Here is an 876774-nt window from a genome sequence, read left to right on the forward strand (position 1 = left end):
CGGGACAGCGGCTGAGGCTGGAAGGCTGCGCGAACTGACGGGGTCGGGCGGGCGCGGGTCTCAGCACTCCAAGGCAGAACCCTGATCCACGGGATGAGCCACTTCGACGGGGTCGCGGGCACGGAGGACGTCGTCTACGACCAGACGGGTTCGGAGAACCTGGCGATCAGCGACCCGGATGCGGCGATCCGCAACACCGACAGCCACGGATACTTCGCCGAGAACACGCCGTTCCAGAACTCACCGGGGGTGCAGTGAAACCAGGAGCCCCGGCAAGTGCCGGGGCTCTTTCTTTTCGGGCTATGCACATCGACGCCAGCGGTCGATGGGGCCGCCGCGCAAGGCTGTCTCCTCCACGGCGTGTCGCAAAGGTGGTCCGGGGCCGGCGGCCAACGTCCATTGGCCAACGGGCTATTTCAACCGTGCCAGCGCCTGGCCCAGTCGTACCGGCGTCTCCGCGCCAAGCCCGGCGACCAGCTCGGCCACGCCGGGAGGCAGCAACACGATCACGGTGGAACCGTAGTTGAACCTCGCCATCTCCTCGAACCGCGCCAGGCGAATGTCCTCGCCGCGGTAGTCCTTCGTCGTGATCACCTCGCCATAGGCGGGGATCTCCTCGCCGCTCCATACCGTTTCCACGCCGGAGACCAGCAGGGCGCCGACCATCACCACCGCCATCGGCCCGAAATCGGTGTCGAAATGGCAAGCCAGGCGTTCGTTTCGCGCGAACAGGCGCGGCACCCCGGCGACGGCATCGGGGCCAACGCTGAACAGGCGGCCGGGCACGTGCACGGTCTCGCGCAGCCGGCCGTTCCACGGCATGTGCACCCGGTGGTAGTCCTTCGGGGACAGGTACACCGTCGCGAACAGCCCGCCGTCGAAGGGGATCGCGGCCTCGGCGTCGCCCAACAGTTCTGCTGCGGTGAAAGACTGGCCCTTGGCCTGGAAGATGCGGCCTTGCTGGATTGGTCCGCACTGGCTGATGCGGCCGTCGGCGGGCATCAGCAGGGCGCGCGGATCGGGGTCCGGCGTGCGCACTCCGTCCCGGAGTGCCCGGGTGAAGAACGCGTTGAAGCTCGGGTACGCCGCCGGGTCGGGCTCCGCGGCCTCGGTGAGGTCCACGCCGAACTTGCGCACGACGGCATCGATCAGCCACTGCTTGGTTCCCCGGTGCCGGGAGTACGCCAGTTGCCGCGCCAGCGACGACAACAGGCGATGGGGCAGGACGTAGGTGAGTGCGGTCAGTGGGCTCATGCGGTTCCAGCGCGGGCGTGCTTCGGGGCGGGGGACGGCGGACAAACTGCGGGGCAGGGGTCGCGCAGGCGACTCCGGCGCCTATCGCGAGGGTGTCGCGGTCAACGCCGACAGGTCGGCCGCGATGGCCGCGGGGTCGAACGGGGGCTGGACGACGCCGGCCATCCTGCCCGCTGGGTCGAGCACGGCGATCGCCGAGGAATGATCGATGGTGTAACTGTCCGCGGGCGCATCCTCGTCGGCCGGCGCCTTCATGAACACCAGCGACAGCGAGCGCGTGAAAGCTTCCAGCGCCGGAACGTTGGCGGTGGCGGCGAGGGTATCGCGGTGGAAGGCGTGTGCGTACTCGCCGATGCGGTCGGGTGAGTCGCGTTCCGGATCGACGGACACGAACAACACCCGGGGGCGCACGCTTTCCGGCAGCGCGGTCCATTGCTTCTGCGCCTGCGCCAGTTGGGCCAGCGTGGTGGGGCAGACATCCGGGCAATAGGTGAAGCCCAGGAACACCAGGGTCCAATGCCCGTGCAGCTCGCCCGGCAACAGCCGCGTCCCGTCCGACTGCTGCAGCGAGAAGGCAGGCAGGGCGCGCGGTTGCGGGAACAGCTGCACGGCCTGCAGTTCCGGCCCTGCGGCCGGTGCCTGCTTGCCGAAGAAGTATTGCGAGGCGAGCAGGCCGAGCCCTCCGGCCAGCGCGACGACCAGGATGGCGAGCGTGGTGCGATTGAACATGCCACGAGTGTGACCGCGGCCAATTGCCGCCGCAAGCCGGGGGGGCGGGCCGACCTTTTGCCATCGGCCAATCGCCGGCCGCGGAAGTTCAATTGAGATGCCAGGGGGCGCGCCGTGGATGGAGGCACCTTGCGGGGGATCGGGGTTGGCCTTCGGTTCGTGGCGCGAGCCGTGGAGCCAGCGTGTGCCCACGCGCAAAGTCGGGAAATACATGGCGCGGTGGCGGGTTGGGCCTTGCCCGACAGGGCGACATGCCGGCCCGCGCACCATGGCAATGCTTTCGGGATGGCAGTCCAGCTGGCACGTTGCGGCCATGGGGGTGGCCTTGGCGCTTTGTTTTCGCAAGCCGTGGGGACGGCATCGGTTGCGGCGCGCCGGTAGGCTCTGTTCGGCCCGCTATAATCCGCTGCCGGGCGTCCGCCGCCGACTTTCGCCGTCACTGCGCGCCATGATCACCCACCAGCTCAAGACCATCGTCGACCTGATCCGCTACGGCGCGAGCCGCTTCAATGCGGCGGGGCTGACGTTTGGGCACAGCTACGACAACGCCATCGACGAGGCCACCCAGCTCACCCTCCATGCGTTGCACCTCCCCCACGACCTCAGTCCTGTCTACGCGCAGTCGCGGCTGACCGAATTCGAGAAGGAAGAGGTGCTGACGCTGTTCATCCGCCGCATCGAGGAGCGCGTGCCGGCCGCCTACCTGACGGGCGAGGCCTGGTTCGCCGGGTTGAGCTTCAAGAGCGATGCGCGTGCGCTGGTGCCGCGCTCGCCGATCGCCGAACTGATCGAAACGGGCTTCCAGCCCTGGCTTGGCGACCGCGACGTGCGGCGCGCGCTTGACCTTTGCACCGGTTCGGGCTGCATCGCCATTGCCATGGCCCATTACAACCCCGATTGGCACGTCGATGGAGCCGACCTGAGCGAGGAAGCGCTGACGCTGGCGAGGGAGAACGAGGAGCGGCTGCACGTCGACAACGTGCGCTTCGTGCGCTCGGACCTGTTCTCGGGGCTGCGGGGCGAGCATTACGACCTGATCGTGACCAATCCGCCCTACGTCACCGACGACGAGACCGACGCCTTGCCGCGCGAGTATTCCTACGAACCCGAACTGGGCCTGCGTGCCGGCGGCGACGGCCTGGACCTCGCGCTGCGCATCCTGCGCGACGCGCCCCTGCACCTCACCGACGACGGATTGCTGGTCTGCGAGGTCGGGGAGGCGGAGCGGGCACTGGTCGAGCTGTTGCCGGAGCTGCCGCTGGCCTGGGTCGAGTTCAAGGTGGGGCAGATGGGCGTGTTCGTGGCCGAACGCCACGACTTGGCCAAGCACCACGCCCGCATCCGTGAACTCGCCGATGCCCGGGACGTGGCCGACCTGCCGGAGCGCGAGGCCAGCGCCGGGCCGGACACCCTGTTTTGAGCAACAGCTTCGGCCGCCTGCTGCGCGTCACCACCTTCGGCGAATCCCACGGCCCGGCGATCGGTTGCGTCATCGACGGTTGCCCGCCGGGCATCGCGATCGCCCCGGAGGATTTCGAACGCGACCTCGGGCGCCGCGCGAGCGGTCGCACCCGGCACACCTCCCAGCGCCACGAGGACGACCGGGTCGAGATCCTCGGCGGCGTGTTCGAGGGACGCACCACCGGCACCCCGGTCGCGTTGCTGGTGCGCAATACCGATGCGCGCAGCAAGGACTACGCCCGGATCGCCGAGCAGTTCCGCCCGGGCCATGCCGACTACACCTACTGGCACAAGTACGGCCACCGCGACCCGCGCGGCGGCGGACGCTCGTCGGCGCGCGAGACCACCATGCGCGTGGCGGCGGCGGTGATCGCGCGCAAATGGCTGGCCGAGCACCACGGGGTCACGGTGCGCGGCCACCTGTCGCAGATCGGCGAGGTCGTGCCGGACGGACACGATTGGGACGCGGTGGAAGGCAATCCCTTCTTCTGGCCGCATGCCGCGCAGGTGCCGGCGCTGGAAAGCTACATGGACGCCCTGCGCAAGTCCGGCGACTCGGTTGGCGCCAGGGTCACCGTGGTCGCCGATGGCGTGCCGCCGGGCTGGGGCGAGCCGGTCTACGGCAAGCTCGATGCCGAGCTCGCGGCGGCCATGATGTCGATCAACGCGGTCAAGGGCGTGGAGATCGGCGCGGGCTTCGCGTCGGTCGCGCAGAAGGGCAGCGAACACCGGGATGCGATGTCCCGGCAGGGCTTCGCCTCCAACCACGCCGGCGGCATCCTCGGCGGCATCAGCAGCGGCCAGCAAGTCGTGGTCTCGGTGGCCTTCAAGCCCACGTCGAGCCTGCGCCTGCCGGTCATGGGCCTTGACGTCGATGGCAACGAAGTCGAGATCGTCACCACCGGCCGCCACGACCCATGCGTCGGCATCCGCGCGACGCCGATCTGCGAGGCGATGCTGGCGCTGGTGCTGATGGACCAGGCGCTGCGGCACCGCGCGCAATGCGGGGACGTTGGCGAGGTCTCGCCGCGGGTCCCCGGCGAATCGAAGCACTCCCCCTAGGTAACCCAGGAATCGGAAAACAGGCATGGGCAGGCAATTCAAGGTCGCCGTGGTCGGCGCCACGGGCGCGGTGGGCGCGGCGATGCTGGCGATCCTCGCGGAGCGCAAGTTCCCGATCGGGGAGCTCGTGGCGCTGGCGAGCGAGCGCTCGGTGGGCAACGAGGTCGAATGCGGCGCGCATTGCGTGGAGGTCCAGGACCTGGCGACCTTCGATCCGGCCGGGGTCGACATCGCGCTGTTTTCCGCGGGCGGCGACGTTTCACGCGCCCATGCCGCGCGTTTCGCCGCGGCCGGCGCGGTGGTCATCGACAATTCCTCGGCCTTCCGGATGGACGACGACGTGCCGCTGGTGGTCAGCGAGGTCAATCCGGAAGCGGCGAGGGCGCGCCCCAGGGGCATCATCGCCAACCCCAATTGCTCGACGATGCAGATGCTGGTCGCGCTGGCGCCGATCCACCGCAAGGCCGGGATCGAGCGGCTCAACGTCGCCACCTACCAGTCGGTGTCCGGCACCGGGCAGAAGGCGCTGGAGGAACTGGGCCGGCAGACCGCGCGGCTGCTCAATTTCCAGTCCGTCGAGCCGGAGGTCTATCCGGTGCAGATCGCCTTCAACGTGATCCCCCACGGCGGCGACTTCACCGACAACGGCTACACCACCGAGGAAATGAAGCTGGTTGACGAGACCCGGAAGATCCTTGGCGACCCCGCCATCCGGGTCAACGCCACCGTGGTCCGGGTGCCGGTGTTCTACGGCCATTCCGAGGCGGTGAACATCGAGACCCGCGACAAGCTGTCGGCGGCCGATGCCCGGGTGCTGCTCGAACAGGCCCCGGGCATCGAGGTCGTCGACGACCGCGCCGGCGGTGGCTACCCGACGCCGGTCACGCACGCGTCCGGCCGCGACCCTGTCTACGTCGGCCGCATCCGCGACGACATCTCGCATCCCAATGGACTCAACCTGTGGATCGTCGCGGACAACATCCGCAAGGGCGCGGCCCTCAATGCCGTCCAGATCGCCGAGCTCGTCGCAGCCGAAGATTGAGCGGTTCGGGTCCACGGGGCCGGAGCGCGCCGACGGGCATTGTGCTTGCCGGCGGCAGGGGTCCGTGCACGAAGCGTTGCAGACCACCGCCCATGGCGGCTAGAGTCGCGGGGTGGGATTGGGGGAGCTAGGGTGATCAACAAGTTACGCGCCATACTTGCCATCGGGCTGCTGCTCGCGCTGGGCGCACTGTCCGCGCCGGCCATGGCACTGGGCCTGGGCCAGATCAAGGTGCTGTCGCAGCCGGGCCAGCCCCTGCTGGCCGAGATTCCGGTCGTCACCAGCGATCCATCCGAACTCGACAACCTGCAGGCGCGCCTCGCGTCGCCGGACACCTTCCGCCGCATCGGCCTGCAGCCCCCACAGGGCATCGTCTCCAACCTGCAGTTCAGGCTCGCGCTCGATGCCCGCGGCAACCCGGTCATCCGGGTGACCAGCGATGCGCCGGTCCAGCAGCCGTTGCTGACGTTCCTGGTCGAGGTCGACTGGGGGCAGGGCAGGCTGGTCCGCGAGTACTCCGCCCTGCTCGACGCCCCGCGCACTGTCGCGGCGCCGGTGCAGGCGCCCATCCAGGCGCCGGTGGCGCCGCCTTCGAATGCCATCGTGCGGCCTCCCGCCCCACCGCCGGTCCCGGTCGCGTCGGAAGCCCCCGAAGCCGTCGCCGAGTCCGCGCCGGCCGATCCGACGCCCTCCACGCCCACCGCGCCGCCACCGGCGGCTGCGGCCCCTCCCAGCCAGAACGCCATCGCGGTGGCACCCCCGCCCGTGGCAGCGCCCCCCGCGTCGCCTCCGCCGGTTCCTGCGAGCCGGCCCGCGGAGTACGGACCGGTACGGGCGGGCGATACCCTGGGCGCGATCGCCGCGCGCCTGCGCCCGCCGGGCAGCACGCTGGACCAGGCGATGGTCGCGCTGTTGCGCGCGAATCCCGGCGCCTTCATCGACGACAACATCAACCTGGTCAGGCAGGGTGCGGTGTTGCGCATGCCGGACGGCGATGCGTTGGCGCGGACCAGCGCGGCCGAGGCCAGCGCGATCGTTCGCGAACAGGTGAGCCAGTGGCGCGACATGCGCCAACCCGCTGCGCCGCCGCCAACGGCCGCCGCGGCGCCGACGCAGTCGGCTGCCTCCAACACCCAGACCGGCACGACCGGCGCGCGTCGCGCCTCCGAGGCGAGGCTGGAGATCACCCCGCCGTCGGACGGCAGCGGCCAGAGCGCGGGAACCAGATCCGGCATTGCTGCCGGGGGCGAGGGCGACATGCTGCGACAGCAAATGCAACAAACCCAGGAAACCCTTGCGGCCAGGAACGCCGAGGTCGAGGAGCTCAAGGCGCGCGTCGCCGAACTGGAGCAGCTGCAGCAACAGCAACAGCAGCTCATCAGCCTCAAGGACAGCGAACTGGCCGCGGCGCAAGCGCGGCTCGCCGACAGCAATGCGGCGGCCGGTGCCGAAGCCACGGAAACCGCAGCGACCGTGCAGCCGGCACCGCCCCCCGCCGATCCAGGCGAGGGCGGAGGTTTTACGTGGCTCGCGCTGGGGCTGGCGCTGGTCCTGGCTGGCGTCGCGGCCTGGTGGCTGATGCGCAGGAAGCCTGCGCCCGGGCGTGGGCGCAGTTTCGACACGTCAGCCCTGGCCGCAGGCATGTCCCGGCCCGAGGCGCTGCCGGCGGAAGCAGTTGCCGACGATTTGTTGGACGACGCCGACGATGACAGGTCCGTGCCCGTCGCGGCCGCGGATCGAGGCCTGGCAACGCCGGACTTGGACGAGCCCGAGCCGCCCCCGTCCGCCTGGAATCCCCCGCCTCCCGGCTCGGTGGAAATGGCGGCACCGACCTGGCATTCGGGGACCCGTCCGGCGGACGTCGACGCGGCCGCGGGATCGCCGGTGCCGGAGCACGCGTCGGGCACCCCGGGGAGTGCTCCGGGTGGGCGCGAGCGGATCGAACTGGCCAGCGCCTACATCGATTTGGGCGACACCGAGACCGCACGCAGCCTGCTGCAGGAAGTCGTCGACGGCAGCGATCCGGACGCAAGCGAAGAGGCCCGCCGCCTGCTGCGCGGCATGGCCTGACGGCGCGGCGACAAGCCGGCCATGCGCTACGCCCTGGGCGTCGAGTACGACGGAGGCGGTTTCCTGGGCTGGCAGCGCCTCGCGCCCGACGATGCCGGCGACGATCCACGGTCCTGCACCGTGCAGGCAGTGCTGGAGCGAGCGCTGTCCAGGGTCGCCGACGGCCCGATCGAAACCGTCTGCGCGGGGCGTACCGATTCCGGGGTGCACGGCCTGTGCCAGGTCGTGCATTTCGATTCGGACGCGGTGCGCGCGCCGCGTGGCTGGATGTTGGGCGCGACGTCCTGCCTGCCCGAGGCGGTCTGCGTGCGCTGGTGCGCGCCCGTCGACGACGGGTTCCACGCCCGCTTCTCGGCCCGTGCCCGCCGCTACCGCTATCGCATCCTGAATCGGCCGGTGCGGCCTGCGCTCGGTCGCCAGTACCTGTCATGGTTCCGGCACGCGCTGGATGCCGATGCGATGCACCGCGCCGCCCAGGCGCTGGTCGGCGAGCACGACTTTTCCGCTTTCCGCACCGTGCACTGCCAGGCGCCGCATGCGCGCCGTGACCTGCAGCGCATCGAGGTCACGCGTGAAGGCGACGAAGTCGTCGTCGATGTACAGGCCAATGCCTTCCTGCACCACATGGTCCGCAACATCGTCGGTTCCCTGCTGGAGGTGGGCACGGGCGAACGGGGAGAGCACTGGGTCGGCGAAGTGCTGCGCGCACGTGACCGGACGTTGGCGGGAGTGACCGCGCCTGCCACCGGCCTGGTCTTCGTCGGGCCGCTGTATCCGGCCGAATGCGGACTTCCCGGGGAAGTCACCCTGCCGGACTGACGGCCACCGCCGGGTTTTCCGTGGTTGCGCAGACTGCGCCATCCCCGGCGAACCTGTAGTCTTTTCGCATTCCCTGAGCGTCCCTGTCTCCGAGACCATGAGTCGAACCCTTTTCCGGACCCGCATCAAGTTCTGCGGCATGACCCGCGCCGGCGACGTGCGCCTGGCCAGCGAGCTGGGCGCCGATGCGGTCGGCTTCGTCTTCGCCGAAGGCAGCCCACGCTACGTGCATCCGGAGGAGGCGCGCGCCATGCGGCAGGCGTTGGCGCCCCTGGTCGACTCCGTGGCCGTGTTCCGCGACAACCCCGCCGCGCAGGTGCGCGAGGTGGTGAAGCAGGTGCGCCCGAGCCTGCTGCAATTCCACGGTGACGAGGACGATGCCTTCTGCCGGGGATTCGGCGTGCCCTACCTGAAGGCGGTCCCGATGGGCGACACCGCCATCGACAACGCGATCGCGCTGCAGGTGCGCTATCCCGCCGCCGCGGCCTTCCTGTTCGACAGCCATGGCGGTGGCGCCGAAGGCGGCAGCGGCACGACCTTCGACTGGTCGAGGATCCCGGACGGCATGAACAAGCCGGTGATGGTCGCTGGGGGGCTGTCGCCGGAAAACGTCTTCGACGCGGTCGTCGCCACGCTGCCCTGGGGCGTGGACGTGGCGACCGGCGTCGAATCCGCGCCGGGAGTCAAGGATGGGGAGCGCATGCGGCGTTTCGTCGCCGAGGTGCGGCGCGCCGACTGCCACGTCGAACCCGACCTGGAAGCCGACCGGCAACCGGGCACCGGTGCGACCCGGCGGACGGACCACTCGCGATGACCGCTGCAGCCATGACGTCCGACGGGATCGATTTCCACGCCTGGCCCGATGCTCAGGGGCATTTCGGGCGGTACGGCGGCCGCTTCGTCGCCGAGACCCTCATCGGCCCGCTGGTCGAACTGGCCGACGCCTACGACGCCGCGCGCGTGGACCCCGCGTTCCTGGCCGCCTTCGACCAGGACCTGGCGCATTACGTCGGCCGGCCGAGTCCCGTCTACCACGCGCAACGCCTGAGCGATCACGTCGGCGGCGCGCGCATCCTGCTCAAGCGCGAGGACCTGAACCACACCGGCGCGCACAAGATCAACAACACCATCGGCCAGGCCCTGCTGGCCAGCCGGATGGGCAAGACCCGGATCATCGCCGAGACCGGCGCCGGCCAGCACGGCGTCGCCAGCGCGACGGTCGCCGCGCGACTGGGGCTGGAATGCGTGGTCTACATGGGCGCGACGGACATCGAGCGCCAGAAGATCAACGTCTACCGCATGCAGTTGCTGGGCGCGACCGTGGTGCCGGTGACCAGTGGTTCGGCGACGCTCAAGGACGCGCTCAACGAGGCGATGCGCGACTGGACCACGAACGTGGCCGATACGTTCTACATCATCGGTACCGTCGCCGGGCCGGACCCGTACCCGCGCATGGTTCGCGATTTCAACGCGGTCGTCGGGCGCGAGGCGAGGGCGCAGATGCTGGCCGAGTACGGCCGCCTGCCCGATGCCGTCACCGCCTGCGTCGGCGGCGGCAGCAATGCCATCGGCATCTTCCACGCCTTCCTCAACGATCGCGGCGTGCGCATCGTCGGTGCCGAGGCGGCGGGCGACGGCATCGCCACGGGCCGCCATGCGGCGTCATTGGCCGCCGGCCGCCCGGGCGTGCTGCACGGCAACCGGACCTACGTGATCTGCGACGACGACGGGCAGATCACCGAGACGCATTCGGTGTCGGCCGGCCTCGACTATCCGGGCGTCGGACCCGAGCACGCCTTCCTCAAGGATGCCGGGCGCGCCGATTACGTGGGCATCGACGACGAAGAAGCCCTGGCAGCATTCCGGCTGCTGGCCAGTACGGAAGGCATCCTCGCGGCGCTGGAATCCAGCCACGCCATCGCGCAGGCGATGAAGCTGGCGCGTGAATTGCCCAGGGACGGCATCGTCCTTTGCAACCTCTCCGGGCGCGGGGACAAGGACGTGCACACGATCGCGGTCCGGGACGGCCTCGACCTGTAGCGAACCGGGAACGCGGGCCTAGAGCCAGCCCCGGCGCCGGAACAGGGCCAGCAACCCGGCGACCATCACCGCCATGACGCCGAGCACGACGAAGTAACCCCATCGGTACTTCAGTTCCGGCATGTACTCGAAGTTCATGCCGTAGATGCCGGCGACGAAGGTCAGGGGCACGAACAGGACGGTGACCACGGTCAGCACGCGCATCACGTTGTTGAGGCGATGCGCGGAGACGGAGAGGTAGCCGTCCATCAGGTCGCTGGTGGTCTCGTACAACAGCGACGCCAGGCTGTGCAGTCGCTCGGCGTGCTCGAACAGGTCGGTGAGTTGCGCCGCCCCGGCACCACCGGGGGCGACCCGGTGCGTGCGCATGCTGTCCAGGCACTTCTCGTGGTATGCCCCGATCCGACGCAGGCGCTTGAGCTGGCTGCTGAACTCCATCAACTCGCCGAGCAGCCGGTCGCTGGGACGCTTGAGCAGCATCTCCTCGATTTCCTCCAGCCGTGCCTCGATCTTCAGGGTGATCGGCAGGTAGAGGTCGAGCAGCTTGCGCAACAAGGTGTAAAGCAGGGTCCAGGCCCGGTCCGCCTCGACGCTCCCGTCCTGGAGCGACTCGTTCAGGGCCACCACGCTGGCCGAAGGCTTCACGTGGCGCGTGACCAGCAGGTTGTCGCGCCAGAACACCGCCAGCTGGATGGTGCCGAACTTGATGCTTGCGCTGCCAACGTCGAACCCGCGCATCAGCAGCAGGTGCCAGCCATCGCCCAGGTCTTCGTACTTGGGCGGATGGCGGAGGCGCAGGGCGTCGTCGACGGCCAGGCGCGGCAGTCCGAGCCGTTCCTGCAGGAAGCCGCGGTGTTCGTCCGTATCGTCGCCGACCAGGTCGATCCAGACCACGCGTGCGTCGGCGGACGCACCCGGATCGAACGCCTCGACGGGGATCAGGTCCGCGGCGGTGCCGTCGCCGCGCCAGGCGTTGATCTGGATCATGTCGTCCTCGATGGATGTCCGGGTGGCCGAGGGGGGTGCGCGGCCCTATCCTGTTGCGCTCCCCAGCCGCCATGCCGCACGGGTGCGCCTTGAATCGTATCGAAAAGCGTTTCGCCGCGTTGCGCGAAGACGGCCGCACGGCATTGATCCCGTTCGTCACCGCCGGCGATCCGTCGCTGGAGGCCACGGTGCCGGTCCTGCATGCCCTGGTGGATGCCGGCGCAGACCTGCTGGAGGTCGGAGTGCCGTTCTCGGATCCGATGGCGGACGGCCCCACGATCCAGCGAAGCTCCGAGCGCGCGCTTGCGCGTGGCGCGGGCCTGGGCTTCGTGTTCGATTGCGTGCGCCGCTTCCGCGACGATGACGACCAGACGCCCGTGGTGCTCATGGGCTACCTGAACCCGGTGGAGATCCGTGGCGCCGACCGGTTCGCCGCGGAAGCGGCTTCCGCCGGCGTGGACGGCGTGCTGCTGGTCGACCTGCCGCCCGAGGAGGCCGCCGAGTTCCGGCCTGCCTTCGAGGCGCAGGGGCTGGCGCTGGTCCTGCTGGCATCGCCGACGACGACCGAGGCGCGCATGCGCCTGCTGTGCGCGGATGCCGCCGGCTACCTCTATTACGTCAGCTTCGCCGGTGTCACCGGGTCGTCGGAACGCCTGGACACCGCCGCCGCATCCGACCGCCTGCGCACGATCCGCGCGGCCAGCGGAGTGCCCGTGGTCGCCGGGTTCGGCATCAAGGACGCGGAGACTGCCCGGGCCATGGCGCGTGACGCCGACGGGGTCGTGGTGGGCAGCGCATTGGTGGCGGCGTTGTCGGAGGCCCGCGACCCGGAAGAGGCCTGCAAGCGCGCCAAGGCCTTCCTGGATCCGCTGCGAGCCGCCCTGGACGACGGGTCCTGAGGCGCCTGCGCTAAACTGCGCCGCCTGTCCCACCCGCCGCCCAAGGTCCGCATCGACGCATGTCCTGGCTGAAGAAATTGATGCCCGCCCGCATCCGTACCGAATCGGGCGTGGCGCGCAAGCGCAGCGTCCCCGAGGGCCTTTGGGAAAAGTGCGACCGCTGCGGCGCCGTCCTGTACCGGCCCGAGCTCGAGGAGAACCTGGAGGTCTGCCCGAAGTGCAGCTTCCACATGGCGATCCGCGGCCGCGCGCGGCTGGCCGCCTTCCTCGACCAGGACAGCGGGCGCGAAATCGGCGCCGGACTCGGTCCGACCGACGTGCTCAAGTTCAGGGACCAGAAGAAGTACGCGGACCGCATCAAGGCGGCGCAGAAGGCAACCGGCGAGCGCGATGCATTGATCGCGATGGAGGGCGCGCTGAAGCAGCGACCCATCGTCGCCTGCGCCTTCGACTTCGCGTTCATGGGCGGGTCGATGGGGTCGGTGGTCGGCGAAAGGTTCTCGCTGGGTGCCGAGCGCGCCCTGGAGATCGGTTCTCCCTTCGTGTGCTTCTCGGCCAGCGGCGGCGCGCGGATGCAGGAAAGCCTGTTCTCGTTGTTGCAGATGGCCAAGACGTCCGCGGCGCTCGCGCGGTTGCGGGCCGCGGGCCTGCCTTACGTGTCGGTGATGACGCACCCGACCACGGGCGGCGTGTCCGCGTCGTTCGCCATGCTGGGCGACATCAACATCGCCGAACCGGAGGCGCTGATCGGCTTCGCCGGGCCGCGGGTGATCGAACAGACCGTGCGCGAGACCCTTCCCGAGGGCTTCCAGCGCTCCGAGTTCCTGCTCGAGCACGGCGCCATCGACCAGATCTGCGATCGACGCGAGATGCGCGACCGCATCGCCCACCTGCTCGCACTGCTGATGCGGCAGCCGCAGCCGGACGACGAGCGGGAGGACGCGGCGTGAGGATCCACGGTCGCAGCCCCCGCCTCGGCGCGGACATCGCCTGATGGCGGCGCGCAAGTACTTCGGGACCGACGGCATCCGCGGCCGCGTCGGCGAGCCTCCGATCTCCGCGGACTTCCTGCTCCGGCTCGGCAATGCCTACGGGCACGCGTTGCGAGCTTCACCCCGGCACGCCGGCGGCGCGCGGCCGGGGGACGCTCCGGGCTGGAGCGAGCGCAAGCCCCAGGTGATCATCGGCAAGGACACCCGCATCTCCAACTACATGTTCGAGGCTGCGCTCGAGGCCGGCCTCGTGGCAGCCGGGGTGGACGTGCAGCTGATGGGCCCGATGCCGACGCCCGCCGTGGCCCACCTGACCCGCTCCCTGCGTGCCGATGGGGGGGTCGTGATCTCCGCCTCGCACAACCCGCACCACGACAACGGCATCAAGTTCTTCTCCGGTGCCGGCGAGAAGCTCGACGATGCGACGGAGCTGGCCATCGAAGCGGCGCTCGACAATCCCTTCAGCACCGTGCCATCCGAGCGGCTCGGCAAGGCGGTGCGTACCCGGGACGCGGTGGGACGCTACGTCGAGGCCTGCAAGAGTTCGGTGCCGCGCCGCTTCGACTTGGAGGGCATGCGCATCGTCGTGGACTGCGCGCATGGCGCGACCTACCAGATCGGGCCGCTGGTGCTGCGGGAGCTCGGCGCCAGGGTGGACGCGATCGGCGTCGAACCCGACGGCACCAACATCAACGACGGCGTGGGCTCGATGCATCCCGGGAAACTGGTGGACCGTGTCCGCGAGACCGGCGCCGAACTGGGAATCGCCTTCGATGGCGACGGGGACCGGTTGCTCTTCGTCGACGGCGAGGGCGAGGTGCACGACGGCGACGACCTGCTCTACGTGCTGGCCACCGACTGGCACGCGAGCGGGCGCCTGCGCGGGCCCGTGGTCGGTACGCTGATGACGAATTACGGCTTCGAGCGCGCGTTGGAGCGGGCAGGCATCGGTTTCCTCCGGGCCAAGGTCGGCGACCGCTACGTCCACCAGGCCTTGCTCGAGCATGGCGGCATTCTCGGTGGCGAAGCGTCGGGACACCTGCTGTGCCTGGATCGCGCCACCACCGGCGACGGCATCGTCAGCGCCCTGCAGGTGCTGGAGGTGCTGTCGCGGCGCGGCGTGTCCCTGCAGGAAGCCGTCCAGGGCCTGCACAAGGTGCCCCAGGAGACGGTCAACATCCGCTGCAACGCGGGCGCGGCACCGGTCGACCATCCCGGCGTGCAGGCCGCATTGCGCGATGCGCAGGCGGCGGTCGAGGGCAGGGGGCGGGCATTCCTGCGGCCGTCGGGCACCGAGCCGGTGGTTCGGGTGACGGTCGAGGCCGACGACGCGACGCTGGTGCAGTCCACGCTCGAGCAACTGGCCGGCGCGGTTCGCGCGGCAGCGGGATAACATAGGCCGCTTGCCGTCCGGTCAGGGGCGGCCGCACCCAGTCCCCTTCAGCTTGCTCCCATGACCGACGCCCGAATCCCCACCTTCGACATCCGCCGCTTCACCGATCCGGTCTCGGACGCGGACCGGCGGGCGTTCGTCGAGGAACTGGGGTCGGCATACGAGGAGTGGGGCTTCGCCGGGATCCGCCACCACGGCATCGCGCAATCGCTGATCGACGACAGCTACGAGGTGTTCAGGCGATTCTTCGCGTTGCCGGAGGCCACCAAGCGGCGCTACCACGTCGAAGGCAGCGGTGGCGCCCGCGGCTACACGCCGTTCGGGATCGAGACCGCCAAGGGCGCGCAACACTCCGACCTCAAGGAGTTCTGGCACATCGGCCGGGAAATCCCGGACGAATCGGCGCATCGCGACGTCATGCCGCCCAACCTGTGGCCGACGGAGGTCGACGGCTTCCGCGAGCACGGCTATGCGCTGTACGAGGCGCTGGACGCGCTGGGCTCCCGGGTGCTGTCCGCGCTGGCCCTGCGCCTCGGCCTGCCGGAGGGCTGGTTCGCCGACAAGACCGATTGCGGCAACTCGATCCTGCGGCCGATCCACTATCCGCCGATCACCACGGACGCCATCCCCAACGTACGCGCGGGGGCGCACGAAGACATCAACCTGATCACGCTGCTGGTCGGCGCCAGCGCGGCAGGGCTGGAGGTGCGCTCGCGCAAGGGCGAGTGGGTGCCGTTCACGGCCGACGCAGACACCATCGTGGTCAACATCGGCGACATGCTGCAGCGGCTCACCAACCACGCATTCCCCTCGACCACCCATCGCGTGGTCAATCCGCAGGGGGAAGCCGCCCGGCAGGCGCGTTACTCGACGCCGTTCTTCCTGCACCCCAACCCGGACTTCCTGATCGACGTGCTTCCCCAGACCGTCGGCGACGGCAATCCCAGTCGCTACCCGGAGCCCATCACCGCGCAGGCGTACCTCGAGGAGCGCCTGCGCGAGATCAAGCTCAAGTAACCCGCGCCGCGCGGGCTCGTCAGTCCACGGGCCTGAACTTGCGCGAATTGCGGGCCATGAGTGCAAGCCGGGTGCGCTCGGGAAGGTGGCGGGCCAGGGCATGCAGGAGCCGGTAGCGCCAGCCCGGCACCACGACCACGTCACCCCGCTCGTTGCCCTCGATCCCCGCGCGCGCCACGGCTTCGGCCTCCAGCCACATCCGTGCGGGGACCGTCATCTTGCCGCGCGTGCCGGTCACGTCGTGGAATTCCGAGAGCGTGAACCCCGGGCACAGGGCGGTGACGTGCACGCCACGATCTGCATTTTCCAGCGACAAGCCCTCGCTGAACTTCAGCATGAACGCCTTGGCCGGTGCGTACAGGGTCTGCCCGTCGGCGGCCGGCATCAGCGCGGCGAAGGACGCGACGTTGAGGATGCGACCGGCGTCGAACCGGCGGATCGAAGGCAGCAGGCGCCAGGTCAGTTCACAGACCGCGGTCACCATCACCTGCAGGAATGCGGCGTGGACCGTCCAGTCCCGGGTCCCGTAGCGCCCGGGCACGCCATAGCCTGCGTTGTTGACCAGGATCCTCACGCACAGGCCGCGCGCCTCGATTTCCGCGACTAGGGCCTGCGGTGCGCCGGGTTCGGCGAGGTCGGCGACGACCACCTCGACCGGCACCTGCGGGCGCAGCTCCTTTGCCAGCGATTCCAGGGCGGCCTGGCGGCGGGCCGTCAGGATCAACGGGACGCCGCGGCGGGCGTATTCGCGGGCGATTTCGGCACCGATGCCGCTCGAAGCACCGGTGACCAGGGCATGGCCTGTGGTCATGGTCATCAGCCGATTGTAGCGGCCGCATCCAGCGCATCGGCTATCCTGTCGCCCTTCACGAGGGAGGTGCCCGATGCGCCGGAAGATCGTCGCCGGAAACTGGAAGTTGCACGGAAACCGCGCCTTCGCCGCGGACCTGGTCGGCGCACTGGTGGCGGCGCCGGAGGTGGCGGGCGTCGAGTTGATCGTGTTGCCTCCGCTGCCGCTGCTGTTGCCGTTGGTCGAGGCATTCGGCGGCCGGTCTGTGGCCTTCGGCGCGCAGGACGTCAGTGCGCACGAGCAGGGCGCCTATACCGGCGAGGTGTCGGCGGCCATGCTGGTCGAAGCCGGTGCGCGTTACGTGCTTGCGGGGCACTCCGAGCGCCGCCAGTACCATGGCGAGGACGACTCGCTGGTGGCACGCAAGGTCGGGGCCGCGTCCCGCGGTGGGCTGACGCCGATCCTGTGCCTCGGCGAGACCCTGGAGGAACGTGAAGCCGGCGAGACCGAGGCGGTCATCGCCCGCCAGCTCGGCGCGGTGTTCAGCGAACTGGGCGAGCAGGCCCTGGAGGGCGTGGTCGTGGCCTATGAACCGGTCTGGGCGATCGGCACGGGCAGGACGGCCTCGGCGGAGCAGGCCCAGGCGGTCCACGCATTCATCCGTGGCGAGGCGGCTGCGCGCGATGCTAGAATCGCCGGCTCGCTGCCGATCCTGTACGGCGGCAGTTGCAAGCCCGGCAACGCCGGGGCGCTGTTCGCGCAGGCCGACGTGGATGGCGGGCTGATCGGCGGCGCGTCGCTGGTGGCAGCGGATTTCCTCGCCATCGCGGCCGCGGCTGCCCCCTGACCGGTCCGGCCCTGCTCCAGGCAAGCGTGCTTGCCGAACGATCTCCACCGACGGGTTTTCCCCATGCTGCTGCTCACCCTCAATGTCCTGTTCGTGCTCATCGCCGTGGCGATGATCGCGCTGATCCTGATGCAACGCGGCGCAGGCGCCGCGGCCGGCTCCGGCTTCGGGGGCGGCGCATCCGCGACCGTGTTCGGCGCGCGCGGCGCCTCCAACTTCCTCTCGAAATCGACCAAGTGGCTGGCCATCGCATTCTTCGCGATCACCCTGTTCATGGCCTGGCAGGCGACCAAGTCCGCGCAGCCGGTCGAGTCCGTGCAGGACCTGGGCGTGATGTCGCAAGTCCCGGTTGCGCCCCCCGCGCAGCAGACGACGGTGCCTGGCGTGCCCGACGCCATGTCGCCTGCCCCCGGGGCGGTCGTGCCGGCCCCCGCGTCGCAGCCCGCACCGGCGACGCCCGCCGAAGATGCGGCCGAAGCGCCCGCGCCGGCGTCGCCCACTCCGCAGGGCGGTTGATAGCGCTTACAATAATGCGGTGCCGGGACCACGAGTTCGCAAGCCCGTGGATCCGGCCAAACACATTGCCCAGGTGGCGGAACTGGTAGACGCACTACCTTGAGGTGGTAGCGGCCAATGGTCGTGGGGGTTCGAGTCCCCCCTTGGGCACCACACACCGGACGCACTTCCGTGCGCCGGGCCCGTCCCCCGGGTCCTTCGACGGAAGCGCGGGACATGGCCGCCTCGCCGGCCGGGATCGAGAGAACACGAGTGCTGGCCGAATACCTGCCGACCCTGCTGTTCCTGTTCGTTGCCACCGGCATCGGCATCGCGCTGCTGGTGATCGGCAACGTGATCGGGCCGAAGTACGCGACCGCCGAGAAACTCTCGCCCTACGAATGCGGATTCGCCGCGTTCGAGGACGCGCGCATGCAGTTCGACGTGCGCTATTACCTGATCGCCATCCAGTTCATCATCTTCGACCTGGAAATCATCTTCATCGTGCCCTGGGCGACTGTGTTCCGCGAGCTTGGCGTGCTCGGCCTGGTCGAGATGGGCATCTTCGCCGGCATGCTGCTGCTGGGCTTCATCTACGTCTGGAAGAAGGGTGCGCTGGAATGGGAATGAGCGCATGAGCCGGGACGGCATGACCACCCGCGACAGGATCGAGGCCAAGGTCGCCGGGTTGATGAACAACCCGCTGCCCGAGGGCCGCCTCGACGACATCCTGCGTCCCGGCGGGGAGAACCCGCTGGCCGAGCGTGGCTTCGTCACCACCAGCTCCGACGTGCTGCTCAACTGGGCGCGTACGGGTTCCATGTGGCCGATGACCTTCGGCCTGGCCTGCTGCGCGGTGGAGATGATGCACGCCGGCGCGGCAAGGCTGGACCTGGATCGCTACGGCGTGGTGTTCCGCCCGTCGCCGCGGCAGTCCGACGTGATGATCGTCGCCGGCACGCTGGTCAACAAGATGGCGCCGGCGCTGCGCAAGGTCTACGACCAGATGCCGGACCCGAAGTGGGTGATCTCGATGGGAAGCTGCGCCAACGGCGGCGGCTATTACCACTACTCGTATTCGGTGGTGCGGGGCTGCGACCGCATCGTGCCGGTGGACATCTACGTGCCCGGCTGCCCGCCGACCGCCGAGGCGCTGGTCTACGGCATCCTGCAGCTGCAGAAGAAGATCCGCCGCGCGACGAATTTCGGCGACGACAAGACGGGGTTGCGCCGCGATGCCTGAGTCGACGACAGCCTTCGCAGAGCGCCTGCGTGCGCGCTTCCCCGACGCCCAGGTCTCGGTGGCGACGCCGCGCGGCGAAGTCGGCGTCGTGTTCGCGCCGGAACGATGGCACGAGGGCTGCCTCGCGCTGCGCGACGAATTCGGGTTCGAAATGCTGGTCGACCTGTGCGGCGTGGACTACCTCGGCTATGGCAGCGACGAATGGGACACGGACGTGTCTTCCGACGGCTACAGCCGTGGCGTGGAAGGGCGCGGCCCGGGGCGGTTCAAGTTCGGCGAGACCACAACCCGCCAGGCGCCCGAGCCGCTGGGAGCGGTGATCGCGCCCGTGCCGCAACGCCGCTATGCCACGGTGGTCCAGCTGCTTTCGATCAGCGACAACCGGCGCGTGCGGGCGACGTGCTTCGCGGAGGACGACGACCTGCCCGTGGTCGCCTCGCTCACCGGCGTCTGGCCGGGCGTGAACTGGTTCGAGCGCGAGGCATTCGATCTGTTCGGGATCATCTTCCAGGGCCATCCCGACCTGCGCCGCATTCTGACCGACTACGGGTTCGTCGGCCATCCGTTCCGCAAGGACTTTCCGTTGATCGGCAACGTCGAGGTTCGCTACGACCCGGAGAGGAAGCGGGTGGTGTACGAGCCGGTGACCTCGGTGGAGCCCCGCGTGCTGGTGCCGCGCGTGGTGCGCGACGATGCCCGCTACGCCACGGCGCGCGGCGAAGATGGCGACCTGAAGGTCCGCAACAACGTGGGTCCGGCCGGTGAAGGCTTGCCCGGGAAAGCGCTGCCGGGGGTGACCCGATGAGCACGAAACCGGAGCCTGCCTCGACCCTGTTCGCGAGCGACCCGGCCGAGTCCCGGCAGGAGATCCGCAACTACACCTTGAACTTCGGGCCCCAGCACCCGGCCGCGCACGGCGTGTTGCGCCTGATCCTGGAAATGGACGGCGAAGTCGTGCAGCGCGCCGATCCGCACATCGGGCTGCTCCATCGCGGCACCGAGAAGCTGGCCGAGAGCAAGCCGTTCAACCAGTCGATCGGCTACATGGACCGCCTCGACTACGTGTCGATGATGTGCAACGAGCACGCCTACGTGCGCGCCATCGAGACCCTGATGGGCATCGAGGCGCCGGAACGCGCGCAATGGATCCGCACCCTGTTCGACGAGGTCACCCGCATCCTCAACCACCTCATGTGGGTGGGATCCAACGCGCTCGACCTCGGTGCGATGGCCGTGTTCCTGTACGCGTTCCGCGAGCGCGAGGAGCTGATGGACGTCTACGAGGCGGTCAGCGGCGCGCGCATGCACGCCACCTACTACCGGCCCGGCGGCGTCTACCGCGACCTGCCTGAGCGCATGCCCCAGTACCGCGAATCGCCATGGCGCAAGGGCGCCAAGCTCAAGCGATTCAACGCCTGGCGCGAAGGCTCGATGCTCGACTACCTGGAGGCCTTCGCCAAGGACTTCCCGGCGCGGATCGACGAGTACGAGACCCTGCTGACCGACAACCGCATCTGGAAGCAGCGCACCGTCGGCATCGGCGTGATCCCGCCCGAGCAGGCGCTCGCCTGGGGCATGACCGGGCCGATGCTGCGTGGCTCCGGCGTCGCGTGGGACCTGCGCAAGAAGCAGCCGTACGCGAAGTACGCCGAAGTCGACTTCGACATCCCGGTCGGCGTGAAGGGCGACTGCTATGACCGCTACCTGGTACGCATCGCCGAGATGCGGCAGTCGGTGCGGATCATCGAACAGTGCGTGGCCTGGCTGAAGGCCAACCCCGGGCCGGTGATGGTCGACAACTACAAGGTGTCGCCACCCTCCCGCGAGGAGATGAAGGACGACATGGAAGCCCTCATCCACCACTTCAAGCTGTTCACCGAGGGCTACTGCGTGCCGGTCGGCGAAACCTACGCCGCGGTCGAGGCGCCCAAGGGCGAGTTCGGCTGCTACCTGGTGTCCGACGGCGCCAACAAGCCGTTCCGTTGCCACCTGCGGGCCCCGGGGTTCGCCCACCTCTCGTCGATGGACGAAGTGGTCAGGGGCCACATGCTGGCCGACGTGGTCGCGATGATCGGCACCTACGACATCGTGTTCGGGGAGATCGATCGATGAGGGCGACCGGCAACTTCGAGGCCGCGCGCAACGTGGACCCGATGGTGGTGCTCAGCGACGCGACGCGCGCGCACATCGACCACTGGCTGTCCAAGTTCCCGCCGGACCGCAAGCGTTCGGCCGTGCTGCAGGGATTGCACGCCGCGCAGGAGCAGAACGGCGGCTGGCTGACCGACGAGCTGATCGCCGGGGTCGCCAGGTACCTCGACCTGCCGGCGGTGTGGGCGTACGAAGTGGCGACCTTCTACTCGATGTTCGAGACGAAGCAGGTCGGCCGCAACAACGTCGCCTTCTGCACCAACATCAGCTGCTGGCTCAACGGCGCCGAAGACCTGGTCGCGCACGCCGAAAAGAAGCTCGGCTGCAAGCTGGGCGAGTCCACCGCGGACGGGCGCGTCTACCTCAAGCGCGAGGAGGAATGCGTCGCCGCCTGCTGTGGCGCCCCGGTCGTCGTCATCAACGGCCACTACCACGAGAAGCTCGACGCGGCGAAGGTCGACGAGCTGCTGGACGGGCTCGAATGATGGGCGGCCATTCGCATTATTCCGAGGGCTACGGCCCCGTCGGCCCGGCGCCCCGTGAGCACCAGGCGGTCTACACCACGCTGCATTTCGACAAGCCGTGGTCGTACGAGAACTACCTGAAGACCGGCGGCTACAGCGCGCTGCGCAGGATCCTCGAGGAGAAGATCGCGCCCACCGACGTGATCGACATGGTCAAGCAGTCCGGCCTGCGCGGACGCGGTGGCGCGGGCTTCCCCACGGGCCTGAAGTGGAGCTTCATGCCGAAGGATTCCGGGATGCAGAAGTACATCCTGTGCAACTCCGACGAGTCCGAGCCCGGCACCGCCAAGGACCGCGACATCCTGCGCTACAACCCGCATGCGGTGATCGAGGGCATGGCCATCGCCTGCTACGCCACCGGCGCCACGGTCGGTTACAACTACCTGCGTGGCGAGTTCCACCACGAACCCTACGAGCACCTCGAGGAAGCGACCGCGGAGGCCTACAGGCATGGCTGGCTGGGGAAGGACATCCTCGGCAGCGGCATCGACATCGACCTGTACAACGCGCTCGGCGCCGGCGCCTACATCTGCGGCGAGGAAACCGCGCTGATGGAGTCGCTGGAGGGCAAGAAGGGCCAGCCGCGCTACAAGCCCCCGTTCCCGGCCAACTTCGGCCTCTACGGCAAGCCGACGACGATCAACAACACCGAGACCTTCGCCTCGGTGCCGGCGATCATCCGCAACGGCGCGGAGTGGTTCCTCAACCTAGGCAAGCCGAACAACGGCGGGCCGAAGATCTTCTCCGTGTCCGGGCACGTGGCGAAGCCGGGCAACTACGAGGTCCGCCTCGGTACCCCGTTCGCGGAACTGCTGGAGATGGCCGGCGGCATCCGTCCCGATCGCACCATCAAGGGCGTGATTCCCGGCGGTTCGTCGATGCCGGTGCTGCCCGGCGAGACGATGATGGGCCTGACCATGGACTACGACAGCCTGCAGAAGGCGGGGTCCGGCCTGGGTTCCGGCGCGGTGATCGTGATGGACGACACCACGTGCATGGTCCGTGCCTGCCAGCGCATCGCGCGCTTCTACTACGCCGAATCCTGCGGCCAGTGCACGCCCTGCCGCGAAGGCACCGGCTGGATGTACCGGATGGTCAGCCGCATCGTCGACGGCCAGGCCACCCTCGACGACCTGCAGATGCTCAAGGCCGCGGCCGGCCAGATCGAGGGACACACGATCTGCGCCTTCGGCGAAGCGGCGGCGTGGCCGGTGCAGGGCTTCCTGCGCCATTTCTGGGACGAGTTCGAATACTTCATCCGCAACGGCCATTCGGTGGTCGATGCGCAGCGGAAGGCGGCGGCATGAGCGCGCAACCGGTCAATCCGAACCTGCCCCCGGACCACGTGACCGTCTTCATCGACGGCGTGGAGCTCGCCGCGCCGAAGGGTTCGATGGTGATCCAGGCCGCGGACAAGGCCGGCATCCCGATCCCGAGGTTCTGCTACCACGACAAGCTCGAGGTCGCGGCGAACTGCCGCATGTGCCTGGTCGACGCCGAGATGGGCGGTCGCCCGTCGCCCAAGCCGCTGCCTGCGTGCGCGACCCCGGTGGCCGACGGCATGCAGGTGTTCACCCGCAACGACAAGGCGCTCAAGGCCCAGCGCAACGTGATGGAATTCCTGCTCATCAACCACCCGCTGGACTGCCCGATCTGCGACCAGGGCGGCGAATGCGAGTTGCAGGATCTTTCGATGGGCTACGGTCGCTCCGTGTCGCGCTTCGCCGAGCGCAAGCGCGTGGTCGCCGACGAGGACCTGGGTCCGCTGGTCAGCACCGAGATGACCCGCTGCATACAGTGCACCCGCTGCGTGCGCTTCACCGGCGAGATCGCGGGCACCTACGAGCTGGGCGGCATGCAGCGCGGCGAGAACCTGCAGATCGGCACCTACGACGGCAAGCCGCTGACGACCGAATTGTCGGGCAACGTCATCGACGTGTGCCCGGTGGGGGCGCTGACCAACAAGGTCTTCCGGTTCCGCGCGCGGCCCTGGGAGCTGATCGCAAAAGCGTCGCTGGGCTACCACGACGCGTTGGGCAGCAACCTGTTCCTGCACGCGCGCCGCGGCGACATCCTGCGCGCGGTTCCCCGCGACAACGAAGCGGTCAACGAGTGCTGGCTGTCCGACCGCGACCGGTATTCCAACCAGGGTCTGTTCGCCGAGGACCGCGCGACCGTTCCGCTGGTCCGGGACGGCGACGATTTCCGGGAGGCGTCCTGGGAGGAGGCCATCGGGTTGGCCGCCACCATCCTCCGCGACAACCCCGCTGACGACCTGGGCATCCTCGTCCATCCGGCGACCTCGAACGAAGAGGGGGCGTTGCTGGCGCGGCTGGCCGAAGGGCTCGGCACCGGCAACATCGACCACCGCATCGCGCAGCACGACTTCGGCGATGGCGCGTTCGCGGAAGCCTTCCCGGTGGCGATGGACGAGATCGACCATGCCGACGCCGTGGTGATCGTGGGTTCGCACCTCCGCCATGAGCTGCCGTTGCTGCACCATCGCGTGCGCCAGGCCTGGCGGCGCGGCGCGAAGGTCCATGTCGTCAACCCGGTCGACTTCGATGTCACCTTCGATGTCGCGACCAAGCGGATCGTGGCTCCGTCGAAGCTGGCGGAGGCGCTGGGCGATGCCGCGCTGCGTGACGCGCTTGGCGAGGCGAGCCGCGTCGTGGTCATCGTCGGTGCCGTGGCGGAGAACAGCGCGCATGCCTCCGCCATCCGCGCCGCGGCCAAGGACTTCGCCAAGGCCACCGGCGCGGCGCTGTGCCGCATCCCGCAGGGGGCCAATGCCGTGGGCCTCGCGCGCAATGGCGTATTGCCGGCCTCCCTCGATGCCGGTGCCATGATTGCCGAGCCCCGAGCCGGCTACGTGGTCTACGGCATCGAACCGGGCCTGGATTTCGCCGGCCAGTCCGTTGCCATGAAAGCCCTGGCGGGTGCGCAGGTGGTGGCATTCAGCCATTTCGCCTGTGCCTCGACCCGCAAGGTGGCCGACGTGATCCTGCCGATCGGCCTGCTGCCGGAGATCGACGCCACCCTGACCAACCTGGGGGGGCGCGACCAGGTCGCCGTGCCCGCAGGCAAGCTGCCGGGCGAGTCCCGTGCCGGCTGGCGCGTGTTGCGTGCGCTGGGCGGCGCGCTGGACTTGCCGGGATTCGATTTCACCGACCTGGCCGGCTTGCGTGCCTCGCTCGACGGGAGCGGGCGTACGCCGGACCCGCAACCGGGTCGCGCGACGCGGCAGGCGGATGATGGGGAGGCTTCCGGATTGGAGCTGGCCGTCTCCCCGGCCATCTATCGCGTCGACGGGGTGACCCGGCGTGCGACGGCATTGCAGGCGCATCCGCTCACGCTCGGCCCGCGCATCACCCTCCACCCCGACGATGCCGCGACGGCAGGTGTCGAGGACGGCGCGATGGCCAAGGTCGCCAATGGCGTCGGGACCGCGGCGCTGCCGGTCGCGACCAGCGATATCGTCGCCCGGGGCGTGGCCTGGATCGAAAGCGGCTATGGCGCGACGGCTGCATTGGGCACCGGGAAGGTGAAGGTGGTGGCCGCATGACCACCGCCGAACTGTTGTCGGATGTGTTCGGGCCGCTGCACGAGTGGCTGCTTTCGCTGGGCCCCCTGGGCGTGGTCGCGTGGATCGTGCTCAAGATCCTAGCCATCGCCGTGCCGGTGATCCTGACCGTGGCGTTCTACGTGGTCTGGGAGCGCAAGCTGATCGGCTGGATGCACGTGCGCCATGGACCGATGTACGTCGGCATGGGCATCTTCCAGGCCTTCGCCGACGTGTTCAAGTTGCTGTTCAAGGAAGTCATCCAGCCCACGAAGGCGCAGCGCGTCCTCTACGTCCTCGCCCCGCTGATCACGCTGGCGCCGGCGTTCGCGGCCTGGGCGGTGGTGCCTTTCGATGCGCAACTGGCCTTGTCGAACGCGAATGCGGGATTGCTCTACCTGCTGGCGATGACCTCGCTGGGCGTGTACGGGATCATCCTGGCGGGCTGGGCGTCCAACTCCAAGTACGCCTTCCTCGGTGCGATGCGTTCCGCCGCCCAGGTCGTCAGCTACGAGATCGCGATGGGTTTCGCGCTCGTCGGCGTCATGGTCGGCGCGGGCAGCCTCAACCTGAGCGAGATCGTCATGGCGCAGTCCGGGGACGCGGGGCTGCTGGAATGGTTCTGGCTGCCCATGCTGCCGTTGTTCGTGGTGTTCTTCGTGTCCGGCGTGGCCGAGACCAACCGCGCGCCGTTCGACGTGGTCGAGGGCGAGAGCGAGATCGTCGCCGGGCACATGGTCGAGTACTCGGGATCGGCGTTCGCGCTGTTCTTCCTGGCCGAATACGCCAACATGATCCTGGTGAGCTTCCTGACCGCGACCTTCTTCCTCGGTGGCTGGCTGAGCCCGTTCCAAGGCATGGGCATCCCGCTGTTGTCGGTCGATGGCTGGTGGTGGCTGTTCGCCAAGGTGTTCTTCTTCGCCAGCTGCTTCATCTGGTTCCGCGCGTCCTTCCCGCGCTACCGCTACGACCAGATCATGCGGCTGGGCTGGAAGGTCTTCATCCCGATCAGCATCGCCTGGATCGTGGTGACCGCGCTGCTGGCGTACCACGGCGTCTTCGAGGCGGGGCGATGATGGGCAAGGTGCTTTCCTACTTCCGGAGCCTGCTGCTGCTGGAGCTGCTCGGCGGCCTGTGGCTGACCTTGAAGTACCTCTTCCGTCCCAAGTACACGCTCATGTACCCGATGGAGAAGACCCCGCAGTCGCCGCGCTTCCGTGGGTTGCATGCGCTGCGTCGCTACCCCAATGGCGAGGAGCGCTGCATCGCCTGCAAGCTGTGCGAGGCGGTTTGCCCGGCGCTGGCGATCACCATCGATTCGGAGGAGCGTGCCGACGGCACCCGCCGGACGACGCGCTACGACATCGACCTGTTCAAGTGCATCTATTGCGGGTTCTGCGAGGAGTCCTGCCCGGTCGACTCGATCGTCGAAACGCACATCCACGAGTACCACTTCGAGCATCGCGGCGAGAACGTGGTCGACAAGCAACAGCTGCTGGCGATCGGGGACCGGCTCGAAGCCGAGATCGCCGAGCGCCGCGCCGCCGACGCCGCCTACAGGTAGCCCATGGACTTCACCCTGCTCGCATTCCTGGCCTTCGCCGTCGTGACCGTCGTCTCGGCGGGCGCGGTGATCACCGTGCGCAACCCGGTGCATGCCGCGCTGTTCCTGGTGCTGACGTTCTTCACGGTTGCCTGCACCTGGCTGATCGCGGGCGCCGAGTTCCTCGGCGTGGCGCTGATCCTGGTGTACGTCGGCGCGGTGATGGTGCTGTTCCTGTTCGTGGTGATGATGCTCGACGTCGACATCGCGCCGCTGCGCGAGGGCTACGTGCGCTACCTGCCTGTCGGCCTGGTGGTCGCGGTGGTGATGCTGCTCGAGGTGCTGGCGCTGATCGGGGTCAAGGCCCGGATGGCGACGCCGTTCGGCATCGACGCGGCCGAAGCGGAGGGCACGTCTAACACCGTCTGGCTGGCGCGACGCCTGTTCACCGACTTCCTGCTGCCGTTCGAGGTCGCGGCGCTGATCCTGACGGTGGCGGTCGTGGCCGCGGTGATGCTGACGCTGCGTCGCCGCGAAGGCACCAAGCACCAGAACCCGGGGGACCAGTCGCGGGTCCGGGCAGCCGACCGCTTCCGGATGGTGAAGATGGACGCCGTCAAACCCCCTGAAGCGCAAGACGACGGCGCGGGGGAGGTGAAGTGATGGACCTGCTCTCGCAAGGCCTCTCGCTGGGGCACTACCTCGCGCTCGGTGCCGCGCTGTTCTGCATCAGCGTGGCCGGCATCTTCCTCAACCGGAAGAACGTGATCATCCTGCTGATGTCGATCGAGCTGATGCTGCTCGCGGTCAACATCAACTTCGTCGCCTTCTCGCGTGAGTTCGGCGACGCCGCGGGGCAGATCTTCGTGTTCTTCATCCTCACCGTGGCCGCGGCAGAGGCCGCGATCGGCCTGGCCATCCTGGTCACCCTGTTCCGCAACCGGCGCACGATCAACGTCGCCGAGATCGACTCGCTCAAAGGCTGACCGATGCCCGGCATGGAATTCGCCATCTCCAAGTCCGTCCTGCTGGCCATCGTGCTGGCACCGCTGCTTGGCGCCGTGGTCGCGGGCCTGTTCGGCAGGAAAATCGGCCGCGTCGGCGCCCATTCGGTGACGATCCTCGGCGTGGCCGCCAGCTGCGCGTTGTCCTGCTACGTGTTGTGGCAGCTGGTGGGGCAGGGGGCGGCGCCGTTCAACGAGAACATCTACACGTTCTTCCAGGTCGGCGCCTACGACGCGCACGTCGGCTTCATGGTCGACAAGCTGACCGCGATGATGATGGTGGTGGTCACCTTCGTCTCGTTGCTGGTGCACGTCTACACCATCGGTTACATGGCCGACGACCCCGGTTACCAGCGGTTCTTCAGCTACATCAGCCTGTTCACGTTCTCGATGCTGATGCTGGTGATGAGCAACAACTTCCTGCAGCTGTTCTTCGGCTGGGAAGCGGTAGGCCTGGTGTCCTACCTGTTGATCGGCTTCTGGTTCAAGCGGCCGAGCGCCATCTTCGCCAACCTCAAGGCCTTCCTGGTCAACCGCGTCGGCGACTTCGGGTTCCTGCTGGGCATCGCCGGCGTGCTGTACTGGTTCGGGACCCTGGACTACGCCACCGTGTTCGCCAATGCCGGCGACAAGATCGGCGGCGGGCAGGTGGTGCAGATCCTGGCCGGCCAGGAATGGTCGGTGGCGACGCTGATCTGCATCTGCCTGTTCATCGGCGCGATGGGCAAGTCGGCCCAGGTTCCGCTGCACGTGTGGCTTCCCGACTCGATGGAAGGCCCAACGCCGATCTCGGCCTTGATCCACGCCGCGACCATGGTCACCGCCGGCATCTTCATGGTGGCGCGCATGTCGCCGCTGTTCGAGCTGTCGGAAACGGCGTTGCAGTTCGTGCTGTTCATCGGCGCCACCACGGCCTTCTTTACCGGCCTCATCGGCATCGTGCAGAACGACATCAAGCGCGTCGTGGCCTATTCAACGCTGTCCCAACTCGGCTACATGACCGTTGCGCTGGGCGTATCGGCCTACTCGGCGGCCGTCTTCCACCTGATGACGCATGCGTTCTTCAAGGCGCTGCTGTTCCTGGCGGCAGGGTCGGTGATCATCGGCATGCACCACGAGCAGGACATGCGCCGCATGGGCGGGCTGCGCAAGTACATGCCGATCACGTTCTGGACGTCGCTGGTCGGCACGCTGGCCCTGGTCGGGACGCCATTCTTCAGCGGCTTCTACTCCAAGGACACCATCATCGAGGCCGCGCACCATGCCGCCGAGGGTGGCGGGTGGGTGGGCCAGTACGGCTACTGGGCGGTGCTGCTGGGTGCGTTCGTCACCGCTTTCTACAGCTTCCGCCTGCTGTACATGACCTTCTTCGGCGAGGAGCGGTTCCGGGACACGCATGCCGGGCATGAGGACGTGCATGGCGCGCCGGCCGATGCCGTCGCCCAGGCGCACCACGTCGACGACCACGGCCACCACGGCCCTGTCGAGCCGCATGAGTCGCCCTGGGTCGTGACCTTGCCGTTGATCCTGCTCGCGATCCCGTCGATCGCCATCGGTTTCTTCACCGTCGGGCCGATGCTGTTCGCCACCGACTGGACCGGCCACCACGAACAGTTGCCGTTCTTCCTGGGCGCGATCGATGTCGCCGCCGCGCGCGACAGCGTGATGCAGGTCGGCGAGGCGGTCTGGCACGGTCCGGTGGCGTTCGCCCTGCACGGCTTCCAGGCGCCCGCCTTCTGGCTGGCCTTCGCCGGCTTTGCGTTGGCAACGGTCATGTATTGGTGGAAGCCCGGGTTGCCGGCGAAAGCCGCGCGCATCCTGGCGTTGCCGCGCAAGGTGCTGGAGAACAAGTACTGGGCCGACGACCTGTGGATCGGAGGCCTCGCCGGCGGCGGCATGCTGCTCGCCCGAGGGTCGCGGCAGGTCGACAGCCATTTGATCGACGGCGTCGCGGTCAACGGCAGTGCTCGCCTGGTCGAGCTGTTCTCCGGCGTGCTGCGGCGCCTGCAGACCGGCCACCTCTACCACTACGCCTTCGCCATGATCCTTGGCCTGATCGCGCTGCTAGCCGTCCTCATCCGCTACTGGACCTGACGTGTCGACATTGCCCCTCCTCAGTCTCCTGGTCTGGTTGCCGATCCTCGGCGGCGCCGCCGTGCTCGCGCTGGGCAACGGCCGGCCCGATGCCGCGCGTTGGCTGTCGCTGGCGGTCGGCCTGGCGACGCTGCTGCTCAGCCTCCTGCTGTTCACCGGATTCGACTATTCCAGCCCGGCGATGCAGTTCGTCGAGGCGCGCGAATGGATCCCTGCCTACGACATCCAGTACCACCTCGGCGCCGACGGCATCTCGGTCGCACTGATCGCGCTGACGACCTTGACCACGGTGCTCGTGCTGGTCGGTGCGTGGACGGCGATCGACAAGCGGGTCAGCCAGTACTACGCCGCGTTCCTCGTGCTCGAGGGCCTGATGATCGGCGTGTTCTCGGCCATCGATGCGTTGCTGTTCTACGTGTTCTTCGAAGGCATGCTGATCCCGATGTTCATCATCATCGGGGTCTGGGGCGGACCACGCCGGGTGTACGCATCGGTGAAGTTCTTCCTCTACACCTTCCTCGGTTCGGTGTTCATGCTGGTCGGGCTGGTCTACCTGTACCTGAAGTCGGGCAGCTGGCAGTTGCCGGACCTGTACGCACTGCCGTTGTCGGGCACCGAGCAGATGTGGCTGTTCTTCGCGTTCCTGATCGCGTTCGCGGTCAAGGTCCCGATGTTCCCGGTGCACACCTGGTTGCCCGATGCCCACGTCGAGGCGCCGACCGGCGGATCCGTGATCCTGGCGGCGATCATGCTGAAGATCGGCGGCTACGGCTTCCTGCGATTCTCGCTGCCTATCGTGCCCGACGCCGGCTATGAATGGGCCTGGCTGGTGATCGCGCTGTCGCTGATCGCCATCGTCTACGTCGGGCTCGTGGCGCTCGCACAGCAGGACATGAAGAAGCTGATCGCCTACTCCTCGGTCTCGCACATGGGCTTCGTGACCCTCGGCACGTTCATCGCTTTCGCCCTGGTGCGGGACATCGGTGCCACCGATGCCGCACGGCTCGGCCTGCAGGGCGCGATGGTCCAGATGGTGTCGCACGGGTTCATCTCAGGGGCGATGTTCTCCTGCGTCGGCGTGCTCTACGACCGCATGCACACGCGCCAGATCCGCGACTATGGCGGCGTGGCCAACGTGATGCCGTGGTTCGCATTCTTCATGGTGCTGTTCGCGATGGCCAATGCCGGACTGCCCGGCACCAGCGGCTTCGTCGGCGAGTTCATGGTGATCCTCGCGAGCTTCCAGAGCCATCCGCTGATCGCGTTCACCGCTGCCATCACCCTGGTCGTCGGCGCGGCGTACACGTTGTGGCTGGTCAGGCGGGTAATGTTCGGCGAGGTCGGCAATGCCCATGTCGCTGCGCTCGAGGACATCAATGCCCGCGAAGCGCTCGTGCTCGGGGTGTTCGCCGCCGGCGTGCTGCTGATCGGCGTCTGGCCGAAGCCGTTGACCGACCTGATGGAGCCCTCCATCGCGCAACTGGCGGGACAGCTCGCCAACAGCAAGCTGTGAGGCCATGCCGATGCAAGCGATGACAGACACGATCTCGGGCCCGATGGTCCCGCCCGTCCGCAGCCTGGCCGACATCGCGCCGCTTGCGCCGGAATTGCTGGTGATCGTCGGTGCGTTCGCGCTGCTGATGCTGGACCTGTTCCTCGACGACCGACGTCGCGTGGTGACCCACGCACTGGCCGTGGCGACGCTGGTCGGCGCCGCCTCGCTGGTCGGGTTCGGCGTCGGTGGCCATGGCATCGTGCTCGGCGACATGTTCGTGCGGGATACCACCGCCGACGTGCTCAAGCTGGCCTTGCTGGTCGTCAGCGCCCTGGCGCTGCTCTATGCCTGGCCGTTCCTGCGGGAGCGCGGCCTGTACAAGGGCGAGGTGCCGGTGCTGGTGCTGTTCGCCGTCACCGGCATGATGCTGCTGGTGTCGGCCGCCAACCTGGCGATGGTCTACGTCGGGCTGGAGTTGCTGGCGCTGTGCTCCTACGCCCTGGTCGCCATCGACCGGGACAGCCCGTTGGCATCGGAAGCGGCGATGAAGTACTTCGTCCTGGGGGCACTCGCCTCGGGCATGCTGCTGTACGGCATGTCGCTGGTCTATGGCGCCACCGGCAGCCTCGACCTGGCCACGATCGGCGGGTCCGCGGCGTCGGCCGGCGGCGACGACCGCACGCTGTTGTTGACCGGCGTCGTGTTCCTCGTGGTCGGCATCGCGTTCAAGTTCGGCGCCGCGCCGTTCCACATGTGGCTGCCGGACACATACCACGGCGCGCCGACCGCGATCACGTTGTTCATCGGCTCGGCGCCGAAGCTCGCCGCGTTCGGCATGGCCTACCGCCTGCTCGAATCCGGGGTGGGTCCGATGTTCGAGTATTGGCAGCTCCTGCTGGCGGCTCTGGCGGCGCTGTCGCTGGCGATCGGCAACCTGTTCGCCATCGCCCAGAGCAACCTGAAACGGATGCTGGCGTATTCCACGGTGTCCCATGTCGGCTTCCTCTTCCTGGGACTCGCCGGTGGGGGGCCGGAAGGCTATGCCGCGGCGATGTTCTACGCGGTCAGCTACGCGATCATGTCGGCCGCGGCGTTCGCGGCGATCGTGATGCTCGCCAACCGCGGCTTCGAGGCAGATCGCATCGACGACTACAAGGGCCTGAACGCACGCGACCCGTGGATGGCCGGACTGGTGCTGTGCATCATGGCCTCGCTGGCCGGCGTCCCCCCGTTCCTGGGCTTCTGGGCCAAGCTGGTCGTACTCCGTGCCGCGCTGCAGGGCGACCTGATGTGGCTGGCGATCGTCGGCATCGTCTTTGCGGTGGTCGGCGCGTTCTACTACCTGCGCGTGATCAAGGTGATGTATTTCGACGAACCGGTCGGCGATGCGCCCCAATCCCGCCGGAGCAGGCCGTTGCGCGTGGTGTTCGCCGTCAACGCGCTGGCCTTGCTAGCGCTCGGCCTGTCCTGGGACCCCTTGATGGCCTGGTGCCAGCACGCGTTCGCGGCCTGAACCCCCGCGCCAGGGTCGGGCTTGCAAAAAACGCCCAAGGTCACCATAATTCCGCGTCTGCTGCGGGGTGGAGCAGTCTGGCAGCTCGTCGGGCTCATAACCCGAAGGTCGCAGGTTCAAATCCTGCCCCCGCTACCAGCTTTTCGCGGTCGACGGAAAGCCTCCCAGGAGGCTTTTTTCGATTCCGGAAGCCGGGCTTTGTCGAAGCGTGCCAGCGCCTCGATACCGATCATCCAGCGAGACAGGCTGGAAATCAGGACAAGGGCCCCGGTGGGCCCTTTGTCGTTTCTGGCGATCGCGCTTGCGCGATCCCGGGCCAAGGGCGCAGACCCACGTTCCAAGGAGGCAAGGCACGCAGTGGCGGACAAGGCGACACAAATCAGCGCGTTGCTGGCACCGACGGTCGAATCGTTGGGGCTCGAATTGCTGGGCGCGGAGTACCTGCCCGCGCCGGGTGGCGCCGTGCTGCGCCTGTACATAGATCGTCCGGGCTCGGATGCCGCCAGCGAGGGGCAGGGCGTGGGCATCGAGGATTGCGAAGCCGTCAGCCGCGAGGTTTCCGCGCAGCTGGACGTCGAGGATCCGATCAGCGGCAACTACACGCTGGAAGTGTCGTCTCCGGGCGTGGACCGGCTGCTGTTCACGCCGGCGCAGTTCGCACGCTTCCTCGGCGAACGCGCCAAGGTCGGGCTCAAGTTGCCGCAGGACGGCCGGCGCAAGCTGCAGGGCCGGATCGACGCGGTCGACGGCCAGGACATCACCTTCGATGTCGACGGCACGCCATTCGTCGTCGCATTCGAGAACATCGACAAGGCGCGGCTGGTGCCGGACTGGGTGGCGCTGGGTCTGGCGCCGGCGAAGGACGGGTCGGGACGGGACGCGCGGCCGGGCAAGCGCTCGAGCAGGAAGTCCAGCGACAAGCCGGGCAAACAAACCAACAACCTGGCGGCCGACGAGCCGTCGAGTGCGGAGTAAGCAAGAGATGAGCAAGGAACTACTGCTGGTCGTGGACGCGGTCGCCAACGAGAAGGGCGTGCCCGAATCCGTGATCATGGAAGCGATCGAAGCGGCCCTGGCCACCGCGGCCAAGAAGCGCTACGGCGAACAGGACGTGCTGACCCGCGTGGCGATCGATGCCACCGATGGCAGCTACCAGACCTTCCGGCGCTGGGAAGTGGTCGCGGACGACGAGGTCATGGAGTCCCCGGACCGCCAGATCCGGCTGATGGACGCCGTGGACGAGGCCGACGGCGTCGAGGTGGGCGACTTCATCGAAGAGCAGATCGAAAACGTCGATTTCGGCCGCATCGCCGCCCAGGCCGCCAAGCAGGTCATCGTGCAGCGGGTGCGCGAGGCCGAGCGCGCGCAGGTGGTGGATGCCTGGAAGGACCGCGTCGGCGAGCTGGTCACCGGTGCGGTGAAGCGCGTCGAGCGGGGGAACGTCTACGTCGACCTGGGCGGCAATGCCGAGGCCTTCATCCCCAAGGACAAGGCGATCCCGCGCGACGTGGTCCGCGCAGGCGACCGCATCCGCGGCTACCTCTTCGACGTGCGCTCCGAGCCGCGTGGTCCGCAGCTGTTCATCAGCCGCGCCGCGCCCGAATTCATGATGGAGCTGTTCAAGCTCGAGGTGCCGGAAGTCGGCCAGGGCCTGGTCGAGATCAAGGCCTGCGCCCGCGATCCCGGCGACCGCGCCAAGATCGCGGTCGTCGCCTACGACAACCGCACCGATCCGATCGGCGCCTGCATCGGCATGCGCGGTTCGCGCGTGCAGGCGGTGAGCAACGAGCTCAACGGCGAGCGCGTCGACATCGTGCTGTGGTCGGACAACCCCGCGCAGTTCGTGATCAACGCGATGGCGCCGGCCGAGGTCCAGTCGATCATCGTCGACGAGGAGAAGCACTCCATGGACCTGGCGGTGGCCGAGGACAAGCTGGCCCAGGCGATCGGCCGCGGCGGCCAGAACGTGCGCCTGGCCAGCCGGCTGTCGGGCTGGCAGCTGAACGTGATGACGCAGGACCAGGTCGCGGAGAAGTCCGAGGCCGAGCAGGCCGCGGCACGCGAGCTGTTCGTGCAGAAGCTGGAAGTCGACGAGGAGATCGCCGGCATCCTGGTCTCCGAGGGCTTCAGCACCGTCGAGGAAATCGCCTACGTGCCGGTCGGCGAGCTGCTGGCCGTGGAGGGCTTCGACGAGGACATCGTCGAGGAGCTGCGCGCACGCGCGCGGGATGCGCTGCTCAACGACGCGCTCGCCGTCGAAGAGGAACTGGACGAGAACGCGCCGACCGACGACCTGCTGCAACTGCCGGGCATGGACGACGAGACCGCCTTCGCGCTCGCCTCCCATGGCGTGCGTACCAGCGAGGACCTGTCTGACCTCGGGGCCGATGAAGTGGCGGCGTTCGCGATCGAGGGACTGGACGAGGAGCGTGCCGCTGCGTTGATCCTGGCCGCGCGTGCCGAGGAGATCGCGCGCCTGGAGAGCGAGACCTGACCGGCGGGGCGCCGCGTGCGTGTCTCTCGCGGCGCCAGGAACGACCCGGCCACGGAAGCCGGGAGCGGGGCCGCCGGGCGGGAGCTCGCAGTCACTGACGAGGCGATTTCCGGACCTCGGGCCCCATCGCAGTAGAATCGATCCATCTGGCGCCGGCCCCGGCCTGCGCAAAAGGACAACGGAAACCGAATGTCGCAGCAAACCACCATCCGCAAGCTCGCCGCACTGGTCAACACGCCAGTCGAGAAACTGCTCGAACAGCTGGCCGAGGCCGGCATGGAGTTCAGTGATCCCGACCAGTCCGTGACCAGTACCGAGAAGGTCAAGCTGCTCGGCTTCCTGCGCCGTACCCACGGCAAGGGCGACAAGGCCGAGGACGCGGTGGCGCCGAAGAAGATCACGCTGAGCCGCAGCCGCAAGCAGGAACTCACCGTCGGGGGCGGCAGGAACCGCCAGACCGTCGACGTGGTGGTGCGCAAGAAGGTGACGCTGGTCAAGCCGGGCGCCAAGGGCGACGGCACGGAAAAGTCCGCGACCCCGGAGAACGACGAGCAGGCCGAGATCCTTCGCAAGCTCGAGGAATCACGCCAGCGCAATCTCTCGGAGCAGCAGCGGCTGGCCGAGGAGGACAAGCGCCGGGCGGAGGAAGCCGCGGCACGCAAGATCGCCGAGGACGAAGCCGAGCGCTTGCGCCTGGCAGCCGAACTGGCCGCCGCCGCGGCGCCGGAAGAGGACGCCGCAGGGCGGAAGGCCGCCGGGCACGGCCACGGGCATGGGCATCCGAAGCCGGCGCGTAGCGACGACCGCAGCGCACCCAAGCACAAGCATCGCGGTTCGCACGCGATGGTGGCGGGCGTCGAGGACGACGAGAACGCGGCGCGTTTCGCCGGCCAGCTGCACCTGAGCGCCTCCGAGCGTGCGCGCCGTTCCAGCGCCCGGCCCAAGTCCCGCAACCGCCGGCAGGTCGAGCAGGCCCGCAGCGGCAGCGGCGAGCACGGGTTCTCCAGGCCGACCGCGCCGATCGTGCGCGAGATCGCGATCGGCGAGGCGATCACCGTCGCGGACCTGGCGCAGAAGCTCGCGATGAAGGGCGGCGACGTGGTCAAGGCGCTCTTCAAGATGGGCGTCATGGCGACCATCACCCAGAGCGTCGACCACGACACCGCGGTGCTCGTCGTCGAGGAACTCGGCCACAAGGCGGTCCCCGCCGCTCCCGAGGATGCGGAAAGCGAACTCATCGCCCACGTCGGCGAGGCGCAGGGCGAGACCGCTCCCCGGCCGCCCGTCGTCACGATCATGGGCCACGTGGACCATGGCAAGACCTCGCTGCTCGATTACATCCGCAGCACCAAGGTGGCGACCGGCGAGGCTGGCGGCATCACCCAGCACATCGGCGCCTACCACGTCGAAACCGACAAGGGCACGATCAGCTTCCTCGACACCCCGGGCCACGCGGCGTTCACCTCGATGCGGGCCCGCGGCGCCAAGCTCACCGACATCGTGGTCCTGGTGGTGGCTGCCGACGACGGCGTGATGCCGCAGACGATGGAGGCGATCCAGCACGCGAGGGCGGCCAGCGTCCCGCTGATCATCGCCATCAACAAGATCGACAAGTCCGATGCCGACGCCAGTCGGATCAAGAACGAACTGCTCGCGCAGGAAGTCGTGGCCGAGGAGTTCGGCGGCGAGGTGCAGATGGTGGAGCTTTCCGCCAAGACCGGGCAGGGCGTCGACGCGCTGCTCGACGCGATCTCCCTGCAGGCCGAAGTGCTCGAACTGAAGGCGGTGCCCGATGGTCGCGCCAACGGCGTGGTCATCGAATCCTCGCTCGACAAGGGGCGCGGACCCGTGGCGACGGTGCTGGTGCAGCAGGGCCGGCTCGCCAAGGGCGATTTCCTGGTGTGCGGCGTGGAGTATGGCCGCGTGCGCGCGCTGTTCGACGAGAACGGCGGGCAGGTCAAGGACGCCGGGCCTTCGATTCCCGTGCAGCTCCTGGGTTTGTCCGGCGTGCCCGAGGCCGGGGACGACTTCGTGGTGGTCGCGGACGAGCGGCTGGCCAAGGAGGTCGCCTCCCAGCGCGAGCACAAGCGCCGCGAACTGCGGCTGGTGCAGGCGGCGGGCAACCGCATGGAAGACGTCATGGCCCAGATGGGCGAGGGCGAGGCGCAGCAGAGCATGCAGCTGGTGATCAAGGCCGACGTGCAGGGCTCCGTCGAAGCGCTCAAGCAGGCGTTGACCGCGCTGTCCAACGACCAGATCCGCATCAACGTGATCGTCTCCGGCGTCGGCGGCATCACCGAGTCCGACGCGAACTCCGCCGCGGCGTCCCGCGCCACCATCATCGGCTTCAATGTCCGCGCCGACGCGTCCGCGCGCAAGGTGATCGACACCAACCAGATCGACGTCCGCTACTTCTCGATCATCTACGACGTCATCGACCAGGTGAAGCAGATCGCCTCCGGCGTGCTGGGTACCGAGATCCGCGAGGACATCATCGGCACCGCCGAGGTCCGCGACGTGTTCCGCAGCTCCAAGTTCGGCGCGGTTGCCGGCTGCATGGTCACCGAGGGCGTGGTCAAGAAATCCAAGCCGATCCGCGTGCTGCGCGACAGCGTGGTCGTGTTCGAGGGCGAGCTGGAGTCGCTGCGCCGCTTCAAGGAGAACGTCGAGGAGGTCCGCGTCAACACCGAGTGCGGCATCGGCGTGAAGGCCTACAACGACGTCCAGCCTGGCGACCAGATCGAGTGCTTCGAGCGCGTCGAGGTCCAGCGCACCCTGTGATGGCACAGAAGTCCTTCCATCGCACCGACCGCGTCTCCGCGCAGCTGCGCCGGGAACTGGGCACCCTGGTGCGCGACGCCGTCGCCGAGCACGGCCTGCCGTCGGTCAGCGTTTCGGACGTGGAGGTGACCCGCGACATGGCGCACGCCAAGGTGTTCGTGACCGCGCTCCAGCCGGAGCGGGCTAAGGAAGCGATGAAGGGCCTGAAGGCCGCCGCGCCGGAAGTGCGGTTCCGTCTCGCGCGAGCGGTGAAGATGCGCCACGTGCCCGAGCTGCATTTCCATTACGACGATTCCGTCGATCGGGGGGAACGCATCGAAAACCTCCTGCGCGACCTGGCCGATGAAGACGGCGGGACGCGAGGGGCTTGCGAAGGCGACGATCCTCCCGATCGGTGAGGGAATCCGCAGCCACGGGCTGCGTCACGCGACGCCGATCTACCCGGCATCACCGCGCAGAATGACGTCGGTCCGGCATGCCACCGCTCCAATGCACGCGAGTACGGGGCGTTGCCGCCCGACGGTGCCGGCGCATGGCGCACGCGGCCCTTCTACAATGGACCCATGGGCAGGCAGCCGAGCATGCGCAACAAGACCCGGTTCCGCGAGCTCGACGGGATCCTGTTGCTGGACAAGCCGCAAGGCCTGAGTTCGAACCAGGCCCTGCAACGCGTGCGGCACCTGTTCGGCGCGCGCAAGGCCGGGCACACCGGCAGCCTCGACCCGCTGGCGACCGGGTTGCTGCCGATCTGCTTCGGCGAGGCGACGAAGATCGCCGGGGGCCTGCTCGGCGCACGCAAGGCCTACGACACCGTTGCCCGGCTCGGCGTGGTGACCGATACCGACGATGCGGAGGGGCAGGTGCTGCGCGAGCGCCCGGTGCCGCCACTGGACATCCCCACGCTCGACGCGGCCCTGTCCGCGCTGACCGGGCGCATCCTGCAACGCCCACCCATCTATTCGGCGCTGAAGCAGGGCGGCGAGCCGCTCTATGCGAAGGCGCGCCGCGGCGAGGCCGTCCACGTCGAGCCGCGCGAGGTCGACGTCCATGCCTTCGAGCTGCGCGCCACCGATGACCTGCTCGACCAGCTGCTCGGCAGCGAGAAGCCCCGCCTGCTGCGCCTGCACGTGGAGTGCGGGTCCGGCACCTACGTCCGCAGCCTGGTGCGCGACCTGGGCGAGTCCCTGGGTTGTGGCGCCCACGTGACGGTGTTGCGGCGGCTGTGGGTGGATCCGTTCAGGGATCCGAGGATGTGGACGCTGCAGGAGCTGGAGGCCTTGGCCGCCCGCGGCCGGCATAGCCTGGACGCCTGCCTGCTGCCGCTGGAGCAGGGGATGGTGGCATGGGCTGCGGTGGAGGTCAGCGACCCGCAGGCGCGACGGCTCGGCCACGGCCAGGACCTGACCGGGCCGTTCGAGCCCGAAGGGGAGGTCGCCATCCTCGACCGCAGCGGCCGGGCGCTGGGCCTGGGGCTTGTCGACGGACAGGGTCGGCTGCACCCGCGACGCCTGTTCTCATGGGCCTGCGCGCAGCCTGCGATGGCGCCTTCGCCGGGGTGACGCCTTGCCCGGGGTACCCCGCCGGGTTACAATTCCGCCGCTTATTCCAAGCGATTCGTACTTGCCAGCCCGGCCCGCAAGCGCCGGATCCAGCGGCAAGTCCCCAGCAAGCGGCGGACCATGCGGTGCCCGTGCCTGCCTTGGCAGCACGGTGTTCCTGCCGGTCGCGCATCACAAGAGGCAGTCCAGATGTCCATCGACACCAGCAAGGTCATTGAAGAGCACAAGCGCGGCGACAACGATACCGGTTCCCCCGAAGTCCAGGTGGCCCTCCTCACCGCCCGCATCAGCCACCTGACCGAGCACTTCAAGACCCACAAGAAGGACCACCACAGCCGGCGCGGCCTGCTGCAGATGGTCAACCAGCGCCGCAGCCTGCTCGACTACCTGCACCGCAAGGACGCCACGCGCTACAAGGCCCTGATCGAGAAGCTCGGCCTGCGTCGTTAAACAGATCCCGCCGCGGCGCAGTGATGCGCCGCGGTTCTTTTTTGGACGTCCACGAGGCGTCGCCCGGACGGGGCAGGGGTCCCGGCCGGTTCATCGCAAGAGTCATCCAAGGAATTCCAACGTGTCGAAAGTGAGCAAGAGTTTCCAGTACGGCAAGCACCAGGTCACCATCGAGACCGGCGAGATCGCACGCCAGGCAGGCGGCGCGGTCATGGTCTCGTGCGAAGGCACGGTGCTCCTGGTCACCGCGGTGGCCAACAAGACCGCGCGTGAAGGGCAGTCCTTCTTCCCCTTGACGGTGGACTACCAGGAGAAGTTCTACGCCGGTGGCCGCATCCCGGGCGGGTTCTTCAAGCGCGAAGGCCGCCAGACCGAAAAGGAAACCCTGATCTCGCGCCTGATCGACCGCCCGATCCGCCCGCTGTTCCCGGACGGCTTCCGCAACGAAGTGCAGATCATCGCCACCGTGATGTCGATGAACCCCGAGGTCGACGGCGACATCCTCGCCCTCGTCGGCGCCTCCGCGGCGCTGTCGCTGTCCGGCGCGCCGTTCAACGGCCCGATCGGCGCCGCCAAGGTCGGTTACAAGGATGGCCAGTACCTGCTCAACCCGGCCAGGTCCGAACTGGAGGACTCCCAGCTCGAGCTGGTCGTCGCCGGTACCGCCAATGCGGTGCTGATGGTCGAGTCCGAGGCGCAGGAGCTGTCCGAGGACGTGATGCTCGGCGCGGTGATGTTCGGCCACCAGCAGATGCAGGTCGCCATCGACGCCATCAACGCCCTGGTCGCCGAAGCCGGCAAGCCCAAGTGGACCTGGGAAGCCCCCGCGCCCGACGCCGGCATGGTCGACGCGCTCAAGGCCGCCATCGGCGACCGCCTGACCCAGGCCTTCTCCGTGCGCGACAAGCTCGAGCGCAAGGAGGCCATCTCGGCCGTCAAGAAGGACGTCATCGCGTCGCTGGAGGCCCAGTGCGAGGCCAATGGCTGGAGCACGGAAGAGTTGTCCGGCCAGTTCAGCGAGTTCGAGTACCAGACCCTGCGCAATTCGGTGCTGAACACCAAGACCCGCATCGATGGCCGCGCGCTCGACACCGTGCGCCCGATCGCGAGCAAGGTCGGCGTCCTGCCCCGCGTGCACGGCTCGTCGCTGTTCACCCGTGGCGAGACGCAGGCGATCGTCGCGGTCACCCTGGGCACCGCGCGCGACGGGCAGATCATCGATGCCGTGTCGGGCGAGTACAAGGACCACTTCCTGTTCCACTACAACTTCCCGCCCTACTCGGTCGGTGAAGCCGGCCGCATGATGGGCCCGAAGCGCCGCGAGATCGGCCATGGCCGCCTCGCCAAGCGCGGCGTGCTCGCCGTCATGCCGACGATGGAGGCCTTCCCGTACACCATCCGCGTGGTCTCGGAGATCACCGAGTCCAACGGCTCGTCCTCGATGGCTTCGGTCTGCGGCAGCTCGCTGGCGCTGATGGACGCCGGCGTGCCGATCAAGGCGCCGGTGGCGGGCATCGCCATGGGCCTGGTGAAGGAAGGCGACCAGTACGCCGTGCTGTCGGACATCCTCGGCGACGAGGACCACCTCGGCGACATGGACTTCAAGGTCGCCGGTACCGAGGGCGGCATCACCGCCCTGCAGATGGACATCAAGATCCAGGGCATCACCGAGGACATCATGAAGACCGCGCTCGCCCAGGCGAAGCAGGGCCGCCTGCACATCCTCGGCGAGATGGCCCACGCGCTGACCGCGCCCCGCGAGGAGCTCTCCGACTTCGCGCCGCGCCTGATCACCATCAAGATCCACCCCGACAAGATCCGCGAGGTCATCGGCAAGGGTGGCTCGGTGATCCAGGCGATCACCAAGGAAACCGGCACCCAGATCGACATCCAGGACGACGGCACCATCACCATCGCATCGGTGGACGCCGCCGCCGGCAAGGCCGCGAAGGACCGGATCGAGCAGATCACCTCCGACGTCGAGCCGGGCCGGATCTACGAGGGCAAGGTCGTCAAGCTGATGGACTTCGGCGCGTTCGTCACCATCTCCCCCGGCAAGGACGGCCTGGTGCACGTGTCGCAGATCTCCAACGAGCGCGTCGAGAAAGTCGGCGACGTGCTGAAGGAAGGCGACATGGTCAAGGTCAAGGTGCTCGAGGTCGACAAGCAGGGCCGCATCCGCCTGTCGATGAAGGCCGTCGAGGAAGGCGAGGGCGCGCCGGCGGCGTAACGCTGGCGTCCAGTCGCCGGACTTGTCCGGACCGCGAAAGGCCCGCAGCGATGCGGGCTTTTCGTTATGGGACGATCCGCCGGCGGCCTTGGGACCTCGAGGATCCCGAGCCTGGATTCCCTGGGCCACCGGATCGCCGTGCAGCGAGCCGCGATGCGGCTGGCGGTGCCTGACGGGTTGCGACGTCAAGGTGGCCGAGCCACGCATGTGAGAATGCACGCATGCGCCTCTTCGCTAGCCTGCTGATCGCATCCCTGCCGAGCCTGGCGCTCGCGCAGACGTCTCCGCAGGTCGAGTCGACTGTGGATGCGCGCACGCTGGACACGGTCGAGGTGGTGGGGATCCGGCGCCCGCTGTCGACGTTCCCCGGGGCGGTGACGGTGATCGACGGCGAGACACTGCGAGACGGCCAGCGGCAGGTCAACCTCTCCGAATCGCTGCAGCGGGTCCCCGGCGTCACGGTGCTGGACCGCGGCAACTACGCGCAGGACCTGCAGGTGCAGAGCCGCGGTTTCGGCGCGCGCTCCACGTTCGGAATTCGCGGGATCAAGCTGGTCGTCGACGGGATTCCCTCGTCGGCGGCGGACGGGCAAGGCCAGGCGGCGAACTTCCCGCTGGGTGCGCTCGACCGGATCGAGGTACTGCGGGGACCGTTGGCCTTGCAGTACGGGAATGCGGCGGGGGGTGCGATCGTCGCGCAGACCGAGCTCCAGACCCAGCGGGGTTGGCGCGTCGATGGCTGGGGCGGGGGCGACGACAGCTGGCGCGTGGGCACCACCATCGATGGCCTGAGTGCCGATGTCTCCCGGCGCTGGCGCCTGCACGGATCGCATTTCCGCACCGGCGGGCACCGTCCGCATGCCGCCGCGGAACGGTCGCAACTGCATTTCGTGGGCGAGTGGTCCCCCTACCGCGGCAACCGCCTGCGCTGGGTCGCGGGATCGGTGGTGCAGCCATGGACCGACGATCCGCTCGGCCTGACCCGGCCGCAGTGGGAAGCCGATCCGTACGGCACGGATCCCGTCGCCGAACGCTTCGATGCCCGCAAGCGCATCGGCAACCACCAGGCCGGCGTGCGCTGGGAGGTCGAGTACGCAGGCGACCGCGATCTCTGGATCGGTGGCCACGGCATCCGCCGCGACATCGTCCAGTTCCTGGCCATCCCCCCTGTCGCGCAGGCCGCGCCGACCAGCGCCGGCGGCGTGATCGACCTCGGCCGCCAATCATGGGGCGTGGACGCCGGGCATCGCTGGCGTTTCGCGCGTGGCGCCGTCGCCGTCGGTGTCGAGGCCGGCTGGCTCGACGAGGCCAGGCGCGGGTACGAGAACTTCGTTGGCGGACGGCTTGGCGTACGTGGCAGGCTGCGTCGCAACGAGGAGAACCGGGTGCGCAACCGGGATGCCTACGTTATTGGCGACTGGTGGCCCGCGAAGGGCTGGAACCTGCTCGGTGCCATCCGCCACTCACGGCTGTCGTTCGCCAGCGACGACCGCTTCATCGCCATCGGCAACGGCGACGACAGCGGGCGATTCGATTTCAGCGGAACGGCGGCGTCGCTCGGGATTGCCCGCGCCTTCACCTCCGGTGAGATCTTCGCGAGCGTCGGGCGTGGATTCGAGACGCCGACGGTGACCGAGCTGGCCTACCGTCCCGACGGCGCGGGCGGCTTCAACCAGGACCTGGGCGCCTCGCGGGCGCGGTCGGCGGAGATCGGTGCACGCTGGCGCTTGGGTACGGCCGAAGCCAGCGTCGCGGTGTACCGCATCGACGGCGAGGGTGAGATCGTGCCCGCCAGGAGCAGCGGCGGCCGCACCAGTTTCGCCAATGCCGGCGGGACCCGGCGCGAGGGCATCGAGGCCAGCCTGTCGGGCGAGCTCGGCGACCGTTGGTCGTACGCGTTGGCCGCCAACCTGATCCGGGCGCGGTTCGTCGACGATTACCGTTTCGATGCTGGTGCGCAGGGTGGCGAGCAGCTCATTGAAGCCGGCAAGCGCATCCCGGGCATCCCGCGCGCGGACGGTTTCGCCGAGCTGGCCTGGCGCGATGCCGGCGATCGCCTCCGGTTGGCCGTGGAATCGCGGCTGGTCGCGAGCATCGCGGTGGACGACCGCAATTCCGATGCCGCGCCAGGCCGCGCCATCGTCGCGCTGCGCGGGGAATGGCGGCCCCGGCAGGCGGAGGGCTGGAGCGCCTTCGCGCGCATCGACAACCTGTTCGACCGCGACTACGTCGGTTCTGTGATCGTCAACGATCGCAACGGCCGGCATTTCGAGCCGGGCGCGGGACGCACCTTCACCTTCGGCATCGGCTACCGCCGCTAGCGCGCGATCCGCGGGCTGGCCGGCGGGAAGGACGCTGCCGTTTCGCGCACGCCGACGACGCGCGCTCAGGTCGCCTGATCACGGGGCGTGGCCGCCCTCATGGGCGTCGACCGGCTGTTCGAAGGCGATCGCCAGCACGCAGGCGGCCTCCCCCACGCATTCCGCCGAATGCGGCAAGCGGGCCGGGCCGTAGGCGTAGGTGCCGGGGGTGAGCGTCGCGGTCGGGTGGCCGTCGTAGGTCACCGTCATCTCTCCGGCGACCAGGACCATGTGCTCGGCCGAGGTATGCCAGTGGCGCACGATGCGCGAACCGCCTGGTACCCGGAAGAAGACATCGGCGTTGGCGGCGGCCGGATCGCCCTGCAGGACCGAGATCTGGCAGCCCTCGACGAAGAACTCCGGGCAAGGGCCCCACGACAGGCGAGGGTCGTCGACACGCCATGCCAGCGGGGCGGCTCCTTCGGTCGGCGCTTCGGGCGTGGCGGCGAAGGCGCAGGCGCTGGCAAGGCCTGCGGCGAGGGAAGCGAAGTAACGGATTGGTTTCATGGCAGTTCTCCAGGGTGGCGGCACCCGCGAGGCCGGGACGGCAACGATCCGGGCGAGACGTGGCATGGACACGAACGCATCTCGCAGTGCCCACAGGCCATGTCCTCCCGGGGAAACCGCGTGGAAAGTCGCGGCTCGATTCGTCCGCCAGCATGCGGTACTCGCGTTGTCCAGCGATGGGCATGAGCCGATCAACGGCGACCAAGAACCGGGCCGGCCGCGCCGACCTGCCGCCCCAAGAGGCCAAGTGGGCCGCGCGACGTCTCGAGACCTGTTGGTCATGGCAAGGCCTGGGCGCCCGGGCCCGTCACATCCACCAAAGACGGGCGACCCGGCAAGCGGCCGGCACGCTTCCCGGGTATGCGTATACGATTCCTGTCGCGTGGCGCAGGTACGCGGGGTGGAGGATGGCACTGGTCGATCGTGACGTGCAGATCGAGGCGCTCATGCAGTGCTTGCAGGCCGCGGCAGCGGACAGCGGCATGACGGCCCTCGTCGAGGGTGAGGCCGGCGTGGGCAAGACGGCCCTGCTCAAGGCGATTGCTGCGAGGTGCGACCTCGAGCAGGTTTGGTGGGGTGCTTGCGACGCGCTGGAGACACCGCATCCCTTGGCCCCGCTCCATGACGTCGCCCGCTCAAGGGACGTGGCCTTCCGGGACCTGCTGGCCGCGGAAGGTCGGCGCGTGGAGTTGTTCGAGTCCGTGCTGCAGGATCTTGCGCGGCCGCGGCTGCCGGTGCTGTTCGTGATCGAGGATGCGCATTGGGCGGACGCGGCGACGCTGGACCTGCTGAAGTTCCTCGGACGCCGCATCGATCGCACGCGATGCGTGCTTGCAGTTTCCTTCCGGGACGATGAGGTCAACGCCGGGCATCCGCTGCGGCGAGTCCTGGGGGAACTGCCCGCCACGCTCGTGACGCGGGTCAAGGTGGATCCACTGTCGCCTGCTGCAGTGGCTATCCTCGCGCGCCGCGCCCTGCGCTCGCCGGCGGGAATCCACGAGATCACGCGTGGCAACGCCTTCTTCGTCACCGAGCTGCTGCGGCAGGGCGTGCACAGCGTGCCCCTCAGCGTGCAGGACCTGGTGCTCTCGCGCTTCGCCCGCCTGGAGGAGGGCGCGCAGCAGATCGTGCGCGTTGCCTCGACCGTGCCCACGCGGATCGAGCTCTGGCTGCTAGCCGCCGTCCTTGCCTGCGAGCCCAGGGATATCGAGGCGTGCCTGGACTCGGGCCTGCTGAAGGCACACGACGGTGCGCTGTCGTTCCGGCATGAGCTCGCCCGCGTGGCGGTGGAGGAGTCGCTCGCCGCGCCGGTGGCCCAGGGCTTGCACGCACGCGTGCTCGCGGCGCTTGAAGCCAGTGACGATCCGGCCGTCACCCATGCCCGCCTCGTGCATCACGCGAACCGCGCACGAGACAGCGCCGCGGTCAGGCGCCACGCCCCATTGGCGGCGGAGGATGCGACCAGGCGCGAGGCGCACAGGGAAGCCGCGGCGCATTACCGCAGCCTCCTGGACCATGCGCCAGATGCCCCACCGCGGCTCCGCGCTTCGTGGCTGGAGGCGTATGCGGGTGAGTGCCTGCCTACCTGCATGCTCGACGAGGCGATCAAGGCACGTTTGGCAGCCGGAGACCTCCACCGTGCGGCAGGGGACGTGCGCGCGGAGGCCTCGAACCTGAGCCAGCTGGCGTTGGCCTACGTGTTCGGGCTGCGCAATGCCGAAGCCGATGACGCGAGCCGGCGCGCAATCACGCTCGTGGAGTCGATCCCCCCCACGGTCGAGCGCGCCGCAGCCTATCGCGTCGAGGCCCAGTTGCGCATGCTCAACCGCGACCTGCGCGACGCGATCGACTGGGCGGGCAAGGCATACGACTTGGCACTCGCCATGGGCGATCGCGAAATCCAGGCGGCCGCCCTGAGTACGCGCGGAACCGCGACGATGTTCATCGACTACGCGGCGGGCTGCGCGCAGCTCCAGCAGGCCCTGGCACTGGCGTTGGCCGAAGGCTTGCACTTCATCGCCGCCAATACCTATAGCAACCTCGGCTCGGGATCCGGGGAGATCTACCGCCTTGCGGAGGCGCGCAGGCACTTGGGCGAATGCATCCGCTTCGCGCGCCAGCACCAGTTCGACGCCTACCACAACTACGCGACGGCCTGGCTCGCCTTGTGCAACCTCCATGCCGGGCAGTGGGACGAGGCCCAGGAGCTGGCGCTGGACGTCCTCGCCCTGGAACGGTCACCCTCCACGCCCCGGGTCATGGCACTGGTCGCGCTTGGCCGGGTGCAAGCCAGGCGGGGCGAGGCTAGCGCAGGCGACTGCCTGGATGAAGCACTGGAGCTCGCGCAGGCCGCAAACACATTGCAACGGTACGCGCCGGTGCGAGCCGCTCGTGCGGAAGCGGCATGGTTCCGCGACGATCTCGACGCCGTCGTCGCGGAAGCAAGCGCGGCGCTGCCGATGGCGACTGCGCATGCGCATCCCTGGTTCGTGGGCGAGCTCGCCAGCTGGATGCACGCGGCGGGCGCGCCCCCGGCGCTGCAGGAGCCATGTGCGGAGCCGTTTTCGCTCCAGCTTGCTGGTCGCTGGCGCGAAGCGGCGACGGCGTGGGCGCGGCTGGATTGTCCCTTCCAGCAGGCGCTCGCGCTCGAAGCTGGCGATGCGCAGGCACGCCTGGAGGCACTTGCCCTGCACGAGTCCATGGCCGCGGAGGCGGCGGCGGCGAGGCTGCGGCGGGCCATGAAGGCGCTCGGGCAGCGCGGGCTCCCGCGTGGCCAACGGGCGTCGACCCTTGCGAATGCCCACCAACTGACGACGCGCGAAGCGGAAGTGCTCGGGATGCTTTGCGAAGGCCTTAGGAACTCGGAGATTGCCGAACGCCTGCATCGTTCCGTCCGGACCGTGGACCACCACGTCGCCGCGGTGCTGGGCAAGCTCGGCGTCGGCACGCGCAGCGAGGCCGTCGCCGCTGCCGTGCAGGCCGGGATCGCCGGCAAGAATGGGCAAGCGGGCGTTCCAAACTAGGCAGTTCCACCGTAGGCGCCGTCGAATCGCATTCGTAGGCTTCGGTCCATCGGCTGCTCGCAGCCTTGGCCAACAGGAGCTACCAATGCCTCGTTACCTCGTCGAACGCACTTTCCCCGATGGCTTGCGCATCCCGGTGGACGGGGAGGGTGCGGCGGCCTGCAGTGGCGTCGTCGCCACCAATGCGCGCAATGGCGTCACCTGGGTCCATTCCTACGTCAGCGAGGACGCCCGTACGACCTACTGCATCTACGACGGGCCCGATGCCGAGGCGATCCGCGAGTCCGCCGCCAGCAACAACCTGCCGATCGACAGGATCACGCCGGTCCGCGTCCTGGATCCCTATTTCTACCACTGAATCCGCCGGGCCCAGCCGGCGGTTCGCGCCGTCGCTGGTGCCGGCCCCTGCGTGCGGTGGCGCGTCCGCTGCATGCCCCGACATCCCTGGAGGAACTTCCATGAAGACTCGCCTTTCCCCTGCAACCCTCTCCCTCTGCGTGGGCGTCGTGATCGCGACGGCCGGAACGGCGGCCGCGCAGGATGTCAACGCGGACCTGGCGGCACTTCGATCTGCCACCGCGTCCTACCATGCACTCGACTCCGCCATGGCCGCGGGGTGGGACGAAGACATTACCGGCTGCCTGTCTTCGGCGGAGGGCGGGATGGGATTCCATTACATGAACGCCGGGGAGTTGTTCGACGGAGGGCAGCTGGATCCGCTCCGGCCGGAAATCCTCGTATACGCACCGGATGCCACTGGCAAGAAGCGTCTCGTCGCGGTCGAATACCTCATCCTTGGCACGGACTTGCCGCCGACGGCCACCCCGCCGGAGATGTACGGCGAGCAGTTCCATTACAACGCGGGTTTCGGCGTGTGGGCCCTGCATGCCTGGGTGTGGAAACACAACCCGGAAGGGATCTTCGCGGACTGGAATCCGAAGGTCAGCTGCACGCCATGACGTCTATAGGCGCCCGGGGCCGCGCGCTCCGGGCCCCGTGATCTCGCTTCAGCCGCACGCATGTCCACGGTAAGAAGGAGGTGCCAGAGCACGGCCGCGGATGCTGGCATGCGTGGGGCGAGCGCCGCTAGCGGGCAGAGGCGTGCCTGCGATCAAACCCATCCGGTCGCGTAGAACACCCCGATCACCACGAACACGGCGACGGTCTTGACCACGGTGATCGCGAAGATGTCCTTGTAGGCCTGCCGGTGGGTCAGGCCCGTCACCGCGAGCAGGGTGATGACGGCGCCGTTGTGGGGCAGGGTGTCCATGCCGCCAGAGGCCATCGAGGCCACGCGGTGGAAGACGTCCAGCGGGATGCCGGCGGCATTGGCGTTGGCGATGAAGGTGTCGGCCATCGCCGCCAGGGCGATGCTCATGCCGCCCGAAGCCGATCCGGTGATGCCCGCGAGCGAGGTGACGGTGACGGCCTCGTTGACCAGCGGGTTCGGGATCGACCCCAGCGCATTGGCGACGACCAGGAAGCCAGGCAGGGCCGCGATCACCGCACCGAATCCGTATTCCGATGCGGTGTTCATCGAGGCCAGCAGCGCGCCGCCGATGGCGGATTTCGTCCCTTCCGCGAATCGCGCGAAGACAGTGCGCCAGGCGAAGGCCAGCACCGCGAGGATGCCGACCAGCAGGGCGCCCTCGACGGCCCAGATCGCCGCGACCTTGGAGACTTCCTGCACGACCGGCGCGGCATTGCCGACGACCGAGGGCGCGAAGTCGTGGCTGTCGCCGTACACGCGGGGGATCCAGTGGGTGAACCACTTGTTGCTCAAGCCCACCAGCACCAGCGGCAGGATCGCGACCAGCGGGTTGGCGAGCCGCCCGCCCTCGTACGCCACCGGTTCGTTGAGCAGCGTGGCCGGATCGCCATAGCCTTCGCCCGCCCGCAACGCAACGCGACGTCGCCATTCGAGGTAGGCCATGCCCACCGCGAGGATGAAGGCGCCACCGAGCGTGCCCAGGACCGGCGCGGCCCAGGCGTCCGTGCCGAAGAACGCCGTCGGGATGATGTTCTGGATCTGCGGCGTGCCCGGCAGGGCGTCCATGGTGAAGGTGAACGCACCCAGCGCGATGGTGCCGGGGATCAGGCGCTTGGGGATGTCGCTCTGCCGGAACAGCTCGGCGGCGAAGGGATAGACGGCGAACACCACGACGAACAGCGAAACGCCGCCGTAGGTGAGCAACGCGCAGACGAGCACGATCGAGAGCATCGCCCGCTGCGCGCCGACGATGCGGATCGTCGCGGCCACGATCGACTTGGAAAATCCGGACAATTCGATCAGCTTGCCGAACACGGCGCCCAGCAGGAACACCGGGAAATACAGCTTCAGGAAGCCGACCATCTTGTCCATGAACAGGCCGGTGAACATCGGCGCGACCAGGGTGGGATCGGTCAGCAACACGGCGCCCATCGCCGCGACCGGCGCGAACAGGATCACGCTGTAGCCGCGGTAGGCGACCAGCATGAGGAAGCACAGTGCGGCCAGCACGATCAGGAACGACATCGATCGGGTCCTTGCGTCGGGTCGCGCCCAGCGTCGTGCGGGGCGGAGCACCACGGGCGCCAGTGTCGGCAACCGCCCGCCGCGGGCCCATTGTCCGAAGGTACGATGCCGCCCCGGGCGGTGGCGGCCTACGCTTCCCTCGCGGCGACGTGCCGCCCGCCAGCCATGACCGCAAGGGGACCCCGATGAACCGCGTCCAGATCCGCCATACCTCGTTGAGTCTCGCCATCGCCCTCGGCCTGTCGGCTCCCGTGGCCTTCGCCCAGGATGCGGAGCGCGCCGAGGCAGGCCGCCAGGCGACCACGCTGGATGCGATCAAGGTCACCGCGCGCAAGCGCGAGGAAACGATCCAGGACGTGCCGGTGGCCGTCACCGCGTTCACGCCGGAGATGATCGACAAGCTCAACGTCGAGGACATCGGCGACCTCGACGCGCAGGTCCCCAATCTCACCATCTATGCCGCCCGCGGCTCGACCAGCACCGTGACCGCCTACATCCGCGGCGTCGGCCAGGCCGATCCGCTGTGGGGCGTCGACCCGGGCGTGGGCATCTACCTGGACGACGTCTACATCGCGCGCCCGCAAGGGGCGCTGCTGGATGTCTTCGACGTGGGCCGCATCGAGGTATTGCGCGGTCCGCAGGGCACCCTGTACGGCAAGAACACCATCGGCGGCGCGATCAAGTACATCTCGCGGGGCTTGCCCCGGGACTTCGAGGGCTTCGGCTCGGTCACGGTCGGCAACTACAACCGGCTGGACGCCAAGGCGGCGATCGGCGGACCGATCGGCGGCGAGGACAGCGGCCTGCGCGGCCGGATCGCGGTGGCCAGCCTCAATCGCGACGGCTACGGCGAAAACCTGTTCACCGACCAGCCCGTGAGCGACAAGGAGATCAACGCGCTGCGCCTGAACCTGGGCGCCTATGCCGGCGACGATTTCGACATCCAGTTCGCGCTGGACTGGATGGACGACCAGTCCGGCGTGCGCGGCGCCAAGATGCTGGCCCCGAACCGGTTCACGCCGACGTATCCGCCGCTGGACGACCGCTACGACGTGCGCAACGGCATGCCCAACGTCAACGACACCACCATGAAGGGCGGATCGGCGACGGTGAACTGGCGCCCGAACGAGGACTGGGCGCTGAAGTACGTGATCGCCAGGCGCGAATCGGACACCGAGACCAACATCGACTTCGACACCACGCCGGCCAAGATCGCCGACGTCAAGGCCTTCTACAGCGACAGCCAGGTCAGCAACGAGCTGCAGGCCAACTTCGACGGCGGCGGCCGCGCGCGCGGCGTGATGGGCCTCTACTACTTCAACGGCGATGCCGGCGGCCGGGTGCTGAACAACTTCTTCGGGCTGGTCTTCGGCGACACGCAGGGCGTGGTCAACACCAAGAGCTTCGCGGTGTACGCGGACTGGACCTTCGACCTGACCAGCCGGCTCAAGCTGGACGTCGGCGCGCGCTACACGGACGAGGAGAAGCACGCGGTCGCGTACAACATCGGCTACACGGATGCCACGTTCACCCGGCCCAACGGCGTGGTCGCGGCCAACTTCGACAAGACCGTCAGCTTCGAGAACGTCTCGCCCAAGGTCTCGCTGGACTACCAGGTCACGCCGGACATCATGGTCTACGCATCGGCGTCGCGCGGCTTCAAGTCGGGTGGCTACAACATCCGCGCCAACACGACGGCTGTGCCGCGCTCGGGCGAGCCCTTCGACGACGAGGTCGTGGACAGCTACGAGATCGGCAGCAAGATGGCCTTCCTCGACCAGACCCTGTTCCTGAACCTGGCCGCGTTCCACAACCAGTACAAGGACATCCAGCTGTCGGTGTTCACCCAGTACGTCGATGCCAACGGCAATCCGCAGTTCTTCGGCGACTTCACCAATGCCGGCAAGGGCACGGTCAACGGTCTGGAGGTCGAGTACCAGTGGCTGCCGACGGCGAACTGGCTGGTGAGCGGCAACCTGGCCTGGCTCGATGCCGAGTACGACGAGTTCCTGTCGCGCGGGGTCGACATCTCAGATTCCCAGCGCTTCACCAACGCCCCCGAGTTCTCCGGCGCGGTCAACGTGGAGTGGCGCACGGGGCTGTCCAACGGCGGCAATCTCTCGGCGCGGGTGGGTTACAGCTACCAGAGCGAAGTGTGGCCGACCACGGACCTGAGTCCGCTGATCCGGCAGGGCGCTTACGGGCTGCTCAATGCCGGCGTCATCTGGAAGGTCAACGACGCTTGGTCGCTGTCGCTGCAGGGCAGCAACCTGACGGACGAGGAGTACCGCACCACGGGCTACAACCTGCAGACGGCACTCGGGGTGCACACCGGTTTCTACGGTCCGCCGCGCGAGTATTCGTTGACGGCGCGCTACGACTTCTGACGGTCCGCCCCCGGCACGTCACGAGGGAACCGGCGGAGCAAGGCTCCGCCGGTTTTTTTGCATTCTGCGCCCGGTCGATTCGCGGGCCCGGTTCGCCTGGGGTGCGCTGCCCTGTGGGTCTGGACGAGAGTGCGTGACATCGCCCGTGCGCCCACGCCACGGGTATGCTGCGCGCTTGGCCGCCACCGGGATGCATCGGACGTGACCAGCCGATCCCAGCAAGCACGAGTGCGACGGCATGCCTGGAAGCCGGGATGCTGACCGAAGGCGTCGTCGTGGGCGCCGGGCTGTTGTGGCTGGGCGTCCTGTTCGCCATCGCCGTCTACGGCGAGCGCCGGCCGCGGGCCTTCGAAGGAAGCTGGCCGGCGATCTACGCGCTTTCGCTCGCCGTGTACTGCACGTCGTGGACCTTCTTCGGCACGGTCACGCAGGCGGCGCGCTACGACTGGGCGTTGCCGCCGACCTTCGTCGGCACCATCGCGTTGTACGTGCTCGGCGCAGGCGTGCTGGTGCGGCTCGTGCGCCAGGTGCGCGAGAGCAATGCCACGTCGCTGGCCGACTACATCGCCGCGCGCCTGGGCAAGGACGGCTGGTTGGCGGCCGTGGTCACCCTCGTGGCGCTGGTCGGCATCGTCCCCTACATCGCGCTGCAGCTGAAGGCGGTGGCGATGAGTTTCGCGATGCTGGTGCGCACCGACGCGCTCGGCGTCCCGGCGTGGCAGGACAGCGCGCTCTACGTCGCGCTGGCGATGGCCGCGTTCGCGATGTTGTTCGGCACCCGCAGCGCCAGTGCGGCCGAGCACAATCGCGGCTTGGTGCTGGCGATGGCGTTCGAGGCCCTGCTCAAGCTCGGCGCGATGCTGGCGCTGGGTTGGTTCGTGCTGCGGCTGCCCGATGCGCCATCCGCCGCCGTGCCACCGATGCCCGAAGCCGATGCCGCGACGGACTGGTCCGGGTTCGCCCCGCTCGTATTGCTCGGGGTGTTGGCGATGTTCACCCTGCCGCACCAGTTCCACGTCGGAGCGGTCGAATGCCGCGACGAGCGCCATGTCCTGCGCGCGCGCTGGCTGTTTCCGCTGTACCTGCTGCTGATCGCCTTGCCCGTGTTGCCGCTGGCGCGCGCCGGCGAAGCCTGGCTGGGCGCCGGGACCGTGCCTTCCGATCTCTACGTGCTGGCCCTGCCGTTGTCGCAGGGCCAGGACGGGCTGGCCCTGCTGGCCTTCCTCGGGGGACTCAGTGCGGGCACCGGCATGGTGATTGTCAGCACGCTGGCCCTGAGCCTGATGATCGGCAACCACCTGCTGGCACCCTTGCTGCTGCATGGCGCCTGGTCGTCGCGCGGACGCGACCTGCGCGGCGCGGTGCTGATGCAGCGGCGCCTGGGCATCCTCGCCATCGTCTTGTTGGCCTGGGGCTACAGCCGGTTGATCGCAGGCAACGACGCGCTGGCCGACGTCGGCGCGCTGTCGTTCTCCGCGCTGGCCACGCTTGCGCCGGCCATGGGGTTCGCCTTGTGGCGTCCGCAGACTTCGCCGCGGGCGGTGATCGCCGGCATCGCGGTGGCAGCGCTGGCCTGGTCCTGGCTGCTGCTGGTTCCGGTCCTGGTGGCTGCGCGCGAAGGCGACGCCGGCTGGCTGGTCGCCGGTCCGTGGGGGTGGCGTTGGCTGGCGCCGGATGCCTTCGTCGGCTTGACCGGATGGAGCCGGCTCGGACGGGCAGTGGGCGTGAGCCTGTTCGCCGGCGTCGTCACGACATGGCTGTGGGCCGCGTGGTCGCAGTCGTCGCCGCGTCGCTCGGGCCATCGCGGGCTGGATGCCGACACCTTGCGCGAAGCTGGGCTCCGCTTCCTGCCTCGCGAGACGGTTGAATCCGCGCTTGCCGACGCGCCCGCCGTCGGCGCGGTGTCGCCGCGCAGCGAAGCGACCCTGGAACAGGCCTTGGCCACGGTCCTGGGCTCGGCGTCCGCTCGGCTGCTGCTCGATGCCGCGCGCCGCGAGGCCGGCCGCGACTTCGACACCGTGGCCGCGATCGTCGGCGAGGCCTCGCAGGACCTGCGCTTCAACCAGCGCGTGCTCGAGGCCGCGCTGCAGAACATGAGCCAGGGCATCAGCGTGGTCGATCGCGACCTGCGGCTGGTGGCGTGGAACCGTCGCTACGCCGAGCTGTTCGGCTACCCCGAAGGCATGCTGGAGGTCGGGCGATCCGTGTCGGAACTGACCGCATGGGCACTGCAGCGGATGCCGCACGCCGGCACGCCCCAGGCGGCCCTTTCGCGCCGCCTGGGCTGGATGCGCGCCGGCACGCCCCACCTCACCGAGCGCGTGTTTCCCGATGGCAGCATCGTCGAGATCCGGGGCAACCCGATGCCCGGTGGCGGTTTCGTCGCGACCTTCACCGACGTCACCGCCTACCGGCGCACGGAGGCCGAGCTAGTCCGCAGCAACGAAACCCTGGAGCAGCGCGTCGGCGAGCGTACCGCCAGCCTCGATGCGGCACGGCGGGATGCCGAGACCGCCAACGACGCCAAGAGCCGCTTCCTTGCCGCCATCGGCCATGACCTGCTGCAGCCGTTGCACGCGGCCCATCTGTTCACCGACGCACTCGCGCAACAGGCGCTCGACCCGGGCCAGCGCGCGTCGGTGAACCAGATCCGGGGCGCGCTGGATTCCACGACGGACCTGCTCACCGGCCTGCTCGACATGTCGCGGCTGGAGGCGGGCGGCCTGGTCCCTGAATCGCGCGACTTCCCGCTGGCCGAGGTGCTCGACCCGCTGGCCTCGGAATTCGGCGCACTCGCCGCCGAACGCGGGCTGGCCCTGCGCTACCGGCCCACCACGGCGTGGGTGCGGACGGACCCGCAATTGCTGCGGCGCATCCTGCAGAACTTCCTGGCCAATGCGGTGCGCTACACGCCACGCGGGGGCATCCTGCTCGGCGTCCGCCGCAGCCGTGGCGACGTCCGGATCGAGGTGCACGACACCGGCGTCGGCATCGCCTCCGGGCAGCAGGCCTTGATCTTCGAGGAGTTCCGCCGCGGCGAAGACGCCAATGGCCAGGGGCTCGGGCTCGGGCTTGCCATCGCCGACCGGATCGCGCGACTGCTGGAGGCGCCGCTGTCGCTGCGGAGCCAGCCAGGGATCGGCACGGTGTTTGCCGTGCAGGTGGCGGGTGCCCGGCCGCCGGAGCACGTCCACGGCGGGGGCCACGCGCCTGTTCTGGCCGGCTTGCACGTGCTCGCCGTGGACAACGAATCTTCCGCCGTGGACGCCCTGGCGCAGGTGCTGCGTGGCTGGGGCTGCCAGGTCACCTGCGCGACCTCGTTCCAGGCGGCGAAGGCCGCGCTGGACCGCCAGCCCGCCGATTTGTGGGTCCTGGATTATCACCTCGACGCGGGCGATACCGGTGTGGACGTGCATCGTCGCCTTGCAACCCTCCACGGGGCCCGCCCGGCGCTTGTCCTGAGCGCGGACGGCGGGGAAACCGTGCGCCGCGCGGTGCACGAATCGGGGCTGCCGCTGTTGCTCAAGCCGGTCAAGCCGCTTGCGCTCAAGTCGGTGTTGGACCGGTTGCTGGCGGCTCGGACCTTGGCTTCCGAAGACCGCCCGGCCCGTTAAGCGGGAAAGACCGCTAGCCGGTCGGCGGCTCCGGCAGGCCGAACCCGAACGAGTCCATCGACAGGACGCGATCGGTCATCCCGCCCACCACGCGCGTCCGCGGATCCGTATCGCTGGCGGCACCTACGGCCACCAGCAGCGGCAGGTAGTGTTCCTCCGTGGGATGCGCCCGCCCGGCATGCGGGGCGCGCTGGCGATAGTCCAACAGCGCTTCCACGTCTCTTGCGAGGACCGCGTCGGCAACCCAGTCGGCGAACGCCTGGGCGTATTCGGGGTCGCGCACGTCGCGGCGGAACTCGTGCAGGTTGTGGGTCAGGCTGCCCGAACCGACCACCAGGACGCCGCGCTTGCGCAAGGGCGCAAGCGCCTCGCCCATGCGCAGGGCGCCGGCGGTCGTCGCGTCGTGCGGCAGTGACACCTGGAACACCGGGATGTCGGCATCCGGGGCGAGGTGGCGCAGGGGCACCCAGGCGCCGTGGTCCAGGCCTCGCGTGGCGTGCAAGGAAACTTGGAATCCCGCTGTACTGAGCAGGCTTGCCGCCTCCTGGCCCAGCCCGGGATGCCCCGGGGCCGGGTACTGGAGATCGAACAACGCAGCAGGGAAGCCGCCGAAATCGTGGAGCGTCGGCGGGGCGGGGTTCGTGCCCACCTCCACGCCACCCGTTTGCCAATGGGGGGACACGACCAGGATCGCGGAGAGTCCTGCCAGCGCCTGGCCGATTTTCGCCAGCTGGGGGCCAAGCAACCCGGGCTCCAGCGCGAACATGGGGGAACCATGCGACACGAACAGGGCGGGAGCCGGGTTGGAGGGGGTGTTCATCGCGGCTCCTCGCTTGCGGCTGGCAATGGATCGGATTGGTGGCGTGGACCGTGGCGGCAGCGTCGGGCAGTCAGTCCCAAGCCGGCTGCATATCCCGGCGAGCGGCCCTGAGATGGTCGAGGCTGTACATCCCGGCACCGTGGGCGGCGAGGGTCAGGAAGCCGCCGGCAAGGCCGAGGTTTTTCCAGAACTGGATCGCCTGCGCGCTGTCGCCCAGGTCGGCATGGAATAGCGCGGCGCTGGCGACGGAGAAAGTTGCCAGCGCCAGGGCGAACCAGCGGGTGCCCGCCCCGGCCAGGATCGCCAGGCCGCCGACGAGTTCCAGCACGATCACCAGGGGCAGCAGGGCGCCGGGCACGCCCATGGCCTCCATGTACTGCTGGGTCTCGGCGTATCCGCCGATCTTGCCCCAGCCGGAAATGATGAAGATCAGGGAAAGGCCGGCGCGGCCAAGCAGGGAAAGCGATGCGTTCATGACGGCTCCTCGTTGGGGAATGGCCGGCGGGGCTGGGCGAGGCGCCCATGCCGTCTCCGGACAGCCATCACTCTATTGGCGGCATTGGTGTTGATAAAGCAGGCAATAGACAACGAATCGTTCTGAAAATGTAAGCAGTTTGTCCGTGGATGCTCCAACCCACGTCGTGCGCGCGCTGGCTGTCCGAGACGGGCACTTGCGCCAAAGGCGTGCTGGTCCGCCGCTCCCCGGGCGCCCGTGTCAAAGCTGGCGGGAAGGGTCCGTCAGTTCCAGCTCGCGCAGGACGACCCCGGCCTGGGTCCGGTTCCGGACACCCAGGCGCTCGAAGATCGCGGTCAAGTGCGCTTTCACGGTGCGTTCCTGGATGTCGAGCCGGTCGGCGATCTGCTTGTTCAGCAGGCCCTCCGCGACCAGCACCAGCACGCGGAATTGTTGTGGCGACAGGCTGGCGAGGCGCGCCGCCAACCGGGTGTCGTCCGTGGAGGAGCGGGCGTTCGCAACGGCGCCCCGCAGCGGTGGCGGCAACCATTGCTCGCAAGCCAGCACGGTGCGGATGGCGTCGCGCAGTTCGTTCAGGCCGGTGCTCTTGGGCAGGTATCCCGCTGCGCCATGGTCCAGCGCGCGGCGGATGACGCGTGGGTCGTCATTGGCCGAAACGACGACGACCGCGACCCCGGGATGTTGTGCCCGGATCGCAGCCAGGCCGGCCAGCCCGTGGTTGCCGGGCATGTGCAGGTCGAGCAGGACCAGGTCGATGTCGGGATTGGACTCGAGCGCGGAGAGCACCCCGTCAAGCGATTCGGCCTCGCGCACCTCGAGTTCGGCGATCGCGTCGGCCGCGGCCCCGCGCAAGGCCGCGCGGAACAGCGGATGGTCATCGGCGATGAGCAGGCTGGGCATGGCGGGATTCGCGAAAGAGGAAGGTCCCTGGGTCCGTCCCGGTTGGTGGGCGACTGTCGCCGGGACGGAGTTCGGTGATCAGCCGGACGGATGCGGTTGCGGTTGCAGGGAGCTCAGCCCGGCCAGGTAGCGACCGCGCGAGCAGGCGCGGCGCGAAAGCGGAGCAGGAAGGGGAAAGCGCCGGCGGGAAGCGCAGCGCGCCGGCAGGACCCGGTGGCTGGCAAGGACGTCACTGCGCGGTCCAACCGCCATCGATCGGGAACGAAGCCCCGGTGATGTTGTGCGCTTCCCTGCGGCAGAGCCAGACCGCCATGGCGGCGATGTCCTCGGGCAGTGACATGCGCAGCGAGGGTTGTTTCTCGCCCAGCAGGCTGCGCACCCCGTCCTCCCGCGTGCCGCCATCCCGGCGCGCCTCGATCTGCGGTTCGATCAGCGGCGTTTCCACCCAGCCCGGGCAGATGCAGTTCACCGTCACGCCGCCGCTGTCGCGGCTGCCCGCGCTGGCGTACTCCAGTGCCGCGACCTTGCTCAGCCCGACGATGCCGAACTTGCTCGCGACGTAGGGTGCCTTGTTGGCGGACGCCACCAGTCCGTGCACGGAGGCGACGTTGACCACGCGTCCGTAGCCCTTGGCTGCCATTGCGGGCAGGGCAGCGCGCATGGTGTGGAAGGCGGCGCTGAGGTTGATGGCCAGGATGTCGTCCCACTTGCCCACCGGCATCTCGGCGATGGGAACGGCATGCTGGATGCCGGCGTTGTTGACGAGGATGTCGGGCGCGGACCAGTTCGCGACCTTGTCCATCATCGCGGCGATGGCGTCCGGGTCGCGAAGGTCGGCATCGAAATGACGGACGTCGCCGCCGCCTGCGTCGTGGACCTGCCGCCGGGCGGCATCGACCTGGGCTTCGTCGCCCAGGCCATTGATCGCGACCCGCGCGCCCGCGGCGGCCAGCGCGGTGGCGATGGCCAGGCCGATGCCCGAGGTGCTGCCGGTGACCAGCGCGGTGCGACCGGAGAGGAAGGTGTCTGGCATGATGTGGTCAAGTGGGGGGAACCGGTCCACGGTAGCAAACTCCGGCCCGCCTCCAGCCCGTACCAAAGTACGATGCGGCGGTGGCAGGCGATTGCTACGGTGGCGGCATGGAAAAATTGCCCGTGCTGCCGGTCGCGACCCTTGCCTTGACCTTGCTGTGCGCGGCCTGTGCCGCGCACGGCCCCGCGCGAGGCCCCGGCCGCGCCATGACGGAGTCGCCGATGGCGTTCGAATCCGTACGGGCCACGGTGCATCGTGGCGACGACGACCTGCTTACCGCCGGCCTAGGCCTCGACGGCCTGCGCGCGCCGACGCCGCCCGCCTTCGCGGACGAGACGAAGCCGACGCCCGCGGAGCTGCGCCGGCGCGCGATCTGGAGCAACTGGCGCGGTATCGCCGACCTGTCTCCGGGTGGAGGCTACGGCGACGTCTACGGCAGCGTGGCATCCGTGCCGGGCCGCGAGTTCGCGGCGTATGCCAGCGTGCCGGGCGCGACGCATCCGCACCGCGTGTTGTTGCAAGTGCCCGATGGGTTCGACGCGGGGAAGCGCTGCCTGGTGGTGGCGGCGTCCTCCGGATCGCGCGGGGTGTACGGCGCCATCGCGGTCGGCGGGGCGTGGGGCTTGCCGAAGGGTTGCGCCGTGGCCTACACCGACAAGGGCGCCGGCACCGATTACTTCGACCTCGATGCGGGGCTGGGCGTCGGTGTCGACGGTCGCGTGGGGCAGCTGGACGCGGGTGGGCTTGCGTTCGCGCCGGATCAGCCGGCAGGCGCTGGCGGCATCGCCGTCAAGCACGCGCATTCCAAGGACAATCCGGAGTCGGACTGGGGCCGGCACGTGCTCCAGGCCGCCGGCTTCGCGCTGGCGATGCTCGACGAGGCATTCCCGGAGGCGGCGCCCTTCACCTTCGAGAACACCCGCGTCATCGCCACGGGCATTTCCAATGGCGGCGGCGCGGTGCTGCGCGCGGCGGAAATCGACGATGGAAGGCTCGATGCCGTGGTCGCGGGCGAGCCGAATGTGCAGGTGGAGGGCTACGGAAGCCGCGCGCTCTACGACTACGCCACCGAGGCGGCGTTGTGGATGCCCTGCGCGCTGCTGCATCTCGAGGGATTGCCGCAACCGCCGCTCGCGGCGCAGGTGGCGCCCTCATGGTCGCAGCGATGCGCCGTGCTGGCAGGGTCCGGGGTCGTCGAAGGTGCCGATACCGCGGCACGGGCGAAGGCAGCGTACGACCACCTGCGTGCCCGCGGCTGGACGGACGAGGCGTTGCGCGCAGGCGTGCTGTCCGCTGGCTTCGATCTCTGGCGCGCCGTGGCGGTGACCTACGCCTCGGCCTACGGCCGCTACGGCGTCGGGCAGCATCCGTGTGGATATTCGTTCGCAGCGCAGGCGGCCGATGGATCGCCGCGGAAGGCGACCGACACCGAGCGAGCGGCCTGGTGGGCGGACGGCAGCGGCATTCCGCCCGGGGCGGGGATCGGCATCGTCGACGCGAAGCGTGCTGCGCCCGACCCCGACCTGCCCGGCCTGCAGTGCCTGCGCGCGCTGTGGGATGGCGGGTCTGCAGGCGCCGACCGCGTGCGCCGCGGCATCGCGGAAACCCGTGCCTCGGCGCCACGGGAAGGCTTGCCGGTAGTGGTGGTCCACGGTGCCGACGACGGCCTGCTGCCGATGGGCTTCACCAGCACGCCTTACGTGGCCATGGCCCGGGAGGCGGGCAGGGACGTGCGTTACTGGCAGGTGCGCCACGCGCAGCACTTCGATGCGTTCCTGGGCCTGCCCGACTACGCGTCGCGTTACGTGCCGCTGCTGCCCTACGTCTACGCGGCACTCGATCGCGTCAGCGCGCACCTCGAGGCAGGCGCTCCAATGCCCGCGGATGCCGTGGTCGCCGCCGTGCCGCGTGGCGCGGGCATGCCACTCCGGGCCGGGAGCTTGGCGATACCGCCTTGATTCGCAGCCGTCGTTGACGGCGAGACCCAGGGCCGATTTCCGGCGGCGGGACGGTGAAGCCGTGCGCTTTCACGCGGCATTTGGCACGCTGTCCGCCCGCCTTACCCGGATCCCGCCATGTCAGAGCCCAAGCCTCGCGGCCGCCATTTCTCGATGCTTCGCGAATTCCACCTCGCCGACTGGTTCACGCTGGCCAATGCCTTCTGCGGTACCGGCGCGGTGTTCGCGGCGATGCGCTTCCTCCAGGACGGCGTCGTTAGGGACCTGATGCTGGGCATGGCGCTGATCCCGCTGGCCTTCGTGTTCGACGCGCTTGACGGCCGCATCGCCCGCTGGCGCAAGGTCGCCTCCACCCTTGGCCGGGAACTCGATTCGCTCGCTGACGTGATTTCCTTCGGCGTCGCACCGGCGGCGCTCGCCTATGCCTGCGGCATGCAGGGTGGCTGGGACTGGGTCATCCTGAGTTACTTCGTGGGCTGCGGCGTCAGCCGGCTGGCGCGCTACAACGTCACTGCCGAAACGCTGGCCGAGGGCAGCGACAAGGTGAAGTACTTCGAGGGGACCCCGATCCCGACCAGCCTCGCGCTGGTGATCGCGCTCGCCGTGATGGCCTGGCAGGGCAGGCTGGGCGAAGCGATCTGGCTCGGCCAGTGGCAATTGGGCCCGTGGCAGTTGCATCCTCTGTCGCTGGCTTTCGCCCTGTCGGGATCATTGATGATCAGCAAGACGCTGCGAATCCCGAAACCCTAGCCCGGGCAGCCGCGCGAAGGCCATGCGTCGGTTAGACTTTCGGCATTCCTTGGGGGGGATGCGTGGTCAGCCGATTCTCTTTGCGTGCGTACCTGGCGCGGCGATCGATGGCGCACAAGGCGATGCCTTGGGTCGGCGCGCTCCTGTGCGTGTTCGTCCTGGCAGCGCGAGCGCAAGGCTTGCCGGCACTCGAGACCGCCATCTGGCCCGGTGACCGCGAGCCACCCACGCCCGCTGAACTGGCCTCGCGTGCCGCCGACCCGGGCTTCGTGGAGCAGGACGCGCCCGCGCGTTACCTTGGTCCGGATCGCCAGCGGATGCAGTGGTGGCGCGTGCGCATCGACCGGCCGTGGGACAACCCCTCGCACCCGATCCTCGCGCTGTACGCGCCGTACACCAATACGGTGCAGGTGCTGATGCCGCCCGATTACCGGTTGCGGCGCATGTCCCTGCGCTCCAGCGACTTCGACCGCACGCATTCGCGGCATGCCCTCGTGCTGGAGTTGCCGGATGCCTGGGAGCCTTCGCAGCCCGTCTACATCGGGGTCGAGCCAGGGCAGCGCCTGCCGATGCGCATGGAGCTGGTGACCAACGGGGAATTCGAAGCCGCGGACATCCGGCACCTGCAATGGGTGTGGAGCCTGTTCGCCGGGATCGCCATGGTGATGGTCGTCGTGGCGGTTTTCGGCGTGGTCATGCGCGCCCGCGAACTGCTCTACCTCGCGGCGTCGATCGCCGCCATGCTGTTGTTCCAGGGGCTCGTGCTCGGGGAGTTCTACAGTCTCCCGGTTGGCCAGTGGCTGGCGACCACGGACTACCGCATCATCTGGTTCGCACGCTCGCTGCAGGAGGCTTTCCTGCTGCTGTTCGCCGTCGAGTTCTTGGGGACTCGCCGGCACCTGCCGAACCTCGGCCGGGCGCTGCAGGTGATCGCGGCCTGCTTCCTCGTCCTGGCCGTGTTGGCGTGGGTCCCCTTGTCGCCGTTCGCGGGGAAGGCGTTGCCGGCGTTCGGGAGCGTCCTCCTGGCGCTGGGAACGCTGTTGCTCCTGGTGACGCTGGTCCTTCGCGTGCGCCAACGCAACCTCGAGGCATGGTTCTTCCTGGTCGCATGGTTGCCGCTGCTGGTGCTGGACGGGTTGCGCGAACTGGAGTTGCTGCGGCTGACCAGCCTTTACCCGGACAACGAGTACGTGCCGCTTTACGCCTCGGCCTGGGCTTCCCTGATGCTCGCCGTCGGCGTGGCCAAGCGCATGCATGCGGTGCTCGACGAACGGGACGTGGCCGTCGTGGCGGCGGAGCTCGATCCGCTGACGGGCGTCTTCAACCACCGGGCCATCCTGGAACGCTTGCAGCGCGCAGCGGCGGGCGCCGCGAACGGCGTGTCCGTCCTCTACCTGGACCTCGACCACTTCAAGCTGGTCAACGACCGGTTCGGCCATGCCGTCGGCGATGCCTGCCTGACGGTGGCGGTGGGAGTGATCCGAAGCGAGTTGCGCGCCGGCGACAGCCTGGGTCGGCTCGGCGGCGAGGAATTCCTCGCCGTGCTCCCGGGTGCCAACCAGGAGCAGGCGCTGCGCATCGGCGAGCGCATCCGGGCAGAGGTCGAGCGCGTCGGCGAGACGGTGGCCGACCACGATATCCGCCTGACCATCAGCATCGGGCTTGCGTCCGCCGAATCTGCCGCCGCATGCGGGGACCTCGTGGACCGCGCCGACCAGGCCATGTACCAGGCCAAGGGCGAGGGCCGGAACCGGGTGCGCGTGGCCACCGCCGGGACCTGACCGGCTGGGCGGCCACGCCTGTGGTGCTAACCTTCCCGCTTCGCTGGACGGGATGGAAACGTGGCCAAGCCTGAGCATCAAGAGAACGAATTCGAAACCCTGGCGCGCCAGTACTGGGGCGCCTGGGGCGACGCGATGCGGCAGGCATCGGCCCCGGCGACCCCGTCCCCCGGCATGGCGGGGGCCAAGGCCTGGCACGACGCCATGGACTGGTGGGCGCGAGCGGCACGCGGCGAGCAATCCCAGGCCAACGTGGCCCTGGATCAGTTCAATGCGCAGGCCAAGCTGTGGTACGGCCAGATGCAACAGGTCGCGGCGCAGTTCGCCGGACAGGATGCCGGCGCCGGCGAGATCACGCGTGCCTGGAAGGAGGCGCTGGGCGCCGCCGGCCACAATCCGTTCCCCGAAATGCTGCGGAGCATGCGCGGTCCGGGCCTGCAGGGCATGGACCAATGGATCGAGGACGCCTCCCCGTTCCTAAGCGCGTTCCGCGACGAAGGCGCGAGCTGGCTGCGTCTTCCGCAATTCGGTTTCGCCCGCGAGCACCAGGAGCGCGCGCAACGCCTGGCCGAAGCGCAGATGGAGGTCCAGCAGCAGGCAAGCGCGTACAACGCGCTGATGCTCAAGGCCTCGCAGTCGGCCTACGAGATCTTCGAATCCAAGCTGGCCGAACGCGAGGAGCCGGGGCGGCAGCTCGATTCGCCACGGGCCTTGTTCGACCTGTGGATCGACGCCGCGGAGGAAGCCTATGCGGAGATCGCGTTGTCGCCCGAGTTCCGTACGGCGTACGGCAACCTGGTGAATGCGCAGATGCGCCTGCGCGGCGCGGTGCAGCAGGAAGTCGAACAAGCCAGCGCGATGTTCGGCATGCCGACGCGCAGCGAGCTCGACGGCGCGCACCGCAAGATCGTCGAACTGGAGCGGGCGGTGCGCCGGATGCGGGACGCGATGCCGGCGACAACGGGCGGGGCCACGCAAGCCAAGACGAGGCCGACTGCGGGAGCGAATGCCGGAACCGAACCGAAGGCGCCGGCAAAGGCGAAAGCCAAGACGAGCGCCAAGGCAAAAGCGAAGCCAAAGTCACTTGGGGCCCGCGCACGCACCCGCGCCCCGGGCAAGGGTACGAACCCCCGGTCGGCGAGCAAGCCCAAGGCCGACAGCAAGAAGGCGACCGTGCGCAAGCCGGGCGCCGCCGGCAAGGGGAAGCGCTGACATGACCGGCCCCTTGAATTTCAGTCCGGCGAAGCTGGCCGAGGAGGCCGCGCGCTTCCAGCGCAAGCTGGGGGCCGGGCTGCAGACGCTGCGCGAAGTCGACGACGTGGACTACGGCGCGACGGACAAGCAGGAAGTCTGGCGCGACGGGAAAACCGTGCTCTACCGTTTCAAGGGCAACGCCGAGCCGACGGCGAAAGTCCCGCTATTGATCTGCTATGCGCTCGTGAACCGCCCGTACATGGTCGACCTGCAGGACGACAAGTCGATCGTGCGCAACCTGCTGGCGCGTGGCGAGGATGTCTACCTCATTGATTGGGGCTACCCGGACCGATCGGACCGGTTCCTCACGCTGGAGGACTACATCGAGCGCTTCCTCGGTGGGGCGGTCGACCACCTTCGCCAGGAACATGGCCTGGACGGGATCAACCTGCTCGGAATCTGCCAGGGTGGGGCGTTTTCGCTGTGCTACGCGTCGCTGCATCCGGACAAGATCAGGAACCTGGTCACCATGGTCACGCCGGTGGACTTCCACACCGACGACAACATGCTGTCGAACTGGACGCGCGGGATGGACGTCGACCTGTTCGTCGATACGCTGGGCAACGTGCCGGCGGACCTGATGAACCTGTGCTACCTGACGCTCAAACCCTGGCGGCTGTTCGTCCAGAAGTACGTAGGGCTCGTCGACATCCTCGACGACAAGGCGGCGATCGAGGATTTCCTGCGCATGGAGAAGTGGATCTTCGATTCTCCCGACCAGGCCGGCGAGGCGTTCCGCCAGTTCATCAAGCAGTTCTACCAGGGCAACGGCTTCGTCAACGGCGGCATCCGCATCGGCGAGCGTGAAGTGCACCTGGGGCTGGTGGAAATGCCGGTGCTGAACATCTTCGCCGAGCAGGACCACCTTGTTCCGCCGGCGGCATCGAAGGCGCTCAAGGCACTGGTGGGCACGCAGGACTATTCGGAGCTGTCGTTCCGTGGCGGCCATATCGGCATCTATGTCTCCGGCAGGGCACAGAAGGAAGTGCCTGGCGCCATCCACGATTGGCTGGCGGCGCGGGCGTGAGGCGCGAAGCGGGCTCGGCGCGCCGGTCGCCCAAGGCCGGTCCATCGGCGACGCGCTAGACTCCTGCCAAAGCCCGGAAGGCAGGCCGCCATGAACGAGAACAGACCCTTCACCCGCTCCGTCGATGACCGCGTGCTGGCCGGCGTCATGGGCGGGATCGCGCGGCGTTTCGGCTGGAGCTCAACGCTCTTGCGCGTCATCTACGTGATCGGCTCGATCGTGTCGGTAGCGTTCCCCGGCATCCTGGTCTACCTGGTCCTGTGGCTGGTCATGCCGGAAGGCGAGTGAGCGAAGGCGGGTTCCGGGGGGCGTCGGTTCACGGAGTCCTGCGCGCCCTGTGGCGCGTCCTCGGGATCCTCTGGACCTCGCCCAACACCATCATCGGATTGCTGCTGGGAGTCGCCGGGCTGCCCTTCGGCGCGCATGCGCACGTCCGGGCCAGGGAGCTGGCCGTGGTGTTCCACGAATGGCCGTGGGGGCCCGGCGGAGCGCTGACGCTGGGCAACGTCATCATCCACACCGGCGACAGCCTCGATGCCGAGTGCCTGACCTATGCGCACCGCGCCGGGCTCGTCGACGAGCCCGGGGTCATCCTCGCCGACCACGAGCGCGCGCACGTGCTGCAGTACATGGCGCTCGGCCCGCTGTTCCTGCCGCTGTACCTGCTCTGCGGCGGGATCAGCGTGCGCAACCGGTTCGAGCGCGCCGCCGACCGCTATGCACGGACCGGGGCCGGGTGGTGGCCCTGGTGAGCGCACCCGTCGCCGCACCAAGACGTGCCGACGAACGGTCGTGCCGTTTGACGATTACCTAACAAGGGGCGCGGTAATCTCACCACGTCGAAGAAAAAGCGGAAGGCGAAAGCCGGAAGCAATCGCTTCGACAAGGAAGGCTCAGCCGATCGGGGCAACCCGAAAGACTGGGCCTTCTGCTTGTCCGGGATTTGGATTGCTGTGCGCCGGGTCGCTGCTTCTAAGCCCCGTCGCGACCTGATTTCGCGTGTTTGCCTGACATTCCGAAGTCCCGGCATGCGGATGGTGCGGCAAGCAGTTGATTCGAACTTGCGCGCACTGCGCATCGCCAATGGCAAGGTTCGGGACCCGCCGCGCGGCGTCAGCGTCGGGCCATCGGGAAGTGGATCAACGATTCGTCCAGCAGCACGCCCGAAGGCGCGAAGCGGCGCTCGGCGAACAGCAGGGCGTCGCGTTCGACCAGCACAACGGTGCTGCAGCGCGTGCCATAGCGCTCGTCCAGGACGAACGCCGGCGAAAGCGCTCGCTCGAGGTCGAGCCCCACGCCGGTGTCGGGCAAGGTGGCGTCCGGCGCCGGAGTTGAATCGGCCAGCGCGTCGAACAGCGGCGAAATTTCAGGCATGCCGACCGCCGCAGCCTCGGCGGCCCGGGAGTGCAGCCAGGCATCGAGTGCACGCGTGGCGTGGGCGCTCTTGGGCCAGGGGGCGTCGAAGGCGCCATTGGACATCGCATGCATCCCCGGCTCGATTGCGGAATGCGCGGGGCCGGGGTAGTTGGTCGCGACCACCAGGCACTCGCCGTCATGCAACAGCAGGTTGAAGCGGCCGTACTCGGACGCGGACACCCCGAGCGCGGTCGCAGCAGCCAGCGCAGCGCTGCCGGAGCGGACGAAGTCCCGCACCAGCCAGCCACGCGAGCGGGGCGCCTGCCCGGGCGCCAGCCCCACGCGGACATTGGTCACGGCGGCCAGCCTGCCGCGCGTCGAGACCTGCAGCCAGCCGCCGCCCTGCACGAGGTCGCGGCCTCCATACACATCGGTTGCCTCCGGATCGAACGAGGCCGGGGCAGCGGGTCGCGCATGCAGTTCATCGCGATTGGCGACCAGCGCGAGCTGGTAGCGCGGATGCACGCGCCAGGCGAGGGCGATCAGGCACATGGCGAAAGCATAGCGGGCGCGTCGGTCGCGGGTCGTCCACGCGCGTTTAACGCGGATGGACAGGCGGCGCGCGATGATGCCGATCGCGGCTTGCCGCATCGCCGCGCGCCTGCCGGATCTTCCGTGTTGCGTGCCATGGGACTGCCGCCGGAGGCGTGCCGTTTCTAACAGACGAAGAGGAGAGCCCCATGAGTTATGTCGATGGCTTCGTAGTGCCGGTACCGAAAAAGAACATCGATGCGTATCGAAAGTTGGCGCGCCGTGCCGGGAAGGTGTGGAAGGAGCACGGTGCGCTGGCCTACGTCGAATGCATCGGTGACGACGTACCACCCGGCAAGGTCACGTCGTTCGACAAGAGCGTCCAGCTCAAGCGCGGCGAGGTGGTGGCGTTTTCATGGATCGTCTACAAGAGCCGGGCGCAGCGCGACCGCATCAACAAGAAGGTCATGGCCGACCCGCGCCTTGCCGACATGATGGATCCCGGCAACATGCCGTTCGACGGCAAGCGGATGTTCTGGGGCGGATTCAAGCCAATCGTCGAACTTTGACTGTGTGCGGGGGCCAGCGCGGCCCCGGTCCCGGGCGGATGTAATCCTTGTCATGTTTCCATGATTCTGGAATCATGGAAACATGAACCCCGATGCCACCGTTGCCGCCTTGCATGCGCTGGCGCACCAGCATCGCCTTGCGGCATTCCGGGCCTTGGTGCGGGCCGGCCCCGGCGGCTTGCCGGTAGGCCATTTGCGCAAGCGGCTCGAGATCCCGCCGGCCACGCTGTCGGCCCACCTCAATGTCCTGCGCGCGGCCGGGTTGGTCGGCGACGAGCGCGAAGGACGGGTGATCCGCGTGCGTGCCGACTTCGAACGGATGTACGCGCTGATCGAGTTCCTGACCGAGAACTGCTGCGAAGGTGCGTCATGCACCCCCGCCACCCCCGCTGCAGCGTCCGCAGGCAGACCCAGTCCATCCCGCCCTTCCCCGACCGGACCCGTCCCATGACCCAGCGCCGCCTCAACGTCCTGTTCCTTTGCACGGGGAATTCCGCGCGCAGCATCCTCGCCGAGGCCTTGTTGGGCAAGCTGGGTGAAGGACGATTCGAGGCCTACAGTGCCGGCAGCCAACCCAGTGGGCAGGTGCAGCCGATGGCCGCGGACCTGGCCAGGTCCCTGGGCTATCCGGTCGAGCGCCTGCGCAGCAAATCGTGGGACGAGTTCGCCGGGCCCGGCGCGCCGTCGATGGATATCGTCATCACTGTCTGCGACAACGCCGCCGGCGAGGCCTGCCCCGTCTGGCTCGGGCACCCGGCGACCGCCCACTGGGGTGTCCCGGACCCGGCGGCGGTGCAGGGCGACGAAGACACGCGTCGGCAGGCCTACTTGGCTGCGTTCGCCACACTGCGCAGACGGGTCGAGCTGCTGCTCGCCCTTCCGCTGGAGAAGCTGGACCGGCTCGCCATGCAGGCGAAGCTGGGCGAAATCGGGGAGGTCGTCGCCCGATGAGCGCGGATGCCCCCTCGTCGCCCCGTTTGTTGCTGGCGGAGTTCGTTGCCACTGCGGTGTTGCTGGTGGCGGTGGTCGGGTCGGGCATCATGGCAGAGCGGCTGGCGGGCGGGAACGTCGCGCTTGCGCTGCTCGCCAACGCATTGGCCACCGTAGGCGCGCTGTACGTCCTGATCGAGGTCTTCGGTCCGGTCAGCGGTGCGCACATGAACCCCGCCGTCAGCCTCGGCCTAGCGATGGAAGGCCGCATGCCGTGGCGCGCGGTGGCGCCGTACGCCTCCGTGCAATGCGCGGGGGCGATCATCGGCGTCTGGCTGGCGCATGCGATGTTCCAGTCGCCGATCCTGCAGCTGTCGTCCCAAGCGCGCATCGGGAGCGGCCAGGTGCTGGCGGAAGTCGTCGCCACGGCGGGCCTGCTGCTCGTGGTCCTGCGTGCGCCCCCGTACCGCGTGGCTCCGATGGTTGCCGCGTACATCGGCGCGGCGTACTGGTTTACAGCGTCGACGTCCTTCGCCAACCCGGCGGTCACGCTCGGACGGTTGTTCACCGACAGTTTCTCAGGGATCGCGCCCCCGAGCGCGCCAGGCTTCCTGATTGGGCAGGGACTGGGCGTGATGGCTGCCCTCCTGCTCCACCGCATCCTCGGACCTGCCCCGGCCGCGGAGCGGGCCGCGGCGCCCGCGATTGCCGACTCGCGCTGAGTCTAGACGTGCTCGGGGCCGGCGCCGCAGGCATTGCCTGTTCGCTTGGAGCGCAGGGGGCACCGATGCATGATGGGGCGATAATGCATGGATGTTACGGTTGGCAAGGACGTACGGGGGGAAGGAATGAACGCTTCGGCGAGTGACCGAATGGAAGTCGTGCCCGACGGCGAGAGCTTGGCCGGTGCGCTGCTGCGTGCCATCACGCCGGAAGAGGTGGCGCGCATCCTGCTGGAGGCCGGGGGAGCGGCTGCCGCCGGTGCCTCTGTGGCCTGGTCCGCGCACTGGCCATTCTCGATCGAAACGTTCCCGCCCGCGGTGCCTGGCGAAGTACTCCGGGAGCTTCGTGACGCTGTCGGCGACCGCCGGGCCGGTCTTGTGGCTTCGCCGAATGTCCACGTCATGCACGACGATGGCGATGCCCGCGTCGCGGCGGTGCATTGCCCGGCGGGCTGCCCCTCGCCCGGGCACGGTGTCCTGGCGTTGACCTCGCTTCGCATGGAGGAGGTCCTGTCGATCCAGCATCTGCAGGGCACCATCGAACAGCTCGAGCAGGCGGAGCTGCTGCAACGCTCGCTCTACGCCATCGCCGACATGGCCGGCTCCGACCATGAAATGCCGGAAATGCTGCGTGGGCTGCATCGCATCGTTTCGGAGCTGATGTACGCGGAGAATTTCTACATCGCGCTCTACGACAGCCAGCGCGACACGCTGAACTTCATCTACTTCGTTGACACGGTCGATACCGACGGCCCCCAGCCCGGGGAGGACGTGCCGCTGTCGGTGCTCGAGCGTGGCCTGACCTGGTACCTGATCCGGGAGGGCAAGCCCTTGATGGGAAACGACGACGAGCTGCGTGCCCAGGTGCCCGGGCCGGTCAACTGGCAAGGCGCCGACAGCAGCGACTGGCTCGGCGTCCCGATGTTGCGCGATGGCAAGGTGCGCGGCGCCCTGGTGGTGCAGAGTTACGTCGAGGGCACCCGTTACACGGTGGCCGAGATGAGCCTGCTGGCGTTCGTGGCGGAGCACATCCTCACCGCGCTGGAGCGAAAGCAGGGCCGCGACGAACTCGAGCGCCATGTCGCGGAACGAACCGCCCAACTGGCGGAGGCGAACCGGGAACTCCGCCACGAGGTCGCCGAGCGCAAGCGCGGCGAGCGGCTCCAGGCCACGCTCTACCGCATCGCGGCGCTTGCCGGACTGGACGAGTCGCGCGAGCACTTCTACCGCCACGTGCACGACAGCGTCGGTGAGCTGATCAATGCACGCAACTTCTTCATCGCGCTGCTCTCGGAAGACGGGGAAGAGGTCACCTTCCCTTACGTCCGGGACGAGTTCGAGCGCAATTGGGGGGCGCGGCGACGCGGCCGCGGCCTGACTGAATTCGTCCTCAGGACGGGCAAGGCGCAACTGGTCGACCTGGAGCGTTCGCGTGAACTTTTGCGCACCGGCGACATCGATTCGGCGATGGTCGGGACGCCAACGAAGGTGTGGCTTGGCGTGCCCCTGTTCGACAGCAACCGTGCGATCGGCGTCGTCGCCGTGCAGGACTACGAGAGCGACGAAGGTTACGACGACCGGGACGTCGAGCTGTTGACGTTCGCGTCCCACCAGATCTCGAGCAGCCTGCAGCGGCATCGCGCCGCCGAACAGCTGCGCCTGGCCAATGTCGAGCTCGAGCGGCGCGTCGAGGAGCGCACGGTGGAATTGCGGGCCGAGATCGCGGTGCGCGAGCAGGTCGAAGCCAAGCTCCAGCACCAGGTCATGCATGACGCACTCACGGGTCTCCCGAACCGCAGCTACCTCCGCGACCACCTGGACCGGGCCCTGTCCACGCTGGCACGGGATCCGCTCAAGGGATTCGCGCTGCTTTACGTCGATGTCGACCGGTTCAAGGTCATCAACGACAGCCTCGGCCACCTCGCCGGCGACGCGGTGCTGAAGCAAGTCGCGCTCCGCATGGGGCAGTGCGTCCGGGGGCCAGACATCGTTTCGCGGCTGGCGGGCGACGAATTCGCGATCCTGTTGCAGGGCGAGCCCATGCCCGAGATCGCGACGAAGGTGGCCCGTCGCGTGCTCGATGCCTTCGAGGCGCCGCTGGAAGTGAGCGGGCGGTCGCTGCAGGTCTCCACCAGCGTCGGCATCGCCGTCGTCGACGGCCATTACACCGCCGCCGACCAGATCCTGCACGACGCGGACATCGCCCTGTACCGCGCGAAGCAGGCCGGGCGCAGCCGGTTCGAGCTGTTCGACGAAGTCATGCAGCGCAACGCGATGGACGTGCTGGACCTGGAGCAGGGCTTGCGGGACGCGCTGGTCCGCGACGAGTTCGAGCCCTGTTTCCAGCCGCTGGTTCGCCTCGACGATGGCTCCACGTTGGGCTACGAAGCCTTGCTGCGCTGGCGGCATCCGCAGCGCGGCCTGCTTGCACCCGGCGACTTCCTCGACGTGGCCGAGGACAGCGGCCTGATCGAGGCCATCGATTGGCGCATGTTCCACCATGCGCTTGCCGCTAGCCGCGAGCTGGTCGGGACCGACCGCTACGTCACGCTCAACGTGTCGCCCCGCCTGTTCCAGCGCGAGGATTTCGACGTGCGCATGCTCGCGCTGACGTCGGAGCTGGATTTCGATCCCGCGCGCCTGAGGCTGGAAGTCACCGAAGGTACCTTGCTCAACGACCCCGAAGCGGTGGTCGCCGTGCTGCACCGCTTGCGCGAGGCCAACATCGAGGCGGCGCTGGACGACTTCGGCACCGGTTACTCGTCGCTGGGCCACGTCCACCGGTTCCCGCTGAAGATGATCAAGATCGATCGCAGCTTCGTCACCCCGTTCGCGGGCAGCCCCATCGAGATGCGCAGCAGCGCGGTGATCGAGGCGATCCTCGCCCTGGGCAAGGCCTTGGGCGTGGAAATCGTGGCCGAGGGCATCGAGACGGAGGCGCAGCGCACGACCCTGCTCGGCATGGGTTGCGAGTTGGGGCAGGGCTACCTGTTCGGCAGGCCTGCGCCGGCCAGCCACTGGCTGGCATCCCGCTAGGCGCCTGGTCGGCCAAGGGGAGGGGGAGGCGAACGGGGCGCCCGGCTCCTGTGTCGGGCGCCGGTGCGGCCTTGCCGGCTTCCCGCAGCGTGGGGGACGGCGGTGTCCGCCTGCGTGGCAGGTAGCGTGGGCAGGGCGTTGGCGCACGCGCGTTCGAGCCCCGCCCGCGCAGTGCCGTCGTACCAGCGCACGATCGGCGTGCCCGACGCACGGACGAGGTCGCGGACGGCGTCGTGCGCCGCGTTGCGGCTCTGGGCACTGACGAAGTACTCGTGCATGCCGGCGCGTTCGCGAGGCGTCAGCCGGAGGGTGTCGCCCGTGCGCATGGTGGAAACCAGGTAGCACGACTCCACCAGCGACGCCTGGTACTCGTCGTCCCGTCGGCTGGGTCGCCGCGCGCCGCCGCCGCGTGCCGAGAGCGCATGCCGCATTTCATGCAATGCCGTGGAGAGGGCCTTGCCGACGCCGACCGAGAGTGGCGTTGGCGCATCGGGGACGGCCACGAGCACGTCGACGATCGTCGCGCGGGCCACGGGGTGCGAACGCCGCCAGGTGGTGCGATGGCGGGTATCGACCAGGGTCAGGATGATCCTCGCGCGCGGCTGCCCGGGCGGACGCATGCGTTGCAGCCACTGCAGGGCCGTGTCGAGTTCCGGCGCGAAGTCGGGTGCCTGCGCGTCGAGCTTCGCCGCCGTCTCGAGGTCGGCGTGCAGTTCGATGGCGGCACCGGAAAGGCGGCGCGTGGTGACGTGGCGCGTGCGCAAAGAGCCATCCCGGGCGGGCATGCCCATGTTGACCTTGCTGAGCGTTTCCACCCGCGTCCCGAGCAGGCGGACGCCCCACGAATCTTCGGTGGTGCGTTCCGGACGCCGGGCGTCGGTGGGCGGGACGGAGCCCAGGGCCGCGAGCAGTACGATCGACCATGCGTGAAGGCGAATATGCAACTAGGGCGCGTCCCGGGGCGGGGCCGCCATCATTGCGCCTGCGTCCTAAAGCCAGCTTGAACGACCCTGCATTTCACGCTGCGTGGGCGCGATCCGATCGACACTGCGCACCTGGACGACTGGAAAACCGGAGCGAGCCATGGCGGTCTGTGACGTATGCGGCAACGACTACGACAAGGCGTTCACCGTGACGACCCCGGACAGGACGGGGACTTACGACTCATTCGAATGCGCCATCCATGCACTGGCGCCCCGCTGCACGCATTGCAAGTGCACGATCATCGGGCACGGCAGCGAGCACGACGGCATCTTCTACTGCTGCGCGCATTGCGCGAAGCAGGCCGGGGTGAGAGGACTCGACGACCGGGTGTAAACGCGTGAACGGGGGCGCTTGCCTCCCGCGATCCAAGCCTTAGCGCGTACCAGCGCTAGCTCCTGCATGCTCGCTGTCAACCATGGCGTTCGATGACCCTCCTGGTCTCCTCGAGATAGGCAGCGCCGAACAGGTTGAGGTGGTTGAGCAGGTGGTAGAGGTTGTAGATCGGAGCGCGCCGCCGCCAACCCGGGTCCAGGCGGGCCGCTTCGGCGTAGGCGGCGAAGAAGGCCTCCGGCGGTGTCCCGAACAAGTGCAACATCGCCAGTTCCGCCTCGGCCCATCCGTAATGGACGGCGCCCGCGTCGATCAGTGCCGGGTCGCCATCACTGCAGGCATGCAGGTTTCCCTGCCACAAGTCGCCGTGCAGCAACACCGGTGGTTGTGGCGGGATCAGTGCATCGAGACGCCGGCAGATCGAATCGACGCGCACCATGTCCCGGCCGCTCAACCGCCCGGCATCGAAGGCACGCTTGGCCTGCGGCAACAGCCGTCGCTGCGCGAAGAAACGGTGGCCATCCCTGTCGCGGGCGTTGTCCTGCGGCGAATCCCCACACCAGCCATCGGCTTCGAACCCGAACGCCTCGCCGAGGCAGGCGTGCTGCCTCGCCAGGCCGATTGCCGCATTGGCATGGAACGCCGATCCGGGCGTTCCCACGCCCAGGTCCTCCAACACGATATGGTCCACGCCGACCGAAAACACTTCCGGTACCCGGAGGCCTTTCGACCGACGCAGCGCGTCAAGGCCCAGTGCCTCCGCGGCGAAGAAAGCCGGCGGCATGTCGCGCCGGCGCTTGGCGATGGCGGCCCGACCCCCCGCCCACTCCAGTCGATGGAAGCCGTCGGCGTCCGGCATCGCGCGCGAGGAGGCCTCGGTCATTAGGGCAGCGCCGTCAGTCGATGGGGTCCACGAGCACGGTCTCCATCGGCCCGGTGCCGTGGAGATGCAGTTCCGTGGGCTCGTCGAACCACTCGTCATGCACCGTGCCGGCCGGAATGAAGATACCCGCCGGCATCGACGTCCCACGCCTGCGTGCGGTCCACCCGCTTGGAGAAGGCGATGTTCGAAACGCCGCGGATGACCACGGCATTGGGGTCCACGGAGTGGGTATGGGGCGGCGCGGAATATCCAGTCGGGAAGACGACGCGGCTCGATAACGGACGACATGCTTTCGCGCCTCCGTGCAGGGGCAGGCGCATCACGCCGCCAACGAAGTTCGCGCCGTCCCGGCCGAGCGCGCCTTGCGCCCCGGCGATGGCCGTGGGCTCGGATGCGATCCCGGGGCCTGCCACCGCGGCCAGGAGCAGGGCGAGGATCACGGGGATCGCATGCGCCATGGGTGCCTCCCGGCGGTGCAAAAGCACCGGGTGCCGCAGGAATGTTGGTGCCGAAGGTGGGACTCGAACCCACACGCTTTTAAGGGCGGCGGATTTTGAGTCCGCTGCGTCTACCGATTCCGCCACTTCGGCGCGGGCGGGGATTATAGCTTGCCGTCGGACCGCGGTGCTGCGCCGGGGACCGTGGCATGGCCCGGCGCGCACGCCTTGCCGGAGGCGCCCGCAGCACTAACGTCCGATGCGGTTCGACGTCGGCAATCGGGGCCCGGGCCGTGCGCGCGCTCCACTATCGGACTCGCTTGCAGGGTCGGGGTCAGGCGGCCTCGTCGGTAGGCAGCTGGCTGTCCTGGCGCACGTGCCACTCGCCGGACTGCGGCTGGAACTTGCTGCAGCAATCCATGGGCGCCTTGTAGATGTGAAGCGAGACGGCCACGGTGTCCGGGCTGGTATTGCGGATGGTGTGGTACTCGTGCGGCGGGATCAGGCTGCCGGCGCTGCCCGGGCCGGCATGGATGCCGCCGGCGGGGCGGAAGCGGAAACGTTCGCCATCCTGCTCGAGCAGTTCGTAATGCGTGATCTCGAGTTCGCCATCCCACACGCCTTCGACGCACCAGAGGCCGGAATGATCGTGGATCGGCGTGCCCTGGCCGGGACCCCAGGTCATGGCGACGACGCTGTAACCGTGGTCCGGGCTTCGGTACAGCTCGCGCCGCGCGTAGTGGTCGACGATGGGCTCGTGGACGCATTCGGGAAGTTCGACCTCGGGATCACGGATCATCGCGCACAGGCAGCTGCGCAACGCGCAGGTGACGGCCTGGTCGTCGCCCAGCGCCACCGCGGCATCGATGCCGGCGACGAACTTCTCGTGGCCGGGAAAGGCGACATTCGGAACGCAGGGGTCGAACTCGGGGCGCGGAGGACTCATGCGGGGCATTTTACGCCTTGCCGCCGGAGCTTGTTGGGGCCTGGCATGCCCCTGGGCGGACGCGTCGGCCAGCCCGGCTTGTGCGCAGGCAAGGCGGGCTGCACGCCAGCCGGAAACCTAGAGTGCGGACAGGAACCCGGCCACGGCGGGCCCGAAGCGGTCGATGTCCACCAGGAAGGCATCGTGGCCCTGTGGAGACTCCAGCGGCAGGAAGTGGGCTTCGGCGCCGCCGGCGCGCAAGCCGTCGGCGATCTGCCGTTGCTGCTGCAGCGGGAACAGTATGTCGGTGTGCACGCCGATGGCCAGCGCGCGTCCGACGCGGAGGTTCGCAAGCCCCTGGTCGGTGGTGCCATGGCAGGACTCGCCGAGGTCGTACCAGTCCATGGAGCGGCTCAGGTACAGGTAGCAATTGGGGTCGAAGTTGCGCACGAAGCGGCGGGCGTGGGCTTCCAGGTAGCTTTCGACCTCGAACTCCAGCCCGAAGGGGTCTTCGTCGTCACGCCGGTCCGAGTCCAGGCGGACCCGGCCGAAGCGGCCATCCCACTCCAGGGCCGACCGGTAGGTGATCACGCCCAGCTTGCGCGCCATGCGCATGCCGGACTCCGGGTAATGGTCGTCGTCGTAACAGCCGTCGTTCCATTGCGGGTCGAGGCGGATGGCCTCGCGCTGCAGCGAGCGGATGGCGATGGAGAACGGCAACGCACGCGCCGCGCCGGAGATGTTGACGTGGCTGGCGGCCAGGCCGGGATGGCGATCGAGGAAGGCGAGCGCGGCCATGCCACCCATGGAGTTGCCGACCAGGCAGGCGATGCGGTCGATCCCGAGCGACTGGACCACCGCGTGTGCGGCGTCGGCGACGTCTTCGATGGACAGCTCAGGAAACCCGAGGCGGTAGGGCTGGCCCGTGGCGGGATCGATCGATGCCGGGCCGGTCGAGCCCTTGCAGCTGCCCAGGGTGTTCACGCAGACCACGTACCAGCGATCGGTGTCGATTGGCTTGCCCGGTCCGAGCATGGCTTCCCACCAGCCCGGCTCCGGATTGGCTGCATTGGAGGCGGCATGCGCATCCGGCGACAGTCCCGTCAGGACGAGGATGGTGTTGTCTCGCGCCGCGTTGGGCGCGCCCCAGGTTTCGTAGGCGACCCGTGCGCCTTTCAACGCACCGCCGCGCTTCATCGGGAACGACGAGGGCAGGTCGACGAAGCGGGTGCCGGGCGGGATGAATTCGGTCATGTGCGGCAAGTCTAGCCCGTGGTGCAAGCCCGGTCGCGGCCCACTGCCTGCACGCTATTCGCCCAGGACGATGGACACCGGCTCGGCCACGGGCAGGGTGATCCGGATGGGGCTGGACTCCAGGTCTCCTTCGCCACGCGCGGCATCGCCGCTGAGGGACAGGCGTGCCACCAGCTCCACCGCGTCGAGGTCGGAAAGTTTCCGGGTCGGCATCGGGCTGTCGCCATCGTCGAGCGTGATGTCCAGCGGGAGGTCGCGCACGGCGTGGCGTTCGACGGCGACCGGCATCGGCGGGCCGCCGGGGATCCGTGCGATGACGAAGACGCTGGCGTTGCCATCGGGCCGGATCCGCGACGCGAGTCCGGGCTCCAGGGACACGCGTACGCGGACAGTGCCTTTCGACGTTTCCGGCGCGGTCGGCTCCTGCGAGGGCATCGGCGGCAACCCTGCGTCCTTGCGAGCGGCATCGATCTGCGTGCGCAAGCTGGCGGCGGTCTTCTCGTCCACCTGCGCCAGCAACGGCGTCCAGGTGTCGGCGGCGCCTGCACCGTCGCCGGCCTGTCGTTGCGCGATGCCGAGGAACCAGCGTGCGCGCTGGTGCGATGGCGTGCGCGCGAGCACCTCGCGCAGCAGGGCGATGGACTCGGCGTCGAAGCGACGCGCCGGATCGGCGAGCGCGCTGGCCTCGGCGAACTCCACCTGGATGTCGTCGTCGTCCGGTGCGAGGGCAGCCGCGCGCGCGAAGGCGTCGCGCGATTTCGCGGGCTGTTGCCGCTGGGCATAGGCGCGCCCGAGCAGGCGCCAGCCTTCGACCTGGCGGGGGTCGCGCTGCAATCCCGCCTCGAGATCGGCGAGGGCTTCGTCCAGCGTTTGCGGCGCGCTGCGCGGGGAAGGGACCAGGCTGGCGGGCGATCCGACCAGGGCATAGAGGCCGACCGCGAGCAAGGGGATCACCACCACGACACCCGCGAACTGCCGTGGCGACGACCTGCGCAAAGGCCACGCCAGCAGCACCGCCACCACGAGGCCGAGGGCGACGGCCAGTGCGCCGAATGCCACGGTCGGCGTCACGGGCTCACCATTCCTGCGAGTCGTCGCGTGGCACGGCCGGGCCGGCGGCGTGCCGGCGGACGATGGCGAAGATCACCCCCGCGCCCGCGAGCAGGAGCAGCAACGGTCCGAACCAGAGCGCCCAGGTCCGGGACTCGACCCGCGGGCGGTACAGCACGAAGTCGCCATAGCGCGCAACGAGGAACTGCTTCACCTCGCGGTCGTCCTTGCCCTGGCGCATCAGCGCCAACACTTCGCGACGCAGCTCGTGCGCGATCAGCGCGTCGGAGTCGGCGAGCGACTGGTTCTGGCACATCACGCAGCGCAACTCGGCGACCAGCGCCCGGAAGCGGGCCTCCTCGCCGGCATCGGCGAACTTCAATGGCGCCGCGTCCTGTCCGGCTTGCGCCAGCACCGTGGCCGGAAGCAGGGCGAGCAACACCGCCAGCAGAAAACGCTTCATCGGGGGCGCTCGAGGCTTTCGAGCGCGGGCAACAGTCCGCGCTCGATGTCATCGTCGTCCATCGGGCCGACGTGCTTCCAGCGCACGATGCCGTTGCCGTCGACGAGGAAGGTTTCCGGCGCGCCGTACACGCCCCAGTCGATGGCCGTGCGGCCTTCGATGTCCGCGACCACCGCCCAGTACGGGTTGCCGAACTGCTCGAGCCAGCGCAAGGCATCGGCGCGTTCGTCCTTCCAGTCGTAGCCGACGACCCGCACGCGCTTGGTCTCGGCGAAGCGCGTCAGGACCGGGTGTTCGGTCCTGCATTCGGGGCACCAGCTGCCCCAGACGTTCAGCACGTAGGGCGCGCCGCGCAGGTCTTCGGACGACAACCGCCGGTCGGGTTCGTGCAGCAGCGGCAGCGACCAGGCCGGTGCGGCCTTGCCGATCAGGGGCGAGGGCAGGGCGTCGCGATCGCCGCGTCCGCTCAGCCAGACGCCGGCGGACAGCAACGCGACCAGCGCGGCGAACGCGAGCAGGGGGAGCCAGCGACCCGGCCTCATGCGCCGACGCCTGCGGGTTCGGGTTCATCGCGGGTTACGGCCGCACGGCGGAACCGCCGGTCGGTCGCGGTCACGAACGCGCCCAGTGCCATCAGCAGCGCCCCCGCCCAGATCCAGCGCACGAACGGTTTCACGTGCACACGAACCGCCCACGCATCGTCGCCCAGCGATTCGCCGAGCGCGACGTACACGTCACGCAAGGCGCCCGGCTGGATCGCCGCCTCGGTCATGACCTGCCCACCGGCCGCGTAAGCGCGTTTCTCGGGATGCAATGCCACGGTGCTTCCGTCGTTGCCATGCAGCAACACGGTACCGCGATCGGCGAGATAGTTGGGACCCTGGACGCGTTCGACGCCCTCGAAGCTGAAGCGGTCGCGCCCCAGCTGCAGTGTCTCTCCCGGGCGCATCGCGATCTCCCGTTGCAGGCTGAGTCCTTCGACCATCAGCGCGCCGACCAGGAAGACCGCGATCCCGGCGTGCGCCAGCGTCATGCCGAGCATCTCAGCCGTGAAGCGACTGCTGCCGCGCAGGCGCGACCAGGCGAAGCGCGCGGTACCGGCCGCGACCCAGACCGCGCCCAGCACGGCGGCACCGACCTTCCAGGCGCCTTGCGGGGCCAGGAAGAACGCCGCCGCGCCCACGCCGATCGCCAGTCCCGCCCACGGCACCAGCAAGGCCATCGGTTTCGACGCGTCCTCCCGCTGCCAGCGCGTCAGGGGGCCGAACGGGAGCAGGAGCACGAGCGGTGCCATCAGCAGCATGAACAGCAGCGAGAAGTAGGGAGGCCCGACCGAGATCTTCCCGAGCGCCAGCGCATCGGCCAGCAGCGGGTACAGCGTGCCCAGCAGCACCATGGCGCAGGCGGCGACGAGCAGCAGGTTGTTGGCCAGCAGGAGGGTCTCGCGCGACGCGGGGGCGAACGGCTTTCCCTGGTCCGGCGAGGGGGTGCGGAGCGCGTAAAGGACCAGGGATCCGCCCACCACGAGCCCGAGGAAGACCAGGATGAACAAGCCGCGGGCCGGATCGGCGGCGAAGGCATGCACGCTCGTCAGTACCCCTGAGCGCACCAGGAAGGCGCCCAGCAGCGACAGCGAAAAGGTGGCGATCGCTAGCAGCAGCGTCCAGCCGCGGAAGCTGCCGCGTTTTTCCGTCACGGCCTGGGAATGCAGCAGCGCGGCACCGGCCAGCCACGGCATGAAGCTGGCGTTTTCCACCGGGTCCCAGAACCACCAACCGCCCCAGCCGAGCTCGTAGTACGCCCACCAGGACCCCAGCGCGATGCCAATGGTCAGGAAGCCCCAGGCGACATTGGTCCACGGCCGGGTCCAGCGCAACCAGCGTGCATCGACCCGGCCGTCGAGCAGGGCCGCGATGGCGAACGCGAACGGCACCACGAAGCCGACGTAGCCCATGTAAAGCATCGGCGGATGGATGATCAGTCCGGGGTCCTGCAGCAGGGGATTGAGGTCGCGGCCTTCGGCGACCGCCGGAATCAGCCGCGCGAAAGGGTTGCTGGTGAAGATCAGGAACGCGAGGAAGCCGACGGCCACCAGTCCGATGACGCCGAGCACGCGCGCCACCACCTGCTCCGGGAGCGACCGGGAGAACGATGCGACGGCGGCCCCCCAGCCGGCGACGATCAGCGCCCACAGGAGCAGGGAGCCCTCGTGCGCGCCCCAGACGGCCGAGAACCGGTACTGCAGCGGCAGCAGGGAGTTGGAATTCTCGGCGACGTACCGGACCGAGAAATCCTGGGTGACGAAGGCCGTGGTGAGCAGGGCGAACGCCACCGCGACCAGCAGCACCTGCAGGTAGGCAGCAGGGCGGGCGACCGACATCCACGCGGCATTGCGACCCACGCCCGGTGCCCCTCGTGCCGGGTGCGCGCCGAACAGCGGCAGCACGGCCTGCATCACCGCGGCAAGCAGCGCCAGGACGAGGCTGACTTGGCCAAGCTCAGGCAGCATCACGGCGCCCAACGCATGTGGTGCGTGGCAGGAAGGACGAGACGGGAGGCTGGAAGGAGCGGCGGCGGGGATCGACGGGTGCCGACGCGCCCGGAGCGCTGGCATTGGTGGCGATGCGCGCACGGCGTCGAACCACCACGGCGCGTCGCGTCGCCACCCGCTCCGTGGCCTTCCCGACCTGCCATTTCCCGGGCGGCGGAAGCGGGATTGCGTCGCGGGCGCTCAAGGCGTCGCCGACCCGTCATTTCCGACCCCGCCTTCTGTCGGCGTTTCGACCCCATGTTTCTGGTGCGCCAACCCCATCTTGTCGGCGACTTCCCTGGGCACGTAGGTTTCGTCGTGCTTGGCCAGCACCTGCTCGGCGACGAACACATCGCCCTGCATCCGCCCGGTCGCGACCACGGCCTGCTTCTCGCGGAACAGGTCGGGCAGGATGCCGGTGTAGACCACGGGCAGTTCGGCGTCGCCGTCGGTCACCCGGAAACCGGCCTGCATCGAGCCGGGTTGGCGCTGGAACGAACCGGCGGCCACCATGCCGCCCAGCCGGAAGCGTGCCTCGCCGCTGCGTACCCCCGCACCGGCCGTCCCGCGCAACACCTCGGCCGGCGTGTAGAGGTATTCGAAGTTCCGCTGCATGGCCAGGACCACCAGCGTCGCCGCCAGGACGGCCGCGACGAGCAGGGCCAGCACCAGCCAAAGGCGTCGGCGACGGGTCGGGTTCATCGCTGCAATCCTCCCGCCAACGGTTGTTTCGCCGTTGCACGGCGCGCCGCTTCGCGACGGGCTGCGCGGCGCAGCTGCGCCATGCGCAGGCGCGGCGCGACGTAGTCCCATGCCAGCACGGCCGCGAAGACCGCATAGGCGGCGAGCACGTATTCCCGGTAGGTCATCGCGTCGTCCCTGCCGGGCGCAAGACCCAGTCCTTGCCCGCTTCGCGCGCGAGGTTGTCGGCGCGGGCGCGCGCCAGCAGCGAGCCTACGAACCAGAGCTTGGTGCCCACCAGCATCCAGACCAGCGGCGGGACCATGCTGGCATCGATGCTCGATTCGCCCAGCAGGCGAATGGTCTGCCCCTGGTGCAGCGAGTTCCACCACACCACCGAGTAGCGGATCACGGGCAGCAACACAACGCCCACGATCGCCAGCAGGCTGGCGGCACGCGCGGCGGCGCGACGGTCGTCGATCGCGTGGTACAGGCCGATCACGCCGAGGTACAGGAACAGCAGGATCAGTTCGCTGGTCAACCGGGGATCCCAGTCCCACCAGGTGCCCCACATCGGCTTGCCCCAGATCGAGCCGGTGGCGAGGGTGATGAGGGTAAACGCCGCGCCGATGGGCGCGCACGCCATCGCCAGGATCTCGCAGAGCTTGATCCGCCAGACCAGTGCGATCGCGGCGTACAGGGCCATCAGCGCGAATACGAACAGGCTCATCCAGGCGCTGGGGACGTGGATGTAGAGGATGCGGAAGCTGTCGCCCTGCTGGTAGTCGGGCGGCACCACGAACAACGCGCCATACAGGCCCACGCCCATCGTCGCGATGGCGAGCACGAACGCCCACGGCGACCAGCGCGCCGCGAAGCGGTCGAAGGTGGGCGGCGAACCGAGTTGATGGAACCAGCGAAGGACAGGATTCATTTCTTCTTTCCCCTCTTCCGCAGGTGGAGAGGGCCGGGGAGGGTGGCGTGCCCGCGCGGGCGTCGCCGGGGTCAAGGCGTTGGCGCGCGATCCGTGGCGTTCAATCCAGCGCGATCCGGATCGCGGCGGCAGCGGCAAGCGGCGCCAGCACCACCGACAGCACCAGTCCGGCGGCGAGCATGAGCAGGCCGCCGACAGGATCCAGGCCTTGCGCGCTGGCGGCGACGCTCCCTGCGCCGAACACCAGCACCGGCACGTACAACGGCAGCGCCAGCAGGGCGACAAGGATACCGGAACGGCGCATCCCCACGGTCAGGGCGGCGACGACGGCACCCAGCAAGGACAGCAGCGGCGTGCCCAGCGCCAGCGAAGCCAGCAGCACGGGCCACTGGCCGCGCGGTACCTGCAGCAGCTCGGCGAGGACTGGCGTGGCCAGCAGCAGGGGCACGGCCGTGGTCGCCCAGTGGGTGAACACGCGGACGCCGACCAGCCAGGCCAGTGGCACCGGCGCCAGCAGCCATTGCTCGAGCGAGCCGTCCTCAGCGTCGCCCCGGAACAGGCTGTCGAGCGCGAGCAGGCCGGAGAGCAGCACCGCCACCCAGATGGCGCCGCCACCGACCCGCGCCAGCAGCTGCGCGTCGCTGCCCAGCGCCAGGGCGAACAGGACGAGTACCAGCAAGGCGAACAACGCCGGCTGCAACGCGTCGCCCCGGCGGCGCCAGAGCAGGCGAAGGTCGCGGGCGACGAGGGCGCGCGCGGCCCTTGGCAGGGACGCGTGCGTCATCGCGGGCTCTCCCGGAACGCCCGGGATCGCGGGCCCGATCCTGGCGGCCGGTCGCCGAAAAGGATGGCAAGGCGGCCCGTGGGTTCGAGGCCGCGCCTCCAACCCGTCATGCCGGCCGCTCCAGGGGCAGCAACCGCGTGCGCACCGGAGGAGCGGCATAGGCCCCATGGGTGGTGACCAGTGCCGCGCCTCCGTCGCGCAGGTGCGCCTGCACCATCCGGTTGACGAGTTCGATGCCTTCCAGGTCGAGGTTGGCGTAGGGCTCGTCGAGCAGCCAGAGCGGGGCCGGCGACAGCCAGAGCCGGGCGAGCGACAAACGCTTCTTCTGCCCGGCGGACAATTGGCGGGCCAGGGCGTCCTCGTAGCCGGCCATGCCGACGATGCCCAGGGCGCCTTCGGCCGATTGCGTCGGCCGCCGGCCATGGAGGCCACAGAGGAAGCGCAGGTTTTCCAGCGCGCTGAGGTCCGCCTTCAGCGCCGGGAGGTGGCCGAGGTAGGCCATGGCCTGGGCTCGCAGCGCGCGGCGCGCCAACTGACCGTCGATGGCGATCTCGCCGGCATCCGGGCGCAACAGGCCCGCCAAGGCCCGCAGCAGGGTGGTCTTGCCAGCGCCGTTGTCGCCCTGCACCAGCAGGGTTTCGCCGCGATCGACGGTGAAGTCCAGGGGGCCGAACACCGGCTCGTCGTTGCGCGTGAATCGCAGGCCGCGGGCGGCGAGCAGGGGCGGGTGCGTCGGGGTATCAGGCATCTGCGGACTTCGGTCGCGGTGGCGACCATCGGGCCGTCATTTTAGTGCCTGGGGCTCCGCGCCGTTCAGGCGCCGATCCAGTCCAGCCACGCAACGTTCGAGAACCCGGGCGGGCAACGCGCAGCCATGCGCAGGCGCACGGGTTCGCCCGTCCGCCACCAGAGCGAGCCCAGTTGCCCGAACTGTTGGACCAGCGCGTCGAACTCGGTCAGTTCCATGCCCGACACGAGCCAGCTGGGTTCCCGCCAGGTGCGATTGGGCGCCGACGCAAAGGCGGGGCGGAAGGGCTTGCCTGCCTCCAGCAAGCAGGCTTGCAGGGCCTCGTCGGCTTCGCGGTTCAGGGCCTCGGCTCGCGGGATGGACCATGGATCCCAGCCGGACAGGAACCCGTGGCAGCGCGCGCCAGGCTCCACGCGTTCCAGCTCCGGCGCGGGCTGGCCGATATGGAGGTGGTGCCAACGGCCGTCGCACTGCCAGCGGTAATCCGCGCTCAGGTAGGCCTTGGTCAACTCGGCGAGTCTGCCGTCGGGGAGTGCGCGGGCGGGCGTCAGCATGGCGCAAGGTGTAACCCATCCGCGATGGTCCGTAAACTGCATGGTTCAACTTTCGTGACGTCGCGGGGATTCCGATGCTGCAGACCAAGCTGCCCAAAGTCGGCACCACCATCTTCGCGGTGATGTCGCAGCTCGCCTCGGAACACGGCGCGGTCAACCTCGGCCAGGGTTTCCCCGACTTCGCGCCCCCGTCCCGCCTGCTCGATGCCGTGGAGCGGGCGCTGCGGTCCGGCCATAACCAGTACGCGCCGATGACCGGGATCCCGGCGCTGAGGCAGGCGATCGCCGCCAAGACCGAGCGGGTCTACGGCCATCGCCCGGATGCCGACGCCGAGATTACCGTCACCAGTGGCGCGACGGAGGCGATCTTCGACGCCGTGCACGCGGTGGTGCGCGCGGGCGACGAGGTCGTCGTGCTGGATCCTGCCTACGATTGCTACGACCCGGCGATCGAGCTGGCCGGCGGCCGTGCCGTCCACGTGCCGCTGGATCCACGGACCTTCGCGCCGGACTGGGAACGGGTGCGCCAGGCCATCGGCCCCAGGACCCGGATGCTGATGATCAACTCGCCGCACAATCCGTCCGGCGCGATGCTCACTGCCGCGGACATGGCCACCCTGGCCGCGCTGCTGCGGGACACGGACATCGTGCTGCTTTCCGACGAGGTCTACGAGCACATCGTGTTCGACGGCGCGCGGCACGAGTCGGTGCTGCGCTACCCGGAGCTGCGCGAGCGGGCGTACGTGGTCTCCAGCTTCGGCAAGACCTACCACTGCACCGGCTGGAAGATCGGCTACTGCGTGGCGCCACCCGCGCTGTCGGCCGAATTCCGCAAGGTCCACCAGTACAACGTCTTCTGCACCTTCAACCCGGCGCAGCATGCCTTCGCGGAAATGATCGAGGCCGAGCCGGAGCATTACGAACAGCTGGGCGCGTTCTACGAGGAAAAGCGCGACCGATTCCGGGAGCAATTGCTGCAGACCCGGCTGGAGCCGCTGCCGGTGCCGGGCGGCTACTTCCAGCTGGTCGACTATTCGGCGGTCAGCGACCTGGACGACAACGCGTTTTGCCGCTGGCTGACCATCGAACACGGCGTCTGCGCGATCCCGCTGTCGCCGTTCTACGACGCCCCGCCGCCCGGCCAGCGCCTGGCGAGACTGTGCTTCGCCAAGAACCCGGAAACGCTGGACGCCGCGATCTCACGGTTGCAGAAGCTCTAGGAGCCGCGCCGCCAATGCTCCTTCCCTCGCGAGCGCGGGAAGACCAGGGCAGGGTGCATGCGCGTCGATGGCCCGGACCCTGGTGCCGGGAGGAGCAGCCCTGCCTGGGTGGAGCGCGCGGAACGATCCCCGGGTATTGCAGCACCAGCGCCAATGCGACGGTCCGTCCCGCGGATCGCGGCGCGCCAGGCGGTCCGCCTGTCCTCGGGGCGAAGTCGCTGCGGACGCCGCATGCCCTGCGGCACAATGCCGGCATGGACGACCTCCGCATCTCACTGGTCCAGGGCGCCACGCGCTGGCACGACCCGGACGGCAATCGCGCCTATTACGGCGAGCTGGTGGCGCCGCTGCGTGGCACGACCGACCTGGTCCTGCTGCCCGAGACCTTCACCAGCGGTTTTTCCAACGACGCCATCGATCGCGCCGAGACCATGGACGGGCCGACGGTGGCGTGGATGCGCGAGCAGGCGCGGCAACTCGAGGCCGCGATCACCGGTAGCGTGCAGATTCGCGACGACCGGGCGAACAGGTCGGGGGTCTTCAACCGCATGCTCTGGGTGACGCCCGACGGTGCCGTCCGGCATTACGACAAGCGCCACCTGTTCCGCTATGCGCGCGAGCACGAACGTTATGCGCCGGGCCGCGAGCGATTGGTGGTCGAATGGAAAGGCTGGCGCATCAATCCGCTGGTCTGCTACGACCTGCGCTTCCCGGTGTTCGCGCGCAACCGTTATGACGTGGAGCGTCCGGGTGCGCTGGATTTCGATCTCCAGCTGTACGTCGCCAACTGGCCGGCGGCGCGTGCCTACGCCTGGAAAACCTTGCTGCGGGCGCGTGCGATCGAGAACCTGTGCTATGTCGCCGGGCTCAACCGCGTCGGCATCGATGGCAACGGGATCCACTATTCGGGCGACAGCGCCGTGATCGATTTCCTGGGTCAGGCCGTGAGCGAATGCACGGACGCGGAGGTGGTGGTCACGACGACGCTGCAGGCGGCGGAACTGGCTGCGCACCGGGAACGGTTCCCCGCGATGCTGGACGGAGACGCGTTCAGCATCGAGTGAGCATGGCGATCCAGGGCGCCCGCCCTTGCGGCACTCAGGGCAGGCTCGTCCGTCATGGAGTGGGCGTGCGACGCACCACCGCGTGGGCAGTGCCGGGGGTGTCGCCTGGCTGCAAGGTGGTGCAATGCGCGGCCACAAATCGCAGGACTGTTCGATCCGCGCGTGGACGAGCGTCCATCGCAGGGCAGCCTGCCGCGGCTTTCGGCGCGGCTTGCGCGCCACCTGTAAGGGGCGGGGCGCGCCTCACCGGTCGGATCCAAGCCGTCGACGACTGCGTCGTCCCGATGCCTAAGGGACGTCCCCGGCGACCGGTCGACGCCTGAACCTGCCTGCGCATGCTCGCGTGCCACCCATGCCTTGCGATGGGTGACGCGCTTCCAACGGCGCCGCGCGGAGGGACCTGCCCCGATTCGCCGGGCTAGCTGCGATCGCCGCCTTGTCGACCCCCACCCCGCGGCCCGCGATTCCCGCCTGGGCGCGGACCGCCTTTTCCGGCCGGGCGCGGGCCGCCCTTTCCGGCCGGGCGCTTGCCGGGAGGACGCGGTCCACGCGGCTTGTTGTAGGGACTGGTGGCACCCGGGGTGGCGTGGTCCGAGGGGAACACCGGAGCATTGCCCGGGTGACCGTAGGGCTTGGGCGTGCGCTGGCCCTGGCCGCCCGGGCCGGGCTTGCCTTGCGGGCGCGGGCCGGCCGGTCCGCCCCGGCCACCGGGGTGCTTCTTGCCGTAGGGTTTCTTCGGGCCGCGGCCGTCGGCGTTGCGATGCCCGCTCGGGCCGGTTTCGACGCCCTCGGGCACGTACCAGGTCCTGAACGCCGCAGGATTGCCCTCGGGCAACGCCCGCGAGTGCTTGTCCTTGCGCTGCTTGAACGGCTTCTGCGATTGCTTGGCCGCGGCTTCGCCGCTGACCGTCAAGCCCCCGTGGCCGCCGCGGCCGCCCTTGCCGTGGTGCCCGCGGCCACGATCTTCGCGGACGTGGTCGAAACGCCTCAGCTCCCGGCCCTCGTCGGCCGTACTGTGGCCGCCGACGTAGCCCGCGGTGCGATGGCCGCCCACGTGCACGGTCGACTTGGCCGCCTTGCGCTGGCCGATCACCGGTTGCAGGGTGAGCGCCGGCGGCGGCCCCTCCTCGAGGTTCAGTTCGCGGCGCAAGGCCTCGACCTTCTCGTCAGGGAGTTCCTGAGACTGGCCGCGCAACAGCGGCTGCGGCAATTCCACCGAGCCGTAGCGGATGCGCTTGAGCCGCGAGACCTGGCAGCCCTGCGATTCCCACAGGCGCCGCACCTCGCGGTTGCGGCCTTCCTTCAGCAGGACCTGGAACCATTCGTTGGAGTCGGTGCCGCCGATGCGCTTGATCTCCTCGAACTTCGCCGGGCCGTCGTCCAGGGCGATGCCGCGCCGCAGGCGGTCGACGATCTTCTCCGACACGGTCTCCTCGCCCTCGGGCGCGCGGACGCGGCACACGTACTCGCGCTCGACCTCGAACGACGGATGCATCATCGCGTTGGCCAGCTCGCCGTCGGTGGTCAGCAGCAGCAGGCCCGTGGTGTTGATGTCGAGCCGGCCGATGGCGATCCAGCGCGCGCCCTTCAATGCCGGCAGGGACTCGAAGATGGTGGGGCGACCCTCGGGGTCTTCCCGGGTGGTGACCTCGCCCTCGGGCTTGTTGTACATCAGCACCCGCGCCGGATCGGTCAGCGCGCTGGCGACGAAGACCTTGCCGTCCAGTTCGACGCGGTCGCCGCTGCCGATCGACATGCCGGTCTGCGCGACTTCGCCGTTGACGCGCACCATGCCCTCGGCGATGCGCTGCTCCAGCGCGCGGCGCGAGCCGAGGCCGGCCTGTGCCAGCACCTTGTGCAGGCGCTCCGTGAGGCGGGGGGCATCGTTGCCAGGGTTGTCGCGCTTGAGGGTCAGCTTGCGGCTGGGTGCATCACTCATGTCTTGCTCCGGGGCTGTCGCCGTCTTCGGCGAGGGCAGGTTCTTCGGTGGATGGGCGGGGGATGGATTGCAGGTCCGCTAGGTCGGACGGGGGTTCAGCCGGGGTTGGCTGCGACGCGCCATCGATTGCTTCATCGGCGTCGGCGCCAACGTCGAAACCGGAATCGGCGGCGGTAGCGCCGCCTGCATCCGCGTCGCCTTGCCGGTCGCCGATGCCGCCGGCCGGGATGGCCTCGCCGGGCGCGGCATCGAAGGCGAATTCGGGGTCCAGCGCGCCGAAATCCTTGAGCTCCGACAGCGGCGGCAACTCGTCGAGGCGCTTGAGGCCGAAGTAGTCGAGGAAGGCCTTGGTCGTGCCCAGCAGCTCGGGGCGGCCCGGGACGTCGCGGTGGCCGACCACCCGGATCCACTCGCGCTCCTCGAGCGCCTTGATGATGTTGCTGTTGACCGAGACCCCGCGGACCTGCTCGATCTCGCCACGCGTGATGGGCTGGCGATAGGCGATGAGCGCGAGGATCTCCAGCGTCGCGCGGGTGTACTTGGTCTGGCGCTCGGTCCACAACCGCGCCACCCACTCGTGCACGTCGGCCTTTACCTGGTAGCGCCAACCGGAGGCGACCTCGACCAGTTCGACGCCGCGCTGCGCGCAGTCGGCCTGCAACGTGGCCAGGGCCTCGCGCACGGCGCCCTCGGGGGCGGGCTGGTCCAGCGGGAACAGCCCGTGCAGCTGCACGAGGCTCAGCGGCTGGTTGGCCGCCAGCAGCGCGGCTTCGACGATGCGGTTGATGAGGTGTTGGTCCATTGGGGTCGTTCTGATGGGCGAAGGGCCGGGCCCTGCTACCGGAGGGGTGGGACGCTACGGTGCGTCGTCGTTGGCGACGTCGAGGTCTTCGTCGAATTCGCTGGTCAGTTCCAGCGCGGCGGTGGCGTCGCCGTCGCGCGTGGCCAGCGACTTGAGGTAGATCGGCCCCAGCGGCAGGCGGCCCCGGGTGCCATCGGCTTCGCCGCCCTGCGGCGCGGCTTCCTGCACCACCTCGAGCAATTGCTCCTTGGCCAGTTCGAGGATCGACAGGAAGGTCACGACCACGCCGAGCTTGCCCTCGCGCGGCTCGAACAGGCTCTCGAAGCGATGGAAGGCGCCATCGGACAGCCGCGACAGCAACTCGCCCATCCTCTGACGAACGCTGAGCGCGTCGCGCTTGATCGCGACCTGGGTGTAGAGCTCGGCGCGCTTGAGCACGTCGTGCAGGGCGAGCAGCATCTCGCGCAGGTCTACCTCGGGCGGCAGGCGCACCGCCGCGCGGTCGGGGACGAAGGCCTGCGCAGGCGTCGTGTCGCGATCCTGCCGGGGCAGGGCATCGATGTCCTCGGCGGCCTGCTTGAACCGCTCGTACTCCTGCAGGCGGCGCACCAGGTCGGCGCGCGGATCGTCCTCCAGGTCCTCCACGGGCGGCCGCGGCAGCAGCATCCGCGACTTGATCTCGGCAAGGATCGCGGCCATCACGAGGTATTCGGCGGCCAACTCGAAGCGCAGCTCCTGCATGACGTCGATGTAGGCGACGTACTGGCGCGTGATCTCGGCGACCGGGATGTCGAGGATGTCGAGGTTCTGCCGGCGGATGAGGTAGAGCAGCAGGTCGAGCGGACCTTCGAAGGCGTCGAGGATGATCTCGAGCGCGTCCGGCGGGATGTACAGGTCCTGCGGGATCTGCAGCACGGCCTGGCCATGCACCACGGCCAGCGGGATTTCCTGCTGGCGGGGAGGTTGCGATGGCGCGTGCGCGGCTGCCATGCCGGGCGCGTCGGGTATTCCGGGTTGACTCATTCCGGCGGCTTGCTCATGTGGGGCGACCCCCTCCGGGCCACGTTGCAGGTTTCGGTCGGTGCGGTTTCCAGCGGTTGCGGACTGCGGGCGGCGCGCGGTCCTGCTCCCGGTTGGCGCGCGGGGGACCGCAGGCCGGTGACGCGTCGGGCAATGCAATGGCCGGTTCGGGTCGGCCTGGCGGTGCGGGGTCGCCGGACGCCACATGCGCGACGGTCGCATCGAAGCCGATGCACCAGTGCGGCGAAAAGGTCGTCGGGCAGGCCGGGTGGGGGCAGCGAATCGAGCGTCCGGATCCTGCGGTGTCCGTGACGGGCCGCTGCGTTCCGGCCGCGAAACTGGAGTTTAGGGTACGGACTCGGGCGTGGCGTGTCCACTGGGGTGCTGGATGGACCAGGCGGCAAAGCGCGCGCCCCGCCTTCGACGAGGTCCGACCGCGCCCCGGGCTGGCTACAATCCGGCGTCACTCCAATTGCCGGGAAGCTCCCAACCATGTGGTACGTCATCGAGGGCTACGACGGTCCCGGCGCGCTTGCCAAGCGCGGGAAGGCACGCGTCGACCACCTGGAGCGACTGGCCACCTTGCGCGACCAGGGGCGACTGCTGCTGGCCGGCCCCTGTCCCGCCATCGATGCCGAGGACCCAGGCCCCGCGGGCTTCAGCGGGAGCCTGGTGGTCGCCGAGTTCGATTCATTGGCGGCGGCGCGGGCCTGGGCCGACGAGGATCCGTACGTCGCCGCCGGCGTGTATGCGCGCGTCGAAGTCCGTCCTTTCCGGCAGGTGCTGCCATGACCGCCGCCCGCGGACCGCTCCCGCGGGAACGCAGGGTCGAAGCGATCCGCGCTGCGCTGGAAACGGCGTTCCGTCCCGAGGCCCTGGAGATCCGCGACGACAGCCATCGACATGCCGGCCATGTCGGCGCGCAGGATGGTCGCGGCCACTTCCACGTCACGATCCGGAGCGCGTGCTTCGCGGGATTGGCGCCCTTGCAGCGGCATCGGGCCATCTATGGCGCCCTGGGGCCGCTGATGGACACCGACATCCATGCCTTGTCGATCCAGGCATCCGCACCCGAGGGCGCGGCCTGAGACCAGGGTGTCCCGCTTTCCGGGCCTCCGTCGCTGGCGCCTTCGCTTTGCCAGGCCAATTGCTTTCGCCCGTGTGGCTTGCGGCTGAACGCCCGCAGGTGATTCGCCGAGCTCCCCCAGGCGGCGACCCGCGGACTCGACCGCGACCGGGCCGGGCCGGGCAGGGTGCCATCAGTCATGGGACAAATATCTTGAAATGAGATTTTTGTCTCGTTACGATTCGACTCCACACTCCTGGCCCCTGGAGCCGCGCCATGCCGATGACCCGTGCCGAAATGGACGCAAAAATGGATGAACACTTCCGATTCGAAGCCAACGACGATGTCGAAGGCGTGCTGGGCACGCTCGCGGACGACGTCGAGCACGATGTCGTCGGCTCGCCCGCCGGTCCGACGCATGGCGCGGAGTCGGCGAGACCTTTTTACGAGGGACTGTTCCAGGACTTGGCCGACAGCCAGGTCACCTGCCTGAGGCGGCTCTACGGCCCCGATTTCCTGGTCGACGAGTCGCTCTGGCGCGGGACCGCGCCCGGCCGGCCCTTCGGCCTGCAAGGCCGGGGCCGCCCGCTCGAGTTCCGCCTCCTGCATGTCGTCGAGTTCAGCGGGACGGGCGCCATCCGTCGGGAAAACGTCTGGATCGACTACGCCGCCGTCCTCAAGCAGCTGCCGCAGGACTGAGATGTCCACCCGACCCACGGCAGGACGGACGAACCAGCGGCGCCGGACCCGGAAGGCCCTGCTGCAGGCGGCTTCGCGGCTGATGCAGCGACTCGACCATGCCCCGAGCCTGGAAGAGGTCGCCGAGGAAGCGCTGGTGTCCCGCGCCACCGCCTACCGCTACTTCCCGGGCGTGGAGGCCTTGCTGGCGGAGGCGGCGCTGGACATCGCGGTGCCGGAGGCGTCCGCGCTGTTCGGCGACGGGTGCGAGGAGCCGGTCGCCCGGCTGTTCCGGGTGGACGACGCGCTGCACGAGGTGCTGGCCAGGAACGAGGGCGCGATGCGGGTCATGCTGGCGCAGTCGCTGCAAGCCGACGCGCGGGGCGCCCGTGGGGAGGGGGTCCCCGCGCGGCAGAACCGCCGTAGCCCCCTGATCGAGGCCGCGCTGGCGCCGGCCAAGGCATCCTTCAACCCTCGCGACAGGCAAACCCTGGCGCATGCCCTGGCGCTCGTCGTCGGGACCGAGGCCATGCTGGTCTGCCGGGACGTCCTGCAGATCGACGACGCGCAAGCCAGGGAGCTCAAGCGCTGGATGATCCGGGCCCTGGTCGCGGCTGCCAGAAAACCCGGGCACGTCTCCTGAGGGCCGTTGCAACGCAGCCACCTCCCTCCACCATTCCCGCACTCCCTGGCCACGCTGGCCAGCTTCCAGGAAACGATGATGAAGAAAATTCTGCTTGTACTGCTGGTCTCCTTGACCGCGCTGGCGCAGGCAAGCGAGCCGGCCCAGGTCATGATCGTGGGCACTTACCATTTCTCGAACCCCGGCCAGGACATCCATAACGTCGAGGCAGCGGATGTTTCGACGCCGGCCCGCCAGGCCGAGATCGCCCGCGTGGTCTCCGCCCTGCAGGGCTTCGCGCCGACCCTGGTGGCCGTGGAATGGCCACGGCCACAGGCCGACGAACGGTATGCCCGGTACCTGGACGGCACGCTCCCTCCCTCGGACAACGAAGTCGTCCAGCTGGGATTCCGGCTGGCAAGCGCCGCCGGACTCGAGCGCGTGCACGGTATCGACGTGAAGGGGGCCTTTCCGTTCGGGCCGGTCCATGCCTGGGCCGAAGCGAACGGCCGCGGAGCGGAGCTGGCCGGACTGCAGGCGCGGGCGCAGGCGGAGATCGCACGATTCGCGGCCCTGCAGGCCGAGCATTCCATCGGCACGGTCCTGCATGCGATGAACCAGCCCGGGGCCATCTCCGAGTCGCACGCGCTCTACGCGGCGCTGCTGCGTTTCGGCGACGACGATGTGCAGCCGGGCGTCGAGCTCAACGCAGCCTGGGAGCAGCGCAACCTGGCGATTTGCGCGCGCCTGCTGCAGGCACTCCGGCCGGGCAGCCGGGCCGTCGCGTTTTTCGGGCATGGCCATGTCTACCTGCTGCGCCGGTGCGTCGTGGAGGCCCCCGGGGTCGAACTGGTCGAGGCGATCGATTACCTGCCGCGCGAATGACCTGATCCCTCCGGCCCATCACGGGCTGGATCGCCAGGGCGGACGTAGCCGGCAGCCAACCCCGGCGGCGGCCGTTATACTGCCTCGCAGCGAGGCTGCCACGGCACGTCGCCGCCAAGCGATTCAACGGGTTAGCGGTAGAACTGCAATCCGGAAGCTCCGAACGCGGGACTCGTCCCGCCCTTCCTTCCAAACGTGACGTCCGCCTGGTCCGGATGTCGCCGAGGCACACTACAGCCGCATGCGCCTGTCCACGATCAAGCTTTCGGGCTTCAAGTCCTTCGTCGATCCCACCACGCTCCACCTGCCGACCAACATGACCGGCGTGGTCGGTCCCAACGGCTGCGGCAAGTCGAACATCATCGACGCGGTGCGCTGGGTGATGGGAGAGAGCACCGCCAGCCGGTTGCGCGGCGATTCGCTGACCGACGTGATCTTCTCCGGCAGCTCGGCGCGCAAACCGGTGTCGCAGGCCACGGTCGAATTGCTGTTCGACAACAGCGACCACGCCATCACCGGCGAGTACGCGGCGTTCAACGAGATCTCGGTCAAGCGCACGGTCAGCCGCGACGGCACCAGCACCTATTACCTCAATGGCGCGCGCTGCCGGCGGCGCGACATCACCGACCTGTTCCTCGGCACCGGCCTGGGCCCGCGCAGCTACTCGATCATCGAGCAGGGCATGATCAGCCAGATCATCGATGCCCGCCCGGAGGACCTGCGCGTCTACCTGGAGGAGGCCGCCGGCATCTCCAAGTACAAGGAGCGCCGCAAGGAAACCGAGACCCGGATCCGCCATACCCGGGAAAACCTCGACCGCCTCAACGACCTGCGCGAGGAGGTCGGCAAGCAGCTGCAGCACCTCGCCCGGCAGGCGCGGCAGGCCGAGCAGTACACCGCGATCCAGGCCGAACGCAAGGTCCGCGACGCCGAGTGGAAGGCGCTGCAATACCGCGCGCTCGATGCGCAGCTGCAGCGGTTGCGCGAAGGCTTGTCGCAGGAAGAGACCCGGCTGCAGCAGCTGATCGCCGAACAGCGCGAGGCCGAACGCGAGATCGAGACCGGGCGCGTGCGCCGCGAAGAGGCGGTGGAGGCACTCAACAAGGCCCAGGCCGAAGGCTACGAAGTCGGCGGCCAGCTGGCGCGGATCGAGCAGCAGATCGCCCACCAGCGCGAGCTGGCCGAACGCCTGCAGCGCGCCCGCGACGAGACCCGCACCGCGCTCGCCGAGCTCGGCGAGCACATCAGCGGCGACCAGGCGCGCCTGCAGTCGCTGCAGGCGGCGATCGCCGAAGCGGAGCCGGAGCATGCACGGCTGCAGTCCACGGACGGCGGGCGGCAGCAGGCCTTGCGCGATGCCGAGGCGGCACTGGCCGATTGGCAGCAGCGCTGGGATGCGCACAGCGCGGAGCAGGCCGAGGCTTCACGTGCCGCGGAGGTCGAGCGCACCCGCGTCGACTACCTGGACCGCCAGGGACTGGAGGCGAAGCGCCGCCTCGACCAGCTCGAGGCCGAAGGTGCCACGCTGGACCTTGAGGCGCTGGCGCAGGCGTTTTCCGGGGTGGAATCGGAACACGGCACCCGCAAGGCGTCGTTGGACGCGTTGGCCGCCGATGTCGAGGCTCGCAAGCAGGCCGCACTCGAACTGCAGGACCAGCAGCGCGTCGCGCAGGGCGAGATGTCGGACGTCCGCAAGCAGGCACAGGAAGCGCGGGGTCGCCTGTCGTCGCTGGAGGCCTTGCAACACGCGGCGCTGGGGCAGGAGCAGGGCGCCGCCGTGGCGTGGCTCAAGCAGCAGGGGCTGGACGGCGCCGCCCGCGTCGGCGAACGGATTGGCGTTGATGCGGGGTGGGAAAACGCCGTCGAGGCGGCGCTCGGACAATTGATCGAAGGCGTGCTGGTCGAGGCGCCGGAAACGCTGGTGGATGCGCTTGCGGACCTGGGCGAAGGGCGACTGGCCCTGGTCGATTCAGCGGAACGCAGCGATGCCACCGAAGGCTTTGCCGGGACCTCGCTGGCCAACAAGGTGCGCGGTCCGGTGGCGATCCGCCGCCTCCTGGCACGGCTGCACGTCGCCGAGAGCCTCGACGAGGCGCGGGCGCTCCAGGCCAGGCTCGACCCATCGGAGTCGGTCATCACCCGAGCCGGTGAACGCCTGGGTGCGGGCTGGGTGCGCGTGTTGCGCTCCGGGGCCGCCAAGCAGGGCGCGCTGTTGCGCGAACGCGAGATCCAGTCGCTGCGGGCGCGGATCGATGAATTGCAGCAACGCGAACAGGAACTCGATCGCGGGTTGAGCGCCTGGCGCGACCGCCTGCTGGAAGCCGAGCAGCAGCGCGAGGAAGCGCAGCGCGCGCTGTACCACGCGCATCGCAACGTCTCGGAACTCGCTGGCCGGCTGCAGAGCCAGCAAGGCCGGCTGGATGCCGCGCGCAACCGGTTGCAGCAGATCGACGGCGAGCGGGCGGAACTGGCCAAGACCGTGGACGACAGCGGCCTGCAGGCGCGCGAGGCGCGGGCAAGGCTGGAGCAGGCCGTGCAGCGCATGGCCGAGCTGGAAACAGCGCGGCAGGCCCTAGACGACGATCGGCGCCGTCTCGCGGAGCAGCGCGACACGGCACGCGCCGCCGCGCGCGATTCGGCCGAGGCCGCCCACGCGCTGGCCTTGACGCTGGAATCGCAGCGCGCACAGGTCGTGGCGCTGGCCCAATCGCTGGACCGGATGGGCAGCCAGCGCGGGCAGCTCGACAACCGCCTGGGCGAATTGTCGAACCAGCTCGCCAGCGGCGGCAGTCCGGAGTCGGACCTGGAGCAGCAGCGCCAGGCCGCCCTGGAGGCGCGCGTTCGCAGCGAGAAATCCTTGGGCGAGGCACGGGCGGCGCTCGAGGCGATCGACGAGCAACTGCGTGGCTTCGAGCAGACGCGGCACGAACGCGACGAGCAGGCGCTCGCCCAGCGCGAGGCGATCAGCCAGCGCAAGCTGGACCAGCAGGCCCTGGCCATCCAGGCCGAGCAGCTGTCGAAGGCCGTCGTGGATGCCGGCTTCGTCCTCGACGAAGTGCTGTCTGGCCTGGAGAACGACGCCGAGCCGGGCGCGTGGGAAAAGGCGGTCACCGATTTCGACGCCAAGTTGCGGCGGCTCGAGCCGGTCAACCTGGCTGCCATCGCCGAGCACGCCGAGGCCTCGCAGCGCAAGGAATACCTGGACGCGCAGGACGCCGACCTCACCGCGGCGCTGGAATCGCTGGAAGGCGCGATCAAGAAGATAGACCGCGAGACCCGCGGCCGTTTCAAGGACACCTTCGACCGGGTGAACTCGGGCGTGCAGGAGCTGTACCCGCGCCTGTTCGGCGGCGGACATGCCTACCTCGAGCTCACCGGCGAGGACCTGCTGGACACCGGCGTGACGATCATGGCGAGGCCCCCGGGCAAGCGGGTCTCGAACATCACCTTGTTGTCGGGCGGCGAAAAGGCGATGACCGCGGTTGCGCTGGTGTTCGCGATCTTCCGCCTGAACCCGGCCCCGTTCTGCCTGCTCGACGAAGTCGACGCCCCGCTCGACGAAGCCAACGTCGGGCGCTTCACCAGCCTGGTCAACGAGATGAGCGAACAGGTGCAGTTCCTGTTCGTCACCCACAACAAGGCGACGATGGAAGCCGCCCAGCAGCTCAGTGGCGTTACCATGCGGGAGCCCGGGGTCAGCCGGCTGGTGTCGGTGGACCTGGCCGAGGCCGCGAGGCTGGCGGGGGCGGCGTGATTCAGGGCTGGGATTCGAGGAGCGCGCGATGAGTGATATCTGGCTATTGCGGATCGGCATCCTGGTGGCGGGCGTGGTCCTGTTCGCGGCCATCTGGTACTTCGGTACCCGGCCCCGTGGGGGGCAGGGTCGGCGCCTGCAGCAGGGGCCGCGCGAGGACAGGCTCGAGCCGACGCTGGGTTCGCAACTCGAGCAGGAGCTGGCCAGCGGTGGCGAGCCGGAACGCGACGAGGCGGTCCAGGCGGAAATCGAGTTGCTGGACCAGACCGTGGGCAGCAACGCCGGGGCCGCTGCCGGCGACCTCGGGCGCCGCGCGAGCGACGACTTCGACAAGATCGTGACCCTGTACATCGCTGCGCGTGCCGGACAGGTCCTGCGCGGCCCGGACATCGTGGTCGCGGCGGAAAAGGCCGGCCTGACGTACGGGCACATGAACGTGTTCCACCGCCTGGTCGAAGGACACCCGGAACGCGGCCCGATCTTCAGTGTCGCCAACATCAAGAAGCCGGGCAGTTTCGAAATGGCGGAGATCCAGTCGCTGGAAACGCCGGCGATCGCCTTCTTCCTGACCCTGCCCGCGCCCATCAGTGCGCTCGACGCCTGGGACGCGATGTTGCCCACCGCCCAGCGCATGACCGAGCTGCTCGACGGCGTGCTGCTCGACGACCAGCGCAGCGCCCTGGGGCGCCAGCGCATCGCGCACCTGCGCGACGAGATGCGCGCGTACGACCGGCAGCACGAAGCCCCGCCGATTACCCGTTCGCCGCGCTGGTGACCTAGGACCGATCCGACTGAAATCCGGGCGATGGCCAAATCTCCTGCCATCGGAACCGGGTCGATTCCCCTACGGTGCGGAGCAGGGTTGGCCTGCGTGCCGAAAGGCGAGATGACCCCTCGGACGGACTGCCTCGGAATCCTGCGCACATCGGGTCCCCGGCCATCCGCACAGGGACCAGGCAAGGCCTGCGGTCGAGCGTGGGAGGTGCGGTGCTCTGGCCTACGCGCTCACAAGTTCATCTGCCGCCGAGATGCCCGCCACCGTTGACCTATATGCCTCCAGGATTCGCTGTTCGATGTCTTGTGGCAATCCCTGCGAAGAGCGCCACGCTGGCTGATAATCGGGGGCGGTGCTCCTGAAGGTCTTGAGGAGATTCCTGACGGTTTCCTGCAACGGCACGACGCGCATCCCGGCTGCGAGTGCGGCGGAATGTTCGAACTGGTAGAAACCGGGTTCTGGATCATTGCCTGGAATCCACAGAGGCACCGTTTCGAAGGGTGTGCCGCCATTCGCTTCCATGATGTCCTGGGGAACCCAGACAAGGTTTGCGCCTGGATTGGCGATTGCCTGCACCTGTTTGAGGAATTCGTGAAAGGGCATCGGTTCATGCACGGCATTGAAAGTCCCGGGCAGGCGTTCGCTACCGACTTTGACGGCGAAATCCGCCAAGCTTGCAGCGTCGCTCCATTGCACCATGGCATCGCGATCGTCCGGAACGACGACATCGCCCCCGGCGCGCATCCTGAGCGGCCAATACGTGCTCTGGTTCGTCGGGAGCATGCTGTAGTCATAGCCCAAGATACTGCTTCCGCGAACGACGACGCCTGCCCCGTCGAAATTCTCCGAGACCGCCGCTTCACCCAGTCTTTTCGCCCAGGCGTATCCGATGTTCTCTTCGCTGAGATCCGGTGCCTTGTCTCGCGAAAGGATGCGGTCGTGTTCCGTCAGGCCGACCTTTCGGAAATCGCCATAGACAGCGATGGAAGAAACATAGACATAGCTGTCGGCTCGCCCGGAGAGGAGTTTCGTCGTATCGAAAACTGTCTTCGGATGTCCCGGCCAGGTATCGATGACGACATCCCACTTGCGACCGCCCTCCAGAGCACGCAAGCCGCCATTGCGCGTCCGATCCCCCCTGAGCTTCTCTACGCCCGGGAAAAGGTGGGCATTGGTAATTCCGCGATTGAAGAGCGTGACTTCGTGTCCCGCGATGTGCGAGCCATGGACCAGGTGGGGTCCGACGAAGTTCGTGCCGCCAAGAATCAGGATCTTCCTGGGCTTGCCGAATGCTCCCCAGACCGGCTGGAGCGGAATTGCCGCTAGAGCGGCCACTGCGGATTTCAGAACGGTTCTTCGGCTGCTCAACTTGGTTCACCCCGCACACATGGATAGGAGCCCGGCTGTTCGATCTGAAACATATCAGCAGGACGCAATCAGGACAAAACATCGGCGCGCGCCAGCAGGGCCTTCAGCTCACTCTGTGGAGTGCCCACCCGATAACCAGGCCATTCAAGGTTCAATTCGGTAGCGTGTGCCTACGACAACGCCAAACTCGGCAAACAACCGCCTGTCGCGCAGAAAGATCCCGTGCGCCGATGGGAATCAGGCATTCCCGGTGGGCCGGGCAAATGCAATCGTCATCTTGACGTTGGCATCCGATCGCGGCTTTCTGCCGCACCGGCGGCCTGGGTGACGATGAAGGGTTCCCTGCCGATCAGGTGCGTGTAAAGAGCACTACCGCAGGCGTATCGGCGCGACGAGGATGCATGCCGGTCGGTGTGACCGGTGGCAACGAGGCAAGACGTTCGCCGACCCCTCGTTGCTCTGCGCGCAATTCCCTCTGGATCGGCCCCGACTTGCAGGGTCAAGGGAACGGAGATGCCGCCCTTCAGAGGGTTGTCCGGACGCTGCGTCCGCCGCGCATGGTCCGTTACGGTAATGAAGCCGCAATTGCCCGGCACACCAGGCGTTTTCCGTGGCGACTCGGACACCCCAATCGACGGGTAGAATCGCGGCATGTCCAGATCGCCTGCGCCCGCCGACCGCGCCCGGGAGTTGCGTCGTCGCCTCGACGACGCCAACCATCGCTACCACGTGCTCGACGACCCGGACATCACCGATGCCGAGTACGACCGCCTGCTGCGCGAACTCGACGCCCTGGAGAGCGAGCATCCGGACCTGCGCGACCCCGGCTCGCCGACCACGCGGGTCGGGGGCGCGCCATCGGGCCGGTTCGCTCCCGTCGCGCACGCAGTGCCGATGCTGTCGCTGTCCAATGCCTTCGACGACGACGAGGTCCGGGATTTCGTCGCGCGGATCAGCAGGGAGACGGGCGACGAAACGCCGGTCTTCTCCGTCGAACCCAAGCTCGACGGCCTGGCGATCAGCCTGCGGTACGAGGAGGGCGTCTTCGTGCGCGGGGCGACCCGGGGTGACGGCAGTACCGGCGAGGACGTCACCGCCAACCTGCGCACGCTGCGCAGCATTCCCTTGGTGCTGCGTGGCGACGCCCCTTCGGTATTCGAGGTGAGGGGCGAGATCGTGATGCCGCGCGCGGCGTTCGAGGCCTTCAACGCCCGCGCCCGGGAAAGCGGCGAGAAGCCCTTGGCCAACCCGCGCAATGGCGCCGCAGGATCCCTGAGGCAACTCGATCCGCGCGTCACGGCGCAAAGGCCCCTGGCTTTCTTCGCCTACGCGCTGGGCGAGGTCGAGGCCGGTGGCGGGGACGGGGACGACCAGGCGATGCCGCCGACGCATTCGCGCACCCTGGCCTGGCTGCGCGAGCTCGGGTTTCCGGTCAGCCAGGAAGTCGGGACCGCCGAGGGCGTCGACGGCTTGCTGGCCTATTACGCCCGCATCGGCGAGCGGCGCGACGCCTTGCCCTACGACATCGACGGCGTCGTCTACAAGCTCGACCGCTACGACCAGCAGCGGGCGATGGGCTACGTGTCGCGCGCGCCGCGATGGGCGCTGGCCCACAAGTTCCCTGCGCAGGAGGAGGCCACCACCGTCGAGGCCATCGAGGTCAACGTCGGCCGCACCGGCGCGGTCACCCCCTGGGTACTGATGGCGCCGGTCCATGTCGGAGGCGTCACCGTCACCCGGGCGACGTTGCACAACGCCGACCAGGTCGCCCGCCTTGATGTCCGTGTCGGCGATACCGTGATCGTCCGCCGCGCCGGCGACGTGATCCCCGAAGTGGTGCGCGTGGTCGAGGACCAGCGGCCCCGCGATGCCAATGGTCGCGAGCTGCATCCACCTTACGTCTTGCCGGTGCGCTGCCCGGATTGCGGCTCGGCGATCGAGCGCGACGAGGGCGAGGTGGTCGCCCGTTGCACCGGCGGGCTGTTCTGTCCGGCCCAGAGGAAGCAGGCGCTGCTGCACTTCGCCTCGCGCCGGGCGATGGATATCGAAGGGCTGGGCGAACGCTTCACCGATGCGCTCGTGGAGCTGGGTTACGTCAGGACCGTGGCCGACCTGTACAGCCTGGTGGTCGACGACTTCGTCGAGATGAAGCGACGCGCGGATGAACTCGCCGATGCCGTGCCGGAGACGGTCAAGGCGGGCAAGGTCGCGACCCGGTGGGCGGAGAACCTGGTGGCAGCGATCGAGGCCAGCCGGGAAACCACGCTGGAACGGCTCCTGTTCGCGCTCGGCATCCGCGACGTGGGCGAAAGCACGGCGCGCACGCTGGCGCGCCACTTCGGCGCGCTCGATCCGCTGATGGCCGCCGACGAGGAGACCTTGCAACAGGTTCCCGACGTCGGCCCGGTGGTGGCCGCGCACATCGTCCACTTCTTCGCCGAGCCGCATAACCGCGACGTCATCGCGGCGTTGCGGGAACAGGGCGTGCATTGGCCGGAGGGCCCGCCCCGACGGGCGAACGAGGGACCGCTGGCCGGCAAGACGGTGGTGCTGACCGGTGGCCTGGGGACGATGGCGCGGGAGGCGGCTAGCGACCGCCTGCAGGCACTCGGCGCCAAGGTGTCCGGGAGCGTCTCGAAGAAGACGTCGATCGTGGTCGCGGGGGAGGCGGCCGGCAGCAAGCTCGCCAAGGCACGCGAACTCGGCGTGGAGGTCTGGGACGAAGACCGCCTGCTGGAGTTCCTGGGCCAGCACGAATGATCGTACCGGCTTCGACGACGGCGGCCACGGCGCATGGATGACTGGAAGCCCTCCGCGCATCCCGGGGTGCTGCGCCTGCGGGCGGACCTGTACGCCATGGTCCGCGCATTCTTCGCCGGGCGCGGCGTGCTGGAAGTCGAGACCCCGATCCTCTCGCGGGCGGGCAACACCGATCCCAACATCGCCTCGTTTTCGCTCGAGTTCTCGGGCCGCACGGACGGCGCGCCGCGCACCCGCTGGTTGCGCACCTCGCCCGAGTTCGCGATGAAGCGCCTGTTGAGCGCGGGCGTGGGCGATTGCTACGAGTTGGGCAAGGTGTTCCGCGACGGCGAGGCAGGGGCCCGCCACAACCCCGAGTTCAGCATGCTCGAGTGGTACCGGATCGGCTGGGACCATGTCCGCTTGATCGAGGAGGCCATCGCCCTGGTGCAGTCGGCGCTTGCGCTGGTCGGCAAGCAGGCCGTGCCTCGCCAGGTCACCTACCGCGAACTCTACCGGTCGGCGCTGGACATCGACCCGATGACCGCGTCGGTCGATGCATTGCGCCATGCGTTGGGGGAGATCGACATCGATCCCGAAGCGCTGGGCCGCGACGACTGGCTCGACTTGCTCATGACCCACCGCATCCAGCCCGGCTTTCCGCCGGGCCAGTTGCTCGCCGTGGTCGACTATCCGGCTTCCCAGTGCGCATTGGCGCGCCTGCGTGGCGGCGATCCCCCGGTCGCCGAGCGATTCGAGCTGTACCTGGGTCCGCTGGAGCTCGCCAATGGCTACCACGAGCTGGCCGATGCCGTCGAGCAGGGGCGTCGTTTCGAACGCGATGTCGATCTCCATCGTGCGCGCGGAACGGCGTGTCCCCCGGTCGACCGGAACCTGCTCGCGGCGCTTGGCCACGGATTGCCGAATTGCGCCGGCGTCGCGCTGGGCATTGACCGGCTGTTGATGGCCATGCTGGACGCCGACCGCGTCGCCGATGTGCTGGCGTTCGACTTCTCCCGCGCCTGAACCGGTCAGTTACAGGCGCGTGCATTCCCGAGTCTTTCACGTGGCGCGTGGCACGCTCGGACGAAAACGACCCTGGGAGGACCGCATGCACACCATCCTTCGTACCGGCCTACGGACCGGCTTGGCCGGCGCCATCATCGGGCTCGTCGGTTGCGGCACCTACGGTTATCCGGGTTATGGCTATCCCGCCGCGGGCAGCGGTTCGCCGTACGGATATGGCACGCCCTTGCCGACCTACGGCAACACGATTCGCTGCGAGTCCAACGACGGGCGTGCCCGCACTTGTCCAGTCGATACCCGCGGCGGTGTTCGCCTGACCCGGCGGCTCTCCGACTCTGCCTGCATCCAGGGACAGACATGGGGATACGACGCCCGGGGCATCTGGGTGACGCGCGGCTGCCGTGCCGAGTTCCAGGTCGGGCACGGCCAAGGCGGCGCCTATGGCGTCCTGGGTGGCGGCTATGGCGGTGCCGGCACCGTGCGGTGCGAATCCAACGACGGGCGGACCAGGACATGCCCGGTCGACACGCGCGGCGGTGTGCGCCTCGTCCGGCAGCTGTCGGATTCGCCGTGCATCCAGGGCCGCAGCTGGTCGTACGACGGGCGCGGGATCTGGGTCAGCCAAGGCTGTCGCGCGGATTTCGAGGTTGGCGCGGGCGGCGGATACGGCACGCCCAGCTACGGCGTCGGAGGTGAAGTGCGTTGCGAATCTGAAGACAACCGCCGACGCACCTGTCCGGTGCGCGTGCGGCGCAGCGTCACCCTGCAACGCCAGCTGTCCGACTCGCCGTGCATCCGCGGCCAGACCTGGGGTTGGGATCGAAGCGGCATCTGGGTGGACCGCGGCTGCAGGGCGGTTTTTTCCATCCGCTGAACACCGGCGACGAGCGTCCGGCGTGACGGGCGGCGCCCGCGTCGTGGTGCGCGTGATGAAGTCGGACATCTCGGACATCCTCTCGAACCGGTCTAGACTGGGCGGATGAGCAATCCGGCCATCGAAACCAACGAAAACACCCTCGACCGGTACGACCGCATCCGGCCGATCCGCTGGACGGGCGAAGCCCTGGAGTTGCTGGACCAGCGCCTGCTCCCCTTCACCGTGCAATACCTGTGCTGCGACGACAGCGACGCGGTCGCCGAAGCCATCCGCTCGCTCGCCGTGCGCGGTGCCCCCGCGATCGGCATCGCGGCGGCGTGGGGCACGGTGCTCGCCTCCAACGGGGTCGATGCCATCGACGGCCCTTCGGCCGCCGTCGCGTTGCAGCCGGCGATGCAGCGCCTGGACGAGGCGCGCCCGACCGCGGTGAACCTGCGCTGGGCGTTGAACCGGATGCGGCGCGTGCTCGAGGCCTCCGGAGCCGATTGGCGCGCGCGGCTTCTGGCCGAGGCCGCCGCGATCGCCAGCGAAGACCTCGCGGCCAACCGTCGCATGGGCGAGCTGGGCGCGCAGCTCATCGCGCCCGGGAGCGGGGTGCTCACACATTGCAATACCGGGTCGCTCGCGACCGCGGGCTACGGGACCGCGCTGGGCGTGATCCGCGCGGGTGTCGCGCTGCAACGCATCGACAAGGTGTTCGCGGGCGAGACCCGTCCGTGGATGCAGGGCTCGCGGCTGACCGTCTGGGAACTCCAGCAGGATGGCATCGACGCGACCTTGATCGCCGACGCCGCCGCCTCGCACCTGATGAAGCAGGGAGACGTCGACTGGGTGATCGTCGGTGCCGACCGCATCTGCGCCAACGGCGATGTCGCCAACAAGATCGGCACCTACCAGCTGGCGATCACCGCGCGCTTCCACGGCAAGCAGGTCATGGTCGTGGCCCCGTCGTCGACCGTCGACATGGACACGCCTTCGGGCGAGCGGATCGACATCGAGGAGCGCGATCCTGGCGAGCTGCTCGGCGTCTCCGGCAGCCGAACTGTCGCCGAAGGGGTCCAGGCCTGGAACCCGGTCTTCGACGTCACCCCTGCCGCGTTGATCGATGCGATCGTCACGGAGAAGGGCGTCGTCCTGCAGCCTGACGCCGCCAAGATGCGGGTGATGTTCGACGCGTAAGGTCGTGCCTCGTGTGCTGGAGGCTGGCCGCGCGCGGCGGCCGGCGACGGAAACTCAGGCCGATTCCGGGGTCCGGTTTGCGCCTGCTTCGCGCCGACGCGCGAAACCGGGGCCATTTCCGCTGTAAGTCCCTGTTTTCGCGTAGGAATTGGTGGGTCGATCGACCCCCATCCGTGGTATGATTCCGTGGTTCTGAATCCCGCCCGTCCACGCCCTTGCAGGCAGTCGCCTGCAGCCTCCGCTCGGACGCGGGCAACTCCCCTGCAACGGATCCCAGATGGCCGAACTCGCCAAGGAAATCATCCCCGTCAACCTCGAGGACGAGATGCGCCGCAGCTACCTCGATTACGCCATGAGCGTGATCGTGGGCCGCGCGCTCCCCGACGTCCGCGACGGCCTCAAGCCGGTGCACCGCCGGGTGCTGTTCGCCATGAACGAGCTCGGGGCGCACAGCAACAAGCCTTACTACAAGTCGGCGCGCATCGTCGGCGACGTGATCGGTAAATACCATCCGCATGGCGACCAGTCGGTGTACGACACGCTGGTGCGCATGGCGCAGCCGTTCTCGCTGCGCTACATGCTGGTGGACGGGCAGGGCAACTTCGGTTCGATCGATGGCGACAACGCCGCGGCCATGCGCTACACCGAGGCGCGGATGGCCCGGCTCACCCATGAGCTGATGGCCGACATCGACAAGGAGACCGTCGATTTCCAGCCCAACTACGACGAGAAGGAACAGGAACCCACGGTCATGCCGACCCGGTTCCCGAACCTGCTGGTCAACGGCTCGGCCGGCATCGCCGTCGGCATGGCGACCAACATCCCGCCGCACAACCTGTCCGAAGTCGTGGATGCGCTGGTCGCGCTGATCGACGACCCCGGGATCGACGTCGAGGGGTTGATGGAGCACATCCCGGGTCCGGATTTCCCGACCGCGGGCATCCTCAATGGCGTCGGCGGCATCCACCTGGCCTACCGCACCGGCCGCGGCCGCGTGCGCATGCGCGCGCGCGCCGAGATCGAGGTCGCCGACAACGGGCGCGAGGCCATCGCGGTCACCGAGATCCCGTACCAAGTCAACAAGGCGCGGCTGATCGAGAAGATCGCCGAGCTGGTCAAGGAGAAGAAGCTCGAGGGCATCAGCGAGCTGCGCGATGAGTCCGACAAGGACGGCATGCGCATCTACATCGAGGTCAAGCGCGGCGAGTCGGCCGAGGTCGTGCTGAACAACCTCTACCAGCAGACGCAGATGGAGTCGACCTTCGGCGTCAACATGGTCGCGCTGGTCGACGGCCGCCCGCAATTGCTCAACCTCAAGCAGATCCTCGAGGCCTTCGTGCGCCACCGTCGCGAGGTGGTCACGCGCAGGACGATCTTCGAACTGCGCAAGGCGCGGGCGAGGGCCCACGTGCTCGAGGGCCTGACCGTCGCGCTGGCCAACATCGACGAGATGATCGAGCTGATCAAGACCTCGGCCAACCCCAACGAGGCACGCGAGCGGATGCTCGCCAGGAAGTGGGAGCCGGGCCTGGTCGCCACCTTGCTGGCCTCGGCGGGCAGCGACGCCTCGCGGCCGGAGGACCTGCCCAAGGGCGTTGGCCTGGTCGACGGCGCGTACCAGCTGACCGAGGTCCAGGCGCAGCAGATCCTGGAGATGCGGCTCCATCGCCTGACCGGCCTGGAGCAGGAGAAGCTGACCGACGAGTATCGACAGCTGCTGGATACCATCCGCGGGCTGATCGAGATCCTCGAGGACCCGGCGGTGTTGCTCGACGTGATCCGCACCGAGCTGGCCAACGTCAAGGAAGAGTTCGGCGACGACCGCCGCAGCGAGATCCGTGCCAGCGAGGAAGACCTGGACATCCTCGACCTGATCGCGCCCGAGGACGTGGTGGTCACGCTGTCGCACGCCGGTTACGCCAAGCGCCAGCCGGTCAGCGACTATCGCGCGCAGCGTCGCGGCGGGCGCGGGCGCTCGGCGGCGGCCACGAAGGAAGAGGATTTCATCGACCAGCTGTGGCTGGTGAACACCCACGACACCTTGCTGACGTTCACCAGCGCCGGCCGGGTGTTCTGGCTGCCCGTGCACCAGCTGCCCGACGCTGGCCCGCACGCCCGCGGCCGGCCGATCGTCAACTGGATTCCGCTGGAGCAGGGCGAAAAGGTGCAGGCGGTGGTCCCGGTCCGCGAATACAGCGACGACCAGTTCGTCTTCTTCGCCACCCGCCACGGCACGGTCAAGAAGACGCCGCTGACCGAGTACGAATACCGCCTGCAACGCGGCAAGATCGCCATCAACCTGGCGGACGACGATTCCCTGGTTGGCGTGGCGCTGTCCGATGGCAACAGCGACATCATGCTGTTCGCCAGCAACGGCAAAGCGGTGCGATTCCCGGGGAGCGCGGTGCGGCCGATGGGGCGCACCGCCACCGGCGTGCGTGGCATGCGCCTGGCCAAGGGCGAGGAAGTGCGCAGTCTGATCGTGGTCGACGGCGACGGGGACATCCTCACCGCCAGCGAGCGAGGCTACGGCAAGCGCACGCCGGTCTCCGACTACCCGGTCAAGGGTCGCGGCATCCAGGGGGTCATCGCGCTGCAGACCAGCGAGCGGAATGGTCCGTTGGTCGGTGCGATCCAGCTTTCGGACCACCACGAGGTCCTGCTGATCTCCGACGGCGGCACCCTGGTGCGTACCCGTGCTTCGGAGATCGCCCAGGTGGGCCGCAATACCCAGGGCGTCACCCTGATCCGGTTGTCCAAGGGCGAAAGCCTGCAGGCCGTGGAGCGCGTGGATGCTTCGCTGGACGGAGACGAAGAGGTGGATGCGCGGCCGGCGGCGGCCGGCTTGGCCGGCGATTCGGGGGAAGTCCGTTCTTCCCAGTGACCGGACACACGAGGTCTTCCAGGGTCTCCATTGCACCGCCTTCGGGCGGTGCTTTTTCGTCTACCGGGAAACGGCCGGCAATGCCGGGAAGCCCCGGGACTGGGCGACGAGCGCGTCCAAGCTTCCCTCGGAATACCCGGACGACCCCGGCCAACTTCCCCGCATCGTCGAACCCTGACGCGATCCCGACGTGGCCCAGACGCCACGAAGCCCACGACGCCTGCGGTGCCCTCCCGGGATGATGCGTGCCGACGCGCTCAGGGGCCCTGGCCACGAGGTGGGCCCCTCCCGTGCCGGCAGACTCGAATTCCGGCAGATCTTCGGAAGGCGGGACCCGTGGATTCTCGCAGGCGCGTGGCCTCTCCTCCCGCGGAGATACGATTCTTGGGCGGGGCGAACGGCCTTCAGGCAAGCGCGGCCAGCACGTGCTCCGCGGAACTCACCCGGAACTCGCCGGGCGATTCGACATGCAGCTGCCTGACCACCCCATCCTCGGCATACAGCGCGAAGCGCTTGGACCGGGTGCCCATGCCGTACCCAGTCGCGTCCATCTCCAGGCCCAGGGCGCGGGCGAAGTCGCCGTTGCCGTCCGACAGCATCATCAGGCCGTCCGGGACGTGCTGGTCCTCGCCCCAGGCATGCATCACGAAGGGGTCGTTCACCGCCATGCAGGCGACCTCGATGCCACGCCCGCGGAAATCGTCGAAATGCTGCACGAAGCCCGGCAGGTGCTGCTCCGAGCAGGTCGGCGTGAAGGCTCCGGGGACCGCGAACAGGACGACTTTCTTGCCATCGAACAGGGTGCGGGTGTCGATCGTCTGGACCCCGTCGTCGATGTGCTTGAGGGTGACTTCGGGGATGCGGTCGCCGGGCTGGATGGTCATGCGGGTCTCCTTTGGATGAATGGAGTCTGGACGCCGGCGCGGTAACGCCGCGTCAAGGGCCCTTGAAACCGGCCGGCCCGATTCCTACGTGGGTAGGCATGGCGGCAGCGGGCCGTCGTTCCAGACTAGCAGGAGGCAATCATGCGCAATATCGTCCGTTACCAGCAGCAGTGGCCGGGCCAGTCGATGCTGCAGGATGAAATCAAGCAGGTCTTCGACCGCTTCTTCCAGGCCGGGGACGACCAGGACGAATCGTCCGTGGTCACCAGCCAGTGGGCGCCACTGGTCGACATCAAGGAAGAGGCCGAGCGGTTCGTGATCCACGCCGACTTGCCCGGCATCGATCCGTCCGACGTGGAAGTCTTGATGGACAAGGGCATCCTGACCATCAAGGGCGAGCGCCAGAGCGAAAGCAACGAGCAGACCAATCGCTACAGCCGCGTCGAGCGCCGGTACGGGAGCTTCCACCGCCGCTTCGCGTTGCCGGACAGCGCCGACCCCGATGGCATCGAGGCCAGCGGCAGCAATGGCGTGCTGACCATCACCATCCCCAAGCGTCCGGAGACCAAGCCGCGTCGCATCCAGGTGGGTGCGGCTGGCACGCGGCAGTAAGCGGCGTCACCCGGAGATGATTCCGGCGCGTTAACCTTGCACGGCCCGTGGAATCCACGGGCCGTGCGTTTTCCTGCCGCCGCCCGCGCATTGCGGGCCCGTTCCGGCGGCGGCGACCCAAGGGACCACCATGCAGTTCAAGGACTACTACGACACGCTGGGAGTCGAACCCAATGCTGGCGAGGCGGAGATCAAGTCCGCCTACCGCCGCCTGGCGCGCAAGTACCATCCCGACGTCAGCAAGGAACCGGGTGCCGAGGAGCAGTTCAAGGCCGTCAACGAAGCCTACGAGGCGCTGCGCGACCCGGAGAAGCGCAAGGCGTACGACCAGTTGCGCACGCGCGGTTATCGACCGGGCGACGAAGTGCAGCCGCCGGGGGGCTTCGGCGGGGGCTCGGGCGACTTCGATTTCGAGGAAGTCTTCGCCGGCGGCGGTGCCGGTGGCGGGTTCAGCGACTTCTTCGAGAGCCTGTTCCGCCGCGCGCACGAACAGCAGGGGGCACCGGGTGCCGGACCGCATGTGCGGCGCGCGGGGCAGGCGCCCAGGCGCGATACGCGGGCGAAGTTGGCGGTCTCGCTGGAGACCGTGTATCGCGGCGACAACGTGCGGGTCACGGTCAACAACCGCACGCTCGACATCCGCATCCCGCAAGGCGTGCGCCCGGGGCAGGTCATCCGCCTCTCCGGACAGGGGCACCAGGGGGGCAACCTGCTGCTCGAGATCGAATACGCCGCCCACCCCATGTTCGAGGTCGATGGCCGCAACATCATCCACACCTTGCCGGTCGCGCCGTGGGAAGCCGCCCTGGGCGCGAGCGTGAGCGTGCCGACGCTGGGCGGTACGGTCACCTTGAAGGTGCCGGCCGGTTCGGAAGCGGGTCGCAAGCTGCGGCTCAGGGGGCGTGGCCTGCCCGGTGGCGGGTCTGGGCCCGCGGGCGACCAGTTGGTGGAACTGGAAATCGAGGCGCCCGTGCCGCGCGACGAGGCGCAACGCAGTGCCTACGAAAAACTCCGGGACGAATTCGAGGGCGACTGGCGGCGAGGATGAATCCAGCCGGACCGCGAGGGGCTCAGGCCGCGGCCGGCTCGGGTGGCGGGTCGGCGTCGCCACCGGATGCCGGGATGGCGGCGATGATGGCTTCCGACAGTTCACTCTCGCTGAAGGGCTTCGTGAGGTAAGCTGTCGCACCCTGTCGCATGCCCCAGACTCGGTCGGTGTCGAGGTCCTTGGTCGTGACCAGGATCACCGGGATGTGCCTGGTGGCCGGGTCCCGCGTGATGGCGCGCGTCGCCTGGAACCCGTTCAAGTTCGGCATCACCACGTCCATCAGGATCAGGTCGGGCAGTTCGCATTTCGCCGACTCGACGCCTTGCGCACCGTCCTCGGCGGTGAGGGCCTCGTGGCCGAGCTTTTCGACGATGCGACGGATGCCCATCAGCTGCGACGGCGAATCGTCGACGATCAGGATGCGCGCCATGGAGTGTCCCCGGTGAATGCGCCCCGATTGTAGCCGCCATCGGGGCATCCGCAACCCGCCGACCGGGTCACAAGGCCACCAGCGTTCGGCCCAGCGAGCCCCCGCCCAGCATGCCTTCGAACACGTCTGGCAACTCGTCCAGCGAGACTTCCCGGGTGCAGATGCGTTCCAGGTGCCGAGGCTTCCAGTCATCGGCCAGGTGCGCCCAGACCTGCTCGCGGATATCGCGCGCGGTACCGGCCGAGGCGATGCCCAGCAGGGAGACGCCGCGGATGATCCCCGGCATCACCGTGGTTTCGAGCACATGCGTCGCGGCGAGCCCGGCGCTGGCGACGTTGCCGTAGGGCGCGGTCTGCGCGAGCAGGCTGGCGAGCATCGGCCCGCCGACGTTGTCCAGGCCGCCGCCGAAGCGCACCGACTCCATCGGGCGCGTGGTCGCCAGCGCGTCGCGGTCCAGCACCTCGCTGGCCCCGATGTCCCGCAGGTACCCGGCGTGTTCGGGTTTGCCGCTGACGGCATGCACTTCGAAGCCGGCGCGGCTGAAGATGTCGACCGCCAACGAGCCGACGCCGCCGGTGGCACCGGTCACGCACAATGGGCCCAGGTCCGGCGTCTGCCGGTTGTCCAGCAAGCGGTAGAGGGCCAGCGCCGCGGTGAAGCCGGCGGTGCCCAGGATCATGCTTTCGCGCAGGCCAAGCCCGTTCGGCAGCGGGATTGCCCAGCGCGACGGGATCCGCGCGTACTCGGCATAACCTCCGTCGCGCGTCTCGCTCAGGCCGCAGCCGGTGGCCAGGACCGCATCGCCCTCGCGGAACCCCGGATCGCTGGAAGCCACCACGTGTCCCGCCACGTCGATGCCGCCAACCAGCGGGAACGTGCGCAGGATCTTCCCTTCGCCGGTGCCCGCCAGGGCATCCTTGTAGTTGACCGAGGAGTAGGCGGTCCTGATGACGATTTCGCCGGCGGCAAGATCTTCGAGGCCCACCTGCTCGATGCCGCTGCGATAACCTGCCGCGTCGTGGTGGATTCGGAAGGCGGCGAAACGGTCTGGAATGGGCATGCGGATGTTCCCGGATCGGCAGGACGGCGGCGTGGAAGGTTAACGCAGGCCCTTTGGGAACCTGGCGGTGACCCCTGCCATGGGTCGCCCAGGGCGCCCGGTCGCAGCGTGCGTGGCCACGCAGCCCGGTGCCACCGCGATCCAGGCCCGGATCATCGCAATCCCCCGGAGCGTTGGGTGTCGAGCCACTTGCGCGCCTGCGCCGGGGTGTAGGTGCGCAGCCAGCCGAACAGCACGTCGAGGTCGTCGCCATGCCAGAGGTCCTCGCGCTGGTCGCGGTGCAGGAAGCCCTCGTCGACCATGCGATCGACCATCGCCATCAGCGGCGCGTAGAAGCCATTGACGTCGAGGAAGGCGCAGGGGCGTTCGCCGAGCCCGAGCTGGCGCCAGGTCAGCATCTCGAACATCTCGTCAAGCGTGCCGAAGCCGCCGGGAAGCGCGATGAATGCATCCGACAGGTGGAACATGCGCGCCTTCCGGGTGTGCATCGAGTCGACGATCTCCAGCCGCGTCACGTCGTGGTGCGCGACCTCGCGGTCGACCAGCTGCTGGGGGATTACGCCGATGACCTCGCCGCCGGCGTCCAGCGCCGCATCGGCGACGATCCCCATCAGCCCGACGTTGCCGCCGCCATAGACCAGGGCGAGTTTCTCGCGGGCCAGCCGCGAGCCCAGCTGCCGGGCGCGCTCGGCGTAGGCGGGCTTTCCGCCGGTGTGCGAGCCGCAGTAGACGCAGACCGCCTTCACGGCGCCGTCCTCGTCATCAGCCACTGCACCACGCTCACCCCAGCGAAGCCCGCCGCGCCCGCCATCGCGAACGCCACCCAGGCCTGGACTTCGTGCCGAAGCGCGAAGGCCAACACCAGGAAGAACGGCAGGCTGCCGAGCACGAACCAGAAGATCGCCATCGCGAGGTCGGCGACGGCGCGGGGTTCGCGGGTATCGAAGTACAGCCAACCCAGGACGAGCAGGGACGTCAAGGGCAGGGAGGCCACCAGTGCCCCCAGCCAACCCGTGCGCTTGGCCAGCAGGGACGCGACGACCACGAGGACTACCGTGACCAGCACCTTCAGCAGGAACTGTGGATTCATGGCGGTTCCTCCCGATGCTTGGCGTCGTGGGGATCGATGCGAGCAGCGCCGCCTGCGTCGAGGCAGGCGAGGCTCAGTTCGCCTTGTGGATGGCGCGCTTGTCGACCGCCATCGCGGCGTCGTGGATCGACTCGGACAGCGTCGGATGGGCGTGGCAGATGCGGGCCAGGTCGTCGGCGGAACCCTTGAACTCCATCGTCAGCACGCCTTCGTGCACCAGTTCGGACACGCCGACGCCGACCAGGTGCATGCCAAGCACGCGGTCGGTCTCCGCATGCGCGATGACCTTGACGAAGCCGGCGGTCTCGCCCATCGCGACCGCGCGGCCCAGCGCCGCGAACGGGAAGCTGCCGGTCTTGTACGGCGTGCCTTCGTCCTTCAGCTCGCGCTCGGTCTTGCCGACCCAGGCCAGCTCCGGTTCGGTGTAGATCACCCAGGGGATGGTGTCGTAGTTGACGTGGCCGGGCAGGCCGGCGATCAGCTCGGCGACCATGATCCCTTCCTCGAAGCCCTTGTGCGCCAGCATCGCGCCGCGCACGCAATCGCCGACCGCCCAGACGCCGTCGACGCCGGTGTGGCAGTGCTTGTCGACCTCGATCCGGCCGCGGTCGTCCAGTTTCACTTCGCAGTCCTCGGCCAGCAGGCCCTTGCTCGCCGCCTTGCGGCCGACCGCGACCAGCAGCTTGTCGAACACGATGGCCTGGTCGCCGTCCTTGTCGCTGTAGCTGACGTGGACTTCGGTGGCCTTGCCTTTCTTCTTCAGCTCGCACTTGCCGACCTTGGCGCCGAGCTTGATGTCCAGGCCCTGCTTCCTGAACTCCTTGAGCGCGACCTTCGCGGCTTCGCTGTCGGCCGCCGCCAGGAAGTCCGGGAGCGCCTCGAGCACGGTGACCTCGGCGCCGAGACGACGCCACACGCTGCCCAGTTCCAGCCCGATCACGCCGGCGCCGATCACGCCCAGGCGCTTGGGCACGCTGGTGAAGTCCAGCGCGCCGACGTTGTCGACGATGTGTTCTCCGTCGAACCTGGCGAACGGCAGCTCGATCGAATCGGAGCCTGCGGCCAGGACCACGTTGGTGCCCTTGAGCTCGACGACCTTGCCGTCGTGCCCCTCGACCTTGACCACGTTGCCCTTGTGCAGGGTGCCGAAGCCGTAAAAGGGCGTGACCTTGTTGGCCTTGAACAGCATCGCGATGCCGCCGGTGAACTGCTTCACGATCTTGTCCTTGCGGCCGACCATCGTGCCGACGTCCATCTTCGGATCCTTGGCGGTGATGCCGTGTTCGCCGAACAAGTGCTGCAGGTTCCAGAAATTGCGCGAGGAATCCAGCAGCGCCTTGGACGGGATGCAGCCAACCCGCAGGCAGGTCCCGCCCAGGGCAGGCTTGCCGTCCTTGCCCAGGCCGGCATCGATGCAGGCGGTCTTCATGCCCAGCTGCGCGGCGCGGATCGCGGCGTGGTAGCCGGCGGGGCCGGCACCGATGACGATGACGTCGAATTGCTGTTGCTCGCTCATTGCGGTTGTCCTTGCTTCAGCCCTTCTCCCGCATGCGGGAGAAGGTGGCGCGCAGCGCCGGATGAGGGTGTGTCAGGCGAGGACTGTCTCTTAGCGAAAAGCAGGGTCCTCACCCCAACCCCTCTCCCGCGGGCGGGAGAGGGGCTAAAGCATCACATTCCCAGCAGCATGCGGTGCGGATTCTCAAGCTGGTTCTTGATGTCGACCAGGAACAGCACCGCGTCCTTGCCGTCGATGATGCGGTGGTCGTAGGACAGTGCGATGTACATCATCGGCGCCGCGACGACCTGGCCGTTCTCGACGATGGCGCGCTCCTTGATGGCGTGCATGCCCAGGATGGCCGATTGCGGCGGATTGACGATCGGGGTGGACATCAGCGAGCCGAAGGTGCCGCCGTTGGTGATGGTGAACGTGCCGCCCTGCAGGTCCTCGAGCTTCAACCCGCCCTCGCGCGCGGCGGTGGCGTAGTCGGCGATGGCCTGCTCGACCTCGGCGAAACCCATCCGCTCGACGTTGCGCAGCACCGGCGTCACCAGGCCGCGATCGGTGGACACCGCGATCGAGATGTCGGCGTAACCGTGGTAGATGATGTCGTCGCCATCGACCGAGGCATTGACCGCAGGATGCCGCTGCAATGCGTTGGCGGCCGCCTTGGCAAAGAAGCTCATGAAACCGAGCTTGATGCCGTGTTCCTTCTGGAACTGTTCGCCGAGCGCCTTGCGCATGGCCATGACGTTGCCGAGGTTGACCTCGTTGAACGAGGTCAGCATGGCGATGGATTCCTTGGACTGCATCAGCCGTTCGGCGATGCGCTTGCGCATGCGCGTCATCGGCACGCGCTCCTCGGGGCGCGCGCCGCCCGAGACGCCACCGGTCCTGCCGCTGGCGTAATTCAACAGGTCTTCCTTGGTCACCGCGCCGCGTCGGCCGGTGCCCTGGACCTGCGAGGGATCGAGGCCTTCCTTCTCGGCGGTGAAGCGGGCGCCGGGCGGCAGGTCGCCCGTCTTGCTGCCTGCGGTTGCAGGGCTGGACGACTTGGCGGCTTTCGCCGGCGCCTCGCCCTCATCCTTCTGCTGCGTGGCCTTGTCGCCGGCCTCGTCCGCCTTGGCGGTCTTGTTCCCGGCCTTGTCGCCCGAGTCGCTGGCGACCGCGCCTTCCTCGATCACCGCGATCACCTGCTGGCTGGTGACGGTGTCGCCTTCGGCGAACCTGATTTCCTTGAGCACGCCGTCGACGGTCGACGGGACCTCGAGCACGACCTTGTCGGTTTCGAGGTCGACCAGGTTTTCGTCGCGCCTGACCGTGTCGCCGGCCTGCTTGTGCCAGGTGGCGATGGTGGCGTCGGAGACGGATTCCGGAAGGACCGGGACTTTGATTTCGGTGGCCATGGGTGGCGTCCTGGGAGAGTCGGTATGCAGGGATTATTCGGCGTGCGTCTTGCCGTCGAGGGGATTGACCAGGGCGTCGGCGATCAGCTGCTGCTGCTCGGCGAGATGGTCGTTGAAATGGCCGGCGGCGGGCGACGGCGAGCGCAGGCGGCCGGCGTAATGCAGCGCCTGCCCGGGTGCCAGGCAGTGGTCCAGGTGGTGCCGGATCTGGTACCACGCGCCCTGGTTCTGCGGTTCCTCCTGGCACCAGACCACGTCCGGCGCCTTGGCGTAGCGCTTGAGCTCGACCGCCAGCTGTTCGCGGGGAAAGGGGTAGAGCTGTTCCACGCGGATGATCGCGATGCCGTCCATCTCCTGGTCGTGGACCTGTTCCAGCAGGTCGTAATAGACCTTGCCCGAACACACGACGACGCGCTTGACCTTCTTCGGGTTGGCCTTGCCATCGGGGATCAGGTGCTGGAACCCGCCGGTGGCAAGCTCGTCCAGCGACGAAACCGCCAGCTTGTGGCGCAGCAGCGACTTGGGTGTCATCACCACCAGGGGCTTGCGCGTCTTCATGCGCATCTGCCGCCGGATCATGTGGAACGCCTGCGCCGGGGTGGTGGGCACGCAGACCAGCATGTTCTCCAGCGCGCACAGCTGCAGGAAGCGCTCCAGCCGTGCCGAACTGTGCTCGGGTCCCTGGCCCTCGTAGCCATGGGGCAGGAAGAGCGCGAGCCCGCACAGCCGCTGCCACTTGGCCTCGCCGGAGGACAGGAACTGGTCGATCACGACCTGCGCGCCGTTGGCGAAATCGCCGAACTGCGCTTCCCAGATGTCGAGGGTGCCCGGGTCGGCGGTGGAGTAGCCGTACTCGAACGCCATCACCGCCTCCTCGCTGAGCAGCGAGTCGATGATGGTCGCGTCCGCGGGGTCCTTGGCCAGGGCCTTCAGTGGCACGTACTCCTGCAGGGAGTCCTGGTCGTGCAGCACCGCGTGGCGATGGAAGAACGTGCCGCGCCCGCTGTCCTGACCGACCAGGCGCAAGCGGTCGCCCTCGTCGATGAGGGTGGCGTAGGCGAGGTTCTCTGCGAAGCCCCAGTCGGCCGGCGTCTCGCCCGCCGCCATCTTCAGCCGCTCGGCGTAGATCTTGGCCACGCGCGGATGCAGGCTGATCTCCTCCGGGACGGTGTTGATGGCTTTGGCCAGCCGGTCCAGCGTCTTGCGGGCGACGCTGGTGTCGACGTCGTCGCCGAGCTTGCCCGACAGGTAGGTCTGCCACTCGAGGTGGTGCGGGTCCGGTTCGACGTCCGCCAGCTCGGTGGTGACTTCGCCGGCGTCGAGCTTGTCGCGGTAGTCGTCGATCACCGCCTGCACGTCGTCGCGTTCGAGCACACCCTCGGCCACCAGGCGCTCGGCGTACAGGTCGCGGGTGGTCTTGTGCGCACGGATCGTCTGGTACATCTGCGGCTGCGTGGCGGCCGGCTCATCGGCCTCGTTGTGCCCGTGGCGGCGGTAGCAGACCAGGTCGATCACGACGTCCTTGCCGAATCGCTGGCGGAAATCGAAGGCCAGTTGCGCGCAGAACACGACGGCTTCCGGATCGTCTCCGTTCACGTGGAGGATCGGCGCGCCGATCATCTTGGCCACGTCCGTGCAGTAAAGCGTGGAGCGTGCGTCTTCCCGGGCGCTGGTGGTGAAACCGATCTGGTTGTTGATGACGATGTGCACCGTGCCGCCGACCGCGAACCCGGCCGCCTGCGACATCTGGAACAGCTCCATCACCACGCCCTGTCCCGCGAACGCGGCATCGCCGTGCAGCAGCACCGGCAGCACCTGCCTGCGTTCCTTGTCGCCGCGGCGCTGCTGGCGCGAACGCACGCTGCCGACCACCACCGGGCCGACGATCTCCAGGTGGGAAGGGTTGAACGCCAGCGCCAGGTGCACCGGACCGCCGGGCGTGGCCAGGTCGGCGGAGAACCCCATGTGGTACTTGACGTCGCCTGTGTGCGCGCGATCGTCGGTCTTGTGGTGCTCGAACTTGCCCTCGAACTCGTCGAACAGCCGACGCGGCGACTTGCCCAGGGTATTGATCAACACGTTCAACCGGCCGCGATGCGCCATGCCGACGACGATGTCCTTCATGCCGTCCGTTCCGGCGCGGCGGATGAGGTCGTCGAGCAGGGGAATCAGCGAGTCGCCGCCCTCCAGCGAGAATCGCTTCTGGCCCACGTACTTCGTGTGCAGGTAGCGCTCCAGGCCCTCGGCGGCGGTGAGGCGCTCCAGGATGCGACGCTTGTCGTCCTCGTCGTGCCTGTAATCGCCGGCGGCGGCTTCCATGCGGTCGTACATCCAGCGCCGCTGCTCGGCGTCGGTGATGTGCATGAACTCGGCGCCGATCGGCCCCGTGTACGTCGCCTTCAACAGCTTGAGCAACTCCCCCAGCGGCATCCGGTCACGGCCGGCGACGCCGCCGGTGCTGAACTCGGATTTCAGGTCCGACTCGGACAGGCCATGGAAGGCGAGGCCGAGGTCGGGGGCTTCGGGCTTCTCTACCAGGCCCAGGGGATCGAGCTCCGCGCCCAGGTGGCCGCGCGAGCGGTAGGCGGTGATCAGCTTGCCGACGGCGCGCTCGCGGGCGTCGCCGGTGGCGGCCGTGACCGCCTGCCCGCGGTTTGCGCGCCGGCCTGCCGCGGCGACCGCATCCATGATGGCGGAGTGCGGGACGTCACCGGCTGCTCGCCCGCCGAGCTCGTCGAACCACGCCTTCCACTTGCCGTCCACGCTGTCCGGATCGACGAGGTATCGCTCGTAGAGGTCCTCGATGAAGGCGGCATTGGCCCCGAGTTGGGAAGACTGCGCAAACTGCTTCAGAAGACTGTCCACGTCTGGCGTATGGGCTCGATGGAAGGGCGATGTGGGGACGCTGGGCGGCAGGTGCTTGCCGGGGATTCTGCGAAAGGCCGTGCAAGCGCCTGATCCGGCGAGGGTTTGGACCCGCCGGGACGTGTCGGCGCACAAGAGCGGGAATTATAGCCGTTGCGCTTGTGGCGGCGCATCATCCGCCCTTGATGCATGGACGACGGGCAGGGACGTCGACCCCGCCGACCCGCCCGCTCAAATCCCCAGCGCACGCAGTTCGGAGCACGGCCGTGAGCGTTCCCAGGCGGACTTGAAGCCGTCGGCCAGCTGGCGTGCCCTTCCGGGCGCGTGGCGCTCGGCCTCTCCCTCGAAACGATGGCCCAGCGCGCGGTAGTAGTAGCCACCCGCGTCGTTTGCCATGAAGGCGGCCGCCTGGGCGCGGTCGACGGGGTCGGAGACTTCGCGGAAGGCGAACACGCTGGGCAGGCGTTGCGCCAGACGGAGCAGGGGCGCGTGCGTCCGCGCCGGCACGCTTGCGTCGTGCAGCAGCACCTGCACTTCGAGCCCGGGCGTGCGGCGCGTGGCGAGTTCGCGGAACGCGTCGAGGAGCCTTCGGTCGTCGAACAGCCCGGGGTCCAGGGTGCGGCTGTGGACCCAGAGCCCGCGGCGTGCACCCGTGACCAGGTCGCTGGCCACGGCGATGGCGGCCGCCCGATCGATGACCGGCTGCGGCTGGTCGAGCGCAAGGCGCATCTCCTGGTGTTCGATGCCGGCCTCCATGAAGCGCTCGCCGTGGGCGACGAAGCCATGGCGCCGGTAGAAATCGACCGCACCGGCCTGGGCGTGCAGGAAGACCTGCGTCCAATCGTTTTCGCGCGCCCTGCGCAGCAGGGCCTGCAACAGCGCCGCGCCCACACCGGCGTTGCGCCAGTCCGACAGCACCGCCATGCGCCCGATCTTGCGTTCCGGGGTCATGCGTGCGGTCCCGATCGCGTGGCCGTCCGGGTCGAAGGCCAGGACATGGGTGCATTGGGGGTCGGCGGCGTCGAGCTCGATGTCCAGCGGTACGCCCTGTTCCCGGACGAAGACCGCCTCGCGCACGCTGCGCAGCAGGGGCAGGGCGGTGGCGTAGTCGTCGACCAGCGTGACGCGGAAGGGTCCGATCATGCCGTCATCGCTCGTCCGGCTCCGCGCTGGCGAGCAGGTAATGCCCCTGTTCCACCAATGCATAGACGCAGTCGCGTCCTGCCCCGGACAGGGCCGCGTAGCCGGCGCCGTCGATCGTCTGGGCGGCGGCAAGCCTGCGGGCGTCGCGGACGCCCATTCCATAGGCCTGGCCGGACACGTACAACCGCGCGGCGCGGGCGGACTTGCGCCACGCCACCCGTGCCCATGGGTGGCGGTGCAGGACATGCCCGTTCTGCAGCGCCCACTCCACCTCGATGCGGGGGGGCGGCTGTTCCGCCTGGGTCACCACGCCGGCGCTGCGATAACGGGTGATGAAACCCCCGAACCAGTCCCCGAGCGCCTGCGGATCGTTCATGCGCAGCTGGTTCAGCGCCTCGACCACCCGGCGCATCGCCTCGCCGTCGATTTCGTTGGGATCCGCCGGCGGCGCGAGGTCGCCATCGGCGTAACGCTGCGACTCATCGGCTTCGGCGGCCAGGGTGTCGATGTAATCGCCCATCAGTTCCGCGGCCGACGGTGCGCGCATGCCGATCGAGTACGTCAGGCAGGGATCGACGGCCACGCCGTGGTGGGGCACGCCGGGTGGCAGGTAGAGCATGTCGCCCGGGTCGAGCACCCAGTCGTGGGTGGGCGAGAATTCGCGCAGCAGCTTGAGCTCGACGTCGTCGCGGAAGTCCAGCGGCGGCGCGGCGGACGCGTCGATCTGCCATCGCCGCCGGCCCTGGGCCTGCAGCAGGAAAACGTCGTAGTGGTCGACGTGGGCCCCCACCGATCCGCCGGTGGCGGCGAAGCTGACCATGATGTCGTCGATGCGCCAGCGCGGGATGAACCCGAACGACGGCAGCAGGCCCGCGACGTCGGCGTCCCACTTCTCGACATCCTCCACCAGCAGGGTCCAGTCACGGTCGCCCAAGGTCGGGAACAGCGCTTCGTCGAAGGGGCCGTGGCGCACCATCCAGCGGTCCGCGTCGCGGTCATGCGCGACGATGCGCGACCGCGCGGCCGGTTCGCACGCCAGGCCGGCGAGGTCTTCCGGGGTGATCGGCGGAACCGCGCCGCTTGCGGCAAGTTCGGGGAAGGCGCCACGCACCAGCAGCGGTTGCTTCTGCCAGTAGTCGCGCAGGAAGTCCGCCGGAGGCATGCCGAGGGGCGCCAGCTGTCCGGCGTGGACCTCGAGCCCGTCCGGGGCATGGGTCGCGGTGGACCGTGGGACACGTGCAGGCTTCCGGCGCTGCTGACGCGTCTTTGACGGTGTCGCGGGGGGACGTTCCTGGCTCATCCTTGCAAGGGGGACGGCTCAGATGTCCCGGGCCAGCGTTTCGGCCAGGCCCGTGTAGGCGGCTGGCGTCAGCGCTAGCAGGCGTTGCCGGTCCGGCGCAGGCAGGTCCAGGCCGGCGATGAACTCGCGGAGCGACGTCTCGTCGATCCCTTGGCCGCGCGTCAGGGCCTTCAGCTGTTCATAGGGCTCCGGCAAGCCGTGCCGGCGCATGACCGTCTGCACCGCTTCGGCCAGCACTTCCCAGGCCCCGTCCAGGTCGGCGGCGAGTCGCTGCTCGTTGACCGACAGCTTGCCCAGGCCGCGCAGCAGCGACTCGTAGCCGACCAGCGCGTGCCCGAACGCGGTGCCCAACGCACGCAGCACCGTCGAGTCGGTCAGGTCGCGCTGCCAGCGGCTGACCGGCAGCTTCGCCGAGAAGTGCTCGCAAAGCGCGCTGGCGATGCCGAAGTTGCCCTCGGCGTTCTCGAAGTCGATCGGGTTGACCTTGTGCGGCATGGTCGAGCTGCCGACTTCGCCGGCCTTGACCGCCTGCCTGAAGTAACCGAGCGAGATGTAGCCCCAGATGTCGCGGCACAGGTCGATGCAGATGGTGTCGATCCGCCGCTGCGCGTCGCAGATCTCGGCGATGGCGTCGTGCGGTTCGATCTGGGTCGTGTAGGGATTGAAATCCAGGTCGAGCGATTGCACGAAGCGCTTCGCGAACCCGGGCCAGTCGACCTCGGGATAGGCGACGGCATGCGCGTTGTAGTTGCCGACCGCGCCATTGATCTTGCCGGTCAGCGAGATGCCGGCGAGCTGGTCGCCCTGGCGCCGAAGGCGGGCCACGACGTTCGCCAGTTCCTTGCCGACGGTCGTGGGCGATGCCGTCTGGCCGTGCGTGCGCGAGAGCATCGGCACCGCGGCGTGCTCCCGGGCCATGGCGCGCAAGGCCTGGATCACGGCGTCTAGCCGGGGCAGGAGCACCTCCTGGCGTGCCCGGTTGAGCATGAGCGCATACGCAAGGTTGTTGATGTCCTCGCTCGTGCAGGCGAAGTGCACGAACTCCAGTGCCGGGCCCAGCGCCGCATCGTCCTTCAGGCGTTCCTTCAGGAAATACTCGACGGCCTTGACGTCATGGTTGGTGGTCGCCTCGATCTGCTTCACGCGCGCGGAGTCGGCTGTGGAAAAACCGTCGGCCACCGCCCGCAGGCGGGCGATCGCCGCCTCATCGAAAGGAGGCAACTCTGCGATCCGCGCTTCGCCCGCCAGCGCGAGCAGCCATTCCACCTCGACCCGGACCCGTGCGTGGATCAGGCCGTGCTCGGAAAAGATCGGTCGCAGCGCATCGACCTTTGCGGCATACCGCCCGTCGAGCGGGGACAGGGCGAGCAGTTGGGTTTCGACGGCTTCGGGCATTTCCAGGCGTCATCCGGGGACAGGCGCTCATTCTACAGCGGGCAACCCATCCCACTGCTCGCCTCGGCGCCTCGTCGGCGACGCCGACGGGCGGCCTGCCATGGCACCCGCGGTGCGCAACGCCCTGGCCGCCGGCAGGCGTATGCTCGTGAGCAGGAGGGTTCCAGCATGGCGAAGAAGACATTCCGTCGCGTCCGCGACAGCATGGGCGAACTCGAAGTCCCCATCGATGCACTGTGGGGCGCGCAGACGCAGCGCGCGATCCAGAACTTCCCGATTTCCGGCCAACCGATGCCGCGCGGGTTCATCCGTGCGCTGGGGCTGGTCAAGGCCGCCGCGGCCGAGGTCAACGGCGCGTTCGGCTTGTTGCCCAAGTCGCGTGCGACGGCGATCCGTTCGGCGGCGATGGCGGTCGCCGAAGGTAAGCACGACGCTCAATTTCCCATCGATGTCTACCAGACCGGATCCGGGACATCGTCGAACATGAACGCCAACGAGGTCATCGCGACGCTCGCGTCGCGTGGCGGCGGCAAGCCCGTGCATCCGAACGACGACGTCAACCTCGGCCAGAGTTCCAACGACGTCGTGCCCACCGCGATCCGCGTCTCGGCGGTGCTTGCCGCCCATGAAGACCTGTTGCCTGCGGTCTCGCACCTGCGCTCGACCATCGACCGGCGCGCGAGGCGGCTTGGCAAGGTGGTCAAGACGGGCCGTACCCACCTGATGGACGCGATGCCGTTGACATTCGCGCAGGAACTGGGCGCCTGGTCGGCGCAATTGGCGTCTGCGCAGGCGCGGATCAAGGACAGCCTGGCGCGCCTGCGCCGTTTGCCCATCGGCGGCACCGCGATCGGTACCGGCATCAACGCCGATCCGCGGTTCGGCAAGGCCATGGCCAAGTCGTTATCGGGCCTGGCGGGCGTGGCGTTCGCGTCTGCGGAGAACAAGTTCGAGGGCATCGCCTCGCAGGACGACGCGGTCGAACTGTCCGGGCAGCTGAACGTACTCGCCGTGGCGCTGATGAAGATTGCCAACGACCTGCGCTGGATGAACTCGGGTCCGCTGGCGGGGCTGGGCGAGATCGAGTTGCCGGCGCTGCAGCCGGGCAGCTCGATCATGCCCGGCAAGGTCAATCCGGTGATCCCGGAGGCGACCTGCATGGTGTGTGCCCAGGTGATGGGCCACCATGCCGCGATCACCGTGGCCGGCCAGAGCGGCAACTTCCAGCTCAACGTGATGCTGCCGCTGGTCGCGGCCAACCTGCTGGACGGGATTGGCTTGCTTGCCAGCATCATGCGTTTGCTGGCCGACGAAACCATCGCCGGACTGGAGGTGCGCCGCGATCGGGTGAACGAGGCGCTGGCGCGCAACCCGATCCTCGTCACCGCGCTCAACCCGATCATCGGCTACGAAAAGGCCGCCGAGATCGCCAAGCAGGCCTACAAGCAGGGTCGGCCGGTGCTGGATGTCGCCGTCGAGGCGACGGGCATGGGCAAGGCGGAACTGCGCAAGCTGCTGGATCCCGCGAAGCTTGCGCGTGGGGGCGTGGGCTCAAGCGAGCGAGGCTGAGTCCCCGGCGCGCAGGGCAGCTACCGTCAGCGCGACGGCGCTGCCTCCTGGTCGGTCGTCGTGGTGGCCTTGCCGCCCGTCTGGTCGGCGGGCGAATCGTTGGTCGCCAGACGGCTGGATTGCGCAACGGCTCGGATCGAGTTGCGGACGCCGTCTCGGATGCCCGATCGGATTTCTTCACGCAACTCGGCGCGACCCACCTTCGTGGCGGCGCCATCCTGGCTGCCATTGCAATCGTCGATGTCGCCTTCGTCCATCGTCGCGTAGGGCGCGAACTCGGGCAGCGCCGCGGCGAGCTGCCGTTCGCTTGCGAGCAGGGCTGGCAACTTGTCGCATAGCTGCTGCGCGGCCGCCTCGATGGCTTCGCTTTCGGCAGCCATGCTCTGTTCGATTTCCTCCTCGGACATGCCTGAGAAGATACCCTTGACCGCATGGCCCATCGCCTTGCCGGCGATGTCCGCGCCCTGTGTGCCGATGTCCATGCCGCTTTCCGCGACCGCGATCAGGCTCTGCCGATAGTCCTTCAACAGCATTTTTTGCGCCGGGTTGGTCGCGACCGGGCGCCCATCGATCAGCAGTTCACCCTGTGGGGTGATTTCCGCCTTCGCCAGGCCCTCGGCACCCTTCGAAAGGGAGATGTTGCTGTTCCTCAGTTCATCGCGCGCCTTGTCCATGGCCTTGTCCACCACGCCGCCGAGCAGGGAGTCGCTTGCATTGTCGTTCCCTGTTCCAGACCGATCCGGAGACTGTCCGGGATTGCATCCCGCGAGCGCGATGGCGCAAGCGAGCAGGGCGGCACGGAGGGATCGGGAGGTCGACGTCATCATGGGCTACTGGCCTTCACTGGGTGGGGCGGGAGGGAGCATGGGCGCTGGCGGGATTCCCGGCAAGTTCGCGGCGCAGGACGATCCGCGCTGCCGCGGATCGTCCCCGGGGGTTCATTCCGCGAGTTCGCGATGCCGGCGCAGATGGATCGCGCCGAAGATCATCGCGGCGCCGGCAACCACGCCGGCCCACAACTGCGTGGTCAGCAGCGTGGAGTAGACGGAGCGAAGGTCGAACAGTGAACGGATCGCACCTGGCCCATCCATGTCCATGGCTTCGATGCGCGCGACGTCCAGCCAAGTCAGCGGTGCGACGCTGAACAGCATGCGGGCGACGACGTTCTTCCAGAACCAGGTGCTGCGCAGGTCGAACGCCTGCATCACGTCGAACCAGGTGATGAAGAGCCCGGCGAACAGCGGGATCATGATCGCCCAGAGGAAGGGCTTGCTGCGTGCCCAGGACGAGCACAGCAGGAGCCAGCCGACGGTAGGCAGCATCCAGAGCGCGTACACCGGGATCGCCGCGACCAGTTGCCCGACCAGAGTCAGCGGGCTCCCCGGACCCCAGACGAGCTGGACCGGATTGCCGCCATGCAGCAGCACGAAGGCGCTGATCAGGAGCAGGAAACCGAACATGGTCACGATGGCCGCGGCGGTGGCGAGGGCGGGCGCGACGAGGGTGGCGCTCACGACCTTCGACAGCACGGTCTCCCGGTCCGACAGCGGCAGCGACTTCCAGAACAGCACGCTGCGGTCCTTTCGTTCGTCGTACAGCGCGCCCAGGCAATAGAAGAACAGCACGAAGCCGAGCACGATGAACGGCCAGCTCGAGGCCATCAGCAGGCTCAGGTCGATGCCGTCGGCGAGGTGGCGCGCCTCTTCCGGTCCGATGTGCTGGGTCAGCTTGCCCAGGTCGAGGGCGTTGATCATGATCCGCTCGCCGTCGACGTTGATCGTCTGGGCACCTGCCCTGCGGCCCATGACCTCGGCGACGATCAGCGCCATCAGCGTCAGCAGCAACGAGATCCCGCCGGCGACCAGGGGCGCCCAGAGGAAGCCGCCCTTGTGCTCCCAGTACTCGCGCTTGAGCAGCAGGGCGAAACGATGCGTCTGGTGCGCCGGCGCCTTGCCGGCGGGCAGGGTGGAGGCTTGGGCGTTCATGCGTAGGTTCCTTTCATGGTGGCCACGAACAGGTCGGCCAGGCCGGGGATGCGGGTTTCGCCCAGCGGGGCAAGGGTGCTCCTGGGCACGCCATCGAACAGCATCACGGTCTTGCCGAATGCCATGGCGCGTTCGTCGACGGGCTGCAGGCCGCGGGCCTGTTCCGTGTGCTCCGGGTCCGCGAGCAGCTCGACGAAGCGTTCGCCGACCTCGTCCATGGACGCGTCCAGCACGACCTTGCCGTCGCGGATGAACATCACGTCGGTCAGGATGTTCTCGACTTCCTCGACCTGGTGGGTGGTGATCAGGATGGTCTTCTGCTCGTCGAAGTAGTCCTCCAGCAGCCGCTGGTAGAACTGCTTGCGATACAGGATGTCGAGGCCGAGGGTGGGTTCGTCGAGCACCAGGAAGCGCGCGTCGATCGCCATGACCAGCGCCAGGTGCAGCTGCACGATCATCCCCTTGGACATCTCGCGCACGCGCATGCCTGGCTTGAGTTGGGTGTTGGCCAGGAAGCGTTCGCAGCGGGCGCGGTCGAAGCGCGGGTGCACGCCGTCGACGAAGTCGATGGCTTCGCGTACCCGCATCCAGCGCGGCAACACGGCGACGTCGGCGATGAAGCAGACATCCTTCATCAGTTCGTCGCGCTCCGTCCGCGGGTCGCGGCCCAGGACCTTCAGGTCGCCCTCGAAGGGGATCAACCCGAGCATGGCCTTGAGCGCGGTGGTCTTGCCGGCGCCGTTCGGTCCGATCAGGCCGATGATCCGACCCGCCCCGATCTCGAACGACGTGCCGTCCAGGGCGACCTTGTTCTTGTAGGCCTTGCGCAGGTTCCTTGCGTTGACCACGGTGCCGCCGTCGACGGCAGCGCCCGGGACCGCGCCTTCATCCATCCGGAAATCGGTGTTCATGCCGTACCCCCGTTGCGTGCGATGGGATTGAGCAGGTCTTCCATGGACAGCCCCAGTCGCTGGATGCGTTCCAGCACCAAAGGCCACTCCTCGGTCAGGAAGCGCTCGCGCTCATTGCCGAGCAGTTTCTTCGACGCCTCTTCGGTGACGAACATGCCAAGTCCCCTGCGTTTTTCGACCAGCGCCTCGTCCGCCAGCTCCTGGTAGGCGCGCGAGACGGTGATCGGGTTGAGTTGGTATTCGGCGGCGACCTGCCTTACGGAGGGCAGGGCATCGCCGGGCTTGAGTTCTCCGTCGAGCATCATCGCGATCACGCGCTCCTTTAGCTGTCGGTAGATCGGAGCGCCGTCGCTCCACTGGATGGAAGTCATGACTCAGGCTCCGGTGCCATCGCGCAGGCCGTGCGCGAATGAGAAATAGGGGGTGGCGAACGCGCTGCGCGAGTTCCTGCGCGTGCGGTCCGGCTTGGGGTCGTCTTGCATGGCCGACGAACCCGCGCTAGCCGCCGATTCGATCTGCGCGATGGCCGCGGACAGCGCTGCGTCGGCGGCGACTTCGGTGACGAAGGAAGCCGTATGCGCGAGCAGTTCGCAGGTGTCGGTGGCCTGAAGCAAGTCCGATTCGAACCGCTGCGAGCGTGCCGCCAGCCTCGCCGAGCGTTCGGCCGGCGCGCCGGAGGCGCTCCCAGTCGGAGGCGCGGTCTCCACGCCGACGGCATGCCGCATGGCAGCGGCTTCGGTCGGGGCGGAGGTCAGCGGCGTGGCGACCAGGAGGCCTGCGACGAGGACCAAGCCGGTCGTGGAGAGCGCCAACAGCGTGTTGTGGAGCTTGCGGTTCATGGCAGGGGTCCTGCGTTGGGTCATCGGTGTTGTATGTAACTATAACACCAAAACAGAGTGCGTCAACCCCGAAGCGGCTTTTTTTTGACCCAACTAAAGTCATGGTCCATGACGCCTCGGCGGGGTGTTAAAACCTCCATGAAATTCAGTCACTTGTCCGTTCCAGCCAGGGCCGGATGCGGGCCTGTCTGCCGCTGCCACCGTTGGTAGGGTCTTGAGGCTCGCGGCGGCACCGAAGGCTTGCAGGGAATCGAAGTCCGGGCCACTGGAGTTCCGCTCCGGCCCAGCTCACCGACGCCGCCCCGCAGACCGACCACTGTGTAACCAGGCGGAGGGCGTGGGTGGTCTGGTTCGCCGGTCGCCAGGTGCGCGAATGCCGCGCGGCGACGCGCCGGGCCGGGGTCCTTCATGCGCGCACGCCTCGACGCGATTTCCGTAGACACTGAACGCGGGACTGCCCTGTGATTGCCGGCGCAGCGGCGGATCGCGACAATAGGGGGTTAGCGGACGCCGCTCACGGCTGCCGCCCCCCACGGATCTGGAGTCCACCTGGATGAAACCCTTGCTGCGCGCCCTCGTCGCGTTGTCGATGCTTGCGGCCATAGGCCCGGTCCCGTCGGCACTGGCCCAGGAGAACGGCGTGCTTACCACCGAGCGCGAGAAGATCGGCTACATGGTCGGCATGGACGTCGGCCGTTCCATCGCACCCGCCGCCCCCGACCTGGATCGGGCTGCCTTCGAACGCGCCGTGCGCAATGCGTTCTCCGGCGGACAGCCGCTGCTCACCGAGGAAGAAGCCAAGGCTGTCGCCCCGGCGCTCATGCAACGCATTGCGTTGCGCAACGGCCAGCCGGTTCCGGGGCTGGCCCCCGGTGTCGAGCCCCCGGCGGTGCCGAAGGACAAGGTCGGGTTCCTGGTGGGCGCAGACGCGGGCCGATCGCTTGCGCCCATCCGCGACGAGTTGGACGTCAGGGTATTCATGCAAGGCGTGGCCGATGTGCTGGATGGCCGCAAGCTGCAACTCACCGACCAGGAGGCCGATGCCCTGCGCCAGTCCTTCTCCGCGCGCGTCCGGACCAAGCTGCAGGCCGAGGCCGCCGCCGCGGGCCGGAAAAACGCGTCGGAAGGTGCGGCGTTCCTTGCCAGGAACAAGGCCACCAAGGGCGTGTTCACCACGCCGTCCGGGTTGCAGTACATGGTGCTCCGCCAGGGCGCCGGCCCACGGCCGCGTCCCGATGCCAACGTGCGCGTCCATTACCATGGCACCCTGTTGGACGGCACCGTGTTCGACAGTTCCTACGACCGCGGCCAACCCGCCGAATTCGGACTGGACAAGGTCATCGCCGGCTGGACCGAAGGACTGGGACTGATGCCGGTGGGTGCCAAGTACCGGTTCTGGGTCCCCAGCGAACTTGCCTACGGAGACCGTGCCGGAATGGGCCCGATCGGCCCGAACTCGACGCTGGTCTTCGATGTCGAACTGCTCCAGATCCTCTGAGCCGCCTTGCCATCTTGCGTGGCGCCGTTAGCCACGCAAGTCCCCCTTCTTCCAGGAGTACCCGCATGACCCTCTCCCCACGCGCCTTCACCGCCAGCCTGCTGAGCGTTTCGTTGGTGTTCGCCATCGCCGCCTGCAAGCCCGTCGACAGCGATGCCGAAGCCACTGCCGATGGCGATGCCGATGCGTCGCCTGCCGCCGAGGCGGCGATCCCCGGACTGAAGACCGACAAGCAGCAGGTCAGCTACATGATCGGCATGCAGATCGGTCAGTCGCTGCAGCCGGTCAAGGACGAAGTCGACTTCGACACCGTGATGCGCGCCGCGCGCACCTCCATGGAGGGCGGGAAGCTGTTGATGACCGAAGAGCAGGCGATGAAGGTCGCGCAGAGCTTCGGCGAGCGCATGCAGGCCAAGCAGAAGGCCGAAGCCGAGGCGCTCGGGAAGAAGAATCTCGAGGAAGGCGCCGCGTTCCTCGCCGGGAACGCAGGCAAGCCGGGCGTCCAGTCCACCGACTCTGGTTTGCAGTACCAGGTCCTGCGTGCGGGCGACGGTGCGAAGCCCACGGCCGAGCAGACGGTCAAGGTGCACTACAAGGGGCAGTTGCTCGACGGCACGACCTTCGACAGCTCCTATGAGCGCGACGAGCCGGCGGTGTTCGCGCTGAACCAGGTCGCGCCCGGATGGGCCGAGGGCGTGCAACTGATGCCTGTGGGCAGCAAGTACAAGCTTTGGATCCCGAGCAAGCTGGGGTATGGGGAGCAGGGCACTCCGGGTGGCCCGATTCCGCCCAACGCGACGCTGGTGTTCGAAATCGAACTGCTGGACATCGTCGACACCACCAAGTAAGCGCGGAGTTACCCAATGCGAGTTTCGATCTTCGGCACGGGCTATGTGGGCCTGGTGACGGGCACTTGTTTGGCCGAAGTCGGCCACGACGTGGTTTGCATCGACGTCGATCCGGAAAAGGTGGACGGCCTCAATCGGGGCGTGATGCCGATCTTCGAACCGGGCCTGGCGCCTCTGGTGGAAGCCAATCACGCGGCCGGCCGCCTGCGGTTCACGACGGATGCGGCGGAGGGCGTCGCCCACGGCGAGGTCGTGTTCATCGCGGTCGGCACCCCCTCCGACGAGGATGGCAGCGCCGACCTGCAGTACGTGCTTGCGGTCGCCAAGACCATCGGAACACACATGCACCGGCCCGTGCTGGTGGTCGACAAGTCGACGGTGCCGGTGGGCACGGCGGAGAAGGTTCGCGCGGCGATCGCCGAGACGCTCGCCGCTCGCGGCGTCGACGTCGGTTTCGAAGTCGTTTCCAACCCAGAATTCCTGAAGGAGGGTGCCGCGGTCGAGGACTGCATGCGGCCGGACAGGATCGTGATCGGCGCGGGCAGCGACGAAGCGGTGGAGACGATGCGGCGCCTGTACGCCCCGTTCAACCGGAACCATGACCGGATCGTCGCCATGGACGTGCGATCGGCGGAGTTGACGAAGTACGCCGCCAACGCGATGCTCGCGACCAAGATCAGCTTCATGAACGAAATCGCGAACATCGCAGAGAAGGTCGGCGCCGATGTCGAGATGGTTCGCCTGGGGATCGGGTCCGACCCGCGCATCGGTTGGCACTTCATCTATCCCGGTGCAGGTTACGGTGGGTCGTGCTTTCCGAAGGATGTCCAGGCGCTCTCGCGCACGGCCGGCCAGCATGCCTACGAGGCCGGCCTCCTGCATGCCGTGGAAGCCGTGAACGAACGCCAGAAATCGAAGTTGTTCGAACTGATGTCGCGTCATTACGGAGGCGCCGAACGCCTGGCCGGCAAGACAGTCGCGGTCTGGGGCCTCGCGTTCAAGCCGAACACCGACGACATGCGCGAAGCCTCCAGCCGTCGACTGTTGGGCCAGCTGTGGGATGCCGGGGCGAGTGTCCGGGCCTACGATCCGGAGGCTGGGGCGGAGGCCCGGCGGATCTTCGGCGAGCGGGAGGATTTCCTGCTCTGCTCCAGTTCGGACGAGGCTGTCGAAGGCGCGGATGCCCTCGTCGTCGTGACCGAATGGAAGCAGTTCCGCAGCCCTGATTTCGCCACGCTCGCCGCCAGGCTTGCGGACCGTGTCGTCTTCGACGGGCGCAACCTGTACGACCCCTCCCAGGTCGAAGACGCAGGGCTGGCCTATTACGGCATCGGGCGCGGCCGGTCCCTGCAGCAAGTCGCCCTCGATGGTCGATGAGCTGGAGCAGCGCGTGGTCGAGCTGGAGACCCGGCTCGCCTTCCAGGAGCAGGCGATCGCCGAGTTGAGCGATGCCCTGGCCCAGGCGCGGCTGGAGTCGGCGAATCACGCGCGGCGCATGCAAGAGGCTCTGGACGACCTCAAGCATTCGGGTGGCGATGACCTGGCCGATCCCGCCCAGGAACCGCCGCCTCCCCACTACTGAATCGGGAATCCACGCATCGGCATGAGCGACACGCTACGCAACCAGTTGCTGGGCCTGGGTTTCAAGGCCGCGCCCAAGGCGGAGAAGGACCGGTCACGCCCCAAGGCGCCGTACGCCGACCGCCGTCCGGGCAAACCCAAGGGTGCCGGCGCCCGTGCGGCTGGCGTGGGGGACAGGCGTTCCCGCGAAGACATCGACCTCGCCAAGGCCTATGCGATCCGTGCCCAGCGCGAGAAGCAGGAGCGGATCGAGGCGGAGCGCCAGAAGCAGGAAGAGGCGCGCAAACGCCGGGAAGCGCGGGAAGCTCTGGCGAAACTGCTCGAGGGCAAGGCACTCAATGCAGCCGATGCCGAGGTCGCCAGGCATTTCGAGTACGGCGGCAAGATCAAGCGCATCCATGTCACCGGGGACCAGCTCAGGGAACTCAACGCGGGCGAGCTTGGCGTCGTGCAGCTCAACGGGCGTTACCTGCTGGTCACGGCGGAGGTGCTGGCGCAGGCCGAGGCGATCTTCCCGCAGGCCGTGGCGCTGAAAGTGGAGCCCGGGGCACCGATCAGTGACGATCCGTACGCGGATCCGCAATACCAGGTCCCCGACGACCTGGTCTGGTGACGGGCACCGGCTTCGTCACGACGGAAGGCCGGAGCTGAAGTACGTAGTGACTCCGCGAGGGGTGCCTTGCCGGCCAGGGCCCGTTCCAGGAGGAACCAACCCCGGCGAGACAAGGCCCGAAAGGAGGAACGCGCGCCCCGCGCCGGCGCGGGGCGCTTGCAGGGGCGGATGCCCGGACGGGTGTCGTTGCCTGGCGCCGCACTGGAACGGGCAGCGTCCGGGAAGCGGCATGCCGCCAAGGGTCGGGGTTATTCCGGGTCGTAGTCCAGGTTCGACGCCAGCCAGCGTTCGGCCTGCGCCACCGACACGCCCTTGCGCCTGGCGTAGTCCGCGACCTGTTCCCTCCCGAGGCGTCCGACGACGAAGTACTGGCTGCCCGGATGGCTGAAGTAGTAGCCCGACACGGCGGCCGTCGGCAGCATCGCGAAGTTTTCGGTGAGGGTCATGCCGGCGTTGCCCGGCGCATCCAGCAAGGCAAACAGCGTCTGCTTCTCGCTGTGGTCGGGGCAGGCCGGATACCCGGGCGCTGGGCGGATCCCGCGATAGCCCTCGGCGATCAGCTGGCCGTTGTCCAGGCGTTCGCCGGGCGCATAGCCCCAGAACTCCGTGCGGACCCGTTGGTGCAGTCGTTCGGCCAGTGCCTCTGCCAGCCGGTCGGCCAGGGCCTTGAGCAGGATTGCGTTGTAGTCGTCGTGGTCGGCCTCGAAGCGCGCCACGTGCGGCTCGATCCCGATGCCCGCAGTGACCGCGAATGCCCCGATCCAGTCATGCCGGCCCGAGTCCACGGGGGCGACGAAATCGGCGAGGCAGAAGTCGGGCCGTTCCACGGGCTTGTCCACCTGCTGGCGCAGGAAATGCAAGGTGACGGGCCTGGCCTGTGCACTGGCACCCCCGTCGTGACTGGCCTCGACGATGACATCGTCGCCGACCGAATGCGCGGGCCACAGCCCGAACACGGCCTTTGCCGCCAGCCATTTCTCGTCGACGATGCGCGCGAGCATCGCTTGGGCGTCGGCGAACAAGGCACGGGCCTGGGTCCCGACCACGGCATCGTCCAGGATCGCGGGATACCGGCCCGCCAGCTCCCAGGCATTGAAGAACGGACCCCAGTCGATGAGTTCGACCAGGTCCGCGAGGGGGTAGTCGTCGAACACCGTCACGCCCGGCTTTGCAGGCGCGGGTGGCTCGTAGGCGTCCCAACCACCGTCGAATCGCTGCGCGCGCGCCTGCTCGAGGGATGCGAGTCGCCGTGCATCGCCGCGGTTGCGGTGGCGTTCGCGGATCTCGGCGTAATCGGCGTCGTTGGCGGCCACGAACCCGGCACGCATGTCGGCGCTGACCAGCGACTGCGCCACGCCGACCGCGCGCGACGCGTCCTTGACCCAGATGGTAGGCGACTTGTAGTGGGGGTCGATCTTCAGCGCCGTGTGCGCGCGGGAGGTCGTGGCGCCACCGATCAGCAACGGCGTCTCGAAGCCCTGGCGTTGCATCTCGCGGGCGACATGGCCCATCTCCTCCAGCGACGGCGTGATCAACCCGGACAGCCCGATGATGTCGGCGGACACTTCGCGCGCCTTGTCCAGGATGGTCTGCGTCGGCACCATCACCCCGAGGTCGAAGACCTCGAAGTTGTTGCAGGCCAGCACCACGCCGACGATGTTCTTGCCGATGTCGTGGACGTCGCCCTTCACCGTGGCCATCACGATGCGGCCGTTGGGCTTGCCGGCATCGCCCGTCCGGGCCTTCTCCGCCTCGATGTAGGGGAGGAGGTGGGCGACGGCCTTCTTCATCACCCGAGCCGACTTGACGACCTGCGGCAGGAACATCTTGCCGGAGCCGAAGAGGTCGCCGACCACGTTCATCCCGGCCATCAGCGGGCCTTCGATGACGTCCAGTGGCCGGGTCGCCGCGGCGCGCGCCTCCTCCGTGTCCTCGACGACGTACTTGTCGATGCCATGGACCAGGGCGTGGCTCAGCCGGGCGCCGACCTCCTTGTCGCGCCACGCCAGGTCCTCCACGCTCGCCGCGCCCTTGCCGCCGCGGTAGCGCTCGGCGATCTCCAGCAGGCGCTCGGTCCCGTCCTTGCGGCGATTGAGCACCACGTCCTCGACGCGCTCGCGCAGCTCCGGATCCAGGTCGTCGACGATCGGCAGCGCACCGGCATTGACGATGCCCATGTCCATGCCCGCCTCGATGGCGTGGTAGAGGAACACGGCGTGGATCGCCTGGCGCACGGTCTCGTTGCCCCGGAACGAGAAGGAAACGTTGGAGACGCCGCCGGACACGTGGCAGTGGGGCAGGGTGGCGCGGATGATGCGCGTGGCCTCGATGAAGTCGACGGCGTAGTTGTCGTGCTCCTCGATGCCGGTGGCGATGGCGAAGATGTTGGGGTCGAAGATGATGTCCTCGGGCGGGAAGCCCACGTCGTCGACCAGGATGCGGTAGGCGCGGCTGCAGATCTCGACCTTGCGGGCGCAGGTGTCGGCCTGGCCGGCTTCGTCGAACGCCATCACCACCGCCGCCGCGCCATAGCGCAGGACCTTGCGCGCCTGTTCGACGAACGCCTGCTCGCCCTCCTTGAGCGAGATCGAGTTGACCACGCTCTTGCCCTGCAGGCACTTCAGGCCGGCCTCGATCACGCTCCACTTCGAGGAATCCACCATCACCGGGATGCGGGCGATGTCGGGCTCGGACATGATCAGGTTCAGGAAACGGACCATCGCCGCCTCCGAATCGAGCATGCCCTCGTCCATGTTGACGTCCAGGATCTGGGCGCCGCTGAGCACCTGCTGCCGGGCGACCTCGACGGCCTCGTCGAAGCGATCCTCCTGGATGAGCTTGCGGAAGCGGGCGCTGCCGGTGACGTTGGTGCGCTCGCCGATGTTCACGAACAGCAGGTCCGGCGTGAGGACGAGCGGCTCCAGCCCGGACAACCGCGTATGGCGGGCGAGGGCGCTCATGCCGCGTTCGCCATCGGCATCACCCGTGGACGCCTGGGTTCGATCCCGCGCACGGCACCCGCGATCGCGGCGATGTGCGCTGGCGTCGTCCCGCAGCAGCCGCCGACGAGGTTCAGCAGGCCCGACTCGGCGAACTCGCGGAGCGTGGCCGCCATTTCCTCCGGTGTTTCGTCGTAGGCGCCGAAGGCGTTCGGGAGGCCCGCGTTGGGATGCGCGCTGACGAAGGCTTCGGCGACACCGGACAGGGCTTCGACGTGGGGCCGCAGGTCCTTCGCGCCCAGGGCGCAATTCAGGCCCACGGACAGCGGCTTCCCGTGTGCGACCGAGGCGTGGAATGCTTCCGCCGTCTGCCCCGACAGCGTGCGCCCGGACGCGTCGGTGATGGTGCCCGAGATCATCACCGGCAGCCGTGCACCCAGCGCGTCGAACGTCTCCTCGATGGCGTACAGGGCGGCCTTCGCGTTGAGCGTGTCGAAGATCGTCTCGACCATCAGCGTGTCGGCGCCGCCCTCGATCAGGCCCCGGGCGGCTTCCCGGTAGGTCTCGCGCAGCGCGTCGAAGCTGGTGTTGCGGAAGCCCGGGTCGTTGACGTCGGGGCTGATCGAAGCGGTGCGGCTGGTCGGCCCCAGCACGCCGATGACGAAGCGCGGCTGGCCCGGACTCCGGGCCTCGGCGGCATCGCACGCCTCGCGTGCGAGCCGTGCGCCTTCGCGATTGAGTTCCGCCACCAGGTGCTCGAGCCGGTAGTCGGCCTGGCTGATCGCGGTGGCGTTGAACGTATTGGTCTCGACCATGTCCGCGCCGGCGTCCAGGTATTCGGCATGGATGGAGCGGATCAGGTCGGGGCGGGTCAGGGTGAGCAGGTCGTTGTTTCCCCGCAGGTCCTGTGCCAGCGGAGGCGCAGCGTAACCGTGCCCGGCGTCGAATCCCTCCGCGAAACGAGCGCCACGGTAGTCGTCCTCGTCGAGTTCGGCCCGCTGGATCATCGTGCCCATCGCGCCGTCGATGACGAGGATGCGCTCGGCCAGTGCGCTTTCGAGCGCCGCCACGCGCAGGGGGTCGTGCCAGGGAAGGGTCTTCATGGTTTCCGTGCGATCAGGGAGATGACTTCGAAATGCGGGGGGCGTTTCTCGCGCGTCACGATTTCCGCGGTCTGCACGGCCAGGCCTGCCTTGTCCACGAACCGCCGCAAATCCCGGAGCCCGAAGCCGAGGTTGGCGTGCCCATAAGCCTCGACAGCAGTGCGGTGCTCGTGCCGCGCAAGGCTCGACAGCAGCAACCGGCCGCCCGGCCTGAGCACGCGCGCCGCCTCGGCCACGGCCTGGGCCGGCCTGGCGGCATAGGTCAAGGCGTGCATCAACACGACGAGGTCGAAGCTGCCAGCCTCGAAGGGGAGCGCGTGCATGTCTGCCTCGTGCACCTCCACGTTCGGATAGCGCCGGAGGCGTTCTGCCGCAGCCTCGACGACCCGGGCGCTGGCGTCGACGCAGGCGTAGCGTCGCGCATGCGGGGCGAGCAGCTCGGCAAGGACGCCGTCGCCGGATGCGACGTCCAGCACGTCCCCGGTCTCGAACAGGGGCAGCACCGAGCGCGCCAGGGCTTCCCAGGTGCGCCCCGGGGAATAATGGCGTTCCATGTCGCCGGCCACCGAGTCGGCCCAGTTCTGGTCCGCGGCGCGCATGGCCAGCACCCCGGCCACGCGTTCGGCATCCTGGCGCAGCAGCGGATCGTCGCTGCCGCTGCGCAATGCCTGCCAGAGTGCGCGCTGCGCGGCGTCCAGCGCGTCTTCCTCGAAGCGGTAGTACGCGGAGACGCCGGCGCGACGGTCGCGGACCAGCCCGGCGTCCTTGAGGCGGGACAGGTGGGTGGAGACGCGAGGCTGCGCCAAGCGGGTGATCGCCGACAGCTCCGCCACGGTGAGCTCCTCGCCCTCGAGAAGGGCAAGCAAGCGGACCCGGGTGGGATCGGCCAATACCTTGAGCCTGGCGGACCAGCCCTCGAGGTCCATTAATATCTTTCCATCGCGATTCAAGGATATGAGTGTCGCGTCCGCAGCCCGACCGGTCAAGCGGCGGGCGGCTGCGCGTCGGCCGGAGATGCGGACCGCGAGGCTCCGATCGTCGTGGCCCGGCGTCCCTGCGGGTGCCGCCGCTCGCCGTCGCGCGCGATCCCGGCTGACCGCTCACGGCGCCAAGGCTACAATTGCGCCTCTTGCCCGGCCGGAGTGGCGACGTGGATTTTGGTTTCACCGAAGAGCAGCTGATGATCCAGGACGTGGCGCGCCGCATCGCCCGGGAAAAAATCGCGCCGAGCGCCGAGGAATTCGACCGTAGCGGCGAGTTTCCCCTGGAAAACATCCGGCTGCTCGGCGAGAACGGGCTGATGGGAATCGAGGTGCCGGCCGAGTACGGCGGAGCGGGCATGGACCCGATCGCCTACGTGCTCGCGATGGTCGAGATCGCCGCGGCCGACGCCGCCCATTCGACGATCATGTCCGTCAACAACTCGTTGTTCTGCAACGGGATCCTCACCCACGGCACCGAGGCGCAGAAGCAGAAGTACGTCAAGGCGATCGCGGAGGGCAGGGAGATCGGCGCGTTCGCGTTGACCGAGCCGCAGTCCGGCTCCGATGCCACCGCGATGCGTTGCCGCGCCGTCAAGCAGGCGGACGGCAGCTTCAAGGTCACGGGGAAGAAGAGCTGGATCACCTCCGGGCCGGTAGCGAAGTACATCGTCCTGTTCGCGATGACCGATCCGGACAAGGCGGCACGCGGCATCACCGCCTTTCTCGTCGACACCACCCGCGAGGGCTTCCACCGCGGCAAGACCGAACCCAAGCTCGGCATCCGGGCCTCGGCGACGTGCGAGATCGAGTTCGAGGACTACGTGGTGCAACCCGATGAGGTGCTGGGCGAGGAGGGCCACGGCTTCAAGATCGCGATGGGCGTACTCGACGCCGGCCGCATCGGCATCGCCTCGCAGGCGGTCGGGATTGGCCGGGCTGCGTACGAGGCTTCGATCGAGTATTCGCGGGAGCGGCATGCGTTCGGCCAGCCGATCGGCAGTTTCCAGATGATCCAGTCCAAGCTCGCCGACATGAAATGCAAGCTGGACGCCTCCCTGTTGCTGACGCTGCGCGCGGCCTGGCTCAAGGGCCAGGGCAAGCGCTTCACCACCGAGGCGGCGGTCGCCAAGCTGACCGCGTCCGAGGCCGCGATGTGGATCGCGCACCAGGCGGTGCAGATCCATGCCGGCATGGGCTACTCCAAGGAAATGCCCATCGAACGCTACTTCCGCGACGCCAAGATCACCGAGATCTACGAGGGGACCAGTGAAATCCAGCGCCTGGTCATCGCCCGCCACGAGACCGGCCTGCGCTAGACGCACCGCCCCTCGCCCGACACCCGCGCATCCAGACGGAACCTGTTCTCCCATGAGCGCCAAGACCCCCGCCCGCCGCAAGGCGGCTGACCGCGCCTCCGATCGCCCCCGGAACGCGTTGCTCGACCCGATTTTCACCGCCATCCGCAAGATCGCCGGCAAGTCCCAGGGCGAGGATGCCTGCACCTTCGCCGCGAGCTTCTACCGGCGGCTGACGGAAGACGAGATGCCGCTGCACAGCGCCGAGGGATGGGCTGCCCTGGCGAACGACTTCCTCGACTTCGCGCGCAAGCGCAAGCGGGGGAAGGCGAACCTGCGCCTGTTCAACCCGGCGATGAAGGCCGACGGCTGGGAATCGCCGCACACGGTGCTGCAGATCGTCAACGACGACATGCCCTTCCTGGTCGATTCGGTGACCATGGCCCTGGCCGAAATGGGCATCGGTGTCCACGTGCTGGGCCATCCGGTCGTGCGCATGCGGCGCGACAAGGCCGGAAAGCTGCTGGCCGTAGGCGAGGGCGAGCCCGAATCGCTGATGCACCTGGAGATCGACCGGCAGTCCGCCGACGACACGACTGGAATCGAGACCCGGATCCAGGCGGTGCTCGACGACGTGCGCGCGATCGTCGCTGACTGGAAGCCGATGCGAGCCAAGATGCTCGAGGTCGCAGAGGACATCGCCACGCGGCAGATGCCGATCAGCGACGAGGAACGCCGCGAGGCGCACGATTTCCTGTCCTGGGCGGCGGACGACCACTTCACCTTCTTCGGCTACCGCGAATACCTGGTCAACCGCAACAAGGGCGAGGAAGTCCTGCGCGCGGTCGAGGGCAGCGGCCTGGGTTTGTTGCGCGGCGAGGACTACGGCAAGCCGCGCCCGCTCAAGTCGCTCGCCGCGCACTACATCGCGCGCTCGGGCTCGGTCGATGCGCTGATCCTGACCAAGACCAATTCCCGCTCCAGCGTCCACCGCCCGGGCTACATGGACTACATCGGCGTGCTGACCTTCGACAAGGCGGGCAAGCCGGTGGCCGAGCAGCGATTCCTCGGCCTGTACACCTCGAGCGCCTACAACCGCCGGCCCTGGGACATCCCGCTCGTGCGCAAGCGCTTCGACTACGTGATGCGGGAATCCGGCCTCGAGGCGACCGGCCACAGCGGCAAGGCGCTCAAGCACATCCTGGAGACACTTCCGCGCGACGAGCTTTTCCAGTCGACGGCCGAGGAGCTGTACCGGGTCGCCACCGGCATCCTCGGGCTGCAGGAGCGGGTGCGCAGCCAGCTGTTCCTGCGCCGTGACCGCTACGGCCGCTTCTATTCGGTGCTCGCCTACATCCCTCGCGAGCGGTTCAACACCGACGTGCGCCTGCGCATCGAGGACATGCTCAAGCGCGCGCTCAACGCCGACCAGGTCGACACGAATGTCTCCGTGGGCGAGTCGCCGCTGGCCCAGTTGCACCTGATCGTCCGCCCCAGGGCCGGCGAAAACGTCGATGTCGACCAGGGGCTGCTGGATTCGGAGCTCGCCGCGATCGTGCGCAACTGGAAGGACGACCTGCGCGACGTGCTCGTGTCGCGGCATGGCGAGGCCGAGGGCCTGGCGCTCTCCGACCGGTTCGCACGGGCGCTGACCGCCAATTACATCGAGCTGGCCACCCCGCAGGTCGCGGCCAACGACGTCGAGCAGCTCGCCGCGCTCGATGACTCGCACGACCTCAGGCTTAGCCTGTACATGGCACCGAGGCGCTTGCCCGGCCAGGGCGCGTTGCGCCTGAAGCTCTACCGCCTGCAGGAGGACATCCCGCTGTCGGACGTGCTGCCGATGATGGAGAACATGGGCCTGCGGGTCATCTCCGAGCATCCCCATCGGATCGAGTACGCGACCGGGGACGGCCTGCTGACGCCGGCCTATATCCAGGACTTCGAGGTCCAGTCGATCCGCGGCGAGATCGACGTGGAGCGGTACGGACCGCAGTTCGTCGAGGCATTCATCCAGCTGTGGCGTGGGCGGGCCGAGGACGACGGCTTCAACCGGCTGATCCTCGATGCCGGGCTGGCGTGGCGGCAGGTGGCCATGCTCCGCGGCTATTCGAAGTACCTGCAGCAAGCCGGGATCTCGTTCTCGCAGGCCTACATCGAGGAAACGCTGGGGCGTTATCCCTTGCTGTCGCGGCTGCTCGTTGAACTGTTCGAGGCGCGCTTCGACCCGGCGACGGGGCGGGAGTCGGAACAGGAAATCACCGACGGCGCCGACCGGCTCCGGGCGCAGCTGGAGAATCTCGCGAGGGGCGACTCCGCGGTCATGTCGGTGCTCGAACCCCTGGTCAAGGCGCGCAGCAGCGACAGGGTCGAGCAGTACGAAGCCACCAAGCGGGCGTTGCGCGTCCTGCTGGACCGGGTCGACAGCCTCGACCAGGACCGGATCCTGCGCAGCTTCGCCAGCGCCATCGACGCCACCCTGCGGACCGGTTACTACCAGCGGGGCAAGGACGGCGGGTTCAAGGATTACATCAGCTTCAAGTTCGACTCGTCCAAGGTCCCCGACCTCCCCAAGCCGCGGCCCTACCGCGAGATCTTCGTGTATTCCCCGCGGGTGGAGGGCGTGCACCTGAGGTTCGGGCCGGTGGCGCGCGGCGGCCTGCGCTGGTCGGACCGTCGCGAGGATTTCCGCACCGAGGTCCTGGGACTGGTCAAGGCGCAGATGGTCAAGAACACGGTCATCGTGCCGGTCGGGGCGAAGGGCGGATTCTTCGTCAAGAAGCCGCCGCTGGACGGGGATCGCGATGCCGTGCAGGCCGAAGGCATCGCCTGCTATTCGATGTTCATCAACGCCTTGCTGGACATCACCGACAACCTGGTCGACGGCAAGGTCGTGCCCCCGGAAAAGGTGGTCCGCCATGACGGTGACGACCCGTACCTGGTGGTCGCGGCCGACAAGGGCACCGCCACGTTCTCGGACATCGCCAACGGCATCGCGGCCGAACACGATTTCTGGATGGGCGACGCCTTCGCCTCCGGCGGATCGGTCGGATACGACCACAAGGCCATGGGCATCACCGCCAAGGGCGCGTGGGAGTCGGTCAAGCGCCATTTCCGTGCCATGGGTCGCAATTGCCAGCGCGAGGATTTCACCTGCGCGGGCATCGGCGACATGTCGGGCGACGTGTTCGGCAACGGCATGCTGTTGTCCAGGCACATCCGCCTGGTCGCGGCCTTCGACCACCGGCACATCTTCCTGGACCCCGATCCGGATGCGGCCCGGTCGTACAAGGAGCGTGCACGCATGTTCAAGCTGCCGCGCTCGAGTTGGGAGGACTACGACAAGAAGCTCATCTCGAAGGGCGGTGGGGTCCACGCGCGCACGCTGAAGTCGATCGATATCACCCCGCAGGTCCGCGCGGCGCTGGACCTGCCCGAGGGCACCGAGGCCATGTCGCCCAACGAGCTGCTCGCCGCCATCCTCAAGGCGCCGGTCGACCTGCTCTGGAACGGCGGCATCGGCACCTACGTCAAGGGCAGCAGCGAAAGCCATGCCGACGTCGGCGACCGTGCCAACAACGCCATCCGCGTCGACGGGCACCAGCTGCGCTGCAAGGTGGTGGGCGAGGGAGGCAACCTCGGCTTGACCCAGCTCGGCCGGATCGAGGCCGCCCAGGCCGGCGTGCTGCTCAACACCGACTTCATCGACAACTCCGCGGGCGTCGATACCTCCGACCACGAGGTCAACATCAAGATCCTGCTCAACGCGCAGGTCAAGGCGAAGAAGCTCACGCTCAAGGCGCGCAACCAGCTGCTCGTCGAGATGACCGACGAGGTCGAGGAGCTTGTGCTCTTCGACAACTACCGACAGAACCAGGCGATCAGCCTGATGGAGCGCATGTCGGTGCCGCGGCTGGGCTCCAAGCAGCATTTCATCCGCACGCTGGAATCCAGGGGCCTGCTGGACCGCCAGCTCGAGTACCTGCCGTCCGACGCCGAGTTGTCCGACCGCAAGGCCCGGGGATTGGGCATGACGCGCCCGGAACTGAGCGTGCTGCTGTCCTACGCCAAGCTGGTGACCTTCCAGGAGCTGGTGGACTCCGACGTGCCCGAGGACGCGTACCTGTGCAAGGAGCTGGAACGCTACTTCCCGGAGCCGCTGCAGAAGAAATACGCCAAGCAGATGCAGCAGCATCGGCTGAAGCGCGAGATCATCGCGACCGCGGTGACCAATTCGACCATCAACCGGATGGGCGCGACGTTCCTCATGCGCATGCGCGAGGACAGCGGGCGCACGACCGGCGAGGTCGCCAAGGCCTACACCATCACCCGAGAGACGCTCGACGCGCGTGAACTGTGGGCGCAGATCGACGCGCTCGACGGCAAGGTCGCCGAGTCGGTGCAGATCGACGCGCTGCAGGTCATCTGGTCGCTGCAACGCGGTTTCACGCGCTGGTTGCTGTCGAGGCCGGGCCACATCCCGGCGATCGCCGCCGCGGTGGACCGCTACCACGACGGATTCGTCGCCATCCGCGCGGGCGAGGGCATCCTGCCCGACTCGATGCGCCCGGCCTACGAGGCCGCGCAACGCGAGTGGAAGGCCAAGGGCATGCCGGCGCCCCTGGGCGGCCAGCTGGCGGCACTGCCGTACCTGAACGCGTGTCCGGACATCATCGACCTCGCGCGCCAGCGCAAGCGCGATCCGGTCGAAGTGGCCAAGGTCTACTTCCGGATCGACGAGGCGCTCAGGTTGCCCTGGTTGCTCGAGCAGATCGATGCGCTCCACGTGGAAGGCCGCTGGCACGCCATCGCACGCGGCGTGCTGCGCGACGAACTGGCCGTCCAGCACCGGGCGATCGTCGCCCAGGTCCTGTCCATGCCAGGGAGCGATGCCGCGACCAAGGTCCAGCAGTGGATGGAGCGTGACGACCCGACGCTGCGCTTCACCCTGGACATGCTCGAGGAACTGGCCAGCAAGAAGACACTGGATTACCCGATCGCTTCGGTCGCCGTGCGCCGGCTCGAGCAGCTGACGACGTCGCAGGACTGACGTCCAGGCCAGGGCACGGGCGGCGCGAGGGTGGCCGCCCGGCCCGGGGGCGCGGGCGCGGTCCCCGGGTTATCCTCCGGGCATGAGCAGCGAACGCCGCATCGCCTTCCTCGCCAGCCAGACCGACGACGCGCAGGCGGCCCTGTCCGCGATGGTCGATGCCTACGGCCAGCACCCGCCGGAGGCCGCCGACGTGCTCTGCGCGCTGGGCGGCGACGGCTTCATGCTGCAGACCCTGCATCGCCATGGCGCGCTGGGCAAGCCCGTCTACGGCATGAAGCATGGTGGCGTGGGTTTCCTCATGAACCAGCATCGCGAACCGGACCTGAACGCGCGACTGGACGCCGCCGAGCCGGCCGTCCTTCGACCCCTGGAAATGGTTGCGCTCTCCGAGTCGGGCACCAGCACCGGGTCGCTGGCCTACAACGAGGTGTCGTTGCTGCGGCAAACCCGGCAAGCCGCGCACCTTGCCATCGAGCTCAACGGCCAGACCCGGCTGGACGAGCTGGTGTGCGATGGCGTCATGCTCGCGACCCCGGCCGGCAGCACTGCCTACAATTATTCCGCGCATGGGCCGATCCTGCCGCTGGGTTCGAGCGTGGTCGCGCTGACGCCGATCGCGGCATTCCGTCCCAGGCGCTGGCGCGGCGCCCTGCTCAAGGCCGACACCGAGGTCCGGTTCCGCGTGCTGGACCCGTACAAGCGCCCGGTCAGCGCCACCGCCGACTCGCACGAGGTGCGCGACGTGGTCGAGGTCACCATCCGTGAGTCGCGCGACCGGACCGTGACCCTGCTGTTCGATCCCGAGCACAACCTCGAGGAACGGATCCTCAGCGAGCAGTTCGTGGTTTGACCCGGGCCGGGGGTGGCTGGCCTGGCGTCGCGTCGCACCCGGAGAGACGCTTGGGCGGTATCGTGGGCGCGTGGACACCCCCCTCCAGACCTCCGGCCCCCTGACCGTCGCGATTTCCTCCCGGGCGTTGTTCGACCTGGAGGACAGCCATCGCCTGTTCGAAGCAAGCGGGATCGAGGCGTACGCCGAGCACCAGCGCATGCACGAGGACGACATCCTCGACCCGGGGATCGCCTTTCCCCTGGTGCGCAAGCTGCTCGCGCTCAACGACGGCGCCGCGACCGACGCGCCCCGGGTGGAGGTGATCCTGCTGTCCCGGAACTCATCGGACACGGGTCTGCGCATCTTCAACTCCATCCAGCATCACGGACTGGCGATTTCCCGGGCCAGCTTCACCTCGGGCGCCGATACCTGGCCCTACATCAAGCCGTTTGGTGCGCAGCTGTTCCTGTCCGCCAACCCCGAGTCGGTCCGCCTGGCGCTGGAGAACGGGGTCGCGGCGGCCACCATCCTGCCTGCCAAGGCGCCGGCCCACCGCCATGACCAGTTGCGCATCGCTTTCGACGGCGATGCCGTGATCTTCGACGACGAGGGCGAGCGGGTATCCCGCGAGAGCGGGATCGAGGCCTTCCACCGGCACGAGACGGAGCGGGCCCGGCAGGCGCTTTCCGGCGGGCCGTTCCGGGGCTTCCTCGACGCATTGCACCGGCTGCAGGCGGCCTATCCGCCCGGCGATGCCTCGCCGATCCGGACGGCCCTGGTGACGGCGCGTTCCGCCCCGGCACACGAACGCGTGATCCGCACGCTGCGGGCCTGGGACGTCCGCCTGGACGAGGCACTGTTCCTCGGCGGCCGTTCCAAGGGACCGTTCCTGGATGCCTTCGGCGCGGACATCTTCTTCGACGACTCGCAGCACAACATCGATTCGGCGCGGCAACACGTGACCACCGGCCACGTGCCCCACGGTATCTCCAACCTGTAGCCGACCTGGGTGTTGCCGGTCCGGTGGCGTCGCGTCGCTACAGCGGCAGGCGGATGTCGGACAGCTTCCAGCGCAGGCCCTTGCGGGTCAGGACGAACACGATCGGCCGCCCGGAATCGTCCTGTACCGTGGCGGTGAAGCGCGATGGCGACTCGTAGCGTTGCACTGCGTCGCGAAGGGGCTCCGGCTGCGCCTCGGTATCATCCCGCGAGGGAGGCTTGATGCCGATGCCGCGGTTCCACACCTTCCGGCCTTCCATCAGGGCGCCCAGGCCGAGCGGCGTGACCATCGCATCGACCGCGCCTCCCACCAGTCCCGTGGCCATCCGCAGGCCGAACGCACCCAGCAGGCTGGATTGCACGCCCGGGCCGGCTTCGCGCACCACATGGTCGGTGAGCTGGGCCTTGAGGCTGGTGCGCAGCGCCGGGAAGTCGACCTGCGCGGCCAGCGCGCGGGTGTCTTCGGTCTTGATGGCGTCGCGGATGGCATTGATCGCCAGGTAGGGGCCAGCGGCGGCATACGCGAGCAGCATCGCGAGCACGGCAGCCGACAGCCAGATCATCTTCTTCAAAGGGACTCTCCCGGAAGCCATTGGCGCCATTGTAGAAGCCGCCGCGATCGCCAGGACGGCGCGGGCAGGCCCCGGAGGCCGGTCCTTCGCTGGTGCGTGTGTCGGGCCTCAGAATTCGAGGTCCAGTGCGGCGCACAGGTAGTCGACGAACGGCGCCAGCGATTGCAGGTCCTTCGCCAGCACCTGGCGCAGCCGTGGCCCCCCCATCACGCGATCCTCGATGTCGCGCGACGCCACGAAGTTCCGGTGCTTCAGGTCGTCGATGAACTCGAAGTCCGGCGGAAATCCGCGCGGCGGGCGCACCAGCATCTCGCTGTCTTCCAGCGTGTAACGCCGGCGGAAGCCGGGCGCATGCGCGGCGGCCTTCCAGCTGGCGGGATTGTCGACGATGAACTGCCGCACCCTGCGCTGCGTCTGGGTGTCGGGGTGCCACAGGCCGGCACCGACGAAGCATCGTCCCGGTTGCAGGTGGATGTAGAACGACGGTGCCGGCACCTGCTTGCGCCGCTCATGGAACAGTCGCGCGCCTTGCCAGGACTTGTAGGGGGACTTGTCGTTGGCGAATCGCGTGTCGCGATGGATGCGGAACAGCGAGCCGCCGACCGGCTTGGGCTCGGCCCGGTAATGCGGGCTGAGCGCGTGCAGTTCCGGTTGCAGGTCCACGAGCAGCCGCTGGAACGGCGCGCGGACGTGCGCTTCGTAGTCGTCCCTGTGGTCATGGAACCAGGCACGCTCGTTGTGCCGTGCCAGGTCTCGCAGGAACTTGAAGGACTTGTCGGTGAAGTAGGCGGCCATGGCATGTCCGGGGCGACGAGGAGATTGAGGGGGGCGTCAGGCGCGCGGCAGCCCGGCTTCCAGCTCGTCCGCCCAGGCCGCGAGTTCGTCAAGCAGGGTCGACCGGCTCGCGTCGCCGGACGGCGCGGCTTTCAGCCCGGCGACCTGCGCCCGGAACTGTCGCAAGTTCAATTCCGACAAGCCCGTTTCGCCACGCAGCCGGGTCTCGCGATACGCATCCCAGCGCACCCGTTCACCGGCGTCGAGGCTGTCGGGCCAGTTGCGCGCCCGGTACCTGAACAAAAGTTCGGGCAGGCGCGCATCCTGGAAACCGAAGTCGCGGGAGCCCAGGGACCGCGGCGGCGTTGCGCGGACGTCCGCGCATCGGCGCTTGTCGCCATCGCCGACGAAGCCGTCGTACAGGGCCGCGTCGGGATCGGCGGGTTCGCGCCGTGGGCCTTCGGCGAACACCTGCCGTACCTTCTCCGCCAGGCCAGGTCCGGCTGCACGCAGCGCGTCGGCACGCGACAAGGCCTGCCGGGGATCGATCTGGAGCCGCGCGAAATCGTCAGGACGCAGGTGGTCCCACTGGACCAGCGCCGGGCAACGGTTGAGATGGACTTCCTTCAGCGGGATGCGGGACTGGCCCTCGGGCAGGTCGGCGGCGCGGACGTAGAGCCTGTCCGCGATGGCCTGGGGTTCCAGGTCGAGCAGGGCCTGCGGGTCGCTGTCGAGGTCGAGGACGATGACACGGCTGTCGATCCGCGGATGCCGTGCCAATGGCAAGACGGCCGCGGCGCAGAGGCGCGACGCCGGATAGCGTTGCGAGACATGCAGCACGGGTGCCATCGCCATGGTGTCGAGCAGCGATCCGGCGAAGCGCTTGTCCCGCAGGCGCAGCGCGTATTCCCATAGCCTGGGTTGGGCCTGCCTGAGCTTGCGTGCCATGCCGATGAGGGCGCGCACGTCCGACAGCGCCTCGTGGGCCTCGCCGATGCGCACGTCGTTGGCGGTGGCCAGGTGCTCCAGCCTGAAGGACGTGGCGCCGTCCTCGCGACTGGGCCACTGGATGCCTTCCGGGCGCAACGCATGCGCCAGGCGCAGCACGTCGAGCAGGTCCCAGCGCGAGTTGCCGCCGCGCCACTCGCGCTCGTAGGGGTCGAAGAAGTTCCGGTAGAGCCCGTGGCGGATGAACTCGTCGTCGAAGCGCAGCGAGTTGTAGCCCACGCTGCAGGTGCCCGGCCGCGCCATTTCGTCGAAGATCCGGGCAAATGCCTCGGCTTCCGGCACGCCCCTGGCGCGCGCCGTCTGCGGGGAGATGCCGGTGACGAGCGTCGCCTCGGGGGAGGGCAGGAGGTCGTTCGCGGGCTGGACGAAGAACTCCACGGGCGCTTCGACCTCTTCGAGCGCCGGGTTGGTCCGGATCGCGGCGAACTGGGCGACTCGGCTGCGGCGCGGATCGGTGCCGAAGGTTTCGAGATCGTAAAAGAGGAAGCTGTCAGGCATCTGGTTGCGGGCTCGGCGATTCGTTGTCGTCAGCCGTTGCGACGGCATCGTTTGCGGCTGGCCGCCCGGTTCATGGAGGCGCGGCGTCCTGCAAGGGGGGCAGCGACTCCAGCACCGCGGCATCAGCTGCCGCGAGGTCCACCTCGGAGAGCGCCGCCACCCCTTCGGTCGCTTCCTCGAGGATCACCCGCTGGATCTCGCTGCGCGCCAGGGCGAGGGCGTAGGGGATGCGCATGAAGGTGACCATGGCGTAGTGCGGGATGAAGCGACCGGGGTGGCGCTCCTGCAGTACCTGCTCCAGGGCGCGTTGCAGCAGGAAGTCCGGGTCGTCGACGCGGTCGCGCATCTCCAGGTAGTTGTCCAGCGCCATGCGCTGGATCGCCGACGCATTGGGCTTGCGTGCGGACTCAAAGGCGGCGAAGGCGCTGCCCAGGTCGTCTTCTCCCTGCAGCCGGCGTGCAAGGTCGACGCAATCCTCGAACGCGCAGTTCATCCCCTGGCCATGGAACGGCACCATGGCATGGGCGGCGTCGCCGACCAGAACCGCCCGGCGGTCCAGGTGCCAGCGTTCCAGCGTGAGCGTGCCGAGCAATCCGGGCGGGTTGCGTGCCCAATCCTGCTCGAGCGCGGGGATCAAGGGCAGGGCATCGGGGAAGTCGCGCTCGAACAAGGCGCGTGCCTCCGCCGGACTGCGCACGTTTGCGAAGCTCGGGACGTCGTCACCAGGGCTTTCATTGGGCAGGAACAGCGTGACCGTGAACGTCTTCTCGTCGTTGGGAAGGGCGATGCACATGTAACGACCGCGGGGCCAGATGTGCAGGGCATTGGGTTCGATCCTGAATCCGCCGCCCGGCGCCGGGGGGATCTCCAGCTCCTTGTAGGAGTGGTCGAGGAATTCCGAACGTTCCCCCACGGGGCGATAGGCATCCATGGCGGCGCGCAGTTGCGATCCGGCGCCATCGGCACCCACCAGCGCGACGAAGGGCACGGCTTCGACATGTCCGTCGCGGCCGTCGCGATAGCGGGCCACGCATCCGTCGAAATCCGCATCGACGAAGCCACGGTGGAAGTGCAGCCTGGCCCCGGCGCGCTCGGCGATGTCCAGCAGGGTGATGTTGAGGTCGCCGCGGTGCACCGACCAGATCACCTCGGAGTCGTCGCGCCCGTAGCGCTGCAGTTCGACGCGTCCGTCGAGGAAATGCACCATGCGCCCTCGCATCATCACGGCCTGCGCCATGACCGGCCCATCGGCATCGGCCTGCTTCAGCGCATGCAAGCCGCGTTCGGCCAGCGCGAGGTTGATCGATCGTCCCCCCTCGTACCCCTTAACCCGCGGGTCCCCGCGCTTTTCGAAGACGTCCACCTGCCAGCCCTTGCGCGCAAGCAACGCGGCGAACAATGCGCCCGCGAGCCCGGCACCGACGATGGTGAGGCGGCGATCGGTCATGCGCCTGCCCCGCGCCAAGCCTCGACGGCACGCACGAAGCGCAGGATGTCGGCATGGGTGTTGTAGGAGGGCGCCGGCGAGATCCGGATGACGTCGGGTTCGCGCCAGTCGCCCAGGACGCCGTCCGCGGCAAGGTATTCGAACAACCCGCGCCCTCGCTCGCGACCGCCGGCCACTCGCAGGGACAGCTGCGCGCCTCGGCTGTCGGGATCGGCGGGGGTCACGATCGCGAGCACGTCGTCCAGCCGCTGGTGGATCAGGCGTTCGAGGTAGGCGGTCAGCCGTTTGGAGCGTTCCCGCAGCGCGTGCATGCCGGCGCGCTGGAACACTTCCAGTGATCCGCGCAAGGGGGCCAGGCCCAGGATGGGCGGATTGCTCAATTGCCAGCCGTCGGCACCCGGCGTCGGCACGAATTCCGGTCCCATCCGGAACCGGGTCTCTGCGACATGCCCCCACCAGCCTGCGAATCGCGGCCGGTCGGTGCGCGCATGCCGCGCATGCACGAAGCAGCCTGCGACGGCGCCCGGCCCGGAGTTCAGGTATTTGTAGTGGCACCACACCGCGAAGTCGGCGCCGCTGTCGTGCAGCGCCAAAGGCAGGTTGCCGGCGGCATGCGCGCAATCGAACCCGACGATCGCGCCTGCCGCATGCCCCAACCGGGTGAACTCCGCGAGGTCGAAGGCCTGTCCGGTGCGGTACTGCACGCCGGGCCAGCAGGCGAGGGCGATGCGGTGGCCGTGCTCGGCGAAGACGCGCTCGATCGCCGCCATCGAGATCGTGCCGTCGGCCGCGTCGGGCGCCAGTTCGATCAGGTCGGTGGCCGGATCGAAGCCATGGAAGCGCACCTGCGATTCAAGCGCGTACCGGTCCGAGGGGAATGCCCCGGCTTCCATCAGGATCGCGGGCCGCTCCCGGGTCGGACGGTAGAAGCTCACCAGCATGAGGTGGAGGTTGGCGGTGAGCGAGTTCATCGCCACCACTTCCGACGCCTCGGCGCCGACGACCTCGGCGAGCGGGGCGCGCACGAGGGCGTGGTAGTCCATCCATTGCGCACGGCCGGTGAAGTGGCCCTCGACCGCCTCGGTCGCCCATTTCTGCAGGACTTCCTCCACGTGCGAGCGTGCGGCCCTGGGCTGAAGGCCCAGCGAATTCCCGCAGAAATAGGCCATGTCGCGACCCTGGTGGCGCGGGACGAGGAACTCTTCGCGCAGCGCGGACAGGGGATCCGCGGCGTCCTGCGCCTGGGCGTATTCGTCGGAATGCCAATCGGTCATCGGGGTGGCCTGCCCTCGGTCGTGTTCGCACGATGGCAGGCGGCGGAGGATGGGGCGCACGCCGGACACCGGCACAACGCGCCCTGCCCGCCGGCCCCGAGGCGCCATCCGGCGTCAACGCCGCACGACGTCATTGGAACCTCGATTTCGGCAACCCCAGCCATTCCAGCGCGGTCCCGTGGTACAGGCGCGCCTGCCCGGGTTCGTCGAGGCCGAGTTCGGCGATGCCGGCACCGGGTTCCTGCTCGCCCAGCGGGAAGGGGTAGTCGGTGCCGAGCATCACCCGCTCGGTGCCGCAGGTGTCGATGAGGTATTGCAGCGCCCGCGGATCGGCGACCCAGGAATCGAAATACATGCGCTGCAGGTAATCCCGTGGATTATTCGGATTGTCGGTGGCCACCAGGTCCGGACGCATGTTGAAGCCATGCTCGATGCGGCCGATGGTGTAGGGGAAGGCGCCGCCACCGTGGGCCATGCAGACCTTCAGTTTCGGAAGGCGCTCTAGCACGCCGCCAAAGACCAGGCTGCATGCCGCGCGCGACTGCTCCGCCGGCATCCCGACCAGCCAGGGCAGCCAGTACTTCGGCATGGTGTCGGTGCCCATCATGTCCCAGGGGTGCACCAGGATCGCAGCGCCCAGGTCGGCGGCGGCCTCGAAGAACGGGAACAGCTCCGGCGCATCGAGGTTCCAATGCGCGCCTTCCGGGCCGTGGACGTGCGAGCCGATCTGCACTCCCTGCAGCCCCAGCTGGTCGACGCAGCGCTCCAGTTCCTGCACCGCCAACCTCGGCGACTGCAACGGCACGGTGCCGATGCCGGCGTAGTGGCGCGGATGCGCACGGCAGGTCTCGGCCATGTGGTCGTTGAGCGCCTGGTGCAGCTCGAGTGCGTGGTGCGGCTTGGCCCAGTAGCTGAACATCACAGGCACCGTGCTGATCACCTGCACCTGCACCCCGAAGCGCGAGTAGTCGTCGATCCGCTCCTGCGCGTCCCAGGTCTTGGACCAGATCTCCCGGAAGAAGCGCCCGTCCTTGTAGATGCGATGGCGGCCATCGTCGGTATGGTGGATCACCGGGAAGCGCTGCTCGCCGTACTTGCGCGCGAGGTCCGGCCAGTCGCGCGGCAGGTAGTGGGCGTGGATGTCGATCTTCAGCATGCGTCTTTGCCCGCCTCAGGTGTCCGGCATGGTGTACTTGGATGGCGCGGGATTGAGGTGCCCGCAGTTGTCGCAGGTGCGATGGGCTTGCGACGAGTAGAAACGGTCGAACAGCGGCGGGAAGTCCTGCTCGATGTCCTCGAGGAAGAAGAACTCCTCGTAGAGCTTGTGGTTGCAGCGCTCGCAGAACCACATCAGGCCGTCGTCCTCGTGCGGCAGGCGCTTGCGCTCGATCACCAGGCCGATCGAATCGGCGGCGCGTTGCGGGGAATGGGGCACGCGCGGGGGCAGCAGGAAGGTTTCGCCCGCCTTGATCGGGATGTCGCGGGGGCGGCCGTCTTCCTGGATGCGCAGGATCATCTCGCCCTCGAGCTGGTAGAACCACTCCGGACCCTCGTCCCAGTGGTAGTCGGTGCGCTGGTTGGGACCGCCGACGACCATGACGATGAAGTCGCCGTCGTAGACGCATTTGTTGCCTACCGGCGGCTTGAGCAGGTGCCGGTGTTCGTCGATCCAGGCCTCGAGGTTGAAGGGAGCTGGGAGCATGGCGGGACGCCTCCTGAAGCGGGTGTTGAACGGGCCCTGGGGCCTGGGCACGACTGCCCATCGTACGGGCGTCGGCGTCAGCGGGGAATCACGCCGCCAGCCAGGACGCGAATCCGGCGTACAACGGGATGCCGATCGCGAGGTTGAACGGGAACGTGATTCCTAGAGAGGCGGTGATGCAGCGCCCCACGTCAGCCTCGGGCAAGCCCGCGCGCACCGCCGCCGGCGCCGCGATGTAGGACGCGCTGGACAGCATCGTGCCGAACACGGCCGCGCCGCCCGGCGACAGGCCGCAGGCATGCCCGACCAGCACGCCGACGATGCCATGCGCCAGCGGCAGCAGCGTGGAGAAGAGCGCGAGTCGCCACCAGCCATGCCTCAACGCCGCGAGGCGGCCGGCCGCGGTCATGCCCATGTCGAGCATGAACAGCATCAGCACGCCCTGGAACAGCGCGAAGTACATGGCATCCACCGCCTTGATCCCGGCCGGCCCGGTGATCGCACCGATGGCCAGCCCGCCGAGCAACAGGATTGCGGTCTTGCCCGTGAATACCTCGCGCAGCGTGTGGTGGGACTCGGACTTCCCACCCTGGGCGCGGTGCCCCATCGCCAGGCCGATCAGCAGCGCGGGGACTTCGAGCACCACCAGCAAGGCGACCATCACCCCCTCGGCGGGCGCACCGCTGCGCTCCATGAACTGGTTGGCGGCGATGAAGGTCACCGCGGACACCGACCCGTAGTGGGCCGCCATGGCGGCCGCGTCCAGGCGGCTGTCGCGCAGGCTTGCGCGGGTGATCGCGTACGCACTGAACGTGGTGGCCGTGCCGGCGGCCAGGGTCACCAGGACCAGCAGCAACAGCACCCCGGGATCCTGCCCGCGCAAGGCCACGCCACCCTTCAGGCCGATGGCCAGCAGGAGGAAGATCGACAGGTAGACCTGGATCGCCGGCGGGATGGCGAGGTCGCTGCGGACGCCACGGGCGACCAGGCCCAGCGCGAACGCGAGCACGACCGGCGACGCGAGGTTGAGCAGGAGGAGCTCCACGGTCAGCGATTTCCCGCGCCGGGCGCGACGGCGACGCACTTGAGTTCGATGGCGATCGGGGTGGGCAATGCGGTGATGGCCAGCGTGGTGCGGCACGGCGCGGTCGCCGGATCGGGGAAATATTCCGCCCACACGCGGTTGTACTCGGCGAAATCGGCCATGTCGGTCAGGTATACGGTCACGTCCACGAGGTCTTCCCACCGCGCGCCGCTGGCTTCGAGGACGGCGCGGACGTTCGCGAACACGGAGCGCGTCTGGGCGGCGATGTCGTGGGCGACGACGCGGCCATCGGCGTCGAGGACGTTTCCGGGCACCGCGTCGCTGCGCGGATCGCGCGGCCCGATCCCCGAAAGAAGCAGCAGGTCGCCGACCCGCCGGGCGTGGGGGTAGGCCCCGACGGGCCGTGGTGCGCCGTCGGCACGGATCGAGTCGGTCATGCGTCGCCGCCCGCGCGAGCCGCCACGGCCGCGATCGCATCGTCATAGTCGGCCATCAGCCCATCCGGGCCATCGGCGCCGAAGCCCAATTCCTTGACCAGTCCATCGTCGAGCCCATAGATCCACGCGTGCACGGTCAGGGGCTGGCCCTTGGACCAGGCGTCGCGGACCGGCGTGGTGCGGCAGACATTCAACATCTGCTCGATCACGTTCAGTTCGCAGGCCGCGCGCAACCGGGCCTCTTCGTCCCCGATCGGCGCGAGGACGCCGTCGTGGCGCGCGATCACGTCGCCGATGTGGTTGATCCAGTTGTCGGCAAGCCCGATGCGGGCGCCGGTGAGCGCTGCCTTCACGCCGCCGCAACCGTAGTGTCCGCACACGATGATGTGCCTGACCTTCAGGACCTCGACCGAGAACTGGATGGTCGACAGGCAGTTGAGGTCGGAGTGGACGACGACGTTGGCGACGTTGCGGTGGACGAAGATTTCGCCCGGCGCCATGTCCACGACCTGGTTCGCCGGCACCCGGCTGTCGGCGCAGCCGATCCACAGGTATTGCGGCGTCTGCTGCCCTGAGAGCTGGGTGAAGAAATCCGGGTCGCGAGCAAGCGCCTGGGCTGCCCAGCGCTGGTTGCGTTGCAGGAGTTCCTCGAGCTTGGCCATGGGTATCGTTCTCGGTGCTGCGTGGAGTCAGAGGGCGATGCCGACGTTCCGGGGCTCGGTGAAGAAGCGCATGGCTTCCGCGCCCCCCTCCCTGCCGAGGCCCGACTGGCCGGTGCCGCCAAAGGGGGTGCGCAGGTCGCGCATCATCCAGGTGTTGATCCAGACGACGCCGGCACGGACGTCCCTGGCCAGCCGGTGGGCGCGCGACAGGTCACGGGTCCAGATGGATGCCGCGAGCCCGTAGTCGCCGGCATTGGCCATGTGCAGCGCGTCGGCGTCGGAATCGAAGGGCTGCAAGGTGGCGACCGGCCCGAAGATTTCCTCGGTGTTGGTCGCGCATGCTGCGTCGAGTCCGTCCACGACCGTCGGCGGGACGAACCAGCCGGGCCGCTCCAGCGGCGCGCCACCACACAGGATCCGGGCGCCCTCGGCGCGCGCGCGCGCGATCGCCGCGACGACCTTGTCGAAATGCGCCTGTGACACCAACGGGCCCAGCTGTGCGTCCGGATCCATCGGGTCGCCGACGCGCAGGGCCGCGGCACGCTCCACGAACGCGTCCCGGAAGCGCGCCCAGATCGTGCGCTCGACGAGGATGCGCGAGCCGCAGAGGCAGATCTGCCCGCTGTTCTGGAAAGCGGAGCGCACAAGGGTGTCCAGGTGCTCCTCCCAGTCGCTGTCGGCGAACACCAGGGTGGCGTTCTTGCCGCCAAGCTCCAGCGAGACCTTCTTCAGCAGTGGGCCGGCGACGCCTGCAATGCGTCGGCCCACGGCCGTGCTGCCTGTGAAGGAGATCGCCCGCACGGCAGGGTGGGTCACGAGGTGCTCGCCGACCACGGGGCCCTCGCCATGGACGATGTTGAGCACGCCGGGCGGCATGCCGACCCCGGCGGCCAGCTCGCCGAGCAGGGTGGCCGTGGCCGGCGTCACCTCCGATGGCTTCGCGACCACGGTATTTCCGGCCGCCAGTGCCGGGGCGACCTTCCAGGTCAGCAAGTACAGCGGCAGGTTCCAGGGCGAGATCGTGCCGACGACGCCGAGCGGCGGCCGCAGGGTGTAGTTGAGGCCGGCCTCGCCGTGGTGCGACTCGCTCGAAAACTGCGTGGCCGCATGGGCGAAAAAGCGCAGGTTGGAGACGGCGCGCGGGATCTCGACGTCGCGCGCAAGGCGGTAGGGCTTGCCCGCATCGCGGGATTCCGCGTGCGCGAAGTCGTCGGCCCGCGCCTCCAGCGCGGCCGCGAGCGTCTCCAGCCAGTGCGAGCGCGCGGAATTCGGCAGCGCGGACCAGCCCGGGAACGCCGCCGCCGCCGCGTCGACCGCCGCGGCCACGTCGCCAGCCGTGCCGGCAGCGACGCGGGCATAGATCGACCCGCTCGCGGGCTCGGACACGTCCAGCCAGGCACCGTCTCCGGGCGCGCAGGCCTTGCCGTCGATCCAGTGGGTGAACTGCCGCATCCGCCTAGCTTAGCGGCCGGGCCCGATGGCCGACACCCGGGGACGCCGCATGCGGCGGTCGAGGGGCGACGCGACGGCCCTGGTCGTGGCACGGGGCCGGCGCAATGCGCGCTCCCGCGCCATCGACGGAACGGACCCGCGTCGCGGATGTTTCAGCCACGAATCGCGCTGTAGAGCGTCAACATGCCGATGCCGGCCACCATCGCGAGCGCGAGCTGGCGGAACCGCTGTTGCGGCACATGGCGCAGCAGCCCGCGTCCGAGCCAGGTGCCGACCACGGCGACCATGACCAGGGCGGGGATCCACGCCAGCTCGAGTCCGCGCATGTAGCCGTTGCGGTAGTAGACGATGGATCGGGACAGGTCGATGCCGAGGTCGATCCCGGCCGAGGTCGCGACGAAGACCTCCTTCGGCAGCGCGAATGCCGCCAGCGTCAGCCCGCGAATGGCGCCGCCGGTGCCGACCAGGCCGGCCATGCCGCCGGATACGGCCCCGCCCAGCACCGCGTTGCTGGCGGTCGGGCGTGCCGACCATTCCGGGTGCATCAGCATCCAGCCGCTGAAACCGATCAGGAATACGGCCAGTGCGACCTCGAGGCCGCGGGTCGGCACGTGGGCGGTGGCGTAGGCACCGCCGACCGCGAACAGGATCGAGGGCACGCCGATCCGCAGCACCAGCCCCCGATCGATGCCGCCGCGGAACATGCCCAGCTTGCTCAGGTTGCTGGCGAGATGGAAAAGCGCGGTGATGCCGAGTACCGCCTCGAAGGCGAAGAACAGGTTGGCGATGGGCACGAAGAACACCGAGGAGCCGAAGCCGCCGACGGTCCCGGCGACCTCAGCGAGCAGCGCCAGGGCCAGGAAGACCAGGCTTCGCTCGAGTCCGGACACGGGGCCGTCAGACGTCCAGCACGTCGCCGGGCAGCGGCAGGCGAGCCGTCACGCCGAACCGCTCGTGGACCTCGCCCGCCAGTGCCTCGCGGGCGCGCTCCTCGCCGTGGACCAGCGCAAGCGGCGGCCTCGCCTTGAAATTGGCATACCAGGCGAGCAGGGCCTGCTGCCCGGCGTGCGCGGACAGCCCGCCGACGGTGTGCACCTGCGCATTGACGCGGATGTCGCTGCCGTGGATCCGCACCCAGCGTGCGCCATCCACGAGCCGCCTGCCGAGCGTGCCCTCGGCCTGGTAGCCGACGAAGATGACGTGGGTTTCCCGCCGGTCGAGCCGGTGGCGGAAGTGGTGCAGGATGCGGCCGCCGGTCGCCATGCCGGATCCCGCGACGATGATCGCGCCGCCGGCGAGGCGGTTGATGGCCATGGACTCCTCGGTAGTCCGGGTCATGCGCAGGTTGGGCATCTCGAACGGCGACGGGCGCTGGGACCAGACCGCCCTGGCTTCGGCGTCGAAGAGGTCCTGGTGGCGCGCGTACACATCCACCACCTTGGCTGCCATGGGGCTGTCGAGGAAGATCCGCCAGCGATCCATCTGCCAGGCGTCCGCCTGCGCGGCAAACCGGTACAGGAGCTCCTGCGAGCGCCCGACCGCGAATGCGGGGATCAGCACGACGCCGCCGCTCCGCCACGCCGTCTCGAGGATCTCGCCCAGCTCGCCGACCGTACGATCGCGGTCGCGATGCTCGCGATCGCCATAGGTGGACTCGAGCAGGACCAGGTCGGCATCGCCCACCGCGACCGGGTCGCGAAGGATCGGCGTGCCCGTCGGCCCGAGGTCGCCGGAAAACACCAGCTTGCGGCCGTCGGCCCAGACCTCGACGATCGCGGCCCCCAGGATGTGGCCGGCGTCGCGCAGGCGCACCGTCACCCCGGGCGCGACCTCGCGCCGCTCGTCGTAGGACAGAGGTCGCAGGCGAGACAGCACGGTGTCGACATCGGCATGGGTGAAAAGTGGAACCACGGCCTCCTCGCCCTTGCGCCGCCTGCGGTTGGCGCGTTCGGCGTCGGACTCGGCGATCCCGGCGGAGTCGTGGAGCATGATCGGCAGCAGCGAGGCCGTGGCCTCCTGGGCATGGATCAGGCCGGCATAGCCGGCGCGGCAAAGTACCGGGACGCGTCCGATGTGGTCGAGGTGGGCGTGGCTCAGGACGAGCGCCGAGAGTCCGGCCGCATCGAAGGGAAACGCGGCGGCATTGCGCGCCTGCGCGTCGCGGTGGCCCTGGAAAATGCCGCAGTCCAGCAGCACCCGGGAGCCGCCACCGCGGACCAGGTGCATCGAGCCGGTGACCCCGCCGGCCGCCCCGTGGATCTCGACCTGCATGGCCTTCCCGTCTGGAATGGGCCATCCGACCGTAACACGCGGTTGCCGGTACGCGGCGAGCGGGTCGCCGGGGCGCGCGCGTCCGCAGCATCGAGCCGGAGTCGGGCAGGCGCGGCGAACGGGCGGCAACCGCGCGCAGGCCACCCCGGTGGCAGGTGACGCGTCACGGCAGGACGCCGGGTTGCGGCGCTCAGATCGACTGCATGCGGCCGCCGTCCACCGCGAGGCTGACGCCGTTGACGTAGGCCGCCGCGGGTGAGCACAGGAAGGCGATCACGCCACCGGTTTCCTCGGGCCTGGCGAATCGCCCGGCGGGCACGGCGGCGCGCAGGCTCGCGGCCACTTCTTCCTCGCTCCGCCCTTCCTTGGCGGCGCGGTCGCGCAGGATCTGGTCGATGCGGCGGGTCTCGGTGAAGCCGGGCAGCACGTTGTTGACGGTGATGCCGTCGGCGGCGAGTTCACGCGAGAGCGTCTTGGCCCAGCTGGCGACCGCGCCGCGCACCGTGTTGGAGACGCCGAGGTTGGGGATGGGCTCGCGCACCGACGTCGAGATGACGTTGACGATGCGCCCCCAACGCGCGGCGCGCATGCCGGGCAGGACCGCCTGCACCAGCGCGTGGCCGGCGACGAGGTGCCGGTTGAAGGCGTCCAGGAAATCACCCGCCGCCGCCGCATGCGCGGGGCCGCCCGGGGGGCCACCGGTGTTGTTGATCAGGATGTGGACCGGGTCGCCGGCGGCCAGCCGATCGATCTTGTCCCGCAAATCCGCCAGGTCGCCCATGTCGGCCGCGATCGATCCGTGGCGTTGGCTTTCGGCGCGGGGCAGGGCAGCGGCGACCTCTTCCAGCACCTCGGCGCGCCGGGCGAGCACCGTGACACGGGCGCCCAGCAGGGCCAGCTCGTGCGCGGCGGCGCGACCGATCCCGTCGGATCCGCCGCAGACCAGGGCGTGCTTGCCGGTGAGATCCAGGTCCATCGCAATACTCCTCAGGGGGTGCGTGCACGCATCAAGGCCGCAACCGCGCGGGCATCGTCGCCTTCCTGCGCCTCCAGCGCAGCGACGACCGCGCGCCGGTTCGACTCGGGGTGGTTCTGGTTGAGCTTGGCCTTCAACTGGATGGTGGACGGGAAAAACCGGAAGCCGACGATACCGCGTAGCTGCCGGCGCTGGTCTTCCCGGTCGTGCTGGTACTTCCAGCCGCCACCGGCGGTGGTCTCGAAGCGCTGGCTCAGACGGGCCACCAGGTCACCCAGCGCATCCTCGTCGTCGAAACGCTCCAGGCGGCCGGTCAAGTGCGCTGCAGCGTAGTTCCAAGTCGGGACCCGCGCCTGCGCATCATGGTCCGGATACCAGCTCGGGGACACGTAGGCATGGGGACCATGCACGACCAGCAACGCTTCCTCGGGTCCGATGGCCTGCGGGTTCGGGCGAGCCCAGTGCCCCTCCATCAGGACATCGTCGCCATCCCGCCGGTACAGCACGGGCAGGTGGCTCACGAAGGGCTTTCGCTGCTCGTCGACCGTGGCCAGTGTCACGAACGGATCGGCCTCCAGGAGGCTGTCGAGAAGCCGGAGGTCGGTCTCCATGTAGGCACGGGGTGTGTACATGGCCGGCGTCTACGCACGAACGCCCAGCGACTGGAGCATGCGGGGGCGGAGCTTGGCGTCGTCGTCGGCTTGCGGTGGCTGCAACTCGTCCAGGGCGAACCCGCGCGCCAGGGCATCCTCGGCATCGAGGCCCTCGAAGGCCACGAACTCCGCGTCCATGAGCATCGCGCGGGCACTGTCCTCGCTGTCGTAGCCCAGGGTGTTGCCGTCGCTGTCGAAGACTTCGGCGGTGCCCCCGGGCCTGATCCGCAAGCGTGCCCACACGACGGTGCGCCCAAGGCTGGCCAGCCACCATTGCTCGTCGACGTAAGGGTGCGTAGCGTCGCTCATGCGGCGAGCGACCATAGCCACAGCAGGCCCGCGCCGATCAGGCCGAGCACGATGGTGGACAGCGAGAGCATCGCCGGTGTCGCGAGTCCGGTGAACTGCGGATCGGGCGTCTGCCGGTAGCGGCCGCTGAGCAGCCACCACAAGGCCGCTGGATGCAGGAACGCGCCAGGACCCAGCCGAGCACGGACGGCGGGGTGCCGGTCGCGCAGGTGCACCAGCGCCAGGGGCCAGAAGATGACGAAGGCGCAGGCGCCGGCGATCGCCATGGCGACGCAGAGCAGGGCGAGGAACAGGATCACGGGGGCTCAGTACTCCGCGTGGCCGGGCGCGCGCGGGTACGGGATCGCGTCGCGGATGTTGGACAGGCCGCAGACGTAGACCACCAGCCGCTCGAAACCGAGGCCGAACCCGGCGTGCGGCACGGTGCCATAGCGCCGGAAATCCCGGTACCAGCCGTAATGCTCGGCATCCAGGCCGAACTGCGCCATGCGCTGGTCGAGCACGTCCAGCCGCTCCTCCCGCTGCGAGCCGCCGATGATCTCGCCGATGCCCGGTGCCAGGACGTCCATCGCCGCGACCGTCCTGCCGTCGTCGTTCAGGCGCATGTAGAAGGCCTTGATGTGCTCTGGGTAGTCGGTGACCACCACCGGGCGGCCCACGTGCTGCTCGGTCAGCCAGCGCTCGTGCTCGGTCTGCAGGTCCAGGCCCCATTCCACCGGGAATTCGAACTTCTGCCCGGACTCCTGCAGCAGCTTGACTGCGTCGCCGTAATCGATGCGCTCGAACGGCGCGTTGACGAAGGCTTCCAGCCGGGCAACGGCATCCTTCTGCACGCGCTCGGCGATGAAGGCCATGTCGTCGGCTCGCTCGGCGAGCACTGCACGGAACAGGTACTTGAGGAAATCCTCGGCCAGGTCGGCGTTGTCGGCCAGGTCGGCGAACGCGATTTCCGGCTCGATCATCCAGAACTCGGCCAGGTGCCGTGTGGTGTTGCTGTTCTCGGCGCGGAAGGTCGGGCCGAAGGTGTAGACCTTCGACAAGGCCAGGCAGAACGCCTCGACGTTGAGCTGGCCGGAGACGGTGAGGAAGGTTTCCTTGCCGAAGAAGTCCCGCCCGAAATCGACCTCGCCATCCTTGCCGCGAGGCAGGTTGGCCAGGTCCAGCGTGGAGACCCGGAACATCTGGCCGGCGCCTTCGGCGTCGGATGTCGTGACGATCGGTGTGTTGACCCAGTAGAAGCCGCGCTCGTGGAAGAACCGGTGCACGGCCTGGGCCAGGCTGTGGCGGATGCGGGTGACGGCCCCGAACAGGTTGGTGCGAGGCCGCAGGTGCGCGACTTCGCGCAGGAACTCCAGCGAGTGGGCCTTGGGCTGGATGGGGTAGGTCTCCGGGTCTTCCACCCAGCCCACCACCTCGACGCCGTCGGCCTGGATCTCGAAGCCCTGGCCCTTGCCCTGCGATTCCACCAGCGTGCCGCTGGCCTTGATCGCGCACCCGGCGCTGAGGCGGCGCACTTCGGATTCGTAGTTGGGCAGGGTGTCGGGCGCCACCACCTGGATGGTGGCGAAGCAGGAGCCGTCGCTCACGTTGATGAAGCTCAGCCCCGCCTTGGAGTCGCGCCGGGTCCGGACCCAGCCGCGGACGGTGACCTCGCCCCCGACGGGCAGCCTGCCCGCGAGCGCATGTTCGACGCTGACCACCGTCATGCCTTGAATCCTTGCAGAGGGGAACCGAGATAGGGAGGGTCGTTCCGTGCAGTTTACCGAACCCCCGCACGCCACCGGGTAGAATTGTCCCATGCCGATCCGTCTTGCCCCCGCCGCGCTGAGCCGCGTCCAGAGCTATCTTGCCGAGTCCAGCGACGCGCTGGGCCTGCGTTTCGGCGTGCGCCGCACCGGATGTTCGGGCTGGAGCTACGTCGTCGACCTGGCGCGCGAGTCGCGCGAAGGGGACACCGTCTTCGAACAGGATGGCGTGCGCATCCACGTCGACTCGGAGAGCCTGGGTCTGGTCGATGGCACCGAGATCGACTTCCTCAAGCAGGGATTGAACGAGCAGTTCGTGTTCCGCAACCCGAATGTCTCGGCCGAGTGCGGGTGCGGCGAGAGCTTCACCACGGACGCCGACAAGGCTGCCTGAGGCTTTTCGTAGGGTGGCCACAGGGCCCCGGCGACCCCTCCCGGCCCGGCCGGGAGCGCTGGCCGCGATGCCGCTAGACTCCCGGAGACCGTCCCCGGGGAGCCCGCAATGATCCGAGTCCTGCTGTCCGTCGCCTTTTACTTGTTGCTCGCCGCCGGCCCGCTGCAGGCGCAGGACGCCGGCCAACCGCCACGCAATGCCCAGGCAATCGCGCTACACGCCCTGTTCGACGCCGAATGGGAGCGCGACATGCGCGAATCGCCGGAAACGGCAACCTACCGGGGCGACGACCGCTACAACGACCGCTGGACCGATATCAGCCTCGCTGCCATCGAGCGCCGCCAGGCCGAGGACCGGGCCGTCCTGGCGCGGCTGGAGGCCATAGACCGCTCGGCCCTCTCGGTCGAGGACCGGCTAAGCTACGACGTGTTCCTGTGGCAACAGCGCAAGGCGGTCGAGCGGCAGAAGTACAAGGAGTTCCAGCGCGCGGTCAGCCAGCGCGGCGGGATCCAGAACGCCGAGAACATCGCCGAGGTCCTCAGGTTCCGTTCGGCGAAGGACTACCGCGACTGGCTTGCGCGGATGCGGGCCATTCCACGGCAGGTCGCCGACACCACGGCATTGCTGCGGGAGGGGGCCGCCGCCGGGAACGTCCCGCCGCGCGTGCTGATGCAGCGCGTCCCGGACCAGGTGAACGCGCAGATCGTCGAAGATCCCGCCAGCAGCCCGTTCTACAAGGCCTTCGCCGACATGCCGGCGGACCTGCCCGCCGCCGAAAGGGCAGCTTTGCAGGCAGAGGCGCGCGAGGTGATCTCCGGCCAGATCATCCCCGCGTATCGCCGGTTCAAGGCGTTCTTCGTGGACGAATACCTGCCGGCGACCCGCGAGACCATCGCCGCGGCCGACCTTCCCGACGGGAAGGCCTACTACGACTTCCTCGCCGCGACATTCACCACCACGGACCTGACCGCCGACCGGATCCATGCCATCGGCCTGCAGGAGGTGGCACGCATCCGCGGCGAGATGGAGCAGGTCCGCCGCGAGGTCGGCTTCGAGGGCGGCTTGCCCGAATTCTTCGACCACTTGCGCACCGATCCCAGGTTCTTCCACGAGTCGCCCGAATCGCTCCTGGAGGCCTACCAGGCGATGTCGAAACGCATCGACCCGGAACTGGTGAAGGTCTTCCGGATCATCCCGCGCCTGCCGTACGGCGTCCGCCCGATCCCCGACAACATCGCGCCCGACACCACGACGGCCTATTACCAGCCGGGCGCCCTAGATGGCACCCGCCCGGGCTATTACTACGTCAACCTCTACCGGCCCGAAGTGCGCCCGAAGTGGGAAATGATGGCGCTTTCGCTGCACGAGGCAGTGCCGGGACACCACTTCCAATATGCGCGGAGCATGGAGCTGGCCGAAGTCCCGAAATTCCGGCGAGGGGGCGGCTTCACCGCCTTCGGAGAAGGCTGGGGCCTGTATGCGGAGCGCCTGGGTTACGACATGGGCCTCTACGACGACCCCTACGACCGCATGGGCCAACTGGCGTATGACATGTGGCGCGCCGTTCGCCTGGTGGTCGATACCGGCATGCACAGCAAGGGCTGGAGCCGTGACCGCGCCATCGCCTACTTCATGGACAACGCGCCCAAGACCGAGCAGGACATCGTCAACGAAATCGACCGCTACATCGGCTGGCCCGGGCAGGCCCTGGCCTACAAGATCGGCCAGCTGAAGATCTCCGAACTCCGGGAACGGGCCAGCAAGCGCCTGGGAGGGAAATTCGACCTGAGGGACTTCAACGACGCCGTGCTCGCGATCGGGTCCGTCCCGCTGGACGTCCTGGAGGCCCATATCGACGCCTGGGTGGACCAGCGCGCCCGCCAGCCCTAGGCGGAGGGACAGGGCAGGGGAGACAAGCCGCCGGACCTCCGGCGGTGTCGAAGGGTTGATGCCCCGTGCGGCGGCCCCCGTCCAGGTCGTCCCCGAAGGGTTACCCCGGACGGGCGATTTGCCTCCAAGCCATTGAACCTGCCATAATTTCCGGCTTCCTGCGGGTCCCTGGCCCGTGCGAAGCCCTTGCCCCACGGCATCCGTCCGGATTCGCCGGGGGCTATCCGGGCCCGCGGCGCCTGCGCCGCCGGCCGATATCCACAAGGAAACAACATGCGTCACTACGAAGTCGTGTTCCTGGTCCATCCGGACCAGAGCGAGCAGGTGCCGGCCATGATCGAGCGCTACAAGGGCTTGATCGAGGGCGGCAACGGCAAGATCCACCGGCTCGAGGACTGGGGCCGCCGGCAGCTGGCCTACCCGATCAACAACCTGGTGAAGGCCCATTACGTGCTCTTCAACATGGAAGCCGACCAGGCGGTTCTCGACGAGCTGGTCGAGACCTTCCGTTTCAACGACGCGATCCTGCGCCACCTGGTCATGCGCCGCGACGAGGCCGAGACGGAGCAGTCGCTGATCATGAAGAACAAGGACGACAAGGGCGACAAGCCCGAGCGCACCGAGCGCAAGCGCCGCGACAACGACGACGGCGCGAAGGCCGACGACAACGATTCCTCGGACGATGAGTCCGACGACAACGCCGAAGCCGCCTGAGGAGCCCAGACATGTCCAAATTCTTCCGCCGCCGCAAGTTCTGCAAGTTCACGGCCGAGGGCGTCAAGGAGATCGATTACAAGGATCTCAACACCCTGCGCCAGAACCTCACCGACAACGGCAAGATCGTGCCCAGCCGCATCACGGGCACCAAGTCGAAGTACCAGCGCCAGCTCGCCACTGCCGTCAAGCGTGCGCGTTTCCTGGCCCTGATCCCGTACACCGACAACCACAACGTCTGATGCACCTTGCTCCCTTCGCGCCAGCGGGGGAGCAAGGCCCAGGCCCCGTCCATTCGGACAGCCAAAGTTGCGGCATCTCCTGCCGCTAACGAATCATGCCCAACACGGGCACGGGAGCACACCATGGAACTGATCCTGCTGCAGAAAGTGAACAAGCTCGGAAACCTCGGCGACAAGGTCAAGGTCAAGCCGGGTTACGGCCGCAACTTCCTCGTCCCGCAGGGCAAGGCAGTGCCGGCGAGCGCGGAAAACATCGCCGAGTTCGAGGCCAAGCGCGCCGACTACGAAGCCAAGGCCAAGCAGGCCAGCGACGAGGCGCAGGTGCGCCTGGCCAAGCTCGAAGGCGCCAGCGTCACCATCTACGCCAACGCTTCCGCCGAAGGCAAGCTGTACGGCTCGGTCGGGCCGCGCGACATCGCGGAGGCGCTGACCAAGGCCGGTACCCCCGTGGAGAAGTCCGAGGTGGTGATGGGCGAGGGTGCGTTCCGTACCGTCGGGGAGTTCGAGGTCATCGTGCACCTGCACGCCGATGCCGAGACCCCGGTCAAGGTCATCGTGGCGCCCGAGGCTGCGTAAGCGCGCCTCGCAAGTGTCGATGGAACGGGCGCCGCGAGGCGCCCGTTCCGTTTGCGGGTTGCGATTCGAGGATTGGCGGGTAGACGCTGGCGCAGGGCGGTTTACCTGATCGAGATGCGTTTCTTCTTCGGCGAGTTCATTTCCCTGGTTGACGCGAAGAAATACCCGAGGGCGAACGTTCATCCCGAACCGGCAAACCCTGTGGCATCGATGCCGGGAGTCGTCGACAGGGCAGGAAGGGAGCAGGTGTCGTCATTGCTTCCAAGCGCATTGCGCCGCGGCTCGCTCGACAGCTGCTGGGCCTTGACGCCTGGCGTGTTTGGAGAACAGCGCGCAACCATGCGCGCCGCCGGGCCTGCGCATGTCGGCGATGCCTGCCTGCACCGGGGAAATGCACGCGAAGTTGCAGTGCGCTGTTGATGTTTCGGCACAGGCGCACCCGTTCGCATTGCGCAGTTCCGTTGGGCGGCGGGCATGAATGGCCGTTTTCCTGCCGGGCCAGGCGTGGTGAGTCGGAAAACCCCCGCGACAACTCCGTGGGCAGGGGTGCCTTCTCCAGGCAAGCGGTTTTTTCCTCGGTTCGTTCCTTCGTGGCGAACGAAAGAAATCAACTCCCGCGCTGGCGCGAAACGCTGCCTGCGTGTTCGCTCCAGGGTCCAGTAACCGGATCGTCGCCAGTCTCACCCCACGAGATCGGTCCGCGCTATCAAATAATCGATTTATCCACAGCTTGTTCCGTCGCGTGCCCACAGGCCGGGGGACTAGGATGACCGCTCGAGTACACGCACAGGGTCGCCAAGACGGCTCGATACATGCCGGCGACGGCAGGGGAATCACGCAGTTGATGAGCGCACGACCGGGCTTCCGGCAAGACGGCCCTACCCATTCCGCGCGCGGGGATGGGCGGATCGAGCAGTTGCGGGTGCCGCCTCAGTCGGTGGAGGCGGAACAGGCCGTCCTCGGCGGCCTGATGCTGGCCCCGGACGCCTACGACCGTATCGCTGACCAGCTGGTCGAGCTCGACTTCTACCGCCGCGACCACCAGTTGATCTACCGGGCAATCCGCGAGCTGGCCGAGAAAAGCCGACCCTACGACGCGGTGACGCTGGGCGAATGGTTCGAATCCCAGGGCTTGGCCGAGCAGGTCGCCGGAGGCGCCTACCTGGTCGAACTGGCCAGCACCACGCCATCGGCTGCAAACATCAAGGCCTACGCCGACATCGTTCGCGACAAGGCGGTATTGCGCCAGCTGATCGAGGTTGGTACCGGCATCGTCAACGACGGTTTCCAGCCGGATGGCCGGGACAGCGGGGAGATCCTGGCCCGCGCCGAGCAGGAAGTTTTCGCCATCGCGGAGGCCGGCGCGCGCGGACGCAGCGATTTCGTCGCGGTCAACACCGCGATGGCGGAGGCCTTCGATGTCCTGCAGACGCGCTACGCCAACGGCGGCGGGATCACGGGCCTGCCCACCGGTTATGCCGAGTTCGACGAGATGACCGCGGGCTTGCAGCCGACGGACCTGATCATCCTCGCGGCGCGTCCGGCGATGGGCAAGACCACGCTGGCGCTCAACATCGCCGAATATGCGGCGATCAAGACCAAGAAGGCGGTCGCCGTCTTCTCCATGGAAATGTCGGCCAGCCAGCTGGCGCTGCGCCTGATCTCGGCCAATGGCCGCGTCAACGCCACCCGCCTGCGCACGGGCCAACTGGAGGACGAGGACTGGAGCCGGGTGACCAGCGCGATCCGCATGCTCAAGGAATCGAAGATCTTCATCGACGACACGCCCGCGCTGTCGCCGGAGGTCCTGCGCGCCAAGGCCCGGCGGCTCAAGCGGGAGCATGACGTCGGCCTGATCGTCATCGACTACCTGCAGCTGATGGCGGTGCCGGGCAACAGCGAGAACCGGGCGACCGAGATCTCCGAGATCTCGCGCTCGCTCAAGGCCCTGGCCAAGGAACTGAACGTGCCGGTCATCGCGCTGTCACAGCTCAACCGTTCGCTGGAAACCCGCACGGACAAGCGGCCGGTGATGGCGGACCTGCGCGAGTCCGGCGCGATCGAGCAGGACGCCGACGTCATCGTCTTCATCTACCGCGACGAGTACTACAACAAGGAAAGCTCGCCCGACAAGGGTCTCGCGGAGATCATCATCGGCAAGCAGCGCAACGGCCCGACCGGTTCGATCAAGCTGAAGTTCTTCGGCGAGTACACGCGTTTCGACAACCTCGCGCACGATTCCGTGGGAAGCTTCGAATAGCCGGTCTGGCCGGCACCGGAACCGAGGGTCTCCAGCCCGTTGACGCCAGGCGCCGGAGGGGAGGTGCCGAACCGCTTCCGGACTGCACATTGCACGCGAGCGCCCGCTAGACTTCCGGCATGGCCCGACCCACTTTCGCCACGATCCATGCAGATGCACTGCGCCATAACCTGGCCGTGCTCCGCGCGGTGGCACCCGCCAGCCGGTTGATGGCCGTGGTGAAGGCCGATGGGTACGGCCATGGCCTGGAGCGGGTCGCCAGGTCGCTCTCGTCGGCCGATGCCTTCGGGGTTGCCTCGCTGTCCGATGCCGAGCGATTGCGGGCAGCGGGCCACGAGCATCCCATCGTGCTGCTGTCGGGGTTCGACGCCCCCGAGGACCTGCCGCGCATGTCCCAACTCTCGGTGCAGACCGTGGTCCATGACGCGAACCAGCTCGAGATGCTCGGGCAGGCCACGGCCCTCGCGGCGCCCATCCGGTGCTGGTTGAAGGTCGACACGGGCATGCATCGCCTCGGCTTCGCTCCGGAAGAAGTGCGGGAAGCGCATTCGCGCCTGGAGGCGATGCCCAGCGTGGATGCGGAGGTCGTGCTGATGACCCATTTCGCCAGTTCCGACGCGCTCCCGGCCTCCACCGCGGACGACGGACAGACACGGGCGCAACTCAATGCATTCGCGGCCAGCACGGAGGGCCTTGCCGGACCCCGTTCGCTCGCCAACTCGGCAGCCGTGCTGGGCTGGCCGCAGTCCCACGGCGACTGGATCCGGCCGGGTGGGGCGTTGTTCGGCATGTCCGTGGTGGCCGGCAGTCCCGGGGCTGCGTTCGGGCTGCGTCCGGCGATGACCCTGGGAACCCGCTTGCTTGCCGTGAAGCGAATCCGTCGCGGGGAGCGGGTCGGGTATGGGGGGGCCTGGACCTGTCCCGAAGACATGCCGATCGGTGTCGCCGCCATCGGTTATGGCGATGGCTACCCGCGACTCGCACCCGCCGGGACCCCGGCGCTGGTCGACGGCCGACCTGCACGCGTGATCGGGCGCGTCTCGATGGACCTGATGACGCTGGACCTTCGCGATTGTCCGGCGGCGGTGGCCGGGGCTCCGGTGACCCTTTGGGGAACCGGGCTGCCGATCGAGACCGTGGCCGAATCCGCTGGAACGATCGCGTACGAATTGTCGTGTTCGGTCACACGCCGGGTGCGTTTCATCGACGATTGACGGCGCGGAAAGGCGAAAAAGGGCGAAGATGGTGCATTGCAGCACGCATGCTAAGGTCGCTTTCGGCCGATTTTGTTGGCTGGGATTCACCTTTCTAAATCAGTGGGGGAGCAACACAAATGAAGCAGCACAAATTGACAGCGGCCCTGGTCCTGGGTCTGGCGACCTGCATCGCCGGATCGACCGGCATGGCCGCCGGCCCGAGCAGCGAACGGGTCATGGTGAAGTTCAAGCCGGGTGCCAAGGGACAGGCCCAGCAGGCGCTCCGGGGCGCAGGCGCCAAGTTCCATTACACCTTCGATAGCCTGAATACGTTCGCCGTGACCGTCCCGGCACAGGCGCTCTCGGGGCTTCGCAACAACCCGAACATCGAATTCATCGAAGCCGACGTCGTTCGCGCACCCCTCGGCCAGGTCCAGCCTTATGGCATCGGCATGGTCAAGGCGCCCCAGGTCTGGGCCACGGGCACCGACGGCTCCGGCATCAAGGTGTGCGTGATCGATTCCGGCATTGCGGCCAGCCATGAAGACCTGGCGGCGCTGAACCTGGGCGGCTACGCCAGCAACGGCCAGTCCTGGAACACCGACACCTGCGGCCACGGCTCGCACGTGGCCGGCACCATCGCCGCGCGCGACAATAATTCCGGCGTGATCGGCGTCAACAAGGGCAACATCTCCCTGCACATCGTCAAGGTCTTCGACGGCGCCAGCTGCGGCTGGAGCTATGCGTCGACCCTGATCGACGCGGCCCAGCGCTGCGCCAGTGCCGGCGCCAAGGTCATCAACATGAGCCTGGGCGGCTCGTTCTCCAGCAGCACCGAGGATGCCGGCTTCCAGCAGCTCTACGATGCGGGCGTCCTCAATATCGCGGCGGCCGGCAACGACGGCAACAACCGCCACAGCTATCCGGCGTCCTACGACAGCGTGATCTCGGTGGCCGCACTGGACAGCAACAAGGTGGTGGCTAGCTTCTCGCAGCAGACCAACCAGGTCGAGCTGGCGGCGCCCGGCGTGGGCGTGCTCAGCACGGTCCCCCAGGTGAGCGCCTCGACCACCGTCGGTGGCGACTCGTACATCGTGGCCGCACTCGAGGGCAGCCAGCAGCTGACCGCATCCGGTGCGTTGGTCAACGGTGGCCGTTGCACCAGCACCGGTAGCTGGGGTGGCAGGACCGTACTCTGCGAGCGCGGCGACATCAGCTTCGCCGACAAGGTCAACAACGCCGTCAACGGCGGCGCGGCCGCGGTGATCGTCTACAACAACGCCCCCGGCGGGTTCAGCGGGACCCTGGGCGCGACCGGTCCGGCAGCGCCTGCGGTGAGCATGTCGCAGGAAGACGGACAGTTCCTGGTCGCCAACCGCCTGGGCGTCAGTGCCACGGTCAGTACCATTCCCGGCACGGGCAGTGGATACGAGTATTACGACGGGACCTCGATGGCCACGCCGCATGTCGCTGGCGCGGCAGCGCTGGTGTGGAGCAAGAACCCCTCGTGGACCAACGCGCAGGTCCGCCAGGCGCTCGCCGTGACCGCGGAGGACTTGGGCGCGGCCGGAAGGGACAATGCCTACGGTTGGGGACTGATCAACGCCGAGGCCGCATTGACCGAGCTCGAAGGTGGCGCTCCGCCGCCGCCGCCGCCGGGCGACACCGCGCCAAGTGATCTGTCGGCCTCGGTCCAGAAAGGCAAGAACAAGCAGGTCAATCTGAGCTGGACCCCGGGTACCGCGGCCACGGTCGATGTGTATCGCGATGGCGGGGTAATTGCATCGGGCATCGCCAATGACGGCAGCCACAGCGACGGCTACATTGGACCCAAGCGCAGCACCTCGACCTACCAGGTCTGCGAAGCGGGCACCAGCAGCTGCAGCAACACGGCGAGCGTCCGCTTCTGACGCCTCGCTTCCGCAGGTTCAACTGCCAACAAGGCCCGGCAATCGCCGGGCCTTGTTCGTTTGGCGGCTACGGCGATTGCCACCGGCGGTGCATCGGGATTAGCGTGGGGCCATCGCAGCTGCGTCCACACCCATGCCCAACGCCATCGTCTGGTTCCGCAATGACCTTCGCCTCGATGACAACCCGGCGTTGCGCACGGCACTGGAAGAAGGGTTTGCGCCGCTTTGCGTGTACATTCACGCCCCGGACGAGGAGGGAGGCTGGGCACCGGGCGCAGCCTCCAATGCCTGGCGCCATCGGTCGCTCGCGGCGCTCGATGCCGACCTGCACGCTCGGGGCGCGCGGCTGCGGAGGTTCGTCGGCCCCAGCCTGCAGACGCTGACAACCCTGGCGGCCGCCAGTGATGCCGAGGCTGTGTTCTGGAACCGGCGCTACGAGCCGGCCGTCGAGAAGCGCGACACCCGTATCAAGGCCTCGCTGCGCGGGCAGGGGCTCAGGGCGGAAAGTTTCAACGGCGCATTGCTGTTCGAACCATGGGAGATCAAGACCAGGCAGGACGGCCCCTACAAGGTGTTCACGCCGTTCTGGCGCAATGCGCTGGCCAGCTGGCGGTCGCGCGCGCCATGGGATGCGCCGTCGGAAATCGCCGATGTCGCCGCGGGTCCGGCGGGCGTCGCGCTGGAAGCATTGAAGCTTGCGCCGGAACGGGACTGGGACGTTGGCTTCTGGGAACGCTGGACGCCGGGCGAAACCGGCGCACGCGAGGCGCTGGAAGTCTTCATCGACGGTGCCTTGCACGGCTATTGCGTCGATCGCGATCGTCCCGACCGGGTCGGCACGTCGCGCCTTTCGCCGCACCTCCATTTCGGCGAGATCTCGCCGTGGCGCGTCCTTGCCATGTTGGAGGCCGAACGCAAGGCATCGACGGCCGCCGACATCGATGCGTACATCCGCGAACTGGGCTGGCGCGAATTCGCCCACCACCTGTTGCATCATTTCCCGGACACGATCGACAGCAACCTCAACCCGCGCTTCGATCATTTCGACTGGGGGAAGCGCGATGCAAGGCAGCTGGGTGCATGGCAGCGAGGCTGCACCGGAGTGCCCATCGTGGATGCCGGAATGCGCGAATTGTGGCGCACCGGCTGGATGCACAATCGAGTGCGCATGATCGTCGCCAGCTACCTGACCAAGCACATGCGAATGCACTGGCGCGAGGGCGCGCGCTGGTTCTGGGACACGCTGGTGGACGCGGACCTGGCCAACAACACGCTGGGTTGGCAATGGGTGGCCGGGACCGGAGCCGACGCCTCGCCGTATTTCCGGATCTTCAATCCGGTGACCCAGGCGCGCAAGTTCGATCCCGCCGGCGAATACATCGCGAGATGGGTGCCTGAATTGGCAGGCATGCCGTTGCCACGCCGTTTTGCTCCCTGGACCGCGCCGAAGTCCGGGCCGCCCCCCGACGGGTACCCTGCCACGCCCCTGGTCGACCTGGCCGAAGGACGCGCGGCAGCGCTCCAGGCCTACTCCCAAACGCGGTAGCGCTTGCTGCCCGGGTCCGACGTGCGTTGACGCGTTTCCGCGATGCGTGATTCACTCGATGCGCATTCCGGAGAAGTCCATGCCCACCCATGACCGAAGCCGGCGGCGTCGCCGCGAATCGATGTCGCGCGTGGATACCGCCTGGCTGCGGATGGAGCGGCCGACGAATCCGATGATGATCACCGGCGTGCTCATGCTCGCGGAGCCCTTGTCGCTGCAGCGGCTCCGGCGCGTGGTCCGCGAACGCTTCCTTGCCTATTCCAGGTTCCTGCAGAGAGCGGTGGACACCGCGACCGGGGCTTCGTGGCTGGACGATGAGCGATTCGACCTGGACGCGCATGTCCTGCCGGCCGCGCTGCCCGGGCGTGTCCGCAGCGTCGCCTCGGAAAAGCGGGCGCTCGAGCGCTTGGTCAGCCGGCTGACATCCAGCCCGTTGGATCCGGCGCGCCCGCTTTGGCAATTCGATCTCGTGGAGCGCTACCAGGGCGGCTCGGCCCTCGTCGCCCGCATCCATCACAGCTACGCCGACGGCATCGCGCTGGTGCAGGTGCTGTTGTCCCTCACCGATACCCAACGCAACCCCGGCAAGGGCGCGGACCTTGCCAGGGCATGGTTGAAGGACGACGGCGCGAGCGTGGCGCGCCGCGTCGGTGCGGTCGAGCGCTATGCACGTCTGGGAAACCGGGTGATGGAAACAGGGCGTGACCTTCTCCGGGATCCCTCCCTGGCAGGCGTGCTTGCCAAGGAAGGCGGCGAGATCGCGCGCGAGCTGGTGACTGCACTCTCGTTGCCGGATGATCCGCCCAGTCTTCTGCGCGGTGAGCTCGGAAAGCGCAAGCGCGTCGCCTGGGCCGAACCGCTCGACCTCGACGACGTGAAGGCGGTCGGCCGTGCGTGCGACTGCACCGTCAACGATGTGCTGATGGCGACGGCCACCGGTGCGCTGCGGGGGTACATGATCGAACGGGGGGATGATCCGGATGGCCTGACGGTACGCGCCACCGTGCCGGTCAACCTCCGCCCCCTGGAGCACGCACGCAAGCTGGGCAACCATTTCGGGCTGGTATTCCTCGACTTGCCGGTGGGGGAGGAGAATCCGGTCGGCCGACTCGAGCGCGTCTCGGCATCCATGGATGGCCTGAAGGCCTCAAGGCAGGCGGTCGTGGCGTTTGGCCTGTTGGCAGCCCTGGGCATGGCGCCCGGGGCCGTGCAGGAAGTGGCTCTGGAGCTGTTCAGCCGGAAGGCCAGCGCGGTGGCGACCAACGTCCCGGGACCGCAACAGCCGTTGTACCTCGCCGGGTCCCTGGTGCGCGAATTGATGTTCTGGGTGCCGCAAACCGGTTCGATCGGAATCGGCGTGTCGATCATCAGCTACAACGGTCGCGTGCACTTCGGGCTGGTGGCCGATGCCGGGTTGATCCCCGATCCCGACGCGGTGGTCCGGCGCTTCGGGCCCGAATTCGACAAGCTGCTCTTTTTGGCCCTGATGGGCGATTGGGACCGGCCGCTGGACGCAAGCGTCGCCGAAGCGTTGCGGCCCGGAGACTGAACAGTTCCCGTCCGGCGCGGTCGAATCGAAGCTTTTTTCCGCCTCGTCACCCAACGCGGACGCGTGGATAGGTAGTTTGTCGCCACCCATTCAGATTCGGGCACAGCGTCCGGACAAACGAGGAGACCATAGATGCGTACATTCAAGACCGCAGGGATCGCAGCCGCCGTTGCAAGCGCCATGCTGCTCAGCAGCTGCGCCACCTACACCGGACAGACCACCGATCCAAATGATCCCAACCGCACGCGCACGGGTGCCCTGATTGGTGCCGGCATCGGCGCGGTCGCCGGTCTGCTCAGCGGCGACGACGCGACCGAACGCCGCCAGCGTGCCCTCGTCGGCGCAGGTGTGGGCGGCCTCGCCGGTGGCGCCATCGGTGCCTACCAGGATCGTCAGGAAGCGGCCTTGCGCCAGCAGACCGCCGGCACGGGCATCGAGGTGCAGCGCGATGGCGACGTCATCAAGCTCAACCTGCCGAACGGCGTGACCTTCGATTTCGGCAAGTCCGACCTCAAGCCGCAGTTCTTCCCGGCGCTCAACAACGTCGCGCAGACGCTGAAGGAATACGACCAGACCATCGTCGAGGTGACCGGCCACACCGACAGCGTCGGCAGTGACCAGGCCAACCAGGTGCTGTCCGAGCGCCGTGCGAATACCGTCGCCAACTACCTGATTGGCCAAGGTTTGTTGCGTCAGCGCTTCGAGATCGTCGGCATGGGCGAGCGGTATCCGATCGCCAGCAACGACACGGACTCGGGTCGTGCGCTCAACCGTCGCGTGGAGATCCGCATCGTGCCGCTGCGTGCCTGATCGCCAGGCCGGAGTGTCCGTTGTTGGTGGAACAAGGAGGCCGCGCCATGCGGCCTCCTTTTTTTGTGCCGTTTCCGCTCTTCGAGGTACGTCGGATCTGCGAACCCCGTCCGCGCCCTCTGCTTTTGGCTGGAGGGCGTCCACCGGGCAAGAAGGCAGGCCACTCCCGCCCGCGCGGCCTCATTCGCCGTGCGGATATCGAGCTGACCCTTCGGAGAGGGCCGACATGGGATCGGAGGGCCAGCCGCGCCGTAGTGGACTAGAGGGAGTTGTCTGTTCCAGAACGCCGGCCAAGGCGCGAGCGTTCAAGCCACCACAGCACCCCGCTGGCAGCCAGCCAGCCAAGCAACCACGGCCAGCGCGGCCCCGGGAGCAGCGTGGCCGGTAGCGCTTCCGGCACCGCACCGGAGGCGAGGCGTTCCGTGTCTTCGCGCATGGCCAGCGCGCGCACGCCGGGCAGCGTATTTCCGGGGCGGACGTGGAGACGCCACGGCTCACGGGCGGGCGCCTCGACTTGCAGGGTGTGCCAGCCCGGAGCTTCCGGCCAATAACCGGCGCAGCTTTCCTGGGCGACCCGGGGATCGGGAAGGAGGGGCGTTCGCGTTCCGGCGGGCGCGACCATGCGGGCGCCGGACGCGACACCGCAGAGCACGATCCGCTCGCCTTCCACCGCCTCCCCGACGATCCGAGGCGATGCGGCACGGCGGGGTCGCGCCAGGATCGAGAGGGCTTCGCTCCAAAGCCGCGCATGTTGGTCGTGATGACCGGTCAGCACGAGGCGGTAGCTGTCGGCCAGCGTCCACACCGCAATCCGGCCGCGACCTTCCGCGCGCCAAGTCGCCAGCGTCTCGCCCGAGGCATCGCGCAGTAGCGGAGCGCCATCGTAGGCGACGATCCGAACCGATTGGCGGGACAGCATGGGCATCGTGGAGGGGACACCATCCGCCGCGTCTGCATCGGGACTGGTGGCAGGATCAGCGGCCTCAGCGGGATGCGGGTTGGCGTCAATGCTGCTGGGGTCGGCGGGCAGGCGCACGGCGGTCGGGATGCGCGCGTTCCGCAGTTCGAACCCAAGCCCACGCAGGCGCGTGCGCGCGGCCCCGGACAGCGGTCCATCGATGCGCAATAGCACGCCCAGCCCGTCGCGCAGGGCGTCCCGGAGGGCGGCAACCCGGCTGGCGTCCAGCCCGGACCAGGCACGCTCGTCGAGCACGACGATATCGAAGCGTCCCAGGCCTTCCGCGTCGAATCGTACCGGCCCGTCGCCGATGTCCATGCCGCCGCCGACGCTGATGTTCACGTGCTGCGACAAGCCCGCATCGCTGGCCCAGCGCCGGAGGTACTTCAGCTCCGGACTGGGCCCGCCAGCCAGGAACAGGATCTCGTGCGCCTCGGCCGCGGTGATGTCCAGCGGCACGGCGGCGGTTTCGATCGGCGCGCCGTCGGCATCGAGGACGTGCAACTGGAACTGCGCCAGTCCCTCGCTCCGCGCGATGCCCCCGAGCGCGAACCGCCCTTGCGTATCGGCCTTTGCGCGGTCGATGCGTCGGTCCGCGGGATCGCGAAGCTCCACCCATGCGCCATCGACGGCATTGACGCGGCCTCGGACGGTGAATGCGGCGCCTGCCTGTAGCTGCCAAGGGGACCACACTTCCACCAGGCCGCGCGGCAAGGGCGCGGCGTCGAAGGCGAGCGCACGCCCGCCGACGGCCTCGCGATCGCGAGCCGTGAGGCCCGCACCCGCGATGCGCAACCGGCGCACGCCCGGGTGTTGCCGAAGGGCGGTGGCCAGGTCCGGCACGCGCGTCGCGCCGCGGGTCGGCCCGGCCTCGGGCAGGGCGACGACGAACTCCCCGCCAAGAGCGGTCGGCGATGCGTCGGCGCGCTCGGTCAGCACGACCATGGTGCCGGTCTTGATGGGCCGTGTCGGTGGCCAGAGCGTGAACCACAACAGCAACGCGCTCCCGGCCTGCAACCCGAGCAGGGCGGCGATTCGCCACGCGCGCGGCCGGACATCGGCGTTCCGCCAGGCGCCAAGGAGCAGCCGCAGGCTGGCCAGCCCCACCGCCATGACCAGCAGGATCGCCACGACCTCCTGGAGGGGGATCGCTTCGATCACGGCGCCACCGGCCGCTGCAAGGCGTCGAGGTAGGCCTGGCCGGTGCGATCCGCGCCCTGGCGTGGCTGCGGTGCAGCGGGCGGGGGTGAGAGCAAGGGCCAGAGCAGGCCGCGCAACGCGCTCCGGCATGCGTCGCAACCCGGGTCAAGGCGCACGCGCTCGGCGGCGGCGGCCAGGCGCAGGGAGTCCCCGCCGGCCCCCGGGTTGTCGCGCAACCAGCGCGCAAAGCTTTCGATCGCATCGTCCAGCCCGGAGGACTCCCCCGAAGCATCCTGCAAGGTTTTCCACAGCGTCGTCGGCGGGTCTTCGTCACGACCAGCCCGGGCGAGGGCGTCGCGGCGGTCGGAGATGCCATCGCGCTTGCCGGACAAGCGTCGCGAGAAATCCACCGGGGGGAGCTGGCTGCCGACGCGGCCCAGGTAGATGCGACTTGCCTGTTGCACCTGCTTGATCAATTCAAGCGCGCGATGCGCGTAGGGCAGGGCGGCGTCGGGTTTTCCGATGCGCAGGTTGAGCTCGGATTGCCACATTTCGTCCAGGGCCGCCCGCAGGGTCGTGCGTGTCTCGGGATCGAGCAAGGTCGCGGCTTCTTCGTGGTCGTGCGTGTGGCCGAATTCCTCCAGCAAGTTGCCTGCGCGGCCGAAACCCCGTTGGGGATCGGATCCGGGCGGTTGGCCGTCATCGTGGTCGTCGTGTGCGTCGGCCTCGACGCGTGCCTGGGCCTCGACTTCCCGCTCGGCCGCGATGTCCTGAGCGTCGTTGGTCGGCATCAGTGGGCGCCGGGGTGCGCCCTCGCTCTCCTCGCCGAGGAACTGTCCGTAGCGCAGTCGCAACAGGCGCTGGTCGACGCCGATGGCGTCGGAACGCGAAACGAACGTGTCGGCGGGGAGCTTCGGCTTCTGCTTCAGCAGCGCCTCGGCATCGATGATGATCTGCCGCTGGCTGCGGAAGTAGGCCGGCAGGGTGGTCTGGACCAGGCCCTCCAGGCCGGTGGCCATCGCGGGTGCCGGTGCCGGCCATCGCAGGATGTAACTGGCGCTTCGCACCTCCTGTGGTCCGTGCGCGCGGTTGTCGGTGACGCTGAACTGCACCACCAGGTCGTCGCCTTCGGACAGGCCCAGCGCTGCGAGGTCCAGGCGGGTGGCGTAGCGCTTGCGGGTGCGGTTGCCCGAGCCGCCCAGGGGGCGCGTCTCTTCCCGGAAGGTGATGTTCTCCCCGGTCCCTTGCGCAGCGGTGATGCGCAACCGCCCGGTTCCGGCGAGGCCATGGTCGTCGCTCGCCTCGAACTGCAACGCCCACTGGCGTTGCCCTGCTGCACGCAGCACGAGGTTGGCCCGCGGCGCAATGACGCGAATCCGCGGGGGCTGGTCGCGGACGACATCGAGGCGGTAGAGGCGCTCGGGCTGCAGCGGGCGGTCGTCGTCCGTGACGATCCGGTACAGCACGGCAGCATCGATCCGTGCATCGGCCGTCCAGGCATCACGCTCGCGCTCGAGGGCGACACGGCGGCCATCCAGGAAAACGAGCTCCGCCGCAGCGGGGGCCGGGTCGAAACGCAATGTCCAGTGCAGGCTGCTGCGCTCCGGGACCTTGGCGTCCAGCGCCTCGGTTGCACGCTCGGGGAGCGCGGTGTAAGCCGGCGGGCGCACGACGAGGCGCTGCGCGACCAGGCGGGGCGGCGACTCGGGCGAAGCGGGGACGGGCGGGGGCGCCATCAGGGACACGTCCGGCGTGCTTGTTCCCACGGGCCACGACAGGGCCACGGCGGCCATCGCCGACGCCAGCAGCAGGCTGCCCGCGATCATCCGCCACGGCCACGGCGCTCGCAGGTCGACGGGAGGCCTGGCCTCAAGCCGCCTCCCGAGACGCGCCAGTTGCAAGCGTTGCAGCGGTCCAAGGGTCGACACGTCCGCGAACAGCAGGTCAGCGCTATCTTCCAGGTCAGGCCGCTGGCCGTGGAGTACACGCACGAGCCAGCGCCGGTCGAGCAACGATCTCCACCGCCAGGCCGCCAACGCGAGGCATGCAAAGCCAACGAACAGGCAGATGCTGGCCAGGCTCGTGCCGCCCGCCCGCCCGGCCAGTGCCGACAGCGAGAGCACGATGGGCAAGCCAACCACGAGGGTGATGGCCAGCGCCCGCCGTCGCGCGTCCGCCTGCTGGGTCAACACCCGGTTGGCAGCGGCAGCATTCATCCCGCCGTCCTCCTGCGCGGGTTGGCTGCGACAAGGCGTTCCACCAGGAACAAGACCGCGACCAGCAGCACGAGCCAGTGCGACAGGGCTTTCGGCCGCTCCGGCCAGGCCGCCATGCCTGTGCGTGGCGAATAGGCCGAGGAGGAAACGCGGCCGGGCGCTTGCATGGCGGGCGCGAAAAGCGCGCGCAGTTGCGCCGGGAATCCGGCGTCCAGCAATGCCGGCATCGCCGCCGGCGCGAGCGGACGCGTCCATTGCAATACCCGTCCACGGCCCATGGGCATGCCACGCACCAGCACGGCGCCGTCCTGGTCGCGCCACTGCGCAATCGCCTTGGTTTCCATGCCGGCGACTTCCGTCTGCGAATCCAGCAGTGCTGTCCCCCCGCCCTCGATCCAGCCCAGGATCGACGCGGGTAACGGCCCGGGAACGAGCCAGGCCAGTGCCGTTGCGCCCGGTGGCAGGGGGTCGTCGGGATTGCCAACCACGAGGGCAGTTGGCGGCGTCCGTTCCCCGCTGCCAACTCCACTGTCGACGCTCGTCGCCGCCCAGGCCTCGGCAGCGGCACGCAGGTAGCGCACGCCGCCGGCGCGATCCGAGGCGTGGCGCACGTGCAGGGTCGGCATGCCGGGTGCGGGGACGGATGGCGGAACCGGGGCGACGAGATCGCCGGGCACGATGCGCCAGTGCACCGCGCGAGACATGACGGGTCGTTCGGCGTCGACCCCATCCAGGAATGGGGGCACGAGCACCGTCAAAGGCGCGCCCGAGGGCAGGGTGGCGTCGAGTTCGCGCAACAGGCTGGCGACCGACGTGGCCGGGAACGGCGGTGGCGGCGCGTCGGCTTCCGGGAATCCCGGCGCCAGCCAGCGGCGCTCGGCCCTCGCTCCGGACTCATCCGTGCCTGACCGCCTCAGCACCCCTGCATCCACCCCCGGCGCGGCGACGATCCAGGGCGTGGCATCCGAGGCACCGAACATGACGGGCCTGGCCAGCAGCAAGGCGAGCGCCGCCACCAGCAGCAGGCGCAGCGTCAGGAGCCACCACTCGTCGAGGCGCAGGTTGTGCCGTGGACGCACGCGCGCATGCAGCCAGCGCAGCGCCGCGAAGTCCGTGGGGCGGCGCTCGCTGCGCCGGGCGAGATGGATCGAGAGTGGCAGCAGCAGGGCCGCCAGCGCGGCCAGGCCTGCGGGGAGCAACAGCGCCAGGTTCATGCCGGCTCCGGATGCACTTGCGCAGCGCGGGGGTCGAAAAGGCGGCGCAATGGCAAGTCCAACGGCTCGTCGAGGACGTATTCGACCTGGCGGATGCCGCTCGCGGCCAGGCGCGAGAGCTGGGCGCGGCGTGCCGCGCCGAACCGCTCGAGGAAGCCATCCCGGATGGCATCCCCATCCCCGAGTACCTCGGTGCCGCCTTCGGGATCGCGGAAACGGTAGCCGCCACGGAAGGGGAAATCCCGTTCGCCGACGGTGAGGATCCGCAGCGCGGAGACTTCGCGTCGCGCGGCGGCCAGCCGTTCTGCCAGCGCCAGGCTGCGGTCGTCGAAGCCGTCGTGCAGCAAGAGCGCAAGGTGGCCGGGGCCAACGCGCTCCCAGAGCGGTTGGAGTTCGCCTGGGTCCGGCAACACGCCGCTGGCGGAGAGGGATTGCAATGCCAGCAGGCAGCGGTCGCGTTGCCGCGGTCCGGCCGCGGCTGCGTGCACGCGCAGACCTTGTGCCTGTGCTGCTCCGGAGCCGCCGCCGCCCAGGATGGCGAGACCGAACCGGTCGCCCTGTCTCACCGCCAGTTCGATGATGCAGGCACAGAGCGACTTGGCGGCATCGAGCCGCGTCCATCCAGGTCGCCTCTCGTCGGCCTGTGCCATCGAGGCGCTGGCATCGACCAGGATCCAGACCACGAGCGGACTGTCTCGTTCGGCCTCACGCACGAAGTAGCGGTCCGAGCGGGCGTAGAGCTTCCAGTCGACCTGGCGCAGTTCGTCCCCCGGTTCATAGGCCCGGTATTGCGCGAACTCCAGCCCCGAGCCCCGGCTGCGGCTGTGGTGCTGCCCGAAGCCATGGCTGCCGGTCGCGAATCGCGCGGTCAGCTGCAAGGTCTTGAGCCGGGCGCGGACCTCGGGCGGAATGAAGTCCGGATGGGTCATCGCCAGCGGATGCTCAACCGCCGGGATACGGAACGTCGCGCAGCAGTGCCGCGACCACGTCGTCGGCGCCCTTCTGCTCGGCCTCGGCGGCGAACGACAGCAGCAGCCGATGGCGCAGCACAGGCGCGACCAGCGCGGCCACGTCCTCGCGGGTCGCGGCGAACCTCCCGTGCAGGAGTGCCCGCGCCTTGGCCGACAGCACCAATGCCTGTCCCGCGCGCGGACCCGCGCCCCAGCGCACCCATTGCCGGATGTCCTGCGGCGCATCGCCGAGGGGCCGGCTGGCCCGGACCAGGCGCGTGATCCAGTCGAGCAGGTCCTCGCCCAGGTGCACTTCGCGCACCCTGGCCTGCAGGGCCAGGATCGAGGGACCGTCCATCACCTTGGGCACGCGCACCGTATGGCTGCCCGTGGTCTGGACAAGGATGCCGCGCTCCTCGGCCTCGCTGGGGTAGTCGACCCGGATGTGGAGCAGGAAACGGTCGAGTTGCGCTTCCGGCAGCGGATAGGTGCCGGCCTGCTCGAGTGGATTTTGCGTCGCCAGCACGAAGAACGGCTCGGGCAACACGTGGGTCACGCCCGCATAGCTGACGGTGTGTTCCTGCATCGCCTCCAGCAGGGCAGCCTGGGTCTTGGGCGGCGTGCGGTTGAGTTCGTCGGCCAGCAGCAGGTGGGTGAACACCGGTCCGGGCTGGAACTTGAAGTGGCGCTTGCCCGTGCCGTGGTCCTCCTCGAGGATCTCGGTGCCGAGGATGTCGCTGGGCATCAGGTCCGGGGTGAACTGGATGCGATGGAAGCCCAGGTCGAGCGCCTGGCCCAGGGAGCGGACCAGCAGGGTCTTGCCGAGGCCGGGCACGCCCTCGAGCAGGCAGTGCCCGCCGGCGACCAGGCCGATCAGCAACTGTTCGACGACTTCAGCCTGGCCGACGATGGCCTGGCCGATGGCATCGCGCAGTTCGCCCAGGCGCGCGACCTGGGCTTCGATCTCGGGTTCGGTGGTGGCGTCGCTCATCATGGGTCCAGGGTGGGCGGGGTGGGGTGGCTCAGGCGGTCAGTGCGTACATGACGATGTTGACCCCGAACCGGGTGTTGTCTTCTGCGAGGAAGCGCTTGTTGCGCCAGTCGTAATCCCATTCGCAGCCGTAGTCCTTGTTGCTGTAGAGCACGCCCAGGCGCCCGTCGATCTCGATGCCCTTGAGGTAGTCGTGGACCAGGTCGTCGCCCCAGCCGTTCAACTCGAAGCTGGTGGCCGGCGGCCCGTCCTCGAACTTGAAGAAGCTGCGGTAGATCGCATGGTCGTTGGGCAGCTTCTCCAGGGCCTTGGTGCCGAAGATCGACCCCATCTGCCGCTCGAAGGACTTGGCGAACAGGCCGTCGATGTCGTGGTTGCAGTCGTCGACGAAGACGAACCCGCCATTGCGTACGTACCGCTCGAAATTGCGGCGTTCCGCCGGGTTGAATTCCACGAGCTTGTGGCCCGCGAGGTAGCAGAAGGGCGCCAGCAGCATCTTCGGGTCGGAAAGCGCCACCACGCGCTCCTGGGGGTCGATGCGCAGGCTGGTGTAGTCGACCAGCGACGTCAGCAGGTTGGCCGGCATGCGCTCGTCGACGTCCCAGTCGCCGGAGTCGTAGCGCAATCGCGTGAACCAGAAGTCGTAACTGGCGGTTGCGGCGCCGACGCCCCGGGGGAAGGGCGTCAACGCCGCGCCGGCGAACCCGCCGGCAAGCAGGCGCAATGCCGCGCGGCGCTTCATGCGGGCGCGCGCGGCGACATCCTCAGACCGCGTCGGACAGCGAGGTGAAGGTGAAGTCCCGCAGGCGCATCGGCGGGATCATCATGGCGAACGGGGACTCGTCGCCACTGACCCTCACCGGCTTGCCCAGCTCGTCGATGTTGTTGAGCATGATCACCGGCGACTCGTTGAACCGGAAGTTCTTCAGCGGGTACTTGATCTGGCCGTTCTCGATGTAGAAGGTGCCGTCTCGCGTCAGCCCCGTGAGCAGCACGGTCTGCGGGTCGACCATGCGGATGTACCAAGTGCGCGTGACCAGGATGCCCTTTTCCGTGCCGCGCACCAGGTCCGCCGTAGACTTGTCGCCGCCGGACATGATCAGGTTGCCGGGCGTGGCATCGGCTTCCTTTCCTTTTTCCTTGGCCCAGTAGCGGGAGTAGCGCAGGGCGACGACCTTGCCCTTGTCGATGATCGGCATGCGCTTGCGCGGCAGGCCTTCGTCGTCCCAGGGGAGGACCGGGACGTCCGGGTCCGCGGGGTCGGCCCACAGGCTGACGCGCGGATCGTAGACCTGCTCGCCGAGCTTGTTGCCGCCGCCCTTCTTGGACAGGAAGCTGCGTCCCTCGTCGGCCTGGCGGGCATCGAAGAAGAACATCATGAAGGAGATCAGGCCGGCCGCCGCATGCGGCTCGAGGATGACGGTGTACTTGCCGGGCTCCAGCGCCTTGGCGTCCGATGAGTCCTTGGCCTTGCGGATCGCCGTGCGGATGTCTCGGCTGGCGTCGAACCTGGTCACGTCGGTCAGGTTGCGACCGACCCAGCCCGAGCCGCTGCCATCGGCCGTGCGCACCGTGCAGGTGTAATCCATGCCGGTGGACGTCTGGTAGCCGAAGTTGCCATTGCTGTTGGCGAAGGCCACGAAACTCTCGTTGTCCTCCAGGAATCCGGCGGCGACCAGGTTCTCGGCCTTGCACGGGCCGATCGAATCGGCGGCGACCTTGGCGCGGAACTCCGGCGTGATCGCGGCCGTGGCCGCATTGTGCGTGTTGGTCGGCTTGTACGCCTGCTTGCCGATGGCGGGCATGAACTCCGGGTTCTCGGGAGCCAACCTGGCAAGGTCCTCGGCGCGGCGGACCACGCGCTCCAGCGCGGCGTCGTCGAACTCGTTGATGGTGGCGGTGCCGACGCGCTTGCCGAAGGCCACCTGCACGCCGAGTTCGGTGTCGTCGACGATGCCGCTGGTGGAGACATTGTTGAGCGCGAAGCGGATGTTGCCGCGGGTCGAGCCCGTGAGTTGCGCGCTGCATTCGTCGGCCTTGCACAAGGCGATGACCTTGTCGAGGATGGCCTTGGCCTGCTGTTCGGTGAGGATGCTCATCGTCTGTTTCTCCTTGGGCGCTCAGCCGAGGTTGCGGGCGGTGTTGATGACGTTGACGCCGTCGAAGCGCGCCGTGCTTGAACCGTGCGAGACCGCCGACACCTGGCCGGGCTGGCCCTTGCCGTCGAAGAACGAACCGCCGAGGCGGTAGTCGCGCTCGTCGCAGATCGCACTGCAGGCGTTCCAGAACTCCGGGGTGCGCATCTGGTAGGCGACGTCCTCGACCATGCCGGTGATCCGGCCGTTCTTGATCTCGTAGAACAGCTGGCCGCCGAACTGCGCGTTGTAGCGCTGCTGGTCGATCGAGAACGAACCGTCGCCGATGATGTAGATGCCGTTCTCGACGTCCTTGATCATGTCGGCGACGCTGAGCCTGTCCTTGCCGGCGGCCAGCGAGACGTTGGGCATGCGCTGGAACTGCACGCTCGACCAGGAGTCGGCGTAGCAACAGCCGTCGGAGGCGTCCTGGCCGAGGATGTGGGCCTGGTCGCGGATCGCCTGGTAGTCGACCAGCACGCCATCCTTGACCAGGTCCCAGCGGCCGGTCTTCACGCCTTCGTCGTCGTAGCCGACGGCGCCCAGGCTGCCGGGCTGCACCTTGTCGGCGAACAACGTGACCCGGTTGCTGCCGTACTGGAACTTGTCCTTGAGCTTGTCGAGCGTCGCGAAGCTGGTGCCGGCGTAGTTGGCCTCGTAGCCGAGCACGCGGTCGAGCTCCAGGGGGTGGCCGACCGACTCGTGGATGGTCAGCCAGGTATGCGAGGGGTCGAGCACCAGGTCGTACTTGCCCGGCTTGACCGAGGGCGCCTTGAGCTTCTCCCGGGCCTGCCTGGCGGCGGCGATGGCGTCCTCGCGCATGTCGTAACTGTTGCGGTAGTTGACCACGCCATTGGGCGTGGTGATCTTCTCCGACGCGGCGCCATCCAGGTACTCGAAGCCCATGCCCATCGGCGCGGAAAGCCCTTCGCGGGTACGGAACTTGCCGCTGGCCTTGTCGATGGCGGTGACCGTCAGCGGCGCCCAGATGCGGTGCACGTCCTGGTCGATGTAGGAGCCGTCGGTGGAAGCGAAGTACTTCTGCTCGTTGACCAGGAACAGGGTGGAGTTGACGAAACTGGCGCCCGCCGCCATCGCCGCGGCATTGACGCCGAGCAGCAGGTCGACCTTGTCCTTGACCGGCACGGTCATGGAATTCTTGCGGATCGGCGTCTTCCACGACACCTCGCCGAACCCGGGGGCCTTCGCCAGACGAACCGGCTCGGTCTGCATGCCGGCATTGGCCTTGGCGATGCCGGTCGCGCGTCGCGCGGCCTCCGCGACGCCATCGGGGGTCAGCGTGTTGGTCGCGGCGAATCCCCAGGCGCCATTGGCGATCACGCGCACGCCGACGCCGGTGGATTCGGTGTTGACCACGTTCTGGACCTTGTCCTCGCGGGTGATCACGAACTGGCGCAGGTAGCGGCCGATGCGGACATCGGTATAGCTGGCACCGGCATCGCGCGCGGCGCCGAGCGCGGCATCGGCCAGCGACTTCTTCATCGCCACGTCGAGGGTGGATTGCAGCTCCTCGGCGGCGATGGCGCGGCCGAAGATCGATGGCAGCATCAGGCCACCGAGGCCCAGGCCGCCGATGGTCAGGAAATCACGTCTATCCACTGCACTTCTCCCCAGGTTGGATTCGCAACGCGGTCGATCGTGGTTGTTGCCGGATTGCGGCGATCGCGCCAACTCGTGCCACCGCATGGCCATGGCCGGGCAGGGCACGCGACGCTTCGATGGCCGTACGACGCAATTGCATGCAAGAACTTCCTGATTCTTGCCCCCTGCCGGAGGGGGGTCAACTGAACTGATGGCAGGGGGTTGCCGGGAGGTGCGATCCTCATCCCAGGTTGCGGGCGGTGTTGATGACGTTGACGCCGTCGAAGCGCGCCGTGCTTGAACCGTGCGAGACCGCCGACACCTGGCCGGGCTGGCCCTTGCCGTCGAAGAACGAACCGCCGAGGCGGTAGTCGCGCTCGTCGCAGATCGCACTGCAGGCGTTCCAGAACTCCGGGGTGCGCATCTGGTAGGCGACGTCCTCGACCATGCCGGTGATCCGGCCGTTCTTGATCTCGTAGAAAAGCTGCCCCCCGAACTGCGCGTTGTAACGCTGCTGGTCGATGGAATACGAGCCACGTCCGTGGATGTAGATGCCGTTCTCGACGTCCTTGACCATGTCGGCGACGCTGAGCCTGTCCTTGCCGGCGGCCAGCGAGACGTTGGGCATGCGCTGGAACTGCACGCTCGACCAGGAGTCGGCGTAGCAACAGCCGTCGGAGGCATCCTGGCCGAGGATATGCGCCTGGTCGCGGGTGGCCTGGTAGTCGACCAGCATGCCGTCCCTGACCAGGTCCCAGCGGCCGGTCTTGACGCCTTCGTCGTCGTAGCCGACGGCGCCCAGGCTGCCGGGCTGCACCTTGTCGGCGAAAAAGTTGACCCGCTGGCTGCCGTACTGCAAGCCTTCCTTCCACTTGTCGAGCGTCGCGAAGCTGGTGCCGGCGTAGTTGGCCTCGTAGCCGAGCACGCGGTCGAGCTCCAGGGGGTGGCCGACCGACTCGTGGATGGTCAGGAACAGGTGCGTCGGATCCAGCACCAGGTCGTACTTGCCGGGCTTGACCGAAGGTGCCTTGAGCTTCTCCCGGGCCTGCCTGGCGGCGGCGATGGCGTCCTCGCGCATGTCGTAGCTGTCGCGGTAGTTCACGACGCCGTTGGGCGCGACCACCCGCCCGGAGGGTTGCCCATCGAGATACTCGTATCCCATGCCCATCGGCGCGGAAAGCCCATCGCGCGTGCGGAACTTGCCGGAGGCCTTGTCGAGCGCGGTGACGGTGAAGGGCGCCCAGATACGGTGCACGTCCTGGTCGATGTAGGAGCCGTCGGTGGAGGCGAAGTACTTCTGTTCGTTGACCAGGAACATGCGCGAGGCCATGAAGCTGGCGCCTGCCTGCGCCGCGGCGGCGTTGGCATCGAGCAACAGCTCGACCTTGTCCCTGATCGGCACGGCCATCGCGTTCCTGCGGATCGAGGTGCGCCAGGACACCTCGCCGACTGCGGGCGCTGCGGCCAGCTGGACCGGCGACGCCTGCAACCGGGCGTTGGCCTTCGCGATCGCGGTGGCCTGGCGCGCGGCCCTGGCGATGCCGTCGCTGGTGAGGTCGTTCGTCGCGGCGAAGCCCCAGGCGCCGTTCGCTACCACGCGCACGCCGGCTCCCGTCGATTCCGTGCTGACGATGTTCTCGACCTTGTCTTCGCGCGTAATGATGGATTGCTGGAGGTAGCGACCGATCCGCACGTCGGTATAGCTGGCACCGGCATCGCGGGCCGCGCCGAGCGCGGCGTCGGCGAGCGACTTCTTGACCGCGACGTCCAGGGTGGAGTGGAGCGCTTCGGCCGCGATCACCCGGCTGCCATGGGGCAGGATCAGTCCGGCTGCACCGTAGCCGGCGAATGCGAGGAAATCGCGACGATCCATGGACGCCCCTGTGCGCGACGCACCCCGCAGGCAGGCCTGCGCGCGTCGCATTGATGATGAGGCAACGACTCTGCGCAGGGGGACAAGGGCCGTCAAGTGCTGGTCGACCTGGACTGGCGGGGCGGCCTTCGGGAGTCGGACACGAAAAAGCCACCCGGAGGTGGCCGTTTCGTTAGAGATGGTGGAGGTGGCGGGAATCGAACCCGCGTCCGAAGGTACTCCATCCCCGGATCTACATGCTTAGCTCACCGTTGGATCTCGTTCCGAAGCAGCACGATGTGCGAAGCGCACTTCGAAACCAGCCTGTTTTGGTTGAACCGCGGCTGACAGGCAGCCACCGCGGTCGGTTCCGTGATGATGACCCTACATCCACGAGCACGGACACAAGTGGGTTCGGGGCTTACGCCTTAAGCGGCGAGAGCGTAGTTGTCGTCGTTGGCAACTATGTGTTTGCCGCTGGATTTACGAGGAAAGCTGCCCCCTCGGCATGCACCAGGCGATTTCGCGACCCCCGTCGAAGCCAATGCACCCCCGGGAGCGTCGATCACGCTGACCCTCCGGAGTATAGGGGCCGGCCGTGCCGAGGCAAGGGGGTCAAGCTCCGCGGTACGCGCCGGTTCATCCCCTGGGGGTGCCTCCGACCGTTATATTTGCCCGCATGAACGACCCCCAGGCGCCCACGGAGCTCAACGCCGACGGCATCCCGGCCGGCGGCCGGCGAGCCTACTTCCTGGCCGTCCTGGTGCTGGTGGGTTCGCTGGCGATTGTGGCGCTCTATGCGCGGATCGCAGGCGAGCGCGAAGATGAACTCGCGCAGGCGCGCTTCGTCGTCGAGACCGGGAAGGTCGTCTCCCAGCTCCGCCAGAAACTGCTGGTCTATGAGCTGACCTCGCGCGGCGGCGTCTCGCTGTTCGCCACGGTCGACCGCCCGACGTCCAGGCAATGGCGGAACTACGTCGAGGTGCTCGACCTCCAGGATCGGTTCCCGGGAATGATGGGACTCGGCTACGCGCCGTACCTGACGCCGGGGGGGCTGGAGCGGCTGCAACTGGACATCCGCGATGCCGGCGGGGGGCTATACACCGTGCGGCCGCCGGGCGTTCGGAAGCACTACGGGCCAATCCTGTACCTCGAGCCCGCTACCCACGACAACCGTTCTGCCATCGGTTACGACATGTTCTCCGAATCCATCCGCGCCCACGCGATGGCTGCGGCGCGGGACACAGGCCGGCCCCGGATGACCGCGGGTGTGCACCTGGTGCAGGACGCCGACCGACCCAACGCGCTAGGGGTGCTGATCTATTCGCCGGTCTATCGCTCCGGCGCCAATCCCGCCGACATGAACAAGCGGCGCGAGGCTTTCGTCGGATGGGTCTACACCCTGTTCCGAATGCGCGTGTTCGTGGCGCGTGCGCTCGGCGAGTTGCCCGAGGACCTCGCATTGCGGATCGTCGACGTCACCGGGAGTACCGGACAACTGTTGTATCCGACGGCGGACGACGAAGCGGAGTTCGAACCAGGCCCCGACGCGCTGCGGCACAGCGTTACCGAGGAGTTCTACGGTCGCAAGTGGCGGGTCGATTTTGCTTCCGTGCCGGTTGCCCAGGGTCCAGGCTGGCGACTGGCAGGCCTGCAGGCGACGCTGGCCATCGGCTTGATCGCGTCGCTGCTGCTGTTCGGGATCGCGCTTTCGCTCGCGCGCACCCAATCCCGCGCGCAGCGCCTCGCGCTGCGCATGAGCGAATCGGTCCGCCGTGGGGAGGAGCGGTTCCGCAATGCACTCCTCTACTCGGCCATCGGACAGGCGCTACTGGATGGACAGGGCGTGATCCGGGATGCAAACCCGGCGTTGTCGGACATCCTGCGGCAGCCACCCGAGGATCTCGTCGGGACGGCGTTCGCCGGCTATTTCGTCGATGGCGAGGAAGGACTCGCGGACGAGCACGGCTTGCAGGTCGCCACCCCTGGGGTCTACCAGACGACCCGTCAGCTGTTGCGGTCGGACGGCGAGATGCGACTCGTCCGGATCACCTTCACGCCGGTGCCGGGGGAGACCGGCCGCGAGGTCGACGGATTGGTACAGGTCGAGGACGTGACCGAGCGTCTCCGGGCGGAGGCTCGGATCAAGGCCTTGAACCGCACGCTGGAGGCGCGCGTGGCCTTGCGGACCAGGGAGCTGAGCCAGGCCAACGACGAATTGCAGTCCTTCTCCTACAGCGTGTCGCACGATCTCAGCGCCCCCCTGCGCTCAATCGACGGATTCACCCGGTTGCTGAGCGAACGCTACGGCGGCCAGCTCGACGATGCGGGGCGGGACTACCTGAAGCGGGTGCGCCTGGCGACGACGCGGATGAGCGAACTGATCGAAGCGCTTCTGAAGATGGCGCGGCTCTCGCGCGGCGAGCTTGACAGGCAATCGCTGGACCTGAGCCAGATGGCGTCGGGCGTGATCGCCGAGCTGCGCGAGGAGAACCCCGAGCGGGACGTGGAGGTCGTGATCCAGCCGGGCCTGCGTGCGACCGGCGATGCGGAGCTGGTGCGCAACCTGTTGCGGAACCTGTTGGGCAACGCCTGGAAGTTCACCCGGCATACGCCAGGAGCGCGGGTCGAGTTCGCCGCGTCGGAGGGAGGGGCAGAGGATGGGATGCGGGGTTTCGTGATACTCGACAACGGTGCCGGCTTCGAATCCGAATACGCGGACAAGCTGTTCCGGCCTTTCCAGCGCCTGCACAACCAGTTGGATTTCGAGGGGCACGGCATCGGCTTGGCATCGGTGAAGCGCATCGTCGAACGCCACGGCGGCACGATCTCCGCGACAGGCGCACCCGGCGAGGGCGCCACTTTCCGCTTCAGCCTGCCTGCCTGAGGCATACCCTGCGAACGAGTGCAGCCCGGGCGTCGGGTCGCGGGGCCGCAACGCGGCTTGCTCCAGCGCCAGCCTGTCGGAAGCACGGCCGGACGCGATAACCGCGTGGAGGCGCGCTGGCCAAGGCTTCACTTCACATGGCGCTTGCCGCGGATCGGCGCCGCTGGCCGCAGTTCGACAAATGACCTGAAGAAGCCGCCGGAGCGTTCAAGTTCCACACTCGCGGTGCCGCATCGCGCAGAACGTTTCGCGGTACAGCGCGGCGGTGGCCATGACCTGCCCACGGACGACGACCGCGCCGCCGCGCGTTGCGAAAACGGGACGCCGAGCCGATAGGGAAATTTCGCCGTTCAAGCGTCCCGGTTGTGCCGCCGCATCACTCGCTGCTTGTCCCGGGCCCAGTCACGGTCTTTCGCCGCCTCCCGCTTGTCATGGCTCTGCTTGCCCTTGGCCAGCGCCAGCTCGATCTTGACCTTGTTGCCCTTCCAGTACAGCGCGGTGGGGACCAGCGTGTAGCCATCCCGCTGGATGCTGCCGAGCAGGCGATCGATTTCGCGCCGGTGCAGCAGCAGCTTGCGGGTTCGCCGGTCGTCCGCGACGACATGCGTGGACGCCGAGATCAAGGGCGTGATCTGCGCGCCGAACAGGAAGAGTTCGCCGTCGCGCACCACGGCGTAGCTCTCGCCGATCTGGGCGCGGCCGGCACGGATCGACTTGAGCTCCCAACCCTGCAGGGCGAGGCCGGCTTCGAACCGGTCTTCCAGGTGGTACTCGTGGCGCGCGCGCTTGTTGAGCGCGATGGTCTTGCCGACCGCACCCGGTTTGCCGGATGCACCGGGGCCCTTTGCCTTATTCTTTGCGCCTTGCTTGCTCATTGACCGCCATTGTCGCCGATGCAGCCCCCGAGCGGGCATGGCAAAGGATCCCGATGCCCACCATCCAACGCAGTGCCCTGGTCGAACACGCGGCGGCACGCATGTTCGCGCTGGTCAACGATGTCGCCGCGTACCCGGCGCGGTTCGACTGGTGCGCGGGCGCCGAGGTGATCGAGTCGGACGAACGGCACGTGCTGGCGCGGCTCGACCTGGGGATCGGTGGCATCCACACGTGGTTCACGACCTGCAACACCTTGCTCCCGCCCCGGCGCATCGACATGGTGTTGCGGGACGGCCCGTTTCGGCGGCTCGAAGGCCATTGGCAGTTCCATGCGCTGGATGAATCCGCCTGCAAGGTCACCTTGACGCTGGATTTCGAACCGCAAAGCCGCCTGCTGCTCCCGGCGTTGACGCTCGGGTTCCAGGGCCTGGCGGACCGGATGGTCGATGACTTCGTCCGGATCGCGGACGAGGGCGATGACTAGGCCCGGCGGCGGTCGGGAAGCTTCGGCCACGGTCGCCGTCGAAGTCGTGCGTGCCTGGCCGCGTGCCCATCAGGAAGCTCGCTTGCGGTTGCCGGCGGGTGCCACGGTCGCCGATGCGATCGCTGCGAGCGGCATCGACCTGGAGGGCGTCACCGGCTATGCGGTCTTCGGCGTGCGCGTGGCTGTCGAGACGCCACTGTGCGACGGCGACCGGCTGGAGCTGTTGCGGCCGCTCAGGATCGATCCGAAGGACGCCCGCCGCCGCAGGGCACGGGCAGGCTAGGGCTCCTGCAGCGCTTGGCGTCCGGACGCGGGGGGCTGTATGGGGGCGCGTGAGACGGTTGGCGACCGTTGCGGCGTTCGCCCGCGGTCAGCGCCGGCTGCCCTTCTTCTTGTCCTTCGGCAGGTTGCCGAACTTGCGCATCTTGTCGGCCAAGGCCTCGTCCTGCTCCGGGAAGTATTCGCCTTCCCAGCGCGCCAGCGCGTCGTTCTGGAAGAACAGGGTCAGCGTCTTGATCTCGGTGTGGTTGGTGCGGCCGGCACGCTGGCTGGCGGTGTAATCCCATCGCTGGTGGTGGAACGGATCCGCGATCGACGGCGTCCCCAGCAGCGCTTCCACCTGTTGCTTGCTCATGCCGACCTGCAGCTGTTCCACGGCCGACTTGTCGACCAGGTTGCCCTGGTAGATCGGCTGCTTGTAGAGGATCCCGCAACCCGCCGTGGCGAGCGCGAACAGGACAGTCAGGACGAGGCGGGCGATGCTTGGCTGGCGCATGGAAGTCCGGTCTTGGGGAAACGCGCCGATGATACACTCCGGGCGGTCGCGGCGGCTCGGGCCGCCGACGCTTCCGGGCCTCCGCCCGGCGACTGTTCAGGCACCTTGCATCGACGGGAGCGGGATGGAATCGCAGGATCTGCGCAAGGCCGGACTGAAGGTGACGCATCCCAGGATGCGGATCCTCGAGCTGCTGGAGAAGAAGACCCCGCAGCACCACATGTCCGCCGAGGATATCTATCGGCAACTGCTGGAAAGCGGGGACGAGATCGGCTTGGCGACGGTCTACCGGGTGCTGACCCAGTTCGAGGCGGCGGGGCTGGTGCTCAAGCACAACTTCGAGGGCGGCACTGCCGTCTACGAACTCGACCGGGGCGGCCACCACGACCACATGGTCGACATCGACACCGGCAAGATCATCGAGTTCGAAAGCGCCGAGATCGAGAAGCTCCAGCGCCAGATCGCCGAGCAGCACGGTTTCGTGCTCGAGGAACATTCGCTGGTCCTCTACGTGCGCAAGAAGCGCTGAGTCCCACGCGAACCCCGCTTGGCGGCCGGTTCAACCGGCGTTCTGCAACAGTCGCTGCGCCGCGGCGCGGGCCTCGTCGCTGACCTCCACGCCGCCCAGCATCCGCGCCAGTTCTTCCTTGCGCTGCGCGGGATCCAGCCGTTGCACGGCGCTCTGGGTGACCCCCGTGGTGGCGGCCTTGCTGACTCGGTAATGGGCGTGTCCCTGGGCCGAGACCTGGGGCAAGTGCGTGACGCAAAGGACCTGGCAACGCTCGCCCAGGGACCGCAACTTCTGGCCGACGATCTCGGCGACCGCGCCACCGATGCCGGAGTCGACCTCGTCGAACACCATCGTCGGCACGGGATCGTGTCCAAGCGCCGCGACCTCGATCGCCAGCGAGATACGGGACAGTTCGCCGCCCGAGGCGACCTTGCGCAGCGGGCGAGCGGGCTGCCCGGCGTTGGCGGACACCAGGAATTCGACCCGTTCGGCCCCCAGCGGGTCGGGGCGGTTGGCCGGGGTCGTTTCGAAGGCGATCTCGAAACTGCCCCCGCCCATCCCGAGCTCGGAGACCAAGTTGCTGGTCGCCTTGGCCAGCGCCTTTGCCGCCTTTTGCCGGGAGCGGGTCAATGCCGACGCGGCTTCGCGCCAGGCGTCCATGGCAGCCGCGATTTCCTGGTCCAGGACCCTCAGGCGGGTCCCGGCGGTGTGCAGGGTATCGCGCTCGGTGGCGAGGGCGTCGCGATGCTCCGCCAGCGATCCGGGCGGCACCCTGTGCTTGCGGGAAAGCTCGTGGAGGCGCGCGATGCGGCCTTCGAGGGCCTCGAACCGGGCCGGATCGACGTCCAGGTCGGCGCGGATGCGCTCCAGCAGGGCCGAGGCCTCGTCAAGCTGGATCGCGGCGGCATCGAGCATGTCATCGACTTCGCCCAGGCGCGGCTCGTGTTCCTGGAGGCGGTCGAGACCTGCGCGAAGCCGCTGCAGTTGCGCGGGCAAGGCGGGAGCGGCATCGCCACCGATGCAGGCCAGGGCATCGTCGCAACCCGAGATCAGGCTCGCCGCATGCGCCTGGCGGCGATGGTCGGCCTCCAGGTCGGCAAGGCTCTCGGCCGACAGGTTCTCACGGTCGAGCTCGGCCAGCTGGTGGTCGAGCCATTCGATCCGTTCCGAGACGTCGCCCCGCCTGGACAGTGCGTCGCGTTCCTCCAGCAGCGCGGTCCAGCGCCGGGCGGCATCACGGACCGCATCGAGCAAGGGGGTGTGGCCGCCATGGGCATCCAGCAGGGCCAGTTGGCTTTGCCGGGAAAGCAGGGCCTGGTGTTCATGCTGGCCATGGATCTCGACCAGCAGGCCCGCCAGCTCCGACAGCTGCGACAGCGTCGCCGGGCGGCCGTTGATCCAGGCCCGGGAGCCGCCATCGGCACGCAGCGTTCGGCGCAACACGCAGGCGTCGCCGTCGTCGAATTCCTGTTCGCGAAGCCACTGCACGGCAGGGGGCGACCCCGCCAGGGCGAATTCGGCATGCAGTTCGGCACGCTCGGCGCCGTGGCGGACCATCGCGCTGTCGGCGCGCATGCCCGACAGGAAGCCCAGCGCGTCGACCAGCAATGACTTGCCGGCGCCGGTTTCACCGGAAATCACCGTCATGCCGGGACCGAACTCCAGGTCGGTCCGAGAGACGACGGCGAAATCGCGGATGGACAGGCGCGTAAGCATGGCGCGATTGTGCCCGCTTGCCCGGCACGGTGACAGGGGCGCCGCCACGACGATCGCGCGGCGGGGCGCTTGCGCCCGGCACCCGGGGCGCCTATATGAAGGGCATGGTCAGCAACCGCTCCCCCGACGCCGCGCACGACCTCGACCCCCGCGCCCGCCAGCTGTTGCGCACCCTGATCGGCCGTCACATCCGCGACGGCGAGCCCGTTGGCTCGCAGACGCTGGCCAGGCACGCCGGCCTCGACGTCAGCCCAGCGACCATCCGCAACATCCTCGCCGACCTCGAGGAAGTCGGGCTGTTGTCGGCCCCGCATACGTCCTCCGGCCGCATTCCCACGGCGCAGGGGTACCGCGTCTTCGTGGATTCCCTGCTGCAGCTCAAGCCGTTGCCCGAGGCCGAAGTCGCCCGCCTGAGGCAGCAATTGCCAGCCGGTGGCGGCACGCAATCCTTGCTGGGCTCGGCATCGGAACTGGTGTCCGCGATGACGCACTTCGTCGGCGTGGTGAGCGTGCCCAAGCGGGAGCAGTTCGCCTTTCGCCACATCGATTTCGTCGCCCTGGACGGGCAGCGGGTGATGGCCATCGTGGTGTTCGCCGACAACGAAGTCCAGAACCGCATCGTCCAGGGCCGGCGCAATTACGAACCCGGCGAACTGGAACGGGTGGCGAACTACCTCAACCAGAATTTCGCCGGCCGCCCCCTGGCGGAGATCCGTGCCCGCCTGATCCACGACATGCGCGACGCGCGGAGCGAGATGGAGACCCTGCTGTCGCAATCGGTCGAGCTCGCCGAGCAGGCGCTGGCGCCCGATGGCGACGACATGCTGCTCGCGGGGCAGACCCGCTTGATCGGCGTCCAGGACCTGTCGGACCTGGATCGCCTGCGCGAGCTGTTCGAGGCCTTCGCACGCAAGCGGGAGATCCTGCAGCTGCTCGAGCGCACCGTGCAGGCCCCGGGGGTGCGGATCTTCATCGGCGAGGAGACCGGGCTGGCGCCGTTGGAGGGGGTTTCCCTGGTCACCGCTCCCTATTCCGCGGGCGGCCAGGTCCTGGGCGTGCTGGGCGTCATCGGGCCGACCCGGATGGCCTACGACCGGGTGATTCCGGTGGTGCAAGCCGCGGCCGACGTGCTGGGGGTCGCCTTGAATCCGGAGCGGACAACCCCATAGCTGTCCGGCCGGCGGCGTGACGCCCGCCAAGGAAAACCGGACCAAGATGAGCAACGAACCCCAGCAAGAGGCGGCCGAGGCGGCCGCGCAAGGCGATGACGCACCGGAAACGGCGGTGCAGGACGAGCTCGAAGCGCTCCGTGGCGAGGTCGAGCAGCTGCGGGCGCAGTCGCTCGTGGAACGCGCCGACCTGGAGAACCAGCGCAAGCGGCTGGAGCGCGAGGTCAGCAACGCCTGCCGCTTCGCGAACAAACAGCTGCTGAACGACCTCCTGCCGGTCCTGGACGGGATGGATGCCGCGCTTTCGACGGCAGACGCCGCCGACCCCCTGCGCGAGGGGGTTGAACTCACCCTCCGCGAGCTCAGCCGGATCTCCGCCAAGCATGGACTCGTCGCCGTCGCGCCGCGGCCGGGGGATGCCTTCGACCCGGAACACCACCAGGCGATGAGCGTGATCGAGGCCGAAGGCATCGCGCCGGGTGCGGTCGCGCAGACCTTCCAGAAGGGTTACCTGCTCAACGACCAGTTGTTGCGCCCGGCGATGGTGGCGGTGACGCCCCACGACTGAGCCGGAAGCGGCCCATGGCTTGAACCCTCCGGGCGCGCCCCCAGATAACCCCCATCGGCGGCGAGGCCGCCACGACAGACACGACAGACCAGAGAATTCGAGAGGGAATCCACTATGGCAAAGATCATCGGCATCGACCTGGGCACGACCAACTCGTGCGTGGCGATCATGGAAGGCGGCAAGGCCAAGGTCATCGAGAACAGCGAGGGCGACCGCACCACGCCGTCGATCGTGGCCTACACCAAGGACGGCGAGGTACTGGTCGGTGCGTCGGCCAAGCGCCAGGCGGTCACCAATCCAAAGAACACGTTCTACGCGGTCAAGCGCCTGATCGGCCGCAAGTTCGGCGACGCCGAGGTCAAGAAGGACCTCGACCTGGTGTCCTACGGGATCGTCGAGCACGACAACGGCGACGCCTGGGTGCAGACCAGCGACGGCAAGAAGCTCTCGGCGCAGGAAGTCTCCGCGCGGATCCTCGAGAAGATGAAGAAGACCGCCGAGGCCTACCTGGGCGAGACCGTGTCCGAGGCGGTGATCACCGTGCCGGCGTACTTCAACGACTCGCAGCGCCAGGCGACCAAGGACGCCGGCAAGATCGCCGGCCTGGACGTCAAGCGCATCATCAACGAGCCGACCGCCGCCGCGCTGGCCTACGGCCTGGACAAGAAGGGCGCCGACCGCAAGATCGCGGTCTACGACCTGGGCGGCGGCACCTTCGACGTCTCGATCATCGAGATCGCCGAGGTGGACGGCGAGAAGCAGTTCGAGGTGCTGGCCACCAACGGCGACACCTTCCTCGGTGGCGAGGACTTCGACAAGCGCGTGATCGACTACCTCGTCGAGGAATTCCAGAAGGACCAGGGCATCGACCTGCGCAAGGATCCGCTGGCGCTCCAGCGCCTGAAGGACGCGGCCGAGCGCGCCAAGATCGAGCTCTCCAGCGCCCAGCAGACGGAGGTCAACCTGCCCTACGTCACTGCCGACGCCTCCGGTCCCAAGCACCTCAACATCAAGCTGACCCGCGCCAAGCTGGAATCGCTGGTCGAGGACCTGGTCAAGAAGACCATCGAGCCGTGCAAGGTCGCGCTCAACGATGCCGGGCTGCGCGCCAGTGACATCAACGAGGTGATCCTGGTCGGCGGCCAGACCCGCATGCCCAAGGTGCAGCAGGCCGTGGCCGAGTTCTTCGGCAAGGAACCGCGCAAGGACATCAACCCGGACGAGGCCGTGGCCATCGGCGCCGCGATCCAGGGCGGCGTGCTCGCCGGCGACGTCAAGGACGTGCTGCTGCTCGACGTGACCCCGCTGAGCCTCGGCATCGAGACCCTGGGCGGCGTGTTCACCAAGATCATCGAGAAGAACACCACGGTGCCGACCAAGGCCTCGCAGACCTTCTCCACCGCCGAGGACAACCAGTCCGCCGTCACCGTGCACGTGCTGCAGGGCGAGCGCGAGCAGGCCCGCTACAACAAGTCGATGGCCAAGTTCGACCTGACCGGCATTGAGCCGGCGCCCCGCGGCATGCCGCAGGTCGAGGTGTCGTTCGACATCGACGCCAACGGCATCGTCCACGTGACCGCCAAGGACAAGAAGACCGGCAAGGAGCAGAAGGTCGAGATCAAGTCCGGCTCTGGCCTGTCCGAGGAGGAGATCCAGCGGATGGTGTCCGACGCCGAGGCGCATCGCGAAGAGGACAGGAAGTTCCAGGAGCTGGTCACGGCGCGCAACCAGGCCGACGCGCTGGTGCACAGCGCCCGGAGCGCCATCAAGGACAACGGCGACAAGGTCGGTGGCGAAGTGATCGGCCGCGTCGAGGGCGCGATCGCCGAGGTCGAGACGGCGATGAAGGGCGACGACAAGGCCCAGATCGAGGCCAAGACCACGACGCTGGAGGAAGCGGCGCAGGCCCTGTTCGCCGCGGCGGCCGCGCAGCAGGGGCCGGACGGCGAGGGCGGCGCGGGTCCCGAGGGCGGGGCGCCCTCCGGCGACGACGTGGTCGATGCCGAGTTCACCGAGGTCAAGGACGACGAACAGAAGCAGTAGGCCATGACGGCTGGATCGGCGATCGGAGGAGCGGGGCCTGGCCCGGCTCCTTCGGTCCGTCCGGCCGGCCGTTCCGGGATCCGCCGCCGGCCGCGCCGGTGCTGATCCGCAGCGACGCAACCTCCTCCCGGACCCCCAACTCCCGCCCATGAGCAAACGCGACTACTACGAAGTCCTGGGCGTCGCCCGGAACGCCAGCGAAGAGGAACTCAAGCGTGCCTATCGTCGCTGCGCGATGAAGCACCATCCGGACCGGAATCCGGGCGATGCCTCCGCGCTGGACAAGTTCAAGGAGTGCAAGGAGGCGTACGAAGTCCTCTCCGATGGCGGCAAGCGCCGCATCTACGACCAGCACGGACATGCCGCCTTCGAGCACGGCATGGGGGGCGGCAATGCCGGCCCGGGCTTCGGCGGGCCCGACATGGGCGACATCTTCGGAGACATCTTCGGGAACATCTTCGGCGGTGGCGCCGGCCGCGGCCCGCGCCGCGGCGCCGACGTGGGCTACGTGCTGGACCTGGACCTGGAAGAGGCGGTGGCGGGACTGGAAAAGCGCCTCGAGTTGCCGACCATGGCCGAGTGCGAGCCGTGCAACGGCACCGGCTCGGAGGACGGCAAGCTGGAAACCTGCGAGACCTGCCATGGGCGGGGCCAGGTGCGTTACCAGCGCGGGATCTTCTCCATGCAGCAGCCGTGCCCGCATTGCCATGGCCGCGGCCAGACTTTCCGCAATCCCTGCGCCGCCTGCCGCGGCAATGGCCGGGTCGAGGAAGAAAAGGTGTTGTCGGTCAAGATCCCGCCCGGAGTCGATACCGGTGACCGTATCCGCCTGGCGGGCGAGGGCGAGGCGGGACCGGCCGGGGCGCCTCCGGGCGACCTCTACGTTGAGGTCCGGGTCCGTCCGCACGGGATCTTCGTGCGCGACGGGGACGACCTGCACTGCGAGGTGCCGATCCGCATCACCCAGGCCGCCCTGGGCGACACCGTACGCGTCCCGACCCTGGGTGGCGATGCCGAGATCCGCATCCCCGCCGAGACCCAGACCGGGAAGGTCTTCCGCCTGCGCGGCAAGGGCGTGAAGTCGGTTCGCAGCCGCAGCGCCGGCGACCTGTACTGCAAGGCCGTGGTGGAGACGCCGATCAACCTGACCAACGAACAGCGCGAACTGCTCGATCGGTTCGAGAAGACCTTCACGGGCGAGAACGCCCGCCGCCACTCGCCGCGCTCGAGCACCTTCCTGGATGGAGTCAAAGGCTTCTGGGAGCGCATGGTGTCCTGACACCGCCTGCGCGGGTCTCGCGGGCAGCCCGGTGCAGGCGTGCCCTGCCTTGGTGATGGCTCCGCATCCGCGCTAGAGTGGCCTCGAGGGGGCCATGGTGATGCTTGTTCTGACGTACCGCCGCGAGGAATGCGAGGCCGATCGCGCCATCCGGGCGCGGCGCCCGCTCGAGGAGGGTCGTCTTGGCCGGTGAGCGACGGCTCCGGCTGGTCGCGCCGGGCTTCCGAAGCCTGCAGAAGCGGCTGGACTTCGAACGCAGCCTGACGGCCCTTTCGGCGGCGCTGATGCGCACCGAACCGGACGATCTCGACAGCGTGGTGGAGGACGCCCTCGCCACGGTCGGCACGTTCTTCCAGGTCGATCGCGCCTACCTGTTCGAGATCGACATGCAGGCCGGGCATGCCAGCAATACCCATGAATGGGTGGCCAACGGGATCAGCGCCGAGGCGCAGAACCTGCAAGAAGTGCCGGTCGATACGTACCCATGGCTGATGGCCGAACTGCGCGCGGACCGGGCGATGGTAATGAACGACATCGCCGACCTGCCAGAGGAGGCGGTCAACGAGCGCGAGGAATTCAGGCGGGAGGGAATCCGTTCGATCGCCGTGGTGCCGATCTGGCATGGCGTGGACCTTGCCGGCTTCGCCGGCTTCGACGCCGTCCGCAGGAAAGTCGTTTGGGAGGAGGACTACCTTCTCGGATTGCGACTGCTGGCCCAGGTGCTGGGCAGCGCGCTGCGGTCGCGGTCCCTGGCGCGGTGGCTCAGGCACATGGCCTTCCACGACGCCCTGACCGGGCTTCCCAACCGTGCGCTGCTGGAGGACCGGCTGCAGGCGGCGCTGCTGCGTGCCCGCCGGTACGACTCCGGCCTGTTGCTTGCCATGGTGGACCTCGATGACTTCAAGCTGGTCAACGACCGGCACGGCCATGCCATCGGCGATGCCGTCCTGTGCCAGGTAGCGCGCCGGCTGCAGCAGGCATTGCGCAGCACCGATACGGTGGCCCGGCTCGGGGGCGACGAATTCGTGCTGGTGGTCGAGGACGTGAGCGAGTCGATCCAGGTCGTCGCCGATCGCCTGCTGTCATCCTTCGATCCGGAGTTCGTGATCGAGGGCGTGCGACTTCGGGTCAGCCCCAGCATCGGCATCGTCCAGGTCCCGCCCGGCTTGTCGGATGCCGATGCCCTGATGCGGCATGCCGATGCCGCGATGTACCGGGCCAAGGCGGCCGGCAAGCACCGCTGGGTCTGCGAGCGGGCTTGAGGGCGAACCAGCCGTGCCCAGCCTTGCCGCAGGCGCGGCGCGCCGCTAGCCTGCGCCGATGAGCGATCCGTTGCCGATCCTGGTCCATGGCGCCTCCGGCCGCATGGGCCAGACCCTGCTGCGCCTGTGCGGCGAAGCGGACCCCCCGTGCCGGGCGGTCGCCGGTGTGAGGCGCGAGGTCCGGCAGCGCGTCGTCGGCGGCGTGCCGCAGTTCTCGTCCCGCGAATTGCAGGGGACGCCGGCATTCGACGTCGCGATCGACTTCAGCCTTCCCGTGGCCTTCGATGGCGTGCTGGCGCTTTGCCTGGAGCGGGGCGCCGCGCTGGTGTCGGGGACGACCGGCCTTTCCGACGAGCAGCGGCACGCCTTGGCGGCCGCCGCTCGGCGCATCCCGGTGCTGTGGGCCTCCAATTTCAGCCTCGGGGTAGCCGTCCTCGAGGAACTCGTCGAGCGCGCCGGCGCCGCGTTGCCCGGTTGGGACTGTGACATCGTGGAAATGCACCATTCCCGGAAAGTCGACGCGCCGTCCGGCACCGCACTTTCGCTGGGAGAGGCAGCGACGCGGGCGGGCGCGGAGCCCCGGTACGCCAGCCTGCGCGCCGGTGACATCGTCGGCGAGCATGCCGTCCAGTTCACCGGTGCCGGCGAGCGCGTCGAACTGGTGCATCGCGCCGGCAACCGCGACATCTTCGCCCGCGGCGCCCTGCACGCGGCCGCGCGCCTCGCCGGACGTGAACCGGGCCACTACCGGCTGCGGGACCTGCTGTGACGATGCCGCGATAGTTCTGGCATCGGTGCGCCGGCACCGGTATCATTCCCGCTCGCCTGATTCCTCCCGCCCCCGGACCGGTTACGACCGCTTCGGCGGCGTTCTGCAACCCGACGTAGGCGAATTCCCTTGAACGATCCCGCAATCCTCGTCCTCGAAGACGGCACCGTGTTCGAGGGAATTTCCGTGGGCGCCGCTGGCCTGTCTGTGGGCGAGGTGGTCTTCAACACCGCGATGACCGGATATCAGGAGATCCTCACCGATCCGTCCTACGCCCGGCAGATCGTGACGCTGACCTATCCCCATGTCGGCAACACTGGATGCAATTCCCAGGACGACGAGGCCGGCCAGAGCTGGGCGGCCGGCCTGGTGGTCCGCGACGTCCCGCGCCGCCCGAGCAGTTGGCGCAGCGAGGTGGCGTTGCCGCAGTGGTTGCGCGACCGCAACGTCATCGCGATCGCCGGCATCGACACCCGCAAGCTGACCCGCTTGCTCCGCGATCGCGGCGCCCAGAACGGGGCGCTGATGGCGGGCGACGTCGATGCCGACCGTGCGCTCGAGGCGGCGCGCAAGTTCGCCGGCCTCAAGGGCATGGACCTGGCCCGCGAGGTCAGCGCCCGCGAGCGCTACGAATGGCGCGAGGGACGGTGGGACCTGGATCGGGGTGAATTCACCCCCGGCGGCGGCCGGTTCAAGGTCGTGGCCTACGATTTCGGCGTGAAGCGCAATATCCTCCGCATGCTGGCCGAACGCGGTTGCGACGTCACCGTCGTCCCGGCACAGACGCCTTCGGCCGACGTGCTGGCGATGGATCCGGACGGCATCTTCCTGTCGAACGGACCGGGCGACCCGGAGCCTTGCGACTATGCGATCGATGCGATCCGCGGTTGCCTCGAGCGACGCATCCCCGTCTACGGCATCTGCCTGGGGCACCAGCTCCTGGGCCTGGCCGTCGGCGGAAAGACCGCGAAGATGAAGTTCGGACACCATGGGGCCAACCACCCGGTGATCGACCTGGACACCGGTCGCGTGGCGATCACCTCGCAGAACCATGGCTTCGCCGTCGACGAGTCGAGCTTGCCGGCCAACGTGCGCGTCACCCATCGCTCCTTGTTCGATGGCAGCAACCAGGGCATCGCCCTGACCGACGCCCCTGCCTTCAGCTTCCAGGGGCATCCTGAGGCCGCGCCCGGCCCGCACGACCTGGCACCGCTGTTCGACCGGTTCGTATCCATGATGGAGGCCCGCTGACATGCCCAGGCGCACCGACATCCAGACCGTCCTGATCATCGGTGCCGGCCCGATCGTGATCGGGCAGGCGTGCGAGTTCGATTACTCCGGGGCGCAGGCTTGCAAGGCGCTGCGGGAGGAGGGCTACCGGGTGGTGCTGGTGAACTCGAACCCGGCGACCATCATGACCGACCCGGGAATGGCCGACGCGGTATACATCGAGCCGATCCAGTGGCAGATGGTCGAGAAGATCATCGCCAAGGAACGGCCCGACGCGCTGTTGCCGACGATGGGCGGCCAGACGGCGCTCAACTGCGCGCTGGACCTGGCCGACAACGGCGTGCTGGAAAAGTACGGCGTCGAGCTGATCGGCGCCTCGCGCGATGCCATCCGCATGGCCGAGGATCGCGAGCTGTTCCGCGTCGCCATGGCCGAGATCGGCCTGGATTGCCCGCAGGCCGAGGTGGCGCGGAGCTTCGAGCAGGCGGTCGACATCCAGACCCGCGTCGGCTACCCGACCATCATCCGCCCCAGCTACACCCTCGGCGGCAGCGGCGGCGGCATCGCCTACAACCGCGAGGAATTCGAGGACATCGTCAAGCGCGGCCTCGAGCTCTCTCCGGTGCACGAGGTGCTGGTCGAGGAGTCGGTGCTGGGCTGGAAGGAGTTCGAGATGGAGGTCGTCCGCGACACCGCGGACAACTGCATCATCGTGTGCTCCATCGAGAACCTGGATCCGATGGGCGTGCACACGGGGGACTCCATCACGGTGGCGCCGGCGCAGACCCTGACCGACAAGGAGTACCAGCGCCTGCGCGACGCATCGATCGCCGTGCTGCGCAAGATCGGGGTCGACACCGGCGGCAGCAACGTGCAGTTCGGCATCAACGCCCAGACGGGGCGAGTGGTCGTCATCGAGATGAATCCGCGCGTATCGAGGTCCTCCGCGCTGGCATCGAAGGCGACCGGGTTCCCGATCGCCAAGGTGGCCGCCAAGCTGGCGGTGGGCTACACCCTGGACGAGCTGAAGAACGAGATCACGGGCGGCAAGACGCCCGCCTCGTTCGAGCCGGCGATCGACTACGTGGTCACCAAGATCCCGCGGTTCGCGTTCGAGAAGTTCCCGCAGGCCGACGCGCGGCTAACTACTCAGATGAAATCCGTCGGCGAGGTGATGGCGTTCGGGCGCACCTTCCAGGAATCGTTGCAGAAGGCGTTGCGCGGGCTCGAAACCGGCAAGGTCGGGCTGGACCCGACCGGCCTGGACCTGTCGAGCGAGCACGACCTCGCCACCCTGCGACGCGAAGTCAAGGAAGCCGGCTCGGAGCGATTGTTCTATGTCGCCGATGCGTTCCGTGCGGGCATGGACGTGGAGGAAGTGCACGCGCTGAGCTTCGTGGACCCCTGGTTCCTGGACCAGATCGAGGAACTCGTCGCCACCGAGCGCGATGTCGCCGAAGCGGGCATCGACGCGCTGGACGCCAAGCGCCTGCGCCACCTCAAGCGCATGGGCTTCGCCGACGCGCGGCTTGCCCAGCTGGTGGGCAGCGACGAGCAGGCGATCCGCGCGCTGCGCCGGGTGCATGGGGTCAGGCCCGTCTACAAGCGCGTGGACTCCTGCGCGGCTGAGTTCGCCACGACCACGGCCTACCTGTATTCCACGTACGAGGACGAATGCGAGGCCAGTCCCAGCGACCGCGAGAAGATCATGGTCCTGGGTGGCGGGCCGAACCGGATCGGACAGGGCATCGAGTTCGACTATTGCTGCGTCCACGCCGCGCTTGCGCTGCGCGAGGATGGCTACGAGACCATCATGGTCAATTGCAACCCGGAAACCGTGTCCACGGACTACGACACCTCCGACCGGCTCTACTTCGAATCGCTGACCCTCGAGGACGTGCTCGAAGTCGTCGAGCTGGAGAAGCCCCGTGGCGTGATCGTCCAGTACGGTGGACAGACGCCGCTCAAGCTGGCGCGCGCACTGGAAGCCAACGGCGTGCCGATCATCGGCACCTCGCCGGACTCCATCGACCTGGCCGAGGATCGCGAGCGCTTCCAGCAGCTGGTCGACCGGCTGGGCCTCAAGCAGCCCCCCAACCGCATCGCCCGGACCGCGGACGAGGCGCTTGCGCTCGCCAAGGAGGTCGGCTACCCGATGGTGGTCCGCCCGAGCTACGTGCTGGGCGGCCGGGCGATGGAAGTGGTGCACTCCGATGCCGACCTCGAGCGCTACATCCGCGATGCGGTCAAGGTCTCGGAGAAATCGCCGGTCCTGCTCGACCGCTTCCTCGACAACGCCGTGGAAGTCGACGTCGACGTCATCGCCGACAAGGACGGGCAGGTGCTGATCGGCGGCGTGATGGAACACATCGAGGAGGCCGGCGTGCACTCGGGTGATTCCTCGTGCTCGCTGCCGCCGTACTCGTTGACGCCTGCCGTGCAGAAGGAGCTGCGCAAGCAGGTCGTGGCTCTTGCGCGCGCGCTGAACGTGGTCGGGCTGATGAACACCCAGTTCGCGGTGCAGGTCGCCGACGACGGGGAAGCGACGATCTACCTGCTCGAGGTCAATCCCCGCGCGTCGCGCACGGTCCCGTTCGTCTCCAAGGCGACGGGCGTGCCACTAGCCAAGGTCGCCGCGCGCTGCATGGCCGGCAAGACGCTGGCCGAGCAGGGCGTCACCGAGGAAGTCGTCCCGGATTACTACTCGGTGAAGGAGGCGATCTTCCCGTTCGCCAAGTTCCAAGGGGTCGACCCCATCCTCGGGCCGGAGATGCGCTCCACCGGCGAGGTGATGGGCGTGGGCCGCAACTTCGGCGCGGCGTTCGCCCGAGCACAGGAAGCGGCCGGGATCCGGACGCCACCGATGGGCAAGGCCTTCGTGTCCGTCCGGGATCCGGACAAGGTGCGCGTGTTGCCTGTGGCCCGGGAGCTGGCCGAGCGGGGCTACGGCATCGTCGCCACCGGCGGCACGGCCGCATGGCTGCGCGAACACGGGGTGGATTGCGAGCACGTCAACAAGGTGATCGAGGGCCGGCCGCACGTGGTCGACCTGATCAAGAACGGCGAGATCGCGTACATCGTCAATACCACCGAGGGCCGGCAGGCGATCGCCGATTCGTTCTCCATCCGCCGCGAGGCGCTCCAGCACGGGGTCACCTATTCGACCACCATTGCCGGGGCGAAGGCGCTGCTGCACTCTCTGCAGTATCGAGGCACCGGACCGGTGCTGGCGCTGCAGGAACTGCACGAGGAGTTGGGCATGCAACGAGGAACACGCGAATGAGGGCGCCATTGACCTCGACCGGCGCGGCGCGGCTGCGCGCAGAGCTGGAAGAACTGAAGTCCGTGCAGAGGCCGGCCGTGATCCAGGCGATCGCCGAAGCGCGTGCCCACGGTGACCTCAAGGAAAACGCCGAATACCATGCCGCGCGCGAGCAGCAGGGCTTCATCGAGGGCCGGATCAAGACGCTGGAATCCGAGCTGTCCCACGCGCAGGTGATCGACGTCAGCACGCTCGATGCCGGCAGCCGGATCGTGTTCGGCGCGAGGGTGGTGCTTGCCGACGAGGATAGCGGCGAGGAGAAGCGCTACCAGATCGTCGGCGACCTCGAGGCGGACATCAAGCAGGGGCTGATCGCGATCTCCTCGCCGGTCGCGCGTGCGCTGATCGGCAAGCACGAAGGCGACATCGCCACCATCGATGCCCCCGGCGGCACCCGCGAGTACGAGATCGTCGAAGTCGGCTACGGCCGCTGAGGGGTGGTGCGGGCGACCTTCCTGCTGCCCGATGGCGCCAGCTACGGCGCGCAACGGTTGTCGCAGGCAACCGCCCGGACACTCGGCCGGGCGAACGGCCCGATCGCCACGACCCCGGGTCGACGTGCGCAGCTGCGCCGCCATTTCGCCCTGCCGCCGGGAGATTGGCCGCTTGCCGCGCTCTCCCGGCAGGGCGACGTCGGGGATGCCGCCGGCGCCGTCTGGTTGCGTGCCGACCCGGCCTTCCTGCGCCCCGACATCAATGGCGTGCGCCTTGTGGCGCACGGACCGGCGCTCGGGCTCGACGATGACGAGCGCCGTGTCCTGCTTTCCGTGCTCAAGCCGCTGTTCGACGAGGCCCGGATGGCACTGGATGCGCCCGACCCGCATCGCTGGTACCTGCGGCTTCCGCCGGACGCCACGCCGCCCGCGTTTTCAGACCCGGGGGAGGCCCTGGGCGAGGACTACCTCGACCACCTGGTCGAAGGCGGCGACGGACGGCAGTGGCGGGCCCTGCTCAACGAGGTGCAGGTGGCCTTGCACCACCACCCGTCCAACGCCATGCGCGTAGCCCGTGGGCAACCCCCGGTCAACGCTCTCTGGTTCTGGGGCGGTGGCAGTCTGCCGGAGGCGACGGCAACGCCGCTGCCGCAACACGCGGCGGTCCATGGCGACGACACCAGCCTGCGTGCGCTCGCCGCTCCGGGCCGGCTGCAGGCCCTGCCGGAACAGTACCCGCGGGAGGCAGGCGATGCCTTGTACGACCTCGCCTCCAGCCGGGACTTGGCCTGGTTGGACGCGAACTGGCTGCAGCCCGCGCTGGAAACGCTGGACTCGGGCGCGATCGAGGCGCTTGAACTGGACTTGCAAGATGGTCGGGCCTGGACGTTGCGGCGCAACGATCGCTGGCGGTTCTGGCGGCGCCCCTTGCCGCGGATGTCCGAATGAGTGCCTTGCCGGCACCGGGGCCAACGATCGTCCGTCGCCCGACGGCCGAAGGGGGTGGCGACTGGCCCCCCGGAATCCTCCCCGTGCTACGTCGGATCTACGCTTCGCGAGGTGTCCACGGGCTCGAGCAGGCACGCCCCCGCCTGGCGGGACTGCCTTCGCCGGACACTTTGGCCGGGATCCAACAAGCAACGGAGTTGCTGTCCGACGCCATCGCCACGGGTCGACCGATCCAGGTCGTCGGGGACTTCGACTGCGACGGCGCGACTGCATGCGCCGTCGCCATCCGCGGGCTGCGCATGCTGGGCGCAACGCACCTCTGGCACGCCGTGCCGAACCGCATCACGCACGGCTACGGCCTGTCACCGTCGCTCGTCGACACGCTCGCGCAAACCGGCTGCGCCACGCCGTCGGGCCTGGCCCGCTTGCTGGTGACCGTGGACCACGGCATCGCCTGCCACGCCGGGATCGCCGCGGCGAAGGCGCGCGGCTGGTCGGTCCTGGTCACCGACCATCACTTGCCCGGCAAGTCTCTGCCGCCGGCTGACGTCATCGTCAATCCGAACCAGCGCGACGACGCCTTCCCGGCCAAATCCCTGGCCGGTGTTGGCGTGATCTTCTATGTCCTGCTGGGGTTGCGTCGCCACCTGAGGGCGCTGGGCAGATTGCCCGATCCGGAACCCGACCTGGCCAGCCTGCTCGACCTGGTCGCGGTCGGCACGGTCGCCGATCTCGTGCCCCTCGATGGGCACAACCGCGCCCTCGTGTCCGCCGGCTTGCGGCGCCTGCGTGCCGGACACGGCGTGCCGGGGCTGCAGGCGCTCATCGACGTCGCGGGTCGGGATCGTTCGCGGCTGGGCGCCAGCGACATCGGCTTCGCCATCGCGCCGCGCATCAACGCCGCGGGCCGACTGGAGGACATGGCGCTGGGCATCGAGTGCCTGTTGTGCGACGAACCCGGCCGTGCGCGCGAGCTGGCCGCGGTCCTGGACGGCATCAATGCCGAGCGTCGCGGCGTCCAGCAGGGGATGGTCGAGGAGGCAGAAGCGCTGGCAGAGCGCTGCTCGCGCGGGCTGTCGGGATCGTTGCCTTCCGCGCTGTGCCTGTTCGACGCGGACTGGCATCCGGGCGTGGTCGGGCTGGTGGCCTCCCGGCTCAAGGAAGCGATGCACCGCCCGGTGGTGGCCTTCGCGCCGTCCGAACCGGGCAGCGACCAACTGCGCGGGTCCGCGCGCTCGATCCCCGGCTTCCACATCCGCGACGCCCTGGCTGCGGTGGACGCCGCCGAACCCGGGATGATCGGGAAATTCGGGGGGCACGCCATGGCGGCCGGCCTGTCGCTGCCGCGCGAAGCCCTTCCGGCATTCGAAGCGGCCCTCGTTGCCCATGCCGAATCCGTCATCGACCCCGGCTTGTTGCAGATGGAGCTGCTCAGCGACGGACCGCTGGAGGCGTGCGAGCTCGATCGCCGGCATGCGGAGGCCCTGCGCGACGGCGGTCCGTGGGGCCAGGGCTTCCCCGAGCCGCTGTTCGATGGTGTCTTCGAGGTACTGGCGTGGCGGCCCGTGGGCACCCGCCACCTGCGCCTCGACCTGGACAGCGGCGCCGGCCGCATCGCCGGCATCCATTTCGGTGGCTGGAACGGTACGCCGCCTGCACCGCGCATCCGCATCGCCTATCGCCTGCAGCCCGACGACTACCGTGGTGGCGATGCAGTGCAGCTGGTCGTCGTCCACCGCGAAGACGCTTTTTAGGCGGGGCTGAGCCCCTGCTGCCGGCTGCCTGCGCGCAGTTGGGAAGCGGCGGGCGCACGCCATGGCCGCTTGAATGGTTCCGGGCACCCGTTTCAACCCGCGAACGGGCGCATCCAGTGCACCCGTTTCGAGAGGCCGAAGCCTAGGAACCACAGGGTCAGCGTCGACAGGAGCGGCCAGGGTCCTTCCACTACCGGCAGCAACCCATGAGTCCGGGAGTTTTGCGTCATCTCCACGATTCTGGCCTGGTGAAGGCGGCCGACCGGAAACCCCGCTTCGGTCAGGTCACGGATGGCCGCCCACCAGCGCCGGGCGAATCCCAGGATCGCGACGACCGCGGCCCGATGGGTTCGGCTTCGTGGAATCCCCATCATCAACCTGGATAAGGTCCGCTCGATCGAACCGCTGGAGACCGACGATGCGCGGTTGCACATGCGCGAAGCCGCGGTGCTCCCGTGTTGCGGTCGCTCCCGCAAGCACCTGCGCGCCGGCGCGGCCGAGGCATGAAGGGGGAGAGCAGGGCGCCTGCAACTGGTAACATTCGCGGTCTTTCGCCACGGCCGCGCACGAGATGATCGAACTCAATCCCGTCCGCCAGCGCATCGCCGACCTGACCGGTCGGCTGGATGCGCTGAGGGGGTTTCTTTGACTACGACGCCAGGCGCGAACGGTTGGAGGAAGTCGAACGCGAGTTGGGCAACCCGGATGTCTGGAACGACCCGGAACGCGCCCAGGCCTTGGGGCGCGAGCGCTCGCTGCTCGACAAGACCGTCAACGGCATCCGCGACCTGACCGAAGGACTGGCCGGCGCGGCCGAGCTGCTGGACCTTGCCGAGGCCGAGGGCGACGAAGACACCGCCAATGCGGTGATCGACGATGTCGAAGCCCACGCTCGGCAGGTCGACAAGCTCGAGTTCCAGCGCATGTTCTCCGGCAAGATGGACAGCGCCAACGCCTTCGTCGACATCCAGGCCGGTGCCGGCGGTACCGAGGCGCAGGACTGGGCGGAGATGCTGCTGCGGATGTACCTGCGCTGGGCCGAGAGCCGGGGTTGGGAGACCGAGCTCATGGAGGTCAGCGGCGGCGACGTGGCGGGCATCAAGTCGGCGACCGTCCGCGTGCAGGGCGAGTACGCCTACGGCTGGCTCAAGACCGAGATCGGCGTGCATCGGCTGGTGCGCAAGTCCCCGTTCGATTCCGACAACCGGCGCCACACCAGCTTCACCTCGGTATTCGTTTCGCCGGAAGTCGACGACGACATCGACATCGAGATCAACCCGGCGGACCTGCGCACCGACGTCTACCGCTCTTCGGGTGCCGGCGGCCAGCACGTCAACAAGACCGAGTCGGCCGTGCGGATCACGCACATCCCGACCAACACCGTGGTCGCCTGCCAGACCGGGCGCAGCCAGCATGCCAACCGCGACACGGCGATGAAGATGCTGGCGGCCAAGCTCTACGAGCTGGAAGTCCAGAAGCGCAATGTGGAGAAGGATGCGCTGGAGGCGAGCAAGTCCGACATCGGCTGGGGCAGCCAGATCCGCAACTACGTGCTCGACCAGAGCCGGATCAAGGACCTCCGCACCGGCGTGGAGCGCACCGATACGCAAAAGGTGCTCGACGGCGACCTGGACGAGTTCATCGAGGCCAGCCTGAAATCCGGCCTCGAGGCCGGTTCCAAGCGCAGCGACGCGGTGTGACGCCACGGCGCCACGCCTACTATCCTTGGCGCGGCCGATGCCGCTCCTGCACCTCGCACCCGACGAACTCCCCATGACAGAACACGAGCCGCAAGCTGACGAGAACGCCCTGATCGCCGAGCGACGGGGCAAGCTGAAGTCGTTGCGCGGGCAGGGCGTGGCGTTCCCGAACGACTTCCGCCGGACGCACCATGCCGGCGAGCTCCAGGCGGAATACGCCGATGCCGAGCGCTGGACCGGCGAAGCGCTGGACGAGGCGGGCGTGCGCGTCGTCGTGGCGGGACGAATGATGGCCAAGCGATTGATGGGCAAGGCCGCGTTCGTGCAGATACAGGACGGTTCGGGGCGCATCCAGCTGTTCCTGCAGGCCGCGGCGCTGGGAGACGGGTACGACGCCTTCAAGGGATGGGATGTCGGCGACATCGTCGGCGCCGAGGGAAACCTGATGCGGACGCGTACCGGCGAGCTGTCGGTCAAGGTCGACACGCTCCGGTTGTTGACCAAGTCGTTGCGTCCGCTGCCGGACAAATGGCATGGGCTCGCGGACGTGGAACAGCGCTACCGGCAGCGCTACGTCGACCTGATCGTGACCGGCGAAGCGCGCGACGTGTTCCTGAAGCGCTCCAGGATCATCGGCGCGATGCGGCGCTGGCTGGACGAGCGTAGCTTCCTCGAAGTCGAGACGCCGATGATGCACTACCTCGTCGGCGGCGCCACGGCGAAGCCTTTCGCCACCCACCACAATGCGCTGGACCTCGACCTGTATCTCAGGGTGGCACCGGAGCTCTACCTCAAGCGGCTGGTGGTGGGCGGCTTCGAGCGCGTCTACGAGATCAACCGCAACTTCCGCAACGAGGGCGTCAGTACCCGCCACAACCCGGAGTTCACGATGCTCGAGCTGTACGAGGCCTACGCCACGTACGAAGACATCATGGACCTGACCGAATCGATGATCCGGGACGTCGCCCGGATGGCGCTGGGCGAGGTCCAGTTGCCCTGGGAAGGACGCGTCATCGACCTGACCCCGAGGTTCCGCCGCTGGAAGATGGCCGAGGCGGTTCAGGAGCGCAATCCGGGGATCTCCGAGGAGGACTGCCGCGACCGGGACGCCCTGTCGCGCCACTGCGCTGCGCTGGGCATTCCGGTCAAGCCGGGCTACGGATGGGGCAAGTTGCTTCTGGAGATCTTCGAGAAGACGGTCGAGGCCGACCTGGTCCAGCCGACCTTCATCACCCACTACCCGGTCGAGGTGTCGCCACTGGCGCGCGAATCGGACAGCGAACCCGGCATCACCGACCGCTTCGAGCTCTTCGCCGGGGGGAAGGAGCTGGCCAACGGGTTTTCCGAGCTCAACGACCCCGAGGACCAGGCCGCCCGATTCCGCGCCCAGGTCGAGGCGATGGACGGTGGCGACGACGAGGCCATGCACTACGACGCCGATTACATCCGCGCGCTGGAAGTGGGGATGCCGCCGACCGGTGGACTGGGCGTCGGGATCGATCGTTTGGTGATGATGTTCACGGATTCGGCATCGATCCGCGACGTGCTTCTGTTCCCCTACATGCGGCCCGAGGCGCATCTCTAGCCGCCCCGCGCTCCTGGATGACAGGCATGGTCAGGAAGTGACCGTCTGGCCCCATCATTCGCGTATTCAGGTAGATTAGGCGGCGATTCCCCCATTCAGGCGAAGGGCACGAGACTTGCTTGCCACCTGTTCACCCGGCGAGACTGTCCGGGCCCACCCCCGGGGGACGCTCTGAAGGAGCGACAGTCACGTGAACATCGTCATCGTCGACGACCAGACTTCGGCCCGCACCATGCTGCGGCACATCCTCGAGGACATCAGCCCCGAGCTCGACGTGCTCGACTTTGGTGATCCCCAGGACGCATTGCACTGGTGCGAGAACAACCGCCCCGACCTGCTCCTGCTGGATTACCGGATGCCGGTGATGGACGGGTTGGAGTTCGCCCGCCGGTTCCGGCGTCCCTTGCTGCACCGCGACGTGCCGATCGTGCTGGTGACCGTGGTGGGGGACGAGCCCGTCCGCCAGGCGGCCCTTGATGCCGGCGTGATCGACTTCCTGGTCAAGCCGGTTCGCCCCAGGGAGCTGCGGGCGCGCTGCCGCAACCTGCTGCAGTTGCGCCAGCAATCCGAGTCGGTGAAGCAGCGCGCACTGTCCCTGGAGCAGCGGCTGCTGGCGAGCATGCATGAGGTAGAGGAACGCGAGCGCGAGACGCTGTCGCGACTCGCCAGGGCCATCGCCTACCGCGATGCGGGCACCAGTGCCAACCTGGCGCGCGTCGCCGAGGTCGCGGGCCTGATCGCAGAAGAGCTGGGGATGTTCGAGGATGAAGTCCGGATGATCGAACTGGCCGCGCCGCTGCACGACATCGGCAAGATCGCCATCCCCGATGCCGTCCTGATGAAACCGGGCCCGCTGACTTCCGACGAGACCTCCATGATGCGTCGGCATCCCCAGATCGGTTTCGAGCTGCTGAACGACAGCGAGAACCGATTCATACAGATCGGCGCCACGATTGCGCTGCGCCACCAGGAGCGGTACGACGGCAGCGGTTACCCGGACGGCCTCGCGGGGGACCAGATCCCGATCGAGGCCCGGATCGTCGCGGTCGCCGATGTCTTCGACGCGTTGATCTCCAAGCGGCCCTACAAGCCCGCCTGGACGGTCGGCGATGCACTGGCCTACATCGCCAGCGAGCGCGGCAAGCAGTTCGATCCCCGCTGCGTCGATGCGTTGATGAAGAACCGCGACAAGGTGGACGCGATCTGCGAACGCACCATGCCGCGGCCGGCTCCGGGAACCGGAGGGGACTGAAGTGAATGCAGCCGTCCAATGGCTGAAGTCCAGGGTCTCGCAACGCCCGGACAGCGAGCATGGGCAGGCGCTCGTCCGGATCGCGGTGCTGCTCGTGGTCCTCGTGTACATGATCCTGCGGGAGCAATTCGGGATCGCGCCGGACGGCGCGACCAAGCTGGTCATGCTCATGGTGGTGACCGGCTTTTCGGTCGGTACGGCGCTTCTCGTCGCGATCCTGGTCGATCCGGGCGTATCGCACGCCCGGCGCGCCATCGGCATGGCTTCCGACTATGGCTTGATGGGCGCGGCCATGGTGGTCATGGGCGAGCCGCTGGCATGGGTCTACGTCATCCTCATGTGGGTGACGGTCGGCAACGGCTTGCGCTACGGCAATCGCTACCTGTTCTGCGCGGTCGCGATGGCCGTCGCCAGTTTCGGTGCCGTGATCACGCTCACACCGTATTGGTCCGACAACCGCACGCTGAGCATTGGGCTCCTGCTGGGACTGGCGGCGGTTCCCTTGTATCTATCCGGCTTGCTGCGGGCCTTGACGCAAGCGACCAACGAGGCCCGGCGCGCCAACGAGGCCAAGAGCCTGTTCCTGGCGAACATGAGCCATGAATTCCGTACCCCGCTCAACGGCTTGTCTGGCACTTCGGAGCTGCTCGGCACCACCCGCCTCGACGAAGAGCAGCGGGGATATGTCGACACCATCCAGGCGTCGACGAAGTCACTGCTCGCCCTGGTCGAGGACGTGCTGGACATCTCCGCCATCGAGGCGGGCAAGTTCAAGCTGAACACCGAGTCGTTCGCCATCCGCGACCTGGTGGCCAACATCGGGCTCATCCTCGCCCCCGCCGCCAAGGCGAAGGGGCTGGACTACAGCGTGGCGATCGCGGACGACGTGGCGCCCGAGGTGTTCGGTGACCCCGCGCACTTGCGCCAGGTGCTCATCAACCTTGTGAACAACGCGATCAAGTTCACCGACAGGGGCTTCGTGCGCCTCGAGGTAGCGTCCGCGGAGACGGAGGTCGCCAGCGGGACGCGCCTTCGTTTCACCGTGTCGGACTCGGGGATCGGCATCCCGGCATCGGCACGCGCCAAGTTGTTCGAGGCGTTTGAACAGGCAGACGCGAGCCTGTCCAGGCGCCACGGCGGCACTGGCCTGGGCACCACGATCGCCAAGGGTCTGACCGAGGCGATGGGCGGCCGCATCGGCTTCGAAAGCACGGAAGGAGAGGGCAGCCGTTTCTGGGTCGAGTTGCCGTTCCAGCTTCCGGTCGTGGAACCGCAGGTCGCCGGGGCAGCGGCCGAAGGGCGGGAAACGGTCGACGCCGCCGCCCAGGCGCGCACGGAAAACATCATTGCCTTCTCCGATCCGTTCCTGCGCCATCGTGCGCGCATCCGGTCGATGCAGGTCCTGATCGCAGACGATCATGCCGCCAACCGGATGGTGTTGCAGGGCCTGCTTCAGAAGGCGGGACACAAGGTCGTGGCGGTCAGCGACGGCGAGGCGGTCCTCGATGCCGTCGAGTTGAGCGACTACGACCTGGTGATCGTGGACCTGCACATGCCGGGCATCAGCGGATTGGAAATGCTCAGGCAGCTGCGGGTCATGGAGGCCGGAGGCCGCCGCAAGACGCCGGTGGTGATGTTCAGCGCGGACGTCACCCCCGACGCGATCCGCAAGTGCGAGGAGGCGGGGGCGCATTCCTTCATGCCCAAGCCGATCGTCGCCACGCGCCTGCTCGCCACGCTGGCGGAAATTGCGACCGGTAGCGCTGGAGCGCCCGACGAAGACAAGCCGGCATCCGCGCACAGCGCACTGTTGCGGGAGGATGGCACCCTTGATTCGAGCGTTCTCGACGAGCTTGGCGCATTGGCGATGGGCGAGGCGTTCGAGAAGGAATTCATCGAACAGTGCCTGTCGGACGCCCAGGGTTGCGTGGCTGCATTCGAGCAACAGGGCGCGGCGGAACGGTGGGACCAGATCCGGGAGCAGGCACATGCCCTGAAGGGCGTCGCCAGCAACCTCGGGCTACTGAAACTGGCCGCCGGGGCGGGGGAAGTGATGCACCTGCCCGACTGGCAGCTGTCGCGCGAATGGCGCCAGCGGCTGGTGGGATTGCGTGAAAAGCTGGCGCAGGGCAGGAGCGCCCTCGCGGCACGCGCGGACGCGCGTGCCCAGGACAACAGCGAACGCAAGGGCTAGCGGGCAGACCCTGCGATCCGGCTGCTAAGTCAGGCCGCGGCGCTCTTGCTGAGGCGTTCCTGGGCCTTGACGATGCGATCCATGGTGCGCAACGACTTCTCGCCAAGCGCCAGTGCCGTGTCGACCCAGACCTCGGTGATCCCCATCAGTTCGTTGTAGCCCACCGGCTGCGCGATCGACCTGGCCGCGTTCAGGGCGAGGTAGGCGTGCGGGGAACGCTGTTGCTTGCGAATGATTTCGTCGACCGCGGCCTCGCCCTCGCCCTTGGGGACCAGCACGTCGACCACGCCCATCTTGTGCATCTCTTCGCTGCTGTAGATGTTGCCGTCAAGGATGATCTTCTCGGCCAGCTGCGGCGAGACGCGCTTGCACAGGAAGGAGTAGGCGCCCATGCCCGGGAACAGGCCGAAGAGGACCTCGGGCAGGCCCATGCCGACGCCTTCCTCGGCAACGATGGTGTGGCAGGACAAGGCAAGCTCAAGGCCTCCGCCGAGGGCGTCGCCCTGGACCAGGGAGATGGTCCGGACATCGCCACCAAGGCCCGTGTGAAGGTGGTAGACGCCATCGATGCAGCGCCGCGCGTATTCCAGCAGCATTTGCCGGTTGTTGTTCCTGATCAGCGTGGAGAACAGCTCCAGGTCGCCGCCAAGGTTGAAGGCGGGGGCGTCGGAAGCGAGCACGACGTGCCGCAGCTGGCCGGGCTGGCGCTGGGCATCCCGGAGCGTGATCGTGGTCAGGAAGGCCCACATGTCCTCCATGAGTGCCGTGCGGAAGCAGGGGCGGACCCCGCGGCCGATGTCGGCGTGCATGTACATCCAGTGCGCGGCGCTATTGGGGGCGGACTCGACGCGAAGGGTGGGAAACGTGGATGTGCGCTGCAGTTTTTCGACGTTGTTCATGGAGGATCCCCCAATGCTGGCAGACGGCCGATCGGGCCCGGCCATGTGCCGTGAGAGGTCAGAGAGTGCCCGAGGCCTCCATGTATGCGCCTAAACCGTCAGTCCGGCAAGGGGTTACGCCCGCTTTCGACGCTTTGGGATGAATTTCACGCGATAACTGTGAACTGGTTCACGGTTTTGCCCGGCGGTGGGCCCAAGGGGCCAAATCCGTCAGTCGCGGAGCTCGCGGCGGAGTATCTTGCCCACATTCGTTTTGGGCAGCTCATCACGGAATTCGATGATCTTGGGCTGCTTGTATCCGGTCAGGTTCTCGCGCGCATGGGCCTTGACCATGTCCTCGGTCAGCCCGGGATCCTTCTTCACGATCACGACCTTGACCGCCTCGCCCGCTTTCTCGTCCGGCACCCCCACGGCGGCGACTTCGAGCACGCCGGGCATCATGGCGATCACGTCCTCGATCTCGTTCGGGTAGACGTTGAAACCCGACACCAGGATCATGTCCTTCTTACGATCGACGATGTAGAAGAAGCCTTGCTCGTCCATCCGCGCCATGTCGCCTGTATGCAGCCAGCCGTCGGCATCGATCGCCTTGGCCGTTTCCTCGGGGCGCTGCCAGTAGCCCTTCATGACCTGCGGTCCCTTGATGCACAGTTCGCCGACTTCGCCGGCCCCGACCATGCGGCCGGATTCGTCCTTGATGCAGGCATCGGTCGAGGGAATGGGCAGGCCGATGGCGCCGTTGTATTCGACCAGGTCCATCGGGTTGATGCATGCCGCCGGTGACGTCTCGGTCAGGCCGTAGGCTTCCACCAGGGTCACGCCGGTGACCTTCTGCCAGCGGTCGGCCACCGCGCGCTGCACGGCCATGCCTCCGCCTAGCGTCATCCTCAGCGGCGAGAAGTCGATCTCATCGAAACCGGGGGTGTTCAGGAGCCCGTTGAACAGGGTGTTGACCCCGGTGATCGCGGTGAACGGCTGGCGCTTGAGTTCCTTGACGAAGCCCGGCATGTCCCGTGGATTCGTGATCAATACGTTCTTGCCGCCGAACTTCATGAAGACGAGGTTGTTCGCAGTGAGTGCGAAGATGTGGTACAGCGGCAGCGCGGTGATGATGGTCTCTTCCCCGTAGCGGATCACCGTTCCGATCCAGGCGGCGGCCTGCTGCATGTTCGCGACGAGGTTGCGGTGGGTGAGCATCGCCCCCTTGGCCACGCCCGTCGTGCCGCCCGTGTACTGGAGGAAGGCGGTGTCCTCGGGATTGATGTTGACCGACGGCAACTTGTGCTTCGAGCCGGCCGAGAGGGCGTCCCGGAACCTGATCGCGCCGTCGATGTGGTACTCCGGCACCATCTTCTTCAGGTGCTTGAGGACGAAGTTGACGACGGGTCCCTTCGGGAAGCCGAGCATGTCGCCGAGTCCCGTGGTGATCACCTTCCTGACCTGCGTGTCGGCGAGCACCTTCTCGACGACGTCACCGAAGTTGTCGAGCACGAGCACGACGCTGGTCCCCGAGTCCACGAGCTGATGCTTGAGCTCGCGGGCGGTGTACATCGGGTTGGTGTTCACCACGGTCAACCCGGCGCGCAGGATCCCGAAGGTTGCGACGGGATGTTGCAGGCAATTGGGCAACATGATGGCGACGCGATCGCCCTTCTTCAGGCCCAACTCGCCAAGCAGGTAGGCCGCGAAATGGCTGCTCAGCGTGTCCAGCTCGCCATAGGTGATGGCCTTGCCCATGTTCGAGAAGGCTGGCCGGTCCCGGTAGGTGCGGATCGCGCTTTCAAGCACGGACGGGATGGACGGGAACTCATCGACGTCGATCTGCGCCGGCACGCCTTCGGGATAGTGGGCCAGCCATGGTCGCTCGATGGACATAAAGGTCTCCTGGACAGGCGTAACGCCGCCGAATGTGACGCCGTGCGCATACGTATGGATTGGAGCATAGGCTCCAAGGAGCCGCAAGGCGACGGGCCGTACCGCGTTTTACAGCCGCCGCACCGACGATTAGCCTGCTTCGAACGGAGGGAGAGCGCATGGACCGGACAAAGTCCTCGAGCACCAGGGCGCGTGGCGCCACCTGGAGTGGCGCGATGCTGCTGGCTGCGGTCTTGCTGCTGTCGGGTTGCACCCGCGGGCCGTCGGAGCAGGCGCTACGCCTCGCGCTGGACGGCTTGCAGGAGGCGGTCGAGGACCGGGATGCCGCGGGGATCGAGCGCTACCTCGCGGAGGATTTCATCGGCCCCGAGGGAATCGACCGCGCTGGCGCACGTCGGCTGGCCGCCGTGCACCTGATGCGCCATGGCGTGGTCGGCATGGACGTGGTGGGCCCGCTGGACCTGCGGATGGGTGACGGGCACGCCACGGTCCGCTTCACGGCCGCGATGACCGGCGGCCAAGGCGGGCTCCTGCCAGAATCGGGGCAGGTCTACGCCGTCCAAACGGGCTGGAAATTCCAGGGCGGCCAGTGGTTGCTGGCGAGCGCCGACTGGAAGCGCACACTCTAGGCCTGCGCTGGACCGCTGGTGCCCGCGGCGAGGCCGTGGGCCCGCGACTCAAAGTTCTTGCCTCAGGCCGCCTTCCTGGCCGCAAGCTGGCGAAGCACGTAGTGCAGGATGCCGCCGTTGCGGTAGTAGTCGGTTTCCTTGGGCGTCAGGAGCAACACGTCGACCTCGAACCGGGTCTCGCTGCCGTCGGCCTTGCGTGCCACGACCTGCGCGATCCTGGACGCGCCGTCGTCCAGGCCGGTGATGTCGAAGGACTCCGACCCATCCAGACCCAGCGTGCCGGCGTCCTGGCCATCCCTGAATCGCAAGGGCAGGACACCCATGCCCACGAGGTTGGACCGATGGATTCGCTCGAAGCTTTGCGCGATCACGGCCTTCACGCCGAGCAGGAGGGTGCCTTTGGCGGCCCAGTCGCGCGACGAGCCGGTGCCGTACTCCTTGCCGGCCAGCACCACCAGCGGCGTGCCGTCGGCCTTGTATCTCATCGCCGCGTCGTAGATCGGCATCTTCTCGCCGTCACCCTTGCCGGCGGCACCCTTGCGGAAGTACAGGGTGTTGCCGCCTTCCTCGCCATCGAAGAAGCGGTTCTTGATGCGGATGTTCGCGAACGTGCCGCGCACCATCACGTCGTCGTTGCCGCGTCGCGAGCCGTAGCTGTTGAAATCGGCTGGCTGCACCCCTCGCTGCTGCAGGAACGTCCCGGCGGGCGAATCCTTCTTGATGTTGCCGGCGGGCGAGATGTGGTCGGTGGTGATCGAGTCGCCGAACAGGCCGAGCACGCGCGCGCCATGGATGTCGTCGATGCTGCCGACGTCCATGGTCATGCCTTCGAAGTAGGGCGGACTCTTGATGTAGGTGGACGCCTCGTCCCACCGGTAGAGCTCGCCATCGGGGGACTCGATCGCGTTCCAGCGCGCGTCGCCCTCGAACACGTCGGCGTAGTTCTTCGAGAACATCTCCGGGCCGACGGTGCCGGCGACCAGGTCGGCCACTTCCTTCGTGGTTGGCCAGATGTCGCGCAGGTAGACGTCGTTGCCGTCGGCGTCGTGGCCGATCGGGTCATTGGTCAGGTCGATGTTGATGGTGCCCGCCAGGGCGTACGCCACCACGAGCGGCGGAGAAGCCAGGTAGTTCATCTTGACGTGGGCATGGATCCGGCCTTCGAAGTTCCGGTTGCCCGACAGCACCGCGGCGACCGCGAGGTCGTTCTGCACGATCGCCTCGGCCACCGGGTCCGGCAGCGGTCCCGAGTTTCCGATGCAGGTGGTGCAGCCATAGCCGACGAGGTAGAACCCGGCTTGCTCGAGGTCGTCCAGCAGGCCCGCTTTCTGGAGGTAGTCGGTGACCACCAGCGAGCCCGGCGCGAGCGAGGTCTTCACCCATGGCTTCGCCCTGAGGCCCTTGGCGAGCGCATTGCGCGCGACGAGCCCGGCTCCCAGCATGACTGCGGGGTTGGAGGTGTTGGTGCAGGACGTGATTGCGGCGATCACCACCGACCCGTCGGTCAGGTCGGCATCCTGGTCGTGGATTCGGATCCGCGCGACCGGCGCGGCCGCGAGATGTTCGGCCTGGTCCTGGTGCCCGCCCTCGGCATCCATCTCCCGCTTTTCCTCCTCCAGCTTCATGGTCCGCTGCGCGGTCATGCCGACGACGTGCTCGCGGAAGTTCTCCTGCATGTCGCTCAGCAGCACGCGATCCTGCGGACGCTTGGGCCCGGCCAGCGACGGCAGGACCCTGGCCATGTCGAGCTCCAGGATCGAGGAGTACTCCGCATCCGGCGTGCCGGGCGCGTGCCACAGTCCCTGGGCCTTGGCATAGGCCTCGACCAGTGCGATCCGGGCCGCGTCGCGTCCCGACAGTCGGAGATAGTTCAACGACTCCTCGTCGATCGGGAAGATGCCGCAGGTCGCGCCGTACTCGGGGGCCATGTTGGCGATCGTGGCCCGGTCGGCCAGCGGCAGGTGGGGCAGTCCTTCACCGAAGAATTCCACGAACTTTCCGACCACGCCGTGGGCGCGCAGCATCTGGGTCACGGTGAGCACCAGGTCGGTACCGGTCGCGCCCTCCGGGAGCCGGCCGGTGAGCTTGAAGCCGACGACCTGCGGGATCAGCATCGAGGAGGGTTGGCCCAGCATCGCGGCCTCGGCCTCGATCCCGCCCACGCCCCAGCCGAGCACCCCGAGGCCGTTGATCATCGTCGTGTGCGAGTCGGTGCCGAACACGGTGTCGGGGAATGCGAGCAGGGTCCCGTCGACTTCCCGCTCCATCACCACGCGTGCCAGGTGCTCAAGGTTCACCTGGTGGACGATGCCCGTGCTCGGTGGCACCACCTTGAAGTCCTGGAATGCCTTCTGGCCCCAGCGCAGGAACCCGTAGCGCTCCTTGTTGCGGTCGAACTCGATCTTCGCGTTGAGGTCCAGCGCCTCCGGGCGTCCGTAGGCGTCGACCTGCACCGAGTGGTCGATGACCAGCTCGGACGGGATCTGCGGATTGATCTGGCTCGCCGCTCCACCGAGCCTGGCCACCGCGTCGCGCATCGCGGCCAGGTCGACGACGCAAGGGACCCCGGTGAAGTCCTGCAGCAGCACGCGCGCCGGCATGAAAGCGATCTCGGTGTCGGGTTCGGCCTTCGGATCCCACTGCGCGACCGCCTCGATATGCGCCTTGCCGACGGTCATGCCGCCGTCTTCGTGCCGCAGCAGGTTCTCCAGCAGGATCTTCATCGAATAGGGCAGGCGGGCCAGGTCGAACCGCTCGCCGAGCTTGGGCAGGCTGAAATAGACGTAGGACTTGCCGTTGACGTCGAGTTGGGCGCGTGTGGCGAAGGAGTCGGCCATGCGTGGGCTCCGGAAAAGCGAATGGGGGAGGCGGCAGGAGTCGCCGCCTGAACCCGCCAATTATGCCGGAAGCGTCGCACAGGCGCAGGGCTTGGGCGCGGATGACCCCGTGGCGACGGCCCGTTCAGGGCCTTCCGAAGGCGCGGCGGCGCCCGGTCAGTCCCGGACGCTTTCGATGGCCTGCTGGAGTTGCCGGCGACGCAGGAGGAAGTCCCACATGCTCCCGCCCACCTGCCGCCATAGCACCGCGGATCGCAAGGCCGCCAACAGGATCGCGCGGATCTCGGCGACGATATCGGGCTGCCCCAGGTAATGCGGGTTGCCCTGCACCAAGATGCGCGGGCGCAAATGGCTGACGGTCTCGGCGTAGAGGTTGCCGAGCGTGGCGAGAACCTCGGGGTGGGCATGGCCCAGGCGATCGGCGGCGGGTTCGGCAGCGAGGATGCCGTCCCGGACCCGGGTGGCGATCTGCTCTTCGCGCACGAAGCGGCGCTCCAGCTGGGTGACCGACAGGGCGAGCCTGGGCAACAGCTGGTCCTCGCCGCGACTGCCCAGGTAGCGCTGCACCAGCCGCAAGCCGGGTGCCAAGGCGTCGACCGCGCCGTACACGTCCAACGGCGAATCCGCCTCGATCCGGAACACGCTGCGCATCGCGGTTTCGAGCACCGCGGCGTCGACCTGGCCGGTATCGGCGACCCGACGGACCTGGTGCAGCGCTTGGGCAAGGCCGGCAAGGGCAAGCGCTCGGTCGTGCATCATGCAGTGGTACTCCTGCGGGCTTCCCCGCGTTGTCGCGATTCCAGTGGCGCGTCGGTCGACGCGATCACCGCGCCGCCGAGGCAGGCCTGCTCATCGTAAAGCACCAGGGATTGCCCGGGGGTCACCGCCCGCTGGGGGCGATCGAACACCACCCGCAACGTTCCCGGATCTTCGACCGTCACCTCGCACGGCTCCTCGCGTTGCCGGTAGCGCACCTGTGCATGGCATGCGAAGCGCCTGCCTGGTGGGCTGCCGGAGATCCAGTGCGCTTCCTCGGTCCATGTCGTCGTCGAGAACAGGTAGGGGCTGTCGCTGCCCTGGTCGACGAACAGGATGTTGCGACCCACGTCCTTGCCGACGACGTACCAGGGAGCCGCAGCAAACCCGCGGATGCCGCCGATCTGCAGGCCTTCGCGCTGGCCCAGGGTGAAATAGAACACCCCCGTGTGCTGGCCCAGGCACCTGCCGTCGGGTGTCTGGATCTCGCCGGCGCGGGCCGGAAGGTATCGCGACAGGAAGCCGCGAAAATCGCGCTCCCCGATGAAACAGATGCCGGTGGAGTCCCGCTTGTCCGCCGTGGGCAAGCCGGCAGCCCGCGCCATGGCGCGTACGTCGGCCTTGACCAGTTCGCCGAGCGGGAACAGGGTCGCGGCCAGTTGCGACTGGCCGAGCTGGTGCAGGAAGTAGCTCTGGTCCTTCGCGCGATCCGCGGCACGCAACAGTTGCCAGCGACCCCCTTGCTTCCCGATGCGCGCGTAATGGCCGGTGGCGATGCGTGCTGCGCCAAGCCCTCGCGCGGCCTCTAGGAAGTGCTTGAACTTGATCTCCCGGTTGCAAAGCACGTCCGGGTTCGGTGTGCGACCGCGCGCGTACTCGGCCAGGAAATGCTCGAACACGCCTTGCCAGTACTCGCTGGAGAAATCCCGGAAATGGATGGGCAGGCCGAGCGTGCCGCAGACCGCGACCGCGTCGCGGCGGTCGTCCTCGGCGCGGCAGTCGCCACTGCCGTCGTCGGCCCAATTGTCCATGAACAAGCCGGCGATACGCGCGCCCCCGCTCGCCGCCTGGTCGCGGAGCAGCATCGCGGCGACCGAGGAATCGACACCGCCGGACACTCCGACGATCGTGTCGCACTCGCTCATGGAAGCTGCCGCAGCACCGACAGGTCGTGCCGATTGCCGCCGAGGTAATCGACGACCGCCCGCCATACCAAGGGACTGCGGTGCCGGTCCCGTGCCGCTTCCAGCTCTGCCGGGGTCCACCACATCGCGCGCACGATGCCTTCGTCCAGGCGCCGGGAGGGCTCGTGGCACAGCGGCTGCGCGGCGAAGGCGAACCTCAGGTAATGGCGACCGTCGCGTTCGCCAGACCGCGGCGGCGCCTTCCACTGGTAGGCGCCGATGAAGGCGGTCAGACGCGTCTGCCAACCGGTTTCCTCCAAGGTCTCGCGCAGCGCGGCGTCCGCCAGGCTTTCGTCGGGTTCGAGATGGCCGGCGGGCTGGTTGATGACCAGGTCGCCGTTGACGCGCTCCTCGACGCACAGCAGCCGTCCGTCCGAAACCACGACGGTGGCGACGGTCACGTCGGGTTGCCAGAATCGGCCCTCGCGGTAGGACATCAGAACGCGTCCTTGTCGCCTGTCAGTTCCAGTTCCTTTCCGTCGGCTGCCTCGGCGGCGACATTGATGGCCGTCTCGAGGCCTTGGGCGTCGATGTCGTCGGGTACGTTGATCACGTAGAGCAAATGGCTGTCATTGATCGCCCAATGACCGAGGGCGCGCCTGGCGTTGTCGCGAAGCAAGGCGCGGAGCGCCTCGGGCGAGAGGCCGGCACCTTCCAGGCTCGCCGCGGGGGCGAACACCTGCCGGATGGCAAGATCCCCCGCCTGGTCGGCCTTCCCGGCGACGTAGACCAGCTGCGACCGTGCTTCCTTCTGCCAGGACAGGACAATCTTGAAGTCGCCATCCTCGTCGACTTCGTAGCGGAAGTCGCGGGACTGGAGGCGCGCCTCCACGGAACCGGGCGGGGCGGCCGCAGCCGCGACCTGGGCCTTTGCAGGGCCGCCGACGGCTGACGCCAGGCAGGCTCCGAGGAGGAAACACTGGAACGTGGCGCGCATTTCGGGCTCCCGAGGTCGAAGGCGTCATTCTGTCCGCCGGGCCCGCCTGCGTCCACACGCGTGTCCTTCGTATAATCGGGCCATGTCGCCGAAGCCAGATCACGAACATGAGCGCGACCACGGCGTCGTGGTCGAACCCGACAAGCCCCAGGTCGCGCCGCCCCCGCTGTATTCCGTCCTGTTGCTGAACGACGACTACACGCCGATGGACTTCGTGGTGGACGTGCTGGTGCGCTTCTTCGGCATGGGCCTTGAGAAGGCCACCCAGGTGATGTTGCACGTCCACACCCGGGGGCGCGGGGTCTGCGGCGTCTACAGCCGCGAGGTGGCCGAGTCGAAGGTGGCGCAGGTCAACGAGTACTCGCGGGTCAACATGCACCCCTTGCTCTGCACCATGGAAAAGGCGTGACGGGGCGCACGGCCGCGGCCGCCGTGGGCGGGCCCGCGCCGGTCCCGGCGAAGGCGCTTGCCAAGGCGGGGATGAAGGGCATACAACGAACCCTGCAAGCCCATGGAAACGGCTGACGCCGGCCCCATCTAGCAGGTAACGGTTTCCCGGAGGCTAACGCCCCATGTTCAGTAAGGACCTCGAATACAGCATCGGCCAGTGCTACAAGCACGCGCGCGAAGCTCGAGACGAATACATGACGGTCGAGCACCTGTTGCTGGCCCTGCTCGACAACGCTTCGGCCGGCAGCGTGCTGAAGGCCAGCGGCGCCGATTTCGACCGGCTCCGCACCGACCTCGAGCAGGCCATCGCAAGCTCGGTGCTCAAGCTGGACGAGGACGATTCCCGCGACACGCAGCCGACGCTGGGCTTCCAGCGGGTGCTGCAGCGCGCCGTCTACCACGTCCAGTCCTCGGGCAAGAAGGAGGTCACCGGTGCGAACGTACTCGTGGCGATCTTCGGAGAAAAGGACTCGCATGCCGTCTACTTCCTGAACCAGCAGGACGTGACGCGGCTCGACCTGGTGAACTACCTGTCCCACGGCATCGCCAAGACCGGGGGAGAGGAGTCGACCGGCGAGGACGAGGGCGCCACGCGGACCGGCGACGCGGCCGAAGGCGAGGCAAAGGGCGACGCCCTGGCCGACTACGCCAGCGATCTCAATGCCTTGGCGCGCGACGGCAAGATCGATCCGCTGGTCGGACGCGGCGACGAGATCGAGCGCACCATCCAGGTCCTGTGCCGCCGGCGCAAGAACAACCCGCTCTATGTCGGCGAGGCCGGCGTCGGCAAGACCGCGATCGCCGAGGGCCTGGCACGGCGCATCGTCGAAGGCGACGTGCCGGACGTGCTGGCCGACGCGACCATCTACTCGCTCGACCTGGGCGCCCTGGTGGCCGGGACCAAGTACCGCGGCGACTTCGAGAAGCGGTTGAAGGCGGTGCTGGCGGCGATCCGGAAGCATGCCGGCGCGATCCTCTTCATCGACGAGATCCACACCATCATCGGCGCCGGGTCCGCCAGCGGCGGCACCATGGACGCATCGAACCTGATCAAGCCGGCACTGGCGTCCGGGGACCTGCGCTGCATCGGGTCCACGACCTTCCAGGAGTACCGCGGCATCTTCGAGAAGGACCGCGCGCTGGCGCGCCGTTTCCAGAAGATCGACATCGTGGAACCTACCGTGGGCGAGGCCTACGAGATCCTGCAGGGACTCAAGCCCCGCTACGAGGCCCACCATGAGGTGACCTACGCCGACGATGCGCTGCAGGCCGCGGTCGACCTGTCGGTCAAGCACATCGGCGACCGCCTGCTGCCGGACAAGGCCATCGACGTGATCGATGAAGCCGGCGCCCGGCAGCGGCTGCTGCCACAGGACCAGCGCAAGAGCCTGATCGACGTCGAGGAAGTCGAGACCATCGTGGCGAAGATGGCGCGGATCCCCGCGAAGCAGGTCAGCGCATCGGACAAGGACGTGCTCGAGCACCTCGAGCGCAACCTCAAGATGGTGATCTTCGGCCAGGACCCGGCGATCGAGACGCTGACCTCCGCGATCAAGCTGGCACGCTCTGGACTTGCCAATCCCGACAAGCCGATCGGCAATTTCCTGTTCGCCGGCCCCACCGGCGTGGGCAAGACCGAGGTGACCAAGCAACTGGCGCTGCAACTGGGCATCGAGCTGGTGCGCTTCGACATGTCCGAGTACATGGAGTCGCATTCGGTGTCGCGGCTGATCGGCGCGCCCCCGGGCTACGTGGGTTTCGACCAGGGCGGCCTGCTGACCGAGAAGATCGTGAAGACCCCGCACTGCGTCCTGCTGCTGGACGAAGTCGAGAAGGCCCACCCTGACATCTTCAACATCCTGTTGCAGGTCATGGACCGGGGCATCCTGACGGACACCAACGGGCGCGAAGCGAACTTCCGCAACGTCATCCTGGTGATGACCACCAACGCGGGCGCGGCGCAGGCGGCGCGGCGTTCCATCGGGTTCACCCACCAGGACCACAGTTCCGACGCCATGGAGGTCATCCGCAAGGGCTTCACGCCGGAGTTCCGCAACCGGCTCGATGCCGTCGTGCAATTCCAGGCCCTGGGCCTGGACCACATCCTGCGCGTCGTGGACAAGTTCCTGATCGAGCTGGAAACCCAGCTGCACGAGCAGGGCGTCAGCCTGACCGCGACCCCCGCCGCGCGGGAGTGGCTGGCGCAGCATGGGTTCGATCCCCTGATGGGTGCGCGGCCGATGGCCCGCGTCCTGCAGGACAAGATCAAGCGCCCGCTGGCCGATGAGCTGCTGTTCGGAAAGCTGGCCAAGGGCGGGCGGGTCACGGTCGACGTGGTCGACGGGCAAATCTCGCTTGACGTCCAGGAAGAACCCGAACGGCTGCTGCCGGTGACGGTGTAACTTGGCCAGGCAATCGAGCCGTGCGATACGAGATCGCCGGCCACGAAAAAGGCGGCTTGTAGCCGCCTTTTTCATTCAATGACTTACCGCAACTACTTCATGCGATAGGTAATCCGACCCTTGGTCAGGTCGTAAGGGGTCATTTCGACCTTTACCTTGTCGCCGGTCAGGATGCGGATGTAGTGCTTGCGCATGCGCCCGGAGATGTGGGCGATGATCTCGTGGCCGTTCTCGAGCTTCACCCGGAACATGGTGTTCGGGAGGGTCTCGGAGACCGTGCCTTCGAATTCGATGACGTCGTCTTTCGACATGTGTCCTTCTTGATGCTGCAGTGGTGCCGGCCGGAGGCCGGACAAGCGGCGCATTCTGACACTTCCCGGGGGTGGCTGCAAAACACGGGCAGCGGTCATTCATCTGGCCGGGGGCGGGCGCCGCTCGCGAGCTCGGATGCGGCGAGCGTGCCGAAGCGGGTCGTCCACGAGCCGGGTGGGGCCTGCGTCGAGCGGACCAGGTCGCGCAGGCGCCCGATGAATTGGTCGCGGCGGAGGCGCCGGGCCCCGAGGCGTTCGAGATGTTCGTTCTCGACCTGGGCGTCGATCAGCGGCCAGCCCCAGAGGTGCAGTGCGTGGGCGAGGGCAGCCAGAGCCACCTTGGATCCGCCGGATCGAGCGCTGAACATGCTCTCGCCGAAGAACATGCGACCCAGGGCGACGCCGTAGATGCCGCCTGCTAGGACATCGCCGTCGAAGACTTCGACGCTGTGGGCGTGCCCCATCCGATGCAATTCGCGGTAGGCGTCCTGCATCCCGGCAGTGATCCATGTCCCCTCCTGCCCGCGTCGCGGCACTGTGGCGCACGCCCGGACGACCGCGTCGAACGCGGTGTCGGCCCGCGCCACCCACGTGCAGTTCCGCAACCCCCGCTGGAAACGCGACGACAACTGGACGCCTTGGGTCTCGAACACCATCCGCGGGTCCGGCGACCACCACAGTATGGGCTGGCCGTCGGAGAACCAGGGGAAGATGCCGAGGGCGTAGGCGTTCAGAAGCCTTGCTGGCGTCAGGTCGCCGCCGAACGCGAGCAGGCCATTGGGGCGTTCCAGCGCCGAAGACGGCGGCGGGAAAGGCGACCCAGGGTCTTCCCCCAGCCTGGGCAGGTGCACGCTCAAGGCAAAGGCTCCGGCGGTGTCCGGAACGGCGTGCGCGCCGCCAGCGCCTGCGCATGGCGGCGGACCGACGCCGCCTCCTCCGTGCACCAGGCACCGATGGCCTGCCGGAACGCGGGGTCCGCGATCCAATGGTGGCTGTGGACGATGGACGGCAGGAATCCGCGGGCGATCTTGTGCTCGCCCTGGGCGCCGGGTTCGAATCGGCCAAGGCCTTCGCGGAGGCAATATTCGATCCCCTGGTAATAGCAGGCCTCGAAGTGCAATCCGGGAGGCGATGCCACCGCACCCCAGTAACGGCCATACAGCGTGTCCCGGCCCCGTAGGAACAAGGCGCCCGCGATCGTTGCGCCGGCCGCTTCGCAGAGCACGAGCACGAGGCTCCGAGGCATCTGCGTGGCGAGGTGGCGGAAGAAGTCGATCGTGAGCGCCGGCGAATTGCCGTACTCGGCGAAGGTCCTTAAGTAGAACGCATGCATCGCGGCCAGGTCGCGATCGCTGGCCTCGTCCCCGTGCACGGTGCGCAATTGCACTCCGAGCCGCGCGATCCGGGCCCGCTCCTGTCGGATGTTCTTCCGGTGCTTGTGGTCCATCGCCGCAAGGAAGTCGTCGAAATCCTTCCAGCCGTGGTCGTTGCCCCAGTGGTATTGCACGTCGATGCGTTCCAGCCAGCCGGGCGGGGCACCGGCCTGCGCAGGCAAGCGTGCGCCATCGCTGGCGGCTGCCGATTCAAACTCCCCGGATTCGGATGCGCGGTGGAAGTTCACGTGGGCGGAGGACAGGCCGTGGTCGTCGGTCAGCCCGGCGATCGCATCGACCAACGCGACCTTGTCCGACTCGCAAGCGGCGAGCAGGCGCGGCCCGGTGACAGGGGAGTAGGGCACCGCACAGAGCCACTTGGGGAAGTATTCACGCCCGTGGCGGGCATAGGCATGTGCCCAGGCATGGTCGAAGAAGAACTCCCCGTGCGAGTTGCTCTTGAGGTAGCCAGGGGCAGCCGCGACCAGGTTGCCATCGCGCCACAGGGTCAAATGCCGGGCTCGCCAGCCCCATTCGTCGCGCAGGCAACCGTGGCGCTCCAGCCCGGCCAGGAACGCATGATGGACGAAGGGGTTCCCGCCGTCGTGCAGGGCGTCCCAGCGGTCCGGGGGGATCTGTTCGATCGCATCGAACAGCCGCCGCTCAAGCGGTGCCATCGGCGGCCGGTCGCTCTTCCGGGACCTGCGTCGCCCACGCACCCTGGCTCGCCGTCCGCTGCAGATCCACGCGATCGGGCTCGAACGTCATCGTCGCCATGGCCCTCGCCAGCGTTTCCCTGGAATGCCGCGCCACGGGTTGGCGCATGGGGGCGTACTCAAGGCGCGAGAGCGCGATGAAGGCCTTCTGCAACTTGATGCCAATCTCGCGCATGTGCGCGCCCTCCCGCGCGATCGAAGGGAACACGTCGTCGTACATGTCGGCTTCCTCCAGTTCCGGCACGTGGACGTGCGGAAAGCGGACCTCCGCATGGCCGGCATGGCGGGCCCGCGCCTCCGACCACTCCACGAACAGGCGCACGATGGTGCTGATGACGTCGATGCAGGTGCCCGGGTCGTTGACCGCCGGCGAAAGCGCACGCACGGCAACCTCGTTGAGCACGACCAGGCCGTAGCGGGGGTCATGCTCGAACGTCCGCGAGTCGCCGATCGAGAACGCATCGCGCACGCCTTTCAAGCCGTCCTCGTCCAGTGCGGTCGTGACGATGGCGAGGGGCCGTCCGGGGACGGCCAACGTCCCCGGGAGCGCAAGCACGTGGAGATTGCAGCCGTGGGCGGCCGCGACCCGCTCCAGTTGTTCCATGTCCAGGTGCTCGACATAACCCACATCCGGGGCCTCGATCGGAACGCCGTCCGGCGGCGGGCCCTCGAATGGCACTCCGCCCATCCAGGGCGCCTTGGCACGCGTGTGCATCGCCCGGCGCGTGGCCGCCTCCACCAGGTTGATGGTCTCGCCGACCCGGCCGAAGCGGGAGAGTTGCTCGATCCACCTCAGGAGCGTCACCGTGATCACCACGATCACCAGCACCGAGGCGATGAACAGAACCATCCGCCCGCCATCGCCATAGATCCCGGTGCTCAGGGCGATCAGGCCCGCGATCGAGAAAAGAAACGCACCGATGAAGGTGGCCAGCGCGATCTGGGCGCCGTTGTCCTCGATCAGCAGGTTGGCCGCGCGCGGCGTGGCGGATTGCGAGGCTGTCCCGTAGGCCGAGACCATCGTCGCCAGAGAAAAGGTGGTGACCGCGAGCATCGAGGTCGCCAGGATTGACAGGATGTTCCCCACGGAATCCGCGCCGAAGCGTCCGGCGAGCCCGGGGGGCAGGACGGGCCTGACCACCACGCCGACGAGGGCCGTCAACACGGCCAACCCGCAATACAGGGAAGCGCGGAACCACATGCGCTTTGTGAGGCGCTGCAGGACGTAGAGCCATCTTCCGGTCAAGGCCACGACTACCACCCGGGTGAGCTGGGTCTACCAGTATCGCCCTTCGGCGCGCACGCGCCACGTAAACGCGGCGCCGCGCTACTTTTCCAGGAACTTCTCTGCATCCAGCGCCGCCATGCAGCCGAAGCCCGCCGAGGTCACCGCCTGCCGGTAGACCTGGTCGGCGACATCGCCGGCCGCGAACACCCCGGGCACGGAAGTCGCGGTGGCGTTGCCGCTGAGGCCGGAGCGGATCTCGATGTAGCCGTTGTTCATCGCCAGCTGGCCCTCGAACAGCGAGGTGTTGGGCGTGTGGCCGATCGCGACGAAGAAGCCATGCACGTCGATCTCGCGGGTGGAGTCGTCCTGCACCGACTTCAGGCGCATGCCGGTGACGCCTGCGTCGTTGCCAAGCACCTCCTCGACGACGTGGTGCCAGACCGGCTCGATGAGGCCTTCCTCGATCTTCGCGAACAGCTTGTCCTGCATGATCTTCTCGGCACGCAGGGTGTCGCGGCGATGCACCAGGTACACCTTGCGCGCGATGTTGGACAGGTACAGCGCCTCCTCCACCGCGGTGTTGCCGCCGCCGACCACGGCGACGTCCTGGCCCTTGTAGAAGAAGCCGTCGCAGGTCGCGCAGGCAGAGACACCCCGGCCCATGTACGCCTGCTCGGACGGCAGGCCCAGGTATTTCGCGGTGGCGCCGGTGGCGATCACCAGGGCGTCGGCCGTGTACTCGCCGTTGTCGCCCTTCAGCCGGAAGGGGCGTCGAGACAGGTCGGCGCTGTGGATATGGTCGAACACGGTCTCCGTGTCGAAGCGCTCGGCATGCGCTTGCATCCGCTCCATCAGCGCGGGTCCAAGCAGTCCATGGGCGTCGCCCGGCCAGTTGTCGACCTCGGTGGTGGTCATCAACTGCCCCCCCATCTGCAGGCCGGTGACGACCACGGGATCCAGGTTGGCGCGGGCGGCGTACACGGCTGCCGTCCAGCCTGCCGGACCGGAGCCGAGGATCAGCAGCCGGCAGTGTTTCGGGGCGGAGTTGGGGGAAGTGGTCATGTATACTCGCGTTCCATGAAATCGCTGCGTTTCGGACCCCATAGCTTGGCGGCACGGCAGCGGCAACACAAGGCGCCGATCGCGGGCTCGCTGTCCGCGGTCTGCATGACATGATTCCGTTTCGCGCCGCGCCAGCGGCGTTTTTTGTGCAGGAGCGAACCTGATGCGTATCGGTATCCCTTCGGAAACCAAAACCCTCGAAGGGCGGGTGGCCCTGGTGCCCGCCGCCGCCGGCGACCTGGTCAACCGTGGGCACGAGGTCTGGCTGCAACAAGGCGCCGGGCTCAAGTCCGGTTTCCGGGACGAGCAGTACGCCGCGCTCGGCGTGAACATCGCCCCGGACGCGGCCGCCCTGTACGAAAAGGGCGAGCTGATCGTCAAGGTCAAGGAACCGATCGAAGGGGACCTGGCGCTCCTGCGCAAGGACCACCTGCTGTTCTGCTACCTCCACCTGGCGGCGGAGCCGGCGCTGACCCGGCGCCTGCTCGACATCGGGTTGACCGGAATCGCCTTCGAGACCGTCGAGCTGGCCAACGGCGACCTGCCGTTGCTCGCGCCCATGTCGATCATCGCCGGCAAGATCGCCACCCAGGTCGGCACGACGCTGCTGCACCAGCCCAATGGCGGGAAGGGCAAGCTGCTCGGCGGACTGCCGTCGACCGAACGCGGAAAGGTCGTGGTCTTCGGGGCGGGCATGGCCGGGGGCGCGTCCGCCGCGCTCGCCGCGGCCGGCGGATCAAACGTGGTCGTGTTCGAGATGCGCACCGATCGCATGGACGAAATGATGCGGCTGGGCCACAACGTCACTGCGTTGTATCCCTACGATGACGTGGTCACGCGTGAAGTCGCTACCGCCGACCTCGTCATCGGCGCGGTGCTGGTGACCGGGGCGAGGGCCCCGAACGTGCTGACCCGGGACATGCTCAAGGGCATGGAGGACGGCAGCGTGGTGGTCGACATCTCGATCGACCAGGGCGGATGCTTCGAGACCTCCCGCCCCACGAACTGGAAGGATCCGACCTACGTGGAGGAGGGCGTGACGCACTTCTGCGTGACCAACATGCCCGGCGCGGTGCCGCAGACGTCGTCGCAGGCGATCTGCGCTGCAATCCTGCCCTGGGTCAACAGGCTCGCTTCCGGAAGTGCCTGGCGCGATAACGAGGCGCTGCAAAAGGGCATCAACGTGGAAGCCGGGAAATTGATTCATCCGGCGCTGCAGGGTATGAATGTTTGATGTAGCATCAGTCACTTAGGGAATTTTCTTAAGGCATCACTCACGGTGGCAATCGCACGCTCGGATCGCATCAACCGGCAGCGCGGCTCGAAGTCGGGCGCGAAGGCCGCGACACCGAACCCCCGCCGCCAACGGCTGATGCGGGACATCGCGCTGATCGCGATCGCCCCGCTGCTGCTCTACCTGCTGGTCTGCCTGGTCACGTTCTCCCCGGAGGATCCGGGCTGGTCGCACTCGGGGAGCGTCACTGCGCCGCTGAACAACGCCGGCGGCAGGGTAGGGGCCTGGACCGCGGACGTGCTGCTTTACCTGTTCGGCTACGTGGCCTACCTGCTGCCCGTCATGTTGGGCGTGGTGGCCTGGATCGCGCTATTCGGGATGGACAGCGACGGCGACGGGGACGCCGACCTGGGGCCGGCGTTGCGCCTGGTCGGCATCGTCGGCTTCCTGGTGGCCGCCACCGGGTTGCTGGCGCTCAGGATGCCCGGCGTCGCCGACCTGTCGGCGGGCGGAGGCGGCATCCTGGGGCGCCTGGTCGGCAATTCGCTCAATGCCGGGTTCGGCGCGGTCGGCGGCAACCTGTTCCTGCTCGCGCTGTTGCTGGTCGCGATCACCCTCGCCACCGGCTTGTCCTGGCTCGGGGTCATGGATGCACTGGGTCGCTGGACGCTGGCGCTTCCCGCGCTCATGCGCCGTCTGCTAGGCAAGGCCGCCGAAAAGCGCCAGGCGCACGCCTATCGCGAGGAACGCATCGAGAGCCGCAAGGTCGACACCGAACTGCGGGCCAAGCGCGCGCCGGTGAAGATCGAGCCGCCCGCGCCGGCGCAGGTCGAGAAGAGCGAGCGGGCCAAGCGCGAGCAGCAGATCCCGCTGTTCCATGTCGGGGACGGCACCGGCATCCCGCCCCTGGCCTTGCTGGACGACCCGAAGCCGCAACCCAAGGGTTACAGCCAGGAGACCTTGGAAACGCTGTCGCGGCAGATCGAGTTCAAGCTCAAGGACTTCCGCATCGACGCCGAAGTCGTGGGCGCCTACCCCGGCCCGGTCATCACGCGCTTCGAGCTCGAACCGGCGCCCGGCGTCAAGGTCAGCCAGATCAGTTCGCTGGACAAGGACATCGCACGCGGCCTTTCGGTGAAGTCGGTGCGCATCGTCGACGTGATCCCCGGGAAGTCGGTGGTGGGCCTGGAAACGCCCAACACCCACCGCGAAATGATCTACCTCAGCGAATTGCTGCGATCCAAGGAGTACGACAAGTCCGGCAGCCCGTTGACGCTGGCCTTGGGCAAGGACATCGCCGGCAGGCCCACCGTCGCCGACCTGCAGCGCATGCCGCACCTGCTGGTCGCCGGCACCACGGGCTCGGGCAAGTCGGTCGCGGTCAACGCCATGGTGCTCAGCCTGCTGTACAAGGCCTCGCCCAAGGACGTGCGCATGCTGATGATCGACCCGAAGATGCTGGAACTCAGCGTCTACCAGGGCATCCCGCACCTGCTCGCCCCGGTCGTGACCGACATGAAGGAGGCCGCCAACGGCCTGCGCTGGTGCGTGGCCGAAATGGAGCGCCGCTACAAGCTGATGTCCGCCGTCGGCGTGCGCAACCTGGCCGGCTTCAACAAGAAGGTCAAGGACGCCAAGGACGCGCGGCAGCCGCTGCTCGACCCCCTGTTCAAGCCGAACCCGGAGTCCAACGAAGTGGCGCAGCCACTCGAGACGCTTCCCCACATCGTCGTGATCATCGACGAATTCGCCGACATGATGATGATCGTCGGCAAGAAGGTCGAGGAGCTGATCGCGCGGCTGGCGCAGAAGGCCCGCGCTGCGGGCATCCACCTCATCCTCGCCACGCAGCGGCCGTCGGTCGACGTCATCACCGGCCTGATCAAGGCGAACATCCCGACCCGGATCGCCTTCCAGGTATCCAGCAAGATCGACTCACGGACCATCCTCGACCAGTCGGGGGCCGAGACGCTGCTGGGACATGGCGACATGCTCTACCTGCCGCCCGGAACCGCGCTGCCCGAGCGCGTCCATGGCGCCTTCGTGTCCGACGAGGAAGTGCATCGCGTCGCCGAGCACCTTAAGCAAAGCAGCCCTGGCAACGACTACATCGAAGGAGTCCTCGACGACGTCCAGTCGATGGGAGATGGCGTCGTCGTCGGCGCGACAGGATTGCCCGAAAGCGACGGGGCAGGGGACGAGGGAGATCCGCTCTACGACGACGCGGTGCGCGTGGTCACCGAAACCCGCAGGGCCTCGATCTCGGGCGTCCAGCGCCGGCTGAAGATCGGCTACAACCGCGCCGCGCGCCTGGTCGAGGCCATGGAGGCCGCGGGCGTGGTCTCGCCCCCGGAGCACAACGGCGATCGCACGGTGCTCGCGCCGCCGCCGCCCCCGAGATGACTGGCTGTCCGCCCTTCCGAAACTGAATCGCCAGCGGTGGCCGAGCGTTTGGCACGAAGCGCCGTGACCCCGCATTCAGCATCGACTTCCCAGACTCCCACCCATTCCCTGAAAGACTTAGGAGCCCAACGATGATCGCCTGGACCCGCTGGATCCTGATTTTCGCCACCTTGCTCGCCGGTACCGCGTTCGCCGGTGCCCGCGAGGACCTCGACGGCTTCACCAAGGGCCTGAAGGGCCTGGACGGGCGCTTCGTGCAGCAGGTGTTCGATGCCAATGGCAAGCTCAAGGAGACCTCGAGTGGCCGCGTCGCGCTGTCGGCTCCGCGCCTGTTCCGTTGGGAGTACGTCAAGCCGTACCCGCAGCTGATCGTCGCCGACGGCCGCAAGGTCTGGGTCTACGACCCCGACCTGCAGCAGGTCACCGTGCGCCCCCAGGGCGTGGAGGAGGAAAACAGCCCCTTGGCTGCCCTGATCGATCCCGCGCGCCTCGATCGCGACTTCAACGTCCGCGAATTGGCGAGCAAGGAGGCCGGCCTGGCCTGGTTGGAGCTGACCCCGAAGCAGCCGGCGGACGCCAGCTTCCAGAGCGCCAGGCTGGGATTCGACAAGGCGGGGCTGGCGCGCATGCAGGTCGTCGACGCCCTGGGCCAGCGCACCCAGATCAGCTTCAAGGGATGGAAGAAGAACCCGGGATTCGCGCGCAGCACGTTCAGGTACGCGCCGCCCAAGGGCGTCGACGTGGTCGGCGAGGGCTGAACAAGCGGCAGGGGAGGGCCCGCGCGGCACCCTGACCCGTTCTACACAGCCAACGCGTTCTGATGGACGAACGCCAAGGATGATCCCGCCATGCCGCGCACTCGTTCCCCCATCGCCAGTGTCCTGCTGATCGCCATCGTGACCTGCGCCATGGGCTCGGTGGCCGCTGTCCAGCAGCCCCGAGCCGAGGCCCCGAAGCATATCGAGGCCAAGCCCACGCGAGCGCTCGGGCAGCCCGAATCCCGCGCCGAAGGCGACGAAACGCTGCAGAACGCCGTCGCATCCGCCGTGGTCGGGGTCCTGACCGAGCAGTTCGGCGGGCGGCGAATCGCGGTGAAGCTCGATAGCACCGAGGCGGAGATCGCCAGCATCCGCGACCGCGTCGTCTCTGGCGAGGGCCGGGTGCAGATCGGTTCCGACCAAGAGTGGATCGGGTTTCGCTACCGCACCCTGTACGACACCCAGGAGGGCAGTGCAGGGTTCCCGCAAGTCACGCTCGGCGGCACCAGGGCGACGGCGGAACGGACCGTGCCCAACGATTCGGGCCTCGTCCGCGAGCTCGACCGCCAGGTCGCCGCGCAACTGGGACGGGAATTCGTCGGTCAATCCGTCGCCCTGAAGATCGATGAAGTCACCACCCACGAGACCGGCAAGCGTTACCTGCGGTTCGACGGCGCCGGCCTGGCCAATTTCGGCCGTGAAGGCAGCACGCCCGCCCGCATCGACGCCCTCTACGATCGTGCCGAGAAGGCATGGCTGCGTGTCAATTACGAACTGGGGCCTGCCGCCGTCCTGCAGGACGAGCACAGCATCGCCGGCAACTAGGCGCTTCCCTACACGTAGGCCTCCAGCGTCGGCAGGATGACTCGGTCTTGGTAGTGTGTGCGGACCCCAGGTTCGAGCTCTCGTGGCCAAACCAGATTTCCCATCTCCCGGCGAACCCGCACACGACCTCCTGAGCGTCGATCGCGAGGCCTTGCGCCCGTTGGCCGAGCGCATGCGTCCGCGGACGCTGGATGCAATGGTCGGCCAGCGGCGGCTCCTCGCCCCTGGATCTGCGTTGCGACAGTCCGTCGAAGCAGGGCAGGTGCATTCGATGGTGTTGTGGGGCCCGCCAGGTTGCGGAAAGACCACGCTGGCGCTGCTGCTCGCAAACTATGCCGACGCCTCGTTCCACGCGATCTCGGCCGTGCTCTCCGGATTGCCGGAAGTCCGCAAGGTACTCGCGGAGGCCGCGCAGCGATTTTCGCAGGGCCGGCGAACGGTGCTGTTCGTGGACGAGGTGCACCGCTTCAACAAGGCGCAACAGGATGCCTTCCTGCCGCACATCGAGCGCGGCAGCATCCTGTTCGTCGGCGCCACCACGGAAAACCCCTCGTTCGAACTGAATTCCGCGTTGCTCTCCCGGTGCCGCGTCCACGTGATGGAAGCGGTGTCGGTCGACGACATCGTCGTTGCCTTGCACCGGGCACTGGGGGATGCCGAGCACGGACTCGGTGGCCGGGGGCTTGAAGTCTCCGAGCCGCACCTGCGAATGATCGCGGAGGCAGCGGATGGCGACGTCCGGCGGGCCTTGACCTTGCTGGAGATCGCCTCCGAGATTGCGTCGGAACAGGACGGCAAGGGCCGCCGGCAAATCACCGAGGCCACGTTGCACCAGGTGCTTGCCGACCGCACGCGTCGGTTCGACAAGGGTGGCGACCAGTTCTACGACCAGATCTCGGCGCTGCACAAGTCGGTACGCGGCTCGAATCCCGACGCCGCGGTCTACTGGCTCGCGCGGATGCTCGATGGTGGTTGCGATCCGGGTTACCTGGCGCGCCGGCTGACGCGCATGGCGATCGAGGACGTCGGCCTGGCGGATCCGCGCGCCTTGGCCATGGCGATCGAATCGTGGGAAGCGTACGACCGGCTCGGCAGCCCCGAGGGCGACCTGGCGCTGGCGCAACTGGCGCTGTACCTGGCGAGCACGGCCAAGTCCAATGCCGCATACCGCGCCTTCGCCGCCGCACGCAGCGACGTCGAGGAGTACGGCACGCAGGATGTCCCGATGCACCTGCGCAATGCACCCACCAGGCTGATGAAGGACCTCGGCCATGGCAGGGGTTACCAGTACGACCACGATGCCGATGGCGGCGTCGCCCTGGACCAGGCGGGGTTCCCGGAGGCCATGGGCGAACGCATCTATTACGAGCCCGTCGAGCGGGGATTGGAAATCAGGCTGAAGCAGAAGCTCGACGAGCTGCGTCGCCAGCGCAAGCGTTCCCGGCAGGCGCCGCCGTAAGATGCGGGCCATGGCGCGTTACGCGAACGATCGAAGATGATCCCGGGACTGTGGTGGCAACAGTTGCTGCTGGTCATGGCGGGTGGCGCGCTGGGTGCCGGAGGACGGTTCTGGCTGAGTGGCTGGCTGCTTCGCCATGCCGGCGAGGGCTTCCCCTGGGGCACGCTGGCGGCCAACCTGGTCGGCTCCTTTGCTGTCGGTTATCTCGCCATCTGGCTCGAGGATCGCGGCCCGGCAGCGCTCTACTGGCGTGCCTTCCTGATCGTCGGGATCCTGGGCGCGCTCACGACCTACTCGGCACTGATGCTCGAGTGCCTGCTGCTGGCGCGGAGCCAGCGTAGCGGGGCGGTGGTGGCCTACCTGGGCGTGAGCCTTTTCGCAGGGTTGGCGCTGGTCTGGGTCGGCGCCCGCCTGGCGGGTGCCATGCGCCCGCCGTTCGGCTGACCCTTTGCGGCCAGCGTCCCCTTGGTCGCCAAGTCAGGGTCGCTGGCGGATCCAGCCGCGAATTGCGGCCATGGCGTGCCAGTCGTATCCTCGATGGCGCGGCGCGGGTCGCGCCAGGCGGGGGAGCAGGCGATGCGAGTTCTCGTAGCGGGATTGATCGGGGGCATCCTCGTTTTCGCCTGGGGTGCGCTGGCGCACATGCTGCTGCCGATTGGCGAAATGGGCTTCAGGACGGCCGTCGGGCAAGAGAGTGCCATTTCGGCGATCCAGGCCTCGGCAGAGCCTGGTGATGGCGTTTACATGCTCCCGGGCATGTCACCCGAGCAGTGGCAGGACGAAGGCCAGCGAGCCGCATTCATCCAGCGCTACGAGAGCAGCCCGTACGCCTTCGTGGTCTACCGCGCGGATGGCAATCCCGCGATGGCCAGCATGGGACCGAGTCTCGTGAAGCAGTTCCTGTCGGTGTTCGCAGGCGCCGTGCTGATGGCCTGGATCCTGTCCTCCATGGCCTCGGGATTCGGAAGGCGTGTCCTGGTCGCCGGGTGTCTTGGCCTGTTCGCCTGGTTGGCCGTCAGCGTCCCGTACTGGAACTGGTACCGATTCCCGACGGATTTCACCTTGGCCGCGCTGGTCGAACAGGTGGTTGGCTGGACGCTGGGCGGCGCCGGTGCCGCGTGGTGGCTTGGGCGCAGACGAAAGGGCTAACAAGCCTGCGTTTGGCGAGTGAAGGGAGCTCGGTGGTTTCCGAGGCCAACAGACTCAGATCATTTACTTCGCATAATGCATATTATGTAATTAATTAGCCCTGGAACCGGCGCGTCTTCCCTATATCCCTTCGCCGCAAGAATCGAAACACGGCCGGGATCACCAGCATAGATAGCAAGGGCGCGGTCAGCATGCCGCCGACCATCGGTGCGGCGATGCGCTGCATGACTTCGGAACCGGCGCCGGTTCCGATCATGATCGGCAACAGTCCGGCCAGGATCACGGCGACCGTCATCGCCTTCGGTCGCACGCGCAGCAGCGAACCTTCGTGGATGGCGGTGTCCAGCGCCTCCTCGTCGGCTTCCGGATCGAGTTCACGTTGCCGATCCCAGGCCTGCTGCAGGTACAGCATCATGATGATCCCGAACTCGGCGGCGACGCCGGCCAGGGCGATGAACCCGATCATGGTCGCGACCGAGATCGCGTGGCCAAGCAACCAGACCAGCCAGACCCCGCCGACCAGGGCCAGCGGCAGGCTGAGCATGATCGTGAGCGTGTCGTCGAGGCGGCGGAAGACCAGGTAGATCAGCAGGAAGACGATGCCGAGGGTCGCCGGCACCACCAGCTTAAGGCGTTCCACTGCCCGCTGCAGGTATTCGAACTGCCCCGACCAGTCGAGCGTGTAGCCCGGCGGCAGGTCGATCCGATCGTCGATGGCGTCCTGCAGCGCCACCACCTGTCCGCCGAGGTCGCTGCTGGCGGTATCGACATAGATGAAGGTCGCCAACTGGCCGTTCTCGCTCTTGAGCATCGGCGGCCCGCCGCTCAGCCCCACTTCGGCCACCTGCCCTAGCGTCAGCTGGCTGCCGTCGTCGGCGACGATGGGCAGCGCGCGCAAGGCCGCCAGCGAATCGCGCTGGGTGCGCGGATAGCGCAGCACGATCGGATAGCGTTCCAGCCCTTCGACGGTCTGGTCGATCGGCGCGCCGCCCACCACCATCGCGATCAGCGATTGCAGCCGGGCCTGGCTCAGTCCGTAACGCGCCGCCGCCTCGCGGCGGATGCGGATGTCGACGTAGCGCCCGCCTTCGGCGCGATCGGACACCACCGAAGTCACGCCGGGAACCTCCCTGGCCACGGTTTCGATCCGGGATGCCAGCCGCTCCAGTTCGGCCGTGTTCGGGCCGAGCACCTTGATCCCGATGGGACTCTTGATGCCCGTGGCCAGCATGTCGATGCGGTTGCGGATCGGGTACACGAACAGGTTGGTCAACCCCGGCACCTTGACCGCAGCGTCGAGTTCGGCCTTGAGTTTGTCGATGGTCATGCCGGGCCGCCACTGGTCCTTCGGCTTGAAGGTAACGGTGGTCTCGAACATCGTCAGCGGCGCCGGATCAGTCGCCGAATCGGCGCGTCCGGCCTTGCCAAACACGTGCTCGACCTCGGGCACGGTCTTGAGCATGCGGTCGGTCTGCTGCAGCAGTTGCGAGGCCTTGCCGGCGGACAGCCCGGGCAGCGCGGTGGGCATGTACAGCAAGGTGCCCTCGTTGAGCGGGGGCATGAACTCGCTGCCCAGCCGACTCCACGGCAGCAGCGCCGTCAACAACACCAGCCCCGCGACCAGCAGCACGGTCTTCGGCGCGCGCAACACCCAGGCCAGCAGCGGGCGGTAGGCCGCGGTCAATACGCGATTGACCGGGTTGGCGTGCTCGGGGCGGATGCGGCCGCGCACCAGGTAGCCCATCAGCACCGGGATCAGGGTGATCGACAGCCCGGCGGACGCGGCCATCGCATAGGTCTTGGTATAGGCCAGCGGCTTGAACAGGCGGCCCTCCTGGGCGCCCAGCGCGAACACCGGCAGGAACGACAGCGTGATCACCAGCAGGCTGACGAACAGCGCCGGGCCGACCTCGGCGACGGCGGTACCGACCAGGGCCCAGCGTTCGTTCGCGTCCGGTTCGTCGCGGTCCGGATGCGCGTGGTTCCAGGCTTCGATGTGCTTGTGGGTGTTCTCGATCATCACCACCGCTGCATCGACCATCGCGCCGATCGCGATCGCGATGCCACCCAGCGACATCAGGTTGGCGCTGACGCCCTGGAAGCGCATCACGATGAAAGCGACCAGCACGCCCAGCGGCAGGGTGATCACCGCCACCAGCGAGGAGCGCAGGTGCCACAGGAACAGGGCGCAGGCCAGCGCGACGACGATGAACTCCTCGATAAGTTTTTCCGAGAGGTTGTCGATCGCGGCGCGGATCAGCTCCGAACGGTCGTAGGTCGGCACGATCTCGACGCCTTCCGGCAGGCTTTGCTGCAGCTCCTGCAGCCGCGCCTTGACCGCGTCGATCGCGGCCAATGCGTTCTTCCCCGAGCGCAGCACGATCACGCCGCCGGCGACCTCCCCTTCCCCGTCGAGTTCGGCGATGCCGCGGCGCAAAGTCGGGCCGCGACGGATCTGCGCGACCTCGCCCAGCAGGACGGGCACGCCGCCGACACCCGTCATCACCGGAACGGTCTCGAAGTCCTCGCGCGAGGCAAGATAGCCTTCGCTGCGCACCATCAGCTCGGCCTCGCCCTGCTCGATCACCGAGCCGCCGCTGGCGCCGTTGGCGTCGCGGATCGCGCTGGCGACCTGTTGCACGGTCAGTCCGCGGGCGGCGAGTGCCTGCGGGTCGACCACGACCTGCCAGGCACGCACCATGCCGCCGATGCTGGCGACTTCGGCCACGTCGGGCACGGTCTTGAGGCGATAGCGCAGGAACCAGTCCTGCAGCGCACGCAGTTCGCCGAGGTCGTGCTTGCCGCTGCGGTCGACCAGGGCGTACTCGTAGATCCAGCCCACGCCCGTGGCGTCCGGCCCGAGCGCCGGGTTGACGCCCTCCGGAAGGCTGCCGCGCACCTGACTGAGGTACTCCAGCACCCGCGAACGCGCCCAGTAGGGATCTGTGCCGTCTTCGAACAACACGTACACGTACGAGTCGCCGAAGAACGAGAACGCGCGCACCGTGGTCGCCCCTGGCACCGACATCATCGTCGTCGCCAGCGGATAGGTGACCTGGTCCTCGACGATCTGCGGCGCCTGGCCCGGCCAGCTGGTGCGCAGGATGACTTGGGTATCGGACAGGTCGGGCAGCGCGTCGAGCGGGGTGCGCGCGACCGCGATGACGCCGGCGATGGCAAGCGCCGCGGCCGCGAGCAGCACCAGGAAGCGGTTGCCGATCGACCAGTGGATGATGCGCGCGATCATCGTGGACGTTCCCGCGGCTGCGGTTTTTCGGAACCATCGCCCTGCATCCCGGACATTGCACGCCAGTCATCCTGGCCGGCGGGCTTTGCTGCATCGGCGGCTGGCGGCTTGGAAGGCTGCAGCGCTGGCATCTCCATGCCGGCCATGTCTCCCCTGCCCTGCGTGGGGTCACTTGCAGGCTGCTCGGGACCGGTCAGGCGTTCCAGCGCACCCGACAGGCTGGCCTCCGAGTCGATCAGGAACTGGCCCGACACCACCACGCGTTCGCCCCCCTGAAGGCCGCGCAGGATTTCGGTCTTCCCGCCGGCTGAGCGGCCGGTGCTGACGCGCACCGGGCGGAACCGGCCCTCCCCTTCCGCCACGATCACCCGGGCTTCGCTGCCCGTTGCGATCAGGGCTTCATCCGGCACCAAGGGCCTCGCCTGGCCCCCAGTGCCTGCAAACTGCAGGTCGGCAAACATGCCCGGGGCGAGACGATGGTCGGGGTTGTCGAGCACGATCCGCGCAATCTGCGTGCGCGTGCCGGCTGCAACATTGGGCAGCAGGGATTCGACTGCCCCGTCGAACGTTTCCCCGGGGAACGCGCTGACGCTGGCTTGCACCTGCGTCCCCGGCAGGATGCCGGCCGCCTGCGCCTGCGGAATCGCCGCCTCGACCCAGACCGTGTCGAGCCCATTGACCGTCATCAACGGCATCCCGGCTTGCACCCGCTGTCCCTGGCGGACCTGCAGCAGGCTGACGATGCCGTCGGCCGGCGCGCGCAGCACCACGCGCGGATTGCCGCCGCGCAGGCTGCGGATCTGGGCGTCGTCCATGCCCAGCACGCGCAGGCGGTTGCGCGCAGCGCCCTGCAGGGCACGGGCATCGGCCGAGTCGGCGCGGCCCAGGGCCAGGAATTCCTGCGCGGCTGCGCTCCATTCCGGCGCCACCAGTTCGGCCAGCGCCTGGCCGGCACGGACGGACTCGTAAGGCGCGCGTACGTACAGCTTCTCGATCACGCCATCGGCGCGGGCGCTGATCTCGTAGGCCGAGCGCAGGTCCCAGGCGATGCTGCCCGGGACGCGCACGCCTGACGACAGCGTACCAATCTCGACTTTTGTGGTGCGCATGCCGAGGTTCTGCAGCGTTGCCGCCGCCACCTGCACCGTGCCCGCATCGTCGGCGCCTGCTTCGCCGTCGGGGTACTTCGGCACCAGCTGCATGTCCATGAACGGCGATTTGCCCGGCTTGTCGAACTGCTTGTCCGGATACATCGGGTCGTACCAGTACAAGGGCTCGCGTTCGGCAGTCGTTTCGGCTTCGGCATATTTCGGCACCAGCTCCAGGTCCATGAACGGCGACTTGCCGGGCTGGTCGAACTGCTTATCCGGATACATCGGGTCGTACCAGTACAACACCTCTTTTTCTGCGGAACCGGACGACATGGTCGAAACCGCATTGCGCTGGGTCCCCAGCCAGTAGGCCGTGCCGGCGACCGCGACCAGTGCGGTCAAGGCGCCCAGGGCGATCACGACGGTCTTCGATGGGCGGTTCATCGCACGGTCTCCGGAATGCGGGCATCGTTGGTGTCGGAGGCAGGCAGCAGATAGGCCAGGTCGGCCCAGGCCTGCCCCCATTCGGCGAGCACGTCGGCGTAGTCGATGCGCAGGTCGATCTCGTTGCGTCGGGCGTCCAGCCAGGCCTGCAGCGGTGCGCCGCCCGAGTACGCCGCCAGCGCCGTGCGCGTGCGGTCGTGGTTGAGTGGCAGCAACTCGTCGCGATAACGCCGGACCTGGCGCGTGAGACCCGCCCAGTCGGCATAGCGCTTGCGCACGTATTCCGCTTGGATGCGCCGGGCGTCGTCGCGGGTGGCACGGACGGCCTCGCGATCCGCTGCGCGGGCGCTGATCCCGCGGTCCTGGCGGTTGCGCGTGAACAACGGTAGTCCGACGCCGATCTCCAGCCAGACCACGTCCGACGCGCCGTCACCGCGTTGCGCGAACCCCGCACCGATGCTCCAGTCCGGGCGCGTTTCCGCCTGCGCCAGCACGACGGCCGCGTCGGCTGCCGCTTCGCGCGCGTCCCATGCGAGCAGCGCGCCGTGGCGATCCAAGCTGGCCAGCAGCCGCGCTTCGGATAAGGGCGGCTCCGAGAAATCCGGTGCCGCCGCCATAGACCGCGCGGGCATTTCGCCCAGCCAGCGCGCCAGCCCCGCGCGTGCCTGCTCGATGCGCGCTGCGGCGTCGTCGAGACGATTCTCCAGCTCGAGCTCAGTGCTGCGCGCGGCTAGCACGTCGCTGGCCGAGCCGCTATCGCCGGACAGCCGCGCCCGCGTTGCACGCACCGCGAGCCCGGCTTCGTCGCGCAGTTCCTGCAGCAAGGCATGCTCGCGCTCGGCGGCCCAAAGCGCCACCCAGGCCTTGGCGGCTGCGCGCTTCACCTCCAGCACGGTGGCGACTGATTCGGCATCGGCGCGGGCCAGCGCCGCCTCGGCCGATTGCCGTCGTGCCGTGCGCTTGGCCCGCGATGGCAGCGCCTGGGTCACGCCGATGCGGCGCATCGTCATCCGGTCTTCGCTGACGGTGAAGGCCTCGGGCCCGCCGATGGGGAAATTCTGCACGCCGAACACGAGCGAGGGATCGGGCAAGGCGTCGGCCCGGGCGAGTTCCTCGGCGGCCGCGACGCGGGACGCCTCGCGCGCAAGCACCAGGGGCGCGTGTTCTGCGGCCGCGCTTACGGCCTGGTCGAGTGACAGTTCCTGGCCGGCGGCGCGGGCCGGCAGCGTGGACAGCGACCCCAATGCGGCGATGATCAGGCTTGGAAACAGCGTAGCCAGGCGCGGGCGGCGTGAGCCGCTCACAGGCATGGGCATGGAATGGATGAACATGAAGGACTCCGGACACACGGACACGAATGCGACCGCCACTGCAGCGCAGGGCGGAGCGTCGGGGTGTGTGGGAGTCCTAGATCAGCAGGCTGCAGTAGCGCAATCGCGGCGGTGGGTCGGAGCGGTCGATGGCGACCCTCTGCGCGCAATCCGGGTGCGGATCAGCTTGCGCGGCAGGCCAAAGCAGCGCGACCGACGCCGGAAGGGCCAGCGGCGGCACCGAAGGCGCCGCATGGTCGAGCACGATCGCCTGGTCCGGCGCGCAATGCTTAGCGCAGAGCGCAGGCGATTCCATGGCCCGCTCCATGCCCATCGCACTGCAATCCTCGACCATCACCACCGGATCGGCCGGCATGGTGGGCAGGGCGCAGGCGTAGGCCGCCATCGCCACCTGCTGGAACAGCAGGCTGAGGACGATGGCGACCACGCGCAGGCGTCGGCGGGATTCTATGCGCACGACCCGATCCTAGCACCCGTGCTCATGGCGCGCTTCGGCTTACTCATCACGCCTGCCTTCCAGATCTTCGATCAGCACCTTCATTTCATCAATCTCCCTGCGTTGCGCCTCGATGATGCTGTCCGCCAGCTCACGCACGCGTGGGTCGGAGATGCGGGCGCGCTCGCTGGTCAGGATGGCGATCGAATGGTGCGGGATCATCGCCTTCATCCAGGACACGTCATCCACCGTCTGTTGGCTCCTCACCAGCCACAGCGCCACGGCGAAGGCGGCGACGCTGCCCAGCAGGATGAAGGCGTTCCGTTTCTTGTCCTCGTACATGCCCAGCATGAAGAGCAGCATCACCACCGCCATCGACGCGCCCATGACCACCGCCATCCAGGCGCGGGTCTGGCTGAAGAACAGGTGGTCCATCGCATAGGTGTTGAGGTACATCAGGCCGAACATCACCAATGTCGACGTGGCGATCATGGCGGCGAACTTGGCGTACTTGGACATCGGCTGGACTCCTTTGGACAATGGGGAATGCAAGATTCCTTGCTGGGGGCGGCGTGAGCCGCGAACACGGGCCGGCGCGCCTGCCCTACGGAGCCGGCGGGCCGTGTCGGGCATAGGCATGCGTGGTGCCATCCACCGACACGACCTCGACGGTGTAAGGCTGCACGGTGCCATCGGGCGATTCCATGCCCGGGGAACCGATCGGCATGCCGGGCAAGGTCAACCCACGCGCGTCGGGGCGTTCCGCAAGCAATCGTTTGATGTCCTCCGCCGGGACATGGCCTTCGACGAAATAGCCGTCGATTTCAGCGGTATGGCAGGAACCTTTGCCGAAAGGCACGCCGAGGCGGGACTTCACCGGCTCGAGGTCGTCTGACTCACGCACCTCCACATGGAAGCCGGCGTCGCGTATGTGCTCCACCCATGCGCCGCAGCAGCCGCAAGTCGGGCTCTTGTGCACCACGACGTGGGGCAACGCAGCATCGCGCGACGCCGGGATCAGCACGCCAGGCGGCGAGCGCATGGCGGTTTCACGGGCGTCCATGCGGGGTGCGGCCTCGGCTCCGGCGGCGGCAGCTACCGCTTCAGAGGACGATCTCGGGGGCTGAGAGCAGGCCGTCACCGCGAAGACCAAGGCGACCATGCCAGCAAACGGAATGGGGCGGGGAGTATTCATGCGTGACTCCTATTTCTTCGGTCGCGAGGACCAGTGGATGTGGACGATGCGCCAGTCGTCCCCGCTGCGCCGCAGCACCATGGTCTCGGTGCTGAGCAGGGTCAGCGCCTTGCCGTCCTTCGTCGCGTGCAGCTCGCTTTCGCTGCCGATCCAGACCGTGTCGCCGTCGCGGCGTGCGGTGCGGCGCAGCAGCTGGCTGTGGGCATTCTTTAGGAAGGCTGCGTCACTGATGGCGTGGTGCGAAAGGTATTCCTGCCGGCTGTGCTCGGCGCCGCCGGATTCCAGGATCAGCACGTCGCTTGCCAGCAGGGTTTCGACGCCCTTCATGTCCCCCGCCTTCAGCACTCGACTGAAGCGGTCGGAGATATCCACCGCATCCCTGGTGTTGGCGGGGACATCAATGACTGGCGCAGCTTGCACGGGTTTGGGCGCGTGGGAATGCGGCGTCGACTTCGATTGCGCCTGCACGGACGTGCTCAATACCAATGCGAGCGCGAAGGCGGGCAGGATTGGATTGAAGATCCTCATGGTCTTGACTCCTGGGTTCAATGCTGGTGGTCGTGGCCGTCGTTGGCTGGCGATGTCGGTTCGCTGGGGTGGCTTTCCACCGTGCCGTCCGCGTGGCGATGGGTGGTCATGCCGGCCTTGGCCGGTCGCGCCGGAGAGTCGTCGTGCGCGAGTGTGCCGGGTGGATGCGGGTGGTTGTCCGATGTGGATGCCGGCATGTCGCCGTGGTCCTTGCCCTGCCCCGCCGCGTGGTGGTCCTCGGCGACGCCCGGGCCGTGGGCATGCGGCTTGGTTTCTCCCCCGCCGTGTTCGTGGCCGCCGCTGCTTTCGACCAGCGCCTGGTATTGGGCGGGCGTCATACCGGGCAGCGCCTGCAGGAAGGCCGCCATGTTCCAGATGTAGACGTCATCCATGCTCCTGCCCCAGGCCGGCATGCCAGTCGCCTTGATGCCGTGCTTGATCACCCAGAAGGCTTCCGCGGCATCCACCCGCTCGCGTGTCAGGTTGGGCGGCGCCGGGTACAGGCCCTGGCTCAGTTCGGTATCGCCCATGCCCGGCGCGAGGTGGCAGCCCATGCACATGGCGTTGTAGTTGCCGGCCCCCTGGCGGATGCGCCCTTCGTCCTGCAGGTCGACGGGAACTTCCAGTTTGCCCGCACGCGCGGCGATCGAACGCTGGCGCATCTTCTCCATGACGGCATAGGTCGCCGGCAGGTGGGGATCGTCGGCGCCGACGTTGTACGCCCCCGACCAGACGAATCCGGCGACGGCCACCAGGCCCACTCCCAGCAAGAGCACGATGGCAAGCATCGTCGTCTTGATTGAGTCACGCATGTCGATCTCCCGTCAGAACCAGATCCGCAGGCCCGCCACGAAGCGGGTTTCGTCGATGTCTTCCCCGTCCAGTCGCCGGTAACGCGCGGTCTTGCCGAAAGCGCGCTCGCGGACGAGGCCGATGTAGGGGGCGAACTCACGGCGCAGGTGGTAGCGCAACCGCAGGCCCGCCTCGACCGTGCCCAGGCCCGAACCAATGCCGCGCGCCGGATCGTCCTTGCCGTGGAACTCCACTTCCACCAGCGGCTGCAGGATCAGTCGGTTGGTCAGCAACAGTTCGTACTCGACCTCGAACCTGGCCGCGGTCTGGCCGCGTTCGCCGACGTACGCAGTGGCCTCGACCTCGAATTTCTGCGGTGCCAGGCCCATCACGCCGATCGCCGCGTAACTCTGTGCGTCGGCCGGCCTGAAATCGTGGCGCCCGCCCGCGACCAGGTCCCACCAGCGCGAGATGCTGCGACCGTAGAGAACCTCCAGTTCGGCGGCTTCCGTATGCCCTCCCACGCGCTCGCCCTCGCTGCGCAGCCAGAGCCGGTTCAAGTCTGTGCCGATCCAGGCCTGGGCTTCCCAGGCCAGGCCGGTGCCCTCGTCCGCATCCCAGGCTTCGAGCCGGTCCAGCAGCCAGTAGGAATGCACGGCGGTGTCATGCACGGCGTGCCCGGCGACATCGGGGAAGGCCGCGCGGCGGTCGGCATCCGTGACGACCGGGATCGGCTCGCGTGGCGAGGCAAGCGCGCCGGCCATCCCACCGTGGTCCATGCCGGAATGATCCATGCCGGAGTGGCCCATCGCGGAATGGTCCAGGGGCACATGGTCCATTGCATCGTGGTCCACTGCGGATTCCTCCGGGGGGTCCTCTGCCATTTGCGCATGGTCCATGCCGGAATGATCCATGTGCGCCCCCTGCTCCCCGGGACCGTGTGCATCCACGACTGCCTGGGATGCGGATGGCTGCGGCGGGTTTGGCGCCTCGTGTCCCATCGCCGCGTGGTCGACCGCCTGCGCACCAGCCGTGGGAGGCGCCTTCGCGGGCGTCGCCGCCTTGGGCTTGGCTTTGGGCACTGGCGTTGTCTGGGCCGGCTTCGCTGGTTGGGTGGGCTTTACCGGCTTGGGCATGGCGTGCCCCGCGTGTTGTGCCGCGACCGGCGACGCCACGAGCGCCAGCGCGATCACGCTGGCCAGGGCCGCGGGATGCAGCTGGATCTTCCTGGCGTGGTTCATGCGCGTTCCTCCACGCGGACTTCCCGGAACATGCCGGCTTCCATGTGGTACAGCATGTGGCAGTGGTAGGCCCAGCGACCCAGCGCGTCGGCACGCACGCGGTAGCTGCGCTTGGTGCCCGGCGGCATGTCCACGGTGTGCTTGCGGACCATGAACGCGCCCTGCTCGTCCTCGAGGTCGCTCCACAGGCCGTGCAGGTGGATCGGATGCGACATCATCGTGTCGTTGACCAGGACGATGCGCAGTCGCTCGCCGTAGTTGAGGCGCAACGGCTCGGCGTCCGAGAACTTGATCCCGTCGAACGACCAGGCGAATTTTTCCATGTGTCCCGTCAGGTGCAGTTCGACGGTGCGCCCGGGCTCGCGGCCATCTGGATCGGCGAAGGTGCTCCTCAGGTCGGCGTAGGCCAGCACCTTGCGGCCGTTGCCGCGCAGGCCGATGCCGGGGTCGTCAAGCTTCGCCGTCGGCGACATGGTCTGCATGTCCACCAGTGGATTGCCGGCTTCGCTGGCCGGGTGCGACTGCATACCCCCGGCGCCGTGGTCCATGCCGGCCATCGATGCACCCGGCATCGCCGGCATGTCGTGGCCCGCGTGCGCCATGCCCGGCATGTCATGGCCCTCGTGGTTCGCACCGGGCTTCGCCTGCCCGCTGCCGTTGACCGACATCCCGCCCATGTCGTGGTCCATGCCGCCATGCCCCATGCCGCCGTGACCCATGTCTGCCATGGTCAGGATCGGGCGCGGGTCCAGGTCAGGCACCGGCGCGCGCAATCCCTCGCGCACCGCGAGCGTGCCGCTGACGTGGCCGGTGCGGCCCGTGTCCTGCGCGAAGATGGTGTAGGCGTCCTGGCCGCTGGGCTCGACGACGACGTCGTAGGTCTCGGCGACGCCGATGCGGAACTCGTCGATGCTGACCGGATGCACGTATTGCCCATCGGCCGCGACCACCGTCATCTTCAAACCGGGGATACGGACGTCGAAATAGGTCATCGCCGAGCCGTTGATGAAGCGCAGCCGGACCTTTTCGCCGCTGCGGAACAGCCCCGTCCAGTTGCCCAGTGCGGTCGTGCCGTTCATCAGGTAGGTGTAGGTATTGGCGTTGACGTCGGACAGGTCGGTCGGCGTCATCCGCATCTCGCCCCACATCAAACGGTCCTGAACGGTCTCGCGCAGGCCGTCGTCGCTCACATCGCGCAGGAAGTCCCCCACCGTCCGCTTGGCGTAATTGTCGTAATCCGACATCTTCTTCAGGCGCGCGAACAGGTCGGTCGGATCGAGGTCGGTCCAGTCGGTCAGCAACACGACGTAGTCGCGGTCGAAGGCGAAGGGTTCCGGTTCGATCGGATCGATCACCAGCGCGCCGTACAGGCCGGCCTGTTCCTGGAAAGCGGAATGGCTGTGGTACCAGTAGGTGCCGCCCTGCTTCACGTCGAAGCGGTACTGGTAGGCCTCCCCGCGGTGGATGCCGTCGAAGCTCAGGCCGGGCACCCCGTCCATGTCGGCCGGCAACAGGATGCCGTGCCAGTGGATCGACGTCTGGTGGCCATGAATGGAACCTGCGGGCAATGCATTGGACACGCGCAGGTTCACCGTCGTGCCCTCGCGCCAGCGCAGGATCGGCGCCGGGATCGTCCCGTTGACGGTGATGGCCGGCCGCGTACGGCCGGTGAAGTTGGCCGGGGTCTCGCCGATGACGAGGTCGAAGTCGGTACCCGACAGGACGTTGCCGTTGCCAAGCGATGGCTGGGGCTGCGCGAAGCCGCGCTGCGGCCAGAGGCCGAGGCCGGCGATCGCGCCGCCTGCGGCCAGGCCCTGGACGAAACGGCGCCGGGACGGTTGCAGCGGTGCGCCGGGCACACGGCCGAACGAATGGGATGACATGGGGAACTCCTGGATGGGATCAGCGTCGATTGCGCGTGCGCAGGAAGGCGCACGGTGCCTGGGCAGGCGTGGGCCGGAAGCCCTGCGCAGCGCAGGTCGAAGGGCGCCTGCAGGCGCCGGGGACGCTTAGCCGATGGGAGGTCGGATCAGGTGTGGCAGGACCGGTGCCGGGTGCGCGGAAACCAGTGGTCGTACGGCACTGCCAACGATCGCCGCGAACGGGGCGCGGGCCGGCATCTCCACGACGGCCACCGCACCGTGCACGCAGGCGCAGCGGCAGCTGCCCGCGTCGCAACAGTCCGAACCGGCGAGGTCGCGCGGATGCTCGCCGCCACGCGCCGAAAGGTCGTCGCCGCCGGCGAACATCGAATGATGGACAGCCGGCATCGACCGAACTGGCGCCTGGGCACTCCCCCCGTCGTGGCAGGCAGGCTGCGTCTCCAGTTGCGCGGAGTCACCGGCCGTGGCGCCCATTCCAGCGTGCACGAACGCGAACGCGTTGCCGGGCCCGTTCAGGACGAGGCCGACCAGGAGCAACAAATGCAGGAGGATTGCGGGAGGGCGCATGCCCCTGAAATGGTACATCAGGCCCGTTACCACATGGTCAATCCGGTGGACCCCGTCGATCGGGACGGATGCGGGAGCCAGCCGCCCCGCTCATCTGGGCGTGCCACGCTTGCAGGATGCGGGTTCGGTCGTTAGAATTTCGCGCTTTCCGGCCGTGGGGCCATAGCTCAGCTGGGAGAGCGCCTGCATGGCATGCAGGAGGTCGGCGGTTCGATCCCGCCTGGCTCCACCAGATTCCGGTCCTTGTTCGGGCGGGAATCGCAAGTTCGGCGTCACTTCATCACCTGTCCCCATCGTCTAGAGGCCTAGGACACTGCCCTTTCACGGCGGCAACAGGGGTTCGAATCCCCTTGGGGACGCCATGCACCATACGCCCGCGCAAGCGGGCGTTTTTCTTTCAGTCGATCGAAAACGCAAGCCGAGCGACACGGAGGCATGGAATGGAGGCAATAAAAAGCCCGCGCGCGGCGGGCTTTTCGATGAACGGTCCGGATTTCGCCTAGAAGCCCGTGGTGGGGGTCGGCGCGGCCAGGCTGGAGTCGCGATTGGCGATCTCGGTCCAGCTGACCTCGGTTCCCTTGCGATGGCCCTTTTCGACGAGCTTCAGGCCGTCGGGATCGATGGTCAGGGTGTAAGCCTTGTCGCCGATCTGGATTTCGCGCTTGAGTGCCTTGTCGAGCTTGGTGGTCATGGATTCACCTTTGTCTGCGGCTGGGATTTCCCCCCGATCCTAGCATTGGCGCGGCCTCCAGCCCACTAAGGGTCTTCTCCGAGCTGCCCTCCCCGGGACCTGCCGCTTCCGGCCAGGGAGGGCTCTCGGGAGCCGCGTCGATGGGCAGCAGAGTCGCCACGCCGTGCCCCCGTTCAGCCAGGAACTGGAGCCACTTGCCCAGGAACGTGTTCATCCGCATCCGATGGTCCAGCACCTCGGCCGGCGGTGGGTACATTCCGATGACGTCCTGCCAGCGCCTGCCCACGTAGCAGTGGGTGGCTTCCAACTGGCCGGCGTCGCGGTAGAGCCGCAGGAAGGCCGACGGATCCGGTTCCCCGGTCTGGGGATCGCGCACGTCGTACGTCAGCCGGATCTCGGCCGTGTAGGGGTGCTGCGCGAGCACCTGCAAGTGGACGTCGAGGTTGTCGCCGATGCTCGACACGTAAAGCCCCGGCTGCAATAGACCCGGCGCGAACAGGCGAGCCAGCCGCGCATGGTTCTCCGCGTACAACCCCATCAGCCAGCCGAAGCGGCTTAGCTTGGGGAGTCGTAACGCATTGCGTGCGGAGACCTTTTGCATGCGTTGATGCTACACGCTGCAAACCGGGTGCGGCAGCATTGACGGATCGCGGAATCGCGCCTAGATTGCAGGTTCCCCGTTCGCAACGGCACCGCCCCACGCCAGGTACCGGCAGGACTGCCAAGCCGCATGCGGCGCGGAACGGATATCCCGAAAGGCCCGCCGCAGGCGGGCCTTTCCGCATCAGAACATGTCGCGATGGATATCCAGGGTAGTCATCACCTTGCTGGCGATCTCCTCGATCGAGGTGTGCGTGGTACTCAGCACCGGGATGCGCTCGGCCCGGAACAGCGACTCCGCGGCCGCCACTTCGCGCTTGCAGGTCTCGAGCTTGGCGTAGCGCGAATCCGGGCGCCGCTCCTGGCGGATCTGGTGCAGTCGCACCGGGTCGATGGTCAGCGCGAACAGCTTGGCTCGGTGCGCCCGCAGCCGCTCGGGCAGGCGGTCGTGCTCCAGGTCCTCCTCGGTCAAGGGGTAGTTGGCGGCCCTGACCCCGTAGTGCAGCGCCAGGTAGACGCAGGTCGGAGTCTTGCCGGCACGCGAGACGGCGACCAGGATGACGTCGGCCTCGTCGTAATTGATCGAAATGCCGTCGTCGTGGGTCAGTGCGTAGTTCATGGCGTTGATCCGACGGTGGTAGGTGTCGAAATCTGCCATTCCGTGGGCTTGCCCGACGCGGGACTCGCGCTGCTGACCGAGCTCCGCCTCGAGCGGCGCGATGAAGGGTTCGAAGACGTCGAGGATCAGGGCACCGCTTTCCGCCAGCAGCCCCTTGAGCTCCGGGTCGACGCAGGTGTTGATGACGATCGGCCTCACGCCATGGGCGACGCCCGAGGCTCGGATCTCGGCGGCAGCCGCGCGCGCCCGGTCGGGCGAATCGACGAATGGCAGGCGATCGGTGGCGAAATCGGTCCCGGTAAACTGGGTCAGCAAGCTGTGGCCGATGGTTTCAGCGGTGATGCCGGTGCCGTCGGAAACATAGAAGATCGGCCGGGACTGGGCCATGGGGATCGGGTTCCATAGGAAGGGGGCAACGCGGCACGCGCCCGGGATTGCTAAAATAGCCAACTTCGGCCGGCGACGCCTGCCCTGCCCGGCCGACCACCCCCCGATTTCCTGCTTTCGTTCCCGGAGTGCCCGTCTTGAGCGCGAACATCCTGTGGCTGCACGACCTGCGTTTGGCCGACCTTGCCCAGGTCGGCGGCAAGAATTCCTCGCTGGGCGAGATGATCGGCAACCTCGCCAAGCTGGGGGTCTCGGTGCCCGGGGGGTTCGCGACCACCGCCGACGCCTTCAAGGCGTTCGTGGCGCACAACGATCTGGAACAGCGCATCTTCGATCGCCTTGCCGCGCTCGATGTCGAGGACGTCGCAGCCCTGACCGAGGCCGGCGCCGAGATCCGCGGCTGGGTCATCGATGCGCCGCTGCAGCCGGAGCTCGACGCCGACATCCGCACTGCCTACACCCGCCTCTGCGAGGAGAATGCAGGCGCAGGTAGCGGTGAGGTCGCGGTGGCCGTGCGTTCGTCGGCGACCGCGGAGGACCTGCCGGATGCGTCCTTCGCCGGCCAGCAGGAAACTTTCCTCAACGTCACCGGCGCCGACGACGTGGTGGTGAAGGTCAAGGAGGTCTTCGCCAGCCTCTACAACGACCGCGCCATCGCGTACCGCGTCCACCAGGGCTTCAAGCACGAGGACGTTTTCCTGTCCGCGGGCGTGCAGTTGATGGTGCGTTCGGATTGCGGCGCGTCCGGGGTGCTGTTTACCCTGGACACGGAATCCGGGTTCCGCGACGTGGTGTTCATCACCTCGAGCTTCGGCTTGGGCGAGAACGTGGTCCAGGGCGCCGTGAACCCGGACGAGTTCTACGTCTACAAGCCGACCCTGCTGCAGGGAAAGCCGGCGATCCTGCGCCGGTCGCTCGGCGCGAAGCAGATCCGGATGGTGTATTCCGACGTCCCCGGTGAGCGCGTGCGCAACGAGGACACGCCTGCCGATCTGTGCAGGACATTCTCCCTGTCCGACGACGACGTGCATGAACTGGCGCGCCAGGCTCTGGTCATCGAGCGCCATTACGACCGGCCGATGGACATCGAGTGGGCCAAGGACGGGGTCAGCGGCAAGCTGTTCATCGTGCAGGCGCGGCCGGAAACGGTGAAGTCGCGCACCAAGGCCACGCAGATCGAGCGTTTCCACCTGCAGCAGCGGGGCGAAGTCATCGCCGAAGGGCGTGCCATTGGCCAGAAGATCGGCAGCGGCGTGGCCCGGGTGGTGCGTTCCCTCGCCGACATGGCCAAGGTCGAAGCCGGCGACGTGCTGGTCGCCGACATGACCGACCCCGACTGGGAACCGGTGATGAAGCGTGCCGCGGCGATCGTGACCAATCGCGGTGGCCGCACGTGCCACGCGGCGATCATCGCCCGGGAACTGGGCGTGCCCGCGGTCGTCGGCACCGGTAACGCGCTCGACCTGATCGAAAACGGCAGTACGGTCACCGTCAGCTGCGCCGAGGGCGACACCGGTTTCATCTACGGCGGAGCCTTGCCCTTCGAGCGCATCGCCACGGACCTTGCGGCAATGCCGGAGGCGCCGCTGAAGATCATGATGAACGTCGCCAACCCGGAGCGCGCTTTCGATTTCGGCCAACTGCCCAACGCGGGCATCGGGCTCGCGCGCCTGGAAATGATCATCGCCGCGCACATCGGCGTGCATCCCAAGGCGTTGCTCGAGTACGAGCAGCAGGACGCGGACACGAAGCAGAGGATCGACGAGCGCATCGCCGGGTACTCCGATCCGGTCGGCTTCTACGTGGACCGGCTTGCCGAAGGCATCGCCACCCTGACCGCCTCGGTCGCGCCCAATCCCGTCATCGTCCGCCTTTCGGACTTCAAGTCGAACGAGTACGCGAACCTCATCGGGGGCAGCCGCTACGAGCCGCACGAGGAAAACCCGATGATCGGTTTCCGTGGCGCCAGCCGCTACGTCGATCCGTCGTTCGCCGATGCGTTCGCGCTGGAATGCCGCGCGGTGCGCAAGGTGCGCAACGAGATGGGGCTGGACAACCTGTGGGTGATGATCCCGTTCGTCCGCACCCTCGACGAGGGCCGGAAGGTGGTCGAGGTGCTGAAGGCCAATGGCCTGGAACAAGGCAAGGACGGCCTGAAGATCATCATGATGTGCGAGCTGCCGTCGAATGCCTTGCTCGCCGACGAGTTCCTGGACATCTTCGACGGTTTCTCGATCGGCTCCAACGACCTGACCCAGCTCACGTTGGGGCTCGACCGGGATTCCAGCATCGTCGCGCACCTCTTCGACGAGCGCGACCCGGCGGTGAAGAAGTTGCTGTCGATGGCGATCAAGGCAGCGCGGGCCAAGGGCAAGTACGTCGGCATCTGCGGGCAAGGCCCCAGCGACCATCCCGACCTCGCCGAATGGCTGATGCAGCAAGGCATCGAATCGGTGTCGCTCAACCCCGACACGGTGGTCGACACGTGGTTGAAGCTGGCGAAGTCGAAGGCGAAGTCGGACGGATGACGCTTCGCTAACGGAAACGTCGCTACGCTGGGCACCCTGCTTGACGCCCCGCGATGCGGGGCGTCGCACTTGCGGATGACGGGAGGGATGTTGATGGACTGGCTAGCGAACCTCGACGGCGAGTGGAAGGCGATCGCGGTTTCCTACGGCCTGAAATTCCTCGGCGGGTTGCTGATCTTCCTGATCGGCCTGCGGATCGCGAAATGGATCGCCGGGCTGGCGGAGAAGTCCCTGGCGCGTGCCGAAGTCGAGCCGACCGCCGTCATGTTCCTGCGCAAGGTCGCGTACGTCATCCTGCTGGTCGTCCTGGTGCTCGCCGTGCTCCAAGTCTTCGGCGTGCCGATGACGTCCATGATCGCGGTACTCGGGGCCGCGGGCCTGGCCATCGGCCTGGCTTTGAAGGATTCCCTGTCCAACATCGCTTCCGGCGTGATGCTCGTCAGCCTGAAGCCGTTCAAGGTCGGCGACGTCGTCAACATCGCCGGCGAGACCGGGAAGGTCGAGTCGGTGAGCATCTTCCAGACCAAGATCCGGCACCCCGACAACAAGCTGATCATCCTTCCCAACAGCCTGATCACGACCGATTCGATCATCAACCTCACCCCGGACACGATGCGCCGGATCGAGCTGGTGATCGGCATCGGCTACGAAGACGACATCGACCTGGCGCGAGAAACCCTGATGGAAGTCGTCTCCGCGGATCCGCGGGTGCTCGCCGACCCTCCCGCCGACGTGCTCGTGTACGCACTCGGGGACAGCAGCGTCAACCTGGGCCTGCGTTGCCACGTCGCGAATGCGGACTACTTCAATGCCAAGTGCGACCTGACCGAGAACAGCAAGAAGGCCCTGGACCGCAAGGGCGTCAGCATCCCCTACCCGCAGCGCGACGTGCACCTGCACCACCATGCCGCTGCCACGGACGCCGACCCGCCGGGTGCGGCTCGCAGCCTGCCGTCGCCTGAATCCTAGGCGGGGATACGCCTGTCCGCGCTGGCGTCAGCCAGCGTCCGGCTTGACGGCGAACATCCCCATGGCCTCGCGGTAGTGGCGCAATTCGTCGATCGAGTCGCGCACGTCGCTGAGCGCCGTGTGCGCCGATTCCTTGCAAACGCCGGCAAGCACCTCCGGTGCCCACCGCCGCGCCAACTCCTTGAGCGTGCTCACGTCGAGGTTCCGGTAGTGGAAGTACTGCTCCAGCGCCGGCATCCGGCGATGCAGGAACCGCCGGTCCTGGCAGATCGAATTGCCGCACATCGGCGACTGCTTCTCGCCGACCCATTCGCGCAGGAAGGCCAGCGTGCGCGCCTCGGCCTCCGCCATCGGCACGCCCTCCTCCAGCACCCGCCGCCACAGCCCGGAATTCCGGTGCTGGTTGCGGTTCCAGTCGTCCATGGCCTCGAGCACCGGGACCGGATGCGCGATCGCGAGCTCCGGACCCTCGGCGAGCACGTTCAACTCCGAATCGGTCACCACCGTGGCGATCTCAATGATGGAGTCCTGGTCGGTATCGAGCCCGGTCATCTCCAGGTCGATCCAGATCAGTCGTCCTGCCTCGTGCTCGGTTCGCCTGGCCATGCGCTCGCTGTCGTGTCGAAGACGGCGCATCATAGCGCAGCACCCGACACGAACCGCGGACGATCGCATGCCACTCAATGCCACCCTGAGCCATTACGCCATCCTGACCGCCATGCTGGCGCCGGCGTTCTTCCTGACCGCCACCGCTTCGCTGCTCATGTCGGCGAACTCGCGCCTGGCGCGCGTCATCGACCGGGCCCGCGTGTTGCTCAAGGCGCTCGCCGAGACCGAGGACCCCGGGGAAATCGCGCTGATCGAGGGGCGGGTCGCCCTGCAGCGCCGACGCAGCATGATCATCCTGCGCGGCGGGCAGCTGCTCTACGTGGCCATCAGTTTCTTCGTCGCCACCAGCCTCATGGTCGCTGCCGACGCCCTGCTCGGCTACCGGTTCGCCGGCCTGCCCATCGTGCTCGCGGTGCTGGGCGTGCTGGCGATGTTCGCCGCGAGCATCCTGCTGGCGCGTGAGTCCTCGCTGGCGGTGCGCGCGGTGAACGACGAGATGGACGAGGCCCACCGGCGCGCGAGGCACACGCCCGGGCGGACGTGAGCCAGTCGGCTAGGGTGCGGTCCTGCCGCGCTTGCGCCTGAAGTACTGCCGCAGACGGGTCCCTGCCTCCTCGGCCAGGACACCGGCAGCCACCTGGACACGATGGTTGTGGCGTGGATCGGCCAACAGGTCGAAGACGCTGCCGGCAGCCCCGGTCTTCGGATCGCTGGCTCCGTAGACCAAGCGCCCGATCCGGGCATGCACCATCGCCATGGCGCACATGGCGCAGGGCTCCAGCGTGACGTAAAGCGTGCAATCAAGGAGGCGATGGTTTCCCAACGCCCTGCCCGCCGCGCGCATCGCCACGATCTCGGCGTGCGCACTGGGGTCCCGCTCGGCGATGTTGCGGTTCCACCCTTCGCCGACGACCAACCCGGCCGCATCCACGACGACCGCCCCGACCGGCACCTCGTCGTCCTCCCGCTCGGCGCGTTCGGCCAAGGCCAGGGCGTGGCGCATCCAACGCAAATCCTCTGCGGTTCCAGTCGACTCGGGATAGTTCACTTCCATGGCCGTCGCGCGCCTGGCCCAGCCGGCATCGGTACCGGATCTGCGCGACCGGGCCGGGGAACCCTTGCCTCGATGCCCGTCATGCCGAGTCGCGTCCGCCACGAAAGGGGATCACGCGGGTCACTCCCACTCGATCGTCGCCGGCGGCTTGCCGCTGATGTCATACACGACACGAGAAATGCCTCGCAACTCATTGATTATTCGGTTGGAGACTCGTCCGAGGAAATCGTACGGCAGGTGTGCCCAGTGGGCCGTCATGAAGTCGATGGTTTCGACTGCACGCAGCGCGATCACCCATTCGTAGGCGCGGGCGTCGCCGACCACGCCCACGGACTTGACCGGCAGGAACACGGCGAAGGCCTGGCTGGTCTTTTCGTAGAGTCCGGCGCTGCGCAACTCCTCGATGAAGATCGCATCGGCCCGGGCAAGCAGCTCCGCGTACTCCGGCTTGACCTCACCCAGGATGCGCACGCCCAGTCCAGGGCCGGGGAACGGATGCCGGTAGACCATCTCGCGCGGCAGGCCCAGCTCCACGCCCAGGCGCCGCACCTCGTCCTTGAACAACTCGCGCAAGGGCTCGACCAGCCCAAGCTTCATCGTCTCCGGCAGCCCGCCGACGTTGTGGTGGCTCTTGATGACATGGGCCTTGCCGGTCTTGCTCCCGGCGGACTCGACCACGTCCGGGTAGATCGTGCCCTGCGCCAGCCACTTGGCGTTGGTCAACCGGCCGGATTCCTCGTCGAAGATCTCGATGAACAGGTTGCCGATGATCTTGCGCTTGGCCTCGGGGTCTCCGACGCCTTCGAGCGCCTTGAAGAAACGGTCGCGAGCGTCGACGCGAATGACCTTGATGCCCAGGCCATGCGAATCGGACGCGTCGGCGAAGGTCGCCATCACCTGGTCGCCCTCCTGCCAGCGCAGCAGTCCGGTGTCGACGAACACGCAGGTGAGCTGGTCGCCGATGGCCTTGTGCAGCAACGCGGCGACCACGGAGGAATCCACGCCGCCGGACAGCCCAAGCAGCACTTCATCGTCGCCGACCTGCTCGCGCACGCGCGCGACCTGGTCGTCGATGATGTTGGCGGCGGTCCACAGGGTTTCGCAGCCGCAGATGTCGACCACGAAGCGCTGCAGGATCGCCAGCCCCGACCTGGTGTGCGTGACCTCCGGGTGGAACTGCACGCCGTACCAGCGCTTGTCGTCGTTCGCAAAGGCTGCGACCGGCACGCGGGCGGTGGTGGCGGTGACGACGAAGTCCGTCGGCGCACGCGAGACGTGGTCGCCATGGCTCATCCAGACGTCGAGCCGGGGCGGGCCGTCGTCGTGGTCCGTCATGCCGTGCAGGAGGCTGTCCTCGGCGACCACGGCGACTTCGGCATGGCCGTACTCCCGCGCGTCGGCCGATTCCGTCTCCCCACCGAGCTGCTTGGCCATGGTCTGCATGCCGTAGCAGATCCCGAGGATCGGCAGGCCGCTGTCGAACGCCTCCTGCGGCGCGCTTGGCGCGCCATGCAGCGTGGTCGACTCAGGGCCGCCCGACAGGATGATGCCTTTCGCCCCGAACTTCACGATCTCGGCCGGATCGTGGTCCCAGGCCCAGATCTCGCAATAGACCCCGATCTCGCGGATGCGGCGAGCGATCAGCTGCGTGTACTGCGCGCCGAAGTCGAGGATCAGGATCTTGTCGCTATGGAGGTCCATGGAAGGCCGTTGTCGGTGAGGCGGAAATTGCTTTCTTGGAGGCCGAGGACGATGCCGTGCAGGGAACCCGTGGCTTCATGCGGATCGGCACCATCGGCAATCCCGGCCTCGGCGCGCGAGCTGCATCGAACCCCATTGCGCCAGCGTCAGCTGGCCCGGTAGTTGGGCGGCTCCTTGGTGATCTGCACGTCGTGCACGTGGCTCTCGTGCTGGCCGGCGCCGGTGATGCGGACGAAGGACGGCCGTTTGCGCATGTCCTCGACCGTCGCGCAGCCGACGTAACCCATGGTCGCGCGCAAGCCGCCGGCCAGCTGATGGACCACGCCGCTGAGCGGGCCACGGTACGGAACACGCCCTTCGATGCCTTCGGGCACCAGCTTGTCGGTCTCCGAGGCGTCCTGGAAATAACGGTCCTTGCTGCCCTTCTCCATCGCGCCCAGGCTGCCCATGCCGCGGTAGCTCTTGTAGCTGCGGCCCTGGAACAGTTCCGTCTCGCCCGGCGACTCCTCGGTGCCGGCGAACAAGCCGCCGATCATGACCGTCGAGGCTCCGGCCGCCAGCGCCTTGCCGATGTCGCCGGAATAGCGCACGCCACCATCGGCGATCAGCGGGATCCGGTCTTCCAATGCTTCCGCGACCATGTCGATCGCGGTGACCTGCGGCACGCCCACGCCGGCGACCACGCGCGTGGTGCAGATCGAACCCGGCCCGACGCCCACCTTGACCGCGTCCGCACCGGCGTCTTCCAGTGCCAGCGCGGCGTCACCGGTGACGATGTTGCCGCCGACCACCTGCAGTTCCGGGAACCGCTGCTTGGCCCAGCGCACGCGGTCGAGCACGCCCTGCGCGTGCCCGTGGGCGGTGTCGACGATGATCACGTCGACGCCGGCCTCGACCAGCGCCTCGATGCGCTGCTCGGTATCGCCACCCACGCCAACCGCCGCGCCGACCAGCAGGCGTTCGGCAGAGTCCTTGGCCGAGTTGGGGTTGTCGCTGGCCTTCTGGATGTCCTTGACCGTGATCAGGCCGCGCAACGCGAATTCGTCGTTGACCACCAGCACCTTCTCGATGCGGTGCTTGTGCAGCAGTTGCAGGACCTCGTCGTGCGAGGCGCCCTCGCGCACCGTCACCAGCCGGTCCTTCTTGGTCATGATGTGGCGGACCGGATCGTCGAGCTTCTTCTCGAAACGCATGTCACGGCCGGTGACGATGCCGACGAGCTGGCCGCCGTCGACGACGGGGACGCCGGAGATGTTGCGTGCGCGGGTCAGCTTGAGCACTTCGCCGATGGTCGTTTCCGGGCCCACGGTGAAGGGCGACTTGATCACGCCGGCCTCGAAGGTCTTGACCTTGGCGACCTCTTCGGCCTGGCGCTCGGGCGACAGGTTCTTGTGCAGGATGCCGATGCCGCCCAGCTGGGCCATGGCCACTGCCAGGCGGGCCTCGGTGACGGTATCCATGGCCGCGGACACGATCGGCAGGTTCAGGCGTAACCCACGGGTCAGCCGGGTGGCGAGCGAGACGTCCTTGGGCAGCACGCGCGAGTGCGCGGGGACGAGGGAAACATCGTCGTAGGTGAGCGCTTCAGCCTGGATGCGCAGCATGGGCGGGCCGGTTGGGATGAAGCGCGCCATTATACCGCCATGCCTTGCCCGGGCATGGCGGCCCCGGCTATCTCCGGACGTGCGAGTGGCTGCTGTGGCACCGGACCTGCCCGCGGGCCGGACGGGTCTGCCGGGTGCGATGCGTGAGGCCCGCAGGCTTCGGCTCCCCCGCCGCCCCGCAACTTCCTCAGCCGCGGCTCTCGGCGGCCTCGAAGGTGTTCTGCATCAGGGTTGCCACGGTCATCGGCCCCACGCCGCCCGGGACCGGCGTGATCCAGCTGGCGCGCCGCATTGCCGCCTCGAACCCGACGTCCCCGACCAGTCGCCCGTCATCCAGGCGATTGATACCCACGTCGATGACCACGGCGCCCGGCTTGACCCACTCGCCGGGTACGACGCCCGGACGTCCGACGGCCACCACGAGGATGTCCGCCTCCCCGACATGCCGTTTCAGTACCGCGGGTGGCGTGAACTTGTGGCAGCTGGTCACCGTGCACCCGGCAATGAGGAGCTCAAGCGCCATTGGCCGCCCGACATGGTTCGACACCCCGACGATCGTGGCGCTCTGCCCGCGCACCGGGCGATCCGTCCACGCCAGGAGGGTGGTGATGCCGCGCGGGGTGCAGGGGCGCAGTCCGAACTGCCTGAGCGCGAGATGGCCGACGTTCTCGGGGTGGAAGCCATCGACGTCCTTGTCCGGATCGATGCGATGGATCAGCCGGGTCGCATCGGGGATCCCCGGCAAGGGCAATTGCACCAGGATTCCGTGCACGGCGGGATCGGCGTTGAGCCTGTCGATCAGCGCCAGCAATTCGGTTTCTGTCGTGCCTTCGGGCAGGTCGAAGTCCAGGGCCCGTATGCCGACTTTCTCCGCCGCGCGGCGCTTGTTGCGCACGTAGGACTGCGACGCGGGGTCGCCGCCGACCAGCACCACCGCCAGCCCGGGTCGCGAGCCGCCCCCGGCGACCCGAGCATCGACGCGGGCTTTCAGCGTGTCGAGCAGGCTGTCGGCGATCCGGCGGCCGTCGAGGATGCGGGCCTGGTGGGGCGTTTCGGTCATGCGTGCTGGCGCTGCGTGCGGCGAGGGGGGCATTATCGCCCATCCCCGACAGCGACCTACGCCATGGATGCCCAGACCACCACCGAACTGGAGGCCGCGACCTTCCGTCGCCTGCGCGAACATCTGATGCAGGCACGCCCCGACGTGCAGAACATCGACCTGATGATCATCGCGGGCTTCTGCCGAAACTGCCTGGCGGACTGGTACCGCGAGGCTGCGGAATGCCGGGGAATCCGAATGGACAAGGACCAGGCCCGCGAAGCGGTCTACGGTGAACCGTTCGCGCAGTGGAAAGCGCGACACCAGGCGCCGGCCACGCCGGAACAGGTCGCGGCGTTCGAGGCGGCGCAGCATCGCCATCGACAGGATCGATGATGCCGAAACTGCTGTGGCTGCCGTTGGCGTTTCTGGTGGCCTATGCCGCGGTCTGCGCCCTGCTCTTCTTCCGACAGCAGCAACTCATCTATTTCCCGGCCTCGACCCGCGTCCCTCCCGGGCAGACCGACTTCGCCCTGCCCCGGGGCGACGTGGTGCTGCGCGGCTGGGTGGTGCGCCCGGGGCAAGCGCGGGCGATCGTCTATTTCGGCGGCAACGGCGAGAGCGTGCAGCACAACCGAGCGCTGTTCGAACGATGGCTACCGGGGCACACCGTGTACCTGGTCGCCTACCGTGGCTACGGCGCCAGCGACGGCATGCCCTCGCATCAGGCATTGCGAGGCGATGCGCTGCCGCTGTTCGACCACGTGCAAGCCAGGCATCAAAGACATCCTGTTTCATTGGTAGGCCGCAGCCTGGGCGGCGCTATCGCCAGCCACGTGGCCTCGCAACGGCGCATCGGAGGACTCGTGCTGGTGACGCCGTTCGACAGCCTGGCCGCGGTAGCCCAAAGCCACTACCCGTGGCTGCCGGTACGATGGTTGCTGCGCGAACGCCACGAGCCGATCCGCGACCTGGCCGTTTACCACGGTCCGCTTCTGATCGTGCGCGCCGGTAAAGACGAAATCGTCCCCCCCGCGCATACCGACCGGCTGATCGAGGCATTGCCGCAGCAGCCGCAGGTGATCGCCATACCGGAGGCCACCCACAATGCGCTGGACGAGGTCGCGTTTGGTGCCGCTCTCGCCGACTTCTTCACGAGCGGTGCCCAGCGAGCACCGTGAGTGCAGCGGCGGCTCCAAGCGCCCGATCCGTGACGCTCGCCAGGACGTCTCCCGGGTCAAGGGCCGCGCGGCGTTGACTGGAGCCGTGGCTAGGGCGACGACGGCGTGGTCCCGGGCGCAGGACACCTCGGCACTTCCGAACCCACGACGCAGTTCACGCAACACTGCGGCGGCGCCGCAGCGGGAGGTGCCTGCAACGGCAGTCGTTTGCCCGGATCCGGGCTGGACCGCGGCGGCACGGTGCCGGCGGGGCAGCGCGGAATGCCGGAGCCGACCACGCAGTTGACGCAGCATTGCGCCGGTGCCGGCGTGGGCGGCAACACCTGGCTCGCTGGCGGCACGTAGGGTTGCGGCAGCCGCGCGAGCTCCGCCTCCGGGCGCAGTTTCAGCAATGCCGACCAGTCCTGGCGGTTGCTGTTGCAACCCTCCGGGGAGTCCGGCGTGCAGGGTGCGTCGCTTGCCGAGCGCATCGGCAGGCTGGCGAAATAGCCGTTGGGTGCCAGCCGCAGCATGCGCAGGGTCACCGCCTGTGCAACGTTGCCGCCCACCAGGTAGGCGCGGTTGCCGGGGACGGTGCCGACCACGATGTCGCAGTGCATACCCAACCCTTCGCCATCGGGGGAACTGAGCAGTCCCGCGAGCGCGGCGTATCCGAAGATGCGGGACGGCACGCGCACGTAGCACAGCAGGTCGCCAGGCTCCGGGCGCGCAGCTTGCGGGTCATGGATGCGGTAGGCGCTGTCCGCCGGGGATCGGTAGGCATCGCGGACATAGTTGACGTGGCTGGACGACCCCTTGAAGCCGGGCACGCCGGCGCGCAGCATGACCCAGGACACGAAGGCGGCCGACCATGGCGTGTCGATGACGAACGCACGGCAACTCGCCGACGGCGTCCGCGAAGCATTGGCATAGGCGCAGGACGATGCTCCGGCACGCCCATAGGCGCTCGAGAGCAGGTTGCTGTCGTTCCAGTAGATCGCCACCTGTTGCCAGGCTTGGACGCTGTTGGCCAGCGGCGTGGCCTCGGCCTCGTAGGTCCGCACGCCGTTGACCTTGCCATCGAGGTCGATGAACGGCGCGTACCAGTTCTGGCTGGCTTCGCAGGCCCAGGCGGCGATCCGCGTCGCCACCTCGGGATCGCCCTTCTGGTGGCGCAGCCTTGGACAGGGGTCGGCGGCCTTGGCCGGCACGGCGGCCACCAGGCCGGACACGAGCAGAAGCAGGAGCGGCAGCAAGCGGGTCATCCACGATCCTTGTCGTCGCAGGTCGTCGCAAGGGTAAAGCATCGCCGAAGGCGGGCCGCGTGAGGAAGCACCCCGTGCAGCGGTCCCTCCCGGGTACGGACGCCGGCGTCGATCCCGCTGGTGCGCCTAACCGCGCCCGTTGCAGAATTCCTCGTAGTCGACGTAGCCGGGGAAATCCAAGCCCGGCGCGCACACGGTGCAGGCAGCGTCCGGCGGCAGCCGTGTCTCGCGGAATCGCATCGCCAGGGCATCGAACTGCAGCAATCGTCCGCGCAGCGGCTCGCCCAGCGAGAGGATCAGCTTGATCGCCTCGGTCGCCTGCAACAGCCCGATGACCCCGGGCAGGACACCGAGGACACCGGCCTCCGCACAGTTGGGCGCGGACTCGGGTGCCGGTGGTTGCGGGAACAGGCAGCGGTAGCAAGGCGATTCGCCGCGGTGGCGGCCGGCATCGAACACGCTCACCTGTCCCTCGAAACGATGCACCGCCCCATGGACCATCGGCACGCCGAGCTTCACGCAGGCATCGTTGAGCAGGTAACGGGTGGGGAAGTTGTCGGCGCCGTCGATGACCACGTCCACGCCCGCCAGCAGCTCCTCGACGTTACCGGAGTCGATGCGTGCCTCCACCGCCTCGATCGAGACCTCGGGATTGAGCGCGGCCAGGCGCGACCGGGCCGACGCCACCTTCGACCGGCCGACGTCTTCGTCGACATGCAGGATCTGGCGTTGCAGGTTGCTGCGGTCGACCTTGTCGTCGTCCACGATCCGCAACTGGCCCACGCCCGCGGCCGCGAGGTAGAACGCGGCTGGCGAACCCAGCCCGCCGGCGCCGACCACGAGCACCTGCGCGGCCTGCAGCCTCCTTTGTCCACGGCTGCCGATCTCGGGCAACAGGAGGTGGCGCGCATAGCGCTCGTGGAAATCCTGGTCGATTCCCGGCTCGGGGCGCCACATCGGCAATCCTTCGGCCGCCCAGAGCGCGGTCCCCCCCTGCACGCAAGCCACGCGCGCATAGCCCATGCGCGCGAGTGCTTCGGCCGCCAGCAACGACCGACGGCCACTCTGGCAGATCAGCAGCAGCTCGCCGTCGCGGTCGGCCAGGTGGCTGTCGGGGGATGCGGTGAGGTCCGCGTAGGCGATGCCGAGGGCCCCCTCGGCCATGCCCGCGGCCCTTTCGCCTTCCTCGCGCACGTCGACGAGGGTGGCGCCGAGCAGGCAGCGCCGCTGGGCTTCGCGCGGGTCGATCTCGGGAATCTGCATGCGGCCATTATCGCGCCGCGCGCCGAGACGTGCCGGAAGGCTCGATCCATGGCGGTTGCCGCGCCGGGATCGGTCAGTACGGCAACACGTCGACCAGGGCGCCGGTCGCGTAGTCGCGCGGCCCTTCGGCCAGCACGATCAGTGCGTCGGAGTCGGCCGCCGCACGCATCCTGTGGGAACCATGCGCCGGATTGGGGAGGGCCAGCAGGGAGCCGTCCTCACCCTGTTGCAACCTGCCCCGCAGGAACTCGCGCCGATGGTGGGTCTTCGACCAGCCACTGCCCAGCCGTGCCAGCCACCGCGGACGCGGCTCCGCACGGCCCTGCAATCCATCGACCAACCGGCGCCCGAGCGTCAACCAGGTTGCCAGGACCGAGACCGGGTTGCCCGGCAGGCAAAGGAACAAGGCACCGCCCAGCGCGCCGCCTTCCGCCAAGAGCACGGGCATGCCGGGTTTCATCATCACCCTCCAGAAACAGACCCTGCCCTGCGCTTCCAGCAATGCAGGCAGATGGTCCTTCTCCCCGGCCGATACCCCGCCGCAGGTGAGCACGACATCGAAGGCATGGCCTGCATGGCGCAGGGCGGATTCGACTTGCGCCGGGTCGTCCGGCAGGTTCGGCCAGGCCACCGGATCCAGTCCGTCGGCGCGCAGCAGGCCCATCAGCTGTTCCCGGTTCGAGTTGTAGACCTGGCCGCGGGACAGCGGCAGGCCGGGCTCGACCAGTTCGTCGCCAGTCGTGAAGACGGCCACGGTGGGACGTCGCACCACGTCCAGTTCCGGAACGCCCTGCGAGGCGGCCAGGGCGATGCGGGATGGCGTCAGCACCTGTCCCGCCTCGAGCAGCCGGTCTCCGGGTCGACACTCCTCGCCGAGCCGCCGGACGTGCTGGCCCGGCGAGGGTCGGCTCGCCAGGAAGACCAGATCTCCCTCCACCCGGCTCGATTCCTTGACGACGACGGTATCCGCGCCGTCGGGCAAGGCTGCACCGGTGGTGATCCGCATGCACTGCCCCGCTCCCAGGCGGGCGTCATTGGTGTCCCCGGCGTAGCGCTCCCCGACCAGCCGCAGCGCAGCCGCGGCCTCGCCCGCAGGCCCCAGGTCGGGATGATGCAATGCGAAGCCGTCCATCGCGGCATTGTCGAACGGGGGTTGTGGCAGCGTGGCCACGAGATCCTGTGCCAGGACCTGCCCCTGCACGCGTGACAGCGCACGCCGCTCGCCCGGCAGCCGGTGGTCCGCCGCGATCGAATCGACCACGGCGGTGGCCTCTTCGAACCTGATGCGTGTCGGGAATCCGGTCGCCATCAGCCCTCCACTCCCGCGGCGGCCAGGTCCTCCGGACTGTTGAGGTTGCCGAAACGCATCTGTTCGAAGCGGACCGGCGTCATGTCCAGGCGCGCCTGCAGCTGGTGCACGGCGTGGTCGCCCGACGCGATGGCCGCCGGCAACTCCCGTCGCAAGTCGACCACCCGCCACCGTGCGACCAAGGGCTGCGGACCGTCGTCATCCACGGCGTAGTTGCCCTGTTCGCCGGCTTGCAGCCGTTGGATCAGGTCGCCGGGCAGCGCGAGCACATCGACCGGCAGCGTCAACAGCCAGTCGGTCCGGCAGGCGATCGCCAAGGCGTGCAGGCCTCCCAACGGGCCGATCCCGTGGATCTCGTCATGGATGGCGCGCAGGCCGTGCGAAAGATAGTTCTCGGGGTTGCGGTTCGCGCTGACCAGCACCGCGTCCACGTGCGCTGCGAGGCCGTCCACGAGCGCCACGACCAAGGGCGTGCCCCCGCGCTCCAGCCAGGCCTTGTCGCGTCCGCCCAGCCGCGATCCCTCGCCGCCGGCAAGCACCCCCAACGTGACGGACGGATGGGTCGGCAACAGCCTCGCGGTCATTTGCGCCGCTTGACGTGCCGGATCAGGCGACGCTTCCTCGCCACCTGGCGTTCGGTCAGCACGTTCTTGCGGTCCTTGTACGGGTTCACGCTTTCCTTGAACACGAAGCGCACCGGCGTGCCGACCAGCTTGAACCGCTTGCGGAAGAAATTCTCCAGGTAGCGGCGGTAGCTTTCCGACAAGGTGCGCAGTCGCGTGCCATGGACGATGAACGTCGGCGGGTTGTCGCCGCCCGGATGGGCGAAGCGCAGCTTCGCGACGTGTCCACGCACCACCGGCGGGGGATTGGCTTCGTAGGCGATCTCTAGTGCCTTGGTCACTTCTGAGGTCCCGAATTCGCGCGTGGCGGACGCATGCGCCCGGTGGACGGCGCGGAACAGCTCCCGCAAGCCGGAACCATGCTTTGCGCTGATGCGCACCGCCTCGGCCCAGGGCACGAAGACCAGCTTGCGCGACAGCAGCGCCTCGACCTGCTCGCGCTGGTAGGTGTCCAGGCCGTCCCACTTGTTGACCGCGACGACCAGTGCACGGCCGGCGTCGAGCACGGCGCCCAGCACGCTGGCGTCCTGGTCGGTGACGCCTTCGCTGGCATCGAGCAGGATCACCGCGACCTGGCAATGCTCGATCGCCTGCAGGGTCTTGACGATCGAGAACTTCTCCACCGCCTCGTCGACCTTGCCCTTCCGGCGGATGCCGGCGGTATCGATCAAACGGTACTTGCGGCCATCCCGATCCAGGTCGACGGCGATCGAATCGCGCGTGGTACCGGGGACCTCCGACGCGATCATCCGCTCCTCGCCCAGGATGCGGTTGACCAGGGTCGACTTGCCGACGTTTGGCCTGCCGACGAAGGCCACCCGCATACGGTCGGGGTCGTCGTCCAGCAACGCGGCGTCGCCATCCTCGGGCAGGTTGCCCAGGATCCCCGCCAGCAGGTCGTCGATGCCGTGGCGGTGCGCCGAGGACACCGCGAACATCCGGTCGAAGCCATAGCGCGAGAACTCGGCCATGGCCGCGCGCGCATCGATACCGTCGGTCTTGTTGACGACCAGGAAGATCGGCCTCGAGGACTTGCGCAGCCAGCGCAGGATCTCGTCGTCCAGCGCCGACGCGCCTTCGCGGCCATCGACCACGAACAGGACCAGGTCCGCCTCCTCGGCCGCCGAGCGCGCTTGCCGCGCCGTGGGACCAGCGAGGCCTACGCTTTCCAGGTGCGTGTTTTCGCCCGCGATGCCGCCGGTATCGACCAGGACGAAGGGCCGCGACTCGTCGAGCCGGCATACGCCGTAGTTCCGGTCCCGCGTGACGCCCGGCTCGTCGTGCACCAGCGCGTCCCGCGTGCGCGTCAACGCATTGAAGAGCGTCGACTTGCCGACGTTCGGGCGACCAACAAGGGCAACGAGGGGAAGCATGCGGGAATTCGGTGGGAAGGGGCTTGCGCCTGAAATGCATGGCCCCGGATAGCCAGACTACCCGGGGCCGGTGCGCCGCGCCACGGCGCGCGCTACTCGGCGATGCGCCAGGCGCTCAGGTCGCCGTCGATGTTCTGCACCAGGGCGATCCCGCCAGAGACCACGGGTGCGGCGCGGACGGGCGAACGCCCGGCGCGCGCGCGGGCCGCGAACTCGCCATTGTCGAGGCGCAGCCAGTGCAGGTAGCCGTCGAAATCCGCGACCAGCGCGTAATCGCCATGGACGGCGGCAGCGCTCAGGTTGCGTCTCGCCAGCTTGTCCTGCTGCCAGAATGCGCTGCCGCTGGTCTTGTCCAGGGCCCAGACGACGCCCGCGGGATCGGACACCACTACCCGGTCGCTGGCGACGCCGACGCGTCCCGCGCCGCCATGGTCGCTGGCCCACATGGGGCGCCCGCTTGGCCCGTCGATGGCCATGGTGTGCTTCTTGTAGCTGCTTGCGTAGAGGGTCGTGCCATCGAGCGCCGGCGTGCCGTCGATATCGGCCATGCGGTCGAGCTCGGAGCGTCCCTCGGGGGGTGCCACGGGCAATTCCCAGAGCGGACGCCCGTCGCTGATCTGCAACGCCGACAGCGTCCCGTCGTCGTTGCCCACGAACACGAAACCGGGAGCGAGCAGCGGCGCGTCGTTGCCGCGTACGGTCAACGCCGGCAGGTCATGGTTCCAGAACCAGCGACGCTCGCCATTCTGGGCATCGAATGCACTCACGCGGCCATCGTTGGAGCGGACCAGCACCAGGCCCTGGCCGATCGCCGGCGCCGCGATGACTTCGTTGTTGACCTTGGCCGTCCACCGCAGCGCGCCGGAGGCGGCATCCAGTGCGACGACATCGCCTTCCAGGCTACCCGCGACGACCAGGCCATCGCCGACGCCGGGACCGCCGGTGAGCCTGAGGTCGGATTGATACTGCCAGAGCGTCGCCCCGGTCTGGAGGTCGAGGGCACGGACCACCCCGCCCGCCGCGGCCGCATAGACGCGGCCATCGGCGACGGCTGGACCTTGGCGGGCACCGACGCGTCCCTCGCCCTTGCCCAACTTGGCGCCCCAGATCTTCGCCGGAGTTGCGCTCGGCGCGAACTCGGTGAGCGCGGCCGGCTCGCTCGGCTTCTGCTTCGCGCCGCCGCCGAACCATCCGCGAACTGTCCCGCACCCGGCCAGGGATGCGCAGCAGAGCAGCACGATCGTCGCACGCCGCCAGGTGGGAGCCGCATGTGCGGCGGCAAGGTTCATCGTCGCGGGAGTCGTCATCAAGTCCTGGCCTCTGGCTTGGCGGGGTTGCCCCCGGCATTGGTGAGTTTGATTTCCAGCAGCCGGCGTTGCGGGGCGGCGACGTCGAGCCGGGTCAACGCATCCGCGTAGGCCTTGCGCGCCAGTTCGGTCTTGCCTAGGCCGGCCTGTGCATCGCCGCGGAGTTCCAGGGTGCCCGCGTCATCGCCGTCGGCCAGCAGCGCCAAGGCTTCTTCGTGCTTGCCAGCTTCGATCAGCAGCCGCGCCTTGCGCTGGGTGACCACGCCGGAGAGGGCCGGATCGGTACTGGAGATGCCGTTCAAGGTCGCAAGCGCTGCCTCGGGCTTGCCTGCTTCCACCTGTGCCTTGGCCAGGTCCAAGGCCGCGAGCGTGGCGTAGATGCCCTGCCCCAGCTTCGCCGCGTCCCGGGTCGCTTGCTCGAGATCGCCGCTGGCGATCTTCGCCTGCAGGGATTCGTAGGCTTCGCCTGCCTGGATGCGCTGCATCTGCTGTTGCGATTGCCACCACTTCCAGCCGCCGACGAGCGCCAATCCCAGTGCGATGCCGGCCACGATGCCGAGTCCGTTGCGGCGCAGCCAGTCCTGCACGCGCTCGCTTTGTTCGTGTTCGTCCAGCAGTTCGTCGATTGCCATGCGTGTCAGTGCCGTGTCGTTGCGCCAGGCGATGGCCCACCAGCGGCGGGACACCGACCAAGGATGTTGGGAAGCGACCCGCGTTGGGGGGCGGCGATTCCGGCCGGGCCCGCGGCCCGGGCCGACCGCTATTGCGTGGCCGCCTGCAGCGAGCCGTCAGAGGATACCGTAAAGCGCGCGACATTCGCCCGCTGGAACGAGGACAGGTCCTGAACGCGGCCCTGATGCCTGACCTCCGCCGCCCCGGCATTGCCGATCACGATGCCGCCGACCTCGCCACGTGCATATTGGCGGACATCATCGGCTTGCAGCACCGTTTCCTCCAGCACACGCCCGTCTGGCGCCGTCACCCGGATCCAGCTCTCACCGCTGAATCGGAGGACCATGCCATCGGCCTGTGCGCCGGCACGCGGCTTGACCGGGGCCATGGAGGCCGCCACGGGCGTCGGCCGCGACTCGATGCCAGGCAGCGTCGCCGCCATGTCGTCGGCCGGCGACTCCGGTGCCTCCAGGCCGCTGGACGAAGATTGCATGGGCAGCGCGAAGTGGGTCCGCATGGCCACCCAGACCGGAATGGCCAAGGCGGCCGTGATCACGATGTAGACCGCTCGCCGGGCGAACTGCTCTGCCATCCGTTGCATCGGCGGCGTGAAAGTCCTCGGCTCGAGCTTGGTCGGCTGGATCGGGGCCACCCCGGAGGCTGCGTGCACCGGGGCCGTTGCCAGGCCCAGCAGGCGCGCATAGCTGCGCAGCTGTCCGCGGACGAAGACCGGCGCCCCCAGGCGGCTCCAGTCTTCCGCCTCCAGCGACTGCACCACCCGCACCGGCATCTTCAGGCGCGCGGCCACATCGTGCACGCTGAGGTTGGCGGCCTCGCGCGCGCTGCGCAGACGCTGGCCACAGCCGGCTTCGGCGACGTGTGGATCAGGTGTGGTCATGGCGTGCTGGTTTCCCCGAACGGTAGCGTCCGCGCCTGTGGGAACTCCATTTCCAGGCGCTGAACATAGCGGGCGGCGGCGGCCTTGTCGCCCAATTTGTCTTCAATGCGTGACGCAAGTAGCAAGGATTCGGCGCTTGCAGGGGCTGCGGCCAGCCTGCGCTCGGAGAAAGCGCGCGCTTCCAGGTAGCGTCCGACCCGGAACTGCTGTTCCGCCATCGCCGCAAGCGCCACCAGGTTGCCCGGGTCCAGGGCCAAGGCGCCCCGGAGGTCGCGCTCGACCCGATCGAACTGCCCCGCCGTGGCGGCACAGGACCCCGCGTTGGCCATGGCCGAGGCGCGGGAACGATAGCGGGGATCGGCGAGTGCGCGGTCGAACCAGGCCAGGGACTCCGGCGCCCGTCCATTGGCGCACAGCCATGCACCGTAATTGTTGAGCATGGCGCCGGACTCCGGCGCGACTTCGGCGGCCTTGGCGTAGTGGCTGCCCGCCGCCTCGCTGCGGCCGCGCTGCTGGTGCACCAGTGCCAGCAGGGTGTGCCCTGCGGCGGAGCGCGGGTCCGCCTTCACCGCTGCCTTGGCTTCCTTCTCCGCGTCGTCGAGTTGGCCCGCCCGGAGCCGCTGTTCCGCGAGCGCCGCATGGCGACGCGCCACCGCCGCACCGATGTCGCGCGGTTCGTCGCGGAGGTTGTATTCGGGAGCGACGCGATCGGACGCGCCGCGGCTGGCATCGGCCTTGACGAACGTCAGCCGGGAGCATGCCGTCGCCACCAGGCAGGTGGCGACGACGCCCGCCAGGAGCAGTTGCCTAGACCGCAGCACGGTCGGCTCCATCGGCACTGGCTTGTGCATCAAGGCGCTTGCGGAATTCGGCCTGCCGGCGCGTCCGGTCCACGACCTGTCCCTTGAGTTGGCCGCAAGCCGCGTCGATGTCGTCGCCGCGGGTGCGGCGAACCATCGTCAGGACATGCGAGTCCAGCAAGGTCTTCTGGAAGGCGCGGATGTCGCCCTCGGGCGAGCGCTCGAAGCGGGTGCCGGGGAAGGGATTGAACGGGATCAGGTTGACCTTGGCCGCATCCTTCATCTGCATCGCGTTGTCGAAACCACGCATCAGCCTCGCCAGTTCACGCGCATGGGCGGGCTGGTCGTTCACACCCTTCATGAGCGTGTATTCGAAGGTGATCGACTCGCGCGGCTTGCGCCTGGCGTATCGCTGGCAGGCGGCCATCAGCTCGGCGATCGGATACTTCTTGTTGAGCGGCACCAGTTCGCTGCGCAGCTCGTCGTTGGCGGCATGCAGCGACACGGCCAGCGAGACGTCGCTTTCCTCGGCCAGCCGGTCGATCATCGGGACCATCCCGGCCGTGGACAAGGTCACCCGCTTGTTCGCCAGGCCGTATCCGAGGTCGTCGCGCATCACGCTCATCGCACGGACCACGTTGTCGAAGTTCATCAGGGGCTCGCCCATGCCCATCATCACCACGTTGGTGAGCTTGCGCTGGCGATGGGGGACGTTGCCCAGATGCTTCGCCGCGACCCAGACCTGGCCGATGATCTCGGCGGTGCTCAGGTTGCGGTTGAAGCCCTGGGTGGCGGTCGAGCAGAACTGGCAGTTAAGCGCGCATCCCACCTGCGAGGAGACGCAGAGCGTCCCCCTGCCCTTGTCCGGAATGAACACCGCTTCGATGGCGTTCTTGCCATCCATGCCCAGCAGCCACTTGTGGGTGCCGTCGGTCGAGGGCTTCTCGAACTGGACTTGGGGCACTCGCACCTCGGCGTGGGCCTGCAATTTGGCGCGCAAGACCTTGCCCAGGTCCGTCATCGCGTCGAAGTCGGTGACGTGGCGGTGGTGGACCCACTTCATCACCTGGTGCGCACGGAAGCGCTTCTCGCCGAGCGTGTCGGCGAAGAAATCTTCCAGACCCCGGCGGTCGAGGTCGAGCAGGTTCTGTTTGGCGGGTGCGTCGGTCACTGTCTCGGGATTCAAGGATGCCGCGCGGCACGATTGCACGAGACCGTGCCACGCGAATGGCCTGGTGTTCCGCTAGCGGTCGTGCAGGTCCGTGGCGGGAAAGAAATAGGCGATTTCCACCGCCGCCGTCTCGGGTGCATCGGAACCGTGCACGGCATTGGCGTCGATCGAATCGGCGAAGTCGGCGCGGATGGTGCCTGCGTCGGCTTCCTTGGGATTGGTCGCGCCCATCAGCTCGCGGTTCTTGGCGATGGCGTTCTCGCCTTCGAGCACCTGGATCATGACCGGCCCGCTGATCATGAAGTCCACGAGCGGCTTGAAGAACGGACGTTCGCGATGCACCGCGTAGAAACCCTCGGCTTCGGCACGCGACAGGTGCTTCATCCGCGCGGCGGCGATCTTCAGTCCAGCTTTCTCGAACCGCGAATAGATTTCGCCGATGACGTTCTTCGCGACGGCATCGGGCTTGATGATGGACAGGGTGCGCTGTAGCGCCATTGCAGGAATCTCCGGGCAGGCGGGCCAGCGGTAAGCAGGCCCTTACAGTAGCATGGACAAGGAAAAACCCACGCAGTGGCGCGGGTTTAGCCTCGATGGCTGCGGCGATTCTAACGATTGTTGACGCAACCTGCATACCCGGCCAGGGCGATTGACCTGCCTTCGGTTTGCCGCTAGATTCAATCAATCGTTTGATTCAGGGCACGATCATGGCAGGGACCCAGTTTTCGACCAAGGACCGCATCCTCGGGGCGGCCGAGGAGTTGTTCGCCCAGCACGGTTTCGGCGGCACCTCCCTGAGGCAGGTCACGAGCCGCGCCGACGTCAACATCGCGGCCGTCAACTACCATTTCGGCAGCAAGGAAAACCTCGTCAACGAGGTCTTCCGCAGGCGGATGGACAGCATGAGCGAGGTCCGCCTGACACGCCTGGCGGAGGCGCAGGCGGAGCATCCGGGGGAACTGGAACCCATCCTGGCCGCGTTCGTCGAGCCGGCACTGGCCATTGCGCAGGACCGCCATGGCGGCGGAGCGTTCATCCGGGTCATCGCCCGCGCCTACGCCGAGAAGAACGACAGCCTGCGGAAGTTCCTGTCGGAACAATATGGACATGTCCTGCGCGAGTTCGGCAAGGCGATCGCCTCCTGCCTGCCGCATTTGAGCAAGGAGGAGCTGTATTGGCGGCTCGACTTCCTCGCCGGCGCGCTGACGTATGCGATGGCGGATTTCGGCCTGATCAAGCGGCCGGCCGGCACCACCGAGGCCGTGCATCGCGAACGCGCGGCCCGCGCGCTCATCCGCTACGCCGCAGCCGGCTTCAAGGCCAGCCCCGGCGATGCGCCGGATTGAGCCTCTTTTTACTCATCTTTCAATGGATTACGCGACATGACTGAGAAACTACTTGTGCGGCGTGCCGCGGTCCTGGGTGCCGGCGTGATGGGCGCGCAAATCGCTGCGCACCTGGCCAACGCCGGTGTCGACACGATCCTCTACGACTTGCCCGCCAAGGAGGGCGACCCCGATGGCGTGGTGCTGAAGGCGATCGCCAATCTCGGCAAGCTCAAGCCGGCGCCCTTGGCGAGCAAGTCGCTGGCGGCCGCCATCGTCCCGGCCAACTACGACAGCGGCCTGGACCAGTTGCAGCAGTGCGACCTGATCATCGAAGCGATCGCCGAGCGGATGGACTGGAAGCAGGCGCTGTACGAAAGGATCGCTCCGCACGTGGCCCGGCACGCCGTCCTGGCCAGCAACACCTCGGGCCTGGGCATCAACAAACTGGCCGAGGCGCTCCCCGAGCAACTGCGCCCCCGCTTCTGCGGCGTGCACTTCTTCAATCCACCCCGCTACATGCACCTGGCCGAGCTGATTCCGGCCCGGGGCACCGACCAGGGCGTGCTCGAGGGACTGGAAGCCTTCCTGACCACGACGCTGGGCAAGGGCGTGGTCTACGCCCGGGACACCCCGAACTTCATCGGCAACCGCATCGGCGTGTTCTCCATCCTGGCGACGATCCACCACACCCAGGCGTTCGGCCTGGGTTTCGACACCGTGGATGCCCTGACAGGCCCCCTCCTCGGCCGCCCCAAGTCCGCGACCTACCGCACCTCGGACGTGGTCGGGCTCGACACGATGGCGCACGTCATCCAGACGATGGCCGACACCTTGCCCGACGACCCGTGGCATGCGCACTTCAAGTCGCCCAAGTGGCTGAAGGGGCTGGTCGACAGGGGCGCGCTGGGACAGAAGACCGGTGGCGGCATCTTCCGCAAGGCCGGCAAGGAGATCCAGGTCCTCGACCTTGGGCGGAAGGATTACCGCACGTCGGAAGCCGTCGTCGACCCGGACGTGCTGCAGATCCTGCAGCGGCGCGATCCGGTCGAGAAGTTCGCCGGGCTTCGCGAGAGCGAGCATCCGCAAGCGCGGTTCCTGTGGGCCATGTTCCGCGACCTGTTCCACTACAGCGCCTACCACCTGGCCGACACCGCGGAAACGGCGCGCGACGTCGACCTCGCCATCCGCTGGGGCTACGGCTGGAAGCTCGGTCCGTTCGAGACCTGGCAGGCCGCGGGCTGGAAGCAGGTCGCTCAGTGGATCGCCGAAGACATCGTCGCCGGCAAGGCGATGAGCGACGCGCCGCTACCGGACTGGGTCTTCGATGGCCGCGACGGCGTCCATGGCGCCGAGGGCAGCTACAGCCCGGCGAAGGACGCCAAGCTGCCGCGTTCCTCTTTGGCCGTCTACCGCCGCCAGCGATTCCCGGACCCGTTGCTGGGCGAGAGTTTCGCGCAGGGCGACACCGTGTTCGAGAACGACGGCCTGCGCCTATGGACCGACGGCGACGACGTGGCCGTGGCGTCGTTCAAGACCAAGATGCACACGGTCAACGACCAGGTCCTGGACGGAATGCAGGAGGCCATCGCACGCGCGGAACGCGACTTCAGGGCGTTGGTGATCTGGCAGCCGAAGGAACCGTTTTCCGCCGGGGCGGACCTGGCCGGTGCGATGGGCCTGCTGCAGGCCGGGAACGTCCAGGGCTTCGAGGCCATGGTCGAGAACTTCCAGGCGACCAGCCAACGGATCAAGTACGCCCTGGTGCCGGTGGTCTCCGCGGTGCGCGGTCTGGCCTTGGGGGGCGGATGCGAGTTCCAGATGCATGGGGCGCGCACCGTCGCGCACCTGGAGTCTTACGTTGGCCTGGTCGAGGCCGGCGTCGGCCTGATCCCGGCGGGCGGCGGCTTGAAGGAACTCGCGGTCCGCGCCTCCGAGTCCGCCGGACCCGGGGGCGACGTGTTCGCCGAACTCAAGCCGGTCTTCGAATCCGTGGCGATGGCCAAGGTCTCTTCGTCCGCGGTGGAAGCCCGGGAGTCGGGCCTGTTGCGCCCGGCCGACAGCGTCGTCTTCCATGCCCACGAACTGCTCCACGTTGCCCGGCAGCAGGCCCTGGCCCTTTCCGAATCGGGGTACCGCCCTCCGCTGCCGGCGCGCAGGATCGTCGTCGCCGGCGACGTCGGCATCGCGACGTTCCGGATGCTGCTGGTCAACATGGTCGAAGGGCGCTTCATCAGCGAATACGACGCGGAAATCGCCACCCGCATCGCCACCGTGCTCTGCGGCGGCGAGATCGACCGCGGATCCGTCGTCGACGAGGAGTGGTTGCTCAAGCTCGAACGCCAGCACTTCGTCGAATTGGCGCAACAGGACAAGACGCAGGCTCGGATCGCACACATGCTGAAGACCGGCAAGCCGCTCAGGAACTGACGCGGCGCCCGGTCCACCAAACACACCAGGGAAATTCGAATGAGCAGACAGATCCAGGATGCCTACATCGTCGCGGCGACGCGCACCCCCGTCGGGAAGGCGCCGAAGGGCGTGTTCCGGAACACGCGTCCCGACGAGATGCTCGCGCACGTGCTCAGGGCCGTGGTCGCGCAGGTACCCGGCGTCGACGTGGACCGGATCGATGACGCGATCATCGGTTGCGCCATGCCCGAAGGCGAGCAAGGCATGAACGTGGCGCGCATCGGCGTGCTGCTGGCCGGACTCCCGGACACGGTCGCCGCCCAGACCATCAACCGCTTCTGTTCGTCCGGACTGCAGGCCGTGGCATTGGCCGCCGACCAGATACGGCTGGGCAATGCCGACCTGGTACTCGCCGGCGGCACCGAATCGATGTCGATGGTGCCGATGATGGGCAACAAGGTCGCGATGTCGCCCTCCGTGTTCAAGGACGACAACGTCGCCATTGCCTACGGCATGGGGATCACGGCGGAAAAGGTGGCCGAGGAGTGGAACGTCTCCCGCGAGGACCAGGATGCCTTCGCCCTCGCCTCCCACCAGAAGGCCCTGGCGGCGATCGCCGCTGGCGAATTCGACGACGAGATCACGCCTCTGGAAGTCATCTCCCACCAGCCGGACCTGGCCGGGAACACCGTGCGCCTGGTGAAGCGGCTGGTGGCCAGGGACGAGGGCCCTCGTCCCGATACCTCGCTCGAAGGCCTCGCCGCCCTGCGTCCGGTCTTTCGCAACGGCCAGTTCGGCGGCACGGTGACCGCCGGCAACTCGTCGCAGATGAGCGACGGTGCCGCCGCAGTCCTGCTCGCATCGGAACAGGCGATCAAGGACCATGGCCTGACGCCGCTGGCCCGCTTCGTCTCGTTCTCGGTCGCCGGCGTGCGCCCGGAAGTCATGGGCATCGGTCCCATCGCGGCGATCCCGAAGGCCCTGAAGCAGGCGGGGCTGACGCAGGACCAACTCGACTGGATCGAGTTGAACGAGGCCTTCGCGGCGCAATCACTGGCAGTGATCCGCGACTGCGGGCTGGATATCGAGAAGGTCAACCCGCTGGGCGGTGCGATCGCGCTGGGGCACCCCCTGGGCGCCACCGGCGCGATTCGCACGGCGACCATCGTCCACGGGATGCGCAGGCACCAGCGCAAGTACGGCATGGTGACGATGTGCATCGGTACGGGGATGGGGGCTGCGGGGATTCTCGAAGCGCTCTAGGCGCGGGACGCTGCCTGAGGAGAGGCCACGGCTTTCGAAGCGTCCGGAGCGCACCCTACCGCATCGGGCCAGGCGGAAGTCCGCCTTGGCTCGATGCATCTGCCCTCGGCGGCTCGCTGGTTGGTGCACGGGCACGCCCTGATGAATCCGGCCAGCTGCAGTGAAGCGGTGCCGGCCGTGGGCTGACGGGCATCGGCGGGCACTCAGCGAAAGCCACCAGCGCGCGGTGGGATCGCTACGCAGCGTCCCCCGCCGCGACAACGAAGCCCGCGGCACACTCGATCAGGGCTGGTGGCTGGACGGCGACCTCGAAGCGTGGGCGCGCCCTGCCGACATCGGCGCGCTCGCAAGCGAGCGTGGACGTTTTTTCCATTGACGGCGGACATGGCTCATGGCCCTGAGGTGGCCGGCGCGGCGAGTCCGGCTGGTCGGCCTATCCGGGCGTTCAATCGAGCTCTACGACGCCCAGCTCCCCCAGCGCATCCTGCATGAACTCTCGCGCAGCGTCGCTCATCGTTTCATGGTCGAGAGCATAGCGAATGGTCGCCTCGATGAGACCCAGGTGGGTCCCGCAATCGAATCGCGTGCCCTGGAAACGGAATGCATCCACGGGTGATTCCGCCAATAGCGTCGCGATCGCATCTGTCAGCTGGATTTCACCCCCGGATCCGCGGCGGGTCCGTTCGAGGTGGTTGAAAATCGAGCCCGGCAAGATGTAGCGGCCCACGACGGCCAAGGTGCTGGGCGCGTCCTCCGGATCGGGCTTCTCCACGATCCCGGTGACTCGCGCGGCGCGCTCCACCGTCTCACCCGTGGCCACGATGCCATAGCTGGAAGTCTGCGCTCGCGGAACATTCTGGACCGCGATCGCCGCGGCGCCGGTCGCCTCTGCATGGCCGGCCATTTGGGCCAGGGCACCAGGACCAGCACTCCAGATCAGATCGTCCGGCAACAGGACCGCGAAGGGCTCGTCACCGACAATGGGCCTCGCGCAGAGGACGGCGTGACCAAGACCCAGGGCTTCCGGTTGCGTCACGAAGACGGCACGCACCCCCGCAGGCAACACGTCGCGGATGAGCGACAGCTGCTCGTGCTTCCCGGCACGCTCCAGCTTTTGCTCAAGTTCGTAGGCGGTATCGAAATAGTCCGCCACCGCATGCTTGTAACGGTTGGTGACGAACACCAGGGTGTCGCAACCGGCCTCGACCGCCTCATCCACCGCGTACTGGATCAAGGGCCGGTCTACGATCGGCAACATTTCCTTCGGAATCGTCTTCGTGACGGGGAGGAAGCGGGTCCCCAGCCCAGCGACCGGGAAGACCGCCTTTCTGATGCGTTGTGATTTCATTTATGCCGGATCGACCTGCTGGGGAATGCCACGACAGTCGCGGCCTGCGCCGCAACATTCTCCGAGTGCGGAGAAAACTCCGGCACCGACTCGCGAAGCAACGACCGCAACGCCTCCACGTCGTAGGCCGCCACCGCTTGCTGCATCCGAAGGCAAATGCCGCGGATCTGCTCGTCAACGACGTCCCGCGCTTCCGCTTGCAGGATCTTCGGATGCGCGGTGGGACGGTAGCGCTCATCGGCGTGGAACAGGGTCTCGTGCAGTTTCTCGCCGGGGCGCAGGCCCGTGTAGACGATCGATACATCCTTGCCCGGATGCTTGCCGGCAAGCCTGATCATCTGCTCGGCCAGCAGGCGGATGGACACCGGTTCGCCCATGTCCAGGGTGTAGATCGCCTGCATCGGCCCCATCGCCGCGGACTGCAGGATCAACTGGCAGGCCTCGGGGATTGTCATGAAGTAGCGGGTCACGTCCGGATCGGTCACCGTCACCGGGCCGCCGTTCCGGATCTGTTGGCGGAACAGGGGGACAACGCTGCCCGCGGAATCCAGTACGTTGCCGAATCGCACCGTCGTGAAATGCGTCCGGCCTTGGCGCGTCTTCGACTGGCACACCATTTCCGCGAGCCGCTTGGTCGCACCCAGGACGTTGACCGGATCCACGGCCTTGTCGGTCGAAATCAGCACGAACGTGCCGACGTTGGCCTTCAGCGACTCATCGGCGACGACCGCGGTGGCCAGGACGTTATTGCGGATGGCCTCGCGCATCTGGCCTTCCAGCACCGGGACCTGCTTGTAGGCCGCGGCATGGAAAACGGCTTCGGGCGCGGACAGGCCAAGCGCGTGGCGCATGACCGCCGGGTCGCCGCAGTCACCCAGCACGGGAATGCATTGGACGTGCGGGAAGTCGCGGCGGAATTCGGATTCCGTGGTGGCCAGTGCGAGCTCGTCGATTTCGATCAGCGTGATGGCGCGCGCCCCATGTCGCGCGCACTGCCTGCAAAGCTCCGCGCCGATGGAGCCGCCTGCACCCGTCACCAGGACGTTCCTGCCGCCGAGCCAGGCGCGGATCGCCTTCCAGTCCGGGGTCACCGGCTGGCGACCAAGCAGGTCCTCGATGGCGACTTCCTTCAACTCGCCGGGCAGGGAGCGGCCTTCGAGCAGGTCGTCCAGCCGGGGCACGGTCCGGAAGGGCAGGCCCGTCCGCTCACACGCCACCACGATTCGCTGCATCGCCGTGGCGTCCAGCGAGGGCATCGCGATCACCAGCAGGCGTGCCGCCGTTTCCGGTGCGATGCGCTCCAGTTCGTCGATCGTCCCCAGCACCGGGATGCCCTGGAGGTGGCTCCCACGCAATTGAACGGCATCATCGACGAAACCAACGGGCTGGTAGGCGCCAGCGCGGCGCAAGTCGCGAACCAGGGCTTCGCCGGCTCGCCCGGCACCAAGGATCAGCACGCGAAGCGCCGCCTTGTCGGTGCGCACCAATCCCTGGTCTTTCCAGGCCCGATACATCAGGCGCGGCATGCCGAGCAGCGCGGACAGCACGATTGGATATAGCAGCATCACCGTGCGCGGCACCTGGTCGGCCCGGTCGAAGACGAAGAACAGCATCGGCAGGATCGCGAGGAAGCCGAAGGAACTGGCTTTCACGATGTTGACCAGGTCCGGGATGCTCGCGAATCGCCAAACGCCGCGATAGAGGCCGACACGCCAGAAAATCACGCCCTGCACTACCAGGATCAACGCGATTTCGAGCGACCACACGGGTTGCGGCGCTACCTGGCCAGTCACCGAATAGCGGAACAGATGCAGGCCCATCCAGCACGCCCACACCATCGCCAGGTCATGCAGGATGATCGCGGTGCGCGGCAGCGCGGGCCTGACCCGGTCCTTCCATATATTCATGGGTGTCTTCCCTGCGTCGCTCTTCGTCGCAACCAAGCCTGCAAGCCTCCCCACGCCAGGATGCCGAGGGCAAACCATGCGGTGGCGGCCCATATGTTAATGGCAACTCCCCTATCGCGCCCGGCAAGAAGGACCAAGCTTCCACATGTCGACCAGACGGCATAGAGCATCGTCACCGGCCAATGGGCGCCCAGGCGGGCACTCAGCCGCTGGTATGCATGTTCGACATGCGCCGTCCACCAGCGCTCGCCCCGCACCATGCGCCCTGACAGCGTCAACGCCGCGTCAATGAGGAAGGCGGCCAAGGGCAATGAGAAGACGAGCCAGTGGACAGCCCCTGCAGGCGCGCTTGCGCAGCTCGAAACCAGCAGGACGGCCAACATGAACCCCAATGCCCCGCTCCCGACATCCCCCAGGAATATCCTCGCCCGCGGGAAATTGAACGGCAGGAAGCCGACGCACGCGGCGGAGAGTGCCCAGGCCAGGGCGCTGACCACAGGATCCTCGGTGTAGAGGGCATAGGCCACTGCCGCAATGGCCGCCTGGCTCGCCGCAAGGCCATCGATTCCGTCCATGAAGTTCCAGACGTTGACCAGCACCGGGACCGCGACCAGCGCGAGCAGGGCCAGCCCTGGATCGTCCGTTGTCGACCATGCCGCCGCTCCCAGCACGATGGCCGCGACGCAGTGACCCGCGAGCCTGAACCAGGCAGACCTGGACTTGTGGTCGTCGAGCCATCCCACCCCCGCAACCAGGGCCAGGCCGACGCCCGCGGCCACATGGAACGGGGACACACGGCCTCCGTCCCACGCCAGCCAGCCCAATGCCACCAGCGCGGAAGCGGCGATGGACACGCCGCCCCCGCGGGGGGTTGGAACGTCGTGGCTGCGTCGATCGCCGGGTCGGTCGATGAGTTCGCGTCCGAGCGCGTAGCGCCGCGCGAGCCACGTCCCGACGCCTCCGACCAGCGCATGGAGCATCCACCAACCGCCTAGACCCACCGCCACAGGCACGATCAGACCACGGCGTAGTTGAGCAGGGGCTTGATCGTCCCCCACTCCTTGCAGCTGGGGCACTGCCAGTGGTGGCTGCGCGCGCCGAATCCGCAACGCCCGCACCGGTAGCTCGGATTGCGCACCAACAGCTGGTCCGTGATGTGGCCGAGCTCGCGCAGTGTTTCCTCGTGGTGGCTGCCACCTGCCAGCGTCAGCTCGATCAGGGCGGCCTCGCCACGGACGGAAGGACGGTCCTTGAGCTGCTGGGCCAGGTACCCACGGGCGGCAGCCACGCCCTCGTCGGCCTCGACCAGTTTCGTCAAAGCCAGCACCGGGGCGACGCCGCGGTAGTCCTCGCTCATCTCGCTCAGGAAGGCACGCGCCCCCGGTACGTCGCCCACGCGTTCGTAGGCTGACAGCAAGGCCGGAAGCAACTCGGGCAGGTAGTCGGCGTCATGGCGTGCCGCCCGCTCCAGGGCGCGGATGGCGGCGACATCGTTGCCCGCCTCCAGCTCGACCCTCCCTTCGATCATGCCCGCGCGAACCGACTTTGAATCGGCGGCGTAGGCGCGCGCAACGGCGGCACGCGCGCCGTCCATGTCGCCGGCGACGCGCAGGCGCTCGGCCAGCTCGCACTCGTACTGGCCGATGAGCTTCCCCATCGGTTCGCCCGTCGCCGCCTCGAAGCGGGTGGCATTCTCGATCGCCTTGGGCCAGTCCCGTTCGGCTTCGTAGATCGCGATCAGGTGCTTGAGCGCCTGCGGTGCACGCTGGTCGATCTTGGCCAGGTCCGAGAACACGGTTTCGGCGCGGTCCAGCAGCCCGGAGCGCATGTAGTCCTCTCCCAACGCCAGCAGTGCCTGCACTTTCTGCCCATCGTCCAGGTCGGGGCGTTGCACCAGCCCCTGGTGCAGGCGGATGGCGCGATCCACCTCGCCGCGGCGCCGGAACAGGTGACCCAGGGCGACCTGAGTCTCGAAGGTTTCCTTGTCGAGTTCGGCGATGTGCAGGAACAATTCGATCGCCTTGTCCGGCTGCTCGTTGAGCAGGTAGTTCAATCCCCGGAAATAGGTGGTCGACAGGCGGCTGACCTGGGTATCGCTATGGCGTTCGCCACCCCGCCGTCCCACGACCCACCCACTCAGGGCCGCCACCGGCAGCAGCAGGAAGAACCAGAACCATTCGGTGACGAAGGCCACGCTTCAGTCCCGGTCCGACGCGCGACCGGCGCCCGTCCGGGCCTGGTGCAAACGCCTGCGCAACGGCAGCACGACGGATGCGACCAGCATGATGCCGCCTAGGATCGCACCCAGCAGCAGCGTCGACAGGACCAGTACGCCCAGCGTGGTGGGCACCAGCACGACACCCAGGTCTAGGGTGACGGCCTGAGGATTCAGGGCGCCGATGGCAACGCCCAATGCGATGCTTGCGAAAGCGAGAAGGAGTCGGAGCACGCGCATGCCGATAGCTTAGCGGAATGCAGCGTCCGCCTGCGGCCGGTCAGCCGTCCGACGGCAGGGGCAGGACGTCGCTGACGCGCTCGCGCAGTTCCTTGCCCGGCTTGAAGTGGGGGACGTGCTTGCCGGGCAAGGCCACGGCGTCGCCGGTCTTGGGATTGCGGCCCGTGCGCGGCGGCCGGTAATGCAGGGAGAAGCTGCCGAATCCGCGGATCTCGATGCGATCGCCATGGGCCAGCGAGCTGCCCATCATCTCCAGCAGCGACTTCACCGCAAGATCGACGTCGTCGGCCTTCAGGTGCGCCTGGCGCTGCGTGAGGATGTCGATCAGTTCGGATTTGGTCATGGGTCCCCTTGCCTGCCCTGACGGCGATCGACCCGGCCCCCGCCGGGTCGTCGCCCTGTGCATTCGCGAACTGTCCGCTTACTCGGACTTGCCGCCATCAAGCTGTTCGCGCAGCAGCGCGCCCAGCTTGGTGGTGCCGCTGGAGGCGTCGGCCGAGGTCTTGTTGTAGGCAGCCAGCGTCTCGGCCGTCTCGGCTTCGTCCTTGGCCTTGATCGAGAGCTGCAAAGAACGGCCCTTGCGATCCATGCCGGTGAACTTGGCTTCGATGGTGTCGCCCACCTTCAGGTGCTGGCTGGCGTCCTCGACGCGCTGGTCGGAGATGTCGCGCGCCGCGACGTAGCCTTCCACGCCGTCGGCCAATTCGATGGTCGCGCCCTTTGCGTCGACTTCCTTGACCGTGCCGGTGACCTTGGTGCCGCGCGGATTCGCGGCCATGAACTGGCCGAACGGATCCTGCTCCAGCTGCTTGACGCCCAGGCTGATGCGCTCGCGCTCCGGATCCACCGCCAGCACGACCGCCTCGAGCGTGTCGCCCTTGGTGAGTTCGCGCGCCTCTTCCTCGCCGGTGGAGTTCCAGCTCATGTCGGACAGGTGGATCAGGCCGTCGATGCCGCCGTCCAGGCCGATGAAGATGCCGAAGTCGGTGATCGACTTGATCTGGCCCTCGACCTTGTCGCCCTTCTTGTGGATGGCCGCGAAGGTCTCCCACGGGTTGGACGTGACCTGCTTGATGCCCAGCGAGATGCGGCGGCGCTCCTCGTCGACGTCCAGGACCATCACCTCGAGCTCGTCACCAACCTGCACGACCTTGGACGGGTTGACGTTCTTGTTGGTCCAGTCCATCTCGGACACGTGGACCAGGCCCTCGACGCCCGGCTCGATCTCGACGAACGCACCGTAGTCCGTGACGTTGGAGACCTTGCCGAACACGCGGGTGTTGGACGGGTAGCGGCGGGAAATGTTGTCCCACGGATCCTCGCCCAGCTGCTTGAGGCCGAGGCTGACGCGGTTGCGCTCGCGGTCGTACTTGAGGATGCGGACGTCCAGCTCCTGGCCGACTTCCACGACCTCCGACGGATGGCGCACGCGCTTCCAGGCCATGTCGGTGATGTGCAGCAGGCCGTCGATGCCGCCGAGGTCGACGAACGCGCCGTAGTCGGTGAGGTTCTTGACGACGCCCTTGAGCACCGCGCCCTCGACCAGCTTCTCCATCAGCGCCTCGCGCTCCTCGGAGTGCTCGCTCTCGACCACCGCACGGCGGGAGACGACGACGTTGTTGCGCTTGCGGTCGAGCTTGATGAGCTTGAACTCGAGTTCCTTGCCTTCCAGGTAGACCGGGTCGCGCACGGGGCGCACGTCGACCAGCGAGCCGGGCAGGAACGCACGGACGTCCTTGATGTCGACGGTGAAGCCGCCCTTGACCTTGCCGGAGATCTTGCCGGTGATGGTCTCGTTGTTCTCCAGCGCTTCCTCCAGCTCGTCCCACACCATGGCGCGCTTGGCCTTCTCGCGCGACAGCACGGTCTCGCCGAAGCCGTTCTCCAGGAATTCCAGCGCCACCTTGACGGTGTCGCCTTCGGCGATGTCGATCTCGCCGTCGTCGTTACGGAACTGCTCGATCGGCACGCTGCCTTCGGACTTGAGCCCGGCGTTGATGATGACGACGTCGCTGCGCACCTGGACCACGGTGCCGGTCACGATGGCGCCCGGCTTGAGCTTGGCGATGTCGGTCTGGCTGGCTTCGAACAGTTCTGCGAATGATTCGGTCATTGAAAGTTGTCTCGGTTGATGACACAGACCGGCGCGCGGGTTGCGCCCCGGTCCACCCGTGTTTGGCCTCTGCACGATGCGTCCGGCCGTGAGTGTTGTGATGGACGAATACCCCGGGCGGCGGCTGCCGGCCGGGAACCTTTCCGCCGCGCTCGAGTCAGACCCCGCGACCCGGCAACAGGGCCAGGACGCTGTCGACCACCTCGTCGATGCCAAGTCCGGTGGTGTCGATGCAGACGGCCTCGGGGGCCGGCCGCAACGGCGCCACCGCACGACTGGCGTCGCGGGCGTCGCGGGCGAGTATCTCGCGCAGCAGACCGGCCAATGTAACGGAAACCCCCTTGTTCTTCAACTGGTTATAGCGCCTTTCCGCGCGTTCCTCCGCGCTGGCCGTCAGGAAGACTTTCCAGGCGGCATCCGGGAAGATCACGGTCCCCATGTCCCGACCATCGGCAACCAGCCCCGGCAGGCGCCGGAAAGCCCGCTGGCGGTCCCGCAGCGCGGTGCGGACCGCGGGGATGGCGGCGATTGCCGAAGCGGCGGCCCCGGCCGTTTCGGTGCGCAGCTCGTCGGTGGCGTCGTGGCCGTTGACCAGGACCCGGAGGTCGCCATCGGGTGTTTCCCGGAAGTCGATCTCGGTATCGAAGGCGCAACGTACCAGGGCGCCTGGATCGTCCAGGTCCAGGTCGGCCCAGGCCGCCGCCACGCCGACGGCCCGGTACAGGGCGCCAGAATCCAGGTAATGCCAGCCCAGGCGGTGGGCGACGGCGCGGCTGATGGTCCCCTTTCCGGAGCCGGACGGGCCGTCGATGGTGAGAACTGGAACGTCATCAGTCATGTCGCGACTCCGGCGGCGGACCCCCATTCTAGCGACCAGGCTGGATCTTCAGGTGCAAGCGCTTGAACCTCCGGGGAAAACCCCGCTAGAATATGCGGCTGTCTCGCCCCATCCGCCCCAGAGGTTCGTCATGAAGGTCCTGTCCTCCCTGAAATCGGCGAAGTCCCGTCACCGCGACTGCAAGGTCGTCCGTCGCCGTGGCAAGGTCTTCGTGATCTGCAAGTCCAACCCGAGGTTCAAGGCGCGCCAGCGCTGAATCCGGGATCCGGACGAGGGCCGCAGCGATGCGGCCCTTTTCATATGCACGCCCTGATGCATGCTTCGGCCCTGGTCCAAGCGGGGTGATGGGCACCTCGGGATTGACCGGGGCCACGATGGGCGTTCACGGGACTCCGCCGCGTCCATCTGGTACAACGCGGTCTGACGTCCGCACGCCCTGGAGTCCGCCATGAAGCGCCCGCTGATCACACTTGCCCTCTCCGCACTCTTGATTGCCGGCACGGCGTCGGCCGAAGTCCTGCTCGTCGAGCGCGTCCAGATGGAGCCCCAGGCCGCGATGCCGGCCCGTGGAATGACCATGGCGCAGGTCGAGGCCCGTTTCGGCGCGCCGACCCATCGCCTTGACCCGCGTGGCGGCCAGAAGCGCCAATGGCCGACCATCCATCGCTGGCAGTACCCCGCGTTCACGGTGTATTTCGAGAAGAGCAAGGTCATCGACGCCGTCGCCAACCAGGCGGTCGCCGGCGAGATCGGTCCGAAACCCGCGATCCGCTGACCCATGCCAGACGCGTCCGCGCGGTTTCCCGCCGAGTGGGAGCCGCAGTCAGCGGTTCTGCTCGCCTGGCCGCATGCCGGCACCGACTGGGCCGAGCGGCTGGCAGAGGTCGAGGAGACCTACATCACGCTGGTCGCGGGCATCACCCGGTTCCAGGACGTCGTGGTCTGCGTCGCGGACGACGATGTGGAAGCGTACGCCCGCGCACGCCTGTCGTCGGCCCGCGTCCCCATGGCGCGCGTCCGGTTCGTTTCGATTCCGTACGACGACACCTGGCTGCGCGATTCCGGCCCGCTGACCCTGGTGTCCCGCGACGGGTTCCGGCTGCTGGATTTCCGGTTCACCGGTTGGGGCGGGAAGTTCGAGGCCAGCCGCGATGATGCCCTCGTGCAGGGGCTGGCCTCATCGGGAATCCTGGTCAAGAGTGACCTGCAACCCATTGATTTCGCGATGGAAGGCGGCGCCATTGATACCAATGGCAGCGGCACGCTGCTGACCACGTGGCGCTGCCTGCACGAACGTCATCCGGAACTCGAACGGGAGACCGTCTCGGGACGGTTGCGCCAATGGCTCGCGCAGGAGCGCGTGTTGTGGCTCGACCACGGTTACCTGGAAGGCGACGATACCGATGCCCACGTCGATACCCTCGCCCGGTTCGCCGCGGACGATGCGATCGTTTATCAGGCCTGCGACGATCCGGCGGATGCGCACTATGGCGAGTTGCAGGCCATGGCGGCCGAACTGGCTGCGTTTCGCACGCCCGATGGCGCGCCCTTTCGCCTGTTTCCGTTGCCTTGGGCGCCACCGATCATCGATCGGAATCGAAGGCTGGCAGCCAGTTACGCCAACTTCCTCATCATCAATCGAGCCGTGATGATGCCGGCCTACGGGGTGGATGAAGAGGGATGGCAGGTCGACGCCGCCGCCGCCGCCGTCCTGGCCGACGCGTTTCCCGGCCGTGAAATCGTCCAGGTGCCGTGCCGGCCGCTGATCTGGCAAAACGGCAGCCTGCATTGCATCACCATGCAGCTTCCCGCAGGCATCGTCGCGCCTGACTGACCCCGACAGCCGCCACGCCGGATCACTCCTCGATCCCCCCCGCTCCCCCCCTCCCACAACCGTTGCCAGCCGAGGCGCGAGCCCGCCCTACAATGTCTCGATGAGAACGCAAACGACCCTGCCCGTCGCCCTGGTCCAGGAAAAGAACCACGGCGACGCCGACGCCAACCTGGACGTGATCGAACAGCGGGTGGCCGAAGCCGCCCGGCAGGGCGCGAAGCTGGTGCTGCTGCAGGAACTGCACAACGGCGCCTACTTCTGCCAGCACGAGTCGGTGGAAGAGTTCGATCGCGCCGAACCCATCCCCGGTCCCAGCACCGCCCGCCTGTCCTCCGTGGCCGAACGGCACGGCGTGGTCCTGGTCGGCTCGCTGTTCGAACGGCGCGCCGCCGGCCTGTACCACAACACCGCCGTGGTGTTCGACGCCGACGGCCGCATGGCCGGCAAGTACCGCAAGATGCACATCCCCGACGACCCCGGGTTCCAGGAGAAGTTCTACTTCACCCCCGGCGACCTGGGCTTCGAGCCGATCGACACCTCCGTCGGCCGGTTGGGCGTGCTTGTGTGCTGGGACCAGTGGTATCCGGAGGCGGCGCGGCTGATGGCGTTGGCCGGCGCGGAAATCCTGCTTTACCCGACGGCCATCGGCTGGGACCCGGGTGATGCGCAGGACGAAAAGGTGCGCCAGCGCGATGCCTGGGTGGCCAGCCATCGCGGCCATGCCGTCGCCAATGGCGTCCCGGTGCTGTCCTGCAACCGTGTCGGCCACGAGCAGTCCCCGCTCGATGCCGCCGGCATCGATTTCTGGGGCAACAGCCACGTGCTGGGCCCGCAGGGCGAGTTCATCGCCGAGGCGGGCGGCGAACCGACGGTGCTGGTTTGCGACGTGGACCTCGGGCGCAGCGAGGACGTGCGCCGCATCTGGCCGTTCCTGCGGGACCGACGCATCGATGCCTATGGCGACCTGCTGAAGCGCTACCGTGACTGACGCGCTGGTGGTCGAGATCCCGCCAGCCGCGGTGCCGGGCTGGCGCGGGCAGCCGCACGCGATCGTGGAGCGCGGCGGCGTGCACTACACCTTGCTCGGGACCGCGCACGTCTCGCGCGAAAGCGTTGAGGCCGTGCGCGAGGCGATCTCCGAGGGCGGCTTCGACGCGGTGGCGGTCGAACTCGATGCCCAACGATTGCAGGCCTTGAGCGACCCCGACGCCCTGGCCAAGCTGGACCTCGTCAAGGTCATCCGCGAAGGCAAGGCGGCGCTGTTCGCCGCCAACCTGGGCCTGGCCGCGTACCAGCGCCGGCTCGCCGAGCAACTCGGGATCGAGCCGGGTGCTGAGCTCAAGGCCGCCGTGGACCAGGCCCGGGACCGCGACCTGCCGGTGCACCTTGTCGATCGAGACGTCGGCATCACCTTCAAGCGCATTTCGGCCAAGCTCGGGTTCTTCGGGCGCATCAAGCTGATGGGCGGCCTGCTGGCGGGCCTGCTGGTCGACGACGAGGTCGGTGCGGACGACATCGAGAAGCTCAAGCAGGGCGACATGCTCGAATCGAGCTTCGGCGAATTCGCCAAGGACAACCCGGCGCTCTACGACACCCTGATCGACGAACGCGATCGCTACATGGCCGCAAGGCTGCGCGAGGCGGGCGAAGACGCCCTGGTCGCAGTCGACCACCGGCCCGCCAGCGTGCTGGCGGTGGTGGGCGCAGGCCATCTGAAGGGCCTGGCCGCCTACCTGCGGGACGAGACACGGGACCCTGCGACGCTGCGGGCCGAACTCGACTACCTGGACTCGAAGCGGAAGGTCCCCTGGTTCACGCTGGCGATCACTGCCCTGGTCCTTGGTGGCATCGCCTGGGGGTACTGGCGCGGAGGCGCGGCGGTCGGCACCGACCTGCTCCTGCAATGGGTCCTGATCACGGCCGGGCTGGCTGCCGTCGGCTGCGCGGCGGCCGGCGGGCATCCACTGAGCATCCTCGCAGGCGCCATCGCAGCGCCCTTGAAGCCCTTCCGGCCGGGCCTGCCGTCGGGCATGTTCAGCGCCCTGGTGGAATTGCACCTGCGCAAGCCGGCCTACGGCGATTTCCTGTCGTTGCGCGACGACGCCCAGAGCCTGCGCGGCTGGTACCGCAACCGCGTGTCGCGGGTGGTGCTGAACTTCATCCTCACCAACCTGGGCACCGGCATCGGGGTCTGGCTTGCCGGCGCGCGGATCGTCGGGAAGCTGATCGCCTAGGCTGCCCGGAGCGGGTCAGTACGCGCCCGGGTTCCTGATGAACCGCCAGATGATCTTCGCCCCCACGGTCCAGCTGCGCGCGTTGCGCGCCACGTGGGAGTCGATTGCGCGCACCGCTACCTCGTCGTAGAGCGCGCCAGCGAACACGACCCCCCGGATCCGCCGGGTATTGCGGATATCGCGGAGCGGATCGGCGTCCAGCAAGACCAGGTCGGCGACCATGCCGCGCAGGACCTGGCCGCGCTCGCTTGCCTCCCCGGCGTACGCCGCGGGCGTCACGGTCGCTGCGCGCAACGCCTCGGCGGGCGTCAGCCCGGCATGCACCAGTTGTTCGAGCTCCCGATGCACGTCCACGCCCGCGGCGAGGTAGTCCGTCCCGACCATGATGCGGACGCCGGCGCGTTGCGCCTCCAGGGTCAGGTCGAGGCCCTTGCGGTAGAAATCGAGGTAACCGCGCCGCGCTGCGGGCCCCGGCGCCTCCGCCAGCAGCTCGTCGAGGTCCTCGCGCCATTGGCGTTGCAGCAGCGGATGCACATAGCGCAGCACGGGGTCCTCCCTCACGCGCGGGAGGTGGGCGAACGCATCCGACCAACGGGTGAGGTGGGTCGGGACGTAGAACGTGCCGGCCTCCCGCATCGCGGACAGGATCTCCCGCGCACGCGCTGGATCGTGCCGGTTGACCATCGCGCGCCTGTCCTCCCGCCACGACGGTGACCCGGCCCGCTCGCGCAGCGCCTGGGAGCCGTCGAAGGACTCGTGGAGCAGGAACCGGGCATGTTCCAGGCTGCGCTGGTGACGTGCCGCCTCGATGGCGTCGACGGCATGCGGGCGGTGGCCGACGACCGCCATCCCGCGCAGCCGGGCTTCGTCGGCCAAGGCCAGGTAGGCGTCCCGCGGGATGCGGTCGTAGACCTTGATCGTGTCCGCCCGGCCGACGAAGTGCCTGACGAAGGCCCGCGCCTGCGCGGGCGTCGCGGTGTCGAAATACGCCGGCACGTCGCCGAGCCGCGCCGCCATGCCCGGCCCGTTGGCCATGAAGCTGCTGGTTTCGACGATCCGCGGCCCGACCCGCTCGCCGGACACCGCCTCGCGGCTCCAGCGCCGTTTCTCGTCCCCGCATGCGATGAAGGGATCTCCTGGACTCGGGCATCCCTGCATGTCGCGCACGCTGGTGACGCCCGAGGCAACGTACAGGGGCATGTCCAGCAGGGGCGAAATCGCCAGGACATGCGTGTGCATGTCCCAGAGCGCGGGCATCACGAATCGGGCGCGCCCGTCCACCACCCGCAGTCCCGGCGGCACCGCGACGGTCTCCCGAGGCCCCACGGCGGCGATGCGCCCATCCGCCACGACCACCGTCTGCTCGGTTCGCACGACACCGGCTACGACATCGACCACGGCCACGCCGCGGATGGCGAACGACGCCGGGCGTGCCGGCTCCAGTCGGGGTTCGGGCCAGGCCACCGCCCCGGCGAACAGCCCGATCGCGGCCACTGCGCCGATTGCCGCGGCAGTCCCCAGCGGCGCGAGGACTCGCCGGCGACGCGCAGGGAGGCGAGCCTCCCTCGCCATGCCTATGGCGCCTTGATCGCTGCGACCCCTGCCGGCCGTGGCACTGCCTTCCCGCGCGCCCTCGCCAGCACCCGCGCGGTGCCATGGCGCATGTCGTCCAGGATCGCGTAGATGGTCGGCAGGAACAGCAGGCTGACGATGGTGGAGAACGCCAGCCCGCCGGCGATCGCACGGGCCATCGGGTAGTACGCCGGGCCGTCGCCGCCGATCTGGGTGTTGGTGAGCGAGATCGGCACCATCGCCAGGATGGCCGTGCCCATCGTCATCAGGATCGGCCGCAGCCGCTCGCGGCTGCCTTCGACCAGCGCATCGGTACGCGACATACCGCGTCGTCGCAGGTTGTTGATGTGCTCGACCATCACGATGCCGTTGTTCACCACCACGCCCATCAGCACCAGGATGCCGATGAAGGCCATGATGTTGAACTCGGTGCCGGTGAGCCAGAACAGCCAGAACACGCCGAACACCGAGAACAGCACGCCCGACATGATCGCCGCGGGGAACAGCAGCGATTCGAACACCGCCGCCATCACCACGTAGATCATGATCAGCGCGATCAGCAGGTTGAACATCATCTGCTGCATGGCTTCCTGGTCGTCCTGGAACCCGCTGCCGTCGAAGGTATAGCTGTAGCCGGCGGGCCATGCGATGTTCTTGAGCGTCTCCTCCATCGCCTCGCGCGCTTCCGGCATGGTGGTCTTGTCCGCGAGGTTGGCCTGGATCTTGAGCGTGGTCTGGCGGTTGGCGCGCGAGATCCGCGTGGCAGAGGGCTGCACGGAAACGTCGACCATCGCCAGCAGCGGCACGGTGCGGCCATCGGGCGCCCGCACCATGAACGACGCGATGTCCTCGGTGCCGTAATCCTCGGCCCCCTTGAAGCGCAGCCACACCGGGACCTCGGTGTCGCCTCGCCGGAACTCGCGCAAGGGCGCACCACGCAACGCCAGTCCCACGAAGCCCGCGACTTCCTGCGCGCTGAAGCCGAACGCCGCCGCGCGCTCGCGATCGACGCGGATCGACAGCTCGCTGGTCTGGTCGCCCGCATCCACGCGGACGTCGCGGAGCTCGGGCCGTTTGGAAAGGATCGGAACGACGTCCCTGGCCAGTTCCTCGAGGGTCTGCGTGGAGTCGCCCACGAGCTGGACCTGCACGTTCTGGCCCGGCCCCTGCCCGCCTCCGCCGCCGCCGTCCTGGTTGCCGACGCCGATGTTGGCGAGCGCCGACTTGGGCAAGGCTTCGCGGATCGCCTCGATGAGCGGCTTGGTCTCGCTGATCTTCTGGGTATCGAAGGTCAGCTTGGTCCCGCCCCAGCCCTGCTCGCTGTACCAGGAATAGATCTGGGTGACGTGGAAGCGCTCGCGATTGGCGTCGATGAAGTCCTCGATCCGGCGCACCTCGTCCGACATCTGCTGCTTGGTGTACGCCCCCTTCCACTGGTAATAGATGTCGACTTCACCCCCGCCGTCCCCGCCGAACATGTTCTTCTTCGTCAGGATCATGGGCGCGATGCTGATCGCCACGATCAGGGCGATGCCAAGGACGCTCCACCCGCGGTGCTCCAGCGTCCAGCGCAGCAGGCCCGCGTAGCGACGCTGCATGCGCGGGATCAAGCCATCGTGCCCGGCGACCGCGGGGGGCGTCTTCAGCCTCGCGGAAATCATCGGGATCAGGCTCACCGCCACCAGCCATGACGCCAGCAGGGACACCGAGATGGTGATCGCGATCTGCGCGAGGTAGATGCTTAGGAAGTTGCGCTCGCCGAACAGGTTGGGAAGGAACACGATGCAGTGGCACAACGTTCCGGCGGTCAGCGCGATGGCGACGTGCCGCGTCCCGACGATCGACGCCAGCCGCGGGTCCCCGGGGTTCTTCTCCCTCTCTTGGTAGATGCTTTCGACGACCACGACCGCGTTGTCGACCAGCATGCCCACGGCCAGCAGCAGGCCCATCATCGACAGGATGTTGAGGGTGACGCCCGCGAAGTACATGAAGCCCAGCGTCATCACGAAGCAGATCGGGATGGCCAGCGTCACCATGGAGACCGACGGCCAGTGTCGAAGGAAAAACCACAGCACGATCACCGACAGCATCAGGCCGATGCCGCCGGCCTCGGCGAGTTCGGCCAGCGACGAGGTGACGTTGTCGCCCTGGTTCTCGATGACGATGACCTGCACGTCGCTGAGTTCGGGCTGGGCGCGGATCTTCTCCACCTCTTCCAGCGCCAGCCGGGAGACCTCCACGAGGTTGGCGTTGCGCTCCTTGAAGATGTCCAGCCCCATCGCCGGACGGCCATCGAGCCGCCTGCCGTAGTCCAGGCGCGCCGGCTTCAGGCGCACGTCGGCGATGTCCGACAACCGCAGGCCGTCCTCTCCGATCGGCAGGTCGCGCAGTTGCTGCAGGTCGCTGATCTCGCCCACGGGCTGCACCCGCAACCGCTGCCCGCCGTCCTCGATCTGGCCGGCGGAAATCGAGAAGTTCACCGCCTGCAACCGGGTGTTCAATTCGTTCAGGCCCAGGTCGTGCGCGGTCAGGCGGTCCGGCTCGACCGCGATCTCGACTTCGTTGGGCGCCGCACCCGTGATCTCGACCCTGGCCACGCCGGGCAGTCGCTCGATCCGCCGCTTGAACTCGCGGTCGATCATGTCGTAGGAGCCGGTCAGGTCGCTCTGGCTGGCCAGCCGGACGCGCAACACGGGCTGGTCGGTGGTTGAGAACTTGAAGACGAAGTAGCGCTGCAGGTCGCTGGGCAACTCGTCGCGGATGGCGTCAATGCGCTCCCGGGCCTCCGACGCGGCGATGGCGACATCGCGATCCCAGTCGGAGAACTGGATGAACAGCTGCGCGCCGTCCGCCCGGGCGTTGGCCTCGATGCGCTTGATCCCCGACATGGTCGAGATCGCTTCCTCGACGGGGCGCAGGATCGTCCGCTCGACCTCCTCCGGTGTTGAGCTGGTGTACGGCAGCTGCACGAAGATGAAGGGTGGCGAGACCTCGGGGAACGCCTCCAACGGCAGCCGGATCGCCGCGATCGTGCCGATCACGAACAGCGACACGAAGAGCATGATCGCGCTGACCGGCCGCCTGAGGCTGAGTTCGGCGACGGTCATGCCCGTTCGGTCCCCGGGTCGTAGCTGCCCTTCTCCACGTCGCGGGCCGTCTCGGCGGTTTCCTCCTTACGCTTGCGACGCGCCACGTACCATGCGTCGGCACGGCGATCCAGCAGGTCGTAGACCACCGGGATCACCACCAGCGTCAGCAGGGTCGAGACCAGCAGGCCGCCGATCACCGTGATCGCCATCGGCGAGCGCACCTCGGCGCCTTCACCGAACGCCAGCGCCAGCGGCAGGAAGCCGAACAGCGTGCACATGGTGGTCATGATGATCGGCCGCAGGCGGGACCGCGCGCCCTCCACCAGCGCCTCGCGCTTGGCGACGCCGGCCTCGCGCAACTGGTTCACCTTGTCGATCAGGATGATCGCGTTCTTGGTCACCAGGCCCACCAGCAGGATCAGTCCGATGAACACCACCACCGAAACCGGCGAGAAGGTCAGCAGGAGCGCGAGTACCGCGCCGACCAGCGCCAGGGGGATGGTGAACAGGATGACGAAGGGATGCAGGAGCGACTCGAACTGCGAGGCCATCACCAGGTACACGAGGAAGATCGCCAGCCCGAATGCGAACAGCAGCGACTTGACCGATTGGGAAAGCTCCTCGCCCTGGCCGCCGATGTGCATCCCGACGCCGGCGCCCAGCGGGTTCTCCGCGACCATCTGCCGCACTTCCTCCACCGCGCTGCCAAGGTCGATGTCGCGCAGGTTGGCCGAGACGACGGCGACCCGCACCTGGTCGGAGCGGTGGATTTCGCTCGGGCCGGTGGTCGACACCACGTCCGCGACAGACTCCAGTCGCACCGCGCGCGCGCTTCCGGGGTTGACGATCAGCTGGCGGATGCCTTCGACCGAGTCGCGGTCGCTTTCGCGCGCACGGACCAGCACGTCGATCTTGCGGTCACGGAAGCTGTAGCGCGTGGCGACGTCGCCGCGGACCTTCTTCACGACCGCGTCGGCGATCTGCCGCGTGGTCAGGCCTAGCGCGGCGGCCCGGTCCTGGTCGAAGCGGATCTGGATCTCCGGGAACCCTTCCTCCACCGTCGACTTGACGTCGGCGTAATTCGGATTGGCGCGCAAGAGTGCCGCCATGCGCTGCCCGGCCTGCTCGATGCTCTCCATGTCCTGGCCGCGCAGTTCGATTTCCAGCGGAGTGGAAAAGCTGAAGAGCTCTGGGCGGCTGAAGTCCACCTGCGCCCGCGGGTGGTCCGTCATCGTGGCGCGGAGCCGTTCCGTCTGCTCGGCCTCGAACCGTTTGCTGCCCCCGTCCGCCATGACGATCGACAGCTTGCCGATGTTCTCGCCGCTCTCGGTCGGGTTCGCGTCCAGGCGCGTGCCGCTGCCGCTGACGCCGTACATCGCCTCGACGCCCTCGTCGTCCGCGTGCTCGCGCTGCAGCTCGCGCACCAGGCTGTCGGTCTCGGCCAGCGGCGTGCCGGGCGGCAGCTTGACCGTCATTTCGAAACGGTCCTGGGCCAATTGCGGGATCAGGTCGGTTCCCAGGAGCGGGATCGCGGCCAGGGTCGCCGCGAAAGCGGCGGCGGCGAGCCCGACGACCAGGCCCGGCCTGCGCAATGCGTTGGGCAGCAACCGCAGATAGCCGCGTTCGGCCCTGGAATATGGCGCCATGGCGAGGTCGCTGGCCTTGCGCATCACCGGACCGATGAGGGCGGACAACCCCCGCCACAGCCGCACGATCGCCCATGCGATACCGAAGAACAGCCCCCGGAGCACCGCGCCGAACCCGCGACCGGTCGCCGCGACGGGCTTCTGCCAACGCCGCTCCGGCTGCCAGCGCGGATGCGCGGGCTCTTCCGGGAACGCCATCGGCGGCCGCCCCTTGAGCGCACTGAGCATGGGGATGAGCGTCATCGAGACCGCCAGCGAGATCGCGATCGCAAGCGCCACGGTCAGGGCCTGGTCGCGGAACAGCTGCCCGGCGATGCCCTCGACGAACACCAGCGGCAGGAACACCGCGATGGTGGTCAAGGTCGAAGCGACGACCGCCATGCTGACTTCGCGCGTGCCGACGATGGCGGCCTGCAGGATCCCGAGGCCTCGCTCGCGCGCCTTGGCGATGCTCTCCAGCACGACGATCGAATCGTCCACCACCAGACCGGTCGCCAATGCCAGGCCGCCGAGCGACATCACGTTCAGGCTCAGGCCCATCTGGCCCATGAAGAAGAACGTGGTGATGATCGACACCGGCAGCGACAGGCTGATGACGAAGGTGCTCCAGCCATCGCGCAGGAACAGGAAGATCACCAGGATCGCCAGCATTCCGCCGATCACGGCATCGAATTTCACGTCGTTGATCGCCGCACGGATGAACTTCGACTGGTCGTCGATCACCGTGAGGGTGAAGTCGGGGGGCACCTGCGATTCGAGTTCCTTCAGCCGTGCGGCCACCGCATCTGCAGTCGACACGGTGTTCGCATCGCCTTCCTTGTAGATCGCGAGCTCGACGGCCTCCTGTCCGGCCAGGCGGATGATCGCCTCGCGCTCCTTGTATCCCTGGCGCACGTCGGCGATGTCGCGCAGGCGCACCGGCATGCCGCCGGCCACCTGGCTGCCACCCCCGGAGTTGCTTTGCACCGACGCCGCCGCGGCCATCGTGCTGGCGTCGCCGCTGGCGGCGGCGACGCGCGCCATCTGCTCGGCCGCGCTCTCCGCCGCGCCGCCGCCACCACTCTGGATGGTCACCAGCATGTCGCGCATCTCCTCGATGCTGGCGAACTGGTTGACCGTGCGCACCAGGTAGCGCTGGGATCCTTCCTCCAGCCGGCCACCGGAGACATTCACGTTCTCCTGCTGCAGGCGCTGGATCACGGTATCGATCGGCAGGTTGAGCTGGGCCAGCTTCTGCTGGTCGATCTCGACCTGCACCTCGTCTTCCAGGCCGCCGCCGACCTTGACCGCGGCCACGCCACCCACCGGTTCGAGCTTCTTCTTCAGGTCGTCGTCCGCGTAGCGGCGCAACGCGGTGAGCTGGCGCACGTCGGTCTCGCCATCGGCCGTGCCCTTCGCGGCCAGCGCGAGGCGCATGATCGGCTCGGTCGACGGATTGAAGCGCAGGATCACCGGCGCTTCCGCTTCGAGCGGCAGTTGCAGCACTTCCAGCTTGTCGCGGACCTCCAGGCTGGCCTGGTCCATGTCCGCGCCCCAGGCGAACTCGAGCACCACGTCGCTCTGCCCGGTACGCGAGACCGACTTGAGCTTGCGCAGGTTCTTCACCACGCCGACGGCTTCCTCCACCGGCTCGGAGATGAGGGTTTCGATTTCCGCCGGTGCGGCACCGGTGTATTCGGTCCGCACGGTCAGCGTCGGATAGCTCAGGTCGGGGAGCAGGTTGACCTTGAGGTCGCCCAGCGCGATGAACCCGAACAGCAGGAAGCTGATCGTGATCATGGCGATGGTCACGCGGCGGCGGGTCGAGAACTCCACCAGGTTGAACCCTCCCCCGGGCGACTGGTGCGGGTCGTGCCCGGAGGGTGGCGCGCCTTCTCCCGCGCTCTCGTGGCGCGAGGTGCTCACTGCTTGCCGGCCTTGTTATCGGCACGCGCGGTCTGGGTGGGCGCCTTGGCCTCGGGCTCGCCGAGCACCTGCACGGCACTGCCCTCCCGCAGCGCCACCTTGCCGGCGGTGACCACGGGTTCGCCGGGCTTGAGTCCCCGCACGACCTCGGCGTAGCCGCCATCGATGTAGCCCAGCGTGACGGGAACCCGTACCGCCTTGCCGTCCCGGACCGTGAATACCGCACTGTCCGTCTCGCCCTCCAGCAAGGCCGAGCGTGGAATGACCAAGGCGTTCGCGCGCTGGTCGTAATCGATGCGGATCCGCCCGAACATGCCCGGCTGCAGCTCACCGGCGCCTACGAACGCGGTGATGACGCGGAACGTGCCGCTCGCCGAATCGACCACCGGCGCGATCCGGTCGACACTTCCGGTGAACGTCTTGCCCGGCAACGCATCCACCTGCAATTTCACCGGCTGGCCGGCACGCAGCGTGGCCAGTTCCCGCTCGGGCACGTTGAGGGTGGCTTCCAGCCGCGAGTTGTCGACGATCCGGAAGATCGGCGTGTTGATTTGGACGAAGTTGCCCGGCTTGATCGAGCGCTGGGCGATGACGCCGGAGATCGGCGCCTTGACGCTGGCATAGGACAGTTCGAGGTTGGCAAGCCGGTTGGCGGCGCGGGCGTTCTCGAGGTCGTATCGCAGCTGGTCGTGGTCCGCAGCGCTGACGAGCTGTTGTTCCGCCAGTTGCTGCGACCGGCGGAAGTTCGCCTCGAGCTTGCGCAGCTGCGCGCTGCTTTGCGCCGCCTGCAGCGCCGCGCGGTCGGGATCCAGCCGTGCCAGCACCTGACCGGCCCGGACCTCCTGACCTTCCTCCACCAGCACGCTCAGGGCGACGCCCGAGGTCTTCGCCACGACCTGCGACTCCGCCCTGGGCTCCAGTGGCGCCGTCCCGGTATAGCTCGCGGCGATGGCGCGACGCGAGGCTTTCTCGACCTCCACCGGCACCGCTTCGGGCCCCTTGTCCTCGCCATCCGGCCCCTTGGCCTCCGCGTCGCCGTTGCCGCCCTTGCAAGCGGTGATCAAGATGGCCGAAGCCAGCAACAGGGCCGCGACGCGGGTGCCCCGGGGAAGTCGACGAACTCGGAAGAAGGACATGGTCGGGGCTAGCCAGAATGGTGTGGTAGCAAGGTATATCACCTGCCCCCGCCCAGCATGCCCCAGAGGTCATGGTGACTGCCGGCAACGGGCGGGCGGGTGCGGTTGGCGAGGAGTGACCCACCACTTCGCCACTTTCCAAAGAACCGACGAAAAGAATGCCGGTGGCTGGGCCGGGACGCGCGACACAGGCGTCGCCGATTCGGCCGTCGATTCGATCGGTTTCGTCCCGCGTTGGCGGCGGCAGTGCCGGACGGGATCGGCCCGCGCACCCCGACGTTAACAGGTCGCAAGACGCGGGCTATACTGTCCCGATTGCGCCCGGGCATTGCTGCGGGGCGCGTTCGATACTCTTCCAGCCCTCCAGGATTGCGGACCTTTCCATGACGCGACCGTTGCCGATCGCCGCCTGCCTGCTGACCCTCGCCTTGCTGCCCCTGGCGACCGACGCGCAACAGGCACCCAGCCCAGCAAGCGCCACGCAAGGCATGCAGCCTGCCGCCGGCAACGCCGATAACGGCCACATGCTGACGTACACCTGCCAGGGATGCCACGGCATCGCCGGGTACAAGAACGCCTACCCGAATTACCACGTGCCCAAGATCGGCGGCCAATCCACCGCCTACCTGGTCAACGCCCTGACCGAATATCGCGATGGCAACCGCAAGCATCCCACCATGCAGGCCCAGGCGCAGAGCTTTTCCGACCAGGACATCGCCGATATCGCCACCTTCCTCTCGGGGTTGAGTCAATGAGCCGGGCCATCCGCAGCAAGTCGACCGTGACGATCGTTTTTTCACTTGCCCTGGCATTGGCCGCGTGCGGCGCGGAGGACGCGGCACCGGACGCACATTCCGGCGCCGAGGGCGGCGCAGCCCGGGTTTCGTCGTCCGCCGGCTTGCCGGCGGGACGCATCACCGCCGGGGAGGAACTGGCAGCGTCCAAGGGCAAGGCGACCGGGCAGTCCTGCATCGATTGCCACGGAGCCGACGGCAATACCCCGCTGGATCCAACCTATCCAAAGCTGGGCGGCCAGTACGCCGACTACCTGGAGCACGCCTTGCAGGGCTATCGCGATGGCAAGCGCTCGCACGCCTTGATGTCCCAGCAGGCCAAGGACCTCGACGACCAGCAGATCGCCGACCTTGCGGCGTATTTCGCGTCACGGCCCAGCCAGCTGCGGGACCTAGAAGGGGTTCATTGAACCCTGGATGAGAAGGGTCTCCGGCCATCGGCGACCTTTCCCCGCCATGCCTGGTCCGGCGCGACTCTTGAAGGAGTCGCGCCCATGAATGGCGAGGCCATGTCCCCGTCACCTGCTCGACATGCGTGGATGCCCCCGGCCGGTTCGGCCGCTGGTCGAACTACGTGACCCGTCGAAACGGGTAGAGCCAGTTCGTAAGGAACCTGGCTCATCGGCCAGTCACCTCGTCGCGCGTTCCGATGCACCAGGACAGCACCGGGCTGGATGGGGTCCCGCTCAGGGTTGCGAACGCGGTTTTTCCAGGCTCTCCTGGTCTTCCTGCAACTCGGGCTTGAACGGGACATCCGGCGCCTTGCGCGCGGTTGCCTCGATATCCTTCATGTTGGGATCGCTGATCGCACAGGCACCGCCCAGCGCCAGCAAGGCCACCGCACACTTGATCGTCTTGCTGGTGCCGGGGATCGGGATGAGCACCTCCTTGATGCTCTGCCGCACCCACTTCTCGAGCAGGGTTTCGTGGGGCACCCAGAACCGGTCGAACGCGGTCGGCTCGAAGCCGATCGGCGGGCGCTTGAGCCACGTGCCCATGCGATCGATCTTCTCGTAGTCCTCCGTGATCGTGCCCGGCGGCAGGCCGCCGCCCACCTTGTTGTCGCGACCCGCGAGCCTCGGGCTACCGTCCGGATTGAAAAGGCCCGGCGTGTTGCTTCCGGCCGGCCCGCCGGGACGGTTCCGGGTCGAGTCGCCCCAATCGTCGGATCGGCGCGCCCCGGGCGGGGCCCCGGGATTCGGCGTCGACGCCAGCCCGGAACCTGCCGACGGGCCGTCCCGCCGGGTGCCCGTCGTCCCTTCCGGTTGCCCGCCCCCCCTCGAACCGGTTGACGCTTCGGCGTTGCCCGCCGTGCGGCTGGCCGCAGACCGGGGCGCGCCCTCGCTGCTCGCGGGCGACGGGATTTCCCGCAGGTTCGCTCGCGGCGCCTCTGCGGAAAGTTCGGGCGCCGCTAGACGGGGCTGGGGCCGGGGCTGGGTGGGGACCTGCGGCAAGGGTGCTGGGATCTCGCGTGCCACGACCTCGGTGGGTTGCTGCTGCAGGTCCGGAACAGCGATTTCCCGTTCTGGCAAGGGCCGTAGCCGCGGTGCCGCCGGCGCCTCGACGACCTGGATCTCGCGCCGGCGCGCGGTCAGTTCCGGGACTTCCACGGCCGGGGTCGCCACGTCGACCGGACGGGGCGGTGGCAGCACGAAACGGGTGTCGGGCGTGGGGGTTTCGGTGACCTGCAAGGGTTGCGCGGCGGGCGGCGCCGGCGGTTCCGGTTCCGGCTGCTCCTGCGCAGCCATCGCGGGCGGCGGCACTTCGGAGAGGGGCGGCATCGTCTCTGCGGCGGGACGTGGCGGGATGGGCTTGGCGCTGGCGGCCTCACGCGGTTCCTCCCCTTGCTGCACCCCGCCGCCTTCGTCCTCTGGCGCGCCCTCGCCGATGAACTCGACTTGCACGATGTCCTCGCCGACCGGCGCCTCCTCCCCCATGACAGACAGGAAGCGCATGTACATCAGCCAGGCGAGGATGGCCGTGAACAGGATGTGCAATAGCACGCTGGCGGACATCGCGAAGATCCGCAGGCCGCGCTGGTCCGGCGTCGCGGGTTGCCATTCCTGCCGCCAAAGGCTGGCGAACGCACGCCAACGCCCGAGTTCAGCCAGCGCCGCCGGCGGCAGCCTGGGTTCTCGCGCCAGGAAGATCGCGATGATGCTGGCGGCCGTCGCGCCCACGACGCGCCCCGGGCGCGCCCGCAGCGTCTCGAACCAGGCGCTCCAGCCCTCCGGAAACTCGCCAGCGGGCCGTTCCGGCCTCAGCGACCGCCGTCGCCGGCGTCGCAGCGCCTCGATCAGTTCCGACGAAGAGTACATGCGTGCCGGCAATTCCGTGCGACGGTGAACACGCTCGCGGGCTCAGGCGCCGCTCACGCCGCGTCGCGAGGCATGTAGGGCGCCTCGCCACTGTCGTGGTCGGTGGCATCGCGCACCGCAGTCACCCCCGGGACCTTCTCCAGCAGGGTCTTCTCGATGCCCTGCTTGAGGGTGACGTCCGCCATGCCGCACCCATGGCAGCCGCCCCCGAAGCGCAGGACCACGATCCCGTCCGAGGTCACCTCCTGCACGGAGACATGGCCGCGATGTTCGGCCAGCTGTGGATTGATCTCCTGGTCGACGACCCAGCGCACGCGTTCCACCAGGGAGGCGGACTCGGCCGGAGCCTCGCCCTTGATCTTCGGCGCACGGATCTGCAGCTGGCCGCCGGTGGAACGGGCGGCGTAATCGATCTCGGCCCCGTCCAGGAATGGCGCGCTGTCGGCATCGAGCCACAAGGTGAAACCTTCGCAATCGATCGCCCACTCGTCACCTTGCAGGTCCCGTGGCTCGGCGAACTCCAGGCGCACGTCGGCTTGCGGCGTGCCAGGCTTGGTCGCGGCCAGGCGCACGCCCATGCCAGGCAGGTCTTCGCGCTCGATCAGCTTCCGGAAGTGGGTCTGCGCGGATTCGGAGATCTGGATCATGGGCGTATTCTAGCGGTCCAGGCCGCGAAACCCCCTTCCGGAGCCGACTTTCGGCGGACACTGCCGTTTTCCCGATGGTTCGTGTTCATCCTGCGTCCCGCCCGCACCCACAGGAGTCCCCATGACCGACCTCACCCCGCTAGCCGAGGCGCATTGCATCCCGAGAAAGGGCGTCGACCACAAGCTCTCCGAGGCACGCATCCGCGAGCTACTGCCGCAAGTGCCGGCCTGGGAACTCGCCGAAGACGGCGAAGCCCTCTGTCGCACCTTCCGGTTCGACGACTATTACCGGACCATTTCCTTCGTCAACGCGCTGGCGCATGTCGCCAATCGCGAGGACCACCATCCCGACCTGGCCGTGCATTACGACCGGTGCGTCGTGACCTTCTCGACGCATGACGTCGGGGGACTCAGCGAGAACGACTTCATCTGTGCGGCGAAGGCCGACGCGCTGGCCGCTTGAGCGCGCAAGGCCGGCGCTTCAACCCAGGCGGTCAAGCACGGCGACCAGGTCCTGGTCCAGTGGCGCGTTGAGCACGTACGGCGAGCACCCTGCATCGAGCGCGAATTCAAGCGATGCCGCATGCAGGAACAGCCGCCGCAACCCGACCTGTTCACGCAATCGCCTGTTGGCTTCGGGGTCGCCGTACTTGTCGTCGCCTGCCACGGGATGGCCGATGTGGCGGGCATGGACGCGGATCTGGTGGGTCCGGCCGGTTTCGATCCGGACCTCGCAGTAGGACTGCCCGCCGCGACGTTCGAGCATCTTGAAGTGGCTCAGCGACGGCTTGCCAGAGGCTGCGTTGCCGCCGGTCATCGCCTGCACATGGCGCTCCCCGCCCTGGCGCAGCCCCACATGCAACGGCACGTCCACGCTCATCACCCCATCGGGCATGCGTCCGGCCAGCAGGGCCAGGTAACGCTTGCGCAGTCCGCCGCCACCGGGGCCGGCGCTGTCCTCGCGCATCAATGCCTGCAGCTCCACGAGGGCCGCCCGCTTCTTGGCGATGACCATCAACCCCGACGTGTCCCGGTCCAGCCGGTGCACCAGCTCCAGCGACTGTTGCGGGCGCAGGGCGCGCAAGGTTTCGATCACCCCGAACCCGATGCCGCTGCCGCCGTGGCTGGCGATGCCCGACGGCTTGCTGATTGCCAGCAGGCGGGCATCCTCGAACACGATGCTCGCCTCCAGTGCGTCCAGCAGGCCCCTGGCGGGAACGCCCTTGTCGCTGGAAGCAGTGAGACGGACCGGTGGGACGCGCACTTCGTCGTCCGCCTGCAAGCGGGTATCCGGCTTCGCGCGGCCGCCGTTGATCCGGACCTGCCCGCTACGGATGATCTTGTAGATCAATGACTTGGGCGCGCCCTTCAGCTGACCGAGCAGGAAATTGTCCAGGCGCTGCCCCGCCCTGTCGCCGGCGACGCGCACCATCCGGACACCGGGAGATGGGCTCGAAGGGGTTGTCTGGTCCGTCATGCCGGCCTTTTCTGTTACACTCGCTGCGCGAGATAAGGTGCTGATTTTGCAGGGAGTTCACCGGCCGAGAACCGGCCTTCCGCAAGGTCCGGCCAGAGCGCGACCACTGCCCGCGGGGCAGTTCAATGTTAGCGGCTGGACGGCAGCTCCGGGGATCGCCCTGCACTTCGGTGTCGGTGTATGAACATGTCCCGCGCGATGCAAGCGCCCTTGCCGGATGGTCTGCCTGAACAGCACGCCCCGGCAGCGGCCCGAAGCGGTCGCCGGCCCGCAACAAACACAATGCACAAGCGCTCCCGCGGACCGCCGTGGTGTCGTAGCGCTGGAAGAAACCACAGTCGCCGCTGCGCTTGCGCGGCAGGCGGCCGGCAACATCCAGGCGAAACGCCCCGGCGTTCCGCGTGCCTGCTCATGCGAGCGGAGCGCGCAAGGAACGACCACAATGAAACGCATGCTGATCAACGCCACGCAGGCCGAAGAACTGCGCGTGGCGACCGTCGACGGACAGACGCTCTACGACATCGACATCGAGCAACCGTCGCAGGAACAGAAGAAGTCGAACATCTACAAGGGACGCATCGTCCGCCTCGAGCCCTCGCTCGAAGCCGCCTTCGTCGAGTACGGCGGCGGCCGCCACGGCTTCCTGCCGCTGAAGGAAATCTCCCGCGACTACTACCAGTCCGGTGTCGACCACAACAAGGCCGGCATCAAGGAACTGCTGCGCGAGGGCCAGGAAGTGGTGGTCCAGGTCGACAAGGAGGAGCGCGGCAACAAGGGCGCCGCGCTGACGACCTTCATTTCGCTGGCGGGCCGCTACATGGTCCTGATGCCGAACTCCCCCACCGCCGGTGGCGTGTCGCGCCGCATCGAAGGCGACGACCGCGCCGAGCTGAAGAAGGCGATGGACTCCCTGTCGATCCCGGACGACATGGGCGTGATCATCCGCACCGCCGGCGTCGGCCGCGATGCCGAGGAACTGCAGTGGGACCTCGACTACCTGCTGAGCGTCTGGAAGGCCGTGTGCGAGGCCGCGCTGTCCAAGCCCGCGCCTTTCCTCATCTACCAGGAGTCGCGCCTGATCATCCGCGCGTTGCGCGACTACATGCGGCCTGACATCGGCGAGATCCTCGTCGACACGGAGGAAATGTACGCCGAGGCACGCGATTTCATCGAACAGGTGATGCCGCACAACCTTCGCAAGCTCAAGCACTACACCGACGACACGCCGTTGTTCAACCGTTTCCAGATCGAATCCCAGATCGAGAACGCCTACGAACGCACGGTTCGCCTGCCATCCGGCGGCGCGCTGGTGATCGACCAGACCGAGGCGCTGACGGCGATCGACGTCAACTCGGCTCGCGCGACCAAGGGCGGGGACATCGAGGAAACGGCTTTCAACACCAACCTGGAGGCCGCCGACGACATCGCGCGCCAGCTGCGCCTGCGCGACCTCGCCGGACTGGTGGTGATCGACTTCATCGACATGTCCTCCAACAAGCACCAGCGCGAAGTCGAGAACCGGCTGCAGCACGCGCTTCGCCACGACCGGGCGCGGGTCCAGATCGGCAAGATCTCGCGATTCGGCCTGCTCGAGATGTCACGCCAGCGCCTGCGCCCCTCGCTGGGCGAGTCGAGCCAGCAGGTCTGCCCGCGTTGCGACGGCCACGGCAGAATGCGCAGCGTCGAGTCGCTGTCGCTGTCGATCATCCGCATCGCGGAAGAGCATGCGATGAAGGACAACACGGGCCAGGTCCTGGTCCAGGCGCCGGTGGAGATCGCCAACTACCTGCTCAACGAGAAGCGGGGCGCGCTGCGCGAGATCGAGCAGCGCCACGACGCGCCAATCGTCATCGTCGCCGATGAGCAACTGCACACGCCGCATTACGAGGTCACCCGCCTGCGCGAGAACGAACTCGACGAAGAAGCCAGCAAGCCGAGCTATCGCCGTGGCACTCCGCGCAAGGTCGCGACGATCGCGCTGAGCAAGGCCAACCTCAATGTTCCGCCGGTCGCCGCCGTCACCAACGTCCGGCCCGCGCAACCGGCACCTGTCCGCGAGCCCAGGGAAGAAGTTTCCCCGGCGCCGGTCGCGGTTCCGCTTGCGCAGACGCCTGCCAGCAGCGGGTTCATCGGCTGGCTGAAGGGACTGTTCGCGGGCACCGACGGCGCGAGCGACGCCAACCGACCGCGACGCGCACCCGAACCGCAGGAACGGCCTGCCGCGCGCTCCAGGAACAACGACCGCGGGCAGTCGCGTCGCGGAGCCAAGGGCGACGGCGGCCGGGCCGGCGCACGTCGCGAGGCCCAGCCACGTACCGACGCGCAATCCGAATCGGCTCCGGCGAAGAAGAAGTCTGCCAGCGGCTCGAAGCAACGGACGCGTGGCGGACGTGGCAAGAAGTCGTCATCGAAGGTGGTTGCCGACGCCACGACCGAGGCCTCGTCGGCAGTCGCCGAGCCGCGCGCCGAATCCAGCCAGGTGCCACCCGAGGCCACGAGCTCCGCGGACCAGGTCGGGATCACGGGGGGCGTCGACGCGCCCCCACCTGGAGAGGCCAAGGAGCGCAAGGCGAAGTCCACGGCCGGCAGCACGGAAGGCGCGGACTCGGCGCCCTCCGGCCAGGGTGGCGACGCGACCGACAGCGGAACACCGAAACGGCGCCGCGGCCGTCGCGGTGGGCGGCGTCGGCGTCGGGGCGGGGAAGGCAGCAACAGCGATGCCGCAGCCCTCGACGACGCCAGCATGCACGAAGATGCGGCACCCGCCGATCGCACCCAGCCTGAATTCGACTTCGACGACAACACCGCTTCCCACCGTGCCCCGCGTCAGGCGCAGGGCGAAGCAGCTGGACCCGCTCCCCGCTCCGGCCACGCCGGTTCCTCGGCTGCGGAGGTTGCGCCCGAGGACACAGCGGAAGTCCGGCAAGCAACGGAGTCTGGCCACTCCACGGCTACGGCTTCCACGGACGCACGACCAGCAGCCACTGCAGTCCAGCCCGCGAACGAGACCGGGGGCGACGCAGTCGCGATTGGTACCAACCCGCCGGACACGGTCGCCGACGCGACGGAAGTGCCCGTCGGGGTTCCGGTGGATGGTAGCCAAGCGGGCTCGTCGTCCAGTGGAGCGGTAGACCGGTCCGACGCCGCAGCGAGCAGCATGACGCAGCGGTCCGTGGAACCGGATGATTCGTTCGTCGCCTCCCGGGCACCTCGGGGCCAGGCAACGGCCGAGGGCGACGCCTTGGTGGCGACCGGAACCGAGCCGCTGGAGGAAGATCCGGCTTCAGCGGCCGCAGTGGCGTCGGTACAGGGCGAGGATCATTCCCCGCGAAGCTTGTTCGATGACCATGAGACGGTGGTCGACCCGGACACCGCGTCACCGGCGGATGCGGCTGCGGTTGCGATTGCAGGAACCGGGGACGCGGTCGACGCCGAAAGCGGCAGCGAAGCGACACGCGACGCCTGATTCAGCTGATGCGCCACCCGGCACGGCCGGGTGGCGCCGTCACGGGATTCATCCCCTCCGACCCCTTTGGCTCGCCCAACCCCATCGCCCCGGCCGGCTTCAGAGCTCTTGCGCGGGGTCCGACAGTCCATAACGGCTCGCCAGGCGGGCCAAGGCGATGCTGTCCTGGATCTGCAGCTTCTCGAAGAGGCGGGACTTGTGGGTATTGACGGTCTTGGCACTGAGGCTGAGGCGTTTTGCGATGTCCTCCTGGCGAAGGCCCTGGATGAGCAGCATCGCTACCTCGATTTCCCGCGGCGACAGGCTGTCGAACGGAGATCGTTCCCCACCCAGTCCAGCCAGCGCGAGGTTTTGCGCCACGCCGCTGGCGAGGTAGCGCTTGCCCCGGGAGACGTCCCGGATGGCGCGCAACAGTTCGGACGCATCGCCCGCCTTGCCTACGTACCCGGAGGCGCCCGCGGCGATGAGCCGCTTCGGCATCGGCCCGTCTTCGAGCACCGACACCACGATGACCTTGCTTCCATATCCGCCCTTGACGATCCGCTCCGTCACCTCCAGCCCACTGACGCCGGGCAGGTGCAGGTCGCACAGGACGATGTCGGGCTTGAGGCTGCGGATTTGCGGCAGTGCGGCTTCCCCTGTCTCGGCCTCGCCCACCACCTCGATATCCACTTCGGATGACAGGATCATCCTCATGCCAGCCCTGACCAACGCATGGTCGTCGACCATGAAGACCCTGATCGTCATCCCTGAAGTCCCTTCTGGGCCAAAGGCGGCCAAGCGGCAGCCTAAGCGGCGGTTGGACGGGCGGCAAGCTCCTGAAAACCGTGGTGGCGTGTCAGGGTTTTCCGACGGATTGGCGGAGAGGGTGGGATTCGAACCCACGGTGGCATCGCTGCCACGCCGGTTTTCAAGACCGGTGCCTTAAACCGCTCGGCCACCTCTCCGATCCGCCGCGGATTGTCGCACGCGCACGCGCCCCAGGGCCCGCCACGGATCGCGCTAAGCACGGCCGCCTGGCCGTCCCATCGCGTCCACGCAATCGAGACGGGATCGCTCGATCAATGGCGGCAAGCGCTCGGCCAGGAAATCGATGAACACGCGCACCGCCGGCAACAGGCCGCGACGCGACGCGAACACCGCGTGCGCGATGCCTTGCGGCAGGCGCCATTGCGGCAGCACGACTTCCAGCTCGCCGTCGCGCACCGCCTGCGCGCACAAGGTCTCGGGCAGCATCGTCACGCCCAACCCATTCTTGGCCATCGCCATCAGCATGGGGAAGTCGAACCCGGATACCCGGGGCTTGATGTCGATGCGCCGCAACTCGCCTTCCGCGCCATGCAGTTCCCACCGTTGCCGCGCTTCGTCCTCTTCCGTCGTGAGCGTGACATGGTCGACCAACTGCTTCGGGTCGTCGGGGCGCCCTGCGCGATCCAGGTACCCGGGGCTCGCCACCAGCAGTTCCTCGATCTGCCCGAAGCTGCGCATGACCAGACTGCCGTCGTCGTCGAGCCGGGTGCGCACGCGGATCGCGACATCGAAGCCCTCGTTGATGAGGTCGACCCGCCGGTTGCTGACGTGCAGTTGCACTCGCACCTGCGGGTAGCGGGCAAGGAAGTCGGGCAGCAGGACGGGCATCTGCTGCTGCGCCAGGCTGACCGGGACACTGGCTCGTACTACGCCCCGTGGCTCCGCGCTCAGCCGATCGACGGCCTCTCGGGCGGCGGTGGCTTCCGCCAGCATCGACTGCACGTGGCGATTGACGCTCTGGCCGACATCGGTCACCGCGAAACGGCGTGTCGAACGCTGCAAGAGCCGCACGCCGAGATCGGCCTCCAGCTGGCTGATCCGTCGACTCAAGCGGGATTTCGGGATCCCGAGCGCGCGTTCCGCGGCCGCGAACCCGCCGTGCTCGACCACCATCGCGAAGTAATAGAGATCATTGAGGTCCTGCACGGCGATTTTTCCACGCATGGAACAAGGAGCGTCATTCCAGCACTTCCGTCCCAGCCACGCAACAAGCGACCCCGTGCGGCCCGCCCCTCAATCGATGCTCTGCACGCCACCCATCAAGGCCCGCAACGCCTCGGGAACTTCGATGCTGCCGTCGGCCTGCTGGTAGTTCTCCATCACGGCGATGAGGGCGCGACCGACGGCCACGCCGGAGCCATTGAGGGTATGCACCAGTTCCGGCTTGCCGGTCTCGGGGTTGCGCCAGCGCGCCTGCATCCGGCGGGCCTGGAAATCCCCGCAATTGGAGACGGACGAGATTTCACGGTAGCAATCCTGGGAGGGAAACCAGACTTCCAGGTCGAAGGTCTTGCGGGCCGCGAAACCCATGTCGCCCGAGCAGAGCAGCATGCGTCGGTAGGGCAGGCCCAGTTTCTCCAGCACCACCTCGGCGCACCGGACCATCCTTTCGTGTTCCGCCTCGCTTTCGCCAGGAACGGTCACCGCCACCAGTTCGACCTTCTCGAACTGGTGCTGGCGGATCATCCCGCGGGTGTCGCGGCCGTGGCTGCCTGCTTCGGCGCGGAAGCAAAGCGAATGGGCCGTCATGCGGATCGGCAGCCGCCCCGCATCGAGGATGTCGTCGCGCACCAGGTTGGTCAGCGGTACCTCGGCGGTTGGAATCAGGTACCGCCTGGTTTCACCGACGTCCAGGCCGAACAGGTCGTCCTCGAATTTCGGCAGCTGCCCCGTCCCCTGCATGCTCTCGGCATTGACGATAAGCGGGACATTGGTTTCCTCGTAACCATGTTCGGCGACATGCAGGTCGAGCATGAATTGCGCCAAGGCGCGATGCAGCCGCGCGAGCTGGCCGCGGAGCACGGTGAATCGCGCGCCGCTGAGCTTTGCGCCCGCGTCACCGTCCAGCCAGCCATGGCGGGCGCCCAGCTCGACATGGTCCTTGACCTGGAACCCGAAGCCGCGGGGCGTGCCATGGCGATGCTGCTCGACGTTTCCGCTTTCGTCACGGCCCAGGGGGACGGATTCGTCGGGAAGATTGGGCAACCCGAGTGCGATCGCCTCGAGCGCGTTGCGGACACGCTCCAGGCCGGCTTCGGAAGCCTTGAGCTCCTCGCCCAAGCCGGCCACCTCCGCCAGCAGGCCGCTGGCATCTTCACCCTTGGCCTTGGCCTGCCCAATCGCCTTGCTGCGGGCATTGCGCAGCTGCTGCAATTCCTGGGTTCGCACCTGGATGCGCTTCCGCTCGGCCTCGAGGCGCGTGATGGCGCCCGCGTCGAGGTCGAAGCCTCGGGTGGCGCGCAGGCGATCGGCGAGTTCGGCGGGAGTCTGGCGCAGCAGGTTGGGGTCGAGCATGGTTTCGGCGCGGGCATGAGGAACGGGGATTATCGCGTGTCGCACGAATGGCTGCCGAAGGCTGTGCCAGAATGCGATCCCTCCTCCAAGACCTCGGGTCCTCGCCCATTCCCCGAACGGTGCCCTCTTCCGCCTCCAGGCCCTGGTTCCGCCTTTCCGCGGGCGCCGCGTGGTCGATCCTCGCCGCCGCCGGACTCGGCCTGCTGCTGTTCCTGGCACTGTGGGTGGACCAGCGCAACGACCGTGATTTCTACCGGCAGGCCGAGGCGCCGCGACGCGCAGACGGGCAGGCCTTCGAGCCGCTGCCCGCGCCACCGGCGATCTCCGGGAGCATCGATACCCGCCTGCCCGATGCCGACCGGAATGCAGGAAGGGGCCAACCCCCGGACATCCTCCCCCCGCTGCCGCCGCCGGTCGCTCCACCTCCCGCCGAGCAACCGCCGCCGCTTCGCGCCGAGGCCACTGGCTTCACCAGCCCTCCCGTCCCGATCGACATGCCACCTCCGTCGTATCCGCCCGAAGCCATGCGGCGACGCGAGTCGGGAACCGTGCTGCTACGGATCGAAGTAGATGCCCAGGGCCGGCCGCATTCGATGGACATCGTCCGGGCCAGCGGCTCCCGGCACCTGGATCGCGCGGCGCTGGTGGCGGCCAGGTCCTGGCGATTCCGGCCCGCGATGCGGAACGGCGAACCCGTCTCCGGTACGGTCAACGTGCCGGTCAGCTTCGACGCCAGGCGCTGACCGGCGCGCAGGTTGCCTGCATGGTGTCCACCTGCTTTGAACAATCCGTGTGAAAGGCTTCGTCTCTTTCCCCCATCCTGCCCGGAGATCCACCATGACCGACCCGACCCATCGAGAGGACGCCCGAGGACACGGAAACGAACCGAAGCAAGGCTTCAATCCGCTCCTGTTGATCCTGGTGCTCATCGCGCTCCTTGCCTTCGGCTGGTACTGGTTCAACCAACGCGGCTCGGTGGAGCCGGCCAGTGCACCAGACGACATACCCGCGGTCGATATCGGTTCCGCCCGCGAGACAGCCGCCGAGACGGAGCGGGCCACGGCCAAGGCATCGCGTCCAGCCGTGCCGGCCGACCGGGACGCGTATGCCGTTGCGCGCCTGCAGCCGAGCTATCCGCCTACGGCCTTCCGCGCAGGAGAGGAAGGTACCGTCATCGTCCGGGTCGATGTCGATGCGCAGGGCAACGTCACCGCCGTCGATGTCGCAAGGCGCTCCGACTCGCGTGAGCTCGACCGCGAAGCGGTCAACGCGGTCAGGGAATGGACCTTCGAGCCCGCGATCCGGGGCGGCAAGCCGGTCGCATCGACCGTACAGGTGCCCATCGAGTTCAAGCTCGACGCGCAGTAGTCTCACCAGGCGAATCAGCGCGCATGCAGTCCGAATCCGGCCGTGCGCGCCAACATGTCGAAACCCGGGAAGGACGTCGCGACGTTGGCGACGTCCCGGACCACGATCCCGGATGCGGCCACCTGCCCGCCCACCGCGAACGCCATCGCCACGCGATGATCGCCCCGGCTGTCGACCCGTCCGCCCCGAAGCGTGCCCCCCTCGATGACGGCGCCGTCCAGGGTCTCCTGCACGGCGATGCCCAGGGAGCGGAGACCTTGCGCCATCGCCGAGATCCGGTCCGACTCCTTGACGCGAAGTTCGGCCGCGCCGCGGATCACCGTCGTGCCACGCGCACAGGCCGCCGCGATCGCCAGCACCGGGAATTCATCGATCATGTCGGCGACGAGGTCCTCCGGCACCGCGATCCCGGACAGCGGCGCATGGCGCACGCGCAGGTCGGCCACTGATTCACCGCCCTGCTCCCGCTCGTCGATCGCAGCCACGTCCGCACCCATCGCCCGGAGCACCGCCAGGAGCCCTGTCCGCCTGGGGTTGATGCCCACCGCCGGCAACAGCACCTCGGAACCCGGGACGAGCGTCGCCGCAACGACCAGGAATGCCGCCGAGGAAAAGTCGGCGGGCACCTGGACATGGATCGCACGCAGTCGATGTCCTCCGCGCAGCCGGGCCAGTCCGGGGGAATGCTCCACCGGCCAGCCGAACTGCCCCAGCATCCTCTCCGTGTAGTCCCGGGTCGGTCGCGGCTCGCGCACCACCGTTTCGCCGGCGCCGTAGAGCCCGGCGAGCAGGACCGCTGACTTCACTTGCGCGCTGGCGACCTCGGGCGTGAAATCGATCCCATGCAGGGCGGCGCCGCCACGAATGCGCAACGGCGGGCGCTGGCCATCATGCGATTCGACCCGGGCGCCCATCGCGCGAAGCGGCTCCATCACGCGCTGCATGGGCCGCGCCGACAGTGATCGATCGCCCACGAGCGCGCTGTCGAATGCCTGCCCGCACAGCAGGCCCGCGAGCAGGCGCATCGCGGTTCCCGCATTGCCGCAATCGAGGGGCCCTCGCGGTGCCTGCAACCCATCGATGCCGACGCCGTGAACCACCCGGCGAGAGGGCGCGGGTGCGTCGATCGCCACGCCCATCTGCCGGAAGATCTCCGCAGTGGCCCGCGTATCCTCTCCCTCAAGGAACCCATCGATCGTCGTGGTTCCGTCGGCGATCGATGCCAGCATGATGGCGCGATGCGAAACGGACTTGTCGCCGGGGACCCGGTGCGAACCCTGCAACGGTGTTCCCCGGGTGGCGAACCAGTCGACCGTTCCCCTGGGGGCCGTCACGAGTCGCTCCGGCGGGTCGCCAGCCTAACCATGGCGCCGGCCGAAGTCCTGCATGAAATCCGTCAGAGCGCGCACCCCTTCCAGCGGCAGTGCGTTGTACAGGGATGCCCGCATGCCGCCGAGGACGCGATGCCCCTTCAGGCCGATCAGGCCCCCCTCACGGGCTTCGGCCAGAAAGGCAGCGTCCAGGCCGGCATCGGCGAGGAAGAACGGTACGTTCATGCGCGAGCGCACCGCGGGGTCGACGTCGTTGCGGTAGAACCCGGCGGAACCGTCGATCGTCGAATACAGCAGCGCCGCCTTTTGCTCGCTGCGACGGGCGAACTCCCGCACGCCGCCCTCCTCGATCATCCACTTGAAGACCAGGCCCGCGAGGTACCAGTTCCACGTCGGGGGCGTGTTGAGCATGGAATCGCTCTTCAGGTGCGAGGCGTAACTGAAGATGTCGGCCCTGGGCTGGCCGGCGCGCTCCAGCAGGTCGCGGCGCACGATCACGATGCTGACGCCAACCGGCCCCAGGTTCTTCTGTGCACCACCGTAAACGAGGCCGTAGCGCGAAATGTCGAGCGGCTCCGATGCGATGCTGGAACTGAAGTCCGCGAACAGCGGCGCTTCGCCGACGTCCGGCGCCGGCTCCCCCCAGGCCGGCCTGAACTCGACCCCATGGATGGTTTCGTTGGCCGTGATGTGGACGTAGGCGGCGTCGCGCGACAGGCGCCAGCTCTCACGGGGGGGGATCGAACGGAAACCGTCGTCCTCTCCGCTGGCACTAATGTTGACACGGACGTAGGCGCCCGCTTGCCGGATGGCGGTCTTGCCCCAGTGGCCCGTGAGCACGTAATCGGCGCACTGCCCTGGGGCCGCGAAATTGAGTGCCATCAGGGCCTGGTGCGTGGTCGCACCCCCGGCCAGGAAGAGCACGCCATAGTCGTCCGGCACGGATAGCAGATTCCGCAGGTCCGATTCCGCCTCGGAGGCGACCTGCATGAACTCCGGGCCGCGATGGCTGAGCTCGACGATGGATGCCCGGGCGTCACCCCACTCCAGCAGTTCCTGCTGGGCACGGCGCAGCACTGGCTCGGGAAGCGCGGCGGGGCCGGCACTGAAATTATGGGCGCGGGACATCGGGGATCCTACGGAGATCGCGCCGGCCACCTACACGGGACGCGCGATGTTGGCGTCGATTATGCCGCATGCCGGGCCATCGCCTGCCCATACGAAGCGCGCTTCGGGCTTGCCAAAAGCGAGGCCGCCGCCAGCGCCTCCCATGGCAAGTGCATCTCACATCGCACGCGGCGTCGCTCTGTCCGGATGAGGAATGCTTCCTTACTTCTGCCTCTCCGTAACCACTTTTCGCACCGGCAGAGGAAGGTTCGCGGTGCCCGGTCCGCGGGATGCGGGCTGCTGCGCGTGGCAGGGCCGGCACAGTTAATTCTTGAACCGAGGGGCGAGCATGCGTCGCATCCCCCTTTGAACCGGTTCAGCAAGGCCCCCAAAATAATGACGCTCAGCGGCAACTTTTAACGGACTTTTAACATAAAGGTGGACTAGCTTCGCATTTCTGCCCCGCGACCGCGGCGCAGTTCACGAGAGGGGATTCTCAATGTCGATTCGATTCAGCGGCCTGAAGGCGGCTTTTGCCGTTGCCGCACTTACGGTCGTGGCGGGCGTGTCCGCGCAAAGCGGTCCCGCGAAACCCGCGACGAGCGCTGCCGAGCAAGCGCAGAAAATGCATATCGTCATGTTCCGCGAGGCGCCGCTTGCCACGTATGGCGGCGAGATCTCGGGACTGCCGGCCGCGCCCCGGTACAACAATGGCAAGCGAGCCGGAAGGATCGATGTCAAGTCCGCCGCGGCGGCAGCCTACGTCGGCAACCTGAAGAAGCGCCAGCAACAGCACGAGCGCGAGATCGCCAGCGACATCGGCCGCTCACTCAACATCCACTCCCGCATGCAGCATGCGGTGAACGCCATCGTCGTCGACCTGAGTCCGGTCGAGGCGGCGCAGTTGAAGCGCAGCACCGACATCATGCTCGTCGAGGCGTACCACGAGTACGTGCAGGACACCGATGCCGGCCCGGCCCTGATCGGGGCACCGGCGGTTTGGGCGAACGGCACCGGCCTGCCGCCCGGCCTGCGGACCGATGAGACCGGTCCCGCCCAGGGCGAAGGCATCGTGTTCGGCATCCTCGACTCGGGCATCAACTTCAACAGCCCATCGTTCGCCGCGATCGATGGCTACGGTTACCAGCACACCAACCCGCTGGGTGCCGGCACCTTTCTCGGCGCCTGCGCGCCGGGCGGCATCGACGATGGTGCCTGCAACGACAAGCTGATCGGCGGCTACGATTTCGTGTGCGGTGCGCCGGCCAATACCTGCAACTCCCCGGCCACCATCCTCGAAGAACCCAGTTTCGTCGACAACAACGGCCATGGCAGCCACACCGCTGGCACGGCCGCCGGCAACCAGCGCGATGCCACCTTCCGCGGTGCGCCCGTGCACATCTCCGGTGTCGCCCCTCGGGCCAACATCGTCGCGTACGACATCTGCTATACCCGCCGCTCCGACGGCAATGGCCTGTGCCCGAACGTTTCCGCCGTCGCGGCTGTCAACCAGTCGATCGCCGATGGCGTGGTCGACGTCATCAACTACTCGATCGGTGGCGGTGCATCGCCGTGGACCGAGTCCGTGTCCATCGCCTTCCTGAACGCGACCGACGCCGGCATCTACATCGCGGCTTCGGCCGGCAACTCCGGTCCGGGCGCATCGACCCTAGGCCATAACGAGCCATGGGTCGCCTCGACTGCCGCGGCCACGCACGACCGCCTCGGTTTCGACTTCCCCCTCAGCGTCACTGGGCCGGCACCGGTTCCGGCAGCCTTGGCGACCATCTACGCGACCCCGGGCGTCAGCAGCGTGCCCCATACCACCGCCATCCCCGGCACGACGCCGCTGGTGGTCAGCGCCGGCATCAACACTGCGAACGATGGCTGCAACGCGTTCGCCGCTGGCACCTTCCAGAGTGCGATCGCCGTGATCCGCCGCGGGTCCTGCGCGTTTTCGATCAAGACCAACAATGCAGCAGCCGCGGGCGCCATCGCCGTGGTCATTGCCAACAACGGCGCTGGCGGCCTCTCCCCGTCGGTACCGGGAACGACGATTCCGGCTTTCGGCATCACGCAGGTTGACGGCGATGCCCTTGCCAGTTTTGCCTCTGGCAAGACGGGTCTCACCGGCGGCATCGGCTATCCCGCCGTCCCGTCCCCCGGCGTCCCGGACGTCCTTGCGAGCTTCAGCTCGCGCGGACCGGCTGCATTCGACGTCCTCAAGCCGGACCTGACCGCACCGGGCGTGCAGATCCTGGCGGCCTATGCGGGTCCCCCGGATGCGCTTGCCATGATCAACGGGACGTCGATGTCCTCGCCGCACCAGGCCGGTGCCGCAGGCCTGCTGCGCCAGCTCCATCCGACCTGGAGCGTTCCCGAACTCAAGTCGGCGCTCGCGCTGACGGCCACGCAGGGCGTGCTGCTGGAAGACGGCGTGACGCCTGCCGGCCCGTTCGCACGCGGCAGCGGCCGGGTCCAGGTCGACGCGGCGGCGCGCGCTGGACTGGTCATGCATGAGACAGCGGACAACTACTACTTGGCCTACCCGGGCTTCGGTGGCGTACCCAGCTCGCTCAACCAGCCGTCCATGGCGAATGGCGAGTGCCGGGCCAGCTGTAGCTTCACCCGCGTGTTCCGCAGCACCCGCAAGAACTCTCAGTCGTTCCTGGTCAGCCTGGAAGGCCTGAACGGCAGCGTCTCGCTGGGCAAGTTCAACGTCAAGGCGTTCCGCACCCAGACCCTGCGGGTGACCATCGACAGCAGCCAGCTGCCGATCGGCGCGTGGAGCTTCGGCACCCTGGTGTTGACCCCGGAGGAACCGGGCAACAACAGCTCGCCGACGCTGCGGCTCCCGATCGCGGTCAAGGCCGCGAAGGTGGTGCTGCCGCTGCTGGAGGTGGGCAACCTGTCGCTGCAATCCGGCCAGTCGCAGTTCTTCCCGGTCAACGTGCCGGCAGGAGCATCCAGCCTGGTGGTGAAGACGGTCGGCCCCAACGGCGATGCCGACATCATTGTCCGAAATCCCAGTAGTGTGGTGGCATGCACCGGCTTCAGTGCCAGCAGCAACGAGGCCTGCACGATCGCCAATCCCGTCGCCGGCGCATGGAACGTCGAACTGGCCGCATTCGCCGCGTTCACAGGCGTTACCCTGACCGTGGGATATACCCAATAGCGATCTGCCGGCCGGTGCTCGCCAGCAGGTCCAACCTGCAGGCCAGTGCCAGCGACGGATACGGAAGGGCCCGGAGCAATCCGGGCCCTTTTTTCTGCTGGATCGGCCGGCATCCGCACTACCCGTGCGTGTCCCGATGCATCGGGGGGCGCGTGGCCGCCGACTGGTCCACCTTCAACCAAGCCAGGTGCGCCTGCGTGCCGTGGCGCCGGCAACGAGGCCCGCCCGCACTCGCCCCAATGGAAGTTTGCGACGATGAAAGTTTGCCGCGACGAAAATCCGGCTCAGCTTGCGCCAAACAACAGCAAGGCGCCCAGCGAGGCGGCCAGGAGAACCGCCGCCAGCAGCAGCCAGGGGAGCCGGTATGTCCCGCCCCGACTCTCTGCCGCAGGCATGGCTTCCGCGGTCTGATGCTCGCCATCATCCAGCAGGCCCCCGCGCGAATGGTGACTCGAAGTCCGCACAGGCGCCTCGACCACGAAACGGTGGTGTGCGTCGAACACGACCTGGTCGCCGGGCTTCAGGACCGCGTCCAGGACAGCCAAGCCATTGACCTCGCTACCGTCCGCCATGGAGAGGTCGCGGAGCACCACCTGGGTTCCCAGCAGTTCAAGCCGCGCGTGCCGCTCGGGGAACGCAGGATCATCGATGCGGATGTCGGCGTCGCGCGCGCTTCCAACCAGGCGAGGACGCTGTAGGGTGAAACTCCGGCCATGGTATTGGCCGCCTACGCCGCGAAGCACCACCCTGGGGTCATCCTCGTCCGTCTCTTCGAAGTCCTGCGCCATGGACGACAACGGCGCCGGTGCACGTACGGGTATCAGCCGCATCTCTTCGCCATCGACGTAGATCGCATCGCCGACCCTGAGCATGGCCATGCGGCGCACTTCCCGCCCGTTCACGTGGACGCCCTTGGTGCCCTCCGCCACGGTCAACCAGACACCGCGCCGGTCGACGCAGAAGCGCACGGCATGGTTGGCATCCGGCTCCAGCGGACCCAAGGTGCCCTTGTCGCTGCCATTGCGCCCGACGGCATTCACGCCGATCGCCAACGGCAATTCACGGTCCGTGTCGGCGAAACGCAATTTCAGGTCGTTCATGCGGACTGAATCTAGCATGCCGCCGGGCTTGGACGTGGGGCCGACACGCGCCAGAATGGTCGCCCCACCCCATGGTATGCGCGCATGGCCAGCATCGACATCTGCCACTCCCATGACCTCTCCCCGGCCAAGGCACGCAAGGCGGTCGAGCAGGCCGCGATCAAGCTCGGCGAGAAGTTCGGCCTTGACTACCGTTGGGAGGGCGACACGCTGCATTTCGCCCGCAGCGGCGTGGACGGACGCATCGCACTGGCGCCAAAACAGGTCCAGGTCACCGCGCAGCTCGGGTTCCTGCTGTCTGCGATGCAGGGTCCGATAGAAACCGAGATCAGGCGCGCGCTGAAGGAAAAACTCGCCTAGGGTGCCGCCGGGCGGCCTCAGGCAATCCCGGTGCCGAACGGGTCCGGTTCGCCGGAACGCAGACGCTCCGCCAGCGCGCGCTCGTCGTCGACGATTTCCCCGACGAACGCGGCCGCATCATCCAGAGACGCGAAGGCCGCATGGCCGCGCTCCAGGAACCCCTGCAGTTCCGTGAGGCCGGCAGCACGCGCCGGCCCCCGGGAAAACCCGAGCAATGCCCTCACTCCCGGAAGGTGCAGGGCGCGCGCGAACCCGCGGCCCACCTCCCCGATCAGGTCGATCTGCCGCCTGCGCAGGCGCGGCAAGCCCACATGGCGATACGCCTCAGCATACAACGAGGCATCGAGCCGCCGCCTGCGCGGCGCGCTGCGATGCAGGACCTCCGCCATCCGCAGGTCGAGCGCATGGGTGATCGACCCGAGTTCGATGGCATCGGCAACGGTGGAGAGCAGGGCCTTGGGCAGGAGGGCCTGCATCATCGGCAGCACGCGCGCGATATCGGCATCGCGGCGGCTGAAATCATGGTCGCCGTAGACATCCCGCAGGAAGAACATGGCCGCCGCGCGACGCCTGGGATCTTCCAGGAACCGCCGGAACGTGCACTCCAGGCGGGCCGCCTGCCAGCGTCGCAGCTCCGGCAACCAGCGCAGCGCATTGCGCGGCTCGCGAACCGGGTCATGCAGCGCCTGGTGGCAGGCCAGGCGGCGCTCGAGGCGGGTGAAGACGTCGGGCAAGCGCGGCATGGCTGTAGTCTGGTGGGCACGCGGGTGGGGCGGCAAGCCGGCCGACCTCCTCCGATACACTCCTGTCCCTTCCGGCTTGCATCGCCAATGCTTTCACTGCATTCCGCCCGGCCAACGCGCAGGCGCCCAGCGCGACGGACTCCCACGATCGGCCTGGCCGTCGCGGGCGGGGGTCCCATCGGCAGCATGTACGAGCTCGGCGCGCTGCGTGCCATCGACGAGGCGGTCGACGGCCTCGATCTGACCCGGCTCGACGGTTATGTGGGCGTGAGCAGCGGCGCCTTCCTGGCGGCCGGCCTGGCCAATGGCATCGGTACCGCGGAGATGTGCCGGATCTTCATCACCGGCGACAGCAGCGACATCCGCTTCCGCCCGGAAACCTTCATGCGACCGGCGTTGTTCGAGTACCTGCGGCGAGCGTCGCGACTTCCCGCGCTGGCCCTGGACTGGTGGCGCGGGTTCCTCCCCGGAACGGGCGAAAGCTACGCCTACGGCACCGGCTGGTCCGACCTGCTTGCGCGTTTCGGTGGCATGGTCCCGACCGGTCTGTTCGACAACGCCGAAGTCGAACGCTTCCTTCGGGATGCCTTCTCGCGCCGTGGCCGCAGCAACGATTTCCGCACCCTCGAGCGCCCGCTGTTCGTCGTCGCGGTCGATCTCGACAGTGGCGAAGCGGTCCGCTTCGGGGAAGCCGGATGGGACGACGTGCCGATCTCCCGCGCGATCCAGGCGAGCGCCGCCCTGCCGGGGCTGTATCCGCCGGTGGAGGTCCGTGGCCGGCATTTCGTCGACGGCGCCCTGCGCCGGACCATGCACGCCTCGGTGCTTCTGGAGCGCGACGTCGACCTGTTGATCGGCGTGAATCCCTTGGTGCCCTTCGATGCCTCGGCGGGGGATGCATCGGCCGGATCGGCGCAACCCCGCCGCCTGGCGGATGGCGGCCTTCCCGCAGTGCTGTCGCAGACATTCCGGACGTTGCTGCAATCCCGGATGCAGGTCGGCCTGGCCGGGTACGCACGGCAGTTCCCCCACATCGACCAGCTCGTGTTCGAGCCGAATGCGCGTGACGGGGAGCTGTTCTTCGCCAACGCCTTCAGCTTTTCGGCGCGGCGGCGCATCTGCGAACTGGCTTGGCGCAACACGATCGACGACCTCACCGCACGCCGGCAGCTGCTCGAACCGCTGCTGGTCCAGCATGGCTTGTCCCTGCGAGAGGCTGTGGTCGACGATCCCGGACGCAGCCTGATGAGTGGACTGGAGGACCCTCCACCCCGCGAAACCGACACCACGGCGCGCTTGCGCCGGGCCCTCGATGATGCCGATCGGATCGTGGGGGGAACAGGCGGGGGCTGAAACCATCACGCCCGCATGCACGCATTGGTTCCCGACATGGTGTGAATGCTCTAGACGGGCAGGCCAAGCTGGATGCACATCCGATTTCCAGCCGCCGGAGCTCACATGGCCAAGTTCAAGAAAAGCACGAGCAAGACGGGCAAGCGCGCCACGGGCAAGCCTGACGTGCAGGCACAGGCCGAACAATTGTCGAAGACACTCAGCGAGTCCGCCCAGCAGATCTGGCTCGCGGGCATCGGGGCTTTCGGCCGCGCGCAGGCCGAGGGCACCAAGCTGTTCGAAGGACTCGTCCGCGAAGGACTCAATCTCGAGAAGACGGCGCGTAGCTTCGCCGGCGGCCGTGCCGACGTGGTCCGCGATGCCGTCGAGGACAAGGTCGGCCAGGCGCGGGAACGGGCGACCGATACCTGGGACCGGCTCGAGAAAGTCTTCGAGGACCGGGTCCAGCGGGCCCTCGTGAAACTGGGCGTTCCCAGCCGTGGCGACCTCCGGGACTTGAGCAAGCGCGTGGATGAGTTGACCGGCGAACTCCGCCGGCAGCGCCAGCCTGCCGCGCGCAAGAAGACGACTCGCAAGGCCGCCGCGAAGACCACCAAGTCCACGGTGAAGAAGGCGGCGCGTAAAACGCCTGCCCGCAAGACCCCGACCCGAAAGACCAGTGGCAAGCGGAAGCCTTCCGCGGGTTGAAGTAACGCTCCAAGGGCGGCTCGCCAGCGTTTGCGCCCGTCGATCCAGATGAAGACCGAGAGGCTCCCCTCCCCTGCCGGCTTCGGATCGGCGGGCTCTTTTTCGTCCGGGCACCGCGCGTGGAGTGGCCTGCATCCACCCTCATAGCCGTTACGTACACGGAAGCGGCACGTCCCGCACGATATCGTCGCTGGACCGGCTTGGACCGGTTGCGGGTTTTACGATTATCCTGACGCCTCTTGGATGGAGTCCATCGAGTGAGTTCAGCCCTGCCCTGGATCGTCGCCCTGGTCATCACCGTCCTGATCGGAAGTGCCGCCACCTTCTACATCCGCACGATCATGCTGCGGAGGAACGAGGCCAAGGCGGGCATCACCGCCCTTTCGGCGATGTCGTGGCGCGAATTCATCCACCTGGTCCTCGAAGCCCTGCAACGCCGTGGTTACGAGACGATCGTCGACGAGGATGCCCCGTCGAGCAGCAGCGAGTACCTGTTGGCGAAGGACGGGCAACGCTGGCTGATGTCCTGCAAGCACGGCAGCGCCTTCGTGCTCGGGCCTGCGGCCGTCGGCGAGTTGGCGAAGGAGCTGAAGCTCAGCAGCGCCACCAACGGCATGATCGTGACCCAGGGCCGGGTGTCCGAGGACGCGCGTGGTCCCGCCAAGATGATGAAGATCGAGCTGCTCGACGGCCCGACGTTGTGGCCACAGATCCGAGAAGTCCTGCCGCGCGAGCAGATCGACCGCATCAGCGCCTCCGCCGGGAAGGACGTCCGCAAGCACGTGCTCCTGGCGTGGCTTGGGGCACTGGCGACAGGCGTACTGGCCCTGTTCCTGATGCCGGAACCCGTTTCCAGCCCGGGCACAGCCGGTCAGACGGTCGCCGCCACACCCGCGGCGGCCGAAGCGCATGCCACGCCAGTCGCAGGACCGACGCCGGGCGAAACCCCGGCCACGGTGCCCGCGGCGACCGACGAGGCAACGCTGGACAGGCAGCGAGAGGAAGTCGCCAAGGCGATCGGCACCTTGCCGATGGTGGACCGGGCGATCTGGCCCACCAAGTCCACGCTGGAAGTCCTGCTGACCGATACCAGCGTCGACGCCATCGCCGCCATTTGTCCCTTGATCGAACGCTACGAAGGCCTCGCCGCGTCTCGCATCCAGCTCACGCCTCCGCCTGGCAGCGAGGCGCCGGTGCGCTTCCGCCAGTGCCGGATGTTCTGATCAGGCGCTCTTGCTGCCAGCGGGACGCAGCCCCCGCCGGCGATGCATCCTGGGCGCCCCGGGGCGCCGGCGACCCGCGTGCCCTACCAGTGCACGCCGCGCATCATGGTGGCGAATGCAATCTGTTCGTTGCTCGGCTGCTGCTCGGCGACGCCGGCACCCTTGGGTGCCTTGGCTCCTCCCTTGGCCGCCGCCGAGTCCGGGAAGAGCTCGAAGGCGGTGTTCATGATGACCTCGTAGGCCTTCGGCGCCAATGCGTTGACCAGGGCCGAGAAGATCCCCAGGCGCGTCGCGATCCGGCTGGGCTTCTCGATGATCGCGCGGACCAGCAGGTCGGCGGCTTCCCCGGGCGTCAATGTCGGGACGCTGTCGTACATCTTGGTCGGGGCGATCATCGGCGTCTTCACCAGGGGCATGTTCACCGTCGTGAAGCTGATCCCCTTGCCCGACAGTTCGCCCTGCGCGCAGCGGCTGAACGCGTCGAGCGCGGCCTTCGAGGCGACGTAGGCTGAAAAGCGCGGTGAGTTGGCGAGCACCCCGATCGAGCTGACGTTGATGACGTGCCCCTTCCGCCGTTGCGTCATCGACGGCATGAAACCCATGATCAGGCGAAGGCTTCCGAAGTAATTGAGCTGCATGGTGCGCTCGAAGTCGTGGAAGCGGTCGTAGGACAGCTCGATCGAGCGCCGGATCGAGCGTCCTGCGTTGTTGATCAGGATATCGACGTGGCCATGCGCCTTGAGCACCTTGGCCACCAGGCGATCGCAATCGGCCATGTCGGCGAGGTCTGCGGTGTAGGCGAATACCTTGCCGCCGGCCGCCGCCATTTCGTCGCGCGCCTTGAACAGCTCGTCCTTGCCGCGCGCCACGATCACGGTCACGGCCCCCGCTTCGGCGACGCGCCTGGCGGTGGACAGCCCGATCCCCGAGGATCCGCCGGTGATTACCACGACCTTGTTCCGGACCTTGCCCTTCAGGGTGCGGTCGATGAACAGGTCGGGATCCAGGTGCCTCTCCCAGTAGTCCCACAGGCGCCAGGCATAGGTGTCCAGCGCGGGCACCGAGATGCCGCTGCCCTTCAGCGCCCGCTCGGTTTCGCGGCTGTCGAAGCGCGTGGGATAGGTGACGAACTTCAGCACGCTCCGCGGGATGCGGAAGTCCCGCAGCATCATGCCGATGAAACGTCGCACCGGCGGCAGGTTCCCCACCGCCATCCGGATGCTGCCCGGGACGAAGGCGAACATGCGCGCGTCGATGCGCATGGTCATCTCCGGCGCGTGCCCGGCGCGGGCGAAGGTGTTGAGAACTTCACCGACGCGCATGGGATCCGGGTCGGTCAGGTGGAAGGTGTGCCCATCGAGCCGCGGCTTGTGCGCGATGTGGTCCATCGCATCGGCGACGAAGTCAACGGGGACGATGTTGATCCGTCCGCCCTCGATGCCCAGCACCGGCATCCATGGCGGCAGCAGTTCGCGCAGCTTCTTGAGCAGGGTGAAGAAGTAATAAGGACCGTCGATCTTGTCCATCTCGCCGGTCTCCGAGTGGCCCACGACCATGCCCGGACGATAGACGCGCCACGGAATCCGGGATTCCTGCCGCACCAGCCCTTCCGATTCGTGCTTGGTTCGCAGGTAGGGGTCGTCCAAGCCCTCGGCTTCCTGGAACATGTCCTCGCGGAAGATGCCCGGATACAGGCCGGCCGCCGCAATCGAACTGGTGTGGTGGAAACACCCCGCCTGGATCGCCGCGGCGAGGTCGATCGCGTTGCGGGTGCCCTCGATGTTGGACACGCGTTGCGACTCGGCGCTGGCCTGCATGTCGTAGACGGCCGCCAAGTGGAAGAAGTGCTTGACCTTGCGCTTCAGTTCGCGCACCTGCGTGGCCGTGAGACCGCACCTTGGGGCGGTCATGTCGCCATGGAGCACGCGGATCCGCTTCCTGTCCCAACCCATCCTGCTTGCGATGGATTCCAGCTTCCTGGCGGACCCCTTGCGCACGAGGACGTGGATCGTGCCCTTGCGCCTGAGCAAACGCGCGACGAGGAAGCGGCCAATGAAGCCCGTGGCGCCGGTGACGAAATAGGACATGGCGGTTCCCACTCGGTGCGCCGCCGATCGCGGCCTCCCGGTACGGTGCCAGAGCATGGACGCGGCGACAATTCCCCGGCGTATTGACCCCCCTGTGCCGGCATGTTGTCATGCTGCGGTCGTCCCGAATCCCGGAGCCACCCCATGGCCGACCTGCAGCAACGCTTCGAGCAGGCGCAGAAGGACGTCCACGGACTGGACGCACGCCCGGACAACGACACCCTCCTTCGCCTGTACGCCCTCTACAAGCAAGGCAGCGAGGGCGACGTCAGGGGCGAGAAGCCCGGCTTCTTCGATTTCGTGGGAACCGCAAAGTACGAAGCCTGGGCCAGCCTGAAGGGTACGGACCCGGACGAGGCAAAGAAGAAGTACGTCGATCTCGTGAAGAAGCTGGCCGGCTGAGCCGGACCGCAACGACATGGCGCCACGCCAGACCCGCCAGCGCATCCTCGATGGCTCCCTCTCGTTGTTCAACACCCGCGGCGAGCCGAATGTCACGACCAACCACATCGCCGACGAACTGGAGATCAGCCCGGGGAACCTGTACTACCACTTCCGCAACAAGGACGACATCATCGAGCAGCTGTTCTCGCGCTACGAGGCGCGCATGGACGATGCGCTCGCCGCCCCGGACGGGCGCCTGCCGGGCCTGGAGGACATCTGGCTACAACTGCACCTGGTCTTCGAGTGCATCTGGGACCATCGGTTCCTGTACCGGGACCTGGTGGAGATCCTCAGCCGCAACCGCCGCTTGCGGATCCGGTTCGCGCGCATCCTCAAGCGCGCCGACGACCGCGCCCGGCTGGTGATCCGGGGAATGTCGCAGGCCGGCATCATCCGCGCGTCCGCGGCCGAGCTCGATTCCGCCGCGACCAACATCCTCGTACTGTCGACCTTCTGGCTCAATTACGCCGCGATTCGCGGCGACAAGGACGAGCACGCGGCCATCCGCGACGGGATCGTGCAGGTGATGATGCTGCTCGCCCCGTTCCTGCGCGATGCCGAACGCGTGCACCTGAACAACCTGACGCAGGCCTACCTGGACTAGGCGCGGCGCATGGCGCCTGCGGTCATGGGACTGTCGCGCGATGCACTTCGATTCGTCACGCGTGGAACATGCAATGACCCCGGGCGCGCGCCCGGCCCTCACTCAACCGGGGAATTCCATGCGCAACCGACGACCAGCCTTGCCGCCGTGGCGATCGCAGCGTCAGGCGCTCTCACTGCCGGTGCCGCCGACAGCGCAGACGCCTCGTTCGTCTTCCTGGCCGTGACCAGAGGGTCGAACGACTACCATGCGGCGACAGGCCACGAGGTCATCCACCCATCGATCGGATCAGGCGGCGGCATCGCGCAGATCAAGGCCGGCACCGTCGATTTCGGTTCCAGCGACAAGCCGCTGCCGCCCAAGGATCTGCTGGCTCGGGCCTGGTGCAGTTTTCCTCGGTGATCGGGGGCGCCGTTCCGGAATGGCGGTTCTCTCTCCCGATAATGCTACGGGCCCTTGGAGCCGCCTTTTCATTGTGCGAGGAACCGCGCGCCGGCACCAAGTCACACGGATGTAACAAAAACATCATTCCATAGGGCAGCGCGACACATACCCTGTGCCCGCGACCTCATTCGACTGGAGTCCCCATGTCCTCGTCCCTGGCCCGTCTCGCCGCATTGACCCTGTCCACCTTGCTCGTCGCCAGCGCCTGCAGCCCTGGCGGTGACTCGACGTCCGCCACGGCTGCCGGCAACGGCTCCGGCGGCGACGGCGGCTCGCAGATCTCCGGTGCGGGCGCGTCGTTCATCTTCCCCCTCGTGTCCAAGTGGTCCGCCGACTACAACGCGGCAACGGGCAACCAGGTCAACTACCAGTCCATCGGATCGGGCGGCGGCATCGCGCAGATCAAGGCCGGGACGGTCGATTTCGGTTCCAGCGACAAGCCCTTGTCGAGCGAGGAACTGGCCGAGGCCGGTCTCGGCCAGTTTCCTTCCGCGATCGGAGGCGTCGTACCCGTCGTCAACATCCAGGGCCTCAAGCCAGGCGAACTGAAGCTGACCGGCGCCGTGCTCGCGGACATCTTCCTCGGGAAGGTGGGTGCCTGGAACGCGCCGGCCATCGCCGCGCTGAACCCCGGCGTCGCACTGCCCGCCGAGAAGATCAGCATCATCCACCGCTCCGACGGCTCCGGCACCACCTTCAACTTCACCAACTACCTGTCCAAGGTCAGCCCCGAGTGGAAGGCCAAGGTCGGCGAAGGCACGTCGGTGCAATGGCCCGACGGCATTGGCGGCAAGGGCAACGAGGGCGTGGCGTCCTATGTCCAGCAGGTCAAGGGTGCCATCGGCTACGTCGAGCTGGCCTACGCGCTGCAGAACAACATGCCGTATGCCTCGCTCCAGAACGCGGCAGGGCAGTTCGTCCAGCCCAACGCCGACAGCTTCGCGGCCGCCGCCAGGACCGCGGACTGGGCCAGCGCGCAGGACTTCAACCTGGTGATCACCGATGCGCCAGGCGAAGGCGCATGGCCGATCACCGCCACCAACTTCATGCTGATGCACAAGCAGCCCAAGGATCCGCAGCGAAGCGCGGCCACCCTCGCCTTCTTCAAGTGGGCGCTCGAGAATGGCCAGGCGCAAGCCGCCGAACTGCACTACGTGCCGCTGCCTCCCGAACTGGTGGCGCAGATCCAGGCGTATTGGGCCTCGGAATTCAAGTGACGGGCGCGCGCGCTCGCCTGCCGGGCGGGCGCCTGCGCACCGGCGCCACTGCTGCGCAAACCTGGACGCAGCGCCCTGAGTCGGCCACGAATCCGAGGGTCCAGCCGCCGGAAGACCGATTCCGTCGTCGCGACCTGCCTGCCGTGTTCCGCGAGGTGACGTTCCAGAACGACCCAGCCACCGCACCAAGGCCAGACCAGCCCGCATGAACGCCAGTGCCCTTCCCGTCAACGTCGCACCACGGAGCCGCGACCTGCGTGACGCGCGCGCGGACCGCGTGTTCCGCTACGTCCTGCTGGCCACGGTCGTCTTCGTGCTGCTTGCGTTGGCCAGTGCGGCACTATCGATGCTGTGGGGCGGGCGCGAGGCGCTGCAGGCGCAGGGCTGGAGCTTCTTCTTCTCCGCCGAATGGAATCCGGTCGAGAACAGGTACGGTGCACTGGCACCGATCTACGGAACCATCGTCACCGCGATGATCGCGATGATCATCGCGGTGCCGATCAGCTTCGGCATCGCGTTGTTCCTCACCGAAGTGGCGCCCCGCTGGCTGCGCGGCCCGATCGGTACCGCCATCGAGCTGCTGGCCGCGATCCCGTCGATCATCTACGGCATGTGGGGGCTTTTCGTCCTCGTGCCGATGATGACCGAGTACGTCACGCCGTGGCTGAACGACCATGCCGGGGCGATTCCCTTCCTCGGCGTGTTGTTCCAGGGCCCGCCGCTGGGGATCGGCATCCTGACCGCGGGGTTCGTGCTCGCGATCATGGTCATCCCGTTCATCGCCTCGGTGATGCGCGAGGTGTTCCTGACTGTGCCCGCGCGCCTCAAGGAATCGGCCTACGCCCTGGGGTCGACGCGATGGGAAGTCAGCTGGGACATCGTCCTGCCGTACACGCGGTCCGCGGTCATCGGCGGCATTTTCCTGGGCCTCGGCCGCGCGCTGGGGGAAACGATGGCGGTGGCCTTCGTGGTCGGCAACAGCGTGCGCCTGTCGCCGTCGCTGCTTGAACCGGGCACCACCATCGCAGCGCTCATCGCCAACGACTTCGGCGAGGCCACGGACACGTATCGATCGGCCCTCCTGCTGCTCGGGTTCGTGCTGTTCATCGTCACCTTCGTCGTGCTGGCGATCGCCCGGCTGATGCTGATGCAACTGGCACGGAAGGAAGGCAGCTGATGGGCACGGCACGGGCGCTGGCCACGGCGGACCGCCTGCATCGGCGGCGCAAGCTGGTCAACGGATTCGCGCTCGCGATGTCCTGCGTCGCCGCCGTGTTCGGACTGGTCTTCCTCGCGTGGATCCTGTGGACGCTGGTCTCGAAGGGCATCGGCGGGATCGACTGGGCGCTCTTCACCCAGGACACCCCGCCGCCGATGCAGGTGGGCGGCCTGAGGAACGCCTTCTTCGGCTCCGCCGTCATGTGCGCGCTCGCCATCCTCATCGGCGCGCCGTTGGGAGTCGCTGCCGGCACCTGGCTGGCGGAGTACGGCGCCGCCCGCAAGACCGCGACCATCGTCCGCTTCGTCAACGACATCCTGCTGTCGGCACCGTCGATCGTGCTCGGCCTGTTCGTCTACACCTTGATCGTGATGCAGACCGGCGGGAACTTCTCCGCGCTGGCCGGCGCCATCTCCCTGGCGTTCATCGTGTTGCCGGTCGTCGTGCGCACCACCGACGAGATGCTGCGGCTGGTGCCGGCGCAGATGCGCGAGGCGGCGCTTTCGCTGGGCGTGCCGCACTGGAAGGTGATCATGCAGGTGCTGTATCGCAGCGCTTCGGCCGGCATCGTCACCGGCATCCTGCTCGCGCTGGCGAGGATCTCGGGGGAAACCGCTCCCCTGCTGTTCACCGCCTTCGGCAACCAGTACTGGAACAGCAACATCCTGCAGCCCATGGCGAGCGTCCCGGTGGTGATGTACCAGTACGCCGGCAGTCCCTACGAATCCTGGCAGACGCTGGCCTGGGCCGGTGCCCTGGTGCTCACCGTGTTCGTGCTGCTGGTCAGCCTTGGCGCGCGGGCGCTGCTGCTGCGCAAGCGCATCGCCAACGACTGACACGACACCCATTTCAAACGGAACATGTCGATGAACGAGATCCAAGGCACCCACACCACCGAAGCGGCCATGTCCGCCGCGCCTTCGCGCGCCGTTGCCGCGTCGGTGCCCATCAAGATCTCCGTTCGCGGGCTGGATTTCCACTACGACAAGTTCAAGGCGCTAAATGGCGTCAGCATGGACATCCCGGAGAAGCGCGTGACCGCGCTGATCGGTCCGTCGGGCTGCGGCAAGTCGACGCTCCTGCGCGTGTTCAACCGCATCTACGCGCTCTACCCGAAGATGGAGGCGAGCGGCGAGATCCTGCTCGACGGAGACAACATCCTGGGGCCGCGATACCCGATGAACCGGCTGCGCAGCAAGGTCGGCATGGTCTTCCAGAAGCCGGTGCCCTTCCCCATGACGATCTTCGAGAACGTCGCCTACGCCATCCGCCACCACGAAAAGCTGTCCAAGGCCGACATGGCCGAACGCGTCGAGCAGGCATTGCGCCAGGCGGCGATCTGGAACGAGGTCAAGGACAAGCTCGGCCAGAGCGCGCTCGGACTGTCCGGCGGGCAGCAGCAACGGCTGTGCATCGCCCGGGCCGTCGCGCTGAGGCCCGACGTGCTGCTGCTGGACGAACCGACATCTGCCCTCGATCCCATCTCCACGAGCCGCATCGAGCAGCTGGTCGAGGAACTGAAGCAGGACTACACGATCGTCATCGTGACCCACAACATGCAGCAGGCCGCCCGCGTCTCCGACTACACCGCCTTCATGTACCTGGGCGACCTGATCGAGCACGACACCACCGAAACCATCTTCTCCAACCCGCACAAGCAGCAGACCGAGGATTACATCACCGGCAGGTTCGGATGACCGGCCCCGCCTGACGAATGCGGCCACGCATCGACCCAGGCACGCCGGATTCACCGAAAGACCGCACACCCCGCAGTTTTCCCAGCCCTCTCCCGCCTTCTCCCGGGGTCGGCCGAACCAAGGATCCGCCCATGGCTACCCAACCGCACGACCACATCCTCAAGAGCTACGACGAAGAGCGCCAGCGCCTGGTCGGCGAGATCCTGCGCATGGGCGAGATGTCGATCGCGCAATTGAAGGCCGCGCTCGACGTCGTGGAACGCCGCGACGACAAGGCCGCGGAACGCATCATCGGAAACGACGAGGCGATCGACCTGCTCGAGCAGGAAGTCAGCCACGACGTGATGAAGCTCGCCCTGCGGGGCCCGATGGCGCGGGACCTCCGCGACATCCTCGCCGCCTTGCGGATCGCCTCCGACATCGAGCGCGTCGGCGATTACGGGGCCAACCTGGCCAAGCGTTCGATGGCGCTCAACCAGTCGCCGCCGCTCCCGCACACCCGGGGCCTCAACGCCCTGGGCGAGCTGGCGCTGCAGCAGATGACCGACGTGCTGGCGGCCTTCCGCGATGGCGACGCCGAGGCGGCCCAACGGGTACGCGAGCGCGATGCCGAGCTCGATGTCCTCTACACCGGCCTGTTCCGCGAGCTGCTGACCTACATGATGGAGGATGCGCAGAGCATCACTTCCTGCACCCACATGTTGTTCATGGCCAAGAACATCGAGCGCATCGGCGACCACGCGACCAACATCGCGGAGAACATCTGGTTCCAGGTCCACGGCGAGGACGAGCTCCCGCCGCGAACCAAGCGGGACGAGACAAACACAGCCGCCTGAACCGCCCGGGGCTTCGCTCGAGGGCCTCCCGATGCCGAGCGTGAACGAATCCTGAATAATTCCCGCCCGGCGCACGCCCGTGCATGCTCTTCGGCACTCTTCCTGTTGAACGCCGCCGGCTACCCTCGGAGGGCGACCTGGAGAGCCGGTGCAGATAGCCGCCTACGAGCACGAACTGCAAGCAGCCCACGCTGGCGACCCCACGGCCCTGGCGGACCTGCTGGCGCGGTCCCGGCAGGACATCCGCCGCTACGCCGAGTACCACTGCAGCGTCAACGACGTCGAGGATGCCGTGCAGGAGGCGTTGATCCTGGTATCGCGCAAGTTGTCCGACCTGCGTTCCCTGGAATGCTTCGCTTCGTGGGTATTCCGCATCGTCAAGCGCGAATGCAACCGGATGAAGCGCATCGGTCGCCGCCTGGCGGGCGAACCGATCACGGACGACATCCTGCCGGGCGCCACGCCTGACGCGGCGGAGTGGCGGCAGGACCTCGCATCCGCGCTGCAGTCACTGCCGTATCACTACCGGGAGATCGTGCTGCTCCGGGACCTGGAGGGCCTGAGCATCGCGGAACTCGGCAATCGCCTTGGCGTCACGACCATGGCCGTCAAGGCGCGGCTGCATCGTGCACGGGCGCTCGCCCGCGAGTACCTCCGCGCCTGAGGCACGGTTCACGGCACAATGGCATCCCCCAGCTTTGGTTCCAGCATCCCGCGGCATCGCCCGCACCCAACAGGAGTTACCACCATGGCAAGATCAAACATGAAACCCGTCGCCCTCGCCGTCTGCACCGCGATCGGCGGCATGGCGCTTTCGGCGTCCTCCTTCGCGTCCCACGAATTGTCCAGCGGTTACATGGCTTCGGCTTCGGCAGTGGCCGGTGGCCACAAGGGCGGCGAAGGCAAGTGCGGTGAAGGCAAGTGCGGCATGGACAAGGCCGACACCGACAAGGACGGCAAGATCTCCCGTGCGGAGTTCACCGCGGCACACCCTGACAAGTCGGACCACTTCGCCAAGATGGATGCCAACGGCGACGGGTTCATCGACGCGGCCGAGCACAAGGCGAAGCACTCGGAGGGCAAGTGCGGGGAAGGCAAGTGTGGCGAGGGCAAGTGCGGCGCCGACAAGAAGGCCGACCACGAAGCCAAGAAGGCCGCGGGTGAAGGCAAGTGCGGCGAAGGCAAGTGCGGCGGCAGCGCCTGAGCTGAACACCGCGCCGGTCGCACCGGAGCCATGAGCCCGGCAAGACAGCTCGCGCCCGATGCCGCGGGACTCGGCCTGCGGCGGTCCCTGTTGGGGCCGCTGCGGGCCGCCGATCCGGGGAGTTACGACTTCCTGGAAACGGCACCGGAAAACTGGATCGGGGTCGGCGGCGAACTTGGCGACCAGTTGCATGAACTCAGTGCGCGTTGCCCGCTGGTCTGCCATGGCCTCTCGCTCTCGGTCGGCGGTCCCGCACCGCTGGACGAGACGTTCCTGGCCAAGGTCAGGCGCTTCATGGACGACCATCGGGTCGCGATCTACTCCGAGCACCTGAGCGCCTGCGGCGACAGCCGCGGCCAGCTCTACGACCTGCTGCCGTTGCCGTTCACCGAGGAGGCCGTGCGCCACGTCTCGGCGCGCATCCGGCGCACGCAGGACCTGCTCGGCCAGCGCATCGCCGTGGAGAACATTTCCTACTACGCCGCGCCGTTCCAGGCGATGCCGGAGATCGACTTCATCAATGCCGTCCTGGACGAGTCCGGCTGCGACCTGCTGCTCGACGTCAACAACATCGTTGTCAACGCCACCAACCATGGCTACGACGCCTCCGGTTTCCTGCGTGCCCTGGCCGGCGAACGGATCGCCTACGTCCACGTCGCCGGCCATTACGACGAGGCCGAGGACCTGAAGGTCGACACCCACGGGGCCGCGGTCAGCGACCCGGTCTGGGACCTCCTGGCGGAGGCGTATCGCGTGCACGGTCCGAAGCCGACCCTGCTGGAGCGCGACTTCAATTTCCCGCCGTTCGTCGAGCTGCTCGACGAACTGGGGACCGTGCGCCGGCACCTTGGGGCCGCGCGCAGGGACGACCGCCGTGCCGCCTGACGCCACGCCGCCGCACTCCCCGGCCGAGGCGTTGCGCCAGCAGCAGGATGCCCTCGCCGCGTACATCCGCGACCCGACAGGCCATCCGCCACCTCCCGGGATCGAAGAGCGCCGCCTCAAGATCTATCGCGAACTGTTCTTCAACAATGTTTCCGGGATGCTCGCGGGAAACTTCCCGGTGGTTCGCAGGATCCTCGGCGACGATGCCTGGCAGGCACTGGTTCGCGGTTTCTTCCGCGACCACGACAGCCGCACGCCCCTGTTCACCGAGCTGGCTCGCGAGTTCCTCCGTTACCTGCAGGCGCCGGGGCTCGACGACGGGAAGCCCTGGCTGCGCGAGCTGGCCCACTACGAATGGATCGAACTCGCGTTGCAGATCAGCGAAGCCAGCGACGCGCAGCTCGCGCACGATGCCTTGCGCGACCCGGGATCGAACCCGGAGCTATCGTTGTTGTCGGAGCGACCGGCGCTGTCGCCGCTCGCATGGCCGCTGGCGTACGCGTGGCCGGTGCACATGCTCGGGCCCGGACACCTGCCCGAAGACGCTCCGACCGTCCCCACCTTCCTGCTGGTGCACCGCCAGGCCAGCGGCAAGGTTGCATTCCATGAGCTCAGCCCGCTGACGTTCCGCCTGCTGCAACGCCTGGACGAAGCGCCGGAACTGAGCGGGCGCGAACACCTCGTCGCATTGGCCGGGGAAGCCGGTCGCCCGGACGTGGACGCCTTCATCGCCGAAGGCGCGGCCATGCTCCTGCATTGGTGGGAGGCCGGCGTCGTGCTCGGCGTGCATCGCGACGGCGACGGCTGACGACGAAATCGCGATGTGTCATGCGGCCGCAACCAATGGCAGGCGGTCGATTCCTTGCTAGGCGAGCGCTCCTGCAGAACTCCCGGCACCGGCATGGGACATCGCGGCGGTCGTCGACCCGATGGCTCGGCTACACTGGCCCGATGAACGATGTCACCCAGGACTCCACCGCGACCCCCAGCCCGATGGCGACGCGATTCCGCGGTTACCTGCCGGTGGTCGTCGACGTCGAGACCGGGGGTTTCGACTGGAACACGCATGCATTGCTCGAGATCGCGGTGCTGCCCATCGACCTGGGTGACGATGGACGCTTCGTGCTCGGCGAGGGCGCGAGCGCCCATGTCGTTCCCGCCGAAGGCACGCGCATCGACCCGAAGTCCCTCGAAGTGACCGGCATCGACATCGACCACCCGTTCCGGCTGGCCAAACCAGAACGCGAGGCGCTGGACCATGTCTTCGCCGCGGTCCGCATCGCCGTGCGCAAGCACGGCTGCCAGCGGGCGATCCTGGTCGGGCACAACGCGCATTTCGACCTCAATTTCCTCAATGCCGCCATTGCCCGCACCGGCCACAAACGCAGCCCCTTCCACCCCTTCAGCGTGTTCGACACCGTGACCCTGGCGGGCGTGGCTTACGGCCAGACGGTGTTGGCGCGCGCGGTGCAGGCGGCCGGACTGGAGTGGAACAGCGACGAGGCGCATTCGGCCGTCTACGACACCGAGCGCACCGCGCAGCTGTTCTGCGCCATCGCAAACGCCTGGACGCAAGCCAGGACGGTATGATTCTCTGGTCCGGGGCGCCCCGGGCTCAGGTGTCCAAGCGCTGGCGCACGGCTTCGAACAGCACGATCCCGGCGGCCACCGAAACGTTGAGGCTCTCGACCCCTGGCGCGGACCCCTGGCCGGGCATCGGGATATGCACCAACTGGTCGCAGTGTTCGCGCGTCAACCGGCGCAGGCCATCGCCCTCGCCACCGAGCACGAGCGCGACGTTGCCTCGCAAGTCGAGCGCGTGGATCGACCCGTCGGACTCGCCGGCCAGGCCGTAGATCCACACCCCAAGCTGCTGCAGGTCGCGCAGGCAACGGGCCAGGTTGGTCACGCGGACCACCGGGATGGTGTCGGCGGCGCCCGCGGACGTCTTGCGCACGGTGGCATTGACCTGCACCGCCTTGTCCTTGGGGATCACCACAGCCGTTGCGCCCGCCGCGGCGGCGCTTCGCAGGCAGGCCCCCAGGTTGTGGGGATCCTGCACGCCGTCGAGCACCAGCACCAACGCCCGTCCCGACGCGGCGGAAACCAGTTCCTCCAGGTCGCCTTCGCCCCAGGTCCGCGCCGCGTCATAGCGGGCGACGACGCCCTGGTGGCGCAGGCCACCCGTGACGCCGTCGAGGGCCTTGGATGCGACGCGTCGCAGTTCGATGCCCTGCCGGCGGGCACCGTCCTCGATCTCGGTGATGCGCGGATTCCGGGCCCGGGCCTCGATCAGGACCTCGCGGACGTTGCCGGCATCGTGCTCGATGGCCGCGGCCACCGCGTTGATGCCGGCGATCCACTGGTTGTCGTCCCTGCCGCCGCGTTGCCTGCTCATGCGCGCATTTTGCCCGAGTCCCACGACCGGAGGGTGCGGGGCGCGGCGTTCGCCGGCCGGATCAATACTTCCGTTTCTGGCGCTTCGCGGGTTTGCCGCGCGGCGGCGGCGTGGGCGCGCCCTGTTGCCTGCCCCCTTCCTCGACCAGCCGGAAGTCGATCTTGCGCTCCTCCAGGCTGGCCTTGAGCACCACGATCCGCACGCGGTCGCCGAGCCGGAATTCCCGACCGTTGCGCTGGCCGGCCAGCGTCTTGCGGGTGGGGTCGAAATGGTAATAGTCGTTGGGCAACTGGGTGACGTGCACCAGGCCATTGACCTTGGAGTCGTCGAGCTCGACGAACAGCCCGAAGCTGGTCACGCCGCTGATCACGCCGTCGAACTCGCTGCCGACGTGCTGCTCCATCCACGCGGCGCGGTAACGGTCGTCGACCTCGCGCTGCGCCTCGTCCGCCCGCCGCGAGCGCTCGGAGCACTGTTGCGAGAGCACGGCCATGTCGTTGGCGCTGTAGCGGAAGTCCTCCTCGTCGCCACCGGCCAGCGCATGCTTGATGGCGCGATGCACCAGGAGGTCCGCGTAGCGGCGGATCGGCGAGGTGAAGTGTGCGTATGCCTCCAGCGCCAGTCCGAAGTGGCCGATGTTGTCCGGCGCGTACACCGCCAGGCTCTGGCTACGCAAGACCACCGATTCGAGCAGCGCGGCGTCGGGACGGTCGCGCACGGTTTCGAGCAGCTTGCGGAAATCGCGCGGCTTCACCTTGCTCCAGGGCGGCATGCGCAGGTTGAATTCCTTCAGGAACTCCAGCAGGTCCGCGTACTTGGTCTCCGGCGGCTTGTCGTGGTCGCGATACGGGGCCGGGACGCCCGCGCCCAACAGGAACTCCGCCGCCTGCACGTTGGCCGCGATCATGCACTCCTCGATCAGCTTGTGGGCGTCGTTGCGCTGGATCATCCCGGCCTGGGTCACCTCGCCCTGCGGGCCTAGCACGAACCGCACTTCGGACGTCTCGAACTCGATGGCACCTCGCTGCTGGCGCGCCTTGTCGAGGACCCGGTACAGCTGGTGCAGGTTCCGCACCTGTTCGAGCTGCTTGCCGATGAAGGCCTGCGCCTGCTCACGGTCCTCGTCGGGCACCGCGTCGCCGACGGCATTCCACACCTGGGTGTAGGTCAGCCGAGCGTGCGAATGCATGACGGCTTCGTAGAACTCCGCCCCGGTCACCTGCCCGGCGCGGTCGACCTGCATGTCGCAGACGAAGCACAACCGGTCGACCTTGGGCTTGAGCGAGCAGATCCCGTTGGACAGGGTTTCCGGCAGCATCGGCACGACGAAACCGGGGAAATAGACCGACGTCGCACGCAGCTGCGCCTCCGCATCCAGCGGGGTGCCCGGGCTCACGTAGTGCGAGACGTCCGCGATCGCGACGACCAGCCGGAAACCCTTGCGGTTGGGCTCGCAGTAGACCGCATCGTCGAAATCCTTGGCATCCTCGCCGTCGATCGTCACCAGCGGCAGCTGGCGCAGGTCGATCCGGGAAGACGCCTGTCGCGCGTCGACCTCCACCGGGACGGCGGCGGCCTCCGCCAGCGCCTCCGGCGGGAATTCGTGCGGGATCTCGTGTCCGTGGATGGCCGCTTCCACCGCCAGCGATGCGGTCAGGCGATCGCCCAGCACCGCCAGCACGCGACCGATCGGGGGACGGTGCGTGGTCGGCGGCTGGACGATCTCGCAGACCACGAGCTGGCCGTGGCGGGCATCGAGCCGCGCATCGGACGGAATCTGCACGTTGCGCTGGATGCGGGCATCGTCCGGCACCACGTAGCTGATGCCGGACTCGAGTTCGAAGCGACCGATCAGGCGGTTGAGCCGGCGCTCCAGCACCTCGACGATCGAGCCTTCGCGGCGTCCGCGGTGGTCGATGTTGGTGACGCTGCCCAGCACGTGGTCGCCGTGCATGACCTTGCGCATCTCGAACGGTGGCAGGAACAGGTCGTCGCCGGCGCCGGAATCGGGCCGGAGGAAGCCGAATCCGTCGGGGTTGGCGATCACCGTCCCAGGGATCAGGTCGGCGCGCTTGGCCGGCACGTAGCCGCCGCGCCGGTTCTGAAGCAACTGCCCGTCGCGCAGCATCGCGGAAAGCCGTTTGGCCAATGCCTCGGCCCGGTCTGGGGCCGTGAGTTCGAGGATTTCGGCGATCTTGTCGACCGTCTGCGGGCCATCGGCCGCGTCGAGCAGCTGGAGGATGGCCTCCCGGCTGGCAATGGGGTTCTCGTAGCGGCCGGCTTCGCGGGCGGCATGGGGGTCGGAGATGCCACCGGATCGCCCGGTGCCGCGATCACGGGTGCGAGCGGACGGCTTGGCCGGGGGCTTGCTGCGGCCGGCGGATTGCGCGCCACGGACGATCGACTCGGGCATCCAGCCCGGCAACCGGGCCGGCTCGCCTTTCGCGCCGGCCTTGCCGGCCGTGGACCTGGGACTGGAATCGCCGCGCTCGCCGCCCGCGGTGCCGCTGCGCTTCTTCGATGCCGGAGACGGCTTTCCGCCGCCTGGCTTGCCGCGGCCACCGCCGCGCTTGCTGGGAGTTTTTGCCATCCGCCCGATGTTACACGCCCCGTCCGCGACGACGCGTGCACGGAAGCGTTGACATCCCCCGTCCGGCCACGCACCATACGCGCCCTGCACCCGCCCGGGTGGCGGAATTGGTAGACGCACTAGCTTCAGGTGCTAGCGGGGGCAACTCCGTGGAGGTTCGAGTCCTCTCCCGGGCACCAACCCCAAGCGGAACTCGCTTGCCGCGACGACGAACGAGCGTTGGCGAGCCGCGGATACGAATCACCTGCTGTTTGAGGTGATCCAGAAAACCCCCGCCAGGCGCGGGGGTTTTCCATTTCTGGCCCTGGCAGGCGTCCCGTGCAGGCGCATCGATCGCGACCTCGCATGACCGATATGGACCACACCGATGTGGACCACCGACGCAGATGCCACTCCTGCTCGCCGTGATGGCCGATGAAGCCCCACGCGCCGGGGTTCCAGGTTCGCGGCCACGGTTAGAATCGCCGTGTTCCCCGCGAGCAATGCCAGCCGATGACCGACCCCGTCCGCCCCGCCTTCCACGGTTTCGAGCAGATTCCGCTCCGCGAGTACGCCGAGCGCGCCTACCTCGACTACTCGATGTACGTGGTGCTCGACCGAGCCCTGCCCTTCCTTGGCGACGGGCTCAAGCCGGTGCAGCGGCGGATCATCTACGCGATGAGCGAACTCGGGCTCAACGCCGGCGCCAAACCGAAGAAATCCGCGCGGACCATCGGTGACGTGATCGGCAAGTACCATCCGCACGGCGACAGCGCGTGCTACGAGGCGCTGGTGCTGATGGCACAGCCGTTTTCCTACCGCTATCCGTTGATCGAGGGCCAGGGCAATTTCGGCTCCAGCGACGACCCGAAGTCGTTCGCGGCGATGCGCTACACCGAATCCAGGCTCACGCCGATCGCGGAGGTCCTGCTCGGCGAGCTCGCCCAGGGCACGGTGGACTGGACCCCCAATTTCGACGGCACGCTGGAGGAACCCGGCTGGATGCCGGCGAGGCTGCCGCACCTGCTGCTCAATGGCACCACCGGCATCGCCGTCGGCATGGCGACGGACGTGCCGCCGCACAACCTCAACGAGGTGGTCAGCGCCTGCGTCCGGCTGCTCGATGCGCCCAAGTCCACGGTGCGCGATCTCTGCGAGCACATCCGTGGCCCTGACTACCCCACCGAGGCGGAGATCATCACCCCGGCCGATGACCTCCTGGCGATGTACGAAACCGGCCACGGCAGCGTGCGCGCACGCGCCACCTATCGGAAGGAGGGCACGAACATCGTGCTCACCGCACTGCCCTACCAGGTCAGCCCGGGCAAGGTCATCGAGCAGATCGCCGCGCAGATGCGGGCGAAGAAGCTGCCATGGCTGGAGGACATCCGCGACGAGTCCGACCACGCCAACCCGGTGCGGGTGGTGCTGATCCCGCGCAGCAACCGGGTCGACGTCGAGCAGCTGATGGGCCACCTGTTCGCCACCACGGACCTGGAGAAGAGCTACCGGGTCAACCTCAACATCATCGGCCTGGACGGCAGGCCGCAGGTCAAGGACCTCAGGTCGCTGCTGGCCGAGTGGCTGGAGTTCCGCACGGGCACGGTGACCCGCCGGCTCAACCACCGCCTGGACAAGGTGGAGAAACGGCTGCACCTGCTCGAGGGCCTCCTAGTCGCCTTCCTCAACATCGACGAGGTGATCCACATCATCCGTACCGAGGACGCGCCCAAACCGGCCCTGGTCGCGCGCTTCGAGCTGAGCGAGGCGCAGGCGGACTACATCCTCGATACCCGCCTGAGGCAGCTGGCGCGGCTCGAGGAAATGAAGATCCGGGGCGAGCAGGATGAACTCGACAGCGAGCGCGACCGCCTGATGGCCACGCTCGGCGACAACCGCAAGCTCAGGAAGCTGATCCGGGAGGAACTGCTCGCGGATGCCGAGAAGTTCGGCGATGCCCGCCGCTCCCCGCTGGTCGCGCGCGACGCGGCGCAAGCCTTGGCCGAGACCGACCTGGTTCCGAGCGAGCCGGTCACCATCGTGCTCAGCAGGAAGGGCTGGGTACGCGCCGCCAAGGGCCACGACATCGACGCCGCCGCCCTGTCCTACCGCGAGGGCGACGCATTGGAGGCCGCGGTCCATGGCCGGACGACGCAGCCGGTCGCCTTCATCGACAGCAAGGGCCGCAGCTACTCGACCCTCGCCCATTCGCTGCCGTCGGCGCGCGGCAACGGCGAGCCCCTGACCGGGCGTTTCGCGCCTGCCGCGGGTGCCGGCTTCGTGGCCCTGGCCAGCGGTGAGAACGACACCCGCCTGGTGTTGGCCTCCTCGCAGGGCTATGGCTTCGTCACCCGGTTCGAGAACCTGCTGGGTCGGCAGAAGGCCGGCAAGGCGATGCAAACGCTGACAGCTGGCGCGCATCCGCTGCAGCCGGCGGTGGTCGGCGACGTCGGGACGGATCGCATCGTCGTGGCGACCAGCGCCGGACACGTCCTGGCGTTCCCGGTCGCCGAGCTGCCCGAACTCGACAAAGGCAAGGGCAACAAGCTGATCGAGATCCCCAAGGCCAAGCGCGGTACGGAGCGCGTGGTCGCGGTGGCCGTCGTGCCCCCGGGCGGCACCCTGCAGGTGCATTCCGGCGCGCGGACCATGTCGCTGTCGTTCAAGGACCTGGACAATTACCTGGGCACGCGGGCGACACGGGGCGGCCTGCTGCCGCGGGGCTGGCAAAAGGTCGAACGGCTGTCGTCCGGGTAGCCCGCCACGCCCCACGCCAGTGCGCAATGCACCAGCACCACGACGTCGACTCCATGGGGAACCGCGACGCATGACCCGCTGGCTGAAACGCATTGCAATGCTGTTGCTGGCGATGGTCCTGCTGGGTTTGCTGGCGGCGTGGTGGCAGGTGCGTGCGAGCCTGCCGGTGCTCGATGGCGAGATCGCCCTGCCCGGCCTGTCCGCGCCGGTCTCGATCCAGCGCGATGCCCTGGGCACGGCCACCATCGAGGCGGGCAACGAAGCGGACGCCATGCGTGCGCTGGGCTACCTCCACGCCCAGGAACGCTACTTCGAAATGGACCTCTTGCGCCGCAGTGCGGCGGGAGAGCTGTCCGAACTGTTCGGATCGCGCGCCCTGGAGGCAGACAGGGCGATCCGCATACACCGGATGAGGGCTCGCGTCGAGCGCGAACTCGAAAACATCGCGGGGGGCGAACGCGCGGTGCTGCGGGCCTACGTCGACGGCGTCAACGCCGGGCTCGCGGGGCTGGACTCGCGGCCCTGGCCCTACCTCCTGCTCAGGCAGGCGCCGCGGAGCTGGGCCCTGGAGGACAGCCCGCTGGTGTCCCTTGCGATGTACTTCGACCTGCAGGACGAGCGCAACCGCCGCGAACTCGCGCTGTGGGAGATCGAGCCGCACCTGCCCGCCGAGTTGTTCCGCCTGCTGGCCCGCAACGGCAGCCCCTGGGATGCACCCCTCGCGGACCGTGCGCGGCCGGAGGCCGAGTTGCCCACGGCCGAACAGGTCGACCTGCGGCGCCTGCCTGCACCCGAGGCCACCGCTGCTCCCGGCCAGACCCGCCGGGCCATCCCGCCGGAAGTCGGCAGCAACAGCTTCGCTGTTTCCGGGGCACGCACTCGCGACGGCCGCGCCATCCTTGCCGACGACATGCACCTCGGCCTGCGCGCGCCCAACATCTGGTTCCGGGCGCGGCTGCGCTATCCGGATCCCGACAGTCCCGGCCAGCGCATCGACATTAACGGCTTCACGTTGCCCGGCGTCCCGGGCGTCGTGGTGGGCAGCAATGGCCACGTCGCCTGGGGATTCACCAACAGCTACATCGACACCGCGGACTGGGCGCTGGTGCGGCCCTGCGGCTCGCGTGCAACGGCAGCCGCCAGCGTCTGCACGCCCGTCCGGACGATGCGGGAAACGATCGCCGTGGCCGGGGCCCAATCCGTCTCGATCGACGTGGCGGAAACCGCATGGGGCCCCATCCTGCACCGGCGCCCCGACGGCAACGCGCTGGCGCTGCGCTGGGCCGCGCACCTGCCCGGTGCGATCAACTTCGGACTCATCGACTTCGGCAAGTCGACCGACATCAAGCAGGCCCTATCGCGTGCCGACCGGGCCGCGATCCCGACGCAGAACCTGCTGGTCGCCGACGCGTCCGGGCGGATCGCCTGGCGCTGGCTCGGCCCCATTCCGCAGCGCCGCGCCGGATGCCGGGCCGACCGGCCGCAGCCGGTCGCCGGGGACTGTCCACCTTGGCCGCTTGCCTCGGATCGGTCGCCGGCCATCTTGGAACCGGCTTCGGGCCGGCTCTGGACCGCCAACAACCGCATCGTCGACGGGCCGGCGCTGGTCGCCGCGGGCGACGGCGGTTACGCACTGGGCGCCCGCGCAAGGCAAATCCGCGACAGCCTGTTCCTGCGCGAGGAATTCTCCGAGGAAGACCTGCTGGCGATCCAGCTCGACGATCGCGCGGTGTTCCTCCGACGCTGGTGGGAGTTGATGCGCGAGCAGGCGGGGAACCACCCGACGCCGGCCTTGGGCGAGCTTTCAGGCGCATCGGCGACCTGGCAGGGACGCGCGAGCGAGGACTCGACCAGCTATCGCCTGGTCCGCGCATGGCGGCAGGCCGTCCTCGACCGGATTGCCAAGGGCCTCACCGCGCCGGCGCGGGTTGCACTGGGCGAGGACTTCGACATGCCCCGCCTGCCGCACCTGGAAGGCGTGGCGTGGCCGCTGGTGACCCAACGCCCCGCGCACCTGCTGCCACGTGCATTCGCCAGCTGGGATGCCCTGCTGGAAGACGCCGCGGCCGAAACGCTGGGGCATTTCCAGGGCCAGGGCCCGCTGGCGCAACGCACCTGGGGCGAGCGCAACACCGCCGCGATCTGCCATCCGCTTGCCGGCGCCATCCCGGTACTCGGCAAGCGGCTGCTGTGCATGCCTCCCGATGCGTTGTCGGGCGACCTCGACATGCCCAAGGTGGTCGGACCGGACATGGGCGCCAGCCAGCGCATGGTCGTGTCGCCCGGGCACGAGGCCGACGGCATCATCCACATGCCAGGAGGGCAAAGCGGCCACCCGATGTCGCCCTTCTGGGGCGCGGGTCACGACGACTGGGTGCAGGGGCGGCCGACGCCATTCCTGCCCGGCGAGGCACGGCACGCGCTGACGCTGACGCCGTAGGGTCGCCTTGGTCGCGGGCACGTCCCCGAAAGCGGGTTCGTAACGCCCAGCCTCTCCACCGGGTGCGTTCCCCTTCGCCCTGGCCGGCATCCCGGCACGGACCCGATCGACCCGCCGCAGCGTCCCGGCATGGGCCCCCACCGGGAGGGCCCGCTTCGCTCCCCCGATCGTGCCTAAGGCCGCGTCGCTCCGCTCGAAAGCAGGCGTTCGACCAGTCCGAGGTACAGGTCCGGCAATCGCTCCAGGTCGGACACCGCGACGTGTTCGTCGACCTTGTGGATGCTCGCATTGACCGGTCCGACCTCGATGCACTGCGCACCCAGCGGTGCGATGAAGCGGGCGTCGGAGGTGCCGCCACCGGTGCTTTCCTCGGGTGCCTGGCCGGCGAATTCGGCGAGCACGTGACGCGCGGTTTCGCGCAGCCTGCCTTCGGGCGTGTGGAACGGCTCGCCGCTGCGGTGCCAATGGATGGCGTAGTCGAGCCCGTGCGCCGATAGCAGGGACTCACACTCGGCTTCGAGCCGCGCCGCCTGCCAGTGCGGGTTGAAGCGCAGGTTGAACAAGACCTGCAGCTCGCCCGGGATGACGTTGTTGGCCCCATTGCCGGCATGGACGTCGGTCACCTGCAGGCTGGTCGGCGGAAAGCTGTCGTAACCCTCGTCCCAGCGCCGCGACGACAGCTCGGCCAGGGCCGGCAACGCCTGATGGACCGGATTGCGGGCCGATTCGGGATAGGCCACGTGGCCTTGCAAGCCGCGCACGGCGAGCCTGGCGGACAGGCTGCCCCGCCGACCGACGCGCAACAGGTCGCCCAGGGTTCGCTTCGACGAGGGCTCGCCGGTGATGCACCAGTCGATCCGCTGCCCGCGCTCCCGGAAAACCTCCGCGACCCGGCGAACGCCGTCGATCGCATCGCCCTCCTCGTCGGAGGTCAGCAACAACGCGACGGTGCCTTCGTGCCCCGGGTGCATGGCGACGAACCGCTCTAGGGCGACCACGAAGGCCGCGACGCTGCCCTTCATGTCGGCCGCCCCCCGCCCGTAAAGCACGCCGTCGCGGACCTCGGGTTCGAAGGGATCGCTGGCCCATGCATCCCGCGGTCCCGGCGGCACCACGTCCGTATGCCCGAGCAGCACCAGGACCGGACCGCCGCTGCCGTGGGTGGCCCAGAGGTTGTCGACATCCCCGTGGCGCATGTGCTCGCAGGTGAATCCCGCCCTTTGCAGGCGTTCGGCGATCAACGCCTGGCAACCGGCATCGTCGGGCGTGACCGACGGCCTGCCGATCAGTTCGATCGCCAGGTCGAGGACCTCGCTCACCCGACTACGCTCACTTGGCGATCCCGAAGCGCTGCTTGAAGCCGTTGTCGCTGAAGCCCTGGCTGACGACGCCATCGGCGGTCACGACGACCGGACGCCGGATCAATTGCGGATGCTCGCGCAGCAGCAGTTTCCACTCGGCCTCCGAGCCGGGCGCCTTGCGATGGGCCGGCAAGTTGCGCCAGGTGGTGGACGACTTGTTGACCATCGCGTCCCAGCCGCCCAGCGCATCGCGCCACGAGAGCAGCGTCCCGGCATCGAGCGGTTGCTCCCGGTAGTCCACGAAGGCGTGCGGGATGGCGAACCGGTCCAGCCACTTCCGGGCCTTCCGGCAGGTGTCGCAGTTCTTCAGGCCGTACACGGTGGCGGTCAAGAGGCATGCCCCCGCAGCAACTCGTTGACGCTGGTCTTGGCCCGCGTCCGCTCATCGACCTGCTTGACGATCACCGCGCAATACAGGGAGTGGGACCCGTCGCTGGCGGGCAGCTGCCCCGACACCACGACGCTGTACGGCGGTACCGACCCGTAGCTGACCTCGCCGGTGGCGCGGTTGTATACCCGCGTCGACTGGCCGAGGAACACGCCCATGCCGACCACGCTGTGGTGGCCGACGACGAATCCCTCCACCACCTCCGACCGGGCACCGATAAAGCAATGGTCCTCGATGATCGTCGGGGTCGCCTGCAATGGCTCCAGCACGCCGCCGATGCCGGCGCCGCCGGACAGGTGGCAATGCTCACCGACCTGGGCGCACGAGCCGACCGTCGCCCAGGTATCGACCATTGTGCCGCTGCCGATCCACGCGCCGATGTTGACGAAACTCGGCATTAGCACCACGTCACGCGCGATGTGCGACCCGCGCCGTGCGATGGCGCCGGGAACGACGCGCACGCCGAGCTTGCGGAACGCCGCTTCGTCATGACCGGCGAAGCGCGCCGGGATCTTGTCCCAGAACGGCGCCGGCGCTCCGTCGACGACCTGCATCTCCTGCGTGCGGAAGTACAGCAACACGGCTTTCTTCAGCCACTCGTTGACCTTCCATCCGCCGTTGCCGTCCGGTTCGGCCACGCGCAGGCGGCCCGACTCCAGCCCGTCGATCGCCTGCTCCACCAGGGCTGCGGTCGCACTGCTTGACCGATCGGCGCCGGGTTCCGGCCCCTGCTCCCATGCCGCTTCGATCGACCGTTTGAGGCCCTCGTCGTCGTTCGGGATCCAACCGTCGCCGGCGGTGTCATCAATCATGCGGTTGCTTCTCCATCGATCCTGGCGAGCAGCGCCTCGCGCAGTTGCTCCTGTCGGGCCTGGCCCAGCGCTTTTCCATCCACGTCGCCGACGCGAAACACGTCCTCGGCGCGCTCGCCGAAGGTGGCGATCCGGGCATCGTACACACGCAGGCCCTGCTGGCGCAGCGTATGCGCCACGTCGGCCAGCAAACCCGGCCGGTCGGTGCACACCAGGCTGACCACCGTCGCACGGCCATCGGGGCTGGCGCTGAAACCGATGTTCGGCGGGATCCGGAAGTGGCGCAGGTGGCTGGGCAAGGTCCGTCGCGCGGGACGGATGCCTTCCAGCGGACCGCCGAGCGCGGCGGCGAGGTCGCGGGCGATGGCGTCGGTATCGGGCGGATGCCGCATGTCCCCCGGGATCACCTGGAAGCTGTCGAAGATCGTGCCGTCGGGACCATCGAGGGCGCGCGCCTGCAGGATGGCCAGGCCCATGCGGTCGAGCGTGATCGCGATTGCCGCGAACAGCCCGCTGCGATCCGTCGAGTGCACGAACACTTCCATCGCCTGGCTGTCCTCGTCCAGGAAGCGCGCGCGGACCACCACGTCGCCGACCCGGGCGTCGCGCAACGCCGCCGCCTGCCAGGCGACCTGCTCCGGGTCCCCCCGCAGGAAGCTGTACTCGGGGAAGCGCGCGAGCAGGGCATCGGCCGCGCCACCGTCCATGCCTTGCGACGAGAGCCGTGCGAGCACGGCCGCGCGCGTCTCCTCGATACGCTCCCCCGCGGCCACCGGATGCTCCAGGCCCCGGCGCAGCGCGAGCCGGGTGGCGATCCGCAGGTCGGCCAGCAGGCGGTCCTTCCAGGCGTTCCACAGCTTGGGCGAGGTGCCGGCGATGTCGGCGCAGGTCAGCAGGTAGAGATAGTCCAGGCGCTCGCGGTCGGCGACCTCGCCGGCGAAGCGATGGATGACCGCTGGATCGGAGATGTCCTGCTTCTGCGCGGTGATCGACATCAGCAGGTGCCGGCGGACCAGCCATTCGACCAGTGCCGTGTCGGCTTCGCCCAGGCCGTGGGCCTGGCAGAAGGCGCGTGCATCATCGGCACCCAGCGCGGAGTGGTCCCCGCCCCGGCCCTTGGCGATGTCGTGGAACAGCCCTGCCAGCAGCAGCAGTTCCGGCTTGCGCACGGTCGGCCAGACCTCGTGGGCGACCGAGAATCGCGACTCGGATTCACCGGTGGAGAACGACGCCAGGTTCCGCAGCACCGCGAGCGTGTGCTGGTCGACGGTATAGACGTGGAACAGGTCGAACTGCATCCGCCCGGACACCTGGGCGAATTCCGGGAGCCAGCGTCCCAGCACGCCCAGCCGCGCCAGGCGCTCCAACGTCCGCACCGGCGTCGGTCCGCGCAACAGCGCCATGAAGGCCGACCGATCCTCGGCACGCGCCTCGGCATAGGCGGGCAAATCCGCCAGCGATTCGGCCAGCGCGCGGGCGGTGTGCGAGTGCAGGCCGCGCAATTCGCCATGGGATGCCCACACCGAGAACAGTGCGAAGACTTCGCCGACGTCGCCGTGCGGCCACTGCTTATCCCGGGCGGCCAGGTAGCCGCGCCGAAGCTCGAAACGTGCATCCAGCGGCTCCGGCGTCGCCGCGCCATCGAAATGCTCCTCGAAGCGCTGCAGCAGCCGGTCGCTGATCCGGCGCAGCAGCGCTGCACTGCGGTAGAAGCCCTGCATCATCTGTTCGACGCCGAGGTTGCGGTCGTCGTCGGCGTACCCGAGGCGGGTGGCCAGCGCCTTCTGGTGGTCGAATCGAAGCCGCTCCTCCGCCCGCCCGCACACCAGATGCAGTCCGTAGCGCAGCCGGGAGAGTTCGGCGCGCACGCGCTCCAGGGCCTCGGCCTCGTCGACGCCGACGTGGCCGAGCGCGACCAGGGCCTGGACCTCGCCGACGCCGAAGCTGCGCAACGCGATCCAGCCCAGGGTCTGCAGGTCGCGCAGGCCGCCCGGGCCTTCCTTGAGGTTGGGCTCCAGGTTGTCGGAGGTATCGCCGTATCGCGCGTGCCTGGCTTCCTGCTCGCCCACCTTGGCGAGGAAGTACTTGCGCGCCGGCCAGATCTTCGAAGGCGCGATGGCATCGGCCAATGCCGCGCGGTCGGCGACGTCGGCCACCAGTGGCCGGGATTCCATCAGTGCCGTCATCACCGTGGTGTCGGCGGCGGCTTCGGTGCATTGCGCCGCCGACCTGACCGCATGGCTGGCGGGCAGGCCGACGTCCCAGAGCAACGCGAAGAAAGCCGCCAGCGCGTCCCGCCACGACGCCTGCGCCGCAGGCTCCGCCAGCACCAGCAGGTCGATGTCCGAGTGCGGGTAGAGTTCGCCCCGGCCATAGCCTCCGACGGCGAACAGGGCCACGTCGCGGGTGTCCCCCACGCTGCGTTGCCACGCCTCACGGATCAGCGCGTCCGCGGCCCGGGCGCGCCTTGCGACCAGGCCCGCGACGTCACCACCTTCGGCGAACCGCCGCGCGAGCTCGGCATCCGCCTCGGCCAACCTGGCGCCGGCCGCCTGCGCCCATTGCGTATCGCCGGCCGTCCCGGAAGGTTCGGCTTGCCTGGCCGGCAGGTCGGTCACAGATCGTTGTCGTCGCCCGGCAGCCGCGTCAGGATCTCGACGCCGTCCTCGGTCACCGCCACCGTGTGCTCCCATTGCGCGGAGAGCTTGCGGTCCTTGGTGACCACGGTCCAGCCATCGGGCAGCAGCCGGGTATGCCGCTTGCCCTCGTTGATCATCGGCTCGATGGTGAAGGTCATTCCGGGCTTCAGCACCACGCCTTCGCCGGGCCGGCCGTAGTGCAGGACCTGCGGCTCGTCGTGGTAGACCTTGCCGATGCCGTGGCCGCAGTACTCGCGGACGACGGAAAAGCGCTCGCCCTCGGCGTACTGCTGGATCGCATGTCCGACGTCGCCCAGCGTCGCGCCGGGCCGGACGGCACGGATGCCGCGGAACATGGCTTCCCGGGTGACCTCGACCAGCCGTTTCGCCATCACCGACGGGGTTCCGACGTAGTACATCCGGCTGCTGTCGCCGTGCCAGCCGTCCTTGATGACGGTGACGTCGATATTGAGGATGTCGCCATCCTTGAGCACCTTGGCCTCGCTGGGGATGCCGTGGCAGATCACGTTGTTCACCGACGTGCAGATGGTCTTCGTGTACCCGCGGTAGCCGACGTTGGCCGGCGTGGCCTGCTGCACGTTCACGATGTGCTCGTGGCAGATGCGGTCCAGCTCCTCGGTGGTCACGCCGGGCTTCACGTGCGGAGCCACCACCTGAAGCACTTCCGCCGCCAGGCGGCCGGCCACGCGCATCTGCTCGATCTCGCCAGCGGTCTTGATGTGGATTGCCATCCGGGAATTATCCCCGATCCGGGGCCTCGGCAGGTCGCGTACCGGCCCGGCCTTGCCCCGGGACAGGGGTTCCCCTACAATTCCGCGGCTGACCGGGCGACTTGGCCAGCCGCCCATGCCGGGCGACACCGGCAAATACACACCTGCCGCCACCCACCGTGCCGGGGTGTCCCGGGGAAAGCGGACGAACGTCGAACAGACGCGCCGCCGACCCGGGATCTGTCACGGAAGCGCCAGGGAAGCCCAACCCCGGAGCCCATCGCCCTCGCCGGCGACCGCCATCCCACATGCCTTGGCGGCGGGTTCCCCTTCAGGAGCCACCTTCGATGCCCCAGATCACCATGCGCCAGATGCTGGAGGCCGGCGTTCACTTCGGCCACCAGACCCGCTACTGGAACCCCAAGATGGCGCCGTACATCTTCGGCGCCCGCGGCAAGATCCACATCATCAACCTCGAAAAGACCGTCCCGCTGTTCACGGACGCGATGAACTTCATTTCCGCGATCGCGCAGAAGCGCGGCTACGTGCTCTTCGTCGGCACCAAGCGCAGCGCCCGCGAGGCGGTGAAGGAGGAAGCCGAGCGCTGCGGCATGCCGTACATGACCCAGCGCTGGCTGGGCGGCACGCTGACCAACTTTGCCACGGTCAAGAAGTCCGTCGCCCGGCTCAAGACGCTTGAAGCCGCCGAAACCGATGGCACGTTCGAGAAGCTGGTCAAGCACGAAGTCCTGGGCCTGCGCCGCGAACGCGAGAAGCTGCTGGCCTCGCTGGGCGGGATCAAGGAAATGAACCGCCTGCCCGACGCCCTGTTCGTCATCGACATCGGCCACGAGGACATCGCGATCAAGGAAGCCAAGAAGCTCGGCATCCCGGTCATCGCCGTGGTCGACACCAACTACGACCCGGCACTGGTCGATTACGCCATCCCCGGCAACGACGACGCGATCCGTGCCGTGCAGCTGTACGCCCGTGCCGCCGCCGACGCGGTGCTCGAAGGCAAGGCCGCCGCGCCGAACGTGGCCACTGTCAGCGAGGAGGAGTTCTCCGGCAACGGTACCGAGGCCGCCACGCCTGCGCGCAAGGCGCCGGCGAAGAAGGCCCCGGCCAAGCGCGCCTCCGCCAAGGACGACGGCGTTGCACCGGCCAAGGCGGACGAGCCCGTGCTCGAAGCCAAGGCCGCGACCGAAGTGCCCGCGGCACAGGAAGCGGCTGCAGAAGCCCAGGCCGAAGGCGAGAACGCCGCCGACGCCGGCTGACGGTCCTGCCACCCGGTCGCGCCCCCTGGCGCGGCCGACCTCCCCTTGCAGGACCGGCTCAGGCCGCACGCGACCCCGGCGCCGGAATGGCGTGGGCATCCGCGGCCGTCGCATGGCCTGCAGATCCATACACGAATTCGAGGTTTACCCCATGGCTCAAATCACCGCATCCCTGGTCAAGGAACTGCGCGAACGCACCGGCGCCGGCATGATGGAATGCAAGAAGGCGCTTTCGGAAAGCAACGGCGACATCGACGCAGCCGCCGAGGCGCTGCGCAAGTCAGGGCTGGCCAAGGCCGACAAGAAAGCCGATCGCGTCGCCGCCGAAGGCCGCGTCGCCATGGCCCAGGATGGCGACAAGGCCGCCTTGGTCGAGGTCAATTCCGAAACCGACTTCGTGGCCAAGGACGACAACTTCGTCGGCTTCGCCAGCCATGTCGCCCGGGCCGCACTGGGGGTGGAGGACATCGAGTCCCTCAAGTCCGCCAGGATCGAGTCCGGCAAGACGGTCGAGGAGGCCCGCGCCGAACTGATCGCCAAGGTCGGCGAGAACGTCCAGGTCCGGCGCATGGTCCGGATCGCCAGCAACGACACCGTCGCCGCCTACGTGCATGGCGGCCGCATCGGTGTCCTGGTCGAGCTCAAGGGCGGCGACGCCGAGCTTGCGCGCAGCCTGGCGATGCACATCGCCGCAATGAATCCCCCGCACGTCAAGGCCGCGGACGTCCCGGCCGAGTTCGTCGCCAAGGAAAAGGAGATCGAGCTCGCCAAGATGTCGGACAAGGACCGCGCCAAGCCGCCGGAAATCCTCGAGAAGATCATCAGCGGCAAGATCGCCAAGATCGTGAACGAGGTCACCCTGTACGGCCAACCGTACGTGATGGACACGAACCAGAGCGTCGAGGCGGTCCTGAAGGCCGCGGGCGCGGACGTGGTCCGCTTCGAGCGCCTTGCCGTGGGCGAAGGCATCGAGAAGGTCGTGGAGGATTACGCCGCCGAAGTGATGAAGCAGGCCGGCCTGGCCTGATCCACGCCGACTGGTGGTGCAGGAAGCCGCGGAAAACCGCGGCTTCCTGCGTTTTACGGCCCCGCCACCTCGTGGCGATCCGTCGCGCGACCCGATGCGCCGGGGCGCATCCGCGCCGGTCGGCTATCCGCTAGACTTGTCGCGTTTGCCCGCCCGGAGCCCGCCATGTCGCCACCCCTCGCCTACCGCCGCGTCCTGTTGAAACTTTCCGGCGAGGCACTGATGGGAGACGAGGATTACGGCATCGACCCGAAGGTCATCGCCCGCATCGCCCGCGAGGTGATCGAGGCGCGCGACGCCGGGGCCGAGGTCGCGCTGGTGGTGGGGGGCGGCAACATCTTCCGTGGCGCCGGGCTCGCCGCGAGCGGCATGGACAGGGTCACCGGCGACCAGATGGGCATGCTGGCGACCGTGATCAATGCGCTGGCGATGCAGGACGCCCTGGAAAAGATCGGCGCCAAGGCGCGGGTGATGAGCGCGATCAAGATCAACGACGTCTGCGAGGACTACATCCGCCGCCGCGCGATCCGCCACCTCGAGAAAGGCCGTACCGTGGTGTTCGCCGCCGGTACGGGCAATCCCTTCTTCACCACGGATTCCGGCGCCGCGCTGCGGGCCATCGAGATCGGCGCCGACGTGCTGCTCAAGGCCACCAAGGTCGATGGCGTCTACGACCGGGATCCGAAGCACCACGCCGACGCGGTGCGCTTCGAACGTTTGAGCTACGACGACGTCATCAACCGCGACCTCAAGGTCATGGACACGGCCGCCTTCGCGCTGTGCCGGGACAGCGAACTTCCCCTTCGGATCTTCGACATGAGCCAGCCCGGGCAACTGCTGCGCATCCTGCAGGGCGAGAACATCGGCACCCTGGTCCAGGGGCGCAACTGAGTCCCGTCCCGCGCGGCTGAGCGAGCCTTGCACCGACTGAAATAGTGTCCGCCCTGTCGCGCTGGCACCATCGCCGCATGCACGCTCATCACCATGACCACGACGGCGGCCCGCCGAACGCGACCCGATCGTTCGCCGCGATCACCCTGATCAACCTCGCCTACACGATCCTCGAGGCCGGATACGGGTTCGCAACCAATTCGCTGGCGCTGCTGTCTGATGCCCTGCACAACCTCGGCGATGTCGCGGGCCTGGGGCTGGCCTGGGGCGCGGCGGTTATCGCGCAACGCGCGCCGACCGATCGCCACACCTATGGCTGGCGCCGCGCCACCCTGCTGTCGCCACTGGCCAATGCCCTGATGCTGGTCGGACTGTCCGGCGCGCTTGCCTGGGAAGCCGTGCGCCGCCTAGCGGCGCCGCCCGAGGTGCCGGGCCTGACGATCGTGGTGGTCGCGGCGATCGGCATCGCGGTGAATCTCGGCGCCGCCTGGCTGGTCCGGGATGGTCACAGCCACGACCTCAACCGCCGCGGCGCCTTCCTCCACCTCATGGCGGACGCGGCGGTGTCGTTCGCCACCGTCCTTGCGGGCGCCGGCATGCTCCTGCTTGGATGGCGCTGGCTCGATCCCGTCACGGCGTTGCTGGTCGGGGTCGTGGTCGCGGTGGGCGCGTTCGGCCTGCTGCGCGACGCCTTCAATGCCGCGATGGACGCCGTGCCGGCCGCGATCGACCAAGGCAAGGTACGGGCGTGGCTGGAGGCACAGCACGGGGTCGACGCCGTCCACCACCTGCACATTTGGTCCTTGGGGGCCGGCGAGATCGCGATGACCGCACACCTGGTGCGCCCGCCGGGCGACGACCACGACGCCTTCCTTGATCGCGTCGTGCACGAGCTGGACGAGCGCTTCGGGATCAATCATCCGACGCTGCAGGTCGAACATGGCCACGCCTGCCGGCACGATGAGCACGACCGTGCGCCGCACGGCAGGCCGGTCCCCTGAGGCAGGCCCGACGAATCCAGGGCGCGGCGCCGGGGAGCCCGGCTGGCGTTCCTCTATAATTCCGCCATCGCGAATCCGCAGCGGAGCCGGCCATGCTCGACGACATCAAGAAAGACGCCAAGACAAGGATGCACAAGAGCGTCGAGGCCCTGCGCCACGACCTGACCAAGGTCCGCACCGGGCGGGCCTCCACCGCACTGGTCGACCACCTGAAGGTCGATTACTACGGCTCCGAAATGCCCTTGTCCCAGGTGGCAACCATCGCGGTATCGGATGCCCGCAGCCTGACGATCACCCCTTGGGAGAAGCCCATGGTGGCCGCCGTGGAAAAGGCGATCATGGCGTCCGACCTCGGCCTGACCCCGAATACGGCAGGCACCGTCATCCGCATCAACCTTCCCGCGTTGACCGAGGAGCGCAGGCGCGAGCTGTCCAAGCACGTGCACGCCGAGGGCGAGAACGCCAAGGTGGCCATCCGCAACATCCGACGCGACGCGAACCAGTCGGTCAAGGACCTGCTGAAGGACAAGAAGATCACCGAGGACGAGGAGCGCCGCAGCGAGGACGACATCCAGAAGCTGACCGACAGCGCGATCAAGGACGTGGACGAGGTGGTCAAGGCCAAGGAACAGGAGCTGATGGCGGTCTGAGCCGAGACTCCGGCATGAGCGCAGCCCCACGGCCTGTCCCACGCCACATTGCCATCATCATGGATGGCAATGGGCGCTGGGCCGCACGCCGCAATCGGCCCCGCGCCATCGGCCATCGCGCCGGCGCGCGCGCTGTCAACCTCTGCATCGACTTCTGCCTGGAGCGCGGCATCTCCGCGCTGACGCTGTTCGCGTTTTCCAGCGAGAACTGGGGCCGGCCCGAGGAGGAGGTCGGCGCGTTGATGAAGCTTTTCATGGGTGCGCTGGAGCGCGAGGTCGACGAGCTGCACCGCCGCGGCGTGCAGGTACGCTTCATCGGCGAGCGCGCGCCTTTCGGCGAGGCGATCGCGAAGCGGATGCTCGCCGCCGAAGCCCTGACCTCCGGCAACACGCGCATGACCCTGAGCATCGCCGCCAGCTATGGCGGGCGGCAGGACATCGCGCAGGCCGCCCGTGCCCTGGCGCTTGAAGTGGCGGAAGGGCGCATGCGGCCCGAGGAAATCGACGAAGCGGCCGTCGGTGCCCGGGTCGCGCTGGCGGACCTGCCCCCGCCGGACCTGTTCATCCGCACCGGTGGCGACCTGCGCATCAGCAACTTCCTCCTCTGGCAACTGGCCTACACCGAACTCTGGTTCACCGACAGGCTTTGGCCGGAACTCGATGCCGACCTGCTGCAGCAGGCGATCGACGACTTCGCTTCCCGCGAGCGCCGGTTCGGCCTGACCAGCGCCCAACGGAGCGGCGAGGCGCCGGCCATCGTCGATAAGGCGCCCGGCCCGGATATCATGTCCGGATGACACGCATCCGAGTCTTCACCGCGCTGCTCATGGCACCGGTCGCGATCGCGGCCGTCCTGCTGCTCTCGACGCCGTGGATGGTCGCATTGGGGGCACTGCTGTTCCTGGCGGGGATGTGGGAGTGGTTCCACCTCGCCGAGGTGGAAGACACCCTTGCCCGGAGCGCCCTGCTGGTCGCGAACCTGCTGCTGATGGTGATGATCGTCTGGGCCTCCCCCACCGACGCGGGCGGATCGCTGGTGTTGTTCAAGCTCGCCGTCGTCGTCGGCGTGGTCTGGTGGTTGCTGGCGATGCTGTGGTTGATGAACTACGACTTCGCGTCCGACCACGACACCAATGCCCGCGTGTTCAAACTGGCCGCAGCCACCCTCAGCGTCGTTCCTGCCTGGTGCGCCTTGGCGTTGATCCACAGCGACGGCGCTGGCTGGCTGCTGCTCGCGCTGGCCATGATCTGGGCAGCCGATACCGGCGCCTACTTCGCGGGCCGCGCCTTCGGGAGGCACAAGCTGTCGCCCCGCATCAGCCCGAACAAGACCATCGAGGGCATGGCCGGCGGCGCCGTCGCCAGCATCGTTGTCGCGCTCGCAGGCGCCTACTTTCTGGGCACCGAGGCCACCATGCTGCCGTTGGTGGCCCTGGTCGCCCTGGTCACGGTGCTGTTCTCCGTGGTCGGCGATCTCTTCGAGAGCCTGCTCAAGCGCCATGTCGGCGCCAAGGATTCCGGCAACCTGCTGCCCGGGCACGGGGGGCTGCTGGACCGCCTCGACAGCGTGCTGGCCGCGTTGCCGGTGTTCGCGCTCGGCAAGATCTGGCTGGGATTCTGATGCGCCGCGTTGCCGTCCTGGGTGCGACCGGGTCGATCGGCGGGTCGGCACTGGATGTCATCGCGCGCCACCCCGCCGACCTCCGTGCCAGCGTCCTGTCCGCCGGCAGGCAGGTAGACGCGCTGGTCGAACTCTGCCGGCAGCACCGACCCGACCACGCAGTGATCGCGGCGGCGGAGGGGTATCGCGCATTGCGTGACGGGCTGCGCGGCGCTGGCCTGGACACCCAGGCCCACGCCGGGAGTGAAGCACTGGGCGCCTTGGCCGCCGGCGAAGCCTGCGACACCGTGGTCGCCGCCATCGTGGGCGCGGCGGGCCTGGATTCCACGCTCGCGGCCGCCCGCGCGGGCAAGCGCCTGCTGCTGGCAAACAAGGAATCGCTGGTCCTGGCCGGCGAGCTGATGACAGCCGCCGCACGCGATGGCGGCGCCGAAGTGGTCCCGATCGACAGCGAGCACAACGCGATCTTCCAGTGCGTGCCCACGGCGCAGGCGCGCGAGGGCCTGCGCCGGATCGTTCTCACGGCATCTGGCGGTCCCTTCCGCGGACGCAGCCGTGACACGCTCGCGGCGGCGACGCCGTCGGAGGCGGTCAGGCATCCGAAGTGGTCGATGGGCCCCAAGATCTCCGTCGATTCGGCGACCCTGATGAACAAGGGGCTCGAAGTGATCGAGGCCCACCACCTGTTCAACCTGCCCGGCGACCGCATCGACGTGCTGGTGCATCCGCAAAGCCTGGTGCATTCGCTCGTCGAGTTCGTGGACGGCTCCACCCTGGCCCAGCTCGGCCTGCCGGACATGCGCACGGCGTTGGCGGTCGGGTTCGGCTGGCCGCGCCGGATGTCGTCCGGCGTCGCCGGCCTGGACCTTCTGGCCCACGGCCGCCTCGACTTCGAGGCCCCGGATCTCGAGACCTTCCCCTGCCTGCGCCTGGCCTACGCGGCGCTCGCTGCCGGCGGGACCGCTCCGGCGACCCTCAACGCGGCCAACGAGATCGCGGTTGCGGCCTTCCTCGACGGGCGGATCGGCTTCCTGGCGATTCCCTCGCTCGTCGGCGACGCCCTGGCCGCGAACCCCGCGGGACCGGCGGATTCCCTGGACGCGCTGCGCGAAGCCGACCTCGCCGCGCGGCGCTGGACCGAGCACGCCCTGCCCCGGCACGCGGCATGAGCATGGGCGCGACGCGATGAGCGGTTTCCTGGGTTCGGTCTGGTGGATGATCGTCAGCCTCGGGCTGCTCGTGACTTTCCATGAGTACGGGCACTACTGGGTGGCCCGGCGCAGCGGCGTCAAGGTCTTGCGCTTCTCCGTCGGCTTCGGCAAGCCGCTGTGGTCGCGGCGCGGCCGCGACGGCACCGAATACGTGATCGCCGCCCTGCCCTTGGGCGGCTACGTGAAGATGCTCGACGAGCGGGAAGGCGAAGTCGCCCCGGGCGAGGCCGACCAGGCCTTCAACCGGCAGCCGGTGTGGCGCCGGATCGCCATCGTCGCCGCCGGGCCATTGGCCAACCTCCTGCTGTGCGTGGCCTTGTTATGGACGATGTTCGTGGTCGGCAGGCCGGACTTCGAACCCGTCGTCGGGCACGCCGAGGGGATCGCCGAAGCGTCCGGCCTGCAGCGCGGCGACACCGTGCTGGCCGTCGACGGCCGTCCCACGCCCACCTGGAGCGAGGCGGCGATGGCGCTGGCGACGACGGCCATCGACCGGCGCGACATCGACGTCCGCGTCCGCGACGCCAATGGCAACCAGGCCACCCGCCGCCTCGGTCTTTCCGGCCTCCCCGTCGACTACGACCAGCGGCGGGCGATCGCGCTGATGGGCCTGACGCCGCGGCACCACCTGCTTCCGCCGGTCGTTGGCGGCATCCAGTCGGGCTTGCCGGCCTGGGGCGTGCTGGCGGAGGGCGACCGCGTCACCGCCATCGATGGCACGCCGGTGCGTTCCTTCGATGAAATCGGCCCCCTGGTCCAGGCATTGGGCGACCGGGGCGACGCGGGGATGATCGAGGTCCAGCGCGACGGGGATCGGCTTGCGCTGGAGATCGCGCCGGTGCGCCACCAACCCGAGGCAGGCGGCGCGTACTGGGCGATCGGCATCTCGCCGGCCAGCGCGCAGATGCCGCCGTACGACGCCCTGCTGCGCCACGGACCCCTGCAGGCCGTGCCGGCCGCGGTGCGCGAAACCGGGCGACTGGCCAGCGATTCGTTCGCCATGATCGGCCGCATGTTCACCGGCCGCGCCTCGGTCGAGAACCTCTCCGGCCCGATCACCATCGCCCGCTACGCCAACGCCTCGGCGGGACTGGGGCTGGCGTGGTTCCTCAGCTTCCTGGCCCTGCTCTCGCTCAGCCTCGCCATCATCAACCTGTTGCCGATCCCGATCTTGGACGGCGGACACCTGTTGTATTACCTTATCGAGTTGGTCAAAGGCAGCCCGTTAAGCGAGCGTGCGATGGTCGCAGGGCAATATATCGGCCTCGCCATGCTCGCCGGCCTGATGGGCCTTGCGTTCTACAACGACATCCTCCTATTGCTGCGCTGATGCCTGCCGCAACCCGCCCGCCGCACGATCCCGCGGCAGACTGAACCCCGAACGGACGTATTCGATGACGCGACTCCCCACACGCCGCCTGCTCTGCCTCGCCCTCGCTACGGCCATCGCCGGCCCTGCATGGACCCAGGAGGCTCCGGGGACGGCGACCGCGGAGTCGCCGGCTGCGCAGCCCACGGCCGGATCGCCGGCTGACGCCAGCTTCACCGTCAGCGATATCCGGATCGACGGCCTGCAGCGCATCGGTGCCGGCACGGTCTTCACCTACCTGCCCATCGAGCGCGGCGACACCGTCGACCAGGCCCGGGTCGGCGAGGCCATCCGCGCGCTGTACCGGACTGGCTTCTTCGAGGACGTCCGGGTCGGCCGCCAGGGCACCATCCTCGTGGTGACCGTCACCGAGCGTCCCGCGATCAACAAGCTCACCCTGAGCGGCAACAAGGACATCAAGACCGAGGACCTGACGAAGGGACTGAACGACATCGGCCTGGCCGAAGGCGAGACGTTCGACCGGCTCGCGCTCGACCGGGTGACGCGCGAACTGACGCGGCAGTACAACAACCGGGGCAAGTACAACGTCGAGATCGACCCCACGCTGTCCCGGCTGGACCGTAACCGCGTCGACATCACGATCAACATCAACGAGGGCAAGGCCGCCAAGATCCGCCACATCAACCTGGTGGGGAACGAGGACTTCGAGCAGGACGAGCTGATCGACAGCTGGGAATCGGCGGAAACCAACTGGTTGAGCTGGTACCGGAGCGACGACCAGTATTCGCGGGAAAAGCTGGAAGGCGACCGCGAGAAGCTGCGCAACTTCTACCTGGACCGCGGCTACATCGACTTCAGCGAAGACAGCATGCAGGTCGCGATCAGCCCGGACAAGCGCGACATGTACATCACCGCCGGACTCACGGAAGGCGAAGTGTACGAGGTCTCCAGCGTCGAGCTGACCGGCGACACAGTCCTGCCGAAGGAGGAGCTCGAGAAGCGCGTCCTGCTGCAACCGGGGCAGACCTTCTCGCGCGCACTGCTGGAATTCTCGGCCGACTCGATCACCACGACCCTGGCCAACATCGGCTATGCGTTCGCACAGGTGAACACCATCCCCGAGGTCGACCGCGACAACCGCAAGGTCGCCATCACGCTCCAGGTGGTGCCCGGTCCCCGCGTCAACGTGCGCAGGATCGTGTTCAGGGGCAACACCCGCACGTCCGACGAAGTCATGCGCCGCGAGATGCGCCAGTTCGAGGGCGCTTGGTACTCGCAGGCGGCGATCGACCGGTCCAAGGTACGACTCCAGAGGCTGGGTTTCTTCGAAACGGGCAGCGTCAACGTGGAAACCACGCCGGTCGCGGGCACCACCGACCTGGTCGACGTCGTGTTCGACGTCAAGGAAACAACCTCGGGCAGCTTCGTGTTCGGCCTGGGCTATTCGCAGCTCAGCGGGTTGACCACCTCGATCCAGCTGTCGCAGAACAATTTCCTGGGCAGCGGCAACCGGATTTCCATCGAGGCCCAGCGCAACGTCTACCTGCAGAGGTACGCGTTCTCCTTCCTCAACCCGTACTTCACCGACAACGGCCTGTCGCTCGGCTACAACGTCTGGTGGCGCGAATTCGACAACTCGGAGTTCAACACCGCGCGGTACTCCACGACCAGCGCCGCGGCGCAGACGATCCTCGGCCTGCCGATCACGGAGAACGACACCGTGACCGCGGTGTTCGGCATCGACCGCAACCAGATCTTCGCCTTCGACGGCGTTTCGCCCCAGTCCATCGTCGATTACATCGACGCATTCGACACCCGCACCTTCCATGCCTGGCGGGGCGAGCTGGCGTGGGCACGCGACACCAGGAACGATTTCCTCCAGCCCACGCGCGGCACCCTGCAACGCGTGTCCGCCGAGGTCTCCCTGCCCGGCTCCACCGCCCAGTACTACAAGCTCAACTACGAGTTTTCCAAATACTGGCCGTTGTCTCGCAGGTTCGTCCTCAACACGCGCGCCGAGATCGGGTACGGCGACAGTTACGGCGACGACGTGGTCCGCGACGTGTGCTTCAGCAACCCCGTGCCGCTGGACCACGACAACGATCCGACCACGCCCGACATCCTGGTCCCGGGCCCGGCCCCGAGCGATCCTTGCGACACCACCTCGCCGGATTACATCAGGACCATCACCGCGACCGGCCTGCCGTTCTTCGAGAACTTCTACGCTGGCGGATCCCGTTCCGTCCGCGGCTTCCGGGACAACACCCTGGGTCCACGCGAGGCGGCTTCGAACAGCGCCTTCCTGCAGCCCATCGGCGGTGCGCTCAAGACGGTGGGGTCGGTGGAAATGTTCTTCCCGACGCTGCTCGATTCACCGGCCGCCCGTGTTTCCGCATTCGTCGATTTCGGAAACGTGTACCGCGACCTGGACAGCTTCGACGCCGGCGAGATGCGCGCGTCTGCTGGCGTGTCGTTGCTTTGGCGCGCCCCGGTCGGTCCGATCACGATCAGTTACGCGTTCCCGTTGCGCAAGGAAGACTCCGACGAGATCGAGCGCCTGCAGTTCAGTTTCGGCGGCGCATTCTAGCGCCGACTGCCGGCAGCCCTGTCGATGAGCGGAGCGGCCATCACCGCTGGGGAGTTGTCCGAACGCTTCGGACTCGCGCTTTCGGGCGACCCCGGAGCCGTGGTCAGCGGGGTCGGGACGCTCGCCGCTGCCGGCGAGGGCGACTTGAGCTTCCTCTCCAATCCCCGCTACCGCGACCAACTGCGCCGGACGGGCGCGGGCGTCGTGGTCATGCGCGAGGCGGACGCCGAGGGATTCGAAGGCACCGCGCTGGTCGCCGCCGATCCCTACGTGGCGTTCGCCCGGATCGCCGCGCTGTTCGATCCTCCCGCCGCGTTGCAGCCAGGCATCCATCGCAGCGCCGTGGTCGATCCGGGCGCCGTCGTGGATCCGCGCGCCGAGATCGGTCCGTTCGTCTCTGTCGGCGCGCGTACGCGCATCGAGGCCGGCGCGCGCCTGGGGCCGGGTTGCGTCATCGGCGAGGATTGCGTCGTTGGCGAGGGCTGCGAGCTGGTGGCACGCGTCACGCTGGTCAAGCGCGTCCGCCTCGGCAAGCGCGTGGTGGTCCATCCCGGGGCCGTGCTCGGCGCAGACGGTTTCGGCCTGGCGCTGGATCGCTCCGGGGATGGCGAACCCCACTGGATCAAGGTCCCGCAACGAGGCGGCGTGCTCATCGGCGATGACTGCGAGATCGGCGCCAACACCAGCATCGATCGCGGCGCCATCGAAGACACCATCCTCGAGCACGACGTCCGCCTGGACAACCAGATCCAGATCGGCCACAACGCGCGGATCGGCGCGCACACCGCGATGGCGGGGTGCGCAGCGGTCGCGGGTAGCGCCGAGATCGGTCGCTACTGCCTCGTCGGCGGCGGGGCGGGCGTGCTCGGGCACCTGCGCATCTGCGATCATGTCACCATCAACGCGATGGCCCTGGTCACCAGCTCGATCGACCAGCCCGGGGAGTACTCTTCCGGGACGCCACTGATGGAAACCCGTCGCTGGCGCAAGAGCGCCGCACGATTCAAGCAACTCGACTCGCTGGCGCGCAGGATCGCCGGCAGCCAGGAGGAATGATGCCCGACCCCGTGTCCCTGCCGATCGACGTCACCGAGATCCAGCGGCTGCTGCCGCACCGCTATCCGTTCCTGCTCATCGACCGGGTCACGGAATTCGAGGCGCACAAGCGCATCCTCGCGTACAAGAACGTGACCATCAACGAGGAGTTCTTCCAGGGCCATTTCCCGCGCCAACCAGTTATGCCCGGCGTGCTGGTGATCGAGGCGCTGGCGCAGGCAGGCGGCGTGCTGACGCAGCTTTCGCACGGCGGCCACGCCCATGCGGGCCTGTATTACCTGGTCAAGATCGACAATGCCAAGTTCTCGCGCATGGTCGTGCCCGGGGACCGGCTCGAGCTCGAGATCATCGTCAAGCGCGAGATCCGCAACATGACCCTCTACCTCGGCACAGCGCGCGTCGACGGCCAGCAGGTCGCCTGCGCCGAGATCCTGTGCGCGGAAGTCAAGGGCTGAACGCAGTGGAGGCGTCGATCCACGCCACCGCCGTGGTCGATCCTTCGGCGCGGATCGGCGATGGCGTGTCGATCGGTGCGTTCACGGTGGTGGGGCCAGAGGTCGAGGTCGGATCCGGCACCAGCATCGGTCCCCACTGCAGCCTCTCCGGGCCGATGCGCATCGGTACCGGCAACAGGATCGCGGGGCATGCGGCGATCGGCGGCGACCCGCAGGACAAGAAGTACGGCGGCGAGCGGGTCGAGCTGGAGATCGGCGACCGCAACAACATCCGAGAGTTCGTCACCATCAATCGCGGCACCGGCAGCGGCGGCGGCGTCACCCGCATCGGCAGCGACAACTGGTTGCTCGCCTACACGCACGTCGCCCACGACTGCCGCATCGGAGACCATTGCGTCTTCTCCAACAACGCGACCCTGGCCGGCCACGTCGAGGTCGGCGACCACGTCATCCTGAGCGGGTTCGTCGGCATCCACCAGTTCTGCCGCATCGGCGACCATGCGTTCATCGGCATGGGCGCCTTCGTCAACGGGGACGTGCCCCCCTTCGTCATGGTCGCGCAGGACGGGTACGGGCGGCCTCGCGGGATCAACAGCGAAGGCCTGAAGCGGCGGGGTTTCGACAAGGATCGCATCGCGGCGATCCGCCGCGCCTACCGCGCCCTCTACATGTCCGGCGCCAACCTGGACGAGGCCACACGGAAGCTTGCCGACCAGGCCGGTGACAGCGACGACGTGCGCCGCTTCCTGGAGTTCATCCAGGGCGGCGACCGTCCCTTGTTGCGATGAGCGGCGGACACGCGGATCCGGCCGGCACGCCTGTCCGGATCGCGTTATGCGCGGGAGAGGCCTCGGGCGACCAGCTTGGTGCAGGCCTGGTCGAGGCGCTGCGGCAGCGATTCCCAAGCGCCAGTTTCGCCGGCATCGGCGGGGACGCCATGCGAGCGGCAGGGATGCGGGCCTGGTTCGACGCTTCCGAACTGGCGGTGATGGGCCTGAGCGAGGTGCTGTCGCACCTGCCCCGGCTACTGCAGTTGCGCCGCGCGTTGCGCGACAGGTTGCTCGCCTGGCAACCCGACGTCTTCATCGGCATCGACGCGCCTGATTTCAACCTGGGACTGGAGCGGCAGCTGAAACGCCGCGGGATGCGAACCGTGCATTACGTCAGCCCGTCCATCTGGGCCTGGCGCCAGGGCCGTGCCGCGAGCATCGGGCGCGCCGCCGACCTCGTCCTCTGCCTCTTTCCCATGGAGCCGCCGATCTACGCCCGGCACGGCGTGGATGCACGGTTCGTGGGCCATCCCATGGCCGATGCGATGCCGCTTGAACCCGATCGCGCCGGCGCGCGCCGACGACTCGGCCTGGGCGAGAACGAGGCCGTCCTCGCCCTCCTGCCGGGATCGCGACTCGGGGAAATCGGGCGACTGGGCGAGCCTTTCCTGGATGCCGCGGCGCTCGTCGCGCGGGAGATCCCCGACCTGAAAATCCTCATCCCGGCCGCGAATGCGCCTTGCAGGCAGGCAATCGATGCCCTGCTAGCAACCAATTCCTGGCCGGTAGGTCGCGTGGAGGTTTTGGATGGGCAGTCGGCCACCGCGCTCGCCGCCGCCGACGTGGTCCTGCTGGCTTCCGGCACGGCCACCTTGGAAGCCATGCTGTCCAAGCGCCCGATGGTGGTTGGTTACCGGATCGCCGCCAGCACGCATGCCCTCGTCAAGGGCCTGGGCATGCTCAAGGTGGGGCAGTTCGCGCTGCCCAACGTCCTGGCCGGCGCGCCCCTGGTGCCGGAGCTGATGCAGGATGACTGCACGCCGCGACGGCTCGCCGATGCCGTGCTGGACTGGTTCCGGGCGCCGGGACGCGTCGCGGCCTTGCAGCCGGAGTTCCGGCGCATCCATCTGTCACTGCGACAGGATGCCTCCGCACGGGCCGCGGACGCCGTTGCCGGGCTCATCGCTAGGACACCATGAGTTGCCTGCCGGACCATGACCGCATCGCCGGCGTTGACGAAGCCGGCCGTGGCCCCCTGGCGGGACCCGTGGTGGTGGCCGCCGTGATCCTGCACCCAGGGCGGCCGGTTGAGGGGCTGGGCGACTCCAAGCGGCTTTCGCGAGCCAGGCGTGAAGCGCTGTACCCGCGCATCGTCGCCAGCGCGATCGCATGGCATGTCGAATTCGTCGAGGCGGACGAAATCGACGCCCTCAACATCCTCCAGGCGACCCTGATGGGCATGCGCCGGGCGCTGGATGCGCTGTCGCCCCGCGCGACCCACGCACGCATCGACGGCAACCGCCTCCCCGCCGAACTGCCCTGCCCGGCCACTGCCATGATCGGTGGCGATGGCCTCGACCAGGCCATCATGGCGGCATCCATCCTCGCCAAGGTGTCACGCGACCGCCACATGCTTGCCTTGCATGCCCTTTATCCCGGCTACGGATTCGACCGCCACAAGGGGTATCCCTGCGCTGCGCACCTCGCAGCGCTGTCCAGGCTTGGACCCTGCCCCCAACACAGGCGCAGCTTCGCCCCCGTGCGGCTTGCGTGCGAGGGTCGCCCCGCGGCCGTCGGCCGAGGGCAGGGCCCGTGACCGGTCAACGGGGATCGATGATGATCTCGGGGTCGAGCTCCTTGCCGTTGGCGAGGACCGAATAGGCGTAGCTGCCCCGGACGCCACCTGCCATGATCGCGGCCTTGCTCCTGTCCCGCTGGAACGAGGAAACGATCCTTCCCTGTCCGTTTTCCGCCGGGCTGGCCGCCTTGAAGGCGATTTCGAAGGGCGTCCGGCTACCGTCCGGCCCCCGCCACGTGATCCTGGCACCCGGGTGGACCCTGCATCGCGCGGGATCCACGACCGGCATGCCGGACCCGTCGTAGGCTACCTGGAGGTAGACCTCGCCGGCGCGTGGACGGGCCTCTCCACACAGCTGGCCGTCCTCGTTCGGCGCGGCGCTCGCATGGCCCGGAGGGACCGCGCCGACCGCCGCCGGCTTGACCGATTCCATCGCCGGGCAGCCTGCGAGTCCCAGCCCGATGGCGACTGCGGCCAGTGTACGAATGCATCTCCTCGCCTTCATGTTCCTTTCCTCCTGCCGCGCGCCTGGCGCGAAAGATCGACGCGCGCCTGGAGGCGCCGGCGTTGCGATGGACCCCCACCTCATTGCCCACGTGATCCGGTGCCGGCAACGGCCAGCCGTTGCAGGACCGGCTGGGCCCGGATCCTGTCCTCGTTGATTCCTTCGCGGCGCGCACGGGCCAGGCGCGCACTCGCGGCGGGCCAATCTTCGAGCCGTGCAAGCGCCTGCGCTGCCCAGAGCGACACCTCCCCGCGCTCCAGGTCCAGGGCCTCCGCACGGGCGATGTAGGCGCGGGCCTCGCCGGCTTCCCCCAGGTTCGCGTGGTACCACGCCAACTCGACCAGGGCGACCGCGGCGTCCGGCTTGACCTCGACGTAGGCTTCCATCTTTTCGATCGCCCGTTTGTAGGCAGCGGTGGCAGCCTCGGCATTCCCACCCTGCGCCGACAACGCATCGCCCAGGTTGCCCCAGATGACCGCGTTGTCCGGATCGAGCTTCGCGGCGCGCCGGTACAGGCCCGCGGCTTCGGCGTAGTCGCCGGCGTTGTACTGCAAGGTGCCGAGGTTGCTCAAGGCGCCCACGCTGGGGCTGATCTGGATCGACCGCTGGAAGGCGTCCGCCGCCTCGCGCTCCTGGCCATTGGCGAGCAGCGCGCCTCCCAGCGCGTTCCACGCGCGCGCATCCTGTGGACGCAGGGCCACCGCCTCACGGAACGCCGCGATGGCCTGCAGGTAACCCCCATTGAGGTAGTGCTGGTAGCCGATCGCGTAATGGATGTTGCCGTCGCGCGGCGTCAGCCGCCGTGCGCGTTCGAAGTAATCGAGCGCAAGCGCGTGGCGGCCGTTCGCGCCATGCGCCCTGGCGATGCCCATGTAGGCATCGACCGCCAACGACGGGTCGACAAGCGCCTTGCTGTACTGCTCGATGGCCTTCGCCGTCTCGCCGCGCATGCGCTGCAGGTCGCCGAGGGCGAGGCTCACCTCCAGCAGGTCCGGCGCCATCCCGAGCGCGCGATCGCAGGCGGTCTCCGCCCGCTCGAAGGCGCTTGCATCCCGGGCGGCGGCGAAGCGGTCGATTTCCGCGCGGCAAAGGCTGGCTTGCGCCCGCGCGAATTTCGGATCGGCCTCGAGCGCGGCATTGAAGAAGGACACCGCCCGCGAAAGATGATCGCTGCGGCCAGACTCCCACAGGCTGTCCAGGCCCTTGAGGTAGGACTCGTACGCGGCGATGTTGTCGGTGGGCGCCAGGCGCCTGGACAATGATTCAGGCCCGCCTGGCAGCACCCCGAGCAGTTCCTTCACCACGCGGCCGGCGATTTCTCCCTGCATGCTGAAGACGTCGGACATCTCGCGGTTGTAGCTCTCGGTCCACAGGACGAAACCGGTCCGGGTGTCGGACAGCTGGGCATTGATCCGGACCTTGTCGCCCTCGCGGCGGACGCTGGCGTCCAGAACGGTGGCCACGCCAAGCTGCTCGCCCAGTGACTTGACGTCCTGGTTGCGCACCTCGCCATCGGGCGGCAACTGCGCCGCGACGGTGAGCCCCGGCACGCCCGTCAAGGCGTCATGCATCTCCACCGCAAGGCCCTGCGCGAAATAGCGGTCCTGCGGATCGTCGCTCAGGCTGGTGAAGGGCAGGACGGCGATCGAAGCCTCTGGACGCGCGGCTCCGGCGGGCTCCCACCTTGAGGACAGCACCGCAGCCGCCAGCGCCGAAACCAGGAGCAGAAGCAGGACCAGTCCCTGCACGCGCCGTGCAGGCTTGCGCGATCCAGCATTCCCGGCGTCACCGGCCTTGGCGTCGCCTGCCCGCCGGCGGCGTTCCGGAGCGGGCGCGGGCGGCTGCACGGGTGCCGGCTGCGTTTCCTGCGGAGCGATCCGCTCGACGTCGCAGACGAATCGATATCCGAGACTGTGCAGCGTCTGGATGTAGCGAGGATGCTCGGCGTCGTCCCCCAGCACCTTGCGCAACTGCGCGATGACGCGATTCAGGACATTCGGCGTGACATGGCGATGGCCCCACACCCGGTCGAGGAGTTCGTCCCGCTCCAGCGCCACGCCAGCGTTCTCCAGCAGCACCGCGAGCACCGCGAACGCCTTCGGTTCCAGGTTCAGTTCCTCGCCGTCGCGCGTGACCTGGTGTGCGGCGAGATCGACCTGTACGTCATCGAAGCGATAGACCGTTGATTCCATCATCGCGGCACCGAGCGTGGGCCGGATTCATGGTACGCCCTGACCGCCTCTGTCGCGTATTCAGGTGGAAAATCACCAAAGACAGCAACTCATCATCACTTCATCACGCTTTCCACCCACGCGCATCAAGCCTTTCACGGCGGCCTGGGGGACGCTGGCAGTGCGCGGAATCGCCGCGCCCAACTTTCCCACCGGGAGTACGACATGAACGCCAACCTGAACATCGCCACCCAGCCGCTGCCCCTGCTTGCCTCCACACCGGGCATGCCCCATCGCCGCCACCGCGTGGCCGGCATCGAACTCGCCAACGGCTCCCTGCGTCGCTTCCGCGAGGTCGCGTCCTCGCTGCAAACGGACCAGTGCGCGCCGGACGTGGACGCGATCGCGTGCGCGGCCCGCAACCTGACCTGCCAGTTCAGCGGCATGCGCCGCGCCCCCGCCATCAGTGTCCGGATGCGGGCCTTGCGCGCCTTGCGCGCCATGGCTTCGGAACCCGCATGGGACATGGCCCCCGCCCAGCAGCGGCAGATCGCCCTGATCTCGGACTATGCCGCGAACGAAGACCGCCTCGTGCCGGACGCGACGCCGGTCATCGGGGGGCTCGACGAGGCCGTGCTGGTCGACCTGGCCTGGCCATCGGTCCGCTTCGAGCTCGACGACTACCTCGATTTCCGCCGCCTGCGGGCCGAGGAAGCCGCCATGCGCGGGCGGAACCCCCACGACATCCGCTTCGACCGGCAGGACTGGATTCAGGCCAAGGCCGCCGAACGCGCCTGGCGCGCGCATGTGTCCGGTCGGGGCTGTTCCAGTTACCTGGACCGCGCCGCGGCACCCGTGTTCCAGATCCATTGAGCGTGCGGGGACCCGGCCCGGGCTGCCGCCGGCGGCCCGGGCCGGCCGTTGCAGGCACACGCCGCGCCTGATTCTTCCAGCGCTTTCGCCTCCCCCCGGCACGCACCGGAAAGGCCTTCTTCCCGGACACGCCGAATCGGCCTGTCAAGCCTTGTCGGGCACTGGCCAGCGCCCTACTCTGGCCATTACCTCACACGAGCAGTTGCCGCAGCCATCCATGGCGCTTCGATGCCGCCGCCGACCGTCCAGGCCGTCCGCCGCCTGGCCGGTCCACGGGGGACGAAGCAGGTGCCGGGACGGGATCGGCCAGGCTGCGCATCCATGCCGACACGCTTCATCCACCTGAGCCTGCACAGCGAGTATTCGCTTGCCGACTCCACCATCCGGATCAAGGAACTCGTCGCGCGCAGCGAGGCGCATGGCCAGCCCGCGGTGGCGATCACCGACCGCAACAACCTGTTCGCCCTGGTCAAGTTCCACCGCGCCGCCGAGGCGGCCGGCATCAAGCCGATCACCGGTGCGGACATCTCGCTCGCCGAAGGGGACGAGCCGCCGACCCAGCTCACCCTGCTCTGCCGCGACCGCGACGGTTACCTGGCGCTCTCGCGGCTGCTGACCCGCGCGTGGATGGAGGGCCAGCGCCATGACGGCGTGGTCGTCCGGCCGCACTGGTTGCAGGAGGCGCACCAGGGCCTGTTCGCCATCGCCGGCCGCAACAGCCATGCCGGCCGGCTTGCGCACGACGGCCGCCACGACTTGGCCGAACAATGGCTGGCGGACTGGCAGGCGACCTTCGACGGGCGCTTGCACCTGCAGGTCACCCGTTGCGGCTTCGAGGACGAAGCCGCCTTCAACACGTTCGCCCTGCACGCCGCGTCCAGCCGCGGCATCCCCCTGGTCGCCGGCAACGAAGTGCGCTTCCTCGACGCCGATGGCTACGCCGCCCACGAGGCCAGGGCCTGCATCGCCTCGGGGCGCGTGCTGGACGACCCGCGCCGCCCGCGGCCCTACACCGACCAGCAATACCTCAAGTCCTCCGACGAGATGGAAGCGCTGTTCCCCGACCTGCCGGATGCGCTGGAGAACACCGTCGCGCTGGCGCGCTGTTGCAACTTCGAGCTGCGGTTGGGCAAGACCTACCTGCCCGCCTTCCCCGTGCCGGACGACCACACCCTGGAGAGCTGGATCCGCAAGGCTGCGCGCGACGGACTCGCGCAACGGCTGGCGCAGCACCCGCCACCGCCGGAACACGGCGTGTCGCCCTACGAGGCGCGCCTGGAAAGCGAGCTGGACGTCATCATCGCGATGGGGTTCCCGGGCTATTTCCTGATCGTGGCGGACTTCATCAACTGGGCGAAGGACCAGGGCATCCCCGTGGGTCCGGGTCGCGGGTCCGGTGCCGGCTCGCTGGTGGCTTGGGCCATGGGCATCACCGACCTCGACCCCCTGCCCTACGACCTGCTGTTCGAGCGCTTCCTCAATCCCGAGCGCGTCTCCCTGCCCGACTTCGACATCGACTTCTGCATGGATCGCCGCGACGAGGTGATCGACTACGTGGCCGGCAAGTACGGGCGCGACCGGGTCAGCCAGATCATCACCTACGGCACGATGGCCGCGAAGGCCGTGGTGCGCGACGCCGGGCGCGTGCTCGGTTATCCGTACGGTTTCGTCGACGGCATCGCGAAGCTGGTGCCGATGACCCTGGGGGTGAACCTCAGCGACGCCCTGGGGCGCAGCGAGCGATCGCAGGGCAACGACAACTGGCGCTCCGAGGAACTGGTCCAGCGCTATGCAAGCGAGGACGACGTCCGCGACCTCATCGACCTCGCCCTGCAACTGGAGAACCTGACCCGGAACGCGGGCAAGCACGCGGGCGGCGTGGTCATCGCGCCCTCGCCTCTGTCCGACTTCTGCCCGCTGTTCGCCGAACACGATGGACAGGGTGGTGGCCACCATCCGGTGACCCAGTTCGACAAGGACGACGTGGAAGCGGTCGGGCTGGTCAAGTTCGACTTCCTGGGCCTGCGCACGCTGACCATCATCGACTGGGCGGTGAAGGCCATCAATGCGCGGCGCGATTCGGCGGGCGAAACGCCCCTGGACATTTCCGCGCTGCCGCTCGACGACGCCGCCACCTACGAACTGTTCGCTCGGGGCGAAACCGTGGCCGTCTTCCAGTTCGAGTCGCGCGGCATGCGTGAGCTGCTCAAGCGCGCCAGGCCGGACCGGTTCGAGGACATCATCGCGCTGGCGGCGCTGTTCCGCCCCGGGCCATTGGGCTCGGGCATGGACCGGGAATGGGTGGACCGCAAGCACGGCCATACCGAGGTCAGCTATCCGCACCCTGCCCTGGCGCCGGTGCTTTCGCCCACCTACGGCGTCATCGTCTACCAGGAACAGGTGATGCAGATCGCCCAGGTCCTGGCCGGCTATTCGCTGGGGGGCGCCGACCTGTTGCGCCGCGCGATGGGCAAGAAGAAGGCCGAGGAAATGGCCAAGGAGCGCGCGAAGTTCGAGAAGGGCGCGTCCGCGCGCGGCGTCGACCCCAAGGTCGCCACGCAGATCTTCGACCTGATGGAGAAGTTCGCCGAGTACGGCTTCAACAAGTCGCATTCGGCGGCCTACGCCCTGGTGGCCTACCAGACGGCGTGGCTGAAGACGCACCACCCGGCCGAGTTCATGGCGGCGGTGCTGTCCTCGGACATGGACAACACCGACAAGGTCGTGATGTTCCTCGAGGAAGCCCGCGCGCTGGGGTTGACCGTGCTGCCGCCCGACGTCAACGCGTCGGCCTACATGTTCGAGGCCATCGACGGGCAGACCCTCCGCTATGGCCTGGGTGCGGTCAAGGGCGTCGGCCAGGGCGCCTGCGAGGCGATCGTGGGCAACCGCAAGGCCGAAGGCGGCTATGCCGACCTCCTGGATTTCTGCCGGCGCGTGGAATCCTCGAAGTTGAACCGGCGCTCGCTCGAGGCGCTGGTCAACTCCGGTGCGCTTGATGCACTCGGACGCAACCGCGCCTCGCTGATGCTGCAGCTGCCCGAAGTCCTCAAGGCGACCGAACAGCTGGCGCGCGAACGCGACGCCGGGCAGGTGTCGTTGTTCGGGGGCTTCGCCGAGCCCGAGGCCGAGGCCCGGATCGAGCTGCCGGAAGCCGAGGAGTGGCCGCTGGCGCAAAAGCTCGCCGGCGAGCGGGAGACGCTCGGCCATTACCTCAGCGGGCATCCGCTCGACCCGCACCGGGAGGAACTCACCGCGCTGGTCGGGCACGACCTCGGACAGCTCGATGCGCTCTGGGAGCGCGCCGCCACCGGCGGACGCCCGCAGGAGGGCCGCAGCTGGCGGGCGGAAACGACGGTCGTCGTCGCCGGCCAGGTGATGGGCGTGCGCAAGCGTGGCGACTCGCAGGCCTTCGTCCAGCTGGAGGACGGACGGGGCAGGCTCGAGTGCGCCTTCTTCGCGGAGGCCTGGTTCGAGCACGCCGCACTGCTCACGCGCGACCGCATCATCATCGTCGAGGGCGGGCTGCGCGAAGACGAGTTCACGGGCGGGTTCTCGCTGCGGGCCCGGCGCTGCTGGGACTTCCAGCAGGTCTGCCCGCAGAGTGCGCGGCAGCTGGCGCTGCGGCTGGACCTGGGCGTGGAGGACGTCCTGCCCCGGGTCGAGTCGCTGCTGGACCGGCATCGTCCCGGCAGCACGCCCTTGCGCTTCGACCTCCTGCTCCCCGATGGCGCGGCCGGCACGCTGGATCTCAACGGGTCCCGGTCCGTCCGCGTCGACGCCACGCTGGTCGACAGCCTGCGTGCGCAACCCGGCGTGCGGGCGGTCAAGGTCGCGATGGGGGACCGCCCCTGGGCGAACTAGGCACCCGGGGCCCGGGGCGCCCCCCGGGCCGGTTCCGCTAGACTGGCGGCTTTCCGTGGCCGAAGCCATCGATGAATCCGAACTACCTCGACTTCGAACAACCCATCGCCGACCTCGAGGCGAAGATCCAGGACCTGCGCCAGGCCAGCACCGGGCCGGCGGTCAACATCGACGCCGAAGTGCATGCGCTGCAGGACAAGCTCCGCCAGCGGACCGCTCACATCTTCCGCGACCTGTCCCCGTGGCAGGTGTCGCAGCTGGCGCGGCATCCGGCGCGCCCCTACACGAACGACTACATCCGGGTGATCTGCGACGAGTTCCAGGAACTCGCCGGCGACCGCGCCTACGCCGACGACGCCGCCATCGTCGGCGGGCTGGGTCGCATCGACGGCCGCAGCGTGATGATCATCGGCCACCAGAAGGGCCGGGACACCAAGGCCAAGGTCCGCCGCAACTTCGGCATGCCGCGTCCCGAGGGCTATCGCAAGGCGCTGCGCCTGATGAAGATGGCCGAGCGTTTCCGCCTGCCGTTGCTGACCTTCATCGACACGCCCGGCGCCTACCCCGGCATCGGCGCGGAGGAGCGCGGGCAATCGGAAGCCATCGCGCGCAACCTGCTGGAGATGGCGGAGCTGCGGACTCCCATAGTTTGCACGGTGATCGGCGAGGGCGGATCCGGCGGCGCGCTGGCGATCGGGGTTGGCGACCGGACACTGATGCTGGAATACAGCACCTACTCCGTCATTTCGCCCGAGGGCTGCGCCTCGATCCTGTGGAAGTCCGCCGACAAGGCCAAGGACGCGGCCGAACAACTCGGGCTGACGGCCCGGCGCCTGCGCGAACTCGGCCTGGTCGACAAGATGATCCGCGAACCGATCGGTGGCGCGCACCGCAACCCGCGCCAAACCGCCATCCGCCTCAAGGCGGTGCTGCTCAACGAACTCGATGCGCTGCAGACCTTGCCGCTGGATGACCTGCTGCAGAAACGCTACCAGCGCCTGCGCGGCTACGGGGCCTACGAGGCGGCGTGACCGCCGCCTGACCCAGGCATCTTCCCTCGCTTCGCCGCGACCCGGCGGAGTGCCACCCGGATCCGTCCGGCGCGTCGGCGTGGCAACATCGGCGCATGGCCGAGGAACCCGCGTCGATCCCCCTCCCCGCCCTGCCATGGGACCGTCGACCCGGCGCGCTGCACGTCGGCTACAGCGGCGGGCTGGATTCCACGGTCCTGTTGCACCTGCTGCATGCGCGGCAGGCCGAGCATGGGCTCGAAGTGCGGGCCATCCACGTCCACCATGGGTTGCACCCCGATGCGGATGCCTGGAGCGCGCACTGCCGCCAGCAGTGCGACGCGCTGGGCTTCGGCTTGCGCATCGTCCGGGTACACGTCGAGGAAGCTGGCGGAACCGGCCGCGAAGCGGCGGCGCGCGACGCCCGCATGGCGGCGTTCGCCGCCGGCATGCGCCAGGACGACGTGTTGGCGCTCGCCCACCATCGCGACGACCAGGCGGAAACCTTCCTGCTGCGCGCGTTGCGCGCCAGTGGCGTGGACGGCCTCGGCGCGATGAGGGCCTGGCGGCCGTTCGCCGACGGCTGGCTGTGGCGGCCCTTGCTGGATGTCCCGCGCGAGGACGTCCTCGCCTATGCGCGTACCCGGGACTTGGCCTGGATCGAGGACCCGAGCAACCTCGACGAGTCGCTGGACCGCAATTTCCTGCGCCATCGGGTCCTGCCCCTGCTCCGCCAGCGTTGGCCTCGCGCCGGACGTGCGCTCGCCGACAGCGCCGCACTCGCCGGCACGGCCGCTTCGCTGCTGTCGGGAGAGGACCACGCGGCGCTGGGGACCGTGGCAGGTGACGTGCCCGACGCCCTCTCGGTACCCGCGTTGGCGGCGCTCCCCGCCGCGCGCCGAGCGCGCGTGCTGCGCGCGTGGGTCGAGCGCCGCGGACTCCCCGCGCTCCCTGCCAACGGGGTGGCACGCATCGAGTCGGACCTGCTGGCAGCCGCGCCGGACGGCCAGGCCGAATTCCTCTGGCAAGGCGCCTTCATCCGGCATTGGCGCGGTCAGCTGCACGCAGGCCGCGTGCATCCGCCCCTGCCGCCCACCTGGCGCGTTCCTTGGGATGGCCGCACTCCCCTGCACTTGCCCGGCGGCGGCGCACTGCGCCTTGAGCCCACCGATGCCGGCGGATTCGACGAGCCGATCCAGGTCCACGCGCGGCAGGGTGGCGAGTCCATCCGGCTGCCGGGGCGCGCGCACCGGCATGCACTCAAGCAGGTGCTGCAGGACATGGACCTGCCGCCATGGCAGCGGAAGCAGATGCCGCTGGTCTCCGATGGCCAGGGCGTGCTGCTGGCGGCCGGGGACATTGCGCTCTCCGAAGACTTCGACCGCTGGCTGCAGGCCCGCGGCGCCAAGTTGCGCTGGGTGCGGGCCAGCTGACATCGACGATGGCTTAAACTCCACGCATGCCACGCAAAGCCGCCACCCCCAAGGATTCCTCGCCCGTCGCCGACTTCGAGGCCTCGCTGGATGCCCTCGAAACACTGGTGGAAAAGATGGAACACGGCGAGATGACCCTCGAGGAATCGCTGGCCGCCTACGAACGCGGCGTCGGCCTGTACCGCCGCTGCCAACAGGCGCTCGAACAGGCCGAACTCCGGGTCAAGCTGCTGACCGACCCGGATCGCCCTGACACCGCGCGGGACTTCCCGGACGTGCCGTCCGACGGCGATGCCTGATTCGCTCCGGCCGCGGGCCGCCGCCGCGGAGCGCATCGAAGCCTGGCGCGGACGCATCGACGGCGTGCTCGAGCGCGCATTGACACGCCAGCCAGCCGCCGAGTCGCGCCTGCAGCTCGCGATGCGGCACGCCGTCCTGCTCGGTGGCAAGCGCATGCGGCCGCTGCTGGTCTATGCGACGGGGACCGCCTTCGGTGCCCCGGCCTCGAGCCTCGACGCGCCGGCCGCTGCAGTCGAACTGGTGCACGCCTATTCGCTGGTCCACGATGACCTGCCCGCCATGGACGACGACGCGCTGCGTCGCGGAAAACCCACCGTGCACGTCGCGTTCGACGAGGCCACGGCGATCCTGGCCGGTGATGCGCTGCAGTCGCTTGCGTTCGCCGTGCTCGCCGACGCGGACGCCGACGCCACGGTCCGCGTCGACATGCTGCGCGAACTTGCCGATGCCGCGGGCGCGTGGGGCATGTGCGGCGGCCAGGCACTCGATCTCGCCGCGACCAGCGGAAGAGAAAGGGGTCAAGGGGAAACTTCACGTAAACGGTCTCGCGACCAGGACGGGCCATTGCGCGAAACCCCCGCCGATCCCGTTTCTTCCCCACCCGCGGAGTCCCCCGCGGAACCCCTTCCGTCCATCGGCTCGCTCGAGCAGCTGCACGCACTGAAGACCGGGGCCCTGCTGCGTGCCTCGGTCCGCCTGGGTGCGATCGCTGCCGGCGTTGAACCAGCCATGCGGGAGCGCCTGGATGCGTTCGCCGGCGCCCTCGGCCTCGCCTTCCAGATCCGCGACGACCTGCTCGATGTCGAGGGCAACGACACCAGCCTCGGCAAGACCGCGGGCAAGGACGCCGCGCAGGGCAAGGCGACGTTCGCCACCGTCATCGGTGCAGATGCTTCGCGGGAGCGGCTCGCGGCACTGGCCGCCGCCATGCGCAATGCGCTGGCGCCCCTGGGCGAACGCGGCGAGACGCTGGCCTTCCTGGGTGAACGCGCCATCGACCGCAGCCACTAGGGCGGCGGACCACGCTGGCGGCGGCGGCTAGCCGATCAGGCGCAGCGTCAGCGGATAGCGGTAATCCTCGCCATTCCAGGCCTTGACCATCGCGATGATGCTGCATACGAGCCAGAGCACGGCGATCGCCGCGATCGCGAGGACCAGGGCCAGCCCCGCCGGCAGGGTCACGATCAGGCCGATGCCCAGCGTGAGGATCGTGGCGCCGACCAGGGCGACGCCGGCCGCCACCGCGAGGCAGGCATAGATGAACATGCTGAGGTTGAAATTGAGCGCCTCGCTGGCGTGGCGGGCGACGAATGCCGAGTCGTCGCGCTTGAGCAGGTAGATCGCGCCGGCGCCGAGCACGCCTGCGAAACCGACCACCCAGCTGGTCAGCAGCGCCAGCACCAGCGCTGCGAGGTGCGCCAGCGCCGCCCACTGGCGTTCGCTGGCATTCGGGGACGTGACGCTGATCGGCGCCGTGCTGGTCTGTTCCATCGCAATGCTCCCGCCGGAACCCCTCCGGCCTGCCCTCGATATTGGGGCCGCGGCCGTCGACTGCAACCCAACCGATGGCCTACGGTCCGGGCGCTGGCCCCCGCCCGGGCGCGCCTCCGGGCAGCGCGCACGCGTGGCGCGATGCCCGGAGGCCTTCCGCTGCCGGGGTGTTACTTCACCAGGCGCAGCGTGAACGGATAACGGTAGGCGACGCCTTCGTTGGCCTTCATCGACGCAATGATCGTCAGCACGATCCAGGCCACGCCGATCACGATCCAGGCAGGGATCGCGATCACCATGCCGATCCCCAGGGTGAGGATGGACAGCAGCAGCAGCGCCAGGAAGGCGATCGCCACCGTGATGTTGAAGTTCAGCGCCTCCTTGCCCTGGTCGTCGACGAAAGGCATCTCGTCCTTCTTCAGCAGCCAGATCACCAGAGGGCCGACGAAGCAGCCGATGCTCCCGGCCCAGCCCGTGGTGATGATGCCGCCGATCAGGGCCGAGAGGTGGGCGAACATCGCCATCTGCCGCGCCTGCGCCGGGATACCGGCGGAAGCCGGACCATCCGCCAAAGGTGTCCCGGCCTCGTTGTCCCGCGTGTCGTCGCTCATGGTCATCTCCCCTTCCCGCTATCCAGTCGATGGTTCGGATCGCCCCCTGGCGCGACCAGCATAACGTGGCGCGCCAGGGACCGCGCCGCCGGCTGCCAGCCGCGGGCCGAGCTTGGCAGTGAGGCGGGGCGAGCTGCGTGGTCGCCTTCCAGCGGCGCTTGCGGTGCGGGAACGACGCAGGCCGGCTAGCCCGAAGCCACCGTCATCCGTCCAACGCGCATCGAGCCGCACAGGATGTGCGAGCGCGGGTCGACGTCGCTGCCCACCGCTTCGATCCCCTGGAACATCGCCCTCAGGTTCCCGGCGATGGTGATCCCGTCCACCGGGTGGGCGATGCGGCCGCCCTCGATCCAGAAGCCACTGGCGCCACGCGAATAATCGCCGGTGACCGTGTTCACCCCCTGCCCCATCAACTGCGTGACGAGCAGGCCGCGCTCCACGCCCGCGACCAGCGCAGGGAGGTCACCGGCGTTGGCTGCGACTTCCAGGTTGTGGACCCCGCCGGCATTGCCGGTGCTGTGGAGGCCGAGTTTCCGCGCCGAGTAACTGCCGAGCACGTAGCGCCGCAGCACGCCTCCGTCGACCAGGGCGGACTCGGTCGTCGCCACGCCCTCCGCGTCGAACGCCGCCGAGCGGAGGCCCCGCGGCAGGAACGGGCGCTCAATGATCGAGAACCACTCCGGGAACAGTTGGGTGCCGGCGGCGTCGAGCAGGAAACTGGCACGCCGGTAGAGGGCGCCGCCGGACACGGCGCCGAGCAGGTGCCCGACCAGGGTGCGTGCCATGTCGGGGGCGAAGACCACGGGATAGGTGCCGGTCGCCACCGGCCCGGGGTCCAGCCGCGCGGTCGCGCGCTGCGCCGCTTGCCGGCCGATCGCCGCGGGCGCCTCCATGTCGCCGGCGGCCACCACCAGGCTGTACCACCCGTCGCGCTGCATGCCTTCGCCCTTGCCCGCGATCAGCGCGCACCCCAGGCTGTGCCGCGTCCCGCGCTCGCCGCCGACGAAGCCGTGCGAGTTGGCGTACACCGACAGCGACTCGCTGTTGCCGACCGAGGCACCGTCGCTGTTGGTGATCCGTGCATCACTGTCTCGACCCGCCTGCTCGCAGGCCAGCGCCAGGTCGATCGCCTGCGCCGGGTCCAGCGGCCAGGGGTGCCAGCCGTCGAAATCCGGCCAGCGGCCATCGCCCGGGAGCCGCGCCATGCGATCAGCGTCGGCCAGGCCCGCGGCGGGGTCCTCTTCCGTGTAGCGCGCGATCGAACAGGCCTGCTCCACGGTGGCGTGCAGGCTGGACTCGCGCAGGTCGCCCGAACTCGCACTGCCCTTTTTTTGCCCGATGTAGACCGTGACCCCGATCCCGCGGTCCCGCGTCGACTCCACGGTTTCGACGCTGCCAAGGCGCACGCCGACGTTGAGCCCGCGGTCCTCGGAACACGATACCTCGGCCTGTGTGGCGCCCTGGGCGCGGCAGCGGTCCAGGAGCCTTTGCGCGATGCCGGCAAGTTGTTCGAGCCGCGCTTGCGAGTCGTCCGCGGCGGCAAGGCTGATTTCGTTCAATAGCTTATCCTGTGGGGGTTTCGCTCCCCCGCTTGCGGGGAGCATCGTGTTTCGGGAAGGGAACGGCATGCGCGGACGCGACGAAGACAGCGGCGAATTCCTCGGACCCAGCCGCAGCCAGCAACGGCGCGAAGCGCTCGACGTGCTGGCCCTGGCGCAACGCCTGGTCGCCCTCGATGCCGGCCGCCTGGCGAAGCTGCCGCTGCCCGACGCCCTGATGGCGCAGGTGCAGGAGACGCAACGGATCGGATCGCACATCGCGCGCAAGCGGCAGATGGCGTTCCTGGCCAAGCAAATGCGGCGGGAGGACGACGAGACCCTGGACCTGCTTCGCGACGCCCTCGATGCCGGTGGCGAGGCCGCGAGGCAGGAGACGGCCATGCTGCACCGCGTCGAGGCCTGGCGCGAGCGCTTGCTCGCCGATGGCGACCAGGCACTGGCGGAACTGCTCGACGCGTTCCCGCAGGCCGACCGCCAACGCATCCGGCAACTGGCGCGCCGCGCCGGCGAGGAGAGCGACAAGGGAAAACCGCCGCGCAGCTATCGCGAGCTGTACCGGGAGCTTCGCGGCCTGCTCGACACCGCCGACGACTGAAGGGACCCTCGCCAAGCCCAGGCAGCCGGCAGCACCGATACCGCGTGCGGCCGGCGTGGCGAAGGCGTCGGCAGCCACCGCCATCACGCGCGCGTACCGCCCACGGTGATGCCGTCGATGAGCAACGACGGCTGGCCGACGCCCACCGGCACGCTCTGCCCGTCCTTGCCGCAGATGCCGACGCCGTCGTCCAGCGCCATGTCGTTGCCGACCATCCGGACCTGCTGCATCGTTTCCGGACCACTGCCGATCAGCGTTGCGCCCTTGACCGGCGCGGTGACCTTGCCGTCCTCGATCAGGTAGGCCTCGGTGGCCGAGAAGACATACTTGCCGCTGGTGATGTCGACCTGCCCGCCGCCGAAGTTCACCGCGTACAGGCCCTTCTTGACCGAGCGGATCATCTCCTCGGGGTCGTGCGGCCCGGCGAGCATGTAGGTGTTGGTCATGCGCGGCATTACCAGGTGCGCATAGGACTCGCGGCGGCCGTTGCCGGTGGGCGCCACGCCCATCAGGCGTGCGTTGTGGGTGTCCTGCATGTAGCCGACCAGCACGCCGTCCTCGATCAGCGTGGTGCAGCGCGTGGGCGTGCCTTCGTCGTCGATGTTGAGCGAGCCGCGGCGTCCATCGAGCGTCCCGTCATCGACGATCGTGACCCCGGGCGACGCGACGCGCTGGCCCATGCGGCCGGCGTAGGTCGAGGTGCCCTTGCGGTTGAAGTCGCCTTCCAGGCCATGTCCCACCGCCTCGTGCAGCAGTACGCCCGGCCAACCGGCTCCCAGCACGACCGGCATCCGGCCGGCGGGGGCGTCGATGGCCTCCAGGTTGACCAGCGCCTGCCTGAGGGCTTCGCGCGCGAAGCGCTCGGGCTGGCCGTCGCCCAGCAGGGTCTCGTAGGCGTAACGCCCGCCGTACCCGGCATAACCGGTCTCGCGGCGGCCGCCCTGCTCCACGATCACCTGCACGTTCAGCCGCACCAGGGGCCGCACGTCGCCTGCCAGGACGCCGTCGCTGCGCGCGACCAGGATGGTGTCCACGCCGCCAGACAGGCTCACCATCACCTGCTGCACGCGGGGATCGGCCGCGCGCAGCATGGCGTCGATCCGCCGCAGGACGTCCACCTTCTCCGCGTTGCCCAGCGCGTCGATGGGATCGCTAGCCGGGTACAGCGAGCGCCCGCCACCGGCCACGAGTGCGCTGGGCACCTTGGCCTGCCCGTCGCGTGCGATCGCGCTGGCCGAACGCGAAGCGGCCAGCAAGGCTTCGTGGTCGATGTCGTCCGAGTACGCGAAGCCGGTCTTCTCGCCACTGATCGCGCGCACGCCGACGCCCTGCTCAATCGAATGCGATCCGTCCTTGACGATGCCGTCCTCCATCGACCAGCTTTCGCGGCGCGCGTGCTGGAAGTAGAGGTCGCCGAAGTCGATCCCGGGACCGAGCAGCGTACCGAAGGCGCGCTCCAGCCCGCGGCTGTCGAGCCCGGCAGGCAGCAACAGGCGCGACTGGGCGAGTTCTAGCGACTGGCTCATGCGGTTGGGTCCTCGTGATTCGATCCAGTGAGACAGGCCGACCATACCGGTCGCGCCTCCGTGTTCAACCCGGGGGTGTCGCAGCGCCCGCCGAGGCTTGCTTGCGCGGCTCCTGCGCCGCCTTCGCCGTGACCTCCACCTTCGGGTCCTTCCAGGGCCCGGTCACGCGGTAGGTCTTGGCGTTCATCTCGGACAACGGCTTGCGCAACACCGCGTTGGCGACCGCGCCCACGGCCGCGCCCACGGGACCGGCCGTGATCGCGCCGACCGCAGTGAGGAGGTTGCCGGCCTTGGGCAGGACCTCGATCGTCTGGTCGAAGGTCTGCGCGCGCAGGTCCGCCGCGCCACTGATGCGGATTTCCGCGGCCGGTCCGTCGATGACCAGGTCGTCGCTGCGTGCCTTGCCCGATCCGAAGCGCAGGTTGCCGTCGATGCGGTTGAAGCTGAATCCCTTGGAGAAGAAGTCGCGGAAGTCCAGCGTCAGCCGTCGCGGGAGCTCGGCGACGCTGAGCAGGCCGAGCACGCGTCCGGCACCGGGCTCGATCTCGACCAGCTGCCCATCCTTCACGGTCAGGGCCAGGTGGCCCTGCAGTGCGTCCAGCCGGAACTGCGCCGGACTGCCAAGCCACTGGACGTCGAACTCCGCCTGGCCGTGGCCCTCGTCGATGCGCCCCCCGAAACCGAAGCCGCCCAGCAGGGCCCCGAAGTCTTCGCTGGCGAGCAGTGCCTGCAACGATGTCCGGGCACTGGCACCGCGCCCCGTCCACTCGCCGCTCATGTCGATCCGCTGCTTCGGCGCACGCGTCTGCAGGCGCTCGATGCGCATGCCGGAGGCGATGGGGCGCGCCTGCAGGCTGGCGCTGCCGAGCCTGGCCTCGCCGACCCGCAGGTCGTCGACGAAGACGTTGAGCGGCGGAAGTCGTGCCGGATCGACGCCGTCGTCGGTCGGTGCATCGGCATCAACCTGGGCCGGGCCTTGCTGGCCCGGCCGCGCCTCGGTCGTCCCCGCCTTGGCATTGCGCCAATGCAGGCGTTGCAGGCGCCCCGCGAGCGCCGCGCCCTCGGCGTCGGGCAAGAGCAGTGCGCCGGCAAGCGCCGGGCCCTCGAACTGCACGCCGGTACCCGCCGCGGCAGGTCGCGCGCGCAGGCGCGTGTCCGGGAACGTCCCGCCCAGCAACTGCAGGCGGCGGCTGGTGATGTCGACCTCGCGCAGCGGCAGGCCCGGATCGCCCGACCGGGCTTGCGGACCCGACGCTCCCGCCGCGGGTCCGCCGGGTCTGTCGCCGCCAGTGGATGCGAGCGCTGCCCAACCGATGGCATCGAATTCGTCGGTGCTGCCCGTCGCCACCAGTCCATGGGCAGGGGGCGGCGACGCCACGCTCGCCCCGCCGAGCACGGCGCGAACCCCGGTCCTGCCATTGCGGGTGCCCGCACGCAGTGCCAGCCGCTGGCCCAGGGCCACGGTGATTTCCCCCTCACCCAGCGGCAGGCGCGTCTCCACCGTGACAGGCAGGGCGGTCGCAGCCGCCTTGGCCAACGGTGCGGGCAACTGCAGCTGGGTGCCCACGAGGTCCGAGCGCAACCGCAATTTCGCCGGAGGCGCACTGGCGGCGCGTTGCGCCGGGCGTCGCGTGGCCGGAACCTCCAGCCCCACGGTCCATGCCGAGCGGCCGGACAGGTAAGGCCGCAGCCAGGCCAGCTCGGGTGCGCGTTGCAGCAGTTCACCGGCACCCAGGGTGGTCTCGAGCTCGGCCTCGAACGCCTGCCGGGCGTCGCGCACGTGCGATGCCCCGGCACGCAGGCTGATCGCGCCCGGTTGCCCGTCGCGGCGGGCCTTCAGGTTCGTCGCCGTGAAGCCGTCGCGGTCGTAGCGGGCCTTGCCGCGCACCTCGGAAAACGCCAGGTCCCAGCGCGTGTCGGCCAACTTGACGCCCCGCAGCTCGACGTTCCCGGCGATCCGCGGCTTCGCTGCGTCGAGGTGCACCGGCAATTCCAGCGCGAAGGTCGCCGATGCCGCGCCGCTGGCCCGCAAGGCCTGCAAGGTTTCGCCATGCTCCACGCGAAACGGGCTCTGCCTGAGCATGTCGAGCATCGCCCCGGCGTCGTCGACGGCCTCCGCTTCAATTTGCAGGGGCGACTCGCCGAAACGCGCGATGCCCGCTTCGAAGCGCCGTACCTCCACGCCGGCGAGGGCGGCGCTCCCCGAGACGCTGAAGCCTTCCGCGTCGAACACCGCGTGTGCCTGCATGCGATCAGCCTCGGGCCAGTCCGGCAGGAACTTCACCACCGCATCCTCCAGGTCGGTGTCGGCGAGGAACAGCCCCGTGCCGCCGCGGAAGGGCCAATCGTCGAGGTCGCCGGACAGCACAGCCCTGCCGTTGCGTAGCTTTCCGCCCTGCACTGCGTCATCGAGCCACCGCACCGCGGGTCCCGGCATCTTGTGCCGGACCCAAAATCCCTTGGCGGCGACCATCTCCGAATCGTCGATGCGGGCGGCGATCGAAAGGATGGGAAGCGTGCCGTCGCCCTGCAGCGCCAGCCCGCCACGCAGGTCCACGCCATACCCGCGGCCGCGGACGCGCAGCGCCGGCGCGTGCACTTGCCATCCAGGTCCCGCACGCCAGCCCACGAGGCGTCCATCGACCCGCATGTCATGCGACACCGCGAATGCACGCGGCCAGTCCAAGCGCACCGGGCGCGTCGGATCCACATCGAACACCACGCCGGCGCCGTCGCCCCGCACGCGCCCGGCGAGTCCCGCGATCCCCGGCGCGTCGCCGACACTGGCGAAGGACAGCGCCTGGACGGTCGCCTCCACCCGCACGGGCCCGCGCGCGCTCCTGGCGGCGACCAGGTCCCGCAACGTCGCCCCCGGCCTGGCAGCCTGCAGCCATTGCCTCTGCGAGGCCGACAACCTCGGGCTGAGCGATGCGAGCGACAGCATCGGCGCGATGTCCAGGCGCTCGGCCAGCAGGGCTTGCCGGGTTCCGCCGGCCAGCACCATGCCCTCGATAACCTGTGGAGCGCCGGCGGTGGCTGCCTGCACGCTGGCCGAAGGCACGTCGACCCGCCAACCGCCATCGACGAGGTGCCAGCGGGCGCGCATGGTGAAGCGCTCGAAGCCTGCCGCCGGTCGCGACGCGCCTTGCCCCTCCCCGGCACCGACGAGATGCAACGCATGCAAGTCGGCGTCGACCGTGACCTGGGCCAGCTTGCTGTCGCGCAATTCCGCCCACAGCGCCGCATCGCCCTTGCCACGCTCGAGCCGGATGCCATCCAGGTGCAGCAACGGCGACCATTCCGAGAGATCGGCGTCGCGCGCGGAGACGTGGACGCGGCCATCGCCGCCATCCCGGTCGAAATCGAGCACGCCATCCAGCGGGACGCGACCTTCGTGCATCCAGGCGCGCACGGCCGCGCGCACGCGCGACCCCTGCACGCGCAGCCGCATGTCCACCCGGGGCAAGGTGGCCTGGATGCCCAGCGCGCGGGCGATCACCGTCAGTTGCCCGTCGATTACCTGCAGTTCGCCGAGCCGCCGCAGCGCGTCCAGCGGGTCTGCGCCGGCCACGGCCTGGCCAGGCAGGCCGTGCACGTGCCAGCGCCCGTCGTCGGCGCGCTCGAGCGTCAGCTCAAGGCCGCGCAGGCGCAGCTCGGTGAACGACCTGCCGGGTAGCAGGCCCGCGTATTGGGACACCAGGATCTCGGCTTCGCCGATCGGAACCGCATCGCGTCCCGAGCCGACCCGCAGGCCATCGACCCGCAGCAACGGACCGCGGCGGGTCCATTGCGTGGACACCTGGTCGAACTCCACGGGGCGCCCCGCGCGTACGCTCAGCCAGGCCTCGATCCGCTCCGGATGGCGCTCCAGCAGCGGCAACAGCGTGCTCGCCACGCCGGCCACCAGCGCCATCAGCACCAGCAGGCCCGCGACGGCGTACCAGGCGCCGCGGCGTGCCAAGCGCAGCCTGCGCCGGACCGGCGTGGGCATCAGCTCCGTCCCCGGGAAGCCGGCGCCCAATCTCCCGGCAACGATCGAGACTCGACGCCGCGGTTCACCGCATCGGTTCGGCGCTCAGAGCAACACGACATCGAACTGCTCCTGCATGTACTGCTCGTCGGCCTGGAAGCGGATCGACTTGCCGAGGAATTCCTCGAGCTCGGCCACCGCGGCCGACTCCTCGTCGGTGATCCGGGTGACGACCTTCGGCGAGGCGATCACCAGCAGCCGCGCCGATTCGAACTGGCGCACCGCACGCACGATCTCGCGGAAGATCTCGTAGGTGACCGTCTCGGCCGTCTTGAGCATCCCCCTGCCGCCACATTCGTGGCACCGCTCGCTGAGCTGGCGCTCCAGGCTTTCCACCGTGCGCTTGCGGGTCATCTCCACCAGCCCCAGCGGCGAGAAGTCGTACACGGTGGTCTTCGCGTGGTCCTTGAGCAGGGACTTCTCGAGCGTGCGCAGCACCTGGCGCCGATGCTCCGCGTCGTGCATGTCGATGAAGTCGATGATGATGATGCCGCCCAGGTTGCGCAGTCGAAGCTGCCGAGCGACCGCCTGCGCCGCCTCCAGGTTGGTCCGGTAGACGGTCTCCTCGAGGTTGCGCTGGCCGAGGAAGGAGCCGGTGTTGACGTCGACCGTCGTCATCGCCTCGGTCTGGTCGATCACCAGCGTGCCGCCCGACTTCAACGGCACCTCCTTCTCCAGCGCCCGCTGGATCTCGTCCTCGACGCCGTACAGGTCGAATACCGGGCGCTCGCCGGCGTAGTGCTCGATCTTCTCCGCCAGGCCGGGCATGTACTGCGCGGCGAACGTGCGCAGGCGCTCGCAGGTTTCCCGGGAGTCCACCTTGACCTTCTCCACGTCGCGTCGCATCAGGTCGCGGACGGCGCGCATCGGCAGGGTCAGGTCCTCGTACACCGCCGTGCCGACGCGGGCGTCGGCCACGGTCCGCTCCACCAGCGCCCAGGCCCGTCCGAGGTAGGCGATGTCCTCGGCGAGCGCTTCCGCGGGCTGGCCTTCGGCATTCGTCCTCACGATGTATCCCCGCGGGTCGCCGGGAGGCGACAGCTCGGCCACGAGCGACTTCAGGCGGGCGCGCTCGGCCTCGTCCTCGATCCGCGCCGAGACTCCGACCATGCGCGTCTGCGGCAGCAACACCAGGTAGCGCGACGGGATGCTGATCTGCGTCGTGAGGCGCGCGCCCTTAGTGCCGATGGGATCCTTGACCACCTGGACCACCACGTCCTGGCCGTCTCGCAGCAGGTCGGTGACCGGTGGCACCGGCGCCGGTTGCGAAGCTTCGGGATCGCCCGCCACTCCGTCACCGCCCGCCTCCACCGCCGGGGGCGGCCGCGCGATGTCGCTGGCATGCAGGAAGGCCGCGCGTTCGAGGCCGATGTCGACGAAGGCAGCCTGCATCCCCGGCATCACCCGCTGCACCTTGCCCTTGTAGATGTTGCCCACCACGCCGCGGCTCCAGCCGCGCTCGATGTGCAACTCCTGCAACATGCCGTTCTCCACCACGGCGACCCGTGTTTCGCGCGGGGTCACGTTGACCAGGATTTCCTCCGACATGCCCTAGCGCTCCATGGCCGGGCCGGGGGAACCCTTCATTGCTTCCGTCGATGCGCCCGTGCAGGTGTCGCGCCGGGAAGCAACGGCTGCCGGCGCAACCCGGGCGGTCGCGGCCATGCCCGGGATGCATCCCGACTCGCGCAGCAGCTTCGCGGTCTGATGCAGGGGCAAGCCCATCACCCCGGAGTGACTGCCAGCCAGGTGGGTGACGAACATTTCCGCCGCGCCCTGGATCGCGTAGCCACCCGCCTTGCCCATGGGCTCGCCGCTGGCGACGTAGTCGCGGATCGTCGACTCGTCCAGCGTGTCGAACGTCACTTCGGAGATGGACATGGCCTGCACTTCCCTTCCGGCACCCACGACAGCGACCGATGAGACGACCTGGTGCGTCCGCCCGGACAGGCGGCGCAGCATGGCCTCGGCTTGCTTCGCGTCCACGGGTTTCCCGAACACGTCGTCGTCCAGCACCACCTCCGTATCGGCCCCGACCACGAGCGCGCCGGGCACGGCAACCACTTGCAACAGGCCCGCGCCTGCCTTCTCCCGTGCCACGCGGCGCACATAGTCCGCGGCGGGCTCGCCCGCAGCACGCTGTTCGGGAACGTCGATGTCGAGCACGCCGAAGGCGAACCCCAGGCGGGAAAGCAATTCATGCCTGCGCGGCGAGCGGGAAGCGAGGTAAAGCATCGAGCAAGAATAACCCGCGCCTCCTGTACGTCGGCACGGCGGCACGGCGTGCCTGCAACCGCTGGCTCACGAGCCGTTCACCGCGCCATCACCACCCTTGTCCGGGCAATCGGACGCCCTCCCCGGAGAAATGCATGCGCTTGGCCAGACTTCGCTCCCTGCTGCTCTTCGCCGGACTCGGCCTCGGTTTCGCCCTTGCACCCGGCGGCGCGGATGCGCAGACCGCGCCAGTCTCGTCCGACGGGACCCTGCTGTCCGTTTCCGCCCAGGCCGAAGCCAGCCGCGTGCCCGACGTCGCCACCCTGTCGACCGGGGTGGTCACGCAGGCCGCCGACGCCAATGCCGCGCTTCGCGCGAATTCCGCGCAGATGGCCAAGGTCATGGCCTCCATCCGGGCGGCCGGCGTCGCCGAGAAGGACATCCAGACCAGCGGCATCAACGTCAATCCGCAGTACCGTTATGCCGAGAACCAGCCACCGACCATCACTGGGTACCAGGCGAGCAACAACGTCAGCATCAAGGTGCGCGACATCGCCAAACTCGGCGAGGTGCTCGATGCGCTCGTGTCCAGCGGCGCCAACCAGGTCAACGGCCCGAGCTTCGAGATCGACCAGCCCGAGGCGGTCTATGACGAGGCCCGGCGCGCCGCGCTGGAGAAGGCGCGTCAGCGCGCTGAGATGTACGCCAAATCCCTGGGCATGCAGGTTCGTCGCATCGTCAGCATCAGCGAGGGCGGCGGGTTCGCCAGGCCGATGCCGATGTTGCGCGTGCACGCCGAGGCGATGGACGCGGCCGCCGCGCCGCCGCCTGTTTCGCCGGGCGAGACGACCCTGTCGGCCAGCCTCGACGTCGTCTTCGAACTGGGGCGTTGAGCACCCGACCTCCGAACCATCCAAGTGGTGATTGCATGATTCCCGACAAGCGCGAGAGACCGGACACGACGCCTGGCGTAGACCCCGGCGACCAGCCCGGCTATGCCGAAGAGCAGCCCGACAGCCGCGAGGACGCGCAACGCCGCGGGGCCGGCACCGACACGGATCCCGACGAAGGTGGCCTGGATCGCGAACCGGACGCAAGCGCGGATCCGGCGGAGGACTGACGCGCGAAATCAACTGCCAGACTGCACCCCCCGCGGCGGGCGACGACGGAACGCTGTAGCGCCAAAGGCACTTGGGTCCGCCGCCCATCCCCGTGCTTGCACCGTGGGTCCGGCACCGGCCCGCGCTCACCCGACTTTCACCTCCCCGGGGCGCACGTTCGAAGCGCAAGAGTGGTCACGCGTCGGCCTGGGTCGTTCGCCCGACCCCGCTCGTCCCACCGGCGCGTTCACGTTCGCACACGCCAACCCGGAGGTGGACCATGGGCAACTCAAGCTTCGTTACGTATGGACCAGGCGGCTTCGATCGCATCAGGACAGGCCGCATCGACCCCAACCGCGTCGTCGGCATCAGCGGAACCATCGCACTCAACGTCCTCCTGCTCATGCTGCTCCTGGTGCCGTTGGGCCAGCCACCCGGGAGTCTGCCGGTGGCGCCACCCATGGCGATCGACTGGATCGAAGCCAAGCCGGTCGAGCCCGATCCGCCCCCGCCCATTCCGGTGGCGGTCGTGCGTCCGGAGACACGGACACCGGTGGAAGTTCGGCGCGAGCTCGCGCCGGTGGTCGACGTGCCGGTGATGGTGGAGCACGGCACCCTGCCGGCCGACCGGGACGAGCCCCCCGCGGTCGCCCGCAGCGCGACGCCCTCCATCGAACCGGCGAGCCCGCCGGCCGGCGCGCGCCTGCAGTACGAGACGGCCCCTGCCCCGAGCTACCCGCGCGACATGCTGATGGCGGGCATCGAAGGCACGGTCCTGCTCGAGGTCCTCGTCGGGATCGACGGAAGGCCCGTCGACGTGACGGTCCACCAGAGCAGCGGGCGGCGTGAATTCGACGAGGCGGCGCGCCGGCAAGTGCTGCGCCACTGGCGGTTCCGGCCCGCGATGCAAGGCGGCCGCGCGGTGCAGGCCATCGGCATCGTGCCGATCGAGTTCAACCTGAATCGCTGAAGGCTCGCGTCGATTGCCGTCGCCCGCGGCCGGGAAGCCGCGCGGCGGCGGCATGTCCCGGGTTCCCGCCTGGCATCGCCTCCGAACCGGTCAGGCGCGATGGTAGGGATGGTTCGCGAGCATGGCGGCGGCGCGGTACAGCTGTTCGGCGCAGACCAGCCGCACGAGCATGTGGGGGAGGGTCAGCGGCCCCAGCGACCAGGTTTCGTCGGCACGAGACAAGACCTCGGGCGCATGGCCCTCCGGTCCACCGACCAGCAACGCCAGGTCGCGCCCCATCCCCCGCCAGTCGGCAAGGCGCTGCGACAGTTGCGGAGACGACCACGCGTGGCCGCGCCCATCCAGCGCAATGACGAGCGCCTGCTTCGGCAATGCCGCCAGCACCCGGGCGCCTTCATCCTGCGTGGCACGAGCGGCGTCCCGCCCCTTGCCGCGGACGCCGGGAGCAATCTCCACCAGTTCCAGCGGCAACCAGTGCGACAGGCGCTTCTGGTATTCGGCGAAGCCTTCCGCGACCCAGGCGGGCGGACGCTCCCCGATCGCGATCAACCGCGCTTTCATGACGCCAGGTCACGTCGCGCGCTTGCCGGCGAAGCTGCGCGGGACCGTGGAGGACAGCGGCGGAAGCTGGGCACCGAGGCCGCTCAGGTGCTCGCCTCGCCCTCGGCCTCCAGCTCAGGGGGCTCGTCGCCGACCGTCCACAGGCGCTCGAGCGCGTAGAACTCGCGCACCCGCGGCAGGAAGACATGGACCACCACGTCACCGAGGTCCACAAGGACCCATTCGGCCTCGCGCTCGCCTTCGACGCCCAGCGGCTGGCAATCCAGGCGCTTGGCGTACTTGACCACCTCGTCGGCGATCGACTTGACGTGCCGGGTCGAGGTGCCCGACGCGATCACCATGAAGTCGCAGACGCTGGTCTTGCCGCGGACGTCGATCTCGACGACGTCCTGGGCCTTGAGTTCGGCCACGGCGTCGAGCACGGAACGGAGCAGCACGTCGGTCGGCGGTGGCGGGTTCGGGAGGCGGGTCTTGATGACTTGCGCGGGATTGGTCAAGGGCGCTGGGCTCGGATGGTCACGGAAGGGATTATAGCGAAGGGTCCGGCGTGGAGCCGTCACGATAGAGCCGGTGGCGCTGGATGTAGTCCGCGACGGCGGGCGGCACGTCCTCGCGCCAGGACAAGCCGCGCGCGATCGCACGCCGGATCGCAGTCGCGGAGGCGGGATGCAAGGGCTGCTCCAGGCGGAGCACGCGGCCCGCGGGGGATTCTTTCAGGTCGTCGGGGCGGTGGGTCCAGCGCCCGCGCAGGGCGTCGGCGAGGCCGGGCGCAAGACGGTCGTCGAGCGGACTGCCGGCGCGATCGGCGACAACGAAGTGGCAGCAGTCCAACAGCTCGCGCCACCGCTTCCACTCGGGCAGTCCACGGAAGCTGTCCGCGCCGAGCAGCCAGGCGATCGGCTGTTCGCGACCGTGCTGCAGCCGCAAGTCGTGCAGGGTGTCGATGGTATAGCTGGCCGCGTCGCGCGCCAGCTCGCGGCGGTCGACGCACAGGCCGGGTTCACCTGCGACGGCGAGGTCCAGCATGTCCGCCCGCTGGGGGGCACTGGCCCCGGGGCTGGGCCGATGGGGCGGATCGGCCGCGGGCACCAGTGCGATCGTCTCCCGCAGCGCAACATGCGCCGCACGGGCGATGGACAGGTGCCCTTCGTGCACCGGGTCGAACGTGCCGCCGTAGAAGACCAGCAGGTTCACCGCCCGATCATCGCGCACGCCCGCTTCTCCGCGATCGCCAGCAACAGCCGTTCCAATTGCTGCCATGGATCGCCCGGTGCACGGCCCTTGGCGCTCCGGTCGATGCGTCCGGCTTCGGCGACGAACCGGTCCCAGCGCGCCGCCTCGTGGCGTTGCAGGGCGCGCCGGTAGACCGCCTGCTTCGAATCCCAGATGCGCTGTGCCTTGAACTCCGCCGCCAGGTTGCCGCCGCGCGCTGCCACTCGCGCGAGCGCCGCGGCGCGCTGCAGTTCCATGACCACCATGCCCATCAGCGCGGGCAGCACCGTGCCTTCGGCACGCAGGCCAGCGAGCATTCGCGACGCCATGGCGCCCTGTCCGTTCATCGCCGCATCGACCAGGCGGAACACGTCGAAGCGGGCGGCGTCCGCGACCAGGGACTCCATCGCCTCGGCGCTCAGCGGGGAGGGCTTGCCGGACGCCGCAGCCTGGTCGGGGTCGAGGAGCAACGCGAGCTTGTCGATTTCCTGGGCCGCGGCGAGCAGGTTGCCGTCGACCCGCTCCGCCAGCCGCTGCACCGCTTCGGGCTCGGCCTGCAATCCCCTGCTCCGCAGGCGCGCCTCGATCCAGGCCGCCAGTTCGTGCGGCTTCACGGCCCAGGCCATCACCGCGGCGCCGATCCGCTCCATTTCATCGCTCCATTTGCCGCCGTGCTTCTTGCTCCAGTCGTGGCAGGTGACCAGCAGGCAGACGTCATCGGGCGGCTCGGCACAGAAAGCCAGGATTTCCCTAGAGCCATCCTTCCCCGGCTTGCCCGTCGGCAAGCGAACCTCGACCAGCCTCCGGGCGCTGAACAGTCCAGGCGCGCGCAGAGCCGCCGCGAACGCCTCCCAGTCGACATCACGCTGGTTCCCCTGGGCCTCGTGGACTTCGCGGTCGACGATCCCCCTAGTGCGCGCGGCGGCACGCACGGCATCCGCCGCCTCCAGCACGCGGAGCGGCTCCGGCCCTGCGATCAGGTAGGCCGGCCGCAGGTCGGTGTCGGCTAGATGTCGCGGGAGCTGCTCAGGGGTGAGCTTCATTCACTGTCGCGGCATGGCTTCAGGGCGCGACGGCCCGCGGCGCCTTGAGCACCGTGCCGATCCGCCTCAGGATCGATGCCGTCATTTCCTTCTGGAGTTCCCGCGACAGGATTTCACGCTCGCCCTCGGTCCCGGAGGAAGCCGTGGGCACCGAGATGTAATCGCGCGAGAGCTCGATGGCCTGCTGAGGCACGAGGACCTCGCCATCGGCATCCTCGAACCGGAAGATCACCGCATAGCGCAAGGTGAACTCCTGCGCCCGGCCGAACTGGTCGACACTGATCGGCGTATCACCCCACCGCTCCCCGACCACGGTTAGCGCCGCGACATCATCGTTCCCGCCGGCGGCCATGTCCGCGCCCGCGCGGCGGAGGGACTGCTCGAGCGCATAGACCAGCGCGCTGTTCGGGTTGCTCGAGACGACCCTGACCGCGCCAATGTCGGACGGCAGCGCCAGTCCGCCCCGCAGGTGGAAGCCGCAGGCACTCAGGGCGAGCATCACCAGCAGGCCCGGGATCAGGAGGAATGTTTTCATCCGCGCAGTCTGGACGAGCCGGCGCGCACGGGCAAGCGTTGCGGGCACGCCGGGGCGTACCTTCATCCCGCGACGATGTTCACGATCTTGCCCGGCACGACGATCACCTTGCGGACCGCCACGCCCTCCAGGAAGCGGGCGACGTGCGGCTCCGCCAGCGCCTGCGCTTCGACCGCCTCCCGCGTCGCGTCGGTCGCGACCTCGATGGTGCCGCGCAGCTTGCCGTTGACCTGCACCGCCAAGGTCACCGCGTCACGGGCGAGCGCGTCCGGATCGGCAACGGGGAACGCCACGTCTTCCAGAACGGTCTCCGCGTTGCCGAGGACCTGCCACAGGACATGGCAGGCATGCGGGGTGACCGGGTTGAGCAGCAGCACCATCGTCTGCAGCGCCTCGTGGCGGACGGCACGACCCTGGTCGCTTGTGTCGTCGAACTTCGCCACGTGGTTGAGCAGCTCCATCAGGGCCGCGATGGCGGTGTTGAAACTGTGGCGGCGCCCATAGTCGTCCGCGACCTTCTGGATGGTCTCGTGCAATTGCCGGCGCAGCGTCCTCTGCCCTGCGTCCAGCGCTGCCGCATCCACGCCGGGATGGTCGGGCTGCCCGGCATGGCGGTGCACCTCGCGCCAGAAGCGGCGGACGAACCGGGACATGCCTTCGACCCCGGCCTCGTTCCATTCCAGCGACTGGTCCGGCGGCGCGGCGAACATGGAGAACAGGCGAACGGTGTCGGCGCCGAACCTGTCGACCATGGCTTGCGGATCGACCCCGTTGTTCTTGGACTTCGACATCTTCTCGATGCCGCCGACGAGCACCGGCGCGCCATCGGACTTCGCCTTCGCACCGACGATGCGTCCCTTGCCGTCGCGCTCGATGTCGACATCCGCGGGGTTGATCCAGTCGCGCGCACCATTCTCCAGCTCGCGGTAGAACGTGTCCGCGACCACCATTCCCTGGGTCAGCAGGCGGACCGCCGGCTCGTCGCTGTGCACAAGGCCCTCGTCGCGCATGAGCTTGTGGAAGAACCGGAAATAGAGCAGGTGCAGGATGGCGTGCTCGATGCCGCCGATGTACTGGTCGACCGGCGTCCAGTAGTCGGCGCGCGAGTCGACCATGTCTGCCGCCCCGGGCGAGGTGTACCTCGCGTAGTACCAGCTCGACTCCATGAACGTATCGAAGGTGTCGGTTTCGCGCTCGGCGGGACCGCCGCAACCTGGACACGTGGTCTTGCGCCATTGGGGATCGGCCTTGATCGGCGACTGCACCACCCCCTGGGCGAAGGCGTCCGCGACGTCCTCGGGCAGGACCACGGGCAGCTGGTCCTCGGGCACGGGCAGCGCGCCGCAATCGCTGCAGTAGACCACCGGGATCGGGCAACCCCAGTAGCGCTGGCGCGACACGCCCCAGTCGCGGAGCCGGAAATTGACCCGCTTGTGGCCGCGGCCCTCGCGTTCGAAGCGCTCGGCCAATGCCGACAACGCCCCATCGAAGTCCAGGCCGTCGAACTCGCCGGAGTTCACCAGCCAGCCGCGCTCCACGAAAGCGCCCTGCTCCTGGATGCTTCGCTGGAACTCCTCGACCACGCGCACCGCGGCGATGGTGTCGTAGGCATCGAGGGAAAGTCCCGTCAGCGCGGCGCCCAGCGCGTCCCCGCCATGCCTGGGGTCGGACGCGATCTCACGCACCGCGTCTCGGACCGCGTCGGGCACCACCACCATCCGGATCGGCAACCCATAGGCCTTGGCGAATTCCCAGTCGCGCTGGTCGTGGCCCGGCACGGCCATCACCGCGCCGGTGCCGTAGCCCATCAGCACGAAGTTGGCCACGAAGATCGGCAACTCCTCGCCGCTGACCGGATGGATCGCGCGCAGGCCAGTATCCATCCCGCGCTTTGCCTGGGTTTCCAGCTCGGCCTCGGACACGCCTCCGCGGCGGAGCTCGGCGATGAACGCGGCGAGCTCCGCGTCGCCGGCGGCCGCTTCCGTGGCCAGCGGGTGTTCGGCGGCGATCGACAGGAAGGTCGCGCCCATGAGCGTATCCGGGCGCGTGGTGTAGACCTCAACCTTGCGGTTGCTGCCGGCGACGTCGAACGCGAACTCCAGCCCCTCGCTGCGCCCGATCCAGTTGCGCTGCATGGTCTTGACCGACTCCGGCCAACCCGGCAACTGGTCCAGGCCGTCGAGCAGTTCCTGGGCGTAGTCGGTGATCTTGAGGAACCATTGCGGGATCTCCCGCTTCTCGACCACCGCCCCGGAGCGCCAGCCGCGGCCGTCGACCACCTGCTCGTTGGCCAGCACGGTCTGGTCGACAGGGTCCCAGTTCACCACTGAATTCTTGCGGTAGGCCAGTCCCTTCTTCATCAACCGCACGAACATGCGCTGCTCATGGACGTAATACGATGGCTGGCAGGTGGCGAATTCGCGCGACCAGTCGATGGCGTAGCCCATCGTCTTGAACTGGCCGCGCATCCGCTCGATGTTGGCGTAAGTCCATTCCGCAGGCGCGGTGCGGTGCTTGATCGCCGCATTCTCGGCGGGCAGCCCGAAGGCGTCCCATCCCATCGGCTGCAGCACGTTCTTGCCCGTCATCCGCTGGTAGCGACTGATCACGTCGCCGATGGTGTAGTTGCGCACATGGCCCATGTGCAGCGCGCCGGACGGATACGGCAACATCGACAGGCAGTAGAACTTCGGCCTGTCGGGGCGCTCGACCACCTCGTAGACCCGATGGGCCTCCCAGTACCCCCTCGCCGCCGCCTCCACCTGCGCTGGCTGGTAGGCGGCCGGATCGATGTGGGTGTCGGGGGTAGGCGATGGGGTGGGCACGGGGCGACTGCGCGCGGGGGAGCCGGAAGCCTACCGCAGTGCAGCATCGGCCGCCACGCGCCCGGTATCATCCAGCCGCGACGCATCTGGAGCAGGCGCCTGGAAAACGAACCACAACGTTTGGACCGTGCCCGACGCGACTGGCTCCAGGGCCTGCGCGCGCGCCACGCCGCCGACGGGTCGTCCGCGTCGGCGCTGGAACTGGCCCGTGGGGAATGGCGCTGCGGCGACTATGCGGACGCGCGGACGCACTTCGAATCCGCCGTCGCCCTCGCCCCGGGGTCGGCCGAGGCCCGCGTGGCGCTGCTCAATGCGCTGTCGATGCTGGGGCTGTTCGATCGCCATGCCGAGGTGCTCGCGGACGCGCTCCAGCGCATGCCCCGGGAACCCATGGTGCAGTTCCATGCCGCGCGCAGCGAGGTTCCGGGGGACCTGGCGGCGGCGCGGGAGCGGCTACGACCCTTCGACGACATCCCCTTGCTCGCCCAATACGCCCGGGCCCTTGGGGCCATCCTGGCGGGCACGATTCCGCTGGAACAGAACGGGGACGGCGACGACTACGCCATGGCACGCCAGGAAGCGCTGCGCTGGGTCCTGCGGCATTCGTCCTCGCCATCGATCCACACCGGGCACCCCGCCCGGGTGCTGGAGCGCGCCCTGGAACTGGCACCTGCGGAGGGTCTGACCCTGGAATGCGGCGTCTACTTCGGTCGCTCGCTGGACATCATCGCCAGGCACGTGCCTGACGAGGTGCACGGATTCGACAGTTTCCAGGGATTGCCCGAAGCCTGGACCGAACACGAGGGGGCGGGCGCCTACACGACCGCCGGCCGGCTCCCTGCGGTCCCCGGGCACGTCCGCCTGCATGCAGGCTGGTTCGAGGAGACGCTCCCCGCCTTCCTCCAGGCCCATCCCGGCCCCATCGGTTTGTTGCACGTGGACTGCGACCTCTACAGCTCGACACGGACGGTGCTGGAACTCGCCGCACCGCGCCTCCAGGCCGGCAGCATCGTGGTCTTCGACGACCTGCTGGCGTTCCCGGGCTACGAGCGGCACGAGCTGCGTGCCTTCCAGGAACACTGCCAGGCGACCGGCATGCGCTGGGAAATCGTCGCGGCGTGTCTGCTGGGGCGAGAGGTCGCCTTCCGCGTTCTCCCGGGCTAGTTGCCTGGACGAAAGCTTCGGACTTTTGCGATGCACCGCGATCAGGGTCTCCCCCTCACTCCCGTGAAATGATCCACGACCGCACCGGCCAGCCGCCTGCCGCAGCCATGCCAGATCTTTCAAATCGGTCCCCACGCAGTCGCAGCTGGCTGTTCACGCTGTCGCTCCTGCTGCTCGCGGCCGTGGGTGCCGTCACGGTGTGGGGCGTCCGTGGCCTGCAGGAAACCACGTCCTGGGTCGAACGCAGCTACGAGGTGAAGACGCTTGGGCCAGTGACGGTCTCGCTCGGCGATGCGACCTTCCCGCGCGACGGCACCACGCCGGAGTTGCTATTCGAACTCGCCGATGCCTCCCTGTACCGGGCCAAGGCCGAAGGCCGCGACCGGGTGGTGCACGCCGCCGCCTGACGCCGGTCCACCGGCAGCGCCTGCGGCGGTGTGTTTCAATCCCCGGCCAGCCAACCCGGGATCCGCCTCATGTCCTTGTTGTTCCGTTTCGCGCTGGCGGCTTCGGTCGCCGTCGCCTCGCCGTCCGCCTTCGCGGCCGAATCCGTCCTGCTCCATTGCGGAAAGCTGTTCGACAGCCGCAGCGGCAAGTTGCTGGGCGCGCACACGGTCGCCGTCGATGCCGGCCGCATCACCTCCGTCGTCGCCGGGCACGGCACCGTGGCCGAGGGAAGCGGTGCACGGATCCTCGACCTGAGGAACAGCACCTGCATGCCCGGCTGGACCGACCTGCACGTGCACATGGGCGGGCAGTCGAGCCCCGACAGCTACTCGGAGGGCTTCAGGCTCGACCCCGTCGACTTCGCCTTTCGTAGCGTCGCCTATGCCGAGAAGACCCTCATGGCCGGATTCACCAGCGTCCGCGACCTGGGCGGCGAAGTCTCCCCCCACCTGCGCGACGCCATCAACCAGGGCTTGGTCAAGGGGCCGCGGATCTGGGCCGCGGGCAAGTCGATCGCCACCACCGGCGGCCACGGCGACCCCACCAATGGTTACAACGACGAACTTTCGCATCTCCTCGGCCCGCCCGGCCCCAGCGAGGGCGTGATCAACAGCGTCGACGACGCCCGCCAAGCCGTGCGACAGCGCTACAAGGAAGGCAGCGACGTCATCAAGATCACCGCGACCGGCGGCGTGCTGTCCTACGCCCGATCCGGCGACGCACCGCAATTCACGGTCGACGAGATCAAGGCGGTGGTCGATACCGCGAGGGACTACGGTTACCGGGTCGCGGCCCATGCCCACGGAACGGAGGGCATGAAGCGCGCCGTGCTAGCAGGCGTGACCAGCATCGAGCATGGCACCTACATGTCCGACGAGGTGATGTCGCTGATGAAGCAGAAGGGCACCTGGTACGTGCCGACGATCCACGCCGGCCGGTTCGTTGCCGAGAAGGCGAAGATCGACGGCTACTTCCCCGAAGTCGTGCGTCCGAAGGCGGCGCGCATCGGCGCGCTGATCCAGGAGACCGCGGCGAGGGCCTACAAGGCGGGGGTGAAGATCGGGTTCGGCACCGACATGGGCGTCGGCCCGCATGGCGACAACGCTCGCGAGTTCCTGTACATGGTCGAGGCCGGCATGCCACCGGCATTCGTGCTGCAGTCCGCCACCATTCGCGCCGCCGAGGCGCTCGGGGTCGACGACCAGGGCGTGATCGAGGCGGGCAAGCGGGCGGACATCATCGCCGTGCCCGGCGACCCGATCGCCGACATCGAAAGCGTGCTCGACGTGGAATTCGTCATGAAGGACGGCGTGGTCTACAAGGACCGGGTGGGCAATCGCGAGGCGCCGTCGCCGTGAACATGGAATGGCTCGGCTACGTGGCCGCGACCCTGACCACGCTGGCGTTCGTGCCGCAGGCGGTCAAGACCATCCGCAGCCGCGACACCCGCAGCATTTCGCTGGGCATGTACGTCGTGTTCACGGTCGGCATCGTGTTCTGGTTCGGATATGGACTGGTGCTCGATTCCTGGCCAATGATCGTGTCCAACGCCATCACCTTCGTGCTCGCCGCCACCATCCTTGGCCTGAAGTTGCGCCACGGCTGACGGGGCGGGTGATCGGAAGCGGGGCCTTGAGCCGCGTGCCCCCGCTCCCTTCGCCCCGCGGTCACGCTGAGAACAGGCGCCTTGCCACCCCCGCGAGCCGGGTTCGCGCGCAACTGGCTGGATCGCCATCACCTGAGCACACGCGTGCCGCGCCTTGCATTTGCCGCGGCTGGCACAATCTCCACGGGAAACCTCCACGGAACCTGACATGCCTGCGACCCCCGACAACACCCACGTCTTCGACGCCACCACCGATGCATTCGAGTCGGAGGTCCTCCAAGGCTCGCTTCAGGCACCCGTGCTGGTGGACTTCTGGGCCGAGTGGTGCGGGCCGTGCAAGTCGCTGGGGCCTGTGCTGGAGAAAGTCGCCGGGGAATACAACGGCGCGTTCCGCCTCGCCAAGGTCGATGTCGACAAGGAGCAGCAACTCGCGGCCGCGTTCCAGGTCCGCTCGATCCCCACCGTGGTGCTGCTCAAGGACGGACAGCCGGTCGACGGGTTCACCGGAGCGCTTCCGGAGGGCCAGGTCCGCGAGTTCCTGAAACAGCACGGCATCGAACCACGCTTGCCCGACGCGAGCGACGCAACCGGTGGGGCAGGCGCGCCCGAGCCGGTGGATCCACATGCGGAAGTGATGCGCCTGCGCAAGGCCGTGGAAGCGGAGCCGGAGAAGCCGGAACTCAAGCTGGATCTCGCGCTCGCCCTGCTCCGCACCGGTGGGGCGCGGGAAGCCGAACAACTGCTCGACGCCCTGCCCGCCAATCTGTCCACCGACGATCGCGCCGTCACGGCACGCGCGCGCCTCGGGTTTGCCGCCCTCCTGCAGGACGCGCCGCCGCCTGAGACGCTGGAAGCCGCGATTGCCTCGGACCCGGACGACCTGCGGGCACGCCACCTGCTCGGCGTCCACCGCATCGTCGCAGGTCATGCGGACGCCGGGCTGGAACAGTTCCTGGAAATGCTGCGGCGCGACCGCGACTTCGACGATGGCCTGCCGCGCAGGGCGCTCATCGATGCCTTCCGGATGGTCGAAGACGCCGAGCTCGTGAGCCGCTACCGCCGCAAGATGTCCTCCCTGCTGCTGGTCTAGGGACCGGCCGGGATGAAGCTCGAGTTCACGCCCCGCGTGCTGCGCCGGGTGTTGAACCTCTGGCCCCCGTTCCTGTTCGCCGGCATCCATGTCTCCGCGATCGGCAGCGATTGGCGCAGTGCTTGCGTCGAGTTGCGGATGCGGCCCTGGAACCGCAATTACGTCGGCAGCCATTTCGGCGGCAGCCTGTTCGCGATGACCGATCCGTTCTGGATGCTCCTGGCGCTCCACGCGCTCGGCCGCGACTACATCGTCTGGGACAAGGCAGGCGCGATCGACTTCGTCAAGCCGGGCCGGGGCACGGTGTGGGCCCGTTTCCTGCTCGAGGAAGAGGCGCTCGAGCAGATCCGCGAGGCGACGGCCGACGGCGCGAAGCACCTGCAATGGTTCGCCGTCGACATCCTCGATGGCGATGGAGAGGTGGTGGCACGCGTGCGGAAGCAGCTGTACGTGCGACGCAAGCGCAGGCCCGGGGGGTCGACGGCGACCCGCTAGGCGGCCGACATCGCGCGACGCCGCCGCCAACGGCGGAGCGGTCGATCGCGGGGGCGCGCAACGCCCGCAAGCCCGCCAGGCGGCCCTCGCTCGGGAGCGGCATCGCAGTTTCCGCGCTGCATGCGCCCTGCAGCACCCTCCGGGGTTATCCTCGGGGGATCGGCATCAGGGGGCTGCATGTCAGAAAGCACGCATACCGGGAACGACCCTGGCCAGGGCGACCAGGCCGACCTGCCGCAGATACCGGGCTATCGGGTCCTGCGCGTGCTGGGGACCGGAGGCATGTCCACGATCTACCTGGGCGAACAGCGGTCCCTGCGCCGCCAGGTCGCGATCAAGGTCATGTTGCCGGAGGCGCTGACCGACGAAATCGGCCGGCGCCGGTTCGAGAACGAGGCCCGTACCATTGCGCGGCTCGAGCATCCGCACATCGTCGGCATCCACGAGGTCGGGCGCACCCGCGACGACGGCCTGCCCTACTACGTCATGCCCTACCTCGCGCGCGGCCACCTGGGCCAGCGCGACCTCAAGGGGAACGAACAGCGGATCCGCGCCACCCTGCGCGCGCTGCTGTCGGCGCTGGCCTACGCGCACTCCCGCGGCGTGATCCATCGCGACGTCAAGCCCGAGAACGTCCTGTTCGACGAAAGCGAACGCCCGCTCCTGGCGGACTTCGGCATCGCGCTGCACCGGGGCTACGGCAGCCGCGTCACCTCCACCGGCACCGCGGTGGGCAGCACCGCCTACATGGCCCCGGAACAGGCCCGCGGAACGGAAGTCGATTTCCGCGCCGACCTGTACAGCGTCGGCGTGCTGGCCTGGGAAATGCTCACCGGCGAACTGCCGTTCAAGGCCGCCGACGCACTTTCGATGGCGGTGATGCACGCGCAGGATCCGGTCCCGCGCTTGCCGCCGCCGTTGCGCCACTGGCAGGGGTTCATCGACAAGTCGATGGCCAAGTCGCCAAGGAGGCGCTACCAGGATGCGGCGCAAATGCTCGCCGCGGTGGATCGCGTCCCCCTTGCCAGCACCAACCTCCTGCATGGGCTGGGCAAGCGATGGCAGCCGGCCGTCGCGAAGCTGCGCAAGCTGCCACCGATGGCCTGGGTCGGCGCGGTCGTCGTCCTGGCGGCGGGGATCGGCCTGCTGTCGCGCAGTGGCGAGGGCGAGCACCGGTTCTTCCGTGCCCAGCCCGGGGCCGTCCGCACCTCGGCATTGCCATCCCCGGCGGCCGTGGGCGGCTCGGTCACCGGGAGCCCCGACGATGCCTTGCTGCGTGCGGCGCCCGAATCGACCGCAGAGCTTCTGGTCGCGCAAGGCGAGGAGCAGTTGCGCGCGGGGCGGCTGACGGCGCCTGCGGGCAACAATGCGCATGACAGCCTGCTCGCGGCCTGGCAATCCGACCCCAGCCACCTTAGATTGGCGCCCGCCCTGGACAAGCTGATCGAAGCAATGGGGCGCGAGGCCGCGCAGCGGCTCGGCGACGGCCAGGTGACGCGCGCGCGTGAACTCGTTGCCCAAGCCGACCGCCTGGCCGCCGCCACTGCACGCAAGGATGGCGCGGCGCTGCGCAACGTGCGGTCCAGGGTACTGGAGGCATTCGGCCGGCACGTCGATCGTGCCGGGCGGTCCTTTGATCGGCAGGCCGCGCTGGATGCGATCGCGGACGCGGACAAGTTCGGATTGCCTGCCCGGGACGTGGCCGCGCTCAGGGCGAGGGCGCAGCGCATCCCTTCGGTCGGAGACGTCCTCCCCGATCCATCGGGCCGGATGCAATTGGTCCGGTCTGGCGACGACTTGCTCGCGGCGTCGATGCGTCCGGTCAGCCGCGGGGAGTATTCGGCCTTCGCCAGCGCCACCGGCCGCAAGGAAACCCTCTGCCGGGAGCGAGCATCGCTGCTGCGCATCGTCGCCCGCCGCAGCTGGCAGACGCCGGGGTTCGAGCAGGGCGCGGCCGACCCCGTGGTCTGCGTGTCTTGGCAGGACGCCAGCGCTTACGCCGAGTGGCTCGGCCGGCGCCACGGGACGCGCTATCGCCTGCCCAGCGCCACGGAAGCCAGGCAATTGCCCGCCGGCGACGGCGCAAGAGCGGTCGCCGAATGGGCCCGGGACTGCAGCGGTGGCTGCGGGAACCGCCTGGTCAGCGGTCGCAGCTGGCGCGGCGACCAGGGGACGCGTCCGCTGGATGCCAGCCGTGGCTACGACGATGTCGGCTTCCGCCTGGTGCGCGAACCCTAGGGACGCCGGGCGCCCGGACGCGTCGCCATGGCCGCCTGCGGCCTCCCCCCGACGCCCCGCGCGGGTTCCGTGACTTCCGGCCGACGGCAGGAGCGGCCCGCGATGGCAAGGTGCAGGCTCCACGACGAGGAGACGCTCCATGACACTGAGCCCGCTTGCGATCGCGCTCGCGCTCACGCTCGGCTTCGCTGCATCGATGCCGGCATCCACCACTGAACCCGAGGCGCGCGCGGCGGCTCCCGTGCAGCAGGCCAAGGCCGACCGGCTCGATGCACTCTACGAGCAGTATTGGGAGGAGGTGCTGGCGCTCAACCCGATCCAGGCGACCTTCCAGGGAGACCCGCGCTACAACGACAAGCTGCCGGATTTCATGTCGGCCGCATTCCGCGAGAAGTCGCACGATTTCACCGTGCGCTGGCTGGAGAAAATCGAGGCCATCGGACCGGACGGCCTGTCCGGGCAGGACCTGATCAGCTACCAGATCTTCGTCGACGACGCGAAGCAGTCGCTCGAGAGCGAACGGTTCCCCGGCTGGATGCAGCCGATCAACCAGTTCGGCTCCATCGCCAGCTTCGCGGTGCAACTCGGATCCGGGACTGGCGCGCAGCCGTTCAAGACGGTGAAGGACTACGACGACTGGCTGGCGCGCGGCAACCGCTTGCCGGTGCTGTTCGACACCGCGATCGCCAACATGCGCCAGGGCATGGAGGCAGGCGTCGTCCAGCCCACCGTGCTGATGGTCAAGGTGCTCCCCCAGCTCGACGCGCTGATCAAGGACAAGCCCGAGGAAACGCTGTTTTGGGGACCGATCGAGCGCATGCCGGACGATTTCCCCCCGGCCGACAAGGCGCGCCTGACCAAGGCCTACCGCGACATGATCGGCGGCGGGATCATGCCGGCCTACCGCGAACTGCGCGATTTCATCGCCAACGAGTACATGCCCGCGACGCGGGACAGCGTGGGCATGGACAAATTGCCCAACGGCGACGCCTGGTACGCCTTCAATGCGCGCAGCTCCACGACCACGGACAAGTCCCCCGCGCAGATCCACCAGATCGGCCTGGACGAGGTCGCCCGCATCCACGGCGAGATCCGCAAGGTCATGGGGCAAGTGGGGTTCAAGGGTTCGCTGCAGGAGTTCTTCGAATTCATGCGCACCGATCCGCGCTTCCAGTTCGAGTCCGAGCAGGCCCTGCTCGACAACTACAAGACGATCGGCGCCACGGTGGACCGCAATGTCCACAAGCTGTTCTCGCTGGTGCCCAAGGCGCCTTTCGAGATACGCCCGGTCGAACCGTTCCGCGCCAAGTCCGCCGCCGGTGGTCAGTACGCGCCGCCCAGCGAGGACGGCAGTCGTCCCGGCATCTTCTATGCCAACACCTACGACCTGCCCGCGCGCCGGTCCTGGGATGCGCCGGACCTCTACCTGCACGAGGCCATTCCCGGCCACCACTTTCAGATCGCGTTGGCGCAGGAACTGACCGACCTGCCCAAATTCCGGCGCTTTGGCGGGGAGACCGCGTTCTCGGAAGGCTGGGGGCTGTATGCCGAATCGCTGGGCAAGCCGCTGGGCGTCTACGAGGATCCGTACGACTACTTCGGCTACCTGCAGAACGAGCTTTGGCGGGCGATCCGGCTGGTCGTGGACACTGGGCTGCACAGCAAGGACTGGACGCGCGAACAGGTGATCAGGTACATGCTCGACAACTCGGCCGAAAGCGAGACGCAAGCGACCGCCGAGGCCGAGCGCTACATGGCGATCCCGGGCCAGGCGCTGGCCTACAAGATCGGCGAGCTGAAGATCCAGGAACTCCGCGCACGCGCCGAGCAGGCCTTGGGAGATCGCTTCGACATCCGCGAATTCCACGCCGAGGTCCTCAAGGACGGGTCGATTCCCCTCGACGTGCTCGAAGGCAAGATCGATCGCTGGATCGCATCGAAGTCCTGATCGATCCGACCTGACCCTCCTGCAAAGGCCGGCCCCGTGCCGGCCTTTGCCCTTGCATGCGGCCGACGAACCACCGTCTTTCGCACCTGTACGGATGGCCCGGGGCGGGTTGGCCGCCGCTTTGGCGGTGCTCGTGCCGCGGGAACCCGGAGATCAGTTGGGAATTGGTAGCCGGTATCCGGCCCCTGGCGCCGCCACCAGCCCCTGCGGTGGCGCCCTTGGTATCCTCGACGGCGAGCGTGACGCCACGGGGAGCCTGGATCAGCGAACAGTTCGCCAGCGCCGGCATCGCCAGGTCGAGTGCCTGGGTCGTCTTGCTGACGATAGCCGTCGGGATGGCGACCTGGCTGGTCCTGGCACTCACGCGCATCGATGGGTACGTGCCGGCGTTGTGGCCCGTGAACGGCCTGCTCGTCGGCGTCATGCTATTCCGCCCGGCGCGCCAATGGCCGTGGATCCTCCTGGCCGCCTTCCTGGGCAACGTCCTGGGACGCTGGGCGGCGGGAGACTCCGCCGTACTGGTCACCGCCCCCAGTCTCGCCAACATCGTCGAGATCCTGGTCGTCGCCGGGCTGACCCGGCAGCGTGTGCCCAATCCCGCCGACCTATCGCGCCTGCGCGAGCTCGCGGGCACGGCCGCGCTTGCCACCTTGCTGGGCAGCTTGCTGTCGGCCCTGATCGTGTCCACGTCGGTATGGTTCATGCATCGCGATTCGTTCCAGATGACGTGGCTGACGTGGTTCGGCGCGCATGTCCTGGGGATGGCGGTCTTCGGCACCTCGATGGTGATCGCGAACATCCAGAGGCGCCGCCTGTTCGACGACTCCGTGCGACGATCCGCCCTCGCCGCCGAAACGCTCCTGCTGGTCGGCACTTGCGTGCTGGTGTTCGGACAGGATCGCTACCCGGTGTTGTTCCTGGTCTTCCTGCCACTGCTGTCGATCGCCTACCGGCATCAGTTCAGGGGCGTCCTGCTGGGCATCGTGGCCATCGCGGTCGCTGGCACCACCGCCCTCATGCTGGAAACCGGGCCATTCCAACTGGTCAACCAGCCCTCGCTGGAGGAGCGGATCCTCCTGCTACAAACGTTCCTGGGCGCCGGATGCCTCATCACGATTCCTGTCGCGCTTGCCGTGACGGAACGTACCCGGGGCGCGAGGGCATTGCGCGCGGTGACGGACAACATGCCCGCGCTGATCGCGCACATCGATCCCAGGGAGCGCTACACCTTCGCCAACGCGCATTACGACCGCCTGCTGGGAAAAGAACCCGGGCAAGTCGTCGGTCATACGGTTCGGGAGGTGCGCGGAGATGCCGCCTACCAGTCCGTGGCACCTCGACTTTCCGCGGCACTGAGTGGCGAGGAACAGGATTTCGAACACGAGGACGACACCCCTTCCGGACCCCACCACCTGCAAACCCGCCTGATTCCCGACCGGGACGCCAAGGGAAAGACCCATGGCGTCTATGCCCTGACCTTCGACATCAGCCTGCTCAAGCAGGCGCAAGCCGAACTGGAGCACGTGGCGCGCGTCGATTCGCTGACGGGACTGGGCAATCGGCGGCTGTTTGACGAGCGGCTGGAACAGACGATCCTGCGAGTGCGCCGTCGCCGGCTGCCATCGATGCTGCTCCTGCTGGACCTCGACCGGTTCAAGGCCATCAACGACCAGCATGGCCATGCCACCGGCGATGCGGTCCTGAAGCAATTCGCCGTCCGCTTGCGGGACTGCGTCTACGAAGTCGACACGGTCGCTCGCCTGGGAGGCGACGAGTTCGCGATCCTGCTCGACGACCCCGGCACGGGGGCGACCGGCGACGTCGTTGCCAGGAAGGTCATCGCCGGGATGCATCGGCCGATGGAGTTCGACGGCACCCGGATCGAGGTCGCCACCAGCATCGGCATCGGGTTCTGCGCCAGCGGCAGGATCACCGCCCAGGCCTTGATGGACCTTGCGGACCGGGCGCTGTATGCGGCCAAGGCCGCGGGACGCAACACCTACCGCATCCTGCGCGAATGAACGGCGCATTGGCCAAGCCGGGCCGACCACCCGCGCATGGCGCGAAGGAAGGCAAAAAAGAAGGCCGGCAATGCCGGCCTTCGTTCGCTTTCGTGGCAACTGCCTGAATCAGGCGCGGGAACCTCGCCGCGCCCCAGTGGAACGGCCGCCACCGCGATGCTGCTTCGGACCGGCATGCGGCTGCGCCGACCGTGACTGCGGCTTGCCATGCGCGCGATGCGCAGGCTTGCTCGGCGCACGGCCCGGGGGACGCTGCCCACCCTGCCCTCGCCCGCCGCCATTCTTCGGGATCGGCGTATCGAGGCGTATCGGCCGGCTCGGGGCGAACCCTTCGACGTTTTCCATCACCAGCTCCGCATTGAGCATCCGCTGGATCTGGCGCAGCAGGCCGCCTTCTTCCGGCGACACCAGCGACAGGGCCTCTCCCGTGGCACCGGCACGGCCGGTGCGGCCGATCCGGTGGATGTAGTCCTCGGCCACCATCGGCAGGTCGTGGTTGATCACCAGCGGCAGGTTGGGGATATCCAGGCCGCGCGCGGCGACATCGGTCGCCACCAGGATCCGGGCCTTGCCCGACTTGAACTGCGCCAGCGCCTTCAACCGCTGCGCCTGGCTCTTGTTGCCGTGGATGGCGACCGACGGCAGTCCCGCCTTGTCGAGCTGTTCGGCGAGGCGGTTGCAGCCATGCTTCGTCTTGCCGAACACCAGCACCTGCTCGGTATGGCGCGCCGCCAGGATCTCGACGAGCAAGTCGCGCTTGCGGGCCGCGTCGACCGGATGGACCCGGTGGACGATGGTTTCGGCGATGGTATTGCGGGCGGCGACCTGCACCTGCTTGGGATTGCGCATGAACTCCAGCGCAAGCTGCTTGATGCGATCCTCGAACGTCGCCGAGAACAGCAAGGTCTGGCGGTCCTTCGGCACGCGCGCCAGGATGCGCTTGATTGCCGGCAGGAAGCCCATGTCGAGCATGCGGTCGGCTTCGTCCAGCACCAGGATGCCGACCTCGTCGAGCTTGGCGGTGCCGCGCTCGAGGTGGTCGATCAGCCGGCCCGGGGTCGCGACCAGGATGTCGACGCCACGGCGCAGGTTGTCGATCTGCGGCTGCATGCCGGCACCGCCGAAGATCGTGGTGACGTTGAGGCTCAGGTGGCGACCGTAGGTCTTGAGGCTGTCGGCGACCTGTACCGCCAGTTCGCGCGTCGGCGCCAGGATGAGCGCGCGGGGTTTGCGCGGTCCCTTGGGCGGCGTCGCCTTGGACAGGCGCTGCAGCAGCGGCAGCGCGAAGGCAGCCGTCTTGCCGGTGCCGGTCTGGGCGCCGCCAAGCAGGTCGTGCCCGCCGAGCGCAAGCGGGATGGCTTGCACCTGGATCGGGGTCGGCTGGGTGTAGTTGGAGTCGGCGAGCGCGCGCAGCAGCGCGGGCGAGAGCCCGAGGTCCTTGAAGTTCATGTCGGTGTTTCCTGGTTTGTCCGCGCGCCCGCATCCGTGGCGCGGCACGATGCCGTGCCGGCTCCCGGAAAGGGAACGATCGAACTCTTGCCCGGAACCATCCGTGACCGCGTTGCGGGCAATGTGTGACGGCGCCGGAAACCCCGGACCGTGTCGGCGCGACGAAAGACGTGCGGAGAAGTGGCCGCAGGTGGCCGTCGCGGAGCGATCGGACTTGCGGCGGGCTTGCCTGGAAAACGGACCAGCCGTGCGCGAACCGGGCGGACTCTACGGCAAACGGCCGCGCCGCGCCAGCATGGCCCGAGGGCCGTTCAGTTCCGGCGGTGGTGCGGGCGCCCGGCCTCAGGCGATGCGGGCGAGGATTCCGTTCATCAGGTCCAGTGCCCGGATCGAGTACGCAAGCGCCTCGCGCTCCTCTCCGCCCAAGCCGGGGTGCCAAGCGTCGAAGATCAGCACCGTGCGGCTTTGCCGTGACAGGTTCTGGGCGCTGTGTTCGAAGGAATCGTCGAAAACCAGCATTTCGCCCTGGCGCCAGCCACGGGTCACCCCGGCCACCGTGATCGAGCATCCTGCTGGTGGCAGTTCAATGGGAACGTGCACGGTCAGCTTGATGTTGGACACCCCGAAGTGCGGGGGCAACCGAACCCCTGGCATGAGGCGGGAGATGAAGCATTCCGGCGCGTGCGGCGGAAACTCGGCCAGCGGCGCAGCTGCCAGGAATGCACGCGTCCGCGGCAGCGCCGACAACATGGCCTCGTCGCGCACCCCGCCCTTGATCAGGTGCAACGAGGACCAGGCCGGATTGGCGGCCAGCTCGCGCCAGCGGGCGTCACGGGCCGCTTCCGCAGACACGTAGGGCGCGAAGGCCCGATCGTCGGCGAGGAAGCCCGAGATTTCCTCGGCGACCTCCGGCAATGCCGGGATCAGCGGGGGCAATCCGGGATGGTCCTGCACCGGGATCCACGGGACCGGTGGCAGCGCCGGGTAGTAGATGTAGTTGGGTTGTTGCAGCGGCGAACGAAAGGTCTCCCGGCTGCACCCGAAGTAGCTGTCTACCCATCGCCGGAAGCCCGGATGCGGAAATTTTCCGGAAAGATGGGCGTGCAACCTCACCGCAAGCCCTGCCCGGAACGCATCCCGCCCCGACGGTGGGGCGGCGGCGAGCCTGTCCAATGACAGCCGCTGGCAAGCCAGTTCGATCTCCTCGACCGAGCCGGCGGCGGAAATGGCGTCGAGGAATTGCGTGGAATCGGGATCCATGCCGGTACGGGGTCGGTTTGGCCAGGGACGGCGTCGCGCGCGGGTCCCGGAAAGTACCACGACCGGCACGGCGCTCTCGCGGAGCCGCGATACTCCTGCTCGACGCGATTCGATGCAATGGATGGACGGGAGAGTCGCTGCCCGGCGCCCGCTGCGGCCTGCCGTGCGACGGCCCACATCGGCATTGATCCGAAGCCACGCGGCTGTCTGCAACGTTGCGTAAGCATTCGTTACGTCGGCGGCATGACCTTCGACACCTTCGCCACACCCACCCGCCGCGTAGAGTCGGCCGTCGGCCCCCGGGCCGACCCTTGTCCATCGAGCCCGCCGGGCGGAGAGTGCCGTGAGCGTGAAATCCCCGAAGATCCTGTTCCTCACCCTTGCCGTTTCCGTGGCGCTGGCCGGCTGCAACCGCGGCGAAGAGGCCGCCGACGCCGGCGCCAGCAACGCCGATGCCGAGGCGGACGCACTGGCGCTCGATGAATCCAGCCTGCCCCCCGTCAACCGGTTCATGGTCGGCGACCTCGACACCACCAAGGACGCCTGCACCGACTTCAACGGCTACGCGAACGGCAAATGGCTGGCGGCCAACGCGGTCCCCGGCGACCGCAGCAGCTGGGGATCGTTCGAAGTACTGAACGAACGCTCCATCGCGGCGCAGCGACAGCTGGCGGAGCAGGCCGCAGCCGACCCCGACGCCACCGGCATCGAGAAGATCGTCGGCGACTTCTGGGCCACCGGCATGGACGAGGCGAAGATCAACGCCCAGGGCATCGCGCCGCTCAACGACCAGCTCGCCGCCATCGATGCGCTGCAGGACAAGGACGCGATCGCCGAGTACATCCGGACCAGCGCCGCGAAGGGACGCAACTTCCTGTTCGGCTTCGGCTCGGAGGCCGATTTCAAGGATTCCTCGATGGAGATGGCGTACGCCGTCCAGGGCGGCCTCGGGCTGCCGGATCGCGAGTACTACTTCAAGCCGGAGAACAAGGACAAGCTCGATGCCTACCAGGCGCACGTCGCCAAGGTGCTGGAACTGTCCGGGATGGACGCCGCGGAAGCGGCGGAGCAAGCCGAAGACGTCGTTGCGTTCGAGACCCGGCTGGCGAAGGTGTCGAAGTCCAGCGAGCAGCTGTCGCGCGACGTATCGCTGTATTACAACCCGGTCACCCTGGCCGAAGCCGACGCACTGACGCCGAACTTCCCGTGGACGCGTTTCTTCGAGTCGCAGGGCGTGGCTCCGCAGGAGAAATTCTCGCTGTCCATCCCCGGCTTCCACGAGGAAGTCAGCAAGATGCTGGCCGACACCGCACCGGCGACGTGGCGCAGCTACCTGCGCTTCCACACCGTCGATGGCGCTTCCCCGTACCTCAGCGACGCGTTCGTCAACGAGCACTACAACTTCCATGGCAAGGTCATGGGCGGACAGAAGGAAATCCAGGCCCGCTGGAAGCGGGTGCTCGGCACCATCGAGAACCAGGCCGGCGAGGCCCTCGGGCAGATGTACGTGAAGGTCGCCTTCCCCGCCGAGTCCAAGGCCCAGATGGAGGCATTGGTCTCCAACCTGGGGACCGCACTCAAGTCCCGCATCGAGAACCTCGCGTGGATGAGCGACGACACCAAGGCCAAGGCCATCGCGAAGTGGGAAACGTTCACCCCGAAGATCGGCTACCCGGACAAGTGGCGTGACTGGAGCGGCCTGCAGACCAGTCGCGACAGCTACATCGGCAACGTCCTGGCGGCGCTCGAGTTCAACTACAAGTGGGACCTGTCGAAGATCGGCAAGCCGGTGGACAAGACCGAGTGGGGCATGAGCCCGCAAACGGTCAACGCCTATTACAACCCCCTGCAGAACGAGATCGTGTTCCCGGCCGCCATCCTGCAGCCACCATTCTTCGACCCGGAAGCGACCCCGGAGATGAACTACGGCGGCATCGGCGCGGTCATCGGGCACGAGATGAGCCACGGGTACGACGACCAGGGCAGCCGCTTCGGGCCGAGCGGCAATTTCGAGAACTGGTGGACCGACGCCGACGCCAAGGGCTTCTCCAGCCGCACCGGCAAGCTGGTCGAGCAGTTCAACGCCTACGACGCCGGCGGGACCAAGGTCAACGGCAACCTGACCCTGGGCGAGAACATCGCCGACCTGGGCGGCCTGGCGACGGCCTACGACGCCATGAAGGCCGCGACCCAGGGCACGCCGGATCCGATGACCGACGGCCTGAGCCGCGACCAGCGCTTCTTCCTCAACTGGGCCACGGTGTGGCGCCGCAACTTCACCCCGGAAGAACTGGCCAAGCGCCTCCAGACCGATTCGCATGCGCCCGCGAACTTCCGTGCCATCGGCGCACCGTCCAACCTCCCGGCGTTCGCAGCCGCGTTCGAGTGCAAGCCCGGACAGCCCATGGTGCGCGACGGCGACATCCAGGTCGTCATCTGGTAACCGCCTGGGCAGCCGTCCGCTCCCTGCCCGTTGGCACTGGCGCGTAACGGACAAGCAAATCCAGCAGGAACACAACGCCCCGCCCGGGGCGTTGTCGTTTTTGCAGCCCCATGCGCGGAGATTGGACCGCCGCCGATGGCAACGGCTGGCGAGGGCCCAACGCCGAGCGCGGCCCCCGGATGCCCTCACTGGAAAGCCCGCCGGGTCGAACTGCTTCCATGGCTGCCCGCGTCGGCAGGGCGCGTGGCGGGCACCGTGGCCCGCGAACGGGTCCGCTTTCCCAATCGGCCAAGCTCGCCCACGACCTCAGCGCAGATGGCGATACGCACACCTGGGACCTGTTACCGCGTTTGGGCAACCGGTCCTTGCCTTGAACGTTTATTTTCTGTTAATAAGCTGAACCGGTCAGCCGGACCAATCCGTCTGGCGGCGTCACCAGGATGGCCATCCCCTTTCCCACAGAGCGAGAGTCGAAATGAGCAACGGCGGCGCGAACCGGGGTACGTTCCAGAAGAGCTCCTTGTCCTCCTGCATCCGGCTGGCGATCGCCGCCGCCGCACTGGCCGCCACGAGCGCTGCCGGCGCACAGGAAACGGAAACCGAATCACAGGCCCAGGCCGCGGCCGTGGAGGCCAGCGGCGCGGAGACCACCACGCTGGAAACGGTCTCGGTGCTCGGGACGCGAAGCAAGCCGCGTACCGAAGCGAACTCCGCCGTCCCGATCGACATCCTGGGCGGCGAGGAATTCCACAACCAGCCGTCCGTCGACGTGCTCGACAAGCTCCGCGTGCTGGTGCCCTCCTTCAACGTCAGCACCATCCCCATCGACGACGCCGCGACCCTGGTGCGCCCGGCCAACCTCCGTGGCCTGCCCCCGGACAACACCCTGGTGCTGGTCAACGGCAAGCGCCGCCATCGCGCGGCGGTCATCACTTTCCTGGGCCACGGCCTCTCCGATGGTGCGCAAGGCCCGGACATTTCGGTGTTCCCCTCCCTGGCGCTGGAACAGGTCGAGGTCCTGCGAGACGGTGCGGCCGCCCAGTACGGCTCCGATGCCATCGCCGGCGTGATCAATTTCAGCCTCAAGGAACTCGACCACGGCGGAACGGTCGAGGCTTTCGCGGGCGAGCACTACGAAGGCGACGGGTTCACCCAGCAGTACAGCGCGCAACTCGGCCTGCCGCTGAGTGCAAATGGCTTCGCAACCTTCACCGCCGAATGGCGGAAGGCCGACCCGACCTCGCGTAGCGTGCAACGCGACGATGCCGCCGCGGTTGCGGCGGCGGGTTACCCGGGCGTCGCCAATCCGGCGCAGATCTGGGGCTCCCCCGAGGTCAACGACGACTTCAAGTTCGTCGCCAACCTCGGAATCGCCGGCGAACACGTCGAGACCTACCTGTTCGGCAACTACGCCAAGCGCGACGTGACCGGCGGCTTCTACTACCGCAACCCGACCACGCGCGGCGGCGTGTACTCGAACGACGGGGGTGCCACCCTGCTGGTCGGCTCGCTCAGTGGCGCGGCCTGTCCCAGGATCGCACTGCGCGGCGCCAATGGCAGCCTGTTGCCCTATGCCGGCGTCGGTGCCGCGGTCGCTGCCCTGCCCGCGCACTGCTTCACCTTCCTGTCGCAGCTGCCGGGCGGCTTCACGCCGCAATTCGGTGGCGAAATGGAGGACGCCGCGTTCACGGCCGGGGTGAAGGGCGTCTGGGGGGACGGCTGGTACTGGGACCTGAGCGGCTCCTACGGCCGCAACGACATCGACTTCTACATGCTCAACACGGTCAACAGTTCGATGGGACCCAACCAGCCCCCGGGGGCACGCTTCTCGCCCGGCGGCAACGTGCAGACCGAGACCAATTTCAACTTCGACCTGAGCCGTGACTTCGAGACCGGTTTCACGCATGGCCCCTTGACGCTGGCCACGGGCGCGGAGTGGCGCGAGGAGGAGTTCGAGATCAAGTCCGGCGACCCCGCCTCGACCGCCATCGGTCCGCTGACCCAGCAGGGCTTCAGCATCGGCTCGAACGGTTTCCCGGGCTTCAATCCGAGCACGGCTGGCAAGTTCAGCCGCGACAACTGGGCGATCTACGCCGACGCCGAGGCCCGCTTCACCGAGCGGCTGCTGTTGGCGGGAGCGGTCCGCTACGAAGACTTCAGCGACTTCGGCAGCACCACCAACTGGAAGTTCACCGGTCGCTACGACTTCACCGACACCTTCGCCCTCCGCGGGGCGGTCAGTACCGGCTTCCGTGCCCCCACACCCGGCCAGGCCAACGTCAGCCAGGTCACGACCGCGTTCATCGACGGCGAGCTGCGCGACACCGCCACCCTCCCGCCTGCCCTGCTCGAGGGCCTGTTCCCGGGCGCCGAGCCCCTGCAACCGGAGGAATCCAGGAACGCTTCCCTGGGCCTGGTCTGGAACAGCGGCGCATGGCTGGTCACCGCCGACTGGTACTCCATCCAGGTGGACGACCGGATCGCCCGGAGCACCGATTTCGACGTGACCCAGGCCCAGCGCAACGAGCTCGCCGCGCGTGGCCGCCCGGACCTGGCATCGCTGAGCCGGGTCGGCTTCTTCGTCAACGACTTCGACACCACCACCACCGGACTGGACCTGGTGGCCAGCTTCGAGAGCGACCACTTCGGCGGCGACACCACGTACTCGCTGGCCGCCAACTGGAACCGGACGGAAGTCGACGACTTCACCCCCGGCATCATCTCGGAGGCCCGGATCAAGAAGCTGGAGGAATCGCTGCCGCGCACGAAGGGCTACTTCAGCGTCAACCACCGCCGCGACGTGTTCCATGCCAACGTCCGCGTGAACTACTACGGGTCGTTCTACGAGGACCACCTGGACAGCGACGCGGTGTCGATCGCAGACGGCGGTCTTCCGATCAACGGCGACAGCGCGATCACCGTGGATGCCGAGATCGGCTGGAAGTTCCCGTCGGGACTGTACGTGAACGTGGGTGCGCAGAACCTGTTCGACGAAGTGCCCGACGACAATCCATGGGCCGGGATCGCCGGTGCCCAGTACCCCGTGCACGCGCCCTACGGGTTCAATGGCGGGTTCTACTACGCGCGGGTCGGGTTCACGTTCTGAAGCGCGCGCGGAACCGCGCCACAGCTAACCCGAGGCGGTTGGTTCCATTGCAAGTACGCGACGCCCCGAAAGGGGCGTCGTCGTTCGTGCCTCCGGTTCGCGAACGCACCGCCTACCTTGGTCGCCTGCACGCCGGTCTCGCTGGCTGGGTCGAGGCCAAGCATGATCGCGGCATTCATGGAGCCTCATGGCGACCTTGCTAGACTCGCCCGACCTCTCGCACGGACCCCGCGATGCCGAACGTGAAACCGCTCACCCTCGCCCTTGCCACCAGCCTCGCCATCGGCCTGGTTGTCCCCGACGCCGACGCGCAGCGCAAGAAGGCCGCGGAGTCCAAGGCACCGGCCGCGCCAACGCAGTGCAGCGACTTTTATGCCTTCGCGAACCAGGAATGGCTGCAGTCCAATGCCCCCGACCCCGCCACGGGCCGGCGTTCCGCGCTTGGCGAGTTGCAGGCACGCGCGCGATCTCAGCAGCGCGAATTGCTGGACGCGATGATGCGGGCGCCGCAGAGCAACATCCAGACGCTGCTGGGCGACTTCTGGGCCAGTGGACTGGACGAGGCCGCCGTGGAGCGGGACGGCGCCAACCCCATCGCCCCGTTGCTGGATCGCATCAACGGCATCCGCCGCAGCAAGGAGGTGCCCGCGGCCATCGCCGCTCTGCACCAGGTCGGGATCCCGGTGGCCTTCGGATTCAATGCCGACGTCGACCTCAGCGACCTCGAAGGCCATATCGGCTACTTCAGCCAGGGCGGCATGGGCCTGCCGGACCCGGCGTACTACACCCGCACGGATGCCGATACCGTCGCCCTGCGAACCCGCTACACCGAGTACGTGCAGCAGATCCTGACCCTGACCGGGACGCCGCAGGACAAGCTTGCCGCCGAAGCGCAGCAGGTCATCGACCTGGAGACGAGGATCGCGCAGGAATCGCGCCCGATCTCCGCGTTGCGCGACCCGCTGCAGAACTATGCCCTGGTGGCCACGGCCGACCTGGGCAAGACCTACCGGCACCTGCAACTCGCCGAGTTCCTCCAGGCACAAGGGGTCTCGCAACCGTCTGTGTCGATGGCGAACCCGCAGCTGTTCTCCCGTCTCGATGCCTTGGTCGATACGCTCAAGCCGGACCAATGGAAGACCTACTTGCGCTTCCACGTCGGCGACGCCATGGCGCCCTACCTGTCGAAGAGCTTCCGCGACGCCGAGTTCCAGTTCCGTGGCCGCGTGCTGCGCGGCGAGCAGTCGCAACCGGATCGCTCGACCCTGGTGCTGCACGCGATCAACCGCGCGGCGGGTCCGATGCTGGCCCGCGAGTACGTCGGCCGATACCTGCCTGCCTTGAACCGCGACCGCGCCGAGCGCATCGCCGGCGAGGTGCGGGATGCGCTCGTCCGGTCGCTGGACGCGAACACGTGGATGGGCGATGCCGCCAGGGCCGAGGCCAAGGCCAAGGTGGCGGCCTTGAAGATCGAGGTGGGCGCGCCGGTCCGCGACCTCGACTACACCGTCCAGCCGGTCGGTCGCGGCAGCTTCGGCGCCAACATGCTGATCGCGTCGACGTGGCACCACCGCGAGGAGATGCGCCGCATCGGCCGCGAGAACGCCAGCCTGCGCTGGGACGTACTGCCGCAGGAACCTGCCCTGGCCTACGACATCGCGCAGAACCGCCTGATCGTATCCGCCGCCGCGGTGCAACCCCCCCTGCTGGACATGACCCGTGACGCCGCCGCGCACTACGGCGCCTTCGGTGCGCTGGTCGGCCATGAACTCAGCCACGCCGTCGACATCAAGGGGCGCGTGGTCGATGCCTCGGGCAAGGTCCGGACCTGGTGGTCGCCGCAGGAGGACGCCGCTTGGCAGTCACGGGGCAACCAGCTGGCCGCGCAGTACAGCGGCTACGAGGTGCCCGGCGCGCCCGAACTGAAGGTCAACGGATTGCAGACACGTGAAGAGAACGCCGCCGACCTGGCGGGCGTCGAGCTTGCCTGGAAGGCACTCACCCATGGCAAGCCGGACCTGTCCGACGACGGCAGCAAGGCGTTCTTCGAGGCCTGGGCCGAGCTGTGGCGCGAGCAGCGCACCACCGAGGTCGCTACCCGGGACAACGCCGTCTCCGCGCACGCACCCGGCAAATGGCGGACCAATGGCGTGCTGGAGAACCTGCCGGCGTTCGGCGAGACCTACAAGTGCAAGAAGGTCAACGCCATGCAGAGGCCGGAAGGCGACCAGGTGGCCATCTGGCGCTGATCGCGTCAGCCTCAAGGGACGATCCGGCGCTTTCCCGGCCGGATCGCGGTCCGTCGAATCAGAAATGCCGGCCGGGCGGCGGCCTCTTCCTGCCGAAGGGCGGTTGCCCGCGCCAGTAGCGAATCAGCAACCAGCCGAACAGCATGCCGCCCAGGTGGGCGAAATGCGCGATGCCGGCCGCCGTGCCCGTCACGCCGAGTAGCAGGCTGATGACGCCGAAGACGATCACCAGCGTCCGCGCCTTCATCGGGATCGGCGGAATCAGCAGCATCACCCGCTGGTTCGGGAACAGCATGCCGTAGGCCAACAGCAGGCCGAAAACGCCTCCGGACGCGCCAAGCGTGGGATACGCACCCCCACCCCCGGAGACGGACAAGGTCCCCACCACCAGCTGGACCAGCCCGGCGCCGAGCACGCAGGTGAGGAAGAACATCAGGAAGCGCCGGTCCCCCCAGGTGTATTCCAGCTGCGCGCCGAACATCACCAGCGCAAGCATGTTGAACAACAGGTGCGCCAGGCCGCCGTGCAGGAAGCCGTACGTCAGCAGCTGCCACGGCTGGAACGACCATGCGCCCCCCGCGAATGCCGCGGGCGTGCCCAGGTCCATCGGCCAGAGCATGAGCGGGTAGAACCTGTCGATGCCCAGCAGCGATTGCAGCAGGAACATGCCCACGTTCGCGATCAGCAGCGCCTTGGTGACGGGCGGCAGTTTGGCGAGCATGCGAACTCCTCGGAGGTGGGCGGCCATGATAGCGGCTGCGACGGCATGCGCCCGCCGCTAGCGCCGACCCGGCCCCCACAACTCCGCATCAAGGGCACCTCGCGGCCCCGCCACGCGCACGCGCCCGTTCCGGACCTCCACCCCCTCGGCCCGCAGCCGATCGACCTGCTCCTGCCACGACGGCGAGCCGGCCGGGAAGGCGATTCTTCCATCGCTGCGCAGCACGCGATGCCACGGCAATCGGGGGTCTTCGTTGCCCGCGAGCAGGCGCGCGACCAGCCGCGCGCGCCCCGGCAGCCCCGCCCGCCGCGCGACTTCGCCGTATCCCGCCACCTGGCCCGCGGGTATCGCGCGGACCGCGGCCAGGATCCGCCTGCAATTCGACTTCGGGTCCACTGCGTTAGCATAAGCGTTCCCCCGAAACCCTCGACCCATACGATGCAGAGCTTCGAGCAGGTCCGCGGCCACGTCGCCGGCGAATTCAAGGTCACGATGCAGGAGTCCTACGTGGTCTGCGTCGAGCTGTCGCTGGAGAACGGCCGCCGGCACCAATCGATCTTCCTGTCCGAGTTGCAGGACGACGACGGCCGGAACTACCTGCGCGCCAGCACCGTGGTGGCGCCCATCACCGGCATCGATGCACGCAAGGCATTGAGGTTCAACTGGGACAGCCGGGTGGGCTACCTGGCCATCCGCGACCTCGACGGCGTTCCCTACCTGCAGCTTTGCGAGAACCGCCCCTACGACGGCCTCACCCCTGCGGAACTGAGCCGGCTGGTGCTGGAGATCGGCGGCATGGGCGACCGCATGGAGCGGGCCCTTTCGGCCGACGGCGACCTGCTTTGACGCTGGGCAGCCGGCCCCGCGTGCTTCCCCATCCCGCGACTGGCCCACGGGGACAACGCGTGCGATGGCAGATCAGGCCCAGCCGACCGATTCGAGCAGCCTGAACAACAAGTAGGCGATCCCGCCCGACATCGGGATGGTCAGGATCCAGGCCCAGATCATCCTCTCCACCACCGTCCACTTCACGGCGTTGAAGCGCTTGGCCGTGCCGACGCCCAGGATGGCGGCGGAGATGTTGTGCGTCGTCGAAACGGGAATGCCCAGCGACGAGGCGGCCATGATGACGGAGGCGGCACTGGTCTCGGCCGCGAAGCCGTGGATCGGGTGCAGCTTCACCAGCTTGTGGCCCAGCGTCTTGATGATGCGCCAACCGCCCGCCGCCGTGCCGGCCGCCATGACGATGGCGCAGGTGATCTTGATCCAGGTGTCGATCTCGCCCTCGGCCAGCGCCGCCTCGGAGGGATGCAGGAACTCCAGCCACCCCGGCAACGCATCCAGCGTGCCGGCCGCCTGGGCGCTGACCAGGGCCAGCGCGATGATGCCCATCGTCTTCTGCGCGTCGTTCAGGCCGTGCGCGAAACCCATTCCCGCGGCGCTGACGATCTGGAACTTGCCGAAGAACCCGTTGACCCACTTCGGCCTCGCGGCGCGCGCGAGGATGCCGCCACTGCGCACCATCATCGAGATCACGAAAAACAGCACGCCCATTACCAGGAAGCCCGCCATGAAGCCGAGCACCGGCGAACTCACCATCGGCACCACCACCTTCCACAGCACGCCGGCGCTGCGGTAGATCGGCTCCTTGGGCTCGGACCAGATCACCACGCCGAAATCGTTGGAGGCCGCGGCCAGCGCCGCGCCCAGGAGCCCCCCGATCAGGGCGTGCGAGGAGGAGGACGGCAGCCCCACCCGCCACGTGATCAGGTTCCAGACGATGCCGCCCAGCAGGGCGCACATGATCAGCTGGGAACCGACGTCGACCACGCCGGCATCGATCAGGCCGGAGGCGATGGTCTTGGCGACCGCGGTGCCGGCCAACGCGCCGATCAGGTTCATCACGGCCGCCAGGCTCACCGCCTGGAACGGGGACAGCACCTTGGTCGCGACCACCGTGGCGATGGAATTGGCGGTGTCGTGGAAGCCGTTGATGTACTCGAAGACGAGTGCCACCAGCACGACCATCAGGACCAGGGTCAACATCAGCTGTTCTTGAGCACGATTTCGTAGGCCACCACGCCGGCGCCACGGCAGCGGTCAATGGCTTTCTCTAGGATCTCGAAGAATTCCTTGAGCAGGAACATCTGCAGGGGTTCCAGTTCCCCCGAATAGATGTCCCGGTACAGCTCGAGCATCAGGCGGTCCGCTTCGGTCTCGAGCGAGCGCAGTTCGTCGCTCAGGGCCTTCATCGCCCCCAGGTCCATCTTCGGGAGCTGCCGGACCATCTTGACCACCACCGCGGCGGCCTGCTCGAGCATCGCCGCGCGCGGGGCGAAGTCGATGTGCTCCAGGTGCCTCGTCGCAAGCGCGTAGCGGTCGGCGAACTTCTCGATCTGCTTGGGGATCTTGTACAGGGCCGACCCGAGCGCCTCGATGTCCTCGCGCTCGATCGGGGTGATGAAGCTGTCCACCAGCGCCTGGCTGATCTTCTCGGAAGCCTCGCGTTCCCGCTGGCGCGCCAACTTGAAGGCGTCGAGGGCCGGCTGGCGGTCGCTTTCCTTGAGCATGGCATGCAGCGCCGCGGCACTGTCGTGGGCAGCCACGGCTGCTTCCTCGAGCAACGAGTAGAACAGCTTGCCCTGGCCGAAGATGGTTTGCAGGGAGAACATGCGCATGGCCTCTGGCTTGGGGAAGCGCATCCCCGCTCCGGGCATGCCACGCGGATTATGACCCGATGTAGAGCGGGAGGTGTACCCGGCCGGCCCGGCGCAGCACGTAATACCTGCACGCGTGCCTGCTATTATCGGGTCCGCGCCACCGGCGCCCCCGCGCACCCGCGCCCAGACCCCCACCATGGACGACGACCCCAGACCGCCGCCCCCGCGTCGCGCACCAGCCACCGGCCCAGCGAGCAGACCCGCCATCCACGCCGTAAAGGAGTCCCGCGAATGCTGGAACTCCTGATCGTCCTGTGCCTGATCGCGCTCAACGGCTTCTTCGCCCTGTCGGAGATGGCACTGGTCACCTCGCGCAAGACGCGGTTGAGGCAGATGGCCAACGACCCGGTGAAGCCAAGCGCCGGCGCCCGCAAGGCCCTGGCCCTGGCCGAGCATCCCGACAACCTGCTGTCGACCGTCCAGGTCGGCATCACCCTGATCGGGGTGCTGGCGGGCGTGCTCGGTGGCGAGGCGATCGGGTTGCTGATCGCGGCCTGGCTCGAGGGCCTGCTTCCCGCGTCCTCAGTGGCCCAGGCGTACGCCGAATACGCGCGTCCCGTCGGCATCGGCACGGCGGTCGGCCTGATCACCGCCGGCACCGTGATCTTCGGCGAACTCATCCCCAAGCGCCTGGCGTTGACCAACGCCGAGGGCATCGCAAGCGTGGTCGCGCTGCCGCTGCAGGCGCTGGCCACCGCGGCCAAGCCGGTGGTCTTCTCCCTGGGCGCGATCAACCGCGCCGTCCTGCGCTTGCTTGGCATCCGCGACGATGCCCGCAATGCGATCACCGAGGAGGAGATCCGGCTGCTGGTGAGCGAAGGCCACGAGCAGGGCCTGATCGACGACGACGAACGCAAGATGATGCACCGGGTCCTGCGCCTGGGCGACCGCAGCACCGAAAGCCTGATGACCCCGCGCACGCGCATCGCCTGGCTGGATGCCGCCGAGGGTTTCGAGGAGAACCTCGCCACGATGCGTGCCACCCCGTTCTCGCGCTATCCCGTCTACCGCGACAGCGATGCCGAGGTGATGGGGGTGCTCGAGATCAAGTCGCTGATCGACCGGCTCGACGAAAGGGAGTTCGACCTGTTCCGCCACCTGCGCGAGCCGTTGTTCGTGTCGGAATCCACCCCGGCGCTCAAGTTGCTGGAGATCCTGCGCGAGGAGCAGCAGTCGCTTGCGCTGGTGGTCGACGAATACGGCGACATCACCGGCATGGTCACCATCAACGACGTGATGGAGGCGGTGATCGGCCGCACGTCCAGCGGGGACGGCGCCGACGCGACCCCGCTGGTGGTCATGCGGGACGACGGGTCGCTGCTGGTCGACGGCAGCCTGACCACCGAATCATTGCGCGAACTGCTCGGCGGCGGCGCCTTGCCGGACGAGGACGAACACGAGTACCACACCGCCGCGGGCATGACGATCGTCCACTTCGGGCGCATCCCGCACGCGGGTGAGCATTTCGAATGGAGCGGATGGAGGATCGAGGTCGTCGACCTGGACGGCCCACGGGTCGACAAGCTGCTGCTGAAGCGACTCGACGATGGCGGGCAGCGCAATGGCTCCTGAGAAGGGCGAGGACGCCGCAAGCCCACACCGCGGCAAGCGGAATCGTCGGCACCGGGCGGGCACGCGTGCCCTGCTTGCGGCGCTGGCCGTGGGGCCGCCCGACGAGACGCTGTCGCTACGCGAAATCCTGGATGGGCTGGGACGCAGCCTGTTCGGGATGCTGCTGTTCATCGCGATCCTGCCCGCCTTCCTCCCGGTACCCGGGGTCGCCGGCGGCCTGAGCGGACCGCTGGTGATGCTCGTGGGCGTCCAACTGCTGGCGGGGATGCGCCGGCCCTGGCTGCCGACCTTCATCTCGCGACACGGACCCACCCGTGCCACCGTCGCCCGCTTCGAGCACCGCATCGGGCCCTGGCTCCGCCGGCTCGAGCGGCTGGTGCAGCCGCGGCTGACCGTCCTGCTCGACCACCGCGTCGCAACCATGTTCACCGGGTTGCTGCTGGTCCTGCTGGGGCTGCTGTTGATGCTGCCGATCCCGTTCACGAACTACCTGTTCGGCATCCTGCTGATGCTGTATGCCATGGCCTTGCTGGAGCGAGACGGCATGCTGATGCTCATCGCCTGGGCCACCGGCATCGTCGCCATCGTCACCTTCGGGATCGTCGGCGGCACCCTGGCGAACGCGGCGACGCAGTGGCTCGATGGCATGATCTGAACCTAATCCGGTGAGGATCGGCGGCCTCTCCTCCCGGCCAGGCATGCGACTTGCGTGGCGGCAGGAACAGGGACCCGCATGACCCCTTCACTGCAATACGAAAAACCGCCGGCATGCCGGCGGTTTCCATTTCATTCTTGTGCAGACTGTTCTGACTGCGGCGCAAGGTATGGCCTGCCCGCCCTCTAGGTCAGCAAGCCCTCGATGTCCTGCGCCGTGACCGGGTGGCTCAACCAATAGCCTTGGGCGAGGTCGCAGCCGCGCTCGCGAAGGATGTCGAACTGCCCCTCCTTCTCGACCCCCTCTGCGATCACCGTGATCCCCAGCGAATGCGCCATCGCGATGATGGCGGTCGTCAGCGCCAGGTCATCCGGGTCGCGCAGGACATCGGCGATGAAGCTCCGGTCGATCTTGACGCCGTCCACGGGCACCCGGCGGAGGTGGCTCAGGCCCGAGAAGCCGGTACCGAAGTCGTCGAGCCAGACCTTGACCCCGGCGTTGCGCAGGCGCGAGAGCAATGCACTGGCGCGCAATTCGTCGCCGATCACCGCTGTTTCCGTCAGCTCGATGTGCAGGCACTCCGGCGCCAGGTCGACGTCTTCCAGCTGGCGTTCCACCTGCTCGGCCAGGTCCCCGCCGCGCAGTTGCCGCGGCGATACGTTGACCGATACGAACATGCCCGCGGCGGCCGGGAAATCCCGCTGCCACTTGCGCAGGTCCTCGCAGGCCGCTCGCAGGACCTGCGGGCCGATGGTTTCGATCAGCCCGCTCTGCTCTGCCACGTCGATGAACACAGAAGGCGCAACGGCACCCTGCTCCGGGTGCTGCCACCGCAGCAGCGCCTCGACGCCCATCAGCGCGCTGTCGGCCATGCGGTAGATCGGCTGGTAGGCCAGGCTGAGTTCACCGCGCTCCCACGCGCCGCGGAGGTCCTGCTCCATGCGGACGCGCCGCTCCACGGCCTGGTCCATCGCCCGGCTATAGAACCGGTAGCAGTTCTTGCCGGCGACCTTGGCCTGGTACATGGCGATGTCGCCGTTCTTGATCAGCATGGCGGCGCTGGCCGCGTCCTCCGGGAACAGGGTGATGCCGATCGAGGTTCCCAGGAACACCGGCCGCTCCTGGACCATCAACGGGCTGTGCAATTCGCTGACCAGGGCTTCGGCCAGCCGGCTCGCCAAGTCGCGCACTTCCCCCTCCCGCCCCGCCTGGCTCTGGATCAGGACCACGAACTCATCGCCGCCGAAGCGGGCCATCACGGCATCCTTGCCACCCAGTCGTTGCACCGCATCGCTGATGCGATGCGAGAAGTTCACGAGGACCTCGTCACCCACGTCGTGGCCAAGCGTGTCGTTGATGCGCTTGAAGTCGTCGATGTCGGCGAACAGCAGCGCAAGCTGGTGACCCGCGCCCCCCAGGTGCATCAGCCGCTGGTCGAGGATCTCCCGGAAAGCCAGGCGGTTGGACAATCCCGTGAGCGGATCCGTGTAGGCCATCCGGCGCATGTCGCGATCCTGGCGCTCGATGCTCTGGCCCATCCTCCCGAATGCACGCACCAGGTCGCCGACCTCGTCCCCGCGCCGGGTTTCCGGCAGTGCGGTGGTGTAGTTGCCGGTTTCGATTTCCCGCGCCGCTTCGGCGAGCTGGCGGATCGGCCTGACCAGGGTTCGCTGCACCAGCAGGCCCACTCCCACGCCGAGCACCACGAGCAGCGCCATGGCCGCCGCGATCCAGCTGGTATGGCGGCGGCCGATCTCCTCGAGTCGCCCGGACATGCCGGCCATCGCCTGCGCCTCGTCGGCGGCGATGGTGGACAACGAATATCCGATGCGCACCCCGCCCAGGCGCTGGTCGCCGATGCGGATGGGCGTGGACACATCGAGGACACGGTCGGTGGACTGGACGTGGGTCCGTCGCGCCGTCACCACCTCGTATGCCAGCGGATCCTGCATGGCCTGCCCGTAGGTGGCGATGTCGCCCGAACCGTCGTGGATCACGTTCCCGCGAACGTCGTAGACGGTGACGTAGCTGACGTCCGGCTGCCGCAGCACGCCGCGGACAACGACGCCGATCGCGTCGAGGTCGAAGTAGTACAAGGGATTGACCAGCGAATCGGCGACCTGCAACGCGGCCGCCTGGCCGCGCGTCCGCAGGCGATCGGACACCAGGCCATGCATCGAATCCCTGCTGAGCCCGATCACTTCCCGCTGCATCACCGCCTGCCGCTGGAGGAGCACCACCACGACGCACAGGATCACGCCCAGGGCGACCATCACGCCGATGATGAACCTGGCATGCAGGCCGAAGCGGAGATTCATTCGATTTCCGATCCCACGCGCTTCACGCCGGCGCGAACGAGTGCCAGGCTGCGCTCGTCTTCCTCCTTGAGCGGCAGGAACCGCGTCGTCTTGAAGAACCGGAGCATGGCTTCGCTCGCATCCGGATCATCAGCGGCGGCGATGAGCACCTCGCGCAGCCTCGCCTTGATCGCGGGCGCCAGGTCGCCCCGCACCATTTCCAGCGCGCGCGGGTACTCCGGCGTCTCATGGAAGACCATCATGTCCCGCCGGTAAAGGTCGGGCACGCGTTGCGGGCTGCGCCAGTCCAGGTTGCTCATGGCACCGGCGTCGACCAGGCGCTTGTGGACCCAGGTCGAAATGTTCAGTTCTGAACGCGCGAACAGGTAGCCGACCGAGTCCGCCACCGGCCGGTCCCGCGGCGAGAGCAGGATCTCCATGGGCAGACCACGTTCGATCAGCGTCAGCGCCGGCATGTAGTAGGCACTGGTCGAGTTGGGGTTCTGGAACGCGACGCTGCGTCCCTTGAGGTCCTCGAGCGAGGCAATCCCGCTGTCGGTGCGTGCGAAGAACACCGTGCGGTATCGGCTGACGCCGCTGCGCTCGGTCACCAGCAGGGGCTCCGCGCCCGCGCCCATCTGCAGCTGCATCCCGCTGGCGGCGGTCTCGGTGACCCAGTCCACCCGCCCGCGGCGCAGGTAGCTGTCCATCTGCTTGCGGTCGCGAGCCATCAGGATGCGCCCCTCGCGGATGCCGACGTCGGCCATCCTGGGGACGACGTAATCGAGCAACGGCTTGAGCTGCCGGTAATGGGCATTGGGGTCGTCGCTGATGCGCCCGAGGACCAGGACGTGGTCCTCCTCGCTGCCATGCGCCACTGGCAGGACCGCGGCGGCGACCAGCATCGCCAGCAGCACGGCGCGCAGGCGGGCGGATGATGCGATCAAGGAGTTCCCTGCAAGACGGATTGCAGCCGGGAGACTAGCGGAATTCATGGCGCGAATCACCTGCCGTCATCCAGATTCGGGCTTTTGTGACGCGAGCCGGGCCATCCGCTGGGCATCCGCCAGCACGCCGCGCAACAGGCGCACCTCGCGGGCATCCAGGCCGCTGCGCATGAAGATGCGACGCAGCTTGCGCATGGCCGAATCCGGCGCGCGCCCCTTGTGGAAGTCGATGGCCTCGAGGGTCTCTGCCAGCTGGGAAAAGAAGCCTTCCAGCTGTGCATGGCTTGCCTGCGTCTCCCGGTGCGCATGGGCGACCGGCGCTGGCGCCTCGGAAAGCAGCGCCAACCGCACTTCGTAACAGAGCACCTGCACCGCCGCGGCGAGGTTGAGCGAGCTGTAGGCAGGGTTCGCCTGGATGTGGACGGCCGCATGGCAGAGCTGGAGCTCCTCGTTGTCCAACCCGGTGCGCTCACGGCCGAAGACCAGCGCCACCTGCTCCGTCGCCGCGGCCGCCTTCAGGCGGAGGGCTGCCTCCCGGGGCGCCAGTTCCTCGAGTGCGATGCGCCGGCTCCGTGCGGTGCAGCCAAGCACCAGGCGGCAATCGCCGATGGCCTCGGCGAGCGTGTCGCAGCGATCCGCCCCCGCAACCACGTCGTCGGCCCCGGCCGCCATCGCCTGTGCATCGGCATGCGGGAAGCGTTCCGGGGCGACCAGCACCAGTCTTCCCAGCCCCATGGTCTTCATGGCCCGGGCGGCGGCACCGATGTTGCCTGGATGCTGGGTACCGACCAGCACGATCCGGATCCGGCCGGCGATGGCATCTGAGTCGTTGTCCATGGTGCCGATGGTAAACTGCGCCGCGGCCACCGAGCCGCAACGCTCTTTACCCCTGCCGTCCCCCACCTGCGCCCGGAGCCTGCCCGCGATGCAAAAACCTGCCGTCAACATCATGGTCAAGGCGGCCCGCGCCGGCGGCAACATCCTGCTGCGGCACATGCACCGGCTCGATGCGCTCAACGTCGTGGAGAAGGACCGGCTGGACTACGCCAGCGAAGTCGATGGCCTGGCCGAAGAGGCGATCGTCAAGGAACTCAGGCGCGCCAATCCGGAGTACGCCATCCTCGGCGAGGAAGGCGGCGCCCAGAAGAGCCCGCGCGGGCCGAGCCGGTACACCTGGGTCATCGACCCGCTGGACGGCACCAGCAACTACCTGAGGGGCTTTCCGCACTGGTGCGTTTCGATCGCGCTGTGCGAGGGGGCCGAACCGATCCACGCCGTTGTCTTCGACCCGCTGCGCAACGAGCTGTTCACCGCCAGCCGCGGCAGCGGCGCGGTGCTCAACGAGCATCGCATCCGGGTATCGGAGCGCCGCGAACTGGGCGGCGCGCTCGTCTCCACCGGGTTCGCGCCCCGCGAACGCGAGCGCACCGGGGCGCAGCTCGACTGCTTGCGAGAGCTCATGCTCGAGGCCGAGGATGTCCGGCGCGCGGGGTCGGCCGCGCTGGACCTCGCCTACGTCGCCGCTGGGCGCACCGATGCCTACTTCGAGGCCGGCGTGCGCGCATGGGACATCGCCGCGGGCGTGCTGCTGGTGCGCGAGGCCGGCGGCAGGGTCGCGGATTTCCGCGGCGCGGCCCCCGGGCCGATGCACATCGACACCGGCAGCCGCCAGCTCGTGGCCGGCAACGTCCGCATCGTCGATCCGCTGCTGAAGAAGATCTCGTCTTCCGGGTACGCGAAGGCGTTCGCCTGACAGCGCCCCGTCGCCCTTCCCGCTAAGAAAAAGCCGCGCATTGCGCGGCTTTTTCCGTAGTGGCACCCCGGCGGATCAGGGCCGGCGGGCCAGGGCCGCCTCGTCGCGCGCCTTGGGCATCAGGTCCTGCTTGCTCACCTTCAGGAAACCCACAGTGAGCAGGGGGCAGGCGATGAAGATCGACGAGAGGGTGCCGGCGACCACGCCGATCATCTGCGCCTCGGCCATGCCCCTGAGGGAACCGCCCCCGTACAGGTACAGCGCCAGCAGCGCGAGGAAGGTCACCACCGACGTGATGATGGTGCGCGACAAGGTCTGGTTGATCGAAGCATTGAGCACCGTGATCGGGTCGGCGCGCATGCCGCGGAAATTCTCGCGCACGCGGTCGAAGACCACGATCGTGTCGTTGATCGAGAAGCCCATGACCGCGAGCATGCCGGCGAGCACGGTCAGGTCGAACTCCCGCTGCGAGATCGCGAACCAGCCCGCCACGACCAGCACGTCGAACAGGGAGGTGGTCACGATGGCGGAAACGGCGAACTTCCACTCGAACCGGAACGAGATGTAGATGAGGATCCCGATGACGACGAACAGGATCGCGTAGACGGCATTCGTCGCCAGCTCCTTGCCGACCTGCGCGCTGACGAACTCCCGGCCCTGGATCACCGCGGCATTGTCGGACGTCGAGGCGGCAGCACGGACCTGTTCGGCCACGCGCGCGATCACCTCGTTGCCCGTGCCCTCCTGGTCCGGACGCAGTCGCACCAGGATGTCGCTGCCGCTGCCAAACGTCTGCACCTGCGCGCCTTGCAGGCCGGCGCCGTCGAGGCGCTTGCGGATGCCGTCGACGTCGGCGGGCCGCTCAAAACGGAGTTCGACCACGGTGCCGCCGGTGAAGTCGATCGCGTAGTTGAACCCCTTGGTGGCCAGGGCCCCGATGGAGAGGGCCGCCAGGATGACTGCCAGCGTCAGGGTCACCCAGCGCGCGGCCATGAAGTTGATCCGGCTGTTGCTGGGGATCAGGGTGAGCGGAAAGATACTCATGCTGGCAGGCTCGTCGTGACGGGTCGGAGGATGGAGCATTGCGGCGATGCAGCCCTGGCGGCGCATGCCGGGACGGCGCGATAGGCAGCCATCAGATCGCCAGGGTCTTGAGCTTGCGACGGCCGCCGTAGACCAGCGTGGCGAGCGCGCGCGATACCGTGAGCGCACTGAACATCGAGGTCAGGATGCCGATGATCAGCGTGATGGCGAAGCCCTTGAGCGGGCCGGTGCCGAACGCGAACAGCGACACGCCCGCCAGCAAGGTGGTCAGGTTGGCGTCGAAGATCGTGCTGAACGCCTTCTCGTAACCGGCCACGATCGCGGCCCGGGGCGGGATCCCGGCGCGGAGTTCCTCGCGTATTCGCTCGTTGATCAGCACGTTGGCGTCCACGGACATGCCGACCGTCAGCACCAGGCCGGCGAAGCCCGGCAGCGACATGGTCGCCCCGAACAGGGACATCACGGCCACCACCATCAGCAGGTTCACCAGCAGCGCGATGCAGGTGATCACGCCGAACATACGGTAGTAGAGCAGGAAGAAAACCAGGGCGAACACGAACGACATGCCCACCGCCTGGACGCCGCGCTGCACGTTCTCGGCACCCAGGCTGGGTCCCACGATGCGCTCGCGGATGAAATCCATCGGTGCCGCCAGCGAGCCCGACCTCAGCAGACGCGCCAGGCCATCGGCTTCCTGCTTCTCCAGGCCGGTGGTCTGGAACTGCTTGCCGAAGACGCCATTGATGTTGGCGACCGAGATCACCTCCTCGCTGACGCGGAAGCTGCGCACTTCCTCGCCATCGACGGTGCTCACCTGCGGCACGCGCTCGATGTAGACCACCGCCATCGGCTTGCCGACGCTGACGCTGGTGAAGTCGAACATCCGCTTGCCGCCGGCGTTGTTGAGGGTGACGCTCACGGCCGGCTGTCCGTTCTCGTCGTAGGTCGACTGCGCGGCCACCATTTGCTCGCCGGACGCAATCACGCGCTTGCTCAGCAGCACCGGCACCGGATTGCCGTCGATCCCCATCTCGCGGCGGTAGTACACCCGGGCGTCGGGCGGCACGCTGCCGCTGGAGACGGCCGCGTACGGATCGCCGTCGATGACGGCGCGGTATTCGAGGGTCGCGGTGGCGCCGATCATGCGCTTGGCCTCCGCGGTGTCCTGAACGCCGGGAAGCTGCACGATCACGCGATCGCTGCCCTGGCGCGCGATCACCGGCTCGGCCACGCCGATCTCGTCGATGCGGTTGCGCAGCGTGGTGATGTTCTGCTCGATGGCGTCGGCGGAGATCTGGCTCAGCTCCGCCTCCGGGAGCCGGACAGTGATCCGGTTGCCGACCGCCTCGCGCAGCAACGTTGGCTGGGCCGTGGACAGCAGGGACATGGCCCGGTCGGCATCGGCGCCATTGACCAGGGTTGCCACCATGCTGCCGTCGGCGTGTCGCTCCACGGACTCGTAGCGCACGCGGTTGTCGCGCAGGGTCGAACGGATCTCGTCGGCGTAGGCATCCAGGCGCTTGTCCAGCGCGGCCTTCTGGTCGATCTGCAACTCGAAGTGCACGCCGCCCTGCAGGTCCAGGCCAAGCAGCATCGGGCTGGCACCCATGCCCGACAACCAGTCAGGGACGGTCGAGGCGAGGTTGAGGGCGATGATGTAGTCCTCGCCCAGGACCGGACGCAACGCATCGGCGGCGCGCGTCTGCGAACCGAGGTCGGGCAGGCGGACCAGCATGTTGCCGTCGTCCACCGCCACCGACTTCACGGCGACACCCTCGGCCTTCAGCGTCGATTCGATCCGCTGGCGCAAGGCATCGTCCAGCGTGGCGCCGCGATTGGCGGTGATCTGCACCGACGGATCCTGCGGGTAGATGTTGGGCATCGCATACAGCGCGCTCAGCAACACCACGAACACGATCAGGACGTACTTCCAGCGGGGAAATTCGAGCATGCAGCGTTTATTCCTGCAATTCGGTTGAGTGGCCGGGGCGGATGGCGCCACCCGTCGCTTCCCGTTGATCCGCGACGGATGCGGCGGGGGGAGGAACGTGGAGGTGCGTCGCCGGCTCGTCCTTCGTCAGGCGGGTCGCGCGACGCCGGGCGTCACGCGGATTTCAGCGTTCCCTTCGGCAGGACGTTGCCCACCGCCCCTTTCTGGACCCGGACCTCGACGCCGCTGGAGATCTCGACGTTGATGAAGCTGTCGCCGATCGCGCGCACGGTGCCGGCGATGCCGCCGTTGGTGATGACCTCGTCGCCGACCGAAAGCGCCTCGATCATCGCCTTGTGTTCCTTGGCGCGCTTCATCTGCGGCCGGATCATCAGGAAATACATGATCAACAGCAGGATGACCGGGAATGCCAGGGTGGACATCAGGCTCGGGCCCTGCGGCGCGGCCTGGGCGTAGGCGGGGGCGATCAGCAGATCGAGGGGGTTGGGCAGGTTCATCGACAGGTCCATCGGCAAAATAGCGGGGAATTATGCCATGTAGACGGCGGTCGACGCTTTCAAGCTGCCAATCCGCCGCGGGGGGTCGCGGAGCGTGGCCCGGCGCCCGCCCTGGTCCCCACGGGTCGCGGCGATCAGCGGCCGGGTGGCCGATCCGTGGCGGAGCCGGCGGCCTTGGCGGCGTGGAAGGACTCCCGGAACGCGGCGAAGGTTCCCGCCGCGATCGCCTCGCGCATCCGCGCCATCAGCGCCTGGTAATGCCAGAGGTTGTGCAAGGTCCCCAGCATCGGCCCCAGCATCTCGTTGCAGCGGTCCAGGTGGCGCAGGTACGCCCGGCTGAAGCCGCCGGCACAGGCGGGGCACCCGCAGCCCTCCTCGATCGGACGCTCGTCGCGCTCGTACCGGGCATTACGGATCCGCACCACGCCGTCCCTGGTGAAGAAGTGGCCGTTGCGGGCGTTGCGGGTCGGCATCACGCAATCGAACATGTCGATGCCCCGGGCCACCGACTCGACGAGGTCCTCGGGCCGTCCGACCCCCATCAGGTAACGCGGCCGATCCCGTGGCAGCTGCGGGCAGGTGTGCTCAAGCATCGCGTTGCGCTCGGCTTCGGGCTCGCCGACGGCCAGGCCGCCGATCGCGTACCCGTCGAACCCGATCTGCAGCAGCCCGTGCGCCGATTCCGTCCGCAATCCCGGATGGACACCGCCCTGCACGATGCCGAACAGCGCCGCGTCATTGCCTTCGTGCGCGCGCCTGGAGCGCTCGGCCCAGCGCAGCGACAACTCCATCGACGCGCGCGCGACGTCCTCGGTTGCCGGATAGGGAGTGCACTCGTCGAAGATCATGACGATGTCCGCATCCAGCACCCGCTGGATGCGCATGCTCTCCTCCGGCCCCAGGAACACCGTGGAACCGTCGGTGGGGGCGGCGAACGTCACCCCCTGCTCGGTGATCTTGCGGCGGTGGGCGAGCGAAAAGACCTGGAACCCGCCCGAGTCGGTGAGGATCGGCCCGTCCCAGCGGGTGAAGCCATGCAGCCCGCCGTGCGCCTGGATCACGTCCAGCCCCGGCCGCAGGTAGAGGTGGAACGTATTGCCCAAGATGATCTCGGCACCCAGGTCGCGCACCTGGGCCGGCAGCACGCCCTTGACCGAACCGTAGGTCCCGACGGGCATGAACGCCGGCGTCTCCACCGTTCCACGCGGGAACGACATCCGCCCACGTCGCGCCGCGCCATCCGTGGCCAGCAGGTCGAAACGCATGCGGCTCACGGATCGACCCCCTGCCCCGGCGCGGCGTCGCGGGCCTCGTCGCCTCGCGCTGGCCAGAGCAGCATCGCGTCGCCGTACGAGAAGAACCGGTACCGCTCGCGGATCGCGTGTTCGTACGCGGAAAACACCCGGTCCTTGCCCGCGAAAGCAGACACCATCATCAGCAAGGTGCTCTCCGGGAGGTGGAAATTGGTCAGCAGGGCGTCCACCGAACGGATGCGGTACCCCGGGAAGATGAAGATGCTGGTGTCGCCGGCATAGGGCCGCAACCGGCCGTCGACCAGGGCGCTCTCCAGCGCCCGCACGACCGTGGTGCCCACGGCCACCACCCGGCCACCGGCGGCGCGGGCACGCTGGACCTGCTCCACCAGCTGCGCGCCGACGTTGAACCATTCGGCATGCATGCGGTGCTCGCGCACGTCCTCCACCCGCACCGGCTGGAACGTCCCGGCGCCGACGTGGAGGGTGACATGGCCGATCTGGACGCCGCGGTCGCGGAGCCGTTGCAGCAGGGCTTCGTCGAAGTGCAGGCCGGCGGTCGGGGCGGCGACCGCGCCGGACTGGCGCGCGAACACCGTCTGGTACCGCTCGGCATCGGCCGCATCGGGCGTGCGATGGATGTAGGGCGGCAACGGCAGGCGGCCGGCGTCCACCAGCCAGGACTCCAGCGCATCCGCGACATCGAAACGCAGGCGATGGAACCCGCCGTCCCGCGCCAGCACCTCGGCCTCGCCACCCACGTCCAGCACGATACGTCCGCCCGGTTTGGGAGATTTGCTGGCACCCAGCTGCACGCGCGCCTCGTTGCCCGGCAGCAGCCGCTCGATCAGGATCTCGACCCTCCCCCCGCTGTCGGCCTTGTGGCCGAACAGGCGCGCCGGGATCACGCGGGTGTCGTTGAACACCAGCAGGTCCCCCGGCTCGAGCAGGCCCGGCAGGTCGCGCACCTGGCGATCCTCCAGGGCGCCGCCGGCCGGCGGCACCACGAGCAGGCGGCTGGCCGAACGCTCCGGCAGGGGCTGCTGTGCGATCAGCTCCTGCGGAAGGTCGTAGTGGAAGTCCGATTTCTTCACGTCGCGGCGGAACGATGGGGGCCGACTAGTGTACGGACTGCCGGGTCCCGCTCAGCGCTCGAACTTGGTCGACAGGATCACCGAAGAGGTGGTGCGCTCCACGCCCTTGATCGCGCCGATCCGGTCGGTCAGCGTGTCCATCTCGCCCACCGTCGGCACGGCGGCGACCGCGACCAGGTCATGCGTGCCGCTGACCGAATGCAGGCTCCGCACCTCGGGCATCGCGCGCAGCGCCGCGACCACCGTGGGCGACTGCTTGGGCAGCACGGTGATCAGGATGTGCGCACGGATGCGTCCCAGCTCGTAGTCGTCGCCCATGCGGACGGTGTACCCCCCGATCACGCCGGCTCGCTCCAGGCGCTCGATGCGGCTCTGCACGGTGGTCCGCGACAACCCCAGCCGACGGGCGATTTCCGCCGTCGAGGCCCGTGCGTTCTCGCGAAGTGCGGAGAGCAGGGCCTCGTCGGCTTGGGTCAATTTCTTCATAGTGGCGAACCTCTTCGTCATTTCGACGAAAATTGACGGTCGGATAGTCGAATACACCCTACCAAACGACGACCATATCTCGATAATGGGGGATTGCCGCCAAGCGGCCGACACTGAACCCCTAGCCAGGAGGACCAAGGATGACCGTCATCGCCCAACTCGCATCGCTCCGTGCCCACCAGGGCCAGCGCCGCACGACCGGCCTGGACGACGCCACTCTGGTCGGACTTGCCGACACGCACCCCGCCCTCCAGGCCGCGGTCGACGCCGCGCTCGAGGAGTACGCCCGCATCCAGGCCGACTGCGGCGACCTGCTCGATCTCGACGAAGACGCGCAGGTCCAGGCGGTGCAGGACGGTTTCGTCAATTTCTACCCGCAGGATGCCGTCAATCCCTACGTCGCCCTCGCGGCGCGCGGCCCCTGGATCGTCACCCTCAAGGGCGCCGTGCTCTACGACACCGGCGGCTACGGCATGCTCGGCTTCGGCCACACGCCCGAGGCGGTGACCGAGGCGATGGCGCGGCCGCAGGCGATGGCCAACATCATGACCCCCAGCCTGTCGCAGCTGCGCTTCACCAAGGCGATCCGCGCCGAGATCGGCCATACCCGCGGGGATGGCTGCCCGTATGCCAGCTTCATGTGCCTCAATTCCGGCTCCGAGTCGGTCGGCTTGGCCGCCCGCATCGCCGACACCAATACCAAGGCGATGACCGACCCCGGTGCCCGACACGCCGGCCGCAAGGTCAAGCGCGTCGTCGTCTCGGGCAGCTTCCACGGCCGCACCGATCGCCCGGCGCTGTATTCGGACTCGAGCCGCAAGAACTACGTCAAGTACCTCGCCAGCTATCGCGGCGAGGACAGCGTCATCGCGATCCCGCCGTACGACGTCGAAGCGCTGGAGCAGGTCTTCCAGGACGCGGATGCCAACGGCTGGTTCATCGAGGCCATGTTCCTCGAGCCGGTGATGGGCGAAGGCGATCCGGGCCGCGCACTGCCGGTCGGGTTCTACAAGGCCGCTCGCGAACTCACCAAGTCCCACGGTTCGCTGCTGCTGGTCGACTCCATCCAGGCCGGCCTGCGCGCGCAGGGCGTGTTGTCGGTGGTCGACTACCCCGGTTTCGGCGATGCCGAGGCACCCGACATGGAGACCTACTCCAAGGCGCTCAACGCCGGCCAGTACCCACTGTCGGTCCTCGCCCTCAACGAGCGTGCCGCGGGCATCTACCAGCGCGGCACCTACGGCAACACGATGACCGCCAACCCGCGCGCGCTCGACGTCGCCTGCGCGGTCCTCGGCATGCTGACCCCGGACCTGCGCCAGAACATCCGCGACCGCGGTGCCGAAGCGGTGCAGAAGCTTGGGCAACTCCAGTCCGAACTCGGTGGGCTCATCACCAAGGTCCAGGGCACGGGCCTGCTGTTCTCCTGCGAACTCGATCCGCAATTCAAGGGCTACGGCACCGGCTCCACCGAGGAGTGGCTGCGGGAACGGGGCCTCGGCGTGATCCATGGCGGCGCCAACTCGCTGCGCTTCACCCCATGCTTCGACATGGGATCCGACGAGGTCGACCTGATCGTCTCGATGGTCAAGCGGGCCCTGCTGGAAGGCCCGCGACAGCAGCAGTCCGCCGCCGCCTGACCCACTGGCATTACCCTCACCCCCGGGTTCAGCCCGTCTCCCGCCGCGGCTTTAGCCCTTCTCCCGTTCACGGGAGAGGGGTTGGGGTGGGGGGGGCGCGCCAGCGGCGCGCGTGCAACTGGCTGCTGCTGCCACTGGCGCTGCGCCAAGTACGAAGCGAGGACTCGTGGGCGTGCGGGAGGACACAACCAGTGTTGGAGCAGCCCCACCCGCCTCTTTCGCGCTAGTCTCGGCCGCATGAAAGTCGTCGAGGTCCGCCACCCCCTGGTGCAGCACAAGCTCGGCCTGCTCCGTCGCGCCGAAAACAGCACCAAGTCCTTTCGCGAGCTCGCCGCCGAACTCGCCGCCTTGCTCACCTACGAAGCCACCGCCGACCTGGAGACCGAGGACGCCGAAGTCCAAGGCTGGGCCGGTCCCATCCCCGTGCGCCGGATCAAGGGCCGCAAGATCACCCTGGTGCCGATCCTGCGCGCCGGCCTGGGCATGCTGCCCGGTGTGCTCGAGCTGATCCCCGCGGCCAAGGTCGGCGTGGTCGGCATCCGCCGCGACGAAAAGACCCTGGCCCCCGTGCCCTACTACGAGAACCTGGTCGGCGGCCTGGCTGACCGCACCGCCCTGATCCTCGACCCCATGCTGGCCACCGGCGGCACGCTGATCGCCACCATCGACATGCTCAAGGCGGCGGGTGCCACGCGCCTGAAGGGCCTGTTCCTCGTGGCCGCGCCGGAAGGGCTACGGGCCCTGGAAGCCGCGCATCCCGACATCGAGGTCTACACCGCCGCCATCGACGAACGGCTCAACGGGAAGGGCTACATCCTTCCGGGCCTCGGCGACGCCGGGGACCGCATCTTCGGGACCCGGATCGCCTGAAGGGGCTGCCGCGTCCCGCACGGCTCGCGCCTCGGCGCATGGTCGGCCTGGAACGAGTCAGGTCGCCGGTACGTCCATGAGCCAACGCCCCAGGCGCTGCCATGGCGCGCTTTCGATCGCCCATATCTCAACCAGGTGGACCGCCACCATGAAGCCCCCACCCCACAAATAGACGGGATGCACGCGCCGTTGCCGGATCCAGTCGGCTGCGATGGCGACCAGCAACAGGGCGTCGGCGAGCAGGGCGAACGTGACGAAGGGATTGGGTACGCCAGGCATGAGGTGCCGCAGCCTGAGCCAGGCCGGCGCGAGCGCGGAGATCGTCGCCAGCATCAGCAGGCGCTTGTGGGCTTCCCCATCCCGGCGCCAGGCGATGGCCCACGCAACGAATCCACCAAACAGCGCCATTTCGATCAGGATGTTCACCATCTGCCCGATCACGAAGGGGTCGGCGCCGTTCACGAGGTCGCGCCGGGTAGCATGCAGGCCCACCGCGACACCCGACACGACGATGCTTGCGGCCAAGGCCGCGCCGTAGGCGCCCAGGCGGCGGTGCGTCGGCATCCGTCGCGTCTGCACCAGGCCCGACTGCAGGATGAGGAACAACAACCACGAGAAGACAAGGATCCCGTGCACGTGGATCACCGGCGGCGCATGCAACGTCCGCGTCGCCAGGGGGATGAAGTAGGTCGTGGAGAAGCCGGTCAGCGCGATTGCGAGGAAGACCAGCGACATGGCAAGGAAGAAGCGCGTGCGCTGCTGTGGGCGTGCGAGATGCATGGGTTCGTCCCGGGTCGAGGCTCAGCTGGGTATCAACGTCAACCAGACCCCGACCCCGGCCATCGCCAGAAGGTCGACCCAGGTGAGCAGCGTGCCGAAGAACCGTCCGCGCGAGACCCCCGCGGACCCCGATAGGCCCACCGCATGCAGGATCCGCCCCGCCAACAGGACCGATCCGAAAGCCCAGATCCACGGTCCGGGCACGCGGGACATCTCCAGCAATGCAAGCAGCACCAGGGCCAGCGGCACGTACTCGTTGAAGTTCGCCTGCACCCGCATCCGCCGCGCCAGGCGGGCGTCGCCGCCATCTCCCAGGCCGATGCGCGCGCGACGGCGGTGCAGCACGATGGGCACGACCAGAACCATCAGCAGCAAGGCGTGCAGCGATGCGAACAGCAGGGTGACGGTCGGGATGGCGGTCGGCATGGGGTCGCCCTCCCCGGGCGTCAGTGGTGCAGGCTGCGGGCCTGCAGCGAAGGATGCTCGTGGTCGGTGCCGAAGCGTCCCTTGTCATCGCGGGTGAGTTGCGCGATCGCGCACCCGGCGTCGTGGGTAAAGAACAGGTGCACGTCGCGCGCGTGCTTGTCGGCCAGGAAGGCCTGCTTCTCGTCGACCAGGCGTTCGGGATAACGGTCGTAGCCCATCGTAATCGGGACATGCACCCACGGCCGGCCGGGCACCAGGTCGGCGCAGAAGACCACGCCGCCGTGCGGCTGGCCGTCGCGAACATCGGGGCCGAGGATCTCGGCCAGCAGCATGCCCGGCGTATGGCCTTCGCTGTGGTGGAAACGCACGGCGTCTCCCAGCGATGGCGCGCGATCCCCGTCGACCAGTTCCAGGCGACCGCTGGCCTCCAGCATCTCCACCACCCCCGGGATGAAACTGGCGCGGTCGCGCGGATGCGGATCGCGGGCGCGCTCGAAGTGCGCGGCGCCGGTGACGTAGGTGGCGTTGGGAAACAGGAGGCCGGGTTCCCTGCCCGACTGCCACTCGGCCAACAGCCCGCCTGCATGGTCGAAGTGCAGATGGCTCAGGACCACCACGTCGATGTCCTCGTGGCCGAACCCTGCCTCGCGGAGGGAGTCGAGCAGCACGTGCCGCGATTCCTGCACGCCGTAGCGCTCGCGCATGGCTGGCTCGAAGAAGGCCCCAATGCCCGTCTCGAACAGCACGGTCTTGCCATTGAGGGGTGTCGCCAGCAGGCCGCGCGTCGCCAGCGGGATGCGGTTGAGTTCGTCGGGCTCGGCCCAGCGCGTCCACAGCGCGCGCGGCGCGTTGCCGAACATCGCGCCGCCGTCGAGCTTCTGCGTGTTGCCTTCGATCGACCAGAGCTTCATGGCCCGATTGTAGCGCCTGCCGCCGGGCACCTTGCCCGGTCTTCCGGGGCGGGACGGTGCGCTCCATCGTAGCCGCCGGCCTTGGGGCGAGCAGCGCCATCCCGGCACGCGCCTCCGCAGGGAGCGCGGCGCGTTGTCAGGGCTGGGAGGCCGGTGCAGGCCGGACGTCGACGGCCGCCTTGCCGACCGGATTGCGCGGATCCGCACCGCCGCGCAGGACATTGGCGCGGCGGTCCCAGTCGACGATGTGGACGAAGGAACTCCACGGCGCGGCACTTGCCTTGATGTCGTAGCCCATGCCCTCGAGCGCCGCAGCCGTCTCCGCGGAGAACACGCCGGGCTCGGCCGAGATTTCGTCGGGCAGGTACTGGTGGTGGAAACGCGGCAGGTCGACGATCGCCTGCGGATCCAGCCCGATCTCGATGCCGAGCATGGCCAGCAGGGTCAGGGTGATGATCCGGCTACCACCCTTGCCGCCGAGCACGGCGATCTTCCCGGGTCCGACCATGAAGCTCGGCGTCATCGAGCTGAGCATGCGCTTGCCCGGCTCCACTGCATTGGCGTCGAAGCCCATCACGCCGAAGGCATTGGGCGTCCCGGGCTTGAGCGCGAAATCATCCATCTCGTCGTTGAGCAGGAAGCCCGCCCCGTCGACCACCATGCCGGACCCATAGGTCAGGTTGACGGTCTGGGTTGCCGCGACCAGGTTGCCTTCGCCGTCGATGATCGAGAAGTGCGAGGTGTAAGGGCTGTCGGCCGGCGGCAGCCCGGCAGGCAGCATGTCGCTGGGCGTGGCCTTGTCGGGCAGGATCGAGGCCCTCAGGCCGGCGGCGTAGTCATCGCTGGTCAGGCGCGCGACCGGCATGCGCACGAAGTCCGGGTCGCCCAGGTAGACGGTGCGATCGCGGTAGGCACGCCGCATCGCCTCGACGATGAAGTGCACCCGCTCGGGTTCGTCCAGCGCGGCCAGGTCCCAGCCTTCGAGGACCTGCAGCATCTGGGCCAATGCGATGCCGCCCGAGGATGGCGGCGGCGCGGTGACGATGTCCCAGCCCCGGTAGCGGAAGCGGATGGGCTCGCGCTCCTTCACCGCGTACCCGGAGAGATCCTGCGCCGTCCACCGCCCGCCATGCCGGTTCACGTCCGCCAGGATCTTGCGCGCCACCTCACCACGGTAGAAGCCTGCGACCCCCTCCCTGGCCAGCAGCTCCAGCGTGCGCGCCAAGTCCGGCTGCACCAGGGTTTCGCCCAGTTCGGGCGGATCGCCATCGGCCAGGAACACCTTGCGCGTGCCGGCGAAGCGTTCCATCACTTCGCGACGGCTGGCGTAGCCGTCGACGATGCGCGCGTAGACCTCGAAGCCTTCGCGCGCGATCCGGATCGCCGGCGCGAGCGAAGTCGACAGCGGCAGCTTCCCGTAGTGTTCGGCGAGATGCACCAGGCCGGCCGGGAGACCCGGGATGCCCGCGGACAGGGGGCCATTGCGCGCCTTGTCCTGGTCCAGTGCGCCCTCCGCGTCCAGGTAGAGCTCGGGCCGCGCCGAAGCCGGCGCGGTTTCCCGCGCGTCGACCATGACCTCGCGGCCGCTGCCGCCGTCGCGGAGCAGGAAGAACGCGCCGCCGCCCAGGCCGGAGCTCGTCGGTTCGACGACCGACAGGACGGAGGACACCGCGATCGCCGCATCGAAGGCATTCCCGCCCTGCGCCAGGATGGCCAGGCCAGCGTCGGTCGCAAGGTGGTGTTGCGACGAGATCGCGGACCCGGGCGGCTTGGCTGCGAGTGCAGCCGCCGGTTCCGGCGTGGGCACCGGGCGGGTGTCCTGGGCCTGCACCGGGAACACCGGGGCGAACGCCAGCAGCAAGGCCAGCCAGCGGAGACGCGCTCCATGCGACAGGTTCATCGGGCTTCCCTCTGCAGCCGGTCGAGCTTCGCCAGCAGGGCTTCATTGGATTCCGGGTGGACCGGATCGGGGTCGATGCATTCCACCGGGCAGACCACGACGCATTGGGGCTCGTCGAAATGGCCCACGCACTCGGTGCAGCGGGCGGGATCGATCACGTAGATGGTTTCTCCCTGCGCGATCGCCTGGTTCGGGCAGACCGGCTCGCAGACGTCGCAATTGACGCAGGTATCGTTGATCTTGAGCGACATGCGGCCATTGTACGGGCGGGCCGGGCAAGGAACCGGGGCGCCGAGGACCGACCCACTTGGGATTGTGCCGGGTCCCGACATCGGCGGTGACCCCGTGCCGCCCGGAAGATTCCGCGGACGGCGCGAGCGCTGGCAGTTCACGTGCCGGGTTGAACGCGCCTCCCTGGGAAGCAACGCAGCCGCGGAGACCTCCGCGGCTGCGGCCGGGCTTACTTGGCCTCGATGAACTTGTATTCGACGCCCGCCGGTTCGACCGCCGCCTGGACACGGGCATTGTCGGCGGCATCACCGATGAACAGCACGCGTACCCCATCCATCGTGTCCGGGGTCACGCCACTGAACGACTCGACGACGATGTCGGCCATCTTCCCGGAGCTCGGCGAAGCGTAGGCCAGCATGTTGCCCCGGATGATGCCTCGGGCGACATCCGTCTTGGCCTTGTCCAGCATGCGCTCGTACAGGCCGTCAAACTCCTCGGTGCTCTCGGCGGGCAGCAGGTAGACGTAGGGCTGGTTCTGGATGCCTTCCATGTTGCGCGTCACCACGTCCGAGACATAGGTACGCCATTCGGCCGGATCGTCGCCGGCCGGCGCGCTCATCGGCGCCTTGGCCACCGGGGCGGCCACTTCTTCCTTCTTGCACGCCGCGAACGGCAGTGTCAGGCAGGCGACCAGCATCAGCCGGGTCATCGTGCGGTTGGACTTGGTCATCTTGTTTCCCCTTGCTCCAGTGAGTGGTGTTGCTTGGATGAAGTCATGCCGGGTCGCGCCGCCATTCCGCCTGCAGGGCTTCGGAAACGGCGGTCGGGACGAAACCCGAGACGTCGCCGCCGAGGCGGGAAATCTCGCGGACCAGGGATGACGAAATGAAGCCGTACTGCTCCGCGGGCGTGAGGAACAGGGTCTCGACTTCCGGAATCAGGTGGCGGTTCATGCTGGCGAGCTGGAATTCGTACTCGAAGTCCGACACCGCCCGCAGGCCGCGCAGGAGCACGCCGGCACCGACTTCGTCCACGTAATGGGCCAGCAACGAGTCGAAGCCATGGACCTCGACGTTGCGATGGTGCGACAGCGCCTGCCTCGCGAGCTCTACCCTAAGTTCAAGCGCAAGCGCGGGCGACTTCCCCGCGCTCTTGGCCACGCCGACGAACATGCGCTCGAACAGCGGTGCCGCTCGGTCCACCAGGTCGACATGGCCATTGGTGATGGGATCGAAGGTGCCGGGATAGACGGCGATCCGGTTGCGGGCCACGCTCATTCGGACGGGTCGCTGCTGTCGATGGGAAGGCTCCGCCAGTGTAGCAGCGCACGGAACAGGCGGCTCAGCCGCTGCGCCCCCGCGGCCGGCGGCGATGCAGGGCATACCGGGCATCCCGCGTGGCGCCTGCCCTGTGCAGCCGCCAGTCGGGCCCCGCCTGCACCGGAGCGCCTGCCGGCGATTCGACGTACAGCCAGGCGTCGTCCGCGAGCCATGGCCCGAGGCTGCCGAGCACCCTCTCCCAGGACTCCGCGGCGAATGGCGGGTCGAGGAACACCACGTCAAACCGCCCGTGCAAGGGCGCGGCCAGGAACGCCAGGGCATCGGCGCGAACCACGCGCACCTGGTCGCCGGCGCCGAGTTTCGCCACCGCTTGGTCGAGCGCTCCGGCGAGCCTCTCGTCCCGCTCCACCAGCAACGCCTCCCGCGCCCCCCGCGACACCGCCTCCAGGCCCAGGGCGCCGCTGCCTGCAAACAGGTCGAGCGCGCGGGCACCCGGAAGCATCGGGCCCAGCCAGTTGAACAGGGTCTCGCGGACGCGGTCCGAGGTCGGCCGCAACCCCGGGGAATCGGCCACCGGGAGCCGTGTCCCGCGCCAGCGCCCACCGATGATGCGCACGCTGCCGCGAGGTCCTCGATCACCACCTGGTTTGCGTGTCACCGCCATCCATTCTCCGCGCCGTCCGCCGCGAAGGCGCCAACGGGTCCGGTGCTAACATGACCCGGCATTGTCCGCCCTCGCGCCAGACGACGCACCTCCCCTCCCGACGCACTCACGCCGACGCGATGGCCAGCCTGTTCCGCCGCAAGAAACCAGATCCCGTCGCGGACGACGCCTCGTCGCGCCGGCTGAGCATCGACGAGCTCGCGGCGGCCTTCCCGCAGCCGGCGGCCCCACCGCGCAGCGTTGAAGCGGAATCCCCGCCGCCCCCCCTGCCGACGCCTGCCGCCCCGGCCGAGCCGGTTGCGGAAAGCACGCCTTCACCGCCCGAACTTCCACCGGCCGCGACACCGGCAGCCCAAGGCAAGCCCGGCTGGCGCGACCGCCTGCGCGGCAGCAACCTGGCACGCGGCATCACCGGCCTGTTCTCGCGCAACCCCAAGCTCGACGACGACCTCCTCGACGAGATCGAGACCGCCCTGCTGACCGCCGATGTCGGCATCCAGGCGTCCACCGAACTGGTCGAGTCGCTGCGCAAGCGGATGAAGGCCCGCGAGTTCGCCGATGCCCGGTCCCTGCTCGACGCCCTGCGCGCCGAGCTGGTGGCGATGCTCGAACCCGTCGCCAGGCCGCTGGCGATCGACGGGGCGGCGCGGCCGTTCGTCATCCTCACCGTCGGCGTCAACGGCGTCGGGAAGACGACCACGATCGGCAAGCTGGCACGGCGCTACAAGGACGAAGGCCGCACATTGATGCTGGCGGCGGGCGACACCTTCCGCGCCGCGGCGGTCGCCCAGCTGCAGGCCTGGGGCGAGCGCAATGGCGTGGCCGTCATCGCGCAGGGACAGGATGCGGACGCGGCCTCGGTCGCCTTCGATGCCTTGCAGGCCGCCAAGGCGCGCGGCGTCGACGTGCTCATCGCCGACACCGCCGGCCGCCTGCACACCCAACACGGCCTGATGGCCGAACTGGGCAAAATCAAGCGCGTGCTGGGCAAGCTGGACCCTGCCGCACCGCACGAGGTGCTGATGGTGATCGACGGCACGACGGGCCAGAACGCGTTGTCACAGTTGCGCCAGTTCCATGCCGCCGCCGGCGTCACCGGGCTGGTCGTGACCAAGCTGGACGGCACCGCGAAGGGCGGCGTGGTGTTCGCGCTGGCGAGGGAATTCGGCATCCCGATCCGCTACGCCGGGATCGGCGAGCAGCCGGAGGACTTGCGCGTGTTCGACGCCGAGGCCTTCGTCGACGCACTGCTGCCGGAGTCGCTGGAAGGGTGAGCCCCACCCCGGCAACGCCACCGTCGGCGCCGACCAGACGCTGGCTGCCGCGCCTGTTGCTGGCACTGGTCGTCGCACTGGCCCTGGTGGTCGTCGCCACGCGCATCGTGCTGCACCCCGAGCGCTCGGTCCCGATGATCCTCGACCGGCTCGGCGGGGCCCTGGGGCTGCAGCTCACCGCCGGCGGCCAATCCGAACTGGTGCTGCGCGGCACGCCCACGCTGGTGGTGCGCGACCTGGTCGCGCGCCAGCCAGGCGCGGGCAAACCCGTGTTGACCGCGGATCGCGTTTTGCTCTCGTTGCCCTGGTCCACGATCCGCGACCGTGGCCGGCGCCTGGAACTGACCCGCATCGAACTCGACGGCCCGACGCTCGACCTGCCCGCATTGCGGCGTTGGCTGAGCAGCCGCCCACCGGGCGAAAGCCGCATGCCAAGCCTCGGCTCGGGCTTGCGGGTGCGGAAGGGGCGGGTGGATGCCATCGGCTGGCACGCCGAGGGCCTCTCCATCGACGTGCCCCGGCTGCATGCCGGAGCGCCGCTGCAGGTCGCGATGCGTGGCCGGTTCGTCGACCAGCCGACGCAGGTGCCCTTCGACCTGGTCCTGGCGATGACCCGGCCCGCCCCGGAGGCCGGCGTCGCCGTAGCCGGCACGCTCGACGTGCAGCGCCGCGACTGGCGATTGCCAGCCCGCATCCTGTGGTCGGGACCGATGCGCTGGCGCGACGGAGTCCTGATGGTCGCGCCATCCCGACTTGCCTCGTCGGGCGCCTACGTCTCCGGCGATCGCCGTCTGCCCTGGGTGCTGGGCCTGCACGGGCCGTTGCGTTACGCCGACGGGATCGCTTCGCTGGCGCCTGCTGGGGTCGCACTGCGGGGAGAGTCTCCCCTGCCGACCTTTGATGGCCTCGGGGCGCTCGCGCTTGGCGGGCGGCTGTTGCTGCGGCTGGACGGCGTGACGCCGGGTTGGCCGGCAGGCTGGCCGTCGCTGCCGCCGCCGTTGTCGGCGTCGACTTCGCCGGTCCCGTTGCGGCTGGACTACCTGGGCCGGGCCAGCCTTGCCGACGTCGCGAGGCTGCGGCTGCGGCGTGATGCCGCGCGTTTCGACGGCAGCTTCCGAGTGCCCGAGGTCCTGGCCTGGATCGACGACGGCATCGCCGGCCATCCGCTTCCGCCACTGTCCGGCAAGGCGAGCGCGCCGGTATTGGAGATCTCGGGGGCCAGGCTGGAGGGGGTGGAGATCGACATCGTCGATCCGCGCGTGCCAATGCCTCCCACCGTGCCGTGAGCGTTGGCAGCGACGACTTCGCTGCCGGGTTGCTGGCGTGGTTCGACGGCGCCGGCCGCCACGACCTGCCCTGGCAGCATCCGCGCTCGCCGTACCGCGTGTGGCTGTCGGAGATCATGCTGCAGCAGACCCAGGTCCAGGTGGTCGTGCCCTACTTCGAGCGGTTCGTGGCGGCCTTGCCGGACTTGCCCGCGTTGGCGGCTGCCTCGCTGGACGAGGTCCTCGCGCTGTGGTCCGGTCTGGGCTACTACGCCCGGGCCCGCAACCTGCATGCCGCCGCACGCGCTTGCGTCGAGCGCCACGGCGGTGGACTGCCCCGGGATTTCGACGCGCTGCTGGCGTTGCCCGGGATCGGCCGAAGCACGGCCGGCGCGATCCTCGCGCAAGCCTGGGGCGAACGCTTCCCGATCCTCGACGGCAACGTCAAGCGGGTCCTGTGCCGCTACCACGGCATCGAAGGCTGGCCCAGCACGCCGAAAGTCGAACGCCAACTTTGGCAACTGGCGGAAACCCACCTGCCCGCGACGCGCCTGGCCGACTACACGCAGGCGCAGATGGACTTCGGCGCGACGCTGTGCACCCGGCACGCGCCATCGTGCGTGCTGTGCCCGCTGCAGCACGATTGCGTGGCGCTGCGCACCGGACGCGTGGACGCGCTGCCGACGCCCAAGCCCGCCAAGGCGCTGCCACAACGCCACGTCCTGGTGCTGTTGCTCGAGGACCGTGAAGGCAGGGTGCTCCTGCAGCGTCGCCCGCCCACGGGCATCTGGGCGTCGCTGTGGTCGCTTCCAGAAGCCGTCGACCATACCGAGGCACGGGATTGGTTCGAACGCCATGTCCGCGGAAATTACGATGCCGCGACCGCACGGGAGCCGATCGCCCATGGCTTCACCCACTACCGCCTGGAGCTTGCACCGTTGCACTGGCGCGGCGTGACCCCGGCCGGCGTGGTGCGCGACAATGAGGACCTGCGCTGGACGGAACGGGGCGAACTGTCCTCGCTGGGCATCCCTGCCCCGATCCGCACACTGCTCGAAGCGCTGTAGGCGAGCGGTCGTTCCGCCCGACCTTCGCCCGCGGTCGTCGCCGACCGCACCCGACGCCGACCCGGACTTCCCGGCGGCGCCCCCAATGCCCGATGGCCGAGGAAAGCCCATGCCCCGCACCGTTTTCTGCCAGTACCAGCAACGCGACGCCGAAGGACTGGAGTTCACGCCCTGGCCCGGCGAGCTCGGCAAGCGCGTCTACGCCAACATCGGCAAGGAAGGCTGGGCGGCGTGGCTGGCGCACCAGACCATGCTCATCAACGAAAACCGCCTGTCGCCGATGGATCCCAAGCACCGGGCCTTCCTCGAAACCGAGATGGAAAAGTTCCTGTTCGGCGGCGGCGCGGAAAAACCCGCCGGTTACGTGCCCGAAGGCGCGGACTGATCCTGCGCGAGCTTCCCGGCCCGCTTCAACGCCTTCACGTCGAGCGGCCTGATTTCACGGATCCGGCAGGGGAACGGCGTGGATCCGCGACTGAGCGGGGTCACGTCGTCGAACCTCGCATGGACCTGCCCCATCCGGCTGCTCAACGCGATGGCGTGGGCGAAGGCCAGGTCGGAGCATGGACCATGCAGCTCCAGCAGGTAGGCCCTGCTCGGCCTTGGCCAGACCGCCAGCGTGGTGTCTCCAAGCAGCGTCCAGCCGCTGATGCTGCCGTAGTAGCTGAAGCTGTCCACCGGCTCGCCGGCGTGGGCCTGGTAGAGCGCCAGGTTGTTGCTCTCGCGCAATCCGGCATTGGTCGCGCAGGCACCCAGCAGGGCCACGCCCAGCAGCAGGGCCGTCAATCGCAGCGAATCTTTCATCCCGTCTCCTCCCGAGGCCGGTTCGACGGCGGCCCTATCCCGGAAATGCGTCCGAACCCCCGCCCAAACAAGGCCGACGACCCGCCGCGTTCAGCCCCCTGCCTGCCAGCGCGGCTTGCCCGCCCTCCCCGCCACCCGTATCATGCCGCCCTCGCGCCCGTGGCCGGGTAGCTCAGTTGGTAGAGCAGGGGATTGAAAATCCCCGTGTCGGCGGTTCGATTCCGTCCCCGGCCACCACTCGCGGCCCCGCTTCCGCTTCGAGGCAGCGACGATGGCCAAGCCACGCTGGGCAGCCTTTCCCCACGATGCCTCGGCGTTCGCCTACGCAGGCGATGCCCTGAAACGGGCCTGGCCGAAGTTGCATGCCGGCGACTGCGAACCCTTCCCCGATGTCCGTCGTGCAGGCGCCTTGCTCAAGGCCGCGGGCAGCGCCGCGCCGAAGGGCCTGGATGCCGCCGCGCTCGCGCAACGGCTCCAGGATGCATGGCGCGCCTTCCACCGTGGCGACTTCCAGCAGGCCCATGAAGCCGGCAAGGCACTGGGACCGATCGGGGCCTCGGTCGCGGTCAAGGCCATCGGCATCCATGCCACCTACCTGGTCGATTCGGATGCCGAGAAGCTCAAGCGATTCCAGCAGGGCGCGCTGCTCGCCGAAGCGGCGGTGCAGGCGCTCCCGGAGGACGCCAACAGCCATTACCGGCACGCGTTCGCGCTCGGCCGGTACAGCCAGGGGCTCAGCATCGCCAAGGCGTTGAAGGAAGGCATCGCCGGGAAGGTGCGGGCCTCGCTCGAAACAACGCTTGGCCTGGTGCCAAGCCACGCCGAGGCGCACACCGCCCTTGCGCTTTACCACGCCGAGATCATCGACAAGATCGGCGCGGTGATCGGAGGCCTCACCTATGGCGCCAAGGCCGCCGCGGCAGAGAAGCACATCGCCACCGCGCTCAAGCTCACGCCCGCCTCCCCGATCGCTCACATCGAGCACGGCAACATCCTGATGCTGCTCCACGGCGAGAAGCAGGAGGACGCCGCCGCGATCGCCTACGAGAAGGCCGCGAAACTCAAGCCGCTCGATGCGATGGAAGCGCTGGACGCCGCCTTCGCCAGGTCCCAACTGGAATAGCTTGCGACGGGCGGGCAGCTTGCCCGCCTTGCCACGGCCCCGTAGAATCCGCATCCCGATCCGGGCGCCAGCCCCGGACTCCGGGCGGTTAGCTCAGCGGTAGAGCGGCGCCTTCACACGGCGTAGGTCACAAGTTCGATCCTTGTACCGCCCACCACTTTCCTTGTTGCCCTGGACGACCCGGCCCCGCGCCGGGTTTTTCATGCGGCATCGCGCGCGGTTGCCATCGCCGCCCGGATCGGGGATGGTCTGCAGCCGCGCCCCATTCCCGTCCGGCATGCGCTTCATTTCCTCCCGATCCTTGCCCTGGCTGCTCGCGGGCCTCGCGTTGGCCGTTGCTGGCAGCTGGCCCTTGGCGTCGTCTTCGACCGAGCCGCCTGGCGCCACGGCACTGGGCGTGCAAGCCGCCCGGCTCGACCCGGACTATTGGATCCGGCGCCTCGACCAGCCCGATCGCATCGTGCTCGACGCCGCGGCGATCCGCCGCCTCAACGCGTCCCTGGTCGCCGAGGAACCCTCGCTCCACGACCTCGAATCCCTGCCCGCGCTGCTGCCGGCCGGCCAGGTCCGGTCATGGATCGAGGCGCTGTCGGTCGAACCGACACGCCAGCTCCATGGCGTCGACGGCCATGCACTGCCACGCCAGGCATTCGAACGCCTGCGCGAGAACCTGGCGCTGGACGCCATCCCGGAGCGCCAACCCGTCCGTTACGGCCTGGTGGTCCGGCGTGCGGACCTGCGCACCTTCCCGACCCGGCTGCGCGTCTTCCGCGAACCCGGGGACACCGACATCGACCGCTTCCAGGAAAGCGCCCTGTTCCCGGGCACCCCGGTCGCCATCACGCACGAAAGCCGCGACGGCGACTGGTTTTTCGTCGTGGCCCCCAACTACGCCGCGTGGATCGAACAGCGGCACGTCGCCTTGGGCAGCAAGCGGGACGTGTTCGATTACACCCGCCGCAAGCCCTTCCGGGTGGTGACCGACCCCACCGTCCGCACCGTCCACGCGCCGGAGGCCCCGCGGGTCTCGGGGTTGCAGCTGGACATGGGCGTGCGCGTTCCGGCCCTGGACCGCTGGCCCGCGGACCAGCCCGTCAACGGGCAACATCCGGGATTCGGGCATGCCGTGCAGTTGCCGGTACGTAGCGAGTCCGGCCTGCTCGAATTCTCCCCCGCCCTGCTGCCGCGCCGCGCAGGCCTCGCAGATGACTACCTGTCGCTGACACGGGCCAACCTGCTGCGGCAGGCGTTCAATTTCCTGGGCGAACGCTACGGCTGGGGCCATGCCTACGATGCGCGGGACTGCAGCGGCTTCGTCGCGGAGGTCTACCGCAGCTTCGGCTTGCAGCTGCCCCGGAACACCGGCGACCAGTCGCGCAGCAAGGCGCTGGATCGCATCGACGTGTCCGCGCTGGACAGCCGAGGGGAACGCCGCGCCGTCGTCGACGGCACCGCGGCCGGTGACCTCGTCTACATCCCGGGGCACGTGATGATGGTGGTGGGCCACGTCGGCGGCGAACCCTGGGTGATCCATGACATCCACGGCATGAACCTGCGCGCGGCGGACGGCGGCACGCGGCGAGTGGTGCTCAACGCCGTCGTCGTCACGCCGCTTCTGCCGATGCTGGCGGACGACGGAACGCCGATCCTCGACCATGTCACCACCATCGTGCGGATCGGTCGCTGACCGACCCGCGATCCACGCGCTTGGCCCGACCATCGGGATTGCACCCATAATCCGACGCTGACCCCGTTCCGAAAGGCCCGCATGTCGACGACCACCCGCATCCTGCTCGCCCTTGCCGCCGGCGCCGCCATCGGGCTTTCGCTCGCCTTCTGGGATCCGGTGCTCGCGGCGAGCGCGGCGGATATCGCGCAGCCGGTCGGCCGGCTCTGGCTGAACGCCTTGCAGATGACGGTCGTGCCCCTGGTCGCGGCGCTGGTGGTGGTCGGCGTCAATGCCGCCAGCGACGCGGCCTCGTCGGGTCGTACCGCGCGCCAGGCGATGGGGGTGTTCCTGGTGTTGCTGATGCTGTCGGGAACGTTCGCCGCGATCGCCTCGCCTGCCCTGCTCGCGCTGGTGCCGCGCGACGATGGCCTGGTTGAATCATTCCGGGCCGCCATTGCCGTCCCCGACGCGCAGATCGCCGTCCCGGGCAACTTCGGCGAATGGTTCGCCACCCTCGTCCCCAGCAACGTCCTCGCGGCCGCGGCCGCCAGCGCGATGGTGCCGCTGGTGGTGTTCGCGCTGTTCTTCGGCTTCGCCCTGACCCGGCTGGACGAAGCCCGCAAGGCGCGCCTGCTCGAGTTCGTGCAGGCGGTCGGCGACGTGATGATCGTGATCGTGCACTGGGTGCTGTGGGCGGCTCCGCTGGGCGTGTTCGCGCTGGTGCTGGCCGTGTGCGCGCGCGTCGGCATCGGCATGCTGGCGGCCCTGGGCTGGTACATCCTGCTGCTGTGCGCGCTCTACATCGCGGTGACGCTGATGCTGTACATGGTCGCCGCGGTGTTCGCGCGGGAGTCGATGCGCCGCTTCGCGGTCGCGATCATCCCGGCGCAGGTCATCGCCGCCAGCACGCAATCCTCCCTGGCCTCCCTGCCGGCGATGATCGACGTGGCGCGCCAGCGGCTGGGTTACCCGCTGCAGGTGACCTCGCTGGTGCTGCCGATGGCGGTGTCGCTGTTCCGCATCACCAGCCCGGTGCAGTACATCGGCGTGGCGACCTTCATCGCCTGGATGTACGGCATCGACCTGGGACCGGCGCAGCTGGCGCTCGCGGTCGGGCTGGCCGCGGTGATCAGCCTCGGTTCGGTCGGCCTGCCCGGCCAGGTCAGCTTCATGGCGACCAACATGCCGGTGACGCAGGCCATGGGCCTGCCGGTGGAACCGCTGGGCATCCTGCTTGCCGTGGACACGATCCCGGACGTGTTCTCGACCGTCAGCAACGTCACCGCCGACCTCACCGCGGCCGGCGTCGTTGCCAAGCGCACCGATGCCGCTCCCATCCCCACCGGAGGAGGCACATGAGCAAGAACCTGCTGCTGCACAATCCACGCTGCTCCAAGTCGCGCGCCGCGCTCGCGCTGCTGCAGGAGCGCCATGTCGAATTCGAAGTGGTGCCCTACCTGGAGGCGCCGCCGACCCCGGCGCGGCTGCGCGACCTGCTCCGGAAGCTGGGCATCGGCGCCCGAGACCTGCTGCGCACCGGGGAGGCGGAATACGCCGCGCTGGGGCTCGCCGACCCGACGCTCGACGACGAAGCGATCATCCGCGCCATGGCCGCGCATCCCCGGCTGATCGAGCGGCCGGTGTTCGTGCGCGATGGCCGCGCCGTGATCGGCAGGCCGCCGGAGCGGGTGCTGGACTTGCTCCCGGCCTGACCGCCGCTCAGCGAAGTTTGCTGCTGCGCAGGCTGCGCACCTGCAGCGGCGCGTCGAAGCTGTCGGCGCGCGCAACCGCCCAGAAATCCTGGAACACCGCATGTTCCGGGACATGCGCCAGCAGCTCTCCCGGGTCCAGGAAACGGTAGGTCGTGGCCAGCGACCGGATCTCGGTCGGCGTCACGCGCCGCAGGATGTGCTCGGGTCCCAGCTGGCAGGGATGCTCCAGCCCGGCGGCGGCGAGCAGGTCGCGCAGTTCGCGCAACGTGGCCTGGTGGTAACGATGCACGCGGGTGGCCTTGTCCGCCACGTCCAGCGATCGCCAGCGCCGGGGATCCTGTGTCGCCACGCCACTGGGGCATCGGTCGGTATGGCATTTCTGCGCCTGGATGCAGCCCAACGCGAACATGTAGCCGCGCGCCGCATTGCACCAGTCGGCGCCCATCGCCAGGATGCGCGCCAGGTCGAAGGCGCTGATGATCTTCCCCGCGGCCGCAACCCGCACCCGGTCCCGCAAGCCCAGGCCCACCAGGGTCGTGTGCACCAGCATCAAGGCCTCGCGCATCGGCGTCCCCACGCGGTTGACAAATTCCATCGGTGCCGCGCCGGTTCCGCCCTCGGCGCCGTCGACCACGATGAAATCCGGCAGCAGTCCTGTCTCGTGCATCGCCTTGGCGATGCCGAACCATTCCCAGGGATGGCCGATCGCGAGCTTGAAACCGGTCGGCTTCCCGCCCGACAGCCCGCGCAGGCGCTCCACGAACTGCAGCAGCTCCACCGGCGTCGAGAACGCACCGTGCCGTGCCGGGGAGACGACGTCCCTACCCACCGGCACCCCGCGCGCGGCGGCGATCTCGGCGTTGACCTTGGCTCCGGGAAGTACGCCACCGTGACCTGGCTTGGCCCCTTGCGAGAGCTTGAGTTCGATCATCCTGACCTGGTCGCCACGCGCATTGGCCTGGAAGCGTTCCTCGCTGAAACTGCCGTCGTCGTTGCGGCAGCCGAAGTAGCCCGACCCGATCTCCCACACCAGGTCGCCGCCGTGCTCGCGGTGGTAGGACGAAATCGAGCCTTCCCCCGTGTCATGGTAGAAATTCCCGCGCCTGGCGCCGGCGTTCAAGGCACGGATCGCGTTGGGCGAGATCGCGCCGAAGCTCATCGCCGAGATGTTGAAGACGCTGGCCGAGTACGGCAGCGCGCGCCCGGCACCGACCTCGACCCGGAAGTCGTGCGCGTCGATCCGGGACGGAAAGGCGGAATGGTTGATCCATTCATACGATTCCCCATAGACGTCGTGCAGGGTGCCGAAGGGACGCAGGTCGAGTGTGTCGGTGGATCGCTGGTACACGAGGTCGCGCTGCTCGCGCGAGAACGGCCGAGGATCGGTATCGGCTTCGATGAAGTACTGGCGGATCTGCGGTCCGATGGACTCGAGCAGGTAGCGCATCCGCGCCAGCACCGGGTAGTTGCGGCTGACCGTGTTGGCGCTGCCCAGCAGGTCCCACAGGCCCAGCGCGGACAGGAGGACGAAAGGCACCGCGGCCCAATACCATCGCGGCGAGTACGAGACAGCCGCATGGACGGCAAGCGCGGCGAGCAGCAGGCACGCGGCGAACACCCAGTAACGCGGCGGGAACCACCTGCGGATGTCGAACCGCGGATCGAGGAACGTCTTGAGCATGCGTCACCACGTGCCGTCCCGGGCCCACGATCTTACCCATCGCACCCGTGGCGCGCCTGTCCGTGGCGAACACCCACACGGTCGGCCAGCGCAGCTGCGTCCCGCGGCGTCGTTGCTTGCATGCGGGCATGCCGGCCCCAAGCAAGGTGGTGCCCGGGGTCGGGATCGAACCGACATGGCCTTGCGGCCGAGGGATTTTAAGTCCCTTGCGTCTACCAGTTTCGCCACCCGGGCACCGGAATAGCCTGCCTCAAGCGGGGAGCGATTGGAAACGTGCGCCAGGCACGCGAACGCCCGCGCTGGGCGGGCGTTCGGTGGGGCTGGAGGCCTGGGTCGGAATTGAACCGGCGTACGCGGCTTTGCAGGCCGCTGCATAACCACTCTGCCACCAGGCCGGTGACTCCTGCAGACTCGCGCAAGCCACGCGCGATTTCAAGCTTGGCGCAAACAAAAGCCCCGGCAAGCCGAGGCTCTGGTCACCCGGTCGCCGACGACACTGCCGATCGGCGATCGATGCGGCACATGGATGTGCCGCCGCCCTGCCGGCTCGCCGGCTGGGCGGGCACAGGACGCGGCTCCGCCGTGGCCTGTGCCGAAAAAGTTGCGGCTGGAAGCCCAATCTTTTTCTTTGAACTGGAGCGGGAAACGAGACTCGAACTCGCGACCCCGACCTTGGCAAGGTCGTGCTCTACCAACTGAGCTATTCCCGCGGAAGAGGCGGAAGTTTACCGTCCGGCGCTGGCGTGTCAACCGCAACCCCCTCCCCGGCGCGCAGGACGGGCCAGGCGGTGCGCAGGTATTCATACCCGGACCAGAGCGTCAGCAGCGCCGCCACCGCGAGCAACCAGTCCCCGACCACGAAGATCGGCTCCCCCATCCACGGCAGCGGGCGCGGGGGCTTGTCCGGCGTCACGGCGTACAGCAGGCACAGCAGCGCCACCATCTGGACGATGGTCTTGACCTTGCCGATCACCGCCACGTTCACCTTGGCACGCTGTCCCAGCTCGGCCATCCATTCGCGCAGGGCCGACACCGCGATCTCGCGGCCGACGATGACCGCGGCCCACAGCGCCATCCAGGGCGTCGGGTGGCCCTGCACGATCAGGAACAGCGCCGTGGCCACCATCAACTTGTCCGCGACCGGGTCCAAGAACGCGCCGAACGCCGAGTACTGGTGGTACCGGCGCGCGATCCAGCCATCCAGCCAGTCGGTGATCGCGGCGAAGCCGAAGACCGCCGCGGTGGCGAAATTGGTCCACTGGTAGGGAAGGTAGAACACCAGCACCAGCACCGGGATCATCACGATCCGCAGCAAGGTCAGCCAGGTGGGGATGGTCAGCTTCAAAGGTCGTCCTTGGCGGCAGGTCGGGCACCCCCGGGGGCGGCCAGCCCATGTAGTGTGGCGTAAATCCGCTCGGCGAGCGCCTCGTTGATGCCTTCCACGTGCGCGATCTGTTGCGCCGCGGCGGCCTTGAGCCCGGCCAGGCCACCGAAATGCTTGAGCAGGCTGGCCCGGCGCCTTGGCCCGATCCCCGGGATGTCCTCCAGCCGGCTGGTGTTCCTGGCTTTCTGGCGGCGGCCCCGGTGGCCGGTGATCGCGAAGCGATGGGCTTCGTCGCGCACCTGCTGGATCAGCTGCAGGCCAGGGGAGGCCGCGCCCGGGCGCAGTTCGCGCCCGCCCGGGAGCAGCAGCGTCTCCTGGCCGGGCTTCCGGGCCTCGCCCTTGGAGACCCCCACCAGGTAGACGCCGGACAGACCGAGGTCGTCCAGCACGGCGCGGGCCTGCGCGACCTGCCCCGCCCCGCCGTCGATCAGCAGGACGTCGGGAAGGACCCCGTCGCTCTCGACGGCGCGCCGGAAGCGACGATCCAGCGCCTGCCGCATCGCCGCGTAGTCGTCGCCGGGCTCGATCCCTGCGATGTTGTAGCGCCGATACTGCGCTCGCACGGGCCCCTCGGCGTCGAACACCACGCAGGACGCCACCGTGGCCTCGCCCATGGTGTGGCTGATGTCGAAGCACTCGATGCGCTGGGCCGGCTCGGGCAGGCCCAGCATCGCGGCCAGCGACTCCGCGCGCGCGCCTTGGGCCGCCTGGCTGTCGATCTCGGTCGCCAGCGCCAGTTGGGCGTTTCGACGGGCCAGGTCCAGGTAGCCTGCGCGGTTGCCGCGCACGCGCGTCTTGATCTCGACACGGCGCCCGGCCGTTTCGCTGAGCACGCCTTGCAGCAATTCGAGGTCGTCGATGGCGTGTTCGAGCACGATCTCACGGGGCGCGGGTTGCTCGGCGTAGTACTGCGACACGAATGCGGACAGCACCTCCTCCGGGGCTTCCGCGCCGTTGGTTTTGGGGAAAAACGACCGCGTCCCCAGGTTGCGGCCGCTCCGGAACGACAACAGCACGACGCAGGCATGCGGCCCCTGTATGGCGCAGGCGAGGACGTCCATGTCCGTCGATGCGTTGTCGACGCCATGGCGCGCCTGCAGCGACCGGAGCGCGGCGACGAGGTCCCGCAAGCGTGCCGCTTCCTCGAAGTCCAGGCGTCCGCTCGCTGCGGCCATGGCCGCGTCCAGCTCTTCGGTCAGGGCATCGCCATGTCCTTCGAGAAACAGGCCTACCCGGCGCACCGCATCTGCGTAGTCCCGTGCCTGTACCAGCCCGACGCACGGCGCGCTGCAGCGACCGATCTGGTACTGGAGGCAGGGACGCGAACGGTTGCGGAACACGCTGTCCTCGCAGCTGCGCAGCTTGAACAGCTTGTGGGCCAGGTTCAGCGTCTCGCGGACCGGGCCGACCCCGGGGTACGGGCCGAAATAGCGCCCCGGCAGGCTGCGCGGACCCCGGTGCATGGCGATGCGCGGCCATGCCTCCTGCGTCAGCAGCACGTAGGGATAACTCTTGTCGTCGCGCAGCAGGACGTTGTATCGCGGCCGCAACGACTTGATGAGCTGGTTCTCCAGCAGCAGGGCCTCGGCCTCGCTGCGGGTCACCGTCACTTCCATCCGGGCGACCTGCGCCAGCATCGCCGCGATCCGCGCGGACTTCGGCGACGCGCTGAAGTAACTGGCGACGCGCTTCTTCAGCGCCCCCGCCTTGCCCACGTACAGCAGGCTGCCGTCCGCCGCGAGCATGCGATAGACGCCCGGCGCCGTGCTCAGCTCGCTGGCGTAGGCCTTGCCGTCGAATGCAGGCCCTTGTCGTCGTGGCCTGGCCGCCGCGGTCATTCGCCTATCGGGACGTGGTGCAGCGCACCGGAATGGATGTCCAGGCGCAACACGGCATGGGCTTGGGTATCGGCGATCCAGACCATGCCGTCCGCGACCACCAGGGCCGAGGGAGCATGCAGGCGCTGGGGAAGCTGGAACGTCGTCAGCTCCCCGCCGCCGAGGCGCAGGGTGCGCAGGATGTCGTTGCCGCTGTCGGCGATCCAGAGGGTCGGCGAGTCCGGATCGAGGGCGATCGCCTGCGGATGCTGCAGCAGCGCATCGGTCCGCTTGCCGTCGACCTGGCCGAATTCCCACAAGCCGTGTCCAAGCAGGGTGGTGACCTTGCCGCTGCGGCCGTTCACGCTGCGGATCGCGGATCCCGCGGCATCGCAGACGTAGACCATCTGCTGGACGCAGGCGAGGGACGCCGGCTCGGCGAACGACGCCTCGGCGCCCGTGCCGTCGAGGACCGCCAGGTCGCCTGAACCGGCTAGCAGCTCGAGGCTCGAATTGGTCAGGTCGTATTTCCAGACCCGGTTGTCGCCCCGCGTGGCGATGTACAGCGCCGCGGTCGTCGACGCCACTGCCGAGGGCTGGTCCAGCGCGACGGAACGCGGATCCGTGATCGGACCCTCGACCGCCTGGCCGGGCCAACCGGCGCCGCACAGGGTTTCCACGTCGCCGGTGCGCAGCTGGATCCGCCGCACGGCGTGATTGCCCGTGTCCGCGACGTAGAGGTAGTCCCGTTGCACGCAGAGGCCCTGGGGCCGGCTAAAGGCCGCCAGTTCCATCGGGCCATCGATCAGTCCGGAGCCGCCGCTGCCGAACTGCCGGATCACCCGGCCGACGGGATCGCACTCAAGGATCCGGTCGTGGCCGCTGTCGCTGACGTAGAGGTAGTTTCCTCCGAAGGCCAGCCCGGAGGGGAACCGGAGCGGCAGCACGGGCTCGTCCTGGCGACGGAACTCGATCCGCTCGAGGTTGCGCGACTTCGGCACGAGCTCGTCCTGCAAGGCACCGACCCGGGCGTCCAGTTCACGGACCGGCATGTCGCCGGCGATCCGCTCGCGGATGTTGCCTTCGCCATCGATCAGCACCAGCGTCGGCCAGGCATCGATGCCGTAGTGCTGCCACAGCGTCCAGTCGGCATCGTGGGCGATCGGGAAGTCGAGCTTGAGCTGGTTGAAGGACTTCCCGGCACGCCTGGGGTCGCGCTCGTGCTCGAACTTGGGCACGTGCACGGCGAGGACGTTCAAGCGCTCACCATGGCGCGCGCGCAACTTGGCAAGGTCCGAGAGCCGCTGCTGGGACCAGGCGGAACCGGCGTTGACGAAGGCCAGTACGCTGACCTTTCCCCGCAATTGCGCCATCTGCAGGGGAGCTGCCAGGTTGATCCAGTCCAGTGACGGCGGGAATTCTGGGGCGGGCGTTGCGTCCATGGTGTCCATTGGGCCTGCAATGCCCCGATTATGCCGTCAAACCGGCTTTCCGTTGCCCGAGAGCCGGTCGACGATAGCCTCGGCGGCGGCATCGACCAGCGTCCAGGCGTGCTCGAAGTCGCTTTTCCCGCCGCTGTAAGGGTCCGGGATTTCCGCCGCGTGGCCCTGCCCGGCCCACGCCAGCATCAGCACCGGCCTGGCCGCGCAGGCCGACGGCATCCGGGCCTGGACATCGCGCAGGTTGGCGCGATCGGCGCACAGGATCAGGTCGAACGCCTCGAAATCTGCGGGCCGCAGCTGGCGCGCACGCAGACCGGAGATGTCGACGCCGTGCCGCGCGGCGGTGCCGATCGCACGCGCATCCGGCGGATCGCCTGCATGCCACCCGCCCGTCCCCACCGAATCCACTTCGACCCGGTCCGACAGCCCTGCCGCGTCGATCCGCGCCCGCAACGCACCTTCCGCCATCGGCGAACGGCAGATGTTGCCCAGGCAGACGACCAGCAAGCGCGTCTTCGCGCTCACGCCCCGCCCGCCAGCCAGCGTTCGGCGCGCTCGAGGTCCCCGGGGGTGTCGATGCCGGCCGGAAAGGGCTCCGGGGCCATCGCGACGCAGATCCGGAAGCCGTGCTCGAGCGCCCGCAACTGTTCCAGCGACTCGATCGTCTCCAGCGGCGTTTGCGGCAATGCGGCGAAGCGTTTCAGGAAACCGCATCGATAGGCATAAATCCCGATGTGGCGCAGCCATGGGCCGCCTTCGGGCAGCCGGGTCCGATCCTCGGCGAAACCGTCGCGCGCCCATGGCAACGGGGCCCGGCTGAAATACAGGGCGTCGCCATTCCCGGCTCGGACCAGCTTGACCACGTTGGGATCGAACAGGCTCGCCGCATCCTCCAGCGGCGCGGCGAGCGTACCCATGTCCGCTCCGGACGATGCCAGCGCAGCCGCCACGGCGCGGATGCCCGAGGCGGGCGCGAACGGCTCGTCTCCCTGCAGGTTGACCACGAGCGTGTCGTCGCTCCAGCCGGCGATCGAGGCACATTCGGCCAGGCGGTCGCTACCCGAGGCATGCGATGCGGAGGTCATCGCCACACGCACCCCCGTCTCCTGGAGCGCATCCGCGATGCGCGGGTCGTCCGCAGCCACCCAGACCTCGCGCGCACCGGCCTGCTGCGCGCGACGCACGACGTGCAGGACCAGCGGCTCGCCGGCGAGCAGGCGCAAAGGCTTGCCCGGCAGGCGCGTGGCCCCGAATCGGGCAGGAATGGCGACCACGAAATCCGGAGTGTTCATGGCTCGATTCTAGCCGCGTGCCGGCGCGGTGCCCGGGGCAACCTGATCGGCAGGCAGGCCTGCGTGCCGGGCACGGGTCCGCCGGGTGCGCTACGCGGGTCCGGTGCGCGAACGCGCCAGGCGGTCCAGCAAGGCAACCCAGAACGCCTCGGGCAACCTGGCCTGCACCGGGACGGCGAAATACCGGTCCGTGGCGAAATCCCCGCACTTGACCGCGTCCTTCTCGGTCATCAGCACCGGCAGGTCGCTGCCGAAGCTGAGGTCCCCCGGCCCGTAGGCGTGGTGGTCGGGAAAGGCATGCGGCACCACCGCGATGCCGATCGAACGCAGCATGGTGAAGAACTTTTCCGGGTCGCCGATCCCGGCGACCGCGTGCACGCGCTGGCCAGCGAACGAGGACAGGGGGCGCGGGCGCCCACCCTGCATCGGAAGGGCGTCGGCGCATTCAAGGCGCATCGGCCACTCCCCGAATCCGGCCGTCGCTTCCTGCGCTTCCCCGCCGTGGCCCGCGCCCAGGTTCACCACCCGGAAGTCGCAAACGGCGGCCCGCTCGACCGGCTCGCGCAGGGGACCTGCGGGGAGCAGGCGCCCGTTGCCATGGCGGCGGCGTCCGTCGAGGACTTCGATTTCGACGTCCCGGGCCAGGCGCGCGTGCTGCAGGCCGTCGTCGCAGACCACGATGTCGCAGCCCTGCTCCACCAGCGCCCGCGCAGCGGCCACGCGATCGACGTCGACCCGGACGCTGGCCCCGGTCCGCCTGGCGATCAGCACGGGTTCGTCGCCACCGTCGGCCGGGTCGGTGTCGCGCTCCACCCAGCGCGGGCTGCCGGAACCTTCGCGGCCGTAGCCCCTGCTCGCGACCCCGGGCGTCCAGCCCGCCTGGCGCAAGCGCTCGACCACGGCGATCACCACCGGCGTCTTCCCGGTGCCCCCGGCGACCAGGTTGCCCACCACCACGACCGGCGCTCCCACGCGTAAGCGCCGCAGGAGCCCGGCGCGGTACATCGTCGCCCGCAGCGCCACGGCGCGACCGTAGAGCACGGACAGCAATCGCGCATGCCAGGGAGGCGATCCTTCGCCGTACCAGTAAGCCGGCTGCCCGCTGGCCGGCCCCTTCATTCCGCCGACGACTCGCGGAACTGCATGCCGTGCAGGTGGGCGTAAAGCCCTCCCTGCCGCAACAAATCGGCGTGCGTCCCCTGTTCGACCAGCTTGCCGTGGTCGAGGACGAGCACTTGGTCGGCATGCTCGATGGTGGACAGGCGATGCGCGATGACCAGCGTCGTCCGCTCCGGCATCAGCTTGTCGAGCGCGTCCTGGACCAATCGTTCCGATTCGGTGTCCAGCGCCGCGGTGGCCTCGTCCAGGATGAGGATGGGTGCGTCGCGCAGGATGGCGCGCGCGATGGCGAGGCGCTGGCGCTGGCCGCCCGAAAGCAGGGAGCCGTTCTCGCCGATCGGGGTCTCGAACTGGCGCGGCAGGCGCTCGATGAACTCCAGGGCATTGGCTGCCTCGGCCGCGGCCCGTAGCTGTTCCGGCGTGGCGTCGCTGGCGTACGCGATGTTGGTGGCCACGGTGTCGTCGAACAGCATGACCCGTTGCCCGACCAGCGCGATCTGGCGGCGCAGGTCGGCCAGGCGGTAATCCTCCAGCGCCATCCCGTCCAGGGTGATGCGGCCGGCACTGGGCTGGTAGAAGCGCGGCACCAATCGCACCAGGCTCGTCTTGCCGCTGCCGGACCGGCCGACGATCGCCGTCACCGTCCCCGGACGCGCGCTGAAGCTGATGTCGTCCAGGGCCAGTCGATCCGGATCGCGCTCGTAACGCAGGGTGACGTGCTCGAACACCAGCTCGCCGCGCGCGCGCGCAAGCGGCACGCGTCCATGGTCGGCCTCCTCCTGGCTGTCGAGGATCGAGAACAGCCGCTCGGCCGCCGCCACGCCGCGTCCGATGATCGCCTGCACGCTGGTGATCCGGCGCAACGACGGGATGATCCCCATCATCGCGGTCATCAGCTTCACGAACTCCCCGGCATCGATGCGGCCCTGCAGCGCCTCGCGCGTCGCCACCCAGACGATCGCCGCCAATGCGAAGGCGGCGAGCGTCTGCACCATCGCCGAAGCGCCGGCGCGGGTGGTCTCGACCTTCATGTTCAGCCGCAGCATGCGGTTGGCGAGCGTCGAATAGCGGCTGCGCTCGAAGTCCTGCGCGCCGTGCACCTTGACGTCCTGCTGCGCCGCCAGCGACTGTTCGGCCGATTGCGCCAGCCCACCCATGCCGTCCTGGATGCCGCGGCTGATGCGGCGGTAGCGCTTGCCCACGTACCAGACGATGACGCCGATCAGCGGCGAGATCAGCAGCATCGCCAGGCTGACCTTGACGCTGGTCAGCAGCATCAGCGCCAGCAGGTACACGATCGTCAGGCCATCGGTGACCATGATCTTGAGCGCATCCGTGCTGGCCTGCATCACCTGTTCGGTGTCGAAATTGAGCCGGCTGACCATGGCCGGCACCGATTCTGTGTCGTAGTGCGTGCTGGGCAGGCGCAGGAACTTGCCGAGCACCTGCTCGCGCAGGTCTCGCACCACGCTTCGACCGGCGCGTGCCATGCCGTAGTCGGTGACGAACGAAGCCACGCCGCGCATCAGGAACAGGCCGACGATGGCCAGCGGCAGGAAAACGGCCATCTCGGGCTTGGGATCGACGAACCCGTCGTTGACCAGCGGCTGCATCAGCTGGACGAAGATGCCGTTGGCGATCGCCTCGACGACCATCGCCGCCGTCGCCAGCGCCAGCAACGGCCAATAGCGCCAGGAATGGCCGAGCAGGCGCCGGTAGATCGGCCACGCCGCGGGGCGCTGGTCGCTCACCGGGCGTCGTTCCCCGCGCCCGCCGTGCCATCGGCGGCCTCGGGCGCGGTGGCGATGGAAATCCGCTGGAAGCCCAACTGGCCCAGGGCTTCGAGCGCGGTCACCACGGCCTGGTGCGGCGTGCGGGCGTCGGCTCGCAGCAGCACCGGCCGGTCGCGATCGTCACCGGCCACTTCGGCGATGGTGCGCTTGAGCGACTCCACGTCGGTGCGCAGTGCCTCGCGGTCATCCACGAAGTAGCGGCCCTCGGCATTCACCAGCACGCTCAGCGCCCGCGACTCCGTCTCGTTGGGCTGGCCGTCGGCGCGGGGAAGCTCGAGCTTGAGCACCGATCGCGCATCGAAGGTGGTCGTGATCACGAAGAAGATGATCAGCACCAGGATCACGTCGATCAACGGCACGAGGTTGATCTCGGGGTTGTCCTCGGCACGGCGGTCGCGGATCCGCATCGGTCGGGGGCTCAGGCCTGGTGCTCGTCGACCGCGGACGCCACCGCGGCCGCCGCGCGACGCGCTCGGGGATCGATCACGTCCATCAGCTGGATCGCCTCGTGTTCCATGTCGACGATGTAGCCGTCGATCCGGGCGCGGAAGTAGCGGTGGGCCCACAGCGCGGGGACCGCCACGATCATGCCGGTCGCCGCGCAGACCAGGGCCTTGCCGATGCCTCCGGCAAGCTGGTTGACGTCGCCGACCCCGTGGTCCATGACGCCGAGGAACATCTGGATCATGCCGACCACGGTGCCGAACAGGCCCAGCAACGGACCGGCGGCGGCGATGGTGCCCAGCGCGTTCAGGAAGCGCTCCATGCGATGGGCGATATGGCGACCCACGTCCTCGACCCGCTCGCGGATCTCGTCCCGCGGGCGACTGCGCACGTCCAAAGCCGAAGCCAGCAGTGCGCCCAAGGGGGAGTTGGCGCGGAGCGAATTGATGTGCGTCGGGTCGAGTTTCCCGCGGGCGGCCCACTCGCGTACCTCGCGGCCCAGCCCGGGCGGCAGCACGACCTTGCGGCGCAGGGTCCACAGCCGTTCGACGATGATGGCCAGCCCCAGCGCCGACAGCAGCAGCAGCGGGATCATCGGCCAGCCGCCCGCCTTCACCAGTTCCAGCACGTGTCATCCCCCGGCGCATGGGCCAGTTCAATCCGGCCGATAGGATATCCCACCGGCCCCGGGGCCCAGCCGTGCCCGGCCGTGCACTGCGTCCCACGGCCGTCGATGCGTGTCGCGGCGGCTGCTGGCGAAGATGCCGGCTTGTCCCAGCCGGATGCGCAGCGCCCCCGCGTCCGCCGTCGACAGGACTTCGGCACCCGCATCCCGCCAGCGTGCCAGCGTGTCGGGATGCGGGTGGCCGAAGCGGTTGCCGTGCCCGGCCGAGACCAGCGCGAACCGGGCCCCCGTCGCGGCCACGAAAGCGGACCCCGATGAATGCCGACTGCCATGGTGGGGCGCCAGCACCACGTCCGCCCGAAGGTCAGCGGCGTGGCGCGCGGCAAGCCCTTCCTCGATTACCTCGCCGATGTCGCCCGCCAGCAGCGCCGCGCCGTGCGCGGTCTCGATCCGCAGGACGCAGCTGGCCTCGTTGCGCAGGTACGGGAAATGGCGGGGCGGGTGCAGGAACCTGAAATCGACGCCGTCGCGCCGCCAGCCGTGACCGGCGAGACAGGCCTGCGTGCCCTCGACCCCCGACCCTTCGGGCGCATGGGCGACGTCCGGCGGGAAGCGGCGGCGAACGGCGGCGTAACCACCGGCGTGGTCGGCATCGCCGTGGCTGATCACCACCCTCTCCAATCGCCGGACGCCGAGGGCGTGCAGCGTGGGGACGACAGCACGCTCCCCGGCATCGTAGCCGTCGACCACCGCCATGCCCGTGTCGTACAAGAGCGCTGACGTTCGCGTGCGCACCAGGACCGACAATCCCTGCCCGACGTCGATCACCACGATCTCCGCCTCCCCATGCGCCGGCAGCTTCCGGTCCGGCCACAACAAGGGCATCCACAGCAGCAAGGCCAGCGGCTTGCCGGGCACGCCGCGTGGCAGCAGGCACCAGAACGCAGCGAAGACGGCCAGCGGCAGCGCCAGCGACGCGGCCTCCGGCAGCCACCAGAGCGCCAGGCCGCTGTCGGCCATGCGCTGGAACAGCGGCCAGCTTAGGTCGAAGCACGCCCCTGCTAGCCGCCACGCGGCACCGCCCCAACCGGCATGCAGGGCCTCCAGTGCCGTCCCCAGCAGCGCCAGCGGCACCACGACCAGGCTCCACCATGGGATCGCGACGAGGTTCGCCACCGGTCCGGCCAGCGACGCCTGCCCGAACAGGACCACGGTCAGCGGCAGCAAGCCCAACGTTGCCACGCCTTGCGCGGACAGGAATTCCCCCACGATGCGTCGCCCGCCACGCGCATCCGGGAGGCACCATGCCAGCCATGCGACGCCCGCGAAGCTCAGCCAGAACCCTGCGGCCAACACCGCGAGCGGATCCAGCAGCAGGATGACGATCGCCGCCAGTGCCAGCGCCGGTGCAACGCCCAATGGCCGCCGCCATAGGCGCGCGGCGACGACCACCGCCACCATCAGCATCGTCCGGACCGTCGGCAGTCCGAACCCGGCCACTGCCGCGTATCCGCACGCGCCGACCAGCGCGGCGGCGGCAGCGGCCTGGGGACGTGGCAGCAGGCGTCCCAAGGGCGCAAGGATCCGCCACGCCGCCGCAGCCACCAGGGCGAAGAAACCGGCCACAAGCCCGACGTGGAAGCCGGAAATCGCGATCAGGTGCGTCAGGCCGACGGCACGCAGGGCTTCCCAGTCCTGTTCGGCAAGCGCGCGCGTGTCGCCGACCGCCAGTGCCCGGAGATAGCGCGACGTCGCGCCCGGAACGGCCGCGTCGATCCGCGTCGCCATCGCGTCACGCCAATGGTCGATGCCGCCCGGCGGGGAAAGCGAGGTGGCGGTGTCCGGATCGCGCACGTAACCGGTCGCCGCGACCCGCTGGGCGAAGGCATGCTTTTCGCTGTCGAGGCTGCCCGGATTGCGCAAGCCGCGTGGCGCGCGCAGTCGCGCCGTCAGCCGCCATCGACTGCCCGGAGCCAGCGTCAAACGGCGGGGATCGCCCTGCTCCCGGTAACCGTCGTACCACGACAGGCGCAGCGTCCGGCCGCGCAGGAAGGCGTGCTGGCCGCTGTCGCCGTCGACCTTGAACAGGAACCGCGTGCGTCGCGCCTCGTGCTGCGGCAGTTCCAGCACGCGACCGGCAATGGTGGCATCCGCGCGTTCGAAGTCCGGCGGCAACTGCCCGGCCAGGGAGGCCGACGCATGCAGGCCACAGAGCCCGTAGCCGGCCAGCAGCACGCCGGCGAGCCGCAAGCGATCCTGCCTCCGCCACAGCCAGGCACCCACCGACAGCGCGACGAGCATCCAGACACCCGGCGCGAGGACGGGCCACTGCAGGCAGGCGGCGATGCCCGCCAGCAGCGCGCAGGCCGCGGCGACTCCGAACGGTGGCGGGACATGGGTCGTTGCGGGAGCGCGCACGGGAAGGCCATGGACTGGACCATGCCACCGTAGCCAGCCAGCCCGCCGGGGTCCGTCACCGCACCCCGCGTCCCGATGTCGGAAAACGCCGACGCGACCCGCGAAACCGGCCGCAACCCCCGGACTTTCACGGCCGACCTGCGCCACGGCACCGGCCGCAGCGGCTGCCGGCGGTGGTCACACGTTCGGTGCGGCGACTTCCTGCAGCTTGCCGTCGTGCAACTCGAGCACCCGGTCGAGCCTGCGGGCCAGGCTGCGATCGTGGGTCACCAGCACCAGGCTCGTCCGCTCCGCCCGGTTGAGCTCGAGCATCATCTCGAACACGCGGGCGGCGGTCTTTTCGTCGAGGTTGCCGGTGGGTTCGTCCCCCAGCACGCAGGCCGGCTTGTTGACCAGCGCCCGGGCCACCGCCGCGCGCTGGCGTTCGCCGCCGGACAACTCGCCCGGCTTGTGCTCCAGCCGGTGCCCGAGCCCGACGGCTTCGAGCAGGGCGCGCGCGCGCGCCGCGGCATCGGCGACGTCCGTGCCGTTGAGCAGCACCGGGAGCATGACGTTTTCCAGCGCGGTGAACTCCGGCAGCAGGTGGTGGAACTGGTAGACGAAACCCAGAGCGCGATTGCGCAAGCGGCCGCGCGCGGCGTCGGACAGCGCGCTCATCTTCTGCCCGGCCACGAACACCTCGCCCGCCGTCGGCGTGTCCAGTCCGCCGAGCAGGTGCAGCAGGGTGCTCTTGCCGGCGCCCGATGCACCGAGGATCGCCACGGTCTCGCCTGCGTTCACCGCTAGGTCGAGGCCGTCGAACACGGGGGTGTGCAGCGTGCCCTCCGCGTAGGTCTTGGCGAGGCCTTCGGCGCGAATGACCGCCTCGCCTGCGCCTGCCTGCGGCTCCGGCGGCCTACTCATAGCGCAGCGCCTCCGCAGGTGCGGTGCGCGCCGCGCGCCATGCCGGGTAGATGGTCGCCACGAACGCCATGGCCAGCGCCACCAGGGCGATGGTGACGACGTCGTCCGGGTTGAGTTCGGTCGGCAGCCCGGTGATGTAGTAGACGTCGGCGGGCATCAACACCACGCCGAACGCACGCTCGATCGCACGCAGGATGTGCTCCAGGTTCATGGTCAGCACGATGCCGCCGGCCACGCCCAGCGCCGTGCCGATGGTGCCGATCATCGACCCCTGCACCATGAACACCTGCATCACGCCGCGTGGCGTCAGCCCAAGCGTGCGCAGGATGGCGATGTCGGCCTGCTTGTCGGTCACCAGCATCACCTGCGAGGACACCAGGTTGAACGCGCCCATGGCGATGATCAGCGACAGCAGGATCGCCATCATCGTCTTCTCCAGCCGCAGCGCGCGGAACATGTTGGCGTTCTCGCTGCTCCAGTCGCTCACACGGTAGGGGCCGCGCAGCCGGATCGCCAGGTCGCGCGCCACTTCCCAGGCCTGGTCCATGTCGTGCAGGTTCAGTCGCACGCCGGTGACGCCCTCGCCCATCCGCATCAGGCGCTGGGCGTCGGCCATGTGCACGACGGCCAGGCCCTTGTCGTATTCCTGGTAGCCCGCCTCGAAGATGCCGCTGACGGTGAACCGCTTCAGTTGCGGCACCGCGCCCATAGGCGTGGTCTGGAAATCGGTCGTCACGATCACGCTGTCGCCCAGGCCCACGCCCAGCCACAACGCGAGTTCCTTGCCCAGCACGATGTTGAAGCTGCGGGGCGCCAACGAGTCGAGGCTGCCCTGCACCATGCGTTCCGCCAGCACCGAGACCTTGCGCTCCTCCGCCGGCAACACGCCACGGAGCAGCCCGGGTTGCCGGCGCGCGCCCGAAAGCAACGCCTCGGTCGAGATGTAGGGCGCCGCGCCGGCAACGCGCGGGTCCTTGCCGGCCTCGTCGACGGCCTCGCGCCAGTTCAGCATTGGCTCGCCATCGGCGCTGACCGTCGCGTGCTGGGTCATCTGCAGCATGCGGTCGCGAATCTCGCGCTGGAACCCGCTCATCACGGCCAGGGTCGTGATCAACGCGGCAACGCCGATGGCGATGCCCAGGATCGAGGCCATGGAGATGAAGGAGATGAAGCCGTTGCGGCGCTTCGCGCGCAGGTAGCGCAGGCCGATGGCCACTGGAATGGGTTTGAACATGTGCTGCAACCGGCGGAGCAACCGCTATGGTGCCATCGATGGCGTCCGCTGCGCAGGGTGGAGCCTGGCCGTGGCCAGCCTGAGTTCACGCCGTGCCGCGGGCGGAAGCGTATCCGGCCACCAGGACCGATGCGCCACGCGGCCATCGGCATCGCACCAACGGACGAAGGCCAGGGGGCCACGCCAGCGCACGGCGACGTCGGTGGCGGCCTCGCCGTCGACGAGGGTCCGGCCCGGACCGGAAAACAGGAACGAGACGGGAGGCCGCCCGCGCTCTCGCCCGGCGCACCAGGCTCCATGCGCGAGCGCCACCATCGCCAAGGGCCAGGCCGCGGGACGCGGCATCTCCGACGCTAGGACGCAGAGCGAGGCCACCGGCGCCATCAGCGCGAGCGCCGACACCAGCCAGGCGGAAGGCCGCCAATCAACCCGGAGGGGTGCGGATGCGCTGGACGAGCGCGTCGAGTGCGTCATCGCCGGGTTTCTCGCGTCCTGTGAACCAGCGCCAGAGCCTATCGTCCTCGCAGTCCAGCAGCTGTAGGAAAACCCCGCGTTCCGTGTCGGACGCCCCCGGCCAATGATGGTCGAGGTAGCGGGTCAGCAATTGATCCAGCTCACGCATTCCGCGCCGGCACCGCCATCGAAGGCGCCGGACCTCCGGGCCACCCGACGAATCGAAATCACTCGCCATCGCCGATCCATTGAGCGGGCCCCGCCCCGCCGCCGCTTCCACGTCGACGACCGGTTCCGACTCCGGAATGCTGGTTCATGGCCATCCTGCGCGCGAAACGCTCACCGTTGCAGCAGGGCGATCCCGAGCAGGATCCAGAGCGTCCACAGCACGATGTTGCTGGCCAGGTAGGCATACAGGCGATCGCGAACGCGGTTGTAACCGCAATGGATGGCGCTGTGCACGATGCGAAGACCCACGTAGGCCCAGGCCAGCCCCACCGTCAACGGCGTGGCGGCACCGATCCCGAACGCAACCAGCAGCGCGGCGTAGAACAACACCGGCATCTCGAACAGGTTGCGGTAATTGTCGGCGGCGCGGGTATCGGCGAAGCGCGTCGCCATCTGCGATGCACTGGGGATCTCGCGCATGTGGATGCCTTCCGCACGCACCTGCCGCTTGCGCTCGAAGAAGATGCGGACATTGACCACCGCGACCAGCGCCACCATCGCGACGATCGGCCACAGGATCGCGTGCGGCGCCATGCCTCAGACCTGCCGCGCCAGCATCAGCTGCTTGATCTCCGCGATCGCCTTGGCCGGGTTCAGTCCCTTGGGGCAGGTGCGCGTGCAGTTCATGATGGTATGGCACCGGTACAACTTGAAGGGATCCTCGAGGTCGTCGAGCCGCGCACCGGTGTCTTCGTCGCGGGAATCGACGATCCAGCGATGCGCCTGCAGCAGGATCGCGGGGCCCAGGTAGCGTTCGCCGTTCCACCAGTAGCTGGGGCAGGCGGTGCTGCAACAGGCGCACAGGATGCACTCGTACAGGCCGTCGAGCTTCTCGCGGTCGGCCTTGGACTGCAGGCGCTCGCGATCCGGCGGCGGTGCGCTCTGGGTGCGGATCCAGGGCTGGATCGAGGCGTATTGCGCGTAGAAGTGGGTCATGTCCGGGACCAGGTCCTTGACCACTTCCATGTGCGGCAAGGGATAGACCGGGACTTCGCCGCTGCCGCCGCCGCAATCCTCGATGGCGCGCGTGCAGGCCAGGGTGTTGGTGCCGTCGATGTTCATCGCGCAGCTGCCGCAGATGCCTTCGCGGCAGGACCGGCGGAAGGTCAGCGTCGGGTCGATCTCGTTCTTGATCTTGATCAGCGCGTCGAGGACCATCGGCCCGCACTTGTCCAGGTCGACCTCGTAGGTGTCCGTTCTCGGGTTCTCGCCGTCGTCCGGGCTCCAGCGGTACACCTTGAACGCACGCACGCGCGTGGCGCCATAGGGCGCGCTGAAGCGCTTGCCGCCGTGGACCTTCGAGTTCTTCGGGAGGGTGAATTCGGCCATCTCAGTAGACCCTTGCCTTCGGCGGCACGACTTCGACGTCGTCGTCCAGCGTGTACATGTGCACCGGACGGTAATCGATGCGCGTCTGCCCGCCCTCGCCGACCCAGCACAACGAGTGCTTGTGCCAGTTCTCGTCGTCGCGCTCCGGGTAGTCCTCGCGCGCATGCGCGCCGCGCGACTCGGTTCGGTTCTCGGCGGACACGATCGTCGCCAAGGCCTGGCCTAGCAGGTTCTGCAACTCGAGGGTCTCGACCAGGTCGGAGTTCCAGACCATGGAGCGGTCGGTGACCCTGACGTCGTCGAAGGAGGCATTGATCTCGCGCACCTTGCGCACGCCCTCGGCCAGCGATTCGCCGGTGCGGAACACCGCGGCGTCGTTCTGCATGGCGCGCTGCATCCGGTCGCGGATGACCGCGGTCGGCGTGTCGCCATCGGCGTGTCGCAATCTGTCGAGGTTGGCCAGCGCGGCGTCGCAGGCATCGCCGTTGAGCTTGCGGTGCTGCTGGTCGGGTGAAATCGTCTCGGCGCAGCGGTTCGCCACCGCACGCCCGAACACCACCAGGTCGAGCAGCGAATTGGAGCCCAGCCGGTTGGCGCCGTGCACCGACACGCAAGCGGCCTCGCCAATGGCATACAGGCCCGGCACCACGGCGTCGGGGTCGCCGTTCTTCAACTGCACGACTTCCCCGTGGTAGTTGGTCGGGATGCCACCCATGTTGTAGTGCACGGTGGGCAGCACCGGGATCGGCTGCTTCTCGACATCGACGTTGGCGAAGATCTTGGCGGTTTCCGCGATGCCCGGCAGCTTCTCGTGGATGTCGGCAGGGTTGAGGTGGGTCAGGTCGAGGTGGATGTGGTCCTTGTGCTCGCCCACGCCGCGGCCCTCGCGGATCTCGATGGTCATCGAGCGCGACACGACGTCGCGCGACGCCAGGTCCTTCGCGTTGGGCGCGTAGCGCTCCATGAAGCGCTCGCCCTCGGAATTGCGCAGGATGCCGCCCTCGCCGCGCACGCCCTCGGTGATCAGCATGCCGGCGCCGTAGACGCCAGTGGGGTGGAACTGGACGAATTCCATGTCCTGAAGCCCCAGCCCGGCGCGCAACGCCATGCCGTTGCCGTCGCCGGTGCAGGTATGCGCGGACGTCGCGGAGAAATACGCCCGGCCGTAACCACCCGTGGCGAGCACGGTGCCATGGGCGCGGAACAGGTGCAGGGTGCCTTCGGCCATGTCCAGCGCCAGCACGCCGCAGCAGGCGCCGTCGGCATCCATGATCAGGTCGAGGGCGAAGTACTCGATGAAGAACTCCGCCTGGTGCTTGAGCGACTGCTGGTACAACGTGTGCAGGATCGCGTGCCCCGTGCGGTCGGCGGCGGCGCAGGTGCGCTGCGCGGTGCCCTTGCCGTAGTGCGTGGTCATGCCGCCGAACGGCCGCTGGTAGATCGTGCCCTCCTCGGTGCGCGAGAACGGAACGCCCTGGTGCTCCAGCTCGATCACGGCGGGGATGGCCTCGCGGCACATGTATTCCACGGCGTCCTGGTCGGCCAGCCAGTCCGACCCCTTGATGGTGTCGTAGAAGTGGAAGCGCCAGTCGTCCTCGCCCATGTTGCCCAGCGCCGCGGAAATGCCGCCCTGGGCGGCCACGGTATGGGAGCGGGTCGGGAACACCTTGGTGATGCAGGCGGTCTTGAGCCCCTTCTGCGCCAGGCCGAAGGTCGCCCGCAGGCCCGCGCCACCGGCGCCGACGACGAGCATGTCGTACTTGTGTTCGATGATCTGGTAGGCAGGCGTCATGGAAGTCTCAGGGCAGCAGGGCAATTCGCGCGATCGCATAGAGCGAAGCCAGCGCGCCGAGCACGCAGGCGAAGGTCACCAGCAATTGCAACGCGATCTCGACGGCGCGCTGGTGCACGTAGTCCTCGATCACCACTTGCATGCCGAGCTTGGCGTGCCAGAACAGCGCCAGCACGAACACCGCCAGGAGGATCGCGTTCCAGGGCCTGGAGATCGTCGCCTGGACCGCGAACTCGTCGGCGCCGACGAGGGACACGAGCAGGCCGACCAGCCACGGCACCAGGATCGCCAGGACGATGGCGGTGACCCGCTGCCACCAGAAATGCGACGTTCCGGATTTCGCCGAGCCCAGGCCGCGGGCCCGCGCAACGGGCGTGCGGTAATCGTGTTTTCCGGACGAGGCGTTCATGCGGCACCCCGCAAGGCGACGAGCCAGATCATCGCCGTCAGGACCACCGTCAGCACGGCCACCGCATAGCCGGAGCGGTAGATTTCGGGGATTTCGAAACCCCACCCGGCATCCCAAAGCAGGTGCCGGATGCCGTTGAGCAGGTGGTAGACCATGGCCAGCGAGAAGCCGGCCAGGGCGACCAGGCCCAGGGGCGAGGCGAGGCAGTCGGCCGCGCGCTCGTATGCTGCGCCGCCCTGTGCCACCGCCATCAACCACCATGCCAGCCCGAAGGCGCCGATCGTCAGGATGATGCCGCTGGCGCGATGCAGGATCGACATCAGCATCGTGATCTGCCAGCGATAGACCTGCAGGTGCGGTGACAGGGGTCGTTGTTTCGACATCGCGCGCGGATCTCTCGCTGGGCGGCCGCTGGCCGCGGGGCTGGATGTTGCGGGGTGTCCGGGGCCGGTGCCGAGGCCTCGGCGTACGTTCAGAAATCGATGCAGCGGCCGTTCTTCTCCCAGTCTCCGTAGCGCGTGGGCTCGGGGCCGGGACGCCCGCCGATTTCAGGCTCCGCAGGCCCCTGGGCTTCCGGCGGCCCGCTCGGGGCCGGCGCGGGGTCGGGTTCGGACTCGCCTATCATGACTTGATCTTGCACCGCACAAGTCTAATTCCCGCCTCCGCCATGGACAAGCCGATGACCGACGACACGCCATTCCACGCGCTGCCGGACTTCGGCGTCGTCTGCATCGAGGGGCAGGATGCGCTTGCGTTCGCGCAGGCCCAGTTCATGAGCGATGTCGCCAGCCTCGCGGACGCGCACTGGCATTGGAGCGGCTGGCTCACGCCCAAGGGGCGCGTGATCGCCCTGTTCGCCGCCTTGCGGGTGGACGGCCAGACCCTGTGGCTCGTGCTGCCGGACGCGGATGCGAGCGATTTCGCCGCGCGGCTGCAGCGCTTCGTCTTCCGCAGCAAGTTGCGGGTCGGCGTGCCTGGCGGCCTCCGCCTGTCGGGGGCATTCACGGCGCCGGCACAGGCGCGGGGAGCGCAGGCGGCGATCACGGGGACGGACTGCACGGAACTTGACCTGGGCGGCGACGGCGTCGCGCGGACGCTGAGGATCTCGACCTGCCCGGCAGGGACTGACCCGGAAGCATCCGCGCGCTGGGTGCAGGCCGACATGGTCCATGGCCTGCCGCGCCTGCCGCCCGCGCAGAGCGAGCAATGGACGCCGCAGCAGCTCTCGCTCGACCGGCTGGCGGCCTACAGCGTGAAGAAAGGGTGCTATCCCGGGCAGGAGATCGTGGCCCGCACCCATTTCCTCGGGCAAGCGAAGCGCGGGCTGGTCTTGCTGGAGTCGACGGCGCCCTTGGAATCCGGTAGCGAGGTCCATGAGGGCGGGATCGCGATCGGCAAGCTGGTCTGCGCCTCGGCAGGACTGGCTCTGTCGGTGCTGCCGCTTGATCGTGATTTCGCCGGCCTGTCGGTCGCCGGCCAGTCCGTGGCCGCAAGGCCCTTGAACACCGGCCTGGCGCGCTGATCCACCGGCGCGGAGAAACCCGCCCCCCAACCCGACCGAACCTTGCCGTTGCCCTCCTTCGGCGGAAAGGGCTGGCGAAAGCTCGCTTCCTCCCGGCTCAGGCCAGAGAGTCGGCCGCGTCCACGATGTCCTGCTCCGACGGAATCACCAGGAAGGCTGCACCCGCCAATGGCGTGAACGTATCCGCGCCGACCACGCGCCGGAACGGTCGCGCGCCGTACCCACCTTCCGTGATCGCCGTGATGATGCCCTCCCCGACGCCGGCGCTGCGCCGGCCCTCGTCGACGATCAGGATGCGCTTGGCGCTGCGCGCCTGTTCGACGATCCAGGCATCGTTGAGCGGCACCAGCCAGCGCAGGTCGACCACGCGTGTCTTCCAGCCGTGCGCCCGCTCGATCCGGCGCGCGGCGCGCAGGCTCATCGGCACGCCGTTGCCGAAGGTGAAGATCACCAGATCGTCGCCGCTGCTGCCGTCCTCTGGTAGGTACACCCGCCCCTCGCCCAGCGTCATGGCCTGGTCCGGAGGCGGATAGGCGGTCAGCCAGCCGCCATCGCCGGGCTCGTGCAAGTCCTTGGCCATGTACAGCGCGATCGGCTCGAGGAAGGCGCAAACCCGGCCATCGACCTTGGCCAGCGCCGCCAGCGTGCGCAGCATCGTGGCGGCATCGTCGCCGCGGGACGGGCACCCCACGACCAGGCCGGGGATGTCGCGCAAGGCCGTGATCGAGTTGTCGTTATGGAAGTGCCCGCCGAACCCCTTCTGGTACCCCAGCGAGGCGATCCGCATCACCATCGGGTTGCGGTACTGGTCGTTGCTGAAGAACTGCAGGCTGGCGGCTTCGCCCCGGATCTGGTCGCAGGCGTTGTGGAAGTACGCCAGGTACTGGATCTCGGGCAGCGGCAGCATGCCCATGTTCGCGTAGCCTTGGGCCAGCCCGAGGATGATGGTCTCGTCGAGCAGCGTATTGAACACGCGCTTGTTGCCGAAGGCCTTGTGCAGGTTCCGGGTAACCGTGTACACGCCGCCCTTCTGCGCCACGTCCTCGCCGAACAACAGCGCCTCCGGGTACTTGCAGAACAGGTCGTGCAAGGCCTGGTTGATCTGGATGGCGAGGTGCCTGGGCGGCTGGTTCTCGGGCAACCGGGCAGCGCCGCCGAATACCTTCTCGCGCTTCTCCGCGTAATCGAACCGCGCCGCCTCGGCCTCCACCGCGTCCGGGGTGTACGGCGCGAGCGGCGCCATCACGTCCGCCAATTCGGTCAGGCGGGGCCGCTTGTCGGCCTCGGCGGCGGCGGCGAAGCATCGCTCGCGGGTGTCCTCGTACAGCGCGAGGATCTCCTGCTTCGACATCAGCCCCGATTCGAGCGCGATCGCCGCGCTGCGCAAGAGGGGATCCGTCGCCTCCACCGCGCACAGCTCCTCCAGCGAGCGCCATTCGATCTCGAAATCGGTGCCGGCGTGGCCCATGATCCGCGTGGTACGCAGGTGCAGGAAAGTCGGCCGGCGGGTCATGCGGCAGTGGTGGACGGCATCGCGCACCCTGGCGTAGCCAGCGGCGAGGTCGAGGCCGTCGGCCTGGAAGTAATCCAGCCCGCGACGGCTGGAGAAGTTCTGCGCCACCCAGCCTTCCGGGGTCTTGACGGAGATGCCGATGCCGTTGTCCTCGCACACGAACAGCACCGGAACCGGCAACTTCTGGTACGCGGTCCAGGCCGCCGCGTTGAACGCGGTCTGCGCCGTGGCATGGTTGCTGGAGGCGTCGCCGAACGAGCAGATGACGATGCTGTCGTCCGGGATCGGCAACGCATGGCCGATGCGCCGCGCCTGCTCGATCGCGACCGCGGTCCCGAAGGCCTTGGGCAGGTGCGAGGCGATGGTGGAGGTCTGCGGAAGCACCCACAGCGGCTTGCTGCCCCACACCTTGTGCCGCCCGCCGCTGGCGGGGTCGTCCTTGCTGGCGGCGAACGACAGCGCGGAATCCATGATCGGGCCGAGGCGATCGGTTTTCTCGCGCGGCAGCTTCCGGAAACGCTCGGCCATGAAGCCGCCGCTGCGATAGTGAAGGAACGCCGGGTCGGTGTGCCGCGCCAGCCGCGCGACCATGGCGTTGCCCTCGTGGCCGCTGGAACCGATGGTGTAGAACACCTTGTCCTGCACCCGCAGCACGCGTGCCATCAGGTCCAGGTGCCGGCTGATGAGCTGCGACTCGAACAGTTCGCGGAACGAGCGGGCGTCAAGGGCGCTGCCCGGGAGGATCGAATCGCCGTCCGCGGGGACGGCATCGGGCGGACCACCGGTCCAATCGCGGACGAATTCGCTGAAGTTGGCGTCGCAGACCTCGGCGCGGTTGACGCCACGCATGCGGGGCGGGATCGCGGTCGTCATCGGGACATGGCGGCGCGGTGCGCGCCCCACTGCTCGCGGCTCTGGCCCCAGATGTCGACTTCGCCATGGTCCTGGAACGGCGGCGGCAGGCTGCCCTTGCGGAGGATGCGCGACCCCAGCCGCTCGGCCAGCTTGCGCGAGGCGGCGTTTCCAGGATCGATGCAGTGGATGACCTCGTGCCATCCCAAGGTGTCGAAGGCCCAGTCGATGGCGGCGACCGCCGCCTCCGCGGCGAAGCCACGACCCCACGCCGCGCGCCGGAAGGCCCAGCCGACCTCGGTCCCTGGCCAGCCTTCCGGCTGCCAAGGGCCAAGCTGTCCGAGCCATTCGCCGCTCGCCTTGTCGACGACCGAGAACATGGCGAACCCCTGGACCGCCCAGGCGCCGGGCATCTGCAGGAACTTGCGCCAGGCCGCCGCGCGCGGCATGGCACCGCCGATGTAGCGCGCGGCATCCTCGTCGCCATAGAGCTCCGCGTACCCCTCGAAGTCCGATGCCTGCGGCAGGCGCAGGATCAGGCGAGCGGTTTCCAGCCTTGGGCCCGTGGGCATCGACACGGCTCCCAGCCGATCAGAATGCATTGATGCCGGTCAGCTCGCGCCCGACCACCAGCTGGTGCACGGTCTCGGTGCCTTCGTAGGTGATCACCGACTCCAGGTTGAGCGCGTGCCGGATCGGGCAGTGCTCGGTGGTGATCCCGGCGCCCCCGAGGATGTCCCGGGCCTCGCGGGCGATGTCGATGGCCATGCGGCAGTTGTTCCACTTCGCCAGGGACACCTGCGTCGGCTGCATCTTGCCGGCATCCTTCAACCGGCCCAGTTGCACGCAAAGCAGCTGCGCCGAGGTGATCCGGCGCGCCATGTCTGCGAGCTTGAGCTGGACGGCCTGCGTCGACGCGACCGGCTTGCCGAACAAAATGCGCTCCTTGGAGTAGTTCAAGGCTTCGTCGAGGCAGGCGATGGCGGCTCCGATCGGCCCCCACGTGATCCCGTAGCGTGCCTGGGTCAGGCAGCCGAGCGGCCCCTTGAGCCCCTTGACGTTGGGCAGGCGGTTCTCCTCGGGTACCCGGACGTCGTCGAGGTAGAGGGCGCTGGTGACCGAAGCGCGCAGGCTCATCTTGTGCTTGATTTCCTGCGCGCTGAAACCGGAGAAGCCCTTCTCGACGATGAAACCCTGGATGCCGTCGTCGGTCTGCGCCCAGACGATGGCGATGTCGGCGACATTGCCGTTGGTGATCCACATCTTGGCGCCATTGAGAATCCAGTCGGCACCATCCTTCCGGGCGTTGGTCTTCATGTTGGCCGGGTCGGACCCGCCCTGCGGCTCGGTCAGGCCGAAGCAGCCGATGACCTTGCCGGCGGCCATGTCGGGCAACCAGCGCTTCCGCTGGTCCTCGGTGCCATAGGCGAAGATCGGATACATGCACAGCGAGGACTGCACGCTTGCGAAGCTGCGGATGCCGCTGTCGCCGCGCTCGAGCTCCTGGCAGATCAGGCCGTAGCTCACCGCGTTCAGCCCCGCGCAGCCGTATTCCTCGGGGAGCGAGGAGCCCAGCAGGCCCAGTTCGGCCATCTCGGGGATCAGCTCGCTGGGGAAGCGGCCTTCGTCGAAACAATCGCCGATGATCGGCAGCACGCGCTCGTCGGTGAACCTCGCCACGGTGTCCTGGACCGCGAGTTCCTCCTCGCTGAGCAGGGAGCGGACGTCGTACAGGTCGTAGGGATGCAGGGCCATGGCTGGGTCGCGGGCGGGAAGCCGCGCATTTTAGCGGGGCAGCGGCGTTCCCGATAGCGGGCATCCGGGAGACTCGCCCTGCCGGGGCCGCGGAAAGGAAAAGGGCCGGATTGCTCCGGCCCCTTCCTGTAGCTCGAGATAGCGATCAGCCGCGTTCGACCACCGCGTCCGCTTCGGCCACCTGGGTCACGACCTTGCCGTCGACCACGGGCAGGCGATCGCCCGGCTTCTCGTCCATGCGGATCGTGCGCTCGCCACCGTCGTAGCGGTAGGTCACGTTGTAGGCGACGGGGACCTGCTCCGAACCCAGCGCGATCTGGTTGCCGGGCTTGCTGTCGGTCCGCATCGTGCCCGTGGTCCCGTCCGGATTGCGGTAGGTCACGTTGTAGGCCACGACGCGCGAGGACTGCGAGGTGTCGGACACCGTCCGGCACTGGCGGTCGACGCGCTCGACCACGCGGCCACCCACGTGGCGCCTGTCGATCTCCCGGCCTGCGAAGCCACCGCCCACGGCACCGGCCACCGTGGCCAGCTTCTTGCCATTGCCGCCACCGACCTGGTTGCCGATGAGCCCGCCGATCACGGCGCCGGCCACGGTGCCGCCGACGTTGCCGTCGCGCTCGGGCAAGCGCTCCTGCACGACGACGTCCTCGCAGACCTGGCGCGGGCTGGAGCTGGTGGTCGTCTCGCGCACCGCCTCGCTGCCGATCACGGTGGCGAAGAGCTGGCGCTGTTCCATCACCGGCTCGACGTCTACGACGGCGGCGTACTCGAGGCGCCCCTCGCTCGGGATGCTGCTGCCCTCGACGTCCAGGCCCAGCCTGTCGTCGCGGTTGTTGTTGTTCTGGAAGGCCGCCACGGCAACGCCACCCACCAGCAACGAAGCAAGCGCGATCGCAAGTGTGTTGTTCTTCATGTTTCGCCTCCTGGCGCATTGCCAGCTGTTCGGGTCCGGGGCGCATTGCACCACTGGACAGCTGAACAGGGGCTCAGCCCTGCGCGCAAAACTGACGCGGGCCTAAACCGGCACCCCACGGATCGCGTGGTAGCGTGATCGGCATCGCATCACGACTGGAGCGTGCCGTGCCCAACCCCTTGCTCACACCCATCCTGCGCTGGCTCGGCAGGCTGAGCTACCCGCGCCTGTTCATGCTCACCGCTGGCCTGTTCGTCGCCGATTTGCTGATTCCCGATTTCATTCCCCTGGTCGACGAGATCCTGCTGGGTTTGGGCACGCTGTTGCTCGCCAACTGGAAGAACCGCAAGGCACCAGGGCCGCAGGTCGCCAGCCGCGACGACACCATCGAAGGCGACTCGCGCCGGCATTGACATGCGCCTGGTCGACAGCCACTGCCACCTTGATGCCGCGGAGTTCGACGACGACCGGGCAGCCGTCATCGACAGGGCCCTCGCTGCAGGCGTGGATCGGCAGGTGGTGCCCGCGACCCATGCCGACGCCTGGCCCGGTTTGCGGGATGCCTGCGGCACGGCGGACGGCCTGCATCCCGCATACGGCTTGCACCCCACCTTCCTGGCGCACCACGAGCCTGCGCACCTGGAGGCGCTGGCGGAATGGATCGGGCGCGAGCGGCCCGTCGCGATCGGCGAGTGCGGGCTGGACTACTACATCGACGGCCTGGATCGCGACCGGCAGCAAGCCTTTTTCGACGGTCAGTTGCGGCTGGCGCGCGACCTCGACTTGCCGGTCATCGTCCATGCACGGCGCGCGGTGGATGCCGTGCTGGCGTCGATCCGGCGGATCGGCGGGCTGCGCGGCGTGGTGCACAGCTTCTCCGGGAGCCAGCAGCAGGCCCGCCAGCTGTGGGACCTGGATTTCATGACGGGCATCGGCGGGCCGGTGACCTACGAACGCGCGCAGCGCCTGCGCCGGCTCGTGGCAGGCATGCCGATCGAATACTTGCTGCTGGAGACGGATGCTCCCGACCAGCCCGATGCCCGGATCCGCGGTGAACGCAATGAACCGGCACGGCTGGAAGTGGTCTGCCGGACCATCGCCCAGTTGCGGGGCGAAAGCGCCGAATCGGTCGCACGCTCGACCACCGCCAATGCCGAACGCTTGTTCGGGCTGCCGGCACGCCCTTGAGCGTGGAAGCGGGAACCGCGGCTCCCCGGGTCAGTCTGTTGCCCGCTGCTTGAGCAGCATCTGCAGCGCCTTCCCCGCGGCCGCGAACGCGAAGGCGCCGGTGATGTGCGTCGCGGCCCCGAGCCCGGCCCCGCAATCGAGCTTGAGTGCGGCATCGGGCCCGACGTGCGGGCGCCGCCCGCAGACGCTGCCGTCGGCCTGCGGGTACCGGACGTTCTCGAGCGAGTACACCGCAGGCACGCCGAAATACCGCTTGGGACCCGTGGGGAAGTTGAATTCACCACGCAACTTCCTGCGCACGAGCGCCAGCATGGCATCGTGCTCGGTCTTCGACAGGTCCCGGACGCGCACCAGGGTGGTGTCGATGCGACCCCCGGCCGATCCGACGGTGATGAGCGGCTGCTTGCGGCGCCTGCACCAGGCGATCGCTTCGACCTTGGTGCGGAAACTGTCGCAGGCGTCCACCACCAGGTCGGGGCGGCCACCGAGCAGTTCGTCCAGGTTCGTCGGCGTCAGGAAACTGGCCAGCGCGTCGACCTGGATCCCGGGATTGATCGCTCGGCATCGCGCCGCCATCGCTTCGGCCTTGCCACGCCCGTAGTTGCCTTCCAGCGCCGGAAGCTGGCGGTTGGTGTTCGATACGCACAGATCGTCCGCATCGATGAGGCGGAGCGACCCGACCCCGCTGCGCGCCAGGGCTTCCACCAGCCACGACCCCACGCCCCCCAGGCCGACCACGGCCACGCGGCAGGCAGCGAGCCGCTTGACCGTGCCCCGGCCATAAAGGCGATCGATGCCGGAAAACCGTTCGTGCCAGGCGGGATCCATGGCGTCAGTTTACCGGGGTGTTACGCATGCTAGGCTCGTCGCCGACCAGCCCCACGCGAGCACAGACATGTCGAGCACGCCCACGAGTTCCCCGACCAGCAGCAACGGAAAACCCGCGTCCGCCGCCGGCCGCTACCTGTTCCTCTTCCTGCTGGGTCTGGTCATCGGCTCGGTGGCCGTGGTGATGATCCTGCGTGCCGTGGAAGGCCGGAAGACCTGGCAGGACCACTACCCGGACGCCGCCATGCACCTGATGCAGGCGCACATGGCGCAACTGGGGGCGAGCGCCGCCGCCAACCGCTGCTCGGCAACCGACACGATCCCGCACCTGCAAGCCCTGAGGACCATCGCCAACGACATCGAGCCTGCCCTCCCCGACCTGCGCGACGACGCCCGTTTCGTCTCGCACGCCGGCGAACTGCGCGCGACGCTGGACGCGGCGCTATCCGCGCCGCCGATCGATTGCCCCGGCGTGGCCAATGCATCCAAGAAGATCGGCGAGGCTTGCAAGGCCTGCCACCAGGATTACCGAGGCTGACCCCGGCAGCTCGGGCTGGTTCCGGCTGCGCCTCTGCCGCACGTGGGGATGCCCACCGCGGACCGGTTGATGGCGTGTTCATCGATCGGAGCCTATGGTCCGCGACATCGGCCTGCTGCCGTGGTCGTTCGTCGGGCGCTCCAGCCCGGCGGCCTTGGCGACCGGCAGGACCGGAGCCCGCCCTTCCCCCAGGAGACCCAGCATGAACATCCGCATGATCGGCATTGCAGCAGCCACCGCCACCCTGGCTGCCTGCGCAACCACGTCCCCCAATTACGGCTATGGCAACTCGGCGTACGGTGCGCCGCCTCCGGCCCGGGCTGCAGCGTGTTACGACTGCGGCACCGTGACACGGATCGAACTGGCCTCGAGCGGTGCGACCCGGGTACCGAATGCAACCGGGGCGGTGCTCGGCGGCATCGTGGGCGCGGTCGCCGGCCACGAGATCTCCGACAAGACCGGCGGCAGCAAGGGCAACCAGAACGTCTCCGCCGCCGCGGGCGCGGTGGCCGGTGCGGCCGTCGGCAATGCCATCCAGAACCGGGCACAGGCGAACACGGTCTACAACATCCACGTCCGCATGGACGATGGGCGCATGACCACGGTCAGCCAGCCCGACGACTCGGGCCTGCGCCAGGGCTCGCGCGTGCGCGTCACGGGCGGGCGCGTGTACAAGCTGCGCTGAGCGCGCGCGCACCGACATCCGGCAAAAACCCAGGACGGCCCGCATCGCGGGCCGTCTTGCCGTTCCAGGGCATCCCAACCGCGGATTCGCCGCAGGCGCCGCCTGCCAGACGGCTTGCCGTGGAACAGTTGCCACCCTGCATGCCGCGCCGGGTTCTGTGAGAATGCGACCGCAGTTCACGTTCCCCTCGTGAACCGGAAGCCCCATGGAAGCCCAATCGATCTACTACGCGCTGGCGATCGTCTTGGTGCTCATCGGCATCGCAGGGACCATCCTTCCCGCCCTTCCTGGCCTGCCGCTGGTGTTCGCCGGCATGCTGCTGGCGGCTTGGGCAGGAGACTTCCAGCAGATCGGGCTGCCGACCGTGGTCCTGCTGGGTATCCTCACCGCCATCTCGCTGCTGATCGATTTCTGGGCGACCGCCATGGGCGCCAAGCGCGTGGGTGCGAGCCGCAAGGCTGTGATCGGGGCCATTGCAGGCACCGTCGTCGGCATCTTCTTCGGGCCCATCGGCCTGTTCGTGGGTCCGTTCGGCGGGGCCGTGCTCGGGGAACTGCTGCACGGCCGAAGGCTGGATGCCGGCGGGATCGGCAACGCCACCCGGATCGGCCTGGGCACCTGGCTGGGCATCGTGTTCGGCGTGGCGCTGAAACTGATGCTGGCGTTGGCGATGCTGGGACTGTTCGCGTGGTCGTGGTGGCGTTGAGCGACGGCATGCGCGAGGGGTGGCGATCCGGGCTTCACGCGACCGGCCGATCCAGGCTGGCAGGATCAAGCGGCTTTCCGCCCTGTCGAAACCCGAGGCCGTCGTGACCAATCGCTGGACCCGCAAGCGAACCCTGTGGACGATCGCCATCACGGCGGTGGTGACGACCTTGTGCGTGGTGCTGGCCCTGAACTTCGCCACGCCGGAGAAGAAGCTCGAGCGCAAGATCGAGCACCGCTACGCGGTCGGCGACCCGCAATTCCGCCGCGAGATGGGGGTGATGCTCGGACCGTCGATCCTCGGCGGCAACCGCGTCACCGACCTGCAGAACGGCGACGAGATCTTCCCCGCCATGCTGGAGGCGATCCGGGGCGCCCGGGAAACGATCACCTTCGAGACCTACATCTATTGGGAAGGCGAGGTCGGCAAGTGGTTCGCCGATGCGCTGTCGGAGCGGGCACGCGCCGGCGTCGAGGTCAGGACCATCATCGACTGGGTCGGCAGCATGAGCATGGAGGAGGCCCTGCTCGAGCAGATGGAGGAAGCGGGGGTGCATGTCGAGCGCTACCGCCCGCTGCACTGGTACACCCTGGCGAGGATGAACAACCGCACCCACCGCAAGCTGCTCGTCGTGGACGGGCGGATCGGCTTCACCGGCGGCGTGGGCATCGGCGACCCGTGGCAGGGCGACGCGCAGGACCCGGAACACTGGCGCGACGTGCATTTCCGCATCGAGGGTCCGGTCGTCGGCCAGATGCAGGCAACCTTCAACGACAACTGGATCAAGACCACCGGCCAGGTCCTCAACGGGGAGAAATACTTCCCGGTGTTGCCTGCCGCAGGGGACATGCCGGCGCACATGTTCCACAGTTCGCCCGCGGGCGGCAGCGAAAGCATGCACCTGATGTACCTGATGTCGATCGCGGCTGCTGAACGCTCCATCGACCTGTCCGCAGCCTATTTCATCCCCGACAACCTGTTGACGCAGGCGTTGATCACCGCCCGTCGCCGCGGCGTCCGCGTCCGGGTGCTGGTCCCCGGGGACAATACCGACTCCGATGCCGCACGCATGGCCTCGCGTGCGGACTGGGGTCCGCTGCTCCTCGCCGGCGTGGAGATCTTCGAGTACGGACCGACGATGTTCCACAACAAGGTCCTGCTGGTCGACCGGCAGATGGCCTCCGTGGGCTCCACCAACTTCGACCTGCGCTCGCTGCGGCTCAACGACGAGGCGAGCCTCAATGTCTACCACCGCGGCTTCGCCGAACACATGACCCGTGTCTTCGAGGCCGACCTGGCGTTGAGCAAGAAGTACGATTATGCGAGGTGGCGTGACCGGCCGCTCTCGGACAAGCTCTGGGAAAAGTTCGTCTTGCCGATCAAGACCCAGCTCTGAGCGCTGGACCGGCGTGCCCGACGCTGGCGCGCCACGACCGGGCCCGTGCGTCGGCGTTCAAGCGTCCACGGTGACCGGGATGCCGCCGAGGCGGCCGACGATCTTTTCGCGCCAGGCCCGCGGCCCGCTCTTGTGCACCGACTCGCCCGCGGAATCCACCGCCACAGTCACCGGCATGTCCTGCACCGTGAACTCGTAGATCGCCTCCATGCCCAGGTCCTCGAACGCCACCACGCGCGCGGCCTTGATCGCCTTGGACACCAGGTAGGCGGCGCCGCCGACCGCCATCAGGTAGACCGACCGATGCTTTCGGATCGCCTCGATCGCCGCTTCGCCGCGTTCTGCCTTGCCGACCATGCCCATCAGCCCGGTCTGCGCCAGGATCTGCTCGGTGAACTTGTCCATGCGGGTCGCCGTCGTCGGGCCCGCCGGGCCGACGGCTTCGTCGCGCACGGGATCGACCGGGCCAACGTAATAGATGAAGCGGCCCTTGAGGTCGACCGGCAGGAGCTCGCCCCGATCGAGCATGCCGACCAGCCGCTTGTGCGCGGCGTCGCGGCCCGTCAGCAGCTTGCCGCTCAGCAGCAGGGTTTCACCCGGCTTCCATGAGCCGACCTCCTCGCGCGTCACGGTGTAGAGGTCGACGCGCCGGCCCTTGCTGGCGTCGTAGGTCAGCCGGGGCCAGTCCTCCAGCGACGGCGGATCCAGCATCACCGACCCGCTGCCATCGAGCACGAAATGCGCGTGCCGGGTGGCGGCGCAGTTTGGGATCATCGCCACCGGAAGGTTGGCGGCATGGGTCGGATAGTCCCGGACCTTGACGTCGAGCACGGTGGTGAGCCCGCCCAGGCCCTGCGCGCCGATGCCCAGCGCATTGACCTTCTCGAACAGTTCGATGCGCAACTCCTCCAGGCGGTTCGCCGGCCCGCGCGCCTTGAGGTCGACGATGTCGATCGGCTCCATCAGCGCTTCCTTGGCCAGCAGCATCGCCTTTTCGGCGGTGCCGCCGATGCCGATGCCCAGCATGCCCGGCGGGCACCAGCCCGCGCCCATCGTCGGCACGGTTTTCAGCACCCAGTCGACGATCGAGTCGGACGGGTTGAGCATGGCGAACTTCGACTTGGCCTCGGAACCGCCGCCCTTTGCGGCGACGATCACGTCGACCGTGTTCCCCGGGACGACGGAAACGTTGACCACCGCCGGGGTGTTGTCGCCGGTGTTGCGACGTCCACCTGCCGGGTCGGCCAGCACGCTGGCACGCAGCTTGTTGTCCGGATGGTTGTAGGCGCGGCGCACGCCTTCGTTGACCATGTCCTCGACGCCCATCGTGGCGCCCCCCCACCGCACGTCCATGCCGATCTTCAGGAAGACGGTGACGATGCCGGTGTCCTGGCAGATGGGGCGATGACCCTCGGCGCACATCCGCGAGTTGACCAGGATCTGCGCCATCGCGTCCTTGGCGGCCGGGGACTCCTCGCGTTCGTAGGCGGCGGCGAGGCCGCGGATGTAGTCGACCGGGTGGTAATAGCTGATGTACTGCAGGGCGTCGGCGACGCTGTCGATGAAGTCGTCCTGCTGGATCGTGGCGGGGGTGGCTGGGGTCACGGCGGGCTCGTCGGCGCGGGAATGCGGCGGCATTCTACGCCGGGGCCCGGCACCCCCCTCTTAAACCCCACGGTCGCCGCGTGCATCCCAGTGACTATGCTGATGGCCGCGATGACCGATACCCTGCCCGCCCATCCGTCGCCGACGGCCACGGACGCCTGCGAGGAAGCCCTCGTCCGCGCGTCCAGCGCTGGGGATGCGTCGGCGTTCGAGTCCCTCTACCGCCGCCATGTCGGACGCGTCCACGGCGTGATCCTCCGACTGGTGGGCCAGGATGGCGCCCGTGCCGAGGACCTGACGCAGGAGGCCTTCGTGAGGGCCTGGCAGGCACTGCCCGGCTACCGTTTCGAAAGCGCCTTCGGGACCTGGCTCTACCGCCTGGCGACCAACACGGCGCTGATGGAACTCCGCTCCCGACGCGCAGCCCCGACGTTCGAGGACGCCGAGGCGATCGACGCATCGGCCGAGCCCCCCACGCGAACGCATGGCCCGGGCCTGTCGCACGACCTGGACCGTGGCGTCGCCAGCCTTCCGCCGCGCGCCCGGGCCGTGCTCGTGCTGCACGACATCGAAGGCTGGACCCACCAGGAAATCGGCGACGCGCTGGAGATGGCCGTCGGCAGTTCCAAGGCCCAGCTGCACCGCGCCCGCAAGCTCTTGCGGGCCCGCTTCGGAGGCACCCCATGACCGATCGCAACTTCGAACCCGGAAACGACGATTTCCCGGCCGCATTGCGCCTGCAGCTTCGCAATCGCCGCCGGGATGCGATGCCCGCCACCGACCTGTGGCCCGGGATCGCCTCGCGGATTGCCGGGCCACGACCCGCCGCACGCCCCGACCCGCTCCGTGAGCGTCCCGCCGCCGGTGTTCCGCGCATCGGGTCGCTGGCGATTGCCGCCTCCCTGGTGCTCGCCCTCGCGCTTGGCTGGCAGCTGCGACTGGACACGGTGACCGACCCCGCGCCGGGCGGCAACGCGCCCTCACCGCTGCTGCTGCGCCAGGCGAGCGCCCTGGATCGCGAATACCAGGCAGCCCTGCAGGAAGCCCAGGCTGCCCGCCCCGGCACCGCCGATGAAGCGGCGCTTGGCGTGCTCGATCGCAGCGCCGCCCAGATCCATGACGCACTCGAACGCAACCCCCACTCGGAATTCCTCCTCGACCAGCTGGGCAACGTCTACCGCCAGCGCCTGGAGCTGACGCTCGCCCTTCCCCGCACCCCCTGATCCCTTCCGGAGATTCGACATGAACCGCTTGCCCCTGCTCCTGCTGCTGACCGCCCTGTGCCTTCCGGCGTGGGCCGCCACGCCCATCGCCGAAACCCGCGCGCTCGATTCGCGGGGAACCGTTGAAATCGAGAACCTGAAGGGGCGCATCGAAGTCCGCAGCTGGGACCGCCCCGAAGTCCGCCTCAGCGGCAGCTTGGGCAACGGCGTCGAACGGCTGGTCGTGGAAGGGAGCGGGCAGCGGTTGTCGGTGAAGGTCAAGTACCCGCGCAATGGCCGGAACACCGAACCCACGACGCTGATCCTCGACGTGCCGACGCTGGCGTCGCTGGACATCGAATCGGTCTCGGCCGATGTCTCGGTCACCGGCAATGCCGGGCGCACGCTCGACATCGAGAGCGTCAGCGGCGAAGTGCAGGCCGCCGGCGCGCCGGGCAAGGCCCGGTTCGAGACGGTCAGCGGAAACCAGCAGCTCACCTTGAACAGCAACGATGTCTCCGCCGAGAGCGTCAGCGGCCGCATCCGCCTCATGGGTCGTCTCGGCGGCGAAATACAGGCCGAGAACGTGTCCGGCGACATCGACATCGACACGCGCGGCGAACGGCCTACCCAGGTCAAGACCAGCAGCGTGTCGGGCGATACGTCAGTGCGGACGGGTCTCGCCAACGGCGGCAGCATCGACGTCGAATCGCTCAGCGGCAAGGTCCGCCTCGAACTGCCCGCCGACCTGTCGGCGCGGGTGCGCGGGGAGAGTTTCAGCGGCCGGTTGTCCGCCCCCGGCGCAAGCATCAACAAGGCCAAGTACGGCCCGGGCTCGGATTTCGACCACCGCTACGGCAACGGGAGCGGCCAGGTCCGGATCGAGACCTTTTCCGGCAACGCGGAGCTCGTGCTCCGGTAGACGCCGCGTCCGGGGATGCGCGGGCGACGCGGGCCCGCGCATCACCTGCCCTTCCACCTGCACTCAGAACAAGTCGGGCTGCGCATCCGGCGGCCGCCCGTAGTGCAGCCGCCCATCGACGATCGACGCCGCCGAGGTATACGGGTGCGCGGACACGTTCCCCGGCGCGAGCAGGTGCAGCACCTCCCAGCCACGCACCTTGAAATCGTCGGCGATCAGGCCGCGATGGCACCGCCACCACACCGCCTCGGCGCACAAGACCGCGGTCGGCGAGCGGGCGGCGGTTTCCTCGAGACGCCCTCGGGCATCCGCGTACTCGGGCTGCTGCATGTAATCGGCGTAGCCCCGGAAAGCCGCGTTGCGCCACGCGGTATTGCCGGAACCCTCCCGCGGCGGACGGCGTCCGCCGAGCTCCGGCAGTGCCAGGTATCCGATCCCGGCGGCCGGCAGTGCCTGGCGCATGGTTTCGCCGCCGAAATGCGGATGGCGCCGGGACCCGGCGAATCGACGCACGTCCGCCAGCGTGGTGATGCCCGCCGATTGCAGCATGTCGACGAATGCCCGCCAATCGCGGGTCGAGTGACCGATCGTCCAGAGCGTCCGCACGCCAGCCTCCGGTGAAATGCCTGTTGACGCCGGCGCGGGTAGCCTGACCGCCTACCCAGCCGGACACCACGATGAACGCACCCGACGGCAAGAGCCGGACCACGCAGATCCTGGGGTTCCTCCTGAAGTATCGCAACGCGGGGATCTTCTCGGGCATGGACGTCGATGCCGCGGCGCTCGACGAGGACATCGATGCCTCGGGACTCGAAGGTTCTCCGGAAGCGTTCGTCGACGACCTGGAGGCGCTCGGCCCGACGTTCATCAAGCTCGGGCAGGCCTTGTCGACCCGCCCGGACATGGTGCCCGGTCCCTACCTGATCGCCCTGGAGCGGATGCAGGACGACGTCGATCCCATGCCCTTCGACGATGTGCGCGCAACGATCGAGGACGGCCTCGGGGTACGTCTGAACAAGTTATTCCTGGCCTTCGACGAGACGCCGCTCGGCAGCGCTTCGCTGGCCCAGGTCCATCGCGCGACATTGCGCGACGGCCGCGAGGTGGCGGTCAAGGTGCAGCGCCCCGACATCGTCGATCAGATCCACGGCGACCTCGACGCACTTTCCGGACTCGCCCAGAAGGTCGACCGGATGACCGACATCGGCCGCCGCGTCCGCTTCGCCGACTGGGTCAACGAATTCCGCAAGACGCTGTTGGCCGAGCTCGATTACCGCACCGAGGCCGAGAACCTGGAGCGCTTCAGCGCCCACTTCGAGGACTACCCGGAGCTCTTCGTGCCGCAACCGCTCTGGGACCTGACCTGCAAGACCGTGCTGACGATGGGGCTGGTCCACGGCGTCAAGGCCACCGACATCACCGGCCTGCAGCGCACTGAGCGCTCGCTCGGGCCCCTGGCCAGCGCGTTGATGCGGGGCTACCTGGACCAGGTGTTCGTGCATGGCGAGATCCACGCCGACCCCCACCCGGGCAACCTGCTGGTCACCGAGGACGACCGGATCGGGCTGCTCGACCTGGGTATGGTGGCGCACGTGCCACCCAAGCAACGCGAGCGCCTGCTCAAGCTGCTCTTCGCCGCGGTCGACGGCCGGGGCGAGGAAGTCGCCGCGGAAGCCGTCGCCATGGGCACCCGCCTCGATGACTTCGACCAGGAACGGTATTACCGCGACACGGGGCAGATGGTGTCGCGCTATGCCGCCCGTTCCGGTGCGCGGTCGCAGAGCGAAGGGCGGCTGATGCTCGAGCTCGTGCGCCTCGCCACCTCCTGCGGCTTGCGCACGCCGCCGGAAATGAGCCTGCTCGGCAAGACCCTGCTCAACCTCGAGGCGGTGGCCAATGCGCTCGATCCCGAGCTGGACGTCAAGCAGGTGATCGAGGAGCATCTGGACCAGGTGATGCGGTTGCGCCTGCGCAAGTCGTTCTCGCCCGCGCACATGGCCACCGATCTGATGGAGATCCAGAGCCTGCTGCGCGAGGCGCCGCGGAAACTCGCCGACCTGCTGTCCCTGCTGGCCGACAACCGCCTGCAGGTCCGCGTCACCGGGCTGGAGGAGTCCCGGCTGCTGGAGAACATGCAGAAGATCGCAAACCGGATCAGTGCCGGCATCATCAGCGCGGCTTTCATCGTCGCCGCCGCGATGATGATGGACAGCGCAAATGCTCCACGATTGTTCGGACATCCGGCGGTGGCCCTCGTGCTGCTGCTCATCGGAGCCGCGCTGGGCATCGCCATCGTGGTCAGCGCCTTGCTCGGTGACCGGCGCGCGAAGCGCCATGAGGAACCGGGTCCGCGATGACCGGCGCCGCGCCGGATACCCGGCCGCGCCTCCCCGGCCGCCTGCTGGACCACCTGCGCTCGCGTGCGGTCGATGTCGAGGACCAGGTCGATGCGGCGCGCCAGCGCCTCAACACCCGGCTCGGGCTCGGCCGACCGCGTTACATCGCCGCCTACCGCGGGTTCGGGGATGCGCGCGGCGTCGAGCTGCAAGGGCGCGTCCTCGCCGACCGTCCGCATACCGGCCCTCGGGAGGACGACGCCTGGTGGGACAACCTGCTCGACACCTACCGGCGCTTCGAGAGCGACGAGGTACCGCAGGAACCGCTGGTCCTGCAACTGCGCGATGCCAGGATCGCGCTGGCCACGGATGAGGAAGGCTATTACCACGCGACCTTCGAGACGGGCGTCCCACCCACCGAAGAGCCCTGGGAGAATGCGATCGTCTCGCTGGCCGACGGCACCCTCGCCACCCCGCAGCCGGTCCTGCAGGTTTCGCCGAAGGCCGGCGTCGGCATCATCTCCGACATCGACGACACGGTGCTCCACAGTTCGATCACCGACTGGAAGACCGCCGCCGAACTGACCTTCCTGCACAACGCGCGGACGCGCAAGCCGCTCGACGGCGTCGCCAAGCTCTACCAGGCCTTGCAGGCCGGCGGCGGCGCCGGCGCGCTGCGCCCCGTGTTCTACGTCTCGAGTTCGCCCTGGAACCTCTACGACCTGCTGGAGGACTTCATGGAACTCAATGCCATCCCCTGCGGGCCGATCTTCCTGCGCGACCTGGGGCTGGATCGCGACAAGTTCATCAAGAGCACCGGACACGGCCACAAGCTCGCGCGGGCGGTTGCGCTGATCGAACGCTTCCCACACCTGCGTTGGGTGCTGCTGGGGGATTCGGGCCAGGCCGACGCGGAACTCTATGCCGAGGCCGCCCGGGTGCAGGGCGATCGCATCGCGGCGATCTACATCCGCGACGTCGACCCGGACGCCGACAGCCCGCTGGATGCGTTCGTCGACAGCCACATCGAACGCGTGGCCGGCACCTCGGTGCCGATGCTGCGGGCGCGCGACAGCGTGGCCATGGCCGAACACGCCGCCGGCCTCGGCCTCATCGACGCCGCCGCGCTGCCCGGCATCCTTGCCGACGTCCGTCGTGACCGGCAGCGGCCCACCCTGTCGCAGGCGGCGGCGGACGAAGTCGCCGGGGACTCGGGGGACGCGCCGGATGGCGCAGGGGACGGCATGCCGGGCTGACGCGTCGCCCCGCGCGATCGCTAGAATGGCGGCGGACCCCACAAGAACGCACCGCATGTCAGCAGCCTTCGGCACGGAAACCGTGCTGGATGTCCGCCACTGGACGGACGATTACTTCAGCTTCGCCACCACGCGCGACGACGGCTTCCGCTTCGAAAGCGGCCAGTTCGTGATGCTCGGCCTCCACGTCGCCGGGGACGATGGCACGACGCGGCCGCTGCTGCGCGCCTACTCGATCGCCAGCGCCAGCTGGGAGGAGCGGCTGGAGTTCTTCAGCATCAAGGTCCCGGACGGCGCGCTCACGTCCCGGCTGCAGCACATCCGGCCCGGCGACAGCGTCCTCGTCGGGCGCAAGCCGACCGGCACCCTCCTGGTCCACGACCTCAGGCCGGGGCGCAACCTGTACCTGTTCGGCACCGGAACCGGATTCGCGCCCTGGCTGTCGATCATCAAGGATCCGGCCACCTACGACCGCTTCGAGCGGGTGATCGTCTGCCACGGCGTCCGCCGCGCCTGCGACCTGGCCTACCGCGAGGACATCGTCGAGCTCCTGCCGCGGCATGAACTGCTCGGCGAACTGGTCCGCGGCCGGCTGCTCTACTACCCGGCCGTCACGCGCGAGGACTACGTGCACGAAGGACGCCGCCATCGCGGCCGCCTGACAGACCTGGTGGCGAGCGGGCAGTTGATGCAGGATCTCGACCTCGCACCGATCGACCCCGCGCAGGACCGCGCCATGATCTGCGGCAGCCCGCAGATGCTGTCCGACTTCCGCGCCCTGCTCGACGGCCGCGGCTTCGTCGCCTCCCCGAGGATCGGCGTCGCGGGGGATTACGTTTTCGAGCGCGCCTTCGTCGAGAAATAGCGCCGGCGCCTATACTGGGCGGGGACGACCGGAGGAAGCCAATGAAGATCCTGATCGCCGTCGACGGCAGCGACATCAGCACGCGTGCGGTGAAGTTCGCCATCAAGCTCGCCGGCAAGCTCGCCGAGCCGCCATCCATCACCCTGGCGGCGGTGGATCCGCCGCTGTTCCCTGGTGCCGGCCGGAAGCTGGGCGCCGAGGCCGTGCGCCTCTACCACGACGAGAACTTCGAGCGGATGCTGCAGCCGGGACGCCGCCTGCTGGAGCGTGCCGGGCTCGCCGTCACAGAGAGGAATGTGATCGGCGAGATCGCGCCGACCTTGCTCGAACTGGCCAGCAAGGGACGCCACCAGCTGATCGTGATGGGTTCGCATGGCCGCGGCGCGGTCAAGGAACTGGTCCTGGGTTCGGTGTCGTCCAAGGTGCTCGCCCAGACGACCGTCCCGGTGACCATCGTCCGCTAGCGCTTCCCCGCGTCCTCAGGAGGCCAGCGCCGCCTCGATCTCCGGGCGCAGCTCGTCCGGGCGCTGGTTGGGCGCGTAGCGGCCGCGGACCTTGCCGTCGCGACCGACCAGGAACTTGGTGAAATTCCACTTGATCGCACCGATGCCGAGGAAGCCGCCCTTTTCGTCCTTGAGCCACTTCCACAGAGGATGCGCGTCGTCGCCGTTGACCTGGATCTTGGCGAACATCGGGAAATCGACGTCGTAGTTCAGCGCGCAGAAGTTCTTGATCTCGGCCTCGTCGCCGGGCTCCTGGTGGCCGAACTGGTCGCAAGGGAAGCCCAGCACGACCAGGCCGCGGTCCCTGTAGGTCCGCCACAGCGCCTGCAAGCCCTCGTACTGCGGCGTGAACCCGCATTTCGACGCGACGTTCACCACCAGCAAGACCTTGCCCGAATACTCCGAGAACGGTTTCACGCGACCGTCGATGTCGGTGGCGCTGAATTGATGGATCGTCTGCATGGGCGGGTCCCGTTGCAAGGCAGTGGCCAGTATGGGGCCGAGTGTGGCCTCGCGTCGTCCGGCCGCCGCCGGTGGGCCGGACCACCCCATCCGGCGCCTGCGTTATGCTCTACCGGTTGACTCCAAGGAGAATCGTCCCGATGAAGCACCCGCTCACCCTGGCGCTGGCCGCCATCCTTTCCGGCGCTGTCGTACAGCCGGCCGTTGCCCACGATCCAAAAGCCGAGACTTCCGTGTCCCAGACAGCCGAAGCCCAGCAGGCGAATCCGTTCTTCAGCCAGAGCACGCTTCCCCTGCGCTATCCCCATTTCGACAAGATCGAAGACGCGCATTTCGCGCCCGCATTCGACGCCGGCATGGCGCGCAACCTCGAGGAGATGGAGGCGATCGCCAACAACCCCGCACCCCCGACCTTCGAGAACACCATCCTCGCGATGGAGAAGTCTGGCGAGGTCCTCGACCGGGCCGCGAGCGTGTTCTTCAACCTCGTCGGCACCGACACCAACGATGCGCGCAAGAAGCTGCAGGCGGACTATTCGGCGAAGTTCGCGGCGCATCGCGACGCCATCGCGCTCAATCCGAAGCTCTACCAGCGGGTGAAGGCCCTTTACGACAAGCGCACCGAGCTCGGGCTCGACGCCCAGGGCGTGCGCCTCGTCGAGCGGTACCACACCAATTTCGTGCGCGCCGGCGCCAACCTGTCCGAGAAGGACAAGGCGCGGCTGAAGGAGATCAACGGCGAGCTGGCGGCCCTGGGCACCCAGTTCAGCCAGAACGTCCTCGCCGAGGTGAACGATTCGGCCGTGGTGGTCGACACGGCCGCGGAACTCGATGGCCTGACCGACGACCAGATCGCCGCCGCGGCCGAAGCGGCCAAGTCTCGCGGCATGGAAGGCAAGTACGTCGTCACCCTCCTCAATACCACGGGCCAGCCGCCACTCTCCCAGCTGACCAACCGCGCACTCCGCGAGCGCATCCACAAGGCCTCGGTGGCCCGCGGCAGCCGCGGCAACGAGTGGGACAACACCGGGATCGTGTCCAAGGTCCTGAAGCTGCGCGCCGAACGCGCCGGCATGCTGGGCTACCCCACCCATGCCGCCTACGTGCTCGAGGACGAGACCGCAAAGACACCCGAGGCGGTCAACAAGATGCTCGAGCAACTGGCGCCCGCGGCAGTCGCCAACGCCAAGCGCGAAGCGGCCGACCTCCAGGCCATGATCGACGCCGAGCAGGCCGCCAAGGGCGAGCCGACGTTCAAGCTCGAAGCTTGGGACTGGGCGTATTACACCGAGAAGGTGCGGCAGGACAAGTACGACTTCGACGAATCCCAGCTCAAGCCCTACCTCGAGCTGCGGAACGTCCTCGAGAACGGCGTGTTCTTCGCGGCGAACCAGTTCTACGGGATCAGTTTCAAGGAACGCACTGACCTGCCCAAGTACCACCCCGACACGTGGACCTACGACGTGTTCGACAAGGACGGCAGCCAGCTGGCGATCTTCATCTTCGATCCGTATGCACGCGACTCCAAGCGTGGCGGCGCGTGGATGAACTCCTACGTCTCGCAATCGGAACTCGACGGCACCAAGCCGGTCGTCGCCAACCACCAGAACATCACCAAGCCCACCGCGGGCAAGCCCACCCTGCTGACGTGGGACGAAGTGACGACGATGTTCCACGAGTTCGGGCATGCCCTGCATGGCATTTTCTCGGACGTGAAGTACCCGTACTTCAGCGGCACGAGCGTGCCGCGCGACTTCGTGGAGTTCCCGTCGCAGGTCAACGAGATGTGGGCCGATTGGCCGGAAATCCTCGCCAACTACGCCAAGCACCATGAAACCGGCGAGCCGATGCCCAAGTCCCTGCTCGACAAGGTGCTGGCGACCTCGAAGTTCAACCAGGGCTTCACGACCACCGAATACCTCGCCGCGGCCATCCTCGACCAGAACTACCACCAGCTCCCGGCCGGCAAGATCCCCGAAGCGGACGGGGTCATGGCGTTCGAGGCCAAGTCGCTGGCGGAGGACGGCATCGCCTATCCACCGGTACCGCCGCGCTATCGCACGCCGTACTTCAGTCACATCATGGGCGGCTACTCGGCAGGCTACTACGCCTACATCTGGTCCGAGGTCCTGGACGCCAACACCGTGGCCTGGATCAAGGAGAACGGCGGCCTGAAGCGCGAGAACGGCGATCGGTTCCGCGCCACCCTGTTGTCGCGCGGCGGCAGCAAGGATGCGCTGGCACTGTTCAAGGACTTCTCGGGACGCGACCCGGACATCCAGCCGCTGCTGGTGAAGCGTGGCTTGGTCAGCGAGGTCAGCGACGACAGCGCGCCGCCCTCCGAGACGGACGCGCCGATCGAGCCAACCTCACCGACGGGCGGCTGAACCGCCTACCGAAGTCCTTCAACCGACGCCCGGATTCGATCCGGGCGTTTTTTTGAGCGGCGATTGATACCTGCAGCGACCCGCATCGCGAGGGGCCTGGCGCCGGTGCAAGCGCCCAGGCCCGGATCGGTCAGGGCGGCGCGAACAATCCGCGGTATCCGGGGGCGACATGCGGGAGCAGCACGCTCGCCGGCACCTCCACTTCCTGCACGCCATCGGCATAGGGTCCGACCTGGTAGGGCGGGAACACGAAGCGCAGCGACTGGATGCGGCCGTCCGGCGCAAGCACCGGCTCGAACTGGCGGAAGTTGTCCGGGTCGGGCCGGGTGCCCTCCTCGATCATCTTGCCCGCCGAGCGCACGACCTGCGCCCGTTCGGCCGGATCGAGGTCGTCGGCGTCGACGCGTTGCGAGAGCGCGGCCTGCAACTGCTCGGCCACGTGGTCGGAGACGATGGCCCAACCCTGCGCCGAGGGAATCAGTTCTTCAGGCCGCAACAATTCGTCCCTTTCCGGTAGCCAGACGAAGCGGGCGACCAGTGGATTTCCATGGGCGCCTCCCGTGTAACTGCTCCCGTCGCCCGCCACCGCCACGATCCGCGGGGTCTCGACGACCATCGTGTAACTCAGCGACAAATCGTAGGGAGCAGGCGCGGCATCGGGACCCATGTCCGCCACCGCTTCCATCAACTCGCCTCGGGCCGCGTCGCTGTAGCGCTTCAATTCCGCGGCCAGCCCGGGATACTGCCGCGCCGGCTGCGGATAACTGATGCCGATGATGAAGCGCGGATCGGTCTCAATGGTGTCCTCGAGCACGACGTCGACCGCCTCGCCCGGGAGATCGCCAGCCGCCGGGTGCTGCACGGGGGCCGTCGCCTGTCCAGGCTGCTCGCGTTGGCATGCAGGCAGCATTGTGGCCAGCAGGGCCACGGCCACCAAACTGCGGGACATCCTCTTGACCATTGCTTTCCTTGCGCTCGCGGCCGGATCGAGCTGCACCATATCGGCTCCGGCGTGACGCCCGCATCCACGCAACGGCCACCGGGGACGATGAACCACGATCTCCAGACGACAAAAAGCCCCGGGCGTTTCCGCCCGGGGCCTCGTTACCGCTGACGCAGTGAGCCTGAGCTTACTCGGGCTGCACTTCGTCGGCCTGCAGGCCCTTCTGGCCCTGCACAACCTTGAAGGAAACCTTCTGTCCTTCCTGCAGCGACTTGAAGCCGGTGCCCTGGATGGAACGGAAGTGGACGAAGAGGTCCTGGCCGCTTTCGGGGGTGATGAAACCGAAGCCCTTGGCGTCGTTGAACCACTTGACGGTGCCGGTCTGACGATCGGACATGTTGTTACTCCTTGGAACAGTTGAGGAAACACGGCCCGCGCATTGCGGCGCCGAGACTGTATCGAGCAAGGGGTAACGCGAAGCGATGGAGCGGATCGTCCGGATCAGCCGTGATAGGCCATGACACCTGTTGATCTACCGCATCGGAGCCACGATGTACCGTGATCCCGCTTTGAACAGTGGCCGCACCATACCTCACTTTTGGCCCGAAGTGTGAATAGGGGGTAGAAGGCGTTAAGCCGCTACCGGGGGCCGGCCCGGCCCGGCAAGCGGTTTCCGGGTGCGATTGGCGGGCCCCCGAGACCCCTTTCGATCGACTCGGTCCGGCCAGCCCGGTCCAGCGCGATCCGCTGGCGGCACCGCCGGCCTGGTCGGCCCCGGCGCCCGCTACCAGTCTCCCCGCCCCGGCAACAGGCCTCGAAGCTCCGCATCGGTCAGGTTCCGCCATTGCCCCGGCTTGAGGTGGCCCAGCTTGACGTTGCCGATCCGCACCCGCAGCAGCTGCTTCACCCGGTAACGGAAGTGGGCGGCCATCAAACGGACCTGCCGGTTCAATCCCTGCACCAGCACGATCCGGAAGCCGAAACGCCCGATCTTGCCGACCTTGCAGGGCAAGGTGACCTGCCCGTGGACAGGCACGCCACGCCCCATTCCGCGGAGGAATTCGGCCGTCACGGGGTTGTTGACGGCCACCAGGTACTCCTTCTCCAGCTTGTTCTCCGCGCGCAGGATGGCGTTGACGATGTCGCCATTGCTGGTCAGCAGGATCAGGCCTTCCGAGTCCTTGTCCAGCCGCCCGATCGGGAAGATCCGCTGCTCGTGGCCGATGAAGTCGACGATGTTGCCCTTGACCGAGGCTTCGGTGGTGCAGGTGACGCCAACCGGCTTGTGGAAGGCGATGTAGACGTGCCTGCGTTCCCCGGGGGAGGCGGTCCGGGCGCGCAGGACCTGCCCGTCGACACGGACCTCGTCCTCCACTGCGTACTCGCTGCCCACCCGCGCGCGGACGCCATTGACCGTCACCCGTCCTTCGCCGATCAGGCGGTCGGCCTCTCGCCGGGAGCAATACCCGCTATCGCTGATGTGCTTGCTCAGGCGCATGCCGTTCCCGGGTCCGGATCGGCCGGGCGCAATGCCTGGGCGATGGCGGACGATGGTGGTGGTCCCCGGTGTCCAGGGAGCGGCATGCTACACGGGGCGGCGGGGCGCGTCAGGCCCGGAGGCCGGCGTACTCCGGATGCTTCTCCATCCAGGCATCGGCGTAAGAACACTCCGGCCGGACCTTCCAGCCCTTTGCACGGGCATGCTCAAGAGCCGCCTTCACGAGGCGGCCGGCGATGCCACGACCTCCGATCGCTTCGGGCACCACCGTGTGGGTGATGCGCATGACCGGTTCGGCCAGGACGTAGTCCACGCGGGCCTGGTGGCCCTCGACCATGGCGCTGAACCGCTGTTGCCCCGGCTCGTGGGAGATGTCGATGCCCTGTTCTGGGTTGTCGCTCATGCAGCTTGCCTCCTGGTGCTTTTCAAGGCATCAACCGCGTCGATCGCGCCTGCCCTGGTGCTTGCGATCGCGCGTGCTGATGCTGCCCTGGATGGGCGGGATCCGGCTTTCGCCGGCATGCAGTTCCTCGGCCTGCTCCGCGGCCCGGGGGGATTGGCTACCGGCTTGCGGCTGGTGGTCCTGCCCCGGATCGAGCTTTTGCCAGGGCTGCCCGGCACGTTCCCTCGCCTGCTTGGCTTCGAGCAATTTGCGGGTGTTGGCCAAGGCACGCTTGGCGGAGATCGGTTTGGCCGATCCTTCCGCCTTGCCGGCCTTGGCTCCAGCGGTGGCGGCCGCCTTGCGGTCTTCGATGGCGCGGCGGCCGCTTGCCTGTTTCGTCGCGCGTTTCGCTGGCTTTCCCACGGCCTTCTTCCCCGGAGCGGAGGGCGCCGCCGACTTGCCCGTGCTCTCCGCCGGCTTGCTGTTGCCGCGCCGAGCCGGCGAAGCCGGTTTGCCTGCCGCCTTTTCCCGTTTGCCTGCCGCCTTTTCCCGCTCGCCCGCCGCCGAGCTTTGGGCCTCGAAGCGTTTCAGGATGTCGGCAAGCAGTTCCGCTTTCCGCTTGCTCCGCAGGTTGGCGTCCCCGGTGGCACTGCGCTTGCCCACCGCCCTGTCGCGGGTGGCGAGTGTCTGCCGCTGCAACAAGTCCCGCGCCCGGTCGCGTGCCTTGCGAGCGCGGTCGATGCGCTTGGCCAGGTCGGCAGGCGACATGCCGCGCAGCGAATTGATGCGACTGTCGTCGTACAACGCCATTTCCGGCTTGTTGAGCAGGCCTTCGGCCTGTGCACGCGTGAACGCCATCAGCGAATCCTCCGTGGTATCAGCCTGCCCGGAATACCACGCACGGCATCTAGGCGTGGTGAGCAGGGCCGCCACTTGCCGTCATAGTCGGCCCGCCTTTACAGCCGTACTGACGCCCAGCGTCACTAGGCAAGCGAACCGCGTCACAGATTGGATTGGCACGAATGCTGCAGCTCTCCTTGCAGTCCACAGGAGAACGATGCCATGACCAACGTCGACCTTACGCAAGAGCAACACGCGGTTGCCAGGCTGCTCGAACTCTCGCAATCGGGGGATGTCGAGAACTCCGAGTTCACCCAACTGGGCCGTCAGATCTACGAAAGCATGTTCGAGACCTACCTGGGCCGCCCCAAGGCCGCGGATGGCGGATCGCGGGACTGACCGGATAGCTCGCGGACGGCAAGGGGCGTCGGGCCGAGGCCGCGGCCCTAGAGGAAGGACGGATTCGCGAGTCGCTGCAGGAAGCTGCCGACCACCCGGGGCTCCATGATCACCGTGAACAACACTCCGTAACCCGCGCCCCACAGGTGCGCGCTGTGGTTGATGTTGTCACCGCCCCGGCGGTCCATCCAGATCGAGTAGCCGACATAGAGCACCGCGTACAGGATGGCGGGCAGCGGCACGAAGAATACGAAGATCAGCGACCACGGTTGCACCAGGATGAACGCGAAGAGCACGGCCGAGACTGCCCCGGAGGCACCAAGGCTGCGGTAGTGCGCATCGTGCCGGTGACGCAGGTAGGTGGGCAGGATCGCCACCACGATCGCAGACAGGTAGAAGAGCGCGAATCCGGCCTGGCCGATGTAGGGCGTGAACAGCCGCTCCACGAGGCCGCCGAAGAAATACAGCGTGATCATGTTGAACAGCAGGTGCTGCCAGTCGGCATGGACGAAGCCATGCGTGACGAGGCGCTCGTACTGGTGGTGCCGGTCGATCGCCGGCGGCCAGAGGATCAGCCGATCGAGCAGGCGCGGCTTCTCGAATGCCTGCCACGACACCAGGACGGTCAGCGCGATCAACAGCAAGGTGACGAACGTGGTCATCGCGCGACAGCTCCGATCTTGCGCGACCGGACGGCCACACGGCCACCCGGGCATCGGCCAGCCAGGACGCGCCGCAAGGAACGGCGCGCCATGGTGGTACCACTCGCTCCAATCCCGGTCACCATTCGTCCAGACCCTCCCGATCACGCAGCACCGCGTAGGAGGGTCGAGACTTCAGCTTCCCTGCCAGCGCCGCAAGGTGGGACCACTGGGTTCCGGGTCGCTGCATCTTCCGCGACCAGCGCACCAGCATCGCCAGGTAGAAATCGGCGGCGGACAGGGACCTGCCCAGCAGCCAGGGGCCGGAGTCGGCGAGATGCCGGTCAAGGCGATCCCATTCGGCCGCGATCCGGGGCTCGGCGTGCGCCCGAACGGCATCGGCATGGTTCGCGCCCGCCGGCTCGTGCGGATACCACCACTGGCGGAACAACGGTTGCACGGCATTGGCCATGTGGAACATCCACTGGAGGAACTCTGCACGCCGCGATGAGTCCGGCGCCGGCGCGAGACCTGCGCCCGGATGCGAGTCGGCGAGGTGCAACATCAGCGCCGCCGCCTCGCCATGCGCGGTGCCGTCGATGAGCAGTGTCGGCACGACGCCGTTCGGGTTGAGCGCGAGGTATTCGGGCCGCTTCTGCTCGCCTGCCTCCAGGTCCACCGAAACCAGCTGGTGCGGCAATCCAAGCTCGAGTAACAGCCAGTGGACCGCCATGCTGGCGGCACCGGGGGCGTAGTAAAGGGTATGCATGCGCAAGACCGTCGTTGAAAGCTTCAGGGGGAGGTTAACCCTTTTTACGCCAGGCGGATGGCCGATTTAGCCAGTTGCCTGCGTTGCAAAGGAGGATCAAGGGGGTATCACCAACAGAGGGAGCACAACATGACTCATCTAAGCATCCGAGCCTGCCGAGCATGGCTGATCCTGCTAGTCGCGACATTCGCGTTATCGCCACTGCTGGCCGCTGCACAGGAGAACAATGTTTCAAGTGCGTGGGTCTTGTGGCCCAAGGCGGGGCATACAGAGCAATTCGAAAAGGCGATCCGCGAGCACGCCGAGTGGCGCAAGAAGGCCGGCGAGGGATTCACCTGGAATATCTACCAGCCAACCGTGGGCGATGACCTGGGGCATTACACGATTTTCAGCGGAGGCCACGCTTGGGCTGATTTTGACAAGAACCAGAAGTGGAGCATGGACAGCAAGGCAAGCGCCGCTTTCAATCGCGACGTGGCGCCGCATGTCGAGCGAGTTTCGCACTACTTCTACGAGAACGAGGACGACATCTCCTACTGGAATGTCGACAGGCAATTCCCGATGTACGCAGTCACCCGGATGAAGCTCGGCCCTGGCCAGTACGGCAACTTCCGCGCCGCCGTCAGCAAGGCACGTGAAGCCGCCACTGCCCAGAAGTACGGCGGCAACTGGTTGCTCCGCTCGGTTACCGGTGGGCAGGACGACATGACGCTGGTGATCCCGCATGACAGCTATGCCAGCATGTCCGGACCTTCGCCCACCTTCATCGAGGTGATGGCCAAGCACATGGGAGGCCAGGACAAGGCCGTGAAGAACATGACCGCGATCCAGTCGGCCATCGAAGGTGGTGACACCACGATCTACGTGTTCCGCCCGGATCTTTCGACCCCGGCAGACTGACTGATCGCGGCAGCACGCGACACCCGAATTGCCCGGCCGATCGGCCGGGCGATTCGCTTTCCAGCCGGTCGTCCCTCCCCTGCTTGGTCGCACGGCGCACATGCAGGCATCATGGGCACATCCAAATCGCCTGATAGCCCGACTCATGCGCTACATCCCTTCTCGCCTGTTGCTGGCACTGCTGCTTGCATTCATCGCCACCGCGCCTGCGGCGCAAGACCGCCTGACCACTGTTGCCGAACGCTCCGGATTCAGGGAGACGGGCCGGTATCAGGAAGTCGTCTCGCTCTGCCATGACTACGCCAGGCGTTACGCGGACGCCGTGCGCTGCAGCAGTTTCGGCACGACGCCGGAAGGACGGCCGATGCAGCTCCTGGTCGCATCGCGCACCGGTGCGCTGACTGCCGGGCAGGCGCGGGCACGCAAGCTCCCGGTAGTGCTCGTGCAAGGCGGCATCCACGCCGGCGAGATCGACGGCAAGGACGCCGGGTTCCTGGCATTGCGCGAGATCCTCGAAGGCCAGGCCGCAACCGGCGCACTGGATCGACTCGTCGTGCTCTTCGTGCCCGTGTTCAACGTCGATGGCCACGAGCGCTTCGGTCGCTGGAACCGTCCCAACCAGCGTGGGCCGGAGCAGATGGGCTGGCGGACCACGGCGCAGAACCACAACCTCAACCGCGACTACCTCAAGGCCGACGCGCCGGAGATGCGCGCGATGCTGGGGCTCGTTGACGAATGGGATCCGCTCCTGACCATCGACCTGCACGCCACCAACGGCGCGAAGTTCCAGCACGACATCTCGATCCAGGTCGAACCCCTCCATTCCGGCGACGCCGCGCTGCGCAAGATCGGCCGCGACCTGCGCGATGGCGTCATCGACGACCTCTCGACCCAAGGCTCGCTGCCGCTGCCGTTCTACCCCTCGTTCGTCGAGGACGACAACCCCGCTTCCGGTTTTGCGGACGGCGTTGCGCCCCCCCGCTTCTCGCACGGCTATTTCCCGCTCCGCAACCGGTTCGCGATGCTGGTGGAAACGCATTCCTGGAAGGAGTACCCGGCCCGCGTCCGGGCCACGCGCAATACCGTCGTCTCCGCGCTGGAACGCGCCGCCGCGCAAGGGCAGGCGTGGATGCGCGAAGCAGCCAGCGCCGACCTCCGAGCAGCCAGGCTGGCGGGCAAGCCGGTGCCCCTGGACTACAAGGCCGACGAAGCCGTGCGCACCATCGACTTCAGGGGCTATGCCTATGCGCGGACCCCCTCGGAGGTGTCCGGTGCGCTGATGACCCGTTACGACGAGGCCGCGCCGGTGGTCTGGCGCATTCCCCTGCGGGACCGGGTCGAACCGGGCGCGGTGGTCACCGCCCCGAAGGGCGGCTACATCGTGCCCGCGATGCATGCCCGATGGGTGGGAGAGGCGCTGGGCCGCCATGGCATCACGTTCCGCACGCTGGACGAGTCCGTGCCGCGCGCGAGGGTCCAGGCGTTCCGCGCCGACAGTGCCGAGTTCGCGGCGGGCTCCACGGAAAGCCACCAGCGCCTGTCGCTGGTCGGCCAATGGAAACCCGAACGCCGCACCGTGGATCCGGGTGCGCTGTTCGTCCCCATCGCGCAGCCGCTGTCGAGGGTGGTCGTCGCCATGCTGGAACCGCAGGCGCCGGACTCACTGGTGTCCTGGGGCATGTTCAACAACCACTTCGAGCGCAAGGAGTACATGGAGGCCTACGTGGCCGAGGAAGTCGCCCGCGAAATGCTGGCCCGGGACAGCGGACTGCGGAAGGAATTCGCGCGCAAACTGCGCGAGGACCCTGCGTTCGCTGCCAGCCCGCGGGCGCGACTCGAGTTCTTCTACCGCCGCCATTCCTCCTGGGATGAGCGCTACAACCTCTATCCGGTGCTGCGCACGGCAACGGTGCCCCGGTGACGAGTCGGCACGCGAAGTCGGGCATACGCAGCTCCCGCGCTCCCGGATGCATGGTTGGAGCCACGCCGAGGTGTTCACCCCGCGTCCTGCCCTGTCCATGCTAAAACCTTGCCGCGACCCCGATGGAGCGGAACCAGAGATGAATGCAGCCGCGGACACCGCCGATGCAGACCGAGACCGGCTCCGCGCCTTGCTGCTAGCGACCGCGGGCGGGGACCGCTCTGCCTTCGAGGACCTCTACTCGCGCACGTCGGCGAAACTATTCGGCATCTGCGTGCGTATCTTGAATGAACGCACCCAGGCGGAAGAGGCATTGCAGGACGTGTACATGGCAATCTGGCAGAAGGCAGGCATGTACGACGGCGAACGCGCCAGCCCGATCACGTGGCTGGCGATGATCGCGCGCAACAAGTCGATCGATTACCTGCGCTCCGGCAAGTCCGATCGGCTGTCGCAGCCGCTGGACCTGGCGGCCGAACTCCAGGACGACGACGCGAGCGTGTCCGAACTCGCTGCCGCGCACGTCGACAATCGCCGCCTGCACGGCTGCCTCGACCAACTCGACGATAACCAGCGGAAGGTCATCCATACCGCCTTCTTCGAAGGCTGCACCTACGACGAGATCGCCATCCGCAGCGAGACGCCGCTTGGCACGGTGAAAAGCTGGGTCCGCCGTGGCCTGATCAAGCTCAAGGCCTGCCTGCAGGGATGAACACGACCCACGAAGAGATCCCCGACAACGACGACCTGCTCGCGGCGGAGTACGTGCTCGGGCTGCTGGATCCCGGAATGCGTCGCGATGCGGCGGCCCGCCTGCAACACGATGTCGCGTTCAAAGCTCTCGTTGCGGATTGGGAATCGCGCTTTTCGCCATGGCTCGCGGAGATCGCCCCTGTGGCTGTCCCTTCGGCTGCCTGGCCGCGCATTCGCTCCGCCTTGGGCTGGCATGGGCACGGTCGATCGGCGACACCGCCGGCGTCGGCCGCGGCACCATCGTTGTGGGAACGCATCTCCTTCTGGCGCGGCATGGCCCTGGGGGGCGTCGCCGTCGCCGCGGCTAGCGTCGCGGCGCTGGCCATCAGCCTGCGCACCGCGCCGGAACCGATCGATCCTAGCCCTTCGGCACCCATGGCAAGGATTCCGGTGTCCTCGCCGGGCCCCGCGGCGCCAATGGCCGTTTCCCTCGTCGCCGACGATGGCAGTGCCACGTACAACGCCGTGATGAACCCGGATACCGGTGTCATCGTGCTGGTGCCCGTCAACGTGCCCGAGGACGCCCGGGTCCCGGAGCTGTGGTTGATCGGGGACGATGGCGTGCCGAAATCGCTCGGCGTGATCGCCCGCGACCGCGCGCAGCAGGTTCGGATCCCTGATTCGGTGCGCAAGGCCGCCGAAGCCGATGCCGTGTTCGCCATTTCCCTCGAGCCCGAAGGTGGTTCGCCGACCGGCGCGCCGACGGGTCCGGTCGTCGCCAAGGGCAACCTGATCAAGCTTTGATCGGCGTCAATGGGCGGGATTCGGGGCCTCCGCCCCCGGCATGCCAAGCGGGCATCGCGCTCCTGCACCCTGCGTTCTCCCAGGCTCGCGGTCCGGGCGCCGCTCACGGCTCCCAATCGAAGCGCTTGGACGAGTCCGGATCAATGATCCGCGCGCGGGCGCGCTTGGATCCCCATGGCATGGATCACCGCGCAGAGTCGAAGCCCGCGCCGCGCGATGGATCTTGCGGTCAGCAGGCGCGCTCCACCGGGCGTCGCCGGGAGGATGAGGTATAGATCGGGAAATCGATCCCGGTGCGATTGCCTCCGGCCGCCTTGGCCCGGTACATGGCCGCGTCGGCATGCTTCATCCAGTCTTCGCTGGTGGCGAATGTCTCGTCAATCTCCGCCAGCCCGATGCTCAACGTGCAGTCCTCGCTAGCCGCCTCACTCCCACGCAACTCGAGGAAGTGCGTCCTGATGCGTTCCGCCACTTCGCGAGCATCCTTGATGTCCGCCTCCGTGACGAAAACCGCGAACTCGTCGCCCCCGATGCGGGCAGCCATGTCGAAGGGACGGATCGACCTGACCAATCCCGCGGCGACCTGGCGGAGGACCTGGTCGCCGACCGCGTGTCCGTGCCGGTCGTTGACGTTCTTGAAATTGTCGACATCCACGACCATGAGCACCGCCGGGCGCTCCGTGCGCTGGTGGCGCGCCAGTTCCTTGGCGATCTGTTCCTCCCAGTGGCGGCGATTGGGGAGGCTGGTCAGCACGTCGGTGCGATTGAGTCGATCGAGGTCCTGGTTCTGGCTGACGACCTTGCGTGCCAGCAGGTAAAGCACGGTACTGATCGCGACCGGATAGGCGAAGAGCAAGGGGAGCGTCGCCAGCACCACCGGCATCGAGCTCTGCGGGCGGATGCCCAGCCCCAGCGAGGCCGCGGTCACCAGGCTCACCACGAGCAGCAAGAGCAACGTCCTGCCCATGAATTGCCAACCGGCCATGCCGACCTTGTCGATCGAGAGCATGGTCACCACCACCACGCTCGGTAGCACGTTGAACTCCATGATCGCGATGCAGACGCCGCCCAGCACCGAATCGAAGACCTTGTTCCGCATTTCGGTATCCAGGACGTCCAGGCTGTGCCGGACGTTCCAGCTGGCCACGTGAGGCCAGCCGAAGCCGATCAGGAGGGTGATGATCCAGAACATCGGGCCTGCGGCCCGTTCGTAAAGGACCATGGCGACGGGCAGCACCCCGAGGGCGCATCCGAGCACACGGATCCACAGGACACGCTCGAGCAGTTCGCGCTCTTCGGGGGGCGCCTCCCTACTGATCCCGGGTCCGATGTATTTCAACGTTGCGGCGCCTCTCCCATGGGTGTCGCACCCCTGCCGTCCCGGCGCGCCCGACCAACAGCAACCGGGTGCCGACCGGAATGACCTCGCGGGAAGCTCGGCAGCGGCATCGCGCCGTCCATCGCAACGCCCGGCCGCGCCGGCGCGCCCCTCCCCGATGGATACCCCGGATTAACGCGCGATCCCGGGCGAAAGGCAAGTCGCGCAGCGTTCCGAACCGCAGGCGTCCCTTTGCGCAGTACTCATGCCGGGGAAATCGGGTCCGGGCGCCAGCGGGAACCATGGTGGCCAAAACCCTCCGGCTGGCCCCCGGGACTGACGTTTCAGCGTCGAATGTATTTCCAGTTCCTGGGCTTGCCCTCCGCCAGCCATTCCAGCGCCTGCGCGAGCCGACGATCCCGGGTTTCGGCCCGTCTGGCCTCGGTGATCCACTCGATGTATTCCCGCCGCCCGCTTGGCGGTAACCCCTCGAACGTCGCCCGGGCCGCGGCATGTTCCTCCCGCCCGAATGCAGCCTTGAGCCCGGCGGGAAGGCCGGGCATCGCACGGGACCCGGGCGACTTGCGCGCGACGGGCTGGTCGGCATCCGCTTCATTCACACGCGCAGCCTTGCGTATCCATGCGGCCAGCTGCCTGTCGGAGGGCAGGTCCCCGGGACCACGCAGTTTTCCCAGGCTGCCCATGCCTTCCGGTTTCGTCGCCTCGCCCAGGACCAGCGCATGCCTCCAGAATCCGAACGCCACGTGCTGCTTGAACGCCGCCATGTGGCACAGGATGGTGCCGGCGTGCATGAAGGTCGGCATGCCCCATTTGATGGTTTCCTGCGCCGCGGGGCAGGCTTCGTGCACCAGCGCGCGCAAATGCGAGAGCAAGGGCCGGGCGAACGCGGCAGACCGTGAGATGTAGGCATCCACGCGCGGGTCGCGCTCGCTCATGGCGCAGGCTCGTCCTCGCTCGTCCCCGCGCCTTCCATCTTGCCCAGGAAATCCGCCAGTCCTTGCAGTTGCCTGGCCTGGACCTTGTCGACGATCGCGGCGAACGACGTGAGGTCGTCGGGCGTGTAGCCGCCTGCCCGGTACCACCAGGTGACCCGGGTCCCGGAGGCCACTGGCTCCAGCCGCCATTCCATGGCGCCGCCGAGCCCCATGCCCTGCAATGGCCCCAGCCCGCCGACCATGCGCAACAGCTTGTCCGGTTCCACGAAGACGACGGCCATGTGGCGGGCTTGCCGTGCACCGTCGCGTTCGCAGAAACATCCGCCGGCGCGGGGCTCGATCGACAGCGTCGACGCATCCCCCCACCACGAATGGTCCTTCGGCCACCAGCGGTCGATGTCATGGACCAGCGCCCGCCACGTGGTGGCGGGATCGGCGGCGACGGTGCGCGCATTTTCGATCGTGAATCCTTGGGGCACGGCCTCCTTGACCTCGGCTCCGGCCTCGAGCGCGAAGACAAGCAGCCAGCCCGCGACGGCGATTCGCCAACCCATGGTGCGTCTCCCTGTCAGAACCCCGACCAATTAATGCGCGATCGCCGGGCCAAGGCAAGTCGCACCTGCGCAATCAGTCGGTGGCACCCAGGGTTTCGAGCTGCTCCCAGCGCGCGTAAGCGGCTTCAAGCTCCGCCTGCAGTTCGCCCAGGCGGGCGTGATGGGCGACGATCTGCGCGGAGTCGCCCTGGTAGAAGCCAGGATTGTTGGCCGTCCGGGTAATGTGCGCCATCTGCTCTTCCAGCGCCTCGATCCGCGCCGGAAGCTCCTTGAGCTCCTGCGCATCGCGGTAACCAAGCTTTGCCTTGCGGCGTAAGTCGCGCGCGTCCTGCACCCGCTCCTCGGCAGGCTTCGCCGAAGCGGCCGCGACGTCCCGCGTCACCGCGCGGTCGAGCCCCGTTGAAGGCACGGTGGGCCTGCGCTGCCGCAACCAGTCGCTGTATCCGCCGACGTACTCGCCGACGCGGCCATCACCCTCCATCACCAGCGTCGATGTGACCACGTTGTCCAGGAAGTCGCGGTCGTGGCTGACCAGCAGCAGCGTCCCGGGGTAGTCGGCGAGCAATTCCTCCAGCAGTTCCAGGGTCTCGACGTCGAGGTCGTTCGTCGGCTCGTCCATCACCAGCAGGTTCGACGGCTGCGCGAACAGCCTCGCCAGCAGCAGGCGGTTGCGTTCTCCTCCGGAAAGACGGGTGATGGGCGCCCGGGCGCGTTCCGGTGTGAACAGGAAGTCCTGGAGGTAGCCGACCACGTGCTTGCGTGCCCCGCCGACCTCGACGAACTCCAGCCCTTCTGCCACGTTCTCGATCGCGTTCCAGTCCTCGCGCAGCGCCGACCGGTACTGGTCGAAGTAGGCGACCTGCAACTGGGTGCCCGTGCGGACTTCGCCGGCCTGTGGCCGCAGCTCGCCCAGCAGCAGCTTGAGCAGGGTGGTCTTTCCGCTGCCATTGGGTCCTACGAGGCCGATCCGGTCGCCGCGCAGGATGGTGGTGGAGAAATCGCGCACCAGTGGCGCACCGCCGTGGCTGAAACAGACGTCGACCGCCTCGATGACCTTCTTGCCCGAAAATCCTGCGTCGGCCGCCTGCATCCTCACGCTGCCGGCCGACTCGCGGCGCCGTGCACGCTCGGTGCGCATGGCCTGCAGCCGGCGCACGCGGCCCTCGTCCCGTGTCCGCCGCGCCTTGATGCCTTGGCGGATCCATGCCTCCTCCTGCGCCAGCAGCTTGTCGAAACGTGCGCGCTCCCGCGCCTCGGCATTGAGCCTCTCCTCGCGGCGGCGCACGTAGTTGTCCCAGTCGCCCGGCCAGCTGCTGAGCTGGCCGCGGTCGATCTCGACGATGCGCGTGGCCAGTGCCCGCAGGAACCGTCGATCATGGGTGACGAACACCAGCGCACCCGGCCAATCGCGCAGGAACCCCTCCAGCCAGTCGATCGCGGCGATGTCCAGGTGGTTGGTCGGCTCGTCGAGCAGCAGGACATCCGGCGAGGCCACCAGCGCCTGCGCCAGCAGCACGCGCCGCTTCATGCCACCCGACAGGCGATCGAAGGCCGCGTCCCCGTCCAGTTGCAGCCGCTCCAGGACGCCCATCACCGCCTGGTCCAGCGACCAGCCGCCACCCGCCTCGATCCGCGCCTGCACCACCGCCAACGCTTTCAGGTCGACATGGGACGCATGCGCGAGCCGGTGGTACTCGGCCAGGTCGGCACCCAGGGCACCCAAGCCCGCCGCGACCACGTCGAAGACCGTGCCGGCCGCTGCGTCGGGCACCTCCTGCTCCAGCCGCGAGACCACCACGCCGTCCTCGCGACGGATCTGGCCATCGTCCGGGGCCAGTTCGCCGGCAAGCAGGCGCATCAAGGTCGACTTGCCCGCACCGTTGCGGCCGATCAATGCGATGCGCTCGCCGCGTTCGATGGAGAAATCCACGCGTTCGAGCAGGAGGGGGCCCCCGACGCTGTAGTCGACGGCATTCAGTGTGAGCAGCGGCATGCGGGCATTGTACGGAGCGGGCCAAGCTGAGCGTTGCTTGAACCGCCCCGCCGCTGGGTGTTTTCCCCCGGGCGGCTGGGGGAAAGTCCCGATGCGCGGCGGTCGTGCCATGGCGCACCGTGCGATCAACCCCGTCCACAAGGTGCCGCCATGAACCGCCATCCTCGCCATTCCTCCCTCACGCGCAGCGCGCTGGGCCTGGCCATCGGCCTCGGCCTGTCCTTCGGCGCACAGGCGGAAGGCCTGATCTCCCCGGACTTGCAGAAGCGCCTGCTGACCTCGCCGGTCCACGAAGTCATCGTCACCTTCAGCGACCGCAGCCAGGCCTCGAAGCTCAACACGCTGACCACCAAGGTGCGGCACCTCAACGAGCTGCCGATGTCGGGCGCGCTGTTGACCAGCGCCCAGGTCCAGCAGGTCGCCGCCTGGCCGGGCGTGGAAAGCATCTACTTCAACGCGCCGCTCGACTACTTCAACTACGAGGCCGGCGAGATCACCGGCGGCCACGTCGTCCACGACCAGATCCAGCTCAAGGGCGCGGGCGTGACGGTGGCCGTGCTGGATTCCGGTCTCGACGCCAACCACCCGGACCTGCAGTACGGCACCAAGACGATCCAGAACGTCAAGATCGTCGGAGACCTGGGCCTGGTCGGCACGACCGCCTACCTCGAGAACCAGCTCAACACCGACACCAGCAGCGGCCACGGCACGCACGTGTCCGGTACCGTCGGCGGGACCGGCGCCGCATCGGCGGGCGACGAGCGCCGCGCGAACTATTACGCCGGCATCGCGCCGGAGGCCTTCCTGGTTGGGCTCGGCACCGGCGAAGGCCTGAACATTCTGTTCGCGCTGGAAGGCTTCGACTACGCGCTCGCGAACCAGCAGCGCTACTCGATCGACATCATCACCAACTCGTGGGGCAGCTCCAACAGCGTCTACGACCCCAACAACCCGATCAACAAGGCGAGCTACGAGGCCTATCGCCGCGGCATGGTGGTGTCCTTCGCGGCGGGCAACGACGGTCCCGACGAGGACACGATCAATCCCTACGCCATCGTCCCCTGGGTGATCAACGTGGGGTCCGGCACCAAGGCAGGCGACCTCTCCAGCTTCTCCAGCCAGGGAGTGGCCGGCGACACCTACAAGCACATCGACGTGGTCGCGCCCGGTTCCAGCATCTGCTCGACGCGCGCACCCGGCACCGCCGTGGGCGCCCTTGGCCCGGTCGTCGATCCGGCGCATCCGTCCTACACCGCCTACTACCACTGCATCAGCGGAACCAGCATGGCGACGCCGTTCGTCGCCGGCACGGCCGCGCTGCTGCTGGAAGCCAACCCGGAGCTCTCGCCCGACCAGATCGAGCAGATCCTCATGCAGACCGCCACGCCGATGCCCGCATACGCCTTCCATGAGGTCGGCGCCGGCTACATCAACGTGCTGGCGGCCGTGGAACTGGCATCGCGAACCCAGGGCCAGCGCCAGGAGTTCCTCAACGGCGCCACGGCGTGGTCGAGCCAGGGCGTGTGGAACAAGGTCGCCGACAACTCGAACATGCTTGCCTACTCCGGCAACTGGCGCGCCGTGTCCGATGCGAACGCCAGCGACGGCAGCTACGCCTCGGCCAAGGTGAGCAAGAAGTCCGTGCCCCGGCTCAATTTCGCCTTCCAGGGCAGCTCGGCCCAGTTGCTCTATCCGCGCGACAGCCGGGGCGGGCTGGCGGACGTCTACGTCGACGGGATCCATCGCGGGCAGATGAGCTTCTACAGCGCGACCGCCGACAACGCCGGCCGCCTGCCGCTCGTCGGCTTGGGCAACGGCTTGCACACGGTTGAAGTCCGGGGCGCCTACGGCTCGGTCTACTTCGATGGCGCCTTGATCGATGGCTCGCTCAAGCCCATCGGCACCAGGCTCGTGGATGAGACGACGACGTTCACCGGCACGATGGGCCCGTCCGTCGAGAACCTCGAGATCGACGAGTTCCCGTTCGAAGTCGGGACCGACGTGACCACCATCAAGGCTTCGATCACTTGGGACGGCGGCGTCGACATCGACTTCGCCCTGGTCGATCCCAACGGCAACGAAGTCGCTTCCGGCGCCACGCTGGCCAACCCGGAGGTGCTCGAGTTCAACGTGGTGACCCCCGGCACCTACAAGTACCTGGTCAAGGGCTATGCGACGCTGGTCGCCAACTACACGCTGGACAGCACCCTGACCCGCGCGGTGGTCACCCCGCAACCCTGACCCAGTCCGTTCCCCTCGGCCCACGGAAGGGGCCTGGCCGGCGCCACACGCGCCGGCCTTTTTATTGGCCGGCCGCCGGCGCCGACCCACTTCTCCGGCGCACGGAAGCGCAGTACATTGGCGCCGTCATCGACCACACGCCACAGGAGAGCGCCATGGCCAAGGGCCTGGACAAGAAGAAGGAAGCCAAGAAAAAGCCCGAGAAGTCCTTGAAGGAGAAACGCGCGGCGAAGAAGGAAAAGAAGACCGGCAAGTAAAGTCGTTGGTGGGCTGCGGATCGACGCCGGCCACCTCCTGGTTCCCGATCCGTGCCAACACCGGGGGGCCATTGCGGCCGGGCTTCGGACAGACCGTCGCGTGACGGCGGTCCAAGAGTGGCGAAGCAACGACCCCTCGCCCCAGCGCGCGCCCGGCCCCGGGTGCGCTAGGAGCTGCAGGACAACATCGAACAGCCGGCGCGATCCTTCGCCCAGTCGGGGCGCCTGGCGGCGAACGCTTCCCGTCCCGGTTGCTCGTCGTAGGGCCTTCGCATGACCTCCATCAGTTCCGTGACCCCGCTGATGTCGCCCTCGTGGGCGCGGTCGATGGCCTGCTGGGCCAGGTAGTTGCGCAGCACGTACTTCGGATTGGCTGCATCCATGCGCGCCCGGCGTTCGCGCGCCGGCAAGGGATCGTCGCGCAACCGCGCCGCGTAGCGCTGCATCCAGCCTGCCAGCGCCTCCCCGCAGGCCCGCCGCTTCGCCTCGTCGTAGAACGCCGCATCCACGGCCTCAAGGCCTGGCGAGCGCACATCGAGGTCTGCCAGTCCACGGAACCAGAGGGTCATGTCGACCTCGCCCTCGTGGAGGAGTCCCTGAAGCGCCTGCATCAGTTCCGCATCGTCTTCCCGGTAATCGGCCAGGCCGAGCTTGTTGACGATGTTGCCGCGCTCGGCGCGGTCGTAGGCCGCGACGTACGCATCCAGGCCTGCCTGCAACGGCTCGACGGATGCGAACAACGGCGACAGCGCCTGCGCCAACCGCGAGAGGTTCCAATGCGCGACCCTGGGTTGCCAGCCGAAGCGGTACCGCCGGCCCTGCGCGTCGGTCGTGTTCGGCGTCCAGTCCGGATCGTAGTCGTCGATCCAGCCATAGGGCCCGTAATCGATGGTCAAGCCCAGGATGGACATGTTGTCCGTGTTCATGACGCCGTGCACGAACCCGACCCGCATCCAGTGCGCCACCATCGCTGCCGTGCGTTCGCACACCTGGCTGAACCACGTCGCATACAGGTTCTCGTCGAAAACGCCGTCTTGCCTAAGCTGGCCGAAGGATGCGCCGGGGTGCGCCAGCAGTTCGGGGAAATCCCGCAAGATGCAAACGTCTGCCAGCAGGCGGAGCAGGTCGATGTCGCCCCGCGAAGCCGGCAGCTCGAAGCTTCCGAACCGGAGGAACGACGGCGCGACCCGGCAGACGATGGCCCCGGGCTCGGCCTCGGGATGCCCGTCGTAGAACATGTCGCGGACCACCTGCTCTCCCGTGGCGACCAGCGACAACGCACGCGTCGTCGGGACGCCGAGATGGTGCATCGCCTCGCTGCACAGGAATTCCCGGATCGAGGAGCGCAGCACCGCCCTGCCGTCGGCCGTCCGTGAATACGGGGTCAGGCCCGCACCCTTGAGTTGCAACTCCCAGCGTTCGCCGTCCTGGTTCACCAGCTCGCCCAGCGAGATCGCCCGTCCGTCACCCAATTGCCCGGCCCAATGGCCGAATTGGTGGCCGCCATAGTTGGCGGCATGGGGCGCCATGCCCGTCAGCAGCGCATTGCCCGAAAGCGCCGCCAGCATCGCATCCGACCGCATGTCGTCAGCACTCAAGCCCAGCGTGGACGCCATGTCCGTGGACCAGGCGAGCATGCGGGGACTCGCCACGGGTGACGGCGGTGCATGCGACCACACCGCGCCCAGGACCTGGCGCCGATGCGCGCCGTGCTCCGGATCGCCCGGCAGCATCTGCATCAACGTGGACTCGAAACGGCGTGGCAAACCCAGCCTCCTTCATGCGTCGTTGACGCGATTCGCCGCGAATTCGAATGCCCTTGCATCCCTATCCCGCGGGCGAGCGTAGATCAATTGAACCGCGCCGGGCCGAGTCCGACGATGTCCGGCCTTTTCGCCGGCACCAACGGCGAATGCGAAGAACAGACCCGAGCGTCCCCTTCACCGCACACCAAGGATACCTTTCCATGAAACCACTTACCCTTTCCGTTGCCGTGGCCGCTGCGACGGCACTGCTCGCCGCCAGCGCCCTGGTCGGCGCATCCAGCCATCGCGAAGCGCCCCTCATCACCAAGGTGCCCAAGGTCGATGGCACCGACTTCTACATGTTCCGGAGCTACGAGAGCGGGCGTGCTGGTTACGTGACGTTCCTGGCGAACTACCAGCCGCTGCAGGATGCCTATGGCGGACCGAACTATTTCCTGCTGGACTCCCACGCCGTGTATGCGATCCATGTGGACAACAACGGCGATGCCTTGCCCGACATCAGCTTCGAGTTCGAATTCAGGAACAAGTTCAAGAACCTGGCCGTGCCGGTGAACGGCGTGGACGTCGCGGTGCCCTTGAGCAACATCGGCTCGTTCTCCACCCCCGCCTCGGCCGGCAGCGGACCGCGGAACGTGGTCGAGTCCTACACGGTGCGCGTTTCCGACGGCGGCGGCAGGAACCGGGGCAAGCTGGCATCCAACCTCAGCAGCCCGGGCGGTGGCCAGAAGACCTTCCTGAAACCATTCGACAACATAGGTGAGAAGTCGATCCCGAATTATGCGCGGTATGCCCAGGCGCATATCCATGACATCGGCTTGCCGGGCTGCGCCGATCGCGGCCGGGTGTTCGTCGGCCAACGAAGGGACGGATTCGCGGTCAACCTCGGCCGGGTCTTCGACCTGATCAACCTCAATCCCGTGGGTGCGCCCGACAGCACCGCAAGCACCATCCAGGACAAGAATGTCACGACCATCGCACTTGAAGTGCCGATCAGCTGCCTCACGAAGGCCGATCCGATCATCGGCGCATGGACGACCGCAGACCTGCCATTCAACGGCACGCGGAAACAGGTCTCACGCCTGTCCGCGCCGCTGGTGAACGAAGTGGTCATCGGCCTGCCCGACAAGGACAAGTTTAACGCTTCCCAGCCGAAGGATGACGGCCAGTTCGCCACCTACGTCACCAACCCGACCCTGCCGGAACTCGTCGAGATCCTCTTTCCCGGGGTCAAGGCACCTAACCGCTTTCCGCGCACGGACCTGGTCGCGGCTTTCCTGACCGGCATCGAAGGCCTCAACAAACCTGCGCGCGTGACGCCGGCCGAAATGATGCGGCTGAACACGTCCATCCCACCCAAGGCTGCGGCAGCACAGAGCAATCTTGGCGTGCTCGGCGGCGACACTGCCGGATTCCCGAACGGGCGCCGCCCGGGCGACGACGTCGTCGACATCGAGCTTCGCGTCGCGATGGGCGTGCTGTTGTCCGAGGCAGATGCGCCTTCCGGCCAGCTGCCGTACAACGACAACGTCACCGTCAAGGCCACGGACTTCCGCAACGCATTCCCGTACCTGAATACCCCGGTCCCGGGGGCAAGGAACTGATCGCCTTAGTTCGCGCCTGACATGAACCTGCTAGACCCGAAAACCGGCGATGCGCAACTGCATCGCCGGTCCTTTTTCCAGCTGCCGGTAACGGGCCTCGTGATCCTGGCCGGCCTGCTGCTGGCCGGCGGTGTGCTGCATGCCCAGCAGGGCCGACCGCGCGCCTGGATCCCGGAATCCGCCGACACCGTGGTGGAACGCCTGCCGCGCGGCTATGCCGCGCTGGTGCCGCGCGGACCCGTCCCCGCATCCGGCGCGCCCCCATCCCTGGACGAAGCGCAACGCCTGTTGGCAACGGCCGCCTCCACCGGCGACGCCAGGCTCGCGGCCCGGGCGGCCAGCCTCCTGGACCGCAGCGGCGACACGGAATCCGTCGATGCCTTGCGCGCACGCGCCTTCAGCGCACAGCACCAACACGACTTCGGCTCCGCCCTTTCGCTCCTGGACCGGGCCGTGGCGCTCGATCCGCGCAATGGAGATGCCCGGCTGGCCCGCGCGCAGATCCAGATGGTCCGCGGCGCGCTGGGGCGGGCACGAACCGATTGCATCGCCCTGGCATTGGGCGTGGATGCCCGCGCGGGAACCCTGTGCGTCGCGGCGATGGCCTTGCGGCGCGGACAGTTCGACGACGCCGCGAGGCTCACCGACCGCTGGCTCGAGCAATCGGGCGACGGCGACCCGCTGCGCCGCCATGCCTACGTCCAGCGCGGCGAGATCGCCGCGCGCTCCGGCGATCCGGCGATCGACCGCTGGTTCCGTCGCGCACTCGACCTGGCGCCGGGGGACGTGCGGACGCTCTCGGCCTATGCGCGCGCGCTGGGCGATGCCGGGCGCCACCGTGACGTGCTCTTGCTGTTGCGCAACGCGCCCGACCATGACGGCCTCGCGCTATTGCAGACGCGGTCGGCGAGCGCCCTAGGGTTGCGGCAGGCGCCGGCGATGCGCGAGCGGCAGGCGCGCCGCTATCGACTGGCGCGCGCGATGGGCAGCGAACCTGAATTGCGGGACGAGGCTGAGTTGATGCTGCTGATGGGACACGACGAGCTTGCCCTGTCGCTGGCACAGCGCAATTTCGAGACGCAGCGTGACCATGAGGACGTGGACATCCTGCTGCGGTCGGCCCGGGCCGTGGCTCGCCCGGACGCCCTGCAACCTGCACGCGACTGGGCAACGGCCCAGGGCCTTGCGCTGGATGCCCCCGGGGACGCGCCGTGAGCCGCTGGCTGCTGACGCTGTTGCTGGTCCTGTTTTCCAGTCCCGCGGCCTGGGCGCACTCCCTTTCCACTGCCCACCTGGACATCACCAGGACGAGCGGCGGCGCCACGCAGGTGGAACTGGATCTCGCGATACTCGACCTTGCGCTGACCTTTCCCGTCGACGCCAATCGCGACGAGCAGGTGACCTGGGGCGAACTCTCGTCGGCGAACGCATCCATCGAAGCCTGGGTGCTGTCGAACCTGGCGCTCTCCGCATCCGGCCGGCCCTGCAGGCTCGCGCCGGAGGGCCTCGCGGTCAGGCGTTACGACGACGGTGCCTACGCCAACCTCCGCTTCGATGCCGATTGCGCACCGGGTTCGGCCCTCGGGATCGACTACGGACTGTTCTTCGACCGCGACCCGCAACATCGCGCGCTGGTGCAGTTCCACGACGTCGACGGCACCGTTTCCACGACGATCCTCCACGCCAGCCAACGCAAGGCCCTGCTCGGTCGCGGCAACGGTCCGGGCACGACTTTCCGGTCGTTCCTGCGCGAGGGGATCCACCACATCCTCATCGGGTACGACCACGTCGCCTTCCTGCTCTCGCTGCTGCTGACCGCGGCCCTGCTGCGGGTCGGTGGCCAGTGGACGCCCGCGCCGCGCTACCGGCAGTCCGCCCTGCACACCCTGGGCATCGTCACGGCATTCACGGTCGCCCACTCGATCACGCTCACGCTCGCGGCACTGGGCCTGGTCACGCCCGCATCCCGCTGGATCGAGGCCACCATCGCCGCCAGCGTCCTGGTCGCGGCCCTGAACAACCTCTGGCCGCTGGTGAGCAAGCGGCTGTGGGCCCTGGGATTCGCATTCGGGCTGATCCATGGTTTCGGGTTCGCAGGCGCGCTCGGGGAACTCGGCTTGCCCGAGGGAGAGCGCCTCACGGCCCTGCTCGCCTTCAACCTCGGCGTGGAGCTCGGGCAACTGTGCATCGTGGCGGTGCTCTTGCCGATCCTGTTCGCCGTCCGCAAGCAGGCCTGGTATCCGCGCATCGCGATGCCCGCGATGTCCCTGGCGATCGCCGCCCTGGCCGGGTTCTGGTTGATGCAGCGGCTGGCCGGCTGACGCCGCGCGGGGCGCCCGCCCCCTCCAGCGCGTAAACTGCATGTTTTCCGCTGCGCCTCACAGGTGCCGACGAGGACAGCCATGGGCGCCGAAACCGATTCACCTGCCAGCTTCCAGGCACTGGGCCTGCCAGCACACCTGCTGGAAGCGCTCGCCGCGGTCGGCTACGAGTCCCCGTCGCCGATCCAGGCCGCCACCATCCCGCCGCTGGTGGCCGGACGCGACGTGCTCGGCCAGGCGCAGACGGGCACCGGCAAGACCGCCGCGTTCGCCCTGCCGGTGCTGGCCACGCTCGATCCGAACCAGAAGGCGCCACAGGCGCTGGTGCTGGCCCCGACCCGCGAACTCGCGATCCAGGTGGCCGAGGCGTTCCAGAAATACGCCGCCCACCTGCCCGGCTTCCATGTACTGCCGATCTACGGCGGCCAGGGCTATGGCCCCCAGCTTTCGGCGCTCAAGCGCGGCGTGCACGTCGTGGTCGGGACGCCGGGACGCGTGATCGACCATCTCCAGCGCGGCTCGCTGGACCTGTCGCAACTGCGCTGCCTGGTGCTGGACGAGGCCGACGAGATGCTGCGCATGGGGTTCATCGACGATGTCGAGGCCGTGCTGCAGAAGACCCCGGAGACACGCCAGGTGGCCTTGTTCTCGGCGACCATGCCGCCCCAGATCCGGCGGATCGCCCAGACCTACCTGAAGGATCCGGTCGAGATCGCGATCAAGTCGCAGACGACGACGGCGAAGAACATCCGCCAGCGCTACTGGATGGTCAGCGGCGTCAACAAGCTCGATGCGCTGACCCGCATCCTGGAGGCCGAGCCCTTCGAGGCCATGCTGGTCTTCGCCCGCACCAAGCTGGGCACCCAGGAACTGGCCGAGAAGCTCGCCGCACGCGGGCTGTCCGCGGCCGCGATCCACGGCGACGTCGAGCAGAAGCAGCGCGAGCGCATGGTGCAGTCGCTCAAGGATGGGCGCATCGACGTGCTGGTTGCCACCGACGTCGCGGCGCGCGGGCTGGACGTGGACCGGATCAGCCACGTGCTCAACTACGACATCCCCTACGACACCGAGAGCTACGTCCATCGCATCGGCCGCACCGGCCGGGCCGGTCGTAGCGGCGAGGCGATCCTGTTCGTCGCCCCGCGCGAGCGCGGCATGCTGCGCGCGATCGAGCGCGCCACGCGGCAGGCGATCGAACCCATGCAGCTCCCCAGCGTCGACGCGGTGAACGACCAGCGCGTCTCGCGGTTCCTGGATCGCATCACCGAGGCACGCGAATCGCCGGAGCTGGGCACGTACCGCGACCTGGTGGAGCGCTACGAACGCGAGCAGAACGTCCCCGCGGTCGAGATCGCGGCCGCACTGGCCCAGCTGGTGCAGGGCGGGACACCGCTCCTGTTGCCCGCGGAACGCCCGCGCCCTCAACCTGCCCGCCCGGAGACTTCGCGCCCGCCGCCGGCGCGGGACGCTCGCCCGCAACCGCCCGGTCGGCGCTCCGGCAACACCGGCGAAGCCCTGTTCGACGAGCGTCCGCCGGCGAAGCCTCGCCAGCCGCACGGCGAGCCGGGCAAGCCCGCGGACGTCGGCATGGAAACCTTCCGGATCGAGGTCGGCCACGCGCACGGCGTCCAGCCCGGCAACATCGTCGGTGCGATCGCCAACGAGGCCGACCTGGAAAGCCGCTACATCGGGCGCATCGACATCCGCGACGAGTACAGCCTCGTCGATCTTCCCGAGGGCATGCCCAAGCCCCTGCTGGAGCACCTCAAGCGCGTCTACGTCTCGGGCAGGCCGTTGAAGATGCGCCGAGCCGACGAGGCCGACGCGGGCGCGCCGAAAGGGCCCGCTCGTCGGCCCGGCGCCCCCATGGCACGCAAGCCGGGTGCAGGCCGCAAGCCGGGACCCCGGCCGGGACCCAAGCGGCCGCGTTGAGCGGGCGAAGCGGCGGGCGGCATTCTTCGGAGGCAGTCCTTGCCCCGGCATTCGACTGTCGGCTGCGGTAAACCGCTACCAGGGATCGACAGGCAAACCCGGTCGCTCGTTGTCCCAGATCGTGCTGAAGATCCACCAGCGACCCTGTTCGTGGCACACCTGAATGCTGTTGGCGCCACGCTTAAGCAGCTCGCCGGACCCGGGCGACGGCCTGGCCTCGTAGCGGCTCCACGCGTGGGCCACTTGCCCGAAACGGCGGACCTGCTGTTCCACTTCGATTTCGTGGAAGTCGTTGGCCGCGAAGAACGGGGAGACGTCCGCGATGTAGGACTCCACGTCGAACACCGCGGCGCGGGTTACGCCATCGGGCCCGACGACGGTGCGCAGGCTCGAGGCACGGGGGTGGTGGAGGTAACGGAAGCGGTCCCAGTCCCGCGCGGCGCCTGCCGGGCCGGAGATGCAGGCATAGACGGCCCGCACCATCCGGCCGATGTCCTGCACGTCCTGCCGCCAGGTGTCCGGGACCTCATGGTCGCTCATCGTGGCATGGCTCCTTCGCGGGGCTTCGATTCCATGGCAAGGCGCGTCACAGCAGGTGGCGCAGTGCAGGCAGGTATTTTTCGAGCGAACCGGTGTTGACCGCCACCACGCGCTCGCCGCGCCTGAGCAAGCCCCGGTCCAGGAGCTGGGGCAAGGCCGCCAGGCAGGCCGCGCCCTCGGGCGAGATCCAGTCGCCGGTTTCGCGCCAGGTCCGGGACAGCTCGGACGCAATGTCGGCCTCGTCGACCGCCACCGCCGCGCCACCGCTGGCGCGCACGATCTGCAGCACCCGGAAATGGCCGACGCCACCGGGCACGTTGAGCCCCGTCGCCAACGTGGCGCCGGCGTCGAGCGGGGTGGTGTCCTCGGCGCCGTCGTCGAAGGCGCGCACCAGCGGTGCGGTCGCGGCACTCTGCACGCACACCATCCGTGGGCGCGCGCTGCCGAGCAGGCCGAGCGCCTCGAGTTCGTCCCAGGCCTTCCACATGCCGAGCACGCCCGTGCCGCCGCCGGTGGGATAGACCACCGCGTCGGGCAGCGTCCAGCGTGTTTCGCCCGGCGCGGGTTCGGCCAGCTCCAGGCCCAGCGATTTCTTGCCGTCGATGCGCCAGCCGGGCTCCTGGAAGGTCGCGACCGAGAACCAGCCGTTCGGGATGTACTTGTCCTTGAGCAAGGCCCCGGACTCGCGAATGGTCGGACCGGCGAGTTCCAGGACCACCCGGCCGGGATGCCGGTGCGCAGCCGCGGCCACGCCGCCGAGGATCGGTAACGGCGTGTCGTCGGGCATCGCAACCACCACCGACAGGCCGCCTGCCAGCGCGTAGCGCACCAGTGAGTCGCCGGCATTGCCTTGCGTCGGCACCGCCAGCCTGGGGATGCCGAGCCTGCGCGCCTGCGCCGCCACCATCGCCATGCCCCGGTCCTTGAAACTCTGGGTGGGGTTGGCGCCGAAACCCGGACGTGCCTTGCCTTCGTCCTTGACCTGCAGGCGCAGGCCCGCCTGCCGGGCCAGCGGATGCGAGCGGTAATCGAGCAACGGCCTATAGCCTTCGCCCAGCGCCACGATGTGCCGGGCATCGTCCGGGTCGTCGATGTCCAGCGCCATCAGCGCGCCGAACCGCCACATGTCGCGGCGGCCCGGGTGGTACCACGCCGCACCGGGCTTCTCGGCGGCAAGGCGTTCGAGGTCGAGCACCATCTGCACGGGCCGCCCGTCCACCGGGTCCAGGTTCATGGGCACGTCGGCCGGATACTCCACGCCAGAGCCGATGCCCCGCAGGCAACGCACGTACGACATCGCGACCTCCTATCCCGGTCCGAGCACGTGGACGACTTCCGCCAGCGGGGGCCAGTCGAACAGTGGCGCCAGCACCCAATACGCCCCCAGTACCACGAGCAACCACATCGCCAGCTTGAGCACGAAACCGACCAGCTTGAATGCCAGATACAGGCCGACGATGACCAGGACGATGCCGATCCAGCTCATGCTGCCGCCCGTGCCTGCCCGGCCTCGGGCGCACCGACGGGACGCAGCTCCGGATCGACCGCGACGCGACCGTCGAAGACGAAGCAGGCGCCGTCGTAGCCGTAGCCGCCAACGGCCTGGAAGTAGCCCAGGATGCCGCCGTCGAGCTGCAGCACATGGTCCATGCCGGACGCCTGCATCCACCTCGCCGCCTTCTCGCAGCGGATGCCGCCGGTGCAGAAGCCCACCACGGTGGCGTCGGACAATGCATCGCGATGCGGCGCCAGCGCTTCGGGCAGCTCGGTGAAGTTGTCGATCGGCAGCCTCAGTGCGCCGCCGAACGTTCCGTGGGCCACTTCCTCCCGGTTGCGCGTGTCCAGCAGCACCAATCGCCTGCCCTCGTCGTCGCAGCCCTTGCCGATCCAGCGCGCCAGGGTCGCGGGTGCGACCGCGGGGGCGCGCGATGCCAGCGGCGAGGCATCCGGCCTGCGGAAGGTGATGATCTCCGGCTTGACCTTCACCTTGAGCCGCCCGAAAGGTTGCGACCGGCACCGGGTCTCGCGGATTTCGATGGCGGCCAGGCGCGGATCCCCGCGCAGCTCCCGCACGAACGCAGCGACGCTTTCATACTCGCCCGCCAGGAACAGGTTGATGCCTTCCGCCGCGACCACGACGCTGCCTTTCAACCCGAGGTCACCAGCCCAAGCGTGGACGCTTGCAGCCAGCGCATCGGGTGGGTGGATCGGCGTGAAGCGATAGGCGGCGATATGGCTGAGCATCGCGGCATTCTACTGGCCGTGACCGGCGCTGCCGACTCCGGGTCCGTTGCGCGTTCGCGCCGGTTGCGCGGCGGAACGGCGAAGCGCGCTGCCCCGGGCGTTATCCTGCGACGATGCCCGCCTCCCCTGCCCTCGTCGCCACCGGCCTAGCGTACCCGCCAATACGACGCCATGTCGCTGTCGCGTGGCGTTGCACATGCAATCGTTTGCTCGTGCCTGACGGCCTGCGGCACCCCGCCCGCTGATGTCCAGCGCCTGCGATGTCCTCGTCATCGGCGCCGGGGCCGCCGGCCTGATGTGCGCGCTGACCGCCGGCCAGCGCGGCCGCCGCGTGGTGGTCCTTGAACGCGCCAACAAGGTCGGCAAGAAGATCCTCATGTCCGGCGGCGGGCGCTGCAATTTCACCAATATCGGCACCACCCCCGCCAACTTCCTTTCGGCCAACCCGCACTTCTGCAAGTCGGCGTTGGCCCGCTATACGCCGTCCGATTTCATCGCGTTGGTCGACCGGCACGGCATCCCTTGGCACGAGAAAGAGCTGGGGCAGCTGTTCTGCGACCGGTCGTCGAAGGACATCGTGCGCATGCTGCTGGACGAATGCGAGGCCGCGGGGGTCCACGTCGTCACCGAATGCGAGGCCGCGTCCGTGGCGCGCGGCAGCGATGGCTTCCTGGTCCGCGCATCGACAGGCGACTTCGACTGCGCGTCGCTGGTGGTGGCCAGCGGCGGCCTCTCCATCCCCAGCCTGGGAGGCAGTGGCCTGGGCTACCAGCTCGCGCGCCAGTTCGGCCATGACGTGCTGCCGACCCGCGCGGGGCTGGTGCCGCTGACCCTGAGCGGGCGCCATGCCGAGCGACTGTGCGACCTCAGCGGCGTCGCGCTGCCGGTGGAGGCGTCCTGCAACGGCCAATCGTTCCGCAACGCCATGCTGGTCACCCACCGCGGGCTCAGCGGACCCGCGATCCTCCAGATCTCCTCGTACTGGCAACCGGGCGATGCGCTGCGGCTCGACCTCCTGCCTGGCCTCGACGTTGCAGCCCACCTGCGCGCGCAGCGCAGTGAACGGCCCGCCGCGGAACTCAGGACCGTGCTGGCGGACTTGATGCCACGCCGATTCGCACACCGCCTGTGCGAGGAGTGGCTCGGCAACCGTCCGATGCGCGAACTCGGCGATCGTGCGTTGCGGGAGATCGCGTCCGCCCTCGGGCAGTGGCCGGTCATCGCCAGCGGCACCGAGGGCTACCGCACCGCCGAGGTGACGCTGGGCGGCGTCGATACCGATGGCCTGTCGTCGACGACGATGATGTCGCGGCACGTCCCCGGCCTGTACTTCATCGGCGAGGTGGTCGACGTCACCGGCTGGCTGGGCGGCTACAACTTCCAGTGGGCCTGGGCCTCGGGCCGGGCCGCGGGCGAGGTCGCCTGACCCGGCGCCCGGCGCCTAGCGCGCCTGGTCGCGGGGGATCGCCAGCAGCGCGACCAGCGTCAGGATGCCCGCGACCACCAGGTAGCCTCCGACCGAAGCAAGCCCGTACCGGCCCGCCAACCAGGTGGCGATGTAGGGCGCGAGGGACGCGCCCAGGATGCCGGACAGGTTGAACGCCAGCGACGCACCCGTGTACCGCACCGCAGCGGGGAATTGCTCGGCGAGCAGGGTGCCCAACGGGCCGTAGGTGATCCCCATCAAGCCCAGGCCGACGACCAGGAACAGCAGCGTCCCGGCCATGTCTCCCGCCACGAACAATGGCGCGAAGAACACGCCGAACGCGATGATCAGGACGGTCGCGATGATCATCGTCCGCCGCCGGCCAGTGCGGTCCGCGTGGACCGCGGCCAGCGGGATCGTCGCCGCGAAGCACAGCACGGCCACCATCTGCAGCCACAGGAACTGCTCGCGCGTGTATCCCAGCGCCGACGTGCCCCAGCTCAGCGCGAACACCGTCATCAGGTAGAACAACACGAACGTGGCGAGCGACGCGAACGTGCTGGCCAGCAGCGCCCGCGGATGCGAAAGCAACACCGTGGCCATCGGCAGGCGCACCCGGGAGCGCGCGGCCAGCACCTGCCGGAACGCGGGCGTTTCCTCGATGCTCAGGCGCACCCAGAGCCCGACCGCGACCAGCACCGCACTGGCCAGGAACGGCACCCGCCATCCCCAGGAGAAGAAGCTGTCGTCGCTCATCGCGGCGGTGAGCAGCAGGAACGTTCCCGTCGCCAGGAAGAACCCGATCGGCGCACCGAGCTGCGGGAACATGCCGTACCAGGCGCGCTTGCCGGGCGGTGCGTGCTCGGTGGCCAGCAGCACCGCCCCGCCCCACTCGCCACCCAGCCCCAGGCCCTGGCCGAGCCGGCACAACGCCAGCAGCAATGGCGCCATGACCCCGATCTGCGCATAAGTCGGCAACAGGCCGATCAGCACGGTCGAAATGCCCATCGTCAACAAAGCCGCGACCAGGGTCGCCTTGCGGCCGATGCGGTCCCCGAAGTGCCCGAACAACGCCGACCCTACCGGCCGCGCGAAGAAGGCCAAGGCAAAGGTCGCAAGGGACTGCAGCGTCGCCGAAGTCGGATCACCGGCCGGAAAGAACAGCACCGGGAACACCAGCACCGCCGCGGTTGCATAGATGTAGAAATCGAAGAACTCGATCGTGGTGCCGATCAGGCTGGCGAACAATACCCGGCGCTTCGTCGCTGCCCCTGCCGGAGAATCGTCCGGAGTGGGGGAAAGGTCTGCGCCATGCACGGCTGACCGGGACTCCGGCCCAACGCTCATCGGCGCATCAGGTAGTACGGCAGCAAGGCCATCAAGCCGAGCAGGACCACGATGGCCAGCGCGGTCAGCGCCACCCGCAACGGCTCCCGGCGGGCGATGTCGCCGAAGGTCTCGGCGGTCCCGTCGCGTCGCGCGGCGTCGTGAGCTTCCCGCGCGGCGTCGCGGCGCCTTGCCTGGTACTCGGCCATCAGCCGCTTGGCCTGGGGAATGTCCGCGTCATGCTTCACCCAGATGCCGCCAAAGGAAATCCCCCAGCGGCTGGGCTCGATCTCGTAATACTCGATCCGGTGGTCGTCCAGGAAGCCGCGCACGTCGTCGGCTTCGTCTTCCGGGACCATTCGCAGGTTCAACAGTAGCTTCGACATGGGGCGATCATAGCCTCACCGGGAAGGGGCTTGCGGTGGCCGCGCCGCTCGCATGGATCAGGCCCCGCCCGCGCGCCCGGTGAGGTCGCCGCGGGAAGGGAAGTCGGATGGCCGCGTCTCCGCTGCTTCCGGATCCTCGGTTGCGGGCTCGCCTGCGGGTGGCCGGTCGATGGGGGGCGCCAGCGGCGCGAACTCCTCGAATGCCACCACCTGGTTGCGACCACCGCGCTTGGCGCGGTACAGCGCGCGGTCGGCATGGGACAGCAACCGGGTCAGGTCGTACCCCGAGATGCGCGTGGTGGTGATGCCGAAGCTGGCGGTGACGCGGAACCGGTGGCCGCTCTCCGTGGTATCGATCCCCGCGATCCACACCCGGCAATCGTCCGCCAGGCGCAACGCCGAGCGCAGGTTGTGCCCGGCCAGGAGCACCGCGAATTCCTCGCCTCCCAGGCGCCCGAAGCAATCCACTTGCCGGCAGACCGGGCGGCAGGTCTCGACCACCTTGCGCAGGACCCAGTCGCCCGCTGCGTGCCCGTACTGGTCATTGATCGCCTTGAAGTGGTCGAGGTCGAACATGATCAGCGCCGCGTCTTCCCCTGCCGCGGCGCTCTGGGCGAGGGTCGCTTCCGACTGCCGCGTGAAGTGGTGCCGGTTGCTCGCACCGGTCAGCGCGTCCGTCTCCGCCATCCGCCGCAGGGACATTTGCACCCGTTTCGTCCGAACGGCCCAGAGCACCACGAACGCCACCACCAGGAAGAGCATCAGCATCCCGAGGCGGCTGTTCTGCACGGACTGCTGCTGCACGCGCTGCTGCAGCTGGAGCAGCGCATTCTGCTGGTTCAACAAGGCGATCTGCTGTTCCTGCTGCAACGACTGGTGGCGGACGACCTGGTAGGCCATTTCTCGCGACTTGACGTCGTTGAAATACGCCTTGTCCGCCACTGAAAACTGCCGATAACGCTGCAGGGCCGTCCGGAGGTCGCCGTTCCGGTCGGCAATCTCGTAGAGCGTCCGGTACGCGGAGACAAGGGACTGCGCACTGTCCAGGGTCGCGCTGTGCGCGATCGCCGCCTCGGCGTGGCGTTCGGCCGCGGAAGCATCGCCACGGGCCAGGCGGTATTCGGCCAGCAGGGCATGGTAGTCCCCGATCAGCCGCGGATAGCCGGTCGCCTCGACCTCCTGCAGGTCGCGTTCCAGGGTGTCGATCGCCTTGGCGACCTTACCCTCGGCGAACAGGCTTCGGGCCAGGTAGGTCCTGGAAAATCCGACAAGGATCGGCTCGCCCACCGAGCGGCATTGCGTGATCGCGGCCTGGAGGGAGGCCTCGTCCGGCGCCTCCCCGAGTCCCTGCATCGATTCGAGTTTCAGGTTCCCGGCGATGCACCGGTTCCTGCGGCTGGGCGTTTCAGCCAGGATGCGGTTGGCGTGGTCCAGGCCCAGGCCGAATTCACCGACCTGGTTGTAAAGGATGCCCGCCGCTGCGTAGCCGTGGTGGCGCGTGTCGGTATCGGTGACCTCGCCACTGAGCGGGAGGATGACATTAAGCGTCTTCAGCCCACGCTCGAACTGTCGGGTGATGGCGTACGTATTCGCCAGCATGGCGCCGGCGCGGTACTGGGTGTCCACGCTGCCTGCCGCGGCCATGACCGCCTGCAGTTCCCGGATGGCGGTCGCATAGTCGCCCCGCAGGATGAGCGGGTAGACGTGCAGGAGCCGGAGCTTCGTTTTTTGCGCGGCTGTCGCGGCCCCCGCGGTCCTGTCGAGTTCGTCGAGGGCTTGCGCGAACCCGGCAGCATCCGCTGTGCGCAGGGCGTCGGCCCGCTTCAGCCTTGCCTCGAAACCCGGGTCCGCGTGCGTCGGCGCCGCGGCGATGCACAGCAGCACCGACAGCACCGCGGCCCGGCAGGTCCCCGCGTCCATGGCCCTCCTCCTGCTACATCGCGCCCGGCTCAGTCCGGTCGATCGGCCTGGTCCGGCGCGTCTTCGGTGCTGTCGGGCTGCTCGCCGTCGTCGTCGGACTTGTCCGGCGCGTCCTCGGTTTCGCCGCCATCGGGCGTTGCGATCATGCACAACATCGCCGGGCGGCCGTCGAGCAGGCGCGACAGCGCCCCGGCATCGCGTCCGGCAAGGGCTTGCTCCTGCGCAGGTTCAAGCTCGAGTGCGGCGAGCGCCTCGGCATATCCGGCATCGTGCAAGCCGGAGGCAGCCGGGCTCGCGCCCAGCGTTTCGAGAAACTGGATGGCATCGGACATTGTCGGCTCCCCTTCTTCAGTGTTGGTCGGAAACGGTGTGCGCTTGGGTCCCGTCGAGCTGGGCAATCCGGGCGAGCATGGCCTCGTCGCGTTGCAGGGGTCGCGCCGGGGGAATCACGAGGGTGGTCTGCAGGCTGAGGTCGGCATCGATCAGTTGCGCCAACGGCATGACTTCGGTACGCGGCTGGTTGATCGGGAGCGTAGCAGCTTCATAAAGCGTAATGGAGTGCTGCGCCGGATAGTCCTCGCCAAGCCGATCCAGCAGCAGGGAACGGTAGGGTCTTCCGGTGCTGAACCGCCTGACGCTGCGGTCGCCCGCAACGCCGACCTGCCAGAGCACCAGGTAGGCCGAGGGATCGACCAGCCGTCTGTAGAACATGAACTGGCTGGCTTCGTAATGCTGGCAGCCGACGCTGCCCGGGTCGATGCCAAGGTCGGCATACAGGCAATCTTCGGCCGAGATTCCGGGCTCCATGGTCGCGGTGAAGCCCTCCTCGCGCGCCTTGGCGATGGCGATGTGCGGCACGCGGGCGAAGACCCCGGGATGTCCGTAGAACGCACCGCACACCCGCCGACCGCCGCGGACCTCGGCGAGCATGGCGTCGACCATTTCACCGTAGGTCTCGTGCCGGGGCTTGCCCTCTCTGTAATACGGCTGGAGGCTGCGCACGTCGGCATGCATCCGCTGCACCCACAGTTCCACCAGCGGGTCCGAGAGCGCGGCGAAGACCACGTCGGCCTGCTCGATGCTGGCCCGCGCGCGCGGCCCCAGGTGCGCGCCAAGCATCATCCCCGTACCGACGCAAACCAGGCTACCCGGTCCGTGCATTCCAATCCCCTCTTGCGACGCGGCAATCTAGCTTCCCGCGCCGCTGCTTGCAAAACCAACGCGGCGACGCCTGCCGTCGAACCATTCCTCCCGGCCCATCGACCAGCGCACCTCACCCGCCGCGCTGCCAGGTTCACGCTGGAAGCCCAGGGCTTCCATCAGGCGGACGACGACGCGGTTCTCGTCGCGATGCCGGGTCCATAGCCGCTCCAGCGGGAAGCTGGCGAAGGCATGCTCGGCCAGGACCGCCAGCGCCATGGAGGCGTGGCCCCTGCCTTGCACCGAGGGCTCGAGGAGGATGCCCATCTCGGCCGATCCGGACCGGTTTCGGTCGAACCTCAGGGCAAGCAGACCGCAACCCCTTGTCGAGGAGTCTTCGCAGGCGATCCAGTAACGCACGAGGGGCGGCGTCGCGGCATCCTGGGACAACGCGAGGCCGAAGGCCTTGCGCGCAGCCTCCGGCGGCAGTGGCGCGCCGATGTGCGCCATGACACGCGGATCGGAGTAGAGCCGGCAGTAAAGGTCTTCATCGCTTCGGGCCATTGGCCGTAGCGACACCCCGCGCACGGTCGGGGCGGACGTCATTGCTTCATCACCCCGTGCACCGCGAGCGCCATGCGTACCTGCCTCACACGTTTACACCGGATCGCATGCTGGGCAGTCGACATTAGCAAATGTGCCGCTCGATGCGCGCTCGTTTCGCCGCGATCACGGCGTGACGATCACGGGATTCCCGCGGCGTACACTCCGGATGCTGCCTGCCGCGCCGCCACGGCGCCGGCCGCCGGGCCAGGTTCACTTCCTGGCCACCATCCATCCACGATCGCTTGCAGCGTGGCACCCGACGGGAGCGTCATGCCAGGCTACGACACCCACACCCGCACCCTCCGCTTCGGCGAACAGGACCTGCGTGTCCGATCGCTGGTCGACGTCCAGCAATACGCCGATCCGGACGGCCACGCCGAACGGGCTGGCATCTCGTCCGCGCAATGGAGCTTGTTCGGGCATGTCTGGCCCGCGGGGCAGCTGCTCGCCCAGGCCATGGCCATCGAACAGGTCGCCGGCAAGCGGATTCTGGAGCTGGGCTGCGGACTCGGGTTGGCGAGCCTGGTGCTGCGGCAGCGCGGCGCCGACATCACCGCCAGCGACCACCATCCGCTGGCGGAAGTCTTCCTGGCCTACAACGCCGCGCTCAATGACCTGCAGTCGGTCCCCTTCCGGACGTTGCAGTGGGACACGCCCAATCCGACGTTGGGCGATTTCGACCTGATCATCGGCAGTGACATCCTCTACGAGCGCGACCACGCACGACAGGTCGCCGACCTGCTTACGCGGCATGCGCGAGCCAGCTCGCAGGTCCTCATCGCCGACCCGGGCCGAGGCAACAGCGCGGGGTTCACTCGCGCCCTCAAGGCCCAGGGCTTCGCCTCGAGCGAGACGCGCGACCGGCTCGACCCGGACGACATACCCCCCTTCCGGGGACGATTGTTGCGCTATCGCCGCGACTGACGACGTGCGCCATCACCCGCGCGGCGGGTCGCCAGAGGCTCGAATCACGTGGTTGCATCCCGGAATAACGCCCCAATAACACACCGGCGCGCATAATGAAATGTTGATTTTGCCGGGCAGCGACGGAGTGCGCCCTGCGCCCCTTCCCGCATCCGCCCCCACCACGAGGTTCCCCATGGCCACCACCACGACCACGAAAGCCAGTCCCAAGGCACGCACCCGCAGGCCCGGGCGCAAGACCAAGGAGACGGCCGAGCAGAAGCGCGTCACCAGCGAACGGATTTCAGCCGACCTCGTCGATTTCAAGAAAGCCGGCGGCAAGGTCGAGGTGCTCGGCGTGACCCAGGTCCTGACGCGGGTGGGCGAAGCCGATGGCGCCAAGAAGGGCGCGACGAAGGCGACCGCGAAAACCGCCTCGAAGTAGGCTGCACGCCCGGCTCAGCTTCGGGGTCGCAACTTCCAGCGCATCAAGACCTCATGGCGTGCCCGGCCGATATGGCTGCGCACGAGCGCGATTTCGTGCACGTGCATGACGCAGGGATCGACAGCGCTGGCCGGTAAACCGATTCGTGCATAGCCCAGGGTGACGTGCGGACGGAACGGCTGGCCGCCCTGCACTGCCACGCCCTCCGCAGCGAGCTTGCGGCCGGTTTCCGCATGGAGGGCGCGCAGCGCCACCGTGCCTGGTCCACTCCCCGACAGGACCCATGGCCTGCGCCGGCGATCGCCATCGAAACTCAGCGCGCGATCCAGGACCACGTCGAAGCAGGCCGTCTCGATGGGGTCCAGGGCGCGCCCGGCGCCTGCGAGCAACCCCGCGGGTACGCCGGTGAAATCCCCCAGGAAGTGCAGGGTCATGTGCAGGCGCGCCACCTCCATGGCCCGGGCTTCCACCTGGTGTCGTTCGAACAGAGAGACCGCAAGCGCCTGCATGTCCGCGGCGACGCCTGGACCGGGAAGGATCGCCAGGAACAGGCGGTCGGTGGGAGTCGACGCGGTCGCACCTTCCTGACTTGCCGGAATTGCCGTCATCCCCACGCCGCTTCGCTCCTCGCGCCCCGCACGCACTTGGCAGGGCTTACAGGAACCGTACGTAATCGTCCAGCGGCAAGCGGCGGATATCAGGTACGCGGCAGCCTTGCGCCGGATGCCCCGCGACCAGCAGCAGGTACGCCATTTCGTTGCGCGGTCGGCCGAGGATTCGGTTGAGGAACCCCATCGGGCTGGGCGTGTGCGTCAACGTCGCCAGGCCCGCGCGGTGCAAGGCCGCGATCAACAGTCCGGTCGCGATCCCCACCGATTCATGGGGGTAGTAGCGCTTCTGCTTGTTTCCGGCGGCATCCAGTCCGAACCGCTCGTAGAACACCGCGATCAACCAGGGTGCCGTTTCGAGGAACGGCTTGTCGGGGTCCGTGCCTAGTGCCGCCAACGCCTCCAGCCATTCCGCGGGAGCCCGGTGTTCGTAGAACTCGCGCTCTTCGGCCTCGGCGGCCTCGCGGATGCTGCGCTTGACCGCAGGGTCGGACACGGCAACGAACCGCCATGGCTGCTGGTTGGCTCCACTGGGGGCGGTCCCGGCGGCACGCAGGCAATGCTCGATCACAGCGCGGGGCACCGGCGTCGGCGCGTAGTCGCGCACGGTTCGACGCCGCGCCAATTCGTCGGCGAACAACCGGGCGCGGGCGATCCGTTCCTCGTCGGACAGGGGCGCCGGTGCCGGCAGGGGGATGGTTTTCGTGTCGGCTGGCATCGACGGCGGCCTTCGGTGCTGGGCGGGACTCAAGGCATGCTAACGCCATCGCGTGTCTCGGCGAACATGGATCGGGGGCTGCCGTGCCATCCACGCGTCATGGCGACGGGCCTCACGGGGGTGCTGGGAACCGTCCAGCACGCTCACCGGCCCGCAACGCCGACCCGCCTACCGTGTCCGCATCGCAACAGTCCGCGGGAGTAGTCAATGAAGATCCAGCTTAATACCGACAATCACGTCGAAGGCCATGCCGCGCTCGAATCGCGCGTGGTCTCGATGGTCGAGCAGCACCTCGGTCGTTTCTCCGAGCGGCTGTCGCGAATCGAGGTATTCCTTTCCGACAGCAACGCCGCCAAGGGTGGTGCCGACGACAAGCGGTGCGCGCTCGAGGCGCGGATCGAACATGAGCGGCCGATCGGTGTTTCGCACGACGACGAGAACATGGAAAAGGCGATACGCGGCGCCTGCGACAAGCTCAAGACGCGGCTTGAGGCCGTGCTCGACAAGCAACGCCGGCATTGAGGCGGTCGTTCTCCCGTTGGAACTTGCGCTGGAGCAACGATTTACCTAGGGTGGCGGTGGTTCAAATTTCACTGCGTCGTGCACGCACCGACGCGCTCCCCCACTGACTAACGAGAGGTTTCCCATGGAGATCACAGACGGTCGTGTCGCTACGATCCACTACACGCTCACCGATGACGGCGGCCATGTCATCGACAAGTCCGCCGCCGACGCGCCGCTGAGCTACCTGCACGGCGCCGGCAACATCGTTCCCGGCCTGGAGCACGCGCTCGCCGGCAAGCAGGTTGGCGAGAAGCTGGAGGTCGACGTGCCGCCGGAACAGGGTTACGGCCCCTACCACGACGGCCTGGTGCAAGACGTCCCCCACGCCGCTTTCCCGGACATCGGCGCGGTCAAGCCCGGCATGCAGTTCGAGGCCCGCACCGAGCGGGGGCCGATGGTCGTCACCGTGACGCAGGTCGGCGAGGAAACCGTCACCGTGGATGGCAACCACCCGATGGCTGGCAAGACCCTGCATTTCGCGGTCCAGGTCGCCGGCATTCGCGAAGCGACGGAACAGGAAAGCAACCAGGGGCATGTCGCCCAGGCGGCCTGACGCTTCGCTCCCGCGAACCAGGGTCGTGCGCCAAGGACACACCATGCAGTGCCCGCAGACGCGGGCCTTTGCCACAATGCGCTCCAAGCCGCGCCCATCGGGGTGAACTTCGCCTTCGCAGGCCGTTGCTAGACTGGCCAGCCTGGAAGCAGGACACCGCGCACGCCCATGCCGCCCATCGAGTCGACGACCCTGCAGCCCGTGGCCGACAGGGTGATGGAGCAAGGCCAGGAACTGCTGGCCGGCCTGCCCATGTTCGTCGTCGCGCTCGCGATCGTGTGGCTGGCGTGGCGGTTCGGCGGTTGGCTGTCCCGGCGGCAGGCGCTGCAGCATGTCGCGGATCGCAATCCGTTCCTGCGCGAGCTCGCCCGGACGACCGTACGCTGGCTGATCCTGCTGGCCGGCGTGCTGATCGCCCTGGAAATCCTGGAAGCCACCGCGCTCGTCGGCGCGGTGCTCGGCACTGCGGGCGTCCTCGGTGTCGCGATCGGCTTCGCCTTCAAGGACATCCTGGAGAACTACATCGCGGGCATCCTGATGAGCCTGCGCCAGCCGTTCGCGCCGCGCGACCACGTCGTGATCGACGGCAACGAAGGCGTCATCGTCGCGCTGAATTCGCGCGCCACCATCCTGATGACGCTGGACGGCAACCACCTCAGGCTCCCCAACGCGCTCGTCTTCCGCAGCGTCACGCTCAACTACACCCGCAATCCCAGCCGCCGCTTCCACTTCGAGGTCGGCATCGGCGTCGAGGAAGACCTGGTCGAAGCACAGGAGATCGGCGTGCGGGAGCTGCAGCGGATCGACGGGATCCTCGCGGATCCGCCCCCGCGCGCGATGATCACCGCGCTCGGCGACTCCAACGTGCAGGTGCGATACCAGGCGTGGGTGGACCAACGCTCGCATGACTTCCTGCTGGTCAAGAGCGAATCGATCCGTCGGGTGAAGCTGGCGCTCGAGGACGCGGGCATGGACATGCCGGAGCCCATCTACCGCGTGCAGATGAGTGAGCGAAAGCCGTCCACGGCGAAGGATGCCAAACCGGTGCCTGACGCCGCCCGCGAACATGCCGTCGATACCCGTGCCAGGGACGACCTCGATCCCCAGATCGACGAGGATCGGGACCGCCATGGCGGCGATGACCTGCTGGACGCGACCGCGCCGCGCGAATAAGCGGGCCGCTTAGCCCGGGAGGTGGCGACGGCCCGTCGGCCACACACGGCTGCCGCATGCCCATCGGCCAGGCACCCTGCCGTCCATGCACTGCGAATTCCTTCCTGCACGTGGTCGCGCCCGGCGCGGGCCCACGGAATCGCGTACACGCTGCTTGTACGAGCCGTCCCGGATCATGAGGCAATACGCGCCTGGACCTTGCTCCACGCGTCTGCCACAGCAGAAGGGAGGCAAGGCAAGCAAATGACCATGGTGCAGCGCGACGCCGATGCCCGGGACACCTGCGCGTGGTGGGAGATGCAGCGCGGCAGCGGACCCATCATCGCAACGGCGATCCACGACGGGACCGGCCTCAGGCCCGAGGTCCGGGAACGCATGGCCCTGCCGGACGCCGACAGGGTGCGCGAGGAGGATCCTTTCACCGGCCAGGCGGTCAAAGGGGTCCCGACCCACGTCATCGCAGGCCGCTCCCGTTTCGAAGTCGACCTGAACCGCGCGGCCGGCGAAGCCGTCTATCGCACGCCGGACCAGGCCTGGGGCCTGGACGTCTGGCGCAGCCCGCTGGATGACGCCTTCGTGCAACGCTCGGTGGGGATACACCAGGCGTTCTACGCGATGATGCGGCAGCTGCTGGACTCGATGGCAGCCGAACACGGCCGCTTCGTCGTGCTCGACGTCCACAGCTACAACCACCGGCGCGACGGACCCGACGCCCGGCCGACGCCCCAGGCCGACGCGCCGGACATCAACATCGGCACGATCTCGATGCCCAGGGAACGATGGTCATTCCTGCTCGATCCACTGATCGAAGCGATGCGCGAATTCGACTATCTGGGTGGCAAGCTCGATGTCCGCGAGAACGTGGCGTTCCAGGGAAGGGGCGAATTGACTCGTTTCGTGCACGCGCACTACCCATCCAGCGGCTGCGCGATCGCGATCGAGTTCAAGAAGTTCTACATGGATGAGTGGACTGGGCAGCCGGACCAGGCCCACCTGGGCGCCATGCGCGCCTTCATCGACCACGTCGCCGCGACGTGCCGGGGCTTGCTCGATGCGTGACGCGGGAACCGTGCAAGCGCAACCGGCAGGCGGCTTGCTTGCCGACTTCTCCGATGGTCCGTTCCGCTGCGACCTGGACGGCCAGTGCCGCGTACACCTCGACCGGCCGATGCCCTTCCTGGTCCTGAACCGCCACGCGGGGCAAGGCAGCAGCCTCGCAAGGCGCATCGCGATCATCAGCCCCGCCAACTTCACCTGGCCGGCGTCCGATGCCGGCGATGCGCACGCGCCAGGCAGCATCGCGGACATCATCGAGCAGGAGCGGCCGCAGTTCGGCGCATTCCTGCTGATCTCGCTTTACGACCTGCCACGCGACCATGGGCTGGACGACGAAAGCCCGGAGCTGGAAGCATTCCGCTTCTGCCTGAGTGCCTCGGCCGACGACGCCGCGCAAGCCGCGGTGCGCCGTCTTGAAGCCGCGCTGGGCCAGGTCTGCATCGACCTGCGCCGCCCGGAGATCGAGTTCGTCTCGCAAGCCTATGCCGAGCCCGGGGTCGAGGCCTTGCTCGCGCACCGTCCCGGCGTCTCCCACATCTCCGTCGGCCTGCCGCAGAACTACCGCATTCCCGGCGAGGAAGGCATCTACCCGCAGGTCTTCCACGAACTCGAGATCACCGTCTTCGACGCCCTGCTGCAATGCGTGGCTGCCTTCAGCGAGCATGCGACGGGGGAGCAGGTCGCGCACTACCGGTCGTTCGGGCGCAGCGCCTTCATCGAGGCGGCGGTGAACGCCGACCGCGCCCTGGGGCAGATCAGCCGCTCCTTCGACTTCCTGCTCGGCGTCTCCCCGATCAACACCGTGCAGGCGTTCGAGCGATTCCGGGCGGACGGTTGCCGCAAGGCACCGGTGTTCCGCTACCGGCCGTTGCCGGTGAGTCCCGAGGACCAGAAGCGCCGGCTGTACGCGATCGACATCCGAGCGGCCGAAGATCCCGTGCTCGAAACGCTGTTCAGGGAGAAGCAGCTTGAACTCGACCGGCAGCTGATGATGCTGCAATGCCGGAACACCAGCGACTTCCGCCTGGCGTCGCTGATGCTCTATGGCGGGGTCGAGCCGCAGTTGCTGGACCACGCGCGCCAGATCCTCGTGCGGTACGACGGCTCGCGCGGACCGTCGGGTACGCCTTCGGCGTGGGTGGACTGCCACGTGGTTCGCCGCGCGGCCGAGAAGCTCGTGCAGGACTATGTCGCCCTCTTGCCCGGCTTCGAGGCGGACATCCAGTTGCGCGAAGACATCGCGCCTGGCCTGATGGTTTCCGGGCAATCGCTGCTCATCTCCACGGCGACGCGCATGCGGCGGGACCGCATGGACGCGCTGCTCCAGCATGAGGTCAGCGTCCACCTGCTGACCTGCGTGAATGGGAACGCGCAGGGACTGACGATCTTCGGGACCGGCCTGGCCGGGTACGAAGGCATCCAGGAAGGACTTGGCGTGTTCGCCGAATACGCGGTCGGCGGGATGACCCCGGCGAGGATGCGGCTGCTCGCGGCCCGGGTCGTTGCCGTCGACGCGATGCTGGGCGATGCCGACTTCGTCGAGACTTTCCGCCTGCTCCACGAGCAATACGGCTTCAGCGAGCGCGGTGCGTTCAACATCGTGGCACGCGTCTTCCGGTCCGGCGGCCTCACCAAGGACGCGATCTACCTGCGAGGTCTCAAGCAGGTCTTCGACTTCATCGCCGCCGGCAACGACCTCGACCCATTCTGGTTCGGCAAGATCGCCGAACGACATGTCCCGGTGGTCAACGAGCTCCTTTCCAGGGGCATGCTCTCCCCCCCGGGAGTGCTCCCTGCCTTCCTTTCCCGGCCGGAGGCGATGCGCAACATAGAGCGCGTACGCACGGCTCCCTCCTGGTTGCAACTGATATGAGGATCCGTCGATGCTGATCGCCTTCTTCGTCAACTCCATGGACGACGAGTACCCCCGTTACACCACGACCGTGCTGGCGCATGAATGCGCACGCCGCGGCCACTCCGTCTGTTACGTCACGCCGGGCGACTTCATGCTCAGCCCGGACGACAAACTCCACGTCCATGCCCGCTTCGCGCCAGAGATGAAGACCAAGAGCAAGGATCCGACCAAGTTCTTCGAGAGCATGCAGGAAGTCGGCGACAAGACCCGGCAGATCGACATCGACGAGGTCGACGTCCTGATGCTCCGCAACGACCCCTCCAACGACGCGCAGGACCGGCCATGGGCCGAGGACATCGGCATCCAGTTCGGTCGAAGCGCGAGCCGGCGCGGCGTCCTGGTGCTCAACGACCCCGGCGGTTTGTCGATGGCCATCAACAAGCTGTACTTCCAGTCATTCCCGCGCGAGGTGCGCGCCGACACCCTGATCACCAAGACCGCCAAGGACGTCAAGGAGTTCGCCAAGAAGCACAAGAACAAGGTCGTCCTCAAGCCCTTGCAGGGTTCGGGCGGGCAAGGCGTGTTCCTCGTGGGGCAAGGCGCCAAGTCCAACCTCAACCAGATGATCGAGGCCATCACCCGGGATGGCTACATCATCGCGCAGAAGTACGTGCCCGAGGCCGACAAGGGCGACATCCGCCTTTTCATGATGAACGGCCACCCCTTGCGCATCGGCAACAAGTACGCCGCGATGCGCCGCGTGAACTCGGACGACGACATCCGCAGCAACATCCATGCCGGGGGCAAGGCGGCCGCCGTCAAGATCACCGAGCGGGAACTGCGCGTCGCGGAGATGATCCGGCCCAAACTGATCGCGGACGGCATGTTCCTGGTCGGGATCGACATCATCGGCGACAAGATCCTCGAGGTGAACGTGTTCAGTCCCGGCAACCTGTTCACGTGCAGCAAGATGGCCGAAGTCAATTTCGCCGAGACCATCATCGACTCCATCGAGCGCAAGCTGGAGATCTCCCGCGAGTTCCCTGGGCAGTTCAACAACCGCCAGCTCGCGGTGATGTAGCGGAAGGGGCGCCGTGCCAAACGGCCGGCACCTGGACCGCAACGTCGATCAGCCCGAGATCTCCCGCACCGCACGCACGGCCTGGTCGACCTGCTCCGGCGTGTTGACCAGGCTCGGCGCGAGCCGCGCGTAGGTGACCGCATAGGGGCTGGTACTGGCGATGATGCCCTTGGCGAGCAGTTGCTCGACCACGCTCGCCGGCGCCACGCCCTCGACCTCGAACACGACGAGCCCGGCGGACAGGTCCGCGGACGCGGGGGTATGCAACTTCACCTTCGGGTTCTGCGCCAGGCCGGCCTTGCACTGCGTGTTGAGCGCGGCGATCCGCGCCGCGACCCGGTCCCTGCCGATTCGCTGGTGCATGCGGAAGGCGGCTGCCATGGCCCACTGGTGCTCGTAGGCGTGGAATCCGCCGGGGGACATGCGGTTGGCGTTGGTTGGCGTCGACGGTTCCCGGTCCTCGAGCCAGGCTTCGTACTGGCCGAGGTCGGTGAAGCTGGGGATGATCGGACGCAGGCGCGCCCAGTTCTCGGCGCTCGCCCAGACCAGTCCCGTTCCCCGGGGCGCGAACATCCACTTGTGCGTGCCAGCGCAGAAGTAGTCGCAACCCATGGTGGCGATGGTCTCGTCCACCGACCCCAGCCCATGCACGCCGTCGACGACCAGCAGCAGCGGTCGTCCGCCACGCCGCCGCAGGGCCGCCGAAATCTCGCGGATCGGCAACCGGATGCCGGTGCTGGAATGCACCCAGGTCAAGCCGACGACGCGCGTCCTCGGTCCGATGGCCTCGAGCAGCCGCTCGATGATCGCGTCGGTGCCAGCAGAGGCCGAGTCGTCGAACAACGCGATCTTCCGCATCGACGCGCCCGCCCGCTCGGTGGCCAGGCGGATCGACTCATGGTGCGAGTAATGGTCATGGACGGTGGTGAGCACCTCGTCGCCGCGCTCGAGCGGCAAGCCCTGGTAGACCAGCGCCAGCCCGGTGGTGGTGTTGCCGGTCAGGCAGACCTCCTCCGGGTTCCCGCCCAGGTACGCCGCTGCCTCCCGCTGCACCTGGAGCGGAAGGTTCTGGGCATCGTCCCCGAACATGCCGTGCTCGACCACGTGGAAAGGATTGCGGTCCATGGCGCGCCGGTAGCCTTCGATCGCCTCGCGCACTGGCGCGGGATGGCTGGCGATGTAGAAGCTGGCGAAATGCAGCAGTGACGGATCCAGTGCGAACTGGGCGCGTACCGCCTCCCAGCTGGAGAGATCCGGCATGCCGGGGGTTTCCGCGGCGACCGCCGCCAGCAGGGGGCCGGGCATCAACCCCGTGGCGGCCAGGGCAGCGGGGGCTGACAGGAAGGTGCGTCGGCTCATGCTCATCTTGGGGTCCCCGGTCGGCCGGCTCTTGCGGGCCATGGAGGCTCCAACGCCAACGGCGCCGGGCAGCGGACACGGCGCGGTGGCCCGCGGGCCGGCTTCGTCCTTTGCTCCGGTTGGGCGAGCCTTGGAAAGGCTGGCCAGCGCCTCGCGCTCCGATCGAGCCTCGCGCATTCCAACGCCACGCTACCGCCGCACCCTCCGACGGTTCGGCAGGCGATGCCAGCGTGGCCGTCCATGACCCCTTCTCCACGCTGGTGCGATGCCGTCGTTAAGCCGTCCAGCCCAGCAGGGTGGCACGTGCACGACACGATGGTTCCAGACTGGCAGCGACATCCGTGCCTCCAGGCACCACACGCGACCGTTGACCGCGCGTGGCTCGGATCGGCGGCCCGCCACTCAGTCGTCCGGATCCTCGCCGTTGACGCGCTTCTTGAGTCCGCCCAGGAGCAGCACGACGCCGAGGTTGATCACGGACAGCGCGACGGCATAGCCCCAGTATCCGAATCCGGCCGCCGCGCCCATCGCCCCGATGATCCAGATGCTGGCTGCGGATGCGGTGCCCGACACGTGGTCCGCATGCTTCAGGATCGCGCCACCGCCGACGAAACCGATGCCGGTCATCAGGCCCTGCATGATCCGTGCCGTGGCGTCCGGGTTGTCATGGCCGATGAACTCGATGCCGATCATCACGTAGGCACACGCGCCCACCGCCACCAGCGGAAAGGTGCGCAGCCCCATGATGTTGCTGTTGCGCTCGCGGTTCCACGCGATCGGCAAGGCGAGCAGGAAAGCGCCGAGCATGGGAAGGATTGATCTGGATTGCTGGAGAAGGTCTTCCATCGATCAGCCTCGCATCGTCTCGTTTGTGGGCAGCGGCGGTCGCGCCCGGATCGATCAGAACACGGACAGCCCCGTGCGCGTCGTAAACAGGTCCAACGCCTGCGCACCCGCCAGGGAGTTGCCCTTGTCGTCCAGCCCGGGCGACCAGACCGCGACGGCGAGGACATTCGGTACCACCGCGACGATGCCGCCCCCCACCCCGCTCTTCGCGGGCAAGCCCACCCGGAACGCGAATTCGCCCGCCGCGTCGTAGGTGCCGCAGGTCAGCATGATGGCGTTGATGCGCTTGGCGCGCTCGGGGCTGATGACGACCTCCCCGGAGTGCTGACAGCGGCCACGGTTCGCAAGGTAGAGGAAGCTGCGCGCGAGATCGACGCAGTTCATCCGGATGGCGCACTGGTGGTAATAGAAGTCGAGCACCGCCTCGACGGGGTTGTCGAGGTTGCCGAAGCTGCGGATGAAATTCGCGAGCGCCGTGTTCCGGTACCCCGCCACGCGCTCGGACCTGGCGACCTCCGGATCCATCTCCACGGCCATGTCGTCCGAGCGCGCGCGCACGAACGACAGGAGGCGCCCGCGCGCGTCGTCGTCGCTGGACAGGATGACGTCCGCGACCACGTGCGCGCCGGCGTTGATCAGCGGATTGCGGGGGATCCCGTGTTCGCGCTCGAGCTGCACCAGCGAGTTGTAGGGGCTGCCGGAGGGTTCGCGCCCGACGCGATTCCACAGTTCGTTGCCCAAGGCCTCCAGGGCCATGGTCAGCGTGAAGACCTTGGAGATGCTCTGGATCGAAAAAGCCTCCTCGGCATCGCCGACCTGCAGCAGCCGGCCATCGAGGGTCGCCACCGCCATTCCGAACCGGTCGGCCGGGACCTCGGCGAGGCGCGGGATGTAATCGGCCACCTTGCCGCGTCCGACCCAGGGGCGCACCTCAGCGGCGATCCAGTCAAGGATGGGCGCGAAATCCTGGTCCGCGAGTGGCGCTGGCGGGGTGTCGCAGAGATTCATGCCCCCCATGCTCGCACACGCCCGCCAAGCGGGCGACTGCCCCGATTCACGCGCGCACAGCGCGCCCGTCGCCAATGCGGGCCGCGACCCGCCGAAACACCGGCGCCAACTGCTCGCCCGCCCCCGGCGGTAGCGCGGCGAGGATCGACTCCACGTATTCACCGGAAGCCGCTGGCGGAGCGCCACGCCACGCGAACGCCACCCGGTTGCTCATCGCGTCTTCCTCCACCAGCAGCACGTTGCCGTCGCCGAAACTGCGGCGCAGGCGCCGGACGTGCGCGTCAGCGTCGCCACAGAAGAGATTGACGGACATCGCCGCTCCGTCGAGGAGCGCCTCCCGGCAATCGTCGTAGAACGCTTGGGTGGAGAGCGCCCCGGGGATGCCTGTTTCGTCGTATCCATCCACGAGCAGCATGTCGTAGCGGCCGGGTCGCGCCGCGACGAAGCGGGCGCCGTCGTCGAGCGACACCTGCAACCGCTCGTCGTCCGCCGGGACGAGGAACCTGTCGCGCAGGGCGATGACCTGCGGATTGTTCTCGACGACTTCGATCCGCGCACAGGGCAGATGCCGGCGACAGAACTTGACTTGGGAGCCGCCGCCCAGGCCAACCACGCCGATGCAGGCCGGCGCTGGCCGCCACAGCAGGCAGGCGAGCATCGTGCGCGTGTAGTCGATCAGCAGGAAATCCGGATCCCGGGTCCGCATCCGGCTCTGGGTCTGGCCCCGGACGAATCGCAGCGCGGTGTACTCGCCATAGCTGTGTACTGCCGCACGGCGCAATCGCTTGCCGGTGGGATCGACCGGTTCCGTCCCAAGGACCGTGCCCAGCCAGTCAGCCGCCAGGCGCCAGAACGCCTGCCGGTCAGCCACGCCAGTTCCGCACGGGCACGCCATGGCCAGCGGCAGCAGCGTGCCCTCGCGCGTTGTAGCCACGCCGAGTCCGGCAAGCCTCCAGGATCCGGGCACGGCCAGCACGGTGAGCGGGGGTTCGACGAGCGTCGGGGTGATGCATGCGCCTGCTTCCCGGCTGCCGCGCACGACCCCGTGTCGAATGGGGGATCGCAGGTGGCATCGCCATCGATCGGTTCATGGACGTTCCATCGTAGCCGGACACGGAGCGAGAAGGCGATCCTTGGCCAGCGGGGAGGACGGTCCCGGAACCGGCGAGGCGGGCCACACGCAGGGCTCCCACCGTCCCGGCCTCCCAAGTTATGCTGCGCGCGGGCCTTTAACGGGGACGTGGGTGGACGATTTCACACAGGAGTTGAGGATTACGGTCCAGGGACTGGAGGTGGACATGTATGTCGCCAGGCTGGACCGTCCCTGGCTGGGCACGGACTATCCCCTCGAGGGTTTTCGCCTCACGAGTGACGCTGACGTCGAGACCTTGCGTCGCCTGTGCAGTCACGTTTACGTGGACGTGTCGCGGGGCGCCTCGCCGAACCCGAGGTTCGTTGACCTGGGAACGCCCGATCTGGTGAGGGAGGCACAGAGCGAGGAGGAAATCGCAGCGCTCCGGAAGACGGTGTGGGAAGTTCAGACCGAGTTCGACGAAGAGCTCGCCGATGCCGAGGCCGCGCACGAGTCCCTGAGCGAGAGCATCAATACCGTCATGGAGGACCTCCAGGCGGGTCGCCAATTGACGATCGAGAACCTCAGGACCGGCGTCGATGCAATGATCGACTCCATCACGCGCAATCCCTCTGCATTCGTCTGGCTGAAGGCCATCAGGCGCAAGGACGACTACGCTTACCACCATGCGCTGGGCTGCTCCGTCTGGGCGGCCAGCTTCGGCCGGCACCTTGGGCTGGATCGCAGTGAACTCGGGGAACTGGCCCTGAGCGGACTGCTGTTCGACGTTGGAAAAACCCGGCTGCCCAACCGCTTGCTGTCCCAACCGGCACCCCTGGACGAGAGCGATTCCGCGATCATGCGCACGCATGTCCAGCACAGCCTGGACATCCTGGAAGGAACGGAGGGCATCACCCTGCGCATGCTGGAAGCGATCGCCACGCACCACGAGCGACATGACGGCAGCGGGTATCCGCACGGACTCAGCGGGACGGAGATCCCGATGTTCGGCCGGATCCTGGGCTTGATCGACAGCTACCACGCAATGACCAGCGTGCGCAAGTTCATGGAAAGCAGGTCGCCCCACCAGGCTGTCATGGAGCTGTACCTCGCCCGAGGGCAGCTCTATCAGGCAGAACTGGTCGAGCAATTCATTCAGACCTGTGGGATCTATCCCAGTGGTTCCCTCGTCGAGCTGTCCGATGGCTGCGTAGGCGTGGTCACCAGCGTGCACAGCCTGCGACGGCTGCGACCAGAGGTCATGGTCCTGCTGGATGCGCAGAAGAAACCCGTGGCCAACTTCCGCAAGATCGACCTGAATGACATGATCGAGGATGCCAACGGCGTCGTGTTGAGCATCCGGCGAGGGCTTCCGCCAGGTGCACACGGCATCGACACCGCCGAATTGTTCCTGAGCTAGGCCGATCGCATGGACGACCTGCACGACCGGCTGACCGGCCTGCCCGACAGGAGAGGGTTCCTCTCCCTGCTTCGGCGGCACATCGGCTACGCCAACGACCGCCGCAACCTGCTGGCGCTGGTCGTCGTGGACATCGACCATTTCGCACAGATCAATGGCACCAGCGGGTACGCGTTCGGCGACGAGGCGCTCGTCCACTTGGGCGTCCAGCTGAAAAGCGTCGCCCGGAAGTACGACCATGTTGGCCGCATCGGGGACAATCGATTCGCGCTGCTGTTGCCTACCGTTCTGAATCCAGGCCACGCGGAGCTCGCGGTCCAGAAGCTTTTCCGGCTGCTCGAAGTCCCCTTGCAGTCGCCCGAAGGCCCGGTCTGCCTCGCCATCACTGCCGGGGCCGCATTGTGCCCGGTCCATGCAACGCACCCGGAGTACCTGCTGCGCGTCGCGGAAATGACGCTCGCGTCTGCTCGCCTGCAGGGTCGCAAATACCTGTTCGCCGAGGACCAGGCGCGCACCATGCCGCTCTCCGACCTTTGGGACCTCGAACTCAACCTGGCGAACGCCCTCGAACGGGGCGAACTCTGCATGCATTACCAGCCCCAGGTCCGCCTCTCCGACATGGCTCCATGTGGCGTCGAGGCGTTGATGCGGTGGAACAGCCCGACGCGTGGCCAGGTTTCGCCCTCCGTGTTCATGCCGATTGCAGATCGAATGGGGCTCACCAGGAAGATGACTCTATGGGCGCTCAATACAGTGCTCAGGCAAGCGGCGCAATGGGAGCACGACTGGGGGCCGCTGACGATGTCGCTCAATGTCCCGGGTAGCGTCGCAGGCCACATGGATCTGCCCGAGCAAGTCGACAATGCGCTCAACCTCTGGCGCTCCGAGAAGGTGAAACTGGTGCTGGAGATCACCGAGGACTCCCTCATGGAGCGGGATCGTTCCACTGAAATCCTGCAGCGCATCCGCGACCTGGGTGTCACGATCTCGATCGACGACTTCGGGACGGGATACTCCTGCCTTGCGTATTTCCGCAACCTTCCCGTCGACGAGTTGAAGATCGACCGTTCGTTCGTTTCTGACCTGCTCTCGGATCGCGCCAGCGCGGACATCACCTCCCTCATCATCGACCTCGCCCACCGCTTCGGCATGTCGGTCGTGGGCGAGGGAATCGAGGACGCGGGCACGCTCGAGGCGTTGCGCGCGGCAGGGTGTGACGTCGCCCAAGGTTATTTCTTCGGCAAGCCAATGCCGCCGCAAGAACTGCAAGCATGGTTGCGCAGCTACGCCCCGGGCAGCGCCGCGGCCACGTAAGGGTGAAGGCGCCGAGTTCCGTACACGCTGCGACGCAATCGCCAGACAAGGCTAAGCTTCCACGATGATCGGCGGTCGTTCCGTCGGTCGCGGTCTGCAACCGGCGGAATTGACGAGGAACCCGGTCTTTACGCGATCTTTCTTGTCACCTGCCCATACTGTGCCGGTCCAGCCACCAGCGCCTGGCCCTCGCTTGCTGCCGTGCCTGGTCACGCACAGGTGATCGCACGCCGGGACGGACCCACTCGCGGGAGACGCAATGCGCGGCGAACAAGGGATTTTCGATGAGATGGGCTGGCCGGACGAGATCCGGCCGCCATACGCATTGATCGACGACTGGCTCAAGTCCCTTCCCCCCGACACGCTCGCGCTCAAGCGGCGCGAGGCTGAGGTCCTGTTCCGCCGCATCGGCATCACCTTCGCGGTCTACACCGAAGGCGGCGACCCCGAACGCCTGATTCCCTTCGATTTCATTCCCCGCGTGATGGCGCAGGCCGAATGGCAGCGATTGCGCACCGGACTGGAGCAGCGTGCGCGCGCGCTCAATGCCTTCATCCATGACGTGTACCACGACCGGGACATCATCCGGGCCGGCAAGGTTCCCGAAAAGCTCATCCTGCACAACAGCGAGTACCGGCCCGAGATGGCCGGGCTGGACCTGCCCGGCGGCATGTACTCGCACATCGCCGGGATCGACATGGTGCGCACCGGCCCGGACGACTACTACGTGCTGGAGGACAACTGCCGGACGCCGTCCGGGGTCTCCTACATGGTCGAGAACCGCGAGGTGATGCAGCGGTTGTTCCCGGACCTGTTCCGGCGCAACCGGGTCGCCCCCGTGGCGCACTTTCCGGACGAGCTGCTGGCGACGCTGCGCTCGCTGGCGCCGCCGAACTGCAACGGCGAACCGACCGTGGTGCTGCTCACCCCCGGCATCTACAACAGCGCGTACTACGAGCACGCCTTCCTGGCCGACGAGATGGGCATCGGCTTGGTCGAGGGCGCGGACCTGGTCGTCAGCAAGGACGTGTGCTACCAGCGCACGACGGCCGGGCTGGAGCGCGTCGACGTCATCTACCGGCGCATCGACGACGAGTACATCGATCCGCTGGTGTTCAACCCCGCATCGACCCTGGGCGTCCCCGGCCTGCACTACGCCAATCGAGCCGGCAACGTCACCCTGACCAACGCGATCGGTGCCGGCATCGCCGACGACAAGGCCGTGTACATCCACGTGCCGGAGATGGTCCGCTTCTACCTGGGGGAGGAGCCCTTGTTGAGCAACGTGCCCACGCATGACTGCAGCAAGCCCGACGAACTGCGCTACGTGCTGGACCACCTGGACGAACTGGTGGTCAAGGCCGTCCATGGCTCGGGCGGGTACGGGATGCTGGTGGGGCCCCATGCCAGTCGCGCGCAGCTCGAGGAATTTCGCGCCCTGCTCCGGGACAAGCCCGATGACTACATCGCGCAGCCTACGCTGGCGCTGTCGACCATCCCCACCTTCGTCGACTCCGGGATCGCGCCCCGGCACGTGGACCTCAGGCCCTTCGTGCTGTGCGGCGCCGACAAGGTCAGGATCGTGCCCGGCGGCCTGACCCGCGTGGCGCTCAGGGAAGGCTCGCTGGTGGTGAATTCGTCGCAGGGCGGCGGCACCAAGGACACCTGGGTGCTCGAGTCGTGATGCTCGCTCGCACGGCGGACAACCTTTTCTGGCTCGCGCGCTACGTGGAACGCGCCGACTACCTCGCGCGGCTGCTGCAGGTCGCCGGCCACATGAACGCAGTCCGCGTCGACGACGACCGCAACGCCGAATGGGAATCGGCCATCGTGGCGTCCGGTGCCCGCGATGGCTACTTCGCCCGGCATGAGAGTGCCGACGAGGAGACCGTCTTCGACTACCTTGCATTCGATACCAAGAATCCGTCGTCGATCGCCTGCTGCATCGAGACCGCGAGGCGCAATGCGCGCGCCGTGCGGACCGCGCTGACCTCGGACATGTGGGAAGCGATCAACTCGACCTGGCAGGAGCTGGGCGAATACAGCAGTGCGCCGCTGGACGAGGATCGGCGGGCCGCGTTCCTGGACTGGGTGAAGGCCCGCGTCGGCCTGTTCCATGGCGTCTGCGCCAACGCGATGCTGCGCCGGGACAGCTTCCACTTCGCCCGCCTGGGCCAGTTCCTCGAGCGTGCCGACAACACGGCCCGGCTGCTCGACGTGAAGTACCACGTCCGCCTGCCGCAAGTCAGCGACGTGGGCGGCGTCATCGACTATTACCAGTGGCTGGCGATCCTGCGCGTGGTCGGCGCGCGGCGCGCGTACCGCGTGCTGTTCAAGGGCCAGGTCGAGCCGGCGCGCGTCGCCGAGCTCCTCGTCCTGCGCGAGGAGTTCCCCCGCTCCCTGGCGTTCTGCTTCCAGCAGATCACGTTGCACCTCGACGCGATCAAGGCCCAGGATCAGGATCGATCCTCCGAGGCCAAGCGCATGGCCCATTCGATCCACGCGGACCTGCGCTATGCGCGCGTGGAAAACATCATCTCGGGCGGCCTGCACGAGTACCTGACGGGCATGATCGAGCGCACCGATACCCTCGGCCAGCAAATCGCCGATGGCCACTTGTTCCAGGGAAGGTGACTGCACACCATGCGGCTGAGCATTCTCCACGACACGACGTACCGGTACGCGCAAGCGCCCTACCTGATGATCCAGGCGCTGCGGATGTGGCCGGCCGACAGCCGCGCGCTCCTCGTCAAGGACTGGTGCGTCGAGATCGACGGGAAGCGCCTGCATCCGACGTGCCGGGACGGATTCGGCAATCCGGTCGCGACGCATACCATCGACCGCAACGCAGATTGCATCCGGATCTCGATCCGGGGCGAGGTCGAGACCGAGGACCTGCACGGCGTGCACGGTGAAGGCAACGAGACCTTGCCGCCGATGTTCTACCTGCGCCCCACCGGCCTCACGGCCGGCAACGATGCCATCGACGCGCTTGCGCGTGCGGAACCGGCTTGCGACGGCGATATCGATCGCCTCCACAGCCTAAGCAACCGCGTTCGCGACCATGTCGATTACCTGCCGGACACGACCGATGCCGAATCCACCGCCGCGGAGGCATTCGAAGCCGGCGCCGGCGTCTGCCAGGACCACGCCCACGTCCTCATCGCCGCGGCGCGCGCACTGGGCTTCCCCGGTCGGTACGTCAGCGGCTACCTGTGCCCTGCGGGCGAGGAGGCCGCCGCGAGCCATGCCTGGGCGGAGATCTTCGTGGAGGGGCTCGGCTGGGTGGGCTTCGATGCCGCCAACCGCCAATCGCCGGACGAACGATACGTACGCATCGCCTGCGGCCGCGACTACCGGGACGCCGCACCGATCCGCGGCGTCCGACTGGGCGGCGAATCGGAGACGATGGAGGTGGACGTGAGCATCGTCGAAGGCGGACGGGCGTCCTCGCAGTCGCAGACGCAGGCAACCCATCTTGGTCACGCCCAATAGCAGCGGCTGGCCGCTGCGGCGGCAGCAAGGCCTGACCGCGCCACTGATGCCATCGCGCAACTGCATTAGACTTCCGGCCCGGACCGCGCACGGTTTCGCCAGCCGCGGCTGCAAGGCAGCGGCCGGCGCACCGGGCCGTCGCCCAGGGAGCATTCGGTGACCTACTGCGTTGGCATGTACCTTGACGAGGGCCTCGTCATGCTGGCCGATACCCGCACCAATGCGGGCATCGACAACATCTCCTGCTTCACCAAGCTGCAGTACTTCCACGTCCCCGGCGAGCGCATGATCGCGGTGATGAGCGCAGGCAGCCTGTCCTTGTCGCAGTCGGTGATCAACATGATCCAGGACGGGCTCCCGGACCCGGAGACCGGCCAGGTGGAAACCATCCTCACCGTGCCGACGATGTTCCGGGCCGCCGCATTGATTGGCGAGGCGATCCGGCGGGTGCACCGCACCCACGACGAAGCCATGCGCGAGAAGAACGTTTCGTTCGATGTCTCCATCATGCTCGGCGGGCAACTCGCGGGCCGCACCATGCGCCTGTTCCAGATCTACGACGCCGGCAATTTCGTTGAGGCCACCCGGGATACGCCGTTCCTGCAGATCGGGGACCACAAGTACGGCAAGCCCATCCTCGACCGCGCGGTCACGATGCAGACGCCCATCCAGGAGGCCGTCAAGTTGGCGTTGATCTCGATGGACTCCACCCTGCGCTCCAACCTCGGGGTCGGACTGCCGCTGGACCTGCTTACCTACCGCAACGACAGCATCGACGGCATCGAGACCTGCAGGATCACCGAACAAGACCCCTACTTCACCATGCTGCGCGAGCGCTGGTCCGCCGCATTGCAGGCCGCCCACCGCGACATCCCGCCACCCGACTGGAAGAGCAACACGAATCCGGGCCAGCCGCCACTCAACCGCTGACGAATTGCGCCGCGAGCGAATTCGGTGTCGCCTCAGTCGAGATGCCCCGAGTCGAGCTCGAATCCGCTTTCGTACGCGCGCATGCTCCCGTCGATCGGATCGGTGAAACGCAACGACTTCGCCAGCAGCTGGAGCGGCCCTGCCGGATCCGACCCACGCGAACGTCCCGTGTCCCCATATAGGCCGTCGTGGAGGATCGGAGCGCCCAACGCCGCCATGTGGACGCGTAGCTGGTGCTTGCGACCGCTCACGGGCTCAAGCCCATAGCGCCAGGCGCCCTGGCCCCGCTCGAGCACGTCGATCCGCGTCAGGCTGTTGGGTGTGCCCTGCGACTCCTGCATGCGGTGGAAGGGCTCCCCCCGGACCAGCCGGCTGGCCCGCAGCAACGGGAAGCACAAGCCAGGACATGGGGGTGCGATGGCCTCGTAGGATTTCCGGATGCCCCGGCCACTGAACAAGGCGTGGTAATGCCGTCGAGTCCGCGGATCCGCGGAGAACAGGACCAGGCCCGCGGTATCGCGGTCGATGCGGTGCAAGGGCACGAGGTGCGCGTTTCCTAGCGCCCGTACCAGTCGCGCATGGAGGGTTTCGGCCGCGTACCGGCCCGAGGGCATCACCGGCAACCCGTGCGGCTTGTCGGCGACGACCAGGTGCGCATCGACATGGAGCACGCGTTCGCCCGCCGGCATACGTGGCTCGGCGTGGACTTCCCGGTAGTAATGCACCTCGACGCCGACGCGATAGGGAGCTTCCGGTGTGAATGCGCGGCCAGTGCAATCCATGACCCTCCCGCGGTCGAAACGATCCTGCCAGGAATCGCGACCGACGTGCGGGAAGAGCGTGCACAGCCCATCCAGCAAGCTCGCGAACTTGCCGTGCGGCAACTGCACGCGACTGGCGACGACGCCATTGGACGGGGGCAGTGAATGCGGCATCGACGAAGCTTAGCGCGTGGCGCGGTTCGTCCGAAACGAGGCGCAATTGCGTCGCAACAGCTGAACCACATCAGCGGCAAATCCAGCGCTAACAGCGCAGAAACCGCTGGAAATCGCCTGAATCTGAATAGCGAAGGAATTGCTCAGAGCAAGTTAAGAGCGGATGAAGTCTAGTGGATGCCAATCGGAATCCGTTCCGCGCCACATGGGAGCCCATCGATGCCATTCGCCCACAACAGCCACAAGGCCATGCTCGCCGCCCTTGGCGTCGTGCTGACGATTGCCTTCTCGTCGCCCGCCGTCGCGCGCGAAAGCCAGCGCGACCACCGACAGCAACAAGAAAAGGAGCCTCGCGAGCGAGGCGAGCGCAAGGCTCGCAGGGAACAGGCCACCAAGAGCGACACCGCACGACGCAGCATGCAGCGCGCGATGCAGCGTGAGAGCAACATGTCGCGGCAGGCCGAGCGGCGAGTCCGTGCGGCGCAGCCCCAGCGTAGCGAGCACGCCAACGCGAGCCGCGCCACCCTCCAACGCCGCGCCGAACGCAGTGCCGACGCTTCCCGCGACCGCTTCCGCGATGCTCGCGCCGCCCGGCAGGCCACCGCCCGCGAAAGCACCGCCCGCGATCGTCTGCAGCACCAGCGGTCGGTGTCGCGTGAGCAGCTGCAGGAACGCCAGCAGCAGGAAACGCTGCGCGCCCGGCAACTGCAACGACGCGACGCGGAGCTTCGCAATCGCCAGGCCAACCGGCACCGGGACGTCGAACGCCATGCCGATCGGCGCCGCATCAACGACCGGGCCATCGAAATCGCCCCGCGCGACGCTCGGCCCGCGCGAGCCATCGAGGGACGGAACCGCATCTCCGCGGCCGACCACCAGCGTCGTTTGGTCCGCCACCGCGACCGGGCGCGCGATTACCGCCAGCACGCTGCCCAGGTGAGGGGATGGCAGCAGCAGCGCGCAAGGCAGTTGCAGCAGCAGCGGCGTGCGTCCCAGTATCGTTACCAGCAGGAGTACTACCGGCGCCTCCTGCGGCAGCAGGCTGGCCTGGGCGCCTTCCGCTACCGACACGACAACCCGTACTTCCACGCGCCGGCCAGCCATCGCTACGGCTATGGCGGCAACTGGTACGACACCAACCGTTACGGTGCTGACCTGCTGCGGCAGGCCATCCACTACGGATATCGCGAGGGTTACCGCGCGGGACGAGCCGACCGCCGGGACCGCTGGCGCTACGACTACCGCAGCACCTTCGCCTACCGCGACGCCAGCTTCGGCTACCGCCACTACTACGTCGGGCGCCGCGATTACCAGTACTACTTCCGCCAGGGCTTCCGCCGCGGCTACGATGATGGCTACGCGTCGCGATACCGCTATGGCCGCCACGACAACGGCAGTGCCAACATCCTCCAGAACGTACTAGCCACGATCCTCAACCTGCAGGTGTTGCGATAACACACAGGCACACGGCCTCCACCCAAAACGCCTGGCATTCGCCGGGCGTTGCTTCGTGAGAGCTCCACGCCACGGGCCTTTAGCCACCGATTCGCCTCAGGTAGGCACGGATGCGAGCGGCATTGGCCCCGACATCGCTGCCGCCCACGCGCGAGACCGAGCGCACGTCGATCCGGCTGCCGTCGCCATCTGGGCGGACGCGGACCACCACGTCGTCCTTGAACCCGAACCAGAACGTGGTGTCCGTGGCCTCGATGCGACCGCTCGCCGGATCAGCGTCCACGAGCTCCCAGCCCATCAGGCGCGCCGTGGCCAGCGCGTGCTCGAATGCATCCTCGGCCGGCAGGTCGAGTCGCAGCGGCGCCAGGTCCGGGTAGCCGACCCGCTGCTGGGCCGCGATCTCCTCGCCGCCGTATTCGGCGCTGTTGGGCGCGCCGGCACGCAACGGAAGCACGGCGACGAATGCAGGTGGCTGGGTCGTGTCCGTGGAGATGTCATGGATGGGCGGCAGGCGCCGCGCCTCGCGGAGTCCGTGCCACGGAATCGCCACGACAACGACCGCGAGCAACATCGAAGCCAGCAACAGGCGTGGATGCGTACGCCGCATCCGCGGCAGGAGCAGCAACACGACTGAAAGACCGATGACGCCCATGCCCAGGTATGCCCCCAGCCGCATCAGCTCGAACCCCGTACCGTGGGGCCAAAGCTGGGCGCGGACGCCAGGCCCCGCCACCAGCAATAGCAGCGCCGCGACGATGGCCAGGGCGAAGGCAACGTGGGATGGCTTCATGATCGAGTCCTCACCGCCAGGCTCGCCAGTGTGCACCAGGGGCCGCGCCCACATCCGCAGCGCGGAAGCCAGCCCCCACCTTCACCCGACCGATGGGCGCTCAACGGAGCTGGCTGTCCTTGCTGCCCCGGCGATTCACCAACCCGGTCGCACCGCCTTCGGCATCCCGCGCTTCCTGGCAGGCCACGCAAAGGCGGACACCGGGCACGGCCCTCCGACGCGCCTCCGGGATGTCCGCGTCGCACTCCTCGCAGCGCTCCAGCCCCGGGCCCTCGCGCAGCTGGCTGCGCGCGCGCTTGATCGCATCCTTGACCGTGGCGTCGATCTGGTCCTGCACCGCGCCATCCCCGGCCCAACCGGTCGCCATGGGGCACCTCCTGTCCTTGCATCACGATGCCCGCAGACTAGAACAATCGGGTCCCGGGTGCGACCGCGGACACGCTACCCCATCCGCACACCGGGTCTGCGCTGCGAACACGCTGTCGCCCCCCATCAACCTCCAGCGGATGTTCCCGAAAGCCACGCTCGCGCGTGACCGGCCCGGCATGGCCTGCCAAAGTGGTAGCCCTGCAGTTCGTCGCAGCCGATCTCCGTGAGGAAGGTGGCCTGCGCATCATTCTCCACGCCTTCGGCAGAGACCAGCATTTCGAGCTGGTGGGCCATCGCCACGATCGTGCGCGCGATCGCCGCATCGTTCACGTCGCCGGGTAAGCCCTTCACGAAACTCTGGTCGATCTTGAGCTTGTCGATCGGGAAGTGCTTCAGGTAGGCAAGGCTTGAATAGCCGGTCCCGAAGTCGTCCAGGGCGATGTGCGTCCCCAGCGCCTTGAGTTCGGACAGCGTTCCGCGGACGCGTTCCACGTTCTCCATCAGCGAACTTTCGGTCAGTTCGATGCACAGGGCCGATGGCGGCAGACCATTGCGATCCAGCGCATCGGCCACTTGCGCGACCAGGCCACCGGATTGCAGCTCCTGCATGGAGACGTTGATCGAGATGGCGAACGCGTCGAAGCCCTCGTCACGCCAGGCCTTCGCCTGCCGGCAAGCCTCCCCGACGATCCAGCGCCCGAGCTCGGGCATCAGGCCCAATGCCTCGGCGACGGGAATGAAGCTCAGCGGCGATACCCGGCCACGCTCGGGGTCGTTCCATCGGATCAGCGCTTCGAACCCGATCAGTTCCCGCGAACCCGCGTGGAGTTGCGGCTGGTAGAAGAGCTCCATCTCGCCACGCCCCGCGGCACCACGGAGCCGGTGCCCGATGGAAAGGCGGTGCTCCACGTCCTTCATGTGCTGCCGGGTAAACAGGCAGGTGTCGTCCCGTCCTTGCCGCTTGACGCGGTCCATGGCGGCTTCCGCTCGACGAAGCAGGTCGCTGGGGACCTCGCCGTGATCCGGTGACCGGGCGATACCGACGCTGGCCGTCAACGCTGTACGGTACCCCTCCCCTTCGACTGGATGTGCGATCGCTTCCCGGACCCGCCGCGCGAGCGCCTCCGCCGAGGGTTCCCGCTGGACCTCGATCGCGATGGCGAACTGGTCGCCCGCGAAACGCGCGATCGCGCTACGGGCGCCCACGATGGCGGCCAGGCGATCTGCAACGATTTTCAGGACCTCGTCGCCGATGAGGTGGCCAAGCGATTCATTCACTGCATGGAACCTGTCCAACCCGACCAGCAGCACCCAGACGGGTTCGCCGCCCTCGAGCAGGGATTCGAGCGCCAGCTCAAACATCTGGCGATTGGGAAGATCGGTCACGCCATCGTGCGTATCGGCGTGCGCCAGCGCGGCTTCCGCGATGCGATGTTCCGTGACGTCATGGGCGACCGCGAAGCCGAGCAGCCCGGGCCCGACGATCGACTCCCAGGACAACCACCGGTAGCTGCCGTCCTTGCACCGGAAGCGATACACCACTTTCTCCACGCGCATCCCGGCGGCATTGAGCACTTCCGCCGCGCCGCGGGCCCGACCCAGGTCCTCTGGATGCACGAAGTCCAGGAAATGGCACGAGCCGAGTTCCTCCGCGCTGTATCCGGTCACGGCGGTGAAGGTCGGATTGGCCTGGATGATCCGCTGCGTCCGGATGTCGTAGATGCAGTAGAGCTCCATCGACATGTCGAAGAAATAGTCGCGCTCCCTGGAGTGTTGCAACATCTGATCGCTTTCTATGGCGATCGCCGTGATCGAGAGCATCTTCTCGATGCTCTCGAGTTCATCGGGGCGGGGCTCGCGCTTTTCCCGGTAGTACACGGCGAAGCTGCCCAGGACCTGCTCGCGGCTCCCGAGCACCGGCGTCGACCAGCAGGCCTGCAGCCCGTGCGCCAGGGCGACGTCCCGGTAGCCGGCCCAGTAAGGATGCGTTGCGATTTCGGCGACCACCACCCGCTCGCGGCGGAAGATCGCGGTACCGCAGGAACCGCGGGCGTCGCCGATCTCCTGCCCATGGATCGCCTCGTTGAAGGTGTCCGGCAGGCTGGGACCGGCCCCATGCAGGACGTGGGTCCGGTCGTCGTCGACCAGCAGGATCGAGCACAACGCACCCGGATCGAGCGCTTCGTGGAGCCGGGCGATCGCGCGCAGGCTGTCGGCAAGCGGCGCCTGCGTGGCGATTTCGGCAAGGATGTTGTTCTGACCGGCCGCCAGGATTTCTGCCCGCCGGCGATCGGTGACATCGAGGAACGACACCGTCAAGCCATCGGGCGAAGGATAGATGCGGTTTTCGAACCAGCGGCCGCGGGGCGGATGGAAAGCCTCGACGGTCATGGCCCGCTGCTCGGCCATTGCGGTTTCGTAGGCCTGGCGGAACGGATCGTCCTCGGGCGTGGGGAACTCCGTCCAGACGTGCCTGCCGATGAGCTCCTTCGCATTCCGGCCCAGCATCCTCGCGGCGACGGTGTTCACATGCGTGTAGCGCCAGGAGGTGTCGAGCGCGATGTAGGCCTCGGTGACCCTGTCGTAGGCCCGGTGGAACTCCAGCTCTTCCTGAGATTGCATGTTCGCCCTCTCCTGTCCTGCGGTCCTCGCAGGCACGGCTCCCGCTCATGCCACTCCACACCGGCACAATGTACCCCGTGGGCCGGACACTTCCGGTGAATGCGCCCCCGCTTCCAGCCCCACCCCATGCTCGACCAACGCGTTCGCCGGATTTTTCCGGCAGGATTCGCAACGGCGCGGACCAGGAACGCGCGATCAGGCCATTCGTTGCCTGGCGAGCAAGGACCCAGGGCCTGGGCAGCGCTGCCCGCTTTCCCTCAGTAGCCGCGTTCCAAGTCGACGACGCTCAGCAAGGGTTCGCCCAAGCTGTAGCGGCGAAGGTTCTCGATGGCGATCACCATCGCGCGCTCGCGCGCCTCGTCGGTGCGCCCCGCGACGTGCGGGGTGATCAGCACGTTCTCCATCGTCCACAGCGGATGGCCCGCGGGCAACGGCTCCGGTTCGGTCACGTCGAGCCCCGCACCACCGATCTGGCCGGATTGCAGCGCATCGACGAGCCCAGGCGTGTCCGTGGTTCCGCCACGCCCAACCGAGATGTAGCGTGCACCGGGCTTGGCGGCGGCGAAAAAGGCCCGATCGATGCGGCCGGCGGTGTCGTCGGTGAGAGGCAACGCATTGACGATGAAGTCTGCCTTCGCCGCTAGTGTCGACGCCTCTTCCGGCAAGCCGACCTGTTCCACGAAGTCTGGGCCTTCCCGGCTTGAATTGCGTGTCGCGACCACGCGCATCCCGAGGGCGTGCGCACGGCGCGCGATCTCGGTCCCGATGCCGCCGAGGCCGAGCACGAGCAGGGTGCGGCCTTCGACATTCATCGACTGGGGCGCATCCTCCAGCCACTGCCCTTGCCGCTGCGCGCGACCATAGGCACCAAGGTTTCTCGACAGCGCCAGCATCAGTGCGATCGCGTGCTCCGCGATATCGGGGCCGTAAACGCGCTGGTTGTTGGTGAGCACGAAATCGTGCCGGTCGATGCCGTCGAAGCGCGTGCACCGCTCGACACCGACGCTGTAGCTGTGCAACCAGCGCAACCGGGGTGCGGCTTCCAGCACGTCAGGGGAACAGACGCCGAGCACCACGTCCGCATCGGCCAACACCTCGAGCGACGTCCCGTCGAATGCCACCACCTCCGCCCCGCCCGCCGCGGCACGCACCTGCGCCAGCAGGGTCTCGCGTCCGGCCCCCCAACTGGCCGGCAAAAGTACCGCCACCTTGCGGGGTCGTGCCCACGTCGCGTAGTCGCGGCTGGGAGTGTCAGCCTCCTGGAGCCCAAGCTGCTCGACCAGCGCCAGGGATTGCGGGTTCGCCATCGGTTCCGCGGCCGGCGCTGCCTGCAGCGCCAGCACCAGCGGCAGGCTGGCCAGCAATGGAAAGATTGCCTTCATGCCGATGCGCCTCCCTGGATGGATGTAGGCCAATCAGCGCGGCGGACCCGTGGTTCGACGGGTCCGGTCTCGCCTACTTCGCCAGCTCGTAGAAATACTCGACGAAGGACATCACCGCCCCGTCGTAGCCCTTCACCGCCGGATTGGCCGACTCGATGACGTAGTACTCGTCCGGCGCATGCGCACCGCTGCCGTGGCCGAGGCCGTAATGGGCGGCGGCCATGTTGAGCGGCGGGTTGGTGAAGATGAAGCCCGGGTACGAGCCGGCGCTGCGGGGCCACAACAAGGGATCGAGCCCATTGCGTTTGAGCACCGCCAGCTGCGCCTGGATCAGCGGTGCATCCGCCGGCGTGCTGGTCGGATCGTAGCCGCCGGTCACGTTGACCTCGATGTCGCCATAGCCGCGTTTGGCCAGGTGCGACCGAAGCGCGGCGACCGCGGCATCCTTGCCCATCCCGGGAACGAGGCGCAGGTCGAGCTTGGCGGCTGCGCGGTGCGGCAGGATGGTCTTGCCGCCGGGCCCGGTATAACCGCCGACCAGGCCCTGGATGTTGACGGTCGGTTGCGAGACCAGCCGCTCGTTGGCGGCCTGCCATGGCAGGTCGTCGATCCAGTGCGGCACGCCAAGCACCTGCTTCGCGCGCGCCTCGCTGCGGATGGCCGTGCCCGCGGCGACCATCGACTTCTCGCTCGCGCTCAATGGCCTGGGCGTGGGATAGCCATCGATGGTGATGGTGTTGCCATCGTCGGAGACGAGCGTGTCCAGGGCCTTGACCAGCCGCCATGCCGGACTGTCGACCATGGCCTTCAGCGACGAATGGATGTCCCTGGCCGGCCCCCTGCCCCATTTCTCCCCGGTAGCGACCAGTTCGAGTTCCACCACGCCCTTGGCACCAAGGTTGACGGTCACGCGTCCATCCGGATCCTGCGACGCGGCGGGGATGAAGATGCCGACGGCCTCGCGCAACGCCGCCTGCACCTGGGGCGCGTTGACGATGTCGCCGATATTCGGCGAGCCGATCTCCTCTTCGCCCTCGGCCACCAGCACCACGTTGACCGGCATGTCCTGGCCCGCACCGCGGATGGCATGCAGGGCCGCCAGCACCGCGGACTCGGGTCCCTTCTGGTTCACGGCGCCGCGACCCATCAGCACCTTGCCCAGCCCGGGCTTGTCGACCAGCCTCGCCTCCAGCGGCGGCGAACTCCATTCGGCAGGATCGAACTGCTTGACGTCGTACATGAAGTAGATGGCCACCGTCTTGGATGCACCTGCATCGAGCTTGGCGAACACGCCGGGCTTGCCGGCGGTCTCGATGATCTCCACTTGCTGAAAGCCCGCGTCGCGCGCCAGAGCCGCCATGTATTCGACGCCTTCGCGCGAGTTCAGGTCCTCGGCGGTGATCGACGGCAGCGCGATCCAGTCCTGTAATCGTTTCACCGAGACGTCGTGCTGCCTGGCGACCTCACGCTCGATCGCGGCCAGATCCGGGGGCGCGGCCAGGGTGGCGCCAGTACTGGACACTAGCAGGCCGACGGTGCCCGAAAGGACCACGCGTTGGAAAAGGGAACCATGGCGATGCGACGTGCTGGTCATGCTGCTCTCCCCGGGGCCAGGCGACTCCCCGCGATCCTACTCGATTCGCCTGCAGCCCGAAGCCCTGCCGACCCCTGCCGGGGACGGCCTGCGTACCGCGATCTGCGTCCCCTCTTTGGACCTGACGGAGGGGGCGTTGCAGGGAGGCGGGGCCTGCAGCGCTGCCGGTCGCCACATCGGGTTCCAGTACGGTGATACCGGAATGGGACATGCGCGCAACCTGCTGCTAGCCCCGCTCCCCGACCATCCAAGGCGAGGCTACAACGGAGACGGCCCGCCGCCCGCGCACCCATTCCAACGTGTCCTCGTCGCCTTCGTGCGGCGCCAGAAGTCGATCCGGTCGAACAGCCACCTTGCCTCGCCTCTCTGCGGCTCCGGCGTGCAATCCACGGCCTCGATGTCGCGGCGGCGCTTGTCCGTCGGGACCAGGGATCGCCGCCGGCAGCTGGTGGCAAACAAACGCTGCGATCCCAGAGGATCCAATCCGTGTCGGGACTGTCGGCATGCCCTTTTCCGTCGGCATTTGCGCGCGCAGTGCCCGCCCGTGCACGCGATATCGACATCCCTGTTCGCGGCCTGAACCTGGTTCGCAATCCTCACATCCGCGAAATGGGCGATTTCCTAGGGTAGGACGCACACCCCGCTTCAAAGGAGAGAAGCATGCAGAGCACGATCAACCAGAACGAGTACAACCGCCACTTCGAAGAGCGCTTCCAGAAGGCGCCCTACTACCAGCAGGACAAGGACTGGAACGATTACCGGCCGGCGTATCAGTACGGCTACGACCAGTACACCTCGCGGTACAAGGGCCGCAAGTTCGACGAGGTCGAGAACGACCTGGAGCGCGGCTGGGAATCAACCAAGGCGAATTCCCGCCTGGCCTGGAACGAAGCGAAGGAAGCCGTGCGCGATGGCTGGCACTACATCGAGCGCGCCCTGCCCGGCGACGCCGATGGCGACGGCCGCTGAGCCGGACACATTGCATCACCAGGGAGGCTCTCCGGAGCCTCCTTTTTTTCGTCCAAAACCTTCTCCGTACCTCACCGGCCACGCACCGTGCCATCAGTCATAGACAAGATGGTCTAGACAGACTGGTCTAGACGGCGTAGGGTGTCCACGTCTCCGCCCTGCAGGCCGCCGCCGTGCCGCGCAACCCTCGCATTCCCAAGCCCACTGCGGCCGAACTTGGCCTGCTCCGGACCCTCTGGCGCCTCGGTCCCAGCACGGTCAAGCAGGTGCACGAGCAGGAGCAGCGCGAACGGCCTGGCGTGGCTTATGCCAGCGTGCTCCGCCTGATGCAGGTCATGCACGGCAAGGGCCTGCTCAAGCGCGACGAGAGCGAGCGTTCGCACGTCTATTCGCCGGCGCAGGAGCGCGAACCCGTGCAAACCAGGCTGCTGGACGACCTGATCCAGAAGGCCTTCGCGGGATCCGGAAAGGACCTGGTCCTGGCTGCACTGCGCAGCGAGCGCGTCAGCGATGCCGAACGCGCGGAGATCCAGCGGTTCCTAAAGGAGTCCCGCGATGCATGATCCGTCGCTCCTGGTGCACACGCTGGGCCGCGTCCTGGCAGATTTCCTCTGGCAGGGCGCCCTGATCGGGGCCACCGCCTGGCTCTGGCTGGCCGTGCTAAGGCATGCACGACCGCAAGCGCGCTATGCCGTGGCCTGCGCCGCGCTTCTGGCCTGCGTGCTCGTCCCCGGCTGGCAGCTGGTGCGCGCCCTGGAAGCGGCAGGCACAGCCCCCCTCGCGACGATCGTCGACGGAAGCGCGTCCGCGAGCATCGCCCACGGTGCGGGTGTCGCGCTGCCGTTGCTGCAGGGGTTCTCGCCGCCGCCCTCGCCGGCTCCGGATGTATTGCCATGGATCGTCGCGTTCTGGGGGGCGGGCGTGGTCGTCCTCGGATTGCGGATGGCCTGCGGGCTGCGTTGGGTCGGCCGTCTGCGCACGTCATCCCGCGAGGCTGACCTGGCCTGGCAACGTCGCTTCGAGGTGCTCGTCGCGCGCATGGGCGTTCGACGTCCGATCGCGCTGCGCGTAATTGCCGAGGGCGACAGTCCGCTCGCGGCCGGCTGGTGGAAGCCGGTGGTGCTGTTGCCCGCCGCCCTGGTCCTGCGCATGCCCAGCCAGTTGCTAGAGGCACTGGTCGCGCACGAACTAGCCCATGTCCGGCGCCATGATTACCTGGTGAACATGCTGCAGGGCGTCGTCGAGGTGCTGCTGTTCTACCACCCGGTGACCTGGTGGCTCTCCCGGCGGATCCGGATCGAGCGCGAACAGGTGGCCGACGACATCGCCGCGTCGGCGCTCGGGGATCCGCGCCGGCTGGCCCTCGCCCTTTCGGAACTCGATCGCCATGCCACGTCCGTCCCCAGGTTTGCGCAATCCGCGCAAGGAGGTTTGCTGATGTCCCGTATCCGTCAACTCATCCAGCCCATCGCCCCGCGCCCCAATGGCGGATTGATCGCCTTGTGCGTGCTCGGCCTGGTAGCCGGTGGTTTCGTCTTCGCGCAGACCCCGCCTGCACCGCCGATACCACCGGCCCCACCCGCGCCGGCAGCCATTTCCCCGCTCCATGCCGCGCCTCCGGCGCCTCCCGCGCCACCGGCCTCCCCTGCCACGCCGGTGCTGCCGGCGCCTCCCGCACCCCCTCCTCCGCCGCCGGCACCGGCAAGTCCCGCGCCCCCCGCGCCCGACGCGATCCGGCACGCCGCGGCCCGGCACGGCAGCGACCGCGGATTCGCGCTGGTGCGCGAGGGCCAGGAAGGCATCGCGATGTCCGGGACGCTCGACGACGTCGAAGCGATCCGCGCCGCCCGTCGTGGGATCGATGCCGACTTCCTGTGGTTCCGCCGCGATGGCAGGGCCTACGTGGTCCGCGATCCGGAGCTGGTCGCCAGGGCGGGCGCCGCCTGGGCACCCACCGATGCATTGGACGCCCGCATGCAGGAACTGGATGCGCGCATGCGCCCGCACCAGCGGAAAATGGACGCACTCGCCAGGCGCATGGATGCCTTGCACGTCGACAGCCCGTTCGACGAGCCAGCAGCGCGGGAAGCCGCGGCGCAACTCGAGGCCCTGGGCAAGCAGATGGAGCCGCTCGCCCGCGAGCAAGCGGCGTTGTCCCGCCGGCTCCCGGGCGCCGACCGCGGCGAAGCCGCGGAACTCGAGCGGAAGATGGAAGCCCTTGCGGCCCGGCAGGAACGCCTGGGCGCACAAATGGAACGGCACGGGCGCGTGCTGGAAGCCGCATCCCGCAGGATGGAGGCGCAGGCCGCCCCCATGGCAGCGCTGGGCCGGCAGATGGAGGAAGCCGCCAAACCGATGGAAAGCATCGGCAAGGACATGGAAGCGCTGGGAGCGCAGATCGAACGGAAGGCCGCCGTCGCGGAACGCCAGGTCCAGGCGCTCATCGACGAAGCCATGGCGCGCGGGCTGGCGACGCCAGCGCCGGCGCGGCAATAGGCAACGAGGTCGCGGGTGGCCGGTGCACGCGCACCGGCACCCGTCACGGCAGGCCCGGCACCGCCAAGCTGCGTTCGGCATCACCGGTCGCGCCGGTCAGCATGTTCGGCGGCAGGTGCCCGACATCGCCGACGCCGATCACCTTCATCCGCCCGTCGGCTTCGATGCGGATCACCGTCAGGCTCGCATGGCCGACGGACATCTCCAGCCAGGCATCGGGTTCGACGCCCATCGCACGCGTGACCAGGTAACGGATGACGTTCCCGTGGCACACCAGCAGGTCGGTCCGCTGCCCGGATGGAACGAAATAACGGGCGAAGGCGCGTTCGATCTGCGCCTGGCATGCGGCCAGGTCCGGGGGCGCCTCGCGCGACATGATCTCCGCACGGCGCGTCGGCGGCGTGCACTCCGCCAGGTCCTCGTCGACCTCGAAACGACGCCCGGGCAGGCTTTCGCCAATCACCGCGGCGGTGTCCCGCGCCCGCCGCAACGGGCTCACATGCAAGCCATCCAGGTGACCCGGGCGTCCGGCCAGGCGGGCGCCGGCCAGCTGCGCCTGCGCCACGCCCAGCGGCGTCAGGCCCATGCCGGTACGTTCGTCGCCCCCCTCTTCCCGAACATAGTGGCCGTGCCGGACCAGCAGGATCGTGCGGGTCCCGGGCGGGTCGCCCGCCGCCTGGGCACCGCACGGCAAGGCTGCAAGCAAGACGGCCAGGCTGGCCAGCAGAAGGGTCTTCATCGGAGTGCTCCCGGTCACCAGGGCTCAGGGTGGACCGGTACGCCTGCGGATGGCAATCCGGCCCGCTACGGGGCTGGCACGGCCCGAAGCGTTCGTCGATGGCGACCCGTGCGCATCCCGCGTCCGGAATGCATGGCGAAGTGAGGTTCAAGCGCAATGGCCACACGCGGCTCGCCAACCGGTGGCAGCGCTGCCAATGAGCGTTGACGCGAACCATGCCGACCCGCCGCCTTGCACCCTGACTTCCGGCCTTTTTGCACCGCGCCTCGCGTCGGGATACTTCGCGCGACCAAACCACCCCCGGCAGGATCGCCCGATCCGGATCACTGATGACGACGTCCACCCTGACCTCCCTCCGCCCCGCCCGCGCCATGCTCGTAGCCGTCGCGGTATCGGCCGCCCTGCTGTACAGCACGCAAAGCGGCGCGTTGGTCCGCGCGTTGGCCAACGCGACCGCTTGGCCGAAGTGGCCCTACCTGGTGTCCGGCGTGGCCACCGCAAGCGACCTGCTGGTCATGGCCCTGCTGGTGATGGCGGCCGCTGGCCTTGGCGCGCGCGAAGCGGCCCGTCTCTCGGGCATTTCCGCGTCGCCTCGCCAACCGCTGCGTTGGGCGGCCTGGGTGCTGGTGCCGGCCTTGCTGGCCTGCGCGCTGCTGGCGCAGCCATCGCCCGACCTTGGAATGCTGGATTTCGCATGGCGCGCCGTCGGCAGCCCGGTGTTCGAGGAACTGACCTATCGCGGCTTGGCCGTCGGCGCCCTGATGCGCATTTGCGGATGGCGCCTCCTGCCCGCCTGCCTCTGGCCGGCCGTCTTCTTTGGCGTCGCGCATGCCTGGCAGGGCGCCGACCTGGCTTCGGCCCTCGGCATCGCGGCGATCACGGGTGCTGGTGGCCTGCTGTTCGGCTGGCTATACGTGCGCTGGGGCTTCAACCTGTGGCCCGCACTGCTGTTGCATGTCGGGATGAACGGCCTCTGGGAGATCTTCGCGTTCGGCGAGGACGCGATCGGAGGCTGGCTCGGCAACGGCGTCCGCCTGGCGGTGGTGCTGGCCGCCGTCCTGCTGACGTTCCGCTTCGCGCCAGGCAGGCGCCGGCGCGGCGCGGATCCCGTCGACCGGTAGCGCCGCCCACGTTCGAGCAGCCGTCCGTCGCCGCCATAGCCGCGCCCCGCCCGATCGGGGCCCCACGACGTCTCACGTTCTCGCCAACAGGTATCGGCAGCGCTCCAACGGCACCGCACGGCACCCCGCCGAAGTGGGGTCAGGACGACTTTTTCAGGGCGAAGTCGATCGCCGCCCTCACCGCCGCCACCTGGGCGGCATTGCATTGCTCCGGCGTCGCTCGGGGACTGTCCGGGTAGACCTCGGTGGTGGTCCTGTAGCGGGCATTGGTGGCGCCAGCGCACAAACCCAGCGACTGGACCGGAAACTGGATCACGCCGGGCGCGACGACCGGGGATCCGATGATCTCGCCGTTCGCGTCGGCGGGCGCGATGTGCGTGACCCCGGCGATTGCCGCGATGATCGCCTGCTGGAAGGCCGGCTGCGGACGCTTACTGTCGTCGACGAGGTAGAAGCCGTCCGGGATGCCCCCGGCGACGAACGGCTGGCCGTCGCGCGCCGCCCGCGCGGGCCGGAACTCCGATTCGTCGCTGTCGGTGGTCTCGTGCAGGTCGATGTGCATCAGCACGCGGTCGCGCAGCGGCGCCACCAGTCGCATCAACGCGGCGGACTCGCCGGCAGGGCTGTCCTCGCGGAACGATCGGTTGGGATCGATGGCGTCCGGATTCCAGCGCTGGATCCGCTCGTAGCCCCAGGGACTCACGCACGGCGCGACCAGCACGTCGGCTTGCCCGGCGTAATCCGCCAGGTGCGCCTCGATGAACTGGAGTGCGCCGTGGATTCCGCTGGTTTCGTAGCCGTGCACGCCGCCGGTCACCAGCATGAGGGGCAGTCCGTCGTGCTGGCCGCGATTGCGAACCGCGAACAGCGGATAGACCTCCGCGTCGTACTGGAGCTCGCCGTACTGGACGACGTCAAGACGCGACCGGAAAGCGTCGATGCGGGCGAGGACGTCGTCCGCGTAACTGCGCCGGCGCACCTGCCCTGCCCGCCACGCCGACCGTTCCTCGGGGCCCCATGGCTGGCCTGGGGTGCCGATGGGGTACGAGTTCGTTGCTGCTGTCGTGGATCTGGCCATGCATCCATTCTACGGGGCCGACTGCAACTCCAAGCCCGTGCTGCGACCGACCCGCGTGCACGCTAGGATGGGGCGACCACCACGGGAGAAGCCCATGCCCGACCAGCAGAAGGCCCTCGACACCCAGTTGGCCAACATCCAGAAGAAGACCGGCAAAACCCTCGCCCAGCTCAGGGCGCTGATCGCCAAAAGCGGCCTGCAGAAGCACGGGCAGATCCGCGACATGCTCAAGTCGGAGCTGGGCCTGGGCCATGGCGACGCCAACACCCTGGCCCATGTCGCGCTGGATCCGGGCAGTGCAACCGTCAAGTCCAGCAGCGCGGGGCACGACGTTGGTGCGGAAGTGGACCGGATCTATAGCGGCCCGAAGGCGGGGCTGCGGTCGCTGCACGACGCCGTGATGGCCCGGATCGCCAAGCTCGGTCCTTTCGAAGTTGCGCCCAAGAAGGCCTACCTGAGCCTGCGCCGCAAGAAGCAGTTCGCCATGGTCGGGCCCGCCACCAAGACCCAACTCGAGATCGGCCTCAACCTCACGGATTCGACGCCGACCGAACGCTTGCTCGCGGTGAAGCAGCCCGCCATGTGCAGCGCGAAGGTGCGCCTGGCGGATGCCGGCGAGATCGACGACGAGTTGATTGGCTGGATCAGGCAGGCCTACGAGCAGGCGGGCTGAACCCGGGTAGGCGGCCTATCCGCCGGCCCGCCGGATGATGCAGCAAGCCGTGGTGGCTTTGCAGGGCCAGGATCCCGGCAGGTGCCGGGGTTGCCGTTCAATCGGCAAGCAGGAGCCGATGCTCGGGCCGTTCGCAGACCACCACAACGTCCGCGGCGGTCACGGTGCCCACCGCTTGCGCCCGCCGACCCACGGACAGCGCTTCGACATCGATCGGGGGGGCCTGGCACAGGTTCCAGCGTGCCGGCAGGTGCACCGACACGCGACCGTGCGTCGCGGTGTCGAGCAGGATTTCCGCATTTCCGTCATACGACCAAGGCTGCGTATCCACCGACGCGATCGTGCCGTCGACCGTCGCCTCGCTCCCCACGGTGAGGCCCGCGGCCGAAGGCGGGTGCGCGCAACCGGCGCCTGCAAGGCAGGCCATGGCCACCAGGAGGATGCGGCGGGATCGCAGGCTCGATTGCAGGCGCATGGGTGTTTCATCCAGGACACGGGCAGGCGCGACCATACCCGATCGCGCGGCAAGGCGCGTTGACAGGCACCGAACGCGGTCCCTCTGCATCCAGCGGCGAAAGACATCCGGTCCGGAATCCAGCCCCCGCGGTCCCTCCTCGTTCCGGTGCTCGCCTGCACGCCTGCACGCCCCCCGCGCGGCCCCGCAACCGGGCAAGCCGACCGTCCAGGCCGCGGCCGCCAACATCATGCGATGCATGTCTGGCATCCCCGGGCGCGCCTGAGAGCGGAGAGCGGCGCGCCGCTTCACGCCCTCCCCATTGCCGCTTGTGCAGTCTCCGGGCCGTGCCGGACCGGTCGAGCCTGCTCCCACTGTTTGTTTGGACGCGAGCTAGGCCGCACCACAAGCCGATGCCATTAGGATGACCGCTCCTTGCGACCTGCCCCCCGATGACTCCCGATCTCGACCTGCTGACACCGCTGAGCCAGTTCCGCGCGGTCTGCGAAAACGCAACCGTGGCGCTGTTCGTGATGGACGGCCGCCAGCACTGCATCTACATGAATGCCTCGGCCGAGGAGATGACCGGCTTCAGGCTCGAGCAGGTGCAGGGACGGCCGCTGCATGACTTCGTGCACCACTCCCATCCCGACGGTCGCCCCTATCCGCTCGAGGACTGCCCCATCGACCGCGCCGCCCCGCAGAACATGCAGGAGAAGGGGGAAGAAATCTTCGTGCACCCCGATGGACACTTCTATCCCGTCGCCTTCACGGCCAGTCCCATCCGGGCCGAAGGCCGCGTCATCGGAACAGTCATCGAGGTCCGGGACGTTACGCGTGAAAAACAGCGTCAGCGGGAGGACGCCGGGATGGTGCAACTGGCGGATCGCATGCTGCACGAACTGGACATGGGTCGACTGGCGCAGGCGGTAGCCGACACGGCCACCCAGTTGTCCGGTGCGCGTTGCGGTGCCTTCTTCTACAACAGCGTTGACGCGACGGGCGGCGTGCAGCGGTGCCAGGCCCTGGCGGGGGATGGCGCGGAAGCCTTCGCGGCACTGCCGCACGCCTCGGCGACACGCATGTTCGAGTCTGCCCCACGGCGGGCGCGCACGCTCCGGGTGGACGACATCCGCGAGGATGCGCGCTTTGCGCAAGGGTTTGCGCGGTCCCTTTCGGACGGTGGGTTGAAGGAACTGCGCAGCTACCTCGCCGTGCCGGTGCGATCCGACACCGGAGAGGTCCTGGGGGCACTGTTCCTGGGAGCTTCCCGGCTTGGGGGATTCAACGAGGACCACCAGCGCTTCGTCGAAACCGTGGCCGCGCAGGCCGCCGTCGGCATGAGCAGGCTGCGCGCCTTCCAGGCCGCCGCGGCCGAGGCTGCGGAGAAGGAGCGGCTTTACCTGGAGGCGGTCCGCGCCGGGCAGATGAAGGACCAGTTCCTCGCCACGATCTCCCATGAGTTGCGCACCCCGCTCACCTCGATCCTCGGCTGGGCGGAGATGCTGGCCTCCGGGCGCTTGCCCCCCGACGGCATGGAAGGTGCCGTCGGCACCATTGCCCGCAATGCCCGGGCGCAGGCCCAGATCATCGACGACCTGCTGGACATCTCGCGCATCGTCAGCGGCAAGCTGCACCTCGACGTTCGCAGCGTCGATGCCGCGCAGCCGACGGAGGCCGCGGTGGAGGCCGTGCGCCCTGCCGCGATCGCCCGCGGCGTCGAGCTGGTGTCGTCCGTGGCGGACGGGCTGGGCGAAGTGCGGGTGGATCCGGACCGCCTGCAGCAGATCGTGTGGAATCTGGTCGCCAATGCCGTCAAGTTCACCGGCCGCGACGGGCGCGTGGACGTGCGTCTTTCGCGGGACGGCGACGAGCTCCAGGTGCAGGTGAGGGATACCGGATCAGGCATCGAGCAGGCCTTCCTGCCCTATCTGTTCGAGCGTTTCAGCCAGGGGGACGCCTCGTCGACGCGCGAGCACGGCGGACTGGGCCTGGGTCTTTCGATCGTGCGCCACCTGGTGGAGATGCACGGCGGGACCGTGGAAGCCCACAGCGACGGACCGGGACAGGGCGCGTGCTTCACCGTTCGATTGCCGGTCGCCCCGCGGGAAGAGACGCTCCCGGAGCCGCCGCGCAGGGGGGACCGCGCCATCGGGTCCGAGACGCACTTTCCCGCCCATGCCTCGATGCAGGGCCAACGCGTCCTGCTCGTGGAGGACGACACCGACACGCGCAACCTCCTGCTGACGGTCCTCGAATCGACCGGCGCGAAGGTCTGCGCCTCCAGTTCCGGCATCGAAGCGCTGGCACTGCTCGACGCCTTCGATCCGACCCTGGTCATCAGCGACATCGGCATGCCCGGGATGGACGGATACGAGTTCATCGCCTCCGTGAGGGAGCAGGAGGCACGTCACGGGCGCGATCCGGTCCCTGCGATGGCACTGACCGCCTTCGCGCGCAGCGAGGACCGTGAAACGGCCCTTGCATCCGGCTTCGACCTGCACCTGGCCAAGCCGGTGCATCCTGCGGAACTGCTGCGGTTGGCGAATTCGCTGCGAAGCCGCGACCGCGACCTGGCCTGACATAGCCGCCGCGGGGATCTCCGGTGGGACTGGCGTGCAGGATGCCCGGGGAGCCGGCGAGCCCGCGAACTATGCTGCCAGAGGGCCGTGGGGATAAGCCGCTGCCCGTCCCTGGAATTCCGCGATCCCCGGCTTCCTGATCACGCCGCGGTCGATGTTGACCGCGCGCGACAGCGTCTGGCTGCCCTCCCAGCCCGCACGTCCTTCGGACATCGCAGCCATGTACACGACCAGGGCCGCGGAGATAGACCGCGAAGCACTTTCCCAGAGGTAGCTGGGGGTATGGTCGACGGCGTAGTAGTCCACCGCGCCGACCTTGAACATCGGCTCGCGGAACGTCGTGGGCCGGGCGAAGTAGAACCCCATGCCCTCGTCGCAACTGACGTCGATGACCAGGCATCCCGGTTGCAGGCAGCCGGCTTCCTCGCGGGTGACGAAGTCCACCGGATGCGCGGGATTCTGGAACGTGCCGTTGATGAGGATGCCGGACTGGGCGATCAGGTCGCCCAGCGGCAGGCGGCTGCCGTCGTGCTGGACGACCATCATCCGCGCCTCGCCCTGCCCGCCGTTCTCCAGCCTGACGTAATGGCAGTCGAGGATCTCTTCCCGGACTTCGTGGTCCGGTCGCTGGATGCAGATGGTGATGTCGCGGAAGCCATGCGCCTTCAACGCATAGATCGCGCCGCGGCTGACGGCGCCGAAGCTGAAGATGAGCGCCTTCCGCTGGTTTCCGTAATGGCCATCGATGCCCCGGAGCTGGAGCGCATGGAGCACCGCGCAATAACCGGCCATTTCGTTGTTCTTGTAGAAGGTGTGCCTGCCGATGCGCCCTTGGGGATCCCAGATGAACATGTCCTCGAAGGCGATCAGGGTCTGCTTCCGGTCGATGGCGGCCTGGGTGATCGCGCGCTGCTGCGCGCAATGCACGTAGCCCCACAGGACGCCGCCCGGGCGGATCTCCTCCAGGTCGGCGAGCACGGGCTTGGCGATCACCACGATCCCGCAGTCGGCCAGCAGTTCGCTCCGTTCGGCCACGCCGCCGGACTGGTTCGCGATGTCACTGTCCGGGATGCCGAAGGGCGCCCCGTAACCGGTTTCGAAGACCAGCTTCCGCCGCACGGCCTCGGGCAAGCGCGGCAGGTGCTCCGGATGCACCGGGACGCGCCGTTCGTCCGGCTTGCGCGAGGATCCGATGATCCCGATGGTGGCTGGCGGTGAATGGGTGGCTGGCATGTCCGTCTCCTGGAATATCCGTGGCCGCTCGCGAATCGCGAAGGCGCTCCGTCCGCCACCGCCCAGCCCGCAGGCTGTCGGTGCGCGAAAAAAAACGGCAGGGGCTCCCCCTGCCGCCGGTGTCACGCGGGCCCGTCCCTGGGCCTGCGCGGGTTTACTGCGTGGTCGACGGCGCGGTCGGCAGGATGACGCGGTCGATGCCGTGGATGACGCCATTGCTCGAACCGATGTCGGCCTCCGACACCTGCGCACCATCGATGCAGACGCGGTCGCCCTGCATCATGATCGGCGCCGCCTGGCCATTGACCGTCTTGGCGGTCTCCCACTTTGCGATGGCCGCAGCGCTGTTGCGGCCGCTGACGACGTGGTAGTTCAGCAGCGAGGCGAGCTCGGACTTGTTCTCCGGCTTCATCAGGCTGTCGAGTTTTCCGGCCGGCAGCTTCCCGAACGCGGCGTCGGTCGGGGCGAAGACGGTGAACGGACCGGCGCCATTGAGGGTCGGTGCCAGGCCCGCCTGCTCGACGGCCTTGCCGAAGATCGTGAAGCTGCCGTTGGCCGCCGCGCGCGCCAGCAGGTTGCCGCTGCCGTTCGTGGGGTTGTTGGGGGTGGTGTTGTTGTTCTGGGTGGTGGTGCTCATGGGGAAGTACCTCAAAAGGATCCGGGCTGCCGCGAACGCGGGAGCCGGAACAGGGCGGCCGAAGCCGGAGCCGCCATCGGGGATGGCGGCGGGAATGCTCAGTGTGGGGAGGGGGAGGAAGCGGCTGAGTGCCGTCACGACATTGCATCGTGGTGCCGGGCCACAGTGCGCCGCGGCCGGTTACGCGACCGTGACGCATGGCGCGCATGCGGCGACGACAGGGTTGGCGGCCGGATTTCCTTAAATTTTGCCCAGGTGAAGCGCAGGAACGGATCGGCTACAGGCCCGCTTCTTCTTCGGCCTTGGCTTCGCGCCCCTGCTGGCGGATGAGCGCTTCCTCGCGCGCATCGTTGATCGCGTCGCGCACGGCATCCAAGTCGATGGTGGACTGGTCGTGGACGAATCGGCCCGTCAACGGTGAATCGGGCTGCAGCGCGCCCCCGGCGAACAACGCCCAGATTTCCTCGCCGTACCAGGTGTCCAGCAGTTCCGGCGCCCATCGTCCCAGGGTCGCGGTCAGGTTGTTGACGTCCCGCAGCAGCATGGTGCGCGCGGCATTGTTGCCGGCGGCGCTCACGACCTGCGGGAAATCGATCACCACCGGGCCGTCGACGCCGACCAGGACGTTGAAGGCCGACAGGTCGCCGTGGATCAGCCCGCAGCACAGCATGCGCACCACCTGCTCCAGCAGCACGCGGTGATAGTCGCGGGCCTGCGCCGGGGTCAACTCCACTTCGCAGAGGCGCGCGGCCGCGTAGCCACCGGCATCGGTGACCAGTTCCATCACCAGCACGCCGTGGAAGTAACCGAATGGCTCGGGCACGCGCAAACCGGCTTCGCGCAGCTGGTACAGCGCCTCGACCTCGGTGTTCTTCCACGCCGCTTCCTGCTGCTTGCGGCCGTGCTTGCTGGCGCGCCCGATCGCGCGTGCCTCGCGGCTGCCGCGCACCTTGCGTCCTTCCTGGTACTGCACGCGTTGCCGGAAGCTGCGCTGCGCCATGTCCTTGTAGACCTTGGCGCAACGCACGTCGTCGCCACTGCGCACCACGTAGACCTCGGCTTCCTTGCCGCTCTTGAGCGGGCGCAGCACCGCATCGATGACGCCGTCGTCGATCAGCGCCTGCAGGGCATGTGGGGTTTTCATCGCATCCCGGGGTGACGGCGCGACCGCGTCGCGCTCAGGGCGGCGCATTGTCGCAGCAATCGGGGCTGGCCACCGGCACCGCCCTCGTCAGCGCCGGCCGGGCCCGTCATTGGACGCTCAACGCTTCGAGGGCGGCATTGGCGTCGGGGAGCCCCACTCCGGTCCAGGAGAGGTCGTCCGCGAATCCATCGCTTCTCGCCAATGCAAGGGCGAACAAGGGCCGGCGCCGGAGGCGGCCTGGAAGCAACCGGTTACGTGCCCGTCTCGCCGGACCCCCATGCACGCACGGCGTGGTTGCCAGCTGGCCTGCCCTGGCCTGTCGTCTATTCGCCCGGGGCCGCCGGCTCGCTGGAAGGATGGTCCACCGTGTACAGCCAGCGGCCGTCGATCTTCTTCTGGACGTCGACGAAGCGGCCGCGATCGACCGACTCGACCTGGGTGGCCTTGTCGACGAAATGGATTTCGTAGGTTCCCCAGGCGACCCGGGTGTCGCCCATCGATTCCTGGCCCATGCCGTCAAGCCGGACATCCTTGATCTCCACGGTCGCAAGGTAGCCGGCGAAACCGTCGCGAATCGCCTCGCGGCCCTTGACCATTGGCCCGCCAGGGAACCACATGACGGCATCCTCGGCATAGCACGCGGCCACCGCCTCGGCGTCACCGGCCTTGAAAGCCGTCAGGAAGCAATCGGAAGCGGAGGCCTCCGGCTCGACGGCGCCCGCGGGCCCCGCCGCCCATGCCACCCCCAACAGCAATGCGTAGCCCAGTCGAATTCCTGCGTGCATTCCGTTCTCCCAGTGCGTGGTGCGCGCAAGGATTGGCGCACATCGGGACCCAACGAGGTAACCCACGAGCAGCGGCCAACGCCTGCCAACGACGCCACCGGCACGCGGGCGTTGTCGGCCAGGGGCAAATGTTGTGCGATCACCCATCCCAACGTGTCGTGCCGACCCCCGTCGTTCGCTTCTTCGATGATCCAGCGCATCTCCGGCTCGTTCCTCCGGGAAGCCCTTGGAAGGTGCTCGTCATCCCGCACGATTCTGCTCCCGCCGCGAGACACTTTTCAGGCACGCGCTCGCCTGCCAAGGCCCCTGGCGCCAATGGAAATGCGTCGGTTTACGCCGGGACAAGCGTATGAACTCGACGGGATGTGGTTCATTCGCCGCCGGACGTTTCCACGCCGGAAGCGTGGCTGGACCCCCAGCCCCTCCTCGCTCGCAGGGTCAAGCCGGCTCGCGCCTGCTTTCCACGCTCCCCAGGATCTCCTGCATCCGGGGCACATCGACCGGCTTGACCATGTGGTGCGCGAACCCCGCGGCCTTGGAGAGTGTCCTGTCGTGGGAATGCCCGTAGCCGGTCAGCGCGATGAAGAGCCCCCGGCCCACCGTACCGGCGAGCGCTTGTGCCAGCTCGTATCCGGTCATGTCGGGAAGGCCGATGTCGAGGATAAACGCGTCCCAAGGCGCCTCGGCGTTCGCCAACTCGAGGGCGGAACGGCCGTCGACGGCGACCCTTGGCTGGTGGCCGAGCACCTCCAGCAGCATGGCCAGCGATTCGGCCGCGTCCCGGTTGTCATCCACGACCAGGATCTTCAACGGCGCCGTCGCCTGCCGGGGAACGCACGAGGCCTGCGACGGGACCTGTTCGGACGGGGCCAGGGGCAGCGTGACGGTGAGCGTGCTCCCACGGCCCAGGCCCGGGCTCGCCGCGGCGACCGAACCCCCGTGCAGCTGCACGATGCTGCGCACCAGCGCCAGGCCGATGCCCAGGCCACCTTGCGAGCGGTCGGGCGTGCGCTCGGCCTGGGTGAACAGGTCGAAGACGCGCGGCACGAGCTGTTCGTCCATGCCGATGCCCGAATCGATGACGCGGATCACCACCTGTTCCCCATCCCGCTCGCAGGAAAGCTGCAAGCGTCCACCCTGGGGTGTGTACTTGGCCGCATTGTTGAGAAGGTTGGAGACGACCTGCACCAGCCGGTGGCGGTCCCCCAGTACCACGGCGGATCGCGGGCATTCCATGGTCAATGCATGCCCGCGTGAGTGCACCAGCGGTTCCACCTGCTCAACAGCAGCGGCCAGGACCGAGCGGATATCCACCGGTTCCCGCGCCAGCTCCACCAGACCCCGGGTCACCCGCGAGACGTCCAGCAGGTCGTCGACCAGCTCCGTCATGTGGCCCACCTGCCGGGTGATGACCTGGCCGATCTCCCGGACGCGGTCCTCGTCGGACGTCGCCAGTCCCAGCAGGTGCGCCGCCGTCCCGATGGGCGCCAGGGGATTGCGCAGTTCGTGGGCAAGCATCGCCAGGAATTCGTCCTTGCGCCGGTCGGCCTGCTCCAGCGTCTCCACCATGCGATGGCGCTCGGTGATGTCCAGGACCGAACCGATCATCGTCGCCGGAACGCGCCCCGGCCCCGTGCTGTCGAACAGGACCTGCCCACGCGACATTGTCCACACCACTTGGCCATCGGCATGGATCCAGCGGAATTCCTCGGAGTAGCGGCCATCGCTGTCCGGCGCAAGCGCACCTTCCAGCGCATGCTTGACGCGGGGCCAGTCCTCCGGGTGGATGCGTTGCGAGAGGACATCCAGCCCCAGCACTTCCTGGCCCGGGGCCACACCGACGATCTGGCGGCAGCGCGCGTCCATCTGCACGTCCCCGGTCCGCGGGTCCCAGTTCCAGGTGCCCAGCTGGGCCACGTCGAGGGCCAGGGCGCTCCGCTGCTCGGACAGGCGTAGTGCGTTTTCCATCTGCTTGCGATCGGTGATGTCCACCGAGGATCCGATCAGGCCCACGACCTTGCCGTCGGCATCGCGCAGCGGCGCCTTGGTGGACAGCCAGAGCGCCGGCGTCCCGTCCGCGAGCCGGACTTCCTCCTCGATCTGCTCAGCGTTGCCGGAGGCCATGATGCGACGGTCGGTCGCCATCACAGCCTCGCCCTGCACCGGGTCGGCCAGTACCTCGGCATCCGTCCGACCGAGGAACTTCTCCGGCGGCAGGCCCAGCAACTCGGAGACTCCGCGATTGGCCACCAGGAAGCGGCCCTCGGCGTCCTTCGCATAGACCACGCCGGGAACCGCCTCGATGAAGGTGCGCAGCAATGCGGCCGCCTGGTCGCGTTCGGCCTCGGTCTGGCGACGCGTCTCGATATCGAGCAGGACGCCGGGGAATCGGATCGGGCGCCCGTCGGCGTCCATTTCCACCCGGCCATTGGCCTCCACCCACCGCATCGTGCCGTCGCGATGGCGGACCCGGTACTCGCAGCGATAGGCCCCGCCGCGCGCCATCACCTCGGCGACCGCTTCCGACACGCGGGCGCGGTCATCGACGTGGATCGACTCCATGACCTCTTCCAGTGCCAGGCCTTCCCTGCACTGGACCGCGTCCAGCCCGAAGCTGGCAGCGAAGCGTGCGTCGGCGATGAAGCGGTTGTCGGGGATGGTCCACACCCAGGTCCCGACGATCGCGCCGGCATCGAGCGCCAGCTGCACGCGCTCGGCGGCGAGCGCGGCCTCCGCGGCGATCCGGCGGTGCTCGCTCAGGTCGCGGATAAACACCGCCAACCCCTGGGCCACGGGATACGCACGCGCCTCCAGCCAATAAGAGCGCCCGTCGGCGAAGTCTTGCGGGAACTCGTGGCGTCCTGGCTGTCCGTCGGCGAGCACCTGGCGGTACATCCGGCCCAGTTCCGTGTCGCGGACCTCGGGGTACAAGGACCACAGGTCCTTGTCGAGCAAGGCCTCCCGGTCGCAAGCGGCGAGCCGGAGGGTGGCTTCGTTCACCTCCAGCACGCGGAAGTCGCGATCCAGCAACAGGAAGGCTTCATCCATGTTGGCGAGCACGCCACGATGGCGCGCCTCGCTTTCGGCGAGCCGCTGTTCGGCCAGCACCTGTGCAGTGATCTCGGTACAGGCGCAGAACACGCCGTCCACGGCGCCGCCTCCCCCACGGACCGGCGAGTAGAAGAACGAGAAGTGGGTTTGTTCCGGATAACCGTGACGATGCATCACCAACGGGATGTCCTGCATCTGCACGGGTTGGCCCGCCACCGCCGCCGAGAAGATCGGGTCGAGTTGCGCCCGGATCTCGTACCAGACCTCCAGGAAGTCCTGGGCCAACGCGGCGGGATGCTTGTTCCCCAGGATGCCGGCGTAATGGTCGTTGTAGAGCAAGGTCCGGGACGGGCCCCAGGCCGTGAACATCGGCTGGTTGGAGGCCAGCATGATCGCAACCAGGGTCTTGAGGGCCGACGGCCAGGCTTCCGGGGCGCCGAGCGCCGTGCCCTCCCATGGCAGCTCGCGCATCCGCCGGCCCATGTCGCCGCCGCCGGCCATGAAGTCAGGGACTGGATTGGTCATGGCCCATTCTGCCGCAGCAACGCTGGATGGCCCTTGACGCGGTCGTCGCAGGCCGCGCCATCGTGCCCGGGACGCGCCCCGGGCCCGGCAGACCTCGAACCCCCTTCCGCATCGGCCGGCCTGTCCGTGCCCACGGGTCCGGCTGCGCGATGCGTGGCGACACCAGATCCACGGGCTTGCCGCGCGCTGCCTGGCATCCCTGGCAACTCTTGCCGACTCGTCGGCGGGCTTGGAAGCGATGTCCCCTCGGCGCTACAGCGACGCCACGTGCGCGATCATCCGCTGGCGCATCGCCTCGTCCGGCAACCGCCCCCGGGCAGCACCCATGTTGTCGACCATGTGCCTGGCCTGGCTGGTCGCCGGGGTGGCGACGGTCACCGCCGGATGGGAGACCACGAACTTGAGGAAGAACTGGCCCCAGGTGGCGGCATCGAATTCGGCCGCCCACGCCGGCAGCGGCTTGCCGCGCACCGTCTCCCAAAGCCGGGTGCGGCCGAACGGCATGTAGACCAGCACGCCGATGCCCTTGTCCTGAGCCAGAGGGAAGATGCGCTCCTCCATCGTGCGGTTGTCGATCGCGTAGTCGACGCCGATGAAGTCCAGCGGCTCGTCGCGCATCACCTGCTCCAGGTGCGCGTACTGGGGGGCATTCGTCGTGGTGATGCCCATGTAGCGCACCCGGCCGGCCGCCTTGTGCTCCTTGAGGATGCCCAGCTGGGTGTCCGGATCGCCCATGTTGTGGACCTGGACCAGGTCGATCGGTCGCTTGCCGATGCGCTCGAACGAGGATTGCAGCTGCGCGCGGGCCTGTGCCTCGTCGGCCTTGCCGCCACTGCGTGGCGCGACGTTGAGCTTGGTGGCCCAGAAGATCGATTCGGTGACGCCCAGCTCACGCGCCAGCTCACCCGCGACCTCCTCGGAGGCGCCATAGCTTGGCGCGGTGTCGAACACCCGACCGCCCTGCGCGTGCAGGGCCTCGAGCACGGCGCGCAGCGCGCTCGCGTCCGCACTGCCGGCCATGCGCGAGAAGGTCGCCGAACTGCCGAGCCCGACCACCGGCAGCTGTTCGCTGGTACCGGGGATCGCGCGGGTGATCAACGACGCCGGCCGGTCCCCGGCTGCCAGGAGCAACTTCGGGTTGATCGCCAGGGCCGTACCGGCAGCCAGCGACAGCTTGAGGTATTCGCGACGGGTGGTCATGACGGTTCCTGGTGGCGTTGCGGAACGGCGGCGCGGCCGCGGACGTCGCCCGATAATGCCAGCCGTTCGGCGGCACGGCACAGGGTCGAAAGTTGGGCGCGGACGCTGTCCGGTTCACGTACGGCAACCCACCGTGCGGGGGGGGGCACAAATGTACCTGCCCCCTTCGTTCCGGAATCAATCGAAAGATACCCCGCTCGCCGACGGGAGCCATCGCGGAACGCGGACGGCATCGACATGCCGCCGCGTGAAACCCGGTCCCGCAACAGTTTCCCGCTCCCTCCAGCCAAGGCAGTAGAGGTTCCTCGCCCGTGCCCTCGCCTGCCTCCTTCGACCCCCCGACTTCCGGCAGGCGTGCGGGCGCGCGCCATTTCCCACACTGCGGGCCTCTCCGAATCCTCCCTGCCCCGATGTCAGCCACCAGCCTGACCTTGCTCCTGGCCACCACCCTCGCCGCCGCCAGCGCGCCGGGCCCCGAGCGCGTGCTGCCGGACGACCCGGCCGTGACCCGACTGGGCCCCGGCTGGTTGTCCACCCCGGCCAACGACTACAACCTCTCGACCGACGCCGACGGAACCCTGCTCGTTTTCGGGCGCTCGACCCGCGGCGACTTCAGCGATTCCCGCGTCTGGGTCGCGCATGCCGAAGGCGGCCAATGGAGTGCCCCGAAACAGGCTTCCTTCTCCGACCCGCGCTGGCGCGACTCGGACCCCTGGCTGACGCCCGACGGCCGCTGGCTGTACTTCGTGTCCGACCGGCCGGCCGCCGCACGCGCACCCGACCGCCACGACCTCGACCTGTGGCGGGCGCCGGTGGCCGACGGCCTCTTTGGAGAACCGGAGCACCTTGCGGCCGCCTCCAGTCCCGGTGAGGAGCTGGGTCCCGAACTGCATGACGGGTGGCTGGTGTTCAACAGCACGCGCCCCGGTGGCCCCGCCACTCTGGCGCTGTATCGCGTCCGGCTGGACGACGCCGAGGCCGCCATCCCTGAAGCCCTGCCGCCCCCGTTCAACGAGGGATTGGCGCAGGGCGACCTGACCTTTTCGCCGGACGGCCAGGTCGCGCTGTTCTGGAGCATCCGCGGCGACAGCCGAGAACCGGAACTGTTCGCCGTGCGCCGCGAAGGCGGGCAGTGGTCGGCGGCGGTCCGGCTGCCGGCGCCGTTCAACGCGCCAGGCATGGACTTCACGCCCGCGTTCACCGCCGACGGAAAGTACCTGCGCTGGGCGAGCCAGCGGCAGGAGCAAGATGGTCCGGCACATCCCGAAGGGTCGGCGAACGTGTACCAGGCGGGCACCGATCTGCTCGAAGCGCTGTTCGATTGACGGGAGCGGCGCTCCGATCAGTTCGCCATGACGGCTGTCAATGCGGCCGCGAAATTCGCCTTTGAGCATTGTTGCCGGGAGTGGGATGGTTCCCTCCTTCCGCCTTTTTCCCGCTGCAACGCCAAGCTGCGCGCGGTTCGACATGGCGACTTCCGGCACAGGCCCCCGGCGGCGGCATCGCTGGAAACTCTCCCACGCTCTCGCCGGCAGCTGCCTGCCGTGGCGCGCCGGTGCGTCCAACGACCGACGCGCCGCATCCACCTACATCATCTGCTTTGGATGTCCCGCATGAAGCTACGCCCCGCCCTGCTGCTCTGGTTCGCCGTCGCGCTGGCCTGCCTGCCCCTGCGCAGCGCCCTCGCCGAACCGGATCGTCGTGCACCCGTGCTGGAGGCAATGGCCGAGGTGCTGCAGGCACGCTATGTCGACGCCGCGAAGGCCGACGCGCTGGCCGCCATGCTGCAGGAGGCGGGGTATAGCGGTCGCTTGCCGGCATCGCCGATCCGGCGGGTTTCGTCGAGGCGGTGAATCGCGCGATGCAGGAAGTCGCCCCGGACAAGCACCTGCGCCTGGATTACGAACCGGACCGCGAGTACGCGCCCGCCATGGGCGCGGCGCGGATCGTCGCGCAGGGGACGGATGACGGCGGCGCGGTGCGCCAGGTCGTGCGCACGGGTCGCATGGATGGGCGCAGCGTCGAGCAGATCGCGTACAGCAACTTCGGCGTGGCGCGCGTCGAACACCTGCCCGGCAACATCGGCTACCTCAAGCTCACGCGCTTCGTCCCCGCCTACCTGTCGCGCGACACCCTGCGCGCCGCCATCGCGCTGCTGGCGCACAGCGACGCGGTGGTGATCGACCTGCGCGGCAACATCGGCGGCGCGCCCGATGCCGTGGGCGAGTTGCTCAGCCCCTTCTTCCCCGCCAGCGGCGGCACCCTCGAACTGCATGCGGCAGAGAACCGCGCGGAGGGCATCCGCAGCGCGGTCACCACGGACCCGGTCCTTGCCCGACCGGCGCTGGCCACTGCACCGCTGTACGTGCTGACGGACAAGCGCACCGCGTCGGCCGCGGAAATGTTCGCCTACGCCGCCCGGCGGGCGGGTCGCGCAACACTGGTGGGCGAGACGACCAGCGGCGCGGGCAACGGCGCCACCAGGCAATCGGTCGGCAACGGCTTCGTCCTGACGTTGTCGGAGTGGCGCATCCTGACCGGGCCCGGCTGGGAAGGCGTCGGCGTCGCGCCGGACCTGCCGGTGGCAGCAGAGGACGCGCTCGATCGGGCACTGGAACTGGCAAGCGAGGCGATTGCCGGTCAGACGACCTGATCCGGCAAGCCCGATCATGCCTTGACCGGGCCCTCTCCCTACTCGGCAGGCTTGATGGCTCGTTCGGGCAGCAATGCCTGCCAGTCCGCCATCGGCAGCCCATGCGCTTTGCAGAAGTCGGCCGTGCCGGATGCAGCGGCCATGAACTTTTCGATCTCTTCCACGGGCGGCATCAATTCCAGTTCACGCATCTTCACCAGCACCTGCAACGCCACCAGGGACTGGGATTGGGACTGCCCGACCTGCTCCATCAACTCGCCCAACAGGGAAGCGCGCGTGTGCGGATCCAGGGCGATGGGGGACGCCATGGCGAGCGCGCGTGATGAAAGGCGATCAATCTGGTCCGCACGGACGTTCATGTCCTCGAGCTGCCTGTACAGCATTGCGTAGGCGGTGCGGCGATGCGACTCCATGTGCGCGAGCGTGCCGTCGCCATTGCTGGCCTGCCAAGTGCTGACGAGCCAGGGACGCAAGGGCAAGCGGTACACGTAGTCGAAGTGGGGCTCTGCGTACGCCGGCATGGCTTCGAGGACATTGCCGCTCGCCAGCAGCCCCTCCTTGGCAGCCGCCAGCTGGGCCTCCACGCAGGGCGCCACGGTCACCTGTTCCACGGCGTACATGGCATTCGTGCTGGCCTCCCGATGCAGCGCCAGTTCCGCCTGCGCCACCTTGCGGGTCCAGTTCCAGCTTTCAAGCAAGTCGCCGGCCCCCAGCGCCACCAGCACGCCGACGACGATGATCGCGATCTCTCGGGCGATCGAGCGCCAGTTCCCCCACTGCACCCGGCGTAATCCACGCATGCTTCCCAGACTCCGGCTGGTGGTAGGCGCAGCTACCGGTTCCGCAGCATACAGGCCCCAAACAGCCCCGAGTACAAGGGTTGCGAAGACAGTTCGCGCACCATGGGGGCGCCCGTCCGGGGAGGCCCACGGCGTGGCCGCGGCTTCGAGATTCGGGCCTCACGCCACCCTCCTCCGAGTCCAGCGCCTCCCGCTGGGGGAAGCGCCCCCGAACGGCTGCCGGGCGGCATCGTCCCGGCAGCCGTCGCTGGTTCCGGGGCCTACAACATCTCCTTGCGCGCCTGTTCGGCACGCGACGCGCCGATGGCGGTGGCGACCTTCTTGACTTCCTCCGGCGGCGGGAGGACCGCGGGAAGGCCAAGCGACTGGATCCACAACTCCCGGGTCCAGCCAGCGGTGTGGTAGAGGTGGTGGTCCTCGTCCTCCTCCACTTCCTCGTGGGCCTTCTTCATGGCCTTCGTATAGGCGCCAGAAGCCTCCTTCGCGACGTGGCCAATGAGTTCCCAGTTCATGTGGTCCTTGGTTTCCGCCAGCACCACGCATTCGGCGGCGACCAGTTCCGCAGCCTCGGCGGGCGCATTGGCGATCGCCATCTCGATCGCCTGCACCAGTGACCGTCCCTGGTGCGCAACGACCTCGCGACCGGGCGAGCCTTCCTCCGGATCCAGGCCGACTTCGGCGAACAGTTCGAGCAACACCTTCTCGTGGGTCCGCGTCTCGTCGAGGTAGTCCTGCCATTCCTTGCGCAGGTCCTCGTTCTGGGCTGCCTTGATGGCGGTGGTGTAGATCTGGATGCCGCCGCGCTCCGTTTCCAGGGCCTGCAGGAGCAGCTCCTTCACCTGGGAATCGTCGTATTGCTTCTTGGCCATGCTTCTATCTCCAAAGGACTGTGGCGGGGGTGCAGGCGCGGGATGCGCCTGCAGCGTGAAAGGGGCAGGACCAGCCTTGCGTCCGGTCATGGGGTCGGCGCTCAGGTCCGGCGGGTCTGTCGTGGGACTCATCGGGCAGCGCACGCCGACGCGCTGTGCACGGGAGCCAAGGCGGAAACACCGCGGTGCTCGACTCGATACCAGCGAGCCGTCCGTCCCTGGTGCGCCAATGCTCGGCTTCGAGCGTGTCCGAGGCGGCTGCGGAGCCGCAGTCGCGGGCGTGCGGGGAATCCTCGTCACCGAGGCAGGAGACACCTTGGTCGTACGCGGCGTGGACGTGGCGCCGTGACCTTTCCTGATGGGCGAAACCGCGCGCGTGCCGTCGGCTCATGTCGATCCCTCGCAATGCATCCATGCCGGCCGGGCATGCCCGACCTGTTCGAAACTAAGTTGCTGGCCGTGAAGCGTCGATCAAAAACCAGGGGTAACTACGCCTCGAACACGTTCCACGCGCGCGCTCCGCGCACCGCCGACGGCGCACTGCATCCCGCGGGCTTCATCTCGCGCGGCGCTGTTCCTGCAGGGGACTGCATTTGCTGTTGTCCAGGAGGTATTCGAGCAAGTCCCGGTCGCGCGGCTTCCTGTCGTTCAGGACGACGCTGATGGCGCCCGTGACCTCGAGGACGGCCAGGTCGACCTGCGCCAGGGCCACCGCGCCCTTGGATCGCAAGGTGGCCGCGAGCTCCCGTTCCGTCGTCCGCTCGCGTCGCAATGCGTCGAAATCCACCTGTCCGTCCCTGACCAGCACCCTGGGCCGGGATTCCACGTAGTCGCGCACCGGTCGGAATGCGGCCGCAGTCTTCTCCAGCAGGATCGTCAGGACCGACATGCCGATCAGTACCAGCAAGGCGTGGGCGATCGGGATCTGCGGATAGAGCATGACGTCGCCAGCCGCCGATCCGAGGGCGATCATCAGCATCTGCTGCATCGGGCTGAGGCTGTCGTGTTCCCGCTTTCCCAGCAGTCGCAGGACCAGCAACAGCATCGCGAACAGCATCACGATGCGGAGCGCGACCTCGGCGTAAAACAGGAGCGGTGCCTCGCCCAACAGGATGCGGAACCAGTCCAGGGGGATCATCTCGGTGTCCATGCCAGTGCTTCCTCAAGACCAAGGGGTGCAAAACGGGGCAAAGCGTGCATGCGATGTCACGACACGCCGCACCGGACAATTCCGGTTAGCAACTTCTATTGATCAGGTCCGCCGTGGTGCGGACACCCCACCCATAAGTGGAGGCCTGACAACGAAACATCCTCGATCGCTCCCCGGCACTCTCCAGGGAGTCGGGCGGTTAACGGCCTGGTGTATGAATGCATCGACGTCCTCGCGAGACGCGGACCGGCGGCACGGCCGCGAAGCAAACTCGAGCAGGGCACCGATAAATAAACCTGAACCCTTTCGTTTGATCCTCTTGCAAGGCAGTTGATCTCCGTTCGCAGCAGGGCATTCCCGAGCCGCGGGTCAACGAATCTCGACTTCGATCGGGATCCAGTGGTGGATGAGGTAACTGCCCCCGTCCTCGTCGTGCCTTGCCGGCTGCGTACGGCCCTCGGAATCGGTGGCGCGCGCCATCAGCACCGCCTTGCCGGGTTTCGCGGGCACATCCCACTCGTATTCCCAGAGCCGCCAAGCATCGGGTACCGGATCGCCGACCAGGCGCGCGTCGTGCCAGGTCGTGCCGCCGTCGGTGCTCACTTCGACCTTCGTGACCTCCGCCCCGCCGGTCCATGCCGCGCCATGCACGCGATACGGCTGCCCGGCAGGCACGTTTTCCGCGTATTCCGGGCGGGCAATCTGCGACTTGATCCGCATCTCGCGGACCGGCGTTAGGACCGGCGACGCGGGTCCCCGTTTCCAGTAGGCATAGTCGATCGTCTGGTAGTAGCCCTGGAATGGCTCCCGCGTCGCGACGATTTCCGTCAGCCACTTCACGGCGGCCATGCCATACCAGCCCGGCACGACGGCGCGCGCCGGAAAACCGTGCGCCGGCGACAGCTTCTCGCCGTTCATCCGCAGGGCGATCAGCACGTCGTCATTCGCCTTGCCCAAGGGCAGGCTGCGCGCGAAGTGGATCTTTCCCGCCGGCCTCGGTGGGTCCTTGATCTCGCCCTCGTCCGCGCCCTGCAGGATCACCTCGCGCACACCGTCGCGCACTCCCGCCCGTGCAAGCAGGTCCGCCAGCGGCACGCCCGTCCACTCCGCGGTGCCGACCGCGCCGGCTTCCCATTGCGCGCCGTCCCGCTGGGGCTCGAGGAATACCCGACCGTTGCCCGCGCATTCCATGGTCGTGGTGATCGTGCGCGTCGCCATTTCGGACAACTCGGCGTAGCTCAACTCAAAGGGGCTTTCGACGTCGCCTTCGATCTTCAGACGCCACGCGTCGATGTCGATCGCCGGGATGGGATGGTGGCAGCGCACGTAGAACCGGTCGGCCGGCGTGATGAAGCCGTCGATCTCGCCAAACGGCATCTCGAGGTTCACCGGGTTCTTCTCGCGCACGATCATCCCTGCCGACGAGGCGAGCGTCTCTGCATCGGCCGGCCTACGTCCGTCTGCTCTTGTGCTGTTATCGGATTTCGTGGTCATTTTCGGAGTTTTCCCTGGTAGGAACTTCCACCATCGTTCGCAAACCCGCAGCCTGCGTTGCCTGCCCGGCGTCCGCGTTGCTGCCTCGCGCCGGGCGAATCACGGTCCCAGCCGGGCCACCACGAACAGACCCGCCACGAGCAGCGGGACGAACAGCGCGATGAAGACGCCGCGCTTCATCTCCAGCAGGTCCGGCAGCAGGAGGCGGCCGCGACTGCCGATCTTCTCGATCGTCGAACCGACGAAGCCCGAGGTCTCGGCGAAGAGGTAACTGCCCGCCATCAGGCCGACGATGCCGGCGATCGCGTCGTAGTTGCCCTGCCCCAGTGCCGCCACGCCGGTCCCCGGGCAGTAGCCCAGCACGCCGAGCCCGACGCCGAAGAGCAGTCCGCCCGCAATGTTCGCGGCGTAGTGCGTCGGCTTGACATGCAGCTCGACCAGGCCGAGGGCGTGCATGGCGAAGATGCCGCCCATGCCGACGACGATCGCCGTCAGCATGACCTTCGTGACGGTGAAATCCGTGAGCAGCAGCTGGCCGATCAGCACCTCGTACCGGGCCACGCCGCTCTTCTGCAGCAGGAAGCCGAACACCACACCGAACACGAGGCCGAGCACCAGCTGGCGTGGCGAATCCGGCTTGCCCGGGTCGTAGGCGCGTTTTTCCTGCGGCTCCGTCGGAATGACCAGGACCGGCGGGGTGGTCTCCGGTGGCACGTTGTCAGGCTTGCCCATGGCGCCCTCAGATCCGGTACAGCAGCATCGCGGTGGCGACGCCGGCGATGAAGAAGCAGGCAAGCGCGATCCAGGAGCTCACGGAGAGCTGGAGTGCGCCGCTGATGCCATGGCCGCTGGTGCAGCCGCCTGCCAGCCTGGCGCCATAGGCCAGCAAGGCGCCGCCCAGGAAGGCAATCCCCAGGCGCAGGGCGATGTCGGCACCGAACCGGCTTTCCCACATCTCGGGCACCCATGCGGGCGCCAGCTCGCCGCCCGTGGACGCGGCGATGAAGGCGCCAATCAACATGCCCACCACCAGCATCACCTGCCATTCGACCTTCGGCTTGGTGTCCTGGTAGAACTTGAGGTTCTCGGTGTGGCCCTTGGAGAACAGGTTGCCGATCATGCCTGCCACCCGGGCATAGGCGGTCGACACGCTCAGGGGCTTGTTGGAGAAATAGAAGGTCGCCATCGACAGCAGCCCGATCAGCGCGCCGACGAGGTAGGGCGACCACGCACCGGATGCGCCTTGCATGGTCACTTCTCCTTTTCCTTTTTCGCTTCGTCGGACAACTCCAGCGGCAGGCCCAGCTTCTCCCACGCGGTGATGCCACCCAGCATGTTGTGGACGCGGGTGAACCCGTTGCGCCTGAGGATGCTGGCGGCCAGGCTCGAGCGATTGCCCACGTTGCAATGCACCACGATGTCGCTGTCCTTGGGCCACTGGGGCAGGTCGTCCTCGAGGTGGCCCACGTAGCGACGCTCCACGCCCGGGATATGCTTTTCGTCCCACTCGTATTGGTCACGCGCGTCCAGCACGTGGACCCGCCCCTCCTCCATCCACTGGGCCACCTCGGCGGGGGTCGTGGTGGCGATCGATTCCAGCGGCAGGCCCTCGTCGCGCCAGCCTTCGATGCCCGTGGCGAGGATGCCCTCCACCGAGTCGATGCCGATGCGCGCCAGCGAGAGCGCCGCTTCCTCCATCGCTTCGCGCCCCTCGGCCACCAGGAATACCCGCGTGTCCTTGCTGGCGACCCAGCCACCATAGGCCGGCACGCCGTCGAGCCAGACGCTGTACGCACCCGGGATATGGGCGGCGGCAAAGGCTTCCGGCGGACGGGTGTCGATCACCAGGCCCTCGCGCATGCGGCGCTGGAAATCCTTGGGCGCCAGCATGCGTGCGGCCACAGGACCCTTCAGGGGCCTGCCCGGGAGCAGGTTCACTTCTTCCATGTGCTCGAAATACGGCGGCCGCGCCATGTCCAGCGCCACCTTCGATTCGACGAATTCGCTCCGGGTCTTGGTGAACACGTCGTTGGTCTCGCGTTCGATGCCCAACGTGGAATCGTCGCGCTCGGAGATGTTGGCGCCGCAAGCCGATCCGGCGCCGTGCGCCGGGAACAGCAGCGTCTGGTCGCCAAGCGGTCCGATCTTGCGGTGGACGGAGTCGTAGAGGATGCCGGCGTTCTCGCCGGTCTTGTCGGGGTCCGGCAGGTCGGTGCGCCCGGTATCGCCGACGAACAACGCGTCCCCGGTGAACACGCCCCAGCATTTCTCCCCACTGTCTTCAGCGTAGACCGCGTAGGACATGCTCTCCGGCGTGTGGCCGGGCGTGGCGAGCGCAACGAAGCGCGTCTTGCCGACCTTGAGTTCCTGCCCGTCTTCCAGCTTCAGGTCGATGTCGCCGAACAGCGCGTGGCAACCACCGACGATCTTCGCACCGGTCGCCTCCGCCAGCGCCCTGGACCCGAGCTCGAAATCCTCCTGCCGATGCGTCTCCAGCACGTAGGCGATGGACAGGTCGTTCTCCCGCGCCAGGCACAGGTATTGCTCGACATCGCGGCGCGGGTCGACCACCACGGCCAATCCTTCCCCGCAGCCCAAGACGTAGGCGTTGTGGCCCAGGCCTGGCGTCTTCACCCGTTCGAAATACATGTGCGTTCCCTGAGAGCCCGAGAGTGGGCTGCGATTGAACTGGACCCGCTGTCATGGCCCGGTGATTTCCTGCACCAGGGACAGAGGGGTCACCATTCGCCGCCCAAGGCCGACAGCCGGGAGTTCAAAAAAAGGGAGGCTCCCGGAGCCTCCCTTTTCCCATTCGGATCATCGGTCCGACGGGGTCATCCGACCGGCGCCACCGGCGTGCCGGAGGCGCTTACGCCGGCGTTACCAGATGCGCACCCGATCGGCCGGCGCGACCCACAGCGGGTCGGCTGCGGTCACGTTGAACGCCTCGTACCAGGCGTCGATGTTGCGCAGCGGCGCGTAGGCGCGGATATGGCCCGGCGAGTGGGTGCCGTTGACCAGTTGCTGGCGCAGCGCGTCGTCGCGCCACAACGTGCGCCACACCTGCGACCAGCCCATGAAGAAGCGCTGCTCGCCGCTGAAGCCGTCGATCACCGGTGCCGGCTTGCCATCCAGCGAGCGGCGGTAGGCTTCCAGTGCGATGGTCAGGCCGCCGAGATCACCGATGTTCTCGCCCATCGACACCTTGCCGTTGATGCGCATGTCCGGCAGTTGCGGGAACGCGTAGCCCTCGTACTGCGCGCCAAGCTTGGCCGCCTGGGCTTCGAACTTGGCGGCGTCCCCGGCCGTCCACCAGTCGCGCAGCACGCCTTCGCCGTCGGACTTGCGGCCCTGGTCGTCGAAGCCATGGATGATCTCGTGGCCGATCACGCCACCGATGCCGCCGTAGTTGACGGCCGGGTCGGCATCGGGATCGAAGAACGGCGGCTGCAGGATCGCGGCCGGGAACACGATCTCGTTCTTGACCGAGTTGTAGTAGGCGTTGACCGTCTGCGGCGTCATGCCCCACTCCGCCTTGTCGACCGGGCCGCCGAGGCGGTTGCGTCGATAGTCCCACTCGAACCGGCGCGAACGCTCGGCATTGCCGAACACGTCGCCGTTGACGACCTGCAGCGCGCTGTAGTCGCGCCATTTCTCGGGGTGGCCGATCTTCAGGCCGAAACCTTCCAGCTTGGCCATCGCCTCGGTCTTGGTGGCCGGGCTCATCCAGTCGAGCTGCTGCAGGCGCGCGCCCATGGCCGCCTTCACGTTGGCGACCAGGTCGTCCATCTTGGCCTTGGCGTCGGCCGGGAAATACAGCGCGACGTAATCACGGCCCACCGCCTCGCCCATCGTGCCTTCGGCGAGGGCCACGCCGCGCTTCCAGCGCGGACGCTGCTCGGGTTGGCCGGAAAGGAACTTCGAGCGGAATTCGAACTCGGCATCGACGAACGCCTTGGACAGCAGCGGTGCGGCTTCGTCGACGGTACGGAACGCCTGCCAGGCCTTCAGGGTGCCCAGATCGGTGTCGGCGAAGATCGTGGCCATCTTGGGGATGGCGGTCTTCTGCCTCACCACCACGCGCTCGGCCGTCCCCACCCCGGCCGCGTCGAAGAACGTCTCCCACGGGAAGCCGGGCGCCGTGGCGGCCATCTGTCCCAGCTCAACCGGGTTGTAGGTCTTGTCGCGGTCGCGGCTTTCCGCGCGCGTCCAGTGCGCCTGCGCGATGCGGGTTTCCATCGCCATTACCTTGGCCGCATGGCCACTCGGGTCGTCCCAACCGGCCAGCGCGAGCATCTGCGCGATGTAGGCCTGGTAGCGCTCACGCTGCGGGGCGAACTTCGGGTCCAGGTACATCTCGCGGTCGCCCAGGCCCAGGCCGGACTGGCTCAGGTACAGCGTGTACATGTCGGGGTTGCGCTGGTCGTCGGACACCGAGGCGCCGAAGAACGAGCCGCCGAAGCCGCCCATGCTCCGTCCCATCAGTCGGGCGATCGCGTCCCTGTCGCCGGCGCTGCGGATGGCAGCGAGCTGTGGTTCGACCGGCTTCACGCCTTTCGCCTCGATGGCGGCCTCGTCCATGAAACCCTGGTACAGCGCGGCGATCTTGGCTGCGTCGCCACCAGTGGCCGGATCGCCTGCCGGGTACCCTTCGACCAGCGCCCTCAGCCGCGCCTCCGACAGGTCACGCAGCACCAGGAACGAGCCATACATCGACTTGTCCGAGGGAATCTCGGTCGTCTTGGCCCAGTTGCCGCTGACATAGGCGAAAAAATCTTCGCCGGGCTTCACGCTGGTGTCCATGCCCGCGGTGTCGATACCCCAGGTGCCGAGGCGTTTGGCCGGGATGACGGACCCGCCACCACCGGGCGCGCTGTCGTCGAGCAGTGCCACGATGTTGCAGGCGTCGTCCACGCAGCGGTCGTGGTCCTTTGCGGCAAGCGGCGCCGCCATCGACAAGGCGACGGCGGTCGCGACACAGAGCAGGGTCTTCTTCAAGGCGGTTCTCCGGAAAGGTGCGGTCAAGGGGTGCGTCAGGCGACCGTGCTTTGTACCGCAGGTAGGAACTCCGTGTAGTGCCATCGGTTGGGTCTGCCGGATTCAGCAAGACGGCGTGCGCCGCCCGGAGGAGGTCCCACGGGCCGATAGCGGCCCAGCCGGATCGCTGCCGCAATCGCCAGCGACGCCCTCAAGACTGCGCGACCGGTGATCGACCGCTCCGGGAAATGATCTCAGCCCCTTCCCCATGGGCCCAAGGCGGACTGGCCGGCGAATGAGGAATAGTCGGGCAAGGCAGGCACCGGCCGGCTCCCGGGCCCACGGTGGCGGATTTCCCCTTCGGGTCCGGGCTTTGTACCGTGGACCGATGCCCAGGGGAGAAATCATGCCGCTTCGCCCGCCCATCGCTGCCCTGTCCCTCGTCGCGCTGCTTGGCGCGAGCCTGCCCTTCACCCATGCCGCCACCCCGCCGACGGCGGAGTCCGCCGCCATCACGCGCTTCGACGACTACCTCGCCGGCTTCCGACGCGAGCACGGGATCCCGGCGCTGTCCGTGGCGATCCTGCGCGATGGCGAAGTCCTGTGGGAAAAGGGGTATGGCTGGTCCGACGACGAAGGCGAGGTCGCGACGACCGCCGACACCACGTATTCGATCGCATCGGTGACCAAGCCGATCGCGGCCACGGCGATCCTCGCCGAAGCGGCCGCCGGCGATCTCGACCTTGGCACGCCGATGGGCGCCGATGCCGGATGGGCCGACACCTGCGAATGGCTGGCGGGCAGCCAGATCCTGTTTGGCCGCGGAGGCAAGGAGGCGGACGGCACACCGGTGCCCGCGATGGACTGCTCGCGCAACATCACGCTGCGCGACATGCTGAACATGCGCGCCAACGGCGACGGTTCGGCCTTCGTGTACAACCCGATCAGCTACGCACGCATCGACCGCGTGGTTTCCGGCGCGGGCGGGCGCGAGCTGCGCAGCATCGTGCGCGAGCGGGTGATGGACACGGCCGGGATCCGCGACATCGCGCTGGGCTGGCGCGATCCAGGCGGTGGTTCGGCACTGCGGCTGCTGGCGCCGCCCTTCGTGGTCGAGGATGGCAAGCCCCGGAAGAACACGATGTCCGATGACGACTTCCGCGCGGCGGCCGGGATCAAGGCCAGCGTCCGCCAGCTCGCGCAGTTCGACATGGCCCTGGACGCCGGCAAGCTGCTCCCCGCGGAGTGGCATGCACTCATCTTCGACGCACCGGTGGCGCAGGCGGCGGGAGACTATCGCTGGGGCTGGTTCGTCCAGGACTGGAACGGACATCGGCTGGCCTGGCATTCGGGATGGGACCCGGAACGCTACTCGGCGATCTATCTCAAGGTTCCCGACCGCAAGCTCACCCTGATCGTGCTCGCCAACACCGAGGCGCTGTGGTGGGGCAACTCCCTGGTGCGCGCCGAGGTGGAGGCCAGTCCCGTGGTGGCGACGTTCCTGGCGGGGTTCGTTGAATAGGCGACGTGGGCAAAGTGGTCAGGGGCTTTTCCCTCCAGCAGGATCGCGCCCTCGGTGGAACCAAAAGGGGTCAGGGAACATTTTCGATTGAAACGGAAATGATCCTGACCCATTTTTCTCGGGACCGTTGTCCAGGTGTCGCGCGGACCCTGCTTCGATCCGGCATTCACGATGCCCTGCCGTTCGTTGCGATCTGATTCGCGCTACGGCCCGGCTGGCCGACCACTGGGAGCGACCACATGGACCTGAGGCTGCTGCATATGGGCGACATCCACGGCCACCTGCTGCCGCGCCCGCACCTCCGGGGAGATGGCCCCGGGATGCAAGGCGGATTGGCCCACCTGTACACCCTCGTCGAGCGTTTGCGCGGCGAACATCCCGGGACCCTGCTGTTCAACACCGGCGACACGATCCAGGGGAGCGCCGAGGCGCTCTTCACCCGTGGCCAGGCCCTGGTCGACGTGCTGGATCGATTCGGCATCGACGCATTCGCCCCGGGCAACTGGGATTACCTGTACGGCAAGGCGCGCTTCCTTGAACTGTTCGGACCGGGCAGCGCCGGCGAAGGCGGATGTCGCTGGGGGGCGGTCGCCGCCAATGCCTACGACGACAGCAGTGGTGGCCTGCTGCTTCCTGCCTACCGGATGCTGGCTGTCGGCCCATGCCGCATTGCCGTGCTCGGCCTCTCCAGCGATCGCGCCATCAACGCATTGGGCCCGTGGGTCACGGAGGGCATCCGCTTCACCAGCACCGCAGACGAACTCGGGCCGCTGCTCGCCGCCATCGCCGAAGACGAGCAGCCGGACCTCGTCGTCCTGCTCTCGGAATTCGGGCTGGCCAAGAACCTGCTGATCGCCGAGCGCTATCCGCAACTCGCCGTCGTGCTGTCGTCCGACATGCACGAGGAGACCCGCGATCCCGTGCGGACCTCTACCGGCGCCCTGGTTTCCGAAGTGGGCCAGGACGGGACGCGCCTGGGCCAGTTCGACCTGCGCATCGAAGGCGGCCGGGTGGTCGACTGGACCTATCACCTCCATGTCGTCGACGAGGCCTTGGCTCCGGATGGCGAGATCGCCGCGGCCATCGATGCGGCGCGCCGGCCCTTCGTCAGCGGCCCGGCCTTTACCCCGCATGTCAATCCCCTCAACGGCGCAACACTGGCGACTCCGATCGACACCGTGGTCGGCCAGGCGCACGTCGGCCTCCACCGCAGCGGCTTCACGCACGACCCCGTGCCCGCCGCCGTCCAGGGCACGTCCAGCCAATACCTCGCCGAGGCCTTCCGGCGCCAGGCCGGGGCCGACGTCGGCCACATGCGGGGCTTCCGCTACGGCACCCACGTGCCGGTCGGTCCGATCCGACTGGAAGACCTCTACCACTACATGCCCGTGGGTCCGCAGCTGGCGGTCGGTCGCGTCACCGGACGCCAATTGGTGGACGCGGTCGAACGCAGCGCCGATGGCGTGTTCAACCCCGATCCTTTCAAGTGGACCGGCGGTTGGCTCGACGCGTACGCGGGGCTGCGGTTCTCGCTCGACGTTGCCGGCAAGAAGGGACACCGGACAGCAGGCCACCGCGTGCAACGCCACGGCGATGCCGGGTGGAGCGACCTCGATTTCGAGGCGCGCTACCGGGTTGCGGGCTATTGGTACGCGCGCGAGCCGCGCAGGGTGGGCGGGCTGGAGACGGAAACCGCCGAGGTCCTCGCCACGACCGATGGCGGCGTGCGGGACGCCGTGGATTGGGTGACCGAGGACCTCGCTGGCAATCCAGCGGATCCCATGATGGACACGGTGCAGCGCGTCGGAAACCTGCCGGCGCCACGCCATGGGAATCCGGAACTCCAGCCCCTGGCGGGCGCGACGCGGAAGCATGCTGACGATTCCTGAGGCTTGTCAGGACTGTTGCCAGGCGGGCGACCCAGGGCGAAGGAGGAATTTGGCTGACCCCGACTTCCAGGTCGTGAAAAGTCGACTCCGATCCCTCGTTCGGTTAACCCGCACCGCCAGTGGCCAGCGCGTCGATCATTGCCTGCATGGCTGCCTCTACCTCACGTGCCGAAGCCGCGATCGCGTCGTCATCGGACACCAGGGCCAGCAGCTCCGTGGGCGGAATCATCCCCACCACGGTGCGTCCGCCCTGCTCGTAAACGGACACCCGGCACGGCAGTGCCATGTTCAGCGCCATGTCGACCGCCAGCACTTCGCTTGCCTGCCGCGGATTGCAGATTTCGAACACCCGGCAGCGCGCATCGATGGGAAAGCCCTTCTTTTCCAGGATCTGCTGGAAGTCGTACTGGTGTAGCACGCCGAATCCATGTGACTCGGCGGCGGCAACGATCGCATCGGAGAGCTGGTCGACCGTGAGGTCGCTTTCGCGGAGATAGGTCATGGGAGTGTCCTGCGGCAGGCCGGCCCGCATGATCACAGCCCTGCTGCGCAGGCTCCGTGAGGAACCAGAAAAAAGGAACATTGAGCGGCGCAGTTCAAGCCGGGTCGATCACACCTGTCCGCCGGGTGTCGACGGCTATGCCCCTTCCATAGGTCCAGCGCCGCCACAGGTGCTCCATCGGACCCTGTGCGTGGTGTAATGGTGTCAGGGACAATTTCGCGGGTGTAATGGTGTCAGGGACAATTTCGGATGTGGCGAGGCCTTCCCACCCCGCGCACCGCTTCAAATCGCCCCGTCCTTGCCTCGACCCATGACCGAAAACGGTCCGTGCCTAGCGCTTTCTGCTGTCCCAGGTAGTTGCGGATCTCGGTGACGAGCTCGTCCGGCAGTGCCTCCGCGTACATCGCACGATAGGTGGCTGCCCGCGAGGCAGGGTCGGTACCAAGCGCCAGGTACTCCGGATGCGGGGACAGCAGCGAATCCGCCCGGCCCAATGCATTGGAGCCGTAGCTCGACCACGGATGGTCGTCCGGCTGCGCCACCATCCACGCGCGCACAGGATTGAGTTCGATGTAGCGGCTGCAGGCCAGGAAATACGCTCCCGAGTCGACCAGGCAGGCCTTGTACCGGCCTTCCCAAAGCGTTCCGGTCCGCCCGTGCCGGCCGTTGAACAGGCCGACATAGTTCCGCGAAAAGGCATGCATCAATCGCGACACCGCGCCCTGCGCATCCGGGGTCAGCAGCAGATGGACGTGATTGCTCATCAGCACATAGGCGTGCAGCCGGCAACCGAACCTCAACAGGGCTTGGCGCAGGCATTGCAAGTAGCGCCGGCGGTCCTCGTCGTCGAGGAAGCACGGCAGTCGATTGTTGCCTCGCTGCACGACGTGCTGCGGGATACCGGCAAGGTCGGGGCGTGGCAGTCGGGCCATGCGACAAGCATCGCCTTCCGCCCAGGCAACTTGCGATCAGATTAAGCCGGGGCTCCACCTCAACCAGGACGCCGGATGCATGTCAGAAATTGCCCCTGACACCTCTTTTTTCTGAGAAAGTCGACTCTGACCCTCTATTCCCTATTTTCCCCTCAGCCGCTGACACCTTGCTCGTTTGTTGCCTGACGCCTAGGGCACGCGTCTCGCAGTTCGCAGGTAGGGTGCCTCGTTGCCCGCAATCCCGCCGAACTCCGCCTCGGTGAACGGCATCTCCTTGCGGAAGTAGGCCCACGAATCCGCCGGCCCGGGATGGCCCAGGTAGGCGGCATCCGAACCGTAGAACACCCGGTCGAGCCCGATCTCGCGGATCCGCCGCGCCACAAGGGCCTGCTGTCCGGCGGGACCCGCTCCGTAGGCCACGTCGCTCAGGTCGAAGACCAGGTGCCGGGTTGCGGGCACACCCGTGCTGACGGCCTCGGCAAACACCGCCAAGGCATCGGCCGAGAATGCGCCACCGCCCCAGAGGTGGGCGATCTGGATTGTCACGTCGGGAGCCGCCGGCAACAGCTCATTGACCACGACCCGCGCGTCCCGTGCACCGTAGCCATCGCCGGTGCGCGTGTGCACCACAAGCGCCAGACCACCCGCATTGGCCACAGCGAACACGGCGCGCACCTTCTCCACGTGCGCTGCTTGCCCGAGGTCGACCTGGGATGACGCGAAATGCAGCTTCAAGCCGCGGAATCGCGCGTCGCGCGCGCATGCGTCCACGATGGCGAGCGCCTCGTCACGCAGGGGATTGACACTGCAGAACCCTACCAGGCGCTGCGGATGGCGCGCCACCTGCTCCGCGGTCCAGGCGTTCTCGGCCCGCGTCCTCGTATCCGCATCGGCGTTGGCGTACGTGGGCGACTGGAACCAGTAGGCGATCGAGAGTACGACCGCGCGCGCGATCCCCGCCTTGTCGAGCAGGGCCACGAGCGCGTCGGCATCCAGCGGGGCCTCGAGCGCCGGACCAGGGAAGCGCGGCGCCTGCATCGCCATGCGCCACGTCCCTGACGCTGGATCGCGCTCCAAGGCGAGCACGCCCGTGCCCACATTCCGGCGTCTCGCGCCGTCGCCGCGGGAGTACAGCACGGCCAGATGGCCGGCATCGCCCTGCCGATGCCAGAACACCGGGAGAATCTGGTACGCACTCGCAAAGGTCTGGGACAGGCGGGTGGCCGCTTGCTCGCGACCTTGGATCCAGCCCGCGCCGCCCTGAACGCCGTCGAGCCAGACACCCTGTTCGGTGAACAGGGGCGCGAGGCGCGTCGGATCGTCCCAGGCTGATTCCTGCGCACGCAGCAGGGTGAGGACTTCGTCCGGAACGCCCGCCGCGAGTTCGGGCGCGTTGAGCAAGGCCGCGCCGGCGTCGCTGAGCAAATGCTGGTGGTGGTCGACGCCTGGGGCCTGCGTCTCCACGGCGATCTCCGCCGCCTCGCTTCCCTGCGCCAGGCACAGCAAGCACACCAGCCCGAATGCTTGCTTGGTCGCCTTGATCACGGATCGAAATCTACGCATCCGCCTATGCCTTCCCAAGACGCCTCTTCCCCTGCACGTTAGCAAGGGAAATCGCGGCGTCCAGAGTGCCAATCGTCACGAAAAAGCAGCAGCAGCGAATCTACGGCCAGGATGACTGCCAGGCGCTGGCCGAGGCAAGGAGCCGACGATTTCCGAGGGTGTGTGCGGCGCATTGCTTCGCCCCGCGATGAAGATAGCCGGTCCTGCGTAAGAACATGACCCCGTACGCTGGAAAGTCGACTCTGACCCCTGTTTCCCCTCACTCGTGCTTGTCAGCATCCACGGGCACTTCGCCCCGCTCTACGTGCCGCGCAGCCCACATGTTGTCAACGAGGTTTGGATAGCGTCGCCCTGCCTCTTCGGCTCGCTGCCGCGCAGCTGCCAGCTGCCGCGGGCTCAACGGACGCGACTTGTCGGCAGGCGGCTTGCGGTTCCATGGAGGCGGGATGGATGGGTCGACGGGTCTGCGTGGCATGCCGCCATGTTACCGCGGGCAAAATGTCAGAAATTGTCCCTGACACCACTTTTTGATTGTTGCCTCGCTGCACGACGTGCTGCGGGATCCCGGCAAGGCCGGGGCATGGCAATCGGGCCATGCGACAAGCATCACCTTCCGCCCAGGCCACTCGCGATCAGCAGAAGCCGGGGGGCCACCTCATCCAAGGCGCCAGTTGCATGTCAGAAATTGTCTCTGACACCATTTTTTTCTACCTCATCCAAGAGACTGGGTGCATGTCAGAAATTGTCCCTGACACCATTTTTTCCCACCAATCCGCCGCAGCACTAGCCAGAGAACACAAGAATGTAACGCCATGCCCCGGCCCCCCTCTCATAACAACCAGTGCCGGCTCGGCGCCCGCCCTCATAGCGTAAGTGAACCTGACCCCGTTGCCTGCAAGTAACCTGACCCCGTTTTGTTCCTATTGATGGAAGCATTCGCTGACGACCTGCTCAGGCGGCATGAGCCAGCACGCATTTACAAGGACATTCTTCAACTATCCGCCCAAGAAACACATCGAGCCCCGAAGGAAGCCGTGACCGAGCCGCCATTGAGCGCTGCGATAACGAGATCTGGACATTTCCAATTGCACTCATTCGAGAGCTGCAAAGGCATGGATTTTCAAGTCTTCTATCCGTCGCCACCAGCTCAACAAACCGAACTAGAAATGCAAGCGCATACTTCCCTCTGAAACGCTCCACGGGATCAAGTAGCTCGAATGCTGAGCGTAGACGAGCGACTTCCGCGTCATCTGGCTCCCTCTCCAGCTCTACGAAGGTCGCAGCAGTAAAATCTTCTTTACGACGCACCCCGTCGAGCGAAACTTCGACAGCCCGGTGAATAGATTTCGATACATCGACAATCCTAATTCCGAGCACCACAGCACAAAACAATCTGAAGTTGATCTCAGCAGTCAGCTGGAAGAACGACGCCCGCAACTCCGAGAAGCGTTGCAAAACCGCGGCCCTGCCCGCTGGGTCCGCAGCAAATCTCAATTCGTCAACTAAGATACTTTCCAACACCTCCTCTCCAGCCAAAACATTCTCAGACGAATAGGTCCCGTGCATGTACAAATCGTCACCGCTTGGATGCCCCTTGAGGTCGTCAAAGTCTCGGTCTATAAAAAAGAAAACGCAGCGGTTCAAGCCAGTCCTATCACTCGCGAGAAGCGTACGGAAGCCCAAGACCTGATCTTTACCTCGCCCCGGAAGCGGCTCATAACACGGCCTGTTAGAGCATCGTCCGATCCAAACTTCGAACACGCCAACGTCGTCCACTCCTTCAAAAACAAGAACAGCCTTATCAGGGTTAATTGATCGAATGTTTGATAGAGCAATTTTTAGTATTGCGGGTGAACGCCGACCCTCTCTCATTTTATCGATCAAATTAGGTAGCATCTTGTGTCACCCGCGGCGATCTCGTGACAGCAAGGGGACCCGCAATGGGATCTAGGGCATTGTCAAAAATAAACGGCGAGTGAGTAATCGCCAGCATCTGAGCGACGCTCTCTGAGTTTAAGACGTCCGGCAGAATTTTTCGTTGCCAATCAATGGAAAGCGACAGCTCCGGCTCATCAATCATTATGAACTTTGGCGCATCGCTCAGATACAGCTTAGCCATCAATGAAACGACTTGTTTTTCCCCAGACGATAGGTCATCAAGCGCGATCTCGGATCCTGTCCAAGAGTTCTTGACGACAACCTTCATGGAGTGCGGGTCGTAGGTTAGTTCCTTTTCGTCACTCGACGATTTAAGGTACTGGTTAGATATCTCCACGAAACGCTCTAACTTCAGTTCCGTTTCTCTCGTTCTTGAGATCACACGATTCAAACGCCCAAGGAAATATCGAAGCCAGAGCTTATCTTTACTTTGAATCTCCCCGGAGTCGTAAAGTCGCTTGATCGCGTCTAGGCTAAGATCAGTAGATCCATGCCGTGAAACGCGATTCAGAAAGCGGGAAAGTGAATCTATATCAGGCAGGCTTTGATCGCTTGCGCCTTCCTTCTCCACCTGGTCCCTAAGAATTTCATCCAGAATTGTCGCGCTGATAGCGCGATACTCCATGTTGGATTGTTTTTCAATTTCATCAGTAAGCTGAGATAGCGCGTCCTCAACGTCAGCTAAGCCAAAGTTGATAAAATGCTCATCTAGTCCTGCAAAGCCAGCGCGCCGCCGATGGGAGTGCGCCAGCCGGTTTTTTGCCGAAACTCCACGAGTTCTAAATTTTCGCATTAGAGGTAACTCGATCCGGCGATACGTCGGCAAATAGAGAATCTCCACGTCCTTGAATGCATTTCCCAGAGCTTCCCGTGCCTCCTTCGCTTCAGCCACGTTGGACCCATCCAATCCGTCAGCTAGGGAATCAAGCGTGTCTGCGAGATCCTCATGATCGAACGGGCTGTTCAAGTAAATTCGATTGACGATGGGATGCCGAATAAAGCTTTGGTATCCACCTTTGGTATAAGTGGACTGAAGAAAATCAGTTAGCACCGAGCTTTCGAGGGAAGCTTGGCTAGCGATGCTGCCGATCTCCTCGACAATTTGCTCGTTAATTCTCCCAAGGTGTTCTTTCTTTATTGTTATGGGCAGCAAACTGTCAAAGAGCTCGACTTCCACGTAATCAAATGAAAGGGCGCTCAAGCGATGGAACTTCCTTGATATCGTTGAATACAAGGCATTGAAAATCGTAGTTTTACCAGAACCGTTTTCAGCCACGACAATTCTGGCAGGGCCGTCGAAATCAACAACCACATCTTTATAGCCGTGTAACCCGGCAATTTTGAATCGCTTGAGTACTGGCGAAAACATTTCAAAGTCCTTGGGTGGTTGCCTTTCGTCGCTGTGTCGTTCGTGACTTACATATTCCGCCGATACTCCCCACCCACGTCATACAACGCGTGCGAGATCTGCCCCAGGCTGTGGGTCTTCACTGCCTCCATCAACGCGGTGAACACGTTCTTCCGGTCCCGCGCAGTCTGCTGAAGATAGCCCAGGCCGTGGCCGTCGTGCAGCTCCGGCTCCACCACCTCGTCGGCGTCCGCCATGTGCGAGTGGCTGGTCTCCCCTGAGGGCGCCAGCGAATTCCGCGCCTGCTGCCAGTGGGCGACGTTGGCGATCTGCTGGCCCTTCTCCCCTTCCGTGCTGCGGATCAGCTCGATCTCGGTGGCGATCTCGCCGGCGTGCTCCTTGGGCAGGAAGGTGTTGACGCCGACCAGGGGCAGCGAGCCGTCGTGCTTCTTGTGCTCGTAGTACATCGACTCTTCCTGGATCTTGCCGCGCTGGTACATGGTGTCCATGGCGCCGAGCACGCCGCCGCGCTCGCTGATGGCCTCGAACTCCTTGTACACGGCCTCCTCGACCAGGTCGGTGAGCTGGTCGACGATGAAGCTGCCCTGCCAGGGGTTCTCGCAGAAGTTCAGCCCCAGCTCCTTGTTGATGATCATCTGGATGGCGACGGCGCGGCGCACGCTTTCTTCGGTCGGCGTGGTGATGGCCTCGTCGTAGGCGTTGGTGTGCAGGCTGTTGCAGTTGTCGAACAGGGCGTACAGCGCCTGCAGCGTGGTGCGGATGTCGTTGAACTGGATCTCCTGCGCGTGCAGGGAGCGCCCCGAGGTCTGGATGTGGTACTTCATCATCTGGCTGCGGCTTGATGCGCCGTAGCGCTCGCGCATGGCGCGCGCCCAGATGCGGCGGGCGACGCGGCCGATGACGGTGTACTCCGGGTCCATGCCGTTGCTGAAGAAGAACGACAGGTTGGGCGCGAAGTCGTCGATGGCCATGCCGCGGGCGAGGTAGTACTCGACGATGGTGAAGCCGTTGCTGAGCGTAAAGGCGAGCTGGCTGATCGGGTTCGCCCCGGCCTCGGCGATGTGGTAGCCGGAGATCGACACCGAGTAGAAATTGCGGACGCCGTTGTCGACGAAGTACTGCTGGATGTCGCCCATCATCCGCAGCGCGAACTCGGTGCTGAAGATGCAGGTGTTCTGGGCCTGGTCCTCCTTGAGGATGTCGGCCTGCACGGTGCCGCGCACGGTGTTGAGCGTCTCGGCCTTGATGCGGGCGTAGGTGTCGGCATCGACGACCTGGTCGCCGGAGACGCCGAGCAGCCCGAGGCCGAGGCCGTCGTTGGTGGGCGGCAGGTCGCCGTGATACTTCGGGCGCTCGCGGCCGGCGAACAGCTCGTCCAGCTTCTTTTCGGTCGCTTTCCAGCGCGCGTCGTCGGCCTTCAGGTATTTCTCCACCTGCTGGTCGATGGCGCAGTTCATGAACATCGCCAGGATCATCGGCGCCGGGCCGTTGATGGTCATCGACACGCTGGTGGTCGGCGCGCACAGGTCGAAGCCGGAGTAGAGCTTCTTCATGTCGTCCAGCGTCGGGATGTTGACGCCGGAGTTGCCGATCTTGCCGTAGATGTCCGGGCGCGGGGCCGGGTCCTCGCCGTAGAGGGTGACGCTGTCGAAGGCGGTGGACAGGCGCGCGGCCGGCTGGCCGACCGACAGGTAATGGAAGCGGCGGTTGGTGCGCTCCGGCGTGCCCTCGCCCGCGAACATGCGGATCGGGTCCTCGCCGGTGCGGCGGTAGGGATAGACGCCGCCGGTGTAGGGATAGCTGCCCGGCAGGTTCTCCTTGCCCAGGAAGGTCAGCAGCTCGCCCCAGCTCTTGTAGGTAGGCGCGGCGATCTTGGGGATCTTCTGGTGGCTGAGCGAGGTGCGGTAGTTCTCGACCTGGATGGCCTTGCCGCGCACGTGGTACTCGGTGACGTCGTCGGTGATCGACTTGAGCCGCGCGGGCCACTCGCGCAGGAGCTTGAGGGACTCGGTGGACAGCGCCTGGATGGCGTCGTTGTAGCGCTGGCGGAGGGTGGCCAGGGTGCGGTCGTCGCCCGGCTGCAGGGCGTCGGCGTCGTAGAGGTCCAGTTGCTTCGGCAGATGCGGGTCTTCCAGTTCCGACAGGGCCTGCCAGAAGGCCTGGGCGCGGTCGGCGGCTTCGGCCTGGTTTTCGATGCCGGCGTTGATGCGGCGGCCCTGCTCGGCGATCTCGGCCAGGTAGCGCACGCGGCTGCCGGGGATGAGGACGGTGGCGCGGGGCTCCTTGAGCGCGGTGTCGAGCGTGGGGTCCCAGTCCACGCCGACCTTCTCGCGCAGCAGCCGGCACAGGTTGGCGAACATCCAGCTGATGCCGGGGTCGTTGAACTGGCTGGCGATGGTGGGATAGACGGGGACGTCCTCGTCGGCGGTCTTGAACGCGATGCGGTTGCGCTTCCACTGCTTGCGGATGTCGCGCAGGGCGTCCTCGGCGCCGCGCTTGTCGTACTTGTTGAGCACGATCAGCTCGGCGAAATCGATCATGTCGATCTTCTCCAGCTGGCTGGCCGCGCCGTAGTCGCTGGTCATGACGTACATGGGGAAGTCGACCAGGTCGACGATCTCCGAATCCGACTGGCCGATGCCGGCGGTCTCGACGATCACCAGGTCGAAGCCCAGTCCCTTGAGGAAGCCGATGCAGTCCTTGAGCACGGCGTTGGTGGCCACGTGCTGGCGGCGGGTGGCCATCGAGCGCATGTAGACGCGGTGGCTGCGCAGCGAGTTCATGCGGATGCGGTCGCCCAGCAGCGCGCCGCCGGTGCGGCGGCGGGTGGGGTCGACCGAGATCACCGCGATGCGCATGTCGCCGAAGCTGGACAGGAATCGGTTGAGCAGCTCGTCGGTGACGCTGGACTTGCCGGCGCCGCCGGTGCCGGTGATGCCGACCACCGGGGTCTTGCCGCCGGCCAGCTGCCATTGCTTGCGTAGCTTCGACAGCTCGGCCTCGCCGAGCTCGCCGTCCTCGATCGCGCTGAGGACGCGGCCGATGGCGATTTCGTCGTCGATGGCGGGGGGAGAAAAGGGGTCAGGGACATTTTTCGACGAGACACCGCTGGAGGATGGGGAATCGCTGGACGAAAAATGTCCCTGACCCCTTTTCTCCCTTCCCTCGCGTGCCCGGCGGACCACGTCCTCGATCATCTCCACCAAGCCCATCTTCATGCCGTCGTTGGGGTGGTAGATGCGCTCGACGCCGTAGTCCTCGAGCTCGCGGATCTCCTCGGGGGTGATGGTGCCGCCGCCGCCGGCGAAGACCTTGATGTGCGGCGCGCCACGTTCCCTGAGCATGTCGACCATGTACTTCAGGTACTCGACGTGGCCGCCCTGGTAGGACGACAGAGCGATGCCGTCGGCGTCCTCCTGCAGCGCGGCGCGGACCACGTCCTCGACCGAGCGGTTGTGGCCCAGGTGGATCACCTCGGCGCCCTGCGACTGGATCAGCCGGCGCATGATGTTGATGGCGGCGTCGTGGCCGTCGAAGAGGCTGGCGGCGGTGACGAAGCGCAGCGGCGTGGCGTCGGGCTGGGCGGCGGTGGAAGCGCCTTCGTGGACGGTGGCGGCGGGCGTGCTCATGCGCGTTTCCGGGTCGAATGCGTAATCGGCCGATTGTAGCGCGGGGGCCTGGAATCGCCCTCCGCGAGCCGGGTGGCACCGGCGTGCCCGTGCACGCGCGGGCCGGATCGCTGTCGCCGCCGCACGCCGGGCGGTAGGCTGTCGGCATGACTGCCTCCCCCGGATCCGGGCCGCGCGCCCAAACCCCAGAGACCAGCGCGGCCGAGGCCGCGTTCCGCGAGGCCGACGCCCTGCTGTCGGCCGGCGATTTCGACGCGGGCTTCGCCGCCTACCAGCGCGCGGCCGAAGGCGGGCACCGCCGGGCCCAGGTGGAACTGGCGCGCATGCATCTTTACGGGATCGTCGAGGGCGCGAACCCGGTGGCCGGCGTGGACTGGCTGTCGCGCGCCGAAGCGGCGGGCAACCCGATCGCGGCCTACCTGATGGCCATGGTGGCCCTGGGCGGTGCCCTGGCCCCGCGCGACCAGCGCATCAACGAGCGCCTGCGGCTGGCGATCGACGAGGGCTTGCCCCCGGCGTTGCGCGCCGCGGCCATCCACTTCGGCCGCAAGCCGCATCCCGAGGACCAGGCGCTGTGCATCCGTTTGCTGGAGCGCGCGGCCGAAGGCGGTGACCGCGTCGCCGCCTGCCTGCTCGCCGAACGCCTGGCCAACGGCGAAGGCACGCCCGCCCAGCCGGAGGCCGCCGAGGACCTGTGGCGGCAGCTCGAATCCCAGGGCGTGGCGCGCCTGCCCGCGGTCTCCGCCGGCCCGCCCCGCCAGGCCGGTTCGACGCCCCGCCACCTGGCGCTGGAGGACGTGTTGTCCGCGCCGTCGTCGACCGTGCTGTCCAAACAGCCCCGGGTGGCGGTGGTCGATGGCCTGCTGTCGGCGGACGAATGCCGGCTGCTGATCGCCACCAGCCAGCCGATGCTCCGCGGTTCGCAGACCACCGACCCGGACACCGGCGACGCCATCGCAATGCCGATCCGCACCAGCAGCGACGCCAGCCTCGATCCGATCCAGGAGGACTTCGCCCTGCGCGCGGTGCAGCTGCGCCTGTGCGCGGCCGCCGGCGTGGACCTGGTCCAGGCCGAGCACCTCACCGTGCTGCGCTACGAACCGGGCCAGCAGTACCGTCCGCACCGGGATTACCTGCCCCCCGCCACCATCGCCCGCGACGGCCCGCAGGCCGGCAACCGGATGCGCACGATCTGCGTCTACCTCAACGACGTCGAAGCCGGCGGCGCCACCGAGTTCCCGGGGCCCGGCGTGAGCATCGCGCCGAAGGCGGGCAGCGCCGTGGTGTTCGACAACCTGCTGCCCGACGGCAGCCCCGACCCGGACTCCGTGCATGCCGGCCTGCCGGTGGATCGCGGGGTCAAGTGGCTCGGCACCTTGTGGCTTCGGCAGGGGCGGTACCGGGCGTTCTAGCGCCGCTTCGCCCGGGCGCGACGTCGCTCCGGGCCGCCGTGGGCCGTCCGTACAGGGCTGTACGGGCTTTTGGCGGGCGACCTGCGTAAAATGGCCGGCCTGTCGCGCCCCTAGCGCCGACGCGCGCCAAAGGCCCAGCCGGGTCCCATCCCCACCTCTACACCGCAAGCGTCCATTCGCTTCCGCGAATCACGCCCATGACGGAGCCGCACCAATGATCTTCGAACACCTCGACACCTACGGCCACGAGCAGGTCGTGTTCTGCCACAACAAGGACGCAGGCCTGAAGGCGATCATCGCCATCCACAACACGGTGCTCGGCCCGGCGCTGGGCGGCACCCGGATGTGGCCGTACAAGAGCGAGGAGGAAGCGTTGAACGACGTGCTGCGCCTCTCGCGCGGCATGACCTACAAGAACGCCGTGGCCGGCCTGAACATCGGCGGCGGCAAGGCGGTGATCATCGGCGACCCGGCCACCGACAAGTCCGAGGCGCTGTTCCGTGCGTTCGGCCACTTCGTCGAGTCGCTGGGCGGCCGCTACATCACCGCCGAGGACGTCGGCATCGACGTCAACGACATGGAATACGTCTACCGCGAGACCGAGTACGTCACCGGCGTGCACCAGGTCCATGGCGGCTCGGGCGATCCCTCCCCGTTCACCGCGTACGGCACCTTGCAGGGCCTGATGGCGACGCTCAACCGCAAGTTCGGCGACGAGGAAGTCGGCAAGTATTCCTACGCCGTGCAGGGCCTGGGCCACGTGGGCATGGAGTTCGTCAAGCTGCTCAAGGAACGCGGCGCCAAGATCTTCGTCACCGACATCAACAAGTCGCTGGTCGACCGCGCAGTCAACGAATTCGGCGCCGAATCGGTGGGCCTGGAGGAGATCTACGACGTCGACTGCGACGTCTACTCGCCCTGCGCCCTCGGCGGCACCGTCAACGAGAACACCCTGCCCCGGCTGAAGGCCAAGGTCATCTGCGGCGCGGCCAACAACCAGCTGGCCAACAACGCGATCGGCGACGAGGTGGAGAAGCGCGGCATCCTCTACGCGCCCGACTACGCGGTCAACGCCGGCGGCGTGATGAACGTGTCGCTGGAGATCGACGGCTACAACCGCGAGCGCGCGATGCGGATGATGCGGACGATCTACCACAATCTCGCGCGCATCTTCGAGATCGCCGAGCGCGACGGGATCCCGACCTACAAGGCTGCGGACCGGCTGGCCGAGGAGCGCATCGAGGCGATCGGCAAGCTCAAGCTGCCGCTGGGGCGGGCGGCGCCGCGGTTCCAGGGGCGGATTCGCGGGCACTGATCTAGGCTGCGCCTGGATCAACCCAAAGTTGGCTTCGCAAACTTTGGGCCCCGCTATCTACCTCCAAATCCCCGCCGCTGTCGCGGCGCCCCCTTTACTAAAGGGGGCTTGGCTCCGCCTAGCTTCGTCATGTGAAAACGCCCGGCCCGGCCGGGCGTTTTCTTTTTGGGGGCGCGGCGCGCGCAGGCGCCGCCCCGCGCCATCCGCGTGTGACCGCGCCGCGGATCCGCACGCTTTCGCGGGGCGTCGCGACCGGGAACCGATCCTTGGACAGGCCGCTCCCCGGCGCGGGTAGCCGTGGGGCGCACCCTTGCCCGTGAGCTGTCAGCAGGGCCCAACCGGCCGGGCCGTCTACAATCGGGCGATCAGACCTGCCGGCGCGGCCTGCGAGGTCGCCCCCACCTTCGAGGATTGCCATGCAAGCGTTTTCCCTGGGCGAAGAGATCGATGCGCTGCGAGAGGCGGTGCGCCGCTTCGCCGAGTCCGAGATCGCGCCGCAGGCCGAGCAGATCGACCACGACAACGAGTTCCCGCAGGCGCTCTGGCCCAAGCTGGGCGAGATGGGCCTGCTGGGCATGACGGTGCCCGGCGAGTTCGGCGGCAGCGACATGGGCTACCTCGCGCACCTGGTGGCGATGGAGGAAATCTCCCGCGCCTCGGGCTCGGTCGGCCTGTCCTACGGCGCGCACTCGAACCTCTGCGTGTCCAACCTCTTCGCCAACGGCACCCAGGCGCAGCGCGAGAAGTACCTGCCGAAGCTGTGCACCGGCGAATGGAAGGGTGCGCTGGCGATGAGCGAACCGGGCGCCGGCTCGGACGTGGTTGGCTCGATGCAGTGTCGCGCCGTGAAGAAAGGCGACGCCTGGATCGCCAACGGCAACAAGATGTGGATCACCAACGGCCCCGAGGCCGACGTGCTGATCGTCTACATGCGCACCGCCGGCAAGGACGCGGGCAGCAAGTCGATGACCGCGTTCCTGGTCGAGAAGGGCATGAAGGGCTACTCGACCGCGCAGAAGCTCGACAAGCTCGGCATGCGCGGCTCCAACACCTGCGAGCTGGTGTTCGAGGACTGCGAGATCCCGGACGAGAACGTGCTGGGCGAAGTCAACCGTGGCGTCAAGGTGCTGATGTCCGGTCTCAATACCGAGCGCCTGGTGCTCACCGGCGGGCCGCTCGGGCTGATGCAGGCGGCGATGGACATCACCCTGCCCTACGTCCGCGAGCGCAAGCAGTTCGACCGCCCGATCGGCAGCTTCGGCATCATGCAGGCCAAGATGGCGGACATGTACACGGCGCTGCAGTCCTCCCGCGCCTTCGCCTACCAGGTGGCCCGCGACTACGACGCAGGGCGCCGGTCGCGGGTCGATGCCGCCAGCTGCCTGCTGCATGCCTCGGATGCCGCGGTGGAGGTCGCGCTGGAGGCGATCCAGTCCCTGGGCGGCAACGGCTACATCAACGAATACCCCACCGGCCGCATCCTGCGCGACGCCAAGCTCTACGCCATCGGCGCCGGCACCAACGAGATCCGGCGCATGCTGATCGGGCGCGAGCTGTTCGCCGACCGGGGCTGAGTTGCACGGCGGCACGCCTGGGCTACGCTCGTGCCATGCCCGCCCCGGTTCCCATCGCAACGCGGCCGCTGGCCCGCACCGACTGGCCGGCCATCGAATCGCTGTTCGGCGACAACGGCGCCTGCGGCGGTTGCTGGTGCATGTGGTGGCGCGTGCCGATGGGCGGCAAGGCCTGGGAGGCCGCCAAGGGTGCGCCGAACAGGGCCGCGTTCCGCGCCCTGGTGGAATCCGGCCGGGCGTGCGGCGTGCTGGCCCATGCCGGGGGCGAACCCGTGGGCTGGTGTGCGCTGGGACCGCGCGCGGATTTCCCCCGCATCGCGCGCAGCAAGGCCCTCGCGCGCGACTGGGGTCCGGACACCTGGTCCTTGAACTGCTTCTATGTCCCCGCGCGGTGGCGCGGACGGGGCGTGGCCGGCGCGCTGGTGAGGGCCGCGATCGACCTCGCCCGCGCGCGCGGCGCCCGCGAACTCGAAGCCTATCCGCAGGCCGTCGCCCCCGGTGCGCGGCAAGCCGGCGCCTTCGTCTGGACGGGCGTGCCGGCCCTGTTCGATGGCCACGGATTCGAGCCGGTGCACGCCCCGGAACGGGGGCGTTGCCTGTACGTCCTTCGATTGGACCGCTGAGGCCGACGGCGTCGGCGCCGCCCCGGTGGCAGGCGTTTGAATGGCCTACCGCGCCGTGGCCGCCCCGCCGATCCGGACCGTGGCGGCGGGCACCCCGTACTTGCGGTCCAGCCAGTAGCCGGCCGCAATGGCGGCCGCGACCGGCAGCATCCAGGCCAGCAGCTGCGGCGGCTTCATGCCGAAGGGCGCGAGCAGGCGGCCGAGGCCGATGCTGAAGAACGCGATGTGCGTGGCGACGCCGTTGGCCAGCATCGCCGAGTAGTGTTCGCGCAGCCACCACCGGGCACCGCCACGCAACCGCTGTTCCGAGTGCGCCCGGGACGTCGCCAGCATCTGCACGCCGGCCACCACGCCGATCCAGCAGAACGTCGCCAGCAACAGGGAGCCCAAGGCCACGCCGAACGCGAAGGTGGCCAGGCCGCTGCCGATCGAGAGCCAGGCCAGTGACGCGTAAATCCGGCCGAAGTAGGCCTTGGCGTCGCGCTTGTCGCGGATCGCCCGCCACGCCGTCCAGCAGGCGGTCGCCGTGATCACGCACAGGTAACCCAGGAACACCGCCGCGCCGGTGCGGCCGTGGAGGAAGAAGTAGGCGGTCATGGTGGCAGCGCTGCAGAGCACGCCCAGCATCGCCACCAGGTAGACCTTGCCCGCGCCGCGATGGAGGCGCCCGCCCTTGCGGCTCAGGCCCGCCAGCCAAAAGGTGATCAGCGCGACGACGCCGGCCGCGACGTGGCAGGTGACCAGCAGGCGATAGGCATCCATGGCAAGGCTCCGGACGGCAGGACTCCAGTCTGTCGACCGGCGCCGGCACCGGCAGGTGTCGACCGTCATCGAACAGCGGTAACGAAAGTCACCAATCGACTCGGGCGCGGCCGGGCCGCGCGGACCGCGACCTATACTCGGCCGATGAACCGCACCCAGGCCCCGATGCCAGGCCCTGCCCACTGGGACGCGGGCCCGTTCTCGCCGCTGAGCTGGGCCGCCTACATCACCTGGCTGGCGGTCGTCCTGCAGGTGGTGGCGTGGGAGCGGCTGCCGGGCGGCGTGGTGAGCGAGTGGGCGGGGCTGGCGTGCCTGCTGCTCTTCCTCGCGGCCTTCGTCGGCCGCAGCGTGGTCGATCGCAACGCCGAGGACTGCCATCCCTGGTCGGGTCCGATGGTGCTGCTGCAGGCGGCCTTCGCGCTGGCGGCGAGCTGGTTGCTCGGCAGCGCGACCGTCGCCGTCCTCGTGGTCATCGTCGCGGCGCAACTCATCGGCATCTACCCGCTGCGCATCGCGCTGGCCTGGCTCGTCGCGATCAACGTCCTGCTGGCCGTGGCCTGGCTGCAGTTCATCGAATGGCCGCGCATGCTGCTGGTCCTCGTGCCGATGCTGGGCTTCCAGGCCTTCGCCGGGCTGACGTCGTACTACGCCACGAGTTCGGAGATCGCGCGGCAGGAGCTCGCGCGCGCCAATGCGCAGCTGCTCGCCACGCGCGAACTCCTGGACCAGAGCGCCCGAAGCGAGGAACGCCTCCGGCTTTCCCGGGAACTGCACGACGTCGCCGGCCACAAGCTGACGGCGCTCAAGCTCAACCTGGCGCGGCTGGCGCGCGACCCCGGGGTCGGCGCGCGCGAGGAAATCGAGATCGCGACGACGCTGGCGCACGAACTGCTGGACGACATCCGCGCGGTGGTCGGCGAACTGCGCAAGCACGACGGCATCGACCTCCGGGATTCGCTGCAGGCGCTGGTGCGGCAGATTCCCGACGACCGGATCACCCTCGCCTTCGACGACGACCTCCGGGTGGGCAGCGTGCAGTCGGCCGAGACCCTGCTGCGCTGCGCCCAGGAAGCGATCACCAATGCCCTGCGGCACGGACGCGCGCGCCACGTGGAGGTCGCCTGCACCCAGGACGCGGGCCATGTCACCCTGACCATCGACGACGACGGCGCGGTGCAACCGGCGATCAGCTTCGGCCATGGCCTCAACGGCATGCGCGAGCGCGTCGAGGCGCTCGACGGCCGGCTTGCCGTCACCCCGCGCGCGGGCCGTGGGGTGCGGGTCGTCGCCAGCCTGCCCGCGGGCGCCTGAGCCTTGGCGATCCGCATCGCGCTCGTCGACGACCAGGCCCTCGTGCTCAAGGGGCTGTCGGCCCTGCTCGCCGACCAGCCCGGCATCGAGATCGCCTACGAAACCACCGATGCCGCCCAGCTGCTCGACGCCTTGGCGACGCACCCGGTCGACGTCATCGTGAGCGACATCCGGATGCCGGGGGTCGACGGCATCGAGCTGGTCGACCGCCTGCGCGACCGGGGCGACGCGACCCCGGTGATCCTGCTCACGACCTTTGCCGAGGACGAAATGCTGCCCCGGGCCGTCAGCGCGGGGGCGCAGGGATTCCTGCTCAAGGACGCGTCGCCGGAAGACCTGTGCGAAGCGATCAGTCGCGTCGGGCAAGGCCACACCCTGCTCCAGCCCGTCAGCCTGGGTTCGGTGCGGGCCCGGTGGCGGCCGCAGGCCGCCCCGGAAAGCGACCGCGGTCCCGGCGTCCAGCTCACCGAACGCGAGCGCAGCCTGCTGCGCCTGGTCGCCGGCGGGTATTCCAACAAGGAGATCGGGCGCACCCTCCACTTGTCGGAGGGCACGGTGAAGAACTACATGTCCGAGATCCTCTCCAAGCTCGACTGCCGGGACCGGACCCACGCGGTGCTCACCGCGATCACCCGCAGGCTGATCTGACCGGCCACCGGCGGCCTGGGGGCGCCGCCCAGGGCCTTGTCTCCCGGCGGCCCACCCCGTTTGCCGCAGCGCAGCATGAGCGCGATAATCGGGGCCTGCCGGATGTTCGTCCGGCCCTCCCCACCCCCGGAGCAAGTCCATGAGCGATATCGTCATCGTCGGTGCCAAGCGCACCGCGATCGGTTCCTTCCTCGGTCAGTTCACCGGCGTCCCGACGCCGACCCTGGGCGCGGCCGCGATCACCGGCGCGCTGGAACACGCCGGCGTGGCGCCGGACCAGGTCGACGAGGTCATCGTCGGCTGCGTCCTTCCCGCCGGCCTCGGCCAGGCACCCGCGCGCCAGGCCTCCCGCGCCGCCGGCATCCCCGACGCCACCGGTTGCACGACCATCAACAAGGTCTGCGGATCCGGCATGAAGGCGATCATGCTCGGGCACGACCTGATCCGCGCCGGGTCCGCCACCGTCGTCGTCGCCGGCGGCATGGAGTCGATGACCAACGCCCCGCACCTGCTCAACGGCTCGCGCACCGGGCAACGCTTCGGGTCGGCAGAAATGCTCGACCACATGGCGTGGGACGGCCTGGTCAACCCGTACGACGGCAAGGCGATGGGCGTGTTCGGCGATGCCACCTGCGCCAAGTATTCCTTCAGCCGCGAGGAGGTCGATGCCTACTCGGCCGAAAGCGCGCGCCGCGCGCAGCAGGCGCAGGCCGATGGCGGGTTCTCCGACGAGATCGTCCCGGTGACGGTCAAGACCCGCAAGGGCGAGGTCGTGGTCGACAGCGACGAGGAACCCGGCAAGATCGACGCCAGCAAGATCCCCGGGCTGCGCCCGGCGTTCGGCAAGGATGGCGTGCTTACGGCGGCGTCGTCCTCGAAGATCTCCGACGGCGCCGCCGCCACGGTGCTGATGTCCGCCGATGAGGCCGCCAAGCGTGGCCTGCAACCCCTCGCGCGCATCGTCGCCCACGCCACCCACGCGCAAGCCCCGGAGTGGTTCACGACCGCCCCGATCAAGGCGATCGCCAGCGTGCTCGACAAGGCCGGCTGGGAGGTCGGGGAGGTCGACCTGTTCGAGGTCAACGAAGCCTTTGCCCCGGTCGCCATGGCCCCGATGCGGGAGCTCGGCATCCCCCACGAAAAGCTCAATGTCCGCGGCGGCGCCTGCGCGCTGGGGCACCCGATCGGCGCTAGCGGTGCGCGGCTCGTGGTGACCTTGCTGCATGCCCTCGAGGCAACGGGCGGCAAGCGCGGGATCGCATCGCTATGCATCGGCGGCGGGGAGGCGACCGCGATCGCCATCGAACGGCCCTGACCCGACGGGACCGGTCCGGACCTCACGCCACCTGCACCGCGGTGAATGGTTAACGCCGTCTTTACAAAATAGTTGAAGTCAACGCTTGACACCCGACGAGGGCTTGTCATCATGTTATCGGCGCGCACTAGCGCGTTGCCTAATCACAAGACGAGGAAATTGAATCATGTCCATCAACAAGGCTCTGCTCGCTGCCGCCATGGGCTTCGCCCTGGTCGCGTGCTCGAACCAGGATCGCGCCGCTGAATCCGCCGCTGACGCCCAGGATTCCGCCATGGAAGCCCAGGATGACGCGAACGCCGCCGGTACCGATACCGCCCAGGCTGCTGCCGATGCCGCCGCTGCTGCCGCCGACGCTGCCGCCATGGCCGCTGGCGACGCCGCCACCGGCGACATGGAGAACAACGCCGACGCCGCCGACGCTGCCGCCGACCTGGAAGACGCCGCCGACCAGGCTGCCCAGGCCGCCGAGAACGCTGCCGACGCGCAAGGCGTGAACGACGGTACCTGATCGCGACCGGAACCTTCCGGGTTCCGACTGATCAACGTTCACCGCAACACGGAAAACCGCCGGCTTGCCGGCGGTTTTCTTTTTGATTCGGGGCAAGCCATGGTGCAAGCCGTTTCTGCTGCAGTCCGTTCCTGCTGCAATTGGAAGCGAGCGCGATGCGCGCCCTTTCACCGCACCACCACGCGCCCGTACGGTTAAATGACACGGGTTCGCCAATGGACCCACTCCCAAGAGGCTCGACCCATGAATAACAAACTTTCCCTCCTGCTGGCCGCCAGCGCGTTCGCACTGGCCGCCTGCAATTCCCCGACCGTCGACCAGAAGCAGGCCGAGGCCGCAGCCGCCGCGGATGCCGCGGGCGAGCAGGCCGCGATGGCCGCCGATTCGGCAGGCCAGGCCGCCGTGGCCGGGACCGAAGCCGCTGCCGCCGGCACCGCGGTTGCCGCCGCGAACGCCGCCGTCGCCGTTGACGCAGCCGCAGACCCCGTGCAGCGGGCGTACGAAGAAGGCAAGGCCAATGCAGCGGGCAACATCGCCGCGGGTGCCGAAGCCGTCGCCAACGAAATGAAGCAAGAGTCGGCCGAGGCCAAAGCCACTGCCGACGCAGAGGTCAAGGACTGACCAAAGCCGCAAGGCCTGGTTCGATACCCTCGAGGCCCGCGCAAGCGGGCCTCGTTCCGTCCGGCCCTCCCGTCGTGGTTACCGGCCCCGGCGCAGACGTTATCCTGTCCCATCGCGAACCAGCAGGCTCCCCGATGGCGACCATCCGCTCACAGCTCGATACACGCTCGCAGGCGTTCCGCGACAATGCCGAGTGGCACCGGTCCCTCGTCGCCGAGCTCGACGAGCGCCTGCGCCGTGCCGCCGCCGGCGGCGGGGACAAGGCGCGCGAGAAGCACACCGCCCGCGGCAAGCTGCTGGTCCGCGACCGCATCGCCGCGCTGCTCGACCCGGGGTCGCCCTTCCTGGAGATCGCGCCGCTGGCCGCCGAGGACATGTACGACGGTGCCGCCCCGGCCGCGGGCATGGTCTGCGGGATCGGCCGTGTCATGGCGCAGGAGTGCGTGGTCGTCGCCAACGACGCCACGGTGAAGGGCGGTACGTATTTCCCCATGACGGTCAAGAAGCACCTGCGCGCCCAGCAGGTGGCCCGCGAGAACAACCTGCCCTGCATCTACCTGGTCGATTCCGGCGGCGCCTTCCTGCCGCTGCAGGACGAGGTGTTCCCCGACCGCGAGCATTTCGGCCGCATCTTCTACAACCAGGCGCGGCTGAGCGCGGACAACATCCCGCAGGTCGCCGTGGTGATGGGGTCCTGCACCGCCGGGGGCGCCTACGTGCCCGCGATGTGCGACGAGAGCATCATCGTCAAGGACCAGGGCACGATCTTCCTGGGCGGCCCGCCGCTGGTGAAGGCCGCGACCGGCGAGGTGGTCGATGCCGAGGACCTTGGCGGCGCGGACGTGCACACGAGCGTCTCCGGGGTCGCCGATCATTTCGCCGAGGACGACCGCCACGCGCTGCAGATCGCGCGCTCGATCGCGGGCAATTTCAACCGGCGGAAATCGCTGCCGCTGGCGGTGCGCGAGCCACGGGAGCCGCTGCACGCCGCCGAGGAGCTGTACGGCATCGTGCCGAAGGACACGCGGCGGCCGTTCGACATCCGCGAGGTCATCGCGCGCATCGTCGACGGCAGCGACTTCGACGAGTTCAAGGCCCGCTACGGCAAGACGCTGGTGACCGGCTTCGCGCACCTGCACGGCTACCCGGTCGGCATCGTGGCCAACAACGGCATCCTGTTCTCGGAAAGCGCGTTGAAGGGCACGCACTTCATCGAACTGTGCAACCAGCGCGGCATCCCGCTGGTGTTCCTGCAGAACATCACCGGGTTCATGGTCGGCCGGAAATACGAGAACGCCGGCATCGCAAAGGATGGGGCGAAGATGGTCACGGCCGTGGCCTGTTCCAGCGTGCCCAAGTTCACGGTGGTGATCGGCGGCAGCTTCGGCGCCGGCAACTACGCGATGTGCGGTCGTGCCTACGGTGCCCGCTTCCTGTGGATGTGGCCCAACGCACGCATCAGCGTCATGGGCGGCGAACAGGCGGCAAGCGTCCTGGCCACGGTCAAGCGCGACGGCATCGAGGGCAAGGGCGGCACGTGGAGCGCGGACGAGGAAGAGGCCTTCAAGGCCCCCATCCGCGAGCAGTACGAATGCCAGGGCAGCCCCTGGTACGCCACCGCAAGGCTTTGGGACGACGGCATCATCGACCCGGCCGATACCCGCCGCGTGCTCGGCCTGGGGCTGTCCGCCTCGCTGAATGCGCCGATCTTGCCGGCACGGTACGGCGTCTTCCGCATGTAGCGGTGGCCGCGAATTCGCCGTTCATGTTCCACCTCCACACCCATCCGCAAGCCCTTGGCGCATGGCGGGTTTGGTGAGCTGCGTCACAATCCGCTAGCACGAATCGCGTGATAGTCTGGTGATTCGACCCCCGTCGATCCTGTCCCTGCCCGAGGAAGCACCGCATGGCCATCTTCAACCAGGCGAATACCGCCAAGAAAGATTCCCCGTCCTACGCCAACGAGAATGCGCAGGCGCCTTCGACGCGCGAGACGCCGGGCGCGGCTGAGTTCTCGCCCACCCAGGCCGCGCCACCACGCAGCCAGGCGCAGGCCGAGGTCAAGGAGTCGGTGATCGCCTCGGACCTGACCATCGAAGGCAAGATCGAAGGCAGCGGCCATATCCGCATCGCCGGCAAGTTCAAGGGCGACGTCAACGTCAAGGGCGACCTCACCATCGAGAAGAACGCCAAGCTCAACGGCAGCGTGCGCGCCAGCAAGGTGACCGTGGCCGGCGAACTGGAGGGCAACATCGAATCCGCCGCGCGCGTGGAGCTGCTCGACAGCGCCATGATGACCGGCGACCTGAAGGCCGGCTCGCTCACCGTCGCCGCCGGGTCCAAGATCCGCGGGCAGGTCGAGTGCGGCTGGGAGGCCAGCGACGCGCCCAAGGCCAACGGCAAGGCAGAACACGAACTCAACTCGTGAACGCGCGCTCCGGTGCGGCAGGTGCCACGCGCACCTGCCCGCACTGCAAGACGACGATCCTCGAAAGCGCGTCGATCTGCCCGTCGTGCCGCCACTACCTGCGCTTCGATTCCACCGAGTCGGCCGCGACCGCTCCAGGCGCCGCCGAGGCGACCACGGCCCTGCAAGTGGAAGGCACCATCCGCCACCCCGCCGACGGTGGCGCCTGGGAATACTGCGTGGTGCTCACGATCCGCGACGACGAGGGCAATGAATTCGCGCACCAGGTGGTCGGCGTCGGCGCGATGCATGCCGGGGACGAACGCACCTTCAGCCTGGCGGTCGAGGTGGCGCGGACCACCGACATGCGACGCGCGGGCAAGCGCGGCACGCGGCACTGAAAGCCCTGCCTGCGCGTCCTGCGCGCCGGGCATCCCGCAGATCCAGGCTTTCCTGCAGCTCCTGCAGATCCGACAAACGCCAGCCGCAGGCTAGGGCTTGTCGCAACCGCTGCAATGGCCGCAGTTTTCGACGCCCCCCGTCGGCGGCGGGGCGAGCCAACGACCGATGCGCACCAGCCAGGACGGCCGCCCCGGTCGAAGCAAGGGCAGCGCCGCCGACGCACGCAGCCTGCGGGTCGCGTCAGGGAACTGCGCGTGCAGGAACCCTCCGGCGCTGAGCAGCACTGCACCGGCGACAACGAGGTACTGAAAGGCGTAGGACGTCGTCATACCGTCACCCTGCCCCCAGCGCCACGGCGACCTGGTACGTCAGCAACGACGCCAGGTAGGCCAGCGCGAACAGGTATCCGGCGCTGATGGCCATCATCCGCCACGAGTTGGTCTCGCGCTTGATGATCGCCCACGTGGAAATGCACTGCGGTGCGTAGATGAACCACACCAGCAGCGATAGCGCGGTCGCCAGCGACCAGCCGTCGCTGATGATCGGGGTCAAGGCCTGCGTCGCGGCGGCGTCGTCGCTGGCGGAGAGCGCGTAGACGGTCGCCAGCGACGACACGGCCACCTCGCGGGCGGCCAGCCCGGGGATCAGGGCGATGCAGATCTGCCAGTTGAATCCCAGTGGCGCGAACACCGCGGTCATCGCGTGGCCGATGCGGCCGGCGAAGCTGTAGTCGATCGCCGGCCCCACGGCATCCGCGGGCGCCGCCGGGAACGAGAGCAGGAACCACAGCAGGATCGTCAGCGACAGGATGATGCCGCCCACCCGGCGCAGGAAGATCATCATCCGCTCGTACAGCCCGATCAGCAGGTCGCGCGGGTGCGGCAGGCGGTACGACGGCAGTTCCAGCAGCAACGGATGCTCGCCCTCGTCGCGCCGCCATTTCTTCATCACCCAGGACACCGCCAGCGCACTCAGGATGCCGGCCATGTACAGCGCGAACAGCACCAGGCCCTGCAGGTTGAACACGCCGGCCACCGTCTGCTGCGGGATGAACGCGCCGATCAGCAAGGCGTATACCGGCAGCCGCGCCGAGCAGGTCATCAGCGGCGCGACCATGATCGTGGCGATGCGGTCGCGCGGGTCCTGGATCGAACGCGTGGCCATGATCCCCGGGATCGCACAGGCGAAACTCGACAGCAACGGGATGAAGGAGCGTCCCGACAGGCCCGCGGAGGCCATCATCCGGTCGAGCAGGAACGCCGCGCGCGGCAGGTAGCCCGACTCCTCCAGCGCCAGGATGAAGGCGAACAGGATCAGGATCTGCGGCAGGAACACCAGCACCCCGCCGACACCGGCGATGATCCCGTCGGTGAGCAGGCTCGACAACGGACCCTCGGGCATCGTCCCGCCGATCCAGCCGCCGAGCCAGCCGAAGCCGGCATCGATGGCGTCCATCATCGGCGTCGCCCAGGCGTACACCGCCTGGAAGATCAGGAACATGATCGTCGCGAGCGTCGCCAGCCCCGCCGCCGGATGCAGCAGCCAGCGATCGAGCGCATCGTCGACGCGCGCGGTCCGGGTCGGCATCCGCACCGCGGCCGCCAGCAGCTGGCGGGTCTCGTCGTGCAGGCGCTGCTCGGCGTCCATGCCGGACGCTTCCGCGGCACCGCCCGTGTCATCGCGGACCGGCGGCGGCCGAAGGTTCGCCAGGCTGCGGTCCAGCTCCTCCAGCAAGCCGGCAGCCCCGTCGTGCTGCACGGCGACGGTATCGACCACCGGCACGCCCAGGGCCTGCTGCAGGCGCTCGCGGTCGATGACGATCCCGCGCCTGCGGGCGACGTCGGCCATGTTCAGCGCGACGACCATGGGCCGCCCGAGTTCACGGACCTCCAGCACGAAACGCAGGTGCAGGCGCAGGTTGGTGGCGTCGACCACGCACACCAGCGCGTCTGGCGCCGGCTCGCCGGGATAGAAGCCGCGGCACAGGTCGCGCGCGATTGCCTCGTCGAGGCTGGCCGGGTGCAGGCTGTAGGCCCCGGGGAGGTCGAGGAGCGCGACGTCGCGGCCGGCGGGTGTGCGCAACCTGCCCTCCTTGCGTTCCACGGTCACGCCCGCATAGTTGGCGACCTTCTGCCGGCTACCGGTCAGCAGGTTGAACAACGCGGTCTTGCCGCAGTTGGGCGTGCCGACCAGGGCCAGCCGCAAGGGCACGGCGGCGGTGCTCACGCGACGGTCTCGCGCGCATCGGCATCGATGCGGATGCGCGACGCCTCGGCCCGGCGCAACGCGAAACGCGTGAAGCCGACCTGCACCAGCAGCGGGTCGCCGCCGAACGGCCCCTTCGCCACGATCTCGACGCGTTCACCGGCGACGAACCCCAGTTCGCGCAACCGGCGCGCGACCGCATCCGTCGGCGAGGCATCCTCGACGGCGACGACGATCGCGGCGCGGCGCGGCGACAGGGCGCAAAGCTTCAAGAGGGTGAACGCCGGATGGGAATAATTATCATTATAGCCAAGTTGGCGGCCGTGGCGGCCGGGTTGCGCGGCGTTTCCGCCCGGTGAAACGCCTTGGATCCGCCATGCGCACGCGGCGACTCCCGCGACAGGACCGGGGCGGCATCGTCCCTGCCCGCTCCGCTTGCGCGTATCGGCCGCCACCCTTGCCCTGCCGGGTGGCGGAACCATCCACCCGGCGTGCTCGCAGCCGCCTGGCCGGACCATCCCTTCTGGCGCCGGGGCTGCGCGTCGTGCCGGAAGGCTATGATTCATGGCATCTTCCAGCAGATCGACACCATGACCGACACGTTGCAGGTCTGTCGCGACGGCCCCGTCGCGACACTGCGCCTCAATCGGCCCGGGCTGCACAACGCCTTCGATGCCGGCCTGATCTCGGCACTGACCACCGCCCTCGATGAGGCGGCCGGGGACGCGGCGGTCCGCGTCGTCGTCCTGGCGGCCATGGGCGCGTCATTCTCCGCGGGCGCCGACCTGAACTGGATGCGCAGCATGGCCTCCGCCAGCGAGTCGGAAAACCGCGAAGATGCCCTCGCCCTGGCCCGGTTCATGCGGACCCTGGACGAGCTGCCCAAGCCGACCATCGCGCGCGTCCAGGGCGCGGCCTTCGGCGGCGGCGTGGGGCTGGTGGCCTGTTGCGACATCGCCATCGGCGTGACCGACGCGAAGTTTGGTTTGACCGAGAGCCGGCTCGGCCTCCTTCCCGCGGTGATCTCGCCGTACGTCATCGCGTCGATCGGTGCGCGGCATGCGCGGCGATATTTCGCCAGCGCCGAAGTGTTCGATGCCGCGCAGGCGCGGCGCATCGGCCTGTTGCACGAGGTGGTCGCCGCCGATGCGCTGGACGACGCAGTCGAGCGCCAGGTGGCCCTGCTGTGCAAGGCCGGCCCGCTGGCCGCGGCGCAGGCGAAGGCGCTGGTGCGGGCGATCTCCGGCGGTGGCGACCGCGATGCGCTGGACGCAGCCACCGCGGCACTGATCGCCAAGCTGCGCGTTTCACCCGAAGGCCAGGAAGGGCTGAATGCCTTCCTCGACAAGCGCCCGCCCGCCTGGGCTGCCAAGGACTGACGCATGTTCCACACCCTCCTGATCGCCAATCGCGGCGAGATCGCCTGCCGCATCATGCGCACCGCGCGACGCATGGGCATCCGCACCGTCGCGGTGTTCTCGGAGGCCGATGCCGACGCCCGGCACGTGCGCCTGGCCGACGAGGCCCATCCGATCGGCGGCCCCCAACCCCAGGAGAGCTACCTGCGCGGCGAGGCGATCCTCGAGGTCGCGAAGCGCTCGGGCGCGCAGGCGATCCATCCCGGTTACGGGTTCCTCAGCGAGAACGCCGATTTCGCCGAAGCCGTCGAAGCGGCCGGGCTGGTGTTCGTCGGCCCCAAGGCCGCGTCGATGCGCAGGATGGGCAGCAAGGCCGGTGCAAAGGAACTGATGGATGCCGCGGGCGTGCCCGTGGTGCCGGGCTACACCGGCGTCGACCAGACTCCGCAGACGCTGGCGCGCGAAGCGGCGCGGATCGGCTTCCCGCTGATGATCAAGGCCGCGCATGGCGGCGGCGGCAAGGGCATGCGCGTGGTCCATGGGCTCGATGGCTTCCTGCCTGCACTTGAGAGCTGCCAGCGCGAGGCGACCAATGCCTTCGGCCGCGACCGCGTGCTGCTGGAGCGTTACATCGAGCAGCCGCGCCACATCGAGATCCAGGTCTTCGGCGACCACCACGGCGAGATCATCCACCTGGGCGAGCGCGAGTGCTCCGCGCAAAGGCGCTACCAGAAGGTCCTGGAGGAATCGCCGTCGCCCTTCGTCACGCCCGGGCTGCGCGAGCGGATGGGCGCCGCCGCGGTCCAGGCGGCACGGGCGATCGACTACGCCAACGCCGGGACGGTGGAGTTCATCGTCTCGCCCGACGGCAGCTTCTACTTCATGGAGATCAACACCCGCCTCCAGGTCGAGCATCCGGTTACCGAGATGGTCACCGGGCTGGACCTGGTCGAATGGCAGCTGCGCGTCGCCGCGGGCGAACCCTTGCCGTTGGCGCAGGATGACATCGTGCAGCGCGGACACGCCATCGAAGTGCGGTTGTACGCGGAGGACCCCGACGCCGGCTTCCTGCCCGGCTCCGGCCGGCTGCAACGGCTGCGCCTGCCGCCGCCTTCGGAACACGTTCGGGTCGATACCGGCGTGGTCGAGGGCGACACCGTCACCATCTTCTACGACCCGATGATCGCCAAGCTGGTGGTCCACGACGTCGACCGCAAGCAGGCGCTCGCACGCATGCGCGAGGCCCTCGCGCTGTGCGTGATCGAGGGACCCAAGTCCAACATCGCCTTCCTGGAGCGGCTGGTCCGCCACCCGGCGGTCACGGAAGCGACGATCACCACCGGCACGCTGGACCGAGAGCTCGAACAGTTCACCGGCGACGATGCCGAAGCGCCGCCCCATGCAGCGACCCATGCCTTGCTCGCCGCGGCGGTGGCCGACCTGCTCGCCGGGGAACGCGACGCCCGCCAGGCCGCGGAACGCAGTGGCGACCCGCACGCGCCGTGGGCGCGCGCCGATGGCTGGCGGCTTGGCCATGCCGGGCTGCGGCGCATCGTGCTGGGCGACGCCGACCTGCGGCACGTCGTCGAGGCCCATGGCAGCGATGGCGGATACGCCATTGTCCTCGACGGGGAGCGCATGGAAGTCGCCGGCGCGCGCTTCGAGGACGACGGCCTGTCCGGTCAATACCTTTCGGCGCGTTTTGATGGACAGGCGCGCCGGTATCGCGTCGATGTCGACGCCGACCACGTCCGTCTCCACGATGGCCGCCGACGCTGGCGGTTCGCACGCGTCCCCGCCTTCGAACTGCAGGGCGGCACCGCGGATGCCGGCGGCGACCGGTTGCTGGCGCCGATGCCCGGACGCATCGTGGCCACGCGCGTTGCCACCGGCGACGAAGTCACGCAAGGACAGGAGCTGCTGGTGATGGAAGCGATGAAGATGGAGCTGGCGTTGAAGGCACCGCGCGATGGCGTCGTCGCCGGACTCCATGCGGCCACGGGGGATTTCGTCGAGGCCGACGCCGTGCTGGTCAGCCTGGAGACCTGAGCGTGGCGCTGCCGGCACGGGTACGCATCGTCGAGGTCGGGCCGCGCGACGGCCTGCAGAACGAGGCCACCCCGGTCCCGACCGCATCGAAGATCGCGTTGATCGACCGCCTGTCCGCCAGCGGACTGCAGGCCATCGAAGCGACCAGCTTCGTCAGTCCCAAGTGGGTGCCGCAGCTGGCCGATGCCGCCGAGGTCTACGCCGGCATCCGCCGCCGGCCGGGGGTGCGCTACCCGGTGCTGGTGCCCAACGAACAAGGCTACGAGCGCGCGTTGGCGGCAGGCGTGGAGGAAGTCGCCGTGTTCGCGGCCGCTTCGGAGGCCTTCAGCCGCAAGAACATCAACGCGACCATCGCCGAGTCTCTGGAGCGGTTCGAGCCGGTGCTGGCGCGCGCCAGGGAGGACGGGATCGCCGTGCGCGGGTATGTCTCGACCGTGCTCGGTTGTCCCTACCAGGGCGAGGTGCCGCTGGCCGACGTGGTGCGAGTGGCCACGACGCTGCACGGCATGGGCTGTTACGAGGTTTCGCTGGGCGACACGATCGGCGTCGGCACGCCCGGCAAGGCGCGGAAGATGCTGCAGGCCGTGGCCGGCGAGATCCCGATGGGCGCGCTGGCGGTCCACTTCCACGACACCTACGGGCAAGGCTTGGCCAACGTGCTCGCCTGCCTGGAGAAAGGCGTCGCCGTGGTCGACGCCGCGGTGTCCGGCACCGGTGGCTGCCCCTACGCCAAGGGCGCCAGCGGCAACGTCGCCACGGAGGACGTGGTCTACATGCTGCACGGACTTGGCATCGACACCGGGATCGACCTCGACAGCCTGGTCGATACGGGGCGCTGGCTCGCCGCGCAGCTGGGACGCGCGACGGGCAGCAAGGTCACCCGGGCGCGTGCCGCCGCATGAAGCCGACTCCGCTGCCAGGTGCCAGCCTCACCCTGTCGGCGAACGATGGCACCGCGCAGATCGCGTCCGCCCTGGATGCCGCGTGCCGCGACCTCACCCTGAGCGCGCACGCCCGCGACCTCCTGGCGCAGGCCCGGGACGCCTTGCGCTCGGCCAGCACCGACGCCGAAACCGCGCGCCTGCGTTACCACGCACTGTTCGACGCGGTGCCCGATCCGGTCAGCATCATCGACGAGCACGGCATCGTGCTCGACCTCAACCGTGCCGGCATGGCCGCCTACCGGCGTCCGCGCTCGGAGATCATCGGCCAGCCCATCGACGTGCTCAACCCGGACCTGCCGCGGGGCCACATGGTGCCGGTGTGGGAAGCACTGGACCGGGGGGATACCTATGTCATCGAGGTCACCAACATGCGGGCCGACGGCACCCGGTTCCCGGTGGAGGTGCATTCGGCGGGCTTCGAGCTCGACGGGCGGAAGTGCCTGGTCGCGGTCGCCCGCGACCTCAGCCGGCGGCAGGAGGCGGAGGTCCGGTACCGCGAGTTGATGGAGGTCATCGACAAGGGCATCGTCATCCAGAACGCTGCGGGCGAGTTCGTCTACGGCAACGGCGCCGCCCTGCGCATGTTCGGGATCGGCAGCGGGCAGACCCTCGCCGAGCAGATGCGCCCGGAGCATTGGCGCCCGATCCGGGAAGACGGTAGCGAAATGCCGTGGGAGGAATACCCGGCCATGCGCGCGCTGCGGACGGGCAAGCAGATCGAGAGCACCTTGCTCGGCCTCTACCACCGCCGCCGGCACCAGCTGCTGTGGCTGTCGGTGACCGCGGTGCCGCAATACGCCGCCGGCGGGGATTCGCCTGAGCAAGTCCTCTCGCTGTTCTCCGACGTCACCGAACTCAAGCGCGACAGCGCCCTGTTCGACCGGGTCCAGGCCCTGGCCCACATCGGCGGATGGGAATGGGACTGCAGCCAGGACCAGCTCTACCTCACCGACGAGTCCGCGCGGATCCTCGACCAGGCGCACACCGCGCTGTCGATGCAGGACATGATCGACAGCCTGCGACCGGGCGATCGCACCCGGCTGCGGGAGGCCGTGGATGCGGCTTGCGGGGGCGGGCCGGGCTTCGACCTCGACCTCCAGGGCACCCATGCCGACGGCCACGCCTTCTGGGTGCGGGTGATCGGCGAGGCGGAAACCGGCAACCCCGACGATGCCGCCGCCGTGCGCCTGACCGGGACCCTGCAGGACATCACCGCGCTCAAGCAGGGCGAGGAAACCCTGCGCGTCCAGGCACGCACCGACCCGCTGACCGGGTTGCTGAACCGGGACGCCATCCTCGGCGAGCTCGAACAACGGCTGCAGGACAAGGCCCTCTCGCGGCTGGCCGTGCTCTACATCGACCTGGATCGCTTCAAGCTGGTCAACGACGTGCTCGGCCACGCGGTGGGCGATGAATTGCTGGCCAGCGCGGCCTCCCGGATCAGCTCGGCCGTCGGCACCGAGGGCCTGATCGCACGCTTCGGCGGCGACGAGTTCCTCGTGGTGTGCGGCACCGACGACGACCACGACCGCCCCGAACGCATCGCCGACGCGATCCTCGCCTCGTTCGCCGAGGCCTTCCGCTTCGGCAAGGAGGAGTTCGCGATCACCACCAGCATCGGCATCGCGCGCGCGCCCGTGGACGGCGAACGGCCACAGGCCCTGATCCAGAACGCCGATGCCGCGATGTACGACAGCAAGCGCCGCATGCGCAACGGCCGCCAGTCCTTCACCCCGGCGCTCGCCCAGTCGCAGAGCGACCGCCTGCATTTCGAGACCCAGCTCCGCCGCGCGGCCGAGAACGAGGAATTCCACCTGGTCTTCCAGCCACAGGTCGACCTGCGCCACGGCCGGATCGTCGCCGCCGAGGCGCTGATCCGCTGGCGGAACTTCCACCTGGGCGAAATGCGGCCCGACCATTTCATTGGCCAGGCCGAATCCACGGGCGACATCGTCCGGATCGGCAGCTGGGTCCTGCGCGAGGCCTGCCGCCAGATCGCCGCGTGGCGCGACGCGGGGCTGGGGATCGTCCGGGTCGCGGTCAACGTGTCGTACCGCCAGTTCCTCGGCGACGACCTGGCCAACACGGTCAAGGCCACGCTGGACCAGTTCGCGCTGCCCGGTTCGGCACTGGAGCTGGAGTTCACCGAGCGCGTGCTGATCGAGGATGCGCCGGAAACGCTGAGGACCTTCGCCCAGTTGCGCGACCTGGGCGTGATGCTCGCCATCGACGACTTCGGCGAGGGCTACAGCGCGCTGAACTACCTGCGCCGATTGCCGATCCACGGGCTCAAGCTCAGCCAGCTGTTCGTCAGCGGCGTGCCGGGCAACCAGTCGGACGTGGCAGTCTGCCAGGCGGTGGCCGGCATCGCGCGCAGCCTCGGACTGGGCCTGGTCGCCGAAGGCGTCGAGTCGGAGGCGCAACGGAAGTTCCTGCTCAAGCTCGGCGTGCCGATCGGCCAGGGATTCCTGTTCTCGCCCGGCCTGCCGGCCGACGAGTTCGCGCACCGCCTGCAGGCGCCGGACCATGCGTACCGGGACTGAGCCGTTCCGCATCCGCCCGATCGAGCCGCGGGACGACGCGGCCATCGCCGGCGTGATACGCACGGTGATGCCCGAGTTCGGGGCCACCGGCGAGGGCTTCGCGATCAACGACCCCGAGGTCGACTGGATGTGCCGCGCCTACCGCGCGCCGCGCGCTGCGTACTTCGTCGTCGAGCGCGACGGCGCGGTCGCCGGGGGTGGCGGCGTGGCGCCGCTGCTGGGCGGGGACGCGGCCACCTGCGAACTGCGCAAGATGTACTTCCTGCCCGAGCTGCGCGGCCTGGGCGCGGGGCATGCGCTGATGGAGCAGTGCCTGGAGGCGGCACGCGGATTCGGCTTCCGTCGCTGCTACCTCGAGACCCTGGCCGGCATGGATGCTGCCCGCCGGCTCTACGAGCGCAGCGGTTTCCAGCGCCTCGACGCGCCACTGGGAAGCACCGGGCACGGCGGCTGCAATGCGTGGTACGCCCGCGGGCTCTAGCGGGGCACGCCTGGGCGGACGCGGGTCGCCGGGTCGCGGTCGATGGCGCGGCTGCACTAAAATGGCGGTTTTCCGCCCGCAGGAATCCCCATGCAACTCGATCAAGTCCGCGCCATCGTCACCGGCGGCGTCTCCGGCCTCGGCCTGGCGGTGGCCAACCACTTGGTCGCCAAGGGCGGCAAGGTCGCCTTGTTCGACGTCAACGACGACAAGGGCGCCGATGCCGTCGCCTCCCTGGGCGAAGGCAAGGCCCGCTACTTCAGCACCGACGTGACCGACGAGGACGGCGTCGTCGCCAACGTCGCGGTGGCCCGGGACTTCCTTGGCGGACTGAACGTGGCGGTCAATTGCGCGGGCATCCTCGGCGCGGGACGGGTGCTCGGCCGCGAGGCGCCGATGCCGCTGAAGAACTTCACCGCGACGGTGATGGTCAACCTGGTCGGCAGCTTCAACGTCGCCAAGGCCGCCGCCGACGCGATGCAGCACAACGACGCAGGCGAGGACGGCGAGCGCGGCGTGATCATCAACACCGCCTCGGTCGCCGCCTACGAGGGACAGATCGGCCAGGCCGCCTACTCGGCTTCCAAGGGCGGCGTGGTCGGCATGACCTTGCCGATGGCGCGCGAGCTGGCCCGCGTCGGCATCCGCGTCAACACCATCGCACCGGGCATTTTCTGGACCCCGATGGTCGACGGCATGCCCGAGGACGTGCAGAAGTCCCTGTCGGCGTCGATTCCCTTCCCGTCCCGCCTCGGCCAGCCAACGGAATTCGCCGACCTGGTCGCCTACCTCATCGGCAGCCGCTACCTCAATGGCGAAACCATCCGCCTCGACGGCGCGGTCCGCCTGGCGCCCAGGTAGGCGCACGGCCCCCGCACTCTCCACCGCTGGCACGCGCGCCCGGCCCGCCGGCCTCGCAAGCGGCCGCATCCTGCACCCACCCGTATCGAGCCATCCATGAAAGCCAGCGAGACCAAGAAGGGCAACGTCATCGAGCACAACGGCACCGTCTACCAGGTGCGCGACATCGAACGCAGCTCCCCGCAGGGCCGCGGCGGCAACGTCAAGTTCCGCTTCACCCTGTATTCCGTGCCCGGCGGCAGCAAGTACGACTTGAGCGTCAGCGCCGACGACGAGCTCAGGGAAGTCGAGCTTTCGCGGCGCGCCGCGACGTTCTCCTACAAGGATGGCGACGCGTTCGTGTTCCTGGACGACGAGGACTACACACCTTATGCGCTCGGTGCCGATGTCGTCGGCGAGGACGCCGGCTACATCACCGAGTCGCTGTCGGATTGCTACGTCCAGCTCATCGACGACCAGCCCGTGGCCCTGCAGCTGCCGCAAAGCGTGCAGCTGGAAGTCGTGGAGACGCCGCCGGAACTCAAGGGCGGCACCGCGACCAAGCGGCCCAAGCCAGCCAGGCTCAGCACCGGCGTCGAGATCCAGGTCCCGGAGTACATCGGCAACGGCGAGCGGGTCTGGGTCAACACCACGACCGGGGAATTCGCGGGCCGCGCCAACTAGGCGGCAGGCGCTCGCCACTGACCAAGCGAGCCGGCCGGGCCGGGCTCGCTTGCCACGACCCACGCCATCGCGCGGCACTCAAGGGGCGTCGAAGATCTTCCCCGGGTTCATGATCCCGGCCGGATCGAGCACGCGCTTGATGCCCGCCATGATCGCGATCTCCTCCGGGCTCCGGGTCGACGCCAAGTAGTCCTTCTTGGCCAGCCCGATGCCGTGCTCGGCGGAGATGCTGCCGCCGTGCTTCTGCAGCGTGGCGGCGAGCAGCGCGGTGACCTGCCCGCATCGCGCCGCGAAGGCGTCGGCGTCCATCTGCGCCGGCCTGAGGACGTTGATGTGCAGGTTGCCGTCGCCGACATGCCCGAACCAGACGACGTCGAATTCCGGGTACTCGCGCGCCAGCAAGGCCTGCGCATCGGCGAGGAACGCCGGCATGGCCGACACGCGCACGGACACGTCGTGCTTGTAGGGCGCGTGTGGCGCGAGGCTTTCGGTGATGCCTTCCCGCAGCCGCCACAGCTGCGCGGCCTGGTCCCGGCTTTGGCTGATCACGCCGTCACCGACCCAGCCCCGTGTCGTGCAGTGCTCGAACGCGGCGAGCACGGCGACTTCCCGCGCGTCCCCGCCACTGGCGAACTCGGCCAGCACGTAGAAGGGATGCCGCTCCGCGAACGGAGCCTGCGCGCCCCCGGCCAGGACGTGGTGCAACGCGCGGGCGGTGAAGAATTCGAAAGCCTCCAGCTCGAGCCTCGAACGCAGCTCGGCGAAAACCTGCATCAGCGACTCGAACGAGGGCAGCGCCAGCAGCATCACGCTGGTTTCCGGCGGGGGATCGGCCAGCCGCAGCGTGGCCTCGACCACGACGCCGAGCGTGCCCTCCGAACCGATCACCAGGTGGCGCAGGTCGTAGCCGCTGGAGTTCTTGACCAGGCCGCGGTTGAGGTCCAGCAGGTCGCCGTGACCGGTGACCAGTTTCAGTCCGGCAACCCATTCGCGGGTATTGCCGTAACGCAGCACCCGGATCCCGCCCGCGTTGGTGGCGATGTTGCCGCCGATCGAGCAGGAGCCACGCGCGGCGAAGTCCACCGGGTACGCAAGCCCCTGTTCGCCGGCCGCCGATTGGGTCGCCTCCAGGGTGATGCCTGCCTGCACGGTCAGCGTGCGGTCGACGGCATCGAAGCCGAGCACGCGTCGCATGCGCTCCAGGCTCAGCACGAGCTCGCCATGGGCCGCCACCGCGCCACCCGACAGACCGGTGCGCCCCCCCGACGGCACGATCGCGACGCCGTGCGCCCTTGCCCAGCGCACGACCGCCTGCACTTCGCCGGCGTCCCCGGGCAAGGCAATCGCGAGCGGCGCCGGCGCCCACCTGCGCGTCCAGTCGCGGCCGTAATGCACCAGGTCGTCGGCGGCCGTCTTGAGCACAAGAGCGGGCACCGCTTGCTGCAGGGATCCAATGCGCGGATCGGTCATGGCGGCCAGCCGAATCGGGGACCCCAGCGTGCCAGCCGCCCATGCCAGCGTCCAGCACCGCCGACGCGACCGCACTGCACCTGGCGCGTGGTGCACGCAGGCGGCGACCGCGCGCCGCGCGCGCATTAACACCCGACCGGCCTTCTGGCACACTGGCCCGCCGCGACGCGGCACCTGCATGCAGAAGACCTCCTACCCTCGGCAGGACATCCGGGTCCTGCTGCTCGAAGGCATCAGCGAGAGCGCGGTGCAGACCTTCCGCGCGGCCGGCTACACCCAGGTGGAGGTCCATCCCAAGTCGCTGCCTGAGGACGAGCTCAAGGCCCGCATCGCCGACGTCCACATCGTCGGCATCCGTTCGCGCACGCAACTCACGGCCGAAGTGCTCGCCGAGGCACGCCGGCTGATGGCGGTGGGCTGTTTCTGCATCGGCACCAACCAGGTCGACCTCGACGCCGCCGAGCTGGCCGGCATCCCGGCGTTCAACGCGCCCTACTCCAACACCCGCAGCGTCGCCGAGCTGGTGCTGGCCGAAGCGATCATGCTGTTGCGCGGCATCCCGCAGAAAAGCGCGCAGTGCCATCGTGGCGGCTGGTCGAAATCGGCCGAGGGCAGCCACGAGGCGCGCGGCAAGACCATCGGCATCGTCGGCTACGGCCATATCGGCACCCAGGTCGGCGTGCTGGCCGAGTCGCTGGGCATGCAGGTGCTGTTCCACGACATCGAGGCGAAGCTGTCGCTGGGCAATGCGCGTGCGGCCGCCGACCTCGCCGACCTGCTGGCGCGCTCGGACGTGGTGACCCTGCACGTGCCGGAGACGCCCGCGACGCGGATGATGATCGGCGAGCAGCAGATCGCCGCGATGAAGCCCGGCGTCCACTTGATCAATGCCTCGCGCGGCAGCGTCGTCGACATCGATGCGCTCGCCGCCGCGCTGCAGTCGGGCCATGTCGCGGGGGCCGCGGTCGACGTGTTCCCGGTCGAGCCCAAGGGCAACGGCGAGAGCCTCGACTCCCCGCTGGTGGGCCTGGACAACGTCATCCTCACCCCCCACGTCGGCGGCAGCACCCTGGAAGCGCAGGACAACATCGGCATCGAGGTCGCGGCCAAGCTGGTGCGTTACAGCGACAACGGCAGCACGCTCTCGGCGGTCAACTTCCCCGAGGTCACGCTGCCCGAGCACGAGGGCAGCCATCGCCTGCTGCACATCCACCGCAACGTGCCCGGCGTGCTGTCGCGGATCAACGAGGTGTTCTCGCAACAGGGCATCAACATCGACGGCCAGTTCCTGCGCACGGACGCCAAGGTGGGTTACGTGGTGATCGACGTCAGCACCGGCGACACGGAGGCCGGCAAATTGCGCGCGGCGCTGATGGACGTGCCGGGCACGCTGCGGACGCGGGTGCTGTACTGATCCGGCGCTGGGGCCGCCCCGTCCCTGGAATGCATTCGCCGTGGACCGCCCGACAGGCCAACGCGTGCGGTATTGCGAACCTAGTCCCGGACCGCCAGCCACTTCCCGGCCATGCGCCGCACCGACGGGTCGGCGCTGGCATCCGCCGCGACGTCCGCGATCCCGCGCCACGCCAGCGCATGCGACTCCTCGCCGACCACGAAGTCCTCGTCCTCCGCGGCGCGCACCACGTAACGCACGTCGTAGTGCCAGTGGGCGGGGACGCCGGCGTACTCCGGGATCCGGTGGCGATCCAGGTCGAAGATGCTGGGCAGGACCTGCAGGCCCGCCAATCCCGTTTCCTCCCCGGCCTCGCGCAACGCGGCGCGCGCGAGGTCCCGGTCGCCGTCCGCGTGTCCGCCCGGTTGCAGCCAGAGGCCGAGCTTGCGGTGGTGCGTGAGCAGGGTCCGCGTCCCGCCGCGATCGACCAGCCAGGCAGAGGCGGTGAAGTGGCCCTCGAGCCGATCGCGCCGGAAGGGGTCGGCCGCCATCGCCGCGCCGCCGGTGCGCAGCAAGGCGAGGAACAGCGACGCCGTTCGTGACTCCGCGGGCCACCGCGACCGGTAGTCCTGGACCTGCGTGGCGAGTGGCGTCACTCCCATGTCCTCCATGCTGCAGCACAACATCCGCCGGCGGGCCGACAGGGTAACGGATGCGCGCGTTCACAACGCTTGTGCCGGCCTGCCCGCTTTGGCATGGTGTCGGCTGCCGTGGCGGCCGCTCCGGCACCATCCGTCATCCAAGCCGCGGCCACGGGCCAGGCGACACACGCTAGGGGAATCGCGAATGTCCAAGGGCCTATTCATCATCAAGCCGGTCGAGCCGCAGCCGCACGTCGACGCGGGCGAACCGGTCGAGGGATCGATCGAGGGCGAAGCCGGCCTGCGTCGCGTCCTCACCGCCCGACACCTCGTCCTGCTCGGCATCGGCGCGATCATCGGCGCCGGCATCTTCGTGATCTCGGGAACCGCGGCCGCCAACCACGCCGGCCCGGCGATCATGATCAGCTTCGTGCTGGCGGGCCTTGCCTGCGCCTTCGCCGGCCTGTGCTATGCGGAATTCGCGGCGATGATCCCGGTGTCCGGCAGCGCCTACAGCTACACCTACGCCACCCTCGGCGAAGCGGTGGCCTGGTTCGTCGGCTGGAGCCTGGTGCTCGAATACCTGTTCGCCGCCTCCGCGGTCGCGGTCGGCTGGTCCGGTTACGCCAGCGGATTGCTCGGCACCTTCGGCATCCAGTTGCCCGAGGCGCTGGCGGCCGCGCCCCTGGCCTATTCCGATGGCCAGATCGTGCGCACGGGCGGATTGATCAACCTGCCTGCGGTACTCATCGCGATGGCGGTGGCCTGGCTGTGCTACGTCGGCATCCGCCAGTCCGCGACGGCCAACGCGATCATCGTCGCGGTGAAGGTCATCGTGATCCTGATGTTCATCGGCTTCGGCCTGCAGCACGTCGACCCGGCCAACTGGCAGCCGCTGATCCCGCCCAACGAGGGCGGCGACCGCTTCGGCGTGATGGGCGTGCTGCGCGGCGCGTCGATCGTGTTCTTCGCCTACATCGGCTTCGACGCGGTCTCCACCGCGGCGCAGGAAGCCAAGAACCCGCAACGCGACATGCCGATCGGCATCATCGGCTCGCTGGTGGTCTGCACCATCCTGTACATCATCGTCTCGGCGGTGATGACCGGCATGATCCCGTACGCCCAGCTCAACACCGCCGAACCGGTCGCCACCGCGCTCGGCCCGTACCCCGACCTGCTGTGGCTCAAGACCATCGTGCAGATCGGCGCGGTCGCCGGCCTGTCCTCGGTGATCCTGGTGCTGATGATGGGCCTGCCGCGGATCCTGTACGCGATGGCGCGCGACGGCCTGCTGTTCAAGTCGCTGGGCGACGTGCACTCGAAGTTCCGCACGCCGCACAAGGCGACCATCGTCGTCGGCGTCCTGGCCAGCATCATCGCGGCGCTGTTTCCGCTGGGCATCCTCGGCGACCTGGTCTCGATGGGCACCCTGCTCGCCTTCGCCACCGTCTGCATCGGCGTGCTGGTGCTGCGCTATACGCGACCGGACCTGGTGCGCCCGTTCAAGGTGCCGTTCGCTCCCGTGATCTGCACGCTTGGCGCGCTGTCGTGCCTGTCGCTGGTGGTGTTCACCGTGGTCCAGAACCCCACCAACCTGGCGCTGATCATCGGCTGGACGCTGTTCGGATTCACGATCTACTTCCTGTACGGCTACCGCCACAGCAAGTTGCGCAAGCAGCAGGGCTGAGACTTCGACGGCCTGCCACAGCAGGCCGTCTCTCCATCCAATCCACGCAACCCAGGCTTCCCGATGACGGCAGAACGCGCGCGCAAGATCGGCCCGGTCCTGGCCACCTTCGTGGTCGCCAACAACATGATCGGCTCGGGGTTCTTCCTGTTGCCGGCGACGCTTGCCAAGTCCGGCGGCGTGACCGCGCTGGCGTGGCTGCTGGGCACGGTGCTGGCGATCGCACTGGGCGGCGCGTTCGCGCGGCTCGCCCGCCAGTATCCCAATCTCACCTCGCCCGACGACTACGTGCGGCCGGCGCTGGGGCGCGACATGGGGTTCCTGGCCACGACGCTCTACTGGATCTCGTCGTGGATGGGCAACAACGCGATCGCGGTGGCGGCCTTCGGCTACATCGCCATCCTGCTCCCCTTCGGCGACGGCACCGGCGTGCGCCTGGTCGGCCAGATCGTGCTGATCTGGCTGATGTTCGGTCTCAACCTGATGGGCCCGCGACCGATTGCGCGCTTCCAGTCGTTCTGCGTCGTGCTTGGCCTGCTGCCGGTGGCGGTGGTGCTGACCTTCGGCTGGGCCAGCTTCGACACTGACACCTACCGCGCGGCGTGGAACGTCACCGATCGCTCCGATGCCGCCGTGGTGTTCAGCTCGCTGGCGCCGATCTTCTGGGCATTCGTGGGCCTGGAGACCGGGGCCATGGTCGCAGGCGTGGTCGACGACCCCGACCGCAACGTCCCGCGCGCCACGATCGGCGGCATCACCATCGCGGGCGTCGTGTACCTGGTGTCGTCGGTGCTGATGATGGGCATCGTGCCGATCGACGACCTTGCCGCGTCCGGGGCGCCGTTCGCCCTGGTGGCCGGCGAGATGTTCGGTGCATGGGCCATCCCGATCATCGCCGCGGCGGCCGGGTTGAAGGCCACCGGCACCCTGGGCGGCTGGATGCTGGTCAGCGGCGAGTCGGGCGCGCGCGCCGCGCATCGCGGCTTCCTTCCCGCCATCTTCGGCCGCATGCGCGCCAACGGATCCGCCGGGTGGGGCCTGTTCATCGTGGCGGCGTCGATGACGGCGATCGCGATCTTCACCCTCGCGCCCACGGTCTCCGGCCAGTTCGAAACCATCATCAACATGGTCGTGACCCTGGTGGTGATGGCCTACATCGCCGCCGGCCTGAGCCTCCTGCTCGGCAGCCCGGAACTGCCGTCCGGCCCGCAGGAAAAGTTGCTCGGCATGGGCGCCCTGGTCGCCTGCGGCCTGCTGGTCTTCTCGACGCCGGTGCCGACGCTGGTCGGCTCGCTGGTCGTCGCATTGCTGGTGTGGGCGGCTTACCGCGGGTTCGGCAGCAGGCGCGTGGACGGAGCCGCCGGCGAACCGCGCTAGACTCCTCCGCATGAGCGACGCCCCGCCCTTCGACACGCACCGGCTCTGCGAACTGGCCGGCGAAATCATCGTCAACGTGCGGGACCTGGCCGCACTGGGCTGGACCCCCGCGACGAGCAGCAACTTCTCGCGCCGGCTCGACGATCGCCATGCGGCGATCACCGTGTCGGGGCGCGACAAGGCCCACCTGCGGGAGGCCGACATCATGGTCGTCGACTTCGACGGCCGCGCCGTGGGAAGCGACCACACGCCTTCGGCCGAAACGCTGCTGCACACGCAGCTCTACCGCCGCTCGCCCGACGTCGGCTGCGTGCTGCATACCCATTCCCGCAACCAGACCGTCGCCTCGCGGCTGTTCGCGGGCGCGGGGCACCTGCGCCTGGAAGGCTACGAGCTGCTCAAGGCGTTCCATGGCAACACCACCCACGAAGCCGCGATCGACGTGCCGGTACTGGCCAACACCCAGCACATGCCGACGCTGGCGGCCCAGGTCGATGCGCTGCTCGACACCGGGCCGCTCTGGGGCTACCTGATCGATGGCCACGGCCTGTACGCCTGGGGCCGCGACATGGCCGAGGCGCGGCGGCACCTGGAGGCGTTCGAGTTCCTGATCGGCTGCGAGCTGGAGCTGCGCAAGCTGCATCGCGAACACTGATGGCCGGGTCGCAGGGCCGAGTCGCCGATGGACCATGCCCGGGCTCGAACATCGCCGCGGCCGGGAGCAACTCGAAATCCACCGTGGCCGGCTGCTAGGCTGGCACCCTGTCCGATCCCCGCCGGGTACCCCGCCATGAGCCGCCTCCGCATCTTCGCCGACGATGCCCCCGACCAGCCCCAGTTCGACAGCAGCGAATTCGACGCCATCGCCCGCGAGCTGCGCGCGATCGGCGTGACCTTCGAACGCTGGCAGGCGAACCAGCCCGTCGTCGCCGGTGCCGCGCCCGAGGACGTCATCGCCGCGTACAAGGAAGACATCGACCGCATCAGCGCCGAGCGCGGTTTCACCACCGTCGACGTGGTCAGCATCGCGCCGGACCATCCCCAGCGCGAGGAAATGCGCGGCAAGTTCCTGGACGAGCATTTCCACGAGGAGGACGAGGTGCGGTTCTTCGTCGCCGGCTCGGGCCTGTTCACCCTACACGTGGACGACAAGGTCTACGAAGTCGAGTGCGTCAAGGACGACCTGATCGCGGTGCCCGACGGGACCACCCACTGGTTCGACATGGGGCCCGAACCGGATTTCATTGCCATCCGCTTCTTCCAGAAACCCGATGGCTGGGTCGGCCACTTCACCGGCACCGACATCGCACGCCGGTTCCCCCGGTACGAGAAGCGATGAAACCCCTCGTCCTCACCGACATCGAAGGCACGACCAGCAGCATTTCCTTCGTCAAGGACGTCCTGTTCCCCTACGCCCGCCGCGAACTGCCTCGCTTCGTGCGCGACCATGGCGACGAACCGGAGGTCAGGCGCTGGCTGGATGCGGTCGCCGCCGAACAGGGTGGCATCTGCAAGGACGAAGTCATCGTCGAAGTCCTGCAGGGTTGGATCGACGAGGACCGCAAGCACACGGCGCTCAAGGCGCTGCAGGGCATGATGTGGAAGTCCGGTTACCGCGAGGCTGACTTCACCGCGCACATCTACGCGGATGCCGCCGATGCGCTCCGGCGCTGGCACCGGGACGGGCATCGGCTGGCGGTGTATTCATCCGGGTCGGTCGCCGCGCAAAAGCTGTTCTTCGGGAATTCCGACGCCGGCGACCTCCTGCCGCTGTTCAAGGCCTTTTTCGACACGGAGATCGGAGGCAAACGCGAGCCGGGAAGCTATGCGCGCATCGCCGAGGCGCTGTCCAGCGACCCGGCCGGCATCCTGTTCCTGTCCGATGTGGTCGCCGAGCTCGATGCGGCGCGGGCGGCGGGCATGCGCACGGTCCTGGTGGACCGCCGGGCCGACTATCCGGAGCCGCGCACCGGCGACGCCTGCAACGGGCATCGGCGCGTGGAGTCCTTCGAGGCGCTGTCACCGGCATGACCGCGCGCGCCTGGCGACCGCCGCGCGAACGAAGGGCGGCGTGACCCGGCTGCCCGCCCTGCTCCTGCTGCTGCTGCTGGTGGCGCCCCTGGCGTCATGCGGTGCGCGCGATAGAAGCGAGACGCGGCCCCAGCGCGACGCCCGATTGATCGGCGAGATCTTCGAGGCGATGCCGCCGCAGCGATCCGGCCATCCCGATCTCTACGTCGTGGGCTTCGCCGGCGACGGGCACGAAGACGTGTTCCGGAACGAAGTCGCGTACCTGGAGGCGCTCGCATCCCGGCGCATGGATGCCCGCGGTCGCGTGGTATCGCTGGTCAACCACGCCGACAGCCTTGGCGGGACGCCGAGGCCGTTGGCGACACTGCGCAACCTGCGGCACGTGCTGGCGCGCATCGGCGAGGAGATGGATCCGGCGGAAGACCTGCTGCTGTTGTTCCTCACCACCCACGGCACCGAGGACCACGAGCTGGTCCTCCAGCTGTTCCCGGTCGTCGATTCGGTCATCCGGCCCGGTGAACTGCGGGAGGCGCTCGACCAGTCGGGCATCCGCTGGCGCGTGGTCGTGGTGTCCGCCTGCTACTCCGGCGGATTCCTCCCGGCGCTGCGCACCCCCGACACCCTGGCGATCTCGGCCGCAGGCGTGGACCGGACGTCCTTTGGCTGCGGCAGCGATTCGGTGGTGACCGATTTCGGTCGCGCCTTCCTGGTGGAAGGCTTGAACCAGGACCTCGATTTCGCCGCCGCGTTCGACCATGCCGCAACCCGCATCGAACGTTGGGAGCGCGAGGATTCCCTGGAAGCCTCGATGCCGCAGATCCACGTGGGAACCGGAATCGCGCGGATGTTGCCAGGATGGCGCGCGGCCGTGCCCGACAGCGACCCCGAGCCCTATCCGTACGCTCTCCCCTGAAGGGAGACGCCGGCAGAGAGCCTCGCCTACCCTGCAGTAAGATCGCGGGATGGGCGATTCGCTCGTTCGGGGGGGTGGGTGTTCGGGGATGGCATCGGCAGTCACGGGATTCGGTCCAACGATGGTGCTTGCGCGCATCCTGCTGGCTTGCATCCTCGCGCTCGTCGGGGCGACGGCCAAGGCGGCACCCGTGCTCGTCCTGGGCGATGACGGGACGGTGCCGCTGACGCCACGATTGAGCTATCGGCACGACAGCGAAGGCGTGGACCGCCCTGAGGATGCCTGGCGCCACGTGGACGCGGGCGATTTCGCGCCGCTGCCCGACGGCAGTGCGGCGTTCGGTTTCCAGCGCGGTGCGTTCTGGTTCCACGTCCCCATCGTCAACCGCAACCCGGACGAACAGCGCTGGCTGCTGGTGCAGCAATATGCGCTGAGCGACCACATCGACGTCTACGCCCGCTACCGCGACGGGCGCGTGGTCCACCAGGCCGGCGGGGACGCCCTGCCCTTCGCCGCGCGCAGCGTGCGCTACCGGCATCCGAACTTCATGCTCAACCTGCCGGTAGGCGAGCAGGTCGACGTGCTCGTGCGGGTGAAGAGCCAGAGTTCCATGCAGGTGCCGCTGGTGCTGTATACCCGTACCGCCTTCACCGAGCTCTCCCGCGACGCGCAATTCGCGATCGGCCTCTACTACGGGATCCTGCTGGCGCTGTTCTTCTACAACCTCGTGCTTTGGCTCACCCTGCGCGACGCCAGCTACTTCTGGTACCTGTTCCACATCACCGCCTTCGGCATGGTGCTGTTCTGCCTCAATGGCCTGGGCTTCGAGTACCTCTGGCCCACCAGTCCGTGGCTGGCCGACAAGTCCGTGCCGCTGTCCATCAGCCTGGCCCTGATCGGCATGCACCAGTTCTCGCGGGTCTTCCTGGAACTGCCCCAGCGCTGGCCGCCAGGCAACCGGGTCAGCCTGGCCGCGATCCTGGTGTTCGCGGCCTTCGCGGTCGCCGCGACCCTGATGCCCTACCGCACGATCACGCCCATCGTGTCGCTCGCGGTCCTGCTGAGCATCATCTGGATCAGCATCGTCGCCGTCGTGGTCCTGCGCCGCGGCTACACGCCGGCACGGCTGTTCCTGCTGTCTTGGGCGATGTTCCTGGCCGGGACGGGCGCGTTCACGCTGGTCGCCTTCGGCGTTCTTCCCAAGACCTTCCTGACCGAATACAGCGTGCAGATCGGCTCGGCGCTCGAGGTGCTGCTGCTGTCGATCGCCCTGAGCCACCGTTACGCGGCGCTTCGCAACGAGAACGAGCGCATCGTCGGCGAGGCCAACCGCCGGCTCGAGCGCAAGGTCGCGCAGCGCACGCAGGAAGTGCGCAGCACGCTGACCCAGCTCGAGGACGCGCACCGGCAGCTGAGCGAGTCCAGCCGGCGGGACGGCCTGACCGGCCTTTACAACCGCACGCATTTCCACGACGCATTCGAGACGATGCTGGAAGACGCTTCCCGGGAGGGTTCGCCGGTCTCGGTGCTGATGATCGACCTGGACCACTTCAAGTCGATCAACGACGAGCACGGCCACCTCGTCGGCGACGACTGCCTGCGGGCGGCCGCGCACAGGTTGGGCAGTGGCCTGCGCGCGCACGATGCGCTCCTGGCGCGCTTCGGGGGCGAGGAATTCGTGGTCGCCCTGCCGGGACGCAACCTGCAGCAAGCCGTATCGATCGCGGAAACGCTGCGCCGCTCGCTCGTCGCGGAGCCATGCGTTTCCCACGGTCGCACCGTCCGCATTTCCGCGAGCATCGGCGTGCATACCGTCCATCCCGACGGCGGGCGCGATGCGGACTCGGCGCTGCAGGTCGCCGACCAAGCCTTGTACCAGGCCAAGGACAACGGCAGGGACTGCGTCCGCACGGCGCTCACGGCGGCCTGACCACTCAGGCAGCTGCACGCCCCCGGCAGGGCGTCGCGTACAGGGGTCCTGCCCTGTTAGGACCTTCGATGCTTCGCGATTCCGAGGGCCCCGTCTCGCCAGTCCACGGATTGCCCGACGGCGCCGCAAGGAGCGCGCCGAGGCCGGTGGTGGCGACCCGGTGGCACTCGCTACTTCCCCGTTCCAGTGCCAGGCGGATCGATGCGGTGGGGCATGGGCGACGAGGCCCGATCCGGGCCTGCGTGGCGCTCGCGCAGCACCGCCTCCAGGGCGGCAAGGTCCATGCCGCGCGCGTGCAGCAACACCAGCAGGTGGTACGCGAGATCGGCGGCCTCGCCGAGCACGGATGCATCGTCCGCGGCCACGGCCGCGATCGCGGTTTCCACGGCCTCTTCGCCGACCTTTTGCGCGATCCTCGCAATCCCGGCTTCGGCCAGCTGCGTCGTGTAGCTTCCCACGGGGCGCTGGCGCCACCGCTGGCCGATGGTGCGGTCGAGTTCGGCCAAGCCACCGCCCGCGGCGTGTTCGAAACAACTGGTGCGGCCAAGATGGCAGGTCGGTCCGCGCGGGCGGACACGCACCAGCAACGCGTCGGCGTCGCAGTCAGGCTCGATGGTCGCCAGCTCCAGCGTGTTGCCGCTCTGTTCGCCCTTTCGCCACAGGCGCGCACGGCTTCGGCTGTGGAAATGCACCTGGCCGCTGTCCAGGGTGGCCTGCAAGGCCCCGCGGTCCATGTACCCCAGCATCAGCACGCGATGCGTGCAGGCGTCCTGCACGATGGCCGGCAACAGGCCGCCGCCCTTGTCCCAGTCCAGCGCTTCGACGCGCAGGTGCCGGGACCCGACTCCATCCGCCGCACCTGATTCGCCTTGCCTGCTCATGGACGCACCTCCAGTCCCGCCGTCGCCAAGGCCTGCTTGAGTTCCGGGATGGCGACCTGCCCGGAGTGGAAGACGCTCGCCGCCAGCGCCGCGTCGACGTCGGCCTGGCGGAACACGTCGACGAAATGTTCCATGCGGCCGGCGCCGCCGGAAGCCACCAGCGGCACCGCACAGGCCCCGCGCGCGGCGCGAAGCTGCGCGATGTCGAATCCTTCTCGGGTGCCGTCGCTGGCCATGCAGTTGAGGACGATTTCACCCGCGCCCAGGGCCTGGGCTTCCGCGATCCAGTCCAGCGTGCGCTTGCCGGGCGCCCGCATCGCGCCCGCGTCCCCGGTGTGGGTACGCACGCGCCATTCGCCGTCCGGGTCCTGCAGGGAGTCGATGCCGACGACCACGCACTGCACGCCGAAGGCATCGGCCAGCTCCGAGATCAGCTCCGGGCGCTCCAGCGCCGGGGTGTTGACCGAGATCTTGTCCGCACCGGCATGCAGGATCCGCCGGGCCTCGCCAACGCTGCGGATGCCGCCGGCCACGCAGAACGGGATGTCGAGCAGGCGCGCGAGCCGCTCCACCCAAGCACGATCGACGCCCCGCGCTTGCGGACTGGCCGTGATGTCGTAGAAGACCAGTTCATCGGCCCCCACGTCGCGGTAACGCTGCGCCAGCGCGACGATGTCGCCCATGTCCACGTGGTCGCAAAAACGCACGCCCTTGACCACGCGTCCGTCGCGCACGTCCAGGCACGGGATGATGCGCCGGCTCAGCATGGGCGCCGCCTCATGCCCGTAGCGCCTGCGGCAATGCCAGGCGTCCGTCGAGCAGCGCCTTGCCAAGCACGATCCCCGCGCAACCGTTGGCCTTCGCGGCACGGATGTCGTCCGCATCGCGCACGCCGCCACTGGCCTGCACGCACAGGTTCGGCGCCCAGCCTTCGACCAGGGCGTAGAGGTCGAGGTTCGGTCCGGCCAGCATGCCGTCGCGCGCGATGTCCGTGCACAGCAGGTGTCTCAAGCCGGCACGGGCGAAGTACCGCACCAGGTCGGCCAGCGTGATGCTGGCCGATCGCGTCCAGCCATGCGCCGCCGGCCACCAGCGGCCATCCGCGGCGCAACGCGCATCGAGCGCCACCGCGATGCGCTCCGGTCCATGCCGCGTGATCCAGTTGGCGACCTCACCCCGCGCGTCCACGGCCATGGACCCGACGACCACCCGGTCCGCGCCTGCATCAAGCAGTCGCCGCAGGTCGGCGTGGGCGCGTATCCCACCGCCGGTCTGCACCTGAAGCGAAGTCTCCCGCTTGATCCGGTCGAGCAGCGGAAGCAGCGTGTAGCCGCCTCGGCGGGCCGCATCGAGGTCCACCAGGTGCAGCCATTCCGCGCCGGCCGCCGCGTAGCGGCTCGCCAGTTCGAAGGGGTCCTCCGCGTAGCGGGTTTCGCGCGCGTAGTCGCCCTGCGCAAGCCTCACGACCCGTCCCTCGCGGACGTCGATGGCGGGATAGACCACGAAGCTCACGCGGGCACGCCCACGAAGTTGCGCAGGATGCGGGCGCCGCAGGTTGCCGAGCGCTCGGGATGGAACTGCGCGCCGGCCACGTTGGCCCGCCGCACGACCGCGGAGAACACATCGCCGTGCCTGCAGCCGGCGATGGCATGGGCGTCCGGTAGCACGGCGTAGCCATGCACGAAATACGCGAAGGCACCGTCCTCGATGCCGGCGAGCAACGGATCCTCCCGCAGCGGCCGAAGTCGGTTCCAGCCCATGTGCGGCACGCGGACGCCCGGCCCCGGCAGCATCCGGCGGACGACGCCCGGCAGCAATCCAAGGCACGCGGTGTCGCCCTCCTCCGAATGCTCGAAGAGCAACTGCATCCCCAGGCAGATGCCCAGCAGCGGGATTTCGCTATCGCGCAACGCGATGTCGAATCCACCCTTACGCAAGGCTCGCATGGCCGGCCTGGCCGCCCCGACGCCCGGCAGCACGATGCGCACGGCACCGGCCAGCGCGTCGGCATCGCGCACGATGCGCGGCACGGCGCCCAGTCGCTCGAGTGCGTAGCACACCGAACCCAGGTTGGCGCCGCCGGCATCGATCACCGCCACGTCCATCACAACGCACCCTTCGTCGTCGGCAGCTCGCGGCCTTCGCGAACCACGGCTTGACGGAGCGCCCTGGCAAAGGCCTTGAAGCAGGCCTCGACCTGGTGGTGGTCGTTGTCGCCCCGGACGGTCAGGTGGAGGTTCAGTCCCGCGGCATCGCAGACCGAGCGGAAGAAATGCGGGACCAGCTCGGTCGGCAGGTCGCCCACGCGCTCGCGCCGGAACGTCCCGTCGAAAACGAAGTACGGCCGCCCCCCCAGGTCCAGCGCGGCGCTGGCCAGCGTTTCGTCCATCGGCAGCGTGAAGCCGTAGCGCCCGATCCCGCGCTTGTCGCCCAACGCTTCGCGCAGGGCCTGTCCGAAGGCCAGCCCCGTGTCCTCGACCGTGTGGTGCTCGTCGATGTGCAGGTCGCCGTCGCAGGCGACCTCGAGCGCGACGCCACCATGCTTGCCGATCTGCTCGAGCATGTGGTCGAAGAAGGGCAGTCCCGTCCGCACCGACGGCTCGGCGCGGCGGTCCAGATCCAGCGACACCCTGACCCGCGTCTCCTGGGTATCGCGTTGCACGGTAGCCTGCCTGGGGGCGTCGACCAGCGCATGGGCGATCGCCGCCCAGTCCCACTGCCCGCCGAACTCGCGGGTGCGCAACTGGAAGCCGCGGATCCCGAGGTTTTCCGCGAAGCGGATGTCGGTGTCGCGGTCGCCGACCATGGCCGAGCGCGCCCAGTCGATGCCACGCTCCTTCAGCAGCGGCAACACCAGGCCCAGGCCCGGCTTGCGGGTCGGCGCGTTCTCCGCCGGCAGGCTGCGGTCGATGAGGATCTGGCGGAACTCGATGCCCTGGCTCGCGAATACCTGCAGCATCAGCGCATGCGGGCCTTCGAAATCCGCCTGCGGGAATGCGTCGGTCCCGAGTCCGTCCTGGTTGGTGACCATGACGAACTGGTACCCCGCGTCGCGCAGCCGGAGCAAGGCCGGGATGACGCCGGCGCAGAAGCGCAGCTTCGCGAAGGCATCGACCTGGAAGCCCGGTGGTTCCTCGATCAGGGTGCCATCGCGATCGACGAACAGGATCGGGGTCATGCCGCGACCTGCAGGGGCGCCAGGGCCGACAGGACGCGCGCATTCTCCCGGGGCGTCCCGATCGTGATGCGCAAGGCATCGCCCAGGCCTGGTGCCGAGCGCTGGTCGCGCACGACGACGCCGGCATCGAGCAAGGCCGAGCAGGCGGCCCCCGCATCGACGAAGCGCACCAGCAGGAAGTTGCCCTGCGACGGGTACACCGTGCGAACGATGTCGAGTTCGGACAGCGCCGTGCGCACCTTTGCACGCTCGATGCGCGTGGATACCACCCGGCGCATCGTGGCCTCGACAGCGTCCGGCGACAGCGCCGACAACGCGAGCGCGGCGCAGGGTTCGGGCACGGGGTACGGCGCCTGGCAGGCGCGCAGGACGGCAATCAGCGCCTTGTCCGCGACCAGGCATCCGATCCTGGCTGCCGCCAGCGCATGGGCCTTGGAAAGCGTCCGCAGGACCGCGATATTGCGATGTTTCCGCACCAGCGCTACCGCCGAAGGCAGCTCGCTGTACTCGCCGTAGGCCTCGTCGACCACGACCAACGCGCGGCCGGTAAGCCGAGCGGCCAGGCGGGCGATGTCCGCCAGCGCGACGCTGCCGCCGGTCGGGTTGGACGGGGAGCAGAGGAACACGAGTTTCGCGTGCCCGGCCTCGGCGTGGCTTGCGATCGCATCGATGTCGGCGCCGAAACCTTCGCTTCCTTCGCGCAAGGGCACCTCCACCAGTGGCGCGCCCTGCAGGCGCGCGCTGACCGCGTACATGCCGAACACCGGTGGCGTGACCAGGACGGCGTCGCGACCCGGGACGCAAAGCGCGCGGACCAGCAGGTCGATGGCCTCGTCGCTGCCGCGACCGATCAACACTTCAGCGGGTTCGCAGCCGTAAAGGCGAGCCAGCGCATCGCGCAGCCGTTCGGGCTGGGGGTCGGGATAACGCCGGCACGTGCCTGCGCTGTCCGCCGCATTGGGCGAGGCGGATTCATTGGCGTTGAGCCACACGTCGCCATGCAACGCCTCTCCGCGCGCGGAACGATACCCGGTGAACCCCTGCAGGTCCGCCCGCACGAGGGCGGCCGGACCGCTCATGCCGCCACCTCCGTCGATTGCAGGCAGGCCAGGCGCAGGTCCACCGCATTCGCATGCGCCTCCAGCCCTTCGGCACGCGCCAGCACCACGGCCGACGGCCCGATGCCGGCAATGCCCTCCGCCGTCGCGGATTGCACGCTGATGAAGTTCTGGAAGCTGGCCACGCCCAGCCCGCTGCAGGCACGCGCGGCGCCGTTGGTGGGCAGCACGTGGTTGGTGCCGCTGCAGTAGTCGCCCAGGGCTTCGGGCGTGTAGTCGCCCAGGAACACCGATCCAGCCGCCTCGACCCGGCCCAGCCAGCGGCGCGGCTCGCGCAGCGCGAGGATCAGGTGCTCCGGGGCATAGGCATTGCTGATCGCGAATGCCGTCTCCAGCGTCTCCACCAGGATCAACCGCGAACCGGCCAGGGCCGCCCTCGCGGTGTCCGCGCGTGGCAGTGCGTCGAGCTGCTGTGCGAGCGCCGATTCGACCCGCGACAGGAGTTCGCCGCTGTCGGATAGCAGCACCACCTGCGAATCCGGCCCGTGCTCGGCCTGGGACAGCAGGTCCGCGGCCACGAACGCCGCGTTGGCACCCGCATCGGCGACGACCAGCACTTCCGAGGGACCGGCGGGCATGTCGATCGCCACCGTCCCGGATTGCGCCACCTGCTGCTTGGCTTCGGTCACGTAGCGGTTGCCGGGCCCGAACAGTTTGTCGCAGCGCGGCACGCTCTCGGTGCCGAAGGCCATCGCCGCGATGGCCTGCGCGCCGCCGAGCTTGAAGATGCGGGAGACGCCGGTCATCCGCGCGGCCAGCAGCACGGCGGGGTCGGCGCTGCCGTCCTTGCGCGGCGGCGTGCAGAGCACGGTATCGGCGCAGCCGGCCAGGCGCGCCGGCACGCCGAGCATGAGTGCCGTCGACGGCAGGGGCGCGGTGCCCGCGGGGACATACAGCCCGACGCGCGGGATCGGTCGCGCCACGCGCTCGCAGAGCACCCCGGGGGCGGTCTGGACGGCGTAGTCGGCGGCCATGCCGGCGCGATGGAAGGCCTCGATCCGGGACATCGCCTCGGCCATGGCCTGGCGGACCGCGGCGGGGACGGCCGCGTGCGCGGCGTCGAGTTCCTCGGCATCCACCCGCCAGCTGCCGGTGTCGATGCCGTCGAAACGACGCTGGAACTCGGCGAGCGCCGCGTCGCCCCCTGCCCGCACGCGCGCCAGGATGCCTGCGACCGTCGACGCGGTCTCGGCGGAACGGGCCCGGGTCGGCCGGCGCAGGGCGCGCGAACGGGCTTCGGCGTCCAGCAGCGACCAGTCCAGGCGCTGCACCAATGCGGCGTTCACGACAACGTCCTTTCGACGGGCAGCACCAGCAACGCCGACGCGCCGGCCAGCTTCAGGTCCTCCAGGCGCTGCCAGGTCATGCTGCCGTGGCACAACGCCTGCAGGGCCAGGGTGTCCGCGCCATCGACCTGCATCACCGTCGGCGGCTCGGCATCGGGCAGCAGCTTCAGCAACCGCGGCAGGGCCTCGCGTCGCGCCTGGAACAGCAGCAGCCGGCTGTCCTTGAGCTTGAGCACGCCCTCCAGGCGCCTCAGCAACAAGGCCGCCAGCTCTGCCCTGGCATCCCCGAACGGCAGCACGGGCCCGGCCAGCACCGCTTCGGTTTGCAACAGCGTCTCCACGGGCTTGAGCTGGTTCGCGACGAGGGTGGCGCCGCTGGAGACGAGGTCGCAGACCGCATCCGCCTGACCCAGGCGCGGCGCGATCTCCACCGATCCGGTCAGGGTGGCCACCGTCGCGTCGACGCCCGCCTCGCCGAGCCATTGCTGCAACAGGCCCGGATAGCTCGTGGCGATCCGTTTGCCTTGCAGGTCGCCCGGTCCGGTCCACTCCCAGCGTTCGGGCACCGCGATCGCGAGCCGGCAAGCGCCGAACCCCAGCGCACGCACCTCGCGAGACGCCACGTGGGAACCTTCGCGCGCGCGCTCGGCGGCGTGCTCTGCCAGCACGTTGCGTCCGACGATGCCGTAATCACAGACGCCGTCCGCCAGCAGCCCCGGGATGTCGTCGTCGCGGACGAGCAGCAGGTCCACGGGCAGCGACTCGCCATAGCAGAACAGCTTGTCGCGACTTTCGCGCCACGACAGTCCGCAGGCGGCGAGCAAGGCACGTGCAGGCTCGCTCAGGCGGCCTGACTTCTGGATGGCGATGCGCAGTCGATCGCGCGCGCCGACGGCGGCGGGGGGAGGCATGGCGGGGGTCCTCAGTGCGACGCCGAAGCGCGTGGATGCCGGCGTTTCAGCGCAGCCGCGTAGCCGCCGGCGCCCTGGTCCAGGGTGCGGGCGACGCGGCCGATCGTGGTCACGCTGACCAGGGTGCGATCGTGTATTTCCCGGTAGGGAACGCCCTCGAGGATCAGGGGCACCACCCGCCAGCGGTCGGCCATTGCTTCCAGCTCGGCCGGCGTGCACAGGTCTTCGAGGAATGCCGCCACTTCGGCGGGCGTGCGCAAGGCGGCGAAGGCCGCCGCCAATGCCTTCCTCGAGGCATCCGCGTCGTTGGCGGGCAAGGGTTCGACACGTTGCTTCATGGCATTCGGCGGACTCGAGACAGGCTTGCGGGCAGGCGGGCTGCCAATGGATTAATGTAATAGCGCGTTAGCACATTAGTTGCAACGGACGCCGCCGTCAACCCCGCCGATTGGGCCCGATGCGTGCCGCTGGATTCAGCCGTCGTGCAACGCGGCCAGCAGGCAGCCCTCCGCGACCAGCCGCACGGCCGCGGCGACTTCACCGTCGAGCGCGCGGTCATGGTCGAGGAACGGAATCGCTTCCCGCAGCGCTGCGTGGGCCCTGGCCACCGCCCCGCCGGGCTGGTAGGCCCCGCCTTCGGCCAGCTCGCTGCGCAGCGCTTCGACCTCGTCGAGGAAGCGCTGCCGCTGCGGCGAACCGGGCAGTGGCGCGCAGTGGATCTTGGCCGCGAGCGTTTCGGCATCCCCCGCGCGCGCCAGGTCCCGCGCGGCGTTGATCATGTCGCGCCGCAAGTCCAGCGCCTGCGCGGCGGTGTAGATCTCCAGCGCCAGGACCTTGCCGAGGTCGTCGACCATCGCCAGGACATGCCGCGCCTCGTTCGCGCCCATCGACACGTGGTCCTCGGCATTTGCACTGGTCGGGATCGAATAGACGCTGGCCGGGTGCGCGCGGCTTGCGAGGTCGTTGACGATCGCCGCGGCGGTGTACTGCACGATCATGTAACCCGACTCGGTGGCATCCTCGTTGCCGATCAGGAACGCCGGCAGGCCGTCACTGGTGGCCGGATCGACCAGCTTGTTGAGACGTCGCTCCGAGATGCCCGCCAGGACGGGGATCGCGGCCTTGACGTAGCTCATGGCGAGCGCGAGCGGCATGCCGTGGAAATGGCCCGCGGAGACGACCTGCTCCTCGACGTGCTCGGCCTGCTTGTCCGGGAAGATCAGCGGGTTATCGGTGACGGCGTTAAGCTCGATATCGAACACGCGCTTGGCCTGTTCGACCGCGTCCCGCACCGCGCCATGGACCTGGGGCACGCAGCGCAGCGAATAGCTGTCCTGCGGCTGGTGCTTCTTGCCGCCGCGGAAAGGCTTGAAGCGCTGGTAGAACTTCTCGCGTCCGTGGCGCTGGCCGAACGGCACCCAGTCCCACGCGATGTCGAAGGTCAGCTTTTGCGCGGCGCCGTCCCAGCTCTCGGGCAGCCACGGCCGGAACCGCGGCACCAGGTGGTAGGGAATGTCGGCAAGGCTCGAGCCTTCCAGCAATCGGCGCAGGTTGCCTGCGACCTGCACCTGCCCCGGATGGGGGCGGAGGGCATGCACGTCTTCGCCGAAAGCGCCCAGCCGCCCCGCGAAGGCATCGATCGTCATCGCCGCGGCGAGGTCGGCCGTCTCGAGCAAGGCATCCAGTCGATGCAGGGCCAGCACGCCGCAGGCCAGCATCTGCGCGGTGCCGTTGTTCAACGCCAGACCTTCCTTGTAGGACAGCGTCACCGGCTCCAGCCCGGCGCGGCGCAGCGCCTCGTCGCCAGGGACCCGCTCGCCCTCGACGAAGGCCTCGCCGCCGCCCAGCAGCACGATGGCCAGGTGCGACAACGGCGCCAGGTCGCCCGAGGCGCCCACCGAACCCAGCGCCGGCACCACCGGCACGATGCCGGCGTTGAGCAGCGCCGCCAGCGCCTGCAGCGTCTCCACCCGGATCCCGGAGTGGCCGCGCAGCAAGGTGTTGATGCGGATGCACAGCATCGCGCGCACCACGTCCGCCGCCAGGGGCTCGCCGACGCAGACGGCGTGGGTGACGATCAGGTTGCGCTGCAGCTCGGCATGCAGAGACCGCCCCGACGGACCGGCGCCGGGGAGTTCGTCGCGCAGCGGATGCGCGCCGAGCAGGCGGTCGGCATTGCTGCCGAACCCCGTGGACACGCCGTAGATGGGTTCCTCGCGGCGCACCTGCTCGGCGATGAATTCCGCGGCACGCGCCACCGCCTTCAACGCCCCCTCGTCGAGCACGACCTCGGCGCCGAACGCCACTTCGCACAACTGGTCGCGGGTCAGGGAATGGCCGTCGAGGCGGATGGGCTTCATGCAATGGGTCCTGTCACTTGAGATGTCTGGTCGTGCAAATTGGTGCGCTTGGGCGATCGACTCAGCGCGCGCCCTGCGCCCGCCATTGCTCGCGCTCCACGCGCAAGGCCCCGGCAAGGTCGGCCTCCGCGACTTCGAACTGCTCCCCGCGACGCAGGTCCTTCACCGCCACGACGCCCTTCGCGGCCTCGTCCTCGCCCCGGATGACGACGAAGCGGATCCCGGCGCGATCTGCGTACTGCAGCTGCTTGGCCAGCTTGCGGGTCTCCAGCCGGGTCTCGACGTTGAGACCGGCGGCGCGCAGCTGCTGGGACAGCGCCAGGGCGTGTTCCAGCGCCGAATCCTCGAGCAGGGTCACCAGCACGTCCACCGAACTCTCGGCGTCCGCGACCAATCCCGCCTCGCGCAATTGCCAGAACAACCGGGTCAAGCCGATGGAAATCCCCACGCCCGGCAACCTGGACTTGGTGTAGTGGCCGGCCAGGTCCTCGTAGCGACCGCCCGAGCAGATCGAACCGATCGCGGGGTGCGCATCGAGCACGGTCTCGTAGACCATGCCGGTGTAGTAGTCCAATCCGCGGGCGATGGACAGGTTGAGCGCGTAGCGGGATTCCGGGACGCCCATCGTCCGCAGCTGCGCCAGCAAACCCCGCAATTCGTCGCGGCCCTCCTCGAACAGCGCGGTCCCCGGCCCGAGCGCATCCAGTTTCGCCAGCGCATCGTCGTGGCCGTCGGACCGCATCCGCGAGAACGCCATCAGCCGCTCGACCACGCTTGCGTCGAGCCCGAATCCCTCACCCTGCAGGGTCGCCCTGACGGCCTCTTCCCCGCGCTTGTCCAGCTTGTCGATCTCGCGCAGCACGGCGGCTTGCTGGTCGACGGGGATGCCCTGCCCTTCGAACCAGCCGCGCAGCAGCTTGCGATGGTTCAGCTGGATGGTGAACTCGCCGATGTCCAGCGCCTCGAACACCGCATGGATCACCGCGGGCATCTCGGCGTCGTAGCGCGTGGACAGCGAATCCTTGCCGATCACGTCGATGTCGCACTGCCAGAACTCGCGGAAGCGCCCCCGCTGCGCGCGCTCGCCCCGGTAGACCCGCTGCATCTGGTAGCGGCGGAACGGGAAGGCCAGGTCGTGCTCGTGCTCGGCCACGTAGCGGGCGAGCGGCACCGTCAGGTCGAACCGCAACGCCAGCTCCGGCAAGCCCTCCGCGTCCTTTTCCAGGGCGCCGGTGGACTGGACGAAATAGACCTGCCGCTCCGTCTCTCCTCCCGACTTGGTCAGCAGCACGTCCGAGAGCTCGAAGACCGGCGTCTCCACCGGCAGGAACCCGAAGCGCTCGAAGGTCGTGCGGATCGTGTCCAGCATGCGCTGGAACGCCACCTGGTCGCGGGGCAGCAGCTCGAGGACGCCTGGGGGCGTGCGGGGCTTGATCAAGGCAACACTCCGGAGAACCCTCGTGATGGTTCGAACCGCTACAGTCTAGCGGCTCGACCGCGGGCCGCCCGCCCTCCGAGGGCGCCGACGGGCTTCCCCGGTTCGTTGCCCCGGATGCTTGCCCCGGGCCACCCCCCATCACTACAATGCGCTGCTCACCTGTCGGGGTGTAGCTCAGCCTGGTAGAGCGCTACGTTCGGGACGTAGAAGTCGCAGGTTCAAATCCTGTCTCCCCGACCAATCGATTGAATCCGAGGCACCGGGCGGGCGTCCTTTCGACGTAACCACGCTCTTCGGGCTGGGCAGCCCCCCTCACTCGACCGCGTGCAAATCAGGCCTCGATGCCATCGTCACGGTGGCCCGGGGGTGCAGGCGTGCGTGGGCAGAACGCTCACCGACGCCCGGTCGCACGTGTCACCCACCGGTTCGCTTTCCGCTCGCCTGCGCGCGCTCCGAGCGCCTTTTCATCCGCGTGCGACGCCTTTGAAGCAAGGGCGGTGAGTGCAACAAGTCCCGGAAGGCCAACGACTCTCCAAAAAAAAAGGGCCGGCATGCAGCCGGCCCCTTGATCACGCGGTGACAGTTCGAATCAGCGACCCGGGACGCGGCAGCATTGCGCCACGGCTTGTCCGTCAACCGACGAGCCGCCAGTACGGGCGACCTTGACCTGCCAGATGGACGTCGATTCCGGGAAGGACGAATGCACGGTCAGGGTGCCGCTTCCGAACGACTTGGTCCCACCGCCCGTGGCGGCGAAGCCGGATGGGCAGGTGGCCCGCAAGGTCGTCTGGCTGCCGGACGGGATGCTCGTGGTCAGCGGGCCGTCGACCTGCTGGCATTCCATGGCCGTCGCGGTCGGAGCCATGAAGTAGCCGGCGACGTCGCCCACGACGTGGGTCGGGACTGCTGAAAAGATCGAGAAATCGAAGGACTGGCCCAGGGTCTGCTTGACGATGATCTCGTTGCCGTTATCGCCGCCTATGACGACGTTCAAGCTGGCGGCAAAGGGTTGCGGTGCATTGTAGGGATAGACCGTGATGTATCCACCCGAGTGGGATTCGGTCGTGGTGACGTTCATCACGACTGCCGATGCGTTGGCCGGAACCCCGCAATCCATGCTTGCGCCACCCTGGGCGACGAAGTCACTTCCGTCGGACACGTAATGGCGCGTCTCGCCGGGCGTCATCGCCCCACCGGCCAAGCGCGTATCAAGGATGCGGCACGGCACGATCGCCGTGTACACCAGGTCCTCGGACGGGCTGCCCAGCGCATGGATGACGGCGGCCGACGCTTGCGGGTTCGCCATCTTGTCGATGATCTGCTCGTCCGTCGCACGCTGGCCCATCAGGGCCGACATCATGCCCTCGAACGTGGTCATGCGTGCCGCACGCTTGATGTTGTGCAAATCTGCCTGGGCGAACGTGCTGGCCATTGCCCTGGCCCACTCGCCGCGACCGGTGCCGTACACCGTGGACACGTAGTCCGCCCAACGCCGGACGATGTTGCCCACGTTCTCTCCCCGCTCCGTCTTCGCCGTGTACTGCGAACCGGCGGACGAAGGCCCGGCGGCCTCGGCGACCTGCGACGTCAGCACGACGCCCCCCAGGGTGGCAACGAGTGCAGCCGAAATTGCGGTCGTAAGTACCTTCATGACTTCCCCTTCCCCTATGAGTCTGGCCGAATGCGAGACCATCCCGCTCGCCCCTCGTCCCCGTTAAAGCACGTTCCGTGCCAAGTGCCGGAGTGACGACGATCCCAGAATCGGCCACAAAGGGTGCGCCCCGTCACGGTTCGGATGTGCCGCTGGAACGTTTAAAGGCGACGTTTTTTGTCACTGGCGGGCGACGTTCATGCCACCTGCGGGAATCGGCTGCTAGCTGTCACCTGCGGGCAGTCGCGATTTCAAGGCCTCCAACCGGAGGTCCCCCGCTCCGCCGGGCGAGACCCGGCCCGCCAGGCTGGCCGCGGGATCGCCGTCCTCCCAGCGCGCGGGGTCGGCTGCCAGACGGTAGGCATCCCGGAACGGCATTCCCTCCCTCGCCATGTCGACCGCGAGGTCGGTGGCGTAGAGCGCGGGCTCCAGTGCCGCCCGCATCCGTTCCTGCCGCCATTCGAGCCGCGCCAGCAGGCCTGGCAGCAGGGACAGGGCCGCCAGGCCGCGTCCGAACCCGTGGAACAGCGCGCCCTTCGACGCCTGCAGGTCCCGGTGGTATCCGGACGGCAACGACAGCAGTTGCTCGATTTCCGTCCTGGCGGCGGCCACGCTGGCGTGGCTGGCGCGCATCAGTTCGATCACGTCGGGGTTGCGTTTGTTGGGCATGATCGAACTGCCGGTCGTGTACTGCGCCGGCAGCGCGACGAAACCGAACTCGGCACTGGTGAACAGGCTCAGGTCCCAGGCCAGGCGGCGCATGTCCAGCGTCGCGCTGGCCAACGCCTCGAGCGCGGCCATCTCGAACTTGCCGCGCGACAGCTGGGCATACATCGGCGACACCTGCAGCCGCGAAAAGCCCAGCGCCCGGGTCGCAGTGTCGCGCGGCAAGGGCAGGTTCACGCCATAGCCGGCCGCGGTCCCGAGCGGATTGGCGTCGATCCAGCGCAGCGTATCGGCGGCACGCGCGGCATCGTCGATGAAGGCCTCGGCCCAGCCCGCCCACCACATGCCCAGGGAGGACACCACGGCACGCTGCAGGTGCGTATAGCCTGGCATCGGGATGTCCCGTTCCGCCTCCGCGCGTTGCAGCGCGATGCGCGCCAGGTCGGTGCAGGTCGATTGCAGGCGGGCGAGCTTCTCCTTCAGCCACAACCGCGTGGCGACGAGCACCTGGTCGTTCCGGCTGCGCCCGGCGTGGATCTTCCGCCCGGTGTCGCCCAGCCGCTCGGTCAGCCGCGCCTCGATCGCGGAATGACCGTCCTCGTAGCGCTCGTCGAGCACGAAAGCGCCGGAACGGAAATCGTCGGCCAGCGCGTCGAGCTCGCGCGACAGGGACTGCAACTCGTCCTCGGCCAGCATCCCGATGGCCTGCAGGCCCTGGGCGTGCACCTTGCTCGCGGCGATGTCATGGAGCAGGAATTCGCGGTCCAGCACGACATCGTCGCCGGCGAGGAAGGCCTGGATGCCTGCATCGACGTCGACGCCGGGTTTCTGCCACAGGAGATCGGTCATGGTGGGCTTTCCTCGCGGACCGCGACTACCGCGGCGGATCGATGGGGATGCCTTCGAATTCCGGGAAGCCGAAGGCCAGGTTGAGGTTCTGCAGCGCCTGCGTCGCGGCGCCCTTGAGCAGGTTGTCGAGCGTCGAGACGACCACCAGGCGCCGGCGGTCCTCCGACAGCGTGAATCCGCCGACCGCCGCGCCATGCCGTCCGGCGATGCCGCTGACCCAAGGCGCGTCGCGCTCGACGGCGACCAGTGGCTCGCTGTCGTACCGGGTACGGTAGCGCTCCACGACGGCATCCGGCTCGAGCGCTTGCTGCAGGTGCAGGTTCGCGGTCACCGTCAGGCCTCGGAAATGCGGGGCGACGTGCGGCATGAACTCGATGTCGATGCCCATCCGGTGCGAGACCTCGCGCTCGTGGACATGGCCGGTCAGCGCGTACGGCATGAGGTTGTCGCGCAGCTTGTCGACGTCGTTCCGCTCCGACGGGGTGGTCCCGGCGCCCGAATAGCCGGAGACGCCGAAGCACTGCACCGGACCATCGATGTCATCGAGCATCGGCGCGATGGCCAGCTGCATCGCCGAGGCATAGCACCCCGGGTTGGCGATGCGCCGTTGGCCGGCGTAGCCGCCCCTCGTCAGTTCCGGCAGGCCGTAGTGCCAGTGCGGGTCGAACCGGTGGTCCGCGGACAGGTCGACGATCACCGGCGATGCTCCATCGCCTCCGATGCCCTCCACGCACGCGGTCGCCTTGCCGTTGGGCAGGGCCAGGACGTAGGCATCCGCGCCCTGCGCACCCAGCGCCTCGTGCTCGATGCGCGCATAACGCAGGTCCCCTGCGTACTCGGGCACGTGCGCCGACACCGGCTGGCCCTCGAGTTCGCGCGACGAGACGAAGGCCAGTTCGAAATGCGGGTGCCCGGCGAGCAGGCGGATCAGTTCGGCCCCGGTGTGCCCGCGGGCGCCGACGATGCCGATCGTGCGACGGCCGATCATGACGGACTCGCCAGCGTCGGCGCGCGGCCGGCGCAATGGGCCACGGCGGCTTCAATGGCGTCGAACCCGTCGAGCCCGTACCAGAACACCCGCCACGGCCCCTGCTTGAGGCAGCCGTCGGACTCCGAGTGGTAGAAGCCGTTGGCGCGGTTGTCGTGGCGGGATCGCCAGAACAGGCTCGGCGTCTCCTCGCGCATCACCTGCCAGACCGCGCGGCCCAGGCCCTCGCCCTGCGCGTCGTCCAGCACCGCGAACTTGTCGAGGTAGACGCTGCCATCCTCGTCGGTGAGGATCACCGCGGCGCGGTAGTGCTCGCTGACGTAGGCGCGCAGCAGGGGCGTGCGCTCGAAGTAGTCGCCGGCCAGTTGGCGGCCGAAACTCGATTCGACCAGGGAACGCAGGCGCTGCAGGTCGAGCGAGTCCCATCGCGTGGCCCGCAGGACCTGTTCGCCACGGCGCACCAGGGTCCCGGAGCCGGTGTGCGTGAACAGCTCCTTGGCCAGGTCCGCCGGCCGCGTGATCGACACCGACGACGCCAGCGGCAGTCCGTCCAGCAGCGTCTTGATCTGCTCCAGTTTCAGCCGCATGCCGCCATTGAGCCACGGCTGCTGCATGAGCTGCTCGTACTCGGTGGACAGGTTGATCGAGTCGATCAAGGCACCCTCGGCGTCGAGCAGGCCGCCGGTGCCGGTGAGGAAGATGATCTTGTAGGGCTGCACCGCCTCCACCAGCGCATTGGCGGCGAAGTCGGCGTTGACGTTGAGGATCTGCCCGCCGGGGGTTTCGCCGAGGCTTGCGATGACCGGTATCGAGCCGGCCTGCAGGCTGGCCTCGATCGGCGAAAGGTCGACCCGCTCGATCCGGCCCACCAGCCCGAACGTGTCCCGGTCCAGGAAGCCGGCCTCGAACACGCCACCGGTGATCGAGGTGGCACGCGCACCCGCGCGCTGCAACGCCTCGACCAGTCGCAGGTTGGACGCCTGAAACACCCGCCGCACGACGGCCAGGGCATCGGGCGACGTGACGCGCAGGCCGTCGACGGTGCGCTTTTCGATCCCGGCCTGCGACAGCTGCGCATCGAGCTGCGGACCCGCCCCGTGCACGACGATCGGCGTCAGGCCGACTTCCTGCAGGAAGGCCAGCGAGGAGGTCAACGCGTCCAGGTCGTCGCGCAGCACGGCGCCCCCGACCTTGACCACGGCGAAGCGCTTGGCGTCCAGCTGCGAAAAGCGCTTGAGGTACTGGCTGATTTCCTTCGCACTGGCCATGCTCGAGAGCAGGCGCACGATGGTCTGTCGGGTTTGCTGGTGGGTCTGCATCGCTGATCGGTTTCTCTGTGGTTCCCGGGGAGCGTGTCGGCGCCGCCGGATGGCTTCGGTTGGCGGGCACGGGGCCGGGCGCCTTCGCGCCGGCGCCCTCGCGCCGGTCAGGGTTCCATGGCGATGATGCGCCCCACGGCTTCGGCGTACGTCTGCAATTGCGCCAGCGCGACCCATTCGTCCGCGCTGTGGGCCTGCGCGATGTCGCCGGGTCCGAAGACGATTGCCGTCAGGCCGGCCTGCGAGAACAGTGAGGCCTCGGTCCAGAAATCCACCGCGTTGCCGATCGGCAGCGCCAACGCATCCGCCAGGTCGCGCGCGGCCAGGCGCCTGTCCTCGGCGGTCGCGACATCGCCGGCGGGCAGCGGGGGACCACGGAACGTTTCCGTGTAGGTTTGAAGCGCGCCTGCGCCTGCGAAGGCGCCGAACCGCCGGTGCAGGGCATCGATGTCCTGCGACGGCAACGGCCGGAATCCGAACGAGACGTCGCACTCGGGCGCGACCACGTTGGCCTTGATGCCCCCGTGCACCCGGCCGATGTTGAAGCGCAGGCCCGTCAGCCCCCCGAACCGCCGGTGGGCCTCTCCTTCGACGAAGTCCAGCGCTTGCCCGCCCCATCGCATCGCCTGGTGCAGCGCGCTGGCGTCCAGCGCGCCGGCCGCGGAGGCGTGGCCCGCCTCGCCCTTGAATCGCAGCTGCACCGCACTGATCCCACGGTGCGCCAGCACCGCCTCGCATCGCGTCGGTTCCGCGACCAGCACTTCCTCGAAACCGTGCGCGGACTTCAGGAAGGCGTCCACGCAGCGCGCATCGTTGGCTTCCTCGTCGCTGGAGAACAGGAAGGCCGCGTCGCCCTCCGTCGATCCGGCGGCCGCCAGCAGGCAGGCCGCCGCACCCTTGATGTCGCAGGCGCCAAGCCCGATGGCGCGGTCTTCGGTGACGCGCAGGACGTGCGGATCCGCCGTCCATCCCGGCGAATCCGGCACCGTGTCCAGGTGCACGTTGAACAGCCGCGCCGGGTTTCCGCGCAACGCGAACAGCGCTACCGCCCCGTCGCCATGGTCGCGCACGTCGACATGGAAGCCGGGCAGCTGCTGCCGGATGTAGTCGAAGATGCCATCCGCGGCGATGGTGCGCGGCGGGTTCCGGGTGTCGAACGACACCAGCGCGGCGAGGTGGTGGAGGATCGTCTCGAGCATCATGTCCCTGTCTCTTGGCACGGAAGGGGCTCTGGCCCTTCCGCGCGAACCTACTTGCGGTTGATCTCGGCCCACAGCGTCGAGCTCATCCCGTACAACTTGATGAAGCCCTCCGCTTCCTCCACGCCCCAGTCCGCCGACTGGGCATAGGTCGCACCCCTTGACTCGAGCAGGTGCGGCGAGGACACCGCCACGGCATCGACGCGGCCCCCGCATGTCTCCAGCACGACCTCTCCATTGACCTTGCGCTGCGTGGAGGCAAGGAATGCCTCGAGGTCGGCCTTGAGCGGATCGTGGAAGAAGCCCTCGTACACCAGCTCCACCCACTTGCGCGCCACGTCCGGCTTGAACCGGTTCTGCTGCTTGGAGAGCACCGCCTCGTCCAGCGCGCGATGCGCGACCAGCAGCGCGGCCAGGCCGGGGGCCTCGTAGACGATGCGGCCCTTCAGGCCGATGGTGGTGTCCCCGGTGTAGACGCCGCGACCGACGCCGTACTGCGCGAAGCGCGTGTTGAGCAGCGCCAGCAGGGGCGCACCGGCCAGTGGCTTGCCGTCGATCTCGACCGCCTCGCCTTCGATGAACCGCACCGTCGTCCTCAGCGGTTCGTCCGGCCAGGCGCTGCGCGGCGCGCACCAACCGCGCGCGCCCTCGCCCGGGGCTTCCCAGCGGTCGATCTCGCCGCCGGACATGGTCAGGCCGAGCAGGTTCTCGTTGATCGTGTAGGCCTTCTGCTGCGCGCGGACGCCGAACCCGCGTTCCTCGAGGTAGGCCTGCTCGTACGCGCGCGTCTGGGTGTGCTCCTTCTGGATCTCGCGGATCGGCGCCACGACCTGGTAGTCGCCGCTTGCCTTCACGGCAAGGTCGAAGCGCACCTGGTCGTTGCCCATGCCAGTGCAACCATGGGCGATGGACCGTGTCCCGAGGTCGTCGGCGCGCGCCAGTGCCGCGTCGACGATCAGGTAGCGGTCCGACACCAGCAACGGGTATTGGCCCTGGTATCCCTCCCCGGCCCAGATGAACGGCTTGACGAAGCCCTCCCAGATCGCGGGCCTGCCGTCGACGGTGACGTGGCTGGCCACGCCCAGCTCGCGGGCACGCGCCTCGATGGCCTCGCGCTCCTTCGCGTCGACGCCGCCGGTATCCGCGAACACGGTATGGACGGACCAGCCGCGCTCCTGCAGCCACGGCACGCAGAAGCTGGTGTCGAGGCCGCCGGAGAATGCCAGGACGATGTCTTTCGGGTTCATGTGTTGCCTGCCTTGTTGTAGGGGCCGATCAGCCTTGGGCGATGAGTGCCGCCATGACCGCCTTCTGCACGTGCAGGCGATTCTCCGCCTCCTCGATGGCGATGCAGTGCTTCGAGTCCATCACCGCGTCCGTGGCCTTGACGTTTCGGCGCAGCGGCAGGCAATGGGAGAAGACGCCATCGTTGGTCAGGGCCATCTTCGCCTCGTCGACGATGAAATGCCTGTGCTGGTCGCGGATCGGCTTCTCCGGCGCCCAGTTGCCGAAGAAGGGCAGCGCCCCCCAGCTCTTGGCGTAGACGATATCCGCGCCGGCGTAGGCAGCCGCGATGTCGTGGCTGACCGCGAACGAACCGCCGTTCTCGGCCACGTTCTGCTTCGCCCAGCCCAGGTAGCGCTCGTCGAGCAGGTAGTCCTCGGTCGGGCACAGCAAGGTCACGTCCATGCCCATCCGCGTGGCGATGGTCAGGGCGGAGTTGGCCACCGCGGTGTTGAGCGGTTTGGGATGGTAGGTCCAGGTCAGGACGTACTTCCTGCCCCGCAGGTCGGTCGTGCCGAAATGCTCCTGCAGCGCCATCGCATGCGCCAATTCCTGGCAAGGGTGGGTGATGGTCTCCATGTTGATCACCGGCACGGGGGAATGCTCGGCGAATGCCCGCAACACCCGGTCCTCGCGGTCGACCGACCAGTCAACGAACTTCGGGAAGGCGCGAACGCCGACCAGGTCGACATACCGGCCGAGCACCCGGGCGACCTCCGCCACGTGCTCCTCCGCCTCGCCATCCATCACGGTGCCGAAGTCGAACTCGATCGGCCATGCATCCTTGCCCGGTTGCAGCACCACGGCATGGCCACCGAGCTGGAAGGCACCGAGCTCGAAGCTGGTGCGGGTCCGCAGCGACGGATTGAAGAACAGCAACGCGATGGACTTGCCCTTCAATGCATCGCCGATCGGATTGCGCTTGAACAGTGCCGCCTGCGTCAGCAGCGCATCGAGCTCGGCGCGCGTCCAGTCCTGGGTGTTGAGGAAGTGCTGCATGGGGAGTCCCGTGTGGGGTGGTGTCGATCAGGCGGAAGGATGAGGAAACGAAAAAACCCGGCGCAGGGGCCGGGTTCTCCAAGGTGAAACTCGAATGCGGACGAGTCCCGGCTACACAGCTCGATTGTGGGCCAGGATTCGGCGCGCGCGCGAGGTCATGCCCGCCGCCATCCGGGCGGAGGTCAGGAGGTCGGCGCTGGCGTCGGTGAAGTTCATCAGGCGCGCATGCTCGCACGCATGGCCAGGGGCCGCAAGCGCGGCCGCGGTCATCGCTCGTTGGCCGGCACGATGGGCGTCACCGACACCCTGACGCGCAGCCGGTTGCCCGGATCGAACGGAAGCCGAGAACGGTACTTGATGCCGTGGTGGACGTAGTCGACGTCGTAGGCGATGGGCCGGCGGAACTCCCGGTCCACCGGAACCATCCGGCATTCTCGCTCGTTGACGGTTCGGGGCTCGTCGTCCTCGGCGGGCGCCAGCACGTCCCTGACCGCACCCACCACCCGCGCCAGGCCGCGCCGATCCTCCTCCACCTTGGCGACCGGGGTCGACCTCTCGCAGCGCTCGACCATGCTGGTGGCGTGCAGGGTCTGGTAGACCGGAGTCGCGGCCATTACCCGGGCGTATTCCGTGCGGACGTTCTCGACCTGCAACGTCGTCTCCTGGGCCACCGCCGGGAAAACGCATGCGACCAGCAGGACCGGGAACGCGAGGAACGGGTAGCGGGGCATGGTGTTGGCGGGCGATTGGAAGGGCTGAAGTGTAGGCGCTCGGCGGCCGCGCGGGGTGAATCGCGGCTGTCGTGCCCGCGCCCGCCGGGTAGAATCCCGGCACCCCCGCCGGTCCCGAATCGATGTCCCTGCACCTTTACAACACCCTCACCCGGCGGCTCGAAGCGTTCGCCCCCCTAAACCCCGACCGCCCGACCATGTACGTGTGCGGTCCGACGGTCTACAACTTCGTGCATATCGGCAATGCCCGGCCCTACGTGGTCTTCGGGCTGTTGGCGGCCCTGTTGCGGCGCCGCCATGGCGCCCTGCGCTACGCGCGCAACCTGACCGACGTGGACGACAAGATCAACGCCGCGGCCCGCGAAGCCAATGCGCCGATCTCGACCATCACCGACCGCTACGTCGCCGCGTTCCGCGAGGACATGGCGGCCCTGGGCGTGGATGGCGTGTTCGCGCCGGACCTTGAACCGGCGGCCACGGCGCATATCCCCCAGATCGTCGCCATGATCGAGGGCCTGGTCGCCTCCGGCCACGCCTACGCCGCCGAGGACCACGTGCTCTTCTCGGTGGCCAGCTTCGGCGCCTACGGAAAGCTGTCGCGCCGCGACCCGGAGGACATGCTCGCGGGTGCCCGTGTCGATGTCGCGCCCTACAAGCGCGACCCGGGCGACTTCGTGTTGTGGAAACCGTCCGGCGACGACCTGCCGGGATGGGATTCGCCCTGGGGCCGTGGCCGCCCTGGCTGGCACATCGAATGCTCGGCGATGGCCGCTGCCCACCTGGGCGAGACCATCGACATCCACGCCGGTGGCGTCGACCTCCAGTTCCCGCACCACGAAAACGAGATCGCGCAGAGCGAATGCGCACACGGCGGCAAGCCGTTCGCGCGCTACTGGCTGCACAACGGCATGCTCACTTTCGGCGGCGCCAAGATGTCCAAGTCGATCGGCAACATCGAGAAGGTGCACGACCTGGTCCGCGCGCATCCGCCGGAAGCGCTCCGCCTCGCCCTGCTGTCGGCGCATTACCGGCAACCCCTGGAGTGGTCGGACGCATTGGTCGAACAGTCCGTGCGCACGCTGGACCGGCTTTACGGAACGCTGCGCGACCTGGCCGATGTCCCGGCCGAGGCGGAAATACCGGGCAGCGTCGAAGCTGCGCTGGACGACGACCTCAACACCCCGCAGGCGCTCGCCGAACTGGCCGCGATCGCCGGCGAGGCGCGCAAGGCCGCCAGCGACGCCGACAAGCGGCGCCTGAAGTCGAGCCTGCTGGGCGCCGGCCAGGCGCTTGGACTGCTGCAGCAGCGGCACGAAGCGTGGTTCGGGCGCGGCGCATCGGACGACGACGACGCGCGCATCCAGGCGCTGATCGAGGAACGCAACGCCGCAAGGCAATCCCGCGACTTCGCCCGCGCCGACGCCATCCGGGACCAGCTCGCGGCGGAGGGCGTGCTGCTGGAGGATGCGGCGCAGGGGGTGCGCTGGAAGCGCGGTTGAGCACTTTGGCTGCGCATGCCGTTCGTCGATCGCGCCAGACGCTACGCGTGGCCAGCAGCAGTTGAGCGCAGCGCATTGCATTGCGGCGGGACGCAACGACGGCTTCATTGACCCTTTGAGGAATCCTCCGCAGGACCGTAACGCTGGCGTGCCATGTCGGAGAAGGTCGATTACTTCGATTCGATTCCCTAGCTTGCAACCTCGGTGCTCCCCTTGTTCGGCCTGGCCGTGCACGCGCGAACGGGGCGCAGTGGGTCAATGAAAGACGTGGACTCGCCGAGGGTGGAACACTTTCCAGCATCGAACCCGGTCAAGCGCCGGCGTTGACGGGATCTGCTCACCATTCCAACCGACCCACCCGCTCCGCGCCAGGGACGGCTGTGACTTCGCCAAGCGCGACAAAGCAACGCAAACGCGCGAAAATTGCCGCGTGAACGACTCCGCCTTCCCCCTCGAACCCACCGCCGCCGCCGCCCAGGCCGCGATCAAGGAGGAATTCGGCTTCTTCGGCGACTGGTCCGAGCGTTACCAGTACCTCATAGACCTGGGCCGCAAGCTGCCGCCCTTCCCCGGCGACCTCAAGACCGAGGAGCACCGCCTGCATGGCTGCCAGTCGATGGTGTGGCTCGTGCCATCGGGCGATGCCGACCGACTCGACTTCCTTGCCGCCAGCGATTCGGCGATCGTTTCGGGCCTCGTCTACCTCGCCCTGCGGGTCTACTCGGGCCGGAGCGCGCGGGAAATCGTGGCCACCGAACCTGATTACATCGCCCAGATCGGTCTTGCCAAGCACCTGTCGCCGACCCGCAGCAACGGCCTCGCCGCGCTGCTGGCTTCAATCCGCGACACCGCGCAACGCGCGCTGGCGTGAGCGAGCCGCAGAACCCCGCCGCCGCCCCTGGCGACGAGGAGACCCACTCGCCACCGCTGCGCAACCGCGGATTCCGCGGCCTGATGCTCTACCGGATCTGTTCGATCCTGTCGTACCAGATCGTCGCGGTCACCGTGGGCTGGCACGTCTACGAGCTCACCCGCGATCCCTGGATGCTCGGCCTGGTCGGACTGGCCGAGGTCCTGCCCTATTTCTGCGTGGCGCCGTTCGCAGGCTACCTGGTCGACCACTTGCCGCGCCGCAAGCTGGGCATGGTCGCCTGCCTTGGGTTGGCGGTGACGCCGTTGCTCCTCGCCGCGATCGCCGCGGGATGGCTGGCAGCGGGACATGTCTGGCCCATCTATGCGGCGGTCGCGCTCACCGGTGCGGTGCGCGCCTTCCTGGGGCCGGTCTACAACGCGCTGTTCGCGCGCGTCCTGCCTCGCGTCCATTTCACCAGCGGCGCCAGCCTCGGCAGCATCGTGTTCCAGGCCGGGCTGGTGATCGGCCCGGCCATCGGAGGCCTGATGATCGGCGTGGCCGGCAAGTCCGCGACCTATGCCCTGGCGGCGGGATTCGCCTTGGTCGCCGCGGGCGCCGTCGTCCGCTTGCGGGTCACCGAACCCCCGCTGGAACTCCAGCGTGCCCCGATCTTCGCCAGCATCGCCGAGGGCGCGCGCTTCGTGTTCGGCCACCAGATCCTGCTCGGGGCACTGGCCCTGGACATGTTCGCGGTGCTGTTCGGTGGCGCGATCTCGCTCGCCCCGGCCTTCATCAAGGAGATCCTCCACTACGGGCCCGAAGGACTCGGGATCCTGCGCGCCTCCCCGGCGCTGGGGGCGGTGGTGGTGGGCGTCTGGCTGGCGCGGTATCCACTGCAACGCCATGCCGGCCGGGTGCTGTTGGGCGCGGTGGCGGGTTTCGGCCTTTGCATCATCGGGTTCGGCCTGTCCACGACGTTCTGGTTGTCGGCCGCCTGGCTGCTGCTGTCGGGCATGTGCGACGGGGTTTCGGTGGTGCTTCGCTCGACCATCCTCCAATTGGCCACGCCCGACCACATGCGCGGACGCGTGTCCTCGATCAACGGGTTGTTCATCGGCTCGTCCAACGAGCTTGGCGCGTTCTACGCCGGCTCGATGGCGCGGTTGATCGGGCTGGTGCCGGCGGTGGTCGTGGGCGGGTTCGTGACACTGGGCGTGGTGGCGACGACCGCCTGGAAGGCGCCGAAATTGCGCCGGCTCGATCTTCGCCAATTGCAGTGACCCGCAACCGATGCCAACGAAAAAACCCGGCCGCAGCCGGGTTTCCCTTCGTCGCCACCCGGGCCATTGCCCGGATCAGTCGCCGATCTGTTTCTGCCGGTGCTCCCAGCTTTCCTGCTCGTCGATCGTGCGTTCCGCGGTGAGCCGGGCTTCCAGCCGCTCCAGGCCGATTTCCTCGCCCGAATCCACGCTGAAACCGTAATCGCCCGAATCAACGCGCTTGAGCGTGCTGTCGATCTTGCCGATGAGCTTGCGGTAGCGGTCGCGCGTGCGCAGTTCCAGCGAATTCTCGGTTTCCCGGGTCGCGCGCTCGGCCTCGTCGCCGACGTCGCGGACCTCTTCCTTCAGGTTCTCGATGGTCTGCTTGGACTCCTCGACCAGGTCCTCGCGCCAGCGCAGCAGCCGCTGGCGGAAGTATTCGATCTGCAACGGGCCCATGTATTCCTCGTCGACGCTGGGCTTGTAGCCTTCGGGCAGGATCGGACGCCCGGTTTCCTTGTCGGTGTCGTAGGGCACGACCTTGTACTTGGCCTTGCGCGTGGCAGGCGCAGGCTTCGACACGACGGCAACGGCCACCTTGCCGACCGGCCGCGGCGCAATCACCGGCTTGCTGGCGGCGGGCGCGGCGACGGTCGTGGCGGCGCCTTTCGGCTTCGACTTGGCCTTCCTGGGCTCGACGGCCGCCTGGGGGGCTGGCCGCGGCGCCTTCTCCGGCTTGGCCGCCACGGCGGCCTTGGTGCTCGGCGCTGCCTTGCCGGACGGGGCCTGCTTGCGGGCAGCGGCCTTCTTCGGCGCCGCCGCGACCTTGGCGGGAGCCTTCTTGGCAGTCGTCTTCTTCGCGGGCGCCTTCTTCGGGGCGGCCTTCTTCGCCGTCACCTTGCCGGCGGCGGCCTTCCTGGGGGGCGCCTTCTTCGCGACGGGCTTTTTCGCAGCCGCTTTTTTGGCCGGAGCCTTCTTCGCCGCCGCCTTCCTTGCGGCCGGCTTCGCCGCCTTCTTGGGCGCTGCCTTCTTCGCTGCCTTCTTGCCGGCGACCGGCTTCTTCGACGGCGCCTTCTTCCTGGCTGCCGGCTTGCTGGTCTTCTTGGCGGCCTTGGCGGCCTTCTTTGCTGGTTTCTTTGCTGCCACTGGAGGCGGTCCTTACTGGAATGGAACGGCGCGTGACGCGCAGCGCACGGGCCGGATGCCCGAACCGCGGGAAAGAGTGGGAGCCTGCCCTGGAATCGCGCCCTCAAAGCGCTCTGCCGCACCGGCTGCCGCCGGTGACCGGCCCCTCTGATCGTGCCACGGCAGCCTTTGGGCTGCTGCCGGCCACGCACCCTTCCCTTGGACGGGAAAGCGCGCTGTTATACCCTGCCCGGACTGCAGCGGCAACCGCGACAGTCTGTGCTGCGCCGCCTCCGACCCCCGTGATCGACCGCTTCCTCATCGCCCTGCTCCGTGGCTACAAGCGCTGGTTGAGCCCCCTTCTGGGTCCCCGGTGCCGATTCATGCCGTCCTGCTCGGAGTACGCGATGGAGGCGATCGGCCGCTTCGGCGCGATCAGGGGAGGCTGGCTCGCGATCAGGCGCATCGGTCGCTGCCATCCCCTCCACCCAGGCGGCCACGACCCCGTGCCGCCCGCCACCACGGAAACCCACGGATGACCGACACCCTCATCGTCAATGCCCGCCTGGTCAATGAAGGCCGCGAAACCGACGGCGATCTGCGCATCTCGCGCGGACGCATCGCCGAGGTCGGAAGCGGCCTGGTGGCCCGCGACCGCGAAACGGTGGTCGATGCCGGTGGCCGCCGCCTGATGCCGGGGATGATCGACGACCAGGTGCACTTCCGCGAGCCAGGCATGGAATACAAGGCCGACATGGCCACCGAATCCGCGGCCGCGGTCGCCGGCGGCCTGACCAGCGTCATGGACATGCCCAACACCAGCCCCCCGACGCTGAACGCCGAGGCGCTGGAAGACAAGTACCGCCGCGCCGCCGGCCGCATGTGGAGCAACCACGGCTTCTACATGGGCGCCAGCAACGACAACCTCGAGCACGTGCGCGCCATCGATCCGAAGGCCACCCCCGGGCTGAAGGTATTCATGGGCGCGTCCACCGGGAACATGCTGGTCGACGACCCGGACACGCTGGACGGGATCTTCCGCGACACCCCGGTGCCGATCATCACGCATTGCGAAGACACGCCGATGATCAATGCGCTGCAGGCCGAGTACCAGGCGAAGTACGGCGACGACATCCCGGCCGAATGCCACCCGGACATCCGTTCGCGCGAAGCCTGCATCAAGTCCACCCGCCTGGCCTTGTCGCTGGCGAGAAAGCACGGCACGCGGCTGCACGTGCTGCACATCTCCACCGCCGACGAGCTGGCGCTGTTCGACGCCGGCCCGCTCGTCGACGCCGACGGCGTGCGCAAGCGCATCACCGCCGAGACCTGCATCCACTTCCTGCGCTTCGACCGCGGCGATTACGCGGAGCTTGGCCACCAGATCAAGTGCAATCCGGCGATCAAGGATCCGGCCGACCGCGAGGCGCTGGTGCGCGCCCTGGCCGAGGACGTCATCGACGTGCTCGCCACCGACCACGCGCCGCACACCTGGGAAGAAAAGCACAATCCCTACGTCCGGGCGCCAAGCGGCCTGCCCCTGGTGCAGTACGCCCTGCTCGCCGCGCTGGAGCTGGTGCGCGAGGGCAAGCTGAGCAACGCGCAGGTGGTGCAGAAGTTCGCCCACGCACCGGCGCAGCTGTTCGACGTCCAGCAGCGGGGCTACCTGCGGGAAGGCTACTGGGCCGACCTGGTGATGGTCGACGACACGCCCCTGACCGTGCGCCGCGAGGACGTGCTGTCCAAGTGCGGCTGGTCGCCGTTCGAAGGCAGGACCTTCCATGCCCGGATCGCCTCGACCTGGGTCAACGGGCAGCAGGTCTGGGACGGCGAGCGCCTGGTCGGCGAGCCGCAGGGCCAGCGGCTGGCGTTCGACCGTTGAGCCTCCTGCGTCGCCGTTCCGCCGGTTGCTCGCTCGTGGCCTGGGCCGCCCTCCTGGTGTGCGCGGCATGCGCGGCATCGACCACCGGCGCCACGCGAATCCCCGCAACCGATGGCCGGAATGTCGTCGCTCCCAACGGGAAACAGGCAGCGGCCGTGGTTGCGAGGGCGGGTGCTGCGCGGACGGTCGAACCGGCCGACGCCCGCATCGTGTTCCCGGCCAGCGTCCCGCAAGGGGCGCTGGTGATCGGCAAGGTGCCGCCGGGCAGCACGGTCCGATACGACGGCAAGACGCTGCGCTCGACCGGCTACGGCACGGTGGTCTTCGGCGTCGGGCGGGACGCCCGGGGCCCACTCCTGGTCGAGGTCACCCGACCTGACGCCACGCGGGACCAGGCGCGCATCGAAGTCACCCCGCGCGACTGGCCCGTGGAGCACGTCAGCGGCGTCCCGCCCCAGACCGTGAACCCACCGCCGGCCATCGCCGAGCGCATCCGCCGCGAGCAGGCGCTGGTGTCGGCCGCGCGCACGCGCGACGACGACCGCGCGGATTTCGCACAATCCTTCATCTGGCCGGTGCAGGGCCGCATCAGCGGCCGCTTCGGCAATGCGCGGGTCTACAACGGGCAGCCCGGCTCCGGTCATTCCGGCATGGACATCGCCGCGCCCGCCGGCACCCCGGTCAAGGCGCCGGCCGCAGGCGTGGTGACCTTCGCGCAAGACCTCTACCTCACCGGCGGCACGGTGCTGCTCGACCACGGTTTCGGGGTCAGCTCGAATTTCCTGCACCTGTCGCGCATCGATGTCCGGGTGGGCGACCGCGTCGAACAGGGGCAGACCATCGCCGCGGTGGGCGCCACGGGCCGGGCGACCGGCCCGCACCTGCATTGGGGCATGAACTGGTTCGATGTGCGCGTGGACCCGCTGCTGGTGCTCGAACGCGGCCAATGACCTCGTTGGTCCCGCGCCTGTTCACCTTCGGCACGCGCGGCGGCGCGGTCATTGCTCCGGGGGTTCGCAATTGCGCCCGGCGCGGTTCGATGTGCGGATAGACCCGCTCTTGGTGCTCGAACGGGGCCAATAACGGCGTTGGCCACTGCGCGCGCCCACTTTCGACACGCGCGGCGGCGCGTTCATTTCTCGGGGTGATTCGAATTCTGCGCGGCGCGGTTCGATCTGCGGATAGACCTGCTCTTGGTGCTTGAACGGGGCCAATAACGGCGTTTGCTACTGCGCGCGCCCACTTTCGGCACGCGCGGCGGCGCGGTCGTTGTTCCTTTCGTTTCCCACGCTGAAGTCACGCCAGGAAACGGGTTTGACCTCGCCGTACTTTGACCGGACGCCACACCTCCCGAGTCGGATCATCGGATCGCTGAATCCATTTTCCAGGATTCAGTTGACGCCCTCTCCCGCAACCCTCGCGACGGCGTCATGCGCATGCAGGCTCTCGAAATGCGTCACGGACAGCTCGTAGCGCTCGATGCGTGCGTCCTCGGCCAGTACCGTCGCCACGCGGCGGGCGGCGTCCTCGGCGAACATGAGGTTCTCGGCGTTGCGTCGGGCGAAGGCCTGTTCGTCCGCCCGCTTGACCGCGGTCTGGACGGGCGTCCCGAGGACGGCTTCCACGGCGTCGATCAGGTCGGTGACGGGAAGCTCGTCGAACGATGGCCGCAGCACGACGCTGACCATGGCCCGGCTGCGCTGGGCATGTGGCGTCGCGGCGAGGCCGTGCTCGGAGGCGATCCAGTCGCGGACCACGCCGGTCGACAACGGCCTGGCGGACGCGAACTCCGTGGCGAAGTGGTCGGCGTTGGCCTGGCGCGAAAGCGCGGCGGACGCGGGGCAGGTGCTCGAGTAGTCCACAGAGAACGCCAACGTCAGCGACAGGCGTTCGGCGCCCAGCCGGGCGTCGATTTCCACCGGGTAGGCCTTCCAGCCGGAATGCCCGCTGGCGAGCGCGTCGCGACGCAGCAGGTGGTCGTAGCGCAGTGCCAGGCGCGCCTGGGTGGACAGCCCATCCTGCGAATCGATGCAATCCTGGAGCGTGCGCCGCAGGCCGGCCGGCGTCATCGCCTCCACCGCCAGCGCGTCCTGCAGCCGCAAGTACAGCCGCGACATGTGGATGCCGCGCGCTTCCGGCCGCGCCAAGTCCACGCCGATGTCCACCGACGCGGCCACCTGCATCCCGGCGCCATCGGGCGTGGGCAGGCGCAGCGGCAGCGCGATGCGCTCCATGCCGACCCAGTCGAGGGCGCGCGCGGACGTGGCGGTGTCGCCGGCGACGTCCGGCAAGGCCTGTGGCAGGGGGTTTGAGCTCAAGACGGCAGCCCGAATGACGGAAACGGCCGTCGATTGTACCTGCCACCGCCGAAGGGCTGGCTGGAACGCACCGTTGCGGTGCAGCCGATCAAGGTTCGCGCGCGGCGCGCCAGGCCAGCCACAAGGTGCGCCAGGGCGACAGCGGGGTGGATCGATGCAGGCCCCGAGCGTCATCGACCGCCGCGTGGACCAGGGCCGCATGGATGCGCCGGGGGCGCGCGGCCTCGCGGCCGCGCGATGTGCCATCCGGCCTCGCAGCGGCCGTGCCGCCATGGAACAGGGCCTGTTCCGCCAGCAGCGAAGCCTCCACCAACGGAATCGCCCCCGGCGCATCGGTGCTGCCACCGTCGCCGAACAAACTCGACTCGCAAGCCGCCACCGCCGTGGCAAAGGGGGCAAGGACATCCCCGGCGACCGCCTCGCCGGGACGCATGCGGCCGGCCTGCAACGACGACAGGCTGCGCGCCAGTCCGTCCCAGGGCGCGGGTTGCGCCTGCAACGCGGTCCCCAGCGGATGCCGCCGCGCGCCCTTGCTCCAGCCCATCAGCTCCTCATGCCACCAGGCGAGTTTCGCCAGCCCCGGCGTGGGATCGTCGCCACCCCAGGCGGCCTCGGTGAGCTCCTGCAGCAGTGCGAACCAGGCCGCGACGCCGTCGCGCCGGGCGGCAGGCACGAAGGCCATCGCCACGCGCCACTCCGGCCAGCGTGCGCGCCACTTGTCGACGAAGCTGCCCAGCGACGCGGAAGGATCCATGCGCTCATTGTAGGAGGGGTCACGCGCCGCGAGTTTCTGGCACTTCGCCGGGAGTGGCGGAGACGGCCGGCTCGCGTCGCCGTCCTCCCCGATTCGGAGCGCATCGGTCGCGGCCCTGGAGCGCGCTTATGGCAGCGATGGCCAGCGCCGGGCGTCCAGCAGTTCAATCGGCGCCTCCACCATGGTGTCGCCATGCCAAGCCACGGGGTCGTCGGCGGCAAGGCGATACCCCCATAGCGCCACCACCGAGCGCATGCCCGCGGCGCGCGCGGCCTGGATGTCGCGCTCGTCGTCGCCGACGTAGACGCACGCGTCGATCCCGACCCCCATCCGCTGGCAGGCGACCTGCAGGGGCAGCGGGTGCGGCTTGCGTTCGGCGAGGGTATCGCCGCCAATCAGCACCGCGCAGCGCGATTCCCAGCCCAACTGCGGAACGATCTCACGCGCCAGGTATTCGGGCTTGTTGGTGACGATGCCCCAGCGCACGTCGTCGGCCTCCAGTGCCGCGAGCATCGGTTCGATGCCGTCGAACAGCAGCCCATGGCGGCCCAGCTCTTCCCGGTAGATGTCGAGGAACTCGGCCAACATCGGCGCCCGGGCTTCCTCGTCCAGCGCCGGGAACGCGGCGGCGACCATCGCCCGCCCGCCGCGCGAGACGTGTGGCCGCAGGTTGGCCAAGGGCATCGCGGCCTGCCCTCGCGACGCACGCATGCGGTTGACCGTGGCGAGCATGTCCGGGGCGCTGTCGAGAAGCGTGCCGTCGAGGTCGAACAGCACGGCGCGCGGGAATCGCAGTCGGCTCATCCAGGCTTCCGCGCGCAGGCCAGGTAGTTGACGTCGGTTCGCGAGGTCAGCCGCGCCGCGTTGCGCCAGGGTTCGTACATCAGCCCGCTGACGTCCTCGAGTTCCAACCCGCATCCGCGCAACCAGGCGGCCAGCTCGGAGGGCTTGATGAAATCGCGATACTGGTGCGTGCCCTTGGGCAGCAAGCGCGCGACATATTCGGCGCCCACGATCGCGAGCGCGAAGGCCGCCGGGGTGCGGTTGAGGGTGGAGACGAACAGGCGGCCGCCCGGCTTCAGCAGCGTCGCGCAGGCGGACAGGATCGCGGCCGGATCCGGGACGTGCTCCAGCATTTCCATGCAGGTCACGGCATCGAAACCGCCCGCCGCTTCCGCGGCCAGGACCTCGACCGGCTGCACGCGATAGTCCACCCTGACCCCCGATTCCAGGCCATGCAGGCGCGCGATCTTCACCAGCTCCGGCGCGAGGTCCAGTCCGACCACGTCCGCACCCGCCTGCGCCATCGCTTCGCTCAGCAGGCCGCCGCCGCAGCCGACGTCGACCACCTGCGCATCCTTCAAGGCGATGCGGTCGGCGACATAGGCAAGCCGTGGCGGGTTCAGCGCATGCAGCGCCTTCTGCGGGCCCTGCGGATCCCACCACCGCTGCGCCAGCGCCCCGAACTTGTCGAGCTCGGCCTGGCGGAAATTCGTGTCGCCGGAAGCCTCACCCACCATCATGATTCGCCCCCACCCGCACCTTCGAGATCCGCTCCCGCCACTGCCGCGCGTTGGCGATGATGCCGTCGATGTCCATGTCGACCAGCTCGCGCCCGCGCAGCTTGGGCGCGCCGGCGATCCACACATCGGTGACCTGGTGGCGGCCGGTGGCGTAGACCAGTTGCGACACGACCTCGAACATCGGCTGCGCCTCCAGCGACGACAGCTCGATGCACGCCAGGTCGGCCTGCTTGCCGGGTTCGATGGAACCGGTGAGGTGGTCGAAACCGATCGCCTTGGCCCCGCCCAGAGTCGCCGCGCGCAGCGCGCTGAACGCATTGAACGCTGCGGCGTCCTGCGCCACCGCCTTGGCCAGCAGCGCCGCGGTGCGGATCTCGCCGATCATGTCCAGGTCGTTGTTGCTGGCCGCGCCATCGGTTCCGATGGCCAGCGTGATCCCGGCGCGCTCCAGGGCACAGGCCGGGCAGAAGCCGGAAGCCAGCTTGAGGTTGGATTCCGGGCAGTGGACCACGCTCACGCCTCGCTCGGCGCACAGGTGGATCTCGGCTTCGGTGAGCTGGGTCATGTGCACGGCGATCAGGCGGTCGTTGACCAGGCCGAGCCGGTCCAGCCGCGCCAACGGGCGCTGGCCGTGCTCCTCGACCGACTGCGCGACTTCCTGCGCGGTCTCGTGCAGGTGCAGGTGCACCGGCACGTCGAGCTGGTCTGCGAGCATGCGGATGTGGGCGAAGTTGTCGTCGCTCACCGTGTACGGCGCATGTGGCGCGAACGCCGTGCCGATCAGCGCATCCTGGCGCCACTGGTCGTGGACCTCGCCGGCCTTGTCGAAGTATTCGTCGTCGCTCTTCGCCCACGCGGTCGGGAAGTCGATCACAGGCAGGCCGATGCGGGCTCGGAACCCGTGGCGCTTGTAGGTGGCGGCCTGCACGTCCGGGAAGAAGTAGTTCTCGCTGACGCAGGTGGTGCCGCCGCGCAGCATCTCGGCGATGGCCAGCGTCACCCCGTCGGCCACGAAATCCGGCCCGATCACCGCCGCTTCGATGGGCCAGATGTGCTGCTGCAGCCAGACCTTCAGCGGCAGGTCGTCGGCGACCCCCCGCATCAGCGTCATCGGATTATGGGCGTGCGCGTTGACCAGGCCGGGCACGAGCACCGATCGCGGGCGCGAGACGGTTTCCCGCGGGTCGAAGCGCGCGCGGGCATCGGCTGCGGGCAGCACTGCGAGGATCACGCCATCGCGTACTGCGACGGCATGGTCCTCCAGCACGACGCCATGCGGTTCGACCGGGACGACAAGGCCGGCCTCGATCAGCAGGTCGCAGGCTTCGCCCGGCTTGCCTTCCATGCGCTACTTGACGCGGCTGACGTATTCGCCCGACCGGGTGTCGACCTTGATGATCTCGTCCTGGTTGACGAACAAGGGCACGCGGACCACGGCACCGGTTTCCAGCTTGGCCGGCTTGCCGCCACCGCCGGAGGTGTCGCCGCGCACGCCGGGGTCGGTCTCGACGATCTGCAGCTCGACGAAGTTCGGGGGCTGCACGGCGATCGGGATGCCGTTCCACAACGTCACCACGCAATCCTCCTCGCCCTTGAGGTACAGCGCGGCGTCGCCGACCCCGGTCTTGTCGGCATGGACCTGCTCGAAGTTCTCCGGGTCCATGAAGTGCCAATGCTCGCCGTCTGCGTAGAGGAACTGCATGTCGGTATCCACCACGTCGGCGGCCTCGAGGTTGTCGGTGGCCTTCATCGTGAGCTCGACCACGCGCCCCGACTTGATGAAGCGGTACTTGACCCGGGTAAAGGCCTGGCCCTTGCCGGGCTTGACGTACTCGGTGTCGGTGATGATGCAGGGTTCGCCATTGACCAGGATCTTCATCCCGTTCTTGACGTCGTTCATGCCGTAGCTGGCCATGCGTGGAGCTCCTGGTGCGGTCGCGGTTGCGGTTGCGAGGGGTATCGCGGGGTCCGCCGGCTGCCGCGGGGACGGCGGGCGGATAGAATGTCGGGCCGTGTTGCCGGTGGCCGCCAGAGGCCGCACCGGCGCGAGAACTTGGGCCCACATGATACCCGCAGCCCCCCTGTCCCTGCAGCCGCCACGCTGGCAGCAAGCCCTGCGCGAAGCCGTCCGCGACCCCCGCGAGCTGCTGGCCATGCTCGGCCTGCAGCAGGCCGCGATGGCGGTTTCGCCCGAGGCGGCCGCGCAATTCCCGTTGAAGGTGCCCCGTGGGTTCGTGGCCCGCATGCGGCCCGGCGACCCGCATGATCCGCTCCTCCGCCAGGTGCTGCCGCTTGACGACGAGATGCGGCCGATGCCCGGGTTCACCAGCGACGCGGTTGGCGATGCCGCCGCACGCGCCGGACATGGCGTGTTGCACAAGTACGCCGGTCGCGCGCTGCTGGTCTCGACCGGCAGCTGCGCGATCCATTGCCGCTACTGCTTCCGGCGCCACTTCCCGTACGCCGAGGAGACCGCGGCCGCCGGCGGCTGGCAAGACGCGGTCGCGGCGGTTCGCGCGGACGAATCCATTACCGAGGTCATCCTCTCGGGCGGCGATCCGCTGTCGCTGGCCACGGCCAAGCTGTCCGAACTGACCACGCAGCTTGCCGCGCTGCCGCACCTGCGCCGCCTCCGCATCCATACCCGGTTGCCAGTCGTCCTGCCCGCGCGTGTCGACGACGGGCTGGTCGGGTGGCTCCAAGGCTTACCCTGGCCCAGCGCGGTCGTGCTCCATGCGAACCACGCGAACGAGTTCGACGCTGGGGTCGATGAGGCACTGGGCCGGCTGCGCGCTGCCGGAGCCAGCCTCCTCAACCAGGCGGTGCTGTTGCGCGGCGTCAACGATTCCACCGGCGCGCTGGCGGCCCTGTGCGAACGCGGCTTCATGGCGGGCGTGCTGCCGTACTACCTGCACCAGCTCGATCGCGTGGCCGGTGCGGCGCACTTCGAAGTCACCGATGCGCGGGCCCGGCGGCTCCACGGCGAGCTGGTGGAACGGCTTCCGGGCTACCTGGTTCCTCGACTGGTGCGCGAGGTTGCCGGCGACGCGTCCAAGCGGCCCTTGTCGCAGGGCTGAGGCGCCGTGCTCAGGTTCGCGCGCGGCGCTGCCGGACCGGAAACCCCAACGCAATGCGGCGATTCACGGCAGGATCATCGGCCGCTGCCCACCCTCGTTGCCCGGATGGGCATGAATGGCGCGAGTCGCGCGATGGACGGGGATGGCCGAGGCATGGCATAACCCTCGTCCCACGGAGGACCGAATGGCCCACAGCCAGGACAACGCACTACGCCTCATGATCGTCGACGATAGCGTCGAGGCGGCGGAAGCCATCGTCAGCGGCTTGCGCAACGCCGGTATCGCGGTGCGTCCCTTGCGTCCACGCTCGGCCGACGATCTGGCCGACATGGTCGGCAACCAGGTCGTCGACCTGATCATGGCCGCCCAGCAGCCGGGCGGCATCCCGCTCGCGGACGTCATGCAGCACGTCGGCAACAGCGGCAAGGACCTGCCGGTCATCGCCATCGCCGACACCCTCGACGAGGCGAGCTTCACCGAGGCCTGCGCGGCGGGCGTGCGCAAGATCGCCTTGCGCCATCGCGCGCCGCAGATCCTGGCCGCGGTGCGTGAGGAGTGGAGCGACCTGGAGGCCAGGCGCGCGACGCGCCGGCTGGAGGCACGGGTCCGCGAGACCGAGCGCCGCTGCGACGCGCTGATCGAGTCCTCCCGCGATCCGATCGCATACGTCCACGAAGGCATGCACATCCGGGCGAACAGCGCCTACCTGGAGATGTTCGGCCACGAGGAATTCGAGGACATCGAAGGCATGTCCCTGCTCGACATGGTCGCGCCCCAGCACCTGGACGACTTCAAGCAACTGCTCAAGCGGCTGAGCAAGGGCGAGGCGCCGCCGCCACGCTATGAGCTGGAGGCCCGCGACATCGAGGGCAACTCCTTCCCCGCCTCGATGGAGTTCACGCCCGCCCAGTACGAAGGCGAGCCATGCCTGCAGGTCGTGTTCCGGCGGCAGGAGCTGGACCCGGAGCTGGTGCTGGAGATCGAGGAGCTGCGCCAGCGCGACCAGGCCACCGGACTGCTCAACCGCCCCACCTTCCTGCGCGCGCTCGAGGACGCGGTGGACGATGCCGCGCAGGACCATGGCCAGCACGGCCTGCTCCTGATCGAGCCAGACCATTACCAGCGCTTGTTGCAGGACATCGGGCTGGATTCGGCCGACAACCTGCTCAAGGCGGTCGCAACGCGCCTGGAATCGGTGATCGGGGGCAACGCGCAGGCGGCCAGGTTCGCCGAACACACGCTGGCGGTGCTGGTGCGCGACAGCGACTACGAACAGACCGAGGCGCTGGCCCGGGGCATCTGCGAGGCGTTCGCGGCGGATGTGTTCTCCATCGGCGCGCGATCCGCCGCGGTCACCGCCAGCATCGGCGCCGTGCAGATCGGCGAGAAGATCGCCAGCGTCTCCCAGGTCCTCGCCAAGGCGAGCCAGGGCGTGCAGTCGTCGATCGGCGTTGGCGGCAACCGCTTCGAGCTGTTCGATCCCAGTGCCGTCGACCGCGCCGAGGAAGAGCACATCCGGGCCTGGGTGGCGCGCCTGCGCGATGCGCTGGACAACGAATCTTTTGTCCTCCATTACCAGCCGGTGATCAACCTGCAGGGCGACACCGGCGCGGTCTACGAATCCTTCCTTCGCCTCAATGCCGGGGACGGCGAGCTGGTCAAGCCCTTGACCTTCCTGCAGATCGCCGAGGAAAACGGGCTGCTGTCGGAGATCGACCGGTACGTGATCGGCCACACCATCGAGGTCATCGGCCAGCGCATGCAAAGCGGGCACCCGACCACCCTGCTGGCCAAGGTCAGCCAGGACTCGCTGGACGACGACGACCTGCCGCAGTTCATCGCCCAGCAGCTCTCGCAGCACGGCGTCCCCGGCGAGTACCTCGTGCTGCAGCTTCCGGAGGCGAAGGTGTTCACCCACCTCAAGGCCGCCCAGCAGTTTGCCTCCGCGATCGGCAAGCTGGATTGCCGCATTGCACTGGAGCAGTTCGGGGCGGGGCTGGATTCGTTCCAGCTGCTCACCCACCTCAAGCCCAACCTGCTCAAGATCGACCGCAGCTTCGTCGAAGACCTGCCGAAGAACGCCGACAACCAGGCACGGATCCGCGAGATCACCGCCAAGGCGCGCGAACTGGGCATCCAGACCATCGCCGAGTTCGTGCAGGACGCGGCGAGCATCTCGATCCTGTTCGGTGCCGGCGTCGATTACGTGGAAGGCCACTTCCTGGCCGGCGCCGGTCCCGAGATGACGTACGACTTCGAGTAGCGTCCTAACGCGTTTCCGGCTGCCCTCCGCGAGGGCGGATGATCCCGCTCCCGCTGGCCCCGGCGCTTCCGCGGGCCTGTTCCCCGCGTGCCGGCGTCAGGCCACCACGCCCTGGCGCACGTCGCCGGCGTCGGGGCGCGCTGCACGCAATGCCGCGATGCGTTCCTCCAACGGGGGGTGGCTCATCAGCAGCCGCTTGAGCCCGGAGCCGACGCCGCCGCTGATCCCGAAGGCGGCGACCTGCGTGGGCAGCGTGCTGTCGCCGCGGTTCTGCGCCAGCCGCTCCAGGGCGGCCACCATCTTCTCCTTGCCTGCCAGCGCCGCGCCGCCGGCATCCGCACGGAACTCGCGATGCCTGGAAAACCACATCGCGATCATGCTGGCGAACAGCCCGAAGATGATGTCGGCCGCGATCACGATGCCGAAATACGCCAGCTGGCCCAGGCCACCGACGCGTTCGGCGATTCCGCGCGCGACCACGCGCGCCAGGAAGTACACGAACGTATTGAGCACGCCTTGCAACAGGGTCATCGTCACCATGTCGCCGTTGGCGACGTGGCTGATCTCGTGCGCGAGCACGGCTTCTGCTTCGTCGCGATCCATCGCGCGCAGCAGGCCGGTGGACACCGCGACCAGCGAGCTGTTGCGCCGCGCGCCGGTGGCGAATGCATTGATCTCCGGCGCATCGTAGATGGCCACCTCCGGCGTGCCGATGCCCGCGGCCTGCGCCTGCCGCGCGACCGTGGACAGCAGCCACTGCTCTGCTTCGTTGCGGGGGGTCTCGATCACGTGGGCACCGGTGGCGCGCTTGGCGACCCACTTGGACATGGCCAGCGAAATGAACGCGCCGCCGAACCCCATCACCGCGCAGAGGACCAGCAAGCCCCCCATCGTGGATGGGTCGAGTCCGAACACGGCCATGACGATGCTGAAGAGCACGAGCACCGCAAAGTTGGTGGCGAGGAACAGGGTGACGCGCTTGAACATGGCTGTATCCCGTAGATGGGCGCAGTGGCTGCGTGGCTCTCCCAAATTGTGTCCGCCGGCGGTTAAATTCAAGTGACCCCGTCCGCCTGCCGACACAATGCGGGCGACCGATCCATTCCCCTGGACTGGTGATGCCCGCCCAACCGACTTCGCTCCACCGCGGCCGCTTCGCCCCCTCGCCCACCGGCCCCCTGCACCTCGGGTCCCTGGTGGCGGCGTTGGGCAGCTGGCTCATCGCCCGCCGCGCAGGCGGGCAGTGGTTGGTGCGGATCGAGGACCTCGACCCGCCGCGCGAGGTCGCCGGCGCCGCCGATGCACAGCTGGCGGCGCTGCATGCCTTCGGGCTCCACCCCGACGGCGCCGTAGTCCGCCAAAGCGACCGCGGCCACCTTTACCAGGCGGCGCTGGAAACCTTGCTCTCCCGCGGCAATGCCTTCGTTTGCCACTGCAGCCGTCGCGACCTGCTCGAGAGCAACGGCATCCATCGTGCCTGCGTGCCGCGGGCGCGCCGCGACGATCCCGCGATCCGCCTGCGTGTGCACGCAGGCACGCGGGTCGCCTTCGACGACGGATTCCACGGACGTGTGGAGCAGGACCTCGAACGCGAGGTGGGCGACTTCGTGCTGCGCCGTGCCGACGGCCTCTGGGCCTACCAGCTGGCGGTGGTCGTCGACGATGCCGCGCAGGGCATCACCGACGTGGTCCGCGGCGCCGACCTGCTCGCGTCCACGCCCCGGCAGATCCTCCTGCAGCAGCGGCTCGGCCTGCCAACGCCGCGCCACGCCCATCTTCCCCTCGTGCTGGACCCGGATGGCCGAAAACTGTCGAAAACGCTCGAATCGCTGCCCATCGATGGCCGCGACCCCATTCCGGCATTGCGGACCGCCTGGCGCCTGCTGGGCCAGCCCCCGGAGGCTCTCGAGCGTAGCGCCACGCTCGCCGAGGCCCTCGCGACGGCGACCGCCGCCTTCGATCCATCGCGGGTCCCGCGCACGCCCGGGGACCTGCTCGCCGCGCCGCACAACGGCCTTGTCACGGACGATGCCTAGAATGGTCGCCCGGCTGCATCGGCGCGCGACCGCGCGATGACCGCCCGACGACGAACCCCACAGGAGACGAATCATGGCGGCACGCATAGCACTGGTTACCGGCGGTACGGGCGGCATCGGTACCGCGATCTGCAAGCGACTGGCCGACCAGGGCCACACGGTCGCCACCAACTTTCGCAACGAGGAAAAGGCGAAGGCATGGCAGGCCGAGATGAAGCAGGCCGGCTACGAAATCGCCCTGGCCAAGGGCGACGTTTCGACGCCCGACGACGCCGCGGCGATGGTGCGTGAAGTCGAACGCCAGGTTGGCCCGGTGGACATCCTGGTCAACAACGCGGGCATCACCCGCGACACCACCTTCCACAAGATGACCGCCGAACAGTGGAACGAGGTCATCTGCACCAACCTCAACTCCTGCTTCAACGTCACCCGGCCGGTCATCGAGGGGATGCGCGAGCGCAAGTGGGGCCGCGTGATCCAGATCAGTTCGATCAACGGCCAGAAGGGCCAGTACGGGCAGGCCAATTACGCAGCCGCGAAGGCAGGCATGCACGGCTTCACCATTTCGCTTGCGCAGGAAAACGCGAAGTTCGGCATCACCGTCAATACCGTCTCGCCCGGCTACATCGGCACCGACATGGTGATGGCGGTGCCCGAGGCCGTGCGCGAGAAGATCGTCGCGCAGATCCCGACGGGCCGCCTCGGTGAACCCGGCGAAATCGCCTACGCGGTCAGCTTCTTCGTCGGCGACGAGGCAGGCTGGATCACGGGGGCCAACCTGTCCGCCAACGGTGGCCAGTACATGGGCTGGTGACCCGGCGGGGGACGGGCGTGCGATCAATCCGCAATCGCCCCTACCCGCCCGGATAGTCGGCACGCCGCGCCGCGCAGGACATCCTTGCTGCCAGGTCCGCGCCATCCATGTCGTGCCCGGCTTGCAAGGCGTGCTGCACTGCGGCATGCTCGGGCGCAGCATCGTTAGAGTGTTTGCTCAATGGCCGCGAAACGCGTCATCAAGAAGTATCCGAACCGACGGCTTTACGACACCGAGATCTCGAGCTACATCACCATCGAGGACGTGCGCCAGCTGATCGTCGACGGGGAATCCTTCGAGGTGCGCGACGCCAAGACCGGCGAGGGCCTGACGCGCCAGGTCTTGCTGCAGATCATCACCGAGCACGAACAGGACGGACAGCCGATGCTGTCGACCCAACTGCTCAGCCAGATCATCCGCTTTTACGGCGACTCCCTGCAGGGCTTCATGGGCAGCTACCTGGACCAGTCGATGCAGGCGTTCCTGGACCAGCAGCAGCAGTTCCGCGCGCAAATGGGCGCGACCCTTGGCCAGACGCCCTGGGCGATGATGAACCAGCTTACCGAGCGCAACCTGGAGCTGTGGCAGCAATTCCAGAAGAGCCTGGTCGGCGGCATGGGGCGCTCTCCCGCCTCCGGCAAGCCGCGCGACGAGGATGGCGCCAAGTCGCGCGGCAAGTGATGGCCCCCGTACGCACCGCCGTGGTCAGCGGCGGCATCGGCGGGCTCGGGACCGCGATCTGCAAGTCGCTCGCCCTGCGCGGGCACCGCGTCATCGCCGCCGACCTTGGCACGCGCGGGGAACGGCTGGATGCATTCCGCGCAGAGACGGCTGGACTCGACATCGCCTTCTCGGCGCTTGATGTCGGCGACTTCGACGCCTGCGCGCGGTTCGTGCAGGACACAGAAGCCAACGGCGGCATCGACATCCTGGTCAACGGCGCCGGCATCACCCGCGACACCACCTTGCGCAAGATGGACCGGGAGCAGTGGGAATCGGTGATGCGCGTCAACCTCGATGGCGTGTTCAACCTGTGCCGGCATGCCGTCGAGGGCATGGTCGAGCGCGGTTTCGGGCGAATCGTCAACATCAGCTCGGTCAACGGGCAAACGGGGCAATTCGGCCAGACCAACTACTCCGCGGCGAAGGCGGGCATGCATGGATTCACCATGGCCTTGGCGCGGGAAGTCGCGCGCAAGGGCGTGACCGTCAACTCGATCTCGCCGGGTTACTGCGAAACCGCGTTGGTGATGGCGATGCCCGACCAGATCCGGGCCGGCATCCTGGGGCAGGTTCCCGTCGGCCGGCTTGGACGCCCGGACGAAATCGCGCGCGTGGTGGACTTCCTCGCTGCAGAGGACGCCGGCTTCATCACCGGCGCCAACATCCCGGTCAACGGCGGGTTGTTCATGGGCTTCTGAGGTTGCGCGGCCCTGGCGGGGCGCACGTGGCCGGCGCGGACGCTGAAGTCGCGGATGCGCCACGGGGATCGGGTGACCGCCGATGCGCCGCCGACGGGCGGCTACAGCACGACTCGCCCGCCGCGACCCATCGCTACTGCCTGCAGAACTGCTCCCGGTACTGCTGCGCCTTGGGCATCAGCTCCTGCAGGTGCGCGATGCGGGTGCCCGGGTTGGGATGCGTGGAAGCGAACTCGGGCGGCGCCTGCCCGCCACTGGCCTGGCTCATGCGCTCCCACAAGGGCACCGACTCCCGTGGGTCGAAGCAGGCGGCGGCCATCAGCATCAATCCGACTTCGTCGGCTTCGGTCTCGTGCTTGCGCGCATAGGGCAGCGCCCGACCGTAACCGTAGATCGCCATGACCGTCTGCATCTGCCCGGCATCCATGCCGCTCGCCGCGCCGGCCATCTGGCCGATCTGCACCAGCTTCTGCTCGGTCATTCGCTGCGCACCGTGGCGCAGCAGCGCGTGGGCGATCTCGTGCCCCATGACCGCGGCCATGGCGTCGGCATTCTGCGCCACGGGCACCAGGCCGGTGTAGACCGCCATCTTGCCGCCGGGCAGCGCGAAGGCATTGACCTGGTCGGAATCGAGCACGCTGACTTCCCAGTTGAACTCCTCGGCGAAGTACTGCGGCTGCAATCCCCGCTCGGCGGCCAACGCCCCCTCCACCTCGTCGATCTTGTCGACCAGGCGCCGCGCGATCTCCTGGATCTGCCCGGCGACTTCGCTGTTCGGATCGATGGGGCGTTCCTGCGACAGGATCTCCCGATAGGCCTGCAGGCCCAGGGCTTCCTCGTCCTCGGCCGACAGGCTCTTGTCGATCAGCACCTTCTCGCCGGTGTACGGATCGACCGTGCGGTTGGAGAAGTAATAGAAGACCGCATATCCCGCGAACAGCACCAGGATCAACATGCGCGGGCTGAAGCCGCGGCGGCGTGCGCCGGCGGGCCGGGCGGCCGCAGTCCGGCCGAATGGATCCTGTCTCATCGCTTGGCTCCTCTCGCCTGCTCCCGGGACCCGGGCCGGGCCTCGCTGGCTACCATGGAGGCTGCAGCGTGAAAGCCGTGCGCAGGCGGGCCGGATGGTTGGCCACGCACGGACTCAGATCTCACGCACCACGCGGAAGCCGATCCGCGCATTGGTCACATCGACCTGCGCCGGCGCCCGCCAGGAGGCCCGGGTCTGCGCGGGGGAGCTTGCCCAGGATCCGCCGCGGATCACCTGCGTGCGGCATCCCGGGTTGACCCAGGCCGCGCCGCTTTGCGGGGCCCGCCGGTAACTTTCGTGCCAGCAATCGGTAACCCACTCGCTGACGTTGCCCGACAGGTCGTGCACGCCCCACGGATTGGCGCGGAAACTGCCCACGCTCGCGGGACCCCAATGGCCGTCCCCGTAACCGGGGAAGGCATTGCTCCAGCTGCGGCCGCCGGGCGAACGGTCCAGTCCGCCGGTGAAATTGCCCGCTCCGTCCTGGGGCCCCTGGTCGCCCCAGGGATAGATCGCGTCGCGACCCGCGCGCAGCACGTACTCGAACTCGGCCTCGCTGGGCAACCGGTAGCGCTGGCCGCTCTCCTGCGCCAGCCATTCGACGTAGGCCTGCGCATCGCGCGCGCTGACATGAACGACCGGCGATGTGGCCGGAGCGCGCGCGCCGCCGGCGTAGTCCGAGCGCCAGTCCACGCCGCTGCGCCGGATGAAGTTGCCACTTCGTTCGTCATAGGCCATCGAGTAACCGCGCCGCCCGGCGCGGGTGTCGCGGCCGGTCGCGGCGACGAAACGCCCGAATTCGGCCACGCTGACTTCATGCACGGAGATCGCGAAGCCCCGGTCGAAACGGATGTTGCGTCGTGGCTTCTCGCTGGGCTCGGCGTCTTCGTCGTCGACCCGGGCACCCATCGCGAAGGCCCCGTGCGGCACGACGATCATCTGCGGACCACGCGCGCCGCTCTCCATCGCGTCGGTGAAGACCTGGCCTGGCCGGAACAGGCCGTAGTGCACGGCCAGTTCGATCCGGTCGCGCAGCTCGGCCACCGCCGGATCGCCCGGTTCGGCGATCGCCAGCATCGAGGCAAGGTGTTCGCGGGCCCGCGCGATCCCGTTGAACTGGCCCAGCGCCGCGATGCCCGCGTCGCGAAGGCGCGAGATCCGGGCGGCGCGCATAGTCGCGACCCGTGCCTCGGCGTCGTCGTTGGTCTCGCTCCCGGGGCGCACTTTCGCGGCGTGGTCCAGCCAGGTCCGGGCCTCGTCGAAATCACCCTCGCGCGCGGCGTCTTCCGCCCGGCGGATCAGGCCGCTCTCCACCGCCGCCAGGGTCTGCATGGCGCGCGGCTGGCCGGGGCGCAGCGCAAGGGCCTGGCGGATCGCGGGGAGCGCGCCGTTCCCTGTTTCGCCGTAGCGACCGGCCCGCAAGTCCTCTTCGGCCTCGCGGTTGAGATCCCACAACTGGTCGGCGACATCGACTTCCGACAGGTAGGCCGTCGTGGCCGCAGCGTCGGGCGCCACGCTTCGCGCGACCGCGGCCTTGGCATGGGCGTCGCGCAGCGCTTCGAATTCGTCGTCCGCGCGCGCCAGCGCCGCGCGTCCCTCGGCGATCACCTGCGCCACCGCTCGCTGCAAGCCCAGCTCGGCACTTTCGTCACCCGGGTCTTCGCCAAGGATGGCCAAGTACAACGGGATGGCCGAGTCGGCGTCCTCGTGCAGCCGGCCCTCCGCCAATGCCGTGTCGGCGCGCCTGCGCACGGCATCCACGCCCGCCTCGTCGATCTCCACCTTGGGCGGCCGCCAAGTCAGGGTGGCCGCGATGCGATCGTCGCCACTGATGCTGACGCTGCCATCCTGCGCGCGGGCCAGTGGTTCCGGGTCGGCTGGCATCGCGGGTGTCTCGGCGTCGCGTGCGCAGCCGATGCACGCGGCCGACAACGCCAGCAGCAGGGCCGTGGCGAGCCGCGTCCCGCTGCCTGGCGATGTCGTTGGTCGCACCATGGCGGCAAGGGTACGACATGGCGCGCTGGCTGCGCGCATGGCGTCGTGGCGCGCCCGTCTTGCGCCGGCGCAGGCTTTCCGGTTTGCCTGCCGCGACCCGGCGCCGTTACGCTGGCCACGATGAACGACCAAGACCACCTCTGGATTTCCACCCCCGACGCGCTCAGCGCGCACTTCGAGGCCACGCCCGCGCGGATCGGGCTGGACACCGAATTCATCCGCGAGCGCACGTACTGGCCGCAGCTGGCCCTGGTGCAGATCGCCGTCGGCGGAGCCGTGCTGCTGGTCGACCCGCTCGCCCCCGGGATGCCCGCGGCGCTGGCGCCGATCCTGACCGACCCTCGCATCCTCAAGGTGATGCACAGCGCCAGCGAGGACCTCGTCGCCTTCAAGCACGCGTGCGGCGTGGTGCCGTCACCGCTGTTCGACACCCAGGTCGCCGCCGCGCTGGCCGGCGTGGGCGCGGGCATCGGCTACCAGAAACTGGTTTCGGAAACGCTTGATGTCGTGCTCGAAAAGGGCGAAACCCGCTCGGACTGGTTGCGCCGCCCGCTGTCGCCATCGCAACTGCAATACGCGGCCGACGACGTTCGCCACCTGTTCGCGCTGCATGATGCCCTGGCAGGAAAGCTGGATGCACTGGACCGGCTGGCGTGGTGCGAGGAGGACTGCGCGCGCATGGTCGCCAACGCCCGCGAAGACGAACTGGAACGCTGGCCGCACCTGGCGCTCCGGACCACGCGCTACCTCGACCCGCAGGCGCGGCGGCGCCTGCTCCGGCTGCTGCGCTGGCGCGATGCCTACGCACGGGACAACGACCGCCCACGCACCTGGATCCTCGACAACGAACTGGCGACGTTGCTGGCCCGCGATCCGCCAATCGATGAAGCCGGACTGCAGCGCCAGCTCGATGCCCATCCCAAGGCCCCACGCCGGCTCGCCGACCTGGTGTGGCGCGCAATGACCACGCCTCTGGACGATGAAGCCGAGGCCCCCGCCCCACGGGACGAAGACCGTGACAAGCAGGCCCTCCGCCGGCTGCAGGATGCGGTCGCGGAACGGAGCCGTGAGCTCGCGCTTCCGGATGGCGTCCTGGCCTCGCGACGCTGGCTGCAGGCCCTGCTCGCCCGCGGAGGCGAAGGCGACGCCTGGCCCGACATGCTCGATGGTTGGCGCCGCGCGGAGCTGGAGACGGCGCTCGCACCCTTGCTGGAGGCCGACACGGCCGACCAGTGAGATGACCCGGCTTGCCTCTGTCGCCGACCCGTTGCTCAGGGTCCGAGCGCCTGCGCCAGCGCATCCTTGTTGAGCGGGCGATAGCGTGAATCCACCACCAGCGATCGGGTTCCCGGTGGGAGCATCTGCAAGGACTTGAGGAATTCGACCACCGCCGCCTGCTGTCCTGGCGGCAGTGCCCGGTAGGCCTCGCGCACGGCACGGGCTTCGCCGCCGTGGGCAAGGATGGCGTCGGTGAGCGTGGTCAGGTCGCCCCGGTGTCCGTACGGCGCTGAGTTGCCGACGTCCCAGAGCTTGCGGGTCAGGAACAGTTCCGTTGCGATGCCGGCCTGCTTCACCCGCTCGTTGCAGTAGTGGCGGATGTCGTCGTCGCAGAGATCGTGGCGCTTCAGGTCGGTGTAGGCGCGCACCACGGCGCCGCCGCCGCGCGTGGCCTCGAGGCGAGGAAGCTCCCCCTGCCGCGTCAGGTCGAAGGCATGCCCTCGGTCCACGTCTTCCGGCCGCAGGTTCCCCGGCGGATTGAACGGGTTGGGCTCGGTGAACAAGCGGCTGCGCAGCGTCATGGCCGGTACGTGGCATCCGCTGCAGCCGATCGCGTCGAAGCTCCTTTCGCCCTGCAACACCGCACGCCTCGCCTCGAAGGCATCGGGAAAGACCTGCCCGGGCGTCGCCAGCGCCGCCTGGTACAGGGTCAGCGCCGTGATGTCGCCGACGCTCAGCTCGTCGGGGATGCCGTCCGCATCGTGGTCGTCGCTGCCCGTGCGCGCGGTTCCGAAGCGTTCCACCGACTGCATGCCATGGTGGTGGTTCATCGCGTTGTTGCTGAATTCCCGCAGGGACACCACGGCGCCTTTCTGGTGGAAGGGACGGACCACGAGGTCCGCATCCACGCCGGCCACTTCGCTGGTGTCCAGGCTGCCATCGGGCCGCGCGGTGAGGGCGCCGAAGGAGATTCCGTTGGCGAGCAGGCCCGTTCGGACCGGAAGCCCCGTCGCTTGCGCGCGGGCCAGGGCATGCAACCGCGCGGCGTGCAGTTGCCCGCTCATTTCCCGCGCCAGCATCTCGATCGCGCCGCTGCCCTGCATGCCCAGGGTATTGCGCTCGTTGCTGAAGTCGGGCGAGACCGACTCGGTCACCGGTTCGAGCGCTTGCGCAAGTACGAAGACATTCGCGACGACTTCGCCGGCGCCGCCGATGAACGGGTCGTTGTGGCAGCCCGAGCAAGCGTTGGCGTCGGGGCCGGACGTGCGCAGGAACACCGGTTGCCCCTCGGGATCACGGAGCACGCCCGTGCCCGTGGCGGCCGGCCTCCCCTGGCCATCGAAGCGGTTGAACTTCGCCGTGAACAGCTGCTCGCCATGCGCGAGCACGTCGTCGAACCCGATCCGGCCCGCGGCGATGTCCGCCTCTTCAAGGTGCATGCCCAAGGCGGGACCATCGCCGATGAGCGCAACTTCGTTGGCGGTACGCGCGCCGGGTGTGGCCGGTGCGAGGCTGGCGACAATCCCTGTCGCGGCCTCCATGTTTTCCGATGAAGCGCCGAGCAAGGCCGGCAGGTGCCACAGCGCCCAAGCACTCAGCGGCAAGGCCAAGGCAAGCGCGACGACCCAGTGGTGTTTGCGGGATTTCCTGTTCGCATCCATCGCACCCCCCATGGTGACCTGTTGTCGGCTGGACTCATCCACGACGGGTGGCGGACGAGCGGCTCAGTGATCACCCGCATCCAGGAACTGGGCAGCCAAGCCGTCCCGGGCCAAGCGGCCGATCTGTCTCCCCTGGCCTCCGACTCCCGTCGCCATGTCGCACGCCGACCGCCTGCGGCCCCCCGAGCTGCGCCCTCGACGCAAGGAACCGGTGCAAGGCCGAATCATTCCCGCAAGCACTCCCGCGACCGAGGTGCATCGGGATGGCGACTGCATGGGCAGGCCGGCCGGGCATCGCCGCGATGCAGGGCGATGCCGGGTCGCAGACCGGCCGGCGCGCGGATCGCACCCTCCCCTACGGCATGTGGATCGAGGCCTGGATGGTGGAGCACTCGCCATCCTCGTCCGGAACGTCGCCGGGTCCCGCCGCGAACCCATCCGGTCCGAGGAAAGTGGTGCAACCGCCCAGGAACGAACTGATCTGGCTCTTCAGCATCTGGCCCGTCTTCGCGGGACCGTGGCTGTGCAGGAGCAGATGGACTTCAGCCCCGTAAGGGTTGGTCAGGCCGACTGCCAGGCCGGGGAAGCCGATCTCGATGTGGCCGGAACCGCTCGCATCGCCGAGCGACAGGTGCCCACCGAAATTGGCCATGCCGTTTGCACCGATCACATGGCCCCCACCCAACAGGAAATCCCCTTGTACTGCGGGGTTGAACAGGTCCGGGGCACCGCAGGGCGTGGTGGCGCACTCGGCCGGGTTGTTGAACACGACGAACCAGAGCGTCACGGCACTGCCCTTGGGCAGACCCAGGCTGCTCCAGCGGGCGCTGACACCGGTTTCGGTGCGCACCAGCTTGGCATCGCCAACGATTGCAGCGGGATTCCAGAGCCAGAATGCGTCGGTGGTAGTGCTCTGGCTGCCAGCGAAGGCCTCCCCGGATGCACTCAGGGCAATGGCGAGCCCTAGCAGAGCGGCAGGGAGACGGGCCAGCGTCGGGTGCATTTTTTGCCGGGGCTGGGTCAGACTTTTCATGGCATTAATCCTCGAGTGAAATGACGGGTTCGCTTCCACGACGGCTGTCGTGAAGCTCGCTTCCGGCCCGATCGCGCCATGGGGACGCGGCGCAGGGCTCCGGTTGGCCCACGCTAGCCCCGGTCAGCGTTGCAAGTAACGAGACAAGCGGCCGGAATTCGTCTAAAAACAATCAAATTTGGGCGAAAGCGGCTCTCCTGGGCAGGTCAACGACAGGGACACGGCATGCCGACCTCCGAACTGGAGCACCACGTCTACCGCTTCGGCGATTTCACGCTCGACCTCGAGCGCGGCGCCGTTCTGCGGGCCGGCGAGGAACTGAAGCTGCGTCCCAAGGCCTTCGAGGTCCTGCGCTACCTCGTCGAGCAGCATGGCCGGCTGGTCGGCAAGGACGAATTGCTCGACGCGGTCTGGAGCCCGGTGGTGGTCACGGAGGACTCGGTGACCCAGTGCCTGATGGAGATCCGCCAGGCGCTCGACGACCACGACCACAGCCTGATCCGCACCGTGCCGCGACGCGGCTACATCTTCGAAGGCGCGGTCCAGGGCCCCGGCCCGGTGCCGCAGGTGGTAACGCCGGCGCACGAAGTCTTAGGCATCCGCCGCCCCCCCACCCACAGGCGTCGCCACCTGCTGCTGGTGCTGCTGGCAGTCCTCCTGCTGGCGCTTTGGTGGCGTGGTGACGATCGCGGCAATCACGGACCGGCAGCCATCGCAAACAAGGGAGCCGACCCCACCAGCATCGCCGTCCTGCCCTTCGTCGACATGAGCCCACGGGGCGACCAGGCCTGGTTCGCAGATGGCATCTCGGAAGAGATCCTGAACCGGCTGGCAGCGATTCGGGACCTGCGCGTGATCGCAAGGACCTCCTCGTTCGCCTTCAAGGGCAAGCAGGCCGGCATCGACGAGATCGCCGGGACACTGGGCGTCGACCATGTCCTGGAGGGCAGTGTCCGGCGCACCGGCAACGACGTCCGGATCACCGCCCAGTTGATCCGCGCCGAGGACAGCTCCCACCTCTGGTCGCAGACCTACGACCGCACGCTGGAGGATGTCCTAGGCGTCCAGGACGACATCGCGGGAGCCGTAGCGGCTGCCCTGGAGAAGCGCCTAGCGGTGCCGGCGAGCGGGAGTGCAGCCAGAATCGACGAAAGTGCCTACGAGGCCTACCTGAAGGGCCGCTTTTTCTTCAATCGGCGGGGAGACGGAGACGTTGCCCGTGCCCTGCGGCAATTCGGACAGGCGATCCGTCTCCATCCCGGCTTCGCCAGGGCTTGGGCCGGCCTGGCGGGTGCGTGGCGGGTGCATGCCTACGAGCCGGGAGCCGACAGGTCCGCGTCGGAAGTGCAGCTCAAGCGCGCCGCTGAGCGAGCCATCGCGCTGGATCCAACCTCGGCCGAGGCCTATATCCGCTTGGGCCACTACTACCGGGACATCCATGAGCGGCCGAAGGCCATCCCGTATTACCGGAAGGCATTCGCCCTCGAGCCGGACGATCCGTTCATCCTCTCCATGCGGGCGACGGTGGCCGAGGAGGAGGGCAAGCTGGAACAGGCGATCGCCCTGCAACGCAAGGCGATCGCGGGCGACCCGTTGTCATTCATGTATCGCGACGCGTTGATCCTCTACCTCCTCGCTGCCGACCGGCTGGTGGATGCGAGGGCGGAGATCCGGGACACTCGGCCGCTCTTCCCGGGCAACGTCAGTCGTCTCGACGATCACTTGCTGACGATCACATTGCTGGAGGGCAGGTTCGACGAAGCCTTGCAGATCGCCGGCCGCATGCCGCCGGGGAAGCTTCGGGACCAGGCCATTGTGGTCGCGCGCGCGCGCGCGGGCGACGTCGGCGCATCGCGGATATTCGCCCGGTTCGATTCGCCGAAAAACGTGGAGGCTGCCATCCAGCTATCCGAGATCCACGCCCTCCTGGAGGATCCGGACGCAGCCTTCGACTGGCTGGAGGTCGCGCGGGCCCGCGCAGGCGACCCGGTCGCCGACCGCGACTCATGGCTGGCCCTGTACAACACCCGGTACTCGCCTTTCTTGAGACGGCTGCAATCCGATCCGCGGTGGGAGCAGGGTCGGGAAGCGAACTGGCAACGGTGGAATGCCTTGAGGGAAGCGCGACCCGGGCAGTAGGACGATCACGCAACCCCGGTGCACACGCCCGCAAGGTTTGAATCCCACCGGGTTGGATTCGTGCCTTGATCGGACCCGGCCAGGCGACTCAGCGGGCCGTTGCGAGGACTGCGCCACTCTCCTGCTTCAACCGTTCTTCCGCCTCGGCCACCATGGCCTGGTAGCGCGGCTCCGCACGCAGGATCTCGATGTCCGGGTCCGCCTTGGCATACGGCAGGAAGGTATCCGTGATCGTCTCGAACACCGGTCCGAGCATGTCCAGCGCCGCTTCCTTGTCCTTGAGGAAGACGCACAGCGCGCAACCGAAGTTGTAGCGCATGTTGAAGTTTCCCGGATCGATGAGCAGCGCACGCGTCATGCGCGACTTGGCGCGCTCGCCTTCACCCAGCGCGGCCAGCGCATAGGCGCTGTAGCCGGTCACCAGCGAGTTGTTGGGATCGTGCGTGAGGATGACCTCCGCGCGCTTGAGCGCCTGCGCCGCCGCCCGCCGTGCGCCCGCCATGTCGCCCAACGCGGTGTAGCAGCTGGTCAGCATCGAGGCCGAGTTGATGTCCGCCTCCATCAGTCCGGCCGCCTTTTCGTAGTAACGGATGGCGTCTTCGTGCTGGTGCATCTGGTAGCTCAGGCGCCCGGCCGACCGATTGACCTCGTAGGACTCGGGGTTCAACCGAAGCGCACTCGCGACTTCCGCCGCAGCGGCCTTGGGATCGCCATCCAGGAGCAGGATCTGCGCCTTGACCGCATGCGCCTCGGCCAGGTCCGGGTCCAGCTCCAGTGCACGCTCCACCGCCTTCATGCCGTCGTTGGAGCGCCCGCCCTGCGCGTCGCGCAGGTTCTTGTAGCCGATGGCCATCAGCGCCCACGCCTGGGCGTAGCCGGGGTCGATCTCGGTGGCATGGGCGCAGATGCGGATGATCGCCTCGGCCGCCCGGGCGTCGTACTCCTGCCCGGTGACCAGGGTCTGCCGAGCCATCAGGTAGAGGTTGTGCGCCTCGGCATTGTCCGTGCCGCGGCGCTCGATGGCCTTCTTCTCCTCCGGCAGCAGGCGCAGGCGGAGCGCCTTGACGATCGCCTCCGAGATCTCGTCCTGCAACGCGAAGATGTCGCTGGAATCGCGGTCGTAACGCTCCGCCCAGACATGGTTGTTGGTCTCGCAGTCGACCAGCTGGGCGCTGATGCGCACCCGGCCGCCCGCCTTGCGCACGCTGCCTTCCAGGACATGGCTGACCTTGAGGTCGCGCGCGACCTTCGGAACGTCGACGTGCTTGCCCTTGTACATGAACGCGCTGTTGCGCGAGACGATGCCCAGGGCGGAGACCTTGCTCAGGTCGGTGATGATGTCCTCGGTGATGCCGTCACTGAAGTACTCCTGCTCCGGGTCCCCGCTCATGTTGGCGAAGGGCAGCACGCAGATCGTGAACAACGGGGAGGCCTTGCCGCCACCGGCATCCGCGTCGGGCGCGCCGCCACCGGCATGGCTCGGGGCGCGGGCGATCATCGCCGCCAGCGCCTGCAGGAACTCCTGCGCCTGCGGGCTTTCCGGATCCTCGTTCCAGCCGTCCAAGTCCGTGGTGTGGATGGCGCGCACGTCCATCGGCAGGCGCGCGTTGTCGAAGCGCACCGGTACCAGGATGTTGCGGTCCGCCGCCTCCCTTGCCTCGCCCCGCACCCAGCGGGACACCACCGAGGTCGGGGTCCAGACCACCATCAAGGCCTTGGCGGCGTCGATTGCGGCATCGATCTGGTCGTCGAATTCCTGCCCGGGCGAGATCTCCGGATCCCACCAGACCGACCAGCCCCGGGCCTCGATCGCCGCGACCAGCGGCGCGACGCGAGCCTTGTCGGCGCGGGCGTAGGACACGAAGACATCGGCCATGCCAGGAAGCTCCCGATCGGAACGGGTGCCGCGGATCCCCTGCGGCCCGCCGAGCATACCCCGGAAGGCGCGCACGTCGCTTCGCGGGGGCGCTCGGCCGGGATCGTGGTCGATAGGTCCGCGAACTACCTGGAAAACGAGAAACCCGGCGAGCCGGGGCCACACGCCGACGCGGCATCGCCATGCGGGCCCGGCCCGCGGCTGGCGGCGCCGAGGGGCCGCCCGTATAATCCACGGCCTCCGGTCCTCCGGACACGGGGCGGTAGCTCAGCTGGGAGAGCGTCGCGTTCGCATCGCGAAGGTCGTGGGTTCGATCCCCATCCGCTCCACCATCCGCCGGCAACGGCGGCGTTGCATCCCCCCGTGGATGCGCACCGATCCGCAGGATGCCGGCGCCGCGAGGCGCCGGTTCCGTTTTTTGGCCTCGACGCGCCGCGCGTGAGAAAATGCCCGGTCGGCCCCCGTAGCTCAGCTGGATAGAGCGTCCCCCTCCTAAGGGGAAGGTCGTGCGTTCGAATCGCGCCGGGGGCGCCATTCATCGTGACGCGCCCGCCCTGCCGCGGCAGCCGTCGTCATCGGCGGCGCCCGGTTCCCATCGCCGTCCCGCCCGTTCCGCTTCGCCCGTCTTCAAATCGCAAGGAGTTCGCAATGACCCACCCCGTCCTCACCGCCCTCGGCCTGACCGACCGGGAATCCGGCACTTATCTCGGCAGCGGGGAGTGGTCGACGACCTCCGATGCCGGCGTGCTGGAACCCACCAGTCCCACCGATGGCAGCGTGCTGGCCGAGGTGAAGGCCTCGTCGAAGGCCGACTACGAGCGCATCGTCGAGCGTGCCCAGGCGGCGTTCAAGGTCTGGCGCAAGACGCCGGCGCCGCGACGCGGCGAGGCCGTGCGCATCTGCGCCGAGGCCCTGCGGCAGAACAAGGACGCGCTGGGATCGCTGGTGGCGCTCGAGATGGGCAAGTCCAAGCCCGAGGGCGACGGCGAGGTGCAGGAGATGATCGACATCGGCGAGTTCGCCGTTGGCCTGTCGCGCCAGCTCTACGGCCTGACCATGCATTCCGAACGACCGGGCCACCGCATGTACGAGCAGTGGCACCCCATCGGCCTGGTCGGGATCATCAGCGCCTTCAACTTCCCGGTCGCGGTGTGGGCCTGGAACGCCTTCGTCGCCGCCGTGTGCGGCAACATCTGCATCTGGAAGCCCTCGCCCAAGACCCCGCTGTCGGCGATTGCCTCCATCAAGATCTGCAACGCGGCGCTGAAGAAGGCCGGCTTCCCGGACCTGTTCTTCCTGTTCAATGACGCCGGCACCGATCTGGCGCAGGACTTCGTCGACGACAGGCGCATCGCGCTGGTCAGCTTCACCGGTTCGACCAAGGTCGGCCGCCAGGTCGGCGAGCGCGTCGCCAAACGCATGGGCCGCTCGCTGCTGGAACTGGGCGGCAACAACGCGATGATCGTGGACAAGACCGCGGACCTGAAGCTCGCGATCCCGGCGATCGTCTTCGGCGCCGTCGGCACCGCCGGCCAGCGTTGCACCAGCACCCGCCGCGCCTTCATCCACGAGGACATCTACGACGACGTGCTGGCCAAGCTGGTCGCCGCCTACAAGCAGGTCGAGGGCAAGATCGGCGACCCGACCGACCCGGCCAACCTGATGGGCCCGCTCAACAGCGCCGACGCGGTGCAGGGTTACCTGGAGGCCGTCGAGAAGGCCAAGGCCGCCGGCGGGACGGTGGCCACCGGCGGCAAGGCGCTGGACGACCGCAAGGGCCACTTCGTGCTGCCGACCATCATCACCGGGCTGTCCAACGACGCCGACGTGGTCCAGACCGAAACCTTTGCGCCGATCCTCTACGTGATGAAGTATTCCAAGCTCGACGACGCCATCGCCATGCAGAACGACGTCCCGCAGGGGCTGTCCTCGGCCATCTTCACCACCGACCTGCGCGCGTCAGAAGCCTTCCTGGCGGCATGGGGGTCGGACTGCGGCATCGCCAACGTCAATATCGGCACCTCGGGCGCGGAGATCGGTGGCGCGTTCGGCGGCGAGAAGGAAACCGGCGGTGGCCGCGAATCCGGCTCGGATGCGTGGAAGGCCTACATGCGCCGCCAAACCAATACCATCAACTACTCCGACGCGTTGCCGCTGGCGCAGGGCATCAAGTTCGACCTGTAAACCGGCCAGTTCCTCCGCCCCCGACGAGGCACGTCGATGTCCCACGCAGCGCCTGAAACCAACAGCCTGGCCATCATCAGCCTCGTCTTCGGCATCCTCGGCTGGTCGTTCCTGCCCGTGGTCGGTGGCCTGGTGGCCATCGTCACCGGGCACCTGGCGCGCAGCGAGATCCGGCGCGCGGCGGAACGACCCCAGGGAGACGGGATGGCGGTGGCCGGCCTGGTGCTGGGATACCTGGCGCTGGCGTCGGCCGTGGTCGTGCTGGGCGTGGTCCTGGCGTTCTTCGGCGGGTTGGCCTGGTTCGGGGCCTTCCAGTAAGCGTGTACGGCCTGGCGCGCCCGTTCCTGTTCGGCCTGGACGCCGAACGCGCCCACGGTGCCGGCCTCGTGGCGCTGGAGGCCGCCTATCGCAGCGGACTCAATCCCTTGCTGGGTCGACCGCCCGTACCCTTCCCCACCAAGGTCTTCGGCCTGACGTTCCCGAACCCCGTGGGGCTGGCTGCTGGAATGGACAAGAACGCGGCCTACGTCGACGCCCTGTTCGCGCTGGGGTTCGGGTTCATCGAAGTCGGCACCGTGACCCCGGAGCCGCAGGAAGGCAACGCCAAGCCACGGATGTTCCGCCTGCCGCGCCACCGCGCGGTCATCAACCGGCTGGGTTTCAACAACGACGGCGTCGAAGCCCTGGTGCGCAACGTGTCGCGGGCCCGCCGCAACACCGGCGGCCTGCTCGGCATCAACATCGGCAGGAACAAGGCCACGCCCAATGAATCGGCCGCCGCTGATTACCTGTTCTGCCTGGAGCGCGTCTATCCGCTGGCCGACTACGTCACCGTCAACATCTCCTCGCCCAACACCGCCGGCCTGCGCGAGCTGCAGGAGGAGCAGGCGCTGCGGCAGCTGGTCGGCACCCTGCGCGAGGCGCAGGAACGGCTCGGTGCACAGCACGGAAAGCGCGTGCCGATGCTGGTCAAGGTCGCGCCTGATCTGTCCGACGACGACATCGACGCCGCAGCGCGGGTGCTGACCGAACTGCAGGTCGATGGCGTGATCGCCACCAACACCACGGTGTCGCGCATCGCGGTCCAGGACGATCCCCGCGCCCGCGAAACCGGTGGGCTCTCGGGCGCGCCGCTGATGGACAAGTCCACCGCCGTGCTGCGGATGCTGCGCACGCGGCTGCCGGAAAGCATCCCCCTGGTCGGCGTCGGCGGGATCCTTTCCGGAGCGGACGCGGCCAAGAAGATGGCGGCAGGCGCGAGCCTCGTGCAGTGCTACACCGGCCTGGTCTACCGCGGTCCGTCGCTGATCGGCGACTGCGTGGAGGCCATCCGGCGCCGCAAGGAAGCCCCCAGCCGGGGCAACCTGCCCAACCGATGAGCGCACCGCCCGCGACGCCCACTGGGCCTGGCCGATGAACCCGGGATTCCGCCAGCGCCGCGACGCCGGGCTGCGCTCGCGCAACACTTTCGGCATCGGCGCCCGAGCACCCCTGCTGCTGGAGATCGACGACCCCGCCGCCTTGCCCCTAGCGCTGGCGCTGCCCGAGGTTTCCGCTGGCCCGGTGCTGGTGTTGGGCGGCGGCAGCAACCTCCTGTTCGCCGCCGATCCCGCCGGCACGGTCCTCGCCCTGCGCAACCAGCGCATCGCCTTGCATTCAGAGCAAGGCGACAGCGTCGTGGTCCGGGCGGATGCTGGCCTGGACTGGCACGCCTGCGTGCAGTGGACGCTCGCCCAGGGCTTGTGTGGCCTTGAAAACCTGTCCCTGATCCCGGGCACGGTTGGCGCCGCACCGATCCAGAACATCGGCGCCTATGGCGTCGAGGTGCGCGACCGGATCCACGCGGTCGAGGCCTGGGACCGCGAAACCGCCATGCCGGTCCGGCTCAATCCCGACGACTGTGCCTTCGCCTATCGCGACAGCCGGTTCAAGCGCGAGCCGGACCGATGGATCGTGCTGGCGGTCGAGTTCGCGCTGTCGCGCACCCCCTCCCTGCACCTGGACTACGCGGGCATCGCGGCCGAGCTGGAATCGATGGGGATCGACACGCCGGGGGCGAAGCAGGTCTCGGAGGCGGTGACCCGCATCCGCCGCCGCAAGCTGCCCGACCCGGCGGCGATCGGCAATGCCGGCAGCTTCTTCAAGAATCCGGTCGTCCCAGCGACGCACGCCGATGCGCTGCTCGGCGACCATCCCGGCCTGCCGGTCTTCCCGGTCGCGCCGTTTCCCGCCGATGCCGCGCTGCACGACGCATCCGGCGTGACCGGCCTGCGCAAGCTCTCGGCTGCGTGGCTGATCGACGCCTGCGGCTGGAAGGGCCACCGCGACGGCGACGCTGGCGTGTCCGCGGACCATGCACTGGTGCTGGTCAACCACGGCAGCGCCAGCGGCCGGCAGCTGCTCGACCTCGCCCGGCGCATCGCCGCGTCCGTCGAGGCCCGTTTCGGCGTCGCGCTCGAGCCGGAACCGCGCATCATCGGCGCGGATTGGTGATGCCGGGCACCCGTAGGGCGAAGCAGGTCGCACCGGCACCAAGCCGTCGTGGGCCATGGCCCGTGCTGCGCTTCCCGGGCGTCCCACTCGATCGGGAACCGTTTCCCGGTGGAGGCCCTTGGTGACCGACGCCCGCTCGCCGCACACGCGCGCCGCCCTGCTGATGCTCGGCAGCACGATGTTCTTCGCCCTGATGGTCGTGGCGATCCGTCTCGCGTCGCAGACGCTGCATACCTTCGAGATCGCGTTCTTCCGCAACTTCTTCGGCCTGCTGGCCGCGCTGCCGCTGCTGCTGCGGCATGGGCCCGGGCTGCTGAAGACGACCCAGCTGCCGCGCTATTTCATCCGCTGCCTGATCGGCGTCGTGTCGATGTTCTGCGGCTTCTGGGCGATCGGCAACCTGCCGCTGGCGCAGGCGGTATCGCTCTCGTATTCCACTCCGATCTTCGTCACCATCGCCGCGGTGATCTTCCTGCACGAGCAGGTCCGGGCACGGCGCTGGACGGCGGTGGTGCTGGGTTTCATCGGCGTGCTGGTGATCGTGCGTCCCGGCACCGGCGACTTTTCCGCCGCGACGCTGGTGGCGGTAACGGCGGCCCTGCTCAGTGGCATCGTCTCGATCCAGATCAAGCAGCTGTCCTGGACCGAGCCGGCCGATCGCATCGTGCTACTCACCACGGCGATCTGGGTGCCGATGTCCCTGGTCCCGGCGCTGCTGGTCTGGGAATGGCCGCAGGGCATCACCTGGCTGTGGGTGGTCGCGGCCGGGGTGCTGGGGACCAGCGGCCACATGCTCTGGACCCGCGCGCTGAAACTTGGCGACGTGTCCGCACTCACCCCGATCAGCTTCATGCAGTTGCCGGTGGTGGCCGTGTTCGGCTTCGTGCTGTTCGGCGAAGTCGTGGATCGCTACACCGCCCTGGGCGCGGCCATCATCTTCGGCGCCAACAGCTACATCGCCTATCGCGAAGCGGTGCTGTCGCGGCGCGGCGCGACGGAAGCGCCGGTGGAGGCCGCCAAGCCGGCCGAATGACCGGCCGGCGGCGTCATGCGACGTCGATCCCCTGCCAGGGCCGCCGCCCGCCGCTGTAGACCAGCCCGTAGTTGGCCACGGTCCAGACCAGCGCCGCCGTCCAGCCGGCAAGGATGTCCGAGGGGTAGTGCACGCCCAGGTAGATGCGCGACAGCCCGACCAGGACCACGAACCCCGCGGCAACCGCGATGGCGATCCACCGCCAACGCGTCCACCAGCACAGCAGCACCACGACCGCGGCCAAGGTCATCGAGCCCATGGCATGGCCGCTTGGGAAGCTGAAGGTGGTTTCCGGGGCGATCGAATTCCAGAGGCTCGGGCGCACGCGTGCATAGGCATGCTTGGCCGCCAGGTTGAGCAGGGCCGAACCGACCACCGATGCCGCCACGAACACGCCCGCCCGGAAGTGGCGCCGGATCGCCAGGCCGAGTACCAGCAGGATGTCGATCGGCACGACCCCGTACAGGTAGCCCAGTGCCGACATCGCAATGAACAGGCGGTCGTACCCGGCGCTCGCCATCGCGTGCGCGACCTCCAGGCCGGGCTGGTCGAACGCGAACACTTCGCCATCGCGCAAGTGGTCCACCAGCTCCCCGTATCCCCACAACGGCAGCAACAGCCCCGCGAAGACCAGCAGCAGCCGCCGGCCGTGGACGCGCAGGAACGCGTTGCCCACGCGCGCCTCGGTCTTGACGGCCTCGACGGCCTCAGCCGGTGCCGGCAGGGTCCCTGGCTTGTCCGTACTTGCGTTCGACATAGTCATCGACCAGCGCGACGAAATCGGCCGCAATGCTATCGCCACGCAAGGTGACGGTCTTTTCACCGTCGACGAAGACCGGCGCCGACGGCGCCTCGCCCGTCCCGGGCAGGGAGATGCCGATGTCGGCATGCCGGGATTCGCCCGGGCCATTGACCACGCATCCCATCACCGCGAGGGTCAGGTTCTCGGCGCCGGGATGGCTGATCCGCCATTGCGGCATGCGGTCGCGCACGTGCTCCTGCACGTCCTTGGCCAGTTGCTGGAAGAATTCCGAGGTGGTGCGCCCGCAGCCGGGGCAAGCGGTCACCATCGGCGTGAACGCGCGCAGCCCCATCGTCTGCAGCAATTCCTGCGCGACCACCACCTCCTGGGTGCGCGGCGCGCCGGGCTCGGGCGTGAGCGAGATGCGGATGGTGTCGCCGATGCCTTCCTGCAACAGCACCGCCAGGGCCGCGCTGGAGGCGACGATGCCCTTGCTGCCGATGCCGGCCTCGGTCAGGCCCAGGTGGAGCGCGTAGTCGCTGCGCGTCGCGAGCTCCCGGTAGACGGCGACGAGTTCCTGCACGCCGCTGACCTTGCACGACAGCACGATGCGCTCGCGGGGCATGCCCAGCTCGACCGCCCGCCCGGCCGAATCGAGCGCGGAACGGATCAGCGCCTCGCGCAGGACCCGGCCCGCATCCCAGGGCACTTCGCGCCGCGCGTTCTCGTCCATCAGTGCGGTGGCCAGCGACTGGTCCAGCGAACCCCAGTTGACGCCGATCCGCACCGGTTTCCCGTACCGGTTGGCCAGCTCGATCATCTGCGCGAACTGGCTGTCGCGCTTGCGCCCGAAGCCGACGTTGCCGGGATTGATCCGGTATTTGGCAAGCGCCTGCGCGCACGCCGGCTCGTCTGCCAGCAACTGGTGTCCGTTGTAGTGGAAGTCGCCGACGATCGGCACCTCGACGCCCATCATCGCCAGCTTGTCGACGATGCGCGGCACGGCGGCCGCAGACTCCGGGTTGTTCACGGTCACCCGCACGATCTCGGAGCCCGCGCGCCACAGGGCCGCGACCTGCTTCACCGTGGCAGCGACATCCGCGGTGTCGGTATTGGTCATCGACTGCACCACGACCGGCGCATCGCCGCCCACGCGCACGCCGCCGATCACGACCTGCCGGGTCGCACGGCGCGGCGCGGGGCCGAAGCGCGACTCGATCAACGATGTACAGGGCAGCGGTTGTGCGGACATGGCGTCATTTTAGCGCCAGTCCGCGAAATCCACGGCCCCACGCTGTGCCACCTTGCAACGCCAACCTGGCAAGGGAACGGCTTGAACCCCTCCCCCGCGTGCGGGGGAGGGGCATGGGTGGGGGCGACGGAGCGCGGATGTTTCTCTCGGGCAAGGTCGTCGAGTGCGGTCACCCCACTCGATTCTTTCCCGAAAACCGGAGACAACCGCCTCCGGCACGCCCCCATCCCAACCTTCCCCCGCAAGCGGGGGAAGGGGTAGCGACGAGCTTGCTGCGCCCGACCCTCGCCACCAAAGCGATATGCTGAGCCCATGTCGCCCGCCGCGCCTTCCGCCGACCACATCCTGACCCCCTCACAGCTCAATGCGCTGGCGCGCAGCCTGCTGGAGGATGCCTTCCCCCTGGTGGTGGTCGAAGGCGAACTGGGCAACGTGTCGAGGCCCGCCTCCGGCCACCTGTACTTCACCCTCAAGGACGCCAGGGCCCAGGTGCGCTGCGCACTGTTCAAGCCCAAGAGCCAGTGGCTGAACTTCCAGCCGCGCGAGGGCCTGCAGGTCCAGGCGCGCGGCCGGCTCACGCTGTACGAAGCACGCGGCGACTACCAGCTGATCCTCGATTCCCTGGAGGAAGCCGGCGAGGGAGCGCTGAGGCGTGCGTTCGAGCAGCTCAAGGCCCGGCTGCAGGCGGAGGGGGTGTTCGATGCCGAGCGCAAGCGCGCCCTGCCCGCCTTCGTGCGCCGGTTGGGCGTGATCACTTCACCCTCCGGCGCCGCGGTGCGCGACGTGCTCAGCGTGCTGGGGCGACGATTTCCGTTGATCGCCGTCGAGGTGCTCCCCGTGCCGGTGCAGGGCGACGGCGCCGCCCCTCAGATCGTCGCCATGCTGGAGCACGCCGCCGCGAGCGAACGCTTCGACGCGCTGCTGCTGACCCGCGGCGGCGGATCGCTGGAGGACCTGTGGGCTTTCAACGACGAGGCGCTGGCCCGTGCCATCGCAGCCTGCCCGGTGCCCGTGGTGGCCGCGGTGGGCCATGAGACGGACTTCTGCCTCGCCGAATTCGCAGCCGACCTGCGCGCACCGACACCCTCGGCGGCGGCCGAACTGCTGGTTCCTCAACGCGTCGACCTCCTTGCGCGCCTGCGCGCGATGAACCAGCGTCTCACCGACCTGCACCAGAACCGGTTACGCAATTCGATGCAGCGCAGCGACCGGGCCGGGCTGCGCCTGCAGGCCTTGCGACCCCAAGCCCGGCTGCAAGCCGCTCGGCTGCGCCACCAGGAGGCCCATCGCAGGCTGGGTGCCGCATGGCGCGTACTCGCAGGCATCCGGGCAGCGCCACTACGGCATGCCGATGCCGTGCTCCGCGCGATGCATCCACAGCGGCGGTTGTCGGTACTGCGCGAGCGTATCGTTGCGCTGTCGCAGCGCCCGCAGGCCGCCGTCGTCCGGCAGCTGCAGCGCGACGCGCTGCGCCTGCGTGGCATCGCCCGCTCGCTGGAGACGGTCAGCCCGCTGGCGACCGTGGCCCGTGGTTACGCGATCCTCCAGCACGAGGACGGGCGCGTGGTACGCAGCATCAGCGACGCCGGCATCGGCGATCGGCTCGACGCGCGGCTGGGCGACGGGGCGCTGGAGGTGCGGGTGGAATCGAGAAAGCAAACGGACCGCTGACCGAACTGTTTCGCCTGCAGGGCGACGCATTGCCGCGCGCCCTTCTCTCGAATCCCGGCGTTCCGTTAAAAATGCTCGCGGCTACAAGCCGCTCCCACCGGCGCTTCGCCTCTGCGCACCGTCGCCGCCGTGACCCGCCGATAACGCCGGAACCAATACGCTTCGGTACTCTTTCGACCGCCCCAACGCCATGACCGCCAAGCCCTCGAAGCAGCGCAAAGCCACCCCCAGCGACGGCCTGGCCGCCAGCTATCCCTACTACCTCGCAGGCAAGGCGGTCGCGGCCAACACCGACCTGGAAGTCCTCGACAAGTACACGGGAAAGCGCGCGACCCGCGTCGCGTTTGCCGACACCGCCGCGGTGCGCAATGCGATCACCGCGGCGCACAAGGCACGCGGGGCGATGGCCGCGTTCCCGCACGACGCGCGTCGCGACGTGCTCGAGCATTGCGTCCGCCGTTTCCGGGAGCGTGAGGATGAACTCGCGCTGGCGCTCTGCATCGAGGCAGGCAAACCGATCAAGGACGCGCGCGGCGAGGTCACCCGCCTGATCGACACCTTCCGCGTCGCCGCCGCCGAAGCCACGCGGCTTGGCGGCGAAGTGCTCGACCTGGAGATCTCGGAGCGCACCCGCGGCTATCGCGGCATGGTCAGGCGCGTACCGATCGGGCCCTGCGCCTTCATTACCCCGTTCAACTTCCCGCTCAACCTGGTCGCGCACAAGGTCGCGCCGGCGATCGCGGCGGGTTGTCCGTTCGTGCTCAAGCCCGCGGCCAAAACGCCGGTGGGCGCGCTCATCATCGCCGAGGTGCTGGCCGAGACCGACCTGCCCAAGGGTGCGTTCTCGGTTATGCCCTGCAGCAACGAAGACGCCGGCCTGCTGGTCGAGGACGAGCGCATCAAGCTGCTGTCGTTCACCGGCGGCCTGGTCGGCTGGGACTTGAAGGCACGCGCCGGCAAGAAGAAAGTGGTGCTGGAACTGGGCGGCAATGCGGCGTGCGTCGTCGATGCCGATCCCGGGAGAGCCCTGGACGAGGTCGTCGAGCGCCTCGTCGTCGGCGGCTACTACCAGTCCGGGCAAAGCTGCATCGGCGTGCAACGCATCTACGCGCACGCCGACATCTACGCCACGCTGCGCAGGAAACTCAAGGCCGCCGTGTCCAAGCTCCCCTGCGGCGACCCGCGCGACGAGAAGACCTTCGTCGGTCCGATGATCGACGAGGACGCGGCCAACCGCGTCGAAGACTGGATCAAGGCCGCGAAGAAGGCCGGCGCCAAGGTGCTGGTGGAAGGCAAGCGCCAGGGCAACATGCTGCCCGCGGCCCTGCTCGAGGACGTGCCGCACGATACGGAGTTGTACCGGAACGAGGCCTTCGGACCGGTCGCCGTGCTGGAGGCGTTCGAGGATTTCGACGACGCGCTGCGCCGCGTCAACGACAGCCGCTTCGGCCTCCAGGCAGGCGTGTTCACCGGCAGCCTGGCCCACGCCATGCGCGCCTGGGACGTGCTCGAGGTCGGCGGGGTGGTGGTCGGCGACGTGCCCAGCTTCCGCGTCGACAACATGCCCTACGGCGGGGTCAAGGACTCGGGCTTCGGCCGCGAGGGGTTGCGCTACGCCATCGAGGACATGACGGAGCCACGCCTGCTCGTGATCCGGGGCTAGGAAGCACGGGAACGCGGGCGCCATCGCCGCATCGCCGTGCAATTCGAAAGCAAATGAAGCCGTGCCGGAATGCGGCCGGTCGGATCGTGCCCGTAACCACCCATGACAGTGGTCGTCAGCCCCGTTAACCCCATCCGCAGCGTGCAGGCGTTTGCCTCCCCGACCACCACGGGAGACCGCCCATGCAACGCCCCCGCTACGCCCCCAACAGCCTCGCCGTCGCGCTGCTTCTGGCCCTGTCGCTGCCCGCGTGCCAAAGCACGGTATCGGACACGCAGGACAGGCCATCCGATTCCACCAGCCAGGCACGCACGGAACCCCACGAAAGCTCGCGTGGACGGGACGCCGCGTTGGTCGAACGGTCGGCCGACGCCGAACACCGCGAAAGCGAAAGCCTCGCGCGGCCGCCAGCAGGGCGGCAGACCAACCCCGCACCCGCAGAAGCCAAGGTCGCACTCGACCAGGTCATGGCGACCGGCGCGCGACTGCAGCGTGCGGGCAACGTCGCACCCGCCCCGGTGGCCATCGCGCCCCCTCCCCCGCCCTATTACACCCAGCCGGCGAACACCGAACGTTATGCCGAGCGCGAGGACAACCCGGTCCAGCGCGCCAGCGAGCAACCGGTCTCCACCTTTTCGATCGACGTCGACACCGGCAGCTACAGCAATGTGCGCCGCATGCTGCGCCAGGGCATTCGCCCGCCGGCGGACGCCGTGCGCGCCGAGGAGTTCATCAACTACTTCGACTACGGCCACCCCGCGCCGACATCCTTGGCGACCCCGTTCCGGGTCACCACCGAACTCGCGCCCGCGCCGTGGAACGGCAAGCGCCAGTTGCTGATGATCGGCATCATGGGCTACGACGTGCCCAAGGCCGAGTTGCCGCCGGCCAACCTGGTGTTCCTGATCGACACCTCCGGCTCGATGAACGCTCCCGACAAGCTGCCGCTGCTGAAGCAGTCCTTCGCGGCGCTCGCTTCGCAACTGCGCGCGCAGGACCGGGTGTCGATCGTGGTGTACGCCGGCTCCGCCGGACTGGTGCTGCCGCCGACGCCGGGAGACCGGCGCGACGAGATCCTGGGGGCGCTTGACCGCCTCCAGGCTGGGGGCAGCACCCACGGCGGGGCCGGCATCCAGCTGGCCTACGAGATGGGCAGGCGCGCCTTCGTCGACAAGGGCGTCAACCGCGTCATCCTCGCCACCGATGGCGACTTCAACGTCGGCACCATCGACGGAGGCGCGCTGGAGACCCTGGTCGCCGACCAGCGCAAGTCGGGCATTGCGCTGACCACGCTGGGATTCGGCCAGGGCAACTACAACGACGCCTTGGCGGAACGGCTCGCGGACGTCGGCGACGGCACCCATGCCTACATCGATACGCTGGACGAGGCACGCAAGGTGCTGGTCGAGGAAATGCAATCGACCCTGCTGACCATCGCCCGCGACGTCAAGATCCAGGTCGAGTTCAATCCAGCGCTGGTGGCCGAGTACCGGCTCATCGGCTACGAGAACCGCCTGCTCCGGCAGGAGGACTTCGCCAACGACAAGGTCGATGCCGGCGACATCGGCGCCGGTCACGAGGTCACGGCGCTGTATGAGATCACCCTCGTGGGCTCCGGCGTCGAACGCCTGCCCGCTTTGCGCTACGGCGGACGCAAGCCCGGGGCCTCGCGCCAGCGCGCGACGGAGCTGGCGCACCTGCGGCTGCGCTACAAGCGTCCCGGCGACGCCGCCAGCCGGCTGATCGAAACCCCGGTCCTGCGCGACGCATTGCAGGCCGAACCCGGCGACGCGCTTCGTTTCGCGGCGACGGTCGCGGCCTATGCCGACGCGCTGCGTGGCGGGACTAACCTGGAAGGCTGGGACTGGCAGGCCATCGCACGCAGCGCCGAGCGGTCACGCGGCCGTGATCGCTGGGGGTTGCGCGGCGAGTTCCTCGAACTCGTCCACGCGGCCCGCGCACTGAGCGACGGCACCGACACTCGGGTCGGCGTGGTCGCCGACTAGGCCGGTGCAGGTTTGCCCGGTGCCGCTGGCTCGGGCACCGGGCGGCCATACAGGTACCCCTGCCCGTACGCACACCCGAGCTCCAGAAGGATTTCCCGCTGGCGGGCGGTCTCGATGCCCTCCCCGATCGCGTCGATGCCGAGCGTTCCCGCCAGCGCGAGGATGGCGCGTACCAGGGCGAGGCTTTCGGCATGCATCTCCCCGTCCAGGCCGCTGACGAAGCTGCGGTCGATCTTGAGCGCATGGATGGGGAAGCGATGCAGGTAGGACAACGCCGAGAATCCGGTGCCGAAGTCGTCGAGCAGGACCAGCACGCCGTGCTCGCGCAGGATGTTGAACAGCCGCAGCGCGCGCGGCGCATCGTCGAGCAGGGCCACCTCCGTGATCTCGATCCTCAGCCGCCGTGGATCCGCACCGGCATCGTCCAGCATCCGCAGCAGGCGCTCGGCAAAGTCGTCCGAGCGCAGGTGGCGCGGCGAGACGTTGATCGAGACGTAGCCCTCCCCGTGCCGCGCCATCCAGCCGCAAACCCGGCTGTAGAGGAGCCAGTCGACCTGTTCGATGAGACCGCTGTCCTCGCCGACGCCGATGAATTCCCCCGGCGCGAGCACGCCGCGTGACTCGTGGTTCCAACGCAGCAAGGCCTCGTGCCCGACCACGGAGCCGTCCTGGAGCCGCACGATGGGCTGGAACGCCGGCTCGAAGGCGTCCTTGAGGATTGCGCGGCGCAGGTCCGCCTCCAGGTCGAGCAGGCGCGTGGCTTCCGCGCGCATCCGGTCGTCGAAGAGCTCGCTGCGGTCGCGCCCCCGCGCCTTGGCGCGGTACATGGCCGCATCGGCGTCGCGGAGCATGTCCTGCCCGCGACGATACTGCGGTTGCCAGACCGCGATGCCGATGCTTGCCGATGGAAACAGCTCCCGCCCGGCGATCCACATCGGCTCGCCGAGCGCAGCCAGGATCCCGGACGCCATGCCGGTGATGGCCTCCGCGTCGACGGGGTCCTCGAGCAGGATGGCGAACTCGTCGCCTCCCAGCCGGGCGACCATGTCCTTTGCGTCCAGCAGCGCGCCGATCCGGCGCCCGGTCTCCACCAGCATCCGGTCGCCTGCGGCATGCCCCACGCTGTCGTTGACCAGCTTGAAGCGATCCAGGTCCAGGAACAGCACCGCGAACGGCTGGCGCCCGCCGCCTTGCATGGCGGCGATCGCGCCATCCAGGCGCTCCAGCAGCTGGATCCGGTTGGGCAGGCCGGTGAGGTGGTCGTGCCGGGCTTGGTGGGTCAACTGTTCTTCGGCATGGAGCCGCTCGCCGATCTGCGCGCGCAGCTCCTGGTTCGCCTCCTCGAGTTCCCGCGTCCGCGACTCCACCCGGGATTCGAGTTCGGCGTGCGCGGCCTTGAGCGACTCCTGCGCCCGTTTGCGGGCAAGGGCATTGTCAATGTGGTACGCGACGAAAGTGAGCAGGTCCTGGTCACGCAGGGTGAACACGATCTCCTCGCTGTAGCTTTGCACGGCGAGCACGCCGATCGCCGCCCCGTCCCGGGACAGCGGCACGCCCAGCCAGGAGTGGGCCTGTGCGCCCTGGCTCAGGACTTTTCCCTCGGCGTGGAGCCTTGCAATGGTCTCGCGATCGGCACGCAACGCTTCCGCCGAATTGATGACGTATTCGCTCAAACCCTTGCCCATCGGACGGGGCTCGCGGACCTTGTCGTGCTCGTCCACCGAGTAGCTGAACTCCAGGTGGCCGCCGTCTGCCGAGACCATCGCGATGTAGAAGTTGCGGGCATACAGCAACTCGCCGACCACGGCATGCACGTCGGCGCAGAACTGTTCGATGCTGCCCGCGGCCACCGACAATTCACTGATCCGGTAGAGCGCCCTTTGCAGCTGCTCCGCGCGCTGGCGCTCGATGATCTCGGCCTGCATCACCGTGTTCGCCTGCTGCAGTTCCCGCGTGCGCTCGTCGACCCTGCGCTCGAGCAGGAGCTTCGCCTGTTTCCGATCCAGCGCGGTGAGGATGTGCTGGGCCACGTACTCCAGCAGCGCGCGGTCCTCCTCGCTGTAACGCCCGGCCTGGTCGTAGCTCTGCACCACGATGCCACCGCTGACCTGGTCGTCGCGGCGCATCGGGACGCCCAACCAGTCGGCCGCGTCCGGGCCATGCGAGTCATCGCGCTCGACGCCCAGTGCGGCGCGCACCTCCGAAGACGGGCCGAGCAGGGGTCGGCCGTGCCTGAGCATCGCCACGGTCAGGCTGTTGGGCAGTTCGGAAACCGGGATCTCGTGCTCGGGTTCGGCCACCCAGGGATCAAGCTGGTCCACGAAGTACAGGAACCGGATCGTCTGCCGGCTTTCATCGAACAGCACGATGTAGAAGTTCTCCGATGGCATCAGGGTCCCGACCACGGCATGGATGCGGGCCAGGACCTCGTCCATCTCAAGGTTGGAACCGGCCAGGTCGGCGATCTCATACAAGGCCTGCTGCAGGCGCTCCGACTTGCGCAGCGATTCGATCCGGGCCTCCGCCAAGGCCGCCGCCAGGCTCGCATCGACAGCTCGCCGCGCCAGCGCCAACCATGCCTGTTCCGACGACGGGGTCAACGATTCGGGCAGCCTGGCCACGATCGCCATCCTCGCGTCGTCATCCTCCCAGGCATGGTCGATGCAGTCTTCGCCGGGAGGATGGGCGGCATCGAGGACACGGGAGCGCGCCTGTTCCAGGAGCGCCTCCGGGGTATCCAGCAGCGCGGACGAGCCGCTGCCGAGCCTCCGATCGCTCCAGCACACGGCCACCCGGGATCCCGTCGGCAAGCTCTCAGCCAGCGTGGCGGCCACTTCGGCCAGATCCGCGCAGGCGGATCCCTTACGCGTGGCCGCCCCTACCCGTTCCACCCCCTTCGCAGCGGTCCGTCCCCCATTCATGCGTCAAGCATAACGGTCCGCTGCCGGACAAACGGCCAACCCCGTCCCGGTTCCCGGCACGTTTCGGGTGCCATGGATCCGATTCCCGCAAGCCACGCCTCGTCGGCAGCCCCGGAGCGAGAGGCCTTTGCGCCGCCCCCGGCAGCGCTTAACCTGCAAGCGATGGACAGCCCCGCCGCCAATGACAGCGCGCCTGCCAGCGACGAGGCCCTGATGCTGTCCTATGGCCGGGGGGACGCCTCCGCGTTCGAAATCCTCTACGGCCGCCATCGCGTCCGCCTCTACCGCTTCCTGTTGCGGCAGCTGCGCGATGGCGCGCTCGCGGACGAGATGTTCCAGGAGATCTGGCAGCGCGTGATCTCGGCGCGCGAAGGCTGGCGGCCCGAGGCGCTGTTCACCACGTGGCTGTTCCGGATCGCCCACAACCGCCTTGCCGATCATTGGCGGGCGCAGCAGCACCGTCCGCCCGCACCCGCCGATGCGGAGCTGCGCAGCGAACGTGTACCCGATCCCGACACGCCGGAGCGTAACCTGTCGGAATTCGAGCGGCGCCGGCGCTTGCAATGCGCCCTGGACGAATTGCCGACGGAACAACGCGAAGTCATCCTGCTGCGGCTCGAGCAGGAACTGACCCTGGAGGAGATCGGCGAAGTGACGGGCGTCGGCCGCGAAACGGTGAAATCCCGGCTGCGCTACGCCATGGAGAAACTGCGCAAGAGACTGGACGAATGAACGACCGCGAACCCCTGGCCCCCGAAGAGCGTGCGCTGCAGCGGCAGCTTTCGCGCCTGGGTGCGGGCGCGGAGCCGTCGGCGGCGCTCGACGCGCGCATCCTCGCGGCGGCGGGGGCCAAGCCGGCGCCTGGATCCCGGCACGCCCACGGCCGGGGCGTGGGCCGCCGTCCGAAGCGCTGGCCGGTTGGCGGCGGCCTGGCCGCTTCGCTGGTGCTGGCCGCCGGCGTGGCCTGGCAGCTGCGGCCCCTTCCGGACACCGAAGTCCAGTATTCGGAGGCCCCAGCGGCCGTCGCCATGCCGGTTCCCCCGCAGCGGGAGGGGGATTCCGCCGTCGTCGCGCAGGACGCCAGCGAGGCAATCTCCGAAAGCGCTGGCGATCCTGCGCCGCCTGTCGAGCCTCGGCCCGCGCCTGCAATGGAGATCGCGCCGCGCCGTGCCGAACCCGACGACGAGGATGTGGCGACGGACGCCGCACGACGCGCGGACGCAGCCGCGTCGCAGGCAGCGCGCCCCGCTCCGCCGCCGCCGCCCCCACCTCCGGCACCGGCAGCCCCTTCAGCCTTTCCGTCGACCGCCCCCGTGTCGCCCGCGCCGGACCCACGAACGACCGGCGCGGCCGGAAACCTCGCAGGGGGCGAGCCAGCCGCCCGCGCGGGCGAGGCCGCTGCGGCCCGCGAAGACGCCATGGAGGGCAAGACCCTACCCGGCAAGCAATCCACGGAGCTCGAACGCATCGAGACCACCGGCTCGCGCGTTCGCCAGGGTCCGGTGGTCGAGGAGCCCGATGCGATCTTCGACGAAGCCCCGCCGGCGTCGGTCGACTCGCCCACGGTGCGCGCGGCGTGGCTGGCGCGGATCCGCGAACTAAGGGCCGACGGCGAAATCGAAGCAGCCCGGGAAAGCCTCCGCGAGTTCCATCGCCGGTACCCGCGGGTCGAGGTGCCGGCCGACCTGCGGCCACTGCTTGACTGATCCCGCCACCCATCCAGACCCAACTCCCCGCGACCAGGCGGGACATGATCAGGAACACGACGCATTCCCAATCCACCACCAGACACCCTTGCCGGTCGCAGTACCCACGTACTAGAGGTCAAGCGAAGCCGCTTCCTGGCGGTCGCCGGCCCGGCGGACTCGCCGCACTCGGCCCTCGCCTTGCTTGCCGAGGTCGCCGACCCGACGGCCAACCACAACTGCTGGGCCTATCGCATCGGCGACGACTATCGCTCCAGCGACGACGGCGAACCGTCGGGCACCGCAGGGCGACCCATCCTCGCGGCGATCGACGGCCAGGGACTGGATCGGGTGCTGGTGGTGGTCACGCGCTGGTTCGGCGGCATCAAGCTGGGGGCGGGCGGCCTGGTGCGCGCGTACGGCGGTGCCGCCGCCGAGTGCCTGCGCACCGCGCCAAGGCGACCGATCGTGCGCTACGTGCGCGTGCGGATCGCATGCGACTTTCCTGACAGCACCGAGGTGCACGACGCCCTGGCGCAATGCCGTGGCGTCAAGACCAGCGAACGTTTCGACGCCACCGGTGCCATCCTCGGCGCCCGCGTGCCGGAAGGCAGCGTCCCAGCCTTGAAAAACCGCCTCCGCGACGCCACCCGTGGTCGTGTCCGCATCGACGACCAGGACTGATGGCCGACCTCCCCAAGCACGGCTCCGGCAACGGCGCCGATCCGGACACCGCGCGGCCGCGCCTTGGCGCACTGCGCATGCTGTGGCCCTTCGTCATGCGGCACAAGCCGCTGTTCGGCGCCTGGCTGCTGGCATTGGCGGCATCGTCGACGGCGACGCTCAGCCTGCCCGTGGCGGTCCGCAAGATGATCGACCAGGGCTTCGGCAGCGGAGGCAACATCGATGCCGCCTTCGCACTCCTGTTCGCCGTCGCGCTGGTGCTGGCCTTTGCCACCGCCGCACGGTTCTTCTTCGTATCGCTGCTCGGCGAGCGCGTGGTCGCGGACCTGCGCAATCGGCTGTACGCGCACCTGGTCGGCCTCGACCAGGCATTCTTCGAGCGGACCCGCAGCGGCGAGCTGGTCTCGCGCCTGACCGCCGACACCGAGCTGCTGCGAAGCGTTGTCGGTTCGAGCATGTCGGTGGCGTTGCGCAGCATCGTGATGGTACTGGGCAGCGTGGCGATGATGGTGGTGACCAGCCCGCGCCTGGCGGCCTACACGCTGGTCGGCATCCCGCTCTTCGTGCTGCCCTTGGTACTGGGCGGGCGCCGGGTCGGCCGGATCTCGCGGCAGAGCCAGGACCGGGTCGCCGACGCGAACGCCTTGGCCAGCGAATCGCTCGGCGCGATCCGTACCGTGCAGGCGCACGCACGCGAACCTTGGGAGCGCCAGCGATTCGCCGAGGCGGTCGCGCGCTCGGTGGCGGCCGCGCGTCGACGCATCGCCATGCAATCTCTGGTGACGGCGGTCGCGATCTCGGTGGTCTTCGGCGCCATCACCCTGGTGCTCTGGTCGGGTGCGCACGACGTGGTCCAGGGCGACCTGACGCCGGGGACGCTCGGCCAGTTCGTGCTGTACGCCTTGTTCGGCGGCGGTTCGGTCGGGGCGCTGGCGGAAGTCTGGAACGAACTGCAGCGCGCCGCCGGCGGCATGGGCCGGATCAGCGAACTGCTGGACGAGCGCGCCGGCATCGTCGCCCCCTCCTCCCCGGCGACGCTGCCCGTGCCGCTGCGCGGGCGGATCGAACTCAGGGACGTGGGTTTCCACTACCCATCGCGTCCCGACGCGCCCGCGCTGCGGGACTTCTCGCTGCGGGTCGAACCCGGCGAAACCGTCGCCCTGGTCGGGCCATCCGGCGCCGGCAAGAGCACGGTGTTCGCGTTGCTGCTGCGTTTCCATGACCCGCAAACCGGCTGCGTCCGGCTTGACGGCATGGACATCCGTGAACTGGATCCGCCTGCCCTGCGCGAGCACATCGCCCTGGTGCCGCAGCAACCTGCGATCTTCGCCGCCAGCGCGCACGACAACATCCGCTACGGCCGGCTGGAGGCCGGCGTCCCGGAGATCGAGGCGGCGGCGCGATCCGCCGAAGCCCACGAATTCATTGCCGCGCTGCCGCAAGGCTACGACGAACAGCTCGGTGAGCGCGGCGCGCGGCTGTCCGGTGGCCAGCAACAACGCATCGCGATCGCGCGTGCCCTGCTCAAGGATGCACCGATCCTGCTGCTGGACGAGGCGACGTCGGCACTCGACGCCCAAAGCGAGCGCGCCGTGCAGCAGGCGCTGGAACGGTTGATGGCCGGCCGTACGACCGTGGTCATCGCCCATCGGCTGGCCACGGTGCTCAAGGCAGACCGCATCGTGGTGATGGACGGCGGCCGCATCGTCGCCGAAGGCAGCCACGACGAGTTGCTGGCACAGGACGGCCTGTATGCCGAACTGGCCAGGCTGCAGTTCCTCGACTGACGGCACCGTCCACGCGCCCTGGCCGCCCACCGCCACGGGCGACGTTTCCCACGGCATCGCCGATCATGCGCCGCGGAGGACCGCATGCCCACGACAGAACCGGGACGCAGCACGCAGTTGGGAGGCGCCTTTGCCCTCGCCATTGTCCTCGCCATCGTCGGCACCCTCGTCTTCGGCTCGCCGCCCGCAGCCGCCATCGAACTCCCCAACCTCGACCAGTTCGCCGCCCTGCATGGCCGCTATGCACCGGACGGCGACTGCAGCGGCCACCCCCGCATTACGGTCGACGGCAATGGGCTCGGCATCGAGAACGGCGACTCCCGCTACCGCATGGGGCGCTTCGAGCACGCCGCCAACCATGGCGGCGTGGATTACGCGGGCATGAGCGTCTGGCTGATGCCCTTGCAGGGCAGCGAACGGCCCCTGCTGCTGACGTTCAACAGCAAGGAGCAACCCGGCGTGCTGGCCATCGAGCCTTACGAACGCGGCTGGGACGGCGGTCGGCCGCTGAGCGCGCGACACCAGCGGTTGGTCGATGCATCGCCCTATCGGCTTTGCGGGCACGCGCAGGACGCCGAAGCCAACGGGCAGGATCCGGATGAAAAAGACCCCGCCGGAGCGGGGTCTGAAGGAATCTAGTGATGCGTGTCGCGGCAGTCAGGCCGGCGTCACCCCGGCAGCCTGCGCGCCCTTGGGTCCCTGCGTGACTTCATAGCTGACGCGCTGGCCCTCCTGCAGGCTGCGGAAACCCTCCGAGGCAATCGCGGAATAATGCACGAACACGTCCGCGCTGCCGTCCTCGGGGGCGATGAAGCCGAACCCCTTGGCGTCGTTGAACCACTTAACTGTGCCGTATTGCATGTCTCTTTCCACCTCGTCTGGAATGCGAAAGCGTGCACCGGCGATGCAAGGCGCCCGGGGCACGCTGCCGAGTATGCAAAGCAAGCGGGCCGCTGGCAATCACCCCGCGAGCAGGTGGCGGAACAAGCCCGGCAAATGCTCCGAGGCGGCGGCAACGTTGGCGAGCACTTCCTCGAGGGTGATCGTCTCCCCGGGATCCGGGCCGGCCCCTGCCGCCCAGTTGGCGACGATGGCCAGGCAGGCATATTCCATCCCCAGCTCGCGTGCCAAACCCGCCTCCGGCATGCCCGTCATGCCGACCAGGTCGCAGCCATCGCGTCGCAGTCGCGCGATCTCGGCACGGGTCTCGAGCCGGGGACCCTGGGTGGCGGCGTAGCAGCCACCGTCGACGATGGCGACGCCCGCGCCCTGGGCGGCGGACAGGAGGCTCTTGCGCAGTCCGGCGGAGTACGGCTCGCCGAAATCAACATGCAGCACTTCCGTGCCCGGTTCCTCGCACAAGGTCGAGACGCGGCCCCAGGTGTAGTCGATCAGCTGGTCCGGACACGCCAGCACCCTCGGGCCGAAGCGGTCGCCGATGCCGCCGACGGTATTGAGCGCCAGCACCGGCGCGGCGCCCAGGGCGCGGATCGCAGCCAGGTTCGCGCGATAGTTGATCCGGTGCGGCGGAACCGAGTGTCCCTCGCCATGGCGGGCCAGGAACGCCACCCGCTTGCCGGCCAGCGTGCCGATGCGGAGCGGACCGGAGGGCGCACCGTACGGCGTCTCCGGTTCCAGCGTCTCGATGTCCTCCAGCCCGGCCAGCTGGTACAGGCCGGTGCCGCCGATGATGGCCAGTGCGATGTCTTTCATGTCCGTCGTGTCCGTGGATGCCCTTCCGGGTTGAGCCTGCGCCGGCAGTCGGGGTCGGCCGTCGTCGGGACCCTCAATCTTCCGTCGCGGCACCGCGACCCCGCCGCCGCATCAGTATCCCGTTTCCTTCAGCGTCGCATGCACCTGCTGGTGCGTCGCCTGCAGGTCTGCGGCAGGCGGCTTGCCCATGCGGCTGACCACGACGATGGCGATGCACGCTGCGATGAAACCCGGGACCAGTTCGTACAACGCGCTGCCCGTCTGTTTCCACAGGATCACCGTCAATGCACCGACGACCATGCCCGCCAGCGCGCCGTTGCGCGTCATGCGCTGCCAGAACAGCGACAGGATCACCACCGGGCCGAAGGCGGCGCCGAAGCCAGCCCAGGCATAGGCCACCAGGCCCAGCACGCGGCTGTCCGGGTCGCGCGCCAGCCACAAGGCCACCAGCGACACCAGCAGCACGCTGGCGCGACCGACCCAGACCAGCTCGCGCTGGCCGGCGGCCGGTCGCAGGAAGCCGCGGTAGAAGTCCTCCGACAGCACGCTCGAGCAGACCAGCAGCTGGCTGGACAGGGTGCTCATCACCGCGGCCAGGATCGCGGACAGGATGATGCCCGCCACCCAAGGATTGAAGAGCAGTTCGACCAGGGCGATGAAGACGCGCTCCGGATTGGCATCCACCGGCACGGCCTGTTCCGGATGGGCGGCGAAGTAACCGATGCCCAGGAAGCCTACGATCATCGAGCCGCCTAGGCACAACATCATCCAGCTCATGCCGATGCGCCGCGCGCTCGGGATCGTGGCGATGCTGTCGGCGGCCATGAACCGGGCCAGGATGTGCGGCTGGCCGAAGTAGCCCAGGCCCCAGCCCAGCAGCGACACGATGCCGATGAGGCCGAGCTCGCCACCCCGGAACCAGTCAAGGCGCACCGGGTCGGAGGCCTGGATCGCTGCGATCGTGCTGTCCAGCCCGCCGGTGGTGGTCAGCAGCAACACCGGGGTGAGCAGCAGCGCGAACAGCATCAGCGTCCCCTGCGCGGTGTCGGTCCAACTCACTGCGAGGAAACCGCCGACCAGGGTGTAGAGGATGGTCACCGCCGCGCCCCACCAGATCGCCTCGGCGTAGGGCATGCCGAACACGCTCTCGAACAGGCGCGCACCCGCCACCACGCCCGAGGCGCAGTACACGGCGAAGAACACGAGGATCACCAGCGCCGACAGCACCCGCAGCGTGCGCCCGTGGTCGTGGAAGCGGTTCGTGAAGTAGTCCGGCAGGGTCAGGGCGTTGTCGCTGCGCTCGGTGTACACCCGCAACGGCCCGGCCACGAACTTCCAGTTGGCGTACGCGCCGGCGACCAGGCCCAAGGCGATCCAGGCCTCCGACACGCCCCCCAGGTAGAGCGCACCGGGCAGGCCCATCAGCAACCAGCCGCTCATGTCCGAGGCCCCTGCCGACAGCGCCGTGACGTAGGGGCCCAGTGAGCGCCCGCCGAGGATGTAATCGTCGAAGGTCTTGGTCGAGCGCCAAGCCCAGAAGCCGATACCGACCATCATCAGCAGGTAGACGGCGAAGGTGATGAGCAGCGGCGTGCTGGCGGTCATGGCGTTCCCCCGGTCGATGCAATTCCCCAGCCTAACGCGGATCCCGGGTTGCTTGCACGGGGGAATCCGTGCTCAAGCCATGGAAACGGCGGATGGAGTTCCGCCTGCCCGTCATCGTGCCCCGTCGGATACACGCTTGCGGGGAGTGGGGTGCCCAGCAGCGACCCAGACCAGGATTCGTGCCGACACAGGTCATCTGCAGCCACGACAGGGCGAGCCTGCGGGCATCCCTCCGACAGCGTGGAGACAGAGAAGGAGGCGTACGGCGGCCCTTCCTACTCCTCGGAGGGCCAGCGGATGCCCGGGCCCGGCGCTTCCGTCCTGGGCAGCGGGACGGCAGCCACTGCGTTCCACACCTTCAAGGCATCCACCGTGGCAGCGACGTCATGCACGCGCAGCAGCATCGCGCCGCGTTGCGCGGCGATCAGCGCGGCGGCCGCGGAGGCGTGGATACGGTCGCGCGGATCCTCGCGGCCGGTGAGCTCGCCCAGGCTGCGCTTGCGCGACAGGCCGGCAAGCACGGGCACGCCCAGCTCTCCGAAGCGTTGCAGCTGCGCCAGCAGCGCCAGGTTGTGCGCCAGCGTCTTGCCGAAGCCGAACCCCGGGTCGGCGACGATGCGCTTGCGGTCGATGCCGGCCATCTCGGCGGCGAAGATGCGCTCGGCCAGGAACCGGTGCACGTCGGCGACCACGTCATCGTACTCCGGCGCCGCCTGCATCGAGCGCGGCTCGCCTTGCATGTGCATCAGCACGACCGGCACGCCCAGGGCCGCAGCGGCCTCCAGAGCACCTTCCCGGCGCAGCGCGTACACGTCGTTGACCATGCCCGCCCCGGCCTCGACCGCGGCGCGCATCACTTCGGGCTTGGAAGTGTCGATGCTGATGGGCAGCGTGGTTTCGCGCGCCAGTCGCTCGATGACCGGGACCACGCGGCGGAGCTCCTCGTCGACGGGCACGTCCCCCGCGCCCGGCCGGGTGCTCTCCCCACCAACGTCCAGCGCATCGGCGCCTTCGTCCGCCAGCCGCAGGCCATGGGCCACGGCATCCTCCACGCTGGCGTGCTCGCCACCGTCGGAAAAGGAATCCGGCGTGACATTGACGATGCCGATCACGCGCGGCCGGTCGAGCTTGATCGCGCGACCGGCGCAGTCGAGTTGCGGCGTGGTATCGAACATGGGGCGGGTTTCCGGCGGTGGCTTCGCACCAGCGTACCCGCGGCCCGGCTTTCGACAAAGCCGCCGGGGCCATAGCTCTCCCCCGGCATCCGCTTGGCCACTCTCCCGCGGCAGTCCCGGTGGGCGCCCCAGCGGAGGGCACCCGTGGAGGGGGTCGTGTTAGCCGGTCCCCGTCGTACCGGGTCAGGTCTGCGGAGCGGGATCCTTGATCGGCAGCGGACGCGGATCGTCCTTGTCGCCGCCGTCGCCCTCGTCCTTGGCCGGCTTGCTCCAGCCCATCGGCGGCGGCGGGTCGCGGCCCTCCATCACCGCGTCGATCTGCGGCACGTCGATGGTCTCGTACTCGAGCAGGAGCTTGGCCATCACGTGCAGCTTCGCGATGTTCTCGGTCAGCAGCTCCGTGGCCCGCGCGTAGGCCTTGTCGAGGATGCCGCGCACCACGCCGTCGATCTTGCGCGCGGTGTCGTCGGACACGCTCTTGTGCTGGGTCACCGAACGGCCGAGGAACACCTCGTCCTCGTCTTCGCTGTAGGCGATCGGCCCCATCTCGTCGGACAGGCCCCACTTGGTGACCATGTTGCGCGCCATCTTGGTGGCGCGCTCGATGTCGTTGGACGCGCCGGTGGTGACCTTGTCGGTACCGAAGATCAGCTCCTCGGCCACGCGGCCGCCGTATAGCGAGCACAACTGCGACTCGATCGCGGTGCGGTTGTAGCTGTACTTGTCGCCCTCGGGCAGGTACATGGTCACGCCCAGGGCGCGGCCCCGCGGAATGATGGTGACCTTGTAGACCGGGTCGTGCTCCGGCACCAGCCGGCCGACGATGGCATGGCCGGCCTCGTGGTAGGCGGTGAGGGTCTTCTCCTCCTCGCTCATCGCCATCGAGCGGCGCTCGGCGCCCATCAGGATCTTGTCGCGCGCCTTGTCGAAGTGCTCCATGCGCACCTCCTTGGCGTCCTCGCGCGCGGCGAACAGCGCAGCCTCGTTGACAAGGTTGGCCAGGTCCGCGCCGCTGAATCCGGGCGTGCCACGCGCGACCACCATGGGCTCGACGTCGTCGGCCAGCGGGACCTTGCGCATGTGCACCTGCAGGATCTGTTCGCGGCCCTTGACGTCCGGAAGCCCCACGACGACCTGGCGGTCGAAACGGCCCGGGCGCAGCAGCGCCGGATCGAGCACGTCGGGACGGTTGGTCGCCGCCACCACGATCACGCCCTCGCCGCCCTCGAAGCCGTCCATCTCCACCAGCAGCTGGTTCAGCGTCTGCTCGCGCTCGTCGTGGCCGCCGCCCAGGCCGGCGCCGCGGTGGCGGCCGACCGCGTCGATCTCGTCGATGAAGATGATGCAGGGCGCGTGCTTCTTGGCCTGCTCGAACATGTCGCGCACGCGGCTGGCGCCGACGCCGACGAACATCTCGACGAAGTCCGAGCCGGAGATCGAGAAGAACGGCACCTTGGCCTCGCCGGCGATGGCCTTGGCCAGCAGGGTCTTGCCGGTGCCCGGCGGGCCCACCATGAGCACACCGCGCGGGATCTTGCCGCCCAGCTTCTGGAAGCGGCCCGGGTCGCGCAGGAATTCGACCAGTTCCGACACTTCTTCCTTGGCCTCGTCGCAGCCGGCGACGTCGGCGAAGGTGACCTTGGTCTGGTCCTCGTTGAGCAGCTTGGCGCGCGAGCGTCCGAAGGACATGGCGCCCTTGCTGCCGCCCTGCTGCATCTGACGCATCATGAAGAACCAGAAGCCGATGATCAGCAGCACCGGCAGGAAGTTGAGCAGCAGCGCCCAGATGGTGATGCCGGATTCGGGCGGCGCCTGCTTGATCTCGACGTCGTGGTTGATCAGGTCGTCGACGAGCTTTTCGTCGCGGCGCGGCGCGGTGGTGGCGCCGGTGCTGCCGTCCTTGCGCTCGAACTTGATGGTGCGCTCGTCGCTGGAGATGTCGACGGTCTTGATGCGGTCGGCCTGGACGTCGCTGATGAACTGCGAATACACCACGTCCTGGCTTTCGGCCGTCCTAGGGCTGAAGCTCTGGAACACCATCATCAGCACGACGGCGACCACCACCCACAGCATCAGGTTCTTCACAAGGTCATTCATTCAATTGGATTCCTCGCCGCCGCACGGCGGGCAGGCGCCGGGGCAAGCGTTTGCGGGGGAAGGCCGCGCGATGGGGGTCAGGACTGCCATATGCTCTCGTCAGGTACGTCGATGTTACTTGGTGGCCGCCAGCCGGCCCTGCGCCAGCGCGTAGACCTCCGGCGACCGCTTGCGGGAGGCCGCCGGCTTGCGGATCGCGACCTTGGCGTACCGCCGCCGCAACTCCCGCACGTACTCGTCGAACCCGGTGCCCTGGAACAGCTTCGCCAGGAAGGCGCCGCCCGGACGCAGGTGCTCGTCGGCGAACGCCATGGCCAACTCCGCCAGGTGCATCGCACGCGGCTGGTCGACCGACTCCACACCACTCTTATTGGGGGCCATGTCGGACAGCACAAGGTCCACGAGCTGTCCGTCGAGCATCGATTCCAGCCTCGACAAGACCATATCCTCCCTGAAATCGCCATGAAGGAAGTCCACGCCCGCCAATGGCGGCATCTCCAGGATATCCAGCGCGATCACCCGTCCATCGTCGCCGAGCGCCTGCCGCACCCATTGCGACCAGCCTCCCGGCGCAGCGCCCAGGTCGACCACCACCATGCCCGGCTTGAGCAGGCGGTCGCGGGCGACCAGCTCCTCGAGCTTGTACGCCGCGCGCGAGCGCAGGCCATCGGCCTGCGCCTTCTTGACGTACGGGTCGGAGAAATGCTCCTTCAGCCAGCGCTGGCTGCTTTTGCTGCGGGTGGCCATGGCGGGGATCCGGGCGCTGAAACGCCGGAAAAATCAGGGCTTTGCGGGTCGCCATGATACCCTGCGCGCCCCCCTCACGTTTGTGGCAAGGCTTTCCATGGCGCAAGACAAACCGGCTCGTGGATCGACCCGCAAGCCCGCCCGCAGCCGTCCCCCCGCTGCCACGGGCCGTGCCCGTCCGGCCCCGGTCGAATCCACGCACGATTCCGCCGACCTGAGCATGGCCCAGACCCGCTTCCTGCGCGGCCAGGCGCACGGCCTCAAGGCGATGCTGCAAGTCGGCGGCAAGGGGCTGACCGATGCCGTGGTCGCCGAGGTCGATGCGGCGCTCGAACACCATGAGCTGATCAAGGTGAAGATCGCGGCGGAAGACCGTGAGGCACGAGACGCGCTTGGCGCTGCGCTGGCGGAGCGCTGCCGGGCTGCCCTGGTGCAGCGCATCGGCCACGTCGTCGTCCTGTATCGCCAGAGCCGGGACAAGCGTCAGATCGTCTTGCCACGCGCCTGATGCAACTGGTCCACGAGCGCCCGGATTTCGCCTGGTTCCTGCGCGGCGCCGACGGCAGCTCGGCCCTCGTCAACGAGCGCACCTTGCGTTCCAGTTTCATCATCACGCCCGAGACGCTGGTGGAGCAGTGGCCGGCAACCGACGCCTCGACGCTTTCGACCGCCGACCTCGAACCCCTGCTCGCGTTCGAACCCGAGCTTGTCGTGCTGGGCACCGGCGCGACCCAGGCCTTCCCGCCCCCCGAAACGCTGGCCGCCTGCCTGGGCCGGGGCGTGGGGCTGGAGGCGATGACCAATGCCGCGGCGGCGCGCACGTTCAACGTGCTCGCGGGCGAAGGACGCCGCGTCGTGGCCGGCTTCATCATCGGCAGCTGATTCCCACGCCCTCCATTGGGCAATGAGGCTGGCGATGCGGCGCGACGGGTCCTGCAGCGGGTCGACCGCCCTTCCCATGGTCGCGGGCGAAGTGTTGCCGGTCCCCTGTGCACGATGGCAGGTCGACGAGCATCACCCGCTGCGCCGGGGCCGGGGATCCGCCCCGGAGCCGGCGCGAGGGCCTTAGCGGCGTGGAAGGTACTGAAGCGGGTCGACGGGCTTGCCGTGGTAGCGGGCGAGTCGACGCGCATTGCAATCCGCTGGATTGCGCGTCGACGAGCGCCCGGCGCGCTGCGCCGGGCCGGGGATCCGCCCCGGAGCCGGCGCGAGGGCCTTAGCGGCGTGGAAGGTACTGCAGCGGGTCGACGGGCTTGCCGTGGTAGCGGATCTCGAAGTGCAGCATGTCGCGCGCTGCGCCACTGCGGCCCATCACCGCGATCTGCTGCCCGGCGGTGACGCGCTGGCCCTCGTTGGCCAGTCTTTCCCGGTTGTGTCCGTAGGCCGACAACCATTGGTCGTCGTGCTTGACGATGATCAGTTCGCCGTAACCCACCAGGCCGGAGCCCGAATACACCACCACGCCATCACCGGCGGCGCGGACCGGCTGCCCGGCGTTGCCCGCGATGTCGATGCCCTGGCGCGTCGGGTCGCCCGACGCGTAGCGCGAAACCACCTGGCCGTCCGCCGGCCAGCGCCACGCCACGCTGCTGCTCACCGGTGGCGACGGCGTGGGGCGGGGAGGCGTTTGCGTCGGCCGGACCGCCGAACGCGCGCGGCTGCCGCCCGAGGCGGGGCGCGGTGGCGGCGTGGACGGCCGCTGCGCCACGTAGCGCGATGGATACAGGCGCAGCCGTTGCCCGGGATAGATCGTGTAGGGCGGCGCGATCCCGTTCCACATCGCCAGGTCCAGCGGGCTGATCCCGTTGCTGGTGGCGATGCGGTAGAGCGTATCCCCCCGCTGCACGATCGCGGTCGCACCCGGCTTGGGCGTGGAGACCCGTTGCGCGCCCCGGGACCCGCCTTCGCGCACCACCTTGGTGGTGCCGCACGCCGCCAGGAGCCCGGCGACGGCCATCGCCACCAGGACCAGAAAGACGAGTCTGTTCACGTTTCCATGCGTCATGCGCGCAACTCCAGCCATGCGACGGCCAGGAGCACGAGGAGCGCAACGGCCCAGCCGAGTATCTCGATGTAGCGGCGCAAGCCGCGTTCCAGCCGCTCGCCACCCCAGGCGATCAGGCCGGCGACCAGGAAGAACCGTATGCCGCGGCCGATGAACGAACCCAGCACGAAGGGCAGGAGCGCGATCCCGGTCGCACCGGAGGCGATGGTGAACACCTTGTACGGGATCGGCGTGAACGCAGCCACGAACACGATCCAGAACCCATGGCGGACGAACAGTTCCTGTATGTGGTTGAAAGTCTCGTCCCAACCCATCTTCACCATCCACGGCCAGATCGCATCCAGCGCGAAATGGCCGATCGCGTAGCCCAACAGGCCGCCCAATACCGACGCCACCGTGCACAGCAGGGCGAACCTCCACCAGGACCCGGGTTTTGCCAAGGCCATCGGCGCAAGCATCACGTCCGGCGGCACCGGGAAAATCACCGATTCGGACGCGCTCAGCAGCGCGAGGTAGCGCGGGGCGTGGCGGTGGCGCGCCCATTGCAGGGCGCGGTCGTAGAGCGGCCCGAACAGCCGCATCAGTCGACCAGGCCCGACAGCAGCGGGACGAAGACCACCGACGCGATCTCGGATTGTTCCAAGGTGCCGTCCTCGCGCTTGGCCACGCAGAGCAGCGACTGCGCACTCCCGCCGCCCACCGGCGCGACCAGCACGCCGCCCGGGGCGAGCTGTTCGGTCAGCGGGTCGACCAGCGCGGGCGCGCCGGCGGTCACCAGAATGCCGTCGTAGGGACCGTTCTCCGGCCAGCCGATGCGGCCGTCGTCGTGCTTGCTGCGGATGTCCAGGCCCAGTGAGCGGAATCGCTTGCGGGCCACGCGCAGGAGTTCGCCGATGCGCTCGACCGTGTGGACCTGGAGCCCCAGCGCGGCCAGGATCGTCGCCTGGTAGCCCGAGCCGGTGCCCACTTCCAGCACGCGCCTGGGTTCCCGGCCTTCGGAGAACAGCGCCTCGGTCATCCTGGCGACCACCCAGGGCTGGGAAATCGTCTGGCCGCGGCCGATCGGCAGCGCGGTGTCCTCGTAGGCGCGCGTGGCCAGCGCCTCGTCGACGAACAGGTGGCGAGGCACGGTGCGGATGGCGTTGAGCACCCGCTCGTCACGGATGCCGGCGCTGTGGGGCGTCCCCGCGCGCAGGCGGTCGATCAGCCGGTCGCGCACGCGCTGCGACGTCATTCCCATCCCGATGGCCTCGGGTTGCAGGCGCAGGCGCGCGGTCATGCGGCGTGGTCCCCGCGGCGCGGGGCGTCGAGTTCCTGCGCCAGGCCGTCGACCCAGCTCGAGACCTGCTCGAGTGCCTGGTAGCGGGTCAGGTCCACGTGGATCGGGGTGATCGAGATGTGGCCGCTGCGCACGGCATGGAAGTCGGTCCCCGGGCCGGCATCCTGCTCGGGACCGGCCGCGCCGATCCACCACCAGCTGCGTCCACGCGGGTCGTCCAGCGGCACGCAGGGTTCGGCGCGGTGGCGGTTGCCCAGGCGGGTCACTTCGAAGCCGACCACCTCGTCCCACGCCCTGTCGGGCACGTTGACGTTGAGGATGGTGTCGGCGGGCAATGGGTCGGCGCACAGGCGCGCCACGATCTCGACCGCGGCCCGGGCCGCGGTGTCGAAATGCTTGCCGGCATGGGCTTCGCAGGCCAGCGACACGGCCACCGCGGGCAGGCCCAGGAAGCGGCCCTCCATCGCGGCGGCGACGGTGCCCGAATAGATGACGTCGTCGCCCAGGTTGGCGGAGTTGTTGATGCCCGAGACCACCAGGTCGGGCTCTTCCTCCAGCATGCCGGTGATCGCCACGTGCACGCAGTCGGTCGGCGTGCCGTAGACCTTCCAGGTCGCCTCGTCGATGGCGACCACGCGCAGCGGCGAATCGAGCGTCAGCGAATTGCTGGCGCCGGAGCGATCCCGGTCGGGCGCGACCACGAACACCTGGTGGCCGGCGTCGCGGAGGCCTTGGGCGAGGATGCGGATGCCGGGGGCGTCGACGCCGTCGTCGTTACTGACCAGCACTCTCATTCGGAATCCAAGGGCATGGAGCGGTCTGCCGGGCCTTCTGGCGTTGCGATTGCGCGACATGATAGCGGATGCCGCCGCGGCATCCGACCCTGGCCTGGCCACGCCGTCCCCGGGCCGGGACCATGCGATCCGCCGCGCCCGGTCGCGTTGCATCCGCGCTACGCTTGGGCCCATGCCCAAGTCGCGCATGCCGACCCCGGACCGCCCGCGGGACGATGATGCAGACCAGGACGACGGCTCGCTGTTCCGCGACGCCATCGGCCCGGTCCGCACGTTGCCGCCGGTGCCGCTGCCACCGCCCAGGCCAAAGCCCAAGCCGCGCGCGCGCATGTCCGAGATCGACGAGGCGGAGGCGTTGCGGCAATCGCGCGCCGCAGGACTGGCGCCGGGCTTGGAGGAGGCTTTCCGCCTGGGCCGCGGCGACGTGCTCTCCTACCGCCGCGACAACGTCCCGCCGCGCGTGCTGCGGCGGCTGGCGCGCGGCGAGTACGCGGCGCAGGAGGAGATCGACCTCCACCACGCGGACGCGACGATGGCCGAACGGCAGGTCAGGCGCCTGATCGTCGACGCGCGCGGCATGGGCCATGCGTGCGTGCGCATCGTGCATGGCAAGGGACTGAATTCCGACGACAGCCTGCCGGTGCTCAAGAACGTGGTCGACCGGGTGCTGCGCCAGCGGTCGGACGTGCTGGCGTTCCACTCCGCCCCGGCCGCGCAGGGCGGCACCGGAGCGGTGCTGGTGCTGCTGGCGCCGCGTTGACGGCGCCGGGGCGTTACTCGTTGGTCACCCGCTTGGTGGGGACGTTGACCCACTGCAGGTGGATGCCCCTGCGGCGTGCGTTGCGCTCGACATAGTCGATGTAGGCTTCGTCCCTGACGATCCGGACGTCACCCGGATTGGAGACCTTTGCGGGTTCGACGTAGGCACTTCTGTTGTCGGTGGAGGCACAGGCAGCCAGGCCGAGGACCGAGAGCGACAGCACGCCGATACGTAGCGATGCATTCATATCGTTTCTCCGGTGGCGGTGCCCTGAGGCACCCGTGGCGCCAGCCCCATACCGGCGCCTGACCCCAGTTATACGCCCCCGACAAGCCCCGGCCAGTGCTGGAAGTGCTATTCCGACGAGCGGTGCCGTTCGGCGGCGCCAGCGTCGTGCAATTCGCCGAGTTCGAACAACACGGCGGTTGCATAGCCGCCTGGCGGCAACGAGAACGAGACCTGCAGCACAGTGTCGGCCTGCCATTGCCATTGCATGCTCGCGGGACGCAGGCGCGTCGCGCGGCGTTCCTGGGACAGGCCCGCGCGTTCCAGTCCCTCCCGCAATGCAAGCGACGTCCCATCCGAGAGCGCGTCGAGTTCCAGCGCCTCCGCCGCGCCCTGCGTGCGCAGCGGGCCCCGCCCCCACAGCGGCGCGCTGGGATGGATGTCGAACCTCGCCAAGCGTTCGGACAGCGCGTCGCTCCACGGCTCGGGTCCGAACACGCTGCGGGTGCCGTCCAGCATCCAGACCTCCCCGTCCAGGCCACGGTCCCAGGAGGCGTCCTGCACGCGCCGCGCCAGCACGCGATTGAACAGCGTGGAGCGTGCCGCCGACAGCAGGTGGGTGCGCTCGTTGCGCCGCACGCGCATGCCCCGGAACATCGCCCGGGCCTTGTCGACGTTGCCGCCGTCGTGGCCGAAGCGCTGGCCGCCGAAGAAGTTGGGCACGCCGGACGCCGAGATCGCCTGCAGCCGTTCCTCGATCCGGGCGTGCTCGCCGACAACGTCCCTGAGCACGAGGTCGAAGCGATTGCCCGCGTGCGCGCCCCGGGGCAGCTTGCGCGCATGCCAGCCGTGCGACAGCACGCGCAGGTCGTCCGAGGCCAGCGTCTCGATCGGCGGTGCCTGGCGCCTGGGCAGGTGGACGCTGAACCGTTGGCGGGTCACCGCATGCCGGTCCTTCATGCCGGCGTAGCCGATCGCGGGCACCCCGACGCCAGCCCATTCCGCCAGCCGCTGCGCGGCGAACTGCGTGTTCATCCCGCGCTTCTCGATCTCGAGCAGCAGGTGTTCGCCCTCGCCGCTGGCGGCGAAGGCCTCGATCTCGTCGACCCGGAAATCCTCGGGCGCGCGACGGATCACGCCCGACAGCGCGGCATCGCCGTGGGCACGCACCTGTTCCATCATGGCCGCGCCACGGCGGCGAGCATTCCCGCGCGCCTCCGGACGCTGCCGGCATGCCATCCACCGCATCGCCGTTGCCTTGCCGCCGGGCGTTCGTCCATCGCTTCAGTCTTAGCCATCGCGCAGCAGCAGGCAGGTCGCCAGTGCGGCGATGCCCTCGCCCCGTCCGGTGAACCCCAGGCCTTCGCTGGTGGTGGCCTTCAGGCCGATCGCATCGACGCCGACGCCCAGGTCGGAGGCGATGGTGGCGCGCATGGCCTCGGCATGCGGCGCGATCCTGGGGGCTTCGCAGACGATGGTGACGTCGGCGTTCCCCAGGCGCCAGCCGCGTTCGGCGAGCATGGCCTTGCATTGGCGCAGGAATTCCCGGCTGTCCGAGTCCTTCCAGCGATCGTCCGACGGCGGGAAATGCAGGCCTATGTCTCCCAGCGCCAGCGCACCGAGCATCGCATCGCACAGCGCATGCAGCACCACGTCGCCATCGCTGTGGGCGAGCAGGCCCCGGTCGTGCGCGATGCGCACGCCGCCGAGCATGACGTGGTCGCCGTCGCCGAAGGCGTGGACGTCGAACCCCTGGCCGATCCGCACGCCGTTCATTGCGGAGGCGAGGTCAGCGCTCGCTGCAACTGCGCCATGTCGACGTTGCGCAGCAGGTTGCGCGCCGCGCGGTCCACCTCCGGATGGGCGAACACACCTTCCCCGGCAACCATGCCCAGCGTCTGGAAGGCGCCCTGGAACGCAGCCGCGTCCTCCTCGCGGAAGCCGCGGCGCGCCAGGGCGACGCAATCGGTGAGAAGCAGGCGCTCGAAAAGCGCCCCGGCTTCGCGGTCCACTTCCGCGATGCGGTCCGGTTCCAGCCGGGTCATGCCGACCAGGTCCGGGTGCCGCGACATGGCGACGAAGATCCAGCGCACCAGCGCCTGGCGATCCCCTGCATCGGTGGATTCGACAAGGCATTCGGACAATGCGTCCGTCGCCGGGCCCGCCTCCACCTGCGTGGGCAGGCAGGCGAACAGCATGGCGGCGACTATGCCCGCGGATCGGTTGGCCATCAGTCGGGTTTCCCTTCTCGTCGTTGCGCCAAAAGGTACTCGAACCAGGCCAGGTCGGCCGGCGTGGTTACCTTGAGGTTGTCGTCGGCGCCCTCGACCAGCAGCGCACGATGGCCTTGTCGCTCCATCGCCATCGATTCGTCGGTGGGCGCGATGCCGGCGTCGCGGGCCGCCTCCAGTGCGCGCGTGAGCTGCAGGCGTCGGAACAGTTGCGGCGTGAGCGCGCGCCACAGGCGTTCGCGGGGCGCGGTGGCGTCGATGCCGCCGTCGTCGCCGGCGCGCTTGAGCGTGTCGCGCACTGGCGCGGCCAGGATCGCGCCGACGGGGTCGGCTCGCCCGCGCTCGAGCAGGGCGTCCAGGTCCTGCTTGCGCAGGTTGGGGCGGGCGGCATCGTGGACGAGGACGAAGTCGTCGGCACGCACGCCGTCGGGCAGCGCCGCCAGGCCCGCGAGCACCGAATCGGCGCGCTGGGCGCCGCCGATGCAGGTCAGCACCGGCTTGCCGTGGAAATCGTGCCAGTCCGGCCAGTGCGCGTCGCCGTCGGCCAGCACGACCATGGCGGCCTCGAGGGCCGGGTGCGCGAGCAGCGCGCGCAGGGTATGCGCCAGCAGGGGTTCCCCGGCCACCTCCAGGTATTGCTTGGGTGTGTCGCCGCCAAACCGCATGCCCCGCCCCGCCGCAGGCACGACGGCCCACAACCCGCCGCGCGCATGGCCCGGGGTCACGGCGGGGTCTCTTCGTCGACCGGCGCCGGCTCGGCCACGGGTTCGACGACGCGGTAGAAGGTCTCGCCCGGCTTGATCATGCCCAGCTCGCTGCGCGCCCGCTCCTCGATCGCCGCCTCGCCGGACTTGAGGTCGGCCACTTCCGCGGCCAGCGCGTCGTTGCGTTCCTGCAGGCCGGCGTTCTGGCGCGCCTGCTGCTCGACCTTCGCCTGCAGCGCGGCGACCTCCCTCGTGCCGCCGTTGCCCAGCCACAGCCGGTACTGGAGCCAGGCCAGCAGCACGACCAGCACCAGCAGGATGAGCCGGAGGGCGCGCATCGGCAGGAGTGCTCCTAGCCCTGCAACGAGACGAAGGCCTCGCGGCCGGCGTAGCGGGCCTCGCTGCCGAGCGCCTGCTCGATGCGCAGCAGGCGGTTGTACTTGGCGACGCGGTCGCTGCGGCACAGCGAGCCGGTCTTGATCTGGGTGGCGGTGGTGGCCACGGCGATGTCGGCGATGGTGGTGTCCTCGGTCTCGCCGGAGCGATGCGACACCACGGCCGCGTAGCCCGCGGCGTCCGCCATGGCGATCGCCTCCAGCGTCTCGGTCAGCGTGCCGATCTGGTTGACCTTGATCAGGATGGCGTTGCCAACACCACGCTCGATGCCGTCGCGGAACACGCGCGGATTGGTCACGAACAGGTCGTCGCCGACCAGCTGCACTTTCTCGCCCAAGCGCTGGGTGAGCTGCTTCCAGCCGTCCCAGTCGTCCTCGGCCATGCCGTCCTCGATGGTGACGATGGGGTATTCGCTGCACCAGTCGGCGAGGAAATCGACGAACTGCTCGCTGGACAGGCGCTTGCCCTCGCCTACCAGGTGGTACTTGCCGTTGTCGTGGAACTCGCTGGAGGCGACGTCGAGTCCGAGCAGCACGTCGTCGCCGGCGTGGTAGCCGGCCTTGCCGATGGCCTCGAGGATGGTGTCGAGCGCCTCGACGTTGCTGCGGAAGTCCGGCGCGAAGCCGCCCTCGTCGCCGACCGCCGTGCTCAGGCCGTGGCCCTTGAGCACCGACTTGAGCGAATGGAAGATCTCGGTGCCGGCGCGCAGCGATTCGGAGAACGAATCGAAGCCAACGGGCAACACCATGAATTCCTGGAAATCGACGTTGTTGTCGGCATGCGCGCCGCCGTTGATGATGTTCATCATGGGCACCGGCAGCACGGGCGCGCGACCGCCGGCCAGCAGCTTCCACAGCGGAACCTTCCTCGACGCCGCCACCGCATGCGCGCTGGCCAGCGACACGCCGAGGAGCGCGTTGGCGCCCAGGCGACCCTTGTTCTCGGTGCCGTCGAGGTCGATGAGGCGCTTGTCCAGCCCGGCCTGGTCGGCGGCGTCGAAGCCCGCAAGCGCCTTGGCGATCGCCTCGTTGACGTTGGCCACCGCCTTGAGCACGCCCTTGCCGCCATATCGGGTCTTGTCGCCGTCGCGCAGCTCCACCGCCTCCTTGGCGCCGGTCGACGCGCCCGAGGGCACCATCGCGATGCCGGTGCTGCCGTCGTCGAGGGTCACCTCCGCTTCGAGCGTCGGGTTGCCGCGGCTGTCGAGGATTTCGCGGGCGTGGATGGTCGCGATCTTGGTCATCGTTCGGAAAAAGGTCCGTGTCAGGAATGGGATTCGAGGAAGCCCGCGCGCTTGGTGGCGCGGTCGAGCTCCAGCAAGGTTTCGAGCAAGGCCTGCATTTTCGCCAGCGGCCAGGCATTGGGGCCGTCGCTGAGCGCCTTGTCGGGATCGGGGTGGGTTTCCATGAACAGGCCCGACACCCCCACCGCCACTGCGGCGCGCGACAGTACCGGCACGAACTCGCGCTGGCCGCCGCTTGAACTGCCCTGCCCGCCGGGCAGCTGCACCGAATGGGTGGCGTCGAACACCACCGGGCAACCGGTTTCGCGCATCACGGCGAGGCTGCGCATGTCGCTGATCAGGTTGTTGTAGCCAAAGCTGGCACCGCGCTCGCAGACCATGATGTCCTGGTTGCCGGTGGCGCGGGCCTTCTCGACCACGGGCTGCATGTCCCAAGGCGACAGGAACTGGCCCTTCTTGATGTTGACCGGCTTGCCGGCGGCGCAGACCCTGGTGATGAAGTCGGTCTGGCGCACGAGGAAGGCGGGGGTCTGCAGCACGTCGACCACCGAGGCGACCTCGTCCATCGGCGTGTACTCGTGCACGTCGGTCAGCACCGGCACGCCGAGCTGGCGCTTGACCTCGCCGAGCACGCGCAGCCCCTCCTCCATGCCCGGGCCGCGAAAACTGTTGACCGAGGTGCGGTTGGCCTTGTCGAAGCTGGACTTGAAGATGAAGGGGATGCCGAGCGCGGAGGTGATCTCCTTCAGGCGCCCGGCGACGTCGAGCTGCAGCTGCTCGGACTCGACCACGCAGGGACCGGCGATCAGGAAGAAGGGCTGGTCGAGGCCGACCTCGAAACCGCAGAGCTTCATGCAAGGCTCCCGGCGCCTGTCCCGGCAGCGGCGCTCACGCGCTAGCCTCCTTCAGCAGCCGTCCACCGCCGTGCCCGGCATTGGCCTTGCGCTCGCGGGCGGCGCGGATGAAGCCGACGAACAGCGGGTGGCCGGTGCGCGGGGTGGACTGGAACTCGGGATGCGCCTGGCAGGCGATGAACCAGGGGTGGTCGGGCAGCTCCACCATCTCCACCAGCAGGTCGTCCATCGACTTGGCCGCGATGACCAGGCCGGCATCCTCCAGCTGGGTGCGGTAACGGTTGTTGAATTCGTAGCGGTGGCGGTGGCGTTCGCCGACCACGTCCTTGCCGTAGAGCTCGCGGGCCTTGGTGCCGGGCTTGAGGCGCTGTTCCTGCAACCCCAGGCGCATCGTGCCGCCGAGGTCGCTGTCTTCGCTGCGCTTCTCGACCTCGCCGCTGGCGGTGCGCCACTCGGTGATCAGGCCGATCACCGGATGCGGGGTCTGGCGGTCGTTCTCGGTGCTGTTGGCGGCGTCCAGCCCCGCCATGTGGCGCGCGACGTCCACCACCGCGGCCTGCATGCCGTAGCAGATGCCGAAGTACGGTACGCCGTGCTCGCGGGCGTACTTCGAGGCCAGCACCTTGCCCTCGAAGCCGCGGTCGCCGAACCCGCCCGGCACCAGGATGCCGTCGACGCCCGCCAAAACCGCGTCCGCGCCCTGGCGCTCGATGTCCTGCGACTCGATCCACTTCAGGTCGACCCGAGTGCGCTGGCGGATGCCGCCGTGCTTCAGGGCTTCGCCGACGGACTTGTAGGCGTCCTTGTGGTCCACGTACTTGCCGACCACCGCGATGGTGACCTCGTCGATCGGCTGCTCGGACGCCTCCACCACCGCCTGCCAGTCCGACAGGTCGGCCACCGGCGCGGCCTTGTCCTCCAGCCGCAGCCGTTCGAGCACGATCTGGTCCAGGCCCTGGGCCTGCAGCCACATCGGGATCTTGTAAATGTTGTCCAGGTCGACGGCCGACATCACCGCCTTTTCCGGGACGTTGGTGAACGAGGCGATCTTGCGGCGCTCGCCGTCGGGCAACGGCTGCTCGCTGCGGCACAGCAGGATGTCGGGCTGGATGCCGATCGAACGCAGTTCCTTCACCGAGTGCTGGGTGGGCTTGGTCTTGAGCTCGCCGGCGGCCGCGATGAACGGCACCAGGGTCAGGTGCATGTACACCGCCTTGTCCGGCCCGCGCTCGGTGCGGATCTGGCGGATCGCCTCGAGGAAGGGCAGCGACTCGATGTCGCCCACGGTGCCGCCGATCTCCACCAGGCCCACGTCGAAGCCTTCGGTCGCGGCGTCCACGCAGCGCTTGATCTCGTCGGTGATGTGCGGGATCACCTGCACGGTGGCGCCCAGGTAGTCGCCGCGGCGCTCCTTGCGGATCACGTTCTCGTAGATCTTGCCGGTGGTGATCGAGTTGCGGCCGCCGAGGTGGACGCTGACGAAGCGCTCGTAGTGGCCCAGGTCCAGATCGGTCTCGGCGCCGTCGTCGGTGACGTAGACCTCGCCGTGCTGGAACGGGCTCATCGTGCCGGGGTCGACGTTGATGTAGGGGTCCAGCTTCATCATCGTCACCCGCAGGCCGCGGGCCTCGAGGATGGCGGCCAGGGAGGCGGCGGCGATCCCCTTGCCGAGTGAAGACACCACGCCGCCGGTCACGAACACGAGCGGGGTCACGGCGGCGGGGGCGGTCATGGCGGCACCAGGTCTGGAAAGCGACATTCTACCGGCTGCCCCCCGCCCCCGCGACCCGGGCCGCCCCGGCCGGTGGCGTCCGCCAATGAAAACGCCCCGGAAACCGGGGCGTCGCCTGGAGGCACTTGGGGCAGGCGCCGCGTCAGCGCGGCACTTCGACCTCTTCCTCCTCTTCTTCTTCCTCTTCTTCCTCGACGTTGGCGCGCAGCTCCACCTCGGTCTCCAGCGCCTTGGCCATGGCCGCGGCGGACGAGGCCTGCTCCGCCGCCAGGCGGGCGGTGCCGGCTTCGTCTTCGGTCGCGTCCTCGGCCATCTCGGCGGCGGCTTCGGCCTGCTCGGCGGCCAGTTCCGCGGCGGCGGCATCGTTGTCGGCGGCGACTTCGGCATTGCCGCTGGTTTCATCGGCCGCCTCGCGTGCCGATTCCGCGGCCTCGCGGGCGCGCTCGGCGGCCTGCTTCGCTGCTTCGGCGCTTTCCTTCTTGGTCGGCTCCTGCAGCGCGGCCAGGGCAGCGGGCGCGGCCAGCAGGGTGGCGGACAGGGTGAGGGCGATCAGGGGCAGGGACGGCTTCATCGGCGGGCTCCGGGATAGGGGATCAATTGGATCGGCGGATGCGATCCGGCGTGGACGTCACGGCGTGGCGCCAGCCTGCACCGGGGCGCGTTAAGACCGCATCTGCGACCACGGCCGCGCGCCGGTGGATGGCGGAAAGAACAACGCCCCGACCAGGTCGGGGCGTTGCATGGGCATCCTTGCACCGTGTCGCGGCGGAGGGGGACGCCGCGACGGTCCATCAGGACGGGTCTTCTTCCTCGAGCTCTTCTTCCTCGGGCTCGATGCCGGTGTCGGCGGTCACCGCGGAGTTGGCTTGGGCGGTGGCGTTGCCCGAAACGGCGTCGACGGCGGTATCGCTGGCCATCTCGCCGGCCTGCGCGCCCTGGCGGGCGACGTCGCGCACGGCGCTGCCGACCTGGTCGCCGGTCTCGCGGGCGGTGTCGGCGGCCTCGCGCACCGCGTCGGTGCGGGCACCGGCATCGATGCGGGTCTGGGCGGAGACGTCGGCGCCCACGGCGCCGGCATTGACGTTGACGCCGGCCTTGCCGCCGACGCCAACGCCTTGCGCGAAGGCCATGGGGGTGGCGAGGGCAGCGGCCAGCAGGGTCGGGATCAGGATCTTGTGATTGCTCATGCGGGTGGATCTCCATTGGGGGATTTGGAACAGGTCCAGCAGATGGATCAGGTGGAACAGGGCGTCGCTTGCGACCGGGCTTTGGTCTTCTGGCTCTTGGTCCGCCGGCTGCTCGGTCAGCCGGCCTGGGGTCTTCGATGGCCGGGGCACACACCCGGTCACCGCAGCGACGGGGCGCACCCTACGCACCCCCACCCGGCTCGCGACTGAACAACGGGACCTTAACGACGGGGTCGCGAAAGGCCCGATCCCACGCCCGGCGGGCCCCCGGTCCCGGGCCGGTAAGCTATGGCCATCCCCTCCGCGCGACAGGGCCCAACGCCTGCATGAACACCCGCTACAACGCCGCCGACATCGAAGTCCTGTCGGGCCTGGACCCGGTCAAGCGCCGCCCCGGCATGTACACCGACACCACGCGGCCCAACCACCTGGTGCAGGAGGTGGTGGACAACGCCGTCGACGAGGCCCTGGCCGGCCACGCCCGCCAGATCGAGGTGACCCTGCACGCCGACGGCAGCTGCGAGGTGTCCGATGACGGCCGCGGCATGCCCGTGGACATCCACCCCGAGGAGAAGATGCCCGGCGTCGAGCTGATCCTCACCCGGCTGCACGCCGGCGGGAAGTTCAACAACCGCAACTACACCTTCAGCGGTGGCCTGCACGGCGTGGGCGTGAGCGTGGTCAACGCGCTGTCGAAGCAGGTCGAGGTCCACATCAAGCGCGACGGCAGCGAGTACCGCATGACCTTCGCCGACGGCGACCGCGTCACCGCGCTGGAGGAGGTGGGCAGCGTCGGCAAGAAGAACACCGGCACCCGCCTGCGCTTCTGGCCGGACCCCAAGTACTTCGACACGGCGAAGTTCGGCCTGCGCGCGCTCAAGCACTTGTTGCGCGCCAAGGCGGTCCTCTGCCCCGGGCTGACCGTGAAGCTGGCCGACGAAGCCAGCGGCGAGCAGGAGACGTGGCATTACGAGGACGGGCTGCGCGACTACCTGCTCGGCGCGCTGGCGGGCAGCGAGCTGGTGCCGCCGGAACTGTTCGTCGGCCAGCAGGCCCGCGACACCGAGGTCGTCGACTGGGCCGTCGCCTGGGTGCCGGACGGCGAGCTGGTGCAGGAGAGCTACGTCAACCTCATCCCCACCGCCCAGCACGGCACCCACGTCAACGGCCTGCGCACCGGCTTCACCGACGCGCTGCGGGAGTTCTGCGACTTCCGCAACCTGCTGCCGCGCGGCGTCAAGCTCGCGCCCGACGACGTCTGGGACCGCGTCGCCTTCGTGCTCAGCGTCAAGATGACCGACCCGCAGTTTTCCGGCCAGACCAAGGAGCGGCTGTCCTCGCGCCAGGCCGCCGGCTTCGTCGAGGGCGTGGCGCACGACGCGTTCTCGCTGTGGCTCAACCAGCACACCGAACTGGGCGAGCGCATCGCCCAGCTGGCGATCGAACGCGCCACCGCCCGGCTCAAGACCGAGAAGCAGGTCACCCGCAAGAAGGTCACCCAGGGCCCCGCCCTGCCCGGCAAGCTCGCCGACTGCATCAGCCAGGACCTGTCGCGCACCGAGCTGTTCCTGGTCGAAGGCGACTCCGCCGGCGGCAGCGCCAAGCAGGCGCGCGACAAGGACTTCCAGGCCATCCTTCCCCTGCGCGGCAAGATCCTCAACACCTGGGAAGTCGCCTCCGGCGGCGTGCTCGCCTCCAACGAAGTCCACGACCTCGCCGTGGCCATCGGCTGCGATCCCGGCAAGGACGACATCTCCGGCCTGCGCTACGGCAAGGTCATCATCCTGGCCGACGCCGACTCCGACGGCCTGCACATCGCCACCCTGCTCACCGCCCTGTTCCTCAAGCATTTCCCTGCCCTGGTCGCCGCCGGAAACATCTTCGTCGCCATGCCGCCGCTGTTCCGCGTCGACGTCGGCAAGCAGGTGTTCTATGCGCTGGACGAGGAAGAAAAGCGCCTGCTGCTGGAGAAGATCGAGCGCGAGAAGCTCAAGGGCGCCGTCCACGTCACCCGCTTCAAGGGCCTGGGCGAAATGAACCCCTCCCAGCTGCGCGAATCCACCATCCACCCCGATACCCGGCGGCTGGTGCAGCTGACCAACGACGACGACGCGGATACGAGGGCGTTGATGGACATGTTGCTGGCGAAGAAGCGCGCTGGGGATCGGAAGGCTTGGCTGGAGGAGAAGGGGGATTTGGCGACGTTGGAGGTTTAGGCAACTCTCTGCGCCACGATAGATGTACTGATACCGATTTAAACGCGAGTAATATCTAGCTATCTAGGTGTTTTACCCGCTGATTGTTTATTAGGTGGTTGAGCCCATATGGCCGCGAAAGTCAAAGAGCAACTGGACGAGCTACATCGAATCAGCGAGGACCAGTGGGCTCGCTACCAACAAATGCTGCCAACATCTGACGATGTGTCGTTGGTCGTACTCAAGGGTCATCTAATCATCGAAGAGATGCTCTATGCCATCGCGCTAGAGCACTGCGCAAAGCCTGATGAGCTCGCAAAAGCAAGACTTACTTTTGCGCAACTTCTCCACATGGTTTGCGCTCTTACGAAAATCCCCGTGATGGAAGCCTGCTCTCCAGCAATTAGTCTTTTGAATACCATTAGAAATTCGTTGGTTCATAACTTGGAGCCAAAAGAGTTGGAGCCGCGCCTCCACGCCCTGCAGAAGCTGTGTGAACCAACCGATTTCGAGTACCCTCCGAATTATGTAAAGCCAACAGAACTTCCGCGCATAGCTGAGTCGTGTATTTGCTTCCTAATCGGTGGACTCAACGTGATCGGAATTGTGGCCGCTTTGGTGGAGAAGAATCCACAGATGCTGGTACGTACTAACGTCTCCTAAAAATTCACTCAAGCCGGAACCGACTCGCGCGTCGGCTCAATTCAGGTGTCAGACGACATGAATCTTGAAGACTGGAGCCTCTTGGCAAGAGCGGTCAATCGCGACGTCGAGATGCTGACTAGAGCTTCCAAGACTCAAGGCGATGTTCGCGATCTTCTCAAAACCAGAAGCGTGTCTCCCTCTGAAGAACAAATCATTGATGCTGACTGCTTCGGACAAGCACCAGGAGTTCACCGTATCGTAAGAGTTGCCGGTTCAATGCTAAAGATCTGGAAGATTCATCGTGCAGGCCTAGATCTAAGCGACGTGAAGGGAGCCGACCTCTACTATGAACTAGGCAACAGAAAGTTCGTACTTGTTCAGTACAAGAAGTCGAGTTCTACAGATCGAGTTGTCTTGGATAAGCCCCAATTAGTAGAACTAGAAAAAGCCTGCCCCGTTAATTGCCTTCCAACGAACAGGTTTTGTTGCGGGTCTTGGTATGCCTTGCATGGAAAAAAGAAGATAGCGTACTTCACTGCATGTGAGATTCGAGAGTTATTTGGAGCGTACAAGAGCAGGAAGGCAGACTACTTTGTAAATGGCTTGACGCGAAAGCAGTTCTTGGAAGCTTTTGGGTCATGCAATATAGGTGCGCGAACAAGGCCTATCCGAGTTGCTGCATACCAAACCTTCTCGATTGACAATGATCACGTTTTTTTTCATGTTGAGAATCAGGACCCGTCATATATTGTCTGATGATTAATTCACGTTGACGCCGTTTCTCGGTGCTTCTTAATTGCAGTCTCAGTAGATTTTAGGTGCAGCGTCTAGAGAATCAGGAAGCGGATTGGCCTTTTGCAAGCTGCGAGGATCTGCAGCCTGACCCGGTTCGGATTATGAAGCTCGACAGCCTTGGCAACGTTGTCGCGCTCACGGATTAATTCTGCAAATGAGTAGAGGCCGAGGATGAAATTATGCATTACAGGTAGTTCGTTGATGGCATTGTCCGAGCATAAGAGCCAGGATGCACTCGCAAGGAGCGCAAGACCTAGCGTTTGGTTAAGCCGCAGACCGCATAGCAGCTTGTCTTGCACGGTAACGTGTGCCACTCCGCCGTCCCGTATAGCGGTATGGCCTGACTCAGGTTTCAGTCGACAATGAAGGGGCTCACTCCGCACGTTGCACAAGAGTTCTGCTCTCTTTGCGACTGGGCGTATCACGCCAATCAAATTCACAGACATCTATTCGACAACAATCCGCATGTCGACAGACTGATAAATTCACAATTTGGTGATGCGCTTAGTCAGCTAAGCGGTGTCACGGTCGAGTATGCCGCGCTTCAAATCGCAAAACTGCATGACAAAGCCGTCGTGTCCGGAAGAGTAACGCTTAGCATTGATTACATCTTGGTCTACGGCGGCTGGGATGAACCAGCTAAAAGTGAGTTGGAAATGATCCGCAAAGAGCTCGATTCTTTTGCGGACAAACTTCGCCAAGTGCGTAACAAAGCACTCTCTCACAATGATCTTTGCGCAATTCTCGCTGGTGGCGCACTCGGAGCCTTTGAGCAAGATGAAGATCTAGCGTATTTCGATCGGCTCAAAGCGTTTGCAAACTTAGTGTCCGTAAGCGCTATAGGCAAGCCGTTTTCATATTCCTCAAGGATTACAGCTACCTCAGTTGGCATTATCCGCATCACAGATGCACTCGCGTCACAACTTGAGGCCTAACGAATAGTTTGCGCCAGACCCACATCCTGTCGGCTCCGAGGTGCGCGCCTTCGGCTAGATTTAACCCCGGTCGCAGCCCGATATGGCCTAGCTAAACTCTGCATTAGGCGCAATATGGGACATCACTACCTACCGCAACACTATCTTCGCGGATTTGCGATAGACAGGTCGATCTGGGTACATGACCTGATGCACACACGCTCGTACCGCACTCAGGTTAAGTCTGTGGCCAATGAGACCGCCATGTATACGGTGGACTTAGAAGCTTACTTGGCCAATGAAGTTGAGAGTCCAGCGCAGCCAGCTATCGAGAAGCTTCGCGAGTTAACCGTGCTTTCCGGGGGCGAGCGAGAAGCACTTGCACGCTACGTCATCGCTATGTGGAAGCGCGTACCGTCGGGGCGAATGCGCGTAGCCGCAACTATCCCCGAGGTCGCAGACTCAGTGAACGCCGAAATTCAGCGCGGCCTCGAGGACGCAGCGACCGAGGATCCAAGCCTCTCTGACATTGCAGAGAGTCGAAGACGTGAAGTTAACGCCCTAATCGCCAAGTACAAGCAGGATCCACCGGATCACTTTTGGCATTACACGGTAGGCACTCAAGCAACACCACGAATGGTTCACGGTCTTCTGGAGATGCAGTGGGCAATCCTCGTGTCTGAGCGCGAGCATTTCATTACCTCGGACAACCCAGTTTTCTTCTTTGCTGCGGAGGGAATTGGCTCACCTCAGTCTGAGCTGAGCGTGCCTCTAAGTTCGCGGGTTGCTTTATGGGCTGCGCGGAGTCGCGCGCCGAAGCCCTACTTTTTGCCAGTGGAACGAAGCGTTGTGCTCGAGATCAACAGGCGCACAGCGCGGAACACCAATCGCTTTTTGTACACGAAACAGGAGTCACCTTGGGCATTGCGCTTTGGCGCAAAAAAACATGCACTTAGTCGCCTATGGTAGGGATGAAGAAGGTGTCAGGGACAATTTTTGGTCGGCTTAGTTCAGGCGAAGGAAATGGTGTCAGGGACAATTTTCTGGTCGGCTTAGTTCAGGCGGAAAAGGGGTCAGAGAACATTTCTGCTTCAATCGCCAATGTTCTCTGACCCTTGCGCTGGCAGCGCAGTACGTCACAGGAGAAAAGCCCTGATGAAGATCGAACGCATCACCCTTTTAAGCGCCCTGATCTTTGTGGCGGTGGCATGTGTCCCTGCAGAGAGCCGGGGCCAGGCGGATCCCGCCTGGCTGAAAAGCTGGAACGAGGCGCAGGAAACGCGGCCGAAGGCGATGACGTCCAGCGGCAGGATCGCAGGAGAGGGCGAGCCGGGTCAGCCTTTCATCCTCCATGGGCGGGTTCTCAACCCTGACGGCACGCCGGCCGATGGCGTGGTCGTCCACGCCTACCACCGGGACCATGCCGGCTTCGATTTCGGTCCCGATGACAAAGCGCTCACGACGTGGAGACTCCAGGGCTGGGTCAGGACGGGCGAGGATGGGCGTTTCCGGTTCCGGACGATCCGGCCGGCGCCTGATCATCTGGGTCGGGAAGGTGCCCATGTTCACTTGACGCTCGATTCGCCCGTCCATGGCCGTCAGTGGGCTCCGACGGTCTTCCTGGCGGACGATCCGATGGTCCCACCCGAACAACGCCGACGCTCGGCAGGGGCGGGTCGATTCGGTTGGGTGCTGGACGTCGAGACCAGGCAAGGCGTCCAGCATGTCTCCGTGAACGTCCGGCTAAAGGAAGAGGCTGACTTCTGAGTGGCGTGAGCGGAACACGGGGCAGGTCCACTTCCGGGGAAATGGCTCAGGTACGAAGAAAGGGATCAGGTACATTCTCGAGAGCGACGGCGAAGTTCATTTGGCTAGCGTCGCTGGCGGCACGACCATGGCCTCCGGCGTCTCGAATGAGGCATTCATGAAAAGACCAGACACTGCGTTCGAACCGAGCCCGCTCGCGGGTCGGCTTGACTCCGGCAACAGGCTGCGGCGATAAACGTCTACGCGCTTGCCATCGGCATGGTCGTTGCGGTGGTCGTGGTGCTGCAATTCCGGTCGAAAGGCCTGGAGCACACCCGGTGCGCGTACCCGCTTCTCCTGGCAACCTTCCCGGTCTACTACTGGATCTTTGCGGTGTACGCGTCCGATTACACGGCATTGGTTCGCGAGTTCATCGCGGGCGGCGCGTTTCTGGCCATTGCCTATGCGGCTTACAGGCTCAGGTCATTCGCCACCTTGCTGCTGTTGGCCCTGGGGTATGTCGCCCACTCGGCCTATGACTTCTACCATGACGCGTTCTTCGTGAATCCGGGTGCTCCGACCTGGTGGCCGGAGTTTTGCGGCTCGGTCGACTTTCTTGTCGGGTGCTACGTTGCGTACCTGGCCTTGTCCTGGCACAAACGGCCAGCTGCTACCTGAGACCGGGGAGACGCGGACGAACGGCGCGGCCAGGTTCATTACCTGAACTAACGAGCTCAAGGATGTTTCTGCCGACCTGGGTCCGACAGAAGGGTCAGAGTCGACCTGCTTGCCCGGGTTTCGGTTTTCTGTCCTGCACCGCTCTCTATCCCCGTTGTCGCGATAGCGGACCAGGCAATTGTCCCTTTGCACTGCTCGGTGTAACCGCCCAAAGGCCTCTCCCTGTGGCCTTGGACTTCTCATTGCTTTCAACGCAGAGGTGAGTTCATGAAATGGACAATGATCCTGCTCGTGGTCGTCGGCTTGGGAGGCTTTGTCGCCCCCGTGGCGGCCCAGGACGAGCCGGTTGTCGCCATGATCGGTACGGGCACTCTCGCGGACACGTTCGGCCCGGCGATCGGCCGCGCCGGGTATACCGTGGTCTACGGCAGCCGCGAGCCCGCTCGGCCATCGGTGCGTGCGCTCGTGGAGAAGACGGGGTCGGAAGCCTCGGCCGCCAGTCCGCGCGAGGCGGCCTCGAATGCGCAGATCGTGATCCTCGCCGTCCCGAGGAACGTGCTGGATGACGTCACCGACAGCTTGGGCGAGCTGGACGGCAAGATCGTCGTTGACGTGAGTGGCGGAATGAAGCGGGTGGCGGCAGATGGGTATCTGGAGCTCATTCCCGGCGAGTCCAATAGCGAGCGGATCCAGTCCCGGCACCCGAACGCGCGCGTGGTGAGGATCAACTTGCCCTTGATGGCGTTCTTCGTGGACCCCATGCTGGTCGGCACGCCGCCTACCATCCTGATCGCCGGCGACGACCCTGCAGCGCGGGAGGCAGTGGCCAGGCTGATCTTCGACCTGGGATTGGATCCGTGGGACGCGGGTCCGCTTCGCTTTTCCCAGGTGTTCGATGCCATGAACACGATGGCACTGGTGCCATCGCAGCAGGGCCGGATCGAGGGCTACGAGTGGAGGCTGATGCCGAGCGCTCCGCTGTCGTGCTTTACGGACGTGTCCAAGCTTTTCGGATTCGGTCATCCCAAAGAGCTGGACAGCGTTCGCCCGTTTCCCCGGCGTGATCAGCCTATCCCCTGCGATGAATGGCGACGGCGCCTCGGATGGTGAGTGAGGAAAAAGGTGTCAGGGACAATTTTCAACTTTGCTCTGAGTCGGGAGCTTCCTCGAAACAGCTGGTTTCTCATTGTCCAGAACCACACGTCCTCTGACTGCACTCCCGGTGCCGGATGATGCTCAAGCGACAGCTCGCACGGTGTTTCCTCGCCCTACTCGCAGGGTGCGTCATCACGTGTCCCGCATTGGCCCAGACCAAGACCGAGCGGATCCATGCGCTCATGGCGCACTACCACGCGCTCGGCCGCCTGCATGGCGCGGTGCTCGTCGCCCAGGACGGGAAGGTCGTCTATGAGGGCGGCTTCGGGCAGGCAGATGCGACCTGGGGCATCGCCAACGCCGCCGACGTCAGGTACCACGTCGCATCCGTCACCAAGGTCCTCACCGCGGTGCTCGTCCTGCAGCAGGTCGAACGCGGGACGCTCCGCCTCGATGCGCCCGTGGCGGGCTACCTGCCCGACTTCCCCGTGCCCATCGATGCGCGGATCACCGTGGACCACCTGCTTTCGAACCGCTCGGGCCTGGTGGACTACGTCAACGACCTGGACGGCGATGAGTACATGGCGCGGTACGAACATCGCCGCGTGCCTGCCGAGACCCTCGTGGCTGAAATGCTGCAGCGACCGCTGGAGTTCGCGCCCGGCGAACGCTTCGACTACAGCAACACCGGCTACGTCCTGCTTGAGGTGCTGCTGGAGTCGGTGACGGGCCGGCCCTACTGCGACCTCCTCCGCGAGGAGGTGTTCGCGCCGGCCGGCATGGCGGCAAGCGGATGCGTGTCCTACGAGCCCGTGGTGGCGCGGATGGCCACGGCCTACAAGCGCGAGAACGGGCAGCTGGCGCATGCCCCGTTCTTCCACGCACTGCATGCGGACGGCGTGGCGTACTCGACGGTGCGCGACCTCTTCCGCTTCGACGAGGCCCTCCGCGCAGGGCGCCTGCTGTCGCCGGCGATGCAGGCCGTGATGGCCACGCCCCGGATCGGGGACGACAGGATCGGCAACTTCTTCGGCCCCGGACTCGAGCACTTCTACGGCTACGGGCTGGAGATCCACCAGCGGCCCGGCGCCAGTCCCGCCGACCGCGTCACGGTCGTGGGCCATTCGGGTTACTACCTCGGCTGGAGCGCCCGGCTGTGGCGCGTGCCGGAGGACGGCATCGCGATCATCGTGCTGAACAACCAAACCCTGCCGACCTTCTACATCGAGCTGTTCGACATCCTCTACGAGCGCCCTTACCGCTTGCCGACGGAGGACGAACTCGACGCGCGGGAAGGGAAAAAGAAGGAGGAGTAGACATGACCCCCTACATCGATGGATTCGTCTTTCCCGTCCCGCGCGACCGCCTGGGCACGTACAGGCGCCTCGCGGAAGCCGTTGCAGGGATCTGGAAGGAACACGGCGCGCTCGAGTACCAGGAGTACGTGGCGGACGACCTGCACCTGGACGGGACGCGCTCGTTCGCCGAGCTCGTCGCCGCTGGCGAGGATGAAGCCATCGTCTTCGGATGGGTGGCCTTCGATTCCCGCGAGGCGCGGGACCGCGCCAACGCCCGGGTCGCCGCCGACCCGAGGATGGCGGAACTGGTCGATTCAATGGAGACGGGTTTCGATGCGCGGCGGATGGCTTACGGCGGGTTCCGGCCGCTCGTGGGTTCGTCCACCTAAGACAGCGGCGCCAGGTTCGCTTCCGCCACAATCCTGATCACGCGGGCCCGGATTCGTTTTTCCCAAGAACCTCGGACAAACTGCACCCTGGGCACCATCTCGGCGCCGGTGGTCGACTCGCCTGGGACCGCACCCACAAACAACCAGGAATTACAGATGACCAATGCATCGGATCACGACGCCTACATCGCGGCCGCCCCGGAACCCCTGCGCCCCTTGCTGGAGAACCTGCACGCGCAGCTGTCACGCGCATTGCCCGACGCCGAGGTGGTCATTGCGTACAAGATGCCTGGCTTCAGGATCGGGAAGACGATCATCGCCGGCTACGCGGCTTTCGCGAAACAGTGTGGCCTCTATGTGTCACACGGTGCGATCAGCGCCCTGTCCGGCGACATCGCGGAAGCCGGGCTGAAGTCGACCAAGATGGGTGTCACGTTTTCGCCGGGCAAGCCGATCCCGGACCCCTTGATCAGGAAGCTGGCCCAGGCGTCCCGGGCTGACCACGGCCTGTAAGGGAAGGGGTCTGGTTCACCGCCTCGACGAAAGAAGTGACGCGAGGTCGGAGTCGTCCTCTAAATCCAGAGAGGCGCCGCGCGCGGAGGTACGCCGCAAGGCGCTTCCCGGAGCAGCAGGAAGCCCGGACAATGCATCCATGAGTTCCCTGCCCTGCCCCACTCCAAACAGGAGCCATCCATGACCAGGACGATCTTCGTCAACCTGCCCGTGGCCGACCTGAAGGCGTCGATGGCCTTCTATGCCGCACTCGGTTTCACCAACAATCCCCGGTTCACCGACGACACCGCAGCGTGCATGGTCTGGAGCGAGACCATCAATGTCATGTTGCTGACCCACGACAAGTGGCGGACCTTCACCAACCGCCCGATTCCCCCGACCTCATCGAGCGAGGTCATGCTGGCGATCTCGTGCGGTTCCCGCGACGAAGTCGACGCAATGAACCGGGCCGCGTCGGAACACGGCGGGACCGCCGACATCAATCCTGCCCAGGACCTCGGATTCATGTACAACCGAAACCTCGCCGACCCGGATGGCCACGTCTGGGAAGCGATGTGGATGGACATGGACGCGTTTCCGCCAAGCGAGTAGGCGGCGAGCCGCGCGTGCCGTGCAATGCATTGGTACGCCTGCCCCAGGGCCCGGCCCTGGCCAGCTGCAGGAAGCACCGGCCGCGCAAAATGAGATGATGCGTCCCGCGCCCGCCTGCCAAGGTGGATCGGCAAGCGCATCTTCTTCCGCAACGCCGCACGGATGCCATGGCCCCCTTTCTCTTCGCCCTCCTTTCCATTGCCACGGATGCGCAGGTGCATCCCGCCGTCCAGCTGACCAGCGCCTACCGGCCCTATGACGTCGACGGCATCACCATCGAGCAGATCGTGGGCAGCATCGCCCGGCATGGCCCCCGCGAGGGTGCCGGTTCGGCGCGAGCGGCGGGGCTGACGAAGGCGGAGGTGACGTGGACCTTCCGGACGTGGCAGGACGCGGACCGTTGCGAAATCGCCGACGTGCAGGTCTTGCTGGACATCACCGTGGAAGTGCCCCGGCACCGCAACCGGCGCCTGCTGCCGCACGCGGTGTCGCGGCAGTTCGACCGCTACCTGGAGGCGCTCGACAAGCACGAGAACGAGCACGTTCTCCTTGCGCTGGAGGCCGGGAACGCCATCGGCGCGCTGCTGTCATCGCCAGCGGAGGACGGTGCACGGTGCACCCAGGTGCAGCGGCGATTGAACAAGTCCGCCCGCGAAATCGTGCGGCGCTACCGGGTGCTCAATCGGCAATACGACCTGCGCACCCGCTACGGCGGGACCGAAGGCGTGTTCCTGCGCCCGGCCGAGGGGCAGGGCTGATCCCGACGGGCGCTTGCCGTCTGGAACGGGGGTATTCCCGGGCTCTTCCCCGCAAAGCCGGTGCACGCGGCCGACGGAACACCCGCCGACCGGCCTTGCGACCTCGACGTCGCGACACGCGCCACGACACCAGACGCCGACTCGATCGCGACCGCGAAGCAGCGCTTCGGCAGGCAAGCGGTTAGTGTTGGAATCACCGGCGTTTCTTCGCACCCACGCTTAACGAGGAGGTCATTGCCATGTTCACGGCTAGTCCAACACTGGATGTGGTGCTTCGAGGCTTGATCCTGACAGCGCTGGCCATGACCTGGGTGGTGGTGCTGGTACGGATCAACGGGCTGCGGTCGTTCTCCAAGATGACCAACTTCGACTTCGTGATGACCGTCGCCGTGGGCTCGCTGCTGGCCGGGGCCAGCCAGTCCACGTCCTGGCTGCCCTTCCTGCAGACCCTTTCGGCCATGGCCGCGCTGTTCCTCGTGCAGTACGCCAGCGCCCGGCTGCGCAAGGCCTCGGACCGCTTCGAGGCCTTGGTGCAGAACGAACCGGTGGTCCTGATGCGCGATGGCCAGGTCATCGACCAGGCCCTGGCCGCCACGCGCGTCACCCGGTCCGACCTGGTCGCCAAGCTGCGCGAGGCCAACGTGCTCGATTTCTCCCAGGTGCGTGCCGTGGTGCTGGAAACGACCGGCGATATCTCGGTGCTGCATGGCGGGCCGTTGTCCGATGCGCTGTTGCAGGGAACCAAGGCTGCCCGCTGAGGCAGGGCCGGCCTCGGGCGCAGACCACGCCGCGTGACGCCCGTCAGAACGCGCGCAGCCTTCTGACGGACCCTGCCCTCCGTTGCCGCCGGTGCCCTGACCGGCCTTGGCCTCCCGCGCGCCCCCATCGACCGTGGGTTGTACCCTGTCCCCATGTGCTTTTCCGCGCGCGCCTGGGCCGACTACCGCGATTACGTCCGCAAGTTCGGGGCGAAGGTCGACTTCGCCGAATTCGCGCGGCTGTACGGCGACCGGGCGAGGCGCGCGGGGATCAAGACCACCCGCGCCATGGACGCGGCCTTCGCCGACCCGGCCGACGACCTGCAGCGGCGGATCAAGGCGCTGATCGACGAACACGACCAGGCCCAGGCGGCCAAGCTGGAACGCGAACTGTTCAAGCAGACCCGGCGCCTGGCCGACGCCGAGCGCACGCTGTCGACGAAGACAACGAAGAAGGCGCAGGAAGACCAGCGCATCGCCACCAACAAGATCGCCTGGGCCAAGGGCAAGCTCGCCGACCTGCGCCGCACCCGCGTCGAGACCAGGGACGCGCGCATCTTCCCCGGCGTGTATGCACCGGTCATGGTGATGGAAGGCGGGCAGCGCGTGGTCCGGCCGATGCGCTACCAGTGCCGGCCCGCCGGCAAGCCGGCCAGCTACGACCGCCGCTACCCGGGCACCTACAACGCGCGCCGCGACAACCTCGAAGGTTTCTGGAAAGGCCAGTTCGGCCACGACCACGGGATCATGGTGGTGACGGCGTTCTACGAGAACGTCAGCCGACACGCCGTCGAAGGACGGGAGCTGGCGCCGGGCGAGGCCGAGGAAAACGTGGTCCTGGAGTTCGCGCCGGAGCCCAAGCAGGACATGCTGGTCGCCTGCCTCTGGTCGCGCTGGAGCGGCAAGGGCGAACCGGACCTGCTGTCCTTCGCCGCGATCACCGACGAGCCGCCCGCCGAGGTCGCCGCCGCCGGCCACGACCGCTGCATCATCCCGATCAAGCAAGAGCACGTCGACGCGTGGCTGGACCCGGATCCGAAAAACCTGGACGCGCTCTACGCCCTGCTCGACGACCGCGCGCGGCCCTATTACGAGCACCGGATGGCGGCCTAGGCCGGGATCAGTGAGCGGTGCCGGCCCTGGGAGAACGGGCCGGAAGCGCGGCACGGCGCGGCCGCATGACAGCGTGGCTGTCGATGCGGCCATCCGGCTGCCGGCCCCGTGGCGCCCCTCCTTCTGTCCCGCGACGCCTGGCGCAACGGCTCACCTGTCGAACACCCGGCCCGTGCCACCGTGGGGCACCACCCCAGGGAGCACATCGATGAAGCGCAGCAAGGAATTCAAGGACGTCGCGGAGGCCATGGGCAGGATCGACATCTGCATGATGCAGACCGTCGGCGAGCACGGGGTCAACACGCGTCCGATGTCGAACAACGGCGAGGTCGAATACGACGGCGACAACTGGTTCTTCTCGCGCAGCGACTCCACCAAGAACGAGGAGATCGCCCTGGACGACCGCGTCCAGCTCACTTTCGCCGACCGCGACGGGATGAACTTCATCTCGGTGTGGGGCCAGGGCGAGATCGTGGACGACACGGCGATGAAGAAGAAGCTATGGCAGAAGGACCTCGAGCGCTGGTTCGAGAACGGCCCCGAGGATCCGGCGGTGTCCCTGATCAAGGTCAGCGCCCAGCGCATCCAGACCTGGGGAAGGATGGGCGACCACACGCTGGAGCTCGATTCGGATTGACCTGAAAGAATCGCCGCCGGACGGCCGCGCGCCGTTCGGCACCGCAGCGCCGAGGCCTGAAACGCGGCTCGGCCTTGCCACCCATGCTCTCTATCTGAGCGCAGCCTCCAGCAGGCTCGCGATCGCGCGTTGCGCGCCGGCTGCCTTGGGCACGTCGTATTCGAACGTGTCCTCGTCCATGTAGATCCGCTGGCTGACCTCCAGCTGCACCGCGTCGATGCCGTTGGCCGGGTCGCCGTAGTGGCGGGTGATGTGGCCGCCCTTGAAGCGGCCATTGGCAACGAAGTCGTAGTCGCCCTGCCCTTCGAGGACGTCGACAAGCCGCGCCTGCAGCGCGGGCGAGCAGCTCGCCCCGGCGGCGGTGCCGAGATTGAGGTCGGGCAGGCGGCCCTCGAACAGGAACGGCAGGTGGCCCTTGATGGTGTGGCCTTCCCACAGCACGACGCGGCCGTGCTCGGCGCGCAGGCGGTCGAGCTCTTCGCGCAACGCCGCGTGGTACGGGCGCCAGTAGGTGTCCACGCGGGCGCGCACCTCGGCCTCGTCCGGTTCCTCGCCTGCGCGGTACACGGGCTCGCCGGTGAACTGCACGGTCGGGCACAGGCCGGTGGTGTTCTGGCCGGGGTACAGCGACACGTCGTCCTCCGAGCGGTTGAGGTCGACGACGTAGCGCGAATGGGTGGGCACGAGCATTGACGCGCCCAACGCGCGCGCCGCGTCCGCGTACAGGCGGGCGACGTGCCAGTCGGTGTCGGGGACGCGGCGCGCGCTGTCGGTGAGGCGCGCGGCGATGGCGTCGGGGACGAAGGTGCCGTCGTGCGGCACGCTGACCAGCAATGGCGCGGTCCCGTGGTGCAGGGTGAACAAGTCCATGGGTCGCGATGCTACCGCCTTCGGCGCCGGCGGCGGTCGAGTGGCCTCCCCGGCCCGACGATGGCGAGCGCGACTGCGCTTCCGGCTGGCCAGACCCGGCGGCTGGATTCGCGGGCGCCCGGGATGGCAAGGCCTGCGGGTCATCCCTGGCCAGATACGCGCCGCGGGAGTTGAGTGCGTCGGGAACCGCATGCGAGGCGTTGGCCATGGCAAGAAAGTCCCTGCGGGCGGCATGCGTGGCCAAAAAAGCGGCAATCGACGCCTTCGGGACCCCATGCGAGTCGCCGACACAGGCACGGGAATCCCCGGGAACCGCATGCGACGCGCACGCCACGGCATCAAAGTCCCGTCCGACGCCATGCGTGGACAAAAAAGCGGCAATCGACGCCTTCGGGACCCCATGCGAGTCGCCGACGCAGGCACGGGAGTCCCCGGGAACCGCATGCGAGGCCTCGGCCACGGCACCGAAGTCACTTCGGACGCCATGCGTGACCCGGAAAGCGGCAAGCGACGCCGCGCGGCGCGCATGCGAGTCTCCTGCGGCGGCGAGCGCCGGCTGCCCGACGGCGGGGGTGTCGCGGGACGGGACACGCGAAGCCTTGCGGGCGGCTCGCGACTCGCGGGAAGCGGCATCGCCCTCCTCCCGGGCCGCACGCGGCGTGCCCGATGAGGGTGCTCACCCGTGACACGCCGTCACCCCACGCGACACACCCTAACCCCAACCTCCGCTCCGCGCCCCGGCCCAGCGGTGCGGGCGTTCGATCACACGCGCGCCAATGACGCGCCGGCGGTGAGACCTCACTCCGCAAGCGGGAGAGGGGCTCTCCGCGGTCACGCCTAGCGCATCAGCACCACTTCCTCGGCGCTGGTGGGGTGGATGGCGACGGTGTCGTGCAGGTCGGCCAGGGTGATGCCCTTCTTCAGCGCGACGGCGAAACCCTGCAGGATCTCGTCGGCGCCCTCGCCGAGCAGGTGGATGCCGGCCACGCGGCGGTCCTCGCCCACGCAGACCAACTTGAACAGGCTGCGCTGCGGGACGTCCGCCAGGGCGTGGAGCATGGCGCGGAAGTCGCTGCGGTAGACGTGGACGTCGTCGCCGTGGCGCTTGCGCGCCTCGGCCTCGCTCAGGCCGACCTTGCCGATCGGCGGGTGCGAGAACACCACGGTCGGGATGTCGTCGTAATCCAGGCGCGCCTCCGCGTGGCCGCCGAAGACGCGGTCCATCAGCCGGCGCGCGGCGGCGATGGCGACGGGCGTGAGCTGGATGCGGTCGGTGACGTCGCCGACGGCATGTACGCGATCGGCACTGGTGTCCTGGAAGTCGTCGACGCGGACGTGGCCCTGCCCGTCGCATTCCACCCCGGCACGTTCCAGCCCGAGGGACGCAGTCACGGGTTCCCGACCGATCGCGAAGATCACCTGGTCGAAGCCGCCTTGCGCGTCACCGCCCTGGGACGAGACGCGCAGCTTGCCGTCGCCGGAGCGCTCGACGGCCTGCAGGTCGAACCCGAAATGCAACGCGGTGCCCGCCTGCCGGTAGTCCTCCTCCAGGTGCTCGGCGAGGTCGCGCTCGAAGCCTTGCAGCAGGCACGGGCCGCGCATGAACATCTCGACCGGGCAGCCCAGGCGTTGCAGCACGCCGGCCAGCTCGACGCCGATGTAGCCGCCACCGATCATGGCGACGCGGCCGGGCGGTGCGACGAAGTGGAAGAAATCGTCCGAGACCAGCCCCAGGTCCGCCCCCGGGATGGCGGGGCGGCGTGGCCGCGCGCCGGTGGCGATGACCACGTGGTCGCCGTGCAGGCGTGCGCCGTCGTCGGTGATGATCGTGCGTGCGTCTTCGAACCGGCCGCGGCCGACGACGCTGACGATGCCGGCCTCGTCCAGGCGCCGCCGGTAGCTGGCGTGGATGTTGGCGATGTAGTGCTGGCGCAGGGTGACGAACTCGCGCCAGTCCAGCTCCGGACACGGCAGGCCGGCGAAGCCCATGCGCCGCGCCAGCTCGATGCGCTCGGCGGTCTGCGCCGCCAGCCACATCGCCTTCTTCGGCACGCAGCCGACGTTGACGCAGGTGCCGCCCAGTTCCCCCGGCTCGACCAGGGCGACGCGCGCGCCATGCCCCGCGGCGCGGAACGCGGCGGCCAGGCCGCCGGAGCCGCCGCCGAGCACCACGAGGTCGAAGTCGAACCCGCGCGGGTCGGGACGCCCGCTCATGCGAAGCGCGCCGGTGAGAACGGCGCCATGTCGATGCGTGGCGTGCGCGCGCAGATCATGTCGGCGAGCAGTTCCGCGGTCCCGGTGCTCATGCTGACGCCGAGCATGCCATGTCCGGTCGCCAGCCACAGGTGGTCGCGGCCGGGGACGCGGCCGATGATCGGCAGGTCGTCGCAGGCCAGCGGCCGCCAGCCGTACCACTCCTCGCGCTTTGCCGGGCCGACGGGATGCACCAGGTACTCGGCTGCGCCGCGTTCGATCGCGTCAAGGCGGCGGCGATTGAGGCGCGTGTCGTAGCCGGAGAACTCCATGGTGCTGCCGAGGCGGAAGCCGCCGTCCCACGACGTGACGCAGACGCTGCGCTCTGGCAGCACCACGGGACGCGACGGCACCAGCGGGGGTGGATCGTAGGTGATCGAGTAGCCCTTGCCCGGTTGCACCGGCAACGCACGCAGCCCTGCGGCCTTCGCGAGCGCCGGCGACCAGGCCCCCGTGGCGATGACGACCTCGCGCGCGCGCCAGCGGCCTTGCGCGGTATGCACCGTGGCGCCGGTGCCGTCGGGGTCGAGCGCGATGACGTCGCGCTGCTCTTCGATCGTGCCGCCCGCCGCGCGCAGCGCCTGCGCCAGCGCGGCGACGTAGCGGTCCGGTCGCAGCCGCGCGTCCCCGGGGAAACGGACCACGCCGGCGAGGCCGGGTTTCAGGGCGGGCTCCCGGCGCACGTAGTCGTCGCCGTCGATGGACTCCGAGGCGATGCCGAGCTCGGCCAGCAAGGGCAATTCGTGCCGGAAGTGCTCCAGTGCCGCCGGGGTGCGGAACAGGTAATCCATGCCGGACTCGGTGAAGTCGCAGTCCAGGCGGTGGCGGGCGACCCAGTCGGGGAACAGCGCGCGCGAGGCCAGCAGCAGGGCCGCCCTCGCCTGCATCGCGCTGCGCCAGTCGCGGCCGTTGCAGCGGGACGAGAACCGCAGCAGCCACTGCCACAAGGCCGGATCGATGCGCGGCGCGACGTAGAACGGCGCGTCCGGCGTCAACATCCAGCGCAATGCCTTGGCGACCATGCCCGGCGCCGCCAGCGGTGCGGCGTGGCTGGGCGTGAGCGTGCCGCAATTGCCGTGGGAGCTGCCGCTGCCGATGGTCCGGGACTCGAGCACGCGGACGCCGCGACCGGCTTCGACCAGCGCCAGCGCCGTCGCCAGGCCGATCACCCCGCCGCCGATGACCAGCACGTCGTCGTCGTTGCCCATGGGTCCAGTCTACGGGGGTGGTCAAGCGGCGAGGCGGAGGGCGCGTGTTGCCCAGTGTTGGGGAGGCGGCGCCAACGGCGGAATGGATCGAGGCAGGTAGAGGATGCCGACCTGGACTCACGGCCCTCACCCCAACCCCTGTCCCGTAAACGGGAGAGGGGCTCACCGAAACTTGCCGGGTGGCGGCGGCACGTGCACTCGGACCGGCTCGCATCAATGGTCGCGGGGCTTGTGCCCTGGGGCAGCTTACTTAGCGCTTGTGCGTGGCACGGCTCACTTGGCGCTTGTGCCCCGGGCCACCTGGCTTGCGGGACGAAGCACTGATGCCGTTCCGGTTGGAGGGAAGCCGCCTGTGCCCGGGACTCAGTCCGGATCGGCTTGCCCCCCATCCGGCCAGCCCGTCCAACCCGGTCCGCGCACGACGATGCCGGGCGTGGCACCGGTGTGTTCGCCGTCGCGCAGGACCTGCACGCCATTGACGAATACGTCGTCCACGCCTGTGGCGTACTGCATGGGCTTGTCGAACGTGGCGTGGTCCTGGATGGTGGCCGGGTCGAACACGACGAGGTCGGCGTGGCACCCGGGTTGCAGGCAGCCGCGGTCGCGCAGTTTCCAGTTGCGCGCCGGCAGGCCGGTCATGCGGTGGATGCCCTCTTCCAGCGACATCAGGTTCCGGTCGCGCACGTAGTGGCCGAGGAAGCGCGCGGCGTTGCCGTAGGCGCGCGGATGCGTGCTGGATTTGAGGAACACACCCTCGGTCGCGGAGGATTCGGCGTCGGAACCGAGGCTGGTCCAGGGTTGTTTCAAACCCAGCTCGACGTTTTCCTCGCTCATCAGGAAGTACGCCGTGTCCACCCGCGAATCGTCCTCGATGATCAGGTCGAGGATGGTGTCCTCCGGCGAGGTGCCGCGCATCGCGGTGACTTCGGCCAGCGTCTTGCCGATCAGCGGCTTGAGGGTGTCGTTCTTGAAACCGATGAACAGCACGCGCTCGTCGGAGCCGGCCAGCAGGCGCAGGTTCTCCCAGGCATCGCTGTGCGTGCGCATTTCCCCGATCAGCCGCTTGCGCGTGGCCGGGTCCTTGAGCCGCGCGACCATCGCGTCGTGGCCGCCGGCCTGCACCCAGGGCGGCAGCGCCACCGTGAGCCCCGTCGCGCCGGCGGGGTAGGCGTACATGTTGGCGCCGATCTCGACGCCCTCGGCGCGTCCGGCATCGATCTTCGCCACCGCCTGCGCCATCTTCGGCCAGTTGCGTTCGCCGGCGGCCTTGAGGTGGTAGGCCTCGGCGTGCTGGCCGGTGGCGCGGCCGATGGCGATGGTTTCGTCGAGCGCCTCCAGCAACCGGCCCGCCTCGCTGCGCATGTGCGCCACGTAGCCGCCGCCGGACTCCGCCGCGGCCTGCGCCAACGCGATCAACTCCTCGGTTTCCGCGAAGAACGCGGGCGGATAGATGAGCGAGGCGCCGACGCCCAGCGCGCCCTCCCGCATCGCGGCACGGACCAGGCCTTGCATGCGCGCCAGCTGCGCCGCGTCCGGGTCGATGTCGCCTTCGCCCAGCTCGTGGATGCGCACCGTGGTCGCGCCGACGAATGACGCGACGTTGGGCGTGATGCCGCGCCGCTCCAGGAACTCGAGGTATTCGCCCAGCGTGGTCCACTCGATGTCGTAGCGGATGTCGCCCTGCTGCTTGCGGGCGTCGGCCTTCATCCCGGCGTTCCACGGCCCCATCGACCAGCCTTCGCCAAACAGCTCCAGGGTGATGCCCTGCTTGGTGTCGCTGACGCCGCGGCCGTCCTGGATCAGCGATTCGGTCGCCCAGCTGAGCACGTTGATGAAGCCCGGCGCGACCGCCCGGCCCTCCGCGTCGACCACCCGGTGCGCGGTGGCCACCGCACCGCGTGGCAACAGCGCGGCCACGCGGTCGCCATTGACCGCGACCTCCAGCGGTTCCGGCGGGGCGCCCGTGCCGTCGTAGACCGCGCCGTTGCGGATGAGCAGGTCGTAGTGTTCAACGACGCCCGGGGTTGGCGAAGTGGCGCAACCGGCGAGAACTCCGGCCGCGAGGGCGAGGGTGATCAGACGGCGCATTGCACGCTCCTTCCGGGATGTCGGGGAGACCGGCGCAGGCGACGGAATCGCCACGCACGGCCGGATCGACAGCCATCCTAGGACCGATCCATGGGTGCGGCTACACCCATCGTCGATGCCGAAGGTCGCGGTGGGCCAGCAAGGAGGAGAACCCCGGCCAGGACCGCATCAGTGCTGGTGGCCGCCCTCGCCGTGCACGTGGCCGTGTTCGATCTCTTCCTTGCTCGCTTCCCGGACGTCGACGACCTCGATGTCGAAGTGCAGGTCCTTGCCCGACATCGGGTGGTTGAGGTCGACGTCGACCACGCTCATGCCGACCTTCTGGATGGTCACCGCGCGCGGGCCGAAGTTCGTGTTGAGCACGACCTGCATGCCCGGGGCGAGCTTCTGGCCGTCGAAATGCTTCTTGGGTACCCGCTGCGACAGTCCCTCGCGGCGCTCGCCGTAGGCCTCGGCGGCGGCGACGTCCACGCCGAAGCTGTCGCCGGCTTCATGGCCCTCGAGCGCCTTCTCCAGCCCGGGGATGATGTTGTTGTGCCCGACGAGGATCGCCATGGGTTCGCGTTCCTTCGAAGATTCCAGGGGGTCCTGGCCCTGCTCGGACACGGTGTAATGGAAACGGACGACGCGGTCTTTCTCGATCTTCATGGCAGCACTCGTGGAGGCGGCGGCGTGCCGCTTGTCGGGAAGGCGGGGGTTCGGCCAAGATGTCGGCCGTGGGAACTCTCGCGCATTATCCGGGCTACGCGCGCCGCGCGCCAACCGCGGCCGCCGTCGCGTTGGCGATCGGCGTCCTGGCCATGGTCGCCGGCTGCGGCCGCGATGCCGTCCGGTCCACCGCGCAGCGCAGCGCGGTCGTCCCCCAGCGCGACTGGTCCGGCACCTCGCCCGCAGACCCCGCCTCGGCCAACGCCGTTCTCATCCGGGCCATCAGCCTGGTCGGCACGCCCTACCGCTACGGCGGCAACACGCCCGAGGGCGGCTTCGATTGCAGCGGCCTGGTGAACTACGTCTACGACGACATGCTCGAGATCAAGCTGCCGCGGACCTCGCGCGAGCTGGCCGCCTACCAAGGCCCGAGGATCGCCCCGGAGCGGCTGGCCACGGCCGACCTCGTCTTCTTCGGCAGCGGCGGGCAGGTCAGCCATGTCGGCATCTATGTCGGCGAGGGCCGGTTCGTCCACGCCCCCAGCAGCGGCGGCACCGTGCGGCTGGACCATCTGGACGGGCATTACTGGCGCGACCACTACTCAGGGGCCAAGCGCGTCCTTCGTTAAGCATGCGCGACGATTCCGCGAAGGCCCTGCTGTGCCCGCTAACGCCTGGGCACCCCGGCACGGATCGCCGATCTCTGAATTTGCTTTGAATACAACCACTTGCCGATTCCAGTGTGGATTCCCGTCACCACGCTGAACCGTTGCCTACGCGATGACGGAAATGTGAAGTCCATCGCTGGTTTTCACGCGGTGCTAACGGAATGTGAACCACTGGGCTGCCGTCGTCCGGCACCATCACGCCCTGCTGACATTCCTGAAACCGACGCGTGACGACACCAGACCTGATTTCCGGCCTACCTGCCGCCGCCCGCCGCCCCTCGCGGGGCCTGTCCGCCCTCCTCTGCGCCTTGCTTGGCGCCGCCGCCCTTCCGGCGATGGCCGCGCCGGGCCTGGCCGCCGATTCCGCCGATGCGATCCGCGTGGATTCCACCAGCCAGGCGCTGGTCGAAGACACCCTCGTGGCCGACCGCAGCCTGCTGTTCGCCACCGACGTCAACCAGATCATCACCGCACGGGCCGAAGTGGCCGCCGAGCCGCAGGGCCGGGTGCAGACCATGCTCAAGCGCGCACTGGCCCTGCTGGGGACGCCCTACCGCTGGGGCGGCACGTCGCCCGATGGCGGCTTCGACTGTAGCGGCCTGGTGGGTTACGTGTTCCGCACCGCGCTGGGCATCGAGCTGCCGCGCGTGTCCCGCGACATGGCCAACGACGGCGAGAAGGTCGAGCGCAGCGCGCTGAGCGCCGGTGACCTCGTGTTCTTCAGCCGCCGCGGCAAGCTCGTCGACCACGTCGGCATCTACCTGGGCAACGGCCAGTTCGTCCACGCCCCCCGCACCGGCAAGGACGTCATGGTGTCGGACCTGGACAAGGGTTACTGGAGCGGAAAGTTCCTGCAAGCCCGTCGGGTCGCCGGCATCTGACCCATCCCGGGCACTGATCCAACACACCGAAGGCCGCGCGAGCGGCCTTCGTCGTTTCCGGGGCGTCGCCACCGCTAGGCGCCGCGCGATCCCATCGTGGTGTCCGGCGGGGCTTGCCCCGGTCTTCATGGCGATGAAGCCCGTACGTGCGCCCGTTCCAGCGATGGACCGGGAGGCGGGACGCCGGGCCGCGGACGGCAATATCCAGCCAGCCGTCCGTGCCCTTCGTGGGCAGGACATTGGCAAGCCGCTCTTGCCGTGCATGCTTTCCCACCAGCCGTCCACCTGCCTGCCCAGCGGGAAGTCACCGTGGCCGGCGAAGCCGAATCAGGAAGTGCCGTCCTCCCCGACCAGAGCCTTGCGCCGGCCGTCGCCGTTGTGGGGCCGGTCCATGTCGATGCCCGCCGTCGACGCATCGGAAGGGTCGGCACAAAGCAGCCACCTGCCGCCGCGCCGGTTGCCACCACGCCTGCGCCGCGCCATCCTCGGGGCATCGACGCCAACTGGAGCACGCCATGGGCCGCACCATCCTCGCGGTTTTCGCAGGCCTGGTCACCGCGATGCTGGTGATGATCTCGATGGAGTTCGTGGCGACCCGGCTGTCGCCGCCGCCGCCGGGCTTCGCGATCGAAAGCGAGGCCGACCTCGCCCGCCTCGTCGAAATGGCCTCGCCCACCAGCAAGGCCCTGGTGGTCCTGGGCTGGGCGCTGGCCAGCTTCCTCGGGGCCTGGGTCGCCGGGCGCCTGTCCCGCGTGCACCGGCAGGTCGCCGCGCTCGCGATCGGGGTGCTCATCGTGGTCGGCGTCATCTTCAATGCCGCCAACATCCCGCACCCGGCCTGGATGGTCGTGCTCGGGGTGGTGTTGCCGGTGCCGCTGGCCTACGCCGCCGCCCGGCTCGTCGCCCGGCGGACCGCGCCGGGCTGATGCGCGGCGCGGCTCGCCTTGCCTTGCCGATCGCGGCACGGCAGGGCCTGCCGCAGGTCGCTCAGAACTGGGGCTTGGCCAGCACCAGGTAGACGATGGCCACCAGCGCCAGCACCGGCAGTTCGTTGAACCAGCGCAGCGTGCGTGTCGACGGCAGCGGGCGGCCCTGCACGGAACCCTTGAGCCAGCGCCCGGCCCAGATGAAATGCGCGAGCACCGCGCCGACCAGCAGCAGCTTGACGTGCAGCCACGGCCCCACGACGCGGAAATGCAGCCAGAGGACGAGGCCGAGGACGACGGCGAAGCCGAACATCGCGTGCCCGAACCGGTACAGGCGCCGCCCCATCAGCTCGAGCCGCTCGCGGACCGCGGGCACGTCGCCCGCCTCGACGAGGTTGAGCAGGATCCGCGGCAGGTAGAAGACGGCCGCCATCCAGGCGATGACGAACACCAGGTGCGCGGTCTTGGTCCAGAAATAGGCTTGCATCGTCGTTCTCGATCCGGGGCCCGGCCATCCTACACGCGCGCCGGCGGGCGCATGCCGGCCTTCGTCCCCGCCACCCGGGTGTCGTGGCGCGCTATCGTCCCGGCATGGGCGACAAACGTTACGACCGCGCGTACTTCGATCGCTGGTACCGGAAAGGTGGCATGGGCGGCCGGCAACGCCTGGCGCGGAAGGTCGCGCTGGCCGTGTCGACGGCCGAGTACCACCTCGAGCGACCGTTGCGCACCGTGCTCGACATCGGCTGCGGCGAAGGCGCGTGGCGGGCCCCGCTGTTGAAGCTGCGCCCGGGCGCGGGCTACCTGGGCTTCGACGGCAGCGCGTACGCGGTCGCCCGCTACGGCACGCGGCGCAACCTGCACCTGGCGCGCTTCGCGGACTTCGCCCACTTGCGCCCTTGCGCACCGGTGGACCTGCTCGTCTGCAGCGACGTGCTGCACTACCTGGACGCGCGCGAGCTCGACCGTGGCCTGCCCGGCCTGGCCGCGCTTTGCGGCGGCGTCGCGTTCCTCGAGACTTTCGCACGCGAAGACCAGGCCGAAGGCGACGAGGACGGGTTCATGCAGCGCCCCGCGGCGTTCTACCGCAAACGCTTCGAGGCATCGGGGTTCCGCGCGCTGGGCTCGCATTGCTGGCTGTCGCCCGCGTTGCAGGACGAGGCGACCGCGCTGGAAGTGGCGCCGCCTGCCCTCGGCTAGCGGCGACGGACGCGCCGACGCGAGGTTTCCCGGGCTTTTGACCGCGGGAAACACCCAACGGCCGTCCCGCGCACCCGATCACGGCGTGCCCTCGCCCGATCCGCTATGCTGCGGCGCAGCAACCACGGAACCACGCTGACCATGCTGCTTTACCAGATGCACGAATACAGCCGCGCCTTGATGGCGCCGTACACCTACTGGGCCGAAGCCAACGCCAGGATCTTCTCCGCTCCCGACAGCTGGCTGTCTGGCTTGCCGGGCGCCGCGCGCATCGCCGCCGGCAACGAGCTGCTCCATCGCATCGGCAAGGATTACGAGAAGCCCGCTTTCGACATCCATGCCGTCGAGGTCGCGGGTCGCGACGTGCCGGTGGTCGAGAAGACCGTGCTGGAGAAGCCGTTCTGCCGGCTGCTGCGCTTCAAGCGCTACACCGACGACGTCGCCGGCATCACCGACATGAAGAACGACCCCACGGTGCTGCTGGTCGCGCCGCTGTCGGGCCACCACGCCACCCTGCTGCGCGACACGGTGCGCACCATGCTGCCCGGCCACAAGGTCTACGTCACCGACTGGATCGACGCGCGCATGGTCGACAAGTCGCACGGGACGTTCTCGCTTGACGACTACGTTGGCTACATCGAGGAATTCATCCGCACGATCGGCACCGACAACCTGCACGTGGTCAGCGTCTGCCAGCCGACCGTCCCCGTGCTCGCGGCGGTCTCGCTGATGGCCGCGCGCGGCGAGCCGACCCCCCGCTCGCTGGTGATGATGGGCGGCCCGATCGACCCCCGCGAAAGCCCCACGGCGGTCAACAACCTGGCCACGCAGAAGCCGCTGTGGTGGTTCGAGAGCAACGTCATCCACACCGTCCCCGCCAACTACCCGGGCCGCGGCCGCCGCGTGTACCCGGGCTTCCTGCAACATGCCGGCTTCATGGCGATGAACCCCGAGCGCCACTTCGCCTCGCACTGGGACTTCTACCAGGACCTGGTCAAGGGCGACCTGGACGACGCCGAGTCGCATCGCAAGTTCTACGACGAGTACAACGCCGTGCTCGACATGCCCGCGACCTACTACCTGGACACGATCCGCGTGGTCTTCCAGGAGTTCCTGCTGCCGCGGGGCCTGTGGGACGTGGCCGGCGAGCGCGTCGACCCGTCCGCCATCCGCGACGTCGGCCTGCTGACGATCGAGGGCGAACTCGATGACATCTCCGGCGAAGGCCAGACCCGCGCCGCGCACAAGCTGTGCACCGGCGTGGCCGCGGCCGACCGGGCCCACTACACCGTGCCAGGCGCCGGCCACTACGGCATCTTCAGCGGCAGGCGATGGCGCACCCAGGTCTACCCGCAGGTGCGCGACTTCATCGCCCGTTTCGCCGCGGCCCCGGCCAAGCCGGCCAAGCGCAAGGCGGCTACCGCTGCAAAGCCCCTGCCCGGCCGTCGCGCCGGTCCAGCCCCGCGCGCCGCGGCCAAGCCGCGCAAAGCGGCCGCCAAGCGCCCCGCGCGCTCTAGCGCGAAGAAGAAAGCCCGTCGCTGAGCGCCGGGCCTCCCTTGGCAGGTCCGCGGGCGGGCCAGGCGCTCCGCTAGGCGTACTGCGCCGACTTCACCAGCATGTGCTTCGCGAACCGGCCGTGCAGGCGCCCGATGCCGCGCGCCACGTGCAGGGTCACGAACAGCAGCAGCACGCCGACCACCGCGAGTAGCGGCAGCAGCCATGGGGCTTCGGCCGGCAGATCGATGCCTCCCATCCAGACATTGAGGTGCACCCCCGGCAAGAGGGCGAGCGGCGAGGCGATGAGTCCCGCCGACACGGCCAGCAGCGTCACCGCCAGCGTGAAGTACACCACCCCCAGGGGCAGCATCAGCAGGAAGTACAGCTGCGTCGACCACGTGCGCGGATCGGTGAACATGTCCTTGATCCGCTCCAGCCATGGCTTGCCGCGCGAGCCGTACAGCGGACGCCGCGGCATGCGCTCGCCCAGCATCACCTCGATGATCCGTCCCTCGACCAGCGACAGGATCCGGACCGAACCGAAGTACAGGATCAACATCGGGATGCCGATGATCAGGATCATCAGCCCCAGCGACAGGGACACGCCGGTCACTACCCAGGTGAAATAGAAGATGCCGGTGGCCAGCGCCAGCACCATGTAGAACAGCGATGCGTAGGTGCGCGGGTCGGCCGCGACCCCGAAGAACCGGCCCAGCCAGGTACGCCTCGGCTTGGGCGTGGGCGCGCGCAGCGCGGTCTCGACCCTGGCCTCGGTCTCGCGGTAGATCTCGGCCACTTCGTCGGGCGCCCCGTAGCTCGAGGCGACTGAAGCGATGACCTCCGCCTCGCCCCGGCCCGGGTTCTCGGCCAGTTCCGAACGCAGGTATTCCTCGGCGTCGTACAAGGCGTCCTGCACCAGCGCCGGGTCGGCGCCGGCCAGCGACTTGCGCAGTCGGGCGAGGTAATCGGGGATGTTGGTCGGCAGGCTCTCGGCATTCATGGCGTGTCCCCCTTCAGGACGGCGTCGACGGAATTTCGGGTGGCTTCCCAGGCCTCGGTCCAGCGCCGCAAGGCGGCGCGACCGGTGTCGGTGATCGAGTAGTAGCGGCGCGGGGGGCCGGCGACGGACGGTTCGACATGGCTGTCGAGCAATCCGGCGGCCCCCAGGTTGCGCAGCACCGGGTACAACGCGCTCTGCTTGCCGCTGAGCACCCCTTCGCCGAATCGCTCCAGGGTCTTGGCGATCTGGTAGCCGTACATCGGCTCGCCGGCGGCCTCGACCACCGCCAGCAGGGCCAGCGACACCGTGCCGGCGCTCAGCTCCTTCTGGAACTTGCGCAGGTGGGGATCGTCGTTGGGGCTGGCCTCGGCTGCGCTCATGGCACTCTCCGACTAGGTTGGAGACCATGCTATTACTGACTTGATGATAGTGAATGTGCCTGAAGTCACCGGTACCTCCATGACGGGCTGGCCGACGGGTCCGGCGCGGGAACGGAACGCACTGCGCGGGCACCCTCGGCGCAGCGCGGGCGTGCCATCGGCGTCCCGCTGGGCAACAATCGGGCATCCCGCCTGGAGCAAGTGCCCGTGAATCCCACGCAATCGCTGTTGGTTCCCGTCGTCTTCGCGACCGTCCTCGCGTTGTCCCCGCCGACGCAGGCCGAGGAAGCCGCCAACGCCCAATCGCAGCCGCGGACCACGCAACAGGTCCTCGACGCCTCCGGCCCAGGCGACTGGCGCACGCTCGATCCGGCGAACACCCTCTACATGGATCTGGCCGATGGCCGCGCCATCATCGAGCTGGCCCCCGCCTTCGCACCCGCGCACGTCGCCAACATCCGCACGCTCGCCAGGGAAGGATTCTGGGACGGGCTGAGCATCTACCGGTCCCACGACAATTTCGTGGTCCAGTTCGGCGACATCACCGAAGAAGGCGCGCCCGGCAAGTCGATCGGCAGCGCCAAGGCCAAGCTTCCCGCGGAGTTCTCGCGCGCCAGCGCCGGCCTGGATTTCCACCTCCTGCCCGATGCCGACGGCTGGGCCGCGCAGACCGGCTTCGCCCACGGATTCCCCGCCGGACGCGATCCTGCCGAAGGCCAGGTCTGGATGGCGCATTGCTACGGCGCCGTCGGCGCCGGCCGCGACCTCGCCGCCGATTCCAGCAACGGGACCGAGCTCTACGTCGTCACCGGGCAGTCCCCGCGCCAGCTAGACCGCAACATCACCCTGGTCGGCCGGGTGGTGCACGGGATGGAGTTGCTCAGCGCCCTGCCGCGCGGCACCGGACCCTTGGGCTTCTACGAGGATCCCGCCCAGCGCACGCCGATCAAGGCGATCCGCCTGGCATCCGAAGTGCCGGAGGCGGAGCGCGCATCGCTGGAGGTGCTGCGCACGGACACCGCGACGTTCGATGCGTTCGTCGAATCGCGGCGCAACCGCCGCGACGAGTTCTACAAGCGCCCGGCCGGCCACGTCGACCTCTGCAACCTCGCCATCCCGACGCGCGAACCGCCGAAGCAATGACCGCTTGCGGCCACCGACACACGAACCGTCACGCAACTTTAGCCAGCCGCCCCCTAGCCTGACCCGGTCCCAAGAGCCAAGGAACGCCAGATGGCATTGCTCCGCATCCGCCTCACCGGCAACGACGATGCCGCCCGCGCGGTGATGAACCTGCTGCAGAGCCTGGACGGCATCGAACACGTCGAGGAGATCGGCGACCTGATGCCGCACATGGACGACCCGGACTCCAGCTCCGCAGGGCTGAGCGACGTCGACGGCCCGGACATGCACCAGATCGAGATCGATTGCCCCAACCCGTCCACCGCGCGCAAGGTCCGCGAGGCGGTGCAGGAGCTGGCGTTCAAGGTCGATGCGCTGGTCGAGTTCGAGGAAGACGACGAAGACTGACCCGTTCGGCGGGCAGACCCCGCCAACAAGCGATGCGGCCCGTCAGGGCAAGCGCTCCAGTGCCGCTGCGGTAGCGGGCTTCAGTGCCTGGACGCCCGGGTTCTCGCTGCGATCCGCCTCGATGTAAAGCGCGGTCAGGAATGCCGACAGGTCATGCCGGCGCGCCAGCCAGGCGGCATCGGCATATGCCAAAGCAGGATCGCCCAGTCGAGTCGCCAGTGCCGCGAACCAGTCGGTCCACTCTGCCTCGGACCGCAAGCCGCGACTGGCGATGAAGACCACGGGGCGCGCCAGCCGCGCCGGTTCGCCGAACACGTAGGCATGCGCGTTTTCCGGGACCGCCTGCACGGCGACCGCGGCCAGGAGGCGGTCGTGATGCCCGCGGTCCAACGCGGGATTGAGCGCCAGTTGCATCAACCAGTCGGCACCGTGCGCGACGCCGTGGCGCCAGCCTTCGACGTTGTCGAAACCGCGGTAATCGCGCACGCCTTCCACGTAATCCGCCGCCGCATCCACCATCGCCGCGCGCTCCCCGAGGGTCATCCACGGTGCAATGCGATCAGTGCGGGCCACCTCGGAGAGCAACAGCGCTGCAAACGGGCGCGCGAACCCTTCCCCTGGATCGCCATCCAGCAATGCGTACAGCCGCTCGCGAAGGGCACGCAATGCGGCGGCGTCGAGTTCGGCCGCCCGCAGCCACGTCGCGAGACCTTCGTAGGCGATCGCATCGCGCACCGCAGGATCGGGGTCGCCCAGGCAGTCCACCAGTAACTCGACCCATTCCAGTCGTTCCCGTGCGTCCTCCAGCACGAATTCCTGCGCCTTCAGTGCCCGCAAGTCCTGTCGGCCGCCACCCTCTGGTGGGCAGCCGGCCATCGACGGCACCCAGGCCAGAAGCCCGGCCACCAGGACTAGCAGCCGGGACGATGTCTTCGCTGATTCCCGGACAGGCATGAACTTCCGCATGTCCGGGCCGCTACAGGCTGGCACCATCGACCTGCTTGATCGCAAGTGACGCCAGGTCGACGCCGGGCAGGCAACGCACGTTCACCGCCACGATGGCGGCACCCGTCCCGGGGTGCTCGCCTTCGCTGAACGGCGAGACGCCGCAGTTCCGGCAGAAATGGTGGCGGATGTGGTGCTTGTTGAACGTATAGGTGCCGAGCGCGGACTCCGGCGTGGCAAGGGTCAGCGCCTCACGCGGGAAGAAGGCGAGCAGGCCACCTCGCTTCCGGCACATGGAGCAGTTGCAGTCCATGGCCTCGGTGACCTCCGCATCCAGCTCGAATGCGATCGCGCCGCAGTGGCAGCCGCCTGGATGTTTCATGTCGACCCTCCCGCCGGATTGGCCAGACTACGGTACCGCAACGCGCGCCGCGCAATCCTGTCCCGCCCACCCGGGGCAGGTGCGCCGCGGATGGCCTGCGCCTATGCTGTCGGCCTGCCGCAACGAGAGCCGCCATGACCCGTTCCCTGCTCGCCACCGCCCTGCTCGCCTCCCTGCTCGCCGCCTGCCAGGGGCAGGCGCCCTCCACCTCCCCCGAGGCCACCGAAGCCGTCAGCGAAAGCGAATCCGCCCAGGATGCGGCGTTCGCTGCGTTGTCCAGGCGCTTCCTCGACGAAGGCCTGGCACTGAACCCGATCAGCGCCACCCAGATCGGCGACCACCGCTTCGACAGCGAGATCGACGATCTCAGCGAGGCCGGGCGCAAGAAGGCGCTCGACTGGACCAAGGCAATGCTGGCCGAACTCGACGCCATCGACGCCGCGGGCCTGTCGCGCGAGAACCAGGTCGATGCCCTGATCCTGCGCAACCAGCTCGAAGGCGCGGTCTGGGATGCCGAGACCTTCCAGAGCTGGGCCTGGGACCCGCAGGGCTACAGCAGCCTGGCCGGCGGCGCCATCTACAACCTGATGGCGCGTGAGTTCGCGCCGATGCCCGAGCGCCTGAAGTCGGCGACCGCGCGCATGGAGAAACTGCCGACACTGCTCGCGCAGGCGCGGGAGAACCTGGATCCGGCGCGCGTGCCCAAGACCCATGCCGAAACCGTCGCCAAGCAGAACAAGGGCCTGCTGAGCCTGATCGAGAACTACATCACGCCCAACCTCGACCAGCTCCAGGGCGAGGAGCGCGCGCGCCTGGACGCCGCCATCGAGACCACGCGCAAGGCCGTCGCCGAACACCAGGCATGGCTCGACGGCACCCTGGTGCCGAACGCCAAGGGCGACTTCCGCATCGGTGCCGATCTCTACGACCAGAAGCTCAAATTCTCGCTGAACTCCTCGCTGTCGCGCGCCGAGATCGCGCAGCGCGCCACCGCCGAGCTGGCGCGGGTGCGCAGCGAGATGTACGCCGTCGCCCAGGGCGTGCTCAAGGACGAACCCGACGCGCCGGAAATGCCCGCCGAACCCACGCCCGGGCAACAGCAGGCGGCGATCGAGGCCGCGCTCGAAATGGCGTACGCCGACAAGCCGGCGCGCGACAAGCTGGTGGAGTTCGCCAAGGAAACGCTCGAGGTCGCCACCAACTTCGTCCGCGAGAAGGACCTGGTCACCGTCCCGGCCGATCCGGTCAAGATCATCCTGATGCCCGAGTTCCAGCGCGGCTTCGCCGTCGCCTACGCCGATTCGCCCGGGCCCCTGGACAAGGGCCTGGACACCTACTACGCGATCTCGCCGATCCCGGAGGACTGGACCGACACGCAGGTCGACTCCTTCCTGCGCGAATACAACAAGCACATGATCCACGTGCTGACGATCCACGAGGCCATGCCGGGCCATTACCTGGAAGGCGCGCACTCGGTGCAGCACCCGTCGGTGCTGCGTGGCGTGCTGCGTTCGGGCCTGTTCGCCGAGGGCTGGGCGGTCTACACCGAACGGATGATGGCCGACGCCGGATACCTGGACAACGATCCCCTGTTCCGGCTCATGCAGCTCAAGTTCTACGCCCGCGCCGTGGCCAACGCCATCCTCGACCAGGGCGTGCACGTCGACGGCTGGACCAAGGAGCAGGCGATGGACCTGATGGTGCGGCAGACGTTCCAGCAGGAGCGCGAGGCCGAAGGCAAGTGGACCCGCGCGCAGCTCTCGTCAGGGCAGCTGGCCACCTACTTCGTCGGCGCGCAGGAACACTTCGACACGCGCAAGGCGGTGGAGTCCAGGCTGGGCGATCGCTTCGCCCTCAAGGCCTACCACGACGACGTGTTGTCCCATGGTGCCCCGCCGGTGCGTTTCGTACGCCAGTTGATGCTGGACGAGCCCATCCGCTGACCGCGTGAGCCCTGACCCCGTGGCTTCCGGGCGTCCGGTGCGACCGGGTCAGCCTGCGACGGCCTGCTCGCCGATCCCGGCGAGCACGTCGTCCGCCGGTGCCGGCCTGGCCTTGTAATACCCCTGGTACCAGTCGCAACCCAGCCTGCGCAGCACGGCCAGGGAGTCCGCGTCCTCCACGCCCTCCGCCACCACGGTGGCGTCCAGTCGGTGCGCCAGGTCGATCATCGCGGCAACCAGCTGTTCGCTGCGCGTGTTCTGCGTGATGTCGAGCACGAAGCTGCGGTCGATCTTCAGCTCGGTCATCGGGAACTGGCGCAGGTATCCCAGCGACGAAAAGCCGGTCCCGTAGTCGTCGATGGCGATGCCAACGCCCAAGGCATGGAGCTCGCCGAGCACGTCGGACAGGAAGTCCGCGTCCTCGATGAAGGCGGTCTCGGTGATCTCCACGGTCAGCGCGCTCGGCTTGACGTTCCAGATCTTCAGCGACGATTCGATCTGGTCGACGATGCCGTGCTCGAAGATGGCGCGGGGAGACAGGTTGATGGAACACGTCAATCCCGGATTGGCCGCCAGCACCGGCGCACAGTGGCGCAGGGTGGTGTTGATGCTCCACTGGGTGAGTTCGTCGATCAGGCCGGTTTGCTCGGCAACCGGGATGAACAGGTCCGGCGGGATCCAGTCCATGCCGTCGTGCCAGCGCGCCAGCGACTCGAAGCCCACCAGCGCGTCGTCGTGCAGCGCATGGATCGGCTGCAGGTAGACCTGGAGCTGGTTGCGCAGGATCGCTTCGTGCAAGGTGTCGTGCGAAATCTCGCAACGTTGGCTGCCGCTGTAGAGCGCATGGCGGCCGCGCTGGCGGGCGGCATGCAGGCAGGCCTCGTCGGCGCGCAGGCACAGGGTGTCCGGGTCGGTGCCGTCGTGCGGCCACGTCGCCGCGCCCACCGCCACCATGGCGCGCGCGGGGCGGCCCATGATCTCGAAGGGCTCGCTCATCACCCGCGCCACCTTGTTGGCGGCGAGCAAGGCGTGTTGACGGTCGTGGAGTTGGGGAAGGATGGCCACGAAATCGCAGTCGCCGATCCTGACCATCTGGTCCACGCTGCGCAGGGCCCGGCGCAGGCGGTCGTCGATCGCCTGGCTGAGTCGTTCCGTGCCGGCGTAACCGAAGATGGCCTCGAACTCGCGCAGGCGCTGCATGCGCAGCACCAGCACGCCGCCGACCGACGCCTCACCGCCCCCGGCGCGGGCGCGCTCCATGCGCTCGTACAGATCGACGCGATTCAGCATGCCCCGGTTCCTGCGGCCAGATCAGGCGCAAAGATGCCATAAGCCAAGGCTGCGCGCCTCCACGCACGCGGGGGCGCGTCTACAGGTAGAGCTCGGACGGCTCGAGCCCGTAGGCGCCGGGTTCGAGGCTGCGCACGATCTTGAGCTCGGACTGCGGCAGCTGCGCGCGGTCCGCGAGCATCAGGTCCAGCGGTTCGAAATGGCTCCGCATCTTCTTCTCGGCGTCGGTCAGCAACATCATGGCGGGGCGTAGCCGGCGCGCCGGGTTCAACGCCATGATGATCGCGACCTCGCCATTGCTCAGTTCCACCAGGCTTCCGACCGGGTACACGCCCAGGGCCTGCATGAACTGCTCGATCAGTTCCTCCTGGTAGAGCCGCCCGCGCTCGCGGTACATCTCCTGCAGCGCATCGTGGCGCGGCTTGGCCGGGCGCCAGGGACGCTCGGACACCATCGCGTCGTAACTGTCCACGATGCCTGCGATGCGCGCCGGCAAGGGAATGTCCCCACCCGCCAGGCCCCGCGGATATCCCGAGCCGTCGTGGCGCTCATGGTGGTGGGCGAGCATGGCTTCGGTCGTCGGATGGGACAGTTCCGACTCCCGGTACATCTCCATGCCCAGCGCGACGTGCCCCTGCATGGTGAGTCGGTCCTGCGCCGAGAGCACGGTCGGCTGGCTCAGGATGCCGACCGGCAACCGGGTCATGCCGATGTCCAGCAACATCCCCCCCTTGGCGAGCTCGACGAGCTCGCCCTCCGGCAGGCCCAGCTGGCGCCCCAGCGTCGCGGCGAGCGCGCAGCAATTGATGGCGTGGCTGTACGCGTACTCGCCCCGCTTGCGCAGCGCCTGCAGCCAGAAGAACGCATCCGGGTTGCGCACCAGGCTCGACACGACAGGCTCGACGGTGGCCACGATCTCCGATTCCGGCACGAAACTGCCGGAGTCGAAGGCCTCCAGGATGCCGGTGACGCCCTCGGTAATGGTTTCCAGTGCCCGCTCGGCACGCGGCAGTTCTTCGACGACTTCGCGGGCGACGGCTTCGAATTCCCTGGTCCGGGACGCCTGGGGGTATCCCCCCCGTTGCAGGAACGGTGCCGCGTCAGCGTCGACTCCCTGCTCGACGTCGATGAAGACGTGCTCGCACAGGCCGCGCAGGTATTGCAGTTGCTCGTCGGTCTCGATCAGGAAGCCCTGGAGCGCGAAAGGCGTTTCGGTCCAGTCGCGGTCGAGCCTGCACACGTACATGCCCTTGCGCAGCTGGTCGACCTCGACCTTGCGTTCCTCGATCAACATGGGATCACGCGTCCTCCGTGGACCACCGTCGAAAAGATGGGCCATGTGCGCCCGAACGTCAAACGGCGCCTGGAACGGCCAACGGTGCCGGTGGAATGCCCCTGGGTGCCCGGGGGCATCCCCGGCCGCAACCCCGCGCGAGCCCGAATGCGGCATCATCGGGGAGCGCCCGCCAAGGAGGATCGACGATGGTGGATAGACGCGCCTTCCTGGCCTCGGCCGCGCTCGGCGCCGGCGCGCTCGCGCTGGCGCCCCTGGCGGCGTGCCGCCCGGACACCAAGAGCCGCAACGATGCCCGCGCCCACAGCGAACCGGCCTCCGTCGCGCCAGGCGCGAGCGGTGGATTGCTGGTGCGCGCGATCCCCTCGACGGGAGAGCGCATCCCGGTGATCGGCGTCGGGACGTCGGGCAGCTACGAGGTTCCGATCGGCTCACCGGAATTCGACAGGCTCGGGGACGTGCTGCGCATCTTCTTCGAGGGCGGCGGGCGCGTGATCGACACCTCGCCCAACTACTCCAATGCCGAGGAGGTCGTCGGCACGCTATTGGCGCGCGGCGGCTGGAGGGAGCACTGCTTTCTGGCCACCAAGCTGGCCGCCGACGACCGTCCCGCGCTGGAGGCGCAGTGGGCGGAGTCGTTGCGCCGCCTGCGCACCGACCATGTCGAGTTGCTGCAGGTACACAACCTCCGCAACATCGGGCAGGCGCTGCCCTATGCCCGTGAACTCCAAGCGGCCGGCAAGACGAGGTACGTCGGCCTCACCCACTACCTGGAGCGCGGACACGCGGAGCTCGAACGCCTGATGCGTGCGGAGAAGCCGGATTTCATCCAGGTCAACTATTCGGTCACCGCGCCGCAGGCGGCCCGCTCCCTGTTCCCAGCCGCGCAGGAACTCGGGGTGGCGGTGATGGTCAATCGCGCCTTCGACGACGGCAGGATCTTCGCCGAGGCGCGCGACAAACCGCTGCCCGCCTGGGCCGACGGGCTCGGCATCGCCTCGTGGGCGCAGATGTTCCTGCGTTTCGTGCTCAGCCATCCGGCGGTGACGGCTGTCATCCCGGCCACCGGCAAGCCCGGGCACCAGGCCGACAACCTGCGTGGCGGCATCGGCCCGCTGCTCGAGCAGGCGCAGCAGGAAGAACTGATCGCGATGTTCGGATAATGCGGGCGGCGCACCTGCCCGCCGATTCCATGCAAGACTCATCGCCCTGACCCGCAAGGGAGACGAGACTTGGGCGAAAGTGCGATCCAGCGCCTGCTGACGCGATCGTTCGACGTCGGGCGCGAGGAGGCCCCGGCGGTCGTCGCCGGCTTCTCGCTGTTATTCCTGCTGTTCGCCGGCTACTTCATGTTGCGCCCGGTGCGCGAGACCATGGGCATCGCCGGCGGCGTGGACAACCTGCAATGGCTGTTCACCGGGACGTTCGTGGCCACCCTGGCGGCGATGCCGTTGTTCGGCTGGGTCGCGGGCAAGGTGCGGCGGCGGCGCATCCTGTACTGGGTATTCGGGTTCTTTGCCAGCAACCTGGTCGGGTTCGCGCTGGGGATGCTCGCATCCCCGGACAACCTCGGGCTGGCGCGCGCGTTCTACATCTGGCTGTCGGTGTTCAACCTGATCGCCATTTCCGTCGCCTGGAGCGTCCTGGTCGACGTGTTCGCGGTTGCTCAGGCCAAGCGCCTGTTCGGGTTGATGGCCGCGGGCGCGAGCCTCGGCGGCCTGACGGGGCCACTGCTGGGCGTGTTCCTGGTCGGCCCGATCGGGCACGCCGGGTTGCTCCTGCTCGCGGCGATCCTGCTGGTCGCGGCCGCCTTCGCGGCCCACGCCGTGCAACGCTGGGGGGACCGGCACCCGGTGGATCCCGGCAGCGATGCGTTGCGGCGGCGCCCACTCGGCGGCAGTCCGTTCGCGGGCGCCACCGAGGTCTTGCGCTCGCCCTACCTGCTCGGCATCGCGGTGTTCGTGCTGCTGCTGGCCAGCGTCACCACCTTCCTGTACTTCGAGCAGGCGCGCATCGTGGAGGCGACCTTCCCCGACCCGACGCAGCAGACGCGCGTGTTCGGCATCATCGACGTCGTGGTGCAATCGCTGGCGATCCTGTCGCAACTGTTCCTGACCGGCCGCATCGCGAGGACGCTGGGCGTGGGGGTGCTGCTGGTGGCGGTGCCGCTGGTGGTCGCGGGCGGCTTCCTCTGGCTGGCGTTCGCGCCGACCTTCGCGGTCTTCGCCGTGGTGATGGTGGCGCGTCGCGCGGGTGAATACGCATTCGTGCGCCCCGGGCGCGAGATGCTCTACACCGTCGTCCCCGCGGAATCCAAGTACAAGGCGAAGAACTTCAACGATACCGTGGTCTACCGCGGTGCCGACGCGGTCAGCGGCTGGGTCAAGGCCGCGATCGACATGCTGGCGCAGCAACCTGCAATCGCGATGGTGATCGGCGCCGCGCTCGCCGTCGCCTGGGGCGTGACCGGAGGATGGCTGGCCCGGGCGCATGGGCGGCGGGCACGCGCTGTCGCACCCGACGGCGCCTAGCCCGCCCCGCTGCCACGGGCCAGCCATCGGTCCATGGCGAGCAATACCGAAGCGATCGACAGGATCACCACCAGGATCATGCCCACGCTCGCCAGGACCGAAGGCGTGGAATTCCGGGCGAGGTCGAGGAAGGGGTAAGGCGACCACGCTTCGATGGCCCGTTGGCGGAACACGATCCAGGCCACGAAGGCCAGCGGGAACGCCAGCCAGCCGTGCAAATTGCCCCAACGCAGCGCACCGTGCGGGGTCGCGCCCGCCCACCAGGCCAGGTAGGCGACCGGCACGACGTAATGCAGCAGGATGTCGGCCCACCACTGGGCGCCGGTGGGCTGCCAGAGCGAGTGCAGGACCACGGCGTACACGAGGGCGGTGGTGGCGATGTAGATCGCGATCCCGGCGCGGACGGTTGCCCTGGTGAAGAAGCCCGCGCCGGACCCGTCTTCGATCGCAGCGGCGGCCGTGGCCAGGACCACGAGGCAATTGCTGAGGATCGTGAAATAGCTGAAGAAGCGCAGCAGCGCCATTCCGGCGCTGATTTCGCCGCGCGTCGCCTCGAGCAGCAACAGGCATTGCAAGGCCAGGGCGAAGGCACCCACCAGCGCGATGGCGCCACCGAGGACCCGACGCACTGCAACCGGCCTGCGATCCATGTGCTCCCCTTTCATCCGCCGCACAAGGCACTATTGCCCGGACCCCGCCGACGCGAACGCGCATGAGTCCGACGACCAGAGCTTACTGGCAGATCCACTTCTGCGTCCTGCTGTGGGGCTTCACCGCGATTCTCGGCAAGGTGATCACGCTGCCGGCCCTGCCACTGGTCTGGTGGCGGATGGGGCTGGTCGTGGTCGCCCTGGCGCTGCTGCCACGCGTCTGGCGGGGCCTGCGGGCGATGCCGGCGCGCCTGGTCCTGTCCTACGCCGGCGTCGGCGTGCTGGTCGCGCTGCACTGGCTCACGTTCTATGGCGCGATCAAGCTCGCCAACGCCTCGGTGGCGGCGACGTGCATCGCCCTGGCGACGGTGTTCACCGCGCTCGTCGAACCGAAACTCGCCGGGCGGCCGTTCTCCAGGCGGGAACTGGCGCTGGGGGTGGCGGTCCTGCCCGGTGTTGCGCTGGTGGTCGGCGGAATCCCGGACGACATGCGCATCGGCGTCGCTGTCGGGGCGCTGTCGGCGTTGTTCGTGGCATTCTTCGGATCGCTCAACAAGCGACTGGTCGAGCAGGGCGACGCGCTGACCGTGACCGCCATCGAACTCGGGGCCGGGACCCTGGCGCTCACCGTGCTGGCCCCCGCCATGCCGCTGATCTTCCCGGCGTTTGCCGGCGAGCTGTTCGCCATCCCCAGTGCGCACGACCTGGGCTACCTGCTCGTGTTGTCCCTGGCCTGCACCCTCTTCCCCTTCGCCCTGTCGCTGGTGGCATTGCGCCACATGAGCGCCTTCGCGGCCCAACTGGCGGTCAACCTGGAACCGGTCTACGCGATCATGCTGGCGATCGTGCTGCTTTCCGAGCAGCACGAACTCAGCCCGCGGTTCTACTTGGGCGTCCTGGTCATCCTTGCGGCCGTGCTGGTTCACCCGCTGCTGTCCAGGCCCAGGGGACCGGCCCATCCGGAGTCGCTGGCGGTCTCCGAAGCCAAGGACCTGTCGGGCTGACGACACCGATAGGCACGGCTCGCGTGCCGCAGGCAATCGTGGCAGGCTGGCGACCCTCCTCCACGCGTCGTGCGCATGTACCTCGAGCACTACGGCCTCAACGAACCGCCGTTCTCGATCACGCCGGATCCGCGATTCGTCTACCTCAGCGAGCGCCACCGCGATGCGCTGGCGCACTTGCTGTTCGGCATCACGCAGGGCGGCGGCGGCGGCTTCGTGCAGCTCACCGGCGAAGTCGGGACCGGGAAGACCACGCTCAGCCGGCTGCTGCTCGAGCAGATTCCGGACAACGCCCGCGTCGCCCTCGTGCTCAATCCCCGCTTGAGCGCCACCGAACTGCTGGAAACGATCTGCGAGGAATTGCACCTCGACCTCGACGGCGCGCGCGGCAGCGCCAAGGCCCTGGTCGACCGGCTCAACGCCTACCTCCTCGACGCGTATGCGCAGGGCTTGCGCGTGGTGCTGGTGGTCGACGAGGCGCAGAACCTGCCGGTGGATGCCCTGGAGCAGGTCCGGCTGCTCACCAACCTGGAAACCGATACCCAGAAGCTGCTGCAGATCATCCTGCTCGGCCAGCCCGAGCTGCGCGACATGCTCGCCCGCCCCGAACTGCGCCAGCTGGCGCAGCGCATCACCGCCCGCTTCCACCTGACGCCTCTCGACGCCGGCGAGACCGCCGAATACATGCGCCACCGCTACCGGATCGCGGGCGGCCAACGCCTCCCATTCTCGGCACGCGCCCTGCAGCGCATCCATCGTCGCTCGGGCGGCGTGCCGCGGCTGACCAACGTGATCGCCGAGCGCGCCCTGCTCGCCGGCTACGCACGAGACGCAGCCACCATCGACGAGGCGCTCGTCGAGGCCGCCGCGAGCGAAGCCCTGCCGCCGATGCCCCACCGGCACAAGCGTGGCTGGTGGATGCTGGTCGGCGCAGGCGCCCTGGTCGCGTTGGTTGTCGTGGGTGTCGCGTTGTGGATGCGACCCTCGCCCCACGAGGTCGCAGGCCCCGAGCTGGCAATGGCCAAGGACGCGCCTGGTCCGTTGGCTGCCCAACCAGTTGCCAGTAGTCCAACCGAGACCCCCGGCCCGGCCGGCGACGGCATCCCCGCCATCGATGGCGACATGCTGGCGAGCGCGATTGCCGCCGCGACCGATTCGCCCCTCCCCGCGTGGTCGCGGCTGCTGGAGCAGTGGCAATTGCCGAACTCCAGCAGCGACGCCCAGGCCGCCACGCGCTGCACGCCAGCCCTCGCGCCAGGCGTGTTTTGCCTGCGCGGGCGTGCCCGGCTCGACCGGCTCGCGGCCATCGGCCGCCCCGTGCTCCTGCGCCTGCATGCAGGGTCGCGCGACGCCTGGGCGGTGCTCCTCGGCGTCGACGCCTTGCACGCGCGGCTCTGGCTCGACGGCAAGACCGTCGAGACCGACCGCATCGCGCTGCAGGATCATTGGCGCGGCGAGTACGTCGCGCCCTGGCGTGGCGAGCCCCTGCTGGCCGAACCGATGATCGAACCCCTCGCACCGGGCAGCCGGGGCCCGGCCGTCGATTGGGTCCGCGCGCGGCTGTCTCCGGGTTTCCTCGACCCATCGCTGGCCGAGGGGGAGTACGACGCGACGCTCGCCAATGCCGTGCGCCGGTTCCAGCGCGCGCATGCCCTGGGCGCCGACGGCGTCGTCGGCCCCGAAACCCTGTTCGCGCTGGCCTCGCGCCAACCCGGCCCCCGGCTCGTGACGAGGCTCGACTGACCGTGTCCCTGATCCTCGAAGCCCTGCGCAAGTCCGAGGCCGAGCGCCGCCGTGGCCAGGCACCCGACCTGCACGCCGAACTTCCGCCGCTGGCCCATGGGCACCCGAACCGCATCCCGCGCTGGGCTGGCCTCGCCCTGGCTGCCGCCGCACTCATCGCAGTGGCATGGTGGTGGAGCGGCACGCAACACACCAGCCTGGAGGCCTCCGCGCCAGCCGCGCCTTCGGAGGTCGTGCTGCAGCCCGAACCGGCAACCGCCACGGCGTATCCGCGCGTGGATCGGATCCCGCCGGCGCCCGCGCCACGCCAGGCGCCTGCATCTCCGCCGGCTCCTGCAGCGGTGCAGCCGCCGCCTGGAGTGCGACCCGGGCCGGCCACGGCCACGCCGCCGGACGCCACGGAGCGCACGCCGCCCGGCCCGTCCGTGGTCGACGCACCCGCACCCGCACCCCGCGCCCCTGCCGCGCCCCCGCCAGCCACGACACCGACCTCGCGCGCCGCCCCTGCCGTGCCGACCGTCGCCGAACTGCCGGCCGCCGAACGCGACCAGCTGCCGCCGCTCAAGCTCACGATGCACATGTGGAACGAACGTCCTGCGCAGCGTTTCGTGATCCTCGACGGCAACCGCCATGGCGAAGGCGACCGCATCGGCGACGCGACCATCACCCGCATCGATCCGGACGGCGTCACCCTGGAGCTCAACGGCCGCGCCGTGCGCCTGCCGCTGCGCTGAGCATCGTACTGCGTCGGCATCGCAGGTCCCCTGCACCGGCTCCGGCGACGCCGATCTCTTGCAGACGCGAACCATGCCTGCAACGCGCGCCAAGCCGGCGTCGAGGAGCCTTTTGAGCGGTCTCACGGCCGCATCGTCCGGCCGCGGTTCACGACATGACGACCGCCACGGCCGCATCCTGAGGCTTCCCCCTCGCAGGAGACCGCCCATGGACGTTCAGTCCGTCATGACCCCCAAGCCCGCCTGTTGCCAGGTGAACACCGCGCTGAAGGAAGTCGCGCAGCTGATGATCGACAACGACTGCGGTCAGATTCCAGTCGTCGACGACGCCGGCATGCCGATCGGCGTGGTCACCGACCGCGACATCGCCATCCGCGTGGTCGCCGATGGCCGCGACAGTTCGAAATGCTGCGCCAAGGATGCGATGAGCCCGTCGGTGCAGACCGTGCGCTGCGACAGCCCGCTCAAGGACGCGGTCTGCCTGATGGAAGCGGCCCGCGTCCGACGCGTGCCCGTGGTCGACGCCGACGGCAAGCTGTGCGGCATGTTCTCCCTGGCCGACCTCGCGCTGGCCGGCAAGGACGAAGCGACCGCCGGGGTCGTCAAGGAAGTTTCGGTTCCCAAGCACTGATCGGGCCCTGGCTCGAGCGCGATCCAGACGCCGCCTTCGGGCGGCGTCCTCGTTCCGGGCTTCAGCCGCCGATCGCTCCGTTCGGAAGCAACACGACCTTGCCGTCCCGCCCCCCCGAAGCTGCGGCAGCCACCGCCTGCGCGGCGTCATCGATTGCATAGGCGGTTTGCACGCGGGCGCTGAGCTGCCCTTGCGCAATCAACCCGGCCAGTTCGGCGAACAGCGCCGCCCGCACCTGCGGCTCCGCCTGTTTGTACCACCACGACAACCAGAAACCGCGCAGCGTGATGCCGCGGAAGATCAGCGAAGCCGGTGAAATCGCACAGGCCTCGCCGCCCATCGCGCCATAGTTGACCAGGGTGGCCCCGCTGGCCAGCGATTGCGCGAGCCGCTCGGTCGCCATGCCGCCAACGGCGTCGATGCCCAGAGTGATCGCTGCGCCACCCGTCGCCGATTCCACGCGCGCGGCCAGGTCGTCGCCGTCGACCAGCACGACATCGCCTCCCTGTTCTTCCACCACCTCGGCCGCGGACTCCCGCCGCACCACGTTGACGGTTCGGAGCCCGCGCGCCTTGGCCAGCTGGACGAGGTAGCCGCCGACCGCGGAATTGGCCGCGTTCTGCAGCACCCAGCTTCCCGGTGGAAGCTCGACGGTGTCGGTCAACAGCAGGCGGGCGGTCGGGGGATTCACCGTCAGCATCGACAGCTGCACGGGGTCCGCGCCCTCCGGCAAGGCCATCAGGGCCTTGGCGGGCGCAACCACGTGCGTGCTCCAGGTGCCGATGCCGACGGGCAGCAGGACCATCTGCCCAGGGCCCGGGCCGTGCGCGTCGGCACCCAGGGCGACCACGCGACCCACGCCCTCATTGCCACCGACCGCAGGCAGCGGTGGCAGCGTGCCGTAGTCGCCGGCCAAGGTGAGCACGTCGGAGGGATTGATCGGCGCGGCCAACACTTCGACCAGCGCTTCGCCCTGCCCCGGGGCCGGCGTCTCGCGCTCCACCACTTCGACCACGTCCTGCGGCACCGGCCCACGCCGGCGGTACTCGACTCGTTTCATCACGACCTCCCGGATGCACCAGCAGGGTAACCAGAACCGCTGCGCTGCGTTAGTCTCGGCAGCGACCCCCGACGACGATGACCGCCATGTCCCGAGTGGAATTCACCCTTGAACGCGACCACGTCGAATTGAACCAGCTGCTCAAGCTGGCCGGCCTCTGCGACAGCGGCGGCGCCGGCAAGGCGCTGGTGGCCAGCGGCGTGGTCCGCGTCGATGGCGTGGTGGAACTGCGCAAGACCTGCAAGATCCGCGCAGGACAGTCCGTGGCCGTGGGGGATACCGAAATCCGTGTCCACTCCGCAAGCACGCCAGGAACCGCCGCTCGATGAACCTCACGACAGCCGTCGCGCTGGTCCTGCTCCTGGCATTGGCCAGCTGGGCGATGCTTGCCTTCAACCGGCTGGTGCGCCTGCGCAACCAGGTCCGCACCGCATGGTCCGACGTTGATGTCCAGCTGGAACGGCGGCATGCCCTCGTCCCGCAGCTCGTCGGTGCCGTCAAGGGCTACGCCCGGCACGAGGCCGCCTTGCTCGAAACCGTGACCGAGCTGCGCGCGCGCGCCACCGCTACAAGCAGCCCGGCGCAACTGGGCGAGGTGGAGTCCGCGCTGGAACAGGCCATGGGGCGATTGATCGCATTGCAGGAGGCCTATCCGGACCTCAAGGCCAGCGACAACTTCCTGCAGCTCACCGAGCACCTGGTGGACGTCGAGGAGCAGCTCCAATTCGCGCGCCGCTTCTACAACGGCGCCGTGCGCGACTACAACGACGGCACGCAGCGCGTCCCGGACCTACTGGTGGCGCGCGCGTTCGGCTTCGACGACGCGGAATTCTTCCAGGCCGAGCGGGAAGCGCGCGAGGCGCCGCGAGTGGAACTGCAGCGATGAAGGGCGCGTGCCGATGGTTCCTGGTCGTGCTCGTGCTCCTGTGGCCCGCGACCGGAACGGCGCAGGAGCGCATCCTCGGCTACGACACCCTGATCGAAATCCTTGCCGGCGGCTCCCTTGAGATCACCGAACGGATCCGGGTGCGCGCCGAAGGCAACCAGATCCGCCGCGGCATCTACCGGGACTTCCCGACCCGCTACACCGACCGTTGGGGCAACCGCGTGGTCGTGGATTTCGATGTCCTGGGCGTCGAGCGCGATGGCCAGCCGGAAGCCTGGTTCACGGAGCGCCTGTCCAACGGCGTGCGCGTCAACACCGGAAACGACGATTACCTCCCCGTCCCGGCGGAATACACCTACACCTTGCGCTACAGGACCAACCGCCAGCTCGGGTTCTTCGATGACCACGACGAGCTCTACTTCAATGCCATCGGCACCGGCTGGGCATTTCCCATCGACCAGGGGAAGGTCGAGGTGCGGCTGCCCGAGCCTGTCGGGTTGGACGCACTGCGCGCGGAAGGCTACAGCGGCGCGCGCGGCATGCGCGGCCAGGACTTCACCACCGCTGTTCCGTCGCCCGGGGTAGCGCACTGGACGCTGACGCGTACCCTGCATCCCGGCGAAGGCCTGACCATCGTCCTGTCGTTCCCGAAGGGGGTGGTCGCCGAGCCGACCCGGGCGCAGCGCACCTCCTGGCTGCTCCAGGACAACATCGGCGTGCTGGTGGCCTTGGCCGGCCTACTTTTGCTTCTGGGGTACTGCGTCATCCGCTGGCGACAGGTCGGGCGCGACCCGGCGCCCGGCACGATCGTCGTCCGCTACGACCCGCCGGAAGGCTACTCGCCGGCAGGCCTGCGCTACATGCGCAGGATGAAGTACGACACGCGCTGCTTTTCCGCCGACCTTCTACTCTCGGCAGTGGAAGGCCTCGTACGGATCCGCAACGAGAAAGGTTTGCTTGGGAGGAAGAAGAAGTGGCAACTCAATCGGCGATACGTGAAAGCCGCTGAAATCCCGACCAGCGAGCAACGAGCCCTGCTCACCAGCCTCTTCCCGCACCATGCGGGCGACCTGATCCTGGACCAGGAGAATGCATCCACGGTGCAGGCTGGACTCAGGCGCCATGCGGCCGAGCTCGCGGATCGTTTCCAGCCGAAGTACTTCGCCAGTAACGTCAGCAGCATCGGTCAGGCCATCGTCCTGGCCGCCGTTTTCGGCGGGGGTGCGCTGCTCCTCGGCACCCAGGGCGCGCAGGTGCTGGTCTTCGCGCTCCTCGCGCTGATGGCCGTGACCCTCGTGGTCTTCGCCATCGTCATCAAGGCGCCCACGCGCGAGGGGCGCAAACTCATGGATGCGATCGAAGGGTTCCGGCGCTACCTGTCCGTCGCCGACAAGGACGACCTGGCGCGCCTGCCCGGCCCCCGGGCCGAAGGCGAACCCGTCCTGGATGCAGAACGCTTCGAACGACTCCTGCCCTTCGCTGTCGCGCTGGACGTGGAAGATGCCTGGACCGACAAGTTCACCCTGGCCGTCGGTGCCGCCGCGGCGGAAGCCGCAGCCTCCGGCATCCAGTGGTACCAGGGTGGCGGGAGCGACGGCATCGCCAATCTCGCCGATTCGATCGGCGGCGGCCTGAGCTCGCAGATCGCCTCGTCCTCGACCCCGCCAGGCAGCTCGTCCGGCGGTGGGGGCGGCGGGTCCTCCGGCGGCGGCGGGGGTGGCGGTGGGGGCGGCGGGCGCTGACCGCCGGCCCGCCGGTCAGCCGCTGGTATCGCGTGAACGAGCCTTGCGTACGTCGGCGCTGGGCACCACGTCGCGCGGGCGATCGAAGAAGGCACTGCGCACCGGATCGAACTCGCTCATCGGGCTGTCGTCGGGGCAGGTCTTGTCCGGGAACCCGAACCGCGGTCGAAGCGACAGGCCGCAGGCGTTGAGTTCGTCGACGTCCTTGTCGCCGGCCTTGCATTCGCGGTCGAACGCGCGCGCGAAGCTGTCGCGACGCAGCACGAAATCCTCGCCGCACTTGCGCATCAGCTGCAGCCGGTCGAGGTCGTCCTGCGCGGGGTTGGTGCCGTCCAGCCCGTACTCGCGCAACTCCTCCACGCTCAACAGGCGCAGGTTGCGGTTGGGCACGGCCATCATCAGGTCGCCCACCGCCACGGCCACGCCGTTGCGTTCCAGGTATTCCTTGACCCGCCCATAGACCGCCTGCAGCTCGGTATTGAGCTGCGCGCGCGTGGTCGCGGTCGAGCTCATGCGGATGATGCGGTGGATGCCGACCCGCCCGGAGATCATGCGCACGTCGCCCGCGCCGAGGATCAGCACGCAGGCGCTATGGCAGGACGCGCCCTCGCGCACCCAGATCGTCCAGCCCGATGCGCCGATGGCATCGCCGGCGCGGATCGCGTCCTCGACCTGGCCGCCCAGCGAATCGATGTCCAGGATGCGCTTGTCGATGTCCATGCGATTGGCGATCTCCGCCACGCGTTCCACCAGCGAGGTGAAGTCCGCGGTGATGTTGCCCTTGTAGCGCAGCCGCACCACGCCCCGCTCCTGGCAGGGCTTGAGCGCATCGACCACGTTGAAGAACCCCAGGTTGACCAGGGGCTCGCCGTCGCCATGCTCGGAGTAGTCGAGCTCGCAGCTGATCGAGGCCTCCCCGGAGACCACTTCCGCAGGGGGCCAGTCGGTCTCGCGCCGGATGTCGAATGCCGGGGGTGGCGCCTCCGGCGGCGCGCTGATGAAGGCGCCGGTGCCATTGGCTTCCACCGTGGCGCGGGCATCCTGCGCGTCCGCGCCGGACCGCCCTTCTTCCGAAGGCGGACCACAGGCAGCGAGCGCGACGCAGCAGGCCAGGGCGAAACAGAGCTTGGACATGCACACACGCGGGAAGTGGAGACGCGCCCGGCCCGAACTGGCCTCAAGCGTCGAGGCCAACAGTGTAGGCGCGCACCCGTCCGCGCTGCCTAACCTGCGATGAACCCGGGCATGGCGCACGCCACGCCCCCGGCAGCGCCGGGCACCTCCCTGGCCATGCCTCTGCTAAAGCGTGGCGACGATCCGTCCGACCTCAGCGAGCACCGCGTCGGCCTGCGCGGCCGAGGCGCTGGATCCGGCGTAATACGCCGTCACCAGCCGCGGGCCGCGCCCGGGCGGCCAGGCGATCGCGATGTCGTTGAACACGCCGTTGCCGCTGGTCCCGGTCTTGTCGCCGGCACGCCAGTCGGGCGGGAAGCCCGCGCGCAATCGCCTGCCACCGGTGGTGGAGGCGGCCAGCCAGTCTGCAAGCCGGGTGCGGGACGGCGGCGACAAGCTGTCGCCCAGCAGCAGGGCGCGCATGTCCGCCAACATCGCCGCCGGCGTGGTGGTGTCGCGCGGATCGCCGGGCGTGGCCTCGTTCAACTCGGGCTCGATGCGATCCAGCCGGGTGTGCCGGTCGCCAAGCGAGCGTAGGAAGGCGGTCAGGCCGCCGGGTCCTCCAAGGGTCGCCAGCAACAGGTTGGCCGCCGTGTTGTCGCTCACGGCGACCGCGGCATGGCAGAGCTCTGCCACGGTCATTCCCGGTGGGCCGGTGCGGGACTGGGTGACCGGCGAGTAGGTCACGAGGACCTCGTCGTCGAAGACGATCGGCCGTTCCAAGTCCTCCTCGCCGCGATCGACGCGTGCGAGCACCTGCGCCGCGGCGAGGAACTTGAACGTGCTGCACATGGGGAAGCGCTGTTCGCCGCGATGGTTGATGCGACGCCCGGTGTCGGCCACGTACACGGCCACGCCGAGCCGCCCGCCATGCCTGCGTTCGAGTGCCATCAGTCGCTGCAGGGGCGCCTGGCGACCCTGCGCACCGGCTGGGCGCAAGCCGAGGCCGGTTGTCGCGGCCAGGCCCAGGGTGGCGGCCAACAGGGAGCGGCGCGACGCGTCGACGGTCATCGCGCGAATATAACCGAGCCCGGCACGGCCGGCACCGGCTTGCTGGTGCGATCGACTGGGCGGAGTGCTAGGCCCGCGCGCGGCGCGGGAAACCGACCATCCGCTTCTGCTGCTCGTCCCAGAGCTTCATGCGCATGCTCTTCAGGCTGGTCCAGAGCGTCAGCTTGGGCGCCTGCTGCAGCAGCGGGCTGGACTCGTAGCATTCGCGCAGGCGGTAGTTGGGGATGCGTGTCGAGAGATGGTGCAGGTGGTGGTAACCGATGTTGCCGGTGTACCAGTGCAGGACGCGCGGCAGGTCGTAGAAGGAGCTGCCGGCGATCGCCGCCTCGTGCGAGTTCCATTCCTCCTTCCGGGTCCAGTACGCGTCCTCGAACGTGTGCTGCACGTAGAAGAGCCAGACCCCGAGCGCGCCCGCGATCAGCACGATCGGTAGGTGGACCAGGAGGACGGTCTGCCAGCCGATGGCGAAGCCCAGCAGCGCCACGACCAGCAGCAGCACCACGTTGTTGAGCAACACGCTCGCCCATTCGCGCTTCCACGAGAACGGCAGGTCGAAGGGGAAGCGATGCTTGATCACGAACTGGTAAGCCGGGCCGATGCCGAGCATCACCGGGGCGCTGCGGTAGAAGCGGTAGCAGAAACGCCGCCAACGGGACAGCGACTGGTACTCGCGCACCGTCAGCGTATCGATGTCGCCCATTTCACGGCGATCGAGGTTGCCCGACGTGCCATGGTGCACGGCGTGGGTCTTCTTCCAGTAGCCGTACGGGAACAGGGTCACCACGCCCAGGCAACGCCCGACGAGGTCGTTGAGTTTCTGGCTGGCGAAGAACGAGCCGTGCCCGCAGTCGTGCTGGATGATGAAGGTGCGCACGTACAGGCCCGTGGCGGGAAGCACGATCAGCAGGGTCCAGAGGTAGCTCCACCCCTGCACGACGCTCCAGGCCGCCAACGACCACAGGGCGACGAAGGGCACCAGGGTGTTGACCAGTTGCCATGCGGCGCGGCCGGCGTGCGGCTTCACGAACCCGGAGCAAAGTTGGCGCAAGTCCTTCGCGGTCGGGGCGGGATGGTCGGTCATGGCTTGGATGTTCAATGGCTTTGGGTGTGCATCGGCGAGGTGCGCATTGTGGCACCGATCCCGCACGGCACCGTGACCACTCGCCCAACTCGTTCATGTGGAGTGTCCAAGGCGCGCGTAGACCCCCGCCGGCGCCACGCGCCCCCAAGGACTGGCCAGGGCGTCGGTTGGCCGCGGGCGGCGCCTGGACGCGGGCACCCCGGTGCTCGAACCGCCCCGCAGGGCACGTCTCGCGCCCGACGCGAGGATGGCTCCGTTGCGGACCACTCGAATTGGCCGCGGAGGAGGCAGCGGATGACCAGCCCCCGGCGCCCGCAACCGATATCCTTCCCCGTCCACCTCGGGCGCTGCGTGCCGTGCGCCCTGCCTGCCACCCCACGGGACCCCCCTTTGACTGACGAATCACGCCCCTCCTGCCCGCCTGACGGCGATCCACTCCCCGCCCGCCTGCGTACCGCGCTGCAGGCACTCGAGGCGATCGTCGCCGACCGCAGCCTGCTCGACGCGCTGCCCGAGGAGGAGCGCACCCGATTGCTGCAGGCCGTGGCACTGGTCCACCACCCGGAACCCCGCGCCCGCCGGCGGAAGTCCCGGGACGCGGCACGCGAGCGCCAACAGGAAAAGGCCCGCAGGACCGAAGCCCTGCTGGACCGCACCGGCATCCGCACCCTGCGACGCAAACCGGTGTTCACCACGCCGAATTACTTTCCGCCGACGACGCAGGCGCAACTCGACCGGGACGCCCATCCGGCGATGGACAGGGGCGACGCCGAGTCGCCGGAGTTGCTGCACTGCTATGTCTGCAAGCGGAAGTACACGCAAGTCCACCACTTCTACGACCAGCTGTGCCCGGAGTGCGCCGCGCACAACTTCTCCAAGCGCACCGAAACCGCCGACCTCCAAGGGCGGGTCGCCCTACTGACAGGAGGACGGGTGAAGATCGGCTACCAAGCCGGGCTCAAGCTGCTTCGGGCCGGTGCCGCCCTGATCGTCACCACGCGCTTCCCGCGCGATTCGGCGGCACGCTATGCGCGGGAACCCGACTTCGACCAATGGGGACACCGGCTCGAAATCTTCGGGCTCGACCTGCGCCACACGCCCAGCGTCGAAGCCTTCTGCAGCCAGCTGCTTGCCACGCACCAGCGCCTGGACTTCATCATCAACAATGCCTGCCAGACGGTGCGCCGCCCACCGGCGTTCTACGCGCACATGATGGCCGCGGAGAACGCCGCGCTCGACGACCTGCCGGCGCAGGCGCGCAGGCTGGTCGGCCGTTACGAGGGATTGCGTTCGCCGGACCTGCTGCCGGGCGCATCCGGCGCCGTCGCGGGCATGGGCAACGCGGTCGGCGACGCCACCGGTCTGACCCGGGCCGCTGAGTTGTCGCAGGTGCCGCTGCTCGCGGACGAACTCCTCGGCCAGCGTCACCTGTTCCCGGAAGGCCGCCTGGACCAGGACCTGCAACAGGTGGACCTGCGCGATCGCAACTCCTGGCGCTTGCGGATGGACGAGGTGCCATCGGTCGAACTGCTGGAAACGCAGCTGGTGAACGCGGTGGCGCCGTTCATCATCAATGCCAGGCTCAAGCCGTTGCTTCTGCGCGTCCCGGACGGGGCGCGGGCGACCCGCGACAAGCACATCGTCAACGTCTCCGCGGTCGAGGGGCAGTTCTACCGCAACTTCAAGACCACGCGCCATCCGCACACCAACATGGCCAAGGCCGCGCTCAACATGATGACGCGCACCTCCGCCGCCGATTACCACGGCGACGGCATCCACATGAACAGCGTCGACACCGGCTGGGTGACCGACGAGGATCCCGTCGAGCTGGCCGCGCGCAAGCGGGTGCAGGAGCGCTTCCACCCCCCGCTGGACATCGTCGACGGGGCCGCGCGCATCGTCGACCCCATCATCCATGGCTTCAACACCGGGGAACACGTGTGGGGGCAATTCCTGAAGGATTACGCGCCGACGGAGTGGTGAGTCGGTGCACGACGCAAGGCGCATCCCCCCGAGCCCAAGCATTCGCGCGCGCCACCAGTTCCCCGTCCCGTTGCCGAGCCGCCCGCGTCCCGGCACCACGTTCACCGCGATCGCGTTAGGCTTGGGACGCACCCGGAACCGGAGCCAACCATGCGGATCCTCATCGCCGGAGCGACCGGCCTGGTCGGCCAAGGCGTCTTGCAGGCCTGCCTTGAGGATCCCGGCGTGGCCGCCGTGGTTGCCCTCGGGCGCCGCCCGACCGAATGCATCGATCCCAAGCTGAGCGAACTGGTCGTCGCGGACTTCGCCGAACTGGGCGCCGTCGAGGACCAACTGCAGCCTTTCGATGCCTGCCTGTACTGCGCCGGTGCGCCGCCGCTGGGCACGCCGGAAGGCGAGTACCGTCGCGTCACGCTGGACCTGACGCTCCACGTCGCACGGACGATGGCTCGCCTCAATCCCGGGATGACGTTCGTCTACGTGTCGGGCGCGCACTCGGACCCGGACAGCGCCTTCATGCCACTGCGCGTGAAAGGCGAAACGGAGTCCGCGCTCGCGGCGCTGCCGATCAGGACGATCATGCTCCGCACCGGCGGCGTCCGGCCGGTGGACGGCGTGCATTCCCCGCACGCGATGATGGAGACGCTGTACACGCTCGCAGACCCGCTGATGCGGCTGGGCGTGCACCTGATGCCGGGACAGATGACCACCACGACCCGCGTCGGCCAGGCGATGCTCGCGCTGTTGCGCCAGGACGATCCACCCGGGATCGTCGAGAACGACGAGATCAACCGCATCGCCGCCGAAGCGCCATGACCCGCAACGAACTTGGCCTGCGCGCGACCGGGGCACGGGAGGCCTGCTTGCCCGGCAGGTCCGGGCGACCGAACAAAGCCAACCTCCCTACCGGGCGACACCCTGCTTGAAGACCTTCCACTGCACCCGCTGCAACCACCAGGTTTTCTTCGAGAACGTGAGCTGCGAGCGCTGTGGACACGTGCTCGGCTACCACGAAGACGCGGGCGAGGTCAGCGCTTTCGAGCAGGACGACGACGGCGCATGGCGCTGCATCGGCGAGCACGCGAGCACGCGGCGGTACCGGCAATGCCGCAACTACGCCGTCGAGCGGGTCTGCAACCGCATGATCCCCAGCGACGACCCCCACCACCTGTGCCGATCCTGCCAGTTGACCACGATCATTCCGTCGCTGGCGTCGGGACGGAACCGGAGCTACTGGTACAAGCTCGAGCGCGCGAAGCGGCGCCTGCTGTACACGCTCGACATGCTCGACCTGCCGGTGGTTTCGCGGCGCGAGGAGCCCGGGACCGGGCTGGCGTTCGAGTTCCTGGAGTACTTCAGCGGCGGCCCGCCGGTGCACACCGGTCATTCCGACGGACTGATCACCATCAACATCGCCGAGGCAGACGATGCCCACCGCGCCAGCACGCGGGTACAGATGGAGGAACGCTACCGCACCTTGCTCGGTCACTTCCGCCATGAGATCGGCCACTACTACTTCATGCGGCTGATGGAAGACAGCCCGATGCTGCCGCAATGCCGGGAATTGTTCGGCGACGACGAACTGGACTACGGCGAGGCATTGCAGCGGCACTACGAGCAGGGTCCGCCCGACGACTGGCAAGCCTCCTACGTGAGCGCCTACGCCACGATGCATCCCTACGAGGACTGGGCCGAGACCTGGGCGCACTACCTGCACATGGTCGACACGCTGGAAACGGCCGCGGCGTGCGGGATGGCGCTGACGCCGGAGCATCCGGAGGAACCGGCCATGCCGGCCGAGCCACTGGACATCGAGACCCAGCGATTCCGCGACATGATCGCGCGCTGGTTCCCGCTGACCTATGCCATGAACAGCCTCAACCGCAGCATGGGAACGCGCGACAGCTACCCGTTCACCCTGACCCCGCCGGTCGTTCGCAAACTGCGCTTCATCCACCACGTGATCCGCACGCAGGGCCAGGCGCAATCGCCGATCGTGCTGTCCGCCAGCCCCGCCTGACTGGATCGACCCCGTTCACGGATGACGGCGTCGCCTTTCGTCGACATTTGTATCCGATCCGTCCATCCCCACCTCTGGTATGGACGACCGATCCGCAAGGAGCCCCGATGACCGATTTCGACCTCAGCCCGCCCACCGATGCGCAGCGCGCCGAACTCACTGAAGCCCTGGATGTCGACGAACGCCGCGTGCTGCTCCAGCACGGCACCGAAGCGCCGGGCTGCGGCCTTTTCCTGGACAACAAGGACGACGGCGTCTACACCTGCCGCTTCTGCGGACTGCCGCTGTTCCGCTCGAATGCCAAGTTCGATTCCGGCACGGGCTGGCCCAGCTTCTTCGAGCCCTACGACCCTGACCACGTCCGCATCCTGCGCGACACCAGCCACGGCATGATCCGCGACGAGATCGTCTGCGCACGCTGCGGCAGCCACTTGGGCCACGTCTTCCCCGACGGCCCGCCGCCCACTGGGGAACGCCACTGCCTCAATTCGGTGTCGCTCCAATTCACGCCCCGCGGCGAGCCGTTGCCGGATCCGTTGGGGCGTGGCGGCGCCGAGCGCGCGACGGCGGACTGATCGTCCCCGACGCTCCCGAGTGCGCGTGGCCTTGCGTGGCCACGGCGTCGGAAGGGATCGGCTCGACCGCGTTTTGCCAACGCCCGTGTCATCGGCCAACCCGCGTCAAACCACGGGCATCATCGTGATGTCCGTCCTGGCTCACCCTCGCTGGCGGCAGGGCTTGGAGCCATCGAGTGGCGGCCGGCTGTCCCGTTCAGGCGAGAAGCGGTGCGCCCGTGTAATCCGTCGCGTTGCCTTGCGCGTCGCGGATGCGCAGCCCTTCCGGCTTCTCGTCCAGCTCTCCGTCGCTGCGTAGTACGGCGTAGCGGCGCGAATCCGGGTCGAACAGCACCACGACCTTGTGCGTCTCGGATTTGCGGACGAATTTCAGGCCCCAGCCGAAGCGTTCCAGGGTGTAGAGCATGCCGACCTGTTCGGGCGTGAGTTCGCGCCGCATGAGTTCGGTGGGCTGGCGCTCGACCAGGCGTCGTTCGGCGACTGCGTGCATGAATGCTCCCGTTCCGCGGCCGGGGGGCACCCCGGATGCCCGAGTCTTACACGACTCGGGGCCGGAGGGAAACGGGCTGCCGGTGCCGGCCGGCCCCGGGCCCGGCGCAGCCTTGACGAACGGCTCGCGTCGATGTCCGGCGGGCGCTTCGACCGCACCCCTTTCCTGGACCCGCTTCTAGTCGCCCGCCGGGGCGCGTGGGGCGTGGTCCCTGGCGACCTGCTCCAGGGTCAGGCGCAGGAACCGCGCGGCGTTGTTGTAGAGGATGTCGCGTTTCTGCCCTTCGTCGAGGAAAGGCGCCGTCTCGATGGACTTGATCGCTTCCCCGATCGCCCCCGGCCAGTACATCTGGTCCGAACCGAACAGGATGCGTTTCCCCATGCCCGCGTCGACCATGCGCTTGAGGGCGGCATGGAACTGCGCTCGCGGGAAACCCCAGTTGTTCATCGCCACGTCCACGTACAGGTTGGGGTGGGTGAACATCATCGCGATCATCTCGTCGACCAGCGGCGAGCCGTAGTGCATGACGTAGATGCGCAACTTCGGGTGCCTGCGCAGCACGTCCTCCAGCAGGAAGGGCGAACCCATGCTGGCGCGGTAGGCCTCGTAGCCCGGCAAACGCGCCGCCGCCGGCGGGCCTTCCCCCAGGTGGAGCGCGACCGGCACGTCCAGTTCCTCGGCCAGCGAGAAATACGGCGCGTAGCGCGCGTCGTCGGGGCGATGGCCCCGGTACTGGATGTAAACCTCGCCGAGCACTTGCAGCTTGCCTTCGGCATGCAGTCGCCGCAGTTCGTCCACGGGCTTGTCGGCGCGCGCACCGAACGCGACGCCGGGGATGATGACGTCCCCGCCCGCGGCGTCCCGCCAATCGGCCACCAGCTCGACCGGCCCTTCGGTCACCGCGCGGCGCACGTCGTGCCGTCGCAATGCGGCGAGGCTCGCATCGCGCAGTTCCGTGGCGCTGGCCGGCGCGAGCAAGGGCGCGGCGCAGGTTGCAAACGCGCCGAAATCCACTTCCTCGGCCGGGTCGATCACCGGGACCAGCACATCCTGGTCGCCGGGGCAGGCGGGCGCCCCGGGGGGAAATTCGTCCATCGGGAACGCATGCAGGTGCATGTCGATGACCGGGCGGCCTGCCACGGGGCCGGCGGGCTCGGACGCCGCCACGGGCAGGCTGGCTGTTCCGCAAAGGACCGCCGTGGCAACGCCAGCGAACACTGTCAGGAATCGTCTGCTGCGCACTGGTGTCTCCCTGGTTGGTGATGCGACGTTCCCGGCATCAACGGAACACCCGGGGGCGACCGGCCAATCCGCCCCCTGTTCCGATCGCCCGCCCGCCTTGCGCGCTGGCCTTGCTAGAGCCCGAGCACCTCGCGACCCTGCCGGAACACGATGTCGACCGGGATGTCCTTCTTGGCGATCCGGTCGAGGTCGGCCTGCAGTTCCGGGCCGACCTTGCCGTACTGCTCGATGAACGCGCGCGCGCCCTCGTAGTCGCCGTCGCCCTGCAGGGTCAGGATCCTGGCCGACAAGGCGTCCACCGCGGCCTGCATCTTGTCGAAGTCCACGCGGTAACGGCCGCCGCCGTCGCGGGCAAACGCGCCCTGCTCGCGCAGGAAATTGAACGCCGCCATGTTGGCCTTGCCATGCGCGCTGCTGGCGCCGAAGCGCACCGAGCGGAAGATGCCGGCGAGGAAGGTCACGTAGTTGTCGTCCAGCTTCGCCTTGTCCAGCTCGCCCATGTCGCCGAGCTTGCCGATCATGTACAGGCCCAGGATGTCGGCCTTGCCCTCCTCGTAGCTGCTGGCCAGGTCGGTCAGCGCCTGGCGCACCGTGCCCTTGCCGTCCAGGGTGTTCTTGATGCCCAGGCCGTGGGCGACCTCGTGGAACATCACGTTCTCGAAGAAGGCGTCGAAGGTGATGTGCTCGCGCTGCTCCGGATCGATCAGCTCGTTGGCGATCGGCACCAGGATCTTGTCGAACTTGGCGCGCATCGCGTTCTTGAGCTGCAGCCGGCGCGAGCCCTTGGCCAGCTGAACCTCCTCGTCGTTGGGCAGGTTGATGGCGATGGTCTTGGCGCCGGAATTGGCGTCGCCGCCGTAGTAGATGGCGTCATAGGCATTGAGGTCGGCGTCGGTGCCGGGGGTCTCCGCCTTGTACTTCGCGTCCACGGGCAATTCGCGCTGCAACGCGGGCAGGTGCTGCGCGAACTTGGCCAGCCGCTCGCTCCACTCGATGTCGCGCACCAGCACGAAGGCCTCGAACGCCGCCTTGGTCCCGAACAGCGCGTCCTGGTAGCTCTCGATCGGTCCGATCACCACGTCGATGGGACTGGTCTTCATGTCCATCCAGGCCATGTCGCTCGGCTGGTACTTGCCACTGACCAGCGCGTCGGCGCGCAGCCCCAGGTACTCGCGGAAACCCGGGTCGCTGGCGACCTTCGCGGCCTGCCGCAGCAGGTCGGCTGCCTGTTCCAGTTCGGCCTTGTACGCCACGTGGTAGGGCACGACGACCAGCTTGCCACCTTCGTCGCGACGCAGAAGCGTGTACAGACTGTCCTTGTCCGGCAGGTCGGCGGCTTCGAACTCTTCCTTGGTCATGTCCTCGGGATAGAAGCGCGCGCCGGGCGGGCGCGGCCCGATGCCGTCCACGAAAGGTTTGTCGTCGTCGAGCCGGTCCCAGGGGCCGTAATTGATCTCGACGAAGCGCCGGGTCGCCGGGTCCTCCACCTTGGACAACAGTGCCTGCTTGTCGCCCCACACCTGTTTCCAGAACAGCGCGTCCATGATTTCGCCGGCCTGCAGCAGGAGCACGATCGCCTGGCGGTCGCCTTCGGGCAGCTTGGAGAGATCGGCGTTGAGTTCGACCTCGGCGTAGGACGCGACCTTGGCGGCGATGTCGCTGTCGGCCTCCGTCGCATCTGCCGGCGTCGCGGCTGCGGCGGGTTCGGTCGGCGCCTTCTGCTGGCAGGCGACAAGGCCGCCGGCCAGGGTCAGGGCGAGGGCAAGTGTCAGGGGGCGCAAGGGCATGACGGGCTCCGTTTCGGGAAAGGCGAGCATGCTAAAGCACGCCGCGGAAAAAACCCGTCAACCGGCCGGCGCCGCACGGCAGCGCGCCCAAGGCGTTTTGACCGCGTCGGGGCCGGGGTCCATGATCGGGGTACGCTGCACGCGCCCCGGAGGGCAGGTGTTCGGTTGCCGCGGGATGCCGCTTGCCATGTTGGACACCGGCGTCCGTGCGCCGCCTCCGGCGACGGTCTAGAGCGAACTGGCCATCCCGGGGACGCCCGCCGGCTTGGGCCCGCTTCCCTCCGTCCCGAGTCGAACGGCAGCAGGCCAGCGTCGACGATCCCGCCCTCCAAAGGAGTCCCGTCCCATGCGCATCCCTCTCGCCAAGTTGCTGCTGGTAGCGATGCTGGCCTGTGGTGCCGTGCCGAGGCCGGCCCACGCCGCCGAGCCGGATCCCTGGGCGTATTTCGGCCTGTACACACTGCAGGACGGCACGTTGTTCCATGGCGGCCTGCTGGAAGAAGGCGATGCCGACATCTGGATCTTCGGCAATCCCGAGCGGCCAGGCCTGGGGGGCGTCTATCGGAAAGCGTCCGCGACGCGCTTCGAATCGCTGCTCCGTCCCGGCCAGGCGCTGAGCTTCTCCGAGCTGGTCGACGGCCAGTTCCAGCGTATCGACCTCCACGCGACAGATGGACCGGCGCAGACCGGTCGTCGCGGCCCGCGGAACACCCGCCGCGACGTCCAGATCCCTGCGGCTGGTGGCACCATCGGGGCATCGCTGCTCGCGCCCGCTTGCCGTGCGCCGCATCCGACGGTGGTCTTCGTCAACGGTTCCGGCCGGACGACGCGCCAAATCGGCGACTTCGCCACCTTCCTGCTCGACCAGGGCATGGCGGTGCTGGTGTACGACAAGCGCGACGGCGATCCCGCGACCCCCGGCTGGCAGCAGCAATCCCTGACGGAAATCGGCGCCGATGCCGCCGCGGCCCTCGCCTGGGCCGTCGCGCAGCCGGAGATCGACCCGCGACGCACCGGCATCTTCGGTTCCAGCCAGGGCGGCTGGACCGGTGCGATGGCGGCCGTGGGCGATCCCGGCGCGGACTTCCTGATCGTGCGCGCCGGTCCCGGGGTCACCGAGACCGAAGCCCTGCTCCACGAAACGCGCAACGAGCTGCGCGCCGAGGGGCTGGCGGGCACCGACCTGGACAAGGCCATGGACCTGCGCCGCGAACTGTACGCACTGGCCGTGCAGGGACGCCCCATCTCGGAAGCCGATGCGCTGGTCGCGCCCTGGCGGGACACGCCGTGGTACCGCAAGGCCTTCGGGGACAAGCCGGTCAGTGAGCTGTGGAGCGCGCGCTGGTGGGGGCGAGCTGCCGACAGCATGTCCATATCGCCCGTCCCCTACCTGGAACGCTACGACGGGCCGGTGCTCTGGTTCCTGGGCGAGGACGACGAGAATGTCCCGCTGGTCTCCAGCCATGCGGCGCTGTCGCGCACGTTCGCGCGCATGCCGGGCGACGACCAGACGCTCGTCGTCCTTGAAGACGCCCCGCACAGCTTCGTGGTCGACGCGCAGTCGCCCGACGCACGCTACGCGGACGACTACCTGCCGACCCTGCGCGACTGGTTGGCGACCCGCACGTTGTCCCGGCGCGGTTGCCACGCCGGCAAGTGACGAAAGCGGACGGAGGGAATCAACGCCATCGCCTGCGCCCTGGTTCGCTCAGCGGCGAGCGTGGAAGAAGGGAATCAGCGCCATTGGCTTGCGCCCTGATTCCTTCAGGTCCTCTTCGACCGCGCGGGCGGCGGTTCGTCTCCGCCACGCGCCGGTGGGCTTACTTCGACAAGGTGACCCGGTGCATCTGGTACTCGCCGGTGATTTCGCGCATGGACGGATAGTTCTTCACGAGTTCGGCGTTCTCCGCCTCGCGCGCCGCTCCCCACTCCTTCATGAACGCATCGTAGCGGGCCTTCGAGGGGCCGAGGGTGGAGTCGTCCTTGAACTTGGTCACCAGCAGCACGTTGAAGTCGCCGCTCAAGGGCAGGTCGCTGGTATAGATGAAGTAGTCCTCGATGTGACCCAGTTTCTTCGCGACGTCCTGCGACTGGGCCCAACCTTTCTGAAGGCCTTCGAGGTAGTGGTTGACCATGTTCGCGTGGACCTTGACCGTGACGATGTTCCAGACCTCCTTGCCGATGCCGTAGTCGTGGTGCGGCTTCAACTGCGCAAACGCGGAGGACGCGAACATGAGTGCAAAGAGGGTGGCAAGCAAACGTAGCTTCAACATCGTGGACTCCCTGATCGGCCGCCGGGATGGCGACCTTCCTGAACCTGCAAAGCGATGAAACGACGGGCGAACATTGCATCGCGGGGACCGTCGCTGCCGGCCGCCAGCGGACCGTGGCCGTCCACGGCGGTCGTCAGGCGTCCTGCCCTGGTGATCGAAGTTCCGGGGTCGCGAGCCTGGCGTTCCCGCAAAGCATTGCGCCGCGGTTGATCGAGCATGCCGCTTGGTCCGGCCCGAACTGCGATGGAAAACGCCACCCGGGAAACAGGGCACCAGACCTTCAAGGCGCCGGCAGGGCCGGCCAATTTCGTTCGCCAATAACCATTCAACGCCTGGCTGCTCCGGGACCGGCCACCGCGCGGCAGGCTCCCGGAACAGGCGGCCCCTTGCGTGCTGCGTGTAAAGCGCCCGGCTGAGACAGCCTCAGCGTCTATTTTCGCGAGAACAGGTCGACAAGGGTCGGAAAGATCCTGGGCGGTCCTGCCGCCCTGATCATTTCCTTGATTGCCTCCGACTCGCTGGCCTAGCGCTTCAGGCAATCCTTCCAGCGCGCCTCGACGCGTCCGGCAAACCACGCCGTGGTCAGCTTGCGCGAGATCTTCGGACTGGCCAGGTCGATCTCGGGGACGCGGGCGCGTGGCACGGGATTGCCGGCGCCGGCGGCGTCGGCGATCGCGTAGACCCGGCGGAAGAGGTCTGTCTCGTCGAAGGCCTCCGAATGGCCCTTGCCCAGCGCGTTGCGGATCGCGGCGTCATCCATGACCAGCCTGGGGGCGATGCTGCGCAGCGCCGCCTCGGTGGCGCCGGGGCGATCCATGGGCGCACCGGGCGCGAGCAGGTCGCCGTCGCGCGCGAGCCGGGTTCCGCTGGCGATCGAGGCCGCCACCTGGAAGGCCGCGTTGCGGCTGGCGTAGCGGCCGGCGTTGAAATCGGCGAAACGGTACAGCGGGCGGTCGTAGGCGGCCGGGTAATCCAGCAGGTGCTTGATGCCGAAGTACAGGCCGCCGCGCCGGGTGAACACCTCGTGGCGGATCGAGCGCTCCGTGCCGTAGGGGTAACCGCGCGCGTGGCGCTCCGCGAAGTCGATCGAAACCTGCATCGGCCCGCCGGTGCGCACTGGGTTCAGGCCCTTCAGGACCCGCCCGCTGCCCAGCGGCAGGCGCGCGATCATCTCCTCGTACAGCTCGCTGAGTTCGCGCTCCGTGCGCATCGCGCCGATCCGCGCGGCATAGGTGCGGCCGTCGAGGGAACGCAGGTCGAGCGCGGCATCCACCACGAACGCCGGGATGTGCCGGGCCGCGGCGCGGCGCTTGATCTCCGCCACCGCGATCCGCCCCAGGTCGGGCACCTGCGGGTCGGCGCGGTAGGTCGACTCCTGCTCGACCACGGCCAATGCCGCACACAGGTTCGTATCGCTGGGCTCGACCCGCAGCGCCGCGAACGCTGCCTGCACGTCGCGCGCCCAGCCGTTGCGGTCCTCCAGGCGCGGCGGCAGCTTGCGCAGGAGGCTGGCGTTGACTTCCTCGGCGCTGCGGGCACGGTGCCGTTCGCAGCCGGCCAGGGAGATGCACGCCATGGCAAGGGTCAGCATCGTCACCAGCCGGCTGAGGGACCCTGCGTGGCGAACGCCGGACGGGATTGCGGATTGGCAGCTAATGAACTCGTTTCTCCTCACGCGGCAGCGTGTCGTCTTGATCGGGCACCTTGCCCCAGTTCCCACACCGGCACACCAGTCCGCGTCATGGATGCACCTTATTCCATCTACCGAAGTCCGCAGTGCTGGATCCGGCGACTTCAGACGACGAAGTCGACCCAGCGCCGATGCACGACCTGGAGCAGGTCACGATAACTGGCCTCCTCTTGCAACCGGGTCAGCAACGGATCGTGCGTACTCAAGTATGGGTAGTTGATGAATCCGCGGCTGACGGCAAGCGTCAACCACTCGATCGCGGGCGCGGGTTCACCGGCCAGGGCATGGGCCTGGGCGAGCATTCGCGGATAGAGGTCGTTGGCATTCGCAAACGCCCGATCCGTTACCGACAGTTCGATCTGCGGACGCGATCCGCGGCAGGCTGCCGCGAAGCAACGGGCGACTTTCGCGGACAAGGAGTCCCTGTCGCTGTCGGCGTACCCGTCCACCGTACTTTGCACCTCATCGGTCAGGCCGTTGATGGACAGGATCCAGACCAGGAACAATCGCAGCAGGGGGCTCTGTGGCTCCCGGTCGAGGAGCCTTCGGTAGACCGATACGGCATCACGGTGCCGGCCTTCGAGCACGTCGGCCCATGCCGGCAGGGCCTGGTAGGCCTGGGTCAACGGATCCATCGCAAGCACCTGTGGCATCAGCGCCCTTGCCACTGACACCTGGCCCGAGATCAGGTAGCAATAGCACAGCAGGCCCAGCGTGTCCGGGTTGGAGCCTTGACGGGCGTATGCCGACTTGAGGTTCTCCACCGCCGATTGGATCTCGCCTTGCGAGTAATGCAGCCAGCCCTGCAGCTCGTGACCATGCGCGCCATCGGGATCCGCAGCGAAAGCCCGCTCCGCGCAACGTCGTGCCTCCACAAGGGGACGCTCGCTCAGGTCCAGGCCGGCTTCACGACAATGCAGGTGCGTCTTGCCGAGGACCGCGTGGAGTTGGGCCTCATCGCCGGCTTTCGTGAGCGCATCTTCCAGCAAACCGATGGCTTCATCGATGCCGTCCCGCGTCCACCGCAGCGATGCCTGCCGCGCCTGCAGGGCGGCCAGCCATGCAGGCCATTCGCTGATGCCCCGATGGGCCAGGCGGCTCTCATCTTCCGCTGTCAAGCGCAGCTTCATCGCCGCCGCCGCTTCCCGGGCGATACGCGCCTGGATGTCGAAGACCTCGCTCACCGTGCCCGCGAACTTCTCCGACCAGACCCGGCGCTCACGATCCGCTTCGATCAGCTGCGCGCTTGCCCTGATCTCGCCGCAGTGCCGCCTGACGGAGCCTTCGAGTAGGTAGCAGACATCCAGCCTGGCGGCAATGTCCCCGATCGAAAGGCCCTTGGCCTTGAGTTGCATGGACGATGTGCGGGAGATGACGCGAAGCGAACTGATCTTGGCGAGGTCGGCGATGATCTCGTCGGTGAAGCCGTCGGCGATATAGGCATCGCCAGAATCCTGCCCGATGAAATCGAACGGCAGGACCGCAATGGATGCCGACTCATGCCTTGCCACGGGCACGTCCTGTTCCCCCGATGCGCCATCGACCGCTGCGCGCCGCGCCATCCAGGCGTCGAGCTCGGCCGGATAGGCGAAAACGCTGGCCAGCGAAAGGTGCATGTGCCGATGCACCGGCATCCCTTCCTCGGCTTCCCAGCGGCGTGCGGTGCGCTCACTGCGCCTGATATGCCTCGCGATCGCCTTCCAGGAGCTGAGGCGCTTTCCGGCCTCGGTACCCGACATGGATCGATTATAGGCAACGCAAATCGACCGTGACCAGCTATGACCGGCTCTGGCCCGCCATGTCCGTTGCCGTGGTTCGCGCGCCCGGGACCTAATTGAGACGCACCCGAACCGTGCAGGCTGGAATCATGTGTTCATCGGAAACCGCCGCCACTGCCCTGTCGATTCCCGCATCCGGATCTCCAGCGATGGGCGCCAGGCAGGATCACTGGCGGGACGTGCCCGCATCCGGCATCCGCAACGCGCCCGAGGGGATCTGGCAGCCGCCCTTCGCGTCTCCAGTCCGGCCCCACCCGCCAGGACCGTGACGCTGTTTGGCCACGCCAAGGAGAGTGCATCGTGCCAATCAAGAACAGGGATCACCTCTTCTACCCCGCGCTTGCCATCCTGATCAGCGCAACCTGTTTCGCCGGGTTCTCATGGACCTACTTCGGACCGATGGTTGCCCGCTCTTACCCTCCTGCGGGCGCCCCGCTACACCTGCACGGATGGTCCTTCTTCCTCTGGTACCTGCTGTTCCCCCTCCAGGCGATCCTGGTCGCAAGGGACAAGTACGCTCTGCACATGGCCCTGGGTCGGCTCAGCGTGGTGCTGGTCATCGTGATGACAGTGACGGGCATCCTGGTGTTGAGCGTCCGGGTGGAAGAAGCCTTGCGAAACGGGGGGCCCCAAATCTGGTTGCTGTACGGTCCGCTCTTCCTGTCGAACCTGCTCCTGTTCGTTGCGTTTTATGCGGCCGCCATTCGCATGGCCATGACAAACCGGCTCCAGGCGCACAAGCGGCTGATCATCGTGGCCAGCGCCATCGTGGTCGGCGCCGGTTCCGCTCGCGTGCTCATGCTGCTGAGCGAGTTTCATCCCCTGTCGGTGCCGATCGGCATTCTTGCGTGCAGCCTCTTCATCGTCATCGGCATCGTTTACGACTGGCTGACGGTGCGGTCGGTGCATCCGGTGTACTGGATCGGCCTCGTCGCGGTGCTCGGCGTCGAAGCGTCGCTGTTTCCCCAGCTCAACGGCGATACCGTCGCCTGGATCAACCAATGGATCGGGGCACTGGGCGAGCACCTCGGCGTGTTCTACGACCCCGAACCCACGGTCGAGTTTTGAGGCCTGCGATTTCGCCCACTGAGTGGTCCCTGATACCTTTTCAGCCGCCACTCACCGTGTCGGGAGTGTTTCCGCCCGGCTTCGGAATTTCCCGCACGGCGACCGTCATTGCCTCGGCGCCCAAGCGCACGGAGGGTTCCGGGTCGATCTTGGGCAGGGGCGAGTGTTGGCTGGGCACCGGGGGTCCGCTGGCCTTGGCGGCGTCGGGAGCGGCGGGTGGCGCGCCACCGAGCAAAAAAGGAGCAAAAAAAGGGGTCAGAGAACATATGCGCTTCAAGCAATAATGTTCTCTGATCCCTTTTTTTTATCGCGTTATCGGGCAATTCCGCCCGCCCTAATTGCTCGCGCATACTCTATCTACGCCGCCGCCCAGTCCGGCTCGGCGAGCCTGGACTTCAGTCAATATTAGTAAGGAAACATGACCCCGTTCTCGCAGGCGGTGGCGCGCATGTGGCTCCCCTTGGTCGAATCGTGATCAAGTGAACCTGACCCAGTTACTTGATCAGATCCCGTCACTTGATCCGGCGGCGCGGGCCGTGGCATATCGTGGGTTGTCGAGCGATGCGTCACCGCACCAGTCAGCGCGGAGGTCCGGAACTACCGGCGACAGCAGAAGGCGCCGGGATGTGACCGACCGTTTCAGTTGCCGGTCTCTCCTAGGCAATGGCGAAAGGTGGGCGACGTGGACGGACCGACGTGACACTCCTGCTCGTCCCTCTGCTCGCACCCTGATTCCCACCCTCCTCTTTTACCGTCCGGACTTGGCCCGTCCCGCGATTGCAGGCAATCTGGCGGGCGGGTTCAGGCGATTCGGAGGGGTGGGCATGCGGTCAGGCATGGTCGTGGCGGGCTTGCTGTGGCTCGCGGGTGCGCCCGCCATGGGCTCGGACTACCTCGAGCTGCAGGACCTGCACCTGATCGACGGCACCGGAAAGCCAAGCCGCGTGGTCGACCGGCTGCTGGTGCGCGACGGACTCATCGTCAGGATCGACGACGAGGGCGACGAGCCCACGCCCGAGCCCCGCTCGAGCTGGCTGCGGATCGATCTCGATGGCGCGTGGGTAATGCCCGGCCTGGTCGACACCCATGTCCATGTCGCCCGGTTTCCCGACACCAGGGCGCAGGCCGAACGCATCCTGCGCCAGGCCGTTCGTGGGGGCGTCACCTCCGTGCGCGACCTCGGCGGTGATGCCCGCGCACTGGCCGAACTCTCGCGGGCCATGGCCGCCGGCGAATTCATTGGTCCCAACCTGCAATTCAGCGCCCTGGTCGGCGGGTCCGCGGTACTGGAATCCGAGACCGTTCGCCAGCTGGCGAACGGACATGCGCCCGGCACGGCGCCCTGGGCGCGTTCGGTCGACGCGTCTACCGACCTCGAGCGCATCGTCGCCCAGGCCCAGGGAAGCGGGGTCGGCAACCTCAAGCTCTACGGGAACCTGTCGCCGGATTTGGCCAGGGGCCTCATCGAACAGGCCAGGTCGCAGTCGCTATCGACCACCGCTCACGCCACGGTCTTCCCCACGGGACCGGGTGAGCTGGTGGACGCGGGGATCGGCTCGCTGGCGCACGCGCCCTACCTGGTCTGGGAGGCGGTCGACCACATCCCGGCAGACTACGAAGTGCGCACCCGTGGGCCGTGGGACCAGGTGCCCGCGGACCATCCACGCTTGCTGTCCCTCTACCGGCGCATGGCCGAACGCGGCGTGTTCCTGGACGCAACCCTCTACGTATACGAAGCCATGGGGCGCTATTCGCCGGGAGTGGTCGCGGACTGGTCGGCCGCGGCGTTCCGCTGGGGGGCACTCGCGACCGCGCTGGCGCGCGCGGCGGGCGTCCGGGTGACGACGGGGACCGACTGGTTCGAACCCGCCGGCGATGGCGCGCTTCCGCACACCCATGACGAACTCGTCCTGCTGGTAGACGCGGCGGGGTTCACCCCGATGCAGGCGATCGTCGCCGCGACCCGCGACGGCGCCGCGGCGCTGGGGCTGGGCGAGAGCCACGGCACGCTGCAGGTCGGCAAGGTGGCCGACCTGCTGGTGCTCGACGCGGACCCGCTCGCCGACATCCGCAACACCTCGCGGCTGCGCTTCACGGTGCGCGCGGGACGGGTGGTGCCCGCGGAGTAGCCAGCGGCCGCCCCTTCAGGGCGGAAACGTGTGGGACGCCCGGTGGACGAGGGACCGATCCGGAACTTCAGTAGGCGAGAAAGGGGGTCGAAGCGGGGCGGGACGCGCGGATGGTTGGAGGCGGGCTCGCGGCCGGGACGGGCCCGGGTTCACTCGATCTCGCCCGCCGCAACCTCCCTCAGCGCCCGCTCGAACACCTCCACCGGCTGCCCGCCAGAAACCAGGTGGCGCCGGTTGAGGATGACGGACGGGACGGCGTTGATGCCGCTGCGCTGGAAGAGCTCCTCCGCCGCGCGCACTTCCGCGGCGTAGCGATCGGAGGCGAGGATGTCGCGCGCCTGGTCGCCCGGCAGGCCGACCTCGCTTGCGATGCGCAAGAGGGTGTCGTGGTCCGACACGTCCTGGCGGTCGGTGAAGTAGGCGCGCAGCAGGGCGTGCTTCAACTCGGACTGCCTGCCCTCGATGCCGGCCCAGTGCAGCAGGCGGTGCGCATCGAAGGTGTTGACGATGCGGCGGCGTCCCTCGGGGTGGAAGGTGAAACCGAGCTCGGCGCCGCGCTCGCGGATGCGCGCCTGGTTCTCCGCCAGCTGGGCATCGTCGAGGCCGTACTTGTTCTTGATGTGTTCGGCGGTGTCCTCGCCTTCGGGCGCCATGTGCGGGTTGAGCTCGAACGGCTGGAAGTGGATTTCCGCCCGGATGTCCCCGCCGATGCGTTCGAGCGCCTGTTCCAGCGAGGCCAGCCCCACGGCGCACCACGGGCACGCGATGTCAGAGACGAAGTCGATGCGCATCGGGACGCCGCCTTCGGTGCTCATGGGCGTGCCATCGGCAGTTTCAGGCCTTGTTCCTGCGCACAATCCCTGGCGATGTCGTAGCCGGCATCGGCATGCCGCATCACCCCGGTGCCCGGGTCGTTCCACAACACGCGTGCGATCCGCTTGTCCGCTTCCGGCGTGCCGTCGCAGACGATCACCACGCCGCTGTGTTGCGAGTAGCCCATGCCCACCCCGCCACCGTGGTGCAGCGAAACCCAGGTGGCGCCGCCGGCGACGTTGAGCATCGCGTTCAACAGCGGCCAGTCGCTCACGGCGTCCGACCCGTCCCGCATCGCTTCGGTCTCTCGGTTCGGCGATGCCACGCTGCCGCTGTCGAGGTGGTCGCGGCCGATGACGACGGGCGCCTTGAGCTCGCCGTTGCGGACCATCTCATTGAACGCCAGGCCGAGCTTGTGGCGCTGGCCGAGACCGACCCAGCAAATGCGCGCGGGCAGGCCCTGGAAGGCGATGCGCTCGCGGGCCATGTCCAGCCAGCGATGCAGGTGCGGATCGTCGGGGATCAGTTCCTTGACCTTGGCGTCGGTTTTGTAGATGTCCTCCGGGTCGCCGGACAGCGCCACCCAGCGGAACGGGCCGATGCCCTTGCAGAACAGCGGCCGCACGTAGGCCGGCACGAAACCCGGGAAATCGAAGGCGTTGGCGCAGCCCTCGTCCTTGGCCATCTGCCGGATGTTGTTGCCGTAGTCGAAGGTGGGGATGTCCTGCTGCTCGAAGGCGAGCATGGCTTCGACGTGGACGCGCATGGATTTCTTCGCCTCGTCGCGCACACGTTCGGGATTGGCTTGCTGTTCCGCGAGCCACTGCTCCACCGTCCAGCCGATCGGCAGGTAGCCATGCACGGGGTCGTGGGCGCTGGTCTGGTCGGTGACGGCATCCGGGCGCACCCCGCGCCGAACCAGCTCGGGCAGGATTTCGGCGGCGTTGCCGAGCAACGCGATGGACTTGGCTTCACCGGCTTGCGTGTACTTCCCGATGCGGGCCAGGGCGTCGTCGAGGTCGTCGGCCTGCTCGTCGACGTAGCGGGTCTTGAGCCGGAAGTCGATGCGCGACTGCTGGCATTCGATGTTGAGGCTGCAGGCACTGGCCAGCGAAGCGGCCAGCGGCTGCGCGCCGCCCATGCCGCCCAGCCCGGCGGTGAGGATCCACTTGCCCGCGAGGTCGCCGCCGTAGTGCTGGCGGCCCATCTCCACGAAGGTCTCGTAGGTGCCCTGCACGATGCCCTGGCTGCCGATGTAGATCCAGCTGCCGGCGGTCATCTGGCCGTACATCATCAGGCCCTTGCGGTCGAGTTCGTGGAAGTGCTCCCACGTCGCCCAGGCCGGCACGAGGTTGGAGTTGGCGATCAGCACGCGCGGCGCGTCCGGGTGCGTAGGGAACACGCCGACCGGCTTCCCGGACTGCACCAGCAGGGTTTCGTCGTCCTCGAGTTCCTTGAGGGTGGCAAGGATGGCGTCGTAGGACGGCCAGTCGCGCGCGGCGCGGCCGATGCCGCCGTAGACCACGAGGTCCTCCGGCCTTTCGGCCACCTCGGCGTCGAGGTTGTTCTGCAGCATGCGGAACGGGGCTTCGGTGAGCCAGGACTTGCAGGTGAGCGTGGCGCCGCGGGGTGCGCGGATGCTGCGGGAGGGGTCGTGGCGAGGGTCGTCGCTGCGCAGGGACATGCCAGGGCCAGGTGTGGGGATGCGCGGGATTATCGCATCGGGGTCCCTGCCCCCAGGGCCGCCCGGACACCCGTGGCCGGGCGGCGCCCCTGTTGCCCTGCTCAGGCGGCCTCGGCCTGCGCGAGCTGCTGGTAGTAGTCGGCAAGCCGCAGCAACGGATCGGCGCCGTCGCCCAGCCAGGCAGGCCCGTGCATCAGGGCGAGCACGCGAGGCTGCAGCGCGGCCAGGCGGCGCAGGGTGGGCGCGGTCGCGGGGCCGACGCTGGTGGCGTGGAACAGCTCCTCGCCTTCCCGTGCCGCCGGCAGCGGATCGTCGGTGGAGGTGGCGCCGGCATCGCCGATGCGGGTGAACAGGTCGCTGCAGAACAGGGTGCCGGTCGTGGTCTCGAACATCATCCCGGCGTCCCAGCCATGCGGCACGTGCGGGGTGGCGATGAAGCGCACCCGCTTCGCGCCCAGCACCAGTTCCTCGCCGTCGGCCAACACATGCGGCGGCCGGTCGGCCATGTCGTTGAGGACCACGTCGCAGGACAGCTGGCCGTGCGCGACCTGCGCCGCGGGCGCAGTGGCAAGCCACAGGTTCATGCTGCCGCATTCGTCGGCCTCCACGTGGCTGAAGCCGATCCAGCGCAGGCTTTCGGGCGGAAGGACCCGCGCCACGGCATCGCGCACCGCAGTGAACATGGCCTTGGGGCCGGTATGGAACAGCAACGGCTGCTCGTCACGCACCAGGTACTGGTTGAAGACGAATCCCGACGGCGGCGCGATGTCGGGCACCCAGGTCGAGAGGCGGAAGATGCCATCGGCGATTTCATGTACTTGCGTATTCAAGTCACTTGCTCCTGACGGAAGGGGCCGGCAACAGCCGGCAGCAGAGGACCGCGGCGATTTCTTCGGCGGCTTCGAGGACATCGAGCCCGCTCTCGCGAAGGGACAGGTAGGTTCCTGTATCCAGCAGGGCGACCGCCATTTGCTGGCTTTCGGTCGGTGGCGGTGTCTTGAGCGGTCGCAGTGCGGCGGCAAGCTGCGTGCGCCTTTGCTCTCGCTGGGCCTCGAACATGGCGGCGAGCTGCGGGACCTGGTCGCGCTCGCCATGCAGGCGCGCCCATCCGGGCCGCGCGGCGTAGTAGGTGAACCAGGCGACCGCCAAGGCGCGAAGGCGGTCCGCCGGCGCGGCATGTCCGTCGAGCACCGACATGCCGGGCATCGGCGCCTGCTCCATGACATGAGCACCGCACGCATTGATGGCGTCGGCGTACTGGGGGAAGTGGTGGTAGACCGTCCCCACGGCCACGCCGGCGCGCTCTGCGATCTGTTTCATCGACGTCGCGACGATGCCCTGTTCCACATGGAGGGCATAGGTCGCCTCGACGAGGCGACGGCGGGTGTCTTCGGCGGCTTGGCCGCGCTTCCCGAGGCGATAGCGACGACGTGTCATGACAATAATTTGATTGAATAGTCGTTCAATTTAATACCAGGGTAGCGCGGCGTCAAGCGCCACTCTGCGTGGCCGGAGACGGGCCGTGGTCCCTCTACAGGGGTGGGCGGGAACCATCGTTCAGTTGGGTCGCCACCAGGCCGTCGGACTCCGGTCCGCGGCGCGTGCCAAGGCTGCGGGAAAACGTCTGGCCCAGGCTGCGGTTGGCCACCGGGAGGCTGAAAATCTGCCCACACGTCGAGTTCGTTCGGCTGTGCCGTGGGGACCGGGCTTGCCGTAACTTCGCCGACGGAAGGGTCGACAGGCAACCTCGCCGTCAGATGAAGAAGCTGTCGATCCTGCGTTGCCTCGCCGCGCTGCTCGTCGCCCTGCCCGGCTGCAAGAGCATGCAGGCGGTGACCCATGACGCCTGGTCCAACGTGACCGCGAACGTGGAGGCCGGCGACACCGTCGAAGTGGTCACCACCGACGGTCAAATCGAGCGGTTCGTGGTGACCCAGGTCACGGCGGACGCCCTCGTCGGCAACGAGATCCACATCGCAAAGGAGGACATCACGCGCCTGCAGGTACGCGCCGTGCACAAGGGCCGCACATTCGGCGCCGCGTTCGGGGGCGCCGCGGCGGCACTGGTCATCGTGCTGGCCGCCGCCACCGCGGCGTTCCTGGGCGGAGGTTGAGGACACGACAGGGTCAGGACCCCTGGCGATGGCCTCGGCAGGGAGAGGTCCGTCGAGGGCACCACGATGGCCGCAAGAAAGACGCCCGGCGGGAAGCCGGGCGTTTCTGCTTTGCGGTTGCGCGTCTGCTTTGCTCTCGCGCGCCTTCAGTTGATCGAAGGGTCGAGCCTGCGCAGCGCATCGGACAGCTCGACGGCGCCGGTGCTGTCGATGTCGGACTGCGAATAGACCCGGCCGTGGACCGGGGCGCAGCGCTGCAGGCGCTCACGGGTCCGGGAGTTGCTGGTGGCCGTGATCCGCGAGCCGGTGTGCTGCAGGCAGAAGCGGTCGATGGCGGCATCGCGTTCGGCGGCCGCGTTGAAGTCGGCGGCCTTCGCGGCTTCGGACTCGCCGGCCGGGGCGGTGGGCGATTGCGCGGAAGCGGTGGACGCGAGGGCCAGCAGCGCGCTGGCGATCAGGAGTCTTTTCATGGCGTCACCTCGTGGAAGCGGGAACGGCGCCGGATTGCGCCGGGCACCCACCACCATACGCCTGCCCAGGGAACGTCGCCTGAAAATCCGTTGAACCGGTTCAGCTTCGCTCATGCCCGGGGGCAGGCGATCCGGCGGCCGGCGGTGAAGGCTTCGGCCTGCGCGGCGTCGGCCGGCACCGGGCGGATGCCGTCGTCGTACAGCACCCGCCAGGCGCCATCGACGTCGCGAACCCAGACGGAGACGAAGGCCCCGAGCGCGAGTTGCGTTTCGCCGCTTGCGTCCCGCCGTCGGTACAGCGCCGGCCCGCTGGAATACGCGACGCCGCTGTCGCCGGAAACCGTCACCATCGTCGGGTACCACTGCACCTCGACCGGCTCGCCGGAAATGATGCCTGCCCATTCCGCGACCACCGCCTCGCGGCCGCGCGTCGGCCTGGGCCCCTTGGCGCCGAAGGCGGCCTGCGGGTGCACGTGCTCGGCGAAGGCCTCGGCGTCATGGTCGGCGACGGACTGCGCGAACCCGAGCTCGCGCGCCCAGACCTGGCATTCGGCTTCCCCCAGTGCCGGCGCGGGCGCCGGGGGTCGTGGCGCGTCCTGCGCGGAGGCCAGGAAAGAAAGCGAGAGCAGGAGCGTGGGCAGGCAGCGCGTAGGCATCGGAGCGACCTCGCCGGACGGGATCGCCAATGTCGGCTGTCGCCACTCCCGGCGCATGCGCCGGAAGTACCAGGTCCGGGACATTTCTCGGCTTGGCGCGGAGTTCCTATGATGGTGCCGGTGAAGCCATCCCCGAAGCCCGATCGCTGGAGGTTTGCCGGCGGCCTCCTGGCCTGCCTGCTGGCCGCCTGCGCCCAGGCGCCACGCGTTCCGGGCGGTGACGCGATGCCGATGGCGACTGCCGCCCCACCCCCTTCCACACTGCGCAGCGTCGTGCTGGTGTCGCTGGATGGCTTCCGTGCCGGTGACGTGCGCGCCGACCTGGCGCCCAACCTGGCACGGCTGGCGACCGAGGGCGTCCACGCCGACTGGATGACGCCGTCATACCCCACCCTGACCTTCCCCAATCACTACACCCTGGTCACGGGCCTGCGCCCCGATCGCCACGGCGTGGTCCACAACACCATGCGCGATGACGCGCTGGGACGGTTCCGGACCGAAGATCGAGCGGCGGTGGGCGATGGTCGATGGTGGGGCGGCGTGCCGATCTGGGTCACGGCGGAGCGCGCGGGCCTGCCCACGGCCACCCTGTCCTGGCCCGGGTCCGAGGCCGCGATCGATGGCGTGCGTCCGGGCCGCTGGCACCTGTTCGATGCCGACCGACCGATGGACGCGCGCGTGGACGCCGTCCTGGACTGGCTCGGCGAGCCGCCGGCCACGCGACCCCGCTTCGTGACCCTGTACTTCGAAGCCATCGACGTCGCCAGCCATGCGCATGGCCCGGATTCCCCGCAGGCGCGCGCCGCCGTGCGCGAGGTCGACGCCATGCTGGGCCGGCTGGTCGACGGGCTCGGGCGGCTTGGCCTGTGGCAGGCCACCGACCTGGTCATCGTCTCCGACCACGGCATGGCGACCGTGCCACCCGGTCAGGCGATCGCGGTCGAGGACCTGGTGCCGGCGGAGGTGGCCACGGTGGTGACCACCGGGCAGTCTGTCGGCTTCGAGCCCCGTCCGGGGCGCGAAGCGGACGCGGCGCGCCACCTGCTCGGCCGCCACCCGCACCATGCCTGCTGGCGGAAGTCCGATCTGCCACCGCGCTGGCGCTACGGCAGCCACCCGCGCGTCCCGGCCATCGTCTGCCAGATGGACGTGGGCTGGGACGCGATCCGTCGCGAGACGCTCGCGCGGCGGCCCACCGACCACGACCGGGGGTCGCATGGATTCGATCCCGCCGACCCGTCGATGCGCACCCTGTTCGTCGCCCACGGGCCCTCGTTCCGCCGCGGGGTGCGGCTGGCGCCCTTCGACAACGTCGATGTCTATCCGCTGCTGGCCCGGCTGCTGGGCGTGGACCCTGAACCGAACGACGGCGCTGCGCGCACCTGGGGACCTGCCCTGGCCACCGAGCCTTCCCCGGGGCCCGCACCATCGCGGAGCGTCGACTGAGGCCAGCCCGGCCGTCGCGCGGGACGCCCTCGAGACAGGTGCCCGGGATCCGCCCGCGATGCGAGCATCGCGCAGGGCGCTACAACCCGGGGAGCAAGGTCTCCATGACTCCGCGGTAACGCGCGGCGATCGCTTCGCGGTCGTGGTGGAGACCGTTCCCGACGACGACCTCCCCGCCCACCTCGACATCGCGCACCAGGTTTCGATTGCCGCTGAAGATCCAGCGATCGACGACGTCGCTCCCGGTGGCGCCTGCCAGCTGCGGCGCCAGCGCGTCGAGCACCACGCAGTCGCCCGTCCCCTCGAACCCGGTAGCGGCGCCGGCGCTGGCGACCACGTCGTGCAGCAAGGTATCGCCAACGCTCTGCGAACCTTCGCGCACGGCGATGTTGCGGTGGCGGCTGTCGAGTCGCTGGCCGTACTCCAGCCAGCGCAACTCCTCCACCGGCGAGACCGAGATGTGCGAATCGGACCCGATCCCCCAGGCGCCACCGGCGTCCAGGTACTTGCGCAACGGGAACAGGCCGTCGCCCAGGTTGGCTTCCGTGGTCGGGCAGATCGCTACCGTCGCGCCGCTGCGCGCGATGCCGGCGACCTCGGCGTCGGTGAGGTGCGTGGCATGGACCAGCGTCCAGCGGTGATCGACGTCGGCATGGTCGAGCAGCCATTCCACCGGACGCGCGTCGCGGACGGCGAGGCAGTCCTGCACCTCGCCGATCTGTTCGGCGATGTGGACGTGGATCCTGGCGTCTCCGGGCAGCGATCGCACGACCGCCTGCATCGCGTCCTGCGGCACGGCGCGCAGGCTGTGCAGGGCGCAACCGACGCGCAGCATGCCGTCCTGCAGGGCGTGCAGCTCGGAGAACAGGCGCAGGTAGCCGTCGACGTCGTGCCCGAAGCGGCGTTGCCGCTCGCCCAGCGCGCGACCATCGAAGCCGCCCGCCATGTACAGCACCGGAAGCAGCGTCAGGCGGATCCCGGCCTCCCGCGCGGCGGCGATGATCGCCTGCGACATGGCGGCGCGGTCCTCGTACGGGCTGCCGTCGGGCGCGTGGTGCAGGTAGTGGAACTCGCATACCGAGGTGTAGCCGGCCTCGAGCATCTCCACGTACAGTTGCGACGCCACCGCATGGAGCGAGTCGGGATCGAACCGGGCCGCCATGGCGTACATCGTCTCGCGCCAGGTCCAGAACGAATCCTCCGGATGGGTCTGCCGCTCGGCCAGCCCTGCCATCGCCCGCTGGAAGGCATGGGAATGCAGGTTCGCGATGCCGGGGAGGCGCCAGCCGCCGGGGATGGGTTCGACGTGGCCGTGGGTCTGGTCCATGGCCCATTGTCGCCCGCGACGCCGGGCCTGTCGCCATCGGCCGCTTACAATCGAAGGATGGAGACTTCCGCGATCGATCGCTGGGACGGACTGGTCGTCAATGCGCGGCTGGCCACGCTGGACGCCGACGACGGCTACGGCATGCAGGACGATGGCGTGCTGGGCTGGCGGGAGGGCGCCATCGTCCACATCGGCACGGGCGCGACCCTGCCCGACCGTCCGGAGGCGTTGGCCGACGAGGTGATCGACGCCGGCGGCGACTGCATCACCCCCGGGCTCATCGACTGCCACACGCACGTCGTGTTCGGAGGCGACCGTGCGGCCGAGTTCGAGCAGCGCATGGAGGGCGCCAGCTACGAAGCCATCGCCCGCGCAGGCGGCGGCATCCTCTCCACCGTGCGCCATACCCGCGCCGCCGACGAGTATGCCCTGCTGGCGCAGTCGCTTCCACGCGCGGAGGCGCTACGCGGCGATGGCGTGACCACGCTGGAGATCAAGTCCGGCTACGGGCTGGACTACGCCAGCGAACGCAAGATGCTGCGCGTTGCGCGACGCATCGGCGGCGAGCTGGGCATCGAGGTCCGCACCACCTTCCTCGGGGCGCACGCCCTGCCGCCGGAGTTCGCCGGCCGGCCGGATGCCTACGTGGACGAGGTCGTGGACTGGTTGCCGAGGCTGCACGCCGAAGGCCTGGTCGACGCCGTCGACGCCTTCTGCGAAGGCATCGGCTTCACCGCGGCGCAGACGCGACGGGTGTTCGAAGCCGCGCACGCGCTCGACCTGCCGGTCAAGCTGCACGCCGACCAGCTCAGCGACCTTGGCGGCGCGGGGTTGGTAGCCGAGTTCGGGGGGCTGTCCGCCGACCACATCGAGTACGCCTCGGAGGCCGGCGTGAAGGCGATGGCGCGTGCCGGCACCGTGGCGGTGCTGCTGCCGGGTGCGTTCCACGTGCTTCGGGAGACGAAGCTGCCGCCGCTGGACCTGTTGCGCGACCACGGCGTGCCGATGGCGGTCGCCACCGATTGCAATCCGGGCACCTCGCCGCTGCTGTCGCTGCGCCAGGCGATGCAGCTGGCCTGCACGCACTTCCGGCTGACGCCCGAGGAGGCGTTGCGGGGCGCCACCGTGCACGCGTCGCGCGCACTGGGCCTGGCCGATCGCGGCGTGCTGCGCGCGGGCATGCGCGCGGACTTCGTGCGCTGGCGGGTGCATGAGCCGGCGGCGCTCTGCTACTGGCTCGGGGGCAACCTGGCGGCCGGCGTGTACGCCGGCGGGCGTCGCGTGGCGTGAAATCCGCCGCATGGCCGCCCGCGCCGTCACGCCGCCGCATGGAGCTCGACGCGCCAGGCCGCGGCGGTGCAGGCCCTGCTGAAGCCGCTCCGGCAATCCGGCACACTGTGCGGACCTTCCTGCTGCCCGGAGCTTCCATGCATCGCCTCGTCCTCGGGGGCTGCCTCGGCCTCGCCATCGCGCTGCCCGCCGTCGCGTCCGACGCCCCACCGGCCGCCGTACAACTGGCCCGCGACGCCCTCATCGTCGACACTCACATCGACGCGCCGGGGCAGTTGATGAAGAAGTGGGCGGACCTCGGCAAGGCCGCGCCAGACCGCGAATTCGACTATCCGCGCGCTCGCGCCGGCGGGCTGGACGTCGCCTTCATGTCGATCTACACCTCGCCCCGCCAGGACGACGATGGCAGCGCGTGGCAGGTCGCCAACACCATGATCGATGCGGTCCAGGCGCTGGCGGCGCGGCATCCGGACAAGTTCGCGATCCTGACATCGCCGGGCGACGTCGACAGGCTGCGCGAAGGTGGCCGCGTGCTGCTGCCGATGGGCATGGAGAACGGTGCACCGATCGGCGACGACCTCGCCAACCTCCGGTTCTTCTTCGACCGCGGGGTGCGTTACATCACCCTCGCGCACAGCGGCAACAACCGGATCAGCGATTCCTCGTACGCGCTGGAGAAGAAGTGGAACGGCCTCAGCCCGTTCGGGCGCGAGGTGGTGGCGGAGATGAACCGGCTCGGCATCATGGTCGACGTGTCCCACCTGTCCGACCCGGCGGTGCGGCAGGCGGTGGAGCTGAGCACGGTGCCGGTGATCGCCAGCCATTCGGCGCTGCGCCATTTCACCCCGGGCTTCGAGCGCAACCTGAGCGACGAACTGCTCGAGGCCATCGCCGCCAGGGGCGGGGTCGTGCAGATCCCGTTCGGAAATGCCTTCGTCAACCCGGTCGCGGCGGCCGACGTCCAGGCCTACTTCCGCGCAGAGGCCGAGTTCAACAAGCGCAATGCGGCGCGCAAGGCCGCGGGCCAGCCGCTGCTGGACGAGAAGAAATTCGATGACGACTGGGACGCCGCGCATCCCTCGCCACCGACCAGGATCGACGCCGTGCTCGACCAGGTCGACCACGCCGTGAAGCTGGTGGGCGTCGACCATGTCGGCATCGGCTCCGACTTCGACGGCGTCAGCGGCAACCTGCCCGACTCGCTGCGCACGGTCGCCGACTTCCCGAACTTCGTCGCCGGCCTGCAGGCGCGCGGCTATGCCGAGGCCGACATCCGCAAGATCCTGGGCGGCAACCTGCTGCGGGTCTGGGCCGCGATCGAAGCCGGCGCCGAGCCGCGCTGAGGTTCTTGCGCCCACGAAAAAGCCCCGCAATGCGGGGCTTTCGGTGCCGCCGTCGCGCCGCGCTTATTCCTTGGCAACGGACTTCTTGGCGACGGCCTTCTTCGCCGTCTTGCGGACGGACGTCTTCGTCGCGGTCTTGGCCGCGGCCTTCTTCGCGACCGGCGCGGAGGCGGAGCCCGCGGCCTTCTTGGTCACCTGCGTACGGGCATTGCCGTAGCTGGAGTTGTAACGCTTGCCCTTGGCGGTCTTGCGGTCGCCCTTGCCCATCTTGTTGCTCCTGGTCCTGGATTCCCCTGCCTCGGCGGCAGGTGCTGTCGCGAGTGCACAGCGAGGCGCGAATCCTAGCACGCGGCTCGCCCCCTCACCCGCCGCCGGCCGCTCCAGCGCCATGCGTCAGCCGCAAGTTGGCCAGGTGCGCGGCCGCCAGCAATCCCCCGCCCAGGGCCATCACCGCCGCGTGCAGCAGGCCGTGCGTATGCAGGCTGGTGAACGCGCCCGCCCAGACCATCACAAGGCCCGGAAGCAGCAGGGCCCAGGCGCGGAAGGCCCGGTGCCGGCGGTAGCCGAGCGTCAGCGTGGTCAGGCCCAACAAGGTGGCGAAGACCACGAAGGCCTGGTCCAGGTCGATCCACCCCCCCACGTTGAGCCCCAAGGCCGGCAGCAGGGCCAGCGCAAGCGGCAAGAGGGCGCAGTGCACGGCGCACAGGAAGGATGCGGCGAACCCGAACCGGTCCGCCGTCCGCAACGCGGCTCGGGGCTGAACGATGACTTCCGGGCGGTGGGCGTCCATGGTGAAACATTATAACATCCAGCGGGTCTTCGCCCTGCCCGGATCCCTGCCCGCATGAACAGCGCTCAACGCCCCGGCTCGCCTGCATTGCCCCGCCGTTCCCGCCTCGCCCTGGCGCTTTGCCTGGCCCCGGGCCTCGCCCTGCCCGCCGTGGCCCAGGACGACCCGCGGCACGAAGAGCCCACCGACCTGGACGCCGTCATCGTGCGTGCCACACCACTGCCCAAGACGGCGGAGGATCTCACCCGCCCGGTGGAGGTCCTGGCTGGCGCCCGGCTCGACGAGGCCAAGGCCAACTCGCTGGGCGAGACCGTCGCGCGCCTGCCCGGGGTGCAGTCGTCGTACTTCGGGCCCGGCGTCGGCCGACCGATCATCCGCGGCCTGGACGGCGCCCGGGTGCAGGTACTCAATGACGGCCTCGGCTCAGGCGACGTCTCCACCCTCAGTGCCGACCATGCGGTCAGCATCGAGCCCTTCCTCGCCAACCAGATCGAAGTGCTCAAGGGACCGGCCACCCTGCTCTACGGCAGCGGGGCGATCGGCGGCGCGGTGAACGTGGTCGACGGCCGCATCCCCGAGGCGGTCACCGCGCAACCGCTCGAGGGCCGTGCCGAGCTGCGCGCGGGCAGCGTCAACGACGAGAAGACCGGGATGGTCCGCGTTGACGCCACCTCGGCGTCGGGCAACCTGGTGTTCCACGTCGATGGCCTGCACCGCGAGACCGGCGACTACGACATCCCCGGATTCGCCGAGAGCGCTGGCTTGCGTGCGGAGGAAGCTGCGGAAGGCGAAGAGGCCGAAGAGATCGCCGGCACCCTGCCCAACAGCGCCCTGCGCACAGACAGCGGTGCACTGGGCGTTTCCTGGGTCGGTGGACGCGGCTTCATCGGCGTCGGCGCCAGCCTGTTCAATACCCGCTACGGCATCCCCGGTGCGGCCCACCACCACGACGACGGGCACGACGAGGCCGATGGGAGTGAAGACGCCCAGGTGGACATCGTGCTCGACCAGCGCCGCCAAGAAGTCCGTGCGGGCCTCGACGAACTCGGCGCCTTCCAGACCCTGCGGGTGAAACTGGCGCGCAACGATTACACCCATACCGAGTTCGAAGGCGGCGCCGTGGGCACCGTGTTCGACAACCGCGCTTACGAGGGCCGCGCGGAACTGGTCCACCGCGCGTGGGCGGGGTGGACCGGCGCCTTCGGGCTGCAGGTGTCGCGGCGCGAATTCAGTGCCGTCGGCGACGAGGCGTTCGTGCCGGGATCCGATTCGCGCGACACCGGCCTGTTCTGGGTCGGCGAGCGCGATTTCGGTGCGCTGTCGCTGGAACTCGGGGCGCGCCACGACCGCAGCAGCATCGACGTCGACCCCGCCGTGGCCGTCGGACCGTCCCGTGACTTCGACGGCACCAGCCTGTCGGCCGCAGCGCGCTGGAACTTCGGCGAGGACGTCCATCTGTCGCTGGGACTGGATCGCGCGCAGCGCGCGCCAGCGGCGGAGGAGCTCTATTCCAACGGGCTGCACGTCGCCACCGGAAGCTTCGAATTCGGCGACCCGACGCTGGACGTGGAAACCGCCCGTCGCGCCGAACTCGGCCTGCACTGGCATCGCGGCGCGCTCAAGCTGGACGCGGCCCTGTACCAGGTCCACTACGACGATTTCATCCATCTCGCCGACACCGGCGTGGAGGCGCACGGCACGCCGGCGCGGGTCTGGAACCAGGCCGATGCGCGCTTCACCGGCGGCGAGATCGACGTTCAGTGGACCTTCCTGGAGAACGAGACCGGTGCCTGGACCGCCCGCGTCTTCGCCGACACGGTGCGCGCCCGACTCACCGGGGACGGCGAGCGCACGGTGGCCTTCGCCGTCGAGGAGGACGGCGAGGTCGAGGCGTTCACCGCAGACATCGCGCAGTCCGGCAACCTCCCACGGATCGCCCCCGGGCGCGTCGGTGCGGAACTGCGTTGGGCCGGCAACGGCTGGCGCGCGGGCCTGGGTGCGGTGCGCTACGCCAGCCAGGACGACGTGGCCGCCTTCGAGACCGCCACCGATGGCTACACGCTCGTACACGCCAACCTGGCCTGGCACCGCGACACGCCCGGCGGGAACGCCTGGGAGCTGTTCCTGGACGGCAGCAACTTGCTCGACCAGGAGGCGCGCCCGCACACGTCCTTCCTCAAGGACCTGGCCCCCCTGCCCGGGCGCAGCGTGACCGCAGGCGTGCGTGTGTTCTTCTAGGGCAGCACCTGGGGGAAACGGAGGTCGTCCCCGTAAGCGCACGGAAACCCTGATGCTGTAAGCCGGATCCCGGCTTCCAGGACCCGGATATCGGACCGCGCTGAAAGGATCACGCGGATCACGCAGCGCCTCCCGCATGCGCAAGCGCGCCTGGGTGCGGGGCGGACGGCTTGCCCGGGCGAAGTCGCAGAACGGCGCCGCCTTGTCCGGTCCCGCGGCTCCCCCGCAACCGCCGGGCGTCGCTCAACCCGGGTCCCGGCCCTTCGCGCTGCAGCGGGCGCACAACCCGTGCACTTCCAGGGTCTGCGCCTGGGGCTCGAATCCCAACGCGCGCGCGCGGTCGTCCAACGCTCGCACGACCTCGCGGTCCTCCAGTTCGACCGCGTCGTGGCAGCGATCGCAGATCAGGAACGGCACCGAATGCTGCGCCGTGCTGGGATGGTGGCACGCGACGAAGGCATTGACCGATTGCAGCTTGTGGATGAAGCCGTTGGCCAGCAGGAAATCGAGCGCGCGGTACACCGTCGGCGGGGCCGCCGCGCCGGGGCCCTCGCCTTGGCGCACCTGGTCCAGCAGGTCGTAGGCCTTGATCGGTTGCCCGACCTCGGCGATCAGCGCCAGCACCCGCGCGCGGATCGGCGTCAGCCGAAGGCCGCGCTCGCGGCACGCACGTTCGACCGCCACCACATAGGCGGCGGCATCTTCGACGTGGTGGCGGGGATCGGTGCACTCGTGCCGGGGCATGGGGTCATGATGGTGGCAAACACGCCGGCGCTCAATGCATGGCAGCCGCGGCCAGCGGCCGGCGCGCGTTCCAGCGTGCGCCACGCGGAGGGATGCGGGTGGCATGTCCGGACCTCGAGCAGGCACCCGTCCGGCGGCGTGGTTGCCCGAGGGTGCGGGGATTCGCCTATGACGCGTCGATCAGCGCCAGCGCCGCGTCGATGCGATTCAAGGCCTCGTCGCGACCGGCGAGGTAGACGGTGTGCGCGATGTCCGGGCTGACCTGCGTGCCCGTGATCGCCACTCGCATCGGCTGCGCCACCTTGCCCATGCCCAGTCCCAGCGCCTCGGCGGTTGCGTGCAGCGCCTCGCCGACGGCTTCCACGGTCCATGAGGGCAGCTTCGCCAGGCGTTCGCGCGCCTCGGCCAGGGGCATGCCGGCCTCGGCGGTGAGGTGCTTGGCGACCGCCTTGTCGTCGTAGACGGCCAACGGCTGGTACCAGACCAGTGCGCGTTCGGACATGTCCTTGAGGGTCTGGACGCGATCCCGCAGTGCCAGCACGACATCCGCAGGCGCGGGTCCGTCCTGCGGATCGCACCCCGCCTGCCGCAGGTGCCAGTCGAGGTGCGCGGCGACGTCCTGCGGCGCGTCGGCCTTGAGGTATTGCTGGTTGAGCCAGCCAAGCTTGGCTGGATCCATGCGCGCCGCCTTGGCGTTGACGTCCTTGAGGTCGAACAGCGCCGTCATCTCGGCGATGGAGAACACCTCCTGGTCGCCATGCGACCAGCCAAGCCGCACCAGATAGTTCAGCAGGGCGTGCGGGAGGTAGCCGGCGTCGCGGTACTGCATCACGTCGGCGGCCCCGGTGCGCTTGGAGAGCTTGGCGCCGTGCTCGTCCAGGATCATGGGCAGGTGGGAGAACGACGGCACGCCGCCCGCCAAGCCCAGTTCGATCAGCGCGCGATAGATGTTGATCTGGCGCGGCGTGTTGTTGACGTGGTCGTCGCCGCGCACGACATCGGTGATCTCCATGTCGACATCGTCGACCACCACGGCGAAGTTGTAGGTCGGGTGCCCGTCGGGGCGCAGGATCACCAGGTCGTCCAGTTCGCCATTGGCGATCTCGATCCGACCCTTGACCTTGTCGTCCCACGCCACCGTGCCCTCCAAGGGGTTCTTGAGCCGGATGACGCGATTGGGGTCATCGCGCCATGCTTCGCCGCGCTCCCGGTAGGCGCCGTTGTAGCGAGGTTTCCCGCCGGCAGCCATGGCCGCCTCGCGCATGGCGTCGAGCTCGTCCTTCGACTCGTAGGCGTAATAGGCATGCCCGCCGGCGACGAGCTGCTCGGCGACTTCCCGGTAGCGGTCCAGGCGATGGGTCTGGTAGACCGGGCCCTCGTCGTAATCGAGCCCCAGCCAGTCCATCGCCTGCAGGATGGCGTCGATCGCCGCCTGCGTGCTGCGCTCGCGGTCGGTGTCCTCGATGCGCAGGATGAACTGGCCACCGTGCCGCCGCGCCTCCAGCCAGCAGTACAGCGCGGTACGCGCGCCGCCGATGTGGAGGTAACCGGTCGGGCTCGGGGCGAAACGGGTACGACAGGCCATGCGTGACTCGCGGAACGAGGGAATCGACGATTTTACCGCTTGCCGTCCCGCAGCGAGCGGCTGGGGGCCCGAGGATCACAGGGTCCACGGGAACGGCATGGCGGGCGCGGGCCTACAATCGGCGCATGCCCACGCTGTTCATCTCCGACCTGCACCTCGACGACGCGCGGCCCGGCAGCACCCGCCTGTTCGGCGAATTCATCGACGGCGAGGCGCGCGGCGCGGACGCGCTGTACATCCTGGGCGACCTGTTCGAGGCCTGGATCGGCGACGACGATCCCTCGCAGGCCGGTGCCTTGGTGGCGCGGAAGCTCAAGGCGCTTTCCGACGACGGGGTGCCCGTCTTCTTCATTCACGGCAATCGCGACTTCCTGCTCGGCGACGCGTACGCCGAGCGCTGCGGCATGACGCTGTTGCCCGACCCGACGCGCGTCGACCTGCATGGAACTCCCACGCTACTGATGCATGGCGACACCCTGTGCACCGGCGACCTTGCCTACCAGCAGTTCCGCGCGCAGACCCGGGATCCGGAATGGCAACGGCAATTCCTGTCGCAGCCGCTCGAGGCGCGGCTGGCGTTCGCCCGCCAAGCGCGGGGCGCCAGCGCGAAGCACCAGGGCGCGCTGCGCGAAGCCGGGACCATGGAAACGATCACCGACGTCGCGCCCGATGCGGTGGACGACGCCTTCCGGGCGCACGGCATCGATCGGATCATCCACGGCCACACCCATCGGCCGGCGATCCACTGCCAGGACGGGCGCACCCGCATCGTGCTGGGCGACTGGTACGAACAGGGATCGGTCTTGCGGGTCGATGGCGACGGGACCGAACTCGCCGGACTGGACCCGGTGGCATGACAGGTGCGACCGGCACCATGCGCGGGCCGCGCCGGACCACGACGTCACCGGCTAGTCGATCGCTTCGGCACATCCCTGCAGGGTTCGCCCGCCGCGGGCGAAGGACGCGACATGCGTCCAGGTCTTGTCGGCCATCGTGTCCTAGCAGGGGCCGGGCTTGAGGCGCAGGAGGAATGGTGGGTTGCCGGCACGCTGGGTAAACACGACATCAGTGCCGTCGATGAGGCGTTCTGCCGGAATCACCGTGCCGTCCACGTTCTCCGGCGTCCTGAACACCAACCGCGCGCCGTCGACGTCGACCGACCAGAAGGGCTCGTTGCCGGCGGCGCGGTAACGGTGGGTCGAAGGACCTTCCCCGGCCCGCGGCGGCAGGGACGCGCAGGCCGATGCCAGCGCGAGGACCAACAGGCCAACCGGCATGCACCTGCCCACGCTCATGGCGCCCTCCCCCACGTTCGACGACATCCGTTGCAACGCGGCATACCGCGTCATCCGGCCAGCTCGCGCAATGCAGCCAGTTCCCGTTCGCCGAACCCGGCGGCCAGCCGGGCCTCCTCGTTGAACGGACCGTGGAGCACGGCGCGGGCATACTCGGCCAGCAGCTCGCGGAACTTCGCTTCCGGCTCGTCCCCGCTGCGTGCGCAGAACCATCGGAACCAGCGGCTGCCGGCGGCCACGTGGGCGACCTCCTCGCGAAGGATCGTCTCCAGGATGCCGGCCGTCGCCTCGTCGCCCAGCTTGCGCAGTTTCACGATCATCCCCGGGGTGACGTCCAGCCCGCGGGCCTCCAACACCCGTGGCACCAGCGCCATCCGGGCAAGCCCGTCGTGCGCGGTCTTCTCGGCCATTTCCCACAGGCCGTTGTGCGCATCGAAGTCGCCGTAGTCGTGGCCGAGGTCCTGGAGCCGCGCGCGCAGCATCGCGAAGTGGCGCGCTTCATCGTCGGCGACCGCGACCCAGTCCGCGTAGAAGTCTCCGGGCATGCCGCGGAACCGGTAGACCGCGTCCCAGGCCAGGTCGATGGCGTTGAACTCGATGTGGGCGATGGCGTGCACGAAGGCGGCGCGGCCCACTGGGGTCCCGAGTCCGCGGCGCGGCAGTTCGCGGGGATGCACGAGGGCGGGCCTGGCGGGACGGCCAGGCATGGCGATCGGCCCGGGTGGCGTGGCCGTGCCATCGATGTCGAGCTCCCCGCGCCGGTAGGCCGCGGCGGCCGCGAAGCTCATCGCCAGCTTCTCGTCGGGCTGGCTGGCGGCCAGGCAGTCCCGGGCCGCCTGGAACAGGCAAGGCATCAGCGCACGCGCGTTACAACGCCAGCCGGCGCTGCCGCTTGGCGTCGTCGGAACGCAGCTGCTGGAGGCGCTCGAAGTAACCCGGTTCCACGCCGGTGATGTACTCGCCGCTGAAGCATGAGCTGTCGAACCTGCGGCCCGGGAACTTCGGCCCCGCCACGGCCGCCTCGAGGTCGGCCAGGTCCTGGTAAACGAGCCAGTCGCAGCCGATCATGCGCTCGATCTCGGCCTCGCTGCGGCCGTGCGCGATCAGTTCCTCGGGCGTCGGCATGTCGATGCCGTAGATGTTGGGATGGCGCACGGGAGGTGCGGCGGAGGCGAGGTAGACCTTTCGCGCCCCGGCATCGCGCGCCATCTGCACGATCTGCCGCGAGGTGGTGCCGCGCACGATGGAATCGTCCACCAGCAGGACGACGCGGCCGCGGAACTCGAGCGGGATCGGGTTGAGCTTGCGCTTGACCGATTTCGCGCGTTCGCCCTGCCCCGGCATGATGAAGGTCCGGCCGACGTACCGGTTCTTGATGAAGCCCTCGCGGTACTTCACGCCCAGCACGCTCGCGAGCTCGAGCGCCGAGTCGCGCGAGGTGTCCGGGATCGGGATCACCACGTCGATGTCGTGGTCCGGGCGCTCGCGCAGGATCTTCTCGCCCAGGGTCACGCCCATGCGCATCCGGGCCTTGTGCACCGAGATGTCCTCGATCATCGAGTCGGGGCGCGCGAAATAGACGTACTCGAAGATGCACGGCGCCGGCTCGCCCGGTTCGGCGCACATGCGCGTGTGCAGCTCGCCGCGCGCGGTGACCACCACGCCCTCGCCGGGACGCACGTCGCGCACGCGCTCGAAGCCCAGGATGTCCAGTGCCACTGACTCGGATGCCACCGCGTATTCGTCGCTGCCATCGACCACGCGCTTGCCCAGGACCAGGGGGCGGATGCCGTGCCGGTCGCGGAAGGCGACCAGGCCGAGGCCCAGGACCGTGGCGACCGCTGCGTATCCGCCCCTCGAGCGCCGGTTCACGCCTTCGATCGCGCGGAACGCGGACTCCGGCGACAAGCTGCGTTCACGGTCCAGTTCGTGCGCGAAGACGTTCAGCAGCACTTCGGAGTCGGACTCGGTGTTGATGTTGCGGCGGTCCTCCTCGAACACCTCGCGCCGCAGGGCATCGGTGTTGATCAGGTTGCCGTTGTGCGCCAGCGCGATGCCGTACGGCGAGTTGACGTAGAACGGCTGCGCCTCGTCGGTGCCCTCGCTGCCGGCGGTCGGGTAGCGGCAATGGGCGATGCCGACGCGGCCCTCGAGCAAGGCCATCGCGCGCGCATCGAACACGTCGCGCACCAGGCCGTTGCCCTTGTGCACGCGCAGCTGCGTCCCGACGGCCGTCGCGATGCCGGCCGCGTCCTGCCCCCGGTGCTGCAGCACGGTCAGTCCGTCGTAGAGCGCGGGAGCGACTTCGGAGGTGGCGACGATGCCGATGATGCCGCACATGGCGTTGGCGTCCTTTGGGAGTTTCGGGGGTGGGGTTGCGGGGAAACGCGTCAGGGATGGGAACGGACGATCCCGTCCAGGCCCAGCCGGGACTTGAGCTGCGACCTGAGCTGGTCGGCGTCGCCGCGGCCGAGCACCGGGCCGGCCTTGACCCGGGTCAAGGCGCCCTGGTCGGTCTGGACCGCCTCGGTGAAGGCGTTGAAGCCCGCGCCGCGGATGCGGTCGCGCAAGGCGGTGGCGTCGGCGGCATTGCGGAAGGCGCCGACCTGGACCGCGAAGCCGACGTCCGCCGCGGCGGCGGGCTTGGCCGCCGGGGCTTTCGCCGCGACCGGCTCGGGCACGGCCACGGTATCGGCCGGCGAGCCGGCGGCCGCCGGGGGGCCCGGCTGCGGCGTGGGCCGGGTGGCCCCGGCATCCAGCGCGACCACGCGGGCGTCGACGTCGTTGGGGATCAGTTCGGCCAATACCCGCGCTGCCTCCGCATCGGCCCGGGTCGCATAGGGGCCGATGCGCACGCGCCAGGCCGGTTTGCCGTCGACGGTGGTCGACTCGCGATAGGCGGGAAGCCGGGACTCGCGCAGCCGCGCGACGACGGCTTGGGCATTCGTCGCGCTGGAATACGCGCCGAAACCGACGGCGTAGTCGCCGCCGGCCACGCTGGCCGGTAGCCGCGGGCTGGCCGCTATGGGCTCGGGCAACCCGGATCCGGCTACCGCCGGGTCCGCGCCCAATGGGATGGGGCGGCTGGCAGGCGACGGATCGGCGGTGTCGACCGTTGGCAGGGCTTGTTCATCGAGCGCCCCCGGCGAAGCCGGTTGCGGTTCCACCAATGGGAGGTCGCGAGTGGCGTACTCGCCCTCGGGTGCGTCGGGCATGGTGAGCGAGAGGTCGGATACGCCGCTGTCCGGCGCCGGACCCTTGACCAGCATCGGGAGGAAGATCACCGCCAGGGCGACGAGCACTGCGGCACCGACGAGGCGCTGCTTCAATTGTGGTTCCACGATCCAGGATCCATCGATGTCGCGCGCGGCGGGGCACGCGGATTATACGCCGCCCCCCGGATCGACCGATGAACCGATGGCTTCGCGCGGGGCTCCGGGATCGGCGGCGAGCACGCCCAGGGCCTCGGCGGCCGTATGGAACGATCCGAAGACCAGCAAGCGGTCGCCGACGCGCAATTGCGGCAACGCCGCCGACATCGCTTCGGCGACGGTCGCGTGGCGCGCCCCGGACGCCGCCGCGGTGCCGGCGAGCTTGTCCGCCAGTCCATCCACGCTCGTGCCACGCGCGCCCGCGTGTTCCAGCCCCGCCAGGTGCCAGCCATCGACCTGTCCCGCCAGCGCAGAGACCACGCCGACGGCGTCCTTGTCCGCCAGCGCCGCGTAGACGACGTGCGTCCGGCCGGCAACGGGCAGCGCACGCAGTGCGTCGGACAACGCGCGCGCCGCTTGCGGGTTGTGGCCGACGTCGACGAGTACCTCGATGCCGTCGCGCATGAAGCGCTGCAGGCGACCGGCCACCCGCGCGTCCGACACGCCCTCGCCCCAGGCCTGCCGGGGGATCTCCAGATCCAATGCGCGCAGCGCTGCGATCGCGGCCGCGGCGTTGCGCAACTGGACGGGCGCCGCCAGCCGCGGCATCGGCAGGTCCACTTCGAATCCCGGCTCCCGCCAGCGCCACCCGTCGGCCCGCCTTTCGACCAGGTAATCGCTGCCCGCCCGGATCGCGGGCGCGCCGATGCGATAGGCGTGGCGCAACACGCTGGCCGGGGGGTCGTCTTCGCCGAGCACCAGCGGCCTTCCGGCGCGTGCGACGCCGGCTTTCTCCAGGCCGATGGCCTCCCGGTCCGCGCCGAGCCAGTCCTGGTGGTCGAGGTCGACCGTGGTGATCACGGAAACGTCGGCATCGACCAAGTTGACGGCATCGAGTCGGCCGCCCAGCCCCACTTCCAGGATCGCCAGGTCGAGCCGGGCCCGCGAGAACAGCCACAGCGCGGCGAGCGTGCCGTACTCGAAATAGGTCAGCGAGGTGTCGCCGCGTGCCGCGTCCACGGCCTGGAAGGCCGCCACGAGTTCCGCGTCGCCGGCATCATCGCCATCGATGCGGATGCGCTCGTTGTAGGCCACCAGGTGCGGCGAGGTGTAGGCACCCGTGCGGAAACCGGCGGCGCGGGCGATGGCCTCGATGAAGGCGACCGTGGAACCCTTGCCGTTGGTCCCCGCCACCGTGACCACGCGGGGCGCTGGCCGGCGCAACCCCATGCGCAACGAGACCTCGCGCACCCGATCGAGTCCGAGGGCGATCGCGGAAGGATGCTGGCGTTCGATGAAGGCCAGCCAGTCGGGAAGCGTGCGCGCCATGCTGGCCATTGTAGGGTCGCCCACCACTCACGCCGGCAAGGCACCGGTTCGTGTCCGGGTACTGCGCCCGCCCGCGTCGCCAGGCGCACCATGCAACCCGGCGGACGCTTCAGAGTGCGCGGTGGACCGCTTCGCCGAACAGCAGCGTGTGGTGGCTGCAATCGTTGAGACGGACGACGTCCAGCCGATCGACGCCGGGGCCTTCGAGCAGGTTCAGCGTGGTCGGCGCCTGGCGGAAGCTCCACAGCCGCGACAGGGGGATGCCCAGGATGCGGCACAGCAAGACGCGGTTCACCGCATCATGCGCGACGACCAGCAAGGTCTCGTCCTCGCCCAATCCCTCGCAGCTTGCAGCCAGCGCGGCCCACGACCGGTCGAACACCTCCTGCAGCGATTCCCCGCCGGGCATCTGCACCGTGTGCGGCGCTTCCCGCCAGGCCCGGAAGCCTTCCGGATCCTCGTCGCGGATTTCCCCGGCAAGCTTGCCTTCCCAGCTGCCGTGCGCGATCTCCATGAACCGGTCATCGACCTGGAGCATCGGGGCGCGACGCTCGCCGAGCGCGTGCGTCGCGGTGTCGCGCGCGCGCGCGAGGGGCGAACAGACGGCGCGGTCGATACCGACGTCCCGCAGCCGCCCACCCAGGGCGCGGGCCTGCTGCTCACCCGTGGGCGAGAGCGGGATGTCTTCCTGGCCCTGGTAACGGCCCTCGGCGTTCCATGCGGTTTCACCATGGCGGGCGAGCAGGATCCTCATGCGGTGGTTTCCCGATGCGGCGGCCGCCGACGCGGCCGGGACGGCGCACAGTCTATGGGAACGCCGCGCCAGGCCCGATGCACCGATCCCGCCACCCTTCGCAGGCAAGCCACCGTCAACGCTTCGGCGCCACGCCCATTTCCCGCAGCAGCTGCGGGGCGGGGAAGACTTCCTGCATGATCCAGCGCATGTAGCGCTGGTCCACCGAGATCACGCGGGTCATGTCGGGATCGAACATCCAGTTCGACACCACGGCCTCGGCGTTCATGTCGAACGCCAATCCCACCAGCTCGCCCCGTGCATCCATGACCGGTGACCCGGAGTTGCCGCCGGTGATGTCCAGGTCGGACAGGAAGTTGACCGGCACCGTGCCCAGGCGCCGATCCGCGAGGCCGCCGTACGCCTTCGCTGCCACGGCATCGAGCAGGGCCTGCGGGGCATCGAACGGCGGTTGCCCCGTGTGCTTGGCGGCGACCTGCTCGAGCCGGGTGAACGCATGCTGCCGATTTCCGTCCAGCCTGGTGTAGGGCTTGACGTTGCCGAACGTGATCCGCAGCGACGAGTTCGCGTTGGGATACACGAACTCGCCCTGGCTGCGCTTGTAGTCGGCCACTGCCTGCAGGAACACCGGGCGCGCGGCGAGCGCCTCGCCGGCACGGACCTTGCGCTGGCGTTCGAGTTCGAGCAGCGTCGGCATCACCGCCACGGCGTAACGGATCGCGGGATCCTTGCTCTTCTCGAACGCGGCGCGATCGGCCGCGAACCACTTCATGCGCGCATCCGGCTCGACCAGTTCGCTGCGCCCCAGCCGGTTGAGTGCGACCTCGACGGCCTTGCTGCTGTCGCCACCGAGCCATTTGTCGATCTCCGCGACCCGTTGCGGCTTCGGCAGCTGCAGGTACTGGTCGATCCAGTAGCGCTGCAGCTTGCGATCCATGGCCGGCACGTAGCGACGCTCCATCTGGCGCAGGCTGCCTTCGATGGTCGACAGGTCCCGCTCCTGGTAACCCTGCTCGCGCGCGGCATCGGGCTTGGCACGCTCGATGGCGAGCCGGTACAGCGTGGTGGCCGCCGACACCAGGCCGGTATTGCCGAACTGGGCCATGACCAGGTCCCGCTCCCTGGTGGCGCGTTCCTCGTCCAGCAGGCCTTCGAGCCGGGCGTGTGCCGCGACCGCGGCTTGCCCGTCCGCGCCACGCCCCGCCAGCCAGTCGAGGACGGCGCGCTCCTGCGCCCGCTTCCCGGCGACGGCGCCGATGCGCTCGAACCCGGCCAGCTGGTTGTCGTAGTTCTTGAGCACGTTCTCCCAGCCGCGCACGGTGCTGGCGTACTTCACCTCGATTTCCGGATCGGCCTTGGCTTCCGCCTCGACCAGCGCCACCAGGGCCTTGTAATGGCGGCTGATCGTCGGATACGACCACTCGACGGTATTGGTGAATTCGCGGCTCAAGGCGTAGCGACTGGTGTTGCCGGGATAACCGGCGATCATCACGAAGTCACCCTCGCGCAGCGGCTTGTCGGCGAGCTTCAACCAGCGCTTGGGCTTGTAGGGAACGTTGCCTGGCGCGAATGCAGCCGGCTTGCCGTCCGGGCCGACGTAGGCGCGGTAGAACGCGAAGTCGCCGGTGTGCCGCGGCCACGACCAGTTGTCGACTTCGCCGCCATAGTTGCCGACGCTGCCCGGCGGTGCGTAGGCCAGGCGAACGTCCTTGATCTCGATGTTGCGGAACAGCCGATAGGTATTGCCGCCGGAAAAGCTGTACAGGCGGCAGCGATAGCCCTCGACCGCTTCGCAACCCGCCACCAGTCGTTTCTCAGCCGCGTCCAGGGCCGCCGTACGGCCGAGCGCGTCGGGTGCCGCGGCGATCGCATCGCGCACCTCGCCGGTGACGTCCTGGATCGACTCGAGCACGTAGATGCGCGCATTCGGGCCGGCCGGGATCTCCGCGGCCGGCGTCGCGGCGTTGAAGCCGTCGCGCATCAGGTTCTTCTCGGGGGTCGAATTGAGCTGGATGGCGCCATAGGCGCAGTGGTGGTTGGTCGCCACCAGCCCCTGCGGCGAGACGAAGCTCGCGGTGCAGCCGCCCAGCGAGACCACCGCCCCCAAGGGATCGCCGGTGAGGTCCGCCAGCTGTTCGGGCTTGAGCTTCAGGCCGGCCTGCTTCATCGGCTTGGCCAGCTCGGGCAGCTGCTGCGGCACCCACATGCCCTCGCCGGCGGATGCCATGGGCAGGGCGGACGCGGTCGCCAACGCGATCGCGGCGGTGAGGACGGTCAGGCGCATCGAATGACTCCGCATGTGTCGGGTGGGCCAGTCTAACGTCGGCGCCGCTGCGGTCGCATTCATCGGGGCGTCGATGCGGATCGTCCCGCCGCCGGGAACCCGCCGAACCGGGTGCCATGAGGCACGGCGGCCCCCGCGTATAATTCGGGGCCCCGCAACCCCCACCTACGGATGTCCCCACATGGGCCGAATGATGAAGGCGCTGGTCAAGCGCGAAGCCACCAAGGGCATCTGGATGGAACAGGTCCCGGTTCCGGAGCCGGGCCCCAACGAGGTGCTGATCAAGCTCGAGAAGACCGCGATCTGCGGCACTGACCTGCACATCTACCTGTGGGACGAGTGGAGCCAGCGCACCATCGAGCCCGGCTTGGTCATCGGCCACGAGTTCGTGGGACGCATCAGCGAACTCGGCCCCGGCGTCACCGGTTACTCGGTGGGCCAGCGTGTCTCGGCCGAAGGCCATATCGTCTGCGGCCACTGCCGGAACTGCCGTGCGGGCCGGCAGCACCTGTGCCCCAATACCGTCGGCATCGGCGTCAATCGCAACGGTGCCTTCGCCGAGTACGTGGTGATGCCGGCCAGCAACCTGTGGCCGATCCCCGACCAGATCCCCAGCGAACTCGCCGCCTTCTTCGACCCCTACGGCAATGCCGCGCACTGCGCGCTGGAGTTCGACGTGGTTGGCGAGGACGTGTTGATCACCGGCGCCGGCCCGATCGGCGTCATGGCCGCCGGCATCTGCAAGCACATCGGCGCGCGCAACGTGGTGGTCACCGACATCAACGACTACCGCCTAAAGCTCGCCGCCGACATGGGCGCCACCCGGGTGGTCAACGTCACCAACACCAGTGTCAAGGACGTGATGGCGGACCTGCACATGGAAGGCTTCGACGTGGGCCTGGAGATGAGCGGCAACCCACATGCCTTCAACGACATGCTCGACTGCATGTACCACGGCGGCAAGATCGCCCTGCTCGGCCTGCTGCCCAAGGGTGCGGGCGTGGACTGGGACCGCATCATCTTCAAGGGGCTGACCCTGCACGGCATCTACGGCCGGCGCATGTACGAGACCTGGTACAAGATGACGCAGCTGGTGCTGGACGGGTTCCCGCTGCACAAGGTGCTCAGCCACCAGCTCCCCGCCGACGAGTTCCAGAAGGGTTTCGACCTGATGGAGTCGGGCAAGTCGGGGAAAGTCGTGCTCAGCTGGAACTAGGAATCACCCCTGCCACCGCGATGGCCGGCCGGACGGCATGGGTGCGCCCACCCTTGCCGGGTCCGGAAGCCGGCGGCGGCAAGCCGCGATCGACTGCGACCGGAACCAATCTGACGGAGTTGCCATGTCCCTGACCGACCGCTACGCCGACACCCTCGACGAGATCCGCGACGCCGGACTGTTCAAGGCCGAACGCATCATCACCGGCCCGCAGTCGGCAGAGATCACCCTTGCCGACGGGCGCACGGTGCTGAACTTCTGCGCCAACAACTACCTCGGCCTGGCCGACCATCCCGACATCATCGCCGAGGCCAAGCGCGCGCTCGACACCCATGGCTTCGGCATGGCCTCGGTCCGCTTCATCTGCGGCACCCAGGACCTGCACAAGCAGCTCGAGAAGACCATCGCGGACTTCTTCGGCATGGAGGACACGATCCTGTATGCCGCCTGCTTCGATGCCAACGGGGGCTTGTACGAACCGCTGCTCGGCGAGGAGGACGCGATCATTTCCGACGCCCTCAACCACGCCTCGATCATCGACGGCGTGCGCCTGTGCAAGGCGAAGCGCTTCCGTTACGCGAACTGCGACATGGGCGACCTGGAAAAGCAGCTGCAGGCTGCCGACGCCGCCGGCGCCCGCACCAAGCTGATCTCCACCGACGGCGTGTTCTCGATGGACGGCTTCATCGCGCCTCTGGACGAGATCACCGCGCTGGCCGCGAAGTACGGTGCACTGGTGCACATCGACGAGTGCCATGCCACCGGATTCCTGGGCAAGACCGGGCGCGGCTCGGCCGAGGTCAAGGGCGTGCTCGAGCGCATCGACATCGTCACCGGCACGCTGGGCAAGGCGATGGGCGGCGCGCTGGGCGGGTTCACCACGGCCAAGGCCGAGGTGGTCGAACTGCTGCGCCAGCGGTCGCGACCCTACCTGTTCTCCAATTCGCTGCCGCCCCACGTGGTCGCGGCGGGGATCAAGGCGTTCGAGATGCTCGATGCCGCGGGAGAACTGCGTGAACGACTCGCAGGCAACACCGCCTACTTCCGCGAGAAGATGGCCGCGGCAGGCTTCGACCTCAAGCCCGGCACGCATCCGATCTGCCCGGTGATGCTGTACGACGCGAAGCTGGCGCAGCAGTTCGCCAAGCGCCTGCTGGAGGAAGGCATCTATGCCATCGGATTCTTCTTCCCGGTGGTGCCGAAGGAGCAGGCGCGAATCCGCACCCAGGTCTCCGCCGCCCACACCCGCGAGCACCTCGACCGTGCCATCGATGCGTTCACGCGCATCGGCCGTGAACTGGGCGTGCTCGAGACCTGAATCGGGAATTCCCGCAGCCGCTCAGCCACGCACCCGGGCCATCGCCAGCGCGTCGACGTAGGTGCCGTCGCGATAGGCATAGTCTCGGAGCAGGCCCTCCTGTTCGAACCCGTGCTTCTCGTACAAGGCGATGGCTGCGGCATTGCGCGCATAGACCTGCAGCTCGATGCGCCGCAGCTGCAGCCAACCGTCGGCCAGCACCAGCGCGGCCTCGAGCAAGGCGGTGCCCACGCCACGGCCCCGCCAGTCGTCGCGGACGCCCATGCCGAGGTCGCCGACATGGCGGCGGCGCGGATTGGTCGAGACCTGCAAGCCGAGCTGTCCCACCAGCTCGTCGCCGCACTCGGCCACCAGCAGGTGGCTATTGCCGTCGACCGACTGCATGCGCGCGCGCCAGAGATCCAGCGACGGGAACGGCAGCTGCAACGTATCGGCCTGCGCGAGCGGGGCGTCGTAGATCCGCCTGACGGCCGGATAATCTTCGGGCTCGGCGCGGCGTACCGTGATCGTGGCTGTCATGCGGCTGGCGGACTCCAGTCGATGCCGGCCAGAAGTGTAATCTCGGCCGCCTCCAGCCGTCGCCACTGTCCCTTGCCGAGCTGGCCCAGGGCGAGGTCGCCGATGGCGACACGCACCAGGCGTAGCACGCGTAGCCCACAGGCAGCCATCAGGCGGCGAATCTGGCGATTTCGCCCCTCCGCCAGCACGATTTCAAGCCATGCATTGCGACCACCGCTGCGCAACAGCCGGGCGCCCGTGGCCTGCAAGCGCTCGCCGTCGCAGTCGACTCCGGTTTCCAGCGTGCGCAACACGGCGGCGTCGGGCAGCTCATCGACCTGGACGTGGTAGCGCTTGTGCGGGCCGGTAGCCGGGTCGGTGATGCGTGCCGCCCACCCGGGGTCGTTGGTGAACAGCAGAAGGCCTTCGCTGGCCTTGTCGAGTCGGCCCACCGGCGCGATCCAGCCCAGCCCGGCGCCATCGAAGCAGCGGTAGACCGTCTCGCGGCCTTGCTCGTCCGTCGTCGTGGTCACCAGGCCGCGCGGCTTGTTGAGCATGAGGTACACACCTTCAGGCGGGCGCAGCGCACGTCCGTCGATGCTCACGCTGCCCAGGTCCTGCGCGGGGACCGGGAATTCCGGATTGAGGACCACGCGACCATGCACGGCGACCCGGCCAGCGAGCACCCATCGGGTCGCGACCGTGCGGGAGCACAGGCCCTGTTTGCTCAGCACGCGGGCAAGGCCGTACCGTGGGCCGGACGATGGATTCCGTTGGCGCATGCCTGCAGTTCCCCGCGGCAACCCCGCCGCGTCGGCGCCATCATCGCGCATCCGCGACTCGGCGGGTTCCGTAACTGGGCTTGACCGAATGCCCGCGGCCCGCCCGCGGATGGTTCGTCGCAGCCCCCGTCGCGCACCGAGATGCCCACCCATGAGCGAGACCCCAGCGAACGCGTCGCCTCCCGCCGCGAGCAACCCGCCTCCCGCCATCGCAGCCCTGCTGCGGTGGTTCGATACCCGCCATGCGGCACCCGTGCCGGCGCACGACGACCGCATCGACTGGCTGCGCGTCGCCCCCTTCATCGGGATGCACCTGGCCTGCATCGGCGTGTTGTGGGTGGGCGTGTCGGCCACCGCCCTGTGGGTCGCGCTCGCGTCCTACGCGCTGCGCATGTTTGCCATCACCGCGTTCAACCACCGCTACTTTTCGCACAAGACCTTCCACACGTCGCGCGCGATGCAGTTCGCGTTCGGCCTGCTCGGCGCCAGCTGCGTGCAGCGGGGACCGTTGTGGTGGGCGGCGCACCACCGCCACCACCACCGGCATGCCGATACGGAGCAGGACGTGCACTCGCCGCGCCACCTGGGCTTCTTCCGCAGCCACATGGGCTGGTTCATGGCCCGGGGCGCGTTCCGCACCGACGAGGCCGCGGTACCCGATCTGGCGAAGTACCCGGAACTTCGCTGGCTCGATCGGTACGACGTCGTCGTCCCTGTGATCTACGCCGCCGCACTGTATGCGCTCGGCGCCTGGCTGGGGCACGCCCATCCGTCGCTCGGGACCAGCGGTCCGCAGCTGTTGGTCTGGGGCTTCTTCGTCTCGACGGTCGTGCTGTTCCATGTCGCCGTCTCGATCAACTCGCTTGCCCACCAGTGGGGCACCCGTCGCTACGCAACCCGGGACGACAGCCGCAACAACGCCCTGCTCGCCCTGCTGACCTTCGGCGAAGGCTGGCACAACAACCACCACCATTTCCCCGGTTCGGCGCGGCAAGGGGTGCGCTGGTGGGAGGTCGACCTGTCCTGGTACCTGCTGAAACTGATGTCGGCCTTCGGCCTGGTCTGGGACCTCAAGACAATGCCTGCGCACCTGGTCGATGCACGCCGGGCCCATCCTCGCGCAGGCCGCCCTTGAACCCGCGTCGACGCATTGCGGTCGTCGGCAGCGGCATCGCCGGACTCGGTGCCGCGTGGCGGTTGTCGACCGCCCACGACGTCGTCCTGTTCGAATCCTCGGACCGGCTCGGCGGACATGTCCACACCCACGACATCAAGCTGGACGGCCGCCGCCACGCCGTCGACACCGGGTTCATCGTGTTCAACCACGCCCACTACCCGCTGCTGACCGCACTGTTCGAGTCACTGGGGGTCGCGACCCGGCCGACCACCATGAGTTTCTCGGTGCAGGACGCCTGCAATGGGCTGGAATACAACGCCACGAACCTCGATGGACTGTTCGCCCAACGCCGCAACGTCGCCTCGCCGCGGTTCTGGGGCATGCTCCGCGACATCCGCCGTTTCTACCGGCAAGCCCCGGCACTACTCGAACTGCCGGGGGGAGGGCCCAGCCTGGGTGAATACGTGGCGGCCAATCGCTACGGCGACGCCTTCGTCGACGACCACCTGGTGCCCATGGCCTCCGCCCTGTGGTCTTCGCCGGCATCGGCGGTACTCGACTTCCCCGCCAAGTACCTGGTGTGCTTCATGCAGCAACACCAGATGTTGCAGGTCGAGGGCAGGCCGCAATGGCGTGTCGTGTCCGGGGGGTCGATGCGTTACGTGGAAGCCCTGCAATCCCGCTGGCGGGTCGACGTCCGGCTGCGCACGCGGGTCGAACGCGTGGCCAGGCACGCCGGGGGCCATGTCTTCGTGCAATGCGCCAATGGAAGCGAACGCTTCGACGAGGTCGTACTCGCCTGCCATGGCGACGACGCCCTGGCCCTGCTGGAGACACCGACTCCCGGGGAGCGCGCCGTGCTCGGCGCGATCGCCTACCAGGACAACGACATGGTGCTGCATACCGATGCACGCCTCCTGCCCAGGCGCCGCAGGGCCTGGGCGGCATGGAATGCCTTCGTTCCGGTCGACCGCAGCGAGGCCTGCACCGTCAGCTACTGCATGAACATCCTGCAATCGATCCGCTCGAAACAGCCCATCGTGGCAACCCTCAATCGAAGTGCGGATATCGATGCGGGCAAGGTCCTGGCCCGCGCGCGCTACCGCCACCCCGTCCACTCGCACGCAAGCGTCGCCGCGCAGGCGGGCATCCCGGGCATCAGTGGCCGCGACCGCATCTGGTTCGCGGGCGCCTGGTGCGGATACGGCTTCCATGAAGACGGCCTGCGCAGCGGCTACGCGGCCGCCGACGGCCTGCTCCAGCGACACCAGGCCGGGCAGGCCGCATGACCGCATCCGTCGCCAGCGCGCTGTACCAGGGAGTCGTCCGCCACCGCAGGCACCTCCCGCGGCCGCACGCCTTCCGCTATCGCATGTTCCAGCCCTATTTGGACCTCTCCGAGCTCGACCAGGTCTTCGCCGAACGCTGGTTGTGGTCGGTCGGGCGCGGCAACGTCGCGTCGTTCCGGCGCGGCGATTTCCACGGGGATCCCGCGACGCCCCTGGACAGCGCCTTGCGCGATACCGTCGCTGCATGCACCGGGACGCGGCCGACCGGACCGATCCGGATGCTGGCGCACCTGCGCTATCTCGGCCAGTGCTTCAATCCCGTCGCGCTCTATTACGGTTTCCGCGAGGATGGCGCCACGCTGGAATGGATCATGGCGGACATCACCAACACGCCGTGGAACGAACGCCACGCCTACGTGCTGCCCGTCGCCGGCGCCGTGCATCGTCACGGCATGCTGCGCTGGGACTTCGACAAGCGCTTCCACGTCTCGCCATTCATGCCGATGCGGCGGGCGTACGCCTGGCGCTTCAGCGTCCCGGGCGACGACCTGCGCGTGCACATGGAAGTCCGCGACGGGACGTCGCGTGAGTTCGACGCCACGCTGACGCTGCAACGCCGACCATTGGACGGACCCAACCTGGCCCGCGCCCTGCTGCGTTACCCCGCCATGTGCACCCAGGTGGTGGCGGCCATCTATTGGCAGGCGCTGCGGCTCTGGCTCAAGCGCACGCCCTTCCAACCCCACCCCGACTCGGTGACGCACCCATGAACTCCAGACCGCGGGATCTCGCGCGTGCAAGGCCCGCCGACCGGCAGGTGGGCGGCTTCTGGCGCAGGCGGATCCTCGACCTGCTCGACGACTTGCATGGCGGAACCCTTGTGGTCCGGGACGTCCACGGCACCACCCTGCTCGGCCATGCGGACGGCGACGCGCCCTTGTGCGCGACACTGACCGTCCATGACGAGGCGTTCTACCGGCGCGTCGCGTTGGGCGGCAGCGTCGGCGCCGGCGAGGCCTACTTCGACGGCTTGTGGGACTGCGACGACCTGGTCTCGCTGGTCCGCCTGCTGGTTCGCAACCGCGAACGGCTCGACGCCATGGAGTCCGGCTTCGCCCGTTTCGCGGGCTGGCTGCTGCGTGGCTGGCACGCCCTGCGCCCGAACTCACGGCGCGGCGGGAGCCGCAGGAATATCTCCGCGCATTACGACCTTGGCAATCCCCTGTTCGAACTCTTCCTGTCGCCAGACATGATGTACTCCTCGGCGATCTTCGCATCGGCCGACGAGACACTGGAGCAGGCGTCGTTGCGCAAGCTCGAGACGATCTGCGCCAGGCTCCAGCTCCAACCCGGAGACCACGTGCTCGAAATCGGTACCGGCTGGGGCGGCTTCGCGATCCACGCGGCCACCCGCCACGGCTGCCGGGTCACGACCACGACTCTGTCGGCCGAACAACGGGATTTCGCGCAAAGTCGCGTCGCGGCGGCCGGCTTGTCCGATCGGATCACCGTGCTGCTCGACGACTATCGCGACCTCGGGGGCCAATACGACAAGGTGGTCTCGATCGAGATGGTCGAGGCCGTCGGCGCCGCGCAGCTGCCCACCTACTTCGCCCAGCTTTCCGGGTTGCTGAAACCCGACGGGCTGGCGCTGGTGCAGGCGATCACCATCGAGGACCATCGCTATCGCCGCGCCTTGCGGGAGGTCGACTTCATCAAGCGCCACGTCTTCCCCGGGAGCTTCATCCCGTCCACCAGCGCCATGCTCGGGGCCATGGCCGGCCACAGCGACCTGGGGTTGCTCCACCTGCAGGAGATCGGCGACAGCTATGCGCTGACCCTGCGCGAATGGCGCCGGAGGTTCGAGGACGCTCACGATCAGGTACGCGCACTGGGCTACGACGAACGCTTCCTCCGGCTGTGGCGGTTCTACCTGTGCTACTGCGAGGGCGGGTTCCTCGAGCGATCGATCGGCGATGTGCAGATGCTCTTCGCGCGCCCCGGTTATCGTTGTCGTATCGAGTAGGGAGGAGGCGCATGAGTCCCTGGGTGTTCGCGGCGTTGGTGTGGGCATTGAGCGCGATCGTGATGGCGGCGGTCTGGGCTTTCGCCATCCGTGTCAGGAACGTCGGTTACGTCGACGTCGCCTGGGCCGGGTTGATGGCAGTGGCGGCCCTCCTCTCCGGCCTGCTGGCCGATGGCGCCATCCTGCCGCGCACGCTCACCGCGCTGGCCGGGGCGGTCTGGGGCGCGCGCTTGTGCCTGTACCTGCTCAATCGCGTCATGCACGAGGCCGAGGACGGGCGCTACCGCGCGCTGCGCGAACGCTGGCAGGGCAGTCCGGCGAGGTTCTTCGTGTTCTTCCAGGCGCAGGCGGTCGTGGTCGCGCTGTTCGCGCTGCCGTTCTTCGCCGCGGCCAGCAGCACGCAGAGCAATGCCGATGCGTGGGCCATCGCCGCGATCCTGGTCTGGCTGGCCGCGGTCGGTGGCGAAGCGCTCGCCGACGCGCAATTGGCGGAACACCGTGCCGATCCCGCGAACCAGGGCAAGACCTGCCGCAGCGGTTTCTGGGCCTGGTCGCGCCACCCCAATTACTTCTTCGAATGGCTGCACTGGTTCACCTATGTCCTGTTGGCCGTCCACTCCCCGCATTGGGCACTGAGCTGGCTGGGCCCCGTGGTCATGCTCGCGTTCCTGTACCGCGTCAGCGGGATCCCCTGGACGGAGCAGAACGCGCTGCGCAGTCGCGGCGAGGACTACGCGCGTTACCAGCGTGAAGTGAGCCCCTTCATTCCCTGGCCGCCTCGATCCGGGTCCGGTTCTCGCGGTCATAGCCACTGAGGTACCCATGTCCCTGATCGACCTGGCCGAACGCGGCCTGCTTCCTGACGCGGCGATCCGCGCCGGTATTCGCAAGCTCTGCGCGAAGCGGCTGCACGACGAGCATTCAGGGGATATCGAGGGTGCCGACATGCGTGCCCGCATGCTGATGTTGCAATTGCGCGAAAGTCCGATCGCCGTCGAAACCGAAGCCGCCAACCAGCAGCACTACGAAGTGCCTGCCCGGTTCTTCGAGCTGTGCCTGGGCAAGCGGCTCAAGTACAGCAGCTGCTACTACCCCAGGGGCGATGAATCGCTGGACCAGGCGGAAGAGGCGATGCTTTCGCTCTACGGGGAACGCGCGGCACTGGCCGATGGCCAGCGCATCCTCGAACTGGGCTGCGGCTGGGGGTCGCTGACGCTGTGGATGGCCGAGCGCTTCCGCAACGCATCCATCACCGGCGTGTCCAATTCAAGCGGACAGCGCGAGTACATCATGGCGCAGGCGCATAAGCGTGGACTGGCGAACATCGAGATCCTGACCCGGGACGTCAACACCCTCGCGCTCGAAGGGCCCTACGACCGCGTCGTCTCGATCGAGATGTTCGAACACGTACGCAACCACGCCGGGCTGCTTCGCCGCATCGCCGGGTGGCTGGAGGACGATGGCAGCCTGTTCGTCCATGTCTTCTGCCATCGCACACTCGTCTATCCCTTCGAGGATGCCGGCCGGGACGACTGGATGGCCCGCCACTTCTTCACCGGCGGCCTGATGCCATCGGCCGAAACCCTCGTTCACATGCAGCGCGACCTCCACCTCGAACAACGCTGGCTGCTGTCCGGCACTCACTACCAGCGCACCGCCAACCACTGGTTGGCCAACCAGGACGACCATCGGGAAGCCGTGCTCGAGGTGCTGGCTGCCGCGCACGGCGCGGAGCACGCACGCCGCTGGGCGCAGCGCTGGCGCATCTTCTGGATGGCGTGCGCGGAGCTGTTCGGTTATCGCGGAGGGAATGAATGGGGCGTCGCCCACTATCGATTCGGAAAGTGACGCTCCACGATATGGTGACGGCATGGCCGGCTGGCCCCGACACGTCCCGGCGGCCACCCTGACGCGCCAGTTCGCGGCCAAGCACCTGGCCGTCAGGCGCGCTAGCGCGGAGTTCCGCCGGTCTCGTCGGCGCCTTTCTCGTCGGCTTCTTGTCCGGTGTCTGCTGCGGGCGCGGAAGCTGGCTGCGCCGGGGGAGTTGCGCCGGGAGGAGTCCCGGCGGCCGGCGCCGAAGGAGTGCCGGCATCCGTTTGCAGTGGAGCCTCTTGCGGAACTTCCGCGGGCGCGGCTGCGCGTGCCTTGACCACGCGCACGCCGCGCGACTTCATCCATGCATCGAACTCGTCCGCGGTCATCTGCTTGCCACCCTGCTGCATGTTGAAGCGCCACGGGGTGTTGTCGAACTCGGTCTTGGGCTTGTAGACGGCTGGATCGTTGGGATCGACCGGTGCGACCGGCTCGATGGCATCGGGTACGGGTGTCGGGGCGGGTGCCGCCATCGCGACGGTGCGGCATGCCTCGATACGCAAGCGCAGCAGCACCTGGTCCACGGACTGCGACTCGTCGTATGCGTGCGCCAGCACCCCGCTCTGGGCGCCCAGCTGGTACGACGGCGCCGAAAGCTCGGCGGCGACCGGCAACAACACGGTCGGACGCAGGGGTTGCGGCCCTTCACGGACGAGGTCGGCGCAGTCTGCCGCATGCGCGAAGCCCGGCAACATCGCGAGGCAAAGCAGGTATTTCTTCGTTCCGCGCATGCCAACTCCCCACCTATAGGACCTGGGCGAGTGTAGGCGCGCACGCCATGACCGACAACCCTGCGAACCGCCAAAGCCTGAACGCCTCATGGCGGCCTGGGCGCAAAAAAACGAAGCCCGGCATGAGCCGGGCTTCGCGTGTTGCAGCTGTGGCGTCCGATTAGTTCTGGACGTTCAGCTCGGTGCGGCGGTTCGTCTCGCTCTTGCAGCCCGGGAACGCATCACCCAGCTCCTCCAGCGGACGGCTCTCGCCGTAACCGTTCGGGCCCGACATCCGGCCAGCATCGATGCCGTTGCTGGTCAGGTAGTCGTACACCGCAGTCGCGCGGCGCTCGGACAGGCCCTGGTTGTACTCGTCCGTACCGCACTCGTCGGTGTGGCCAGCGACTTCGACGCGCAGATCCGGGTAACGCTTCAGGATCTCGATGGCTTCGTTGAGGATCGCCACCGCGTCGGGACGCAGGGTCGACTTGTCGAAGTCGAAGTTGACGCCCTTCAGGTCGATCGACACGGGCACCGGGCAACCGTCAGGACCGATGGTCTGGCCAGGCTGCGAGTTCGGGCACTTGTCGTCGCAATCGTTCACGCCGTCGCCGTCGCTGTCCATGTCGGCGCAGCTCGGGGCAACCGGGGCGGGACCGACCGGGGCAGTCGGCTCAGGGCCCAGCGGGATGATGATGCCCACCGAGGCCAGCACGTCGCCGTACCAGTCTTCACCGTCGTTACGCTCCGGCGGCGGATCGTCGAGCAGGAGCTGGGCGCGGGTGTCGTCGATGGCAACGGCACGATAGGCCAGCTCGGTGCGGACGCGGACGCGGCCGACGTGGCTCTGGGCACCGATACCGAACTTGCCGGCGAGGCCGCCTTCGGTTTCCTCGAACGGGGAGTTGGGGTTCGGGAAGTTGTCGGTCTCGATCTCTTCCTGCTGATAGCCAAGGCCCATCAGGAAGTACGGGTTCCAGTTACGGCCTTCGGCGATGAAGTGGCGACGCAGGTCGAAGGAGATGCCGGCCTGGCTCCAGTTCAGGTCCTGCCCGCTGACCAGCGGATTGGTGTTCCGCGGGCTGATGCCGTTGCGCTCTTCGAAGTTGGTCTGACCGTAGTTCAGCTCGATGTCGAACGACCAGTTCGGATTGAAGAACTTGCCGAAGCCGATGGCACCGTACGGCATGTTGCTGGTGTGGCGATCCGAGTCCTGGATGTTGAAGCCGGCGGTGCCGGTGATGTACCAGCGATCGTCGAACTCCTGAGCATTGGCGACACTCGCCACGCCCAAGCCGCCCAACAGCGCTGCACAGAGGAGTTTCTTTTTCATGCGTTCAGCTCCTTAAATCTTGAAAAAAGAGAACCGTGATTCCGTGGTTCCATATGGAAAGACGGCCGCCTGTTGGTCGCCATCCCGCGCAGGTTAGAGTCCACAGCGTGAAAGCTGTGTTAACGAGCATATAACAAATCAAACCCGCCTGTCATCGGGCTCGAGGGCGATTCTAGCCCCTCAAGCCTCGAAATACCCCAGGAAGTCGGAGATGGCCATCGAGTCCATCCGTCCCGGGTCGGCCGCCAAGGCCATCAATTCCTCGGCCTTGCCCGCCGGCAGCTGTGCCTCGAACGCGGCCAGGGCCTTGGCCAGCAGCACCGGGATCCCTTCGTCACGGCGCTTCCGGTGGCCAATGGGGTAGTCGATGGAAATCCGGTCCGTGGAGGTGCCGTCCTTGAAGAACACCTGCACCGCGTTGCCGATGTAGCGCTTGTTCGGGTCGAAGTAGTCCTTGGTGAACTGCGGGTTCTCCCGCACCTCCATCACGCCCCTGAGCGCGTCGATGCGGGGGTCGGCGGCGATGTCGTCGTTGTAGTCGGCCGCCGTGAGGCGCCCGAAGACCAGCGGCACGGCGACCATGTACTGGAGGCAGTGGTCCCGATCGGCGTAGTTGGCCAGCGGGCCGGTCTTGTCGATGATGCGCACCCCCGCCTCCTGGGTCTCGATCACGATCCTCTCGACCTCCGAGATCCGGCCCTGCACCTGGTCGTGCAGCTCCATGGCGCATTCCACCGCGGTCTGGGCGTGGAACTCGGCCGGAAAGCTGATCTTGAACAGGACGTTCTCCATCACGTAGCTTCCGAAGGGCCGCTCGAACTCGAACGATTTGCCCTTGAAGGCGACATCGTAGAAACCCCAGGTCTTCGCGCTCAACGCGCTCGGATAGCCGACCACTTGCTTGCGGACGGCGTTGATCGCATGGATGACGGCCCGACGGCAGGCATCACCCGCGGCCCAGCTCTTGCGCGGGCCCGTGTTGGGCGCATGCCGGTAGGTCCTCAGGACGCCGTTGTCGATCCAGGAGTGCGACACCGCGGTCACGATTTCTTCCTTGCCGCCGCCCAGCATCGCCGTGGCCACGGCGGTGGACGCGAGGCGCACCAGGATCACGTGGTCCAAGCCGACGCGGTTGAAGGAGTTCTGCAGCGCATAGACCCCCTGGATCTCGTGCGCCTTGATCGCCCAGGTCAGGATGTCGCGAACCGTGATCGCCTTGCCTTCCTTGCGGGACAGCCAGTCTGCGACGGCGAGGATGGTGCCGAGGTTGTCGGACGGATGGCCCCATTCGGCCGCCAGCCATGTGTCGTTGAAGTCGAGCCAGCGGACCTGGGTGCCGATGTTGAAGGCCGCCTGGGCCGGGTCGAGCTCGAAGCCGGTGCCCGGCACGCGCGCGCCCCCGGCGATCTCTCCGCCCGGGACCAGCGGCCCGAGGTGCTTGGTGCAGCCCTCGAACTTCATCGCGAGCATCGCGCAGGCCAGCGAGTCGAGCAGCATGTAGCGGGCGGTGTCGTAGGCCTCGTCGGATTCGATCTGGGTATCGACGACATAGTCGGCGATCGCCACCATCGGGGCATCGGGCGCGGGGCGGATGGCGGAACGCTGGTCGGAATGGCTCATCTGGGTGAGGTGCCTGGGTTGCGGGGAAGCCGGCTATTTTGCCGCGCTGGCGCGCTGGTGGCGAACCGGCCTGCATCTCCGGACGCAGGGCTCCGACACCTTTGCGCGCCTGGATCGAGACCCATGCGCAACTCCATACGGAACAGTATGCTGTCGGCATGCCCGACACCCCTACCCCCTATCCCTGCCTGTTCACGCCGCTGGACCTGGGCTTCACCCGCCTGCGCAACCGGGTCCTGATGGGCTCGATGCATACCGGCCTGGAGGATCGCGCCCGGGATTTTCCCAAACTCGCGGCCTATTTCGCCGAGCGTGCCGCCGGCGGCGTCGGGCTGATCGTCACCGGGGGCTTTTCGCCCAACATCGAAGGCTGGCTCAAGCCGTTCGCGAGCAAGTTGAGTTGGCCCTGGGAGGTGCGCAAGCACCGCCAGGTCACCGATGCCGTCCACGCCCACGATGCGCGCATCTGCCTGCAACTGCTGCACGCCGGGCGCTATGCCTACCACCCGCTGCAGGTGGCGCCCTCGAGGCGGAAGGCACCGATCAACCCGTTCACGCCCCGGGCGCTGACGGCACGCGGCGTCGAGCGCACGATCGCCGCTTACGTCGACGCCGCGCGGCTCGCGCGCGACGGCGGCTATGACGGCGTCGAGGTGATGGGTTCGGAGGGCTACCTGATCAACCAGTTCGCCAGCGCGCGGACCAACGCCCGGACGGATGGCTGGGGGGGCAGCGTCACCCGGCGGATGCGTTTCGCGGTCGAGATCGTGCGCCGCATCCGCGAAGCCTGTGGCCCCGATTTCATCCTGGTCTACCGGTTGTCGATGCTTGAGCTCGTCCCGGAGGGATCGGACTGGTCGCAGGTCGTGCAGCAGGCCAAGGCCATCGAGGCCGCCGGTGCGACCATCCTCAACACCGGGATCGGCTGGCATGAGTCGCGGGTACCCACCATCGCCACGTCCGTCCCCAGGGCGGCCTTTGCCGGCGTCACCGCCAAACTGCGCCCCCACGTGGCGCTGCCCCTGGTCGCCACGAATCGCATCAACACGCCCGAGGTCGCCGAAGCGATCCTCTCGGGAGGGGCGGTGGACCTGGTGTCGATGGCCCGCCCGCTCTTGGCGGACCCGCGCTGGGTCGAGAAGGCCCGTGCCGGCAAGCCGCACGCGATCAACACCTGCATCGCCTGCAACCAGGCCTGCCTGGACCACGTGTTCCAGAACAAGGCCGCCAATTGCCTCGTCAATCCGCGCGCCTGTGCCGAAACGGAACTGAATTTCGCGCCGACGGCGGCGCCCAAGCGGATCGCCGTGGTCGGTGCCGGGCCGGCCGGACTGGCATTTGCCACCGAAGCCGCGGGACGGGGTCACGCGGTCACCCTGTTCGACGCAGCGGACGACATCGGGGGCCAGTTCAACCTCGCCAAGCGCATCCCGGGGAAGGAGGAGTTCCACGAGACGCTGCGCTACTTCCGCCACCGCATCGAGGAAACGGGTGTGGACTTGCGCTTGTCCACCCGTGTCGAAGCGGACGCCTTGGCGGGATTCGAGACCGTGGTGCTGGCCACGGGGGTCACGCCCCGGCCTGTGGATTTCCCCGGCCACGACCACCCCAAGGTGGTCGGTTACCTGGATGTGCTGAATGGCCGGGTGGAGGTCGGCGCACGGGTGGCCATCGTCGGCGCCGGCGGCATTGGCTTCGATGTCGCCGAATACCTGGTGCAGCCGGCGCCGTCCCCCACCCTGGACCCTGTGGAGTGGATGCAGGAATGGGGCATCGATCCCGGATTCGACTCACCAGGCGGGCTGGCCCGTCCTGCGGTCTCTCCCGCGGCGCGGCAGGTCTGGTTGCTGCAGCGCTCCGAGGGACGGCCTGGGCGCCGACTCGGCAAGACGACGGGCTGGATCCACCGCGCCACGCTCAAGGCCAAGGGGGTCAGGATGCTCGGCGGGGTCGAATACCTTCGCGTCGACGATGCCGGGTTCCATGTCCGCATCGATGGCGGCGACGAACGGCTTCTGCCGGTGGACCACGTCGTGGTCTGCGCCGGCCAGGAATCGCGCCGCGATTTGCTCGCGCCCATACAGGCCGAGGGCCGGCCGGTGCACGTCATCGGCGGTGCCGATGTCGCCATGGAACTCGACGCCAAGCGTGCCATCGCCCAGGCCAGCCGGCTGGCGGCGGTGATCTGATCGCACCGAGCCCCGGCGGGGGCTCGGCGTCGACGCACCCCTGTTCAGAATAAAAACTCCAAATTAATCAATTGGTTCCTTTTTCTGCGTTCAGCTGAGGTTGGGTTTTGCGTGCTTAAGGTGCGCCAACTTCAGCGCTGGCCTAGTCCAGCCAACCGGTGCGTGTCGCCAAATCCCGGCGACGCTGCGCCCGGGCAGCAAGAGCGCCAGAGAGTGCCGCCGCCCTCCCCAACCCGCCAGATTGACCCGTTCGACGGATCGACCGATCGATGCCTTGCTTGCGTCGCGGTGGATCCAGCCCGGGGCGAAGCAACGAGCAAGGAGTACGACATGAAACTCGCCTGGATCCTGTGGCTGGCGTCCGTCCTGCCGCCGCAAGCCGCCGATTCCCTGTGCCTGAGCACGACCGTGTACCTGGAGGCCCGCGACCAGTCGGTTCGGGGCCAGAAGGCCGTGGCCGAGGTCGCCCTCCGGCGCGAGGACAGCGGCCTCTGGGGCGATTCGATGTGCGAGGTCGTCACCGCCCGCAAGCAGTTCGCGCCGACCATCGTTTCCCCGCGGACCCGCCTCAGCAACACCGAGGCCTGGTCCCGTGCGGTGACCGTGGCCCTGGAGTCGCAGCAGAACTGGGCGCTTCCGGCAGGCGAGCGCAAGGAGATCGTGCCCGGCGCAAGCCACTTCATGGCCCACGAGATCGCGGCGCCGAGTTGGCGCAACGCCTATCAGGTCGCCACCATCGGCAGCCACACCTTCCTCAAGGTGCAGTCCCTGAAACCGCGCAAGTCCTGAGCGGCGAGACGTAACCCGCAGGGACGGAGCAGGACGCAGCGTTGCATCCAGCCTCATTGTGGCTTCACCGCGCGGTTCCCATGGTGGGGACTCCCTTCCAAGGAGTCCGTCCCGATGAAACTGTATTACGCGCCAGGCGCCTGCTCGCTGGCCGACCACATCGTGCTGGAGTGGATCGGCCAGCCCTACGAGGCGGTAAGGCTGTCGCGCCGGCAGATGAAGGCGCCGGAGTACCTGGCCATCAACCCGGCCGGCGCGGTTCCGGCATTCGAGGACGAAGGCTGGGTACTGACGCAGAACGCGGCGATCCTGAACTACTTGGCCGACAGGTTCCCGGAAGCCGGGCTGGGTGGCGATGGCACCCCCAAGGGGCGCGCGGAAATCAACCGGTGGCTGGCCTTCGCCAATGCCGACATCCATCCGGCGTTCCACCCCTTGTTCGGCGCGACCGCCTACCTGCAGGACGCGGCCGCCATCGACCGGACCAAGGCGGCGGCGCGCGACAGGCTGCGTGGAATGTTCGAGCGGGCGGACGGACAGCTGGCCGGGCGCGACTGGCTCGCGGGGACACGCTCGATCGCCGATCCGTACCTGTTCGTCGTCACGCGATGGGCGAAGGCGATGGACGTCGACCTGTCCGGATTGGACAACCTGGACCGGTTCTTCCAGTCGATGTCGGCCGATCCAGCCGTGCGCAGGGTGATGGCGGACGAGGGCCTGGATTGACCGGCACCGGTGCCTGGCCGCCGGTCGTGCTCAGTCGCGCCAGCGCCGCGACATCTCCAGGTAGGTGTACGACGCCGACCAGGTGATCATCATCAGGCCGACCAGGGCCTCGGTGCCGGCAAGGAAACGGATCGGCCCCGTGGGCGCGACATCGCCGAAACCCACGGTGCTGTACGTCGTCGCCGACAGGTAGACGGCCTCCAGCAGCCCCGTGTCCGTCGAACCCGAGATGCCGCCCAGGCCGAGCTTGGCCACCAGCATCCAGTAGGCGAGGCCGAACAGCCAGATCTCTGCCACGTGCAGCGCGAACAGCCACAACACGACCACCACGACGCCACGGTGGCCGAGTTGGGCGTCGTTGCTTGGGCGCCGCTTGCTCAGCGCGCTCAACCCCTCGTAGTGCAGCATGACCGCCAGCGCGACCACGGCGACGGTGGTCGCGACCACGATCGCGTTGGCCACCATGTCCTGCTGCATCGGCGGGACGCTCCCTAGCGGTCTTCGATCGGCACGTAGTCCCTGTCCTCGGGACCCGTGTAGTTGGCGCTCGGCCGGATGATCTTGCCGTCCTCTCGCTGCTCGATGACGTGCGCGCACCAGCCCGAGGTTCGGGCGATGACGAACAAGGGCGTGAACATCGGGGTCGGCACGCCCATCATGTGGTAGCTCGACGCGCTGTACCAGTCCAGGTTCGGGAACATCTTCTTCATGTCCATCATCAGGGTCTCGATGCGCTCGGACACGTCGAACAGCACCTGGTTGCCGCCGGCATCGCACAACTTCCGGCTGAGCTCCTTGATGATCGGGTTGCGCGGGTCGCCGATGGTATAGACCGGGTGGCCGAAGCCGATCACGATCTCCTTGCGTTCCACGCGCGCGCGGATGTCGGCCTCGGCCTCGTCGGCGCTCGCATAGCGGGAGATGATGTCCATCGCGACTTCGTTGGCGCCGCCATGCTTGGGTCCGCGCAGCGCACCGATGGCGCCGGTGATGCAGGAATGCATGTCCGAACCGGTACCGGCGATGACGCGCGCGGTGAAGGTGGACGCGTTGAACTCATGCTCGGCGTAGAGGATCAGCGACTTGTCCATTGCGTCGGCATGCAGGTCGCTCGGCGGCTCGCCGTGCAACAGGTGCAGGAAGTGCGCGGCGATGCCGTCGTCGTCGGTCTCGACGTCGATGCGCCGGCCATTGCGGGTGAAGTGCCACCAGTACAGGAGCATCGAGCCGAAGCTGGCCATCAGCCGGTCGGCGATGTCACGCGCCTCCGGCGCCGGATGGCCATCGCGCTCGGGGAGGACGGTGCCGAGCACGGAACACCCGGTACGCATCACGTCCATCGGGTGCGCGTTGGCCGGGACCAGTTCCAGCGCTTCCTGCACGATCGCGGGCAGCCCGCGCAGCCGCTTGAGCTTGGTCTTGTACGCATCAAGCTGCGCCCGGGTCGGCAGAGTCCCGTGCACCAGCAGGTGGGCGACTTCCTCGAAGGTCGAACGGGTCGCCAGGTCCTTGATGTCGTAACCCCGGTAATGCAGGTCGTTGCCGCTGCGACCGACCGTGCACAGCGCCGTGTTGCCGGCGGCGGTGCCGCTCAGGGCGACGGATTTCTTCGGCTTGGGTAGGGTGCTTTCGGTCATGCTGGGTCCTCGTTCCGGTCCTGAGCGAACAGCGCGTCGAGCTTGTCCTCGTAATCGTGGTACCCGAGGAAATCGTAGAGCTCGTCACGTGTCTGCAGCGTTTCGATGATGTGCTTCTGGGTGCCCTCGCGGCGCACGGTCTCGTAGAAATTCAGGGCGGCCTTGTTCATGGCGCGATAGGCACCGCAGCAGTACAGCGCGATGTCCACGCCGGCCTGGCGCAGCTCGTCCGTGGTGTAGAAGGGGGTACTCCCGAATTCGGTCAGGTTGGCCAGGATCGGCACCCCCACCGCCTGCTTGAACTTGCGGTAGTCCTCCAGCGAGCGCATCGCCTCAGGGAAGACCATGTCCGCCCCCGCCTCGACGTATGCCACGGCCCGTTCGATGGCCGAATCGATGCCCTCGACCGCGGCGGCATCGGTGCGTGCCATCAACACGAAATCGCCGTCGCTGCGCGCGTCGACCGCGGCTTTCACCCGGTCGACCATTTCGGCCTTGGACACCACTTCCTTGCCCGGACGATGCCCGCAGCGCTTCTGCCCGACCTGGTCTTCCAGGTGCACCGCGGCGACGCCGACACGTTCGAAACTCCGGATGGTGCGCGCGATGTTGAACGCCCCGCCCCATCCGGTATCGATGTCGACCAGCAGGGGCAGGCCCGTCGCGTCGACGATCCGGCGAGCGTCGGTCAGCACGTCCTCCATCGTCGAGATGCCAAGGTCGGGCATGCCCAGCGAGTTGGCCGCGACACCACCCCCCGACAGGTAGAGGGCCCGGTAGCCGACGCGGCTGGCCATCATGCCGGCATAGGCGGTAATGGCGCCCATGACCTGCAGCGGCGATTCCGCGCGCAGCGCCGCCCGGAAGCGGCCTCCCGCCGAGGCGGCTGGTGGCTGGATGGTCGTCATCGTCCAGGCAACTCCAATGCACGGCGCGGCCGCGCGGCCGCGCCTCGGTTACAGCAGGTGCGCCACGCCGGCGCGCTCTTCTTCCAGTTCGGCCAGCGTCTTGTCCATGCGCTCGCGGCTGAACGCGTCGATCTCGAGGTCGCGGATGCGCTCGTAAGCGCCGTCGCTGGTCGTCACCGGGACACCGTAGATGATGCCCTCCGGAATGCCGTAGCTGCCATCGGACGGGACGCCCATGGTCACCCACTTGCCGCCGCTGCCCAGCACCCAGTCGCGGACGTGGTCGATGGCGGCGTTCGCCGCGGAAGCGGCGGAAGACGACCCGCGTGCCTCGATGATTTCGGCGCCGCGCTTGCCCACGCGCGGGATGAATGCATCGCGGTTCCAGTCCTCGTCCCCGATCTTGTGCCTGAGCGACTCTCCCCCCACCGTGGCGAAGCGGTAGTCGGGATACATGGTCGGGCTATGGTTGCCCCACACCACGAGCTTCTCGATCTCCCCGACCGGCACGCCGGCCTTGCTGGCCAATTGGCTCAGTGCACGGTTGTGGTCGAGGCGCAGCATCGCGGTGAAGTTACCGGCCGGCAGGTCGGGCGCGGATTTCATCGCGATGTAGGCGTTGGTGTTGGCCGGGTTGCCGACGACCAGCACCTTGACGTCCCGGCTGGCGACCTTGTTCAGCGCCTTGCCCTGCTCGGTGAAGATCTTGGCGTTCTCCAGCAGCAGGTCCTTGCGTTCCATGCCCGGTCCCCGCGGCTTGGCGCCGACCAGCATCGCGATGTCCACATCCTTGAAGGCGACCAGCGGATCGTCGGTGCCGACCATCCCGGCCAGCAGCGGAAACGCGCAATCCTCCAGCTCCATCATCACGCCCTGCAGCGCTGCCTGCGCCTTGTCGATCGGCAACTCGAGCATCTGCAGGATCACCGGCTGGTCCTTGCCCAGCATCTCGCCGGAAGCAATCCGGAACAACAGGGCGTAACCGATCTGGCCGGCAGCGCCGGTGACGGCGACTCGGACGGGTTGTTTCATCGTGGGGCTCCGTGAAGGGTGGTTCGTCGTTCGTGGATGGCAAGGCGGCGGCCCGGAGGATTGGCGATCCGCACTTCAGCGGACCACCGACCACCCGTCAGCGCAGTTCGGCGAAAAACTCCTGGATGCGTTGCAAGCCAGGCTGCAACTGCTCCGTCGGGCAGGTGTAGCTGATGCGCATCGATCGAGGTTCGCCGAAGGCCGACCCGGGGACGCAGGCCACGCCCTTGGCTTCCAGCAGTGCATTGCAGAAATCCACGTCGTCGTCGATGCGCTTGCCCTCGTGCGACTTCCCGAATGCGGCGCTGACATCCGGAAACGCATAGAACGCGCCCTGTGGCCTCGGGCACACGACGCCCGGAATCGCATCCAGCACGGCCATCACCTGGTCGCGCTTGGCCTGGAATTCCGCGTTCTTCGCGGTCGGCACGTCCTGCGGTCCCGACAGCGCGGCCACCGCCGCGGCGGTCACGATCTCGGGCAGGTTGGTGATGTGGTTGGAATTCATGGTGGTCACCGCCTTGGCGACGACCTCGGGCCCGGCCATCAACCCCACGCGCCAGCCCGGCATGCCGTAGGTCTTGGACAGCGAGTCGACGAAGACCACGCGGTCCCGCAGCTCGGGGCGGACGTGGACGAAGTTGTGGTAGCCGACGCCGTCGAAAACCATCCGGTTGTAGATGTCATCGGTGACGATCCAAGTGTCAGGATGCCTCGCGATGACGTCGGCCAGCGCGGCGATCTCGTCGCGCGAATAGACCATGCCGGTCGGGTTGTTGGGATTGTTGAACAGGAAGAGCTTGGGCTTCCGGGCCAGGGCCGCATCGAGCTGCGCGGGCTTGAGCTTGTAATCCTGTTCCGGCGGGCAAGGCAGCAGCTGGATGTCGGCGTCGAGGATCTCGCCGATGTCCAGGTAGCTGGTCCAGTACGGCGTGGCGAAGGCGAAGCCATCGCCCTCGTCGAGCAGGACCTCGGCCAGGTTGTACAGGATGTGCTTGGCACCGATGCCGGCGGCGCAATTCGCGCGGGAATACCCTTCGAGGCCGATCGCGCCGATGTGCTGCAGGAACGCATCGAGCAGGGCATCGGCCCCTCGGTTGCTGCCGTATTGTCCCGAGTCGTGTTCAAGCGCAGCACGCGCCGCGGCATACACATGGTCGCCGGGCAGGAAGTTGGGCACGCCGATCGAGAAGCTGATGATGTCGCGGCCTTCGGCCTTGAGCTGCTTGGCCTTGTCGGCCACCATCATGATCGCGCTGGGCTTGGCACGACCCATGCGCTTGGCAAGCTGGGGCATCGCGGGAACCTCGGGGAGTGGGCGAGCGGGCCGTGCAGGCGCGCTGCAGCAGCCCGCAATTTTAGCATGGCGGGCCGGCGCCCTCCCCCGCTCGGGGATGGGCGCCGGAACCGGATCAGGCAGCTATCACCTTGTTCCATTCGGCCACGCGATCGGCCTTCGCGGCCAGCGCGGCATCGGCATCGCCTTCGATCTTCACCGCCTTGATCGCGTCCCCCTGCTTGACCGCGTCGACCACCTCCAGTCCGTCGACGACCTTGCCGAACACGGTGTGCTTCCCGTCCAGCCAGGGCGTGGCCACGTGCGTGATGAAGAACTGGCTGCCGTTGGTATTCGGCCCGGCATTGGCCATCGACAGCACGCCCCGCTCGTGGCGGACGCCGTTGTCGGTCTCGTCCTCGAACTTGTACCCGGGGCCGCCCGTGCCCGAGCCCTGCGGGCATCCGCCCTGGACCATGAAATCGGGGATGACGCGATGGAAGTTGAGGCCGTCGTAGAAACCGCGCCGGGCGAGGTTGACGAAGTTGGCTACCGTCAGCGGGGCCTTCTCGGGATACAGCTCGACCTTGATCGGGCCGCGGTCGGTATCGAACAGGGCATGCAGGGACATGAGGTTTCCTTGATTGGTCCGGGAGGGGTCGGGGATTGGTTTGAGGCTGGTTCGAAGAAGCGGTGGAGCAAGTCGTCGGGGCCGACGCTGAACGGCGGCGGGCCTTAGCCAGTGACCACGGGGACACGAGCCGGCCGGGGATCCGGGCCACCGTAGCCCAACGCACCGCCTGGTGGTGGACCGGGCAGATCCGGCGTCCTCCTTCGGACCGTTGCGCGGCCGGGGTCACGGTTCAGGTCCTGGCGGTTTGTCCGGGTTCCGGGGCCGCCGACCGACTATAATACCCGGCTCCCTTCCCTACCCTGCCTGCGCGGCTCCACGGCGCCCTTCCGCATGTCCAATCCCATGTCCATCGAACACCTCCGCAACATCGCCATCGTCGCCCACGTCGACCACGGCAAGACCACCCTGGTCGACTGCCTGCTGAAGCAATCGGGCACGTTCAGCGATCGCGCGGTCATCGCCGAACGGGTGATGGACAGCAACGACCAGGAAAAGGAACGCGGCATCACCATCCTGTCTAAGAACACGGCCATCAATTGGCAGGGCAACCGCATCAACATCGTCGACACCCCCGGCCACGCCGACTTCGGCGGAGAGGTCGAGCGCGTGCTGTCGATGGTCGATTCCGTGCTGATCCTGGTCGATGCCATGGACGGCCCCATGCCGCAGACGCGCTTCGTCACCCAGAAGGCGTTCGCGATGGGCTTCAAGCCGATCGTCGTCGTCAACAAGATCGACCGCCCGGGCGCCCGACCGGACTGGGTCATCGACCAGGTGTTCGACCTGTTCGACAAGCTCGGCGCCACCAACGAGCAACTCGATTTCCCGATCGTCTACGCATCTGCGCTGCACGGATACGCCAGCCTGGACGACAGCGCCCGCGAGGGCGACATGACCCCGCTCTACGAAGCGATCATGAAGCACGTGTCGCCGCCGGACGTGGACCGCGACGGCGCCTTCCAGATGCGCGTCAGCCAACTCGACTACAGCAACTTCGTCGGCTTGATCGGCGTGGGCCGCATCCAGCGCGGCAAGGTCCGCACCAACATGCCGGTCAGCGTCGTCGACCGGGAGGGCAAGAAGCGTCAGGGCAAAGTGTTGCAGGTGCTGGGCTTCCTCGGGCTGGAGCGGATCGAGGTGGAAGAAGCCGTGGCGGGGGACATCGTCGCAATTTCCGGCGTATCGGATCTCAGCATCTCGGACACCATCTGCGCGCTCGACACGCCCGAGGCGCTGCCCGCCCTGACGGTGGACGAGCCCACGATCAGCATGACCTTCCAGGTCAACAACTCGCCGTTCGCCGGCAGCAAGGAACACAGCGGCGGCAAGTTCATCACCAGTCGCCAGCTGCGCGAGCGGCTGGAACGCGAGGTCCTGCACAACGTCGCGCTGAAGGTGGAGGAAGGCTCCGACCCGGACAAGTTCCTGGTCTCGGGTCGTGGCGAACTCCACCTGTCGGTGCTGATCGAGACCATGCGCCGTGAAGGCTTCGAACTGGCGGTGTCGCGCCCCGAGGTCATCATCAAGGAGATCGACGGCCAGCTGATGGAGCCGATCGAACAGCTGGTGGTCGACGTCGAGGACCAGCACCAGGGCGGCGTCATGGAGAAGCTCGGCACCCGCAAGGCCCAGCTGCAGAACATGGAGTCCGACGGCAAGGGGCGCGTGCGCCTGGACTACATGATCCCGGCGCGGGGCCTAATCGGATTCCAGAACGAATTCCGCACGCTGACCCAGGGCTCCGGGCTCCTGTTCCACGTCTTCGACCATTACGGCCCGAAGGAAACCGGCGCGATCGCCAAGCGATCCAATGGCGTCATGATCGCCAACGCCGCCGGCACCACGCCCGCCTATTCGCTCGGGCCGCTGGAGGATCGCGGCAAGCTGTTCGCCGCCGAAGGCGACAACGTCTACGAGGGCCAGCTGGTCGGCATCCACTCCAAGGACAACGACCTCACGGTCAACGTGATCAAGCCCAAGCCGCTGACCAACGTGCGCGCCTCGGGCAAGGACGACGCGATCAAGCTGACGCCGGCGATCAAGTACACGCTGGAACAGGCGCTGGATTTCATCGAGGACGATGAACTGGTCGAGGTGACGCCAAAGGAAATCCGCCTGCGCAAGAAGTTCCTGACGGAGAGCGATCGCAAGCGCGCCTCCCGCGCGGCCTGATCCATCCGTCGGCACCTCGGGCGGAAGGTCCGGGCGGCTAGTTCCAGGCCCCGCAGGCACCACGCATCCGCAGTGCGCCGGCTGCACACGCGCACCGCGGCCTGCATTTCATAGCCATAGTGGCGATCAAGGGCGCATTGGCGAGCATCGCCGCCAGCGACGTGGAATCGATCTGACCGTTGGCGCGGCAGCGATGCATGCAGGCACTGATCGAGCGTTTCCAGTTCGAACCGCGGCCCCGCTGGGCTCGCCTGGTCGCTGGATGCGATCAATCCCGGCTCGATCCACAGGGCTGCCGCCGTCTTCTTCGTCGCCCATGGCCTGCCGCATCTAGTCGGAGCCTGGGGCGATTGGCGCGCCAGGGCCTGGCCGTCCTGGCTTGGCTGCAGCGCGGTCTGGATCGACCTGCCGTTCGAAGCACACGCTGTCGCGGCGCACCCAGATGCCTGTCTTCCGCAGTGCCGTCGAGCAACGCGATCGTGACCTGCAACCTGGCGTGCGACATCGCCAGGTGCAGCGACTGACGGCCTTCTCAGGTCGCCGCCGGCGCCGCCAGCTGTGCCTGCTTGCGCACGATCGACATCGCGATCTCCAGCGCCTGCTCGTAGTTCAGCCGCGGATCGACCGTGGACCTGTAGGCGCGCTCCAGGTCGGTGTCGGTCAATTCGCGCGCGCCGCCGGTGCATTCGGTGACGTCTTCGCCCGTCAGTTCCAGGTGCACGCCACCCAGCCGGGTGCCTGCCGCCGCGTGCAGCTCGAACGCCTGCTCGATCTCGCTGCGGATGTTGTCGAAGCGCCGGGTCTTGTAGCCGTTGCTGGTCGACTCGGTGTTGCCGTGCATGGGGTCGCATATCCACAGCACGCGCCGGCCCTCGCGCCTGATCGCGTCCAGCAGCGGCGGCAGTGCCCCGGACACGTGCGCGGCACCCATGCGATGGACCAGCGTCATCCGACCGGGTTCATCGTCCGGATTCAGCATGTCGACCAGCCGGAGCACCTCGTCCGGCTTGGCGGAAGGACCGATCTTGACCGCGACGGGATTGCGGATGCCGCGGAAATACTCCGCATGCGCGCCCTCCGGCGCCGCCGTGCGCATGCCGATCCACGGGAAATGGGTGCTCAGGTTGAACCAGCCCCATTGCCGCGGAACCTGGCGCGTCAGCGCCTCTTCGTAAGGAAGCAGAAGCGCTTCGTGCGCCGTGTAGAAATCGACCCGGTTGAGGTTGTGCACCTCGGAGCCGGAGAGCGTCTCCATGAACCGGACCGCGTCGCCGATGCCCGCGACCATGCGGTGGTATTCGTCAGCCAGCGGCGAGTGCGTGACCCAGCCCAGGTCCCAGTACTCGGGGTGGTGGAGGTCGGCGAATCCGCCATCGATCAAAGAGCGGACGAAGTTCATGGTCATCGCGGAGCGTGCATGCGCCTTGACCATGCGGCGCGGATCGGGGATCCGGGCTTCGGGGGTGAACTCGGGGCCGTTGACCATGTCGCCGCGGTAACTCGGCAGCGTGCAGCCATCGCGCGTTTCGGTGTCTGCGGAGCGAGGCTTGGCGTACTGGCCAGCGAAGCGCCCGACGCGCACGACCGGCAGACGCATGCCATGCACCAGCACCAGGCTCATTTGCAGCAGGACCTTGAGCCGGTTCGAGATCAGTTCCGAGCTGCAGTCGCTGAAGCTCTCGGCGCAATCGCCGCCCTGCAACACGAAGCGCTGGCCCTCCTGGGCCTCGGCCAGCTGCTGCTTGAGTGCCAGGATTTCCCAGGACGTCACCAGCGGAGGGAGCGCCTGAAGCTCATGCTGCACGCCCGCAAGCGCATCGGCATCCGGATAGACCGGCAACTGCAGCGCCTTGCGCGCGCGCCAGCTGTCCGGCCGCCAGTCGGTCGGCAGGGACACTCGTCGCGGGGAGGCGTCGTGCTTGTGCATGGTCGTTTGTTGGCTCGTGTCGCGAGCACCCATCATCGGCCGGATGACTGCCCGCCGCAATGAAAAGGGTTCAGCTCGTCCGGCGGCCGCGGAATCCGGCGTGCAGCGCGAGTCCGCCAAGCACCACGAACCAGATGAGGCTCCAGGCAGGCATCGACAGGCCCAGGAACGTCCAGTCGATGTTGCCGCAATCGCCGCTGCCGGTCAGCACGCGACGGATGACGTTTGTCGTCGACATGGTTTCGCGCATGAACTCCAGCGGCGGCCCGCAACCCGGGATCGGCGGAGGATTGAGCTGCAGCCACACGTGGCGGCCCGCGATTCCCATGCCGACGGCGGCCGCAACGAACGCGAGAATTCCGTAGAGCCGACGGCCCGTCGCTCCCCGCGGCGCATGCAATCCCGCGACCAGGAACACGACCGCGAGCGCGGCGAAGGCGAGTCGCTGGAAGATGCACAACGGGCACGGCTCCAGGCCCATCTGCAACTGGGTGTAGACCGCGAAGCCGAGCAAGCCGGCGCAGGCCAGAAAGCCGGCCAGGCATTGCTCGCGGAACGTCCATTGCAGCGGGTTGATCGTCATCGTTGGACCTGGGTTCCGGACCCGGTGTGTGCTTCGCCGGGCAACCGGCGGCTACCATAGCAAAACCCCGGCACGGGGCCGGGGTCTTGGCTGACAGGGTTGGCTGGGTTACTCCGCCGCCGCTTCCGGACGGTCGACAAGCTCGACGTATGCCATTGGCGCATTGTCGCCGTCGCGGAAACCGCACTTGAGGATGCGCAGGTAGCCACCCGGTCGCTCGCGGTAACGCGGACCCAGCTCGACGAACAGCTTGCCCACCGCCTCCTTGTCGCGCAGGCGCGAGAAGGCAAGGCGGCGGTTGGCGACGCCGTCACGCTTGGACATGGTGATCAGCGGCTCGGCGACCCGGCGCAATTCCTTGGCCTTGGGCAGCGTGGTCTTGATCAGCCCGTGCTTGAACAGCGACGCGGCCATGTTGCTGAACATGGCGGCGCGGTGGGCGCTGGTGCGGCTGAATTTGCGTCCTGATTTCTGGTGGCGCATGACTACATCCTCGTTGGTTGGCGCTTTGCGCCTTCTTGCTTCGCGTAGGTTCGGCTGGTCCCAGCCGCTCGCGGCGGACCGCCGCGCCTACACGGGTTCTTATCCGAGCATTCCGTGCGAGGAAACCCCGGCCGGCGGCCAGTTCTCCAGCTTCATGCCGAGGGCAAGGCCGCGCTGGGCCAGCACTTCCTTGATCTCGGTGAGCGACTTCTTGCCCAGGTTCGGCGTCTTGAGCAGCTCGACCTCGGTCTTCTGGATCAGGTCGCCGATGTAGTAGATGCTCTCCGCCTTGAGGCAGTTGGCCGAGCGCACGGTCAGTTCGAGGTCGTCGATCGGACGCAGCAGCACCGGGTCGACGCCGGCGGCTGCGGGCTTGGACGCACCGCGATCGCGATGGGTGAAGTCGCCGAACACGCTGAGCTGGTCGGTGAGGATGTCGGCGGCGGTGCGCACGGCTTCCTCGGCATCGATTGTGCCGTTGGTCTCGATGTCGAGCACCAGCTTGTCCAGGTCGGTGCGCTGCTCGACGCGCGCAGCGTCGACTTCATAGGCCACGCGGCGAACCGGCGAGAACGAAGCGTCCAGCATCAGCCGGCCGATGGCATGCGTTTCCTCGTCGGGGTGGCGTCGGGCGGCGGCGGGCTGGTAGCCGAAACCGCGCTCGATCTTCAGGCGCATGCTGATCGAAGCCTCCTTGGTCAGGTGGCAGATCACATGCTCGCCGTTGAGGATCTCGACGTTGTGGTCGGTCTTGATGTCGGCGGCCGTGACAACGCCCGGGCCGGACTTGTCGAGGGTCAGCGTCGAGCTGTCCCCGGTCCCCATGCGGATGGCGACGTCCTTGAGGTTGAGCAACACTTCCAGCACATCTTCCTGCAGGCCCTCGATGGTGCTGTACTCGTGCAGCACGCCATCGATCTCGACCTCGGTGATCGCATAGCCCGGGATCGACGACAGCAGCACCCGGCGCAAGGCGTTGCCGAGGGTATGGCCGTAGCCGCGCTCGAGCGGCTCGATCACGACCTTGGCGCGATTGCCCGCGAGGCGTTCGATCTGGGGGCCGCGCGGACGCAGCACTTGGTTGGCGGTAACCGTCATTGTGAAGCTTCTCCTGCAAATACCGCCGCGAACGGATCGGGGCGGTTTGAGCTTTTGGAGCCCCCTTGGGTCAGGGGGCGGCCGATTCGATCACGAGCCGGCCAGGGTTGTGGGGGTATGCCTCATGCATCCGAAGCGGCAGGCCGTCTGGGCCCGCCGAATCATCACTTGGAATACAACTCGACGATCAGTGCTTCGTTGATGTCAGTGGGCAGGTCGGCGCGTTCCGGGACCGTCTTGAAAACGCCGCTGAACTGCTTGGCGTCGACTTCCACCCACGAGGGGGAGAGGTCCATGGTCGAGGAGACGTTCAGCGCCTCGGAGACACGAAGCTGCTTTTGCGCCTTCTCGGACAATGCGATCGCATCGCCGGCCTTGACCTGGTAGGACGGCAGGTTGACGCGCTGTCCGTTGACGGTCACGCCACGGTGCGACACCAGCTGGCGCGCGGCCGGGCGGGTGACCGCGAAGCCCATGCGGTAGACGACGTTGTCCAGCCGCGTCTCGAGGAGCTGGAGCAGGTTCTCGCCGGTGTTGCCCTTCTTGGTCGAGGCCTTCTTGTAGTAATTGCGGAACTGGCGCTCGAGGAGGCCGTAGATGCGCTTGACCTTCTGCTTCTCGCGCAGCTGGACCGCGTAGTCCGACAGCTTGCTGCGGCGAGCGCCGGTGCCGGCGCCGTGCTGGCCGGGTTTCTGCTCGAGCTTGCACTTGGAATCAAGCGCCCGCGTCGGGCTCTTGAGCGACAGGTCTGCGCCTTCGCGGCGGGCGAGCTTGCAGGTGGGACCGATATAACGAGCCATCTCTTCTCAGCTCCTCAGACGCGACGCTTTTTGGGGGGGCGACAACCGTTGTGCGGAATCGGCGTCACGTCGATGATGTTGGTGATCTTGTAGCCGACGTTGTTGAGCGAACGAACGGCCGATTCGCGCCCGGGGCCCGGGCCCTTGATGCGCACTTCCAGCGACTTCACGCCGTAGTCGAGCGCGGCCTTGCCGGCCTTCTCGGCGGCGACCTGGGCCGCGAACGGGGTCGACTTGCGCGAGCCGCGGAAGCCCGCGCCACCGGAAGTCGCCCACGAGAGCGCATTGCCCTGGCGGTCGGTGATGGTGATGATCGTGTTGTTGAACGAAGCGTGGACGTGCGCGATGCCATCGGTAATGACGCGCTTGATCTTCTTCTTCGGTTTGGCGGCTGCCGGCTTGGCCATGACTGTTCCTTACTTCCTGATGGCTTTGCGCGGACCCTTGCGGGTACGGGCGTTGGTGCGCGTGCGCTGGCCGCGCAGCGGCAGGCCGCGGCGATGGCGCAGGCCGCGGTAGCAGGCCAGGTCCATCAGGCGCTTGATGGCCATGCCGACTTCGCGGCGGAGGTCGCCTTCGACGGCGAACTTGCCGACCTCGGCGCGCAGCGCCTCGACTTCCGGCTCCGACAGGTCGCGGATCTTCGTCGAGGAATCGACGCCGGCCGACTCGCAGACCTGCTTCGAACGGGTACGGCCGATGCCGTAGATGCTTTGTAGCCCGACCCAGACGTGCTTCTGGGCAGGCAGGTTCACACCTGCAATACGCGCCATGCGCGGATCTCCAAACTGGTTGCGGCCGGACAGCGTCCGGCACGGGGCACTTTGATCAAGTGAACTGGAAATTCTAACAGGGTCTCGGGTTGACAGGAAGCCCTTGGCCGCCTTGGCGACCCTGGACCCGGCATGGGGAGTGTGCCCATGCTCCGGCGACGGGGCCCCGCAGGCCGGACGCCCGGAAATCCGGGGTTCGGCCGCCCGGCGCTACTCTGGCGTCGGGACTGGCGGGGACCCACCCGCGCACGAGACCGCTGCGCGAGTCGCCCATTTGCCGCCTCCGCTTCCAGCCACGGGGTCGGCTCTTGATTTCGCGGCCCCTTCCATGGCCGCCGATGCGGGCTTCTCCCTGCCCGGCCCGGCGCTCCTGCCGGGTTGCCGGGTACGAGATCAACGCCTTCGTACCCGATGGATCGCTTCCTCCCTGCCCGGCGCCGCACGCTGCGGACAGCCTGGCCAGGTTCGTGCATGCACCTGCCGGTCGCTCCGGACTACCGTGCCCGCGTCCCGCCCTTCAGGTTGGCCTTCTTCAACAGGCTCTCGTACTGGTGGGACATTAGGTGCGACTGGATCTGGGCGATGAAGTCCATCACCACCACGACGACGATCAGCAGCGAGGTGCCACCGAAGTAGAACGAGGCATTCAGCTCGGTGCGCATGAACTCCGGCAACAGGCAGACGAGCACCAGGTAGGCGGCACCCGCGGCAGTCAGCCGCGTCAGCACGCCGTCGACGTAATCGGCCGTGGCCTTGCCCGGACGGATGCCCGGGATCAGGGCACCGGATTTCTTCAGGTTGTCCGCGGTCTCCTGCGAGTTGAAGACCAGCGCGGTGTAGAAGAACGCGAACCCGGCGATCAACGACGCGTACAGGATGAGGTAAAGCGGCTCGCCGGGAGAAAGGGCCTGGCTCAGGCGCTGTAGCCAGTTCGCGGAGCCGGCCTGCGCGAACCACGTCGAGGCGGTGGCCGGGAACATGATGATCGAGGACGCGAAGATCGCGGGGATCACGCCGGCCATGTTGAGCTTGAGCGGCAGGAAAGAGCTTTGGTTCATGTACGCACTACGGCCACCCTGCCGCCGCGCGTAGTTGACCGTGATGCGCCGTTGCCCACGCTCGACGAACACCACGAAATAGGTGAAGGCGAGCACGATGACCCCGATCAGGATCACCGAGATCGTGCTCATGTCGCCGTTGCGCGCCGCCTCCAGGGTGCTGATCACGGCGCCCGGCAGGCCCGCGACGATGCCGGCGAAGATGATTAGCGACACACCGTTGCCAACGCCGCGCTCGGTCACCTGTTCGCCCAGCCATACCAGGAACATCGTGCCCGCGGTCAGTGCCACCACGGCCGTGAGGACGAAGCCGACCCCGGGTGCATAGACCACCGGGATGCCGTTGTTGGCGCCGGAACTCTGCAGCGCCACCGCGATTCCGGCGGCCTGGAAGATGGCCAGCGGGATCGCACCGATGCGGGACCACTGCGTGACGCGGCGGCGCCCCGATTCGCCTTCCTTCTGGATCGCCTTCAGGCTGGGCACGATCTGCACCAGCAGCTGGATGATGATCGAGGCGGAGATGTACGGGATGACGTTGAGCGCGAACAGGCTGAAGCGCGACAAGGCACCGCCGGAGAACATGTTGAACATGTCCACGATCGTGCCTTCCTGCTGCTCCATCAGCTGCAGCATGGCTTCCGGGTTCACCCCGGGGACCGGGATGAAGCTGCCGAAGCGGTAGACCAGCAAGGCACCGAGCACGAACAGCAGCCGCTGCCTCAACTCGGTGAACTTGCCGAGCCCTGCACCGATCCCGCCCATGGCCTGTCCGCTACGCGCCATGCCTGGCTTACTCCCCTGCCTCGTCGGACTCGACCTTGCCGCCGGCCGCTTCGATCGCGGCACGGGCGCCGGCCGTGGCCAACAGGCCCTTGAGCACCAGCTTCTTGCTGATTTCGCCCTTCTTCACGATCTTCGCGCGCTTGGCCTTGCTCGGTACGAGCTTGGCTTCACGCAGCGTGGCGAAGCTGACTTCGCCGTCGAGCTTCTCGAGCTGGTACAGCATGACTTCGGCGGTATCGTCCTTGAGCTTGGATCGGAAACCGACCTTCGGCAGGCGCTTGCGCAGCGGCATCTGGCCGCCTTCGAAGCCGGCCTTGATCTTGCCCTTGCCGGAGCGCGCGAACGAACCCTTGTGGCCGCGGCCCGCGGTCTTGCCCAGGCCCGATCCGATGCCGCGTCCGACGCGCTTGCGATCCTGCCTCGCGCCATCCGCAGGCTTGAGTGTGTTGAGCTTCATTCGATTACTCCTCGACCCGGACCAGGTAATGGACCGTGTTGATCAGGCCGCGCACCTGCGGGCTGTCCTTCAGTTCACGGACGTCGTTGAGCTTGCTCAATCCGAGCGCACGCACCGACAACCGGTGGCGCGCCTGCGAACCACGCAGGCCCTTGACCAGGCGCACCTTGACGGTGCCGCCTTCCTTGACTTCCTTCTTAGCCATGATGGATGTCCTCGACCTTCTTGCCGCGCTTGGAGGCGATGCTGGCAGGCGAGTGCATCGCCTCCAGGCCCTTGACCGTGGCGCGGACCAGGTTGATGGGATTGCGCGAGCCGACCGCCTTGGCCAGCACGTCCTTGACGCCGACGGCTTCGAGCACGGCGCGCATCGCGCCGCCTGCAATCACGCCGGTGCCCTCGGACGCGGGCTGCATGAACACGTTGGCCGCCCCATGGCGCGACTTGACCACGTGCCACAAGGTGCCATTGTTAAGTTCGACGCTGCGCATGTCGCGGCGCGCGTACTCCATCGACTTCTGGATCGCGACCGGCACTTCGCGCGCCTTGCCGTAGCCGAAGCCGACCTTGCCGTTGCCATCGCCCACCACCGACAGCGCGGTGAAGGTGAACTGGCGACCGCCCTTGACGGTCTTGCTGACGCGGTTGACCGCGATCAGCTTCTCGACCATGCCGTCGTCGATCTCTTCGCGGTTGCGCCCGCGGGGTCCTCTGTCGTCTGCCATCTCGATTGCCTCAGGTTTCGTTGAAGGATGTACGGCTGGCTGCCGCTTGTTGTTGTGGTCTGACTGCGGTGGACCGCCGGACCGCGCACAAGGCGGAGGGCGTCCGATGCAAACCGCATCGGCGGATCGGGCAATGCATTGGGGCGAGCCCGCAGCATTCAAGCAATGGCACGGGGATGTGCCGTCCCCGACTCAAGCACACCGTGCTCGGGGCGGGGCGCGAGTCCGGCGCTGCCGGCTTCGCGGGGCCAGGCTCGCCCCTGACGGGGCAAGCGAGGCGACGAATCAGAACTCCAGGCCACCCTCGCGCGCGGCATCGGCCAGGGCCTTGATGCGACCGTGGTAGCGATAGCCGGAGCGGTCGAAGGCGATCTTGTCGATGCCGGCCGCCTTGGCCTTCTCGGCGATGACGCGGCCGACCTTGATCGCGGCTTCGGTGTTCTTGCCGCTCTTCAGGCCCTCGCGCACGTCGGACTGTGTGGTGCTGGCGGCGGCCAGGACCTTGGAACCGTCGGCGCTGAACAGCTGGGCGTACACGTGCTGGCCGGTGCGCAGCACCGACAGCCTCGGCATGCCGAGGTCGCGGATGCGCGAGCGTGTGGACTTGGCGCGGCGGAGACGGGCGATTTTCTTCTTCATGCTCTTGTCCTCGAAAGCTGAAAGCGCTGCAATCCCGAGGGATTACGCCTTCTTGGCTTCCTTGCGAATGATGTTCTCACCGGCGTACTTCACGCCCTTGCCCTTGTAGGGCTCGGGTGGGCGGAAGCCCCGGATCTTTGCGGCGACTTCGCCGACGCGCTGCTTGTCGGCCCCGCTGACCAGGACTTCGGTCTGGGTCGGGGTGCTGACGGTGATGCCTTCGGGCACCTTGAACAGCACCGGGTGCGAAAAGCCCAGCGACAGATTCAGGTCCTTGCCCTGCATCGCGGCGCGATAGCCGACGCCGACCAGCTCGAGCTTGCGCTCGAAGCCCTCGGTCACGCCGTGGACCATGTTGGCGATGATGGCGCGCAACGTGCCTGTCAGCGGGATCAGGGTGTCGTCGTTGGCCGAAAGCAGCGCGGTGCCGTCTTCGATGCGGACTTCGATGCCTTCCGGCTTGTCGATCGACAGGGTGCCCTTCGGGCCCTTGACGCTGACATTGGTCGGCTGGATGTTCAGGTCCACGCCCTTGGGCAGGGCGATGGGCTTCTTGGCAACTCGGGACATGTCTGCTCCTCCCTCAGGCCACGAAGCACAGGACTTCGCCGCCGACGCCCTGATGGCGCGCCTGCGAGTCGGTCATGATGCCCTTCGAGGTGGAAATGATGGCGATGCCCAGGCCGTTGAGGACCCTGGGAAGTTCGTCCTTGCCGCGGTAATGGCGCAACCCGGAGCGCGAAACGCGCTTCAGCCGCTCGATGACCGGTCGGCCCTCGTGGTACTTCAGCTCGATCTCGAGCTCGGCCTTGGCGCCGTTCTCGGTCACGTGCGAGCCGAGGATGTAGCCCTCGTCCTGCAGCACCTTGGCGATCGCCACCTTGGTCTTGGAGGACGGCATCTTCACCGTCGGCTTGCCGACCGCGGCCGCATTCCTGATGCGGACCAGCATGTCGGCGATTGGATCAGTCATGCTCATTGAATGTCACCTCTGAGTGCACCGATATCCGCTTGCGCGAAAATCTTGGGGTCGGGGCCCGGCCTTCGGCGGCAGGTCCCCGGTGGAGTGGGAAGGCGCTACCAGCTCGCCTTGCGCAGGCCCGGGACGTCGCCGCGCATGGTCGCTTCGCGCAGCTTGTTGCGGCCCAGGCCGAACTTCTTGTACACCGCGCGCGGACGGCCGGTCAGGGCGCAACGCGTGGTCATGCGCGACGCCGAGGAGTCGCGCGGCAGCTTCTGCAGCTTGACCGCGGCATCCATCTTCTCGTCGTAGCTGGATTCGGCGCTGGTGATGATCTTCTTCAGCGCGGCGCGCTTGTCGGCGTGCTTCTTCACCAGCTTGGCCCGCTTGATCTCGCGGTTCACCATCGATGTCTTGGCCATGGTTCTAGTGTCCTCGTGATCAGCGGAACGGAAAGCGGAAGGCTTCGAGCAGTGCCTTGGCTTCCTCGTTGGTCTTCGCGTTGGTGGTGATGGCGATGTCCATGCCGCGCACGGCGTCGACCTGGTCGTAGTCGATCTCCGGGAAGATGATCTGCTCCTTGACGCCCATGTTGTAGTTGCCGCGGCCGTCGAAGGATCGCGCCGAGACGCCGCGGAAGTCGCGCACGCGCGGCAGTGAGACGTTGATGAGGCGATCCAGGAACTCGTACATCTTCGCCCGGCGCAAGGTCACCTTGCAGCCGATCGGCCAGCCATCGCGGATCTTGAACGAGGCCACGGAAACGCGCGACTTGGTGATTTGCGGCTTCTGGCCGGAAATCTTCGCCATGTCGTCGACCGCGTTCTCCAGGATCTTCTTGTTCGTCGCGGCCTCGCCCACGCCCATGTTCAGCGTGATCTTGGTCACCCGCGGCACCTGCATCGGATTGGTGTAGCCGAACTGCTTCATCAGCTTCGGCACCACTTCTTCCTTGTAGAAATTTTCAAGTCTGCTCATGTCTGCTTCCTCAGGCGTCACTCTGCCTGATTAGATGGCCTCTCCACTCGAGCGGAACACGCGCAACCGCCGTCCATCCTCGAGCACCTTGGTTCCGACGCGCTCGCCCTTGCCGGAGGCAGGGTTGAACAGCATCACGTTGGACGCATGGATCGGCGCCTCGCGCTCGATCACGCCGCCAGGCTGGTTGGCCTGGGGGTTCGGCTTGGTGTGGCGCTTGACGATGTTGATGTTGGACACCACGACCTTGTCGCCGACGACGCGCACGACCTCGCCCTGCTTGCCCTTGTCCTTGCCGGCGGTGACGATCACCTGGTCACCCTTCTTGATGCGATTCATTGAACTCTCCTTCGCTCAAAGCACTTCGGGCGCGAGCGAGACGATCTTCATGAACTTCTCGGAACGCAGCTCCCGGGTCACTGGCCCGAAGATGCGCGTGCCGATCGGCTCGTGCTTGGTGTTGAGCAGGACCGCGGCGTTTCCGTCGAAACGGATCAGCGAGCCGTCGTTGCGGCGCACGCCCTTGCGGGTGCGGACCACGACCGCGTCGTAGACCTCGCCCTTCTTGACCTTGCCGCGCGGGATCGCATCCTTGATCGACACCTTGATGATGTCGCCGATGTGGGCGTAGCGGCGCTTGGAGCCGCCGAGCACCTTGATGCACATGACTTCCTTGGCACCCGAGTTGTCGGCGACGTCGAGGTGGCTCTGCATCTGGATCATGGGTTCAGCCTCCTCTTATTCGGCCGCGCGGGCGACGATCTCGGCCACGCGCCAGTTCTTGGTCTTGGACATCGGCGCGCACTCGACCACGCGCACCTGGTCGCCTTCGTTGCAGGCGTTCTCGGCGTCGTGTGCGTGGAGCTTGGTCGAGCGGCGGATGTACTTGCCGTACAGCGCGTGCTTGACCTGGCGCTCGACGAGCACGGTGACGGTCTTGTCCATCTTGTTGCTGACGACGCGGCCTTCGACCGTGCGCAGCTTCTTGTCTGTGTTGTCGTTCATGTCGACCATTCCTTACTTCGCACCCAGCAGGGTGTTGACGCGCGCGATCTCGCGGCGCACCCGGCGGATGTCATGGGACTTGGCAAGCTGCCCGGTCGCTTTCTGCATGCGCAGGGAAAATGTTTCCTTGTGCAGCTCGACCAGGTGCGCCTGCAGCTCTTCGGCCGACTTCTCGCGGAGTTGTTTGAGTTCCATCAGCGCACCGTCCGGGTCACGAAAGTAGTGGTCACCGAGAGCTTGGCGGCGGCAAGGCGGAAGGCCTCGCGCGCGGTCGCCTCGTCCACGCCCTCGATCTCGTAGATCATGCGGCCCGGCTGGATCTGCGCGACCCAGAACTCGACGTTGCCCTTGCCGGAGCCCATGCGGACTTCGATCGGCTTCTTGGTGATCGGCTTGTCGGGGAACACGCGGATCCACATCTTGCCGCCGCGCTTGACGTAGCGGCTGATCGAGCGGCGGGCCGCCTCGATCTGGCGCGCGGTGATCTGCCCGGTCTGCGTGGCCTTCAGGCCGTACTCGCCGAAACTCACGGTGTTGCCGCTCCACGCCAGGCCGTCGTTGCGGCCCTTGTGCATCTTTCGGTACTTGGTTCGCTTGGGTTGCAACATGACTCAGTCCCTCGCCTCGTTGCGGTCGCGTCGCGGCCCGCGCGGGCGCTCGCGGTCACCGCGGTCGCCGCCACGTGGCGCGTCGTCCTTCTTCTCCTGGCCGACCTGCGAGAAATCGAAGATCTCGCCCTTGTACACCCAGGTCTTGATGCCGATGATCCCGTAGGTCGTCTTGGCTTCGGCGAAGCCGTAGTCCACGTCGGCGCGGAGCGTGTGCAGCGGCACCCTGCCTTCGCGGTACCACTCCGACCGCGCGATTTCCGCGCCGTTGAGGCGGCCGGCCACGTTGACCTTGATGCCCAGCGCACCCAGGCGCATCGCGTTTCCGACGGCGCGCTTCATCGCACGGCGGAACATGATGCGGCGCTCGAGCTGCTGCGCGATGCTTTCGGCAACCAGCTGCGCGTCGAGCTCGGGCTTGCGGACCTCGGTGACGTTGATGTGCGCGGGGACGCCCATCAGGTCGGAGACTTCCTTGCGCAGCTTGTCGATATCCTCGCCACGCTTGCCGATCACCACGCCCGGGCGGGCGGTGTGGATCGTGACGCGCGCGGTCTTGGCCGGGCGCTCGATCAGGATCTTGCTGATCCCGGCCGAGGCCAGCTTCTTGCGCAGCATCTCGCGGACGCGCAGGTCGGCGACGAGGTAGTCGGCGTAATCCTTCTTGCCGGCGTACCACTTCGAGTTCCAGTCCTTGGAGATGCCGAGACGGATGCCAGTCGGGTGAACTTTATGGCCCATAACTTATTTGCCCTCGCCCACGACCACGGTGATGTGGCTCGTACGCTTAAGAATCCTGGTGCCGCGGCCCTTGGCCCGCGCCATGAAACGCTTCAGGGTCGGACCTTCGTCGACCATGATCGTCTTGACCTTCAGCTCGTCGACGTCCGCGCCCTGGTTGTTCTCGGCGTTCGCGATCGCCGACTCCACGACCTTGCGGATCATGTGCGCGGCCTTCTTGTCCGAGAACTTCAGCAGGTTCACGGCGCGCTCCGCGCTCAGCCCGCGGACCTGGTCCGCGACCAGACGGGCCTTCTGCGGCGAGATGCGGGCGGTGCGCAGCACGGCCCTGGCGCCATTGTCGTTGTTCATGGTCGTCATCTCCTTACCTGCCAGCCTTCTTGTCGCCGCCATGGCCCTTGAACGTGCGGGTCAGCGCGAACTCGCCCAGCTTGTGGCCGACCATGTTCTCGTTGACCAGCACTGGGACGTGGTTGCGGCCGTTGTGCACGGCGATCGTGTAACCCACCATCTCGGGCAGGATCATCGAGCGACGCGACCAGGTCTTGATCGGCCGCTTGGTGTTGCCCGCCGCTTCCACCTTCTTGATCAGGTGGTGGTCGACGAAGGGACCCTTCTTCAGTGAACGTGCCATGCTCGGTTATCTCCTGCGATCGCGCACGATGAATTGCTGCGTCCGCTTGTTCTTGCGGGTCTTGTAGCCCTTGGTCGGCACGCCCCACGGGGTCACCGGATGCGGGTTGCCCTGGCCGGCCTTCGCTTCGCCACCGCCGTGCGGATGGTCGACCGGGTTCATGGCCGCGCCGCGGACGGTCGGCTTGATGCCGCGCCAGCGCTTGGCACCGGCCTTGCCGAGCTTCTCCAGGCTGTGCTCGACGTTGCCGACCTCGCCGATGGTGGCGCGGCACTCCGACGGCACGCGGCGCATCTCGCCGGAGCGCAGGCGCAGCGTCGAGTAGACGCCCTCGCGCGCGACCAGCTGCACGCCGGCGCCGGCGGCGCGCGCGATCTGCGCGCCCTTGCCCGGCTTCATCTCGATGCAGTGCACCGTCGATCCGACCGGGATGTTGCGCAGCGGCAGGGTGTTGCCGGTCTTGATCGGCGCATCGGTTCCCGCGATCACCTGGTCGCCGGCCTTCAGGCCCTTGGGCGCGATGATGTAGCGGCGCTCGCCGTCGATGTAGACCAGCAGCGCGATGTGCGCGGTGCGGTTGGGGTCGTATTCGATCCGCTCCACGCGCGCCGGGATGCCTTCCTTGTCGCGCTTGAAGTCGATGATGCGGTAGTGCTGCTTGTGGCCGCCACCGATGTGGCGCGTGGTGATCCGGCCGTGGTGGTTGCGGCCGCCCGTCCTGCTCTGGGGCTCGAGCAGCGGCGCATGCGGCGCACCCTTGTGCAGGTCCGGCGTGACCACGCGGACCGCCGAACGGCGGCCTGCGGAGGTTGGCTTGAATTTCATCAATGGCATGGGATGGGTCCTTTTATTGGAGTTCCGACAAGTCGAAACCCCGTCAGGCCTTGGCGTTCATGACGTCGATCGTCTGGCCATCGGCCAGCTTCACGTAGGCCTTGCGCCAGTCGCCGCGACTGCCCTGGCGATTGCGGAAGGCCTTGTTCTTGCCCTTCACGTTCACCACGTTCACCGTCTCGACCTTGACGTCGAAGATCTTCTCGACGGCGGTCTTGATGTCGGCCTTGGTGGCCGACCTGGCGACTTCGAAGGCGTACTGGTTGGAGAGCTCCTGCAGGCGCGCGGTCTTCTCCGAGACGCGCGGTGCACGGATCACGCTGTAGAGCTTGGCGCTGTTCATTTCGGTGCTCATGCCAGCCACTCCTCGATCTTCTTCATCGCGTCGGTGGTGACCAGGACGCTGTCGGCGCCGACCAGGGACACCGGGTCCAGGCCCTGGACGTCGCGCACCTCAACGTAGGGCAGGTTGCGCGCCGACAGGTACAGGTGCTCGGAGGCCTCTTCGGTGACGATCAACGGGCGCTTGCCCAGGTCGAAATCCTTGAGCTTGCCGGCCAACGCGCTGGTCTTGGTCTGGTCGACATCGAACGCATCGACGACCTTCAGGCGCCCCTGGCGGTTGAGCTCGGACAGGATCGCCGACATCGCCGCGCGGTACATCTTGCGGTTGATCTTCTGCTCGAAGCTGCGCGGCTTGGCCGCGAAGGTGACGCCACCGCCGACGAAGATCGGCGCGGTGAGCGCACCGTGGCGGGCGCCGCCGCCCTTCTGCTTCTTCGACTTCTTGGTGGTGCCGTTGACTTCCGAGCGCGTCTTCTGCGCCTTGGTGCCGGCGCGGCCCGCGTTGCGATAGGCCACGACGACCTGGTGCACGAGGTCGCGGCTGAATTCGCGGCCGAACACGGCATCCGACACGGAGATCGTGTCCTTGCCGGCCTTGCCGTCTTTGCTGGTGATGGCGAGTTCCATCGTCGTCTCTCCCTTATGCCTTGCTCGTCGGACGGACGATCACGTCGCCGCCCGGCGCACCCGGCACCGCGCCCTTGACCGCGATCAAGCCGCGCTCGGCGTCGACCCGGACCACTTCGAGGTTCTGCGTGCTCTGGCGCACCGCACCCATGTGCCCGGACATCTTCTTGCCCGGGAACACGCGGCCCGGCGTCTGCCGCTGGCCGATCGAGCCAGGCGAGCGATGCGACAAGGAGTTGCCGTGCGTCGCGTCGCCCATCTTGAAGTTCCAGCGCTTGATCGTGCCCTGGAAGCCCTTGCCCTTGGTCACGCCCTGGACGTCGACGATCTGGCCGGCCTCGAAGATGTCGGCCTTGATCTCGCCGCCGATCTCGAAGTCGCCGATCTTGTCGTCGGCCACGCGCAGCTCCCACAGGCCGCGGCCCGCCTCGACCTTGGCCTTAGCCAAGTGTCCGGCCTCGGGCTTGTTGACCAGCGAGGCGCGACGGGTCCCGACGGTGACCTGCACGGCGCTGTAGCCATCGGTCTCGGGGGTCTTGATCTGGGTGATGCGGTTGGGGGTCGCCTCGATCAGGGTCACCGGGATGGACTGGCCATCTTCGGTGAACACCCGGCTCATCCCGGCCTTGCGACCGACGATGCCCAACGAATATTTCTTCGCGGTCATGATCCGGTCCTCAGGTCAGTTTGATCTGGACGTCGACGCCAGCCGCGAGCTCGAGCTTCATCAGCGCGTCCACGGTCTTGTCGTTGGGGTCGACGATGTCGAGCACGCGCTTGTGCGTGCGGGTCTCGTACTGGTCGCGCGCGTCCTTGTCGACGTGCGGCGAGACGAGGATTGTGTAGCGTTCGATCTTGGTCGGCAGCGGGATCGGGCCGCGCACCTGCGCGCCGGTCCGCTTGGCCGTTTCGACGATCTCGCTGGCCGAACGGTCGATCAGCCTGTGATCGAACGCTTTCAGCCGGATCCGGATCTTTTGGTCCGCCATGACGGAGATTCCTTCGTTGAAAGAGCGACAGGCTTCGTGGCTGGGTGCACGAAACCCCGTGTAATCAATGACTTGCCGGGGAAAGAGCTCCACCCCGGTAGTTTCCCTGCAAATGACGCTGTACCTGGATCCGTCCCTTCCAGAAACGCGGCAGGCCGGTCACCCGGCCCGCCCAGACGGAAACTGCAAACGCGCCGAAAGGCCCCGTCGATGTGTCCCGAACTATCTTTCGGAACGGACGGGGCGCTGCCGCGCGACATTTCCCTGTCTGGCGAAGACGAGGTGCATCCTGCCCCTCATTTCGCGTTTCGCGGCCGTCCCGGAAGGGTCGACCGCGGTGAGCCGCACATTCTAGCCGGGCCGGCCGGGTCAGCGCAAGCGCTGATTGCCCGGAACCCGCTATTGACGCTCCTGGCGCGGGCCACCCTGTGGGTGGCCAAACGGCAGGGTTGCCCGGAAGCCCTTGGGCAGCCGGAAATCCCTTACTTGGTGATCTTGGACACCACGCCGGCGCCGACCGTGCGGCCGCCCTCGCGGATCGCGAAGCGCAGGCCCTCGTCCATCGCCACCGGGTTGATCAGGCTCACCTTCATCTTCACGTTGTCGC

The 876774-nt window shown here is 68.2% G+C and carries 787 protein-coding genes, 15 tRNA genes, 1 other RNA gene and 17 pseudogenes (1 of these 820 only partly in view); 391 read left to right on the forward strand and 429 right to left on the reverse strand.

The window, feature by feature from the left end:
* Both ABD970_RS07695 and ABD970_RS07700 read left to right on the forward strand, forming a co-directional pair.
* Positions 1–38: the final stretch of a transglycosylase SLT domain-containing protein gene (locus tag ABD970_RS07695; protein ID WP_345294917.1), read on the forward strand. Its footprint begins 1510 nt before the window's first position; 38 of the gene's 1548 nt are visible here — the last part of the coding sequence; its start codon lies beyond the left edge, outside the window; the stop codon is at positions 36–38.
* Positions 39–78: 40 nt separating this feature from the next.
* Positions 79–258: pseudogene (locus ABD970_RS07700) on the forward strand (M35 family metallo-endopeptidase); the annotation flags it as partial.
* 153 nt (positions 259–411) lie between these two features.
* Here ABD970_RS07700 and asd read toward each other — a convergent pair.
* Together asd and ABD970_RS07710 are read right to left on the reverse strand one after the other, a co-directional pair.
* Entirely contained in the window at positions 412–1254 is an 843-nt protein-coding gene (asd, locus tag ABD970_RS07705; RefSeq protein WP_345294918.1) for an archaetidylserine decarboxylase, read from the reverse strand.
* An 81-nt stretch (positions 1255–1335) separates the two neighbouring features.
* Complete coding sequence (locus tag ABD970_RS07710) at positions 1336–1983, reverse strand: SCO family protein (RefSeq protein WP_345294919.1); 648 nt, start codon at positions 1981–1983, stop codon at positions 1336–1338.
* A 448-nt stretch (positions 1984–2431) separates the two neighbouring features.
* Between ABD970_RS07710 and prmB the strand changes: the two genes are divergently transcribed.
* The 7 genes from prmB (at position 2432) to trpB (ending at position 10477) form a co-directional block, all read left to right on the forward strand.
* Positions 2432–3403, forward strand: a complete 972-nt coding sequence (gene prmB, locus ABD970_RS07715) for a 50S ribosomal protein L3 N(5)-glutamine methyltransferase (protein WP_345294920.1) — start codon at positions 2432–2434, stop codon at positions 3401–3403.
* On the forward strand, positions 3400–4506 hold the full coding sequence (gene aroC / locus ABD970_RS07720) for a chorismate synthase (RefSeq protein WP_345294921.1): 1107 nt from the start codon (positions 3400–3402) through the stop codon (positions 4504–4506). The genes prmB and aroC overlap by 4 nt, the downstream gene beginning before the upstream one ends.
* A 25-nt stretch (positions 4507–4531) precedes the next feature.
* The gene (locus ABD970_RS07725) at positions 4532–5548 is read left to right on the forward strand and encodes an aspartate-semialdehyde dehydrogenase (protein WP_345294922.1); all 1017 of its coding nucleotides are present in this window, start codon (positions 4532–4534) and stop codon (positions 5546–5548) included.
* A 132-nt stretch (positions 5549–5680) separates the two neighbouring features.
* On the forward strand, positions 5681–7618 hold the full coding sequence (locus ABD970_RS07730; RefSeq protein ID WP_345294923.1) for a motility hub landmark protein FimV: 1938 nt from the start codon (positions 5681–5683) through the stop codon (positions 7616–7618).
* A 21-nt stretch (positions 7619–7639) separates the two neighbouring features.
* On the forward strand, positions 7640–8437 hold the full coding sequence (gene truA, locus ABD970_RS07735; protein ID WP_345294924.1) for a tRNA pseudouridine(38-40) synthase TruA: 798 nt from the start codon (positions 7640–7642) through the stop codon (positions 8435–8437).
* A 97-nt stretch (positions 8438–8534) separates the two neighbouring features.
* Positions 8535–9251 (forward strand): phosphoribosylanthranilate isomerase, encoded by a 717-nt coding sequence (locus ABD970_RS07740; RefSeq protein ID WP_345294925.1) that lies wholly within the window; start codon positions 8535–8537, stop codon positions 9249–9251.
* A gap of 11 nt (positions 9252–9262) precedes the next feature.
* Complete coding sequence (gene trpB, locus ABD970_RS07745) at positions 9263–10477, forward strand: tryptophan synthase subunit beta (protein ID WP_345295679.1); 1215 nt, start codon at positions 9263–9265, stop codon at positions 10475–10477.
* Between the two features lie 18 nt (positions 10478–10495).
* Here the strand turns inward: trpB and ABD970_RS07750 are convergent, their stop codons facing one another.
* Positions 10496–11464: a magnesium transporter CorA family protein gene (locus tag ABD970_RS07750; protein ID WP_345294926.1), complete on the reverse strand. Its 969-nt coding sequence runs from the start codon at positions 11462–11464 to the stop codon at positions 10496–10498.
* Between the two features lie 89 nt (positions 11465–11553).
* Here ABD970_RS07750 and trpA point away from each other — a divergent pair, with 89 nt between their 5' ends.
* The 4 genes from trpA to ABD970_RS07770 are packed head-to-tail and all read left to right on the forward strand — an operon-like array spanning position 11554 to position 15765.
* Positions 11554–12363, forward strand: a complete 810-nt coding sequence (gene trpA / locus ABD970_RS07755) for a tryptophan synthase subunit alpha (RefSeq protein WP_345294927.1) — start codon at positions 11554–11556, stop codon at positions 12361–12363.
* Between the two features lie 59 nt (positions 12364–12422).
* Positions 12423–13313 carry an acetyl-CoA carboxylase, carboxyltransferase subunit beta gene (gene accD / locus ABD970_RS07760; protein WP_345294928.1) on the forward strand — a complete coding sequence of 297 codons (891 nt, stop codon included), beginning with the start codon at positions 12423–12425 and terminating at the stop codon, positions 13311–13313.
* 43 nt (positions 13314–13356) lie between these two features.
* On the forward strand, positions 13357–14748 hold the full coding sequence (gene glmM, locus ABD970_RS07765) for a phosphoglucosamine mutase (protein WP_345294929.1): 1392 nt from the start codon (positions 13357–13359) through the stop codon (positions 14746–14748).
* A 60-nt stretch (positions 14749–14808) separates the two neighbouring features.
* Positions 14809–15765, forward strand: coding sequence for an isopenicillin N synthase family dioxygenase (locus ABD970_RS07770; RefSeq protein WP_345294930.1), 957 nt, complete (start codon positions 14809–14811; stop codon positions 15763–15765).
* A 19-nt stretch (positions 15766–15784) separates the two neighbouring features.
* Here ABD970_RS07770 and ABD970_RS07775 read toward each other — a convergent pair whose 3' ends face one another.
* Positions 15785–16582 carry an SDR family NAD(P)-dependent oxidoreductase gene (locus ABD970_RS07775; protein WP_345294931.1) on the reverse strand — a complete coding sequence of 266 codons (798 nt, stop codon included), beginning with the start codon at positions 16580–16582 and terminating at the stop codon, positions 15785–15787.
* A gap of 67 nt (positions 16583–16649) precedes the next feature.
* On the opposite strand from ABD970_RS07775, the gene tpiA reads away from it, so the two are divergent.
* The 27 genes and pseudogenes from tpiA to ABD970_RS07905 all read left to right on the forward strand — a co-directional run bounded on the left by tpiA (position 16650) and on the right by ABD970_RS07905 (position 44861).
* Positions 16650–17402 (forward strand): triose-phosphate isomerase, encoded by a 753-nt coding sequence (gene tpiA / locus ABD970_RS07780; protein ID WP_345294932.1) that lies wholly within the window; start codon positions 16650–16652, stop codon positions 17400–17402.
* Between the two features lie 63 nt (positions 17403–17465).
* Complete coding sequence (secG, locus tag ABD970_RS07785; protein ID WP_345294933.1) at positions 17466–17918, forward strand: preprotein translocase subunit SecG; 453 nt, start codon at positions 17466–17468, stop codon at positions 17916–17918.
* A 67-nt stretch (positions 17919–17985) separates the two neighbouring features.
* Positions 17986–18071, forward strand: a tRNA-Leu gene (locus ABD970_RS07790).
* A 99-nt stretch (positions 18072–18170) separates the two neighbouring features.
* Complete coding sequence (locus tag ABD970_RS07795) at positions 18171–18527, forward strand: NADH-quinone oxidoreductase subunit A (RefSeq protein WP_345295680.1); 357 nt, start codon at positions 18171–18173, stop codon at positions 18525–18527.
* A 61-nt stretch (positions 18528–18588) separates the two neighbouring features.
* Positions 18589–19140 (forward strand): NuoB/complex I 20 kDa subunit family protein, encoded by a 552-nt coding sequence (locus tag ABD970_RS07800; RefSeq protein ID WP_345295681.1) that lies wholly within the window; start codon positions 18589–18591, stop codon positions 19138–19140.
* Positions 19133–19885 (forward strand): annotated as a pseudogene (locus ABD970_RS07805) (NADH-quinone oxidoreductase subunit C); the annotation flags it as partial. The gene ABD970_RS07800 and the pseudogene ABD970_RS07805, both read left to right, overlap by 8 nt.
* Positions 19886–19941: 56 nt before the next feature.
* Positions 19942–21252: an NADH-quinone oxidoreductase subunit D gene (locus ABD970_RS07810; protein ID WP_345294934.1), complete on the forward strand. Its 1311-nt coding sequence runs from the start codon at positions 19942–19944 to the stop codon at positions 21250–21252.
* Positions 21249–21776, forward strand: coding sequence for an NADH-quinone oxidoreductase subunit NuoE (gene nuoE, locus ABD970_RS07815; RefSeq protein WP_345294935.1), 528 nt, complete (start codon positions 21249–21251; stop codon positions 21774–21776). The genes ABD970_RS07810 and nuoE overlap by 4 nt, the downstream gene beginning before the upstream one ends.
* Positions 21776–23122, forward strand: coding sequence for an NADH-quinone oxidoreductase subunit NuoF (gene nuoF / locus ABD970_RS07820; RefSeq protein ID WP_345294936.1), 1347 nt, complete (start codon positions 21776–21778; stop codon positions 23120–23122). Before nuoE ends, nuoF begins: the two co-directional genes overlap by 1 nt.
* Positions 23119–25380, forward strand: a complete 2262-nt coding sequence (gene nuoG, locus ABD970_RS07825) for an NADH-quinone oxidoreductase subunit NuoG (protein ID WP_345294937.1) — start codon at positions 23119–23121, stop codon at positions 25378–25380. The genes nuoF and nuoG overlap by 4 nt, the downstream gene beginning before the upstream one ends.
* A complete protein-coding gene (gene nuoH / locus ABD970_RS07830; RefSeq protein ID WP_345294938.1) occupies positions 25377–26453 on the forward strand; it encodes an NADH-quinone oxidoreductase subunit NuoH in 1077 nt (358 codons plus the stop codon). The genes nuoG and nuoH overlap by 4 nt, the downstream gene beginning before the upstream one ends.
* A complete protein-coding gene (gene nuoI / locus ABD970_RS07835) occupies positions 26453–26941 on the forward strand; it encodes an NADH-quinone oxidoreductase subunit NuoI (RefSeq protein WP_345295682.1) in 489 nt (162 codons plus the stop codon). Before nuoH ends, nuoI begins: the two co-directional genes overlap by 1 nt.
* A gap of 3 nt (positions 26942–26944) precedes the next feature.
* Positions 26945–27583: an NADH-quinone oxidoreductase subunit J gene (locus tag ABD970_RS07840; protein ID WP_345294939.1), complete on the forward strand. Its 639-nt coding sequence runs from the start codon at positions 26945–26947 to the stop codon at positions 27581–27583.
* Positions 27583–27906, forward strand: coding sequence for an NADH-quinone oxidoreductase subunit NuoK (gene nuoK, locus ABD970_RS07845; protein WP_345294940.1), 324 nt, complete (start codon positions 27583–27585; stop codon positions 27904–27906). The genes ABD970_RS07840 and nuoK overlap by 1 nt, the downstream gene beginning before the upstream one ends.
* A gap of 12 nt (positions 27907–27918) precedes the next feature.
* Positions 27919–30018 carry an NADH-quinone oxidoreductase subunit L gene (gene nuoL, locus ABD970_RS07850; protein WP_345294941.1) on the forward strand — a complete coding sequence of 700 codons (2100 nt, stop codon included), beginning with the start codon at positions 27919–27921 and terminating at the stop codon, positions 30016–30018.
* Position 30019: 1 nt separating this feature from the next.
* Positions 30020–31531 (forward strand): NADH-quinone oxidoreductase subunit M, encoded by a 1512-nt coding sequence (locus ABD970_RS07855; protein ID WP_345294942.1) that lies wholly within the window; start codon positions 30020–30022, stop codon positions 31529–31531.
* 31 nt (positions 31532–31562) lie between these two features.
* Positions 31563–33026 carry an NADH-quinone oxidoreductase subunit NuoN gene (nuoN, locus tag ABD970_RS07860; RefSeq protein WP_345295683.1) on the forward strand — a complete coding sequence of 488 codons (1464 nt, stop codon included), beginning with the start codon at positions 31563–31565 and terminating at the stop codon, positions 33024–33026.
* A gap of 61 nt (positions 33027–33087) precedes the next feature.
* Positions 33088–33164, forward strand: a tRNA-Met gene (locus tag ABD970_RS07865).
* A 219-nt stretch (positions 33165–33383) separates the two neighbouring features.
* Positions 33384–34001 carry a ribosome maturation factor RimP gene (gene rimP, locus ABD970_RS07870; RefSeq protein WP_345294943.1) on the forward strand — a complete coding sequence of 206 codons (618 nt, stop codon included), beginning with the start codon at positions 33384–33386 and terminating at the stop codon, positions 33999–34001.
* 7 nt (positions 34002–34008) lie between these two features.
* The gene (gene nusA / locus ABD970_RS07875; protein WP_345294944.1) at positions 34009–35520 is read left to right on the forward strand and encodes a transcription termination factor NusA; all 1512 of its coding nucleotides are present in this window, start codon (positions 34009–34011) and stop codon (positions 35518–35520) included.
* A gap of 189 nt (positions 35521–35709) precedes the next feature.
* Positions 35710–36247 (forward strand): annotated as a pseudogene (locus ABD970_RS12485) (translation initiation factor IF-2 N-terminal domain-containing protein); the annotation flags it as partial.
* A gap of 56 nt (positions 36248–36303) precedes the next feature.
* Positions 36304–38301, forward strand: a pseudogene (infB, locus tag ABD970_RS07880) (translation initiation factor IF-2); the annotation flags it as partial.
* Entirely contained in the window at positions 38301–38699 is a 399-nt protein-coding gene (gene rbfA / locus ABD970_RS07885) for a 30S ribosome-binding factor RbfA (protein ID WP_345294946.1), read from the forward strand. The pseudogene infB and the gene rbfA, both read left to right, overlap by 1 nt.
* A gap of 183 nt (positions 38700–38882) precedes the next feature.
* Positions 38883–39860, forward strand: coding sequence for a tRNA pseudouridine(55) synthase TruB (gene truB, locus ABD970_RS07890; RefSeq protein WP_345295684.1), 978 nt, complete (start codon positions 38883–38885; stop codon positions 39858–39860).
* A 189-nt stretch (positions 39861–40049) separates the two neighbouring features.
* Positions 40050–40310 carry a 30S ribosomal protein S15 gene (rpsO, locus tag ABD970_RS07895; RefSeq protein ID WP_345294947.1) on the forward strand — a complete coding sequence of 87 codons (261 nt, stop codon included), beginning with the start codon at positions 40050–40052 and terminating at the stop codon, positions 40308–40310.
* Between the two features lie 121 nt (positions 40311–40431).
* The gene (gene pnp, locus ABD970_RS07900) at positions 40432–42540 is read left to right on the forward strand and encodes a polyribonucleotide nucleotidyltransferase (protein WP_345294948.1); all 2109 of its coding nucleotides are present in this window, start codon (positions 40432–40434) and stop codon (positions 42538–42540) included.
* A gap of 221 nt (positions 42541–42761) precedes the next feature.
* On the forward strand, positions 42762–44861 hold the full coding sequence (locus ABD970_RS07905; protein WP_345294949.1) for a TonB-dependent receptor family protein: 2100 nt from the start codon (positions 42762–42764) through the stop codon (positions 44859–44861).
* Between the two features lie 78 nt (positions 44862–44939).
* On the opposite strand, the gene ABD970_RS07910 is transcribed toward ABD970_RS07905, so the two are convergent.
* Positions 44940–45407 carry a cupin domain-containing protein gene (locus ABD970_RS07910; protein ID WP_345294950.1) on the reverse strand — a complete coding sequence of 156 codons (468 nt, stop codon included), beginning with the start codon at positions 45405–45407 and terminating at the stop codon, positions 44940–44942.
* A 407-nt stretch (positions 45408–45814) separates the two neighbouring features.
* Here ABD970_RS07910 and ABD970_RS07915 point away from each other — a divergent pair, with 407 nt between their 5' ends.
* From ABD970_RS07915 to ABD970_RS07925, 3 genes are all read left to right on the forward strand, one after another.
* A complete protein-coding gene (locus ABD970_RS07915) occupies positions 45815–48430 on the forward strand; it encodes an ATP-binding protein (RefSeq protein ID WP_345294951.1) in 2616 nt (871 codons plus the stop codon).
* Between the two features lie 85 nt (positions 48431–48515).
* Positions 48516–48788, forward strand: coding sequence for a DUF4242 domain-containing protein (locus ABD970_RS07920; RefSeq protein WP_345294952.1), 273 nt, complete (start codon positions 48516–48518; stop codon positions 48786–48788).
* A 100-nt stretch (positions 48789–48888) separates the two neighbouring features.
* A complete protein-coding gene (locus ABD970_RS07925; protein ID WP_345294953.1) occupies positions 48889–49389 on the forward strand; it encodes a hypothetical protein in 501 nt (166 codons plus the stop codon).
* A 152-nt stretch (positions 49390–49541) separates the two neighbouring features.
* Here ABD970_RS07925 and ABD970_RS07930 read toward each other — a convergent pair whose 3' ends face one another.
* Positions 49542–50945 (reverse strand): GntP family permease, encoded by a 1404-nt coding sequence (locus tag ABD970_RS07930; protein ID WP_345294954.1) that lies wholly within the window; start codon positions 50943–50945, stop codon positions 49542–49544.
* Between the two features lie 185 nt (positions 50946–51130).
* Between ABD970_RS07930 and ABD970_RS07935 the strand changes: the two genes are divergently transcribed.
* Together ABD970_RS07935 and ABD970_RS07940 are read left to right on the forward strand one after the other, a co-directional pair.
* Positions 51131–53332, forward strand: a complete 2202-nt coding sequence (locus ABD970_RS07935) for a TonB-dependent receptor (protein ID WP_345294955.1) — start codon at positions 51131–51133, stop codon at positions 53330–53332.
* A gap of 254 nt (positions 53333–53586) precedes the next feature.
* Complete coding sequence (locus tag ABD970_RS07940) at positions 53587–56946, forward strand: hybrid sensor histidine kinase/response regulator (RefSeq protein ID WP_345294956.1); 3360 nt, start codon at positions 53587–53589, stop codon at positions 56944–56946.
* A gap of 13 nt (positions 56947–56959) precedes the next feature.
* Here the strand turns inward: ABD970_RS07940 and ABD970_RS07945 are convergent, their stop codons facing one another.
* The 4 genes from ABD970_RS07945 to ABD970_RS07960 all read right to left on the reverse strand — a co-directional run bounded on the left by ABD970_RS07945 (position 56960) and on the right by ABD970_RS07960 (position 60174).
* On the reverse strand, positions 56960–57766 hold the full coding sequence (locus ABD970_RS07945; RefSeq protein WP_345294957.1) for a dioxygenase family protein: 807 nt from the start codon (positions 57764–57766) through the stop codon (positions 56960–56962).
* Between the two features lie 70 nt (positions 57767–57836).
* Positions 57837–58241, reverse strand: coding sequence for a DoxX family protein (locus ABD970_RS07950; RefSeq protein WP_345294958.1), 405 nt, complete (start codon positions 58239–58241; stop codon positions 57837–57839).
* Between the two features lie 240 nt (positions 58242–58481).
* Positions 58482–59141, reverse strand: coding sequence for a response regulator (locus ABD970_RS07955; protein ID WP_345294959.1), 660 nt, complete (start codon positions 59139–59141; stop codon positions 58482–58484).
* A gap of 229 nt (positions 59142–59370) precedes the next feature.
* On the reverse strand, positions 59371–60174 hold the full coding sequence (locus ABD970_RS07960; protein WP_345294960.1) for a 3-hydroxybutyrate dehydrogenase: 804 nt from the start codon (positions 60172–60174) through the stop codon (positions 59371–59373).
* A gap of 107 nt (positions 60175–60281) precedes the next feature.
* Here ABD970_RS07960 and ABD970_RS07965 point away from each other — a divergent pair, with 107 nt between their 5' ends.
* The 7 genes from ABD970_RS07965 (at position 60282) to ABD970_RS07995 (ending at position 67696) form a co-directional block, all read left to right on the forward strand.
* Complete coding sequence (locus ABD970_RS07965) at positions 60282–62132, forward strand: 3-hydroxybutyrate oligomer hydrolase family protein (protein ID WP_345294961.1); 1851 nt, start codon at positions 60282–60284, stop codon at positions 62130–62132.
* A gap of 117 nt (positions 62133–62249) precedes the next feature.
* Positions 62250–62882, forward strand: coding sequence for a CDP-alcohol phosphatidyltransferase family protein (locus ABD970_RS07970; protein ID WP_345294962.1), 633 nt, complete (start codon positions 62250–62252; stop codon positions 62880–62882).
* Between the two features lie 122 nt (positions 62883–63004).
* A complete protein-coding gene (locus ABD970_RS07975; protein WP_345294963.1) occupies positions 63005–64663 on the forward strand; it encodes a GGDEF domain-containing protein in 1659 nt (552 codons plus the stop codon).
* A gap of 60 nt (positions 64664–64723) precedes the next feature.
* Entirely contained in the window at positions 64724–65875 is a 1152-nt protein-coding gene (gene phaE, locus ABD970_RS07980) for a class III poly(R)-hydroxyalkanoic acid synthase subunit PhaE (RefSeq protein WP_345294964.1), read from the forward strand.
* A 1-nt stretch (position 65876) separates the two neighbouring features.
* Positions 65877–66944, forward strand: a complete 1068-nt coding sequence (locus tag ABD970_RS07985; protein ID WP_345294965.1) for a class III poly(R)-hydroxyalkanoic acid synthase subunit PhaC — start codon at positions 65877–65879, stop codon at positions 66942–66944.
* A 90-nt stretch (positions 66945–67034) separates the two neighbouring features.
* Positions 67035–67232 (forward strand): PspC domain-containing protein, encoded by a 198-nt coding sequence (locus ABD970_RS07990; RefSeq protein WP_345294966.1) that lies wholly within the window; start codon positions 67035–67037, stop codon positions 67230–67232.
* Positions 67233–67297: 65 nt separating this feature from the next.
* The gene (locus ABD970_RS07995; RefSeq protein ID WP_425563095.1) at positions 67298–67696 is read left to right on the forward strand and encodes a hypothetical protein; all 399 of its coding nucleotides are present in this window, start codon (positions 67298–67300) and stop codon (positions 67694–67696) included.
* 361 nt (positions 67697–68057) lie between these two features.
* On the opposite strand, the gene ABD970_RS08000 is transcribed toward ABD970_RS07995, so the two are convergent.
* Entirely contained in the window at positions 68058–68852 is a 795-nt protein-coding gene (locus ABD970_RS08000) for an NRDE family protein (RefSeq protein ID WP_345294967.1), read from the reverse strand.
* Positions 68853–69040: 188 nt separating this feature from the next.
* Here ABD970_RS08000 and ABD970_RS08005 point away from each other — a divergent pair, with 188 nt between their 5' ends.
* From ABD970_RS08005 to ABD970_RS08025, 5 genes are all read left to right on the forward strand, one after another.
* The gene (locus ABD970_RS08005; RefSeq protein ID WP_345294968.1) at positions 69041–69400 is read left to right on the forward strand and encodes a DUF1428 domain-containing protein; all 360 of its coding nucleotides are present in this window, start codon (positions 69041–69043) and stop codon (positions 69398–69400) included.
* A gap of 82 nt (positions 69401–69482) precedes the next feature.
* Positions 69483–69851, forward strand: coding sequence for an ArsR/SmtB family transcription factor (locus tag ABD970_RS08010; RefSeq protein WP_345294969.1), 369 nt, complete (start codon positions 69483–69485; stop codon positions 69849–69851).
* Positions 69848–70351 carry an arsenate reductase ArsC gene (locus ABD970_RS08015; protein ID WP_345294970.1) on the forward strand — a complete coding sequence of 168 codons (504 nt, stop codon included), beginning with the start codon at positions 69848–69850 and terminating at the stop codon, positions 70349–70351. Before ABD970_RS08010 ends, ABD970_RS08015 begins: the two co-directional genes overlap by 4 nt.
* Positions 70348–71052 (forward strand): aquaporin, encoded by a 705-nt coding sequence (locus tag ABD970_RS08020; RefSeq protein WP_345294971.1) that lies wholly within the window; start codon positions 70348–70350, stop codon positions 71050–71052. The genes ABD970_RS08015 and ABD970_RS08020 overlap by 4 nt, the downstream gene beginning before the upstream one ends.
* Positions 71053–71202: 150 nt before the next feature.
* Positions 71203–74088: a bifunctional diguanylate cyclase/phosphodiesterase gene (locus tag ABD970_RS08025; protein WP_345294972.1), complete on the forward strand. Its 2886-nt coding sequence runs from the start codon at positions 71203–71205 to the stop codon at positions 74086–74088.
* Here ABD970_RS08025 and ABD970_RS08030 read toward each other — a convergent pair.
* Positions 74085–75032, reverse strand: a complete 948-nt coding sequence (locus ABD970_RS08030) for a hypothetical protein (protein ID WP_345294973.1) — start codon at positions 75030–75032, stop codon at positions 74085–74087. The genes ABD970_RS08025 and ABD970_RS08030 overlap by 4 nt on opposite strands.
* A 139-nt stretch (positions 75033–75171) precedes the next feature.
* On the opposite strand from ABD970_RS08030, the gene ABD970_RS08035 reads away from it, so the two are divergent.
* The gene (locus tag ABD970_RS08035) at positions 75172–75405 is read left to right on the forward strand and encodes a hypothetical protein (RefSeq protein ID WP_345294974.1); all 234 of its coding nucleotides are present in this window, start codon (positions 75172–75174) and stop codon (positions 75403–75405) included.
* A 76-nt stretch (positions 75406–75481) separates the two neighbouring features.
* On the opposite strand, the gene ABD970_RS08040 is transcribed toward ABD970_RS08035, so the two are convergent.
* From ABD970_RS08040 to ABD970_RS08110, 15 genes are all read right to left on the reverse strand, one after another.
* Complete coding sequence (locus tag ABD970_RS08040; RefSeq protein ID WP_345294975.1) at positions 75482–76285, reverse strand: fructosamine kinase family protein; 804 nt, start codon at positions 76283–76285, stop codon at positions 75482–75484.
* A 95-nt stretch (positions 76286–76380) separates the two neighbouring features.
* Positions 76381–76743 (reverse strand): DUF4437 domain-containing protein, encoded by a 363-nt coding sequence (locus ABD970_RS08045; RefSeq protein ID WP_345294976.1) that lies wholly within the window; start codon positions 76741–76743, stop codon positions 76381–76383.
* A 45-nt stretch (positions 76744–76788) separates the two neighbouring features.
* Positions 76789–76875 (reverse strand) — tRNA-Leu (locus tag ABD970_RS08050).
* Positions 76876–77056: 181 nt separating this feature from the next.
* Positions 77057–77668 (reverse strand): cysteine dioxygenase family protein, encoded by a 612-nt coding sequence (locus tag ABD970_RS08055; protein ID WP_345294977.1) that lies wholly within the window; start codon positions 77666–77668, stop codon positions 77057–77059.
* Positions 77669–77785: 117 nt separating this feature from the next.
* The gene (metX, locus tag ABD970_RS08060; protein WP_345294978.1) at positions 77786–78901 is read right to left on the reverse strand and encodes a homoserine O-acetyltransferase MetX; all 1116 of its coding nucleotides are present in this window, start codon (positions 78899–78901) and stop codon (positions 77786–77788) included.
* Positions 78902–78955: 54 nt separating this feature from the next.
* A complete protein-coding gene (locus ABD970_RS08065; RefSeq protein WP_345294979.1) occupies positions 78956–79972 on the reverse strand; it encodes a tetratricopeptide repeat protein in 1017 nt (338 codons plus the stop codon).
* A 4-nt stretch (positions 79973–79976) separates the two neighbouring features.
* Entirely contained in the window at positions 79977–80414 is a 438-nt protein-coding gene (locus ABD970_RS08070; RefSeq protein ID WP_345294980.1) for a cytochrome c-type biogenesis protein, read from the reverse strand.
* Positions 80411–80956, reverse strand: coding sequence for a DsbE family thiol:disulfide interchange protein (locus ABD970_RS08075; RefSeq protein WP_345294981.1), 546 nt, complete (start codon positions 80954–80956; stop codon positions 80411–80413). The genes ABD970_RS08070 and ABD970_RS08075 overlap by 4 nt, the downstream gene beginning before the upstream one ends.
* Entirely contained in the window at positions 80953–82923 is a 1971-nt protein-coding gene (locus ABD970_RS08080; RefSeq protein ID WP_345294982.1) for a heme lyase CcmF/NrfE family subunit, read from the reverse strand. The genes ABD970_RS08075 and ABD970_RS08080 overlap by 4 nt, the downstream gene beginning before the upstream one ends.
* 222 nt (positions 82924–83145) lie before the next feature.
* Positions 83146–83646 carry a cytochrome c maturation protein CcmE gene (ccmE, locus tag ABD970_RS08085; RefSeq protein WP_345294983.1) on the reverse strand — a complete coding sequence of 167 codons (501 nt, stop codon included), beginning with the start codon at positions 83644–83646 and terminating at the stop codon, positions 83146–83148.
* Positions 83643–83813: a heme exporter protein CcmD gene (gene ccmD, locus ABD970_RS08090; protein WP_345294984.1), complete on the reverse strand. Its 171-nt coding sequence runs from the start codon at positions 83811–83813 to the stop codon at positions 83643–83645. The genes ccmE and ccmD overlap by 4 nt, the downstream gene beginning before the upstream one ends.
* Entirely contained in the window at positions 83810–84559 is a 750-nt protein-coding gene (gene ccmC, locus ABD970_RS08095) for a heme ABC transporter permease CcmC (protein WP_345294985.1), read from the reverse strand. The genes ccmD and ccmC overlap by 4 nt, the downstream gene beginning before the upstream one ends.
* 100 nt (positions 84560–84659) lie before the next feature.
* On the reverse strand, positions 84660–85343 hold the full coding sequence (gene ccmB, locus ABD970_RS08100) for a heme exporter protein CcmB (RefSeq protein WP_345294986.1): 684 nt from the start codon (positions 85341–85343) through the stop codon (positions 84660–84662).
* A 106-nt stretch (positions 85344–85449) separates the two neighbouring features.
* The gene (gene ccmA / locus ABD970_RS08105) at positions 85450–86091 is read right to left on the reverse strand and encodes a heme ABC exporter ATP-binding protein CcmA (protein WP_345294987.1); all 642 of its coding nucleotides are present in this window, start codon (positions 86089–86091) and stop codon (positions 85450–85452) included.
* A gap of 65 nt (positions 86092–86156) precedes the next feature.
* Positions 86157–86645: a DUF3293 domain-containing protein gene (locus ABD970_RS08110; protein WP_345294988.1), complete on the reverse strand. Its 489-nt coding sequence runs from the start codon at positions 86643–86645 to the stop codon at positions 86157–86159.
* Positions 86646–86719: 74 nt separating this feature from the next.
* Here ABD970_RS08110 and ABD970_RS08115 point away from each other — a divergent pair, with 74 nt between their 5' ends.
* Together ABD970_RS08115 and ABD970_RS08120 are read left to right on the forward strand one after the other, a co-directional pair.
* Positions 86720–87865, forward strand: coding sequence for a pyridoxal phosphate-dependent aminotransferase (locus ABD970_RS08115; RefSeq protein WP_425563068.1), 1146 nt, complete (start codon positions 86720–86722; stop codon positions 87863–87865).
* Positions 87866–88119: 254 nt separating this feature from the next.
* A complete protein-coding gene (locus tag ABD970_RS08120; RefSeq protein ID WP_345294989.1) occupies positions 88120–88929 on the forward strand; it encodes an amidohydrolase in 810 nt (269 codons plus the stop codon).
* A 418-nt stretch (positions 88930–89347) separates the two neighbouring features.
* Here ABD970_RS08120 and ABD970_RS08125 read toward each other — a convergent pair whose 3' ends face one another.
* From ABD970_RS08125 to ABD970_RS08135, 3 genes are read right to left on the reverse strand one after another with little or no spacing between them, the layout of a single operon-like run.
* The gene (locus ABD970_RS08125) at positions 89348–90868 is read right to left on the reverse strand and encodes a pseudouridine synthase (protein ID WP_345294990.1); all 1521 of its coding nucleotides are present in this window, start codon (positions 90866–90868) and stop codon (positions 89348–89350) included.
* Positions 90861–91670 (reverse strand): SMC-Scp complex subunit ScpB, encoded by an 810-nt coding sequence (gene scpB, locus ABD970_RS08130; protein WP_425563069.1) that lies wholly within the window; start codon positions 91668–91670, stop codon positions 90861–90863. The genes ABD970_RS08125 and scpB overlap by 8 nt, the downstream gene beginning before the upstream one ends.
* A 54-nt stretch (positions 91671–91724) precedes the next feature.
* Positions 91725–92660 carry a segregation and condensation protein A gene (locus tag ABD970_RS08135; protein ID WP_345294991.1) on the reverse strand — a complete coding sequence of 312 codons (936 nt, stop codon included), beginning with the start codon at positions 92658–92660 and terminating at the stop codon, positions 91725–91727.
* A gap of 522 nt (positions 92661–93182) precedes the next feature.
* Between ABD970_RS08135 and ABD970_RS08140 the strand changes: the two genes are divergently transcribed.
* From ABD970_RS08140 to zipA, 7 genes are all read left to right on the forward strand, one after another.
* Complete coding sequence (locus tag ABD970_RS08140) at positions 93183–93482, forward strand: YciI family protein (protein ID WP_345294992.1); 300 nt, start codon at positions 93183–93185, stop codon at positions 93480–93482.
* On the forward strand, positions 93479–93778 hold the full coding sequence (locus tag ABD970_RS08145; protein WP_345294993.1) for a BolA family protein: 300 nt from the start codon (positions 93479–93481) through the stop codon (positions 93776–93778). The genes ABD970_RS08140 and ABD970_RS08145 overlap by 4 nt, the downstream gene beginning before the upstream one ends.
* A gap of 287 nt (positions 93779–94065) precedes the next feature.
* Positions 94066–94455, forward strand: a complete 390-nt coding sequence (locus ABD970_RS08150; protein ID WP_345294994.1) for an ester cyclase — start codon at positions 94066–94068, stop codon at positions 94453–94455.
* Position 94456: 1 nt separating this feature from the next.
* On the forward strand, positions 94457–95077 hold the full coding sequence (locus tag ABD970_RS08155; RefSeq protein WP_345294995.1) for a TetR/AcrR family transcriptional regulator: 621 nt from the start codon (positions 94457–94459) through the stop codon (positions 95075–95077).
* A 78-nt stretch (positions 95078–95155) separates the two neighbouring features.
* Positions 95156–95941 carry a DUF5694 domain-containing protein gene (locus ABD970_RS08160; RefSeq protein WP_345294996.1) on the forward strand — a complete coding sequence of 262 codons (786 nt, stop codon included), beginning with the start codon at positions 95156–95158 and terminating at the stop codon, positions 95939–95941.
* Positions 95942–96182: 241 nt separating this feature from the next.
* Entirely contained in the window at positions 96183–99695 is a 3513-nt protein-coding gene (gene smc, locus ABD970_RS08165) for a chromosome segregation protein SMC (protein ID WP_345294997.1), read from the forward strand.
* A 28-nt stretch (positions 99696–99723) separates the two neighbouring features.
* Positions 99724–100470 (forward strand): cell division protein ZipA, encoded by a 747-nt coding sequence (zipA, locus tag ABD970_RS08170; protein ID WP_345294998.1) that lies wholly within the window; start codon positions 99724–99726, stop codon positions 100468–100470.
* A 222-nt stretch (positions 100471–100692) separates the two neighbouring features.
* On the opposite strand, the gene ABD970_RS08175 is transcribed toward zipA, so the two are convergent.
* A complete protein-coding gene (locus ABD970_RS08175; protein ID WP_345294999.1) occupies positions 100693–101838 on the reverse strand; it encodes an NAD-dependent epimerase/dehydratase family protein in 1146 nt (381 codons plus the stop codon).
* A 651-nt stretch (positions 101839–102489) separates the two neighbouring features.
* Between ABD970_RS08175 and ligA the strand changes: the two genes are divergently transcribed.
* The 5 genes from ligA (at position 102490) to gyrA (ending at position 110543) form a co-directional block, all read left to right on the forward strand.
* Positions 102490–104598, forward strand: a complete 2109-nt coding sequence (gene ligA, locus ABD970_RS08180; RefSeq protein ID WP_345295000.1) for an NAD-dependent DNA ligase LigA — start codon at positions 102490–102492, stop codon at positions 104596–104598.
* 33 nt (positions 104599–104631) lie between these two features.
* Positions 104632–105603: an EF-P lysine aminoacylase EpmA gene (gene epmA / locus ABD970_RS08185; protein ID WP_345295001.1), complete on the forward strand. Its 972-nt coding sequence runs from the start codon at positions 104632–104634 to the stop codon at positions 105601–105603.
* 85 nt (positions 105604–105688) lie between these two features.
* Positions 105689–106477, forward strand: coding sequence for a DUF3011 domain-containing protein (locus ABD970_RS08190; RefSeq protein ID WP_345295002.1), 789 nt, complete (start codon positions 105689–105691; stop codon positions 106475–106477).
* Between the two features lie 105 nt (positions 106478–106582).
* Entirely contained in the window at positions 106583–107659 is a 1077-nt protein-coding gene (gene mtnA, locus ABD970_RS08195; RefSeq protein WP_345295003.1) for an S-methyl-5-thioribose-1-phosphate isomerase, read from the forward strand.
* 277 nt (positions 107660–107936) lie between these two features.
* A complete protein-coding gene (gene gyrA / locus ABD970_RS08200; RefSeq protein WP_345295004.1) occupies positions 107937–110543 on the forward strand; it encodes a DNA gyrase subunit A in 2607 nt (868 codons plus the stop codon).
* Positions 110544–110947: 404 nt separating this feature from the next.
* On the opposite strand, the gene ABD970_RS08205 is transcribed toward gyrA, so the two are convergent.
* Positions 110948–111427 (reverse strand): peroxiredoxin, encoded by a 480-nt coding sequence (locus ABD970_RS08205; RefSeq protein WP_345295005.1) that lies wholly within the window; start codon positions 111425–111427, stop codon positions 110948–110950.
* Between the two features lie 141 nt (positions 111428–111568).
* Here ABD970_RS08205 and ABD970_RS08210 point away from each other — a divergent pair, with 141 nt between their 5' ends.
* Complete coding sequence (locus tag ABD970_RS08210; protein WP_345295006.1) at positions 111569–112039, forward strand: Hsp20/alpha crystallin family protein; 471 nt, start codon at positions 111569–111571, stop codon at positions 112037–112039.
* A 130-nt stretch (positions 112040–112169) separates the two neighbouring features.
* Positions 112170–113087, forward strand: coding sequence for a DnaJ C-terminal domain-containing protein (locus tag ABD970_RS08215; protein ID WP_345295007.1), 918 nt, complete (start codon positions 112170–112172; stop codon positions 113085–113087).
* A 22-nt stretch (positions 113088–113109) separates the two neighbouring features.
* On the opposite strand, the gene ABD970_RS08220 is transcribed toward ABD970_RS08215, so the two are convergent.
* From ABD970_RS08220 to purB, 10 genes are all read right to left on the reverse strand, one after another.
* Positions 113110–113517 carry a response regulator gene (locus ABD970_RS08220; RefSeq protein ID WP_345295008.1) on the reverse strand — a complete coding sequence of 136 codons (408 nt, stop codon included), beginning with the start codon at positions 113515–113517 and terminating at the stop codon, positions 113110–113112.
* A 67-nt stretch (positions 113518–113584) separates the two neighbouring features.
* Entirely contained in the window at positions 113585–114577 is a 993-nt protein-coding gene (locus ABD970_RS08225; protein ID WP_345295009.1) for a YhdH/YhfP family quinone oxidoreductase, read from the reverse strand.
* A gap of 152 nt (positions 114578–114729) precedes the next feature.
* The gene (locus ABD970_RS08230) at positions 114730–115323 is read right to left on the reverse strand and encodes an LOG family protein (protein ID WP_345295687.1); all 594 of its coding nucleotides are present in this window, start codon (positions 115321–115323) and stop codon (positions 114730–114732) included.
* The gene (locus ABD970_RS08235; RefSeq protein WP_345295010.1) at positions 115320–115667 is read right to left on the reverse strand and encodes a hypothetical protein; all 348 of its coding nucleotides are present in this window, start codon (positions 115665–115667) and stop codon (positions 115320–115322) included. Before ABD970_RS08235 ends, ABD970_RS08230 begins: the two co-directional genes overlap by 4 nt.
* 73 nt (positions 115668–115740) lie before the next feature.
* Positions 115741–117183, reverse strand: coding sequence for a dihydrolipoyl dehydrogenase (gene lpdA, locus ABD970_RS08240; RefSeq protein ID WP_345295011.1), 1443 nt, complete (start codon positions 117181–117183; stop codon positions 115741–115743).
* Positions 117184–117335: 152 nt separating this feature from the next.
* Complete coding sequence (gene sucB / locus ABD970_RS08245) at positions 117336–118571, reverse strand: dihydrolipoyllysine-residue succinyltransferase (protein WP_345295012.1); 1236 nt, start codon at positions 118569–118571, stop codon at positions 117336–117338.
* A 33-nt stretch (positions 118572–118604) separates the two neighbouring features.
* Positions 118605–121436 (reverse strand): 2-oxoglutarate dehydrogenase E1 component, encoded by a 2832-nt coding sequence (locus ABD970_RS08250; RefSeq protein ID WP_345295013.1) that lies wholly within the window; start codon positions 121434–121436, stop codon positions 118605–118607.
* A gap of 231 nt (positions 121437–121667) precedes the next feature.
* Positions 121668–122579, reverse strand: coding sequence for a GNAT family N-acetyltransferase (locus tag ABD970_RS08255; protein WP_345295014.1), 912 nt, complete (start codon positions 122577–122579; stop codon positions 121668–121670).
* A 4-nt stretch (positions 122580–122583) separates the two neighbouring features.
* The gene (locus tag ABD970_RS08260) at positions 122584–123741 is read right to left on the reverse strand and encodes a ribosomal protein uL16 3-hydroxylase (RefSeq protein WP_345295015.1); all 1158 of its coding nucleotides are present in this window, start codon (positions 123739–123741) and stop codon (positions 122584–122586) included.
* Positions 123742–123897: 156 nt separating this feature from the next.
* Complete coding sequence (gene purB / locus ABD970_RS08265) at positions 123898–125274, reverse strand: adenylosuccinate lyase (RefSeq protein ID WP_345295016.1); 1377 nt, start codon at positions 125272–125274, stop codon at positions 123898–123900.
* Positions 125275–125442: 168 nt separating this feature from the next.
* Between purB and ABD970_RS08270 the strand changes: the two genes are divergently transcribed.
* A complete protein-coding gene (locus ABD970_RS08270) occupies positions 125443–126843 on the forward strand; it encodes a class II fumarate hydratase (protein WP_345295017.1) in 1401 nt (466 codons plus the stop codon).
* A gap of 26 nt (positions 126844–126869) precedes the next feature.
* On the opposite strand, the gene ABD970_RS08275 is transcribed toward ABD970_RS08270, so the two are convergent.
* The 5 genes from ABD970_RS08275 to ABD970_RS08295 form a co-directional block, all read right to left on the reverse strand.
* Positions 126870–127517 (reverse strand): DUF2884 family protein, encoded by a 648-nt coding sequence (locus ABD970_RS08275; RefSeq protein WP_345295018.1) that lies wholly within the window; start codon positions 127515–127517, stop codon positions 126870–126872.
* Positions 127518–127781: 264 nt separating this feature from the next.
* Positions 127782–128828 (reverse strand): hypothetical protein, encoded by a 1047-nt coding sequence (locus ABD970_RS08280; RefSeq protein ID WP_345295019.1) that lies wholly within the window; start codon positions 128826–128828, stop codon positions 127782–127784.
* A complete protein-coding gene (locus ABD970_RS08285; protein WP_345295688.1) occupies positions 128825–129721 on the reverse strand; it encodes an ABC transporter ATP-binding protein in 897 nt (298 codons plus the stop codon). Before ABD970_RS08285 ends, ABD970_RS08280 begins: the two co-directional genes overlap by 4 nt.
* Positions 129722–129735: 14 nt before the next feature.
* Complete coding sequence (locus ABD970_RS08290) at positions 129736–130110, reverse strand: GntR family transcriptional regulator (RefSeq protein ID WP_345295020.1); 375 nt, start codon at positions 130108–130110, stop codon at positions 129736–129738.
* A 3-nt stretch (positions 130111–130113) separates the two neighbouring features.
* A complete protein-coding gene (locus ABD970_RS08295) occupies positions 130114–130578 on the reverse strand; it encodes a hypothetical protein (RefSeq protein ID WP_345295021.1) in 465 nt (154 codons plus the stop codon).
* Between the two features lie 553 nt (positions 130579–131131).
* Between ABD970_RS08295 and ABD970_RS08300 the strand changes: the two genes are divergently transcribed.
* The 5 genes from ABD970_RS08300 to ABD970_RS08320 all read left to right on the forward strand — a co-directional run bounded on the left by ABD970_RS08300 (position 131132) and on the right by ABD970_RS08320 (position 135118).
* Complete coding sequence (locus ABD970_RS08300; protein WP_345295022.1) at positions 131132–132076, forward strand: FKBP-type peptidyl-prolyl cis-trans isomerase N-terminal domain-containing protein; 945 nt, start codon at positions 131132–131134, stop codon at positions 132074–132076.
* Between the two features lie 65 nt (positions 132077–132141).
* Positions 132142–132924, forward strand: coding sequence for an FKBP-type peptidyl-prolyl cis-trans isomerase (locus ABD970_RS08305; RefSeq protein ID WP_345295023.1), 783 nt, complete (start codon positions 132142–132144; stop codon positions 132922–132924).
* A gap of 15 nt (positions 132925–132939) precedes the next feature.
* Positions 132940–134301, forward strand: coding sequence for a UDP-glucose dehydrogenase family protein (locus ABD970_RS08310; RefSeq protein WP_345295024.1), 1362 nt, complete (start codon positions 132940–132942; stop codon positions 134299–134301).
* Positions 134291–134506 carry a SlyX family protein gene (locus ABD970_RS08315; protein ID WP_345295025.1) on the forward strand — a complete coding sequence of 72 codons (216 nt, stop codon included), beginning with the start codon at positions 134291–134293 and terminating at the stop codon, positions 134504–134506. Before ABD970_RS08310 ends, ABD970_RS08315 begins: the two co-directional genes overlap by 11 nt.
* A 21-nt stretch (positions 134507–134527) precedes the next feature.
* Positions 134528–135118 carry a DUF2058 domain-containing protein gene (locus tag ABD970_RS08320; protein ID WP_345295026.1) on the forward strand — a complete coding sequence of 197 codons (591 nt, stop codon included), beginning with the start codon at positions 134528–134530 and terminating at the stop codon, positions 135116–135118.
* Positions 135119–135366: 248 nt separating this feature from the next.
* Here the strand turns inward: ABD970_RS08320 and metH are convergent, their stop codons facing one another.
* Genes metH through ABD970_RS08335 form a run of 3 tightly spaced genes read right to left on the reverse strand, consistent with a single transcriptional unit; the run spans position 135367 to position 140086 of the window.
* On the reverse strand, positions 135367–138078 hold the full coding sequence (gene metH / locus ABD970_RS08325; protein WP_345295027.1) for a methionine synthase: 2712 nt from the start codon (positions 138076–138078) through the stop codon (positions 135367–135369).
* Entirely contained in the window at positions 138075–139160 is a 1086-nt protein-coding gene (locus tag ABD970_RS08330; protein WP_345295028.1) for a homocysteine S-methyltransferase family protein, read from the reverse strand. Before ABD970_RS08330 ends, metH begins: the two co-directional genes overlap by 4 nt.
* Complete coding sequence (locus tag ABD970_RS08335; protein ID WP_345295029.1) at positions 139157–140086, reverse strand: ArsR/SmtB family transcription factor; 930 nt, start codon at positions 140084–140086, stop codon at positions 139157–139159. The genes ABD970_RS08330 and ABD970_RS08335 overlap by 4 nt, the downstream gene beginning before the upstream one ends.
* Positions 140087–140280: 194 nt before the next feature.
* On the opposite strand from ABD970_RS08335, the gene ABD970_RS08340 reads away from it, so the two are divergent.
* The 4 genes from ABD970_RS08340 to ABD970_RS08355 all read left to right on the forward strand — a co-directional run bounded on the left by ABD970_RS08340 (position 140281) and on the right by ABD970_RS08355 (position 148323).
* Positions 140281–141459, forward strand: a complete 1179-nt coding sequence (locus ABD970_RS08340; RefSeq protein ID WP_345295030.1) for an acyl-CoA dehydrogenase family protein — start codon at positions 140281–140283, stop codon at positions 141457–141459.
* Between the two features lie 52 nt (positions 141460–141511).
* Positions 141512–146488, forward strand: coding sequence for an NAD-glutamate dehydrogenase (locus ABD970_RS08345; protein WP_345295031.1), 4977 nt, complete (start codon positions 141512–141514; stop codon positions 146486–146488).
* 82 nt (positions 146489–146570) lie between these two features.
* Positions 146571–147341: an NAD kinase gene (locus tag ABD970_RS08350; protein ID WP_345295032.1), complete on the forward strand. Its 771-nt coding sequence runs from the start codon at positions 146571–146573 to the stop codon at positions 147339–147341.
* A 70-nt stretch (positions 147342–147411) separates the two neighbouring features.
* The gene (locus ABD970_RS08355) at positions 147412–148323 is read left to right on the forward strand and encodes a 5'-nucleotidase (RefSeq protein ID WP_345295033.1); all 912 of its coding nucleotides are present in this window, start codon (positions 147412–147414) and stop codon (positions 148321–148323) included.
* A 37-nt stretch (positions 148324–148360) separates the two neighbouring features.
* Here ABD970_RS08355 and ABD970_RS08360 read toward each other — a convergent pair whose 3' ends face one another.
* From ABD970_RS08360 to asnS, 18 genes are all read right to left on the reverse strand, one after another.
* Positions 148361–148885 carry a DUF2939 domain-containing protein gene (locus tag ABD970_RS08360; protein ID WP_345295689.1) on the reverse strand — a complete coding sequence of 175 codons (525 nt, stop codon included), beginning with the start codon at positions 148883–148885 and terminating at the stop codon, positions 148361–148363.
* 117 nt (positions 148886–149002) lie between these two features.
* Complete coding sequence (locus tag ABD970_RS08365) at positions 149003–149689, reverse strand: DUF2461 domain-containing protein (protein WP_345295034.1); 687 nt, start codon at positions 149687–149689, stop codon at positions 149003–149005.
* 36 nt (positions 149690–149725) lie between these two features.
* Positions 149726–151174 (reverse strand): exodeoxyribonuclease I, encoded by a 1449-nt coding sequence (sbcB, locus tag ABD970_RS08370; protein ID WP_345295035.1) that lies wholly within the window; start codon positions 151172–151174, stop codon positions 149726–149728.
* 70 nt (positions 151175–151244) lie between these two features.
* Entirely contained in the window at positions 151245–152621 is a 1377-nt protein-coding gene (locus tag ABD970_RS08375; protein ID WP_345295036.1) for an FAD-dependent oxidoreductase, read from the reverse strand.
* Entirely contained in the window at positions 152618–153895 is a 1278-nt protein-coding gene (gene kynU / locus ABD970_RS08380) for a kynureninase (protein WP_345295037.1), read from the reverse strand. The genes ABD970_RS08375 and kynU overlap by 4 nt, the downstream gene beginning before the upstream one ends.
* Before the next feature lie 130 nt (positions 153896–154025).
* Positions 154026–155051, reverse strand: coding sequence for an amidohydrolase family protein (locus tag ABD970_RS08385; RefSeq protein WP_345295038.1), 1026 nt, complete (start codon positions 155049–155051; stop codon positions 154026–154028).
* A gap of 15 nt (positions 155052–155066) precedes the next feature.
* Positions 155067–155597, reverse strand: a complete 531-nt coding sequence (locus ABD970_RS08390) for a 3-hydroxyanthranilate 3,4-dioxygenase (RefSeq protein WP_345295039.1) — start codon at positions 155595–155597, stop codon at positions 155067–155069.
* A gap of 88 nt (positions 155598–155685) precedes the next feature.
* A complete protein-coding gene (locus ABD970_RS08395) occupies positions 155686–156642 on the reverse strand; it encodes a sodium-dependent bicarbonate transport family permease (RefSeq protein WP_345295040.1) in 957 nt (318 codons plus the stop codon).
* A 2-nt stretch (positions 156643–156644) separates the two neighbouring features.
* Complete coding sequence (locus ABD970_RS08400) at positions 156645–157079, reverse strand: RidA family protein (protein ID WP_345295041.1); 435 nt, start codon at positions 157077–157079, stop codon at positions 156645–156647.
* Complete coding sequence (can, locus tag ABD970_RS08405; protein ID WP_345295042.1) at positions 157076–157741, reverse strand: carbonate dehydratase; 666 nt, start codon at positions 157739–157741, stop codon at positions 157076–157078. Before can ends, ABD970_RS08400 begins: the two co-directional genes overlap by 4 nt.
* Positions 157742–157768: 27 nt before the next feature.
* Entirely contained in the window at positions 157769–159193 is a 1425-nt protein-coding gene (locus ABD970_RS08410; protein ID WP_345295043.1) for an aldehyde dehydrogenase, read from the reverse strand.
* Between the two features lie 152 nt (positions 159194–159345).
* Positions 159346–160083 (reverse strand): sulfite exporter TauE/SafE family protein, encoded by a 738-nt coding sequence (locus tag ABD970_RS08415; protein ID WP_345295044.1) that lies wholly within the window; start codon positions 160081–160083, stop codon positions 159346–159348.
* 7 nt (positions 160084–160090) lie between these two features.
* Positions 160091–161464, reverse strand: coding sequence for an MBL fold metallo-hydrolase RNA specificity domain-containing protein (locus ABD970_RS08420; protein WP_345295045.1), 1374 nt, complete (start codon positions 161462–161464; stop codon positions 160091–160093).
* Positions 161465–161654: 190 nt separating this feature from the next.
* Entirely contained in the window at positions 161655–162440 is a 786-nt protein-coding gene (locus tag ABD970_RS08425; protein WP_345295046.1) for an SDR family oxidoreductase, read from the reverse strand.
* Positions 162441–162451: 11 nt separating this feature from the next.
* Complete coding sequence (locus tag ABD970_RS08430) at positions 162452–163072, reverse strand: FMN-binding negative transcriptional regulator (RefSeq protein WP_345295047.1); 621 nt, start codon at positions 163070–163072, stop codon at positions 162452–162454.
* 9 nt (positions 163073–163081) lie between these two features.
* On the reverse strand, positions 163082–163402 hold the full coding sequence (locus ABD970_RS08435; protein WP_345295048.1) for a hypothetical protein: 321 nt from the start codon (positions 163400–163402) through the stop codon (positions 163082–163084).
* On the reverse strand, positions 163399–163701 hold the full coding sequence (locus tag ABD970_RS08440) for a hypothetical protein (RefSeq protein ID WP_345295049.1): 303 nt from the start codon (positions 163699–163701) through the stop codon (positions 163399–163401). The genes ABD970_RS08435 and ABD970_RS08440 overlap by 4 nt, the downstream gene beginning before the upstream one ends.
* Positions 163702–163707: 6 nt before the next feature.
* Positions 163708–165108 (reverse strand): asparagine--tRNA ligase, encoded by a 1401-nt coding sequence (gene asnS, locus ABD970_RS08445; RefSeq protein WP_345295050.1) that lies wholly within the window; start codon positions 165106–165108, stop codon positions 163708–163710.
* 91 nt (positions 165109–165199) lie between these two features.
* Between asnS and ABD970_RS08450 the strand changes: the two genes are divergently transcribed.
* The 12 genes from ABD970_RS08450 to ABD970_RS08505 all read left to right on the forward strand — a co-directional run bounded on the left by ABD970_RS08450 (position 165200) and on the right by ABD970_RS08505 (position 178234).
* A complete protein-coding gene (locus ABD970_RS08450; RefSeq protein WP_345295051.1) occupies positions 165200–165541 on the forward strand; it encodes a HesB/IscA family protein in 342 nt (113 codons plus the stop codon).
* A gap of 108 nt (positions 165542–165649) precedes the next feature.
* A complete protein-coding gene (locus tag ABD970_RS08455; RefSeq protein WP_345295052.1) occupies positions 165650–167431 on the forward strand; it encodes a DUF885 domain-containing protein in 1782 nt (593 codons plus the stop codon).
* 273 nt (positions 167432–167704) lie between these two features.
* A complete protein-coding gene (gene rpsF, locus ABD970_RS08460) occupies positions 167705–168145 on the forward strand; it encodes a 30S ribosomal protein S6 (RefSeq protein WP_345295053.1) in 441 nt (146 codons plus the stop codon).
* Between the two features lie 11 nt (positions 168146–168156).
* Positions 168157–168387, forward strand: coding sequence for a 30S ribosomal protein S18 (rpsR, locus tag ABD970_RS08465; protein ID WP_345295054.1), 231 nt, complete (start codon positions 168157–168159; stop codon positions 168385–168387).
* Between the two features lie 123 nt (positions 168388–168510).
* Positions 168511–168963, forward strand: a complete 453-nt coding sequence (gene rplI, locus ABD970_RS08470) for a 50S ribosomal protein L9 (RefSeq protein WP_345295055.1) — start codon at positions 168511–168513, stop codon at positions 168961–168963.
* Between the two features lie 114 nt (positions 168964–169077).
* Positions 169078–169383, forward strand: a complete 306-nt coding sequence (locus tag ABD970_RS08475; RefSeq protein WP_345295056.1) for a hypothetical protein — start codon at positions 169078–169080, stop codon at positions 169381–169383.
* Between the two features lie 424 nt (positions 169384–169807).
* A complete protein-coding gene (locus ABD970_RS08480) occupies positions 169808–171223 on the forward strand; it encodes a replicative DNA helicase (protein ID WP_345295057.1) in 1416 nt (471 codons plus the stop codon).
* Positions 171224–171342: 119 nt separating this feature from the next.
* Positions 171343–172437 (forward strand): alanine racemase, encoded by a 1095-nt coding sequence (gene alr / locus ABD970_RS08485; RefSeq protein ID WP_345295058.1) that lies wholly within the window; start codon positions 171343–171345, stop codon positions 172435–172437.
* A gap of 119 nt (positions 172438–172556) precedes the next feature.
* Positions 172557–174329 (forward strand): S8 family serine peptidase, encoded by a 1773-nt coding sequence (locus ABD970_RS08490; RefSeq protein ID WP_345295059.1) that lies wholly within the window; start codon positions 172557–172559, stop codon positions 174327–174329.
* A 133-nt stretch (positions 174330–174462) separates the two neighbouring features.
* The gene (locus ABD970_RS08495) at positions 174463–175875 is read left to right on the forward strand and encodes a cryptochrome/photolyase family protein (RefSeq protein WP_345295060.1); all 1413 of its coding nucleotides are present in this window, start codon (positions 174463–174465) and stop codon (positions 175873–175875) included.
* A gap of 79 nt (positions 175876–175954) precedes the next feature.
* Positions 175955–177424, forward strand: coding sequence for a WS/DGAT/MGAT family O-acyltransferase (locus tag ABD970_RS08500; protein ID WP_345295061.1), 1470 nt, complete (start codon positions 175955–175957; stop codon positions 177422–177424).
* A 132-nt stretch (positions 177425–177556) separates the two neighbouring features.
* Positions 177557–178234, forward strand: a complete 678-nt coding sequence (locus ABD970_RS08505; protein ID WP_345295062.1) for a YiaD family glycine zipper/OmpA-like lipoprotein — start codon at positions 177557–177559, stop codon at positions 178232–178234.
* Between the two features lie 259 nt (positions 178235–178493).
* On the opposite strand, the gene ABD970_RS08510 is transcribed toward ABD970_RS08505, so the two are convergent.
* The 10 genes from ABD970_RS08510 to ssrA form a co-directional block, all read right to left on the reverse strand.
* Positions 178494–180353 (reverse strand): hypothetical protein, encoded by a 1860-nt coding sequence (locus tag ABD970_RS08510; protein ID WP_345295063.1) that lies wholly within the window; start codon positions 180351–180353, stop codon positions 178494–178496.
* The gene (locus ABD970_RS08515) at positions 180350–182548 is read right to left on the reverse strand and encodes a hypothetical protein (RefSeq protein WP_345295064.1); all 2199 of its coding nucleotides are present in this window, start codon (positions 182546–182548) and stop codon (positions 180350–180352) included. The genes ABD970_RS08510 and ABD970_RS08515 overlap by 4 nt, the downstream gene beginning before the upstream one ends.
* Positions 182545–183762, reverse strand: a complete 1218-nt coding sequence (locus tag ABD970_RS08520) for a BatA domain-containing protein (RefSeq protein ID WP_345295065.1) — start codon at positions 183760–183762, stop codon at positions 182545–182547. The genes ABD970_RS08515 and ABD970_RS08520 overlap by 4 nt, the downstream gene beginning before the upstream one ends.
* On the reverse strand, positions 183759–184691 hold the full coding sequence (locus tag ABD970_RS08525) for a DUF58 domain-containing protein (protein ID WP_345295066.1): 933 nt from the start codon (positions 184689–184691) through the stop codon (positions 183759–183761). Before ABD970_RS08525 ends, ABD970_RS08520 begins: the two co-directional genes overlap by 4 nt.
* Before the next feature lie 13 nt (positions 184692–184704).
* On the reverse strand, positions 184705–185703 hold the full coding sequence (locus tag ABD970_RS08530) for an AAA family ATPase (protein ID WP_345295067.1): 999 nt from the start codon (positions 185701–185703) through the stop codon (positions 184705–184707).
* A gap of 31 nt (positions 185704–185734) precedes the next feature.
* Positions 185735–186445 (reverse strand): DUF4159 domain-containing protein, encoded by a 711-nt coding sequence (locus ABD970_RS08535; protein ID WP_345295068.1) that lies wholly within the window; start codon positions 186443–186445, stop codon positions 185735–185737.
* Between the two features lie 22 nt (positions 186446–186467).
* On the reverse strand, positions 186468–187802 hold the full coding sequence (locus ABD970_RS08540; RefSeq protein ID WP_345295069.1) for a TldD/PmbA family protein: 1335 nt from the start codon (positions 187800–187802) through the stop codon (positions 186468–186470).
* A gap of 21 nt (positions 187803–187823) precedes the next feature.
* Positions 187824–189458, reverse strand: coding sequence for a TldD/PmbA family protein (locus ABD970_RS08545; RefSeq protein WP_345295070.1), 1635 nt, complete (start codon positions 189456–189458; stop codon positions 187824–187826).
* A gap of 223 nt (positions 189459–189681) precedes the next feature.
* Positions 189682–191313 carry a TldD/PmbA family protein gene (locus ABD970_RS08550; protein ID WP_345295071.1) on the reverse strand — a complete coding sequence of 544 codons (1632 nt, stop codon included), beginning with the start codon at positions 191311–191313 and terminating at the stop codon, positions 189682–189684.
* 179 nt (positions 191314–191492) lie between these two features.
* Positions 191493–191846, reverse strand: a transfer-messenger RNA (tmRNA) gene (gene ssrA, locus ABD970_RS08555).
* Between the two features lie 125 nt (positions 191847–191971).
* On the opposite strand from ssrA, the gene ABD970_RS08560 reads away from it, so the two are divergent.
* On the forward strand, positions 191972–194179 hold the full coding sequence (locus tag ABD970_RS08560) for a CHASE domain-containing protein (protein WP_345295072.1): 2208 nt from the start codon (positions 191972–191974) through the stop codon (positions 194177–194179).
* Between the two features lie 350 nt (positions 194180–194529).
* On the opposite strand, the gene smpB is transcribed toward ABD970_RS08560, so the two are convergent.
* The gene (gene smpB / locus ABD970_RS08565; protein WP_345295073.1) at positions 194530–195054 is read right to left on the reverse strand and encodes an SsrA-binding protein SmpB; all 525 of its coding nucleotides are present in this window, start codon (positions 195052–195054) and stop codon (positions 194530–194532) included.
* A 53-nt stretch (positions 195055–195107) separates the two neighbouring features.
* Between smpB and ABD970_RS08570 the strand changes: the two genes are divergently transcribed.
* The gene (locus ABD970_RS08570) at positions 195108–195539 is read left to right on the forward strand and encodes a type II toxin-antitoxin system RatA family toxin (RefSeq protein ID WP_345295074.1); all 432 of its coding nucleotides are present in this window, start codon (positions 195108–195110) and stop codon (positions 195537–195539) included.
* Positions 195532–195822: an RnfH family protein gene (locus tag ABD970_RS08575; protein WP_345295075.1), complete on the forward strand. Its 291-nt coding sequence runs from the start codon at positions 195532–195534 to the stop codon at positions 195820–195822. Before ABD970_RS08570 ends, ABD970_RS08575 begins: the two co-directional genes overlap by 8 nt.
* Before the next feature lie 87 nt (positions 195823–195909).
* On the opposite strand, the gene ABD970_RS08580 is transcribed toward ABD970_RS08575, so the two are convergent.
* The gene (locus ABD970_RS08580) at positions 195910–196299 is read right to left on the reverse strand and encodes an outer membrane protein assembly factor BamE (RefSeq protein WP_425563096.1); all 390 of its coding nucleotides are present in this window, start codon (positions 196297–196299) and stop codon (positions 195910–195912) included.
* Positions 196300–196438: 139 nt separating this feature from the next.
* Here ABD970_RS08580 and fur point away from each other — a divergent pair, with 139 nt between their 5' ends.
* Positions 196439–196843 carry a ferric iron uptake transcriptional regulator gene (gene fur, locus ABD970_RS08585; RefSeq protein WP_345295077.1) on the forward strand — a complete coding sequence of 135 codons (405 nt, stop codon included), beginning with the start codon at positions 196439–196441 and terminating at the stop codon, positions 196841–196843.
* Between the two features lie 30 nt (positions 196844–196873).
* On the opposite strand, the gene recN is transcribed toward fur, so the two are convergent.
* Positions 196874–198541, reverse strand: coding sequence for a DNA repair protein RecN (gene recN / locus ABD970_RS08590; RefSeq protein WP_345295078.1), 1668 nt, complete (start codon positions 198539–198541; stop codon positions 196874–196876).
* 104 nt (positions 198542–198645) lie between these two features.
* Between recN and hrcA the strand changes: the two genes are divergently transcribed.
* From hrcA to recJ, 11 genes are all read left to right on the forward strand, one after another.
* Positions 198646–199710 carry a heat-inducible transcriptional repressor HrcA gene (hrcA, locus tag ABD970_RS08595; RefSeq protein ID WP_345295690.1) on the forward strand — a complete coding sequence of 355 codons (1065 nt, stop codon included), beginning with the start codon at positions 198646–198648 and terminating at the stop codon, positions 199708–199710.
* A 46-nt stretch (positions 199711–199756) separates the two neighbouring features.
* Positions 199757–200278 (forward strand): nucleotide exchange factor GrpE, encoded by a 522-nt coding sequence (gene grpE, locus ABD970_RS08600; protein WP_345295079.1) that lies wholly within the window; start codon positions 199757–199759, stop codon positions 200276–200278.
* Between the two features lie 114 nt (positions 200279–200392).
* Positions 200393–202321: a molecular chaperone DnaK gene (dnaK, locus tag ABD970_RS08605; protein WP_345295080.1), complete on the forward strand. Its 1929-nt coding sequence runs from the start codon at positions 200393–200395 to the stop codon at positions 202319–202321.
* A gap of 148 nt (positions 202322–202469) precedes the next feature.
* A complete protein-coding gene (gene dnaJ / locus ABD970_RS08610; RefSeq protein ID WP_345295081.1) occupies positions 202470–203600 on the forward strand; it encodes a molecular chaperone DnaJ in 1131 nt (376 codons plus the stop codon).
* Positions 203601–203782: 182 nt separating this feature from the next.
* Positions 203783–204862, forward strand: a complete 1080-nt coding sequence (locus tag ABD970_RS08615; protein ID WP_345295082.1) for a diguanylate cyclase domain-containing protein — start codon at positions 203783–203785, stop codon at positions 204860–204862.
* Between the two features lie 58 nt (positions 204863–204920).
* The gene (locus ABD970_RS08620) at positions 204921–205631 is read left to right on the forward strand and encodes a 4-hydroxy-tetrahydrodipicolinate reductase (protein WP_345295083.1); all 711 of its coding nucleotides are present in this window, start codon (positions 204921–204923) and stop codon (positions 205629–205631) included.
* A 129-nt stretch (positions 205632–205760) separates the two neighbouring features.
* Complete coding sequence (gene carA / locus ABD970_RS08625; protein ID WP_345295084.1) at positions 205761–206882, forward strand: glutamine-hydrolyzing carbamoyl-phosphate synthase small subunit; 1122 nt, start codon at positions 205761–205763, stop codon at positions 206880–206882.
* Between the two features lies 1 nt (position 206883).
* Positions 206884–210144, forward strand: a complete 3261-nt coding sequence (carB, locus tag ABD970_RS08630) for a carbamoyl-phosphate synthase large subunit (RefSeq protein WP_345295085.1) — start codon at positions 206884–206886, stop codon at positions 210142–210144.
* A gap of 8 nt (positions 210145–210152) precedes the next feature.
* Positions 210153–210617 (forward strand): transcription elongation factor GreA, encoded by a 465-nt coding sequence (gene greA / locus ABD970_RS08635; RefSeq protein WP_345295691.1) that lies wholly within the window; start codon positions 210153–210155, stop codon positions 210615–210617.
* A 6-nt stretch (positions 210618–210623) separates the two neighbouring features.
* Positions 210624–211565, forward strand: coding sequence for a phosphoglycerate mutase (locus tag ABD970_RS08640; protein WP_345295086.1), 942 nt, complete (start codon positions 210624–210626; stop codon positions 211563–211565).
* On the forward strand, positions 211562–213319 hold the full coding sequence (gene recJ, locus ABD970_RS08645; RefSeq protein ID WP_345295087.1) for a single-stranded-DNA-specific exonuclease RecJ: 1758 nt from the start codon (positions 211562–211564) through the stop codon (positions 213317–213319). The genes ABD970_RS08640 and recJ overlap by 4 nt, the downstream gene beginning before the upstream one ends.
* 92 nt (positions 213320–213411) lie before the next feature.
* On the opposite strand, the gene ABD970_RS08650 is transcribed toward recJ, so the two are convergent.
* Positions 213412–213753, reverse strand: coding sequence for a hypothetical protein (locus ABD970_RS08650; protein WP_345295088.1), 342 nt, complete (start codon positions 213751–213753; stop codon positions 213412–213414).
* A 137-nt stretch (positions 213754–213890) separates the two neighbouring features.
* On the opposite strand from ABD970_RS08650, the gene prfB reads away from it, so the two are divergent.
* From prfB to ABD970_RS08670, 4 genes and pseudogenes are all read left to right on the forward strand, one after another.
* Positions 213891–215019 (forward strand): peptide chain release factor 2 gene (gene prfB / locus ABD970_RS08655; RefSeq protein WP_345295089.1). Its coding sequence is split into 2 segments (ribosomal slippage): positions 213891–213965 and positions 213967–215019, totalling 1128 coding nucleotides; the frame shifts between segments, so codons are not numbered across the junction.
* Between the two features lie 73 nt (positions 215020–215092).
* On the forward strand, positions 215093–216604 hold the full coding sequence (gene lysS, locus ABD970_RS08660; protein WP_345295090.1) for a lysine--tRNA ligase: 1512 nt from the start codon (positions 215093–215095) through the stop codon (positions 216602–216604).
* Between the two features lie 187 nt (positions 216605–216791).
* Positions 216792–217856: pseudogene (locus ABD970_RS08665) on the forward strand (HD domain-containing phosphohydrolase); the annotation flags it as partial.
* Position 217857: 1 nt separating this feature from the next.
* Complete coding sequence (locus ABD970_RS08670; protein ID WP_345295091.1) at positions 217858–220050, forward strand: ATP-binding protein; 2193 nt, start codon at positions 217858–217860, stop codon at positions 220048–220050.
* A gap of 29 nt (positions 220051–220079) precedes the next feature.
* On the opposite strand, the gene ABD970_RS08675 is transcribed toward ABD970_RS08670, so the two are convergent.
* Both ABD970_RS08675 and ABD970_RS08680 read right to left on the reverse strand, forming a co-directional pair.
* Positions 220080–220949 carry a crotonase/enoyl-CoA hydratase family protein gene (locus ABD970_RS08675; protein ID WP_345295092.1) on the reverse strand — a complete coding sequence of 290 codons (870 nt, stop codon included), beginning with the start codon at positions 220947–220949 and terminating at the stop codon, positions 220080–220082.
* Positions 220950–221159: 210 nt separating this feature from the next.
* Entirely contained in the window at positions 221160–222824 is a 1665-nt protein-coding gene (locus ABD970_RS08680) for a long-chain fatty acid--CoA ligase (protein ID WP_345295093.1), read from the reverse strand.
* 158 nt (positions 222825–222982) lie between these two features.
* Between ABD970_RS08680 and ABD970_RS08685 the strand changes: the two genes are divergently transcribed.
* Entirely contained in the window at positions 222983–223453 is a 471-nt protein-coding gene (locus ABD970_RS08685) for a nuclear transport factor 2 family protein (RefSeq protein ID WP_345295094.1), read from the forward strand.
* A 62-nt stretch (positions 223454–223515) separates the two neighbouring features.
* On the opposite strand, the gene acnA is transcribed toward ABD970_RS08685, so the two are convergent.
* The 5 genes from acnA to ABD970_RS08710 all read right to left on the reverse strand — a co-directional run bounded on the left by acnA (position 223516) and on the right by ABD970_RS08710 (position 229167).
* The gene (gene acnA, locus ABD970_RS08690) at positions 223516–226290 is read right to left on the reverse strand and encodes an aconitate hydratase AcnA (protein WP_345295095.1); all 2775 of its coding nucleotides are present in this window, start codon (positions 226288–226290) and stop codon (positions 223516–223518) included.
* A gap of 156 nt (positions 226291–226446) precedes the next feature.
* Positions 226447–227046, reverse strand: a complete 600-nt coding sequence (gene hflD / locus ABD970_RS08695) for a high frequency lysogenization protein HflD (RefSeq protein WP_345295692.1) — start codon at positions 227044–227046, stop codon at positions 226447–226449.
* Positions 227046–228191, reverse strand: coding sequence for a tRNA 2-thiouridine(34) synthase MnmA (gene mnmA, locus ABD970_RS08700; RefSeq protein WP_345295096.1), 1146 nt, complete (start codon positions 228189–228191; stop codon positions 227046–227048). The genes hflD and mnmA overlap by 1 nt, the downstream gene beginning before the upstream one ends.
* Complete coding sequence (locus tag ABD970_RS08705) at positions 228188–228667, reverse strand: NUDIX hydrolase (RefSeq protein ID WP_345295097.1); 480 nt, start codon at positions 228665–228667, stop codon at positions 228188–228190. Before ABD970_RS08705 ends, mnmA begins: the two co-directional genes overlap by 4 nt.
* Entirely contained in the window at positions 228667–229167 is a 501-nt protein-coding gene (locus ABD970_RS08710) for a YbjN domain-containing protein (RefSeq protein ID WP_345295098.1), read from the reverse strand. The genes ABD970_RS08705 and ABD970_RS08710 overlap by 1 nt, the downstream gene beginning before the upstream one ends.
* Before the next feature lie 82 nt (positions 229168–229249).
* Here ABD970_RS08710 and clpS point away from each other — a divergent pair, with 82 nt between their 5' ends.
* Both clpS and clpA read left to right on the forward strand, forming a co-directional pair.
* Positions 229250–229576 carry an ATP-dependent Clp protease adapter ClpS gene (gene clpS / locus ABD970_RS08715; protein WP_345295099.1) on the forward strand — a complete coding sequence of 109 codons (327 nt, stop codon included), beginning with the start codon at positions 229250–229252 and terminating at the stop codon, positions 229574–229576.
* A gap of 163 nt (positions 229577–229739) precedes the next feature.
* On the forward strand, positions 229740–232019 hold the full coding sequence (gene clpA, locus ABD970_RS08720; protein ID WP_345295100.1) for an ATP-dependent Clp protease ATP-binding subunit ClpA: 2280 nt from the start codon (positions 229740–229742) through the stop codon (positions 232017–232019).
* A 92-nt stretch (positions 232020–232111) separates the two neighbouring features.
* On the opposite strand, the gene infA is transcribed toward clpA, so the two are convergent.
* The 5 genes from infA to trxB form a co-directional block, all read right to left on the reverse strand.
* Positions 232112–232330, reverse strand: a complete 219-nt coding sequence (gene infA / locus ABD970_RS08725; RefSeq protein ID WP_345295101.1) for a translation initiation factor IF-1 — start codon at positions 232328–232330, stop codon at positions 232112–232114.
* A 95-nt stretch (positions 232331–232425) separates the two neighbouring features.
* The gene (aat, locus tag ABD970_RS08730; protein WP_345295102.1) at positions 232426–233187 is read right to left on the reverse strand and encodes a leucyl/phenylalanyl-tRNA--protein transferase; all 762 of its coding nucleotides are present in this window, start codon (positions 233185–233187) and stop codon (positions 232426–232428) included.
* Positions 233184–234380: a GNAT family N-acetyltransferase gene (locus ABD970_RS08735; RefSeq protein WP_345295103.1), complete on the reverse strand. Its 1197-nt coding sequence runs from the start codon at positions 234378–234380 to the stop codon at positions 233184–233186. The genes aat and ABD970_RS08735 overlap by 4 nt, the downstream gene beginning before the upstream one ends.
* Positions 234367–235671: a DUF2254 domain-containing protein gene (locus ABD970_RS08740; RefSeq protein WP_425563070.1), complete on the reverse strand. Its 1305-nt coding sequence runs from the start codon at positions 235669–235671 to the stop codon at positions 234367–234369. The genes ABD970_RS08735 and ABD970_RS08740 overlap by 14 nt, the downstream gene beginning before the upstream one ends.
* Positions 235672–235746: 75 nt before the next feature.
* The gene (trxB, locus tag ABD970_RS08745) at positions 235747–236709 is read right to left on the reverse strand and encodes a thioredoxin-disulfide reductase (RefSeq protein WP_345295105.1); all 963 of its coding nucleotides are present in this window, start codon (positions 236707–236709) and stop codon (positions 235747–235749) included.
* 163 nt (positions 236710–236872) lie between these two features.
* Here trxB and ABD970_RS08750 point away from each other — a divergent pair, with 163 nt between their 5' ends.
* The 7 genes from ABD970_RS08750 to ABD970_RS08780 all read left to right on the forward strand — a co-directional run bounded on the left by ABD970_RS08750 (position 236873) and on the right by ABD970_RS08780 (position 244537).
* Positions 236873–237943 carry an alanine dehydrogenase gene (locus tag ABD970_RS08750; RefSeq protein WP_345295106.1) on the forward strand — a complete coding sequence of 357 codons (1071 nt, stop codon included), beginning with the start codon at positions 236873–236875 and terminating at the stop codon, positions 237941–237943.
* A gap of 69 nt (positions 237944–238012) precedes the next feature.
* Positions 238013–240346, forward strand: coding sequence for a DNA translocase FtsK (locus tag ABD970_RS08755; RefSeq protein WP_345295693.1), 2334 nt, complete (start codon positions 238013–238015; stop codon positions 240344–240346).
* A 131-nt stretch (positions 240347–240477) separates the two neighbouring features.
* The gene (gene lolA / locus ABD970_RS08760; protein ID WP_345295107.1) at positions 240478–241104 is read left to right on the forward strand and encodes an outer membrane lipoprotein periplasmic chaperone LolA; all 627 of its coding nucleotides are present in this window, start codon (positions 240478–240480) and stop codon (positions 241102–241104) included.
* A 90-nt stretch (positions 241105–241194) separates the two neighbouring features.
* Positions 241195–241929 (forward strand): hypothetical protein, encoded by a 735-nt coding sequence (locus tag ABD970_RS08765; RefSeq protein WP_345295108.1) that lies wholly within the window; start codon positions 241195–241197, stop codon positions 241927–241929.
* A 172-nt stretch (positions 241930–242101) separates the two neighbouring features.
* The gene (locus ABD970_RS08770; protein ID WP_345295694.1) at positions 242102–243388 is read left to right on the forward strand and encodes a replication-associated recombination protein A; all 1287 of its coding nucleotides are present in this window, start codon (positions 242102–242104) and stop codon (positions 243386–243388) included.
* A gap of 36 nt (positions 243389–243424) precedes the next feature.
* Positions 243425–243832: a fluoride efflux transporter CrcB gene (gene crcB / locus ABD970_RS08775; RefSeq protein WP_345295109.1), complete on the forward strand. Its 408-nt coding sequence runs from the start codon at positions 243425–243427 to the stop codon at positions 243830–243832.
* A 132-nt stretch (positions 243833–243964) separates the two neighbouring features.
* Positions 243965–244537, forward strand: coding sequence for a hypothetical protein (locus ABD970_RS08780; RefSeq protein WP_345295110.1), 573 nt, complete (start codon positions 243965–243967; stop codon positions 244535–244537).
* 94 nt (positions 244538–244631) lie between these two features.
* On the opposite strand, the gene ABD970_RS08785 is transcribed toward ABD970_RS08780, so the two are convergent.
* The 11 genes from ABD970_RS08785 to ABD970_RS08835 form a co-directional block, all read right to left on the reverse strand.
* Positions 244632–247784: an efflux RND transporter permease subunit gene (locus ABD970_RS08785; protein ID WP_345295111.1), complete on the reverse strand. Its 3153-nt coding sequence runs from the start codon at positions 247782–247784 to the stop codon at positions 244632–244634.
* Complete coding sequence (locus ABD970_RS08790) at positions 247781–249319, reverse strand: efflux RND transporter periplasmic adaptor subunit (protein ID WP_425563071.1); 1539 nt, start codon at positions 249317–249319, stop codon at positions 247781–247783. The genes ABD970_RS08785 and ABD970_RS08790 overlap by 4 nt, the downstream gene beginning before the upstream one ends.
* Positions 249316–250650, reverse strand: coding sequence for a TolC family protein (locus tag ABD970_RS08795; protein ID WP_345295112.1), 1335 nt, complete (start codon positions 250648–250650; stop codon positions 249316–249318). The genes ABD970_RS08790 and ABD970_RS08795 overlap by 4 nt, the downstream gene beginning before the upstream one ends.
* Before the next feature lie 76 nt (positions 250651–250726).
* Positions 250727–251107, reverse strand: a complete 381-nt coding sequence (locus ABD970_RS08800; protein ID WP_345295113.1) for a hypothetical protein — start codon at positions 251105–251107, stop codon at positions 250727–250729.
* Positions 251108–251146: 39 nt separating this feature from the next.
* Entirely contained in the window at positions 251147–251605 is a 459-nt protein-coding gene (locus tag ABD970_RS08805; RefSeq protein WP_345295114.1) for a DUF305 domain-containing protein, read from the reverse strand.
* 85 nt (positions 251606–251690) lie between these two features.
* Positions 251691–252248 carry a DUF411 domain-containing protein gene (locus tag ABD970_RS08810; protein WP_345295115.1) on the reverse strand — a complete coding sequence of 186 codons (558 nt, stop codon included), beginning with the start codon at positions 252246–252248 and terminating at the stop codon, positions 251691–251693.
* Between the two features lie 42 nt (positions 252249–252290).
* Positions 252291–252809 (reverse strand): YybH family protein, encoded by a 519-nt coding sequence (locus tag ABD970_RS08815; RefSeq protein ID WP_345295116.1) that lies wholly within the window; start codon positions 252807–252809, stop codon positions 252291–252293.
* Positions 252810–252826: 17 nt separating this feature from the next.
* The gene (locus ABD970_RS08820; RefSeq protein WP_345295117.1) at positions 252827–253621 is read right to left on the reverse strand and encodes a c-type cytochrome; all 795 of its coding nucleotides are present in this window, start codon (positions 253619–253621) and stop codon (positions 252827–252829) included.
* Between the two features lie 12 nt (positions 253622–253633).
* Positions 253634–254842, reverse strand: coding sequence for a copper resistance protein B (locus ABD970_RS08825; protein WP_345295118.1), 1209 nt, complete (start codon positions 254840–254842; stop codon positions 253634–253636).
* Positions 254839–256725 (reverse strand): copper resistance system multicopper oxidase, encoded by a 1887-nt coding sequence (locus ABD970_RS08830; protein ID WP_345295119.1) that lies wholly within the window; start codon positions 256723–256725, stop codon positions 254839–254841. The genes ABD970_RS08825 and ABD970_RS08830 overlap by 4 nt, the downstream gene beginning before the upstream one ends.
* A gap of 126 nt (positions 256726–256851) precedes the next feature.
* Complete coding sequence (locus ABD970_RS08835) at positions 256852–257292, reverse strand: CopL family metal-binding regulatory protein (protein ID WP_345295120.1); 441 nt, start codon at positions 257290–257292, stop codon at positions 256852–256854.
* A gap of 156 nt (positions 257293–257448) precedes the next feature.
* Between ABD970_RS08835 and ABD970_RS08840 the strand changes: the two genes are divergently transcribed.
* A tRNA-Ala gene (locus tag ABD970_RS08840) sits at positions 257449–257524 on the forward strand.
* A 54-nt stretch (positions 257525–257578) separates the two neighbouring features.
* Positions 257579–257654 (forward strand) — tRNA-Glu (locus ABD970_RS08845).
* A 137-nt stretch (positions 257655–257791) separates the two neighbouring features.
* Here the strand turns inward: ABD970_RS08845 and ABD970_RS08850 are convergent.
* The 3 genes and pseudogenes from ABD970_RS08850 to ppsR form a co-directional block, all read right to left on the reverse strand.
* Positions 257792–257983 carry a hypothetical protein gene (locus tag ABD970_RS08850; RefSeq protein ID WP_345295121.1) on the reverse strand — a complete coding sequence of 64 codons (192 nt, stop codon included), beginning with the start codon at positions 257981–257983 and terminating at the stop codon, positions 257792–257794.
* Positions 257984–258092: 109 nt separating this feature from the next.
* Positions 258093–258584: pseudogene (locus tag ABD970_RS08855) on the reverse strand (DUF1249 domain-containing protein); the annotation flags it as partial.
* A gap of 183 nt (positions 258585–258767) precedes the next feature.
* Positions 258768–259589, reverse strand: a complete 822-nt coding sequence (gene ppsR, locus ABD970_RS08860; protein ID WP_345295122.1) for a posphoenolpyruvate synthetase regulatory kinase/phosphorylase PpsR — start codon at positions 259587–259589, stop codon at positions 258768–258770.
* A 137-nt stretch (positions 259590–259726) separates the two neighbouring features.
* Between ppsR and ppsA the strand changes: the two genes are divergently transcribed.
* Together ppsA and ABD970_RS08870 are read left to right on the forward strand one after the other, a co-directional pair.
* On the forward strand, positions 259727–262117 hold the full coding sequence (gene ppsA / locus ABD970_RS08865) for a phosphoenolpyruvate synthase (RefSeq protein ID WP_345295123.1): 2391 nt from the start codon (positions 259727–259729) through the stop codon (positions 262115–262117).
* Between the two features lie 93 nt (positions 262118–262210).
* Complete coding sequence (locus ABD970_RS08870; protein ID WP_345295124.1) at positions 262211–263086, forward strand: mechanosensitive ion channel family protein; 876 nt, start codon at positions 262211–262213, stop codon at positions 263084–263086.
* A 27-nt stretch (positions 263087–263113) separates the two neighbouring features.
* Here the strand turns inward: ABD970_RS08870 and orn are convergent, their stop codons facing one another.
* Positions 263114–263692, reverse strand: coding sequence for an oligoribonuclease (orn, locus tag ABD970_RS08875; RefSeq protein ID WP_345295125.1), 579 nt, complete (start codon positions 263690–263692; stop codon positions 263114–263116).
* Between the two features lie 67 nt (positions 263693–263759).
* Between orn and ABD970_RS08880 the strand changes: the two genes are divergently transcribed.
* Positions 263760–264239, forward strand: coding sequence for a DUF2721 domain-containing protein (locus tag ABD970_RS08880; protein ID WP_345295126.1), 480 nt, complete (start codon positions 263760–263762; stop codon positions 264237–264239).
* Positions 264240–264248: 9 nt separating this feature from the next.
* Here the strand turns inward: ABD970_RS08880 and tadA are convergent, their stop codons facing one another.
* From tadA to folD, 4 genes are all read right to left on the reverse strand, one after another.
* Positions 264249–264749: a tRNA adenosine(34) deaminase TadA gene (gene tadA / locus ABD970_RS08885; RefSeq protein WP_345295127.1), complete on the reverse strand. Its 501-nt coding sequence runs from the start codon at positions 264747–264749 to the stop codon at positions 264249–264251.
* Positions 264750–264869: 120 nt separating this feature from the next.
* A complete protein-coding gene (gene guaA, locus ABD970_RS08890) occupies positions 264870–266450 on the reverse strand; it encodes a glutamine-hydrolyzing GMP synthase (RefSeq protein ID WP_345295128.1) in 1581 nt (526 codons plus the stop codon).
* A 146-nt stretch (positions 266451–266596) separates the two neighbouring features.
* The gene (gene guaB / locus ABD970_RS08895) at positions 266597–268054 is read right to left on the reverse strand and encodes an IMP dehydrogenase (protein ID WP_345295129.1); all 1458 of its coding nucleotides are present in this window, start codon (positions 268052–268054) and stop codon (positions 266597–266599) included.
* 187 nt (positions 268055–268241) lie between these two features.
* On the reverse strand, positions 268242–269114 hold the full coding sequence (gene folD / locus ABD970_RS08900; RefSeq protein ID WP_345295130.1) for a bifunctional methylenetetrahydrofolate dehydrogenase/methenyltetrahydrofolate cyclohydrolase FolD: 873 nt from the start codon (positions 269112–269114) through the stop codon (positions 268242–268244).
* Between the two features lie 63 nt (positions 269115–269177).
* Here folD and ABD970_RS08905 point away from each other — a divergent pair, with 63 nt between their 5' ends.
* Together ABD970_RS08905 and ABD970_RS08910 are read left to right on the forward strand one after the other, a co-directional pair.
* Positions 269178–269489 carry a DUF1244 domain-containing protein gene (locus ABD970_RS08905; RefSeq protein ID WP_345295131.1) on the forward strand — a complete coding sequence of 104 codons (312 nt, stop codon included), beginning with the start codon at positions 269178–269180 and terminating at the stop codon, positions 269487–269489.
* On the forward strand, positions 269486–270274 hold the full coding sequence (locus ABD970_RS08910) for an alpha/beta hydrolase (RefSeq protein WP_345295132.1): 789 nt from the start codon (positions 269486–269488) through the stop codon (positions 270272–270274). Before ABD970_RS08905 ends, ABD970_RS08910 begins: the two co-directional genes overlap by 4 nt.
* A gap of 89 nt (positions 270275–270363) precedes the next feature.
* Here ABD970_RS08910 and ABD970_RS08915 read toward each other — a convergent pair whose 3' ends face one another.
* The 11 genes and pseudogenes from ABD970_RS08915 to ndk form a co-directional block, all read right to left on the reverse strand.
* Positions 270364–271518, reverse strand: a complete 1155-nt coding sequence (locus ABD970_RS08915; protein WP_345295133.1) for a DUF2272 domain-containing protein — start codon at positions 271516–271518, stop codon at positions 270364–270366.
* Between the two features lie 126 nt (positions 271519–271644).
* A pseudogene (gene moeB / locus ABD970_RS08920) lies at positions 271645–272829 on the reverse strand (molybdopterin-synthase adenylyltransferase MoeB); the annotation flags it as partial.
* 25 nt (positions 272830–272854) lie between these two features.
* Complete coding sequence (locus ABD970_RS08925) at positions 272855–274090, reverse strand: molybdopterin molybdotransferase MoeA (protein WP_345295134.1); 1236 nt, start codon at positions 274088–274090, stop codon at positions 272855–272857.
* Positions 274090–274674 carry a molybdenum cofactor guanylyltransferase gene (gene mobA / locus ABD970_RS08930; protein WP_345295135.1) on the reverse strand — a complete coding sequence of 195 codons (585 nt, stop codon included), beginning with the start codon at positions 274672–274674 and terminating at the stop codon, positions 274090–274092. The genes ABD970_RS08925 and mobA overlap by 1 nt, the downstream gene beginning before the upstream one ends.
* The gene (der, locus tag ABD970_RS08935) at positions 274671–276086 is read right to left on the reverse strand and encodes a ribosome biogenesis GTPase Der (protein WP_345295136.1); all 1416 of its coding nucleotides are present in this window, start codon (positions 276084–276086) and stop codon (positions 274671–274673) included. Before der ends, mobA begins: the two co-directional genes overlap by 4 nt.
* Positions 276087–276178: 92 nt before the next feature.
* On the reverse strand, positions 276179–277393 hold the full coding sequence (gene bamB / locus ABD970_RS08940; protein WP_345295137.1) for an outer membrane protein assembly factor BamB: 1215 nt from the start codon (positions 277391–277393) through the stop codon (positions 276179–276181).
* Entirely contained in the window at positions 277393–278025 is a 633-nt protein-coding gene (locus tag ABD970_RS08945; protein ID WP_345295696.1) for a YfgM family protein, read from the reverse strand. Before ABD970_RS08945 ends, bamB begins: the two co-directional genes overlap by 1 nt.
* A 128-nt stretch (positions 278026–278153) precedes the next feature.
* Positions 278154–278963, reverse strand: coding sequence for a RodZ domain-containing protein (locus tag ABD970_RS08950; protein ID WP_345295138.1), 810 nt, complete (start codon positions 278961–278963; stop codon positions 278154–278156).
* The gene (gene pilW / locus ABD970_RS08955; RefSeq protein WP_345295139.1) at positions 278960–279814 is read right to left on the reverse strand and encodes a type IV pilus biogenesis/stability protein PilW; all 855 of its coding nucleotides are present in this window, start codon (positions 279812–279814) and stop codon (positions 278960–278962) included. Before pilW ends, ABD970_RS08950 begins: the two co-directional genes overlap by 4 nt.
* Positions 279771–280934: a dual-specificity RNA methyltransferase RlmN gene (gene rlmN / locus ABD970_RS08960; RefSeq protein WP_345295140.1), complete on the reverse strand. Its 1164-nt coding sequence runs from the start codon at positions 280932–280934 to the stop codon at positions 279771–279773. The genes pilW and rlmN overlap by 44 nt, the downstream gene beginning before the upstream one ends.
* Before the next feature lie 72 nt (positions 280935–281006).
* A complete protein-coding gene (gene ndk, locus ABD970_RS08965; protein WP_345295141.1) occupies positions 281007–281432 on the reverse strand; it encodes a nucleoside-diphosphate kinase in 426 nt (141 codons plus the stop codon).
* Between the two features lie 209 nt (positions 281433–281641).
* Here ndk and ABD970_RS08970 point away from each other — a divergent pair, with 209 nt between their 5' ends.
* Genes ABD970_RS08970 through ABD970_RS08980 form a run of 3 tightly spaced genes read left to right on the forward strand, consistent with a single transcriptional unit; the run spans position 281642 to position 285934 of the window.
* Complete coding sequence (locus ABD970_RS08970) at positions 281642–282280, forward strand: TetR/AcrR family transcriptional regulator (protein ID WP_345295142.1); 639 nt, start codon at positions 281642–281644, stop codon at positions 282278–282280.
* A 36-nt stretch (positions 282281–282316) separates the two neighbouring features.
* Positions 282317–284689, forward strand: coding sequence for a 3-hydroxyacyl-CoA dehydrogenase/enoyl-CoA hydratase family protein (locus ABD970_RS08975; RefSeq protein WP_345295143.1), 2373 nt, complete (start codon positions 282317–282319; stop codon positions 284687–284689).
* Between the two features lie 39 nt (positions 284690–284728).
* Positions 284729–285934: an acetyl-CoA C-acyltransferase gene (locus ABD970_RS08980; RefSeq protein WP_345295144.1), complete on the forward strand. Its 1206-nt coding sequence runs from the start codon at positions 284729–284731 to the stop codon at positions 285932–285934.
* 445 nt (positions 285935–286379) lie between these two features.
* Here the strand turns inward: ABD970_RS08980 and galU are convergent, their stop codons facing one another.
* The 8 genes from galU to cmk form a co-directional block, all read right to left on the reverse strand.
* Positions 286380–287282 carry a UTP--glucose-1-phosphate uridylyltransferase GalU gene (gene galU, locus ABD970_RS08985; protein WP_345295145.1) on the reverse strand — a complete coding sequence of 301 codons (903 nt, stop codon included), beginning with the start codon at positions 287280–287282 and terminating at the stop codon, positions 286380–286382.
* Positions 287279–289189, reverse strand: coding sequence for a polysaccharide biosynthesis protein (locus tag ABD970_RS08990; protein WP_345295146.1), 1911 nt, complete (start codon positions 289187–289189; stop codon positions 287279–287281). Before ABD970_RS08990 ends, galU begins: the two co-directional genes overlap by 4 nt.
* Positions 289186–290169 carry an MraY family glycosyltransferase gene (locus ABD970_RS08995; RefSeq protein WP_425563097.1) on the reverse strand — a complete coding sequence of 328 codons (984 nt, stop codon included), beginning with the start codon at positions 290167–290169 and terminating at the stop codon, positions 289186–289188. The genes ABD970_RS08990 and ABD970_RS08995 overlap by 4 nt, the downstream gene beginning before the upstream one ends.
* Positions 290170–290204: 35 nt before the next feature.
* Positions 290205–291383 (reverse strand): lipopolysaccharide assembly protein LapB, encoded by a 1179-nt coding sequence (gene lapB, locus ABD970_RS09000; RefSeq protein WP_345295148.1) that lies wholly within the window; start codon positions 291381–291383, stop codon positions 290205–290207.
* Positions 291384–291386: 3 nt separating this feature from the next.
* Complete coding sequence (locus ABD970_RS09005; RefSeq protein ID WP_345295149.1) at positions 291387–291644, reverse strand: LapA family protein; 258 nt, start codon at positions 291642–291644, stop codon at positions 291387–291389.
* Positions 291645–291684: 40 nt separating this feature from the next.
* Positions 291685–291987, reverse strand: a complete 303-nt coding sequence (locus ABD970_RS09010) for an integration host factor subunit beta (protein ID WP_345295150.1) — start codon at positions 291985–291987, stop codon at positions 291685–291687.
* 78 nt (positions 291988–292065) lie between these two features.
* Positions 292066–293757, reverse strand: a complete 1692-nt coding sequence (gene rpsA, locus ABD970_RS09015; RefSeq protein WP_345295151.1) for a 30S ribosomal protein S1 — start codon at positions 293755–293757, stop codon at positions 292066–292068.
* A gap of 157 nt (positions 293758–293914) precedes the next feature.
* On the reverse strand, positions 293915–294595 hold the full coding sequence (gene cmk / locus ABD970_RS09020) for a (d)CMP kinase (protein ID WP_345295152.1): 681 nt from the start codon (positions 294593–294595) through the stop codon (positions 293915–293917).
* A 130-nt stretch (positions 294596–294725) separates the two neighbouring features.
* Here cmk and ykgO point away from each other — a divergent pair, with 130 nt between their 5' ends.
* The 5 genes from ykgO to ABD970_RS09045 all read left to right on the forward strand — a co-directional run bounded on the left by ykgO (position 294726) and on the right by ABD970_RS09045 (position 298663).
* Positions 294726–294851, forward strand: a complete 126-nt coding sequence (ykgO, locus tag ABD970_RS09025; protein ID WP_029213509.1) for a type B 50S ribosomal protein L36 — start codon at positions 294726–294728, stop codon at positions 294849–294851.
* A gap of 192 nt (positions 294852–295043) precedes the next feature.
* On the forward strand, positions 295044–295370 hold the full coding sequence (locus tag ABD970_RS09030) for a hypothetical protein (protein ID WP_345295153.1): 327 nt from the start codon (positions 295044–295046) through the stop codon (positions 295368–295370).
* 3 nt (positions 295371–295373) lie between these two features.
* Positions 295374–296429 carry an agmatine deiminase family protein gene (locus ABD970_RS09035; RefSeq protein ID WP_345295154.1) on the forward strand — a complete coding sequence of 352 codons (1056 nt, stop codon included), beginning with the start codon at positions 295374–295376 and terminating at the stop codon, positions 296427–296429.
* A 100-nt stretch (positions 296430–296529) separates the two neighbouring features.
* Positions 296530–297417 carry a carbon-nitrogen hydrolase gene (locus tag ABD970_RS09040; RefSeq protein WP_345295155.1) on the forward strand — a complete coding sequence of 296 codons (888 nt, stop codon included), beginning with the start codon at positions 296530–296532 and terminating at the stop codon, positions 297415–297417.
* Between the two features lie 4 nt (positions 297418–297421).
* The gene (locus tag ABD970_RS09045) at positions 297422–298663 is read left to right on the forward strand and encodes a TraB/GumN family protein (protein ID WP_345295697.1); all 1242 of its coding nucleotides are present in this window, start codon (positions 297422–297424) and stop codon (positions 298661–298663) included.
* A gap of 15 nt (positions 298664–298678) precedes the next feature.
* On the opposite strand, the gene ABD970_RS09050 is transcribed toward ABD970_RS09045, so the two are convergent.
* The 4 genes from ABD970_RS09050 to ABD970_RS09065 all read right to left on the reverse strand — a co-directional run bounded on the left by ABD970_RS09050 (position 298679) and on the right by ABD970_RS09065 (position 308011).
* Positions 298679–300157: an amidohydrolase family protein gene (locus ABD970_RS09050; RefSeq protein ID WP_345295156.1), complete on the reverse strand. Its 1479-nt coding sequence runs from the start codon at positions 300155–300157 to the stop codon at positions 298679–298681.
* Positions 300158–300237: 80 nt separating this feature from the next.
* Positions 300238–303342 (reverse strand): efflux RND transporter permease subunit, encoded by a 3105-nt coding sequence (locus tag ABD970_RS09055; protein ID WP_345295157.1) that lies wholly within the window; start codon positions 303340–303342, stop codon positions 300238–300240.
* Positions 303339–306875, reverse strand: a complete 3537-nt coding sequence (locus ABD970_RS09060) for an efflux RND transporter permease subunit (RefSeq protein WP_425563072.1) — start codon at positions 306873–306875, stop codon at positions 303339–303341. The genes ABD970_RS09055 and ABD970_RS09060 overlap by 4 nt, the downstream gene beginning before the upstream one ends.
* Positions 306872–308011: an efflux RND transporter periplasmic adaptor subunit gene (locus tag ABD970_RS09065; protein WP_345295158.1), complete on the reverse strand. Its 1140-nt coding sequence runs from the start codon at positions 308009–308011 to the stop codon at positions 306872–306874. Before ABD970_RS09065 ends, ABD970_RS09060 begins: the two co-directional genes overlap by 4 nt.
* A 383-nt stretch (positions 308012–308394) precedes the next feature.
* On the opposite strand from ABD970_RS09065, the gene ABD970_RS09070 reads away from it, so the two are divergent.
* Complete coding sequence (locus tag ABD970_RS09070; RefSeq protein WP_345295159.1) at positions 308395–308766, forward strand: c-type cytochrome; 372 nt, start codon at positions 308395–308397, stop codon at positions 308764–308766.
* The gene (locus tag ABD970_RS09075; RefSeq protein WP_345295160.1) at positions 308763–309215 is read left to right on the forward strand and encodes a c-type cytochrome; all 453 of its coding nucleotides are present in this window, start codon (positions 308763–308765) and stop codon (positions 309213–309215) included. Before ABD970_RS09070 ends, ABD970_RS09075 begins: the two co-directional genes overlap by 4 nt.
* Positions 309216–309491: 276 nt before the next feature.
* On the opposite strand, the gene ABD970_RS09080 is transcribed toward ABD970_RS09075, so the two are convergent.
* Together ABD970_RS09080 and ABD970_RS09085 are read right to left on the reverse strand one after the other, a co-directional pair.
* The gene (locus ABD970_RS09080; RefSeq protein WP_345295161.1) at positions 309492–311123 is read right to left on the reverse strand and encodes a hypothetical protein; all 1632 of its coding nucleotides are present in this window, start codon (positions 311121–311123) and stop codon (positions 309492–309494) included.
* Between the two features lie 53 nt (positions 311124–311176).
* A complete protein-coding gene (locus tag ABD970_RS09085; protein ID WP_345295162.1) occupies positions 311177–311770 on the reverse strand; it encodes an NfuA family Fe-S biogenesis protein in 594 nt (197 codons plus the stop codon).
* Between the two features lie 121 nt (positions 311771–311891).
* Here ABD970_RS09085 and ABD970_RS09090 point away from each other — a divergent pair, with 121 nt between their 5' ends.
* The gene (locus ABD970_RS09090; RefSeq protein ID WP_345295163.1) at positions 311892–312233 is read left to right on the forward strand and encodes a 4a-hydroxytetrahydrobiopterin dehydratase; all 342 of its coding nucleotides are present in this window, start codon (positions 311892–311894) and stop codon (positions 312231–312233) included.
* A gap of 18 nt (positions 312234–312251) precedes the next feature.
* On the opposite strand, the gene ABD970_RS09095 is transcribed toward ABD970_RS09090, so the two are convergent.
* Positions 312252–313247, reverse strand: a complete 996-nt coding sequence (locus tag ABD970_RS09095; RefSeq protein WP_345295164.1) for an RluA family pseudouridine synthase — start codon at positions 313245–313247, stop codon at positions 312252–312254.
* Between the two features lie 442 nt (positions 313248–313689).
* Between ABD970_RS09095 and ABD970_RS09100 the strand changes: the two genes are divergently transcribed.
* On the forward strand, positions 313690–316713 hold the full coding sequence (locus tag ABD970_RS09100) for a ribonuclease E/G (RefSeq protein WP_345295165.1): 3024 nt from the start codon (positions 313690–313692) through the stop codon (positions 316711–316713).
* A 99-nt stretch (positions 316714–316812) separates the two neighbouring features.
* Here ABD970_RS09100 and ABD970_RS09105 read toward each other — a convergent pair whose 3' ends face one another.
* The 4 genes and pseudogenes from ABD970_RS09105 to serS all read right to left on the reverse strand — a co-directional run bounded on the left by ABD970_RS09105 (position 316813) and on the right by serS (position 320037).
* Positions 316813–317460: a response regulator gene (locus tag ABD970_RS09105; RefSeq protein ID WP_345295166.1), complete on the reverse strand. Its 648-nt coding sequence runs from the start codon at positions 317458–317460 to the stop codon at positions 316813–316815.
* A gap of 110 nt (positions 317461–317570) precedes the next feature.
* A tRNA-Ser gene (locus ABD970_RS09110) sits at positions 317571–317660 on the reverse strand.
* Positions 317661–317751: 91 nt separating this feature from the next.
* Positions 317752–318687, reverse strand: a pseudogene (locus tag ABD970_RS09115) (LysR family transcriptional regulator); the annotation flags it as partial.
* A 69-nt stretch (positions 318688–318756) separates the two neighbouring features.
* A complete protein-coding gene (gene serS / locus ABD970_RS09120) occupies positions 318757–320037 on the reverse strand; it encodes a serine--tRNA ligase (RefSeq protein ID WP_345295167.1) in 1281 nt (426 codons plus the stop codon).
* 119 nt (positions 320038–320156) lie between these two features.
* On the opposite strand from serS, the gene ABD970_RS09125 reads away from it, so the two are divergent.
* The gene (locus ABD970_RS09125; RefSeq protein ID WP_345295168.1) at positions 320157–320780 is read left to right on the forward strand and encodes an energy transducer TonB; all 624 of its coding nucleotides are present in this window, start codon (positions 320157–320159) and stop codon (positions 320778–320780) included.
* A gap of 94 nt (positions 320781–320874) precedes the next feature.
* Positions 320875–321405, forward strand: a complete 531-nt coding sequence (locus ABD970_RS09130; protein ID WP_345295169.1) for an energy transducer TonB — start codon at positions 320875–320877, stop codon at positions 321403–321405.
* A 14-nt stretch (positions 321406–321419) separates the two neighbouring features.
* On the opposite strand, the gene aroA is transcribed toward ABD970_RS09130, so the two are convergent.
* Positions 321420–322739: a 3-phosphoshikimate 1-carboxyvinyltransferase gene (gene aroA / locus ABD970_RS09135; protein WP_345295170.1), complete on the reverse strand. Its 1320-nt coding sequence runs from the start codon at positions 322737–322739 to the stop codon at positions 321420–321422.
* A gap of 24 nt (positions 322740–322763) precedes the next feature.
* Positions 322764–323864 carry a phosphoserine transaminase gene (gene serC / locus ABD970_RS09140; RefSeq protein ID WP_345295171.1) on the reverse strand — a complete coding sequence of 367 codons (1101 nt, stop codon included), beginning with the start codon at positions 323862–323864 and terminating at the stop codon, positions 322764–322766.
* Between the two features lie 478 nt (positions 323865–324342).
* Here serC and ABD970_RS09145 point away from each other — a divergent pair, with 478 nt between their 5' ends.
* Entirely contained in the window at positions 324343–327018 is a 2676-nt protein-coding gene (locus tag ABD970_RS09145) for a S8 family serine peptidase (RefSeq protein WP_425563074.1), read from the forward strand.
* Positions 327019–327302: 284 nt separating this feature from the next.
* On the opposite strand, the gene ABD970_RS09150 is transcribed toward ABD970_RS09145, so the two are convergent.
* The gene (locus tag ABD970_RS09150; RefSeq protein WP_345295699.1) at positions 327303–328118 is read right to left on the reverse strand and encodes an FHA domain-containing protein; all 816 of its coding nucleotides are present in this window, start codon (positions 328116–328118) and stop codon (positions 327303–327305) included.
* Positions 328119–328202: 84 nt separating this feature from the next.
* Between ABD970_RS09150 and ABD970_RS09155 the strand changes: the two genes are divergently transcribed.
* The gene (locus ABD970_RS09155; RefSeq protein WP_345295173.1) at positions 328203–328478 is read left to right on the forward strand and encodes a polyhydroxyalkanoic acid system family protein; all 276 of its coding nucleotides are present in this window, start codon (positions 328203–328205) and stop codon (positions 328476–328478) included.
* A gap of 17 nt (positions 328479–328495) precedes the next feature.
* Here the strand turns inward: ABD970_RS09155 and ABD970_RS09160 are convergent, their stop codons facing one another.
* Positions 328496–329221, reverse strand: coding sequence for a DUF8198 family protein (locus tag ABD970_RS09160; RefSeq protein ID WP_345295174.1), 726 nt, complete (start codon positions 329219–329221; stop codon positions 328496–328498).
* An 87-nt stretch (positions 329222–329308) separates the two neighbouring features.
* Here ABD970_RS09160 and ABD970_RS09165 point away from each other — a divergent pair, with 87 nt between their 5' ends.
* From ABD970_RS09165 to ABD970_RS09175, 3 genes are all read left to right on the forward strand, one after another.
* Complete coding sequence (locus ABD970_RS09165; protein ID WP_345295175.1) at positions 329309–330574, forward strand: patatin-like phospholipase family protein; 1266 nt, start codon at positions 329309–329311, stop codon at positions 330572–330574.
* Between the two features lie 105 nt (positions 330575–330679).
* Entirely contained in the window at positions 330680–331261 is a 582-nt protein-coding gene (locus tag ABD970_RS09170; RefSeq protein ID WP_345295176.1) for a phasin family protein, read from the forward strand.
* Between the two features lie 257 nt (positions 331262–331518).
* On the forward strand, positions 331519–332484 hold the full coding sequence (locus ABD970_RS09175) for a restriction endonuclease (RefSeq protein WP_345295177.1): 966 nt from the start codon (positions 331519–331521) through the stop codon (positions 332482–332484).
* 83 nt (positions 332485–332567) lie between these two features.
* On the opposite strand, the gene ABD970_RS09180 is transcribed toward ABD970_RS09175, so the two are convergent.
* Positions 332568–334571, reverse strand: a complete 2004-nt coding sequence (locus ABD970_RS09180) for an SDR family oxidoreductase (RefSeq protein ID WP_345295178.1) — start codon at positions 334569–334571, stop codon at positions 332568–332570.
* Between the two features lie 144 nt (positions 334572–334715).
* Between ABD970_RS09180 and ABD970_RS09185 the strand changes: the two genes are divergently transcribed.
* The 13 genes and pseudogenes from ABD970_RS09185 (at position 334716) to rnt (ending at position 344711) form a co-directional block, all read left to right on the forward strand.
* On the forward strand, positions 334716–334973 hold the full coding sequence (locus ABD970_RS09185) for an acyl-CoA-binding protein (RefSeq protein WP_345295179.1): 258 nt from the start codon (positions 334716–334718) through the stop codon (positions 334971–334973).
* 16 nt (positions 334974–334989) lie between these two features.
* Positions 334990–335619 (forward strand): TetR/AcrR family transcriptional regulator, encoded by a 630-nt coding sequence (locus tag ABD970_RS09190; RefSeq protein WP_345295180.1) that lies wholly within the window; start codon positions 334990–334992, stop codon positions 335617–335619.
* Between the two features lie 147 nt (positions 335620–335766).
* A pseudogene (locus ABD970_RS09195) lies at positions 335767–336038 on the forward strand (phosphate ABC transporter substrate-binding protein PstS); the annotation flags it as partial.
* Positions 336039–336338: 300 nt separating this feature from the next.
* Positions 336339–337280 (forward strand): annotated as a pseudogene (pstS, locus tag ABD970_RS09200) (phosphate ABC transporter substrate-binding protein PstS); the annotation flags it as partial.
* Positions 337281–337485: 205 nt separating this feature from the next.
* Positions 337486–338457 (forward strand): phosphate ABC transporter permease subunit PstC, encoded by a 972-nt coding sequence (gene pstC, locus ABD970_RS09205; RefSeq protein WP_345295182.1) that lies wholly within the window; start codon positions 337486–337488, stop codon positions 338455–338457.
* On the forward strand, positions 338457–339335 hold the full coding sequence (gene pstA / locus ABD970_RS09210; protein ID WP_345295183.1) for a phosphate ABC transporter permease PstA: 879 nt from the start codon (positions 338457–338459) through the stop codon (positions 339333–339335). Before pstC ends, pstA begins: the two co-directional genes overlap by 1 nt.
* 69 nt (positions 339336–339404) lie before the next feature.
* Entirely contained in the window at positions 339405–340196 is a 792-nt protein-coding gene (gene pstB / locus ABD970_RS09215; RefSeq protein ID WP_345295700.1) for a phosphate ABC transporter ATP-binding protein PstB, read from the forward strand.
* A 131-nt stretch (positions 340197–340327) separates the two neighbouring features.
* On the forward strand, positions 340328–341032 hold the full coding sequence (phoU, locus tag ABD970_RS09220; protein WP_345295184.1) for a phosphate signaling complex protein PhoU: 705 nt from the start codon (positions 340328–340330) through the stop codon (positions 341030–341032).
* Positions 341033–341180: 148 nt separating this feature from the next.
* On the forward strand, positions 341181–341696 hold the full coding sequence (locus tag ABD970_RS09225) for an RNA polymerase sigma factor (RefSeq protein WP_345295185.1): 516 nt from the start codon (positions 341181–341183) through the stop codon (positions 341694–341696).
* A gap of 99 nt (positions 341697–341795) precedes the next feature.
* The gene (locus ABD970_RS09230) at positions 341796–342236 is read left to right on the forward strand and encodes an HvfA family oxazolone/thioamide-modified RiPP metallophore (protein WP_345295186.1); all 441 of its coding nucleotides are present in this window, start codon (positions 341796–341798) and stop codon (positions 342234–342236) included.
* 30 nt (positions 342237–342266) lie between these two features.
* A complete protein-coding gene (locus tag ABD970_RS09235) occupies positions 342267–343121 on the forward strand; it encodes an HvfB family MNIO-type RiPP peptide maturase (RefSeq protein ID WP_345295187.1) in 855 nt (284 codons plus the stop codon).
* Positions 343111–343929 (forward strand): HvfC family RiPP maturation protein, encoded by an 819-nt coding sequence (locus tag ABD970_RS09240; protein ID WP_345295188.1) that lies wholly within the window; start codon positions 343111–343113, stop codon positions 343927–343929. Before ABD970_RS09235 ends, ABD970_RS09240 begins: the two co-directional genes overlap by 11 nt.
* A gap of 143 nt (positions 343930–344072) precedes the next feature.
* Complete coding sequence (gene rnt, locus ABD970_RS09245) at positions 344073–344711, forward strand: ribonuclease T (RefSeq protein ID WP_345295189.1); 639 nt, start codon at positions 344073–344075, stop codon at positions 344709–344711.
* A gap of 25 nt (positions 344712–344736) precedes the next feature.
* Here rnt and rlmB read toward each other — a convergent pair whose 3' ends face one another.
* Both rlmB and rnr read right to left on the reverse strand, forming a co-directional pair.
* A complete protein-coding gene (rlmB, locus tag ABD970_RS09250) occupies positions 344737–345519 on the reverse strand; it encodes a 23S rRNA (guanosine(2251)-2'-O)-methyltransferase RlmB (protein WP_345295190.1) in 783 nt (260 codons plus the stop codon).
* Between the two features lie 61 nt (positions 345520–345580).
* Positions 345581–348109, reverse strand: a complete 2529-nt coding sequence (rnr, locus tag ABD970_RS09255; RefSeq protein WP_425563075.1) for a ribonuclease R — start codon at positions 348107–348109, stop codon at positions 345581–345583.
* 92 nt (positions 348110–348201) lie between these two features.
* On the opposite strand from rnr, the gene ABD970_RS09260 reads away from it, so the two are divergent.
* The 3 genes from ABD970_RS09260 (at position 348202) to ABD970_RS09270 (ending at position 353285) form a co-directional block, all read left to right on the forward strand.
* Positions 348202–348288 (forward strand) — tRNA-Leu (locus ABD970_RS09260).
* A 313-nt stretch (positions 348289–348601) separates the two neighbouring features.
* Positions 348602–350845 carry a DNA topoisomerase IV subunit A gene (gene parC / locus ABD970_RS09265; RefSeq protein WP_345295191.1) on the forward strand — a complete coding sequence of 748 codons (2244 nt, stop codon included), beginning with the start codon at positions 348602–348604 and terminating at the stop codon, positions 350843–350845.
* A 70-nt stretch (positions 350846–350915) separates the two neighbouring features.
* The gene (locus ABD970_RS09270; protein WP_345295192.1) at positions 350916–353285 is read left to right on the forward strand and encodes a penicillin acylase family protein; all 2370 of its coding nucleotides are present in this window, start codon (positions 350916–350918) and stop codon (positions 353283–353285) included.
* 173 nt (positions 353286–353458) lie between these two features.
* On the opposite strand, the gene dapE is transcribed toward ABD970_RS09270, so the two are convergent.
* The 5 genes and pseudogenes from dapE to map all read right to left on the reverse strand — a co-directional run bounded on the left by dapE (position 353459) and on the right by map (position 359237).
* Complete coding sequence (dapE, locus tag ABD970_RS09275) at positions 353459–354604, reverse strand: succinyl-diaminopimelate desuccinylase (protein WP_345295193.1); 1146 nt, start codon at positions 354602–354604, stop codon at positions 353459–353461.
* Positions 354605–354614: 10 nt separating this feature from the next.
* Positions 354615–354977, reverse strand: coding sequence for a Spx/MgsR family RNA polymerase-binding regulatory protein (locus ABD970_RS09280; RefSeq protein WP_345295194.1), 363 nt, complete (start codon positions 354975–354977; stop codon positions 354615–354617).
* Positions 354974–355795 (reverse strand): annotated as a pseudogene (gene dapD, locus ABD970_RS09285) (2,3,4,5-tetrahydropyridine-2,6-dicarboxylate N-succinyltransferase); the annotation flags it as partial. The gene ABD970_RS09280 and the pseudogene dapD, both read right to left, overlap by 4 nt.
* A gap of 47 nt (positions 355796–355842) precedes the next feature.
* Complete coding sequence (gene glnD / locus ABD970_RS09290) at positions 355843–358464, reverse strand: [protein-PII] uridylyltransferase (RefSeq protein WP_345295195.1); 2622 nt, start codon at positions 358462–358464, stop codon at positions 355843–355845.
* The gene (gene map, locus ABD970_RS09295) at positions 358461–359237 is read right to left on the reverse strand and encodes a type I methionyl aminopeptidase (protein ID WP_345295196.1); all 777 of its coding nucleotides are present in this window, start codon (positions 359235–359237) and stop codon (positions 358461–358463) included. The genes glnD and map overlap by 4 nt, the downstream gene beginning before the upstream one ends.
* 326 nt (positions 359238–359563) lie before the next feature.
* Between map and rpsB the strand changes: the two genes are divergently transcribed.
* The 15 genes from rpsB (at position 359564) to ABD970_RS09370 (ending at position 374908) form a co-directional block, all read left to right on the forward strand.
* The gene (gene rpsB, locus ABD970_RS09300; RefSeq protein ID WP_345295197.1) at positions 359564–360493 is read left to right on the forward strand and encodes a 30S ribosomal protein S2; all 930 of its coding nucleotides are present in this window, start codon (positions 359564–359566) and stop codon (positions 360491–360493) included.
* A 151-nt stretch (positions 360494–360644) separates the two neighbouring features.
* A complete protein-coding gene (gene tsf / locus ABD970_RS09305; RefSeq protein WP_345295198.1) occupies positions 360645–361520 on the forward strand; it encodes a translation elongation factor Ts in 876 nt (291 codons plus the stop codon).
* Between the two features lie 165 nt (positions 361521–361685).
* Positions 361686–362411, forward strand: a complete 726-nt coding sequence (gene pyrH / locus ABD970_RS09310; RefSeq protein WP_345295199.1) for a UMP kinase — start codon at positions 361686–361688, stop codon at positions 362409–362411.
* Between the two features lie 77 nt (positions 362412–362488).
* Positions 362489–363412, forward strand: coding sequence for a cation diffusion facilitator family transporter (locus ABD970_RS09315; protein ID WP_345295200.1), 924 nt, complete (start codon positions 362489–362491; stop codon positions 363410–363412).
* A gap of 92 nt (positions 363413–363504) precedes the next feature.
* On the forward strand, positions 363505–364062 hold the full coding sequence (gene frr / locus ABD970_RS09320; RefSeq protein ID WP_345295201.1) for a ribosome recycling factor: 558 nt from the start codon (positions 363505–363507) through the stop codon (positions 364060–364062).
* A gap of 14 nt (positions 364063–364076) precedes the next feature.
* Positions 364077–364859: a polyprenyl diphosphate synthase gene (uppS, locus tag ABD970_RS09325; protein WP_345295202.1), complete on the forward strand. Its 783-nt coding sequence runs from the start codon at positions 364077–364079 to the stop codon at positions 364857–364859.
* Complete coding sequence (locus tag ABD970_RS09330) at positions 364856–365683, forward strand: phosphatidate cytidylyltransferase (protein WP_345295203.1); 828 nt, start codon at positions 364856–364858, stop codon at positions 365681–365683. The genes uppS and ABD970_RS09330 overlap by 4 nt, the downstream gene beginning before the upstream one ends.
* Positions 365668–366852, forward strand: coding sequence for a 1-deoxy-D-xylulose-5-phosphate reductoisomerase (locus ABD970_RS09335; RefSeq protein ID WP_345295702.1), 1185 nt, complete (start codon positions 365668–365670; stop codon positions 366850–366852). Before ABD970_RS09330 ends, ABD970_RS09335 begins: the two co-directional genes overlap by 16 nt.
* Before the next feature lie 16 nt (positions 366853–366868).
* Complete coding sequence (gene rseP, locus ABD970_RS09340) at positions 366869–368224, forward strand: RIP metalloprotease RseP (protein ID WP_345295204.1); 1356 nt, start codon at positions 366869–366871, stop codon at positions 368222–368224.
* Between the two features lie 64 nt (positions 368225–368288).
* Positions 368289–370811: an outer membrane protein assembly factor BamA gene (gene bamA, locus ABD970_RS09345; RefSeq protein WP_345295205.1), complete on the forward strand. Its 2523-nt coding sequence runs from the start codon at positions 368289–368291 to the stop codon at positions 370809–370811.
* A gap of 24 nt (positions 370812–370835) precedes the next feature.
* A complete protein-coding gene (gene lpxD, locus ABD970_RS09350) occupies positions 370836–371867 on the forward strand; it encodes a UDP-3-O-(3-hydroxymyristoyl)glucosamine N-acyltransferase (RefSeq protein ID WP_345295206.1) in 1032 nt (343 codons plus the stop codon).
* Positions 371867–372322 carry a 3-hydroxyacyl-ACP dehydratase FabZ gene (gene fabZ, locus ABD970_RS09355; RefSeq protein WP_345295207.1) on the forward strand — a complete coding sequence of 152 codons (456 nt, stop codon included), beginning with the start codon at positions 371867–371869 and terminating at the stop codon, positions 372320–372322. The genes lpxD and fabZ overlap by 1 nt, the downstream gene beginning before the upstream one ends.
* Complete coding sequence (gene lpxA, locus ABD970_RS09360; protein ID WP_345295703.1) at positions 372319–373110, forward strand: acyl-ACP--UDP-N-acetylglucosamine O-acyltransferase; 792 nt, start codon at positions 372319–372321, stop codon at positions 373108–373110. Before fabZ ends, lpxA begins: the two co-directional genes overlap by 4 nt.
* A complete protein-coding gene (lpxB, locus tag ABD970_RS09365) occupies positions 373107–374291 on the forward strand; it encodes a lipid-A-disaccharide synthase (protein WP_345295208.1) in 1185 nt (394 codons plus the stop codon). Before lpxA ends, lpxB begins: the two co-directional genes overlap by 4 nt.
* Complete coding sequence (locus ABD970_RS09370; RefSeq protein WP_345295209.1) at positions 374288–374908, forward strand: ribonuclease HII; 621 nt, start codon at positions 374288–374290, stop codon at positions 374906–374908. The genes lpxB and ABD970_RS09370 overlap by 4 nt, the downstream gene beginning before the upstream one ends.
* Positions 374909–374912: 4 nt before the next feature.
* Here ABD970_RS09370 and ABD970_RS09375 read toward each other — a convergent pair whose 3' ends face one another.
* Both ABD970_RS09375 and ABD970_RS09380 read right to left on the reverse strand, forming a co-directional pair.
* Positions 374913–375395 carry a hypothetical protein gene (locus tag ABD970_RS09375; RefSeq protein ID WP_345295210.1) on the reverse strand — a complete coding sequence of 161 codons (483 nt, stop codon included), beginning with the start codon at positions 375393–375395 and terminating at the stop codon, positions 374913–374915.
* Between the two features lie 80 nt (positions 375396–375475).
* Positions 375476–377590, reverse strand: a complete 2115-nt coding sequence (locus ABD970_RS09380; protein ID WP_345295211.1) for a tetratricopeptide repeat protein — start codon at positions 377588–377590, stop codon at positions 375476–375478.
* Between the two features lie 201 nt (positions 377591–377791).
* Between ABD970_RS09380 and ABD970_RS09385 the strand changes: the two genes are divergently transcribed.
* From ABD970_RS09385 to ABD970_RS09410, 6 genes and pseudogenes are all read left to right on the forward strand, one after another.
* Positions 377792–378439: a YkvA family protein gene (locus ABD970_RS09385; RefSeq protein ID WP_345295212.1), complete on the forward strand. Its 648-nt coding sequence runs from the start codon at positions 377792–377794 to the stop codon at positions 378437–378439.
* A gap of 321 nt (positions 378440–378760) precedes the next feature.
* On the forward strand, positions 378761–382303 hold the full coding sequence (gene dnaE, locus ABD970_RS09390) for a DNA polymerase III subunit alpha (RefSeq protein ID WP_345295213.1): 3543 nt from the start codon (positions 378761–378763) through the stop codon (positions 382301–382303).
* Positions 382304–382374: 71 nt separating this feature from the next.
* Positions 382375–383334: an acetyl-CoA carboxylase carboxyltransferase subunit alpha gene (locus ABD970_RS09395; protein WP_345295214.1), complete on the forward strand. Its 960-nt coding sequence runs from the start codon at positions 382375–382377 to the stop codon at positions 383332–383334.
* Between the two features lie 95 nt (positions 383335–383429).
* Positions 383430–384746, forward strand: coding sequence for a tRNA lysidine(34) synthetase TilS (tilS, locus tag ABD970_RS09400; RefSeq protein ID WP_345295215.1), 1317 nt, complete (start codon positions 383430–383432; stop codon positions 384744–384746).
* Positions 384747–384772: 26 nt separating this feature from the next.
* Positions 384773–385045 carry an exodeoxyribonuclease VII small subunit gene (locus tag ABD970_RS09405; RefSeq protein ID WP_345295216.1) on the forward strand — a complete coding sequence of 91 codons (273 nt, stop codon included), beginning with the start codon at positions 384773–384775 and terminating at the stop codon, positions 385043–385045.
* A gap of 97 nt (positions 385046–385142) precedes the next feature.
* Positions 385143–386057 (forward strand): annotated as a pseudogene (locus ABD970_RS09410) (polyprenyl synthetase family protein); the annotation flags it as partial.
* Between the two features lie 27 nt (positions 386058–386084).
* Here ABD970_RS09410 and ABD970_RS09415 read toward each other — a convergent pair.
* The 3 genes from ABD970_RS09415 to pmbA all read right to left on the reverse strand — a co-directional run bounded on the left by ABD970_RS09415 (position 386085) and on the right by pmbA (position 388707).
* On the reverse strand, positions 386085–386537 hold the full coding sequence (locus ABD970_RS09415; protein WP_345295218.1) for a DUF4870 domain-containing protein: 453 nt from the start codon (positions 386535–386537) through the stop codon (positions 386085–386087).
* Between the two features lie 170 nt (positions 386538–386707).
* On the reverse strand, positions 386708–387055 hold the full coding sequence (locus ABD970_RS09420; RefSeq protein WP_345295704.1) for a DUF4870 domain-containing protein: 348 nt from the start codon (positions 387053–387055) through the stop codon (positions 386708–386710).
* Between the two features lie 278 nt (positions 387056–387333).
* On the reverse strand, positions 387334–388707 hold the full coding sequence (gene pmbA / locus ABD970_RS09425; protein ID WP_425563076.1) for a metalloprotease PmbA: 1374 nt from the start codon (positions 388705–388707) through the stop codon (positions 387334–387336).
* A gap of 67 nt (positions 388708–388774) precedes the next feature.
* Between pmbA and yjgA the strand changes: the two genes are divergently transcribed.
* Positions 388775–389302, forward strand: a complete 528-nt coding sequence (gene yjgA, locus ABD970_RS09430) for a ribosome biogenesis factor YjgA (protein ID WP_345295220.1) — start codon at positions 388775–388777, stop codon at positions 389300–389302.
* A gap of 83 nt (positions 389303–389385) precedes the next feature.
* Here yjgA and tldD read toward each other — a convergent pair whose 3' ends face one another.
* The 4 genes and pseudogenes from tldD to ABD970_RS09450 all read right to left on the reverse strand — a co-directional run.
* Positions 389386–390828, reverse strand: coding sequence for a metalloprotease TldD (gene tldD / locus ABD970_RS09435; protein WP_345295221.1), 1443 nt, complete (start codon positions 390826–390828; stop codon positions 389386–389388).
* 64 nt (positions 390829–390892) lie between these two features.
* Positions 390893–394819: a YhdP family protein gene (locus ABD970_RS09440; RefSeq protein WP_345295222.1), complete on the reverse strand. Its 3927-nt coding sequence runs from the start codon at positions 394817–394819 to the stop codon at positions 390893–390895.
* Between the two features lie 84 nt (positions 394820–394903).
* Positions 394904–396406, reverse strand: a complete 1503-nt coding sequence (gene rng / locus ABD970_RS09445; RefSeq protein WP_345295223.1) for a ribonuclease G — start codon at positions 396404–396406, stop codon at positions 394904–394906.
* A 123-nt stretch (positions 396407–396529) separates the two neighbouring features.
* Positions 396530–397093, reverse strand: a pseudogene (locus ABD970_RS09450) (Maf family nucleotide pyrophosphatase); the annotation flags it as partial.
* A gap of 134 nt (positions 397094–397227) precedes the next feature.
* Between ABD970_RS09450 and ABD970_RS09455 the strand changes: the two are divergent.
* The 3 genes from ABD970_RS09455 to ABD970_RS09465 all read left to right on the forward strand — a co-directional run bounded on the left by ABD970_RS09455 (position 397228) and on the right by ABD970_RS09465 (position 399142).
* Positions 397228–397965 (forward strand): SIMPL domain-containing protein, encoded by a 738-nt coding sequence (locus ABD970_RS09455; RefSeq protein WP_345295224.1) that lies wholly within the window; start codon positions 397228–397230, stop codon positions 397963–397965.
* Positions 397966–398000: 35 nt separating this feature from the next.
* A complete protein-coding gene (locus ABD970_RS09460; protein ID WP_345295225.1) occupies positions 398001–398192 on the forward strand; it encodes a hypothetical protein in 192 nt (63 codons plus the stop codon).
* A 260-nt stretch (positions 398193–398452) separates the two neighbouring features.
* Entirely contained in the window at positions 398453–399142 is a 690-nt protein-coding gene (locus ABD970_RS09465; RefSeq protein ID WP_345295226.1) for an energy transducer TonB, read from the forward strand.
* A 90-nt stretch (positions 399143–399232) separates the two neighbouring features.
* On the opposite strand, the gene rlmH is transcribed toward ABD970_RS09465, so the two are convergent.
* The 6 genes from rlmH to leuS all read right to left on the reverse strand — a co-directional run bounded on the left by rlmH (position 399233) and on the right by leuS (position 405285).
* A complete protein-coding gene (gene rlmH / locus ABD970_RS09470) occupies positions 399233–399703 on the reverse strand; it encodes a 23S rRNA (pseudouridine(1915)-N(3))-methyltransferase RlmH (protein WP_345295227.1) in 471 nt (156 codons plus the stop codon).
* Positions 399704–399786: 83 nt separating this feature from the next.
* Positions 399787–400200 (reverse strand): ribosome silencing factor, encoded by a 414-nt coding sequence (rsfS, locus tag ABD970_RS09475; protein ID WP_345295228.1) that lies wholly within the window; start codon positions 400198–400200, stop codon positions 399787–399789.
* A gap of 31 nt (positions 400201–400231) precedes the next feature.
* Complete coding sequence (gene nadD / locus ABD970_RS09480; RefSeq protein ID WP_345295705.1) at positions 400232–400897, reverse strand: nicotinate-nucleotide adenylyltransferase; 666 nt, start codon at positions 400895–400897, stop codon at positions 400232–400234.
* Complete coding sequence (gene holA / locus ABD970_RS09485) at positions 400894–401958, reverse strand: DNA polymerase III subunit delta (RefSeq protein ID WP_345295229.1); 1065 nt, start codon at positions 401956–401958, stop codon at positions 400894–400896. Before holA ends, nadD begins: the two co-directional genes overlap by 4 nt.
* 19 nt (positions 401959–401977) lie before the next feature.
* Positions 401978–402493, reverse strand: a complete 516-nt coding sequence (locus ABD970_RS09490; protein ID WP_345295230.1) for an LPS-assembly lipoprotein LptE — start codon at positions 402491–402493, stop codon at positions 401978–401980.
* A 62-nt stretch (positions 402494–402555) separates the two neighbouring features.
* Positions 402556–405285, reverse strand: coding sequence for a leucine--tRNA ligase (gene leuS / locus ABD970_RS09495; RefSeq protein ID WP_425563098.1), 2730 nt, complete (start codon positions 405283–405285; stop codon positions 402556–402558).
* Positions 405286–405438: 153 nt separating this feature from the next.
* Between leuS and ABD970_RS09500 the strand changes: the two genes are divergently transcribed.
* The 9 genes from ABD970_RS09500 (at position 405439) to ABD970_RS09540 (ending at position 416327) form a co-directional block, all read left to right on the forward strand.
* Positions 405439–406482 (forward strand): class I SAM-dependent methyltransferase, encoded by a 1044-nt coding sequence (locus ABD970_RS09500; RefSeq protein WP_345295232.1) that lies wholly within the window; start codon positions 405439–405441, stop codon positions 406480–406482.
* A gap of 107 nt (positions 406483–406589) precedes the next feature.
* Positions 406590–406889 carry a diguanylate cyclase domain-containing protein gene (locus ABD970_RS09505; protein ID WP_345295233.1) on the forward strand — a complete coding sequence of 100 codons (300 nt, stop codon included), beginning with the start codon at positions 406590–406592 and terminating at the stop codon, positions 406887–406889.
* Between the two features lie 69 nt (positions 406890–406958).
* Positions 406959–408287 (forward strand): metal-dependent hydrolase family protein, encoded by a 1329-nt coding sequence (locus ABD970_RS09510; protein WP_345295234.1) that lies wholly within the window; start codon positions 406959–406961, stop codon positions 408285–408287.
* Positions 408288–408289: 2 nt separating this feature from the next.
* The gene (locus ABD970_RS09515) at positions 408290–408535 is read left to right on the forward strand and encodes a SemiSWEET transporter (protein WP_345295706.1); all 246 of its coding nucleotides are present in this window, start codon (positions 408290–408292) and stop codon (positions 408533–408535) included.
* A gap of 208 nt (positions 408536–408743) precedes the next feature.
* Positions 408744–409625: a thioredoxin gene (gene trxA, locus ABD970_RS09520; protein ID WP_345295235.1), complete on the forward strand. Its 882-nt coding sequence runs from the start codon at positions 408744–408746 to the stop codon at positions 409623–409625.
* Positions 409626–409637: 12 nt separating this feature from the next.
* Complete coding sequence (locus ABD970_RS09525) at positions 409638–410120, forward strand: DUF4442 domain-containing protein (protein ID WP_345295236.1); 483 nt, start codon at positions 409638–409640, stop codon at positions 410118–410120.
* A gap of 177 nt (positions 410121–410297) precedes the next feature.
* Positions 410298–412358: a bifunctional serine/threonine-protein kinase/formylglycine-generating enzyme family protein gene (locus tag ABD970_RS09530; RefSeq protein WP_345295237.1), complete on the forward strand. Its 2061-nt coding sequence runs from the start codon at positions 410298–410300 to the stop codon at positions 412356–412358.
* Between the two features lie 139 nt (positions 412359–412497).
* Positions 412498–414306 carry a DUF885 domain-containing protein gene (locus ABD970_RS09535; RefSeq protein ID WP_425563078.1) on the forward strand — a complete coding sequence of 603 codons (1809 nt, stop codon included), beginning with the start codon at positions 412498–412500 and terminating at the stop codon, positions 414304–414306.
* Positions 414307–414545: 239 nt separating this feature from the next.
* Positions 414546–416327 (forward strand): diguanylate cyclase domain-containing protein, encoded by a 1782-nt coding sequence (locus ABD970_RS09540; RefSeq protein ID WP_345295238.1) that lies wholly within the window; start codon positions 414546–414548, stop codon positions 416325–416327.
* Positions 416328–416435: 108 nt separating this feature from the next.
* Here ABD970_RS09540 and ABD970_RS09545 read toward each other — a convergent pair whose 3' ends face one another.
* Positions 416436–417776: a DEAD/DEAH box helicase gene (locus tag ABD970_RS09545; protein ID WP_345295239.1), complete on the reverse strand. Its 1341-nt coding sequence runs from the start codon at positions 417774–417776 to the stop codon at positions 416436–416438.
* Positions 417777–418118: 342 nt separating this feature from the next.
* Positions 418119–419036: an aspartyl/asparaginyl beta-hydroxylase domain-containing protein gene (locus ABD970_RS09550; RefSeq protein ID WP_345295240.1), complete on the reverse strand. Its 918-nt coding sequence runs from the start codon at positions 419034–419036 to the stop codon at positions 418119–418121.
* Positions 419037–419403: 367 nt separating this feature from the next.
* Between ABD970_RS09550 and ABD970_RS09555 the strand changes: the two genes are divergently transcribed.
* The 3 genes from ABD970_RS09555 (at position 419404) to ABD970_RS09565 (ending at position 426834) form a co-directional block, all read left to right on the forward strand.
* Positions 419404–421479: a M13 family metallopeptidase gene (locus tag ABD970_RS09555; RefSeq protein WP_345295707.1), complete on the forward strand. Its 2076-nt coding sequence runs from the start codon at positions 419404–419406 to the stop codon at positions 421477–421479.
* Positions 421480–421999: 520 nt separating this feature from the next.
* A complete protein-coding gene (locus ABD970_RS09560) occupies positions 422000–424585 on the forward strand; it encodes a TonB-dependent receptor plug domain-containing protein (RefSeq protein ID WP_345295241.1) in 2586 nt (861 codons plus the stop codon).
* A gap of 233 nt (positions 424586–424818) precedes the next feature.
* Positions 424819–426834, forward strand: coding sequence for a M13 family metallopeptidase (locus tag ABD970_RS09565; protein WP_345295242.1), 2016 nt, complete (start codon positions 424819–424821; stop codon positions 426832–426834).
* 58 nt (positions 426835–426892) lie between these two features.
* Here ABD970_RS09565 and ABD970_RS09570 read toward each other — a convergent pair whose 3' ends face one another.
* Positions 426893–427555 carry a rhomboid family intramembrane serine protease gene (locus tag ABD970_RS09570; protein ID WP_345295243.1) on the reverse strand — a complete coding sequence of 221 codons (663 nt, stop codon included), beginning with the start codon at positions 427553–427555 and terminating at the stop codon, positions 426893–426895.
* A gap of 57 nt (positions 427556–427612) precedes the next feature.
* Positions 427613–427951 (reverse strand): MGMT family protein, encoded by a 339-nt coding sequence (locus ABD970_RS09575; protein ID WP_345295244.1) that lies wholly within the window; start codon positions 427949–427951, stop codon positions 427613–427615.
* A gap of 42 nt (positions 427952–427993) precedes the next feature.
* On the opposite strand from ABD970_RS09575, the gene ABD970_RS09580 reads away from it, so the two are divergent.
* Complete coding sequence (locus ABD970_RS09580) at positions 427994–428401, forward strand: hypothetical protein (protein ID WP_345295245.1); 408 nt, start codon at positions 427994–427996, stop codon at positions 428399–428401.
* A gap of 72 nt (positions 428402–428473) precedes the next feature.
* Here the strand turns inward: ABD970_RS09580 and ABD970_RS09585 are convergent, their stop codons facing one another.
* Together ABD970_RS09585 and ABD970_RS09590 are read right to left on the reverse strand one after the other, a co-directional pair.
* A complete protein-coding gene (locus ABD970_RS09585) occupies positions 428474–429601 on the reverse strand; it encodes an inorganic phosphate transporter (RefSeq protein ID WP_345295246.1) in 1128 nt (375 codons plus the stop codon).
* A complete protein-coding gene (locus ABD970_RS09590; RefSeq protein ID WP_345295708.1) occupies positions 429601–430227 on the reverse strand; it encodes a DUF47 domain-containing protein in 627 nt (208 codons plus the stop codon). Before ABD970_RS09590 ends, ABD970_RS09585 begins: the two co-directional genes overlap by 1 nt.
* 279 nt (positions 430228–430506) lie before the next feature.
* On the opposite strand from ABD970_RS09590, the gene ABD970_RS09595 reads away from it, so the two are divergent.
* Together ABD970_RS09595 and ABD970_RS09600 are read left to right on the forward strand one after the other, a co-directional pair.
* Entirely contained in the window at positions 430507–431847 is a 1341-nt protein-coding gene (locus tag ABD970_RS09595; RefSeq protein WP_345295247.1) for a hemolysin family protein, read from the forward strand.
* A complete protein-coding gene (locus ABD970_RS09600; protein ID WP_345295248.1) occupies positions 431837–432502 on the forward strand; it encodes an exopolysaccharide biosynthesis protein in 666 nt (221 codons plus the stop codon). The genes ABD970_RS09595 and ABD970_RS09600 overlap by 11 nt, the downstream gene beginning before the upstream one ends.
* Before the next feature lie 185 nt (positions 432503–432687).
* On the opposite strand, the gene ABD970_RS09605 is transcribed toward ABD970_RS09600, so the two are convergent.
* The 3 genes from ABD970_RS09605 to ABD970_RS09615 form a co-directional block, all read right to left on the reverse strand.
* Entirely contained in the window at positions 432688–434820 is a 2133-nt protein-coding gene (locus ABD970_RS09605; protein ID WP_345295249.1) for a putative bifunctional diguanylate cyclase/phosphodiesterase, read from the reverse strand.
* A complete protein-coding gene (locus ABD970_RS09610) occupies positions 434817–435704 on the reverse strand; it encodes a phosphate/phosphite/phosphonate ABC transporter substrate-binding protein (protein ID WP_345295709.1) in 888 nt (295 codons plus the stop codon). Before ABD970_RS09610 ends, ABD970_RS09605 begins: the two co-directional genes overlap by 4 nt.
* A 108-nt stretch (positions 435705–435812) precedes the next feature.
* A complete protein-coding gene (locus tag ABD970_RS09615; RefSeq protein WP_345295250.1) occupies positions 435813–436583 on the reverse strand; it encodes an RNA methyltransferase in 771 nt (256 codons plus the stop codon).
* Positions 436584–436671: 88 nt separating this feature from the next.
* On the opposite strand from ABD970_RS09615, the gene ABD970_RS09620 reads away from it, so the two are divergent.
* Positions 436672–437499, forward strand: coding sequence for an inositol monophosphatase family protein (locus ABD970_RS09620; RefSeq protein ID WP_345295251.1), 828 nt, complete (start codon positions 436672–436674; stop codon positions 437497–437499).
* 75 nt (positions 437500–437574) lie between these two features.
* Here the strand turns inward: ABD970_RS09620 and secF are convergent, their stop codons facing one another.
* The 6 genes from secF to ABD970_RS09650 all read right to left on the reverse strand — a co-directional run bounded on the left by secF (position 437575) and on the right by ABD970_RS09650 (position 443824).
* Positions 437575–438543 (reverse strand): protein translocase subunit SecF, encoded by a 969-nt coding sequence (gene secF, locus ABD970_RS09625; protein ID WP_345295252.1) that lies wholly within the window; start codon positions 438541–438543, stop codon positions 437575–437577.
* A gap of 91 nt (positions 438544–438634) precedes the next feature.
* The gene (gene secD / locus ABD970_RS09630) at positions 438635–440494 is read right to left on the reverse strand and encodes a protein translocase subunit SecD (RefSeq protein ID WP_345295253.1); all 1860 of its coding nucleotides are present in this window, start codon (positions 440492–440494) and stop codon (positions 438635–438637) included.
* A gap of 152 nt (positions 440495–440646) precedes the next feature.
* The gene (gene yajC, locus ABD970_RS09635; protein ID WP_345295254.1) at positions 440647–440991 is read right to left on the reverse strand and encodes a preprotein translocase subunit YajC; all 345 of its coding nucleotides are present in this window, start codon (positions 440989–440991) and stop codon (positions 440647–440649) included.
* Positions 440992–441125: 134 nt separating this feature from the next.
* Positions 441126–442256 carry a tRNA guanosine(34) transglycosylase Tgt gene (gene tgt, locus ABD970_RS09640; RefSeq protein ID WP_425563099.1) on the reverse strand — a complete coding sequence of 377 codons (1131 nt, stop codon included), beginning with the start codon at positions 442254–442256 and terminating at the stop codon, positions 441126–441128.
* Positions 442257–442261: 5 nt separating this feature from the next.
* Positions 442262–443338, reverse strand: a complete 1077-nt coding sequence (gene queA, locus ABD970_RS09645; protein ID WP_345295256.1) for a tRNA preQ1(34) S-adenosylmethionine ribosyltransferase-isomerase QueA — start codon at positions 443336–443338, stop codon at positions 442262–442264.
* A 51-nt stretch (positions 443339–443389) separates the two neighbouring features.
* Positions 443390–443824, reverse strand: a complete 435-nt coding sequence (locus ABD970_RS09650) for an Lrp/AsnC family transcriptional regulator (protein WP_345295257.1) — start codon at positions 443822–443824, stop codon at positions 443390–443392.
* 140 nt (positions 443825–443964) lie between these two features.
* On the opposite strand from ABD970_RS09650, the gene ABD970_RS09655 reads away from it, so the two are divergent.
* Positions 443965–445464 carry an aminotransferase class III-fold pyridoxal phosphate-dependent enzyme gene (locus tag ABD970_RS09655; RefSeq protein WP_345295258.1) on the forward strand — a complete coding sequence of 500 codons (1500 nt, stop codon included), beginning with the start codon at positions 443965–443967 and terminating at the stop codon, positions 445462–445464.
* A 237-nt stretch (positions 445465–445701) separates the two neighbouring features.
* On the forward strand, positions 445702–446334 hold the full coding sequence (upp, locus tag ABD970_RS09660) for a uracil phosphoribosyltransferase (protein WP_345295259.1): 633 nt from the start codon (positions 445702–445704) through the stop codon (positions 446332–446334).
* A 57-nt stretch (positions 446335–446391) separates the two neighbouring features.
* On the opposite strand, the gene ABD970_RS09665 is transcribed toward upp, so the two are convergent.
* The 8 genes from ABD970_RS09665 to rsmD all read right to left on the reverse strand — a co-directional run bounded on the left by ABD970_RS09665 (position 446392) and on the right by rsmD (position 452526).
* The gene (locus ABD970_RS09665) at positions 446392–447114 is read right to left on the reverse strand and encodes a hypothetical protein (RefSeq protein WP_345295260.1); all 723 of its coding nucleotides are present in this window, start codon (positions 447112–447114) and stop codon (positions 446392–446394) included.
* 21 nt (positions 447115–447135) lie between these two features.
* A complete protein-coding gene (locus tag ABD970_RS09670) occupies positions 447136–447540 on the reverse strand; it encodes an MAPEG family protein (RefSeq protein ID WP_345295261.1) in 405 nt (134 codons plus the stop codon).
* A 20-nt stretch (positions 447541–447560) separates the two neighbouring features.
* Entirely contained in the window at positions 447561–448451 is an 891-nt protein-coding gene (locus tag ABD970_RS09675) for an MBL fold metallo-hydrolase (protein ID WP_345295262.1), read from the reverse strand.
* 136 nt (positions 448452–448587) lie between these two features.
* A complete protein-coding gene (gene ggt, locus ABD970_RS09680) occupies positions 448588–450351 on the reverse strand; it encodes a gamma-glutamyltransferase (RefSeq protein WP_425563079.1) in 1764 nt (587 codons plus the stop codon).
* On the reverse strand, positions 450348–450602 hold the full coding sequence (locus tag ABD970_RS09685; RefSeq protein WP_345295263.1) for a YfhL family 4Fe-4S dicluster ferredoxin: 255 nt from the start codon (positions 450600–450602) through the stop codon (positions 450348–450350). Before ABD970_RS09685 ends, ggt begins: the two co-directional genes overlap by 4 nt.
* 209 nt (positions 450603–450811) lie before the next feature.
* Positions 450812–451312: a hypothetical protein gene (locus ABD970_RS09690; RefSeq protein WP_425563080.1), complete on the reverse strand. Its 501-nt coding sequence runs from the start codon at positions 451310–451312 to the stop codon at positions 450812–450814.
* 43 nt (positions 451313–451355) lie between these two features.
* Positions 451356–451859, reverse strand: coding sequence for a pantetheine-phosphate adenylyltransferase (gene coaD / locus ABD970_RS09695; RefSeq protein ID WP_345295264.1), 504 nt, complete (start codon positions 451857–451859; stop codon positions 451356–451358).
* Positions 451860–451923: 64 nt separating this feature from the next.
* Positions 451924–452526 (reverse strand): 16S rRNA (guanine(966)-N(2))-methyltransferase RsmD, encoded by a 603-nt coding sequence (gene rsmD / locus ABD970_RS09700; protein ID WP_345295265.1) that lies wholly within the window; start codon positions 452524–452526, stop codon positions 451924–451926.
* 119 nt (positions 452527–452645) lie between these two features.
* Between rsmD and ftsY the strand changes: the two genes are divergently transcribed.
* From ftsY to ABD970_RS09720, 4 genes are all read left to right on the forward strand, one after another.
* Complete coding sequence (gene ftsY / locus ABD970_RS09705) at positions 452646–453800, forward strand: signal recognition particle-docking protein FtsY (protein WP_345295266.1); 1155 nt, start codon at positions 452646–452648, stop codon at positions 453798–453800.
* The gene (locus ABD970_RS09710) at positions 453797–455086 is read left to right on the forward strand and encodes an AsmA family protein (protein WP_345295267.1); all 1290 of its coding nucleotides are present in this window, start codon (positions 453797–453799) and stop codon (positions 455084–455086) included. The genes ftsY and ABD970_RS09710 overlap by 4 nt, the downstream gene beginning before the upstream one ends.
* Entirely contained in the window at positions 455083–456132 is a 1050-nt protein-coding gene (mutY, locus tag ABD970_RS09715) for an A/G-specific adenine glycosylase (RefSeq protein WP_345295268.1), read from the forward strand. Before ABD970_RS09710 ends, mutY begins: the two co-directional genes overlap by 4 nt.
* A gap of 109 nt (positions 456133–456241) precedes the next feature.
* A complete protein-coding gene (locus tag ABD970_RS09720) occupies positions 456242–456517 on the forward strand; it encodes an oxidative damage protection protein (RefSeq protein WP_345295269.1) in 276 nt (91 codons plus the stop codon).
* On the opposite strand, the gene ABD970_RS09725 is transcribed toward ABD970_RS09720, so the two are convergent.
* Positions 456493–456936, reverse strand: coding sequence for a DUF6491 family protein (locus ABD970_RS09725; protein ID WP_345295270.1), 444 nt, complete (start codon positions 456934–456936; stop codon positions 456493–456495). The two genes, ABD970_RS09720 and ABD970_RS09725, sit on opposite strands and share 25 nt — an antisense overlap.
* Positions 456937–457097: 161 nt before the next feature.
* Between ABD970_RS09725 and ABD970_RS09730 the strand changes: the two genes are divergently transcribed.
* The 6 genes from ABD970_RS09730 (at position 457098) to arsC (ending at position 461440) form a co-directional block, all read left to right on the forward strand.
* Positions 457098–457173 (forward strand) — tRNA-Phe (locus tag ABD970_RS09730).
* A gap of 34 nt (positions 457174–457207) precedes the next feature.
* A complete protein-coding gene (locus ABD970_RS09735) occupies positions 457208–458059 on the forward strand; it encodes a tetratricopeptide repeat protein (protein WP_345295271.1) in 852 nt (283 codons plus the stop codon).
* Positions 458060–458141: 82 nt separating this feature from the next.
* Positions 458142–458216: transfer RNA gene (locus ABD970_RS09740), tRNA-Val, on the forward strand.
* A gap of 120 nt (positions 458217–458336) precedes the next feature.
* Positions 458337–459746 carry a C40 family peptidase gene (locus tag ABD970_RS09745; protein WP_345295272.1) on the forward strand — a complete coding sequence of 470 codons (1410 nt, stop codon included), beginning with the start codon at positions 458337–458339 and terminating at the stop codon, positions 459744–459746.
* 81 nt (positions 459747–459827) lie between these two features.
* A complete protein-coding gene (locus tag ABD970_RS09750; RefSeq protein WP_345295273.1) occupies positions 459828–461087 on the forward strand; it encodes a dicarboxylate/amino acid:cation symporter in 1260 nt (419 codons plus the stop codon).
* Positions 461084–461440, forward strand: a complete 357-nt coding sequence (arsC, locus tag ABD970_RS09755) for an arsenate reductase (glutaredoxin) (protein WP_345295274.1) — start codon at positions 461084–461086, stop codon at positions 461438–461440. Before ABD970_RS09750 ends, arsC begins: the two co-directional genes overlap by 4 nt.
* 7 nt (positions 461441–461447) lie before the next feature.
* Here the strand turns inward: arsC and ABD970_RS09760 are convergent, their stop codons facing one another.
* From ABD970_RS09760 to ABD970_RS09875, 24 genes and pseudogenes are all read right to left on the reverse strand, one after another.
* Positions 461448–463121, reverse strand: coding sequence for an FMN-binding glutamate synthase family protein (locus ABD970_RS09760; protein WP_345295275.1), 1674 nt, complete (start codon positions 463119–463121; stop codon positions 461448–461450).
* A gap of 147 nt (positions 463122–463268) precedes the next feature.
* Positions 463269–463355: transfer RNA gene (locus ABD970_RS09765), tRNA-Leu, on the reverse strand.
* Between the two features lie 87 nt (positions 463356–463442).
* Positions 463443–463516, reverse strand: a tRNA-Cys gene (locus ABD970_RS09770).
* Between the two features lie 239 nt (positions 463517–463755).
* Positions 463756–463831, reverse strand: a tRNA-Gly gene (locus ABD970_RS09775).
* Complete coding sequence (gene pgsA / locus ABD970_RS09780) at positions 463822–464466, reverse strand: CDP-diacylglycerol--glycerol-3-phosphate 3-phosphatidyltransferase (RefSeq protein ID WP_345295276.1); 645 nt, start codon at positions 464464–464466, stop codon at positions 463822–463824. Before pgsA ends, ABD970_RS09775 begins: the two co-directional genes overlap by 10 nt.
* Complete coding sequence (uvrC, locus tag ABD970_RS09785) at positions 464463–466343, reverse strand: excinuclease ABC subunit UvrC (protein ID WP_345295277.1); 1881 nt, start codon at positions 466341–466343, stop codon at positions 464463–464465. Before uvrC ends, pgsA begins: the two co-directional genes overlap by 4 nt.
* Positions 466340–467764 (reverse strand): redoxin domain-containing protein, encoded by a 1425-nt coding sequence (locus ABD970_RS09790; RefSeq protein WP_345295278.1) that lies wholly within the window; start codon positions 467762–467764, stop codon positions 466340–466342. Before ABD970_RS09790 ends, uvrC begins: the two co-directional genes overlap by 4 nt.
* Positions 467765–467800: 36 nt before the next feature.
* On the reverse strand, positions 467801–468289 hold the full coding sequence (locus ABD970_RS09795) for a low molecular weight protein-tyrosine-phosphatase (protein WP_345295279.1): 489 nt from the start codon (positions 468287–468289) through the stop codon (positions 467801–467803).
* Complete coding sequence (gene kdsB, locus ABD970_RS09800) at positions 468286–469056, reverse strand: 3-deoxy-manno-octulosonate cytidylyltransferase (RefSeq protein ID WP_345295280.1); 771 nt, start codon at positions 469054–469056, stop codon at positions 468286–468288. The genes ABD970_RS09795 and kdsB overlap by 4 nt, the downstream gene beginning before the upstream one ends.
* A gap of 90 nt (positions 469057–469146) precedes the next feature.
* The gene (gene lpxK / locus ABD970_RS09805) at positions 469147–470175 is read right to left on the reverse strand and encodes a tetraacyldisaccharide 4'-kinase (RefSeq protein WP_345295281.1); all 1029 of its coding nucleotides are present in this window, start codon (positions 470173–470175) and stop codon (positions 469147–469149) included.
* Positions 470172–471926: a lipid A export permease/ATP-binding protein MsbA gene (gene msbA, locus ABD970_RS09810; RefSeq protein WP_345295282.1), complete on the reverse strand. Its 1755-nt coding sequence runs from the start codon at positions 471924–471926 to the stop codon at positions 470172–470174. The genes lpxK and msbA overlap by 4 nt, the downstream gene beginning before the upstream one ends.
* Positions 471923–472375 (reverse strand): ExbD/TolR family protein, encoded by a 453-nt coding sequence (locus tag ABD970_RS09815; protein ID WP_345295283.1) that lies wholly within the window; start codon positions 472373–472375, stop codon positions 471923–471925. Before ABD970_RS09815 ends, msbA begins: the two co-directional genes overlap by 4 nt.
* Before the next feature lie 11 nt (positions 472376–472386).
* Complete coding sequence (locus tag ABD970_RS09820; protein WP_345295284.1) at positions 472387–473040, reverse strand: MotA/TolQ/ExbB proton channel family protein; 654 nt, start codon at positions 473038–473040, stop codon at positions 472387–472389.
* Positions 472934–475455: pseudogene (locus tag ABD970_RS09825) on the reverse strand (DNA internalization-related competence protein ComEC/Rec2); the annotation flags it as partial. The gene ABD970_RS09820 and the pseudogene ABD970_RS09825, both read right to left, overlap by 107 nt.
* A 177-nt stretch (positions 475456–475632) precedes the next feature.
* Positions 475633–476358: a lipoprotein-releasing ABC transporter ATP-binding protein LolD gene (gene lolD / locus ABD970_RS09830; protein WP_345295286.1), complete on the reverse strand. Its 726-nt coding sequence runs from the start codon at positions 476356–476358 to the stop codon at positions 475633–475635.
* Positions 476351–477592, reverse strand: a complete 1242-nt coding sequence (locus ABD970_RS09835) for a lipoprotein-releasing ABC transporter permease subunit (RefSeq protein ID WP_345295287.1) — start codon at positions 477590–477592, stop codon at positions 476351–476353. The genes lolD and ABD970_RS09835 overlap by 8 nt, the downstream gene beginning before the upstream one ends.
* A gap of 24 nt (positions 477593–477616) precedes the next feature.
* Positions 477617–477937 carry a hypothetical protein gene (locus ABD970_RS09840; protein ID WP_345295288.1) on the reverse strand — a complete coding sequence of 107 codons (321 nt, stop codon included), beginning with the start codon at positions 477935–477937 and terminating at the stop codon, positions 477617–477619.
* A gap of 79 nt (positions 477938–478016) precedes the next feature.
* A complete protein-coding gene (locus ABD970_RS09845) occupies positions 478017–478283 on the reverse strand; it encodes an FAD assembly factor SdhE (protein ID WP_345295289.1) in 267 nt (88 codons plus the stop codon).
* 101 nt (positions 478284–478384) lie between these two features.
* Positions 478385–478807: an MAPEG family protein gene (locus tag ABD970_RS09850; protein ID WP_345295290.1), complete on the reverse strand. Its 423-nt coding sequence runs from the start codon at positions 478805–478807 to the stop codon at positions 478385–478387.
* Between the two features lie 3 nt (positions 478808–478810).
* Positions 478811–479602 carry a succinate dehydrogenase iron-sulfur subunit gene (locus ABD970_RS09855; protein WP_345295291.1) on the reverse strand — a complete coding sequence of 264 codons (792 nt, stop codon included), beginning with the start codon at positions 479600–479602 and terminating at the stop codon, positions 478811–478813.
* 1 nt (position 479603) lies between these two features.
* The gene (gene sdhA / locus ABD970_RS09860; protein WP_345295292.1) at positions 479604–481394 is read right to left on the reverse strand and encodes a succinate dehydrogenase flavoprotein subunit; all 1791 of its coding nucleotides are present in this window, start codon (positions 481392–481394) and stop codon (positions 479604–479606) included.
* Positions 481395–481401: 7 nt separating this feature from the next.
* Complete coding sequence (gene sdhD, locus ABD970_RS09865) at positions 481402–481803, reverse strand: succinate dehydrogenase, hydrophobic membrane anchor protein (RefSeq protein ID WP_345295293.1); 402 nt, start codon at positions 481801–481803, stop codon at positions 481402–481404.
* On the reverse strand, positions 481800–482186 hold the full coding sequence (gene sdhC / locus ABD970_RS09870) for a succinate dehydrogenase, cytochrome b556 subunit (protein WP_345295294.1): 387 nt from the start codon (positions 482184–482186) through the stop codon (positions 481800–481802). Before sdhC ends, sdhD begins: the two co-directional genes overlap by 4 nt.
* Positions 482187–482275: 89 nt before the next feature.
* The gene (locus ABD970_RS09875; RefSeq protein ID WP_345295295.1) at positions 482276–482428 is read right to left on the reverse strand and encodes a DUF1674 domain-containing protein; all 153 of its coding nucleotides are present in this window, start codon (positions 482426–482428) and stop codon (positions 482276–482278) included.
* A 54-nt stretch (positions 482429–482482) separates the two neighbouring features.
* On the opposite strand from ABD970_RS09875, the gene ygfZ reads away from it, so the two are divergent.
* Entirely contained in the window at positions 482483–483325 is an 843-nt protein-coding gene (ygfZ, locus tag ABD970_RS09880; RefSeq protein ID WP_425563100.1) for a CAF17-like 4Fe-4S cluster assembly/insertion protein YgfZ, read from the forward strand.
* Between the two features lie 97 nt (positions 483326–483422).
* Here ygfZ and ABD970_RS09885 read toward each other — a convergent pair whose 3' ends face one another.
* The 4 genes from ABD970_RS09885 to ABD970_RS09900 form a co-directional block, all read right to left on the reverse strand.
* On the reverse strand, positions 483423–485711 hold the full coding sequence (locus ABD970_RS09885) for a thiamine pyrophosphate-dependent enzyme (RefSeq protein WP_345295297.1): 2289 nt from the start codon (positions 485709–485711) through the stop codon (positions 483423–483425).
* On the reverse strand, positions 485708–486262 hold the full coding sequence (locus tag ABD970_RS09890; RefSeq protein WP_345295298.1) for a GNAT family N-acetyltransferase: 555 nt from the start codon (positions 486260–486262) through the stop codon (positions 485708–485710). Before ABD970_RS09890 ends, ABD970_RS09885 begins: the two co-directional genes overlap by 4 nt.
* 19 nt (positions 486263–486281) lie before the next feature.
* Entirely contained in the window at positions 486282–487445 is a 1164-nt protein-coding gene (locus tag ABD970_RS09895) for an acyl-CoA dehydrogenase family protein (protein ID WP_345295299.1), read from the reverse strand.
* A 145-nt stretch (positions 487446–487590) separates the two neighbouring features.
* Positions 487591–488361 (reverse strand): glycine zipper 2TM domain-containing protein, encoded by a 771-nt coding sequence (locus ABD970_RS09900; protein WP_345295300.1) that lies wholly within the window; start codon positions 488359–488361, stop codon positions 487591–487593.
* Between the two features lie 167 nt (positions 488362–488528).
* Between ABD970_RS09900 and ABD970_RS09905 the strand changes: the two genes are divergently transcribed.
* Positions 488529–488774 (forward strand): DUF6116 family protein, encoded by a 246-nt coding sequence (locus ABD970_RS09905; protein ID WP_345295712.1) that lies wholly within the window; start codon positions 488529–488531, stop codon positions 488772–488774.
* Position 488775: 1 nt separating this feature from the next.
* Positions 488776–489549, forward strand: coding sequence for a TatD family hydrolase (locus tag ABD970_RS09910; RefSeq protein ID WP_345295301.1), 774 nt, complete (start codon positions 488776–488778; stop codon positions 489547–489549).
* 30 nt (positions 489550–489579) lie between these two features.
* Here the strand turns inward: ABD970_RS09910 and ABD970_RS09915 are convergent, their stop codons facing one another.
* Positions 489580–490377 (reverse strand): tRNA threonylcarbamoyladenosine dehydratase, encoded by a 798-nt coding sequence (locus ABD970_RS09915; protein WP_345295302.1) that lies wholly within the window; start codon positions 490375–490377, stop codon positions 489580–489582.
* A 67-nt stretch (positions 490378–490444) separates the two neighbouring features.
* On the opposite strand from ABD970_RS09915, the gene ABD970_RS09920 reads away from it, so the two are divergent.
* From ABD970_RS09920 to ABD970_RS09935, 4 genes are all read left to right on the forward strand, one after another.
* The gene (locus ABD970_RS09920; RefSeq protein ID WP_345295303.1) at positions 490445–490915 is read left to right on the forward strand and encodes a hypothetical protein; all 471 of its coding nucleotides are present in this window, start codon (positions 490445–490447) and stop codon (positions 490913–490915) included.
* Between the two features lie 202 nt (positions 490916–491117).
* Positions 491118–491600, forward strand: coding sequence for a glycine zipper 2TM domain-containing protein (locus tag ABD970_RS09925; RefSeq protein ID WP_345295304.1), 483 nt, complete (start codon positions 491118–491120; stop codon positions 491598–491600).
* Positions 491601–491805: 205 nt separating this feature from the next.
* On the forward strand, positions 491806–492306 hold the full coding sequence (locus ABD970_RS09930) for a DUF456 domain-containing protein (RefSeq protein ID WP_345295305.1): 501 nt from the start codon (positions 491806–491808) through the stop codon (positions 492304–492306).
* 133 nt (positions 492307–492439) lie between these two features.
* Complete coding sequence (locus tag ABD970_RS09935) at positions 492440–493702, forward strand: phospholipase D-like domain-containing protein (RefSeq protein ID WP_345295713.1); 1263 nt, start codon at positions 492440–492442, stop codon at positions 493700–493702.
* A 57-nt stretch (positions 493703–493759) separates the two neighbouring features.
* Here ABD970_RS09935 and ABD970_RS09940 read toward each other — a convergent pair whose 3' ends face one another.
* Complete coding sequence (locus ABD970_RS09940; RefSeq protein ID WP_345295306.1) at positions 493760–495307, reverse strand: fumarate hydratase; 1548 nt, start codon at positions 495305–495307, stop codon at positions 493760–493762.
* Positions 495308–495418: 111 nt separating this feature from the next.
* Here ABD970_RS09940 and ABD970_RS09945 point away from each other — a divergent pair, with 111 nt between their 5' ends.
* The 3 genes from ABD970_RS09945 to ABD970_RS09955 are packed head-to-tail and all read left to right on the forward strand — an operon-like array spanning position 495419 to position 497431.
* Entirely contained in the window at positions 495419–495994 is a 576-nt protein-coding gene (locus tag ABD970_RS09945; protein ID WP_345295307.1) for an RNA polymerase sigma factor, read from the forward strand.
* Positions 495991–496530 (forward strand): hypothetical protein, encoded by a 540-nt coding sequence (locus tag ABD970_RS09950; RefSeq protein ID WP_345295308.1) that lies wholly within the window; start codon positions 495991–495993, stop codon positions 496528–496530. Before ABD970_RS09945 ends, ABD970_RS09950 begins: the two co-directional genes overlap by 4 nt.
* Positions 496531–496549: 19 nt before the next feature.
* Positions 496550–497431: a DUF4097 family beta strand repeat-containing protein gene (locus tag ABD970_RS09955; protein ID WP_345295309.1), complete on the forward strand. Its 882-nt coding sequence runs from the start codon at positions 496550–496552 to the stop codon at positions 497429–497431.
* Between the two features lie 63 nt (positions 497432–497494).
* Here the strand turns inward: ABD970_RS09955 and ABD970_RS09960 are convergent, their stop codons facing one another.
* Positions 497495–498037, reverse strand: coding sequence for a DUF488 domain-containing protein (locus ABD970_RS09960; protein WP_345295310.1), 543 nt, complete (start codon positions 498035–498037; stop codon positions 497495–497497).
* 71 nt (positions 498038–498108) lie between these two features.
* On the opposite strand from ABD970_RS09960, the gene ABD970_RS09965 reads away from it, so the two are divergent.
* From ABD970_RS09965 to ABD970_RS09980, 4 genes are read left to right on the forward strand one after another with little or no spacing between them, the layout of a single operon-like run.
* Complete coding sequence (locus ABD970_RS09965) at positions 498109–499788, forward strand: ABC1 kinase family protein (protein ID WP_345295311.1); 1680 nt, start codon at positions 498109–498111, stop codon at positions 499786–499788.
* Positions 499785–501023, forward strand: a complete 1239-nt coding sequence (locus tag ABD970_RS09970; protein WP_345295312.1) for an App1 family protein phosphatidate phosphatase — start codon at positions 499785–499787, stop codon at positions 501021–501023. The genes ABD970_RS09965 and ABD970_RS09970 overlap by 4 nt, the downstream gene beginning before the upstream one ends.
* Positions 501024–501078: 55 nt before the next feature.
* Entirely contained in the window at positions 501079–501888 is an 810-nt protein-coding gene (locus tag ABD970_RS09975) for a ferredoxin--NADP reductase (protein ID WP_345295313.1), read from the forward strand.
* A 41-nt stretch (positions 501889–501929) separates the two neighbouring features.
* The gene (locus ABD970_RS09980) at positions 501930–502352 is read left to right on the forward strand and encodes a universal stress protein (RefSeq protein ID WP_345295314.1); all 423 of its coding nucleotides are present in this window, start codon (positions 501930–501932) and stop codon (positions 502350–502352) included.
* A 15-nt stretch (positions 502353–502367) separates the two neighbouring features.
* On the opposite strand, the gene ABD970_RS09985 is transcribed toward ABD970_RS09980, so the two are convergent.
* Positions 502368–502853, reverse strand: coding sequence for a glutathione peroxidase (locus ABD970_RS09985; protein WP_345295315.1), 486 nt, complete (start codon positions 502851–502853; stop codon positions 502368–502370).
* A gap of 140 nt (positions 502854–502993) precedes the next feature.
* On the opposite strand from ABD970_RS09985, the gene ABD970_RS09990 reads away from it, so the two are divergent.
* The gene (locus tag ABD970_RS09990; RefSeq protein WP_345295316.1) at positions 502994–505240 is read left to right on the forward strand and encodes a M3 family metallopeptidase; all 2247 of its coding nucleotides are present in this window, start codon (positions 502994–502996) and stop codon (positions 505238–505240) included.
* A gap of 130 nt (positions 505241–505370) precedes the next feature.
* Here the strand turns inward: ABD970_RS09990 and ABD970_RS09995 are convergent, their stop codons facing one another.
* From ABD970_RS09995 to ABD970_RS10015, 5 genes are all read right to left on the reverse strand, one after another.
* Positions 505371–506189: a DUF3298 and DUF4163 domain-containing protein gene (locus ABD970_RS09995; RefSeq protein WP_345295317.1), complete on the reverse strand. Its 819-nt coding sequence runs from the start codon at positions 506187–506189 to the stop codon at positions 505371–505373.
* A 181-nt stretch (positions 506190–506370) separates the two neighbouring features.
* Complete coding sequence (locus ABD970_RS10000) at positions 506371–506580, reverse strand: cold-shock protein (RefSeq protein WP_345295318.1); 210 nt, start codon at positions 506578–506580, stop codon at positions 506371–506373.
* A gap of 387 nt (positions 506581–506967) precedes the next feature.
* Positions 506968–507681, reverse strand: coding sequence for a pseudouridine synthase (locus ABD970_RS10005; protein WP_345295319.1), 714 nt, complete (start codon positions 507679–507681; stop codon positions 506968–506970).
* A 109-nt stretch (positions 507682–507790) separates the two neighbouring features.
* Entirely contained in the window at positions 507791–508084 is a 294-nt protein-coding gene (locus ABD970_RS10010; protein ID WP_345295320.1) for a GNAT family N-acetyltransferase, read from the reverse strand.
* A 30-nt stretch (positions 508085–508114) separates the two neighbouring features.
* Positions 508115–508921 (reverse strand): hypothetical protein, encoded by an 807-nt coding sequence (locus tag ABD970_RS10015; RefSeq protein ID WP_345295321.1) that lies wholly within the window; start codon positions 508919–508921, stop codon positions 508115–508117.
* 204 nt (positions 508922–509125) lie between these two features.
* On the opposite strand from ABD970_RS10015, the gene ABD970_RS10020 reads away from it, so the two are divergent.
* On the forward strand, positions 509126–509302 hold the full coding sequence (locus ABD970_RS10020) for a hypothetical protein (RefSeq protein ID WP_345295322.1): 177 nt from the start codon (positions 509126–509128) through the stop codon (positions 509300–509302).
* 47 nt (positions 509303–509349) lie between these two features.
* Here ABD970_RS10020 and ABD970_RS10025 read toward each other — a convergent pair whose 3' ends face one another.
* Together ABD970_RS10025 and ABD970_RS10030 are read right to left on the reverse strand one after the other, a co-directional pair.
* Entirely contained in the window at positions 509350–509964 is a 615-nt protein-coding gene (locus tag ABD970_RS10025) for a rhomboid family intramembrane serine protease (RefSeq protein WP_345295323.1), read from the reverse strand.
* A 118-nt stretch (positions 509965–510082) separates the two neighbouring features.
* On the reverse strand, positions 510083–510712 hold the full coding sequence (locus tag ABD970_RS10030) for a glutathione S-transferase family protein (RefSeq protein WP_345295324.1): 630 nt from the start codon (positions 510710–510712) through the stop codon (positions 510083–510085).
* A gap of 129 nt (positions 510713–510841) precedes the next feature.
* On the opposite strand from ABD970_RS10030, the gene ABD970_RS10035 reads away from it, so the two are divergent.
* The 4 genes from ABD970_RS10035 to ABD970_RS10050 all read left to right on the forward strand — a co-directional run bounded on the left by ABD970_RS10035 (position 510842) and on the right by ABD970_RS10050 (position 515030).
* Complete coding sequence (locus tag ABD970_RS10035; RefSeq protein ID WP_345295325.1) at positions 510842–511612, forward strand: hypothetical protein; 771 nt, start codon at positions 510842–510844, stop codon at positions 511610–511612.
* A 145-nt stretch (positions 511613–511757) separates the two neighbouring features.
* The gene (locus tag ABD970_RS10040) at positions 511758–513533 is read left to right on the forward strand and encodes a M14 family metallopeptidase (RefSeq protein ID WP_425563081.1); all 1776 of its coding nucleotides are present in this window, start codon (positions 511758–511760) and stop codon (positions 513531–513533) included.
* Positions 513534–513672: 139 nt separating this feature from the next.
* A complete protein-coding gene (locus ABD970_RS10045) occupies positions 513673–514245 on the forward strand; it encodes a sigma-70 family RNA polymerase sigma factor (protein WP_345295326.1) in 573 nt (190 codons plus the stop codon).
* On the forward strand, positions 514242–515030 hold the full coding sequence (locus ABD970_RS10050) for an anti-sigma factor (RefSeq protein WP_345295327.1): 789 nt from the start codon (positions 514242–514244) through the stop codon (positions 515028–515030). Before ABD970_RS10045 ends, ABD970_RS10050 begins: the two co-directional genes overlap by 4 nt.
* 229 nt (positions 515031–515259) lie before the next feature.
* Here ABD970_RS10050 and ABD970_RS10055 read toward each other — a convergent pair whose 3' ends face one another.
* From ABD970_RS10055 to ABD970_RS10070, 4 genes are all read right to left on the reverse strand, one after another.
* The gene (locus tag ABD970_RS10055) at positions 515260–516369 is read right to left on the reverse strand and encodes a GGDEF domain-containing protein (protein WP_345295328.1); all 1110 of its coding nucleotides are present in this window, start codon (positions 516367–516369) and stop codon (positions 515260–515262) included.
* 323 nt (positions 516370–516692) lie between these two features.
* The gene (locus ABD970_RS10060; RefSeq protein WP_345295329.1) at positions 516693–517304 is read right to left on the reverse strand and encodes a YdeI/OmpD-associated family protein; all 612 of its coding nucleotides are present in this window, start codon (positions 517302–517304) and stop codon (positions 516693–516695) included.
* On the reverse strand, positions 517301–517858 hold the full coding sequence (locus ABD970_RS10065; RefSeq protein ID WP_345295330.1) for an SRPBCC family protein: 558 nt from the start codon (positions 517856–517858) through the stop codon (positions 517301–517303). The genes ABD970_RS10060 and ABD970_RS10065 overlap by 4 nt, the downstream gene beginning before the upstream one ends.
* 73 nt (positions 517859–517931) lie before the next feature.
* Entirely contained in the window at positions 517932–519851 is a 1920-nt protein-coding gene (locus ABD970_RS10070; RefSeq protein ID WP_345295331.1) for an ATP-binding cassette domain-containing protein, read from the reverse strand.
* Between the two features lie 150 nt (positions 519852–520001).
* Between ABD970_RS10070 and ABD970_RS10075 the strand changes: the two genes are divergently transcribed.
* Entirely contained in the window at positions 520002–522092 is a 2091-nt protein-coding gene (locus ABD970_RS10075; protein ID WP_345295332.1) for a S8 family serine peptidase, read from the forward strand.
* Between the two features lie 424 nt (positions 522093–522516).
* Here ABD970_RS10075 and ABD970_RS10080 read toward each other — a convergent pair whose 3' ends face one another.
* The gene (locus ABD970_RS10080) at positions 522517–524088 is read right to left on the reverse strand and encodes a protein adenylyltransferase SelO (protein WP_345295715.1); all 1572 of its coding nucleotides are present in this window, start codon (positions 524086–524088) and stop codon (positions 522517–522519) included.
* A gap of 227 nt (positions 524089–524315) precedes the next feature.
* On the opposite strand from ABD970_RS10080, the gene ABD970_RS10085 reads away from it, so the two are divergent.
* The 4 genes from ABD970_RS10085 to ABD970_RS10100 all read left to right on the forward strand — a co-directional run bounded on the left by ABD970_RS10085 (position 524316) and on the right by ABD970_RS10100 (position 529969).
* Positions 524316–525716 carry a DUF4331 domain-containing protein gene (locus ABD970_RS10085; protein ID WP_345295333.1) on the forward strand — a complete coding sequence of 467 codons (1401 nt, stop codon included), beginning with the start codon at positions 524316–524318 and terminating at the stop codon, positions 525714–525716.
* Between the two features lie 21 nt (positions 525717–525737).
* Positions 525738–526931, forward strand: a complete 1194-nt coding sequence (locus ABD970_RS10090; RefSeq protein WP_345295334.1) for a tetratricopeptide repeat protein — start codon at positions 525738–525740, stop codon at positions 526929–526931.
* A complete protein-coding gene (locus ABD970_RS10095) occupies positions 526928–528037 on the forward strand; it encodes a HupE/UreJ family protein (RefSeq protein ID WP_345295335.1) in 1110 nt (369 codons plus the stop codon). The genes ABD970_RS10090 and ABD970_RS10095 overlap by 4 nt, the downstream gene beginning before the upstream one ends.
* An 81-nt stretch (positions 528038–528118) precedes the next feature.
* Entirely contained in the window at positions 528119–529969 is a 1851-nt protein-coding gene (locus ABD970_RS10100) for a DEAD/DEAH box helicase (protein ID WP_345295336.1), read from the forward strand.
* 75 nt (positions 529970–530044) lie between these two features.
* Here the strand turns inward: ABD970_RS10100 and ABD970_RS10105 are convergent, their stop codons facing one another.
* Genes ABD970_RS10105 through ABD970_RS10120 form a run of 4 tightly spaced genes read right to left on the reverse strand, consistent with a single transcriptional unit; the run spans position 530045 to position 532753 of the window.
* On the reverse strand, positions 530045–530509 hold the full coding sequence (locus ABD970_RS10105) for a hypothetical protein (protein ID WP_345295337.1): 465 nt from the start codon (positions 530507–530509) through the stop codon (positions 530045–530047).
* 46 nt (positions 530510–530555) lie between these two features.
* Positions 530556–531806 (reverse strand): threonine synthase, encoded by a 1251-nt coding sequence (locus ABD970_RS10110; protein ID WP_345295338.1) that lies wholly within the window; start codon positions 531804–531806, stop codon positions 530556–530558.
* A 9-nt stretch (positions 531807–531815) separates the two neighbouring features.
* On the reverse strand, positions 531816–531995 hold the full coding sequence (locus ABD970_RS10115) for a hypothetical protein (protein WP_345295339.1): 180 nt from the start codon (positions 531993–531995) through the stop codon (positions 531816–531818).
* On the reverse strand, positions 531992–532753 hold the full coding sequence (locus ABD970_RS10120) for a sulfurtransferase (protein WP_345295340.1): 762 nt from the start codon (positions 532751–532753) through the stop codon (positions 531992–531994). Before ABD970_RS10120 ends, ABD970_RS10115 begins: the two co-directional genes overlap by 4 nt.
* A gap of 244 nt (positions 532754–532997) precedes the next feature.
* Between ABD970_RS10120 and ABD970_RS10125 the strand changes: the two genes are divergently transcribed.
* A complete protein-coding gene (locus ABD970_RS10125) occupies positions 532998–534179 on the forward strand; it encodes a BaiN/RdsA family NAD(P)/FAD-dependent oxidoreductase (RefSeq protein WP_345295341.1) in 1182 nt (393 codons plus the stop codon).
* Positions 534180–534194: 15 nt separating this feature from the next.
* Here ABD970_RS10125 and ABD970_RS10130 read toward each other — a convergent pair whose 3' ends face one another.
* From ABD970_RS10130 to ABD970_RS10155, 6 genes are all read right to left on the reverse strand, one after another.
* On the reverse strand, positions 534195–535427 hold the full coding sequence (locus tag ABD970_RS10130; RefSeq protein ID WP_345295342.1) for an MFS transporter: 1233 nt from the start codon (positions 535425–535427) through the stop codon (positions 534195–534197).
* A 95-nt stretch (positions 535428–535522) separates the two neighbouring features.
* Positions 535523–535891 (reverse strand): DUF6164 family protein, encoded by a 369-nt coding sequence (locus ABD970_RS10135; RefSeq protein ID WP_345295343.1) that lies wholly within the window; start codon positions 535889–535891, stop codon positions 535523–535525.
* A gap of 57 nt (positions 535892–535948) precedes the next feature.
* Complete coding sequence (locus ABD970_RS10140; RefSeq protein WP_345295344.1) at positions 535949–537811, reverse strand: tetratricopeptide repeat-containing diguanylate cyclase; 1863 nt, start codon at positions 537809–537811, stop codon at positions 535949–535951.
* Positions 537812–537840: 29 nt separating this feature from the next.
* The gene (locus ABD970_RS10145; protein ID WP_345295345.1) at positions 537841–538143 is read right to left on the reverse strand and encodes a hypothetical protein; all 303 of its coding nucleotides are present in this window, start codon (positions 538141–538143) and stop codon (positions 537841–537843) included.
* A 16-nt stretch (positions 538144–538159) separates the two neighbouring features.
* Positions 538160–538972 carry an SAM-dependent methyltransferase gene (locus tag ABD970_RS10150; RefSeq protein ID WP_345295346.1) on the reverse strand — a complete coding sequence of 271 codons (813 nt, stop codon included), beginning with the start codon at positions 538970–538972 and terminating at the stop codon, positions 538160–538162.
* Positions 538973–538999: 27 nt separating this feature from the next.
* Positions 539000–539557, reverse strand: a complete 558-nt coding sequence (locus ABD970_RS10155; protein ID WP_345295347.1) for a GNAT family N-acetyltransferase — start codon at positions 539555–539557, stop codon at positions 539000–539002.
* A gap of 270 nt (positions 539558–539827) precedes the next feature.
* On the opposite strand from ABD970_RS10155, the gene ABD970_RS10160 reads away from it, so the two are divergent.
* Both ABD970_RS10160 and ABD970_RS10165 read left to right on the forward strand, forming a co-directional pair.
* Positions 539828–540481, forward strand: coding sequence for a class I SAM-dependent methyltransferase (locus ABD970_RS10160; RefSeq protein WP_345295348.1), 654 nt, complete (start codon positions 539828–539830; stop codon positions 540479–540481).
* Between the two features lie 175 nt (positions 540482–540656).
* Positions 540657–540905: a hypothetical protein gene (locus tag ABD970_RS10165; protein ID WP_345295349.1), complete on the forward strand. Its 249-nt coding sequence runs from the start codon at positions 540657–540659 to the stop codon at positions 540903–540905.
* Positions 540906–540919: 14 nt separating this feature from the next.
* Here the strand turns inward: ABD970_RS10165 and ABD970_RS10170 are convergent, their stop codons facing one another.
* Positions 540920–541513 (reverse strand): 2'-5' RNA ligase family protein, encoded by a 594-nt coding sequence (locus tag ABD970_RS10170; protein WP_345295350.1) that lies wholly within the window; start codon positions 541511–541513, stop codon positions 540920–540922.
* 46 nt (positions 541514–541559) lie between these two features.
* Complete coding sequence (locus tag ABD970_RS10175; protein ID WP_345295351.1) at positions 541560–542231, reverse strand: nitroreductase family protein; 672 nt, start codon at positions 542229–542231, stop codon at positions 541560–541562.
* Between the two features lie 207 nt (positions 542232–542438).
* Between ABD970_RS10175 and ABD970_RS10180 the strand changes: the two genes are divergently transcribed.
* From ABD970_RS10180 to ABD970_RS10205, 6 genes are all read left to right on the forward strand, one after another.
* Positions 542439–542753, forward strand: coding sequence for an HPF/RaiA family ribosome-associated protein (locus tag ABD970_RS10180; protein ID WP_345295352.1), 315 nt, complete (start codon positions 542439–542441; stop codon positions 542751–542753).
* A gap of 124 nt (positions 542754–542877) precedes the next feature.
* Entirely contained in the window at positions 542878–543348 is a 471-nt protein-coding gene (locus ABD970_RS10185) for an FKBP-type peptidyl-prolyl cis-trans isomerase (RefSeq protein WP_345295353.1), read from the forward strand.
* Between the two features lie 168 nt (positions 543349–543516).
* A complete protein-coding gene (locus ABD970_RS10190; RefSeq protein ID WP_345295354.1) occupies positions 543517–544521 on the forward strand; it encodes a mechanosensitive ion channel family protein in 1005 nt (334 codons plus the stop codon).
* A gap of 243 nt (positions 544522–544764) precedes the next feature.
* The gene (locus tag ABD970_RS10195; protein ID WP_345295355.1) at positions 544765–545580 is read left to right on the forward strand and encodes an N-formylglutamate amidohydrolase; all 816 of its coding nucleotides are present in this window, start codon (positions 544765–544767) and stop codon (positions 545578–545580) included.
* Positions 545573–547450 carry a flavohemoglobin expression-modulating QEGLA motif protein gene (locus tag ABD970_RS10200; RefSeq protein ID WP_345295356.1) on the forward strand — a complete coding sequence of 626 codons (1878 nt, stop codon included), beginning with the start codon at positions 545573–545575 and terminating at the stop codon, positions 547448–547450. The genes ABD970_RS10195 and ABD970_RS10200 overlap by 8 nt, the downstream gene beginning before the upstream one ends.
* A gap of 10 nt (positions 547451–547460) precedes the next feature.
* Complete coding sequence (locus ABD970_RS10205; RefSeq protein WP_345295357.1) at positions 547461–548513, forward strand: glutathione synthetase; 1053 nt, start codon at positions 547461–547463, stop codon at positions 548511–548513.
* Positions 548514–548561: 48 nt separating this feature from the next.
* Here the strand turns inward: ABD970_RS10205 and ABD970_RS10210 are convergent, their stop codons facing one another.
* The 4 genes from ABD970_RS10210 to ABD970_RS10225 all read right to left on the reverse strand — a co-directional run bounded on the left by ABD970_RS10210 (position 548562) and on the right by ABD970_RS10225 (position 552765).
* Positions 548562–549914: an aminotransferase class V-fold PLP-dependent enzyme gene (locus ABD970_RS10210; protein WP_345295358.1), complete on the reverse strand. Its 1353-nt coding sequence runs from the start codon at positions 549912–549914 to the stop codon at positions 548562–548564.
* Between the two features lie 360 nt (positions 549915–550274).
* Positions 550275–550679, reverse strand: coding sequence for an MgtC/SapB family protein (locus ABD970_RS10215; RefSeq protein WP_345295359.1), 405 nt, complete (start codon positions 550677–550679; stop codon positions 550275–550277).
* 93 nt (positions 550680–550772) lie between these two features.
* On the reverse strand, positions 550773–551726 hold the full coding sequence (locus ABD970_RS10220) for a glutaminase (RefSeq protein WP_345295360.1): 954 nt from the start codon (positions 551724–551726) through the stop codon (positions 550773–550775).
* Positions 551727–551772: 46 nt separating this feature from the next.
* The gene (locus ABD970_RS10225; protein ID WP_345295361.1) at positions 551773–552765 is read right to left on the reverse strand and encodes a spermine/spermidine synthase domain-containing protein; all 993 of its coding nucleotides are present in this window, start codon (positions 552763–552765) and stop codon (positions 551773–551775) included.
* Positions 552766–552970: 205 nt separating this feature from the next.
* Here ABD970_RS10225 and ABD970_RS10230 point away from each other — a divergent pair, with 205 nt between their 5' ends.
* The 6 genes from ABD970_RS10230 (at position 552971) to ABD970_RS10255 (ending at position 559957) form a co-directional block, all read left to right on the forward strand.
* Positions 552971–554218, forward strand: a complete 1248-nt coding sequence (locus tag ABD970_RS10230) for a cyclic di-GMP phosphodiesterase (protein WP_345295362.1) — start codon at positions 552971–552973, stop codon at positions 554216–554218.
* Positions 554219–554227: 9 nt separating this feature from the next.
* A complete protein-coding gene (locus ABD970_RS10235) occupies positions 554228–555532 on the forward strand; it encodes a putative bifunctional diguanylate cyclase/phosphodiesterase (protein WP_345295363.1) in 1305 nt (434 codons plus the stop codon).
* Between the two features lie 259 nt (positions 555533–555791).
* On the forward strand, positions 555792–557216 hold the full coding sequence (locus ABD970_RS10240) for a circularly permuted type 2 ATP-grasp protein (protein WP_345295364.1): 1425 nt from the start codon (positions 555792–555794) through the stop codon (positions 557214–557216).
* Positions 557216–558166 carry an alpha-E domain-containing protein gene (locus ABD970_RS10245; RefSeq protein ID WP_345295365.1) on the forward strand — a complete coding sequence of 317 codons (951 nt, stop codon included), beginning with the start codon at positions 557216–557218 and terminating at the stop codon, positions 558164–558166. Before ABD970_RS10240 ends, ABD970_RS10245 begins: the two co-directional genes overlap by 1 nt.
* 9 nt (positions 558167–558175) lie before the next feature.
* Positions 558176–559027 (forward strand): transglutaminase family protein, encoded by an 852-nt coding sequence (locus ABD970_RS10250; protein WP_345295366.1) that lies wholly within the window; start codon positions 558176–558178, stop codon positions 559025–559027.
* Between the two features lie 156 nt (positions 559028–559183).
* Entirely contained in the window at positions 559184–559957 is a 774-nt protein-coding gene (locus ABD970_RS10255; protein ID WP_345295367.1) for a proteasome-type protease, read from the forward strand.
* Between the two features lie 32 nt (positions 559958–559989).
* On the opposite strand, the gene ABD970_RS10260 is transcribed toward ABD970_RS10255, so the two are convergent.
* Together ABD970_RS10260 and ABD970_RS10265 are read right to left on the reverse strand one after the other, a co-directional pair.
* The gene (locus ABD970_RS10260) at positions 559990–560892 is read right to left on the reverse strand and encodes a pseudouridine synthase (RefSeq protein WP_345295368.1); all 903 of its coding nucleotides are present in this window, start codon (positions 560890–560892) and stop codon (positions 559990–559992) included.
* Between the two features lie 153 nt (positions 560893–561045).
* Positions 561046–561819, reverse strand: a complete 774-nt coding sequence (locus ABD970_RS10265; protein ID WP_345295369.1) for a hypothetical protein — start codon at positions 561817–561819, stop codon at positions 561046–561048.
* A gap of 9 nt (positions 561820–561828) precedes the next feature.
* On the opposite strand from ABD970_RS10265, the gene ABD970_RS10270 reads away from it, so the two are divergent.
* Entirely contained in the window at positions 561829–562347 is a 519-nt protein-coding gene (locus ABD970_RS10270; protein ID WP_345295370.1) for a hypothetical protein, read from the forward strand.
* A gap of 79 nt (positions 562348–562426) precedes the next feature.
* On the opposite strand, the gene ABD970_RS10275 is transcribed toward ABD970_RS10270, so the two are convergent.
* The 5 genes from ABD970_RS10275 to ABD970_RS10295 form a co-directional block, all read right to left on the reverse strand.
* Entirely contained in the window at positions 562427–563137 is a 711-nt protein-coding gene (locus ABD970_RS10275) for a DUF1499 domain-containing protein (protein WP_345295371.1), read from the reverse strand.
* A gap of 100 nt (positions 563138–563237) precedes the next feature.
* Positions 563238–563504, reverse strand: a complete 267-nt coding sequence (locus ABD970_RS10280; RefSeq protein ID WP_345295372.1) for a DksA/TraR family C4-type zinc finger protein — start codon at positions 563502–563504, stop codon at positions 563238–563240.
* Positions 563505–563629: 125 nt separating this feature from the next.
* Positions 563630–566128: a sensor domain-containing protein gene (locus ABD970_RS10285; RefSeq protein ID WP_345295373.1), complete on the reverse strand. Its 2499-nt coding sequence runs from the start codon at positions 566126–566128 to the stop codon at positions 563630–563632.
* A 257-nt stretch (positions 566129–566385) separates the two neighbouring features.
* A complete protein-coding gene (locus ABD970_RS10290; protein ID WP_345295374.1) occupies positions 566386–567510 on the reverse strand; it encodes a D-2-hydroxyacid dehydrogenase in 1125 nt (374 codons plus the stop codon).
* A 73-nt stretch (positions 567511–567583) separates the two neighbouring features.
* Positions 567584–569104: a M20/M25/M40 family metallo-hydrolase gene (locus ABD970_RS10295; RefSeq protein WP_345295375.1), complete on the reverse strand. Its 1521-nt coding sequence runs from the start codon at positions 569102–569104 to the stop codon at positions 567584–567586.
* Between the two features lie 660 nt (positions 569105–569764).
* On the opposite strand from ABD970_RS10295, the gene ABD970_RS10300 reads away from it, so the two are divergent.
* From ABD970_RS10300 to ABD970_RS10310, 3 genes are all read left to right on the forward strand, one after another.
* Positions 569765–570073: a hypothetical protein gene (locus tag ABD970_RS10300; protein WP_345295376.1), complete on the forward strand. Its 309-nt coding sequence runs from the start codon at positions 569765–569767 to the stop codon at positions 570071–570073.
* Positions 570074–570246: 173 nt separating this feature from the next.
* On the forward strand, positions 570247–570636 hold the full coding sequence (locus tag ABD970_RS10305; RefSeq protein WP_345295377.1) for a BlaI/MecI/CopY family transcriptional regulator: 390 nt from the start codon (positions 570247–570249) through the stop codon (positions 570634–570636).
* Positions 570629–572569 (forward strand): M56 family metallopeptidase, encoded by a 1941-nt coding sequence (locus ABD970_RS10310; protein ID WP_345295378.1) that lies wholly within the window; start codon positions 570629–570631, stop codon positions 572567–572569. Before ABD970_RS10305 ends, ABD970_RS10310 begins: the two co-directional genes overlap by 8 nt.
* Positions 572570–572612: 43 nt before the next feature.
* Here the strand turns inward: ABD970_RS10310 and ABD970_RS10315 are convergent, their stop codons facing one another.
* Positions 572613–573308: a histidine phosphatase family protein gene (locus tag ABD970_RS10315; RefSeq protein ID WP_345295379.1), complete on the reverse strand. Its 696-nt coding sequence runs from the start codon at positions 573306–573308 to the stop codon at positions 572613–572615.
* A gap of 329 nt (positions 573309–573637) precedes the next feature.
* Between ABD970_RS10315 and ABD970_RS10320 the strand changes: the two genes are divergently transcribed.
* Positions 573638–574429: a CPBP family intramembrane glutamic endopeptidase gene (locus tag ABD970_RS10320; RefSeq protein ID WP_345295380.1), complete on the forward strand. Its 792-nt coding sequence runs from the start codon at positions 573638–573640 to the stop codon at positions 574427–574429.
* A gap of 139 nt (positions 574430–574568) precedes the next feature.
* Here ABD970_RS10320 and ABD970_RS10325 read toward each other — a convergent pair whose 3' ends face one another.
* Positions 574569–575507, reverse strand: coding sequence for a M14 family metallopeptidase (locus ABD970_RS10325; protein ID WP_345295381.1), 939 nt, complete (start codon positions 575505–575507; stop codon positions 574569–574571).
* A gap of 94 nt (positions 575508–575601) precedes the next feature.
* Here ABD970_RS10325 and ABD970_RS10330 point away from each other — a divergent pair, with 94 nt between their 5' ends.
* A complete protein-coding gene (locus tag ABD970_RS10330) occupies positions 575602–576180 on the forward strand; it encodes a DUF5655 domain-containing protein (RefSeq protein ID WP_345295382.1) in 579 nt (192 codons plus the stop codon).
* A gap of 97 nt (positions 576181–576277) precedes the next feature.
* Here the strand turns inward: ABD970_RS10330 and ABD970_RS10335 are convergent, their stop codons facing one another.
* Positions 576278–576655 (reverse strand): hypothetical protein, encoded by a 378-nt coding sequence (locus ABD970_RS10335; RefSeq protein ID WP_345295383.1) that lies wholly within the window; start codon positions 576653–576655, stop codon positions 576278–576280.
* Positions 576656–577086: 431 nt separating this feature from the next.
* On the opposite strand from ABD970_RS10335, the gene ABD970_RS10340 reads away from it, so the two are divergent.
* Entirely contained in the window at positions 577087–579216 is a 2130-nt protein-coding gene (locus ABD970_RS10340) for a hybrid sensor histidine kinase/response regulator (protein WP_345295384.1), read from the forward strand.
* 69 nt (positions 579217–579285) lie between these two features.
* Here the strand turns inward: ABD970_RS10340 and ABD970_RS10345 are convergent, their stop codons facing one another.
* The 6 genes from ABD970_RS10345 to ABD970_RS10370 all read right to left on the reverse strand — a co-directional run bounded on the left by ABD970_RS10345 (position 579286) and on the right by ABD970_RS10370 (position 587791).
* A complete protein-coding gene (locus tag ABD970_RS10345; protein WP_345295385.1) occupies positions 579286–580449 on the reverse strand; it encodes a N(5)-(carboxyethyl)ornithine synthase in 1164 nt (387 codons plus the stop codon).
* 154 nt (positions 580450–580603) lie between these two features.
* Complete coding sequence (locus tag ABD970_RS10350; protein ID WP_345295386.1) at positions 580604–581086, reverse strand: fasciclin domain-containing protein; 483 nt, start codon at positions 581084–581086, stop codon at positions 580604–580606.
* Positions 581087–581363: 277 nt separating this feature from the next.
* The gene (locus ABD970_RS10355) at positions 581364–582230 is read right to left on the reverse strand and encodes a PA4780 family RIO1-like protein kinase (protein WP_345295387.1); all 867 of its coding nucleotides are present in this window, start codon (positions 582228–582230) and stop codon (positions 581364–581366) included.
* A 323-nt stretch (positions 582231–582553) separates the two neighbouring features.
* On the reverse strand, positions 582554–583015 hold the full coding sequence (locus tag ABD970_RS10360) for a YybH family protein (RefSeq protein WP_345295388.1): 462 nt from the start codon (positions 583013–583015) through the stop codon (positions 582554–582556).
* Positions 583016–583453: 438 nt separating this feature from the next.
* Positions 583454–586591, reverse strand: a complete 3138-nt coding sequence (locus tag ABD970_RS10365; protein WP_345295389.1) for a hybrid sensor histidine kinase/response regulator — start codon at positions 586589–586591, stop codon at positions 583454–583456.
* A gap of 252 nt (positions 586592–586843) precedes the next feature.
* Positions 586844–587791 (reverse strand): aldo/keto reductase, encoded by a 948-nt coding sequence (locus tag ABD970_RS10370; RefSeq protein WP_345295390.1) that lies wholly within the window; start codon positions 587789–587791, stop codon positions 586844–586846.
* Between the two features lie 410 nt (positions 587792–588201).
* On the opposite strand from ABD970_RS10370, the gene ABD970_RS10375 reads away from it, so the two are divergent.
* The 3 genes from ABD970_RS10375 to ABD970_RS10385 all read left to right on the forward strand — a co-directional run bounded on the left by ABD970_RS10375 (position 588202) and on the right by ABD970_RS10385 (position 590444).
* Positions 588202–589116, forward strand: a complete 915-nt coding sequence (locus ABD970_RS10375; protein WP_345295391.1) for a TolB family protein — start codon at positions 588202–588204, stop codon at positions 589114–589116.
* 288 nt (positions 589117–589404) lie between these two features.
* Positions 589405–589644 carry a hypothetical protein gene (locus ABD970_RS10380; protein WP_345295392.1) on the forward strand — a complete coding sequence of 80 codons (240 nt, stop codon included), beginning with the start codon at positions 589405–589407 and terminating at the stop codon, positions 589642–589644.
* 8 nt (positions 589645–589652) lie between these two features.
* A complete protein-coding gene (locus ABD970_RS10385; protein ID WP_345295393.1) occupies positions 589653–590444 on the forward strand; it encodes a S41 family peptidase in 792 nt (263 codons plus the stop codon).
* A gap of 38 nt (positions 590445–590482) precedes the next feature.
* Here the strand turns inward: ABD970_RS10385 and ABD970_RS10390 are convergent, their stop codons facing one another.
* The 8 genes from ABD970_RS10390 to ABD970_RS10425 form a co-directional block, all read right to left on the reverse strand.
* A complete protein-coding gene (locus ABD970_RS10390) occupies positions 590483–591244 on the reverse strand; it encodes a hypothetical protein (RefSeq protein ID WP_345295394.1) in 762 nt (253 codons plus the stop codon).
* Between the two features lie 260 nt (positions 591245–591504).
* On the reverse strand, positions 591505–592113 hold the full coding sequence (locus ABD970_RS10395) for a hypothetical protein (RefSeq protein ID WP_345295395.1): 609 nt from the start codon (positions 592111–592113) through the stop codon (positions 591505–591507).
* A 556-nt stretch (positions 592114–592669) separates the two neighbouring features.
* Positions 592670–593263 carry a DUF421 domain-containing protein gene (locus ABD970_RS10400; protein ID WP_345295396.1) on the reverse strand — a complete coding sequence of 198 codons (594 nt, stop codon included), beginning with the start codon at positions 593261–593263 and terminating at the stop codon, positions 592670–592672.
* 369 nt (positions 593264–593632) lie between these two features.
* On the reverse strand, positions 593633–594757 hold the full coding sequence (locus ABD970_RS10405) for a sulfite oxidase (protein WP_345295397.1): 1125 nt from the start codon (positions 594755–594757) through the stop codon (positions 593633–593635).
* A 99-nt stretch (positions 594758–594856) separates the two neighbouring features.
* On the reverse strand, positions 594857–595489 hold the full coding sequence (locus ABD970_RS10410; protein WP_345295398.1) for a YeeE/YedE thiosulfate transporter family protein: 633 nt from the start codon (positions 595487–595489) through the stop codon (positions 594857–594859).
* A gap of 7 nt (positions 595490–595496) precedes the next feature.
* A complete protein-coding gene (locus tag ABD970_RS10415; protein WP_345295399.1) occupies positions 595497–596006 on the reverse strand; it encodes a YeeE/YedE thiosulfate transporter family protein in 510 nt (169 codons plus the stop codon).
* A 2-nt stretch (positions 596007–596008) separates the two neighbouring features.
* Positions 596009–597406: an MBL fold metallo-hydrolase gene (locus ABD970_RS10420; protein WP_345295400.1), complete on the reverse strand. Its 1398-nt coding sequence runs from the start codon at positions 597404–597406 to the stop codon at positions 596009–596011.
* Positions 597407–597637: 231 nt separating this feature from the next.
* Positions 597638–599755 carry a M13 family metallopeptidase gene (locus tag ABD970_RS10425; protein WP_345295401.1) on the reverse strand — a complete coding sequence of 706 codons (2118 nt, stop codon included), beginning with the start codon at positions 599753–599755 and terminating at the stop codon, positions 597638–597640.
* 385 nt (positions 599756–600140) lie between these two features.
* Between ABD970_RS10425 and ABD970_RS10430 the strand changes: the two genes are divergently transcribed.
* Positions 600141–601256, forward strand: coding sequence for a serine hydrolase domain-containing protein (locus tag ABD970_RS10430; protein WP_345295402.1), 1116 nt, complete (start codon positions 600141–600143; stop codon positions 601254–601256).
* A gap of 239 nt (positions 601257–601495) precedes the next feature.
* Entirely contained in the window at positions 601496–603145 is a 1650-nt protein-coding gene (locus ABD970_RS10435) for a bifunctional metallophosphatase/5'-nucleotidase (protein ID WP_345295403.1), read from the forward strand.
* Positions 603146–603248: 103 nt separating this feature from the next.
* Here ABD970_RS10435 and ABD970_RS10440 read toward each other — a convergent pair whose 3' ends face one another.
* The 7 genes from ABD970_RS10440 to ABD970_RS10470 form a co-directional block, all read right to left on the reverse strand.
* Entirely contained in the window at positions 603249–603677 is a 429-nt protein-coding gene (locus ABD970_RS10440; protein WP_345295404.1) for a DUF302 domain-containing protein, read from the reverse strand.
* A gap of 203 nt (positions 603678–603880) precedes the next feature.
* Positions 603881–604579, reverse strand: a complete 699-nt coding sequence (locus ABD970_RS10445) for a transposase (protein WP_345295405.1) — start codon at positions 604577–604579, stop codon at positions 603881–603883.
* Positions 604580–604768: 189 nt separating this feature from the next.
* Positions 604769–606124, reverse strand: a complete 1356-nt coding sequence (locus ABD970_RS10450; protein WP_345295406.1) for an amidohydrolase family protein — start codon at positions 606122–606124, stop codon at positions 604769–604771.
* A gap of 277 nt (positions 606125–606401) precedes the next feature.
* The gene (locus ABD970_RS10455) at positions 606402–606617 is read right to left on the reverse strand and encodes a hypothetical protein (protein WP_345295407.1); all 216 of its coding nucleotides are present in this window, start codon (positions 606615–606617) and stop codon (positions 606402–606404) included.
* Between the two features lie 476 nt (positions 606618–607093).
* A complete protein-coding gene (locus ABD970_RS10460; RefSeq protein WP_345295408.1) occupies positions 607094–608038 on the reverse strand; it encodes a DUF4435 domain-containing protein in 945 nt (314 codons plus the stop codon).
* Complete coding sequence (locus tag ABD970_RS10465; protein ID WP_345295409.1) at positions 608028–609449, reverse strand: AAA family ATPase; 1422 nt, start codon at positions 609447–609449, stop codon at positions 608028–608030. The genes ABD970_RS10460 and ABD970_RS10465 overlap by 11 nt, the downstream gene beginning before the upstream one ends.
* A 47-nt stretch (positions 609450–609496) precedes the next feature.
* The gene (locus ABD970_RS10470; RefSeq protein WP_345295410.1) at positions 609497–613078 is read right to left on the reverse strand and encodes a methylmalonyl-CoA mutase family protein; all 3582 of its coding nucleotides are present in this window, start codon (positions 613076–613078) and stop codon (positions 609497–609499) included.
* Positions 613079–613224: 146 nt separating this feature from the next.
* Between ABD970_RS10470 and ABD970_RS10475 the strand changes: the two genes are divergently transcribed.
* From ABD970_RS10475 to ABD970_RS10490, 4 genes are all read left to right on the forward strand, one after another.
* A complete protein-coding gene (locus ABD970_RS10475; RefSeq protein WP_345295411.1) occupies positions 613225–614490 on the forward strand; it encodes a 2OG-Fe(II) oxygenase in 1266 nt (421 codons plus the stop codon).
* A 214-nt stretch (positions 614491–614704) separates the two neighbouring features.
* A complete protein-coding gene (locus tag ABD970_RS10480) occupies positions 614705–615805 on the forward strand; it encodes a Glu/Leu/Phe/Val dehydrogenase dimerization domain-containing protein (protein ID WP_345295412.1) in 1101 nt (366 codons plus the stop codon).
* Between the two features lie 416 nt (positions 615806–616221).
* Positions 616222–617379: an isovaleryl-CoA dehydrogenase gene (locus tag ABD970_RS10485; protein ID WP_345295413.1), complete on the forward strand. Its 1158-nt coding sequence runs from the start codon at positions 616222–616224 to the stop codon at positions 617377–617379.
* Positions 617380–617414: 35 nt separating this feature from the next.
* A complete protein-coding gene (locus ABD970_RS10490; RefSeq protein ID WP_345295414.1) occupies positions 617415–618002 on the forward strand; it encodes a GNAT family N-acetyltransferase in 588 nt (195 codons plus the stop codon).
* A gap of 45 nt (positions 618003–618047) precedes the next feature.
* On the opposite strand, the gene ABD970_RS10495 is transcribed toward ABD970_RS10490, so the two are convergent.
* Positions 618048–618764, reverse strand: coding sequence for a DUF2306 domain-containing protein (locus ABD970_RS10495; RefSeq protein WP_345295415.1), 717 nt, complete (start codon positions 618762–618764; stop codon positions 618048–618050).
* A gap of 144 nt (positions 618765–618908) precedes the next feature.
* Between ABD970_RS10495 and ABD970_RS10500 the strand changes: the two genes are divergently transcribed.
* The 8 genes from ABD970_RS10500 (at position 618909) to ABD970_RS10535 (ending at position 625978) form a co-directional block, all read left to right on the forward strand.
* Positions 618909–620075: a sensor histidine kinase gene (locus ABD970_RS10500; RefSeq protein WP_345295416.1), complete on the forward strand. Its 1167-nt coding sequence runs from the start codon at positions 618909–618911 to the stop codon at positions 620073–620075.
* A gap of 3 nt (positions 620076–620078) precedes the next feature.
* Entirely contained in the window at positions 620079–620723 is a 645-nt protein-coding gene (locus ABD970_RS10505) for a response regulator transcription factor (protein WP_345295417.1), read from the forward strand.
* 139 nt (positions 620724–620862) lie between these two features.
* The gene (locus tag ABD970_RS10510; protein ID WP_345295418.1) at positions 620863–622038 is read left to right on the forward strand and encodes a thiolase family protein; all 1176 of its coding nucleotides are present in this window, start codon (positions 620863–620865) and stop codon (positions 622036–622038) included.
* A gap of 166 nt (positions 622039–622204) precedes the next feature.
* Positions 622205–622549 carry a hypothetical protein gene (locus ABD970_RS10515; protein WP_345295419.1) on the forward strand — a complete coding sequence of 115 codons (345 nt, stop codon included), beginning with the start codon at positions 622205–622207 and terminating at the stop codon, positions 622547–622549.
* Positions 622550–622792: 243 nt separating this feature from the next.
* Complete coding sequence (locus tag ABD970_RS10520) at positions 622793–623170, forward strand: hypothetical protein (protein WP_345295420.1); 378 nt, start codon at positions 622793–622795, stop codon at positions 623168–623170.
* A 134-nt stretch (positions 623171–623304) separates the two neighbouring features.
* Positions 623305–624912 carry a carboxyl transferase domain-containing protein gene (locus ABD970_RS10525; RefSeq protein WP_345295421.1) on the forward strand — a complete coding sequence of 536 codons (1608 nt, stop codon included), beginning with the start codon at positions 623305–623307 and terminating at the stop codon, positions 624910–624912.
* A 164-nt stretch (positions 624913–625076) separates the two neighbouring features.
* On the forward strand, positions 625077–625598 hold the full coding sequence (locus tag ABD970_RS10530) for a bactofilin family protein (RefSeq protein ID WP_425563082.1): 522 nt from the start codon (positions 625077–625079) through the stop codon (positions 625596–625598).
* Positions 625595–625978 carry a hypothetical protein gene (locus tag ABD970_RS10535; RefSeq protein WP_345295422.1) on the forward strand — a complete coding sequence of 128 codons (384 nt, stop codon included), beginning with the start codon at positions 625595–625597 and terminating at the stop codon, positions 625976–625978. The genes ABD970_RS10530 and ABD970_RS10535 overlap by 4 nt, the downstream gene beginning before the upstream one ends.
* Before the next feature lie 90 nt (positions 625979–626068).
* Here ABD970_RS10535 and ABD970_RS10540 read toward each other — a convergent pair whose 3' ends face one another.
* The 3 genes from ABD970_RS10540 to ABD970_RS10550 are packed head-to-tail and all read right to left on the reverse strand — an operon-like array spanning position 626069 to position 628456.
* Positions 626069–626308, reverse strand: a complete 240-nt coding sequence (locus ABD970_RS10540; RefSeq protein WP_345295423.1) for a DUF6587 family protein — start codon at positions 626306–626308, stop codon at positions 626069–626071.
* Positions 626309–626312: 4 nt separating this feature from the next.
* The gene (gene feoB / locus ABD970_RS10545) at positions 626313–628205 is read right to left on the reverse strand and encodes a ferrous iron transport protein B (protein WP_345295424.1); all 1893 of its coding nucleotides are present in this window, start codon (positions 628203–628205) and stop codon (positions 626313–626315) included.
* Positions 628202–628456, reverse strand: a complete 255-nt coding sequence (locus ABD970_RS10550) for a FeoA family protein (protein WP_345295425.1) — start codon at positions 628454–628456, stop codon at positions 628202–628204. Before ABD970_RS10550 ends, feoB begins: the two co-directional genes overlap by 4 nt.
* A 318-nt stretch (positions 628457–628774) precedes the next feature.
* Between ABD970_RS10550 and ABD970_RS10555 the strand changes: the two genes are divergently transcribed.
* From ABD970_RS10555 to yeiP, 7 genes are all read left to right on the forward strand, one after another.
* Entirely contained in the window at positions 628775–629563 is a 789-nt protein-coding gene (locus ABD970_RS10555) for an enoyl-CoA hydratase-related protein (protein ID WP_345295426.1), read from the forward strand.
* A gap of 3 nt (positions 629564–629566) precedes the next feature.
* A complete protein-coding gene (locus ABD970_RS10560; RefSeq protein WP_345295427.1) occupies positions 629567–631591 on the forward strand; it encodes an ATP-binding protein in 2025 nt (674 codons plus the stop codon).
* Between the two features lie 8 nt (positions 631592–631599).
* Positions 631600–632493, forward strand: coding sequence for a hydroxymethylglutaryl-CoA lyase (locus tag ABD970_RS10565; protein ID WP_345295716.1), 894 nt, complete (start codon positions 631600–631602; stop codon positions 632491–632493).
* The gene (locus ABD970_RS10570) at positions 632490–635078 is read left to right on the forward strand and encodes a sensor domain-containing protein (protein ID WP_345295428.1); all 2589 of its coding nucleotides are present in this window, start codon (positions 632490–632492) and stop codon (positions 635076–635078) included. The genes ABD970_RS10565 and ABD970_RS10570 overlap by 4 nt, the downstream gene beginning before the upstream one ends.
* Positions 635062–635559 carry a GNAT family N-acetyltransferase gene (locus ABD970_RS10575; protein WP_345295429.1) on the forward strand — a complete coding sequence of 166 codons (498 nt, stop codon included), beginning with the start codon at positions 635062–635064 and terminating at the stop codon, positions 635557–635559. Before ABD970_RS10570 ends, ABD970_RS10575 begins: the two co-directional genes overlap by 17 nt.
* 90 nt (positions 635560–635649) lie before the next feature.
* Entirely contained in the window at positions 635650–636420 is a 771-nt protein-coding gene (locus ABD970_RS10580; protein WP_345295430.1) for an SDR family NAD(P)-dependent oxidoreductase, read from the forward strand.
* A gap of 96 nt (positions 636421–636516) precedes the next feature.
* Positions 636517–637083, forward strand: coding sequence for an elongation factor P-like protein YeiP (gene yeiP, locus ABD970_RS10585; protein WP_345295431.1), 567 nt, complete (start codon positions 636517–636519; stop codon positions 637081–637083).
* A 78-nt stretch (positions 637084–637161) separates the two neighbouring features.
* On the opposite strand, the gene ABD970_RS10590 is transcribed toward yeiP, so the two are convergent.
* The gene (locus ABD970_RS10590; RefSeq protein ID WP_345295432.1) at positions 637162–638553 is read right to left on the reverse strand and encodes an FAD-binding oxidoreductase; all 1392 of its coding nucleotides are present in this window, start codon (positions 638551–638553) and stop codon (positions 637162–637164) included.
* A 178-nt stretch (positions 638554–638731) separates the two neighbouring features.
* Between ABD970_RS10590 and serA the strand changes: the two genes are divergently transcribed.
* Complete coding sequence (gene serA / locus ABD970_RS10595; protein ID WP_345295433.1) at positions 638732–639967, forward strand: phosphoglycerate dehydrogenase; 1236 nt, start codon at positions 638732–638734, stop codon at positions 639965–639967.
* An 80-nt stretch (positions 639968–640047) separates the two neighbouring features.
* Here the strand turns inward: serA and ABD970_RS10600 are convergent, their stop codons facing one another.
* Complete coding sequence (locus tag ABD970_RS10600; protein WP_345295434.1) at positions 640048–640608, reverse strand: NUDIX hydrolase; 561 nt, start codon at positions 640606–640608, stop codon at positions 640048–640050.
* Between the two features lie 184 nt (positions 640609–640792).
* On the opposite strand from ABD970_RS10600, the gene ABD970_RS10605 reads away from it, so the two are divergent.
* From ABD970_RS10605 to ABD970_RS10635, 7 genes are all read left to right on the forward strand, one after another.
* Complete coding sequence (locus ABD970_RS10605) at positions 640793–642274, forward strand: amino acid permease (protein WP_345295435.1); 1482 nt, start codon at positions 640793–640795, stop codon at positions 642272–642274.
* 63 nt (positions 642275–642337) lie between these two features.
* Positions 642338–643651: an amino acid permease gene (locus tag ABD970_RS10610; RefSeq protein ID WP_345295436.1), complete on the forward strand. Its 1314-nt coding sequence runs from the start codon at positions 642338–642340 to the stop codon at positions 643649–643651.
* 10 nt (positions 643652–643661) lie between these two features.
* Positions 643662–644306: a methylthioribulose 1-phosphate dehydratase gene (locus ABD970_RS10615; protein ID WP_345295437.1), complete on the forward strand. Its 645-nt coding sequence runs from the start codon at positions 643662–643664 to the stop codon at positions 644304–644306.
* 135 nt (positions 644307–644441) lie between these two features.
* Positions 644442–644990, forward strand: a complete 549-nt coding sequence (locus ABD970_RS10620; RefSeq protein WP_345295438.1) for a 1,2-dihydroxy-3-keto-5-methylthiopentene dioxygenase — start codon at positions 644442–644444, stop codon at positions 644988–644990.
* Positions 644987–645682, forward strand: coding sequence for an acireductone synthase (mtnC, locus tag ABD970_RS10625; protein WP_345295439.1), 696 nt, complete (start codon positions 644987–644989; stop codon positions 645680–645682). The genes ABD970_RS10620 and mtnC overlap by 4 nt, the downstream gene beginning before the upstream one ends.
* 40 nt (positions 645683–645722) lie before the next feature.
* Positions 645723–646595, forward strand: coding sequence for a C13 family peptidase (locus ABD970_RS10630; protein ID WP_345295440.1), 873 nt, complete (start codon positions 645723–645725; stop codon positions 646593–646595).
* A gap of 121 nt (positions 646596–646716) precedes the next feature.
* Positions 646717–648525: a sensor domain-containing diguanylate cyclase gene (locus tag ABD970_RS10635; protein WP_345295441.1), complete on the forward strand. Its 1809-nt coding sequence runs from the start codon at positions 646717–646719 to the stop codon at positions 648523–648525.
* Positions 648526–648695: 170 nt separating this feature from the next.
* Here ABD970_RS10635 and hisIE read toward each other — a convergent pair whose 3' ends face one another.
* The 11 genes from hisIE to hisS form a co-directional block, all read right to left on the reverse strand.
* Entirely contained in the window at positions 648696–649406 is a 711-nt protein-coding gene (hisIE, locus tag ABD970_RS10640) for a bifunctional phosphoribosyl-AMP cyclohydrolase/phosphoribosyl-ATP diphosphatase HisIE (RefSeq protein WP_345295442.1), read from the reverse strand.
* Positions 649403–650173: an imidazole glycerol phosphate synthase subunit HisF gene (hisF, locus tag ABD970_RS10645; RefSeq protein WP_345295443.1), complete on the reverse strand. Its 771-nt coding sequence runs from the start codon at positions 650171–650173 to the stop codon at positions 649403–649405. Before hisF ends, hisIE begins: the two co-directional genes overlap by 4 nt.
* Before the next feature lie 10 nt (positions 650174–650183).
* Positions 650184–650918, reverse strand: coding sequence for a 1-(5-phosphoribosyl)-5-[(5-phosphoribosylamino)methylideneamino]imidazole-4-carboxamide isomerase (gene hisA, locus ABD970_RS10650; RefSeq protein WP_345295444.1), 735 nt, complete (start codon positions 650916–650918; stop codon positions 650184–650186).
* Entirely contained in the window at positions 650915–651514 is a 600-nt protein-coding gene (gene hisH / locus ABD970_RS10655) for an imidazole glycerol phosphate synthase subunit HisH (protein WP_345295445.1), read from the reverse strand. Before hisH ends, hisA begins: the two co-directional genes overlap by 4 nt.
* Entirely contained in the window at positions 651511–652584 is a 1074-nt protein-coding gene (gene hisB, locus ABD970_RS10660; protein ID WP_345295446.1) for a bifunctional histidinol-phosphatase/imidazoleglycerol-phosphate dehydratase HisB, read from the reverse strand. Before hisB ends, hisH begins: the two co-directional genes overlap by 4 nt.
* On the reverse strand, positions 652581–653663 hold the full coding sequence (gene hisC / locus ABD970_RS10665; protein ID WP_345295447.1) for a histidinol-phosphate transaminase: 1083 nt from the start codon (positions 653661–653663) through the stop codon (positions 652581–652583). The genes hisB and hisC overlap by 4 nt, the downstream gene beginning before the upstream one ends.
* Positions 653660–654973, reverse strand: a complete 1314-nt coding sequence (gene hisD, locus ABD970_RS10670; protein WP_345295717.1) for a histidinol dehydrogenase — start codon at positions 654971–654973, stop codon at positions 653660–653662. Before hisD ends, hisC begins: the two co-directional genes overlap by 4 nt.
* Positions 654974–654984: 11 nt before the next feature.
* A complete protein-coding gene (hisG, locus tag ABD970_RS10675; RefSeq protein ID WP_345295448.1) occupies positions 654985–655899 on the reverse strand; it encodes an ATP phosphoribosyltransferase in 915 nt (304 codons plus the stop codon).
* Positions 655900–655910: 11 nt separating this feature from the next.
* A complete protein-coding gene (locus ABD970_RS10680) occupies positions 655911–656237 on the reverse strand; it encodes a YerC/YecD family TrpR-related protein (protein ID WP_345295449.1) in 327 nt (108 codons plus the stop codon).
* A 135-nt stretch (positions 656238–656372) separates the two neighbouring features.
* Positions 656373–658259 carry an HAL/PAL/TAL family ammonia-lyase gene (locus ABD970_RS10685; protein ID WP_345295450.1) on the reverse strand — a complete coding sequence of 629 codons (1887 nt, stop codon included), beginning with the start codon at positions 658257–658259 and terminating at the stop codon, positions 656373–656375.
* 61 nt (positions 658260–658320) lie between these two features.
* Positions 658321–659697: a histidine--tRNA ligase gene (gene hisS / locus ABD970_RS10690; RefSeq protein ID WP_345295451.1), complete on the reverse strand. Its 1377-nt coding sequence runs from the start codon at positions 659695–659697 to the stop codon at positions 658321–658323.
* A 163-nt stretch (positions 659698–659860) separates the two neighbouring features.
* Here hisS and ABD970_RS10695 point away from each other — a divergent pair.
* Positions 659861–659937 (forward strand) — tRNA-Pro (locus tag ABD970_RS10695).
* Between the two features lie 349 nt (positions 659938–660286).
* Here the strand turns inward: ABD970_RS10695 and ABD970_RS10700 are convergent.
* The 8 genes from ABD970_RS10700 to ABD970_RS10735 form a co-directional block, all read right to left on the reverse strand.
* Complete coding sequence (locus ABD970_RS10700) at positions 660287–661348, reverse strand: hypothetical protein (RefSeq protein ID WP_345295452.1); 1062 nt, start codon at positions 661346–661348, stop codon at positions 660287–660289.
* Between the two features lie 222 nt (positions 661349–661570).
* Positions 661571–662863 (reverse strand): argininosuccinate lyase, encoded by a 1293-nt coding sequence (gene argH, locus ABD970_RS10705; protein ID WP_345295453.1) that lies wholly within the window; start codon positions 662861–662863, stop codon positions 661571–661573.
* Positions 662864–662888: 25 nt separating this feature from the next.
* Positions 662889–663851, reverse strand: a complete 963-nt coding sequence (argC, locus tag ABD970_RS10710) for an N-acetyl-gamma-glutamyl-phosphate reductase (RefSeq protein ID WP_345295454.1) — start codon at positions 663849–663851, stop codon at positions 662889–662891.
* Complete coding sequence (locus ABD970_RS10715; protein WP_345295455.1) at positions 663848–665170, reverse strand: acetylglutamate kinase; 1323 nt, start codon at positions 665168–665170, stop codon at positions 663848–663850. Before ABD970_RS10715 ends, argC begins: the two co-directional genes overlap by 4 nt.
* A 107-nt stretch (positions 665171–665277) precedes the next feature.
* The gene (locus tag ABD970_RS10720; RefSeq protein ID WP_345295718.1) at positions 665278–666369 is read right to left on the reverse strand and encodes an acetylornithine deacetylase; all 1092 of its coding nucleotides are present in this window, start codon (positions 666367–666369) and stop codon (positions 665278–665280) included.
* 50 nt (positions 666370–666419) lie between these two features.
* Positions 666420–667616 carry an argininosuccinate synthase gene (locus ABD970_RS10725; protein WP_345295456.1) on the reverse strand — a complete coding sequence of 399 codons (1197 nt, stop codon included), beginning with the start codon at positions 667614–667616 and terminating at the stop codon, positions 666420–666422.
* 28 nt (positions 667617–667644) lie between these two features.
* Complete coding sequence (locus ABD970_RS10730) at positions 667645–668652, reverse strand: N-acetylornithine carbamoyltransferase (protein WP_345295457.1); 1008 nt, start codon at positions 668650–668652, stop codon at positions 667645–667647.
* Between the two features lie 266 nt (positions 668653–668918).
* Entirely contained in the window at positions 668919–669383 is a 465-nt protein-coding gene (locus tag ABD970_RS10735) for a hypothetical protein (RefSeq protein ID WP_345295458.1), read from the reverse strand.
* Between the two features lie 122 nt (positions 669384–669505).
* Here ABD970_RS10735 and cysS point away from each other — a divergent pair, with 122 nt between their 5' ends.
* The 3 genes from cysS (at position 669506) to ABD970_RS10750 (ending at position 673015) form a co-directional block, all read left to right on the forward strand.
* Positions 669506–670882, forward strand: coding sequence for a cysteine--tRNA ligase (gene cysS, locus ABD970_RS10740; RefSeq protein ID WP_345295459.1), 1377 nt, complete (start codon positions 669506–669508; stop codon positions 670880–670882).
* A 430-nt stretch (positions 670883–671312) separates the two neighbouring features.
* A complete protein-coding gene (locus ABD970_RS10745) occupies positions 671313–671753 on the forward strand; it encodes a SufE family protein (RefSeq protein ID WP_345295460.1) in 441 nt (146 codons plus the stop codon).
* Positions 671750–673015, forward strand: coding sequence for an MFS transporter (locus tag ABD970_RS10750; protein WP_425563083.1), 1266 nt, complete (start codon positions 671750–671752; stop codon positions 673013–673015). The genes ABD970_RS10745 and ABD970_RS10750 overlap by 4 nt, the downstream gene beginning before the upstream one ends.
* Before the next feature lie 75 nt (positions 673016–673090).
* Here ABD970_RS10750 and dksA read toward each other — a convergent pair whose 3' ends face one another.
* The gene (gene dksA / locus ABD970_RS10755; RefSeq protein WP_345295461.1) at positions 673091–674140 is read right to left on the reverse strand and encodes an RNA polymerase-binding protein DksA; all 1050 of its coding nucleotides are present in this window, start codon (positions 674138–674140) and stop codon (positions 673091–673093) included.
* Positions 674141–674421: 281 nt separating this feature from the next.
* On the opposite strand from dksA, the gene yidD reads away from it, so the two are divergent.
* The 3 genes from yidD (at position 674422) to ABD970_RS10770 (ending at position 676951) form a co-directional block, all read left to right on the forward strand.
* Positions 674422–674658, forward strand: a complete 237-nt coding sequence (gene yidD, locus ABD970_RS10760) for a membrane protein insertion efficiency factor YidD (protein ID WP_345295462.1) — start codon at positions 674422–674424, stop codon at positions 674656–674658.
* Positions 674655–676001 (forward strand): dihydroorotase, encoded by a 1347-nt coding sequence (locus ABD970_RS10765; protein WP_345295463.1) that lies wholly within the window; start codon positions 674655–674657, stop codon positions 675999–676001. Before yidD ends, ABD970_RS10765 begins: the two co-directional genes overlap by 4 nt.
* 155 nt (positions 676002–676156) lie before the next feature.
* On the forward strand, positions 676157–676951 hold the full coding sequence (locus ABD970_RS10770; protein WP_345295464.1) for a M23 family metallopeptidase: 795 nt from the start codon (positions 676157–676159) through the stop codon (positions 676949–676951).
* Positions 676952–677392: 441 nt separating this feature from the next.
* On the opposite strand, the gene folE2 is transcribed toward ABD970_RS10770, so the two are convergent.
* The 6 genes from folE2 to efp form a co-directional block, all read right to left on the reverse strand.
* Complete coding sequence (gene folE2, locus ABD970_RS10775) at positions 677393–678319, reverse strand: GTP cyclohydrolase FolE2 (protein ID WP_345295465.1); 927 nt, start codon at positions 678317–678319, stop codon at positions 677393–677395.
* Between the two features lie 88 nt (positions 678320–678407).
* Positions 678408–679073 (reverse strand): isoprenoid biosynthesis enzyme family protein, encoded by a 666-nt coding sequence (locus tag ABD970_RS10780; RefSeq protein ID WP_345295466.1) that lies wholly within the window; start codon positions 679071–679073, stop codon positions 678408–678410.
* A gap of 126 nt (positions 679074–679199) precedes the next feature.
* Positions 679200–679877, reverse strand: coding sequence for a phosphoglycolate phosphatase (locus ABD970_RS10785; protein ID WP_345295467.1), 678 nt, complete (start codon positions 679875–679877; stop codon positions 679200–679202).
* Complete coding sequence (ubiG, locus tag ABD970_RS10790; RefSeq protein WP_345295468.1) at positions 679874–680596, reverse strand: bifunctional 2-polyprenyl-6-hydroxyphenol methylase/3-demethylubiquinol 3-O-methyltransferase UbiG; 723 nt, start codon at positions 680594–680596, stop codon at positions 679874–679876. Before ubiG ends, ABD970_RS10785 begins: the two co-directional genes overlap by 4 nt.
* Complete coding sequence (locus ABD970_RS10795; RefSeq protein WP_345295469.1) at positions 680583–681941, reverse strand: TRZ/ATZ family hydrolase; 1359 nt, start codon at positions 681939–681941, stop codon at positions 680583–680585. Before ABD970_RS10795 ends, ubiG begins: the two co-directional genes overlap by 14 nt.
* Positions 681942–681944: 3 nt before the next feature.
* A complete protein-coding gene (gene efp / locus ABD970_RS10800) occupies positions 681945–682511 on the reverse strand; it encodes an elongation factor P (RefSeq protein ID WP_345295470.1) in 567 nt (188 codons plus the stop codon).
* A 148-nt stretch (positions 682512–682659) separates the two neighbouring features.
* Between efp and epmB the strand changes: the two genes are divergently transcribed.
* Together epmB and ABD970_RS10810 are read left to right on the forward strand one after the other, a co-directional pair.
* The gene (epmB, locus tag ABD970_RS10805) at positions 682660–683673 is read left to right on the forward strand and encodes an EF-P beta-lysylation protein EpmB (RefSeq protein WP_345295471.1); all 1014 of its coding nucleotides are present in this window, start codon (positions 682660–682662) and stop codon (positions 683671–683673) included.
* A gap of 184 nt (positions 683674–683857) precedes the next feature.
* Positions 683858–685936: an EAL domain-containing response regulator gene (locus ABD970_RS10810; RefSeq protein WP_345295472.1), complete on the forward strand. Its 2079-nt coding sequence runs from the start codon at positions 683858–683860 to the stop codon at positions 685934–685936.
* Between the two features lie 96 nt (positions 685937–686032).
* On the opposite strand, the gene htpX is transcribed toward ABD970_RS10810, so the two are convergent.
* Positions 686033–686923 carry a protease HtpX gene (gene htpX, locus ABD970_RS10815; protein ID WP_345295473.1) on the reverse strand — a complete coding sequence of 297 codons (891 nt, stop codon included), beginning with the start codon at positions 686921–686923 and terminating at the stop codon, positions 686033–686035.
* Positions 686924–687054: 131 nt separating this feature from the next.
* On the opposite strand from htpX, the gene gluQRS reads away from it, so the two are divergent.
* The 4 genes from gluQRS to phbB (ABD970_RS10835) all read left to right on the forward strand — a co-directional run bounded on the left by gluQRS (position 687055) and on the right by phbB (ABD970_RS10835) (position 690207).
* Entirely contained in the window at positions 687055–687972 is a 918-nt protein-coding gene (gluQRS, locus tag ABD970_RS10820; RefSeq protein WP_345295474.1) for a tRNA glutamyl-Q(34) synthetase GluQRS, read from the forward strand.
* A 73-nt stretch (positions 687973–688045) separates the two neighbouring features.
* A complete protein-coding gene (gene phbB / locus ABD970_RS10825; RefSeq protein WP_345295475.1) occupies positions 688046–688786 on the forward strand; it encodes an acetoacetyl-CoA reductase in 741 nt (246 codons plus the stop codon).
* Between the two features lie 180 nt (positions 688787–688966).
* A complete protein-coding gene (gene phaR / locus ABD970_RS10830) occupies positions 688967–689467 on the forward strand; it encodes a polyhydroxyalkanoate synthesis repressor PhaR (RefSeq protein WP_345295476.1) in 501 nt (166 codons plus the stop codon).
* Positions 689467–690207 (forward strand): acetoacetyl-CoA reductase, encoded by a 741-nt coding sequence (phbB, locus tag ABD970_RS10835; protein WP_345295477.1) that lies wholly within the window; start codon positions 689467–689469, stop codon positions 690205–690207. The genes phaR and phbB (ABD970_RS10835) overlap by 1 nt, the downstream gene beginning before the upstream one ends.
* 133 nt (positions 690208–690340) lie before the next feature.
* Here phbB (ABD970_RS10835) and ABD970_RS10840 read toward each other — a convergent pair whose 3' ends face one another.
* Positions 690341–691237 carry a M48 family metallopeptidase gene (locus ABD970_RS10840; protein WP_345295478.1) on the reverse strand — a complete coding sequence of 299 codons (897 nt, stop codon included), beginning with the start codon at positions 691235–691237 and terminating at the stop codon, positions 690341–690343.
* 114 nt (positions 691238–691351) lie between these two features.
* Positions 691352–693232 (reverse strand): SUMF1/EgtB/PvdO family nonheme iron enzyme, encoded by a 1881-nt coding sequence (locus ABD970_RS10845; RefSeq protein ID WP_345295479.1) that lies wholly within the window; start codon positions 693230–693232, stop codon positions 691352–691354.
* 120 nt (positions 693233–693352) lie between these two features.
* On the opposite strand from ABD970_RS10845, the gene rnd reads away from it, so the two are divergent.
* Positions 693353–694468, forward strand: a complete 1116-nt coding sequence (gene rnd, locus ABD970_RS10850; RefSeq protein WP_345295480.1) for a ribonuclease D — start codon at positions 693353–693355, stop codon at positions 694466–694468.
* A gap of 35 nt (positions 694469–694503) precedes the next feature.
* Here rnd and ABD970_RS10855 read toward each other — a convergent pair whose 3' ends face one another.
* A complete protein-coding gene (locus tag ABD970_RS10855) occupies positions 694504–695991 on the reverse strand; it encodes a di-heme oxidoredictase family protein (RefSeq protein ID WP_425563084.1) in 1488 nt (495 codons plus the stop codon).
* Positions 695992–696466: 475 nt separating this feature from the next.
* Complete coding sequence (locus tag ABD970_RS10860) at positions 696467–697144, reverse strand: hypothetical protein (protein WP_345295482.1); 678 nt, start codon at positions 697142–697144, stop codon at positions 696467–696469.
* 225 nt (positions 697145–697369) lie between these two features.
* Between ABD970_RS10860 and ABD970_RS10865 the strand changes: the two genes are divergently transcribed.
* Positions 697370–699283: a winged helix-turn-helix domain-containing protein gene (locus ABD970_RS10865; RefSeq protein WP_345295483.1), complete on the forward strand. Its 1914-nt coding sequence runs from the start codon at positions 697370–697372 to the stop codon at positions 699281–699283.
* An 88-nt stretch (positions 699284–699371) separates the two neighbouring features.
* Here ABD970_RS10865 and ABD970_RS10870 read toward each other — a convergent pair whose 3' ends face one another.
* On the reverse strand, positions 699372–701159 hold the full coding sequence (locus ABD970_RS10870) for a TIR domain-containing protein (RefSeq protein WP_345295484.1): 1788 nt from the start codon (positions 701157–701159) through the stop codon (positions 699372–699374).
* Between the two features lie 256 nt (positions 701160–701415).
* Here ABD970_RS10870 and ABD970_RS10875 point away from each other — a divergent pair.
* The 7 genes from ABD970_RS10875 (at position 701416) to ABD970_RS10905 (ending at position 706869) form a co-directional block, all read left to right on the forward strand.
* Positions 701416–701491 (forward strand) — tRNA-Ala (locus ABD970_RS10875).
* Positions 701492–701616: 125 nt separating this feature from the next.
* A tRNA-Arg gene (locus tag ABD970_RS10880) sits at positions 701617–701693 on the forward strand.
* Positions 701694–701807: 114 nt separating this feature from the next.
* Positions 701808–703343, forward strand: a complete 1536-nt coding sequence (amaB, locus tag ABD970_RS10885) for an L-piperidine-6-carboxylate dehydrogenase (protein ID WP_345295485.1) — start codon at positions 701808–701810, stop codon at positions 703341–703343.
* Between the two features lie 36 nt (positions 703344–703379).
* Positions 703380–703661, forward strand: a complete 282-nt coding sequence (locus tag ABD970_RS10890; RefSeq protein WP_345295486.1) for a DUF4190 domain-containing protein — start codon at positions 703380–703382, stop codon at positions 703659–703661.
* 2 nt (positions 703662–703663) lie between these two features.
* On the forward strand, positions 703664–704722 hold the full coding sequence (locus tag ABD970_RS10895) for a quinone-dependent dihydroorotate dehydrogenase (RefSeq protein WP_345295487.1): 1059 nt from the start codon (positions 703664–703666) through the stop codon (positions 704720–704722).
* A gap of 34 nt (positions 704723–704756) precedes the next feature.
* Positions 704757–705836, forward strand: coding sequence for a UDP-N-acetylmuramate dehydrogenase (gene murB / locus ABD970_RS10900; RefSeq protein ID WP_345295488.1), 1080 nt, complete (start codon positions 704757–704759; stop codon positions 705834–705836).
* Positions 705837–705999: 163 nt separating this feature from the next.
* Positions 706000–706869 carry a DMT family transporter gene (locus tag ABD970_RS10905; RefSeq protein WP_486346771.1) on the forward strand — a complete coding sequence of 290 codons (870 nt, stop codon included), beginning with the start codon at positions 706000–706002 and terminating at the stop codon, positions 706867–706869.
* A gap of 13 nt (positions 706870–706882) precedes the next feature.
* Here ABD970_RS10905 and ABD970_RS10910 read toward each other — a convergent pair whose 3' ends face one another.
* Together ABD970_RS10910 and ispG are read right to left on the reverse strand one after the other, a co-directional pair.
* Positions 706883–707626 (reverse strand): phosphatase PAP2 family protein, encoded by a 744-nt coding sequence (locus tag ABD970_RS10910; protein ID WP_425563101.1) that lies wholly within the window; start codon positions 707624–707626, stop codon positions 706883–706885.
* On the reverse strand, positions 707577–708863 hold the full coding sequence (gene ispG / locus ABD970_RS10915) for a flavodoxin-dependent (E)-4-hydroxy-3-methylbut-2-enyl-diphosphate synthase (RefSeq protein WP_345295491.1): 1287 nt from the start codon (positions 708861–708863) through the stop codon (positions 707577–707579). Before ispG ends, ABD970_RS10910 begins: the two co-directional genes overlap by 50 nt.
* Positions 708864–709175: 312 nt before the next feature.
* Here ispG and xseA point away from each other — a divergent pair, with 312 nt between their 5' ends.
* The 3 genes from xseA to ABD970_RS10930 all read left to right on the forward strand — a co-directional run bounded on the left by xseA (position 709176) and on the right by ABD970_RS10930 (position 714203).
* Positions 709176–710534, forward strand: a complete 1359-nt coding sequence (gene xseA / locus ABD970_RS10920) for an exodeoxyribonuclease VII large subunit (protein ID WP_345295492.1) — start codon at positions 709176–709178, stop codon at positions 710532–710534.
* A gap of 190 nt (positions 710535–710724) precedes the next feature.
* A complete protein-coding gene (locus tag ABD970_RS10925) occupies positions 710725–712197 on the forward strand; it encodes an aldehyde dehydrogenase family protein (protein WP_345295493.1) in 1473 nt (490 codons plus the stop codon).
* Positions 712198–712379: 182 nt separating this feature from the next.
* Positions 712380–714203 carry a vWA domain-containing protein gene (locus ABD970_RS10930; RefSeq protein WP_345295494.1) on the forward strand — a complete coding sequence of 608 codons (1824 nt, stop codon included), beginning with the start codon at positions 712380–712382 and terminating at the stop codon, positions 714201–714203.
* On the opposite strand, the gene ABD970_RS10935 is transcribed toward ABD970_RS10930, so the two are convergent.
* Positions 714200–717013, reverse strand: a complete 2814-nt coding sequence (locus ABD970_RS10935; protein ID WP_345295495.1) for an EAL domain-containing protein — start codon at positions 717011–717013, stop codon at positions 714200–714202. The genes ABD970_RS10930 and ABD970_RS10935 overlap by 4 nt on opposite strands.
* Positions 717014–717286: 273 nt before the next feature.
* On the opposite strand from ABD970_RS10935, the gene ABD970_RS10940 reads away from it, so the two are divergent.
* The 5 genes from ABD970_RS10940 (at position 717287) to ABD970_RS10960 (ending at position 721919) form a co-directional block, all read left to right on the forward strand.
* Positions 717287–717856, forward strand: a complete 570-nt coding sequence (locus tag ABD970_RS10940) for an RNA polymerase sigma factor (protein ID WP_345295496.1) — start codon at positions 717287–717289, stop codon at positions 717854–717856.
* Complete coding sequence (locus tag ABD970_RS10945; protein WP_345295497.1) at positions 717853–718830, forward strand: hypothetical protein; 978 nt, start codon at positions 717853–717855, stop codon at positions 718828–718830. The genes ABD970_RS10940 and ABD970_RS10945 overlap by 4 nt, the downstream gene beginning before the upstream one ends.
* Before the next feature lie 63 nt (positions 718831–718893).
* Entirely contained in the window at positions 718894–719493 is a 600-nt protein-coding gene (locus ABD970_RS10950) for an IMPACT family protein (RefSeq protein ID WP_345295720.1), read from the forward strand.
* Entirely contained in the window at positions 719493–721280 is a 1788-nt protein-coding gene (locus ABD970_RS10955) for an ABC transporter transmembrane domain-containing protein (protein WP_345295498.1), read from the forward strand. The genes ABD970_RS10950 and ABD970_RS10955 overlap by 1 nt, the downstream gene beginning before the upstream one ends.
* An 84-nt stretch (positions 721281–721364) precedes the next feature.
* Entirely contained in the window at positions 721365–721919 is a 555-nt protein-coding gene (locus ABD970_RS10960; protein ID WP_345295499.1) for a hypothetical protein, read from the forward strand.
* Between the two features lie 18 nt (positions 721920–721937).
* On the opposite strand, the gene ABD970_RS10965 is transcribed toward ABD970_RS10960, so the two are convergent.
* The 6 genes from ABD970_RS10965 to rlmE all read right to left on the reverse strand — a co-directional run bounded on the left by ABD970_RS10965 (position 721938) and on the right by rlmE (position 728617).
* Positions 721938–722141 carry a cold-shock protein gene (locus ABD970_RS10965; RefSeq protein WP_345295500.1) on the reverse strand — a complete coding sequence of 68 codons (204 nt, stop codon included), beginning with the start codon at positions 722139–722141 and terminating at the stop codon, positions 721938–721940.
* Positions 722142–722240: 99 nt separating this feature from the next.
* The gene (locus ABD970_RS10970; protein ID WP_345295501.1) at positions 722241–722993 is read right to left on the reverse strand and encodes an S-methyl-5'-thioinosine phosphorylase; all 753 of its coding nucleotides are present in this window, start codon (positions 722991–722993) and stop codon (positions 722241–722243) included.
* A gap of 111 nt (positions 722994–723104) precedes the next feature.
* Positions 723105–724598, reverse strand: coding sequence for a sodium/proline symporter PutP (putP, locus tag ABD970_RS10975; protein ID WP_345295502.1), 1494 nt, complete (start codon positions 724596–724598; stop codon positions 723105–723107).
* Positions 724599–724873: 275 nt separating this feature from the next.
* Positions 724874–725773, reverse strand: coding sequence for a dihydropteroate synthase (gene folP, locus ABD970_RS10980; protein WP_345295503.1), 900 nt, complete (start codon positions 725771–725773; stop codon positions 724874–724876).
* Between the two features lie 183 nt (positions 725774–725956).
* Entirely contained in the window at positions 725957–727870 is a 1914-nt protein-coding gene (ftsH, locus tag ABD970_RS10985; RefSeq protein ID WP_345295504.1) for an ATP-dependent zinc metalloprotease FtsH, read from the reverse strand.
* A gap of 114 nt (positions 727871–727984) precedes the next feature.
* Positions 727985–728617, reverse strand: coding sequence for a 23S rRNA (uridine(2552)-2'-O)-methyltransferase RlmE (gene rlmE / locus ABD970_RS10990; RefSeq protein WP_345295505.1), 633 nt, complete (start codon positions 728615–728617; stop codon positions 727985–727987).
* 220 nt (positions 728618–728837) lie between these two features.
* Here rlmE and yhbY point away from each other — a divergent pair, with 220 nt between their 5' ends.
* Positions 728838–729125 carry a ribosome assembly RNA-binding protein YhbY gene (yhbY, locus tag ABD970_RS10995; protein WP_345295506.1) on the forward strand — a complete coding sequence of 96 codons (288 nt, stop codon included), beginning with the start codon at positions 728838–728840 and terminating at the stop codon, positions 729123–729125.
* Positions 729125–729499, forward strand: coding sequence for an Mth938-like domain-containing protein (locus ABD970_RS11000; RefSeq protein WP_345295507.1), 375 nt, complete (start codon positions 729125–729127; stop codon positions 729497–729499). Before yhbY ends, ABD970_RS11000 begins: the two co-directional genes overlap by 1 nt.
* 334 nt (positions 729500–729833) lie before the next feature.
* Here the strand turns inward: ABD970_RS11000 and ABD970_RS11005 are convergent, their stop codons facing one another.
* The 4 genes from ABD970_RS11005 to surE are packed head-to-tail and all read right to left on the reverse strand — an operon-like array spanning position 729834 to position 732695.
* Positions 729834–730640, reverse strand: coding sequence for a peptidoglycan DD-metalloendopeptidase family protein (locus ABD970_RS11005; protein ID WP_345295508.1), 807 nt, complete (start codon positions 730638–730640; stop codon positions 729834–729836).
* Positions 730619–731203, reverse strand: coding sequence for a YqaA family protein (locus ABD970_RS11010; RefSeq protein ID WP_345295509.1), 585 nt, complete (start codon positions 731201–731203; stop codon positions 730619–730621). Before ABD970_RS11010 ends, ABD970_RS11005 begins: the two co-directional genes overlap by 22 nt.
* The gene (locus ABD970_RS11015) at positions 731203–731901 is read right to left on the reverse strand and encodes a protein-L-isoaspartate(D-aspartate) O-methyltransferase (protein ID WP_345295510.1); all 699 of its coding nucleotides are present in this window, start codon (positions 731899–731901) and stop codon (positions 731203–731205) included. Before ABD970_RS11015 ends, ABD970_RS11010 begins: the two co-directional genes overlap by 1 nt.
* Entirely contained in the window at positions 731898–732695 is a 798-nt protein-coding gene (gene surE, locus ABD970_RS11020) for a 5'/3'-nucleotidase SurE (RefSeq protein ID WP_345295511.1), read from the reverse strand. Before surE ends, ABD970_RS11015 begins: the two co-directional genes overlap by 4 nt.
* A gap of 172 nt (positions 732696–732867) precedes the next feature.
* Between surE and ABD970_RS11025 the strand changes: the two genes are divergently transcribed.
* The gene (locus tag ABD970_RS11025; protein WP_345295512.1) at positions 732868–733455 is read left to right on the forward strand and encodes a Smr/MutS family protein; all 588 of its coding nucleotides are present in this window, start codon (positions 732868–732870) and stop codon (positions 733453–733455) included.
* Between the two features lie 13 nt (positions 733456–733468).
* On the opposite strand, the gene ABD970_RS11030 is transcribed toward ABD970_RS11025, so the two are convergent.
* From ABD970_RS11030 to ABD970_RS11080, 11 genes are all read right to left on the reverse strand, one after another.
* Positions 733469–733702, reverse strand: coding sequence for a hypothetical protein (locus tag ABD970_RS11030; RefSeq protein ID WP_345295513.1), 234 nt, complete (start codon positions 733700–733702; stop codon positions 733469–733471).
* 107 nt (positions 733703–733809) lie between these two features.
* A complete protein-coding gene (truD, locus tag ABD970_RS11035; RefSeq protein ID WP_345295514.1) occupies positions 733810–734862 on the reverse strand; it encodes a tRNA pseudouridine(13) synthase TruD in 1053 nt (350 codons plus the stop codon).
* Positions 734863–734970: 108 nt separating this feature from the next.
* Positions 734971–735456 carry a 2-C-methyl-D-erythritol 2,4-cyclodiphosphate synthase gene (gene ispF / locus ABD970_RS11040; protein ID WP_345295515.1) on the reverse strand — a complete coding sequence of 162 codons (486 nt, stop codon included), beginning with the start codon at positions 735454–735456 and terminating at the stop codon, positions 734971–734973.
* Positions 735453–735911, reverse strand: a complete 459-nt coding sequence (locus tag ABD970_RS11045) for a hypothetical protein (RefSeq protein WP_345295516.1) — start codon at positions 735909–735911, stop codon at positions 735453–735455. The genes ispF and ABD970_RS11045 overlap by 4 nt, the downstream gene beginning before the upstream one ends.
* On the reverse strand, positions 735911–736636 hold the full coding sequence (gene ispD, locus ABD970_RS11050) for a 2-C-methyl-D-erythritol 4-phosphate cytidylyltransferase (RefSeq protein ID WP_345295517.1): 726 nt from the start codon (positions 736634–736636) through the stop codon (positions 735911–735913). The genes ABD970_RS11045 and ispD overlap by 1 nt, the downstream gene beginning before the upstream one ends.
* A complete protein-coding gene (ftsB, locus tag ABD970_RS11055) occupies positions 736633–736953 on the reverse strand; it encodes a cell division protein FtsB (protein ID WP_345295518.1) in 321 nt (106 codons plus the stop codon). The genes ispD and ftsB overlap by 4 nt, the downstream gene beginning before the upstream one ends.
* Before the next feature lie 14 nt (positions 736954–736967).
* Positions 736968–738254, reverse strand: a complete 1287-nt coding sequence (eno, locus tag ABD970_RS11060; RefSeq protein WP_345295519.1) for a phosphopyruvate hydratase — start codon at positions 738252–738254, stop codon at positions 736968–736970.
* A gap of 20 nt (positions 738255–738274) precedes the next feature.
* Entirely contained in the window at positions 738275–739108 is an 834-nt protein-coding gene (kdsA, locus tag ABD970_RS11065; RefSeq protein WP_345295520.1) for a 3-deoxy-8-phosphooctulonate synthase, read from the reverse strand.
* Positions 739109–739142: 34 nt separating this feature from the next.
* Positions 739143–740822, reverse strand: coding sequence for a CTP synthase (pyrG, locus tag ABD970_RS11070; RefSeq protein ID WP_345295721.1), 1680 nt, complete (start codon positions 740820–740822; stop codon positions 739143–739145).
* A gap of 160 nt (positions 740823–740982) precedes the next feature.
* The gene (locus ABD970_RS11075; RefSeq protein ID WP_345295521.1) at positions 740983–741411 is read right to left on the reverse strand and encodes a hypothetical protein; all 429 of its coding nucleotides are present in this window, start codon (positions 741409–741411) and stop codon (positions 740983–740985) included.
* A gap of 220 nt (positions 741412–741631) precedes the next feature.
* Positions 741632–742027 carry a hypothetical protein gene (locus ABD970_RS11080; protein ID WP_345295522.1) on the reverse strand — a complete coding sequence of 132 codons (396 nt, stop codon included), beginning with the start codon at positions 742025–742027 and terminating at the stop codon, positions 741632–741634.
* A gap of 326 nt (positions 742028–742353) precedes the next feature.
* Here ABD970_RS11080 and parE point away from each other — a divergent pair, with 326 nt between their 5' ends.
* From parE to ABD970_RS11160, 16 genes are all read left to right on the forward strand, one after another.
* On the forward strand, positions 742354–744243 hold the full coding sequence (gene parE / locus ABD970_RS11085) for a DNA topoisomerase IV subunit B (protein WP_345295523.1): 1890 nt from the start codon (positions 742354–742356) through the stop codon (positions 744241–744243).
* A 108-nt stretch (positions 744244–744351) separates the two neighbouring features.
* Positions 744352–744885, forward strand: a complete 534-nt coding sequence (locus ABD970_RS11090; protein ID WP_345295524.1) for a hypothetical protein — start codon at positions 744352–744354, stop codon at positions 744883–744885.
* Between the two features lie 57 nt (positions 744886–744942).
* Positions 744943–745623 (forward strand): hypothetical protein, encoded by a 681-nt coding sequence (locus tag ABD970_RS11095; RefSeq protein ID WP_345295525.1) that lies wholly within the window; start codon positions 744943–744945, stop codon positions 745621–745623.
* A 401-nt stretch (positions 745624–746024) separates the two neighbouring features.
* Positions 746025–746597 carry an AbiU2 domain-containing protein gene (locus tag ABD970_RS11100; protein ID WP_345295526.1) on the forward strand — a complete coding sequence of 191 codons (573 nt, stop codon included), beginning with the start codon at positions 746025–746027 and terminating at the stop codon, positions 746595–746597.
* Between the two features lie 114 nt (positions 746598–746711).
* Positions 746712–747545: a DUF4238 domain-containing protein gene (locus ABD970_RS11105; RefSeq protein WP_345295527.1), complete on the forward strand. Its 834-nt coding sequence runs from the start codon at positions 746712–746714 to the stop codon at positions 747543–747545.
* Between the two features lie 186 nt (positions 747546–747731).
* Positions 747732–748343: a dioxygenase family protein gene (locus ABD970_RS11110; RefSeq protein WP_345295528.1), complete on the forward strand. Its 612-nt coding sequence runs from the start codon at positions 747732–747734 to the stop codon at positions 748341–748343.
* 258 nt (positions 748344–748601) lie between these two features.
* On the forward strand, positions 748602–749000 hold the full coding sequence (locus tag ABD970_RS11115) for a hypothetical protein (RefSeq protein ID WP_345295529.1): 399 nt from the start codon (positions 748602–748604) through the stop codon (positions 748998–749000).
* A gap of 279 nt (positions 749001–749279) precedes the next feature.
* Entirely contained in the window at positions 749280–750110 is an 831-nt protein-coding gene (locus tag ABD970_RS11120) for an NADPH-dependent F420 reductase (RefSeq protein WP_345295530.1), read from the forward strand.
* Between the two features lie 191 nt (positions 750111–750301).
* Entirely contained in the window at positions 750302–751411 is a 1110-nt protein-coding gene (locus tag ABD970_RS11125; protein WP_345295531.1) for a serine hydrolase domain-containing protein, read from the forward strand.
* Between the two features lie 2 nt (positions 751412–751413).
* Entirely contained in the window at positions 751414–751782 is a 369-nt protein-coding gene (locus ABD970_RS11130) for a DUF1428 domain-containing protein (protein ID WP_345295532.1), read from the forward strand.
* Positions 751783–751938: 156 nt separating this feature from the next.
* The gene (locus ABD970_RS11135) at positions 751939–752295 is read left to right on the forward strand and encodes an iron chaperone (protein WP_345295533.1); all 357 of its coding nucleotides are present in this window, start codon (positions 751939–751941) and stop codon (positions 752293–752295) included.
* A gap of 180 nt (positions 752296–752475) precedes the next feature.
* Positions 752476–752886, forward strand: coding sequence for a VOC family protein (locus ABD970_RS11140; RefSeq protein WP_345295534.1), 411 nt, complete (start codon positions 752476–752478; stop codon positions 752884–752886).
* Positions 752887–753053: 167 nt separating this feature from the next.
* A complete protein-coding gene (locus tag ABD970_RS11145) occupies positions 753054–753644 on the forward strand; it encodes a DUF922 domain-containing protein (RefSeq protein WP_345295535.1) in 591 nt (196 codons plus the stop codon).
* A gap of 269 nt (positions 753645–753913) precedes the next feature.
* A complete protein-coding gene (locus ABD970_RS11150) occupies positions 753914–754402 on the forward strand; it encodes a DUF421 domain-containing protein (RefSeq protein ID WP_345295536.1) in 489 nt (162 codons plus the stop codon).
* 153 nt (positions 754403–754555) lie between these two features.
* Positions 754556–755515, forward strand: coding sequence for an SOS response-associated peptidase family protein (locus ABD970_RS11155; RefSeq protein WP_345295537.1), 960 nt, complete (start codon positions 754556–754558; stop codon positions 755513–755515).
* Between the two features lie 208 nt (positions 755516–755723).
* Positions 755724–756152 carry a pyridoxamine 5'-phosphate oxidase family protein gene (locus tag ABD970_RS11160; protein WP_345295538.1) on the forward strand — a complete coding sequence of 143 codons (429 nt, stop codon included), beginning with the start codon at positions 755724–755726 and terminating at the stop codon, positions 756150–756152.
* Between the two features lie 90 nt (positions 756153–756242).
* On the opposite strand, the gene hutG is transcribed toward ABD970_RS11160, so the two are convergent.
* The 5 genes from hutG to ABD970_RS11185 all read right to left on the reverse strand — a co-directional run bounded on the left by hutG (position 756243) and on the right by ABD970_RS11185 (position 763219).
* Positions 756243–757022: an N-formylglutamate deformylase gene (gene hutG, locus ABD970_RS11165; protein WP_345295539.1), complete on the reverse strand. Its 780-nt coding sequence runs from the start codon at positions 757020–757022 to the stop codon at positions 756243–756245.
* Positions 757023–757859: 837 nt separating this feature from the next.
* Positions 757860–759236: a glutathione-disulfide reductase gene (gene gorA / locus ABD970_RS11170; RefSeq protein ID WP_345295540.1), complete on the reverse strand. Its 1377-nt coding sequence runs from the start codon at positions 759234–759236 to the stop codon at positions 757860–757862.
* Entirely contained in the window at positions 759233–760483 is a 1251-nt protein-coding gene (locus ABD970_RS11175; protein WP_345295541.1) for an NAD(P)/FAD-dependent oxidoreductase, read from the reverse strand. The genes gorA and ABD970_RS11175 overlap by 4 nt, the downstream gene beginning before the upstream one ends.
* A 363-nt stretch (positions 760484–760846) precedes the next feature.
* Positions 760847–762571 carry an N-acyl-D-amino-acid deacylase family protein gene (locus ABD970_RS11180; protein WP_345295542.1) on the reverse strand — a complete coding sequence of 575 codons (1725 nt, stop codon included), beginning with the start codon at positions 762569–762571 and terminating at the stop codon, positions 760847–760849.
* 168 nt (positions 762572–762739) lie between these two features.
* Positions 762740–763219, reverse strand: a complete 480-nt coding sequence (locus ABD970_RS11185; protein WP_345295543.1) for an FKBP-type peptidyl-prolyl cis-trans isomerase — start codon at positions 763217–763219, stop codon at positions 762740–762742.
* A gap of 59 nt (positions 763220–763278) precedes the next feature.
* On the opposite strand from ABD970_RS11185, the gene ABD970_RS11190 reads away from it, so the two are divergent.
* From ABD970_RS11190 to ABD970_RS11200, 3 genes are all read left to right on the forward strand, one after another.
* Complete coding sequence (locus tag ABD970_RS11190; protein WP_345295544.1) at positions 763279–763848, forward strand: C40 family peptidase; 570 nt, start codon at positions 763279–763281, stop codon at positions 763846–763848.
* 281 nt (positions 763849–764129) lie between these two features.
* On the forward strand, positions 764130–764768 hold the full coding sequence (locus ABD970_RS11195) for a C40 family peptidase (protein ID WP_425563102.1): 639 nt from the start codon (positions 764130–764132) through the stop codon (positions 764766–764768).
* Positions 764769–765283: 515 nt separating this feature from the next.
* The gene (locus ABD970_RS11200) at positions 765284–765694 is read left to right on the forward strand and encodes a hypothetical protein (RefSeq protein WP_345295546.1); all 411 of its coding nucleotides are present in this window, start codon (positions 765284–765286) and stop codon (positions 765692–765694) included.
* Between the two features lie 61 nt (positions 765695–765755).
* Here ABD970_RS11200 and ABD970_RS11205 read toward each other — a convergent pair whose 3' ends face one another.
* Entirely contained in the window at positions 765756–766181 is a 426-nt protein-coding gene (locus ABD970_RS11205) for a CopD family protein (RefSeq protein ID WP_345295547.1), read from the reverse strand.
* 104 nt (positions 766182–766285) lie between these two features.
* On the opposite strand from ABD970_RS11205, the gene ABD970_RS11210 reads away from it, so the two are divergent.
* Positions 766286–766894 carry a class I SAM-dependent DNA methyltransferase gene (locus ABD970_RS11210; RefSeq protein ID WP_345295548.1) on the forward strand — a complete coding sequence of 203 codons (609 nt, stop codon included), beginning with the start codon at positions 766286–766288 and terminating at the stop codon, positions 766892–766894.
* A 144-nt stretch (positions 766895–767038) separates the two neighbouring features.
* Positions 767039–768349: pseudogene (locus ABD970_RS11215) on the forward strand (polyhydroxyalkanoate depolymerase); the annotation flags it as partial.
* Positions 768350–768482: 133 nt separating this feature from the next.
* Here the strand turns inward: ABD970_RS11215 and ABD970_RS11220 are convergent.
* A complete protein-coding gene (locus tag ABD970_RS11220) occupies positions 768483–769391 on the reverse strand; it encodes a sensor domain-containing protein (RefSeq protein ID WP_345295549.1) in 909 nt (302 codons plus the stop codon).
* Positions 769388–769771, reverse strand: a complete 384-nt coding sequence (locus ABD970_RS11225) for a PadR family transcriptional regulator (protein WP_345295550.1) — start codon at positions 769769–769771, stop codon at positions 769388–769390. Before ABD970_RS11225 ends, ABD970_RS11220 begins: the two co-directional genes overlap by 4 nt.
* Positions 769772–769996: 225 nt before the next feature.
* Here ABD970_RS11225 and ABD970_RS11230 point away from each other — a divergent pair, with 225 nt between their 5' ends.
* Positions 769997–770914, forward strand: coding sequence for a peptidylprolyl isomerase (locus ABD970_RS11230; RefSeq protein ID WP_425563103.1), 918 nt, complete (start codon positions 769997–769999; stop codon positions 770912–770914).
* Between the two features lie 90 nt (positions 770915–771004).
* Complete coding sequence (locus tag ABD970_RS11235) at positions 771005–771301, forward strand: hypothetical protein (protein WP_345295551.1); 297 nt, start codon at positions 771005–771007, stop codon at positions 771299–771301.
* A 42-nt stretch (positions 771302–771343) separates the two neighbouring features.
* On the opposite strand, the gene ABD970_RS11240 is transcribed toward ABD970_RS11235, so the two are convergent.
* Together ABD970_RS11240 and ABD970_RS11245 are read right to left on the reverse strand one after the other, a co-directional pair.
* Entirely contained in the window at positions 771344–772207 is an 864-nt protein-coding gene (locus tag ABD970_RS11240) for a DUF2785 domain-containing protein (RefSeq protein ID WP_345295552.1), read from the reverse strand.
* 70 nt (positions 772208–772277) lie between these two features.
* Positions 772278–772628 (reverse strand): GFA family protein, encoded by a 351-nt coding sequence (locus ABD970_RS11245; RefSeq protein ID WP_345295553.1) that lies wholly within the window; start codon positions 772626–772628, stop codon positions 772278–772280.
* Positions 772629–772762: 134 nt separating this feature from the next.
* Here ABD970_RS11245 and ABD970_RS11250 point away from each other — a divergent pair, with 134 nt between their 5' ends.
* Positions 772763–774571 (forward strand): DUF885 domain-containing protein, encoded by a 1809-nt coding sequence (locus ABD970_RS11250; protein WP_345295554.1) that lies wholly within the window; start codon positions 772763–772765, stop codon positions 774569–774571.
* A gap of 48 nt (positions 774572–774619) precedes the next feature.
* Here ABD970_RS11250 and ABD970_RS11255 read toward each other — a convergent pair whose 3' ends face one another.
* Both ABD970_RS11255 and ABD970_RS11260 read right to left on the reverse strand, forming a co-directional pair.
* Positions 774620–775861 carry a putative bifunctional diguanylate cyclase/phosphodiesterase gene (locus ABD970_RS11255; RefSeq protein WP_345295555.1) on the reverse strand — a complete coding sequence of 414 codons (1242 nt, stop codon included), beginning with the start codon at positions 775859–775861 and terminating at the stop codon, positions 774620–774622.
* A 79-nt stretch (positions 775862–775940) separates the two neighbouring features.
* Positions 775941–777155, reverse strand: a complete 1215-nt coding sequence (locus ABD970_RS11260; protein WP_345295556.1) for an HD-GYP domain-containing protein — start codon at positions 777153–777155, stop codon at positions 775941–775943.
* A gap of 188 nt (positions 777156–777343) precedes the next feature.
* Between ABD970_RS11260 and ABD970_RS11265 the strand changes: the two genes are divergently transcribed.
* Complete coding sequence (locus tag ABD970_RS11265; protein ID WP_345295557.1) at positions 777344–778318, forward strand: aldo/keto reductase; 975 nt, start codon at positions 777344–777346, stop codon at positions 778316–778318.
* Positions 778319–778387: 69 nt separating this feature from the next.
* Positions 778388–779686 (forward strand): NTP/NDP exchange transporter, encoded by a 1299-nt coding sequence (locus tag ABD970_RS11270; RefSeq protein ID WP_345295558.1) that lies wholly within the window; start codon positions 778388–778390, stop codon positions 779684–779686.
* Here ABD970_RS11270 and ABD970_RS11275 read toward each other — a convergent pair.
* Positions 779683–780336 carry a Pr6Pr family membrane protein gene (locus ABD970_RS11275; protein WP_345295559.1) on the reverse strand — a complete coding sequence of 218 codons (654 nt, stop codon included), beginning with the start codon at positions 780334–780336 and terminating at the stop codon, positions 779683–779685. The genes ABD970_RS11270 and ABD970_RS11275 overlap by 4 nt on opposite strands.
* Before the next feature lie 62 nt (positions 780337–780398).
* Between ABD970_RS11275 and ABD970_RS11280 the strand changes: the two genes are divergently transcribed.
* The 4 genes from ABD970_RS11280 to ABD970_RS11295 all read left to right on the forward strand — a co-directional run bounded on the left by ABD970_RS11280 (position 780399) and on the right by ABD970_RS11295 (position 784448).
* The gene (locus ABD970_RS11280; protein ID WP_345295560.1) at positions 780399–781340 is read left to right on the forward strand and encodes a DMT family transporter; all 942 of its coding nucleotides are present in this window, start codon (positions 780399–780401) and stop codon (positions 781338–781340) included.
* Positions 781341–781415: 75 nt separating this feature from the next.
* Complete coding sequence (locus ABD970_RS11285) at positions 781416–783083, forward strand: AAA family ATPase (protein ID WP_345295561.1); 1668 nt, start codon at positions 781416–781418, stop codon at positions 783081–783083.
* A gap of 2 nt (positions 783084–783085) precedes the next feature.
* Entirely contained in the window at positions 783086–783817 is a 732-nt protein-coding gene (locus ABD970_RS11290; protein ID WP_345295562.1) for a general secretion pathway protein GspB, read from the forward strand.
* A 208-nt stretch (positions 783818–784025) separates the two neighbouring features.
* Positions 784026–784448 carry a CBS domain-containing protein gene (locus tag ABD970_RS11295; protein ID WP_345295563.1) on the forward strand — a complete coding sequence of 141 codons (423 nt, stop codon included), beginning with the start codon at positions 784026–784028 and terminating at the stop codon, positions 784446–784448.
* Between the two features lie 61 nt (positions 784449–784509).
* On the opposite strand, the gene ABD970_RS11300 is transcribed toward ABD970_RS11295, so the two are convergent.
* Positions 784510–785508 (reverse strand): zinc-dependent alcohol dehydrogenase family protein, encoded by a 999-nt coding sequence (locus ABD970_RS11300; protein ID WP_345295564.1) that lies wholly within the window; start codon positions 785506–785508, stop codon positions 784510–784512.
* 86 nt (positions 785509–785594) lie between these two features.
* Between ABD970_RS11300 and ABD970_RS11305 the strand changes: the two genes are divergently transcribed.
* Genes ABD970_RS11305 through ABD970_RS11315 form a run of 3 tightly spaced genes read left to right on the forward strand, consistent with a single transcriptional unit; the run spans position 785595 to position 788136 of the window.
* Complete coding sequence (locus ABD970_RS11305; RefSeq protein ID WP_345295565.1) at positions 785595–785837, forward strand: RNA-binding S4 domain-containing protein; 243 nt, start codon at positions 785595–785597, stop codon at positions 785835–785837.
* Entirely contained in the window at positions 785834–786394 is a 561-nt protein-coding gene (locus ABD970_RS11310; protein WP_345295566.1) for a LemA family protein, read from the forward strand. Before ABD970_RS11305 ends, ABD970_RS11310 begins: the two co-directional genes overlap by 4 nt.
* Entirely contained in the window at positions 786391–788136 is a 1746-nt protein-coding gene (locus tag ABD970_RS11315; RefSeq protein ID WP_345295567.1) for a DUF2207 domain-containing protein, read from the forward strand. The genes ABD970_RS11310 and ABD970_RS11315 overlap by 4 nt, the downstream gene beginning before the upstream one ends.
* Here the strand turns inward: ABD970_RS11315 and ABD970_RS11320 are convergent.
* The 3 genes and pseudogenes from ABD970_RS11320 to ABD970_RS11330 form a co-directional block, all read right to left on the reverse strand.
* A pseudogene (locus ABD970_RS11320) lies at positions 788070–789270 on the reverse strand (COG3904 family protein); the annotation flags it as partial. The gene ABD970_RS11315 and the pseudogene ABD970_RS11320 overlap by 67 nt on opposite strands.
* A 165-nt stretch (positions 789271–789435) precedes the next feature.
* A complete protein-coding gene (bla, locus tag ABD970_RS11325; RefSeq protein WP_345295569.1) occupies positions 789436–790320 on the reverse strand; it encodes a class A beta-lactamase in 885 nt (294 codons plus the stop codon).
* Positions 790321–790387: 67 nt separating this feature from the next.
* Complete coding sequence (locus ABD970_RS11330; protein ID WP_345295570.1) at positions 790388–791401, reverse strand: fatty acid desaturase; 1014 nt, start codon at positions 791399–791401, stop codon at positions 790388–790390.
* Between the two features lie 294 nt (positions 791402–791695).
* On the opposite strand from ABD970_RS11330, the gene ABD970_RS11335 reads away from it, so the two are divergent.
* From ABD970_RS11335 to msrB, 4 genes are all read left to right on the forward strand, one after another.
* A complete protein-coding gene (locus ABD970_RS11335) occupies positions 791696–793384 on the forward strand; it encodes an SDR family NAD(P)-dependent oxidoreductase (protein ID WP_425563087.1) in 1689 nt (562 codons plus the stop codon).
* Between the two features lie 150 nt (positions 793385–793534).
* A complete protein-coding gene (locus ABD970_RS11340; protein ID WP_345295572.1) occupies positions 793535–794200 on the forward strand; it encodes an NAD-dependent epimerase/dehydratase family protein in 666 nt (221 codons plus the stop codon).
* A 106-nt stretch (positions 794201–794306) separates the two neighbouring features.
* Entirely contained in the window at positions 794307–795404 is a 1098-nt protein-coding gene (locus ABD970_RS11345) for a zinc-binding metallopeptidase family protein (RefSeq protein WP_345295573.1), read from the forward strand.
* Positions 795405–795511: 107 nt separating this feature from the next.
* Entirely contained in the window at positions 795512–795979 is a 468-nt protein-coding gene (gene msrB, locus ABD970_RS11350) for a peptide-methionine (R)-S-oxide reductase MsrB (protein ID WP_345295574.1), read from the forward strand.
* A 196-nt stretch (positions 795980–796175) separates the two neighbouring features.
* Here msrB and ABD970_RS11355 read toward each other — a convergent pair whose 3' ends face one another.
* The 3 genes from ABD970_RS11355 to ABD970_RS11365 form a co-directional block, all read right to left on the reverse strand.
* The gene (locus ABD970_RS11355) at positions 796176–796469 is read right to left on the reverse strand and encodes a hypothetical protein (RefSeq protein ID WP_345295575.1); all 294 of its coding nucleotides are present in this window, start codon (positions 796467–796469) and stop codon (positions 796176–796178) included.
* Positions 796470–796646: 177 nt separating this feature from the next.
* On the reverse strand, positions 796647–797585 hold the full coding sequence (locus ABD970_RS11360; RefSeq protein WP_345295723.1) for an amidohydrolase family protein: 939 nt from the start codon (positions 797583–797585) through the stop codon (positions 796647–796649).
* Between the two features lie 239 nt (positions 797586–797824).
* A complete protein-coding gene (locus tag ABD970_RS11365) occupies positions 797825–799498 on the reverse strand; it encodes a dipeptidyl-peptidase 3 family protein (protein ID WP_345295576.1) in 1674 nt (557 codons plus the stop codon).
* Between the two features lie 346 nt (positions 799499–799844).
* Here ABD970_RS11365 and ABD970_RS11370 point away from each other — a divergent pair, with 346 nt between their 5' ends.
* Entirely contained in the window at positions 799845–801158 is a 1314-nt protein-coding gene (locus ABD970_RS11370) for an alpha/beta hydrolase family protein (RefSeq protein ID WP_345295577.1), read from the forward strand.
* 160 nt (positions 801159–801318) lie between these two features.
* On the opposite strand, the gene ABD970_RS11375 is transcribed toward ABD970_RS11370, so the two are convergent.
* The 3 genes from ABD970_RS11375 to ABD970_RS11385 all read right to left on the reverse strand — a co-directional run bounded on the left by ABD970_RS11375 (position 801319) and on the right by ABD970_RS11385 (position 805023).
* Positions 801319–801771 carry a hypothetical protein gene (locus ABD970_RS11375; RefSeq protein ID WP_345295578.1) on the reverse strand — a complete coding sequence of 151 codons (453 nt, stop codon included), beginning with the start codon at positions 801769–801771 and terminating at the stop codon, positions 801319–801321.
* Positions 801772–802294: 523 nt separating this feature from the next.
* Positions 802295–803362, reverse strand: coding sequence for a DUF1615 domain-containing protein (locus tag ABD970_RS11380; RefSeq protein WP_345295579.1), 1068 nt, complete (start codon positions 803360–803362; stop codon positions 802295–802297).
* 203 nt (positions 803363–803565) lie between these two features.
* On the reverse strand, positions 803566–805023 hold the full coding sequence (locus ABD970_RS11385) for a tetratricopeptide repeat protein (protein WP_345295580.1): 1458 nt from the start codon (positions 805021–805023) through the stop codon (positions 803566–803568).
* 516 nt (positions 805024–805539) lie between these two features.
* Here ABD970_RS11385 and ABD970_RS11390 point away from each other — a divergent pair.
* Entirely contained in the window at positions 805540–806307 is a 768-nt protein-coding gene (locus ABD970_RS11390; RefSeq protein WP_345295581.1) for a hypothetical protein, read from the forward strand.
* Positions 806308–807131: 824 nt separating this feature from the next.
* Complete coding sequence (locus tag ABD970_RS11395; protein WP_345295582.1) at positions 807132–808436, forward strand: amidohydrolase family protein; 1305 nt, start codon at positions 807132–807134, stop codon at positions 808434–808436.
* Between the two features lie 149 nt (positions 808437–808585).
* Here ABD970_RS11395 and ABD970_RS11400 read toward each other — a convergent pair whose 3' ends face one another.
* The 4 genes from ABD970_RS11400 to ABD970_RS11415 all read right to left on the reverse strand — a co-directional run bounded on the left by ABD970_RS11400 (position 808586) and on the right by ABD970_RS11415 (position 812370).
* Positions 808586–809251 carry a DsbA family oxidoreductase gene (locus ABD970_RS11400; RefSeq protein ID WP_345295583.1) on the reverse strand — a complete coding sequence of 222 codons (666 nt, stop codon included), beginning with the start codon at positions 809249–809251 and terminating at the stop codon, positions 808586–808588.
* Complete coding sequence (hutU, locus tag ABD970_RS11405) at positions 809248–810933, reverse strand: urocanate hydratase (protein WP_345295584.1); 1686 nt, start codon at positions 810931–810933, stop codon at positions 809248–809250. The genes ABD970_RS11400 and hutU overlap by 4 nt, the downstream gene beginning before the upstream one ends.
* 101 nt (positions 810934–811034) lie before the next feature.
* Positions 811035–811763 carry an oxygen-binding di-iron domain-containing protein gene (locus ABD970_RS11410; protein WP_345295585.1) on the reverse strand — a complete coding sequence of 243 codons (729 nt, stop codon included), beginning with the start codon at positions 811761–811763 and terminating at the stop codon, positions 811035–811037.
* A 1-nt stretch (position 811764) separates the two neighbouring features.
* Positions 811765–812370, reverse strand: a complete 606-nt coding sequence (locus ABD970_RS11415; protein ID WP_345295586.1) for a TetR/AcrR family transcriptional regulator — start codon at positions 812368–812370, stop codon at positions 811765–811767.
* A gap of 320 nt (positions 812371–812690) precedes the next feature.
* On the opposite strand from ABD970_RS11415, the gene ABD970_RS11420 reads away from it, so the two are divergent.
* Positions 812691–813047, forward strand: a complete 357-nt coding sequence (locus ABD970_RS11420; protein ID WP_345295587.1) for a hypothetical protein — start codon at positions 812691–812693, stop codon at positions 813045–813047.
* Between the two features lie 146 nt (positions 813048–813193).
* On the opposite strand, the gene ABD970_RS11425 is transcribed toward ABD970_RS11420, so the two are convergent.
* Positions 813194–813517 (reverse strand): hypothetical protein, encoded by a 324-nt coding sequence (locus ABD970_RS11425; protein ID WP_345295588.1) that lies wholly within the window; start codon positions 813515–813517, stop codon positions 813194–813196.
* Between the two features lie 110 nt (positions 813518–813627).
* Positions 813628–814173, reverse strand: a complete 546-nt coding sequence (locus ABD970_RS11430; protein WP_345295589.1) for a YybH family protein — start codon at positions 814171–814173, stop codon at positions 813628–813630.
* Positions 814174–814293: 120 nt separating this feature from the next.
* Between ABD970_RS11430 and ABD970_RS11435 the strand changes: the two genes are divergently transcribed.
* Entirely contained in the window at positions 814294–815619 is a 1326-nt protein-coding gene (locus tag ABD970_RS11435; protein WP_345295590.1) for an alkaline phosphatase family protein, read from the forward strand.
* Positions 815620–815698: 79 nt separating this feature from the next.
* On the opposite strand, the gene ABD970_RS11440 is transcribed toward ABD970_RS11435, so the two are convergent.
* A complete protein-coding gene (locus ABD970_RS11440) occupies positions 815699–816946 on the reverse strand; it encodes a formimidoylglutamate deiminase (RefSeq protein ID WP_345295591.1) in 1248 nt (415 codons plus the stop codon).
* A 57-nt stretch (positions 816947–817003) separates the two neighbouring features.
* On the opposite strand from ABD970_RS11440, the gene hutI reads away from it, so the two are divergent.
* Together hutI and ABD970_RS11450 are read left to right on the forward strand one after the other, a co-directional pair.
* A complete protein-coding gene (gene hutI / locus ABD970_RS11445) occupies positions 817004–818236 on the forward strand; it encodes an imidazolonepropionase (RefSeq protein ID WP_345295592.1) in 1233 nt (410 codons plus the stop codon).
* A gap of 137 nt (positions 818237–818373) precedes the next feature.
* A complete protein-coding gene (locus tag ABD970_RS11450; protein WP_345295593.1) occupies positions 818374–819579 on the forward strand; it encodes a dipeptidase in 1206 nt (401 codons plus the stop codon).
* A gap of 63 nt (positions 819580–819642) precedes the next feature.
* Here ABD970_RS11450 and ABD970_RS11455 read toward each other — a convergent pair whose 3' ends face one another.
* Positions 819643–819846 (reverse strand): 30S ribosomal protein THX, encoded by a 204-nt coding sequence (locus ABD970_RS11455; protein ID WP_345295594.1) that lies wholly within the window; start codon positions 819844–819846, stop codon positions 819643–819645.
* A 94-nt stretch (positions 819847–819940) separates the two neighbouring features.
* Positions 819941–820369 carry a MerC domain-containing protein gene (locus ABD970_RS11460; RefSeq protein ID WP_345295595.1) on the reverse strand — a complete coding sequence of 143 codons (429 nt, stop codon included), beginning with the start codon at positions 820367–820369 and terminating at the stop codon, positions 819941–819943.
* Between the two features lie 54 nt (positions 820370–820423).
* On the opposite strand from ABD970_RS11460, the gene ABD970_RS11465 reads away from it, so the two are divergent.
* Positions 820424–822607, forward strand: a complete 2184-nt coding sequence (locus ABD970_RS11465) for a TonB-dependent receptor (protein ID WP_345295596.1) — start codon at positions 820424–820426, stop codon at positions 822605–822607.
* Positions 822608–822850: 243 nt separating this feature from the next.
* Here the strand turns inward: ABD970_RS11465 and ABD970_RS11470 are convergent, their stop codons facing one another.
* On the reverse strand, positions 822851–823351 hold the full coding sequence (locus ABD970_RS11470) for a transcriptional repressor (RefSeq protein WP_345295597.1): 501 nt from the start codon (positions 823349–823351) through the stop codon (positions 822851–822853).
* Positions 823352–823517: 166 nt separating this feature from the next.
* Positions 823518–824936, reverse strand: coding sequence for a glutamate--tRNA ligase (gene gltX, locus ABD970_RS11475; RefSeq protein WP_345295598.1), 1419 nt, complete (start codon positions 824934–824936; stop codon positions 823518–823520).
* A 125-nt stretch (positions 824937–825061) separates the two neighbouring features.
* Here gltX and lpxH point away from each other — a divergent pair, with 125 nt between their 5' ends.
* Positions 825062–825793, forward strand: a complete 732-nt coding sequence (gene lpxH / locus ABD970_RS11480) for a UDP-2,3-diacylglucosamine diphosphatase (RefSeq protein ID WP_345295599.1) — start codon at positions 825062–825064, stop codon at positions 825791–825793.
* Between the two features lie 141 nt (positions 825794–825934).
* Here the strand turns inward: lpxH and ABD970_RS11485 are convergent, their stop codons facing one another.
* The 7 genes from ABD970_RS11485 to ABD970_RS11515 form a co-directional block, all read right to left on the reverse strand.
* The gene (locus ABD970_RS11485; RefSeq protein WP_345295600.1) at positions 825935–826231 is read right to left on the reverse strand and encodes a hypothetical protein; all 297 of its coding nucleotides are present in this window, start codon (positions 826229–826231) and stop codon (positions 825935–825937) included.
* A gap of 50 nt (positions 826232–826281) precedes the next feature.
* Positions 826282–827085: a ferritin-like domain-containing protein gene (locus ABD970_RS11490; protein ID WP_345295601.1), complete on the reverse strand. Its 804-nt coding sequence runs from the start codon at positions 827083–827085 to the stop codon at positions 826282–826284.
* Positions 827086–827098: 13 nt separating this feature from the next.
* Positions 827099–828571, reverse strand: coding sequence for an amidophosphoribosyltransferase (gene purF, locus ABD970_RS11495; RefSeq protein WP_345295602.1), 1473 nt, complete (start codon positions 828569–828571; stop codon positions 827099–827101).
* Positions 828572–828621: 50 nt separating this feature from the next.
* Complete coding sequence (locus ABD970_RS11500; protein ID WP_425563088.1) at positions 828622–829572, reverse strand: SPOR domain-containing protein; 951 nt, start codon at positions 829570–829572, stop codon at positions 828622–828624.
* 42 nt (positions 829573–829614) lie between these two features.
* Complete coding sequence (gene folC, locus ABD970_RS11505) at positions 829615–830931, reverse strand: bifunctional tetrahydrofolate synthase/dihydrofolate synthase (protein ID WP_425563089.1); 1317 nt, start codon at positions 830929–830931, stop codon at positions 829615–829617.
* A gap of 109 nt (positions 830932–831040) precedes the next feature.
* Positions 831041–831685, reverse strand: coding sequence for a histidine phosphatase family protein (locus ABD970_RS11510; RefSeq protein ID WP_345295604.1), 645 nt, complete (start codon positions 831683–831685; stop codon positions 831041–831043).
* Positions 831686–831800: 115 nt separating this feature from the next.
* The gene (locus tag ABD970_RS11515; protein WP_345295605.1) at positions 831801–833969 is read right to left on the reverse strand and encodes a S46 family peptidase; all 2169 of its coding nucleotides are present in this window, start codon (positions 833967–833969) and stop codon (positions 831801–831803) included.
* A gap of 181 nt (positions 833970–834150) precedes the next feature.
* On the opposite strand from ABD970_RS11515, the gene tdh reads away from it, so the two are divergent.
* Both tdh and kbl read left to right on the forward strand, forming a co-directional pair.
* Positions 834151–835185 carry an L-threonine 3-dehydrogenase gene (gene tdh / locus ABD970_RS11520; protein ID WP_345295606.1) on the forward strand — a complete coding sequence of 345 codons (1035 nt, stop codon included), beginning with the start codon at positions 834151–834153 and terminating at the stop codon, positions 835183–835185.
* A gap of 124 nt (positions 835186–835309) precedes the next feature.
* Positions 835310–836503 (forward strand): glycine C-acetyltransferase, encoded by a 1194-nt coding sequence (kbl, locus tag ABD970_RS11525; protein WP_345295607.1) that lies wholly within the window; start codon positions 835310–835312, stop codon positions 836501–836503.
* A 21-nt stretch (positions 836504–836524) separates the two neighbouring features.
* Here the strand turns inward: kbl and ABD970_RS11530 are convergent, their stop codons facing one another.
* Together ABD970_RS11530 and ABD970_RS11535 are read right to left on the reverse strand one after the other, a co-directional pair.
* The gene (locus ABD970_RS11530; RefSeq protein ID WP_345295608.1) at positions 836525–837022 is read right to left on the reverse strand and encodes a GNAT family N-acetyltransferase; all 498 of its coding nucleotides are present in this window, start codon (positions 837020–837022) and stop codon (positions 836525–836527) included.
* A complete protein-coding gene (locus tag ABD970_RS11535) occupies positions 837019–837834 on the reverse strand; it encodes a pseudouridine synthase (protein WP_425563090.1) in 816 nt (271 codons plus the stop codon). Before ABD970_RS11535 ends, ABD970_RS11530 begins: the two co-directional genes overlap by 4 nt.
* Before the next feature lie 100 nt (positions 837835–837934).
* Here ABD970_RS11535 and ABD970_RS11540 point away from each other — a divergent pair, with 100 nt between their 5' ends.
* Genes ABD970_RS11540 through ABD970_RS11565 form a run of 6 tightly spaced genes read left to right on the forward strand, consistent with a single transcriptional unit; the run spans position 837935 to position 844063 of the window.
* Complete coding sequence (locus ABD970_RS11540) at positions 837935–838918, forward strand: acyl-CoA desaturase (RefSeq protein ID WP_345295610.1); 984 nt, start codon at positions 837935–837937, stop codon at positions 838916–838918.
* Positions 838915–840189: an NAD(P)/FAD-dependent oxidoreductase gene (locus ABD970_RS11545; protein WP_345295611.1), complete on the forward strand. Its 1275-nt coding sequence runs from the start codon at positions 838915–838917 to the stop codon at positions 840187–840189. The genes ABD970_RS11540 and ABD970_RS11545 overlap by 4 nt, the downstream gene beginning before the upstream one ends.
* The gene (locus tag ABD970_RS11550) at positions 840186–840959 is read left to right on the forward strand and encodes a DUF1365 domain-containing protein (protein WP_345295612.1); all 774 of its coding nucleotides are present in this window, start codon (positions 840186–840188) and stop codon (positions 840957–840959) included. The genes ABD970_RS11545 and ABD970_RS11550 overlap by 4 nt, the downstream gene beginning before the upstream one ends.
* Complete coding sequence (locus tag ABD970_RS11555; RefSeq protein WP_345295613.1) at positions 840956–842215, forward strand: class I SAM-dependent methyltransferase; 1260 nt, start codon at positions 840956–840958, stop codon at positions 842213–842215. Before ABD970_RS11550 ends, ABD970_RS11555 begins: the two co-directional genes overlap by 4 nt.
* Before the next feature lie 11 nt (positions 842216–842226).
* Positions 842227–843030 carry a DUF1295 domain-containing protein gene (locus tag ABD970_RS11560; RefSeq protein ID WP_345295614.1) on the forward strand — a complete coding sequence of 268 codons (804 nt, stop codon included), beginning with the start codon at positions 842227–842229 and terminating at the stop codon, positions 843028–843030.
* Positions 843031–843037: 7 nt separating this feature from the next.
* On the forward strand, positions 843038–844063 hold the full coding sequence (locus tag ABD970_RS11565; protein WP_345295615.1) for an SAM-dependent methyltransferase: 1026 nt from the start codon (positions 843038–843040) through the stop codon (positions 844061–844063).
* A 215-nt stretch (positions 844064–844278) separates the two neighbouring features.
* On the opposite strand, the pseudogene ABD970_RS11570 reads toward ABD970_RS11565, so the two are convergent.
* The 3 genes and pseudogenes from ABD970_RS11570 to ABD970_RS11580 form a co-directional block, all read right to left on the reverse strand.
* Positions 844279–844818: pseudogene (locus ABD970_RS11570) on the reverse strand (hypothetical protein); the annotation flags it as partial.
* Between the two features lie 160 nt (positions 844819–844978).
* Positions 844979–846133, reverse strand: a complete 1155-nt coding sequence (locus ABD970_RS11575) for an OmpA family protein (RefSeq protein WP_345295616.1) — start codon at positions 846131–846133, stop codon at positions 844979–844981.
* Between the two features lie 180 nt (positions 846134–846313).
* Positions 846314–847753 (reverse strand): bifunctional 2-methylcitrate dehydratase/aconitate hydratase, encoded by a 1440-nt coding sequence (locus tag ABD970_RS11580; protein ID WP_345295617.1) that lies wholly within the window; start codon positions 847751–847753, stop codon positions 846314–846316.
* Positions 847754–847911: 158 nt separating this feature from the next.
* On the opposite strand from ABD970_RS11580, the gene ABD970_RS11585 reads away from it, so the two are divergent.
* From ABD970_RS11585 to ABD970_RS11595, 3 genes are all read left to right on the forward strand, one after another.
* Entirely contained in the window at positions 847912–849942 is a 2031-nt protein-coding gene (locus ABD970_RS11585; protein ID WP_345295618.1) for an oxidoreductase, read from the forward strand.
* 330 nt (positions 849943–850272) lie between these two features.
* Positions 850273–850731: a cell wall hydrolase gene (locus tag ABD970_RS11590; RefSeq protein WP_345295619.1), complete on the forward strand. Its 459-nt coding sequence runs from the start codon at positions 850273–850275 to the stop codon at positions 850729–850731.
* A gap of 114 nt (positions 850732–850845) precedes the next feature.
* A complete protein-coding gene (locus tag ABD970_RS11595; RefSeq protein ID WP_345295620.1) occupies positions 850846–851457 on the forward strand; it encodes a glutathione S-transferase family protein in 612 nt (203 codons plus the stop codon).
* Positions 851458–851487: 30 nt separating this feature from the next.
* Here ABD970_RS11595 and ABD970_RS11600 read toward each other — a convergent pair whose 3' ends face one another.
* The 6 genes from ABD970_RS11600 to ABD970_RS11625 all read right to left on the reverse strand — a co-directional run bounded on the left by ABD970_RS11600 (position 851488) and on the right by ABD970_RS11625 (position 856941).
* Positions 851488–851934 carry a potassium channel family protein gene (locus tag ABD970_RS11600; RefSeq protein WP_345295621.1) on the reverse strand — a complete coding sequence of 149 codons (447 nt, stop codon included), beginning with the start codon at positions 851932–851934 and terminating at the stop codon, positions 851488–851490.
* Between the two features lie 14 nt (positions 851935–851948).
* Positions 851949–853094 (reverse strand): bifunctional 2-methylcitrate synthase/citrate synthase, encoded by a 1146-nt coding sequence (prpC, locus tag ABD970_RS11605; RefSeq protein ID WP_345295622.1) that lies wholly within the window; start codon positions 853092–853094, stop codon positions 851949–851951.
* A complete protein-coding gene (prpB, locus tag ABD970_RS11610; RefSeq protein WP_345295623.1) occupies positions 853091–854002 on the reverse strand; it encodes a methylisocitrate lyase in 912 nt (303 codons plus the stop codon). The genes prpC and prpB overlap by 4 nt, the downstream gene beginning before the upstream one ends.
* Positions 854003–854050: 48 nt before the next feature.
* Entirely contained in the window at positions 854051–855034 is a 984-nt protein-coding gene (locus ABD970_RS11615) for a malate dehydrogenase (protein ID WP_345295624.1), read from the reverse strand.
* A gap of 97 nt (positions 855035–855131) precedes the next feature.
* Positions 855132–856331 (reverse strand): aminotransferase class I/II-fold pyridoxal phosphate-dependent enzyme, encoded by a 1200-nt coding sequence (locus tag ABD970_RS11620; protein WP_345295625.1) that lies wholly within the window; start codon positions 856329–856331, stop codon positions 855132–855134.
* A 115-nt stretch (positions 856332–856446) separates the two neighbouring features.
* Positions 856447–856941 (reverse strand): peptidylprolyl isomerase, encoded by a 495-nt coding sequence (locus ABD970_RS11625; protein WP_345295626.1) that lies wholly within the window; start codon positions 856939–856941, stop codon positions 856447–856449.
* 345 nt (positions 856942–857286) lie between these two features.
* On the opposite strand from ABD970_RS11625, the gene typA reads away from it, so the two are divergent.
* Entirely contained in the window at positions 857287–859116 is a 1830-nt protein-coding gene (gene typA, locus ABD970_RS11630) for a translational GTPase TypA (protein WP_345295627.1), read from the forward strand.
* 267 nt (positions 859117–859383) lie between these two features.
* Entirely contained in the window at positions 859384–859599 is a 216-nt protein-coding gene (locus ABD970_RS12490) for a DUF2127 domain-containing protein (RefSeq protein WP_425563104.1), read from the forward strand.
* Positions 859600–859648: 49 nt separating this feature from the next.
* Here ABD970_RS12490 and ABD970_RS11635 read toward each other — a convergent pair whose 3' ends face one another.
* The 30 genes from ABD970_RS11635 to ABD970_RS11780 form a co-directional block, all read right to left on the reverse strand.
* The gene (locus ABD970_RS11635) at positions 859649–861043 is read right to left on the reverse strand and encodes a class II 3-deoxy-7-phosphoheptulonate synthase (protein WP_345295628.1); all 1395 of its coding nucleotides are present in this window, start codon (positions 861041–861043) and stop codon (positions 859649–859651) included.
* Positions 861044–861113: 70 nt separating this feature from the next.
* Entirely contained in the window at positions 861114–861620 is a 507-nt protein-coding gene (locus tag ABD970_RS11640) for a disulfide bond formation protein B (protein WP_345295726.1), read from the reverse strand.
* 114 nt (positions 861621–861734) lie between these two features.
* A complete protein-coding gene (rplQ, locus tag ABD970_RS11645) occupies positions 861735–862109 on the reverse strand; it encodes a 50S ribosomal protein L17 (protein ID WP_345295629.1) in 375 nt (124 codons plus the stop codon).
* A gap of 99 nt (positions 862110–862208) precedes the next feature.
* Positions 862209–863207, reverse strand: coding sequence for a DNA-directed RNA polymerase subunit alpha (locus tag ABD970_RS11650; RefSeq protein ID WP_345295630.1), 999 nt, complete (start codon positions 863205–863207; stop codon positions 862209–862211).
* 164 nt (positions 863208–863371) lie between these two features.
* A complete protein-coding gene (rpsD, locus tag ABD970_RS11655; RefSeq protein WP_345295631.1) occupies positions 863372–864007 on the reverse strand; it encodes a 30S ribosomal protein S4 in 636 nt (211 codons plus the stop codon).
* A 14-nt stretch (positions 864008–864021) separates the two neighbouring features.
* The gene (rpsK, locus tag ABD970_RS11660) at positions 864022–864414 is read right to left on the reverse strand and encodes a 30S ribosomal protein S11 (protein ID WP_345295632.1); all 393 of its coding nucleotides are present in this window, start codon (positions 864412–864414) and stop codon (positions 864022–864024) included.
* Between the two features lie 9 nt (positions 864415–864423).
* Positions 864424–864780 carry a 30S ribosomal protein S13 gene (gene rpsM / locus ABD970_RS11665; RefSeq protein ID WP_345295633.1) on the reverse strand — a complete coding sequence of 119 codons (357 nt, stop codon included), beginning with the start codon at positions 864778–864780 and terminating at the stop codon, positions 864424–864426.
* Positions 864781–865274: 494 nt separating this feature from the next.
* The gene (gene secY, locus ABD970_RS11670; protein WP_345295634.1) at positions 865275–866624 is read right to left on the reverse strand and encodes a preprotein translocase subunit SecY; all 1350 of its coding nucleotides are present in this window, start codon (positions 866622–866624) and stop codon (positions 865275–865277) included.
* A gap of 7 nt (positions 866625–866631) precedes the next feature.
* Positions 866632–867081, reverse strand: a complete 450-nt coding sequence (rplO, locus tag ABD970_RS11675) for a 50S ribosomal protein L15 (RefSeq protein ID WP_345295635.1) — start codon at positions 867079–867081, stop codon at positions 866632–866634.
* A gap of 4 nt (positions 867082–867085) precedes the next feature.
* Positions 867086–867286, reverse strand: coding sequence for a 50S ribosomal protein L30 (gene rpmD, locus ABD970_RS11680; protein WP_345295636.1), 201 nt, complete (start codon positions 867284–867286; stop codon positions 867086–867088).
* Positions 867279–867806, reverse strand: coding sequence for a 30S ribosomal protein S5 (gene rpsE, locus ABD970_RS11685; protein WP_345295637.1), 528 nt, complete (start codon positions 867804–867806; stop codon positions 867279–867281). Before rpsE ends, rpmD begins: the two co-directional genes overlap by 8 nt.
* A gap of 285 nt (positions 867807–868091) precedes the next feature.
* Positions 868092–868445 (reverse strand): 50S ribosomal protein L18, encoded by a 354-nt coding sequence (gene rplR, locus ABD970_RS11690; RefSeq protein WP_345295638.1) that lies wholly within the window; start codon positions 868443–868445, stop codon positions 868092–868094.
* Positions 868446–868487: 42 nt separating this feature from the next.
* Positions 868488–869015 (reverse strand): 50S ribosomal protein L6, encoded by a 528-nt coding sequence (gene rplF, locus ABD970_RS11695; RefSeq protein ID WP_345295639.1) that lies wholly within the window; start codon positions 869013–869015, stop codon positions 868488–868490.
* 13 nt (positions 869016–869028) lie between these two features.
* Positions 869029–869424: a 30S ribosomal protein S8 gene (gene rpsH / locus ABD970_RS11700; protein WP_345295640.1), complete on the reverse strand. Its 396-nt coding sequence runs from the start codon at positions 869422–869424 to the stop codon at positions 869029–869031.
* Positions 869425–869522: 98 nt separating this feature from the next.
* A complete protein-coding gene (rpsN, locus tag ABD970_RS11705; RefSeq protein WP_345295641.1) occupies positions 869523–869828 on the reverse strand; it encodes a 30S ribosomal protein S14 in 306 nt (101 codons plus the stop codon).
* Positions 869829–869847: 19 nt separating this feature from the next.
* A complete protein-coding gene (rplE, locus tag ABD970_RS11710) occupies positions 869848–870384 on the reverse strand; it encodes a 50S ribosomal protein L5 (RefSeq protein ID WP_345295642.1) in 537 nt (178 codons plus the stop codon).
* 30 nt (positions 870385–870414) lie between these two features.
* Positions 870415–870723, reverse strand: coding sequence for a 50S ribosomal protein L24 (gene rplX, locus ABD970_RS11715; RefSeq protein WP_345295643.1), 309 nt, complete (start codon positions 870721–870723; stop codon positions 870415–870417).
* 15 nt (positions 870724–870738) lie between these two features.
* Positions 870739–871107 carry a 50S ribosomal protein L14 gene (gene rplN, locus ABD970_RS11720; RefSeq protein ID WP_345295644.1) on the reverse strand — a complete coding sequence of 123 codons (369 nt, stop codon included), beginning with the start codon at positions 871105–871107 and terminating at the stop codon, positions 870739–870741.
* A 15-nt stretch (positions 871108–871122) separates the two neighbouring features.
* Positions 871123–871389, reverse strand: coding sequence for a 30S ribosomal protein S17 (rpsQ, locus tag ABD970_RS11725; protein WP_345295645.1), 267 nt, complete (start codon positions 871387–871389; stop codon positions 871123–871125).
* Positions 871390–871401: 12 nt separating this feature from the next.
* Entirely contained in the window at positions 871402–871584 is a 183-nt protein-coding gene (rpmC, locus tag ABD970_RS11730) for a 50S ribosomal protein L29 (RefSeq protein ID WP_345295646.1), read from the reverse strand.
* On the reverse strand, positions 871584–871997 hold the full coding sequence (gene rplP / locus ABD970_RS11735; protein WP_345295647.1) for a 50S ribosomal protein L16: 414 nt from the start codon (positions 871995–871997) through the stop codon (positions 871584–871586). Before rplP ends, rpmC begins: the two co-directional genes overlap by 1 nt.
* Positions 871998–872000: 3 nt before the next feature.
* Entirely contained in the window at positions 872001–872738 is a 738-nt protein-coding gene (rpsC, locus tag ABD970_RS11740) for a 30S ribosomal protein S3 (protein ID WP_345295648.1), read from the reverse strand.
* A gap of 3 nt (positions 872739–872741) precedes the next feature.
* On the reverse strand, positions 872742–873089 hold the full coding sequence (gene rplV / locus ABD970_RS11745; protein ID WP_345295649.1) for a 50S ribosomal protein L22: 348 nt from the start codon (positions 873087–873089) through the stop codon (positions 872742–872744).
* A gap of 13 nt (positions 873090–873102) precedes the next feature.
* Entirely contained in the window at positions 873103–873372 is a 270-nt protein-coding gene (gene rpsS, locus ABD970_RS11750; protein WP_345295650.1) for a 30S ribosomal protein S19, read from the reverse strand.
* A gap of 6 nt (positions 873373–873378) precedes the next feature.
* Entirely contained in the window at positions 873379–874206 is an 828-nt protein-coding gene (rplB, locus tag ABD970_RS11755; protein ID WP_345295651.1) for a 50S ribosomal protein L2, read from the reverse strand.
* Between the two features lie 43 nt (positions 874207–874249).
* Entirely contained in the window at positions 874250–874549 is a 300-nt protein-coding gene (gene rplW, locus ABD970_RS11760) for a 50S ribosomal protein L23 (RefSeq protein WP_345295727.1), read from the reverse strand.
* Between the two features lie 8 nt (positions 874550–874557).
* On the reverse strand, positions 874558–875178 hold the full coding sequence (gene rplD, locus ABD970_RS11765) for a 50S ribosomal protein L4 (RefSeq protein WP_345295652.1): 621 nt from the start codon (positions 875176–875178) through the stop codon (positions 874558–874560).
* 13 nt (positions 875179–875191) lie between these two features.
* Positions 875192–875845: a 50S ribosomal protein L3 gene (gene rplC, locus ABD970_RS11770; protein ID WP_345295653.1), complete on the reverse strand. Its 654-nt coding sequence runs from the start codon at positions 875843–875845 to the stop codon at positions 875192–875194.
* Positions 875846–875855: 10 nt separating this feature from the next.
* Positions 875856–876167: a 30S ribosomal protein S10 gene (gene rpsJ / locus ABD970_RS11775; RefSeq protein ID WP_010341589.1), complete on the reverse strand. Its 312-nt coding sequence runs from the start codon at positions 876165–876167 to the stop codon at positions 875856–875858.
* Positions 876168–876649: 482 nt separating this feature from the next.
* Positions 876650–876774, reverse strand: a 125-nt coding sequence (locus ABD970_RS11780; protein ID WP_486346772.1) for an EF-Tu C-terminal domain-related protein, incomplete at its 5' end; no start/stop codon positions are given.

This window comes from Luteimonas vadosa (assembly GCF_039543545.1).
GTDB lineage: Bacteria > Pseudomonadota > Gammaproteobacteria > Xanthomonadales > Xanthomonadaceae > Luteimonas > Luteimonas vadosa.

What these genes read in the sequence shown, in the direction of transcription:
- ABD970_RS10165 (WP_345295349.1), top strand. Translation starts at nt 540,657, where the DNA reads ATGGCCACCACCACGACCACGAAAGCCAGTCCCAAGGCACGCACCCGC.
- rnr (WP_425563075.1), bottom strand. Translation starts at nt 348,109, where the DNA reads ATGGCAAAAACTCCCAGCAAGCGCGGCGGTGGCCGCGGCAAGCCAGGC.
- ABD970_RS10300 (WP_345295376.1), top strand. Translation starts at nt 569,765, where the DNA reads ATGCAGAGCACGATCAACCAGAACGAGTACAACCGCCACTTCGAAGAG.
- ABD970_RS10785 (WP_345295467.1), bottom strand. Translation starts at nt 679,877, where the DNA reads ATGAGCCGACTGCGATTCCCGCGCGCCGTGCTGTTCGACCTCGACGGC.
- ABD970_RS10610 (WP_345295436.1), top strand. Translation starts at nt 642,338, where the DNA reads ATGACGGCAGAACGCGCGCGCAAGATCGGCCCGGTCCTGGCCACCTTC.
- ABD970_RS09590 (WP_345295708.1), bottom strand. Translation starts at nt 430,227, where the DNA reads ATGTTCTCCCTGCAAACCATCTTCGGCCAGGGCAAGCTGTTCTACTCG.
- ABD970_RS10040 (WP_425563081.1), top strand. Translation starts at nt 511,758, where the DNA reads ATGCGCTACATCCCTTCTCGCCTGTTGCTGGCACTGCTGCTTGCATTC.
- epmB (WP_345295471.1), top strand. Translation starts at nt 682,660, where the DNA reads ATGATACCCGCAGCCCCCCTGTCCCTGCAGCCGCCACGCTGGCAGCAA.
- sdhC (WP_345295294.1), bottom strand. Translation starts at nt 482,186, where the DNA reads ATGTCGAAACAACGACCCCTGTCACCGCACCTGCAGGTCTATCGCTGG.
- ABD970_RS10795 (WP_345295469.1), bottom strand. Translation starts at nt 681,941, where the DNA reads ATGGAAGGCAAGCCGGGCGAAGCCTGCGACCTGCTGATCGAGGCCGGC.
- ABD970_RS09620 (WP_345295251.1), top strand. Translation starts at nt 436,672, where the DNA reads ATGCAAAAACCTGCCGTCAACATCATGGTCAAGGCGGCCCGCGCCGGC.
- pilW (WP_345295139.1), bottom strand. Translation starts at nt 279,814, where the DNA reads ATGCACAAGCCAGTGCCGATGGAGCCGACCGTGCTGCGGTCTAGGCAA.
- prmB (WP_345294920.1), top strand. Translation starts at nt 2,432, where the DNA reads ATGATCACCCACCAGCTCAAGACCATCGTCGACCTGATCCGCTACGGC.
- ABD970_RS08235 (WP_345295010.1), bottom strand. Translation starts at nt 115,667, where the DNA reads ATGAATCCACAGTTCCTGCTGAAGGTGCTGGTCACGGTAGTCCTCGTG.
- ABD970_RS10090 (WP_345295334.1), top strand. Translation starts at nt 525,738, where the DNA reads ATGAACCTGCTAGACCCGAAAACCGGCGATGCGCAACTGCATCGCCGG.
- ABD970_RS11140 (WP_345295534.1), top strand. Translation starts at nt 752,476, where the DNA reads ATGACCAGGACGATCTTCGTCAACCTGCCCGTGGCCGACCTGAAGGCG.
- ccmE (WP_345294983.1), bottom strand. Translation starts at nt 83,646, where the DNA reads ATGAACCCGACCCGTCGCCGACGCCTTTGGCTGGTGCTGGCCCTGCTC.
- kynU (WP_345295037.1), bottom strand. Translation starts at nt 153,895, where the DNA reads ATGACCGATTGGCATTCCGACGAATACGCCCAGGCGCAGGACGCCGCG.
- ABD970_RS08215 (WP_345295007.1), top strand. Translation starts at nt 112,170, where the DNA reads ATGCAGTTCAAGGACTACTACGACACGCTGGGAGTCGAACCCAATGCT.
- ABD970_RS11210 (WP_345295548.1), top strand. Translation starts at nt 766,286, where the DNA reads ATGGGCGACAAACGTTACGACCGCGCGTACTTCGATCGCTGGTACCGG.
- nusA (WP_345294944.1), top strand. Translation starts at nt 34,009, where the DNA reads ATGAGCAAGGAACTACTGCTGGTCGTGGACGCGGTCGCCAACGAGAAG.
- rpsO (WP_345294947.1), top strand. Translation starts at nt 40,050, where the DNA reads ATGTCCATCGACACCAGCAAGGTCATTGAAGAGCACAAGCGCGGCGAC.
- ABD970_RS10430 (WP_345295402.1), top strand. Translation starts at nt 600,141, where the DNA reads ATGCCGCTTCGCCCGCCCATCGCTGCCCTGTCCCTCGTCGCGCTGCTT.
- lpdA (WP_345295011.1), bottom strand. Translation starts at nt 117,183, where the DNA reads ATGAGCGAGCAACAGCAATTCGACGTCATCGTCATCGGTGCCGGCCCC.
- uppS (WP_345295202.1), top strand. Translation starts at nt 364,077, where the DNA reads ATGAGCGCAGCCCCACGGCCTGTCCCACGCCACATTGCCATCATCATG.
- yeiP (WP_345295431.1), top strand. Translation starts at nt 636,517, where the DNA reads ATGAAAGCCAGCGAGACCAAGAAGGGCAACGTCATCGAGCACAACGGC.
- efp (WP_345295470.1), bottom strand. Translation starts at nt 682,511, where the DNA reads ATGGCCAGCTACGGCATGAACGACGTCAAGAACGGGATGAAGATCCTG.
- ABD970_RS08015 (WP_345294970.1), top strand. Translation starts at nt 69,848, where the DNA reads ATGACCCAGCGCCGCCTCAACGTCCTGTTCCTTTGCACGGGGAATTCC.
- ABD970_RS11220 (WP_345295549.1), bottom strand. Translation starts at nt 769,391, where the DNA reads ATGAATGCCGAGAGCCTGCCGACCAACATCCCCGATTACCTCGCCCGA.
- ABD970_RS11265 (WP_345295557.1), top strand. Translation starts at nt 777,344, where the DNA reads ATGGTGGATAGACGCGCCTTCCTGGCCTCGGCCGCGCTCGGCGCCGGC.
- ABD970_RS09385 (WP_345295212.1), top strand. Translation starts at nt 377,792, where the DNA reads ATGAACGCCAACCTGAACATCGCCACCCAGCCGCTGCCCCTGCTTGCC.
- xseA (WP_345295492.1), top strand. Translation starts at nt 709,176, where the DNA reads ATGTCGCCCGCCGCGCCTTCCGCCGACCACATCCTGACCCCCTCACAG.
- ABD970_RS10295 (WP_345295375.1), bottom strand. Translation starts at nt 569,104, where the DNA reads ATGACCAGCACGTCGCATCGCCATGGTTCCCTTTTCCAACGCGTGGTC.
- ABD970_RS10860 (WP_345295482.1), bottom strand. Translation starts at nt 697,144, where the DNA reads ATGAAAAGTCTGACCCAGCCCCGGCAAAAAATGCACCCGACGCTGGCC.
- ABD970_RS10015 (WP_345295321.1), bottom strand. Translation starts at nt 508,921, where the DNA reads ATGGCGTTCACGCGTGCACAGGCCGAAGGCCTGCTCAACAAGCCGGAA.
- ABD970_RS11460 (WP_345295595.1), bottom strand. Translation starts at nt 820,369, where the DNA reads ATGGACGCCCACCGCCCGGAAGTCATCGTTCAGCCCCGAGCCGCGTTG.
- ABD970_RS11470 (WP_345295597.1), bottom strand. Translation starts at nt 823,351, where the DNA reads ATGCCCCGGCACGAGTGCACCGATCCCCGCCACCACGTCGAAGATGCC.
- ABD970_RS09510 (WP_345295234.1), top strand. Translation starts at nt 406,959, where the DNA reads ATGTCCTTGTTGTTCCGTTTCGCGCTGGCGGCTTCGGTCGCCGTCGCC.
- rpsH (WP_345295640.1), bottom strand. Translation starts at nt 869,424, where the DNA reads ATGAGCATGACTGATCCAATCGCCGACATGCTGGTCCGCATCAGGAAT.
- hisF (WP_345295443.1), bottom strand. Translation starts at nt 650,173, where the DNA reads ATGCTGAGCCGGCGCATCATCCCGTGCCTGGACGTGCGCGACGGACGC.
- ABD970_RS10330 (WP_345295382.1), top strand. Translation starts at nt 575,602, where the DNA reads ATGCCCGACCAGCAGAAGGCCCTCGACACCCAGTTGGCCAACATCCAG.
- htpX (WP_345295473.1), bottom strand. Translation starts at nt 686,923, where the DNA reads ATGTTCAAGCGCGTCACCCTGTTCCTCGCCACCAACTTTGCGGTGCTC.
- parC (WP_345295191.1), top strand. Translation starts at nt 348,602, where the DNA reads ATGACCGACCCCGTCCGCCCCGCCTTCCACGGTTTCGAGCAGATTCCG.
- gluQRS (WP_345295474.1), top strand. Translation starts at nt 687,055, where the DNA reads ATGCCCGCCCAACCGACTTCGCTCCACCGCGGCCGCTTCGCCCCCTCG.
- ABD970_RS11560 (WP_345295614.1), top strand. Translation starts at nt 842,227, where the DNA reads ATGAGTCCCTGGGTGTTCGCGGCGTTGGTGTGGGCATTGAGCGCGATC.
- ABD970_RS09145 (WP_425563074.1), top strand. Translation starts at nt 324,343, where the DNA reads ATGTCGATTCGATTCAGCGGCCTGAAGGCGGCTTTTGCCGTTGCCGCA.
- ABD970_RS10940 (WP_345295496.1), top strand. Translation starts at nt 717,287, where the DNA reads ATGGACAGCCCCGCCGCCAATGACAGCGCGCCTGCCAGCGACGAGGCC.
- ABD970_RS09230 (WP_345295186.1), top strand. Translation starts at nt 341,796, where the DNA reads ATGAAACCCGTCGCCCTCGCCGTCTGCACCGCGATCGGCGGCATGGCG.
- ndk (WP_345295141.1), bottom strand. Translation starts at nt 281,432, where the DNA reads ATGGCGCTACAGCGCACCCTGTCCATCATCAAGCCCGATGCCGTCGCG.
- ABD970_RS11565 (WP_345295615.1), top strand. Translation starts at nt 843,038, where the DNA reads ATGTCCCTGATCGACCTGGCCGAACGCGGCCTGCTTCCTGACGCGGCG.
- ABD970_RS10570 (WP_345295428.1), top strand. Translation starts at nt 632,490, where the DNA reads ATGAAGCCGACTCCGCTGCCAGGTGCCAGCCTCACCCTGTCGGCGAAC.
- ABD970_RS11395 (WP_345295582.1), top strand. Translation starts at nt 807,132, where the DNA reads ATGCGGTCAGGCATGGTCGTGGCGGGCTTGCTGTGGCTCGCGGGTGCG.
- holA (WP_345295229.1), bottom strand. Translation starts at nt 401,958, where the DNA reads ATGAAGCTCACCCCTGAGCAGCTCCCGCGACATCTAGCCGACACCGAC.
- der (WP_345295136.1), bottom strand. Translation starts at nt 276,086, where the DNA reads ATGCTTCCCCTCGTTGCCCTTGTTGGTCGCCCGAACGTCGGCAAGTCG.
- ABD970_RS09530 (WP_345295237.1), top strand. Translation starts at nt 410,298, where the DNA reads ATGTCAGAAAGCACGCATACCGGGAACGACCCTGGCCAGGGCGACCAG.
- ABD970_RS10515 (WP_345295419.1), top strand. Translation starts at nt 622,205, where the DNA reads ATGTCCATCAACAAGGCTCTGCTCGCTGCCGCCATGGGCTTCGCCCTG.
- purB (WP_345295016.1), bottom strand. Translation starts at nt 125,274, where the DNA reads ATGCCCGAAGCCGTCGAAACCCAACTGCTCGCCCTGTCCCCGCTCGAC.
- rpsN (WP_345295641.1), bottom strand. Translation starts at nt 869,828, where the DNA reads ATGGCCAAGACATCGATGGTGAACCGCGAGATCAAGCGGGCCAAGCTG.
- ABD970_RS08135 (WP_345294991.1), bottom strand. Translation starts at nt 92,660, where the DNA reads ATGGCAGCCGCGCACGCGCCATCGCAACCTCCCCGCCAGCAGGAAATC.
- ABD970_RS08020 (WP_345294971.1), top strand. Translation starts at nt 70,348, where the DNA reads ATGAGCGCGGATGCCCCCTCGTCGCCCCGTTTGTTGCTGGCGGAGTTC.
- ABD970_RS08305 (WP_345295023.1), top strand. Translation starts at nt 132,142, where the DNA reads ATGACCCTCTCCCCACGCGCCTTCACCGCCAGCCTGCTGAGCGTTTCG.
- ABD970_RS11360 (WP_345295723.1), bottom strand. Translation starts at nt 797,585, where the DNA reads ATGCACCTGCATGCGTTCCCGATGGACGAATTTCCCCCCGGGGCGCCC.
- ABD970_RS10810 (WP_345295472.1), top strand. Translation starts at nt 683,858, where the DNA reads ATGGCCCACAGCCAGGACAACGCACTACGCCTCATGATCGTCGACGAT.
- ABD970_RS10360 (WP_345295388.1), bottom strand. Translation starts at nt 583,015, where the DNA reads ATGCACGCAGGAATTCGACTGGGCTACGCATTGCTGTTGGGGGTGGCA.
- ABD970_RS11425 (WP_345295588.1), bottom strand. Translation starts at nt 813,517, where the DNA reads ATGAAAAGACTCCTGATCGCCAGCGCGCTGCTGGCCCTCGCGTCCACC.
- ABD970_RS08550 (WP_345295071.1), bottom strand. Translation starts at nt 191,313, where the DNA reads ATGGATCGTCGCGATTTCCTCGCATTCGCCGGCTACGGTGCAGCCGGA.
- ABD970_RS10480 (WP_345295412.1), top strand. Translation starts at nt 614,705, where the DNA reads ATGATCTTCGAACACCTCGACACCTACGGCCACGAGCAGGTCGTGTTC.
- ABD970_RS09975 (WP_345295313.1), top strand. Translation starts at nt 501,079, where the DNA reads ATGTCAGCAGCCTTCGGCACGGAAACCGTGCTGGATGTCCGCCACTGG.
- ABD970_RS10290 (WP_345295374.1), bottom strand. Translation starts at nt 567,510, where the DNA reads ATGAAGGCAATCTTTCCATTGCTGGCCAGCCTGCCGCTGGTGCTGGCG.
- ABD970_RS09405 (WP_345295216.1), top strand. Translation starts at nt 384,773, where the DNA reads ATGCCACGCAAAGCCGCCACCCCCAAGGATTCCTCGCCCGTCGCCGAC.
- ABD970_RS10555 (WP_345295426.1), top strand. Translation starts at nt 628,775, where the DNA reads ATGACCGACACGTTGCAGGTCTGTCGCGACGGCCCCGTCGCGACACTG.
- ABD970_RS11275 (WP_345295559.1), bottom strand. Translation starts at nt 780,336, where the DNA reads ATGGATCGCAGGCCGGTTGCAGTGCGTCGGGTCCTCGGTGGCGCCATC.
- ABD970_RS08490 (WP_345295059.1), top strand. Translation starts at nt 172,557, where the DNA reads ATGAAGCAGCACAAATTGACAGCGGCCCTGGTCCTGGGTCTGGCGACC.
- ABD970_RS08450 (WP_345295051.1), top strand. Translation starts at nt 165,200, where the DNA reads ATGCCGATCCGTCTTGCCCCCGCCGCGCTGAGCCGCGTCCAGAGCTAT.
- kdsA (WP_345295520.1), bottom strand. Translation starts at nt 739,108, where the DNA reads ATGAAGCTCTGCGGTTTCGAGGTCGGCCTCGACCAGCCCTTCTTCCTG.
- ABD970_RS10460 (WP_345295408.1), bottom strand. Translation starts at nt 608,038, where the DNA reads ATGCTACCTAATTTGATCGATAAAATGAGAGAGGGTCGGCGTTCACCC.
- ABD970_RS08995 (WP_425563097.1), bottom strand. Translation starts at nt 290,169, where the DNA reads ATGCTCCATGCGCTGGTCGGAGGCGTCGGGACGTGGCTCGCGCGGCGC.
- ABD970_RS07970 (WP_345294962.1), top strand. Translation starts at nt 62,250, where the DNA reads ATGTCAGAGCCCAAGCCTCGCGGCCGCCATTTCTCGATGCTTCGCGAA.
- ABD970_RS09160 (WP_345295174.1), bottom strand. Translation starts at nt 329,221, where the DNA reads ATGCCGCGCTTGCCCGACGTCTTCACCCGCCTCGAGCGCCGCCTGGCC.
- pstB (WP_345295700.1), top strand. Translation starts at nt 339,405, where the DNA reads ATGTCCGCCGCGCCTTCGCGCGCCGTTGCCGCGTCGGTGCCCATCAAG.
- ABD970_RS08210 (WP_345295006.1), top strand. Translation starts at nt 111,569, where the DNA reads ATGCGCAATATCGTCCGTTACCAGCAGCAGTGGCCGGGCCAGTCGATG.
- ABD970_RS08785 (WP_345295111.1), bottom strand. Translation starts at nt 247,784, where the DNA reads ATGATCGCGCGCATCATCCACTGGTCGATCGGCAACCGCTTCCTGGTG.
- surE (WP_345295511.1), bottom strand. Translation starts at nt 732,695, where the DNA reads ATGAGAGTGCTGGTCAGTAACGACGACGGCGTCGACGCCCCCGGCATC.
- ABD970_RS10445 (WP_345295405.1), bottom strand. Translation starts at nt 604,579, where the DNA reads ATGGCCCGACTGCCACGCCCCGACCTTGCCGGTATCCCGCAGCACGTC.
- parE (WP_345295523.1), top strand. Translation starts at nt 742,354, where the DNA reads ATGAACACCCGCTACAACGCCGCCGACATCGAAGTCCTGTCGGGCCTG.
- yhbY (WP_345295506.1), top strand. Translation starts at nt 728,838, where the DNA reads ATGGCCCAGACCCGCTTCCTGCGCGGCCAGGCGCACGGCCTCAAGGCG.
- sbcB (WP_345295035.1), bottom strand. Translation starts at nt 151,174, where the DNA reads ATGCCTGACAGCTTCCTCTTTTACGATCTCGAAACCTTCGGCACCGAT.
- pyrH (WP_345295199.1), top strand. Translation starts at nt 361,686, where the DNA reads ATGTCGCCACCCCTCGCCTACCGCCGCGTCCTGTTGAAACTTTCCGGC.
- ABD970_RS08375 (WP_345295036.1), bottom strand. Translation starts at nt 152,621, where the DNA reads ATGACCGATCGCCGCCTCACCATCGTCGGTGCCGGGCTCGCGGGCGCA.
- ABD970_RS09095 (WP_345295164.1), bottom strand. Translation starts at nt 313,247, where the DNA reads ATGACGGACCAGACAACCCCTTCGAGCCCATCTCCCGGTGTCCGGATG.
- rlmH (WP_345295227.1), bottom strand. Translation starts at nt 399,703, where the DNA reads ATGAAAGCGCGGTTGATCGCGATCGGGGAGCGTCCGCCCGCCTGGGTC.
- ABD970_RS09055 (WP_345295157.1), bottom strand. Translation starts at nt 303,342, where the DNA reads ATGACCGTCGCCGAACTCAGCCTCAGGCGGCCGGTCAGCGCGATCATG.
- ABD970_RS11250 (WP_345295554.1), top strand. Translation starts at nt 772,763, where the DNA reads ATGACCCGTTCCCTGCTCGCCACCGCCCTGCTCGCCTCCCTGCTCGCC.
- ABD970_RS08505 (WP_345295062.1), top strand. Translation starts at nt 177,557, where the DNA reads ATGCGTACATTCAAGACCGCAGGGATCGCAGCCGCCGTTGCAAGCGCC.
- ABD970_RS09720 (WP_345295269.1), top strand. Translation starts at nt 456,242, where the DNA reads ATGCCCCGCACCGTTTTCTGCCAGTACCAGCAACGCGACGCCGAAGGA.
- coaD (WP_345295264.1), bottom strand. Translation starts at nt 451,859, where the DNA reads ATGAGCGTGGCCCGCAACCGGATCGCCGTCTATCCCGGCACCTTCGAT.
- ABD970_RS11355 (WP_345295575.1), bottom strand. Translation starts at nt 796,469, where the DNA reads ATGCACGCAGTCGCCGAACGACGCCTGGTCGAGCGCCAGCCCACCGAA.
- ABD970_RS09670 (WP_345295261.1), bottom strand. Translation starts at nt 447,540, where the DNA reads ATGCCGACCGCCATCCCGACCGTCACCCTGCTGTTCGCATCGCTGCAC.
- ABD970_RS08675 (WP_345295092.1), bottom strand. Translation starts at nt 220,949, where the DNA reads ATGAACAACGTCGAAAAACTGCAGCGCACATCCACGTTTCCCACCCTT.
- ABD970_RS11030 (WP_345295513.1), bottom strand. Translation starts at nt 733,702, where the DNA reads ATGAATGCATCGCTACGTATCGGCGTGCTGTCGCTCTCGGTCCTCGGC.
- lpxD (WP_345295206.1), top strand. Translation starts at nt 370,836, where the DNA reads ATGAGCGGAGCGGCCATCACCGCTGGGGAGTTGTCCGAACGCTTCGGA.
- ABD970_RS09990 (WP_345295316.1), top strand. Translation starts at nt 502,994, where the DNA reads ATGAAGCACCCGCTCACCCTGGCGCTGGCCGCCATCCTTTCCGGCGCT.
- prpB (WP_345295623.1), bottom strand. Translation starts at nt 854,002, where the DNA reads ATGACGACCATCCAGCCACCAGCCGCCTCGGCGGGAGGCCGCTTCCGG.
- ABD970_RS11025 (WP_345295512.1), top strand. Translation starts at nt 732,868, where the DNA reads ATGCCCAAGTCGCGCATGCCGACCCCGGACCGCCCGCGGGACGATGAT.
- ABD970_RS10620 (WP_345295438.1), top strand. Translation starts at nt 644,442, where the DNA reads ATGAGCCGCCTCCGCATCTTCGCCGACGATGCCCCCGACCAGCCCCAG.
- ABD970_RS08475 (WP_345295056.1), top strand. Translation starts at nt 169,078, where the DNA reads ATGCGTTTCTTCTTCGGCGAGTTCATTTCCCTGGTTGACGCGAAGAAA.
- rplI (WP_345295055.1), top strand. Translation starts at nt 168,511, where the DNA reads ATGGAACTGATCCTGCTGCAGAAAGTGAACAAGCTCGGAAACCTCGGC.
- ABD970_RS11120 (WP_345295530.1), top strand. Translation starts at nt 749,280, where the DNA reads ATGATCCTGCTCGTGGTCGTCGGCTTGGGAGGCTTTGTCGCCCCCGTG.
- ABD970_RS08335 (WP_345295029.1), bottom strand. Translation starts at nt 140,086, where the DNA reads ATGGACCTCGAGGGCTGGTCCGCCAGGCTCAAGGTATTGGCCGATCCC.
- mobA (WP_345295135.1), bottom strand. Translation starts at nt 274,674, where the DNA reads ATGACCGCGAGGCTGTTGCCGACCCATCCGTCCGTCACGTTGGGGGTG.
- ABD970_RS09685 (WP_345295263.1), bottom strand. Translation starts at nt 450,602, where the DNA reads ATGTCGCTCAAGATCAACGATACCTGCGTCAATTGCGACGTCTGCGAG.
- ABD970_RS10465 (WP_345295409.1), bottom strand. Translation starts at nt 609,449, where the DNA reads ATGTTTTCGCCAGTACTCAAGCGATTCAAAATTGCCGGGTTACACGGC.
- mnmA (WP_345295096.1), bottom strand. Translation starts at nt 228,191, where the DNA reads ATGAGCGAGTGCGACACGATCGTCGGAGTGTCCGGCGGTGTCGATTCC.
- rplD (WP_345295652.1), bottom strand. Translation starts at nt 875,178, where the DNA reads ATGGAACTCGCCATCACCAGCAAAGACGGCAAGGCCGGCAAGGACACG.
- ABD970_RS11190 (WP_345295544.1), top strand. Translation starts at nt 763,279, where the DNA reads ATGTCGGCCGTGGGAACTCTCGCGCATTATCCGGGCTACGCGCGCCGC.
- ABD970_RS10145 (WP_345295345.1), bottom strand. Translation starts at nt 538,143, where the DNA reads ATGTCCGATGCCATCCAGTTTCTCGAAACGCTGGGCGCGAGCCCGGCT.
- ABD970_RS11180 (WP_345295542.1), bottom strand. Translation starts at nt 762,571, where the DNA reads ATGCGCCGTCTGATCACCCTCGCCCTCGCGGCCGGAGTTCTCGCCGGT.
- ABD970_RS07935 (WP_345294955.1), top strand. Translation starts at nt 51,131, where the DNA reads ATGAACCGCGTCCAGATCCGCCATACCTCGTTGAGTCTCGCCATCGCC.
- ABD970_RS07950 (WP_345294958.1), bottom strand. Translation starts at nt 58,241, where the DNA reads ATGAACGCATCGCTTTCCCTGCTTGGCCGCGCCGGCCTTTCCCTGATC.
- ABD970_RS10520 (WP_345295420.1), top strand. Translation starts at nt 622,793, where the DNA reads ATGAATAACAAACTTTCCCTCCTGCTGGCCGCCAGCGCGTTCGCACTG.
- ABD970_RS10490 (WP_345295414.1), top strand. Translation starts at nt 617,415, where the DNA reads ATGCCCGCCCCGGTTCCCATCGCAACGCGGCCGCTGGCCCGCACCGAC.
- ABD970_RS11380 (WP_345295579.1), bottom strand. Translation starts at nt 803,362, where the DNA reads ATGCTGACCCTTGCCATGGCGTGCATCTCCCTGGCCGGCTGCGAACGG.
- ABD970_RS08260 (WP_345295015.1), bottom strand. Translation starts at nt 123,741, where the DNA reads ATGCCTCCGGCGGACTTCCTGCGCGACTACTGGCAGAAGCAACCGCTG.
- mtnC (WP_345295439.1), top strand. Translation starts at nt 644,987, where the DNA reads ATGAAACCCCTCGTCCTCACCGACATCGAAGGCACGACCAGCAGCATT.
- ABD970_RS10420 (WP_345295400.1), bottom strand. Translation starts at nt 597,406, where the DNA reads ATGTATTTCGAACGGGTGAAGACGCCAGGCCTGGGCCACAACGCCTAC.
- arsC (WP_345295274.1), top strand. Translation starts at nt 461,084, where the DNA reads ATGAGCAAGAACCTGCTGCTGCACAATCCACGCTGCTCCAAGTCGCGC.
- ABD970_RS08525 (WP_345295066.1), bottom strand. Translation starts at nt 184,691, where the DNA reads ATGACCCATCCGGACTTCATTCCGCCCGAGGTCCGCGCCCGGCTCAAG.
- cmk (WP_345295152.1), bottom strand. Translation starts at nt 294,595, where the DNA reads ATGACTGATGACGTTCCAGTTCTCACCATCGACGGCCCGTCCGGCTCC.
- ABD970_RS08975 (WP_345295143.1), top strand. Translation starts at nt 282,317, where the DNA reads ATGACTGAGAAACTACTTGTGCGGCGTGCCGCGGTCCTGGGTGCCGGC.
- ABD970_RS09505 (WP_345295233.1), top strand. Translation starts at nt 406,590, where the DNA reads ATGCCAGATCTTTCAAATCGGTCCCCACGCAGTCGCAGCTGGCTGTTC.
- ABD970_RS10840 (WP_345295478.1), bottom strand. Translation starts at nt 691,237, where the DNA reads ATGAGACAGGATCCATTCGGCCGGACTGCGGCCGCCCGGCCCGCCGGC.
- ABD970_RS10540 (WP_345295423.1), bottom strand. Translation starts at nt 626,308, where the DNA reads ATGACGACGTCCTACGCCTTTCAGTACCTCGTTGTCGCCGGTGCAGTG.
- rpsS (WP_345295650.1), bottom strand. Translation starts at nt 873,372, where the DNA reads ATGGCACGTTCACTGAAGAAGGGTCCCTTCGTCGACCACCACCTGATC.
- ABD970_RS10700 (WP_345295452.1), bottom strand. Translation starts at nt 661,348, where the DNA reads ATGAAGGTACTTACGACCGCAATTTCGGCTGCACTCGTTGCCACCCTG.
- fur (WP_345295077.1), top strand. Translation starts at nt 196,439, where the DNA reads ATGGAATCGCAGGATCTGCGCAAGGCCGGACTGAAGGTGACGCATCCC.
- ABD970_RS10945 (WP_345295497.1), top strand. Translation starts at nt 717,853, where the DNA reads ATGAACGACCGCGAACCCCTGGCCCCCGAAGAGCGTGCGCTGCAGCGG.
- ABD970_RS10125 (WP_345295341.1), top strand. Translation starts at nt 532,998, where the DNA reads ATGTCCAGCGCCTGCGATGTCCTCGTCATCGGCGCCGGGGCCGCCGGC.
- ABD970_RS10210 (WP_345295358.1), bottom strand. Translation starts at nt 549,914, where the DNA reads ATGGCCCGCAAGAGCCGGCCGACCGGGGACCCCAAGATGAGCATGAGC.
- ABD970_RS11575 (WP_345295616.1), bottom strand. Translation starts at nt 846,133, where the DNA reads ATGAAAAAGAAACTCCTCTGTGCAGCGCTGTTGGGCGGCTTGGGCGTG.
- ABD970_RS09380 (WP_345295211.1), bottom strand. Translation starts at nt 377,590, where the DNA reads ATGATGGAATCAACGGTCTATCGCTTCGATGACGTACAGGTCGATCTC.
- ABD970_RS11510 (WP_345295604.1), bottom strand. Translation starts at nt 831,685, where the DNA reads ATGAGGATCCTGCTCGCCCGCCATGGTGAAACCGCATGGAACGCCGAG.
- ABD970_RS11225 (WP_345295550.1), bottom strand. Translation starts at nt 769,771, where the DNA reads ATGAGCGCAGCCGAGGCCAGCCCCAACGACGATCCCCACCTGCGCAAG.
- ABD970_RS09170 (WP_345295176.1), top strand. Translation starts at nt 330,680, where the DNA reads ATGGCCAAGTTCAAGAAAAGCACGAGCAAGACGGGCAAGCGCGCCACG.
- ABD970_RS10615 (WP_345295437.1), top strand. Translation starts at nt 643,662, where the DNA reads ATGAGCGACGCCCCGCCCTTCGACACGCACCGGCTCTGCGAACTGGCC.
- ABD970_RS09840 (WP_345295288.1), bottom strand. Translation starts at nt 477,937, where the DNA reads ATGCCGCGTCCCGCGGCCTGGCCCTTGGCGATGGTGGCGCTCGCGCAT.
- ABD970_RS09980 (WP_345295314.1), top strand. Translation starts at nt 501,930, where the DNA reads ATGAAGATCCTGATCGCCGTCGACGGCAGCGACATCAGCACGCGTGCG.
- ABD970_RS08620 (WP_345295083.1), top strand. Translation starts at nt 204,921, where the DNA reads ATGAGCGATCCGTTGCCGATCCTGGTCCATGGCGCCTCCGGCCGCATG.
- rsmD (WP_345295265.1), bottom strand. Translation starts at nt 452,526, where the DNA reads ATGGCGGTGACACGCAAACCAGGTGGTGATCGAGGACCTCGCGGCAGC.
- ABD970_RS08075 (WP_345294981.1), bottom strand. Translation starts at nt 80,956, where the DNA reads ATGAGGCCGGGTCGCTGGCTCCCCCTGCTCGCGTTCGCCGCGCTGGTC.
- rplW (WP_345295727.1), bottom strand. Translation starts at nt 874,549, where the DNA reads ATGAACAGCGCCAAGCTCTACAGCGTGATCCGTGCACCGCGCGTCTCG.
- ABD970_RS10215 (WP_345295359.1), bottom strand. Translation starts at nt 550,679, where the DNA reads ATGCTCGGCGCTTTCCTGCTCGCCTTGCCGATCGCGTGGAACCGCGAG.
- ispF (WP_345295515.1), bottom strand. Translation starts at nt 735,456, where the DNA reads ATGAACGGCGTGCGGATCGGCCAGGGGTTCGACGTCCACGCCTTCGGC.
- ABD970_RS08495 (WP_345295060.1), top strand. Translation starts at nt 174,463, where the DNA reads ATGCCCAACGCCATCGTCTGGTTCCGCAATGACCTTCGCCTCGATGAC.
- asd (WP_345294918.1), bottom strand. Translation starts at nt 1,254, where the DNA reads ATGAGCCCACTGACCGCACTCACCTACGTCCTGCCCCATCGCCTGTTG.
- rpsD (WP_345295631.1), bottom strand. Translation starts at nt 864,007, where the DNA reads ATGGCTCGTTATATCGGTCCCACCTGCAAGCTCGCCCGCCGCGAAGGC.
- kdsB (WP_345295280.1), bottom strand. Translation starts at nt 469,056, where the DNA reads ATGAACACTCCGGATTTCGTGGTCGCCATTCCTGCCCGATTCGGGGCC.
- ABD970_RS10065 (WP_345295330.1), bottom strand. Translation starts at nt 517,858, where the DNA reads ATGGGTTGGCGAATCGCCGTCGCGGGCTGGCTGCTTGTCTTCGCGCTC.
- ABD970_RS08980 (WP_345295144.1), top strand. Translation starts at nt 284,729, where the DNA reads ATGAGCAGACAGATCCAGGATGCCTACATCGTCGCGGCGACGCGCACC.
- ABD970_RS10380 (WP_345295392.1), top strand. Translation starts at nt 589,405, where the DNA reads ATGAAGCTACGCCCCGCCCTGCTGCTCTGGTTCGCCGTCGCGCTGGCC.
- ABD970_RS07910 (WP_345294950.1), bottom strand. Translation starts at nt 45,407, where the DNA reads ATGAAACCAATCCGTTACTTCGCTTCCCTCGCCGCAGGCCTTGCCAGC.
- orn (WP_345295125.1), bottom strand. Translation starts at nt 263,692, where the DNA reads ATGGCCAGGCGAACCGAGCACGAGGCAGGACGACTGATCTGGATCGAC.
- ABD970_RS09375 (WP_345295210.1), bottom strand. Translation starts at nt 375,395, where the DNA reads ATGAAGGCGAGGAGATGCATTCGTACACTGGCCGCAGTCGCCATCGGG.
- rlmE (WP_345295505.1), bottom strand. Translation starts at nt 728,617, where the DNA reads ATGGCCACCCGCAGCAAAAGCAGCCAGCGCTGGCTGAAGGAGCATTTC.
- nuoL (WP_345294941.1), top strand. Translation starts at nt 27,919, where the DNA reads ATGGAATTCGCCATCTCCAAGTCCGTCCTGCTGGCCATCGTGCTGGCA.
- ABD970_RS08810 (WP_345295115.1), bottom strand. Translation starts at nt 252,248, where the DNA reads ATGGTCGCCTTGGTCTTCGCGGTGACGGCCTGCTCTCAGCCCCCGAGA.
- phbB (WP_345295477.1), top strand. Translation starts at nt 689,467, where the DNA reads ATGGCCCCCGTACGCACCGCCGTGGTCAGCGGCGGCATCGGCGGGCTC.
- gyrA (WP_345295004.1), top strand. Translation starts at nt 107,937, where the DNA reads ATGGCCGAACTCGCCAAGGAAATCATCCCCGTCAACCTCGAGGACGAG.
- ftsB (WP_345295518.1), bottom strand. Translation starts at nt 736,953, where the DNA reads ATGCGCGCCCTCCGGCTCATCCTGCTGGTGCTGGTCGTGCTGCTGGCC.
- ABD970_RS07955 (WP_345294959.1), bottom strand. Translation starts at nt 59,141, where the DNA reads ATGCCCAGCCTGCTCATCGCCGATGACCATCCGCTGTTCCGCGCGGCC.
- ABD970_RS08905 (WP_345295131.1), top strand. Translation starts at nt 269,178, where the DNA reads ATGGATGCCCAGACCACCACCGAACTGGAGGCCGCGACCTTCCGTCGC.
- ABD970_RS11295 (WP_345295563.1), top strand. Translation starts at nt 784,026, where the DNA reads ATGGACGTTCAGTCCGTCATGACCCCCAAGCCCGCCTGTTGCCAGGTG.
- ABD970_RS08190 (WP_345295002.1), top strand. Translation starts at nt 105,689, where the DNA reads ATGCACACCATCCTTCGTACCGGCCTACGGACCGGCTTGGCCGGCGCC.
- ABD970_RS09965 (WP_345295311.1), top strand. Translation starts at nt 498,109, where the DNA reads ATGAACGCACCCGACGGCAAGAGCCGGACCACGCAGATCCTGGGGTTC.
- ABD970_RS11375 (WP_345295578.1), bottom strand. Translation starts at nt 801,771, where the DNA reads ATGTTGAAGCTACGTTTGCTTGCCACCCTCTTTGCACTCATGTTCGCG.
- ABD970_RS10575 (WP_345295429.1), top strand. Translation starts at nt 635,062, where the DNA reads ATGCGTACCGGGACTGAGCCGTTCCGCATCCGCCCGATCGAGCCGCGG.
- ABD970_RS10730 (WP_345295457.1), bottom strand. Translation starts at nt 668,652, where the DNA reads ATGCAGCACTTCCTCAACACCCAGGACTGGACGCGCGCCGAGCTCGAT.
- ABD970_RS07940 (WP_345294956.1), top strand. Translation starts at nt 53,587, where the DNA reads ATGCTGACCGAAGGCGTCGTCGTGGGCGCCGGGCTGTTGTGGCTGGGC.
- prpC (WP_345295622.1), bottom strand. Translation starts at nt 853,094, where the DNA reads ATGACCGAAAGCACCCTACCCAAGCCGAAGAAATCCGTCGCCCTGAGC.
- ABD970_RS09040 (WP_345295155.1), top strand. Translation starts at nt 296,530, where the DNA reads ATGAGAACGCAAACGACCCTGCCCGTCGCCCTGGTCCAGGAAAAGAAC.
- msrB (WP_345295574.1), top strand. Translation starts at nt 795,512, where the DNA reads ATGACCGATTTCGACCTCAGCCCGCCCACCGATGCGCAGCGCGCCGAA.
- ABD970_RS08330 (WP_345295028.1), bottom strand. Translation starts at nt 139,160, where the DNA reads ATGAAGACCCTTCCCTGGCACGACCCCCTGCGCGTGGCGGCGCTCGAA.
- cysS (WP_345295459.1), top strand. Translation starts at nt 669,506, where the DNA reads ATGTCCCTGCACCTTTACAACACCCTCACCCGGCGGCTCGAAGCGTTC.
- ABD970_RS10955 (WP_345295498.1), top strand. Translation starts at nt 719,493, where the DNA reads ATGGCCGACCTCCCCAAGCACGGCTCCGGCAACGGCGCCGATCCGGAC.
- ABD970_RS11315 (WP_345295567.1), top strand. Translation starts at nt 786,391, where the DNA reads ATGAAGGGCGCGTGCCGATGGTTCCTGGTCGTGCTCGTGCTCCTGTGG.
- ABD970_RS07915 (WP_345294951.1), top strand. Translation starts at nt 45,815, where the DNA reads ATGGCACTGGTCGATCGTGACGTGCAGATCGAGGCGCTCATGCAGTGC.
- serA (WP_345295433.1), top strand. Translation starts at nt 638,732, where the DNA reads ATGCAGAAGACCTCCTACCCTCGGCAGGACATCCGGGTCCTGCTGCTC.
- phbB (WP_345295475.1), top strand. Translation starts at nt 688,046, where the DNA reads ATGGCGGCACGCATAGCACTGGTTACCGGCGGTACGGGCGGCATCGGT.
- bla (WP_345295569.1), bottom strand. Translation starts at nt 790,320, where the DNA reads ATGACCGTCGACGCGTCGCGCCGCTCCCTGTTGGCCGCCACCCTGGGC.
- ABD970_RS10325 (WP_345295381.1), bottom strand. Translation starts at nt 575,507, where the DNA reads ATGGCCAGATCCACGACAGCAGCAACGAACTCGTACCCCATCGGCACC.
- ABD970_RS08285 (WP_345295688.1), bottom strand. Translation starts at nt 129,721, where the DNA reads ATGGATGAAGGCGCGGTCCCGGGCGCTGCCGTCGACGGCGGCACCGTG.
- fabZ (WP_345295207.1), top strand. Translation starts at nt 371,867, where the DNA reads ATGCCCGACCCCGTGTCCCTGCCGATCGACGTCACCGAGATCCAGCGG.
- map (WP_345295196.1), bottom strand. Translation starts at nt 359,237, where the DNA reads ATGGCAATCCACATCAAGACCGCTGGCGAGATCGAGCAGATGCGCGTG.
- ABD970_RS10635 (WP_345295441.1), top strand. Translation starts at nt 646,717, where the DNA reads ATGGTGCTTGCGCGCATCCTGCTGGCTTGCATCCTCGCGCTCGTCGGG.
- ABD970_RS08770 (WP_345295694.1), top strand. Translation starts at nt 242,102, where the DNA reads ATGCGTCCGCGGACGCTGGATGCAATGGTCGGCCAGCGGCGGCTCCTC.
- ABD970_RS10375 (WP_345295391.1), top strand. Translation starts at nt 588,202, where the DNA reads ATGTCAGCCACCAGCCTGACCTTGCTCCTGGCCACCACCCTCGCCGCC.
- argH (WP_345295453.1), bottom strand. Translation starts at nt 662,863, where the DNA reads ATGACCGATCTCCTGTGGCAGAAACCCGGCGTCGACGTCGATGCAGGC.
- ABD970_RS08320 (WP_345295026.1), top strand. Translation starts at nt 134,528, where the DNA reads ATGAGCGACACGCTACGCAACCAGTTGCTGGGCCTGGGTTTCAAGGCC.
- ABD970_RS07725 (WP_345294922.1), top strand. Translation starts at nt 4,532, where the DNA reads ATGGGCAGGCAATTCAAGGTCGCCGTGGTCGGCGCCACGGGCGCGGTG.
- ABD970_RS11490 (WP_345295601.1), bottom strand. Translation starts at nt 827,085, where the DNA reads ATGCCTTGCCTGTTCCAGGCGGCCCGGGACTGCCTGGCCGCCAGCCAG.
- ABD970_RS10845 (WP_345295479.1), bottom strand. Translation starts at nt 693,232, where the DNA reads ATGGTGCGACCAACGACATCGCCAGGCAGCGGGACGCGGCTCGCCACG.
- ABD970_RS11550 (WP_345295612.1), top strand. Translation starts at nt 840,186, where the DNA reads ATGACCGCATCCGTCGCCAGCGCGCTGTACCAGGGAGTCGTCCGCCAC.
- ggt (WP_425563079.1), bottom strand. Translation starts at nt 450,351, where the DNA reads ATGAACCTGTCGCATGGAGCGCGTCTCCGCTGGCTGGCCTTGCTGCTG.
- rpsM (WP_345295633.1), bottom strand. Translation starts at nt 864,780, where the DNA reads ATGGCGCGTATTGCAGGTGTGAACCTGCCTGCCCAGAAGCACGTCTGG.
- guaA (WP_345295128.1), bottom strand. Translation starts at nt 266,450, where the DNA reads ATGGACCTCCATAGCGACAAGATCCTGATCCTCGACTTCGGCGCGCAG.
- ABD970_RS10440 (WP_345295404.1), bottom strand. Translation starts at nt 603,677, where the DNA reads ATGCGGGCCGGCCTGCCGCAGGACACTCCCATGACCTATCTCCGCGAA.
- ABD970_RS08790 (WP_425563071.1), bottom strand. Translation starts at nt 249,319, where the DNA reads ATGAACCGCCCATCGAAGACCGTCGTGATCGCCCTGGGCGCCTTGACC.
- ABD970_RS11595 (WP_345295620.1), top strand. Translation starts at nt 850,846, where the DNA reads ATGAAACTGTATTACGCGCCAGGCGCCTGCTCGCTGGCCGACCACATC.
- ABD970_RS10320 (WP_345295380.1), top strand. Translation starts at nt 573,638, where the DNA reads ATGACGACGTCCACCCTGACCTCCCTCCGCCCCGCCCGCGCCATGCTC.
- ABD970_RS09515 (WP_345295706.1), top strand. Translation starts at nt 408,290, where the DNA reads ATGGAATGGCTCGGCTACGTGGCCGCGACCCTGACCACGCTGGCGTTC.
- scpB (WP_425563069.1), bottom strand. Translation starts at nt 91,670, where the DNA reads ATGGACCAACACCTCATCAACCGCATCGTCGAAGCCGCGCTGCTGGCG.
- ABD970_RS11365 (WP_345295576.1), bottom strand. Translation starts at nt 799,498, where the DNA reads ATGCCCTTGCGCCCCCTGACACTTGCCCTCGCCCTGACCCTGGCCGGC.
- hisB (WP_345295446.1), bottom strand. Translation starts at nt 652,584, where the DNA reads ATGACCCCGATCCTGTTCGTCGATCGCGATGGCACCCTGATCGAGGAA.
- ABD970_RS10220 (WP_345295360.1), bottom strand. Translation starts at nt 551,726, where the DNA reads ATGAATCTCTGCGACACCCCGCCAGCGCCACTCGCGGACCAGGATTTC.
- rlmB (WP_345295190.1), bottom strand. Translation starts at nt 345,519, where the DNA reads ATGAGCAGGCAACGCGGCGGCAGGGACGACAACCAGTGGATCGCCGGC.
- lpxH (WP_345295599.1), top strand. Translation starts at nt 825,062, where the DNA reads ATGCCCACGCTGTTCATCTCCGACCTGCACCTCGACGACGCGCGGCCC.
- tldD (WP_345295221.1), bottom strand. Translation starts at nt 390,828, where the DNA reads ATGAGCCAGTCGCTAGAACTCGCCCAGTCGCGCCTGTTGCTGCCTGCC.
- tpiA (WP_345294932.1), top strand. Translation starts at nt 16,650, where the DNA reads ATGCGCCGGAAGATCGTCGCCGGAAACTGGAAGTTGCACGGAAACCGC.
- ABD970_RS09910 (WP_345295301.1), top strand. Translation starts at nt 488,776, where the DNA reads ATGCGCCTGGTCGACAGCCACTGCCACCTTGATGCCGCGGAGTTCGAC.
- ABD970_RS08425 (WP_345295046.1), bottom strand. Translation starts at nt 162,440, where the DNA reads ATGGACCTGGATCTCACCGGCAAGCACGCCCTGGTCTGCGGCGGATCC.
- ABD970_RS09850 (WP_345295290.1), bottom strand. Translation starts at nt 478,807, where the DNA reads ATGGCGCCGCACGCGATCCTGTGGCCGATCGTCGCGATGGTGGCGCTG.
- ABD970_RS09030 (WP_345295153.1), top strand. Translation starts at nt 295,044, where the DNA reads ATGAAGCGCCCGCTGATCACACTTGCCCTCTCCGCACTCTTGATTGCC.
- ABD970_RS11200 (WP_345295546.1), top strand. Translation starts at nt 765,284, where the DNA reads ATGGGCCGCACCATCCTCGCGGTTTTCGCAGGCCTGGTCACCGCGATG.
- ABD970_RS10005 (WP_345295319.1), bottom strand. Translation starts at nt 507,681, where the DNA reads ATGCGCCTGAGCAAGCACATCAGCGATAGCGGGTATTGCTCCCGGCGA.
- rplF (WP_345295639.1), bottom strand. Translation starts at nt 869,015, where the DNA reads ATGTCCCGAGTTGCCAAGAAGCCCATCGCCCTGCCCAAGGGCGTGGAC.
- ABD970_RS10235 (WP_345295363.1), top strand. Translation starts at nt 554,228, where the DNA reads ATGGACGACCTGCACGACCGGCTGACCGGCCTGCCCGACAGGAGAGGG.
- ABD970_RS10280 (WP_345295372.1), bottom strand. Translation starts at nt 563,504, where the DNA reads ATGGCGACCGGTTGGGCCGGGGATGGCGCGGTGCAGGACCAGATCGAC.
- ABD970_RS10910 (WP_425563101.1), bottom strand. Translation starts at nt 707,626, where the DNA reads ATGTCGAACGCAAGTACGGACAAGCCAGGGACCCTGCCGGCACCGGCT.
- ABD970_RS10120 (WP_345295340.1), bottom strand. Translation starts at nt 532,753, where the DNA reads ATGCTCAGCCATATCGCCGCCTATCGCTTCACGCCGATCCACCCACCC.
- ABD970_RS08805 (WP_345295114.1), bottom strand. Translation starts at nt 251,605, where the DNA reads ATGTCCAAGTACGCCAAGTTCGCCGCCATGATCGCCACGTCGACATTG.
- ABD970_RS10140 (WP_345295344.1), bottom strand. Translation starts at nt 537,811, where the DNA reads ATGGACGCGGGGACCTGCCGGGCCGCGGTGCTGTCGGTGCTGCTGTGC.
- ABD970_RS11540 (WP_345295610.1), top strand. Translation starts at nt 837,935, where the DNA reads ATGAGCGAGACCCCAGCGAACGCGTCGCCTCCCGCCGCGAGCAACCCG.
- ABD970_RS10590 (WP_345295432.1), bottom strand. Translation starts at nt 638,553, where the DNA reads ATGACCGATCCGCGCATTGGATCCCTGCAGCAAGCGGTGCCCGCTCTT.
- upp (WP_345295259.1), top strand. Translation starts at nt 445,702, where the DNA reads ATGAAAGTCGTCGAGGTCCGCCACCCCCTGGTGCAGCACAAGCTCGGC.
- ccmD (WP_345294984.1), bottom strand. Translation starts at nt 83,813, where the DNA reads ATGACCTACCGGGAATACGTGCTCGCCGCCTATGCGGTCTTCGCGGCC.
- ABD970_RS10780 (WP_345295466.1), bottom strand. Translation starts at nt 679,073, where the DNA reads ATGGATCCTTCCGCGTCGCTGGGCAGCTTCGTCGACAAGTGGCGCGCA.
- ABD970_RS08575 (WP_345295075.1), top strand. Translation starts at nt 195,532, where the DNA reads ATGACTAGGCCCGGCGGCGGTCGGGAAGCTTCGGCCACGGTCGCCGTC.
- ABD970_RS10020 (WP_345295322.1), top strand. Translation starts at nt 509,126, where the DNA reads ATGACCAACGTCGACCTTACGCAAGAGCAACACGCGGTTGCCAGGCTG.
- ABD970_RS10415 (WP_345295399.1), bottom strand. Translation starts at nt 596,006, where the DNA reads ATGCAAGGCGCATCCGGTGCGTGGTCGCCCTACCTCGTCGGCGCGCTG.
- ABD970_RS08570 (WP_345295074.1), top strand. Translation starts at nt 195,108, where the DNA reads ATGCCCACCATCCAACGCAGTGCCCTGGTCGAACACGCGGCGGCACGC.
- hutG (WP_345295539.1), bottom strand. Translation starts at nt 757,022, where the DNA reads ATGGACTTGTTCACCCTGCACCACGGGACCGCGCCATTGCTGGTCAGC.
- ABD970_RS09605 (WP_345295249.1), bottom strand. Translation starts at nt 434,820, where the DNA reads ATGAATCTCCGCTTCGGCCTGCATGCCAGGTTCATCATCGGCGTGATG.
- ABD970_RS11080 (WP_345295522.1), bottom strand. Translation starts at nt 742,027, where the DNA reads ATGAGCAATCACAAGATCCTGATCCCGACCCTGCTGGCCGCTGCCCTC.
- hflD (WP_345295692.1), bottom strand. Translation starts at nt 227,046, where the DNA reads ATGCACGACCGAGCGCTTGCCCTTGCCGGCCTTGCCCAAGCGCTGCAC.
- ABD970_RS08830 (WP_345295119.1), bottom strand. Translation starts at nt 256,725, where the DNA reads ATGTCATCCCATTCGTTCGGCCGTGTGCCCGGCGCACCGCTGCAACCG.
- ABD970_RS09970 (WP_345295312.1), top strand. Translation starts at nt 499,785, where the DNA reads ATGACCGGCGCCGCGCCGGATACCCGGCCGCGCCTCCCCGGCCGCCTG.
- ABD970_RS08205 (WP_345295005.1), bottom strand. Translation starts at nt 111,427, where the DNA reads ATGACCATCCAGCCCGGCGACCGCATCCCCGAAGTCACCCTCAAGCAC.
- ABD970_RS08160 (WP_345294996.1), top strand. Translation starts at nt 95,156, where the DNA reads ATGAAGAAAATTCTGCTTGTACTGCTGGTCTCCTTGACCGCGCTGGCG.
- rpsR (WP_345295054.1), top strand. Translation starts at nt 168,157, where the DNA reads ATGTCCAAATTCTTCCGCCGCCGCAAGTTCTGCAAGTTCACGGCCGAG.
- ABD970_RS08000 (WP_345294967.1), bottom strand. Translation starts at nt 68,852, where the DNA reads ATGTGCCTGATCGCCCTCGCCTGGCGCGTGCATCCGCGCTACCAGCTC.
- ABD970_RS08365 (WP_345295034.1), bottom strand. Translation starts at nt 149,689, where the DNA reads ATGGCCGCCTACTTCACCGACAAGTCCTTCAAGTTCCTGCGAGACCTG.
- crcB (WP_345295109.1), top strand. Translation starts at nt 243,425, where the DNA reads ATGATCCCGGGACTGTGGTGGCAACAGTTGCTGCTGGTCATGGCGGGT.
- ABD970_RS10205 (WP_345295357.1), top strand. Translation starts at nt 547,461, where the DNA reads ATGCTGATCGCCTTCTTCGTCAACTCCATGGACGACGAGTACCCCCGT.
- clpS (WP_345295099.1), top strand. Translation starts at nt 229,250, where the DNA reads ATGTCGCCGAAGCCAGATCACGAACATGAGCGCGACCACGGCGTCGTG.
- ABD970_RS11115 (WP_345295529.1), top strand. Translation starts at nt 748,602, where the DNA reads ATGGTCGTTGCGGTGGTCGTGGTGCTGCAATTCCGGTCGAAAGGCCTG.
- ABD970_RS08360 (WP_345295689.1), bottom strand. Translation starts at nt 148,885, where the DNA reads ATGATCTGGCTGTCGGCTGCCGTGCTCGCGATGCTGCTCGCGTATGCC.
- rplR (WP_345295638.1), bottom strand. Translation starts at nt 868,445, where the DNA reads ATGAAGAAGAAAATCGCCCGTCTCCGCCGCGCCAAGTCCACACGCTCG.
- ABD970_RS10510 (WP_345295418.1), top strand. Translation starts at nt 620,863, where the DNA reads ATGAGCGATATCGTCATCGTCGGTGCCAAGCGCACCGCGATCGGTTCC.
- ABD970_RS09835 (WP_345295287.1), bottom strand. Translation starts at nt 477,592, where the DNA reads ATGTTCAAACCCATTCCAGTGGCCATCGGCCTGCGCTACCTGCGCGCG.
- rplO (WP_345295635.1), bottom strand. Translation starts at nt 867,081, where the DNA reads ATGAAGCTCAACACACTCAAGCCTGCGGATGGCGCGAGGCAGGATCGC.
- ABD970_RS09535 (WP_425563078.1), top strand. Translation starts at nt 412,498, where the DNA reads ATGACACTGAGCCCGCTTGCGATCGCGCTCGCGCTCACGCTCGGCTTC.
- ABD970_RS08255 (WP_345295014.1), bottom strand. Translation starts at nt 122,579, where the DNA reads ATGATCGGACCCTTCCGCGTCACGCTGGTCGACGACTACGCCACCGCC.
- ABD970_RS11175 (WP_345295541.1), bottom strand. Translation starts at nt 760,483, where the DNA reads ATGGGCAACGACGACGACGTGCTGGTCATCGGCGGCGGGGTGATCGGC.
- ABD970_RS08400 (WP_345295041.1), bottom strand. Translation starts at nt 157,079, where the DNA reads ATGACCGACTCGATCCGTGCCGACGGCGCACCACGGCCCGTCGGGGCC.
- ABD970_RS11260 (WP_345295556.1), bottom strand. Translation starts at nt 777,155, where the DNA reads ATGTTGATCGAGGAACGCAAGGTCGAGGTCGACCAGCTGCGCAAGGGC.
- ABD970_RS08025 (WP_345294972.1), top strand. Translation starts at nt 71,203, where the DNA reads ATGGAAGTCGTGCCCGACGGCGAGAGCTTGGCCGGTGCGCTGCTGCGT.
- rplV (WP_345295649.1), bottom strand. Translation starts at nt 873,089, where the DNA reads ATGAACAACGACAATGGCGCCAGGGCCGTGCTGCGCACCGCCCGCATC.
- ABD970_RS09930 (WP_345295305.1), top strand. Translation starts at nt 491,806, where the DNA reads ATGGAAGCCCAATCGATCTACTACGCGCTGGCGATCGTCTTGGTGCTC.
- ABD970_RS09855 (WP_345295291.1), bottom strand. Translation starts at nt 479,602, where the DNA reads ATGGCCGAATTCACCCTCCCGAAGAACTCGAAGGTCCACGGCGGCAAG.
- tgt (WP_425563099.1), bottom strand. Translation starts at nt 442,256, where the DNA reads ATGCGTTTCGACCTGCTGGCCACGGATGGCGCGGCGCGACGTGGGCGG.
- ABD970_RS08795 (WP_345295112.1), bottom strand. Translation starts at nt 250,650, where the DNA reads ATGTTCATCCATTCCATGCCCATGCCTGTGAGCGGCTCACGCCGCCCG.
- ABD970_RS10560 (WP_345295427.1), top strand. Translation starts at nt 629,567, where the DNA reads ATGTTCCACACCCTCCTGATCGCCAATCGCGGCGAGATCGCCTGCCGC.
- rseP (WP_345295204.1), top strand. Translation starts at nt 366,869, where the DNA reads ATGAGCGGTTTCCTGGGTTCGGTCTGGTGGATGATCGTCAGCCTCGGG.
- ABD970_RS11075 (WP_345295521.1), bottom strand. Translation starts at nt 741,411, where the DNA reads ATGAAGCCGTCCCTGCCCCTGATCGCCCTCACCCTGTCCGCCACCCTG.
- ABD970_RS10870 (WP_345295484.1), bottom strand. Translation starts at nt 701,159, where the DNA reads ATGGCCGATGTCTTCGTGTCCTACGCCCGCGCCGACAAGGCTCGCGTC.
- rpmD (WP_345295636.1), bottom strand. Translation starts at nt 867,286, where the DNA reads ATGGCTAAGAAGGAAGTCAAGGAAGGCGGCACCGTCAAGGTGCGCCTG.
- ABD970_RS09760 (WP_345295275.1), bottom strand. Translation starts at nt 463,121, where the DNA reads ATGCTCAAGACGTTCCTCGATCCGCGGTTCGACATCCGCAGGTGGTTC.
- ABD970_RS10250 (WP_345295366.1), top strand. Translation starts at nt 558,176, where the DNA reads ATGCGGCTGAGCATTCTCCACGACACGACGTACCGGTACGCGCAAGCG.
- folP (WP_345295503.1), bottom strand. Translation starts at nt 725,773, where the DNA reads ATGTTCGATACCACGCCGCAACTCGACTGCGCCGGTCGCGCGATCAAG.
- ABD970_RS08970 (WP_345295142.1), top strand. Translation starts at nt 281,642, where the DNA reads ATGGCAGGGACCCAGTTTTCGACCAAGGACCGCATCCTCGGGGCGGCC.
- ABD970_RS11530 (WP_345295608.1), bottom strand. Translation starts at nt 837,022, where the DNA reads ATGACAGCCACGATCACGGTACGCCGCGCCGAGCCCGAAGATTATCCG.
- ABD970_RS11515 (WP_345295605.1), bottom strand. Translation starts at nt 833,969, where the DNA reads ATGCGCCTGACCGTCCTCACCGCCGCGATCGCGTTGGCGACCGCGTCC.
- ABD970_RS10345 (WP_345295385.1), bottom strand. Translation starts at nt 580,449, where the DNA reads ATGCCAGCCACCCATTCACCGCCAGCCACCATCGGGATCATCGGATCC.
- rplC (WP_345295653.1), bottom strand. Translation starts at nt 875,845, where the DNA reads ATGACCGCGAAGAAATATTCGTTGGGCATCGTCGGTCGCAAGGCCGGG.
- ABD970_RS10865 (WP_345295483.1), top strand. Translation starts at nt 697,370, where the DNA reads ATGCCGACCTCCGAACTGGAGCACCACGTCTACCGCTTCGGCGATTTC.
- ABD970_RS08270 (WP_345295017.1), top strand. Translation starts at nt 125,443, where the DNA reads ATGGCGAAGAAGACATTCCGTCGCGTCCGCGACAGCATGGGCGAACTC.
- ABD970_RS08345 (WP_345295031.1), top strand. Translation starts at nt 141,512, where the DNA reads ATGAGCGCCAAGACCCCCGCCCGCCGCAAGGCGGCTGACCGCGCCTCC.
- trxA (WP_345295235.1), top strand. Translation starts at nt 408,744, where the DNA reads ATGCCTGCGACCCCCGACAACACCCACGTCTTCGACGCCACCACCGAT.
- ABD970_RS08145 (WP_345294993.1), top strand. Translation starts at nt 93,479, where the DNA reads ATGACCGCCGCCCGCGGACCGCTCCCGCGGGAACGCAGGGTCGAAGCG.
- ABD970_RS11010 (WP_345295509.1), bottom strand. Translation starts at nt 731,203, where the DNA reads ATGCGGCTGTTCGGGCCGCTCTACGACCGCGCCCTGCAATGGGCGCGC.
- ABD970_RS10030 (WP_345295324.1), bottom strand. Translation starts at nt 510,712, where the DNA reads ATGCATACCCTTTACTACGCCCCCGGTGCCGCCAGCATGGCGGTCCAC.
- ABD970_RS11015 (WP_345295510.1), bottom strand. Translation starts at nt 731,901, where the DNA reads ATGACCGCGCGCCTGCGCCTGCAACCCGAGGCCATCGGGATGGGAATG.
- ABD970_RS10110 (WP_345295338.1), bottom strand. Translation starts at nt 531,806, where the DNA reads ATGTCGTACGTGCGTTGCCTGCGGGGCATCGGCTCTGGCGTGGAGTAT.
- ABD970_RS09945 (WP_345295307.1), top strand. Translation starts at nt 495,419, where the DNA reads ATGACCGATACCCTGCCCGCCCATCCGTCGCCGACGGCCACGGACGCC.
- rbfA (WP_345294946.1), top strand. Translation starts at nt 38,301, where the DNA reads ATGGCACAGAAGTCCTTCCATCGCACCGACCGCGTCTCCGCGCAGCTG.
- tdh (WP_345295606.1), top strand. Translation starts at nt 834,151, where the DNA reads ATGGGCCGAATGATGAAGGCGCTGGTCAAGCGCGAAGCCACCAAGGGC.
- ABD970_RS08125 (WP_345294990.1), bottom strand. Translation starts at nt 90,868, where the DNA reads ATGAGTGATGCACCCAGCCGCAAGCTGACCCTCAAGCGCGACAACCCT.
- ABD970_RS11625 (WP_345295626.1), bottom strand. Translation starts at nt 856,941, where the DNA reads ATGTCCCTGCATGCCCTGTTCGATACCGACCGCGGCCCGATCAAGGTC.
- ABD970_RS08825 (WP_345295118.1), bottom strand. Translation starts at nt 254,842, where the DNA reads ATGAACCACGCCAGGAAGATCCAGCTGCATCCCGCGGCCCTGGCCAGC.
- ABD970_RS10530 (WP_425563082.1), top strand. Translation starts at nt 625,077, where the DNA reads ATGGCCATCTTCAACCAGGCGAATACCGCCAAGAAAGATTCCCCGTCC.
- clpA (WP_345295100.1), top strand. Translation starts at nt 229,740, where the DNA reads ATGTTCAGTAAGGACCTCGAATACAGCATCGGCCAGTGCTACAAGCAC.
- ABD970_RS08225 (WP_345295009.1), bottom strand. Translation starts at nt 114,577, where the DNA reads ATGCCCATTCCAGACCGTTTCGCCGCCTTCCGAATCCACCACGACGCG.
- ABD970_RS11100 (WP_345295526.1), top strand. Translation starts at nt 746,025, where the DNA reads ATGAAGGGGCTCACTCCGCACGTTGCACAAGAGTTCTGCTCTCTTTGC.
- ABD970_RS10395 (WP_345295395.1), bottom strand. Translation starts at nt 592,113, where the DNA reads ATGGCCAAGAAGCAATACGACGATTCCCAGGTGAAGGAGCTGCTCCTG.
- ABD970_RS08410 (WP_345295043.1), bottom strand. Translation starts at nt 159,193, where the DNA reads ATGCGGCAGTTCACCCACTGGATCGACGGCAAGGCCTGCGCGCCCGGA.
- ABD970_RS08315 (WP_345295025.1), top strand. Translation starts at nt 134,291, where the DNA reads ATGGTCGATGAGCTGGAGCAGCGCGTGGTCGAGCTGGAGACCCGGCTC.
- sucB (WP_345295012.1), bottom strand. Translation starts at nt 118,571, where the DNA reads ATGGCCACCGAAATCAAAGTCCCGGTCCTTCCGGAATCCGTCTCCGAC.
- bamB (WP_345295137.1), bottom strand. Translation starts at nt 277,393, where the DNA reads ATGACGACTCCCGCGACGATGAACCTTGCCGCCGCACATGCGGCTCCC.
- ABD970_RS09395 (WP_345295214.1), top strand. Translation starts at nt 382,375, where the DNA reads ATGAATCCGAACTACCTCGACTTCGAACAACCCATCGCCGACCTCGAG.
- ABD970_RS08035 (WP_345294974.1), top strand. Translation starts at nt 75,172, where the DNA reads ATGGCGGTCTGTGACGTATGCGGCAACGACTACGACAAGGCGTTCACC.
- rplQ (WP_345295629.1), bottom strand. Translation starts at nt 862,109, where the DNA reads ATGCGCCACCAGAAATCAGGACGCAAATTCAGCCGCACCAGCGCCCAC.
- ABD970_RS10680 (WP_345295449.1), bottom strand. Translation starts at nt 656,237, where the DNA reads ATGAAGCAACGTGTCGAACCCTTGCCCGCCAACGACGCGGATGCCTCG.
- ABD970_RS11160 (WP_345295538.1), top strand. Translation starts at nt 755,724, where the DNA reads ATGAAGCGCAGCAAGGAATTCAAGGACGTCGCGGAGGCCATGGGCAGG.
- ABD970_RS10960 (WP_345295499.1), top strand. Translation starts at nt 721,365, where the DNA reads ATGCCCACGACAGAACCGGGACGCAGCACGCAGTTGGGAGGCGCCTTT.
- ABD970_RS10010 (WP_345295320.1), bottom strand. Translation starts at nt 508,084, where the DNA reads ATGAGCGACAACCCAGAACAGGGCATCGACATCTCCCACGAGCCGGGG.
- ABD970_RS09455 (WP_345295224.1), top strand. Translation starts at nt 397,228, where the DNA reads ATGCGCTTGGCCAGACTTCGCTCCCTGCTGCTCTTCGCCGGACTCGGC.
- ABD970_RS08430 (WP_345295047.1), bottom strand. Translation starts at nt 163,072, where the DNA reads ATGTACACACCCCGTGCCTACATGGAGACCGACCTCCGGCTTCTCGAC.
- ABD970_RS09525 (WP_345295236.1), top strand. Translation starts at nt 409,638, where the DNA reads ATGAAGCTCGAGTTCACGCCCCGCGTGCTGCGCCGGGTGTTGAACCTC.
- ABD970_RS11635 (WP_345295628.1), bottom strand. Translation starts at nt 861,043, where the DNA reads ATGCACAAGCACGACGCCTCCCCGCGACGAGTGTCCCTGCCGACCGAC.
- ABD970_RS09010 (WP_345295150.1), bottom strand. Translation starts at nt 291,987, where the DNA reads ATGACCAAATCCGAACTGATCGACATCCTCACGCAGCGCCAGGCGCAC.
- hutU (WP_345295584.1), bottom strand. Translation starts at nt 810,933, where the DNA reads ATGTCCCTGCGCAGCGACGACCCTCGCCACGACCCCTCCCGCAGCATC.
- ABD970_RS10355 (WP_345295387.1), bottom strand. Translation starts at nt 582,230, where the DNA reads ATGAAAACCCCACATGCCCTGCAGGCGCTGATCGACGACGGCGTCATC.
- ABD970_RS08685 (WP_345295094.1), top strand. Translation starts at nt 222,983, where the DNA reads ATGGACCGGACAAAGTCCTCGAGCACCAGGGCGCGTGGCGCCACCTGG.
- asnS (WP_345295050.1), bottom strand. Translation starts at nt 165,108, where the DNA reads ATGACGGTGGTCAGCGTCGAACATGCGCTCGCGGGCAGGCTGCCCGTC.
- ABD970_RS11450 (WP_345295593.1), top strand. Translation starts at nt 818,374, where the DNA reads ATGCATCGCCTCGTCCTCGGGGGCTGCCTCGGCCTCGCCATCGCGCTG.
- ABD970_RS09085 (WP_345295162.1), bottom strand. Translation starts at nt 311,770, where the DNA reads ATGATCCAGATCTCCGAATCCGCGCAGACCCACTTCCGGAAGCTGATC.
- ABD970_RS09885 (WP_345295297.1), bottom strand. Translation starts at nt 485,711, where the DNA reads ATGACGACCGCGATCCCGCCCCGCATGCGTGGCGTCAACCGCGCCGAG.
- ABD970_RS10240 (WP_345295364.1), top strand. Translation starts at nt 555,792, where the DNA reads ATGCGCGGCGAACAAGGGATTTTCGATGAGATGGGCTGGCCGGACGAG.
- ABD970_RS10405 (WP_345295397.1), bottom strand. Translation starts at nt 594,757, where the DNA reads ATGACCACGAAATCCGATAACAGCACAAGAGCAGACGGACGTAGGCCG.
- ABD970_RS08055 (WP_345294977.1), bottom strand. Translation starts at nt 77,668, where the DNA reads ATGAGTCCTCCGCGCCCCGAGTTCGACCCCTGCGTTCCGAATGTCGCC.
- ABD970_RS10485 (WP_345295413.1), top strand. Translation starts at nt 616,222, where the DNA reads ATGCAAGCGTTTTCCCTGGGCGAAGAGATCGATGCGCTGCGAGAGGCG.
- ABD970_RS08390 (WP_345295039.1), bottom strand. Translation starts at nt 155,597, where the DNA reads ATGCTCCCAGCTCCCTTCAACCTCGAGGCCTGGATCGACGAACACCGG.
- ABD970_RS11440 (WP_345295591.1), bottom strand. Translation starts at nt 816,946, where the DNA reads ATGGACCAGACCCACGGCCACGTCGAACCCATCCCCGGCGGCTGGCGC.
- secG (WP_345294933.1), top strand. Translation starts at nt 17,466, where the DNA reads ATGCTGCTGCTCACCCTCAATGTCCTGTTCGTGCTCATCGCCGTGGCG.
- ABD970_RS09460 (WP_345295225.1), top strand. Translation starts at nt 398,001, where the DNA reads ATGATTCCCGACAAGCGCGAGAGACCGGACACGACGCCTGGCGTAGAC.
- ABD970_RS11385 (WP_345295580.1), bottom strand. Translation starts at nt 805,023, where the DNA reads ATGGCGCGGCGCGCAGCGGTCGATGGCGCATCGGGGGAACAGGACGTG.
- ABD970_RS09550 (WP_345295240.1), bottom strand. Translation starts at nt 419,036, where the DNA reads ATGGATCCCGATTCCACGCAATTCCTCGACGCCATTTCCGCCGCCGGC.
- ccmB (WP_345294986.1), bottom strand. Translation starts at nt 85,343, where the DNA reads ATGACGCACGCGTCCCTGCCAAGGGCCGCGCGCGCCCTCGTCGCCCGC.
- ABD970_RS09890 (WP_345295298.1), bottom strand. Translation starts at nt 486,262, where the DNA reads ATGCCCACGGGCCCAAGGCTGGAAACCGCTCGCCTGATCCTGCGCCTG.
- ABD970_RS11535 (WP_425563090.1), bottom strand. Translation starts at nt 837,834, where the DNA reads ATGCGCGATGATGGCGCCGACGCGGCGGGGTTGCCGCGGGGAACTGCA.
- ABD970_RS10340 (WP_345295384.1), top strand. Translation starts at nt 577,087, where the DNA reads ATGACTCCCGATCTCGACCTGCTGACACCGCTGAGCCAGTTCCGCGCG.
- ABD970_RS10115 (WP_345295339.1), bottom strand. Translation starts at nt 531,995, where the DNA reads ATGAGCTGGATCGGCATCGTCCTGGTCATCGTCGGCCTGTATCTGGCA.
- ABD970_RS08815 (WP_345295116.1), bottom strand. Translation starts at nt 252,809, where the DNA reads ATGAGGATCTTCAATCCAATCCTGCCCGCCTTCGCGCTCGCATTGGTA.
- argC (WP_345295454.1), bottom strand. Translation starts at nt 663,851, where the DNA reads ATGATCGGCCGTCGCACGATCGGCATCGTCGGCGCCCGCGGGCACACC.
- gltX (WP_345295598.1), bottom strand. Translation starts at nt 824,936, where the DNA reads ATGGCCTGTCGTACCCGTTTCGCCCCGAGCCCGACCGGTTACCTCCAC.
- ABD970_RS09920 (WP_345295303.1), top strand. Translation starts at nt 490,445, where the DNA reads ATGTCGAGCACGCCCACGAGTTCCCCGACCAGCAGCAACGGAAAACCC.
- ABD970_RS11005 (WP_345295508.1), bottom strand. Translation starts at nt 730,640, where the DNA reads ATGGCTGGAGTTGCGCGCATGACGCATGGAAACGTGAACAGACTCGTC.
- folC (WP_425563089.1), bottom strand. Translation starts at nt 830,931, where the DNA reads ATGGCGCGCACGCTTCCCGACTGGCTGGCCTTCATCGAACGCCAGCAT.
- truA (WP_345294924.1), top strand. Translation starts at nt 7,640, where the DNA reads ATGCGCTACGCCCTGGGCGTCGAGTACGACGGAGGCGGTTTCCTGGGC.
- lolD (WP_345295286.1), bottom strand. Translation starts at nt 476,358, where the DNA reads ATGAGTAGGCCGCCGGAGCCGCAGGCAGGCGCAGGCGAGGCGGTCATT.
- rpsF (WP_345295053.1), top strand. Translation starts at nt 167,705, where the DNA reads ATGCGTCACTACGAAGTCGTGTTCCTGGTCCATCCGGACCAGAGCGAG.
- ABD970_RS10170 (WP_345295350.1), bottom strand. Translation starts at nt 541,513, where the DNA reads ATGACGGCAATTCCGGCAAGTCAGGAAGGTGCGACCGCGTCGACTCCC.
- metH (WP_345295027.1), bottom strand. Translation starts at nt 138,078, where the DNA reads ATGAGCGCCCTCGCCCGCCATACGCGGTTGTCCGGGCTGGAGCCGCTC.
- ABD970_RS10580 (WP_345295430.1), top strand. Translation starts at nt 635,650, where the DNA reads ATGCAACTCGATCAAGTCCGCGCCATCGTCACCGGCGGCGTCTCCGGC.
- ABD970_RS09490 (WP_345295230.1), bottom strand. Translation starts at nt 402,493, where the DNA reads ATGAAAACATTCCTCCTGATCCCGGGCCTGCTGGTGATGCTCGCCCTG.
- ABD970_RS08455 (WP_345295052.1), top strand. Translation starts at nt 165,650, where the DNA reads ATGATCCGAGTCCTGCTGTCCGTCGCCTTTTACTTGTTGCTCGCCGCC.
- rplB (WP_345295651.1), bottom strand. Translation starts at nt 874,206, where the DNA reads ATGCCATTGATGAAATTCAAGCCAACCTCCGCAGGCCGCCGTTCGGCG.
- ABD970_RS08140 (WP_345294992.1), top strand. Translation starts at nt 93,183, where the DNA reads ATGTGGTACGTCATCGAGGGCTACGACGGTCCCGGCGCGCTTGCCAAG.
- ABD970_RS10855 (WP_425563084.1), bottom strand. Translation starts at nt 695,991, where the DNA reads ATGGAGGCCGCGACAGGGATTGTCGCCAGCCTCGCACCGGCCACACCC.
- ABD970_RS11305 (WP_345295565.1), top strand. Translation starts at nt 785,595, where the DNA reads ATGTCCCGAGTGGAATTCACCCTTGAACGCGACCACGTCGAATTGAAC.
- ABD970_RS11110 (WP_345295528.1), top strand. Translation starts at nt 747,732, where the DNA reads ATGAAGATCGAACGCATCACCCTTTTAAGCGCCCTGATCTTTGTGGCG.
- ABD970_RS09330 (WP_345295203.1), top strand. Translation starts at nt 364,856, where the DNA reads ATGACACGCATCCGAGTCTTCACCGCGCTGCTCATGGCACCGGTCGCG.
- ABD970_RS11205 (WP_345295547.1), bottom strand. Translation starts at nt 766,181, where the DNA reads ATGCAAGCCTATTTCTGGACCAAGACCGCGCACCTGGTGTTCGTCATC.
- ABD970_RS10385 (WP_345295393.1), top strand. Translation starts at nt 589,653, where the DNA reads ATGCAGGAAGTCGCCCCGGACAAGCACCTGCGCCTGGATTACGAACCG.
- ABD970_RS09725 (WP_345295270.1), bottom strand. Translation starts at nt 456,936, where the DNA reads ATGAAAGATTCGCTGCGATTGACGGCCCTGCTGCTGGGCGTGGCCCTG.
- ABD970_RS10600 (WP_345295434.1), bottom strand. Translation starts at nt 640,608, where the DNA reads ATGGGAGTGACGCCACTCGCCACGCAGGTCCAGGACTACCGGTCGCGG.
- sdhA (WP_345295292.1), bottom strand. Translation starts at nt 481,394, where the DNA reads ATGACGCCTGCCTACCAGATCATCGAACACAAGTACGACATGCTCGTC.
- ABD970_RS08950 (WP_345295138.1), bottom strand. Translation starts at nt 278,963, where the DNA reads ATGACCACACCTGATCCACACGTCGCCGAAGCCGGCTGTGGCCAGCGT.
- ABD970_RS09585 (WP_345295246.1), bottom strand. Translation starts at nt 429,601, where the DNA reads ATGTTGACCCTGGTCCTGATGGTCGTGCTGGTGGCACTCGTCTTCGAG.
- ABD970_RS10315 (WP_345295379.1), bottom strand. Translation starts at nt 573,308, where the DNA reads ATGAAGACCCTTCTGCTGGCCAGCCTGGCCGTCTTGCTTGCAGCCTTG.
- ABD970_RS10400 (WP_345295396.1), bottom strand. Translation starts at nt 593,263, where the DNA reads ATGGACACCGAGATGATCCCCCTGGACTGGTTCCGCATCCTGTTGGGC.
- ABD970_RS08480 (WP_345295057.1), top strand. Translation starts at nt 169,808, where the DNA reads ATGAGCGCACGACCGGGCTTCCGGCAAGACGGCCCTACCCATTCCGCG.
- ABD970_RS09270 (WP_345295192.1), top strand. Translation starts at nt 350,916, where the DNA reads ATGACCCGCTGGCTGAAACGCATTGCAATGCTGTTGCTGGCGATGGTC.
- ABD970_RS11285 (WP_345295561.1), top strand. Translation starts at nt 781,416, where the DNA reads ATGTACCTCGAGCACTACGGCCTCAACGAACCGCCGTTCTCGATCACG.
- ABD970_RS09100 (WP_345295165.1), top strand. Translation starts at nt 313,690, where the DNA reads ATGAAACGCATGCTGATCAACGCCACGCAGGCCGAAGAACTGCGCGTG.
- rpsE (WP_345295637.1), bottom strand. Translation starts at nt 867,806, where the DNA reads ATGGCAGACGACAGAGGACCCCGCGGGCGCAACCGCGAAGAGATCGAC.
- ABD970_RS09415 (WP_345295218.1), bottom strand. Translation starts at nt 386,537, where the DNA reads ATGGAACAGACCAGCACGGCGCCGATCAGCGTCACGTCCCCGAATGCC.
- ABD970_RS11415 (WP_345295586.1), bottom strand. Translation starts at nt 812,370, where the DNA reads ATGACACGTCGTCGCTATCGCCTCGGGAAGCGCGGCCAAGCCGCCGAA.
- ABD970_RS10370 (WP_345295390.1), bottom strand. Translation starts at nt 587,791, where the DNA reads ATGACCACCCGTCGCGAATACCTCAAGCTGTCGCTGGCTGCCGGTACG.
- smc (WP_345294997.1), top strand. Translation starts at nt 96,183, where the DNA reads ATGCGCCTGTCCACGATCAAGCTTTCGGGCTTCAAGTCCTTCGTCGAT.
- ABD970_RS09690 (WP_425563080.1), bottom strand. Translation starts at nt 451,312, where the DNA reads ATGACCAAGTCCAACCGCACGATGACCCGGCTGATGCTGGTCGCCTGC.
- ABD970_RS07770 (WP_345294930.1), top strand. Translation starts at nt 14,809, where the DNA reads ATGACCGACGCCCGAATCCCCACCTTCGACATCCGCCGCTTCACCGAT.
- ABD970_RS09580 (WP_345295245.1), top strand. Translation starts at nt 427,994, where the DNA reads ATGCAGAGCTTCGAGCAGGTCCGCGGCCACGTCGCCGGCGAATTCAAG.
- accD (WP_345294928.1), top strand. Translation starts at nt 12,423, where the DNA reads ATGTCCTGGCTGAAGAAATTGATGCCCGCCCGCATCCGTACCGAATCG.
- ABD970_RS09090 (WP_345295163.1), top strand. Translation starts at nt 311,892, where the DNA reads ATGACCGACCTCACCCCGCTAGCCGAGGCGCATTGCATCCCGAGAAAG.
- ABD970_RS09735 (WP_345295271.1), top strand. Translation starts at nt 457,208, where the DNA reads ATGGCCAAGCCACGCTGGGCAGCCTTTCCCCACGATGCCTCGGCGTTC.
- nuoH (WP_345294938.1), top strand. Translation starts at nt 25,377, where the DNA reads ATGACCACCGCCGAACTGTTGTCGGATGTGTTCGGGCCGCTGCACGAG.
- ABD970_RS10150 (WP_345295346.1), bottom strand. Translation starts at nt 538,972, where the DNA reads ATGCACGGACCGGGTAGCCTGGTTTGCGTCGGTACGGGGATGATGCTT.
- ABD970_RS07750 (WP_345294926.1), bottom strand. Translation starts at nt 11,464, where the DNA reads ATGATCCAGATCAACGCCTGGCGCGGCGACGGCACCGCCGCGGACCTG.
- amaB (WP_345295485.1), top strand. Translation starts at nt 701,808, where the DNA reads ATGACCCACCCCGTCCTCACCGCCCTCGGCCTGACCGACCGGGAATCC.
- ABD970_RS09065 (WP_345295158.1), bottom strand. Translation starts at nt 308,011, where the DNA reads ATGTCCTTCTTCCGAGTTCGTCGACTTCCCCGGGGCACCCGCGTCGCG.
- grpE (WP_345295079.1), top strand. Translation starts at nt 199,757, where the DNA reads ATGAGCAACGAACCCCAGCAAGAGGCGGCCGAGGCGGCCGCGCAAGGC.
- ABD970_RS11615 (WP_345295624.1), bottom strand. Translation starts at nt 855,034, where the DNA reads ATGAAACAACCCGTCCGAGTCGCCGTCACCGGCGCTGCCGGCCAGATC.
- ABD970_RS08780 (WP_345295110.1), top strand. Translation starts at nt 243,965, where the DNA reads ATGCGAGTTCTCGTAGCGGGATTGATCGGGGGCATCCTCGTTTTCGCC.
- rplX (WP_345295643.1), bottom strand. Translation starts at nt 870,723, where the DNA reads ATGAATCGCATCAAGAAGGGTGACCAGGTGATCGTCACCGCCGGCAAG.
- ABD970_RS07710 (WP_345294919.1), bottom strand. Translation starts at nt 1,983, where the DNA reads ATGTTCAATCGCACCACGCTCGCCATCCTGGTCGTCGCGCTGGCCGGA.
- folD (WP_345295130.1), bottom strand. Translation starts at nt 269,114, where the DNA reads ATGACCGAAACGCCCCACCAGGCCCGCATCCTCGACGGCCGCCGGATC.
- ABD970_RS08535 (WP_345295068.1), bottom strand. Translation starts at nt 186,445, where the DNA reads ATGAAGCGCCGCGCGGCATTGCGCCTGCTTGCCGGCGGGTTCGCCGGC.
- ABD970_RS10190 (WP_345295354.1), top strand. Translation starts at nt 543,517, where the DNA reads ATGCCGCCCATCGAGTCGACGACCCTGCAGCCCGTGGCCGACAGGGTG.
- ABD970_RS09565 (WP_345295242.1), top strand. Translation starts at nt 424,819, where the DNA reads ATGCCGAACGTGAAACCGCTCACCCTCGCCCTTGCCACCAGCCTCGCC.
- ABD970_RS08295 (WP_345295021.1), bottom strand. Translation starts at nt 130,578, where the DNA reads ATGAACCGCAAGCTCCACAACACGCTGTTGGCGCTCTCCACGACCGGC.
- ABD970_RS07810 (WP_345294934.1), top strand. Translation starts at nt 19,942, where the DNA reads ATGAGCACGAAACCGGAGCCTGCCTCGACCCTGTTCGCGAGCGACCCG.
- hutI (WP_345295592.1), top strand. Translation starts at nt 817,004, where the DNA reads ATGGAGACTTCCGCGATCGATCGCTGGGACGGACTGGTCGTCAATGCG.
- ABD970_RS09070 (WP_345295159.1), top strand. Translation starts at nt 308,395, where the DNA reads ATGACGCGACCGTTGCCGATCGCCGCCTGCCTGCTGACCCTCGCCTTG.
- ABD970_RS10135 (WP_345295343.1), bottom strand. Translation starts at nt 535,891, where the DNA reads ATGTCGAAGCTACTGTTGAACCTGCGAATGGTCCCGGAAGACGAAGCC.
- ABD970_RS08870 (WP_345295124.1), top strand. Translation starts at nt 262,211, where the DNA reads ATGGACTGGCTAGCGAACCTCGACGGCGAGTGGAAGGCGATCGCGGTT.
- ABD970_RS11485 (WP_345295600.1), bottom strand. Translation starts at nt 826,231, where the DNA reads ATGAGCGTGGGCAGGTGCATGCCGGTTGGCCTGTTGGTCCTCGCGCTG.
- ABD970_RS09600 (WP_345295248.1), top strand. Translation starts at nt 431,837, where the DNA reads ATGGCTCCTGAGAAGGGCGAGGACGCCGCAAGCCCACACCGCGGCAAG.
- ABD970_RS09035 (WP_345295154.1), top strand. Translation starts at nt 295,374, where the DNA reads ATGCCAGACGCGTCCGCGCGGTTTCCCGCCGAGTGGGAGCCGCAGTCA.
- ABD970_RS08880 (WP_345295126.1), top strand. Translation starts at nt 263,760, where the DNA reads ATGCCACTCAATGCCACCCTGAGCCATTACGCCATCCTGACCGCCATG.
- rpsQ (WP_345295645.1), bottom strand. Translation starts at nt 871,389, where the DNA reads ATGAACGACAACACAGACAAGAAGCTGCGCACGGTCGAAGGCCGCGTC.
- pstC (WP_345295182.1), top strand. Translation starts at nt 337,486, where the DNA reads ATGAACGCCAGTGCCCTTCCCGTCAACGTCGCACCACGGAGCCGCGAC.
- ABD970_RS11465 (WP_345295596.1), top strand. Translation starts at nt 820,424, where the DNA reads ATGAACAGCGCTCAACGCCCCGGCTCGCCTGCATTGCCCCGCCGTTCC.
- tilS (WP_345295215.1), top strand. Translation starts at nt 383,430, where the DNA reads ATGGCCGAGGAACCCGCGTCGATCCCCCTCCCCGCCCTGCCATGGGAC.
- ABD970_RS09165 (WP_345295175.1), top strand. Translation starts at nt 329,309, where the DNA reads ATGCTTTCACTGCATTCCGCCCGGCCAACGCGCAGGCGCCCAGCGCGA.
- serS (WP_345295167.1), bottom strand. Translation starts at nt 320,037, where the DNA reads ATGCTCGACCCCAACCTGCTGCGCCAGACTCCCGCCGAACTCGCCGAT.
- ABD970_RS08750 (WP_345295106.1), top strand. Translation starts at nt 236,873, where the DNA reads ATGCGTATCGGTATCCCTTCGGAAACCAAAACCCTCGAAGGGCGGGTG.
- ABD970_RS11135 (WP_345295533.1), top strand. Translation starts at nt 751,939, where the DNA reads ATGACCAATGCATCGGATCACGACGCCTACATCGCGGCCGCCCCGGAA.
- ABD970_RS09005 (WP_345295149.1), bottom strand. Translation starts at nt 291,644, where the DNA reads ATGCGCGTGCTCCGACTCCTTCTCGCTTTCGCAAGCATCGCATTGGGC.
- acnA (WP_345295095.1), bottom strand. Translation starts at nt 226,290, where the DNA reads ATGGCCGACTCCTTCGCCACACGCGCCCAACTCGACGTCAACGGCAAG.
- ABD970_RS07945 (WP_345294957.1), bottom strand. Translation starts at nt 57,766, where the DNA reads ATGAACACCCCCTCCAACCCGGCTCCCGCCCTGTTCGTGTCGCATGGT.
- rpsB (WP_345295197.1), top strand. Translation starts at nt 359,564, where the DNA reads ATGCCCCAGATCACCATGCGCCAGATGCTGGAGGCCGGCGTTCACTTC.
- ABD970_RS11585 (WP_345295618.1), top strand. Translation starts at nt 847,912, where the DNA reads ATGCCCGACACCCCTACCCCCTATCCCTGCCTGTTCACGCCGCTGGAC.
- ykgO (WP_029213509.1), top strand. Translation starts at nt 294,726, where the DNA reads ATGAAGGTCCTGTCCTCCCTGAAATCGGCGAAGTCCCGTCACCGCGAC.
- hisC (WP_345295447.1), bottom strand. Translation starts at nt 653,663, where the DNA reads ATGAGCGGTCCGGCCGCCCTCGTGCGGGCGGACCTGCAGGGGTTCACC.
- ABD970_RS09655 (WP_345295258.1), top strand. Translation starts at nt 443,965, where the DNA reads ATGACCGTCATCGCCCAACTCGCATCGCTCCGTGCCCACCAGGGCCAG.
- ligA (WP_345295000.1), top strand. Translation starts at nt 102,490, where the DNA reads ATGTCCAGATCGCCTGCGCCCGCCGACCGCGCCCGGGAGTTGCGTCGT.
- ABD970_RS10365 (WP_345295389.1), bottom strand. Translation starts at nt 586,591, where the DNA reads ATGACCAATCCAGTCCCTGACTTCATGGCCGGCGGCGGCGACATGGGC.
- ABD970_RS07920 (WP_345294952.1), top strand. Translation starts at nt 48,516, where the DNA reads ATGCCTCGTTACCTCGTCGAACGCACTTTCCCCGATGGCTTGCGCATC.
- ABD970_RS11255 (WP_345295555.1), bottom strand. Translation starts at nt 775,861, where the DNA reads ATGCTGAATCGCGTCGATCTGTACGAGCGCATGGAGCGCGCCCGCGCC.
- ABD970_RS11580 (WP_345295617.1), bottom strand. Translation starts at nt 847,753, where the DNA reads ATGAGCCATTCCGACCAGCGTTCCGCCATCCGCCCCGCGCCCGATGCC.
- trxB (WP_345295105.1), bottom strand. Translation starts at nt 236,709, where the DNA reads ATGACCACTTCCCCCAACTCCGCCCCGAAACACTGCCGGCTGCTGATC.
- ABD970_RS08275 (WP_345295018.1), bottom strand. Translation starts at nt 127,517, where the DNA reads ATGGACAAGGCGCGCGATGAACTGAGGAACAGCAACATCTCCCTTTCG.
- ABD970_RS11145 (WP_345295535.1), top strand. Translation starts at nt 753,054, where the DNA reads ATGGCCCCCTTTCTCTTCGCCCTCCTTTCCATTGCCACGGATGCGCAG.
- ABD970_RS10075 (WP_345295332.1), top strand. Translation starts at nt 520,002, where the DNA reads ATGAACCGCCATCCTCGCCATTCCTCCCTCACGCGCAGCGCGCTGGGC.
- ABD970_RS09985 (WP_345295315.1), bottom strand. Translation starts at nt 502,853, where the DNA reads ATGCAGACGATCCATCAATTCAGCGCCACCGACATCGACGGTCGCGTG.
- dnaJ (WP_345295081.1), top strand. Translation starts at nt 202,470, where the DNA reads ATGAGCAAACGCGACTACTACGAAGTCCTGGGCGTCGCCCGGAACGCC.
- ABD970_RS09815 (WP_345295283.1), bottom strand. Translation starts at nt 472,375, where the DNA reads ATGCGGATCCGCGACCGCCGTGCCGAGGACAACCCCGAGATCAACCTC.
- epmA (WP_345295001.1), top strand. Translation starts at nt 104,632, where the DNA reads ATGGATGACTGGAAGCCCTCCGCGCATCCCGGGGTGCTGCGCCTGCGG.
- ftsY (WP_345295266.1), top strand. Translation starts at nt 452,646, where the DNA reads ATGGCCAGCCTGTTCCGCCGCAAGAAACCAGATCCCGTCGCGGACGAC.
- ABD970_RS08310 (WP_345295024.1), top strand. Translation starts at nt 132,940, where the DNA reads ATGCGAGTTTCGATCTTCGGCACGGGCTATGTGGGCCTGGTGACGGGC.
- ABD970_RS09180 (WP_345295178.1), bottom strand. Translation starts at nt 334,571, where the DNA reads ATGTCCTATTTCGTCACCGGCGCCACGGGCTTCATTGGCCGCTTCCTC.
- ABD970_RS07930 (WP_345294954.1), bottom strand. Translation starts at nt 50,945, where the DNA reads ATGTCGTTCCTGATCGTGCTGGCCGCACTGTGCTTCCTCATGCTGGTC.
- rnd (WP_345295480.1), top strand. Translation starts at nt 693,353, where the DNA reads ATGAACGACCAAGACCACCTCTGGATTTCCACCCCCGACGCGCTCAGC.
- phaR (WP_345295476.1), top strand. Translation starts at nt 688,967, where the DNA reads ATGGCCGCGAAACGCGTCATCAAGAAGTATCCGAACCGACGGCTTTAC.
- ABD970_RS09150 (WP_345295699.1), bottom strand. Translation starts at nt 328,118, where the DNA reads ATGAACGACCTGAAATTGCGTTTCGCCGACACGGACCGTGAATTGCCG.
- ABD970_RS08915 (WP_345295133.1), bottom strand. Translation starts at nt 271,518, where the DNA reads ATGACCCGCTTGCTGCCGCTCCTGCTTCTGCTCGTGTCCGGCCTGGTG.
- ABD970_RS09895 (WP_345295299.1), bottom strand. Translation starts at nt 487,445, where the DNA reads ATGGCCCTGCATCCCTACGACCTGTACGACGTCCGCTCCCTGCTCAGC.
- ABD970_RS09750 (WP_345295273.1), top strand. Translation starts at nt 459,828, where the DNA reads ATGTCGACGACCACCCGCATCCTGCTCGCCCTTGCCGCCGGCGCCGCC.
- ABD970_RS08710 (WP_345295098.1), bottom strand. Translation starts at nt 229,167, where the DNA reads ATGCGCGCCACGTTCCAGTGTTTCCTCCTCGGAGCCTGCCTGGCGTCA.
- dnaK (WP_345295080.1), top strand. Translation starts at nt 200,393, where the DNA reads ATGGCAAAGATCATCGGCATCGACCTGGGCACGACCAACTCGTGCGTG.
- ABD970_RS10180 (WP_345295352.1), top strand. Translation starts at nt 542,439, where the DNA reads ATGAAGATCCAGCTTAATACCGACAATCACGTCGAAGGCCATGCCGCG.
- ispG (WP_345295491.1), bottom strand. Translation starts at nt 708,863, where the DNA reads ATGTCCGCACAACCGCTGCCCTGTACATCGTTGATCGAGTCGCGCTTC.
- ABD970_RS08010 (WP_345294969.1), top strand. Translation starts at nt 69,483, where the DNA reads ATGAACCCCGATGCCACCGTTGCCGCCTTGCATGCGCTGGCGCACCAG.
- hisIE (WP_345295442.1), bottom strand. Translation starts at nt 649,406, where the DNA reads ATGAGCAGGCAAGGCGAATCAGGTGCGGCGGATGGAGTCGGGTCCCGG.
- ABD970_RS08350 (WP_345295032.1), top strand. Translation starts at nt 146,571, where the DNA reads ATGAGCAGCGAACGCCGCATCGCCTTCCTCGCCAGCCAGACCGACGAC.
- ftsH (WP_345295504.1), bottom strand. Translation starts at nt 727,870, where the DNA reads ATGAATGACCTTGTGAAGAACCTGATGCTGTGGGTGGTGGTCGCCGTC.
- ABD970_RS07985 (WP_345294965.1), top strand. Translation starts at nt 65,877, where the DNA reads ATGACCGGCCCCTTGAATTTCAGTCCGGCGAAGCTGGCCGAGGAGGCC.
- ABD970_RS09235 (WP_345295187.1), top strand. Translation starts at nt 342,267, where the DNA reads ATGAGCCCGGCAAGACAGCTCGCGCCCGATGCCGCGGGACTCGGCCTG.
- ABD970_RS11045 (WP_345295516.1), bottom strand. Translation starts at nt 735,911, where the DNA reads ATGGCCAACCGATCCGCGGGCATAGTCGCCGCCATGCTGTTCGCCTGC.
- ABD970_RS08150 (WP_345294994.1), top strand. Translation starts at nt 94,066, where the DNA reads ATGGATGAACACTTCCGATTCGAAGCCAACGACGATGTCGAAGGCGTG.
- bamA (WP_345295205.1), top strand. Translation starts at nt 368,289, where the DNA reads ATGACGCGACTCCCCACACGCCGCCTGCTCTGCCTCGCCCTCGCTACG.
- ABD970_RS09675 (WP_345295262.1), bottom strand. Translation starts at nt 448,451, where the DNA reads ATGAAGCTCTGGTCGATCGAAGGCAACACGCAGAAGCTCGACGGCGGC.
- ABD970_RS08990 (WP_345295146.1), bottom strand. Translation starts at nt 289,189, where the DNA reads ATGAATATATGGAAGGACCGGGTCAGGCCCGCGCTGCCGCGCACCGCG.
- rpsA (WP_345295151.1), bottom strand. Translation starts at nt 293,757, where the DNA reads ATGACCGAATCATTCGCAGAACTGTTCGAAGCCAGCCAGACCGACATC.
- ABD970_RS09370 (WP_345295209.1), top strand. Translation starts at nt 374,288, where the DNA reads ATGAGTTGCCTGCCGGACCATGACCGCATCGCCGGCGTTGACGAAGCC.
- ABD970_RS08705 (WP_345295097.1), bottom strand. Translation starts at nt 228,667, where the DNA reads ATGTCCTACCGCGAGGGCCGATTCTGGCAACCCGACGTGACCGTCGCC.
- rnt (WP_345295189.1), top strand. Translation starts at nt 344,073, where the DNA reads ATGAACGATGTCACCCAGGACTCCACCGCGACCCCCAGCCCGATGGCG.
- ABD970_RS07775 (WP_345294931.1), bottom strand. Translation starts at nt 16,582, where the DNA reads ATGACCATGACCACAGGCCATGCCCTGGTCACCGGTGCTTCGAGCGGC.
- dnaE (WP_345295213.1), top strand. Translation starts at nt 378,761, where the DNA reads ATGCCGACACGCTTCATCCACCTGAGCCTGCACAGCGAGTATTCGCTT.
- ABD970_RS11590 (WP_345295619.1), top strand. Translation starts at nt 850,273, where the DNA reads ATGAAACTCGCCTGGATCCTGTGGCTGGCGTCCGTCCTGCCGCCGCAA.
- ABD970_RS08850 (WP_345295121.1), bottom strand. Translation starts at nt 257,983, where the DNA reads ATGACCACCAAGCTCGACAAGGCACTCAAGCGCGAAATCCAGATCGGC.
- ABD970_RS07990 (WP_345294966.1), top strand. Translation starts at nt 67,035, where the DNA reads ATGAACGAGAACAGACCCTTCACCCGCTCCGTCGATGACCGCGTGCTG.
- ABD970_RS08540 (WP_345295069.1), bottom strand. Translation starts at nt 187,802, where the DNA reads ATGAGCATCCTCACCGAACAGCAGGCCAAGGCCATCCTCGACAAGGTC.
- ABD970_RS11340 (WP_345295572.1), top strand. Translation starts at nt 793,535, where the DNA reads ATGCGGATCCTCATCGCCGGAGCGACCGGCCTGGTCGGCCAAGGCGTC.
- ABD970_RS11455 (WP_345295594.1), bottom strand. Translation starts at nt 819,846, where the DNA reads ATGGGCAAGGGCGACCGCAAGACCGCCAAGGGCAAGCGTTACAACTCC.
- recN (WP_345295078.1), bottom strand. Translation starts at nt 198,541, where the DNA reads ATGCTTACGCGCCTGTCCATCCGCGATTTCGCCGTCGTCTCTCGGACC.
- ABD970_RS11650 (WP_345295630.1), bottom strand. Translation starts at nt 863,207, where the DNA reads ATGACGGTTACCGCCAACCAAGTGCTGCGTCCGCGCGGCCCCCAGATC.
- ABD970_RS08155 (WP_345294995.1), top strand. Translation starts at nt 94,457, where the DNA reads ATGTCCACCCGACCCACGGCAGGACGGACGAACCAGCGGCGCCGGACC.
- ABD970_RS10245 (WP_345295365.1), top strand. Translation starts at nt 557,216, where the DNA reads ATGCTCGCTCGCACGGCGGACAACCTTTTCTGGCTCGCGCGCTACGTG.
- nuoF (WP_345294936.1), top strand. Translation starts at nt 21,776, where the DNA reads ATGGGCGGCCATTCGCATTATTCCGAGGGCTACGGCCCCGTCGGCCCG.
- ABD970_RS08820 (WP_345295117.1), bottom strand. Translation starts at nt 253,621, where the DNA reads ATGCGTGACTCAATCAAGACGACGATGCTTGCCATCGTGCTCTTGCTG.
- ABD970_RS10175 (WP_345295351.1), bottom strand. Translation starts at nt 542,231, where the DNA reads ATGCCAGCCGACACGAAAACCATCCCCCTGCCGGCACCGGCGCCCCTG.
- ABD970_RS10435 (WP_345295403.1), top strand. Translation starts at nt 601,496, where the DNA reads ATGGACCTGAGGCTGCTGCATATGGGCGACATCCACGGCCACCTGCTG.
- can (WP_345295042.1), bottom strand. Translation starts at nt 157,741, where the DNA reads ATGGCCAAGCTCGAGGAACTCCTGCAACGCAACCAGCGCTGGGCAGCC.
- lpxK (WP_345295281.1), bottom strand. Translation starts at nt 470,175, where the DNA reads ATGAAGGGGCCGGCCAGCGGGCAGCCGGCTTACTGGTACGGCGAAGGA.
- ABD970_RS08220 (WP_345295008.1), bottom strand. Translation starts at nt 113,517, where the DNA reads ATGGCGCGCATCCTGATCGTCGACGATTCGCCGTCGCAGCTGATGGGC.
- truD (WP_345295514.1), bottom strand. Translation starts at nt 734,862, where the DNA reads ATGATGGAACAGGTGCGTGCCCACGGCGATGCCGCGCTGTCGGGCGTG.
- ABD970_RS10100 (WP_345295336.1), top strand. Translation starts at nt 528,119, where the DNA reads ATGGGCGCCGAAACCGATTCACCTGCCAGCTTCCAGGCACTGGGCCTG.
- ccmA (WP_345294987.1), bottom strand. Translation starts at nt 86,091, where the DNA reads ATGCCTGATACCCCGACGCACCCGCCCCTGCTCGCCGCCCGCGGCCTG.
- zipA (WP_345294998.1), top strand. Translation starts at nt 99,724, where the DNA reads ATGAGTGATATCTGGCTATTGCGGATCGGCATCCTGGTGGCGGGCGTG.
- ABD970_RS09465 (WP_345295226.1), top strand. Translation starts at nt 398,453, where the DNA reads ATGGGCAACTCAAGCTTCGTTACGTATGGACCAGGCGGCTTCGATCGC.
- ABD970_RS11370 (WP_345295577.1), top strand. Translation starts at nt 799,845, where the DNA reads ATGCGCATCCCTCTCGCCAAGTTGCTGCTGGTAGCGATGCTGGCCTGT.
- ABD970_RS09080 (WP_345295161.1), bottom strand. Translation starts at nt 311,123, where the DNA reads ATGTACTCTTCGTCGGAACTGATCGAGGCGCTGCGACGCCGGCGACGG.
- ABD970_RS09875 (WP_345295295.1), bottom strand. Translation starts at nt 482,428, where the DNA reads ATGATAGGCGAGTCCGAACCCGACCCCGCGCCGGCCCCGAGCGGGCCG.
- putP (WP_345295502.1), bottom strand. Translation starts at nt 724,598, where the DNA reads ATGACCGCCAGCACGCCGCTGCTCATCACCTTCGCCGTCTACCTGCTG.
- ABD970_RS10735 (WP_345295458.1), bottom strand. Translation starts at nt 669,383, where the DNA reads ATGCCCCGCTACCCGTTCCTCGCGTTCCCGGTCCTGCTGGTCGCATGC.
- ABD970_RS09190 (WP_345295180.1), top strand. Translation starts at nt 334,990, where the DNA reads ATGGCGCCACGCCAGACCCGCCAGCGCATCCTCGATGGCTCCCTCTCG.
- smpB (WP_345295073.1), bottom strand. Translation starts at nt 195,054, where the DNA reads ATGAGCAAGCAAGGCGCAAAGAATAAGGCAAAGGGCCCCGGTGCATCC.
- ABD970_RS08735 (WP_345295103.1), bottom strand. Translation starts at nt 234,380, where the DNA reads ATGGCACCGCTTGAGCGGCGGCTGTTCGATGCGATCGAACAGATCCCC.
- ABD970_RS10155 (WP_345295347.1), bottom strand. Translation starts at nt 539,557, where the DNA reads ATGACGTCCGCCCCGACCGTGCGCGGGGTGTCGCTACGGCCAATGGCC.
- ABD970_RS10350 (WP_345295386.1), bottom strand. Translation starts at nt 581,086, where the DNA reads ATGAGCACCACCACCCAGAACAACAACACCACCCCCAACAACCCCACG.
- ABD970_RS09995 (WP_345295317.1), bottom strand. Translation starts at nt 506,189, where the DNA reads ATGTCCCGCAGTTTGGTGGCCGTGGCCCTGCTGGCCACAATGCTGCCT.
- ABD970_RS10200 (WP_345295356.1), top strand. Translation starts at nt 545,573, where the DNA reads ATGCGTGACGCGGGAACCGTGCAAGCGCAACCGGCAGGCGGCTTGCTT.
- ABD970_RS09955 (WP_345295309.1), top strand. Translation starts at nt 496,550, where the DNA reads ATGAACCGCTTGCCCCTGCTCCTGCTGCTGACCGCCCTGTGCCTTCCG.
- ABD970_RS10685 (WP_345295450.1), bottom strand. Translation starts at nt 658,259, where the DNA reads ATGAAGCCCATCCGCCTCGACGGCCATTCCCTGACCCGCGACCAGTTG.
- lolA (WP_345295107.1), top strand. Translation starts at nt 240,478, where the DNA reads ATGATCGCCTGGACCCGCTGGATCCTGATTTTCGCCACCTTGCTCGCC.
- murB (WP_345295488.1), top strand. Translation starts at nt 704,757, where the DNA reads ATGAACCCGGGATTCCGCCAGCGCCGCGACGCCGGGCTGCGCTCGCGC.
- ABD970_RS08290 (WP_345295020.1), bottom strand. Translation starts at nt 130,110, where the DNA reads ATGACTTCCATCCAGTGGAGCGACGGCGCTCCGATCTACCGACAGCTA.
- ABD970_RS07800 (WP_345295681.1), top strand. Translation starts at nt 18,589, where the DNA reads ATGAACAACCCGCTGCCCGAGGGCCGCCTCGACGACATCCTGCGTCCC.
- ABD970_RS09790 (WP_345295278.1), bottom strand. Translation starts at nt 467,764, where the DNA reads ATGGACGCAACGCCCGCCCCAGAATTCCCGCCGTCACTGGACTGGATC.
- ABD970_RS09925 (WP_345295304.1), top strand. Translation starts at nt 491,118, where the DNA reads ATGAACATCCGCATGATCGGCATTGCAGCAGCCACCGCCACCCTGGCT.
- ABD970_RS10025 (WP_345295323.1), bottom strand. Translation starts at nt 509,964, where the DNA reads ATGACCACGTTCGTCACCTTGCTGTTGATCGCGCTGACCGTCCTGGTG.
- rpsK (WP_345295632.1), bottom strand. Translation starts at nt 864,414, where the DNA reads ATGGCCAAGCCGGCAGCCGCCAAACCGAAGAAGAAGATCAAGCGCGTC.
- ABD970_RS09075 (WP_345295160.1), top strand. Translation starts at nt 308,763, where the DNA reads ATGAGCCGGGCCATCCGCAGCAAGTCGACCGTGACGATCGTTTTTTCA.
- ABD970_RS10310 (WP_345295378.1), top strand. Translation starts at nt 570,629, where the DNA reads ATGCATGATCCGTCGCTCCTGGTGCACACGCTGGGCCGCGTCCTGGCA.
- ABD970_RS08080 (WP_345294982.1), bottom strand. Translation starts at nt 82,923, where the DNA reads ATGCTGCCTGAGCTTGGCCAAGTCAGCCTCGTCCTGGCGCTGCTTGCC.
- ABD970_RS08560 (WP_345295072.1), top strand. Translation starts at nt 191,972, where the DNA reads ATGAACGACCCCCAGGCGCCCACGGAGCTCAACGCCGACGGCATCCCG.
- ABD970_RS07965 (WP_345294961.1), top strand. Translation starts at nt 60,282, where the DNA reads ATGGAAAAATTGCCCGTGCTGCCGGTCGCGACCCTTGCCTTGACCTTG.
- ABD970_RS07905 (WP_345294949.1), top strand. Translation starts at nt 42,762, where the DNA reads ATGCGCCTCTTCGCTAGCCTGCTGATCGCATCCCTGCCGAGCCTGGCG.
- ABD970_RS10195 (WP_345295355.1), top strand. Translation starts at nt 544,765, where the DNA reads ATGACCATGGTGCAGCGCGACGCCGATGCCCGGGACACCTGCGCGTGG.
- ABD970_RS11095 (WP_345295525.1), top strand. Translation starts at nt 744,943, where the DNA reads ATGAATCTTGAAGACTGGAGCCTCTTGGCAAGAGCGGTCAATCGCGAC.
- ABD970_RS10605 (WP_345295435.1), top strand. Translation starts at nt 640,793, where the DNA reads ATGTCCAAGGGCCTATTCATCATCAAGCCGGTCGAGCCGCAGCCGCAC.
- ABD970_RS09845 (WP_345295289.1), bottom strand. Translation starts at nt 478,283, where the DNA reads ATGGCGAGTGATTTCGATTCGTCGGGTGGCCCGGAGGTCCGGCGCCTT.
- ABD970_RS07925 (WP_345294953.1), top strand. Translation starts at nt 48,889, where the DNA reads ATGAAGACTCGCCTTTCCCCTGCAACCCTCTCCCTCTGCGTGGGCGTC.
- ABD970_RS09610 (WP_345295709.1), bottom strand. Translation starts at nt 435,704, where the DNA reads ATGCTGGTCGCCGCCGCGGTCCTGCCAGTGGCGCATGGCAGCGAGGAG.
- gorA (WP_345295540.1), bottom strand. Translation starts at nt 759,236, where the DNA reads ATGAGCGGGCGTCCCGACCCGCGCGGGTTCGACTTCGACCTCGTGGTG.
- ABD970_RS08115 (WP_425563068.1), top strand. Translation starts at nt 86,720, where the DNA reads ATGCTGCAGACCAAGCTGCCCAAAGTCGGCACCACCATCTTCGCGGTG.
- ABD970_RS07975 (WP_345294963.1), top strand. Translation starts at nt 63,005, where the DNA reads ATGCCTTGGGTCGGCGCGCTCCTGTGCGTGTTCGTCCTGGCAGCGCGA.
- ABD970_RS10185 (WP_345295353.1), top strand. Translation starts at nt 542,878, where the DNA reads ATGGAGATCACAGACGGTCGTGTCGCTACGATCCACTACACGCTCACC.
- tsf (WP_345295198.1), top strand. Translation starts at nt 360,645, where the DNA reads ATGGCTCAAATCACCGCATCCCTGGTCAAGGAACTGCGCGAACGCACC.
- ABD970_RS08520 (WP_345295065.1), bottom strand. Translation starts at nt 183,762, where the DNA reads ATGAACCTGGCGCTGTTGCTCCCCGCAGGCCTGGCCGCGCTGGCGGCC.
- ABD970_RS10160 (WP_345295348.1), top strand. Translation starts at nt 539,828, where the DNA reads ATGCCAGGCTACGACACCCACACCCGCACCCTCCGCTTCGGCGAACAG.
- ABD970_RS08765 (WP_345295108.1), top strand. Translation starts at nt 241,195, where the DNA reads ATGCCGCGCACTCGTTCCCCCATCGCCAGTGTCCTGCTGATCGCCATC.
- ABD970_RS09315 (WP_345295200.1), top strand. Translation starts at nt 362,489, where the DNA reads ATGCACGCTCATCACCATGACCACGACGGCGGCCCGCCGAACGCGACC.
- tadA (WP_345295127.1), bottom strand. Translation starts at nt 264,749, where the DNA reads ATGGAAGTGAACTATCCCGAGTCGACTGGAACCGCAGAGGATTTGCGT.
- ABD970_RS10475 (WP_345295411.1), top strand. Translation starts at nt 613,225, where the DNA reads ATGACTGCCTCCCCCGGATCCGGGCCGCGCGCCCAAACCCCAGAGACC.
- ABD970_RS10470 (WP_345295410.1), bottom strand. Translation starts at nt 613,078, where the DNA reads ATGAGCACGCCCGCCGCCACCGTCCACGAAGGCGCTTCCACCGCCGCC.
- ABD970_RS08835 (WP_345295120.1), bottom strand. Translation starts at nt 257,292, where the DNA reads ATGCGCCCTCCCGCAATCCTCCTGCATTTGTTGCTCCTGGTCGGCCTC.
- nuoE (WP_345294935.1), top strand. Translation starts at nt 21,249, where the DNA reads ATGAGGGCGACCGGCAACTTCGAGGCCGCGCGCAACGTGGACCCGATG.
- pstA (WP_345295183.1), top strand. Translation starts at nt 338,457, where the DNA reads ATGGGCACGGCACGGGCGCTGGCCACGGCGGACCGCCTGCATCGGCGG.
- ABD970_RS10060 (WP_345295329.1), bottom strand. Translation starts at nt 517,304, where the DNA reads ATGAGCGAGCGCGACCCGCGCGTGGATGCCTACATCTCACGGTCTGCC.
- ABD970_RS09155 (WP_345295173.1), top strand. Translation starts at nt 328,203, where the DNA reads ATGGCCAGCATCGACATCTGCCACTCCCATGACCTCTCCCCGGCCAAG.
- ABD970_RS10525 (WP_345295421.1), top strand. Translation starts at nt 623,305, where the DNA reads ATGGCGACCATCCGCTCACAGCTCGATACACGCTCGCAGGCGTTCCGC.
- ABD970_RS11400 (WP_345295583.1), bottom strand. Translation starts at nt 809,251, where the DNA reads ATGAGCACCGAAGGCGGCGTCCCGATGCGCATCGACTTCGTCTCTGAC.
- ABD970_RS11000 (WP_345295507.1), top strand. Translation starts at nt 729,125, where the DNA reads ATGCAACTGGTCCACGAGCGCCCGGATTTCGCCTGGTTCCTGCGCGGC.
- ABD970_RS11310 (WP_345295566.1), top strand. Translation starts at nt 785,834, where the DNA reads ATGAACCTCACGACAGCCGTCGCGCTGGTCCTGCTCCTGGCATTGGCC.
- ubiG (WP_345295468.1), bottom strand. Translation starts at nt 680,596, where the DNA reads ATGATGGTGGGTGAGGCTTCCGGCGACACGAATTTCCGCCAGGCCGAG.
- ABD970_RS08005 (WP_345294968.1), top strand. Translation starts at nt 69,041, where the DNA reads ATGAGTTATGTCGATGGCTTCGTAGTGCCGGTACCGAAAAAGAACATC.
- ABD970_RS10035 (WP_345295325.1), top strand. Translation starts at nt 510,842, where the DNA reads ATGACTCATCTAAGCATCCGAGCCTGCCGAGCATGGCTGATCCTGCTA.
- ABD970_RS09570 (WP_345295243.1), bottom strand. Translation starts at nt 427,555, where the DNA reads ATGCTCGCCAAACTGCCGCCCGTCACCAAGGCGCTGCTGATCGCGAAC.
- ABD970_RS10455 (WP_345295407.1), bottom strand. Translation starts at nt 606,617, where the DNA reads ATGCCACGCAGACCCGTCGACCCATCCATCCCGCCTCCATGGAACCGC.
- ABD970_RS09185 (WP_345295179.1), top strand. Translation starts at nt 334,716, where the DNA reads ATGGCCGACCTGCAGCAACGCTTCGAGCAGGCGCAGAAGGACGTCCAC.
- ABD970_RS08500 (WP_345295061.1), top strand. Translation starts at nt 175,955, where the DNA reads ATGCCCACCCATGACCGAAGCCGGCGGCGTCGCCGCGAATCGATGTCG.
- ABD970_RS09440 (WP_345295222.1), bottom strand. Translation starts at nt 394,819, where the DNA reads ATGCCCACGCCGGTCCGGCGCAGGCTGCGCTTGGCACGCCGCGGCGCC.
- alr (WP_345295058.1), top strand. Translation starts at nt 171,343, where the DNA reads ATGGCCCGACCCACTTTCGCCACGATCCATGCAGATGCACTGCGCCAT.
- ABD970_RS09650 (WP_345295257.1), bottom strand. Translation starts at nt 443,824, where the DNA reads ATGAAGAAATTGACCCAAGCCGACGAGGCCCTGCTCTCCGCACTTCGC.
- ABD970_RS09545 (WP_345295239.1), bottom strand. Translation starts at nt 417,776, where the DNA reads ATGAACTTCAAGGACCTCGGGCTCTCGCCCGCGCTGCTGCGCGCGCTC.
- secY (WP_345295634.1), bottom strand. Translation starts at nt 866,624, where the DNA reads ATGGCGCGTAGCGGACAGGCCATGGGCGGGATCGGTGCAGGGCTCGGC.
- ABD970_RS11335 (WP_425563087.1), top strand. Translation starts at nt 791,696, where the DNA reads ATGACCAGCCCCCGGCGCCCGCAACCGATATCCTTCCCCGTCCACCTC.
- ABD970_RS10715 (WP_345295455.1), bottom strand. Translation starts at nt 665,170, where the DNA reads ATGCAGACCCACCAGCAAACCCGACAGACCATCGTGCGCCTGCTCTCG.
- ABD970_RS09900 (WP_345295300.1), bottom strand. Translation starts at nt 488,361, where the DNA reads ATGAAGAACAACACACTTGCGATCGCGCTTGCTTCGTTGCTGGTGGGT.
- ABD970_RS11130 (WP_345295532.1), top strand. Translation starts at nt 751,414, where the DNA reads ATGACCCCCTACATCGATGGATTCGTCTTTCCCGTCCCGCGCGACCGC.
- nuoI (WP_345295682.1), top strand. Translation starts at nt 26,453, where the DNA reads ATGGGCAAGGTGCTTTCCTACTTCCGGAGCCTGCTGCTGCTGGAGCTG.
- recJ (WP_345295087.1), top strand. Translation starts at nt 211,562, where the DNA reads ATGAGTGCCTTGCCGGCACCGGGGCCAACGATCGTCCGTCGCCCGACG.
- ABD970_RS09950 (WP_345295308.1), top strand. Translation starts at nt 495,991, where the DNA reads ATGACCGATCGCAACTTCGAACCCGGAAACGACGATTTCCCGGCCGCA.
- ABD970_RS11280 (WP_345295560.1), top strand. Translation starts at nt 780,399, where the DNA reads ATGAGTCCGACGACCAGAGCTTACTGGCAGATCCACTTCTGCGTCCTG.
- ABD970_RS11420 (WP_345295587.1), top strand. Translation starts at nt 812,691, where the DNA reads ATGAAGAAGCTGTCGATCCTGCGTTGCCTCGCCGCGCTGCTCGTCGCC.
- rpsC (WP_345295648.1), bottom strand. Translation starts at nt 872,738, where the DNA reads ATGGGCCATAAAGTTCACCCGACTGGCATCCGTCTCGGCATCTCCAAG.
- galU (WP_345295145.1), bottom strand. Translation starts at nt 287,282, where the DNA reads ATGAAATCACAACGCATCAGAAAGGCGGTCTTCCCGGTCGCTGGGCTG.
- ABD970_RS10930 (WP_345295494.1), top strand. Translation starts at nt 712,380, where the DNA reads ATGCAACGCCCCCGCTACGCCCCCAACAGCCTCGCCGTCGCGCTGCTT.
- ABD970_RS08910 (WP_345295132.1), top strand. Translation starts at nt 269,486, where the DNA reads ATGATGCCGAAACTGCTGTGGCTGCCGTTGGCGTTTCTGGTGGCCTAT.
- ABD970_RS11555 (WP_345295613.1), top strand. Translation starts at nt 840,956, where the DNA reads ATGAACTCCAGACCGCGGGATCTCGCGCGTGCAAGGCCCGCCGACCGG.
- yajC (WP_345295254.1), bottom strand. Translation starts at nt 440,991, where the DNA reads ATGAACCTGCCCAACCCCCTCGATCTGCTGATCGCCCCCGCCTACGCC.
- ABD970_RS09665 (WP_345295260.1), bottom strand. Translation starts at nt 447,114, where the DNA reads ATGCATCTCGCACGCCCACAGCAGCGCACGCGCTTCTTCCTTGCCATG.
- ABD970_RS10335 (WP_345295383.1), bottom strand. Translation starts at nt 576,655, where the DNA reads ATGCGCCTGCAATCGAGCCTGCGATCCCGCCGCATCCTCCTGGTGGCC.
- typA (WP_345295627.1), top strand. Translation starts at nt 857,287, where the DNA reads ATGTCCATCGAACACCTCCGCAACATCGCCATCGTCGCCCACGTCGAC.
- ppsR (WP_345295122.1), bottom strand. Translation starts at nt 259,589, where the DNA reads ATGGCCCAGTCCCGGCCGATCTTCTATGTTTCCGACGGCACCGGCATC.
- ABD970_RS10045 (WP_345295326.1), top strand. Translation starts at nt 513,673, where the DNA reads ATGAATGCAGCCGCGGACACCGCCGATGCAGACCGAGACCGGCTCCGC.
- ABD970_RS11430 (WP_345295589.1), bottom strand. Translation starts at nt 814,173, where the DNA reads ATGCCTACGCGCTGCCTGCCCACGCTCCTGCTCTCGCTTTCTTTCCTG.
- ABD970_RS08045 (WP_345294976.1), bottom strand. Translation starts at nt 76,743, where the DNA reads ATGGCGCATGCGATCCCCGTGATCCTCGCCCTGCTCCTGGCCGCGGTG.
- ABD970_RS09595 (WP_345295247.1), top strand. Translation starts at nt 430,507, where the DNA reads ATGCTGGAACTCCTGATCGTCCTGTGCCTGATCGCGCTCAACGGCTTC.
- trpB (WP_345295679.1), top strand. Translation starts at nt 9,263, where the DNA reads ATGACGTCCGACGGGATCGATTTCCACGCCTGGCCCGATGCTCAGGGG.
- secD (WP_345295253.1), bottom strand. Translation starts at nt 440,494, where the DNA reads ATGCTCGAATTTCCCCGCTGGAAGTACGTCCTGATCGTGTTCGTGGTG.
- ABD970_RS10390 (WP_345295394.1), bottom strand. Translation starts at nt 591,244, where the DNA reads ATGCGTGGATTACGCCGGGTGCAGTGGGGGAACTGGCGCTCGATCGCC.
- ABD970_RS11235 (WP_345295551.1), top strand. Translation starts at nt 771,005, where the DNA reads ATGGCATTGCTCCGCATCCGCCTCACCGGCAACGACGATGCCGCCCGC.
- lpxB (WP_345295208.1), top strand. Translation starts at nt 373,107, where the DNA reads ATGAGCGGCGGACACGCGGATCCGGCCGGCACGCCTGTCCGGATCGCG.
- glmM (WP_345294929.1), top strand. Translation starts at nt 13,357, where the DNA reads ATGGCGGCGCGCAAGTACTTCGGGACCGACGGCATCCGCGGCCGCGTC.
- ABD970_RS09130 (WP_345295169.1), top strand. Translation starts at nt 320,875, where the DNA reads ATGACCGACCCGACCCATCGAGAGGACGCCCGAGGACACGGAAACGAA.
- kbl (WP_345295607.1), top strand. Translation starts at nt 835,310, where the DNA reads ATGTCCCTGACCGACCGCTACGCCGACACCCTCGACGAGATCCGCGAC.
- secF (WP_345295252.1), bottom strand. Translation starts at nt 438,543, where the DNA reads ATGAGTATCTTTCCGCTCACCCTGATCCCCAGCAACAGCCGGATCAAC.
- ABD970_RS10050 (WP_345295327.1), top strand. Translation starts at nt 514,242, where the DNA reads ATGAACACGACCCACGAAGAGATCCCCGACAACGACGACCTGCTCGCG.
- ABD970_RS11300 (WP_345295564.1), bottom strand. Translation starts at nt 785,508, where the DNA reads ATGAAACGAGTCGAGTACCGCCGGCGTGGGCCGGTGCCGCAGGACGTG.
- purF (WP_345295602.1), bottom strand. Translation starts at nt 828,571, where the DNA reads ATGTGCGGCATCATCGGCATCGTCGCCACCTCCGAAGTCGCTCCCGCG.
- ABD970_RS10275 (WP_345295371.1), bottom strand. Translation starts at nt 563,137, where the DNA reads ATGAAGCCATCCCACGTTGCCTTCGCCCTGGCCATCGTCGCGGCGCTG.
- ygfZ (WP_425563100.1), top strand. Translation starts at nt 482,483, where the DNA reads ATGACCGACGACACGCCATTCCACGCGCTGCCGGACTTCGGCGTCGTC.
- ABD970_RS10500 (WP_345295416.1), top strand. Translation starts at nt 618,909, where the DNA reads ATGAACCGCACCCAGGCCCCGATGCCAGGCCCTGCCCACTGGGACGCG.
- ABD970_RS08280 (WP_345295019.1), bottom strand. Translation starts at nt 128,828, where the DNA reads ATGAACGCCCAAGCCTCCACCCTGCCCGCCGGCAAGGCGCCGGCGCAC.
- ABD970_RS11105 (WP_345295527.1), top strand. Translation starts at nt 746,712, where the DNA reads ATGGGACATCACTACCTACCGCAACACTATCTTCGCGGATTTGCGATA.
- rng (WP_345295223.1), bottom strand. Translation starts at nt 396,406, where the DNA reads ATGTCGGAGGAAATCCTGGTCAACGTGACCCCGCGCGAAACACGGGTC.
- sdhD (WP_345295293.1), bottom strand. Translation starts at nt 481,803, where the DNA reads ATGAACGCCTCGTCCGGAAAACACGATTACCGCACGCCCGTTGCGCGG.
- phoU (WP_345295184.1), top strand. Translation starts at nt 340,328, where the DNA reads ATGGCTACCCAACCGCACGACCACATCCTCAAGAGCTACGACGAAGAG.
- ABD970_RS10080 (WP_345295715.1), bottom strand. Translation starts at nt 524,088, where the DNA reads ATGCAGATGCTGCCGGGCGATCCGGAGCACGGCGCGCATCGGCGCCAG.
- ABD970_RS11600 (WP_345295621.1), bottom strand. Translation starts at nt 851,934, where the DNA reads ATGCAGCAGGACATGGTGGCCAACGCGATCGTGGTCGCGACCACCGTC.
- lysS (WP_345295090.1), top strand. Translation starts at nt 215,093, where the DNA reads ATGACAGAACACGAGCCGCAAGCTGACGAGAACGCCCTGATCGCCGAG.
- nuoG (WP_345294937.1), top strand. Translation starts at nt 23,119, where the DNA reads ATGAGCGCGCAACCGGTCAATCCGAACCTGCCCCCGGACCACGTGACC.
- rplN (WP_345295644.1), bottom strand. Translation starts at nt 871,107, where the DNA reads ATGATCCAGATGCAGAGCCACCTCGACGTCGCCGACAACTCGGGTGCC.
- ABD970_RS09105 (WP_345295166.1), bottom strand. Translation starts at nt 317,460, where the DNA reads ATGACGATCAGGGTCTTCATGGTCGACGACCATGCGTTGGTCAGGGCT.
- ABD970_RS07740 (WP_345294925.1), top strand. Translation starts at nt 8,535, where the DNA reads ATGAGTCGAACCCTTTTCCGGACCCGCATCAAGTTCTGCGGCATGACC.
- ABD970_RS09615 (WP_345295250.1), bottom strand. Translation starts at nt 436,583, where the DNA reads ATGGACAACGACTCAGATGCCATCGCCGGCCGGATCCGGATCGTGCTG.
- hisG (WP_345295448.1), bottom strand. Translation starts at nt 655,899, where the DNA reads ATGCCTCCCCCCGCCGCCGTCGGCGCGCGCGATCGACTGCGCATCGCC.
- serC (WP_345295171.1), bottom strand. Translation starts at nt 323,864, where the DNA reads ATGTCCCGCGCCCATAATTTCAGTGCCGGCCCCGCCGCGCTTCCCGAG.
- ABD970_RS11330 (WP_345295570.1), bottom strand. Translation starts at nt 791,401, where the DNA reads ATGACCGACCATCCCGCCCCGACCGCGAAGGACTTGCGCCAACTTTGC.
- ABD970_RS10970 (WP_345295501.1), bottom strand. Translation starts at nt 722,993, where the DNA reads ATGAAAGACATCGCACTGGCCATCATCGGCGGCACCGGCCTGTACCAG.
- ABD970_RS07960 (WP_345294960.1), bottom strand. Translation starts at nt 60,174, where the DNA reads ATGCCAGACACCTTCCTCTCCGGTCGCACCGCGCTGGTCACCGGCAGC.
- ABD970_RS10000 (WP_345295318.1), bottom strand. Translation starts at nt 506,580, where the DNA reads ATGTCCGATCGTCAGACCGGCACCGTCAAGTGGTTCAACGACGCCAAG.
- ABD970_RS08420 (WP_345295045.1), bottom strand. Translation starts at nt 161,464, where the DNA reads ATGCAGGTCGAGATCCACGGGGCGGCCGGCGGGGTCACCGGCTCGATG.
- ABD970_RS10765 (WP_345295463.1), top strand. Translation starts at nt 674,655, where the DNA reads ATGACCGACACCCTCATCGTCAATGCCCGCCTGGTCAATGAAGGCCGC.
- ABD970_RS11155 (WP_345295537.1), top strand. Translation starts at nt 754,556, where the DNA reads ATGTGCTTTTCCGCGCGCGCCTGGGCCGACTACCGCGATTACGTCCGC.
- ABD970_RS10260 (WP_345295368.1), bottom strand. Translation starts at nt 560,892, where the DNA reads ATGCCGCATTCACTGCCCCCGTCCAATGGCGTCGTCGCCAGTCGCGTG.
- guaB (WP_345295129.1), bottom strand. Translation starts at nt 268,054, where the DNA reads ATGCTGCGCATCCAGGCTGAAGCGCTCACCTACGACGATGTTTCCCTC.
- ABD970_RS08070 (WP_345294980.1), bottom strand. Translation starts at nt 80,414, where the DNA reads ATGAAGCGTTTTCTGCTGGCGGTGTTGCTCGCCCTGCTTCCGGCCACG.
- ABD970_RS10070 (WP_345295331.1), bottom strand. Translation starts at nt 519,851, where the DNA reads ATGCCGCTGCTCACACTGAATGCCGTCGACTACAGCGTCGGGGGCCCC.
- ABD970_RS08680 (WP_345295093.1), bottom strand. Translation starts at nt 222,824, where the DNA reads ATGTCCATCGAGCGACCATGGCTGGCCCACTATCCCGAAGGCGTGCCG.
- ABD970_RS10105 (WP_345295337.1), bottom strand. Translation starts at nt 530,509, where the DNA reads ATGAGCGACCATGAGGTCCCGGACACCTGGCGGCAGGACGTGCAGGAC.
- truB (WP_345295684.1), top strand. Translation starts at nt 38,883, where the DNA reads ATGCGCAACAAGACCCGGTTCCGCGAGCTCGACGGGATCCTGTTGCTG.
- ABD970_RS08650 (WP_345295088.1), bottom strand. Translation starts at nt 213,753, where the DNA reads ATGTGCAACCGCGCATCGTCGGTCTCCAGCGGTTCGATCGAGCGGACC.
- carB (WP_345295085.1), top strand. Translation starts at nt 206,884, where the DNA reads ATGCCCAGGCGCACCGACATCCAGACCGTCCTGATCATCGGTGCCGGC.
- ABD970_RS08110 (WP_345294988.1), bottom strand. Translation starts at nt 86,645, where the DNA reads ATGCTGACGCCCGCCCGCGCACTCCCCGACGGCAGACTCGCCGAGTTG.
- ABD970_RS09915 (WP_345295302.1), bottom strand. Translation starts at nt 490,377, where the DNA reads ATGGATCCCGCCTGGCACGAACGGTTTTCCGGCATCGATCGCCTTTAT.
- nuoK (WP_345294940.1), top strand. Translation starts at nt 27,583, where the DNA reads ATGGACCTGCTCTCGCAAGGCCTCTCGCTGGGGCACTACCTCGCGCTC.
- ABD970_RS11090 (WP_345295524.1), top strand. Translation starts at nt 744,352, where the DNA reads ATGGCCGCGAAAGTCAAAGAGCAACTGGACGAGCTACATCGAATCAGC.
- mtnA (WP_345295003.1), top strand. Translation starts at nt 106,583, where the DNA reads ATGAGCAATCCGGCCATCGAAACCAACGAAAACACCCTCGACCGGTAC.
- hrcA (WP_345295690.1), top strand. Translation starts at nt 198,646, where the DNA reads ATGGTCAGCAACCGCTCCCCCGACGCCGCGCACGACCTCGACCCCCGC.
- ABD970_RS07840 (WP_345294939.1), top strand. Translation starts at nt 26,945, where the DNA reads ATGGACTTCACCCTGCTCGCATTCCTGGCCTTCGCCGTCGTGACCGTC.
- ccmC (WP_345294985.1), bottom strand. Translation starts at nt 84,559, where the DNA reads ATGAATCCTGTCCTTCGCTGGTTCCATCAACTCGGTTCGCCGCCCACC.
- ABD970_RS09745 (WP_345295272.1), top strand. Translation starts at nt 458,337, where the DNA reads ATGCGCTTCATTTCCTCCCGATCCTTGCCCTGGCTGCTCGCGGGCCTC.
- ABD970_RS09420 (WP_345295704.1), bottom strand. Translation starts at nt 387,055, where the DNA reads ATGTTCGCCCACCTCTCGGCCCTGATCGGCGGCATCATCACCACGGGC.
- ABD970_RS10085 (WP_345295333.1), top strand. Translation starts at nt 524,316, where the DNA reads ATGAAACCACTTACCCTTTCCGTTGCCGTGGCCGCTGCGACGGCACTG.
- ABD970_RS08435 (WP_345295048.1), bottom strand. Translation starts at nt 163,402, where the DNA reads ATGAGCGACGCTACGCACCCTTACGTCGACGAGCAATGGTGGCTGGCC.
- metX (WP_345294978.1), bottom strand. Translation starts at nt 78,901, where the DNA reads ATGACCGAATTCATCCCGCCCGGCACCCGCTTCGTCGACCTGCCCTCG.
- ABD970_RS08925 (WP_345295134.1), bottom strand. Translation starts at nt 274,090, where the DNA reads ATGGCGACCGGATTCCCGACACGCATCAGGTTCGAAGAGGCCACCGCC.
- ABD970_RS10905 (WP_486346771.1), top strand. Translation starts at nt 706,000, where the DNA reads ATGCTCGGCAGCACGATGTTCTTCGCCCTGATGGTCGTGGCGATCCGT.
- ABD970_RS08945 (WP_345295696.1), bottom strand. Translation starts at nt 278,025, where the DNA reads ATGGCAATCGACGAACTGCTGGACGAACACGAACAAAGCGAGCGCGTG.
- ABD970_RS10495 (WP_345295415.1), bottom strand. Translation starts at nt 618,764, where the DNA reads ATGGATGCCTATCGCCTGCTGGTCACCTGCCACGTCGCGGCCGGCGTC.
- rplE (WP_345295642.1), bottom strand. Translation starts at nt 870,384, where the DNA reads ATGAGCAGACTTGAAAATTTCTACAAGGAAGAAGTGGTGCCGAAGCTG.
- rpmC (WP_345295646.1), bottom strand. Translation starts at nt 871,584, where the DNA reads ATGGAACTCAAACAACTCCGCGAGAAGTCGGCCGAAGAGCTGCAGGCG.
- ABD970_RS11185 (WP_345295543.1), bottom strand. Translation starts at nt 763,219, where the DNA reads ATGAAGATCGAGAAAGACCGCGTCGTCCGTTTCCATTACACCGTGTCC.
- ABD970_RS08120 (WP_345294989.1), top strand. Translation starts at nt 88,120, where the DNA reads ATGGACGACCTCCGCATCTCACTGGTCCAGGGCGCCACGCGCTGGCAC.
- ABD970_RS10725 (WP_345295456.1), bottom strand. Translation starts at nt 667,616, where the DNA reads ATGAACCCGAAAGACATCGTCCTGGCATTCTCCGGCGGCCTCGACACC.
- ABD970_RS11245 (WP_345295553.1), bottom strand. Translation starts at nt 772,628, where the DNA reads ATGAAACATCCAGGCGGCTGCCACTGCGGCGCGATCGCATTCGAGCTG.
- rplP (WP_345295647.1), bottom strand. Translation starts at nt 871,997, where the DNA reads ATGTTGCAACCCAAGCGAACCAAGTACCGAAAGATGCACAAGGGCCGC.
- eno (WP_345295519.1), bottom strand. Translation starts at nt 738,254, where the DNA reads ATGACCAAGATCGCGACCATCCACGCCCGCGAAATCCTCGACAGCCGC.
- uvrC (WP_345295277.1), bottom strand. Translation starts at nt 466,343, where the DNA reads ATGACCGCGGCGGCCAGGCCACGACGACAAGGGCCTGCATTCGACGGC.
- yjgA (WP_345295220.1), top strand. Translation starts at nt 388,775, where the DNA reads ATGCGCGGACGCGACGAAGACAGCGGCGAATTCCTCGGACCCAGCCGC.
- ABD970_RS08385 (WP_345295038.1), bottom strand. Translation starts at nt 155,051, where the DNA reads ATGCTGAAGATCGACATCCACGCCCACTACCTGCCGCGCGACTGGCCG.
- ABD970_RS10925 (WP_345295493.1), top strand. Translation starts at nt 710,725, where the DNA reads ATGACCGCCAAGCCCTCGAAGCAGCGCAAAGCCACCCCCAGCGACGGC.
- ABD970_RS11620 (WP_345295625.1), bottom strand. Translation starts at nt 856,331, where the DNA reads ATGCCCCAGCTTGCCAAGCGCATGGGTCGTGCCAAGCCCAGCGCGATC.
- ABD970_RS08530 (WP_345295067.1), bottom strand. Translation starts at nt 185,703, where the DNA reads ATGAGCGACGCCACCACCGAACCCGAGATCGAAGCCCAGGTCGCGCGC.
- ABD970_RS10965 (WP_345295500.1), bottom strand. Translation starts at nt 722,141, where the DNA reads ATGCAATACGGCACAGTTAAGTGGTTCAACGACGCCAAGGGGTTCGGC.
- ABD970_RS10285 (WP_345295373.1), bottom strand. Translation starts at nt 566,128, where the DNA reads ATGCAATCTCAGGAAGAGCTGGAGTTCCACCGGGCCTACGACAGGGTC.
- ABD970_RS08300 (WP_345295022.1), top strand. Translation starts at nt 131,132, where the DNA reads ATGAAACCCTTGCTGCGCGCCCTCGTCGCGTTGTCGATGCTTGCGGCC.
- ABD970_RS08040 (WP_345294975.1), bottom strand. Translation starts at nt 76,285, where the DNA reads ATGACCGAGGCCTCCTCGCGCGCGATGCCGGACGCCGACGGCTTCCAT.
- infA (WP_345295101.1), bottom strand. Translation starts at nt 232,330, where the DNA reads ATGTCGAAAGACGACGTCATCGAATTCGAAGGCACGGTCTCCGAGACC.
- frr (WP_345295201.1), top strand. Translation starts at nt 363,505, where the DNA reads ATGCTCGACGACATCAAGAAAGACGCCAAGACAAGGATGCACAAGAGC.
- ABD970_RS10890 (WP_345295486.1), top strand. Translation starts at nt 703,380, where the DNA reads ATGTCCCACGCAGCGCCTGAAACCAACAGCCTGGCCATCATCAGCCTC.
- ABD970_RS10410 (WP_345295398.1), bottom strand. Translation starts at nt 595,489, where the DNA reads ATGGGCAAGCCTGACAACGTGCCACCGGAGACCACCCCGCCGGTCCTG.
- ABD970_RS10720 (WP_345295718.1), bottom strand. Translation starts at nt 666,369, where the DNA reads ATGCTCGAGACGATCCTCCACCACCTCGCCGCGCTGGTGTCGTTCGAC.
- ABD970_RS08515 (WP_345295064.1), bottom strand. Translation starts at nt 182,548, where the DNA reads ATGAATGCTGCCGCTGCCAACCGGGTGTTGACCCAGCAGGCGGACGCG.
- rpsJ (WP_010341589.1), bottom strand. Translation starts at nt 876,167, where the DNA reads ATGGCGGACCAAAAGATCCGGATCCGGCTGAAAGCGTTCGATCACAGG.